The organism is Amycolatopsis sp. NBC_01488, from assembly GCF_036227105.1.
In the GTDB taxonomy this organism is placed as follows: Bacteria; Actinomycetota; Actinomycetes; order Mycobacteriales; family Pseudonocardiaceae; genus Amycolatopsis.
The window spans coordinates 8,693,766-9,499,283 of record NZ_CP109434.1; the positions used below are offsets into that span (position 1 = coordinate 8,693,766).

An 805,518-nucleotide genomic window follows, 5' to 3' on the forward strand; every position below is an offset into this window, starting at 1 on the left:
TCCTGGATCGGCCGCAGCTCGCCCTCGGTGGCCAGTCCCTCGACGGTCGTGACCGAGGTGGTGTCGGCGGCGACTGCGAGGGTCAGGCAGGAGACCACCCGCCGGCCGTCGCACAACACCGTGCAGGCGCCGCATTGCCCGTGGTCGCACCCCTTCTTCGGCCCGGTGAGGGCGAGGTCCTCCCGTAACGCGTCGAGCAGGGTCCTGCGGTTGTCCACGGACAGCCGGTGGGTGATCTCGTTGACTCGCAGCGATATGTCGCTGCGGGTGTGATCGGTCATCGCCGTCCTCTCAGGCTGACAACAGTGCGTGCGGTCGTGCCGGGATCGCGGGGCCGCCGGCAGAAGTAGACGAACGGCGGCGGTACCGGACGCCCGCAGCGCGCGCATCCCGCGGGACAGGGCGAGTTCCGCCGCGGCCGTCATGAGGGAGGACTTGCCGACACCCGGTTCGCCGCGGATCAGCCGGACCCCGCCGCCCTGTCGCACACCGTCGAGGAACTCGGAAATCCGTGCCGGCTCATCGTGACGCCCGAACAGTTCGACACCGGCCACCCCATACCTCACTCGCCCGTCGTTGCTTGTCGGCCACCAGCCGACCGCGAACCGTCTTCAGGTGCTCTGTTCGCGCAGGCTATAGCGAGTCCCCCGCGGCTGGGCCCGTCAGCAGGGCAGGCGGGCAGGATCGGACAAGAAGTCGCGAGTTCTGCTCAACCGTCGCGACGAGTGCCGGATGCGCCGGTCCGGACGTTCGTGGCCCGGCGGACCGCGTCTCGGCGCGGCGGGTCACCGAACTGGCGGCGGTACTCGCGGCTGAACTGGGCGGGGCTCTCGTAACCGACCTGACGGCTGATGCCGGCGATGTCGCCGGGATTCGCGGCGAGCAGCAGCCTGGCGCGCTGCAGGCGGATCTGCTTCTGGTACTGGATCGGGCTCATCGAGGTGACGGCCTGGAAGTTGCGGTGGAACGCGGAGACGCTCATGCCCGCCCGCTGCGCCACCTCCTCGACGCGGAAGGGCAGCGCGTAGTTGTCGCGGATCCACTGGACGACCCTGGCGATGTGGCTGAGATTGCTGTCGGGTAGACCGAACTGACGCAGAATGGCGCTCTGCTCACCGGTGATCAGCCGCCAGATGATCTCTTGCTTGATCAGGGGCGCGAGCACGGGGATGTCGCGGGGGTGGTCGAGCAGCCGCAGGAGACGGACGACGGCATCGAGCAGTTCGGCGGAGGCGGTGCTGACGGCCAAACCGGCCGGCGCGTCGGGGGCGAGTTCCGGCAGTTCCCCGGCGTCCGCGGCCAGCATCACCTCGGCGACGGCGGTCGGCCGCAGGTCCAGGCCGAAGCCGAGCGCGGGTTCCTCCGGGCCGGCTCGGAGGAATTGCGCGGTCACCGGCAGGTCGACCGAGGCGATGACGTACTCCCCGGCGCGGTGCTCGTACACGCGGTCGCCCAGCGCGAACCGTTTGGTGCCCTGGGCGACGAGGGCCAGCACCTTTCTGTAGGTAGTCGGCGTCGGTGGGGTGGGCCGATCGACACGGAAGATGCGCACGGCATCGATGTCCGTGCTCAGATCGGGCCGAGCGTGCCGGGCCAGCAAGGCACGCAACTCGTCGAGCGGCATGGTCATCATTGAAGCACCGCACAGCCCGAAGCCCACTAACCCGGGGAGCGGCAGAAGCGTGGTCTCATGGAGATGGGCTGGATTTCGCAGGACCACCACAACCAGGATCCACGGGCTTCCCGGCTGGGCGGAGCAGTCTTCGGCGGCGTGGTCCCTGCGTACGGCCAGCAGCGCAGCCTTTGTGATCGGCTCGGATCCGGAGAGGATGGCCAGCTGGCGCTGGTGGCGTAGCGCCCGTCCGCCAAAGCCTTCCTCGATGGCCTTCGACGCCCGCGCCGCCGTCACGAACCCAGTAGCTCCGCGGCCTGGTCGAACAGGCTGTCGCGGTCGGGCAAGCCGGTCTTCTGTAGCAGGCTCGCGACGTGCTTCTCCGCCGTGCGCGGTGAAATGTGCAGCCGGCCCGCCAGTGCCTTGTTGCCCAGGCGGGCGGGCATCAGCCCGAGTGGGCGGTCAACGTGCCGATGGCAGTGGTGGCCGCGGATCGCGGCCCGACCGAGCGCCCGGTGGTCCGCTCCGTCCTCCGGCACCGCGCGAAGGCCGGGAGGTCGAACCACCGGCAAGGCCGGCTCGGCCTCAGGGGGCGCGGCCGTGTCACGGTGACCACGGTCCCGCCCGACAAAGCCGCGGTCACCAGTAACGCCCACCGTCTGATCCGTTCATGTCCGTCCCCTCCCGGTGGCATTCCACGCCCGTCGGTCTGCGAACCGGGCCCCTCCTTCTCAAGACATGAGCTGGCGCAGCGGCCCGTTGTCGTCAGCGAAGTTGCGGGTGCTCATGGCCTGGACTCCCGCGGTGTGGTCGCCGTTGGACGGAGTGACCGTGCCGGGGCAGCCCGCTTTGACCGCGTCGGCGGGCGAGTTGAACCAGAAGCCGACGTGCAGGTGTGGATCGGGGCGAACGCCGGATTGCTCGCCGCGTCGCCGGGGTGGACCACCGGCGCCGGTGCGGTGTTCGGCGCCACGGCGAAGGTTTCGACGTAGAACCGGCCGATCACGGTGACCGGCGCGGTGCCGTCGTCGCCGGATTGCAGGTCACTCTGGTACCACGACACGCCGAACGGCGCATTCGGCACCTGAGTGATGAACAGTATCGAACTCCGTGTCGGCCGGCAGATGCGAGCCCGCGGTGCCTGGACACTCCACACCGTCGCGGTGATACTCGCCAATACGCGCTACACGGGTCGACAGATCTGGAATCGCCGGGCCGCCGACTCCGAAGGTCCGACGTCAATGCTGGCACTGTCGGCCAAACCGCCCATCCGCCGTTCGTCACGGAGCAGGACTTCATCGCCGCGAAACAAATCCCGCAGCGGATCAGCGCGCCGGCCCTCGAGCGCGCCTGCCGGCGAAAGGGGGAGTACCTCACCTTCACCACGCGGCACTTCAAGCTCCAAGTGCGCCGCGAGGAGCTTGAGGCCGGCTGGTGGCGCTTCGGGACAGCGGGACGTCGACGAGGCGGTACGGCTGCAAGCTCACCGGACCGAGCAAGCCGGACGCGATCACCTGACCACGCGCGTTCGCCCCGGTGTTGGTCACCCGCACCCGCACCTTGTTGCGGCCCGGCCGCAGCGCCGCCGTGACGTCCACCCGATACGGCGGCCACAGCCGTGCCCCGACCGGCTTTCCGTTGACCTCGACCTCGGCCACCTCGTGGACTTCCCCCAGATCAAGGGTCCACTTCCGGCCGGACGAGGCGGCTACGTCGAATTCCCTTTCGTACCAGGCCGCACCCGAGTACGCCGGGTCCAGGTCGGTCCAGGACCCGAGCGGGCGCGTGCTCACCGGAGCGCCCGCGCGGTCGAAGTGGAACGCCCAGTCGCCGCCGAGCGGGACCGTTGCGAGCGGATCGGACACCGTCGTGCTGCCGGCGTAAGAGCGGCCGCTGTCGGTCGCGGTGACCATCACCGGGCCCGGCCCGGTCACGCGCACCGTCGCGATCGCGGTCCGGCGGTCGATGCGCACGCGCTCCACTGGCGCCGACGCCTCCACCGCGTGGGCGGTTTCCGGTCCGGCGCCGAACACCACCAGCAGCGTCGCTTTCGGCTCGAGCCGAAGGACCACCGCCGTGCCACCGGACGGCGCCCGCCGCCACACACCCGCCGGTTCGGCAGTGCCGGTGTCGGGGTCCCACACTTCGGGCACACCGGTCGCCGGGAACGTCGCGGTGAGGTCGACGGCTTCGGCGCGTTCGTTGAGCACTACGAACGCGGGACGGCCGTCGGGTTCCAGGCGCAGCACGCGGACGTCGTCGTGCCGCGGTTCCAGCGACGCCGCCGCCCCACCGGCGGTGACCGCCGCGGCCGCGGCCGCTACCGGGTCGGCGACCCGGATCGCCGAGCGCGCGGTGAACAACTCGTTCAGCGCGGCGCGCAGGCTAACGTCGTCGCCCCCGGCTTCGTGGGCCGGTGGTTCGCCGACGACGATCACCATGCCCCCGCCGCGGACGAACCGGATCAGCGTCCGCACCGCCCCGACCGCGAGGATCGGCGTCCGGGGCAGCACCACGATGCCGTACGCCTGCTGTCCCACGACCAGCTTCGGCCCGGTCGGCCGCGCGTGCACCACCAGGGCGGGATCGGCGTCGAGCGCGCCTTCGTCGAGGAAGTCGAAGTCGACCTGGACGTCCTCCAGCGCGTGGGCGGCGGTGAGGAACGCCGTGTCGAGCTCGGCCATCGCCGGAGTGTCCTGTGTGGACTCGACCGCGCGTTGCGACTGGATCAGCGCGGTGGGGGCTCGGGCGGGAGCGCGGCACGCCTCCATCAGCCGGCCGATCCAGTCGTTCAGCGGCGCCGAAACGGCCCACCACGGGTTGGCCGGCTGGAACGGCGGCGGGTAGACGATCTGGTTCTCGTCGCTGAACCTCGCGTGCAGCAGCGTGTGGTTCACCCCGCGCACGGCGAACGCCCCGACGACCTCGCGGACGAACGCCGGCGTGACCTGCCAGCCGGTGCCGCCCATCGCCTCGAGGTAGACGCGCTCCAGCCCCAGCTGGTGCGCGGTGCTGGCCGGCCAGCGCGACAGCGTGCGATGGTAACCCCGCTGGTAGTGGTCGAAGATCAGGTCGGTGCCCGGCACCTGCGCCCACTGGTTGTTCGTGTTCAGGTTGCCGGAGCTGCGCAGCTGCTCGCCCGGGCCGTACTCGTCCCACAGCGGGTTCGAGATCAGCTTCAGGCCGTGGCCGGCCAGCCACTGGCCCTGTGTCCGGTAGTACGCGGCGGCGAACCGGTTGCTCACCGCGCGCCAGAACACCCCGCGCAGCCGCAGACCGGCGTTGCCGAGGCCGGTGTCATGCACCGCGGTCAAGGCAATGCCCGGCGTCGTCCCGAGGTTGCGCAGCTCCGCGTCCAGCGTGGGCGACCACGGAACCGTGTCGAACGGGCCGTCGGCCGAGGCGAGATACGGCTCGTCGTCGGCGAAGCCGCGCAGGACCGCGCCCGGCGCCCACGGGAACCGGCGCACGTACTCCCCCGGCACGGCGTCGACGAACAGCCGTACCGCCTCGTCGTCGAGCAGGTCCAGGTAGGCGCGGCCGGTGCCGGTGGGCGTGCTCAGGTCGCGGACGGTGAACAGGTCCAGCCGCCAGCTCCCGGCCGGCGGCGTCCACGTGCCGCCCGCCCGGGCCTGCGTGGTCAGGTCCACCAGCGTGGCGGGGTCCGTCGAGGATGCCGGCCGGGCGGCCGCGGCGACCAGCGGCACGCCGGTCGCGGGCAGGTCGAAGCTATCGAGGGCGGCGGCGTTGTCGAACGTCTCGGCGTAGAGCACGCCGCCGTCCGGATCGCGCACGGTCAGGCTGTCCCACGAGGAGCGCTGGCTCGCCACCGCGCGCACCCCGACCCGGCCGGTCGCGTACTTCAGGCCGTCCACCGCGGGCTGCGCGACGCCGTCGAGCGTCACGGTCAGGCTCGTCCCCCGGACCCGCACCGCCAGCTCGTGGTCCGCGGCGGGGTCGAACCCCGGGACCGGCGTACCGCCCCGGGTCTGGGTGAACGCGCCGCTGGTCTGCTGCCAGATGTCGACGGCGCCGTCGCTGCGCAGGTCGGCGAGGACGCCGTTGCCCTCGTCGGCGCTGCGCACCATGAGCCCGGCGGTGGCGCTTTCGACGCGGACCTTCGCCACGACGTCGTAGTCCTGCCACCCGGCGCCGTCGCGCAGCAAGGTCACGCCGTCGCGGGCCGCGGCGTCGACCAGCAACCGGCCGCCCGATACCGAGAGTCCCCGGCTGATCAGCGGCACCGGCGTGCCGCCCTCGACGGTCAGGACCTGGTGTCCCACGCCCTTGAGCCGCAGGTCGGGCCGCGGCCGGTAGACGCGGTCGCCGACCTTGCCGCCGTCGACGACCAGGCCGCCGGCGCGGCCGCTCGGGAAGTAGTCGTCGTTGAACAGCCACAGGTGCATGCCGTGCCGCTGCGCCTCGCGCAGAGTGAACTCGATGATCGCGAACCAGTCTTCGGTGAAGAACGCCGGTTTCAGCGCGGCGGTGTCGAACGGGAACACGAGGACTTCGTGGATGCCCTTGTCCCGCAGGTCCGCCAGCCCGTCGGCGACGAGGGCGGTGGTGACGGTGCCGTTCCAGAACCACAGCACGGTGGGCCGCGAATCCGGGCGTGGATCGACGAACCGGCCCGCCGCGGAACCGGTCTCCGGTGCGGCGTAGGCGAACTTCCACCCACCGGCCGTGCCGGCGACGACCGCGGCCGAGGCAAGTGCGAGCACCCGACGCCGGGACAGCCGGAACTCCCCGCCGATCGCCGGTGAACGCAAGGAATCGGGCTCGGTCATCGTGATCCTCCCCCGCTGCGCGGCCGAACGGTCGCTTGCGGCGCACGGTTGGATTGAAACGATTCAAGTTTAGGGAACCTACGTGACGCAGGTCACGAGCGTCAAGATTTGTCCCCCAAGTTGTCCGATCACCGCATCCGTCATCGACTTGTCTTGCACGGCTCAACGCGGCCCTCGGCTCCGCGTCGAGGTGCGGGTACGCGTAGACGTAGCCGCCGTCGAGTGCCCGGCACGGAACGGCGCGCTGGCCTGTGACGCTCAGGGCCGTAGGTACACGTGTCGATGACCGTCTTCATCGGCGGCCGATGGGCTCGCCACCAGCGCGATGCGGAGCTGCTGTGGCGACCGACTACCTGAACTCTGTCATCTCACGAGCAGGCGTAATACAGCGGCGAGCCGTATCCGCCTGGCGATCACTCGGCGACGGCAACCTGAGGTATCGACACCGAAGCTACCCCTACGGAGAAGAACAGGAGCCCGCGACCTGCAGAAGTACGCGATATGCCTGGTCGAGCCATGTGCTGCACTTCCCCGACACGGAAGAGGTCATCCGACGACGCCGACCTTCGCGCACCACCTGAGCCGTAGGTCGAAGTCCCTGGGGGGACTTGAACCCCCACACGTCGGATATCTCCCGTGTTCGGGGAGATCATGCGCTCATAGTAGCGCAGAGTCATCAGGGGTCGCACAGCCCTTCGGCCCGCTCTGCGCGCGTCGCGACCGGCCAGTCAACAGTCGGCACGACGGACCACGAGCGCTCGCGAGCGGTCCGCTCTGGGCCAGCGAGTACGGCTACGAAGTCTCCGAGCGGGGCCGTCTCTCCTCCGAGATTGTCACCGCCTACGACGAAGCGCAGCGGCAAGCCGCCCAACCAGCCCCGGCGCCGGCCCGCAAGCGGGCACTGCGCAAGAAGGTCGCCGCCGCGAAGAAGTAACGCCCGTGACAGCCGGTCACTGGGGAGGGATCGCAGCGAGGGCGGCCCGCGGTGGGCTTTGACTGAACCGGACCGCGAACCTGGGTCACCGGCACCCGTGCCGGGGCTACCCGCCGTATGCTGCAGGGGTGACGGCTTCCCATCGCAGCCAGTTGCAGATGATTCGGCTCCCAGGACAGCGTGGAGTGCAGGTCATCGGCGACGTCGACCTCAGCACCCGCGACATCTGGCAGCGTGCCCTGGGATCGGCGACCGCCAACGCCGCGCCCGCCCGGCTGGAGCTGTCCCAACTGGCGTTCATCGACGCCCGCGGCACCGCCATGCTGGTCGATACCGCACGCCACCAGCCCGACACGGCACCGCTCACACTCAACCGCCCACCAGCGATCCTGTCCCGGATGCTGACCCTGCTATACCCGGCAGCGCCAGTGAACATCGTGATCGAAGAACTGGAACTGTCATGAGCACGCCCGTCGAGACACGCGATCACGAGCCGTTCATCCATCCCGCCCTCTTCTACCGGGACGCCGACGAGTACCTCGCCGGCACCGTCCCGTTCGTCCGGGACGGACTCGCCGCGGGCGAGCCGGTCGCCGTGTCGGTCCCCGCAGCCAACCTCGCGCTGCTGCGCGCCGAACTCAGCGCCGACGCCGACCGGATCACCCTGATGGACATGGGCATCGCCGGACGCAACCCCGGCCGGATCATCCCCGGTGTGCTGCGCGCCTTCGCCGACACCCACACCGACCGACACGTCCGCATCATCGGCGAACCCATCTGGCCGGACCGCAGCGCGCACGAATACCCCGCCTGCGTCCAGCACGAAGCCCTGATCAACCTGGCCTTCGCCGGCCGGGACGTCACCATCCTCTGCCCCTACGACACCCAGAACCTGCCCTCGGCGGTCCTGGTCGACGCCGAAGCCACCCATCCGCTGCTCATCGACAGCGCCGGCCAACGCTCCAGCACCGCCTACGACCCCGAGGCGATCATCGCCGGCTACAACCAGCCGCTGCCCGAACCTGCCGACGCCGCCGACCTCACCGTCGACGCCACCAATCTCGCCCAGGCCCGAACCCTCGCCCGCACCCACGCCCACGAAGCGGGCTTGTCGCAGGACAAGGCCGCCGACGTGGAACTGGTCGTCACCGAACTGGTCACCAACAGTATCGACCACGGCGGCGGCTCCGGCACCCTGCGGATCTGGACCGTCGACGGGCACCTCGTATGCCAGGTCCGCGACCAGGGCACCTTGACCGACCCGCTGGCCGGACGGCACCCTGTCCCACCCGAGGCACACCGCAACCGCGGCCTGCTGCTGGTCAACCACATGGCCGATCTGGTCCGCTTCCACACCAGCACCGGCGACACCACCATCCGCGTCCACTTCCGGCTATGACCGCCGGTGAGGCTGCCACGACGAACGAGACGTCGGTGCGATGGCTCGCGGGGTACGCCGAATCGATGAGCACCCTCACGGAGAACCCGCCCGGTGCATGGTGACCACGTCGACGGTGCTGCCGCGCCCTGGGTCATCGACCTGCACGGCACCGATCCCTCCGCCTTAGCCTCGATACGCCGATGGGCCGCGCGGCTACTGCCTCACCTCGGCACCGAACACCGCAACGACGTTCTGCTCGTGATCGACGAACTGGCCGCCAACGCCTACCTCTACGGCGGTGGACCGGTCCGCGCCCGCATCACCGCCCTGACCACCCCGTGCCGGGTCGTCGTCGAAGTCGACGACCGCTCACCTACGCACCCATTCCCTCCCGCGTCGCGATCGGAATCTCACGACGCTTCCGGGTACGGCGTGTCCCTGATCAGCGAGCGCGAACCAGGCGACGGCCCCGTTCTGGTCGTGGGGATCATGAGCAGCTTCTGCGGCACCGCGATGAGCGCCCGATCGGTCGCTCGCGCTATCACACGCTGTGGAAGCGCCTCGGCCATCATCTTCCGTGGATCGGTGAGATGGGGATCACTGCGCATTGGATCCGGTACACCACGCGGACGTGGGTGGAGCGGAACTACGGCTATGCCATGGCGGCGTCGTTCGCCGGGCACGCCGCGACGGGTTACCAGACCAGCAGCACGATGACCTATGTCGCGGCCAGTGTCGAAGAGCCGGCGGTGGCGGTGGCAGCGCTCACCGTGGAGCCTCATCCGCTCGCCGTATGAGGCGGGCGGGCCGTCGTCGCCGGCGGTTTCACCGCGAGGGAGGCCCGCCACGTCTGAGGTGGCGGTGTGGACCGCACGTCCTCGGCGGCCGCACCCGCCACCAAGCGGACTCTACCGGGTCATCGAACCCATGTTCGACCCCAGGCGAGCACAGCACAGCTGCCCGGAGTCGCCCCCCGATAGCAAGACCCCCTAGCCTCACCGGCATGACGTCCCCATTTTGGGGATGGATCCCCAGATCCCTCGACAAAGCGCCCGCTTACAATGAGCACGATCGGGGCCGGCCGTCGTGCCCGCCACTCGGGCGGTGCGATCTGGAAGGATCAGCGGATGACCATGTCGCTTTCGGCGGAACTGTGGCCGGACGTGCAGCCCGAGACCGCCCGGCGGCTGATGCTCGCCGGGGTGGAAGCGTTCGCCAAGCGCGGGTACCACGCCACCACCACGCGGGACATCGCCGGCGCGGCCGGGATGAGTCCCGCCGCTCTCTACGTGCACTTTCCGTCGAAGGCCGCACTGCTGTTCGCGATCAGCCGGTACGGGCACGAGCAGACCCTCGCCCTGGTGGAGAACGTCGTCGCGAAGGAGTCCGATCCGGTCGAGCGGATCCGCCTGATCGTCGAGGACTTCGTGGCCTGGCACGCGCGGCGCCACACCGTCGCGCGGGTCGTGCAGTACGAGCTGCAGGCCCTGCCCGAGCAGGAGTTCGAAGTGGTCGCCGAGCTGCGGCGGCGCATCGAGCGGATCGTGCGCGAGGTGATCGCGGACGGCGTCGAGGCCGGCGTCTTCACGGTGTCCGACGCGCACATCTCGGCCCGCGCGGTGCTCTCCCTCGGCGTCGACGTCGCCCGCTGGTACACCGACCGCGCCCGCCAGACGCCGACCGCGCTCGGCAAGGAGTACGGCGGTCTCGTGCTGCGGATGCTCGGGGCGGCCACGGCTGAGACGCAGGTCACAGACTGAGCGGTCGTTCAGCCGCCGCGGCGTACCGGCGGGCCAGCCTCGCGAACGCGTCCTTCAGCTCCGGCGGCCCGACGACGTCGACGTCGGCGTCGAACCGGCCGATCGACGCCGCCAGGCCCGCCCACGACCAGGCCCCCAGCACCAGCCGGCACCGGTCCGGCCCCAGCTCCGCCACGACGCCGTCGCCCGCGTACGCCGACACGGCCGCCGCGGGCAGGTCCAGGATCACCTCGCCGCGGCAGAGCCACGCACCGCCGTCCCGGCCCGCGAACCGGTCCGCCACGAACGCCGCCACGTCTCCCCCGGGCAGGTCCCGGAGGGCGAACCGCGGTCCCGTCGGCACGCGCGGCGTGATCCGGTCGACGCGGAAGGTGCGCCAGTCCGCGCGGTCGAGGTCCCACGCCACCAGGTACCAGCGCCCGCCGCGGGTCACCAGGTGGTGCGGCTCCGCCCGGCGCGGCGGGCCCCCGGACGCGTAGTCGAACCGCAGCACTTCGCGGGCGTGGACCGCCGCGCTCAGCGCCGAAAGCACCGACGGGTCCACCGGCGGCCCCGCCGGCGAAACGGCCGTGACGCGCAGCGCGTCGACGCGGTGGCGCAGCCGGGCCGGCATCACCTGGCGGACCGTGGTCAGGGCCCGCGCCGCCGCTTCCTCGATCCCGCCGCCGCTCACCGTCCGCAGCGCCACCGCCATAGCGACCGCCTGCTCGTCGTCGAACAGCAGCGGTGGCAGGTCCGCGCCCGCGCCGAGCCGGTAGCCGCCGTCGGGCCCCTTCGCCGTCACGATCGGGTAGCCGAGCTCCCGCAGGCGGTCGACGTCGCGGCGGACCGTCCGCGCGCTCACCTCCAGCCGCTCGGCCAGCAGCGCGCCGGGCCAGTCGCGGCGCGCCTGGAGGAGCGACAGCAGGGCGAGCAGGCGCGCGGAGGTTTTCGGCATGCCGCCGATCTTGCCCGCAGTAGCGGACACACCCTGTCCGCTACCCCTGACACGGTGGTCCCATGAGCACCGAAACCGAACGCACCGACCTGATCGCCGAGCTGGCGGCGGCGCGCGCCGCCCTGGTCACCACCACGAACGACCTCACCGACGAGCAGGCCGGCGCGCGGCCGACCGTCAGCGCGCTCTGCCTCGGCGGGCTGGTCAAGCACGTCGCGGCCATGGAAGAGAACTGGCTGCGCTTCGCCGTCGACGGCCCGTCGACCATGCGCTTTGCTCTGCCTGACGGCGTCACCTGGGCGGACATGGCGGCCGGGACCGCCCGCGAGTACCCGCAGTGGGCGATCGACCACCAGAACGAGTTCGCCATGCAGCCCGGCGTGACCCTCGCGAGCGTGCTCGCGCGCTACGAAGACGTCGCGAAGCGCAGTGAGGACGTCATCCGCACCCTGGCCGACCTGTCCGTGACGCACCCGCTGCCGGACGCGCCGTGGAACCGGCCGGGGACGATGTGGAGCGCGCGGCGGGCCGTGCTGCACGTCATCGCCGAAACCGCCCAGCACGCCGGCCACGCCGACCTGCTGCGCGAGACGCTCGACGGACAGAAGTCGACGTGACGGTGCTGGACGTCCGGTCGCTCAACCGCGCGACGCTCGCCCGGCAACTGCTGCTCGACCGCGCCGGCCTGCCGATCCCCGACGCCGTCGCGCACCTGGGCGGCCTGCAGGCGCAGGAACCGCAGGAGCCGTTCACCGGGCTGTGGTCGCGGTTGCGCGCGTTCGACCCGGCGGCGCTGTCGGAGCTGCTCGCCGGGCGGCGCGTGGTGCGGACGCACCTGATGCGCCGGACCGTCCACCTGCTCACCGCGGACGACGTGCTGGCGTGGCGAGCGCGCTTCGGCGCCATGCTGCGCCAGCGCGTCCTCGGCACCTACCGCCGCGAGCTCGAGGGCGTCGACCTCGACGAGCTCGCGGCGGCGGGCCGGGCGGTCCTGGCCGACAGTGAGCCGCGCTCGATGGGCGAGCTGGCCCGGGCGGTCGCGGACCGGTGGCCGTCGGCCGGTCCGCGGCCTCTCGGCGAGCTGCTCGTGGCCGCGCTGATCCCGATGGCGCAGCTGCCGCCGCGCGGGCTGTGGCGGGTCAAGGCGGGCGTGCGGAACCTGCCGCTCGCGTCGTGGCTGGGCCGGGAGATCGACCCGCTCGCCCCGGACGACGAGGTGGGGCAGGCGCTGGTGAAGCGCTACCTGGCGGCGTTCGGCCCGGCGGCGACGGCCGACCTGCGCGCGTGGAGCGGCCTCGCGGGGCTGCCGGCGGCGGTCAAGGCGGTGCGCGAGGAGCTGGTGGCCTTCCGCGACGAGCGCGGCCGCGAGCTGCTCGACCTGCCGGACGCCCTGCGGCCGGACGCGGACACGCCGGCCCCCGTGCGGTTCCTGCCCGCGTTCGACAACGCGATCCTCGGCTACGACGACCGGACCCGCATCGTCGACGACGCCCACCGGGGGTTGTCGGTCGCGGGTGCCCGGGTGGTGCTGGTGGACGGCCGGGTTTCGGCGACCTGGACGGTCGCGGCCGACACGGTGGTGGTACGGCCGTTGCGGCGGCTGACCAGGCCCGAACGCTCGGCGGTCACCGAGGAGGGAAGCGAGCTGGCGTCGTTCCTCTCCGACGGCGAGAGCGATCGCATCCGCGTCGAACCGACCTAACCGACGGCCCGGGCGAAACGCTCGGCGACCTCGCGCAGCCAAGCGCCCAGACCCGGCGGGGTGAACCGGCCCCGCGAGGCAGCCCGCGAGCCCCGCCCGGTGCGACCCAACCCGGGCCCGGCCAGCCCGACGCGACGCGGCAGGCGGATCAGCCCACCGCCCGAGCAAAACGCTCGGCGACCTCGCGCAGCCGCTCCACCAGACCCGGCGGCGCCTCCTCCACCACGAAGTCGTACCCCCACTGCGCCAGGTGGTACGGCACCGTGTCCAGGGTGTTCGCCCCGATGCGGACCCGGCAGCTGTGCTCGTCGATCGGTTCCACCGCGCCGACCGTCGGCGGGATGCGGGCCGACAGCACCGACGCCGAAGCCGCCACGCGCAGCACGAGCTGGTGCGGGTACGGCGCCGACGAAATCTGGCGCGACACGTACGCCGCCAGGTCGTCGGCCGGCGGGTCGCGCGGGGTGAAGCGGAAGCTCGGCGCCGGGACGCCCGTGACGCGGTCCACGCGGAACGTGCGCCAGCCGGCGCGGTCCAGGTCGAACGCCACCAGGTACCAGCGCCGGCCGGTGTGGACCAGGCGCAACGGCTCGACCGAGCGTTCCGTCTCCGTCCCCGCGCGGTCGCCGTAGCCGAAGCGCAGCCGCTCGTGGTCGCGGCACGCCGCCGCGATCGTCGTCAGCACCGAAGCGTCGACCGTCGGGCCGCCGACGGGCAGCGAGACCGTCGCCGCGTGCAGCGCGCCCACCCGGGGCCGCAGCCGGGCCGGCAGCACCTGCTCCAGCTTCGCCAGCGCGCGCACCGACGTCTCCTCGATGCCGCTGACCGTGCCGCTCGCCGCCGTGCGCAGGCCGACCGCGACCGCGACGGCTTCGTCGTCGTCCAGCAGCAGCGGCGGGAGCGCGGCGCCCGCCCCGAGCCGGTAGCCGCCGGCGACACCGGGTGTCGCGTGCACCGGGTAGCCGAGGGAGCGCAGCCGCTCGACGTCGCGGCGGATCGTGCGGACGTCGACCTCGAGCCGCGACGCCAGGTCGGCACCCGGCCAGTCGCGCCGGGCCTGCAGCAGGGAGAGCAGCCGGAGCAGGCGTTCCGAAGTCCCGTACATGGCACGCAGTGTGCCAGACATCGAGGACAGTTCCGGTCCTCGATCCACCTGAGAAGTGGCCGGCCACTTGCCACGGACCGCGTCGGGCGGAAAGAGTGACGCATGCCGATCGACCCTGGCGCCCTGCTCGCCGTCGCCCGCGAGGAAGCCGAGCTGGGCAAGGCCGAGGGCGGCGTGCCGATCGGGGCCGCGCTGTTCGACACCGCCGGCACCCTGCTGGGCCGTGGCCACAACCGGCGCGTGCAGGACGGCGACCCCTCGATGCACGCCGAGACCTCGGCGTTCCGCAATGCCGGGCGTCGGCCGCACTACCGCGACACGATCATGGTCACGACGCTTTCGCCGTGCTGGTACTGCTCCGGGCTCGTCCGTCAGTTCGGGATCGGGCGCGTCGTCATCGGCGAGGCGGAAACGTTCCACGGCGGGCACGACTGGCTCGCCGGGCTCGGCGTGGAGATCACCCTGCTCGACGACCCCGCGTGCACCGCGCTGATGACGGAGTTCATCGCCGCGCGCCCGGACCTGTGGTTCGAGGACATCGGGGTCGAGAAGTCCGATTAGGACAGTGCTGTACGAGGAGCCGGTATGCCGTCAACCGTTCCACTCGTGGACCTCTCACCGTGGTTCGCGGGCACGTCCGAGGGCCGCGCCGAGGTGGCCGCCCGGATCGACAGCGCGCTGCGCGAGTCCGGGTTCCTGCTGGTCACCGGGCACGGCGTGCCGGACGACCTGCGCCGCCGGACGCGGGAGCTGGCGCGGGAGTTCTTCGCGCTGCCCGAGGACGTCAAGCAGCGCTACGCCGTGACCGTCGGCGGCCGCGGGTGGCTGCCGCCGGGCGTCGAGGCCAACGGCTACGCCGAGGGCACCGAGACCCCGCCGGACCTCAAGGAGTCGTTCTCCGCGGGCGCGGACCTCGGCGTGGGCGTCGCCGAGATCGACGGCTTCTGGTTCCAGGCCAACGTCTGGCCGGACGAGGTCCCGGGGCTCGCCGAGACGGCGACGGAGTACATGCGCCGGATGCGCGCGCTTTCGGACCACCTGCTGGAGATCTTCGCCGCGGCGCTCGGCCTGGCGGAGAGCCACTTCACCCGGCACACCGCGCAACCGACGTACACGTTCAACATCAACTGGTACCCGCCGATGACCCACGTCGGCGTGCCGGAGCCGGACCAGTTCCGGATCGGCCCGCACACCGACTTCGGCACGGTGACGGTCCTCGACCGCCAGGCCGGCGTCGGCGGCCTGCAGGTCTACACGGCCGGCGGCGAATGGGAGGACGCGCCGTTCCACCCGGACGCGCTCACGGTCAACATCGGCGACCTGATGGCCCGCTGGACGGGCGACCGCTGGCGGTCGACCCGCCACCGCGTCCTGCCCCCGGCGGCGTCGGCGCCCGACGAAGACCTGCTGTCGCTGATCTTCTTCTACGAGACCGACCACGACGCGCGGATCACGTCGCTGGCGCCGCCGCTGGGCAAGACGACGTACCCGGAAGTGATCGCGGCGGATTACCTGCGGGAGAAGCTGAACGCCATCACGGTCACCTGAGGCTCCTACCGCAGTCGTCGTGAGTGAGAAACAGCGTTCTAACGCTGTTTCTCACTCACGACCCCGGCTCCGCGCAGATCGTCCGGTTGCGGCCCGCGGCCTTCGCCCGCAGCACCGCCGCTTCCGCCGCCAGCAGGGCGTCGGCGAGCAGCCCGTCCACGCAGTCCGCGACGCCGATCGACACCGTCACGCCGACGAACTGCGGCCCGTCCCCCGATGCCTTCAACGCCACCAGCGTCGAGGCGACCCGCAGCCGGATCCGCTCGGCGATCGCCAGCGCGTCGAAGCGGCCCGTGCCGGGCAGCAGCACCGCGAACTCCTCGCCGCCGGAACGGCCCACGAGATCCGCGGCACGGACCTCGTCGCGCAGGGTGTCGGCGACCGCGCGCAGGACGGCGTCGCCGACGCGGACGCCGTAGCGGTCGTTGAGCTGGCGGAAGTGGTCGAGGTCGAGCAGCAGCACGGCCTGGCCGGGGCCGTGGCGGCCGAGCCGGTCCAGCTCGGCTTCGGCGGCCCCGCGCCACGACGCCGCGGTCAGCACGCCGGTGCCGGGATCGAGGGTCACGTGGTCGCGGCGGCCGCGGCCCAGCCCGCCGCGGTGCAGCACGACGGTGGCGCCGGCCAGCAGCGGGACGAGCAGCGGCGCGGCTTCGACGGCCCAGGCGAGCGGCAGGGCGGACGCCGTCATCGCGGCGTCGAAAGCGTGTCCCGGAAGAGCTTCCCGGGGACGGCGGGGGCCGTCGGCGGCGGTCACGAGCGCGGCGTTGACCGCCAGGAACACCGCACCGGCGACGGTCAGCAGGACGACGGTGCGCGGGTCGAGGACGGCCCCGAGCGGCCGGACGCCCGTCGCGGTGAGGAACGCCCCGGCGATGAGGCCCGCCAGCGCCGTCGCGGCGGCGCCGAACACCTGCCGGTACCCGGGTCTTCTGCGGACCCGGAACCACTGGTGCAGCGCGGAGAGCGCGACGAGCGTGACGGCGAGGCCCGGCCGGAGCACGAGCACCCCGGCGAAGATCCACGGGGTGTCGACGCCCGGGCCGAGGAGGGTGTCCTCGCGGTGGCGCTCCACCGTACGCGCGAGCTCCGCCGACACCAGCATCCCGGCCAGCAGCAGCGCGAACGGCGCGACCATCGCGCCGAGCGGCGGGAAGCGCAGGGCGGCGAGCACGGCGGCGGCGACGGCGAGGACGTCGATGACGACGAGGTAGAGGACCTGGCCGCGGCGCGGCAGCCGCCACAGCGCCCAGCGGCCGACGACGACGGCGGGCAGGAACCGGCCCGGGCGGCGTCCTCCGCCGGCGGCGACCGAATCCCCCACCATTTCGGCAAAGTAGCCGGAATGGGGAGCGCTGTCACTCCGCCTTCAGGGGAATCTCACAACGCCGACGCTCGGAAACCGGCTGCGCACGGTAAGTCATCTTTCCGACCCTCGGAGGGTTGACAGCCAACATTGGTCTAGTCCACTGTGTGGTGGCACACAGTGCTCCTCCAGGGTTGATCCCGCCGCCTCAAACCGGAGGTGCTCCACCCTGCACGTTTGGAGGACCCCATGAGATCAGTGCGCCGTCTGGTCACCCTCGCGGTCGCGGCCGGAGCCGCGATGGCGACGGCGGTCGGCCTCGCCCCGCAGGCCATGGCCGCGGTGGACCCGGTGCTCGCATCCCCGTACCTGTACCAGTGGGGCGGGCAGACCAGCCCGACCGCGGCGATGTCCGCCACCGGCGTGAAAGCGTTTACCCTCGCGTTCGTCCTGTCCGACGGCACCTGCAACCCGAAGTGGGACGGCAGCCGTTCGCTGACCGGCTCGGACAAGACGATGATCCAGAACATCCGCACCGCGGGCGGCGACGTCATCCCGTCCTTCGGCGGCTGGTCCGGCACCAAGCTGGGCTCGAAGTGCACGTCGGCGTCGGCGCTGGCCGGCGCGTACCAGAAGGTGATCGACGCCTACGGCCTCAAGGCGATCGACCTCGACATCGAGAACACCGACGAGTTCCAGAACACCACGGTCCAGGACCGCATCCTCAACGCGGTCAAGCTGACCAAGCAGAAGAACCCCAACCTCAAGGTGGTCGTCACGATCGGGACCACCACGACCGGCCCGGACTCGTGGGGCAAGCGTCTGATCAACCAGGCCAAGGCGATCGGCGCGCCGGTCGACGTCTGGTCGGTCATGCCGTTCGACTTCTCCAGCGGCGGCGACATGGCCGCCATGACGAAGTCCGCGGTCGACGGGCTGAAGAACCAGCTCAAGTCCACGTTCGGCTGGAGCGACGACACCGCCTACCGGCACAGCGGCCTCTCTTCGATGAACGGCAAGACCGACAACGCGGGCGAGACCGTCACGGTCGCGAACTTCACCTCCATCCGGAGCTACGCGACGAGCCACCACCTGGGCCGCTTCACGTTCTGGGCCACCAACCGCGACTGCAGCGGCGGCGGCGAGTGCAGCGGCATCACGCAGGCCAAGTACGCGTTCACCAAGATCGTCGCCGGGTACGCCGGCTGACGCTCGAGCCCGTAGTGGGGCTGTCGAAGGCCCTCTCACCGGCATCGGGGCCGGTGAGGGGGCCTTCGCGGGTTTCCGGTCAACGGGACCGGTTTCCGCTCACCGCACCGGCGTGCCGGAGGAGTACCTGCCGCAGTACGGGTAGCACCCGTAGTAGGGCGGAGGATAGGGCGGATAGGGCGGCGGCACGGGCTTCGGGAGCGTGATCGTCGTCGTCGGTGACGGCGGCAGGTCGATCGTCACCGTCGGCGTGGGGGTCGGCGTCTGCCGCGCGTGCATGACCACCGGGGACGGCGTCGTCGTGCGCGTCGGCGCGGCGATCACCGTCGAGGTCGGGATCCCGGTGGTGGCGGGTTGCAGCTGCGGGAACTGCGTCGTCCCCGGGACGGTTTCGGGCCGCGTCACCAGCGCGAGCACCAGGCCGCCGAGAACCACGATCACCGCCGACGCCAGTGCGATCCGGCCCGCCGCGCCGCGCGGCTCGGCGTCGGGATCACGCCGGGCGGCCGTCTCGGCCGAGCGCGAGCCGGGTTTGCGCGGCCGCGCCCCGGCCGCCCGCAGCAGTTCGTCGACCGTGACCCGGTCCCGCCGCCTGCGCGCCCTGCGCGTCATGCACGACCTCCACCCCATTGCTGATCCGGGTGGATAGTAGAAAGCCTTGGCGGAATTGTAAACGCGCTGATCGCAGCGCTCTCGTTACCGTTTCGAGACATCCGGATCGCGTTCCCGGCCGTAGTCGTCAACGAGACGCGAAACGCCGCAGGAGACCGCCCACGCGCCGGGTCACCGGAGTGAACTCGGGGAGCTTCAGCAGCGCCAGCAAGCCGAACGGGACGGCCATCCCCAGCAAGGTCTGGACCGGCAATTTCACCCAGGCGCCCGCGATCGCGCCGAGGGAGCCGGGCACGGCGTAGCCGGCGAGCACCGCCGCGCCGACGCCGAGCGCGCTCGCCGACAGGGTGATCAGCCCGACCCGCAGGGACCGCTTGCTGCGCAGGTGCCCGAGCCGGACCCACAGCCAGACCTGGCCGAGGACGGCGCCGACGACGAACCCGGCGCCGTTGACCAGCATCACGCCGTAGACGATGTGCTCGCCGTCGAGCAGGCCGCGGCAGAGCAGCAGCAGCGGGATCTTCACCGCGGTCATCACGAGCATGATGAGCGTGGGCGTGCGGGCGTCCTTCATCGCGTAGAACACCCGCAGCTGCAACATGACCAGCGCGAACGGCAGCAGCCCGACGGCGGAGACGGCGAGGGTCTGGCCGAGCCGCTCCGCGTCGCCGAGGGTGCCGCGGCCCCAGGTGAAGATCGCGATGCCGACCGGCGTGCCGACCACGGCCAGCACGGCGGAGATCGGCACGAACAGCACCGTCGAGATGCGGGAAGCCAGCGAGAGGTCGCCGACGAGGGCGACCGTGTCGCCGTCCGCGGCCGCGCGGCTCATCCGCGGCATCAGCGCGGTCAGCAGCGAGACGCCGAGGATGCCGTACGGGAGCTGGAAGAGCAGGGACGCGTAGCTGTAGGCCGTGACGCCGCCGCTCGTGCCGTGCGTCAGCACGCGGGTGGTGACGACGAACCCGACGTGGCTCACCACGACGTAGCCGAGGATCCACGCGGCGAGCCCGCCGAACTCCCTGATCCGCGGGTCGAAGCCCCAGCGCCAGCGGAACCGGAACCCGGTGCGCAGCAAGGCGGGCACCAGCACCACCGCCTGCACGACGATCCCGAGCGTGGTGCCGAGGCCGAGCACGAGCAGCTTCGGGTCGCCCATCCGGACCGGGTCGAGCGTCAGCTCCCCCGGCACCACCGCGAACACGACGAGCGTGGCGGTGACGACGACGTTGTTCAGCACCGGCGCCCAGGCGGGCGGGCCGAAGACGTTCTGCGCGTTGAGGATCGCCGAGAGCAGCGCGAAGAGGCCGTAGAACAGGATCTGCGGCAGCAGCAGGTACGCGAGCGCGGTCGTCAGCCCCGGGTTGGCCGTCGGAGACGATTTGTCGACGTAGAGCGCGGTGAACAGCGGCGCGATCGCCACCGCGACCGCCGTGCCGACGGTGAGCAGCACCAGCGCCATGGTGATCAGCCGCTGCGTGTAGGCGCGGCCGCCGTCCGGGTCGTCGTGGGAGCGGACCAGCAGCGGCACGACGACACTGGCGAGCACGCCGCCGAAGAGCAGCTCGAAGACGATGTTGGGCAGGGTGTTCGCGACGGTGAAGGAGTCGTTGACGACCCCGGTGCCGACCACGGCGGCCAGGAGCAGCTTCGCGACGAACCCGGTGACCCGGCTGACGGTCGACGCGACGGCCATCCGCCCGCTCGAGCGGGCCAGCGACGAGCCGGCGCCCTCACCCCGGCCGGCGGTGACGGGCGAGGCGGGCGGGCGGGCGACGATCTGGGTGGCGAACTCGTCGTAGGGCCGCCGGGAGACGTCGAGGTCGCGGGTCGGCCAGTGGGGGCCGCGCAGCTCGCTGGGGAGGAAGACCGTCGCATCGTCGTCGACCGGTGGTGGGGGTTCCGCCATGGCCCAAGCCTGCCAGGTCGCATGAGCTTCCGGGCAGCTTCCCACCCCGGACTGGTATTCCTATACCGGGACTGTGCTACCGTTCCGGTATAACTATACCGACCTGTGTGACGAGGTTTTCGTGATCGAACTGAAGACGCCTGTGGAGATCGACCGCATGCACGTGACGGGGCGCTTCGTCGCCGAGATCCTCACCGAGGTGGGCAGGCTCGCCGACGTCGGCGTCAACCTCATGGATCTCGAGCACCACGCGCGCGGGATGATCAAGCGGCGCGGAGCCGAGTCGTGCTACTGGGACTACGCGCCGTCGTTCGGCAAGGGCCCGTTCCGCAACGTCATCTGCCTGTCGGTCAACGACGCCGTCCTCCACGGCCTGCCGCACGACTACGTGCTGCGCGACGGCGACGTGCTGACCGCCGACCTCGCGGTCAGCATCGACGGGTGGGCGGCCGACTCGGCGCGCACGGTCATCGTCGGCACGCCCGCCGAGGAGGACCTGCGGATCGTCCGAGCCACCGAGGAAGCCCTGGAGGCGGCGATCGAAGCGGCCCGCCCCGGCAACCGGCTGGGCGACATCTCCGCGGCGATCGGGGCGGTGGCCCGCGAGTACGGCTATCCGGTCAACACCGAGTTCGGCGGGCACGGCATCGGCCGCACCATGCACGAGGACCTGCACGTGCCCAACAAGGGCGCGCCCGGGCGCGGGATGAAGCTCCGGCCGGGCCTGACGCTCGCGCTCGAACCCTGGTTCGCGCGCACGACCGACCGGATCGTCTACGACCCCGACGGCTGGACCATCCGTTCGGCGGACGGCTCCCGCACGGCCCACTCCGAGCACACGGTCGCCGTCACCGAAGGCGCGGCCCGGGTGCTCACCCGGCGGGAAGGCGAATCGAACACCTGAGCGAACAACGACAGCGCGTGACACGCGTGCCAGCGCTCAGGCGGCGACCGTGATCTCCAGCGCGGCGAGGCCGGCCTCGGTCAGTTCAGCGGGGACGCGTCCGGTGGCGGCTTCGGCGGCGGGACGCAGGTAGCCGCCGTGGGCGAGCGCGTGGGCCGTCATCTGATCGCAACAGGCGAATCCGTCGATGAAGAGGTCGGGCTCGCAGCTGCACGACATCTGCGCACGTCCAGCGGCCACCGCCTTCAGCATCGCCATCGCGCGGTGGGTGAGCTCGACTCCTGAACCGGACACCGGACTGCCTTCCTCTGCGTTCTTGCTACGTATAGTCATTCGCCCGTTGGGCCGATTGTGTTACTTACGACACTATGACGGTTCGGAGCCGGTTGGGGTTCCGGTGGGTCTCGGTTGGTGTCGGTGAACGGTTGGGGGATCTCGGCGAGCGGTCGGTCGGTCGCTGCTCGCCCGGCCAAAGATGTCCTCGCCGGACGGGCAGGCTCCGGGACGACCAACCAGCTCTCTTCTCGGTGTCTCCAGGCCGACTCGCCCCCTGGTGACAGGCTTCGAGCTTCAGGTCACCTCGCAGCACCGCGCGGATGTGGTCACCGGCGAGCAGGTCGTGCGGACAACCGAGGTCGATCGCGCCGGCCTCCTCGAGCCGAGCCAAGCCGGCTGGCCTCGGTGAATTCGACTTCCGGCCCCGGATCCGGATCCGGGTCAGCTGCTGGTGATCCACCGCGCCGCGGACGAGCGGAGCCAGGCGGCGCTGGACCCGCTCACCCGAGCCGCAGCTCCAGCGTCCGTGCCCACTCCCGCACGATCTGCTTGCGCCGGCGCGCGTCGTCCGTGAGCAGGTTTGCCAGGCCCAGCCCGCGGCCGAGGTCGAGAGTGGCCTGGACCAGTTCGCGCACGCCCGGGCGGGACTCGTCGACGCCGAGCAGCTCCACCGCCACCCGGTGCGCCTCGCGCCCGACCCGCGCTTCCAGCGGCACGAGCACGTCCCGCAGCGACTCGTCGGTCGCCGCGATCGACCACAGCTGCAGGGCCGCGCGGAACAGCGGGCCCGTGTACAGGTTGAGCACCATCTCGACGACCCGCTCGATGCGCGACGCCCCGGTCGGCAGGTCCGCGGCCTGGGCGCGCAGCTCGTCGATCTGCGACTGCCCGAGCAGGTCGACCGCCGCCACCACGAGGTCCTCCCGCGTCGGGAAGTGGTGCTGGGCCGCGCCGCGCGAGACGCCGGCCCGCTCGGCGATGCCGGCCACGGTCACGCCGTGCCAGCCACGCTCGCCGAAGCTGTCGAGCGCGGCCTCGATCAGCCGCCGCCGGGTGGTGCGGCTGCGCTCCTGCTGGGGTTCGCGGACGCCGGTCAAGCCGGGTCGACCCAGAAGTCGAGCTGGAGGTCCTCCTCCGCACCGCCGATGCGGTACTTCGCGAAGTCCGTCACGCCTTCTCCGCGCAGCACCTCGTCGTCGAGGAAGAAGTTCCCGGTCGCCTCGCCGCTCGGCTTGGTGAGGATCGCGTACGCGGCGTCGGCCATGATCTCCGGCGTCCGGCTGCGGTCGGCCAGTTCCGCGCCGACGACGTTGCGGATCGCCGCCGTGTCGATCGTCGTGCGCGGCCACAGCGAGTTGACCGCGACGCCGTCCTTCCTGAGTTCCGCCGCGAGCCCGACGGTCACCAGGCTCATCGAGTACTTCGCGATGCTGTACGCGAGGTGCCCGGCGGTGAACCACTTCTCGTCGAGGCTGATCGGCGGCGACAGGGTCAGGATGTGGGCGTTGGCCGAGCGCCGCAGGTGCGGAATGGCCAGTTTGGACAGCAGGAACGTGCCGCGTGCGTTGATGTCCTGCATGAGGTCGTAGCGCTTCATGCTGACCTGCTCGGTCGGCGTCAGGTCGATCGCGCTGGCGTTGTTCACGACGATGTCGATGCCGCCGAACTGCTCGGCGGTCTTCGCCACGGCGGCCGCGACACCGTCGTCGTCGCGGACGTCGCCGAGGATCGGCAGCGCGTGCCCGCCCGCCTTCTCGATCGCCTCGGCCGCCGTGTAGATCGTGCCGGGCAGCTTCGGGTGCGGTTCGGCGGTCTTGGCCAGCAGCGCGATGTTCGCGCCGTCCTTCGCCGCCCGGAGGGCGATCGCCTCGCCGATGCCGCGGCTGCCGCCGGACATGATGATCGTCTTGCCGTCCAAAGTAGACATGGCGACTCTCCTAGTAGGACTTCGGGAGGCCGAGGCTGTGCTGGCCGACGAAGTTGAGCACCATCTCGCGGCTCACCGGGGCGATCCGGCCGAGCCGGACGGCGGTGACGAGCGTGCCGAGGCCGTACTCGGTGGCGAGGCCGTTGCCGCCGTGGGTCTGCACGGCCTGGTCGGTGGCCCGGATCGCCACCTCGGCGGCGGCGTACTTGGCCATGTTGGCCGACTCGCCCGCGCCGAAGTCGTCGCCGGAGTCGTAGAGCGACGCGGCCTTCTGCGTCATCAGCTTGGCCAGCTCCAGCTCGATCTTGATCTCGGCCAGGGGGTGCGCGAGGCCCTGGTGGGCGCCGATCGGCGTGCCCCAGACCTGGCGCTGGTTCGCGTAGCCGACGGCCTTGGCGAGCGCGTACCGCGCGATGCCGAGGGAGAACGACGCGCCCATGATGCGTTCCGGGTTGAGGCCCGCGAACAGCTGTGCGATCGCCGCGTCCTCCTCGCCGACCAGCGCTTCGGCCGGGAGCTTGACGTCGTCGAGGAACAGCGAGAACTGGTTCTCCGGCGCGACGATGTCCATCGGGATCTTCGTGTACTCGAAGCCCTCGGTGCCGGTCGGCAGGATGAACAGCGCGGGCTTGAGCCGCCCGGTCCTGGCGTCCTCGGTGCGGCCGACGACGAGCACGGCGTCGGCCTCGTCGACGCCGGAGATGAAGACCTTGCGTCCACTGAGGACCCAGCCGTCGCCGTCGCGCTTCGCGGTGGTGGTGATCTTGTGCGAGTTCGACCCGGCGTCCGGTTCGGTGATCGCGAAGACCATCCGCTTGGTACCGTCGGCGATGCCCGGCAGCCACTGCTTCTTCTGCTCTTTGGTGCCGAAGCGGGAGATCACGGTGCCGCAGATGGCCGGCGAAACGACCATGAGCAGCAGCGGCGAGCCGGCGGCGGCGAGTTCTTCGAGCACCGCGGCGAGGTCGGCGATGCCCGCGCCACCGCCGCCGTACTCCTCGGGGATGTTGACGCCGAGGTAGCCCAGCCGCCCCGCTTCGTCCCAGAGTTCGTGCGTCTTCTCGTCCGCCCGGGCCTTGCGAGCGTAGTACTCGTGCCCGTACTTGGCGCCCAGTTCGGCGACGGCCTTGCGGAGCGCGATCCGCTCCTCCGGCTCGACGAAGTTCATGGCGTTCATGCGTTGTCTCCCACCACAGCCAGAATTGTGCCGACTTCGACCTGCTGCCCGACCGTCACCGGGAGTTCCGCGACCACGCCGTCGGCGGGGGCGGCGATCCGGTGTTCCATCTTCATCGCTTCGAGCCAGAGCAGCGGGTCGCCGGCCTTCACCGGGTCCCCGGCCTGCACCGCCAGCCGGACGACGGTGCCCGGCATCGGCGCGACCAGCGACCCGGCCGCGAGGGCCGCGTCCGGGTCGGCGAACCGCGGTGCCACCGTCAGCGCCACCGACCCGAGCGCCGAGTCCACATAGGACACGCCGTCGTAGCGGGCGACGTCGAACACCCGCCGGATCCCCGCGACGTCCAGGACGACCCGGCCGGGCTCGGCGGTGACCAGCTCGACGTCGTACCCCTCGGCTTTCAGGCCGTCGCGGGTCAGCGAGTAGACCACCTCGTACTCGCGGTCGCCCGCGGTGAAAACCTTGCGCTGCCCGGCCGAGCGGACGTTACGCCAACCACTCGGCAACCTGCCCTGCGTGGTCGCCGACGCTCGGTTGCCCGCCGCGTCCGCCAGTGCCGCCGCCAAGGCCGAGACGCGCTCGGTGTCCACTGTGGCCAGTGGCGCGGCGAGGGTGTCGAGGCCGTGACGGTCGAAGAACGCAGTATCGGTCTGCCCCGCGAGGAAAGCCTCGTGCCGCAGTATGTTCACCAGCAGGTCCCGGTTGGTGACGACGCCGTGGATCTTCGCCCCCGCCAGTGCCTTCGCGAGCCGCCGGGCCGCCTCGGCGCGGGTCGGTGCCCAGGTGATCACCTTGGCGAGCATGGGGTCGTAGTGCACGCCGACGACGGACCCGCTCTCGAAGCCCGAGTCGAGTCGCAGCCCGGCGCCTTCGGTGAACTGGCGGTCCACATCGGGCACTTCGAACGTGTGCAGCGTGCCGCTCTGGGGCTGCCACCCGGCCGCCGGGTCCTCGGCGTAGAGCCGGACCTCGATGGAGTGGCCGACGGTCGGCGGCGGATCGGCGGGCAGCCGCTCGCCCTCGGCGATCCGCAGCTGCAGCGCGACCAGGTCGAGTCCGGTGACGTTCTCGGTGACCGGGTGCTCGACCTGCAGCCGGGTGTTCATCTCGAGGAAGTAGAACCGGCCGTCAGGCCCGGCGAGGAATTCGACCGTGCCCGCGCCGACGTAGTCGATCGCCTTGGCGGCCTTGCGCGCGGCGTCGAACAGCTCCTCGCGCATCCCCGCGTCGACGAACGGCGACGGCGCCTCCTCGACGACCTTCTGGTGCCGGCGCTGGATGGAGCACTCCCGCTCCCCCACCGCCCACACCGTGCCGTGCCGGTCGGCGAGCACCTGGACCTCGATGTGGCGTCCGGTCTCCAGGTAGCGCTCACAGAAGACGGTCGGGTCGCCGAACGCCGACCCGGCCTCCGCGCCGGCGCCTTCCACGGCCTCGGTCAGCTCGTCGAGTTCGCGGACCACGCGCATCCCGCGCCCGCCACCCCCGGCGGAGGCTTTGACCAGCAACGGCAGGTCGTCCGAGGTCACCGACGCCGGGTCCAGTTCGGACAGCACCGGCACGCCGGCGGCGGCCATCAGCCGCTTGGACTCCACTTTGGAGCCCATGGTCTCGATGGCCTCCGGCGGCGGCCCGACCCAGGTCAGCCCGGCGTCGAGGACGGCCCGGGCGAACGCGGCGTTCTCGGACAGGAAGCCGTAGCCGGGGTGGACGGCGTCGGCGCCGGTGTCGGCCGCGGCCTTGACCAGCAGCTCGGCCCGCAGATAGGTCTCGGACGGTGCGTTGCCGGGCAGCCGGACGGCCGCGTCGGCTTCCAGCGCATGGGGCGCGGCGGCATCGGCGTCGGAGAACACCGCCACCGTGCCGATCCCGGCGTCGCGGCAGCTGCGGAAGACCCGGCGGGCGATCTCGCCGCGGTTGGCGACCAGCAGGTTCTGGATCATCGCTCACTCACATCCGGAAGACGCCGAAGCCCTCGGCGCCCTTCACTGGTCCATTGTGGATCGCCGACAGGCTCAGCCCGAGCACGGTGCGGGTGTCGCGCGGGTCGATGATGCCGTCGTCGTAGAGCATGCCGGAGAGGAACATCGGCATCGACTCGGCCTCGATCTGGCCTTCCACCATGGCGCGCATGGCCTGGTCGTGCTCCTCGTTGTACTCCTGGCCGCGGCTTTCGGCGGCCGCGCGGGCCACGATGGACAGCACGCCGGCCAGCTGCGCCGGACCCATCACCGCGGACTTCGCGCTCGGCCACGCGAACAGGAACCGGGGATCGTAGGCGCGGCCGCACATCCCGTAGTGCCCGGCGCCGTAGGACGCTCCCATGAGGACGGACAGGTGCGGCACCTTCGAGTTCGAGACGGCGTTGATCATCATCGCGCCGTGCTTGATGATGCCGCTCTGCTCGTACTCCTTGCCAACCATGTAGCCGGTCGTGTTGTGCAGGAAGACCAGCGGCGTGTCGATCTGGTTGGCCAGCTGGATGAACTGCGCGGCCTTCTGCGACTCCTCGCCGAACAGCACGCCCTGCGCGTTGGCCAGGACGCCGACCGGGTAGCCGTGGATGCTCGCCCAGCCCGTCACCAGGCTCGATCCGTACAGCGGCTTGAACTCGTCGAAGTCGGAGCCGTCGACGACGCGGGCGATCACCTCGCGCGGGTCGAACGGCACCTTGAGGTCGGGCGGCACGATGCCGAGCAGGTCCTCGGCGTCGTACAACGGCTCGGCGTAGTCCGGTTTCGGAGACGGTCCTTGCTTCGTCCAATTGAGCCGTTTGACGATGTTCCGGCCCAGGCGGATCGCGTCCTGCTCGTCGACGGCCAGGTAGTCGGCCAGGCCGGAGGTCCGCGCGTGCATCTCGGCGCCGCCGAGCGACTCGTCGTCGGACTCCTCGCCGGTCGCCATCTTGACCAGCGGCGGCCCGCCGAGGAACACCTTCGCGCGTTCCTTGACCATGACGACGTAGTCCGACATGCCCGGCAGGTACGCCCCACCGGCCGTGGAGTTGCCGAAGACCAGCGCGACCGTCGGGCAGCCCGCGGCCGACGCCCGCGTGATGTCGCGGAAGATCCGGCCGCCCGGGATGAAGATCTCCTTCTGCGTCGGCAGGTCCGCGCCGCCGGACTCGACGAGGTTGATCGTCGGCAGCCGGTTCTGCGCGGCGATGTCCGCCGCCCGGTAGGACTTCTTGGCCGTCCAGGGGTTGCTCGCGCCGCCCTTGACCGTCGGGTCGCTGGCCGAGACCAGGCACTCGACGCCCTCGACGACGCCGATGCCGGTCACCAGGCTCGCGCCGACGCGGTAGTCCGAGCCCCAGGCCGCCAGCGGCGACAGCTCCAGGAACGGCGAGTCCGCGTCGAGCAGCAGCTCGATCCGTTCGCGGGCCAGGAGCTTGCCGCGTTTGCGGTGCCGTTCGACGTACTTCTCACCGCCACCGGCCACGGCCTTGGCCTGTTCGGCGTCGATCTCGGCGAGCTTCTCCAGCATCGCCTCGCGGTTGGCGCCGAACTCGGCGGTCCGTATGTCCACTGTGGACCTGAGAGCGGTCATGAAGTGTATCCCAATCGCTTCGCGGCCAGGCCGGTGAGGATCTCGGTGGTGCCGCCGCCGATGCCGAGGATCCGGACGTCGCGGTAGTGGCGCTCCACTTCGGACTCGCGCAGGTAGCCGAGCCCGCCGTGCAGCTGGACGGCCTCGTTGACCACCCACTCGGCGGCCTCGACGGCGGTGTTCTTGGCGAAACAGGCCTCGGCGACGACTTCCTCTCCCGAGACGTGCCGGATCGCGGCCTGCCGCGTGTAGGTCCGGGCCACGTCCACGCGGCGCGCCATCTCGGTGAGCTTGTGCTGCACGACCTGCCGCGAGATGAGCGGACGGCCGAACGTCTCGCGCAACCGGCACCAGTCCAGCGTCAGGTCGAGCGCTCGCTGAGCGTGCGCATACGCCTGCACGGCCAGCGAAAGCCGTTCGGTGACGAACTGCGTGGCCACCTGCGCGAACCCGCTGTTCTCGGCACCGACCAGGTTCTCCACTGGCACCCGGACGTCCACGTAGGACAGTTCGGCGGTGTCGGAGCAGAGCCAGCCCATCTTCTCCAGCTTCCGGGACACGGTGAAGCCGGGCGTCCCGCGTTCGACGACGATCAGCGACAGCCCGTGCGCGCCGTCGCCGCCGGTGCGCACGACCGTCGTGACGAAATCCGCGCGGCACCCCGAGGTGATGAACGTCTTGGCGCCGTTGATCACGTACTCGTCGCCCTCGCGGACGGCGGTGGTCCGGATCCCGGCGACGTCGGACCCGCCGTCCGGCTCGGTCACGGCGAGGGAGCCGATCTTGGCCCCGGCCAGCGTCGGCCGCACCCAGCGTTCGATCTGCACCGGGTCGTCCGCCTCGGCGATGTGCGGGACGGCGATGCCGCAGGTGAACAGCGACGCGAACAGCCCGCCGGAACCGCCCGCGTAGTGCATCTCCTCGGCGACGACCAGCGCGTCGAGGTAGTTGCCGTCGCCGCCGCCGATCTCCTCGGGGAAGGCGACGCCGAGCAGGCCGAGGTCCCCGGCCTTGCGGTGCAGGTCGCGCGGCAGCTCGCCGGCGCGTTCCCAGTCGTCCAGGTGCGGCAGGACCTCCTGCTCGACGAACTTCCGCACGGTCTTGCGCAGCTCGGCCCGCTCGGGCGTCCGGAACGGATCGGTCACAGGAGCACCTCGGGGACGTCGATCTCGCGGGAGCGGAGCCATTCCCCGAAGGCCTTGGCCTGCGGGTCGAACCGCGCCTGCGACGCGACGCCCTCGCCGAGGATGCCTTCGACGACGAAGTTCATCGCCCGCAGGTTCGGCAGGAGGTAGCGCGTCACCGGCAAGTCGGCGGTCTCGGGCAGCAGCAGCTTGAACTCGGCGACGGTCAGCCGGTGCACCAGCCAGCGCCACGCTTCTTCCGAACGCACCCAGACGCCGAGGTTGGCGTTGCCGCCCTTGTCGCCGCTGCGCGCGCCGGCGATCGTGCCCAGCGGTACCCGCCGCACCCGGCCGTGGTCGAGGGGTTCGGGCAGCGCGGGCTCGTCCACATCGGACAAGTCCAGCGTGGACGTCGAAGGCGCGATGTCGACTCGCATCCCGTCCGGCAGCACGGCGACGTGCGGCACCTGCCGAGCGTCCACATAGGCCGCGGTGTAGACGCCGTACGGCGAGGCGTCGGACGGCGGCGCGGTGACGTGGAAGCCGGGGTAGCTGGCCAGAGCCAGCTCGACGGCGGCGCCGGTGAACGCGCGCCCGGCCACCTTCGGGTCGGCGTCCTTGACGGCGACGTGCAGCAGCGCGCTGGCGGTCTGCTCGGTGTCCGCGTCGGCGTGGTCGGTCCGGGCCAGCGTCCAGCGGACGTCGGCGGGCGGCCGGTCCTTCATGGACGCTTCGAGTTGTTCGCGCACCAGCGCGGCTTTCGCCTCGATGTCGAGTCCGGTGAGGACGAACGTCGTCTCGTTGCGGAACCCGCCGAGGGTGTTCAGCGCGACCTTCAGCGTCGGCGGCGGAGCTTCGCCGCGGACGCCGGAGATGCGAACCCGGTCGGGTCCGTCTTCGGCCAGCGAGAGCGTGTCGAACCGCGTGGTCACGTCAGGTCCGGCGTAGCGCGCCCCGGTGATCTCGTACAGCAGCTGCGCGGTGACCGTCCCGGTGTTGACCACGCCCCCGGTGCCCGCGTGCTTGGTGATGACGCTGGTGCCGTCGGCCTCGATCTCGGCGATCGGGAACCCCGGCACGCCCAGGGCGTGCTCGGTGAAGAAGGCGTAGTTGCCGCCGGTGGCCTGGGCGCCGCATTCGATGACGTGCCCGGCGGCGACCGCACCGGCGAGGGCATCGAAGTCGTCGCGGGCCCAGCCGTAGTGCGCGGCGGCCGGCCCGACGATCACCGAGGCGTCGGTGACCCGGCCGGTGACGACGACCTCGGCGCCCGCGTTCAGGCACTCGACGATGCCCCAAGCGCCGAGATACGCGTTGGCGGTCAACGGTTTCCCGAGTTCCAGCTCCTCGGCGCGAGCCACCAGGTCGTCGCCTTCGACGTGCGCGATCTTTACGTCGAGCCCGAGCTTCGCGGCCAGTTCGCGAAGCGCGTCCGCGAGCCCGGCCGGGTTGAGCCCGCCGGCGTTGGCGACGATCTTGACGCCGTTTTCCTGCGCGAGCCCGAGGTTTTCCTCCATCTGGCGCAGGAACGTCTTGGCGTAGCCGCGGTTCGCGTCCTTCATCCGGTCGCGGCCGAGGATCAGCATGGTCAGCTCGGCCAGGTAGTCGCCGGTCAGGACGTCCAGGGGCCCGCCGGTGAGCATCTCGCGGACCGCGGAGAAGCGGTCACCGTAGAAGCCCGACGCGTTGCCGATGCGGTACGTCATGCGAACTGTCCCGGCTTGCGGCCTTCCCCGGGCGGCCCGGCGAAGGCCTGCGCGATGCCCAGCCATTCCTCGACGTCGGCGCCGTGCGCGACCAGGTCGGTGTCGGCCGGGTGCCGCCGCTGCGTGACGACCAGGCAGAAGTCCAGCGCGCTGCCGGTGAGCTTCTGCTCGGCGTCCTCCGGGCCGAAGGCCCAGGTGGAGCCGTCGGGCGCGGTCAGTTCGACGCGGAACTCCTCGGCCGGGGGCGCGAGCGAGTTGAGCTTGTAGGCGAAGTCGCGGGTGCGCGTGCCGAAGCGGGCGATGTGCCACAGCCGCGCGGTCGGCTCGCGGGTCAGGCCGAGCGCGTCGAAGACGTCCTGGCCGTGCGCCCACGTCTCCATCATCCGCGCGGTCGCCATCGACGCGGCGCTCATCGGCGGGCCGTACCAGGGCAGCTTCTGCCCGTCCGGCACGGCGGCGAGGGCTTCGGCCAGCGCCGCTCGGCCTTCCCGCCACTCCCGGAGGATTTCGTGCGGCGGCCGTTCGGCCCCGGCGGCGGCACCGTCGTCGACGTAGGTCTCGCCCGCCTTGAGCAGCTCCTCGACCTCGGCCTGCCAGTCTTCCGGGTGGGCCGCCGCGATGAGGGCTTTGCGATCGGTCCAGGCCAGGTGCGAGATCTGGTGCGCGATGGTCCACCCTTCGGCCGGTGTTCCGCGCGCCCAGTCGGACGCGGGCAGGTTCGCCACCACGTCGTCGATCGCCTGTGTCTCCGCGTCGAGATCCCCGAGGATCACGCCGAGGTCCGCCATCCGCCGCCTCCTTGCGTCCTGCCGCCCAGCGTCGCACCGGCCGCCGGAAAAATCAAGCACGCCTGATTGTTTTGCTCCGGACGCTGCGGACCCACTATTGACATCTTGCCAGTAGTGCCCGTCCGCACTACGTTCGTCGCCATGGCCGACTACGCCGAGATCACCTACGCCGTGGCGGACCGGATCGCCACGGTGACGCTGAACCGGCCCGAAGCGCGCAACGGCTACACGGTCCGGATGGCCGACGAACTGGGCGCCGCGATGGACCGGGCCGACCGTGACGAAGACGTCCGCGTCGTCGTGCTGACCAGGGCGGGCAAGGACTTCTGCGTCGGCGCCGACCTCTCGCAAGGCGGTTTCGACTTCGACCCGTCGACCGGCCCGGACGCGGCGTGGCAGGAGCCCGCGGGCCGGTGCTCGAAGCGGATCTTCGCGATGAACAAGCCGGTGATCGCGGCCCTGCACGGCGCGGCGGTCGGCGGCGGCGTCACGATCACGCTGTCGTGCGACTACCGGCTCGCCTCGGAGGACTCGCGCTTCGGCTTCGTGTTCACGCGGCGCGGCATCTACCCCGAAGGCGCGTCGGCGTGGTTCCTCCCCCGGCTCGTCGGCATGGGCACCGCGCTGGACTGGATGATCAGCGGCCGGGTGTTCCCCGCGGCCGAGGCCCTCGCAAAAGGACTGGTACACCAGGTCTTCCCGGCCGGGACCGTGCTCGACGAGGCCTACCGGCTGGCGCGCGAAATCGTCGAGACGACCTCGCCGGTGTCGGTCGCGGTGACCCGCCAGCTGCTCTACCGGATGGCGAGCGCCGAGTCGCCGTTCCCGGTGCACGAACTCGACTCCCGCCTGATCGGCGGGCTCGGCGCGAGCCCGGACGCCGTCGAAGGCGTGCTGTCGTTCCTGCAGAAGCGGCCGCCCGCGTTCGGTATGCGCGTCGAGAAGGACCTGCCCGAGTACCTGCCCTGGCTGGAGAAATGAGCCACTACCCGCCGCCGCCCTGGACCCTGACCGCGGACGCGCGGGTGTCGATCTGGCGCGTGCCGCCGTCCCGGCTGCCCGCCCTGCCGCCCGGGGCCGAGCCGGTGCTGGTGGCCGGGCACGCTTCGGTGTTCACGGCGTGGATCGACTACACCCCGCCCGGGCAGCTGGCGTACCACGAGCTGCTGGCCGCGGTGTCGATCAAGGCCCGCAAGGTCTCCTGCTCGATCACCGAGATCTGGGTCGACAGCGAGGCGTCGCTGGCCGGCGGCCGTGAGCTGTGGGCGATCCCGAAGGACCTGGCGACCCTGGACTTCACGAGCGCCGGCACCTTCACCGCGACTGCGGCGACGTCCGACGACTGGATCGCGACGGCGGCCTTCAAGCGCCGTCCCGCGTTGCCGCTGCGGGTGCCGACGTCGTTCGAGGTGGTCCAGGAGCGCGACGGGCTCTTGCGCACCCCAGTGGGCGCGAAGATCCGCCCGCGCCCGGCGTCGGCGGCCTGGAGCTTCAACCCGGACGGGCCGCTCGGCTACCTGGACGGCCGGCGGCCGGTGGCGAGCCTGGAGCTGCCGAAGTCGGAGCTGCGCTTCGGCGCATGAGCACCGAGCGGACCACGCGGCGCCGGTGGTCCGCCCCAGGCTCGCGCGGCCTCGGAACCTACCCCCGGGACCACCCCGCCACACCTTGAACAGCACCTCTGGGTGATCACGTAACCCGCCAGGGTGAGAGCGCGACACGCCACCCCTTGGGTCCCGCGCGGGCGAGCACCCCTACATGTAGTCTCTGGTGACCGGCAGCCCCCAGCGACGGGGAGACCGCTGCAGAGGGTGGCCGGGCAGCTTTGAAGAACCTGCAGCGCACGGCCTCGTGAGTCCGTGCGGCGATCCAACGCGCCCGAAACTTGGAGACACGCATGTCAGTCGAAACCGGTCAGCGGCCCTCAGGGACCGCTTCACCCACCGCGATCCGGGTCATCCGGCGGGACGGCAGCGTGTCGCCGTTCGACGCCGGGAAGATCTCGGTCGCGCTGACCAAGGCGTTCCTCGCGGTCGAGGGCGGCGACGCCGCCGCGTCCTCCCGCGTGCACCACGTCGTCGCGGAGCTGACCCAGCAGGTCGAGACCACCCTGCTGCGCCACGCCGGCCCCGAGACCGCCCTGCACATCGAGCAGATCCAGGACATCGTCGAGCTCGCCCTCATGCGCGGCGAGCACCACAAGGTCGCCCGCGCGTACGTCCTCTACCGCGACGAGCGCAGCAAGGCCCGCGAGGCCGTCAAGCCGGCCGCCACCGAGGTCGCGCTGAACGTCAAGGGCGCCGACGGCATCCTCCGCCCGCTCGACTGGGCTCGCGTTTCCCACGTCGTGGGCGAAGCCGTCGCCGGCCTCGAGGACGTCACCGCCGAGCCGGTGCTCGCCGAGGCCAAGCGCAACCTCTACGACGGCATCAGCGCCGACGAGCTGGCCCTGGCCCAGGTCCTGGCCGCCCGCGTGCTGGTCGAGCAGGAGCCGAACTACTCCTACGTCTCCGCCCGGCTGCTGCTGGACAAGCTGCGCGGCGAGGCCCTGAGCTACCTCGCGAAGAAGCCGCGCCTGGCCAGCCAGGACGAGATGGCGGCCGAGTACCCCGCGTACTTCCGCGCCTACCTGCGCCGCGCGATCGAGCTGGAGCTGGTCGACGCCGAGCTGCAGCGCTTCGACCTGGACAAGATCACCGCCGCGATCCGGCCCGAGCGTGACCTCGACTTCGGCTTCCTCGGCCTGCAGACGCTGTACGACCGGTACTTCCAGCACCACGACGGCACCCGCTTCGAGCTGCCGCAGGCGTTCTTCATGCGCGTCGCCATGGGCCTGGCGATCCGCGAGGACGACCGCGAAGCGCGCGCCATCGAGTTCTACGAGCTGCTGTCGAGTTTCCACTTCATGGCCTCGACCCCGACGCTGTTCAACTCGGGCACCACGCGCCCGCAGCTGTCGTCCTGCTTCCTGACCACGGTGGACGACGACCTCGACTCGATCTTCCAGGCCTACAAGAACAACGCGCTGCTGGCCAAGTACTCGGGCGGCCTCGGCAACGACTGGACCCCGGTCCGCGGCCTCGGCGCGCACATCAAGGGCACCAACGGCCAGTCGCAGGGCGTCGTGCCGTTCCTCAAGATCGCCAACGACACCGCCGTCGCGGTCAACCAGGGCGGCAAGCGCAAGGGCGCGGCCTGCGCGTACCTCGAGACGTGGCACGTGGACATCGAGGAGTTCCTCGACCTGCGCAAGAACACCGGCGACGACCGGCGGCGCACCCACGACATGAACACCGCGAACTGGGTGCCCGACGAGTTCCTCCGCCGCGTCGAGGCCAACGCCGAGTGGACGCTGTTCTCGCCGAACGAGACACCGGACCTGCACGACCTCTACGGCAACGAGTTCGCCGCCCGCTACCGCGAGTACGAGGCGATGGCCGACCGCGGCGAGATCAAGGTCTTCCGCCGGATCCGCGCGGTCGAGCTGTGGCGCCGCATGCTGACCATGCTGTTCGAGACCGGCCACCCGTGGATCACGTTCAAGGACCCGTGCAACCTGCGCTCGCCGCAGCAGCACGTCGGCGTCGTGCACTCGTCCAATCTGTGCACGGAGATCACCCTGAACACCACCACCGACGAGGTCGCGGTCTGCAACCTCGGCTCGGTGAACCTGCTCAAGCACGTCACCCCGGCCGGTTTGGACACCGCGCGGCTCGAAAAGACCGTGCGCACGGCCGTCCGCATGCTGGACAACGTGATCGACATCAACTTCTACACGATCCCGGAGGCGCGCCGCTCCAACCTGCGTCACCGCCCGATCGGCCTGGGCATCATGGGCTTCCAGGACGCGCTGTTCGAGATCGGCGTCCCGTTCGCTTCCGACGAGGCCGTGAAGTTCGCCGACGTCTCCATGGAGCACCTCTCCTACTACGCGATCTCGGCGTCGACCGACCTCGCGCAGGAGCGCGGCCAGTACCAGTCGTTCGAGGGATCGCTCTGGAGCAAGGGCATCCTGCCGATCGACTCGCTGCAGCTGCTCATCGACGCGCGCCAGGGCGACGGCCTCGACGTCGACACTTCGTCCACTTTGGACTGGGCGCCGCTGCGCGAGCGCGTCAAGACGGTCGGCATGCGCAACTCCAACGTGATGGCGATCGCGCCGACCGCGACGATCTCCAACATCTCCGGGGTCGGGCAGTCGATCGAGCCGCTGTTCCAGAACCTGTTCGTCAAGTCGAACATGTCCGGCGACTTCACCGTCGTGAACCCGCACCTCGTCAAGAGCCTCAAGGAGCGCGGGCTCTGGGACGAGGTGATGGTCAGCGACCTCAAGTACTTCGACGGCAGCCTCGGCCAGATCGACCGCGTCCCGGCCGACCTCAAGGCGTTGTACGCGACGGCGTTCGAGATCGAGTCGAAGTGGATCGTCGACGCCGGTTCGGTGCGCCAGAAGTGGATCGACCAGGCGCAGTCGCTGAACCTGTACATCGCGGCGCCGAGCGGCCGCAAGCTCGACGAGCTGTACCGCTACGCGTGGCACAAGGGCCTCAAGACCACGTACTACCTGCGGGCGCAGTCCGCGACGCACGTGGAGAAGAGCACCCTGCGCGGCACCGACGGCAAGCTGAACGCCGTCTCGGCCACCCCGGCCCCGGCTCCCGCGGGCGCCGCCCCGGCGCCGACGCCCGCTCCGGCACCGTCGCCGTCGCCCGCTCCGAAGCCGGCGCCGGACGTCGACTTCGTGGCCACCGAAGGCGCCGCCTGCCGCATCGACGACCCCGACTGCGAAGCCTGCCAGTAAGGAACCCGAAGAACATGACCAACGTGGAGACGACGGACGCCACCGGCCTCGGGGAGATCGAGGTCGGCGCCGCCCGGATCAACGTCGACGACAAGCGCATGATCAACGCGCGCGCCGACGTCAACCAGCTGCTGCCGATGAAGTACACCTGGGCCTGGGAGAAGTACCTGGCCGGCTGCAACAACCACTGGATGCCGACCGAGGTCGCCATGCAGGCCGACATCGCGCTGTGGAAGTCGAAGGACGGCCTCACCGAGGACGAACGGCAGATGCTCAAGCGCAATCTGGGCTTCTTCGCGACCGCGGAGTCCTTGGTGGCCAACAACATCGTGCTCGCGGTGTACCGGCAGATCACCAACCCCGAGTGCCGCCAGTACCTGCTGCGCCAGGCGTTCGAGGAAGCCGTGCACACGCACACCTTCCAGTACATCTGCGAGAGCCTCGGCCTGGTCGAGGGCGAGCTGTTCAACATGTACCGCGAGGTCCCGTCCATTTCGGACAAGGACGCGTGGGCGCTGAAGTACACGCAGCACCTGGAGGACCCGGACTTCGCGACCGGGACGCCGGAGGCCGACACGGCGTTCCTGCGTGACCTCGTCGCGTTCTACGTGATCTTCGAGGGCATGTGGTTCTACACCGGCTTCGCTCAGATCCTGTCGCTGGGCCGCCGGAACAAGATGGTCGGCATCGCCGAGCAGTACCAGTACATCCTGCGCGACGAGTCGATCCACCTGAACTTCGGCATCGACTGCATCAACCAGATCAAGATCGAGAACCCGCACCTGTGGACCGAAGAGTTCCAGGCCGAGGTGCGCGGGATGCTGCAGGAGGCGTGCGAACTCGAGGTCGCGTACGCGCGGGACACCATGCCGCGCGGCATGCTCGGCCTGTCGGCGCAGCTGTGCGAGCAGTACATGCACTTCATCACCGACCGGCGCGCGCAGCAGATCGGCCTCCAGCCGATCTTCGGCGAGACCGAGAACCCGTTCCCGTGGATGTCCGAGGCGATGGACCTGAAGAAGGAGAAGAACTTCTTCGAGACCCGCGTCATCGAGTACCAGTCGGGCGGCGCGCTCGACTGGGACTGAAGTCCTCCGCTGAGCCCGGCCACGCCTTGTGCGGCGCGGCCGGGCTTTCGCGGTGGACCGGCCCCGACCGGGGTCAATAGGCGTAGCGGCGCACCTTCTCCGGGTGGAGGACAAGGCGGATCTGGTCCGTGGCCAGGATTCCCTCGAGGTCGGCGGCGCGGGCCGGGTCGTCGAGGTCCCAGTAGCGCGCGGCCAGGCGTCCGGCGAGTTCGTGGGCGCCGTCCCCTTCGAGCGTGACGCGGCCGGTGGCCGACACCCACCGCTCGCGCTCCCCCACCGGCGCGGCCACGATGAGCGACGCGTGCGGGTCGCGGCGCACGCGCCGCACCTTCGGCGAGTCCGGTTCCGTGAACAGCTGGACGGTGCCCTCGGCCGTCGCCTCGAACCAGACCGGCCGGGGCTGGCCGCCGGCCACGGTCAGGAAGCCGTGGAGGGGTCGCCGGAGGAATGCGAGGTCGTCTTCGGTCAACGCGGTCATGACGTCGAGTCAACCGGGTCCGATCGGACGATCCCATGGGTGACACGCCGGAATGCCTGCGTGATCGTCTAACCTCGGCGGGGTGGACGCGTTCGGTGACCTGTTCCGCGACGTGCGGGCCCACGGCTCGCTGTTCGGCAGCTCGGCCCTGTCCCCGCCGTGGGCGCTGCACTTCGTCGACGGGGCGCCGCTGACCCTGTGCACCGTCCTCACCGGCGGCGGCTGGATCGTCCCGGAACGCGGTGCGCCGGAACCGCTTCGCGCCTACGACACCGTCGTCGTGCGCGGGCTGGAGACCTTCACCTTCGTCGACGAAGTGGGCACGCGGGCCGAACCGGTCGCGTGCGGAGAGTTCTGTGCGACGCCCGAGCAGGGCGGGACCCGGCACCGGCGCGGCTGGCACGATCCCGGCGACGGCGCGACGACGTTGATCGTCGGCGCCTACCCGGTGCGCGGCGAGGTCGGCCGCCGCCTGCTCGACGCCTTGCCCGCCGTGCTGCGCGTGGCCGGTGGCGGAACCAGCGACGCGGTCCTGGACCACCTCGCCGCCGAGGTCGCGGTCGACGCGCCGGGCCAGCAGGTGGTGCTCGACCGGCTGCTGGACTGGATGCTCGTCTGCACGCTGCGCGAGTGGTTCGACCGGCCGGGCAGCGCACCGCCGGCATGGTGGACGGCCCAGCGCGACCCGGTGGTCGGCCGAGCATTGCAGCTCCTGCACGCCGAACCGGCGGCGCCGTGGACGGTCGGGACACTGGCCGGCCGCACCGGGGTGTCGCGGTCGACGCTGGCGAAGCGGTTCGCCGACCTGGTCGGCGAACCACCGCTGACCTACCTCACCCACCGCCGCATGGCGCTCGCGGCGGACCTGCTGGCCGAGCGGGAAGCGGCGACGGTCGCGGAGGTCGCCCGCGCGGTGGGGTACGCGGACGCGTTCTCGTTCAGCGCGGCGTTCAAGCGGGTGCGCGGAGTCAACCCGAGCGAGTTCCGGCGCGCCGGGAAGCCACCCGAAAAGAGGTCCGCCCAGGTGTTGTCAGACCGTCAACAAGAGTGCATCGTGGAGGGGTAGCCGATCTCAGCGGGGAGATGGTCACCTTGACGAGCACCGTGAGCCGGGCCGCCGAAGCACTGCGCGAACGCGTTCCGCCGCTGACCGCGCTGCCCCTCCCACGCAGCGTCGACCAGCGCTGGCTGCGGTCGCGCTGGCCCGTCGAGGAGCTCGCGACGCCGCCCGCGGGCAGCGGCCTCAAGCCCGTTCTCGGCGACGAAGGCCCGCCGGTCGTCGGGCACATGCTCGAGATGATGCGCTTCGGGCCCGCCTTCGGCCTCCGCCGCTACGAGCTCTACGGCCCGGTGTCGTGGACCGGCGGGTTCGGCCGCCGGATCGTCGCGCTGTCCGGGCCGGAGGCGACGCAGATCGCGCTCGTCAACAAGGACAAGGCGTTCTCGCAGGAGGGCTGGAAGTTCTTCATCGAGAAGTTCTTCGAGCGCGGCCTGATGCTGATGGACTTCGGCGAGCACCACCTGCACCGCCGGATCATGCAGGAGGCGTTCACCCGCCCGCAGCTCACCGGCTACGTCGGCGAAATGGGCCCCGCGCTGCGCGAAGGCGTCGCGAGCTGGGGGTCGGTCGACCGACCGCGGCTGTACTGGGCGCTCAAGCAGCTGACCCTCGACGTCGCGACGCGCGTGTTCATGGGCATGCGCAGCGGCGACGACGCGCACCGGATCAACCGCGCGTTCGTCAGCTCCGTGCGGGCCGGCACCGCGCTGGTGCGCTTCCCGGTGCCCGGCGGGCGCTGGTCGGCGGGCCTCCACGGGCGGAAGGTGCTCGAGCGCTACTTCAGCGAAACCCTGCCCGCCAAAAGGAAGTCGGACGGAGACGACCTGTTCACCGCGCTCTGCCACGCCACCACCGAAGACGGCGACCGGTTCACCGACACCGACGTCGTCAACCACATGATCTTCCTGATGATGGCCGCGCACGACACGACGACCATCACCAGCAGCGCCATGGCGTACTACCTCGCCAAGCACCCGGAGTGGCAGGACCGCGCCCGCGAGGAGTCACTGGCCCTCGGCGACGACGTCCTCGACATCGACGCGATCGACCGGCTGGAGACCCTCGACCTCGTCATGAAGGAAGCGTTGCGGCTGGTCGCGCCGGTGCCGTCGCTGACCCGCCAGACCGTCAAGGACACCGAGGTGCTCGGCCACTACATCCCCGCCGGAACGCTGTGCGGCGTTTCGCCCACGGTCAACCACTTCGCGCCCGAGTGCTGGACGAACCCCTTCGACTTCGACCCCGAGCGGTTCGCCGAGCCGCGCCGCGAGGACAAGTCGCACCGGATGGCGTGGATGCCGTTCGGCGGCGGCGCGCACAAGTGCATCGGCCTCCACTTCGGCAGCCTCGAGGTGAAGTTGCTGATGCACGAAATGCTGCGGGCGTACCGCTGGTCGGTTCCGGAGAGTTACACCGCGAAGTGGGACTACGTGTCCCTGCCGGTGCCCGCCGACGGTCTCCCGGTGCGGCTGACTCGCCGCTGACCCGCGCACTGTCTGCCACTGCATACGGGGTGTGACAAAAAGTTACCGCATGTGGAGATTCGTTCACTCGTTCAGCCGGTAGACACCCCGTTACGCGCATGATGGCGTGGCATCGGTCGCGGGCGAGGGGTACCTAGTGTGGCTTCATGATCCCTGGCACCGCTGCTGAACTGGCCTGACCCGTGCGTGAAGAGGTGGAGTGTGCCTGAGCCCGGTGCCGCGCCAGGACTGCTGGACGTGGCGCGTAGGTGGGCGGCGACGTTGGCCGACACCAAAGGAGTAACACTTCCCCTGGAAGAGCTGGAGCCGCTGCTGCTGGAGATCGCGCACGACGCGGTCGGCCACGCCGGCCCGGGCCACGACGGCGCGCTGCACCGCTTCACGGCGCTCTACGCCGCGTCGCCGATGGGCATCGCGCTGGCCGACCCGGACGGCGAGATCGTCGAGGCCAACCTCGCGCTCGGCCAGCTGCTCGGCTGCTCGCCGAACCGCTTGCGGGGCAGGCACCTCACCGACCTCGGCTCGACCGACCACGACGTCTCGCGGCTCAAGGCGGGGCTCGAGCAGGTGCGCACCGGACGTGAGCGCTACCAGGAGCGGATGCTGCTCGACCACACCGAGGACGGGCAGCTCTGGACCGACGTCACCCTCGCCCGGCTGCCCGGCGACCGGCCCGGCTCGGTCTACCCGGTGCTGATGGTGTCCGACGCGAACGAGCTGCACCTGCTGCAGGAGCGGCTGCTGCACCAGAACGTGCACGACCCGCTGACCGGGCTGCCCAACGCGTCGTCGTTCACCACCAAGCTCGAAGCCGCGCTCGGCGCCGGCGCGCGCGACGACATCGCGTTGATCTACCTCGACGTCGACGGCTTCAAGGTGGTCAACGACGGCCTCGGCGCCGGCGTCGGCGACCAGGTGCTGCGCGGGGTCGCCGGCAAGCTGTCGGCGGTGTTCACCGGCCACCACGACGGGTTCGTCGCGCGGCTGTCCGGCGACGGCTTCGCGGTGCTGCTGCGCGGCGAGCTTTCCGCCACCGCGGTCGTCGAACTCGTCGAACGGGCGCTGGAGGACCTGAACGAGCCGATCTACCTCGGCGGGCACGGCATCGGCGTGAGCGCGAGCGCGGGCATCGTGGTGCGCGCGGCCGTCGAGGGCGGTGCCGCGGAGCTGCTGCGGGCGGCCGAGATCGCGCTGCACCGGGCCAAGGAGGCCGGCAAGGCGCAGTGGATGCTGTTCGACCCCGAGCTGGACGCCCGCGACCGCGGCCGCTACCAGCTGGGCGCGGTGATCGCCGGAGCGCTGGAGAACGGCGAATTCTCGCTCGTCTACCAGCCGACGGTGAAGCTCACCGACCCCGACCGGCTGGCCGCGGTCAACGCGGGGCTGCGCTGGAACCACCCGGAGAAGGGCGAGCTGGACTCGGACGAGTTCTACCCGCTGGCCCAGACGACGGGCATGACGGTCCCCCTGGGCCGCTGGCTGCTGGCGGAGTCCCTGGCGGCGACGGCCCGCTGGCGTTCGCGCTTCGGCGCGGCGGCCCCGGACGTGTGCGTCCGGCTGCCCACCCGGCTGGCGATCGACCCGGACCTGGTGCTGCTGGTGAAGGAGCAGCTGGACAAGCACGAGCTCCCGGCCGACTCGCTGCGGCTGTGCACGGACCGCGATTCGGTCCTCGACCCGCGCGGCGAGGTGCTGGACTCGTTCGCGGTGCTGTCCGACCTGGGGACGCAGCTGGTGCTGACGATCACCGGCTCGGCGGACCTGGAGCTGATCCCGCAGCACCGGCTGCCGGTCCGGCACGTGATCCTGTCGGGCGCGGTGGTCGACGCGCTGGACACGGACGCACCGCCCGAGCCGGCGCTGCGGCACCTGACGCAGCTGGTCACGCGGGCCCGCGAGCTGAAGCTGCGGGTGGGCGCGGAAGGCGTCCGGACCCACGAGCAGGCGGCACGGCTGCGGCAGCTGGGCGTCCTGGCGGCCCGCGGCCCGTTCGTGACCGACTCGGCAACCGGCGACGAGGTCGACGAGCTGATCGCCCGGCACCCCGGCGGCTGAGCACCGGGTTCGATCGAAGGAGGCCGGCCCCTCCGGTGGGCGCGCCGCGGTCGGCTGAGCGCCGGGTTCGATCGCTGCGGGCAGCGCCATCGGTCGGCCACGCCCCACCCCGCAGCCCCTCAAGCGAGCAAGCGCCCGTTCGACCGCAGCACGCCGACACCTCCGGTCGGGCCACACCGCGGCCAGGCGAGCACCGGGTTCGACCGCCGCGAGCGGCGCCATCGGTCGGGCCACGCCGCGGCCAGGCGAGCGCCGGTTCGACCGCAGCACGCCGACGCCTCCGGTCAGTCCGCGCCGCAACCGACGGTCCGCTCAAGCGAGTGAGCGCGGATCCGGTCGCGGCGGGCCGTGTCGTGGCCGAGAGCCGCCGCCGGTGCGATCTCGGCCACGCCGACCAAGCCGGTTCCGCGGCGGCTCCGAAGACCCGGCAGGATGGGTTCTGCCGCCGATGAGAAGGGACGTCCATGGACGCCGGAGACCTCGCCCCCGACTTCACGCTGCCCGACGACCAGGGCGCCGACCGCACGCTGTCGGACTTCCTGGCCACCGGGCCGGTCGTGCTGTTCTTCTACCCCGCCGCCATGACCGGGGGCTGCACCGCCGAAAGCTGCCACTTCCGCGACCTCGCCGCCGAGTTCGCCGAGGTCGGGGCGCACCGCATCGGCATCTCCCCGGACGGCGTCACCAAGCAGCGCCGGTTCTCCCAGGCCAACGGTTTCGACTACCCGCTGCTGTCCGATGTGGAGGGTGAGGTCGCCCGGCAGTTCGGCGTCTGGCGGAAGCTGCTGCCGATGCACGCCAAGCGCGTCACGTTCGTGATCGGCGAGGACCGGACGGTGCTCGAGAAGATCAAGAGCGAGCTGAACTTCACGGTCCACGCCGACCAGGCGCTCAAGGTCCTGCGGGAGCGGAACAAGGTTTCCTAGCGGCGCCAGCCGCGGGGCGGCCAAGCCGGTGGCCGGCGCACTCCGGCCGCCGGCCACCCGCCCGGGCCGGTACGCCGGCGCCGTCCGCGGCCGCGCCGGATCGAGTACTCGTGCGAGTCCGCGCGGTTCCCGCGCTTCTCGGCCCGGTTCGCGAAATCACGCCGCTCGCACAGCCACCGATGGCTCGGCTCCGCGCACAATGCCAGTGTCCCCTTCACAGCCGCTCCCAACGCCAGACGTGGTCGATACCCGCGCACGACGGGGCCAGCGGCCTGTCCGCCGGTTCCTCGCGCACCTTCGTGAAACCGAGGCGAGCGGGCACCGCGCCACTTCGGACGTTCCGCTCGTCGTGCTTGATCTCGACGTACCCCGCGCCGAGCCGGAACGCCTCCGCGGTCAGCAGCCACGCCGCGCGGGTGATCAAGCCGCGGCCGGTGTGCCCGCGCGCGAGCCAGTAGCCGATCTCGATCCCGCCGTCCCGCGTCATCGTGCCGATGCCGCCCGCGAGCGAGCCGGCGACGCGCAGGGCGAAGTCGTGCGTTTCCCCGCTCTCCCAGTTCTTCCGGGTGCGCTCCAGGAACTCGGCGCTGTCTGCGGCGGTGTAGCCTCCGGTCGCCCAGATCATCCAGCCCCCGAGGTGGTCGAGGGACCCGGTGATCGCCGCGGTGAGGTCCGGCGCGTCGGCGAGCTGCCAGCGGGTCAGGGTGAAGCCGTCTCCGGTGTAGGCCTCCTTCACGGCTTCTCCTTCCGCCACACCTGCTTGACGCCCGCGCACGCGGGCGGCCGGACGCCGTCGACCGCGGGTTCCTTGCGCACCACCGAAAACCCGAGCCGGGCCGGGATCGCTCCACTTCGGACGTTCGCTTCGTCGTGCCGGATCTCGACGTACCCCGCGCCGCGCGCGAAAGCGTCCGGAACGAGCAGCGAGACGGCGCGGGTCACGAGCCCACGGCCGGTGAAGTCCCGCGCGAGCCAGTAGCCGATCTCGGCCCCGCCCTCGCGGGTCAGCACGCCGACGCCGCCCGCGAGCGAGCCGTCCACCCGGATCGCCCACTCGTACGCCCGGCCGGTCTCCCAGTTCTCGTGCGTCAAGCGCAAAAACGCCGCGGCGGACTCGTCGGAGTAGCCGCCGACGGCCCAGGGCACCCAGTCGGCCAGGTGCGCGCCGGAGCCGGACACCGCGGCCTGCACCGCCCCCGCGTCGGCGAACTGCCAGCGGGTCAGCGAAAACTCGTCCTGGGCGAACGTCTCGGCCGGGGTCTCCATGTCTCCCATGGTGCCCCGGCCGAGCCCTGCGGCGCTCCCGAATTAATTGGCGATGACGCCGGCCGGGACCTCCGTGTCGTTCTTCAGCGCGTCGAACAGCTGCTTCGACTTGGTCTTGTCCCAGTTCTCGGCCGACGCGCTCGTCACCGGGACCGTCGTCGTCACCACGCCACCCGAGGAGATCCCGCGCAGCGCGATCGCCAGGCCCACCAGGTTGTGCACGTGGTCGCCCGAGTCCATGGTCAGCGCGTCCGGCGCCGAGGACAGCAGCGGGAAGAAGTCGAACGGGTTGAGCAGCGTGCCGGGGCTGGCGATCTGGCTGACCAGCGCGCCGATGAACTTGCGCTGGTTGGCGACGCGGTCGAGGTCCGAGCGCGGCGTCGCGTCGCTGTGGCGCATCCGGACGAAGCCCAGCGCCGAGCGGCCGTCGAGCGACTGGCAGCCCGCCTTGATGCTGATGCCCGTCACCGTGTCGTTCATGTCCTTGTCGATGCACATGTCGACGCCGCCGATCGCGTCGACGATCTTGGCGAACCCGCCGAAGCCGATCTCCGCGTAGTGGTCGATGTGCAGGCCGGTGGCGCCTTCGACGGTCTGCGCGAGCAGCTTCGGGCCGCCCAGCGAGAACGCCGCGTTGATCTTGTTCTTGCCGTGACCGGGGATCGACACCTGCGAGTCGCGCGGCAGCGACAGCAGCGTCGGCTTGGTGGAGTTGTCCGGCAGGTGCGCGACCATGATCGTGTCGGTGCGCTGCCCGCCGCCGGCGGCCGCGACGTCGCCGGTGGCCAAGCGCTCCTCGTCCGCAGCGGTGAGCCCCTCACGGCTGTCGGAGCCGACGATCAGCCAGTTGGTACCGGACGCGGCGACCGGGCGGCCGGAGTAGTCGGCGAGCGCGTCGACGCGCTTGATGGAGAACTCCAGGTAGACCCAGATGCCGGCGAGGAACACGACGAACACCAGCAGCAGCGTCAGGAGGATCCGGCCGATGCCCCAGCGGCGCCGCCGGGGCGGCCGGGACGGCGGGTAGTCGTCGTCGGCCGGGCGCCGAGGCGGGTCCTGCCGCGGCGGCGGGGGCGGCGCGTACTGCCGCTCGTCCTCGCGGGTGCCCATCGGGCGGGTGCGCTCGTCGTACGGGCTCTGGCCGCGCCCGGGCAGCGGCATCATCTGCGCGCGCTGGTCGCGGGAGCGCCCGGCGGGCCGGGGCGGCGGCATCCGGCGCCCGCCGTCGTCGCCACGGTACGTCATCACCATCACCCAATCCCGATCCGGACAAGCTGTCGCAGCCAGTACACCGCACGCCCTCGTAAGGAGGACGTGCGGCACCGGGGTCGGGTTGTCCGGCGAAGTTACTTGCCGGTCGCCTCGTAGCCGAACTGGTGGACCTTGAGGTACCCGGAGCGGAACCCGGCCTCGGAATAGGCCAGGTAGAACTCCCACATCCGGCGGAAGACGTCGTCGAACCCGAACCCGGCGATGTCGGCCCAGCGGTGCAGGAACCGTTCGCGCCACCACCGTAACGTGCGCGCGTAGTCTTGGCCGAACTCGCGCATCCCGGCCAGCTTGAGCCGGGTGTTCGCCTTGACGCCCTCCTCGACCGAGCGCACCGACGGGATGATGCCGCCCGGGAAGATGTACTTGTGGATCCAGGTGTAGGCGCGCGAGGCGGCCAGCATCCGGTCGTGGTCCATGGTGATGGCCTGCAGGCCGAACCGCCCGCCGGGGCGCAGCCGCTCCCCGATCGTGGCGTAGAACGCCGGCCAGTAGGACGCGCCGACGGCCTCGATCATCTCGACGCTGACCACGGCGTCGTACTGGCCGCTCGACTCGCGGTAGTCACACAGCTTCACGTCGACGCGGTCGGAGAAGCCGGCCGCCGCGATGCGCTCGGTGGCCAGCGCGCGCTGTTCCTCCGAAATGGTCAGGGACGTCACCTGCGCGCCGCGGGCCGCGGCGCGGATGGCGAGTTCACCCCATCCGGTACCGATTTCGAGGACTTCGCTGCCCTCGCGGACGCCGGCGTAGTCCAGCACGCTGTCGATCTTGCGGTGCTGCGCGGCGGTGAGATCGTCGGCCGGGCCGAACAGCGCCGAGGAGTACGTCATCGACTCGTCGAGGAAGGTGCCGAACAGGTCGTTGGACAGGTCGTAGTGCCGGTGGATGTTGGCCCGCGCGCCTTCGAGGGTGTTCTCCTCGGACGGCGGCTGCGTGCGCTCGGCGATCCGCCGGAACTTCTGCAGCACCGGCGGCACCAGGGTGGCCATCCGCTCGGCGAACGGGGTCAGCACCTCGGCCAGGTCGGACGCGGTCCAGTCGCCGGCCATGTAGGACTCGCCGAAGCCGATCTTGGCGTCGACGCCGAGGCGGTGGAAGAAGGCTTCGGGCCGGAGAATCCGCATTTCGGGCGACTCCGGGCCGCCGGCGCCGAGCACGGTGCCGTCCGGGAACGTCACCCGCAGGTCGAGCGGGCGGACCGCGCGGCGGAACAGCGCGGCGGCGATCCGGGCGCGCAGTGCGGACCGCGGCGGGCTCGCCAAGCCCGGCCAGCGGGACTCGTCGGGGATGTCCTGAGCGCGGTCGACACTCGAGGTGGTCACGGTTCTCCCTCCGGCAGGCCGGCTGCGCCGGTGATCGATCCTAGTCGCCGCACCCCCGCGGCGCGTTTCGCTGTATGCCCTGTTCGGGGCGGTTCTACACCGGTATTCGGAGCCGCTGCGGCCCCGGCGCGGCCCACGCGCCGCGGAGCTCGTCGCGGACCTCCCCGGCGAGCACTTCCAGTGTGAAAGCAATCGTCAGCCGGGTCCACACGGACGACCGGCGGAGCATCGCGTGGCCTTCGTTCGCGATCTCGAACCGCGCGACGCGGGCGGCCACGCCCTCGGCGCGTCCGGCGAAGGCGTGCGACTCGGCCGGGCTCGTCATCCGGTCGCGCGTGCCGTGCACGATGAGCACCGAGCGCCCGGCGACGGCGGCCACCGGCTCGCCCCCGGGCGTCCACGGCGCCAGCGCGCAGACCCCGCGTACAGCCGGGTCGTCGGCGACGCGCAGCGCCACCCGGCCGCCCATGGAGTGGCCGACCAGCACGACCGGCAGGCCCGGGTGGTCGGCGTGGACGCGGTCGAGGGCCCAGCGGGCGTCGTCGACGGGGTCCAGCGCGGGAGCGTTCCAGCCGTAGCGGCGGTTGCGCACCAGCCGCACCTCGACGCCGTCCGCGCGGCCGGCCCGGTGCAGGGCGCGCGCGATCGGCACCATCCGCAGGAAGGCGAGCTTCCAGGGCGGCACCCGGCCCGTGCCGCGCTCGGCGCCGCCGTGCAGCACCAGCACGACCGCTTCGGTCCGCCCGCGCGCCGGCCACCGGGACACCGCCGGTTGCGTCTCGCTCACCCGCGTCCTCCTCCTCGCCCGCATTCGGGTCAACCGCGACCGCCCACCGGGCTATTCCACCGCCTGCCACCATCTTCGCGGTAGATTCGGCGCCCGATCCCCTACGGAAGGGTGGGTGTGGTGAGCGCCACGGACATCTCGGCCAGCGTCGCCAAGCAACTGGCCGACGTCGAGCAGGCCAACGCCGAGGCAGTGCGCGAAGCGGCGGATCTGGTGCTGGGGGTGATCCGGGCCGACGCACTGGTCTATACCGCCGGGGCCGGGCACTCGCTGGCCGCCGTCGCCGAGACGTTCTACCGGGCCGGCGGCCTGGCCTGCGTGTACCCGCTGTACCACCCGGACCTGCTCCCGCTGCACGGCGCGGTGAGCAGCACGAAGACCGAGCGGCGCACCGGCCTGGCCGCCGAGGTGCTGGCCGAGCGCGCGCCGGGGCCGGACGACGTGCTGGTGGTGTTCTCGACGTCCGGGTCGAACCCGTACCCGGTCGAGCTGTGCATCGAAGCCCGGAAGTGCGGGGCGGCGGTCATCGCGATCACGTCGCGGGCGTGCGTGGCGGCGGCGCCGCGGCGGTCGTCGAGCACGCTGGTCGAGCAGGGCACCGTCGTGCTGGACTCGCTGGTGATCCCCGGCGACGCGAGCTACCCGCCGGACGCGCCACGCACCGCGCCGCTGTCCACTGTGGTCAACGCGTTCCTGTGGAACCTGGTGCTCTCGCAGGTCTACGACCGCGGGACGGCCGAGGGGCTCGACGTCCCGCTGTGGCGCAGCTCCAATGTGGAGGGGGGCGACGAGGCGAACGCCGCGCTGCTGGAGAAGTACGGCGCGATCGTGCCGCGGCTGAAGTAGCCGGCGACCGCGCCAGTTCGTGAAGAAGCACCGGCCGGGCACGCCTTGACGAGCGTGCCCGGCCGCCTTAGCGTCTCCATACCGACTGGTCGGTGTGCTCAGCGGCGAGCGAAGGAGACCCCATGGACGGTGCCACGGCGACGGTGCACGGCGAGTGCGCCCCCGGGTTCGAGCCGGTGCGCGAAGCCTTCGAGGCGAACTTCCGCGAGCGCGGCGAGCTGGGCGCGGCGTTCACCGCCTTCCGCGACGGCGAGGTCGTCGTGGACCTGTGGGGCGGCTGGTCCGGTCCGGACCGGACGCGTCCGTGGCAGGCGGACACCCTGGCCAACGTCTGGTCGACGACCAAGGGCATGACCGCGATCTGCGCGCACAAGCTGGCCGACGCCGGCGAGCTGGACGTGGACGCGCCGGTCGCGAAGTACTGGCCCGAGTTCGCCGCGGCGGGCAAGGGCGAGATCCCGGTGCGGTGGCTGCTTTCGCACCGCTCCGGCGTGCCCGGCATCGGGCTCGACCGGCCGGTGGCCGTCGAGGAGCTGTACGACTGGGACCTGATGACGTCGCTGTTCGCGGCCCAGGAACCGTTGTACGAGCCCGGTTCCGCGGGCGGCTACCACGCGCTGGCCTACGGCTGGCTCGTCGGCGAGGTCGTCCGGCGGATCGCCGGGCAGGGCATCCGCGAGTTCTTCGCCGAGCAGGTCGCCGGGCCGCTCGGCGCGGACTTCTCGATCGGCCTGGGTCCTGACGCCGACCTGGACCGCTGCGCCACCCTGGTCGACCCGGTCATGACGGAGGAGATGGCGAACGCGCTGGCCACGGCGTTCGCCGCCGCCGGCCCGGTCGCGCAGGCCGCGTTGACCAACCCGCAGCTCGCCGGGCACCACGCCAACGACCCGGCCTTCCGCCACGCCGTCATGCCGGCGTTGAACGGCCACGGCACGGCCCGCGCGATCGCGACGATCTACCACGCGCTGGCCACCGGCACGCTCCTGTCCGCCCCGGCGCTGGCCCGGGCGCGGGAGAGCCAGGGCAGGGAGATCGACGCGGTCCTCGGCCTGCCGAACGAGTGGGGCCTGGGCTTCTACCTCGGCAGCGACGCCCGCGGCTTCGGCCCCAACCCGGCGGCCTTCGGCCACGACGGCCTGGGCGGCTCCACCGGCGGCGCCGACCCGGAAAACGCCATCGCCTTCGGCTACACCCTCAACCAGCTGGGCCCCTTGATCCGCGACGACCCCCGCAAAATGGCCCTGGTCACCGCCCTCTACACGTGCGTCGACGGGCATCAGGCGTGATAAGCGGGGCATCACGCGTGTCTGTAGGGGCATCACACGTGATTGGAGGGGCATCAGCGCGATGCCCCGCCAATCACACGTGATGCCCGCTCAATCACACGTGATGCCTCTCCAATCACGAGTGATGCCCCGCTGATCACGCCACGGCGGGTTCTTCTTCGGCGAACTGGGTTGCGTGGAGGGTTGCGTAGCGGCCGTTGGCGGCCAGGAGTTCCTCGTGCGTTCCGCGTTCCACGATTTCGCCGTGCTCCAGGACCAGGATCTGGTCGGCCGCGCGGACCGTCGACAGGCGGTGCGCGATCACCAGGGCCGTGCGGCCGGCCAGCGCGTGCGTGAGGGCTTCGCCGACCGCCGCCTCGGACTCGGAGTCCAGGTGCGCGGTCGCCTCGTCCAGCACGACGACCTTGGGCTGCGCCAGCAGCAGCCGCGCGATCGTCAGCCGCTGCCGCTCGCCGCCCGAGAGGCGGTAGCCGCGCTCCCCCACCGTCGTGTCAAGACCGTCCGGCAGCGAATGCACCAGCTCGCCGAGCCGCGCCCGCTCGAGTGCCGCCCAGATCTCGTCGTCGGTGACGCCCGGGCGCGCGTAGGCCAGGTTCGCGCGGATCGTCTCGTGGAAGAGGTGCCCGTCCTGCGTCACGACGCCGACGGTTTCCCGCAGCGAAGCGAAACTCAGGTCCCGGACGTCCACATCGGACAGTCGCACCGACCCGGAGTCGACGTCGTACAGCCGCGGCAGCAGCGACGCGATCGTCGACTTCCCCGCGCCCGAAGACCCCACCAGCGCGACCATCTGCCCCGGCTCGGCGCGGAACGAAACCCCGTGCAGCACCTCTTCGCCGCCGCGGTGGTCGAGCGTCGCGACGTCTTCCAGCGACGCCAGCGAGTACCGGTCCGCCGCCGGGTAGCCGAAGCGGACGTCCGAAAACTCGACGGAGACACCGGAAGAAGCGGGCAACGCACGCGCGGCGGGCTTCTCCTCGATCATCGGCTTCAGGTCGAGGACCTCGAAGACGCGCTCGAACGACACCAGCGCCGTCATGACGTCGACGCGGACGTTGGCCAGCGCGGTCAGCGGCGCGTAGAGCCGCGTCAGCAGCAGGGCCAGCGCGACGACGGTGCCCGGCGCGAGCTTGCCGGTCAGCGCGAGGTAGCCGCCGAGGCCGTAGACGAGGGCCTGCGCCAGCGCCGAAACCAGGGTCAGGCTCGTCATGAACCAGCGGGTCAGCATCGCAGTCCGCACGCCGATGTCGCGCACGCGCCCGGCGCGCACGCCGAAGTCGTCGGCCTCCTGCACCGGACGGCCGAAGAGCTTCACCAAAGTAGCGCCCGGCGCGGAGAACCGCTCGGTCATCTGGGTGGTCATGCCGGCGTTGAGGTTCGCGGCTTCCCGCTGCAGCCCGGCCATCCGGCGGCCGAGCCGGCGCGCGGGCAGCACGAAGATCGGCAGCAGCACCAGCGCGAGGAGCGTGACCTGCCACGACAGCGTCAGCATGACGGCCAGGGACAGCGCCAGCTGGATCGTGTTGGTGACCAGCCCGGACAGCGTCGCGGTGAACGTCCGCTGCGCGCCGATGACGTCGTTGTTCAGGCGTGAGACGAGCGCACCGGTGCGGGTGCGCGTGAAGAAGGCGATCGGCATCCGCTGCACGTGCTCGAACACCGCGCGGCGCAGGTCGTAGATGATGCCCTCGCCGATGCGCGCGGACTGCCAGCGTTCGATGAGGCCGAACCCGGCGTCGGCCACCGCGAGCAGCGCGATGACGACCGCGAGCCACACGACCAGCGGCAGGTCACGGCCGCCGACGATCGCGTCGACCACCTTGCCCGCCAGCACCGGCGTCGTCACCGCGAGGACCGCCGAGATCACGGTCAGCACGAGGAAGGCGAGCAGCCGCCGCCAGTGCGGCCGGGCGAACCGCGCGACGCGTTTCAGCGTGCCGCGGGTCAGCCCCTTCGGGACGTCGTTGGCGCGCATCGCCGAGCTCAGCAGCGCCCAGGTGTTGTCCATGGGAAACCCCCAGTGTCGAAACCTCTACTATGGCTGAGGTTTTCTCCGGATATGACCTGGACAACGCCATCGTTGCCCGTTTGCTTCCCGCCGCCGTTCACTCCCCGCGAACAACGCGGTGCAGTGCGGCGCGCAGCCGGTCCGCGTCCCCTTCGGCCAGCGGTTCCAGCAGCAGCGCCTCAGCTTGCCGGGTCGCTTCCTCGCCCGCCGCGCGGACCCGCTCGCCTTCGCCGGTCAAGGTGACGAGCCGCTTCCGGCGGTCCCCCGGCGCGACCTCGCGCCGGACCAGGCCCTTGTCCTCCAGCTCGTCGACGAGCGCGACCATCGTCGTCCGGTCGATGCCCAGGCGCACCGCGCCGTCCTGTTGCGACAGCGGCGGTCCGTCCCCGAACAGCGTCAGCAGCGCGAGCTGGCGCCCGGTGATCCCGAGTGGCGCGTACCGCGGCTCGGCCAGCTCGGCGAGCCGGAGCTGGGCGTGCTTGAACAGGTAGCCGAGCCGCCAGGTGACGGCGAGATCGCTGGACATGCGAGAACTCTACCCTTACGCTGATCGTCAATAATACTGATGATTTGTTACTCTGATGATCAGGAGAGCGTCATGACCAGTGTCGGGCTCAAGCCACCCCAGCAGCACATCGGCATCGCCGCGCTCCGCGAGATCTGGGCCATCGCCGACGACGCCGGCTTCGACGGCTGCTGGGTCTTCGACCACCTCGCCCCGATGGGACCGGACCGCACCGGCGACATCTTCGACGGCTGGACCCTCCTCGCGGCGATGGCCGAAGCGACGAAGCGGGTCCGCATCGGATGTCTGGTGTCGGGCAACACGAACCGCCACCCGGGCACGTTCGCGAAGATCGCGGTGACCGTCGACCACCTCGCCGGCGGCCGGCTCGACGTCGGCCTCGGCGCAGGCGGCGACGCGATGACCGACACGATGATGGGCACGCCAACGCCGCCACCGGTCGAACGCGTCGAACGGCTCGCCGAAACCTGCGAGATCCTCAAGCTGCTGTGGACCCGGCCGGTCACCGACTACCCGGGCCGCCACTACACGTTGACCGGCGCGCGCAGCGACCCGAAACCGCGGCAGCCGAAGCCGCCGCTGTGGCTGGGCAGCAGCGGGGAGAAGCTCGGCCTGCGAGTGGTCGCCGCGCACGCCGACGTGTGGGTCAACGCGGCCCTGCCGGGCACGGAAATCGCCGAGCTGCAACGGCTTTCGCGCGTACTGGACGCCCACTGCGCCGCGGCCGGCCGCGACCCGTCGACGATCCGGCGGGCGGTGCAGTTCCGGCTGCCGTCCGATGCGGACAGTGCAGTGCGGCTCGCGGAGAGCTACGTCGAGGCGGGTTTCACGGAGCTGGTCCTGATGCCGACCGGGCATGACGACGTCGTGAAGGCGTCGCAGGCGGCCGCGGACCTGCTCCCCCGTCTGCGAGAACTGGGCTGAACCGGGCGGCCCGCGACGATTCCGGCGCGCTCGGTAGCCTGACGGGGTGGGAACGGAGGTGGGCCAAGCGCCCGCATGGCGGCGCGCGGCAGGGCTCTTCACCGCACCCGCGAGCGCTCTCGACAAAGCCCCGCTGCGCTGGGACCTCGGCTTCTACCTCGCCTGCCTGGCCTTCGCGCTGCCCACCGCGCTCAAGTCCGAGTTCTACGGCTACCGCGTCTGGGGCACCTTCGCGACCGTCGCCTACGCTCTCGGCGCGCTGCACAGCGGGTGGCTGCTGCTGTCCGCACGAGCCGGCCGTACGCCACCCGGCGTACTCCGCTCACGCTGGTGCGGGATCGGCGCCGTCGCACTGTTGGCAATGATCCTTCCGTTGCTGCTTCTGGTGATCCGGCGACTGACCGGAGTGGACTGGCTGATCACGCCGTTCTCGTGGGCCGCGCAGCCCGAGGTCTGGGTGATCGAGCGGTCGGCGGATCTGCTGCTGCACCACGGAACCCCGTACGTCGACGTCACCGCGCTCGGCCGGCCGCCGGTCGTCAACGACTACACCCCCTACGGCCCGGTCATGGCCGTCTTCGGCCTGCCGCGTGCGCTGTTCGGCGGCACTCCGCTGGGTGACGCGCTCACCGACGCCCGGTGGATGTTCGCGCTGTCCGCCTGCGCGTGCGTGCTCGGCACGCTGAAGCTGCTGAAGTGGCCGAAGGTTCCCGTGGGCGCGGCGCAGCTCGCGCTGGCGTGCCCGCTCACCGCGCTCACCTGGGCCGTCGCCGGGCCGGACCTGGCGATCGTCGGGCTGCTGGTGCTGGCCTGCGCGCTCGCCGCGACCGGGCGGGCCGCGTGGGCGGGCCTGGTGCTGGCGCTGGTCGTCAGCGCGAAGCTGATCGTCGCGCCCGCGGCCGCGGTACTGGCGGTGTTCGTGCTGGTACGCCGGGGCGGGGTTAGCCACAAGACAGGGCTCGACTGGCCCGCGGTGGGGCGGTTCGCGTCAGCGCTCGTGGCGACGACGGCCGCGCTGCACCTGCCCGTGTACCTCGTGGACCCGGCGGCGTTCGTGGAGCACGTCTTCCGGTTCCCCCTCGGGATGGGCGTCGTGCGGTCGCCCGCGGCGAGCCCGCTGCCGGGCCACCTGATCGCCGAGACCGGCGCGATCGGCCAGGTGGCGGCGTTCGCGCTCGTCGGCGCCGCGGCCGTGGCGATGCTGGTCTGGCTGGTGCGCCGGCCCCCCGCGAACGGCTCCGGCGCAGTGCTGCGCATCGCCGTCGGACTCGGCGCGTTGATCCTGCTCACCCCGGCCACCCGGTGGGGTTACCTGGTGTACCCGCTGGTCCTGCTCGGGGCCCACCTGACGTTCCGCGTGGCCGAAGATCCCGCTGCGCCCCCCGCGCAGCAGTCCGCGACTACTTCTTCTTGACCCTGGTCGCCCCGCCGCGCCCCCGCAGCTGGACTCCGGACTCCGACAGCACCCGGTGGACGAACCCGTAGGAGCGGCCCGTCGACTCCGCGAGGGCCCGGATGCTCGAGCCCTTCTCGTATTTCTTCTTCAGGTCAGCGGCCAGCTTGTCGCGCGTGTTGCCGGTGATCCGCGCGCCTTTCTTGAGATCAGCCACGTCGATCGCCTTCCCGCCGAGAGTGTTCTGGGCCACATATCGGCCCCTGCCGGGGCAATGATCGAACACTGAGCGCCGGATTGCCAGACGACAGCCCTAAAACAGCCGAAATTGCGATCACATTGGGCCATTCCAGTGCTGGGCGGGAGTGATCTTGCACCCGAATGGACGCATCGATCACGCGAGCTGGACAAGTTCCAGGTAGTCCGCCGACCAGTGGTCCTCGGTGCCGTCGGGCAGCAGGATGACCCGCTCGGGCTCCAGCGCCTCGACCGCGCCGGGGTCGTGCGTGACCAGCACGACGGCGCCCGCGAAGCTGCGCAAAGCGTCCAGGACCTGGGCGCGGCTGGCCGGGTCGAGGTTGTTGGTCGGCTCGTCGAGGAGCAACACGTTGGCAGCGCTGGAGACCAGGCCGGCGAGCGCGAGCCGGGTCTTCTCGCCGCCGGAAAGCGTGCCTGCGGGCTGGTCGAGTTGTTCGCCGGTGAAGAGGAACGAGCCGAGCAGGTTCCGCAACTCCTGAGCGCCGGTGTCCGGCGAGAGATGTCGGATGTTTTCCCACACCGACGCATCATGATCAAGAGTTTCGTGTTCCTGTGCGTAATAGCCCAAACGCATTCCGTGACCCGGCACGATCTCGCCGGTGTCCGGGGTTTCCATTCCGCCGAGGAGCCGGAGCAAAGTCGTCTTTCCCGCGCCGTTCAGGCCGAGTACGACGACCTTCGAACCGCGGTCGATGGCGAGGTCGACGCCGGTGAAGATTTCCAGCGAGCCGTAGGACTTCGAGAGGCCCTCGGCGGTGAGCGGGGTGCGGCCGCAGGGCGCGGGGTCCGGGAACTTGATCCGGGCGACCTTGTCGGCCTGCCGGGTTTCGTCGAGCGCCGACAGCATCTGCTCCGCACGGCGGGCCATGTTCTTGGCCGCCACGGCCTTCGTCGCCTTCGCGCCGAGCTTTGCGGCCTGCTGCTGGAGCGCCGACGCCTTCTTCTCGGCGTTGGCGCGCTCGCGGCGGCGGCGCTTCTCGTCGGTCGCGCGCGCGTCGAGGTAGCGCTGCCAGCCCATGTTGTACAGGTCGAGTTCGCCGCGGGTGGCGTCGAGGAACCAGACCTTGTTGACCACGTCGGCCAGCAGCTCGACGTCGTGGCTGATCACGACCAGGCCGCCGTCGTGCTGCTTGAGGAACCCGCGCAGCCAGTTGATGGAGTCGGCGTCGAGGTGGTTGGTCGGCTCGTCGAGCAGCAGGATCGTCTCGGACTTGCCGCCGGCGCCGGCTTCGGCCGCGGCGAACAGGATCCGCGCCAGCTCGACGCGGCGGCGCTGGCCGCCCGACAGCGTCTGCAGCGTCTGGGACAGGATCCGGTCCGCCAGGCCGAGGTTCGAGCAGATCCGCGCGGCTTCGCTCTCCGCGGCGTACCCGCCGAGCGACGAGAAGCGCTCTTCGAGCCGCGCGTAGCGGTTGATGGCCTTGTCGCGCGCGGCGTCGTCGACGAGCTCGGCCATCGAGGCCTGTGCCTTCTCCATGTCGCGCATCAGCTTGTCGAGGCCGCGCGCGGAGAGCACGCGGTCCTTCGCGGTGACCGAAAGATCACCTTCGCGCGGATCCTGGGGCAGGTAGCCGAGCTCGCCGGTGCGGCGGACCTCGCCCGCGTGCGGCTCGCCTTCGCCGGCGAGGACCTTCAGCGAGGTGGTCTTGCCCGCGCCGTTGCGGCCGACGAGGCCGATGCGGTCGCCGGGCTGGATGCGGACGGTGGCGCCGTCGAGCAGGATGCGCGAACCCGCGCGCAGCTCAAGGCCGGTGGCCGTGATCAAGGGAGACTCCCGTGGACGGGGGTGAACGGAGGACTGTGTCTGCTCGAAGGCAGCGTCGAGCGGCCGGTCGGTTCGACCGGGCGGCGTCACTCCAGCTGGATATCCACGGAGCCCAGTGTACGGGCCGGGGTCGAGGAGTTTTTCCGGACGTGTGCGGTCTCACCCATCGCGCAGGGTGACCTGCACCGACAGTGCGCGCACGGCCGCTTCGCCGAGCACCGCCCGGCTGGGCTCGCCGACCTCCAGCACGCGCGGCTCCGCCCGGGCGAACAGCGGGGCCAGCCGGCGGTCCTCCCGCAGCTCGCCGAGGGCTCGCCGGTCGCCGCCGAGCACGACGGCGTCCACTTCGGACAGTCGGGGGACCAGGACTTCGAAGACGTCGTTCGCCGCGTCCTCGAGCGCGTGCCGGGCCTGGCCCGCGCGACGCCGGGCGAAGCGCTGCTGCGACCAGCCGCCCGCGGCGGAGCGGCCCTGCACGAGGTGCCGGTCGGTGCGGGACAGCTCGACCCGGCCGTCGTCCGCGATGCCGACGCTGTGCCCGCCGACCCGCACCAGGACGAGCGCGACCCGGCGCGGCACCAGCGCGTGCGCGACGATCGCGTCGACGACCAGGCCGTCGAACGTGCCCGGCGGCGCCTCCAGCGGTCCGAAAGGGACGGTCGCGGTCGCGGTGGCCCCGTCGTTCGCCACCGCGCGGACGACGAGCTCGCCGACCTCGGTCGTCACGACCCCGTCGTGCCGCGCGGAGAAGCGGTCGAACCAGCCGGCGAGCCGGTCCGGCGGCACCTCGACCGTGCGGCCGCCGCCCGGGGCCTGTCGTGGCTTCGCCATGGGAAAAACGGTACGGGGCCGCCGCGTCACCGCGACGGCCCCGTTCGGGTTGTTCGGTTCACGGCACGGCGGTCACAGAGGGTGCACCGGACCGTTGTTCACGGCCCCGTGCACGTTCGCCGGCGCGCCGGCCGCCGGCGGCTGCACGAACCCGTTGATGTGCAGGGCGACCGAGCGGATCGAGCCGACGTCGCCGCCCGCCGCGTCGACCACGAAGAACGTCCACGTGCCGTCGACGGCCGCGCCGGTCAGGCCGCCGGTCAGCGGCTGCGTCGGCCGCCACGTGCCGGTGAACGGCGCGTTCGACGCGGTCACCGTGCTGAACGCGGTCGCGGCGGTGTCGGCGAAGACGACCTGGCAGAAGTTCTTGCCGGAGCCGCCGTTGCGCTGGAACACCGTCGCCTTCGCCCCCGACGGCGCGGTCAGCGTGCCGACCAGGTCACCGACGTAGGAGTGGTTCAGCCCCACCGTCGTCGAGGCCGGGTCGGTGCTGCACGTCGTGCCGTCCACGGAGAACGCCACCTTGGCCGCGCGGCCGACCCCGGTGACCGGGATGGTCACCGACGCCCCGACCGGGCTGTTGTCCGGGATCGCCACCGGCGCGCCGGTGTAGGCGAAGTCCTGCGCGACCGGCGACGGGGTGCCGACCGGCAGCGAGAACGTCGACGTCGTCGGCGAGTGCGCGCCGGCGAACGTGACCCGGGCGTTCAGCACCACCGGCACGCCCAGCTGCTGCGTCGCCGGGACGGTGATGGTGAAGTCGTTGACGCCGGTCTGTCCCGGGCTGATGGTGCCGTAGGACTTGGCCCGCGGCGCCACCGTGACACCCGGGGTCGGGCTGGTGAGCACGACGCTGGTGGACACCGCGGTGCCGTCGCCGTCGTTGGTCACCGGCAGCGTCACCTTGGCCGTGTCGCCCGGGTCGAGCGAGGAGCCGCCGTCGGCCGGGGTGACCGTCGGCTGCTTCGCCACCGCGAGCGGCTGCGGGCTGGCGCCGGTGTAGGCGAGCACCTTGTCCGCGAGGAGGACGCCGGCGCCGGTGACGTTGTCGCGGCCGGGGGCCTCGATGTCGACGGCGGTGTTGATCAGCGCGTCCCGGACGTCCGACGGCGGAAGGCCGGGGTTGCCCGAAAGGACCAGCGCGGCGATCGCGCCGGCGTGCGGGGCGGCGGCCGAAGTGCCGAAGAACGGGCTGAAGCCGGACACGCTGGTCTTCACGCCGTCGGCCGCGGTGATCTCCGGCTTGTTCCGGACCTCACCACCGGTCGAGGACACGTTGCCCGGGGTGATCGGGGTGCCGTCGGCCTCGTAGAACATCCGCCGCGGGCCGTCGGAGCTGAACCGCTCGGCCTTCGACGTGCTGCTGAACGAACCCGGGAACGGACCGGCCGGGTTGGCCGGGTCGCCCGGCTCGAGCGGCCGGCCGAACGCCGCGGCCGCGGGGGTGGCGGCGACGCTGAAGGCGTTGCGCGCGGCCGAATGGCCGACCGTCACGCCCGGGGTGTTGTAGGCCTTGAGGCCGTCCGCCGAGTCCTTGAACCGGCCGCGCAGCGCGGACAGCGACAGGTAGCGGTTCGCCCCCGAGAACTTCACGACGGCCAGGCGCAGCCCGGTGCCCCCGAAGGCCGGCGTCTGCAGGATCTCGTACGGGTCCTGGGTGCCGTCCTGGACGTTCTGGCTGAAGCTGACCACGGCACCCGCGGAGTTGAGCAGGTAGAGGTCGTAGTCGTTCGCCGAGTGCCCGAGCGGGTCGGACCAGTGCAGCGTCACCGGGACGCCGGCCGACGAGGCGTCCGAGATGGGCTCGTAGATCTGGGTGCCCGCGGCGCCGGCGAAGTTGTGCGCGGCGCCGGCGAACTTGCCGACGGACTTGCCGGAGTCGGCGAAGTCGCCTTCCCAGTGGCCGGCGGTGCCGTCGGCGACGTTGCCTTCGTTGCCCGCCGAGGAGAAGTACAGCGCGCCGTTCGCGGTCACGTCGTTCACGGCCTGGGCGATGATCCAGTCCTGGAACGGGGATTCCTTGAAGTAGATGACGTCGTCGACGATGACGTCGCAGTGCGACTCGAAGCGCAGCTTGCGGATGTTGTCCGCGAAGCTGGCGTCGGAGTTGAACGCCGACGCGAAGCCGAGCGCGGCGTTCGGCGCGAGGTCGTGGATGATCTCGAGCATCGCGGTGCCCTCGTCGCCGCTGCCCTCCTGGCCGGCGATGACGTCGACGTTCGGCGGGAGCTCGCCCTTGGCCTGCGAAGCGGCCAAGGAGTCGACGCCGTCGGACAGCGCGCACGCCTTGACGCCGACGCCGGTCACGCCGAACTGCTGGCGGGCGAGGTCGGCGTTGTGGGCGCGGTCGCCCTCGCTGGTGACGGTCGCGGCCGCCGCGGCGCTGCGCTGCGTCTTGCTCGCCACCGCTTTCTGCAGCTCGCCCGCGATGCGGTCGGCCTTCTGCTGCTTGGTTTCGGTCTTGACCGGCGTCGTCGCCGGCGTCTCCAGCTCACGGGCCGTCATGGCCTGGTCGGCCTGCTCGACGCGCTGGACGTCACCCCGCGCGGCGATCTCGCTGACCTTGGCCACCGGGAGCTCGGCCCGGACGCTGGCGTACCGGTCGGACACCGCGCGGATGCCCGCCCCGGCCTTGGTGAGCCCGGCGAGGAGGTCCGGCGAGACCTTGCTCGCGCGGATGTCGACCAGGACGGTGCCGGTGGCGCCCACCCCGGACTGGAGCGCGTTCAGCTGCTTTCCCAGGCCTTTTTCGGCGACGAGCAGCTTACTGTCTACTTTGGACTCGGTGGCGGTGCGCCCCGCCTTGACCGCCTGCAGGGCGGCGATCTGCTGCTGCGCGGTTTCGCTGAAGGTGTCCGGTGTGGACGCGGTGGCGGCGCCCGCGGCGGGCGGCGACACGAGGCCGAGGGCGGCGAGGAGTGCCGCCGCCCCGGCGGTGAGCACGGTGGTTCTCGATCTCGTGGAACGGGTACGACGCACGTGCGCCCTCCGATTCTCCAGGCGCGTGCCCCGACTCACGCTGACCGACGCCGGTGATCACCGGCTGGCCCCAGCTAAGTACCGCAAGTTTTCGTAAACATCAGCCGTTCGAGTGACAAAAGCCGGATAATTTCCGGAACCGGCCAGATGTCGTAGGCCGTTCAGCGCAACGCCGTGCCGATCACCGGACAGGCACCGGACAACGGGACCGCCCGTGCAACGGGCGTCTCCCGTTGGCGAATCCCGTTACCGCCGAAGCGATCAGAGCACGAAGGAGTCCGACCACGGCTGGGCCGCCCGGCCCGACAGTGCGTCCAACAGGGTCACCGCCTGCTTGTCCGTCAACGAAGCCACGAAGTCCACCACGGCCCGGCCGCGAGCCAGCTCGCGTACCGCGTCCGGTCCGGACACCGGTTCCCCCGTCGCCCCCACGAGCAGTTCCGGCGCCGTCCGCGCCAGCCCCGTGTACTCCGCGTGCGCCAGCTCCACCAGGTCGTGCAACCGCCTCGGCAGCCGCGAAACCTCGTCGCGGTCGGCCAGCCACGCGTCGAGCGCGTCCACCAGGCTCGACACCACGCCCGCCTGGCCGCGCTGGTGCAACGCCAGGTCCGGGCGCAGCAGCACGAACCGGCGGTGCACGAACTTCAGCACCTGGACCTCGTGCCACTGGGCCGGCCGAAGCGACACGTGACCGGTGCGGGTGGACGGCGACGCCAGCACGAACACCCCGTCCACCAAGCGCGCCGTCCAGTTCGCCGAGAACGCCGCCGTCGCCTGCTCCGCCTCGATCGAGCCGTCGAACTCCGCGGCCAGCAGGCCGTCGACCAGCTCCGCGCGGACGCGGGCCACCGCCGCGGCGAACGCGTCGTCGTCGACGATCCACGCGTCCTTGCCGTGCATGCGGCGGCGGACGCGCTCGAGCGAGCGGCCCGGGCGGCGCAGTTCCGCGTGCAGCGTCTCGTCGTCGAGCGCGGCCAGCTCGCCCGCGTGCTCGAGCCACTCCCCCAGCTCCGCCGCCACCGGCGCGTGCTGCAGGACGCCGATGCGGTGGAAGTCCTGCAGGTCGTGGATGGCGTAGGCGATGTCGTCGGCGGTGTCCATCACGGACGCTTCGACCGTCTGCTGCCAGCCTTCGACGCGCCCCGCGAACGCCGCGCGCGCCTGCTCGAAGTCGTCGAGTTCGGTGGCGTAGGCGGAGAACTTGGCCGCGCCGGTGCCGGGCGCCTCGGCCGGCTCGCCGGCGCCGCGCGGCGGCACGGCCATCGCGGACGGGTGCGGCGCGGGGTGGTGCAGCCGCAACCACGGGTACTTCAGGACGGCCGCGCGCACCGCCGTGGTCAGGTCGAGCCCGATGGCCGACGGCCCGCGCACGTCGGTCGTGGTGATGATGCGGAACGTCTGCGCGTTGCCCTCGAAGCCGTCGGCCAGCCCGAAGCGGTGCCGGGCGATGCGGTCGAGCGTCTGCTCGCCGAGGTGCCCGAACGGCGGGTGCCCGAGGTCGTGCGCGAGCGCGGCGGCCTCGGCGACGTCCGGGTCGCAGCCGCCCAGCTTGTCGGCCAGGCCGGCGTCGGGGCCGGTGGTGATCCGCTCGGCGATGGCGCGGGCGACCTGTGCCACCTTGAGGCTGTGGGTGAGCCGGTTGTGCAGCAGCCCGGCGCCGCCGGCGCTGACCACCTGCGTCACGCCGCCGAGGCGGGCGAAGAAGGGCGACGCGGCGATGCGGTCGCGGTCGATCCGGAACGGGCTGGTCGCCAGGTCGGTGAACCCGCCGGCGTTCGCAGCGTCGACGGCGGGGTCCCGCCGCACCACCCTCGGGTCGGTCTGCTCGCTGCCCTGATCCATGCGCCGACTTTATCCGGAGGTTCACCTGAACGGCGGCCAGGCGCCCGGCTACCCGGACCGGTGCCCGTGTCGCCCCTCCAGTCACGAGTGATGCCCCTCCAATCACACGTGATGCCCCTCTAGTCACGCGAAATGCCCCGAGACGCACACGAGATCTCCCGCGGCGCTCGTGCGGCGAGGGGCAACGGCGGTGATCAGGAAGGCATCACCCGTGCTTGAAGGGGCATCTCGCGTGATTGACGGGGCATCACTCGTGATCGGGGGGACGACACGCCGGGTCAGGCCTCCGGCGGGGTCGTGTACGCCTTCAGCGTGCGGTCGGCGGCCGCGCGTGCCTTGGCCGGGTCCGCGCCCGCGGCGACGTCGGCCTCGTACCAGGCCTCGCCCGACGCCGTCATGAAGCGGATGCCGTCGGCCGACATCATCCAGGCCATCGCCGCCTCCGGGTCGACGGCCGTGCCCGGCGCGCGCAGGTGCAGCACCAGGCCGACGAGCGCGCCGTCCCAGCCGATGCCGACCGCGCCCGGGCCGAACTCGTCCCAGCGCTCGTCGACGTGCGCGACGTGCTCCAGCTCGAACCGGGTGCCCTCGCCCTCGGGCGTGAGGCGGACCTCGATCCAGCTGACGTTGCCGCCCAACTCCCACGTCGCGGCGAAGCTCTTCGGCGGGTCGCACCGCTCGACCGTGCCGCCGGCGTTGCCCTGCAGCTGGTACTTCCCGCCGAGCTTGAGCTCGCCGCTGACCGGCAGGAACCAGCGCGGGATGCGCTCGGGGTTGGTGCAGGCGTCCCACAGGTCGTCGACGTCGGTGTCGTAGACCTGGCTGATGGTCAGGACGCGGGCCTCCTTCCCCTCGAGCACCCGGTCGCCGAGCGTCCGGCGCACGGCGCTGATCTGGTGGCTGACGTCGATCACGGACCTTCTCCTTCGGTGAGGCGCCGCGCGCGCTTGCCGCGGGCGATTTCGGTGGCCAGCGCGTCCAGCGGCGGGGTCCAGAACCGGCGGAACCGGTCGAGCCAGACGTCGACGTCGCGCAGGGGCGCGTGCCCGACCGCGTACAGCCGCCGCGTCCCGTCCTGGCGGACGACCGCGAAGCCGTTCTCCCGCAGCACTTTCAGGTGCTGCGACACCGCGGGCTGCGAGATGCCGAACTCGGCCCGGATCACCTCGGCGACCGCGCCGGCGGCCCGTTCGCCGTCGGCCAGCAGCTCGAGGATCCGGCGGCGGACCGGGTCGCCGAGGACGTCGAACGCGTGCACAGTGCCAAAGTACAAGTAGCGACTTATATAAGTCAACCGTGAACTAGTGGCGGGCATCACCCTGCGTTACCCCGATCAGGGTAACGGCGGTGAACATCAGTCGACATCGGTTTCGTTTCCCCGCCCCAGCCGCGACGATCGGAGCGTGAAGTCGCCACGCGCGGTCCGCTTCGCCTTCCAGCCGCTGTACAGCCTCCACACCGGGGGCGTCGTGGCTCACGAAGCGCTGGCCAGGCCGGGTCAGGGCACCGTCCCCGAACTCCTCGCGCAGGCCCGCCGCGACGGCCGCCTCGCCGACGTCGACCTCGGGCTCGCGATCGCCGCCGTCCGGCAGGTCGAGTCACCGCTCCCGCTGCACGTCAACCTCTCCGCCCGCACGCTCGCCGCCCCGCAGGCCATGTACGAAGACCTGCTGGAGGAGCTCGGCGACGCCGGGCGCCGCACCCGCGACGTCGTCCTCGAGATCGGCCCGCCGTTCGCGCCGCTGCCCGCCGACCGCGCGCTCGCCGGGATGCGGATGCTCACCGAGCTCGGCTTCCGGCTCGCGCTCGACGGCCTCGGCCGCGCCGACCTGCCGCTCGGCCTGCTCGTCGAGGCGCCGGTCGACCTGGTCAAGCTCGACCGCACGGTGCTGCGCGGGCTGCCGGACGACCCGGCGTCGGCCGCCCTCGTCGAGGCGCTCCTGCACTACACGAACCGGACCGGCACCCGGCTCGTCGCGACCGGCGTGGAGACCGACGCCCAGCTCGACGCCGTCCGCGGCCTCGGCATCCGGATCGCGCAGGGGAACCTGCTCGCCCCGCCCACCGCCGCCGGCCCCGCGCCGGCCCTGCTCACCCGCGCCCAGCCCGTGCGCGCGCCGGGTCCGGCGCAGTGCGTCGGCGACTTCCTCCGCCCGGCCACGACACTGCCGGAAACCGCGACCTGCGACGAGGTCCGCGAAGTGCTGGCCTCGGCCGACGCGCCCTCGGGCGTCGTCGGGGTCGACGAGCTGAACCGGCCGCGCTGGTCGGTCGACCGGACGCGGTTCCTGGTCGCGGTCACCGGCCCGTACGGGCACGCGCTGCACGCGAAGCGCCCCGCGGCGCGGCTCGCGGACACCCCGCACACGATCGAGGCCCGCGCCGGCGCGATGGAGTTCCTCGAGCTGGTCACCGACGCCGACTGGGGCCGCACCGGCGACGACGTCGTGGTGGTCGACGACGTCGGCCGCTGCCTCGGCGTGGTGCTGGTGACCGAGGTGGTGCGCGGCGTGGCCGAGGCGAAGGTCGAGGCCGCGGCGTCGCTGAACCCGCTCACTCGGCTGCCGGGCAGCGACACGGTCGCCCGCGACGTCGCCCGCCGGATCACGATCGGCGAGCCGTTCGTGGCGGCGTGGCTGGACATCGACGCGTTCAAGGCGGTCAACGACACGGCGGGCTTCGCCGCGGGCGACGACCTGATCCGCGAGCTGGGCGGCGCGCTGACCGGCCTGACCGCGCAGCTGCGCCGGATGCGGGTCAGCCACGTCGGCGGCGACGACTTCCTGGTGGTCTGCGACGTCGACGAGATCGCGACGGTGGCGGGCGCGCTCCTGGACCGCCACTGGTCGGCGGACGGCATGCCGGTGACGGTTTCGCTCGCGACACTGGTCTGCGCGAGCGGCTCGATCCGGTCGTACCAGGAGGTTTCCCGGCTGCTGGCGCCGTTGAAGAAGCGCGCGAAGGCGGTGCCGGGGTCGAGCTGGGTACTCAGCCGCCCGGGCGCGAACCGCGTCGAGGTACTGCGCGGCATCGGGACCCGCGGCCTGCACGCGGCCGTCGGCTGAGACCCCTACCGCAGTGGTCGTGAGTGAGAAACAGGGTTAGAACACTGTTTCTCACTCACGACCCGTACGCGCGCAGGTAGCCGGCGAAACGCTCGTCGACCTCTTCGGCGGTCAAGCCGAAGTCCTCCAGGCGGTAGCGGTGCGCGGGTTTCCGTTCCCCGGAACGGCTTTCTCCGTGCAGCGCGGTCATCGCCGCACGCGCGTCGCCGGTGAACGTCAGTCCGAAGTGGTCGTACACAGCGGACACAGTGCCGATCGGGTCGGCGACGAAGTCCTCGTACCGCACGTCGCAGAACTGCGCCGCGTCGTACCGGGTGCGCGCCGCGCGGAACTCGTCGGCGCCGCGGGCCCACAGGTCGAGCTGCGAACGGCCGATCACGTCGCCGCGGAACTTCGTCGACCAGCCGTCTGCGGCTTTCTCGGCGAGGCTGCACATCGAGCCCATGATGGTGCGCGGCGCGCGGTGCGTCTGGATCACCAGCGCGTCCGGGTAGGCCGCCATCAGCGCGTCCAGGGCGAAGAGGTGGCTGGGGTTCTTGAGCACCCACCGCTTGCCCGCGTCCGGCAGCCCGATCAGCTGCAGGTTGCGCCGGTGGCGGGCGTACGCGTCCGTCCAGTCCTGTTTCGCGAGCCAGCGCGAGTAGCGCGGCACGTGCGCGAGGCATTCGAACGACAGCGACCGCATCGACTGGCGCAGCAGCTGCCAGCACTCCTCGACCTGGTCCGCGGACATGTGGTGCACGCCCATGAACTCGGGGTGCTCGACGTGGTGGCGCTCGTAGCCGGCCTGGATCCCCTGGTACACCGGGTTGTCCGGCCACGTGTCCCGCGGCGGCCGCGGCTGCGGGACCTCGGCGAGCCAGACTTCGAGCCCCTGGTGCGCCGGGTCTTCGGCGAGCAGCCGGTGCAGCGCGGTCGTGCCGGTGCGGGGCAGGCCGGTGACGAAGATCGGCCGGTCGATCGGGACATCCGCCGACTCGGGGTGCTGCTTCCAGCCCGCTTCGCTGAGCAGCCGGGCGACGAGCGCGCCGCGCAGCATCGCGCGGTGCACCTTGTTGCCAAACGGCGTGAGGTCCTCGTCGGCCTCGTACGCCTCCAGCAGCACGCGCAGGCCTTCGACGTACTCGTCCGCGCCGAAGTCGTCGAGGCCGGTGAGCTTGGTGGCCGACGCGTGCAGGTCCTCGACGGTGCCGACGTCTTCGCGGCCGGGGAGCATGGATCCTCCTAGTGGTGGTACTCGCCGCCGTTGACGTCGAGGCACTGCCCGGTGATCGCGCGCGCCATCGGCGAGGCGAGGAACACGACGGCGTCGGCGATCTCGTCGGGCTCCGGCAGCTTGCGCAGGTCTATTGTGGACGCGGTCTCGGCGTACACGTCTTCGGGCGTGATGCCGCGTTCCTTGGCCAGGTAGGCGAAGTACCACTTGAGGTTCGGCGCCCAGATGTACCCGGGCGCGACGGTGTTGACGCGGATCCCGTCCGGCCCGAGTTCGCTCGCGAGACTCTGCGACAGCGACAGCAGCGCCGACTTCGCCATCTTGTACGCGCCGAACGTGCGCCGCGAATGCCGCAGCACCGCGGAGTTGATCATCACCAGCGAGCCCTTGCTCTCCTTGAGCGCGGGCAGGAACAGCCGGGTCAGCCGCAGCACCGAGATCCCGGCCGTTTCGAACCCGGCCCGGACGGCGTCGAGGTCCACAGTGGCCAGATCGGTCAGCGGCGGGACGGCGAAGGCGTTGTGCACCACCGCGTCCACCCGGCCGAACGCCTCGACCGCCTCGCTCACGAGGTTCGCGGCGGAGTCCGCGTCGTCGATGTCGGTCCGGACCGCGACGGCCCGGCGGCCGAGATCGGTGACCTCCTTCGCGACCTCCGTCAGCCGCGACTCGGTGCGCGCGGCGAGCACGACGTCCGCCCCGGCCAGCGCGCTGCGCACGGCGATCGACCGGCCGAGCCCGGGGCCGATCCCCGAGACCACGACCACCTTGCCCTGCAGCAAATCCGACACCGTCACCCCAGCATCCGGGCGGCGACGGCGTCCTGCCGGGCCGCGATCCGCGCCGACCACTCGGCCGGCGTCACGCGCGCTTCCTCGTAGTAGGGCAGCCGGTCCGGCAGCTCGTCCACCTTGACGACCTCGACGACCGGGCCGTCGTCCGGCCCGAGGTCCCGCGCGAGCCGCTGCCAGCGGATCTGGACGTACCCGCGGTCGTGGCCGGTGCGCTCCAGCCAGTTCGCGACGCCGGGGTCGCGCTCGCTGATCACGAACCGGATCTTGCCGTCCGGGTCGACGCGGGCCTGGTCGGCGGTGAGGCTCGTCTGGTGGTTGATGTAGTCGAGCGAGACGTACCAGAGGCTGCCGAGCTGGATGCCCTGGTACGGCGCGTCCGCGCAGCGAGGCACGGTGACGACCATCGCCTCTTCGTCGCCCAGCTCGTAGTGCCCGGCCGAGGAGAACTGCGTCGTCAGGCCGCCCGGCGTCGAGCGCGGCTCGGTCATCGTGTTCACCGGCAGGTTGTCGTAGAACCACTTCGGGAACGCGAGGAACGTCTTGAGCCGGCTCAGCAGGATCTTGCCGGTGACGCCGTAGCGCTTGGCCATCGCCGACCGGTCCGGCACCGGCGGCGCCTGGCCGGCGGTGTCGACGCACCGGATGCGGATCTCGCCGCGCTTCTCCGTCGCCCAGTCGCTGTGGACCTCGCGGACGACGAGCATCGACGAGCCCTCGCCGAGCGTGAAGTAGTTCGGCCCGGGGTTCTCGCGCGCCGGGCCGAAGCGCAGCTCGAACCGGCCGTCTTCGCCGATGTCGATGGCGCGGTCGTCGAACGCGGCGAGGCTGTCGGGCACCACGACCGGCGAGTAGTCGCCGTTGAGGATCTGGAAGCTCAGGTCGGCCGTCGTCCCTCGCACGCCGGTGACGAGGTACTCGCGGTCGGCGCGGATGTTCGCGTTGAAGTACAGCGTGTCCGGGTTGTCCAGGCCCATCTTGGTGTACGGCCCGGTGGACGCGGTGAAGTACGGGAAGTCGCGCTGGTAGGCCCAGGCCATCTGCAGCGACGCGCGGATGCTCCCGGCGAGGTAGTCGTAGCCCTCCAGGAGACCCTGCTCGGTCTGCGCCGGCGGGGCTTCGGCGATCAGCTTCTCGGCCTCCGCGATCGCGTCGGCGAACGACCGGGTCAACGAGAACTCGTTCTCGATCATGCCGGAACGGCCCAGCGGTTCGCGAGCAGCCGGAAGCCCGGGTTGTCCGCCCAGGAGAGCATCGACTCATAGGTCCGGACGTACCCGATGTGCGTCATCCGCCAGGCGCCGTCGGCCTCGCGGCGGTAGGTGTCCTCGTAGAAGGCGGCGCCCTCGATGATCACCTTGTGCTCGGGCACGATGACCTTGTCGGTGAACGACCACCGCCCGGTCGCGGTGTCGCCGTCGACCTCGATCTCGGGCTGACCTGCGTGGTGGACGGTGATGATGCCGTTGCCGAGGCTCTCGGTGAGGAACGCGACGATGGCGTCACGCCCTTCGAAGTGCTTCCCGTCCTCCCCCGTCGCACGGGTCCCGTAGTCGGCGGTGGCGTCGGCGGTGAAGGTGTCGGCCACCTCGTCCCACTGCTTCAGGTCGACCGCGCGGAGGTAGCGGTACTTCAGCCGGCGGATCTCTTCGAGTACGACCAGGTCCATCGTCCCAGGATCGCGCACCGCTTGACCAATGACAAGAACATGTTCTACTTTTTTCCGGTGTCCGTGGCCTATGAGCTGTCCCACCTGGCCGCGCTCGAAGCGGAGGCCGTGCACGTCTTCCGCGAAGTCGCGGCGACCTTCGAACGCCCGGTGCTGCTCTTCTCCGGCGGCAAGGACTCGGTGGTGATGCTGCACGCCGCCGCGAAGGCGTTCTGGCCGGCGCCACTCCCCTTCCCCGTGCTGCACGTCGACACCGGCCACAACTTCGACGAGGTGCTGCGGTTCCGCGACGAGACCGTCGCCGCACTCGGCCTCCGCCTCGAAGTCGCGAGTGTGCAGGACGACATCGACGCCGGCCGCGTCGTCGAGGAGACCGGGCCGCGGGCCAGCCGCAACCGGCTGCAGACGGCGACGCTCCTGCGGGCGATCCGCGAGGGCGGCTTCGACGCGGTGTTCGGCGGCGCCCGCCGTGACGAGGAGAAGGCTCGCGCGAAGGAGCGCGTCTTCAGCTTCCGCGACGAGCACGGCCAGTGGGACCCGCGGGCGCAGCGCCCGGAACTGTGGAACCTCTACAACGGGCGGCACCGGCGCGGCGAGCACATCCGCGTCTTCCCGCTGTCGAACTGGACCGAGCTGGACATCTGGCAGTACGTCCGCGACGAGCGGATCGCGCTGCCGCCGTTGTACTACGCCCATCGCCGCGAGGTCGTCCAGCGAGACGGCATGCTGCTCGCGGCCACGCGCTTCCTGTCCCTCGTGGACGGTGAGACGCCGTACGAGGCGACCGTGCGCTTCCGGACCGTCGGCGACGCGACGTGCACCGGCTGCGTCGAATCGTCGGCGGTGACACCGTCCGAAGTGGTCGCCGAGGTGGCCGCCACCCGCGTCACCGAACGCGGCGCGACGCGTGCGGACGACCGGATTTCCGAGGCAGGCATGGAAGATCGCAAGCGGGAAGGCTACTTCTGATGCAGCTGCTGCGGATCGCCACGGCGGGCAGCGTCGACGACGGCAAGTCCACGCTGATCGGGCGGCTGCTGTTCGACTCGAAGGCGATCTTCACCGACCAGCTCGCCGCGGTCGAACGCGCCAGCCGCGAGCGCGGCGAGGACTACCCGGACCTCGCGCTGCTCACCGACGGCCTGCGCGCCGAGCGCGAGCAGGGCATCACGATCGACGTCGCGCACCGCTACTTCGCCACGCCCAAGCGGAAGTTCATCATCGCGGACACACCGGGGCACCTGCAGTACACGCGGAACATGGTGACCGGCGCGTCAACGGCCGACCTGGCGCTGATCCTCGTCGACGCACGCAAGGGCGTCCTGGAGCAGTCGCGGCGGCACGCGTTCCTCGCGTCGCTGCTCGGGATCGGGCACCTCGTGGTGTGCGTGAACAAGATGGACCTCGTCGGCTGGTCCCGAGAACGGTTCGACGAGATCCGCGAAGAGTTCCGGCGGTTCGCGATGAAGCTGGACGTCGCCGACCTGACGTTCGTGCCGGTCTCGGCGCTGAACGGCGACAACGTCGTCCACCGCAGCGCGAGCATGCCGTGGTACGAAGGGACTTCGCTGCTGCACCAGCTGGAAGAGGTGCACGTCGCCTCCGACCGCAACCTGATCGACGCGCGGTTCCCGGTGCAGTACGTGATCCGCCGCTCCGACTTCCGCGGCTACGCGGGCACCATCGCCGGCGGCGTGTTCAAGCCCGGTGACGAGGTCGTGGCGCTGCCGTCGGGGTTCACGTCCCGCGTGCGCGCGGTGTGGGGCCCGGGCGGGAAACCGCTTTCGGAAGCGTTCACCGGGCAGGCGGTGGCGGTCGAGCTGGCCGACGACCTCGACCTGGGGCGCGGCGCGATGCTCTGCCGCCCCGGCAACCGCGCCGAGTCGGCCCGCGACGTCGACGCGCTGGTGTGCTGGTTCTCCTCGCGGTCGTCGTTGTCGCCGGGTGCGTCGTACGTCGTCCGGCACACGACCACCGAGACGCGGGGTTCGGTGGAGCGGCTCGAATACCGCTTGGACGTGACCACGCTGCACCGGGACTCCGCGGAATCGTTGTCCTTGAACGACATCGGCCGCATCCGGCTGCGCACGCGGGCGCCGCTGCTGTTCGACCCGTACCGCCGCAACCGCGCCACCGGCGGGTTCCTGCTGGTGGACGAGCACACCGGCGACACGGTCGCGGCGGGCATGATCACCGGCGCGGTCGCGTCCCCGGTCGTCTGGCACACGGCGGCGGTCCGCCGCGAGGACCGCCCGACCCGCGGCGCGACGGTGTGGCTGACCGGGTTGTCGGCGTCGGGCAAGTCGTCGGTGGCGGTGGAGCTGGAGCGCCGCCTGGTGGCGGCGGGCCGACCGGCGTACCTCCTGGACGGCGACAACCTGCGCCACGGGCTGAACAAGGGGCTCGGCTTCAGCCCCTCGGATCGCGCCGAGAACGTGCGGCGGGTGGCGGAGGTGGCCCACCTGTTCGCGGACGCCGGCGTGGTCGCGATCGCGTCGCTGATCAGCCCTTATGCCGCGGACCGCGCTTCAGCGCGGGCGATCTCCGGGGATCTGCCGTTCGTGGAGGTCTTCGTCGACACGCCGTTGGAGGTGTGCGAGGCACGGGACCCGAAGGGAATGTACGCGAAGGCACGGGCGGGCGAGATCAAGGGCTTCACCGGGATCGACGCACCTTACGAGCGGCCGTCGTCACCCGACCTGGTCCTGCGGCCCGGAGACGGCGACCCGGCGGCGATGGCGGCGGCGATCCAGGCGCTGCTCGACGACCTGGACTGAGGACCGTGCGTTCGCCGGACACGGCCCGGGCGAGGACCGCGCCCTCTCGGGATGGAGCGCGGGTCGTGAGTGGGAAACAGTGTGCTAACCCTGTTTCCCACTCACGACCGGCCTGACCTAGTAAGCGACGTTGCGCAGCTCCGCAGCCGCGAAGCCGTTCACCCACAACGACTGCACCTTCGCCGCCTCGGCCGCGGACGGCTTCGCGTTCTTGCACGACGTGCCCGGGCCGTGGCCGGACATCAGCTCGCTGCACGGTCCCGTGTAGTGGTCCGGCAGGCCGAGGTTGTGGCCCAGCTCGTGCGCGGCGATGCGGGTCGGGTCGAAGCCCTCGGCCACCTGGCTCGTGTCCAGGTAGATGTCGCCGTGGCCGTGGCCGTCGGTGTTCGTGTACGAACCGCCGCTGTGGGTCTCGTGGAACTTGATCGTCGTGCCCGTGCTCCGCTTGACCAGCTTCACGTCGGTGACCGCGGCGTTCCAGTTCGCCGCGCCCTGGTCGATCTGGGTGAGGTAGTCCGGCGCGCCCGACGAGCTGTAGTACAGCGTCGTCACAGCGGCCGCCGAAGCGGCGGGGGCGACCGCGAGCCCGAGGCCCAGCGGGGCCGCGACGGCCGTGGCCAGCGCCACGACCCGGCTGATCGCGCGTCCGTTCATCGTGTCTCCTTCGTCCGGTTCAGGGAACACTTCACCGTGGTTCGAGCGGTCAGGTTAGAAGTCCACGGACGCCCGGGGCCACGGCCGAAAGTAGTTCCCTGGCGGGAGGGACGCCGATCCCACCGCCGCGTGAGCCGTCCGGCCCAGCCGCCGCGGGCCTGCGCTCCACGCATCGCGGCGGACCGGACGCTGCACCAGGTGTTCGGCTACCGGTGGATCAGCGCACCGGCGGGGCAGCGGCTGCTCTTCGTCGTCTTCCGGCGCTCCGGACGGCGGACACGATCACCCCGACGAGCCCGGCGGCGAACACCACCACGCCACCGGCGAGCCACCAGCGCAGCCCGCTGAACGTGGTGTCTTCGAACGGCGCGCCGGGCAGGCCCGCGTCGGTGAACGCGCTCGTGCGGGCCAGCGGCGACGGGCGGAAGACGGTCCCGGTGGCGATCACGAGCCCGCTGATCCCGGAAGTCCGGACGACTCCGCGGAAACGCGAATCGTCGGCGTTCCCGCGCTGGTCGCCGAGCACGAACACCTGGCCGTCGTGCACCCGCGTGTCGAACGGCGTGGTGGCCAGCGGATCGTGCGCGTAGGCGCCCTGGCTGAGGTAGGTCTCGGCGACCGCCTTGCCGTTGACGGACAGGCCTCCGGCGGTGCAGCAGGCGACCGTGTCCCCGGCGACGGCGACGACCCGGAAAATGCTGGCGCCGGGCTGGCTCGGGGAGGCGTACGCGCTCCGGTCGAACATGACCACGTCCCCGCGGTGGACCTCCTCACCGCCGAGAACGCGCACGATGACCGAGTCACCCTGCTCCAGCGCGGGACTCATCGCCGAGCCGGGCACCCGGTAGGACCGGTAGCCGAAGACGACCGTGCCCAGGCCGTAGGCCGCGGCCCCGAATCCCAGCAGGGTCACGACGATCCACACCACGAGCACCCGGGAGACCCGGCGGCGCTTCGGCGGTTCCGGCGGCGCGGGCGGGAATACGAATTCGGTCACGGTGATCTATCGGCGGGCCACCGGGCTCGTTACCCCGTCCGTGGCGCGTACATGATGACCGCGACCCCGGCGAGGCACAGCAGCGCCCCGATGACGTCGTAGCGGTCCGGGCGGTAACCGTCCGCGACCATTCCCCAGGCCAGCGAGCCCGCGACGAACACGCCGCCGTACGCGGCGAGGATGCGGCCGAAGTGGGCGTCCGGCTGGAGTGTCGCCACGAAGCCGTACACGCCCAGTGCCAGGATTCCGCCGCCGATCCAGAGCCAGCCACGGCTTTCGCGGACGCCCTGCCAGACCAGCCACGCGCCGCCGATTTCGCAGACCGCCGCCGCGAGGAACAGGACGATCGAGCGCAGGACCACCACCCGGGGATACTAACTGCCGTGCCGTTCACGCTGAGTCATCGTCGTCGGCAACGCGACCTAACTCGCGGTCACCGGCGCCGGCAGCGGGCCACCCCGGAGGGTGACCCGCTCGATGTGCGAAAAGTCAGACGGTGAAGCCGAGGGCGCGCAGCTGCTCGCGGCCGTCCTCGGTGATCTTCTCCGGGCCCCACGGCGGCATCCAGACCCAGTTGATCCGGAAGTCCTTGACCAGGCCGCCGGAGGTCAGCGCGGCGGACGTCTGGTCCTCGATGACGTCGGTCAGCGGGCAGGCCGCCGACGTGAGCGTCATGTCGATCGTGGCCGTGTTGTCCGGTTCGACGCGGATGTCGTAGACCAGCCCCAGGTCGACGACGTTGATGCCGAGCTCCGGGTCGACGACGTCGCGCATGGCTTCCTCGACGTCCTCGAGCTTGGCGAGGTCGAGGTCCTGCGTGGCGGTGGTCTCGGCGTCGAGGTCGGCGGCGGTCCGGCCCTCGCGAGCGTCGGTGGCGGTGTCTTCGGTCATGCTTTCTCAGCTCCACTGGTGGTCCGGGCGACGGCGTCCTTGAAAGCCATCCAGCCGAGGAGGGCGCACTTGACGCGGGCGGGGTACTTCGCGACGCCCGCGAAGGCGATCCCGTCCTCCAGCACGTCCTCGTCCGGCTCGATCTTTCCCTTGCCCTGCATCAGCTCCACGAAGGCGTCCATGGTGGTGAACGCCTCCTCAAGCGTGTGGCCGACGACGAGATCCGTCAAGACCGACGTCGAGGCCTGGCTGATCGAGCAGCCCTGGCCGTCGTAGGAGACGTCGGCGACCTTCCCGTCGTCGAGCTTGACCCGCAGCGTCACCTCGTCGCCGCAGGTGGGGTTGACCTGGAACGACTCGGCGTCGAACGGGTCGCGCAGCCCGCGCCCGTGCGGGTTCTTGTAGTGGTCCAGGATGATCTCCTGGTACATGCTCTCCAGGTTCACTGAGCCACCCCGAAGAACTTCTGGGCCTCGCGCACACCCGCTACCAGCGCGTCCACTTCGGACAGCGTGTTGTAGAGGTAGAACGACGCGCGCACGGTCGCCTGCGCGCCACACGCGCGGTGCAGCGGCCACGCGCAGTGGTGGCCGACGCGGACGGCGATGCCGAGGCTGTCGAGCACCTGGCCGGCGTCGTGCGGGTGCACGCCGTCGATCACGAACGACACGGTCGCGCCGCGGTCCGCCAGGTCGGTCGGCCCGACGATCCGGACGCCCGGGATCGCGCCGATGCCTTCGAGGGCCGCCGCGGCCAGCTCGTGCTCGTGCGCGGCGATGCGGTCCATGCCGATGGCCGAGAGGTAGTCCACGGCCGCGCCGAGGCCGATGGCCTGCGACGTCATCGGCACGCCGGCCTCGAACCGCTGCGGCGGCGGCGCGAAGGTCGAGCCCTCCATGCGGACCATCTCGATCATCGACCCGCCGGTGAGGAACGGCGGCATGGCCGACAGCAGCTCAGTGCGACCGTAGAGGACACCGATCCCGGACGGGCCCAGCATCTTGTGCCCGGAGAACACCGCGAAGTCGACGCCCAAAGCGTGGAAGTCCACCGGGAAGTGGGGCACCGACTGGCAGGCGTCGAGCACGGTCAGCGCGCCGACGGCCTTGGCCTTCTCGACGAGCAGCGAGACCGGGTTGACCGTGCCGAGCACGTTGGACTGGTGCGCGAACGCGACGACCTTGGTGCGCGGCGTGATCAGTTCGTCCACATCGGACAGATCAAGGCGCCCCTCGGGGGTCACCTTGAACCACTTCAGCGTCGCCCCGGTGCGCTGGCACAGCTGCTGCCACGGCACGAGGTTCGCGTGGTGCTCCATCTCGGTGATGACGATTTCGTCGCCCGGGCCGACCACGAAACGCGAAGCTTCGGGACCGGCCGTGGCGGCGTTGCTCATCGAGTACGCGACGAGGTTGATGCCCTCGGTCGCGTTCTTGGTGAACACCAGTTCCTCGGGGTCGGCGCCGACGAACTCCGCGATCTTCGCGCGCGCGGACTCGTAGGCGTCGGTGGCCTCTTCGGACAGCTGGTGCGCGCCGCGGTGGACCGCGGCGTTCGACGTGAAGACGTAGTCGCGTTCGGCATCGAACACCTGCGTCGGGCGTTGGGAGGTCGCCCCGGAGTCCAGGTACACCAAGGGTTTCCCGTCACGGACAGTGCGCGACAGGATGGGGAAGTCGGCCCTCAGGGCCGCCACGTCCAGTGGCAAAGAGCTGGCCGAGGTGGTGGTCATCGGGCCGACTCCTCTCATTCTCGGTGTGTACTGGCGAAAGTCAGAGCGCCGCGGGCTCGGGCTTGCCCACGTACTTGACGTAGCCGTTCTCCTCCAGCTCGTCCGCCAGCTCCTTGCCGCCCGACTCGACGATCTTGCCGCCGGCGAAGACGTGCACGAAGTCCGGCGTGATGTGCCGCAGGATCCGGGTGTAGTGCGTGATCAGCATGACGCCGACCTCGCTCGAAGCCTTGTACGCGTTCACGCCCTCGGAGACGACGCGCAGGGCGTCGACGTCGAGGCCGGAGTCGGTCTCGTCGAGGATGGCGAACTTCGGCTTGAGCAGCGCCAGCTGCAGGATCTCGTGGCGCTTCTTCTCGCCGCCGGAGAAGCCCTCGTTGACCGAGCGCTCGGCGAACTCCTGCGAGATCTCGAGCTTGCCCATCTCCTCCTTGACCTCCTTGACCCAGTGGCGCAGCTTGGGGGCCTCGCCACGGACCGCGGTGGCCGCGGTGCGGAGGAAGTTGGACATGGACACGCCCGGCACCTCGACCGGGTACTGCATCGCGAGGAACAGGCCGGCACGGGCGCGCTCGTCGACGCTCATCTCGAGGACGTTCTCGCCGTCGAGCAGCACCTCACCGGAGGTCACCTGGTACTTCGGGTGGCCGGCGATCGCGTAGGACAGCGTGGACTTGCCGGAGCCGTTGGGGCCCATGATCGCGTGCGTCTCGCCCGACTTGATGGTCAGGTTGACGCCCTTGAGGATCTCCTTGGCGCCCTCGTCGGTCGTGACCGAGGCGTGGAGGTCCTTGATTTCCAGGGTAGCCATTCTTCGTTTCCTAAGTCAGTGGTGGACGGCGTCAGGCGCCAACGGCTTCGAGCTCGGCCTCGATCGCGGCTTCGAGGCGCTCGCGCACCTCGGGGACGTCGATCTTCACCAGGATCTCGTGGAAGAACCCGCGCACGACCAGCCGTCGCGCGGCTTCTTCGGCGATCCCGCGCGACTGGAGGTAGAACAACTGCTCGTCGTCGAACCTTCCCGTCGCGCTCGCGTGGCCGGCGCCTTCGATCTCGCCGGTCTCGATCTCGAGGTTCGGCACCGAGTCCGCGCGGGCCCCGGGGGTGAGCACCAGGTTGCGGTTGAACTCGTAGGTGTCGGTCGACTCGGCCGCGGCGCGGATCAGCACGTCCCCGATCCAGACCGTGTGCGCGCCGTCGCCCTGCAGCGCGCCCTTGTAGCCCACGCGCGACTTGCAGTTCGGCACCGCGTGGTCGACGAAGAGGCGGTGCTCCTGGTGCTGGCCCTGGTCCGCGAAGTAGACGCCGAGCATCTCGACGTCGCCGCCCTTGTCGGTGAAGGTCGCGGTCGGCGAGACGCGGACCAGGTCGCCGCCCAGGGTGATCACGGTGTGCCGCAGCGCGGCGTCGCGGCCCAGCTTCAGGTGCTGCTCGGAGACGTGCACGGCGTCGTCGGCCCAGTCCTGGACGCTGACCACGGTGACCTTGGCGCCGTCGCCGATGACGAACTCGACGTTGTCGGCGTAGGTGCCGGAGCCGACGTGGTCGAGCACGATCACGGCCTCGGCGAACGCCTCGGCGCGGACCTGCAGGTGCCCGTACGCGACCTGGTCCTCGCCCGGGCCGTGGATGCGCAGCACGGACGGCTTCGACGCCTTCGTCTCCTTGGGCACCGTGACGACGGTGGCCTTGGTGAACGCGGAGTACGCCTGCGCGGCGATCCGGTCGCTCGGGACGCCCGCGGCGCCCAGCCGCTCGTCGTCGCGGCCGACGGTCTCGATCTTCAGCTCGGGCGCGGCGTCCGTCTCGAGCGTGATCTCGCCGGTGGCGGTCGCGCTGCCGTCGTGGAGGCCGCGAAGGCGCTTCATCGGCGTGAAGCGCCAGTTCTCCTCACGACCGCCCGGGACCTCGAAGGCCTCGACGTCGTAGGAGGTGAAGCGCTCCGCGCGGGAGGCCGCCGGAATGACGGCCCCCTCGCGAAGCGATTCCGAAACGTTGTTCTCGGTAACCGACATGACTAGCCGACGGACCCTTCCATCTGGAGCTCGATCAGGCGGTTCAGCTCGAGCGCGTACTCCATCGGCAGCTCACGGGCGATCGGCTCGACGAAGCCGCGCACGATCATCGCCATCGCCTCGGCCTCGTCGAGGCCGCGCGACATCAGGTAGAACAGCTGGTCCTCGCTGACCTTGGACACCGTCGCCTCGTGGCCCATGGACACCTCGTCGTTGCGGATGTCCACGTACGGGTACGTGTCCGAGCGCGAGATCGTGTCCACCAGCAGCGCGTCGCAGACGACGCTGGAGCGCGAGTGGTGCGCCCGCTTCGCCACGCGGACCAGGCCGCGGTACGAGGTGCGGCCGCCGCCGCGCGCCACCGACTTCGACACGATGGTCGAGGACGTGTGCGGCGCGAGGTGCTCCATCTTGGCGCCCGCGTCCTGGTGCTGACCCTCGCCCGCGAACGCGACCGACAGGACCTCGCCCTTGGCGTGCTCGCCCATGAGGAACACCGACGGGTACTTCATCGTCACCTTGGAACCGATGTTGCCGTCGATCCATTCCATGGTCGCGCCCTCTTCGCACTTGGCGCGCTTGGTGACCAGGTTGTAGACGTTGTTCGACCAGTTCTGGATGGTCGTGTAGCGGCAGCGGGCGCCCTTCTTGACGATGATCTCCACGACCGCCGAGTGCAGCGAGTCGGACTGGTAGATCGGCGCCGTGCAGCCCTCGACGTAGTGCACGTACGCACCTTCGTCGACGATGATCAGGGTGCGCTCGAACTGGCCCATGTTCTCGGTGTTGATCCGGAAGTAGGCCTGCAGCGGGATGTCCACGTGCACGCCCTTCGGCACGTAGATGAACGAGCCACCGGACCAGACCGCCGTGTTCAGCGCGGAGAACTTGTTGTCGCCGGCCGGGATGACCGAGCCGAAGTACTCCTCGAACAGCTCCGGCTGCTCGCGCAGCGCGGTGTCCGTGTCCAGGAACAGGACGCCCTGCTTCTCGAGGTCCTCGCGGATCGAGTGGTAGACGACCTCGGACTCGTACTGGGCCGCGACACCGGCGACGAGGCGCTGCTTCTCCGCCTCGGGGATGCCCAGCTTGTCGTACGTGTTCTTGATGTCCTCGGGAAGGTCTTCCCAGCTCGCCGCCTGCTTCTCGCTGGAGCGGACGAAGTACTTGATGTTGTCGAAGTCGATCCCGGAGAGGTCGGCCCCCCAGTTGGGCATGGGCTTCTTCTCGAAGAGCTTGAGCGCCTTCAGTCGCGCTTCGCGCATCCACTCCGGCTCGGACTTCTTCCCGGAGATGTCCGTGACGACATCCTCGTTCAGCCCGCGACGGGCGCTGGCGCCCGCTTCGTCGGAGTCGGCCCAGCCGAACGCGTACTTGCCAAGGGACTCGATGGTCTCTTCCTGGCTCAGTGGCGCGGTGGTGGGAGTGCGCTGCTCGGCAGCGGCAGTCATGCGGGTTTCCCTCCATTCGGGATCCGTGCTGTGCGCCCAGAGGGCACCGTGCTTGCCGGCTCGGGATGGGCCGGCTGACCCGCCGTGACGGGTACGTGGGTGGTGCACGCGGAGTCCCCGCGTGCGATGGTCGCCAGCCGCTGGACGTGGGTGCCCAGCAGCTGCGCGAACGCCTCCGTCTCGGCCTCGCAGAGCTGCGGGAACTCCGCGGCCACGTGGGCGACCGGGCAGTGGTGCTGGCAGAGCTGTGCGCCCACGTTCTGCTGAAGACCAGGTGCTTCTTTCGAAGATTTCAGTGCACCGACCTGACGGGTCGACGCAGCGTAGCCCTCCCTGGTCAGGGCGGTCGCGAGGGCCTCCGCGCGTGCCGCCGGATCACTCGAACCGGTGATCGCCGCGCGGTGCGGCCCGACCAGCTTCTCGATGCGGCGTTCGGCGAAGGAACGGACGGCGTCCTCGCCCGCGTGCTCGGCGAGGAAGCGGATGGCGGAGACGGCCAGGTCGTCGTAGGCGTGCCCGAACCGGGCGCGGCCGGACTCGGTCAGCAGGAAGAGCTTCGCCGGACGACCCCGGCCTCGGGGTCCGCGGCGCGGCGCGTCCCGCGTCTCGGCTTCGCCATCCGCGAGAAGCGCGTCCAGGTGCCGGCGGACGGCCGTCGGGCTGATCCCGAGCTGCTCGGCGACCACGACGGCGGTCATGGGACCCTGTTCCAGGAGCAGCCGGGCGACCTCGTGGCGGGTCTTGCCCTCGGCGCTGACCTGCGACGGAACGTGCGGATGCGCGGCGCGGGGCATGTCGCCGCCCGCCTGGTCACCCGCCTCCGTCTTTTTCACAACACAAGTGTGTCTTATTTCCCGGCAGTCGGCAAAGGCGGGGTGTCCGGCAGTGACCCGACTCACTCGCCGGCGGCCCCGATACCCTGCACCCGTGGCAGTAGGCGAACACCCCGCACAGCAGGAACTGCCCGTGGCGGAGCTCTCCACGGGGAGTGCCCACCCCGTCACGCTCTCGCCCGTCGGCCCGCTCGAGCCGCTGCCCCTCGAGGCCGACGAGCGCCGCGGCCTCGACGTCGTCCGCCGGTTCGGCACGGTCGGGTCGCTCTTCCTCGCGCTCGGCTCGCTCGGCGCCGGCGCCGCCCCGGTGATCAACCCGGTGCAGGAGATTCCGGTGCTGCGGCTGTTCACCCGGATCCCGACGGTCTCGCTGGCCATCGCCATCTCCGGGATGGGCATCCTGGTGCTGAGCTGGCTGATGCTCGGCCGGTTCGCCCGGCCCGACCGCGCGCGGCTCGCGTCGCAGGGCCAGCTCGCCCGCACCATCGCGCTGTGGGTGCTGCCGCTGCTGGTCATCCCGCCGCTGTTCTCCCGCGACGTCTACAGCTACCTCGCGCAGAGCGAGATCGTGCACCGCGGCATGGATCCCTACGTCCTCGGCCCGGCGCAGGCCCTCGGCGTCGCCGACCCGTTCACCGCCGGCGTGTCGAACATGTGGCGCGAGACGCCGGCGCCGTACGGGCCCCTGGTCCTGCGCCTCGGCGGCTGGCTCGCGCCGCTGTCCGGCAACAGCATCGCCATGGGCGTGCTCCTGCAGCGCGTGCTCGCCCTGGCCGGCGTCGTCCTGATCGTCTGGGCGCTCCCCCGGCTGGCGCGCCGCTTCGGCGTCCAGCCCGCGACGGCGCTGTGGCTCGGGGCGCTGAACCCGCTGCTGATCTTCCACTTCGTCGCCGGCGCCCACAACGACGCGCTGGCCATCGGCCTGATGCTCGCCGGGCTGGAGGTCGGCATCCGGCGGCTGCCGATCCGGGTGAAGGGCGACACGCCACCCCCGCTGGCGCACGGCGAGCTGCTCTACATCGGGCTCGGGGTGGCGATCATCACCCTCGGCGTCGCGGTGAAGCTGCCCGCGCTGTTCGCGTTGCCGTTCTTCGCCGTGATGGTCGCTCGGCGCTGGCACGGCCGCCTCAAGGACCTCTTCTTCGCCGGGGCGCCGATGGCGCTGTGGTTCGGCGTCGTGCTGGTCGCCGTCTGCTTCGGCACCGGGCTCGGCTTCGGCTGGGTCGGTGCGACGTTCGACACCCCCGGCCTGGTCCGCTCCTGGATCTCCCCCACCGCCGAGCTCGCCAACCTCTCCGGCGTCCTCGGCATCGCGCTCGGGCTCGGCAACCACACCAACGGGCTGGTGCCCATCCTCGGCGCGCTCGGCTACCTGATCGCCGTCGCCATCACGTTCAAGTTCCTGTGGGACAGTTTCAAGTGGCGCTACCGGCCGATCATCGGCCTCGGCGTCTCGCTCGGCGCGGTGATGATCCTGCAGATCAACCTGCAGCCCTGGTACGTGCTGTGGGCGGTGATCCCGCTGGCCGCCGCGGCCGGGACGTCCCGGTTCCGGGTGGCCGCGACAGTGCTGTCCGCCGCCCTGCCGTTCCTGCTGCCGCCGACCGGCAGCACCTTCGACGGCCGCCCGTACGTGCTGCCGTTCGCCTACGGCGCGGCTGTCGTCGTCTGCGGCGGCGGGATGCTGATCGTGCGGCGGCTGGCGCCCGTGCTTCTGTCCAGGCCGTCCCCGCGGCTGCCCGCGCATGCCGAGCCCGTATCGTGACCCGATGTGAGTGCCCCCGCCGTCGAGATCACCGGGCTGGTGAAAAGCTACGGCTCCACCCGCGCGGTCGACGGTCTCGACCTGCGGATGGAGCGCGGCAGCCTGCTCGCCCTGCTCGGTCCGAACGGGGCCGGCAAGACCACCACCGTCGAGGTCTGCGAAGGCTTCCTCAAGCCTGACGCCGGCGAGGTGCGCGTGCTCGGCCTCGACCCGGTGCGCGAGTCGGCCGCGCTGCGCCCCCGCGTCGGGATCATGCCGCAGGGCGGCGGCGCCTACCCCGGCGTCCGCGCCGACGAGATGCTGCGGCTGGTGGCCTCCTGCGCGGCGTCCCCGCTGGACCCGGCCTGGCTGCTGGACGTCCTCGGGCTGGCGTCGGTGCGGCAGACGCCGTTCAAGCGCCTCTCCGGCGGCCAGCAGCAGCGACTGTCGCTGGCCTGCGCCCTGGTCGGGCGCCCGGAGCTGGTCTTCCTCGACGAGCCGACCGCGGGCATGGACCCGCAGGCCCGGCACCTGGTCTGGGACCTCCTGGGCGCGCTGCGGCGCGACGGCGTCTCGGTGCTGCTGACCACGCACCTGATGGAGGAGGCCGAAGCGCTGGCCGACACGGTGGTGATCGTGGACCACGGCAAGGTCGTCGTCTCCGGCGCGCCCCAGTCGTTGACGATCGACGAGACCGGCAACGCGGGCCTGCGGTTCAAGGCCCGCACGCGGCTGGACACGGCCCTGCTGACGGCGGCGCTGCCGGAGGGCTACGCCGTGCGCGAGTCGGCGCCGGGCACGTACGTCGTGGTGGGGTCGGTCGACCCGCAGGTGGTCTCCACGGTCACGGCCTGGTGCGCCCAGCAGGGCGTGCTGCCGGAGGAGCTGCAGGTCGGCAAGCGGACGCTGGAAGAGGTCTTCCTCGAGCTGACCGGACGGGAGCTGCGGGCATGACTTCGTTCCCCGCCGGGACGTTCACCCCGGCGCCCGGCCGCGGATCGCTGGGCCGCATGCTGCGGACGCACGCGCGAGTCGAGGCGAGCCTGACCCTGCGCCACGGCGAGCAGGTGCTCCTGACGCTGCTCATCCCCTTGGCCCTGCTGATCGGCTTGTCGCTGCTGGACATCCTCCCCGCGGCCCAGCTCGGCTCGACGTCCAAAGTGGACTGGATCACGCCCCGCATCCTGGCGCTGGCGGTGATGTCCTCGGCGTTCACCGGCCAGGCGATCGCGCTGGGTTTCGACCGGCGTTACGGCGTGCTGAAGCGGTTGTCGGCAACGGCGTTGCCGCGCTGGCTGCTGGTGGCGGGCCGCCTCGCGGCGGCCCTGGTGGTCGTGCTCCTGCAGTCGGTGATCATCGGCGTCGTGGCGGCGTTCCTCGGCTGGTCACCTTCGCTGTCCGGCCTGGCTTCGGCGGTGGTGCTGCTGATGTTGGGCACGTTGGCGTTCGGGGCTCTCGGGGTCCTCTTGGGTGGCGCCTTGCGCGCCGAAGCCGTGCTGGCGCTGGCGAACATCGTCTGGTTCGTGTTGTTGCTGGCGGGCGGGATCCTGCTGGCGCCGTCGGCGTTGCCGTCGGGGTTGGCTCACGTGGTGGAACTACTGCCGTCGGGGGCACTGGCCGAGGGAATGCGCACGGCCCTGGTCGACGGCGCGTTCGCTCCCGGGCCGCTCGTGGTCTTGGCCGTCTGGGCGGTCGCCGCGGGCGCGCTGGCTTCGCGCACGACGAAGCTCACCTGACCGGCGGCCGATCGAACGACATGAATGACTCATTCAGGTCGTCAGGCGCCAGGAATGAGTCATTCACTACGTTCGGGGTCCCGGTGCGTGCGTGACCTAGGTCCCTTGCGCCGCGTCGCCCGTGCTGGGCGCCGGGACCTGCCGAAAGCCTGTTTTCCGCGCGCTCTACCATCGGATGCGTGCCGTTCACCAGCCTCGTCGCCCGCCTGCCGTATCCGTCCGCTGCCGTGCAGCGGGCCGTCGGGATCGCCGCGGTCCTGGCGCAGGCGCTGATCGGCGTCACCGGGTCCATCGTGCGTGTCACCGGGTCCGGGCTCGGCTGCCCGACCTGGCCGCAGTGCGTGGCCGGCAGCCTGGTGCCGGTGAACCACCCCGGCATCCACGCGCTCAACCAGTGGATCGAGTTCGGCAACCGGCTGCTGACCGTCGTCGTCATCGTCGTCGCCGCGATCGCGGTCCTGACGGCGTGGCGGGTGCAGGTCGACCACCCGAGCCGCACCCGTCTGGTCAAGCTGGCCTGGACGATGCCCGGCGGCGTCGTGCTGCAGGCCGTCGTCGGCGGGATGACCGTGCTCGCCAAGCTGGAGTGGTGGACCGTGGCGATCCACTTCCTCGCCACCACGCCCCTGGTCTGGCTCGCGGTCTTGCTCCTGCGCGCGTTCCGCGAAGGCGACGAGCCCGCGCGGCCGCTGGTCCCGCAGCGCCGGGTTCTGGTCGCCTTGGCGGTCGTGCTGTGGCTGGTGCTCGCGGCGGGCACGACGGTCACCGGCGCCGGCCCGCACAGCGGCGACATCAACACCCACCGCCTGGCCGTCCCGGTCGAGACGCTCGCCCAGGTCCACGGCGGACTGCTCGTGCTGTACCTGCTGCTGCTCGCGGTGTTCGGCCTGCAGTTGCTGCGGGCGGGCGCGCCGAAGGGCCTCTGGCAGCGCTACACCGTCGTCTGGGTGGTCGCGGTGGCGCAGGGCGGCCTCGGCTCGCTGCAGTACACGCTGGGCGTGCCGGAGGCGATGGTGTCGTTCCACGTCCTCGGCGCGATGGCGGTGATCATTGCGACGGCGTCGCTGTGGACGGGCAGCCGCGACCGCGGCCCCGCCATCTCGCTGACGGCGGCGCCGAAGGAACCGGAACTCGCCACCGCCTGAGCAACCGGCGGTCACGCCGCCGTAACTCGGACCACCTACGGTTCGGCGCATGACGACGCGCTCCGCGCCCAAGCCGCTCATCTCCCACCGCCGGGGCACCGGCGAGATGCTCGTGCTGAAGACGTTCCTGCTGGTGCCGTTCGCGGCGCTCCTCGTGGCGGTCCCGCTGGTGTGGGGCTGGGGCATGACCTGGATCGACCTGGCGCTGGCGGCGGCGTTCTACGTGTTCGCGACGCTCGGCGTGACAGTCGGTTACCACCGCTACTTCACGCACGGCGCGTTCAAGGCCTCCCGGCCGCTGCGGATCGCGCTGGCGGTGGCGGGCAGCATGGCGGTCCAGGGCTCGGTGATCTTCTGGGTGGCGAGCCACCGGCGGCACCACGCGTTCGCCGACCGCGAAGGCGACCCGCATTCGCCGTGGCTGTTCGGCACGTCCCCGTCGGCGCTGCTGCGCGGGTTCTGGCACGCGCACATGGGCTGGATGTTCTCCCGCGAGGTGACGAACGCGGACCGCTTCGCCCCGGACCTGGTGGCGGACGGCGACCTGCGGGTGGTCAACCGGTTCTTCTGGCTGTGGATCACGTTGAGCCTGGCTCTGCCGGCGGCGCTGGGCGGGTTGCTCTCGTGGTCGTGGTGGGGCGTGGTGACGGCCTTCTTCTGGGCCGGGCTGGTGCGCATCGCGTTCCTGCACCACGTGTCGTGGTCGGTGAACTCGATTTGCCACCTGATCGGCGAGCGGCCGTTCGCCAGCCGTGACAAGGCGGCGAACTTCTGGCCGCTGGCGCTGCTGTCGATGGGCGAGTCCTGGCACAACTCGCACCACGCGGACCCGACCTGCGCGCGGCATGGGGTGCTGCGGGGTCAGGTGGATGTTTCGGCGCGGGTGATCCGGACTTTCGAGCAGCTCGGGTGGGCGACCGATGTGCGGTGGCCGAGGGCCGACCGGCTGGCAGCGAAGCGGACCTGAGGCGAGCCCGTGGCAACATGACGGGTGACTACGCCAGCTGCTGCCGCACCGCCGAGGCGAACCTCGTCGCCGCCTCCGGGTCCGTCTGGCGGAAGCCCAAGGACGGCTCCGTCAGCTCCAGCTCCAGCAGCAACGGCTTCCCGTCCGCCCCGCGCACCAGGTCCACCCGCGCGTACAGCAGCTCGGCGCGCAGGATGCCCAGCAGGGCCGACGCCGCGTCGAGGACGTCCTCCGCCAATGCCACCGCGTCCGCGGGCGGTGCGGCCGGAGCCAGCTTCTCCGACAGGTACAGCCCTGAGGCGTCCATTGTGGAGCCCAGCATTGCGCTCTTGGAAAAGGCGTGTGAGTAGATTCCGCCCAGGTACACCAGAGCCAGCTCACCCGAGGTGTCCACACTGGACTGATAAGGCTGGATCAGCGCGGTGTGGCCCTCGGCGTGCAAAGCAGCCAGATGAGCAGAAGCATCGGCACCGGCCGCGAACCGGGCCGCGCCTCGGGAACCCGCGCCCACCGACGGCTTCACCACGAAGTCGGACGAGGGAACGCGAGCCGGGTCGCCCGGTGCGACGAGCGTGGTGGGCACCACCGCGAGACCCGCGTCGAGCAGCTCCACCAGGTACGACTTGTCCGTGTTCCAGCGGACCACGGCCGCCGGATTGCACAGAGACGGAACCGACTCGCACCAGGAGAGGAACGACTCTCGCCGCGCGGGATAGTCCCAGGTCGCGCGCAGGATCACGACGTCGGCGGCAGCGAAGTCCGCGTCCGAGTCCCACGCCGCCCACGACACCGAGAAACCCAGCGACTCCAGGGCGGGCACCACGGCGTCGTCGTCGCCGTCGCCCGAGGGGAGTTCCGCACAGCCGACCAGGATCGCCGTGCCGGTCACCGGCCGGCCATCTTGCGGCGGTGCTCCGGGCCGATCTTCGCGGCCTTCACCGTCTCCGCGTCCCAGGACGCGGCGACCAGGTCCTCGACCGCCTCGACCAGCGCCTCGCCGGTCGCCACCGACGGGACCACGACGTCACCCAGCGCGCCGTCCGCGCCCACGAGCACGACGCGTGCGCCCGCCCGGCCGATGTTCTCCACCACCGCGCGGGACGGCTTGCCGTGCGCCTTCACGAACTTGCGCGCCGCGCCCAGCTGCGCACTGGTCGGCGAAACAGTCTCTTCCACGTCCCGAACGATAACCAACAACCGGCCGGGACGCGGAACAGCGTGGCGTCGGCCATAGTTGTGCCTGGGAGAACCCGACCCCAGGAGGACGCATGCCCACCGCAGTGCAGGTGACGAAGACCGGCGGCCCGGAAGTGCTCGAAGCGGCCGAAGTGGACGTCCGCGCCCCGGAGGCCGGCGAACTGCTGGTCGACGTCGCCGCGGCCGGCGTCAACTACATCGACACCTACCAGCGCCAGGGCATCTACCCGATCGACCTGCCGTTCGTGCTCGGCCTCGAGGGCGCCGGCACGGTGGTCGAGGCCGGCGCCGACACCGGCTTCACGACCGGCGACCGCGTCGCCTGGCAGGGGTCCCTCGGCAGCTACGCGGCGCGCAAGGTCCTCCCCGCGTCCATGGCCGTGAAGGTCCCCGAAGGCGTCTCGCTGGAGGCGGCCGCCGCGACCATGTTGCAGGGCATGACGGCGCACTACCTGGTCGCCTCGACGTTCGAGGTCAAGCCCGGCCACGACGTGCTGGTGCACGCGGCCGCGGGCGGCGTCGGCCTGCTGCTGGTGCAGCTGGCGAAGGCGCGCGGCGCCCGCGTGATCGGCACGGTGTCGACCGAGGAGAAGGAGAAGCTCGCCCGCGAGGCCGGCGCCGACGAGGTCATCCGCTACGACCGCGACGACTTCGCCCAGCGCACCCGCGAGCTGACCGGCGGCGACGGCGTCGACGTCGTGTACGACGGCGTCGGCAAGGACACCGTCGACGGCAGCCTGGCCAGCCTCAAGATCCGCGGCCTGCTGGCGCTGTTCGGCGCGGCCAGCGGCCCGGTCCCGCCGATCGACCCGCAGCGCCTCAACTCCGGCGGCTCGCTGTACCTCACGCGCCCGACGTCGGCGCACTACACGCGCACCCGTGAGGAGATCGACTGGCGGTCGAAGGAGCTGTTCGACGCGGTCCTCGCGGGCGACCTCACCGTCCGCATCGGCGGCAGGTACCCGCTGGCCGACGCCCGCAAGGCCCACGAGGACCTGCAGGGCCGCCGGACGACCGGCAAGCTGCTGCTCATCCCCTGACGCCGGCCGCCACCTTCCCGGGAAAGCCACTCCCGGGAAAGTGGGGGTTCAGCCCTTGTCGGTCGGAACGGAGACCGCGTCCGTCACGAAGACCAGCGTCTCGTTGGGCTTGATGCCCTGGCCGCCCTGGCCGTACGCGAGGTCCGGCGGGATGATCAGCAGGCGGCGGCCGCCCTGCTTGATGCCCACCAGGCCCTGGTCCCAGCCCGGGATGACCTCGCCCGCGCCGAGGTTCAGGTCGAACGTCTGGCCGCGGTCGAACGAGCTGTCGAGCTTCTGCTTGTCCGACCACGTCACCAGCAGGTAGTTCATCTTCAGCTTCTGGCCGGCCTTGGCGCCGTTGCCGGTGCCCTCGGACAGGTCCTTCGTGATCAGCTTCTTCGGCGGGTCGCAGTCGTCGGGAATGGTGATCGTCGGCACCTCGCCGAACTTCCCGGTCGTCTTGACGTCGTCCGCGGTGCATTCGCGGCCCTTGCTCTGGTTCGCCTGGGCGGCGCTCGACGACGGGACGGGCGGCCCCGCCGGGGCGGCCGTCTGGGTCTTGGTGTCCTGGCCGCACGCGGCCAGCGACAGCGCCGCCGCGGCGACGACCACGAACTTCCCGATCTTCTGCATGCCCGGCACCCTAGCCAAGCACGGAGAGTGCCGGGACGTCGTCACCCGTGGCGACCACGCCGAGCCGCCGCGTAGCGCGGGTCAGGGCCACGTACAGGTCGTTGAGCCCGCGCGGCGAGCCCGCCACGACCTCGTCCGGCGCGACCAGCACCACCGAGTCGAACTCCAGGCCCTTCGCCCGCTCGACGGTCAGGACGCTCAGCCGCTCGTCGTGCTCCGAAAGCCACGACGACACGTCGTCGAACCGAGCCGAGGGCACCAGGACGGCCACCGTGCCACCGTCCACTTCGGACAGTTCGCGCGCCACCAGCCCGGGCAGCGACGCGGCGAGGGAAGCCGGGCGCGCCGACCACGGCGGCACTCCGGTCTCCCGCACCGAGGACGGCGCCGACAGCGCCGGATCGACCTCGGCCAGCACCCGGGCCGCGACGGCCATGATCTCCGCGGGCGTGCGGTAGTTCACGGTCAGCTGCTCCAGGCGCCACCGGTCCGCGACGTACGGCGAAAGCGCCTCGCCCCACGACCGCGCTCCCCCGGCCGCGCCGGTCTGCGCGACGTCCCCGACCAGCGTCATCGACCGGTTCGGCGAGCGGCGCATCAGCAGCCGCCAGTCCATCGCCGACAGCTCCTGAGCCTCGTCGACGATCACGTGCCCGAACGTCCAGGTCCGGTCCTGCGCCGCCCGCTGGGCGGCGGTCAGCTCGCTGCGCGCGACCTGGCGCTCGGCGAACAGCTCGGCGTCGAGGACGTCGGAGACGCGCAGCAGCTCCTCGTCGATGATCTCCTCGTCCTGTTCGAGGATGTCGAGCACGCCCTCGGCGTACGCGCGGTCCTCGCGCTCACGGCGTTTGCGCTCGACGCGGGCTTCGGTGTCGTCGACACCGATCAGCTCGGCCAGCTCGTCGAGCAGCGGCACGTCGGCCGGGGTCCACTTCGCGTCGCGGCCGCTCTCCAGCAGCGCGCGGTCCTCCTCCGACAGCAGCTTGCGGGCCGCGCTGGCGAGGCGTTCGCGGTCGGCGAACAGGTCGTCGAGCACGCCTTCCGGGGTCAGCACCGGCCACAGCTCGTCGAAGGCGGCAGCGACGTGCTCGTCCGCGGCCAGCTCGGCGCGGATGTCCTGGAGGTCCTGCCCGTCGAGGAGGTCCGCCCCCAGCTTCCGGGCGGCCTGGCGGGTCAGCGCGTCGAGGACGTCGGAGACGAACAGGCGCCGCGCCGGGTTGTGCGGGCGCCGCGAGCGGCGGGCGCGGGTCCGGGCGTCGGTGCACGTCTTGCGGTCGAGCTTGAGGACGTCGTGCTCGTACTCGATCTCCAGCACCGGTTCGGGCACGCGCTGGCGGTCGCGGACGGCGTTGGCGAGGACGTCGGCCATCGTCAGCCGGCCCTTGACCTCGGTGGTCTCGCGCGACTCGACGCCGTCGGCGTCCAGGCCCGGGTAGAGCTGCCCGATCGTGGCGAGCAGCACGCCGGTCTCGCCGAGCGACGGCAGCACCTGGCCGATGTAACGCAGGAACGTGCTGTTCGGCCCGACGACGAGCACGCCGCGGGTGGTGAGCTGCTGCCGGTGCGTGTAGAGCAGGTAGGCCGCGCGGTGCAGCGCGACGGCGGTCTTGCCGGTGCCGGGGCCGCCCTGCACCACCATGACACCGCCGAGCGGCGCGCGGATGATGCGGTCCTGCTCGGCCTGGATGGTGGCGACGATGTCGCTCATCTCCCCGGTGCGCCGCTGCTCGAGCGCGGCGAGCAGCGCGGCTTCGCCGGCCAGCCCGAGGTCCTGGCCCTGGTCGGCGGCGGTGAGGTCGAGGATCTCGTCGTCGAAGCCGGTGACCTTGCGGGTCAGCGACCGCAGGTGCCGGCGCCGCCGCACGCCTTCGGGTGACGCGGCGGTGGCGAGGTAGAAGGGCCGCGCGACGGGCGCCCGCCAGTCGACGAGCAGCGGCTGGTAGTCGTCGTCCTCGTCGAACAGCCCGAGCCGGCCGATGTAGGTGGTCTCCTCGGCGCCGCCGGGGACGAAGTCGAGGCGCCCGAAGGCGAGGCCCTGCTCGACGGAGCCGAGCTGGGCGAGCCGGTCGGTGTAGAGGGTGGTCGCGACGTCGCGCTCGGTGCGAGCCTGCGGGGTGCCGCCGGTCTGGCGGAGGGTCTCGTCGAGACGCCGCTGGGCTTCGAGGCGCTCGGCGTCGAGCTTCGCGTAGAGGGTGGTGACGTACGCCTGCTCGCGGGCGAGCTCGGCGGAGAAGTCGTCCGAGGAGACGGACAAGAGCATCCTGCTTTCGCCTCAAGGAAAAGGGCCAGCCAAGTTTAACGGCGACCGGCGCGCGATCATTCCTCGCCGAGAGCGCAGTACGGGTACACCTCGGCGGCCGCGACGGCGGCGGGAACCTCCCGCTCTCCCGGCGCGCACGACACGCTCGCCGGGGGCAGCTGCTCGCCGCCGATGAGCCGGCCGCCCGCGTCGCGCCGGATGACCGCGGCTCCGCGGCTGGTCAGCGCCCGGCAGTTCGCCGAGCGGTAGCGCACGCCGCCCGGGACGACGGTGGCGGTCACGGGCGTGAAGCCGCCCAGCGCCTCGGGGGCGAGCCAGGTGACCGGGCCGAGCACGGGCCGGTCGAGCACCACGCCGATCCGCTGCCCCGGAGTGAGCACGGGCACCTCGACCGTGCGGGCGCCGGACGTCGCCGGGATCCGGTAGGCGGCCAGGGTGCTGGTGTTCTCCAGCACGGCGACGCCCGCTCCCTGTTCCGCGACGCGGACGGCGCCGCCGTCGGGGGCGGCGTCGGCCGGTCCCGCGACGGCCGTGATCCGGGACGGGATGGCGCAGCCGGTGCCGAGCAACCGGTTCTCGTCGAGCGGGAGCTTCCCACGGCCGAGCAGGACCAGGAGGCCGAAGACGACGACCGCGGCGACCGCGACCCCGGCCCGTCTCAGAACGGGAGACCGAGGGTGGGCAGGCCGATGGCCGAGTCGACCGCCAGCGCCACGAACACGATCATCAGGTACGTGTTGGACCGGTGGAACAGCGCCATCGGCTTGGTCTCTTCCCCGCGCCGGACCGCCGCCTGCAGGCTGTGGGCGTAGAAGAGGAACCAGCCGCCCGCGAGGATCGCGAAGGTGCCGTACAGCCAGGACGTCACCGGGAGCAGCAGGAGCGTCCACGCCACCATCACCCACGAGTAGATGACGATCTGGCGGGCGACGTGCTGGGCGGTGGCCACGACCGGGAGCATCGGGACGCCGGCGCGCTCGTAGTCGTCGCGGTACTTCATGCCCAGCGCCCACGTGTGCGGCGGCGTCCAGAAGAAGATGACGCCGAACATCACGAACGCCGGCCACTGCACGGTGCCGGTGACCGCGGCCCAGCCGATGACGACCGGCATGCAGCCCGCCGCGCCGCCCCAGACCACGTTCTGCGACGTGCGCCGCTTGAGGCCGAGCGTGTAGACGAAGATGTAGAAGAGGATCGTCGCGACCGCGAGGATCGCCGACAGCAGGTTCACCGTGAAATAGAGCACGACGGCCGAGGCGACACCCATCACCAAGCCGAAGATCAGCGCACCGCGCCGGGGCACCGAGTCCTTCACCAGCGGACGGCGCTTCGTGCGGTTCATCACCTTGTCGATGTCCGCGTCGATCACGCAGTTGAGCGCGTTCGCGCTGCCCGCGGCCATCGTCCCGCCGACCAGGGTGGCCAGGACCAGCCACGGCGAGGGGATCTGACGGCCGGCGAGGAACATCGCCGGGATGGTGGTGACCAGGAGGAGCTCGATCACCCGCGGCTTCGCCAGTGCGGCGTAGGCGCCGACGACCCGGCGGATGCTTCGCCGGTCACCGTGCGGTCGATCACCGGTCGGGTGCACGGCGCTGGTGTCTTCACTGCGTCCGTGCGCAGCGTTCACCAACGACATTTCACTCCCTGCGTCAGGTTCGGGCGGGCAAGTCCGGGTAGGCAGTGGTGGTGCCGCGCAAACCTGCCGGACTGAACCCTCGAACGATGTTAGACGTGGTGAATCCCGTGGGTGATCGCGGGTCGGGAACGGGTCCAAGCACTAGGCTGGCCGCGACGGTCCGCGATTGCCCCTGCGCACGGCCGCGAGCAGGAATATCGTCTCTTCGGGATCGATTGAGATAGATGTCCGTGCGCACGGGTAACCGGAACGAGGAAGACCAGCCGCAACCATCATGACCGGGAGTTGGAGTTCAGTGTCCGATACTGCCCCTACCAGCGAGAACAACCCACTCCTCCGGCGTAACGTCCCCGCCGACTGGACCGACACCGACACCCGCGCCGTGGACACCGTCCGGGTGCTCGCCGCGGACGCGGTCGAGAACTGTGGCAGCGGCCACCCCGGCACCGCGATGAGCCTGGCGCCGCTGGCCTACACGCTGTTCCAGCGCACGCTGCGGCACGACCCGAACGACCAGCACTGGCCGGGCCGCGACCGGTTCGTGCTGTCGGCCGGGCACAGCAGCCTGACCCTCTACATCCAGCTGTTCCTCGCCGGCTACGGCCTCGAGCTCGAGGACCTCAAGCAGCTGCGCAAGTGGGGCTCCAGGACCCCGGGTCACCCGGAGTACCGGCACACCGACGGCGTCGAGACCACCACCGGCCCGCTCGGGCAGGGCCTGGCGAACGCCGTGGGCATGGCGATGGCCGCCCGCCGCGAGCGCGGCCTGCTCGACCCGGACGCGGCGCCCGGCGAGAGCATCTTCGACCACCACATCTTCGTGATCGCCTCCGACGGCGACATCGAAGAGGGCGTCACCTCCGAGGCCTCGTCGATCGCGGGCCGCCAGGAGCTGGGGAACCTGATCGTCTTCTACGACGACAACAAGATCTCGATCGAGGACGACACGAACATCGCGCTGTCCGAGGACACCGTGAAGCGCTACGAGGCCTACGGGTGGCACACCCAGGTCGTCGAGGGCGGCGAGGACGTCGTCGCGATCGAGGAGGCCATCAAGAACGCCAAGGCCGAGACGCAGCGGCCGTCGTTCATCGCGGTGCGGACGATCATCGGTTACCCGGCGCCGAAGAAGATGGGCACCGGCAAGGCGCACGGCGCCGCGCTGGGCGCCGAAGAGGTCGCCGCGGTCAAGAAGATCCTGGGCTTCGACCCGGACCAGTCCTTCGTGGTCGAGGACGAGGTGCTCAAGCACACGCGCCAGGCGCTCGACCGCGGCAAGGCCGCGCACGCCGAGTGGCAGGAGAAGTACGAGGCCTGGGGCCAGGCCAACCCGGAGCGCAAGAAGATCGGCGACCGGATGGCCACCCGCACACTGCCGGAGGGCTTCGCCGACAACCTGCCGAAGTGGGAGCCGGACGCCAAGGGCATCGCGACCCGCAAGGCCTCCGGTGAGGTGCTCAACGCCCTCGCCGAGCCGCTGCCGGAGCTGTGGGGCGGCTCGGCCGACCTGGCCGAGAGCAACAACACGACGATGAAGGGCGCCGACTCGTTCGGGCCCGAGAAGGCCGCCACGGACATGTGGCAGGCCACGCCCTACGGCCGGACGCTGCACTTCGGCGTCCGCGAGCACGCCATGGGCTCGATCCTCAACGGGATCGCGCTGCACGGCGGCACCCGGCCGTACGGCGCGACGTTCCTCATCTTCTCCGACTACATGCGCCCGCCGGTCCGGCTGGCCGCGCTGATGAAGGCGCCGGTCACCTACGTGTGGACGCACGACTCGATCGGCCTCGGCGAGGACGGGCCGACGCACCAGCCGATCGAGCAGCTCTCCGCGCTGCGCGCGATCCCGGGCCTCAACGTCGTCCGCCCGGCGGACGCCAACGAGACCGCGTACGCGTGGAAGGCCGTGCTGGAGGACATCCACCACCCGTCCGGCCTGGCGCTGACCCGCCAGAACGTGCCGGTGCTCGAGGGCACCAGCGCCGAGGGCGTCGCCAAGGGCGGGTACGTCCTGGCGGACTCGGACGGCACCCCGGACGTGATCCTGATGGCCACCGGCTCCGAGGTCCAGCTCGCCGTCGAGGCCAAGAAGACCCTCGAGGCCGACGGCGTCAAGGCGCGCGTCGTGTCCATGCCGTGCGTCGAGTGGTTCGACGCGCAGGACGCGGCCTACCGCGAGTCCGTCATCCCGGCCGGCGTGAAGGCCCGCGTGTCCGTCGAGGCGGGCATCGCCCAGTCGTGGCACCGCTTCACCGGTGACGCCGGGGTGAACGTTTCGATCGAGCACTTCGGCGCCTCCGCCGATGCCGCCACACTGTTCCGTGAGTTCGGGTTCACCGCGGAAGCAGTCGTCGAGGCCGCGCGCCGCTCGATCCAGAACACCAAGAATTCCTGAAGGGGATGACAGTAATGAGCACAGACAAGCTCGCGCAGCTGTCCGAAGCCGGTGTTTCGATCTGGCTCGACGACCTTTCGCGTGAACGCCTGAACACCGGCAACCTCGCGGGCCTGATCCGCGACAAGCACGTCGTCGGCGTGACGACCAACCCGACGATCTTCGCCAACGCGATGTCCAAGGGTGACGCGTACGACGAGCGCACCCGGGAGCTCGCGGCCCAGGGCGCCGATGTCGAGGCGACCATCCGAGACCTGACGACGACCGACGTGCGCAACGCCGCGGACCTGTTCCGCGACGTCTACACCGCCACGAACGGCGTCGACGGCCGCGTCTCGATCGAGGTCGACCCGCGCCTGGCCAAGGACTCCGACAAGACGGTGGTCGAAGCGCAGGACCTGTGGAAGACCGTGGACCGGCCGAACGTGCTGATCAAGATCCCGGCCACCGAAGAGGGCCTGCCGGCGATCACGAAGACCCTGGCCGAGGGCATCAGCGTGAACGTCACGCTGATCTTCTCCGTCGAGCGCTACAAGAAGGTCATCGAGGCCTTCTTCGCCGGGTTCGAGCAGGCGAAGGCCAACGGCCACGACCTGCGCGGGATCCACTCGGTTGCGTCGTTCTTCGTGTCCCGTGTGGACACCGAGATCGACAAGCGGCTCGACGCGATCGGCACCGACGAAGCCAAGGCCCTGCGCGGCAAGGCGGCCGTCGCCAACGCCCGGCTCGCCTACGCGGCCTTCGAGGAGCTCTTCGCGACCGACCGCTGGAAGGCCCTCGCGGCCGACGGCGCGAACGCGCAGCGCCCGCTGTGGGCCTCGACCGGTGTGAAGAACCCGGACTACTCCCCCACGCTCTACGTCGACCAGCTCGTGGTGAAGGACACCGTCAACACGATGCCGGAGAAGACCATGGACGAGGTCGCCGAGCACGCCGAGATCACCGGGGACCAGGTGACCGGCCGCGGCGCCGAGGCGCAGGAGGTCTTCGACAAGCTCGAAGCCGTCGGCATCGACATCCGCGACGTGTTCCTCACGCTGGAGAACGAGGGCGTCGAGAAGTTCGAGAAGTCGTGGACCGAACTTCTGGACACCGTGAACGGGCAGCTCGAGAAGGCGAAGGGCTGAAGCACGACATGACGACAGGTGAAAAGACCGGCGTCGAGATCGTGGACGCCGCACTGGCGGAGCGCGCCACGCCGCTGGCGGAGCAGCTGGTCAATGACCAGGCCGCTTCGAAGCTGGCGGCGCAGGACGCGACGCTCTGGGGGCCGGACGCCGAATCCGAGGCGTCGATCCGGCTGTCGTGGACAACGTTGCACAAGTCGTCGCGGCCGCTGATCGGCGAGATCGAGGCGCTGCGGACCGACCTGCGGTCCGAGGGCGTCGACCGCGTCGTGCTGGCCGGCATGGGCGGCTCGTCGCTGGCGCCGGAGGTGATCACCGCCACCGACGGCGTCGCGCTGACGGTGCTCGACACCACCGACCCCGGCCAGGTCGCCGACGCGCTGGCCGGTGACCTCGAGCGCACGGTGATCGTGGTGTCGTCGAAGTCGGGCGGCACCGTCGAGACCGACAGCCACCGGCGGATCTTCGCGAAGGCGTTCGCCGACGCGGGGATCGACGCGGCGCGGCGGATCGTGGTCGTCACCGACCCGGGCTCGCCGTTCCAGGAACTGTCCGAAAAGGAGGGTTACCGCAAGACCTTCCTCGCCGACCCGCACGTCGGCGGCCGCTACTCGGCGCTGACCGCGTTCGGGCTCGTCCCGGCCGGCCTCGCCGGCGCGGACGTCGCCCGGCTGCTCGACCAGGCCGCTTCGGCGGCCGACGAGCTGGCGGCCGACTCGGCCGACAACCCGGCGGTGAAGCTGGCCGCCGCGTGGGCCGCCGCGCACGAGACGGGCGCCGAGAAGGTGGTCCTGGCCGACTCCGGTTCGGGTATCAAGGGCTTCCCCGACTGGGCGGAGCAGCTGATCGCGGAGTCGACGGGCAAGCAGGGCACCGGGTTGCTGCCGGTCGCCGTCGAGAGTACGGAGGCCCCCGGCTTCGCCGACGCGAAGTCCGACGCCACCGCGGTCGCCATCGGGAGCCCGCAGGGCGCGGCGAAGATCGCCGTCACCGGCTCGCTCGGCGCGCAGCTCCTGCTCTGGGAGTTCGCGACGGCGCTGGCCGGGCGGCTGCTCGGGATCAACCCGTTCGACCAGCCCGACGTCGAGGCCGCGAAGAAGGCGGCGCGCGCGCTGCTGGACGACCCGGAGAAGCTGAAGGGCGGCGAGGAGCCGTCCAATGTGGACGGACCGGTCGAGATCTTCGGCTCCGACGGGGTTTCGACCGACGGGAGCCTGACCGATGTGCTCCGCGCGTTCTTCGCTTCGGCGCCGGACGCGGGCTATATCGCGGTGCAGGCGTACCTCGACCGGCTCGACGACGCGTCGACGGCGCTGCTGCGCGGTGAGATCGCCAAGCGCACCGGTAAGCAGACGACGTTCGGCTGGGGACCGCGGTTCCTGCACTCCACCGGCCAGTACCACAAGGGCGGCCACCAGAACGGCGTGTTCCTGCAGCTCACCGGCGCCGTCGAGCAGGACCTCGACGTGCCGGACCGGCCGTACACGCTGGGGCAGCTGCAGCACGCGCAGGCCCTGGGCGACGGGCAGGTGCTCGCCGAGCACGGCCGCCCGGTGCTGCGCCTGCACCTGACCGACCGGGCCGCGGGGCTCGCGGCGGTCGTCCGCGCGGTACAGGAGGTCGGCGCATGACCTGGACCAACCCGCTGCGCGACCCGCGGGACAAGCGGCTCCCGCGCATCGCCGGGCCGTCCAGCCTGGTGATCTTCGGGGTCACCGGCGACCTGGCCCGCAAGAAGCTGATGCCCGCCATCTACGACCTGGCCAACCGCGGGCTGCTGCCCGCCGGCTTCTCGCTCGTCGGGTTCGCCCGCCGCGACTGGGAGCACCAGGACTTCGGCGAGCTCGTGCACGACTCGGTCAAGGAGCACGCGCGGACGCCGTTCAAGGAGTCGGTGTGGAACCGGCTCGCCGAGGGCATCCGGTTCGTCCAGGGCACCTTCGACGACGACAACGCGTTCGACCGGCTCGCGCAGACGGTCAAGGACCTCGACCAGGAGCGCGGCACCGGCGGCAACACCGCGTTCTACCTGTCGATCCCGCCCGGCGCGTTCCCGGTGGTGACCAAGCAGCTGGCCCGCTCCGGGCTGGCCAACGCCGACGAGAACACCTGGCGCCGCGTGGTCATCGAGAAGCCGTTCGGCCACGACCTCAAGAGCGCCGAAGAGCTGAACGCGATCGTCAACGACGTCTTCCCCGAGGAGTCGGTGTTCCGCATCGACCACTACCTCGGCAAGGAGACGGTGCAGAACATCCTGGCGCTGCGCTTCGCCAACCAGCTGTTCGAGCCGATCTGGAACGCCAACTACGTCGACCACGTGCAGATCACCATGGCCGAGGACATCGGCCTCGGCGGCCGCGCGGGGTACTACGACGGCATCGGCGCGGCTCGCGACGTCATCCAGAACCACCTGCTGCAGCTGCTGGCCTTCACCGCGATGGAGGAGCCCGTCTCGTTCGAGCCGCGGGCCCTGCGCGCGGAGAAGATCAAGGTGCTCTCGGCGACGGGCCCGGTCGGGCCGCTGGGCAAGACGACCGCGCGCGGGCAGTACGCGGGCGGCTGGCAGGGCGGCACGAAGGTGCCCGGCCTGCTGCAGGAAGAGGGCTTCGCGAAGGACTCGAAGACCGAGACCTACGCCGCGGTGACCCTGGAGGTGCAGAGCCGCCGCTGGGCCGGGGTGCCGTTCTACCTGCGCACCGGCAAGCGGCTCGGCCGCCGCGTCACCGAGATCGCCATCGTGTTCAAGCGGGCGCCACACCTGCCGTTCGACTCGACGTCGACCGAGGAGCTGGGGCAGAACGCGCTGGTCATCCGGGTGCAGCCGGACGAGGGCATCACGCTGCGGTTCGGCTCGAAGGTGCCGGGGACCACGATGGAGGTCCGCGACGTCACGATGGACTTCGGCTACGGGCACGCGTTCACCGAGTCCTCCCCCGAGGCCTACGAGCGCCTGATCCTCGACGTCCTGCTCGGCGAGCCGTCGCTGTTCCCGGTGAACGAAGAAGTCGAGCTGTCGTGGAAGATCCTCGACCCGATCCTGGACCACTGGGCCAAGGAAGGGTCGCCGGAGCAGTACCCGCCGGGCACCTGGGGCCCGCCGTCCGCCGACGAAATGCTGGAGCGCACCGGCCGGAAATGGAGGCGCCCGTGATCATCGACCTGCCGTCCACCACGACTTCGGCACTGAACAAGAAGCTGGTGGAGATCCGCGAACAGGGCGGGCAAGTCGCGCTCGGGCGGGTACTGACGCTGGTGATCGTGGCCGACGACGACGCCAAGCTGGAAGAGGCCATCGAGGCCGCCAACGGCGCGAGCCGCGAGCACCCGTCGCGGGTGATCGTGGTCGCCAAGGGCGCGCGCACCGCGGCGCCGCGCATCGACGGCCAGATCCGGGTCGGCGGCGACGCCGGCGCGAGCGAGGTCATCGTGCTGCGGCTCTACGGCCCGCTGGCCGCCCAGGGTCAGAGCGCGGTGGTGCCGTTGCTGCTGCCGGACGCGCCGATCGTCACGTGGTGGCCCGGCGCGGGCCCGAAGGACCCGGACAAGGACCCGCTCGGCGAGCTGGCGCAGCGCCGGATCACCGACTCGGCCGCGGAGAAGAACCCGGTCAAGGCGCTGACCACGCGGGCCAAGGCGTACGCCGAGGGCGACACCGACCTGGCCTGGACAAGGCTGACGCACTGGCGCGCGCAGCTCGTCTCGGCGCTGGACCTGCCGCCGTTCGAGAAGGTCACCGGCGCGACGGTGACCGGTGAGGCCGACTCGCCGTCGACCGAGCTGCTGGCGGCCTGGTTGGCCGAGTACCTGAAGGTGCCGGTCAAGCGGGTCAAGAGCTCGGGTGCGGCGGGCATCATCTCGGTGACGCTGGACCGCCGGTCCGGTCCGGTGGAGCTGCACCGGCCGGACGGGCGCGTCGGCACGCTGACCCAGCCGGGGCAGCCGACCCGCCGGATCGCCCTGCAGCGGCGCAACACGCAGGACTGCCTGGTCGAGGAGCTGCGGCGGCTCGACCCGGACGAGGTCTACGAGGCCTCCCTGCACGGGCTGACCAAGATCACGTCCGGGACCAACGGCAAGACGGGGGCGCCGCCGAAGGCCGACGTCACGTCGCCTGCCGCCGCGGCCGCGGCTTCCAAGGCGCGTAAATGAGCAAGACGGAAGTAGTCGTCTACGCGAACCAGGACCTGCTGGCGGCCGCGGCGGCCGCCCGGCTGGTCACGCGGCTGGTGGACGTCCAGGCGGCCAAGGGTTCGGCGTCGCTGGTGCTCACCGGCGGCGGCACGGGCATCGCGGTGCTGTCGGAGCTGCGCGAGTCGTCGGCCCGGGACGCGATCGACTGGTCCCGGCTGGACATCTACTGGGGCGACGAGCGGTTCGTCCCGGCAGATTCGGACGAGCGCAACGAGAAGCAGGCCCGCGAGGCGCTGCTGGACCACGTGCCACTGGACCCGAAGCGGGTCCACGTGATGGCGCCTTCGGACGGCGAGTTCGGCGACGACGTCGATGCGGCGGCTGAGGCGTACGCGTCGGTGCTGGCTGCCCAGGCGGGCCCGGAGGACCACGGCGACGTGCCGTCGTTCGACATCATGCTGCTGGGGTTGGGCGGCGAAGGGCACACGGCTTCGGTGTTCCCGGAGTCCCCGGCGGTGTACGAGACCGACCGGTCGGTGGTGGCGGTGCGCAACTGCCCGAAGCCGCCGCCTACGCGGGTTTCGTTGACGCTGCCGGCGATCCGGCGGGCTCGCGACGTCTGGCTGATGACGGCGGGTGCGGCGAAGGCGGACGCGGTGGCGTTGGCGCTGTCGGGAGCCGGCGAGGTCCAGTTGCCGGTGGCCGGCGCCCGCGGGCACCGGCGAACGTTGTGGCTCCTGGACCGCGCGGCGGCGGGGAAGCTGACAAAGGTGTACCAGCCGCCGACGGCTTAGGTTCGGTGGTTCAGGGAGGCCCTCTCGGCGGTTGCCGAGGGGGCTTTCTCTGTTCGGCGGACCTTCTCTGTTCGGCGGAACTGTCGGGGGTTGCCGGTAGCGTGGAAAACGGGGGCTGCTCAGGCGGGCTTGCCGGCACTGCGCCGGCGCACCCCCGCGCCGGGCCCTGCGCCAGCTGCCACCCACTTCGCCGTGAGCTGGGGCCTTACGTCGTTCGCCAGCCGCGCTCCAGGCAGCCGAAGATGTCCTCCGCCGCGCGGCGGGGGTTCTCGTGGTGCGTGATCAGCTCGCGGGACTCCAGGGCGAACCTCGCGAGGGCCGCGCACGTCACGTCGTTCTCCGGGGCACCCGTCTCTTCCGCGATCGCCCTCGCCAGCGCCGTCTCGTGGCGCAGCCACATCCGGCGGCCGTACTCGCGCAGCGCCGGGGTGCTCTCGACCAGCCGCAGGAACTCCTCGCCCGGGCCGCCGTCCGAGACGTCGCGCAGGATGTGCTCCCGCAGCGCGTCCACGACCGTGTGCCCCGGCGGCCGGCCGCGCACCGCCAGGACCAGCGCCGCCTCGATGTCGTCGTCCTGGTCGAACAGCAGCGCTTCCTTGCTGGGGAAGTACTTGAACAACGTCGTCACCGAGACGTCGGCGGCGTCCGCCACCTCTTTCACCCCGACCTCGTCGTAGCCGTGTTCGAGGAACAGCTCCAGCGCGGCGTCGGCCAGCGCTTGGCGAGTCTGCGCCTTCTTGCGCTCGCGCCGCCCGATCACTTCGGTCATGCTCCCCAGCCTACGTGATGGTGGACTCACTTCAAAAGTTTAGTCGTTGCACTTTTTGAGTCACTGTGCTTTTCTGGCTTCAGACCGCCGGACCAGCCGGCGGCCCCGAACTTCCAGGGGGAAGCCATGAACTCCATCGCGATCGTCGGCGCCGGCCTCGGCGGACTCGCCTGTGCCCGCGTCCTGCAGCTCCACGGCCTCGACGTCACCGTCTTCGAACAGGAACCCTCGGCCGACGCCCGCGCCCAGGGCGGCACGCTCGACCTGCACGGCGACACCGGCCAGGTCGCCCTCCGCACCGCGGGCCTGTACGAACCGTTCCGTGAATTGGCCCGGCCCGAGGGCCAGCAGATGCGCGCAGTCGACCCGCTCACCGGCGAAGTCGTCATGGACGAGATCCCCGCCGAAGGCGACGACTTCCGCCCCGAGATCGACCGCGGCCAGCTCCGCGGCCTCCTCCTCGGCTCCCTGCGACCCGGCACCGTCCGGTGGGGGCAGCCGATCACCGACGTCACCAAGGCCGGGCAGCTGACCTTCGCCGACGGCGTCACCCGGGACTTCGACCTCGTCATCGGCGCGGACGGCGCGTGGTCCCGCGTCCGCCGCACCCTCACCGGCGTCCGGCCCGAGTACAGCGGGGTCACCTTCGTCGAACTCGGCCTCGACGACGCCGACCGCCGTCACGCCGAACTGGCCGCGCTGCCCGGCCAGGGCACGATGATGACGAAGGTCGACGGGAAGGCGCTCGTCGCGCAGCGCAACAGCAACGGTCACATCCGCTGCTACGCCATCTTCTACGCGCCCGAGGACTGGGCCGCCGGCCTCGACTTCGCCGACACCGCGGCGGTGCGCGCGAACCTGCTGGAGCGCTTCGCCGGCTGGCACCCGAGCGTGCTCGCGTTCCTGTGCGACGTCGACGGCGGGTTCACGCACCGGCCGCTGCACGTCCTCCCCGTGCCGCACGCGTGGACCCACACGCCCGGGCTCACGCTGCTCGGCGACGCCGCCCACCTGATGCCGCCGCTGGGCGTCGGCGCGAACCTCGCCCTGCTGGACGGCACCGAGCTCGCCACGGCGCTGGCCACCGCCCCGAGCGTCGGCGAAGCCGTCCGGACGTACGAAGCCGGAATGCTGCCGCGGTCGATCGAGACGGCGAAGGCGTGCGCCGGTGGCCTGCACGACCTGCTCAGCGACGACTTCCGGTCGATGGCGGCCTGAGGACCTACCGCCGGGCGACCACGCGTGGGTAACATGTTTCCCACGATGTGGTCGTCCCGGCGCACGGTGGGGAGCAGTCCTCCCACTCTCGGTAGCACCCCTTCATGGCTATCCCCCGAACGGACCAGCCGACTACGGAATTCAGCCGCCGTGAGTCCGACAACGGGTGAAACTTACTGTCTTCGTACGCGACCTCGTTAGCATCCGCACATTTGTCCGTTGCTGCGCGTCCCGATCGGGCCTTGAGCACCTCTCACCATCAAGTCCACAAGACGAATGGGGTCGCCAGCGATGAGTACAGAGGGACTCTCGATTCCAGGCATCTCGATCGCCGGCTCGGGGCCATCGGCCGCCGAGCGGGTGCGCAAGCGCGGACTGAGCCTGTTCGGCTCGGTGCCCCGCCCCGCTGTGGTCACGTTCGCCATCGAGGCGGCCGCGGTCATCCTGGCCGTGCTCGACGTCTGGCTGGTGATCCCCGAGAAGGCCCAGCCCTACTCGATCTGGCTCTCCGGCGCCGCGTGCCTCGCGGTCGTGTTCCGCCGGAAGTTCCCGTTCCTCGCCGTGCTGATCGCCGTCCCCGGCTTCCTGGCCGGGTGGGCGCAGCTCGCGTCGATGATCACGCTCGGCATGCTCGCGACCCGGCGCCAGCTGCACTGGCAGGTCTGGGTCGGCGCGGCGCTGGTGTGGTGCTGCCGGTTCGTGCAGTGGCCGTTGGAGGACTTCGCCCAGCTCAGCTGGCGCGAGCACATCCTCGACGGCATCTACGGCGTGCTCGTCGCGGGCATGCCGATCGCGATCGGCCTGCTCATCGGGGCGCGAGCCGAGGTTTCGCACAAGCTCGCCGAGCTGGCCACGAGCCGTGACCGCGAGCGCCGCTTCCACGCCGACGCCGTCCGCGCCGAGGAGCGCGCCCGGCTGGCGCGCGAAATGCACGACGTCGTCTCGCACCAGATCACGCTGATCGCGATGCAGGCCGGCGCGCTGCAGGCCCAGTCCACCGACGACCGGGCGCAGGAGACCGCGCAGGTCATCCGGACGCTGTCGAAGCGGACCCTCGAGGAGCTGCGTTCGCTGCTGAGCGTGCTGCGCGCGGGCGCCGACGACGACGGCCCGAGCCCCGGGATCAACGACCTCGACCGGCTGATCCGGACGTCGGAGGTGCCGGTGCACCTGTCGGTGGAGCACCTGCCGGAGGCCCTGCCGAACCAGGTCTCGGCGGCGGCGTACCGGACGGTGCAGGAGTGCCTGACGAACGTCCACAAGCACGCCCCGGGCGCGACGGCGACGATCCGCATCCAAGGTGAGCACGGGGCGCTCAAGATCGAGGTCCGCAACGAGCGGGCCCGCGGGACGGCGGAGGTACTGCCGTCGGGCGGCCACGGGCTGACGGGGCTGGCCGAGCGGGCTCGCCTGCTGGGCGGCAGCTTCGAGACGTCCGGGATGGAGGACGGCGGGTTCCGGGTCCGGGCGCGGTATCCGCTGGACCGCTGAGGGCGGCCGTCCGGCCCCCGGTATCCAGTCTAGGGGCGAGCACTGACGATTTCGGATTCGACGAAGCTGCGAACGGCGGATTCCGGGCGTATTCGGCAGGAATCCGCCGTTCGCTGCGTTTCCGAGCCGGGAACTGTCGGTGGTCGGCCGTAGCGTGGAAATCGGGGGCTGCTCAGGCGCGCGCACGGCCGGCGTCACGAGGGCGGGCGTGCTTCGACGGGCATGTCGTGTGATTGAAGAGGCATCACGTGTGATTGCGGGGGCATCAGCCGTGATTGAGAGGGCGACTCGCGCGCCGGGAGAGTCGACTCGCGTGCCTGAACGGTCGGACTGCGTACGTGGGAGGTCGACTCGCGTGATTGGGGGTCGGCACGGGCCGGGTTGGAGTTTGGCGCGCGCGAAAAGCCACCCCGAGGTGTCCCGGGGTGGCTTTCGGGCCGGCGGACGCTTAGATGATCTCCCGGCGCTGGCGCAGGCGCTCGAGGGCTTCGGCCAGGATGGCCTCGCCGTCGGCGTCGCTGCGTCGCTCCTTCACGTACGCCAGGTGCGTCTTGTACGGCTCGGTCCGCGGTGCGGCCGGCGGGTTCTTCTCGTCCTGCCCGCCCGGGAGCCCGCAGCGGGGGCAATCCCACTCGTCGGGGATCTCCGCGTCGAGCGCGAACGACGGGCGGGCTTCGTGCCCGTTGGCACACCAGTAGCCGACCCGGCGCCGCGGCGCCGATTCACCTCGTTCCGATTCGCCTGTAGGTCCGGCACCCACCCGGGTGCCCCGAATCGCGTTACCGCCAACCATGAATCCTCACACCTATGGAATCGGCGGCGCGCCCCCCAATAGGCACGCCGAATCGCTGCGCCCCGCCGCCCGTGACCCGGTCTCGATCGACGGTGGAGCGCCGGACGCCTCACACCTTGAGCAGCAGACCCAGCCCCACGATGCTGATCAGCCAGACCGCGCCCAGCAGCAGGGTGATCCGGTCGAGGTTCTTCTCGGCCACGCTCGACCCGGCCAGGCTCGACTGCATCCCGCCGCCGAACAGCGACGACAGGCCGCCGCCACGCCCGCGGTGCAGCAGAACCGCCACCACGAGGAAGACGCTGGAGACGATCAACAGGATTTGCAGGAACAGCTTCATGTCATCCTCTGGGCTCTAGGAGAATGCAGGGGCACGGCATGGTCGTTTCCGACCACCACCGTACCCCTGGACTCGTCCACTGCTGTGTGACGGACCGGATACACAGGCTACCCGGTCGTGGCCTCGATCAGGGCAGCGGCCCGCCCGCGGCGAGTGCGCAGAGTTTCGTGAACTCCTCGCCGTCGAGGCTCGCTCCGCCGACCAGGGCACCGTCGATGTTCTCGCAGCCCACCAGCTCGCTGATGTTGCCCGACTTCACCGATCCCCCGTAGAGCACCCGGACGGACGAAGCGACCTCGTCGCCGTACTTCTCCTGGAGGGTGGCCCGGATGGCCTTGCAGACCTCTTCGGCGTCCGCGGACGACGCGACCTTGCCGGTGCCGATCGCCCAGACCGGCTCGTACGCGACGACCACGTCCTTGACCTGCTCGGCCTTGAGGCCCTTCAGGCCGTCGACCAGCTGCGTCGTGGTGTGGTGGATGTGCTCGCCGGCCTCGCGGACCTCGAGCTTCTCCCCGATGCAGAGGATCGGCGTGATGCCGTGCTTGAGCGCGGCCTTGACCTTCTTGTTGACCAGCTCGTCGGTCTCGGCGTGGTATTCCCGCCGCTCCGAGTGCCCGACGGCGACGAACTTGCAGCCCAGCTTGGCCAGCATCAGGCCCGAGATGTCACCGGTGTAGGCGCCCGAGTCCTGCGGCGCGATGTCCTGCGCGCCGTAGGTGAGCGACAGCTTGTCGCCGTCGACCAGGGTCTGCACGCTGCGGATGTCGGTGAACGGCGGCAGCACCGCCACGTCGACCTTCGCGTAGTACTTCTCCGGCAGCGCGAAGGCGATCTTCTGCACCAGCGCGATCGCCTCGAGGTGGTTCAGGTTCATCTTCCAGTTGCCGGCGATGAACGGCTTGCGTGCCACTAGTTCTTCTCCTCCAGGGCGACCACGCCCGGCAGTTCCTTGCCTTCGAGGTACTCCAGCGAGGCACCGCCGCCGGTGGAGATGTGCGAGAAGCCGTCTTCGGGCAGGCCCAGCTGCCGCACCGCGGCAGCCGAGTCGCCGCCGCCGACCACGGTGAACGCGTCGCTCTTCACGAGCGCCTCCGCGACGGCGCGGGTGCCGCCGGCGAACGCCTCGAACTCGAACACGCCCATCGGGCCGTTCCAGAACACGGTCTTGGCGTCGGCCAGCTTGCCGGCGAACAGCTCCCGGGTTGCCGGGCCGATGTCGAGGCCCTCGCGGTCGGCCGGGATCGCGGTGGCGGCGACGACCTCGTGCTCGGCGTCGGCCGCGAAGCCCGTGGCGGCCAGCACGTCCACCGGCAGCACCAGCTCGACGCCGCGCTTCTCGGCCTCGGCGAGGAAGCCCTTCACCTGGTCGAGCTGGTCGGCCTGCAGCAGCGAGTTGCCGACCTCGTGGCCCTGGGCCTTGAGGAAGGTGTACGCCATGCCGCCGCCGATGAGCAGCCGGTCGACCTTGGTCAGCAGGTTCGCGATGACGCCGAGCTTGTCGGACACCTTCGCGCCGCCGAGCACGACCACGTAGGGCCGCTGCACGTCGTCGGTCAGCTTCTTGAGCACGTCCAGCTCGGCCAGCACCAGGCCGCCCGCGTACGCCGGGAGCACCGACGCGACCTCGTAGACCGAGGCCTGCTTGCGGTGCACGACGCCGAAGCCGTCGGAGACGAACGCGCCGCCCGGGACGAGCGCGCCCAGCTCGGCGGCCAGCTCGGAGCGGTCCACGGCGTCCTTGCTGGTCTCGCGCGCGTCGAAGCGCACGTTCTCCAGCAGAACGACACGACCGTCGGCCAGGCCGCCGGTCAGCGCCTTCGCGGACTCGCCGACCAGGTCACCGGCCAGCGCGACCTCGGCGCCGAGCAGCTCGGAGAGCCGCTTGGCGACCGGGGCCAGCGTGTACTTCGGGTCCGGCTCGCCCTTGGGGCGGCCGAGGTGCGCGGTGACGACGACCTTGGCGCCCGCGTCGGCGAGCTTCTTGATCGTCGGCAACGCCGCGCGGACCCGGCCGTCGTCGGTGATGCGGTCCCCGTCGAGCGGGACGTTCAGGTCGCTGCGCACCAGCACGTAGCGGCCCTGAACGCCCTCGCCCAGCAGGTCGTCGAGGTTCTTGACGCTCATCTGTTCAGGAGAGCTTCGAACCGACGAGCTTGACCAGGTCGGCGAGGCGGTTGGAGTAGCCCCACTCGTTGTCGTACCAGCCGACGACCTTGACCTGGTTGCCGATGACCTTGGTCAGCGGCGCGTCGTAGATGCAGGACGCGGGGTCGGTGACGATGTCCGAGGACACGATCGGGTCGTCGCTGTAGCGCAGGATCCCGGCCAGCGGGCCGTCGGCGGCGGCCTGGTAGGCGGCGTTGATCTCCTCGATCGTGGCGGCCTTGGTCAGGGTGACGGTGAGGTCGGTGGCCGAGCCGGTCGGCACCGGGACGCGCAGCGCGTAACCGTCGAGCTTGCCCTGCAGCTCCGGCAGCACGAGGCCGATGGCCTTGGCGGCGCCGGTGGAAGTCGGCACGACGTTGATCGCGGCGGCGCGGGCACGGCGGAGGTCCTTGTGCGGCGCGTCCTGCAGGTTCTGGTCCTGCGTGTAGGCGTGCACGGTGGTCATCAGGCCCTGCTCGATGCCGAAGGCGTCCTGCAGGACCTTGGCCAGCGGGCCGAGGCAGTTCGTGGTGCAGGAGGCGTTGGAGATGATCACCTGCGAGCCGTCGTACTTGTCGTCGTTGACGCCGAGCACGATGGTCAGGTCCTCGCCCTTGGCGGGCGCGGAGATGATGACCTTCTTGGCACCGCCGGCGATGTGCGCCTTGGCGGCGTCGGCGTTGGTGAAGAAGCCGGTCGACTCGACGACGACGTCCACGCCCAGGTCGCCCCAGGGCAGGTTGGCCGGGTCGCGCTCGGCGAGGGCCTTGATGGTCTTGCCGTCGACGACGATGCCCTCGTCGCTGACGCTGACCTCACCCGGGAACCGGCCCAGGATGGAGTCGTACTTCAGCAGGTGGGCCATGGTCGCGACGTCGCCGAGGTCGTTGAAGGCGACGACCTCGATGTCGTGGCCGCTCGCCTTGACGGCGCGGAAGAAGTTGCGGCCGATCCGGCCGAAGCCGTTGACACCTACGCGAACGGTCACTGCTGCCACTCCTCTGAGGATCGGCCGGGAGTCCCGGCCGTGACTTGCGGGCTCGCGGCCACCCTAGCGTGCGGGCATGCGCGTCCCTGACTGCCCTGACGAGACTTCCACCACTTGGCGAACGGGTCAAGAATCGATTAAGAAGCCGGGGAGGAAAGCGGGGTCGCGTTCACACGGGTGACACCCGGACCACAGCGGACCAGTGGGGCCCCCGACGCTGGTGTTTCAGCTGGGAGTCCGGGGTACGCCGGAAGTCGAAGTGACGACGGCAGTCAGGTACTGGAACGATTCAGTGGATCTTCCGGACCCTGGCCCCCACGGTGGTTTTCGCGGAGTCCGCGGGCGGAGCGTGAGGTCGATGACTCGACCGATCCAGCGACCGGTTCACCCCGTCAGCTCCCGCTCCAAGGGCGTCCGGAACCGCGGCACGGCCCGGACCTCGCCGTACCAGCTCGCGCACCGGTCCGCTTCCGCCTCGACCGTCGCCGCGACCTCCGTCCCCACGTCCTCCAGCAGCCGGTAGGCGATTTCACCCGACGCGCGCTGGGCCCAGCCGCCCACGATGCGGCCGGACGCCCAGATCGTCGGGCCGATGTTGCCGCTGCGGTCGAACAGCGCCGGGCGGTGCGGGCCCAGGAACCAGTCGCGCTCCTGCCAGCCCATCGGCGTCGGGTCCAGGGCCGGGAGGAACGCCACCCACGGCGGTGGCGTCGGCACCGGCGACAGATCGTCCGGCAGCACGACGCCGGGCACGCCGTCGAGGTCGACCTCCACCGGGGACAACGCGGAGAGGGCCTTCTTCGTCTGGCCTGCCGTCCAGCCCGTCCACCAGCGCAGGTCCGTCACCGGCGCCGGGCCGTACGCGCGCAGCCAGCGACGGGCCAGCTCGACCCGCGCCTCCTCCGCGCCCCACGAAGGCAACCCCGGGACCCAGGAATCCAGCGGGTGCCAGACGTACTGGCTGCTGAGCCAGCTCCCCCGCGGACGGCCGCGCGCGATCCGGCCGTCGGCGGCCAGCAGGAACAGCACCCGGCTCGTGACGTTCCCGATCGCTTCGTACGGCTTGCCCGCCGCCATCAGCAGCTGCTGCCGCAACCGCGGCTCGTCCTCGCTGAGCTGCTGCGCCGTCGCCGAGCCGCGGGCGCGCAGCGCCGCCTCGACCGACGCTTCGACGTCCAGGAGCCACTTCCCCGGCTCCGGCACGTTCTCCGGGTATCCCTGCTGCCCCAGGTGCTGCTCCAGCAGCTTCCGCTGCTTGACGGCGATGTCCGCGGAACACCCCGCCTGCACGAGCGCCGCCGTGTCCAGGCCGGTGACGAACACCGTGCGCCGCATGCCGAGCAGCCGCAGCAAGGTCCGGTCTTCGTACAACGCCCGTTCGACCGCGGCGATCGCCGGTGAAGCGAGCCGCGCGCTTGCCGACAGGTGCACGGTCGCCGGGTCCGTGGCGTGCAGGGCCACCACGCCGGCCACGGCGTCGGAGACCGTGGCCGCGGGCGCGGCCAGGTGGTGCCGGACCGCGAGGCGGGCCCGGCGCTGCTCGGTGGTGATCGTCGGAGGAGGCACCCGCTGTTGATACCACCCGGCACCGACAAAAACGCCTGGTCGCCCGGCCCGGCCTGGCGATAGCCTGGCGAAATGGTTTCCGGTGCGCACTTCGCGGCCTTCGCCGCACTGACGTTCCTCATGGTCGTCGTCCCCGGGCCGAGCGTGCTGTTCACCATCAGCCGCGCGCTCACGGTCGGCCGGCGCGACGCGCTCCTCACCGTCCTGGGCAACTCGGTGGGTGTCTACACGCAGGTCGTCGCGGTCGCGTTCGGCCTCGGCGCGCTCGTGACGACGTCGGCCGCGGTGTTCACCGCGATCAAGATCACCGGTGCGGTCTACCTGGTGTACCTGGGCATCCAGGCGTTCCGGCACCGGCGGAAGCTCACCGACGCGATGGCGGCGAAGGTGCGGGCCACGCCCGGCCGGGTCCTGGTCGTGCTGCGCGACGGGTTCGTCGTCGGCTTCGCGAACCCGAAGTCGATCGTGTTCCTCGCGGCCCTGCTCCCCCAGTTCGTCGAGCGGGCCGCCGGGTCCGTCCCGGTCCAGATGCTGCTGCTGGGCCTGTGCCTGCCGGCGATCGCGCTGACCACCGACAGCGCGTGGGCGCTGGTGGCGGGCACTGCCCGTGCCTGGTTCGCCCGCTCACCGAAGCGCCTGGAGATGGTCGGCGGCACCGGTGGTCTCGTGATGATCGGCCTCGGCACCACGCTGGCCTTCACCGGCCGGGGTGACTGAGCACCAGCTCCAGCAACCCCGGGAACGCCGCGTCGAACTCCAGGCGCCGCAAGCGGTTCAGCCGCCGCGGGCCCGCGTCGCGCTGCTCGATCAGGCCCGCCGCGCGCAGCACCGAGAAGTGGTGGCTGAGCGTCGCCTTCGCCACCGGCAGGTCGAACGTGCCGCACGCCTTCGTCCACTCCGGGACCGCGGCCAGCTCGCGCAGGATGCTGCGGCGCACGGGATCGGCGACCGCGGCGAGGGCGTCCTGCAGGGACACCTCCGCCGGGACGCCGTGGGTCAGGCCGCGCGCCCGCGCCGTGGTCACCGCAGGGCCTCCGCCAGCGCCGGCCACCACTCCCGGGGCAGGTCACCGGCCGGGACGACGACCTGGTCCGCGCCGGCGGCCCGGTACTCGCGCAGGCGCGCCACGACCGCGTCGAGGTCGCCGCGCACCGTCAGCCCGTCGACCAGCCGGTCCGAGAGATCGGCGATGTCGGCGTCGGTGAAGCCCATGCGGCGGAAGTTGTTCGCGTAGCCGGGAATCCCGGCCAGGAACCGCAGCGAGCCCCCGCGGGCGCGCTCGCGGGCGACGCCGGGGTCGGCCTCCGCGACGACGCTCAAGAGCACGACCAGCTGCTTCCCCGCGCCGAGGATCTCCCGCGCCGAAGCGACGTAGTCGGTCGTCACCAGGTACGGGTACGCGCCGGACGCGCGGTCGCGCGCCAGTTCCAGCATCTTCGGGCCCAGCGCCGAAAGGATCCGCGCGGACGCGGGGACGGTGTCGTCCAGCTCGTCGAGGTAGTCGTTCAGCGTGGCCAGCGGACGCTGGCCGTGGGCGCCGCCGAGGCCGACGACGAACCGCCCGGCCGGCAGGTCCGCGTACGCCCGCGCGACGTCGGCCGCGGGCACCCGGTCGACGGGGAGGATGCCGCTGGCGACCGGGATCTTCGCGGTCCCGTGGATCACGTCGGTGATCAGCGGCAGGTTGCTGCCCTGCCCGCCCGGCAGCCAGAGCGCGGCGTACCCCAGCTCGTCCAGCTCGGCGGCGGCCGTGACGGTCTCCGGCCCAGTCGTGTTCAGCGTGGCGCCCAGCGCCCCCAGGTTCGTCATGCGCCCGGCAACCACGGAGCCGCGGGAGATGTTCCCGTCACGCCGTCTGTTCGTCCTCAGCGGAATCTTCTTCGGCCGGCTTGCTGAACATCCGGGTCGCCGAAAGCCGCGCGACGCCGTCCGGGTCGCCCAGGTCGTCCAGGGAGGTGCGGATCGTCGAATCCACCGACAGGTACTTCCGGCCGGCCCGCAGGTCGGCGTCGTTGCGCAGCCGCACGATCAGCGGGAACTCCGCCAGCGCGCCCGCATCGAACAGGCCTGTCGTGTAGATCAGCTGCACGCCCAGCGCCTCGGCCACCGCGCGCTGCAGCTCCAGCAGGTACCCGGCGGACGCGCGGCCGATCGGGTTGTCCAGGAACAGCACGCCCGAGTGCCGGTTGCGGGCCTTGCCGCGGTTGTTGGCCCGCAGCGCGGCCAGGGTGCAGTACAGGATGATCGCCGCGGTCAGCTGCTGGCCGCCGGAGAAGACGTCGCGGATCTCCGAGACGCGCTGGCGTTCGGTCCGCAGCACCGAGTCCGGCTTGAGCATGTCGACGCGGAACCCCTTGGGCGCCGCGGCCCGGACCCCGCGCAGCACCAGCGAAAGCCCGTCGCGCTTGACGTCTCGGCCATCCGCGGTCTTGCCGACGGCGGCCTCGTCGACGACCTCGCCGAGCTTCTCGGTGAGCGCGTTGTCCTCCAGCTCGGTGAAACGGATGCGGAGGAACTCCTGCCCGGACCAGTCGCCGAGGCCGTCGGGCAGCCGCGAGACGCGCTGGGCCGAGCGCAACGTCCGGAGCGCGCCGTCGACCATGCCCTGCAGGCGCGTGATGATGCCGCCGCGGTGCCGGTCGATCTGCGCGAGGTCGTCGGTGAGCGACCGCAGCCGCGGCCGCAGCGCCTCGGCCCACTCGGCGGCGTGCGCCGGGAGCTGGTCGCGCTTGACCGAGATGACCTGCTGGCGCACCGGCGTGCTCAGCTTCTCGAACCGCTTCTCCGTCGCGTACTGCGCGAGCTGGTCGGCGGCCGCGCGCACCCGCCGGTCACCCGCGTCGGCGGCTTCCTGCGCGTCGGTGAAGGTGGCGTTCAGCCGGGTGTGCTGGGCACGCGCGGTCTCGACGTCGCCGTCGTACGCGGCGGCGTCCTCGTCGGTCACCAGGTGCGCCATCGACTCGGCGAGCAGCGAGAAGCCCGAGGCGGAACTGCGAGCCGAGTCCAGGGTGGCTTCCGCCGCGGCCCGGCGTTCCTGCAGCTCTTCCCACTTGCGCGCGGCCGCCGAAGCTTCCAGCCCGGCCGCGTCGATCAGCTCCAGGCCGTGCTCGATGTCGCGCGGCTTCTCACCGATGACGCCGTTCTGCAGCGGCAGCGCGTCCAGCTCCGCGCGTCGTGTCGAGACCAGCCCGATCGCTTCGGTGCGTTCGTCCTCCAGGCCGTCGACGACCCGCCGAGCGCGGGCCAGGGCCGCCGCGCGGGCCGACGCGTCGGAGCCGTCGGGCGTCTCCAGCAGCTCGGCCGCGCGGACGCGAACCGCCTCGTCGAGGGATTCGACGGCCGACCCGGCGGCCGCTTCGGCGGACTCGGCCTGCTCCAGCTCGGCCCGCAGGTCGCTGCCGACCTCGACCTTCGCGTACGACTCGGACGCCGACAGGTAGGTCCGGCGCAGCGCGTCGACCGGCTCGGACGGCACCGGGCCGTCCCCGGCCTCGGCGGCCCCGGGGACCTCGGCCAGCTCGGCGCGGGCGGTGGTCGCGGTCCGGCGGTGGCCGTCGGCGGTGCGCTGCTCCTCCCCCGCCTGCTCACGCAGCCGCGCGGCCTTGCCCGCGGCGTCGGCGGCCTGGAGGTCGGCGCGTTCGGCGATCTCGGTCGCGCGCTCGACGTCTTCGGTCCACTCGGCGATCCGCGCGCTGCGGGCCCCCAGCTCCCCGAGCCGTCGTGCTTTCTCCTCGGCTTCGGCCGCGGCGGCCCGCAGTTCCGGGACGCGCTCCCGCAGCGACACGGCTTTTTCGCTCAGCCGCGCGAACTCCGCGTCGGCCTGCGCCAGCGCGGTGCGAGCGGTTTCGCGCGCGGTCCGGGCCGCCTGGGCCTGCTCGGCCAGGGTCGCGACGGCGCCGGGCGGGTAGTCCTCACGCCACGTCGTGAGCTTCCACGTCAGGGCGCCGTCCGCGGACAGCTTGGCGGACAACGACTCCAGGCGCCGCTGCCGCTCGGTGTGCCGCCGGGCGACGGCTTCCCGTTCGGCGTCGGCGGCTTCTTCGTCGTACATGGCGGGGTTCGGCGGCACGAGGAACTCGACGCCGGGTGCGGACGGCGCCTCGGCCAGCAGCGCGTCCGTGGTGCCGACGGCGATGATCGCGCTCGGCAGCAACCGCCGTGTCGTCAGCACCTCGCGAGCCCGATCGGCGTGCGAGGCATCGTTCAGCAGCACGCCGGACACCAGCTGCGGCAGGCTTTCCAGCACTTCGGCGCGCCGGGAAGGGTCCAGTTTGGACAGATAGCGCCAGCCGGACCACGCGGTGATCCCGGCTTCTTCGAGCGCGTCCAACGCGGCCTGGACGTCTTCCGGCGGCGGCAGCAGGCCGCCGGAGCCGAGGGCGGCCAGGGCACGTTCGTCGGCAGACTCCTCCATCCGCAGCGCCGTCTGCTCCTTCTCAACAGCCGCGCTCGCCTCGCGCAGGCGTTCCAGCAGCACCGGCAGGTCGCTTTCGAGGGCGACGTCGTCGGCGCCGAGCAGCTCGACCAGGCGGCCTTCGGCGGCGAGCGCGTCGGTGCGGCGGTGAGCGCGGTCGAGGTCCTCGGTGGCGCGCTCGAAGCGGTCCTGCGTGGTGCCCGCGAGCTGGTGCGCCTCGTTGACGGCCCGTTGCGCCGCTTGGAGATCCGTCGCGACGCGGTCCAGTTCCTGCTCGCGGCGGGTCAGCTCGGCCATGGCGGACTCGGCCGCGGACCGGGCGGCCCGCGACGCCTCGGCGACGTCGGCGCCCGACGGCAGCAGCCCGGCGCGGACGGCGTTCTGGACCTCCTCGCGCAGCTCCGTGATCCGCGCGGTCAGCCCGCGCGCCTCGGCGCGCCGTCCGGCGGCGAGGTTCGCAGCCTCGTCGCGTTCGGTCTGCGCCTTCTCGGCCTCCGCGCGCAACGCGCCCGCGTGTGCCTCGGCCTTGTCCGCTTGACGCTGCGCGTCCTGCGCCAGCGCGTGCAACCCGCGCGCGAGCGCCGAAGCGGCGTCGTTGCGCGCCTGCAACGCCGGACGCGCCTTCTCCTCACGGTTGCCGACGAGTTCGCGCAGGTCCTTGGCCTTGCGGGCCGCGTTCAGCTGGTTGAGCACCGTCGCGGTCTCGCGCCAAGCCTCCGCCTCGGTCTTCGCCGAAGCCAGTTCCGCGTCGACGCGCTTGCGGACCTCCTGGGCCTCGTCCAGGCGCAGCACGGCTACCAGGCGACGCAGCTCCGTGACGGCCGCCGAGAGCCGCCGGTGGTCGCCCTCGGCGAGCTTCTCCGCCGACTTGACCTCGGTGACGTGGTCTTCCAGGCTGGACAGCCGCGCGTTCTCCAGCTCGTTGCGCGCGACGACGCGCCCGGCCAGCTCGGCCATGGCGGCCTTCGCGGTCTCGGCGATCTTCCGCGACTCCGCGGCGACGCCCTCTTCGGCGGCCAGCGGGCCCAGCAGGTCGAGCGCACCGGCGACGAAGTCGCGTTCCGACAACAGATCTCCGCGCTGCGCCAGGTTGTGCGCGTAGGTCGAGACGACCTCGGCGAGGTCCTTCGGCTCGTCCTCGGAGATGACCGCGCGCAGCAGGAACTCGACGAACGCGTCGTCGGTGCCGAAGGCGAACGCGTCGGCCGCCTCGCCCTCGCCCGCGTTCATCGCGCGCTGGTAGCGGAACAGCTCGGTGTCGAGGCCGATGGTGTCGAGCCGGCCGGTCCACTCGTGGTGGCGCCGGGTCCAGGACAGTTCCAGCTCGGGCTCGGCCAGCTGGGCGGCGGCGAGCTTGTCGTGGAAGCCGGACATGGTGAGCAGCCGGCCGTCCTGGGTCATCGGCAGCGAGTCCAGGCCCAGCGCCGGCGTCGGGCGGAAGCAGTACCAGGAGTCGACGAGGTTCTCGGAGTCGGCGGACACGACGTGCCCGCGCCACTCGGAGACCTTGCCGGTGATGATCCGGTGCCCGCTCTCGACGTGCAGCCACTCCAGCACGACGTGCGAGACGTCCTTGGCGGCGACGAACTTCTCGAGGACCTTGGTGCTGGTGGTGCCGACGACCTGGCGGCGCCCGGGCAGCATGACCGAGAAGATCAGCTTGATCAGCACGGACTTGCCGCCGCCGTTCTCCAGGAACAGCACGCTCGCCGGCGACGGGCGGCGTAGCTCGGCGGGGCCGGTCGCGTGGATGCCGGCGCTGAACAGGGCGTCCTGCTGCGGCGCGGTGATCTTGGCGCCGACGCCGCTGAAGTCGAGGACGACGTCCTGGTAGCGGGCGCCCGCCGGGCCCACCGAGTGCAGGCGGACCCGCGAAAGCTCGTACATCTACTCCCCTTTTACAGCGTGTCCGACGACGTCGCGCGCAGCGTGCCCCCGGCGTTCGCGACGGCCACGACGTCCAGGGACAGGAGGTCGTCGAAGGCGGCGTCGGCCGCGAGTTCGCGGACCTGGATCTGGTAGCGCGGCGTGGTCCGGTAGGTGCCGCCCTGTTCGTCGCTCACCGGGACGAGGAACCCCTGGTCGGCGAGGAAGCGGAGGGCGCGGCTGACCATGCCGCGGGTGGTGTCGGCGGCGAGGCGGCCGTCCTTCGTTGCCGCGGCCGCGGGACGGCGGGCGTAGGCGCGCCAAGCCTGTTCGAGTTCCGGCGCGTCGGCCAGCGGGTCGTTGTTCGCTTCGGCCGCCGCGGCGCGTTCGTCGAGCATCCGGGCGGCTTCGCGGACCATCGCGTCGACCTGCTCGACGCTGACGCGGCCGATGTAGGTGTCGTTCGCGAGGTCGTCCGGGCGCGGGTAACCCAGCGCCGCGGCGGCGAGGTGGATGAGGCCGTGCAGCACCTTCTCGGTCTCGCGGCGCTCGCGGATCTTGGCCTGGCGGGCGTAGGAGTCCATCTTGATCTCGAACACGGACTCGTCGGTGGCCGCGAGGACCGCGCCGGCCTGCTGGTTGACTTCGAGGACCATCAGGCCGAGCCCGGCGGCGACGGCGTGGGTGAGCGCCTTGAACGCGTTGTCCTCGCCGTAGCGGCGCACGAGGTCGCCGTAGACGACGTCGCGGGCCGGCAGCTGCTTCGGCCGCATGCCGAAGGCGACCAGCCGGGCCGCGGCCTCGGCGTCCACGCTGCTGTGGGACAGCGCCATTACGCGACTTCCTCTTCTTCGTCGGCACGCTCTACGGCGGCGGTGGACAGGAGCAGGTCGGCGCCGCCGAAGTCCGGGTCGTCGAGCAGGGTGCCGTCGTCGACGGCGAGCAACACCTGCCGGTCGCCCTGGCGCCGGGCCGCGCCGACCCCGGGACTGTAAGCGTGGACCGCGCGCAGCGCGACCAGGGCGGCGAGGCCGGGCTGGCGGCTGCGGCGGGCCTCGTCGAGCAGGCCGGACAGCCGCCGGGGCACCTCGGGCAGGTCGAGCAGCTCGTCGGCGGCACGCCAGACGTCGTCGCCGAACTTGTCGGTGATGTCGGCGGGCATCAGCTCCGGTTCGGGGATTTCCCCGACGAGCTGGTCGCGTTCGGGAGCCGGCCGCAGCAGCAGCGACACCAGGGACGACAGCGACGGCACGACCGGCGCGGTGATGCCCGCGGCGGCGTGGAAGAAGTGCTCGACCGGCGCGACGGCGTCGGCCAGCGGCAGCCCGAGCGTCGGCACCAGGAGCTGGCCGAACAGGTCGAGCGTCGCGCGCTGGGGCGGGCCGGAGAACTGCTGGCGGTCCTGTTCGGCGCGGAACACCGCGCCCGCGTCGGCGAGGCGGGACTGCAGGCGCGTGTGGCGGCGGATGCAGTCGCCGACGATGTCGACCAGCTCGGCGGCGCGGCGCTTGCGGTCGAGGTCCTCGGTCTCGTCGCGGGCGGTGGTGATGTTCTTGAGGATGGCGTTCTCGGCGCGGAAGCGGGCCTCGATGTGGCTGAGCGCGCTGTCGAGGAGTTCCGGGACCTCGCGTTCCCAGTCGACCGACCGGACGTCCCGGCGGGTCGCGTCGAGCTTCGCGCGCAGGGTCTCGCCGTACTGGACGGTCCGGTAGCGGGCCTGCTCGGCGGCCAGCTTGGCGTCGGCCAGGCGGCCTCGGTTGATGAGGTTCTCGAGCTTGACCTCGGCGGCGATCTGCGCGGACTCGACGTCGGTGTCGAGGGCGCCGACGAGGACGTTGATGGCCTCGTCGGTGGCGCGCAGGTAGACCTCGCCGTCGCGGGCGGCCAGCTCGACGAGCAGCTTGAAGTCGAACTGGCGCCGCTGGTAGCCGCCCGGGCCCATCGAGCCGTAGACGCGCCGGAAGCCGCGCTCGGTGGTGCCGACGTTGATCAGGTTGTCCAGCACCCACTTCGCGACGCGGACGTGCTCCTCGGGCATCCGCGAGGGCGCCTGCTGCGCGATGAAGGGCAGCAGGCGGTCGATGACCTCGTCGTGGCCGGCGCCGGTGTCGAAGTCCATCGCGATGGTGACCTGGTCGATCGTGTGCAGCGCGATCTCGGCCATCTGGTAGATCGTGGCGTCGGCCCAGTCGAGCTTCGCCTTCCGCGCGTCCAGGTCGTGCAGCGGCGCGGTGCAGGCGAGCGCCTTGAGCCGACGGGTCAGCCCCTCGTCGGCCAGTCCCATCGCGGCCCTGTCGTCGTCTCGCACAGCAGGCCAGGCTAGTCGGCCACCCTCTGCGCACGCTCGGGTGACTCCATCCATGCCTCCACCACCACCCTCAACGGTCACGCTGACGCGTCGCAGTGTTTGTATTAACGTCCCCCTCATGCGTGAGATGAGCCGCGAAGAGTGGTGGCAGTTCGCTTCCGAGGGGACCCGCACGGGCAAGCTCGGCCTGGTCAGGGCCAACGGTGCCCCGATCGTGACCCCGATCTGGTTCCTGCTGAACGAGGGCCCCGACGGCGACGAGCTGATCTTCACCACCGGCACCGAGACGCTGAAGGGCAAGGCGATCCGCCGCGACCCACGGATTTCCCTGGTCGTCGACGACCAAGAGCCGCCGTATTCGTACGTGCAGTTCACCGCCGAGGCGCGGCTGACCCACGACTTCGACGACATGCTGGCGTGGGCGACGGAGCTGGGTGCCCGGTACATGGGTGCCGAGCGGGCCGAGGAGTACGGGAAGCGCAACGCCGTCCCGGAGGAATCGCTCGTCCGGGCGAAGATCACCAAGGTCGTCGCGCGGGCGGACATCGCCGGCTGACCTCGTTTTCGCGGTACTCTGCCCGGTGGGGGTGGGGTTTCATGCTTTCAGGTGAGGACAGCAGACGCGACGCCGTCAAGGCGATCCTGAGCTCCGGCCAGCGCGAGCTGGTCGCCGAGCTGGAACGGCTGGACGGCGGGGGCCGCTTCGGGCGGTCGGCGTGGCAGCGGCCCGACGGCGGGGGCGGGCAGGCGCGGCTGCTGGAGAACGGTGACGTCTTCGAGCGCGCCGGCGTCAACTACTCGGCCGTGCACGGCGAGCGCGTGCCGGACGCCGTGGCCGCGCAGCACGGGCTGGCCCCGGACAGCGGGTTCTTCGCGACCGGGCTGTCGGTGGTGATCCACCCGCGCAACCCGTACGTTCCGGCGTTCCACGCGAACTTCCGGTACTTCGAGTCGGGCGGCACGTGGTGGTTCGGCGGCGGCGCGGACCTGACGCCCTGCTACGGCTTCGCCGACGACGCGACCCACTTCCACCGCGTGCTGCGGGACTACTGCGGCACGCTCGACCCGGCGTTCCACGCGCAGGCCAAACGGGCGTGCGACGAGTACTTCCGGCTGCCGCACCGCGACGAGACGCGCGGGATCGGCGGCATCTTCTTCGACCACCTGCGCCCGCCGGGCCCGGACGGCTGGCGCCGCGCGGCGGCCTTCGCGGCGACGGGCATCGCGACGATCGCGCGGGCCTACCTGCCGATCGTGCGGCGGCGGTGCGCACTGCCCTACGGCGAGCGCGAGCGGCAGTGGCAGCTGTACCGCCGCGGACGGTACGTCGAGTTCAACCTGGTCCACGACCGCGGGACGCGGTTCGGGCTGCAGACCGGCGGGTACGTCGAGGCGATCCTCATGGCGCTGCCGCCGCTGGCGCGGTGGGAGTTCGAGCTGACGCCCGAGCCGGGGAGCGCCGAGGCCGAGCTGGCCGGGTTCCTCGTGCCGCGGGACTGGGCCGGGGAGTCCGCGGCGCGGGTCGCCGGCTGACGCACCGCTGAGCGGGAAACCCTTCTTCACCAAGGGTGAGCGCCCGTGTCGAGTATTGACACGGCCCGCTCGGAGGGTGTGAGATCTGTCCCTATAGATAGGAAACTTTCCTAACTATTGACCCGTGGTCCGCCGACCATCCGCCCGGTCACCCCCTGTCCCCAACCCACGCAGGAGGCTCCCAGTGGCACCCCGTCCACCGTGGCGCGCGGTACTGGCCGGCACCGCCGTCGCGGCGCTCGGCCTCACCGCACTCAGTCCGGTAAGCGCTTTCGCAGTATCATCCGGGGCCGCGCCCCGGACCCCGGCCGGGGGACAAGCCCCCCTGGACCCCCCAAAAGCGGCGGCGGACACCGACTACGAATCCGAGAACGCCGTGATCTCCCAGGGCGTCGTCGAATCGAACCACGCCGGCTACTCCGGCACCGGGTTCGTCAACTTCGACAACGTCGCCGGCAGCTACGTCGAATACTCCGTGAACGCCGCGCAGGCGGGCACGCACACGCTGACCTTCCGCTACGCCAACGGAACCGCCGACAACCGGCCGGTGAAGCTGCTCGTCGACGGCGGCGACAAGGGCACCCTCGACTTCCCCGGCACCGGCGCGTGGACGACGTGGCAGACCGTCAGCGCGAACGTGCAGCTGACCGCCGGGGTCAACAAGATCCGCACCACGGCGACCACCGCCAACGGCGGCCCGAACGCGGACAAGCTCACCGACACCTTCATCTCGCCGACCGACGGCGAACCGCCGACACCGCCGTCGAACCTCAAGGCGACCACCATCCTCCCGACCGCGGCGACCTTCACCTGGACCGCCGCGACCGACAACGTCGGCGTCGTGCGCTACGAGATCAACCGCGGCGGCAACATCCTCAAGACGGTCGACGGCACCACGACCAGCGCGACCGTCGACAACCTCACCCCGAACACCGCCTACGACATCTCGGTCGGCGCGTACGACGCCGCCGGCAACCCGTCGCAGCAGAGCAACGTGGTCACCTTCACCACCCCGCCGAGCGACGACACCACCCCGCCGACCGTGCCGGGAAACCTGCGCTCCACCGGCGTCACCGCGAACAGCGTTTCCCTGGCGTGGAACGCTTCCACCGACAACGGCGGCACGATCGCGGGCTACGACGTCTACCAGGGCACCACGAAGGTCGCGACCACGACGTCCCTCGCGGCGACGGTCACCGACCTGGACCCGAGCACGTCGTACACCTTCACGGTCAAGGCGCGCGACCCCGACGGCAACAGCTCCGCGGCGAGCAACGCGGTCACCGCCAAGACGAGCGCGCCGGGCGGCGCCGGGGGCATCCCGGAGTACGACAAGGACATCGCGAAGGTCGACCTCGCCTGGGCGGTGGACTTCCTGCCGAACGGCAACGCGCTGGTGACCGAGCGGGACCGGTTCGAGATCCTCTTGGTGACGCCGTCCGGCCAGAAGACCACGCTGGGCACGGTGCCGGGCGCGGTCGGCACCAACGGCGAAGGCGGCCTGCTCGGCTTGGCGATCTCGCCGAACTGGGCGTCCGACCACGCGATCTACGTCTACCACACGGCTTCCGGTGACAACCGGATCGTGAAGATGACCTACGACGGCACCACGCTGTCGTCGACGTCGACGCCGGTGCTCACCGGGATCGCGAAGAACCGCTACCACAACGGCGGCCGGATCAAGTTCGGCCCGGACGGCAAGCTGTACGCCACCGTGGGCGACGCGAAGAACAGCGACAACGCGCAGAACAAGAGCTCGCTCAACGGGAAGATCCTGCGGCTCAACCCGGACGGCTCGGCGCCGAGCGACAACCCGTTCTACGCCACCGGCGGCAACGCGCGGTACGTCTGGAGCTACGGCCACCGCAACCCGCAGGGCCTGGCCTGGGACTCCCGCGGCCAGCTGTGGGCGGCGGAGTTCGGCGAGAGCAGCCAGGACGAGCTCAACCTGATCCAGAAGGGCGGCAACTACGGCTGGCCGAGCTGCGAAGGCACGCAGGGCAGCTGCAGCGGCTTCATCGCGCCGAAGAAGACCTGGCCGACGTCGCAGGCGGGGCCGTCCGGGATCGAGATCGTCAACGACTGGATCTACATCGCCGGCGTCACCGGCGAGCAGCTGTTCGCCACGCAGATCAACGCCGCCGGCACCGGCGTCGGCACGGTGTCGACGCTGTTCTCCGGCCGGTGGGGCCGGCTGCGCTCGGTCACGAAGACCCCGGACGGCGGGCTGTGGCTGACGTCGACGAACAACGACAAGAACGGCGGCACGCCGTCGGTGCTGGACAACGTGATCGTGCGGCTGAAGTTCCCCGGCGGCGCCACGCCGGGTGGCTTCAAGCTGACCAGCACCGCCTTCGCGGACAACGCGACCATCCCGGACAAGTACACCTGCGCCGGCGACGGCACGGCGGGCCAGGACCCGTCGCCGCCGCTCGCGTGGGGCGCGTCCACCGGCGCGAAGGGCTACGCCGTCGTGCTCGCCGACGTGGCCAACAACGGCGACAAGCTGCACTGGGCGATCTGGGACGTCCCGGCGTCGGCTCGCTCGCTGCCGGAAGGGCTCGGGGCGGGGTACACCGTCCCGAACCAGGGTGGCGCGAAGCAGAAGGCCATGGGCAGCGGGGCGACCGCGCAGCAGTTCTTCGGCCCCTGCCCGGGCGGGTCCAGCCACCCGTACACGTTCACGCTCTACGCCTTGAACACCGCGACGGTCCCCGGCCTGAGCTCGTCCTCGACGATGGCCCAGATCGAAACGGCGATCAAGGCCGCGTCGACGGCGAGCGTCGTGCTGCACGGCAAGTCCAGCGCGGCGGCCTAGAAGCCGCGGCAGGGGTGACCGGAGCGGCGCCGGTCACCCCTGCCGCCCTACTGCGTCCCCGCCACGCGGCGGAGGTGCGCGTCGACGTCGAAGCCGTGTTCCTCCAGGCGGCGCCGGGCGAGCAGGAGCTCGTCGGGGGTGAACAGGTCCGCGTACTCCTCGCGCAGCATCGTCGCCTCGGAGCTGCGGCCGAGCTGGTTCTTCTCCCAGAGGACGGTGAAGCCGCCGGCGGTCCCGGCACCGCGCAGCAGCAGGCGGGCCGCCTCGACGCCGCCGTGCTCGCGGACCATGCGCTCGAACTGGGCCGGCCGGTAGCCGTAGTCCTTGGCGAGGACCTGGCAGCCGTCGAGGAGATCCTCGGTGAACCGCGCGGCGAGTCGGGGATCGGCAGCGGCTGGTTCGGGCATGGGACACCTCTCGACGGGACGGCTTCCCTGATTAATCGCGAACGGCACCGGTTTCGCTACGCCCTTCGAGAAAAGTTTCGCCGAGAGACACTCTCCGTGGTCTTGAACGCCGGACAACCGCCGCGGCCCCGGCCAGGATGGCCGCCATGCGCACCGTGGCGCACGGCGACGTCCAAGTCCACTATGGACAGCGCTACGTCCATAGCAAGGACGGCGAGCCGTTCGACGGCGACCTGCGGGCGTGCTTCGCCGAGGCACGCAGTGTGCGACCGGTGATCTTCGCCGAGGCTGCGGATGCCTGCCGTCCGGGTTACCAGCCGAACAAGCCCGCCATGATGCGGGCGCAGCGGGCCGTCATCGCCACCGCGTCCTCGTCCGGGCGGTCGATCCACCAGCTGATCAGCGAGTCGACCACGCCCGTCCACACCTGGGCGATCGCTTCGATGTCGACCGGGTCGGCCAGGCCGCGCGAGGTCATCAGCTGCGTCGCGCCCAGCAGGGCGAACGCGTCCAGGCGGCGCCGGTAGTCCGCCGCCGCGGCCGCGATGTCACCGCGGCCGGGCACCGTCTCGTCGCGCAGGAGGCGCCACGCGTAGCGGTCGTGGTCGAACGTCGTGAAGACCGCCGCGAGCACCTTCAACGGCATCTGGTCGGGCTCGCCACCGGCCGCCATGGTCGTCGCGACGCCTTCGGTGAGCCGGTCGCCCGCGCGGTGCAGGCAGGCCAGGTAGAGCCCGTCCTTCGAGCCGAAGTACTGGTACAGCAACGGCTTCGTGACCCCGACCCGCCGCGCGATCTCGACCATCGACGCGCCCGCGTACCCCGCGCGGCCGAACTCCTCGGTGCCGGCCACGACGAGCTGGGCCTCGCGCTCTTCGCGGGGCATCCCCTTGGTCCCGACCGCCCTTGACTCCGTCACGCGGAAGAGCCTACCGTGCGTAAAGTGACCCTAGGGTAAGTTACCGTCAGGTCAGATCAGAGGAGGCGACGTGGCCGAGTTCCTGGCGCACCTGCGCGACCCCGTGCTGTTCGCGGTTCCGGTGTTCCTGCTGTTCGTGGCGATCGAGGTCGTCGCGGTGCACGTGCTCGGGCACGACGACGACGTCGTCGGCTACAGCGTCGCCGACACGCGCACGAGCATGCTGATGGGCGCCGTCGCGGTCGGCGTCAACGCGCTGTTCCGGCTGGTCATGCTGGTCGTGTTCGCCGCGCTGTTCGAGCTGGCGCCGGTGCGGTTCGACCCGCGCGACTGGTGGACGTGGGTGCTCATGCTGCTCGGCCAGGAACTCGTCTTCTACGCCTACCACCGCGCCAGCCACCGGGTGCGGCTGCTGTGGGCGGGCCACCAGGTGCACCACTCCAGCGAGCACTACAACTTCTCGACGGCGCTGCGCCAGAAGTGGACACCGTACTTCCAGCTGCCGTTCTGGTCGGTGCTCGCGCTGTGCGGGATCCCGCCGTGGATGATCCTGACCGGCCTGTCGATCGACCTCGTCTACCAGTTCTTCGTGCACACCGAGAAGGTCGGCAAGCTGCCGCGCTGGTTCGAGTACGTCTTCAACACCCCGTCCCACCACCGCGTCCACCACGGCAGCGACGCCGAGTACCTGGACGCCAACTACGGCGGCATCCTCATCATCTGGGACCGGCTGTTCGGCAGCTTCGTGCCCGAAGGCAAGCGGCCGACGTACGGGCTGACGACGAACATCGGCACGTACCACCTGCTCCGGGTCGGCTTCCACGAGTACGGCTCGATCCTGCGCGACCTCCGCACGGCCCGGACGTGGCGCGAGCGCGCGGGGTACGTGTTCGGGCCGCCGGGGTGGCAGCCTGCCGCAACCCGCGCGCTCGCGCCCGCGGAGTGACCTAGGCGGTGTCCTGCAGGGTCCGCTCGTTCTCCGGGCGCAGCGTCACCGGCAGGCTCGCCAGCGGCGGACGCTGCCGGGACGTCACGTCGGTGAGCACCAGTTCCCGCTCGACGCCGTCCGCCGACGCGCCGCGCTGGAACTGCGCCAGCAGCGTGGCCGGCGGGATGGCCGTGACCAGCCGGTCGTAGCGTTCCAGGCGGTCGAACAGGGTCTGCATGATCTGCCCGGACATCCGGCCGAGCGCCTGCGTGCTCTGGTGGCGGTGCACGCGGTGGCCGAGGTCGACCTGGGCGAGCGCGTCGAGCCCGCGCAGTTCCACCAGGTCGATGAGGTGCCCGATCTCGACGCCGTAGTTCACGACGAACGGGATGCCCTCCAGCACCTCGCGCCGCCCCGCGTACTCGCCGGCCAGCGGCTGGACGAACCCGGACAGCTCCGGCCAGAACATGTTGAGCAGCGGCCGCGCGACGAGCTCGGTGACCCGGCCGCCGCCTTCGGGCTCGCTGCCGGCCGCGCCGTTGAGCGGCCGGTGGTAGAAACCCTTGACGTAGGCCACGGACGGGTCGGTGAGCAGCGGGCCGAGCAGCCCGGTTACGTAGCTCGTGGTGAAGTCGTAGAGGTCGCCGTCGACGAAGACGACGAGGTCGCCGGTCGTCGCCGCGACGCCCTTCCACAGGGCCTCACCCTTGCCCGGCAGGCCGTCGAGCGCGGGGAAGACGGCGTCCTGCGCGACCACGCGCGCCCCGGCCGCGGCGGCGACCTCGGCGGTGGCGTCGGTCGAGTGGCTGTCCACGACGAGGATCTCGTCCACCAGCAGGTGGCGTTCCTTCAGCTCCTCGCGAATGGCGGTGACGATCGCGCCGACGGTGGCTTCTTCGTTCCGGGCCGGGATGACGACGGAAACGGTGGTGCCGCGCTTGGCCGCGACCAGGTCCTCGGCGGTCCAGTCCCCCGCCCTGCTGCTGCGCCGGGCGAGCCAGGTGCCGACCTCCGGCGACACCTGCAGGCGTGCGTTACGCATGCGTTCCCCTTCCCTCGTTCGGCGTATCCCTCCAGACCGAGGTTCGGGGGCCCGCGTTTCGGCGGCCGCTCCCCGGTGCTACCGGGGTGTTACGAGATCGGGCCGGCGGCACCGATCCCGTTAACCGCGCGGAACCGTGGATTCGTCAGGCGTCTTCTTCCTCGAGCATCTCCGGCGTGACCGCGGACTCCGTGTCCGGGATGTTCAGGTCCTTCGCCCGCTTGTCCGCCATCGCCAGCAGGCGGCGGATGCGGCCGGCCACCGCGTCCTTCGTCATCTGCGGGTCCGACAGCTGGCCAAGCTCCTCCAGCGACGCCTGCCGGTTCGACAGCCGCAGCTTGCCCGCCGCCAGCAGGTGGTCCGGGGCCGTGTCGCCGAGGATCTCCAGCGCGCGCTCCACCCGGGCCGCCGCCGCCACCGCCGCGCGGGCCGAGCGGCGCAGGTTCGCGTCGTCGAAGTTGGCCAGGCGGTTCGCCGTCGCGCGGACCTCGCGGCGCATCCGGCGTTCCTCCCACTGCAGGACGCTCGTGTGCGCGCCCAGGCGGGTCAGCAGCGCGCCGATCGCGTCACCGTCGCGCACCACCACGCGGTCGGCGCCGCGGACCTCACGCGACTTCGCCTGGATGCCCATCCGGCGCGCCGCGCCGACGAGCGCCAGCGCCGCCTCCGGGCCCGGGCACGTCACCTCGAGCGACGACGAACGCCCCGGTTCGGTCAAGGACCCGTGGGCCAGGAACGCTCCTCGCCACGCCGCTTCCGCGTCCGCCACGCCCCCGGACACCACGGCCGCGGGCAGCCCGCGCACCGGGCGGCCGCGCTGGTCGATCAGCCCGGTCTGGCGGGCCAGGCCCTCACCGTCCTTGACCACGCGCACGACGTACCGGGTGCCCTTGCGCAGCCCGCCGCTGGCGGTGATGACGTGGACGTCCGAATGGTGGCCGTACAGCTCGTGGATCTCCTTGCGCAGCCGTCGCGCGACCGAGCCCGTGTCCAGCTCCGCCTCCACCACCACCCGGCCGGCCACGATGTGCAGCCCGCCGGCGAAGCGAAGCAGCGACGCGACCTCCGCCCGGCGTGGCCCGATCTTCGTGATCTCCAGCCGGCTCAGCTCGTCCTTCACCGCGGCGGTCATCGCCATTACTGCCCCTCCCTGCCTTTCGCTCCTCCCCCGTGCTCCCCGCCGAGACCGAGAGCCTCCCGCATGCACAACGCGAGCGCATCAGGATCATGCCGTCCCGCCACTTCCGGGTCGCCCACCGCCCCCAGGTGCGCGCGTCCGCCGAGCCGTTCCGCCGCGCGCCGGAGATTCGCCGGGTCGGGCACCGAATCGCGGTCCGCGATCACCGCGTCGACCCGCAGATCGGGCGCGTGCTCGAAGAGTACGTCCAGGTGCCGCTCCGGCGAGAATCCCGCGGTTTCCCCCGGCTGGGGGACAAGGTTGAGCACCAGCACCTTCGTCGCGGCCGTTTTCACGAGCGCGTCGTGCAGGCCGGGCACGAGCAGGTGGGGTAACACGCTGGTGAACCAGGAGCCCGGACCGAGGAAGACGACGTCGGCGCCGAGCACCGCCTCCACCGCTTCCTCGCACGCCAGCGGCGGCCGCCCCGAGCCACCCGGTGCGCGCAGGCTGACGCGCTGCACCTGACCGGGCGTCGACGCCACCGCGACCTGCCCGCGGATCGTGCGCAGCGCCGCCGGGTTCTCGCTGTCCAGGCCGCTGACCTGGCCTTCGATCTCCAGCGGCTCCGGCGACATCGGCAGGACCCGGCCCGAGACGCCCATCAGGCGGCACGCCTCGTCGAGCGCCGCGACCGGATCGCCGAGCACTTCGAACAGCCCGGCCAGCAGCAGGTTCCCCACCGCGTGGCCGGCCAGTGCGCCGTCGCCGCCGAAGCGGTGCTGGAAGACCTCGGCCCACAGCGTGCCGCCGTCCTCCGCGGCGAACGCGGCGAAGGCCTGCCGGAGGTCGCCCGGCGGCAGCAGCCCGAGCTCGCGCCGCAGCCGGCCGGACGAGCCGCCGTCGTCGGCCACGGTGACGATCGCCGTGACGTCGGGGGTCACCCGCCGCACCGCGGACAACGTGGCGTGCAGTCCGTGGCCGCCCCCGAGGGCGACCGCGCGCACGTTATTCACGACCAAGGTCGCGGTGCACCACCTTCACGGCCATACCGTCCTCTTTGGACAGACGCTGGGCGAGCTCCACGGACAGCGCCACGCTGCGGTGCTTGCCGCCGGTGCAGCCGACGGCCAGCGTCAGGTACCGCTTGCCCTCACGCTTGTACCCGGCGCCGATCAGCCGCAGCAGCTGGTGGTAGCGGTCGAGGAACTCCTCGGCGCCCTCCTGCGAGAGGACGTAGTTGCGGACCTCGCCGTCGAGGCCCGTGTGTTCGCGCAGCTCCGGGATCCAGAACGGGTTCGGCAGGAACCGGACGTCCATCACCAGGTCGGCGTCCATCGGCAGGCCGTACTTGTAGCCGAAGGACAGCACGGTGACCCGGGTCTGGGTGCTCGCCTCGGACCCGAACGCGTCCTCGATCTTGGCGCGCAGGTCGTGCACCGAGAGCGACGACGTGTCGAGCACCAGGTCGGCTTCTTCGCGCAGCGGCTCCAGCAGCGTCCGCTCCGCCGTGATGCCGTCGGCGAGGCGGCCGTCACCCTGCATCGGGTGGCCGCGGCGGACGGCCTCGAAGCGCCGCACCAGCACCGCGTCGGTCGCCTCCAGGAACAGCACGCGCGGCTTGTAGCCCCGCGCGTCGAGGTCCTTGATGACCGAGGCGAGGTCGTCGGTGAACGCGCGCGAGCGCACGTCCATCACCACCGCCACCTTGGTGATCGCGCCGCGCGCCTGCGCGCCCAGCTCGACCATCGTCGCGATCAGCTCCGGGGGCAGGTTGTCGACGACGAACCAGCCCAGGTCCTCCAGGCACTTGGCCGCCGTGCTGCGGCCCGCTCCGGACAGCCCGGACACGACCGCTACCTCCATGCCGGACCCGCGGATCTCCTCTTGCGCACTCACTGTGTTTCCCTACTCCCCTGCTTGCGTGCCGTTGCTCGCGCCGGACTCCCCGGCCAGCGCGGCGACCACGGCCTCCGCGGTGCGCCTGCCGAAGCCGGGCACCGCCTCGATCTCTTCGATCCTGGCCTGCTTGAGCTTCTTCACCGAGCCGAAGTGCTTGATCAGGGCGGTACGGCGAGCCTGCCCCAGCCCGGGCACACTGTCCAATTCGGACGTCACCAGCCGCTTGGAGCGCTTCTCGCGGTGGTAGGTGATGGCGAACCGGTGGGCTTCGTCGCGCAGGCGCTGCAGCAGGTACAGCCCCTCCGACGTCCGCGGCAGGATCACCGGGTCGGGGTCGGCGGGCAGCCAGACCTCTTCCAGCCGCTTGGCCAGCCCGATGACGGAGATGTCGGTGATGCCCAGCTCGGCCAGCACGTCCGCGGCCGCGGTGGCTTGCGGGCCCGCGCCGTCGACGACCAGCAGGTTCGGCGGGTACGCGAACTTCTTCGGCCGGCCGGTCTCCGGGTCGAGACCGGGCTTCGACGAATCGGCCTCTTCGGCGGTCTCCTTCAGGTAGCGGTAGAACCGCCTTCGCACCACCTCGGCGATCGACGCGACGTCACCCTCTTCGGCCGCCTCGCGCAGCGCGAAGCGCCGGTACTCGGACTTGCGCGCGAGCCCGTCCTCGAAGACGACGAGTGACGCCACGACGTCACTGCCCTGGATGTGGCTGATGTCGATGCACTCGATGCGCAGCGGTGCGGTGTCGAGGCCCAGAAACTCCTGCAGCTCGGTGAGCGCCGCCGAGCGCGCGGTCAGGTCGCCGGCGCGGCGCAGCTTGTGCTGGGTGAACGCCTCCCCCGCGTTGCGCTCCACGGTCTCGGCCAGCGCCTTCTTGTCGCCGCGCTGCGGCACCCTCAGCTGCACCCGCGATCCCCGCAGCCCGGTCAGCCACTCCGCGAGCGCGTCGGCGTCCGCGGGCAGCTCCGGGACCAGCACCTCGCGCGGGACGACCGGCCCGGCGTCCACGTCGTCGCGGGCGTCCAGCTCGGCCTCGTCGCCGTAGAACTGGGTGAGGAAGTGGTCGACGAGCGCCGGGACGTCCATCTCCTCGGCCTTGTCGATCACCCAGCCGCGCTGGCCGCGGACCCGGCCGCCGCGCACGTGGAAGACCTGGACCGCGGCTTCCAGCTCGTCGTGCGCGAAGGCCACGACGTCGGCGTCCGTGCCGTCGCCGAACACGACGGCCTGCTTCTCCATGGCGCGGCGCAGCGCGCCGAGGTCGTCGCGCAGCCGCGCGGCGCGCTCGAACTCGAGGTCCGCCGACGCGGCCGCCATCTCGGCTTCGAGGCGTTTGATCATGACGTCGGTCTTGCCGGCGAGGAAGTCACAGAAGTCCTCGACGATGTCGCGGTGCTCGTCGGCCGAGACGCGGCCGACGCACGGCGCCGAGCACTTGTCGATGTAGCCGAGCAGGCACGGGCGGCCGATCTGGCCGTGGCGCCGGAACACCCCGGCCGAGCAGGTGCGGGCCGGGAAGACACGCAGCAGCAGGTCCAGCGTCTCGCGGATGGCCCACGCGTGCGAGTACGGCCCGAAGTACCGGACACCCTTCTTGCGGGCGCCGCGGTAGACGTGCAGGCGCGGGAACTCCTCGTTCAGCGTCACCGCGAGCACCGGGTAGCTCTTGTCGTCGCGGTAGCGAACGTTGAACCGCGGGTCGAACTCCTTGATCCAGTTGTACTCGAGCTGCAGCGCCTCGACCTCGGTCGTGACGACGGTCCACTCGACGCTCGCGGCCGTGGTGACCATCTGCCGCGTGCGCGGGTGCAGGCCGGAGAGGTCGGCGAAGTAGGAGTTCAGCCTGCTGCGCAGGCTTTTCGCCTTGCCGACGTAGATGACCCGCTTGGTCGCGTCGCGGAACTTGTACACGCCAGGGGCCTCCGGGATGCTTCCCGGAGCGGGTCGGTAGGTGGTCGGGTCAGCCACTCCCCCAGCTTATGGGCCACCACCGACAGTCCCCGCTGCCCCCCGGCCTGCCGCGGCCGGCCGTGCCCGGGCGGGCCCGCCGGAAGTAGGGTGTTCGTCCGGTTCCGACTTTCGTGGGTGTCCCGGTCGGTGACGCGGTGGTTACTTTCCGACCGGCCGATCCGGCCCCCGTCCGAAAGGATCACCACCGTGAGCACTCTTCGCACCCTCGGCGCCGCGTGCACGGCCGCCGTCGCGCTGACCCTCGCGGGTGGCGCCGTCGCTTCCGCCGGCGTCCAGCCGAACATCGTCGGCGGCACGACCGCCCCCACCGTCTCGTGGGGCGCCCAGGTGTACGTGAACACGCCGGGGCGCGACTTCCAGGGCTTCAACTGCTCGGGCACGGTGATCGCCGCGCGCTGGGTCATGACGGCGGTGCACTGCCTCGACCAGGACGGCTCCGGCATGCACGTCAAGGTCGGCAGCAACACGCTGTTCTCCGGCACGCAGATCGCCGTCGACGGGAAGTACGAGTCCCCGAACGGCGACATCGCGCTGCTGCACCTGGCCTCGGCGACCAGCACCGGGCCGATCACCCTCGGCAGCGCGGACCCGTCGACGGGCAGCACCAACCAGCTCTACGGCTGGGGCCGCACCACCCCGACCGGCCCGCCGGCGTCGGCGCTGAAGACGGCGAACGTCCAGGTGACCGGCCGGTCCACGGACGCGTACGGCGGCCGCGCGATCCAGAGCGTCGGCATCAACGGCTCGGCCTGGAAGGGCGACTCGGGCGGCCCCGAGGTGTCGAACGGCGTGCAGGTCGGCGTCGCGTCGACGGTCCAGAACCAGAGCGGCACGAACACGCGCGGCACGAACAACTACGCGAGCGTGGCGTCGAGCCGGTCCTGGATCCGGACGACCGCGGGCGTCTGAGTCTCTCCGTCGGGGCGGCGCTTCGGCGCCGCCCCGATTCTGTCGGGGGCGTGTGGGATGCTCGCGGCATGCGGATCGCCACCTGGAACGTGAACTCCATCGTCCCCCGCCTGCCGCGCGTGCTGGAGTTCCTGGAGCAGACGGCGCCGGACGTGCTGTGCCTGCAGGAGCTGAAGAACGCGACGGAGAAGTTCCCGTTCGCCGAGGTCGAGGCGCTGGGCTACGAGGTCGCCGCGCACGGGCTCGGGCGCTGGAACGGCGCGGGGATCGTGTCGCGGGTGGGGCTGGCCGACGTGGTGCGCGGGCTGCCGGACGAGCCTTCGTTCGAGGGAGCCGCCGAGGCGCGTGCTGTGGGTGCGACGTGTGGGGGCGTGCGGGTGTGGTCGGTGTACGTGCCGAACGGGCGCGAGCCGGACAGCCCGCACTACGCGTACAAGCTGGAGTGGCTGGAGGCGTTGCGGTCGCTGGTTTCTTCGGAGCTGTCGTCTGCCGGGCCGTTCGCGGTGCTGGGTGACTTCAACGTGGCGCCGACCGACGCGGATGTGTGGGACATCGCGGTGTTCGCGGAGTCGACGCACGTGACTCCCCCGGAGCGCGAGGCCTTGGCGCGGCTGCGGAAGCTGGGGTTGTCGGACGTCTTCCCGAGGCCGCTGAAGTACGACCACCCGTTCACGTACTGGGACTACCGGGCGGGGAACTTCCCGAACAACAAGGGCATGCGGATCGATCTGGTGTACGGGAACGAGGCGTTCGCTTCCGCCGTCACGGATTCCTATGTGGACCGCAACGCGCGGAAGGGGAAGGGCCCGTCGGACCACGCGCCGATCGTGGTGGACCTGGACCTCTGACGCGCGTAACAACGGGGTTCGCCTCGCCGACTTGGGGCTCATGCGCTTCGCGGTGTTTCTCTCGGCGGTGGCCCTGCTGACGTTATCGGCCGGGTGCGACGCCGTCGTCAGCGGACAGGCCGTTCCCGCGTCGGAAAGGCCGTCGTCCGCCGCGCGGATCAGCGGCACGACATCGCTGGAGTTCCGCAAGGTCGTGGCCAACGCTTCGCGAGTCGGCGGCGTCGGAACCGGCCCACCGCCCTCACAAGCCGCCCGGCAAAGCCTCGACACTGCCGAGCAGACGGCGGCCGTGCGGGCGATCGACTGCACGCCCGGCAGAGCCGATCCGCTGGCCGGTCACGACGACCGCGCCCTACCGCTGGTCACGTGCGGGAGAACCGACAACACGGCCTACTTGCTCGAACCCGAATTCCTCCCGGGCAGCGAGGTGACCACCGCGACGTCCGGCTACGACCAGCGAAACCAGCGGTGGACTGTGGATCTGACGTTCAATGCGGAGGGCACGAAGATCTGGGCCGACTTCACCAGCAAGAACATCAACCAGCAGGTCGCGATCGTCTTGGACAGCCAGGTCATCTCGGCGCCGAACATCCAAGTCGCGATTCTCGACGGAGTGACGCAGATCGGCGGCAAGTTCACCGAACAGAGTGCTCGGCAACTGGCCCGCCAGATCTCGGGAGGCTAACCGCCGGTGGCTGCGCGGTGCAGTTTCCGCAGCGCCCGCACCGCTTCCACCGCCCGGGCCCGGTCCACGGCCTGGATGGCCATCACCGCGTGGTACTCGTCGTCCGGCAGCTCCAGCCGGGCCCAGGACGCGCCGTCCGGGAAGCTCACCGAAAGTACCTCGGTCCACGCGAACCGCCGCGTGATCAGCACGTTCCGGACCTCGATGCCGTCTTCGTCGGCCCGCACCCGGGCGATCGCGAACAGCATCACGCCGCACGCCAGCAGGATGCCGATGCCGATCATCGCCGCCTGGTCGGAACGCTGGAAGTGGACGCCCGTGTCGCCGTTGCGCAGCAGCACCGCCACCACCACGAACACCGCCAGCAGCGCCACCGCCAGCACGCTGCAGGCGATCAGCGCGCGCCGGGGGCGGACCACCAGGAGAGTCTGCACGCTCACACGAATCCCCGCTCGGTCCACGGCTGGCGCAGGCTCCGCAGCACGTGCGCGGAGTCCAGGGCCGCCACGGCCGCCTCGTAACCCTTGTCTTCCTTGGCTCCCGGACGCCCCGAACGGTCGAGCGCCTGCTCCTGCGTGTCGCACGTCAGGACGCCGTTGCCGACTGGAGTGCTCTCGTCCAAAGCCACCCGGGTCAGGCCCGCCGTCACCGCGTCGCAGACGTACTCGAAGTGCGGGGTGCCGCCGCGGATGACGACGCCCAGCGCGACCACCGCGTCGTGGTTGCGGGCCAGCGCCTGCGCCACCACCGGCAGCTCGATCGCGCCCGCCACGTGGACCACGGTCGGCTCGTCCTCCAGCTCGGCCTCGCGGGCCGCGGCCAGCGCGCGCTCCAGCAGGACGTCGGTGATGTCGGCGTTCCAGCGGGTGGCGACGATGCCGAGCTTCAGTGACTTGCAGCCGGTCAGGTCCAGCGAAACGTCAGGACGGCCGTCGCCGCTCACAGTGCTCCTCCGTCGGGGTGCTCCGGGCCCGCGCCGACCTGGTCGTAGTGCTCCAGCTGGGCCAGGTCGTGGCCCATCCGGTCGCGCTTGGTCCGCAGGTAGCGCAGGTTCTCCGGGTTCGGCGAGATCGGCAGCGGCACCCGCCCGGTGACGCGCAAGCCGTAGCCCTCGAGGCCGATCCGCTTGGCCGGGTTGTTCGACAGCAGTCGCATGGTGCGGACGCCGAGGTCGCACAGGATCTGCGCACCGGTGCCGTAGTCGCGGGCGTCGGCCGGGACGCCGAGCGCCAGGTTGGCGTCGACGGTGTCGGCGCCGTCGTCCTGCAGCTGGTACGCCTGCAGCTTGTGCAGCAGGCCGATGCCGCGGCCCTCGTGGCCGCGGATGTAGAGCACCACACCGCGGCCTTCGGCGGCCACCGCTTCGAGCGCCGCCTCCAGCTGAGGGCCGCAGTCGCAGCGCAGCGAGCCGAAGACGTCGCCGGTCAGGCACTCGGAGTGGACGCGCACGAGGATGTCCTGGCCGTCGCCGATCTCGCCGTAGACGAACGCGACGTGCTCGATGCCGTCCAGCAGCGAGTCGTAGCCGACCGCGCGGAACGTGCCCGCCGCCAGCGGAATCCGTGCCTCGGCGACCCGCTCGACCTGCTTCTCGGTGCGGCGGCGGTAGGCGATCAGGTCGGCGATGGTGATGATCGCCAGGTCGTGGTCGGCCGCGAAGACCTCGAGCTCGTCGCGGCGGGCCATGTCGCCCTCTTCCTTCTGCGACACGATCTCGCAGAGCACGCCCGCCGGCGCGAGCCCGGCCATCCGGGCCAGGTCGACCGACGCCTCGGTGTGCCCGGGCCGGCGCAGCACGCCGCCCTCCTTCGCGCGCAGCGGCACGACGTGGCCGGGACGGCGGAAGTCCTTCGCGGTCGACGCCGGGTCGGCGAGCAGCCGGGTCGTGTGCGCCCGGTCGGCGGCGGAGATGCCGGTGCTGATGCCCTCGGCGGCGTCGACCGTGACGCTGTACGCGGTGCCCCGCGCATCCTGGTTCGTGTGGTACATCGGCGGCAGGTCCAGCCGGTCGGCCTCGGCCTCGGTCAGCGCCACGCAGACGTAGCCCGAGGTGTAGCGCACCATGAACGCCAGCAGCTCCGGCGTCGCCTTCTCCGCCGCGAAGATGAGGTCGCCCTCGTTCTCGCGGTCCTCGTCGTCGACCACGACGACCGCACGGCCCGCCGCGATGTCCGTGATCGCCCGCTCGATGGCGTCGGCGTCGAACACCGCCCCGGTGCCGCACGGGGTCCAGCCCGCCGCGGGCTCTGCCGCGCTCGTCTCACTCATGACCGCTCCTCCGTGCCGCCGTCCCGATTGTGCACCTGGTCGCGGATGTGTGCCCCCGCCAGCTTCTCCACGTACTTCGCGACCACGTCGACCTCGAGGTTGACCGGGTCGCCGGGCTCGCGGCGGCCGAGGGTGGTGACCTCGAGGGTGGTCGGGATCAGCGCGACCGCGAACTGGTCGTCGCGGATCGCCGCGACCGTCAGGGAGACGCCGTCGACCGCGATCGAGCCCTTTTCGACCACGTACCGGGACAGGTGCTCCGGCAGCGCGAACGTCGTGACGCCGTTCTCGTCGCGGCCGAGGAACACGCCGGTCCCGTCGACGTGGCCCTGCATGATGTGCCCGCCGAGCCGGCCGCCGGCCGGGGTGGCGCGTTCCAGGTTGACCCGGTCGCCGGTCGCGACCTTCGCCAGGCTCGAGCGCTGCAGCGTCTCGTTCACGACGTCGACGGTGAACTCGCCGTCGGCCACGTCGACGACCGTGAGGCACACGCCGCTGACCGCGATCGAGTCGCCGTGCCCGGCGTCGCTGGTGACCAGCGGGCCGCGGACCCGCAGCCGTGCCGCGTTGGTCAGCTGCTCGACCGCGGTGACCTCGCCGATCTCCTCGACTATGCCGGTGAACACGTCCGCTGCCTCCTTGTGAGCCGGTCCTCCCATCCAACACCCGACGCGGCCCGGAGGCTCCTCCGGTGCCGCCGGGGCGTCAGCCGGCCCGGCCGCGGGCCGCCTGCTCGCGCAGCGCGGCGACCGCCTTGCCCGGGTCGCCGGCGCCGTAGACGGCGGATCCGGCGACGAAGCAGTCGACGCCCGCCTCGGCGGCCTGTTCGATGGTCTCGGCGTTGATCCCGCCGTCGATCTCGACGATCAGCTTCAGGTGCCCGGTGTCGACCAGCCGTCGCGCGGTGCGCACCTTCTCCAGCACGTCGGCGATGAACGACTGCCCGCCGAAGCCCGGCTCGACCGACATGACCAGCAGCGTGTCGTAGTGCTTGAGCACGTCGAGCCACGGCTCGAGCGCGGTGGCCGGCTTGAGCGAGAGGCCGGCCTTCGCGCCCGCGGCGCGCAGGTTCTTGGCCAGCGCGACCGGGTCCTTCGCCGCTTCGGCGTGCACGGTGACGTTGTAGGCGCCGGCCTCGGCGTACCCGATCGCCCAGCGGTCCGGGTCGTCGATCATCAGGTGGCAGTCGATGGGCACGTCGGTGCTCTTCAGCAGCGCCTGGACGACGGGCAGGCCGAGGGTCAGGTTGGGCACGAAGTGCGCGTCCATGACGTCGACGTGGACCCAGTCGGCGCGGGTCTCCCGGCCGCCGGCGACGGCGGCGATCTCCTCGCCGAGCCGGGCGAAGTCCGCGGACAGGATGCTGGGGGCGATCAGGGGTCGGTCAGCCACGTCCCGAGTGTAGGAGGCCGCTGCTAACGCTCGCTAACCGGTTGTGACCAGAATCTGGCTCCGGAGAGGGAGGTCACGCGGGCGGCGGTCTCCTAACCTCGGCCGCATGCCCGGTTTCGTGAGATCCCTGCTGCGCCCCGGTGGCTACCGCGGCCTGCCCTATGCCGTGCTCGGTGCGGCACTGACCGTCCCGGTGGCGCCGTTCGCGATGCCGTGGGCCCTGCTGAGCCCGGCCGGACGGCCGCGCGTCCTGCTCGCACTGACCGCGCTGGCGGCGTTGCTGGGATTGCTGGGGCTCCTGGGACCGGTGCGGCGGTTCGGCGTCGCCGCCGCGAACGGCCTGCTGGGCACGTCGCTGCCGTCGCCCGGGCGGGCGCGGTCCGCCTGGCCGGAGCGGCTGCGGTCCGGGGCGTGGCTGGTCCTGCACGCCGGGTTCGGCGGCCTCCTGGTGGTCCTCGACGGCCTCCTCGCGTTCGGCGTCCTTTCCGTCGCGATGTGGCTGCGCGGCGATCAGGACGAGTTCGTGTTCTTCGGCGTGACCACCGTCGCCGGGTCGTGGACAGTGCCGGTCGCGATGGTCATGCTCGCGCTTGCGATGGTCGTTACGGTCGCCGCGACCCGGGGCTTCCGGGCCGGCGCCGAAGCCTTGCTGGGCCCGTCCGCCGCCGAGCGCGCGGCCTTGGCCGAACGCCGCGCCGCCGTGCTGGCCCAGCGCAACCGGCTGGCCCGCGAGCTGCACGACTCGATCGGGCACACGCTCACGACGTCGACCATCCAGGCGGCGGCCGCAGCCGACCTGGTCGAGACCGACCCGGCCCAGGCACGGCGGGCACTCGGCACGATCGAAGAAGCGTCTCGAAGCGCCCTCGAGGACCTCGACCACGTCCTCGGCCTGCTGCGCGAAGAACCCGCCGCGAAGGAGCCGGCGCGGACGCTGACCGAGGTCGACGTCCTCGCCGTGCGCGCCCGGGAAGCCGGGCTCGACGTCCGGCTGGCCGTCGCCGGGCCGGTCGCCGCGCTGCCCGCGGCGGTGTCGCGCGAGGGGTACCGGATCGTGCAGGAGGGCCTGACCAACGCGCTGCGGCACGCCGGCCCGGGCGCGGTCGACGTCCGCGTCGAGGCCGGGCCGGACCACCTGGCGATCGTGGTCGTCAACGCGCTGCCCGGCGGGTCGCCGCGGCCGGGGCGGCGCGGGCTGGCCGGGCTCGCGGAGCGCGTCGAAGCCCTGCGCGGCGAACTCGACGCCGGCCCGGACGGCGAGCGGTGGCGGCTGCGCGCGACCATCCCGCTGCGGACCGGCGCATGACGCCGACCGTGCTGCTGGCCGACGACGAGCCGCTGGTCCGCGCCGGCCTGCGGGCGCTGCTGGCGCAGCAGGGCATCACCGTGGTCGGCGAGGCGGCCGACGGCGCCGAGGTGCTGCCCGCCGTGCGCCGCACGCGGCCCGACGTCGTGCTGATGGACGTCCGGATGCCGGGCACGGACGGCATCGCAGCGACCCGGCAGTTGCTCGCCGAACTGGCCGAGCCGCCGAAGGTCCTGGTCGTCACGACGTTCGACAACGACGACTACGTGCACGAGGCGCTGCTGGCCGGCGCCGGCGGGTTCCTGCTGAAGCGGGCGCGCAAGGAGGAGATCGCGCACGCCGTCCGGACCGTCGCCGCCGGGGAGTCGCTGCTGTTCCCCGAGGCGATCCGGCGGCTCGTGAGCGGGCGTCCGCCCGGCGGGAAGTACACGCGGGCGGCGAAGAGGCTCACCCGGCGCGAAGCCGAGGTGCTGCGGCTGGTCGCCACCGGACTGTCCAACCAGGACATCGCGGCCGCGCTCGTGATCAGCCTGGAGACGGTGAAGACGCACGTGGGCAACATCTTCGGCAAGCTCGGCGCGACCAGCCGCAGCCAGGCCGTGGTCATCGCGTACGAAGCCGGTGTCGTGCACCCGGGGCACCTCGCCGGTCGATGACCGACGTGCTCCCGGTCACCCGCGCGAAGCCATGAGTTCGATCAGCGGCGACGTGGCGGTCATGTTCGGCACTCTGAAGCGCGCTCTCCGCGTGCGCTGACTCGTGGTGGGGCAGGCCCCCGGAGCGATCCGGCGGCCTGCCCCACTGCCCCTGGTGCCGGTGTTCCCTAGGTTGGGGACACCGAGACACCAGGGGGTTCTTTCATGCGGAAATCCTTGCCCGGCAAACGGATCGTCGCCGTCGGCACGCTCGTCGCGCTCCTCGCGGCGACCACGGCGGCACCGGCGCTCGCCGCCACGAGCCCGCTCCAGGGCGCGCTCGACACCCTGACCGCCCAGGACGGCGTCCCGGGCACCGAAGCGGTCGTCCAGGACGGCTCGCGGACGCGGGTCACGCGCAGCGGCACCGGGGACGTCACCACCGGAAAACCCTTCCCGCGCAACGGCTCCTTCCGCGCGGGCAGCGTCACGAAGTCGTTCGTGGCCACCGTCGTGCTGCAGCTCGCGGGCGAGGGCCGGGTGCAGCTGGACGCGCCGGTCGAGCGGTACCTGCCGGGCCTGCTCCCCGACCACCGGATCACCGTGCGGCAGCTGCTTCAGCACACCAGCGGGCTCTACGAATACCTGCGGGACTTCGACCTCACCGACCCGGAAGCCCTGCGCCACCGCGGCGCGGAGCCCGCCGAGCTGGTGGCGATGGCGGTGCGGCATCCGGCGCTGTTCCCGCCCGGCACGCACTGGTCGTACTCCAACACGAACTACATCGTCGCGGGCATGATCGCCGAACGCGTCACCGGGCACGAGCTGGGCGAGGAGATCACCCGCCGGATCACGCGCCCGCTCGGCCTGGCCGACACCTACCTGCCCCGCCGCGGCGATGAGCGCCTGCCGGCGCCGCACGCCGTCGGCTACACGGCGATCGGTGGGAAGCTGGTGGACTTCAGCGACTTCGACGCGACGATCGCCTGGGCGGCAGGCGGTCTCGTGTCGACGCCGGCCGACCTCGACCGGTTCTACGGCGCCCTGCTCGGCGGAAAGCTCCTGCACCCGGCCCAGCTGGCCGAGATGCGGCGCACGGTCCCCGCCGCCGAGCTGGGCATCCCGGGCGCCGCCTACGGCCTGGGGCTGGGCAGCATCCCGCTGTCCTGCGGGCTGTTCTGGGGCCACGAGGGCGGCATCCTCGGCTTCACGAACCTGGCGGGAGCAGGCCCGGACGGCCGCCGCGCGACGGTGGTGGTGAACCAGGACCCGGTCCCGGGCGCGGCGAACCAGCACGTCCTCGCCGCCACCGACACCGCCCTCTGCTCGGGCCGGTAGGCCCCGAAACTGTCGGTGCCTGCCGGTAACGTGGAAAACGGGGGGCGCCCCCGCGGCCCGGCCCGGCCCGGCCCGCTCAGTGGAGCAGGTCCAGCACCTCGGTCCACGGCCGCCGGATGTCGAGGCGGTGCAGCGTCACGCCGGCGCCCGCGAGGGTGTCGAGGTGGCGCTGCCACGCCGGGTGGTGCACCCGGGTGTCCTGGATCTGGTACGCCACCACGATCGTGATCCCGGGCGCGCCGAGGACGTCACCGAGCACGGTCAGCGCCTGGTTGTCCGCGATGCCCAGCGCCAGCTTCGCGACCGAGTTGGCCGACGCCGGGGCGAAGAGGAACACCTCCGGGTCCGGGTGCGGCCGCGGCTCCCCCGGCAGCCGCGAGACACCGCGGACCGGCAGGTCGGTGCCCGCGGCGACGTCGTCGAGGCCGCCGGTGGACGCCAGCCAGCGCATCGCGGTCGGCGTCAGCGTGATCGCCGGCCGCCAGCCGCGGACCGCGGCGGGGTTCACCAGCTCGGCGGCGAACCGGGTGTCCAGCCCGCCGCACGAGCTCGCGATCAGGCCGAGATCTCTCACGGCTTGCGCAGCACGGCGCAGAACATCGCGTCCGTGCCGTGGCGGTGCGGCCAGAGCTGCACGTACGGCCCGTCGCCCAGCTCCGGCACGCCCGGGAACAGCTCGCGCGCGTCCAGCACCTCGGCCTTGAGCCGCCGCGCCGTCTCCCCGATCACGCCCTCGGTCTCGGCGAGGTGCGGCGAGCAGACGACGTAGGTGAGCGCGCCGCCCGGCCGCAGCAGCGCGTAGGCCGCGGTGATCAGCTCGCCCTGCAGCTTGGTCAGGTCCGCGACGTCCGACGGCTTGCGGCGCCAGCGCGCCTCCGGCCGCCGCCGCAGCGCGCCGAGCCCGCTGCACGGCGCGTCCACCAGGATCCGGTCGTAGCCCGGCTCGAGACCGCTTTCACGGCCGTCGGCGACATGCACCTTCACCGGCAGGCCGCCCGTGGCCTTCTCGACGAGCTTCGCGCGGTGCGGCGCCTTCTCGACGGCGTCCACCCTCGCCCCGCTCATCGCCGCCAGCGCGCCGAGCAGCGCGGCCTTGCCGCCGGGGCCGGCGCAGAGGTCGAGCCAGCGCTCGTCGGAGCCCTGGAGGGGCACCTTCGTCGCGGCGATCGCGCACAGCTGGCTGCCTTCGTCCTGCACCGCGGCCAGCCGCTCGCGCACCGGCTCGGCGTCGGCCGGGTCACCGGCGCCGGCGGGCAGCCGGACGCCGTAGGGCGAGTACGGCGCCGGGTCGCCGCCGGTGATCGCGGCCAGCTCGTCGGCGCTGATCTCGCCGGGCCGGGCGACCAGGTGCACTTCGGGCCGGACGTCGTCGGCCTCCAACGCCGCTTTCAGTCCCGCGCCCTTGTCCCCCAGCGCTTCGGCGAACGAGCGGGCGATCCAGCGCGGGTGCGCGGTGCGCAGCGCGTAGGCGCCGATCGGGTCGGCGCCCTCGTCCGGCGCCAGCTCGTCCAGCCACGCGGTCTCGTCCTTTTCGGACACCTTGCGCATGATCGCGTTCGCGAAACCCGTGGCCCACGAACCGGCTTCCGCGCGGACGAGGTCCACAGTGGACGTCACGGCGGCGTGCTCCGGGATCCGCGTGCGCAGCAGCTGGTAGGCGCCGAGGCGCAGCGCGTCGAGCACGGCCGGGTCGGTCTGCGAGAGCGGACGCTCGGCGCAGGCGGCGATGACGGCGTCGAGCAGGCCCTGCGCCCGCGAAGCGCCGTACGCGAGTTCAGTGGCCAGCGCCGCGTCCCGGCCGGTGATCCGCCGCTCACGCAGCAGGTCCGGCAGGACGAGGTTGGCGTAGGCGTCCTTCGTCCGCACGGCCGCGAGGACGTCGAACGCGGCCTGCCGGGCCGGGTCCACCTCCGGCGGGCGGCGCGGGCCTTCCTTGCGCGGGGCCGGGCGGCCTCGTTGCGGCCGTGACGGACGTCGTTCCCTGTGGTCGTTCACCGGAGGCGCTCTCCCTGGTCGATCCTCGTACCGCGCGCCCAGTCGGTGGCCGCCATCCGTTTCTTGCCGGGTGCCTGGACCTCGCCGAGCCGCAACGGCTTCGTCGCCGTCCCGACCAGCACCCGCTTGCGTTCGACCACGATCTCCCCCGGCGGCGGGCCGGGCTCGTCGAGCACCGTGACCGGGCCGAGCTTGATCCGCTCGCCGCGGAACTCCGCCCACGCGCCCGGCTCCGGGGTGACCGACCGGATCTGCCGGTCGACCGCCGAGGCCGGATCGGCGAAGGACACCCGAGCGTCCTCGACGGTCACCTTCGGCGCGTAGCTGATGCCCTCGGCGGGCTGCTCGCGCGCGACCAGGCTGCCGTCGGCCAGACCGTCCATGGTGGACAGCAGCAGCTTGGCGCCGGACTCCGCGAGCCGCCCGAGCAGACCGCCCGCCGTGTCGGTCGCGCCGATCGTCTCGGTGACGACGCCGTAGACCGGGCCCGCGTCCAGCTCCTTGACGATCCGGAAGGTCGACGCGCCGGTGATCTCGTCGCCGGCGCGGATCGCGGCCTGCACCGGCGCCGCGCCGCGCCACGCGGGCAGCAGCGAGAAGTGCAGGTTCACCCAGCCGAGGCGCGGGATGTCGAGGGCCGCCTGCGGCAGCAACGCACCGTAGGCGACGACCGGGCAGGCGTCCGGCGCCAGCTCGGCCAGGCGGGCGAGGAAGGCCGGGTCGCCGGCGCGCGCGGGCGTCAGGACCTCGATGCCGTGCTCGTCGGCGAGGGCGCCGACCGGCGAGCGGACGACGCGGCGGCCGCGCCCGGCCTGGGCATCGGGCCGGGTGACGACGGCGGCGACCTCGTGCCGGCCGGAGTCGAGCAGGGCGCGCAGCGCGGGGACGGCCGGGTCGGGGGTGCCGGCGAAGACGAGCTTCATCGGCTCACCCCCGATGGGGAGGGTTCAGGTGGCTGGAACATCGGGCCTGAGTCTAGAAGGCCCGCTCCAGCAGGGCGCGCCGTGGTTGTCCACACCCTCGCCGTGATGTGGACACCCAGCTCCCGCGACGGGCCTTTCCCGGCCTTCCGTCGGCGACCACCGATACGCTGGACTGGGGACGCCCCCGGAGAGGGTGGGGGCTGCGTTGGGGTCTCCGGGGTGTTCGAGAAGGCCGAATTCGTGCCGAAGACGCAGTGCATCCGCAGGGCGCTCGAAGCCTGAGCCGGCGGTCTCCCGCCGGCTCAGGGCCTCCGTGCTACCAGCGCGCGGGCCACACCACCTGGGCCGCGCCGGACCCGCGCCGGACCGGTTCCGCCGCCGCCAGCCAGCGGCCGTCGCGCAGGCGCTCCACGCCCGTCGCCGCGCCGATCTCCGCCGGGGCCGTCGAGAAGCCCTGACCTCTCGCCTTCAGCACCGCCGTCTCCGGCTGGTCCAGGAACTGCTGCTCCACCTGGGCCTGCGCCGAGTTCCGCTGCGACGCCCGCGGTGCCGCGATCGCGTCCTCCAGCGACAGCCCGCGGTCGAGGCGGCCGAGGATCACCTGCAGGACCGTCGTGATGATCGACGCGCCACCCGGCGAGCCGGTCGCGAAGAACGGGCGGCCGTCCTTCAGCACGATCGTCGGCGCCATCGACGAGCGCGGCCGCTTGCCCGGGCCGGGCAGGTTCGGGTCGGGCACGCCCGGCGTCACCGGCGTGAAGGAGAAGTCGGTGAGCTCGTTGTTGAGCAGGAACCCGCGGCCCGGCACGACCATGCCGCTGCCACCCTCCTGCTCGATGGTCAGCGTGTAGGCGACGACGTTGCCCCACTTGTCGGCGACCGTCAGGTGCGTGGTGTTCTCCCCCTCGTACGGCGTCGGCGCGCCCGTGGTGCCCGCCGCGCACGGCGTCGGGTGCCGCGGGTCGGCCGGGGCGACCGGGCTGGTCGCGGCCTTGTCCTTCGAGATCAGGCACGCCCGGGTGTCGGCGAAGCGCTGGCTCAGCAGTTCCTTGGCCGGGACGTCAATCACGGCCGGGTCGCCGATCCAGCGGTTGCGGTCGGCGAACGCGAACCGCGTCGACTCCAGGAAGTACTGCAGGTAGTCGGCCTTGCTCGCGTGCTTCAGGTCGAAGTTCTCGAGGATGTTGAGCGCTTCGCCGACCGTGAGCCCACCCGAAGACGGCGCCGGCATGCCGTAGACGTCGAGGCCCTCGTAGGTCGCGTGGGTCGGGGTGCGCTCGATGGCGCGGTAGGCGGCGATGTCCGCGGCGGTCAGCTTGCCGGGGCGCACGTTCAGCGTCGAGGCCGGATCCTTCGGCGGCTGCTGGACGGTCTTCGCGATGTCCGCGCCGATCGGGCCCTTGTAGAGGGCGTCGACGCCGTTGCGCTCGAGCTGCGCGTAGGTGTCCGCGAGGTCGGGGTTCCGGAAGACGGTCCCGGGCGACGGCGGTGCGCCGCCCGGCAGGTACAGCGACCGCGTCGAGGGGAACGCCGCGAACCGCGCGGCGTTGTTCGCGACCTGCGTCTGGAACGTCGAGTCGACGACGAATCCCTTGCGCGCCAAGTCTTCCGCGGGCTTCAGCGACTTCGCCAGTGAGCGCGTCCCCCACTTGCGCAGCGCCTCGGACCACGTCGCGGGCGTGCCGGGCACGCCGACGCTGAGCCCGCTCGTGACAGCGTCGGCGAACGCCAGCGGCTGGCCGTTTTCGACGAAGAGGTTCGCGTCGGCGGACTTCGGCGCGGTCTCCCGGCCGTCGAGCGTGTGGACGCGGTGGGTCTTCGCGTCGTAGTAGACGAGGAACCCGCCTCCGCCGACGCCGGCGGAGAACGGGTCGGTGACGCCGAGCGCGGCGGCGACCGCGACGGCCGCGTCGACGGCGTTCCCGCCGTCGCGCAGGACCTTCGTGCCGATCGCGGTGGCGTCGGCGTCGATGCTGGCGACCGCGCCCCCGAACCCGACGGCGACCGGGGACTTCGGCGTGGGGGTGGCGGCCGTGGCGGGTCCGGCCGCGACGGTGGTGGCCAGTGCGGCGGTGGCGGCGATGACGAGGACTCGGCGGCATCTGTGCGACGGCATGCGGGCGAGTCTGCCCCTCGGGCCAGGCACCTTCAAGACACCAAAGGGCGCGTCACCCCCTTCGTCAACATTTTACGGATTTCCCCAGACTTTGAAATTGCTTCACATGGAGCAGTGACGTTGTGGTACCCGCTGTAACACAATCATGCGGCGCGGCCTGCACACCGCGCATCGCGAGGGCAACCGAAAGGAACCACCGAAGATGACTGCACCACGGAGATGGCGCCGCCTGCTCGGCGCCGCTGTGGCCGTTTCGACCTCCCTGCTGGTCGTGACCGCCACCGGCGCCTCGGCGTCACCGGACCAGGACGCGTCGGACAACCACGAGATGGGCGCGGCGATCCGCGCCCACGACGGGGTGGGCCCGGCGGGTCTCCTGCCGGCGTCGGTGGACGCGAGCGTCCCCGGCATCGACGTCAGCTCCTACCAGGGCAACGTCAACTGGGCGTCGTACTGGAGCGCGGGCAAGAAGTTCGCCTACGTCAAGGCGACCGAGGGCACCGGGTACCAGAACGCGTACTTCAGCCAGCAGTACACGGGCTCGTACAACGTCGGCATGATCCGCGGCGCGTACCACTACGGCCGCCCGGACACCTCGAGCGGCGCGGCCCAGGCCGACTACTTCGTCGCCCACGGCGGCGGCTGGTCGAAGGACGGCAAGACGCTCCCGGGCACGCTCGACATCGAGTGGGGCCCGGACAACGCCTGCTACGGCAAGACGCCTGCCCAGATGGTGGCGTGGATCAAGGCGTTCAGCGACGAGTACCACGCGAAGACGACCCGCTGGCCGGTGATCTACACGGCGACGAGCTGGTGGAGCCAGTGCACCGGCAACACGGGCGACTTCAGCTCGACGAACCCGCTGTGGGTGGCGCGGTACGCGTCGTCGGCGGGGACGCTGCCGTACAACTGGGGCTTCTACACGTTCTGGCAGTACAGCTCCTCGCCGATCGACCAGGACTCGTTCAGTGCGGACATCTCGCGCCTGAAGGTCCTCGCGACGGGCTGATCCCGACTTCCGCGGGTTACGCGGGTGGCGCGGTCGGCGGAAGACTCGACCGCGTCACCCACGCCGTGGAGGGAAACCCGTGCGCCTGACCGCCCTGCTCCCCCTGCTCGCCGCCGTCCCGCTCTTCGCGTTCCCCGCCGTGGCCACGGCCGCGCCCGGCTGCTTTGACCCGGCCGCGCCGCTGACCGTCGAGGAACAGCGGCTGACCGCTTCCCTGCCGGCCGGCGGGCCCGCGGTCGGACCCGAGCTGGTCCGGCTGGCGGGCCTCGACCCGTTCGTCGCCGAGGTGAAGCACGACCTCTGCGCGGCGCGCACTCCCCAGCGGGCCGAGCGCGTCGTCACGCAGGCCGGCGACCGGCTGTGGCGGACGGCCGTCGACCGCGCGCAGGGCCGCCGCCCCGACCTCGGGACGCTCGACCGGTTCGACGACCGGCCGCTGTACTGGGCACGGCTGCAGCTCAGCAGCGCGATCCGCCAGTGGACGCCGTCGTTCCCGTCGCGGCGGGATGCGCTGCTCACGGCGTTCGATCGCGGTTCGCGCGGCCTCGACGACGTCCGGTTCCCGCTCGGCAAGACGCGACGGGTGATGGTGAGCGGCTTCGACCCGTTCCAGCTCGACGGCGCGGGGCTGACCATCTCGAACCCGGCCGGAGCGTCGGCGCTGCAGCTGGACGGGCGGGTGCTCGACACGCCGTCCGGCCCGGCCGTGGTGCAGGCGGTGAGCTTCCCGGTCGTGTGGGGCTACTTCGACCAGGGCATCGTGGAAGCGGCGTACGGCACGGCGTTGCGCGACCGCGCGCGGCGGCCGGACGTGGTGCTGACGATCAGCCAGGGCCGTCCGGGCCGCTTCGACGTCGAACGCTGGGCCGGCGCCTGGCGCGGCGGCTTCCCGGACAACAACAACGCGTCGGTGACGGGCGGGGTCCCGCCGGCCGCGGGCTGGCCGCAGCCGGACGTCCAGTTCATCGAGACGACCTTGCCGTACGCGCGGATGCTCGAGGTGACCGGCGCCTACCCGGTCAACTTCAACCAGGCGTTCTGCGTGTGGCCGGACGCCTCGCACCCGGGCACCGGGACGCCGGTGTGCCGTTCGGACGCCCCGGCGCCGGGCGAGATCGCGGCTTCGGGCGGCGGCGGGAACTACCTGTCGAACGAGTCGATGTTCCGCGCCAACCGCGTCCGCCTCGGGTTGGGCCTGACGTCGGTGGCGGGCGGTCACCTGCACACGCCGGTGCTGGGCCAGCCCGCGGATCCGGCGGCGCTGACGGACCCGGCGTTCGAGTCCCGCCGCCAAGCGATCGCGGCCGAGACGATCGCCCTGACCACCGCCGCGGCCGCCGGTCCCGGGTCACCGATCTCCTTGCCGGACACGGATTCTCCGCGCGCGGCACTGGATTCGTTGCCGGGCACGGTCCTCCCCGGCTGACGCCGTGATGCCCGCCCAATCACGCGAGATGCCCGCCCAATCACACGAGATACCCCCGTGAACACACGAGTTCGCCTCCCCATCACGTGAGTTCCGGCTTCGATCACGCGAGTGCGGTGTTTCGTACCAAGAACGGCCGTGCGGCAAGGGGAATCACTCGTGTCCCGAGAGGCATCACCTGTGACGGAAGGGGCATCACTCGTGATCGGGGGTCGACACGGTTGGCTAGATGAGGTCCAGCGGGTCGAGCTGGATGCGGATCGGTTCCGTCGCCTTCTTCGCATCGCGACGGGCCGCGGCCGCGTGGATCGACGACGACAGGGCCTTGCCCTCGCCTCGGGACACGCGGACCAGAGCCCGCTCGCGGGCGGCGTTCCCTTCTTCGTCGATCTCACCGAGGGGGACCGGACCGAGAACTTCACCGGACGAAGGCAACGGCAGGTCCGACAGAAACCCGGCCACCGCGTCCGGGCTGCCCTCGACGCTCGCCATCCGCATCGCCGGGGGGAAGCCCAGTTCGCGACGCTCCGCCAGCTCCTGACCCGCGTGCCACGCCGGGTCCCAGCGGACCAGCGCCTGGACCACCGGCATCCCCGCCTCCGCCCCGACGATCACCCGGCCACCCGACGAAGCAGGGCGCACCAACGCAGCCGCCGCCATCCAACGGCGCAAGGTCTCCTCGCCCGCGCGCAGATCCTGTCGCCCCAGCAAAGCCCAGCCGTCCAAGAGAAGCGCCGCGCCGTAGCCGCCCTCGGCCACCGGCTCCGCCCCGGGTGTGCAGACCACGAGCGCCGGCTTGCCGGGCACCGAAGCCAACACCTCCGCCGCGCCCGAAGTCCGGACCGGGACGCCGGGAAACGCGCGGCCCAGCTCCTCCGCCGTCCTCTTCGCGCCGACGATCACCGCGCGCAACCTCACCGAGCCGCACGCCGTGCAGCGGAACGCCGTCTCCGGGACGCCGCACCAGCGGCACGCCGGGGGCTTCGGCCGGCCGTCCACCGAGCCGCCCGGCAACGCCAACGGCCCCGCGCAGCGCCGGCAGTGCGCCGGTGTTCGGCAGTTGCCGCAGGCCAGGCCGGGCACGTACCCGCGCCGCGGGACCTGGACCAGTGTCGGCAGGCCCGCCGCGAACGCCTGCCGCGCCGCCTCGAACGCCACCGCCGGCAACCGGGCGACGCGGGCCGCCTCGTCGCGCGCCACGTCGAAGTCCTCGCCGACCGGCGTGACGCGCGGAGCCGCGGCCCGCAGCGCAGTGCGGTCGGCCAGGACCGGCGCCGCCCAGCCCGACTCGACCAGCAGCTGCGCCTCCGCCGTCCGCGCGAAGCCCCCCACCAGCAGCGACGCCTTCGCCGCGTGCGCACGGTCCATCAGCACGTCCCGCACGTGCGGGTACGGCGCGTGCTGGTCGAGGTGCAGGTCGTCGCCGTCGTCCCAGACGACGAACAGGCCAGGGTCGTGGACCGGCGCGAACATCGCCGCGCGCGTGCCCACCACCACGCGCACCGCGCCGCGCAGCACCGCCAGCCAGCGCCGGTAGCGCTCGGCGGGCCCCAGCCCGGCAATCAGCGCCACGACGGCGTCCTCGCCGACGAGAGACGCGCACGCCTCGTGCACGCGGGTCAGGTCACGGTGGTCGGGCACCACCAGCACCGCGCCGCGGCCGGCCGCGGCCACCGTGCCCGCCGCCTCGGCGAGCCGGCGCGGCCAGTCCTCGCCCGGCAGGGCCTGCCAGACGGCGTTCGCGGGCTTCCCCTCGGCGAGGGCCTCCAGGAACGCCGGGCCACGCTGGTAGCGCGCCCAGGACTCGGTGTCCGGCGCGGCTGGAACGGCCGCGGGCGGCAGCGCGGGCTCGCCCTCGGCCTTCGCGTGCCGCGGCGGGATCGCCAGGCGCAGGACGTCGGACAGCGTGCCGCCGTAGCGGTCGGCGACCGCGCGGCAAAGCGCGTGCAGCGACGGCGGCAGCACGGGCTCCGGCGAGATGATGCGGTCGAGGAACGCCAGCTTGCTGCCGTAGTCGCTGGTCTCGCCGCGCTCGATCAGGTAGCCGTCGACGAGCTGCCCGGCGAACCGGACGCGCACCCGGCAGCCGGGCACGGCGGTCTCGTGCAGCTTCTCCGGCACGAGGTAGTCGAACGTGCGGTCCAGGTGCGCCAGCGGGATGTCGACGACGATCCGCGCGACCGGCCGCTCGGGCGCGGGTGACTGGGCACCCTTGGCCTTCTGGCCCGGCTTCGGCGGCTTCCGGGCGCGCGACGGCGCCACCTTCGGCGAAGGCGGCTTCTCCGGGAGCTCCCAGAGGGCGGCGGACTCGGAACCAGTCACGCCGTGATCTCTACCAGACCCCTCCGACAGCCCCGACGCCGAACGCCATGAAGGGCACCCTCATGGACAACGGCCATAAGGGTGCCCTTCATGCCAAACGCGTCAGGCGCCGGCCGCGGACTTCAGGGCCTCGGCGCGGGCAGTGCTCTCCCAGGGGAGGTCCAGCTCGGGCCGGCCGAAGTGGCCGTACGCCGCCGTCGGGGCGTAGATCGGGCGGAGCAGGTCGAGGTCGCGGATGATCGCGGCCGGCCGGAGGTCGAAGACCTCGGTGATGACCTGCTGGATCTTCGACGGGTCGACCGTCTCGGTCCCGAACGTCTCGACGAACAGGCCGACCGGGGCCGCCTTGCCGATCGCGTACGCGACCTGCACCTCGGTCCGCGACGCCAGCCCGGCGGCGACGACGTTCTTGGCCACCCAGCGCATCGCGTACGCGGCGGACCGGTCGACCTTGGACGGGTCCTTGCCGGAGAACGCGCCGCCACCGTGGCGGGCCATGCCGCCGTAGGTGTCGACGATGATCTTGCGGCCGGTCAGGCCCGCGTCGCCCATCGGGCCGCCGATGACGAAGCGGCCGGTCGGGTTGACCAGCAGCCGCGCGTTCGACGTGTCGATGCCCAGGCTCTCGATCTCGGGGCCGACCACGTGCTCCTTGACGTCGACGCTGAGCATCCGCTCGAGGTCGATGCCGTCGGCGTGCTGCGAGGACACGACGACCGTGTCGAGGCGGACCGGCTGGTCGCCGGCGTACTCGATGGTCACCTGGGTCTTGCCGTCCGGGCGCAGGTACGGCAGCACGCCGTCCTTGCGGACCGCGGTCAGCCGCTTCGACAGCCGGTGCGCCAGCGCGATCGGCAGCGGCATCAGCTCGGGGGTGTCCGAGCAGGCGTAGCCGAACATCAGGCCCTGGTCGCCGGCACCCTGGCGGTTGATCTCGTCCTCGTCGGACTCGACCCGCGACTCGTACGCGGTGTCGACGCCCTGTGCGATGTCGGGCGACTGCGACCCGATCGCGACGTTGACGCCGCAGGAATTGCCGTCGAAGCCCTTGGCCGAAGAGTCGTAGCCGATCTTCAGGATGACGTCGCGGACGATCGTCGGGATGTCGGCGTACGCCTCCGTCGTCACTTCACCGGCGACGTGCACCTGGCCGGTGGTGATCAGGGTCTCGACCGCGACGCGGCTGCGAGGGTCCTTCGACAGCAAGCCGTCGAGGATCGAGTCGCTGATGGCGTCGCAAATCTTGTCGGGGTGCCCTTCGGTCACCGACTCCGAGGTGAACAATCTGCTGGTAGACGCGGTCACGGTGGCCGTCACTTCCTCACCTTGTCGTCGGATGCCCCGTAACTTAGGCACCCCTTACCTGTGCAAGCGTACTGACTATCGCTCGGGAGGCGGTCAACGCTTCATGAAGCTCACAACAGCGTCCCACAGAGTGGACGCCAGTTCAGCCTTCGCGCCGAGAGGTATGGGGATTTCCGTACCGTCCGAGCCGAGCAGCCAGCCCGAATTGTCCTCGGTGCCGAACGCCTTGCCGTCGCCCACCGCGTTGACCACCAGCAGGTCGGCGCCCTTGCGCTTGAGCTTCACGCGGGCGTGGTCGAGGACGCCGCCGCGCTCGTCGCCGGTTTCCGCGGCGAAGCCCACGACGACCTGACCGGGACGCCGGTTTCGCACCAGTTCCGCGAGGATGTCGGCGTTGCGGTCGAGCGTGATGACGGGGTCCGGTTGATCGTCCGACTTCTTGATCTTGTGGTCGGCCCGGTTCGCCGGCCGGAAGTCGGCGACGGCGGCGGCCATCACGACGACGTCGGCCGACTCGGCCGCCGCGTGCACCGCCTGCCGCAGCTCCTCCGCCGTCGAGACGTGCGCCACGGTCGCGCCCGCCGGGTCCGGCAGCGCGACGGTGTGCGCGGTGACCAGGGTGACCTCGGCGCCGCGCTGGGCGGCGACGCGGGCCAGCGCGTAGCCCTGCTTGCCGGACGAGCGGTTGCCCAGGTAGCGGACCGGGTCGAGCGGCTCGCGGGTGCCGCCCGCGGACACGACCACGCGGACGCCTTCGAGGTCGCGCGGGAGAGCGTCCGGGCGGGCCAGCAGCAGCCGGGCGAGGTCGACGATCTCGGCGGGGTTCGCCAGGCGGCCCTTGCCGGTGTCGACCCCGGTCAACCGGCCGGAGTCGGGCTCGGTGACGATCGCGCCGCGCGAGCGCAGCAGGGCCACGTTGGCGCGGGTCGCGGGGTGCTCCCACATCTCCGTGTGCATCGCCGGGAAGAAGGCGACCGGGCACCGGGCGGTGAGCAGGGTGTTCGTCAGCAGGTCGTCGGCCAGGCCGTGGGCGGCCTTGGCGAGGAGGTTCGCCGTGGCCGGGACGACGAGGACGAGGTCGGCTTCCTTGCCGACGCGGACGTGCTGGACCTCGGGCACCTCGGTGAACACGCCGGTGTGCACCGGGTGCCCGGAGAGGGCTTCGAAGGTGGCCGCGCCGACGAAGTTCAGCGCGGCTTCGGTGGGGACCACGCGGACGTCGTGACCGGACTCGGTCAGTCCGCGCAGCACCTCACAGGCCTTGTAGGCGGCGATGCCGCCGCCCACGCCCAGGACAACGCGGGGTTTACTCACCCTCGGTGTGCTCGAGCAGGCCGCCGTGGATCTCGCGCAGCGCGATCGAGAGCGGCTTCTCGCGCGGGCCCGGCTCGACGAGCGGGCCGACGTACTCGAGCAGGCCCTCGCCCAGCTGGGCGTAGTAGTCGTTGATCTGGCGGGCACGCTTGGCCGAGTAGATCACCAGCGCGTACTTCGAGCTGACCTTCTCGAGCAGGTCGTCGATCGGCGGGTTGGTGATGCCCTCGAGCTCTTCGTGCAGCGTCGCCTGAGTCGTCACTCTTGGTGCTCCGAATCTGTGGGACTACCGGCGGCAAACTGCTCGCCGGTAATCAAGTTTAGCAAGTGCTCGGCGGCGTCCCGCACATCGGCGTTGACGACGCGGTGGTCGAACTCGCCGGCGGCGGCCAGCTCACGCTCCGCTTCCGCCAGCCGGGCCTGCACGGCGGCCTCGTTCTCGGTGCCGCGCCCGGTGAGCCGGCCGACCAGCTCCTCCCACGACGGCGGCATCAGCATCACCAGCCGGGCTTCCGGCATCGCCGCGCGGACCTGGCGGGCGCCCTGCAGCTCGATCTCCAGCACGGCCGGGCGGCCTTCGGCGAGGGCCTTCTCGACGGGCTCGCGCGGGGTGCCGTAGCGGTTGCCGGTGAACTCGGCCCACTCGAGGAGCCGGCCGTCGGCGATCATCGCGTCGAACTCGGCGCGGTCGACGAAGTGGTAGTGCGCCCCGTCGATCTCGCCGGGACGCGGGTGCCGCGTGGTCACCGAGACGCTGAAGTAGATGTCGGGCTCCAGCTTCCGCAGCTCGCCCACCACGCTCGACTTCCCGACCCCCGAGGGCCCCGATACGACGGTGAGCCGGTGCCGGGGGATGTCCCCCGCCACCGGCTCACTGCCGCGGTCGGCGCCCGGGTTCACCGGGTAGTCACGACCGGCGCCGTTCACTCGCCGCTGAACTCGGCCAGCAGCGCCTTGCGCTGCCGGTCGCCGAGGCCGCGAAGGCGACGGCTGGGGGCGATCTCCAGTCGTTCCATGGTCTGCTGCGCGCGGACCTTGCCGACGCCCGGGAGGGCCTCGAGCAGAGCCGAAACCTTCATCTTGCCGAGGACTTCGTTCTCCTCGGCCTGCTTCAGCACGTCGACCAGAGTGGTACCGCCCCGCTTCAGCCGCTCCTTCAGCTCAGCACGGATGCGGCGAGCGGCGGCGGCCTTCTCCAGCGCCGCAGCGCGCTGTTCCTCTGTCAGCTGGGGAAGTGCCACGTTTTCCTCCGGTAGTTCTCAAATCTGGGTGGGTGACGCGACGGTACCCACCCGTGAGCACCGGCCACAATGCGGGGGTGCCTGGTGGGACCCGGTTCCGGCCCCTGCTATTGGCCGTTTTCCTGCGGGTCGGCCAGCAGTTCGGCGACCCGTTCGACCGCTTGGCGCAAAGCCGCTTGCTCCGGACCGTGGCGCAGGATGTCCCGGGACGACGCGGGCAGCACGCCGGGCAGACCGGTACCGGCAGCAGTACCGAAGAGGGCCCTCAAATCGGCCACAGTCGCTCCCTGGGCCCCGAAGCCGGGCGCCAGCACCGGTCCGTTCAGCCGCGAGAGATCGAGTTCCCCCGGCGAGACGGTGGCCCCGACCACGACCCCCACATCGCCGAGCGGTTCCGAGGATGCGTTGAGCGCCGCCGCGGAATCGACGATCGACTGCGCCACCGTGCGGCCGTCGGGCAGCTTCGCGTTCTGCACGGCGGCCGCTTCGGGGTTCGAAGTCCGGGCAAGCACGAAGATGCCACGCCCCGCCGAGGCGGCCGTTTCGGCGCACGGGGCCACCGAGCCGAACCCGAGGTACGGCGAAACGGTGATCGCGTCGGCCGCGACCGCCGCCCCGTCGGCCACGTACGCCGCCGTGTACGCCGCCATCGTCGAGCCGATGTCGCCGCGCTTGACGTCCAGCAGCACCAGCGCGCCCGCCTCACGGGCCGTCTCGACGACCCGCTCCAGCACGCGGACGCCGGCCGCGCCGAAACTTTCGAAGAACGCCGATTGCGGCTTCACGATCGCCGTGCGCGCCGCCAGGACCTCCGTGGCGGACAGCGCGAACCGCTCCAGGCCCGAAGCGTCCACCGGGAGCCCCCAGGCCTCGAGGAGGCCCGGGTGGGGGTCGATCCCGGCGCACAGGGGGCCCCGGGACGCGACGGCCTTCGCCAGCCGCGCCCCGAACCGCTCCCGCGTGCTCACGACTTCGCCTTCAGCGCCGCCTGGAGCTCCTGCAGCGACTTGACGCCGATGTCGCCCCGGATCAGCGCTTCGATGCCGTGCACGGCCGCCGCGGCGCCCTGGACGGTCGTCACGCACGGGATGTCGCGCGACACCGCCGCGGTGCGGATCTCGTAGCCGTCGACGCGCGGACCGCTGTTGCCGTACGGCGTGTTGATCACCATGTCGACGCCGCCGTCGAGGATGACGTCCACGATGTTCGGCTCGGCTTCGGTCGAGCCCTCGTAGTGCTTGCGCACCACGGTGCACGCGACCCCGTTGCGCCGCAGCACTTCCGCGGTGCCGGACGTGGCGAGGATCTCGAACCCGAGGTCCGCCAGGCGCTTCACCGGGAAGACGAGCGAGCGCTTGTCGCGGTTGGCGACCGAGACGAAGACGCGCCCGGACGTCGGCAGCGAGCCGTAGGCGGCGCTCTGCGACTTGGCGAACGCCTTGCCGAAGGAGACGTCGACGCCCATCACCTCGCCGGTCGACTTCATCTCCGGGCCCAGCAGCGAATCGACGCCGTGGCCCTCCGGGGTGCGGAAGCGGTGGAAGGGCAGCACGGCTTCCTTGACGGCGACCGGCGAGTCGGCCGGCATCTGCCCGCCGTCGCCGTCGGCGGGTAGGACCCCGCTCTCGCGCAGGTCCTTGATCGTCGAGCCGGTCATGATCAGCGCGGCGGCCTTCGCCAGCGGCACCGCCGTCGCCTTGGACACGAACGGGACCGTCCGCGACGCGCGCGGGTTGGCCTCCAGGACGTACAGGACGTCGTCCTTGAGCGCGTACTGGACGTTCAGGAGCCCGCGCACGCCCACGCCGCGCGCGATGGCCTCGGTGGAGCGGCGGACGGCCTGCAGGTCGGTGTGCCCGAGCGTGATCGGCGGCAGCGCGCACGAGGAGTCGCCGGAGTGGATGCCGGCCTCTTCGATGTGCTCCATCACGCCGCCGAGGTAGAGCTCCTCGCCGTCGAACAGCGCGTCGACGTCGATCTCGATGGCGTCGTCGAGGAAGCGGTCCACGAGCACCGGGTGCTCGGGGGTGATCTCGGTGGCGCGGCTGATGTAGCCGGCCAGCGTCTCCTCGTCGTAGACGATCTCCATGCCGCGGCCGCCGAGCACGTACGACGGCCGGACGAGCACCGGGTAGCCGATCTCGTCGGCGATCCGCTTGGCGCCCTCGAACGACGTCGCCGTGCCGTAGCGCGGCGCGGGCAGCCCGGCGTCGGTGAGCACCTCGCCGAACGCGCCGCGGTCCTCGGCCAGGTTGATCGCCTCCGGCGGGGTGCCGACCACCGGGACACCGGCGTCGGCGAGCTTCTTCGCCAGGCCCAGCGGGGTCTGGCCGCCGAGCTGGACGATCACGCCCGCGACCGTGCCGGACGCCTGCTCGGCGTGCACGACCTCGAGGACGTCCTCGAAGGACAGCGGCTCGAAGTACAGCCGGTCGGACGTGTCGTAGTCGGTGGACACGGTTTCCGGGTTGCAGTTGACCATGACGGCCTCGAACCCGGCCTCCCGCAACGCGATCGCCGCGTGCACGCAGGAGTAGTCGAACTCGATGCCCTGCCCGATCCGGTTCGGGCCCGAGCCGAGGATGAGCACCTTCGGCTTCTCGGTCTGCGCGGCCACTTCGGACTGCGCCTCGGGGTCGGACTCGTAGGCCGAGTAGTGGTACGGCGTCTTGGCGGCGAACTCGGCCGCACAGGTGTCGACGGTCTTGAACACCGGCCGCACGCCGAGGCGGTGGCGCAGCGTGCGGACGCCGTCCTCGCCCGCCAGTTCCGGGCGCAGCGCGGCGATCTGGCGGTCCGAAAGGCCGGTGCGCTTGGCGCGGCGCAGCAGGTCACCATCGAGGACGGGCGCGTCGCGGACCTCGGCGCCGACCTCGCCGATGTAGGCGATCTGGTCGATGAACCACGGGTCGATGCCGGAAGCCTCGTGCACCTGCTGGACGCTGGCGCCGAGGCGCAGCGCGCGTTCCACTTCGTACAGCCGTCCCTCGTGCGGCGTGCGCAGGGCGTACAAAGTGGACTCCAGCGTGACACCCTCGGGGTCTGGCAGCGTCCAGAACCCGGTCGCCTTCGTCTCGATCGAGCGCATCGCCTTGCCGAGCGCCTCGGGGAAGCTGCGGCCGAACGACATCGCCTCGCCGACGCTCTTCATCGTCGTGGTCAGCGTCGGGTCGGCGCCCGGGAACTTCTCGAAGGCGAACCGCGGCATCTTCACGACGACGTAGTCCAAAGTGGGCTCGAACGCGGCCGGCGTCTCGCCGGTGATGTCGTTCTGGATCTCGTCGAGCGTGTAGCCGATGGCGAGCTTCGCGGCGATCTTGGCGATCGGGAAGCCGGTCGCCTTGCTCGCCAGCGCACTGCTCCGCGAAACGCGCGGGTTCATCTCGATGACGACCATCCGGCCGTCGGCCGGGTTGATCGCGAACTGGATGTTGCAGCCGCCGGTGTCGACGCCGACCTCGCGCAGCACCGCGATGCCGACGTCGCGCATCACCTGGTACTCGCGGTCGGTGAGGGTCATGGTCGGCGCGACGGTGACCGAGTCGCCGGTGTGCACGCCCATCGCGTCGACGTTCTCGATCGAGCAGACGACCACGACGTTGTCGTGCTTGTCGCGCATCAGCTCGAGCTCGTACTCCTTCCAGCCGAGCACGCTCTCCTCGATGAGCACCTCGGTGACGGGAGACTCCGCGAGGCCGGTGGAAGCGAGCCGCTCCAGGTCCTCGGGCGTGTGCGCCATGCCGGACCCGAGCCCGCCCATGGTGAAGCTTGGCCGGATCACCACCGGCAAGCCCAGGTCCTTGACGGTCTCGCGCACTTCGTCCATGTCGTGGCAGACACGGCTGCGCGGCACGTCGGCGCCGATGGTGCGCACGATGTCCTTGAACTTCTGCCGGTCCTCACCGCGCTGGATGGCGTCGATGTCGGCGCCGATCAGCTCGACGCCGTACTTGTCGAGCACACCACGCTCGTGCAGTGCCACGGCACAGTTGAGCGCCGTCTGCCCGCCGAGGGTCGCGAGAATCGCGTCGGGGCGTTCCGCCGCGATGACCTTCTCGACGAAGTCCGGCGTCACCGGCTCGATGTAGGTGGCGTCGGCGAACTCGGGGTCGGTCATGATGGTGGCCGGGTTCGAGTTCACCAGAGAGACGCGCAGGCCTTCGCTGCGCAGCACCCGGCAGGCCTGGGTACCGGAGTAGTCGAACTCCGCGGCCTGCCCGATCACGATCGGCCCGGAGCCGATCACCAGCACGTGCTGGATGTCCGTCCTCTTCGGCATCAGGCCTTCTTCTCCATGAGCGAAACGAAATCGTCGAACAGGGGAGCCGCGTCGTGCGGGCCGGCCGCCGCCTCGGGGTGGTACTGCACCGAGAACGCCGGGACGTCGAACGCCCGCAGGCCCTCGACCGCGCCGTCGTTCGCGCAGTAGTGGCTGACCTGAGCCGCACCGAACGGCGACTCGAAGCGCTGCCCGGGCTCGCCTTCGAGGGCGAATCCGTGGTTCTGCGCGGTGATCGCCACCGACTTCGTGGCGACGTCGATCACCGGGATGTTGATGCCGCGGTGGCCGTAGCGCATCTTGTACGTCCCCAGGCCGAGCGCGCGGCCGAGGACCTGGTTGCCGAAGCAGATGCCGAACAGCGGGATCTCGCGGCCCAGGATCTGCTGGGTCAGCTCGGTGGCGTGCGTCGTGGTGGCCGGGTCGCCCGGGCCGTTGGAGAGGAACACGCCGTCCGGCTCCACCGCCAGGACCTCCTCCAGCGACGCAGAAGAGGGCAGCACGTGCACCTCGATGCCGCGCTTGACCATCTGCCGCGGGGTGTTGGACTTGATGCCCAGGTCGAGCGCGACGACGCGGAAGCGCGTCTCGCCTTCGGGAGAGACGACGTACGGCTTCGGCGTCGAAACCTGGCCGGCCAGGTCGGCGCCCTCCATCTTCGGGCTGGCGAGGACCTCGGCGACCATCTCGTCGACCGTGCCGAGCGCGTCACCGGAGAAGACCCCGGCACGCATCGCGCCGAGCTCGCGCAGGTGCCGCGTCAGCGAGCGGGTGTCGACCTCGGCGATGCCGACGATCCCCTGGTTCACCAGCTCTTCGTCGAGCGAGCGCTTCGAGCGCCAGTTGGACGGCGTGCGCGCGGGGTCGCGCACCACGTAGCCGTTGACCCAGATCTTCGAGGACTCGTCGTCCTCGTCGTTCCAGCCGGTGTTGCCGATCTGCGGCGCGGTCTGCACCACGATCTGCCCGTGGTAGGACGGGTCGGTCAGCGTCTCCTGGTAGCCGGTCATGCCGGTGCAGAACACCGCCTCGCCGAGGGTTCGCCCCTGCGCGCCGTAGGCAGCGCCGCGGAACACCCGGCCGTCTTCGAGTACCAGTGCGGCCTGAGCGCGCGCGTTCACTGGGCACCTCCCTTGATCTTGAGCTGTTCGATCCACTGTGGATAGTCGTCGAGGTCGTCGCCGCGGAAGCCGGTGTCGAGGTCCGCGTCGCCGAGCCGCCAGGTGATGACGAGCAGCGCGTCGGTGCCCATCACCTTCCCGGCGATCTTCGTGTCGCGCCGGATGCCGGTGACGGCGTCCCGCGGGAGCCAGAAGTCCGGCGCTCCCCCGCGTTCGACGGCGATACCCCCGCCGTGCAGGCGCCAAACCGCGCCGGTGCGCAGCCCTGCGCCGCGGGTGACGATCCGGTCCTGCCAGTTCCCGGCGGTGGTCGTCGCCACGTAGAGGCCGGTGGACTCCAGCAGCACGTCGCCCGGCTCGTCGGGGATCGCGGGGAACGGCGGTACCTGCACGCTCTGCGAGCGCGCCTTCCGGCGCCAGCCGACGTACATGCCCCAGAGGCAGAGCAGGAAGAAGGCGACGATCGCCAGCACCAGCCACAGGCGTTCCATCAGCAGACCTTCCCGTCCCGCGCGGTGAGCCGCCCGCGCAGCAGCGTCGCGGTCACCACACCGGGGAGCCGCATTCCCTCGTACGGGGTGTTGGCGGCGATGCTGGCCAGCTCGGCGCCCCGGACCGTCCATTCGGCGTCCGGGTCGACGAGCGTCAGGTTCGCCGGCTCGCCGACCGCGATCGGACGGCCCTGGTCGGCGAGGTTGCCGATCTCGGCGGGCCGCTCGCTCATGACACGGGCGACGCCGCGCCAGTCGAGCAGGCCGGTGCGGACCATCGTCTCGGCGACGATCGACAGCGCCGTCTGCAGCCCGAGCATGCCCGGCCGGGCCGCGGTCCACTCGGTGTCCTTGTCCTGCACCGCGTGCGGCGCGTGGTCGGTGGCCACGCAGTCGATGATCCCTTCGGCCAGGGCGGCCCGCAGCTTCTCCGCGTCGGACTCCGTGCGCAGCGGCGGGTTCACCTTGTTCACCGGGTCGTAGGTGGCCAGGCGCTCGTCGGTGAGCAGCAGGTGGTGGGGCGTGACCTCGGCCGACACCTTCGTGCCGCGCTCCTTCGCCCAGCGCAGGACGTCCGCGGTGCCCGACGTCGAGACGTGGCAGACGTGCAGCCGCGCGTTCGCGTGCAGGGCCAGCAGGCAGTCGCGGGCCACGATGGACTCCTCCGCGGCGGCCGGCCAGCCGGTGTAGCCGAGCCGGGCCGCGCGCTCGCCCTCGTGGGCCTGGGCGCCGACGGTCAGCCGCGGCTCCTCGGCGTGCTGGGCGATGACAGCGTCCAGCGCGGTCGAGTATTCCAGCGCGCGGCGCATCAGCAGTGGGTCGGCGACGCAGAGGCCGTCGTCGGAGAAGACCTTGACCCGGGCCTGCGAGTTCGCCATGGTGCCCAGCTCGGCGAGCTTCTCGCCCTTGAGCCCGACGGTGACCGCGCCGACCGGGTGGACGTCGACCAGGCCGACTTCCTGCCCGCGCCGCCACACGTGCTCGACGATCACGGCGTTGTCCGCGACCGGGTCGGTGTTGGCCATGGCGAACACCGCGGTGTAGCCGCCGAGCGCCGCCGCGGCCGAGCCGGTCTCGATCGTCTCGGTGTCCTCGCGGCCGGGTTCGCGCAGGTGGGTGTGCAGGTCGACGAAGCCGGGGAGCAGCACCTGACCCGCCGCTTCGATGATTTCGGCGTCTTCCGGGAGGTCGACGGTGCCGATCGCGGTGATCACCCCGTCCTCGACCAGGACGTCGACCGGGTCGCCTTCGCCGTAGGGGCGGGCGCCCTTGATCACGGTGCTCACGCGGCGGCTCCTTCGCTGGCCAGGAGGTGGTAGAGGACCGCCATGCGCACGTGGACGCCGTTGCGGACCTGTTCGGTGATGGCCGAGGCCGGGGAGTCGGCGACCGCGCTCGCGATCTCCATCCCGCGCAGCATCGGGCCGGGGTGCAGCACGACGGCGTGGTCCGGCAGCAGCTTCTGCCGCCGTTCCGAGAGGCCGTAGACGATCGAGTACTCGCGCGCCGACGGGAAGAAGCCGCCGTGCATGCGCTCGGCTTGGACGCGCAGCATCATCACCGCGTCGACCGCGGGCAGCTCGGCGTCCAGGTCGTGCGAAACGGTCACCGGCAGGCTCTCGACGCCGTAGGGCAGCAACGTCGGCGGCGCGACCAGCACCACCTCCGCGCCAAGCGCCGACAGCAGGTGGATGTTCGAGCGGGCGACGCGGCTGTGCAGGACGTCCCCGACGATGGCGATCCGGCGGTCCTTGAGCGAGCCGAGCCGCTCCCGCAGCGTCGCCGCGTCGAGCAGCGCCTGCGTCGGGTGCTCGTGGGTGCCGTCGCCGGCGTTGACCACCGACGTGCCCGGCTCGGCCAGCCACTCCGAGAGCCGCTGGGCGGCGCCGCTGGCGGGGTGCCGGACGATCACGCAGTCGGCGCCCGCGGCGGCCAGCGTCAACGCCGTGTCACGCAGGGATTCGCCCTTGTTGACCGAGGAACTGGACGCCGAGACGTTGATCACGTCGGCGCTCATCCACTTCCCGGCGATCTCGAACGACACCCGGGTGCGGGTCGAGTTCTCGTAGAACAGGGTGATCACCGTGCGGCCGCGCAACGTCGGCAGCTTCTTGACCTCGCGGCCGAGCAGCGTGTGCTTCAGCTCGTCCGCGGTGTCGAGCACGGCCGTGGCGACCGCCGGGTCCAGGCCGTCGGTGGCGAGCAGGTGCTTCACGAGTCCTCTCCAGCAGCTTCGGACGGACGCAGCAGGACGGCGTCCCGGCCGTCGATCTCGGCCAGCAGGACGGACACGCCCTCGGTGCGCGCGGTCGGCACGTTCTTGCCCACGTAGTCGGCGCGGATCGGCAGCTCGCGGTGACCGCGGTCGACCAGGACGGCCAGCTGCACCGCGCGGGGACGGCCGTGATCACGGAGGGCATCGAGCGCGGCCCGGATCGTGCGGCCGGAGAAGAGCACGTCGTCGACCAGGATCACCACCCGGTCGTCGATGCCGTCGGCGGGCAGCTGCGTCTGTTCGAGCGCGCGCGGCGGGCGGCGGCGGAGGTCGTCCCGGTAGAGGGTGACGTCGAGGGCGCCGGTCGGCGGCCGGACTCCGGAGAACTCGCCGATCTTGTCGGCCAGGCGGCTCGCGAGCGGAGTGCCGCGGCTGGGAATCCCGAGCAACACGGGCGGGGTAGTGCTCTCCGCACCGTTCGCGGTCTTTTCGATGACCTGATGGGCCATTCGGGCGATCGTGCGCGCGACATCGCCGGCCGTCAGGAGCTCGCGCTCCCCGGCCGAACCAGCCGCGCCACGCGGACGTGACGACACTGCGGACTCCTTCCCCGCCTCACCGGACGGGTCCTTAAAGGACGTCTGTTCCCCTGCTGGTCGGGGCTTTCGCACCGACAGTAGCAGGCACTTTGCTCAGTCTTACGGGTGGTGTGGCGTGATTCGCGGCAAGCTCGCGCTTGACCTGGTGACAACAATGCGTAACCATTACTCTGAGTATTCGACTCGAAGAGTCCCCTGGACCGGTCACCCCGACCGGGAAGGGGGTGGAGAACGGAGAACGACCAGATGGGCGATTACGCCAAGGCGCTCGGGGCCAAGCTCCGCGGGATCCGCCAGCAGCAGGGCCTGTCCCTGCACGGGGTCGAGCAGAAGTCCGGTGGGCGCTGGAAGGCCGTCGTCGTCGGCTCGTACGAGCGTGGCGACCGTGCCGTCACCGTGCAGAAGCTGGCCGAGCTGGCCGACTTCTACGGCGTGCCGGTGGTCGAGCTGCTGCCCGAGGGCCGGGTCCCCTCCGGCGCGGAGCCCGCCACCAAGATCGTGATCAACCTCGAGCGCCTGCAGCAGCTGCCGGCCGAAAAGGTGGGCCCGCTGGCCCGCTACGCGGCGACGATCCAGAGCCAGCGCGGCGACTACAACGGCAAGGTGCTCTCGATCCGCACCGAGGACCTGCGGTCGCTGGCGATCATCTACGACATGACCCCGGGCGAGCTGACCGAGCAGCTCATCGACTGGGGCGTGCTGCCCCCGGAAGCGCGTCCTTCCAAGGAGGACTGATTGCCGGTGCGCGAAACCGACGCAGTGAGCGTTCCCCGGTGGGGCACCGGAGACGCTCACTGACTCGTCGGGGGGCTCGTTCGGGGGCGAGCCCTGCTCGCGGAAAGCGCGAGCCGCGCTCACTTCGCCGTGTTTTGTGGGGGCGCAGCCCCCACGCCCCACCCGGGGGCAAGCCCCCGGACCCCGGTCGTGGTCACCTTGACCGGAACCGCCTGACCGGGGGGCCAGGCGGGCTCTACAGAACCGCGCGGAGGCGGTCGGCGATCGTGCCGATCCGGCCCAGCACGCCGTTGACGAACCGCGGCGAATCGTCCGTGGACAGTTCCTTCGCCAGGCCGACGGCCTCGTCGATCGCGACCGGGTCCGGCACGTCCGCGGCCCAGAGCAGCTCGTAGACCCCGACCCGCAGCACCGCGAGGTCGACCTTCGGCATCCGCTCCAGGGTCCAGCCCTGCGCGTGCTCGGCCAGCAGCTCGTCGATCTGCGCCTTTCGGCCGGTGACCCCCTCGACCAGGCTGATCGTGTAGTCCCCGATCGGGTCGACTTCGGTCGCGCCGACCCGGTCGGCCAGCAGCGTCACCGCGTCGGTGTCGCGCTGCGAGGCCTCGTACAGCATTTCCACCGCGCGGCGGCGTGCCTGCCGCCGGCTGATCGCGCCGCCGCGGTTGGGGTGGGGCTTCGAAGTCGGCATCAGCTGGAGACGCGGCCCAGGTAACGGCCGTCGCGGGTGTCGACCTTGATCTTCTCGCCGGTGGACAGGAACAGCGGGACCTGGATCTCCGCGCCGGTCTCCAGCGTCGCCGGCTTGGTGCCGCCGGTGGAGCGGTCGCCCTGCAGGCCCGGGTCCGTGTGCTGGATGATGATCTCGACCGACGTCGGGAGCTCGACGTAGAGCGGCTCGTTCTCGTGCACCGCGACCTGGACCTCGGTGTTCTCGAGCATGTAGTTCGCGTTGTCGCCGACGACCTCGGCCGGGACCGTGATCTGGTCGTAGGTGTCGCCGTCCATGAACACGAAGTCCTGGCCGTCCTTGTACAGGTAGGTCATGTTCCGGCGGTCGACCGTGGCCGTCTCGACCTTCGTGCCCGCGTTGAACGTCTTGTCGACCACCTTGCCGGTGAGCACGTGCTTGAGCGTCGTGCGCACGAAGGCACCGCCCTTGCCCGGCTTGACGTGCTGGAACGCGGTGACGGTCCACAGCTGGCCCTCGAGGTTGAGGACGAGCCCGTTCTTCAGGTCGTTGGTGGTGGCCACGAGCTTGCAGTCTCCTGTGTCGATCTTCGGGTTCGGGGCCGCTGTCAGACGACCACGAGGTTCTTGGTGCTCAGGGTGAGGAGTTCGGGCTCCCCAGCCCGCACGACGAGCGTGTCCTCGATGCGCACGCCACCGCGCCCCGCGAGGTAGACGCCGGGCTCGACGGTGACCGCCATACCGGCGGACAGTGTACCGACGCCCGTCGCGGCGAAGCTGGGCGCCTCGTGGATCTGCAGGCCGACGCCGTGGCCGAGACCGTGCGCGAAGTGCTCGCCGTGCCCCGCGTCCGCGATCACCTTCCGCGCCGCGGCGTCCACATCGGACACTTCGGCGCCGGGCACGACCGCGTCGACCCCGGCCGCCTGGGCGGCGTGCACGAGGCCGTACACCTCCCGCTGCCAGTCCGCGGGCTCGCCGAGCACGAAGGTGCGGGTCATGTCGGAGTGGTACCCGTCGACCGTCGCACCGAAGTCCAGCTTGACGAAGTCGCCGCGCTTGAGTTCGGCGTGCGTCGGCTGGTGGTGCGGGATGGCCGAGTGTGCGCCGGCGGCGATGATGGACGAGAAGCTGGGCTCGCTCGAGCCGTGCTCCAGCATCCGGTTCTCCAGGTCACGGGCGATGTCCAGCTCGGTCCGGCCCGGCCGCAGTCCCCCGGCGGCGAGCAGGTCCTCCAGCGCCCGGTCGGCGGCGGCGCACGCCTGGCGCAGCGCCTCGATCTCGCCTTCGTCCTTCACTTCGCGCAGCCGCTCGACCAGGCCGGGGGTCCGTTCGAGGGCGACTACCTTCTTGAGGGACTCGTACTCCTCGACGCTGACGTGCTGACTCTCGAAGCCGACGCGCCCGTAGGTCTTGGCGTCCTTCGCGGCCTTGGCGACCAGCGCGGCGGCGCTGGCCCGGTCGACGACCTTGGCCAGGTCGGGCACCTCGGCGGCGGACTGGGTCGTGTAGCGGCCGTCGGTGCAGAAGAGCGTCTTCCCGTCGCCCTCGGCGTGCAGCAGCACGGCGGCGTTCGAGCCGGTGAACCCGGTGAGGTAGCGGATGTTGAGCAGATCGGTGACCAGCAGCGCGTCGACACCGGCTTCGGTCAGCAGCCCGCGCAGCGCCGCCCGGCGTCGTCCATGGGTTTCAGGCACGGGTCCCAGCGTAGTGGGCGCTTGCTGGGCGACTCGCCAGTAACCTGGCCTACACTCCGCAGGATGAGCGCTTGGGTGATCCGCGGACTCGGGATGGCGGTGCTCCACGGTGTCGCGCTGACGCTGCTGGCCAAGTACGCCGTGTACCACCCGACGGACCAGACGCTGATGACGTCGGTGGCCCTGGCGGTCCTGGTGGGAGCGGCGGCGCTGTGGAGCGCCCTGGACGCGTGGCGCGGCCTCCCCGACCGCGGCCGTGCGTGGTTCATCGCGGCGCTGGTGACCGGAGTGGTGTCGGGCATCCTGTACGTGATCGGGCGCGCGGTGTTCGTCGACCAGACGGGCGTGTCCGAGCTGGGCGGAGCACTCACCGGCGGGGCGGCGTTCTCGGCGTTGCTGGTGCTGGTGCCGGCTGGGCTCGGGTTGTTCGTGGGCGGCCGCATCGGCCGGCCGCGCCCGGCGGACGAAGACGACGAGGAAGTGCTTCCGCCTGCGCCTGCGCTTTCGCCGCGACCGCGCGGCCGGGGTCGGGCGTCGGCCGAGGAGCCGTCGCCACAGCCGCGGCCGCGCCGCGGAGTCCGGCCGTCCGAGGAGCCGTCGCCGCAGCCGCAGCCGCGTCGCCAGGTCCGGGCGTCCGAGGAACCGTCGCCACAGCCGCGCCGGGTCCGGCCGTCCGGCGACGAACCCTCACCCCGGCCGCGCCGCGGAGTGCGGCCGCCCGGGGAGGAATCCTCACCCCGACCGTCGCCCCGGCTTCGCCCGCGCAGCGGGGATACCCGCGCATGACTCGCGCGGCACGACGCTTCCCAGCAGCGCCGGTGGTGCTCGCCTGACCTGGCGCGCCGCGTTGGTCCCGGCCCGCTGACGAGCGACCCGCGGCCGCCCGCTCGCGTCATCCGCTCGGCCGGCAATCTCCCGCGTCGGCCGAGACTCCACCGCCGCGGAGCGACCTGCTCGCCTGTCGACAACCGAGCCCGCCATCGCGTCACCGAGCCCCACCGCTGACGAGCGACCCGCTCGCGCCCTTGTCGCCCGAGCCTGCTCCGGCGTCAGCCGACCAGTGAGTTGCCCTTCGGGAAGGCGTCCCACTGGGCGGGCGTCACCGGGCGGGCCGCCGAGCCGTTGCCGGCCGTGATTCCCGGGTCCGGGACCGGCCACAGCCTGCGGTCGTCGAGCAGCAGGGCGAGGCCGCGGTCCGGTGCCTGGACCGCCTCCGCGCCCGAACGCAGCCGCGTCGCCACCGGGAGCGCCGCCACCTCGGGCGGCTCCTTCTCCAGCAACTCGCCGGCCAGCGCCGCGGCGACCGTCCGACGGTCGACCCGGACCCGCTGGCCGGCACGCACCAGGTCCATCGTGCGGTCCGGCGACGGCATCGTCACGCCATCGAACGTCGCGGCCACCCGGCCCGGGTTCGCGCAGGCCTGGCTGCCCAGCAGGTCGAGCCCGAAGTGCCGCAGGCCGGTCGGCGCGCCGGCACCGCCGGTCACGGTGGCGCGCACGACGTCCAGCGGCACCCGGTCGCACGGGTCGGCCGACGACAGCGGCGCGTGCCCGTCCGCGCGGCGCACCAGCCCCGGCCCTTCCTTCCACGGGCCGGGGATGACCACCGGCTGGTACGGGTTCTCGGTGAAGTCCGCCGTCCAGAACGTCAGCGTGGTCCCGGTGTCGGTCTCGTGCGCGATGACGAACGCGGCGAGCGCGCCCACCCACATCAGGTCGGCGCTGAACCCCTCGACCACCGACCGGCCGCGCGGCGCCGACGTCGAGGCCACCGGCACGAACCCGCCGACGTCGAGGGCCTGCACCCCGGACCCGAACGCGGGGTCGTGCGACCGGAGCACGAACTGCCCGGCGCCGTTCCAGGCGGCGGCACGGCCGGTGGTGTCGGTGAACATCAGGTAGAACCAGCCGTCGAGGTAGACGGCCGAGGGCTGGCCGGCGCCGTAGACGTTGGCGCGGTGCACGTCGTGCGACGGCCCGAGGATCGGCTTGCCGCCCGCCGCGCGAGTCCAGTGCACGCCGTCCGTGCTGGTCGCGAGTCCGACGGCGTTGCCGAGCGCGTGGTCGCCCGCCGCGCCGGTGTAGTACAGGTAGTAGGTCGTGCCGACGCGCAGCACCGACGGGTCACAGGTGTGCATGCCGTCGAACTGCCCAGGCGCCCCCGAGAAGACGGCGGCCGGGATCCCGCCGCCGGGCCCGGCGAACGGCCCGTCGATCGACTGGGCCTGGGCGTAGAGGATGTCGTCGCCGGCGGGCCCGGCACCGCCGTACTGGCTGCACCACCACATCCGGGTCTGCCCGCGGTCGAGCATGACGGACGGCCCGTAGTTGTAGACGGCGTCGGCACCCCCGGCGGCGATCACACCGCCACTCTCGCGGGGGTCACCCGAAGCGAGCTTGACGTCGACCGGCCGCGGCGGAGCGGCGGTCTTCCCGCCCGCGATGGCCGGCTGGTCCCCCGCGGCCTGGGGCTGGGCGTAACCCTCGGTGCACCCCGCGACCAGCAGCCCGGCCAGGACACTGGCGAGCAGGGCACGAGCGGGTCGCCGACCCCCACGACGAAACGGGCGCACGACACCGGAGTGTAGCGAGACCTAACCTGCCCGGGTGACGGCACGCCTGGTCGGCGGTCCTCCAGTCGTGGACAAGATCGCGGACGGGCAAGGGTCTCGGCGTACGAGCCGGTCAGGCCGGTGGCGGCGCGGCGGCCGGTCCCTCCGGATCCCGGTGGAGGCGATCACCTGCCACCCCGAGTTCGAGCGGCGGCCGGGGTTCGCGCCGGCAGGGGTCGGTTTCTTACCGGGCAGCCGCCGAGCGTTCTCCGACTTCGCCGGGCCGGTGCGCCCGATAACCCGGCGCCCGGCTCGGGCTGCGCGCCCCACGCCCGGATGGCCGGGAGTTCACCGCCTTCGGAGCCCTGGATGGCCGAGTCGGCCCCGATGGATGGCGAGCGTCGATGGCTCGGGCTATTTACCGGCCGCCGGCCCCTCGATCGCGACCAGCTCGACCTCGAAACCGGCGTCGTTCTCGAGGTAAGCCGCGTAGTGCGCTCGCCCGCCCGCGTACGGGTACCGGTCGGCGAACAGCGGGTGCCAGCCGTGGTCGGCCGCCCTCGCGGCCAGGTCGTCGACCTCCGCGCGGGTTCCCCCGTGCAGCGCCAGGTGGTTCAGGCCCGGCCGCGTGCGCTCGTGGTCCGGGGCGCTCATCGCCGGTGATGCCTCGACCACGACGTACGTCCCGGCCCGCCGCCAGCTGAGGCCCGCGGGCCAGCGCTGGAACTCCGTCCAGCCCAGCTCGCCGAGCAGCCAGCCCCAGCTCCGCTCGGCCTCGGCCAGGTCCGGGACCCACAGCTCGATGTGGTGCGCCCGCCCGTGCACCGGCGCGAGCGCGACCAGCACGCGGTGCAGGTCGCCGTAGTGGATGCCGCTGCCGACGTCGAGGAAGCCCAGCCGGGCCGTCACCTTCCGGCTCGCCTCGTTGTGCTCGTGCACCAGCGCCCAGACCGCCGGCAGCCCGAGCGCGTGGAGGCCGTGGGCCAGCACCGCCTGGGCGGCTTCGGTCGCCAAGCCCTGCCCCGCGTGCGCACTCGCGACGTAGTAGCCCAGCTCGGGCACGCCGCCGGGCAGCTCCGACGACGGCCGCAGGTGCGCGACGCCGACCACCTCGCCGTCGCGCTCGATCACCCAGTGGCCTTGCCCCGCCGGGCCGCGGTAGGCCAGGCGGCGGTCGATCATCGCGCTCGCCGCGGCCGGATCCGAGAAGTCCGCGGCGAAGAACCGGCTCATCTCCGGGTCGGAGAACACCTTCACGACGGCTTCGCGGTCCGCCTCGACCAGCGGCCGCAGCTTCAGCCGCGGCGTGGTCAGCTCCGGCAGCGTCATCCCGGGTGCGCGGCGAGCCACCGCAGGGCGAGCGGGTAGCCGTCGACGCCGAGGCCGGCGATCACCGCGGTCGCGATGTCCGACAGCACGCTGTGGTGCCGGAACGCCTCCCGCTTGTGCACGTTCGAGATGTGCAGCTCGATCAGCGGCGCGGACAGCTGGGCCGCGGCGTCGCGCACCGCGATCGAGTAGTGCGTCCACGCGCCGGCGTTGAGCACCACGGGATTGCCGCCGTCGGCGGCTTCGTGCAGCCAGCCGACCAGCTCGCCTTCGTGGTCGGTCTGGCGGACCTCGACCTCGATGCCCAGCTCCTCGCCCGTCTTCACGCACAGCGCGGCGAGGTCGTCGTGGGTGGTCGAGCCGTAGACCGACGGCTCCCGCTTGCCGAGCCGCCCGAGGTTCGGGCCGTTGAACACGAACGCCTTCACAGCAGCACGCTCCCGCCGGCCTTCGGAGCATCGGCGGCGATCGCCGAGTACGCGGCCGCGAGCAGCGACGGGTCCGGGCCCTCGAGCCGGCCGGGCTTGCCGACGGCGTCGAGGACGACGAACCGCAGCACCCCGGACCGGGTCTTCTTGTCGCCCTTCATGGTTTCCAGCAGCTGGGGCAGCGCGTCGGCGTCGTACGTCGTCGGCAGGCCGAGCAGCTTGAGCACGGCGGCGTGGCGCTCGGCGGTGGCGTCGTCGAGGCGCCCGGCCAGGCGCGCCAGCTCGGCCGCGAAGACCAGCCCGACGCTCACCGCGGCGCCGTGGCGCCACCGGTAGCGCTCGCGGCGCTCGATCGCGTGGCCGAGGGTGTGGCCGTAGTTGAGGATCTCCCGCAGGTCGGACTCGCGCAGGTCGGCGGCCACGACGTCGGCCTTGACCTGGATCGACCGGCGGACCAGCTCGGCGAGCACGTCCCCGGTGGCGTCGAGCGCGGCGGCCGGGTCGGCCTCGATCAGCTCGAGGATCCGCGGGTCGGCGATGAAGCCCGTCTTCACGACCTCGGCCATCCCGGCGACGAGTTCGTTCGGCGGCAGCGTCTCCAGCGTCGCGAGGTCGACGAACACCGCGCTCGGCTCGTGGAACACCCCGACGAGGTTCTTGCCGGCCTCGGTGTTGATGCCGGTCTTGCCGCCGACCGCGGCGTCGACCATGCCGAGCAGCGTCGTCGGCACGTTGACCAGCCGGACCCCGCGCATCCACGTGCCCGCGACGAACCCGGCGAGGTCGGTGACGGCGCCGCCGCCGAGGCCGACGACGACCCCGCGCCGGTCCAGCCCGATCCGGCCGAGCACCTCCCAGCAGAAGCTGGCGACGGTGAGCGCCTTGCCGTCCTCGGCGTCGGGGATTTCGACGCGGTGCGCGTCCAGGCCGGCCGCGATCAGCTCGTCGCGGATGGCCTCGGCCGTGGTGGTCAGCGTGGGCGGGTGGATCAGCGCGATCTTCGAGGCGTCGGCCAGCTGCGCGGTGAGGTCGCCGAGCAGGCCGCGGCCGACCACGACGTCGTAGGGGTGGGCGGTGGCGACGGGGATGCGCACCGGGTCGGACATCGGGGGATTCACTCCTTGGCTTCGGCGGGGGCCAGGCGCGCCGCGAGGTCCGCGACGATCTCGGCGGGTGTCCGCTCGTCGGTGACGACCTCGACGGTGGCGACCTCGCGGTACACGGGCACCCGCTCGTCGAGCAGTTTCTTGAACGTGGCGCGGGGGTTCACCCCGGCCAGCAGCGGCCGCGCACTCGACAGGCCGGTGCGCCGCACCCCCGCGGCGAGGCCGACGTTGAGGAACACGACGGTGTGCCCGGCCAGCCGCGCCCGGGTGCCCGGGGTGAGCGGCGCGCCGCCGCCGAGGGAGAGCACGCCGCCGTGCTCCGCCAGCGCGGTGGCGACCGCTTCTTCTTCCAGCGCACGGAAAGCGGGTTCGCCGTCGTCCGCGAAGATGTCGGCGATGCTGCGCCCGGCGCGCGCGACGATGTCGTCGTCACTGTCCCGGAACGCGACGCCGAGCGCGGCCGCCAGCAGCGGGCCGACCGTGCTCTTGCCGGAGCCCGGCGGCCCGACGATCACCGCGCGAGGGCTCACCAGCGCTCCTCGAGGGCCTTCAGGTACGCCTCGGCGTTGCGCTTGCTCTCGGCGAGGGAGTCGCCGCCGAACTTCTCGAGCGCGGCGTCGGCGAGGACGAGCGCCACCACCGACTCCAGCACGACCCCGGCGCGCGGCACCGCGCAGACGTCCGAACGCTGGTGGATGGCGACCGCGGGCTCACCCGTCTTGACGTCCACTGTGGACAGTGCTTTGGGGACGGTCGAGATCGGCTTCATCGCGACGCGCACCCGCAGCGGCTCGCCGTTGGTGATGCCGCCTTCGAGGCCGCCCGCGCGGTTGGACCGGCGGGTGACACCGACCGGGCCGGTGCCGCGGTCGATCTCGTCGTGCGCCTGGCTGCCCCAGCGGCGGGCGGTGGTGAAGCCGTCGCCGACCTCGACGCCCTTCATCGCCTGGACGCCCATCAGCGCGCCGGCGAGCCGCGCGTCGAGCCGGCGGTCCCAGTGGACGTGCGAGCCGAGGCCCGGCGGCAGGCCGTAGGCGAGGACCTCGATGACGCCGCCGACAGTGTCGCCCGCCTTCCGGACGGCGTCGACCTCGGCGACCATGGCGTCGGTGCCCTCCTGGCTGAAGGCGCGCACCGGGCTTTCGTCGATGGCGGCCAGGTCGGCCGCGACCGGCAGCGGGCCTTCGGGGGCGTCGGCCCCGCCGATCGAGACGACGTGGCTGAGGATCTCGACGTCGAGCAGCTGCTTGAGGAAGTTCCGCGCGACGGTGCCGAGCGCGGTCCGCGACGCCGTCTCGCGGGCGCTGGCGCGTTCGAGGACGGGGCGCGCCTCGTCGAAGCCGTACTTCTGCATGCCCGGCAGGTCCGCGTGGCCGGGGCGGGGCCGGGTGAGCGGTTCGTTGCGGGCGAGGCCTTCGAGGATCTGCGGGTCGACCGGGTCGGCCGCCATGACCTGCTCCCACTTCGGCCACTCGGCGTTCTCGATCTGGATCGCGACCGGTCCGCCCTGGGTGCGGCCGTGGCGCACGCCGCCGAGGAAGTCGATGTGGTCGGTCTCGAAGCCCATCCGCGGGCTGCGCCCGAAGCCGAGGCGGCGCCGCGCGAGCTGCTCGGTGACGTCGGCGGTGGTGACGCCGACGCCGGCGGGCATGCCTTCGAGCACGGCGGCCAGCGCGGGTCCGTGCGATTCACCTGCGGTGATCCAGCGCAACATGGGCTCAATCCTGTCACGGGGGCCGGGCGGGCCCGAAGAGTGTTCCGGTCATGGCGCACCCGGGAAGAGGGCGCACAGCCAGGTGGCGGCGAGGAGGGCCGGGCCGTGGGGCACGCGGTGGCCGCCGAGGCGGGTGGTGGGGTGGTGGGCGGGTGCTGGTCGGGCGCTCGGCGTGGGTGCCGGATGCCGGGCGGGATACGGGGCCGGATGTGGGGCGGGCGCTGGTCGGGCGCTCGGCGTGGGTGTCGGATGCCGGACGGAAGCGGCGGCGGCGACCGATACCGGGTGTGGAGTGGGCGCCGGTCGGGCGGCGGGGACTGGGAGTCGGCGCGGCTCTGGGGTGGGGTCCGCGCTGTCTGCCGGTTGTGAGGTGGGCGCCGGGTGTGTCCGGACTCTTGACCGTCGGCTGATGCTGTACGCGACTGCGATGGCCAGGCTGAACAGCGCCGCCAAGACCGCTGCGAGTGCCAGGGCGGGCCAGCCGGCCGCACCCAGTACCGCGCCGAGGCTGCCGGACAGCTTCACGTCGCCCGCGCCGAGGCTGCCCGGGGCTGCGCGGGCGACCAGGGCGTGCGCGGTGCCGAACAGCAGGGCACCCGCGGCCGCGCGCACGGCGAGCGACAGGCCGCCGCCGCCGAGCGCGGCGGCTCCGATCGCGGCGCCGAGGAGGGGGTACGCGGGCAGCGTGAGCACGTCGGGTAGACGGAGGTGGCGCAGGTCGGCGAGGGCGAGCGGGACCGCGACGACGGTGAGCAGGACCGGTACCGGCAGCCACCAGCCGGGCCAGCCGCCGGTCAGCCAGCGCGTGGTGACGACCGTGACGCCGGCCGCGGCCAGTACGGCGGCGCGCCGGACCGGGATCGGGGCCCCGGCGCGGCCGAGGGCCCACGCCGCGGCTGGCGCGGTGACGGCTCCGGTGGCCGCCGCGGTGGTGAGGACGAAGATCGTCGGGGACATGGGTCCAGGGTGCGGGCGCCCGGCTCAGCTGGGCAAATGCCGGGCGTCGCGAACGGTCCGTTGGCTACGTTCCGGGCCGGGTTTCACTCCTGTGGGCGACGGCCGAAGAGCATCCGGCTGACGTGACTGAAGGGCCGACACGCGTGATTGGAAGGTCGGCACGGGTACCGGAAAGGTCAGCCCGCGGACCGGGGAGGTCGACTCGCGTACCTGGACGGTCGGCTCGCATGCCCGGGAAGTCGGTTCGCGTGCCCGGAGAGTCGGGGCACGTACCCGGGAGGCCGGCTCGCGTACTTGGAGGGTCGGCTCGCGTGCCGGGAGGGAGGCGGCGGGGAGGCGGGTGCGCAGGAGGAAGCAGGTGGCTCGTCCGGGACCCCCTGCGTCCCGGACGAGCCACCACCCCTTCACAAAGTCAACCTGAGCAGCGCCTTCCCGCTCCCCCCGCGCACCTCCAGCGCCGCCAGGTCGGTCCGCTTCAGCGCCGTGCCGATCACGATGCGGGCCGTGTTGTCCGGGACCGCCTTCCACGTCGCCAGCTGTGTCTCGACTCCCGAACGCGAGATCGCCACCAGGACGTACTCGCCGCTGCTGCGGTCGCCCGTGTAGCTGCACGACATGTCGACCTGGGTGCCCCAGTCGAACGCGTCGAGGCGGGCGTCCGCGCGGACCGGGAACTGGCCCAGCGCCGTCATCGCGATCCCGGGGGACGGGGAAGGCGCCGACGCCACCACCGCCAGCGCCACGCACGCCGAGACCGCCAGCGCGGCCGACACCGACGTCACCGCGGTGCGGATCCGGCGGCCTCGGCGGACGCGCCGGAGCACCGTCGGCAGGAGGTCCGGGGGCGGGGAGCCGATGTCCGGCAGCGCGGCCGGGGCGTCGACCCTGGCCAGCAGGCCCGGGAGGCCCGCGAGGTCGCGCACCGAGGCCGCGCACCGGTCGCAGGTGCGCAGGTGCTGCTCGAAACGCTGGCGGTCCTCCGGGGAAAGCGCCCCGAGCACGTACGCCGCGTCGAACGTCGCGAACGGGTCCTCGCTCATTGGGTCACCCCCCTCTCCTCGAGCACCAGGCGCAGCGCGCGCAACGCGTAGTGCGTGCGGGACTTGACCGTTCCCTCGGCCACGCCCAGCCGCTCCGCCGCGTCCGCTACGGAATAGCCCTGGAAGTAACACAGCACCAGTACCTGGCGGTGGCGCTCCGACAGCTCGGCGAGCGCCTCGGCGACCAGCCAGCCCTGGACCGCGCGGTCGGTGCCGTCGGCGACCGCGCGCTCCGGCGGCTGGTCGGTCACCACCTCCGACCGGGCCGACGCCGAGCGCCAGCCGTCGATCGCGATGCGCCGCGCGACCGTGAACAGCCACGCCCGCGCCGAGCCCGTCGACTGGTCCAGCACCGTCGTCGACCGCCAGGCCCGCAGCAGCGTCTCCTGGACGACGTCCTCGGCCCGGATCCGATCGCCGGACGTCAGGTGAAGCGCGTACGACCACAGCGCGCCCGCGTGCTCCTCGTGCAGAGCGCGCATCAACGCGTCTTCGGCGACTTCCCCCACGGAACTCAGGCCGCGACTCGACGCCGGTCCTTCACGAACATCAGGGCCAGGCCGCCGACGATGCAGACCGCCTCGGTGATCACGCCCCAGTACTCCGGCTGGCTGTTGAACTGGTCGTGGTTCCCGGCGAACCCGACCGTCGCGGCGAGCACGTACGCGCCGAGCGTCAGCGCGCCGAACCCGACCGCGCCCAGCGCGGGCAGCCAGTGCCGCCAGGCCAGGACGGCGATCGCGAGGACCAGGCCGCCGATCGCGTCGAGCAGGAACAACGGCCCGACGATGCCCGGGTAGTCCTCGGTCCACAGGAAGTAGTGCACGCCCGCCGAGCCGAGCAGCGCGGCCGCCACGACGATGCGCAGAACCCAGTTCACCATGATCGTTCCTCCACTCCACACCCACTCGGGTACATACACGGAACAGGGCCCGATCCGGTTCACCGCGGATTGAACCGATGCGGTGTCGATCTCGTTTAGGAGGGCATGACTCCCGAACTGCATTCCCGCCGCACCGTCCTGACCACGGGCGCCGCCGTCGCCGGTGCCGCCGTCGGCGCCGTCACGCTCGCCGCCTGCGGATCGGACTCCGCCCCGAAGTCGGGCACCGCGCAGGCGCCGATCGCCGCCGGGACGCCGCTGGTCGCGCTCGCCGACGTCCCCGTCGGGCAGGCGAAGGCCGCCAAGGCCCCGGACGGTTCCGACGTGATCGTGGCCCGGACGTCCGAATCGGCCTGTGCCGCCTTCAGCGCGATCTGCACGCACCAGGGCTGCACGGTCGCCCCGAAGGGCGCCGACCTCGTCTGCCCGTGCCACGGCTCGGTCTTCAACGCCCTCACCGGGGAGGTCAAGCAGGGCCCGGCGAACAAGCCGCTGCCGTCGGTGCCGGTCAAGGTCGAGAACGGGAAGGTCGTCACCGGCTGACGAGCCGGGTGCACGCGGCGGGCCCTTGCGGACGACTGTCCACAAGGGCCCTTCGCGTGACAGAACCGCCTCAGGCGTCCCAGCCGAACAGCCGGTCGCCGGCGGCGACGTCGCGCTCGGCGTCCAAACCGGACAGGACGTCCGCCGACGCGTCCAGCGCGACGACCGGGACGATCGCCGAGTAGCCCGCCGCGGTCACCGCTTCCGGGTCCCAGCTGACGATCGGCTGGCCGGCCCGCACCTGCTCGCCCTTGACGACGTGCAGCGTGAAGCCTTCGCCCTTCTCCTTGACCGTGTCGATTCCCAGGTGGACGAGCACGGCCTTGCCGTCCTCGGTCGCGACGACGTAGGCGTGCGGGTGCAGCGTCGCGACCGTGCCGTCGACCGGCGCGACCGCGTCCGCCCGCCCGCCCGCGGGCTGCACGGCGATGCCCGGCCCCACCATGGCCTGCGCGAAAACCGGGTCCGGGACCTCGGTGATCGGCACCACGCGCCCGGCGACCGGGCTGAGGATCTCCAGGCTCACAGTAGGTCCTCGATGTCGCTGGCGATCGTGTCCGCCTCCGGCCCGACGATCACCTGCAGGGCCGTCGACCCCATCTTGACCACGCCCATCGCGCCGGCCTTCTTCAGCGCCGCCTCGTCGACGAGGCTCATGTCCTCGACCTCGCAGCGCAGCCGCGTGATGCAGCCCTCGACCTCGGTCAGATTGTCCGCGCCACCGAGTGCCGCGAGGATCTTTTCCGGCCTGTCATCCGCCATCGCGGTCTCCTTGATCACTGTTTGTTCCCAACCTGACGCGAACCGCGTGTCCACCTGTACTACGCCGTTCGTCGGCATGCACCCCGCCGCGGGCCACGAACGGATAACGGTGGTTGACACCCGTCCGCACGGCGGAGCATCCTGCCCCATCAGATCATTGGTCTAGACCGGAACGTACCAATGTTCCGGGCCGGACGCGAGCACCGGTCCCCGGTGACACGAGAACGAGGAGGGTGACGCCGATGAGCGCGGCCGCGCACGTCCCGCCACCCGACCGGGTCGTCAACGGGCCCACGCCCAAGCACGCCCAGCTGCGGGAGATCCTCCGCCGCACGGTGGAACGGGAACTCCCGCCGGGTGCGCCGATCCCGTCGGAACGCGAGCTCGCCCAGCGCTACGGCGTGTCGCGGCTCACGGTCAGATCGGCGATCGGCAAGCTGGTCGAAGAGGGCCTGCTCGCCCGGGTCCGCGGCAAGGGCACCTTCACCGCCGCCCGGCGGATGGAGCTGCAGCTGTACCTCATGTCGTTCACCGACGACATGCGGAGGCGGGGGCTCACCCCGACGACCGAGGTGGTCTCCGCGGCCACCGAGGTCCCGCCCACCGCCTCGGCGCACGCCCTCGGCCTCGCCGAGGGCGCCACCGCACACCACCTCGTGCGGCTGCGCCACGCCGACGGCGTGCCCCTGGCCGTCGAACGCGGCTGGTACCACGCGGGCCGGGCTCCCGGCCTGCTCGAGCTCGACCTGACCCAGTCCATCTACGCGCAGCTGGCCGAGACGTACGACGTGCGTCCCGACCAGGCGTGGCAGACGGTCTGGGCCGAAGGAGCGGACCGCGAAACGGCCCGGCTGCTCGGCATGCGTGCCGGCAGTCCCCTGCTCGTGTTCCGCCGGGTCTCCAGCGCCAACGGCGACCCGATCGAAGACATCACGTCCTGGTACCGGGGAGATCACTACCAGGTGACCATGCAGTTGGACCGGAACACCCCGGAACCCGGTCAACCACCCCACTATGGAGGATCCAGATGAGTTCGACCACCGCGGAGGGGGCGAAGAAGAGCGGAGGCGGTCTCGCCGGTCTTCAGCGCTTCGGCCGCAGCCTCATGCTCCCCATCGCCACCCTCCCGGCCGCCGGATTGCTGCTGCGTCTCGGCCAGGACGACCTGCTGGGCAAGGACGGCCTCGGCTGGGACAAGGTCGCGGCCGTCCTCGGCGCCGCCGGCGGTTCGCTGTTCAACTGGCTGCCGCTGCTCTTCGCGGTGGGCATCGCGGTCGGCTTCGCCCGCAAGGGCGACGGCTCCACCGGTGTCGCCGCGGTCGTCGGCTTCTTCGTGTTCACCAGCGTCATCCAGGTGTTCGCCCCGCTGAAGGACCTGCCCGGTTACAAGCCGAACGGCGGCTTCGAGCTGGCGCCCATCAAGTGGCCGTACTCGGTGCTCGCGGGTGTCGTCGTCGGCCTGGTCGCGGCCGTGCTGTGGCAGCGCTACCACCGCATCAAGCTGCCCGCCTACCTGGCGTTCTTCGGCGGCCGCCGGTTCGTCCCGATCATCACCGCCTTCGCGCTGCTGATCCTCGGCGTGATCTTCGGCCTGCTCTTCAAGTACGTGAACACCGGCATCGAGAACATCGGCGACGCGGTCACCGGCGCCCCCGTCGTCGGTGGCGGCATCTACGGCCTGCTCAACCGCCTGTTGATCCCGGTCGGCCTGCACCAGCTGATCAACGTGCCGGTCTGGTTCATCTTCAAGGGCGGTGACATCACCAACTTCTTCAACGGCGACCCGAACGCCGGTGCCTTCACCACGGGCTTCTTCCCGATCTTCATGTTCGCGCTGCCCGCGGCGGCGCTGGCGATCTGGCAGACCGCCCGCCCGGCGCAGAAGAAGGTCGTCGGCGGTGTGATGATCGCGGCCGCGCTGACCTCGTTCATCACCGGTGTCACCGAGCCGATCGAGTTCTCGTTCATGTTCGTCGCGTGGCCGCTCTACATCTTCCACGCGGTGATGACCGGCCTTTCGCTGGCGATCGCCAACCTGCTGAACGTGCACCTGAGCTTCTCGTTCTCGGCCGGCGCGATCGACTTCGCGCTCAACTCGAGTTCGAAGGCGGCCCACAACACCTGGATCCTCATCGTGATGGGCCTGGTGTACGCGGTGATCTACTACGTGGTGTTCCGCTTCGCGATCACCAAGTGGAACCTGAAGACGCCGGGCCGCGAGGACGACTCGATCGAGTCGGACCTCGAGTCGACCGCCGCGAAGTAAACTCCGTACCGACGTAGATCCCCGTAGCGAGAGGACGAACATGCCGGAGAAACGCGTCGCCGTGGCGAGCAAGGTGGGCCTGCACGCCAGGCCGGCCGCGCTGGTGGCGAAGGCGGCCGCGGCGCAGCCCGTCGCGGTGCAGATCGCCAAGGCCGGCGGGAGCCCGGTGGCCGCCGGCAGCGTGCTCAACCTGATGACGCTCGCCGCCGGCTACGGCGACGAGGTCGTGATCAGCGCCGAGGGCGAGGGTGCCGAGGAGGCCGTGGAAGCGGTCGCCCAGCTGGTCGCCACCGACCTCGACGCCTGACACAGCGAAACCCGCGAAGGCCTTCGCACCGGTCCCCGACACCGGTGCGGGGGCCTTCGCGGCGTTTCGTAGGGTGGGCGCATGGAGAGCGTGCGCCTGATCGACGAGTGGCCGGCGGACAACGCCGCGACGGCCGTGGTGTCCGCCGACGGCAGTGTCGTGGGCAGCCACGGCGACACCGCGCGGCGGTTCCGGCTGGCCTCGGTCAGCAAGCCGCTGACCGCCTACGCCGCGCTCATCGCGGTCGAAGAGGGTGTCGTCGAGCTGGACACGCCCGCCGGGCCGGAGGGCGCCACGGTCCGCCACCTGCTCGCCCACACCTCCGGGCTCGCCTTCGACGCGCACAAGGCGATGGCCGAGCCGGGCACGCGGCGGCTCTACTCCAACGCCGGGTTCGAAGAGCTGGCCGACGCACTCACCGAGCACTCCGGCATCCCCTTCGCGCAGTACCAGGCCGAAGCGCTGTTCGCCCCGCTGGGCATGACGAACACGACGCTCGACGGCTCGCCCGCGTCCGGCGCGGTGTCCACTGTGGACGACCTGGTCGCGTTCGCCGCCGAGCTGCAGGCGCCCCAGCTGCTCGACCCCGCGACCGTCGCCGAGGCCACGAACGTCGTCTTCCCCGGCCTGTCGGGCGTGCTGCCCGGGTTCGGGCACCAGAAGCCGAACGACTGGGGGCTCGGCTTCGAGATCCGCGACCACAAGAGCCCGCACTGGACCGGCGCGCACAGCTCCCCGCGGACGTTCGGGCACTTCGGCCAGTCGGGCACGTTCCTCTGGGTCGACCCGGCCGCGGGCGCGGCCTGCGTCGCGCTGACCGACCGCGCGTTCGGCCCGTGGGCCGCCGAGGTCTGGCCGCGCTACACCGACGCCGTGCTGGCGGAATTGAGCGCGTGAAGGCCCTCCTCGCCGCCGTGGCGCTCCTGCTCGCCGCGTGCGGTGCCCCGGCGGCGGCGCCCGCTCCCCCGTCGTCGTCCCCGGCCGCCGCCGAGGCCCCGCCGGCACTCGGCACGAACGGTGCCGCCGTGCCGGCGCTGCGCTGGACGCCGTGCCACGGGAAGTTCCAGTGCGCCCCGGCGGCCGTGCCGCTGAGCTACCGCGAGCCGAAGGGCCCCGCGCTCACGCTCTCGGTGATCCGGCTGCCGGCGAGCGATCCGGGACGGCGGCTCGGCTCGCTGTTCTTCAACTTCGGCGGCCCGGGCACCGACGGCGTCGGCGAGCTGACGCGGTTCGCCGACCGCTATCCGCCCGAGCTGCGCGCCCGCTTCGACCTGGTGAGCTTCGACCCGCGCGGGATCGGCGGGTCGGCGCCGATCAGCTGTCCCGGCGCCGACCACGCGCCCGCGCCCGGTTCGCCGCTGCGGCAGCCGGACGCGTACTTCGCGGCGAGCGCGGCGCTGGGCAAGGCCTGCGCCGCCGGGTCGGGCGCGCTGCTGAGCCACCTGTCGACGGCGAACGTGGCCCGGGACCTGGAGCTGCTGCGCCAGGCCGTCGGCGACCCCGCGCTGAACTTCTACGGCTACTCCTACGGCACGTACCTGGGTGGCACGTACGCGAACCTGTTCCCGGACAAGGTCCGCGCGATGACCCTCGACGGCACGCTCGACCTGGCCGCCAACGCCACCGGGCAGCCCGGCCAGGAGAAGGAGCCCGTCGACGTCCGCGCCGACGTCGCCGGGGCGCAACAGCAGGAGCTGGAGCAGTTCTTCGCGGTGTGCGCCGCGGCCGGCCCGAAGTGCGCGTTCTCGGCGGGTGACCCGAAAGCGAGGTTCGCCGGGGTCTTCGCGCACGCGTCGCGCAGCACGGGCGTCGGCTCGCTGATGAAGACCGTCGACAGCGCCCTGTACCAGTCGGGGCGGTGGAAACGGCTCGCCCAGACCCTTTCCGCGATGCCGGCGGATCCGGGACCGGCCGCGCCGGTGCTCGACCCGTACGTGCCGACGCACTCCCCCGCCTTCCTCGCCGTCCAGTGCGTCGACAGCGACAACCCGGCGTCTCCCGCGGACTACGCGGCCCTCGCCGCCCGGGAAAGCGCGCGTCAGCCGTACTTCGGGCTGGGCTCGGTGTTCTCCATGGCGCAGTGCGTCGGCTGGCCGGCGCGCGACGAAGACCGCTATCCGGGGCCATGGAACCGGGCGCGGAAGAACCCGGTCGTGGTGCTGAACAACCGGTTCGACCCGGCGACACCCCTGCACAACGCGCAGGCGACGGCGGCCGAGCTGGGCGACGGCCGGGTGCTGGTCGTCGACGGGTACGGCCACACATCACTCGACGCGCCCAGCGCGTGCGCCTCGGCGGCCCTGACGCGGTACCTCACGGACCTGGCGGCACCGGCGGAAGGCACGACCTGCGCGCCGGACGCGGTCCCGTTCTCGTGAGTGAGAAACAGTGTGCTGACCCTGTTTCTCACTCACGACCCGCGGGGGCGCGCCGTTCAGCCGAACGGCCGACGGCGGCAGGGTCCAAAGACCCTGCCCGGCGTGATCCGCGGGTGGTGTCATGGTTCTCGTGCGGGCCCGCCGCCGGGCCGGTGCGGGGACCTCGGGCCCCGGCGGGCCGCACGCCTTACCCCGTCATGAGCCGGATCGGGTTCCCCGCCTGGAAGGCCGCGATGTCCTCGACCGCGTCGCCGTAGAAGATCTCGTAGGTCTCCCGGGCGACGAACCCGAGGTGCGGGGTCAGCACCGCGTTGTCCATCGTCCTCAGTGGATGGTCGGCCGGGAACGGCTCGGTGTCGTAGACGTCCAGCGCCGCCGCCCGGATCACCTTGCGCCGCAGCGCGTCCACCAGCGCGGCCTCGTCGACGATCGGGCCGCGCGAGGTGTTCACCAGCAACGCGGACGGCTTCATCGCGGCGAGCTCGGCCGCACCGACCAGGCCGCGGGTGCGCCCGCTGAGCACGAGGTGGATCGAGAGCACGTCCGAGCGGGCGAACAGCTCCTCTTTGGACACCGCGGTGACGCCGTGCGGCTCGGCCTTCTCCCGGGTGAGATTCTGGCTCCAGGCGATGGTCTCCATGCCGAAGGCCTGCCCGATCTTCGCCGCGCCCGCCCCGAGCCTGCCGAGGCCGAGCAGGCCGAGGGTCTTGCCGTGCAGCATGGTGCCGACGGTCGTCTGCCAGCCGCCTTCGCGCATGGACCGGAACTCCTGCGGCAGGTTCCGCGACGCGGCGAGGATCAGCGCCCACGTGTGCTCGGCGGTCGGCTCGCCGAGGTACCCCGTCTTGGCCACGACGACGCCGTTGCGCTGCGCGGCGGCCACGTCGATGGCGGCGTTGCGCGGGCCGGTGCTGACCAGCAGCTCGAGGTCGGGCAGCCGGTCGAACACCTCGGCCGGGAACCGGGTGCGCTCGCGCATCGCGACGATCACGTCGAAGCCCTGCAGCTGCACCACGACGTCGGTGAGCGGCTCGGTGAAGACCGTGATGTCGGCCTTGAGCGAGTCCCAGTCGCCGAAGGTCAGGGCGACGTCCTGGTAGTCGTCGAGAATCGCGATCCGCATGACCTCACCGTAGTGGCGGCGCCCGTGGGCGGCGAGGTGACCCAACCCTCTTGAACACGTTCAAAAGTAGCGCTACAGTGCTTCTTGAACACGTTCAAAACAGGAGGAACCATGGACCGCATAGTCGTGGCGTACGTCCTCTACCTGCTGATCAGCATCCCGCTGACCGTGCTGGTGGCCCGGACGCTCAGCAAGCACGGGCGCGCCTTCCTCGCCGAGGTCTTCGCCGACAGCCCCGGCCTCGCCACCGCCGTCAACCAGCTCCTGGTCGTCGGCTTCTACCTGATCAGCCTCGGCTTCGTGACGCTCTTCCTGACCAGCCACGCCGAGGTGCCCACCGCGCGGGAGGTGTTCGAGCTGCTCTCGGTGAAGGTCGGCGTCGTCGCGCTGATCCTCGGCGCGATGCACCTGGTCAACGTGCTGGTCTTCAACGGCATCCGGCGCCGGCACCTGGCCCCGCCCGCGCCGCAGCCGGCCCCGCTGCCCTACCCCGGCATGCCGCAGGCCCCGCCCTTCCCCACGCCCTGACGTGTCCGGCGCTAACGTGCCGCACGTGGCCAAGAGCGAGGAAACGCGGTCCCTGATCGTCACGACCGCGATGCGGCTGTTCACCGAGAACGGCTACGACCGCACGACGATGCGCGCGATCGCCGCCGGAGCGGGCGTCTCCGTCGGGAACGCCTACTACTACTTCTCGTCGAAGGAACAGCTGATCCAGGGCTTCTACGACGAGATCGCCCGGCAGCACCTCGACACCGCCCGCGGTCTGATGGACGGCGAGACCGCGTTCGCCGCCCGGCTGAAGACGGTGCTGCTGTGCTGGCTGGACATCGCCGAGCCCTACCACCGCTTCGGCACGCAGTTCTTCGTCAACGCGGCCGACCCGGAGTCGCCGCTGAGCCCGTTCAGCGTCGACTCCTCGGCCGCCCGCGAGGCGTCGATCGGCCTCATGCGCGAGGTCGTCGACGGCTCCGACGTCAAGCTCGACCCGGAACTGCGCGCGCAGCTGCCCGAGCTGCTCTGGCTCTACCAGATGGGCGTGGTGCTGTTCTGGGTCCACGACCGCTCCGGCGGCCAGAAGCGCAGCCGGATGCTGGTGGAGCGCAGCGTCCCGCTGCTCGCCCGGCTGGCCGCGCTCTCCCGGCTGCGGGTGTTCCGCCCGGTCAGCCGGGAGATCGTCGACCTCATCCAGGACCTCGCTAAGCGGGACTGACCGCCCGGAAGTAGAGGAACCGCGGCCGGGTGCGCAGGGTGTGTGCCCACTTCGGATCGGCTTCGGCCGCCTCGGGGGCCGGCATCGGCTCGACGAGCCGGTCGACCGCGAAGCCGGCGTCGCGGACCGCGGCGAACGTCCAGCTCAGCGGGCGCCGGTAGAAGCGGACCGGGTGCGGCTTCCCGTCGAGGCCGAAGTCGTCTTCGAGCAGTTCGACCTGGAAGTAGTCGTCCTTGCCGAACCAGTGCCAGTCTTCGCCCGGGTGGTGCACCGAAAACGCGAGCACCCCGCCCGGCCGCAGGACCCGCCGGAACTCGGCCAGGGTGGCGGCCCAGTCCTTCAGGTAGTGCAGCACGAGCGACGCCGTGACGACGTCGATCGAACCGTCCGCGAGGTCCAGCGGCCGGGAGACGTCGGCCTGCTCGAAGCGGGCGACGTCGCCGAACTCCCGGCGCGCCACGGCGACCATGCCCGCGCTCGCGTCCACGCCGAGGACGTCCGCGCCCCGCCCGGCCAGGAGCGCGCTCAGGTGCCCGGCCGCGCAGCCGACGTCGAGCACGCGCTTGCCGTCGACGTCGCCGGCCAGGTCGAGGATCGCCGGCCGGTCGTAGAGGGCGTTGGTGACGGACTTCCCCGCGTGCGCCGCGTAGGCCTCGCTGTAGCCGTCGTACTGCTCGGCCCGCGCGCGGCCGATGATCTCGTCGATCACCTCGGTCTTGGCGTCCGCGTAGTTCTGGACGTACTTCCACTCCTTCGCGGCCAGCTCGCGCTTCTTGGCCGCGTAGAGGTCGCGCTCTTCCGGGTGGGCGCGCATCCGGTCGCGGAAGAGGCGGTAGCGCGGCGTCTGCCCGTTGCCCGGCGAGTACACGTGCAGGTTGACGTTCGTGTCCGGGCCCTTGAAGCAGCGGTGCTTCTCCCAGTCCGGCTCGCGGATCACGAGCCGGTAGCCCGCGGCCTCCAGCGCGGGCAGGTAGGCGTCCTCGTCGTCGGAATCGGGCACTTCGAGGACGATGTCGATACAGGGCTTGGCGCACAGGCCCGGCACCGACGTCGAGCCGACGTGCTCGAGGACGAGCACGCGCTCCCCGAGCGCGCCGCGGATCCGGTCGGCTTCGCGCTCGAAGAGCTCCGGCCACTCCGGGTCGTAGTCGACGAGCAGGACCGTGGACTCGAGCTGCGGCGCGTCGCCGGCCACCCAGCCCGCCTGGATCTCGCCGTCGCTCAACGCTTCCTGACTGGTCATTCCGGTAGAACCCCCTTCGTCAAGGCAGTCGACCAGAATATCAACGCGGGCAAGCGATTTTCAGCTGATCGGCAGCGGGAGCAGGTTCCCGGTCGCTTCGCGCAGGGCGTCGCGCATCGCCGCCCGCGGAGCCGGACGGCCGGTGAAGTGCTCGGCCTGCCCGAACGCCTGGTGCAGCAGCATGTCCAGCCCCGTCGCGAGCCGGCCGCCGCGCGCCGCGACGGCTTCGGCGAGCGGCGTCGGCCACGGGTGGTAGATGACGTCGAGGACGTGCGCGACCCCCGCGAGGTCGGCCACGTGCGGGACGACCGCCTCCGGCGGCACCGTGTTCACCAGCACCGCCGCTTCGGCAGTCAGCGCCGCGAAGTCCGTCTCGGCCCAGCGAAGCACGTCCACGTCGAGCGAAGCCCGCTTCGCCGCGTCGAGGGTTTCGCCGGCCCGCGCGGGATCGCGCACGACCAGGCGCACCTGCCGCACGCCGAGCGCCGCGAGCCCGACGACCGCAGCGGCCGCCGTACCGCCCGCGCCGAGCACGACCGCGACGTCCGACGGCGACGGCTCGTAGCCGCCCGCCGCCCGCAGCGCTCCGGTGACGCCCTCGACGTCGGTGCAGTCCGCGAGCCAGCCCTCCGCGGTGTGGACCAGGGTGTTGGCCGCGCCGACGGCGGCCGCGCGCGGCGTCACCTCGTCCGCGTGGTCCAGCGCCGCGCGCTTGCCCGGCATGGTGACCGAGAGCCCGGCCCACTCCGGGCCGAGGCCGGCGACCAGGCCGGGCAACTCCTCCGCGCTCGTCTCGATGCGCTCGTACGTCCAGCCGGTCAGGCCGAGCGCGGCGAACGCGGCGCCGTGCAGCACCGGCGACAGCGAGTGCGCCACCGGCTTCCCCAGCACGGCGGCGCGGCGGGGCTCAGATGACACCACGTTGCTGGGCCAGCTTGACGTTGGCCTTGTGGTCGTCGAACGAGACGGCGAAGCAGGACAGGCCGTTCTTCTCGCACTTGACGAAGTACACCCAGTCGCCGGCCACCGGGTGCACCGCGGCCTGGATCGCGTCGGCGCTCGGCACCGAGATCGGCGTCGGGGGCAGGCCGGCGTTCTTGTAGGTGTTGTAGGCCCCGGGCTGGTTCCGGTCGTTGTCGTTGGTCGCCAGGGTCGGGCGGTCCAGCACGTAGTTGACCGTCGAGTCCATCTGCAGCCGCATGTTGATGGCCAGCCGGTTGTAGATCACCCGCGAGAGCTTGCCGAAGTCGGCCTTCACCGCTTCGCGCTCGATGATCGACGCGATGATCAGCGTCTGGTACGGCGTCATCCCCGGCCCGGTCGACTGCGCGCTCAGGCCGGCGTTCTGGATCGCCTCGGCGGAGCTGCGCACCAGCTGGCCGATGATCTCCTGCGCGGACGCCCCGGGCCGGACGTCGTAGAGGCCCGGCGCGATCAGGCCCTCGAGCCTGCGGTCCTTGCGGTCGGCCTTGTTCGCGGGCTCGACCGCCCAGTCCGGCACGCCGAGCGTCTTGAGGTCCGCCCCCTCGACGACCTTGCGCAGGTCGTCGGCCTTGACGCAGGTGCTCTTGCCGTCGATCTGCGCGCACGACGCCTTCGCCATCAGGCTGTACACGCCGGGCGTGACCTTGCCGTCGGGCTGGGTGATGTCGTCGAACTGGGTGTACGGCCGGATCTCCAGCTGCCCGACGCGCGCGTCGGGCGACACGATCCGGTCGACCGCCGCGGCACCGGACATGTGCGTCTTCATCACGTAGAAGCCGTGCTGGATCCGGGCGAGCTTCGGGTTGTCCTCACCGGCCTTGACGAACGCCTTGCTGCTGGCGACGACGCCCGCCGTGGCGAGCTTCGCGCCGATCGCCGACGTCGAGTCGCCGTCGTCGACCTGGAACAGCACGTCGCCGTCGCCGGAGCCCTCGAAGTCGTCGTAGCCGAAGATCTTGGTGAAGCCGTAGTACGCACCGCCCGCGAGCAGCACGATCACCACGAGCGCGGCGACCCAGCCGAGGGCGCGCTTGCCCTTCTTCTTGCGGGGCTTCTCCGGCTCTTCCTCGTACTCGTCTTCGTACTCGGCCTCGTCGTAGTCCGCGTAGTCGTCGGCGTACTCGTCGTAGTCCTCGTACTCGGCGTACTCGTCGCCCTCGGCGAAGAACTCTTCGGGCTCGTCGTGCGCCGGCTCGGCCGGAGGCGGCGGGGCCTGCGCGGGGATGATGTCGGTCACCGGCTCGTCGCGCACCGGCGGGGGCGGCGGGCGACGGCGTCGCGGCGGCTCCGCACCGGGTTCGGGCACGCCGACAGACGGGTCACCCGGCTGGCGGGACCGCCGCGGGGCTTCCGGGCGGGGGTCGGGCGCGGCGTCGGGGTCCGGCGCCGCGCGTCGCCGTCGCGAATCGGCTTCACCCGGGTGGGGAGCGGCGCGACGCCGGCCCGGCGGAGGTTCGGCCGGCTCGTCGGACCGGAACCGGGCGAGGTCGACGACCTCGTCCGAACCGCCGCGGGCGCGGCGCGGGACCTGACCGTCGTCCGGCGCGCCGCGGAGGCGGGCGGCCTGCGCTTCGGCGGCCTCTTCCAGGTCGAGCATCGCCTGGTGCCGGCGCGCCGCGTCGGCCTCGGCCAGCTCGTCCGGGCTCGGCCGACGCCGCCGGGGTTCCTCCGGCTCCGGCGCCGGACGGCGACGACGCGGCGCCTCGGCCTCCTGGGCCGGGCGGTGGCGCCGGAGTTCGGCGTCAGCGGGTTCCGGGGCCGCGCGGCGGCGGCGCGGGGCCGGTCCGTCGGCGGCTCCCTCGTCGAGGCCGTGGCGGGCGCGGGCGGCCCGGGCCGGCGCGGCCTGCTGGGCCTGGGGATCGAAGTCTTCGTCGGCCGGGGGCAGCGTGCCCGGCGGCTCGAGGCGGCGACGGCGGCCGGACGGCGGCGCGTCCCGGCGCGGGTCGTAGCCCGGCTCGGGCCGCGCCCGGCGCGACGGCTGCGGCAGCTCGTGCGAGCCGCTGTGCCGCGAGGGCTGCGGAAGCTCCTGGTACCCGCTCGCGTGGGGGTCACGCGGGTCGGCGCGACGCGGTGCGGGCCGGGACGGCGGGGCGTCCGGTCCCGGTTCGCGGAGTCGCCTGCGCCCGCGTGGGGGCTCAGGTGGCTGCTCGTTCATCGGTCTCCCTCCCGGGCGCGGTGCGCAGCGGCGGCGTCGATCCAGGCCTGCAGGATCTCGACGGCGGCGGCCTGGTCGACCACCGCACGCTGCTTGCGGCCTTTGACCCCGCGCTGGGAGAGGATGCGGGATGCGGTGACCGTGGTCAGCCGCTCGTCGCCCAGCCGGACCGGCACGGGCGCGACGCGCCCGGCCAGGCGTTCAGAATACGCGATCGCCAGCTCGGCCGCCGGACCCTGCCGGTTGGCGAGCGTTCGCGGCAGGCCCACGATCACCTCGACCACCTCGTGCTCGGTGACGAGGGCGGCCAGCTGGTCCAGATCACTGTCGTCGGTCGCATCGCGGGAGAGGGTAACCAATGGCGAGGCGAGCACGGGGGCCGGATCGCTCAGCGCCACCCCGACCCGGACGGATCCGACATCCACTCCGAGCCGACGGCCGCGGCCCGGATCGTCCTTGCCAGGGCGATCCGGGCCGCGGTTTCCGCGGTTAACCAATGCCGGCGATCGCCGAACGGAGGGCCATGACCGCCTCAGCCGCACCGGCCGGGTTCGTGCCACCGCCCTGGGCCATGTCGGGCTTGCCTCCGCCGCGGCCGCCGATCTTTTCGGCGAACGACGGCACGAGCTTGCCCGCGGCGATGCCCTGCTCCTGGGCCGCCTTGGTCGTCGCGACGACGAAGCTCAGCTTCTCGCCGGCCGGCGAGAACAGCGCCACCACGCCGGGCCGCGAGCCGAGCCGGCCGCGGATGTCGGAGGCGAGCGCGCGCAGGCCGTTGCCGTCGACGTCCGGGACGACCTCGGCCACCACCGTGACGCCGTTGACGTCCTGGGCCTTGTCGAGCAGCGAGCCCGCCGAGCCCAGCACCTGCTGGGTCTTGAGCTGCGTGATCTCCTTCTCGGCGTTCTTCAGCCGGGTCAGGACGTCCTCGATGCGGCCCGGCAGCTCCTCCGACGGCACCTTGAAGGTGTTCGCCAGCTGCGAAACCAGCAACTGCTCCTTGCGGACGTACTTCAGCGCGTCGCCGCCGACGAGCGCCTCGACGCGGTGCACGCCCGAGCCGATGGAGGCGTCGGAGACCAGCTTGACCAGGCCGAGCTGGCCGATCCGGTCGACGTGCGTGCCACCACAGAGCTCGCGGGAGTACTCGCCCATGTCGACCACGCGGACGTCGTTGCCGTACTTCTCGCCGAACAGCGCGACCGCGCCCAGCTCGAGCGCCTTGTCCTTGGTCGTGGTGAAGCTCTGCACCTCGACGTTGGTCTGCAGGTAGTCGTTGACCTCCTGCTCGACCTCGGTCAGCACGTCCGCCGACACCGAGCCCGGCGTGGTGAAGTCGAACCGCATGCGGCCCGGCGAGTTCAGCGAACCCGCCTGCGCCGCGCGCTTGCCGTACGCGCCGCGGACGGCCGCGTGCACCAGGTGGGTGGCGGAGTGCGAGCGCTCGATGGACAGGCGGCGGTGCGCGTCGACCGAGCCGGTCAGCTTGGTGTCCAGGCCGACCTCGCCGTCGAGCACCTCGACGCGGTGTACGAACAGCCCCGGGACGATCTTCTGGACGTCGAGAACCTTCAGCTCGACGCCGTCACCCAGCAGCACGCCGGTGTCGGCGACCTGGCCACCGCTCTCGGCGTAGAACGGCGTGCGGTCGAGGACCAGCTCGGCCTTCTTGCCCGCGGAGACACTGCGGACCGGCTGTCCGTCTTCGAGCAGCGCGACGACCTTCGCCTCGGCCTGCAGGTCGGTGTAGCCGAGGAACTCGGTCTCGCCGTGCTGCTCCAGGACCTTCCGGTACTCCGAAAGGTCGCCGTGGCCGGTCTTGCGCGACGCCGCGTCCGCCTTCGCGCGGGTGCGCTGCTCGTTCATGAGCGTGCGGAAACCCTCTTCGTCGACGGTCAGGCCCTGCTCGGCCGCCATCTCGAGGGTCAGGTCGATCGGGAAGCCGTAGGTGTCGTGCAGCTGGAACGCCTTGTCGCCGGCCAGCACGTCGCCGCCGCCGCGCTTGGTCTCCTCGGCCGCCATGTCGAAGATGCGCGAACCGCTGGTCAGGGTCGAGAGGAAGGCCTCCTCCTCGATCCGGACCACCTCGTTGATGCGGTCGAAGCCGCTGACGAGTTCGGGGTAGGTCGGGCCCATCGTGTCGCGCACGACCTTCGCGAACTCCTGCAGCACCGGCTCCTGCACGCCCAGCAGGCGCGTGGAGCGGATGATCCGGCGCAGGAGGCGGCGCAGCACGTAGCCGCGGCCGTCGTTGCCCGGGGTGACGCCGTCGCCGATCAGCATGACGCCGGTGCGGGCGTGGTCGGCGATCACGCGGAAGCGGACGTCATCGGCGTGGTTCGCGCCGTAGTGGCGGCCCGAGAACTCTTCCGCGCGGCCGATGACCGGGCGCACCAGGTCGGTCTCGTAGACGTTCTCGACGCCCTGCAGGATCGTCGCGACGCGCTCGACGCCCATGCCGGTGTCGATGTTCTTCTTCGGCAGCTCGCCGATCGGCTTGTGCCCGAGCTTGGGGCTCAGGTCGCCGCGGACGTCCTGCATGAAGACGAGGTTCCAGATCTCGATGTAGCGGTCCTCGTCCGCGACCGGGCCGCCCTCGCGGCCGTACGCCGGGCCGCGGTCGTAGTAGATCTCCGAACACGGGCCGCCGGGACCGGGCACGCCCATGTCCCAGTAGTTGTCCTTGCCGTCGCGCTCCTGGATGCGCTCGCCGGGCAGGCCGGTGAGCTTGCGCCACAGGCCGGCCGCCTCGGCGTCGTCGTTGTAGACGGTCGCCCAGATCCGGTTCGGGTCGAGGCCGAAGCCGCCGTCGGCCTGGGGCTTGGTGATCAGCTCCCAGGCGTTCTCGATGGCGCCTTCCTTGAAGTAGTCGCCGAAGGAGAAGTTGCCGGCCATCTGGAAGAACGTGTTGTGCCGGGTGGTCTTGCCGACCTCGTCGATGTCCGGCGTGCGCACGCACTTCTGCACGGAGGTCGCGCGCGGGTACGGCGGCGGTGCCTCACCGAGGAAGTACGGCTTGAACTGCACCATGCCGGCGTTGACGAACAGCAGGTTCGGGTCGTCGAGGATCAGCGGCGCGCTGGGCACGCGCGTGTGGCCCTTGCCCTCGAAATGGCGCAGGAAACGATCGGTGATTTCGTGTGTGTCCACGGGTCAGTCCTTGTGGCGGGTGGTTCGGAACGGGGTCGGCGGCGACGGCGGAAGGGGTCCGGGCAGGCCCGGATCAGCCCTCCGCCCGGCGAGCTCGCCGGACCGGGCGCCGGGCGGCCGCGTGCCGTCCCACGGCGCTGGGCGGTGTCACGCCCGACCGCTCCTCGACCATGTCGTGCAACTCCTGCTCCCGCTCGCTCATGCCCGCGCGCACCTCGGCGCCGAACGAACCCACGGCACCGGCCAGCTCGCGCACGGCCTCGCCCAGGTTCGATGCTAACCCGGCCGGAGTGGCCTGACGAGCGGTTTCGGCCGCCTTACGGGACAACGCGACGCCGGCGACCACGCCGACGCCGAGCCAGAACAGCCGCTTCACTTGGCCGCCTTCTTCGCGGCCTTCAGCGCGCTCTTCTTCTTGCGCGCCTTGATCGCCTTGCTGAGCCCGTAGGACAGCGCCGCGGTCTTGACCAGCGGGCCGCCCAGGGTCGCGGTGAACACCGACGCCAGCGCGGAGACGTTCCCGGTGACCGCCTGGGCGTTCGAGGTGATCCCGTCGACCCGCTCGAGCTGGGTGTTGACGTGCGTGATCGTCTGGTTCGCGCCGATCAGCAGCGGGTCGGTGTTGCTGTTGGTGCGCTCGATCGCCTCGGTGGCCGCGTCCAGCGTCTTGCCGAGCTTGATCAGCGGGATCGCCAGCAGGACGACCAGCACCACGAATGCTCCTGCGGCGATCAACGCGGCGATCTGCCCTGCCGACACGGGCCCTCCTCGGATCAACGGGTTTCGGGTGCTGGTGAGGTTACCGCCTGGCCGGGTTCCCGACCGTGTCGCCCCGCGCGGGCCGGAAACCGCCTCGCTCCCCGCCCCGGCGAGGCGGTAGAGCTGGGCGAGGGGAGACGTCGAGGGGCCCGGTCGCCCAGTGGCGCCGACCGGGCGCGGCACCGAGGTCGCCGCGGATCCGACGACGGGGCCGGCGCCGGCGGCCGCGGTGCGCCGCTCGGGACTCGAGCCGGTCCGGTCCGGCCGGCGACGGTGCAGCGAGTGGTCCGGGCCCAGTTGCGCTAGCTGCCCTTCACGACCGCGCGGTAGAGCGCCGCCATGTCCTCGTCGCCGTGGCCCGCGTCCACCGCCGCCTCCAGGTGCGCCAGCACCGCGCGAGCGCCCGCCACGTCGACGTCGTCGCCCGCGGCCTCGACCACCAGGCGCGCGTCCTTCGCCGCCAAGCCCGCCGGGAACGCCGGTGGGTACTCGCCGGACAGCATCGCGGCGCCCTTCACGTGCGCGTAGCCGACGTCGAGGCCGCCGCCCTTGATCGTCTCCAGGAACAGCGCCGGGTCCAGGCCGAGCGCACCGGCCAGGGCGAGGCTCTCGGCCGTGGCGTTGGTCAGGGCGAGTACCCACGCGTTCAGCACCAGCTTCAGGCGGCTCCCCTGCCCGGCCGGGCCGAGCCACCGGGTCTTCACGGCGACGGCGTCGAACACGGGCGTCGCCGCGGGGCGGGCCTCCTCCGGACCGGACGCCAGCACCTGCAGCTGGGCCTGCTCGGCAGGCTGGCGCGTGCCGAGCACCGGCGCGTCGACGAACACCACGCCCGCCTCGCCGGCCGCCGCGGCGAGGCGGTCGGTCCAGTCGAGGCCGACCGTGCTCATCTGCAGCCACAACGTGCCCGAAGCGGGCGAAGCCGCTTCGAACGCTTCGGCCACCGCGGGTCCATCGGCGAGCATCGTCACCAGGATGTCCGCGCCCTCGGCCGCCGCGGCCGCGGAATCCGCGACCGTCGCGACGTCGGCGAGGGGCTCGGCCTTCGCCCGGGTCCGGTTCCAGACCCGGACCTCGAGGCCCGCCTTCGCGATGTTGGCCGCCATCGGGGCGCCCATGATTCCGGTTCCGAGAAACGCGACGCTCATGTCCCCATCGTGCCCAAGAGGCGGCGCGGCCGCGCGCTCAGTAGTCGCCGAGGAGGCAGAACGGGTGGCCCGCCGGGTCGGCGTAGACGCGCCAGCCGCGACCGCCGAGGTCGGGGTCGAGCAGCCGGCCGCCGTTCGCCAGGACCTGGTGGTGGGACTCCCGGAAGTCGTCGACCTCGAAGTCGAGGTGGAACTGCTGCGGGAACGCGGGGTCGGGCCAGCGCGGCGGCCGGTAGTCGAGCGACCGCTGGAAGCCCAGGACCACGCCGTTCACGTGCAGCGTCGACCAGTCCTCGTCGACCCGCCACCGGGGGTCCGGCAGGTCCACCTCGCCACCGAGCAGCGCCTGGTAGAAACGGGAAAGCACCACCGGTTCCGGACAATCCAGGACGATGCACTGCAGCGTCGCGGGCACGAGTACGCCTCCTGCGGTCGCGGCGGCCCCGGGTTCGTGGCCACCTCAAGGCGCGAAGCTTACGAAACCCGATGATCTTGGCTCCCGCGGCCCGTCCCGGTGATCAGGTACCCGGACTTTCTTCCGCCAGGCTCACTTCTCCCCGCGGATCGTCCGGCGCAGCTTCGGGACGCGCTCGGCGAGCGTGCGTTCGGCGCCGCGCTGGGTGGGCTCGTAGTAGTCCTTGCCGACCAGCTCGTCCGGCGGGTACTGCTGCGCCAGCACCCCATCCTGGACGTCGTGCGGGTAGCGGTAGCCCTGCGCGTTGCCCAACTTCTTCGCGCCCGCGTAGTGCCCGTCGCGCAACGGCGGCGGCACCGCGCCGGCCAGGCCGGCCCGGACGTCGGCGAGCGCCGCGTCGATGCCCTTGATGACGGCGTTCGACTTCGGCGCGGTGGCCAGGTGCACGGTCGCCTGCGCCAATGCCAGCCTGCCCTCCGGCATGCCGATGAACTGCACCGCGTGCGCGGCCGCGACCGCCGCCTGCAGCGCCGTCGGGTCGGCCATCCCGATGTCCTCGCTGGCGTGCACCACGAGCCGCCGCGCGAGGAACCGCGGGTCCTCCCCCGCCTCGATCATCCGGGCCAGGTAGTGCAGCGCGGCGTCCACATCGGACCCGCGGATCGACTTGATGAACGCGCTGATCACGTCGTAGTGCTGGTCGCCGTCGCGGTCGTAGCGGACCGCCGCCTTGTCCACAGTGGACTCGACGGTCGCCAGGTCGATCGTCTTCGCCTCGGTGGCCGACGCCGCGTCGGCCGCCGCTTCGAGGGCCGTGAGGGCGCGCCGCGCGTCACCCCCGGCGAGCCGGACGACGTGGGCGCGCGCGTCCTCGGTCAGCGTCAGCTCGCCGCCGAGGCCGCGTTCGTCGGCCAGGGCACGCTCGATCAGCTCGGTGATGTCCTCGTCGGTCAGCGGGTGCAGCTGCAGCACGAGCGAGCGCGACAGCAGCGGCGAAACGACCGAGAACGACGGGTTCTCGGTGGTCGCCGCGACCAGCAGCACCGTACGGTCCTCGACCGCGCCGAGCAGCGCGTCCTGCTGGGTCTTGGAGAACCGGTGCACCTCGTCGATGAACAGCACGGTGTTCTCGGTGTTGTACTGCCGGCGCCGCCGCGCCTCCTCGATGACGCCGCGCACCTCCTTGACGCCCGCCGAAAGCGCCGACATCGCGACGAACCGGCGTCCCGTCGCGATCGAGACCAGGTTGGCCAGCGTCGTCTTGCCCGTGCCGGGCGGGCCGTAGAGCAGCACCGACGCCGGCGCGGCGCCCTCGACCAGCCGCCGCAGCGGGGCCCCTTCGCGCAGCAGGTGCTGCTGGCCGACGACCTCGTCGAGCGAACGCGGCCGCATCCGCACGGCCAGCGGCGAGCTGGCCGGATCCGCCTGCCGCCCGGCCGCGTTCGACGTCGTCCGCTCCGGGGGCGGCGCGATGTCGGCGTTCACGGTGAAGAGCTCGTCCTGTGCCACACCGATGACGTTAACCGACGGCACCGACAGAACCACTTGCCCCGGTCTCCGGATCGGCGCTACCGTTGTGGTGACTGGTTGACCGAAAGTGCGATTCCGGTCAACCAGTCAAACGCTCAACGAACCAGCAGGTGGAGACGCATGGGCCATCCCAACCGCGAGCGCGCCGACCGCATCCTGGACGCGGCGGGCGAGCTGCTGCTGCGCATGGGCTACCGGAAGGTGGCGGTCGACGACATCGCGCGCGCGGTCGGCATCGGCAAGGGCACCGTCTACCTGCACTGGCGCACGAAGGAGCTGCTGTTCCAGGCGCTGATGATGCGCGAGTCGGCCGACCTGACCGACGAGATCCTGGGATGGATCCGCGACGACCCGTCGATGATCCTCCCGCACCGGATGATTTCGTCGTCGTTCCTCGTCACCCACCGGCGCCCGCTGGTGATGGCGATGCTGCGCGGCAACGCCGAGATGTTCGGCTCGCTCGGCGACCTCGCCCTGCGCAAGCAGCAGGACGAGCTGCGCGCGCAGTTCGAGGAGGCGATGCTCCGGCGCGGGCTGGTCCGTTCGGACGTCCCGAACCTGACCTACGCGCTCAACGCCTCGACGCTCGGCTTCTACCTGGGCGACACGCTGTCCGACGAGTTCGAGGACGTTCCCCTCGAAGAGAAGGCGGCGGCGCTCGCCCACCTGATCCGCACCGCGTTCGAGCCGCCGGGCGAACCCGATCCGGCGGCGGTCGCGGACGTGGCGGCGGAACTGAGTTCGGCGCTCGAGGAGCTCGTCTCGGGCTACCGGAAGGGGATCTACGCACACGATCCCACCACGGGTCCCGGCTGATCCCGGGGCCGCACAGGGGAAAGAAGGGGCGGACATGACCACCACACAAGCGGACACCTGGGGCCTGCACGAATCCCAGTTCTGGCTGCGGGGGAAGCAGCCCGAGGAACGCGTGCACCACGCGGCGGAGCTCGGGTTCTGGAACGTCTACGGGCACCCGGAGGCCGAAGAGGTGCTCCGCGACCCGGCGACGTACTCCTCGGACACCACCCGGCTGATCCCGAAGGAGATGACGGCGGACCAGGACGTCGACTTCGAAGAGATGCGGGCGGGCAACCTGCTGCAGCTGGACCCGCCGCTGCACAACAAGATGCGCAAGCTCGTCAGCCGGGCGTTCACGCCGAAGGTCGTCGCGGACCTGGAACCGCGCATCGCCGCGGTGACGAACGAGCTGCTCGACGCCGCGGGCTCGGCCGGGCGGCTCGAGCTGGTCGAAGATCTGGCCTACCCGTTGCCGGTGATCGTCATCGCGGAACTGCTGGGGGTCCCCGCGAGCGACCGGTACCTGTTCAAGGGCTGGGTGGACAAGCTGTTCGACTCCTCGGAGCAGTTCTCGCTGAAGGAGCAGAGCGAGGGACGGCAGGAGGCGGTCAAGAAGTCCCTGGAGGGGCAGAAGGCACTCGTCGAGTACCTGGGCGTGCACGTCGACGAACGGCGGAAGCAGCCCCGGGAGGACCTGCTGACGAAGCTCGTCGAAGCCGAGGTCGACGGCGAGACGCTGACCCGTACCGAGGTCGTCAACTTCGCCAACGTCCTGCTGCTGGCCGGGCACATCACCACCACGATGCTGCTCGGCAACGCGGTGCTGTGCCTGGACACGCACCCGGAGTGGGACGAGCGCGTGCGCGCCGACCGGGCCCTGGTGCCGCCCGCGATCGAGGAGTCGCTGCGCTACCTGTCGCCGTTCGCGGCGGTGGCGCGCGCGACGATGCGCGAGGTCGAGCTGGGCGGGGTGACCGTGCCCGCGGACCAGATGCTGATGATCTGGGTGGCGGCGGCCAACCGGGACGACCGCGTGTTCGCCGAGCCGGGCACGTTCGACCCGCTGCGCGATCCCAACCCGCACCTCGCGTTCGGCCGCGGGATCCACTTCTGCATCGGGGCACCGCTCGCCCGGCTCGAAGGCCGGGTGGCGCTGAACATCCTGTTCGACCGCTACCCCGCACTGCGCACGATCCCGGGTGAGCCGCCGAAGTTCCAAGTGAACCCGAACATGACCGGCGTGCGGGAGCTGCCGCTCACCACGGCGTGAACCGGGTGCGCCCTGGGCGAAATCCCTCGCCCGGGGCGCTTCGCGCGGCGAAGGTGGACCGATGAACGTGGCGGTGCTGGCGGACATCCACGGCGTCCTCCCCGCGCTGGAGGCCGTGCTCGCGGAGCCGGACGTCGAGGCGGCGGACCGGATCGTGCTGCTGGGCGACCTGCTGGCGGGCCCGATGCCGGTGGAGACCATGGACCGGCTGCAGGCGCTGGGGTCGCGGGCGATCTGGGTGCGGGGCAACGCCGACCGCGAACTGGCGGCGTCGGCACACGGTACCGGGAAGTTCGTCCCGGACCCGATCTTCCCGTGGGCGGCGCGACAACTGCGTCCCGCCGATCTCCCGGTGCTCGACGCGCTGCCGCTGACGGTGACGCTCGGCGGCGTGCTGTTCTGCCACGCGACCCCGCGCGACGACACGGAAATCGTGCTCGTCGACAGCCCGCTGGCGCGCTGGGCCGAGGTCCTCGACGGCGTTGCGGCGTCGACGATCGTGCTGGGGCACACGCACATGCCGTTCGCCCGGCTGGTGGACCGGCGGCTGGTCGTCAACCCCGGGAGCGTCGGAATGCCGTACGGCGCAAGGGGTGCGCACTGGGCGTTGCTCGGCGAGGGCGTCCAGCTGCGGCGCACATCGTACGACGTCGAAGAGGCATGCCGGTTTCTCGCGTCGCGGTCGGCCTATCCCGGCATCGAAGCGTGGGCGGACCACTTCGTCCGGAACCCGCCTTCGGACGCGGAGGCGCTGCGGGTGTTCAGCGGCCCTGGAACGATTTCCACATGATGACCGCGGCGTAGGGCAGGAACTCGCGGCCGCGGCGCCAGAGCCACGGGATGCCCTTGAGCACCAGCCACCCCACGTGCCCGGCGGCGCTCGGCTCGACACCGCCGCTGCAGGTGAGGCTCACCGGCTCGGGCACGTCGAAGCCGGCTTCGGCGAGCAGGCCCGTGAAGCCGTCGGCGAGCAGGCGGTGGCCAAGTTCCGAGGGGTGCAGCCGGTCGACGCTCCAGACCGTGAGGTCGTACGCGCCGGGGAGGCGGTCGAGGTCGAGGCAGGGGACGCCTTCGCGGGTGACGACCTCGTCGATGGCGGCGTTCAGCTCCGCGACGCGGGCGCTGAGGGCGCGCTTGAGCGACGGCGGGAGGCGGAACACCTTGCTGTGGTCGTGGAACCGGACCGGGACGACGGTGGTGTTCACCTGGCGCAGCCGGTGGATGACCTCGGTGAAGTCGGCGGCGATCCGGGCGGCGTCGAAGTCCGGACGCAGGGTGTCGTTCATGCCGGCCACGAGCAGCGCGACATCGGGCCGGTGCGCGACGGCGGCGGGCACCTGTTCGGTGAGCACGCACCGCATCCGGGCCCCGGTGAACGACGGGTTCAAGTAGCCACCGGCCTCGACCCCGAGCGCGGCCGCGACGAGCGGCCCGACGCCCCGCCAGCCCCCGCGCCGGGGCAGCGGATCACCGAGCCCGACCGCGGTGGAGTCGCCGAGCACGACGAGCCGCTCGGCGCGCCGGAGGGGCGGCACGGCCGCGAGCGCGGGCCGGGCGGGCGAAGGTTCGGGGAAGGGAGTGACTTCGACACTGATCACGGTCACGCCCACGACCATCGGCCACGGAAGCTCACCTGCGGTGAGGAGGAGGTAACACGCCCGCGACCGGGCGCCTAATTCTTGACGCTCACCTCACAGGTGCCGGAAATGTCCCGTTCAGGGGGTGAGTTCAGCTCCGGAAGACGAGCGGACTGGGGTTGCGGGCCGGGGGCGGTGCCGGCCTGCTGCTGATGCGGCGACCGAGCGACGCATGGTCGGCCCGGGCACAACCAGCCGTCCTCAGCGGAACGCCGGGTAGAACGCCAGGTCGGCGTGCGGGCCCAGCCGCGCCGCCAAAGCCGCCGCCACTCGGGCCGCGAACTCCGAAACCGCCGTCATCCGGACATACCCGGCGTGCTTCGCCAAATCTCGCCACCAGGTCACCAAAGCCGCCTCACGGCTCACCGGAGGGGCATGGCGGGACAGGTCCAGCGATCCCAGCTCCTCGCCCGTGATGAACCACACCCGCAACAGCTCGCTGGCCGTCAGGTGCGTCGCCAGCACCTCGTCGTCGGCCAGGGCCGGCCACACGCCCACCACTTCCGCGCGCCACACCGCGACCATCGCCTCGCTCATGCCCGCCGGCAGCGCCAGTGCGTCCGGCCAGCTCGCGAACGGCAGCCTCAGGTGCGCCGCGTCGACCAGGGCCGACCGGACGCAGCCGTGCTCGAAGTCGAGGAAGCGGACGCTCTCGCCCGTCACGAGGTTGTTGTCCGGGCTCAGCTCCACCGGGCTGAACGCGCGGAAACCCGCCGAGCGCGACTGCTCCAGCGCTGCCGTCACCTGCGCGAGGACCTCGTCCGGCGCCGGGATGCCCAGCCGCTCCTGGATCACCGCCGGCACGCGCTCGCACAGCTCGTCGACGCCGCCGGCGTCGGTCCTCGCCGGGGCGCCCAGTCGGCGCAGCAGCGCGTTGAAGTCGGCTTCGCGGCCCGCCGTGCTCGCGTGCAGGCGGCCCAGCGAACGGGCCCACGACAGCAGCGCGCGCTCGGCCGCGCGGGAGTCGCGGGCGTAGAGCTTGTCCTCCAGTGTCGGCGTGCGGCCGAGGTCCTCCAGCACCAGCACGCGGGCGCGGCCGTCGTGGGCGAGCAGCTCCGGGCACATCCGCTCGTCCGGCGCCAGCGCCGTGAACAGCTGGTAGCTGACCGCTTCCTGGGCGAACGGGTCGGCACCCGAGGACGGCTGGTCCGGGTAGTGCTTGACGACCAGCGTGCGCGGCAGCGCGAAGGACGACGACACCACTCTCGCCCGGACCACCGTCGCCGGCCCGCTGCCCGCGAGGTCCTCGGGCGCGACCAGGGTGATCGCGCTGCCGAACCGGCGCGAGAGAACGGACTCGCCCGCCGCGACCGCCGCGGCTACGGCGTGCTCGGCCCCTGCCCCGACCCCAGCGTCGCCGGCGGAGGAGGTGTCGACTGTCATTGTCACCGACCCTACTCGTGACTGAGCAACCATGACTACTGACATCCGGACAAGAAGGAGCCCCCGGTCCGGCCGGGGTTCATCCCCGTGAAAGCGGACGCATCCCCACCGGTGAACGTTGCCCATTCCGGCGCACGATCAACACAATGGCCGCTGCTGCAACGATTCCGAGAAGGTTGACGAGCAGCTGACCCACCGATTGGCCGCATCGGCTCCACTCCCCCGCCACGGCCGCCACGACCGCGTAGCCCGCGGCCGGCACCGTCGTCACGGAGATGAAGACGCCCACGAGCGCCGCCGACTTCGCCGACGTCATGGCGAGCATCCCGGCCGCCCCGGCCAGCATCGCCACGACCAGCGACGGTACGCCGACCGAGAACACGAAGTCGACCTCGCTGTGGCGCTTCAGCTCGAACGCCTGTGCGCCGAAGACGTGCGTCACGCGGACCAGCAGGGCGCCGCCCAGCGTGACGACCATGGCCAGCGGGAAGCCGATCCCCAGCGCCGCACCCGCGAGCCGGACGAGGTCCCACCGCCGCAGCACCAGCCCGACCGCCAGCGCGGCGAGCGGCCCGAATTCCGGGCCGACGACCATCGCGCCGACGATCGTCACCGCGGAGTCCGTCAGCACGCCGACCGCCGCCAGCAGGCAGGCGATGGTGAGGAACGCCAGGAACGTCACGTTGAGCCGCGACTCCTCGCCCGTGCGGGCGAGCAGCTCCTGCCAGACGACGGCGTCCACGCCTTCGCCCGGCGCGGCCTCCTCCGCCTCGTCGGCGGCGTCGGACAGCGCCGTGTCGATCGCTTCGAGCGTGATCCCGCCGGAGTGGTCGAGCTCGAGCACGCACAGCGCGGCCACGATCTCGTCCGCCGCCTCGCGCGCGATGTCGGCCTCGACCAGGTCGCCTTCCGGCGAGACGGCGACGCCGCGGTGCACGATCAGGTGCGCGGTCCCGGCGTGTGCCCGCAGGATGTCGAGCGCCTCGGCGGTCTTCTCCGGCGGGCACACGGCCCTGAGGTGCAGCACTAGTTCTGCGAGGGCGCGGCCGGCTTCGCGTCGATGCCGGCTTCCTTGCGCTGCTGCGCCGTGATCGGCGCGGGCGCCGCGGTCAGCGGGTCGTAGCCGCCGCCGGTCTTCGGGAACGCGATGACGTCACGCAGCGAGTCGGCCTTGGCCAGCAGCATGACGATGCGGTCCCAGCCGAACGCGATGCCGCCGTGCGGCGGCGGGCCGAACGCGAAGGCGTCGAGCAGGAAGCCGAACTTCTCCTGCGCCTCCTCCTCGCCGAGGCCCATCAGCGCGAACACGCGCTTCTGGACGTCACCGCGGTGGATACGGATCGAGCCGCCGCCGATCTCGTTGCCGTTGCAGACGATGTCGTAGGCGTAGGCCAGCGCGTTGCCCGGGTCCTGCTCGAACTTGTCGATCCACTCGGGGGTGGGCGAGGTGAACGCGTGGTGCACCGCGGTCCACTTGCCGGAGCCGACCGCGACGTCGTCGCCGATGTCCTCGACCGGCGCGAACAGCGGCGCGTCGACGACCCACACGAACGACCAGGCGTCCTCGTCGATCAGGCCGAGGCGCTTGCCGATCTCGTCGCGCGCGGCGCCCAGCAGCGGCTGCGTGCTCGAGGCCTTGCCGGCCGAGAAGAAGATGCAGTCGCCGGGCTTCGCGCCCGCCGCGGCGGCGACGTTCTCGCGCTCGGTCTCCGACAGGTTCTTCGCCACCGGGCCGCCGAGCGTGCCGTCCTCGTTGACGAGGATGTACGCGAGGCCGCGCGCGCCGCGCTGCTTCGCCCACTCCTGCCACGCGTCGAGCTGGCGGCGCGGCTGGTTCGCCCCGCCGGCCATCACGACCGCGCCGACGTACGGCGCCTGGAACACGCGGAACGGCGTGTCGGCGAAGAACTCCGTCAGGTCGGTGATCTCGAGGTCGAAGCGCAGGTCCGGCTTGTCGGAGCCGTACTTGGCCATCGCCTCGTGGTAGGTGATGCGCGGGATCGGCCGCGGGATCTCGTGCCCGATCAGCTTCCACAGCGCCGAGACGATCTGCTCGCCGATGTCGATGACGTCGTCCTGCTCGACGAAGCTCATCTCGATGTCGAGCTGGGTGAACTCCGGCTGGCGGTCGGCGCGGAAGTCTTCATCCCGGTAGCAGCGCGCGATCTGGTAGTACCGCTCCATGCCGCCGACCATGAGCAGCTGTTTGAACAGCTGCGGCGACTGCGGCAGGGCGTACCAGGAGCCGGGCTTGAGCCGGGCGGGCACCAGGAAGTCGCGCGCGCCTTCGGGGGTGGAGCGGGTCATCGTCGGCGTCTCGATCTCGACGAAGTCCTGGTTGTGCAGTACCTCGCGCGCGGCGCGGCTGACCTCGCTGCGCAGCCGCATGGCCGCGGCCGGGCCGCTGCGGCGCAGGTCGAGGTAGCGGTGCTTGAGGCGGACCTCTTCGCCGACGTCGACGCGGTCGTCGATCGGGAACGGCAGCGGCGCGGCTTCGGAGAGGACCTCGAGCTGGGTCGCGAGGACCTCGATCTCACCGGTGGGGATCTCGGCGTTCGCGTTGCCCTCGGGGCGCTTCGCGACCTCGCCGACGATCTTGACACAGAACTCCGAGCGGAGCGCATGCGCGCGCTCGGCCATCTCACCCTCGCGGAAGACGACCTGGGCGACGCCGCTGGCGTCGCGGAGGTCGATGAAGATGACGCCGCCGTGATCGCGCCGCCGGGCCACCCAACCGGTGAGGGTGACGGTCTGTCCGGCCTGCTCGGCACGCAGGGTGCCGGCGTTGTGAGTGCGGAGCACTGCGACTGCTCTCCTTCGACATGGGTTCTCGCTGCCTGAGAAGGCTAACGAACCACCCAGCGTACGACGTCGGCAGGCTTGACTTGCGCAGTGGTCAGAGCACGTACTTCGGCCGGGCCTCCAGCGCGGCGACCAGGCGGTGGGCCTGGGCCAGGTAGGCGGCGACCTGGTAGATGCGGCCACCGGGGTGGGAGACGAGCCAGTTGGCGGCCGCCGAGGCCGAGGCGAAGAACGGCTGGCCGGCGCAGGCCATCGCGTCGGCGTGCTCGAGCCCGAAGCCCAGGTCGACCGCGGCGACGACGGCCGAGGGCGGGTCGGCCTGCATGATCGCGCGCGCGGTGAGGTCGATGCGGATGCGCGTCCCGGTGACCGGGCAGATCGCTTCCGCGTGCACGCGCTCGCCGGTGGCGATGGCCAGCAGGAACATGTCGACGGTGCCGTCCGGCCCGGCGCCGAGGGTGCCCTCGGCCGGCTGGAGCCGGTGGTGGGCCCCGCGCGGCGCGGGGCCGGTGCTCACGAGGTCGCGGTGCAGGGTGAACCCGATCAGCTCGACGAGCCGGCGCGCTTCGCCCGGGGCGACGCCGACGGTCGCGGCCAGCCTGTCGACGCTCACGGGGTGCCGGCCGGCCCGGGTCAGCTTCAGGGCGGCCCACGCGAGCCGGGCGGCCGCGACCCGGTCGGTCTGCGAGGTCGTCATCGCCGCTTCTCCCTTCCGCATCGATCCCTTCGACGTTAGGTGTCGGCGAGGCAGGGCGACAACGACACGATCGGACATTTTTCCGCAAGGCCCCGACACGGCGGCGCAATCGAGGGCGGACTACGGCGAACGGGGGAGTTTCGCGGGGTCCGGCGGCGTTCCGGGTGACAGCTTCACCCACACGGCGGTTCGGCGGGGGATCGCCGACCGATGAGGGTGCTCGTCCACAAAGGACAGCACGGTTGCGGGCGGACGGCGCGGCTTGCTCCGCGACCCATGGCCATGAATGACTCATTCATGGCCGCCCGCGGCGGGCCGGGTGGCGCGGGGCGGGGCGGTGAGGTCCGCGCGGCCCGGATCGTCAGAGCAGCCGGAGCTGTTCCGCCTCCGGCCGCCGTAACCCGCCGGCCCGGCGCACCCGCGCTCAAGCAGCCGCAACTGCTCCGCGGGCGGCCCGCAAAACCGGCCACGGCACCCGAACCCGGCGCACCCAGACTCACAGCAGCCGCAACTGTTCCGCGGCCGGCACCTCGATCCGCGGCTCGGGCACCGGCTCCGGGCTTCGCACCTCATACCCCGTCTTCGGTGCCAGCCCGTGTCGCCGCAGTAGTGGCGCCACTCGCTCCCCCAGCCGCTCGCGGTACGCCTTCTGCACGTAGCTGCCCCGCGCGTACAGCTCGCGGTACCGCGGCACCAGCGCCGGGTACGCGCCCGCCAGCCAGCGCCCGAACCACTCCCGGGCGCCCGGGCGCAGGTGCAGCGGGATCACCGTCGCGCTCGTCGCTCCCGCTTCGGCCAGCTTCGCGAACAGCGCGTCGAGGGCCTCGGCCGAGTCCGTCAGCCACGGCAGCACCGGCGCCACCAGCACCGAACACGGCAGTCCGGCGTCGCGGGCCTTGCGGACCAGCTCCAGCCGGGCCTGCGGGCTCGGCGTGCCGGGTTCGAGGCGGTGCTGCAGCTCGCGGTCGAGCAGCGCGATCGACACCGCCAGGCTGACCGGCACGTCGGCGGAGACGGCCTGCAGCAGCGGCAGGTCGCGCGCCAGCACGGTGCCCTTCGTGAGCACCGACAACGGCGTCCCGGAGCGGGCCAGCGCCGTGATGATCCCCGGCATCAGCCGGTAGCGGCCCTCCGCGCGCTGGTACGGGTCGGTGTTCGTGCCCATCGCGACGTGCTCGCGCCGCCACGACGGCCGTTTCAGCTGCGCGGCGAGGACCTCGGGCGCGTTGACCTTCACGACGACCTGGGTGTCGAAGTCGTGGCCGGCGTCGAAGTCCAGGTACGTGTGGGTGTTCCGGGCGAAGCAGTTGTGGGACACCATGCCGTCGGCGATGAAGTCGCCGGTGCCGGTGGTGATGTCGAACAGCGGCAGCTGCAGGCCGAGCGGCTCGATCGCCTCGACGCGGCGGCGGCTCGCGCCGATCACCGCGCCGTCCAGCGACCGCTTCCACGCGACGCCGGGGTTGCTCACGTGCAGGAACCGCAGCACTTCGGCCGTCCCGCCGAGCAGCCGGACCTCTTGGCGGGCCGGGAACTTCGGCACTTCGTCGACCTGGTGCGCGAAGCCGAAGCGGGTGAGCGCGCCGGCGAAGGCCTCGACGATCTCCGGTTCGTCGTGCGCCACGGTGAGGACGCCGCGGCCGTAGTCGCCCGCGATGTCGAAGAGACCGGCGAGGAAGCCGCGCTGCCAGTGCGCGTCCGGGTCCGCCGGCACCTGCAGGAAGCCGACGGACGCGCCGAAGTCGGGCAGGTACTCGAGGGCGCGGGTGGCCGCGTCCGGTTCCGCGGCGAACCCGCCGGAGCGCAGCATCCCGCACAGGTAGCCGGCGCGGTACCCGAGCGTCTCGTCGGGCGTGGGCGCGAACCGGCCGACGCCGATCAGCTCGGTGCCGGGCTCCAGGTGCGGGCGCTGCGCGGCGCCGAACTTGGTGCCGGTGACGTGCTTCCAGCCCTTGCTCGTAAGAAACCGGTGGTCGCCGCCGGCGACGAGCCGGGTGCCGTCGTCCAGGGTGACGCGGTAGGCGGCGCGCAGGGTCGTCCAGTGCGCTTCGACGCGGGTCGGCACCAGCCGCCGGGACGCGCCGTGGCCGCGGGTGCCGTAGATCTCGTCGCCGACCTTCAGTTCCGACAGCGGCTTCGTCCGGCCGTCGGCCAGCAGGATCTTGGTGCCGCCTTCGAGGCAGTACGTGCAGGCGTGCGAGCAGCCGCGGTACGGGTTCACCGTCCAGCCGAAGGGCACCCCGGACCCGGCGGGAACCTTGTTCAGCACGGAGCGCGCGTGCACCTCGTGAAAGGTGACGCCGTCGAACTCCGGTGACCGCACGGACCGCACCAGGCCCTCCAGCCCGGGCAGTGCCGGCTCACCCTCCCCCGCTCGCTGCCGATCCCATCGCACAGCGCCAGTCGAACACATGTTCTATTCGAGTGTCAAACCGGTTCGCCGCAGGCGAATCGGGGTGGTGCTGGTGTGGCTCCTGGGGCGGTTCAGGACGAGAAGCGGTCCAAGGCGCGGATCTTGTTGGTCGCGTCGAGCGCGGCCACCTTGTACGCCTCCGACAGCGTCGGGTAGTTGAACACCGCGTCCACGAGGTAGTCGACCGTGCCGCCGCAGCCCATCACCGCCTGTCCGATGTGGACCAGGTCGGTCGCGCCCGTGCCGAACACGTGCACGCCCAGCAGCTTCCGGTCCGAAGTGGACACCAGCAGCTTCAGCATTCCGTAGCTGTCGCCGGTGATCTGGCCGCGGGCCAGCTCGCGGTAGCGCGCGATGCCGACCTCGTACGGCACCGACGACGACGTCAGCTGCGCCTCGGTGGAGCCGACGTAGGAGATCTCCGGGATCGTGTAGATGCCGATCGGCTGCAGCGCGCCCAGGCCGTTCGCCGGTTCGCCGAACGCGTGGTACGCCGCGAGCCTGCCCTGGTCCATCGACGTCGCCGCCAGGGCCGGGAAGCCGATCACGTCGCCGACCGCGTAGATGTGCGGGACCTCGGTGCGGTAGTTCTCGTCGACCACGAGCCGGCCGCGCTCGTCGGCCGCCAGGCCCGCCGCGTCCAGCTTCAGCTCGCCCGTCATGCCCTGGCGGCCGGCCGAGTACATGACGCCGTCGGCCGGGATGCGCTTGCCGCTGACCAGCGTGGTGATCGTCGCGTCGTCGGACACCGCGACGTCCGCGACCTTCTCGCCGAAGCGGAACGTGACGCCCAGGTCGCGCAGCTGGAACTTCAGCGACTCGACGATCTCGGGGTCGCAGAAGTCGAGCATCTGGTCGCGCTGCTCCACCACGGTGACCCGCGAGCCGAGCGCGGCGAACATCGACGCGTACTCGATCCCGATCACGCCCGCGCCCACCACGACCAGCGACGACGGGATCTGCTCGAGCCGGAGGATCTCGTCGGAGTCGAGCACGCGCGCGGCGTCGAAGTCGACGTGCGCCGGCCGTGCGGGCCGGGTACCGGTGGCGATCACGACGTAGTCCGCGCTCAGCGTGCGGCGGTCGCCGGGGTGACGGCTTTCGACGATCACCGTGTGCGGGTCGGCGAACGAGCCGGTACCGGGGATGAGGTCGACGTGGTTGCGCATCAGCTGCGCGCGCACCACCTGCACCTCACGCCCCACGACGTGCTGGGTGCGTGCCAGCAGGTCGGCGATCGTGATGTCCTGCTTGACGCGGTAGCTCGCGCCGTACAGCTCGCGCTGGTTCATGCCGGTCAGGTAGAGCACGGCTTCGCGCAGCGTCTTGGAGGGGATCGTGCCGGTGTTGACGCACACCCCGCCGACCATGTCGTGCCGGTCCACGACGGCCACCCGCTTGCCGAGCTTCGCCGCGGCGATCGCGGCCTTCTGCCCGCCGGGGCCCGAACCGATGACGATGAGGTCGTACTCGTGCTCGCTCACGACGTCGAGCCTGCGCACCCGGGCGCCCCGGCGCAACCCCCGGCCGGTGAAGATCCGCGCGCGAACCCGTCTCGGGGCTAGCGTGACCCGATGCTGCGGGTGTCGCTGCTGGGCGAGCAGGTGATCGCCGACGACGAGACCGGTGCCGTGCTGACGCGGTCGCCGCGCTCGGTCGCGCTCGTGGCCCACCTCGTCGTGCACGCCGGCCTGGCGGTGCCCCGGCGGCGGATCGCCGGGCTGTTCTGGCCGGATTCCACCGACGCGCAGGCGCTGACGAACCTCCGCCGCGAGCTGCACCAGCTGCGCCGCGTGCTCGGCGACCTGCCTTCGCTGGCCGTCACCGGGCGCGACCTGTCCTGGCGGGACACGCCGTCGAGCCGGGTGGACGTGCGGGAGTTCGACCTCTCCCGCCGGGCCGCGCTGGCCGCGACGGACGCCGCCGACATCGTCGCCCACGCGGGGGCCGCCCTCGCGACCTGCCGCGGCGAGCTGCTGCCGGGCCTGGCCGACGACTGGGTCCTGGCCGCGCGCGCCGAGCTCGACCGCCAGTGCGTCGAGCTGTGCGACCTGCTCTGCCGGACCCCGGCGGGCGACCCGGCCGTCGCACTCGCCGCCGCCCGCCGCCGGATCCGGCTGCGCCCGCTGGAAGAGACCGGCTACCGGACGCTGATGGGGCTGCAGGCCGACGCCGGTGACCGGGCGGGCGCGGTGAGCACGTACCACCGGTGCGCGTCGGTGCTCGAACGCGAGCTGGGCGTCGTCCCGGCCGAGCCGACCCGCGCGGCGCTGCGCCGGCTGCTCGCCCGGCCGGACCCCGAGCCCCTGCGGGCGGCCGCACCGGGTCTCGTCGGCCGGGCCGCCGAACTGGCCCGGCTCGGCGACGCGTGGCGGGCCGCGGCCGCCGGCCGCGCCGGGGTCGTCCTCGTGCGCGGCGACGCCGGGGTCGGCAAGACCCGGCTGGTCACCGAGCTGGCCGGGCTGGCCCGGGCGGAGGGTGCGGTCGTCGCCGCCGGCCGCTGCTTCGGCACGGCCGGCCGAGTCGCGCTGGCACCGGTGGCCGACTGGCTGCGCACGCCCGCGGTGCAGCGGGCGGCGACGGCACTGGACCCGGTGTGGCGGACCGAAGTCGACCGGCTGCTGCCGGCCACGCGCCCGGCCGCGGCCGGCCATCCGACGGTGGACGCGTGGCAGCGCCTGCGGTTCTTCGAAGGGCTCGCCCGCGCGCTCACCGCCGGCGGCCGGCCCGTCCTGCTGGTGCTCGACAACGTCCAGTGGTGCGACGAGGAGACGGGTGCCTTCCTCGCCTTCTGCCTCGGCCTGCTGCCGGACGCGCCGCTGCTGGTCGCGGGGACGCTGCGCGACGGCGACCTCGACCCCGGCGTGGCCGCCTGGACCGCCCAGCTGCGCGACGACGGCAAGCTCACCGAGCTGCCGCTGCGCCCGTTCGACGCCGACGGCACCGCGCACCTCGGCGAGGCGGTGGCCGGCCGGCCGCTGTCCGCGGCGGACCGGACCTTGCTGCACGCGGCCACCGGCGGGTTCCCGCTGTACGTCGTGGAAGCCCTGCGCGCGGGCGCTTCCCCGCCCGCCGACGGCCTGGCGGGCGTGCTGCGCGCCCGGCTCGCGCAGCCCGGCCCGGCGGCCCGCGAGGTCGCCGGGCTCGCCGCCGCGGCCGGCCGGGACTTCACCCTCGAGCTGCTCACCGAGGCCAGCGACCTCGACGCGGACACCGTCGTCGACGCGGTCGACGAGCTGTGGCGCCGCCGGATCGTGCGCGAGTTCGGCGGCAGCTACGACTTCACCCACGACCTGCTGCGCGAGGCGGCCTACCAGCAGGTCAGCCCGCCGCGGCGGTGGCTGCTGCACCGGCGGCTGGCCCAGGGCCTGGAGCTGCTGCACGCCGACGACACCGACGCCGTGGCGGCGCAGCTGGCCGAGCAGTACGCCCGTGGCGGCCGGCCCGACCGCGCCGTCGCCCACTACCGGCGGGCCGCGGCCGTCGCGGCCAGGACGTTCGCCCACGCCGAGGCGATCCGGCTGCTGAAGGAGGCACTGGCGCTCGTCCGCGCGCGGCCGGCGAGCGGCAACCGCGACCGCGACGAGCTCGCCGTCCTCGAAGCGCTCGCCGGGCCGCTCAACGCCCACCACGGGTACTCCTCCCCCGACCTGCAGCACGTCCTGGAACGGTCGCTCGCGCTCGCGGAGGCGTCCGGCAGCAAGGAAGCCGCGCTGACGGCGTTGCTGGAGCTGTGGTCGTCCCGGTTCGTCCAGGGCCGCACGGCCGAGGCGCACCAAGCGGCCGAACGCGCCCTCACGCTGCTCTCCCCGGGGACGACCGCCGAGCAGAGCGGCTCGGCGCACTTCATCGTCGCGGGCTCGTCGCTGAGCCTGGGCCACGACCCGGCCGAGGCGCTGCGGCACTTCGAGCTGGGCGCGGAACGCACGCACGGCGCGTCGTCGTGGCCGATCGGCACCCGGCCGGACGTGCACGGGCCGGCCTGGGCGGCGCACGCCCACTGGCTCCTCGGCCACGACGAGGCGGCCGCGGCGAGCAGCGACGGCGCGATCGCGCTGGCCCGCGGGATCGAGCACCCGTACAGCCTGGCCATCGCCTTGGCGTACGCCGGGATCACCCACCAGATGCGCCGCGACCGGCGGGCGCTGTGGGCGGCCGTCGCCGAGCTGCACGCGCTGTGCGACCGGTACGGGTTCGCGTACTACCGGGAGTGGGCGCTGGTCCTGGGCGGCTGGTGCCGCGGCGGTGCGGCCGGGCGGGCCGCGGCGCAGGAGGGCGTCGCCAACCTCAAGGCCGAGGGTGCGTTCGCCCGGATGCCGTACTGGCTGTCGCTGCTCGCCGACGTGTCGGCCCCGGAGGCGGCCCGCGCGACGCTGGACGCCGCGCTCGCCGCCGGGCAGGCGCGGGACGACCGCTGGTGGCTGCCGGAGGTGCTGCGGCTGCGGGCGGCCCACGACGCCGATCCGGTCCCCCGCCTCCGGGCGGCCGCCGAGCTGGCGCGCGCCCAGGGCAGCGTCGCGCTGCTGCGGCGGGCCGACGCCGACCTGGGCGTCCGGCTGCCGTCCTGACCTGCGGCGAACGGACCGAACGCTGCGCGAACGCCGGGTGCCTACGTTCTGCTCGGAACCGGGAAATCCGAGAGGGGCCCACCATGACCACCACCGCTTTGCCGCACGAGGAGCTGGCCGCCACCCTGCGCGGCAGCCTGATCACGCCTGCCGACCCGGGCTACGACGAGGCCCGCGCCGTCTACAACGCCATGATCGACAAGCAACCGGCGGCGATCGCCTACTGCCGCGACGCCGCCGACGTCGTCACCTGCGTCCGCTACGGGCGTGCCCAGGGCCTGGACCTCGCCGTGCGCGGCGGCGGCCACAACGCGGGCGGCCTCGGCGTCGCCGACGGCGCACTGGTGATCGACCTGTCCGGGCTGCGCAGCACGACCGTCGACCCGGTGAACCACACCGTCCGCGCCGACGCCGGGTGCACCTGGGGCGACGTCGACCACGCGACGGTCGCGTTCGGCATGGCGACGCCGTCGGGCATCGTCGGGTCCACGGGGGTCGCGGGCCTGACGCTCGGCGGCGGCATCGGCTACCTGGCGCGGCGGTTCGGCCTGACGGTCGACAACCTGCTGGGCGCGGACGTCGTGCTCGCGGACGGCTCGTTCGTGCACGCCGACGCGGCTTCGCACCCCGACCTGTTCTGGGCCCTGCGCGGCGGCGGGGGCAACTTCGGCGTCGTCACGTCGTTCACGTTCCGCTGCCACGACATCGGCAAGCACGGCACGATCATCGGCGGTCCGGTGCTGTACGACCTGGGCGACACCCCGGACGTGCTGCGCTGGTACCGCGAGCTGCTGCCGTCGCTGCCCGAGGAGCTGAACGGCTGGTTCGGCCTGCTGACGATCCCGCCGGCACCGCCGTTCCCGGAGGAGCTGTGGGGCCGCAAGGCGTGCGGGATCGTCTGGTGCTACACGGGTTCACACGACAAGGCGGACGAAGTGCTGGCGCCGGTCCGCTCGTTCGGCACGCCGCTGCTGGTGGGCCTGCAGGAGATGCCGTACACGGCGCTGCAGGGCGCGTTCGACGCGCTGTACCCGCCCGGGCTGCAGTGGTACTGGCGCGCGGACGTGTTCCACGAGATCTCCGACGCGGCGATCGACATCCACGTCAAGCACGGCGAAGCGTTGCCGACGATGCACTCGTCGATGCACCTGTACCCGATCGACGGAGCGGCGAGCCGGGTCGCTCCGGACGCGACGGCCTTCCCGCACCGTTCCGGTGGGTGGTCGGGAGTGATCGTCGGGGTGGATCCGTCCCCGGCGCAGGCGTCGGCGATCGCGGAGTGGACGCGGTCCTATTGGGAGGACCTGCACCCGACTTCGGCCGGCGGCGCGTACGTCAACTTCATGATGGAGGAGGGCCAGGAGCGGGTGCGCGCCTCGTACCAGGGCAACTACGACCGGCTGGCGGCGGTGAAGCGGCGGTACGACCCGGAGAACGTGTTCCACGTCAACCAGAACATCCGCCCGGCATGAGCCCCGGGGCTGACGGCCGGAGGGGGGCCGTCAGCCCCGGCCGGACCTTCCGGGTCAGGAGCGGAGGGCGCCGCGCTCGCGCTGCCAGTCGGTGACCGCGTCCAGGCCCGACTCGATCTCCTCGGTCAGCAACGCCGTCAGCTGGGCCGCGACGTCCGGACCCAGCAGGTCCGCCACCCGGTCCATCGACGACAGCGCCTCCCACGGCGAGGTCGCCAGCCGGTCGACCAACAACCCCGGCTCGGGCGGCGCCAGTCCTTCTTCCAACCCGAACCGCCCGGCCGCGAGCAGGGCCGCCACCACCAGATGCGGCTGAGCGTCGGCGCCGGCGAAGCGGAACTCCAGGCGGGGCTCCGACGGCGGCCCCGCCACGCGCACCGAAGCCGTCCGGTCGTCGTGGCCCCAGCGCACCTCGTGCGGCGAAAACGGCGCTGTCCGCAGGCGGACGTAGCTGTTCCACGTCGGCGCCCACACCGCCGTCAGCGCCCGCGCCTCGCGCAGCACCCCGGCCAGGAAGCCGCCCAGCAGGTCCGGCGGCGATCCGTCCACTGTGGACAGCGACAGGTGCACGTGCCCGGAATTGCCCTGCCCTGGCGCGGGAGCGGCCAGGTACGAAGGTACGACAGCGTGACGAGCCGCGACCCGGCGCACGATCACCTGCTGCAGCAGGACGTCGTCGCACGCGGCCAGCGCGTCGCGGTGGCGCAGCACCACCTCGTACTGGCCCGGGTGACACTCCGCGCGCGCCGACTCGACGCCGAGGCCCGCCTCGTCGAGGGAAAGCCGCAGATCCGCGAGCAGCGGCGCCAGCCGTTCGGTGCCGCCGAGTGCGTAGTCGACCCCGTGCCGCGTCAGCGGCGCACCGGAGGAATCGAGGAACACCACCTCGTGCTCGATGCCCACCGACGGCACCAGCCCGAGGCCCTCCAACGCCGCCAGCTGCGAGCGCAGCACCTCACGCGGCGCCAGCTCCGCGACCTGACCGGAGGGCCATTCCGCGTCGCACACCACCGCCCACGTCCGGTCGCCCAGGCACACCGCCGACGCCGCGTCCGGGCGCATCCGCAGGTCGCCGAAGCCTTCGACGTACCCGCCGAGCGCGCCGGACGCCGGGAGCGGGTCACGCGACGGCGTCCACGCGAAGACGTAGCTGCACACGCCGTAGCCGTCGGTCAGCGCCGAAGCGGCGAACGGCGCCGCCAGCTCGACCGCGGCGAAGCGCGCGTGCGGATCCGGTACCAGCAGGAGCAGCCGCGTGCCCTCCTCGGCCAGGACACCTCGCAGGACCGAAGCGCCCGCGGACGCCGCCGCCTGCCGCGCCGCCAGCGACCGCGGCCCGGCCGGGCGGGCGAACGCCGTCACCACGCGCCGCCGGGATCCGGGGCGTGCAGCGGGTTCGGCACGCGGCCCCAGCGGACGTCGAACTCGTCGTCGCGCTCCACCTTGTCGAAGCCCTGGCCGGCGAAGTGCTCCCGGTTGAGCGTGACGCGCTCGACGTCCGGCGCGAACAGCCGGCACGCGTCGAACCGCGCGGCCACGTCCGGGTTCTCGTCGCGGTAGCGGCCGACGACCTCCCGCACCGGCACCCAGAACCGCGCCCGCGGCAGGCCCAGCTCGTCGAGCAGGACCTCGGCCCAGAACCGGAACTGCCCGGAGAACACCGAGCTGAACAGCGACTGGGCCAGCAGGTGCGCGGGCCAGCGCAGCATGTCCGCCGCCGCTTCGGGCGGGAGCGACTCGTAGCTTTCCAGCTGCTCGTCGAGCAGGTCGACGCCCTGCGCGAAGTCCTTGATCAGCACCCGCTGCGGGATGCCCGCGGCGTCGACGACCAGGACGAGGTTCTGGCCGTGCGGGCAGAACCCGACGCCGTGCCGCAGCAACCACTGCAGCAACGGCGTCAGCAGCAGGTCGAACAGCCGCGTCAGCCACGCTTCGGCGTCGCCGCCGCCGACCAGGTGTGACAGCATCGAGACGCCGTCGGGGCCGCGGTAGGGCAAGGCAGCGAACGAGATCGCGCGCTCGCCCTCGGCCAATTGCGCGACGAGCGGCTCGCGCCACAACGCGCCCAGCGTTTCGTGGAACCGGTAGGGCAGTTCCTCGATGTGCCCGAACAGCGGGTGCTTCACCGACACGCTCGCAACCTCGCCGAGCAGCCCGAATCGGTACTTTTCGCTCACCAGCGGGTCGGCGGCACTGATCCGGCGCAGCCACGACGTCACCGACGGCCCGGCGAGCGTCGCCGCCGAGTTCAGCCCGCGGTAAACGAGCGTGTTCCGCACCGAGACGGCGGTCTTGACGTCGTGGCGGCCCGGCGCGCTGGCGTTCGCCAGGGTCCGGACCGTCTGGTGTGGACGGTACGCGTCGGCACTCTCCCCCAGGTCGACCATGACTCCGGTGGCGAGTTCGGCGGCGTAGAGCGTGCCGAGGATTTCGTCGGCCTGCCAAGGGTGGACGGGCACCCAGACGTAGTCCTCCGGCGCTCGCGCGGCGAACTCCGCCCGCTGCGCGCCGAGTTCGGCGTCCAGCAGGGCGTCGCGGGTCAGCTCGCCGACGCACCGGAATTCGGCGTGCGAAGGGTGGACGGCGAACCAGCGCAGCCGCAGCTCGGCCCCGGCTTCCGGCGCGTAGTGGGCGCGGTCGCGCGCGGAGAACCCGACGCGGCCCTTGTTGAGCACCAGCCGCGGGTGGCCGGTGAGGTGCCCGTCGGCCACATTGTAGTCCATTGTGGACAAGTCGGCGGCGGTCGGGGCGTCGCGCAGGCGGGCGGCCTCGTTGGCGACCGTCGCGGTCAGCTCGGCCAGGACGTCCGCGAGGCGCAGCCCGCTGAGCCCCAGTACTTCCCGCGCGTCGACGACGAGCGTGCGCGGGTCGGTGGCCGGCTGCCCGGCCCGGAGCGCACTGCCCGGCACGACCGTCCACGCCTCGAACGCGCCGCGCCGGGCCTCGAAGGTGTAGACGACGTCGCCCGGCAGCTCCAGGCGGTACCCGTCGCCGTCGGCGACCGGCTCCAGCAGGTGCTCGTAGGACAGCTCCCCGAGCATCTTGTGCACGATCAGGGCACCGGCCGCGCGCCAGGCGGCCGCCTCGTCGAGGGTCACTGGTCCTCCAGGCCGAACGTGGTGAAGGCGGTGCGGTCGGGCAGGTCGTGCACGGTCTTGCCGCACACGGCGTTGAGGATCACGGCCGCGCGCCAGGCACCCAGGCCGAGGTCGGGCGCGCCGGGGCCGTGGGTGTGCCGTTCGGCGTTCTGCACGAACAGCGGGCCCGGCACGTCGAGGGCGACGCGGTAGTCCGGCCCAACCTCCAGGCGGCCGCGCGCGTCACGGCGGACGGCGTCGCCGAGCCCGGCCAGCAGCGGCCCGGTCGGCGTCTCCGCGTAGCCGGTGGCCGCGACGACGGCGGCGGTACGCAGGGTGCCGTCGCGGCCTTGCTGCTCCTGCCTTACCCCCAGCTCGATCCGACCATCCACAGTGGACGACGTGACGACTTCGACGCCCGGGGTCAGCACCGCGCCCGGCGGGCCGGTGATGCTGCGGCGGTACAGCTCGTCGTGGATCGCGCCGATCGTCTCGGTGTCGATGCCTTTGTACAGCTGCCACTGCGCGGGCAGGAGGCGGTCGCGGACGGGTTCCGGCAGGCCGTGAAAGTACGTCGTGTAGTCCGGGGTGAACTGCTCCAGCCCGAGTTTCGAGTACTCCATCGGCGCGAACGCGGGGGTCCGCGCGAGCCAGCGCAGACCGTCTACAGTGGACCTCGCGCGCAGCAGGTCGAGGACCACCTCGGCCCCCGACTGCCCGGATCCGACGACCGTCACGCTCTCGGCGGCGAGGAGTTCTTCCCGGTGTGCCAGGTAATCGGCCGAGTGCAGCGCGAGGACGCCGGGATCCTCGACCAGGGCGCGCAGCGGTTCCGGCACCGTCGGCACGGAGCCGACGCCGAGCACCACGTTGTCCGCCAGGACCGGCTCGGCACCGGTGATCGTCAGCTCGAAGGCGTCGGCCACCCAGCGGATGCCGGTGACCTCGTGGCCGAACCGGCACGACGGCAGCCGCGCCGCGGCCCACCGGCCGTAGTCGTCGTACTCGACGCGCGGCGGGTGGAAGCGTTCGGCGAAGTAGAACGGCAGCAGCCGGCCGCGGTCGCGCAGGTAGTTGAGGAAGGAGAACGGGCTGGTCGGGTCGACCAGCGTCACCAGGTCGGCCAGGAACGGCACCTGCAGCGTCGCGCCCTCGACGAGCAGGCCGGGGTGCCAGCGGAACTCCGGGCGGGCGTCGAAGAACACCGCGTCGAGGCCGTCGACCGGGGCGGCCAGCGCCGCGAGCGAGAGGTTGAACGGCCCGATTCCGATGCCCGCCAGGTGGTGGCGCTTCACGAAGCGACCGGGCTTTCCCGGTTCGCGACGAGCTCCGCGCTCGCGGTGGCGACGATCCGGTCGAGCAGCGGGCGGTAGTCGTCGGCGGTGGTGTGCGGGTGCAGCAGGGTGAGCTTGAGCCACAGCTGCGGCGCGCCGCCGGGCCCGGTCGGCAGCGCGGCGCGGCCGATGACCGCGGTGCCCGCTTCGAGCAGCGCGCGGCGGACGCGGGCGACCAGCTCGTCCCCGCCGGACTCGTCGGCCACGACCGGCCGCAGTACGACGGTGGACAGTTCGGGCGCGCCCCAGAGCCGCAGGCCGGGGTGGTCCTCGACCAGCGCGGCGAGCTCGGTCGCGGTGGCGCAGCAGCGTTCGACGAGCGCGCCGAGGCCGGCGGTGCCCAGCGCGCGGACGGTGACGGCCATCCGGAACGCGTCCGGCCGGCGTGACGTCCGGATCGAGCGGCCGAGCAGGTCGGGCAGCCCGGCCTCGGTGTCGTCGTCGGCGTTGAGATACTCGGCGCGGACGGTGAGGGCGGCCAGGTCGGCGGCCTCACGGGCGGCGAAGAGCCCGGCCGCGACGGGCTGCCAGCCGAACTTGTGCAAGTCGAGCGCGACGGAGTCGGCTAGCTCGAGCCCGGCGAGCTTGTGCTTGAGCGTGTCGCTGCACAGGGCGGTGCCGCCGTAGGCCGCGTCGACGTGCAGCCGCGCCCCGGCCCGACGGCAGACCTCGGCGATCTCGGGCAGCGGATCGAGGGTGCCGGTGTTGGTGGTGCCGGCGGTGGCGACGACGACGGTGTGCGGCCCGGCGACCGCGGCGAGAGCGTCCGGCAGCAGACGATCGCCTTCGCACGGGACGACGATCGGCGCGGGCAAGCCGAGCAGCCAGGCGGCGCGGGCGACGCTGTGGTGGGCGTTGGCGCCGCAGACGCTGTGGAGGATGCCGGTTTCGCGGGCCAGGAGAAGGCCGAGCAGGTTGGACTCGGTCCCGCCGGTGGTCACGACGGCGTCGGGGGTTCCGGCGTGCGGGTAACACAATCGGGCGATTCCGGTGGTGAATTCGCGCTCGAGTTCACTGGCGACGGGGGCCTGGTCCCAGGAGTCCATGGAGGGGTTGAGCGCGCTGGCGACGACATCCGCGGCCACGGCCACGGCGAGCGGCGGGCAGTGCAGGTGCGCGGCACAGGCGGGATCGGCGGGATCGGCGGAGCCGGCGGCGAGAAGACGGCTCAGCTCTTCCAGGGCGGCTTCGGCACCGACGCCTTCGCGAGGAAGCGCGCCGTTCGCGGCCGGGGCGGGCTCGGCGGCGGGTTGGCGGCTCGATCTCGACACGCCACTCGGCTCGCGTGCAGCAGCCGACTCCAGACCTCGGTGATCGGCAGCCGAGACGGGTTGGCGCCCACCGGCGGCGGCCGGGTCCAGCTCGCCGCACTCGGCGACCAGCGCCGCCGCGACGGCTGCCGGGCCGCCCGCTGGTACCGGGCCGCCGCGTTCGGCCACTCCGGCCGCCATTCCGCGCAGTGCCGCCGGGATCAGCTCGGCGAGCCGTTCCGCGCCGCCGTCGCCTCCGGCCAGCCCGTCTCCCCGCATGTACCCGCCTTCCTTAGGGTTGCCTTGCCTACGCTGCGCAACAGTACGGCGACCGACGGCTGCCTGTCATCCGGCCCCGGTCCAGGATGCTCGACCGGGTGGCGGGGACGCGTCGGCCATCGGGAGTAGGTTCGGGCGCCAGGAGGTGATCAGCGTGCCCGCGACCCGGTGGGACGTCCTGCTCGCGGTCGGCGCCGGCGGTGCGCTGGGCAGCCTCGCCCGGTACGGGCTGTCGGTGGCGATCCCGCACGCGCGCGGGGAGTTCGCCGTCGCGACGCTGCTCACGAACGCCCTCGGCTGCCTGCTCATCGGTGTCCTGATGGCGCTGCTGACGACCACCGCGCGCCCCCACCACCTGCTCCGGCCGTTCCTCGGCGTCGGGATCCTCGGCGGGTTCACGACGTTCTCCACGTTCGTGACCGACACCCTGGACGCGGCGACGACCGGGCGGATACTGGGTTCGCTGGCCTACGCGCTGGCGTCGGTGGCACTCTGCCTGGCGGCGGTGACCACCGGCTTGACGGCGACTCGCGCGGTGCGGAAGGGACGCTGATGAAAGGCCCGGCCACCCGCCTCACGATCTACCTCGGCGAAGACGACCATTGGCACCACAAGCCGCTCTACCACGAGATCGTCCGCCGGGCGCGCGACGCCGGGCTGGCGGGCGCTTCGGTGCTTCGCGGCGTCGAAGGCTACGGCGCTTCGTCGCTCATCCACACCACGCGGATCCTGTCGCTGTCGGAGGATCTGCCGATGGTGATCGTGATCATCGACGCCGAGGAGAAGCTGCGCGCGTTCCTGCCGCAGCTCGACGAGCTGATCGGCGAGGGCCTGGTGACGCTCGACCAGGTCGAGGTGGTCCGCTACGTGGGGCGGAAGGAGTGACGCTGGTCCTGGTGGCCCTCGGCGGGGCGGCGGGGTCGATCCTGCGTTACCTGACCGACCGGCGGGTGGCGGCGTGGCGGGATTCGCCGTTCCCCTGGGGCACGCTGACGGTGAACATCGCGGGCTCGTTCATCCTGGGTTTCCTGAGCGGCCGGCTCCTGCACGGCGCGGAGCCGTCTTCGGTGCGCGCCCTGGTGGCGGTGGGTTTCTGCGGCGGCCTGACGACGTTCTCGACGTTCGGCTACGAGACGGTCCGCTTGTTCCTCGAAAAGACGCGCCTGTACGCGGTGCTCAACGCGGTGGCGACGGTGCTGGCGGGGCTCACCGCGGGCGCCCTCGGCCTGTTCCTCGCCACCGCTGTCTGGTCGTGAGTGAGAAACAGGGTTAGCACACTGTTTCCCACTCACGACCGGTCAGCGCGGGGCGAGGCCGCGGACCTGCTCGAACGGATCCCCGCCCGTCGGGAGCAGTGCGATGATCGGGGTCGTCAGTCCGTTGTCCACATAGGACTGGACCTGCTCCCGGCACGACTCGACGCTGCCGTGGATGACCAGCTCGTCGACGACCGAGTCCGGGATCACCTGGTTGGCCTGCTGCCGGTCCCCCGCCGCCCACGCCTCGTGCATCGGGGCCAGTGCGGCACCCCGGCCGAGCCAGTCGTGGAACGCCGCGTACACCGGGACCGTCAGGTAGCTCGAGATCAGCATCCGCCCCAGGCCGCGCGCCGCCTCCGCGTCCTCCGTGGGGCAGACGAAGATGCGGGCCGCCAGCTCCACGTCCGGCCCGATGACCGACCGCACGCGAGGGACGTCCGAAGCCGCCAGCCAGTTGGTGATCGCGCCGTCGGCTTCGCGGGCGGCCAAGCGCAGCATGCCCGGGCGCAGGGCCGCCAGCATGATCGACGGCGGCGGGTCGGCCGGGCGCTCCAGCCGGAACTTCGAGACGGCGAACGTGTCGTACTTCTCGCTGACCTTCTCCCCCGCCAGCGCCGACCGCAGGAACCGCAGCGTGTCCCGCGACCGTGCGAAGGGCTCGGAGAACTCGGCCGCGTTCCAGTTCGAGACGATCACCGGGGACGACGCGCCGATGCCGAGGACGAACCGGCCGGGCGCCAGCTCCGCGACCGTCGCCGCCTGCATCGCCAGCAGGCCGGGCCCGCGCGTGTAGACCGGGACGATCGCGGTGCCGAGGCGCAGCTGGGGCGCCCACTGCGAGGCCAGCACCAACGGCGTGAACGCGTCGGTGCCGGCGGTCTCGGCCGTCCACGCGTCGGTGTAGCCCAGGTCCGGCAGCTGCTCGACCATCTCCCGGTGCGCGGTCAGCGGCACCCCGGTCAGCGGAATCGTGAGGCCCCAGCGGCTCATGCAGTCTCCTTGTCCACGGCGGAAAGCTCACGCAGCAGCCAGTCCACCTGCGTGCGCATCAGGTTCTCCGCGACCTCTTCGGCCTGCGGCGTCATGTGGGTCGCGCCCGCCAGCGGCAGGAAGACGTGCGGCCGCCCCTTCGCCAGCAGCGCCGACGACAACCGCAGCGAGTGCGCGACGAACACGTTGTCGTCGGCCAGCCCGTGCACGATCAGCAGCGCGCGGCTCAGCTCCGCGGCGCTCTCGATCAGCGAGTTGTGCGCGTAGCTCTCGGCTTCGTCCTGTGGCTTGCCCAGGTACCGCTCGGTGTAGTGCGTGTCGTACAGCGACCAGTCGGTGACCGGCGCGCCCGCGACCGCCGCGTGGAAGACGTCCGGCCGCCGCAGCACCGCCAGCGCCGACAGGTACCCGCCGTACGACCAGCCGCGGATCGCCACCCGCTCCGGATCCAGCTCGGGGAACCGACCGAAAGCCGCCTGCAGCGCGTCGACCTGGTCCTGCAGGGTGACGTCGGCGAGGCGCCCGTGGATCTCGCGCTCCCACCCCGCGCCGCGCCCGGGCGTGCCGCGCCCGTCCGCGACGAGCACCGCGAAGCCCTGGTCGGCCAGCCACTGCGACGTCAGGAACGCGTTGCGGCTCTGCAGGACGCGCTGGGCGTGGGGCCCGCCGTACGGGTCGAGCAGCACCGGCAGCTTGCCTTCGCTCGGCTCGTAACCGCGCGGCAGGAGCAGCGCCGCGCGCAGGCCGCGCTCGCCGAGCGTCAGCCAGGTCAGGTTCGGCACGATGTCCGGGTCCACAGTGGACGTCGCGATCGACGCCACCGGCGAGCCGTCCCGAAGCACCGAGACGCGCGGCCCGCTGTACTCCAGGCTCCACGACGAAAGCACGGTGACCGCCGCTGACCCGGCCCCGATGTGCACGCCGTCCATAGTGGACAGACGGCGAACCGAAGAGCCCTCGGTCCGGAAGACGTGGATCTGCGTCGGGTCGTCGTCGGACGCGCTGAAGAGGATCTCGTCGCCGACGTCCAGCACGGCCCGCAACTGCAGACCGGCCGGCGTGACGGCCTCGCCGCCGACGAAGAGCCGGTGGTCGCCGTCGACCATGCCCTCGGTGACCAGGCGGCCGTCGGGCGTCCACGCCGGGACGCCGCCGACGATGTCGATCCAGTGCTGGTCGGTCGCGGTGTGCACGACCGCCGTCGAGCCGTCGGTGACGTCGAGGGCCAGCACGTCCATCCGCTTCTGGTCGCGCGGCTCCACGGCGAGCAGCGGCGCGCCGCCCGCCGACCAGTGCACCGACGCCAGGTACTCCCACTCGCCCGGCGCGACGTCCACGCGGGAGCCGTCCAGGCCGAGCACCGCCAAGGACACGAGCGGGTTCGTGGTGCCCGCGGCCGGGTAGGCGACGACGGTGGCCGGGTGCTGCGGGTTGGCCGGGTCGGCGATGGTCCAGCGCGGGACCGGGCCGCGGTCGGAGCGCTCGGCCAGGACGCTGCGGCCATCCGGGGACCACCAGTAGCCGCGGGTGCGGTCCATCTCCTCCGCGGCGATGAACTCGGCGAGGCCCCAGGCGATGTCCTCGCCGTCCTCTTCGACGAGCACGCGGTCGTCGCCGGTGGCCAGCTCCAGCACGTGCAGCCGCCGGTCCTGGACGTAGGCGACGTGCGTGCCGGTCGGGTTCGGGCGTGGGTCGATGACCGAGCCGTCGACGCGCAGCGTCACCTCGCCGGACGCGAGGTCCAGCGTGTACAGCTTGCCCGAGAGCGAGAACGCGGCGACCGTGAAACCCGCGTCGACGCTGTAGTGGACGACGCCGCCGCCGGTCTCGCGGGCACGTTCGCGGCGAGCCCGCTCCTCGGGCGGCAGCTCTTCCTCGCCGGGCAGCAGCTCGACGGCGTCGACGAGCTTCGTCTCGGCGCCGGTCGCCAAGTCGGCCGACCAGAGGCTGTGCCGGGGGTCGGTGCCCGACTCCGCGCGCAGGAACAGCACGCGCGAGGCGTCCGGGGCGATCCGGAACTCCTTCGGCGCGCCGAGGGTGAAGCGCTGGGTCCGGGCCTGCTTGCGGAGGAACGGGAGGTCGTCGACATCGGTCACGTCCGCACTCTTTCAGACGATCACGCGGATACGCCAACGCCCTTCAGCTTCGCCAGCTCCTCGGCGACGTCGAAGCCGGGTTCCGGGAACTCCGGCTTCAGGTCCGCGAGGGTTTCGATGAGCAGCTCGGCCACCGCCCAGTTCCGGTACCACTTGTGGTCGGCGGGCACGACGTGCCAGGGCGCGTGGCCGGTCGACGTCTTCGTGAAGATGTCGGCGTACGCCTCCTGGTAGGCCGGCCAGTGCGAGCGCGCTTCGAGGTCGCCGGGGTTGTACTTCCAGTGCTTCTCGGGCGTCTCCAGCCGGGCCTTCAGCCGCTTGAGCTGCTCCTCCGGCGAAATGTGCAGGAACACCTTGACGACGGTCGTGCCGGCGTCGGCCAGCTCCTGCTCGAACGCGTTGATCTCGCCGTAGCGGCGGCGCCGTTCGGCCGCGGTGAGCAGGCCGGACACGCGCGGGACCAGGATGTCCTCGTAGTGCGAGCGGTCGAACACGCCGAGCTGGCCCGCCAAGGGCAGCTGCTTGCGGATCCGCCACAGGTAGTGGTGGCGCCGTTCGGCCGGCGTGGGCGCCTTGAACCCGGCGTAGCGGACGCCCATCGGGTTGACCAGGCCCAGCACGTGCGAGACCGTGCCGCCCTTGCCGGAGGTGTCCATGCCCTGCAGCACCAGCAGCACGCTGCGCTGCCCGCCGCCGACGCCCTCGGCGTAGAGCGCCTCCTGCAGCGCGGACAGCCGCGCGGCGGCGTCGTCGAGCTTGGCGACGGCCTTCGGCTTCTTGCCGGGACCCACCGGGGTCGAGCCCGGGTCCGGCAGCTCCGCGCCGACGCGCAGCACGTCCCGGACCCGGCTTCGGTCGTCCTTCTTTCCCATCCCGCGAAGCTACCTGCTCAAGCCGCGGCTTTCTCGGCGAACAACTTCAGCAGGCCGCCGTGCCCGCCCTCGGTCGAGACGCCGTCGCGCACCTTCGCCGCGGTCTCGCCGTGCCGCTCGAACTCGCGGTGCTCCAGTTCGACGCGCGTGCTGCGCGGTCCCTCCTCGACGAACCGGACCTCGATTTCGCTGGCGTGCGCGGGGTCCGGGTCGATCTTCCAGTCGCCGTCGATCCGCCACGACAGGACCACCCGGGCGGGTGGCTCCCAGACGAGCACCTCGCCCCACTGGCATTCGGCGCCGTCGACGGTCTTCTCGTACCAGCGCCCGCCCGGCTTCGGCTCCAGGACGGCCTCGGCGAGATCGGCTTCGCCCAGGTGGTGCTGCGCGGCCACCAGCTGTCGAAGGCCTCGGTGTAGGTCTTGAACGCGTGCTCGCGCGAGCACGCGACCGTGATCGTCTTGCGGATCGGCTCGAGTGTCATGACTGCTCCTCTTCGGTGGATTCGGCGTACTCGGCGAACGAGCGCAGCGCGTCCGACCACATCCGGTCGAGGTAGGCGCGCACCGCGGCGATGCCGTCGGGCTCGAGGCGGTAGAGCCGCTTCGTGCCCTCGGCCCGGTCCGCGACCAGGCCGGCCTCCTTGAGCACCTTGAGGTGCTGGGAGACGGCCGGACGGCTGATCGGCAGGTCCGCGGCCAGCTCACCGACCGCGCGCGGCCCGGCGCGGAGCGCTTCGACGATCGCGCGCCGCGACGGGTCGGCCAGCGCGGCCAGCTGGTCGCTTCCGTAAGTCGCCACGAACCGTAAGTTACGGCTTACCAACCAGTCCGTCAACCGCTACGCATCGTTTCGGGGGTACAACGCCGGTACTGCGCAACGAACAACGGGTGAAAGCAATGAATCCCGGCTGAACTCTGCGTGTTCTGCCTCTAACCTGAACACATGACGACGTTCGCCGGCCGGGAGACCGCCGCCCCCACCGCCGCGAGCTTCATCGAGCTCGACGAGCAGTGGAGCACGCACAACTACCACCCGCTGCCCGTCGTGATCGCCGAAGCCTCCGGAGCTTCCGTGACCGACGTCGAAGGCCGGTCCTACCTCGACTTCCTCTCCGGGTACTCGGCGCTGAACTTCGGCCACCGCCACCCGGACCTGGTCGCGGCCGCGGTCGAGCAGCTCGGGCGCGTCACGCTGACGTCGCGGGCGTTCCACCACGACCAGCTGGGCCTGTTCTGCCGCGAGCTCGCCGAGCTGACGGGCACCGAACTCGTGCTGCCGATGAACTCGGGCGCCGAGGCCGTCGAGTCGGCGGTCAAGGTCGCCCGCAAGTGGGCGCACCGGGTCAAGGGCGTGCCGGACGGCACCGCCGAGATCATCGTCGCCGATGCGAACTTCCACGGCCGGACCACCACGATCGTGTCGTTCTCGACCGACGAGACCGCGCGCGCCGACTTCGGCCCGTTCACGCCGGGCTTCGTCACGGTCAAGTACGGCGACGCGGCTGCGCTGCGCGACGCGATCACCCCGCGCACGGCCGCCGTGCTCCTGGAGCCGGTGCAGGGCGAAGCCGGCGTCATCGTGCCGCCGGAGGGCTACTTCGCCGAGGTGCGGTCGGCGTGCGACGAGCACGGCGTGCTGCTGATCGCCGACGAGATCCAGTCCGGGCTGGCCCGCACGGGCACGGTGCTGGCGCTGGACCACGAGGGCGTCCGCGCCGACGTCTACACGCTGGGCAAGGCCCTCGGCGGCGGCATCCTGCCGGTGTCCGCGGTGGTCGGCCGCCGTGACGTGCTGGGCGTGCTGAAGCCGGGCGAGCACGGCTCGACCTTCGGCGGCAACCCCCTCGCCTGCGCGGTCGGGCGCGCGGTGGTCCGCCTGCTGCGCACCGGCGAGTTCCAGCAGCGCTCGACGGAGCTGGGCGCGCACCTGCGGACGCGGCTCGGCGAGCTGATCGGCAACGGACTGTCCGAGATCCGCGGCCGCGGGTTGTGGGCGGGCATCGACATCGCGCCGGGCGGACCGTCGGGCCGCGAGGCGTCCGAAGCGCTCGCGAAGCGGGGCGTGCTGTGCAAGGAGACGCACGAGCGCACGCTGCGCGTCGCGCCGCCGCTGGTGATCACCCGCGAGGAGCTGGACCGCGGCATCGACGCGATCGCCGAGGTCGTCCGCCCCTGAACCACCGGATGCCGCCGGGTGAGCCTCCCGCCCCGGCGGCATCCGGAGCACACGTCCCGCCGGACAGAAACCCGGTCAACGCTGGAGAACGACTTCCCCGCCGTGCTAGATCTTCGTGAACTGGTGACGGCGAGGGAGGCGGCGTGGCGGATCTCAGGCGGCGATCGGTGCTCACCGGAGCGGTCGCGACGGCACTGGCGACGAGCGCGCTCCCCGCGGCCGCCGCGCCGCGGCGGCGCGCGTTCCGGCTGGGCGTCAACTACACGCCGCCGACGCGCTGGTTCCACCTGTGGGAAGACTGGCGCGAAGCCGACCTGCGCCGCGACCTCGACGACATCGCCGCGCTCGGCGCCGACCACCTCCGGATGATGCTGCTGTGGTCGGCGTTCCAGCCCGAGCCGCACCTCGTCAGCGGCGAGAAGCTCGACCGGCTGCACCGCTTCCTCGACCTCGCCGGCGCCGCCGGGCTGGACGTCGAGGTAACGGTGTTCAACGGGCACATCTCGGCCCGCTACTGGACGCCGAACTGGCTGCAGACGACGCCGAAGCCGGTCAACTGGTTCACCGACCCGGCGGCCCTCGACGCGCAGCACGCGCTCCTGCGCGCGCTCGCCGAGCGGATCGGGCGGCACCCGCGGTTCCTCGGCTTCGACCTGTCGAACGAGCCGTACTACTACTGGGACTCCTACGCGGGCCTCGATGTCACCCCCGAGCAGGCCGACGCGTGGGCCCGCACCCTGTGCGAGACGGCGGAAAGCGTCGCGCCGGGCAAGGCGCACACGGTCGGCTGCGACCGGGCGCCGTGGGACAACGGCCGCTACTTCACCCGCGCCGGCCTGGCGAACGCGGGGAACGTGGTGGCGATCCACCCGTGGACGTCGTTCTTCGGCACGCTCAAGACCGACCCGCTCGGCGCGTTCGCGACGCACAACGCGGAACGCCTGATCCAGGTGGCCCAGGCGTACGCGACCGATCCGGCCCGGCGCGCCTGGATCCAGGAGGACGGCGCGGCACCGTCGATCCACTTCAGCGACGCGACCCGCCCGCAGTACGCGGAGTGGCTGTCCCGCTCGATCCGCAACGCGGCTTCGTCGGCGAACACGCTCGGCTTCACGTGGTGGTGCTCCCACGACGTGAACCCGTCGCTGGTCCCGAACCTCAACCCGCTCGAGTACGACCTGGGGCTGTACACGAACGACCGCAAGCTGAAGCCCGCCGGACGGGCTTTCCAGGACCTCGTCCGCGAATTCGACCGCACACCACCGAAACCGGAGCCCCGCACATCGGCGATCGTCATCCCGGACGCGGATCCGACGCGCGGCAACGACCGGTTCTTCTCCTTGGCGGACGAGGGAAAGCGCGTCGCGTTCGTGCTGCAGAGCCGAGCCGGGGACGCGGGCTACCTGAAGCAGCGGGGAATCACGGAGCTCATCCAGCCCTGAACAGCTCGACGACGTCGGCCGCGCAGCCCCACGCGAGCGTCATCCCCGAACCGCCGTGGCCGTAGCAGTGCACGACGTCGCCCGCCCGCTCGAGCCGCACCACCGGGCGGAACGGGCGCAGGCCCACCGCCGACCGCAGGACCTCCGCGCCCGCCAGGGCCGGGACCAGGTCGCGGCAGCGGCGCACGATGTCCGCCGTCACGCCCGGGTTCGGTTCGACGTCGCCGCGGCCCGGCTCCTCCGTGCCGCCGCAGACGACGTGGCCACCGTGCGGGATGACGTACGTGACGCCCGGGCCCGTCTCGTCGACCACGAACTCCGGCAGGCCCGGGTCGGTCAGGTGGACGACCTGGCCGCCGATCGGGACCATCGAGCCGTCGCCGGCCAGGCGGCCCGCGCCGAGGCCCGCCGCGTTGACCACCGGGCCGAGGTCCGCGAGCGACGTCAGCGATCGGTACTCGACGCGCACGCCGAGCGAAACCACCTGCGCCAGCAGCCAGTCCAGGTACACCGGCGCGTCGACCAGTGCCGTCGTGAACCGCAGCTGGTCGCCCTCGCGGACCGGGTCGAGCATCGCCGGCAGCCACTGCGGCTCCGGCTCCCCGGAAGCCAGCAGGACGCGGCCGCGCCGGAACCGCACTCCGGGCGCGTCCTGCGCGCGCAGCACGGCCAGGGTCTCGGCGGTCCAGCGCGCGATCCGCTTGTCCGGGCGCCGCACCGGCGGGTACAGCACGCCGCCCGCCACCGCCGACGTCGACTCCCCCGGGCCGGCGGCCGCGACGACCGTCACGTCGTGTCCCGCACCGGCCAGCCGGTACGCGCAGCTCAGGCCGATGATCCCGGCTCCCGCCACCGTGATGCGCATCCGTTCCTCCTCTCCCGCATCGTGGCAGACAGCGATCCCCGGAGGTCGCGGCTACCCTCGCGCGGGTGAGGACGATGTGGGTGCCGGCCGCGGTCTGCGGGCTGCTCGCGGTACTGCTGGGGCTGCCGTTCGCCGGCGGGACGGCCCCCGGCGCCGTCGACCGCGCCGCCGACGCGGCCGTGGCGCACCTGAGCCCCGGCGTCGTGCGCGTCCTGGTGCTCCCGACCGAGCCGTACGTCGTGATCGTGCTGGCCGTCGTCGCCGTCGTCCTGTGCCTGCGCGCGGGGCGGAGGCTCGAGGCCGGGCTCGCGCTCGCGGCGCCGCTGCTGGCGATCCTGCTGAACAGCTTCCTGGTCAAGCCGCTGTACGACCGGTGGAAGAACGACACGCTGGTCTACCCGAGCGGCCACACCGTGAGCCTGGTCTCGGTGCTGACCGTGCTCGTCCTGGTCACCCGCAGGGCGTTCGTCGTCGTGCTGAGCGCGCTGGCGCTGCTCGCCGCCACGGCCGGGCTGGTCGGCATGGGCTACCACTACCTCACCGACGTGGCAGGCGGCACGCTCTTCGCGGTCGCCGTCGTGCTGCTCACGTGGTCGGTGCCGCGTCCCGCGCCAGCGCCGTCAACCGGCTGACCGCGCGCAGGTACTTCTTGCGGTAGCCGCCGTTCACCATCTCCTCGGTGAACAGCGACGGCAGCGGCTCGCCGGAGACGACGACCGGGATCGCCCGGTCGTAGAGCCGGTCCGCGAACGCCACCAGCCGCAGCGCGACGTTCTGGTCCGGTGCCGGGTGGACGTCCCGCAGGTGCACGCGGGTGACGCCGTCGAGCAACCGCCCGTAGCGGGAGGGGTGCAGCGAAGCCAGGTGCTCGCACAGCGCGTCGAAATCGTCCACAGTGGACCCGTCGTGCGCCGTGACGGACTCTTCGAGCACCTCCGGCGTGACCGGCGGCGGCGCGTCCGGCAGGCCGCGGTGGCGGTAGTCCAGGCCGTCGACGCGGACGACGCCGAAGCGGGCCGACAGGGTCTGGATCTCGCGCAGGAAGTCCTCGGCGGCGAACCGGCCTTCGCCGAGCTTCTCCGGCAGCGTGTTCGACGTCGCCGCGATGTGCACGCCGACGTCCATCAGTTCCTGCAGCAGCCGCGTGACGAGCGTGGTGTCGCCCGGGTCGTCCAGCTCGAACTCGTCGATGGCCAGGATCCGGTGCTCCGAAAGCCGCCGCACGGCCTCGGCGAAACCCAGCGCGCCGACGAGGTGGGTCAGTTCGACGAACGTGCCGTACGCCTTGGGCGAGGGCGCCGCGTGCCACGTCGAGGCGAGCAGGTGGGTCTTGCCGACGCCGAAGCCGCCGTCGAGGTAGAGCCCCATCGGCCCGGCGGGCTCGGACGAGCCGCCGAAGAGCTTGAAGCGCTTCTTCTCCTTGCGCGCCCCGACCTTGGCGGCGAACGCCGAGCAGGCCTCGACCGCGGCGGCCTGGCTGGGCTCGTCCGGGTTCGGAAGGTACGTGTCGAACCGGACGGCGTCGAAGCGCGGCGGCGGCACCAGCGCGCCGATCAGCTCGTCGGCGGACAGCTCGGGACAGCGGTCGGCGAGGTGCGCGGGCATGGTCGCAGAGCCTAACCGCGCCACGGGCCCCGCCCGGCGGCGATGTCCCCCGGTCGAGACGCACTTCACGCCCGTGCTGGGATTGTCGCGTGCGGAGCGTGTGGCCCTCTACGACGGGCGAGCTGACCGGGGTGGACCTCGAGGGGGTCTACGGCTACCCGGCGGACCTCGATCGCCCGTGGGTGCAGGTGAACTTCGTCGCCTCCGCCGACGGCGCCGTCGAGGTCGACACGACGTCCGCGGGCCTCTCGCACGCCGCCGACCGGCGCGTTTTCCTGCTGGGGCGCGATCTCGCGGACGTGATCCTGGTCGGCGCCGGGACCGCCCGCGCCGAGGACTACCGCGGGGTCGTCGCCGGTCCGAAGCGGATGGACCGCCGTCGCCGCCTCGGGTTCGACGGCGTCCCGCCGATCGCCGTCGTGACGCGCACCGCGGACCTCGACCCCGGCTCGCGGCTGTTCACCGAAACCGTCGTACCCCCGATCGTGGTCACCACGGCGGCCGCGCCGACCCGCGCCCTCGAAGCCGCCGGAGCGGAGATCCTGCGCGCGGGCGACGACGACGTCGACCTCCGGCGGACGCTCGATCTGCTCGCCGAACGCGGATTGCGCCGGATCGCGTGCGAGGGCGGGCCGCGGCTGTTCGGCCGGCTCGTCGAGGACGATCTCGTCGACCAGCTGTGCCTGACCGTCGCGCCGCTGCTCGTCGCGGGTCCGGCGGCGCGGATCGCCGCGGGGCCGGTCGCCGTGCCGCGGCGGCTCGCGCTCGCGTCGATCCTCCTCGAGGACGGCTTCACGTTCCTGCGCTACCGCCGGGACGCCGGGTGAGCGACGACGCCGACCTCCTCGCCAGGGCCGCGGCCGGCGACGACGCCGCGTTCGGCGCGCTCGTGCGGCGCCACACCCCGCGGATGTACCGCGTCGCGCTGCGGATCACCGGCACCGCGGCCGAGGCCGAAGACGTCGTGCAGGACTCGTGGCTCGCCGCGTGGCGCGCCCTCCCCGGCTTCCGGCACGAGTCCGCGGTGTCGACGTGGCTCTACCGCGTCGTCACCAACAGCGCGCTCGCACTGCTGCGCCGGCGTCGTCCGACGGTGTCCCTCGACGAGCCCACCGACCGGTCCACTGTGGACACAGCGCTGCTCGCCGCCGCGGTCCCGGGCCCGGAAGGCCGCGTCGTGCGGGCCGAGGAGGTCGACGCGGTGCTGCGCGCGATCGGGCGGCTGGAGGTGTCGCAGCGCGTGCCGCTGGTGCTGCGCGAACTGGAGGGCCTGAGCTACGAAGAGGTCGCCGAGGTGCTCGACGTGAACGTCGGTGCCTTGCGCTCGCGGCTGCACCGGGCCAGGGTGGCGCTGCTCGCCGAGTTGAGGGAGCGGTGATGGCCGAGCCACAGGACCCCGAGCGGGACCCGCGCTGGGACGCCGTGCGCGCGGCGGCCCGGCGGCGGGTGCCGACCCCGCCCGGCCTGGTCGAGCGCGTGCTGCGGGCCGTCGCGCGCGGGCGCCGGACGGCCGTGGAGGTGCCCGGCGAGACGGGCAGCCTGCGCGTCACCGGAACCGTCGTCGCCCGGCTGGCCTCGGCGATCGCCGCCGAGCGCGCGCCCGAGGGGGTGCGGGTGTCGGCCGTTGCGGTCGAGGACGACGCCGTGCAAGTGCTGGTGTCGGTCCGGTTCGGCCTCACCGCCGACGCGGCCGCCGAGGCGCTGCGGCAGGCGATCACCGCGGAGCTGTCCCGCCGGCTCGGCGTGGCCACGACGGTGAACGTGCACGTCGTGGACGTCCACCCCGGCTAGCCGTTCCCCCGATCGGGGGACCTTGCGTGAGGTTCGCACGCTCACGGGCATCGTACGGGCGAGAGAAAGCCGCGAGAGGAGCCCGCACGCATGCACCCGGAACGGACCCAAAGCCCCGGCACGGTCACCCCGCTCAACGAGGAGGGCGCCGCCGGCCGCACCACGATCTCGTCGGTGGTCGTGCAGAAGGTGGCCGGGCTGGCCACCCGCGAGGTCGCCGGGGTGCACGCCCTGGGCGGCGGCGGGGTGTCCCGCGCGCTCGGCGCTCTGCGCGAACGCATCCCCGGCTCCGGCACGGTCACCACCGCCGGTGTCGCGGTGGAGGTCGGCGAGAAGCAGACGGCGATCGACCTCGACGTCGTCGTGGAGTACGGCGCGCGCATCGCCGACGTCGCCCGCGCGGTGCGGCGCAACGTGATCTCCGCGGTCGAGCAGATCACCGGCCTCGAGGTGATCGAGGTCAACATCGCCGTCAACGACATCCACCTGCCCGGCGAGGAAGAACCCGAATCGACGCGAGTGGAATGACCGGGCGGCGCGCGGACGGCGCGGAGGGCCGGGCGGCCTTCCGCGCGTTCGTCCGCGCGCACCGGTGGCCGGGCCGGATCGGCGCCGTTCCGCGCCGGGCAGCCCGGCGCCGCGGCCCGCTCCGCCCGGACCGCCCGAGAGTCCGAAGTGGACAATCCGCGCCACGACGCTCCGGTCGGCTTCGTCGCCCGGCGCCGCGGAATCGCCGCCATGCCGGCCCGCTTCCGCCGTCGGCCGCCCCGGGTGCGGTGACCGCACCTTCTCCTACCCAGGACCGTCCAAGGAGGACATGTGAACGCAACGCAGACCGGGCTCCTCGCCGGGCTGATCCTCGGCCTGGCCGCGTCCCAGGGGTTCACCGCGTTCCTGGTGACCCTGGCCGTCGGCATCATCGGCCTGGTCGCCGGCCGGGTCCTCGACGGCGAGCTCGACCTCGGCGAGCTCTTCGGCAAGGGCCGCGACAAGTGAGCCGCGTCCTGGACGTGCCGCGCGACCTCGCCGAACCGGCCGAGCGCGGCACGCTGACCGTCGGGCACGCCGTGGTGCGCAAGGTCGCCCAGCACGCCGCCGACCGGGTGCCTGGCACCGCGCCCGACGGCACGAAGGGCGCCAAGGCGAAGGTCGGCGGCCTCGACAACGACGTCGACCTCGCGCTCGACCTCGCCGTGGGGTACCCGGCGCCGGTGCGGGCCGTCGTCGGCGTGGTGCGGGAGAAGGTCACCGAGGAGGTCGAGCTGCTCACCGGCTACCACGTGCGCACCCTGGCCGTGACGGTCTCCGCGCTCCTGCCCGCCGTGCCGCCGCGGGTGCGGTAGCCGTGCGCCCGCTCGTCCGCCTGCTGTCCACCCTGCTCGGCCTGGCCTTCGCCGCCGCCGGGGGCCTGCTCGCGCTCGAAGTCGGCTGGCACTGGTGGCGCCCGGCTTCGGGACCGCTGCTGGTGCCGTGGCCGCGCTGGCAGGCCGAACTCGCGTCCCTGGGCTGGGACGCCTATGCCGTGCGCGTCGGCGCCGGCGTGCTCGCCGCCGCGGGCCTGGTCCTGCTGCTGTGCGCGCTGGCCGCCGGGAGCCGCGCGATCCGGCTCGCCGACCCGGCCGACGAGGTCAGCGTCTCGACGTCGCCGCGGTCGCTGGCCCGGCTGGTCGGGCTCACCGTGCGCGCGCAGGACAACGTCGCGGGCGCGACGGTCACCGCGAGCGCCCGCCGCGTCCGCGTCCGCGCGAAGAGCACCCTCGAAACCGAAGGCGAGCTGCGGCCGCGCCTGCTGGAAACGGTGTCCGCGCTGCTCGACGACGTCCCGCTGGTGCGGCGGCCGAAGGTGTCGGTCGTCGTCGACTCCCCCCAGGACCGCCGATGAGCGAGCTTGCGAGTGCATCATCCAGCACAGCGCTTTGTGCTCAGCAGGCACAGAGCGTCAGCGAGGTGCGCGCATGAGCAAGTCTGTCTCCGCGAAGGCGCTTTCCCGGTCCTACGCGGGCGAACGCACCTGGGTGTTCCTGGTCGGGCTGCTGGCACTGGCGGGCGGGGCGCTCGCCCTCGTGGTCGGGTTCGGCGTGCTCGGCGAGTTCCGCGGCCGCCGTCCGCTGCTCGACCCCCTCGCGCTGGACTGGCTCGGCGCGCACGCCACGCCCGCCCGGATCGCCGCGATCGTGCTCGGCGTCCTGCTGTTCGTGCTCGGCCTGCGCTGGACCCTGCGGTCGCTGCGCCCGGAGCCGCGTCCCGACGTCGACCTCGACCGCACCGAAGGCGCGGAGCTGGTCGTCACGGCCGCCGCGATCTCCGGTGCGGTCCAGGCCGACGCGGAACAGCTCGACGGCGTCAGCCGCGCCCGGGTGCGCGCGGTCGGGTCGCGGACGTCTCCGGCGTTGCGCATCACGCTGTGGCTGCACGAAGGCACGGACCTCAAGAGCGTCTGGGCGGAGCTGGACGCGCGCGTCCTGACCAGGGCGCGGGAGTCGCTCGGGCTCGACGTCCTACCCACCGCCGTCCGCCTGGAACTCGACACGAGCGCGGCGAAACGCGTGCGCTGAGCGGCGTCGTTCCGCAGAATGCGGGCATGCCCCTACCGCTGCAGCCGCCGCTGAAGCCGATGCTCGCCAAGCCCGCGAAGGCCATCCCGGACTCCGGAGGCCTGCTGTTCGAGCCCAAGTGGGACGGCTTCCGCTGCATCGTCTTCAAGGACGGCGACGAGCTGTACCTGCAGTCCCGCGCGGAAAAGCCGCTCAACCGGTACTTCCCGGAAGCCGTCGCGCGGCTGCTGGAGACGCTGCCGCCGCGGGTCGTGCTGGACGGCGAGCTCGTCGTCGCGCGCGGCGGCCGGCTGGACTTCGACGCGCTCACCGAGCGGATCCACCCCGCCGAAAGCCGCATCACGCTGCTGGCCGCCGAGCAGCCCGCCGAGTTCGTCGCCTTCGACCTGCTCGCCCTCGACGACGAGGCCCTGCTCGACGAGCCGACGTCGGCCCGTCGCGAACGGCTCGCCGAGCTGGCCGGCGACCGGTTCGCGCTCACGCCCGCCACCACCGACCCGGCGACCGCGCGGCACTGGTTCGAGCTGTTCGAAGGCGCGGGCCTCGACGGCGTCATCGGCAAGCCCCTCGACGAGCCGTACACGCCCGGCAAGCGGGTGATGGTCAAGTACAAGCACCTGCGCACCGCGGACTGCGTCCTGGCCGGGCTGCGCTGGCACGTCGACGGCGGGCCCGGCGAGCTCGTCGGCTCGTTCCTGCTCGGCTTGCACGACGACAAGGGCGTGCTGCACCACGTCGGGACCGTCGGATCGTTCCCGAAGGAGCGCCGTCGCGAGCTGGCCGAGGAGCTGGCTCCGCTGGTGACCGACGGCGAAGACCACCCGTGGGGCGGCCGGGCCACCGGCGAGGCCCAGCGGATCCCCGGCGGCATCACGCGCTGGCGCGCCACCGAGCACGAATGGGTGCCGTTGCGGCCCGAGCGCGTCGTCGAGGTCGCCTACGAGAACACCGAAGGCGGCATGCCGTCGCGCTTCCGGCACAACGCGCGGTTCGTGCGGTGGCGCCCGGACCGCGAACCCGCGTCGTGCGACTACGGCCAGCTGGACGAGCCGGCCCGCTACGACCTCGACGCCGTGTTCCGCGGCCAGGTCGTGCGGACCCGCTAACCCCTGTCCCACACCGGCCGTGCGAAGCTCGGCAGTACCGTGCCCTTGATCTACGTGAGGACCTCGCCCGTGCGCCGCCGTTCCCGTCTCCTGGTCGCGCTGCTCGCCCTGGCCTCCGCCGCGGGCTGCGCCGCCGGGCCGTCGGTCCGCCCGGCCCTGGTCGAGAACGACGGGAAGACGACGCCCGCGTCGCCCACGGGCACGCCCGCGGTGCCGCTGCCGCCGCTGGCCGAACCGCAGTCGCCGTCGCTGCGGTGGGCCGACTGCGACGACGACACCCGGCAGCGGATCGGCGCCCCCGCCGTCCCGGACAGCCTGCACTTCACCTGCGCCCGGGTCACCGCGCCGCTCGACGCGCCCGGCGAGTCCCGGCGCTCGGTGGTGCGGCTGCTCGCGCTGAAGGTCGGCTCCGGGCCGGTGCCGCTGGTCGTGGTCAACGACGTCGACGGCGACCCGGGCACGGTGTACGCCGCCCGGCTGGCCGCGACGCTGCCGCCGGCGTTCCTCCAGAAGTTCTCCCTGATCGGCCTCGACCGGCGCGGCACCGGGATGTCGGGCGCCGTCCAGTGCGTGCCGGCCGACATCCGGCACGACCTGATCGACGCCGACCCGGCGCAGGGCGACCTGCAGGACGTGCTGGACGCCGCGCGCAAGGCCGGGCAGCAGTGCGCGATCGAGCTGGACGACTCCCAGACCGCGCTGGACAGCTGGCGCGGGGCCGGCGACCTCGAGGAACTGCGCAAGCAGCTGGGCATGGACCGGCTCGACGCGATCGGCCGCGGCGACGGCTCGAAGGTCCTCTCCGAGTACGCCGTGCGCTTCCCCGGGCAGGTCGGCCGGATGGTGCTCGACGGCGTCCCCGACCCGGGCCCGGACACCGCCGCGGTGCTCGACGCGGTCGCCGCCGGCGCCCAGTCCACGTTGGACGCCTTCGCCGCGGACTGCGCCGCACGCAAGTGCGCCCTCGGCGACCCGAAGACGGCGCTGGCCGGCCTCGCCGACCAGCTGCGGCGCGCGGCGCCGACGACCGACGACGGCGTCGCGTTCGGGCCGGGCGTCGCGATGTTCGCCGTCTACTCGGGCCTGACGCAGCGCTCGCGGTGGGCGGAGCTGGCGGACGCGATCACGGCGGCGCGGTCGGGGAACATCGGGGCGCTGGCGGCGTTCGCGACGCCGGTGCTGCACGACACGCGCGCGCAGCCGTCGCGGCTCGACGCCACGATCGCGACGCGCTGCAACGACAGCCAGACGCGCCTCTCGGCCGACCAGCTCGACCAGGTCGCGGCCGGCATGCGGGCGAAGTACCCGCAGTTCGGCTCGGTCGTCGCGCAGCAGCTGGCGTGGTGCGGGCCGTGGCCGGTGCGGACCGAGCCGCTGCCGCCGGCGGGCGCGCCGGGCGCCCCGCCCATCCTGGTCGCGGCCACCGCGGCCGACCCGGTGACACCCCAGCTGGGCAGCACCCGCGCGGCCGACCAGATGCCTTCGGCGGTGACGATCACGTGGCAGGGCGCGGGCCACGGCGCGGTCGGCGCGTCCCCCTGCGTCACCGACGCGGCCCGCGCCTTCCTGATCGACGGAAAGATCCCCGCGGACGGCACCCTCTGCCCCGCCTGAATCCGTAACTCACGTGATCCGAGCCGGATCTCGCGTGATCAGGGACGTAACTCGCGTGATTGAAGCCGTAATTCGCCAGATCCGGCCCCAATCACGCGAGTTACGTGCTCAATCACGTCAGTTACGGGTTACTGGCGGTAGGACTCCACCTCGGAGACCGGACGGGCCGCGGCGTCGTCCGGGTTCTCGTGGAACTCCGTTTTCGCGCGCCGCTGCCGGAGCAGGTCCCAGCACTGGTCGAGCTGCTGCTCGACCGCGGTGAGGCGGTCCTTGTCGCCGCCGTTCAGCCCCACGCCGACCGACCGCGACCGGAGCTCGTGCTCCTCCGCGATCAGCTCGTCGATCCGGCCCAGGATTTCGCCGTCGGCCATGAGTTCCTCCTCGTACGGTTGCTCGGTGGAGACGCTACCCCGGCCCCGGGAATTCCCGCCGCACGCGCGTCGTTGACCAGGGCATGAGCACCGTTGAGCTGACTGCCGAGAACTTCGACCAGACGGTAAACGACAACGAGTTCGTCCTGATCGACTTCTGGGCGAGCTGGTGCGGACCGTGCCGCCAGTTCGCGCCGGTCTACGAGAAGGCGTCCGAGAAGCACGACGACCTCGTGTTCGCGAGCGTCGACACCGAAGCGCAGCAGCAGCTCGCCGCTGCCTTCGACGTCCGCTCGATCCCGACGCTGGCCATCATCCGCGACAAGACGCTGATCTACGCCCAGCCGGGCGCGCTGCCCGAGCCGGCCCTCGAAGAGCTCATCAAGCAGGCACGCGACGTCGACATGGACGAGGTCAAGCGCAAGGCCGCCGAAGCCGAGGCCGAACAGGCCTGACCACCACCACACGACGAAGGCCGCCCCGGGATCCCCGGGGCGGCCTTCGCGTGTCTTCAGGAGCGCGTCGCGAGCCCGCGCAGGAAGAACCCGAGGTTCGCCGGGCGCTCGGCCAGCCGGCGCATGAAGTAGCCGTACCACTCGTCGCCGTAGGGCACGTAGACGCGCATCCGCGAGCCCGAAGCCGCGATCCGCGCCTGCTCCTCCGGGCGGATGCCGTAGAGCATCTGGAACTCGTGGTCGTCGTCCTCGCGGGCGTTCTCCTCCGCCAGCGCGGCGGCGATCTCGATCATCCGCGGGTCGTGCGAGGCGACCATCGGATACCCCGAACCCGCCATCAGGACGCGCAGGCAGCGGACGTAGGACTTGTCCACTTCGGACTTTCCGGCGAACGCCACCGACTCCGGCTCGGCGTACGCGCCCTTGCACAGCCGCACCCGCGACCCGGGCCCGGACAGCTCCCGGCAGTCCTGCTCGGTGCGGCGCAGGTAGGCCTGCAGCACCGCGCCCACCCACGGGTACTCGCCGCGCAGCTCCCGCAGGATGCCGAGCGTCGAGTCCGTGGTGGTGTGGTCCTCCATGTCGAGCGTCACGGTGGCCCCGACCGCCTCGGCCGCCGCGCAGATCTTCCGCGCGTTCTCGAGCGCGACGTCCTCGCCGTCCGACGGCAGGAACTGCCCGACCGCCGACAGCTTCACCGAAACGTCCGCCCCGGCGGCGAGGCCTTCCGCGGCCAGCGCCGACAGCACGGCTTCGTAGGCCGCGACGGTCGCCGCCGCCTGGGCCGCGTCGGTCGTGTCCTCACCCAGGTGGTCGAGGGTGATCCGCCGGCCGTCCGCGGCCAGTTCCCCGGCCACGCGGACGGCGTCGGCGGTCTCGGACCCGGCCACGAACCGGCGCACCACGGACCGCGTGGCGGGCACGGCCTCCACGAGCGCGCGAATCCGCCGGGAGCGGGCGGCGGCGAGCAACGGGGCACGCAGCATGACGGACCTCCTCAGCCCTGGTGCGGGTAGCGCACGCTGGTCGGCGCCACGAAGGTCTCCTTCACCGAGCGCGGGCTGGTCCAGCGCTGCAGGTTGAAGATCGAGCCCGCCTTGTCGTTGGTGCCCGAGGCCCGCGCACCGCCGAACGGCTGCTGGCCGACGACGGCACCGGTCGGCTTGTCGTTGACGTAGAAGTTGCCCGCCGCGAACCGCAGCGCCTCGGACGCCTTCGCCACGGCCGTGCGGTCGTTGGCGATGATCGCGCCGGTCAGCGCGTACGCGGCGGTCTCGTCGACCAGCTTCAGCACGGCGTCGAAGTCGCCGTCCTCGTAGACGTGGATCGACAGGATCGGGCCGAAGTACTCGGTCGAGAAGATCTCGTGCTTCGGGTTGTCCGACACGAGGATCGTCGGCTGCACGAAGTACCCGTCGGTGTCGTCGGCCGTGCCGCCGGTGAGGACCTCCACCGAGGCATCCCCGGCCACGCGGGCGAACAGTTCGGTGTGCTTGGTGAACGCGCGCCGGTCGATCACCGCGCCGCCGAAGTGCGACAGATCGGTGACATCGCCGTAGGACAGCGCCTCGGTCTCGGCGACGAGCCCGTCCTTCAGCTGGTTCCAGACGCTGCGCGGGATGTACGCGCGCGAAGCGGCGGAGCACTTCTGGCCCTGGTACTCGAAGGCGCCGCGGACCAGGGCGGTGCGCAGGACGTCGACGTCGGCGGAGGCGTGTGCGAGCACGAAGTCCTTGCCGCCGGTCTCGCCGACCAGCCGCGGGTAGCCGCGGTAGCTCGCGATGTTCGCACCGACCGTGGCCCACAGGTGCTGGAACGTCGCGGTCGAGCCGGTGAAGTGGATGCCGGCCAGGTCGCGGTGGGTCAGGGCGACCTCGGAGACCGCCTTGCCGTCACCCGGCAGCAGGTTGATGACGCCCGGCGGCATCCCGGCCTCTTCGAGCAGCCGCATGGTCAGGTGCGCCGCGAACGACTGCGTCGGCGACGGCTTCCACAGCACCGTGTTGCCCATCAGCGCGGGCGCGGTCGGCAGGTTGCCGGCGATCGCGGTGAAGTTGAACGGCGTGATCGCGTAGACGAAGCCTTCGAGCGGGCGGTGCTCCATCCGGTTCCACACGCCGGGCGAGCTGATCGGCTGCTCGGCCAGCACGCGGCGGCCGAACTCGACGTTGAAGCGCCAGAAATCGGCGAGTTCGCAGGCGGCGTCGATCTCGGCCTGGGTCGCGGTCTTGGACTGGCCGAGCATGGTCGCGGCGTTGAGGGTGGCACGCCACTTGCCGGTGAGCAGGTCGGCGGCGCGCAGCAGGATGGCGGCGCGGTCGTCGTAGGACAGCGCGCGCCACTCCGGCGCGGCCTTCGCGGCCGCGGCGACGGCGTCGGCCGCGTCCTGCTGGGTCGCGCTGTGGATGGTGCCGATGACGTGCCGGTGGTTGTGCGGCTGGACGACTTCGATCTTCTCGCCGGCGCCGAGGCGCTGCTCGCCGCCGACGGTGACCGTCAGGTCGATCGGTTCCGCCTGGCCCAGCCGCTTGAGCGCACCCTCGAGTTCCGCGCGCTCAGCGCTGCCCGGCGCGTACGTCAGCACCGGCTCGTTCTTCGGGGCGGGGGTCTGGGTCACGGCGTCCACGGCGGCTCCTCTGCAGCGCTGTACGTCTCTGATGCCCCGAACGGTAACCCCGGACACGTCGTGGCGGCTTGGCCGAACGGCTAAAATCGCTCGTGTGATCTTGGCCGATCGGATAACTCCGCCGTGACCTCGCTGCGCCACGTCCTGGCGACGCTCGGCGAGCCGCTGGTCGAGGTCGTCGTGGCCCCGGACGGGCTGGGTGTCCCGGTCACCGACGTCGTGATCCTCGACCCCGAAGACCCCTTGGAGGCGTCCCCCGGCGACTTGGTGCTGGTCATCGGCGCGCGCGGCCGGGCGGCGGCGCCCGCGATCCGGGCGGCCGGGCGCGGCGGGGCGGCCGCGGTGGCGGTCAAGGGCGCGACGGGCGCCGACGTCGCCGCCGACGCGGGCGTCGCGCTGCTGACCGTCGGCGCGGAGGCGCGCTGGGAGCAGGTCGAGTCACTGGCGCGCGGGGTCGTCGAGGCCGCACGCGCCGGTGGCGAAGCGGCCGGCGGCGAGGTGCTCGGCGACCTGTTCGCCCTGGCCCAGACCATCGCGACGCTCACCGGCGGCCTGGTCAGCATCGAGGACACGGCCAGCCGCGTGCTCGCGTACTCGCGGGCGGGCGACGAGGTCGACGAGCTGCGGCGGCTGTCGATCCTCGGCCGCGAAGGCCCGGAACGCTACCTCGCGATGCTGCGCGAATGGGGCGTCTACCAGCGGCTTCGCGCCGGCGAAGGGATCGTCCGGATCGACGAGCGGCCCGAGCTGGGCATCCGGCGGCGCATCGCGGCGGGCATCCACGCGGGCAAGCAGCCGCTCGGCACGATCTGGGTCCAGGAGGGCGCCCAGCCGCTCACCGAACGCGCCGAGACGGCCCTGCTCGGCGCGAGCCGCGCCCTGGCGCCGCAGCTGATCCGCGCCCGCACGCTGCCCAGCCCGGAACTGCGGCTGCGGGAAGACCTCCTGGCCAGCCTGCTCGAAGGGCGGCTCGATGCGGAATCCGTCGCCGACGACATCGGCGCCGACCCGGGCCGCCCGGCGCAGGTGCTTGCGTTTTCCCTGGAGCGCTCGGACAACCGGCAGCTGCGGCGCGCCGAGCTGGTGCACCTGATCGCCGTGCACACGGCGGCCTACCGGCGCAGCGCGCTGGTGAGCGTGATCGGCGGGCGCGTCTACGCGCTGCTGCCGGACCTGCCCGAGCATGCGGACGCGGCGGTGCTGGCGCTGGCTCGCGAGATCACCGGCACGGCCCGGCGGCACCTGGACGTCCCGGTCCGGGCGGCGCTCGGCGGGGTCGTGCCGCGGTTGTCGGCCGCGGCGGCGTCGCGCGGCGACGCGGACCGCGTCCTGGCGGCGATGGCCCGCGGCCACTGGGCCGCCGACGTCGCGTCGCTGGCCGACGTCCGCGCCGAGGTGCTGCTGTCGGAGATCCTGGGTTTCCTGGGTGCGGAGCCGCGCATCCGCGACCCGCGGCTGACGTCGCTGGCGGAGCACGACGCCGAGCACGGCGGGATCCTCGTCCCGGCCGTGCTGGCCTGGCTGGACGCGTTCGGCGACGTCCGCGCGGCGGCCCGGGTGCTGAACATCCACCCCAACACGGTCCGCTACCGCGTCCGGCGTGCGGCGGAAGTGTCCGGAGTGGACTTCGACGACCCGGCCCAGCGGATCCTCACTCAGCTGCAGCTGCGGCTCTGACCCTGCTGAACGCGGTCCGGGGCCGGGCGCCCGGCCCCGGACCGCGTCGGGCTACGCCTCGACCAGGCTGAACCGGCGGCGCTCCACGTCGATGCGCTCGATGCGGACCGTCACCCGGCTGCCCTGCTCGGGCGCGGCGCCGGTCACCCACAGGCCGTGGACGCCGGGAGCGACCTCGACGAACGCGCCGAACGGCAGCACCCGCGCCACGACGCCGTCGAGCACCCCGCCCTCGGCGTGGGCCGCGACGAACTCCTGCCACTGGGACATGCGATTCACCTCCTTCCCGCGCACGTTCCGATGACGGAACGCGGGAGGCGGCGGGCCACGGGGCCGCCCGGAGGTCACGGCACAGCCGGGTACCCCGTCTGCGCACGGCTCGAGGCCGACCCGGCAGTCACCGGAAAAGCATACCTCCCGGACGCCGAAATGAACCACTGACCTGATGCACCGACACCATGAAATGAAATCACCGACGCGATGGGCGAACAATTCGCCAGGCGGTCACGAAATGGGGACGCGAAGGCGTGCGAGTTCGGCGAGAGCGGCGAAAGAATCGTGCCGCGCGGAGGGGTCGTAGACGGCGGTCGTGGCGAGGACTTCGTCGGCGCCCGCGGCCGCGACGAGCGTTCCCAGGCGGTCCTCGACTTCGGCCGGCGTGCCCCAGATCTGGCCGTCCAGGGTGGCGTCGAGGCGCCTGCGCTCGCGGTCGGTCATCGGCAGGGCCAGGACCTCCGCAGGCGACGACAGCGGCGGGAAGACGCCGTGGGAGCGCGAATACACCGTCGCCCAGGCCTCCGAGACGAGCAGGCGGCGCGCGTCCGCCGCCGAGTCCGCGACGGCGATCGCCGACGACACCACGACGTACGGCTCCCGCGCCCAATCGGACGGCCGGAACCCGTCGCGGTAGCGCGTCACGGCTTCGGCCAGCGCACGTTCGCCGCGGACGGGCGCGATCACCAGCGGCAGCCCGAGCTCCGCGGCGAGGTCGGCGCCGGACCCGGTGGCCAGCAGGAACGGCGGGACGCGCAGCCCCTCGGCGGGATAGGCGTGGACGCCCCGATACGCGGGTGCGCCCGCGAAGAACCCGAGCAGCTCCCGGACCTGCGCGCCGAAGTCGTCGGCGGCTTCCTTGCCGTGGCCCAGCGCCTCGCGGACGCCGGCGGTGAAGCCGACCGACCGGCCCAGGCCCATGTCGATGCGGCCCGGGTGAAGCGCTTCCAGCACGCCGAACTGCTCCGCGACGACCAGCGGCCGGTGGTTCGGCAGCATGACGCCGCCGGTGCCGACGCGGATCTCGCTCGTCGACGCGGCGACGGCCGCGGCCAGCACGGTCGGCGCGGACCCGGCGACGCCGGGCACGCCGTGGTGCTCGGACACCCAGAACCGGTGGTAGCCCAGCCGTTCGGCGTCGGCGGCGAACGCGACGGTGTCCCGCAGCGCCCGCGCCGTCCCGCCGGCACGCCGCACCGGAGAGCGGTCGAGCACGGAGATCCTCACCCCGGGTGCAACGCCCGGCGCGGGACGGGATTCCCGTCAGGGGCGCCAGCGCTCGCTGTAGTCCGGGTGGTCGGCGTAGGGCAGGGCCAGCAGGCGCAGCGTGAGGCACCAGTTGGAGCCGGCCTCGTCGGCGGGCACGTGGCAGGTCTCACACCAGTATTCGCTGCCGTACAGCGGAAAGCCGGGCACCTTCTCCGACACCGTGGTGCGGTGCGCGAGCAGGATCCGCCGGGTCGCCTCGATCTCGTTGATCATCTGGTTGACCGCGTCGAGGTCGAGGTCGGTCAGCCCACGGATCCGCTGCTCCACGGCGACCTTCGTCTCGCCGCGGTTCATCGCGTCGCCGGCCTTCGCCTTGTTGACGGCCTGCATGATCATCGCCTGCCGCGCGCCCACGCGCGCGGCGAGGAAAGCGATCAGGTCGTCCACCGAGGGCCTCCCTCGAACTCGCCCCTGGACATGTCTCCGGGGAGTCGTCGTTCCGGGACCGCACGTTACGCCGTCGGGGCCGGTGGTCGAGACCACACCGGCGGCCGTACGCCATTTGTGACCCGAAAGGCGACAGCGGGCAGTGGGCTGATCACTCCGCGTTTTCGGGGCGTGAGGTTTCGATTAAGCCTTTGCCGGCTTTTCCGGCGCGGAAGTGGCCCACGGCGCCCCTGTAGAACCGCGCACAGTCACTCCTCCGGGCGCGCCTTGCTCGGCTGGACCCGCTTGGGCTCCCCGGGCATCTTCGGGTAGTCCGGCGGGTACGGCATGTCCCCCAGCCCGTGGTCGCGCAGGTCGCGCTCGTACCACTCCAGCGCCTTCTCCAGGCCGAACGCCTCCGCGTCCATCCCGGCGTGCAGGTCGCCGTGGGAAGCCAGGAACGCCGGGATCGTCAGCACGTCGAAGTCGTCCGCGTCGACCTCGGGCAGGAGATCCCACGTCAGGGGCGTCGACACCGTGGCGCGCGGGGTGCCGCGGACCGACCAGCTCGACGCCACCGTCCGGTCGCGGGCCGCCTGGTTGTAGTCCAGGAACACGCGGCCGCCGCGCTCCTCCTTCCACCACGCGATCGTCGCCTTGTCCGGGATGCGGCGCCCGACCTCGCGGCCGAGCGCGATCACCGCGTGCCGGACCTCGACGAAGTCCCACTCCGGCCGGATCCGGACCAGCACGTGCACGCCGCGGCCGCCGGAGGTCTTCGGGTAGCCCGTCAGGCCCGCGTCCGCCAGCACCTCGCGGACCACCAACGCGACCTCGACGGCGTCGGCGAACCCGGCCCGGTCCGGCGGGTCGACGTCGATGCGCAGCTCGTCCGGGTGGTCGACGTCCGGACGGCGCACCGGCCACGGGTGGAAGTCGAACGTCCCCAGGTTCGCCGCCCAGGCGAAGACGGCCGGCTCGGTCGGGCACACCTCGGCCGCCTTGCGGCCCGACGGGAAGGTGATCTCGGCGGTCTCCACCCAGTCCGGCGCGCCCTTGGGCAGGCGCTTGGCGTAGAACCACTCGCCCTCGACGCCGTCGACGTAGCGCTTCAGCGTGGTCGGCCGCTCGCCGATCGCGCGCAGCAGCGGCCCGCCGACGGTGATGTAGTGCTCGACGACCTGCCGCTTGGTGATGCCGCGCTGGGGGAAGTACACCTTGTCCGGGCTCGAGACGCGGACGCTGCGCCCGCCCACCTCGTACTCGACCGGGTCACCGTGCTTGGGCATGCACGCCACGCTAGCGGTGTTCGCGCGCCCGAGCCCCCGCCAACATGCCCGGGGGCGGCGAGGGGGCCGGGCCGGGGCCCGGAAGCGAGCACCGCGGCCGGTAGGCTCGAGCGGGTGTCCGGCCGCACCAAGCTGATCGTCGCGCTCGCCGTCGTCGCCCTGTTCGCGGCGGCCGCGGTGCTGCTGCCGATCCCCGGTCCGGCCGACCTGCGCGCCTGGGCCGCCGCCACCGGGCCCGCGACGCCGCTCGTGCTGTTCGTCGCGTACTCGCTGCTCACCGTCGCGCCGATCCCGCGCACCGTGTTCAACCTGGCCGCCGGGCTGCTGGTCGGCACCGCGGCCGGGATCGCCATCGGCCTGGTCGCCACCACCGTCGCGGCCGGCCTCTCCTTCGGCCTGGCCCGGCTGCTCGGGCGCGACCTGGTCACCCGGCACCTGCACCGATCGGCCGTGAAGACCGTCAACGACCGGCTCTCCGACGGCGGCGTCCTCGCGATCACCTCGCTGCGGCTGATCCCGGTGGTGCCGTTCGCGCCGTTCAGCTACCTCTGCGGCGTGTCGTCGGTGCGGCCGGCCCCGTACCTGGCGGGTACCCTGCTCGGCAGCGTGCCCGGCACCGTCGCCGTGGTGGTCCTCGGCGACGCCCTGACCGGCGACACGCCGCCCGCGCTGCTCGCCTGCTACGGGGTGTTCGCGCTGGCCGGGGCGATCGGGCTGGTCAAGGTGTTCAAGAAACGGGCACCGGCCGAACCGGAGCCCGCCGGACCGGCTGGCTGACGCGGACAGCACCGGGCCGACCGCTACACTCGATCGGGTGCGCGAACCGGAAACGCGCTGAGCAGGGCCACCATCACCGGGAATTTCGTCAGGAGCAGTCGCCATCGACACCGGTCAGCTGATCGCGGGGCACTACCGCCTCGTCGAGCACATTGGTAGCGGTGCCATGGGAGTCGTGTGGCGCGCGACCGACGTGCGCCTCGAGCGCGACGTCGCGATCAAGCAGATCCTGCCCCAGCCGGGCGTCTCCGAGACCGAACGCGACAACATGCGCCAGCGCGCCATGCGCGAGGCGAAGAACGCGGCCCGGTTCCAGCACCCGAACGCGATCGTCGTGTTCGACATCGCCGAGCACAACGGCGACCCCTGCCTGGTGATGGAGTACCTCAACGGGCCCAGCCTCTCCACGATCCTCGCCGAGGAGGGCACGCTCCCGCTCGGCCGGATCGCCCGGATCGGCGAGCAGGTCGCGTCCGCGCTGGTGGCCGCGCACCGCGCCGGGATCGTCCACCGCGACGTCAAGCCGGGCAACATCCTCATCGACGAGACCGGCACCGCGAAGATCACCGACTTCGGCATCTCGCGCGCGGCCGGCGACATGACGCTGACGGCCACCGGCCTGATCGGCGGCACCCCCGCCTACCTGGCGCCCGAGCTGGCCCGCGGCGCCGACCCGGTGCCCAGTTCCGACGTCTTCGCCCTCGGCGCGACCCTCTACCAGGCGATCGAGGGCACCACACCGTACGGCAACACCACCAACCAGCTCGCGCTGCTCTACGCGGCGGCGAACGGCCAGATCAACCCGCCGGTGCAGGCGGGCGCGGCCACCGCGCTGCTGATGAGCCTGCTGCGCAGCGAGCCGGGCGAGCGGCCCAGCATGGCCGAGGCCCGCGAGCGGCTGGCCGCGCTGGCCCGCACCGAGCCGGGCGGCATGACGGCGTCGCCGCCGCTGCTCTCGGGCGGCGGCGGACGCAAGCCCGCCGCTCCCGCCGAGAGCGGCGACCGGCCGCCGTGGCAGCGGACCGCCCAGCCCGCGCCGCCGTCGCCGCCGGTCGGCACGCCGGTGCCGGCGGGCAAGGCGCCGTCGAACCCGCCGCGCCCGACCGCGGCGTTCATGCCGATGCGGTCCCCGGCCGCGCCGCCGAACACCCCGCCCAGACCGATGCCCGCGGCCGCGCCGACGGCCAGGGCCCCGCAGTACTCGTCGAACACCTCGAAGCCGGACAACAAGCGCAAGTACGCGATCTTCGCCGGCGCGGGCGCCGCGGTCGTCGTGATCGCGGTGATCGTTTTCCTCGTGGCGAACTCCGGGGGCAGCGGCGGCACCCAGGCCGGTCAGTCGTCGCCCAAGCCGCCGACCACGGTCTACTCGACCCCGAAGTCGCCGTCCACCGCGGCTTCCTCGACGGCCAATGTGGCTTCGAACGGCAAGGTCGAGTGGGGCCCGGCAGGTAACAAGGTCATCGACTTCTACAAGAGTGTCGGCAACCCAGCGGCGGCGTGGGCATTCCTCACACCTGACGCGCAGGCCCTCTACGGGAGTCAAGACGACTTCGCCGCGTACTGGGCCGAACACCCTCTGTCCAGCTACGGCGGCGCCAGTGCCTACAAACGAGCGAACGAACCTGACGGCTCGGTCGAAATCCAGGTCACCCTCTCGCTCAAGGGTGGAGGGTCCGCACAGAACAAGGTTCGTGTCCTCGACGCCGGCGGCGGGAACCTGATGCTGGCCGGAGACACTCGCCTCCAAACCGACTAGCCGAGGGGCCAAGCAAGCGGCAACCGCCGCCTGCGCTTCGGTCGTCAGAAGGCAGATCTGACAGCGTTTTCGGCATCACGCAGACGCGGATACCTGCGATACCGCAGGCGCGAATTCGAACCCCAATGGAGCATTGTCCATCATGATCACCATCCCCCCAATCATGATGGTATGCACCCGAGGAGGGGTTCGTGAAATTGTCAACACGCGCAAGATTTCTCGCTTTCTTCGGATTGTTGTCGACCTTCATGCTCGCCTTTACCTCCATCGCTTCAGCAAGTTCTGCCGCGTTCACACCCGAGGACAAAAACTCCTGTGTCGACCTGGGGAACGGCTACCTCTGCCTCTACATCTCGCCAGTCAATCAACAGGGTCAGATCCAGGTGACCTACGAAAAGTACGGCGGCAACCCCTTTGTCGGGCACGTGGCATGGCAGAACCCGTCAGGCAGCGTGTTCGGATCGCCCGACGTCGCGATGTCTTCCCATAACATTTATTCACAAATGTGGCCCACTTGGGTGGGCCCGGGATGCAATTACGGCGTTCTGGTCAACAAGAGCACTGGGGAAACCTTCAAAACACCTCGACTCTGCGTTTAACTGGATTCGTGTTTGCTTCTCTGAGATCGGCGATGCAGGCCCCGTACAGGGACGTGCGGCCTGCATCGCCGATCAACGTGCCCGAGCGCTCGTCGTCCCGACACCAAGGTGTGACAGCCCGGCAGCTCGACGCGAACCCCGACACCGGTCTCTGAGACTTAACGCGCCGCTGGTGGGCTGACGGGCGCGGATGGCCTACCGTGGAAGCATGGCCGACGACGGAGCTTCGCTGCCGGGCCAGAATCCTCGCTTCCACGAGGACCTGGTCGGCCTGGACCCGTACGACCCGGAGGCGCGCGCGTTCGCCGAGCACCTCGACCGGATCGAGCGATCCGGTCCCAACTACACGATCGAAGCCGCGCTGGACGGCGTGTCCGATTTCGCCGACTCCAGCAACCGCCTCGGCGGCCTCCGCTACTGGGTGTCGGCGCTCATCGTCGTGCTCATCGTGCTCGGCGTGATCGTCGCCGCATGGGACATCGTGGTGCACGCCCTGGCGTGGCTCGCGGCGTAACGTGGACCGGGTGAAAGGTATGAAACCCGTTGTCGGCGCCACCCCCCGCGTCGTGAAGTCCGAGCAGGAATGGCGGGAAGAGCTGAGCCCGGAGGAGTACGCCGTGCTCCGCCAGGCCGGCACCGAACGGCCGTTCACCGGTGAGTACACCGACACGAAGACGACCGGCGTCTACGAGTGCCGCGCGTGCGGTGCGGAGCTGTTCCGCAGCGACACGAAGTTCGAGAGCCACTGCGGCTGGCCGTCGTTCTTCGACCCGGCCGACTCCGACGCCGTGCTGCTGCGCGAAGACCGGACCATGGGCATGAAGCGGATCGAGGTGCTCTGCGGCTCCTGCCACAGCCACCTCGGGCACGTCTTCGAGGGCGAGGGCTACGCCACCCCGACCGACCAGCGCTACTGCATCAACTCGATTTCCCTGAAACTGGTACCCCAGTCCTAAATCCTTCTTAAGCCGGCAACCCACCGCCCTTCCTCGAACGTAGTCTCCGCACACGGACGAGGGAGGGCGGCGTCATGACCGACACCTGGGGCATTCCCGGACCGCTGTTCACGGGCCTCTACCTGGGCCTCCTGCTCCTACCGGCGGCCTTCGCCGCGGTACGCGCGAAGCTGCTGCAGCGCGGCCGCGCGGGCGGCGCGCCCGAACGGCCCGAAGAGCTGGCACTGCTGACCGGCGGGCGCACGCGCGCCGGGGAATTCGTCGTCGCCCAGCTGCTGGACCGCCAGGTGATCCGGATGGACGGCACCGGGCGCGTGCACCGTGTCCGCGGCAGCGCGCCGGACGACCTGGGCCGCGCCGCGCTGGCCCGGATCGGGAAGACCGGCGCCGCCGTCGACTCGGTGCGCCGCGAGGTGTGCCACCACCCGGCACTGGTCGACCTGGAGCACGGGCTGATCGCCCGCGGCCTGCTCGTCGACGCTCGGAAGGTGCGCCTGAACTGGGTGTTCACTGCCGCGGCGTACTGGGTGCTGGCTGTGCTCGGCGTGGTCCGGCTGATCGCCGGCAGCTCCACCGGCCACCCCGTCGGCTTCCTGCTGGGCCTGCTGGTGCTCAACGCCGTCGCGGCCGTCTTCAGCACGGTCCGCGCCGCGAACGCGCCCGAGGTCAAGGCCACCGCCGCCGGTCGCGCCGCGGCCCACGAGGCCGGGCGCATCGGCTCGCTGGCCTCCGGTCCGGCGGGCGCGGTCGCGGCCGGCGGGTTCGGCAGCCACCCCGACAAGGACGTCCGGCTCGCCGTCAGCCGTTCGACCGTCGTGTCGGCCACCCGCGCCTACCGTCCTCGCACCAGCCGCTGGGCCGCGGCCGGTGGCGGCGGGTTCGTCGGCTACTCCGGCGGTAGCTCGTGCGGTGGCGGCGGCAGCTCCTGCGGCGGCGGGGGCGGCGGCTGCGGAGGAGGGGGCGGCGGGGGCTGCGGCGGTTGAAACGCCGCCGCGAGCGCGTACGTCTCACAGCTACGGTAACCGCAACTCACTGAGGGGAGACGGGCGATGGACGACCCGTGGGGCATCTCCGGACCGGATTTCGTGGTCCTCTACATCGCGCTGCTCGGCGCGGCGCTGCTGGTCAGGCTCATCGTGTCCGCGGTCGTCGCGAGCCGCGCGCTGCGGGCGGACCCCGTGCAGCCCGGGCCGCCGCCGACCGTCTACCAGCTCGCGTTCCTCGCGGGCGGCCCCGACCGGGCCGTCGATGCGGCGATCGCGGCGCTGGTGGAGCGCGGCCAGCTGCGCGTCAACAGCTACAAGCAGGTCAGCCAGGCCGGGACGCGACCGATCGAGCCGCTGGAGCGGGCGGTCGCCGACGTCGCGCAGCTGAAGACGACCGCGACGATCCGGGCGCAGGTCCGCGGCTCGGCCGCGATGCGTGCCCTGGAGGAGGGCCTCGAGCAGCGGGGCCTGCTCGTGCCGGCGGCCGCGAAGCGGCAGGCCCGGACGTTCGGGCTCGTCCTGCAGCTGGCCGTGCTGGTCCTCGGCGTGGCGCGGCTGGTCAACGGCATCTCGCTGGGGCGCCCGGTCGGCATCCTGGTGTTCCTGGTGCTGATCGCGGCCGTGCTGACGTTCGTGGCCGCGGTCCGGCGGTCGAAGACCGGGGCCCGGCAGCCGTCCGCGGCCGGGCAGCGCTTGCTCGGCCAGGCGCGGTCCGCGTCGAGCGGCCCGGTGCCGGCCGGGATGCTGGCGGGCGGTGTCCTGCTCGGCGGCGCGGCGGCCGCGGTCGCCCTGGGTGGCTGGTCGATGTACCCGGACGAGGAGATCAGCGCGGCGCTGACCCCGCCGATGACGTCCTTCGGCGGCGGTGGCTCGTCGGGCGGGTCGTCGTGCTCGAGTTCGTCGTGCAGCAGCGGGTCTTCGTGCGGTGGCGGCGGTGGCTGCGGCGGAGGTGGCTGCGGTGGGTGAGCTCGGCATCGGGATCGGCTGGCGGCACGAGCTGGACCTGTCCATCGCCCGCCTGCCCGGCGTCGACTGGGTGGAGGTGGTCGCGGAGAACCTGCACGCCGACCACCTCCCCGAGACGCTCGTCGCGCTGCGGAAGCGGGGACTCCCGGTGCTGCCCCACGCCGTGTCCCTGTCGCTGGGGGGCGCGGAGCCGCTCGACACCGGGCGCGTCCAGCACCTCGCGGAGGTCGCGCGGGCCCTGGACGCGCCCCTGGTCAGCGACCACGTGTGCTTCGTGCGCGCGGGCGGGCTCGACTCGGGCCACCTGATGCCGCTCCCCCGCACCCGCGAAGCCCTCGACGTGCTGGTGGCCAACGTCCGGCTCGCGCAGTCCATTGTGGACGTTCCGCTCGCGCTGGAGAACATCGCGGCGGTGCTGGACTGGCCGTCCTCGGAGCTGACCGAGGAGCAGTTCCTCACCGAGCTGACCGAGCGGACGGACTGCCGGCTGATCATCGACGTCGCGAACCTGTACGCCAACGCCCGCAACATCGGCACCGACCCGGAGGCGTTCCTCGACGGCATCCCGTGGGAGCGCCTGGCGTACGTGCACATGGCGGGCGGCACCGAGCGCGACGGCGTCTACCACGACACGCACGCGCACCCGGTGCTGCCGGAGGTCCTGGCGTTGCTGACGGAACTGCGCCGCCGCACGGACCCGCCGGGCGTGCTCCTGGAGCGCGACGACGACTACCCGACCGACGACGAACTCGCCGCGGAGCTGGCGGCGTTGCGAGCGGCGGTGACGGTGTGAGCCGCGCCGACCTGGCCGGTCGGCAGGCGGAACTGCTCCAAGCCCTGCTGGCGGACGGCCCGCCACCATCGGGCTTCGACGCTTCGCGGCTTCGCGTGGAGGCCCAGGTCCTGCGCCGAAAGCACGGGCGGGTCCTGGCGTATCAGCGGCCGGAACTGGCGGAAGCACTCGGAGAGCGGTTCGGGCCGCTGTTCGCGGAGTTCACCACGGTGCGGCCGAAGCGGGACACCGAGCGGTCGGGGGCTTACGCGGACGCGTTCGTGACGTGGCTGATCGAGGGTGGGCACCTGCCGAAGCCCAAGCGGGGACTGGTTTCCCGGCTTCGGCGCCGCTAGTCCACACGCCCGCCGTGATGTGGACAACCGGGTTCTGCGGAGCCAGATTGTCGGGCACCGCCGGTAAACTGGTTGCGGGGGCAGCCCCCGGGAAGGGCGGGCCGTGCCGAGCGGGCCGTTTCCCGGCTTCGGCGCCGTTAAGGCGTCCAGGTCGGTTTGTCGACTCCCGGCAGCCGGGTCCCGAAGTCCCAGTGCGGCTCCGCTCCCGGCAACCCGCCCGCCACCCGGACGCGTGTCAACCGGCCGTAGCCGCTGTCCACGTCCTCCAGCAGGTCGCCGAAATCGACGTCCGAACGCGCGGAATCCTTGCGGCCCAGGGAATCCAGCCAGTGGCCCGTGCCCGCCAGGGACAGCCGGGCCCGCCATGTGCCGCCGTCGGTGGTCTGGCGGCGTAGGGCCGTCATGATCGCCGCCGCTGCCAGCCAGCCCGTTCCGTGGTCCAGGGCCTGGACCGGGAGCGGCGACGGGTCGCCGTCGGGACCGAACGCGATGCCGTTCGACATCTGCACCAGGCTGTCGAACCCGCGCCGGCGCGCCCACGGGCCTTCCCAGCCGTACGCGCTCAAGTCCGCGATCACCAAGCCCGGCCGCAGGGTCGCCAGCTCCGAAGGCCCGAAACCGATCCGCTCCAGCGCGCCCGGCCGGAACGACTGCACCAGCACGTCCGCCCGGCTGATCAGCTTCTTCAGCCGCGCGCGGCCGCCCTCGGTGTCCAGCGCGACGAACGTCGACCGCTTGCCCTGGCCGGTGTCGCGCACCAGCGTCTCGACGCGCGGCAGGTGCGCCGCCCCCACGTGCAGGACGTCGGCGCCGTGCGCGGCCAGCACCCGGCCGGCCACCGGGCCGGCGAGGACGTGCGTCAGCTCCAGGATCCGGACGCCACCCAGCGGACGGTCCGAGTAGAACAACGTCCGCTTCGGCGCTTCGCCGATCGGCGCCAGGTCCACCAAGGGCAGCGAAGCCACGGCCGAACCCTGCGGGTGCGCGGCCCACTCCTCCGGCGAACGCAGCTGGGCCGCCGCTCCCCCGGCGCTGACGACGGCGTGCTCGACCTCGCGCGCGCCGCGGCCGGCGACGGCCTTGGTCACCGCGTCGCGGCTGCCGGGGACGCCGAGTCCCCAGCACACCGCCGCTTCGTGCTTCGGGTAGTTGCAGTGCAGGCGCACCCAGCCGTCGGCCGTGCGGTAGTTGCCCGACAACGGTGCCCAGACCGATTCGGGCTCGGCACCCTCGACGCGCGAGAGCCCTTCGCTCGCGAACGCCGCCGCCGCGTGGCGGGTGTCCGCCGTGACGACGCCGGGCTCGATCCCGCGCAGCTTCAGCATCTCCGCCGCGGCCAGCGTCGCGGCGGCGATCGTCGCCCGCGCGGCGGCCGCCACCCGGTACGGGCCGGGCAGCACGTCTTCGGTGCCGGTCAGCTCGACCGGTCCCGGCGCTTCCCCGGTGAGGGTGCGCCAGACGCCGTCCAGGATCTCCGGCACAGCGTTCTCGGGCACAGTGGTCTCGGGCACTACGGCAGAGCCGCGACGAGCTCGGCGGCCGGCACGCGGGTACCGGTGTAGAACGGGATCTCCTCGCGCACGTGCAGCCGCGCCTCGGTGCCGCGCAGGTGCCGCATCAGGTCGACGATCCGGTGCAGCTCGTCCGCCTCGAACGCGAGGATCCACTCGTAGTCGCCCAGCGCGAAGGACGCGACGGTGTTGGCGCGCACGTCCGGGTAGTCGCGGGCTTCCTTGCCGTGGTCGGCGAGCATCTTGCGGCGGTCGGCGTCCGGCAGCAGGTACCACTCGTAGGAGCGCACGAACGGGTAGACGCAGATGAACTTGCGCGCCTCTTCGCCGGCGAGGAAGGCCGGGATGTGGCTCTTGTTGAACTCGGCGGGCCGGTGCAGCGCGGTCTGGCTCCAGACCGGGGTCGACGCGCGCCCGAGCGGGGTCCGGCGGAAGCCGGAGTAGGCCGCCTGGACCTGCTCGATCTCCTCGGCGTGCCACCAGATCATGAAGTCGGCGTCGGCACGCAGGCCGGACAGGTCGTAGACACCCCGGACGACGACGCCCTTGGCCTCGAGACCGTCGAGGTACTCGGCCGTCTCGCGACCGGCGGCCCCGCGGTCTTCGCCCAGCCGGCCGGGCTCGATCCGGAAGACCGACCAGGTCGTGTAGCGGATGGTGTCGTTGAGCTCGTTGTAGTTGACCCGCGCCATGCTTCCATCCTGTCACCGCGGCGACGCGAGCGCCGCCACGGGTCAGGTGAGAGCACTCACGAAGCGAGGTGAGCGGCGATCCGCTGCGCGGCCGCCTCGGCCGTCGCGACGCACGCCGGCAGCCCGACGCCGTGCAGCGTCGCGCCCGCCACGGCCAGCCCCGGCACCTCGGCGATCGCCTTCTCGATCCGCTCCACGCGCTCCAGGTGCCCCGTGCCGTACTGCGGCAGCCCGCCGCCCCAGCGCGTCACCAGCGTCTCGACCGGCGACGCCGTCACGCCGGTCAGCCGCGCGAGGTCGTCGCGGACGACGCGGACCAGCTCGACGTCGTCGGCCTGCAGCGCGCCCAGCTCGCCGAAGCGCCCGACCGAGCCGCGGACCAGCACCGGGCCGGCGCCGAAGTGCGCCCACTTGCGCGAAGAGAACGTGAACGCCTTCGCCGCGTACGGCTTGCCCGAGGAATCGGCTTCGCCGGCGCCGATGAGGATGCCCGACGCGTCGGGCAGCCGGGTGCCGGGCGGCAGGGCCAGCGCCACCACGGCCATCGACGCCAGCTCGACCTCGCCGAACGCCGCCGACGCCGCGGGCACCAGCTCCGCCAGCAGGCGCCGGGCCGAGGGCGCCGGCACCGCGAGCACCACCGCGTCGACCTCGATCGTGTTGTCCGCGGGCGCGTGCGCGGTGGGGTTCGCGCCGATCCGCAGCCGCCAGCCCGTGCCGTGCCGTTCGACGTCGCAGACCGGCAGCCCGGTCCGCAGCTCCGCGCCGGACAGCTCGGTGAGCCGGTCGATCACCGTGCCCAGGCCGCCCGGGACCGTGCCGAACACTGGCGCCGAACCGGGCGATGCGGGCAGCTGCGCCTTCGCCGCCGCCGTCAGCGACCCGGCGCCCGCCGCCACGGCCGCGGCCAGGCCGGGCATGGTCGCGCGCAGGCCGAGTCCGTCGGCCCCGCCCGCGTAGACGCCGCCGAGCAGCGGGTCGACGAGCCGGTCGACCAGCTCGTCGCCGAACCGCTCGCGCAGCAGCGGCCCGAGCGGCAGGTCCCCGCTCGGCAGCCGCAGCTCGGGCAGCGACGGCTCGGCCGCCACGGCCCGCCGTCCCGCCTCCGACAGCACCCCGGCCACCGACTCCGCCGACGCCGGGACGCCCATCACGGTGCCCGGCGGCAGGCCGGTGACGCTGCCGCCGGCGTGGATCTTCGCACGGGCCTTCGTCGGGTGCACGACGTCGAGGCCCAGCTCGCGGACCAGTCCCAGCATCTCGGGACGGCGGACGAGGAACGCCTCCGCGCCGACGTCGTAGGGGACGCCGGCCAGCTCGGTCGTGCGCAGCTTCCCGCCGGGCGTCTTCGTCTTCTCGAACACGACGATCTCGACGCTCGCACCGAGCAGGCGCCGCAACCGGTACGCCGCGGTCAGTCCGGAAATGCCGCCCCCGACGACCGCGACGCGCTTCACAGCTCGTGCACCAGCCCGACCACGCGCGTCAGCACCTCGGGGTCGACGCCCGGCAGCACGCCGTGGCCCAGGTTGAAGATGTGGCCGTCGGCCGCGCGGCCCTCTTCGACGATCCGGCGGACCTCGGCTTCGAGGACCGGCCAGGACGCGTGCAGCAGCGCGGGGTCGAGGTTGCCCTGCACGACGGCCTTGCCGCCGAGCCGCCGGACGGCCTCGTCGAGGGGGATCCGCCAGTCGACGCCGACGACGTCCGCGCCCGCGTCGCGCATGGCCGGCAGCAGCTCGCCGGTGCCGACGCCGAAGTGGATCCGCGGCACGCCGTACGCGGCGACGCCGTCGAGGACCTTCGCCGAATGCGGCAGCACGAACTCGCGGTAGTCCCGCTCGGACAGCGCGCCCGCCCACGAGTCGAACAGCTGGACCGCGTCGACGCCGGCGTCGAGCTGCGCGCGCAGGAACGTCAGCGCGATGTCGGCCAGGCGGCCGGCCAGCTCGTGCCAGACGTCCGGCGCCGAGTGCATCAGCGCCTTGGTGTGCTCGTGGTTGCGGCTCGGCCCGCCTTCGATGAGGTAGCTGGCCAGCGTGAACGGCGCGCCGGCGAAGCCGATCAGCGGCGTCCCCCCGAGCCGCTCGACGAGCAGCTCGACGCCGGCGGCGACGTTCGCGACCTGGTCCGGCTCCAGCTCCGGCAGCGCCCGCACGGCGGCGAGGTCGCGGATCGGCGCGTCGACGACCGGGCCGGTGCCGGGAACGATGTCGATCGCGACGCCGGCGGCCTTGAGCGGCACGACGATGTCGCTGAAGAGGATGGCCGCGTCGACGCCGTGCCGCCGCACCGGCTGCACCGTGATTTCGGCGAGCATCTCGGGGTCGAAGCAGGCGTCGAGCATCGGCACGCCTTCGCGCAGCGCGCGGTACTCGGGCAGCGAGCGGCCGGCCTGGCGCATGAACCAGACCGGGGTGCGGGCCGGGCGTTCGCCGCGTGCGGCGGCCAGGAACGGGGCTTCGGGCAGCTCACGGCGGCCCGGCGTGGTGGCCTGCCGCGGCAGGGGCGTGGTCGGAGACATCGCCGTCAATCGTGCCACGAGCCCGCCGGCGCCGTTCCCTCGGCGCGCCTGCGCCCGCAACGGGGCGTGGCCGCCCTAAAGTCGAAGCGTGACCGCGATGACACCAGTGCCCGAACTCTTCCGCGAAGCAGTTGTGGCGCTGCAGTCCGTCCGGCCCCGCCGGGAGGTGCTGCTCGAGCCGATGCGCCCGCCGCAGCGGCTCGCGCCGTGGTCGTACGCGGTCAGCTGCGAGGTCTCCGGGCCCGCGGACGTGCTGGCCTCGGGCCGCCTCGTCCTGCTGCACGACCCGGAGGGCCAGGACGGCTGGGACGGCGTGCTCCGGCTCGTCATGTACGTGCGCGCGGAGCTGGACCGGGAGCTGGCGACCGACCCGTTCCTGCCGGCGGTCGGCTGGTCGTGGCTGACGGACGCGCTGGAAGTCTCGGGCGCGAGCTGGACGGCGCTGGGCGGCACGGTGACGGAGACGTCGTCGGCCCGCTTCGGCGACATCTCGGGGCCGACCCGGACCGACGATCTGGAGCTGCGGGCGTCCTGGACGCCGACGGACGCCGGGCTGCTGCCGCACGGGCAGGCGTTCTGCCAGGTGATGGCGAGCGTGGTCGGGCTGCCGCCGGTCGGCGTGACGCTCTTCGGGCAGCGCCAGAGCTCCTGAGGGCCTCGCTGCCGGGCCCGGCGGCCGTCCGGGCGATCATCGGCAACGAATCGGCAACGGTGATCCTCCCCCGGCGGCTCCCGCACCGGCTCCTTGTACGGATGTGAGCAAATTTCACGTCCGCTGAACGCCGTCCAACCCAACGGGAACGCCCGGACGGCCCTTCGGCGCACCGAGGGCGGCCCGGAATGGTCCGGACGATGCCGGACCCCGGCAGACCACTCCCGACGTTCCCGAGGCCGTTTCACGTCCTGGCCGTGCCCCCGTTCGTGACACGGCGCGGTCACGCACCGCAACAAGATCAACTCACGGCCGGCGACCCCGAGAACGCCCCCGACGGCCACGGACAGTCACCGTTCCGGACATCGGGACGGCCTTCGACCAGCCGTCCGCGAAGTTGATCATGCCCCGGCCGGAGCCACATTCCACCCGCGGGAAGCCCCCATCCGGACCCCCGTGACTACGCGCACCGGAAGCTGCACACCTCATCTGCACGGCCATTTGGCCGCCGGTAACTTCTTTGCATCGTGTTCGCTGGGCTATCTGTTAGCAACCGGCCGTGTACTAGCCCGATCGTGTTACTACGAACCCACTGAGTGACTGTTCGTTTGAGATAGATACCCATTCGATCCCCCCGCGAAGGGCTCAGGGCGGCTACAGTGCCTTCGACGACACCACTTTCGGTCTAAAGCTGGCGCGGCTGAACGGCCGAAGGTCCCGGTGCCGGTCGGGGGGCACGACCGACTCCAGGGAGGTAGTGACGTGGCTACCGTCGGCATTTCTCAGGCCGTCCGATCCACGCCAGCCGGCGCGTTGCCGGCGAGCATGGTTCCGCATCCGCGGGAAGAGCTCTTTTCCGTGTTGGTGGTCGATGACCACCCGCTGTTGAGGGAGGCAATCGCAGCAAGACTCGCACAGATGGGTGCGGGGACCGTCCACGAAGCCGCCACGGTGGCCGAGGCGAGGGCGCGAGCACAGGCCACCGGGCCTTGTGACCTGGCGATCCTCGATCTCGGACTGCCGGACGGCAGCGGCATCGAGCTGGTTACGGAACTCCGTAGCCACGGCTGGCCGCGCGTGGTCGTACTCGCATCCTCGGACGACCCGTACGCGGTCCGCTCGGCCTTCCAGGCCGGGGCCCAGGCGTACCTGCTGAAGTCCGCGTCGCCGGTCGTCGTGACCGACGGCGTGCGGCGTGTGCTCGAGGGCGGCGTGTACGCCGACCCGAGCGTGGCTCCGGTGCTGGCCACCGGGACCCGCGTCGCGGGCACCGACAACACCCCGCGCGAGCTGTCCGCTCGTGAGGTGGAGGTGCTCCAGCTGGTCGCCGACGGGCAGTCCAACAAGGAGATCGGCGAGGAGCTTTCGCTCTCCGCTCTCACCGTCAAGTCCCACCTGTCCCGGATCGGGCGCAAGCTCGGCACGGGCGACCGGGCTCAGATGGTGGCGCTGGCCATGCGGGCCGGCGTGATCCGCTGACACAGGCGAACAGCCCTGCGGGGCGGGCGGACCAGGCGCGGTACGCCCGTCCCGTAGGGTCGTCGGCTATGGGAAGTGCAGAGGCCGAGGACACCGGGATGGAGATCGAGTCCACGGGCGGTCCTGTGCTGCTACGCGAGCCCGCCGAGGGCACGCCCCCGGTGGTCACCGATCCGTCTGCGCTGGCCGAGGCCTGCGCGCGACTCGCCGCGGGCACCGGCGCGGTCGCCGTCGACACCGAACGCGCGTCCGGCTACCGCTACTGGCCCAAGGCCTACCTCGTCCAGCTGCGGCGCGAGGGTGCCGGCACGGTGCTGATCGACCCGATCGCCCTGGACGGTGACCTCCAGCCGCTGCGTGACGTCCTCAACGACCTGGAGTGGGTGCTGCACGCCGCCTCCCAGGACCTCCCCTGCCTCGCCGAGCTGGGCCTGCACCCGGCGGCGCTGTTCGACACCGAGCTGGCCGGCCGGCTGGCGGGCTACGAGCGCGTCGCGCTGGGGACGCTCGTCGAGCTGCTGCTCGGCTACACCCTCGAAAAGGGGCACAGCGCGGCGGACTGGTCGAAGCGGCCGCTGCCGGTCGACTGGCTCAACTACGCGGCCCTCGACGTCGAGCTGCTCGTCCAGCTGCGCGAAAAGCTGGAAGCGGAGCTGGGCGCCCAGGGCAAGCTGGAGTGGGCGCAGCAGGAGTTCGAAAACGTCCGGACGGCCCCGCCGCCCGCCCCGCGGGCCGAGCCGTGGCGCCGGACGTCGGGCGTGCACAAGATCCGCAGCCCGCGCGGCCTGGCGGCGGTCCGGGAGCTGTGGCAGGCCCGCGACGAGCTGGCCCGCAAGCGCGACCGCGCGCCGAGCCGGATCCTGCCCGACAGCGCGATCATCAACGCGGTGACGGCCGACCCGAAGACGGTCGAGGACCTGCAGGCGCTCCCGGTGTTCAGCGGGCGCGTCCAGCGCAAGTACACGGCGAGCTGGCTGCGGCACCTGCAGGCGGCCAAGGCGCTGCCGGCGTCCGAGCTGCCGTCGCCGTCGCAGCCGACGGACGGGCCGCCCCCGGTGAACCGCTGGGCGGACAAGGATCCGGACGCGGCGGCCCGGTTGTCGGCGGCCCGCGCGGCGCTGGCGGCGATCGCGGAGGACCGGCGGCTGCCGGTGGAGAACCTGCTGCTGCCGGACCTGGTCCGCCGCACCTGCTGGCGGCCGCCGGCGGAGACGGACGAGGAGTCGGTGGCGGACGTCCTGCGCGCCGGCGGCGCACGGCCGTGGCAGATCGAGCTGACGGCCACGGCACTGAGCAAGGCCCTCCAGACGTCCGCGTCCTGACCGGACAGATCCAGGACAGTTCCCGGTCAGCGCCGCACGGAGCCCGGATTCGCGCACGCCTTGATCTACCCTCGCGGGAAATCCCGGTTTCCGCCGAAGGTGCGCTCGATGACCGATTTCATGTCCGACCAGCCCGCCGTCCGGTGCTTTCTCAGTTTCACGCACGAGGACGACAGTTTCCTGAATTTCGTCACGCCGCTGAAATCCTCGCTCGAGCAGTTCTGCGCCTCGGCGCACGGCCGCAAGATCGAGATCTTCGTGGACCGCGAAACCATCGGCTGGGGTGAAGACTGGCGCACCAGGATCCAGGACGGGATCGACGCGTCGATGGTGTTCATCCCGGCCATCTCGATGAACTACTTCTACGAAAGCAGCGCCTGCCGGGAAGAGCTCACCGCGTTCTACGCCAAGGCCAACGAGCTCGGCCTCACCCAGCTGATCCTGCCGCTGATCATCCTGGGGCGGGACCTCATCACCGACGACAGCGACGACGCGAACATCCGCATCATCGGGCAGCTGCAGTACCTGGACATCGAGGAAGCCGTGCTGGCCGGGGCAGGGACCGCGGAATGGCGGCGGACCATGGCCGTGGTGGCGGGGAAGCTGATCAAGGCCATCCAGTCGGCCGAGCGCAAGCTGGCGGCGGCGGCCGCCGAGCCGATGCCCGGACCGGACGAGGACGGGCCCGGCCTCCGGGACCACGTCGAGCGGCTCGCCGAAATCGGCACGCTGCTCGAACGGCAGATCGGCGTCCTCACCGTTTCCCTGGACGACCTGGCCGGGGAAATGGTGAAGGCGACGGCCGATCTGGAAGGCCGTCCGAAAGAAGTCGTCAAAGAACGCATCGCGCGGACCGCCGACACGATCAGGCCGTTGTCGGTGAGTATCCAGCAGGCGGGCACCGATTTCGAGGCCACGATCGCCGAAACCGACAGCGTGCTGCGTTCCTACCTGGCGCTGATGACCTCGCAGGGCAGTCCGGACATGATCGCCCAGGCGCGCAAGGAGTACCAGGACTTCGTCGAAATGCTCGGCGAGCTGGAGAGCGTCGAGACGACGATCACCGAATTCCTCGGCCAGATCCGCCCGCTCGAGGCGATCAACGCCCCCTTGCGCGCGGCGATCCGGCCGCTGCGCGTCGGTGCCCAGTCGATCCAGCTCGGCATCCGGACCCTTCGCGAGCTTCGGGACCTCTGACGCCGACGCGCTAGCCGGTGAGCGTGGCGAGCAGCGTGTGCGCCTCGGCGCGCAGTTCCTCCGTCGGCTCCGGCAGCCCGACCAGGCGGACGACGCCGTCCGCGCCCTCGCGGACGTGGGCCTCCACGTCCAGCCCGGGGTCGTCGCGGCGGATCACCGCGATGCTCTCCACCAGGCCGAACACCAGGTCCGTGCGGATCGCCACCGCTTCCGGCGCGACCCCGGCAGCCGCCACCAGCCGCCCGTACGCCGCCTTCAGGTCCGCGCGCTCGGCGCGGAAGCGAGCGAGGTTCGCCGAGCCGACCTCCGGCAGCAGGTACAGCGCGCCCAGGTTGTGGCGGGCGCCGCCGAGCAGGCCGATGTCCGCGTACGCCAGCGCCCACAACCGGACCGCCGCCGGGGACGAGCCCGCCACCAGGCGAGCGGCCAGGTCCAGCGACGGGCGGACCGTCTCGGCCAGCAGCGCCGCGAGGATGTCCTCCTTGGCCGGGAAGTGGTAGTAGAGCGACGCCTGGCGCAGGCCCGCGCGTTCGGCGATCGCCCGCGTCGTCGTCGCCGCGTAGCCGGCTCCGGTGAACAGCTCGCCGGCCGCGTCGAGCACGGCCTGACGCGCGTCCGGCCGGTTCGCCGCCGCGCCGCTCGCCCTGGGCCTGCCGACCCCCGCCCCTTTGACCACGGCGGTGATCTTGCCAGGTCCGCGCCACGGACACCCGCACCGAGGTCCGGTTTCCCCCACATGTCGCTGTTGACGGCCCGTCGGCGCGGCCGTTAACGGGCTGCTAACGCGCCGGAGATCGTCTCGTCGCGCTCGAGACCTAATTTCTGTCAAGCGATCGAAACCAGGTCAGGAGCGCGCATGACCCCACCCGACGAACTCACCGCCTTCGGTTACCGTCAAGAGCTTCGCCGTTCGCTGGGCGGGTTTTCCGCCTTCGCCGCCGGCTTCTCGTTCGTCTCGATCCTCACGACCGTCTTCCAGCTCTTCGGCTTCGGCTACACCTTCGGCGGCCCGCTCTTCTTCTGGACGTGGCCCGTGGTGCTCGCCGGCCAGCTGCTCGTCGCGCTCGTGTTCGCGGAGCTCGCCGCGCGCTACCCGCTGGCCGGATCCGTGTACCAGTGGGCGAAACAGCTCACCCGGGGCTTCCTCGGCTGGTTCGCCGGCTGGATGATGCTGCTCGGCTGCGTCGTCGCGCTCGCGGCCGCGGCGATCGCGCTGCAGGTCGTGCTGCCGTCGGTGTGGGACGGCTTCCAGCTCGTCGGCGGCGACCCCGCGGTGACGTCGCCTTCGGGCGCGGCCAACGCCGTCCTGCTCGGCACCCTGCTGCTCGTCTTCACGACCGCGGTCAACGCCGGCGGGGTGCGGCTGATCGCGCGGATCAACGACGTCGGGGTCGCGGCCGAGCTGCTCGGCGTCGTGGTGCTGGTGACCGGCCTCGGCCTGTTCGCGGTCCGCGGGCCGCAGGTGGTGCTGCACGACACCCCCGGCACCGGCGCGGGGATCGGCGGCGTGCTCGCTTCGGCGCTCATGGCGGCGTACGTCCTCTACGGCTTCGACACCGCCGCGTCGGTCGCGGAGGAGACGAAGAACGCGCGGCGGACGGCTCCCCGCGCGGTGCTGCGGGCCGTGCTCGTGTCCGGGATCGGCGGGCTGGCCGTCGTGATCACCGCGCTGATGGCCGCGCCGAGCCTGACCGACGGGCAGCTCGCCGGCCACGGCCTGCCGTACGTGATCACCGCCGTCTTCGGCGACAGCCTCGGCCGCGTCTTCCTCGCCGACGTCGCGGTCGCCGTCGTCGTCTGCACCCTCACGATCCAGACCGGCACCGTCCGGCTGATCTACGCGATGGCCCGCGACGGCGCGCTGCCCGCGGCCACCCGACTTTCGTCGGTGAGTCCGCGCACCGGAACGCCGGTCGCGCCCGCGCTGCTCTCGGGCGGGCTCGCGATCGGGCTGCTGCTGCTCAACGTCGGCAACCCGACGCTGTTCAGCACGATCACCGGGACGTCGGTGGTGGTCGTCTACCTGGCGTACCTGCTGGTCACCGGGCCGCTGCTGGTGAACCGGCTGCGCGGGCGCTTCCCCGCCGAGCCCGGGCTGTTCTCCCTCGGCCGCTGGGGCGTCCCGGTGAACGGGGCAGCCGTCGCGTACGGCGTCGCCATGATCGTGAACATCGGCTGGCCGCGTCCGGAGATCTACGACGTGACCGGTTCGGGCGCCCCCTGGATGCTCCTCTTCCCGATAGAGTTCGTCGGCGGCGCGCTGGTGCTCGGCTGGCTCTGCTGGCTGCGGCTGCGCCCCGCTCCCGCCCTCGAACCCGCGATCTGAGAGAGGACGTCCATGAGCACCACCGCCACCACCCACGGCGCCCGCGACCACGCCCGCGCCCAGGCCGGCACCGTGGTCGAAACGATGCCGTCGATCCCGGCGAGCACCTGGCCGGCCCCGCCACCCGGCGTCGCGCCCGAGGCGCTGACCTGGGCCGAGACGGTGGCCGGGGGCGGCTACACGCACAAGGTGCTCGCCCGGGGCACGCGGCTGCGGCTGACCGACGTCGACGGCGACGCCTGCGCGCACCTGCTGCTGTTCAACGCCGACGGGCCGTGGGAGCGGCTGAACGTCGCGGACACGGTGAAGGTGCAGTGGAACGCCTACCTCGGCGAGAAGGTGGCGCTGCTGTCGGACCAGGCGCGGGTGCTCGCCACGATCGTCGCGGACTCGAGCGGGCGGCACGACGCGCTGTGCGGAACGTCCACTGTGGACGGCAACACCGCGCGCTACGGCGACGGCGCCCCGCAGGGTCCCTCCCCCGCCGGGCTGCCGTTGTTCACCTTGGCAGCGGCCAAGAACGGCCTCGGGCCACGGGACCTGCCGCCGAGCCTGTCGTTCTTCCAGGGCGTGCGGGTCCGGCCGGACGGCGGTCTGGACTTCACCGGGTCCGCGGGGGCCGGGAAGTCCGTGGACCTGCGCGTCGAGCTCCCGGCGGTCGTGCTGATCGCCAACGTGGCGCACCCGGTCGACCCGCGGCCGGACTACACCGTGACGAACCTCGAAGTGCTCGCCTGGCGCGACCGGCCGTCCACTCCGGACAGTCCGGAGTGGACGCACTCGCCGGAGGCCCGGCGGGCCTTCGAGAACACCGCCGACTACCTCTCCGCCCGGGGGATCGCATGAGCACGGCGTACCGGTCCCAGCTGGCGCTGACCTTCGACGTCCCGGCGCGGGCCCCGTTCTCCACGGTGCTGAAGCGCGGCAGCGAGCTGGCGATCGTCGACCTGGGCGGCAACCAGGCCGTCGACTTCCTCTGCTACGACGCGAACGACACGGCGAAGCGCTACAGCGCGGCGGCGACGATCGCCGCGCAGGGCAACATCTTCCTGACCACCGGCAGCGTCCTGCGCACCCAGGAGGGCGCGCCGCTGCTGACCGTCGTCGCCGACACGTGCGGCCGGCACGACACGCTCGGCGGCGCGTGCAGCAAGGAGTCCAACAGTCTCCGCTACGGCCAGCACACCCGCTTCCAGCACGCCTGCGTCGAGAACTTCCTCAGCGAGGGCGCCAAGTGGGGGCTCGGCAAGCGCGACCTGGTCGGCAACGTCAACTGGTACATGAACGTGCCGGTCGAAGAGGACGGCACGCTCGGCATCGTCGACGGGATCTCCGCGCCGGGCCTCGAAGTCCGGCTGCGCGCCGAGACCGACGTCCTCGTGCTCGTGTCGAACTGCCCGCAGATCAACAACCCCTGCAACGGCTTCGACCCGACGCCGGTCCGCATGGTCGTGACCTCCCCCGGAGGCGGCGAGTGAGGCTGCTCGTCGCCAACCGTGGCGAGATCGCCGTCCGGATCCTGCGCACCGCCGGGGAACTGGGTGTCGAGACCGTCGCGGTGTACTCCGACGCCGACCGCCTCGCCCCGCACGTGCGGCTCGCCGACCGGGCCGTGCGGCTCGGCCCGGCACCGGCCGCGGAAAGCTACCTGCGGGCCGACGCGATCGTGGCGGCCGCGCTCGACACCAGCTGCGACGCGGTGCACCCCGGCTACGGGTTCCTGTCCGAGGACGCGGCGTTCGCGCGGTCCTGCGAGGACGCCGGGCTCGCGTTCGCCGGGCCGTCGCCCGAGCACCTGGAGGTGTTCGGCAGCAAGCACACCGCGCGTGAGGCGGCGCGCGCCGCGGGCGTGCCGCTGCTGGCCGGCACCGGTCTGCTGTCCGATGTGGATGAAGCGCTGTCGCGAGCGGCGGAAATCGGCTACCCGGTGATGCTCAAAGCGACCGGCGGAGGCGGCGGGATCGGCATGCGCGCGTGCGCCACGCCGGATGAGCTGCGCGCGGCCTGGGACAGCGTGCAGAGCATCGCGGCCAAGAGCTTCGCCAACTCCGGGGTCTTCCTGGAACGGCTGGTGCGCCGCGCCCGGCACGTCGAGGTCCAGGTGTTCGGCGACGGCTTCGGCGAGGTGCTGGCGCTGGGCACCCGCGACTGCTCGCTGCAGCGGCGCAACCAGAAGGTCGTCGAAGAGTGCCCGGCGCCGGACCTGCCCCAGGCCGTCCGGAAGCGGCTCGTCGACTCGGCCGTCGCGCTGTGCTCGTCGGTGCGCTACCGCTCGGCGGGCACCGTCGAATACGTCTACGACCCCGAGCGCGCGGAGGCCGCGTTCCTCGAGGTCAACACGCGACTGCAGGTCGAGCACCCGGTCACCGAAGCCGTGTACGGCGTCGACCTGGTCGCCTGGATGCTGCGGCTCGCGCAGGGCGACCGCGCGATGTTCCGCGCGGTGCCGGTCGCGCGCGGGCACGCCGTGGAGGCGCGAGTGTACGCCGAAGACCCGAGCGCCGGGCACCGGCCCAGCGCGGGCCTCGTCACGCACGTCGCCCTGCCCTCGGGCGCGCGCGTCGACACCTGGGTCGAGCCCGGCACGACCGTCACCACGCACTACGATCCGTTGCTGGCCAAGGTGATCTGCACCGGTACCGACCGCGACGACGCCCTGGAGCACCTGCGGGAAGCACTCGCCACGACCCGCGTCGACGGCGTGCGCACGAACCTCGGACAGCTGCGGGCGGCGGCCGCCGACGCGGCGTTCGGCACGGTCGCCCACGATACGTCCACTTTGGACGGCATCGAGGACGCCGAGCCCCGGATCGACGTCGTGCGCGGCGGGACGATGACGACCGTGCAGGACTGGCCGGGCCGCACCGGCTTCTGGCACGTCGGGGTGCCGCCGAGCGGGCCGATGGACGACCGCTCGCTGCGGCTGGGCAACCTCGCGCTGGGCAACCCGGAAGGCTCGCCCGGCCTGGAGTGCACTGTGGACGGCGTGACGCTGCGGTTCTCCCACGCCACCCAGGTGTGCGTCACCGGTGCGCCCACCACGGTGCTCCTCGACGGTACCGGGATTCCCTTGTGGACACCGGTCGAGGTGCCCGCCGGGGGCACGCTGGACGTCCGCGCGTGCACGGCCGGGTTGCGCAGCTACGTCCTCGTCCGCGGCGGCGTCGACGTCCCGGCGTTCCTCGGCAGCGCGGCGACGTTCACGCTGGGCCGGTTCGGCGGGCACGGCGGCCGCGCGCTGGCCGCGGGCGACGTCCTGCGTACCGGGACCGCCCCCGCGGACCCGGTTCTCGGCCCGGTGACCGATCGTCCGGACTTCTCGGCGCACTGGACGATCGGCGCGCTCGAAGGACCCCACGCGGCACCGGAGTTCTTCACGCCCGAGGACGTCGACACGTTCTACGCCACCGACTGGCAGGTGCACTTCAACTCCGCCCGCACCGGCGTCCGGCTCGTCGGGCCGCGGCCGAAGTGGACCCGCGCGGACGGCGGCGAGGCGGGCCTGCACCCGTCGAACATCCACGACACGCCGTACGCGATCGGCGCCGTCGACTACACCGGCGACCTGCCGATCCTGCTCGGCCCGGACGGGCCCAGCCTCGGCGGGTTCGTCTGCCCGGCGACGGTCGCCACCGGCGAGCGGTGGAAGCTCGGGCAGCTGCGGCCGGGCGACACCGTGCGGTTCGTGCCGATCGACACCGACCACGCGGCGGCGCTGCGACGGCGGCCCGCGACGGCGGTGACGTCCACACGGGACGCCCGGCACGACGGCGGTGTCCTCGGGCGACAGTCCTCTTCGGACGACGAGCCGTCCGTCACCTACCGCCGCAGCGGCGACGACAACCTGCTCGTCGAGTACGGCGAGATGAAACTCGACCTGGCCCTGCGGATGCGGGTACACGCGCTCGGGGAGCGGCTGGCGGCCGAGGGCGTGCCGGGGATCGTCGACCTGACCCCGGGCATCCGGTCGTTGCAGGTGCACGTCGACCCGGACGCGCTGCCGGTCGGCAAGGCACTGGGCCTGGTACGGGAGCTCGAACGGGACCTGCCGCCGACGCACGCCCTCGAGGTGCCGAGCCGCAGCGTCCGGCTGCCGCTGTCGTGGGACGACCCGGCGACGCGCGAGGCGATCGAGCGGTACATGACCGGCGTGCGCGACGACGCGCCGTGGTGCCCGTGGAACATCGAGTTCATCCGCCGCGTCAACGGACTGTCCAGTGTGGACGACGTGTACCGCACGGTGTTCGACGCGGAGTACCTGGTCCTCGGCCTCGGCGACGTCTACCTGGGCGCGCCGGTGGCGACGCCGCTGGACCCGCGCCACCGCCTGGTCACGACGAAGTACAACCCGGCGCGGACGTGGACCGCGGAGAACTCCGTCGGCATCGGCGGCGCCTACCTCTGCATCTACGGCATGGAAGGGCCGGGCGGCTACCAGTTCGTCGGCCGGACCGTCCAGGTGTGGAACAGCTGGCGCGGCGGCGACCGGCCGTGGTCGCTGCGGTTCTTCGACCGGATCTCCTGGTATCCCGTCTCGGCCGACGAGCTGCTGGAGCTGCGCGCGCAAAGCTCGTCCGGCCGGCTGGAACTCGACACCACGGACGGCTCGTTCAAGCTGGCCGAGTACCAGCGGTTCCTGGCGGACAACGCGGACAGCATCGCCGGGTTCCGGGCGACGCAGGCGGCGGCGTTCGAAGCAGAACGGCGGGCGTGGGCCGCGGCGGGCGAGTTCGACCCGAAGCCGGAACCGGTGACGCGGCCGCCGAAGCGGGTCGAGGCGCCGCCGGGCGGCCACGTCGTCGAGGCGCCGTTCGCGGCGACGGTGTGGCGGGTGGACGTCGCGGCGGGCGAGCGCGTCGAGGGCGCGCAGTCGCTGGTGACGCTGGAAGCGATGAAGACGGAGGCGCGGATCCCCGCGCCGGCCGGCGGTGAGGTGATCGAAGTGCTCGTGTCCCCCGGCGACCAGGTCGCCCCCGGAACACCGCTGGTGGTGCTCGCATGACCGCCGACGCACGCTTTCCCGCGGAGGCGGCATCGAACACCGCCATCGAAGAGCGCGTCCGGGCCGCGTACCGGCGGATCGAGCAGGTGGACCGGCCGGAGATCTGGATCGACCTGCGGCCGGAAGCCGAGGTACTGGAAGAGGCCGCCGCGCTGGAAGAACGCGGGCTGCCGCTCTACGGCAAGCTCGTCGCGGTCAAGGGCAACATCGACGTCGCCGGGCTGCCGACAACAGCGGGGTGCCCGGCCTACGCGTACAAGCCGGAGGCCGACGCGCCGGTCGTCGCGCGGCTGCGCGCGGCCGGGGCGCTGGTGCTCGGCACGACCAACCTCGACCAGTTCGCGACCGGCCTGGTCGGGACGCGCAGCCCGTACGGCGCGGTGCGGTGCGCCGTCGACCCGGCGTACGTGTCGGGCGGGTCGAGTTCGGGGTCGGCGGTGGCCGTGGCGCTCGGGATCGTGGATCTGGCGCTGGGCACCGACACCGCGGGCTCCGGGCGGGTGCCCGCGGCGTTCAACGGGATCGTCGGGCTCAAGCCGACACCCGGGCTGCTGCCGACGCTCGGTGTCGTGCCCGCGTGCGCGAGCATCGACTGCGTGTCCTTGTTCGCGCGGACGGTCGAGGAGGCGTCGTTCGCGCTGACCTGCCTGGCGGAACCCGCGCAGGTCCACACGGGACGGTTCCGCCTGGGCGTTCCCGATCAGCTGGGCCCGCTGGCGCCGGGCTGGGCGGAAGCCTTCGACGCCACCGTCGCGGAGTACGCCGCGGCAGGCGCCGAAGTGACCACTGTGGACATGTCGGCGTTCCTCGAAGCGGCGCAGCTGTTGTACGGCGGCGCGTTCGTCGCCGAGCGCTACACTGCCGTCGGCGAGTTCCTGGAAGCGCACCCGGACGCCGTCGACCCGGTGGTGCACGGCATCATCACCGGCGCTCGCGACATCCGGGCGCACCGGCTGTTCGCCGACCAGGCCACCCTGGCACGCCTGCGGACCGAGGCCCTCGCCGTCCTGGCCGGGGTCGACGCGATCCTCACGCCGACGACGACCGAGCACCCCACCATCGCCGAGGTGGCGGCGGACCCGGTCGCGGTCAACGCGCGGCTGGGCCGGTTCACCAACTCCACCAACCTGTTCGGGCTGTCGGCACTGGCGGTCCCGGCGGGCGAGGTGGCCGGGCGCCCGTTCGGCGTGATGCTGGTCGCCGCCCCGCACGACGACCTGAAGCTGGCCGCGGTGGCGAGCCTTCGCGGCGAACGGGTCCCGCTCGTGGTGGTCGGCGCGCATCTGCGCGGGCAGCCGTTGAACCATGAGCTGACTTCGCGGGGCGGGCGCTTCGTCTCCGCGGTTTCCACCGCCGACGCGTATCGGTTGTACGCGCTGGACACGGTGCCGCCGAAGCCGGGGCTCGTGCGGGTCGCGTCCGGCGGCGTCGCGATCGCGGCCGAGGTGTGGGACCTGCCGGTGCGGGGCTTCGGCGAGTTCGTCTCGCGGATTCCCGCACCGCTGGCGATCGGCAAGATCGAGCTGGCCGACGGCTCCCGGGTGTCCGGCTTCCTGTGCGAGCCGGCGGCGACGGAAGGCGCGCAGGACATCTCGGCCAAGGGCGGCTGGTTGGCGTACCTGGGGTCACGCCGGCCGTGAACGGGATGCGTGGTCGCGGATACCGGGGGCGTGGAAGTCCTCGCGTGCGGCGCCTTCGCCGAACTGGATAACGATCAGCTGAGGATCTGGGCACCCGTCGGGTAACAAGCCTCGACCCTGGGCAGTAGACCGCCGATGACCTTGGTGAGGAACCTCCGGAGGCGGCCATGACCACGGCGACCAGATCCCCGCAGACCACGCTCGTCCACTCGTACCTGTTCCTGCGGCGCGCCATCGGCCTGATCGGGCTGGCACTGCCGTTCGTCCTGATCTTCGGCAAGCAGCTCCTCCAGGGTGGCGAGCTCGCCGGGTCGCTCAGCGCGTACTACTACACGGACGTCCGGAACGTCTTCGTCGGCGCGATGTGCGCGGCCGGGGTGTTCCTGCTGGCGTACTACGGCCACGACTTCGTCGACAACGTGGCGAGCACGGTGGCGGGCCTCGGCGCGATCGGGCTGGCGCTGTTCCCGACCACCCCCGCCCACGACGTGTCGTCGTGGGACCGGACGTCGGGGGTCCTGCACCTGGTCTTCGCGGCGGTGTTCTTCCTGATGCTGGCGTACTTCTGCCTGCGCCTGTTCCCCCACGACGGCGAGCAGCCGCCCGGCACCGGCGTCGTCTACCGCGGGTGCGGCGTGGTGATCCTCGCGTGCCTGGCCCTCATCGCCGTCACCAAGGCGCTCGGCCTGGTGCCGGAGTGGCACCCGGCGCTGTGGCTGGAGAGCGTCGCCGTCTGGGCGTTCGGGGTGGCGTGGCTGCTCAAGGGCCAGGCGCTGACGCCCAAGAGTGTGCCGTAGCCCACTCGACCGGGCCACACCCCTGGTTACCGGCGGGTAACAAGGGCTATCGTGCGGGCAGCAACCCTGTCTACTTGATGGAGCATTCGTGGCCGCACCAGCAACGCCGCTCGCGCCGAACGCGCGAGGCGTGCGCACCGTCGCCTTCGTCGAGGGGGTACGGACCCCCTTCGGCAAGGCCGGCGACAAGGGCATCTACGCCGGGACCCGCGCCGACGACCTCGTCGTCAACGCCATCCGTGAGCTGCTGCGGCGGCACCCCGAACTGCCGCCCGAGCGCGTCGACGAGGTGGCCATCGCCGCCACCACCCAGATCGGCGACCAGGGCCTGACCATCGGCCGCACCGCCGCGCTGCTCGCCGGCCTGCCGAAGTCGGTTCCCGGCTTCGCCATCGACCGGATGTGCGCCGGCGCGATGACCGCCGTCACGACCGCCGCGTCCGGCATCGGCTTCGGCGCCTACGACATCGCCATCGCCGGCGGCGTCGAGCACATGGGCCGGCACCCGATGGGCGAAGGTGTCGACCCGAACCCGCGGATCATCGCCGACAAGCTCGTCGACCCGACCGCGCTCGTCATGGGCCAGACCGCCGAGAACCTGCACGACCGGTTCCCGGCGATCACCAAGCAGCGCACCGACGCCTACGCCGCGCGCAGCCAGGAGCGCTACGCCGAGGCCGTCAAGACCGGCAAGATCGGCCCCGAGCTGGTCCCGGTCGCCGTCCGCTCGAAGGAACTCGGCTGGGGTCTCGCGACCGAGGACGAGCCGCCGCGGCCCGGCACCACGCTGGAAACCCTGGCGAACCTGAAGACGCCGTTCCGCCCGCACGGCCGGATCACCGCGGGCAACGCGGCCGGCCTCAACGACGGCGCGACCGCGTCGATCCTCGCCGACGAGGAAACCGCCCGCGAGCTGAGCCTGCCCGTCGCGATGCGGCTGGTCGGCTACTCCTTCGCCGGCGTCGAGCCGGAGGTCATGGGCATCGGCCCGGTGCCGGCCACCGAAAAGCTGTTCAAGCGCACCGGCCTGTCCATCGACGACATCGGCCTGTTCGAGATCAACGAGGCCTTCGCCGTGCAGGTGCTGGCCTTCCTCGACCACTTCGGCATCGACGACGAAGACCCGCGCGTCAACCAGTGGGGCGGCGCGATCGCGTGCGGCCACCCGCTGGCCTCGTCCGGCGTCCGGCTCATGACCCAGCTGGCCCGCCAGTTCGCCGAGCGGCCCGACGTGCAGTACGGCATGACGACGATGTGCATCGGCATCGGCATGGGCGGCACCGTGATCTGGGAGAACCCGGCCTTCGAGGGGGCGAAGTAATGACTTTCACCGCTGAAGAAGCGAAGGCCGCGTTCCCGGACGAGGTCGTCACCGAGGCCAAGACGCGCCTCGTGAAGGTGCCCGGGCTCGAGAAGCCCGTCGCGCTGATCACCCTCGACAACGGCCACGACCACACCCGGCCGAACACCTTCGGCCCGCAGGGGCTCGTTTCCCTCAACACCGCGCTGGACAAGGCGTTCGAGGCCGATCCCGCCGCGATCGCCGTCACTGGCAAGCCGTTCATCTTCGCCGTCGGCGCCGACCTCTCGGGCGTCGAGTCCGTGAGCGACCCGAAGCTGGCACGCGAGATCGCCCAGACCGGGCACGACGTCTTCCGCCGGCTGACCGAAACCGAAATTCCGACGTTCGGGTTCGTCAACGGCGCGGTCATGGGCGGCGGCCTGGAGCTGGCGCTGTCCTGCCACTACCGGACGCTGTCGGAGAACACCGCCGCGATCGCGTTCCCCGAGGTCTTCCTCGGCCTGTTCCCGGGCTGGGGCGGCACGCAGCTGCTGCCGAACCTCATCGGCCCCGACGCCGCCGTCACGGTGATCATCGAGAACGCCCTGGCGCAGAACAAGATGCTGAACGTCAAGCAGGCGGCGGAACTCGGCATCGTCGACGCGGTCTTCGGCTCGGCCGACTACCTCGAGCAGTCGCTGCTGTGGCTGGCTCGTGTGGTCAACGGCGAGATCACGCCGGAGCGTCGCCAGATCGACCGCGGCGCCGGCTGGGACGCCGCCATCGCCCGCGCCAAGTCCCTTGTGGACGGTCGGACGCACGGCGCGTCGCCGGGCGCGACCAAGGCCGTCGAGCTGCTGGAGCTGGCGCGCGAGAACGACCTCGACCGCGGTTACGCCGCCGAGACCGACGGCCTCGCCGAGCTGCTCATGTCCGACGTCCTGCGCGCCGGGCTGTACTCGTTCAACCTGGTCAACAAGCGCGCCAAGCGCCCGGCCGGCGCGCCGGACAAGTCCTTGGCCCGCAAGGTGAACAAGGTCGGCATCGTCGGCGCCGGCCTGATGGCCAGCCAGCTCGCGCTGCTGTTCGTGCGACGGCTGAAGGTGCCGGTCGTGCTGACCGACGTCGACCAGGAGCGCGTCGACAAGGGCGTCGGCTACGTCCACGCCGAGATCGACAAGCTCCTGGCCAAGAAGCGCGTCTCCCCGGACGGCGCCAACCGGCTCAAGGCGCTGGTCTCCGGTTCGCTCGACAAGGCCGCGTTCGCGGACGCCGACTTCGTCATCGAAGCCGTTTTCGAGGAGCTGGGCGTCAAGCAGCAGGTGTTCGCCGAGCTGGAGCAGCACGTCTCCCCCGAGGCGATCCTGGCGACGAACACCTCGTCGCTGTCGATCACCGCGATGGCGTCGAAGCTGCAGCACCCGGAGCGCGTGGTCGGCTTCCACTTCTTCAACCCGGTCGCCGTGCTGCCGCTGCTGGAGATCGTCCGCGGCGAGCAGACCGACGACGCGGCCCTGGCCACGGCGTTCTCGGTCGGCAAGCAGCTGAAGAAGTCCAGCGTGCTGGTGAAGGACGCCAGCGCGTTCGTCGTCAACCGGCTCCTGCTGCGCTTCCTCGGCGAGGTGCTGGTCACCGTCGACGAGGGCACGCCGTTCGACGTGGCCGACCGGGCCCTCGAGCCGCTCGGCCTGCCGATGACGCCGCTGACGCTGATGCAGCTCGTCGGCCCGGCCATCGCGCTGCACGTCGGCGAGACGCTGCACGAGGCCTTCCCGGACCGGTTCACTGTGTCCGAGAACCTCGCCAAGTTCGTCAAGGCGGGCAAGAAGGGCGTCTGGATCTGGGACGCGCAGGGCAATCAGTCGGCCGATCCCGAGGTCGTCGAACTCTGGACGCAGGGCGACCGGCCGTCCACTTCGGAGCAGGTGCGCGAGCGCGCGCTCGCGGCGATCGCCGAGGAGATCCGGATCATGCTCGACGAGGGCGTGGTCGCCGAGGCGCAGGACATCGACCTGTGCCTGATCCTCGGCGCGGGCTGGCCGTTCTGGAACGGCGGCATCACGCCGTACCTGGACCGCTCCGGTGTGTCCGAGCGGGTGAACGGCAAGCCGTTCCTCGCCCCGGGCGTCGCCTCGGTTCCGGCTCGCTAGTACTCGCCCGCTCTAGGGCACTTCGGCGGCGGCGCAGTGAGCTTCAGCTGCGCCGCCGTCGCGTCGGAGTCGATGACCGTCACCCGCTCGGCGGTCCGGAAGCGCGCGTGCAGCTCCTGCGCCCACGCCTTCAGGTCGGTACCGGGGACCGCGAGCAAGGACACCGACGGCAGGTCACGGGCGTCGACGAAGACCCGCCGCGCCTTCGGGTCGTCGCGCAGGGACGCGGCCGCCGCCCGCATCTCGTCGTCGCTCCCGAAGGACACGACGACCGCCGCGCACAGCTCGTGGCCGGCCAGCGGTGCCGGGTTCGTGTCCACCGGCAGGTCCGGGGGCCGCAGCAGCGCCGCGACGAAGAACGCCAGCCCCACCCCGGCCGCCAAGGCCAGCGCGAACACCGGGACCACCACTCGGGCCAGGGGCTTGTGCGCCACGTCCAAGATCACAGCACACGTTGGCCGCCGGGACACCGCCCGTTCACTCCGGCGGCTTAGCGTCCCGCCGTGACCACCGACAGACGCCGGTTCCTCAAGGGCGCCGGCCTCGCGGCCGCCACCGCGGGCGTGCCTCTCCCCGCGCCCTCCGCAGACCTCGATCTCGCGCGGCTGTGCGACCGCTACCAGTGGCTGGTGGGCGACCACCACACGCACAGCCAGTACTCCTACGACGCGATGTACCGGATCGACCAGATCGCCCGCGGCGGGCGGGCGCACGGCGCGGACTGGATCGTGTTCACCGACCACGGCCACGCCGAGCACGAGAAGGCGTCCGTCGAGCCCACGGAGGCGGACTTCCTCGCCGCCCGGCGGAAGTACCCCGACCTGCTGCTGTGGCACGGCGTGGAGTGGAACGTCCCGGGCGCCGAACACGCGACCGTGTTCTTCGAGGCCGGTTCGGAGCAGGCGGCCAAGCTGCGGGAGTTCGAGCGGAGCTTCGACTGGCGGCTGACGAACTCCGAGGCGTCGAGCCCGGCGAACGAAGCCCTCGCGCTGCGGGCGTTGCGCTGGCTGGCGTCGGAGGAACAGGCGAAACGGATCCACGCGCCGGTCGTGCTGATCAACCACCCGCTGCGCAACGGCCGCGTCGCGCCGCACGAGCTGCGCGCCTACCGCGACGCCGCGCCGGGCATCGTGATCGGCATGGAGGGCGCACCCGGCGCGCAGGCGGACGGCTTCCCGAAGCCGCTCGGCAACGGCGGCGGCCCGCGGCGGCTACGCGAACGGCCCCGGCCCGAACTCGTGGCCGGGCTTCCCGGCCGAGGCGTACCGGACGTTCGGCGGCTGGGACTGGGCGACGGCGAAGGTCGGCGGCCTGTGGGACTCGCTGCTCGCCGAGGGCAAGCCGTGGTGGATCACCACGAACTCCGACTCGCACTACAACCGCGGCGACACGCTGGTCCGTCCGGACGTGCCGGGTGACTGGTACGACACCCACGGCAAGTTCCCGGACCCGATCGACACGGGCGTCCCGCAGCTGCTGGCGCCATACGCGGACTTCTACCCCGGCGAGTTCAGCCGCACGTACGTCGGCGTGACGCGGCGAAGCCTCCAGGGCGTCCTGGAGGGCCTGCGGGCCGGGCGGATCTGGCTGACGCACGGCGGGCTGGCGCAGGACCTGCAGGTCGGCGCGTACGGCGGCGGTTCCTCGGCGACGCTGGGCGGCCGGCTGCGCGTGCCGCGCGGGTCGGACGTCACGGTCGCGATCTCGGCGCGCCTGGCGTCCCGGCCGAACGGCGGCGGTTCGCTGCCGCGCCTGGCACGTCTCGACGTCATCGCGGGCCCGGTGACCGGTCCGGTGGTCGATCCCGACACGACGACCGCGCCGGGCACCCGGGTCGTGAAGTCGTTCGAGCCGCGCTGGGCGCCCGGGCGGCAGGTCGTGTTCCGGCACACCTTCCGGAACGTGCGTTCGCCGTTCTACGCGCGGGTCCGGGGGACGAACGGTGACGCCGAGCCCATGCCGGACGTAATCGGGCAGGCGAACCCGTTCGAGGACTTGTGGTTGTACGCCAACCCGATTTTCGTGGACGTGTGCTGAACGGGAGAGTGCTGCTCGTCCGGGTGGTGATGACCGGGCTGCGATGGCTGCTGAACCTGCCTTCGCCGGTGCTGCGCGTGCTCGCCGGCCGTCCGATCGTGGTGGACGGGCGGCAGCCGGTGCCGACCGCCCGGATGCTGATGCGGGTGTCGCGGTTCGCGCCGTTCGACGCGCCGCACCAGAACGGCAGCCTCGCGCGGGCCCGGCAGGAGCTGAACCTGGCGGGCGCGTTGGCGGGCGCCGGGATCTGCCCGGGCGTCCGGACGCGCGATTCGTCGTGGCCGGGGCCCGGCGGGCCGCTGCCGCTGCGGCTGTACGAACCGGCCGGGCTCCCGGCGCCCGGGCCGGCGATCGTGTACTTCCACGGCGGCGGGTTCGTGCTCGGCAGCCTGGACACGCACGAAGGCGCGTGCCGGCTGCTGGCCGAGGAGGCCGGGGTGCGGGTGGTGTCGATCGGCTACCGGCTGGCGCCGGAGCACCCGTTCCCGGCGGCGGCCGCGGACGCGGTGGCGGCGTTCGCTCACGTGTCGTCCCACGCGCCGGAGTTCGGCATCGACCCGGCACGGCTCGCGGTGGGCGGTGACAGCAGCGGCGGCAACCTGGCGGCGGTGGTGGCCCACGCGGCGGCCCGCGGCGAACTGCCGCGCCCGGCGTTCAGCCTGCTGCTGACCCCGGCGACGGACGCGCTCGGCTCGTCGGAGTCGCACCGCCGGTTCGGGACGGGCTTCCGCCTCGACCGCGACGAGTGGGCCTGGTACCGCGCGCAGTACCTGCGCGACCCGGCTCACTACGCGGACCCGCGGGCTTCGGTCCTCTACGACGACCAGCTGTCCGGCCTCCCGCCGACGTACGTGGCAACGTGCGGCTTCGACCTGCTGCGCGACGAAGGCGAGGCCTACGCCCTCCGCCTCGCTTCCGCCGGGGTCCCGCTGGTGCACCGGCGCCACGAAGGGCAGCTGCACGGCTTCGCCAACCGCGTCGGCATCGACCCGGACGCCCGCGCGGCCATGCTCCACGCGGCCGGCGTCCTCCGCGCCGGCCTCGCCCTCAGCCCCGGCGCGTGACCAGCGGGGCATCACCCGTGCTTGGAGAGGCATCAAGCGTGATCAGCGGGGCATCACCCGTGATTGAAGGGGCACCACCGCGATGCCCGCCCAATCACGAGTGATGCCCGCCCAATCACGCGAGATGCCCGCCCAATCACGAGTGATGCCCGCCCAATCACGCGAGATGCCTGTCAGCGCACGGGGAGGTGGACGGTCACTCCCAGGCCGCCGCCCACGATCGGTTCCGCCGTCACGCTTCCGCCGTGGGCCGCGACCGCCGCGCGGACGATCGAGAGGCCCAGGCCCGCGCCCGAACGCGCCGTCCGGGCCACGCCGGCCCGGCGGAACGGCTCGAACAGCTCCGCCACCGTCGCCGGGTCCACCAGGCCGCCGGACGAGCGCACCCGCAGCGTCGACCACTGCGGCCCCGGCTGCGTCACGACCTCCAGCCAGCCGCCCTCGACGTTGTGGCGGACCGCGTTCTCCAGCAGGTTGCCCGCGATCCGCTCCAGCAGCGCCGGGTCGCCGAACGCGGGCGCCGGCACCACCGCGAACGTCGCCCGGATCCCGCGCTGCTCGGCTTCCGCGCGCGCCGCGCGCCAGGCCCGGTCGACGACGGCTGCCAGGTCGACCGGCTCGCGGACGCCGAGCCCGGCGCCGTCGGTGCGGGCCAGCAGCAGCAGCGAGTTCACCAGCTGCCCGGCGCGCTCGGTCGCGTCGCGGACGACGCCGCCCATCCGCCGCAGCTCGGCTTCGTCGGCGTCGTCGTCGGCGAGGGTGACGTCGAGCTCGGTGCGGATCACCGCCAACGGCGTCCGCAGCTCGTGGCTCGCGTTGGCGACGAAGTGGCGTTGCGCGTCGAAGGCGGCCTGGAGCCGGTCGAGCATGTCGTCGAACGTCTCGGCCAGCACGGCCAGCTCGTCGCGCGGGCGCACCGCGCCGATCCGCTCCCCCAGCGACTCGACCGACAGCCGCCGCGCGGTGCCGGTGATCTCGCGCAGCGGCAGCAGGACGCGGGAGGTGAACGTCCAGGCGAGGATCGCCGCGGCCGCCACCACCAGCAGGAACGCGATCGACCCGAACAGCAGCATCCGGTCGCGGGCGTGCACGCGCAGGTGCTCGGCGAGCGTCGACGCGTCGACCGTCACGCCGTCGACGACCACCGTGCTGCCCGGCGGCATCTGCGGGACGGCGGCGAGCGAGTCCCGCACCAGCGTCCAGGCCAGCCAGAGCAGCAGCAGGCTGACGGCGGCGACCAGCACGGTCGCCAGCAGGGTGATCCGGGCGCGGAGGCTGCGGGTGCCCGGCAGGTTCACGCGCGCGGCGTGCCCGGCTCCGGCACCCGGTACCCGGAGCCGACGACGGTCTCGATGATCCCCGGCTCGCCGAGCTTCTTGCGCAGCGTCATGACGGTGACCCGGACGGTCGTGGTGAACGGGTCGGCGTTCTCGTCCCAGACGCGCTCGAGCAGCTCCTCGCTGCTGACCACCGACCCGGCGGCCTGCAGGAGCACCTCGAGGACGCCGAATTCCTTGCGCGTGAGCTCGACCGGCCCGCTCGCGCGCCGGACGGTGCGCTTCGCCGGGTCCAGCTCGACGTCCCCGGCGGTGAGCAGCGGCGGCGCGGCGGGCGTGGCACGCCGGCCCAGCGCCCGCACGCGCGCGACCAGCTCGGGGAAGGCGAACGGCTTGGCCAGGTAGTCGTCGGCGCCGAGGGACAGCCCCTCGACGCGGTCGGACACCGAGCTGCTCGCGGTCAGCATCAGCACCCGGGTCAGCTCCCCGGACGCGACGATCTCCCGGCACAGCTCGTCACCGGACATCCCGGGCAGGTCCCGGTCCAGCAACACGACGTCGTACCGCGTGACGGCGGCCTTTTCGTGGCCGTCGTCACCCGTGAGCGCGACGTCCACCGCCATGCCCTCGCGGCGCAGGCCACGGGCGATCGCGTCGGCCAGGGGTTCTTCGTCCTCGACTACCAAAACTCGCACAAGACCACAATTCCATATTTTCCTGAGAGTGCCCTTTAAGGACGATGTGCGCCGGGTGTGGCCCACCGGAGCGCGAACCACAGCCGCATCCGGGTCTCCGGGTCGGCCAAGTCCACGTCCAGCGCCTTCTCCACCTGGGCGATCCGGTGCCGGACGCTGTTGCGGTGCACGCCCAGCTCGGCGGCCGTCGGTTCCCAGCCGCCGTGGTGGGCCAGCCAGGTGCGCAAGGTCCGGACCAGCTCGCGGTCCTGGTCGCGCTCGACCGCGACCAGCGGCGCAAGGACCTTCTCCGCGAAGCCCCGGGAAGCGTCCGGGGTCACCAAGGCGTCGAAGTCCGGCGGCCCGCTTCCCGCGAGCACCGGACGGCCGAGTGCGCGGGCGCGTGCCAGCAGCAAGTCCGCTTCCGCGCAAGCCTGGGCCAGCCGGGAAGCCGGCCCCGGCGAGCCCACCGCCGCCAGCCACCCCGACGACCGCAAGTCCTCGAGCGAGGCTAGCGACGGCGAAGCCCCCGCGATGGCCACGAAAGACGGCCCGGGCAGCACCGAAACCAACGGCGTGTCGAGCCGCGCGCGCAGCCAGTCCGGCCGCTGGGCCACCTCGCCGGGGCCTCGCCGGTACGCCGCCCCGGCGACCAGCCGGACGACGTCCGAGCCGACCACGGAACGGGCCACCTCGCCCGGAGACGCCCGGGCCAGCAGGAGCCCGGTCGCCGCCGCGCCCAGCTCGGCCGCGTCCGAACCCGCCCGTCCAACCAGGCCCAGCAGTGCGGCGCCGACCGCGAGGATCGCCCGGTCGGCGCCGTCGAAGCGCCGGGTCCGGCCGACGACCACCAGGTGCGACGCCGTGGCCTGCGGGTACACCGGCTGGACCACGACGAACTCCGCGCCGGCCTCGGTGGTCGCGCTGCGGATGCCGCTGCCCGCACGGACCGTCGCCATCAGCTCGCGCACCGGGGGCGGCAGCGGGGTGGGCGCGTCGTGCGCCGACGCCAGGACGTCCCCCGCGCCGACCAGCGCGACCCACGAGCGCAGCCGCGCCGCCAGCGACGACGTCAGCTCGCCCAGCCCGCCACCCGCGGCCCGCGTCAAGGCCTCGCGCGCCGCCGTGATCCGCCGCTGCTCCCGCTGGCCCGCCTCGGTCAGCGCGACCGACACCGCCTGGTTGACGGCCAGGAACGGCGTCCGCGACGGCACCACCAGCAACGGCAGCCCGTGCCGCGCGCACGCCCGGCGCAGTGGCTCCGGCAGCGTCTCGTGCACCGTCGGGGTGAGCCCGAACCCCAAGGCCGTCACACCGGCTTCGCGCAGCCCGCGCACGTACCGGTCGACCTCGAAAGCCTCGGACGGCAGGTTCACCCCCGCGGTCAGGATCAGCTCGGCCCCCACCAGGTAGGGCGCGGGGTCGCGCAGCTCGCTGACGTGGGCCCAGCGCACCGCCGCGTCGAGCGCACCCGGCCGCAGGGTCTCGCGGACCACGTCGAGCGCCAGCTCCCGGTGGCCGACCACCGCCCGTAACGGGATGTTCACCTCAGTGGACACCGGATCCGTGATCGAGGTCATTTCATCCCTATCGAGGTCGAGTTGGAGACGAATCATCCCATGCCGAAGGGGTCGCGGGCGAACCTACGGTGGCTCGAACACCACCGAGGCAAGGAGGACACCGTGACCGGCGACTACGCGGTGATCGCGCTCTACATCGCGGGCATGCTCGGGGTCGGCTGGTACGGCCTCCGGCTCGCGAAGACGAAGTCCGACTACCTCGTCGCCGGACGGCGGCTGGGCTGGTTCATGTACTCCGGCACCATGTCGGCCGTCGTGCTCGGCGGCGCGTCCACCGTCGGCGGCGTGAAGCTCGGCTACACCTACGGCATCTCCGGCATGTGGCTGGTCGTCAGCATCGGCGTCGGCATCCTGGTCCTGCACGCGCTGTTCGCGCGGCGGCTGGTGAAGCTCAAGGTCTACACCGTCGGCGAGATGCTCGACCTGCGCTACGGCGGCCACACGAGCGCCGTGTCCGGCATCGTCATGTGGGGCTACACCCTGATGCTCACGGTCACCTCGACGCTGGCCTTCGCGTCCATCTTCAAGGTGCTCTTCGACCTGCCGAGCTGGGCCGGGATCGCGATCGGCGGCTCGATCGTGGTGCTCTACTCGGTGCTCGGCGGCATGTGGTCGATCACGCTCACCGACATCGCCCAGTTCGTCATCAAGACCATCGGCATCCTGGCGATCCTGCTGCCGGTCGCGATCAGCTCCGCCGGCGGCTTCTCCGGCATGAGCGCGAAGCTCGACGCGAGCTTCTTCAGCTTCACCTCGATCGGCACCGACACGATCATCACCTACTTCGTCATCTACACCTTCGGCCTGCTGATCGGCCAGGACATCTGGCAGCGCGTGTTCACCGCCCGCACCCCGGCGATCGCGACGTCCGGCGGCCTCACCTCCGGCGTCTACTGCCTGGTCTACGGCCTGGCCGGCGCCCTGATCGGCACCGCGGCGCACGCGTTGTACCCGGACCTCGCCAGCGCGCAGGACGCCTTCGCGACGATCGTCGAACGCCTGCTGCCGACCGGCGTCCGCGGCCTGGTGCTGGCCGCCGCCCTCTCGGCGATGATGTCGACCGCGAGCGGCGCGCTGATCGCGTGCTCCACCACCACGACGTCGGACCTGCTGTCCAAGCTGGGCCTGAAGAAGGGCGGCGAGGTCAGCCGCAACCGCGTCACGACGCTGGTGCTCGGCCTGGTCGCGATCGGCATCGCGATGGTCGTCGACGACGTCGTCGACGCGCTCACCATCGCCTACGACATCCTGGTCGGCGGCCTGCTGGTCGCGATCGTCGGCGCGCTGTTCTGGAAGCGCGGCACGCGGCAGGGCGCGTACGCGTCGATGATCGCCGGCACCCTGTCCGTGGTGACGTTCATGATCGTCGACGGCGTCGAAGCCAACTCCCCGATCTACTGGGGCCTCGGCGCGAGCCTGGTGGTGTACCTGGCCGTCAGCTTCGCGACGCCGCGCACGGCCGACTCGATCCTCAGCACGTGGACCCGCCGCCTGAACGGCGACGAGACCGCACCCGAAGACGTGGCCACCCCCGCGTCCGTCCGAGCCTGACCACGAGAACAGGAGCGCACTGCAGTGAACGACATGCCCCCGGTCGGCCCGCTCGACTCGTCCCGGGTCCCCCGCTTCGCCGGCTTCGCGACCTTCGCGCGCCTGCCGCGGATCGACCAGGTCGCCCACGCCGACGTCGCCGTCGTCGGGGTGCCCTTCGACTCCGGCGTGTCCTACCGGCCCGGCGCGCGGTTCGGCCCGGCGGCCGTGCGCGAGGCGAGCCGGCTGCTGCGGCCGTACCACCCGGAGCTGGACGTCTCGCCGTTCGCCGAGCGCCAGGTCGTCGACGCCGGCGACATCGCGGTCAACCCGTTCAACATCGGCGAAGCGATCGAGACGCTGCAGCAGGAAGCCGAAGCGCTGCAAGCGAACGGGACGCGGCTGGTGACCGTCGGCGGCGACCACACCATCGCGCTGCCGCTGCTGCGGGCCGTGGCGAAGAAGCACGGACCCGTCGCGCTGCTGCACTTCGACGCGCACCTCGACACGTGGGACACCTACTTCGGCGAGCCGTACACCCACGGCACCCCGTTCCGGCGCGCGTCCGAGGAGGGCATCCTCGACACGAGCGCGCTGTCGCACGTCGGCACGCGCGGCCCGCTGTACGGCAAGCGGGACCTCGAAGAGGACCGGCGGCTCGGCTTCGGCATCGTCACTTCCGGCGACGTCCTGCGCCGCGGCGTCGCCGAGACCGTCGACGCGCTGCGGCAGCGCATCGGCGACCGGCCGCTGTACGTCTCGGTCGACATCGACGTCCTCGACCCGGCCCACGCGCCCGGCACCGGCACGCCCGAGGCGGGCGGGCTGACCAGCCGGGAACTGCTGGAAATCCTGCGTGGACTGCGCGACCTGAACCTGGTCGGCGCGGACGTCGTCGAGCTGGCCCCGGCCTACGACCACGCCGAGATCACCGCCATCGCGGCCTCCCACGTCGCCTACGACCTGGTGAGCCTGCTGACCCTCGGGAAGGGCGAATGACGCGCATCGGCGGCGACGTCGTCGTCGAGACCCTCCGCGCGCTGGGCGCCGACACGGTGTTCGGCCTGCCGGGCCAGCACGCACTGGGCCTGTTCGAAGCGTTGCGGCGGGCCGACGACCTGCGCGTGATCAGCGGACGCGTCGAGAACAACCTCGCCTTCGCCGCCGACGGGTTCGCCCGCGCGCGGCTCGCGGCGGACCCCGACGGCCCGGTGCCGGTGACGCCGCTGGTCGTGTCGACCGGCCCGGGCGCGCTGCTGACGTTGGCTTCGCTGCAAGAATCCCGGGCCGCGTCGGTGCCGGTGCTCGGGATCTCCAGCCAGGTCCCGGTCGCCGGGCTCGGCGGCGGGCGGCACGGCTACCTGCACGAACTGCCCGACCAGCAGGCGAGCTTCCGGGACGTCGTCAAGTCGGTGCACGTCGTGCGCCGCGCCAGCCAGATCCCGACGGCGCTGCGGGAAGCGTGGACGTCGGCGGCGACCGCGCCCTACGGCCCGGTGTGGGTCGAGATCCCCCAGGACGTGCTGCTCGGCCCGCCAGGGATCCCGCCGATCACCTCGGTGGCCGCCACTCCCCCGCTGCTGGAGCCCCTGCCGGAGCTGGTCACCGCGGCGGCGGAGCTGCTGGCCGCGGCGTCGAACCCGGTGATCCTCGCCGGTGGCGGGGCGCTGCGGTCGGGCGCGCACGCCGAGCTGACCGCACTGGCCGAGGCCCTGCGCGCGCCGGTGATCTCGACCTTCGGCGGCAAGGGCGTGTTCGGCTGGGACCACGAGCTGTCCGGGCGGTCCTGGCTGGAGGACTGGCACACGACGGAGTTCCTCGCGGACGCCGACCTGCTGCTCGTGCTCGGCTCCGGCCTCGGCGAGCTGTCCAGCAACTACCGCGAGTTCGCGCCGCGCGGCCGGGTCATCCAGGTCGAGGCCGACCTCGGCAAGCTCGAGTCGAACTACCCGGGTCTCGGCATCCACGCCGACGTCCGGCTCACGCTGCAGGCGCTGCTGGAGCAGGTGCCGATGCGGTCGTCCGACGGCCGGGCCGAGACCGCCGTTTCGGGGTTGCTCTCGCGCGTCGAATCCCGGCTGGCCGGTCAGGACCTGGCCGTCGAGCGGAAGCTGATCGACGACCTCCGCGGCGCGCTGCCCAAGGGCACGCAGACGTACTGGGACATGACGATCGCCGCGTACTGGGCCTGGTCGGCGTGGAACCCCGAGGGCGCGCCGATCCACACCGCGCAAGGCGCGGGCGGCCTGGGCTACGGCCTGCCGGGCGCCCTCGGCGGCGCGGCCGCCGGCGGCGCGACGCTCGCGGTGTCCGGTGACGGCGGCGCGATGTACGGCGTCGCCGAGCTGGCGACCGCGGTGCAGCACCGCCTCGACGTCACGTGGCTGGTCGTCGACGACGGCGGCTACGGCGTCCTGCGCGAATACCTCACCGGCACCTTCGGCCACACGACGGCCACCGAGCTGACCCGGCCCGACTTCGTGGCTTTGGCTTCGTCGTTCGGGGTGCGCGCTTGCCTGTCCTCTTTGGACACTGTCGGCGCCGACGTCGCCGAAGCGCTGTGCACGCCCGGGCCGTCCGTGGTCGTCCTCCCCGCACTGCTGAAGCTGTTCGCGCCGACCCACCTGGAGCAGGCATGACCCGCACGCTCGACCTGACCGACCCGGCGACCGGCGAGGTGTTCGGCACCAGCGTCATCGCCGGGCAGTCCGATGTGGACACCGCACTCGAAGCGGCCGCGCAAGCGTTTGCGGTCTGGCGTCGCAGTACGCCCGCACAGCGGCAGCTCGCGCTGCTGAAGATCGCCGACGCCCTGGAGGCGCGTGCTGCGGAGTTCGCGGATCTGGAGGTCCGCGAGACCGGCAAGATCCGGTCGGTCGTGCTGGCCGAGGAGATCCCGGAGTGCGTGAGCGCGTTACGGTTCTTCGCGGGCGCCGCGCGGCACCTCGAGGGCACCGCGGCCGGGGAGTACGCGCCCGGCCACACGTCGGTGATCCGCCGCGAGCCGGTCGGGGTCTGCGCGCAGATCGCGCCGTGGAACTACCCGCTGATGATGGCGGTCTGGAAGATCGCGCCGGCGCTGGCCGCGGGCAACACCGTCGTGCTCAAGCCCGCCGAGACGACGCCGTCGACGGCCGTGCTGCTCGCTCGCGTGGCGGCCGAGTTCCTGCCGGAAGGCGCGTTCACCGTGGTGACCGGCGACCGGGACACCGGCCGCGCGCTGGTTCGCCACCCGATCACGGAACTGGTGTCGATCACCGGGTCCACGCGGGCGGGCATCGACGTCGCGACCGTGGCGGCCGCCGATCTCAAGCGGACCCACCTCGAACTCGGCGGCAACGCGCCGCTGCTGGTGTTCCCCGACGTCGATCTCGCTTCCACGGCGGAAGGCATCGCGGGCGCCGCATTCTACAACGCCGGCCAGGACTGCACCGCGGGCAGCCGGGTGCTCGTCCACGCGTCGATCCACGACGACTTCGTCGCCGAGCTGGCCAAGGTCGCCGCGGCGCAGACGCCGGGCGTCGACTTCGGGCCGCTCACCAGCGCGGCGCAGTTCGCCCGCGTGGCGGGCCTGATCGAGCGGCTGCCGTCGCACGCGCGGATCGAGACCGGCGGCACCCGGTTCGGCTCCCGGGGGTTCTACTTCTCGCCCACCGTGATTTCCGGGCTGCGCCAGGACGACGAGATCGTCCAGGAGGAGATCTTCGGGCCGGTCGTCACCGTCCAGTCCTTTTCGGACGAAGCCGCGGCGGTTTCCCTCGCCAACGGTGTCCCCTATGGACTGGCGTCGTCGGTCTGGACGCGCGACCTCGCCGTCGCCGCGCGCGTGTCGGCCGAGCTGGACTTCGGCTGCGTGTGGGTCAACACGCACGGGCCGCTGGTCGCCGAAATGCCGCACGGCGGGTTCGGCCACTCCGGACACGGCAAGGACCTTTCGTCGTACGCCTTCGCCGAGTACACCCGCATCAAGCACGTGATGACGAGGTTCGCATGAGCGACAAGATCACCGAAGTCGAGCAGCACGGCATCGCGCCGATCCCGCCGGAGGAGCAGACGTCGCGCCCGCGTGACCTGTTCCGGATGGCGTTCGGCGGCGCGAACACGTTCGCCACGATCATCCTGGGCACGCTCCCGATCGCGTACGGGCTGAGCTTCCGCGACGCGGCCTTGGCGACGACGCTCGGCGTGGTCGTCGGTGGCCTGGTGCTGGCGCCGATGGCGCTGTTCGGGCCGCGCACGCGGACCAACAACGCGGTGTCGTCCGGCGCGCACTTCGGCGTGGTCGGCCGCTGCGTCGGGTCGTTCCTCTCGCTGCTGACGGCGATCACGTTCTTCGCGATCTCGGTCTGGGTCAGCGGCGACGCCGTGGCCGGTGCGGCGCAACGGCTGTTCGGCTTCGACGGCGGCGCGGTGCTGCGCGGCGTCGCGTACGGCGTGATCGCGATCGCGACGCTCGTCGTGTGCATCTACGGCTACCGGTTCATGCTGCTGGTGAACCGGATCGCGGTGGTGCTCGGCACGGCGATCATGCTGCTGGGCGTGGTGGCGTACGGCGGCACGTTCGACCCGGGCTACGCGGGCACCGGGACGTACGCGCTGGGCACGTTCTGGCCGACGTTCACCCTGGCGGCGCTGACGGCGCTGGCCAACCCGATCTCGTTCGGCGCGTTCCTCGGCGACTGGGCGCGGTACATCCCGGCCCGGCACAGCAAGCGCTCTCTGCTGGCGGCGCCGTTCCTGGCCCAGGTGGCGACGCTGCTCCCGTTCGGCTTCGGCATCGCGACGGCGACGCTGGTCGCGGACCCGGCCGACTACATCACCGGGCTGACGGCGATTTCCCCGCTGTGGTACGCGATCCCGCTGATCGTGGTGGCCCTGATCGGCGGCCTGTCGACGGGCACGACGTCGCTGTACGGCACGGGCCTGGACTTCAGCTCGATCTTCCCGCGGCTGTCCCGGGTCCAGGCGACACTGCTGATCGGGTCGCTGAGCGTGGCGTTCATCTTCGTCGGCAACTTCGTGCTGGACATGGTGTCGAGCATCAACGCGTTCGCGACGCTGATCGTGCTGTGCACATCGCCGTGGATGGTGATCATGATGATCGGCTTCGTCCAGCGGCGCGGGTGCTACGACGTCGCGGACCTGCAGGTGTTCAACGAGGGCCGCCGCGGCGGCCGGTACTGGTTCGCGCGCGGGGTGAACTGGCGCGCGATGGCGGCCTGGATCCCGGCGACGACGCTGGGCCTGCTGTGCGCGAACACGCCGATGATCGCCGGGCCGTTCCGGGACGTCGCGGGCGGGGTGGACGTCAGCCTCCTGGTGACGCTGGTGACCGCGGCGGTGGCGTACCCGGTGCTGGTGAAGCTGTTCCCGGAACCGCCGGAGGTCTTCGCTTCGGCTCCGCCCCTGGTCACCACCGCACTCCCGGCCGAGGCCTGACCCCGATACCCGCCGGGGCGCCCCCCGTTTTCGACTTTACCGGCGGGCACCGACAGTTTCGGGCGGCCGCGCAAGCCTGATCGCAGCGCCCCCATGTGGCGCTGGGGGCCGGCCGGCCGCTCAGCTGCGGTTGGCGTCCTTCTTCTCGGGCTCCGAGGTCGAGCCGAGGCGGCCGGACGCCCACTCCGTCACGCGGCGGGCCACATCCTGCGCCGTCAGGCCGATGCGCCCCAGCACCTCGTCGCGGCTCCCGAGGTCGTGGAACGACTGCGGCACCGCCAGATCCCGCAGCGGGACGTCGCACTCCGCGTCCCGGAACATCGCCGCCAACGCCGAGCCGAAGCCGCCGTGGCGGCCGCTGTCCTCCACCGTCACCACCAGCTTGTGCTGCGCCGCCAGCGCCACCAGCTCCGCCGGGACCGGCAGGACCCAGCGCGGATCGACCACCGTCACGCCGATGCCCTGGTCGGCGAGCCGGTCGGCGGCCGCCAGGCCCAGGGTCGCGAACGGGCCCACCGTCACCAGCAGGACGTCCGCGCCCTCCTTCGGGCGGCGCAGCACGTCGACCGTGCCGAGCCGCTCGACCGCGGAGACGTCGGAACCGACCTTGCCCTTCGAGAAGCGCAGCGCCGTCGGGCCGTCGGACACCGCCACGGCTTCGCGCAGTTCCTCGCGCAGTGTCGCCGGGTCGCGGGGGGCGGCCACGCGCATGCCCGGCACCATGCCCAGCAGCGACAGGTCCCACATGCCGTGGTGGCTGGGGCCGTCCGGCCCGGTGATGCCGGCGCGGTCCAGCACCAGCGTCACCGGCTGGCGGTGCAGCGCGACGTCCATCAGCACCTGGTCGAACGCGCGGTTGAGGAACGTCGAGTAGATCGCGACGACCGGGTGCAGCCCGCCCATCGCGAGACCGGCCGCCGACGTCACGGCGTGCTGCTCGGCGATACCGACGTCGTACCAGCGGTCCGGGAACGCCTCGGCGAACTTGTCGAGGCCGGTCGAACGCAGCATCGCCGCGGTGATCGCGACGACGTCCTCGCGCTCGGCGCCGATCTTCGCCAGCTCGTCGCCGAACACGCCGGTCCAGCTCGGGCCCTTCACCGGCGGCAGGCCGGTCTCCGGGTCGATCGGGTCGGTCTGGTGCATCTGGTCGTGCTCGTGGTTGACCGCGGGCGCGTAGCCGTGGCCCTTCTCGGTCACCACGTGCACGATCACGGCGCCGCCGAACGCCTTCGCGCTCTGCAGGGCCTTCTCCAGCGCCACCTGGTCGTGGCCGTCGACCGGGCCGAGGTACTTCAGGCCGAGGTCGGAGAACATCGCCTGGGGGCTCAGCGCGTCCTTCAGCCCGGCCTTCGCGGCGTGCAGCGCGGCGTAGATCGGCCTGCCGACGACCGGGGTGTGCTTGAGGATCTCGCGGCCGCCGTCGAGCAGCCGCTCGTAGCCCGGCTGCAGGCGCAGCGCGGCGAGGTGGTCGGCCAGGCCGCCGATGGTCGGCGAGTACGAGCGGCCGTTGTCGTTGATGACGATGACGACCGGGCGCTCCCGGTGCGCGGCGATGTTGTTGAGCGCCTCCCAGCACATGCCGCCGGTGAGCGCGCCGTCACCGACGACGGCGACCGCGTGCCGCTCGCCGTCACCAAGGGCGAACGCCTTCGCCAGGCCGTCCACATAGGACAGTCCGGACGACGCGTGGCTGCTCTCCACCCAGTCGTGCTCACTCTCCGCGCGCGACGGGTAACCGGTGACGCCGCCGGTCTGGCGCAGCCGGTCGAACCCCGCCGCGCGGCCGGTGACGATCTTGTGCACGTAGGCCTGGTGCCCGACGTCCCAGACGATCGCGTCACGCGGCGAATCGAACACGCGGTGCAGCGCGAGGGTCAGCTCGACGACGCCGAGGTTCGGCCCCAGGTGCCCGCCGGCGCGGCGGACCTTGTCGACGAGGAAGTCCCGGATCTCCGCGGCCAGTTCGCCGAGGTCCTCGACACTCATGCGCTTCAGGTCCGCCGGTCCGTTCACGGACTCCAGCAACGTCACTCGTCTCCACCTCGCTCGTGTACGGGCACCCCATGTTCCGGCCAGTCTACGGAGGACGGCCACCCGCCTTCCGCCCGCCGCGTCCGGCGTCACAGGCGGAGCGCGATCACCCGTCATCTCGCGGGGTGAAGCTCGTCTCCCCGCGGTGCTGTGGCGGTCACGCGGCGTGGCCACGAGAATGGGGCGCATGGCGGACTTCTTCATCGGCGGCGAATGGGTGGACGCGCTCGGCGGCGGCCGGCGGGAGATCCGCTGCCCGGCCGACGGCTCCCTGGTCGCGACGGTCGCCGAGGGCACCGCGAAGGACACCGAGGCCGCCATCGCGGCGGCGCGCCGGGCGTTCGACACCGGCCCGTGGCCCGGCACGCCCGCGCACCTGCGCGGCGACCTGCTGCTGCGCACCGCGGACCTGCTGGACCGCGACGCGGAGGCGTTCGCCCGCGCCGAGTCGCTCGACACCGGCAAGCGCCTGGTCGAGAGCCGCTACGACATGGCCGACATCGCCGCCTGCCTGCGCTACTTCGGCAAGCTCGCGGCCCAGGACGCCGGGCGCGTCGTCGACACCGGCAACCCCGACGCGGTCAGCCGGATCGTGCACGAGCCGGTCGGCGTCTGCGGGCTGATCACGCCGTGGAACTACCCGCTGCTGCAGACCGTGTGGAAGATCGCGCCGGCGCTGGCCGCGGGCAACACGTTCGTGCTCAAGCCCAGCGAGCTGACACCGCACACGTCGATCCTGTTCCTGAAGCTGCTCACCGAGGCGGGCCTGCCCGCGGGCGTCGGGAACCTGGTGCTGGGCGCGGGCGCCGAGGTGGGCGCGCCGCTGTCGTCGCACCCGGACGTCGACCTCGTGTCGTTCACCGGCGGCCTGGCGACCGGCAAGGTGATCGCCGCCGCGGCCGCCGGGACGGTCAAGAAAGTGGCCCTGGAGCTGGGCGGCAAGAACCCGAACGTGGTCTTCGCCGACGCCGACTTCGAGACGGCGGTCGACTACGCGCTGACCGCGGTGTTCCTCCACTCCGGCCAGGTGTGCTCGGCGGGCGCGCGGCTGATCGTCCAGCGGGAGTGGCACGACGAGTTCGTCGACGAGCTGGTGCGCCGGGCCGAGCGGATCCGCCTGGGCGGGCCGTTCGACTCGCACGCCGAGACCGGGCCGCTGATCTCGGCGGCGCACCGGGCGAAGATCGAGGCGTACGTGGCGGCGGCGCTGGCCGAGGGCGCGGTGCTGCGCACCGGCGGCCGCCGTCCGGACGACCCGGCGCTGGCCGACGGTTGCTACTACCTGCCGACCATCCTCGACCAGGTGGAACAGGGGTCGTCGGCGGTCGTCGACGAGTCGTTCGGGCCGGTGCTGACGGTCGAGACGTTCACCGACGAGGACGACGCGGTCCGCATCGCCAACGACACCCACTACGGCCTGGCGGGAGCGGTGTTCACGCAAGACGCCGGGCGCGCGCAGCGGGTGGCCGGGCGGCTGCGGCACGGCACGATCTGGATCAACGACTTCCACCCGTACCTGCCCCAGGCCGAGTGGGGCGGCTACAAGCAGTCCGGGTTCGGGCGCGAGCTGGGGCCGACCGGGCTGGGCGAGTACACCGAGATCAAGCACATCTACCAGAACCTGCGGCCGGGCCCGCAGCACTGGTTCGCCGGCTGAGCCCTCCCACGATCGGGATCCACCGAACGGCCCAGCGCGGGAAATGTGATCGGAAAGGGAGTTTCCGGCGTTTTATGCTGCGTGCGTGACGCGAGCATGGCGGGTCCCCCGGGCGCTGGCGGCGGGGGTCGCCGGCGTCGGGGTGATCGCGGGCCTGACCCTGCGCACGGCGGACTACCCGGGGTTGCTGCCCCCGGGCACCCCGGACCCGGAGCTGGCCCTCGGCCTGCGCCTGATCTGCGCGGCGGCGGTGCTGGTGGCGGGCACGCTGGCGTACCTGACGTTCGCCCGCCGCCAGGACGAGCCACTGGCGATGGCGAGCCTCCCGGGGCTGGTGGTGACGGGCGTGATCCTCCGCCACCTGGTGGTGACGCTGCCAGGTGTGACGCGCATCCAGCCGGCCGCACGCGTGGCGCCGGGCGCGGGCGCGTGGGTGTTGCTGGTGTCGGGCATCGCGATGACGGCCACCGGCCTGGCGGCGGCGTTCGCGGTGCGCCGAGCCGACTGACGCCGAAGCCCCCAAGCGGCACCGACGAACTCAGGACAGCAGCGCCACGCACTCCACGTGGTGCGTCATCGGGAACGCGTCGAACGCACGGAGATCCGTCAACGCGTACCCGTGCGAAGCGAAGATCGCCACGTCGCGGGCCAGTGCCGCCGGGTCGCACGCCACGTACACGATCCGGTCGGGCTCCCCCGCCACGATCGACTCCGCCACCGGCTTGCCCGCGCCCTTGCGCGGCGGGTCCAGGACCACGACGTCCACCGGCTTCGCGGCCGACGTCAGCACGTGCTCGACGCGCCCGGCCTGCCACGACACCTGCGGGAGGTCGGCCAGGTTCTTCTCGCCGTCGGCGACCGCGCGCCGGCCCGACTCCACCGCGAGCACGCGGCCCGCCGGGCCGACCTGCGAAGCCAGCACCGACGCGAACAGCCCGACGCCGGCGTAGAGGTCCCAGGCCGTCCCGCCCTCGGGCGCCTCCGCCCACTCCGCCACGACCGCCGCCAGTGTCGTGGCCGCGGCCGGGTGGACCTGCCAGAAGCCGTGCGCGTCGAGGCGCCAGTCGCGGTCCGCCGCGTGCTGGACCGCCACCCCGCCCGCCAGCTGGCGCGCGCGGACCTTGCCTCGGACGGTCGACAGCTCGCGGACGTGGACACCGCCGTCGCCGTCGCTGGTGACCTCCAGCTCGCTGCCCGGCCGCCAGCGCCGCGCCAGGACGTCGTCCAGCGCGCCCGGCACCGCGATCGGGCACTTCTCCAGCGGCACCACCCGGTGGCTGTGGTGGGCCCGCAGGCCCGCGCGCCCGTCCTGGCCGGCGATCAGCCGGACCCGGCTGCGCCAGTCCAGCGGGCCGCCGTCCAGCGCTTCGACGACGACGTCCCGCTCGATCCCGGCCAGCCGCTGCAGCTGCTCCGCCACCACCGAGGCCTTCAACGAACGCTGGTACGCGGGGGAAGCGTGCTGCCAGTCGCAGCCGCCGCAGCCGCCGGGCACGGCCAGCGGGCACGGCGGCGGCACCCGGAATTCCGAGGCCGACAGCACTTCGATCGCGTCGCCGCGGCAGAACGAACCGCCGTTGTCCTCGGTGATCTCGACGCGGACCCGCTCGCCCGGCAGCGCGTGCCGGACGAACACGACGCGGCCGTCGGCGCGGGCGACGCAGTGGCCGCCGTGCGCGACCGCGCCGACCTCCACCTCGAGGATCCGGCCCTGCCAGCTGGTCATTCGGCGGGCTCCTTGGGTTTGGGCGTGACGATCGGCTTCCCGTTGGGCGAGAAGCCCCGGCGGACGTCGCCGGCCGCCGGCCGTTCGTTCCGGATCCGCGCGGCCGCCTTGGCCGACGACTCCAGCTGCCACGGCACGCTCGCCACGATCACGCCCGGCTGGAACAGCAGGCGGCCCTTGAGCCGCAGCGCGCTCTGGTTGTGCAGCACCTGCTCCCACCAGTGCCCGACGACGTACTCCGGGATGAACACCGTGACCACATTGCGCGGATTGTCCCCGCGCACGCGCTTCACGTAGTCCAGCACCGGCTTCGTGATCTCGCGGTAGGGCGACTCGACGACCTTCAGCGGCACCTTGAAGTTGTGCGCGTCCCACTCGGCGGTGAGCCGTCGCGTGTCCGCGTCGTCCACGTTGACCGTCACGGCTTCGAGGACGTCCGGGCGCATCGCCTTGGCGTAGGCCAGCGCGCGCAGCGTCGGCCGGTGCAGTTTGGACACCAGCACGATCGCGTGGTTGCGCGACGGCAGCACGGTCGGGGTGTCGCCGAGCTCCTTCAGCTCGTCGGCGACGCGGTCGTAGTGCCGCCGGATCGCCGTCATCAGCACGAAGATGGCCACCATCGCCGCGATCGCGATCCACGCGCCGAGCAGGAACTTGGTGATGAGCACGATCACCAGCACGACGCCGGTGCACGTGAGGCCGACCGCGTTGACGGTCTGGGAGCGCCGCATCCGCCGCCGCTTGGCGGGGTCGGTTTCCTTGGCCAGCAACCGGTTCCAGTGCCGGATCATGCCGGCCTGGCTCACCGTGAACGACACGAACACGCCCACGATGTACAGCTGGATGAGCCGGGTCACCTCGGCGTCGAACGCGATGATCAGCACCAGCGCGAACGCCGCCAGGAACAGGATCCCGTTGGAGAACGCCAGCCGGTCGCCGCGCGTGTGCAGCTGCCGCGGCAGGTAGCGGTCCTGCGCCAGGATCGAGCCCAGCACCGGGAAGCCGTTGAACGCGGTGTTCGCGGCCAGCAGCAGGATGATGCCGGTGGAGAACGAGATGTAGTAGAACGCCGGCGGGAAGTCGGCGAACACCGCGTGCGCGATCTGCGCGACGATCGTCTTCTGCTCGTAGCCGGCGGGCGCGCCGGCGAGCTGGCGCGCCGGGTCCTCGGCGAACTTGACGTCGGTGATCGAAGCCAGCGTGATGATGCCGACCAGCATCGTCACCGCGAGCAGGCCCATCATCAGCAGCGTGGTCGCCGCGTTCTTCGACTTGGGCTTCTGGAACGCCGGGACGCCGTTGCTGATCGCCTCGACCCCGGTCAGCGCCGCCGCGCCGGAGGAGAACGCCCGCAGCACCAGGAACCCGTACGCCACGCCGGCGAAGGTCCCTTCGGCGTTCAGCGTGAACCCGGCGCTCTCGGCCTTCATCTCGGTGCCGGTCGCCGCCTGGAGCAGGCCCCACGCGACCATGACCAGGATGCCCAGGATGAACCCGTATGTCGGGATCGCGAAGGCCTTCCCCGACTCCCGGATACCGCGCAGGTTCAACGAAGTCAGCACGACCACGATGACGACCGAGGCCAGTACCTTGTGCTGCGCCACCCACGGCACCGCGGACCCGATGTTGGCCACACCGGACGAAGTGGACACCGCGACCGTCAGCACGTAGTCGACGAGCAGCGCGCTCGCCACGGTCAGCCCGAACTTGCCGCCCAGGTTGGTGGTGGCGACCTCGTAGTCGCCGCCGCCGCTCGGGTAGGCGTGCACGTTCTGCCGGTAGGACGCGACGACGACGAGCATGACGACGGCGACCATGATGCCGATCCACGGCGCGAGCGCGTACGCGGACAGCCCGGCGACGCTGAGCGTCAGGAAGATCTCTTCGGGCGCGTACGCCACGCTCGAGAGCGCGTCGGACGCGAAGATCGGCAGCGCGATGCGCTTGGGCAGCAGCGTGTGGGACAGCCGGTCACTGCGGAACGGACGTCCGAGGACCAGGCGTTTCAGCACGGTCGGAAACTTCGACACCACGAAAGCCTAACCGTAGGGGGCACGGTAGGTTCGGCCCTGGCATGTCGGGGGTACGACGGACGGGTAAACCGCCAAGGAGGAGGCAGGGCGTGCACGTGGTGATCATGGGGTGCGGCCGGGTAGGCGCGTCCCTGGCCGCTGCGCTGGAGCGGCTCGGCCACGAGGTGGCCGTCATCGACAAGAGCCAGCAGGCGTTCCGCAGGCTGGGCAGCGACTTCCACGGCCAGCAGGTCGTCGGGGTCGGGTTCGACCGCAAGGTGCTGATCGAAGCGGGCATCGAGCGGGCGGGCGCGTTCGCCGCGGTGTCCAGCGGCGACAACTCGAACATCATCTCCGCGCGGGTCGCCCGCGAGAACTTCGGCATCGAGCACGTCGTCGCGCGGATCTACGACCACAAGCGCGCGGCCGTCTACGAGCGGCTGGGCATCCCGACGGTGGCGACCGTCCCGTGGACCACCGACCGGTTCCTGCGGACGCTCCTGCCGGACGGCGTCGCGTCCGCCTGGCGAGACCCGTCGGGCAACGTCGCGCTGCTGCAGCTGCCGCTGCACGAGGGCTGGGTCGGGCACTCCGTCCGGTCGCTCCAGGAGGCCTCCGGCGCGCGGGTGGCGTTCATCATGCGCTTCGGCACCCCGGTGCTGCCCGACGGCAAGACGATGGTGCAGGACGGCGACGACGTGTGGGTCGCCGCGCGCTCCGGCACCGTCAGCGACGTGACCAGTGTGGCCAACCGCGAGCCGGAGGACGAAGCATGAGGGTCGCGATCGCCGGGGCGGGCGCGGTGGGTCGCTCGATCGCCAACGAGCTGATCGACGGCAGGCACCAGGTGATGCTCATCGAGCGGGAGGCCGACCAGTTCGAGCCGCACACCGTGGAGCAGGCCGACTGGGTGCTCGGCGACGCCTGCGAGGTGTCGATCCTGGAGGAGTCCGGGATCGAGCAGTGCGACGTCGTGATCGCCGCGACCGGCGACGACAAGGCGAACCTCGTCGTGTCCCTGCTGGCGAAGACCGAGTTCGCGGTCCGGCGCGTGGTGGCGCGGGTGAACAACCCGGCCAACGAGTGGCTGTTCAACGACGCCTGGGGCGTCGACGTCGCCGTGTCGACCCCACGGATGCTCGCGGCGATGGTCGAGGAGGCGGTCAGCGTCGGCGACCTGGTGCGGCTGATGACGTTCCGGCAGAGCAACGCCAACCTCGTCGAGCTGACGCTGCCGGCGGAGACGCCGCTGGCCGGCAAGCCGGTGAGCGAGCTGTCGCTGCCCCGCGACGCGGCCCTGGTGACGATCCTGCGCGGCGACCGCGTGATCATCCCCCAGCCGGAAGACCCGCTGGAGCCGGGCGACGAGCTGCTGTTCGTGGCGACGTCCGACGTCGAACCGGAGATCCGGACGGCGCTGGGCTACTGAGTGCACGAAGAAGGCCTCCGGCTCGCGTCGGGGGCCTTCTTCGTGGTCCGAAACTGTCGGTGCTCTCCGGTAGCGTGGAAAACGGGGGCGCCCCCACGCGCGCGGGTTGTCAGGCTTCGGGGGGTTGTCAGCCTTCGGGGGCTTCGGCGTACTTCGCGCGCAGCCGGGCCTCGACCTCGGCGTCGGTCTCCGGCTTGGGCTCGGTCTCCTCGAGCGCCTTCAGCCGCTTGTCCGACCGGCGCACCGCCCAGACCACCACCAGCAGGCCCAGCGCGTACAGCGGGTACCCCATCGCGATCTTCGCGAAGGCCAGCCAGCCGGTGTAGTCCTCCTGGTAGAGCCACCGCTGGACGACGAACCGGGCCGCGAACACCAGCGCCAGGGCCAGCGTCGCGACGTCGTAGCCGTAGCGGGACGGCTTGTCCTTGCGCCACGCCTGGCCGGTGCCGTTCAGCACGTTCCAGACGACGCCCGCGATCGGCCAGCGCACGACCACCGACAGCACGAAGATGCCGCAGTAGACCAGGCTCGCGTAGATCCCGAAGAGGAAGAACCCCTTCGCGGACCCGGTGCGGTAGGCGATGAACGCCGCGATCGCGACGCCGAAGAACCCGGAGATCGCCGGCTGCAGGGGCTCCTTGCGGACCACCCGCAGCACGGTGATCGCCACCGCGCTGCCCACCGAGGTCCAGATGGCGGCGGTCAGGCCGAAGAACGCGTTCGCCAGGACGAAGACGATCACCGGCACCGACGAGTAGATCAGGCCGGACACGCCGCCCATCTGCTCGAGCAGGGTCGGCTGCGGTTCTTCTTCCGCGTCGGTCTTCTTATCGCTCGGGGCGGGTTCAGTCACGATGGGTGATCAACTCACTGGGCTCTGGAGCTCGTAATAGGGGTTGTACAGCACCTTCTGGCCGTCACGCTCGGCCATCCGGCCGCGCACCTTGATCGTCCGGCCAGGCTCGATGCCCGGGATCCGGCGGCGGCCGAGCCAGATTAGCGTCACGCCCTGTGTCCCGTCGAACAGCTCCGCCTCCAGCGTGGCGGCCTCGTTCGTCGGGCAGAGCTCCACGCTGCGGAGTCTCCCCATCACGGTGACCTCTTCGCCGGACCGGCAGTCGCAGGCCCGCTGCGCGCCCTCGGCGCCGGACCTCATGGACATCTCGTCGGCGTCGAGCTCGTCGACGTCGCTGGTCAGCTTGCGTACCAACCGGCTGAAGTAGCCGCCGTCTTTGGCGGACATAGGTGCTCCTGTGCTCCGGGGCCCCCGACTGGTGCTTGCGGCCCGAACGATTCCAGCGTACTGCGGTCTCCGCCAGGGAAACCCCTTTGCGCAAAGATCGCAACGTGACGTCCGCAATCAGAGTTCCCGTCGCGGTGCTGCTGCCCGGCACCGGCTCGGACGAGGTGTTCGTCCGGGCGGTCTTCGCCGGCCCCCTGCGCGCCCTCGGTGTCCCGCTCATCGCGCCACCGCCGCCGGACGGCGCGGCACTGGCGGACGGCTACCTCGCGACCCTCGACGCGCTCGCGGGCGAACACGGCGAACTGCTCGTAGGCGGCATTTCGTTCGGCGCCCACCTCGCCGCGGAGTGGGCCGTGGCCAATCCGGGCCGTTGCGGGGGCCTGCTGGCCGCGCTCCCGGCCTGGAACGGCGTCCCGGGCTCGGCACCCGCGTCGCTGGCCGCGACGCTGTCCGCCGATCTGGTGGCCAGCTCCGGGGTGGACGCGGCGCTGGCGCAGACGGCGGGCAGCCCGGGCTGGCTGCGGGCCGAGCTCGACCGGGCGTGGCGCCGCCACGGCGACGGCCTGGCCGACGGGCTGCGGGTCGCGGCGAGCCGTCCCTCCCCCACCCTCGAGGAGCTGACGGCGCTCGACGTCCCGGCCGGGATCGGCACGTGCGCCGACGACCCGATCCACCCGACGAAAGTCGCGTCGGAGTGGGCTCGCGCACTCCCCCGCGCGGCGCTCGTTGAGACGACGCTCACCGCACTGGGCGCCGACCGCGAATCCCTCGGCCGGGCGACCGTCCTGGCCTTCCTGCGGGCCCTCGAAACGCCATGAGGGGCACCTTCATGGCCGGGAAAGCCATGAAGGTGCCCCTCATGGGACGTGCTCAGCCCTGCTGCTGGGCCGCGATGTGCTCGGCGACCGCCTCGGGCAGCGTGATGGTGAGCGGGGTCCGGACCGGCATCGGCGCGTCGCCGCGGTCGACGATCGTGCGCCGCACGATCCCGCGCAGCACCTCGACCGCGCCCGCGGCCTCCGACTGCGGGCCGGCGATGACGCCGCGCAGCATCCAGCGGGGCCGGTCGACGCCGACGAAGCGCAGGGCGACGTCGCCGACGATGGCCGAGATCTCCAGGCCCCACACGCCGCGGCCGATGTTGACCTTCGCGCCGTCGGCCCGCAGCTGCTCGGCCAGCTCGGTGCTCACCTCGCGCCAGAGGCCGCCCGAGCGCGGCGCGGCGTAGGCGCTGACCGTGATCTGCCCCTGCTCGGTGACGACGTGCACGGCGCGCACGCCCCCGGTCTCGGGGTCCATCTCGACCTGGACCTGGGATCCGTCGGGCACCGGCACCTTCACCGAGCCGAGGTCGATCCGCGGGACGCCGTCGTCCTCGAAGTCCGCGACGTCGAACGGCCCGTCGGAGACGTCCGACAGCTCGTCGGCCTCGTCGTCGTACGCGTCGTCCTCGATCGTGTCGTCGGCCTCGGGCGCGGCGTGCCTGCCGGCGGACTCGCCCTCGGTCCGCCGCTTGCGTCCGAAAATCCCCACTACTTCTCCGTTCCTTCCCCCGCGCCGGCGCTCGCGCCGGACACCTGTGCTCCCAGTGTGGCGTGTCCACCCGTCGAGCCGTAGCCTCCGTCGCCCCGCTCGGTCGTGTCGAGCTCGGCGACCTCGACGAACTCGGCGTGCTCGACCCGCTGCACGACCAGCTGGGCGATGCGGTCGCCGCGCGTGAGCTGCACCGGGTGCACCGGGTCGTGGTTGATCAGGCAGACCTTGATCTCCCCGCGGTAGCCCGCGTCGATCGTGCCCGGCGTGTTCACCACCGAGAGGCCGACCCGGGCGGCCAGGCCCGACCGCGGGTGGACGAACCCCGCGTACCCGGGCGGGAGTGCGATCGCGACGCCGGTGCCGACGACGCCGCGTTCCCCGGGTTTCAGCACGATATCCGAGGTGGTGACGAGATCGGCGCCCGCGTCGCCCGGCCGGGCGTAGGCGGGCGGCGGGACATCCGGGTCGAGCCGGGAGAGGAGTACCTGAACGCTGGACACGGGCGGCGAGATTACTCTCTACCCGTGGGTGAATCTGCGAAGACGGCCGCGAGTGCCGCGGTCCGGCACTCCGAACGGCTCTACGTGCCGTGGTGGGGCTGGCCGCTGCCGGTGCTGGGCGCGATCCTGCTGGCCGCCGAGGTCGACATGGGCTACCCGGGCGTCCGGGCGTGGCTGCCGTACGTGATCGCGCTGCCGGTCGTCGTCGGGCTGATGCTGTCGCTCGGCCGGTCCAAGGTCCGCGTCACCGGCGGCGCCGAACCGGAGCTGTGGGTGGGCGACGCGCACCTGCCGCTGCGCTACGTCGGCGAGGTCGAGATCTTCGACAAGGAGGCCAAGCGCAAGGCGCTGGGCCGCGACGGCGATCCCGCGGCGTACGTGCTGCACCGCGGCTGGGTCGGCCCGGCCGTGCGGATCACGCTCACCGACCCGGCCGACCCGACGCCGTACTGGCTGTTCAGCACCCGGCACCCGCAGCGGCTCGCCGAGCTGGTCAAGGGCGCCTGACCCCGGCTCCGCCCCTCAAGACGCGGGAAGGGGGCCGGCCTGCCGGCCGGCCCCCTTGTCCCCAGCGCGCTTCGAGCCTCCCCCAAGGTCTCCCTCGAGGCTCTCCGTCGCGTCTGTTCGTCCCCTTGAGGCTTATTCTGGTTAGGCCGCCGCGCCCCGCCCTCGCACTGTTGCTCGCCGCAGAAGTGCTGTGGCGGCCGACGGCTGAATAAGCCTCACCGAACCCCTGTCCGAGATCCCGCGCGTGTCAGGCGCAGTCGCGGCAGATCAGGCGTCCGCCGCTCTCCTCGGCCAGGCGGCTGCGGTGGTGCACCAGGAAGCACACGGAGCAGGTGAACTCGTCCGCCTGCTTCGGCACCACCTTCACGGTCATGTCCTCACCGGAAAGCCCGGAGAGGTCGGCACCCGGCAGCTCGAAGTTCTCGGCGGTCGCGTCCTCGTCGACGTCGACGACGCCGGACTGGTTCTCGTTCCGCCGGGCCTTGAGCTCCTCCAACGAGTCTTCGGCCAGCTCGTCGGCTTCGCTGCGGCGCGGAGCGTCGTAGTCGGTAGCCATGTGTCCCTCACCCCTGCGATCAGCTTGCGTAGTCGTTTACCCGGACCCCCGGGTGCGCCCGTGAGTCCGCCGTGCCGCTGGTCAACGTTCCAGGGCCCTCGTTTGTGCCCGACGGCCGAAGTGACCGAGGTCTCTTCTTTTCGCGCCTCTTCCTGCGGCCGGAGCCCGGGAAGGGTAGCTCACGCCCGCGACGGTTCTGCACCGAGTCAGACATTGCCGGGGATTCGTCACCCGACAGGGGGAACCCGCAGGTAAGACGCGTTGTCGTCCATTCGGGTTGCCCGCGGGTGGAGAACTTCACGGGCGGCCCGTGTCCGCTTGCCCCGGCCGACCCCGGCGTGGTGCGATCGCCGCACGGGGATCGGTCGCGGGCGGGGTCCCGCGACGACGGGCGGGGCACGGGAAACCGGGCCCCCGGCACGGTGGGCGCGGGCCGCAGCGCCTAGGCTCATCGGCCACGACGGTGCCGGGTTCGCACCGGCCGGGTTCGGTGTTCGGGAAGGGACGGGCAGGTGGCGTCGGGGAACGGCATCGGGGACCGTGGGGCGCGGCCGTATCGCAAGCACAAGCCGCTGCCGGCGCTGATCGTCATCGGCGTGCTCGCGCTCGGCGCGATCATCGTCTGGATCAACGCGGCCGTCGGCAAGGGCGACGTCGACGAGGCCGTGAAGTGCGACCCGGCCGCGAGCCCGCCGCCGGGCGTCACGTTCAGCACCCTCCCCCACAACGCCCTCGACGACCGCGCGCCGGTGCCGCCGGACAAGGTCGCCGTCAAGGTCCTCAACGCCTCCAGCACCCGCGGCCAGGGCGGCATCGCCACCACCGCGCTGAAGGAGCTGGGCTTCACCGGCGCCGCCGAGCCGGCCAACGACCCCGCCTACCAGGGCCGCGTGGCCAAGTGCCGCGGCCAGATCCGCTTCGGCGAGAACGGCGTCACCGCGGCCCGGACGCTCAGCCTCGTGGTGCCGTGCGCCGAGCTGGTCCAGGACAACCGCAAGGACGCGAGCGTCGACCTGGTCACCGGCACCCTCTTCGGGGACCTGCAGCCCCTCCCGGAGGCCCGCCGGATCCTCACCCAGCTCGCCGACTGGTCCAAGACCCACCAGGGCGGCGGCTCGAACGAGCAGTCCGCGGGCGCGAAAGCCCCGGTCATCGACCAGACCCTGCTGGCCTCCGCCCGCGACGTCGCCTGCTGACCCACCCCGCCAGACACGCGTGATGCCCCGCCGGACACACGCGATGCCCCGCCAATCACGCGTGAAGCCCCTCCGGACACGCGCGATGCCCCGTCAGACGTCCGCCGCGCCGCAGTCGGCCAGGACCTTCCGCAGCGGGCCGGCGATCGACGGCGCCGCCGCGTACGTCGCGTCCGCGCCCAGCTCCGGCGCCGAACCCGGCAGGTGCACCTCCGCGCCCGCCTCCGCCGCGATCAGCGCCCCCGCCGCCCAGTCCCAGCGGTGCAGCCCGTGCTCCACGTACGCGTCGAGCCAGCCCGCCGCCACCGCGCACAGGTCCAGCGACGCCGCTCCGTTGCGCCGGATGTCCCGGACGCGCCCCAGCAGCTCCGCCGCGAAGCGCGACTGCCGCGCCCGCCGCTCCGCCGAGTACGCGAAACCGGTCCCGACCAGCGTCAGCTCCAGCCGCGCGGGTGCCGACACCGCCAGCCGGCGGCCGTCCAGGAACGCCCCCTGCCCGCGCGCGGCCGACCAGACGCGGCCACTGGCGGGTTCCACCACCGCGCCGGCCACCGACTCGCCGCCGACCTGCGCGGCGACCGAGACCCCGAACCACGGCAGCCCGTAGAGGAAGTTGACCGTCCCGTCGATCGGGTCGACGACCCAGGTCACGCCGTCGCCGGCCGTGCCGCCGCCCTCCTCGCCCAGCACGGGCTCCCCCGGCCGCAGGGCAGCCAGCCGATCCCGCACCAGCCGCTCCGACTCGTGGTCCACCGCGGTCACCACGTCGGTGTCCGCCGACTTGGTGTCCACGGCCACCGAGCGCCCCCGCGCCATCCCCTCCCAGGCCTCGCGGACCAGCTCGGCGGCGTCCGTCGCGACCTGCACCGCGACGCTTTTCAGCAACGACTCGTCAACTCCCACGTCCGACATGTCACCACATCCGGTTAAAGTCTCCGAGGCAGGCTTCTGAATCGTGCGAGAAGGGACCACGTCCGTGGTGGAGGCGACCCGCCGAGGTTTCGGCATCGACATCGGCGGCAGCGGGATCAAGGGCGCCTTGGTCGACCTGGACAAGGGGCAGCTCATCGGCGACCGGATCCGGATCGAGACGCCGAAGCCGTCCACCCCCTCGGCGGTGGCGGACGTCGTGCACGACGTCGTGACGCAGGCGGCCTGGGACGGCCCGGTCGGCGTGACGCTCCCGGCGGTCGTCAAGAAGGGCGTCGCGCACACCGCGGCCAACATCGACAAGCAGTGGATCGGCACCGACGCCGACGCCCTCTTCGCCAAGCGCCTCGGCCGCGGCGTCGACCAGATCGCGATGCTCAACGACGCCGACGCGGCGGGCATGGCGGAGATCCGCTTCGGCGACCCCGTCGCGCGCAAGGGCGTCACCGCGCTGCTCACCTTCGGCACCGGCATCGGCAGCGCGGTGTTCCAGGACGGCAAGCTCGTCCCGAACACCGAGTTCGGCCACCTGGAGATCGACGGCCACGACGCGGAGAAGCGCGCGGCCGCCTCGGTGAAGGACAACGAGGGCCTCTCCTACCCCGAATGGGCCAAGCGCGTGCACCGTTATCTGACCGTGCTCGAAAACCTGATCTGGCCCGACCTGTTCATCGTCGGCGGCGGGGTCAGCAAGAAGGCCGAGAAATGGGTGCCGCTGCTGGACATCCGCACTCCGGTACTGGTGGCCACGCTGCAGAACAACGCCGGGATCGTGGGTGCCGCGGCCGCCGCCAGCGAGGGCATCCAGCACTAGTCGCGGGGCCGATCCCGGCGCCGGGACGGGCCGGAGGGTGATCGCTTCGCGACGCATGCGCGTACCGTCGTTACAATGGAACACGGCCCACGGCTGCGGAGGCGAAAACCGCAGGCCGAGGCGTGATCCCCGAATGTGAGGCAGCAGTGGCACGCGTGCCGTTGCTCGTCATGATCGACCGCTGCGAAAGGGCGTAAGTGGCAGCCGCAAGAACCGCAACCCGAGGCGGGACGAAGACCGCGACCGCAGCCGGCGAGCCGGCCGAAGAGGCAGCCACCGGGACGGCGAAGCCGGCGGCCCGCAAGACCACCACGGCCAAGAAGGCTCCGGCGAAGAAGGCTCCGGCCAAGAAGCCGGCGACCAAGGGCGCGAAGACCGAAGACGGCGAGCCGGACGGCCCCGTCGAGATCGACGAAGCCGAGCTCGACACGCCCGACCTGTCGGACCTGGAAGAGGTCGAGGTCGACGTCGTCGACGAGACGGTCACCGACGAGCCGGACGCCGACTCGGCCGACGACGACGATGACGACGACGAGTCGGACGAGGAGACCCCGGCGCAGCGCCGCCGGGGCGCTGCCGCCGACAAGGCGGCCGCCGCCAAGAGCTCCGACAACCCGGACTTCGTCTGGGACGAGGAGGAGTCGGAGGCCCTGCGCCAGGCGCGCAAGGACGCCGAGCTCACCGCGTCGGCCGACTCCGTGCGTGCCTACCTCAAGCAGATCGGCAAGGTCGCGCTGCTGAACGCGGAGGAGGAGGTGGAGCTGGCCAAGCGCATCGAGGCCGGGCTCTACGCCGCCGAGCGCGTGCGCACCGCCGAGGAAGAGGGCGAGAAGCTCGTCACCCAGATGCGCCGCGATCTCAAGTGGATCGTGCGCGACGGCGAGCGCGCCAAGAACCACCTGCTGGAGGCGAACCTCCGGCTCGTGGTGTCGCTGGCCAAGCGCTACACCGGCCGCGGCATGGCGTTCCTGGACCTGATCCAGGAGGGCAACCTCGGCCTGATCCGCGCGGTGGAGAAGTTCGACTACACCAAGGGCTACAAGTTCTCGACGTACGCCACGTGGTGGATCCGCCAGGCGATCACCCGCGCGATGGCCGACCAGGCCCGCACCATCCGCATCCCGGTGCACATGGTCGAGGTCATCAACAAGCTCGGCCGCATACAGCGTGAGCTGCTCCAGGACCTCGGCCGCGAGCCGACCCCGGAAGAGCTGGCCAAGGAGATGGACATCTCCCCGGAGAAGGTCCTCGAGATCCAGCAGTACGCGCGCGAGCCGATCTCGCTCGACCAGACGATCGGCGACGAGGGCGACTCGCAGCTCGGTGACTTCATCGAAGACTCCGAAGCGGTCGTCGCGGTGGACGCGGTGTCGTTCACGCTGCTGCAGGACCAGCTCCAGTCGGTGCTGCAGACGCTGTCCGAGCGCGAGGCGGGCGTGGTCCGGCTGCGCTTCGGCCTCACGGACGGCCAGCCGCGCACGCTCGACGAGATCGGCCAGGTGTACGGGGTGACCCGCGAGCGCATCCGGCAGATCGAGTCGAAGACGATGTCGAAGCTGCGCCACCCGTCGCGGTCCCAGGTCCTGCGGGACTACCTGGACTGAGTCGTACCCACGGAAGAACCCCGTCACCTCGGTGGCGGGGTTCTTCCGCGTTCAGGCCCGGCCGGTCAGCGTCGTCCACGGGACGTGGACCACCACGCGCTCCCGGAGCTGCTCGTTAAGCAACCACAGCTCCCCCGTCGCCGGCCAGTACGACAGGTTCTGGCTGTTCACCGGTGCCTGCCCGGCCAGCCTCGACGTCGAGACGCCGCCCACTCCGCCGTGCAGGCACGACGGGTGGTCGCCCGCCACTCCGGCGTACTCCGGGCAGACGCCCGTCAGCACGAAGTAACCGTTGCGCGACACCGCGCCCTGCACGCCCCACACCGGGGACGAGAACCCCTCGGAAGCGTGCACCAAGCCGTCCGCCGACGTCTTCAAGCGGCCGGCGACCGCGTCGAACGGCCAGCGCAGGACGCGGCCGCCCGCCTCGGCCGCGTGCTCGGCCGTCACGAACGTGGAATCGGTGTGGTCGAAGGAAAGCGTCGACAGGCACGGGCGCGCGCCGGTCGCCGTCGTGCACGTGCCGCCGCCCGGGTACCAGTACGCGCCGATCTGCGGCATCGCGTAGTCGTAGTACGCCGCGTGGTACTTGCCGTCGGTGCCGAGGCCGACCGTCGCGGAGCTGTCGTCGACCTTCCAGAAGTGCGTCGTGTCGAAGACCCGGATCAGGCCGCCCGTGGTCGCGACGTAGAGCAGGTTCCCCGACCACGTCATGCCGTGGCCGTGCCCGGAGACGACCGCGAAATCGGTGTCCGACGTCGGTTCCACGAGCAGGACGTGCCGGTAGCCGAGCCCATTGACGTCCACAAAGGACAGCCGGACCATGGTGTCGCCGGGCGTGTGCCACGACGTCGCGACGACGCGCTTGCCCCCGACCGTCCCGGTCGCCGGGTCCGCGTCACCCGAACCGGTCAGACCCTGGGGGATCCAGTCGTTGGCCTGGTCGTCGTTCGCGTCCTCCCAGCAGAAGCCGGCGGGCTTCAGCGCGGCCGCGAGGTACGTGCCGTGGCAGAGCGGCCGGGCCGTGCGGTTGGCGTCACCGAGGACCGCCGACAGCCCGCGCGGCGGGAGCTTCTCGTCGAGCGCGGCGATCCGGCTGCCGTAGGTGGCGAAGGAGCCGCCCGGCGTGAGCGTGTAGCTGTCGACGGTCGCTGCGTCGAGGCGGGGGAAGTTCGCGGCGGCCTGGGCCGTCGTCGTCAGGCCGAGCAGCAGCAGCGCCACGAGGCCGAGTACCGGTCGCATGCCGAGAGCGTGCCCGGCGCGCGTACACGGGCCGTACAACTCAGGGCACGGCCAGGCCGCACTCCCGCAGCGACTCCTCGACGCGCAGGCGTTCGATCTCGCGGTCCATGCCCTCGGGCAGCTCGGCGAGCCGGTGCGAGACGCCGACCTGGCGGCACGCCTGGGTGAGCAGCTCGTCGTACGCCTGGCGCGTGCCCAGCCGCCGCGCGGCCGGGGTGCCGGACGGGTAGCCGGCCAGCAGCCGGTGCACCCGCCGCAGGTCCGCGGCGACGCGCTCGATCGGCGGCCCTTGGGGCTGCGGCTTCGCGCGCCTCTCGAGAAGCCGTCGGACCAGCTTGGGGACGCGCAGCGCGCACCAGAACAGCACCGTGGGAGCGATGCAGACCACGGCGAAGAGGATCAGGTTCGCGAGGACGCCGCCGGCGCCGGCCATGCACCGATGGTAAGCCCGCGACACGCCTCCGGCGGACCCATTTTCGGACGGCAGGCGTGCTCGAAGACGCGACTCGCGTGATCAGAGCCGGAACTCGCGTGATTGGGCGCGTAACTCGCGTGATTGGCGGGGCATCTCGCGTGATCAGGAGGGCATCACCCGTGATTGGGCGGGCATCAGCGCGATGCCTGCCCAATCACGGGTGATGCCTCTCGGGACACGGGTGATGCCTGTTTCGTCACGGGACGTCGGGGGGCTCCGGGGTTTCTTCGATCAGCCAGAGGACTCCGGCCGGGGGGAGCTGGAGGACGGCCGAGGCCGGCTGGCCGTGCCACGCGTCCTCCGTCGCCTCCACCGCGCCCAGGTTGCCGACGCCCGAACCGCCGTAGGCCTCCGCGTCCGTGTTGACCACCTCGCGCCAGCGGCCCGCGGCGGGCAGGCCGACGCGGTAGTCGTGGTGCGGGACGCCCGCGAAGTTCGCGACGCAGGCCAGCCGCGAGCCGTCGGTGCCGATGCGCAGGAAGCTCAGCACGTTGCCGCTCGAGTCGTTGGCGTCGATCCAGCGGAAGCCGTCCGGCGAGGTGTCCTGGCTGAACAGCGCCGGGCAGCTCCGGTACACCGAGTTCAGCGACCGCAGCAGGTCGTGGACGCCGCGGTGCAGCGGCTCGTCCAGCAGGTGCCAGTCCAGCGACCGCTGCTCCGACCACTCCGCCGGCTGGCCGAACTCGCCGCCCATGAACAGCAGCTGCTTGCCCGGGTGCGCCCACATGAACGCCAGCAGCGAGCGCAGCCCGGCCGCCTTGTTCCACGCGTCGCCCGGCATGCGGCCCCACAGGGATCCCTTGCCGTGCACCACTTCGTCGTGCGAAAGCGGCAGCACGAAGTTCTCGCTCCACGCGTACACGAGCGAGAACGTCATCTCGTTGTGGTGGTACGCGCGGTGAATCGGCTCGTGGGACAGGTACCGGAGCGTGTCGTGCATCCAGCCCATGTTCCACTTGAAGCCGAAGCCGAGGCCGCCCAGGTGCGTCGGGCGCGTGACGCCCGGCCAGGCCGTCGACTCCTCGGCGACCATCACGATCCCCGGGTGTCGCTTGTAGACGGTCGCGTTCAGCTCCTGCAGGAACTTCACCGCGTCCAGGTTCTCGCGACCGCCGTACTGGTTCGGCAGCCACTCCCCTTCCTTGCGGGAGTAGTCGAGGTAGAGCATCGAGGCGACGGCGTCGACGCGCAGGCCGTCGAGGTGGAACTCCTCGATCCAGTACAGCGCGTTGGCGACCAGGAAGTTGCGGACCTCGTTGCGGCCGAAGTCGAACACGAGCGTGCCCCAGTCGGGCTGCTCGCCGCGGCGCGGGTCCGCGTGCTCGTACAGCGCGGTGCCGTCGAACTTGGCCAGCGCCCAGCTGTCCTTGGGGAAGTGCGCGGGCACCCAGTCGACGAGCACGCCGATCCCGCGCTGGTGCAGGCGGTCGACGAAGTAGCGGAAGTCGTCGGGCGAGCCGAAGCGGGACGTCGGCGCGTAGTACGACGTCACCTGGTAGCCCCACGAGCCGCCGAACGGGTGCTCAGACACCGGCAGCAGCTCGACGTGCGTGAAGCCGGTCTCGACCGCGTAGTCGCCGAGCTGGTCGGCCAGCTCGCGATAATCCAGCCCGGGCCGCCACGAGCCGAGGTGGACCTCGTAGACGCTCATCGGCGCCGCGGCCCACTGGGTCGCTTCGCGGGTCGCCACCCACTCGTCGTCTTCCCACACGTGGGAAGACGTGGTGACGACCGAGGCCGTCGCGGGCGGCTGCTCGGTCCCGAACGCCATCGGGTCGGCCTTCTCGTGCCAGTTCCCGTCGGCACCGAGGATCCGGAACTTGTAGCACGTCCCGGCGCCGACGCCGGGCACGAACAGCTCCCAGATCCCCGACGAGCCGAGCGAGCGCATGGCGTGCCCGCGGCCGTCCCAGCCGTTGAAGTCGCCGATCACGCGGATGCCGCGGGCGTTCGGCGCCCAGACCGCGAAGGACGTCCCTTCGACGACGCCGCCCGGCGTCTCGTAGCTGCGGACGTGCGCGCCGAGCGCCTCCCAGAGCCGCTCGTGCCGGCCTTCGCCGATCAGGTGCAGGTCCAGCTCGCCGACCGTGGGCAGCCAGCGGTACGGGTCGTCGGCGGTGACGGAGTGCCCGTCGTAGTCGATCTCCAGCCGGTAGTCGCCCGGGTGCTCCGGCACCGCGACGGCGAACAGGGCGTCGATGACCGGCTCCATCGGGTGCCGGTCCTCCCCGGTGACCAGGGCGACGGCCTTGGCGCCGGGCAGCAGCGCCCGCGCCGCGAAGCCCTTGCCCACCGCGTGCACGCCCAGCACCGAGTGCGGGTCGTGGTGCGAGCCGGCGAGCAGCCGGTCGATGTCCGCGGCCGGCGGGGCCGCGGCCGGAAGGCCTTCCGGAACCGCGTTCACGGCGTCATCCCTCTCCGTCGGTGATCCGGGCGATCGAGGCGAGCGGCACGCCCAGCCAGTCCGGCCGGTTCGCGTGCTCGTAGCTCACCTCGTAGACCGCCTTGTCCAGTTCGAAGGCGCGCAGCAGCTCGCCCTGGTCGCGCGGGTCCGCCGCCACCGTGGCGTAGCCCTCGCAGAACGCCGCCCGGTTGCGCTCCGACCACTCTTGGGCGCGCTCCGCCAGCGCCGGGTCGTCCGGCTGGCCGACCAGCATCTGCTGGGCCGCGTAGTCGAACGACCTCAGCATGCCCGCCACGTCGCGCAACGGCGACCGCAGCGCGTGCCGTTCCTCCACCGGCGCGGCCGGCTCGCCCTCGAAGTCGATCAGCAGCCAGCCGGTGACGGTCCGCAGCACCTGGCCGAGGTGCAGGTCGCCGTGGATGTACTGCATGGTCACGGCGTCGACGGGCATCGTCCGCAGCGTCTCGAACGCCGCCCGCAGCGCCGGGGCGTACGCGGCCAGCTCCGGCACCCGGCCGGCGACGGTGTCGAGCCGGTCGAGCATCGCCTTCATCGACCGTTCCAGCTCGTCGGCGTCGACCGGCTCGGTGCCGAGGGCCTCGGCCAGGTCCGCGTGCACCTCGGCGACCGCGCGCCCGAGCCGCTCGGCCTCGCCCGCGAAGTCGCCGCCGACCTCCTCGGCGTGCAGCTCCGGCGCGGCCATCAGGTCGCGGACGCTGGTGGTGGCCATCGCCCAGCCGTCGACGGCGTCCGCGACGAACTGCTGGAGCATGCCGACCGTGGTCGGCTCGCCGTCGAGGTCGCCGGTGATCGAGCCGAGCACCTGCGCGATGTGCTTGCTGCCGACGCCCTGCAGCGCGCGGTGCAGCAGCAGGTCCTTGTTCTTGCCCGGGGTCAGCTTCCGGAACAGCTTGAGGATGTACTGGCCGCCGTAGACCAGGGACGTGTTGCTCTGTTCCGAGGTGATCGGCCGCGCCCGCAGACCGGTGTCCAGCTCGACGCCGGGCTCGTGCTCGAAGACGAGCGAGCCCACGCGGCCCTCCCGCGCCATCAGGTCCAGCAGCACGCCGGTGACGTCGAGGTCGCCGGACGCCTCGTAGGCGTTGAGGTCGCCGACCGCGCCGATCCAGCTGGTGGACGCGATCTCGGGCGGGTGCGTCCGCCGGCCCACGAGCAGCTGGTAGGGCTCGCGCCGATCGTCCTGGGCGACCTCGACGACCACGTGCAGCAGCTGCGGGTCGCCTTCGACCAGCTCGGTCACCCCGAGCGGCCGGACACCGGTCACCGGCCGGTCCTTGCCGGCGAACCAGCGCTGCTCGGGCAGCCAGCGCTTCAGGTCGCCGGTCAGTTCGTCGACCAGCTCACGCGGGTCGGACAAGGGACTCACCTCGCTTCGCCTTCGTCTCCCGGGCTCGTCAGCTGGAACCAGTAGAAGCCGTGCCCCGGCAGCGTCAGCAGGTACGACAGGTCCCCGATGCTGGGGAACCGCACGCCACCGGTGAGCTCCACCGGCGTGCACCCGCGGTGCGCGGACAGATCCAGCTCCACCGGCTGCGGGAACCGGGAGAGGTTGTTCACGCAGAGCACGACGTCTTCGCCGCCGTCCGGACGACGCCACTGGCGCTTGTAGGCCAGCACGCTCGGGTTGGACCCGCCGAGGTCGACGAACTCGCCTTCGGCGAAGGCGTGGTGCTGCTTGCGCACCTCGATCATCCGCCGGGTCCAGTTGAGCAGCGAGGCGTCGTTGTTCGACTGTGCCTCGACGTTCAGGCCCTGGTAGCCGTAGACCGGGTCCATGATCACCGGCAGGTAGATCCGGCCCGGGTCGCAGGAGGAGAACCCGGCGTTGCGGTCCGGGGTCCACTGCATGGGGGTGCGCACCGCGTCGCGGTCGCCGAGCCAGATGTTGTCTCCCATGCCGATCTCGTCACCGTAGTACAGAACGGGCGAGCCCGGCAGGGACAGCAGCATCGCCGTGAACAGCTCCTGCTGGTTGCGGTCGTTGTCCAGCAGCGGAGCCAGCCGCCGGCGGATGCCGATGTTGGCCTTCATCCGCGGGTCCTTGGCGTACTCCGTGTACATGTAGTCGCGCTCTTCGTCGGTGACCATCTCGAGGGTCAGCTCGTCGTGGTTGCGCAGGAAGATGCCCCACTGGGTGCCGCTGGGGATCTGCGGGGTCTGGGCGAGGATCTCCGAGATCGGGAACCGCGATTCGCGGCGCACGGCCATGAAGATCCGCGGCATCAGCGGGAAGTGGAACGCCATGTGGCACTCGTCGCCGCCGACCGCCGGGTCGCCGAAGTACTCGACGACGTCTGACGGCCACTGGTTCGCTTCGGCGAGCAGGATCCGGCCCGGGTACTCGTCGTCGACGACCTTGCGGCAGCGCTTGAGGAACTCGTGCGTGCGCGGCAGGTTCTCGCAGTTGGTGCCCTCCTGCTCGAACAGGTACGGCACGGCGTCGAGGCGGAACCCGTCGATGCCCAGGTCGAGCCAGAAGCGCAGGGTGTCGATCATCGCGTTCTGGACGTCGGGGTTCTCGAAGTTCAGGTCGGGCTGGTGGGAGAAGAACCGGTGCCAGTAGAACTGGCCGCGCACCGGGTCGTAGGTCCAGTTCGACGTCTCGGTGTCGACGAAGATGATCCGCGCGTCGGCGTAGCGGGAGTCGTCGTCGCTCCACACGTAGTAGTCGCCGTACGGGCCGTCCGGGTCGCTGCGGGACTGCTGGAACCACGGGTGCGCGTCCGAGGTGTGGTTGAGCACCAGGTCGGTGATCACCCGGATGCCCCGCCGGTGCGCCTCGTTCAGGAGGAACACGAAGTCTTCGACGCTGCCGAACTCCGGCAGCACCGCGCGGAAGTCGCTGATGTCGTAGCCACCGTCGCGCAACGGCGACGCGTAGAAGGGCGGCAGCCAGAGGCAGTCGATGCCGAGCCAGGCCAGGTAGTCCAGCCGGCCGGCCAGGCCGCGCAGGTCGCCGGTGCCGTCGCCGTTCGAGTCGGCGAACGCGCGCACCAGCACCTCGTAGAACACCGCGCCCTTGAACCACTCCGGGTTGCTCGGCGCCTGCTGCGCCGAGCGGAAGTCGCCGGCCTGGGGCTCCACGAGCATGCCGTCGGCGGTCATCGCCTCACCGGTGTGCGGCACCCCGTCCAGCCCGAGTGCCGCGTCGGGGCGGGCCTCCTCCGCCATGTCTTCCACCTCAGTCCCTCGATCCCGGTTGTTCGATCCGCTGCGTTCCGGCTAACCGGCCAGCCGCCGCCGGACCGACACCACGTGCGCCACGGCGCGCCAGGGCTCGAGCCGCACGAAGTTCGCCGGGCCCCAGTCCCACGTGTCGCCGGTGACCTCGTCGTGCGCGATCAGCCGCTCGTGCGCCTCGAAGCCGAGCGCCCCGGTGTCGAGCCAGAGCGTGCCCTCCTGGGGCCCGTACGGGTCGAGGGTCACGACGGTGACCACGGTGTCGCCGGTGGCCGGGTCCTGTTTGGAGTAGGCCAGCAGCGCGTCGTTGTCGACGTGGTGGAAGTGCAGGGTGCGCATCTGCTGCAGCGCCGGGTGCGCGCGGCGAACGGCGTTCAGCTTCGCGATCCACGGCTCCAGAGAGCGCCCTTCGGCGAGCGCGCGCTCGAAGTCGCGCGGGCGCAGCTGGTACTTCTCGGAGTCGAGGTACTCCTCGCTGCCTTCGCGGACCGGGACGTGCTCGAACAGCTCGTACCCCGAGTAGACGCCCCACGTCGGCGAGATCGTCGCGGCCAGCGCGGCCCGCAGCGCGAACATGCCGGGGCCGCCGCGCTGCAGCGACTCGTGGAGGATGTCCGGGGTGTTGACGAACAGGTTCGGCCGGCCCTCGTGCCAGTGCTCCCGCAGGTCGATGGCGAAGTCGATCAGCTCCTGCTTGCCGGTCCGCCACGTGAAGTACGTGTAGCTCTGGGTGAAGCCGAGCCGGGCCAGGCCCCACAGCCGCGCCGGGCGGGTGAACGCCTCGGCCAGGAACAGCACGTCCGGGTGGGCGTCCTTCACCGACTGGATCAGCCAGGCCCAGAAGTCCGGCGGCTTGGTGTGCGGGTTGTCGACCCGGAAGATCTTCACCCCGTGGTCGATCCAGACCGTGAGGACCCGCAGCATCTCCTCGTAGATGCCCTTGGGGTCGTTGTCGAAGTTGATCGGGTAGATGTCCTGGTACTTCTTCGGCGGGTTCTCCGCGTACGCTATCGAGCCGTCCGGGCGGGTGGTGAAGAACTCCTGGTTCTTGAGCACCCAGGGGTGGTCCGGCGCGGCCTGCAGCGCGAAGTCCAGCGCCACTTCCATGCCCAGTTCTTCCGTACGGGCGACGAAGGCGTCGAAGTCGTCAAACGTGCCGAGGTCCGGGTGGATGGCGTCGTGGCCGCCCTCGTCCGAGCCGATCGCCCACGGCGAGCCGACGTCGTCCGGCTTGGCGTCGAGGGTGTTGTTGGGGCCCTTGCGGTTCACGCGGCCGATGGGGTGGATCGGCGGCAGGTAGACGACGTCGAAGCCCATCTTCGCGACCCGGTCGAGCGCGGCCGCGGCGGTGGTGAAGGTGCCGTGCACCGGCTTGCCTTCGGCGTCGAGGCCGCCGGTGGAGCGGGGGAACAGCTCGTACCAGGAGCCGAACGCCGCCCGGCGGCGGTCGACCCACACCTTGTGCGGCTTGCCCTTGGTGATCAGCTCGCGCACCGGGAACTCGTGCATGAGCTGGCGGATCTCGGGCGAGAGCGCCGGCCCGACGCGTTCGGCGAGGCTGCGCCCTTCGTCGCGCAGCGCGGCCACCGCACCGGTCAAGAGCGCTTTCTCGGCCCGGCGGTCCGGGCGGCGGGAGACGCGCTCCAGCAGCCGGGCGCCGTTCTCGAGGTCGTTGGCGAGGTCTTCGGGCCCCTGCCCGGCGGCGACCTTCACCTCGACGTTGTGCTCCCACGTCGCCCAGGGGTCGCCCCAGGCGTCGATGCGGTAGTTCCACGTTCCGGTGGTGTCCGGGACGATCACCGCCGCGAACTCGTCGGGGTGGTCGGGTCCGCGCGGGACCATGCGCGTCTGGCGGGTCAGCCGATCGCCGGGGCCGCGCCACGCGACGGTCGCGGCGACCGCGTCGTGACCCTCCCGCCAGACGGTCGCGGTGACCGGGATGTGTTCCCCCACAACGGCTTTGGCCGGATACCGGCCGCAGCTCACGCTGGGGGAGACGTCGTCGATGCCGAGCCGGCCGGTCATGGGCAACGCCCCTCGGTGTGTCGGTTGGACGCAGGCGACGACAGTCTGCCTGACTCGATCAAGCGCCTGGGAGGCAGGGTTCTCTAGCGGAGTACCCAGGTTCACCGGGTCGAAACGCTTCCGCCGCAACGAATTTCCGGCCGGTGTCCGGCAGGTTACGCAGGCGTCGCGCCGGGCGACGCCTCGGCATGGACGGCACGCGGACCCGAACGGCCACCAGCCGTACCCGAATGGACGACACCCGCGTCGTGCCTGGAGGGTCGACACGCGTGACTGGAGGGTCGACACGGCAGCCGGACCCGTGTCGACCCTCTGATCACGTCGGTCAGGGGCCTTCCGGCGGTTGCTCGGAGGCCAGGCGGGGGGCGCGGAGCAGGAGGAGGGAACGCGACTGCAGGGTCACCCGGCTCTTGGCCTCCAGCGGGCCCGGGTTGGCCGGGCTGCCGTCCGAAGTGCTCGTGTCGAGCGTCGGCTTGAACGTCTCGCCGTACTCGCGGCCCGGCAGCACCACCTCGGCCGGCTCCTCCCCCGCGTGCAGCCACAGCAGCCACGAGTGGTCGGGCACCAGCTCGCCGTCGCGGTTGCGGGCCTGGCTGTTCGAGCCGTCGATCCACATGCCGAGCGTGTGCCGGTCCTCGAACCAGTCGGTCTCGCCGAACTCCTCGCCGTCGGGGCGGAACCAGACCAGGTCGGGCTTGCCGGTCGGCGTGGTCCGGCCTTCGAAGAACTCCGGTTGCCGCAGCGCCGGGCTCATCGACCGCAGCCGCACGACCCGGCGGGCGAAGGCCAGCATGGCCTCGGCCTCGGGGTCCTCCGGCGTCCAGTCCACCCAGGACGTCTCGTCGTCGAGGCAGTACGCGTTGTTGTTGCCGCGCTGGGTCCGCCAGAACTCGTCACCCGCGGTGATCATCGGGGTGCCGGTGGACAGCAGCAGCGTGGCGAACATGTTCCGCACCTGCCGCGCGCGCAGCTCGCGGATCTCCGGGTCGGCGGTTTCGCCCTCGACGCCGTGGTTCCACGAGCGGTTGTCGTTGCCGCCGTCGCGGTTGTCCTCGCCGTTGGCTTCGTTGTGCTTTTCGTTGTAGGACACCAGGTCCCGCAGCGTGAAGCCGTCGTGCGCGGTGACGAAGTTGATCGACTGCCACGGCCGGCGCAGGTTGTGGTCGTAGAGGTCCGACGAACCGGAGAGCCGGTAGGCGAGGTCGCGCACGCCGGTCGCGCCGCGCCAGAAGTCGCGCACGGTGTCGCGGTAGCGGCCGTTCCACTCCGCCCACTGGGCACCGAAGCCGCCGACGCGGTAGCCCTCGCCGGTCGCGTCCCACGGCTCGGCGATGAGCTTGCAGCGGGAAAGCACCGGGTCGGTGGTGATCGCGGTGAGCAGCGTCGAGGTGGGGTCGAACACGCCGCCGCGGGCCCGGCCGAGCGTGCTGGCCAGGTCGAACCGGAAGCCGTCGACGCCGAGTTCCTGCGTCCAGTACCGCAGCGAGTCGGTGACCAGCCGGACCACGGTCGGCGAGCCGGCCTCCAGGGTGTTGCCGCAGCCGGTGATGTCGGCCATGTGCCCGCGGTCGGTGTGCAGGTAGTACACCGGCGCGTTCAGCCCGCGGAAGCTCAGCGTCGGCCCGTCCGGCCCGCCCTCGCAGGTGTGGTTGAACACGACGTCGATGATCACCTCGATGCCGGCCGCGTGCAGCGCGGCCACCATCAGCCGGAACTCCTCGACCTCGTGGCCGGGCTCGCTGGCGTAGGCGGCGTGCGGCGCGAAGAAGCCGAGCGGCGAGTACCCCCAGTAGTTGTGCCGACCGGCCCGCACCAGCGACGGCTCGTCGAGGAACGTGTGCACCGGCAGCAGCTCGACGGACGTGACGCCGAGCCGGGTCAGGTACTCGATCGCGACCGGGTGGGCCAGGCCGAGGTAGGTGCCGCGCAGCGCCTCCGGGATGAACGGGTGCTGCTGGGTGAACCCCTTGACGTGCAGTTCGTAGATCACCGCCTCTTCGAACGGCACCTCGGGCTTGACGCCGGTGTCCGGGCCGCCCGGCGAGGACACCACCGACAGCGGCACGCTGCCCAGCGAGTCCACTGTGGACATCGGGCCGCGCTCGGGGTCGCCGGTGAAGCCCTGGGCCGCGCGCAGGTCGGTGAGCCCGCCGGTGATCTGCCGGGCGTACGGGTCGACGAGCAGCTTGTGCGGGTTGCAGCGCAGGCCGCGGGCCGGGTCGTACGGGCCGTGGATCCGGTAGCCGTACCGCTGCCCCGGCGTCACCCCGGGCACCAGGCCGTGCCAGACGCCGAAAGTGCGCTCGGTGAGCGCGATCCGCCGTTCGGACCCGTCGGCGTCGATCAGGCACAGGTCCACCGCGTCCGCGACGGCGGACGTGATCGCGAACCGGACCCCGCCGGCCTCCGGGTGGGCGCCGAGCGGGAACGGGCGTCCGGCGCGGACGTGCTGGGTCGAGGGTCGTGTGGCCATTCCTGAATCGTCCCAGATGCCGCCCGCTCCCCGCGCGGGATATGCCGGGACAGTTACCCGGCCGCAGCCGTTTCGACCAGCAGGAAGGTGTCCGGCGGCAGGTGCGCCGCACCTCCGTCCACACTGGCGTCCGCCCAGGTCAGCAGAGTCGTGGTGGCCCCGAGTGGGAGCGTGACCGGGCCGGGCCCGAAGTTGACGGCCAGCCGCAGGCCGCCGCGGTGCAGGACCAGCCACGACCCGTCCGGAGCGGCGTCGATCCGCAGGTCGGCGGCCCACGGGCCGGCCAGCTCCGGGCGTTCGCGGCGCAGCCGGATCAGCGCGCGGTACAGCTCCAGCGTCTCCCGGTGACCAGGCCGCTCGATCTCGGCCCAGTCCAGCCGGGACCGCTCGACGGTCGCCGGGTCCATCGGGTCGGGCACGTCGGACTCGCCCCAGCCGTGCCGCGCGAACTCGCGACGGCGGCCCGTGCGGACCGCCTCGGCCAGCTCCGGGTCCGGGAAGGAGGCGAAGAACTGCCACGGCGTGCTCGCCGCCCACTCCTCTCCCATGAACACCATCGGCGTGAACGGCGAACAGAACAGGATGGCCGCACCGCAGGCCAGCCGGCCCGGCGACACCGTGGCGGAGAGCCGGTCGCCGGTCGCCCGGTTGCCGATCTGGTCGTGGTTCTGCAGGTAGGCGAGGAAGCGGTGGCCCGGCACGGTCCGGGTGTCGACCGGCCGGCCGTGGGTCCGCTCGCGGAACGACGACCAGGTCCCGGCGTGGAAGAACACCTCGCGCAGGACGCGCTCGACGGCGTCGAGCGCGGCGAAGTCCGTGTAGTAGCCGGACTCCTCGCCGGTGAGCTTGACGTGCAACGCGTGGTGGAAGTCGTCCGACCACTGCGCGTGCAGGCCGTAGCCGCCGCGCTCGCGGGGCGTGACCAGCCGAGGGTCGTTGAGGTCGGATTCGGCGATCAGCGTCAGCGGCCGGTTCAGCGCCGCCGACAGCGCCTCGGTCTCGACGGCGAGCTGTTCGAGCAGGTGGACGGCCCGCCGGTCGAGCAGCGCGTGCACCGCGTCCAGCCGCAGCGCGTCGACGTGGAAGTCGCGGAACCAGCTCAGCGCGTTGTCCACGACGTACCGGCGGACCTCGTCCGAGCCGGCGCCGTCGAGGTTCAGCCCGGGACCCCAGTCGTTCTGCCCGGCGAAGTACGGCCCGAACCGGTCGAGGTAGGCGCCCGAGGGCCCGAGGTGGTTGTAGACGACGTCGAGCACCACGGCCAGGCCGCGCGCGTGGGCCGCGTCGACGAACCGCTTGAAGCCGTCCGGGCCGCCGTAGGGCTCGTGGACCGCGCCCCAGAGGACGCCGTCGTAGCCCCAGCCCGCGGTGCCGTCGAAGGAGTTGACCGGCAGCAGCTCGACGTGGGTGATGCCGAGGTCGACGAGGTGCTCGAGCCGGTCGATGGCCGCGTCGAAGGTGCCGCCCTCGGTGAACGTGCCGACGTGCAGCTCGTAGAGGACGGCGCCCGGGAGCTGACGGCCGTGCCACGCGTCGTCGGTCCACTCGAACTCGGCGTGGTCGTAGACGCGCGACTCCTGGTGGACGCCGTGGGGCTGCCACCGCGACCGCGGGTCCGGCAGGCGGTCGTCGGAATCGTCCAGGAGGAAGGCGTAGTTGACGCCCTCGGCCTCGGCGTGCCACCAGCCGCCGTCACCGGCGGTCATCTCGTGCACACCGGCGTCGACGCTCACCCGGACCCGGCGGGCCGCCGGGGCCCACACGCTGAACCTCATGCGTCTCCTCGCACCAGCAACGCCACGGGGTACCGCTCGAACAGGCCGGTCAGGTCGCCGGTCGCCTCGCGGCCGGTCAGGACGTCGGTCCAGACGCCGGCCGGCAGCGGGAGCACGGTGTCACGCCAGCCGCCGCCCGCTTCGAGACCGACCGGAAGCCGCGTCACCGCGACGGCCAGGTCCGCGCTCCTGGTGAAAGCGAGGCAGTGCTCCGCGGCGACGCCTTCCGCTCGCAACGGCTGGTAGCCGTGGAAGAGCGCCGGGTGTTCGCGGCGCAGCCGCAGTGCCTTGTGGACGACGAGCAGCTTCGCCGCGCCCGACGCGTCGATCTCCGGCAGCTCGCCGTCGACGACCCGCGCCAGGATCTCCCGCCGCGCCACGTAGTCCACGGCCCGGCGGTTGTCCGGGTCGACCAGCGAGAAGTCCCACAGCTCGGTGCCCTGGTAGACGTCCGGGACGCCGGGTGCGGTCAGCTGCACCAGCTTCTGGCCGAGGGAGTTCGCGTAGCCGGGCTTTGCGATCCGGCCGACGAACGCCTCGATGTCCGACGCCAGCTCGGCGTCCCCCATGACGTCCTCGGGCCAGGCGGCGACGTCGGCCTCGAACGCCTCGTCGTGGCTGGTCCAGCTGGTCCGGAGCTTGGCCTCCTTGGCCGCCTTGTCGAGGTAGTCCCGCAGCCGGGCGGGCTCGATCGGCCAGGTCGCGACCAGCGTCTGCCAGGCCAGGAGGTTCAGCGACGGCTCGTCGATCCCGCGCCGCGCGGTCCAGCGGCGGACGGCGTCGGCGAACTCGCCCGGCACCTCCGCCAGCACGGCCATCCGCGCTCGGGTGTCCTCCGAGCGCTTGGTGTCGTGCGTGGTCAGCGTCGTCATCGAGGCGGGGTGCCCGGCTTCGCGCTCGGCCGCCAGGCGGTGGAACTCCTCGACGCCGAGGCCGAACCGGTCCGGGTTGCCGCCGACCTCGTTGAGCGCGGCGAAGCGCGTGTAGCGGTAGAACGTCGTGTCCTCGGTGCCCTTGGCCACGACCATGCCGGACGTCTGCTGGATCCGGGTGGCCAGCTCGCTTCGGGGGTTCTTGCGCACGTGGGCGTCGAGGATGAGCAGCGCGTCGGCGAGGTCGGGCCGGGCCCGGCGGGCGCCGTCGATCGCGGCCACCCAGTGGTCCTCGCCCTCGGGGAGGTAGGAGCGGTAGACGGGGAAGGCGACCATCGTCTCGGCCACGGCCTGCCGGGCCGCTTCCGGGTCGACGTCGGGCAGCAGCGCGGCGATCCGCCGGACCTCGGCGACCAGGATGTGGTCGGTGACCAGGCGCCGGGCCTCGGCCTCGACGCGGTGGTAGCCGGTCTTCACGCCCAGCTCGGTGGCCAGCGCGGTGAAGTCCGGCTCGGCGGCCGGGTCGACGAAGACGCCGGCGATCTCACGCAGCGCGTCGTAGCCGGTGGTGCCGTCGACCGGCCAGCTCTGCGGCAGCGGCTCGCCCGGGTGCAGGATCTTCTCGGCCACGATCCACGCGGTCGGCGCGTTCTCCCGCAGCCGGCGGAAGTAGCCGCCGGGGTCGGCAAGGCCGTCCGGATGGTCGACGCGCAGGCCGGTGACGTCGCCGTCGGCGACCCAGCGCAGCACCTCCCCGTGCGTCGCGGCGAACACCGTCGGGTCCTCGACGCGGACCGCGGCCAGGTTCGTGATGTCGAAGAACCGGCGGTAGGTCAGCTCCGCGTTGCCGCGCCGCCAGCCGATCAGCCGGTAGTGCTGGCGCTCGTGGACCTCTTGCGGCGTCCCGCTTTCCGTGCCGGGCGCGAGCGGGAAGCGGTGGTCGTAGTAGGCGAGCTCGTCACCCTCGACGGACAGCTCCGAGACGGCTCCGTCGTCGCCGAGCACCGGCAGCAGCAGCGGGCCCCGCTCCCAGTCGATGTCGAAGAACGACGCGTATTCGGAGCCGCGGCCGTGCTTGAGCACGTCCCACCACCACTTGTTCGCCTTCGGCACCTCGACCGACATGTGGTTCGGCACGATGTCGACCACGAAGCCGAGCCCGAGTTCCTTCAGCAGCGTGCTGAGCTCCTGCCGGGCCGACTCGCCGCCCAGCTCGGGCCGCGCGCGGGTCGGGTCGACGACGTCGTAGCCGTGCGTCGAGCCGGGCGTGGCGTCGAGCACCGGCGACGCGTAGAGCGCGCCGATGCCCAGGTCACGCAGGTAGCCGGCGATGCCCGCCGCGTCGCTGAAGGAGAAGTCCGGGCGCAGCTGCACCCGGTAGGTCGACTCCGGCACCGTCATGCGGGCTCCGTCCGCTGCAGCACGATCAGGGACCGGGCAGGCAGGGTGAGCTGGCCCCCGCCTTCGATGGGTTTCGCGTCGAGGGGCTCCACCTCGCCGGTCGCGGTGTCGACGACGACGGTCCAGGCCTCGCCGTAGCCGTTGCCCGGCAGCTTCGCGTCGATGTCCTCGTAGTGCGCGTTGAACGCGAGCAGGAACGAGTCGTCCTCGACGTGCATCCCGCGCTGGTCGAGGTCCGGGATCGCCTGGCCGTTGAGGAACACGACGACCGCCTTGCCGAAGCCGTCGTCCCAGTTCTGCTCGGTCATCTCTTCGCCGGCCGGGGTGAACCAGGCGATGTCGCCGAGCTTCTCGCCCTTGCCGACCGGGCCGCCCTGGAAGAACCGGCGGCGGCGGAACACCGGGTGCCGGTGCCGGAACGCGCCCAGCCCACCGGTGAACCGGACGAGGTCGGCGTGCTCGGTGGCCAGCGACCAGTCCATCCAGGACAGCTCGGAGTCCTGGCAGTACACGTTGTTGTTGCCCTGCTGGGTGCGGCTCATCTCGTCGCCGTGCAGGATCATCGGCACGCCCTGGGACAGCAGCATCGTGGCCAGCATGTTGCGCTGCTGGCGGGCGCGCAGGGCCAGCACCTCGGGGTCGTCGGTCTCGCCCTCGACCCCGCAGTTCCACGACCGGTTGTCGTCGGCGCCGTCGCGGCCGTCCTCGCCGTTGGCCTCGTTGTGCTTTTCGTTGTAGGACACCAGGTCCCGCAGCGTGAAGCCGTCGTGCGCGGTGACGAAGTTGATCGACGCGAACGGGCGGCGGCCGTCGTCCTGGTAGAGGTCCGACGAGCCGGTGATCCGCGACGCGAACTCGCCGAGCGTCGAGGGCTCGCCGCGCCAGAAGTCGCGGACGGTGTCGCGGAACTGCCCGTTCCACTCCGTCCACAGCGGCGGGAAGTTGCCGACCTGGTAGCCACCGGGACCGACGTCCCACGGCTCGGCGATCAGCTTCACCTGGCTGACGATCGGGTCCTGCTGCACCAGGTCGAAGAACGTGGACAGCCGGTCGACGTCGTAGAACTCGCGCGCCAGCGCCGAAGCGAGGTCGAAGCGGAAGCCGTCGACGTGCATCTCCGTCACCCAGTACCGCAGCGAGTCCATGATCAGCTGCAGGGTGTGCGGGTTGCGCACGTTGAGGGAGTTCCCGGTGCCGGTGTAGTCCATGTAGTACTCGGGCTCCCCCTCCACCAGCCGGTAGTAGGCCTCGTTGTCGATGCCCCGCATCGACAGCGTCGGCCCGAGGTGGTTGCCCTCGGCGGTGTGGTTGTAAACCACGTCGAGGATCACTTCGATGCCGGCCTCGTGGAAGGCCTTCACCATGCCCTTGAACTCCTGGACCTGGCCACCCTCGCCGGGCATCGCGGCGTAGGAGTCGTGCGGCGCGAAGTAGCCGATCGTGTTGTAGCCCCAGTAGTTCGTGAGGCCCTTCTCCTCCAGCCCGTGGTCGGAGACGAACTGGTGCACCGGCAGCAGCTCCACCGCCGTCACGCCGAGCTTCTGCAGGTGCTCGACGACGGCGGGATGCGCCAGGCCGGCGTACGTGCCCCGCAGCGCCTCGGGCACGAACGGGTGATTCACCGTCATGCCCTTGACGTGGGCTTCGTAGATGACCGTCTCGTTGTACGGCCGCTTCGGCTGGCGGTCGTTGCCCCAGTCGAAGAACGGGCTCGCCACCAGCGAGTACGGCACCCGGCCGGCGGAGTCGGCGTCGTTGCGCTCGTCCGGGTTGGCGAACTGGTAGCCGAAGAGCGATTCGTCCCACTTCACGCCGTGCGAGACGGCCTTCGCGTACGGGTCGATCAGCAGCTTGTTCGGGTTGCAGCGCAGGCCGCGGGCCGGGTCGTACGGGCCGTGCACCCGGAACCCGTAGCGCTGGCCGGGGCCGACGTTGAGCAGGTAGCCGTGGTGGACGAAGCCGTCCACCTCTTCGAGCGCGTACCGCGTCTCGTTGCCCTCGGCGTCGAACAGGCACAGTTCGACCCGCTCGGCCACCTCGGAGAAGAGGGCGAAGTTCGTCCCGACTCCGTCGTAGGTGGCGCCGAGCGGGTAGGGCGTTCCGGGCCAGGGCCGCACTGGGGTCTCCTCGAGCTGTTACAGGGTGTACGGGCGCGTCCGCGCTTGCGGACGTGCGTCACTGCGGGGGTCGTGCGCGGTGGGGTACCCGTTACCCGGGCAACGGACGCGCCGCCGCCAGTGGCGCCACCGCGGCGCGCACCCCCTTCGCGGTGAAGAAGCCGTCGACGCTGACGGGAAGGGGAATCCGCCAGTTAGGGTACTGGTCGACCGTCCCGGGCAGATTCGGCTGCCGCACCTGGCCCGTCACGTCCGCCGGCGACGTCAGCACCAGCCGCGACGCGGCCGAGGCCAGCAGCGTGTGCAGCGCGACGACCGGGTCGTCGGCCGGAATCCCTTCGCGCGCAAGGAGTTCGAACAAAGCTTCACGTTCGGCGGCGGCCGCTTCTTCCTCGGCTTCGACCCCGCGGTCCAGCAGTCCCAGCTCGGCCCGGACCCGGACGTGCTCGCCCGTCAGCCAGCCGGAGACCGTCGGCAGGTCGTGCGTGGAGATGCTGGCCATCGCCTCCGGGTCCCACCCGTCCGGGCGCGTGAACGGCTTGCCCGGCGCGTCCCAGTCGCGTTCGAACCACAGGACGGCGGAGCTGAGCATGCCGCGCTCGTGCATGGTCTCGGTGACGGTCTCCTCGACCGTGCCGAGGTCCTCCCCCACGACGACCGCGCCGGCCCGGTGCGCCTCGAGCGCGAGCACCCCGACCATCGCCTCGGCGTCGTAGTGGACGTACGTGCCCCGGTGCGCGGGCTCGCCCGGCGGGATCCACCACAGCCGCCAGAGCCCGGCGATGTGGTCGACGCGGATGCCGTCGGCGTAGCGCAGCACGCCCCGGATGACGTCCCGGAACGGCGCGTACCCGGCCTCGGCGAGCTTGTCCGGCCGCCACGGCGGCAGGTTCCAGTCCTGGCCCTGCTGGTTGAAGGCGTCCGGCGGCGCGCCGACCCGGACGTCGGCGGCGAAGACGTCCCGCACCGCCCAGGTGTCGGCTCCGCCGGGGTGCACGCCGACGGGCAGGTCGTGCACGATCCCGACGGTCATCCCGGCGGCGCGAGCGTCCTTGCGGGCCTTTTCCAGCTGCTCCCGGCAGAGGTGCTGCAGCCAGGCGTGGAAGCCGACGCGCTCTTTCAGTTCCTCACGGGCCTTCTCGACTTCGGGGCCGGCCGGGTCGCGCAAGGCCTCCGGCCAGTCCCGCCAGTCGGCGCCGTGCTGCTCGGCGAGGGCGCAGAACAGGGCGAAGTCCAGCAGGTCGCGGTCCTCGGGCGGCTCCTCGACGCGGTGCGGCCACAGCAGCTCGAGGGCGGCGCGCTTCGCCGTCCAGACCTTGTCGTAGTCGATGAGCTCGCCGTCGCGGTCCGGGATCAGCGACTCGACCGCCGCCCGCGTCGCCGCGTCGGCCTTCGCGAACGTCTCGGTGGCGGTGACGCGCAGGTAGATCGGGTTGGCGAAGCGACGGCTCGCGGGCGAGTACGGCGACCGCTCGACCGGGTGGGCCGGGCTGAAGGCCTGCACGGGGTTGACGAGCAGGACGCCCGCGTCGAGTTCCGAGGCCGAGCGGGCGGCGAAGGTGGCGAGGTCGGCGTAGTCGCCGATGCCCCAGGAACCGGCCGAGTGCAGGGCGTAGAGCTGCAGCATCCAGCCCCAGGCGGGCGGGACGTCCGGCAGCTTCGCGGGCACGACGGCGAGCACGACGTCCTGGCCGTCGGTGACCACCCGGTGCCAGCCGAGCGGCAGGTCCGCCGGCAGCGCGCCGGTCACCCGCCGGCGGCTGCCGTCCTCGAGGACGATCTCGGCGTCGCCGGGCAGAGGCCTGCTCGTGCCCTCCTTCAGGACGATCGTCGGCGGCAGTGCGGCCGGGATCTCCTGCGCGAGGGCTTCGGCGATCGCTTCGTCGCTGGTGGCGTCGACGCCGAACTGCCTCAGCACAGCGACGACGACGTCGTCTTCGACTTCGACCCATTCCTGGTCGGCGTTCTCGTACCGGGTGGCGACGCCGTGGCGGTCGGCGAGCTGGTGCAGGGCGCTGCGGGCGGGGATCTCGTCGGGCACGGGGACCAGCATTCCGGTGCTGGGCCGTTCCCGCCATCCGCGCGGGACCACGTCACCCCGGAGCCGATCTGCGCGAATCCCCGTGACCTTCTAACTTCTCCTCATGGGTGTGCGGAGAACCTTGAACGTGGACGACGTCCTGAAGCGCCAGGAGTCCGGGGAGCTCAAGCGGCGGCTGCGCGGACGCGACCTGGTCGGGTTCGGCGTCGGGATCATCATCGGCACCGGTATCTTCACGCTCGCGGGCGTCGAGGCGAAGACGCACGCCGGGCCCTCGGTGACGCTGTCGTTCGTGCTCGGCGCGGTCGTCGCGGGACTCGCGGCGCTCTGCTACGCCGAGCTCGCCTCCAGCGTCCCGACGGCCGGAAGCGCCTACACGTACGCCTTCGCCACGCTCGGTGAGGTGTTCGCCTGGATCATCGGCTGGGACCTGCTGCTGGAGTTCGCGCTCGGCGCCGCCGTCGTGTCACGCGGCTGGTCCGGCTACCTGGCCAACCTGCTCGGGCTGTCGCCGGCGTGGTTCGGCGAGGACGCGACGGTCAACGTCGGCGCCGTGCTGATCATCGCCGTGCTGACCGTGGTCGCCGTGCTGGGGATCAAGGAGTCGGCCTGGCTGACGAACCTGCTCGTCTGCGTGAAGGTCGCCGTCTGCGTGCTCGTGCTGGCCGTCGGCCTGTTCTTCGTCAAGGGCGCGAACCTGACGCCGTTCATCCCGCCCGCCCAGGCCCCCGCGAACGGCACGACGGTGCTGGAGCAGCCGATCGTGCAGGCCGCGCTCGGCCTGGAGCAGTCGGTCTACGGCATCGCCGGGATGATCACCGCCGCCGCCGTGGTCTTCTTCGCCTACACCGGCTTCGAAGCGCTCGCGAACCTCGGCGAGGAGACGCTCAACCCGCGCAAGGACCTCCGCGTCGGCATCCTCGGCGCGCTCGGCGTGTGCGCGCTGCTCTACATCGGCGTGTCGATCGTGCTGACCGGCATGATCCCGTTCACCGACATCGACACCGGCGCGCCGCTGGCCGACGCGTTCGACAAGGTCGGCCAGCACTGGGTCGGCGCGCTCATCTCGCTCGGCGCGGTGACCGGCCTGACGTCGGTGATGATGGTCGAACTGGTCACGATCGGCCGGATCGGTTTCGCCATGGGCCGCGACGGCCTGCTGCCGAAGGCGTTCGGCACCGCGCACCCGCGCTGGGGCACCCCGCACCGGATGACCATCGGCGGCGCCGCGCTGATCGCCGTGCTGGCCGCGTTCATCCCGATCTCCGAGCTGGCCGACATGGTGAGCATCGGCGCGCTGTCGGCGATGATCATCGTGGCCGTCGCGGTCCCGGTGCTGCGCCGCCGCCGTCCCGACCTGGACCGGCCGTTCAAGGTGCCGTTCTCGCCGGTGGTCCCCGTCCTGGCAGCGCTGGCGTGCCTGTACCTGATGCTCAACCTCAACGTGCTGACCTGGATCCGGTTCGCCGCGTGGCTGGTGGTCGGCCTGGTCATCTACTTCGCCTACGGCCGCCGCCACTCGCGGTTCGCGACCGAGGACGCCGAACCGGTCAGTCCCAGAAGGACGGAGTGAGGCCGGCGACGCGGGCCGCCTCGTGCGCCACCGCGATCCGGTCCGCGTCGACGACCACCAGCACCCCCAGCCCGGCGAGGGCCGCCGAGACCCACTCGACGGGCTGGTCGTGGATCCCGTTGTCCCCGAACGACGAATAAGTGTCCACAATGGACAACAAGGTGCCTTCGGCGCCGATGCGGATGCCCGCCACGAGCACGAAGTGGCCGCCGGGCGGGCGCCACCGCGACGTCCACAGTGGCGGGACGCCGGTGTCGAGGTAGTCGAGCAGCGCGCGTTCCGGCGTGTCGTGGGCACCGAGCTCGGCGCCGTCGATCCGGGCGATCACCGCGACGCGCGGGAGGTCCCAGAGGCCGGCCAGCAGGTCGAAGAGCGTCTCGGTGGTCCACTCCCCCGTCACCGGCACCGCCGCGAGGGTGCCGCCCGAGAGCGAGCCGAGCGCCGCCGCCAGCCCGGAAACCCGCGTCCCCGCCGCGGCCGGGTCGTCGACCAGCGGCACCGGCAGCCGGAACTCCGGCCGGCCCGCCTCGCCCGGCGGCCGCACGACCGGCCCGCGGACGGTGCCCGCGGCCACCGCGACGGCGTCCTGGTCGAGCACGTCGAGCCCGGCCGCGCGCAGGGCCGCGAGCCCGCAGAACGCCGCGGCCAGCCCGTCCTTCTGGGGCAGCTCCGCCTGGGCCACCGCGGCCAGCCGGGCCCCGCCCGGCAGCCAGCGCACCCCGGACAGGTCGAGCTGCCCGCCGTCGATCCCCGAAGACATCGGTCCCCTCAGTAGCGCCACAGGTGGGCGGCGACGATCTCGTCGGCCGTGCGGTCGGCCGCCCACGCCGCGTCGGACGCCCGGACCGCGCGGAAGGCGCCCAGCAGGTCGTCCCCGAGCACCCCGGCGACGCGCGGTGAAGCGATGAGGGCGGCGTCCTGTCCGGCGGTGTCCGCGGGCAGCCGGTGCACCCCGCGCGTCTCGCGTTCGCCGTCGGTCCAGCCGCCCGGATCCTCGGCGATCGGCTCGGGCAGCGCGGCGGCGTCTTCGATCCCGGCCATCCCGGCGGCCAGCACCACGGCCAGGGCGAGGTAGGGGTTGGCGGACGCGTCGGACGTCTTGAGCTCGACGTTCGCGTGGTCGGCGCCCAGCAGCGGCGAACCCGGGACGTACCGAAGCGGCGCTTCGCGATTCTCGACGCCCCAGAACGCGTACGCGCCCGCGAAGAAGCCGGGGCGCAGGCGCAGGGTCGACGGGACGCTCGGCGCGGTGATCGCGGTGAGCGCCGGCAGGTCGCGCAGCAGGCCGGCGAGGTAGGCGGCGCCGTCGCCGTCGGGCCGCCCGTCGCCGTCCAGCAGGTTGCGCCCCTTCCGGCGGACGGAGGTGTGCAGGTGCCAGCCGTTGCCGGCCGCGCCGAGCCCGATCAGCGGCGCGAAGCTGACGACGAGGCCGTGCGCGTGCGCGGCGGCGTGGATGGTCTGGCGGGCCAGCAGCTGGTCGTCGGCGGCGGCGACCGGATCGGTGGCGGCCAGCGACAGCTCGAGCTGCGCGACGCCGTACTCGGCGTGCAGCTGGCCGATCCGCAGGCCGTTGGCGGCGAAGTCGCGCAGGAGAGCGGCGACGAAGTCGTCGAGGCCGACGAGGGCGTGCGGGCTGTAGGCCGGCCCGGGATGCCCGGGCGAGCTGACGACGTCGGTGCTGCCCGCCGGGGCGACGGCGAACTCGATCTCGTAGCCGGCCCGGAACTCCAGCCCGCGCCGCGCAGCCTCGGCGACCTGCGCTTCGAGGACGGCACGCTGGCAGTAGGGCCAGGGCTCGCCGCTCTGCGTGAGCTGCCGGACGGGCGCCCAGGCGAGCGCGGGCTGCCCGGCGAGCCGCCGCAGCCGCTCGACGACGGGCACGAGCCGGATGTCCCCGGACGGCGTGGCGAGGCCGGCGTGCCCGTAGGTGATGGCGTCGTGGCTGTCGAAGACGGCGAAGAGCGAGGTGGCCCCGACCCCCCGCGTGGCGGCATCGGCGAGCCCGCCGACGGGCACGATGCGCGAGCGCGGGATGCCGTTGTTGTCCGCCCAGGCGAGGTGCACACCCCCCACTCCGGCCGCGGCGAAGTCCTTCGCCGCCGCCGACGCCGCCTTGGTCATGGCCACCCGCCTCCTGCCGCCCGGCCCAGTATCCCGGTCGGGCGTGATGGAGGCCATCACGATCCGGCCCCGCCCGGCGCCCCGGCCGCAGAGGCGCCCCGGCCGCAGGAGGGCCCTGCGAGCAGCCGACCCGGCCACGAGCACGCCCCGCCCTTCCCTGGGGGGGCGGCCCCGCTTCCAGCGTATCGGCGGCCCCCGACGAAAAGTCCGGAACGGCAGTGGTCGGGGGCTGGTTGTCCACATCACGGGCAGGCTGTGGGCAACCGGCTCGGCCAGGGCCGCCGCAGTCTGGGCTCGAGGCCGCCAGCTGCACCACGGCCGAGCCGAGCGGAACCCTCAGCTTGGCGGCTCCGGCACCGACCGCGCCCGCCGGCTGCGGCGGGTTCGACCGCCCCAACCAACCTGCACACCCCTAAACCGTCGATCTCGCCACTCCGGCACCGACCGCGCCCGCCGGCCACGGCGGGCTCAGTCCGGTCCCGGCACCGGCCGAACCCGCCACCGACCGACCCCACCACCCACGGCGGCGGCGTCAGCCCAACCCCACACCGACCGAACCCGGCAGACCTCAGCTCGGCGGTTCCGGCACCGGCCGCCCGACCTCGTCCCGGCTCCGCAACGCAACCCCGCCGACCACCGCCAGCGTCCCCAACGCCTCCACCAGCGACGGCACCTGCCCCAGCACCACGAACCCCATCACCCCCGCCGTGACCGGCAGCAACGCCAGCAGCACCGCGAACCGGGCCTGCCCCACCCTCCGCAGCACGACCTGATCGAGCGCATAAGGCACCACCGTCGACAGCACCCCGACCCCCACCCCGAGCAGCAGCATCCGTGGCGAAGACCACACCTCGCCGATTCCGAAGGCCAGCGGGGACAGCGCCACCGTCGCCGCCGCGAAGCCGATCGCCAGGCTGTCGATACCCGATCCCTCGGCCGAGGCCACGCGCTTGCCCAGCAGGATGTAGCCCGCCCAGGCCGCCGCCGCGGCCAGGGCGAACACCACACCCGACACCGAACCCGCGAGCTGGACGTCCGCGATCGCCGCCACGCCGCACGCCACCAGGACCACCGCCAGCACGTCCCGCAGCGTCCGGGACCCCAGCGCGGCCACCAGGACCGGGCCGGCGAACTCCATCGCCACCACCGTCCCCAGCGGGAGGCGGGCGATCGCTTCGTAGAAGAGCACGTTCATGCCCGCCGTCACGACGCCGAAGACGATCGCCAGCAGCAGCCGGCGGCCCCGCCACGCGGCCCGCGGCGGGCGCCGCCAGGCCAGGAGCACCACCGCCGCGCCGAGGCAGCGCAGCCACGCCACCCCGGCGGGCGTCGCGTGGCCGAAAAGATCGACTGCGACGGCCGCTCCGGCGTACATGGAAATTCCGCTGAGAACGAACAAGAGCGGCGCGGGTACCGCGGAATCCCGTCGGGGCGTAGTCACCGTGCTCACCTTCCCATGGTGCCTGACCACGGAAAACGTAACTCTCCGGGTATTCGTCTCCTGCATTGCGGGACGCGGCTACGACATCCGGGGTAAATCGGCGTGACTCAGGTCCCACCGGCGCGGGAACACTTGCGGGCCGCGAAACGTCTGGAAGAGTGGAAGCACGAACACCGCGGAGCCGGAGGCGATCGCCGCCACCGGGTCAGTCCCGAAGTGGGCGTAGCTGGATCGATGGCACCGGGCAACCGGTGCCGGGACGGAGGGAGACCCCCATGACAACGCCGACGCTCACCCGCCCCGAACTGACCGCCGCCGACCGCTGTGACCGGTGCGGGGCCGCAGCTCAGGTACGCGCCGTCCTCAAGGGCGGCGAGCTTCTCTTCTGCGGGCACCACGCCCGCGAGCACGAGGCCAAGCTCAAGGAACTGTCCGCCGACATCCAGCGGTAACAACCCAGAACACGCGAAGGCGGCCAGTGCGCACAGGCACTGGCCGCCTTCGCATTTTCTGCAACTTGCAAAGTGCTCGAACCCCCACCCGGCGAATGTCACGCTCCGGCCGCGGAATGCCGTGATTGCGGTCACGTAATCGGACAAGAAATCAGACAGAATCCAGCACGACTTCGAACGCCACTTCGGCCGCGCCCAGCAGCTTCACGTCGGCCCCCAGCGCCGAGCTGATGATCCGGGTGCCGCCGACCGCCCGGCTCACCAGGCTGCGCCGGCGGACCTCCGAGCCGACGTGCCGCAGCACCGCCTCCGGCAGCACCGTCAGCAGGTCGCCGAGGATCACCAGCTGCGGGCCGAGCAGGTTGACGACGTTGATCAGCCCCAGCGTCAGCCATTCGGCGAACTCCGCGAGCCGCGTCAGCGCCGCCTCCGGGTCCCGCCCCAGCTCGCGCAGCTCGAACAGGATCGCCCCGCGCGGGGTGTCCTCCGGCAGGCCGAGCGCGCGGCACAGCGCCGCCTCGCCGACCTCGGTCTCCCAGCAGCCGCTGCTGCCGCAGTAGCAGGCGCGCCCGTCCGGGCGGATCACCATGTGCCCGATCTCGCCGACGTACCCCGCGCCGCCGCGCAGCGCCGAGCCTTCGGAGATGACGCCGCCGCCGACCCCGACGTCCGCCGAGATGTACACCACGTCGGACGCGCCGCGGGCCGCCCCGCGCAGGTGCTCGGCGACCGCACCGAACTCGGCGTCGTTGCCGACCAGGATCGGGATCTGCAGCACCCCGCCGAGCCGTTCGCCGAGCGCGACGTCGGTCCAGCGCAGGTTCGGGGCCTCGTGCACGTACCCGTCGGCCCGCCGGATGACGCCGGGCACCGACACCCCGGCCGCCACCGGGGTCACGTCGAGGTCGCCGGCCAGGATGGCCGTCGACTCGATGACGTGCGTGATGACCTCGTCGGGCTGGCCCATCCGGCCCCGCAGGTTCCAGCTGTTGCGGCCCAGGATCTGGCCGCCCAGCCCGACCAGCGCGATCGCGACGTGCTCGACCTGCAGGTCGACCGCGAGCACGACCGCCGCGTGCGGCTGGGGCAGGACCAGGAGCGAGGGGCGGCCCGCCCCTCGTCCCGGCCTCGGCACCTTCTCCTCGACGACGCCGGCTTCGGCGAGCCCGTCGACGAGGGTCTTGATCGTGCTCCGGTTGAGCCCCAGCTCGGCGGCCAGGGTCGCCCGGGTGCTCGGCCCGCCGACGTGCAGCAGGCGGAGCAGGGTCGTGCGGTTGTGCCGGCGCACCTCGTCCGGTCGCGCGACGGGTGAGCTGGACACGGGCTTGATCATCCCATGCTGGTTCAGCGAGTCGACGCAGCCGCGCGGCGCCGGGACAGCGCGTCGACCGTGGCGGCGAGGAGCAGGACCAGACCGGTGACGATGTTGACCACCGCAGCCGGCTGCTTGAGCAGGCCCAGGCCGTTGATGACCACGGCGATCACCAGGCCGCCGACGACGGCGTCGGAGACCCGGCCCTTGCCGCCGAACAGCGACGTGCCGCCGATGACGGCCGAACCCACCGCGAACAGCAGCGTGTTGAGGCCACCGGACTGCGGGCTGACCGAACCGACCTTCGACGCGGCGACGATGCCGCCGATGGCCGCGACCGCCGAGCCGATGACGAACACGCTCGCGCGGATCTTCGGCACGTCGATGCCGGCGCGGCGCGCGGCTTCCTTGTTGCCGCCGACCGCGTAGACGAACCGGCCGTACCGGGTCCGGTTGAGCACGTAGGTCCCGGCCACCAGCAGCACCAGCATGATCGGGATGACGTACGGGACGCCCTCGATCGTGACGACGGTCTTGTTCGGCGAGCGGTTGAACGTCAGCAGCCAGGTGCCGACCGCGGACAGCACGACGAGCGCGCCGACCTTGATCATCACCAGCGCCGTCGGCTGCACGACCAGGCCGCGCTGGAGCCGCCGGAAGTGGCTGAGCAACGTGACCAGCGCGAAGCCGCCCGCGGCGACGAGGAAGAAGATCCAGCTGCCCAGGACGTTCAGGTTGCCGTTGGCGATCTTGTACAGCACGTCCGAGTTGGTGATGCCGATCGTGCCGCCTTCACCGATGAACTGCAGCAGGACGCCCTGCCACACGATGAACAGCGCCAGCGTCACCACGAAGGACGGCATGCCGATCTTCGACACCAGGAAGCCGGTGATGCAGCCGATCGCGGTGCCGACGCAGATCGCCAGCAGGATCTCCAGCCAGGCGTTGGCGGGGACACCGATCGCGACGATCAGCAAGCCGACCAGCGACAACGCGGCGCCGGCCCAGATCCGCTGGTACGCCGACAGCAGCATGGCCGCGGCGAGGACCGCGATGAACGTGATGAAGACGCCGGAGCCCATGGAGCCCAGCAGGTTCCCGGCGTGCACGTAGTGCAGGGCCATCACCGACGCGGCGGTGCCCGAGGCGACACCGGCCGCGAGGTCGATTTCGCCGAGCAGCAGCACGAAGACGATGCCCATCGCGATGATGATCACGCCGGCGCCCTGCGGGAAGACGTTGGCGATGTTGGCGAGGGTGAGGAAGTTGTCCGACAGCGCGCTGAACAGGATGACGAGCACGAGCAGGCCGAACAGCGACGGCAGCGCGCCGAGCTCGCCGGCCCGCAGGCGGGCGAAGTAGTCGCGGACCGCTTCGCCGGTTGACATCGATGTCGTGTCGATCCCGAAGTCGGTGATCGCCGCGGTGGCGGTCTGGGTCTGCGCGAGCGCTTCGGCGGGGCTGCCGACCTCGTGCTTGGCGGGAGTTTCAGTCATTTCCGGATCTTTCTTCGCGCTCACAGGACGACGGCTTCGGGCCGGGCCAGGCCAAGGTCACCGGAGCGACCCGCGGTGATCAGCTCCACGACCTGGCCGTGGCTGACGTCCTTGGTGTGCACCTCGGCGACGAGCCGGCCGAGGTACAGCACGGCGATGCGGTCGGCGACCTCGAACACGTCGGCCATGTTGTGGCTGATCAGCACGACGCCCAGGCCCTGTTCGGCGAGCCTGCGGACGAGGTCGAGCACCTGACGGGTCTGCGCGACACCGAGGGCGGCGGTCGGTTCGTCGAGGACGACGACCTTGCTGTTCCACAGCACCGACTTCGCGATGGCGACCGTCTGCCGCTGACCACCGGACAGCGAGGAGACCGGGGTGCGCACGGACTTGACCGTGCGGACCGAGAGCGAGGCCAGCGTTTCGCGGGCGGCCTTCTCCATGCTGGCCTCGTCCAGCTTCCACGAGCTGCCGCGCTCGCGGCCGAGGAACATGTTCTGGACGATGTCGAGGTTGTCGGCAAGCGCCAGGTCCTGGTAGACGACCTCGATCCCGAGGTCGGCCGCGTCCTTCGGACCGCGGATGTGGGCGTCCTGACCGTTGAACCGCACGGCCCCCGAGTCGTACGGGTGGATGCCGGCGATGCACTTGACGAGGGTCGACTTGCCGGCGCCGTTGTCGCCGACCAGGGCGGTCACTTCGCCCGCACGCACGTCGAAGTCCACGTCGTGGAGGACGTGGACGGGGCCGAAGCTCTTGTTCAGGCCCTTGATCTCGAGAATGGGCTCACTCATGGATGGCATTTCTCCGAATTTGTCATGCCCCTGTGCCGCCGCGCTTGGGGGAGTGGGGACCGGGCCGGGACGCGCCGTCGGGGTGCGCGTCCCGGCCCGGCTGTTCATGGGTGGTGCGGGCGGCTCAGGAGATGCCGAGCGAGCTGCACTTGGCGGCGAGGTCGCCACCGCAGATCTCGGCAGCCTTCACGTAGCCCTGGGTCACGACGGTCTTGATGTCCTTCGCCAGGATCGTCGTCGGCGTGAGCAGCACGGACTTGATGTCCCGGTTGTTCTTCGGGTCGTGCAGCTTGCCCGTCGCGATGGCGTCCGCGCCGGCGGTGTCGCCCTTGGCGAGGGCGGCGGCCAGCTTGGCGGTGGACTCGGCTTCTTCCTTGATCGGCTTGAAGACCGTCATGTACTGGTCGCCGCGCATGACCGCCATCAGGCCGTCGGCGGTGGCGTCCTGGCCGGTGACCGGGACCTTCCCGTTGAGGCCGTTCTTCTTGAGGATGGTGATGACCGCGCCGGCCAGGCCGTCGTTCGCCGCGACGACGCCGTCGACCTTGCCGCCGTTGGCGGTGAAGATCTGCTCGAACGTCGTGCCGCCGAGCTGGTTGTCCCAGTCGTTGATCGGCTGCTTCTGGATGCGCTTCAGCGTGCCCGCCGAGAACAGCGGCTCGAGGACGGAGTCCTGGCCCTTGGTGAACAGCGTGGCGTTGTTGTCGGTCGGGGCGCCCTCGATCTGGACGACGCCCGCGCCCGGCTTGCTCTTCAGCGCGTCCGCCATGGCCTGGCCCTGCAGCTGGCCGACCTTCTCGTTGTCGAACGACACGTAGTAGTCGGCGGACCCGCCGAGGCTCGGCCGGTCGTAGTCGATGACCGGGATGCCGGCGGTCTTGGCCTTGGCCTCGACGGCGGCACCGACGGCGGGGTCGCCCGGGGCGATGACCAGGACCTTGACGCCGGAGCTGATGAAGCCGTCGGCCAGGGTCGAGAACTTCTGGTTGTCACCCTGGGCGTTCTGTACGTCGACCTCGAAGCCCTGTGCCGTCAGCGCGGCCTGCAGCATCGGCTTGTCGAACGCCTCCCAGCGGGCCGACGTGGCGGTCTCCGGCAGGATGACACCGACCTTGCCGCTGGCGCCGCCGGCGGCCGGCGCGGAGGAGGAAGCGGAGCTGCTCCCCGTGCCCCCGCTGTTTGAACTGTTGGCACCGCAAGCGGTCAGCACCAGGCCGGTGCTCACCGTGGCGGCGAGGAGGGTAAGGGTTCTGCTGCGCATCCTCGTTCCTTCCGGATCCAAGCATTGGTGACGAGTGGGCCGTCGACGTCGTCTCGGGCCCTGCGAGGCGGCGATCCGGAGGGTCCCGGCGCACCGACGCGCATATGTTGTGGGCGACAACATATGCCGCTGAGCGGCTGCGGGGAAGATAGCTGGATCGATTAAATGACACCAATTGGACACGGTTCGGCAACACAGGCTGAGCGTCGCCCGGAAAGAGTAGATCCGCTGACGATGTGATCGCCAGCACTCACCGTGTGTTACATCCAGGTTTCGTGCCGAGGTGAAGATACTCCGACGGTGTACACCGAGCGCGATCCGCCGCGAAGTGGTGGTGAACCCACGGCAAACCCGCGAAACTGGTCGCCGACTTGCGAACTTCGGCTCGGAACGTGCCCGAAGCGCCACCGGCCGGGGGACGCGCGGGCAGGCGAAGGCCGACCGATCGGGCACGCAACGTCACAGAGGTGTGGAAGGTCCGGCGCGGCCTCGGTGGAACGGACGGTGACGAGTGGGTTCAGCCTCCTGGGCGACACCGGCGGGGTGAGCCGGCGTCCGGCGGGGGAAGCCGCGCGTCACCAGGTCCGCAGTGTGACGATCCGTTCCTCGAGCTGCTCGACGGTCGCCATGGCCGTCACCGGGCCACCACAAACTCGCCTCAGCTCGTTGTGGATCGCGCCGTGCGGCTTCTTCGTGCGGTGGTGGTACATGCCGACCAGCGCGTTCAGCTCCTTGCGCAGCGCGCCGAGCCGCTCGCTGACCGATTGGGGACGAGCCTGCGGTGCCGGCTCCTCCTTCGCGGGCTTGCGGCGCTTCTCGTCCGCGACCTGCTCTTCCTGCCGCTTCCGCAGCAGCGCGCGGACCTGGTCGGGCTCAAGCAGGCCTGGGAGGCCGAGATACTCCTGCTCTTCGTCCGAGCCCGAAAACACCGCCGTGCCGAAGGAGTTGCCGTCGTAGATGACCTGGTCGAGCTCGGCCGAGGCGCCCAGGGACGTGAACGCCTTCTCCTCCTCGCCCGGCTCGTCCTCGGTGCGGTTGGCCTGGGCCAGGAGCTCGTCCTCCCAGCCCTCCTTCTCGCGGTGCGGCTTGCCGAGCACGTGGTCGCGCTGCGCCTCCAGCTCGCTGGCCAGCTCCAGCAGCACCGGCACCGACGGCAGGAACACGCTCGCCGTCTCGCCCTTCTTCCGTGCCCGCACGTACCGGCCGATCGCCTGGGCGAAGAACAGCGGCGTCGACGCGCTCGTCGCGTACACGCCCACGCCGAGGCGCGGGACGTCGACGCCTTCGGAGACCATGCGGACCGCCACGATCCAGCGTTCCTTGGTCTCGGAGAACTCCTTGATCCGGCCCGAGGCCTTCGGGTCGTCCGAGAGCACCAGCGTCGGCGTCTCGCCCGAGATGCGCTCCAGGATCTTCGCGTACGCCCGCGCCGACTCCTGGTCGGTGGCGATCACCAGGCCGCCCGCGTCCGGCACGTGCTGGCGCACCTGGGACAACCGCGTGTCGGCCGCTTGCAGCACCGCCGGGATCCACTCGCCCGCCGGGTCGAGTGCCGTGCGCCACGCCCGGGCGTTCTGCTCCGCCGTCAGCGGCTCGCCGAGCCGCGCGGTGAACTCCTCCCCCGCGCTCGTGCGCCAGGAGGCCTCGCCCGAGTACGCCAGGAAGACGACCGGCCGGACCACGCCGTCGGCCAGCGCGTCCGCGTAGCCGTACGAGTGGTCGGCCTTGCTGCGCTGGAACCCGCCCGCGTCGGGCTCGTAGGTGACGAACGGGATGGCCGAGTCGTCGGACCGGAACGGGGTCCCGGTCAGTGACAGCCGCCGGACGGCCGGGGTGAACGCCTCGCGGATCGCGTCGCCCCAGGACTTCGCGTCGCCGCCGTGGTGGATCTCGTCGAGGATCACCAGCGTCTTGCGGTTCTCGGTGCGCACCCGGTGCAGCGTCGGGTGCGCCGCGACCTGCGCGTACGTCACCGCGACGCCGTTGTAGTCCGACGAGGTGACGCCGGTGGTGTTGCGGAAGTTCGAGTCGATCTGGATCCCGGCCGCGGCGGCCGACGCGGCCCACTGGTGCTTGAGGTGCTCGGTCGGGGTCACGATGGTGACCGCCTCGATCGTGCGGTCGCTCAGCAGCTCCGCGGCGATCCGCAGGCCGAACACCGTCTTGCCGGCTCCCGGCGTCGCCACCGCGAGGAAGTCCTTCGGCTTCGACGTCAGGTACTTCGTCAGCGCCCGCCGCTGCCACGCCCGCAGCGGGCGCGCGGTCGAGTCCTTCTCCGCGGGAGGCGCCCCGAGCTGCGTCTCCGTCATCGCCGGTCCTCCCCCTCGCTCACCTGCTCAAGTGCTGTGACGTGCGAAAACCCTCACTGTGGTACCGACTTCGGCTGTGACAACCGGGCTGGCGACTGCGGTGAGGGCACTGGAGCGAGTCTACCGGCCGGGTCCGACAGTTCCCGGCACCGGCACGGGTGATGTCCCCCGACACGCCCGGGTGCGGACCGGGTGACGAGCCAAATCAGCACGGATGGACCATGCTGGACACGTCATGGGTGAGGTGCAGCCGTCCGGTGCGACGAAGGTGGCCCGCAAGGGGCCCTGGCGCCTCCTCACGCGCACGCTCGCGAAGGCCTGGGAAGGCAACATCTTCTCCGAGGCCGCCGAAGCGGCCTTCTGGCAGACGCTGTCGCTGCCGCCGCTGCTGCTGGGGCTGCTCGGCAGCCTGGGCTTCGTCGGCGAGTGGTTCGGCCAGGACGTGGTCGCCGCGGTGCACGACCGGATCATCGGCTTCTGCCGGACCGTCTTCAGCCAGAACGCCGTCCACGACATCATCGAGCCGACCGTGAACAGCATCCTCACCGTCGGCAAGGGCGAGATCGTCTCGATCGGCTTCCTGATCTCGCTGTGGGCCGGGTCGTCGGCGATGTCGTCGTTCGTGGACGCCATCACCGTCGCGCACGACCAGTACGGCGTCCGCAACGACGTCTGGCAGCGGATCTTCGCGCTCCTGCTGTACCTGTGCGGCCTGGTCATCCTGGTGGTCGGGCTGCCGCTGCTGGCGATCGGCCCGGACCTGCTGCCCGAGTTCTTCCCGGGTGCCTGGCGCCCGACCGTGACGGCGTGGGTGAGCGCGCTGTACTTCCCCACCCTCGGCGTGATGATCACGCTCGCGCTGACCACGCTGTACAAGCTCGCCCTGCCGCGGAAGCTGCCGTGGCACCGCGGGCTGCCCGGCGCGGTCCTCGCGATGGTCGTGTTCCTGCTCTCCTCGGTCGGCCTGCGGGTCTACCTGAACTGGATCACCAAGACCGGCTACACCTACGGCGCGCTCGCCGCGCCGATCGCGTTCCTGCTGCTGATGTTCTTCATCGGGCTGGCCGTGGTCGGCGGCGCGTACTTCAACAGCGCGATCCAGGAGCTGTGGCCGGCGAAGGCGACCCGGCGCCAGCGGCGCAAGTGGCGCCGGCTGGAGATGGAACGCGCCTCCGAGCGGTTGCGCACCGAAGAGGGCCGCAAGCTGTGGGAGCGCACGACCACGCCGCTGCGGCGCCCGCGTGCCGAAGACATCCCCGCCGTCTCCCCGAACGGCGACGGCGCGGCACCGTCCGATGAGGACGGATCGTCACCGAGCGCGCCGGACCCGGCACCCAGCGCTGCTCAGGGTCGGGTCTCCTCCCAGGGGACGACCCGGAATCCACCCCCAGACTGAGTCGCTCCTCAGGTCGGACGTGGCACGCTTCCCCCGTCACTGACGCAGGCGTCGGTCGCCGCGTCATTCCCGAGGGGGTTCCAAGCAATGTCCGTGCTGGCCAGATTGAGCCTGCGCAACCGAAGCCTGATCGGCCTGCTCGCGCTCGTGATCGTCGGCTTCGGCGCGTTCGCGCTGCCGCAGATCAAGCAGCAGCTGTTCCCGTCGCTGCAGTTCCCGCAGGCCCAGATCGTCACCCAGTACCCGGGCGCGTCGCCCGACGCGGTCGACCGGCAGGTCAGCGAGCCCCTCGAAGGCGCGCTGCAGGGGCTGAAGGGCCTGAAGGAGGTCGACTCGACGTCGTCGGACGGCGTTTCGCGCGTCGTCACGCAGTTCGCGTTCGGCACCGACCTCGACGCGGCGGTTTCGCAGATCCAGCAGGCGGTGAACCAGGTCCGGCCGCGGCTGCCGCAGAACTCCGACCCCGCCGTCTCCGCGGGCAGCACCGACGACCTGCCGGTGGTGCTGGTCGCCGCGGGCACCACGGGGGACCCGCAGCAGCTCGCGCCCGCGCTGACCGACGAGGTCGCGCCGGAGCTGCGGAAGATCGAGGGCGTCCGCACGGTGACGGTCACCGGCGTGCAGCAGCCGCGTGTCACGATCACCCTGGACTACGCGAAGCTGGCCGCGGCCGGCGTCGACCCGGCGTCCATCGCGACCACGGTGCAGACCGCCGGCGCCGCGGTTCCCGCCGGCACGCTGACCGAAGGCGGCAAGACGCTGTCCGTCCAGGTCGGCGGCGGACAGACCACTGTGGACACTCTGCGCAACCTGTACCTCACGCCGAGCGCTTCTCGTCCGGGTGCCGCGCCGCACGGACCGGTGAAGCTGGGTGACGTCGCCGACGTCCAGACCGGCTTCGCGCCGCCGACGTCGATCACGCGCACCAACGGCAAGCCGAGCCTCGGCCTCTCGATCACCATGGTGGACAACGGGAACGCCGTCGCGATCTCCGACGCCGTCCGCGCCAAGCTGCCGGATCTGGCGAAGAAGACCGGCTCCGAGATGAGCGTCGTGTTCGACCAGGGCACGCCGGTGAAGGACGCGATCAGCGGCCTGACCACCGAAGGCCTGCTGGGCCTGGCGTTCGCCGTCGTCGTCATCCTGCTGTTCCTGCTGTCGGTGCGCTCGACGCTGGTGACCGCGGTGTCGATCCCGCTGTCGGTGGTGGTCGCGCTGATCGCGCTGTGGACCGGCGACCTGTCGCTCAACCTGCTCACCCTCGGCGCGCTGACCATCGCGATCGGCCGGGTGGTCGACGACTCGATCGTCGTGCTGGAGAACATCAAGCGGCACCTGGGTTACGGCGAGGAGAAGCACCGGGCAGTGCTCGACGGCGTCCGCGAGGTGGCCGGCGCGGTGACGTCGTCCACGCTGACGACCGTCGCAGTGTTCCTGCCGATCGCGTTCGTCGGCGGGTTCGTCGGCGAACTGTTCTCGCCGTTCGCGATCACCGTGACCGTCGCGCTGCTGGCGTCGCTGCTCGTGTCGCTGACCGTGGTTCCCGTGCTGGCGTACTGGTTCCTGAAGCCGCCCACGGTCCCGGCGGACGCCATCGAGGCCGAGCGCGCCCGCGAAGCCGCCGTGGAGAAGGAGCGCCGGTCGTTCCTGCAGCGGGCCTACCTGCCGGTGATCCGGTTCGCGACCCGGCGGCGGCTGACCGTCGTCCTGCTGGCGCTGCTGATCTTCGCCGGCACGGTCGGGCTCGCGACGCGCCTGAACACGAACTTCCTCGACCAGTCCGGCGGCACCACGCTGAACATGACGCAGAAGCTGCCCGCGGGTACCAGCGTCGAGGCCAAGGAGAAGGCCGCCACGGCGGTCGAGCAGGCGCTGGCCGCCGAGCAGTCCGTGCGGACCTACCAGGTCAGCGTCGGCGGGGGCGGCGCGTTCGGCTTCGGCGGCGGGACGAACACGAGCATCTCCGTCACCGTCGCGAAGGACACCGATCTCGACGCGCTGTCGAACCGGCTGCGCTCGAAGCTGACGTCACGGCCCGAGCTGGGCGAGATCAAGATCGGCGCGGACGCGTCCGGGTTCAACTCCGACCAGGTCTCGGTGACGGTGACCGCGCCGTCGGAGGCCGCGCTGAAGCCGGCGTCCGACCAGGTCGTCCAGGCGCTGGGCGGGGTGTCCGGGCTGACCGAGGTGACCAGCGACCTGGCCGTCGGCTCGCCGCGGGTGCAGGTCGAGGTGGACGACGCCGCGGCCGCCGCGCACGGGCTGTCGGCGAGCACCATCGGCCAGGTCGCCAACCAGGCGATCGCCGGGCGCACGGTGACGCAGCTGCCGGTCGACGGCCAGCGCACCGACGTCGTGCTGCGCGCCGGCACCGCGCCGGCGACGGTCGACCAGGTGAAGGGCCTGCCGATCCCGGGTCCGGCGGGCGTCGTCCGGCTCGACGAGGTGGCGAAGGTGTCCACTGTGGACGGACCGGCGTCGGTGCACCGCACCGGCGGCGACCTGAGCACCACGGTGACCGCCAAGAACACCGGCGACAACCTGAGCAAGACGACCGCGGACATCAAGTCCAAGCTGGACGGCCTGACGTTCGCCGGCGGCGCGTCGTACTCGCTCGGCGGCGTGAGCCAGGACCAGCAGGAGGCGTTCTCGAACCTGTTCCTGGCGCTGCTGGCCGCGATCGCGATCGTGTTCCTGATCATGGTGGCGACGTTCCGCAGCCTGATCCAGCCGCTGATCCTGCTGGTGTCGATCCCGTTCGCGGCGACCGGCGCGATCGGGCTGCTGCTGGCCACCGGCACCGCGCTGGGCCTGCCCGCGCTGATCGGCATGCTGATGCTCGTCGGCATCGTGGTGACGAACGCGATCGTGCTGATCGACCTGATCAACCAGTACCGCGCCGAAGGGATGAGCGTCGCCGACGCCGTCACCGAAGGCGGCCGGCGCCGGTTGCGGCCGATCCTGATGACCGCGGCGGCGACGATCTTCGCGCTGATCCCGATGGCGCTGGGCATCACCGGCCAGGGCGGCTTCATCGGCCAGCCACTGGCGATCGTGGTGATCGGCGGCCTGGTCAGCTCCACGCTGCTGACCCTGGTCCTGGTCCCGACCCTCTACACGATGGTCGAGACCCGCAAGGAGCGCCGCCGCGCCCGCCGCGAAGCGCGTCGCACCCCGGCGAAGGCCCCGGAGTCGGAGTCCCTGAACCCGGCTCCGACCGCCTGAAAAGGGGCATCACGCGTGCTTGAGGGGGCATCACCCGTGATTGGGAGGGCATCAGCGCGATGCCCCGCCAATCACGGGTGATGCCCCTCTGATCACGCGTGATGCCCCTCCAAGCACGGGCGATGCCCGGTCCGGCTACTGGCGGAAGCGGTAGGTCATGCTGTCGAAGAGGATGCAGATGCTCGGGGACATCACGATCACGCGCAGCGTGCCGTCGCGCTCGTCGAAGTCGATGCCCTCGACCTCGAACGTCCCGCTGCAGCCGCTGCGCAGCGGGAGCTGGCCCAGCGACGTCACGTGGCCCGTGACGTCCGAACCGGACAGCGGGCCGGCGAGGTCGACCTGCAGCAGCGGCTTCGTGGTGCCGAAGAGGCTGCCGTCCGGGTCGTCGGACGCGCAGAGCAGGCGGGTCGCCGTCTGGAAGTCGCAGCCCTGGACGTCGCGGACCTGGTGGTCGAGGCGGATCGTGCCGGACAGCGGCAGGTTCTGCGCGGGGTCGGTGGCCGCCACGCCGGGCATCGGGTGGACCAGGAGGCGGTCCATCGTGCCCCACTCGCCCGCCACCAGCCAGCGCGCGTCGGGTGACACCGCGGCGAAGGAGTTGTTGTTCGCTTCCCACGACTCGAGGTTGTGCTTGTAGTTGCTCCACGAGCCGTCCGGGGCCTGGACGCGGAAGAGCTTCGCGCCCCGGTCGTCACGCTGGTAGGGCTCGACGTACCAGCCCTGGGCCGAGCCGGGGTCGCCGACGTGGTTCCAGCCCTGGGAGTTGAGGTCCGCCGGGATGGTGCCGATCCCGGTGTAGCGGATGGTGGTGCCCGACGGCCGGACGATCGTGGCGAGCCCCTGGCTCTCGTCGAGGGCCCGTGCGTGGTCGGAGCCGACCTCCGTCCAGCCTGTCGCGGCCTGGGCCAGTGCGGGCGAGAAGGCCGTGAGCAGGGCGACGGCGGCGGCGACGATCCCGGTTCTGCGCATGTGCGACTCCGGTGGGTGAGGGAACCTGGCACGGAGGATTTACCAGCTCCCCGGCACCCGGCACACCCGCCGAATGAAGGTTTTTCACGTTTGTTCGACGACTTGTCCGCTTCCGGACAGCAAGAAGCCCCGGCGGGCTCACCCGCCGGGGATCAGACCGGGATCACTCCCCCGGGCGCAGCCCGTCGAAGATCTCCTTGCAGGCCGGGCAGACCGGCGACCCGGGCTTCGGCGACTTCGTCACCGGGAAGACCTCGCCGCAGAGCGCTACCACGTGATTGCCCATGACCGCGCTCTCGGCGATCTTGTTCTTCTTCACGTAGTGGAACATCTTCGGGGTGTCGTCGTCGGTGGTGTCCGTGCCCTCGGGCGTGGTCTCCGGCTTCGTCAGCGTCTCGGTGCTCACGCGACCATTGTGCCCGAGTCCCGCCGAACCTCGTACGAAAGCCCCTCGACCTGGCAGGATCGGCGGCATGTTCCAGAAGGTGCTCGCGACGTTCGGCTCGGGCGGGGCGAAGATCGACGCCCGCCTGCTCGACCGGACCGCCTCTCCCGGCCGCCCGCTGCACGGCGAGGTGCTGCTGGCCGGCGGCGAGGTCGACCAGGAGATCAAGGGCCTCGCGGTGACGCTGCTGGCCCGCGTCGAGGTCGCCGGCACGGACAAGACCGAAGACCTCCCGTTCGGCTCCCAGCAGCTGGTCGGGAACGAGCTGATCCGCGCCGGCCAGCAGGTGCGCATCCCGTTCGAGGTGCCGCTGCCGTGGGAGACGCCGGTCACGAGCGTCTACGGCCGGCCGCTGACCGGCATGGCGGTCGGCGTCCGGGCCGAGCTGGACCTCGCCGCCGCCGTGTCCGACCCGTTCGACGCCGACGCCGTCGCGATCGAGCCGCTCCCCGCGCAGAAGCGGGTCCTCGACGCGCTGAGCCGGACCGGCTTCACCTTCCGCGAAGCCATCCTCGAGCAGGGCCGGATCAACGGCGCCCAGCAGCAGCTGCCCTTCTTCCAGGAGATCCGCTTCACGCCTTCGCCGCGCTTCGCGAGCGTGTTCTCCCAGCTCGCGGTGACGTTCCTGGCGTCGTCGAGCCGCACGGACGTCGTCCTCGAGGTCACCAAGCGGGTCCGGGTCAGCAAGACCGGCGGCTTCGGCGGGCGCGGGCAGGACTTCCTCGGGATGTTCACGATGAAGCCGGACGTGAACTGGGAGAAGCAGCTCGAGGACTGGCTCGACCTCCTTGCCCGCCCGCGCGGCATCTTCGACTGATGGCCACGCCCCGCGCCGAGCGGCCGCACATGCCCGGCTACGGGATCGCGGCCGAGCGCGCGGGGCTGTTGCCCTGGTCGTGGGCGGAGACGCGGCTGCGGGAGTCGCACGACTTCTGGCTGGCGACCGTGACCCCCGGCGGCCGCCCGCACCTGATGCCGGTCTGGGCGGTGTGGACCGGCGAGGTGCTGTGGTTCTCCTCGTCGCTGAGGTCGGTCAAGGCGCGCAACATCGCCGCGGGCTCGGCGGTGTCGATCGCGACGGAAGACCCGTACGAGCCCGTCGTCGTCGAAGGGACCGCCGAGATCGTCACCGACCCGGCGGCGTTGCGCTCATTCCTCGACGCGATGAACGAGAAGTACGCGACGGCGTACGACATCGCGTTCCTCGACGCGGACGTCAACGCGTCGATGCGGCTGCGGCCGGAGAAGGCGTTCGGCTTGCGGGAGAAGGACTTCACCGCTACGCCGACGCGCTGGACGTTCTCGTGAAGTGGGCCGACGCGATCACCGTCCTGGGCGGCGTGTCCGATGCGTGGTCACGGCTCGAAGCCCGCTATCGCGAACCCCATCGCCGCTACCACACGCTGGACCACGCGGCCGCCGTCGCGCGCGACTCCGCCTGGCTGGCCGCGGATCTCGGCGAGGTCGACCGGGCGCTGGTCGCCGTCGCGGCCTGGACGCACGACATCGTGTACGACGCGAAGCCCGGCGACGACGAACGCGCCAGCGCGGCTTGGGCCCGCGAAGCGCTGGCCGGAGTCGCCGAAGCGCACGTCGAGCGCGTCGAAGGCCTCATCCTCGCCACGATCAAGCACGTCGCCCCGGCCGACGACGACATCGCCACCGCGCTCCTCGACGCCGATCTCGCCATCCTCGGCGCGCCGAAGGAGCTGTACTCGACGTACACCCGCGGAGTGCGCGAGGAGTACGCGAAGTACCCCGACGACGTCTGGCGCGAAGGCCGCATCGCCGTCCTCGAGGGCATGCTGGCCCGGCCGCTCTACCGCAGCGAAGCCGCGCGGGCACGCTGGGCGAGCGCCGCGGAAACTAACCTCGCGGCCGAGCTGACCCACTGGCGCCGCGAGCGGGACGATCACCGATGATGGTTCCTCGTGACCACCCCACTCCACCTGCACGAAGAGATCGCCTCGGCGCTGCGTGACGGGCACCCCGTCGTCGCGCTGGAGAGCACCATCCTGTCCCACGGCCTGCCGCCGGGCCGCAACCTCGACGTCGCCCGCCGCCTCGAGCGCGTGGTGCGCGACGGCGGCGCCGTCCCGGCCACGATCGCGGTCCTCGACGGCCGCGTCGTCGTCGGCCTCTCCCCCGCCGAGCTCGAGCGCGTCTGCGCACCGGACGCCGGCCTCGACAAGCTGTCGCTGCGCGACCTCGGCCCGGCCGTCGGCCTCGGCCGCTCGGGCGCGACGACCGTGGCGAGCACGTCGGCGCTGGCCGCGGCGGCCAGCATCGGGATGTTCGCCACCGGCGGGCTCGGCGGCGTGCACGTCGGCGCGGCGCAGTCGTGGGACGTCTCGGCGGACCTCGGCGTGCTCGCGAAGGTGCCGACCGTCGTCGTCTGCTCCGGCGTGAAGTCGGTGCTCGACATCCCGGCGACGCTCGAGGTCCTCGAAACGAACTCGGTGCCGGTGCTCGGCTACCGCACCGACGACTTCCCGGCGTTCTACCTCCGCTCGTCGGGGCACGCGGTCGGCTGGCGGGTCGACGACCCGAAGCAGGCCGCCGCGGTGGTCGCCGCACACCGCGCGTACGCGGATTCCGGTGTCCTGCTGGCGAATCCGATCCCCGCAGAGTCCGAAATGGACAAAGAGCTGCACGACCGGCTGCTCGCCGAAGGCCTCGCGCTCGTCGCCGAGCGGGGCGTGCACGGCGCCGACGTCACGCCGGTGCTGCTGGAGCACTTCCACACCGCCAGCGAAGGCGTGAGCATCGACGCGAACGAAGCGCTGGTGCTCAACAACGCGAAGCTCGCGACCGAGGTGGCGGTGGCGCTGACATGACCGGCATCGTGGTGGTCGGCGACGCGGCCCTCGACGTGATCGCCCGGCACGACAAGCCGTTGCCCCACGGCGGTGACGCCCGGGCGAAGATCCGGTTCACCGGCGGCGGTTCCGGCGCCAACACGGCGCTGTGGCTGCGGCACCTCGGCGCGGAGACGACGCTGGTCGCGCGGATCGGCGACGACCCGGGCGGCCGGCTGATCCGGGCCGAACTGGAGGCCGCGGGCGTGCGGTGCGCGTTCGCGATCGACGCCGAGGCGCCGACGTGCTGCGTCGTGGTGATGGTCGACGGGTCCGGGCAGCGCAGCATGCTCGCCGACCGCGGCGCGAACCAGCGTTTCGCCCCCGAAGACGTCACCCCCGAGGCCCTGTCCGGCGCTCGGCACCTCCACTTGTCGGGGTACGTGCTGCTCGACCCGCCGTCGCGCGCGGCGGGACTGGCGGCACTGGCCGCCGCGAAGGAAGCCGGGCTGACGACGTCGGTCGACCCGCAGGCGGCCGCGCACATCACCGACCCGGCCGCGTTCCTCGACGACGTGCGCGGTGTCGACCTGCTGCTGCCGAACACCGAGGAACTGGTGGCACTGACCGGGTCCGCGGACCCGGCGTCGGCGAAGGAGCTGCTCGGCACGGTCGGCGCGGTGGTCGTCACCGCCGGGCTCGACGGCGCCGGCTGGGTCGACGCGGGCGGCGTCACGAGCGTGCCCGCCGTCGAGGCCGAGTGCCTCGACTCGACCGGCGCGGGCGACGCGTTCGACGCGGGCGTGCTCACCGGCTGGCTGGCCGGGGAGTCCACTGTGGACGTCCTGCGGCGGGGGACGCGACTCGGTGCGCTGGCGGTCGGGAAGGTGGGCCCGCAGCCGGTCTAGCCGTCGATCACCCGGTGGCTGGTGCCTTCGATCGCCTTCGCCTCGGTCTGGTAGCGGTTGACGTTCTCGGACTTGCGGGGCGGGCGGTCGTTGGCGATCAGCACCGCGATCCACGGCAGCGGCACCGAGATCGCGAGGAACCCGAGCGCCAGCCACCACACGTGGTAGGTCAGGCCGGCCGCGATGAGGCACGGGATGCGGCAGCACATCATGATGACGTACTTGCGCTTGCGGGCCTTGAACTGCTCTTCGTACGACGGGGCCGCCCCGGTGATCAGCACCGGGTCCGAGTCGTTGGCGGGCATGGTCACTGCACCACCTCCGCGATCCATCGTCCCACCTGTGCCGCTCATCCGACACCTGGGTGGGACAACCGGCTCAACGCGGCGGCGGCGAGCGTCTCGATGCCCGTGCGCAGGGTCGGGTGCAGCACCGGGGCGAAGCGCGGCGAGTGGTTGGACGGGATGTCGCGCTCGAACCGGCCCTCGGTCATCGCCGTGATGACCGTCTGCGGGTCGAAGCCGCCGACCAGCCAGAACACCGACGGGACGCCGGCCGCGCGGCCGAACTCGCTGAAGTCCTCGCTGCCGGTGACCAGCGGCGCCGGCAGCACCGCTTCGGCGCCGAAGTGGCCGCGGAAGACCTCGGTGAGCGCGTCGTTGGCGGCTTCGTCGTTTTCGGTGATCGGGTAAGAGCCGGAGCGGACGATCTCGGGTGGCTTCGGCGCGCCGGCCGTGGCGGCCTCGCCGCTGACGATCCGCTCCACCGCGGCGAGCACGCGCTCCCGGACGGCCTGGTCGAAGGACCGGACGTTCACCTCGAGCACGGCGTCGTCGGCGATCACGTTGCTCGCGGTGCCCACGTGCAGCGAGCCGACGGTGACCACCGCCGAGTCCGTGGCGGCGATCTCCCGCGAGACGATCGTCTGCAGCTTGAGCACCACGGACGCGGCCAGCACGGCCGGGTCGACGGTCGTCTCCGGGCGCGAACCGTGCCCACCGCGGCCGTGGAGCGTGATGCGCAGGGTGTCCGTCGCGGCCATGATCACGCCGGGCCGGGTGAGCACCCAGCCGGCCGGGCCGGGCACCAGGTGCTGGCCGAACACGACGTCGGGTGTTCCGGCGCGGTCGAAGAGGCCGTCGCGGACCATCCGGGCGGCGCCGCCCGCGCCCTCCTCCCCCGGCTGGAAGACCACCTGCAGCGTGCCGGACCAGGTGTCACGGCCCTTCGCGAGCAGCGCCGCGGCGCCCGAAAGCCAGGTGGCGTGCATGTCGTGCCCGCAGGCGTGCATGACCGGGACGTCCTTGCCGTGCTCGTCGGTGCCACGCTCGGTGCTCGCGTACGACAGCCCGGTCTTCTCCTCGACCGGCAGCGCGTCGATGTCGGCGCGCAGCAGGACCGTCGGGCCCTCGCCGTTGCGCAGCACGCCCAGCACCCCGGTGCCGGCGATGCCGGTGTGCACCTCGTAGCCGTCGCGCTCCAGCCGCCGGGCCAGCTCGGCCGCCGTCCGGGTCTCGGCGAAGGACAGCTCGGGGTGCCGGTGGAGGTCGATGTACAGCGCTTCGAGCTCGGGCAGCGCCGCGTCGAGCGGGGCGAGGACGCGTTCAAGGGTCACGGGGGCCATCGTGGCAGCATTACCCACCGTGAGCACGCGAAGCGTACTGCCCGACCTGTCCGACGACGTCTGCGCGCGGCTGCGCGAGGCCTTCCGGCGCACCTCCTACGACGCCGACGGCGTGGTGGCCGCCCTCGGCGGGACCGCCCACGCGGCGCTGGGCCGCGGCGAGCCGGTGCCAGCCGAGCGTGCGAGCCGCGACGCGGGCGACCTGGGCACGCTGATCCGGCTGTTCCTGCTGGGTGGGACCGAGCCGGAGACCGCGGTCAAGGCCGCCTTCGCGCCGCTCTCCCCCGAAGACGCCGTGGCCGCGGGGGTGCTCGACGCCGTCGACGGCGGCTACCGCGCGGCGCTCGACATCCGCCCGCACGGGGACGACGAAGGCTCCTGGTGGGTCGTCTCCGACCTCGACGCCGACGTGCTGGGCAGCACCGTGCCCGAGGACCACGTGCTCGGCGTCGGCCACGCGTCGCTGTCGCTGATCCGCGCGACCAGCCGCCGCCCGGTCGGCACCCTGCTCGACCTGGGCACCGGCAACGGCGTCCAGGCCTTGCACGCGACCCGGCACGCCCAGCGCGTGACCGCCACGGACGTCTCGGCGCGAGCCCTTGCCCTGGCCGCGGCGACGTTCCGGCTGAACGAGCTGGCCGTCGAGCTGGTCCGCGGCGAGTGGTTCGCGCCGGTCGCGCGGCGGAAGTTCGACCAGGTCCTCTGCAACCCGCCGTTCGTGGTCGGGCCGGCCCGCGTCGACTACACCTACCGCGACTCCGGCCTGGCCGGTGACGACGCGAGCGCGCTGGTCGTCCGCCAGCTGCCGGGCTTCCTGAACGACGGCGGCGTCGGCCAGCTGCTGGCCTCGTGGCTGCACACCGGGAAAGAGGACTGGGCCGACCGGGTGAGCCGCTGGCTCCCGGCCGAGACCGACGCCTGGTTCGTCCAGCGCGACGTCGCCGACCCGGCGCTCTACGTCGGTACCTGGCTGCGCGACGCGGGCCTCGACCCGCGCTCGCCGGAAGGCCGGGCGAAGGCCGCCGCGTGGCTGGACTGGTTCGCCGCGAACGACGTCCGGGGCATCGGCTTCGGTTTCGTCACGCTCCGGCGCGCGGCCGGGGTCACGCCGACCGTGGTCTGCGAGGACCTGCGGCAGGCCTACGACGACCCGCTCGGCCCGGAAGCGGCCGGCTGGCTGGACCGCGTCGACTGGCTGCGCAATTCCGGTTCACTGCTCGATGTCCGTTTTGTGGTGCCCGACACGGTTTTGCTGGAAAGCGTCGAAGAACCGGGCGACGAAGGCTGGACGACCACCATCCGGCGGCTGCACCGCACCGACGGGCCGGGCTGGCAGCACGAGGTCGACGACCTGGCCGCGCAGCTGCTGGCCGGCTGCCGCGGCGCGCTACCGCTGGAGGACCTGATCGAGCTCCTCGCGTTCTCGCAAGGGCTCGAGGCGGAGGAGCTGGCCGCCACCGCGCTGCCCGTCGTCCGCGAACTCGTCCGGCACGGGATGCTCGTCCCGGCGACTCGGTGAGGGCGGTCGCGGCCCGGGTGACCCGGGCGGACGTGACGGTCGACGGCGAGGTCGTCGGGGCGATCGGCGGACCGGGTTTGCTTGTGCTGCTGGGAATCCACGTGGACGACGATGCGGCGAAGGCCGCCGTGATGGCGCGCAAATTGCACGAGCTACGCGTGTTGCGCGACGAGGAATCATGCGCCACCGCGAATGCGCCGCTGCTCGTGGTGAGCCAGTTCACGCTCTACGGCGACACGAAGAAAGGGCGCCGGCCGTCGTGGACGCGGGCCGCCCGGCCGGAGGCCGCCGAGCCGTTGGTGGACGCCGTCGTGGCCGAGCTGCGCGGCCGCGGCGCCACCGTCGCGACGGGCCGTTTCGGGGCGATGATGGCGGTCTCGAGCGTGAACGACGGTCCGTTCACGGTTCTCGTAGAGGTCTAGACCACCTCTCCCCGGTTCACATCCTGACCCGATTCACATGGGATTCTCAGGTTCTCCGATCACGGACCGTTCTCAGCAAAAGCTCAGCAATGGTGGAGCAACCGGAGCGCGCCGGCAGCCGTCTCCTTTTCAGGCGAGCCGGGAACGTTTTGGAAACCCGGAGCGTTGTGCCAGATGTCCAGCCAAGCCGGCCGGACCGGCGTACCGGGTTCCACAGGCCCCGGTCCGCGGGTACGCACCCGGTGGGACGACCGCAGCAGCACGTTCAGCCCGTGACCGGGGAGGCAGAATGTCAGTCCAGACTCTCGAACGCGAGTCGCGCGGGATTCGCGAGCGCATCCCGGCTCAGGTGTCCGAGGAGCCGGCCGTGAGCGTGGGGGCGCTCACCGACGCAGACCTCGACGCCCAGAGCCCCGCCGCCGACCTCGTGCGTGTCTACCTCAACGGCATCGGCAAGACGGCGCTGCTGTCCGCGGCCGACGAGGTCGAGCTCGCCAAGCGCATCGAAGCCGGCGTCTTCGCCCAGCACATGCTGGACACCGGGGAGAACCTCACCCCGAAGCGCCGCAAGGAGCTGTCCGCGCTGGTCCGCGACGGGCACGTGGCCAAGAACCACCTGCTGGAGGCCAACCTCCGCCTGGTGGTCTCGCTGGCCAAGCGCTACACCGGCCGGGGGATGCCGCTGCTCGACCTGATCCAGGAGGGGAACCTGGGCCTGATCCGCGCGGTGGAGAAGTTCGACTACTCCAAGGGGTTCAAGTTCTCGACCTACGCGACCTGGTGGATCCGCCAGGCCATCACCCGGGGGATGGCCGACCAGGGGCGCACCATCCGGCTCCCGGTCCACCTGGTGGAACAGGTCAACAAGCTGGCCCGCATCAAGCGCGACCTGCACCAGCAGCTGGGGCGCGACGCGACGCACGAGGAGCTGGCGGCCGAGTCCGGCATCCCGGCCCACAAGATCTCGGACCTGCTCGACCACTCGCGTGACCCGGTGAGCCTGGACATGCCGGTCGGCGCCGAGGAGGACGCCCCGCTGGGCGACTTCATCGAGGACTCCGAGGCGACCGACGCCGAGAGCGCCGTGATCTCCGGCCTGCTGCAGGACGACCTGCGCCGTGTCCTGGCGACGTTGGACGACCGCGAGCAGCACGTCATCCGCCTGCGCTACGGCCTCGACGACGGCCAGCCGCGCACGCTCGACCAGATCGGCAAGCACTTCGGGCTGTCCCGCGAGCGCGTCCGCCAGATCGAGCGCGAGGTCATGTCGAAGCTGCGTCAGGGCGAGCGCGCGGACCGGCTCCGCGCCTACGCCAGCTGATCCACCTCCGGAGCGGGGCGGGTGCGCACACCGTGCGTGCCCGCCCCGCTTTCGTGTCCGCGTCCGCAAGCCGGTGACCAGGCGTTCGGCCGGGCCGGAAAATTCTTCACGAAAGCCGGGTTTCGTCGCGCACGAGCGTGGGTAGCAACCCTGCGCCAGCACCCGTTCGGCAGCGTTGACTTATGACCTGCGTCACGACAGCCTCGAAGTGCCGGCGCAGGCCTCGCGACCGGATGTGCACGCATCCGGGAGCTTTCCCCGGGAGGTCGGGTCCGTCGGGGTGGACCCGGCCTCCCGACCAGCTTCGCCGAGCCACGGCCGGCCCAGGATGCGCGTGGGGCGGGTGGGTCAATTCACAGTGATCGCATGCCTCTTCGGCGTGGCCGCTCCCGCTGCGTAGGGTGGACCGATCCCGGAGCTGGCAAAGGAGCCTGGCAGTGCCGTCCACCACCACGTTTCAGCACACCGAAGTCCTCCCCCTCGGCAAGGACACCACCACCGAGTACCGGCTGGTCACCGACGAGGGCGTCGAAACCGTCGAAGCCGCCGGGCGGACGTTCCTGAAGATCGATCCCGCGGCGCTGACCACCCTCGCGCGCACCGCCATCACCGACATCCAGCACCTGTTGCGCACGTCACACCTGCGGCAGCTGCGGGCCATCGTCGACGACCCCGAGGCCTCCGGCAACGACCGGTTCGTCGCGATGGACCTGCTGCGCAACGCCGCGATCTCCGCCGGGGGCGTCCTGCCCATGTGCCAGGACACCGGGACCGCCATCGTCATCGGCAAGCGCGGCGAAGGCGTGCTCACCGGCGGAGACGACGAGCGCGCCCTCTCGCAGGGGATCTTCGACGCCTACCAGCAGCTGAACCTGCGGTACTCGCAGATGGCGCCGGTGAACTTCTGGGACGAGCGCAACACCGGGACCAACCTGCCCGCCCAGATCGAGCTGTACCACAAGGAGGGCGACCCCTCCTACGAGTTCCTCTTCATGGCCAAGGGCGGCGGCAGCGCCAACAAGACGTTCCTCTACCAGGAGACCAAGGCCGTCCTGAACCCGAAGCGGCTCGCGCGCTTCCTCGACGAGAAGCTGCGCAGCCTCGGCACCGCGGCCTGCCCGCCCTACCACCTCGCGATCGTCGTCGGCGGGATGTCCGCCGAGTTCAACTTGAAGGTCGCGAAGCTCGCTTCGGCACGCTATCTCGACAACTTGCCGACCGAGGGTTCCGAGCTGGGGCACGCCTTCCGCGACCGGGACCTCGAGCAGCAGGTCCTCGAGATGACCCGGCAGTTCGGCATCGGCGCGCAGTTCGGCGGCAAGTACTTCTGCCACGACGTCCGCGTCATCCGGCTCCCCCGCCACGGCGCGAGCTGCCCGGTCGGCGTCGCCGTTTCCTGCTCCGCCGACCGCCAAGCCAAGGCGAAGATCACCGCCGACGGCGTCTTCATCGAACAGCTCGAGCGCGACCCGGCCCGCTTCCTCCCCGACGTCACCGAGGAAGACCTCTCCGACGACGTCGTCACCGTCGACCTCAACCGGCCGATGGCCGAGATCCGGGCCCAGCTCTCGCAACTGCCGGTCAAGACGCGCCTTTCGCTCACCGGGCCGCTCGTCGTCGCGCGCGACATCGCGCACGCGAAGATCGCCGAGCGCCTCGACGCCGGCGAGGAAATGCCGGACTACCTGAAGAACCACCCCGTCTACTACGCCGGTCCGGCCAAGACGCCCGAGGGCTACGCGTCCGGCTCGTTCGGGCCCACCACGGCCGGGCGGATGGACTCCTACGTCGAGCAGTTCCAGGCCGCCGACGGCTCACTCGTCATGCTGGCCAAGGGAAACCGCTCGAAGCAGGTGACCAGCGCGTGCCAGGCGCACGGCGGGTTCTACCTCGGCTCGATCGGCGGCCCGGCCGCCCGGCTCGCGCAGGACTGCATCAAGAAGGTCGACGTCCTCGAGTACGCGGAGCTCGGCATGGAGGCCGTCTGGAAGATCGAGGTCGAGGACTTCCCGGCGTTCATCGTCATCGACGACAAGGGCAACGACTTCTTCGCCAGCACCGGCGATCCGGTGCTGCAGATCAGCTTCCGGTAAAACCGGGGAAGGGGACACCGGCCCGCCGCCGATGTCCCCCTCCTTCCCTGCTCCCTCAGCCGACGCGCTCGATCCGCGCGTGCCGGATGAGGAACTTTCCGGGCTCCCGAACCTGTTCGAAGGCCGCGTTGTTGAGCAGCGCGCAGCTGCCCGACACCGAGGTCACCTCGACCGTCGTGGACTTCGAGTTGTCCAGGTTGGTCACCTTCAGCTTCGTCCCCGCCGGGAACTGGTTGCTCGACGCGGCCGGCGCGCCGGCTTCGCCCGAGAGCGTCACCGTCGAACCGGCGCACACGACGTTGCCGGTCGCGCCGGTGGCCACTCCGGCCTGGTTCGGCTGCTGCTTCTGCGGCGCGGGCGCCTGCTGCGCCGGAGCCTGCGCGGCGGGAGCCTGCTGGGCCGGGGCCTGCGCGGCCTGGCCGTTGTTCGCGACGACGTTCGCCGTGCAGCCCGCGACCTGCCGCCGCTGCTGGATCAGGTCGACCACCGCCTGCCGGTTGGCGATCCGCGCGGCCGACTGCGCGTCCGGGTTCGCCTGCTGGCCCGCGATGAAGTTCAGGTTGTTCTGCAGTGCGGTGTCGAGCCCGCCGCAGTTCTCCTTGGGCGCTTCGGCCGCGTTGCCCGCGGGACTGCTCAGCGCGATGGCCGTCGCGGTGATGCCGGAAACACCCAGCAACGCGGCCAGGCCGACGGTCGCCTGCTTGCGGTGCCGACCACTGCTCAAGCGGGGCATCTGCCCCTCCTTTCTGATCACCACCTCACTCATGGATACGGCTCGGTAACAGCGGCGGTTCACCGGAATTCACCCGAGTTTCGACGACTTCGACGGCAACTGGTCCGGACCACTCGCGGTCCGGCAGGCGTGCACCAGCGGCTGGGCGGCCGTCAGGCCACCGGGGCGTCGTCGTGGTCCGGACCACCCGCCCGCGCGGCGGTCGCCAGGGCCCAGCGGCCCGTCGTCACCAGCCCCAGCAGGAACACCAGCACGCCGCAGCCCGCGACGATCGCCCACACCGGCCGGCCCGTGCCCGGCGGGGTCCCCGCGCTCCCCGCCACGACCGCGCCGATCACCGCCACGCCCAGTGACGTCCCCACCTGGCGGCTCGTCGACGCGACCGCCGCCGCGAGGCCGGCCTGCTCGCGCGGCATCCCGGACACCGCCGCGTTCGTGATCGGCGCGTTGAGCAGGCCGTAGCCGACGCCGAAGCACACGTAGCCCACCACCAGCAGCGAAATGGGCGTGGCCGGGCCGATCCCGGCCAGCACGACGCCGGCCGCGGCGATCCCGGCGCCGGCGATCAGCAAGGGCAGCCGCGGGCCGCGCGTGCCGGTCAGCCGGCCCGACAGCGGTGCGCCCACCGCCGTCAGCAGCGCCATCGGCAGGGTCAGCAAACCCGCGTGCAGCACCGAAAAGCCGCGGGTCTCCTGCAGGTAGAGGGTGGTGAGGAACAGGAAGCCCGACAGCGCCGCGAACCCGGCGACCGCGGTGAGCGTCGCGCCGGAGAACGGCACGCTGCGGAAGAACCTCAGCTCCAGCAACGGGTCCCGCCGCCGGCGCTCGTACGGCAGCAGCACCGCCAGCGCCGCCGCGGCCACCCCGAAGCAGCCCACCACCACCGGCGCGCCCGAGCCCCGGCCTTCGATGATCCCGTACGTCAGCGACGCCAGCAGGACGATCACCAGCAGCTGCCCCACCGGGTCGAGGCGGCGCGGGCGCGGCGCGCGGGACTCCGGGACGAACAGCGCCGTCAGCACGATCGCGGCGACGCCGACCGGGACGTTGATCCAGAAGATCGAGCGCCAGCCCGCCCAGGCGACGAGGACGCCGCCGAGCACCGGACCCACCGCCAGGCTCAGCCCGTTGACCCCGGCCCAGACGCCGATCGCGCGGGCGCGGTCACGCGGATCGGTGAAGACGTTGGCGACGATGGACAGCGCGACCGGGTTGAGCATCGAGCCGCCGATCGCCTGCAGCGCGCGGAAAGCGACGAGCAGACCGATGTTCGGCGCGATCCCGCACAGCAGCGAGCCGAGGCTGAACAGCGCGAGCCCGGTCTGGAACGTCCGGCGCCGCCCGATCCGGTCCGCGGTGGAGCCGGCCAGCATGAGCAGGCTCGCCAGCACCAGCGTGTACGCGTCGATCGTCCACTGCAGACTGGACACCGACGCCCCGAACTCGTGGCGGATCGACGGCAGCGCGAGGTTCACGACCGTGTTGTCGAGCCCGACGATGAACAGGCTCAGGCAGCAGATGGCCAGGACCAGCCGCCGCCGCACCGGCTGCGGCACCGCACTCCCCAACTAGTTGCACCGACAATATTAAGCACTGTACAACTAACTGGGTGCAGCCCTGGTCAAGCGGGGAACAGCTCCCCGAGCCGGGCCAGGGTCTTCTCGATGCCCTCGGCGTTCTTGCGCGGGAACGGGCTGAGGCTGATGGCGAGCGGGAACTTCGCCGTCGACCAGTCGAAGGTCTCGGTGACCTCGGTGCGGCCGTCGTCGAGGGGTTCGAGGCGCCAGCGCCAGCGGTGCCCGTTGAAGTGGCGCCAGGCGATCAGCCTGCCCTCTTCGAACTCGACGACGGTGTTGAGGATCTGGTACGACGCGCCCAGCTTCATGTCCATGCCGAACCGGGCGCCGAGCGCGAGCCGGTCCGGGCCGCCGGACCGGGCGGCCCGGACCGTGCCGGATCCGTCGATGAGCGGGTGCTGAGCCGGATCGGCCAGGAGCCCGAAGATCTTCTCCGGGGTCGTGGCGACGATCGCGGTGCGTGAGACCTGGCGGCTTCCCATCACCCGAGCCTAAAGCAGGGTGATCACTTCGTCGGCGTGGTCCTCAGCACGACCGTGCGCTGGTCCAGCGGCGCGGCCAGCGCGACCGAGAGCACCGGGTACCGGATGTCCATGGTGCACATCTGGCCGGTCTGGGCCTTGGTCTCGCTCAGGTTGACCACGACGTGGTCGGCGGCCTGCTCGGTCGCCTCGCCGAGCGCGTGGCCGCAGCCGCCCTCCTGGGCGCGGATGTTGAGGATGGTGCCGCCGTTGGCCGTCCACACCTCGTGCGGGTAGCCCGCGGGCAGCGCCTTCGCGTCGATCTTGTTCGGCGGCACCGGGGTGCTGCCCTCGGGCACGGTCAGCCGGGGCTTGCCCGGCGGGTTGGCCGAGGGCGACGCCGGCAGCACCGACTCGCTCGGCGACGTCGAGACGCTGCCGGTCGGGGCCGCGGAGGTCCCCCCGGCGGCGGGCTGGCCGATGGGCACGTTCTGGCCGGCGCAGGCTGTCGCCATCAGCAGGATCGCGCCTGTCCCGGCCACCTTCGCTAAGTACCTCATGTCCCGAAGACGGAACGGGCCCTGCATCGGGTTGCACGAAAGATCCGGTGCTTCCCGAGTGGCGCTTTCCCGGGAAAGCGCTCCTGAGAAGGGGCCGGACGTGGTCTGGGAGGGCGTCCCCGGGCATCCCGGAGCCGCCCTCCCAGCGTCGGAAGCGCCGTCAGCCCTGGCGGAGCACCACCGTGCGCGTCCCGAGCGGCGCGGCCAGGGCCAGCGGGACGCTGATCTCCTTGATGTAGTCCGGGCACATCTGCCCCTTCTTCGCCGCGGTGACGGCGACCAGCACGACCACCTGCTGCGGCGTCTGGTCACCGACGTGAGCGGAGACGCGGCGGCACCCGCCCTCCTCCGCCTGGAGGATCAGCGTCTTGCCGTCGGTGCTCCGGGTGAGGCTGCGGGGATAGCCCTCCGGCAGCCCGCGCGCGTCGACCTGGGACTCCGCGAGCACGTCGTCGCCCGGGGCGATGCCCTGTGTCGGGCGCCCGACCGTCTGCGACGGCGGCGGCGCGACCGACGGCGAACCCGGCACCGAGGACGAAACCGACGTCGTCTCCGGCCCGGTGCTGCTCCCGGCGGGGGCAGCAGTGTTGGCCGCCCCGCACGCCGTCAGCGTGAGGAGCAGCAGACCCGTACCCAGCAGTGTGCGCATACCTGCCAGACGGACCGGCCGCCGAAACGGTTGCATCTAGCGATGGGCCGCCCGGCCGCGGACCAGGCCCAGCAGCACCACCCCGGCGAGGGTGACCCCGAGCAGCACGACCGTGGCCGCCGAGGCGAGGAACACCTGGCCCCGGTCGGTCAGCGCGAAGATGCTCGCCGGGAGCGTGCGCCAGTCCGGCGGGTACAGCATCATCGTCGCGCCCAGCTCACCCATCGACATCGCCAGCGCGAGGCTCGCCGACGCCGTCATCGCCGGGAGCAGCACCGGGACGCGCACCCGCAGCACCACCCGCGCGGGGGACGCTCCCAGCGACGCCGCCGCCTGCGCGAGCAGCGGGTCGACGCGGGCCAGCGCGGCCGAGACCGTGCTGTAGGCGAACGGCAGCAGGATCAGCAGGTGCCCGAGCAGCACGATCCAGCGCGTCCCGTTGAACGCCAGCGGCGGCCGGCTGAACGCCACCAGCAGCGCCAGTCCCAGCACCACCGACGGCACCGCGATCGGCAGGTGGAACAGCGTGTCGGCGACCTGCCGAACCCGCTTCGGCGCGGCCTCGGCCGCCAGCGCGGCCCACGTGCCGAGCAGCACCGCCGCGGCGCCCGCGAGCACGCCCGTCTGGATGCTCACCGACAGGCTGGCGAACGTCTCTCCGGACAGCGCGTCGGCGTAGTGCCCGAGGGTCGGTCCGCCCGGCAGCACGCCCGTCCAGTGCCCGGCGAACGACGCGAGCACGATCATCACCAGCGGCGCCGCCACGACCACGGCGAACACCACGCCGAACACCAGCCACAGCAGCACCTTGCTACGCCGCGTCCACAGCAGCACCGCGACCCCTCCCCGCCAGCACCCGGTAACTCCCGTACAGCAGCAGCGAAATCGCGACGTCGACCAGCGCGACGACGCTCGCCGCCGGGAAGTCGAACGTGACGATCCCCTTGCCGTAGACCAGCATCGGCAACGTCGTGACGCCCTTCGCGCCGAGGAACAGCACGATGCCGAACTCGTTGAGCGCCAGCAGCAACGTCAGGCACGCGCCCGACGCCAGCGACGGCAGCGCCGCGGGCAGCACGACCCGCCACAGCACCCGGCCCGGCCGCGCGCCCAGCGACGCCGCGACGTCCAGGTGCACGCCCGGGACCTGCCCGAACGCCGCGAGCGCCGGCCGCATCACGAACGGCGTGTAGAAGGTGACCTCGGCCAGCAGCACGCCCCACGGCGAGTAGAGGAACCCACCCGCGCCGAAGACGCCCGCGCTGCCGTAGAGGAACGTGAAGGCCAGCGCGATGAGGAACGACGGGAACGCGAGCACCGTGTCGACCAGCCGTGACAGCGTCCGCGCGCCCGGGAACGGGACGAACGCGATCACCAGCGCGAGGAACGTGCCGAGCAGCACGCAGCCGGTCGTCGCGCCGAGCGCGAGCAGCACGGTCTGGATCGCGGCGTCCCGGAACTCCGCCGAGCCGAGCACCTCGGCCCAGACGCCGAGGCCGAACCCGGCGTCCGTGGTCAGTGACTGCCCGGCCACCAGGACCAGCGGATAGCCGAAGAAGACCACCACGACCACCAGCGGCGGCAGCAGCCAGACCAAACCCCGTCGTGAGTGAGAAACAGGGTTAGAACGCTGTTTCCCACTCACGACGGTCATGTGCCGACCTCGACCAGTGGGCAGCCGTCCGGGATGGACACGCCGACGGCCGTCCCGACGGAGAACGCCTCGGGCACCTCGGCGCGGATCGTCGCGCCCCCGGCCAGCTCGAGGTCGAGGCGGTAGCCGGTGCCGCGCCACTGCACCGCCCGGACCAGCGCCGGGAGGGTGTCCGCGCCGGGTTCGCCGACGCCGACGCGGTGCGGGCGGACGCCGAGCGCGACCGGGCCCGGCCCGAGCGCGCCGGTCGGCTCGGCGGTCAGCACGCGCTCGCCGAGCCGGACCTTGGCGGGCGTCCCGTCGCTGACCAGGTCGACCGGGATGAGGTTGGCCGCGCCGAGGAAGCTCGCGGTGAACTCCGAGGCCGGCCGCCGGTAGAGCTGCTCGCACGGGCCGGTCTCGACCAGCCGCGAGTCGCGCATGACGGCGATGCGGTCGGCCAGCGCCAGCGCCTCGCCCTGATCGTGGGTGACGTAGACGAGCGTGGTGTCCGGCAGCTCGGCCCGCAGCCGCAGCAGCTCGGCGATCATGTCCTCGCGCAGCGCGGCGTCCAAAGCGGACAGTGGCTCGTCGAGCAGCAGCACGTCGGGCCGAATGGCGAGCGCCCGGGCGAGCGCGACCCGCTGCTGCTGCCCGCCGGACAGCTCGCGCGGGAACCGCCGGGCGTAGCCGCCCATGCCGACCAGGTCCAGGACTTCCGCGACGCGGGCCGCCACGTCGGCCCGAGGCGACCGGCGCGCCTTCAGCCCGAAGGCGACGTTGGCGTCGACGCGCATGTGCGGGAACAGCGCGTAGCTCTGCACGACGACGCCGAGGCCACGCCGGTGCGGCGGCCGGTCGGTGACGTCCTCGCCGTTGAGGAACACCCGGCCCGCGGCGGGCCGGACGAACCCGGCGAGGGCCTTGAGCGCCGTCGACTTGCCGGAGCCGGACGGGCCGAGCAGGGCGAGGGTTTCGCCGCGGGACACGCTCAGGTCGAGCGAATCCAGCGCCGTCGTGCGTCCGAAGTGGACGGAGACGCCGCGGAACTCGACGGCCGGGGTCATCGGCCGACGGCCTTCCGGTACGCGGCCACGTCGGCGTCGAGCCTGCCGACCACAGCGGTCCAGTCCGGGGTCCAGATCTCGACGCCGTCGAGCGCGGCCTTGATCTTCGCCGCGTTCGCGCCGGTGGCGGTGACGTCGGCGCGGGCCGGGATGCCGAACGCGTCGGCGGTCTTCGCCTGGACCTCCGGCGAGAACAGGAAGTCGAGGAGCTTCTTCGCGTCGTCCGGGTGCGGCGCGTTCGTCACGAGCCCGGCGTAGTAGGGCAGGGCGAAGGTCGAGCGCCTGCCCTGGGCGTCGGCCGGGAAGAAGACGTCGAAGCCGCCGCTCTTGGCGATCTCGGCGAGGTTCATCTGGACGTCGCCGTTGGCCACCAGCAGCTCGCCCTTGGCCACCTTGGGCTGCAGCTTGCCGGTGGACGACGACGGCCCGGCGTTGTTGGCCTCGAGCTTGCCGAGGTAGTCGAGCGCGCCCTGGTCGCCGAGCACGTGCTGCAGCTGCAGGAGCACCGCGGTGCCGTCGCCGGCCTCGCCGGGCGTCGAGTACTGGACCTTGCCCTTGAGCTTCGGGTCGAGCAGGTCGTCCCAGGTCTTCGGGGTGGCGCCCGGGTTGCGGATGAAGCTCAGGTAGTTGTTCATCATCGCGAAGTAGCGGCCCTGCGGGTCCTTGTCCGGCACCTGGTCCCCGCCCGCCGGGGTGTACGGCTGCAGCAGGCCGGCGACGCGCTGGATGAACGGCGGGAGCGTGACGAGGACGTCGGCCTGGGTGTTGGCCTTCTCCTGCTCGACGCGGGAGGCGACCTCGCCGGAGCCGGCCGTGACGGCCTGGACGGTGATGCCGGTCTGCTGCTTGAACTCCGCGAACCGCGCGGTGTACCAGTCTTCCAGTCCGTCCACTGCGTACACGGTGACGGTCTTGCCGCCGGCGGACGCGGCACCGGTGCCGCCGCAGGCGGACAGCAGCGCGATCAGCGCCACCGCGAACACGGCGGCCAGGGTCTTCTTCATCGGGGTTCTCCTTCGAGCACGGCGGGGAGTTCGGAGACGGAGTCGAGGACGTGGGTGGCTTCGAGGAAGTCTTCGCGGCGGCCCGCGCCGGTGAGGACGCCCGCGACGACGGACGCACCGGCGCGCAGCCCGCACAGGACGTCCGAAGCGGTGTCGCCGACGACGGCGATCCGCCGCACGTCGGTGACTTCGAGCCGCAGCGCGGCAGTGAGCACGAGGTCGGGGAACGGGCGGCCGCGGACGCCGTCGCCGGGCGCGAGCGCGACGTCGGCGAGGCCGGCCCAGCCGAGCGCGTCGAGGATGGCCTGCTGGGTGACGGATGCGAAACCGGTGGTGAAGGCGACCTTCACGCCGCTTTCGCGCAGGCCGCGGATGACGTCCTCGGCGCCCGGGATCGGCCTGCACTCCCCCGCGCGCACGAGGTCGCCGTACGCGGCTTCGAACGCGGAATTCGCTTGCTGCGCTTCGGTTTCGGTCGGCAGGAGGGCCCGGAAGACGGTGATCTTCGACTGGCCCATCGTGTCGAGGACGTACCGCAGCATCTCCGGGTACTTCTCGCCGGGGACGCCGACGGATTCGATCGCGGCGGTGAAGGCCTGCACGACGAGGCCGTCGTCGGCGACGGTCGTGCCGGCCATGTCCAGCACGACGAGTTCGGTGGTCACAGGCCCAGCTCCGCGGCGGTGTCTTCGGCGATGGCGGGTGCGCAGGTCATGCCGCGCCCGCCCGGCCCGGTGACGAGCCAGGCGTTGTCCGCGACGCGGGCGCGGTGCACGATCCGGCCGGGGTCGGTGGTCTGCGCGTAGACGCCGGCCCAGCGGCGGCGGATCCGCGGCACGCGGCGGCCGAGCAGCGCGCCGGCGACGGTTTCGAGGTGGTCGTAGGGATCTTCGGTGACGTCGAAGGCGAAGGGCTCGGCGTACTCGTGGGTGTCGCCGATGGTGAGCGAGCCGTCGAGCCGCTGGACGAGCAGCAACTGCATGCGGTGGGCCGCGGCGGCCGGTTCCTGGGGCTGCCCGGCATTCAGCGTGTCGAGGGCCGCGCCGCGGTAGGCCGGGTAGTAGCGGAAGCTGTCGCCGTCGGCGACGCTCGTGGTGAGCTTTTCGGCCAGGGGCTCGGTCTGGGCCATCTGCAGCCGGACTTTGCGCACCGGCGGGTCGCCCGCGAGTTCGCGGACGAGCCCGCCGGTCCACGCGCCGGTGCAGAAGACGACGACGTCGCCGTCGTGCCGCTCGCCGCGGTCGTCGACGACCCCGGTGCCGGTCAGGTGCCGGACCTCCCGGCCGGGCCGCCAGGTGTAGCGGCCGGTCTTCCCGAGTTCGGCGCGCAGGGCGGGCTGCGCGGTGCGCGGCTCGACGGCGGCGTCGCGTTCGCACCAGAGGGCGCCTTCGAAAGCACCCTTCAGCGCCGGGTTCAGGTCGCGGGTTTCGGTGGCATCGAGGAGCTGGTAACCGCGTTCGGCGGCTTCGGCGCCTTCGGTGACTTCGCGCGCGACGGCGAGTTCGGCTTCGGTCCGGACGACGGTCAGCGAACCGTTGGCACGGAAGCCGAGGCCCGCGACCCGCTCGCCGATCCGCTCCCAGAAGTTCCGGGCCCGCTGGGCGGTCGCCAGCTCCCTGCCGGACGCGCGGCCGCCGACCCAGACCAGCCCGAAGTTGCGCACGGACGCGCCGCGCGCTTCGGGCTCGCGTTCGAGCTGGACGACGTCGTGGCCGCGCTCGACGGCCTGCCAGGCGTGCAGCGTACCGAGCACGCCGCCGCCCACGATGAGGATTCGCACGCCGCCCACGCTCTCCGGAGAGCGTCAACAGCCGCTGGCCCCTTGGCGAACGCGCGGTGAAAGGCCATCGAATATTGGACCGGATGAGTTACCGTCTCGTTATGTTCAGAGTCGGCCGACGGCGACGAAGACGCACACCGCGAAGATCAGGGCGTTGGCCCCGACGTTCCGCCACTCGGCCGGCTTGTGCTGCACGACCGCCAGCCGGCCGTGCATCGCCATCGCGCCCACCATCACGATCGCCAGCCCGGCCGCCGCCCAACCGGTCAGCGCCGGGGCGATCCCGAGCAGCACCGGCAGGATCAGCCCCACCACGGCGAACAGCTCGCAGATCGCGGTGAACCGGACCACCGGCAGCGGGTACGCCGCCGCGCCCGTCTGGCCGGTTTCGAGCATCCGCTGCCGCGACATCGTCGACTTCAGCGCGCCCGACAGGGCGAAGATCGCGGCCAACAACACCTGACCGGCCCACAACGCGATGTTCATGACGTCCTCCCGTTCGGTTGTGCGGGAGGAACGAGGGCGCCGCGGAGAACGTGACGCCTCAGGCGCGGCCGAGGCGGGTCACGAAGCTGAGCCGGTCACCGCGGTACAGCGACCGCACCCGCTCGAACGGCGCGCCGTCCGGACCCCACGAGATGCGGTGCATGAGCAGCATCGGCAGGGCCGGGTTGGTGCCGATGAGCAGTGCTTCGCGCGGAGTCGCCAGCACCGTCTCGACGCGCTCTTCGGCGCCGTCGAAGACCACACCGAGCTTCTCGCTCAGGCACGCGTACAGCGACTGCTCGGGGTTGAACACCTCGAGCAGCGTCGGGAACCGCTCGGCCAGGAGATAAGTCGACTCCAGCCCGACCCGCTCCTCGTCGGCCAGCAGCACCCGCTCGATGTGGATCACTTCGGCGTCCGACGTCACCTGCAGGTCGGCGGCCAGCGCGCTGCCGGCCACGCGACGCTCCAGCGTGATCACGTTGCGGCCCGGGCGGATGCCCTGCCGGCGCAGGCCTTCGGTGTAGCTCACCAGTGCCAGCGGCTGCACCAGCTTCGGGCCGGCGACGAACGTGCCGCTCCCCTGCCGCCGGCTGAGCTTGCCCTCGAGCACCAGCTCGCCGACCGCCTGCCGCACGGTCGCCCTCGACACCTCGAACCGCTCGCACAGTTCCCGTTCCGTGGGGAGCACCGATCCTTCGCCCAGTTCCGCGATCACCGCCAGCAGCTCGACCTTGACCGCGTAGTAGCGCGGAACACGGCCGTGCTCGGGAATCCCGTCGAGGACGGGACCGTCGGCGGACAGGCGGGAATGGCGTGAAGGGGCAGGCACGGAATCGACCCTATTCGCTTCCCGGTGCGCCGCGGTTCGCTGTGGTGCGTAACACGGCTGTCACACGGAGGATCACCCGGATGCCCCCGGCCGCGCCGCCCGCTCCTTTCCGGCCGGGAAAGTCTCGGTGAACTCGGGGCTGCTTCGGCCTACGGCCTTCGCCGGATCCGCCGGTGAGAAATCACCCAACCGCCCGAAAGATCCGAAGAAAGTCGGTTGTCCGGGTAGGTGAGCACCTGGTGTAGTCGTGGGGCCGCTCACGGCAACCGCTTCCACTGTGGACATTGGAAGGACTGATCCCCTTGGCTCCCCAGCGCTGGTTCACCCTGCTCAGAAACGCCACCACCGCACTGGCCGCGGTCGCCGCGGCCGCGTCGTTCGCCACCCCGGCGATCGCGGCCCAGCCGCCGTCCACCGACGTCGTCGGCGGGACCCGGGCCGCTCAGGGCGAGTTCCCGTTCATGGTCCGGCTGTCCATGGGCTGCGGCGGCGCCCTGTACACGAACCAGATCGTGCTGACCGCCGCCCACTGCGTCAGCCGGACCGGGGCCAACACCTCGATCACGGCGACCGTCGGCGTCGTCGATCTGCAGAGCACGAGCGCCAAGAAGATCAAGTCGACCTACGTCTACCAGTCGCCCACCTACGGCACCTCGACCGGCGGCGACTGGGCGCTGATCAAGCTCGCGAGCCCGGTCACCGGCCTCTCGACGCTGCCGATCGCGACGACGTCGACGTACAACACCGGCACGTTCACCGTGGCCGGCTGGGGCGCGGCCAGCGAAGGCGGCGCCCAGCAGCGGTACCTGCTCAAGGCGACCGTCCCGTTCGTCGACGACGCCACCTGCCAGGCCCAGGGCGGCAGCTACCCCGACCTCATCCCGAGCGCCGAGATCTGCGCGGGCAACCTCGCCTCCGGCGGGGTCGACACCTGCCAGGGCGACTCCGGCGGCCCGATGTTCCGCCGGGACAACGCCAACGCGTGGATCCAGGTGGGCATCGTCTCCTGGGGTGACGGCTGCGCCCGGCCGCACGCTCCCGGCGTCTACACCGAGGTGAGCACGTTCGCGTCGAAGATCGCCGCGGCCGCCGCTTCGCTCTAGCTCCCTGTCATGAGGGGCACCTTCATGGACTTCACAGCCATGAAGGTGCCCCTCATGACATTCAGCGGGTCTTGTCCAACCGGGACAGTGCCTCTTCGTAGCCGTTCACGAGATCCGCGACGACGTCGGCGACCGGCCGCACCGCGTTCATCCGGCCGACGATCTGCCCGACCGGCATCGACACCACGCTCGGGTCGTTCGCCGCGTGGATCCGGTTGTGGGCGTGGGAAACCAGCAGGTTCTGCAGCGGCATCGGCAGCGGCTCGGGCGCGTCCGCCGCGGCCCACGCCTCGGTCCAGCGGGTCTTGAGCAGCCGGGCCGGCTTGCCGGTGTAGATCCGCGTCCGGACGGTGTCCGACGACGTCGCGCCGACGAGCGCCTGCTGCATCGCCACCGACTCGCCCATGGTCTGCAGGTACTCCTCGGTGGCGAGCCACATCGAGCCCATCCACACGCCGGACGCGCCGAGCGCGAGGGCCGCGGCCATCTGCCGCCCGGAACCGATCCCGCCCGCGGCGAGCACCGGCACGTCGACCGCGTCGACGATCTCCGGCACCAGCACCATGGACGCGATCTCGCCGGTGTGCCCGCCGGCTTCGTAGCCCTGCGCGACCACGAAGTCGACGCCGTTTTCGACGTGCCGGACCGCGTGCTCGGCCTTCCCGGCGAGCGCCGCCACCGGCACGCCCTGGTCGTGACACTGGCCGATGACGTCCGCCGGCGGCGAGCCGAGCGCGTTGGCGATCAGCTTGATCGGGTGGTTGAGCGCGACCTCGACGTGCGACCGGGCGACCGAGTGCAGCCAGCCGAGGACGCCCGCGCGTTCGTCGGTGTCGTCCGGCAGCGGCGGCACGGACAACTCGCGAAGGACGCGGTCGACGAACGCGCGGTGGCCGTCCGGGATCAGCTTCGCGAGGTCGACCTGGGTGCCCTCGGCGGGCACCTTCGCCGGCATCACGATGTCGACGCCGTAGGGCTTGCCGCCGGTGTTCTCGTCCATCCAGGTGAGCACCCGGTCGAGCTCGGCGGCGTCGTTGAACCGGACGCAGCCGAGCACGCCGAGCCCGCCGGCGCGGCTGAGCGCCGCGGCGACGTGCTCCGAGGGCGTGAACCCGATGATCGGCAGATCGATGCCGAGCCGGTCGCACAGGGGTGTCCGCACTGGTCGTGTCCTCCTAGACGGGCTGGGCGGTGGCCGGTTCGTGCTCGGCGGCGTAGCGCTGCGCCCACGGGTAGTCCGGCTTGCCGCTGGGCGAGCGGCCGATCTCGTCGGCCAGCCAGACGGTGCGCGGCACCTTGTAGCCGGCGATCTCGCCTCGTACGTGCTGCTCGATCCCGGCGAGATCGGCCTCGGCGCCCTCGCGGAGCTGGACGACGGCGGCGACGCGCTGGCCGGTCCGTTCGTCCGGGATCCCGATGACGAGCGCGTCGAAGACGTCCGGGTGCGACTTGAGCGCGCCCTCGACCTCTTCCGGGTAGACCTTCTCGCCACCGGTGTTGACGCACTGGGAGCCGCGGCCGAGCAGCGTGACGGTGCCGTCCTCCTCATAGCGGGCGTAGTCACCCGGAACGACGTACCGGACGCCGTCGACCTCGACGAAGATCTTCTTGCTCTTCTCGGGATCGCCGTAGTAGCCGAGCGGGACGTGCCCGCGGCGGCCGATCAGCCCGACCGCGCCGGGCTTCTGCTCGACGAGGTTGCCGTCGTCGTCGAGCAGGATGGCGTCCTTGCCGAAGCTGACCCGCGGACCGGCGCTGTGGTCGGAGCCCTTGGCCACCATGCCGATCCCGGTGAAACCGCTTTCGGACGAGCCGATCGCGTCGGTGATCACGGCGTTCGGCACGAGTTCGACGAACTCCTGCTTCACCGACTGCGAGAACAGCGCGGCGTGGCTGGAGACGGCGACGACCGACGAAGCGTCGTAATCGCCCTCCCGGAACGCCTCGATCAGCGGCCGCGCCATGGCGTCGCCGACGATCGTGAGGACCTGGACCTTGTGCTCCTGCACGGCCTTCCAGATCTCGTGGGCGTCGAAGCGCGGCACGAACACCACGGGGCTGCCGGTGAACAGGGCGCCGAACGCGGCCCACTGCGCGGCGCCGTGGATCAGCGGCGCGGCGGGCAGGCGCGTCAGGCTCCCGGCCTTGCCCTGCTCGGCGAGCGTCCACTCGTCCGGGACGTACTCGCCGGTGACGAAGTTGATCCCGCCGCCGAGTGCACGCCAGATGTCCTCGTGGCGCCAGAGGACGCCCTTCGGGTAGCCGGTGGTGCCGCCGGTGTAGAGGATGTAGAGGTCGTCGTTGCTGCGCTCTTCGAAGTCGCGTTCGGGGCTTTGGGCCGCGAGCGCGGCTTCGTAGTCGACGCCGCCGTAGCTCGAGTAGTCGCCGTCGCTGCCGTCGTCGATCACGACAACGTGTTTCAGTTTCGGCGATTCCGGCAGCGCCGCCGCGACCTTGTCGGCGTAGCTTCTCTCGTGCACGAGCGCGACGAGGTCGGCGTCGTTGAAGAGGTACACGAGCTCGCCGTGCACGTAGCGGTAATTGACGTTGACGGCGATCGCACGCAGCTTGTACGCGGCGATCATCGCCTCGAGGGCCTCGATCGAGTTGCGGGAATAGACCCCGATGTGGGACCCGCGTCCCACGCCGTGCGCGGCGAGGTGGTGGGCGAGCCGGTTGGCCCGCGCCTCCAGTTCGGCGAAGGTGACTCGCCGGTCGCCGCACACGACCGCGACGCGCTCCGGCACGGCGTCGACGGCGTGCTCCAGAAGATCCGCGATGTTGAGTGCCACGTCCTCAAAGTAGAACATGTTATCGTTCTGGGCAATGGCACTGCTCCTTCAGGAGGTTTTCGTGGGTGAACCGCACGCGCTGGTCTCGCAGGAGGGGCAGACCCTCGTCGTCACGATGAACCGGCCCGAGGCGCGCAACGCGATCACCGGCGAGATGATGTCGATCATGGTCGACGCCTGGGACCGCGTCGACTCGGACGACGGGATCCGCAGCTGCGTCCTGACCGGCGCGGGCGGCGCGTTCTGCGCGGGCGCGGACCTGAAGTCGATGTCGCGGAACTTGCCGTCGGAGTCGTTCTCCTCCGGCCGCTTCGACCCTTCGCGCATCCCGGGGCTGCTGAAGGGACGTCGCCTGACGAAGCCGCTGATCGCGGCGGTCGAGGGCCCGGCGATCGCGGGCGGGACGGAGATCCTCCAGGGCACGGACATCCGGGTGGCCGGCGCGTCGGCCCGCTTCGGGGTGTCGGAGGCGCGGTGGGGCCTGTTCCCGATGGGCGGGTCGGCGGTGCGGCTGCCCCGCCAGATCCCGTACACGGTGGCCGCGGACATCCTGCTGACCGGACGCCACCTTTCCGCCGACGAGGCGTTGGCGATCGGCTTGATCGGGCACGTCGTCCCGGACGGTTCCGCCCTCACGAAGGCCCTCGAACTGGCCGCGCTGGTCAATGCCAACGGGCCGGTCGCGGTCCGGGCGATCCTGCGGACGATCCGGGACACCGAGGGACTCCACGAGGAAGAGGCCTTCAAGCTGGACTCGCAGTACGGGATCGAGGTCTTCGCGTCGGAGGACGCGAAGGAGGGCCCGCGGGCGTTCAGCGAGAAGCGAAAGCCGGAGTTCCGCGGCCGCTGACGCGCCATCGCCGTGATCGAAGCCGGAACTCACGTGATCAGGGCCGCAACTCGCGTGACGGAAGCCGTAACCACGAGTTCCGGCTCCGATCACACGAGTTCGGCCCCCAATCACGCGAGTTCGGTCCTTGATCACGCGTGATCAGAGGGGCATCACGCGTGACTGGAGGGGCATCAGGCGTGATTGAGGGGGCATCGGCGCGATGCCCCCTCAGACACGCGCGATGCCTGCCCAAGCACGCGTGATGCCCCTTTGTGCACCGTTCTTGTAGAACGTGTTACATGCGGGTGCAGCTGGATCTTGCTGCCAGAACGAGAACGTGTTTCACTCATGGATGTGACCGAGACACCACTGGCGGCACCTCTCAACGTCGGCTTCGACTACACGCGCTCCACCGGGCCCGTTCTGGGCCGGTTCGTGAACGCGCTGCGGGAGCGGCGCATCGAAGGCATCCGGGGCAGTGACGGGCGCGTGCACGTCCCGCCGGTCGAGTACAACCCCGGCACCGCCGAACAGCTCAGCGAGTTCGTCCCGGTGGCCGACGAAGGCACCGTCGTCTCCTGGTCGTGGTGTCCCGAGCCGCTCGACGGGCAGCCGCTGTCCCGCCCCTTCGCCTGGGCGCTCGTGAAGCTCGACGGCGCTGACACCGCGATGCTGCACGCCGTCGACGCCGGCACGCCCGACAAGATCCACAGTGGCCAGCGGGTGCGGGTCAAGTGGGCCGACGACACCGTCGGGCACATCCGCGACATCGCCTACTTCCTCCCGATCGACGCCGAGGACACCGCGCCGACCGAGCCCGCTCCGCCGGTCGCCGAGCGCGAAGAGGGTGCGCCGGTCAGCGTCATCATCACCCCCGTCCACCTGCGCTACCAGCACTCCGCGTCGCCCGAGGAGAGCCGCTACCTGCGCGGGCTCGCCGAAGGCAAGCTGATCGGGCAGCGCTGCCCGAAGTGCGAGAAGGTCTACATCCCGCCGCGCGGCGCGTGCCCGACCGACGGCGTCCCGACGACCGACGAGGTCGAACTGCCCGACACCGGCATCGTGACGACGTTCTGCATCGTCAACGTCCCGTTCCTCGGCCAGCGCCTCAAGCCGCCGTACGTCGCCGCGTACATCCTGCTCGACGGCGCCGACATCGCCTTCCTCCACCTCGTCCTCGGCTGCGCCGCCCAGGACGTCAAGATGGGCATGCGCGTGCGCGCCGCCTGGAAACCCCGGGACGAGTGGTGGACGTCGCTGGAGAACATCAGCCACTTCGAGCCGACCGGCGAGCCGGACGCGGCCTACGAAACCTTCGCCCACCACCTGTGAGGTCCTGATGCCAGACGTCGCCATCGCGGGCTTCGCCAAGGCCCCCAACGTCCGGGAGACCGAGGGCACCACCAACGGCGTGGAGATGCTCGTCCCGATCTTCGCCGAGGTCTTCGCGAAGACCGGGCTGTCCAAAGAGGACATCGGGTTCTGGTGCTCCGGCTCGTCGGACTACCTGGCCGGGCGCGCGTTCAGCTTCATCGCCGCCGTCGACGCGATCGGCGCCTTCCCGCCGATCCACGAGTCGCACGTCGAGATGGACGCCGCCTGGGCGCTCTACGAAGCCTGGCTGAAGATCAAGATGGGCGAGGTCGAGACCGCGCTCGTCTACGGCTTCGGCAAGTCCAGCGCCGGCCAGCTGCGCCGGGTGCTCGCCCTGCAGCTCGACCCGTACGTCGTCACTCCCCTGTGGCCCGACTCGGTTTCGATCGCCGGGATCCAGGCGCGGCTGGGCCTCGAAGCCGGGCTCTGGTCCGAAAAGGACCTCGCCGAGGTGGCCGCGCGCGGCACGGGCCAGGACGTCAGCGAACTGCTCGACACGCCTTACTTCGCGGATCCGTTGCGCAGGCACGACATCGCGCCGATCACCGACGGCGCCGCCGTGATCGTCCTGTCCACTGTGGACCGCGCGAAGGACGTCGTCGAGCACCCCGCCGTGATCACCGGCATCGAGCACCGCGTCGACTCCCCCGTCCTCGGCGCCCGCGACCTCACGCGCAGCCCGTCCACCGAGGCCGCGGCGAGCGCGCTGGACCTCGACGGCGCCGACCTCGCCGAGCTGCACGCGCCGTTCACGCACCAGGAGCTGATCCTGCGGACGGCGCTGAAGCTCGACGACAGCGTCAAGATCAACCCCTCGGGCGGCGCGCTGGCCGCCAACCCGATGTTCTCCGCCGGCCTAGCCCGCATCGGCGAAGCCGCGACCCGGATCCACAGCGGCGAATCCCGCAAGGCCGTGGCGCACGCGACGAGCGGCCCGGCCCTGCAACAGAACCTGGTGACCGTGCTGGAGGCCCGATGACCAAGCAGCTCACCGCCGTGCTCGGCACCGGCCAGACGCACCACCGCGCCAAGCGCCAGGACGTCTCGATGCCCGGCCTGCTGCGGGAGGCGATCGACCGCGCGATGGCCGACGCCCAGGTCGGCTGGGCCGACATCGACGCCGTCGTGCTCGGCAAGGCGCCGGACCTGTTCGAGGGCGTGATGATGCCCGAGCTGTTCCTCGCCGACTCCCTGGGCGCGACCGGAAAGCCGCTGCTGCGCGTGCACACCGCGGGGTCGGTGGGCGGGTCGACGGCGCTGGTCGCGGCCTCGCTCATCCAGTCCGGCGTGCACCGCCGGGTGCTGACCGTGGCGTACGAAAAGCAGTCCGAGTCGAACGCGATGTGGGGCCTGTCGATCCTGCCGCCGTTCCAGATGCCGGTCGGTGCCGGCGCGGGCGGCTACTTCGCCCCGCACGTGCGCTCCTACATCCGCCGCTCCGGCGCGCCCGAGCACGTCGGGGCGATCGTCGCCGCGAAGGACCGGCGCAACGGCGCTCTCAACCCCTATGCGCACCTGCGGCAGGCCGACATCACGGTCGAGTCGGTCCAGAAGTCGCAGATGCTGTGGGACCCGATCCGCTACGACGAGACGTGCCCGTCGTCCGACGGCGCGTGCGCGATGGTCCTCGGCGACGAGGCCGCCGGGGACGCCGTCGAGGGCGGGGCCGCGTGGATCCACGCGACGGCGATGCGCACCGAGCCCACGACGTTCGCCGGCCGCGACCAGGTCAACCCCCAGGCCGGGCGGGACGCCGCGGCCGCGCTGTGGGCCGAAGCCGGGATCAAGGACCCGATGTCCGAAGTGGACGTCGCCGAGATCTACGTGCCGTTCTCGTGGTTCGAGCCGATGTGGCTGGAGAACCTGGGCTTCGCGCCCGAAGGCGAAGGCTGGAAGGTCACCGAGGCCGGCGAGACGGCGATCGGCGGGCGGCTGCCGTGCAACCCGTCCGGCGGGGTGCTCTCGTCCAACCCGATCGGCGCGTCCGGCATGCTTCGCTTCTCCGAAGCCGCGAAGCAGGTCATGGGCCGCGCCGGGGACTACCAGGTCGACGGCGCGCACATCGCGGTGGGGCACGCCTACGGCGGCGGGTCGCAGTACTTCTCGATGTGGGTCGTCGGCGCGGACAAGCCACGTTGATACGCTCGACCCACCATGCCGAGACTCGCTGACCACGAGCAACGCCGCCGCCAGATCGCCGAAGCCGTCTGGCGGATCGCGAGCGCGCGGGGCCTCGAAGACGTGTCGCTGCGCAAGGTCGCGGCCGAGGCGGGCGTCTCGCTGCGGCTCGTCCAGTACTACTTCGGGACGCGGGACGACCTGCTGCTCGGAGCGCTCGAGATCCTCAACGCCGACGCCGAGCCGAGCATCCGAGCGGGTATCGGGCCGGCGGAGGACGCGACGCCGCGCGAGGTGCTGCGGGCCATGCTCGTCGGGATGCTGCCGGTCGACGACGAGCGCCGCACGCGTTACCTGGTGCACCTCGCGTACTTCGTCCGGTCCCTTTCGGACCCCGGGCTGGCATCGGCGTTCAGCGCCGCGCCGTCCGAGCTGGAGCGGCTGACCGCGGACCTGCTGGCGTGGGGCCGCGATCGCGGCGAGGTCGCCCACGACCTCGAGCTGATGCCGGAGGCCGAGCTGCTCCTCTCGAGCGTCGACGGCCTGCAGACCAGCATCATCCTGAGCCAGCGCACGCCGGAGGCGGCGATCGCGCTGATCGACCACCAGCTCGACCGGCTGTTCCCCATCCGACCGAAAGCAGGCGGACCCGGTCCGCAGGTGATCAGCGCAAGCCGCCCGTTTCCGCCGTGACTGCGGTCGGCCGGGGAACCAACAGCACCGTTAGCCTCGCGAACGTCGCCACCTGAGCGCGAGCAGCGTCCCGACCACCCCGGTCACGACGCCGACGGTGGCCGGCACGGCGACCGGCGGGTCCACCACGATCACCGGCTCGAGCACGACCGGGGCCGGTGGCTGGATCGGCTTCGGCGGCGCGTCCGAGCCGGTCGCGGTCCACGCCGTGACGAACACGAGCAGCCGGGCGATGAGCGAGATGAAGAAGATCAGGCCGATGACCGAGCCGAAGGCGATGCCGGTCGGCGAGTTGCCGATCAGCCGGAGGTAGAACCCGCCGGCCAGCTTGAGCACCTCGAACCCGACGGCCAGGGCGATCGCGCCGCGCACCGCGCTGCGCACGCCCACCTTCTGCCGCGGCAGCCGGGTGAGCACCCACAGGAACACCAGCCAGTCGGCGGCCAGCGAGAGCGGCACCGAGGACGCCGAGACGAGCTGGTGCCCCCAGCTCGTGTCGTCCAGCCCGGCCAGGCGCAGCAGGTAGCCGCCGAGCGCGGTGCCGGAGATGGTGAGCGTGAAGGACACCAGCAGCGCCGCGCTCAGGCCGAGCAGCGCGAGCAGGTCGACGGCGATGAGCCGCGGCAGCGACTGGTCCGACCGGTTCTGCCCCCACAGCGCGGTGAGCGAGTCCCGCAGCGCGTTCATCCAGTTCCAGCCCGAGTAGAGGCCGATGGCCAGACCGAACAGCCCGACGCTGGTCCGCTGCTCGACGAACCCGGTGAGCAGGTCGGTGGCCTTGTCGCCGAGGCTGCCGGGCAGCGTGGACACGATCGCGTGGACCATCGTGCCGAGCAGGTGCGGCTGGCTGGCCAGCACGAACCCGGCCACCGACGACGCCACCATCAGCAGCGGCACCAGCGACAGCAGGCTGAAGTAGGTGATCGACGCGACGTAGTGGTAGCCGCCGCAGTCGATGTAGCGGTTGGTGGCGCGGGCGATGTGGTCCAGCCACCGGTACCGGGCGCGGGCCCGGGCCCAGAGGCTCGGGGCCTTCGGGGAACTCTTCACGGACACTGTCTACCCAGCGGAGGGCCTCTTCGCGCAGGCAACACGCGGTCGGACCAATCCGATCGAGGTCAGCCGAGGACGACCGGCTCGGTGCCGTCGTCCACCGGCAGCGCGGCGTCCGTCGTCGCGAACACCGTGCTGCCCAGGAAGTCGAGCTCGCAGCCGAGGGTGGCGAGGAACGAGGTGTCCGCGGCGTCGCGGCCGGTGGAGATGCGCAGCATGGTCTGGCGGGGGGCCAGGCGGGTGGCGTCGAAGACGTACCAGTGGCCGTCGATCCCGGCCTCGAAGACGGCGTGGAAGTCCATCGGGGACAGCCCGGGCGCGTAGACGCCGACGTAGCGCGCCGGGACGTCGAGGGACCGGCACAGCGTGATGCAGACGTGCGCGAAGTCGCGGCAGACGCCTTCGCCGGCCAGGAGCGTGTCGATCGCGTCGTCGGTCCCCCGGCTGGAGCCGACCACATAGGACAGTCGCTCGTGGACGTGCCGGACGATGGCGTCGACCTTCTTCTTGGCGCTCTTCACGGAGAACAGCTCCGGCGGCACGAGCCCGGCGATCCGGTCGGACGGGCAGTACCGGCTCGGCCGGGTGAAGACGGCGGCGTCGGCGAGCGTGACGGGCTCGGGTTCGGGTTCGGCCAGCGCGCGTTCGGCGTGGTAGGTCACGCGGTGCTCGCCGGCGGGCAGCTCGAAGACCTCGGCGCGGGTCCCGTGCTCGAATTCGACCAGCTCGCTTTCGCCGTGCCAGGACACGGCCAGCTCTTCGGTGTCGGCGTGCGCGGCGGCGACGGAGATCGCCGCGGGCCCGGGCTCGGTGACCCGGACGGAGAACTCGACGTCGACGGTCGCTCGGGGGGCCATCGCCTCATGATGTCATGGTCCGGTGACCACGATCGCGCTCTTCCACTCCGTGCTGGGCCTGCGGCCGGTCGAACTCGGCTTCGCCGACCGGCTGCGGGCGCGAAGCCGCGGCGCGGCCGGGTGCCGACGCCCGGGTGTTCACCTACCCGGGCGCCGGCCACTTCTCCACCCGCCCCGACGGCCCCGACGAAGCCGCGGCGGCGCTCACGTGGGAGCGCGCCGCGGACTTCGTCAGGCTTCGTCAGGCGTAGCGGACCGGGTAGTGCTTGATGCCGTTCAACCAGCTCGACCGCAGCCGCACCGGGGGTTCGGCCTCGGTGATCGCCGGCATCACGTCGGCGATCGCGTTGAAGATCAGGTCGATCTCCAGGCGGGCCAGGTTGGCGCCGATGCAGTAGTGCGAACCGGTGCCGCCGAAGCCGACGTGCGGGTTGTCTTCGCGGAGGACGTCGAACTTCTCCGGATCGTCGAAGACCTCGTGGTCGAAGTTGGCGGAGCTGTAGAACATGCCGACGCGGTCGCCCTTGCGGATGTGCGCGCCGCCCAGCTCGGTGTCGCGGGTGGCGGTGCGCTGGAACGCGACCACCGGGGTGGCCCAGCGGACGATCTCGTCCGGCGCGGTCTTCGGCCGCTGCTCCTTGTAGAGCTCCCACTGGTCCGGGTGGTCGAGGAACGCCTTCATGCCGTGCGTGATGGCGTTGCGCGTGGTCTCGTTGCCGGCGACGGCGAGCAGGATGACGAAGAACCCGAACTCGTCCGAGCCGAGGGCCTCGCCGTCGACGTCGGCCTGGATCAGCTTCGTGACGATGTCGTCCATCGGGCACTTGCGCCGGTCCTCGGCCATGTTCCACGCGTAGCCGATGAGCTGCGCGGACGCCTCCAGGGGCTCGACCTCGTACTCCGGGTCGTCGTAGGCGACCATCTGGTTCGACCAGTCGAAGATCTTGAGCCGGTCTTCCTGCGGGATGCCGATCAGCTCGGCGATGGCCTGCAGGGGCAGCTCGCACGCGACGTCGGTGACGAAGTCGCCGGTCCCCTTCTTGCGCGCTTCGTGGACGATCCGCTCTGCGCGGTCGCGCAGGGTGTCCTCGAGCTTCGAGATCGAGCGCGGGGTGAAGCCCTTCGACACGATCCGGCGCAGCTTCGTGTGCTGCGGGGCGTCCATGTTGAGCAGGACGAGGCGGTTCGCGTTGAGGCGGTCCTCGGTCATGCTCTCGTCGAAGCGGATGATCGCGGTCTTCTCGCTGGACGAGTAGAGCGTGCTGTCGCGCGAGACCTCCTTGACGTCTTCGTGGCGCGAGACGACCCAGTAGCCGTCGTCGCCGAAGCCTGCGGTGTTGGTCTTCTGGGGGTTCCACCACACGGGCGCCGTCCGCCGGAGCTCGGCGAACTCGGCCAGGGGCAGCCGTTGGGCGTAGAGGTCCGGGTCCGTGAAGTCGAACCCGGCGGGGATGAGCGGAGCGGCCACTTTGCCTCCCACTGTTCGCCTTGAAACACGTTCTAACGGCGATTAGAGCATACGGCGTTAACTTGGGGAAGACTGTTCAGTGAAACCCGTTAACTTGACCGATGAGGCCAGGTGAACGAGCGCTCATTCGACAAAGATCAAGATCATGCCGACCCTGGGGTCGCTTGCGCATAACGATAACTTGTTCTAGTTTTTTGGTTACTGGACAGCGTTACCCGACGAAAGGGACGACATGGGCGTGCCGGTCATCGTCGAAGCCGTGCGGACCCCGATCGGCAAGCGGGGCGGGCTGCTGGCCGGCCTGCACGCGGCCGAGCTGCTGGGTGCCGCGCAGCAGGCCCTCCTCGACCGCGCGGGGATCGACCCGGCCCTGGTCGAGCAGCTGATCGGCGGCTGCGTCACGCAGGCGGGCGAGCAGTCCAACAACGTGACGCGCACGGCGTGGCTGCACGCCGGCCTCCCGGAGACGGCGGGCGCGACGACGATCGACGCCCAGTGCGGCTCGGCGCAGCAGGCGACCCACCTGGTCGCCGGCCTGATCGCGGCCGACGCGATCGAGGTCGGCGTCGCGTGCGGGGTCGAGGCGATGAGCCGGGTCCCGCTGGGCACGAACCGGGGGTCCGGCTCGCCACGGCCGTCGTCGTGGTCGATCGACCTGCCCAACCAGTACGGCGCCGCGGAACGCATCGCGGTCCGCCGCGGGCTGACGCGCGACGACGTCGACGCGTTCGGCGCGGCGTCCCAGCGGAAGGCCGCGGCCGCGTGGGAGGCCGGGCACTTCGACCGCGAAGTGGTGCCGGTGAAGGCCCCGGTCCTCGCCGACGACGGTTCCGCGACCGGCGAGACGCGCCTGGTCGGCCGCGACCAGGGCCTCCGCGAGACGACGGTCGAGGGCCTGGCACGGCTGAAGCCGGTGGTGGAGGACGGCATCCACACCGCCGGAACGTCGTCGCAGATCTCCGACGGCGCGGCGGCCTTGCTCCTGATGGACTCCGCACGGGCTGCTTCGCTCGGACTCCGGCCCCGGGCCCGGATCGTGGCGCAGGCACTGGTCGGCGCGGAGCCGTACTACCACCTGGACGGCCCGATCCGCGCGACCGAGCGGGTGCTCGCCCGCGCCGGCATGACGATCGCCGATCCGGACCTGTTCGAGGTCAACGAGGCGTTCGCATCGGTGGCGTTGTCGTGGCAGCGGGTCCTGGAGCCCGATCCTTCCCGCGTGAACGTCAACGGCGGCGCGATCGCGTTGGGACATCCGGTGGGCAGCACCGGGGCCCGGCTGCTGACGACGGCGTTGCACGAGCTGGAACGCCGCGACGCAGCGACGGCGCTGGTGACGATCTGCGCCGGCGGCGCCCTGGCCACGGCGTCGATCATCGAACGGCTCTAGCCGGCCAGCGCGCCGGGGTGGCGGGTCATCTCGGCGAAACCGGCGGACAAAGCGTGAGCCGCCGATTCGGCGGAAAACGACCAATGCACCGAGAACCCCTGGCTGGTCGAGAGGTCAACCTCGCCGTAGCGCATGACAGGCAGCCGGCGGTTGTTCTTGAACCGCCGGTCGGGTCCACCCCTTTTATTCACGTACTGCCAGGTCGTGTCCACCTGGACGGCGTCGGGCGGCACCGTCCCGTCTTCGATGAACCGGGTGCTTCCCGGGACCACCGAAACCGACCCGTAGGGCAGGTCCGCATAGGTGTTCCGGTCCCGCACCAGGATGCGATCCGGCAGGAAGTAGACCGACCGGGTTGCCGCTTGCAGAGAGGGAACGGCGATGTTCGCCTTGAGATGAGCCGAACCGCCCACCCCTCGGCGCAGTGACTCACGGCGCACCAGAGAACCCGCGCCCGCGTTCACCTTGCGCTGGTAGGTGGTCTGGAGATCGCCGCGCGCGATGGTGCTCCACGCGCTGTGCGCCCGGCAGACCTCGTCGAAAGACCCGAGCAGGCGCTCGAACTGTGCCTGCGCGGGGCCGTCCACCTCGTAGAACGCCACCACCGTCCGGCGGACCTTGTCCCGCCAGCCGACCCAGAGGGTGAGCGGGAGAGCGACCAAGAGTATCCAAGGAGTCGCGGCGACGAGGAACAGGCTCACGATGAGCACCCAAGGCCACATCCGGTGCGCTCTCGCCGCGGCGTTGAGCTGCGTGACGAGTGTGGTGGGTGTCGCGGGCAGAAGCTCCTCCGCGCGTCTGCCGGTCACGTCGGACAGCACGACATCGCCGAGTTCGGGCAGCACCGACGCGGGTACCGGCAGGGATCCGCGAGCAGCGGAGCGCCGGGCGCGGTGGCCGCCCGAGGTCGCGCGGTACGACACTCCGGCGACACCAACCCGTACATAGCTGCCGCGTGGACCGGTGCCCACGCGCAGCCCCGGGATACCGGCCGAAACACCGATGCCCGACTTCGAAACGCCCACCCGGAGCGGTCCGAGCCGGATGCTGGTGCGCAGGTAGATCGACATGCGTGCCTCGCTTCCCGTCCGCCACCCACGTCGCATCGGAGACGGGATCCGCTACGGAAGACCACCGACCGCAACAAGGCCGAGATCATCACGTGATGGGAAGTCCCACGAGGTCAGCCGGGAAGGTGGGCGTCCACCTCGATTTCGATCTTCATGCGCGGGTCGGCCAGGCCGCACTGCAGCATCGTCGCCGCCGGGCGGACGTCCGCGAACGCCTTGCGCAGCACCGGCCAGCACGGCTCGAAGTCGTCGCGCTCGGGCAGCAGGTAGCGCACGCGGACCACGTCCGCGAACGTGCAGCCGGCCTCCTTCAGCGCCGCTTCGATGTTGCGCAGGCACTGTGCCGCCTGCTCGACGACGTCGTCGGAAATGGTCATCGTCGGGTAGTCGAAGCCGGTCGTGCCCGAGACGTACACGCGGTCGCCGTGCACCACCGCGCGGGCGTAGCCGATTCGCTCTTCGAAAGTCGACCCGCTGAGGATCGCTCGCCGTTCTGCCATGCCGCGCACGCTAGGGGCCGACCACCGCGCCGTCCACTTCGTTGTCTGTGCTTGACTTCCACGCATGATCTCGGAAAGCCGTTGCCCGGTGGAGGACGGCGAGCTCCTCGTCCGCCGCGGCGGCGAGGGCCCGGAGCTGCTGCTGATCGCGGGCGGCACCGGGTCGGGTGACTCCTACCGCGCGCTGGCGAAGCACCTGTACGCGGACTACACGGTCATCACGTACGACCGGCGCGGCCACTTCGGCAGCACGGACACCACCACGGGCCCGGTCCCGGTGTCCCGCCAGGCCGACGACGCGCGGGCGGTGCTGGACCACGCGACCGGCGGCCCGGCGCTGGTGTTCGGCTCGAGCGCGGGCGCGCTGATCGGCCTCGACCTCGTCGCCCGCCACCCCGCCCGCGTGACGACGCTGGTCGCCCACGAACCCCCGGCGGTCCACCTGATGCCGGACGCGGGAAGCTGGCTCGAAGCGGCGGCGGAGCAGGTCCGCCTGGCCCGTTCGGGTGAGCTGATGACGGCGGTGACCCGCTTCGCGGACGCCATCGCGGGCGCGGCGCTGCCCGACCTGCCGAACCTCCGCCTCCCCCACGAAGCCGACTGGATCCGCCTGTTCGACCGCGAGCTGACGGAGTTCTTCGACTACCTCCCGGACCTGCGCGCGCTGCGCCGCGCGAGCACGGAGATCGTCCCGGTGGCGGGCGAGGGCAGCCGGGGCCGCTACCACTACCAGCCGGCGAAGATCCTGGCGCTGGAGCTGGGATTGCCGTTCACGGAGATGCCGGGGGCGCATCTGGCGCCGCAGCGGAACCCGGCCAAGTTCGCGGCGGCGTTGAAGGATCTGCTCAGCCCCGAACTCTGACCGAAGCCGGCCCCCGCCCTTCCCTGGGGGGCGTGCCCATGTCCAGTTTACCGGCGGGTCATGACAAAGCACGCAAACCGGGACTCCGGCGCCGAAGCTGTCCACATCCGGCGAGGCCTGTGCACAACCTGGCGACCACCCTGCGACTCGACCGCCGGTAGCCTCAGACCACCCGGACGCCGTCCTTCCAGACCTCCCGGATGTTCGACGCCAGCGCCGGGAAGTCGTACGGATTCCCCGCCACCACCACGAGATCCGCCCGCAGCCCGGGCTCGATCCGCCCCAGCTCACCGTCGAGCCCCATCAACCGCGCCGCGGACGACGTCGTCGCCTCCAGGACGTCCGCCTGGGTCATCCCGCACGCCGCCATCAGGGCCAGCTCCTCCAGGTTCGTGCCGTGCGGCCCGACGCCGCTGTCCGTGCCCATCGCGATCCGGACGCCCGCCGCGTACGCGCGCCGTACCGAGTCGCGGTGCACCTCCACCACCTCACGCGCCTTCGTCACGACCGCCGAAGGCAGGTCCACTCCGGCGTCGGCCGCTCGGACCACGTTGACCGGGGCGATCAGCGTCGGGACCAGCCACGTCCCGTGGCCCAGCATCAGCTCGATCGCCTCGTCGTCGAGGTAGATGCCGTGCTCGATCGACCGGACGCCCGCGCGGACCGCGTTCTTGATGCCCGCCGCGCCCTGGGCGTGTGCCATCACCGGGCGCCCCTGCATCGCCGCCTCGGCGACCAGGACCTCCAGCTCCTCCGGCGTGTACTGCGAGTGCCGCGGGTCGTCGCGCGGCGAGAGCACGCCACCGGTCGTGCAGACCTTCAGCACGTCCGCGCCCGCGCGCAGCAGCGTCCGGGCGACGCGGCGGATCTCGTCGGGGCCGTCGGCCGTCGCGTCCGGGCGGCCGGGGTGCGGCACCAGCAGGGGGACGCAGATGCTCGACGGGTGCCAGCTGTCGCCGTGCCCGCCGGTCTGGCTGATCAGGCCGATCGAGATCTGCAGCCGCGGTCCCGGGATCAGCCCGTCGTCCACCGCCTGCTTGATGCCGAGGTCCGCGCCCGACGCGTCCCGGACCGTCGTGATGCCCAGCCCGAGCGTCGCCCAGAGGTTCCGCGCGGCTTCGTAGAACTGGTAGGAGAACGGCTTCTGCACGCGGGCCAGCAGCCCGATGTCCGACACCGTGACGTGCACGTGGCAGTCGAACAGCCCCGGCAGCAGCACCGCCCCGGAGCAGTCGACGCCCTCGTCGCCGTCCAGGTCCGTGCCGACGTCGACGATCCGGCCGTGCTCGACCACGACGTCCGCCGCCGCCGGCTCCGCGCCGGTGCCGTCGAACACCGAGCCGCCGGTGAAAACCGTACGCGTCACGCCGCCTCCACGGGAGAAGTCTGCCGCCGCACCACGAGAGCCGTCAGGGCGAGGACGACGACGTTGACGCCGAGCCCGACCAGTCCCACGTTGACCGTGCCGACGAGGTGAGTGTCCACAAAGGTCAGCCAGATGACGACGAGCTCGCCCGCGATCAACCCGGCGAACACCGGGCCCTTGCCGACGGGCACCCGGCGCAGGAAGCCCAGCAGGTTGGCCGGGGCCAGCTGGACCGACCCCGAATAGGTGAGCAACAGCAGGTTGGCCAGCAGGTCCGGCCGGAAGATGCCGAGCACGAGGGCAAGAGTACTCGCGAGCACAACCGTGCCGTGGTTGATCCAGAACTGCCCGCGGCCACTGCGGACGCGGACGATGTTGCGCGCCACCAGCGACGAGATGCCGATCAGGATCCCGGCCGCCGGGACCATCGCCGTGGCCGTCGCGGCGACCACGATGACGCCCGTGACCCAGGTCGGCAACGCGTCTTTCGACAGCGTCAGCAATACGCCGTTCGGGTCACTCCCCTTGGGTACCACGATGATCGCGGCGAACCCCACGATCATCGGCAGCAGCAGGCACAGCTCGTAGATCGGCATCCAGGTGTAGTTGCGCCGCAGCACCTTCGGGTCGCGCGCGGACATCAGCGCCGGCCACGAGTGCGGCAGCGTCATCAGCCCGACGCCGATCGCGCTGACCAGCATGCTCGTCACGAACCAGACGTGATCGTTCGGTCCACTGTGGACGATCAGCTTCTCCGGGTGCAGCTGCTCGATCTTGTGGAACACGCCGCCGATGCCGCCGGCGAAGTGCGTCGGCACGGCGATGATCAGCACCACCAGCGCGACCAGCATGATCCCGTCCTTGAAGTAGGACGTCGCCGCGACGCCGCGCAGCCCGGCCCACAGCACGAACGCGACCACCAGCACGCTGCCGGTGACCATGCTCAGCGTGCCGGACGCGCTGTCGCCGGTGACCAGCCGGACGATCAGGCCGAGCCCGGTGATCTGCAGCTGCAAGTAGGGCAGCACGAACACCACGCCGAGTACCGCCGACAGCGTCCCGAGCGCCCGGCTGGAGTAACGGTCCTCGAGGAAGTCGCCCTGGGTGAGGTAGCCGCGCTCCTTGCCCATCGTCCAGAGGCGCTTCGCCAGGAAGAACAGCACGACGTAGGCGATCGGCACGTACGGCAGCGCGTACATCGCCGCGACACCGCCGGAGAACGCGAGGCCGGCCATGCCGAGGAAGGTGAAGGTGGTGAACACCTCGCCCGCCTGCAGGAACCACATCGTCAGCGCGCCGAAGCGGCGGCCGCCGACGGTCCATTCGGCCAGGTCGGCGACGGGCTTGCGCCGGCCGAGGAAGCCGAGGACACCGATCAGGACGATGCCTGCGAGGGTGAAGGTGAGGATCACGACTCCTCCTCCCGGCCGCGCATCAGGCGTTCGGACAGCAGCAGCGCCGGGGTGAACATGAGGCACCAGAACGCGCCCCAGACGATCATCCGCGGCAGCCCGAGCCACAGGCCGGTGGTGTTGACGAACGGCAGGAACGGCATCAGGACCAACGCGAGCACCGGGAGCAGCGGTGGCCAGTGGTAGCTGCGCACGGCGTCACCCGGCCAGGTCAGCGAGGCGGCGGACGGCGAGCTCGGCCAGCAGCGCGGCGCCGTCGCCGAGCACGCTGTCGTCGAAGCGGGCGCGCGGGGAATGGTTGTCCGGCGCGGATTCCGGGTCCGCCGGGCACGCGCCGAGGAACAGGTACGCGCCGGGGACGCGTTCGAGCACGCGGGAGAAGTCCTCCGAGCCGGTGATCGGATCGGCCATCTCGGTGAACCGCTCGTCCCCGAAGACGTCACGGATCGTGGCGGCGACGAAGTCGTACGCGGCGGCGTCGTTGACGGTCGCCGGGTACTCCGGCTCGTAGGTGACGTCGACGTCGAGGCCGTGCGCCTGGGCGATGCCCTCGCACACCCGCACCGCCCGCTCCCCCACGCGGGCCGCGACCTCCGGCGAGAACGACCGCAGCGTCGCCTCGAACACCGCGTCGTCCGGGATGATGTTGCGGCGGGTCCCGGCGTGGAACGAGCCGACGGTGATCACCACCGGGTCGAAGACGTCGAAGGTGCGCGTCACCATCGTCTGCAGGGCGGTGACCATCTCGCAGGCGGCCGGGATCGGGTCGCGGGCGTCGTGCGGCGACGAGCCGTGGCCGCCGTCGCCGCGCACGCGGACTTCGAGGGCGCCCGAGGCCGCCATCAGCGTGCCGGGCCGGGCGACGAACTGGCCCTTCGCGTAGCTGGCGGCCGAAACGTGCAGGCCGTACGCGGCGTCGACGTGCCTGCCGGACGCCGTCAGCACGCCTTCGTCGATCATGTGACCGGCGCCGTCCCAGCCTTCTTCGCCGGGCTGGAACATGAAGACGACGTCGCCGGGCAGCTCGTCCTTGCGGGCGGCGAGCAGCCGGGCCGCGCCGACGAGTCCCGCTGTGTGGAGGTCGTGGCCGCAGGCGTGCATGGCGCCGTCGAGGGTGGAGCTGAACTCCTCGCCGCTGGCTTCGGTCACCGGGAGGGCGTCCATGTCGCTGCGGAGCAGGACCGTTCCGCCGGGTTTGCCGCCGCGGAGGACTCCGGTGATCGACGAGAGGTTCTTGCCGAGGCTCACCTCGAGGGGAAGGCCGTCGAGTGCGGCGAGGACCCGCTCCTGGGTGCGCGGCAGGTGCAGGCCGATCTCGGGGATGCGGTGCAGGTCGCGGCGGAGGGCGACCAGGTCGTCGAGCAGGGCGGCGGCGTCCGAACGCAGGGTCATCCGCAGATCATGCAAGTGTCGAGCACAATGGCCGCAGAAATTCCCCGAAACCACCGCTGTGAGTGCCGATGAGCGAAGAATCCGCCATGTTGACCGAGCAGGACCTCAAACTGGTCGACGCGCTGCAGGCGGCGCCCCGGGCGTCCTGGTCGACGCTCGGCCGCGCGCTCGGCCTGGGCGCGGTGACCGCCGCCCGGCACTGGGACACGCTGGTCGAGCGCGGGGACGCGTGGCTCACCGCGTACGCCGGCGGCGAGCTGACCGCGCAGCTGGCCCTGGCCTTCGTCGAGATCGACTGCGTGCCAGGGGCCGCTCTTTCGGTCGCGGCCACGCTGGCTTCGGACGTCCACGTCGTGACCGTCGAGTACGTGGCCGGGCCGTGCGACCTGCTCGCCCACGTCGTCGCGCCGACGCTGCGGGAGCTGGGCGCGCACGTGCTGGACCGGGTGTCGGCGGTGCCCGGGGTGACGCGGGTGCGGACGGTGCTGTCGCCGCGGATGTTCACCGAGGGCAGCCGGTGGCGGGTGCGGGCGATCTCGCCGGGACAGCGCGAGGCCCTGTCGGCGAAACCGGCGAAGAACCGCGCGCCGCTGCGGTTCGGCGATGCCGACCGGGCGCTGATCTTGGCGCTGGGGGTGGACGCCCGAGCGTCGGCGGCGGCGTTGGCGCTCGAGCTGGGCGTCGGGGCGACGACCGTCCGGCGCCGGCTGGACGTCCTGCTCGGCCGGGGCGCGATCCGCGTCCGCTGCGAGATCGCACGGTCGGTGTCGCCCGCGCCGGTCACGGTGACGCTGTGGCTGCGGGTGCCGCCGGACAAGCTGGAGACGACCGCGCGATCGCTGGCGATGCTGCCGGAGGTGCGCATGTGCGCGGGCCTGACCGGGGCGGCGAACCTGATGCTGGTGGTGTGGCTGCCTTCGCAGCACGACACCCTTCCGCTGGAGGCGGTCCTCGCGGCGAAGCTGCCGTGGCTGGAGATCACCGGCCGCGCGGTGACGCTGCGGAGCGTCAAGCTGATGGGCCGCCTGCTCGACGCGGCCGGGCGCGGGACCGGCCGCGTGCCGCTGGACTTCTGGGCCGCGGTCCCCGTGCCGGAGCACGGGGACCGCGGCGTGAGCCGGCCCGGGGGATGAGGGGGGTGAGGTGGAGGGAAGCATCCACCGGACCGGGGTCTTCGGGGTGGGGGTCTTCGGGGTGGGGCTCTTCGGTGTCGGGCTCTTCGGTTTCGGAGGCGGGGATCCGGCCTGGCGACCGAGGGGCGGGCGCCGGGCCGGGAAGTCTGGGGGCGGATCGCGCGTGATCGGAGCCGTGACTCGCGTGATCAGAGGCGGAACTCGCGTGACTGGGACCGGAACTCGCGTGCCTTGGCGGTCGGTTCGCGTACCTGGGGGTCGGTTCGTGTGATCGGAGGCGGATCTCGTGTGTCTGGAGGGGCATCTCGCGTGATTGAGGGGGCATCACTTGTGATTGGGGGTCGACACGGGGAGGAGTTCCGGCGCGGTGGACTCGGGGGGTGAGGTGGAGGGAAGAACGTCCACCGGCCGGAACTCGCGGGGCGGGACTGCTCCCGCCTTCTTCCTCCTTCGCTGACCCGGCGGTGCCGGATCGGTGGGGGTGAGGAATCCCGGCCCGGGGGACTTGGGGTGAGGTGGAGGGAAGTGTCCACCCGGGCCGGGGCTCGGGGCGCGGGACGGGGGTCCCGCGGTTCTTTCGGGTGGTGCGACCGGCCCGGCGGACTGGGGGGGTGAGGTGGAGGGAAGGTCCGCCGGGCCGGGGTTGGAGGGGCGGGTCAGTACCCGCCGGTGGAGGCCGTCGCGATCGGGGTGGCGGGCCGGCGCGCGGGGTCGACCTTGCAGCCGTTGGGTTCCATGGCGTACCAGGTGTTCCCCACGCCGTGGCCGGTCGCCTCGCCGGGCGCGCCGTCCTTGGCGTAGGTGTAGACCGGCCAGCCGCCGACGGTCACCTGGCGGGTGCCGTCGGCCCGGGCGATCTGCCCGACCAGGCCGGTGTCGATGTCTTCGGCGACGGTGATCCGGCCGTCCACGAGCAGCGGCGGCCACGTCTTCGCGCAGGCACCGTCGCAAGTGGACTTTCCGGAGTCCTTGCCGTCCTTGGTGAACAGGTAGAGCGTGCGGCCGGCCTGGTCCGTCATGACCGGGCCGAGGCCGCCGACGTCGGTGGTGCCGAGGGTGGTCGGCTTGGCCGCCTTCTCCCCCGTCGGCGTGATCGCCGACCAGTCCGCGCTGACGTTCTGGCCCAGCGCGACGCCGGAGCCGGTGTCCTTGGCGTAGCGGTAGAGCGGCCAGCCGCCGACGGTCACCTGCTTGCGGCCGTCGGGCCGGGTGACCAGGCTGACCAGCTGCGCGTCCACCCCGGCGGCGAGCGCCGGGGAGTCGGAGAGCAGCGGTGGCCACGTCTCGGCGCAGGCGTCCACGCAGGTGGCCTTCGGCGGATTCGCCGCGTCCTTGGCGTAGCGGTAGAGCGTGTGGCCTTCGGCGTCGGCGAGAACCGCGCCGAGACCATCCACTGTGGACGTGACCAGCTGGGCCTGGCCGGCCCCCGAGGGCGCCTGAACCGTGCTCGCCGAGAGCTGCTGCTGCGCGCCGAGCGACACCGGCTGGACCGCACCGGCCGTGGCGTACGGGTTGGTCCCGCAGGCCGCGACCAGTACGAGACCGGCGATGGCCGGCAAGGCGGCGGCACTCGGACGAGCACGGTTCATCGGACGTTCTCCCTCCTGGCGTGGAATGGACCGGACGGAAAGGGCTATTCCGCGCAGGCCTTACCGGAGTTGATGCAGTTGACCACGCGGCCCATGATCCTGTTGCTCATCACGTTCGCGAAGTCGTCGTGGTCGGACCGCGGGTTGTGCTTTTCCTGGGCGAAGGCGTCCACTTTGTACTGGCCCTTCTGCTGGACGTCCAGCGGGACGTTGTAGACCAGCGTCACCTGCAGCTGCGGCACGTTCTTGAAGCCCTGCGGGCACTTGCCCTGCTGGTTCGCGAACACGATGTGCGTGCGGTGGTTGGCGCTGTCGGTGTTCTTGCCGTCCCAGCAGTTCGGGAAGGCGTGGATCCGCTCCACCTTGCTGCCCGCGGGGCAGATCGGGTAGAGATCGGTCAGCCGGTCCTCGAACCCGGTGCAGGTCCAGCTCGGCCGGGCGTTGGCCGGGCCGTTGGTGCTCTGCTTGGCGTCACCGTAGAGGATCTTCAGGCCGAGCGGCATCGCGACGACGTTCTGGGCGCCGCCGCCGATGAACTTCAGCGTCGCGGACTCCGGTTCGATGATCTGGCCGTCGTTGTCGCCGACCGCTTCATTCGCGCCCGAGACCCCGCCGAGTTCGGTCGGCGGCGCGGCGGCGCTGCTGCTCTGGTTGTTCTGGCCGCCGTTGTTCTGGCCGCCGTTCTGGTTCTGGCCGCCGTTCTGGTTCTGGCCGCCGTTGTTCTTGCCGCCACGACGGCGGTCCTGGTTCTGCTGGCCGTTCTGCTGGTTCTGGCCGCCCTGCTGCTGGGCGTTCTGGCCGCCGCGGCCCGTCGCGCCACCACCGGTGTTCCGGCGCTTCTGCTGCTGACTGTTCGGGTCCTGCGCGTTCTGACCGTTCTGGCCCTGCGCGTTCTGGCCCTGCGCGTTCTGGCCCTGCGCGTTCTGGCCCTGCGCGTTCTGGCCCTGCGCGTTCTGGCCCTGCGCGTTCTGGCCCTGCGCGTTCTGGCCCTGCGCGTTCTGGCCCTGCGCGTTCTGGCCCTGCGCGTTCTGGCCCTGCGCGTTCTGGCCCTGCGCGTTCTGGCCCTGCGCGTTCTGGCCCTGCGCGTTCTGGCCCTGCGCGTTCTGGCCCTGCGCGTTCTGGCCCTGCGCGTTCGGGTCCTGCGTGTTCTGGGCCTGACCCTGGCCGGCGTCCTGGGCGGCCTGCGCGTCCTTGGCGCTCTGGTCCTGCGGGACGTCGCCGATCTTGCCCTGCTGGGCCTGCTGGGCCTTCGCGTTCTGGCTCGCGTTCGCCGCGTTGTCCGCGCGGTCGATGCGGATGACGGGCCAGAAGTAGGCCGACTGGTCACCGTTCTTGCAGGTGGTGCCGCCGGCGAGGAGGCTCTTGAGGCTCGAGTCCGCGTCGGTCGTCACGTTGCCGACGTAGTCGTGCAGGTGCTGGGCGCCGTTCTTGATCCTCGGCTGCGCGATGAAGTTGTCCGGGTTGTGGTGCGCGCCGTCCGCGTTCGTTCCACAGTCGACGGTGAAGGAACCCTGCACGCCCTTCTGCTTCAGGGCCGCGTTGACGTTGTTGCCGGCGGGAACCTTGTTGATGTCGATGAAGAACGACGGGTCCGCGGGGTCCGCGCTGGCCTCGCCCGTGCGGCCCGCGCTGACCGCGACGGCGAGTGCGCCGACGGCGATCGCCAGGCCGATCGCACCCATCGCGATCTTGGTTCGGCGGGCAACGCGGTGCTTGCCCGTCACGGGGGACCGAGAATTCCGGGCCATAGACTAGTTCACCTCGTTCGTTATTCCGGGCACGCCGAATAGCGCGGCGGCCCGGGCAAGAACTACCGTTGGTTGAGGTCGAGATCGCACGGAACCCTGCGGGGAAGCTCCGGGTTCCGGCTGTCGGGATGCATCGGGGGATGCATTGGGGGATACGGACGCGAACGCGGCGAGGTTCAAAAGCGACCGGCCCGTTATCTGTTCGTTATCAAGCGGAACGCAACCGGACGCCATTCACCCAGGTCATGGCCCTGCGCACGGAAAAGAACGTTCTGAACCACGGCCCACCCGGAGCCGTGACCGAAGGAGGAAGAGTCAGCGCTGCACGACGACGAGCACCGTGCCGTCGTCGCCGCGGACCTCGAACCGGGCGATCTGGTCCATCGCCAGGGAGACGGAACCCTGCAGTCGCAACGGGTCCGGGGAGCCCGGGATGCCGAATCCCTTGGGCGGCACCGACCAGCCGGACACGACGCGGTCGTCCCCGGTCGTGGAGACGGCGAACAGCTGGCACTTCAACGGCCCGACGATCCCGCGCAGCTCGAGGTCGACGCGGCTGCCCCACTCCACGGGAGACACCCGGACGACGGCACTGACCGCGGACCCGCCGCTGCCGCGGCCGTAGGTCTGCCCGCTGCCGGGCTGGCTCGGCGCGCCGGTGGACGGCGCCGGGACGCTGGTCGCCGCGACGCTCGTGACCGCCTGCTTGCCGCTCGGCGCGGAGAGCGAGGCGGGCGGGACGGCGTCGGCCGGCCGGACCGCGAGGGTCACCAGCGGGCCGGCAATCACCGCGGCAGCGGCCGCGGCGCCGGCGAGGATGCCGATCCGCTTGCGGCGGCGGCGCTTGACGGCGGCCTCTTCCATCAGGCCGCGCAGCACGCGGGGCCCGGGCGCGAGGGTGCGCGGGCTGGGCGCCGGCATCGGCGGCTCCGGCCAGCTGCGCTTGACCATGTCGAGGACGTCCGGCAGCTGGTACAGCTCGATCAGGTCGAGCTGGCAGTGCGGGCAGTTCATCAGGTGGGCTTCGAACTGGGTGCTCTCGGCCTCGCTGAGGACGCCGAGCACGTACGCGGCGACGTCGGTGTGTGCGGACCCGGCCACCCTCAGTTCACCCCCGCTCGCGCAGAGCCCGGCGCAGCGCGCGGACAGCGTGGTGGATGCGGGACTTGATGGTGCCGGGGGGCACGCCGAGGGTCGCCGCGACCTCGTTCACGGTCCGATCGCGCAGGTAGGTCTGCTGGATGGCCTCCCGCTGCTCGGGCGAAAGGCCCTGCAGCGCCTCGTAAACGATCATCGCGGCGAGCGTCCGGTCCGATTCGTCGGACACCGCGATCGCGTCGGATTCGATCTCCTCGAGCTCCTGGGGCCGGACGCTGCGGCTGCGCCAGCCGTCGATGACGATACGCCGGGCCACCGTGAACAACCAGGCACGCAGCATCTCCGGCTGGCGGTCGAGCTTGTCCGCGTTCCGCCACGCCTTGATCAGGGTCTCCTGCACGACGTCTTCGGCCCACTGCCGGTCGTGGCCGGTCAGCCGCAGCGCGAACGCCATGAGGGACCCGCCGAACTCCTGGTAGAGCGCCTTCGCCAGATCGTCGGAGGCGTCGTTCGACTCGACGACGACTTCCTGATCTTCGACGGGTCTCAGCGCTCGAGTGTGCCGTCCCACGCGGGACATCCTGGTGGGCCGAAGGGCGTACGTCCAGTACCAAAAGAAGACGAAACTTTTTTGAACCGTTTCCGGACCGTGTCCGTATCCCCTACCGAAGACCCCGACAAGGCGTTGTCCCCCGCAACGCTCCGCATCCACTCCGGACCGATTGTCCACTGTGGATCTTTTGCGCGCATTTTCGCCTCACCCCAGGCTACTGCGCGTAGTCATGCCCTCGGAGGAGCAGTGATACGCATTCCCCGTACGGTGGTCCCCGCCGCCGTGTGCCTCACCGCACTCGCCCTGCTCACCGCGTGTACCGCCGGCGCGGCCACCACCTCGGGTGGTTACGCCGCGGGTGGCGGCGCCGGTATGCAGATGCCCGGCATGCAGGCGCCGATGACCATCGCGATGCCGCAGCCCATCACCGCCAACCCCAACGATCCGGCGAAGAGCCAGCTCAGGGCCGCGAAGACGTTCGACCTCGGCCAGATGCTGGTCGACGGCACCGGGTACACGATCTACCGGTACGACCGCGACACGACCGATCCGTCGCGCTCGAACTGCACCGACGCCTGCGCCGCCAAGTGGATCCCGGTCAAGGCCGGCGGCAACCTCGCGCCGATCGACGTCGACCGGTCGCTGATCGGCCAGATCACCCGCGACGACGGCACCCAGCAGCTCACCCTGGCCGGCTGGCCGCTGTACCACTTCACCGGCGACAGCGAACCGGCCGACACGTCCGGCCAGGGCGCCGACGACGCCTGGTTCCCGATCGCGCCGGACGGCAAGAAGATCACGATGACCCAGGACCAGTGGAGGGAAAATGCTTTCGGCCTCTGAGTACGCCGGGCTCGAGTTCGCCCCTCCGTCCCCGCTCGAGCGGTCCCGTCCGGTGGTCCGGATCCTGTTCGTGCTGGTCGCGGTGCTGACCCTGCTCGCGGCGGTGTCCCCGGCCTCGATCGCCCAGACGACCGCGGTCTCCCCCGAAGACTCCGTGCTGCTGACCAAGGTCCGCCAGGCCGGGCTGTGGGAGATGCCCTCGGGCATGATGGCGATGCAGAAGGGCAGCCCGAAGGTCCAGGCGATCGGCTTCGCGATCATGATGGACCACGGCCGCCTCGACGTCGCGACCCGCGCGTTGTCGCAGAAGCTCAACTCGCCGGTGCCGGACCAGCCTTCGGACGAGCAGCGCGGCTGGCTGCTCGAGGAGATGAACGCGGCCCCTGGCCCGTCGTTCGACCGCATCTTCGCCAACCGGCTGCGCGCGGCGCACGGCCAGGTCTTCGCCATCCTCGCGCAGCTGCGCGCCGGCACCCGCAACGACGACGTGCGGGCGTTCGCGACCGTCGGCAACCAGGCCGTCCTGCGGCACATGACGATGCTCGAAAGCAGCGGCGTGGTCGACTTCGATGCGCTCCCCACGCCGACGGTCTCCACCACTGCCGCCCCCGCGGGCGCGCTGCTGGGCCTCGACACCTCCCAGCTCACCGTGGTGGTGGCCCTGTTCCTGCTGCTCGGCGGCGGTCTGTTCTACGTGCTGCGCCAGGTCAAGGGCAACCGCGGCCGGGCCAGGACGGCCGCCCGCGCGGCCACCGTCAGAACCGGGGGCAGCCATGGTTGAGACCTGGCACGACGCGACGATCTTCCTCACGCAGCAGTTCCAGCCGAAGACCGACCCGGCGGCCCGCGGCCTCGCAGCCTTCGCGGCGCGGGCGTCCTACGCGGCGATGATGCTGACGCTCACCTGGGGCGTGCTCACCGCCACCGGCTGGGTGCGCTCGGTCACCGGCCGCAAGGCGCTGCGCAGCACGCACATGGTGCTGGCCACCGGCACGCTGATCTTCGGCGGCATCCACGCGCTGGGCTTCTTCTACCTGACGATCCAGCCGTACAGCCTGCAGTACCTGTTCCTCCCCTTCCTGTCGGGCCAGGAGACCCGGCACAGCATCGGCATCGTCGGCTTCGAGGTCATGCTGGCCATCGCGCTCACCGCCGGCCTGCAGCGGTTCACCTCCTACCGCCGCTGGCTGTGGCTGCACCGCTGCGCCTACCCGGCCGTCGCGCTGACCGCGCTGCACGCGTGGTTCGGCTCGATCGCCAACGGCCACCTCGCGGTCGTCTGGCTGGGCGGCATCACGCTGCTCGTCCCGGCGGTCACGACGTCGCTGCTGCGGTTCATGCCCGCCCGGACCCTGGAACGCATCGGACTCGTGGAAGAGCAGGTGGCCTGACATGCCCTTCCGTTTGCCCGGTAGCGGGCCCCGGATCAGCGTCGACAACGACCGGTGCGAGCTCTACGGCATCTGCGCCATGGAGGCGCCGGACGTGTTCGACCTCGGCCAGGACGGCCGCCTGCGCTTCCACACGCGGCTGCTGGACGAAACCACCATGGAACAGGCGAAGATGGCGGCTCGCTGCTGCCCGATGCAGGCGGTCGTGATGAGAGGGGACCTCGATGGCTGACGGCGACCGGATCGTCATCGTGGGTGCGGGCGTCGCCGGGCTGCGTGCCGCGGAACGCCTGCGGGAACAGAACTTCGACGGCGAGATCGTGCTCATCGGCGACGAGGCCCGGCGTCCCTACCACCGGCCGATGGTCTCCAAGGCGCTGGTGATGGGCACCGAACGGCCCAGCGACGTCGGGCTCGACCACTACCTGCCCGACCTCGACGTGCACTGGCGCCTCGGCGCGCGCGTGACGCACCTGGACACCACCGAGCGGGTCGTGCACCTGCCCGGCGGCGAGTCCCTCTGGTACGACGGCCTGATCGCCGCGACCGGCGTCTACCCGCGGCACCTGCCCGGGTCGCCGCGGCACGACCCGCGTGTGCGGATCCTGCGCACGGTCGAGGACTCGATGGCCGTGCGGCGCTGCCTCAACGCCAGCAAGAAGCCGGCCGTCGTGATCGGCGCCGGCCTGATCGGCAACGAGTTCGCCGCGAGCATGCGGCACATCGGCCGGGACGTCACCCTGGTCGGCCACGCGAAAGCACCGCTGCACCGCTTCGGCGACCGCGTCTCGAGCGGGATCGTCGAGGCGCACCACGAGCACCGGGCGAAGCTGGCGATGAAGAGCGAAGTGCGGCACTGGATCAGCACGAAGGACACCGTCGGGCTGCACCTGACGAACAACCAGCTGCTGGTCGCCAGCGTCGTCGTGCTCGCCATCGGCAGCGTCCCGTCGGTCGACTGGATGCGCGGCTCCGGCCTCGACATCAGCGACGGCGTGCTGTGCGACGCGAAGCTGTTCGCCGAGGGCGCGTCCGACGTCGTCATCGCCGGGGACATCGCGCGCTGGCCGAACCTGCGCTTCGACGAGACCCCGCGACGGGTCGAGCACTGGATCAACGCCGTCGAGTCGGCGCGGCACGCAGCGGACAACCTGCTGATGGGCCAGTCGAGCGCCAAGCCGTTCACCCCGCTCCCCCGGGCGTGGTCGACGCTGTACGACACGCGCCTGCAGATGTGCGGGATGCCGTCGCTGGCCGAGGACACCGTCACGCTCGCCGACGGCATCACCGGCTTCATCCGCGACGGACGGCTCGTCGGCATCTCGTCGTGGGACAAGCCGCGGGCGATGCTCGACTGGATGGCCGAGCTCGACCGCCGGCTGCCCGCACCGGACTACGTGCCGGAGCCGGAGCCCGCTCCCGTCGCCGAGGTCCCCGAGGTCCCGGTCGTCGAACCGGCGCTCGCCGGCCTGTCGGCCGAGGTGCCACCGGAGTTCGACAGCGGCTTCGACCACCAGGCCTTCGAGCGCGAGTTCGAGAGCGAGTTCGCCAACGACATCCCGACCACGGCGTTCCCCTCGCCGGCGGCCCCGCCGACCACGGCGTTCGCCGCGCAGCCCGGGGCCGCGGCGCCGCCCACGATGGCCATCCCGATGGGGAGGTAGAAAGCCGGGATGTGGCTGCGCGCGGCGGCCATGTCCCCTCGCCGGTCACCACGCCCCCTCCGCGGCTGGGCGGTGTGGTGACCGGCCCCCAACGTCCCCCCTGCCCGCCTCGCGTCCGGTGCTGTGACCACGGGAACCCCCGGAAGAACAGCGTGGGCCGAGCGTCCGGCGGGCCAGGAGAGGGCCATCCCGAGGGAACCCGACGCCCCCGGGGTGGCCTTCTTCCGGCGCACCGGGCGGGGGCCCGGGGTCGAGCGCCACGGTGGCGTCACTGCCGTCGCGGCGTGCACGTCCGTGACGGCCCTTCCGGGGGAAGGGTATGCCGCCGGAAAGGCCGTCACGGCCGGAAGTCGGGTCGGGGTTGCACGGCGAAGGCCGTCTCGAGGGAAACGGGAGCCCTCGAGGCGGCCTTCACCTCGTTCGCCGGGCGACCCGGGACTCCGCCACGACCAGCGCGCCGAGCAGCAGGACCACCCCGCCGACCACGCGCAGCCCGGTGTCCGCGCCCGCGACGAACGCCGTGCCGACGTCGGGCCCGCGGCCCGCCGCGGCCATGACCGTGCCGATCACGGCGACCCCGAGCGCGCTGCCGAACTCCCGGGTGGTGGCCTGCAGCCCGGTGCCGACACCCGCCTGGGCCGGCGGCAGCGAGCCCGCGATGACGCCCGACAGCGTCGGCAGGGCCGGCGTCACGCCGATCCCGGTGACCACGAGCCAGGCCGCGTAGCCCGCGTACGGCGTCGCGGTGTCGCTTGTGGACAGTCCGAGCAGACCGCCGCCCACGAACGCGAAGGCCAGTGCGACGGTGGCGTCGAGGCCGGCGCGGCGGGTCAGCAGGCCGACGTGGCGGCCGCCGAGGATGATCGGCACGGTCAGCGGGATGATCCCGAGCCCGGTGCCCAGGGGGCCGAAGCCCTTGGCGTACTGCAGGAATGACGCGTTGACGTAGAACAGCGCGAACATGCCGAAGAAGACCGTCGTCATGCCGAGGCAGGCGCTGCGCAGGGCCGGGATCCGGAACAGCAGCGGGTACCCGGCCCGCAGCTCGACGAACGTCCACGCGGCGAACAGCACGGCGGCGCCGGCGAACCCGGTCACCACGACCGCGCTCCCCCAGCCCGCTTGCGGGCCCTGGACGATTCCGACGAGCAGCGCGACCGACGCGCCGACGAGCAGCAGCGCGCCCAGCGGGTCGAGACCGCGGTCGTGGCGCGACGAGACCGGCGCGGTCCGTGCCACGAGGGCGGCCGTGACGAGGGCGAGCGGCACGACGGCGGCGAACAGCCAGCGCCGCGAGCCGGCCGTCAGGACCAGCCCGCCGCCGACGTTCCCGAGGACACCGCCGATGCCGGTCATCGACGCCCAGGTGGCGATGGTCGCGGGTTTCTTCTCCGGCGGCACGGCGTGCAGCAGGACGGCGAGCGAGTTGGGCAGCACCGCGGCGGCGCCGGCCCCGGTGAGCGCGCGGCCGGCGAGCAGGAGGACGACGTCCGGGGCCGCCGCCGACAGCAGCGCGCCCGCCGCGAACAGCCCGAGCCCGGCCAGCAGGACACCCTTGCGGCCGAACCGGTCGCCCGCGGCGCCGCCCGGGATCACCACGCAGGCGAACACGATGACGTAGGTGTCGACGATCCAGACCACCGTGGCCGCGGCGGGCCGCAGCTCGCTCGCGGCGAGCATCGGGACGGCGAGGTTGACCGCGCGACCATGCCGACGACGACCTGCGCTTGTGTCGTGCCACGCAACTTTGACAAGGATGGTTTGCGTACGCTGCAACCATGTCCGATCAGCTGGACCTCAACCTCCAGCGCTGGCTGCGCGACACCCTCCGCTAGCCGTGTCGACCTTTCAGTCACACGTGTCGACCCTCCAGACACGCGGGAAGCCCTCCAGACACGCGAGCGCCGTGCGGGAACGGACGACACGCGTGCTTGAGGGGTCGACACCCGTGACTGGAGGGACGACACGATTACCTCCGCCGAAGCCGCGCGGTGTGGCACGATCGTCCGGTGAGCAGCACGTCCGCCTCCGAGCACTACCTGCGCGACCTCGCGCTGCTGCGCCGCGTCAAGGACCGGATCGACCGGGAGTACGCCCAGCCGCTCGACGTCGAGGCGCTCGCGCGCGGCGTCAGCATGTCTGCCGGGCACCTCAGTCGCCAGTTCCGCAAAGCCTACGGAGAGTCACCGTATTCGTACCTGATGACGCGGCGGATCGAGCGCGCGATGGCCCTGCTGCGCAAGGGCGAGCTAAGCGTCACCGAAGTCTGCTTCACCGTCGGCTTCTCGTCGCTGGGCACCTTCAGCACCCGGTTCGCCGAGCTGGTGGGCCTGCCGCCGAGCGTCTACCGCGAGGAGCAGGCCGAGGCCACCGTCGGCATGCCGCCGTGCGTGGCCAAACAGGTCACCAGACCGATCAGGAATCGAGAAGCGCGGCCCTCGGCGGCCACCTAGGGTGACCGGCATGGACGTCACCATTCACTCGAGCTTCCTCCCGCACACCGACGCGGAAGCCTCCCTCGTCTTCTACCGGGACCTGCTCGGCTTCGAGGTCCGCCAGAACGTCAAGTACGGCGAGATGAACTGGATCACCGTCGGCCCGCCGAACCAGCCCGACACGGCGATCGTGCTGTCGCCGGTGGCCGCGACGCCGGGCCTGACCGACGACGAACGCCGCATGATCAACGAGATGATGGCCAAGGGCACCTACGCCTCCGTCAACCTGGCCACCAAGGACCTCGACGCCCTCTTCGCGAAGCTCGAAGCGGGCAACGCCGAGGTCGTCCAAGAGCCGGTCGAGCAGCCCTACGGCGTCCGCGACTGCTCGTTCCGCGACCCGGCCGGCAACCTGCTGCGCATCCAGGAGCTCCGCTGACCGAGGTCGCGGTCGCGCGCGGCTACCGCGAGGTGCTGCGCGACCGGCGCGTGGCCGGTCTCCTGCTCGGCGACCTCCTGGCCGGCCTCGGCACGGGCATGATCATCGTCGCGATGCCCGTGCAGACGCTGTCGCTGCACGGGAGCGTCCCGAAGGCGATCGCGATCGGGCTGGTGGAGGCCGCGCCGTTCGTCCTGTCGACCGTCCTCGCGCTGGCCGTCGGCCTGGGCCGGGTGCGCGTCCCGCCGCGCACGCTCCTCGTCGCCGACTGCGTGCTGCGGTCGCTCACCTTCACCGCGCTCGGCGTCCTGGCCGTCACCGGGCGGCTCACGCTGCCCGTCCCTCTTCGGCGCGACGGGCAAGCTGGCCGGGTCGAGCAGCCGCCGCCTGCTGGCGACGGAAGCCGCGGGCGAGTCGTGGCGACGGCGGGCGCGGGCTACGCCCTCTTCTTCGACGCGGGCGGCGCGCTGGTCCTGCTCGCGGCCACGTCGGTGTTCGTGCCCCGCTCGGCCGCGGGACCCGACGCCCTGCGCGAGCCGAAGACGTCCGGCTGGCGGATCCTGCGCCGCCGCCCGGTGGCCCCTCGGCGGCCCGCTGATCGAACTGGCCGGCAGCACCGGCGGGCTCGTGCTGTCCGGGGTGCTGACGCTCCTGCTGCTCCCGATCGCGGCCTGGGCCGTCCTCGGCCGTATCGAAGAAAGGGAACCGACATGTGCTTGAGCCTGAAAGCCGCCGCGCACGAGCACTTCCGCGAACTGACGCAGCTGCGCCGTGTCCGCGACCGCATCGGCTGTGCAGCGATCTTGGACCTCGAGGCGCTCGCCCGCGACGCCGGGATGACGGCCGAGCACCTCACCCGCCGGTTCCGGCTCGCCTACGGCTGTTCCCCGCACGCCTACCGGGAGCTGGCCCGGGCGATCAGGAATCGAGAAGCGCACGTCGCCGAACCGGCCGTAGCGTGACCGAAGAACCGCGCCGAACCCCGAACGACCGCTGGAGAACACGATGACCAAGCCCACGAGGAAGTCCGCGCCGCACGTCGCCGACAGCCACGACCTGATCCGCGTCCACGGCGCGCGCGTGAACAACCTCAAGGACGTCAGCGTCGAGCTGCCGAAGCGGCGCCTGACGGTGTTCACCGGCGTCTCCGGCTCCGGCAAGAGCTCATTGGTGTTCAGCACGATCGCCGCCGAGTCGCAGCGGCTGATCAACGAGACCTACAGCACCTTCGTGCAGGGGTTCATGCCGACGCTGGCCCGCCCGGACGTCGACGTGCTGGACGGGATCACCACCGCGATCATCGTCGACCAGGAACGGATGGGCGCCAACGCGCACTCCACCGTCGGCACCGCGACCGACGCGAACGCGATGCTGCGCATCCTCTTCAGCCGGCTCGGGCAGCCGCACATCGGCTCGCCCCAGGCGTTTTCGTTCAACGTCGCCTCGATCAGCGGCGCGGGCGCGGTCACCATCGAGAAGGCCGGGCGGCAGATCAAGGAGCGCCGCAGCTTCAGCATCACCGGCGGCATGTGCCCGCGCTGCGAGGGCCGCGGCAAGGTCAACGACATCGACCTGACCGCGCTCTTCGACGAGAACAAGTCGCTCAACGAGGGCGCGATCACCATCCCGGGCTACAGCATGGAGGGCTGGTTCGGCCGCATCTTCCGCGGCTCCGGTCTCTTCGACCCGGACAAGCCGATCAAGAAGTTCACCAAGAAGCAGTTCAACGACCTGGTCTACAAGGAACCGACGAAGATCAAGGTCGAGGGCATCAACCTGACCTTCTCGGGGCTGGTCCCGGCGATCCAGAAGTCCATGCTGGCCAAGGACGTCGACTCGATGCAGCCGCACATCCGCGCGTTCGTCGAGCGAGCCGTCACGTTCACGACCTGCCCCGACTGCGACGGCACGCGGCTGTCCGCCGAGGCCCGGTCGTCGAAGATCGACGGGATCAGCATCGCCGACGCGTGCGCGATGCAGATCAGCGACCTCGCCGCGTGGGTGGGGAAGCTGGCCGAGCCGACGGTCGCGCCGCTGCTGGACGCGCTGAAGCACACGCTCGACTCGTTCGTCGAGATCGGGCTCGGCTACCTCTCGCTCGACCGTCCATCCGGGACGCTGTCGGGCGGGGAAGCCCAGCGCACCAAGATGATCCGCCACCTCGGGTCGTCGCTCACCGACGTCACCTACGTCTTCGACGAGCCGACGATCGGCCTGCACCCGCTCGACATCCGGCGCATGAACGACCTGCTGCTGCAGCTGCGGGACAAGGGCAACACGGTGCTGGTCGTCGAGCACAAGCCGGAGGCGATCGCGATCGCCGACCACGTCGTCGACCTCGGGCCGCGCGCCGGCTCCGAGGGCGGCGAGGTCGTGTTCGAGGGCACCGTGGCCGCGTTGCGCAAGAGCAAGACGCTCACCGGGCGGCACCTGGACGACCGCGCGTCGCTGAAGCCGTCGGTGCGGACGCCGTCGGGCTTCTTGGAGGTGCGCGGCGCTTCGACGCACAACCTGCAGGACGTCGACGTCGACGTCCCGCTCGGCGTGCTGGTCGTCGTGACCGGCGTGGCGGGCTCGGGCAAGAGCTCCCTGATCCACGGCTCGGTGTCCGGCGGCGAGGGCGTGGTGACGGTCGACCAGACCGGCATCCGCGGCTCGCGCCGGAGCAACCCGGCGACCTACACGGGCTTGCTGGAGCCGATCCGCAAGGCGTTCGCCAAGGCCAACGGCGTCAAGCCGGCGCTGTTCAGCGCGAACTCCGAAGGCGCGTGCCCGAACTGCAACGGCGCCGGGGTCGTCTACACCGACCTCGGCATCATGGCGGGCACCGCGACGCCCTGCGAGGTCTGCGAGGGCAAGCGGTTCAACGCCGAGGTGCTGGAGTACACCTTCGGCGGCCGGGACATCAGCGAGGTGCTCGGGATGTCGGTGGCCGAAGCGCTCGAGTTCTTCGCCGACGGCGACGCGGCGCTCCCGGCGGCACACAAGGTCCTGACGCACCTGACCGACGTCGGCCTCGGCTACCTGACGCTCGGCCAGCCCCTGACGACCCTGTCCGGCGGCGAGCGGCAGCGGATCAAGCTGGCGACGCACATGGCGGAGAAGGGCGGGGTGTACGTCCTCGACGAGCCGACGGCGGGCCTGCACCTGGCCGACGTCGAGCAGCTGCTGGGCCTGCTGGACCGGCTGGTCGAGGCGGGCAAGTCGGTGATCGTCATCGAGCACCACCAGGCGGTGATGGCCCACGCGGACTGGATCATCGACCTCGGCCCGGGCGCCGGCCACGACGGTGGCCGGGTCGTCTTCGAGGGCACCCCGGCTGACCTGGTGAAATCGCGGAAGACGCTGACCGGCGAGCACCTCGCGGAGTACGTCGGCTGATCCTCATACCAGATGCGGCGGTAGGGCGGGCCCCCGGAATGTGCCGGGGGCGCTCCGGGTTCCCGCGGTGACCCCTACCCGGAACACTCGGGCCGGTGACCACCACCGAGAACCCCGCTCTCACCGGCAGCGACTTCGCCCGGCTGAGCCACCGCATCTCCGCCGCCGGCCTGATGGCGCGCCGTCCCGGCTACTACACCGCCCGGTTCGCCGTCGTGGGCGGGTTGTTCGCCGCCGGGTGGGTCGCCTTCGCGCTGCTCGGGAACTCGTGGTGGCAGCTGGCCGTCGCCGCGTTCCAGGCCGTCATGTTCGCGCAGATCGCGCTGCTCTCGCACGACCTCGCGCACAAGCAGGTGTTCCGGCGCCGCCGGCCCACCGAGATCGCCGGGATGCTCGTCGGCAACCTCGGCATCGGGATGAGCTACGGCTGGTGGATGGACAAGCACACCCGCCACCACGCCAACCCGAACCACGAGGAGCTCGACCCCGACGTCGACCCGGACATCCTCGTGTGGTCGAAGGACCAGGCCCGGAACGCGAGCGGCGTCGCGAAGTTCATCGGGCGGTACCAGGCCTTCCTGTTCTTCCCGCTGCTGACGCTCGAAGGGCTCAACCTGCACGTTTCGGGGATCCGTGCGGTGCGCAAGCCGGGCCTGCGCCGCCGGGGTGTGGAGGCCGCGCTGCTCGCCACGCACGTCGTCGTCTACCTCACCGCGCTGTGCACGGTCCTCTCCCCCGGCATGGCGCTGCTGTTCTTCGCGGTCCACCAAGGACTCTGGGGTGTCTACATGGGATCGATCTTCGCGCCCAACCACAAGGGCATGCCGACGCTGACCGGGCAGCCGGAGCTCGACTTCCTCCGCAGGCAGGTGCTCACGTCGCGCAACGTCCGCGGCGGCCTCGTCACCGACGTCGCCCTCGGCGGCCTCAACTACCAGATCGAGCACCACCTGTTCCCGAGCATGCCGTCGCGGCACCTGCGGCTGGCCCAGCCGATCGTCGAGGGCTACTGCGCCGAGCTGGGCGTCCCCTACCTGCAGACGAGCCTGGTCGAGTCCTACCGGCAGGCCCTCACCCACCTGCACGAAGCTGGGGCGCCTCTCAGGAACCGTTCGTAGACTCGGGGCATGAGGAAGACTCGATTATGAGGAAGACGGTCGCGGCCCTGCGGGACCTGCCGGCGGCGTTCGGCGCGAAGGCCACCGGCGCGCGGGCCGAGCGGGTCCGCACCTCGCCGCAGTTCGACGGCAAGGTGTTCCGCAACGCCGCGCCCCGGCACCCGATGACCGCGGCGTCGATGCGGACGATCTTCCGCGAGATGTTCTTCGGCGAGCACCGCGAGCTGCGCAAGCCCGGCGGCCCGGTGCCGCTGGTCGCGTCGGCACCGGTCGAGTCGGCCGAGGGCCTGCACCTGACGTGGTACGGGCACGCGTCGACGCTGGTCGAGCTGGACGGCGCCCGTGTGCTGCTCGACCCGGTGTGGAGCGACCGGGTGTCGCCCGCGGCGTTCGCCGGCCCGCGGCGGCTGCACGAGCCGCCGGTGCCGTTGTCCGGGCTCGGCCGGATCGACGCGGTGGTGATCTCGCACGACCACTACGACCACCTGGACCTGGCGACGGTCCGCGCCCTGGTGTCTTCGACCGAAGCGCCTTTCCTCGTGCCGCTCGGGGTGGGCGCGCACCTGGAGCGCTGGCGCGTTCCGGCGGCGCGCATCATCGAGCTGGACTGGCACGAAGAGGCGACGGTCGCGGGCGTCCGGTTCGTCGCGACGCCGGCCCAGCACTTCTCCGGCCGCGGCATCACCAACGACGACACGCTGTGGACGTCGTGGGCGCTGCTGGGACCTTCGCACCGGGTGTTCTACAGCGGTGACACGGGGTATTTCGACGGTTTCGCGACGATCGGCCAGGAGCACGGCCCGTTCGACGCGGCGTTGATCCAGATCGGCGCGTACGCCCCGCATTGGCCGGACATCCACATGACCCCGGAGGAAGGCGTCGCGGCGGGCATCGACGTGCGCGCGAAGCTGCTGATCCCGGTCCACTGGGCGACGTTCCAGCTGGCGATGCACCCCTGGGGCGAGCCGGCGGACCGCGTGTGGCGCGAGGCGAAGGCGGCGGACCTGGCGCTGGCGATCCCCCGCCCGGGCGAGCGCATCGACGTGAGCGAGCCCCCGGCGGTCGACGGCTGGTGGCAGGCGCTGTGAAGCTGAAGCTCGACCTCCACGACATCTACAACCACGGCGGCGAGATCGACCGGGCGCTGCGCGCGATCATCGACGAAGCTGTCGCCAAGAAGGCGCCGCTCGTCGAGATCATCCCCGGGAAGGGGTCGGGCCAGCTGAAGAAGCACGTCCTGCGGTTCCTCGAGCGCAAGGACGTGAAGGCGCTCTACCACCGGGTGGAGAAGGACAAGGACAACTTCGGCCGGGTGTTCGTGCACTTCCGCTGGAAGTGATCAGCCGGGTGGCGGGACGGGCGCGCGGCCCCACGCCTCGCGGAACGCGCTGACGGTCAGCCAGGCGAGCCGGGCGTTGACGGAGAAGAGCTGGCGCACCGGGCTGAGCGTGTCGAACGACGCGTCCCCTTCGGTGCGGCCGCGGTCGAGATATCTGGTCCCGGGTCTCGCTGAACAGAGCTGCCCTGTCCTCGACGACCCCGTCGAGCACCAGCGCCCGGCTGTCGGCGAAGCCCTTCTCGGGCTTGAGCTTGCCGAGCTCCCGTTCGGCCACGGCGCGCAGCTCCGCGACGAGCCACTCGGGGTCCTCGCCATCCGGCTCCGCGCTGCGGGGGACGGGGGCAGCCGGTGGCGAAGCGGTCACGGAGCGGATGCCAGCGAACGAGAGCTGCCCGACCGGACAAACCGGCTTTTTCGCGCTCAGAACCGGCTGTCGTGGCGGGCTTCGGCCCACGCGCGGTCCCACGCTGCCGCGTGGAGGCGGCTCACCGCGAACCGGCCGATGCCGTACAGGCCGGCCAGCGAGCCCGTGATCGCCACCCACAGCAGGATCGCCGCGAAGACGCCGTCGGCCGCCGAGGTGGACGGCGAGAGCGGCTCGCTCGACAGCTCGCCGCGCTGGTCGAGCCACACCGGGACGTGCGTGCCCGCCGGGCTGCCCGCGTCGGCGAGGACGTCGCCGGTGTGGCGGGCGCCGCGCGCGTCGAACCAGGCGGCCTGGACCGTCGTCTGGTCGGCCGGGGCTCCCGCGCCGTCGGTGCTGTAGGACTGGCTGGGTGCCGCCGCGAGCGACACGGCCGTCGCCGGGTGGCGGGTCGTGCGTTCCTGCTCGGCCCGTGCGGTCTGCGCGGCGTAGGTGTCCGAGCCGAACGCGGCCGCGAACGGCAGGGCGAGCAGCGCGCCGGCGAACACCAGCACCAGCAGGGCCGCCTCGACGCGGTCGCCGAACCTGGTCAGCGGGTTGCGGCCGGGGTGCAACCGGCGCCGGAACCGGGCGATCCGTCCGCTGGGCCCACGCATGCGCGACTCACTCCTCCCCGGGAAACGTCATCTCCCCTCCAGTGTGCGCGCGGGACTCGGCTTTCTCTCGTCAATGGGATGCGGCCCACCTGTGAACCCGTGCACAACCACCCGGTCGCGTTACCGTGCCGATCCTTACCGATCGCCGACCACAGTGCGTGAGCGATCCGCGGTCCGCGCTCAGAGCCAATCGTCCGGACGCGGCCACGGCATCAGCGCCGACAACGCGTCCCGCGCCGGCTCGGTGACCGCGTAGCGGCCGCGGTGGAACAGCAACGGCCGGGCGTCCGACGGCGTGCCCAGCGCCGTCACGCGGCCGATCACCACGTAGTGGTCGCCCGCCTCGTGGACCGCTTCCAGCGCACAGTCGATCCAGGTCAAGGCGCCGTCGAGCAGGGGCGCACCGGAGGACGGCGCCGGGGTCCAGCCGACGCGGGCGAACTTGTCCTCGCCGCGGGCGCCGAACACCGCGCTGACCTCCTGCTGGTCCTCGGCCAGCACGTTGACCGCGAACCGGCCCGCCGCGGCCAGCACCGGCCACGTCCGCGACGTGCGAGCCGGGCAGAACAGCACCAACGGCGGGTCGAGGGACAGCGCGGCGAACGACTGGCAGGCGAAGCCGGCGAGCGTGTCGCCGTGCCGGCCGGTGACCACCGTGACGCCCGTGCAGAAGTGCCCGAGCACGCTGCGGAACCCGGCCTGGTCGACCACCACCGACGTCATGCGCCCGGGGGCCGCGCGCCGACCGAGAAGTCGTGGCCCCACAAGGAGACCGCGGTGCTCTCGCGGGCGATCCAGTTGTCGTCGTCGACTTGGCGGCCCTCGCAGCCGAACTCGACGTCGAAGCCGCCGGGGGTCTTCATGTAGAACGACAGCATCAGGTCGTTGACGTGCCGGCCGAGCGTGGCCGACATCGGCACCTTCCGGCGGATCGCGCGATCGAGGCACAGGCCGACGTCGTCGGTGTTCTCCACCTCGACCATCAGGTGCACGATCCCGCTCGGCGTCGGCATCGGCAGGAACGCCAGGCTGTGGTGCCGCGGGTTGCAGCCGAAGAACCGCAGCCACGCGGGCGGCCCGTCGGCGGGCCTGCCGAGCATCTGCGGCGGCAGGCGCATCGAGTCGCGCAGCCGGAAGCCGAGGACGTCGCGGTAGAACCGCAGCGACGCCTCATCATCCTTTGTGGACAGAACGACGTGGCCGAGGCCCTGCTCGCCGGTGACGAACGTGTGGCCGTACGGGCTCACGACGCGCCGGTGCTGCAGCGCGACGCCGTGGAACACCTCCTGGGTGTTGCCGGACGGGTCGTCGAAGCTGATCAGCTCGTCGACGCGCCGATCGGCCAGCTCCTCGGGCGTGCCCTCCTTGTAGGGCACGGAGGCACTGTCCAACCGCGACCGCAGCTCGGCGAGCTCACCGGCGTGAGCGACCTCCCAGCCGGTGACGGCCAGCCGGTCGGCCGCACCGGGCGAGATGACCAGCCGGGCCGGGAAGTCGTCCATGCGCAGGTACAGCGAGTCCGGATCGACGCCCTTGCCTTCGACCATGCCGAGCACCTTGAGCCCGTACTCGCGCCACGCCGCCATGTCGGTGGCTTCGATGCGGAGGTAGCCCAGTGACCGGATGCCCATCAGGAACTCCCGAGGAAGTCGAGGGCCAGCCGGTTGAACTCGTCGAACTTCTCCAGCTGGGCCCAGTGCCCGCAGCCGCCGAACACGTGCAGCTGCGCGCGCGGAATCGTCTTCAAAGCCACGAGCGCGCCGTCCAGGGGGTTGACGCGGTCCTCGCGGCCCCAGATCAGGAGCACGCGCTGGCGCAGGCGGTGGGCTTCGCGCCAGAGCATGCCTTCTTCGTAGGTTTCGGGGTGGGCGAACGACATCCCCATCGCGCGCATCGCGGCGAGCGACTCCGGGGTGTTCGCCGCGGCGAAGCGTTCGTCGACCAGCTCGTCGGTGATCAGCGCCTGGTCGTGGACCATGATGCGCAGGAAGGCTGCCATGCGCTCGCGGCTCGGCTTGGCGCCGAAGCGGCCCAGGTTCTTGACGCCCTCGGTGGGATCGGGCGCGAAGAGGTTGACGCTCAGCCCGCCCGGCCCCATCAGCACGAGCCGTCCGGCCCGCTTTCCGTGGTTGAGCGCCAGCCGGACCGCCGCTCCCCCGCCGAGCGAGTTGCCGACGAAGTGGGCGCGCTCGATGCCGAGGGCGTCCATCAGCCCGACGACGGCGTCCGCGCTGTGCCGGAAGTACTGCGGGTGCTCGGTCGGCTTGTCGGAACGCCCGAAGCCGGGCTGGTCGACGGCGATCGTCCGGTAGTGCTTGGCGAACTCCGGCAGGTTGCGCCCGAAGTTGCTCCACGCCGACGCGCCCGGCCCGCCGCCGTGCAGCAGGATGACCGTCTCGGCGTGTTCCGCACCGGCTTCGTGGTAGTGCAGCTTCAAGCTGCCTGCCTGGACGTACTTTCCCTCCGGAGCGGCCATCAGTACATCGCGTTCTCGACGGGCAGCCCGAAGGCGCCGGTGCCGAACATGACGTACGCGCGCTCGGCGTCGTTGGCCGCGTGGACGCGGCCCGCGTGCGCGTCGCGCCAGAAGCGCTGGATCGGCGTGCCGCGCTGGATCGCCCGCCCGCCGGAGTTCTCGAAGAGCCGGTCGATCGCGGCGATCGCGCGTTCCGTGCCGCGCACCTGGTCGCGCCGGACGCGCAGCCGCAGGTCCGTAGGCAGCCGCTCCTCGCGCTTGGCCAGTTCGTACAGTTCGTCGATGTTGCGCGTCAGCTGCAGCCACGCCGCGTCGATTTCGCTGGCCGCCTCGGCGATCCGGACCTTGGCGAACGGGTCCTCTTTGGACTGTTCACCGGCGTACGCGGCCCGCACGCGCTTGCGCTGGTGCTCGACGTGCGCGTCGTAGGCGCCCTGCGCCATCCCGATGATCGGCGCGGTGATGGTGCTGGGGTGCACCGAGCCATAGGGCAGCCGGTACAGCGGACCGGGGTTGACCGCCTGGCCCGGCACCTTGCACTTCGACGTCGCGATGAAGCTCAGCGCCCGGTGCTGCGGGATGAAGACGTCCTCGACGACGATGTCGTTCGAGCCGGTCCCGCGCAGGCCGACGGTGTCCCAGACGTCCACGATCGCGTAGTCCGCGATGGGCAGCAGGTACGTGCAGAAGTCGACCGGCTTCCCGTCCTTGAACGCGGGTCCGCCGAGCAGCACCCACGTGCAGTGATCGCAGCCGGAGGAGAAGCTCCACCGGCCGGACAGCCGGTAGCCGCCGTCGACGACCTCCGCCTTGCCCATCGGCGCGTACGACGAGGAGATCCGCACGTCTTCGTCCTCGCCCCAGACCTCCTGCTGGGCCTGCGCGTCGAACAGCGCCACGTGCCACGGGTGGACGCCGAGGATGGAGGCGACCCAGCCGGTGGACCCGCACGCGCTCGCGATCAGCTTGACCGCGGTGTAGAAGCTCACCGGGTCCGTTTCGAGCCCGCCGAACGGCTTCGGCTGCAGCATCTTGAAGAACCCGGTCTCCTGCAGGGCCTTGACGGACTCTTCGGGGATGCTTCGCGCGTCCTCGGTGTCCTGGGCCCGTTCCCGCAGGACCGGCAGGAGGTCCCGGACCCCGGCGATCACCTGCTCGCTCATGCGCAGTCCTCTCTCGCGTCTCTTCCCAGAGACTAGAACACGTTCTCGTTTTTGTCGAGAACGCCCTGCGCCAGAGCACTGTTGATCCCTGCCCTGCGGCCGGAAAACACGCAGTCGGCCAGGGACAACCCGCTCACGTACGACCTGGAACAGATTCCCACCGCGGTGCGCCCGGCCGCGTACAGCCCGGCGATCGGCTCCCCCGCCGCGTTCCGCACCGCGCCGGTGTCCTCGTCGACGACCAGACCGCCGAGGGTGAGCATCGGCGTGGGATAGCCCAGGTTGGGGCGCACCGAGATGTCGATGAGGGAGAACGGCGGGTTGTCCAGCCGCCGCGCGAACTCGGCGGGCTTGCCCATCGGGTCGTGGACGCCGTGATAGGCCTCGACGCTCGCGCGCAGGCCCTGCGCGTCGACCCCCGCCTTGCGCGCCACCTCCTCGACCGTCGCGCCGGTGACCCGGCCGCGGCGCAGCAGGTACCGCAGCTGGAGCCATTGGAACCACTGGCTTTGCGCACGGCCGTCCTGCCGGGCCTCCGCCACGATCGGCGCGTCGACGAGCAGCCAGCCCGTGCTCCCGTGCTGCTCGATGAGCTTTTCGCCGACGGCCGCGCCGTAGCGGGACTCGTCGATGACCCGGCGGCCGTCGGCGTCGACGATGATGCCGCTGAGGAACGCGCTGGGCGGCGTGACGAACCGCCACGCCGAGATCCGGCCCAGCTCCCCGGTTGCGGCCCCGGCTTCGACGCCGAGCCGGATGCCCGAGCCGTCGTCGGCGGACGTGCCGAGCGCGAGCCCGCCGCGGTAGGCCGGCGCGTGCTCGCGCACCATTTCCCGGTTCGCGATGAACCCGCCCGCGGCGAGCACGACCCCGCGCCGGGCGGTGATCCGCAGCTCACGGCCGTGCTGACGTTCGAGACGTTCGACACGCCGGTGCAGCGACTTCCGCAGCGAGGGTACGTAGATCCCGGGTTTCGCGGCGTACTGCCCGAGCCGCCGGTGCCGGGCCCGCACCCCGGCGGGCGCGTCCCGCAGCGTGTCGGCGACGAGCCCGGTGACGCGGCCGTCGTCCTGGAGCAGGCTGCGAGCGTGTGTCTGGGTGAGCACCCGGATGCCGCGCTTCGCGACGGCCTCCTTGAGGCGTGTCATCAGCGTCTTCCCGGAGGTCCCGGGACCTTTGACGCGATGGCCGCGCGGCGCGGGCTTGGCCGCGTCGCGGAAGCCGCCCGCGGCTTCGCTGCCGGAGTAGTAGAGGTAGTGCCGGTCGCTCGGGTACGACGTCTTGTACGGGCAGAGGCTGCCTTCGAACGGCACGCCGTTGCCCTCCAGCCAGGTGATCATCTCGCGGCTGCCTTCGCAGAAGCGCCGCAGGGTTTCTTCCGAGACGACGTCCCCGGCTTCGAGCCGCAGGTAGGCGTACATCGCGTCGACGGAGTCGTCGACGCCCGCGTCGAGTTGCTGGGTGGTCCCGCCGCCCGCGTAGACCACACCCCCGCTGACCGCGCTCGCGCCGCCGCCGGCGAACCGTTCGACGATGATGACGTCGGCGCCCGCGTCGGCCGCTTCGAGGGCGGCGCAGGCGCCGGCCGCTCCGAACCCCACGATCACCACGTCCGCGACGAGTTCGTTCATGGTCGTCACCCTAGAACTGAAACACGTTCTCGTCTATGGTGACGGAAGCGGCTCCCAACTGGATGCTCATTTTGTGGAACACGTTACAGGTCGCGGACCAAGTGAGGTGGCATGACGGAGCAGTTCGACGTCGTCGTCGTCGGCAGCGGCGCCGCCGGGATGACCGCCGCGCTGGCCGCCGCGAAGGCCGGTCTGAGCGTCGTCGTCCTGGAGAAGGCGGCCTGCTTCGGCGGCTCGACCGCGCGCTCCGGTGGCGGGGTCTGGCTGCCGGGCAACCACGCGCTGCGCGCCGCCGGGATCGACGAACCGCCCGAGCGGGCGCGCGAGTACCTGGCCTCGATCGTCGGCGACGTCGTCCCGGCCGTCCGGCGCGACACGTTCCTCGACCACGGCCCCGAGGTGCTGAAGTTCGTCTGCGACCACACGCCGCTGAAATTCCGGTGGGTCCGCGACTACAGCGACTACCACCCCGAAGCCCCCGGCGGGCGGCCCGGCGGCCGCTCGGTCGAGCCGATGGCCTTCGACGGCAAGCTGCTCGGCGCCGAACTGGCCCACCTCGAACCGCCGTACAGCGCTCCCCCGCTCGGCGTGCCGATCACCCAGGCCGACTACCGCTGGCTGAGCCTCCTCGCGCGGCACCCGCGCGGCGCGGTCCGGATGCTGTCCCTGGGGGTCCAGTGGCTGGTCGGGCGCGTACGCGGCCAGCGGCTGCTGAGCATGGGGCAAGCGCTTGCGGCGGGGTTGCGGGTGGGCCTGACCAGGGCGGGCGTCGACGTCCGGCTGAACACGCCGCTGGTCGATCTGCAGGTCGAAGGGGACCGCGTCACCGGCGTCGTCACCGCGGACGGAGTCGTCGGGGCCCGGCGGGGCGTGATCCTCGCCAGCGGCGGCTTCGAGCAGAACCTGGAGATGCGCGAGAAGTACCAGCGCGCGCCGATCGGCACCGACTGGACCGTCGGCGCGGCCGCCAACACCGGCGACGGCATCACCGCCGGCCTCAAGCTCGGCGCGGCCCTCGACCTGATGGACGACGCCTGGTGGGGGCCGTCGCTGCCGCTCACCGGCGGGCCGTGGTTCGCGCTGGCCGAGCGGTCGCGGCCGCGCTGCATCATGGTCGACGCCCGAGGCGAGCGGTTCGTCAACGAGTCGGCGCCCTACGTCGAGGCCGTGCACGCGATGTACGGCGACGGCGACGGGCCGGGCGAGCACATCCCGACCTGGCTCGTGTTCGACCAGCGCTACAAGGACCGGTACATGTTCACCGGCGTCGGGCCGCGACAGCCGCTGCCGGGGCGCTGGTTCAAGGCCGGGATCGCGGTGAAGTCGGGCTCCTTGGCCGGGCTGGCCGCGAAGATGGACGTCCCGCCGGAGGGCCTGGAAGCGACGGTCGAGCGCTTCAACGGCTTCGCACGCAAGGGCGTCGACGAAGACTTCCAGCGCGGCGTCAGCAAGTACGACCACTACTACGGCGACCCGCGCAACAAGCCCAACCCCAGCCTCGGCCCCCTGGACAAAGCGCCGTACTACGCGGTGAAGATCGTGCCGGGCGACCTGGGGACCAAGGGCGGCCTGCGCACCGACGAGCAGGCACGGGTCCTGCGTGAGGACGGCTCGGTCGTACCGGGCCTCTACGCCGCGGGCAACGTCAGCGCGGCCGTGATGGGCCGGACGTACGCCGGGCCGGGCGCGACCATCGGGCCCGCCATGGTGTTCGGCTACCTTGCGGCCACGCGGCTGGCGCACGAAGATCAAGGGACCACGGGAGGCGAGCGATGACGCAGGAGTCCGTACGCACCATCTACGCCGGTGAGCCGCCGACCCGGTTCGCGCGCGGCTGGCACTGCCTCGGCCTGGCCGAGCGGTTCCGCGACGGGAAGCCGCACGCGGTGACGGCGTTCGGCACGAAGCTCGTCGTGTTCGCCGACTCGAAGGGCGGCTTGAACGTCCTCGACGGCTACTGCCGGCACATGGGCGGCGACCTCACCCAGGGCAGCGTCAAGGGCGACGAGGTCGCGTGCCCGTTCCACGACTGGCGCTGGAACGGCAAGGGCAAGTGCGTCTCGATCCCCTACGCCAAGCGGGTTCCGCTGCGCGCGCGGACCCGGTCGTGGACGGCGGTGGAGCAGAACGGCCAGCTGATGGTCTGGCACGACCCGGAAGGCAACCCGCCGGCCGACGAGCTGGCGATCCCGCACATCGAGGCGGCCGACAGTCCCGAGTGGAGCAACTGGACCTGGGACTCGCTCTTCATCGACGGCTCCAACTGCCGGGAGATCATCGACAACGTCGTCGACATGGCCCACTTCTTCTACATCCACTACGCCTACCCGACGTATTTCAAGAACGTCTTCGAAGGCCACATCGCGACGCAGTACCTCAACACCAAGGGCCGCCCGGACATGGGCATGGCCTCCAACTACGGCGGTGAAGACAACCTGCTGCGGTCGGAGGCGTCGTACTTCGGGCCGTCCTATATGATCAACAAGCTGGTGAACTCGTTCCAGGGCTACGAGATCGAGAGCGTGCTCATCAACTGCCACTACCCCGTGACGCCGACGTCGTTCGTGCTGCAGTACGGCATGAAGGTCAAGAAGCAGCACGGGCTCACGGACGAGCACGCGGACAAGATCGCGGCGAAGCTGGCCAAGGGCATCGGCGCGGGATTCCTGCAGGACGTCGAGATCTGGAAGCACAAGACGCAGATCGACAACCCGCTGCTGTGCGAAGAGGACGGTCCGGTCTACCAGCTTCGCCGGTGGTACCAGCAGTTCTACGTCGACGCCGCCGACGTCACCGAGGACATGACCCGGCGCTTCGAGTTCGAAGTGGACACTTCGAAGGCGAACGAGGCCTGGGCGGCGGAGGTGGCGGAAAACCTGGCCCGCCAGAAGACCGAGGCGGAAGTGTGACGACCGAGCAGACCGAGTTCCTGTCGGGCGGGCTGCGGCCGCACGAGTGCCGCAGCTGCGGGACGTGCGTGCTGGTGAAGAAGAACAGCATCCAGCACACGAGCATCCAGTGGACCTCGCGGCCCGCCGACAGCTGCCCGGTCTTCGCCGACGCCGACGGCCCGTCCGCCTTGCTCGACACGTGCCCGAAGCTGTCCGACAGCATCTCCGACGCCGTGCGCGAAGGCACCCTGGCGGTGGCCGATGGCTGAGCGGATCTACACGCTGACGGTCGCCGACGTCGTCGTCGAGACGCCGGACGCGCGGTCGGTGGTCTTCGAGATCCCGCCCGAGCACGCTGACGCGTTCCGGTATTCCGCCGGGCAGTTCCTGACTTTGCGGATCCCCAGCGAGCAGACCGGTTCGGTGGCGCGGTGCTACTCGCTCTCGAGCGCGCCGCACGAGAACCGCGTGCAGGTGACGGTCAAGCGGACCGACGGCGGGTACGGCTCGGGCTGGGTGTGCTCGTCTTTGAAGCCCGGGATGCAGGTCGACGTGCTCGCGCCGGCGGGCGTGTTCTGCCCGACGTCGGTGGACGAGGACTTCCTCCTGTTCGCCGGCGGCAGCGGCATCACGCCGGTGATGGCGATCCTCAAGACGGCACTGGAGCAGGGCTCCGGGCGGGTCGTGCTGGTCTACGCGAACCGGGACGAGAACTCGGTGATCTTCGCGGGCGAACTGGCGTCACTGGCGAAGCGGCACGGCGATCGCCTGGTCGTCGTGCACTGGCTGGAGAGCGTCCAGGGCCTCCCGGACGTCTCGCAGCTGCGCGGGCTGGCTTCGGCGTACCCGTCCCACGAGGCATTCCTCTGCGGTCCGGCGCCGTTCATGGCCGCCGTGCGCGAGGCGCTCGGGCAGCTCGGGGTGCCGCGGGACCGGGTGCACGTCGAGAAGTTCACGTCACTGACCGGCAACCCGTTCGAAGACGCCCCCGCCGAGGAGGCACCGGAATCGGACGAAGCGCCCGCGTCGCTGACGGTGTCGCTGGACGGCGACACGCGGTCGATGGCCTGGCCGCGGCAGCGGAAGCTGCTCGACCACCTGCTGGACGCGGGCCTGGACGCGCCGTACTCGTGCCGCGAGGGACAATGCAGTGCGTGCGCGTGCCGGGTCGTCTCGGGTGAGGTGAAGATGCTGCACAACGAGGTGCTCGACGCCGAGGACATCGCGGACGGCATCGTGCTGGCCTGCCAGTCGCTGCCGGTCACCGACGACGTCTCGATCAGCTACGAGTAGGAGTTCCCGCGTGCCCATCGACCCCGCGGTCGCCATCGGTGCCGAGATCGGCGAAGTGAGCTTCGCCTGGACGTCGTCGGACGTGCTGCTCTACCACCTGGCGCTCGGCGCGGGCCCGGACGAGCTGCGCTACACCTACGAGCAGGACCTGGTGGTGCTGCCGACGTTCGCGACGGTCGCGGCCAACCTGCGCGTGTTCGACCCGCCGGCGGTGTCGTTCCCCGGCGTCGAGATCGACCTGGCGAAGGTGCTGCACGGCAAGCAGGAGATCACCCTGCACCGGCCGATCCCGGCGTCGGGCAAGGCGGTGGCGAGGTCGCGGATCGCCGACGTGTACGACAAGGGCAAGGCCGCGGTGGTGATCCAGGAAGTCGTGGTCACGTCGTCGTCCGGCGATCCACTGTGGACGGCCCGGTCGGGCATCTTCGCCCGCGGTGAAGGCGGGTTCGGCGGCTCGCGGGGACCGTCGGACAAGATCGAGTGGCCTTCGCGTGCACCGGACTTCGTCTTCGAGGCGCCGACGCTGCCCCAGCAGGCGTTGCTGTACCGGCTGTGCGGCGACCGGAACCCGTTGCACGCCGATCCGGCGTTCGCCGCGGCGGCCGGGTTCCCGAAGCCCATCCTGCACGGGCTGTGCACGTACGGGATCGTCGCACGGGTGCTGGTGAACGAGTTCCTGGACGGCGACCCGGCGCGGGTGGCGTCGTTCGCGACGAAGTTCGCCGGGGTGGTGTTCCCGGGCGAGACGCTGCGGATCCGGGTGTGGCGCTCGGCCGATCGGCTGCTCGTGACGACGTCGGCGGTGGAGCGCGACGACGCCCCGGTGCTGGCGGACACGGTGCTGGTGTCCACTTCGTGAGCGTCCCGGCGGTCGCCCGCTAACGTGGAGGGGTGACTCCTGGAGGACTGATGCCGGAATACTTCGTGGTGCGGGGAACGGTCGAATCGGGCGACAAGCGCGGCCGTGAGCTGGGCTTTCCCACGGCCAACATCGCCCTGCGCGACCAGGACGGCTCCGTGGGCGACGGCGTCTGGGCGGGCTGGGTCCGCCGCGCCGACGGCACGCACGTCCCGGCCGCGATCTCGGTCGGCCGCCGCCCGACGTACTACGGCGCGGACGGCTACCGCCTGCTGGAAGCCCACCTGCTGGACTTCAGCGGTGACCTCTACGACGAGACGCTGGTGGTGTGGCTCGGGTCCCACCTGCGCGACCAGGAGAAGTACTCCTCGGCGGAGGACCTGATCACGGCGTTGAAGAACGACATCGCGACGGCGGCCCAGTGGACGGCGGCGCACCCGGCCGCTTCGCTCCCGCCCGCCGAGGAGAGCCCCCTGGGCGAGGTCCGCCGAGTCCGGGCCTGAGCCGTACACCCGCCGAGCCGGGTGGTCTGCCGCGGCTGGTCGTGAGTGAGAAACAGGGTTAGAACACTGTTTCTCACTCACGACCGGCATGGCGTCAGAGAGCCGAGGCCAGGAGCAGGTAGCCCATCCCCGCCCCCATCACGGCCCGGCAGACCGCGCGCGAGGCCTGACCCGACCCGGCCGGCACCGACACCGACGGCCCGCGCACCACCAGGATCCCCGTCCACGCCGCGTCCACCACGAAGTACCCCGCCGCCGCCACCGCCACCAAGGGCAGCGCCACCCGCGAGTCCATTGTGGACATCGTCAGCCACGGTCCGTGCACCATGCCCGCGTGCGGCATCGCCGTGACCATGTAGCACATCGCCGCCGCCGACAGGGCGTGGTGGGCGCAGCCCGCCCGGCCCCGCCACCAGGCCACCGCGAACCAGCCCGTCGTCAGCACCAGCACCGCCTGCCAGCCCGCCGCCGGGATGGGGCCGCCGACCGGGGAGACCATCGCCACCATCGCGACCACCAGCAGCAACTCGGCCAGATCGCCGTGGCGAACCGGCGATCCCAGCCGCCGGTAGTCGAGGCGGACCAGCCGCAGCACGCACGGCAGCGCCAGCGCCGCGAACACCGCCGTGAGCGCCCAGTCGACCACCATCGCCAGTCGGCCTCACTCTCCGTCGTGGGTGGTGTCTCCACCGTGACACCCACGACGGCCGCGCACCAGCCGTCAATGAGGTGACTCCGTCAGTCACCCGTCAGGATGAGTCCGCTGGTCGGCACGCCCGTCCCGGCCGTGACCAGCACCCGGGACGCGCCGCCGACCTGGTTGACCGCCGTGCCGCGGATCTGCCGGACGCCCTCCGCGATGCCGTTCATGCCGTGGATGTACGCCTCGCCGAGCTGACCGCCGTGCGGGTTCAACGGCAGCGCGCCGTCGAGCTCCAGCGCGCCGTCGGCGATGAAGTCCTTCGCCTCGCCGCGGCCGCAGAAGCCCAGCTCCTCCAGCTGCATCAGGACGTACGGCGTGAAGTGGTCGTACAGCACCGCGACGTCCACATCGGACGGCCCCAGCCCGGACTGCCCCCACAGCTGCCGCCCGACGACGCCCATCTCCGGCAGCGCGGCCAAGTCGTCGCGGTAGTAGCTGGTCATCACGTACTGGTCCGGCCCGCTCCCCTGCGCCGCCGCGGCGATCACCGCCGGCGGCCGGGCGAGGTCACGGGCGCGGGAGACGCTCGTGACGACCAGCGCCACGCCGCCGTCGCTTTCCTGGCAGCAGTCGAGCAGGTGCAGCGGCTCGGCCACCCAGCGCGACGACTGGTGCTCCGCCAGGGTGATCGGCCGCTCGTGGAACCACGCGTTCGGGTTGGTCGCCGCGTGCTTGCGGTCGATCACCGCGACCCGGCCGAAGTCCTCGCTCGTCGCGCCGTAGTCGTGGAGGTAGCGCTGCGCGACCATGGCCACCGTCGCCGCCGGGGTCGCGATGCCCATCGGGTAGTGGAACGCGTTGTCGACGCCGGACGAGTTGACCTGCCCGGCCGCGGCCGAGGACACCTGGCCGAAGCGCATGCCCGAACGCTCGTTGAAGGCCCGGTAGGCGACGACGACGTCCGCGACGCCGGTCGCCACCGCCATCGCGGCCTGCTGGACGGTCGCCGCCGCCGCGCCGCCGCCGTAGTGGATGCGGCTGAAGAACTTCAGTTCGGGGATCCCCAGTTCCCGCGCCACCGCGATCTCCGCGTTGCCGTCCATGGTGAACGACACGAGTCCGTCCACATCGGACGGTTTCAGGCCCGCGTCGGCCAACGCGTGCGAGATGCATTCGGCCGCCAGCCGCAGTTCGCTGCGGCCGGAGTCCTTCGAGAACTCCGTCGCGCCGATCCCGGCGATGGCCGCCTGGCCCGAGAGCGTCACGGCAGCGTCACCTCCACGGTCCCGGCGACGTGCTCGCCGAGACTGTCCACTCCGGACACGGATACGACGACGTCCGGCCCGTCGCGCGAGACCACGCGGCCGGTGAACGTCAGCGTGTCGTAGGCGTAGCAGGGCACGCCGAGCCGGATCTTGATCGACCGGATCAGCGCCTCCGGCCCGGCCCACGCCGACACGAACCGCTGCACCAGGCCGGTGTCGGTGAGGATGTTGAGGAAGATGTCCTTCGAGCCGCGCGCCACCGCCGAGTCGCGGTCGTGGTGCACGTCCTGGAAGTCGCGGGTCGCCAGTGCCGTGCTGACGACGAACGTCGGCGTCGCCTCGATCGTCAGCGGCGGCAGCTCGGTCCCTTCGGTGACGGTCATCGGGCCACCTTCCACGCGGGCAGCGTCAGGTCGTCGTCGACGCGGACGAACGCCGCGACCACGGGGAGTCCGATGTGGACTTCCTCGGGGGCGGCGTCCAGCAGCTCGGCCAGCACGCGAACTCCTTCTTCCAGCTCCACGAGCGCCACGACGAACGGCAGGTCCTTGCCGGGCACCGACGGGTGGTGGTGCACGACGTACGAGAAGACCGTCCCCCGGCCGCTCGCGACGACGTAGTCCGGTTTCGTGTCCAGCGCACCGTCGGGCGGCATCGGCCCGGGCGGGTGCCGGAGAGTCTCGCCCCACCGCTGGATGCGCAGCTCCCCTTCGCGAAGGCCGTCCCAGAAGAACTCCGTGTCGCGGCTGATCACCGGCCGCAGCACCGGCGCCGGCGGCGGCTTCGGAGCCGGTGGCCGGAACTTGAGGACGCGGAACATCATCTCCGCGACCGCTTCGCCGCCGACGTACCAGGTCATCCGCGTCGTGACGAACCAGCCCTCGCCGAGCGCCGTCCGCTTCGGGCCGACGACGCTCTCGAGCCGGGTCCGCGCTTCGACCTGTTCGCCGGGGCGCAGGTAGCGGTGGTAGGTCTGCTCGGAGTTGGTCGCGACGACCGAGGTGAACCCGGCTTCGTCGAGCAGTTCCATCATCAGGCCGAGCGGGTCGTCGGTCCCGCGGGGGACGTTCAGCCCGCCCATCGTCCACACCTGGGCCATCGCGGGCGGCGCGACCAGTCCCTTGTGGACACTCTTCGCGGCGAACTCCGGATCGGTGTAGACCGGGTTGTCGTCCCCGATCGCCTCGACCCAGTTGTTCACCATCGCCTGGTTCACCGGGTCTCGCGCCAGGCGCGGCGCGCATTCCCCGCGCGCGGCGATCTCCGCGGCCGTTTCTTCGATCGTCATCGCGGCACCCTCGGCAGGCCCAGGCCGATCGAAGCGATCAGCTCCCGTTGGATTTCGCTGACGCCGCCGCCGAACGTCAGCACGATGTTGCGTTTCGCGGCGACGTCCAGCCATTCCGCCAGCTCGGCGGTGTCCGGATCGGCCAGGTCGCCGTGGCGCCCGACCAGCTCTTCGAGGTTGCGGCCGATCCGCTGGATGACCTCGGAGCTGAACACCTTGGTCGCCGACGCGTCCGCGACGGCCACCGGCGCGCTCGCCGAGGAGACCGCGACCTGCCAGTTCAGCAGCTCGTTCACCCGCGTCACCGCCAGGGCGTCGGCCAGCACGGCCCGGACGTCGGCGAGGTCGAGCAGGCCGTGGGCGCCGGCCCAGGCGCGGACGCGGTCGTACAGCCCGCCGATCCGCCCGGCCGGGCCGAGCATGACGCGCTCGTGGTTGAGCTGCGTCGTGATCAGCCGCCAGCCCGCGTTCTCCTGGCCCACCAAGCGGTTCACCGGCACGCGAACGTCCGAATAGTACGTCGCGTTGACGTGGTGGGCGCCGTCGCAGGTGATGATCGGCGTCCACGAGTAGCCGGGGTCGCTCGTGTCCATGATGAGGATCGAGATGCCCTGGTGCCGCGGCGCGTCCGGCGCGGTCCGCACGGCGAGCCAGACGTAGTCCGCGTCGTGGCCGCCGGTGGTGAAGATCTTCTGGCCGTTGACGACGTACTCGTCGCCGTCGCGCACCGCGGTCGTCCGCAGCGCCGCGAGGTCGGTGCCCGCTTCCGGCTCGGTGTAGCCGATCGCGAAGTGGATCTCCCCCGCCAGGATCTTCGGCAGGAAGAAGGCCTTCTGCTCGTCCGTGCCGAACTGCTGCAGGGTCGGCCCGACCGTCTGCAGCGTCACCGACGGCAGCTGCACGTCGGCGCGCGCGGCCTCGTCGACGAACAGGTGCTGCTCGATGCCGCCGAAGCCCTGCCCGCCGTACTCGACCGGCCAGCCGACGCCGAGCCGGCCGTCGCGGCCCATCCGGCGGACGATCTCGCGGAACACCGGCCCGTGCCGCTCGCGCAGCATCGCCTGGCGTTCCTCCGGACTGATCAGCCCCGCGAAGTACTCGCGCAGTTCGGCGCGCAGGTCTTTCTGCGCCGCGGTCAGTTCGACGTGCATCCGCTCACCCCGCCACTCGTTCGCCGAGCCTGCCCAGCCGGTGCGCGGCGCCGCCGAGCGCCCGGCCGAGGTCCTTCACCGCCGACGAATACCGGTGCAGCGGATAGGTTTCGTCGACGCCGACGCCGCCGTGCAGGTGGTGGCAGGTCGCGAGCGCCTTCGGGGCCTCTTCGGCCAGCCAGTAGGCGGCGATGTCCAGTTCGGCGTCCGCGTCCAGGCCGGACGCGAGGCGCCACACCGCGGACGTCACGGCCAGGTGCACGGTCCGCGCGGCGACGTAGACGTCGGCGATCTGGCCCGCCACCGCCTGGAACGTCGCGAGTGGACGGCCGAACTGGGTGCGTTCGCCCACGTGCTTGACCGTGAGGGTCAAGGCCCCGGCCAGCAGGCCGTCGCCGAGCGCGAGGGCCCCGGCCAGCGCCAACCGGTGCAGCGCCGCGACGGCGCCCCGGTCGAACAGGAGGTCGGCTTCCTCGACGGCGACGTCCGCCAGCCGCACGGTGTACTCCGGGGTGCCGGCCGAGGTCGGCGTCCGGACGAGCGTGACGCCGTCGGCGTGCGGGTCGACGAGGTAGACGGCGGTGCCGTGCGGAGTGGACACCGGCGTCAGGATCCGGCCGGCTTCGCTCGCGTACGGGACCGCGGTCTTCACGCCGGCGAGCAGCCATTTCCCGTCGCGCGCCCGCGCGGTGGTCGCGGGTTCGGCGACGAGCGGGGCGGAGGGTTCGTGCAGGGCCGCGGTGAGCAGCGCCTCCCCCGCGGCGACCGGCGGGAGCAACTCCGCGCGCTGCTGCGGCGTGCCCAGTGTCTCGACCGGCAGCACACCCAGCGCCAGGGCGGCGTAGGCGGGAACCGGCGCGGCGACCCGGCCGACCTCGGTCAGCACCTGGGCGACTTCCGCGATGCCGAGGCCGTCGCCCTCCAGGTCGGGGGGCAGCGCGAGAGCCAGCAAGCCCGACGAGGCCAGCGCGCGCCACGGATCGTCCTCCGCACCGAGCACTTTCGCGGCGAGGGCGGCGATCTCCGTCTGCGTATCGTCAAGGGTGAAGTCCACGCCCGTCCTCCGGATCGGCGCAATACTGAAACCTGTTCTAGTCTTAACCGGAAAGCCCCGGTACGGCAACCCCCGCGGAGGAGCGGCATGGCGGTGACCGACCCGCGCGGCGCGCGGCGCCGCCGCCGCCGGATCACCGTGCCGCCGACCGCGGGCGTGCCCGACCCGGTCCCCCTCGACCTGCCGGGACGCGGTCGGACCGTGGTCACCGACGTCGGCCCGCGGGACGCGCCCGCGCTCGTCCTGCTGCATTCGGTCGCCTGCACGGGCTTGCTGACCTGGTACCCGGCGCTCGACCGGCTGGCGCGCGACCACCGCGTCGTCGTGTTCGACCAGCGGTGGCACGGCCGGGGCATCCGGTCGCCGGAGTTCCGGCTGGCCGACTGCGCCGGCGACGTCACCGCGGTGGCGGACGCGCTCGGCATCGCCCGGTTCGCGCTCGCCGGGTACTCGATGGGCGGCATGGTCGCCCAGCTCGTCACCCACGCCGAACCAGAACGTGTTACCGGACTGGTGCTGTGCTCGACGGCGAGCAACTTCCGGCGCGGGCTGCGCCAGCGGGTCGCGCTCGACGTGTTCGACCGGACGTTGCGGCAGCTGCGCGAGCGCGTGAAGCTGCCGGCCGTGCCCGCCGCCGTCCCGCGCGAGCGCGTCGAGGACTACCGCTGGGGCCTGCGGGAGTTCCGGTCGACCACGCCGTGGGAGATCGCGAACGCCGTCGACGAGATCGGCCGGTTCGATTCGACGCCGTGGCTGCCCACGCTGCGGCTGCCCACGGCCGTCGTCGTGACCGCCCGGGACCGGTTCATCGCCCCCGACCACCAGCGATCGCTGGCCCGCCGGATCCCCGGCGCGACCACCTACGAGGTCGCGGCCGGGCACGCCGCCTGCGTGCTCGCCGCCGACCGCTGGGTGCCCGCCCTGCTCGCCGCCGTCCATTCCCTCTGAGAACGGAGCCCCCGATGGGACGTTTCAGCCTGCCCGAGCAGAAGCCCGACGGCCTGGACTCGCCGGTGACGGCGAAGGTCATGAAGTACGGGGCGAAGGCCCAGGTGGCGGTCTTCCGGCTGACCGGCGGCCGCGTCGGCAGCACGTGGCGGATCGGGGCCGGGTTCCGCAAGCCCGTGCCGACGCTGCTGCTGGAGCACCGCGGGCGCAAGTCCGGCCGGCTGTTCACGACGCCGCTGCTCTACCTGCGCTCCGGCGAGGACGTCGTCATCGTCGGTTCCCAGGGCGGCCTGCCGAAGCACCCGCAGTGGTACCGCAACCTGCTGGCGCACCCCGAAACCCGCATCCACCTCAAAGGACGGCGGGACGTCCCGGTCACCGCTCGCGTAGCCGATCCGGAGGAACGCGCCGAGCTGTGGCCGCGACTCGTGGAGCTGTACGCGGACTTCGCGAAGTACCAGGCCTGGACCGACCGGGAGATCCCGGTCGTGGTGCTCAGCCCGCGGCCTTGAGCAGCTCGGCCAGCGCGTCCGGGAGCGCGTCGGCGAGCGGCCACAGGTCCTTGACCAGCTCCCGCGCGCCGAGCAGGCCGACGTGCACCTTGCCGGCGTTGGAGAGCACCGTGACGTTCAGCCCGGCGCCGTGGAAGACCGGGCCGAGCGGGTAGAAGCCGGTGACGCGCGCGCCGAGCAGGTACAGCGGCATCGGCGGCCCGGGCACGTTGGAGACGACCAGGTTGTGCACCACCGGGTGTTTCTCGGCCAGGCGCAGCGCCGAATAGGCGCGGACGGCGAGCCCGAACGCCGTCGCGGCGGAGAACTGCGCCCAGTCCTGCAGCATGTCGGCGTCGATGTCGTAGTGGTGGTCCTTCGCCAGCCGGTTGGCCTCGGCGAGGAAGAACACCCGCGCCGCCGGGTCCTCGAGATGGGTCGGCAGCGAGGCGAAGAACGCGGAAACCTTGTTGCTGCCGTGGTCGCGTTCGGTCCGGTCGTGCACCGAGACCGGGACGGTCGCCACCAGCGGGTCCTCGGGCAGTTCGCCGCGTGCTTCGAGGAAGCGCCGCAGCGCGCCGGCGACGAGCGCGAGCACGACGTCGTTCACCGTGACGCCGAACGCGTTCTTGACCGCCTTGACGTCGTCGAGGTCGAGCTGGGCGAACGCGACGCTGCGGTGTCCGGTGATCGTCCCGTTCAGCGACGTCCGCGGCGCAGTGAAGGGCACCGGCATCCCCTTGCCGCGCACGGCTTTGCCGAGCCAGCGCGGGACGAGCCCCAGCAGGTCCGGCAGCAGCCGCGCCAGCTCGCCGGGGCGTTTCGCGACGCTCTCGACCCCGGAGCGGATCAGGCCCAGCGTCGACGGTGTCGCCGCGTTGCGCTGCTCCTCGATCTCCGGCATCGGCGCGTCCGGCTCCAGCCCGGCGAGGTAGGTGATCAGGCTGGCCCCGCTCACGCCGTCGACGCTCGCGTGGTGCATCTTCAGCAGCACCGCGATCTGGCCGTCGGCCAGGCCCTCGAGGACGTACAGCTGCCACAGCGGGTGCGCGCGGTCGAGCTGCTGCCCGGCGATGTGCGCGCACAGCTCGGCCAGCTCGGCGCGGTCGCCCGGAGCCGGCACGCCGACGCGGTGCACGTGGTGGTCGAGGTCGAAGTCGTCGTCCTCGACCCAGACGGGATGCCCGATGTTCCAGAGTGGATTGTGCAGTTTGCGGCGGAACGCCGGAATCACCCGGACGCGTTCATCGAGCTTTTCCGCGAGCTTCGCGAAGCTGTAGCCACCGGGGACGGTCGAGCCGTCGAGGGTGAGCAGCCCGCAGACGTGCAGGACCTGGGACGACGTCTCGAGGTAGAGGAAGCTCGCGTCGAGGCCGCTCAATCTCTGCATGCGGATCAGGGTAAGCCACTTCCGGTGAGCGGCGCGTCACCCTACTCGCCGGTATCATCGCGGTGGTGCAGCCGAATTTCCTGATCCGTCGCGCGGTCCAGCTCGGCCTCACCGCGAACGCACTCCGCCCGCTGCGGGCGCGGTCCACGACGATCCCGGCGTTCTTCGCCGGGTGGCTGACCGGCGAGCTCGCGCCCCAGTTCCTGGCTTTGACGGCCGCGGACGCTCTGGCTCACGTGGCCCGCCACGGCGTCCGCGACCGCTCGACGCAGGCCGGGCTCGCGATGGCCGCCGCGTCCGCCGCCGGGCTCACCGCGCTCATCCGGACGGGGCACGGCGCCCGTGAGGAGATCGAGAACGCGCTGACCTCGGCGTTGGGCGAGGACTACGCGGCCGAGCTGGGCCGCTCCGACCTGGGCCTGCCGTGGGGCGAGCTGGCGCTCCCGTTCCGGATGGGCGCGCCGGACGTGCGCATCGACCGCGACATCGCCTACGCCCCGGGCGGCAAGCGGTTCCTGCTCGACGTCTACCGCCCCGCTTCGCCGGTCTCGGGGGCACCGGTGCTGCTCCAGGTCCACGGCGGCGCGTGGGTGATCGGCAACAAGGAGGAGCAGGGCCGGCCGCTGATGCGCTACCTCGCGCGTCGCGGCTGGGTGTGCGTCGCGATCAACTACCCGCTGTCCCCCACGCACCGCTGGCCGGCGCACATCGTGGCGGCGAAGCAATCACTGGCGTGGATCCGTTCGCAGATCGCCTCGTACGGCGGCGACCCGGGGTTCGTCGCGGTGACGGGCGGGTCGGCGGGCGGTCACCTCTCGGCGTTGCTGGCGCTGTCCCAGAACGACCCGGCGCTGCAGCCGGAGTTCGAGGACGTGGACACGAGCGTCCAGGCGTGCGTCCCGCACTACGGGGTGTACGACTTCGCGGCGACATCGGGATCCCGGGCGAGCCAGTACCGCCTGGAGAGCTTGATCGCCCGACGGGTGTTCGCGGCGGACCGCGACCCGGTTCGGCACCTGGACGACTACGTCGCGGCGTCCCCCTTGGACCGGATTTCTTCGGACGCACCGCCGTTCTTCGTGATCCACGGGCGAGACGACTCGCTGGTGCCGGTGCGCGAGGCGCGCGAGTTCGTCCGGCGGCTGCGGGAGAAGTCCCGGCAGCCGGTCGCGTATGCGGAGCTGGCCGGGGCGCAGCACGCGTTCGACGTGTTCACGTCCGTACGGAGCGCGCATGTGGTGCGGGGGGTGGCGCGGTTCCTGGACTTCACTTACCACGCTTGGAAAGCCGAGAACCGCTAGCGGCGACCTCGGGCGCCCCGATGTGGCGCCGGTCGCACCCGACGCGGCGCTCGGCGCATCCTCCGCACCCCAGCGCGGCAGTCCGCGCACCCCCGGCGACACTCGGCGCATCCCCCGCACCCAACGCGGCGTTCCGCGCACCCCACGCCAACTTTGGGCCGCAAGGCCCGGGCCAGTGGCAGCCGCGGTCAGTACGCCAGGTCTACCGCGCTCGCCGACGGTGGGCCGTCCAAGCGCCACTCCGTTCCCGCTCGGATGAAGCGGTACCAGCGGGCGTCGCGGCCGTAGCGCAGCTGTAAATCCCCTTGAGTGAGGCGGTTGCGCCAGACTTTCGGCGTTCCCGGCAGCCCCGCCTCGGTCAGGATCGCCTGAGCTTCGGCCAACGGGCCCGGGCCCGGCTGCCACGGCTCCCGCAGGGCCGCCAGGCCGCCGCGGCCGGCTTCGCGCCAGGCCTCCGCCCAGCGGGCCAGGTCGCGCGGGGGCACTCCCGCCGCCGTGGCCAGGGCCGCCGTCTCCGCGCCGGAGCGTGGTGCCGCCCGGCGGGCGAGGTCCTCCTCGAACGTCAGCTCCGCCGCCGTCGCGCCGGCCGTCAGCAGGTCGCGCGCCAGGGATGCCGCGTCGGCCGCGAGCACGGACAGCGCGGCCGCCGTCCAGCCCGTGCTCGGGGGTGGGTCGAGGTCCAGGACCGCCGGTCGCCCGGCCACCCTCGGCGGCGGGGGCAGCGCCGGGATCGCGCCCGGGCGTCGCGCGTAGGCCGCCTTCGGGGTCAGGCCCTCGTCCACGCGCTTCGGCAGCTTCGGCTTCTCCCCCCGCGGTGAGCGGCGGGCCCGGAGCTCGGCCAGGACGTCCGCCCGCGGACGCCCGCGCAGCAGGAACAGCGTGAACGGATCGCGGTCGACCTCGTCGGCGACCAGGTAGTACACCGCGGCGACGTGCTTGCACGGGTTCGCCGAGTCCGGGCAGGAGCACCGCGGCCGCAGGTCGCCCGGGCCGGGCAGCAAATCGGCGCCCGCTTCGCGAGCCTGCTCGGCGAGCGCACCCGGCAGCTCGCCGTCGAGCAGCGCGGCCGCGTGGCCGAGCTGGGTGCCGACCACGCCGAGCAGCGTGTCCCACTCGCCGTCGGTGAAGGTGCGCATCGTGATGGTCACCTTGTACGGCTGCGGACGGCTGCCGCGCACGCGCGCCGTCATCTCGCCGGCACCGAAGTGCAGCTCGCTGACCGTGCCCTTGCGCGCGTAGGTCCGCCCGCGGGGCAGCCGGTTCGGGTCGAGCTTCGCGCGCTGCTCCAGCGCGTCGACCCAGGCGCGGCCCCACCACGTGCGGCCGAAGTTCCGCCTCGGAGGCATCACCCGCTCCCGAGGCGGACCAGGTCGGCCAGCTCGTCGTCGGAGAGCTCGGTGATCCAGTCCTCCCCCGCGCCGACGATCGACTCGGCCAGCCCGCGCTTCTTCTCCAGGACCTGCGCGATCCGCTCTTCCAAGGTGCCTTCGGCGATCAGCCGGTGGACCTGGACCGGCCGGTCCTGGCCGATGCGGTACGCGCGGTCGGTGGCCTGGTCCTCGACGGCCGGGTTCCACCAGCGGTCGTAGTGGATCACGTGGGTGGCGCGGGTCAGGTTGAGCCCGACGCCGCCCGCCTTGAGCGAGAGCAGGAACACCGGGATCTCACCGGCCTGGAACCGGTCGACCATGTCCTGGCGTTTCGCCGGCGAACTTTCGCCTGAGAGCAGTTCGGTGGGCAGGCCGCGTTCGGTCAGGCGTCGCTCGAGCAGCCGGCAGAGCTGGACGTACTGGCTGAACACGAGAACGCTCTCGCCCTCGTCGAGGATGACGTCGACGAGCTCTTCGAACGCGGCGAGCTTGCCGGACCGGCCGGTGAGCGCGCCGTGCGGCTCCTTGAGGAACTGGGCCGGGTGGTTGCAGATCTGCTTGAGCTCGGTGAGCAGCCGCAGGACCTGACCGCGCCGTTCGATGCCCTGTTTCTCACGGATCTCGGCGAGGTTTTCCCGCACGACGGCTTCGTAGAGCGTGGTCTGCTCGGCGGTGAGCGGGACGAACCGGTCGGTTTCGGTCTTGGGCGGCAGCTCCGGGGCGATGTCCGGGTCGGACTTGCGCCGCCGTAGCAGGAAAGGCCGGACGGTGGCGGCCAGCCGTTCGGTGACGGCCTTGTCGCGGTCACGCTCGATCGGGCGCGCGACGGTACGGCGGAAGCGGTCGAGCGGACCGAGCAGCCCCGGCGTCGTCCAGTCCACAATGGACCACAGTTCGGTGAGCCGGTTCTCGACGGGGGTGCCGGTCAGCGCGACCTTCGCGCGGGCAGGGATCTGGCGGAGTTCCTTGGCCGTGGCGGACAGCGGGTTCTTGACGTGCTGCGCCTCGTCCGCGGCGACCAACCCCCAGTCCACTTCGGACAGTGTCTCGCGATCGCGGCGCAGGACGCCGTAAGTGGCGAGGACGACCTCGTCGCGCGCGAGGTCGTCGAGGTGGCGGCGGCCGCCGTGGAACCGGCGGACGGGGATGCCGGGGGCGAAGCGGGCGAACTCGCGTTCCCAGTTGCCGAGGAGAGAGGTCGGGCAGAGCACCAGGGTCGGCCCGCCGGCCGACGACGAAGTTTCGAGAGCATTGCCTGGCACCGGCTCGGCATTGGAGGCGCTCTCTGCCGCGCCGACCGACACTGCACCTGCGGGGGGCTCGGCAACGGCCGCGAGCGCTCGCCGGTGCAGATGCAGGGCGATCAGCTGGATCGTCTTGCCCAGCCCCATGTCGTCGGCCAGGCAGGCACCCAGCCCGAGGCCGGTCATCGTGGCCAGCCAGGCCAGTCCCGCCTGCTGGTACGGCCGCAACGTCGCCTCCAGCCCCGGCGGGACCGCGATCGCGCCGCCCGTGCGGTCGCGGATCCGCTCGGCCAGCTCGCCCAGCACCGGCGGCGCCGCGAACTCCACGCGTTCGCCGTCCAGCTCCAGCTCGCCGGTGAGCGCCGCCGCCAGTGCCTCGCCCGCGTCCAGCTTGCGAGTCCGCGTACGCACCCGCGCGAGCAGCTGCGGGTCCACGCGCACCCACTGGCCGCGCAGGCGGACCAAGGGCCGCTTGGCCTCGGCCAGCGCCGCCACCTCCGCCTCCGTCAGCTGCTCGCCGCCCAGGCTCAGCTGCCACCGGAACTCCAGCAGGCTCTTCAGCGCGAACTCCGCCTCCGTGACGCTCGCCGGCGCCTGGGTCGCGCTCGCCTTCGCCTTCACCTCGCCGGCGAACAGCCCCTTCGCCCAGAGCACCTCGATGCCGGCGCCGCCGAGGTCGCGGCTGCCGTCGGTGAGCAGGTCGACGACGTCGTCGTCGGTCAGCGGCAGCTCCGCGGGCGCCGGTTGCGCCAGCACCCGGCCCAGTGGCTCCCACGCCCGCGCGCCGCGCCGCAACCCGAGCAGCAGCTGCGTCTCGACCTGGTCGCCGAGGCGGCTCAGGACCGCGTCCGGCGCGTCCCACAGCGTCGCCGCCTCCACGACCAGGCTCGGCTCAGCCATGCTGCGGACCGCCAGCACCCCGGCGAACGAGTCCTCGCCCCGGCCCTCGACCCGCAGCAGCACCTGGACGCCGCGGGGTTCGCGGGCCTCCAGCTCGGCCAGCCAGGCCGCGCCGTCCGGGCCGAGCAGCGCCGGTTCGCGCGCCGCGAACGCCGGGTCGCCCGCCCCGACCGGCGCCGCCGGGCTGCGCGCCAGCAGGTCGGCCGTCGCGTCCCAGAGCGCGCGGACCAGGGAGTCCGGCGAGTGGAGACGGATGCGTTTCAGCCCGGTCAGCGGCAGCGCGTACGCCTCCGGCGGCAGGGCACCGGCCAGGCCGCGCAGCAGCTCCTCGTCGGCCGCGTCCAACGGCCCGATCCGCCACGCCGCCGCCCCGGCCGGCGAGACGGCGGGCCGCAGCCGTCCGCGTGCGACGAGGTTCACCCCGGCGTTGACGGCGGCCGACCACGCCGCGACCGCCGGGCTGGCCTCCTCCCCCGCCGCGAGCAGCCGGGGCAGCGCGCGTTCGAGCGGGACGAGCTCGGCGTCGACCTTCGTCCGCGCGAACTTCGCTCCGCGGGGCAGCACGAGCTCGATCGTGGTCTCGCCGGCCACGTCGTCGCCCCACAAGGCCAGCACGCCGTCCCGCGGGGGATCCGCGGGAAGGTAGGTGGCCCGGGTGTCTGCGCTGAACTCCACGACGGCAACGCTAGAACACACCCCCGACAGTTTCGGCCCGAGGGGCGCGAACGGTCCTTTCGCGCCGCTTCCGCACCCCGGCTCCGCGTGCTCCGGACCGTGACTCGCGTGATCAGAGACGTGACTCGCGTGATCAGAAGCGGAACTCGCGTGATCAGAGACGCGACTCGCGTGACTGGAGGCGTAACTCGCGTGATTGGAGGGGCATCTCGCGTGATTGGCGGGGCATCTCGCGTGATTGGCGGGGCATCAGCCGCGGGGCAGGCCCAGCAGGCGTTCCGCCGTCAGTGAACGCAGGACCTGCGTCGTCCCGCCCGCGATGGACAGGCAGCGGGTCAGCAGGAATTCGTGTTGTGCCGGGCTGCCCGCGACCAGCGCACCCGCGCCCGCCAGCTCCAGGGCGAACTCGGCGACGTCCTGCCGGTGCTGCACCCCGAGCAGCTTCCGCACACTCGATTCCGCGCCCGGGTCCTGCCCGCCGAGCCGCCGCAACGCCGCCCGCAGATCCAGCACCGAACCCGCCACCCCGTCGGCGACCAGCGAACCGAGCCGGTCCAAGGCGACGTCGTCCAGCGCGGCAGCGTCCACTGTGGACATCAGCGACTGGACGCTCTCCCCCACCGCGGACCCGCTCCCGATGGCCACCCGCTCGTTGGCGAGGGTCGTGCGCGCCAGCCGCCAGCCCCCGCCCGGCGTGCCGACGACGTCGGCGTCCGGGACGAACACGTCGTCGAGGAACACCTCGTTGAACACGGCTTCCCCGGTGATCTCGCGCAGCGGGCGGGTCGTGATGCCCTCGGCGCGCATGTCGACCAGGAAGTACGTGATCCCCTGGTGCTTGGGCACGTCCGGGTCGGTGCGCGCCAGGCAGATCCCCCAGTCGGCTTCGCGGGCGAGCGACGTCCACACCTTCTGCCCGGTCAGCCGCCAGCCGCCGTCGACGCGCCGGGCCGCCGTCCGCAGCGCGGCCAGGTCGGACCCCGCGCCGGGCTCGCTGAACAGCTGGCACCACGTGATTTCACCCCGAAGGGTGGCCTTGGCGAAGCGAGCACGCTGCTCGTCGCTGCCGTGCTCGAGGATCGTCGGCACCGCCCACGCCCCGATCACCAGGTCCGGACGGCGGATGTCGGCGGCCGCCAGCGCGCCGTCGATCCGCAGCTGCGCCGCGGCGTCGGCGTCCCGGCCGTACGGCGACGGCCAGTGCGGGGCCAGCAATCCGGCGTCGGCCAAAGCCACCCGCCGTTCCTCCGCGGGCAGCGCCGCGATCCGCGCCACCTCGTCCCGCAACGCGGCGTCGTCCCCGACGTCGACGCCCAAGGTGCGTTCGGTCCCGGCGAGAGCCAGTGAAGCCGCCTGACGCCGCCACGGCCCGGAGCCGCCGAGCCACTGCCGCAGTGCCACGGCCCGCCGCAGGTACAGGTGTGCGTCGTGCTCCCAGGTGAAGCCGATGCCGCCGAGGACCTGGACGCAGTCCTTCGCGTTGGCGACGGCCGCGTCGAGGGCGACGGCGGCCGCGCTCGCCACCGAAAGCGGGTGCCGCCCGGAAGCCGCGTCCCACGCCAGCGCTTCGGCCGCTTCGGCGCGGCAGAGCATTTCGGCGCACAGGTGCTTGATCGCCTGGAAGCCGCCGATGGGCTTGCCGAACTGCTCGCGGACCTTCGCGTACTCGACGGCGACGGTCAGGCAGCGACGCGCCACTCCCGCCGCCTCGGCCGAAGCCAGGGTCGCCGCCAGCGGCACGACCGGCGGCAGGGTCAGCAGGTCGGCACGGATGCCGGAGAACCGGACGCGCGCCAGCGGGCGCGAGAAGTCGAACGCCTCCAGCGGCTCGACGGTCACCCCGGGCGTCCCCGGCGCGAGCAGCACGTGGCCGCCGCCGACCGGCACCACCAACCAGGATCCGGGGGTGGCTCCCGGCGCCGGCCCGCTGACGCCGTCGTCGAGCGACACCTCGTCGAGCAGCACCGCCACCGCGGCCTCCCCCTCGGCGACCGCTGCGAGCAGTTCCTTCGCCTCGGGCACCTCCGCCAGCAGGAGGCCGCCGAGCGCGGTACCGAGCACTGGACCGGGAACGAGTTCTTCGGCCGCGGCGGCCAGTCCGGCGGCGAGGTCGGCGAGGGTCCCGTCGGCGCCGCCGGCCGCGGCGGGCAGCGCGACGCCGAACAGCCCGAGCCCGGCGAAGCCCGCGGGCACCCCGGCGCCCGGCCCGGTTTCCGCCGCACGCACCGCTTCTCGCGGGTGGTGCGCGGCGGACCAGGCGTGGATCGCCTCGGCCAGCGCGGCCTGTTCCTCGGTGAGCGCGACCGGCATGGGCCCTCCTCGCGGTACGGGACTGTGTCGGCTGTTGCCGATCCGGACGGCAGTCACGGCGGAACGGGTGCCGGTGAGCGGGTGGGCTCGGGAACCGTCTCCGCCTGCTTTCGGCCGGATCGGCAATGCTACTCGCAAGTGTAGAACGTGTTACAGTTTTTCGGCCAGCGGGTCAGTTGTTGAACGTTTCGCCAGGACAGGTACTCTACGTCGTGAACTGGAACAAGTTCCGAAGGACGGGGGAATGCCGATGCCCGGCAAAGCCAAGGCGCCGGCGAAGGCACGCGGGAACGGCCTGAGCGCGATCGGCGCCGACGAGCTCGGCTCCGCCGCCCAGCGCGACCGCCGACGCCGGATCATCGACGCCACCCTCGCGCTCGCCTCCAAGGGCGGCTACGACGCCGTGCAGATGCGGGCCGTCGCCGAGAAGGCCGACGTCGCACTGGGCACGCTGTACCGGTACTTCCCCTCGAAGATCCACCTGCTCGTCTCCGGTCTCGCGCGCGAATTCGAGCGCGCGCAGGAGAAGCTCGAGCGCCAGGCGATCCCCGGCGAGACGCCGGCCGAGCGGCTGATGTTCGTCCTCGGCCGCAACACCCGGCTGATGCAGCGCGACCCGCACCTGACCGAGGCGATGGTGCGGGCGTTCATGTTCGCCGACACCTCCGCCGCGGCCGAGGTGGAGCAGGTCGGACGGCTGATGGAGAACATGTTCGCCCAGGCGATGGGCATCTCCGACCCGACCGAGGCCGACCGCGACATCTTCCACGTCGTCGCGGACGTCTGGATGGCGAACCTGGTGGCCTGGGTGACCCGCCGCGCCTCGGCCGCCGACGTCGCCAACCGCCTCGAGCTGTCGGTGCACCTGCTGCTGGACAAGTAGCCGCCGGTCAGCGGTGTGCGGCGGCGACCTCCGCCAGCTCGTCCAGCGCCTTGAGCGTCTCGGCTTCCGGCAACGTCTCCAGCAGGAACGTATAGCGCTCGACGCCCGCCTCGCGGAAGCCGTCGATCACCTTGTCCTTCGTGGGGCCGCCGAAGACCGCGAACTCGACGTCCGTACGTCCCCGGTCGGCGAGCCAGCCGCGGACGCGCTCGGCTTCCTCGAAATGCGTGTGACCGCGTAGCAGCCAGCCGTCGCCGAAGCGAGCGAGACGGTTCAGGGCCGCTTCGCTCTCGCCGCCGATGTAGATCGGCGGGTGCGGCTTGCGGACCGGCTTCGGCCAGGCGTAGATCGGGTCGAAGTCGACGTGCTTGCCGTGGAACTCGGCTTCGTCCTTCGTCCAGATCTCCTTGAGCGCGGCCAGCTGCTCGTCGATCAGCGCGCCGCGGGTCTTCGGGTCGGTGCCGTGGTCGCGCATCTCCTCGCGGTTCCAGCCGACGCCGACGCCGAACAGCGCGCGTCCGTCGGAGATCAGGTCGAGCGACGCGACCTCCTTGGCCGTGTGGATCACGTCACGCTGGATCAGCAGCGCGATGCCGGTGCCGAGCAGCAGCTCCGACGTCGCCGTCGCCGCGGCGGTGAGCGCCACGAACGGGTCGAGCGTGCGCTTGTACTTCTCCGGCAGGTCGCCCCCGCCCGGGTACGGGGTTTGCCGGCCGACGGGGATGTGCGAGTGCTCGGCCAGGAACAGCGAGTCGAAGCCGCGTTCCTCCAGCGCCGCACCCAGCACGTCCGGCCGGATGCCCTCGTCGGTCACGAACGTCGAAATCCCGAATTTCATACCTCCAGGACTACCACCAGGTTGACCGGGGGTGCACGATGGAGTCATCTCATCATACGTTGAATAAGGGGGTAGTCATGGACGTTCAGGACGTCGACTTCGAAGAGCTCTACCAGGGCACCACCCCGATGGGCCGGAAGATGCCGTGGGACATCGGCGCGCCGCAGCCCGCCGTTGTCGCGCTGGCCGACGCCGGCGAGTTCACCGGCGACGTGCTCGACATCGGCTGCGGCCTCGGCGACAACTCGGCGTTCCTCGCCTCGCGCGGCTTGCACGTCACGGGGCTGGACGGCGCGCCGTCCGCGCTGGAGCAGGCTCGCGCACGGGCCGCCGAGAAGGGGCTCGACATCGAGTTCGCCGTCGCGGACGCGACGAAGCTCGAAGGCCACGAAGGCCGGTTCGACACGGTCCTCGACAGCGCGCTTTACCACTGCCTGAGCGAAGACGAACGTCACCAGTACCTCGCGGCCCTGACCCGCGCCACGCGCCCGGGCGCACGGCTGCACCTGTTCGCCTTCTCGCCGCAGGTACCGGACGCGTTCCCGGCGCCCTACCTGATCAGCGAAGCCAACCTCCGCGAGACCGTCGGCAAGGACTGGACGATCGAGCGGCTGGAACCGACCGTGTACACGACGTCGATGACGCCGGAGGAACTGAAGCAGAGCGTCCGGCAGCTGCTGAACGTGGACCCCGCCGGGCTGGACCGGCTGGACACCGACGCGGACGGCCGGGTGCTCGTACCGGTCTGGCAGCTGAAGGCCACCCGCCGCTGAGCAAGACCCGTCGTGAGTGGGAAACAGTGTTCTAACACTGTTTCCCACTCACGACCGCGGGTTTCAGACGTTGCGCCGGTACTGGCCGCCGACCTCGAAGAACGCCTCCGTGATCTGGCCGAGCGAGCAGACCCGCGCCGCGTCCATCAGTACGCCGAACAGGTTGCCGCCGCGGGTGGCCGCCTCGCGCAACGCCTTCAGCGCCTCCTGGGCCGCTTCGTGGTGGCGGTGCTGGAAGTCCGCCAGACGGTCCAGCTGGGACTGCTTCTCGTCCTCCGTCGCGCGGGCCAGCTCAACCTCGACGTCCTCCTCGCCCGCGCGCGGGTTGCGGAACGTGTTGACGCCGACGATCGGCAGCGAGCCGTCGTGCTTCTTGCGCTCGTAGAGGATCGACTCGTCCTGGATCTTGCCGCGCTGGTACCCGGTCTCCATCGCGCCGAGCACGCCGCCGCGCTCGCTGATCCGGTCGAACTCCAGCAGGACGGCCTCTTCGACCAGGTCGGTCAGCTCGTCGATGACGAACGAGCCCTGCAGCGGGTTCTCGTTCTTCGACAGGCCCCACTCCTTGTTGATGATCATCTGGATGGCCATCGCGCGGCGCACCGACGACTCCGACGGCGTCGTGATCGCCTCGTCGAACGCGTTGGTGTGCAAGGAGTTCGCGTTGTCGTACAGCGCGCACAGCGCCTGCAGCGTCGTCCGGATGTCGTTGAAGCTCATCTCCTGCGCGTGCAGCGACCGGCCGGACGTCTGCACGTGGTACTTGAGCTTCTGCGACCGCTCGTTGGCGCCGTAGCGCTCGCGCATCGCCACGGCCCAGATCCGCCGCGCCACCCGGCCGAGCACCGAGTACTCCGCGTCCATGCCGTTGGAGAAGAAGAACGACAGGTTCGGCGCGAAGTCGTCGATGTCCATGCCGCGCGCGAGGTACGACTCGACGTAGGTGAAACCGTTGGACAGCGTGAAGGCCAGCTGCGAGATCGGGTTCGCCCCGGCTTCGGCGATGTGGTAGCCGGAGATCGACACCGAGTAGAAGTTCCGGACGCCGTGCTCGATGAACCACTCCTGGATGTCGGCCATCATCCGGAGGCTGAACTCGGTGGAGAAGATGCAGGTGTTCTGGCCCTGGTCCTCCTTGAGGATGTCGGCCTGGACCGTGCCGCGGACGTTCTTCAACGTCCACTCGCGCAGCTCGGCGGCTTCCTCGCCGGACGGCTCGCGGCCGTGCTCCGCCGTGAACTGCTCGACCTTCTGGTCGATCGCGGTGTTGAGGAAGAAGGCCAGGATCGTCGGCGCCGGGCCGTTGATCGTCATCGACACCGACGTGTTCGGCGCGGTCAGGTCGAAGCCGTCGTAGAGGACCTTCATGTCCTCGAGCGACGCGATGGACACGCCGGACGTGCCGACCTTGCCGTAGATGTCCGGGCGCGTGTCGGGGTCGTGGCCGTAGAGGGTCACGGAGTCGAACGCGGTCGAAAGCCGCTTCGCCTCGGAGTCCTCCGAAAGCAGCTTGAACCGGCGGTTGGTGCGGAACGCGTCGCCCTCGCCGGCGAACATCCGCGCCGGGTCCTCACCTTCACGCTTGAACGGGAAAACCCCGGCGGTGTAGGGGAAGTAGCCCGGCAGGTTCTCGCGGCGCAGGAACGACAGCAGCTCGCCGGACTCGGCGTAGCGCGGCAGGGCGACACGCGGGATCCGGTTGCCGGACAGCGTGTCACGCCACAGCTGCGTGCGCAGCTCCTTGTCGCGGATCTTGACGACCAGCTCGTCCTGGCGGTACTCCGCCGACAGCGCCTGGAAGCGCTCGAGGAGCTTTGTCGACTCGCCGTCCACATCGGACTCGGCCGCGGCCAGCAGGCCGTCGAGCGCGTCGGTCGAGGCGCCCACCTTGGACAGTTCGCTCTTGGCCAGCGCCAGCGCCTCGCGCTTGCGGACGGCGGCGACCTGCTGCTCGGTCTTCGCGTGGTAGCCGCGGACCGTCTCGGAGATCTCGGCCAGGTAGCGCGACCGGGTGCCCGGGATGATCGTCGACGCGTCCGTCGACACCTTGCCCTCGACCCGCGGCAGCGTCCCGGCCGAGACGGTCAGGCCGCGCTCGGCGAGCAGACCGCGCAGGTGCTGGTAGAGCGCGGTGACGCCGTCGTCGTTGAACTTGGCCGCGCTCGTGCCGTACACCGGCATGTCGTCGGGGCCGGAGTCGAAGGCCTCGCGGTTGCGCACCAGCTGGCGCGCCACGTCGCGGCGGGCGTCCTCGGCGCCGCGGCGCTCGAACTTGTTGATCGCGACGACGTCGGCGAAGTCGAGCATGTCGATCTTCTCCAGCTGCGACGCGGCGCCGAACTCCGGCGTCATCACGTACAGCGAGTCGTCCACGAAGTCGACGATGCCGGCGTCGCCCTGGCCGATGCCCGGCGTCTCGACGATCACCAGGTCGTACCCGGCGGCCTTGCACGCCAGGATCGATTCGCGCAGCCCGGCCGGGATCTCCCCCGACGCCGTGCGCGTCGCGAGCGAACGGAAGTACACCGGCGAGCCGTCGAGGCAGTTCATCCGGATGCGGTCGCCGAGCAGCGCGCCGCCGCCCTTGCGCCGCGACGGGTCGACGGCGAGCACCGCGATCCGCAGCTTGTCCTCCTGGTCGAGGCGGAAGCGCCGGATCAGCTCGTCGGTCAGCGACGACTTGCCCGAGCCGCCGGTGCCGGTGATGCCGAGCACGGGCACGTTCCACCCGCTCGCGGCTTCGGTGATGCCGCCGAGCAGGTCGTCCGGCAGCCGCTGCGCCTGCAGCTGGGTGATGACCCGCGAGAGCGCGGCGACGTCCCCGGAGAGCACCTTGTCCAGCGTCGGGCCGTCGCCCGCGAGATCGATGTCGCAGGCTTCGATCATCGAGTTGATCATGCCCGGCAGGCCCATCTCGTAGCCGTCCTCGGGCGAGAAGATGCGGGCGACGCCGCGCGAGTGCAGCAGCTCGATCTCCTCGCGCACGATCACCCCGCCCCCGCCGCCGAAGACCTTGATGTGACCGGCGCCGCGCTCGCGCAGCAGTTCGACCAGGTAGGAGAAGTACTCGACGTGCCCGCCCTGGTAGGCGGAGATGGCGACGCCCTGAACGTCCTCGGCGATGGCGGCGGTGGCCACCTCGTCGACCGACCGGTTGTGGCCCAGGTGAACGACCTCCGCGCCCTGCGACTGCAGGATCCGCCGCATGATGTTGATCGACGCGTCGTGACCGTCGAAGAGGCTCGACGCCGTGACGAACCGGACGGGGTGCGCGGGGCGGTACAGCTCACTGCTCATCCCCTCAAAATACTTTGGCTTCCTACTATTGGAAACCCGAGGACCAGTGACGCGGCTCTCAGCACCTCGTCCGGCGGCGTTGACAGCGCCCAGCTCAGGGGCGACGACGCGCCGGGCCCGGGGTCACCCCGGGCCCGGACCGCGTCAGCGGGCCTTGGCCGCCCGGAGCGCGATCCACTGGCGCATCGCGTACTCGACCAGCGTGATCAGCGTCTGCTTCGTCGACTCGCGGTCCCGGGCGTCGCAGCGGACGATCGGGATGTTCGGGTCGATCGACAGGGCCTCGCGCACGTCGTTGATGTCGTGCTCCAGCACGCCGTCGAACGTGTTGACGCCGACGATGTACGGCAGGCCGCGGTCTTCGAAGAAGTCGATCGGGGCGAACGAGTCGGCCAGCCGGCGCGTGTCGGCCAGCACCACCGCGCCGATCGCGCCGCGGACCAGGTCGTCCCACATGAACCAGAACCGCTGCTGCCCGGGCGTGCCGAACAGGTAGAGGATCAGGTCCGCGTCCAGCGACACCCGGCCGAAGTCCATCGCCACCGTGGTCGTCGACTTGCTCGGGGTGTGGTCGAGGTTGTCGACGCCGACGCTGGCGTCGGTCATCATCGCCTCGGTGGTGAGCGGCACGATTTCCGACACCGACCCGACGAAGGTCGTCTTCCCCGCACCGAAACCGCCAGCCACCACGATCTTGGCGGATGTCATGGTCGGGGGCGCGGTGTCCCGCGGTGCCTTAAAGCCGACGGAGTCCACTCAAAACCCTTTCCATCAACACCAGATGTGCCTCGGCGCCGTCATTGCCCGTTATCGTCTTGTGCACCGTGACCAGCCCCGCGTCGGCCGCGTCGCTGATCAGCACCCGGGCCACGCCCAGAGGCACCCGCAAGGCCGACACGATCTCGGCGACCGAACGGGGGGTCCGGCACTCTTCCATGATCGAGATGCACTCGATCTGCTCCGCGGCCACCTCGGGGAAGCCACCGGTGGCAGCGTAGTCCTTCGCGGAGATCAGTGTCTCCAGCTCCAGGGCGTAGTTCGCCCGGGTGCGGCCGCCGGTCAAAGCGTAGGGCCGGACGATAGCGGTCAGGTCCTCGGGCGCGGCAGGCTGCTCGAACACCGCGGGCATGACGAACTCGCCGCTGGGCGGGCCCGGGTCGAACAACCCACCCGGTCTGGGGCTGTCCCCGTCGGTACTGCCGGGGGGAGAGACTAAAGAGGTCACGCGATCTCCTGGGTCGGCCGACGGCGCGGGTGCCGGCGGTTCCCCGGCCGCGTGCGCACCGGCGGCCGGGGGTGGCGGGGACTCCTTGCTCTTCTTGCGCTTCCGGCGGGCACGGCCGGAATCCAGCGTGAACCCGTTGAGGACGTCGGCGAACGTGCCGTCGTCCCCTCGCCCGGCGGGGTGCTGCCCCGCAGGTGGTTCGCCGTCGAATCCGGACCCCGTGCTCATCGCGCCATCATCCCACCGGTTCGCCGATCAGCGACCCACCCGATCCCTGAAGCTGGGCGCGCAGCTCCGGGGTCAGGATCTGGCCGACGCGGTCGACGAGCATCGTCATCTCGTAGGCGACCTGCCCGATGTCGCAGTTCGGGGCGGCGAGGATGGCCAGGCAGGACCCGTCGCTGATCGACATCAGCACCATGATCCCCAGCTCCATCTCGACGACGGTTTCGTTGACCGCCCCGGCCTCGAAGCACCGGGCGGCGCCCTGGGTGAGGCTGACCAGGCCCGACGCGACCGCGGCGAGCTGGTCGGCCCGGTCGAGCGGGAGCCGGTTCGACGCGGTCAGCAGCAGGCCGTCCGCCGAGACGACCACGGCGTGCGCCACGCCGGGCACGCGCTCCGCGAAGTCGTTCACCAGCCAGCCGAACTGATTCTGCGTCGGCTGAGCGCTACTCGGCGAGGTCATTCACCCTCCAGTGTCTCGTGGTTGCTGTCGGCCGCCTGTGCGGTGCGGTGGCGCCCGCGCTCGATGCCCTGTTGGAAGCTCCGCAGGCGGCCGCGCACGTCGTGTGCGTCCCGTTGTGGTCGGGGGGCCGTGGCCCCGGTGGGCGGTCCGGCGCTGCCCGGGAGCAGCTGCTCCCCGCGACGGCGCCGGGGCAATCCTGCCGAAGTGAACGTGGCGGGTGCCGACTGGGACACCGCTTGCACCGCCCGCCAGCCGTCATCGGTGCCGAAGTTCCACTCGTCGGTGGCCTCGACGGCGGCCTCTTCCCGGCGTGGCGCCGGAGTCTCCGCGGCCGGCGCGGCGCCCCGCCGGGACGGCAGGACGGAGGGCGAAGCCGCAGGACGGCCGCCGGGCAGCGGCTCCTGGAAGGCCGTGGGCCGGTCGTCGGGCTCGCCGGCCTGCGGTGTGGGGGACGGCCGCCGCGACGGCCGTGGCTTCCGGCTCGGCAGCGCCCCCGGCTCGGCTGCCTCCGGCGGCGTACCCGGCTCGCCGGACTGGTGGAGGGCGTCGGCCTGTGCCTGGCTCGGCTGGAACACATCCGGAACCGACGCCGCGGGCGCACCCGGCTGAGGCGAGCCGTTCGTCTCCGCCGCCGGCCGGTGACCTGGCTGCGGCAGCCCGCCCGCCTCGACCGCCTCCGGCCGCTGACCGTGCTGCGGCTGCCCGTTCGGCTGGACCACGTCCGGCTGCGGAGCCGGGCTGCCCGGCTGGAAGGCGCCCGGCTGCCGGCCGGACGCGGCCGCTTGCTGCCCTCGCCGTGGCAGGCCGTTCGACTGGGACGCATCCTGCTGCGTCTCGGGGGTGGTCGGCTGGCGCCGGGCACCCGGCTGGAGCCCCTGCGCGAACGACTGCTGCAGAGCGCTCCCGGGCACCTGCGCCGAAGCATCCGCCTGGGCTGCGGCGGTTCCCGGCTGCTGCGCGCTCGGCTGGACCGCGGACCCCGGCTGGGCCGACGGTCGCCCGGCGACCTCCGGCCCCGGCTGACCGGTTCCGTGCGCCGAACCCGCCTGACCGGAACCCTGCGCCGTACCCGACTGGCCGGAGCCTTGCGGCGCCGATGGCTGTTGCTCGCCGAATCCCGCGCCCGGCTGACCAGAATCCTGCGATGCTGAAGGCTGCCCGCCGAACCCCGCGCCCGGTTGACCGGTGCCCCGCGCCGAACCTGCCTGACCGGTCGCCTGCGGCGCCGACGGTTGCCCGCCAAACTCAGCGCCCGGCTGACCGGCCCCCTGCGGGTTCGCCGCCGCCTGGCGGGCGTGCTGGCGTCCGCGGGTCACGCCCTGCTGGAAGCTGCTCAGCCGCCCGCGGACGTCCGCCGGGTCGCGGACCGGGAGGTCCGAGCAGGGCGGGGCCGGGGCCGCCGGGGCCGCTGGGGGCGGGGTCGCGCTGCCGGGGAGGAGCTGCTCGCCGCGGCGGCGGCGGGGCAGGCCCTTCTCGGTGAACGCCGTCGGCTCCGACTTCGTGACCTGCTGGACCGTGCGGAAGTTCTCGTCGCTCGCGAAGTCCCAGCTACGGCCTTCCGCGGCGGCTGGTGCCTCCGGAGCGGCGGCGGCCGGCTCTTCCGAGACGGCGGCCGGGACCGGGGCCGGCTTCTCGGCGGGCTTGTCCTCGCGGAACCACGCCGACAGCATCTCGTCGAAGATCGGCGTCGTCTCCGAGCGGTCCGGGGCCGGGGAGGGCGCCGGGGCCGGTTCGGGCTTCGCGGTCGCCTGGCGCCACCAGTCGCTGAGGGTCGTTTCGTTCGCGGAGAACAGGTCCTTGCCCGACGGCAGCTCACCGGACCGGGGCGGGTCCGGCAGCGGCAGCACCGCGGGGACCGGCGGCAGCGTCGGACGCGGCGGCGGGGCGTCGTCGTCCTTCGGCAGGGGCGCGAACAGCGCCGTCCCGGAGATCTCCAGGTCCGACGGCGGCCGGACACCGGCCGGCCCGTGGCCGTTCGACAGGCCGGCGAGATCGCTCGCCGACGGCCAGCGCTCCTCCCCCATCGGCGGCTGCTGCGGGACCAGCGGCCGCGGCCGGGAGGTGCCGTTGACCGGGCGGCGCGGCAGCTGGTTGCCCGCCGCGGGGCTCGCCGGGTGCTGCTGCAGGGCGCCGATCGGGCCGGTCAGCGGGCCGTCGGTCACCGGCATCACCAGGTCCGGCGGGACGACGACCGTGGCGCGGACGCCGACGATGTCCTTGCCGCCGTGCAGCGACACGCCGATCCGGTGCCTGCTGGCCAGCCGGCCGACGACGAACAGGCCCATCCGGCGCGACGTCGCCAGGTCGACCGACCCGGCTTCGGTCAGCCGGGTGTTCGCCTCGGCGACCTCGGCCTCGTTCATGCCGATGCCCTTGTCGAGGATGTCGACGTTGAGCGAGCCGTCCTCGCCCAGCCTCGACGCCACCGTCACCGACGTTTCCGGCGCGGAGAACGCCGTCGCGTTGTCCAGCAGCTCGGCGACCAGGCGCATCAGGTCGCTCGCGGCGTAGCCGACGATCCGCGCCGGGGGCGGCGGCTGGACCTGGACCCGCTGGTACTGCTCGATCTCCGACACCGCGGCGCGGAGCATGTCGGTGGTGCCGACCGGCTTGCCGGACCGGCGGCCGGGCTCGGCGCCCGACAGCACCATCAGGTTCTCGTTGTTGCGCCGCATCCGGGTGGCGAGGTGGTCGAGCTGGAACAGCGTGGCCAGCTGGTCGGCGTCCTCCTCGTCCCGCTCGAGCTGCTCGATCAGCTGCAGCTGCCGCTGCACCAGGCTCTGGCTGCGCCGCGAAAGGTTGACGAAGACGCTGCCGAAGCCGGTGCGCATCGCGGCCTGCTCGGTCGCCAGCCGCAGCGCCTGGTGGTGCACCTTGTCGAAGGCCCGCGCCACCTCGCCGACCTCGTCCTCGGTCTGCACCGGCACCGGCACGACGTCGGTGCCCTGCGCGCGGCCCTCCTGGATGTTGCGGACGGCTTCGGGGAGCGCCTTCTCGGCGACGTCGAGGGCGCTGCGCCGCAGTGCCTTCAGCGAGCGCAGCAGCTGGCGGGTGATGAGGAAGACGACCGCGACGGCGAGCACCATCGCCGCGAACAGCAGCACCGCGAGCAGGCCCGCGCCGCTGCTGGCCTCGTCGACCAGCTGCGTCGACGTGGCCGACGCCGACGCGCCCAGTCGGCCGGCGACCTGGCTGATCTGCGTCCGCATCGCCGTCGACGCGGCGTTCCAGTCGGCGGCCGACAGCGCGCGGAAGGCGTCGTCCACCGCGTTGCCCTGCGCGTTCAGCACGGACTCGACCATCCGGGCCCGGCTCTGCGCCTGCGCACCCTCGGCGATCGCCGCGAAGTCGCGCTGCAGCGTGTCGCCCGCCGCGGACCGGAAGTCGACGAGCCGGTCGGCCAGCCGCAGCTCCGCGGCGCGCAGCGTGGCGAGCTCGCTCGGCGACAGTGCCGAGCGGGCGATGCCGTAGGAGACCAGGGCTTGGCTGACCGACACCTGCTCGCCCGCGACGAGCAGCTCGTGCAGCCCGGCCGGCGTGCCGCCGAGGGTGCCGTCGCCGGCGCCCGCGGTGCCCGCGGTGTCGAGGCCGATCAGCGAACCGGTGATCCCGGAGTAGGAGTTGACGGCCTGGGCCGGGTCGAGCTGGCCGCCGTCGACCTGGCGGCGGAGGAAGCCGAGGTTGTTGACCTGCGCGGTGGCCGCGCCGGCGGCCCCGGCCACGCCGGGCTCGACCTCCGACGCGCGGGCCTGCGCCGCGGTGAACGGGCCGACCGCGGCGTCGGTGGCCTTGCGGGCCGCGGTCAGGTCGGGCGTGCCGCCGACGGTGCCGTCGGTCAGCATCGCCGCGGTGACCGTGCGCTCCTGCTGCAGCGCCGCGGTGAGCGCACGCGTCTGGCCGCCGAGCGCGACGAGCCGGTCGAGCCGCTGGTACTCGTCCGAGCGGCCGACCTGCCCGGCGATCGTCGTGACGCCGAGCACCAGCGCGAGGACGATGGGGACGACGGTGACGGCCGAAAGCTTGACGGGCAGGCTCCAGTCGCGCCAGCGCACGAGGGCGTGCCACGCGTCCTTCCCCTTGGACCGCCGGGGTGCTCGGCCGAGCAGCTCCCCCACGGGCACCTGACCTTCTCCTGCAACGGTCACGTGAGTGACTCCCTGTCCGGCGTCATGGATCCGCGTCGGCGGCGCGGCGTCCCGGCTCGCCGCGGGCCGCGGGACGGTCGTGCCGTCCGCGCCCTGCCGCGTGCCCGGTGCCCTCGCTCGTCCCCGGCCGCCCGGCCGACCGCGCGCCCGTCGCCGGGCAGGCACCATCCCGCTGTCCCGTGCAAGGGACTGTGCACGTGCACGGCGCAAGTTGCGTTCTGCACGGTCGTCGAGATCAACTTTATCGGTGCCAATCGATCGCTGCGGTCAGCTGGGCCAAAGAATCGTACCCCCGGCACCCCGCCGGTCAATTTCGTTCCTCGCTCGGGCGCTGACCTGCGAAAAGTGCTTTCCGAACCGAGAACTGCCCCCGACATTCGACCTCGCTGACCCCGAAGAGGGAATTTCGGTTACCGGAAGCGTCTCACCCAGGCATCCGGCCGTCACCCGGTTAGCCCATGCAGAGGGGCATCGTACCCCAGACGATCTACACTCAGTACCCCCATCGAGTGGGTCAAGTCTCAAGATGTGCCCGATGTTGTGGCGTTGCCCGCCACCGTGCCCCGACCTGGTGATTTCTTTCGAGACGCACCGCTGACCAGTGGATCTTCGCCGCCGTGCCCGCACCCGGGTGACACTCTCCGAGGCGATGTGAGCGCTCCCGGCCACTCCGCGTGACCGGCGCGGACGACCCCTCGACCGGATTAGCTCGTTCGCCGCAGCATCCGCCGGACGCGACAACGTCGAGTCACAATTCTTTTCATCATTACGGGTGGTCCGTCCGTGATCTTGTAGCGTTCGCCCATTCGACTCTTTCGACAGGAAATCGAATACCACACCGGGGAGGACAGTCCACCCGACCGGCCGCCTTCGATGTCCGCCGGACGGCGTAGTTACGATGTTCGCCTCGCAGTCCGCAAGGGCGGCCCGGCGCCCTGTCCGCAGGCGCCCCGGGGCCCCGCCGCCACGGAGGCACTCTGCCGGAGGCAACCCATGTACGACGTCGCGCGCCCCGCGGCCGGCAACCCCCTCGAAGAGACCGGCCAGATGCCGGCGCTGTTCACCGGGGACCACCCGTCCGAGGGCCAGCACAGCCAGCACCGCCGGCCCGCACCCCGCTCGGGTCCCGACTACCCCGCGATCCAGGCCAGCCGCGAGTTCGTCTCGCTGCGACGGCGGTTCCGGGCGTTCGTCTTCCCGATGAGCCTGGCCTTCTTCGCCTGGTACATGACGTACGTGCTGCTCGCCGCGTACGCGCACGACTTCATGAGCACCAAGGTGTTCGGCCAGGTCAACGTCGGCATCCTGCTCGGCATCGGCCAGTTCGCCAGCACCGCGCTGGTCACCTGGCTCTACCTGCGCTACGCGCGCCGCCAGGTCGACCCCCGCGTGGCCGAGCTGCGGGCCCGCGCCGGCCTGCCGGAAGGGACCCGCCGATGACCGCGCTCGCCGCCGAAGGGACCCCGGCCAGCAACCCGGTCGTCAACACCGCCGTGTTCGCGCTGTTCGTGGCGATCACGCTCTACGTCGTCTACCGGGCCAGCTCCCGGAACTCCTCGACGTCCGACTACTACGCCGCGGGCAGCGCGTTCACCGGCCGCCAGAACGGCATCGCGCTCTCGGGCGACTTCCTGTCGGCCGCGTCGTTCCTCGGCATCGCCGGCGCCATCGCGATGCACGGCTACGACGGCTTCCTCTACTCGATCGGCTTCCTCGTCGCCTGGCTGGTCGACCTGCTGCTGATCGCCGAGCTGCTGCGCAACACCGGCCGCTTCACGATGGGCGACGTCCTGAGCTTCCGGATGAAGCAGCGCCCGGTCCGCGCGGCCGCGGCGACGTCGACGCTGGTCATCTCGTTCTTCTACATGCTGGCGCAGATGGCCGGCGCCGGCGGCCTGGTGGCGCTGCTGCTGAACGTCCACTCCAAGCTCGGCCAGGCGCTGGTGATCGGCGTCGTCGGGCTGGTCATGGTGCTGTACGTGCTGGTCGGCGGGATGAAGGGCACCACGTGGGTGCAGATCATCAAGGCGACCATCCTGCTGCTGTGCGGCGCGCTGCTCACGGTGTTCCTGTTCGGCAAGTTCGGCTTCTCGTTCTCGAACCTGCTCTCCTCGGCGGCCGAGAACAGCCCGCTCGGCGACAAGCTCCTCGAGCCGGGCGGTTCGTACGGCAAGAACAGCACCACCAAGCTCGACTTCGTGTCGCTGGCCCTGGCGCTGGTGCTCGGCGCGGCGGCGCTGCCGCACGTGCTGATGCGCTTCTACACGGTGCCGAACTCCCGCGAGGCGCGGCGAAGCGTCGTCTGGGCGACGGCGTGCATGTTCCTCTTCTACCTGTGCACGCTGGTGATCGGCTTCGGCGCGGCCGCGCTGGTCGGCGCGGACGAGATCAAGGCCGCGCCCGGCGGGGAGAACTCGGCGGCGCCGCTGCTCGCCCTGCACGTCGGCGGGACGCTGCTGCTGGGCATCATCGCCGCGGTGGCGTTCGCGACCATCCTCGCCGTGGTGGCCGGGCTGACGATCACCGCGTCGGCGTCCTTCGCCCACGACGTTTACGCGAACATCTTCAAGCACGGCAAGGCGGAACCGGCGGACGAGGTCCGGGTGGCCCGGCTGACCGCGATCGTGGTCGGGGCGCTGGCCATCGTCGGCGGCGTGCTGGCGAACGGGCAGAACATCGCGTTCCTGGTCGCGCTGGCGTTCGCGGTGGCGGCGTCGGCGAACCTCTCGACGCTGCTGTACTCGCTGTTCTGGAAGCGGTTCAACACCACCGGCACGCTGTGGGGCATCTACGGCGGCCTGATCGCGAGCCTGGTGCTGGTGCTCTTCTCGCCGGTCGTCTCGGGCGCCCCGGACGCGATCTTCAAGAGCGTCGACTTCGCGTGGTTCCCGCTGAAGAACCCGGGCCTGCTGTCGATCCCGTTCTCGTTCCTCTGCGGGTTCGTCGGCACCCTCGTCGGCAGGCCGAAGGCGGACGCCGACAAGCACGCCGAGATGGAGGTCCGGTCCCTCACCGGGATCGGCAGCTGAGCCCCCGGACGGCCTGCGTCACGCGCGCAGGCCGTCCAGGATCACGCTCAACACCCGCTTCCCGTCCTCCGGGCTGCAGTTGCGCACCGCCATCCCGGCGCCGTGCCCCAGCCGCAGGACGTCCGCGCCGGCGATGTCCGGCCGGACCAGCCCGGCTTCCTGGGCCGCTTCGACGAGCACTCCCGTCGACTCGCGCAGCCGCTTCTGGCAGTACTGGAAGGTCTCCGAGCCGGAGTCGATGGACTCCTTGAGGATCGTCGCGAGCTTGTGCCGCTCGACGACCCAGGTGACCTGCTCCCCCAGCCAGGCCTCGAGGGCCTCCCACGGCGGCAGCTCGTCGTGCAGCACGAGCGCGCGGTCGGCGAGCACCGCGATCTCGTCCCGGTAGACCGCTTCGAAGAGCTTCTCGCGCGTCGGGAAGTGCCGGTACAGGGTGCCGGCGCCCACGCCGGCCTTCTTGGCGACGTCGTCCAGCGGCACGTCGGCGCCGTGCGTGGTGAAGAGGTCCTTCGCCGTCGCGACGATGCGCTCGTAGTTGCGCCGCGCGTCGGCCCGCATCGGCCGCTCCGTGTCCCCGCCCGGCATCCCGGCCTCCTCGCCACTTAACCGGAGAGATTCTCCGAATTCACTTGCGCATCCGGAGACGCTCTCCATATTATCGGATCACCGGCAAGTGGAGAACATCTCCGCTTCTTCTCTTACTCCTCGGGGGAGTATCTCTTGTCCCAGCAAACGATCCATCGTGCGGTCGAGCCTGCGCCGGCCCGCCGCAGCGGGCTGGTCCTCGCGATCATCCTCACCTGCCAGCTCATGCTCATCCTCGACGCGACCGTGATGAACGTCGCGCTCCCGCGCATCCAGTCCGACCTGGGGTTTTCGGCCACCGGCCTGTCCTGGGTGATGACGGCCTACAGCCTCGTCTTCGGCGGCCTGCTGCTGCTCGGCGGCCGCGCGGGCGACCTGTTCGGGCGGCGCCGGATGTTCGTCGCGGGCACCGCCTTGTTCACGCTCGCGTCGCTGGCCGGCGGGCTCGCCGGCTCGGCCACGCTGCTCATCGCCGCCCGCGTCCTGCAGGGCGTCGGCGCGGCCATGGCGGGCCCGAGCACGTTGGCCCTGGTCACGACCACGTTCTCCGAAGCCAAGGCCCGCGTCCGGGCGCTGGCGCTGTTCTCCGCCATGTCCAGCGGCGGGTTCGCGATCGGCCTGATCGTCGGCGGCCTGCTCACCGAGTGGATCTCGTGGCGCGCGGCGCTGTTCATCAACGTCCCGTTCGGCCTGGCGATCGTGCTGCTCGCGCCGCGGTTCGTGCCCGAGCCGCAGCGCCGGCCCGCGCACCTCGACCTGCCCGGCGCGGTCACCGGCACCCTCGGCGTCGGCTCGCTCGTGTTCGCCTTCACCCACGCGGCGTCCGACGGCTGGGGCAACCGCGTGACGCTCGGCTCGCTCGCCGGCGGGCTCGCGCTGCTGGCCGCGTTCGTCGCGATCGAAGCCCGCACGGCCACGCCGTTGGTGCCCTTGCGCCTGTTCGCCGACCGCAACCGCAGCGCGGCCTACGTCAACTTCTTCCTCGGCCCGATGGCCATGATGTCGATGTTCTTCTTCCTCACCCAGTTCATGCAGGACATCCGGCACTTCGCCGCGCTGGCCACCGGCTTCGCGTTCCTGCCGATGGCGGCGCTGATCTTCACGATGAGCCGGCTCGTCCCGCGGCTGCTTCCGCGCTACGGCCCGAAGCCGCTGGCAGTGACGGGCACGCTGCTCATGCTGGCGGGCGTCGGCTGGCTCGCGATGCTGACGACGGACAGCACGTACTTCCCCGCGCTGCTGGGGCCGCTGGTGCTGATGGGGCTCGGCGGCGGGCTGGCGTTCGCGCCGCTCAACGTGATCGTGATGGCGACCGTGCCGAACGAGGACGCGGGCGCCGCGGGCGGTGTGCTGCAGACGATGCAGCAGGTCGGCAGCACGCTGGGACTGGCCGTGCTGGTCACGGTGTTCGGCTCGGTGACCCGCTCGTCGAGCGCGACGGGGGCCGCGCTCACCGTCGACGGGATGACCGCCGCGTTCGCCACGGCCGCGGTGTTCGCGGCGGGCACGGTCCTGGTGGCGCTGACGTTCCGGCGGGTTACAGCTTCCGTCCGGCCTTGACCCGGTGCGTCACGCGGCGCTCGACGAGGAACGAGACGAATGGGACGCAGCCGGCCAGCAGCACGAGCACGGTGCCCTTGATCGACCAGCGGGCCTTGATCGCCAGGTCGATGGTCAGCACCAGGTAGATCATGTACAGCACGCCGTGGATCGGCGAGTAGATCGCCGACGGGGTGGGGTTGCCGAAGCCGTAGCGCAGCACCATCACGAAGCAGAGGCCGAGCAGGCCGACGCCGGTGACGTAGGCGGCGGTGCGGAACCGGACCAGGGGGCCGGTGAGCGGCACCGCCGTCTGGGCGGCACCTTCGGTGCTGGTGGTCATCGGGTCGTCCTCACTCTGCGGCCTGCTGGTCGCGGGCGTTCAGCTCGCGCAGGTAACGGTTGTACGCGGCCAGCTCGTCGTCCTCGTCCGCGGCTTGCACGCCGGGACGGGGACGGGGAGCCGGCACCTCGGGCTTTTCTTCCACCGGGACCTCGGTTTCGGCCTTCTGCCGGAGCTTGCGGATCCGCCAGAACATGAAGGCCGGGAACAGCCCGAAGAGCGGCCACTGCAGGACGTAGCCGAGGTTCTGGAAGGTGCCGTTGGCCGAGGTGAAGCGGTCCCACTGCCACCAGGCGAGCCCGCAGCAGACGAGCAGGCTCACCAGGCAGGTCGCGACGATCGCGATCCGGCGTCCCCAGGAGGAAGAGGCCGGCGGAGGGGAAGCTGGCACGCTCCGACGCTAGCACTGGCCGGCTGAGACCCGGCGCCCGACCGTGATCCGGGTGGCGCCGCTCTCAGCCCAGGTCGGCGCGGGTTTACCAGCACTTGACCCGGGCTCGGGCTTGCTCGCGCACCGACTGGCCGCACTCGCCGACCGGAGCCCTGCCGCTCGGGCGGCCTCCGGGTGCGGCGCGGGTTGTCCCCAGCCGCGGCGGATTGTGGACAACCCGGCCGCCCGGTCGCGAAATCGGGGTTCTCGTCGGTGGGCGCCGATAGACTGGATCCGGGGTCGCCCCCCAGGGACGGGCGGGGGTGTGCGTGTCAGCCTTGCTTGTGCACCGACTGCGCGCCCTTGGCATACCCATCGGCCAAGCCGAAGACCTTCTGCGCGTACTCCGTCGAGTTGTTGTACGACAGGATCCCGGCCCACCACCCACTCGGGCTCGCCATGTCGCGCCCGCCCGCGCACAGGTACCGCGCCGCCGCCAAGGCCGCGTCGTCGATCTGCTGGGGGTCGCCGAGGCCGTCGCCGTTGCCGTCGGAGGCCCACTTGCGCCAAGTGCTCGGGATGAACTGCATCGGGCCGACCGCGCGGTCGACCCCGGGGTCGCCGTCGTAGCGGCCGCCGTCCGTGTCGCCGATCGCCTGGACGCCCGACGAGCCGTCGAGGGGGACGCCGATGATCGGCTTGGACGGGCGGCCGTCGGCGCCGAGCACCGCGCCCGCGTACTGGCCGTGGTTGGACTCGATCCGGCCGATGCCGGCCAGCGTCGCCCAGGAGATCCGGCACTTCGGCTGGTCGGCGCGCATCGCCAGCTCGGCGTTGCCGTACGCGGACAGCGCCCGTGCCGGGACGCCGGTGACCGCGGCGACCTGGTTCGCCCACTGGGAAAGCGTCGCCGGCCCTGTGTTGCGGGCCTGCTGGGGAGACGTCTGCTGGTCGGCCCCGCCCGCGACGGCACCGCCGGCCGGGGCGACCGACCCCGGGCGGACGTCGGCCGCCTTGACCTGCAGGGCGGGGATCTCGGTGGTGAGGGGGCTCGCCTCCGGCGTCGACGCGCGGGTGACGAGCCAGACCCCGCCGCCGGCCACGGCCAGCACGGCGAGGACCACGATCAGCCGGGTAAGCACCGCCACGCCCGAAGAGCGCGGCGCCGGTGCCGGTGCGGCGGGGGCGGCTTCCTCGACGCTCGCGTCGATCGGGTCGTCCTCGTTCTTTCCGGTCCTGATGCGCACGAAACTCCGGTCCTCCAGCGTGTGTCGACGAAGTGTCAACGAGCCCGCGCAGGTTAGCGTTACGCGGGTCGTCCCGATCGTCTCACCACGCCGGTTCACCCGGCCGAGTGGAAAGGTCAGGCGGACTTCTGCTGCCGCGCGAGGCGCGCGACGCACCAGGCCGGGGCGCTGCCGCGGCGGAGGTGCTGCAGGACGGTCATCGGCCCGAGCCGACGGCTCAGGTCGGACGGCGCGAGGCCGGCCGCCCGGTAGTCGAGGGCCCGCTGGTCGAGCGGGCTGAGGCCGGCGTCCCACCACTCCTCGGCCTCGGCGACGCCGCCGACCATCTGCCACCAGCCCGCGGCGGCGATGAGGAGCTCTTCCGGCACTTCCGGCAGCCGGCGCCGCATTGCGTCGAGGTAGCCGGGGTCGGCCGACTCGACCGGGACGAACCGCTTTTGCCCGGACCGGGCTCGCTGGCCGGGGATGCCCGGGGCCTGCGCCGGCGCGTCCGCCAGCCACGCGGACGCGATGCGGTCGACCTCCTGCTCTTCGGGGGTCTGCTCGCGCTCGGCGGCCCATTGCCGGATCAGCGCGTCCACTCCGGGATCTCCGGTCATCCCTGCCTCCTTGTAGGTCCCCGACGGACAGGCCCTGACACCTGTTCCACGCGGTGGTGCCGCACGCACCAACCTGCACCTTGCTGAGTGGAAACTGCCTGCGTACCGGGGGTCTCCGGGGGAAGGGCGAACCACCCGATCACGCAATGTGAGCACCGTAGGGCCGGGGTGGTCTCCTTCGCCAGACCCCCGCAGGCACGAATTCGCCGACCTGCGCGTTTTCGGCCGCAATCCACCCGGATGGTCGAGTGTTCGGTCCGGAATCCGAGATTCGTGACACTCAGTGATTTACCGTCCGCTAACACACAGGGTGACGACCGGCGCCGCCCGATGCGGTACCGGTGAGAGGGCTTCCGAAGGTCAGGAGAAGAGCGACCGGAAGAACGTGACGATCGCTTCCGCGCCGTCCTTGAGCCAGCCGAGAACGCGGTGCACGAAGTCGGCGGACTGGTTGGGCTGGGTGATCAGGAAGAAGAGCACGAGGGCGACCACGCCCACGATGAGTACTTTCTTCATGCCGCTCGACATGTGCTTCCTCCCCGGCTCGCCGTCCCCGTCCTGGGAGTGGCCACGCCAATACTGTAGGGAAGGCGTGCCCCGAAGACACCCTGACCAACCCCCGATCACCCTCGACCGACCCACCACCCAGCCCGAGGAGCGGCGATGACCCGGAACGTGCTGGTCGAGCGAGACGGCGAAGTGACGACGGTCACCATCGACCGACCGGCCGCCCGCAACGCCGTCGACGGGCCGACGGCGGCCGAGCTGGCGGAGGCGTTCCGCGGGTTCGACGCGGACCCCGATGCGGCCGTCGCGGTCCTCACCGGATCGGGTGGCGCCTTCTGCGCGGGCGCGGATCTCAAGGCGATCGGCACCGACCGGATGAACCGCACTCACCCGGACGGGGACGGCCCGATGGGCCCGACCCGGCTGCGGCTGTCGAAGCCGGTGATCGCGGCGGTGCACGGCCACGCCGTCGCGGGCGGGCTGGAGCTGGCGCTGTGGTGCGACCTGCGGGTCGCGGACGCCACGGCCGTGTTCGGGGTGTTCTGCCGCCGCTGGGGCGTGCCGCTGATCGACGGCGGCACGGTGCGGCTGCCGCGGCTGATCGGCCAGCCACGCGCGATGGACCTGATCCTGACGGGCCGGCCGGTCGACGCCGCCGAAGCGTTCTCGATCGGCTTGGCGAACCGCCTGGTCCCGGCGGGTGAAGCGGTTTCCGCGGCGCAGGAGCTGGCGCGGCAGATCGCCGCGTTCCCGCAGGCGTGCCTGCGCGGCGACCGCCTGTCGGCGCTCGAGCAATGGGGACAGTCCGAAGAGGACGCCCTCGCGACGGAGTTCCGCGCGGCGATGGGCGCGGGCGTCCTGGCGTCCGAGGCGGTCGACGGCGCGGCCCGCTTCGCCGGCGGCGAGGGCAGGCACGGCAGTTTCGCGTGATGCCCGCAGAGTCACGGTTGATGCTTCGACCGGGTGGATCGCTTGATACCGGGGTGGTTCCGGTCAAGCGGCCGATAAGGTCGGCCGATGGACGACGATGTTCCGAGAGTCGCGCTCCGGCCCGTGGCCGAAGGCGATCTCGATCTCCTGGAACGGCTGACCAACGATCCCGTCGCCGCCGGGGAGCACCAGTGGTTCGGCTGGCACGACCCCGGCTTCCTGCGCCGCCGCTGGCAGGAGACCGGCATGCTCACCGCCGAGACCGGCATGCTCGTGCCGACGCTCGACGGCCGCGTGCTCGGTCTCGTTTCGTGGCACCGCAGCCGGAGCGGGCCGGCGTCCTACTGCTGGAACGCCGGCCTCGTCCTGGCGCCGGAAGCACGCGGCCACGGCTACGGCACCCAGGCCCAGCGCCTGCTCGTCGAGTACCTCTTCGCCCACACCCAGCTCAACCGGGTCGAAGCGACGACCGAAGTCGGCAACCGCGCCGAACAACGCTCGCTCGAGAAAGCCGGCTTCACGCGCGAAGGCGTGCTTCGCGGCTACGACTTCCGGGACGGCGAGTGGCGCGACCACGTCATCTACTCGGTCGTGCGCTCCGACCTGGCGAAGAGCTAGAGCCTGTTTCAATGTCGTAGCCACTCGTTGATCGCCGCGATGTGCACGGTCGCCTCGTAGCGAACCGCGAGTTTGTCGAACCGTGTGGCGACGCCTCGGTTGCGTTTGAGCCGGTTGATGCCGCACTCGACCGCGTGCCGTTGCTTGTAGATCTCTGGGTCGAATGCTGGTGGCCGCCCACCGGCCCGGCCGCGGTTGCGGCGATGCCGGACTTGATCAGAGGGCTGGGGAATCGTGCACGCGATCCCGCGCCGCCGCAGATAGGCCCGGTTGGCGCGGGAACTGTAGGCCTTGTCCGCCAGGACACGATCCGGCCGGGTCCGGGCTCGCCCACCACCAACCCGGGCGACCCGGACCCTGGCCAGCACCGCCTCGAACTGCGGTGAATCACCACGTTGACCGGCGGTCACCAGCAACGACAGTGGTTTCTGGCCTTGCTCGGTGGCCAGATGCAGCTTGGTCGTCCAGCCTCCCCGCGACCGGCCCAGCGCGTGGTCGGCCGGTTCGGGCTCGCCGATACCGCCTGGCGGTTCTTTCTGCAGGTCGCCCTCGATGCGGGCGCCTGCGGCATGCTGGTGCGCCCGGTTGATCGTGGAATCCACGCTCACCTCCCAGGTGATCAACCCGGCGGCGTCGGCCCGAGTCTGCAACGCCGCCAAGATCAACGCCCACACACCAGCGCGCTGCCAGCGCCGGAACAAGCCATAGACGGTTTGCCAGCAGCCATACACAGGTGGGACGTCACGCCACGGCGAACCGACACGAACCCGCCAGCGGATACCGTCCAAAAGCTGGCGTTTACTCCACAGTGGCGGGCGGCCGGGCTTCTTGCCGACAGGCAGCAGCGGTTCCAGGATCGCCCACTGCGCGTCGGTCAGATCGGCTCGCCCCGTCGCCGCTAGGCTGGGCACGAGGTCTCCGGTGTACTTGATCAGCTTGGTCGTTGATCGGTCTACCGGAGACCTCGTCTATCTCACCCAAGACACGCCACACCCCACAACGCCGACCACAAGCTCCGCTGGTCAGCACATCAAAACAGGCTCTAGGCGATCACGCCCGCCGAACGCAGGGCGTCGAAGTCCGTGACGCCCAGCTCGGCGAGCACCGCTTCGGTGTCGGATCCCTTGGGGCGCGGGGCTTCCGGCGTCTCGGGCGGGGTGCGGTCGAACCGCGGGGCCGGCGCGGGCTGGGCCATGCCCCCGATCTCGACGAACGTGCCGCGCGCCGCGTTGTGCGGGTGGTGCGGAGCCTCCGCAGGCGAGAGCACCGGCGTCAGGCACGCGTCGGTGCCTTCGGCGCGGGCAACGAGGTCGTCGCGGGTGTGCTTGGCGATCGCGCCCGCCACGATCTCGCGCAGCCGTGGCCACTGCGACTTGTCGATGTGCAGCGGCAACTCCGCCGGATCCAGCTCGAGGACCTGCACCAGCGCGCCCCAGAACCGCAGCTCGATCGCGCCGACGGCGACGTACTTGCCGTCCGCGGTTTCGTAGGTGTCGTAGAAGGGCGCGCCGCCGTCGAGCATGTTCTCGCCGCGCTCGTCCGACCACAGGCCGGCCGCCTTGATGCCGTGCAGGCTCGTGGTGAGCAGCGCGGCGCCGTCGACCATCGACGCGTCGACGACCTGGCCGCGCCCCGACGTGTTCCGTTCGTACAGCGCGGCCAGGATGCCCATCGCCAGTAGCAGCCCGCCGCCGCCGAAGTCGCCGACGAGGTTGAGCGGCGGCACCGGCCGCTCGCCCGCGCGCCCGATCGGCTCGAGCGCACCGGCGATGCCGATGTAGTTGATGTCGTGGCCGGCCGCACGGGCCAGCGGCCCGTCCTGGCCCCAGCCGGTCATCCGGCCGTAGACCAGCCGCGGGTTGCGGGCGTGCACGACGTCCGGACCGAGCCCGATCCGTTCCACGACCCCGGGGCGGAAGCCCTCGATGAGCACGTCGGCGGTGTCGCACAGCTTCAGCACCAGCTCGACGCCCTCGGGGGTCTTGGTGTTGATGCCGGCCGACCGGCGGCCGCGGGCGAGCGGGTCGGTCGGGATGCCGAGCACGTCCTCCCCCGGCTGTGCGCGGTCGACGCGGACGACGTCGGCGCCGAGGTCGGCGAGGATCATCGTGGCGAAGGGCCCGGGTGCGAGCCCGGCCAGTTCCACCACCTTCAGGCCGCTGAGCGGACCTGCCTTCATAATCGAGGTCCTAATCAGTTCTGGGAGTGGGCTATCCGGCACACTCCTGGTGGTAGCCGGCCGGCAGGTGAGCACTCGTGGGTCCTGGACGCTTGAGTCCTGATGAAAGACCGTGCCCCTGTCGGTGGCTGGGAGAGTTGATCGCTGCTGGGATGTCGTGCCGCGCGTGGTGGTGGCGTGAGCACTGTGTGATTAGGTCGCTGATGGTTCTCCCCGCCGGCTGCTCAGGGTGATCGAGATCGGGAGGATCGTTGCGGCTGTTCGTAGGGGATGACTGGGCTGAGGACCATCACGATGTGGAGGTGATGGACGGTTCCGGGCGCAGGCTGGCCAAGGCCCGGCTGCCCGAAGGCGTCACGGGGATGGCCCGGCTGCACGCGATGATCGGTGAGCTGACCGGGGACGACACCGACACCCTCGAGGTGCTCGTCGGGATCGAGACCGACCGAGGCCCGTGGATCCGGGCACTGGTCGCTGCCGGATACACGGTGCTGGCGGTCAACCCGTTGCAAGCGGCCAGGTTCCGCGACCGGCTCGGGGTCTCCGGGGCCAAGAGCGACGCCGGTGATGCCCATGTGCTGGCCGACATGGTCCGCACCCACGGCCACGAGCTGCGGCCGGTCGCCGGGGACAGCCCCGAGGCCGAGGCGGTCAAGGTCGTGGCCCGTACTCACAAAACCCTGATCTGGGAACGGACCCGCCACACCCAGCGGCTGCGGCACGCCTTGCGGGACTACTTCCCCGCCGCGCTGATCGCGTTCACCGACCTCGACGCCGCCGACACCCTGGAACTGCTCGGCAAGGCCCCCACCCCGGCCCGGGCCGCCCGGCTGACGATCGCGCAGATCAGCGCCGCGTTGACACGCGCGCGCCGCAAGGACATCGCCGGGAAAGCGGCGGGAATTCAGGCGGCCTTGCGCGCTGAGCACCTGGCCCAGCCCGATGTCGTGGTTGCCGCCTACGCCGCCTCGGTCCAGGCGCTGCTGGCGGTGCTGACTGTCCTGGACGCTCAGGTCAAGACTCTGCAAGGGCAGGTCGAGGCCTATTTTGGGCAGCACCCGGCCGCTGAGATCATCCTGTCCCAGCCTGGTCTGGGATCGGTTCTTGGCGCCCGGGTGCTCGCAGAGTTCGGCGACGACTCCCACCGCTACACCTCGGCCAAGGCCCGCAAGAACTACGCCGGGACTTCCCCGATCACCCGTGCCTCGGGCAAGAAGAAGGTTGCCCTGGCCCGGTTCGTGCACAATGACCGGCTCATCGACGCCCTGATGAGCCAGGCACAGAGCGCGTTGCTGCACTCGCCCGGCGCCCGTGCATACTACGACCGGCAGAAAGCCCGCGGCGCTGGCCACAACGCCGCTCTGCGTCAGCTCGCCAACCGACTCGTCGGTCTTCTCCATGGCTGTCTCACAAACGGCACCCTTTATGACGAGCGGACTGCCTGGTCGCATCACGCCGAGAACGTTGCTGCTTGACATCTACGCTCCTGGGATGTCTTTCAGAGCGAGCGGGAGATGATTTCCTTCATGATTTCGCTGGTGCCGCCGAAGATGCGCGAGATCCGGACGTCGGCCCAGGCGCGCGCGATCGGGTACTCGGTCATGTAGCCGTAGCCGCCGAAGAGCTGCACGCAGTCGTCGATCACCTTGTTGACGCGCTCGGTGGTCCACAGCTTGGCCATCGCCGCGCCCTGGACGTCGAGCTCGCCCTTGAGGTGGCGTTCGATGCACTGGTCGAGGAACGCCCGCGCGACCGCGGCTTCGGTCGCGGCCTCGGCGAGGGTGAACTTGGTGTTCTGGAAGGAGAAGATCGGCCGGCCGAACGCCGTGCGCTCCTTCGTGTACTCCAGCGTGAGGTCGACCGCTGCCTCCAGCCCGGCCACCGCGGTGACGGCGATGATCAGCCGTTCCTGCGGCAGCTGCAGCATCAGCTGGAAGAAGCCCTGCCCCTCGGCGTCGCCAAGGAGGTTGGCGGCGGGCACGCGGACGTCGTCGAAGAACAGCTCGGCGGTGTCCTGGCCCTTGAGGCCGACCTTGTCCAGGACGCGGCCGCGGCGGAAGCCCGGCGTGTCCGTCTCGACCACGATCAGCGAGACGCCCTGCGCGCCCGCGTCCGGGTCGGTCTTCACCGCGACGACCACGAGGTCGGCGTGGAAACCGTTGGTGATGAACGTCTTCGCGCCGTTGATGACGTAGTGGTCGCCGTCGCGCACCGCGCGGGTCTTGATGCCCTGCAGGTCGGAGCCGGTGCCGGGTTCGGTCATCGCGATCGCGCCGACCATCTCGCCGGTGGCGAGCTTCGGCAGCCACTCGCGCTTCTTCTCTTCCGCGGCGTAGGCGAGCAGGTAGTGCGCGACGATTCCGTTGTGGACGGTCACGCCCCACGCGCTGTCGCCGGCGCGGGCCTGCTCTTCGTAGAGCACGGCTTCGTGGGCGAAGGTGCCGCCACCGCCGCCGTACTCCTCGGGGATCGACAGGCACAGCAGGCCGACGTCGCCGGCCTTGGTCCACAGCTCGCGGTCGACCTTCTTCTCGGCGGCCCAGCGTTCCTGGTGCGGGACGGCCTCCTTCTGCAGGAACGACCGCGACAGCTCGCGGAGGTCTTCGAGCTCGGTCGTGCTCCAGGAGCTCTTCGGGAGTTGCAGCGGCACGGGACCCTCCTGCTGGAAAACATGACGAACAGCATGTAAGTTCTCTGCGGAATGTACATCCGTACCGGCCTGTAGGTAAAGCAGGGAGGCCGCGGTGACCGAGACGGCGCACCGGACCCAGGCGCAGCGGCGCGAACAGACCCGCACGGCGCTGCTCGACGCGACCATCGACTGCCTGGTGGACGTCGGCTACGCGCGCACGTCGGTGCAGGAGATCTGCGCCAGGGCGGGCGTGTCGAAGGGCGCGGTGCAGCACCACTTCACCGCGAAGGCCGAGCTGATGGCGGCCGCCGTCGAGCACCTGACGACGAAGCTGCGGCGCCAGCTCGCGGCGTCGCTCGACGAGCTGCCCAGCGGCGGCACCGGCGTCGCGGCGGCGATCGACCTGCTCTGGGCCGGGTACTCGGGCACGCTCTCGACCGCCGTCACCGAGCTGTGGGTCGCCGCCCGCACCGACCCCGAGCTGCGCGCGGCCATCCGCCCGGTCGACCGCGCGCTCGGCCGCGCCACGCTCGAGCACGTCACGCAGGTCGCCGGCGAGCTGCCGCCCGAACGTGCGGAGATGCTGTTCTGGCTCACCGTGAACCTGACCCGCGGGCTGGCGCTGGACGCCGAGCTCGGCGGCGACCCGAAGCGGCGGCGGCAGCTGCTCGAAGAGTGGAAGCGGATCGCGGTCCTGCTCTACCAGGACGCAGCCACTGCGCCAAGCTGACCAGCCGAGCTCGGCAAGGGCCGAAACACCCCTTATCCCGCAGGCGGATTCGTGGTCCAATCCCCCGGAAGAGGGGAGCACCGATGACCGCCAGCCCGTACCAGAACCCCTACGGCCCTCCCCCGGCACCGCCCCGGCCGCCCGCGGAGGCCGGCGCGCGCCTCCGGCTCGTGGCCGGGATCGTCGGCGTCCTCGCCGCGGTGGCCGTGCTGGCCGGGTCGTTCCTGCCGCAGACGAAGTTCGAGCAGCTCGTCAGCGGCAAGACCGACAGCAGCCAGACGGTCAGCGCCTGGACGCGTTCCTTCGACGTCGAACCCAGCGCCGAGGCGAAGAAGTTCTACGAGAACACCCACGTCGCGCACTACGGCATCCCGCTGTCGGTCGGCGCGCTGGTGCTGCTGGCCGGCGCCGGGCTGGCGTTCGCGGGCGCGCGGCGCTCGGCGGGCACCGGCGTGCGCTCGAGCGCCCGGACGGCCCTGGTGGCCGGGGGCGCGGGCGTGGCCGCGGCGGTGTGGATGCTCGGCATGGACGTCTCGGCGACCTTGAGCTACGAGTCCGACGACGGCACGATCAAGTCCGTCTATTCGACCGGTATCGGGTTCTGGGTGCTGCTCGGCGGCGGTGCCCTCGGCGTCGTCACGCTGGTCCTCGCGGTGCTGGCCGGACGGCGGGCGCCGGTGGCCGCGCCGATCGGGCCGCCACCGGGGTACGGCGGGCCCTACCAGCAGCAGCGGCCGTATCCGGGACCGCCACAGCAGTACGCCCAGCCGTATCCGGGCGCGCAGCCGTACGGCGGCGGGCCGCAGCCGTACCCGGGTGCCCCGACGTCACAGCCGTTCCCAGCCCAGGGTGGGCCGGTTTCCCAGCCGTTCCCGGCGCAGAGCGGACCTTCTTCGCAGCCGTTCCCGGCGCAGTCCGGCGAAGTGTCCCCACCCGCGCAGGCCGGCGGGTTGTCGCCGCGGCTCGACGACCCCTACGGCGGCGTGACGCAGGCCCAGACCCACCCCGGCCAGGAATCGCCGTCGCCGACGGAGCCGAACTACCAGCTCCCGCCGCTGAACCCACCCAATACGTGAAACTTATTCACATCAGACTGGACACCTGACGTACCGGCGGTATGGTGTACTCGTCGGTAACCCCTGCGCGGCGTCGTGCCGGACTCCGGACGCCGCGGAACGGAGACGTCATGACCAGCACGACCCCCGCGAACGCAGTCGAAGACACCCCGTTGCCGCCGACGGTCGGCGGCGTCGCCGGGGCGCCCGGCTCGACGCGGGCGGCCCAGCTCGTCGCCCGCGTGGCCGGCGGTGCCGACTCGGCGCCGATCCGGATGCACGCGCCCTTCACCGGGCAGCCGATCGCGACGCTGCCCCAGGCCACCGACGCCGACGTCCGCGCGGTGTTCGCCGGCGCGCGCACGGCCCAGCGCGCCTGGGCGGACCGCTCCCCCGCCGAGCGCGCCCGCGTCCTCACCCGGCTGCACGGCCTGGTGCTCGCCCGGCAGGACGAGGTCCTCGACCTGGTCCAGGTCGAGGCGGGCAAGGCGCGGCTCGACGCGTTCGACGAGGTCAGCGCGACCGCGCTGGTCGCGGCCTACTACGGCAAGCACGCCGCGAAGATCCTCGCCCCACGCCGCGTCGCCGGCGTCATCCCCGGACTGACCCGCGCCGGCGAGATCCGGCACCCCAAGGGCGTCGTCGGCGTCATCTCGCCGTGGAACTACCCCCTCGCGCTCACCGCGATGGACGTCCTCCCGGCGCTGGCCGCCGGGAACGCCGTGGTGCAGAAGCCGGACAACCAGACCGCGCTCTCCGCGCTGTGGCTGCACGAGCTCGCCGAGGAGGCCGGCCTGCCGGCCGGGACCTGGCAGATCGTGCTCGGCCGTGGCTCGAAGATCGGCACGGCGCTGGTCGAGGAGTCGGACTACCTGTGCTTCACGGGTTCCACGCCGACCGGCAAGGAGCTGGCCGGTCAGGTGGCGAAGCGGCTGACGTCGTACTCGCTGGAGCTGGGCGGCAAGAACCCGATGATCGTGCTTCCCGACGCCGACATCGCGAAGGCCGCGACGGGCGCGGTGACCGCGTGCTTCTCCTCGGCGGGCCAGCTGTGCGTGTCGGTCGAGCGGATCTACGTCCACGAATCCGTCCGCGACGAGTTCACCCGGGCGTTCGTCGCGCGGACGGCGGCGCTGAAGCTCGGCGGCGCGCTGGACTACCACGTCCAGATGGGGTCGCTGACGTCGGAAGAACAGCTCGCCGCCGTGTCGGCGCACGTCGAGGACGCCCGTGCGAAGGGCGCGTCGGTACTCACCGGCGGGCGCGCCCGGCCCGACCTCGGGCCCCTGTTCTACGAGCCGACGGTCCTTTCCGGCGTCACCCCGGACATGGCGCCGTTCGCGGAGGAGACGTTCGGGCCGGTCGTCTCGGTCTACGGCTACACCGACGTCACCGAGGCCATCGACCGGGCCAACGACACGCCGTTCGGGCTCAACGCCAGCGTCTGGTCGCGCAACGGCCGCGCGGGCTGGGCGGTCGCGGCGCGCCTCAAGGCCGGGACGGTCAACGTCAACGAGGGTTACGCGGCGACGTTCGGCAGTGTCGCCGTCCCGATGGGCGGCATGAAGGACTCCGGCGTCGGCCGCCGCAACGGCGCCGAGGGCCTGCTGAAGTACACGGAGTCCCAGTCGATCGCGCTGCAGCGCGGCCTCGCTTTGCGGCCGCCGAAGCGGGTCCCGGGTGCGCTGTGGTCGAAGGGCATGACGCTGGGCCTCAAGGCCCTCCGCCGCCTCCCCCGCTGACGGAACCCGTAACTCGCGTGATCCGGGCCGGAACTCGCGTGATCAGCGCCGTAACGGCTTCAATCACGCGAGTTCCGGCTTCAATCACGCAAGTTACGAGCCTGATCACGCGTGTTCGGCCGTCGGGGCGGTGAGGAGGCCGCGGTCGTAGGCGATCGCCACCGCTTCCGCGCGGCGGCTCGCGCCGAGTTTCGCCATCACCCGCGAGAGGTGGACGCTGACCGTCTTCTCGCTGATGTACAGCTCTTCGCCGACCTGGCGGTTCGTGCGGCCCAGGGCCACGCGCTCGAGGACGTCGCGCTCGCGGTCGGTCAGCGGGTCGGCCACCGTGCGGACCGGGGCCGGGGGCTCGGCGCCCGGCAGCTCGACCCGGGCGCGGTGCCCGAGGTCGCGGACGGCGTCGCGCAGCGGGATCGCCCCGAGGCGGACCGCCGCCGCGTGGGCCGACTCGAGGGCGGTGCGCGCGTCGCCGTCGTCCGCGGCCAGGCGGGCTTCGGCTTCGTGCCAACGGCAGATCGCCTGCTCGTACACGGCGCCGTAGCCGAACGCCTCCGCCGCGGCCGCCCACTTCTCCGCGTCGCCGCGGCCGGACAGACACGACGCCGCCGCCTCGAGCCGGGCCAGCCACGCGCGGCCCTCGGGCCCGAGCGTGCCCGACCGCGGCTGCCCGACGACCGAGCTCATCCGGCCGTGCGCCAGCATCCGCTCGCCCGCCGCCACCGCGGCGTCGGCCGTGGCCTGGTCGCCGCGGACCCGGGCGTCGGCGGCCAATGCGGCCGCGGCGGTCACGCCGACCGCCGCCACCCGGATGCCGGCCAGCAGGCCGGGTTCGATCCGCTCCAGCCAGCCGATGAGGTCCTCGGCCCGGCGCACCGCCTCGGCGTGGTCGCCCCGCCAGTACGCCAGCTGGATGCCCGCGTCCCCGACCGACAGCGGGATCTGCATGTCCGCGGTCCAGTGCTGCCGCAGGCCCGTGACGAGCTTCGCGGCTTCGTCGAACCGCCCGCGCGCGACGACGAACAGCGACCAGATGGCCAGGATCCGCGCGGCGACCGCGCTGGACACCCCGCGCCCGGCACGGCCGGCGCTCTCGTCCGGCCAGTCGCCCATCAGGTACCGCAGCATCAGCTGCCGGGCCCGCAGCTCGAGCCCGTAGACGCTCCAGCTCAGCCCGGCTTCCTCGGCGCGGGCGACGCCGCGCCCGGCCTCGTCGAGCGCTTCGGCGAACTCGGCCTGGTCGTCGTAGCTCAGCGCGAGGAAGTAGGTCGCGCGGATCTCGGTGTTCGGGGCCCCGGCGTCCCGCGCCTTGCGCTGGGCCTTGCGCAGCCACTCGCGGGCCTCGGCGGCGTCGCCCGCCGAGTCGGCCAGCGTCCCCAGCGTGATCAGCGCCGACGCCTCCGCGCCCGCCGCCGCGACGGCCTGCGCGTCGGCGACCGCGGTGCGCGCGCTGTCCAGCGCCGCCTCCGGCTGTTCGAGGATCCGCAGGAACCCGGCCCGGCTGGCCAGCACCCAGGCCCGCGTCCCGCTCGGCTCGGCGTCCTTCACCAGGTCCCAGGCCCGGTCGATGGCGGCCGTCGCTTCCTCGATGGTGCCTTCCAGCGCGAGCAGCGCCTCCGCCAGCCGGCGCCACGTCCGGGCCGCGCGGTCGGCCGGCGTGTCCGGTTTCAGGGCTTGGGTGGCCGACCGCGCGAAGGCCGCGGCCCGCTCGGGCTCTCCGGACGTGCCCGCGAAGTAGGACGCCTCGTGCAGCAGCCGCAGCTCGTCGAACCCCTCCGGCCGGTCGGCCGGGGCGACCGCGTCCCAGATGGACAGCGCCTGCTCGACGTGCTGCAGCGCCGACCCGGGCGCGCCGAGCTTCTCGGCCTCGTCCATCGCGCGCAGCAACGCCGGCAGCGCCGTGACGAGGTCGCTGCTCTGCATCGAGTGGTAGGCCAGCTTCGCGTCGTGCCCGCGGCCCTGCGGGCGCGCCCGGATCCGGGCCGCGTACGCCGCGTGCGTGCGCGACCGCTCCCCCGGCAGCAGGTCGCCGTACACGGCTTCCTGCAGCAACGCGTGCCGGAACGTGTAAGAACCGTCCGAAAGCACCACCAGGACGTGGTGCTGGACCGCTTCGCGCAGCGCTTCGTCGAGCTCCAGCTCCCCCACCCCGGAGATCTCGGCGAGCGCGGCGTGCATCACCGGCTCGTTCGCCACCGAGATCACCCTGGCCACCCGGCGGGCGTCCGGCGAAAGGCGCTCGAGCCGGGACAGCAGCACCTCGGCGAGCCCGGCGGGCAGGTCGTTGCACTCGGTCTTGGTGGCGAGCAGCTCCTCGGCGAAGAACGGGTTGCCCTCGGAACGCGCGACGATGTCGGCCACGACGTCGGCCGGGAGCGGCTCGTCGGCCAGCGCCTCGACGAACCGGCGGGCATCGGCGGCACCGAACGGGTGCAGGTCGACGCGCTCGACGGTGGCGAGCCGGACCAGCTCCGACAGCAGGCCGCGCAGCGGGTGGCGCCGGTGGACGTCCTCCTCGCGGTAGCTGCCCACGACGAGCAGCCGCTGCGCCCGCAGCCTGCTGAGCAGGAAGGACAGCAGGTTGCGGGTCGAGGCGTCGGCCCAGTGGAGATCCTCGAGGAGGATCACCACCGGGCGCGACTCCGAGATCTCGGTGAGCACCCCCAGTACCGCGTCGAACAACTGCAGCTGACCGAGATCCTGCTCGGGCCGGGGACGCACCATGGTCTCCCGGTCGTTCGAGGTCATCGGCGGGTGTTCGGCTTGGCGCGGTGCTTCCAGGCCCTGGCCCTGCGGCAGCAGCCGCCCGAGCGCGGGCCGGAGCCGCACCGCGGCGGCCACCGCCGGGTCCGCCGAGTTGCCCAGCGGGGCAAGCGCCTCGGCGAACGGAAGATAAGGAAGACCGCCTTCGCGGACGTCGATGCAGCGGCCGGTGAGCAGCAGCCCACCGCAGGCCTCGACGTGCTCGCCCAGTGCGGTCAGCAGCCGGGTCTTGCCGACCCCGGCGTCCCCCGAGAGCAGCACCGCGCCGGCTTCGCCACGTTCTGCCCTGGCGAAGGCGGCGCGGAGCCGCCGCATCTCGTGGGTACGGGCGACGAGCGGGATTCCGGAGCCGAGTCGGGGCACGAGGTGCATTGTTGCCTACCCCACCGACAAGTTCCGCACGCTTATCGCCTTGGACACCATCACCCGCCCCTACCGGGCGGTCTTGCCGACGCCCGCGGTCTCCCGCGTGGCCTCCCGGCGCTCCTGCGCCGGCACCTCGACATCGGTGTGCGCGGCCCGCAGGTGGCGGACGGCGCGGCGGGCGCGGACGGCCCAGGCGCTGCGCCCGGCCTTCCGCAGTTCTTCGGCCCGGTAGGCCGCTTCGGCTCGGACCGCGTCGAGCAGCAGATCGCTGTGCATCGTGTTCCCCTTTGTCCCCGAGTTCTCCGGTTGGTAGCACTCAGGTTCGTCCTGAGGGGGGCCCTCAGGCATCGGGTGATCACGCAGCCCTGCCCGCGAAAAGACCCCTTACTCCCGGCCGAGCCCAGCTCGGCGGGGGTAAGGGGTCTTCGAAACCGCCTCAGTCACGCGCCGGGCCGCCGGGCCGCACCGCGGCCAGCAGCCCCCGCCAGCCCGATGCGGGCAGGCGGAACGCACCACCTTCGGGGTCCTTCGAGTCGCGCACGGCGGCGCCGCCGGCGACGAACGCGACCTCGACGCAGTCGTTGCCGCCGCCGCTGTGACTGCTCTTGCGCCACCGCGCCTCGGAAAGTTCGGTTTCCATGGTCCCCACTCCCTTACTGTGTCCTCGGTTCCAGATGGTGCACCGGAGCCGGAACGGCCGCCTGTTCGGCGAACCGTCCGGCGGCCTCGGCGATCAGCGCCACCGAGTCGTCCGGCTTCAGTGCGGCCGCGCGCAGATGGTCGAACATCAGCCCGTAGCGCCGGACGTCTGTGGGTTCCTCCAGGTAGAGGCCGCTGGAGGTGCTGTCGTCGACGTAGACGACGTCCGGGTCGGCCTGCTCGGGGAAGCCCATGATCAGGAACGGGCCCTCCATGCCCGGGTGCGCGCCGGCGCCGAACGGCACGACCTGGACGGTCACGTTCGGCTTCTCGGCGACCGCGATCATGCGGTAGAGCTGCTCGGCCATCACCTCGGGGCCGTCGACGACGCGGCGCAGCACGGCTTCGTCCATCACCGCCCAGTACTCCGGCGGCGGGGTGTCGGACAGCAGCTCCTGGCGCGCCATCCGGGCCGCGACGCGCCGGCGGATCTCGGCGTCCTCGGCGTCCGGCCGCAGCGCCCGGATCACCGCGCGGGCGTACCGCTCGGTCTGCAGCAGGCCCGGCACCAGCAGCGCCTGGAACGCGCGCAACGAGCTGGCGTCGGCCTCGAGCCCGACGAACGTGCCGGTGAAGACCTCGTTGTAGGCGTGCCACCAGCCGCGCTTGCGGGCCTCCCTGGCCAGCTGGACGAGCGCCTCCTGCTCGTCGCCGGTGATGCCGTAGAGGGCCAGCATGTCCCGCGCGTCACGCGGGGTGACCCCGACGTGGCCGGTCTCGATGCGGCTGACCTTCGACGCGGAGCACTCGAGCTTTTCGCCCACTTCGTCGATCGTGAGGTCCGCGGCTTCGCGCAGCCGGCGCAGCTCGCCCGCGAGCCTCCGGCGGCGAACCGTGGGGCTCTGTCCCCTTGCCATCGCGCACCTCCGGATGTCGACGGCGTCGTAGCCGTTCGCTTGCTGCCAGTATCCAACATGAACGACCGGGTAATCGCACGGCACCGATTATCCGGCCGGTACGTGCGTCGCTTCTGCAATTTGCAGAATGCTTCTGTATGCTCGCACCCTGCTCTGCGGCAGGCCACGGCCAGGTTCCGACGGGCTTGCCCTCCAGCCCCACCTGAGGCCTGTGAGCAGCGTAGACGATGACTCCGCGGCGCGCCGTGCGGTCGTCGGAAGAAGAGGCCCGGGGCCGTCCCCCGATCGGTCCCGGCCCTCTTCCCCGATCTTGGTGCCCTATTGGCAGATTGATTATTCCGCCCATTCGTCGCCCGTGAGGGTGATTTCCCCACGGACTTCAGAGGACGCGCAAGAGTCCTTCTTGGACGACCGTCGCGATGAGCGTGCCGTCCGCGCCGAAGAACCGGCCCGTGGCCAGGCCGCGGGCGCCGGAGGCGGTCGGGGACGCGCTGTCGTAGAGGAACCACTCGTCGGCGCGGAAGGGCCGGTGGAACCAGAGCGCGTGGTCGAGGCTCGCGCCGAGCACCTTGTCGGTGTCCCAGTAGACGCCGTGGCGCGCGAGCACCGAGTCCAGCAGCGTCATGTCCGAGGCGTAGGTCAGCACGCAGACGTGCAGCAGCTGCTGGTCGGGCAGCTTCCCGTCGGCGCGCATCCACACCTGGTTGCGCGCCGGCCGCTCCCCCGTCTCGCGGGTGACCCACGGCGGCTCGTTGACGTAGCGCAGGTCGATCGGCCGCGGCCGGCTGTGCGCGCCGATCGCGTAGCCCTGGGCGCGTTCCATCAGCGTCGGCAGCGTCTCCGGCGCGGGCACGCCTTCCGGCATCGCCTCGGCGTGCTCGATGCCCGGTTCGTCGGTCTGGAACGACGCCGACAGCGAGAAGATCGCCTTGCCGTGCTGGATCGCGACGACCCGGCGCGTGGTGAACGACCGGCCGTCCCGGATCCGGTCGACCTCGTAGATGATCGGCACGCTGGGGTCGCCGCCGCGGATGAAGTACGCGTGCAGCGAGTGGACCCGGCGTTCCTCGGGGACCGTCCGCCCGGCCGCGACCAGCGCCTGGCCGGCGACCTGCCCGCCGAACACCCGCACCGGCGAGTGGGCTGGCGAGACGCCGCGGAAGATGTTCTCTTCGATCTTTTCCAGGTCGAGGAGCGCGATCAAGCGGTCCAGCACCGGCTGGCCGCCACCCGGGATCTCCAGTTCGGTGGCGGCCGTCCTGGCCAATTCAGTCATGCAGGGAACCTAACAGCGGCGCGAAGCGCCTCCTTTGAGGGCGGTGGTGGGGAGGAAGGCGGAGCCTATGTGCTGAACGGGGGGACGTCCCTTATGCGTGGTCGTCTTCACCGAGGCGGTGCACGTGGATCAGGTTCGTCGAGCCCACGGTGCCCGGCGGCGAGCCGGCGACGATGACGACCAGGTCACCCTTCTGGTACTTGCCCATCTCGAGCATCGCGTGGTCGACCTGCTGGATCATCTGGTCGGTGGACTCCACCCGCGGCACGATGTGGGTGTTGGTGCCCCAGGTCATCGACAGCTGGCTGCGCACGCAGTCCTCCGGCGTGAACGCCAGCAGCGGCAGCCGCGTGTGCAGCCGGGCCAGGCGGCGCACGGTGTCACCGGACTGTGTGAAGGCGACCAGCGCCTTCGCGTTGAGCCGCTCGCCGATGTCGCGCGCGGCGTAGGAGATCACGCCGCGCTTGGTGCGCGGAACGTGCGTCAGCGGCGGGACGACCGGCGAGTCGGTCTCGACCGCCTCGACGATCCGGCCCATCGTCTGCACGGTCTCGATCGGGTACCGGCCGACGCTGGTCTCGCCGGACAGCATCACCGCGTCGGTGCCGTCGAGCACCGCGTTCGCGACGTCGGAGGCCTCGGCGCGGGTCGGCCGGGAGTTGTTGATCATCGACTCGAGCATCTGCGTCGCGACGATGACCGGCTTCGCGTTCTCGCGGCAGATCTGGATGGCGCGCTTCTGCACCAGCGGGACCTGCTCCAGCGGCAGCTCGACGCCGAGGTCGCCGCGGGCGACCATCACCGCGTCGAAGGCCAGCACGATGGCTTCGAGGTTGTAGACGGCTTCGGGCTTCTCGATCTTGGCGACGACCGGCAGCCGGCCCTTGCCGACCCGGTCCATCACCTGGTGGACCAGGTCGATGTCGGCGGGCGAGCGGACGAAGGACAGGGCGATGAAGTCGACGCCCAGCTCGAGGGCGAACTCGAGGTCCTCGATGTCCTTCTCGGACATCGCCGGCACCGAGACGTCCATGCCGGGCAGGGAGACGCCCTTGTTGTTGCTGACGGGACCGCCCTCGGTCACCTCGCAGACCACGTCCGGGCCCTCGACGCCCTTGACCACCAGGCCGACCTTGCCGTCGTCGACGAGCAGCCGGTCGCCGGGCTTGGCGTCCTTCGCCAGGCCCTTGTAGGTGGTCGAGACGCGGTCGTGGGTGCCCGCGACGTCCTCGACGGTGATCCGGACGACATCGCCGGTGTGCCACTCGACCGGGCCACCGGCGAAGGTGCCGAGCCGGATCTTCGGGCCCTGCAGGTCGGCGAGGATGCCGACCGCCCGGCCGCTTTCGGCGGCCGCGGTCCGGATGAGGTCGTAGACCTCCTTGTGGTCGCTGTGGCTGCCGTGGCTGAAGTTCATCCTGGCCACGTCCATGCCAGCGTCGACGAGGGCCCGCATCTTCTCCGGCGTAGCGGTGGCAGGGCCCAGGGTACAAACGATCTTCGCGCGTCGGCTCACGTTCGCATAGCGTAGTCCCTCTCCGCGCGTTCGTCTGTACCGATCCCGAAAAGTTCAGAGAAACTGTTCAGAAACCTGCGGGGTCAGGGGACGCCGTGACAACCGGGGCTAGCCCCCGAAAGCCGCTAACGGCGCGGCTGCTCGCTGGGCCCGACCCGGTCACGGGCCCATTCGTTGAACTCGCGCAACTGCCGCCACGCCTTCCGGACCCGGTCGAGCGCACCCCGCTCGTGCAGGACGTCGTCGGGCTCCCAGCCGCGGATCGCGTACACCGAGCGGTAGCGCAGCAGGTCGAGGCGGGGGTGGTCGGCGTCGAAGCCGCGGGGCTTCGACTTCAGCCGGTCGCCCCGGATCTCCCAGCCGGTCTTCTCGAGCTTCTTCAGGATCTTCGCCAGCGCTTCGCCGTGCAGCTCCGTGTCGACGGCCGTGCGGAAGCGGGCGATCTGGTCGGAGGCCAGGTGGAAGCAGCCGCCGCCGACGCGCAGACCCTCCGGGCCCACCTCGACGTAGTACGCGCCGCCACCACGGCCCTGCTCGACCACTGCGCCACAGTGGGTCTTGTACGGCGTCTTGTCCTTGGCGAAGCGGACGTCGCGGTAGGGGCGGAACACCTTGGGCTCGCCGAAGCCGTCGGAGAACTCCGGGGCGAGCTCGGCGAGCAGCGCCTCCATCGGGGCCCGGACGTCGGACTTGTAGGTCTCGACGTGGTCGTCCCAGTAGGGCTTGGAGTTGTCCTCCACGAGGCCGTCGTAGAAGTCGACGGCGTACTCGCCGAATCCGCTGAACGTCACGACGGGGACGATAATCGGGGGCACCGACAAGTTCTGCCGGTGCCCCCGTGAGGTGCTACTTCGCGACGGCCGTGATCAGCTCGCCGTTGGTGGTGTCACCGGACAGCTCCCAGACCATCGCGCCGCCGAGGCCCTGCTGCTTGGCGTAGGACATCTTCCCGCCGATCGTCGACGGGGTGTCGTAGCTCCACCAGTTGCTGCCGCACTTGGCGTACGCGGTGCCGGCGACCGTGCCGGTCGACGGGCAGGACGTCTTGAGCACCTTGTAGTCCTCGATGCCCTGCTCGTACTTGCCCGCCGCCGGGCCGGTCGCGGTGCCGCCCGGGGCGCTCTGCGTGACGCCGGTCCAGCCGCGGCCGTAGAAGCCGATGCCCAGCAGCAGCTTGCTGGACGGCACGCCCTTGCTCTTCAGCTTCTGGATCGCCGCGTCGGCGTAGAAGCCGGCCGTCGGGATGCCGTTGTAGCTGGTCAGCGGCGAGTGCGGGGCGGTCGGGCCCTGCGCGGCCCAGGCGCCGAAGTAGTCGTAGGTCATGACGTTGTACCAGTCGACGTACTGCGCGGCGCCGCCGTAGTCGGCCGCGTCGAGCTTGCCGCCGCCGGTGCCGTCGGCGGTGATCGCCGAGGTGACGAGCTTCGAGCCGAACTTGGCGCGCAGCGCGGCCATCAGGTTCTTGTACGCCGCGGCACCGCTGGTGTCGCAGCTCAGGCCGCAGGAGTTGGGGTACTCCCAATCGATGTCGATGCCGTCGAAGACGCCGGCCCAGCGCGGGTCGTTGACCAGGTTGTAGCAGGAGTTCGCGAACGCCGCGGGGTTCTGCGCGGCCTGCCCGAAGCCGCCCGACCATGTCCAGCCGCCGAACGACCAGATGACCTTCAGGCCGGGGTGCTTGGCCTTGAGCTTCTTGAGCTGGTTGAAGCTGCCGGCGAGGGGCTGGTCCCAAGTGTCGGCGACGCCGTCGACGCTGCCCGCGGCGTCGTAGGTCTTCTGGTAGTCCGCGTAGGCGTCGCCGATCGCGCAGCCGCCGTTCGTCACGTTGCCGAACGCGTAGTTGATGTGGGTCAGCTTGCTCGCCGAGCCCGACGTCTCGATGTTCTTGACGTGGTAGTTGCGGTCGTAGACACCCCAGTCGGTGAAGTAGCCGACGACCTTGCCGACCGAGGCCTGCGTGGCTTCGGTGGCGGCGGTGGCCACCGGGGCGGTCGCGGCTCCCGCGACCAGGCCCGCGGCGGCGGCTACGGCCAGCAGCGCCGAGAAGCTCTTCCTGCGGAAACGGGACATGCTTTCTCCCTTCGGAGAATTACTCACGGCGACGGAGCCGGAGTGGTGGGGACCACACCACCGTAAGTGGACTAGACCATTAGGTCAATGGTTCAGACCAGATTGGCCGAGTGTGCATGCCTTGACAGGAATATGCGGGGCGAGCACCTTTCAGGGGTGATGCAGACGTTCGAGGTGCTGGCCGAACCCCGCCGCCGCACGATCCTGGACCTGCTGCGCGCCGGCGAGCGCTCGGTCGGCGAGCTGGTCGACGAGCTTTCGCTCAGCCAGCCCGCGGTGTCGAAGCACCTGCGGGTGCTGCGGGAGGCCGGGCTCGTGACGGTCCGGGTGGCGGCGCAGCGGCGGTGCTACGCGCTGCGGCCGGAGCCCTTGGCCGAAGTGGACGCCTGGCTCGCGCCCTACCGCCAGTTCTGGTCGGACCGGCTCGACGCGCTGGAGCGCCGGTTGGACGAGACCGACCCGCGCTGACGAGCCGCTTCGACGTGGCGTTACGCCTGGGGCTCCCCAGCCGGTTCGAACGCGATGCCCGCGGCCGCCGCGCGGCGCTCGCCCCACTCGTACAACGCCGTCAGCGCCGGCCGGAGCTCCTCCCCCACCTCCGTCAGGTGGTACTCCACGTGCGGCACCCGGCCGTCGAGCTCGAGGCGCCGCACGATCCCGTCCGCCGCCAGCTCGCGCAGCTGCTGGGTCAGCATCTTCTCGCTCACCCCCGGCATGCGGCGCCGCAGTTCGCCGTAGCGGTGCGCGCCTTCCTTGAGGTGCGCGAGGATCACCGGCTTCCACTTGCCGCCGATCAGGTCGACCGCCAGCTCCACCGCGCAGTGGTATCGCTTCATCCCGCTCTCCCTACGCACCGGAAAGTACGTGGTTGCCCGGCCGGGCCGCCCCTGGTTGCCTGACCGGGTGATCGTGCCAGAAACCCCGCCGACCCCCACCCTCTACCACTGGGCGGGCGGCCACGAAGCCCTCGTGAAGCTGCTGACGATCTTCTACGGCCACGTCCTGGAAGACCCGCTGCTCGAGCCCGTGTTCCGCGGCATGGACCCGGACCACCCGAAGCACGTCGCGGTCTGGCTCGGCGAGGTGTTCGGCGGGCCGGCCGACTACTCCGCGAGCCACGGCGGCCACGCCCACATGGTCGGGCGCCACCTCGGCCGCGGCATCACGGAGGAGCAGCGCCGCCGGTGGGTGAACCTGCTGCTCGACGCCGCCGACGAGGCCGGCCTGCCCGGTGACCCCGAGTTCCGCGCCGCCCTCGCCGGCTACCTCGAGTGGGGCAGCCGCCTGGCCGTCGTGTTCTCGGCCCCCGGCGCCGAGCCGGACCTCCACGAACCGGTGCCGCGCTGGGACTGGCCGATGCCGCCCTGGCAGCCACCCGCGCCGTAGCCGTCCTGGCCGCACTCGCCCGGACCTGAGACGCCACGAGGGGCACCTTTATGGCGGTGAAAGCCATGAAGGTGCCCCTCATGCGCGCAGACTCAGCCGAAGAAGACTTCGGCTTCCTCGTAGCGCTCGACCGGGACCGTCTTCAGCTCGGCGGTCGCCTCGGAGAGCTTCACGCGGACGATGTCCGTGCCCTTCAGGGCGACCATCACGCCGAAGTCGCCGTCCGCCACCGCGTCGACGGCGTGGAGGCCGAAGCGGGTCGCGAGGACGCGGTCGTAGGCCGTCGGGGTGCCGCCGCGCTGGACGTGGCCCAGGACCACCGCGCGGGACTCCTTGCCGGTGCGGTGGGCGATCTCGTCGGCCAGCCAGGTGCCGATGCCGCCGAGGCGGACGTGCCCGAAGGCGTCCTTCTCGCCGGTGAGCAGCTTCTCCTCGCCGCCCTCGGGCAGCGCGCCCTCGGCGACGACGATGATCGGCGCGAACTCCTTCTCGAAGCGGCGCTCGACCCAGGAGACGACCTGGTCGACGTCGAACTGCCGCTCCGGCACCAGGATCACGCTCGCGCCGCCGGCGAGGCCGGAGTGCAGCGCGATCCAGCCGGCGTGGCGGCCCATGACCTCGACGACCAGCGCACGGTGGTGCGACTCGGCCGTGGTGTGCAGCCGGTCGATCGCCTCGGTCGCGATGGAGACCGCGGTGTCGAAGCCGAACGTGTAGTCGGTGGCGCCCAGGTCGTTGTCGATCGTCTTGGGCACGCCCACGACGCCGACGCCGTCGTCCGTGAGCCGCTTCGCGACGCCGAGGGTGTCCTCGCCGCCGATCGCGATCAGCGCGTCGACGCCCTGGTCGGCCAGGACCTGCTTGATCTTCTCGACGCCGCCGTCGACCTTGTACGGGTTGGTGCGCGAGGACCGCAGGATGGTGCCGCCGCGGGTGAGGATGTCCTCGACGTCATTGAGGCCGAGCGGGCGGCTGTCCCCGGTCAGCGGGCCGTTCCAGCCGTTCCGGAAGCCCACGAAGTCCCAGCCGTGGACCTCGATGCCCTTACGCACCACCGCGCGGATCACCGCGTTGAGCCCCGGGCAGTCGCCGCCGCCGGTCAGCACACCGACACGCATGAGAAGCCTCCGTCTGTTCTCTGGAGATGGCAGTCACATTTCGTCGAGAGCCAGCGTAGCGGCAAACGTCTTGATCGGTGCAGCCCGGACCACGTGCCGCATCGGTCCGGCTCCGGGCTGTGCTACCTTGGCTGCGTGCAGCGCTATTTCTGGTTTACGAAGCCGGCCCCGGGTGGGCACGGCGGCGTGAACCTGCGCTGACCGCCACCCCGAGCCGGATCTCCCAACCGGCTCGGCGAATCCTCCGCGGGTCGGTGTCCACCAGGAAGGACCACCCCCGCGATGACTCTCTCGGCCGGACCCGCCACGATCGGCGATCTCGACGCCGCGCGCACGACGTCGATCAGTCCGCTCATCTCGCCCGCGCTGCTACGCGAAGACCATCCGGTCGACGCCGCGGTCGCCAAGGTCGTGCGGCAGGGCCGCGCGGAAACGGTCGACATCCTCGAAGGCCGGGACGACCGGCTGCTCGTGGTCGTCGGCCCGTGCTCGGTGCACGACCCGGAAGCCGCCCTCGACTACGCCCGCAAGCTGGCCGCCAAGGCCGACGAGCTGCACGCGGACCTGCACGTCGTCATGCGCGTGTACTTCGAGAAGCCGCGCACCACGCTGGGCTGGAAGGGCCTGATCAACGACCCGGACCTGGACGGGACGTTCGCCGTCAACAAGGGGCTGCGGCTGGCGCGCAAGCTGCTGCTCGACGTCTCCGGGCTCGGCCTGCCGGTCGGGTGCGAGTTCCTCGACCCGATCACGCCGCAGTTCATCAGCGACATCGTGACGTGGGGGTCGATCGGCGCGCGGACCGCGGCGAGCCAGGTGCACCGCCAGCTGTGCAGCGCGCTGTCGATGCCGGTGGGCATCAAGAACTCGACCGAGGGCGACGTCCAGGTGGCGGTCGACGCGACGCGTGCGGCCGCGGCGAGCCACGTGTTCCCGGGCATCAGCACCGACGGCCTGGCGGCGCTGCTCACGACGGCCGGCAACCCGGACTGCCACGTGATCCTGCGCGGCCACAACGCCGGCCCGAACTACGACGCGGCAACGGTGGCGGACACGCTGGCGCGGCTGGCGAAGTCGGGGCTGCCGGAGCGCGTGATCATCGACGCGAGCCACGGCAACAGCGGCAAGGACCACGTGCGCCAGGGCGAAGTGGTGCGCGAGCTGGCGGCACGGATCGGCGCCGGCGAGCGCGGGATCAGCGGGCTGATGATGGAGAGCTTCCTCGCGGCCGGGCGGCAGGACCTTGCGCTGGGGCACCCGGAGAAGCTGACGTACGGCCAGTCGATCACGGACGCCTGCCTGGCGTGGGACGACACGGCCCCGCTGCTGGACGAGCTGGCCGCGGCGGTGCGGGCGCGCCGCTGAGAGGTCCCCGGCCTGGGGGTCCCCCGGTTTTCACGTTACCGGGGACCCCCGACGGTTTCGGGCCGTCAGCGCAGCAGCGGCAGCCATCCGACCAGCCGGTCGACGCGCTTGCGCGGGCCGTGCAGGGCGACGCCGACGCTGTCGAGGCCCGCGGTGGGCGTGGCCGCCATCCTGGCCGTGTACTCCTCGTAGGTGCGGCAGCTCTGGGCGAGCGCGCTGAAGGCGACGAAGAAGAGTTCGCTGTCTTCGGCGGCCGCCCGGACGATGGCGGCGATCTCCTCGCGCGAGGCCGTCAGGATCGGCAGCGGCACGTGGATGATCCCCGGATGCGCGACGCCGTCGGCGTCCTCGACGTCGGCCCCGACGAGCCCCTCGACCCGGTGCCCGAGGGTCACCGACAGGACGCCCGCGGCGTTGGCCGCCAAGCCCACGGGCAGCTCCGCGCCGACCACGATCGCGCACTTGTGCCGAGCCTTCACTTCCGGCTCCCGAGGAAAACGCCGGCGAGCACGACGGCCCCGCCGAGCAGCTGAGAAAGGGCCAAGCTCTCCCCGGCAAGCACCACGGCCCAGCCGAGACCTGCCACCGGGACCACGTTGAGCAGGTTGACCGCGACGCTCGGCTCCAGCCCGCGGAGTCCGTGGTTGTACAGCAGGAAAGCCGCCACCGAGCAGAAGACCGCGAGGAAGCCGATCCGCAGCAGGGTTCCTCCGGTCGGGACGCTCCAGCGGCCCGTCTCCGTCAGCGACAGCAGGACGAAACCGCCCGCGCCCGCCAACGTCTGGTAGTACGTGACCACGATCGGCGAGGCGCCGGAACGGTCCCGGCGTACGACCAGGTTGTAGGCCGCCCAGGCGACGCCGCCGGCGACCAGCAGCACGTCGCCCCACAGCCGGTGTCCCCCGCCGGAGTGCTCCCGCACGACCAGCCAGACCCCGGCGAGAGCCACCAGCATGCCCACCAGCCGGACCGGGGAGAACGCGGCGCGGCCGGACAAGACCAGCGTGATGATCGGGTAGGCGGCGACGATCAGCGTCGCGTCGGACGCGGTCGCCAGGTCGACGCCGGCGTTTTCCAGCGCGAAGTACGCCGTGATCCCGAGCAGGCCGGCGCCCCCGATGGACAAGCGCTGCCGGGCGGATGGCTGAGGAGAACGGCGCGCCGCGATGCCGAGAACGAGCGCGGCGAGGACGAACCGCAGCGCGCCGAGGGTCATCGGCGGGATCTCCGCCAGTGCGACTTTGGTGACCGCGAACGAGCTGCTCCAGATCAGCGCGGCGGCCAGGACGGCGGCCACGCAGCGGCCACGCGTTTCTGTGATCATGGCGTGAGACTAGGCAGCGAACGGACAGAGTCCGAAGAACATCGTGTTGGATTCGGCAACTCACGCGGAACGCCGAATTGCACACCAGTACGAGGAAAGCGCGGGCGAGATGGACGAACTGGATTCGGCGCTGCTGACCCTCCTGCAGGAGGACGCCAAGCAGACCAACAAGGAGCTGGCCCGCAAGCTGCACATCGCGCAGTCGACGTGCCTGGAACGGGTGCGGGACCTGACCCGGCGCGGGATCGTGCGCGGGCACCACGTCGACGTCGACCTGAAGAAGATCGGCCGTCCGGTGCAGGCGATGGTCGCGGTGCGGCTGCGTCCGCCCGACCGGGCCGTGATCGAGTCGTTCCGCGCGTTCGTGGCGGGGCTGCCCGAGGTGCTGTCGGTGTTCGTGATGTCCGGCAGCGACGACTTCCTGCTGCACATCGCGGTCGCCGACAACGACCACCTGAGTGGGTTCGTCCTCGACCGGCTGACCCAGCGCAAGGAGATCGTCGACGTCCGGACGTCGGTGATCTTCAGTCACGTCCGCCGCACCGTGGTAACGCCGGTGGTGCCCGACGCGTGAGCGTCAGCGGCGGTGGAAGTACTCCTCGATGACTTCCCAGCGCGCGAGGTTGTGCTTCGCGTCCGCGAGGGCGTCGTGCTGGTCGGTGGGGGCCGACGGCAGCTTCGGCTTGCCCGCGTCCTCCCACCGCTGGCGCAGGTCCCGCGTGAAGCGCGGCAGTTGCCGCGGCAACGCCGGCATCGGACCCCACAGCTGGGCGAGCGCGACGTGGTCGTACGCGGCGAACCACGCCCACAGCTCGATCCCACCCGGGGGCTTGCCGAAGAACTCCAGCAGGTCGGCGCGGATCTTCTCGCGGCTGCGCCACGCTTTGTCGGCGGGCGACGGCAGCTTGTCCAGGACGTTGTCCCGGACCCACTGCCCGGCCTTCGAGGGATCGAACTCGGTCGAAACCGCGTAGAACTCGCGGCCCCGCTCGTCAACGACACCGATGGACACCAGGTCGATGGTCACGCCGTCTTCGATGAACTCGGTGTCGTAGAAAAAACGCACCGGTGAACCCTAGTGGTGCGTCAGCCGACCTTGGACTCGGGCACCCGGGCCGCGTCCTGGGCGGTCGGCTGGGCGGGCACCTTCGGCTTCAGCCCGGCGGCTTCGGCGGCCAGCAGTTCCTTGGCCTTGGCCGCGTAGATGTCGACGTACTCCTGGCCGGACAGCTCCATCAGCGCGTACATGATCTCGTCCGTGATGGACCGCTCGATGAAGCGGTCACCGGCGAGACCTTCGTAGCGCGAGAAGTCGAGCGGCTTGCCGAAGCGGACTTCGAGGCGCCGCGGCCACCACATCTTGGAGCCGATCGGGTTGACCTTGTCCGTGCCGATCATCGCCACCGGGACGACGACGCCGCCGGACTCCAGCGCGATCCGGGCGACGCCGGTCTTGCCCTTGTACAGGCGGCCGTCCGGGGAGCGGGTGCCCTCGGGGTAGATGCCGAGCAGGTGGCCGGCCTTGACCAGGCGGATCGCCGTGTCGAGCGCGGCCTGCGCGGCGTTGCCGCCGGAGCGGTCGATCGGGAACTGGCCGACGCCGGTGAAGAACCACTTCTTGAGCAGGCCCTTGAAGCCGGGCTCGGTGAAGTACTCGGACTTGGCCGGGAAGGTCACCTTGCGCTTGACGCGCAGCGGCATGAAGAACGAGTCCGCGACCGCCAGGTGGTTGCCGGCCAGGATCGCGCCGCCGGTCTCCGGGATGTTCTCCGCGCCGACGACCTTGGTCGGCCACAGCGTCTTGAGCAGCGGTCCGATGAATACCCACTTCATGAGCCAGTACAGCACCGGTGCCTCAGTCCTCCATCGCAGCTCAACCCCTGTCACCCGCGACGGCCAGCCTACGAACCCCGGTGGCCGCCGCACAACGGAGACCACCCGGTTACCACCCGGCAGCGATCGATCTCACAGGGAATTCCGGGTCCGGGCGGAGCCCCACAACGCCCGCGAGCCGTGAGAGCATGGACGAATCCACCGCTCACACGGAAGGCGATCGCATGGGCGTGCTCGCCGGCGCGGAACCGTTCGGCCACACCGGTTCGGCCGAGACCGGGTTCCTGCTCTGCCACGGGTTCACCGGTACCCCGGCGAGCATGCGGGCCTGGGGTGACCACCTGGCCGGGGCCGGGTTCACCGTGCGCTGCCCGCTGCTGCCCGGCCACGGCACCCGCTGGCCGGATCTCAACCGCACGACGTGGGAAGACTGGTACGGCGCCGTCCGCGAGGCGCTGCTCGCGCTGCTCTCGACGTGCAAGACGGTGTTCGTCGGCGGCCTTTCGATGGGCGGGACGCTCACCCTGCGCCTGGCCGAGGAGTTCGGCGACCGGATCGCCGGGATCGTCCTGGTCAACCCGTCGGTGACCCGGCTGAAGTGGGACACGCGGCTGCTGCCGGTGCTGGGCCGGATCGTGCCGTCGGTGCCGGCGATCGCGAACGACATCAAGAAGCCGGGCGAGACGGAGCTGGCCTACCCGCGCACGCCGGTGCGCGCCGCGGCGAGCCTGGCGAAGCTGTGGGCGCTCGTGCGCGCGGACCTGGGCAAGGTCACGCAGCCGGTGCTGCTGCTGCACTCGTCGGTCGACCACGTCGTCGAGCCGGTCAACTCGCAGCTGGTGCTGCGGGGCGTCTCGAGCACCGACGTCACCGAGGTCGTGCTGGAGAACAGCTACCACGTCGCGACGCAGGACAACGACGCCGAGGTGATCTTCACGCGCAGCGTCGAGTTCGCGAAGGCGCATGCCGCACAGCCCGAGGAGACCGCATGAGCCGGGGGAAGGACGGGCCGGAGGACGTCGACGCGACGTTCGCCGAGATCGTCGCCGACCTGCGCGCGGACGGGTTCGGGCTCCCCGAAGAAGACACTGCCGACACCGCGGACACCGCCGAGGCGGCCGGCGGCGCCGAGAGCGAGTCGCGCCGGACGCCGGACCGGCCCGCCGAGCCGCCGGCCGTGGACACCCCGCCGGAGCCCGGCTGGCGGTCCGGGGGCACGTCGTGGGACGCGACGATGTTCTCCGACGACCCGGCGGGCGACGACGAGCACTACGTCCCGCCGGAGCCGCCGCCGCTGCCGCGGCCGAAGATGGGCGCGTTCCTCATCCTGCTGCTGTTCCTGGCCGGGCTGTTCCTGCTGATCCTGCCGAACGCGATCGGCGTGGGCCCGACGGTGGCGACCCCGCTGGGCATCCTCGCGCTCGCGACGTCGATCGCGTTGCTGCTGCTCCGCGTGCGCCAGGGGCCGCCGCCCGGCGCCGACCCCAGCAACGGCGCCCAGGTCTGATCCGACGGCGATGCACATCGAGTTCAGCCCTTCGCGGCGATCGACCGTCGGCGCGGAATGGGAACTCGGCCTGGTCGACCGGCGCAGCGGCGAGCTGTCCTCGGTCGCCGAGCAGATCCTCGAGGCCGTCCGCCCCGACGGCCCGGCCGAGCACCCGAAGATCAAGCAGGAGCTGCTGCTCAACACCATCGAGGTCACCACCGGCGTCTGCGACACGATCGCCGAGGCCAAGGCCGACCTGGCGGAGTCCCTCGACGTCCTGCACGGGGTCGCCGACCCGCTCGGCGTCGAGATGTTCTCGGCCGGGACGCACCCGTTTTCGAACTGGTACCAGCAGAAGGTCACGGACAAGGAGCGGTACGCGAAGCTGATCGACCGGACCCAGTGGTGGGGACGGCAGATGCTGATCTACGGCGTGCACGTCCACGTCGGGGTCGACCACCGCGACAAGGTGCTGCCGATCCTCGACGCGCTGCTCAACTACGCGCCGCACCTGCAGGCGCTCTCGGCGTCTTCGCCGTACTGGGGCGCCGAGGACACCGGGTACGCGTCGAACCGGGCGCTGATGTTCCAGCAGCTGCCGACGGCCGGGCTGCCGTTCCAGTTCCGGAAGTGGGCCGAGCTGGAGAGCTACGTCGAGGACATGTTCACCACCGGCGTGATCGACCACTTCTCGGAGATCCGCTGGGACATCCGGCCGGCGCCGCACCTGGGCACCATCGAGATGCGCGTCTGCGACGGGCTGCCGACGCTGGAGGAGGTCGGCGCGATCGCGGCGCTGACGCAGTGCCTGGTCGACGACTTCAGCGAGCGCCTCGACGACGGCGAGATCTTGCCGACGCTGCCGCCGTGGCACGTCCAGGAGAACAAGTGGCGCGCGGCGCGCTACGGCACGGACGCGATCATCATCCTGGACGCGGCCGGGCGCGAGCGGCTCGTCACCGACGACGTCGCCGACCTGCTGGACCGGCTCGACCCGGTGGCGCGGCGGCTGGACTGCGTCGCCGAGCTGCGCGACGTCGAGACGATCTTGAAGTACGGGCCGAGCTACCGGCGGCAGCGGGCGGTCGCGGAACAGCACAAGGGCAGCCTCAAGGCCGTGATGGCGTCCCTGGTCGCGGAGATGCGCGACGGGATCTTGAAGGACTAGAGCTCGTCGAGCTGACTGCGGAGCGTGCCCGGGCCGAGGATCGACGCGCCGAGGGCTTCGACGCGCCTTTTCAGCTCACGGTCGGCCGTCGCGACGAGGGTCTTCCCCTTCTGCTGCGCGACGACCTCGACGATCTTCGAGTCGCCGTCGGTGTCCGCCGCGACGACTTCGACGCCCGTGGTTCCCGTGACGTGCTTGGCCTTGCCTTCGACGACCAGGACGATCCGCGGCCACCAGGTCACGGTGGCGTCGTCCGGGTCCGGCACGCCGGCTTCGGCGAGCTTGGCGAGCTGGTCGCGCAGGCGCTCGGCGGCGCCGTGCCGGTCGCGCCACCAGCCGTCCGGCCGCGAGCCGACGACGTTGGCCGCGTCGACCACGAGGACCAGCTCCTGCCCGACGCGGTCGCGCAGGTGCGGCCAGGCGGCGGCGAAGTCGCGGTGCAGCCGGTAGCCGGGCACGTCGTCGGGGTCCACCCAGCGCACCTCCGCACTTTCGGTGTTGGCGACCCGCGCCTCGGCCCCGTCGGCCAGGGCGAGGACGGTGGTGTAGCTCCACTCCCCATGATCCACCACGGAAGCCGAGACCGCCCGGAACGCCTCGGCGGGGAGGGAGGCTTCTTCGAACGCTTCGCGGGCGGCGGCTCCTCGCGCCGTCTCACCGGCTTCGATGGCCCCGCCGGGCAGCGCCCAGGTGCGGCCGTGGTGCACCCACCAGGCGCGCCGCTGCAGGAGAACGCCGCGCGCGGGATCGACGAGCAGCAGCCCGGCGGCGCCGTAGCGGCCCCAGTGCAGGTGCCCGCAGGAGCAGCGGACGAAGACGCTCGCGGACGGGGCACTCACCCGTCCAGCCTGTCACACTCCCGCTACCGCGGTCGTGAGTGGGAAACTGGCTTAGAACACTGTGCGCTGTCTCAGGACATATCGGACAGATATGTCTCAGGACTTCCCGGACAGTTTCTGGTTGGTGAGGCGTTGGTAGCGTACCGAGCGGTCTAGCGTGAGTTGGCGGGCGACCGTGTCGTCGACCATGACGGTGACGCGGTCGCCTTGCCAGTAGACGGTGGCGGCGTGCCCGGCCCAGGTGCGTCCCAGGACGATGGAGCAGCCGGAGAAGGCGATCACGCCGGTGGCGGAGACGGGGCGGGTGGTGACGCCGCTGGGCCGGCGGGGCCCGGTGGCGGGGGTGGCTTTGGGGCGGGCGTCGTAGCGTTGCTGGGGTGTCTGACCGTCGAGGCTTTGGTGGCGGCGGTTGTTGTACTCCTGTCGGTATTCGTCGAGAAGCTGTTGCAGGGCAGCAAGGTTCTTGGCGGGTGGTCGGGCGGCGAGCCATTTCTGCAAGGTCTGGTGGAGGCGTTCGTTTTTGCCGCAGGTCTGCGGGTGGTGCGGGGTGGAGGCGATGCTGGTGACCCCGAGTTCGGCGAGGTGGCGTTCCAGTTCGACCATCCAGCCGCGGTGGCGGCCGGTGAAGGCGAGCCCGTTGTCGGACAGGAGTTTTACAGGTACGCCGTAGCCGGCGAAGGCGTGTTGTAGCGCGGTCCAGGTGTCGGCGGTGGTTTCGCCGGGGGCGGCGTAGGAGCCGACGTCGAGGCGGGAGTGGTCGTCGAGGATCTGGAGGATGCAGACCTTGGTGCCGTCGGCGAGGTGGTGCTCCATGCCGTCGATCTGCCAGCAGCCGTTGGGGTCGGCGTAGGTGAACCGGCGCCGGGTCCGGGGTTTCTTGCGCGGCTGCGGGACGATCTGGCCGTGGGCGCACAGGATCCGGTGGATCGAGGCCCGCGACGGGACCGGGGTGACCCCGGCGTCCTTCAGCCGCCAGCGGATGGAGATCGGGCCGTTGTCGAGGCCTGCCTCGGCCAGTTCCTTGCGGGCCCGCAGCACCGCCTCGGCCACCGCCGCGCTGAGGGTGCTGGGGCGGTGGTGCGGGGCAGTGCTGCGGCGGGTGAACCCGCTGGCTCCCTCCGTGCGGAACCGGGTTACATACTTGTAGAAGGTGTCCCGGGACACGCCGTGCTCGTGGCAGAACCGCGCCACGTTGATCTTCTCGCCGTGAGCGGCCTGCGCGACCGCGGCGACGAACTCAGGATCCATCGAAAACCCTGTTCTGCCCATCGCCGCATGATCACCACAAAAGCCCTGGTCACCACACCGACAGGCCGATCAGTGTCCGCGATGTCCTGAGACATCAACTGTCGGCGATGTCCTGAGCTGCGGCACAGGGTTAGAACACTGTTTCTCACTCACGACCAGCCGCGGCAGACTCGGGACCGGCGTGCTTCGCGCCGGTCAGACCGGGGTCTTGACTGCCGCTTCCAACGCCAGGGCCGCCGCGCCCACGATTGCCGTGTCGTCGCCCAGGTGGGCCGTCCGGATCCGGGCCAGCGGCCGGTGCCTCGCTCCCGTGATCGCCCCCGCGTAGTGCTCCCGAGCCTCGTCCAGGAACAACGGCGCCGACTCCGACACGCCGCCGCCGATCACGATGATCTCCGGGTCGAACACGTCCGCCACCAAGGCCAGGCCTTCGCCGAGCCACTTGGCCAGCTCCGCCATCGCCAGCTGGGCGATCGGGTCGCCGTCGCGGGCCGCGCCGGCCACTCGCCGGCCCGTCACCGAGCCCGGGTCGCCCGCGACCTGGGGGGCCAGCACCGTCGAGCGGCCCGGGTGGCGCGCCAGCAGCTCCACCGCCGTCGCCGCCAATGCCGTTCCGCTGCAGTAACGCTCCCAGCAGCCGTACTTGCCGCACGGGCACGGCCGGCCGCCGCGGACCACCGTCAGGTGGCCCAGCTCGGGCGCCACTCCATACGCGCCGCGGAACAGCTTGCCGTCCAGCAGCAGGCCCGCTCCGATGCCCGTGCCCAGCGCCACCAGCGCCGCCACCTGGGCGCCGCGGGCCGCGCCGAAGCGGTGCTCGCCGACGATCGCCGAATTGACGTCGTGCTCCAGCAGCACCGGCAGGCCGACGCGCTTCTCGATCCGGTCCGCGACCGGCGCACCGCGCCAGGCCAGGTGCGGCGCGAACATCACCGACCGGCGGTCGCGCGCCACGAAGCCGGCCACCGCGAGCCCGACCCCCGCCACCTCGTGCCGGTTGCGCAGGTCCTCGACGACGCCGGCGATGGCGTCCTCGAGGGCGCCTTCCTCGCTCGGCGTCGACACGCGTGCCGTGTCGAGCAGGGAGCCGTGCTCGTCCACCACGCCGGCCCGGACGCTCGTCCCGCCGACGTCCACCCCTATCGTCCGCACTCAGCTCTCCCGATCCGGCCGCCACTCGTCCCGTCTGCGGACGGTGATGTGCTGCACCCGCGACGACGCGGGGGTGTCCGCGGGCCGCGGTGCGGGCCGGAACCCGGGCATGTGCAGGCCACCCTCCGGCTCCCAGCGGTCCGCGAGCACCGCGCGCAGCAGGGCGACCAGCTGCGCGAGCTGCTCGACCAGCCGCGCGACCAGCTCGGGCCGCTCACCTCGCACAACGGCGACGATCGCACAGAGCGGGCACCACCCGCACGCCGAACCGTCCGCTTTCGCCTCGTCAGGCGTTCCGTGCCCCGCGGCGACCACGCCTTCGAGCCACGGCGCCGCCTTCTCCACGACCAGCTCGACGAGCAGGCGGAGTTCCTCCGCGAGCCGCGGCCCGTGTTCGTCTTCGCTCACCCGCGTCCCCGGTTCCCGGCCAGGCGCACGGCCAGGCCGTCGGCGTCGGATTCCGCGCCGGTGATCCGGCACGGCCGCAGCGACTCCGGCAGGGCGATGAGCCTGCGGAAGCCGTCCACGGTGATCGCCAGGTCGTCGTCGACGCGGGCGAGGTCGACCTCGGCGTCCCGCCCGAGCGGGATCGCGATGCGCAGCGTGTACCCGTCCGGCGCGGGCCGCACCCGCAGCAACGGGGTCACGGGCGTCCCGTCGCCGTCCAGGGGGTCGGCGCCGTGGTAGAGCTCGGCGGCGATCTCCAGCAGCGCGGGCAGCCCGACCGGTTCGAGCGCGCGGTGCTCGACGCGGGACACCGCCGTGAACCCGGCCGCCGCGAGTTCGCCGAGCACGGCGTCCTGCTGCGTCCGGCGGGTGCGCAGCCACGAAGCGGCGCCGCCGCGCCAGATCCCGGGTGCGGGCATCAGGCGGTTGGCGATCAGGCCGTCGACGGCGATGCCGCGCAGGGCCAGGGAGCTGAGCGTGCGCCGCGCCTCGGCGACGACCACCCGCTCCGGCGTCAGCACCAGCCGGACCGTGGTGACCGACGGCTGGGTGAGCAGCGTGCGCAGCCCGTCGAGGTGGGCGCCGAGCCGGCGCACCGGCTCGGTGACGCGGCGCCCGAACACGCGGGGCAGGTAGCCGGAGACGGCTTCGGGCAGGGCGAGCAGCCGCAGCGTCTCGGCCGTCGGCCCGCAGTCGACGACGATGGTCTCCCACGGCCCGTCCTCGGCCAGCCGGCGGACCTCGGTGAGGGCGAGCAGCTCGTCGACGCCGGGCAGGACCGTCAGCTCCTCGGCGTCCAAGGTGTCGAGGCCGACGCCGGCCAGGAAGGTCTGCAGCTCGGCGCGCAGCCGGTGCCAGGTGGTGTCCACCAGGGTGCGCGAGTCGATCTGCACGGCCGAAAGCAGCGCGTCCACTTCGGACGGTTCGGCGCCGAGCGGGTGGCCGAAGGCGTCGCCGAGCGAGTGCGCCGGGTCGGTGGACACGACGAGCGTCTTCCTGCCGCGGGCCGCCAGTGCGGCGCCGGTGGCCGCGGCCAGCGTGGTCTTCCCGACACCCCCCTTGCCGGTGAACAGCAGGATCCGCACGCGGCTACCCCTCGGCCCGCTTCTTGAGCTCCTTCAACGCGGTGTCCATGACCATCTTCTCGGCCTTGCGGCGCAGCAGGCCGATCATCGGCAGCGCCAGCTCGACCGACAGCGTGTAGGTGACGCGCGTCCGGCCGCCGAGGTCCTCCAGCGCGTACCGGCCGTTCTGCGCCTTCTGCATCTGGCCCTTGACCAGGTGCCAGCTGACGCCGAGGCCGTCGCCGTCCCAGTCGTACTCGAGGGTGTAGACGTCCTTGATCGGGCCCGCGTCGAGGGTGAGCTTGACCTGCTTGGCGCGCCCGGCACCGTCGGTGTCGAGGACCTCGGCCTGCCGGACGGCCTTGGCCCATTCCGGGTACGCGGGGAAGTCGGCGATCACGGCCATCACCCGGCTGGGCTCGGCGTCGACCTCGATGGACTGTGTGGACTGCTCGGCCATGGGACGAAGCGTAGCCGCCGCGGTCGGTCACCAGCGCAGCACGTACGGCTGTCCGGTTTCCTTGAAGTGACCCACGTTACGGCACTCGGTCAGGCCGACCCGGGCACGCGAGGCGAGCGGCTGGTGCACGTGCCCGAACACCGACCAGCGCGGCCGCTGGGCGCGGATCAGCTCCAGCAGCGCCGTCGAGCCGATCTCGCTGCGGCGCGCGACGACGTCGTAGGTCAGCTCGGGCAGCGCGGGCGGACCGTGCGTGCACAGGACGTCGACCTCGGTCAGCGCGGCCACGCTCGCGTCGTAGTCCTCGCGATCCCGCAGGTAGGGACGCCACGCGGCACCCTTGCGGCGGCGCGGGACGACGCCGTCGGGCAGCAGCGCGCCGCCGACGAACCCGAACCGCAGGCCGCCGATCTCGGCCACCTCGCCGTCCAGCACCTGGATGCCCTCGCCGGCGAACTCGGGCCAGAGCGCCGGGGTGTCGACGTTGCCGGGGGTGGCGTAGGTGGGCGCGGTCATCGCCGCGAACAGCGCCGCGTACTGGGTGTGGATGGCCTCGTCGACGGCGCCGGCCGGGTCCTCGAGGCTCGCCCAGAGCGTCCGGGAGAAGGCAACGGTTTCGTCACGGGTGCCCTCGCGGCGCAGCCGGGCGAACTCGCCCACCTTCTCCGCGCCGAACAGGGCACCCATGATGCCCTTCTCGTGCTCCCGGTAGTCGACGAAGTCCAGCAGGTCGCCGAGCACGACCAGCGCGTCGGCCCCGTCCCCCGCCCGCTTCAGCGCGTCCGCGTTGCCGTGCACGTCCGAGACGACGTGTACCCGCACCCCTGGTCCCCTTACTCGTCACCGCGCGGCGGAACTCCGGGCTCGCGCCCGTCCTCCAGGATCTCCTTGAGCCCGAGTGCGATCGCCTTCGCCGCGCGGGCCCGCCGGTCGAACTCCCGGCGCAGGTCGCGTGGCGCCAGTGCCCGGGGCGTCCCGGCCGCGTCGGCGGGGGTCGCCCGCAGGAAGTAGTGCAGCAGGGTGCCGTCGAGCACCGGCTCGAGCCAGACCTCCATCGTACCGACGAGCGCGCCCCGCACGGTCCAGCGCAGACCCTTGTCGCCCCGGTCGGTGTAGACCTCCAGGACCAGGTCGGGCCAGTAGCGCCGCCAGGACGCCGGTGCGGCGAAGACCGCGGCCACGGTGGCCGGCGGAACGGCGAGGAACGTCTCGTCGACGATGTCGAGTGAGGGTGGCGCGTTCACGTGCGAAGAATGTCACGCCCTCGCCGTGCAGGGGCGATCAGCATGGTCTTAAGGTGCTCACCACGCTAAGTTGACTGGCGGGTAACAGCGGTGTCGCCCACCGCACGCGTTGAACACGGAGGTCCACGTGCGCGAATACAGCGCTCCCGCCGGCAAGCCGGTGGCCGACGACGAGAACATGTCCGATGTCGTCTGGGCGAACGCCGAGCGGTTCTCCGACGTGGTGAGCTTCCGCCGCCAGGTCGACGGGACCTGGCTGGACGTCACGGCCAAGGAGTTCGCCGGCCAGGTGCTGGCCGTGGCCAAGGGCCTGGCCCAGGCCGGGATCGGCCGCGGCGACCGCGTCGCCATCATGTCCAAGACCCGCTACGAGTGGACGCTGATCGACTTCGCGATCTGGGCGGCGGGCGCGGTGACGGTGCCGATCTACGACACCTCCTCCCCCGAGCAGGTGTACTGGATCCTCTCCGACTCGGCCGCGAAGGGCGTGTTCGTCGAGACGAACGGCCACGCCGCGGCCGTCGGCGAGATCCGGGACCGGCTCACCGAGCTGGACCACACGTGGCAGATCGAGGGCGACTCCCCCGCGGTCGAAGAGCTCTCCGCGATCGGGGCGACGCTGTCGGACGACGAGCTGCACGAGCGCCGCCGCGACGTGACCGCGGACGAGCTCGCCACGATCGTCTACACCTCGGGCACCACCGGCCGCCCCAAGGGCGTCGAGCTGACCCACCGCAACCTGCTGGCCGAGATCCGCGCCGACATCGAGGCGTTCCCGCAGCTGATGGAGCAGGGCAACTCGCTGCTGTGCTTCCTGCCGCTGGCGCACGTGCTGGCCCGCGCGATCGCCGTGACCGCGCTCACCGCCCGCGTCACCCTCGGGCACACCCCGGACGTCAAGAACCTGGTCGCCGACCTGGGCACGTTCCGCCCGACGTTCGTCGTCGCGGTGCCGCGCGTGTTCGAGAAGGTCTACAACTCGGCGAAGCAGAAGGCCCACGGCGACGGCAAGGGCAAGATCTTCGACGCCGCCGAGGCCGTCGCGGTCGCCTACAGCGAGGCGCAGGACAAGGGCGGCGCCGGGGTCGCGCTGAAGGCCAAGCACCTGGTGTTCGACAAGCTCGTCTACGGCAAGCTGCGCGCGGCCCTCGGCGGCCGCTGCGTCGCGGCGGTGTCCGGCGGCGCCCCGCTCGGCGCGCGGCTGGCGCACTTCTTCCGCGGCATCGGCGTCCCGGTGTTCGAGGGCTACGGCCTGACCGAGACGTCCGCGGCGGCGAACGTCAACACCCAGACGGCGTTCCGCGTCGGCACGGTCGGCAAGCCGGTCAACGGCACGTCGGTCCGCATCGCCGACGACGGCGAGGTCCTGCTCAAGGGCGACGTCGTCTTCCGCGCGTACTACAACAACCCGCAGGCGACGGCCGAGTCCCTCACCGACGGCTGGTTCCACACCGGCGACCTCGGCGAGCTGGACGTCGACGGCTTCCTCAAGATCACCGGCCGCAAGAAGGAGATCATCGTCACGGCGGGCGGCAAGAACGTGGCGCCGTCCGGCCTCGAGGACACCATCAAGGCGGCCCCGCTGGTCAGCCAGGCGATGGTGGTCGGCGACCAGCGCCCGTTCATCGCGGCGCTGGTGACGGTGGACGAGGAGTATTTCCCGGCGTGGAAGTCCCAGCACAACAAGCCTTCTTCGGCGACGGTCGCGGATCTTTCGGCCGACCCGGACCTGCTCGCGGAGATCCAGGCCGCCGTCGACGAGGCGAACAAGCAGGTGTCGAAGGCCGAGGCGATCAAGAAGTTCACGGTGCTGGCCAACGACTTCACCGAGCAGGGCGGCGAGATCACGCCGAGCCTGAAGCTGAAGCGCAACGTGGTCTCGAAGAACTACGCCGACGCGATCGAGGGCCTGTACAAGAAGTGAGTGCTCACCGCTGGGCCGCGATGAAGTCGCGGTACCAGCGGTAGCTCGCGCGTGGGGTGCGCTGCTGCGTCGCGTAGTCCACGTGCACCAACCCGAACCGGTGCTGGTAGCCGTGGGCCCACTCGAAGTTGTCCAGCAGCGACCAGCAGAAGTACCCCCGCAGGTCGACGCCCGCCGCCGCGGCGGTGCGTGCTGCCTCGATGTGCTCGCTCAGGAACGAAATGCGCTCGTAGTCGGCCAAATCGCTCCGGTCGGCGTACACGCAGCCGTTCTCCGTCACGTACATCGGCGGCAGCCCGGGGTAGCGGTTGTGCAGGCCGACCAGGGCTTCGATGAGGCCCTCCGGCTCCACCGGCCAGCCCATGCCCGTGCGCGGGACGTCCGGCAGGCGCGTCGTGTCCACGCCGATGTCGGTCACCGTGCGCTGCGCCGGGTCGGGCTCGCGGTGCGGCGCGTCCGCCACGTGCAGCCGGTAGTAGTAGTTGACGCCCAGGTAGTCCAGCGGCGCGGCGATCGTCTGCAGGTCGCCGTCGTGGCGGAACGAGAAGTCCGACACGCCGTCGAACATCGCCGCCAGGCCCGGCGCGTACCGGCCGCCGAACAGCGGGTCGGTGAACTGGCGCCGCAGCAGCGTGTCCTGACGCGCGGCCGCCGCGGCGTCCGCGGCCGAGTCCGTCACCGGTATCGCCGGCGACTGGTTGAGGACGATCCCGAACTGATGCCGCGGCAGTGCCTGCGAACGCATGGCCCGCACCGCCAGGCCGTGGCCGAGCAGCAGGTGGTGCGCGGCGGCGAGGGCGCCGTGCCCCTCCCGCGCGCCCGGCGCGTGCCGTCCTTCGCCGTAGCCCGCGACCGCGCACGGGTACGGCTCGTTCAGCGTCGTCCAGTGGTCGACGACGTCGCCGAGTTCTTCGTGCACCAACGCCGCGTAGTCGGCGAACCGCGACGCCGTGTCGCGCGACCGCCAGCCGCCGTCGTCCTCCAGGGCCTGCGGCAGGTCCCAGTGGTACAGCGTCAGGAACGGCTCGATCTCCTGCTCGCGCAGGGCTTCCACGAGCCGCCGGTAGAAGTCGAGGCCCCGGCGTTCGGCGCGGCGGCCGTCCGGCTGGATCCGTGGCCAGGACACCGAAAACCGGTAGGAGTCGACGCCCAGGTCGCCGAGCAGGGCGAGGTCGGCACGCCAGCGGTGGTAGTGGTCGGCCGCCGGTTCGCCGGTGTCGCCGCCGGCGATCGCGCCGGGCACCGCCGCGAAGGTGTCCCAAATGGACGGTCCGCGCCCGTCGGATCGGATGGCGCCCTCGATCTGGAAGGCCGACGTCGCGACGCCCCAGCGAAAGCCGGGCGGGAAACTGGTGGTCACGGTGATCTCCGGGAGGGTCAGCCCTTGAGCGCGCCCTGCATGATGCCGCCCACGATCTGGCGGCCGAACAGCAGGAACACGAGCAGGACGGGGACGGTGCCGATGGTGGCGGCGGTGAGCACGAGCGTGTAGTCGGTGGTATAGCCACTGGCCAGTGTGGACAGTGCGGTTTGGACGGTCGGGTTCTCCGGCACCAGCACCACCAGCGGCCAGAAGAAGTCGTTCCACGCCTGCATGAACGTGAACAACCCGAGCACCGCCGCGGCCGGGCGAGCGGCCGGCAAGGCGACGTGCCAGAACAGCCGCAGCGAGCCGCAGCCGTCCATCCGCCCGGCTTCCAGCAGCTCCAGAGGCAGCGCGCGGTCGAAGTACTGGCGCATGAAGAACACGCCGAACGCGGTCACCAGGCCGGGCACGATCACCGCCTGCAACTGCCCGGCCCACCCGAAGTCGGCCATCATCATGTAGAGCGGCACGACGCCCAGCTCCGTCGGGATCGCCTGGGTGGCGACCACGACGAGCAGCAGCACAGTCCGGCCACGGAACTTCAGCTTGGCGAAGGCGAATCCGGCCAGCGTCGAGAACAGCACCACGGACACGGTGATCGTGCCCGCGACGATCATCGAGTTCCCGAGCGCCAGCGCGAAGTCCGTCTCGTCGAAGACGCGGGCGATGTTCTCGAACAGGTGCCCGCCCGGCACGAGGACCGGCGGCACCCGGCCGACCGCCTCCGTCGTTTGCGAGGAGACGACGAACGACCAGTACACGGGGAACGCCGAGCCGGCCAGGATCGCGACCAGCGCGGCGTAGGTCCACGGGCTCGCGACCCGCCGGACGAGCCGCCGCGTGCGGCCGGGCGTCGCCGGCGGCGCGGGCGCGGCCGGGGTCAGCACGGAAGTCATGTCCGCTCCTCAGTCCGTTTGGATGCGCCGGGTCACCAGGTACGACAGGCCCGCGACGAGCATCGTGGCCACGGCCAGGATCAGCGCGATCGCCGAGCTGTAGCCGAAGTCGTACTTGGTGAACCCCTGCTCGTAGAGGTAGAGCGCGGCGGTCTGGAACTGCCGGTCCGACCCGCCGGTGGCGGCCGCCGTGCCCGGGTTGAACAGCAGCGGCTCGGCGAGCAGCCGCATGTTCCCGGTCGTCGCGATCACCGTGGAGAAGATGATCTGCGGCCGCAGCAGCGGCACGGTGATCCGCCAGAACTGCTGCCACCCGCGGGCGCCGTCGAGCGTCGCGGCTTCGTACATGCTCGACGGGATCGCCTGCATCGACGCCAGGAAGATCAGCGCGTGGTAGCCGGTCCAGCGCCACACCACCATCGCCGCGATGGCGGTGTGCGAGCTGGCCGTGCCGGCCTGCCAGTCGACGTGCCCGCCGCCGAACCAGCTCAGCACCCAGTTCACCAGGCCGAAGTCCCGGCCGAACAGCTGCGCGAAGATGATCGTCACCGCCGCCACCGAGGTGATGTTCGGCAGGATCATCCCCATCCGGAACAGCGTCCGGCCGTGCAGCCTGCGGTTGAGCAGGTGCGCGACGGTGAGCGCGAACAGGATCTGCGGGATCGTGGTCAGCAGCCACAGGCTGACCGTGTTCCCCATCGCGTTCCAGAAGTACGGGTCGTGGAACAGCAGCTGCTCGTAGTTGCCGAACCCGATGAACGTCGCGCCCTCGGCGTCGAGCAGGTTGCGCTTCTGCAGCGACACGAAAGCCGTGTACAGCAGCGGGAACAGCCCGAAGACGCCGAAGATCAGGAAGTAGGGGCTGATGAAGCCGAACGGCGACAGCTTGACGTCCCACTTGTGCCGCCGGTCGGCCCAGGAGAGGGCCATCACTTCAGCTTCGCGACGTCACCGACCAGCTGCTGCCACGCCGCCGCGCCGTCCTGCTTGCCCTGCTCGACGCGCTGCATCGCGTTGCCGAACTCGGTCTGGACATCGCCGGCCTTCGGGCCCTGGTACTGCGGGTTCAGCTTCTTCGCCGCGTCGGTGAAGAGCTTGCCGACGGGCGCGTTGTTGAAGAACGGGTTGGTGTAGCCGGTGATCTTCGGGTCGTCGTACAGCGACGGCGTCGAGGGCAGCAGGCCCTGGCTGGTGAACACCTTCGCCTGCTGCTCGGGGGCGGTCAGCCACGCGGCGAGGTCGGCGGCTTCCTTGGTGTGCTTGCCCTGCTTCGGCACGGTCAGGTACGAGCCGCCCCAGTTGCCGCCCCCGCCGGGCACGGTCGCGACGTCCCACTTGCCCGCGGTGTCCGGTGCCTGGTCCTTGATCTTGGTCATCATCCAGGCCGGGCAGGTGACGGTGGCGAACTGGCCCTGGGTGAAGCCGGTGTTCCAGGTCGGCGTGCTGTAGAGCAGGCCCGCGGAGAGGTTCGCCTTGACGGCGTCGACGACCTGGTCCCAGCCGGTCCGCAGCGCCGGGTTGCGGTCGACGACGAGCTGGTCGCTCTGGTCGTAGTAGCCGACCGGCGCCTGGCCGACGATCGCGTTGAGCACGGTCGGGCCGCCGTCCATGAACTTGACGCCGTTCGGGCGTGGGCCTGGAAGCGCTTACCCGCGTCGAAGAACGCCTGCCACGTCGGCCAGAGCGCGGAGACGGCGTCGCGGTCGGCGGGCAGGCCCGCCTTTTCGAAGAGGTCGCGGCGGTAGCAGATGGCCAGGCCGCCGACGTCGGTGCCGTAACCGATCTGCTGCCCGCCCTTGGCCAGCGACGCGGACCACTTCCAGCCGAGCCAGCGGTTCTTGAGCTGGTCGCCGCCGACGGTGTTCAGGTCGACGAACTTGTCCGGCGTCGCCTTGAACTGGGCGACGTACCCGGTGTCGATCGCTTCGATGTCCGCGGCGCCGCCGCCGGTGGCCAGGTGCGCGGCCAGGTTCTTGTGGTGGTCGGAGTAGGCGGCGGTCCGCTCGGTGATTTCGATGTCCGGGTGCGCCGCCTGGTACTCCTTGATCAGGTCGGTGTAGCCGAAGTTGCCGAAGAGGCCGAGGCTGAGCTTGATCTTGCCGCCGCCGGCGTCGCCGCTCCCGCAGCCGCTCAACGCGGTGACAGCGGCGCAGACGACCGCCAGGACGAGGCGGGTTGTCGTTTTCGGGCGCATGAGATCTCCGTTGTTCTGCGGGCCGGTCGGAAAACGCGGGACCCATGAGAGCGCTCCCAGCAGCCCTTCGTCAAGTAACGAAATGGCAACACGTCGGGGTATTTACCCAGTCAGAGATCGTGTGTTAGGAATGTAACCGGTTACAGCTGTGATATTCGAGGCTTCGCCTCGGTCGGGGGCTCCGCCACCCGAACCCCCGAAAGCAGCACAGGAGGTCAGCATGGTCACCGCCCGCGAGATCGCCCAGCTCTGCGGGGTTTCGGTCGCGACCGTGTCGCGGGTGTTCAACCGCCCCGCCACGGTCAGCGCGACGACGCGCGAACACGTCGAGCGCGTTGCCCGAGAGCTCGACTTCTCGCCGAACGAGTCGGCCCGGGCCCTGTCGCGGCAGCAGTCGGCGATGGTCGGGCTGGTCTGGGACACCGACCACCGGCGGCCCGGCTGGCGGCACCCGTTCCTGCAGGACCTGTTGCTGGGCCTCAAGTCCGCGCTCAGCTCGCACGGGTACCACCTGCTGATGCTCGCCACGAGCGACGACGCCCGCGACCGCCACCCGGGCGTGTCGCTGGCCGACCCGATCGCGTACGTGCGCATGACCCGGCGCCACCACCTGGCCGGGCTGGTGCTGATCGACAGCGGGACCGACGCCGAGGCGTTCACCGCGTTCGCCCAGTCCGGGCTGCCGTGCGTCGCGCTCGACGTGGCGCTGTCGGGGCCGCGGGCGACCTACGTGACCTCGGACAACGCGGCGGGCGCGGCGGAAGCCGTCCGGCACCTGGCCGCGCTGGGCCACGACCGGATCGCGACGATCACCGGCCCCCGCGGCAACGCGCCCGCCGCCGCCCGCACCGAGGGCTACCGGCGCGGGCTGGCCGAAGCGGGGCTGCCGGCGCGTGCGGACTTCGTGGTCACCGGCGACTTCTACCGCGAGAGCGGGTTCGTCGGGATGCGGCGACTGCTGGCCCGCAAGGACCCGCCGACGGCGGTGTTCGCGGCGAGCGACGAGATGGCGGTCGGCGCCCTGCTGGCGGCCCGCGCGGCCGGCCTGCGGGTACCGGCCGACCTGGCGGTCGTCGGGTTCGACGACATCGAGGTGGCGTCCCTGGTCGACCCGGCGCTGACGACCGTCGCCCAGGACAAGCCGGGCTTCGGCACCGCGGCGGCGGGGGCGTTGCTGGCGATGATCGAAACCGGGACGGCGCCGGATCCGGTGCACTTGCCGACGAAACTGGTGGTCCGCGACTCCTGCGGCACCTAACCGCCGATCTTGGTGTCCCAGTCGATGTGGTGCTCGTAGACCCAGCCCGGCTTTTCGCCGACGTCCTGCCCCGCGCTCGCGGCCACCAGCTTCTCCACCCGCTCGCGTCGCAACCCTTCGTACGCGGTGAAAGCCGACACCGGATCCGGCAGGTCGCGCAGGCACTGCGCCAGGATCACGCCGTCCTCCAAGGCCATCGACGCACCCTGCGCGGCAGCCGGGGACGCGGCGTGCGCGGCGTCGCCGGTCAGGACCATTTCCGGAGTCGACCAGACGCGCGTCTCGGGAACGTCGTAGGAGTGGCCGCCGAACACCTCGTCGCCGGTCGCCGCGATGATTTCCGCGCACGGCAACGGTTCCCCGGCGAACGCCGCGTGCGCGAACTCGCGCCAGCCCGCCGGGGTGACCGCCGCGATCTCGTCGCGGGGCCGCTCGGTGTCCGGGATGCGGGCGAACCAGAACGTGGCGCCGTCCGGGTCGGTCGTGAACCCGAACGCCGCCTTGCTGCCGCGGACCATCCGGTAGAGCCCGGGCGCCGACGGCAAACCGGGCGCGCGCGTGTAGCCGTAGACGATGGTCAGCCCGGTGTAGCGCGGCTCGTCCGCGGCCGGGTCGATCAGCCGCCGGACGACCGAGCGCAGGCCGTCGGCACCGACCAGGACGTCTCCGGTCTCGGTGGTTCCGTCAGCGAACTCGGCCGTGACGCCGCCGGCCCCGGTCCGCGCGCCCACCAGCCGTTTCCCGCGTTTGAGCGGTACGCCCCGGCGCGCGGCTTCGTCCTGCAGGGCGCGGTAAAGCGTCGCGCGGGTCAGCGTGCGCGGCCGGTCGCGGCCTTCGGTGTCGAACTCGTTCTGCCCCACTGTTTCCCCGGTCGGGGCAACGAGCTCGACGCCGTACGCGGCGAAGGACGCGTCGATCACCGGCCGGTCGGCGCCGATCGCGCGCAGGGCGTCCATGCCGTTGTGCATGATCGTGAGGAACGCGCCGATGTCGTCCCCGCCGGCCGGGTAGGCCTCGAAGACCACCGGATCGTGTCCCGCGAGCTTCGCCGCCATCGCCGTGACCGTGCCGGAAATGCCGCCACCCGCGACCAGAACTCGCACCCTGCTCCCCCTCGTGGACTCCGCGTGCCGCCGCTCACGACGTTACCGTGACGGCGGCACGCGGCGCTCACTCCTTGGCGCCACTGGTCGCGATGTCGCCGTTGAGGCCGCGCGGGTAGAACCCGCCCGAGGAGACCTTGTCCGGGTTGAGGTAGGCGATGTTGAGCACGCGGTCGGCCGAACGCCCGAACGCGATGCCGTTGGCGTCCGCGGGGACGAGGTTCGCCTTGCCGTCCTTGAGCACGCCTTCGTCGTCGTCGGCCTTGCCGTCGAGGCTGTCGCGGGCGTCGGAGATCTTGTTCGTGACGTCGCCCAGGCCGCGTTCGAACAGCTGCGAACGCACGATGCCCGCGTGGTAGGCCTCGACCGCGAGGATGCCCGCCGCCGCGTCGAGGAACGTCTTGTTGTTGACCAGCGGCGCCGCGCCCTTGTAGGCCGACACGCCAACGTCTTCGAACAGGAACGCGGCGAGCAGGAAGTTGTTCTCGCTCGCGAACGGGTCGAAGGTCTGCTGCTTGTTGATCACGCCCGCCGCCTGCATGGCGGCGGTGAAGCTGTTCTGGAAGTCGATCTCCGGCTGCGCGACGGCGGCCTTGTCGAGCGCCTTGCGCAGGAACGTCACGTGCGCGACCTCGTCGCCGGCGATCTCCTGGACGATCTGCTTGGTCTGCTCGCTCTTGAACTTCACGGCGTGTCCGCCGGAGACCTTGCCCAGGTTGCCGATGCCGTTGACGTACTTCTCGTTCAGCCCGTAGCCGTAGACGGCGAACGAGTACAGGTTCGCCTCGAGGTACTCCAGGTTGAGCGCGAAGTTCAGCACGGCGGCGTCGCTGGCGGCCTCCTTCGCCGCGTCACCGCCCTGCGCGCCGTACTGCTGCGTCGCGCCGGCCGAGCCGAGGCCCAGCGACAGCGCGGTACCGAGCGCACCGGCGCCCGCGACGCCGAGGCCCGCCGCTCCCGCAGCCTTGAGGAAGCGGCGGCGGTCGGTCGCGTTCTCCGCGCTGCGCTCGATCAGCTGCTCTGTGTAGCGTTTTCCGAACACCGGGGGACGTCCTCTCGTGACGAGTTCGTCCACCTCACCCAACGGTGATACGTACCCGGACGGCCCCCGGCTCGGTCAAATCGGGAAAAAGTTCTTCCCGATTCCGTTCTCGCAGGTCAGGCGCGCTCGGCCGCGGCGAGCCGGACGCACACGGCGAGCGCGCGCACGGCCTCCTCGACGTCGGCGAGCACCGGGAACGTCGGCGCGATGCGGATGACCGCGTCGGCCGGGTCGTCGCCGTGCGGGTGGGTCGCCCCGGCGGGGGTCAGCGCGACACCGGCCTCCTTCGCCAGCCGCACGACCTCCTTCGCGGTGCCCTCGGGCACGGTCAGCGACACGAAGTACCCGCCGGTCGGCTTGGTCCAGGACGCCAGGTCCGAGAGTTCCTCGGTGAGGATGCGGTCGACGGCCTCGAACTTCGGGCCGATGATCGCGGCGTGTTTGCGCATGTGCGCGCGGACGCCGTCCTCGTCCTTGAGGAAGAGGGCGTGCCGCAGCTGGTTGACCTTGTCGGGGCCGATGGTCCGCTTGCCGATGTTGCCGATCCACCAGGCCAGGTTGGCCTCGGACGCGCCGAAGAAGCCGACGCCGGCACCGGCGTAGGTGATCTTCGAGGTCGAGCCGAAGACGAACACGCGGTCGGCGTTGCCCGCCGCGGTGGCCAGCGCGAGGAGGTCGGCCAGGGCCGGCTCGTCGTCGGTCAGGTGGTGCACCGCGTAGGCGTTGTCCCAGAAGATCCGGAAGTCGGGCGCCGCGGTGGTCATGGTGGCGAACCGCCGGACAACCTCGTCACTGAACGTGACGCCGGTGGGGTTGCTGTACTTCGGCACGCACCAGATGCCCTTGACGGCGGCATCCTCGGCGACGAGCCGCTCGACGACGTCCATGTCGGGGCCCTGGTCGGTCATCGGCACGGGGACCAGCTCGATGCCGAAGCGCTCGGTGAGCGCGAAGTGCCGGTCGTAGCCCGGGACGGGGGCGAGGAACTTCAGGTTCGGCTCGTCGGCCCAGCGCCGCTCGGCGCCGGGGAGCTGGGACAACAGCGCCTGGACGACGGCGTCGTGCATCAGTTCGAGGCTGGAGTTGCCGGCGGCCAGCAGCTGCTCGGCGGGGACCTGCAGCGCGCCCGCGAAGATGCGGCGCAGCTCCGGCAGGCCCTTGAGGCCGCCGTAGTTGCGGACGTCGGTGCCGTCCTCGGCCTTGAAGGTGCCGTCGCCCGGGAGGTCCAGCAGGCCGTTCGCGAGGTCGAGCTGCGCCGGGGACGGCTTGCCGCGGGTGATGTCGAGGGAGAGGCCGCGGTCGACCAGGGCCGCGTAGTCGCGGCGGGCCGTGTCGACGTCGACGGAAGCAGTGGTCATGGCGTCAACGCTAAACCCGGCGTCGATACCATTTCGGGGCGGGTCCTGGCTAGGGTGGTTGGTGTGCACTTGGTAGTCCACGCCGACCAGCGGCAGTTCTCGGTGCGCGACTCCGGTTCCCGGCTGGACGGCAGCGGCTGGACGGCGCTCGCCGTGGAGTCCCACCGCATCGGGGCGGAGCCGGGCGGCCTCGCGATCGCCACGGCGCGGTCGGACCTGGTGGAGTCTTCGGTGACTCTCGCGCCCGCTCCGCCCGCGTTGATCGTCGAGGCCGAGCACGTCGTGGAAGCGGATCTTCCGGTTCCGAGCGGGAAACTCGTGATTTCCGGGCCCGCGGACTACCCGTCGCAGGAAAAGTTCTTCGCGGTGCTTCCCGGGCGCTACCGGGTGCGGGTGTCGTATGTGCCGGCGGGGCCGCCGCCCGTCGACTGGAACGACCACGAGTTCGGAGCGCACTACCGGTACGTGGTCGAGCTGTGGCCGTCGTCTTCGGAGTCGGGCGTCGAGGTCCTGCGCCAGGGCGCCGCGGTTTGGGACGGCTAGAGGGCCGTCAACGTCGCCAGCTTCCACCGTCCGTCGATCCGCTTGGCCGTCACCGCCAGCTGGGCCACCGACGACGTCGGCGCGCCCCCGCCCTGGGCCACCGTCTGCTGGTCCAGGAACAACAGCAACGACGCATCGTCCCCGACCAGAGTCCGCACCCCCACCGCCCGCACCGTCGTCGTCCGCACCAGCTTCTGCGACGTCGCCCGTGTGCGGGCCGAAGCGAACTGGGCCTGGTACTGCCCGACCGCCTCCCCCGTCAGCACCTCCGAGGCCGCGCGCTCGGTGCGGGCCAGGTTCGCGTAGTCGTAGGAGAACACCGCCTTCACCGCGTCGCTCACCTCCGACGAAACCGACGCGGTCGCCGAGGTGTCGACCAGTGCGAGATTGTCGCCCGGGGACAGGGAAGCCGTCTCGATGCCGAACCACACCGCGCAGCCCAGTGCGAGCACCACGACCGCCGCCAGCGCGCGGGTCACGAGCCCGCCGCCTGCACGCCCGCGATCTTCCAGCCCGAGTCGGCGCGCGAGACGTCCACCGTGAGCCGGTTGAGGCGAGGCGTGACAGCCGCGCCGCCGGTCGAGACCCGCACGTCCAGGACGGCCAGGAGGCGAGCGGTCCCGTCGGAAACCTCCGTCACCGCCGCCTGCACCAGGGACGCCGTCGACACCGTGCGTGCCGTGGTGGCGCGGTCGATCTGCACCTGGCGGTCGCCCGAGAGATCCTTGCCGTACTGGCCCGTCGTCGCCGTGATCCAGCGGTCCACGTCCGCGCCGGCCGAGCGGTAGTCGATCGTGTTCAACGTGACCAGCTCCGGGCCCGCCGCCGCGAGCACCGCGTCCCGCTCGCGGCCACGCGCCGCGGCATCGTCCGAAGCGGCCCGCCACCACGACCAGCCCGTGAAACCGGCCGCCAGCACCGAAAGCACCGCGGCCACCACCAGGAACCGGACCGTCACGACGCGCCCAGCAGCTTGCCCAGCCCGCCCGCCGACGGCCCGGTCAGCAGGCTCAGCATCCCCGGCAACTGGGCCTGCGCGGGCGCCGTCGCGGTCTGCGAAGGCGCGGCCGGAATCGCCGGCGGCTTGCCCGCGTAGGGCGCGTTCTGCGCGCCACGCACCCCGGTCGGGCTGCCCGGCGGCTCGGCGCAGTAGGCGTTCATGTTCACCGGCGCCTCGGTCGTATCGTTCGCCGGACGCTCCTTCGTGCCTTCGTAGCCCTTCGTGCACGAAGCCGGGTCGAAGAAGTTGAAAACCACGCCCAGGTGACCCGTGCCGTCCGGGGACGTCGACGGCGAGAACGCCGAAATGATCGGGTACGCCACCAGCAGCTCTTCGATCGAGTCCTTCCGCGACGACGTGATCTGCGCGGTCGTCAGCAGGTTCGCGAACAGCACGCCCAGGTCGGTCCCCGACGCCGCGAGCACGTCGCTGATCTGCCGGCTCAGCTGCGGCGCCTGCGCGATCACCCGCCGCAGGTCCGGATCGGACTTCTTCAGCTGCCCGGCGATCGTCTTCAAGCCGCTCGCGAAGTCGGTGATGTTCGCGGCCTGCCGCTCCTGCGTGTCCAGCACGATCCTCGAATTCGCGAGCAGCCCCTGCGTCTCCGGCACGTACTGCGCGGCCACCGCGGTCAACGAGCCGGTGCTGTCGAGCAGCTGCTGCAGCTCCGGGCCCGCGCCGGCGAACGCGTTGTACGTCTCATCGACGACCGTCCGCAGCGAATCCGGGTGCACGCTCGCGACGAGGTCGTCGAGGTGGGTCAGGACGGTGTCCGGCGACGGCGGCAGCGACGTCTTGTCCGGCGTGATCACCGAGCCGTCGTGCAGGTAGGGACCGCCGTCGTGCTGCGGGAGCAGGTCGACGAACTGTTCCCCCACCGCCGAGCGGTTCGCCACCTGCGCGTGCGCGTCGGCCGGGATGTCCGGGGCGCCCGCGTCGATGTCGAGCGCGACGTCGACGCCGTGCTCGGTCAGCGTCATCGACGTGACCCGCCCGACCGTGACCCCGCGGTAGGCGACCTCGGAGTTGACGAAGACGCCGCCGGAGTCGGTCAGCTGCGCCGTGACGACGTAGCCGCGGTTGCCGAAGAGCCGGTCCAGCCCGGCGTAGCGGCCGCCGGCGTAGACGACCGACACCACCGCGATCACGACGAACGCGAACAGCTGGACGCGGACCTTGCGCGTGGTCACCGGCCACCTCCGACCAGGCCGAGCAGGCCGCCCAGCAGGCCGGTTCCGGCCGCCTGGCCCGACGAGCCGAGGTCGGGCAACGGCAGCGGCGGCGCGACCGTCGACGCCGGGCCGCCGATCCCGGACGGCAGCGCGATCGGCGGCTGCGACGAGTTCGTGAAGTTCTGGATCAGCGTGTCCAGGTCGAGGTTCACGTTCGCCTCGACGTTCGCGTAGTCGCCCTTGATCACGTTGCCCGCGTAGTCCGGGAACGGGTAGGTGAGCAGGATCTGCAGCGCGTTCGGCAGGTTCGACCCGGCCTCGCCGAGCTTGGTCAACGTGGGCTGCAGCGCCTTGAGGTTCGCGACGAGCTGGTCGCGGCTCTTCGTCACCGTGTCGGTCGCGACGCCGGAGAGCGAGTTCAACGCGTTCAGCATGCCGACGAGCTGGTCGCGCTGGTCGGTGACGATCTTCAGGCCCGGCGCGAGGTTGTCGAGCGCGTTCGTGAGATTCTGCGTCTGGCCGGCCAAGGTGTGCGACAGCTTCCCGAGCCCGTCGATCGCGCGCAGGATCTCCGTCCGGTGCCCATCGAGCTGGGTCGCCAGATCGTCCACTCGGGACAGCAGCGCGCGGATTTCCGGCTCGTTGCCCGAGAGCGCGTCGTTGAGCTCGTGGCTGATCTTCTGGATCTGCTCGACCCCGCCGCCGTTGAGCAGCAGGGAAAGCGCGCCGAGCACCTCCTCGACCTCGGGGTTGCGGTTGGTGCGCCCGAGCGGGATCTGCGCGCCGTCGGCGAGCTTCCCGGTGGCCGGCTCGGCCGTCGGCACGCTCAGCTCGACGAACTTCTCGCCCAGGAGGCTCGACTGCTTCAGCTCGGCGCGCGCGTTGGCGGGCAGCGCGATGTCGCCGTTGACCGTCATCGCGACCAGCGCGGACCGCGTGTCCGGCGTCAGGGAGATCTTGTCGACCCGCCCGACCGCGACGTCGTTGACCTTGACGCTCGACTGCGGCACCAGGTCGAGCACGTCGGTGAACAGCGCGGTGACGTGGTAGGGGTGGTCGCCGACGTCCGCGCCGCCGGGCAGCGGCATGCCGTAGAGGCCGTTGAACCCGCCGTCGCTGCAGCCGGCGAGCACGAGCACGCCGGCCAGCATCCCGGCGATCCGTTTCCGCCGCCTCACTTCGCACCGCCTGACAGCTGCTCCATCACGTCGACGAGCGGGAGCGGCAACGGCGGCAGCGTCCCGTTCTGCAGCGAGTTGAGCACCTGCGGGATGGTCGGCAGCTTCAGGGCCCCGTCCAGCACCGGCGCGAGCTGCTTGCAGATGTTCCCCAGCGTGTCCGGGACTTCCTTGGGCGTGCCCGCGCTGATCAGCCGGCAGACGGTGAGGATCGGCGGGTTGGTCAGCTCGTTCAGGTTGTCGCGGACGGCGATCGTGCCGGACGCGGCGTCGTAGGAGTTGATGAAGTTGGTCGCGCCGGTCGGTGCGATGTCGAGCACCTCGGCGAGCGCGGCGCGCTGGTCGACCAGCACCTTCGACAGCGACGCCAGCTTGTCCACATTGGACTCCAGCGCCGTCTTGTTGTCGTTGACGAACTGCTGGACGTCGCCGAGCGCGCCGCCGAGGGACTGCAGCGCCGCCCCGACGTCGGAGGAGTCCGCGGCGAGGAACTGGCTGACGTCGGCGACGCGGCCGTAGAACTCGTTGAGCTGCTGGTCGCTCTGGGCCAGGGCGCCGGTGAAGGAGTTGAGGTTCTGCACGGTCGAGAACAGGTCGTCCTTCGAGCCGTCGAGGGTCTTCGCGAGGTCGGCGAGCTGCCCGACCGTCGAGTTCAGCGAAGCGCCGTTGCCCTTCAACGTGTTCGCGGCGGTGTCCAGGACGCCGGACAGCGCACCGTCCTTGTTGGCACCGTTCGGGCCCAGCGCCGTCGACAGCTTGTCCAGGCTCGCATAGAGGTCGTCCAGCTCCACCGGCGTCGCCGTGCGATCCTTCGCGAGCACTGTGCCCGTCGCCAGCGTCGGGCCGGTGTCGTAGGCCGGGGTCAGCTGGACGTACCGGTCGCTGACCAGGCTCGGCGCGACGACGACCGCGCCGACGTCGGCCGGCAGCTGCACCCCGTCGTCGACCTGCATGTCGACGCGCACCGCGTCGCCCTGCGGCGTGACGCCGGTGACCTGCCCGACCGGCACGCCGAGCACCCGCACCGACGAGCCCGCGTACAGCCCGACGGTCTTGCCGAAGTACGCCGACAGCGTCGTGCCGGTGGCGGCGCGGAACACCAGCCACAGCCCGGCGGTGACGACCAGCGCGACGATGCAGGCGAACGCCAGCCACGTCACCAGGCTGCGTCCGCGGTAGGTCCGGATGGTCATCGGCCGCCCACCCCCTGGTTCGGCGCCGCGATCGGCGGGGTGCAGCCCTCCGGGTTGATGTGCAGCCCGGCGGCGGTGATCGTCGGCGGCAGCAACCCGCACAGATAGCCTTCGAACCAGCGGCCGTTCCCGGTGGCGTTCGCGCCGACGCGGGCGAACGGCGCCATCAGCTTGAGGCTCTGGTCGAGGTTGCCCTGGTTGCGCTGCAGGATGTCGGTCACCTTCCCGAGCTTGTCCAGCGTCGGCTTCAGCTGCGCGCGGTTGTCCGAGACGAGCCCGGACAGCTGCTGCGAGAGCTGCTGGGTGCCGGTGAGCAGCGCGTGGATCGCGGTCTTGCGGTTCTGCAGCTCGGTGAGCAGCAGATTGCCGTCGCTGATCACGCGCTGCAGCTGCGCGTTGCGGTCGGACAGCGTCTTCGAGACCTGGCTGGTGTTGGCCAGCAGCGTGTGGAGATCGTTGTCGCGGGAGGACACGGTCTTGGCCAGCGACGAAAGTCCGGTGAGCGTGTCCTTGAGGTACTGCGGGCTGTCCTTGAGGCTGTCGGACAATGCGGTGAAACTGTCCGCGAGCTGTTTCGTGTCGATGTCGCCGACGGTCGTCGACAGCTGCTCGAAGGCGTCCTGCAGCTGGAACGGCGTGCGCGTGCGGGCCTGCGGGATCGTCGCGTCCGGTTCCTGAGCGCCGCCGCCCTTCGGGTCGAGCGCGAGGTACTTCTCCCCCAGCAGCGTCTTGATCTCGATGGACGCCGTCGTCGCCTCCCCGACCCGGACGTCCTTGACCCGGAAGCGAACGAGTACCTGCTTGCCGGCCAGCGTCACCGAGGACACCGTGCCGACCTTGACGCCGGCGACCTCTACCTCGTTGTCCGGCGCCAGTCCGGCGGACTCGCCGAAGTAGGCGGAGTACGTCGTGCCGTTGCCGAAGAAGGGGAGCTGGTCGGAGAAGTACGTCGTGGCCGTGACGAGCACGATCAGCACGAGCGCGACCGCGCCGACCGCGGCCTGGTTGCGTTCCTTCAACGGTTTCACGGGCCACACCTTTCGGCGCGCTGGGTGCCGGGGATCGGGATGATCGGCAGCGTGATGTCGAGCGAGGAAATGCCGATGGTGCCGGTGATCCCGCACAGGTAGTAGTTGAACCAGCTGCCGTAGCTCAGGGTCCGGGTGAACTTCTCCAGGTTGCCCGGGAGGACTTCGAGCAGGTGGTTGAGCAGCACGCCGGAGTCGCCGAGGTTCTGTGACAGCACGCCGAGCTGCGCGACGTCGTCCTTCAGCGCCGGGCGCGCGTCGGCGAGCAGGCCCGTCGTGGACACCGCGAGGTCGCCGAGGGCGCTGACGGCGTCGCCGATCGGCTTGCGCTGCTCGGCCAGCCCGCTGACCAGCTTCTGCGTCTGCTCGATGAGGTCGCCGAGCTGCGGGCCGTGGGCGTTGACCGTGCCGAGCACGGTGTTGAGGTTCGCGATGACCTGCCCGATCACCTGGTCCTTGCTCGCGATCGCCGTGGTGAGCGACGCGGTGTGCTGCAGGAGGCTGGTGATCGTGCCGCCCTCGCCCTGGAAGACGCTGATGATCTCGGCCGAAAGCTGGTTGACGTCCTTGGGGCTCAACGCCTTGAAGAGCGGTTTGAAGCCGTTGAACAGCACGGTGAGGTTCAACGCGGGCTTGGTGCGCTCGGGCGGGATCGTGCCGCCGTCCGCCAGCGCCTTGTCGCCGGGGACGTCGGTGCCGAGCGCGAGGTAGCGCTGGCCGACGAGGTTGCGGTACTTGATCGTCGCGGTCACCGTCTCGGGCAGCCGGTAGGCGTGCTCGACGTCGAACCGCACCTCGGCGAAGTTCCGGTCGCCTTCGACGACCCCGATGGAGTCGACCTGGCCGACCTTGACCCCGGCGATGCGGACGTCGTCGCCTTCCTTGAGCCCGGACGCGTCGGTGAACTTCGCCAGGTAGCCGGACGTCTGACCGAAGTCGGTGTTCGCGATGGTGGCCGCGAGGACGCCGGTGAGCAGCACGGTGACGAAGGCGAACACCACGAGCTTGACCAGCGACGGCACGAAGCTCCTCACTTCAGCTCCACCTCCGCCCCGCGGTAGAGCGGCCCGACGAGCAGGCCCGCCCAGCCCGGCACGTCGCCGGGCGACGTCCCGAGCGCGGGCGAGGCGAGCAGGTCGATCAGGTCGTTTTCGTAGGCCGAGCCGACGATCGTGCCGTTCCCGCCGACGGCACCGCCGCCCACACCGGGCAGCTTTTCGGGTGGGTTCTTCGGCGGCGCGGGCTTGCTGGAGCCGTCCTTGATCGCGCCGTCCGGCGGGTACTGCGGCCAGCGGCCGGGCTTCGGGACCTGCGGGTAGCACCGCGGGCCGCGCTTGTCCTCGTACTTCGGCTCGTCGACGCCGGGCAGGTACTTGCCGCGGCTCGCGGCGAACTCGATCGTGACCCGGCTGACCTCGGGGTGCGCGGTGCCCTTGCCGAAGGCCAGTTCGGCCGGGGCGACCTCGCCGGCGAGCTGTTCGAGCAGGCACGGGTATTCGGGCGCGTACTTGGCGAGGACGTCCAGCGTCGGCTGGACCGCCGTGGTGAGCCGGATCAGGTTGTCCTCGTTGACCTGCAGGAAGTTCGTCAGGTCCACCGAAGCCGCGGTGACGGTCGCGTAGAGGTCGCTCAGCCGGGCTCGCTGGTCGACGATCGTCCGGCTCGTCGTCGTCAGGTCGGACAGCGCCTGCAGCAGATCGGGCGCAGCCTTGTCGTAGGTGTTCGCGACGTTCGCGAGCCCGGTGATGTCGGCCTTGACGTCCGGCAGGGACGGGTTGAGCTTGCCGAGGTAGTCGCTCAGCTGCACAAGCGTCTGGCCGAGCTGCTTGCCCCGGCCTTCGAGCGCGGTCGACACCGCGGTGAGCGTGCTCGACAGCTTCTCGGGCTGCACCGCCTGCAGGAGCGGCATCACGTCGTCGAGAACCTTCTGCAGCTCGATCGCCGCGCTGCTGCGGTCCTGCGGGATGACGTCGCCGGCCTTGATCGGGCCTGCCGAAGTCTCGGGGAGCTGCAGGGCGACGTACCGCTCGCCGAACAGCGTCTTCGGCAGCAGCCGCGCGGACACGTTCCGCGGGATGACGTGCGTCTTGTCCGGGTCGAGGGCCAGCTCCAGCTCGGCGTGGTCGCCCCTCGCCGACACCGACCGGATCTCGCCGACGAGCATGCCGCGGACCTTGACGTCGCCGCCGGTGCGCAGCTGGCTGCCGACGCGGTCGGTCTCCAGCTTCACCAGCGTCACCGGTGTGAACGCCTTGTTGTAGACGGCGAGCGTGCCCGCGATGAACAACGCGGCCACGAGCAGGAAGGCCAGCCCCAGCACCTGGTACCGGAGCCGCTGCCACAGCTCGCGCCTCATCCGGAGATCCTCACCGTGGTGTTCGCGCCCCAGATCGCCAGGCTGAGGAAGAAGTCCAGCACCGAGATCAGCACGATCGACGTCCGCACCGCGCGGCCGACCGCGACGCCGACCCCGGCCGGGCCGCCGCTGGCGTGGAAGCCGTAATAACAATGGGACAGGATCACGAGCACGCTGAACACGAGCACCTTCCCGAACGACCAGAGGACGTCGCCGGGTGGCAAGAAGAGCGTGAAGTAGTGGTCGTAGGTGCCCGCGGACTGGCCGTAGAGCCAGATGGTGATCTGCCGCGACGCGAGGTAGCTCGAGAGCAGGCCGACCGCGTACAGCGGGATCACCGCGGCGACGCCGGCGAGCACCCGCGTCGTCACCAGGTACGGCATGCTCGGCACGCCCATGACTTCGAGCGCGTCGATCTCCTCGGAGATCCGCATCGCGCCGAGCTGGGCGGTGAAGCCGCAGCCGACCGTCGCGGACAGCGCGAGCCCGGCCGACAGCGGCGCGACCTCACGCGTGTTGAAGTAGGCGGAGATGAACCCGGTGAGCGCGGCCGTGCCGAGCTGGTTCAGCGCGGAATAGCCCTGGAGACCGACGATGAGGCCGGTGAACAGCGTCATCCCGATCATCACGCCGAGCGTGCCGCCGATGACGGCGAGGCCGCCGGTGCCGAAGCAGACTTCGGTGAGCAGCCGCAGCGTTTCCCGGCTGTAGCGGCGGATCGTGCGCGGCGACCAGGCGAGCGCCTTCCCGGCGAACGCGAGCTGCTTGCCGAGGCCTTCCAGGCTCTGCCCCGGACGCGCGAGGTACTCGAGCGTCCGGTCGGTGGTGTCGAGGGGTTCGGCCGTCATCACATCGCCTTCGGCGGGACGATCCGCAGGTAGATCGCGGTGAGCACGACGTTGATGAGGAACAGCAGCAGGAACGTGATGACGACGGCCTGGTTGACGGCGTCGCCGACGCCCTTCGGCCCGGGCGGCGGGTTCAGCCCGCGGAACGCGGCGACGACCCCGGCGACGAAGCCGTACAGCAGCGCCTTGATCTCGCTGACCCAGAGGTCCGGCACCTGGGCGAGGGCGTTGAAGCTGGCCAGGTACGCGCCGGGCGTGCCGCCTTGGAGGACGACGTTGAAGAAGTAGCCGCCGAGCACGCCGACCACGCTGACCAAGCCGTTGAGCAGCACCGAAACGACCATCGCGGCGAGCACGCGGGGCACGATGAGGCGCTGGATCGGGTTGACGCCGAGGACCTCCATGGCGTCGATCTCTTCGCGGATCTTGCGCGCGCCGATGTCCGCGCAGACCGCACTGCCGCCGGCGCCCGCGACGAGCAACGCCGTGATCAGCGGGCTGGCCTGCTGCACGATGGCCAGCGCCGACGCCGCCCCGGTGAACGACTGCGCGCCGATCTGCGCGGTCAGCGAGCCGAGCTGCAGCGCGATCACCGCGCCGAACGGGATGGCGACCAGCGCGGTCGGCAGGATCGTGACGCTCGCGAAGAACCAGCACTGCTGGATCCACTCGCGGGTCTGGAAGGGGCGCTTGAAGATCGCGCGCAGGACCTCCCAGGAGAGCGTCGCGAGGCGGCCGACCTGGGTCAGGGCCGCGGTTCCCGGGAGCGTGCCCGTGCTCTCGCTCACCACACCTCCCAGTACTAGTCAGTCACCCCCGAGTCTTCTCCACACCCGGTGCCCAGTTTTCGTTAGCGGTGTTCACTAACGGTGTTGACTCAAAAATTGAGGGCGTGCGTGGCCGTGGCCCCGCCGTCCGCGATGAACTCCGCTCCCGTGCAGTACGCGCTTTCGTCGCTGGCCAGGAACAACACCAGCTTCGCGACGTCCTCCGGCTGCCCGACCCGGCCGAGCGCGACCTTCTTCCCGACATACGACATGTCGACTTTCTGGCCGCCCGCGGCGGTCTCGACCATCTGCGTGTCGATCGCGCCGGGGTGGACCGAGTTGACGCGGATGTGCTTCTTGCCGAGCTCCATCGCCGCGACCTTGGTCATCCCGCGGATGGCGAACTTGCTCGCGGTGTAGGCGACGAGGTAGGGCATCCCGGCCAGTCCCTCCACAGAGGACACGTTGACGATGGAGCCACCGCCGGCGGCGGTCATCGGTTCAACGACCGAGCGCATCCCGAGAAACGCCCCGATCTGGTTCACCCGGATCACGCGTTCGTAGTCGGCCAGCTTCGTCTTGCCCAGTTCCGAGAAGTGGAGGATGCCCGCGTTGTTGACCAGCACGTTCGGCGCGCCGAACTCGCTGGTCACCCGCTCGACCGCGGTGGCCCAGCCGTCCTCGTCGCCGACGTCGAGGTGCTGGTAGGCGGCCTGCTCGCCGAGTTCGGCGGCGAGCTGCTTGCCTTCGTCGTCCAGGATGTCGGCGATCAGCACCTTCGCGCCTTCGGCGACGAACGCGCGTGCCGCGGCCTCGCCCTGGCCGCGCGCGGCGCCGGTGATCAGGGCGATCTTCCCGTCCAGCCTCATGACTCTCCCAGGATCTCGGTGGCGGCGAACATCCGGCCGGGGTCGCGTTCGGCGAAGAACGCGCTGACCGACGTCTCGAGCTCGCCGAGCGACCAGCGGTGCTCGATCCGCGGCGGCTCGACCAGGGCGACCGTGCCGCCGTGGACGACGAACACCTGGCCGTTGACGTGCTCGGCCGCGGGCGAGGCGAGGTAGGCGACGAAGGGGGCGACGTGCTCGACCGAGAGCGGGTCGGCGCCCTCGGCGGGAGGAGCACCGAACACGCCCTCGGTCATCGCCGTCCGAGCCCGCGGGCAGATCGCGTTGGCGCGGACGCCGTACTTGGCCAGGCCGCGGGCGGCCGACATGGTGAGCGCGGTGATGCCCGCCTTCGCCGCGGCGTAGTTGGGCTGGCCGGGCGAGCCGATGAGGAAGGCTTCGGAGGCGGTGTTGACGAGCCGGCCGTACACCGGCTTCCCGTCCGCTTTGGACTGGTCGCGCCAGTGCTTGGCGGCGTTGCGGGACACCAGGAAGTGGCCGCGCAGGTGGACGCGGAGCACGGTGTCCCAGTCGTCGTCCGACATCGAGAAGAGCATCTTGTCGCGCAGCACGCCCGCGTTGTTCACGACGATGTCGAGCCCGCCGAGGTCGAGCGCGGCGGCGACGAGCGCGTCCGCCGTGGCCCGCTCGCCGACGTCGCCGGCGACCGCGACGGCCTTGCCGCCGGCCGCTTCGATCTCTTCGACGACGTCCTTGGGCTCACCGATGTCGTTGACGACGACGGTCGCGCCCCGCCCGGCGAGGGCGAGCGCTTCGGCCCGCCCCAAGCCCGCGGCGGCGCCCGTGACGATCGCTGTCCTGCCGGTCAGGCTCACGCGCGGCCTCCTCATCGAGTCCTGTGATCGGGCCTACATTAGAATCTGTTCTTGCCGAGAGCAAGCCCTTGAGTGAACACCGCTAACCGGCAATGAACAGGGCGTTCTTAGGACAACCTTTGACCGCATCTGTAACTTGTTCTATCCGATCGGCCGGTACCGGGCCCGGCTGGATGACGAGTTCTTCGTCGTCGTCCAGGTCGAAGACGTCCGGCGCGAACCCCACGCACACCGCGTTCGCCTCGCAGAGCGAACGGTCGACCCCGATCTCCATGCTTCCTCCGCCGCGTGAGTCCTGGTACAACTAGAACAGGTTCTACTATAACGCCGGATCGGGGTGACGGGTGCGGATCGACTACACACCGGAACAGCGCGCGCTGGCCGCGGAGCTCCGGGAGTACTTCGCCGAGCTGATGACGCCCGAGCGGCGGGAAAGCCTCCGCGCGGGCGGCGGCGAGTACGGCGACGGCTTGGCGTACAAGGAGATCGTCCGGCAGCTGGGCAAGGACGGCTGGCTCGCGCTGGGCTGGCCGCGGGAGTACGGCGGGCAGGGCCGGCCGATGCTCGACCAGCTCATCTTCACCGACGAAGCGGCGGTCGCCGGGGTGCCGGTTCCGTTCCTCACGGTGAACACCGTCGGGCCGACCATCATGCGCTACGGCACCGACGAGCAGAAGGCGTTCTACCTGCCGAAGATCGCCGCCGGGGAGCTGCACTTCTCGATCGGCTACTCCGAACCGGAGGCCGGCACCGACCTGGCGTCCCTGCGGACGCGCGCGGTGCGCGACGGCGACGAGTACGTCGTCACCGGGCAGAAGATGTGGACCAGCCTGATCGAGTACGCCGACTACGTCTGGCTCGCCGTCCGGACCGATCCCGACGCGAAGAAGCACCGCGGCCTGTCGATGCTGATCGTGCCGACGTCTGCTCCCGGATTTTCGTGGACGAAGGTGCACACGGTCGCGGGCGCGGGCACCAGCGCGACGTACTACGACGGCGTGCGGGTGCCGGTGTCGGCGCGCGTCGCCGAGGAGAACGCGGGCTGGCCGCTGATCACCAACCAGCTCAACCACGAGCGCGTCGCGCTGACGTCGTCGGCGCCGGTGCGCAAGGCGCTGTCCGACGTCCTCGCGTGGGCGAAGGAGACCGGCGCCATCGACCACGAATGGGTGCGGGTGCACCTCGCGCGGGTGCACGCGGGCGCGGAGTACCTGAAGCTGCGGAACTGGCGGATCGCCTGGGCCGCGGCCGCGAGCGAGCTGGGCCCGGCGGAGGCGTCGGCGACGAAGGTGTACGGCACCGAGTTCGCGATCGAGGCCTACCGGCTGCTGATGGAGGTGCTGGGCGCGGCGGCCGTCGTGCGCGACGGCTCGCCGGGCGCGCTGCTGGCCGGGCGGATCGAGCGGCTGCACCGGTCGGCGCTGATCCTCACCTTCGGCGGCGGCACCAACGAGATCCAGCGGGACATGATCGCCGCGACCGCCCTCGGCCTGCCCGTCACGCGCTAGGAGCGTCCCATGGACTTCACCCCTTCCGAGGCGTCGGCCGACCTGGCCGCGCTGACCCGGCGGATCCTCGCCGACAAGGCCACCCACGACCCGCACGGCACCGGCGGCTTCGACGCTCCCTTGTGGACGGCGCTCGGCCAGGCGGGCGTGCTCGACGCGGCCCTGCCGTCGTCGCTGGGCGGCGGCGGGTTCGGCCTGCTGGAGCAGTGCGCGGTGCTCACCGAGATCGGCCGCGCGGTGGCGGCGGTCCCCTACCTGCCGTCGATCACGATGGCGGCGTCGGCGCTGGCCGAGTTCGGCACGCCGGAGCTGGTGGACCGCTGGGTGCTGCCGGTGCTGCGAGGAGAACGCGTTCTAGCGGTGGCTCTGTCCGGGTTCACCGCCTCGGACGGCCGGGTGTCCGGCTCCCAGCCGGCGGTGGCGTTCGGCGCGTTCGCCGACGGCTTCCTCGTGGCGGCGTCCGGCGAGGTCTTCCTGGTCGACGCTTCCGCGTCCGGGGTGACGGTGCGGCCGCAGCAGATGACCGACCACGCGGACGCCGGCCTGCTGGAACTGTCCGACGTGCCGGGCGTGTCGTTGGGCGACATCGGCGAATGGCTGCGCCTGCGCGGGACGGCCGGGGTGTGCGCGCAGCAGCTCGGCGTGGTCGAGCGGGCGCTGGAGCTGACGGCGGCGTACGCGGCCGAGCGCAAGCAGTTCGACCACGTGATCGGCGGGTTCCAGGCGGTCCGCCAGCGTCTCGCGGACGCGTACGTGGACGTGGAGGCCGTCCGGCTGACGTCCCTGCAGGCCGCGTGGCGGCTGGCCTCGGACCTCCCGGCGGCGGAAGCGGTGGCGACGGCCAAGTTCTGGGCGGCGGAAGCAGGCCACCGGGTGGCCCACACGACGGTCCACGTCCACGGCGGCGTCGGCATCGACGTGGACCACGAGGTGCACCGGTACTTCACGGCGGCGAAGCGCCTGGAGTTCCAGCTGGGCACCGCGACCACGCAGCTCCTGGCCCTGGGCGACGCGCTGGCCGCGGACGCCTGACGGTCGGCTCGCGTACCCGGGCGGTCGGCTCAGCGGCCGACCCTCCAGGTACGCCGGCCGACCCTCCCGGTACGCGAACCGACTCCCTGGGTACGCCGGCCGACCCTCCGGGTACGCGAGCCGGCCCCTCCGGAGCTACTTCGCCGCGTAGGTCCAGAACTCGTGCATCAGCGGGGTCGGCGCCGGGCCGGTCATCTCGACCTGCGTCAGCAGGACCGTCGCCGTGCCGGTCGCCGGGACCACGTGCCAGGCCGTTCCGGCGCCGCCGATCCAGCCGTAGCGGCCCGGGACCTCCCACGGCTCCTTCGCCTCGACGTCCACCGAGCCGCCGTACCCCCAGCCCTGGCCCTGCAGGAACATCCGCCCGGCCTCGCGCTGGGCCGGCGTCAGGTGGTCGGTCGTCATCCGGTGCACCGACTCGGGCGTCAGCAGCCGGTGGTCGCCGACCGTACCCTCGGCCAGCAGGAACCGGGCGAACGCGAGCAGGTCGTCGGCCGTCGAAACCAGGCCCGCCGCGCCGGAGGGGAACGGCGGCACGACGCTCCACCGGCCTTCCGGTGCGTCGACCAGGCGGAGCCCCTCCTCGCCGCGGCGGTACGCGCTGGTGAACCGGCCCAGCGCCGCGGTCGGCACGGCGAACCCGGTGTCGGCCATGCCCAGCGGCTCGAACAGCCGCTCCGCCAGGAACTCCGGCAGCGGCCGGCCCGACACCCGCGCGATCAGCACGCCCTGGATCGCCGAACCGGTGCCGTAGAGCCACCCCTCCCCCGGCTGGTGCAGCAGCGGCACCTGCGCCAGCGCGGCCAGCCACTCGTCCGGCGCCAGGTTTCCCGGCGGTGCCGCCGGGTGGCCCAGCACCTGCAGCAGCAGGTCGACCGCGGGCAGCGTCATGTCCGCCGCGAAGCCGTACCCGCAGCGGAACGTCAGCAGGTCGGCCACCGTGATCGGGCGGACGGCGGGCACGACGTCGTCGACCGGTCCGGCCGGCGTCCGCACGACCACCGGCGACGTCAGCTCCGGCAGCCACCGCGCGATCGGGTCGTCCAGCGCGAGCTCGCCGTCGTCGACGAGCAGCATGACCGCCGCGGCGACGATCGGCTTGGTCAGCGACGCGATGCGGAACACCGAGTCCCGCGCCATCGGCACGGTGCCGCCGGCGTCGGCCGAGCCCACGACCGCCGCCTCGACCTGGTCGCCGTGCGCGATCAAGGCCACCGCGCCGGGCAGGTCCGCGGCGTGCTGCTTCAGCAGTTCGGTCAGCATCATTCAGTCCAGGGGGTTGATGGCGCGCAGGCGCCGCGGGCCGGTGTCGGGCCGCGACGGCGGCGGCCCCAGCACGAGCCGCGCGTTGGCGACGAAGGCGCCGTCCGGCGACGCCAGGATCGGGTCCAGCACCAGGGACCGGACCTCCGGGTTGTCCTCGGCGAGCGCGGCGACGCGCAGCACCATGTCCTGCAGGGCGGCGAGATCGGCGGGCTCGTCGCCGCGGTAGCCGGTGAGCAGCGGCGCCGTCCGCGGCTCACGCAGCAGCGTCGCGGCGTCGACGTCGGTGAGCGGCACCGCCCGGTAGGCGCGGTCGCCCAGCAGCGTGCTGACCAGCCCCGACAGCCCGAACGACACGAGCGTGCCGAACGACGGGTCGTCCTGCAGCCCGATCACGCACGACAGGCCCTTCGGGGCCATCCGCTGGACGTACACGTCGTCGTCGCCGGAGATCTCGCGCAGCATTTCGTAGGCGGTGCGCACCGAGTCTTCGGACGCCAGGTCGAGCCGCACCCCGGCCAGGTCGGGGCGGCCGCGCAGCCGCTCGTCGACGGCCTTGAGCGTCACCGGGTAGCCCAGCTCGGCCGCCGCCGCGACGGCCTCGTCCACTGTGGACGCCACACGGAACGGGACGACGTCGATGCCGTAGCAGCCCAGCAGCCGCACGACGTCGGTGTCGGACAGCAGCGTCGTCTTGCCGTTCTCGGCTTCGAGGAACTCGCGCACGATGCCCTGCGCCTGCTCGGTGTGGATCCCCGGTGGGGTCACGAGCGTGCCCTGCGGACGTTGCCGCCATGCCGCGTACCGGATGACCCGGGCGAGGGCGTTCACCGCGCGTTCCGGGCTCGGGTAGGACGGGATCGAGCCGCGCGTCGGCACGCCGTCGGCCGTCGACACCGCGAGTTCGTCGGGAACGCCTTCGGCGGCGAGGAACGTCGAGACGATCGGCTTGCGCTGCCCCAGTTCGACCACGGTTTCGCGCAAAGCGCGCGCGTAGGCCGTGCCGGGGATGGCCACCGGCGGTGCGAACACGACGACCAACGCGTCGGTGTCCGGCGAGGTGAGCGCCTCGCCGACCGCCTTGGCGAAGTCGTCCGGCCCGGCCTGCGGGCCGACGTCCACCGGGTCGAACGCCAGCCGCAGGCCCTGCATCCGCGCGGTGTCGGCGGCCAGCAGCCCGATCGCGCTGGAGTTGCCGACGATCGCCACCCGCGGGCCGGCGGGCAGCGGCTGGTGGGCGAAGACGAGCGCGGTGTCGAACAGCTGCGCCAGCGACTCCACCCGCACGACGCCGGCCTGTTCGAACAGGGCCTGCACGCTGGCCTCGTCGATCTCCGTGGACGTCGCGGCCAGCTGCGGGCGAACGGCGTGCCGCCCCGACTTGACCGCGACGATCGGTTTCGTGCGGGCCAGGCGGCGGGCCAGCCGCGCGAACTTGCGCGGGTTGCCGAACGACTCGAGGTACAGCAGCACGAGGTCGGTGTCCGGGTCGGTTTCCCAGTACTGCAGGAGATCGTTGCCGGAGACGTCGGCGCGGTTGCCAGCCGAGACGAACGTCGAGAGGCCGAGGCCGCGCGACTCGGCGTCGGCGAGGATCGCGGTGCCCAGCGCGCCGGACTGGCAGAAGAACCCGGTGCGCCCGCGCCCGGGCAGGCGCGGGGCGAGGGTGGCGTTGAGGCGGATGCCGGGCGCGGTGTTCAGCACGCCGAGCGCGTTCGGCCCGACGACGCGCATGCCGTGCGCCCGCGCCTCGCCGACCAGCCGCAGCTCGGCGTGCAGGCCGTGCGGGCCGGCTTCGGCGAACCCGCTGGAGAGGATCAGCAGCGTCTTGACGCCCTTCGCGAGGCAAGCGTCCAAAACGGACTCGACGGCCTCGGCGGGCACCGCGACGACGGCCAGGTCGACCGGGTCCGGGATGTCGAGCACCGACGGGTACGCGCGGACGCCGCGGATCGAGCGGTGCTCCGGGTTGACCGGGTAAACCGTGCCGGTGAACGCGGCGGCCAGCAGGTTCACGAAGGCGACGTGGCCGACCTTGCCCGGCTCGGCGGACGCGCCGATCACCGCGACCGACGCCGGGTGCAGCAGGTTGTGCACGCTGCGCGCCTCGGCCGCCTGCTCCCGGGAGCGCGCGACCGCGAGGGACTCCTCGGTCGGGTCGATGTCGAACTCCAGGTGCAGCACGCCTTCTTCGATCTCGCGGCTGACCTGGTAGCCGGCGTCGCGGAAGACCCGCACCATGGCGGCGTTCTCGGCCAGCACCTCGGCGACGAACCGGCGCAGCCCGCATTCCGACGCGGCCGCGGCGAGGTGTTCCAGCAGGATCGAGCCCAGGCCGCGGCCCTGGTGCGCGTCGCTGACGACGAAGGCGACCTCCGCCGACGGCCCGTGGTCGAGCCGTTCGTACCGGCCGACCGCGACGATGTCGTCGCCGAGGAAGGCGGCGAACGCGACCCGGTCGTGGTGGTCGACCGTGGAGAACCGCTTGAGGTCCTTCTCGGGGATCCGCGGGTAGGCACCGAAGTAGCGGAAGTAGCGGGTGCGCTCGGAGAGCTTGCCGTGGAAGGCGACGAGGCCGTCGGCGTCGGTGGGGACGATCGGGCGCAGGTGGACGGTGCCGCCGTCGGACAGCACGACGTCGGCCTCCCAGTCACGGGGGTAGTCGAAGGGATCCCGGCCGGCCATCGTCAGTCCCTGGGGTCGTCCGGGTCGAGGCCGTGCAAGGGGAAGACGGCCCGGCGGGTGTCCCGGACGGCGACGTCGACCGGGTCGTCCTCGCCGTCGCCCCACGGCTTGAACTCGGTTTCGCGGTCGTCGGTCATGGCCACGGGCAGCTCGGCGTTCGGCGCGGCTTTCGTGACGGTGGCGACCCAGCCGGGCGGCAGCGGCGTCGCGGGGGCGACGTCCCGGTCGAGGACGGTGGCGATCAGGTGCGTCCACGACCGCGGGACGACCCGGATCAGCTGGTACCCGCCCCCGCCGACGGCGAGCCACTTGCCGCCGGCGTACGTCTCGGCGAGGTCGCGAAGGGTGGCGTAGATGGTGCGGTGCCCGTCGACTGACAGCGACAGATCAGCTAGGGGGTCTTCTTCGTGCGAGTCGACGCCGCACTGGGTGAACAGCAGCTGCGGCTCGAAGTCGGCCAGGAGCGAGGGGACGACGGCGTTGAACGCGCGCAGCCACCCGGGATCGCGAGTGCGCGGCGGCAGCGGGACGTTGACCGCGGTGCCGTCGGCCTTCCCACGGCCCGTCTCGGCGGAGTACCCGGTGCCCGGCCAGAGCGTGAAGGGGTGCTGGTGCATCGAGATGGTGAGGACGCGGGGATCGTCGTAGAAGGCGGCCTGGACGCCGTCGCCGTGGTGGACGTCGGTGTCGATGTAGGCGATGCGCTCGAAGCCGTGGTCGAGCAACCACGAGATGGCCACGGCGCAGTCGTTGTAGACGCAGAACCCGGACGCCTGGTCGCGCATGGCGTGGTGGAGCCCACCGGCGATGTTGACGGCCCGGGTGGCTTCGCCTTCGGCGATCTTCCGGGCAGCGAGCAGCGTCGACCCGACGACCAGCGCGGAGGCGTCGTGCATGTCGGAGAAGACGGGGTTGTCGGCGGTCCCGAGCCCGTGCCCGACATCCCACCCGACGAGCGGCGCCTCCCGCACGGCGGCGATGTATTCGGGGGCGTGGACGCGCAGCAGCTCCTCGTCCCCGGCGCCGGTGGGGACGAGCAGAGGAACGTCGTCGAGCACGCCGAGCTCGGTGGCCAGCCGGACGGTGAGCTCCAGCCGGACGGGGTTGAACGGATGGTCCCCGCCCAGGTCATAACCGAGCAGAGCGGAGTCCCAAACAACAGCCGGCGACATGCGGTCGACTGTAGTGCCGATCGGCGGAATCCGTGGACCGGAAAGGCCGGATCCCCGTGGTTGGCGGCGTCGGACCAGCGACGCTCCTCCCGCGGCGGCGGGCTCACGCCGAGGTCGTGGGCCGACAGCCGGGCTGCTCCCGGCCGGGATCGCCGGACGGCGCCCCGGCGACCGGCTCCAGCCCGGGCGACCCGAGTCGGCGATGGCTCCCGCCCTCGCCACCACTGCGCGGGCAGGGTGCCCGCCGCCTTCGCTGCCCCGGCAGGCGTTCGGTCAGCCCGGCAGGGTGCCCGTCGCCGCGGGGCGGTTCGGGTCTCGGGACCAGTGGGACCACGAGCCCGCGTACAAGCCGGCGCCCGGGTGGCCCGCCAGCTCCAGGGCCAGGACCACCGAACTCGCCGTCACTCCCGAGCCGCAGTACGCGCCGACCGGCTCGCCCGGCCGGAGGCCCAGGTCCGCGAAGCGGGCGGCCAGCTCCTCGGGCGCGCGCCAGTGACCGTCTTCGGCGATGTGACCGGCGAACGGCGCGTTCACCGCGCCCGGGATGTGGCCCGCCCGCGGGTCGACCGGCTCGGTCTCGCCCGTGTAGCGCTGCGCCGCCCGGGCGTCGAGCAGGAGGCCGTCGCGGGCCAGCGCCGCCGCTTCGTCCGCGTCGAGCACGGGCATGCCGCCCGGGCGGACCGTGATGTCCCCCGGCTCGGGGCGCGCCGGTTCCGTGCTCACCGGGTGGCCGCCGGCGGTCCACGCAGCGTAACCGCCGTCGAGCACCGTCACCTCGTCGTGGCCCGCCCAGCGCAGCAGCCACCACGCTCGCGCAGCGACGGAGCCGTCGGCGTCGTCGTAGACCACCACCGGCGCGGCCGCCCGGACGCCGGCCGCGCGCAGGTCGCGCTGCAGGTCGGCCGGGTCGGGCAGCGGGTGCCGGCCGCCCTCGCCCGGCTCGCCCGCGAGCACGCGGTCGAGGTCGGTGAAGACCGCGCCGGGCACGTGCCCCTCGCGGTACGAATCGGCGCCGGGCGGGCCGGCGAGCCGCCAGCGGACGTCGAGGACGACGGGCCGGTCCCCGGCCGGGCCGGCCAGCGCGGTGGCCAGGTCGGTGGTGCTGATCAGCGGACGCATGCCTCCCATCTTCCAGCGGCCGCCCGCCCGGCCGCGCCGGGGTGCGGACATGTCCGTCAACGGCGAGTTGTCACCGATCTGGCCGAAAGCAGGCGGAGACGGACCGCAGCCGACCCACTCGTGGTGCCGGGTTCCGCCGTGGCTGCCGGTCTGATGGGTAACCATCGGCGCAGTATCCCCAAGGCCCGCCGCCGCTGTCGGGGTCAACGACTACGATGAGCAACGCGGACGAAGGGGACAGCGTGAACGATCTCATCGACACCACCGAGATGTACTTGCGTACGATCTACGAGCTCGAAGAAGAAGGTGTCGTTCCGCTGCGTGCCCGCATCGCCGAGCGCCTGCAGCAGAGCGGCCCGACCGTGAGCCAGACCGTCGCCCGGATGGAGCGCGACGGGCTCGTGGTGGTCGCCGACGACCGGCACCTCCAGCTGACCGACCACGGCCGCGAACTGGCCATCGCCGTCATGCGCAAGCACCGCCTGGCCGAGCGCCTCCTCGTCGACGTCATCGGGCTCGAGTGGGAGCACGTCCACAACGAGGCGTGCCGGTGGGAGCACGTGATGAGCGAGGCCGTCGAGCGCAAGCTGGTCAAGCTGCTCGACCACCCGACCACGTCGCCGTACGGCAACCCGATCCCCGGCCTGGACAAGCTGGGCGACGGCGACCCGGCACCGCCCGCCGAGGCCGACCTCGTCCGGCTCGACGAGTTCGCCCGCACCGGTGGCGGTCGCGTCGAGATCCGGCGGATCGCCGAGCACGTCCAGCTGGACGAGTCGCTGATGACCGAGCTCAAGTCCGTCGGCATCGTGCCGGGCGGCACGGTCACGATCGGCCGGGCCAACGGCGGCACCGTCGAGGTCACCGGCGGCGAGACCACCGCCCAGGTCGCCAGCTCCGCGCTGCACGCAGTCCTGGCGCAAGCCAGGTGAGCCCGGCTTCGGAGGCCGCGGCGGCGTTCCGCACCGTGCACGGCCGCGAGCCGGCCGGCGTGTGGTCCGCGCCGGGGCGCGTCAACCTGATCGGCGAGCACACCGACTACAACGACGGCTTCGTGCTGCCGTTCGCGCTGCCGCACCGCCTGGCCGCGGCGGCGGCACCCCGCGAGGACGGCGTCCTCTCGGTAGCCACCCTCGGCGACGACGGCCAGCTCCAGCGCTCCGGCGAGCTCAAGATCGCCGACCTGGAACCGGGCGCGGTCGCGGGGTGGGCCGCGTACCCGGCGGGAGTCGCCTGGGTGCTGCGCGACCAGGGCTTCGCGGCCGGCGCCGACCTGGTGGTCGCCGGGGACGTGCCGTCGGGGGCGGGACTGTCCTCCTCCCACGCGCTCGAGTGCGCGGTGTCGCTGGCGTTGCTCGGCCTGGCCGGGCTGGAGCTGAGCGCACGCGGCGACCGCGTGCCGACGCGGCCCCAGGTGGCGCGGTGGGTCCAGCGCTCGGAAAACGACTTCGTCGGCGCGCCCACCGGCCTGCTCGACCAGACGGCGTCCCTCTGCTGCACCGAGTCCCACGTGCTCTTCCTCGACGTCCGGTCGGGCGAGCAGGAGCAGGTGCCGTTCGGCCTGGCCGACGCCGGGCTGCAGGTGCTGATCATGGACACCCGCACGAAGCACTCGCACGCCGAGGGCGGCTACGGCGAGCGTCGCCGCGGCACCGAGCGGGCCGCCGAGCTGCTCGGGGTGAAGGCGCTGCGCGACGTCACCGTCGAGGGGCTGTCCGAGGCGCTCGACCGGCTGCCCGACGACCTGGTGCCGCTCGTGCGGCACGTCGTCACCGAAAACCAGCGAGTCCTCGAGGTCGTCGAGCTGCTGCGCGCCGGCCGGCTGGCCGACATCGGCCCGTACTTGGACGCCTCCCACGTCAGCATGCGCGACGACTACCGGATCTCCACGGCCGAGCTGGACCTCGCGGTCGACTCGGCGCGGGCGGCCGGCGCCCTCGGCTCCCGGATGACCGGCGGTGGCTTCGGCGGCTCGGCGATCGCGCTGGTCCGCGACGCCGACCTGGACGCCGTCAAGGCAGCCGTCGAAGCGGCGTACGAGAAGGCGGGCTACCGGCGCCCGCGGATGTTCACCGCGGTGCCCTCCCGCGGCGCCGGGCGCGACGAGCTCTGAGGCCGCGCGGGTCCGCCCGGGGCAACCCCCGCGCGGACCCGCGCGTCGTCGAGGGGGAAGACTGAAGCGCACAGTCACCCTCGGCAGGAAGGCCTGGATGTGTCGGAGCAGAGCAACGCCCTGAAGCTGGTCGTGACGGGCGGAGCCGGGTACGTCGGCAGTGTCTGTGCCGCCCGGCTGATCGAAGCCGGGCACCAGGTCACGGTCGTCGACGACCTGTCCACCGGCCACGCCGACGCTGTCCACCCGGACGCGCGGTTCGTCGAGGGCGACGCCGCCGAGGTGGCGGGCAGCCTGCTGCGCGAGGGCTTCGACGGCGTGCTGCACTTCGCGGCCAAGTCGCTGGTCGGCGAATCGATGTCGGAGCCCGCGAAGTACTGGGAAGGCAACGTCGTCACGTCGCTGCGGCTGCTCGAGGCCATGCGCGAGCACGGCACGCCGCGCCTGGTCTTCTCGTCGACCGCGGCAACCTACGGCGAGCCGGAGCAGTCGCCGATTCCGGAGTCCGCGCCGGCCCGGCCGACCAACACCTACGGCGCGACGAAGCTCGCCATCGACCACGCGATCACCAGCTTCGCCGGCGCGCACGGCCTGGCGGCGGTGAGCCTGCGGTACTTCAACGTCGCGGGCGCGTACGGCGCGTTCGGGGAGCGCCACACCACGGAAACCCATCTCATTCCTCTCGTTCTGCAGGTCGCCACGGGCGACCGCGAGCGCATCCAGATCTTCGGCGACGACTACCCGACGCCCGACCACACGGCGGTCCGCGACTACATCCACGTCGTGGACCTCGCGGACGCGCACCTGCTGGCGCTGAAGAGCGCGACGGCGGGTGAGCACCGCATCTACAACCTGGGCAACGGCACGGGGTTCTCCGTTCTCGAGGTGATCGAGGCCTGCCGCTCGGTGACGGGACACGCGATCCCGGCCGCGGTGGCCCCGCGGCGGGCGGGCGACCCGTCGGTGCTCGTGGCGGCCAGCGACCGGGCCCGGGAAGAGCTGGGCTGGAAGCCGGAACGCACCGAGCTGGCCGGGATCGTCCGCGACGCCTGGGAGTTCACGCAGGCTCGGCGCAACGCCCAGGGCTGAGGGGTCGTTCGCCGCGCGGCGGCAGTCCGCTGCGCGGCTCAGCCTGGCCGCTCTCGCGCCAACAGTCGGAAACCTGAGCGGCGACTGATTCGTCCGCACGACTTTCGGTCGCTGGAAGTTCACGCACGCTCGGACCGACGTCCAAGGCTGACGGTCGGCGGATCCGCCGGTGCTCGTGGCCGTCGGCGGCCGGGGCCGGGAGAGCCGGGCCGGATGCCGGACCGCACAGCGTTGACCGGCTGCGGGCGACACACCTGGCGGCCGGCCGAAGTCACGGCTGGCTGCCGGTGGCTGCCGGGTGTCCACATGCGACTCCCACGGAGAAGCTCGCGCCGAAGTCCGGTGGGGCCAGGCCGAAGCCGGACAGGCCCGTCGGGTCCGCGGCCAATGCCAAGCCCAGCAACTGTTCCGGCGGCATGCCACGCTTCAGCACCTTCGTCAGCAGGCCGGCCAGCACGTGGTTCGGCTTCGCTTCCAGTGCGTTCTCCAACGCCATGCCCGCGAACGCGCCGTCGCCGCGCATGAAGGCCGTGTAGCCCAGCAGGGCCGCCGGTTCCGCTCGTTCCGGCGCCGGGAGTTCCCGGACCAGCGTCAGCCACAGCCGCTCCGCCTCGCGAGCGGCCGGGGTGTGCGGGGGCGCCGCCATCCCCAAACAGACGTCCCGGATTTCGGGGACCGTGAACGCGCTCGCGAGCAGGACCGCTTCCTCGTCCGTCGGTGGTCCTGAGCCGCGCCGCTGACGCTCGAACGCCGCGCGGATCACCGAGGCCGCGTCCGACACGCAGGTCGCGTCCGGCCACGGCAGTGAGGACATCCCGGCCAGTGCTTCGGCCCGGCGGGCGAGGGCTTCGGGTGAACGGGGAGCCAGCAGCGCCTCCAGCTCGTCGCGGCTGTCGAACGCCACCTCGCCGTTTCCCGTCGCCACCGCCGCCGCCACGGTCGATCGGGGGTCCGGCAGCTCGCCGCCGCAGTCCGGGTCCGTGTAACAGGCCCACGGTGCGGCCTCGGCGATGTCCGCCGCCCACATCGCGTGCAGCACCGGCAGGCCGCACTCGCCGAGGACGTCCGCCAGCAGCTCGACGAAGCCCGCGTGTGGCGGCGGGCCGCCGGGGCTGCGGCCACCGCCGCCGATCACCACCAGCGTCACGCCCGTGTGCGGGACCAGGGCCAGCCGCGGCGGCAGCGCCAGGGCTTGCCGTGCCCGGTCTTCCGGGCGCGGGAGATCACCGCGCAGCACCAGGCCCAGGCGGTGGCCCCGGTGGCCGAGCAGGACGACGGAGTTCGCGGGCCGGAACCCGATCAGGTACGGGAGCGCGGCCAGCAGCTGCGCGGGGCTTCGGAGGTCGACCGGCGGGCGGCCGGCCGGGGTGGAAGTGGTCATGCCTCCACCGTGGGGCAGGACGGGCCCGGATGGGGCGGTGGCGGCGAATCTGTGGACAGGCGGGGCCGATGTGGACGGATCCGGCAGTCGGGCGGCCGGACGGCAGGTTCCTGTCGGTGGGGCGGGCTATGCTGCCCGGCCCCACCGACCGGCGCTGCTCACCCGCAGTGCTCGAAGCCGCTCTCGTAGGTGTTGCCGCCGACCGAGCCGCCCCACTTCACGCAGGTCGCGCCGGCGGTCTTCGTCACCGGCCCGGCGTAGTAGGTGAAGCTGCCGGAATCGGTCGCCCGCGCCGAACCCTGGACCTCGAGGAACGCCGAGACCGGGCTCGCCGTCCCCAGCGACGTCGCCTTCAGGGTCGTCACGCAGTTCGCCTTGGTCGAGGCGTTGTACAGCAGGTACGCGGTGCCGGACGCGTTCGCCAGCGCCTGCTGGTCGACGACGGAGAAGCCCGAGCCGCAGACCTCTTCGGCCGAGTACGGGTTGCCACCGCAGTTGTTCTTGCTCGTGAAGTCGGTGTGCCCGTAGTACGGCACGGCGACGCCGTTGAGCTTGGCCTTCTGCACCACGCCGTCCAGCCGCTCTTCGAAGTGCAGGTGCGGGCCGGTGACCCCGCCCGTCGCACCGGCCTTGCCGAGCTCCTTGCCGCCGGCGACCGACTGCCCGACCGAGACCTCCTGGGCGGACAGGTGCGCGTACCGGGTCCGCCAGCCGCTGCCGTGGTCCACCTCGATCCACTTGCCGTAGCTGGTGCTGCCCTCGTCGGCGACGCGGGTCACCGTGCCGGACGCCGCGGCGAGCACCGGCATGCCCGTGATGCCCGACTTCTGGAAGTCGACCGAGTACTCCGGGCTGTGGCCGCTGAACGTCGCCGCGGTCACGGTGACCCCGCACTTGAACGGCACCTGGAAGTTCGGCGCGGCCGACGCGGCCGCCTGGCCGGCGAGGGTGAGGCCGAGCGCGGGCAGCGCCGCGGCGGCGGCGAACACGGCGAGCCGTCGCAACCTGGACATGAGGGAACCTCCTGACAAACGGGACATCTCGACACCGCACAGCGAAGCCGCCGTCGGTACATTTTCCGTACAAGCACCCCGCGGAGGACCTCGAAGATGACCGTCGGACGAGCCGGCTTCGCCCGGCTCCCCCACGCCCAGGCCTGGTTGCGCTGGGCGTTCGTCGCGGTGCCGATGTTCGCCGCGATGCCGCGCGCGAACACGCTCGCCTGGATCCTGATCGCGGTCACCCTGGTGCTGTCGATCCCGCTGCTGTGGCTCTACGACATCCGCGAGCGGAGCCTGCCGCCGGCGCTGCTCCTCACCGTGATCCTCTGCGCCGGGACGCTGTGGGCGCTGGTGCCGAACAGCTGGGCGTCGGTGACGATGTTCAGCTGCACGTTCTTCGTGGTCCTGCGGCAGGCCGTCGTCCCGATCGTGCTCGCGGTCGCGCTGGACCTGGGCGCGATCCTGTTCTGGGCGGCCTACCACGACGTCTGGGAAGGCGCGCTCCCGACGTGCACGATCCTCGCCATCGTCGTGCTGCTCGGCATCAACCGGCGGACGCGGCTGGCCCGGATCGAGCAGACCGAGCTGGCACTGGCCCGCGCGCAGACGGCCACCGAGGAACACGCTCGCGCGGCCGCTCTCGCCGAACGCGCCCGCATCGCCCGCGAGCTGCACGACGTCCTCGCGCACTCGCTCGCCGGGCTGTCCCTCAACCTGCAGGGCGCGCGGCTGATGCTGGTGCGCGACGGGGCGAGCCCGGACGCCGTCGCGCAGATCGAACGCGCGCAGAAGCTGGCTTCGGAAGGCCTCGCCGAGGCTCGCAAGGCCGTCGCCGCCCTGCGCGAGGACGCCGTCCCGGTCGAACGCACGATCGCGGACCTCCTGGCCGCCTACCGGCTCGACAGCGGGGCGCGGGCGGATCTGAAGGTCGAGGGCGAGCCGCGGGAGCTCGACCCGGCGGTCGGCACCGCGCTGGTCCGCGCGGTGCAGGAGGCGCTGGCCAACACGCGCAAGCACGCCGCGCAGGCCGAGGTCGACGTCACGCTGGACTACGGCTCCGGGACCGTCGCGCTGACGGTGGCCGACCGGCAGGGCAGGCGGCCGCCGGACGCGCCGGCGGCAGGCTACGGTTTGCGCGGGATGAGCGAACGGGTCGCGCTGCTCGAGGGGCGGTTCGAGAGCGGGCCGGGGGAGGACGGATGGCGGATTCACCTGACGGTGCCGGCGTGACGCTGCGCGTCGTGCTGGCCGACGACCAGGCCGTGGTCCGGGAGGGCCTGGTCACGCTGCTCGGCCTGCTCCCCGGTGTGGAGGTGGTCGGCGCCGCCGCCGACGGCCTGACCGCGCTCGACCTGGTCACCGAACACCACCCCGACGTCGTGCTGGTGGACCTGCGGATGCCGCGCTGCGACGGCGTCGAGACCACCGAGCGGATCCGCGCCGAGCACCCGGGCACCGAGGTCGTCGTGCTGACCACGTACGCCGACGACGAGTCGCTGCTGGCCGCGTTGCGCGCCGGCGCCCGCGGGTTCCTCACCAAGGACGCCGACGCCGAGGCGATCGCGCGGGCGCTGCGCTCGGCGGCCGCCGGTCAGTCCACAGTGGACGGCGAGCTGCAGCGACGGCTCGTCGAGGCCGCCACCCGCAGCACACCCAGGCGCGTCAAGGAGATCGAAGGCCTGACCGCGCGCGAGATCGAGGTGCTGCGGCTGATCGCGGCGGGCCTGTCGAACACGGAGATCGCGCGCACGCTCGTGGTCAGCGAAGCGACCGTGAAGACCCACGTGAACCACCTGTTCACCAAGGCCGGGCTGCGGGATCGTGCGCAGGCGGTCGCCTTCGCCTACCGGGCGGGCATCGCGGACTGAGCAGTCAGGTCTTCGCCGTGGATGCGTCGCCGTTCTGCGCCTTGGCGTCCTGCGTCGCGGCGATCTCCGCGACGAGGCGAAACGCCACGTCGCGGCCGTTCGCGTCCGCCACCTTGGACACGAGGAAGTTCGCGAAGTGCAGGTGGTGAGTGGCCACCAACCGGTCGTGGAAGGTACCGATGGATTTCACGGTCTCCGAGAACATCCGCAGGTAGACGACCGCGATGAAGTTCCCGAGGATTCCGCCGATCGCCCCGAGCGAGGCAACCAGGATCTTTTCGAGCGAGCTCCCGGGGCCCGCCGACTTGAGCAGGACAAACGCCATCACGATGATCGAGAATCCAGCGAAGATGCAGAAGATCCCCGTGAAGAAGATGAACCCCCGCTGCCGGAGGGCCTGGTCGTAATACCGCTTCAATTGCTGACTGTGCACCTGGAACAGCTTCATCGCCCGGCGTTCCAGCTCCGCGCCCTTGAGCATCGCGTCGAGATCCTGCTGACCGCGGATTCCCTCGATGTCCTTGAACAACGAGTTCGCTTCGGTGCGCGCCCACACCCCGTACACCAGAACCAGACCGGCGTACACCGGGATCAGCAACGAGAACTCGGCGAAGCCGAAAGACACAAAAGAATACCCGTCGGCGAGCATGATGATCGCAGCGAAGAGGATTGCCGCGGCGGAGTACTTCTTCAACCGCTGCCGCCGTCCCTCGATGCGGTGTACGCGCCGATCGATCGCCGCGGTGTCGGTGGAGACCACCGGATCGGTGTCGCCCAGCTCCAAGCTCGCACCCAGGCTCCACTTCGCCGTCACGAGAACCCGCTGCTCCAGCCGATCCGCACCGAGGTCCTCAGTCTCCTCGATCAGGGAACGCAGCAGCGCGAGCACTTTCATTTCGAACTGCCCGCCTGCCGTCTGACCGTTGGTGGAGAGATTCATCCGGCCGTAGGCGAAAAGCCGCACGATCATCTTGCTCATCCCGGCATCGACTTCGACGATACCGGTCTGCACGTCCTTCAGGTGGCGCACCGCCGCCGGGAGTACCTTTCCGGACAGCCCGGTCTTGAGCGATATCAGCTTCTCCGCCGTGAGCGCGACGCCATCTTCGCCGCGAACGACCAGTTCGATCGTGGCGATCTCCCCCGACGCGATGAGGAAGTCGGATACGGCGCGCAGCTTGTTCAAAGTAAGCATGACATCCCTCGACCCGATCCGGCGTGTTGTACCCTCCCGGGTCGTCGCGCGGACGACGCGCGTTACCCTTGCCGATTTTCGGAATCCGTCCGTGACGCCGGCGAGACGGAATATTCGCTTTCACAGCAGCCGCTGGGTGAACCCGGCCGCGGCCAGCCTGCCGAACGCCCGCTCGACGCCGGCCGGGACGGGTTGCGGGATCGCGAAGCCGCGCGCCGCGTACTCCGTGATCCGCTGGGTCTCGCCGACGAGCATGCTGATCACGCGGGCGGCGTCTTCGACGCGGGCGAGGTAGTCCTCCAGCGACACCGCCTTCGACGCGCAGGCGACGTCGACGCCGGGCCACCGCCGCTTCGCCGTCGCATACGCCCGGCGCTGCTGGTAGGGCCGCGACACGAGCGTCACCGACCCGATTTCCCGGCCGGCGAGCAGGCGCCGGGTGAACTCGATGTTCTCCCCCGTGTTGCGCGCCTCGCGCTCGACCAGGATCACGTCGTCGGGCACGCCCAGCTCCAGCGCGATTTCGCGGTAGTGGACCGCCTCTCCGCGCGGGAAGCGGTCCACCGTCGTCGGCGCGTTGGCGCCGGTGAAGACGACCAGCGGGAAACGCCCGGCGTGGAACAGCTCCGCCGTGTGGACGGCGACGCCGGGCTCGCGGCTGCCGAGCCCGACGCCGACGTCCGAGCGCCGCGGCTCGTGCCGCAGGTCGTGGTAGTCCCACAACGTCCGGACGTCGGCGTCCAGGTGCTCCGGCAGCATCAGCCGAACGCGGCTCGCAGCGCCGGCTTGCCGCCCGTGACCGGCAGCGTCACCGACGTCTTCGTCAGGTCGAGGGCCAGCCCCGCGCCCGGCTTCGGCCGCAGCGTGTAGTCGTGGTCGCTGGAGGCCAGCAGGAACTCCAGCCGGTGGCCCGCCGCGAGTACGTAGTCCTTGGGCATCAGCTCGACGCCGATCCGGTACGTCTGCCCGGGCGTGATCGGCTCGGTGCGGGCCGGCGAAGTGCGGTTCTGCGGGTCCATCCAGCCGCGGCTGATCACGTGGGACGTGCCGTCGGGAGCGCGATCGAGCAGGATCGCCGAGACGTTCGCCGCGGGCCGGTCGAACGCCAGCGCCAGGTCGGCGCGTGCGGCGCCCGAGAGGCGTACGGACTGCTTCGCCGCCGAAGTCGCGTACAGCAGCCGGTTGCCGGAGGACGCCGCAGCCGCCAGCTGTTCGATCGTCTTCGACGAGTCGTCGGCCAGGGTTTCGACCGTCGCCTTGCCCGGCACCGGGTTGCGCGTGTCGATGGCGCCCTTCGAACGGCCGCCGGGCCAGGGGTAGACGCGGACGTCGGACGTGCCCGGGGCCGGCCAATCGGCTTCGTCGGTCCACGACAGGTCCTCGCGCTGGATCGTCGCCTTGGGCTCGTCCTGGATGCCGTTGTCGACGCCGTAGAGGTAGTGCGACATCCACTTGTTGAGCGTCGCGAGCCAGACGTCGCGCCGCAGCGTGTACGGGTCGGCGTGGCCGGACTGGTGCAGCCAGATCTTGTGCTCGACGCCGTGCGCCTTCAGCGCTTCGTACCACTCGGCGACCTGGTCGGTCTTGACGTTCCAGTCGTTGAGGCCGTGCACCGCGAGCACCGACGCGTGCACCTTCGCGACGTCGTCGCGATAGTTGCGGACGTCCCAGAACGGCGTGTAGTCGCCGGTCACCCGGTCCTGGTCGCGGGTCAGCCCGTCGATCACCGGGCGGCAGATCTGCCGGTCTTCGCGGGTGTAGACGTATTCGGCGAGCACGTCGGCGTCCTCGCCCTGGTAGCCGCCGGCCGCGACGACGGCGCCGTCGTTGCGGTAGTACTGGTACCAGTTGGAGATCGCGGCGATCGGCACGATCGTCTCGAGGCCTTCGACGCCGGTGCTCGCGACGGCGTTGGGCAGCGTCCCGTTGTAGGACACGCCCATCATGCCGGTCTTGCCGGTGCTCCAGTCCGCCTTCGCGGCGGCGCCGTTCGCGTCCCGTGCCGGGGTGCGGCCGTTGAGCCAGTCGACGACCGAGCGCGCGCCGATCGTCTCGTTGACGTCGCCGGTGGTCGGGCAGCCGGTGGAGAGGCCGGTGCCGAGCGACTCGCCGTACACGACGGCGAACCCGCGCGCGGTGAAGTAGTCCTGGTAGCGCCAGGTGATCGGGGTGGCCGGGCCGACGCCGTGCGCGGCGACGCGCGGGCCGTCCGGGCCGCGGGCGTACCCGGGCGCGGACAGCTCGACGTCGACGTCGTGGTTCGTGACGTCGTTGCCGCCGGCGTAGTACGGGCTGGCCTGGTAGACGACCGGGACCTTCAGGCCCTGCTGCGTCGCACGCGGACGGACGACCTGGGCGTGCACGAGGTCGTCCTGGCCGTCGTGGTCGCTGTCGACCGGCGCGGTGACCCAGACGTCCTCGCGGACGACGTCGGCCGGGTCGAACACCGGTTGCGCCTGGCCGCCGGTGAAGACCGGGCCGGGCGGCTCCGCGGCTTCGGCGGTGACCGCCGTGAGCGGCAGGGTTGCGAACGCGAGGAGCAGGACTGCGGTTCGTGCGGCCTTCACTCAAACCCCCAAGCCGGGCGAAGCGGACGACTGTCGAGACTTCCGCTCCGGCCGCGGGGGTGTCAAGCGACTAACGTCGGAGGCATGCCGACGTTGGAAGCGCCGATCGCCGCCGTGACCGTCTACCCGCAGCAGGCCCGGATCACCCGCCGGGGCAAGGCCCCGCTCGACGGCGGCCCGCGCCTGACCTTCGCCGGGCTTCCCCTGTCGCTCGACCCGGGCTCGGTGCGCGTCACCGGCACCGGGCCGGCGCTGATCACGGGCGTCGACGTCCGCACCGAACGGCACGCCGCTCCGGCCGACGCGGCGTTGCGGGCGCTCGTCGAGCAACGGCGTGCGGATCAGGCGACGCTCGACGGCGTCGTCGATGACGAAGCGGCCGAAGCGATGAAGGTGGATCTGCTGACTTCGCTCGCGAAGCGCAGCGGTGGCAGCTTCGCGAAGGCGCTGGCGGCCGGAACCGCCGAGCCGTCGCGGGTGTCCGAGGTGACGGACGCGCTGGGCTCGCGGCTGGCCTCGGCGTTGAAGGCCCGGCGCGTGCTCGCCGACCGGATCACCCGGCTGCGTGCGGACCTCGCGGCGCTCGACCGCCGGATCGAGTCGCACCACGCGCGGTCCGAAGAGGACAGTACGTCGGTGGTGGTGGAGCTGGAGATCTCGGATCCGGCCGGTAGCGCCGAACTGGAACTGTCCTATGTGGTCCCGGGGGCGAGCTGGGAGCCGGGCTACGACGTCCGGGTCCGCGGTACCGAGGTGACGGTCATGTCGTACGGGCTGGTCAGCCAGTACACGGGCGAGGACTGGCCGGAGTGCGAGCTGGCGCTCTCGACGGCGCGGCCGGCGGTGTCGGTGGTGGTTCCGGAGCTTTCGCCGTGGTACCTGGACCGCGTCCACCCGGTCCCGGCGCTACCGGCGGCCGCGTACGGCGGCTCGGGCGGCGGCGTTCCGGAGGGCGCACGGATGCGGTTCGCGGCGGCAGCGGCTCCCGCGATGGCGTCGAAGCCGGCCACGGTCGAGCAGGGGACGACGGCGGTGACGTACCGGCCGTCGCGTCCGGTGGCGGTGCCGTCCGGGGCGCAGGGGCACCGGACGACGTTGGCGCAGCTTTCGCTGACGGCCGAGTTGGGGTACGTGACCGCGCCGGTGCTGGCGGAGCAGGCATATCTGCGGGCCACGGTCGTCAATACGTCTTCTTTTGCGTTGCGCCCCGGGCGGGCTTCGGTGTTTCACGACGCCGAGTTCGTCGGGACCACGGTTCTGGAGGCGTGGGCGCCCGGGGAGGAGCTGGAGCTGGCACTGGGCGTGGACGACCGGATCCGGGTCGAGCGGGAGCTGGTCCGCCGGACGGCGTCGAAAGCGACTCTGTCGGGACAGAAGCGGCGCGAGGCCGAGTATCGGATTTCGGTCGGGAACCACGGGCCTCGCGAGGCGGTGGTGACGGTGCTGGACCAGACTCCGGTGTCCCGCGACGACGCGGTGACGGTGAAGGACGTGAAGACGTCACCGGAGCCGGTGGAGACGTCGGAGCTGGGTGAGATCACGTGGAAGCTGACGCTGGCGGCCGGTGAGACCCAGGCGGTGACGCTGTCGTACCGGGTGGACGTCGCGAAGGGGGTGGAACTGTCGGGCTGGCGGGAATAGCCACGCGGCGCTGTCGTCTGCAGCGCATCAGTATCATGACAAGGACTCGAGTTGTTCATCGATCCGGGCTGCCCGATCGGGATCGACCTCGACCAGGATGTCACGCGCTTTCTCCCAGGCTTTACGGGCTTTCACCGTCGACCCCACGTCATGCAAAACCGAACCGAGCTCGTCCAGGGTTTCGCCATAGGAACGTTCCAAGTGTTGCTCCCGACAGTACAAAGCCGCCAAATCCAGGTGAGCCACTGCCTCATCACTGTGCCCCTGCAGATGTCGCACCTTGGCCAGTTTACGCAATGCCCAGGCTTGCGAATTCACAGCACCAGTGCGGATCATTATGCCCAGGCCCTCTTGAATTCTGACAGACGCCTCGTCGAGACGCCCCATGCCACACAAGGCGATTCCCCATTGGATCAGGTTGAGGCCTTCGTTCCGCAGATGACCGAGCTTTCGATAGATCTCCAGAGCCTGCCGGCAGTGGTCTGCTGCCTCCGCATAGCGACCGAGCGCGTTGTATGCGCCACCGAGGTCTCCCAACGCCGCACCTTCACCGAACTTGTGACCGATTTTGCGACCGATCTCCAAAGCCCGTAGGTGGCACTCGATGGCGTCGTCGTACCGCCGGGCGTCCTGCAACGCTTCACCGAGGTGTCCGTATGCCCAGCGTTGACCTAGGTCGTGGCCGACTTGGCGGGCTGCGGCGAGACCGAGTTCGTGAATCGCAATCCGTTCGGCAGCCGGATACTCGCACAGGTAGCAGTCGAAAGCATTGGGCAGTTGCCAGCCGACGGTGTATTGCCCCACTGCAGGCGCGTGCTTGATGACGGCCATGAGGTTCGCGCGCTCGGCATCGAACCACCTGCGGGCGCTGTCTCGATCGGCGAAGACCATTGGACGACAGCCGGGAGGCCGTAGCTGGAGAGGAATTTCGGGATGTTGGGGGTAGAAGGCGAACAAGGCCGTATGAGTGCTGTGCAAATACCACTCGAAGAGCCGTTGCGTCGCGGCTTCCCGGGACTCAGCAGGTTCATCGAGTTCGACCAGCTCGGCCGCATAAGCGCGCAGCAAGTCATGGAACTGGTATCGGCCTCGCTCAACTTCCGTCAGCAGGTGAACGCCGACGAGCCTGTCGAGCTGCCAAGTGGTCTCGGCGACGCCGGCGCCGGCCAGCGCGGAAGCGGCCTCACCGCTGATCGATGGCCCAGGATGCAAGCCCAATAAGCGGAACACGCGGGCGGTGTCACTCGACAGCGCACGGTACGAAGTGGAGAACACAGCACGTACAGCCGTCGCCTCGTCGTCGTCAGCGGCAAGCACGTCGAGACGCCGGTGTTCGACCGCCAATTCACGAACCATCTCGGCGACGGTCAGGTGTGCGCGACCGGCGACGCGTTCGGCCGCGATGCGCAGAGCCAAGGGCAGATACGCGCATTGGCGCGCAAGCTCCGCCAGCATCTCTCGCTCTCGAGCGGACCGGCCCACCTCGACGATCTCGCTCAAAAGCTCGCACGCCTCGTCGGGTCCGAGGACGTCGAGGCCGATGCGAAGCGCCCCATCACGAGCCACGAGCCCGCTCAACCTGCTGCGACTGGTCACCAGAACCAGGCAGGCCGGCTCGTTGGGCAGAAGAGGCCGGATCTGGTCCGGGCTGCCTGCGTTGTCCAACAACACGAGAATCTTGCGACCGGCCAGCAACGTCCGGTAAAGTGCCGACTTTGCCTCGGAGTCCTGCGGAATCCGCTGCGCCGGCCGGCCCAGCGCAAGCAGGAACGAATCCAGTACTTGATCCGCAGTCGCCGCCGTCCCACGGTCATCGCCGCGGAGGTTGACATACAACTGCCCGTCAGGAAATCGATCTTGTACTTGGTGCGCCCAGTGCACGGCCAGCGACGTCTTCCCGATTCCGGGCGCGCCGGCGATGGCCGAAATCACGACCGTCGCGGGATGCCGAGACGCTCTGTCCTCGATCAGTGCGTCGAGCGTGCCCAATTCGGCTTGGCGCCCGGTGAAATGGGTAATCTCGCGCGGCAGTTGGCGAGGTCGCGGAAATTCTTTTCGATGATTCACAGGCCAACCGCTTCCCCACCGGAGTCGACCCTTACCGCGCGAATCCATGCGAGGGCAGGCTCATCCGGTAGCCGGCGAGCCTGGCCTCGCACAGAAGATCGCACAGGGTCAACCCTGGGAGATGTAGGCCTCCAGCTGTTCCTGGCTCTTCTCCAGCTCTTCCATCCGGTTCTTCACCACGTCCCCGATCGAAATGATCCCCGCCAGCCGGCCGTTCGCCAGGACCGGGACGTGGCGGATGCGGCGCTGGGTCATCAGGACCGACAGCTGGTCCACCGAGTCGTCCGGGCCGCAGCTGGCCACCAGCGTCGTCATGATCTCCGACACCGGTCCGGCCAGCAGACCTGGGCCGTGCTCGTTCAAGCGGCGTACCACGTCGCGCTCGGAGACGATGCCCGCTATCGCACCTTCCGGGGACACCACCACCATCGCACCCACGTTGTGCTCGGCCAAGCCGGCCAGCAGCGCGGTCACCGTGGTCTCCGGGGTGACCGTCGCGACCGCCGACCCCTTCTTGCGCAGCAGATCCGCAATCCGCATGGCGATCCTTCCCGTCGGTGAGCTGGATCACCACAGGGTAAGGGCGCCGGGACGTGGGCGAAAGTCCGGCAAACGGGGCGTCTTCGTGGTATTCGAACCGATTCAGCCGAGACGGTCGGCCAGGCCGTCCAGCGCGAGGCGGATTCCCGTGGCGTAGTCGTCGTCGCAGAGGGCGTCCAGGCGTGCGCGGGCCAGGGCCAGGTGCTCGCGGGCCGCCGCCGGATCGCCCAGCTTGCGGTAGTCCTCACCCAGGTTGAGGTGCAGCGACGGGTAGAACCCGCGGGCGGTCTGCGTGTCGGTCAGCGCACCCGCCGCGGCCAGCGCGCGCAGGTCCCACTCGAGTTCCTCCGCCGGGTCGTCGCAGACGTCGGCCATGTGGTGCGCGAGCGCGACGCGGTGCAGCGGGTCGCCGTCCGGGCCGATCGACGCCCACAACGCCGTGAAGGTCGCGTACGCGCCCGCCCGGTCGCCGCCGATGTGCTGCCGCAGACCGGCGTCGATCGCCACCAGCACGTCGTCGGTCATGCCACTCCCTCGTCCGCCAGCGCCCGCAGCCGGGCCAGCCCCGGGCCGATCCGCTCGGCCGCGACCGCACCGTAACCGAACACGAGCCCGTGCCGCCGCTCGCTCACGGCGAAGTCACCCAGCGAATACAGCCGGACGCCCGCGTGCCGGGCCCGCCGCACGAGAGGCCCCAGGTCCGACGACGAACCGGCGCTCAGGTGCAAGCCGGCCGAAGAAGGCAACGGCGTCAGGAAGTCCGCGAAGGAAGCCAGCGACCGCGAGAGCAGGTCGTGCCGTTCGCGGTAGACCTTCCGCATCCGCCGGACGTGCCGCGCGAACCCACCCTCGGCCATGAACGCCGCCAGCGCCGCCTGCTCGACGTTCGGCGCGTGCCAATCCGTCAGGTACCGGGCCTTCACCAGCGCCGGCACGAGCGACGGCGGCGCGACGAGGAATCCCAGCCGCAACGCGGGCGAAAGCACCTTCGAGAACGAGCCGACGTACACGACCCGGCCGCGCGAATCCAAGCTGTGCAACGGTTCCAGTGGCCGTCCGGTGTAGCGGAACTCGGTGTCGTAGTCGTCCTCGACGAGCACCGCGTCGTGCCGCGCGGCCCAGTCCAGCAGCTCCAGACGCCGTTCCAGCGACATCGACAGCCCGAGCGGGTACTGGTGCGACGGCGTCACGTACACCAGCCGCGTCCCCGCCGGGATGGCGCTGACGACGATCCCAGCCGCGTCCACCGGCACCGGCGCGACCCGCACGCCGCGGGCGGCCAGCACCAGCCGCGGCGGCGGGTAGCCGGGGTCCTCGACGGCGGCCAGGTCGCCCGGGCGCAGCAGCACGCGCCCGACCAGGTCCGTCGTCTGCTGGGCCCCGGCGGTGACGACGACCTGGTCCGGGTTCGCCCGGACGTCCCGCGAAACTCCGACGTGCCGCGCGATCTCGGCGCGCAGCGAAGCGAGCCCCTGTGGGTCGCCGTAGGTCATCAGGTCGGCCTGGCCCGCGCGCAGCCGCTGGGTGACGAGCCGGCGCCAGGTGTCGAACGGGAACCGCGTGAGGTCCGGGACGCCGGGGCGGAAGTCGAACTCGGGGGCCGGGGCGAACGGCGCGGGCGGCGACGGCACCGCGTCCCACTCCGGCAGCGGCCGCACGTCCGAAACGAGCGAAGCGGACGGGCGGGTCACCGGCGAAGCCGTGACGAACGTGCCCGCGCCGACGCGGCCGTCGAGGAACCCTTCGGCGGTCAGCCGGTCGTAGGCCGCGCTGACCGTCGTCCGCGAGACCGTCAGCCGCTGCGCCAGCTCCCGCGTGGGCGGCAGCGCCTCGCCGGGCCGGATCCGGCCGTCCAGGATTGCCGCGCGCAGCTGCCGGTAGATCGCGTCGCGGTGCCCGCGCGTCCCGGTCAGGTCGATGTGGACGTCCACCACTCCAGATTGGCACACCGGAGTTACCGAGGTTTTGGCACTCCTCATGGTCCGCTCGCCGGCCTAGCGTACGAAGCATGGATCTCCGCGAACTCGACCGCCGCAGCCTGCTCGTGCTCGACAAGCTCGTTTCCACGGTCACGCCCGCCGACCTCGCCCGGGAGACGCCGTGCGCCGGCTGGACCCTGACCGACCTCCTCCGCCACCAGGTCAGCGAGAACCACGCCTTCGCGACCGCGGCCCGCGAAGGCTCGGCGCCGGACTGGGACGCCGGTGACCTCGGCGCCGACGCCCCCGCCGCGTACCGGGCGTCCGTCGACGACTTCCTCGACGCCATGGCCGACGACGCCGTGCTGGACCGGCAGCTCACCATCAACCACTTCGGCACGTTCCCCGGCACGATCGCCGCGCACATGCACCTCGTCGACACCGTCGCGCACGGCTGGGACCTGGCCCGCACGCTCGGCCTGCCCTATGAGCCGGACGCCGAAGCCGTGCACGTCGCGCTGCAGCTCGCCGAACGCATCCCGGACGAAGGCCGCGAGAAGAACGGCTCGTTCGCGCACAGCGTCGAGACCGAGGCGGATGCGAGCGAACTCGACCGGTTCCTCGCCCTCCTCGGCCGCGACCCGGCGTGGACCGTCAGCTGACGTCGGCGACCGGCGCGCTCCACGTGTCGCACGCCTTCGTCGTCTTGCCGTCGTAGCCCGCCTTCGCCCAGGACAGCTGGTGCGCGCGCGAGCCGTGGGTGTCGCTGTCGTTCGCGCGGCCGTAGTCGGCGACGGCGGCGTTCGCCAGCGACCGGCTGACCGAGCCCGAGCCGCCGACCGCGGCCAGGAACAGCGCGCCGAAGCAGTTCGCCTGCAGCTCGATCCGGCGGACGACCTCCTTGTCGGCCGCGCTGTCCTCGTTCGGCGAGGTCATCTTGTCCGCCGCCGCGGACAGGATGCCGCTCTCGCGCTGCACGTGGTGGCCGTACTCGTGGGCGATCGTCGCGATGTGCCGCGCCTTGTTGAGCCCGGCGTCCGACAGCATCCAGTCGGTCGGGGCGTAGATCGTGGTGTCTCCGCCGCAGTAGTAGGCGACGGCTTCGTTCTCCGTCGGCGCCGCGCCGCACGCGCTGTGCTCGGGCAGGGTCACCGAGACCGTGGCGGTCAGCGTCGGCTCGTTCGCCTTCTCCAGCGCCGGGCGCCAGGACTGCTCCAGGCAGCCGACGAGCGCGCCGTAGTAGGCCTTGAGCTGCGCGGCGGCCCGGCCGAGGTCGGGCAGCGCGCACGTCGCCGGGCCGGGCGTGATGCCCGCGCCGAGCAGCGGGTTGCGGGCCAGCTCCGGGACGGGCTTGACGTCCGAGCCGCCGCTGTACGCGCGGCCGGTGTCGACGCCCTGCGCGACGACCGCGTGCCCGTCGACCCGGTGCGGGACGGTGGCCGCGATGAGCGAGATCGCCAGCACGACGACCAGGACCCCGCCGACCGCGCCCCAGAGCCGGCTGCGCGGCGGGGCGATCGGGACCGGCGGCGCCGCGGCCCAGTTCGGCGCCCAGGGGTTCGGCTCCGGCGTCCACGCGGGTCCCGGCGACCGGGCCGCCACTGGCGGCGGTGGTGGCGGCCCGGGAAGACCGGACTCTCCCGGCGGGGCCGGGCCGTCGGCGTCGTGCACGTTCTCCCCCTGGCTCGTCCGCCGGACCGGCACGGACTCGCCCGAGCACGCGTCCCCCCGGCGCTGGCCACCAGCATACGGACCGGCCGGGAGGCCAGGATCACGAAACGAAAACGCCGACCGGTGGCCACCAACACCGTTGTCGGGCGAAACTGTCGGCATGAGTGTCGAGGATCCGTACCTGTGGCTGGAAGACGTGACCGGCGATGACGCGCTCGGCTGGGTGCGCGCCCGCAACGACGAGACGCTGGCGGAGCTGACCAGCGGCGCGCGGTTCGCCGAGCTGCGTGACGAGCTGCGCGAGGTCCTCGACGCCGACGACCGGATCCCGTACGTGCGCCGCCGCGGCGAGCTCCTCTACAACTTCTGGCAGGACGCGAGCCACCCCCGCGGCCTGTGGCGGCGGACGACGCTGGAGTCCTACCGGCGCACCGAGCCCGAGTGGGAGCTGCTGATCGACGTCGACGCGCTGGCCGAGGCCGAGGGCGAAAACTGGGTCTGGCAGGGCGCCACCGTGCTGCGGCCGGACTACCGGCGCGGGCTGGTCGAGCTGTCCCGCGGCGGCGCGGACGCCACGGTCGTGCGCGAGTTCGACCTCGACGCGCACGAGTTCGTCGAGGGCGGCTTCCGCGTGCCGGAGGCGAAGACGCGGATCAGCTGGATCGACGAAGACCGCGTCTACCTCGGCACCGACTTCGGCGAGGGCACGCTGACCAGCTCCGGCTACCCGCGGCTGGCCAAGGAGTGGCGCCGCGGCACGCCGCTCGAGGCTGCGACTTTGGTCTACGAAGGCAAGCCCGAAGACGTCTCGGTCGGCGCGTCGCACGATCCGACCGAAGGCTTCGAACGCGACTTCGTCAGCCGCGCCATCGACTTCTACCGCTCGGAGCTGTACCTGCGGACCCCGGACGCGCTGGTCAAGATCGACGTCCCCGACGACGCGAGCGCGTCCGTCCACCGCGAATGGCTGCTGGTGCGGCCGCGGACGGCGTGGACGGTCGGCGGCGCGGACCACCCGGCGGGGTCCTTGATCGGCATCCGGTTCGACGACTTCCTGGCCGGCGACCGGGCCTTCACGACGCTGTTCACGCCCGACGAGCACACGTCGCTCGACTACTGGGCCTGGACGCGCAACCACCTGCTGCTCGGCACGTTGCGCGACGTCCGCACCGAGCTGCGAACCCTGACGCCCGGCCCGGACGGCTGGGCCGAGGAACCGCTGTCCGGCGGCCCGGAGTTCGGCGCCGCGGACATCTTCGACACCGATCCCGACGTCAGCGACGAGTACCTGCTGGACTCCAGCGGCTTCCTCCAGCCGTCGACGCTCAGTTATGGCCATGTCGGCGAAGAGGTCGAAGTGCTGAAGCAGGCTCCGGCGTTCTTCGACGCTTCGGGCATGAGCGTCGCCCAGTACTTCGCGACGTCGGAGGACGGCACGAAGATCCCGTACTTCGTCGTCCGGCCGTCCGGTGCCGAAGGCGGCCCGACGCTGCTGACCGGCTACGGCGGCTTCGAGGTCTCGCTGACGCCGTCCTACAGCGGGATGATCGGCCGCGGCTGGCTCGCGCGCGGCGGCACGTACGTCGTCGCGAACATCCGCGGCGGCGGCGAGTACGGGCCGAGCTGGCACACGCAGGCGATCAAGGCCGAACGGCACCGCGTCTACGAAGACTTCGCCTCGGTGGCCGCGGACTTGGTCGAGCGCGGCATCACGACACCGGAAAAGCTCGGTATCCAGGGCGGCAGCAACGGCGGTCTCCTGATGGGCGTCATGCTGACCCGCTACCCGGACCGGTTCGGCGCGATCGTCAGCCAGGTGCCGCTGCTGGACATGCGCCGCTACCACCAGCTGCTGGCCGGCGCGTCGTGGATGGCCGAGTACGGCGACCCCGACGAGCCCGCGGATTGGACGTACATCTCGAAGTACTCGCCGTACCAGAACGTCCACAGTGGACGGACATACCCGCCGTCGCTGTTCGTGACGTCGACCCGCGACGACCGCGTGCACCCCGCCCACGCCCGCAAGATGGTGGCGCGCATGCGTGAGCAGGGGCACGACGTCCGCTACCACGAGAACATCGAAGGCGGCCACGGCGCCGCGGCCGACAACGAGCAGCTGGCGTTCAAGTGGGCGCTGGTGTTCGAGTTCCTGTGGGAGCAGCTCACGAAGTGACGCGCGCGAGCACGAAGCACTGGAGCGTCGGCCACGGGCCGCGGGCCCGGTAGTACCGCAGCGCGACGACCTCGGCGGCGAGGTGGTCGCCGTCACCGGCCTTCGCGACGCCGTCGGCGGCCGGCTTCCGCTTCGAATTCCCGCGACCAGTTCATCGGTTGACACGCTACCAAGTTAGAATGCTAGCATCCTGTCATGGCGGACAAGGACGTCAAGCAGTTCAACGTGTACCTCCCCGCGGACCTGATCCGGGAGGTCAAGCACCACGCCGTCGACACCGGGCAGTCGCTGTCGGCACTCGTCACCGAGGCACTTCGCCAGTACCTCGCCACCGAAGGAGAAGAGCGATGACCATCGAAGCCGTGTACCTCGAGACCCACAACTGGGGCAAGGCGGCGAAGTTCTTCCAAGCCCTCGGCTTCGAACTCGACTTCGCCACCGACCACAACTCGGGGCTGCTGCGCAACGGCGACGGACCCTACGTCTTCGTCGCCGAGGTGCCCGAGAGCCAGCCGACCGGGATGAAGATCGTGCTCAAGGGCAAGGAGTTCACGCCCGGTGATCCCGTCGAGGTCGTCTCGCCCTTCGAGGACACCCACTTCGGGACCCGCGAGATGACCGTCCGTGATCCCGACGGGCGGGAGTGGATCCTGCAGGCGGGGAGCTGACGTGCGGCGCGCGCTGGGCATGCTGGTCGTGCTGATCGGCGTGCTCGTCGCGGCCGTCGACGGCACCGTCGTCGTGCTCGCGCTGCCGGCCATCCAGAGCGACCTCGGCAGCTCGCTCCCCGAGGTCACCTGGGTGGTCATCGGCTACCTGCTGGTCGTCACGGTGCTCGCGACCCAGCTGGGGCGGCTCGGCGACCTGTTCGGCCGGGTGCGGATGTACCGGGCCGGGTTCGCGGTGTTCGTCGCCGGGTCGGTGCTGTGCGCCCTCGCCTGGAACGCGGCGACGATCATCGCGTTCCGCCTGCTGCAGGGCCTCGGTGCGGCGCTCATCGCGGCCAACAGCGGCGCGATCATCTCCGAGCTGTACCCGCCGGCCGAGCGCGGCCGCGCCTACGGGTTCAACGCCCTCGGCTACTCCGTCGGCTCGGTGGTCGGCGTGCTGCTCGGCGGGGTCATCGTGACGTCGGTGTCGTGGCGCTGGATCTTCTGGATCAACCTGCCGATCGGCGTGGTTGCGCTGGTGCTGGCCGGGCGCGTCCTGCGTGACCGCGGCGAGCGGAACCGACGGCGGCTGGACGTCGCCGGCATGGTCACCCTCGGCCTGGGCCTGTTCGGGATCTCGTGGGCGATGACGTCGCTGGCCGCGGAACCACCGCGCTGGACGCACTTCGCCTGCCTCGCCGGCGGCCTGGTGCTGCTCGGGGTCTTCGTCCTCGTCGAGCTGCGGCACCCGGACCCGACCGTGGACCTGTCGCTGTTCCGCCTCCCAGCGGTCGCGCCGTCGCTGCTCGCGGCGCTGCTCCAGGGGCTCGGCAGCTTCGCGGTGCTCTTCCTGGTGATCATGTACCTGCAGGGCCCGCGCGGCCTGAGCCCGATCGACGCGTCGCTGCTGCTCCTGCCGGGGTACGTGCTCGGCGCCGCGGCGGGCCCGTTCGCGGGACGGCTCGCCGACCGGCTCGGGCCGGTGCTCCCGGCGACGGCCGGGCTCGGCCTTTCGGTGATCGCGCTGGTGATCTTCGCCCGGATGACCACGACCAGCAGCCTGTGGCTGCCCGTGCTCGGCAACGTCGTGATCATGATCGGCGGCAGCTTTTTCTACCCCGCCAACAGTTCGGCGGTGATGAAGGCCTGCCCGCCCGACCGGCTGGGGATCGCGTCGGGCGTGCTGCGGACGTTCGCGAGCATCGGCATGGTGCTCTCGTTCACGACGGCGATCCTGGTCGCGGCCCAGGCGATCCCGCGCGGCACGGCGTTCGCGATCTTCGTCGGCTCGGCCCGCCTGGACGGTCCACTCGCGACGGTGTTCACCGACGGGTTGAGCACGGCCTTCACCACGTTGACGGTGATCATGCTCGGCGCGGCTGCGCTGTCCGCGATCCGCGGCCGCCGCGCCGAACCGGCGATTTCCGGATAACCGCGGAACTACCTGAGCGTGTGATTCCCGGCCATTCACGCCGACATCACTTCGCATCCGGCCTACGCTGTTCCGGTCCCTTTCCGCCGTTGTCCTCCGGCGGGCGGGTTCCGCGCACCGATCGGGTATTCGCGCAGGTCAGCTGGCTCGACGGCCGGGTACGGTCCGAAGTGGGCAGATGTTCTGTCCCGGTACCCGGAACCCCGAAATTTCCGGTGCCGCAGCCAGGAAGGAACCCCGATCACTCATGTCCACCTTGCGGCGGCTCGCTTTCGCGGGCGCATTCGCACTGCCGATTTCCCTCGTCATCGCCGGCCCTTCGTCGGCGAGCACGTTCGACAGTCCTTTCGACACCTGGAGCACCGAAAGCTCCGGCGCGTACGCCGGCATCGGCGGCGCGGGCACCACCGACACCGAAGAAGGCACCGACTGCTGGGGCCACCACTGGTCGGAGGAGGACACCGCGGTGGCCGGCATCGGCGGGGCGGCCGTGGTGCACAGCGAAGGCTCCGGCGACGACACCGGCTGGACCGGCGGCTCGAACGACGCCGACGACGACGTGGCCGTGCCCCACCACGCCGCGCACCACCCGGACCCGGACCCGGACGCGGAGCCGGCCACGCACCACGCGCGTCCGGCCCACCACCACGATGCCGCCCGCCCGGCGCACCACCACAGCGACGACGACGCGAGCTACGTCGCCGATACGCAGTCGGCCGACATCGACGGCGCGACCTCGTCGCACGTCGAGAGCCACGCCGGCGACGACTACGCCACCTACGAATCCGGCGCGCTGACGGCGGGCCCCGACGGGGCGTCGTCCAGCGGCGTCCACTCGCTCGCGGTGCCCGGGTACGCCGGCTACCACAACTGGTACGTGGCCGCGGACGAGGACGGCGCCACCGTCCACTCCGTGTCCACAGTGGCCGACGCCACCGACGGCTGGGACGGCCGGCACCACGAAGACTGACCGCACGGCGGACGAGCCGGGCCCGCGCAGGGCCCGGCTCGGTCGTTGTCCGTCGGCGGTCGCGGGAGGAAGCCGGACCGCATGACGACCGCCGACGCCCCTGGCCACCACGAGCCTGGGGGCGGAGGGTGCCCGCGAGAGGCTCCCCGGCGGTTCGGTTTCGTCGCCGGTTTCCGAGGCGCAGCGGGCGTTCCGCTGACCCGGGCGACTCGGCCCGGGTCAGCGGGAACCGTCAGCTACAACCCGACGTCGCGCCGCAGCCTTCGCAGGCGTAGCACGAGCCTGCCGGGCGCATCTTCGTTCCGCACGTCATGCACAGCGGGGCGTCCGCCGCCTTGCCGAGGCGCAGCTCCATCAGCTCCGTCGTCGTCTGGGCTTCGCGGTGGGGGTGCTCCGGCTCCTCCGCGTGCGGCTCCGGCGAAGAGTCCACTGTGGAGCTCAACGCCTCGAGGTCGACGCCCGCGCCGCCGCCGTAGGTGGCCTCCACCTCCGCCGACCGCTCGTCCGCCGACAGGATGCCCAGCTGCGAACGCTTCTCGTACGGCAGGTAGTCCAGCGCCAGGCGGCGGAACAGGTAGTCCATCACGCTCGTCGCGATGCGGATGTCCGGGTCGTCGGTCATGCCCGCCGGCTCGAAGCGCAGGTTCGAGAACTTCGAGACGTAGAACTCGAGCGGGATGCCGTGCTGCAGGCCGACCGAGATCGACATCGAGAACGCGTCCATCACGCCGGCCAGGGTCGAGCCCTGCTTGCCCAGCTTGACGAAGATCTCGCCGAGGCCGTCGTCCGGGTACGAGCCCGCCGTCAGGTAGCCCTCCGCGCCGCCGACCGTGAACGACACCGTCTGGCTCGGGCGCTTCTTCGGCAGGCGCTTGCGCACCGGCCGGTACTCGACGACCTTCTCCGGCTCCGCGACCGCCTTCTCCTTCTTGGCCGTCGACAGCGGCTGACCGACCTTGCAGTTGTCACGGTAGATCGCGAGGGCCTTGAGGCCGAGCTTCCAGCCCTGGAAGTAGATCTCCTCGACCTCTTCGACCGTCGCCGACTCCGGCATGTTGACGGTCTTCGAGATGGCACCGGAGAGGAACGGCTGCACCGCGGCCATCATCCGGACGTGACCCATCGGCGCGATCGAGCGCTCGCCGACCGCGCAGTCGAACACCTCGTAGTGCTCCGGCCGCAGCCCCGGCGCGTCGACGACGTGGCCGTGCTGCGCCACGAACTCGACGATCGCCTCGACCTGCTCGGCCTGGTAGCCCAGCGCTTCGAGCGCGCGCGGCACCGTCTGGTTGACGATCTGCATCGAGCCGCCGCCGACGAGCTTTTTGAACTTCACCAGCGAGAAGTCCGGCTCGATCCCGGTGGTGTCGCAGTCCATCATGAAGCCGATGGTGCCGGTGGGCGCGAGCACGGACGCCTGGGCGTTGCGCCAGCCGTGCTTCGTGCCGATGTCGATGCCCTTCTTCCACTCCTCCGTCGCCAGCGCGCGGACCGCGGCGTCGTTGGCGTGGTAGGTGCGGACGAGTTCGTTCGCCGCCGCGTGCTTGCGCATCACGCGCTGGTGCGACTCGGCGTTGCGCGCGTAGCCCTCGTACGCGCCGACGGCCTGGGCCAGCTCGGCCGAACGCCGGTAGGACACGCCGGTCATCAGCGACGTGATCGCCGCCGCGAGCGCACGGCCGCCGTCGGAGTCGTACGCGTGGCCCAGCGCCATCAGCAACGCGCCCAGGTTCGCGTAGCCGATCCCGAGCTGGCGGAACTTGCGCGTGGTGTCGGCGATCGGCTCGGTCGGGAAGTCCGCGAAGCAGATCGAGACGTCCATCGCCGTGATGACGAACTCGACGGCGCGCGCGAACAGCGGCGCGTCGAACGTGCCCTCGGGCGTGACGAACTTGAGCAGGTTCAGCGAGGCGAGGTTGCAGCTCGAGTTGTCGAGGTGCATGTACTCGCTGCACGGGTTGGACGCGGTGATCCGGCCCGACTCCGGGCAGGTGTGCCAGTCGTTGATCGTGCCGTCGTACTGGATGCCGGGGTCGGCGCACTCCCACGCGGCCTGCGCGACGCTGCGGAACAGCTTCTTCGCGTCGGCCCGGTCGATGACCTCGCCGGTGAGCCGGGCGCGCAGGCCGAAGTCGGTGCCGTTCTCCACCGCCTGCATGAACTCGTCGGACACGCGGACCGAGTTGTTCGCGTTCTGGTACTGCACCGAGGAGATGTCCGCGCCGGAGAGGTCCATGTCGAACCCGGCGTCGCGCAGGACCTTGATCTTCTCCTCTTCGCGCGCCTTCGTCTGGACGAACTCTTCGATGTCCGGGTGGTCGATGTCGAGCACGACCATCTTCGCCGCGCGCCGGGTGGCGCCGCCGGACTTGATGGTGCCCGCGGACGCGTCGGCGCCGCGCATGAACGAAACCGGGCCGGACGCGGTGCCGCCGGAGGTCAGCAACTCCTTCGACGAGCGGATGCGGGAGAGGTTGAGACCGGCGCCGGAGCCGCCCTTGAAGATCAGGCCCTCCTCGCGGTACCAGTTGAGGATCGACTCCATCGTGTCGTCGACGGCGAGGATGAAGCAGTTGTGGACGCGGAGGTTCCCGGACAGGTACTCACCGGATTCCGTCTGGATGTCGTAGACCGGCATCTCGCCGCGGCTTTCGATCGTGGCGATCTCGAGCCGCTTCGTGTCCTCGGCCGCCAAACCCGGCTTCTCGAACGACGCCTCCAGCTTCGCGGTCTTCACGGGATCGATGAAGCCGATCTCGTCCGCGAAAATCCGGCGGTCGCCGGCGTTCTGGATCCGGATTCCCCAGAGGTCGTGTCGGTCCGGGCGGCTCTCCTTCTTGCGGCCCACGCGAGCGAAGATGCCGAACCTGGCCAGCAGCTGCTGGAGGCCCCGCACGAGCTCCTCGCCGATCATGTCCAGAGCGACCAACGTGGACCGTTCCCGCGCCGAGACGTAGCCCTCGGCCTGGAAGATGCTCCGCAGGTACGCAGCCACGACCGGGAGGGGCGCCGTGTGCAGGTGCGCCGGTACCTCCATGTCGGTCCCCCGGGCACGCAGCCCCCAGGCGTCGACGAAGTTTTCGAGAACGTTTCCGTAGAGCCGGGTCCGGCGGCAATCGAGCGTCTCGTCTTGCGTCTCGACGGTGCGTTCCTTGCGGTGGACGCCGGGGAAGACGTTGTCGAGCGCGTCGCGCACCCACGCCAGCTCGGCGTCGTTGACGGTCATCGCTTCGATGGTGAGCGAGCTGTTCGTCCCGTGGTACTGGCCGACGAATCCGTCCGACTGCAGCCAACCGGCGAGCGCGGCTTCGGCGATGTCGGCTTGCCGGATCTCTTCCTCACCGAAGGCGCTGCGTCGGTGCCATTCGAGCTGGTCGCCGACGTGCAGCTGCCCGGCGGGCACGAACTTCCCTCCGCCCGCACTCGCACGCCAGACGAGGTGATCCGCCGTCACGTCGAGCACGTGACCCGAGTTCGTCGTGACGCGCAGGACTTCCTTCACACCGTTGGCCTTGGTGGCGACGACCTTGGTCAGTCCGTGCGCGTCGTAGACCTTGGCTCCCACCGCGTTCAGCTCGACGAACCGGCCGATCGGCACGGCACCGCCGGGGGTGCTCACCAGCGCGTCGTACGGCTGGCAGGCGCTGACCTGCTGCTTCGACGCCGTGCCGACGTTGAACCAGACCGGGGAGTTGAAGCTGAAGACCTGGTGCAGCAGCATCCAGGTGAGCTCGTGCTCGAAGATCTCGAGGTCCTGCGGCGAGGCGAAGTAGCCGTGGTCGCGGGCGGCCTTGACGTAGGTCTTCACGACGCGGTCGATCAGCTGCTTGAGGCTGCGCTCGCGCTGCGGGCTGCCGACGGCGCCGCGGAAGTACTTGCTGGTGACGATGTTGGTGGCGTTGACCGACCAGAAGTCGGGGAACTCCACGCCGCGCTGCTCGAAGTTGACCGAGCCGTCGCGCCAGTTCGTCATCACGACGTCGCGCTGTTCCCAGGTCACCTGGTCGTACGGGTGCTTACCCTCGGTGGTGAAGACCCGCTTCACGCTCAGCCCGCCGGCCGCCTTGCTCTTCTTGCCGGCGGCCGCGCCGGCCCCGGTTCCCACGGTTTCGGTCATCGGTCGAACCCTCACTCCCGCAGCGGGACGGCTCAGTCGCCGTCTGCTCGCTGATCGCTCTCCTCCGGGGCAGCAGAACCCGCCATGGCCTCACGAAGATCGGCTATCTCCTTCTCGAAGTCCTCGACCGAGGAGAAGGAGCGGTAGACACTGGCGAACCGGAGGTAGGCGACCCCGTCGAGCTCACGCAGCGGGCCCAGGATGGCCAGGCCGACCTCGTGACTCGGGATCTCCGCCAAGCCGGCGGAGCGGATCGACTCCTCCACGCGCTGCGCGAGCTGCTGCAACGCGTCGTCGTCGACCGGCCTGCCCTGGCAGGCGCGGCGGACGCCGCTCACCACCTTGTCCCGGCTGAACTGTTCGGTGACCCCGGACCGCTTGACGACGGCGAGCACCATCGTCTCCGACGTCGTGAACCGCCGTCCGCACGACGCGCACGAGCGCCGCCTGCGGATCGCCTGGCCTTCATCCACCTCTCGGGAGTCGACGACCCGGGAGTCCGCATGCCGGCAGAACGGGCACCGCATCCGCCGATCACCTTCCCCTCTTCGCCGGCCGCCCGGTCGACGCCCGCGGCCACCATGCACCCCTGCACCTGGTGATCGTTTTGTGGACATCCGGTGGGTAAGAGCCGACCAGCTGTGGACAACTGCTGCCCAGTCTACCCCAACCTGTGGACCAACTACAGCGGTGTAACTACTACATATAGCGGGCGAGCGTAGAACTCGGAGGGGGCGTGCGCAAGCGACGCGGCCGGGTCGGAACCCGCCCGGGTGAGGCTGGGCAGGCCTCGGCGCGCGGGCTCGGGCGTGCTTTGCCGGGTGCCGGACCGCCGCGGGGCGGATGCCGGGGCGGCATCACCCTGGTGGAGCAGCGGGACCGTCGCTTCGGGTGCCCCGGCGAGCCCCGCGGGACACCACCTTCCGCGCGATCCGCGGTTTCACCGGAGCGGGTGATTCTCGCCGGGCACCCAGGCGGTTTTCGCGACGCGGAGGATGGCGGCGCCGGCGACCGGAACCGTCCACGACCGGACCGATACCGGCTCGCGCGTACGGCCACATGGACGCCGAGCGGCACCGTCACGGCGCGGGGACGGCGTCGGCCACCGGGACGGTGAGCGGCAGGCCGGGCACCAGGACGGCTCCGTCCAAGCGGTTCAGCTCCTTGATCCGGGCGACGACCGCGCTCGCGTCGCTTTCCGGCGCGAACCGCTCGGCCAGCGACGAAAGCGTGTCGCCCGGCCCGACCGACACCGTGGCGGTCCGCTCGGGCACCGGGGCGTTCACGGCGACGCCGCCGCCGAAGAGGCCCAGCCCGGTGACCACGAGGCAGCTCGCGACGGCCAGCGCGGCCAGCCACGGCCACCGCACCGGCACCCGGCGGGGCGCCGCGCACGGGGCACCGGCCGGGCGGCGGCCCGCGACGACGCGTGCGCGTGTCGGCGGGCGCTGCACCTCGCCGCGGCGCCCGCGCAGGACGCGGACGGGACGGGGTGGCGCCGGGACCGGGGTCGCCGGGCGGGCGTGCCCGCGTTCGGCCAGAATGGACATCCGAACCTCCTCGAAACCCTGGTGTCCGCCTGTTTCCGGGGCCGGTGCCGGCCCGTGGATCAAGGTCGAACAGGCGTTCTATCGAACGCCCGTGCGAAGGTCTACCACCTGCCACCGACAAAATCGAGCGGACACGGCGTGTCGATCGAACAGATGTTTGAAATCGTCGTGCCCGGGGGCTAACGTCGGTGACCAGGGCATCTGCCGGGCAGATGCCGCCGGCGAGGCTGCCCGCACCCGGCGGGCGGCGGCCGGCGCGCGATACGTGCAGCGAACGTCTGGGAGGCGACGCAGTGGCGAAGGAGAACAAGGCGGGCAGGACCAGTGGGTCCCCCGGGGGCAGTGTGCACCCCATGCCCGAGGTGTACGACGTGGACGAGACCCTCACCGTCCGCCAGCAGCAGGTCCTCGACGTGATCCGCTCGTGGGTGAGCCGGTTCGGCTACCCGCCGAGCGTCCGCGAGATCGGCGAGGCGGTCGGCCTGACGTCGACGTCGTCGGTGTCGCACCAGCTGCGCGCCCTGCAGCGCAAGGGTTACCTGCGGCGGGACGCGAACCGTCCCCGCGCGGTCGGCGTGCTTTCGGCGACCGACGACAACCCCATGGGCATCGAGATGGACCAGCAGCCGGTCATGCCGAAGGCGGCGTACGTGCCGCTGGTCGGCCGGATCGCCGCCGGTGGCCCGGTGCTGGCCGAGCAGGCCATCGAGGACGTGTTCCCGCTGCCGCGGGAGATCGTCGGCGAGGGCGAGCTGTTCCTGCTCAAGGTCACCGGCGACTCGATGATCGACGCGGCCATCACCGACGGCGACTGGGTCGTGGTCCGCCAGCAGCCGGACGCGGACAACGGCGAGATCGTCGCGGCGATGATCGACGGCGAGGCGACGGTCAAGACGTTCAAGCGCAAGGGCGGCCACATCTGGCTGATGCCGCACAACGAGGCGTACGACCCGATCCCCGGCGACGAGGCGACGGTGCTCGGCAAGGTGGTGGCGGTGCTGCGACGCCTTTGAGAGGGACTTCCGGGCTATCGCACGGCCCGGGAGGTTCACCGGATCGGATGATCTTGGCCGTGGGGAGCCGAGATTCGGAGCCGGCCCGACCGCGACGCGGAGACGGACAGGAAGCCCGGCCCTGTCCGCCACCGCGCCGGTCGAGGTTTCCTTCGCGCGGTGCGCAGGACTGCGCGGCTCAAGCGGCCGCGCCCCGCACCGCGCGAAGGACGGCCCGCCGGAACCCGCTACCGCATACCCCACCCGGCCGCCAGCAGCAAAGCACCAGCACACCCGACCCCAGCCGGATCCCGCTCAGCCCCTCCGGCGGCGCAACCGGCTGAACCCGAACCAGCCGAGTCCCACCACGGCCACCGCGATCCCCGCCGCCGGCAGGAGCGGGACTCCCCCACCGTCCGAACCGGACTCACCACCCGCGTTGGAAGCCGGCTTCCCGTCGGAAGACGGCGCGGCCGAAGCCGCCAAGGCAGCCGCGCCGCGAACCGCGCGGATCGGCTCGCCCACGCCTTCGCTCCCCGACAACAACGTCCCGTCGGGGTCGAACGCGATCGCCTCGCCCTGCTTCTCGCCCGGCAACGGGATCCGGACCGGTGTCCGCTGCAACGCCGCCCACACGTCCCCGTCCGGGGCCGCGTACACGTACGCGTCCGTGTAAGTCCGCAGCGCGACCACCGTTCCGTCGGCCGTCGACGCGCCACCCGTCACCAGGACCGAGCCGATCGCCCCCACCGGGCCGCCCTGGGTGTCGGTGGTGGCGATCTTCACCGTGCCGACCTTCTCCAGGTTCGTCGGCCCCGGGCTCCCCAACGGCCCGGACGGCCGGTACACGCGAGCCTCACCGAGGATGTCCTTGGTGATCAGGTACGGCGTCCCCGCCTTGTCCATGATCAGCGCTTCGGTGTCGTGCTGCCCGTCCGGGTACGTGAGCCGGTGCAGCGTCACCTTGCCCGCCGGGCTCAGCTCCAGGAGCGCGACCGTCAGCCGGCCCTTCTGGTTGTCCCCCGTGTCGGACAGCCACAGCGTCCCGTCCGGCGTCCTGGCCAGGTCCTCGACGTCGAAGGGGTCGGTCTTGTCGGTCAAGACCTTCTGGACCTTGCAGTCCCGCCCCAGCACGAACACCTGGACCTTGGTGCCGCCGTCGTTGATCGCGTAGAGCTTCGAACCGTCGGAGACCAGGCCGGACAGCTCGCCGATCCGCGAGTCCTTCACCATGCACAACGGCTCCGGAGCAGCCGGAGCCGCGGAAGCCGGGACCGGCCCACCGAGCACGCCCAAAGAAACTGCCGCACATGCGACCACCCAGCGCACCCAGCCACCTCCGTAGTGCGCAGTCCGCGTGGACCGCACACTACGGAGACGTCTCAGGCCCGGGTCGAGTTGGTCTCGTACTCGCGCAAAGCCGCGGCGAGGTCCGGGCGGACCCGCACCAGCAGGCGCGTGCCGTCCTCGGCGTGCTCCTCTTCGAGCACCTCGCCGTCCGCGTGCGCCCGTGAGACCAGCTCGCCGCGCGAGTAGGGCACGAGGACCTCGACGGTGACCTCCGGCCGCGGCAGGCGCTCGGCGATCACCTCGACGAGCTCCGCGATGCCCGCCCCGGTCCGCGCCGACACCGGTACCGAGCCGGCCAGCGCGTGCCGCAGCCGGGCGAGGCTGACCTCGTCGGACGCGTCGATCTTGTTGATCACCAGCAGCTCCGGCGGGAGCGGCTCCTTGCGCTTGCGGGTGATCTCGCCGAGCACCTCGCGCACGGCGCTGACCTGCTCCTCCGGCGCCGGGTCGGACCCGTCCACCACGTGCAGCAGCAGGTCCGCGTCCGCGGCCTCCTCCAGCGTCGAGCGGAACGCGTCCACCAGCTGGTGCGGCAGGTGCCGCACGAAGCCGACGGTGTCGGTCAGCGTGTAGCCGCGCCCGTCCGCGGTCTGCGCGCGCCGCGTGGTCGGGTCGAGGGTGGCGAACAGCGCGTCCTCCACCAGCACCCCGGCCCCGGTCAGCGCGTTGAGCAGGCTCGACTTGCCGGCGTTGGTGTAGCCGACGATCGCCACGCTGGGCACCTCGTTGGCCAGCCGCCGCCCGCGCTTGGTCTCGCGGATGGTGTCCATCGCCGCGATCTCGCGACGCAGCTTGGACACGCGCTTGCTGATCCGCCGCCGGTCGGTCTCGAGCTTGGTCTCACCGGGACCACGCAGGCCGACGCCGCCGTTCGCGCCACCGGCGCGGCCACCGGCCTGCCGGGACAGCGACGTACCCCAGCCGCGCAGCCGCGGGATGAGGTACTGCAGCTGGGCCAGCTCGACCTGGGCCTTGCCCTCCTTGGACCGGGCGTGCTGGGCGAAGATGTCGAGGATCAGGGCGGTCCGGTCGATGACCTTGACCTTCACCTTCTCCTCGAGCTGCCGCAGCTGGCCCGGCGAGAGCTCGCCGTCGCAGATCACGGTGTCGGCGCCGGTGGACCCGACGATGTCCCGCAGCTCCCGCACCTTGCCCGAGCCGATGTAGGTGGCCGGGTCCGGCTTGGGCCGCCGCTGGATGAGGCCTTCGAGGACCTCCGAGCCCGCCGTCTCGGCGAGGCGCGCCAGCTCGGCCAGCGACGCCTCGGACTGCAGGGCGGTGCCCTCGGTCCACACGCCGACCAGCACGACGCGCTCCAGCCGCAGTTGCCGGTACTCGACCTCGGTGACGTCCTCGAGCTCCGTGGACAGTCCCCTGACCCGGCGCAGTGACGCCCGGTCCTCGAGCTCCATCTCGCCTGTCGACGGGTCTCCGTCGTACAGGTCGTCGTCGTGGTCTTCGGTGTGTGTCAGTTCTGTCATCGTGCCTCCATGTTCCCACGATTCGCCGCGGGAACCGAACTTTTACGAACTGGGATAGGTGGCGAGGTAGACCGCGGTGCGTTCGGCGCCGGGACGGCGGGGGCGCGCGCGGAACTCCTCGAGCAGGGCGTTGAGCCGGGTTTCCAGCTCCGCTCGCTCCTCCGGGGCCACCTGGACGACCAGGCGCGACTGGTGCACGCCCTCGAATCCGGTTTCGGCGATCTCGGCCAGATAGGCCTCGAGCACCGCCTGTTCCACGTCCTGGTCACCGCATGAGTCGAGTGTCCACGAGAGCCCCGTCGAAAGATACGGAATTTCCTTCGCGCCCCGGGCTCCGCGGCGCGGGGGCTGCGCGGCGAGGAAGCCGGTCTCGACGAGCTTGCGCACGTGGTGCAGCGTCGTCGCCGGATCTCGGCCCAGCCTTTCGGCCAGCTCCTTGTTCGTCAGCGCCTCCGAGAAGGTCAACCGGATGATGCGCAGCCGTATTCCGGAGGCCAGCGCGGCGGCCTCGGCTTCGGTCGCGGCGCGTCGTTTCGCGGGGAGCACGCGCACAGCCTAGAGCGAACAGTGATTGACACTTTCCAATCACTCGGGCCAGACTCGGGCCATGTCCAGGGGGTCTCTCTTCTTCCACGCCGACTTCCGGCGGCTGTGGGCCGGCGACACGGCCAGCCAGTTCGGCGTGTTCGTCGGCAATACCGCCATCCCGCTGCTCGCGGCCGTGACACTGGCCGCGACGCCGTTCGAGATGGGGTTGCTGACCGCGGCCGAAACGCTCGCTTTCCTGCTGATCGGGCTGCCGGCCGGGGTGTGGGTCGACCGGCTGAGCCGCCGCCGGGTCATGCTCACCGCCGACTTCATCCGCTTCGCGCTGCTGCTGAGCGTGCCGGTCTGCTGGTGGGCCGGTGTGCTGACGCTCGCGCAGCTGCTGGTGGTCGTGCTGTTCGTGGGCATCGCGACGGTGTTCTTCGACATCGCGTACCAGTCGTACCTGCCCTCGCTCGTCGGGCGGGAACACCTGCTGGAGGGCAATGCGAAGCTGCAGGCCGTCCAGTCGACCGCGCAGATCGCCGGGCCGAGCGCGGCCGGTGGGCTGGTCCAGCTGATCAGCGCCGCCAACACCGTGCTCGTCACCGGCCTCGGCTTCCTCACGTCGGCCCTGTGCCTGCTCCGCATCCGCACGAGAGAACCCGAGCCGGACCGCGGCGCTCACGCCCGGCTGCTCCCGCAGATCACCGAGGGGCTGCGCTTCGTCTTCTCCGACAAGCCGTTGCGGGCGATCGTGGGCACCACGGGGACGGCGAACTTCTTCGGCGGCGCGTTCACCGCGGTGTACGTGCTGTTCCTGACGCGGACCGTCGGGCTGCCGCCGGCCGCGGTGGGCGTGTTCATGGCGGTCGGCGGCGCCGGCGGCATCCTCGGCGCGGTCTGCTCGGGCGCGCTCACCCGGCGGGTCGGCCAGTCCCGCGCGATCTGGCTGATCCCGCTGGTCACCATGCCCGGCCACCTGCTGATCCCGCTCGCCGCGCCGGACTGGCGGCTCGGGCTCGCCGGGCTCGGTGGGGCCGTCGGCTGGTTCGGGATCACCGTCTACAACGTCGCGCAGGTTTCCTACCGCCAGGCGATCTGCCCGGACCGGCTGCTCGGCCGGATGAACGCGAGCGTGCGGTTCGTCGTCTGGGGCACCATCCCGCTCGGCGGGCTGCTGGGCGGCGGGCTCGGCGAAGGGCTCGGGCTGCGCGGCGCGATGTGGGTCGCGGTCGCCGGCGAGGTCGCGGCGGTGCTGTGGGTCGTCTGCTCGCCGCTGCGGCGCATGCGCGATCTGCCGACCACGACGAAAAGCGGTTCTCCGGCCGCCTAGAGTTGCTTCATGAGTACCCCAGACGAGCGCCCGAGAGTCCCGGACAAGGTCGGTGTCGACGGTCTGGAGGCCAAGTGGGTACCCGTATGGGAATCCACCGGTGCCTACCGTTTCGACCGTACGAAGACCCGCGAAGAGATCTACTCGATCGACACCCCGCCGCCGACGGTCAGCGGATCCCTGCACATCGGGCACGTGTTCTCCTACACCCACACCGACGTCCTCGCGCGGTTCAAGCGGATGCGCGGGCTCGAGGTGTTCTACCCGATGGGGTGGGACGACAACGGCCTGCCGACCGAACGCCGGGTGCAGAACCACTTCGGCGTCCGCTGCGAGCCGTCGCTGCCCTACGACCCGGATTTCCGGCCGCCGGAGAAGCCCGGCAAGGACGTCGTGGCCGTCTCGCGCCGGAACTTCGTCGAGCTGTGCGAATCCCTGACCGTGACCGACGAGAAGGTCTTCGAAGAGCTGTGGCGGCGGCTCGGGCTGTCGGTCGACTGGACGATGACCTACCAGACGATCGGCCACGATTCGCGGTTGATCTCGCAGCGCGCCTTCCTGCGCAACCTCGAGCGCGGCGAGGCGTACCAGGCCGAGGCGCCGACGCTCTGGGACGTCAGCTTCCGCACCGCGGTGGCGCAGGCCGAGCTGGAGGACCGTGAACGCCCGGGCGCGTTCCACGACCTCGCGTTCACCGCCGAAGACGGCTCGGACGTCGTGATCGCGACGACGCGGCCGGAGCTGCTGCCCGCGTGCGTCGCGCTGGTCGCGCACCCCGACGACGAACGCTTCAAGCCGCTGTTCGGGAAGTCCGTGCGGACGCCGGTGTTCGGCGTCGAGGTGCCCGTCGTGGCGCACCACCTGGCGGATCCCGAAAAGGGCCGCGGCATCGCGATGGTCTGCACCTTCGGCGACACCACCGACGTCACGTGGTGGCGTGAGCTGCGCCTGGCGACGCGGGTGGTGCTGGGTCGCGACGGCCGGTTCCTGCCCGACGCGCCGCACGGCGTGCCGGCCGGGGCGTACGCGCCGCTGGCCGGCAAGACCGTCCACACGGGACGCGAGATCATGGTTCGCCTGCTGCGTGAAACCGGGGCCCTGCACGGGGAACCGCGGCCGATCACGCACTCGGTGAAGTTCTACGAGAAGGGCGACAAGCCCTTGGAAATCGTCGCCAGCCGGCAGTGGTACCTGCGCAACGGCGGGAACGACCCGGCGTTCCGGGAGAAGATGCTGGCGCGCGGCGAGGAACTGAACTGGGTGCCGAAGCACATGCGCGTCCGGTACTCGTCGTGGGTCGAGAATCTCGCCGGCGACTGGCTGGTCAGCCGCCAGCGGTTCTTCGGCGTGCCGATCCCGCTGTGGTACCGGGTCGGCGCCGACGGCGAGCCGGACTACGACGACCGTTTGCTGCCGGACGCGTTGCCGGTCGACCCCAGCAGCGACGTCCCGCCGGGCTTCACCGAGGACCAGCGCGGTGTCCCGGGCGGGTTCGTCGCCGAAGCCGACGTGATGGACACGTGGGCGACGTCGTCGCTCACGCCGCAGATCGTCGGCCGGTGGACCCTCGACGACGACCTCTTCGAGCGCGTCTTCCCGATGGACCTGCGGCCGCAGGCGCACGAGATCATCCGCACCTGGCTGTTTTCGACCGCGGTGCGCGCGGAGCTGGAGCACGGCGTGCTGCCGTGGCGGGAGACGTCGATCGCGGGCTGGGTGCTCGACCCGGACCGCAAGAAGATGTCGAAGTCCAAGGGCAACGTGACGACGCCGGTGGACTTGCTGGAGCGGTTCGGCTCGGACGCGGTCCGCTACTGGGCGGCGAGCGCGCGCCCCGGCGTCGACACGGCGGTGGACGAGGGCCAGATGAAGGTCGGCCGCCGCCTGGCGACGAAGCTGCTCAACGCGAGCCGGTTCGTGCTGGGCCTCGGCGTGCCGTCCGCTTCCGCCGTGGCGGTGGAGCCACTGGACCGGGCACTGCTGGCTTCGCTCTCCACGGTCGTTTCGCAGGCGACGGCGGCGTTGGAGGCGCTGGACTACGCGCGGGCGCTGCAGGTGACGGAGACGTTCTTCTGGACGTTCTGCGACGACTACGTCGAGCTGGTGAAGGGCCGCGCGTACGGCGACAGCGGCCCCGAGGGAGCGCAGTCGGCTCAGGCGGCGCTGGTGACGGCGCTGTCGGCGGTGCTGCGGTTGTTCGCGCCGTTCCTGCCGTTCGCGACCGAGGAGGTCTGGTCGTGGTGGCGCCCGGGGTCGGTGCACCGGGCGTCCTGGCCCACGGTGTCGGCGTCCGACGGCGACCCGGAACTGCTGACGCTGGCGGGCGAGGTGATCGCGGCCGTGCGCCGGGCGAAGACGGACGCGAAGGTGTCGATGCGCTCGCCGGTGGAGACGCTGACGGTGACCGGCCCCGAGGAGGTGCTGGCGCGGTTCGCGGCGATCGAGCCGGACATCCGCGGCGCGGGCGCGATCGCGGACGTCAAGACGGGCGAAGGCGACTTCGCGGTGGAAGCGAAGATCGGCTGACGCCGGTGGGTCGCCGTCACGAACCGGCGGCGGCCCACCAGGCTTCGTCGATCTCGCCGCGCGCCACGATCTCCGCGGGACCCGACAGCGTCGATTCGCCGCGCGACACCGTCACCTCGACGCGGCCGCCCGGGACGTCCACCGTGGACACTCCCGTGTCCGTGCCCGCCAGGTGCAGGGCCGCTGCCACCGCGGCCACCGTGCCCGTGCCGCACGCCCGGGTCTCGCCGACGCCGCGCTCGTGCACGCGCATCCGGAGCGCGCCTTCGCCGAGGCGGTTGACGAACTCGAGGTTGACCCCGTGCGGGAAGACGTCGTGGTCGAAGTCGGGCTGGTCGCGCAGGTCGAGGTCCGCGACGTCGTCGTCGATCAGCGACACCAGGTGCGGGTTGCCGACGTTCACCGCCACGCCCGAGAACGGCCGGCCGGCCACCACCGTCACCGACGTCCCGGTGATCGTCGCCGGTCCCATCCGCACGGTCACCGAGCGGTCCGGGTGCACCACGAGCGGGCGGTCGCCGGCGCGGGTGCCGATGACGAACTCGCCCTCGGTCTCCAGCCCGGCTTCGACGAGGTAGCGGGCGAAGACGCGGGTGCCGTTGCCGCACATTTCGGCGATCGAGCCGTCGGCGTTGCGGTAGTCCATGAACCACTCGCCCGCGGACGGGATTTCGAGCGCGGCGGCGCGGACGACGCGCAGCACGCCGTCGGCCCCGAGGCCGCGGTGGCGGTCGCACAGCGCGGCGACCCTCGCCTCGGTCAGCTCGAGGCGGCCCGCCGCGTCGGGGAGCAGCACGAAGTCGTTTTGCGTGCCATGCCCCTTGAGGAACTCGATTCCGCCCATGGGGTCAGATTACCGGCCCAGGGTATGCAGGACACGTGCGGCCAGCCCGGTTTCCGCGCCGTCGAACCAGTGGATCCGCTTGTCGCGCCGGAACCAGGACCGTTGCTTCCGTACGAAGCGCCGCGTGGCCTGCGCCGTCGCCGCGGCGGCCGCCTCGAAGTCGCCTTCGCCGTCCAGTTCGGCGAGCACCTGCTGGTAGCCCAGCGCCCGCGACGCCGTCTTCCCCTCGCGCAGCCCACGCTCGGCCAGCGCGCGGACTTCGTCGACGAGCCCTGCCTCGAACATCCGCCGGACGCGCTCGTTCACGCGCTCGTCGAGCTCCTCCGGCTGCCGGTCGACGCCGATCACGACGGTGCCGTAGCGGGCCGGACCGGGCTGGGGCAGGTTCGCCGAGAACGGCTCGCCGGTGATCTCGATGACCTCGAGGGCACGCACGATCCGGCGCGTGTTGGTCGGCAGGATCGCGGCCGCCGCGGCCGGGTCGCGTTCACCCAGCCGGGTGTACAACGCGGCGGTGCCGAGCGAGACCGCCTCCGCGTCCAGCCGGGCGCGCACGGCCGGGTCGGTGCCCGGGAACCGCAGGTCGTCGAGCACGGCCTGGACGTAGAGCCCGGACCCGCCCGCCAGCACCGGCACCTTGCCCGCGGCGAGGAGCCGTTCGATCTCGGCGCGCGCGTCGCGCTGGTAGGCCGCGACGGACGCCGTCTCGGTCACTTCCAGCACGTCGAGCAGGTGGTGTGGGACGCCGCGGCGCTCGTCCTCGGTGGCCTTGGCGGTGCCGATGTCCATGCCCCGGTACAGCTGCAGCGCGTCGGCGTTGACGACCTCGCCGTCCAGCTCCAGCGCCAGCGCCACGGCCAGCGCGGTCTTGCCGGTGGCCGTCGGCCCGACCACCGCCACGGGACGGATCTCGGGCGGCGCGGCGGGGCTGGTCACGGCGGCTGACGATACCGGCGGGCCGCCACGGAGCGTCCACCGGAAGTAGGATCACGAGCTTCGAGTGGCCCATCCAGTACCACGGTGCGCGCTGAGCTGCTTGAATGCCGCTTGGGGCCGTAGCATCCGAGCACGGCCCGTGACGACCGCATTACCCGGCCCCGCTTCCGCGGCGGGGCGCCCGCGCGAGCGGGCGTACAGGCGATAAGGAGCCTGCGATGGCCCAGGAGAACACTTCCACCGGTACCCCGGCCCCGCACCCGGTGCCGCACGCGCTGCACGCCGGGCACGCCGCCCCGCCCGTGCCGCCCGCCGAGCCCACCCCGTCGACCTGGGGCCGGATCGACGACGAGGGCACCGTCTACGTCAGCACCGCCGAGGGTGAACGCGCCGTCGGCGTCTGGCAGGCCGGCAGCCCCGACGAGGGTCTCGTGCACTACGCCCGCCGCTTCGACGACCTGCGCACCGAGGTCGAGCTGCTGGAGACCCGCCTGGTGTCCGGCGCCGGCGACCCGAAGCACGCGCTGTCGAGTGCCACCCAGATCCGGGACGGGCTGGCCGAGGCCGCCGTCGTCGGCGACCTGGCCGCGCTCGCCGCCCGGCTGGAGTACGTCATCGGGCACGCGGAGAAGGCGCTGGCCAGCGCGAAGCAGGAGCGCGAGGTGGCCCGCGCGGCCGCCGTCGCCCGGAAGCAGGAGCTGGCCGAGGAGGCCGAGAAGATCGCCGCCGACTCCACCCAGTGGAAGGCGGCGGGCGACCGGCTGCGCGCGATCCTGGACGAGTGGAAGACGGTCAAGGGCGTCGACCGCAAGACGGACGACGAGCTGTGGAAGCGGTTCTCGAAGGCCCGCGAGGGGTTCAACCGGCGCCGCGGGTCGCACTTCGCCGAGTTGGACAAGCAGCGCGCGTCGGCCAAGCAGCGCAAGGAAGAGCTCATCGCCGAGGCCGAAGCCATCAGCGAGTCCGAGGACTGGGGCGAGACCGCCGGCCGCTACAAGGACCTGATGACCGAGTGGAAGGCCGCCGGCCGCGCGCCCAAGGACAGCGACGAGGCCCTGTGGCAGCGCTTCCGCGCGGCGCAGGACAAGTTCTTCGCCCGCCGGTCCGCGGTGTTCTCCGAGCGGGACGCGGAGTTCACGCAGAACGCCGCGCGGAAGGAAGAGCTGCTGGTCGAGGCCGAGAAGATCGACGCGGCGGCGAACCTCGAAGCGGCCAAGAACGCGCTGCGCAAGATCCAGGAGCAGTGGGACGAGATCGGCAAGGTCCCACGCGAGCGCATCCGCGAGCTCGACGGCCGGCTCAAGGCCGTCCAGGACTCGGTGAAGTCGGCCGAAGACAGCCGCTGGCGCCGCACGGACCCGGAGGCCCAGGCCCGCGCCGCGCAGTTCCGCGAGCGCGTCGAGCAGTTCGAGTCCCAGGCCGCGAAGGCGCGGGCGGCGGGCGACGAGCGCCGCGCGAAGAAGGCCGACGAGCAGGCCGCCCAGTGGCGCGAGTGGCTGCAGGCGGCGGAGGCCGCGGTCGCCGACCGCTGAGGTTTGTTCTCGGAGGCCCCTTCGCTGCGGCGAGGGGGCCTTCGGTCGTCTTGTCCACAGCGCCGCCGTGATGTGGACAAGCCGGCCGCGCGGGGCTGATTCCGGGCGGTTCCGTCGGTGGGCGCCGATACGCTGAAAGCGGGGGCTCCCCCAGGGAGGGCGGGCTCTGCTCGGCCGGCTCTGCTCGGCCGGCTCTGCTCGGCCGGCTCTGCTCGGCCGGCTCTGCTCGGCCGGCTCTGCTCGGCCGGCTCTGCTCGGCCGGCTCTGCTCGGCCGGCTCTGCTCGGCCGGCTCTGCTCGGCCGGCTCTGCTCGGCCGGCTCTGCTCGGCCGGCTCTGCTCGGCCGGCGGGACCGGGGCAACGTCTCGGCCGCGCCTTCGCCGACAGCGGCCCGAACGTCGTGGGCGACTCTTTCCCGGCCTCGGGCGAGGTGAACGATGTCCCAGCCTTGCGCCGACGCCGCTCCGGCGAGGGGTTATCGGACGGTTAACGCGTCACCCGAAGCGGTGTGACGGGCTGCACGGCCGGGGGTCTTCGGGCGCTTTCCGCGGCCGGCGGTGCTCCACTTCGATCATGAGCAAGACATCGAACCTCGTGTCCGCACTGGTCATCGCCTGCACCGTCGCGCTCGCCGCCCCGGTCGTCGCGCTGGCGGCGACGGGTCCGGCCCCCGCCGCCGTTCAAGGGCACAAAAAGCACCAGGCCAAGCTCGAAGCGAAGGCCGACAAGACCCGCGTCAAGGTCGGCGAAGAGACGAAGATCAAGGGCTCGTTCGCCGACCTGGGCGGGCAGGAGAGCGTCACCGGCGGCGAGCCGGTGATCGTCCAGCGGCTCCAGGCCGGCGTCTGGGTGGACCTCACCACCGGCACCTGCCGGCCGAACGGGAACTTCGTGTTCAGCCTGAGCTTCAGCGTCCGGGCCAGCCTGTCGCTGCGGGTCTACCACCCGGAAACCGACCTCTACGTCGGCGTCGTCTCGAACGTGATCGGCCTCGTGGTGATCTAGGACCGCGAGAACGCCGTCCGCATCCACTGCGCCGCCAGGCAGATCATCGCGACCCAGGCGATGATCAGGCCGTACCCGGGTCCGCCGCCCGCGGCTCCGCTGGCGTGCGACGACTGCTGCGACCAGATGGCCAGCAGCCCGTCCACCGAAGCGAACCAGCCGCCGGCGGCGCACACCCAGGCCAGCCACCACCGGCGCGTCACCAGCGCGAGCGCCGAGGCGAGGATGCCGACGCCGGTCGACGTCGCCGCGAACAGCTGCGGGATGCCGCCGCCCTCGCCGGCCAGCACCTGCCAGCCGGCGTGCTCGCCGACCCACGGCAGGAGCAGGCAGATCAGCAGCACGAACGTGAACACGGCGATGGTGAACCCGCGCCGGCCCAGCTCCACCGTGCGGGACGCGCGGTCGCCGACCTCGTCGATCTCGGCGGCCAGCTCGGCCAGCTCGCCGTTGCCCTTGGACTCCGTCACAGCGCACACCCGCTCACCGGCTCGAGCTGCGCGGCCGGGGCACCGAAGCCCGGCAAGCCCAGCGTGACGCCGCTCGTCTTCGGCCGGAGCCCCGCCTCCGCGTTGTCGCCGGCGCGCGTCCGCCGGTGGGACAGCAGGTCGCCGTCGGCGACCAGGTGGTGCGGGGCACCGTAGGTCACGATCGTCTCGACGACGTCGCCGGGCCGGACCGCGCGGTCGACCTGCGGACCGGCCGGCGTGAAGTGCACCAGGCGCCCGTCGCGAGCGCGGCCGCTCATCCGGTGCGTCTCGGCGTCCTTGCGGCCTTCGCCCGCGGCGACGAGCAGCTCGACCCGGCGGCCGACGATCTTCTTGTTCTCTTCCCAGGAGATCGCGTTCTGCAGCTCGACCAGGCGGTCGTAGCGCTCCTGCACGACGGCCTTGGGCAGCTGGTCCGGCATCGTCGCGGCCGGCGTGCCGGGGCGGATCGAGTACTGGAAGGTGAACGCGCTGGAGAACCGCGCCTGCTCGACGACGTCCAGGGTCGCCTGGAAGTCCTCCTCGGTCTCGCCGGGGAAGCCGACGATGATGTCGGTGGTGATCGCCGCGTCCGGCATCGCCGCGCGGACCTCGTCGAGGATCTTCAGGAAGCGCGCCGAGCGGTAGGACCGCTTCATCTCGCGCAGCACCCGATCGGAGCCGGACTGCAGCGGCATGTGCAGCTGGTGGCAGACGTTCGGCGTCCCGGCCATCGCCTCGATGACGTCGGAGGTGAACGCGGCCGGGTGCGGCGAGGTGAAGCGCACGCGCTCCAGACCGTCGATGGTGCCGCAGGCGCGCAGCAGCTTCCCGAAGGCCAGCCGGTCGCCGAATTCGACGCCGTAGGAGTTCACGTTCTGGCCGAGCAGCGTGACTTCGAGCACGCCCTCGGCGACGAGCGCCTCGACCTCGGCGAGGATCTCCCCCGGCCGCCGGTCGCGTTCCTTGCCACGCAGCGCGGGCACGATGCAGAAGGTGCAGGTATTGTTGCACCCGACCGAAACGGACACCCAGCTCGCATAGGACGATTCGCGGCGCGCGGGCAGCGTCGAGGGAAAGGTCTCGAGCGACTCGAGGATCTCGACCTCGGCCTCGGCGTTGTGCCGGGCGCGCTCCAGCAGCGTCGGCAGCGACCCGATGTTGTGCGTCCCGAAGACGACGTCGACCCAGGGAGCCCGCTTGACGATCTCCCCGCGGTCCTTCTGCGCCAGGCACCCGCCGACGGCGATCTGCAGATCGGGGTTGGCGACCTTGTCGGGACGAAGGTGCCCGAGGGTGCCGTAGAGCTTGTTGTCCGCGTTCTCCCGGACGGCGCAGGTGTTGAACACGATCAGATCGGGCTTCGCCCCGTCCTCGACGGGGGTGTACCCGGCATCCTCGAGCTGCCCGGCGAGCCGCTCCGAGTCGTGCACGTTCATCTGGCAGCCGAAGGTGCGGATCTGGTACGCCCTGGGTGCCTGGTTCTCGGTCATCGCTCTTCAGGGTAGCCCTCCCCTGAGCAGGCAAAGCCGCCGCCTACCTGCTTGTTCCTCCTGGCGGCGGGTCGCTGCGTACCTGGGCTGGGAAGCCCGCCCGAAGCCATCGCTGACGCCCGCCTGACCTGTGTGCCGTCCAGCACGGTCAGGTCGAGCGGTCTCCCGGCCGAGCCGCCGGATCCAGGTTGTGCGCGGGCCTGCCCTCGCGGGTCGTGCGCACCCCGCGAGGGCAGGCCGCGGAGTCGTCACCAGCCGACGGCGACCTCCAGCCACTGCGGGTTGCCGTGGGAGACGAACGAGGACTGGCCGGCCACGTCGTCGTACGGGAAGCCGTACGCCAGGTGGTTGATGCCGTGGTCATGCCAGAACTTCGCGTAGTAGTTCGCCGGGGCGGCCTTGTAGTAGTTCGCCGGGTCCTGCCACTGCGACTGCGGGAGCTGCGCCGTGTGGCGGTTCAGCGCCGCGCACATGTCCGGGTTCCCGGCCAGTGAACCGGCACAGCCGGTGATGTTCGACGTCGGCTCGTTGACGCCCACCGACTGCGCGTAGGCGGTGAAGTAGTTCGCGTACTTCCCGCCCGCGCGGAAGTCCGGGGCGCTGCCCGGGGCCGGGATCCGGTACGGCGCGTTCACCGTCGCCAGGCCCTTGAACTCCGTGGGCACCTCGGCCTGGAACTTCGCGAACGTGGCCGAGCGGTCCTCCTGGAAGGTCCCGTAGTCGTCGCCGACCTGGACGTCGTAGCCGTCGTGCGCGTGCAGCCGCATGGCCAGCTTCAGCGCGAACGCGTCCACCCGGGTGGTGTTGCCGTTGAACACGTCCGGGCCGACGGTGAACTCGATGAAGTCGGCGTACTGGCCGTTCGGGGTGCCGAGGTAGAAGTACATCCGGCCGGCGGAGTTGGCGGGCATGTCGATGTAGGGCTGCTCGGCGATCGAGTGCGTCTGGCCGCCGAAGTTCCAGTACACCTGGCTGTCCGGGTACTTGCCGTTGGTGCGGTTGAGCACCTTCACGGTGAGCACGTTGTGCGCGGCCGGGATGCTCGCGGTGTCGCCCCAGAACGAGTCGGGCGGGACACCCGCGCCGGGCGGCGTGGTCCCGCCGCCGGTGCCGTACACCTGGAACTCCCACAGCGAGACGCCGTACGGGGTGGCCCGCGCGGTCGCGTAGAGCCGGACGTACCGCCCCGAGCCGGTCACGTTCAGCGTCTGCGTGCCGCCGGTGCCGGTCGTCGTCTGGTACACAGTGGACCACGTGGAACCGTTGCCGGACAGCTGGATCTGGTACGCCGTGGCGTAGGCGGCCTCCCAGTTCAGCACGACCCGGCTGACCGTCGCGGCCCCGCCGAGGTCGACCTGGATCCATTGTGGATCGCTGAACTGCGAGGACCAGCGGGTGCCGGTGCTGCCGTCCACCGCGGCGCTCGCGGGCGTTCCGGCGTTCTCCACCGACGACGCGGTGGCGGGTTTTCCTTGCGAGATCAGGGTGTCCGCCGCGTGGGCCGACGGTGCGGTGAAGCCGAGCACGGCGACCGCGAGGGCCGCCGCCAGCGTCGCCAAGCGGGTGCCGGGTCCGCGGCGAAGACGCCGCGGCAGGGTGTTCGAGGGCATGGTTCCTCCCTGGCCGGGGAAGTGGGCGGACCCGCCGCCGGTCAGGGGACGGCGTCGTCCGGCTCGTCCCCCGAGCGCCGGGCGGATGCCCTCGAGGGCCGGCCGGGGACGATGGGGAAAAGGTTCATACCACCGGCCCCGGCCTGTCAACCCTTGACAGTTCGGCGCTTCGGAGCGATCCTCGGAACCGGTTTCACCTCGACCCTCTGCGTGGCGCCGCCACCCGCCCAGGGGCCGGCTTCCCTGGAGTCAGCCATGTTCAGCGGTGCCCTGCGCGCGTCCCCCGTCGCGCGCCGCAAGTGTCAGCGGCCGTGTCAGCGCAGTGGCCGTCGACGAGCAGGGTCGGCGACCGCAGCGGGCTCGCCGCAGCGTGGTAGTAGAAAGTCGTCGCCGCGTGCCCGCCCGGCGCGTCCGTGTCGCCGTCGGTCGCCACCACCCGTCGGCGACGTCGGTGCGCACCCGGCCGCCGACGTCGTCGTCCGCCTCCGACGCCGTGACTTCCGCGCCGGCCCGGCGCGCCGCGCTCGACCCCGCCGGCTCGCACGACCACGACGTCCCTGCCGCACTCCCTCCGTCCGCCGGACAGTGCCCGGATTGCCGGTCGCCCACCACCGGGCCGCCCGATCTGGCACGATCGGGCGGTGGCCACGACGCGGCGGGGGCGAGCGCTCGCGCTGGCGGCTGCCCTGCTCCTGGTGCTGGCCTCCTGCAGCGCCGGCTTCGGCGACCTGAAGCTGCGGATCGCCGCGGGCAACCCCGGCGGCGTCTACGACAAGCTCGCCCAGACCCTGGCCACGGCGTGGGCCGCGGGCCTGGACATCGAACGGCCCACCGTGCTGCAGACCCAGGGCTCGCCGGACAACCTCGACAAGGTGCTCGCCGGGCAGGCCGACGTCGCGTTCGTCGCCGCGGACGTGGCCGCCGACCGCTACAAGCGCGACCCGCGGCTGGCCACCCTCGCCCGGATCCACGACGACTACCTGCACATCGTCGTGCGCACCGACTCCGACATCCGGACCGTCGAGCAGCTGCGGGGCCACAAGATCGCGACCGGCTCGCCGTCGTCGGGTGTCGAGTACATCGCCAGCAGGCTGCTGGAGGCGACCGGGCTCACCGGAGCGGTCACCACCAGCGCCCACGGGCTCGACGACTCGGTCAAGGCGCTGCTGAACGGCGACATCGACGCGTTCTTCTGGTCCGGCGGCCTGCCGACGCCCGTGCTGGCCGGGTACAACGACAAGCAGTCCCTGCGCCTGCTCGACATCGCCGACGTGATGCCGAAGATGCAGGAGCTCAACCAGGTCTACGGCACCGCGTCCATCCCGGCGAGCACCTACAACCAGCCGGGGCCGGTGACCACGCTGCTGGTGCCGAACTTCCTGGTCGTCCCGACGTCGATGAGCGACGACGTCGCCGAAGCGCTGGTCCGCGGCCTGTTCGACGCCCGCCAGCAGCTCGCGACGGCCAATCCGGCGGCGCTGTCGATCGACGTCCACCCGGGCATCGAGACCCAGCCGATCCCGCTGCACCCCGGCGCGCTGCGCTATTACCGGGCGAAGAAGGCCTAGGCTGCCGGGAACGTCATCGTGACGCGCAGGCCGCCGCCCTCGGGCAGGTCCAGCGCCAGCTCGCCGTCGGAGTGCGCGGTCAGTTCGGACACGATCGCCAGGCCCAGCCCCGACCCCGGCACGTTCTGGTGCGCCGGGCTGCGCCAGAACCGGTCCAGCGCGCGGTCGAGCTCGTCGGGCGGCAGCCCCGGCCCGTGGTCGCGCACCGACAGGCGGACCCGGTCGCCGTCGCGCTCGACAGCGACCCGGATCTCGGTGCCGGCCGCGGTGAACTTGAGCGCGTTGTCGAGCAGCGCGTCGAGGATCGTCTCGGCGCCGCGCGGTGGCATGCGGACGCGGGCGCCGTCCCCCGCCGCGTCGACGACCAGCCGCACGTCCCGCGCCTCGCCGACCACCGACCAGTCGGCGACCCGCTCGGCGACGGCCTCGTCCAGCACCACCGGGTCCAGCTCGCCCCCGGACGCCTCGGCGCGAGCCATCGAAAGCAGGCCGTCCAGGATCTGGTGCAGCCGCCCGGCGTCGACCCGGGCGGCCTCCAGGTCGGCGGCGGCCGGCTCGTCGTCGACGTGGCCGTCGAGGTTCCCGAGCCGGATCTTCAACGCCGTCAACGGGTTCCGCAGCTGGTGCGAGGCGTCCGCGACGAACGCGCGCTGGGCGGCCAGCGCGCCCGACACGCTCTCGGCCATCCGGTCGAAGGAGCGCCCGAGCTGCCGCAGCTCCGGCGGCCCGCCGCCCTCCCCCACCGGCTCGGCCTCCCGCCCGCTGACCACCGACGCCACCAGCGCACCGGTCGCGTCGTCGAGCCGCTTCACCGGCTTGAGGATCCACCGCACCACCGGGATCGCCACGGCCAGCGCCAGCACGAACGCGAGGATCCCGCCCGCGGCGAGCAGGAGCCACCACCACAGCACGGCGGCGCGCTCGGAGTCGGTGGCGGACACGGTGAGCACCGCCCCGCGCACCTCGCCGTCGGCGAGCACCGGCTCGGCGAGCACCAGCGGCGTCGAATCCCACGGCATCAGCACGCCGGCGGGCTGCGACCGGCGGCCGGCCAGCGCCTCGTGGACGGGGTCGCTGATCCGCACGTCCTTGAGGTCGATCCGCGCGGCGGCCGGGCCGAGCGAGGTGACGACCGGGCTCCCGTCCTGGTTGACGACGACGACCTGGACGCCGTAGACCTCGGTGTAGCGGCGCACGTCGGGCTCGAGCAGGTAGGGCTTGTTGTCCAGCAGCGGGCGCTGCGCCAGCGACGCGAACCGGGCGGTGTCGGTGAGGCGGTCGAGGAACAGGTCCTGCTGCGCACCCGCGGCGATCGAGATGGCCAGCGGGACGCCGAGGCCGAACACCAGCAGCGCCACCAGCGTCAGCACGATGCCCTGCAGCCGGACGCGCACGCCGTCAGCTCCGGGCGGCCTGGCCGCCGAGCCGGTAGCCGACCCCGCGGACCGTCTCGATCAGCGCCGGGCGGCCCAGCTTCGTCCGCAGCGTCGCGACGTGGACGTCCAGCGACCGGCTCTCCGCGGGACCCCGGTGCCCCCACACCTCGGTGAGCACGTGCTCGCGCGAGCACACCGCGCCACGCGCGCCCGCCACGAGGGCGAGCACCTGGAACTCCTTGCGGGACAACGCGATCGCGCGCCCGTCGACCAGCACCTCGTGCCGGGCCAGGTCGACGCTGACATCACCCACCTTGATGACGACCGGCTCGGTGACGGCGTGCTCCGGGCGCCGCCGGCGCACCGCCTCGACCCGGGCGAGCAGCTCCTCGACGTCGTAGGGCTTGACCAGGTAGTCGTCGGCGCCCGCGCGCAGGCCGCGGATCCGGTCGTCGACCTCGCCCCGGGCCGACACGACGATGATCGCGACGTCGCTGACCGCCCGGATCTGCGTGCAGAGGGTCACGCCGTCGATGTCCGGCAGGCCGAGGTCGAGCAGGATGACGTCGACCTCGTGGACGCGCTCGAGCACGCCGGCGCCGGTCGCCAGCCGGGCGATCGCCAGGCCACGGCGGGTCAGCGCCGGGATGAGCGCGCCCGCGACCCGGTCGTCGTCCTCCACCAGCAGCACCCGCACCCGTCCGCCTCCCATGGTGACCTGCTTCACCGGCCGGTAGCGCCGAACTCTAGGACGTCGCGTCGCCGGCCGCACGGGCCACCCGCACGGTGACGCTCGGTGACCATTCTGCGACACCGACCCCGATACCCCCAAAATGGACATCGATACGCAGTTGAAACCCTAAGTATTGCTCAAGCCGCCTTGCGAGCCGGTAAAGCAACGGTAGGTTCTCGCCATCGCGTGGTGACCCACGCCGCATTCGAACGACCCTGGAGGCCAGATGACCGCGGAGGTGGCGGCGCCGATGATCAAGGCGTCCGCCGTGAACAAGTACTTCGGCGACCTGCACGTGCTCAGGGAGATCACGCTCGAGGTGCCTCGCGGCCAGGTGGTGGTGGTGCTGGGTCCGTCGGGGTCGGGCAAGTCGACCCTGTGCCGGGCGATCAACCGGCTCGAACCGATCAACTCGGGCGAGATCGCCGTCGACGGCGTCCCGCTGCCCGCGGAGGGCAAGGCCCTGGCGGCCCTGCGCGCCGACGTCGGCATGGTGTTCCAGTCGTTCAACCTCTTCGCGCACAAGACGATCGTCGAAAACGTCATGCTCGCGCCGATGAAGGTCCGCAAGGCTTCGAAGGAAGAAGCTCGCAAGACGGCGATGGAGCTGCTGGAGCGCGTCGGCATCGCCAACCAGGCCGACAAGTACCCGGCGCAGCTTTCGGGCGGCCAGCAGCAGCGCGTCGCGATCGCGCGGGCGCTGGCCATGCGGCCCAAGGTCATGCTGTTCGACGAGCCGACCTCGGCGCTGGACCCGGAGATGGTCCAGGAGGTCCTCGACGTCATGACCGGCCTGGCCAAGGACGGCATGACGATGCTGGTCGTCACCCACGAGATGGGCTTCGCCCGCCGGGCAGCCGATCGGGTGATCTTCATGGCCGACGGCGAGATCGTCGAGGACACGACCCCGGAAGCGTTCTTCACCGCGCCCAAGAGCGAGCGCGCGAAGGACTTCCTCGGCAAGATCCTGACCCACTGAATACGTTCCGCGCCGCCGTTCGCGTCGCGGGTGACGACACACAGGAGAGATTCACATGAGGATCCGCACCCTCGCGGTGGGACTGCTCGTCGGTGGTCTGACGCTGACCACGCTGACCGCCTGCGGCAAGGAAGGCACGCCGGCCTCGCCCGGCTCGGGTGACCAGAACGGCTCGAGCGCCGCCGCACTGCCGACCTACCCGGTCGCAACGGGCGTCGACCTGGCCGGCTCCCCGGTGTTCGCCAAGATGAAGGCGGCGGGCGCGCTGACCGTCGGCGCCAAGGACGACCAGCCCGGCCTCGGCCAGAAGGACCCGACGACCGGCAAGTTCGAGGGCTTCGACATCGAGATCGCGCGGCTGGTTTCGGCCGGCCTCGGCTTCGACCCGTCGAAGATCACCTTCCGCACGGTCGACTCCGGCGCCCGCGAGCAGACGATCGCGAACGGCGACGTGAACTACTACGTCGGCACCTACTCGATCACCGACAAGCGCAAGGCGCTGGTCTCCTTCGCCGGGCCGTACTTCCTCGCGGGCCAGGACCTCCTGGTGCGCAAGGACGACACGTCGATCACCGGCAAGGACACCCTCAAGGGCAAGAAGGTCTGCTCGGTCACCGGCTCGACCCCGATCCAGAAGGTCCGCCAGGACAACCTGACCGAGCCCGGCAACATCGTCGAGTTCCAGAAGTACTCGCAGTGCGTGGAGAAGCTCCTGTCGAAGGACGTCGACGCGGTCACGACCGACGACGCGATCCTCAAGGGCTACGCGGCCCAGGACCCGGACAACCTGAAGGTCGTCGGCCAGACGTTCTCCACGGAGAAGTACGGCATCGGCCTGAACAAGGACGACAAGGTCCTGCGCGACAAGGTCAACGAGATCCTGCAGAAGGCGCTGGACGACGGCACCTGGGACAAGATCTACGCCGCGACGCTCGGCAAGTCCGGTTCGCCGGCCAAGAAGCCGACCCTCGAGAAGTACTGACGTGACACGAGGCCGGTGGATCGGGTTTCCCGGTCCACCGGCCTTCCTCATCCACCACTTCACCTGACCACGGCCGCGGGGAAGGCTCCATGAACGTCCTGCTCGACAACCTGGACCTGTTCGGTCCGTTCTTCCTCCGCACGATCGAACTGTTCGTGCTCTCCGCCGTCGGCAGCCTGATCTGGGGCACGATCCTGGCGATGCTGCGGGTGAGCCCGGTGCCCGTCTTCCGCGCCGTCGGCACGGCGTACGTGACGATCGCCCGGAACACCCCGCTCACGCTGGTGTTCGCGTTCTTCGTGTTCGCGTACCCGCTGCTCGACATCGTCAAGGTCGACTACTTCCCGGCCGCGGTGATCGCGCTGACCGTCTACACCTCGGCGTTCATCTGCGAGGTGGTGCGCTCGGGCATCAACACGGTGCCGGTCGGCCAGGCCGAAGCGGGCCGGGCGCTGGGCCTGACCTTCGGGCAGATCCTCGGCCAGGTCGTGCTGCCGCAGGCGCTGCGCTCGGTCGTGCCGCCGCTGATCAGCACCTTGATCGCGCTGCTGAAGAACACCACCATCGCCGCCGGTTTCTCCGTCGCCGAGGCCGGCGCGATCCGCTCGTACCTGTCCGAACGCGGCGAGAACCAGCTGGTCGGCCTGCTGTGGGTCGCGCTCGGCTTCATCATCCTCGTCGCCGTGCTGTCGTTCGTCCAACGCAGCCTGGAGAAGCGCTGGAGCGTCGCCCGATGAGCAACGTCCTGTTCGACGTCCCGGGCCCGAAGGCACGGCTGCGGTACCGCGGCTACGCCGTCGTCGGCATCGTCGTGGTCGTCGCGTTCATCGCCTACATCGGGTGGCGCTTCTACGACAGCGGCCAGTTCACCGCCCGCAAGTGGGAGTGGCTGGAGTACGCGCAGGTCCAGAGCGATCTCGCCAACGCGGTGCTGCAGACCCTCGAGGCGTTCGCGGCCGCGGCCGTGCTCGCGCTGATCTTCGGCGCGGTCTTCGCGGCCGGCCGGCTGTCCGACCACGCGTGGATCCGCGGGATCGCCGGGTTCGTCGTGGAGTTCTTCCGCGCCATCCCCGCGCTGATCCTGATGTTCCTGTTCTACTTCGGCCTGCCCACGGTCGGCGTGCCGACGACGCCGTTCCTCGGCGTGGTGTTCGGCTTGACGCTGTACAACGGCTCGGTGCTCGCGGAGGTCTTCCGCGCGGGCATCCAATCGCTGCCGAAGGGCCAGAGCGAAGCCGCGTACGCGCTGGGCATGCGCAAGACGCAAGTCATGTTCCTGGTGCTGCTGCCGCAGGCGATCCGGGCGATGCTGCCGACGATCATCAGCCAGCTCGTCGTGCTGCTCAAGGACACCGCGCTCGGCTTCATCATCACGTTCCAGGAGCTGCTGTACTACGCGCGGTACATCGGCTCGCAGGGCACGTTCGGGCGGCCGATCGTGCCGTCGACGATCGTGGCGACCGGCATCTACGTCGCGATGTGCCTGCTGCTGACGGCGCTGGCGACGTACCTGGAGCGGCGCAACCGGCGCAGCAAGAAGGTACTGGGCACGCCCCCGACGGCGGTGCAGGAAGCCGTCGCCGCTTCCGCCTGAGTCACCCGTTCGAGGCCCCCGGGATCCGTCCCGGGGGCCTTGTCCTGTCCGGGGGTCTCCCCTAGCGTCGGGCGCATGGGTGTCGCACTGGTGACCGGCAGCTCCCGCGGCCTCGGCCGGGTGATCGCGCGGAGACTGGCGCGCGACGGGTTCGCCGTCGCGGTCAACGGCCACCACGACGACACCGACCTCAAGACGTCCGCCGAGGGCATCCTCGCCGAAGGTGGCCGGGCGGCGGCGTTCGCCGCGGACGTGACCGACCGGCGGCAGGTCGGCGAGCTGGTCGACGCCGTCACGGCGTTGCTGGGCCCGATCACCGTCCTGGTCCTCAACGCGACCGGCCCGCAGCCGGAGGCCCCGGTGTCGCAAGTGGACTGGCCGGACCACCTGGCGCAGCTGGACTTCTTCGTCCGCTCGCCGGTGCTGCTCGGGCACGCGGTGCTGCCGGGGATGCGCGCCCGCGGGTACGGCCGCATCGTGCACGTCGACTCGGAGGTGGCGGACCGCCCGCCACCCGGCCGCTCGGCGTACGCGACGGCGAAGAGCGCCCAGATCGGCCTGACCCGCGCGTGGGCGCGCGAGCTGGCCCCGGACGGCATCACGGTGAACACGGTCGCGCCGGGGTTCGTCCCGGTGGAGCGCCACGCGGAGGTCCCGGCCGCGGAGCGCGAGGACTACCGGGCCTCGGTCCCGGCGGGGCGCCTGGGCACCCCGGACGACATCGCGGCGGCGGTGAGCTTCTTCGCGTCGGAGGAAGCCGGATTCGTCACCGGTCAGCGACTGCTGGTGGACGGCGGTCGCGCCCTCGGTTGACCTGCAACACCACCAGCACGCCGAGGATCAGCACCAGGGCCGACGCCAGCGCCGTCCACATCGCGACGTGCAGCTGGAGCAGCCCGCCCACGAAGGCACCCACCAGCATCGCGCCCACGGCCGCGACCTTCCGCACCGGATGCGACCCCGCGCCGCCGGCCGCCTTCGAGTCCGCCGCGAAGCCCGTCAGCGTCATCGTCAGTACCGTCGTCGTCAGGTCGGGCGCGCCGATCCGGCGGACCGTCGCGTTCTGCAGGCCCATCGCCACGCCCAGCACGACGATCAGCAGCTCGCTGCCCAGCCGCGGGCCGGCGCCGAGCGTCGCCGACAGCACCACCGCCACCGCCACCAGCGCCGCTTGGACCGCGGTCGCTTGGCGGAGGGCGTCGTAGTCGTCCCGGCGGGCCAGCCGCCCGCCGGCGAGCGCGCCCGCCAGGAAAGCCAGCACCGCGGTCAGCGACGCAATCACCGAAAGCGTCGTCTCCCCCGCCGCCGCGAATCCGAGGAACACGACGTTGCCGGTCATGTTGGCCACGAACACCCGGCCCAGCCCGAGGAAGCTGACGGCGTCGACGACCCCGGTCACGACGGTCAGCGTCAGCAGCAGCGCGGCCAGGTCGCGCGGTTTCGGTTCAGCCATGCAGGCAGTCAACCACCGCGCGGGTCGGCGCGCGGTGTCCGAGCGCGTCGGTGCTGTCGGCGAACCGGTCGATCGAGCCGACCGGCAGCCGGATCGGCGACCCGGCGAGCAGCGACGTCCCGAACCGCTCGGCGTGGATCACCCGGGGTTCGATCGGGTCGGTGAAGCCGAGCGCGTTGTGCGACTCGGCGAGGTATTCGCAGGCCGCGACGAGGTGCCGTTCGCGCTCCCGCCAGTTCGTCGCTGCGAGGGCGCCGGTGAGGTGCGGGTCAGCGCGGCGGCGGGCAGCCCGGGTCGCGCACGCCGGGGTGGCGCGGGTCGAAGCCCAGGACTTCGAAGCCGGGCCCGACCAGCGCGGCAGCGTGCGGACCGCCGACGGCCGGCGCGACCGCTTCGGCGTAGAACCGGCGGCTCGGTTCGATTCCGGAAAGGACGTCATGAATGCCAGTCTGGCTTACCAACGCGCGAAGCGCGCTTCATTCTGCGAAGCTGTTTCGCAGCGCTTCGCGAGCGGAATCCGTTGTCGCACAGCCAGAACAGCAACATCCGTTCCGGTGAACCCCTGCGCGGCAGGAGCCGTTTTGTCGGTGGTTGCCTTTAACGTGCGGGCATGACCGAAAAGAGCACCGTGCGCACGCGGGAGATGGGCTTCGAGTTGAAGTCCCAGCGCGAGGCGAAACAGATGTCACTGCGCGAGGTGGCCCGGCGCGCCCACTGGTCGGCGTCGAAGGTGTCCGGCTGGGAGAACGGCAGGCGCATCTCGCCGATCGACTTGGCGATCTACCTCGCGCACTGCGGCACCGAAGCGCCCGAGCGCGAGCGGCTGCTGCACCTGACCCGGCCGCCGAGTGAGCTGTACTGGGTCCGGCCGTACTTCGACAAGCTCGTCGACCCGATGAAATCCCTGATCATCCAAGAAAACCTGGCAACCACGGTGATCTCGAACAGCCCGGCGGCGCTGCCCGGCATGCTCCAGACCGAGGACTACGTGCGCAGCATCTACGAGCTGTCCGGGCGCTACACCACGGATCGGCTGAAGACGCTGGTCCAGGCGAGGATCGACCGGCAACGGCTGCTGCAGCGGCAAAACCCGCCCCACTGCGTCTATTTCGTCTACGAGCACAGCCTCAGAACAATCCTGCGCGACCCGGCGCTGATGCACGAACAGCTGCAGTCCCTGGTGCTGGCCACCAATCTCCCCCACTGCACGATCCGGGTCGTGCCCGCCTCCGCGCCGCCGTACCACCTGGTCGGCAGCCGGTTCACCATCCTCGAGTTCGCCGAACACCCGCCGGTGGCCTACGAAGAGACGTTCGCCGCCGGGCTGTTCGTCGACGACCGGGTGGCGGTCGAAGCCTTCTACGTCCTCCGCACGCGCCTGGAACAGGCGGCCTTGTCCGAACGCGAGTCCCGGGAGTTCCTGGTCCGCCTGGCCGAGGAGTTCGATGTCATGGCGAATTGACCGGCCCGCCGTCGCGCCAACCCCATGGGTACGGATTGTCGAGCAGCATTCCGAAGCCCGCGCACCGCACGGTCCCCCGAGCCTGGGCCACGCTCAGCTGACGCGTTCCCCGTCGTGCCAGACTGCCCGGACCCGGGCGGGCAGATCCGTCACGTCGAGGTCCGTGCCGTCGAGCAGCACGAGGTCCGCGCGCAGCCCCGGCTCGACGCGGCCGCGGTCGTCGTCGAGCCTGAGCAGCCGCGCCGCCTCGGACGTCGCTGCCTTCAGGGCGGCCGCGTCGCCCAGCACCGCGGCCAGCAACCGCAACTCGGTCGTCAAGTCGACATGGGGACGCTGGGCCAGGTCGGAGCCCGCGGCGATCCGGACGCCCGCCTCCACCGCGAGGCGCAGCGAACGGCGGTGCGTGCCGGCGAACTCGGTGTCGCTCATCGGCGACAGCGTCGGCACGTACCAGGCGTCCGCCAGGGCCGTGACGGCGGCGTCGTCGAGGAAGGTGCCGTGCTCGATGCTGCGCGCCCCCGCACGGGCGGCTGCCACCACCGCCGGTGCCGTGTGCGCGTGCGCCAGGACGTCGCGGCCGCAGCGGCCGGCCTCGTCGACCACGGCGGCGAGTTCGTCGTCGGCCGGGCGGACGTCCACGCCCGCGCGGACCGCCCGTATCGAGCCGCTCGCGCCGACCTTGATCCAGTCGGCGCCCGCGCGCACCATCCGGCGGACGGCCGCGCGGGCCGCGTCCGGTCCGTCGAACAGCGGGTCCGGTAGCGACGGGTCACCGTAGTTGTCGACGGCGCCCGCGGCCGGATCCCACACGTCGCCGAGCCCGCCGGTCGGCCCCAGCTGGCGCAGGCTGACCAGCAGGTCCGGCCCGGCGATCCAGCCCTGGGCCAGCGCGTGCTTGAAGCCGGCGTCGGCGCCCCAGGCGTCCCGGACCGTCGTGATCCCCCGCGCCGGCAACCGCCGCAACACCGGCACGGCTTCGAGGACGCGGGCGCTGCGCGGCAACGGCTCGGACCGCCGGAACGCGACGTGCACGTGGCAGTCGATGAGCCCGGGGAGCAGCAGCCCACCCGAGCAGTCGACGGGCGAGCCGTCGAGGCCCAGCCCGACTTCGGCGATCCGCGTGCCGTCGAGCCGGACGTCCGCGCGGGTCCTCTCGCCGGTCTCGGGGTCGAACACGTGCGCCCCGGCGAGCACCGTCACCCGAGCGCCTTGCGGTAGACGAGGAAGTCGCACGGCGTGGCCAGCGACGGCGCGAGGTGCGGGTAGTCCACGGCGAGGTCGGCGCGGTGGGTGACGCGGTAGCCGAGCCGGTCGTACCACTGGGCGAGGAACTGCTTGGCCGGGTGCGTCCACTCGCGCGGCACCAGCAGTTCCAGCTGCATCTCGCGGCAGCCCGCGTCCCGGCTCGCCTGTTCGGCGAAACGGACCAGTTCCCGCCCGATGCCGAGGCCGCGTCGCGCGGGGTCGGCCGCGAGCATGCCGAACTCGCCGGTCGTGTCGTCGAGCCGCTGGACGCGCACCGAGCCGGCGAGGTCACCGTCCACGAAGGCGACGGCGATCTCCCCGGCCCGCACGAGCGCGGTCACCTCGTCGGCGGACGTCCGGTCGGTGTTCCCCTGCCAGAGGCCCTTCTCGGACTCGGCGTAGACGTGGTTGACCAGCGCCGTGATCCGCTCGATCACGGCGCGGTCAGCCGACGGCGGCAAAAGCTCGATCTCCATGCCTCCACCTTGCCAGGTGGAGCCGGGTCACTTCTCCCGGCGGAAGAGCTTGTTGCCCAGCCACACGATGGGGTCGTACTTGCGGTCCGCGACGCGCTCCTTCATCGGGATGAGCGCGTTGTCGGTGATGTGGATGCCCTCCGGGCAGACCTCGCTGCAGCACTTGGTGATGTTGCAGTAGCCGAGGCCGTGCTCCTCCTGCGCCGCGTCACGCCGGTCCGCGACGTCGAGCGGGTGCATCTCCAGCTCGGCGATGCGCATCAGGTACCGCGGCCCGGCGAACGACTCCTTGTTCTCCTCGTGGTCGCGCACCACGTGGCAGGTGTTCTGGCACAGGAAGCACTCGATGCACTTCCGGAACTCCTGCGACCGCTCGACGTCCACCTGCTGCATCCGGTACTCACCGGGCTTGAGGTCCGCGGGCGGGGTGAACGACGGGATCTCCCGCGCCTTCGTGTAGTTGAACGAGACGTCGGTGACGAGGTCGCGGATCACCGGGAACGTCCGCATCGGCGTCACGGTGATCACCTCCTCCTCGGTGAACGTCGACATCCGCGTCATGCACAGCAGGCGCGGGCGGCCGTTGATCTCCGCCGAGCACGAGCCGCACTTGCCCGCCTTGCAGTTCCAGCGCACCGCGAGGTCCGACGCCTGGGTGGCCTGCAGCCGGTGGATGATGTCGAGGACGACCTCGCCCTCGTTCACCTCCACCGTGAAGTCCTGCAGCTCGCCGCCCGTGTCGTCGCCGCGCCAGACCCGGAAACTCGCCTTGTAACTCATGCCCTGCTCCCGGGGTGCGCTTCGAGCTCGTCGTCGGTGTAGTACTTCCCGAGTTCGCCGAATTCGAACAGCTCCAGCAGGTCCTGCCGCAGCGGCACCTGCTCCTCCACCGTGACGCCGATGTCCGGGACGACCGGGTTGTCGCCCTCCGACGCCGCACACACCAGCAGCTTGTGCCGCCACTCGGCGTCCATGGCCGGGAAGTCGTCGCGCGTGTGCCCGCCACGGCTCTCGGTGCGCGTCAGCGCTGCCTTCGCGACGCACTCGCTGACCATCAGCATGTTGCGCAGGTCGATCGCGAGGTGCCAGCCCGGGTTGAACTGCCGGTGCCCTTCCACCGTGACGCGCAGGATCCGCTGCCGCAGCTCGGCGAGCTTCGTCAGCGCCTGCTCGATCTCCCCGGCCTTGCGGATGATGCCGACCAGGTCGTTCATCGACTGCTGCAGCTCGGTGTGCAGGGTGTACGGGTTCTCGGCCGTGGCGCCCTCGGGCGGGTCGAACGGCGCGAGCGCCATCTTCGCCGCGGCGTCCACATCGGACTGCCCGACCGCGGGCCGCTCGGTCAGGCCGAGCACGTACTCGGCCGCGCCGAGTCCGGCGCGGCGGCCGAACACCAGCAGGTCGGACAGCGAGTTGCCGCCGAGCCGGTTGGACCCGTGCATGCCGCCCGAACACTCGCCGGCGGCGAACAGGCCGGGCACGCTCGCCGCGGCCGTGTCCGGGTCGACCTCGATGCCGCCCATGACGTAGTGGCAGGTCGGGCCGACCTCCATCGGCTCCGCCGTGATGTCGACGTCCGCCAGCTCCTTGAACTGGTGGTACATCGACGGCAGCCGCTTCTTGATCTCCTCGGCCGGCAGCCGGCTGGCGATGTCGAGGAAGACGCCGCCGTGCGGCGAGCCGCGCCCCTCCTTGACCTCGGAGTTGATCGCGCGGGCCACCTCGTCGCGGGGCAGCAGGTCCGGCGTGCGCCGGTTGTTGTCCGCGTCGGCGTACCAGCGGTCGGCTTCTTCTTCGCTTTCCGCGTACTGGCCCTTGAAGACGTCGGGCACGTACTCGAACATGAACCGCTTGCCGTCGGAGTTCTTGAGGACGCCGCCGTCGCCACGCACGCCCTCGGTGACGAGGATGCCCTTGACGCTCGGCGGCCAGACCATCCCGGTCGGGTGGAACTGGACGAACTCCATGTTGATCAGCTTCGCGCCCGCCCGCAGCGCCAGCGCGTGACCGTCGCCGGTGTATTCCCACGAGTTCGACGTCACCTTGAACGACTTGCCGATGCCGCCGGTGGCGAGCACGACCGCGGGTGCCTCGAACAGGATGAACCGGCCGCTCTCGCGCCAGTAGCCGAAGGCGCCGGCGATCTTCCCGTCGGTCGTCAGCAGCTCGGTGACCGTGCACTCGGCGAAGACCTTGATCTTCGCCTCGTAGTCCCCGGTCTCGGCGAAGTCCTCCTGCTGCAGCGAAACGATCTTCTGCTGCATCGTGCGGATCAGCTCGAGGCCGGTGCGGTCACCGACGTGCGCGAGCCGCGGGTAGGTGTGCCCGCCGAAGTTGCGCTGGCTGATCCGGCCGTCGGCGGTGCGGTCGAACAGCGCGCCGTACGTCTCCAGTTCCCAGACGCGGTCGGGCGCCTCCTTGGCGTGCAGCTCGGCCATCCGCCAGTTGTTGAGGAACTTCCCGCCGCGCATGGTGTCGCGGAAGTGGACCTGCCAGTTGTCGTTCGAGTTCGCGTTGCCCATCGACGCCGCGCACCCGCCCTCGGCCATCACCGTGTGCGCCTTGCCGAACAGGGACTTGCACACGACGGCGACGCGGAAACCGCGTTCGCGTGCCTCGATCACAGCTCGGAGACCGGCGCCACCGGCACCGATCACCACCACGTCGTAGCTGTGCCGTTCGACTTCGGTCATGAAAGAATTCCACCTCGGAACTGGGGACGTCGTTGTCGGGAAGGGCAGGGCGTCAGTTCACGAATCTCAGGTCCGTGATCGCCCCGCTGGCCACGAGCATGACGTAGAAGTCGGTCAGCACCAGCGTGCCGAGCGTCGTCCAGGCCAGCGCCATGTGGCGGGTGTTGAGTTTCGTGACCTGCGTCCAGATCCAGTACCGCACCGGATGCTTGGAGAAGTGCTTGAGCCTGCCGCCGGTCACGTGCCGGCACGAGTGGCAGGAAAGCGTGTACGCCCACAGGAGGATCACGTTGCCGAGCAGGATGATGTTGCCCAGCCCGAAGCCGAAGCCGCCGGTCTTCCCGTGGAACGCCATGATCGCGTCGTAGGTGTTGACCAGCGAGACGATCAGCGCGACGTAGAAGAAGTAGCGGTGGACGTTCTGGATGATGAGCGGCAGCCGCGTCTCGCCGGTGTACTTCGCGTGCGGTTCCGCGACCGCGCAGGCGGGCGGGGAGAACCACACGGCCCGGTAGTAGGCCTTGCGGTAGTAGTAGCAGGTGAGGCGGAACCCGAGCAGGAACGGCAGCACGACGAACCCGAGCGGGATGAACCCGGGCAGGTCGCCGAACCAGTGGCCGAAGTGGCTCGAGCCCTCGACGCAGGACGTGGAGAGGCAGGGTGAGTAGAACGGCGTCAGGTAGTGGTAGTCGGGCACCCAGTACGCGGTGCGCACGAACGACCGGACCGTCGCGTAGATGATGAACGCCGACAGTCCGAGCACGGTCAGCAGTGGCTGCAGCCACCACCGGTCCGTACGGAGGGTGCGCTCGGCGATCCGGGCCCGGTTGGGGGCCTGGACGCCGGTGCCGACGCCGTTGTCAGCGGGAGCGCTCACCGCTGGTCGCGCTTGTAGCCGCCGACGCCTTCGTCATCGGCGCCGTGCCAGAGCGCCGGGTCGTAGGGGGTGTCGGGCACCGGGACGCGCTCGGCGGCCTTCGCCTGCGCCGGCACGGCGAGGGGCGTGCCGTCGAGGTCCGCGGTGTCGATGTCGAGGCGCTCCACGTCGTTGGCGAGCCTGCGGACCGCGGAAGCGTCGCCGTAACGAGAGCGCAGTGCGCCGACGCACTGCCTGAGCTGGCCGATGGTTCGCCGCAGCTCGGCGATCTCGGAGGTGGACATCATGCCTCCCGTGTGGTGGGGCTGGCAGGGAACCGGCGACGGCTTTGCCACGCGTCGTGCAGTGTGACAACTAGCACACTAACGGTTGTCCAGGTGATCGGGGTCACGCGGGTGGATCTTCTGAATCGATTTTGATTCGGCGTTTTCCCGAGGTACTGTGGCCAGTGTCACGACCCAGAGGCGTCAGCGCTGCCGTCCCGCGGACCACCACACACCAGTGATCCGGAGCCGGACATGAGCCCCACCTCCTTGAACGAGACCGTCGCCGAAGTCACCGCCCGCATCGCCGGGCGCAGTGCCGCGACCCGGACCGCCTACCTCGACCGCATGGCCGCCGCCTACGAGGAAGGCCCGGTCCGCCGCGGCCTCGCGTGCAGCAACCTCGCCCACGGCTTCGCCGCCATGGAAGGCGCCGACAAGGAGGCGCTGCGGGCCGCGCGCGCCCCCGGCGTCGCGATCGTCTCGTCCTACAACGACATGCTTTCCGCCCACCAGCCGATGCAGGAGTACCCGGCCTGGCTGAAGAAGTCCGTGCGCTCCGCGGGCGGCGTCGCCCAGTTCGCCGGCGGCGTGCCCGCGATGTGCGACGGCATCACCCAGGGCCGCGCGGGCATGGAACTGTCCCTCTTCAGCCGCGAAGTCATCGCGATGTCGACGGCGATCGCGCTCTCGCACGACATGTTCGACGCGGCCCTGTTGCTGGGCGTCTGCGACAAGATCGTCCCCGGCCTGCTGATCGGCGCGCTCTCGTTCGGGCACCTGCCGGCCCTGCTCGTGCCGGCCGGGCCGATGAACTCCGGGCTGCCGAACAAGGAGAAGGCGCGCGTGCGCCAGCTCTACGCCGAAGGCCTGGCGACCCGAGAAGACCTCCTGGACGCCGAAGCGGCGTCGTACCACTCGGCCGGTACCTGCACCTTCTACGGCACGGCCAACTCCAACCAGATGGTCGTCGAGGTGATGGGCCTGCACCTGCCCGGCGCCAGCTTCGTCCAGCCGGGTTCTTCTTTGCGGCGCGCGTTGACCGAGGAGGCGGGCCGGCGGGTCGTCGCTCTGTCCCGCGGCGAGGAGTACACGCCGGTCTCGCGGATCCTCGACGAGAAGGCGTTCGTCAACGGCGTCGTCGCGCTGCTCGCCACCGGCGGGTCGACCAACCACACGATGCACCTGGTCGCCGTCGCCGCCGCCGCGGGCATCCAGCTGACCTGGGACGACTTCTCCGACCTCTCGGCCGTGGTGCCGCTGCTCGCGCGGGTCTACCCGAACGGCAGCGCCGACATCAACCACTTCCACGCCGCCGGCGGGATCCAGTTCCTGGTCGGCACGCTGCTCGATGCCGGGCTGCTGCACGAGGACGTGCACACGGTCGCCGGGTTCGGGCTGCACCGCTACCGGGCCGAGCCGATCCTGTCCGACGGCGAGCTGGTCTGGCGCGACGTCCCGACCCGCAGCCTCGACGAGGAGGTGCTGCGTCCGGCGTGGCGCCCCTTCGCCGCGGACGGTGGGCTGCGGATGGTCGAAGGCAACCTCGGCCGCGCGGTCGTGAAGGTGTCCGCGGTGGCGCCGGAGCACCGGGTCGTCCAGGCGCCGGCGCGGGTGTTCACCACCCAGGAGGCGTTCACGGCCGCGTTCGAGGCCGGCGAGCTGAATCGCGACGTCGTCGTGGTGATCCGGCAGCAGGGCCCGCAGGCGAACGGCATGCCGGAGCTGCACGGCCTGACCCCGGCGCTGGGCGTCCTCATGGACCGCGGGCACGCCGTGGCGTTGCTCACCGACGGCCGGATGTCGGGTGCGTCGGGCAAGATCCCGGCCGCCATCCAGGTGACGCCGGAAGCCGCGGCGGGCGGCCCGATCGCCCGCGTCGCGGACGGCGACGTCATCCGGCTGGACGCTTCCTCGGGCAGCCTCGACGTGCTCGTCGGTGACGAAGAACTCGCCCGCCGTGAGCTTGTGGACTCGCCGCCGTCCGAAGCATCCTGGACCGGCACCGGCCGAGAGCTGTTCGCCGCGTTGCGCCGTGCGGTCGGCCCCGCTGACCAGGGCGCTTCGGTGTTCGGAGGTTTGACGCCGGGACACTTCGGCATCCCCGCCCCCACTCCGGAAACCCAGGAGGTCGGTCAGTGACCACCGGTCAGGACCTGCTCGAGCTGTCTCCCGTGATGCCCGTCGTGGTGATCGACGACGCCGCCGACGCCGTGCCGACGGCCCGGGCCCTGCTCGCCGGCGGGATCGGAGTCATCGAGCTGACCCTGCGCACGGCGGCAGCGTTGTTGGCGATCGAGCGCGTCGCGGCCGAAGTGCCGGACATCGTCATCGGCGCCGGCACGGTCATCTCCCCGGACCAGGCGAAGCAGGCGGCCGACGCGGGCGCGAAGTTCCTCGTGACGCCAGGCTGCACGGACGCGGTCGTCGACGCGTGCTTCGAGACCGGGCTGCCGTTCCTGCCCGGCGCAAGCACCGTGTCCGAGGCGATGCGGCTGGCCGAGCGCGGCTTGTCGGCGCTGAAGTTCTTCCCGGCGGAGGCGTCCGGCGGCGTCGCTTACCTGAAGTCGATCGCGGGTCCGCTGCCGTCGCTGAAGTTCTGCCCGACCGGCGGGATCACGGTGGCTTCGGCGCCCTCGTACCTGGCGCTGCCGAACGTCGGCTGCATCGGCGGCTCGTGGCTGACGGCCTCGCTCGACGTCGCGACGATCGAGAAGCTGGCCGCCGAAGCCGCACAGCTGTAGCGGAGATCACCTCACGGAATTCCGGACTCGATCGGCGAATTCGCGTCCGGATTCCGGGAGCACCATTCCCCATTGTTGGAACGGTGCTCCCCACGGGTGCGGCGGCAGGCATGAATCCCGCTGTATGGAGCATTCCCGGCTCGAGTGGGTTTCCTTCGTCAAGGTTGTGGTGGGCCGCGAAACACGGTGCTCCACTTCCTGAACGACGCCCCATTCCTTTCACGCGATCTATATCGGCGAAGAGATCCCGCGCGGTGTCGCTCGGCGACGCGGCGTCGGACCTCGACGAAGCCGCTCACGAGCAGCTGCAGGAGAAGCTCCGGAACTGATCTCCGCCCATGGCTCGCAGGAACCCGCGCATCGCGATTTCCGGCACAACCCCCAGCCCCGGCACCCGGGCTCCCGCATCGACCACCATCCAGCCCGGCCCGCTTCCCCGCGGGCCGGCCACCGCCGTCAGTCGATGTAGGCGTCGTCGAGGAGGGTGGACTCCGCGCCGTACTCGCGGAGTTCCTCCTTGATCACCGTGTACGCCAGCCCCTGCGGGTAACCCTTGCGGGCCAGGAAGCCGAGCAGCCGCCGCAACGCCGTCTGCTCGTCGACGTTGCCCAGGGACCCGAGGCGCTTGCGGACCAGCTCCCTGGCCATCTGCTCCTCGGACTCACGGTCGACCTCGGCCGCCGCCTGCGCCGCGACCTCGTCGTCGACGCCCTTGCGCCGCAGTTCGGCCAGCAGCGCGGTGCGCGACAACCCCTGCGTCTCGTGCCGGGACTTCACCCACAGCTCGGCGAACTCCGCGTCGTTCACCAACCCGGCCCGGTCGAGCTTGCCGAGCAGGGTTTCGCTGGTCTCCTCGTCGAACCCCTTGCGGTGCAAGGCCTGCCGAAGCTCCTCCTGAGTACGCGCACGCACGGCCAGGAGGTCGTAACAGACCTCCTTGGCCTTCTTGTACCGCTCCTCGGGAGGCAGCTCCGCCGGCGGGATCTTCGGCGCCCTCGCCACCTCGGCTACTCCTTCGTTCAGAAGTCGACCGGCGCCGGCACGGCCTCGACGGCCTCGGCGTCGACCTGTGCCCCGATGCCCAGCTTCTCCTTGATGCGCTTCTCGATCTCGTTGGCGATGTCCGGGTTGTCGCGCAGGAACTTCCGCGCGTTCTCCTTGCCCTGGCCGAGCTGGTCGCCCTCGTAGGTGTACCAGGCACCGGACTTGCGCAGGATCGCCTGGTCGACACCCATGTCGATCAGCGAGCCCTCGCGGGAGACGCCGTGGCCGTACAGGATGTCGAACTCGGCCTGCTTGAAGGGCGGGGCCATCTTGTTCTTCACGACCTTGACGCGGGTCCGGTTGCCGACCGGCTCGCCGCCGTCCTTCAGCGTCTCGATGCGGCGCACGTCGAGCCGGACCGAGGCGTAGAACTTCAGCGCCTTGCCACCGGTCGTGGTCTCCGGGGAGCCGAACATGACGCCGATCTTCTCGCGCAGCTGGTTGATGAAGATCGCGGTGGTGCCGGAGTTGTTCATCGCACCGGTCATCTTGCGCAGCGCCTGGCTCATCAGGCGGGCCTGGAGACCGACGTGCGAGTCACCCATCTCGCCCTCGATCTCGGCGCGCGGCACGAGCGCCGCCACGGAGTCGATGACCAGGATGTCGAGCGCGCCGGAGCGGATCAGCATGTCCGCGATCTCGAGCGCCTGCTCACCGGTGTCCGGCTGGGAGACGAGCAGCGCGTCGGTGTCGACGCCGAGCTTCTTGGCGTACTCCGGGTCCAGCGCGTGCTCCGCGTCGATGAACGCCGCGATGCCGCCGGCCTTCTGCGCGTTCGCCACCGCGTGCAGGGCGACCGTGGTCTTACCGGAGGACTCCGGGCCGTAGATCTCCACCACGCGGCCGCGGGGCAGCCCGCCGATGCCGAGCGCGACGTCGAGGGCGATGGCGCCCGTCGGGATCACGGAGACGGGCGCGCGGCCGTCCTGGCCGAGGCGCATGACCGAGCCCTTGCCGTACTGCTTGTCGATCTGCGCGAGCGCGAGCTCGAGCGCCTTGTCCTTGTCGGGTGCTGCAGGCATGGAAGTCCACCTCGCTGGTCGAAGCCCGTCTCGAGGGCTCTGTGTCGGTTCTTCAGCTGTCCGGTCCGACGCTAGCGGCGGGGACCGACAATTCCCGGCGCGGCGCCCAATCTGTGGATCGCTGGACCCGATGTGGACAACACCATAGACGAACACCTGTTCGAGGTCGGCAGCGACACACCCTTGCGTTAGGATTTTCGCCCACCCGGGTCGGACCCGTGCGGATCCGCGCAGGTCAGCGCCGTTCGGCTGGGACGTCGAAGGCGTCGCAGACCTCTCGCCAGATCTCCTTGGCCGGGATTCCCGCGGTCAGCGCCTGGTCGACGGTGCGCCCGCCGAGCCCGCTGAGCACGTGATCCCTGGCCAGTACCTGGGCCCGCCCGGGGCCGAACTCGTCGGCCATCAGCCGCCGGAAAACCGTGATGCGCATCGAACCCACTCTAACCGGACGGCGCGAACGGACCGTTCGCGCCGTCGGCTACTCCCCGGGCTGGACGCTCGCCTCGAAGTAGTTCGCCAGGGTGTCCGGTGTGGTCGCCGCGGCCTGGTCGCTCGAGTTCAGCTGGTAGATGAATCCCACGAGCGGCCGGTCCGACACCGTGAACACGAGCACCGCCGACGTCCTGCCCGCGGCCGACGAGTAGTGCCCCTGGAGCCCGTTGCCGCCCCAGTCGGCTTCGGTGCGGTCACCGCCCGCGGACGTGAGCAGGCCGTCGGTGTACTGCTTGAGCGTGCCGGCGTCGTTGCCCTGGACGTAGGTAACCTGCGTGCCCGCGCGCCCCGGCGCCGAGCAGGTCGAGGCCACCCCGAGGCTCTGCGCGGGCGCGGCCGGCCCGTTGCCCATGCCCGGCTTGCAGTCGCCGGTGTCGGCGATCTTCCCGGCGAGCTGGCGCAGGCAGCCGGTGAGGCCCCTGGCGTCCGCCTGTCCCGGCGTCTTGCACTGGTCGGCGGTGTAGGTCGTCGCCGAGGACGACGACGTCAGGAAGTAGGTCAGCCCCGCCGCGAGCACCACGACGACGACGGCGGCGATCCCGATGAGCAGCTTCTTCTTGCCGCGCTTCGGCTCGGCCGTCTCCACGGAGGCGGCGGGCGAGTACGCGGGGAAGTTCGACGGCATCGGCTGCGGGCCGCCGGGCGGGAAGTTCGACGGCGCGTACCCGGGGTACTGCGGCGGCGGAGGCGGCGGCGCGTACTGCGGACGGTGCGGGGCGGTGCCCGCGGCCACCGCCCCTTCGACGTTCTGGGTGCGCGTGCCCAGCCCGTCGCGGGCGACGTGCTGGGCACCGAGCGCGACGGCGGTCTCCGGCTGGTCGAGGCTGCCCGGCACGACGCCGAGCTTCTCCGCGATCATCGTGCCGACCAGCGGCAGCCGGCTCGACCCGCCGACGAGGTAGATGCCGGCCAGCCGGTCCGGGGTCAGCCCGGACGACCGCAGCGTCCGCGAAAGCAGCTCGACGCTGCGCAGCATCGCCGGCCGGACCAGGCCTTCCAGCTCACCGCGCGTCACGAGGACGTCCTTGAACGGCTCGGGCATCGGCACCTCGGTCTGCGGGTGCCGCGACAGCGCCTCCTTGGCCGCCTTCACGTCCTCCTGCAGCGCGCGCCGGGTACGCCGGTCGGCGGTCGACTCGGGCCGCAGCAGCCGCTGCCAGCGCTGCGGGTCGGAGTGCGAGACCTCGCGCCCGACGTGCACCATCAGCGCCTGGTCGACGTCGAGGCCGCCGAGGTCGGGCAGGCCGTCTTCGGCGAGCACGGTGAAGCCGTTCTGCGTGGCGCCGACGACGGCGACGTCGAAGGTGCCCGCGCCGAGGTCGTAGACGGCGAGCGCCTGGCCCGGCGCGAGCGACTTGCCGGGGAACGACGCGAAGTGCGCCGCCGCGGCGACGGGTTCGGGCACCAGCAGGATGTGCCCGCCCACGCCGGCGAGCCGCGCGGCGGACATCAGGACGTTGCGGCGGGTCTGGCCCCACTGCGCGGGGTGGGTCAGCCGGACCTCGTCGGGCTGCTCGCCGCCGAGCTGGCGGGAGGTCTCTTCGAGCACGCGGCGCAGGATGGCGGCCAGCGCGTCGGTCACCGGGACGACGTCGGTGCCGAGCAGCAGGGTCTGCTCGTCGATGCGGCGCTTGGGGTTCGGCTCGAAGCGCGTCGGGTCGAGGCGGGCGCGGCGCTCGGCGTCGCGGCCGACCATGATCGTGCCGTCCTCGGTCGCGAACACCGCCGAAGGCATGTTGGCCGAGCCGTCCACCTCGACGACCCGGGGCGGCATGCCGTGCGCCGAAAGGACGGCGACGGTGTTGGACGTCCCGAGGTCCACCGACAGGATCCGCACTGCACTCCCCTTCGCGAAAACACGCCTCGACGGCGTCCGCCGTGATGCTGCCATGCGCGCGGTCACCGTGCGTGCGGACCCGGGAAAGTCATCGCTCCTTGACTTCGGCGGTGATCGAGGTGCACGATAGTTGCGCAGTTCGGTCATCCGAGTTGCTCAGACCGCGCAAAGGAGCGTTCGATGCCGAAGCTGCTCGTCCTCGGTGACGACCTGACCGGCAGCAACGCGACCGGAGCGCTGTACGCCCGCTTCGGGCTGCGCGCGGTGTCCGTCAACGCGCCGCTCGCCCCGGACGCGCCGTGCTTGCGCGCGGAGAGCGGGATCGACGCGCTGGTGGTCAACCTGGGTACCCGCCACGCGCCGCCACCACACGCCGCACAGGCGGTGCGGGAAGCGATCGGCCTCGCCGGGCCGGTGGCGCTGACGGTGAAGCGCGTCGACACGACATTGCGTGGCAACGTCGGCGTGGAGACGGAGGCCGTCCTGGCGACGGCGCCGGAGGCCCGGGCGCTCGTCGTGCCCGCGTTCCCGGACGCCGGCCGGGTCACCCTCGGCGGCCTGCACCTGGTCGACGGCGTGCCGCTGGCCGAAAGCCCGGCGGCCCGCGATCCGCTGGCGCCGGTGCAGTCGTCCCGGATCCGCACGCTCCTGCAGCCCACCGATCGCGAGATCGCCGAGCTGCCGCTGGACGTCGTCGAAGAGGGCGTGGACGCGGTCGAGGCCGCGCTGCGGCGGCCGGCCGGGATCGTCGTCTGCGACGCCACCACGAACCGGCACCTCACCACCGTCGCCAAGGCCGCGGCCCGGCTGGCGGCCGAGGGCACGCGGTGGATCTCCGTCGACTCCGGCCCGTTCGGCGTCCGGCTGGCGGCCGCGCTGGGCCTCGCGCCCGGCCACGGCACCGTCCCGCCGGTCCTTTCCGTGGTCGGCAGCATCACCGCGCAGACCCACGACCAGCTGCTGGAGACCGAGCTGGTGCTGGACGCGCGGTACGTCGACGTCGACCCGGAGCGGCCCGACCCGGCCGCGACGGCGGCTTCGGCGGGCGAACTGCTCGAGGCCGGGCACCGTGTGGTGGGCATCCGGACCCGGGCTCCCGCGCCCGGCGCCCCGATCGACCCGGACGTCGCGGCGCGGATCCCACCGGCGCTCGGCGAAGCGGCCCGCCTGGTGCTCGGCAAGCACCGGATCGGCGGCCTGTACGCCACCGGCGGCGACATCGCCGTCGAAGTCACGAAGGCACTCGGGGCCGAGGGCTTCGAGATCGACACCGAAGTCCTGCCCCTGGCGGTCGCCGGGCGGCTCTCCGGCGGTCCGCACACCGGGCTGCCCTTCGCCACGAAGGGCGGGCTGATCGGCGGACGCGACGCCGCCGTCGCCTGCCTGGAACACCTGAACCACGTCCTGGCCACCGGAAGGAAGACCCCGTGAGCGACCTCCCCCTCCTCGCTGTCACCCTCGGCGACCCCGTGGGCATCGGCCCCGAGATCACCCTCAAGACGCTCGCCGAGCCCGAGTCCCTGCAGCTGGCACGCGGGGTCGCGGTCGGCGACGCGATCGTGCTGGAACGCCTGGTCCGGCACCTCGGCCTGAACCTGGAGATCAACCCCATCGCCACGGTGGCCGACGCGCGCTTCACCACGGGCGTGATCGACATCCTCAACCTCGGCGTCGTCCGGGAAGACCTGCCGTGGGGCGAGGTCAACGCGACCGCGGGCGCCGCCGCGGTCGGTGCGATCGAGGTCGCCACCCGGCTCGCGCTGGCCGGCGAGGTCGACGCGGTCGTGACGGCGCCGATCAACAAGGAGGCGATCTGGGCGGCCGGCTCCCAGCACCTCGGGCACACCGAGATGCTCGGCGAGCTGACCGGGTCGACCCGGTTCAACACGATGTTCTGGGTGTCGGGGCTGAAGATCTTCTTCGCCACCCGGCACCTTTCGCTGCGCGAAGCGATCAACCAGATCACGCGGGAGAACATCGAGCACGCGATCCGCGAGGCTTACACCGCACTCGAAGTGTTCGCCACGGAGAAACCGAGACTCGCCGTGGCCGCGCTGAACCCGCACGGCGGCGAGAACGGCAAGTTCGGCGACGAGGAGATCATCGCGATCGCCCCGGCGGTCGCCGCCGCGCGCGTCGCGGGGCTCGACGTGGTCGGCCCGATCCCGGCCGATTCCGTGTTCCACCAAGGGATCCAGGGCCGGTTCGACGGCGTGCTCTCGCTGTACCACGACCAGGGGCACATCGCGTCGAAGACCTACGACTTCGACGGCACGGTCTCGGTGACCGTCGGCCTGCCGATCCTGCGCACGTCGGTCGACCACGGCACGGCGTTCGACATCGCCGGCACCGGCCGGGCCTCGCACGGCACGATGGTCGCGGCGTTCAAGGCGGCGGCGACCCTGGCGCCGTACGCGCGGAAGCTGCCCTCGATCTACCCGCCGGGCGTCCGGTGATCCCCCGCAAGCGCTGGGCGTACGTCATCCCGGTCGCGGTGGTCATGTACCTGCTGGCCTACCTCGACCGCACGAACGTCGCGGTGATCCTGCCCTACATCGGCGACGATTTCCCGTTGTCGGCCAGGGCGAAGGGGCTGGCGAGCGGCATCTTCTTCGTCGGCTACCTCGTGCTGCAGATCCCGGCGGCGGTGCTGGCGGCGAAGTGGAGCGCCCGCAAGACCGTCCTGCTGCTGATGATCGCGTGGTCCTTCGCGGCGGCGCTGTGCGGACTGGTGCAGAACGAGACCCAGCTGTACCTGGCCCGGCTGCTGCTCGGGCTGTTCGAGGGTGGCGTGTGGCCGGCGGTGCTGATCCTGCTGGCGTCCTGGTTCCCGCAGGCCGAACGGGCCCGGGCGAACGCGCTGTGGATGACGTGCCTGCCGATCTCGGCGATCGTCATGTCCCCGCTGTCCGGCCTGATGCTCGACCACATGGCCTGGCGCTGGGTGTTCGTGATCCAGGGCCTGCCGCCGCTGCTGTGGGCGGTCGTCTGGTGGTTCGCGGTGGCCGACCGGCCGGCGAAGGCCCGCTGGATCTCCGCCGAAGAGCGCGAGTACCTCGAAACCACCTTGCGAGCCGAAGAAGAGGCGAAGCCCGCGGTCGTGAAGCAGGGCTACCGGCAGGCGCTGGCCAACCGGCAGGTGCTGCTGCTGATCGGCGTCTACTTCTTCTGGATCACCGGCTTCTACGGCTTCAGCCTGTGGTTGCCGTCGGTGGTGAAGACGATGACCGGCGGCTCGGCCACCGCCGTCGGGTTCCTCTCGGCCGTGCCGTACGTGCTCGCGCTGGCCGGGATGGTGGCGTGCGCGCACTGGTCGGACCGGACGGGAAACCGGCGGCTCGCGATCACCGTGCCGCTGGTCGTCGCCATCGCCGGGCTGCTGCTCGGCAACCTCGTGCACTGGCCGGCGGCGGTGCAGCTGGTGCTGCTCTGCGTCGTCGCGACCGGCGTCTACATGCCGTACGGGCCGTTCTGGGCGATCCCCAGCCGGATCCTCGGCATCGAGGTCGTCGCCGTGGCGATGGGCCTGATCAACGCGCTGGGCAACCTCGGCGGGTTCGCCGGGCCCTACCTGGTCGGCTGGCTCACCGACGCCACCGGCAGCGCGACCACCGGGTTCGTCGTCCTGGCCGCGTTCCTCGCCGTGGCCGCCGGGCTGGCGTTCTTCGGGCTGAAACCCGCCCACGTGGAAGACTCGGCGCATGTCCCAGCCGCGACCAGGAACCCGTGACCGGCGGGCGATGCTGCTCGAAGCCGTCCGCGACGGCTCGGGCGGCATCGCGGAACTGGCCGAGGAGTTCGGCGTCTCCGAGTCGACGATCCGCCGCGACCTCGCCTCCCTCGCCGGGGCCGGGCACGTCGTCCGCACCTACGGCGGCGCGCTCGACACGGAACGCAGCGCTCGCGAAAAGGACCAGGAGCACGCGGCAGCCAAAGACGCCATCGCCCGGGAAGCCGCCGCGCTGGTCCAGGACGGCGAGGTGGTGCTGCTCGACGCGGGCACGACCACCGGCAGGCTCGCCCGCCACCTCGCCCACCGCGAGGGGCTGACCGTGGTCACGAACGGTGTCAACGCCATCCGCGAGCTGGCCGGCTTCGCCGGGATCGACCTGATCGTCCTCGGCGGCCGGCTGCGGCACCCCAACGAAGCGATCCTCGGCGAGACCGTGCTGGCGCAACTGCGGCACATCTCACCCGATCGGGTCTTCCTGGGTGCGGACGGCCTGGTGGCCGAGCGGGGCCTGTGCTGCCCCTCACTCGAGCAGTCGGTGGTCAAGCACGCGATGCTGCACGCGGGCGGCGAAGCGTACGTGCTGGCCGACCACTCCAAGCTGGGCCAGGCGCCCTTCTCGTACTGGGCGCCGCTCGACCGCGAATACCGGCTCATCACCGACGAGCCGAGGGTCGACGTCACATATCCGCAGTTCGCCCAGAGCGTGATCCTGGCCGGCGAGCCCGAAACTGTCAGAGGTGCCGCGCATGATGGACGACGTGGCAGGTGACGTGCTCGACCTCTTCTCCCCCGCGACCCGCGACTGGTTCGCCGGGGCCTTCGCCGCGCCCACCGCGGCGCAGGAAGGAGCCTGGCGGGCGGCGCACGCGGGCGAGCACGCCCTCGTCGTCGCGCCGACCGGCTCCGGCAAGACGCTGTCCGCGTTCCTCTGGGCGCTGGACCGGCTTTCCGTGGAACCACCACCGGCGGAGGCGACCAAACGCTGCCGGATCCTCTACGTCTCGCCGCTGAAGGCGCTCGCGGTCGACGTCCAGCGGAACCTGCGCGCACCGCTCGCCGGCATCTCGCAGGCCTCGCGGCGGCTCGGGCTCCCGGTGCCCGGGATCGAGGTGGGCATGCGCACCGGCGACACCACGGCGGCCGAGCGCCGCTCGTTCGGCAAGACCCCGCCGGACGTGCTGGTGACCACCCCGGAGTCGCTGTTCCTGATCCTCACGTCGTCGGCGCGGGAGTCGCTGCGCGGCGTCGAGACCGTGATCGTCGACGAGGTCCACGCGGTCGCCGGCGGCAAGCGCGGCGCCCACCTGGCGCTGTCGCTGGAGCGGCTGGACTCGCTCCTGCCGAAGCCCGCGCAGCGGATCGGCCTGTCGGCGACGGTCCGCCCGGTCGACGAGGTCAGCGCGTTCCTCGCCGGTGGTCGTCCGGTCCGGGTGGTCCAGCCGAAGCTGGCGAAGACGATCGAAGTGCGGGTCGAGGTCCCGGTGGAGGACATGGGCAACCTCGACGCGCCACGCGGCGGCCCGGCGCCGAGCCCGCTCGACGAGCTGGAGTCGCTGACCGAAGCGTTCCCGCCCGGCGACATCGCGCCGGGCGGCTTGGGCACGCTGGAGGAGATGGCCGGCAACCCGGTGCAGCGGCCGTCGATCTGGCCGGCGGTCGAAGAACGCGTATTGAGCCTGATCCGGGCCCACCGCTCGACCATCGTGTTCGCCAACTCCCGCCGGCTCACCGAGCGGATGACGGCCCGGCTCAACGAGCTGGCCGCCGAGCAGACGGAGCTGACACCCGCCGATGCGTTCCCGGCGGAGGCCGTCGGGCAGTCCGGGGTGAGCACCGGCGCGCCGCCGGTGATCGCCCGGGCGCACCACGGGTCGATGTCGCGGGAGCAGCGCACGCACGTCGAGGAAGACCTCAAGTCCGGGCGGCTGCCGTGCGTGGTGGCGACGTCGTCGCTGGAGCTGGGCATCGACATGGGCGCGGTCGACCTGGTGGTGCAGATCGAGGCGCCGCCGACGGTGGCGTCCGGGCTGCAGCGCGTCGGCCGGGCCGGGCACCAGGTCGGCGCGGTGTCGTCCGGCGTGATGTTCCCGAAGTTCCGCGGCGACCTCGTCTCCTGCGCGGTGGTCGCCGAACGGATGGCGACCGGCGCGATCGAGGCGGTCCGCTACCCGCGCAACCCGCTGGACGTCCTGGCGCAGCACGTGGTCGCGATGGTGGCGCTGGAGCCGTGGGCGGTGCCGGACCTGGCCGCGCTGGTGCGGCGAGCGGCGCCGTTCGCGTCGCTGCCGGACGACGCGCTGCACGCGGTGCTCGACATGCTCGCCGGCCGGTACCCGAGCGAGGAGTTCGGCGAGCTGCGCGCCCGCATCACCTGGGACCGCATCAGCGGCGAGCTGCGCGGGCGGCCCGGCTCGCAGCGGCTGGCCGTCACGTCCGGCGGCACCATCCCGGACCGCGGCCTGTTCACCGTCATGACGCCGGGCGGGGACGACAAGCCCGGTTCGCGCGTCGGCGAGTTCGACGAGGAGATGGTGTACGAGTCGCGCGTCGGCGACACCATCCTGCTCGGCACCTCGTCGTGGCGGATCACCGACATCACGCACGACCGGGTCATCGTGGTGCCCGCACCGGGCGAGCCGGCGCGGATGCCGTTCTGGAAGGGCGACGCGCCGGGCCGTCCGCTGGAACTCGGCCGGGCGCTGGGGAAGTTCGTCCGCGAACTGTCCACATCGGACGACGAGAAGGCGCGCGAGCGGGCCGCCGCGGCGGGGCTGGACGAGCGGGCGTGCGACAACCTCCTCGCGTACCTGGCCGAGCAGAAGGCCGCGACCCGGCACGTGCCGAACGACCGGACGCTCCTGCTGGAGCGCTACCGCGACGAGCTGGGCGACTGGCGGATCATCGTGCACTCGCCGTTCGGCGCGCAGGTGAACGCGCCGTGGGCGCTCGCGATCGCCGCGCGGCTGCGGGAAAACCGCGGGGTCGACGCGCAGGTCGCGCACTCCGACGACGGCATCGTGCTGCGCCTGCCGGACGCGCTCGACGCCGAGGGTGCCGACGTCACGATCGGCGCGGACGACATCCTGCTCGACCCCGAGGAGGTCGAGCAGCTGATCGTCGCGGAAGTCGGCGGCTCGGCCGTGTTCGCGGCGCGGTTCCGGGAGTGCGCGGCGCGGTCGCTGCTGCTGCCGCGCCGGGACCCGCGGCGCCGCACCCCGCTGTGGCAGCAGCGGCAACGCGCGTCGCAGCTGCTGTCGGTCGCGTCGAAGTACGAGCGGTTCCCGGTCGTGCTGGAGGCGATGCGGGAGGTCCTGCAGGACGTCTACGACGTGAGCGGGCTGCGCGAGCTGATGGCCGACGTCCGGGCGCGCAAGGTCCGGCTGGTGGAGGTCGAGACGCCGGCCGCGTCGCCGTTCGCGCGCAGCCTGCTCTTCGGCTACGTCGGGATGTTCCTGTACGAGACCGACGCGCCGCTGGCCGAGCGGCGCGCGGCGGCGCTGTCCCTGGACTCGGCGTTGCTGGCCGAGCTCCTGGGCACCGAGGCGATCCGCGAACTGCTCGACCCCGAAGCCGTGCGCGAGGTGGAACGGTCGCTGCAGCGGCTCGACCCCGACCGGCACGCGCGCTCGGCGGAGGACGCCGCCGACCTGCTGCGGTTCCTCGGCGACCTGACCGTCGAGGAGGCCGCCGAGCGCGGAATCCAGGCCGAATGGCTCACCGAGCTGGAAGCGGCGCGCCGGGCGATCCGGGTGCGGATCGGCGGCACCGAACGGTTCCTGGCGATCGAGGACTCCGGCCGCGTCCGCGACGCGCTCGGCACCGCGCTGCCGGTGGGCGTGCCGGAGGCGTTCACCGAACCGGTCGCGGACCCGCTCGGCGACCTGCTGTCCCGCTACGCCCGCGGCCGCGGGCCGTTCGCCGCGGCGGATGTGGCCAAGCGGTTCGGGCTCGGCCTGGCCGTCGTCACCGGCGTCCTCGACCGGATGACCGGCGAAGGCCGCCTGGTGCGCGGCGAGCTGAGTCCCGTCGGACATCCGGACTCGCACTCCCCGCGCGTGGGCGGTTCGGTCAGCACGGAGTACTGCGATTCAGCGGTGCTTCGGCGGTTGCGTCGGGCGTCGCTGGCGAAGCTGCGGGCAGAGGTGGAGCCGGTCGAACCGGCGGCGCTGGGCCGGTTCCTGCCGTCGTGGCACGGGTTCGGCGGCCGCGTCCGGGCGGCGCCGACGGCCGACGACGTGCTGTCGGTGATCGAGCAGCTCGCCGGGGCTCCGTTGCCGGCGAGCGCGGTGGAGTCGCTGATCCTGCCCGGCCGGCTGCCGGGCTACTCCCCCGCGCTGCTCGACGAGCTGACGACCGCGGGCGAGGTCACCTGGGCGGGGTGCGGCGCGCTGTCCGGCGGGGACGGCTGGATCGCCCTCGCCCCGACCGACGTCGCCGACCTGCTGCTGCCGGAAGTCGTCGAGGACATCCCGACCGGGCCGCTGCACGACGCGATCGTGTCCACTTTGGAGGGTGGCGCGCTGTTCTTCCGCCAGCTGGTGGACCGCGCGAGCGTGCTGGTGGACAAGGCACCGAACGACGCCGAAGCGGTGGCCGCGCTGTGGGACCTGGTCTGGGCCGGGCTGGTCACCGGCGACACGCTGGGGCCGTTGCGGGCCCAGGTGGCCGGGCACGGCGCGCACAAGCCGCGACGCCAGGCGCCTCGCGGCCGGTACGCGCGGCTGCGGGCGGGGCGGCCGCAGATGCCGTCACGGTCGGGGCCACCGACGGTCGCCGGCCGCTGGGCGCTGACACCGGCACGCGAGACCGACGCGACCCGGCGAGCCCACGCGCGGACGGAGGCGTTCCTGGAGCGCCACGGCGTCCTGACCCGCGGCGCACTCGACACCGAACGCGTCACCGGCGGGTTTTCGGGGATCTACAAGGTGCTTCGCGGCATGGAGGACACCGGCCAGGTGATCCGCGGCTACGTCGTGGAAGGGCTCGGCGCGGCCCAGTTCGCGGCGAAGGGCGCGGTGGACCGGCTTCGCGCGCTGTCCGGCCCGGGCCGTCCGGCGCCCGGCCGCGCGGTCGTCCTGGCCGCGGCGGATCCGGCCCAGCCGTACGGCGCGGCGCTCCCCTGGCCGGCCGCGACAGGCGACACGAAGCACCGCCCCGCCCGCAAGGCCGGTGCGCTGGCGGTGCTGGTCGACGGCGTGCCGGCGCTGTACGTCGAGCGAGGAGGCAAGTCACTGCTGAGCTTCACCGAGGAACGGCAACCGCTGTCCGACGCGGCGCAGGCGCTGTCGGCGGCGGTCCGGGAAGGCTGGCTGGGTCAGTTGTCGGTCCAGCGAGCCGACGGCGAGCAGGCCCTGACGTCGGAGCTGGCGGAAGTTCTCCGGGAGGCCGGTTTCCGGGCCACGCCCTCCGGCCTGCGGCTGCGGGCCTAAGCTGCCAGTCCGACACGCACGAAGGATGTTCTGCTCATGGCGATGCGCGAGCTGCGCTATTTCGGGGACCCGATCCTCAAGTCCGTCTGCGACCCGGTCACCGTGTTCGACGAGAAGCTCGAGACGCTCGTGCGGGACCTGGTCGACTCGGTGAAACCGGCGGGGCGCGCCGGGCTGGCCGCACCGCAGATCGGGGTCGGGCTGCGCATCTTCAGCTACGACGTCGCCGGGCTCACCGGGTACGTCGTCAACCCGGAGATCGTCGAGTTGTCCGAGGAGACGCACGAGATCAACGAAGGCTGCCTGTCCGTCCCGGAGCTGTGGTTCCCGACGAAGCGGGCGATGCACGCGAAGGTCCGAGGCGTCGACATCCACAACGAGCCGATCGAGGTCGAGGGCGAAGACGTGCTGGCCCAGTGCCTTCAGCACGAAACCGACCACCTCGACGGCGTGCTGTACCTCGACCGTCTCACCGCCGAACGCAAGAAAACGGCCCTGCGCGAAGCCCGCGACAAGGACTGGTTCTGGAAGCGCTGACCAGGCCCGGCCTCACGCCGGCAGGAACATCCGCAGCTGGGTGCCCTCCTCGAGGGAGCGTTCCGTGCGCAGCCCCGCCCGGGCCGCCGTACGCGGCAACACGTCGTCGCCCGAAAGGCAGTCGGCCCTCAGTTCCGTGATGCCCTGAGTCTCCGCGAGCGTCGCCACCCTGGACAGCAGGGCCGTGCCGATGCCCTGGCGCTGCCAGTCGTCCTCCACCAGCAGAGAGATCTCGGCGGTGCCCGTCGCGGCGGGGATCAGCTGGGCCAGGCCGATCACCTCGCGGCCGAACACCGCGAGCACGCTCGTGCCGCGCGGTGGCACCAGCAGCCGGTGCAGCCAGCGGCGCGGGACCGTCCGGACTCCCGTGTGGTAGCGCCGGAAGAGCGTCGCCGTCGAGCAGCGGCGGTGCAGTCCGGACACCGCTTCGGCGTCGGCGGGGGCACCCTTGCGCAAGACGATCGCCGCGCCGTCCGGGCGGTTCAGCACCACCGGGCCCGCGACGTTCCGGGCCGCCGCGCCCAGCAACGTGACCAGCGCCTCGGCGCGGGTCAGCTCCAGCTGCACGAACGGCGCCCACTGGCGGCGCGCCACGAGCGCGTCACCACTGCCCAGCGCGAACACCGCCCGGTGCCCGCTCTCGGTGCGGCCCGGGTTCGCCTCGGCCGCGGGCACGCGCGTGACCACGTCCGCGGCCAGCACGTCCTTCAGCACCTCGGCGAGGCGAGCCGGGTCGTCGACCGCGCGGCGAGCCGCGAGCAGCGTCGACGACGACGGGTCGACCAGCTCGTGGACGTCGGCGTCGATGATCGCCGTGCACTCGCAGCCCTCGGCGCGGATGGCGTCGGCCAGGTGCCGCCGGGGCAGGCCGGTCGCCGGGCGCAGGACGATCTCGTCGAGCACGCCGCCGGGTACGGGCAGCACGGTCAGGCCGAGGATGTTGCACTCGAGGTCGGCGAGCCGGATCGCGATGCGGGCCAGGGTGCCGGGGTGGTCGTGCATCCGGATCCGCACCCGCCACGCGGTCGGCGCACCCGGCCCGTCGACCGCGGCCGCCGGGCCGAGCTGGGGCAACGCACGGGAAGTCTCCATGACCCCACGGTCCCGTGCGGTTGTTGCCGCTCCGGGGCGGGGGTGTTTCGCGCAGATCAGCGTTCGAGACCGCTCGGCAACACGGCCGAAACGGTCAGCGTGGCGTCAGCACGCAGAACTCGTTGCCCTCCGGGTCCATCAGCACCCGCCACGGCAGCGCCGGCCCGCCGAGATCCGCCGGCGCCGCGCCCGCGGCCTCGACCTCCGCGACCGCCTCCGCGTGGTCGAAGCCCGCGAGCGGCGCGATGTCGAGATGCACCCGGTTCTTGACGCTCTTCACGTCGTCGTTGCGGAGGAATTCCAGCCACGGCCCGCGGCCCGCCGGCGCACGCAGCCCCACCAGGCCCTCGTCGTCGCGGGCGCCGATCGGCCGCCCCGTGATCCGCGCCCAGAAGCCCGCCATGCGCTCCGGGTCGTGGGCGTCGACCACGATCGAGGCGACCGCGCCCGTGCGCGCGTACCGCTCGCGGGGCTCGAGGACGCAGAACTCGTTGCCCTCCGGGTCCGCGAGCACGACCCACGGCACTGCGCCCTGCCCGACATCGACCCGGCTGCCGCCCAGCTCCACGGCACGCGACACGAGCTCCGCCTGGTGCGAGAGCGTTTCGCTCGCCAGGTCCAGGTGGATCCGGTTCTTGACCTCCTTGGCCTCGGGAACCGGCACGAAAACCAGGTCCAGGTCCCAGCCGTCGGTTTCCGGGGCGCGTACGTCGACTTCGTCCGGGTTCTCGGCCGCGACGCTCCAGCCGAGCAGCGCGGCCCAGAAGTCCGCCAGGCCCCTCGGCCGCGCCGCGTCGACCACCACGTTCACCAGGCGCGTGTTCATGCGCCGCAGGCCAACCGCCACCTCCGAGGAGTTCCGGTTCGGCTTCCCCACCGGCCGGTTCATCGGGTCGCGAGCCGCAGCAGCGCCCAGAGCTGGGCCGCCTGGTCGTGCACGCCCCGCACGGTCACCGAGGTCAGGGACGACCGGCCCCACAACCACAGGTAGATCCGCCCGGGTTCGGCGGCCGTGACGACGTCGTCCGCCGCCTCGGCCTCCTCGGCCGAACAGCGCCAGGCTTCCGTCACGTCGGGGCCGGCCCGCGCGATCCAGCTGTGCGCGCCGGCGCGCACGCCGACCGAGCCCGCTTTCGTGCCGGTCAGCCCCAGCATCGGCAGCTTCTGCCCGAACCACAGGGTCAGCGCCTCGTCGATGCCGTCGATCGCCAGGTCCTCGGCGACGCCGCGCTCGGGAGTACCCGCCGCCTGTTCGACGTCGACGCGGTGGACCAGCGTCTCGTGCAGCATCCGCCTCCGCCAGAACCCGTACGTCGGGTCCGCCGGCCACCACGTGTCGGCAGGTTCCTCCGGGTCGTGCGCGGCCAGCTCGTCGAGCAGCTCGGCCAGCCCGGCCTCCAGGTACGCCGCCAGGCCCTGGCCCGGCTCGGGGTCGCGCTGCCAGTCTTCGGGGTTGCGGCCTTCGGCCAACCGGCGCCCGACCATCCGGTAGAGGCTCCCGACGTGCCGGGCCACCTCGCCGAGCGACCAGCCCGGACAGGCGGGCACCGGTGCCTCGAGCGGCCCCGCGTGGACGGCCTCGGCCAGCACCCTGCCTTCGATTCCCAACGCCGTGAGCAACCGCCCGTGGTCGACCGGGCCGTGCTCACGCGACATGGGCTTCCCCGGTGATCGGGAGGCCGTGCACCAGGCGGCGGACCAGTTCGAGGAACGGCGTGGCGGCGCGCACCAGCTCGGCGGCCGACTCGGCGGTGACCTTGCCGGTGATCCCGGCCTGCGCGGCGGCGCGCGCGGCCGAGTTGCTCGCGAAGAAGGCAGACCACTCCCGCAGTTCGGGCGCGACGGAGTCGAGCAGCACCCAGGTGCTGGCCGGCCGCGCGCGCCCCCGGTGCGGCCGCCCCCGCGCGGCGAGCACGGCGGCGGCACCGCGAAGGGCGGCGAGGTAGGCGCCGATGAACCGCTCGGCGGGAGCGGTCTCCCGCTCGGCCTCGGCAAGCCCGCGCCGCGCCTGGGCAAGCAGCCCGGCGGCGACCGGCGGAGCTGGCGGCCGCAGGGACATCGGAAGCTGAGACTGGCTGCGATCGGCATCGGCAGTGGGTGGGCGCAACGAGGCGGGCAGCTCCGGCTGCGCGCCGCTCTCACCGGCGGTGGGCGGGCGCAGGGATGTGGGCAGCTGCGACTGGCTGCGATCCACCTCGGCGGTCGGCGGGCGTAGCGAGGCGGGTAGCTCCGGCTGAGCGCCGCCCCCACCGGCGGCGGCCGGCCGCAGGGACATCGGAAGCTGAGACTGACTGCGATCGGCATCGGCAGTGGGCGGGCGCAGCGAGGTCGACAGCTCCGGCTGCACCGAGTCCGCTGCCGGGGACGGGTGTCGCCGGGGTCGGCCGTGGTGGGTGCCGGGCGCCGCCGGGGTTACCGGGGGGCGCAGCGTCATGGGCAGCTGCGGCTGCCCGGACTCCGTGGGGGACACGACCTTGACGGACATGACGACCCTCCTCCTGCGCGGGGTGAGCCCCGATCGAGCACCCGGCGGCCGGACGCTTCCCCCGCCCCGCCGCCGGGCACCTGACCGGTGCGCGCTCACCGATGTCGAACGTCTGTTCGAACAAGTTCCAGAGTAACCCCGACCCGGCGTCCGCTCAACCCCACCGGTGGAATCCCCGGACGTGGTGCGGGACACCAGGTCGATGGCGTGATCTCATAGGTTCATGAGTTCGCTGGACCACCCCGCCGTCGCCAAGGTGACGGCCGCGCTGGCCGAAGCCGGGCAGCACGCCGCCGCCGAGGGCATCCGCGTGCTGCCCGCCGAGGTCCGGACCGCCGCTCAGGCGGCCGAAGCGCTCGGCGTGCCCGTGGGGGCCATCGCCAACAGCCTCATCTTCCGCCTGGGGTACGACAAAAACGCGCTCCTCGCCCTCACCTCGGGTGCCCACCGCGCCGATCCGGCCACCCTCGAGCGGCTGGCCGGCGGCGAAATCGGCAAGGCCGACGCCGACTTCGTCCGGACTCACACCGGGCAGCCGATCGGCGGGGTCGCGCCGACCGGGCACCCGCGGCGGCTGCCGACCCTGGTCGACACCGCGTTGCGCACCCACGACGTCGTGTGGGCCGCCGCCGGCCACCCGAAGACCGTCTACCCCACCACCTTCGCCGAGCTGGTGGCGTTGACCGGGGGCACCCCGGGCGCGCTCGACGGCGCGGAGGAAGATGAACAGCCGTGACCGCGATGCCCGCCGGCTGCTCCCGCTACGTCCAGCTCTCCTCGGACGAGTTCCGCGCGCGCCTGCCCGAGGCACTGGACATCTACGTCCGGGCGATGCGGTACCCGGCCGGCACCGCCGAGCAGCGCGCGCCGATGTGGCTCACCCACGCCCTGCGTGAGGGCTGGCGCTGCATGGCCGCGCTCGACGCCGACGACGTCCTGCTCGGGCTCGCCTACGGCTACCGCGGCCGGGCCGGGCAGTGGTGGCACGAGCAGGTGCGCCACGGCCTGAGCCGCCGGTTCGGGCCCGAAGAGGCCGAGCGCTGGCTGGCGGACTACTTCGAGCTGACCGAGATCCACGTCAAGCCGGAGAACCAGGGTCACCAGATCGGCGAGGACCTGCTGCGCGCCCTGCTGGACGGCGTGCCGAGCGCGAACGTCCTGCTGTCGACACCCGAGGGCACCAGCCGGGCGTGGAAGCTCTACCGCCGCACCGGGTTCGTCGACGTCCTGCGCGACTACCACTTCGCCGGCGACCCGCGGCCGTTCGCGATCCTCGGGCGGACGCTGCCCCTCGACCCGCGCTGAGTCACCCCGGCTCCGGGCGCCAGTAGCCGACTGCCAGCGCGGCGACCAGCACGGCCGCGCCGCACCAGGCCGGCGCACTCAGCCGCTCGCCGAAGAACGCTGCCGACAGCACGGCCGCGGTGAGCGGTTCGAGCACCGCCGAGAGCGCGCCCAGGAGCGGGTGCGCCGTCGCCAGGCCGCGCAGGTACGCGGCGTAGGCGAGCGCGGTCGGCACCGCGCCGAGGTAGCCGGCCACCGCGAGGACGTCCGCGTGCAGCGGCAGCGCCATGCCCGTCCAGCTCGCCACGGGGGTGAGCAGGAGGCCGCCGGTCAGGCAGCCGAACGCCGTCGTGGCCAGCGGGCCGAGGCCGTCGACCGGCTTCGCAGTGAGCAGCGTCAGGGTCGCGAAGCCCGCCGCGGCGAGGAGCGCGAAGGCGAGGCCGCCGAGTGTCGTCACGGCGTCCGGCGACCAGCGGAGCAGCACCAGCCCGGCGACGCTGCCGGCCAGGGACACGAGCGTCCACCGGCCGGGTCGCCGGGTGCGGGCGAGGGTCACCAGGACGGGTGACGCGCCGATCGTCGTCATCGTCGCGATGCTCACGGAACTGAGCGCGACGGCGGCGAAGTAGCTCGCCTGGAACAGCGCGAACAGCCCGCCGACGGCGAGGAGCCGCCGGGTCGCCGAAGCCGTCCGCGGGAGAGTGCCGCCTTTCAGGAGAACGAACAGGGTCGCGACGCCGCCGCCGACGAGCAGGCGGTACGCGGCGACGGCGAGCGGGTGCAGATCGGCGAGCCGGCCCAGCAGGGAGCCGGCGAGCCCGCCGGTTCCCCACAGGACACCGGCGAGAACGAGCGCGGCCGACGATCGGGCACGCGTGGGTGAGTACAGCAAAGGAACGCTCCTGCGTCGAAGGAATCGGGAGTTCGACGACGCGGGGCGGTGCGCAAGACGAATCAGCCGCGGGCCATGACGGCCACGCGGCGGAGGACCACCCCGCTCAGGCGCGAGGCGGTGGGGTGACGAAGAGGATTCGGCGCACGAGGGGAATCTAGCGGCGGCGAAAGGGGTGCGGCCACCGGATTTCCGGTGGCCGCACCGCCTGCCGTCAGTCCAGCTGGGCCAACTGCTCCCGCAGCGTGTCCAGCCCCATGCCGCCCATTCGCAGCGCCTCCGTGTGGAACCGCTTGATGTCGAACGCTCCCCCGGCTCGGCCCTGCGCCTCCGCGCGGGCCGCCAGCCACAGGCGCTCGCCGATCTTGTACGCCGGGGCCTGGCCCGGCCAGCCCAGGTAGCGGTCGATCTCGTCGCGGACGTGGGCTTCGTCGGTGATCGTCCTCGTCAGCATGAACTCCAGGCCCAGCTCCGGCGTCCAGCGCGCACCCTCGTGGAAGCCCGTTCCGGCGGGAATCTCCAGCTCGAGGTGCATGCCGAGGTCGACGACCACCCGAGCGGCGCGGAACAGCTGCTCCGACAGCATGCCCAGCAGGTCGCCGTCGTCGGACAGGTAGCCCAGTTCCTCCATCAGGCGCTCCGCGTACAGCGCCCAGCCCTCCGCGTGGCCCGAGGTGAACGCCATCAGGCGCTGGTACTTGTTGAGCCCCTCGGACTGGTCGACCGCCGTCGCGATCTGGAGGTGGTGGCCCGGTGCTCCCTCGTGGTACACCGTGCTCGTTTCGCGCCACGTGACGAACTCGTCGCGGCCGGACGGCAGGGACCACCACATCCGGCCCGGGCGGCCGAAGTCCTCGCTCGGGCCCGTGTAGTACGCACCGACGCCGCCGCCCGGCGGGGCGATCTTGCACTCCAGGGCCATCACGCGGTCGGAGATGTCGAAGTGCTTGCCGCGCAACGACTTCAGCGCTTCGTCGGACAGGTGCTGCATCCACGCCTCGAACTCGGCGCGGCCCCGGACGCGGTAGCGGGGGTCGGCGTCCAGCACCGCCGCGGCCTCCGCCAGCGAAGCGCCGGCCTTGATCCGGTTGGCGACGGCGCGCATCTCGGACTCGATCCGCGCGAACTCGGCCCAGCCCCACTCATACGCCTCGCGCAGGTCCAGCGCCGCGCCGACGAAGAACCGCGACCACAGGCGGTAGACGTCTTCGCCGACGGCGTCCTTGACCGGGGCCTTCGGCGCCAGCTCGGCCCGCAGGAACCCGGCGAACTCGGCGAACGCCTCCTCGGCGGCCCGCACGCCCTGCGCGAGGTCCGCCTTCAGCGCGTCACCCTGCGAAGCCGAGCCGCCGGCGAGCTGGGTGAAGAATCCTGTCTCGTCCTTCAGGCCCGCCCACGTCTCGCACTGCTCCGCCACCTTCGCGACCTGACGCAGCGCCGCGACGCGCCCCGCGTCGGCCGCCGTGAGCAGGCCGCTGCGGATGTTCGCGAGCGCCTGGGGGACCTCGCCGATGCGGGCCGAGACGACCGACCAGTCGTGCTCGGTCTCCAAGGGCATCAGGTCGAACGCCATCCGCAGCTCCTGCACCGGGCTGGAGATGACGTTGAGGCTCGCCACGTCGAGGCCGGCCTCGTGGATCTCCAGCTCGAGCCCCACCCGCTCGGTGAAGACGGCCTTCGCGGCGCGCTCGGCGGCGTCGCGCGGCTCGGCGGCGGTCACGGCGGCGTGCGCCCGCGCCGCCAGTCCGGCGCGCTCGGCGTACCCGGCGGCCGAATAGTCGGTCAGCCGGTGGTCGTGCCCGGTGACGCCGAACCCGGTCGCGGCGACCGGGTCCGCGGCCGCGTAGTCGTCGACGTAGCGGTCACAGATCCCGTGCACGCCGTCGGAAGCAGTAGAAGCCATGCGCCGCACGCTACCGGGCCACCTGGGGGTGGTGGTACGTACTTAAGCACGGGCCGGGACGAGCCCGAGCCGCGCGATGACCTCGCGCGTCGCCTTCGACCGGTTGAACGTGTAGAAGTGCAGGTTCGGCACCCCTTCGGCGATCAGCTTCTCGCACAGCTCGGTGATGACGTCGATGCCCGCCGCGCGGAACGCCTTGGGGTCGTCGGCCAGCGGCTCGAGCCGGTCGAGGAGCTTTCGAGGCGCCGGTGCGCCGGACAGCTTGATCGTCGTCTGCAGGGTGCGCAGCGTGGTCAGGGGCATGACGCCGGGCAGCACCGGGACGTCGCAGCCGGTCGCCGCCACCCGGTCGCGCAGCCGGAGGAAGTCCTCGGCGTCGTGGAACAGCTGGGCGATCGCGAAGTCGGCGCCCGCGCGCAGCTTGCGGACCAGGTACTTCGTGTCGGTCTCCAGGTCGGGCGAGCGCGGGTGGCCGTAGGTCGACGCGGAGACGCCGACGCAGAAGTCGCCCAGCTCGCGGACGAGCTGCACCAGCTCTTCGGCGTAGGTCAGGCCCTCCGGGTGCGGGATCCACTCGCCGTAGACGTCGCCCGGCGGGTCGCCGCGCAGCGCGAGGATGTTGCGAACGCCCACCGAGGCGTACCAGCCGATCACGTTCCGCAGCTCGGCGACGGTGTGGTTGACCGCGGTCAGGTGCGCCATCGGCACCAGCGTGGTCTCGGTGGCGACGCGGGCGATGCTGCGGATCGTGCCGTCGCGGCTGGAGCCGCCGGCCCCGTAGGTGATCGACATGTAGGCCGGGTCGTACGGCTCGAGCTCCCGGATCGCCTTCCAGAGGACGGCCTCGTCCGCCGGGTCCCGGGGTGGGAAGAACTCGATGGAGAACTTCGGCCCGTCTCCGCGCAACCGCTCGATCACCGACGTCATACCCGAATGTTAAGGGCCGACGCCCGGCATGCGGGAGCCCCCGTCCGGACCCCGAGACAGGGTCGTAAGTCACTTTCGAGCGGTTTTCGCGCCGTGCTACCGGACTAGACTGGACGCGCACCACGGGAGTGAGCCATGAGGGACGACGACACGAGCTGGGACGAGGACGTGCGCCTCGCCGTCTACCACGCCTTCGCCGACCGCGGCCGCGCGCCGTCCGGGCCGGAGCTGGCCGACGCGGCGGGCGGGTCGCTGGCCGTGGCCAAGCAGGCGCTGCACCGCCTGGCCGAGGCCCACCACCTGGTGCTCGACGAGTGCGAGCACGTCGTGCTGGCCCACCCGTTCGCGGCGAAGTCGCTCGGCTTCTCGGTGATGGGCTCGCACACGCTCTGGTGGGGCGGCTGCGCGTGGGACTCCTTCGCCATCCCGCACCTGGTCGCCGACGAGCCGGAGGTGCTCGTCGCCACCCGCTGCCCCGGCTGCGGCCAGCCGCACGCCCTGGTCGTGAACCGCGTCGCGCCGCCGGACGGCGCGCAGGTCGCGCACTTCCTCGTGCCCGCCGCGCGGATGTGGGACGACGTGCTGCACACCTGCGCGCACCAGCGGCTGTTCTGCTGCGAGTCCTGTGTGGACGCCTGGCTGGCGGCGACCGGGCAGCACCGGGGGTACGTGCTGGACCTGGTCACGCTCTGGCGGCTCGCCCGCGGCTGGTACGAGGGCCGGCTCGAGCGCGGCTACCGGCGGCGCGAACCGGACAGCGCCGTCGCCTACTTCGCCGAAGCGGGCCTGACCGGGCCGTTCTGGGCGGCGACGGCCGGAGTCTGATTCGCCACATCGGGGTGCCCCGGCGGCCCGCGCCCCCGCCGGTTCGGCGAGGATGGCGGCATGAACGCGCCCGTTTCCGACGCCGATCTGCCCGCCCACGTCGAGCGCGCGCTGGCCGGGTTCCTCGGCCGGGCGAGCGCCGAGATCGTGGAGACGGAGCCGACCGTCGCGGCCGGGATCGACGCGCTGAGCGGGTTCGTGCTGACCGGCGGCAAGCGCTTGCGCCCGACGTTCGCGTGGTGGGGCTGGCGCGGCGCGGGCGGCGACCCGGCGGGCCCGGCCGCCGAGGGCGTGCTGCAGGCGGTCTCCAGCCTCGAGCTGATCCAGGCGTGCGCGCTGATCCACGACGACCTGATCGACTCCTCCGACTCCCGCCGCGGCTTCCCGACGGTGCACATCGCCGGCGCGAAGCTGCACGCCGACCGCGGCTGGCTCGGCTCCCCCGCGACGTTCGGCCTGGCCACCGCGGTGCTGGTCGGCGACCTGGCGCTGGCCTGGGCAGACGACATGTTCGCCGACGCGCCGCTGCCCGCGGAGACCCTCGCCGCCGCCCGCCCCGCGTGGCGCGCGATGCGCACCGAGGTGCTCGCCGGGCAGTACCTCGACGTCCGCACGCAGGCCACCGGTGACGCCTCCGTCGAGGCCGCACTGAAGATCGACCGGCTCAAGACCGCCGCCTACACCGTGCAGCGGCCGCTGCACCTGGGCGCCGCGCTCGGCGGGGCCTCGCCCGAGCTGATCGCCACGCTGCTCGAGTTCGGCGGCGAAGTCGGCGTCGCGTTCCAGCTGCGCGACGACCTGCTGGGCGTGTTCGGCGACCCGTCGGTCACCGGCAAGCCCGCCGGCGACGACCTGCGCGAGGGCAAGCGCACGCTGCTCGCCGCGCTCGGCCTGCAACTCGCCGCGGAAAAGGGCGAGACCGCCGCGGCCACCGTGATCGCCGACGCGATCGGCGACGCGGACCTCTCCGACGAGGGCGTCGAGACCGTCCGGATGGCGCTGCGGCAGGTCGGCGCGGTCGACGCGGTCGAGCGGCGGATCGACGAGCTGACCACCGCGGCGATGGCTGCCCTCGAGCGCGCGCACCTGGCCGAGCCCGCGCCGGCGGCGCTGACCGGGCTGGTCGTCAAGGCCACCCAGCGGACGTACTGACGTGCGCACGATCGACGGGCCGGCCGACCACGTCGTCGTGATCGGCGCCGGGCTGGCCGGCCTTTCGGCGACCCTGCACCTGCTCGGCGCGGGACGGCGCGTCACGCTGCTGGAGCAGGCGGACACCCCGGGCGGCCGGACGGGCCAGCAGAGCTTCGACGGCAACGCCGTGGACACCGGCGCGAGCGTGCTGACCATGCCGGAGCTGCTGGAAGAGGCGTTCGCCGCGGTCGGCGAGCCACTCGCCAAGAACCTGCGCCTGACCCGGCTCGACCCGGCGTACCGGGCGCGCTTCGCCGACGGCTCCGAGCTGGCCCTGCACACCGACGGCGAGGCGATGGAGGCTGAGATCCGCGCCTTCGCCGGCGCCCGCGAGGCGGTCGGCTACCGGGCGCTGCGGCGCTGGCTGTCCGAGCTGTACGCCGCGCAGAAGGACCGGTTCATCGGGGCGAACTTCGACTCGCCGCTCGACCTGGCCCGCCCCGAGCTGGCGAAGCTCGCCGCGCTCGGCGGGTTCGGCAGGCTGGGCCCGCGCGTCGCCCGCTACCTGCTCGACGAGCGCGTCCGGCGGCTGTTCACGTTCCAGGCGCTCTACGCCGGTCTCGACCCGGTGAGCGCGATCGGCGCGTACGGCGTCATCTCGTACATGGACACCGTCGGCGGCGTCTACTACCCCGAGGGCGGGATGGGCGAGATCGGCCGGGCGATGACCGGCGCGGCGGCCCGGGCGGGCGCGGACGTGCGGTTCGGCACCGAAGCCGCGTGGCTCGAGCGGGTGTCCTCGCGGGTGCGGGCGGTCCGGACGCGCTCGGGCGAGCGGATCGCCTGCGACGCCGTCGTCCTCGCCACCGAGCTGACCGCGGCCTACCGGCTCGTCGGCGCGCGGCCGCGGCGCGTCGTGCCGCTGCGGTACTCGCCGTCCGCCGTCGTGCTGCACGGCCGGACGACGCGGGCGTGGGACCTCGGGCACCACACGATCTACTTCGGCGGCGCCTGGGAGCGGACGTTCGCGGAGATCATCCGCGAAGGCAAGCTCATGAGCGACCCGTCGCTGCTGGTCACGCGCCCGACGGCGACGGACCCGGGGCTGGCCGGGCGCGGCGGCGAGATCGTCTCGGTCCTCGCGCCCGCACCGAACCTGCGTCGCGGGCCGATCGACTGGGAACGGGTACGCGGGCCGTACCGCGACGAGCTCCTGCGCACGCTCGAGGCACGCGGGCTGACCGGGTTCGGCGACGAGTTCACCGTCGACGAGACGATCACCCCGGCGGACTGGGCGGCGCGCGGGCTCGCCGCCGGGACGCCGTTCTCGCTGGCGCACACGTTCGCGCAGACCGGCCCGTTCCGGCCGGCGAACCTGGTGCGCGCGGCGGGCAACGTGGTGCTCGCCGGCTGCGGCACGACGCCGGGTGTCGGCATCCCGCCCGTGCTCATCTCCGGACGACTGGCAGCGGAAAGGATCACCGGCCGGTGAACGAACTCGACGCCGCGGGCATCCTCGCGCCGGACCTGCGGGCCGCCTACACGGAGTGCCGCCGCATCAACGCCCACCACGGGCGCACGTTCTTCCTGGCCACCCGGCTGCTGCCGGCGCGGGCCCGGCCCGCGGCGCACACGCTCTACGGGTTCGCGCGGATGGCCGACGAACTGGTCGACAACCCCGCGCCCGGCAGCGATCCGGCGTCCGAGCTGGACCGCGTCGGGGCGATGGTCGACGTCGTCTTCGACGGCGGGACCCCGGACGATCCGGTGCTCGTGGCGCTGGCCGACACCGTGCGGCGCTACGGCATCGACCGGGGCCTGTTCGACGCGTTCCTGAAGTCGATGCGGATGGACCTGGCGCCGGTCGAGTACCGGACGTTCGCCGAGCTGGGTGAGTACATGTACGGCTCGGCCGCGGTGATCGGGCTGCAGATGCTGCCGGTGTTCGGCACGGTGGGGCCGCTCGCCGACGCCACGCCGGGGGCGATCGCGCTCGGTGAGGCGTTCCAGCTGACGAATTTCCTGCGCGACGTCGGCGAAGACCTCGACCGCGGCCGGCTGTACCTGCCGACGCGGGAGCTGGCCGCCTTCGGCGTCACCCGGGAGCTGCTCGAGGAGCGACGGCCGGAGCCGCGGATCCGCGCGGCACTGGCGTACTTCGTCGCGCGGACGCGGGCGGTGTACCGGCGGGCCGAAGCCGGGGTCGCGTCGCTGCGGCCGGAAGCGCGGCCGTGCGTGCGGACGGCGTTGACGCTGTACGAAGGGATCTTGGACGAGATCGTCGCGCTGGACTACGACATCCTGACCCGGCGCGCGGTGGTGCCGAACTCGCGCAGGCTGGTGGTCGCGCTACCCCCCTTGGCCACGGTGTGGGCGCGCGAGACGTTCCGGGGCGGTCGTAGGCTGCGATCATGACCGAACGACGCATCCGGATCGGCCTGCAGCTCCAGCCGCAGCACGCCGACTACGACACCATCCGGCGCACCGCCTCGGCCGCCGAGGACCTCGGTGCCGACATCGTCTTCAACTGGGACCACTTCTACCCGCTGTACGGCGAGCCCGAGGGCAAGCACTTCGAGTGCTGGACCATGCTCGGCGCGTGGGCGGAGTCGACGTCGCGGGTGGAGATCGGCGCGCTGGTGACCTGCAACAGCTACCGCAACCCCGAGCTGCTGGCCGACATGGCCCGCACGGTCGACCACATCTCCGGCGGCCGGCTCATCCTCGGCATCGGCTCCGGCTGGTTCGAGAAGGACTACGACGAGTACGGCTACGAGTTCGGCACCGCCGGCGGCCGCCTCGACGACCTGGCCGAGTCGCTGCCGCGCATCGAGTCGCGCCTCGGCAAGCTGAACCCGGCGCCGACGCGCAAGATCCCGGTTCTCATCGGCGGCGGCGGTGAGAAGAAGACGCTGAAGCTGGTGGCCAAGCACGGCGACATCTGGCACGGCTTCGGCGACCCGGAGGTCGTCGAGCGCAAGGTGAAGATCCTCGACCAGCACTGCGCGGACGTCGGCCGCGACCCGGCGGAGATCGAGCGGTCGTGCGGCGTCCAGGGCGAGCCGGACGAGCTGGGCCCGAAGCTCCTGAGCCTGGGCGTCACCACGTTCACGGTCGGCGTGGGCGGCCCGGACTACGACCTGGGCGCGCTCGAGAAGTGGCTCGCCTGGCGCGAGAAGACCAACGCCTGACGCGCTACTTTTGCGCCCGGTGCGCGGCGACTCGTTCCCGCGTCGCGCACCGGGACGAGCAAAACCGTCGCGGACTGCCGCCGCCGGTGTGGGCGAACGGCTTCCCGCACGACGGTGACGCGCACAGCCCGCCCGGCACGTCCTGCCGCTCCGCCAGCAGCGCCGCCAGCCCCAGCGCCGACGACGTCACCAGCCACGCTCCCCACGGGCCGTCGTCGGCCGCGTCGAGGTGCAGGTGCCAGCCGTAGCCCTCTTCGTGGTCCGTCAGGCGCGGTGGGCCCGCGTACGCCGCGAACAACGCGTTGAGCACCGAAGCCGCCGAAGCGACGTCAGGCGCCGCGAACACTTCGCGCAGCGAAACCGCCGCCGCCCGCAGCTCGGCGATGTCCGAAGGCGAGAGGTGGACGTCCGGCTCGCCGTGTGCGCGCAAGACGCGAACGACCGCCGAAGGATCGGCGTCGGAAAGCAAGACATCCAGCAGGTCGACCGCGCGCTGCACGGAATCCCGGTGCGGAAGGGTCATACTCCACTGTAACGTCTTGCCCATGATAAGGCGTTACCTGGTCGGGGCGACGCTCGCGCGGACCGGCGACGAGCTGTCCGGGCCCGCCCTCCTCCTGCTGGGCCTGCGCGAAGGCCCGCACGCCGGTTCCGCGCTGCTCGCCGGCCTGACCGCCGCCGCGGCGGTGGGCGGGCCCGTCTTCGGGGCCTTTCTCGACCGCAGCCCCGCACCCGGACGGCTGCTGGCGACCGCCCTGGCCGGGTACGCGGGCGGGATCGCGATCATCACCGCCCTCTTCGGCCACCTGCCGCTCGAAGCCGTGGTCGCCGGAGCGGTCGTGACCGGCCTGCTGAACCCCGCCATCGCGGGCGGCTGGACCGCTCAGCTGCCCGCGGTCGCCGGGCCGAAGACCCAGCAGGCCAGCCGGCTCGACGCGCTGACGTTCACCGCCGCCGCGCTGGCCGGTCCCGGGCTCGCGGGACTCCTCGGCGGCCCGGCCGGGCTCGTGGCGGCCGTCGCGCTGGTCGCCACCGCGGTCCCGGTGGCGTGGACCCTCCCCCGACGGAAACCCACCACCAGGACGGGGCTCAAGGACGGCTTCACGGTTCTCGTCCGCAACGCGCCGCTGAGGCGGGCCACCATCGCGTCGACGATCTCCTGCGCGGGAATCGGTATGGTCACCGTCTGTTACCCCATGCTCGGCGCGGCCCACCTGCGCGGCCCGGCGGACGGCGCGCTGCTGCTGACCGTCCTCGCCGTCGCGTCGCTGCTCGCCAACGCGGTCTTCGCGAAGAAGCCGCTGCCGTGGGCGCCGGACCGGATCGTCGGGCTGAGCACGCTCGTCCTGGCCGTGAGCGCCGCGCTGGCCGCGGTCGCCGACGGCGTCACGCTGCTGGTCGTGGCCGCGGCAGTCGCCGGGTTCGGCGAAGGACCGCAGCTCACGGCGTTGTTCGCGATCCGCCACCGCGAAGCGCCGGCGCGGGTCCGGGCGCAGGTGTTCACGACGGCGGCGAGCGTGAAGATCACCGGCCTGGCGGCCGGCGCGGCCTTGGCGGGCCCGCTCGCGGCGTGGTCGCTCCCGGCCTGCCTGCTGACCGCGGCGGCCGTGCAGCTCGCCGCGGCGATCAGCGGTTCGAGCCGGTCAGAACGCCATCGCCTGCGCGCGCCGCTTCACCTCGGTGCCGTGGCTGGTGCGCAGGGCGTTGATCGGGGTGCTGCCCGGCAGGCTCTCGTCGGTCTCGAAGAGCCACCGCAGCATCTCCGTCCGGGAGAAGCCGGAGTCGGCGAGCACCGTGATCGTCCCGGCCAGCCCCTTCACGACCCCGTCCTTGACGAAGAAGGCGCTGGGCACGCACAGGTCGCCGTCGCGCTTGAAGGCGATCAGCTGCCCGTCGCGCAGCATCTGACGGACCTTGTTGGCCGAGGTCCCGAGGACGTTCGCCACCTCGCCCAGCGGGAGGACCGCGATGGCGGTGTCGAGGACGTCGTCGGCGACAGGAATCCCACTCACAGGTGACACTCTGCCACATTCCGCACTCACCCCCGCTAGTGCGCACGGGTGACCCGCGAGGTCTCCTCCACCAACCGTGTGCGGTTCCGTACGATCCATACTCGTGACTCGCACCCAACCCAGCCTGGCCGGCACGCTCCTCGAGCGCCGCTACCGGGTGGACCGGCTGCTCGCCCACGGGGGGATGTCTTCCGTCTACCGGGGGACGGACACCCGGCTGGACCGTCCGGTCGCGATCAAGATCATGGACCCGCGCTTCGCCGACGACCGGTCGTTCGTGGACCGGTTCGTGCGCGAGGCGCAGTCGGCGGCGCAACTGCATCACCCGAACGTGGTGGCAGTGCACGACCAGGGCTTCGACCTGCCCCAGGGCGCGGAGTCCGGCCTCGCCTTCCTGGTGATGGAGCTGGTGGACGGCGGCACGCTGCGCGACCTGCTGGACGACCAGGGCCCCCTGGACGTCGCGCTCGCGCTGAGCGTCGCCGAGCCGGTGCTCTCGGCGCTGGCCGCCGCGCACCGCGCCGGGCTGGTGCACCGGGACGTCAAGCCGGAGAACGTGCTGATCGGCCGGTCCGGGCCGCACACCGGCGGCGTCGTGAAGGTCGCCGACTTCGGCCTCGTGCGGGCCGTGGCGAGCGCGGGCACGACCAGCTCGAGCGTCATCCTCGGCACGGTCGCCTACCTGTCGCCGGAGCAGGTCGAGACCGGCGCGGCGTCCGCGCGCGGCGACGTCTACTCGGCGGGCATCCTGCTCTACGAGATGCTGACCGGGCAGGTGCCCTACACCGGCGACACCGCGATCTCGGTGGCCTACCGGCACGTGAACGACGACGTCCCGCGGCCGAGCGAGCTGCGCCCGGACCTGCCGCCCGCGCTGGACGAGCTGATCATCCGCGCGACCCGGCGCGACCCGGAGCTGCGGCCCGCCGACGCCGGGGAGTTCCTGACCGAGCTGACCGCGGTGCGCGCGCAGCTGGGCCTGCTGCCGGTGACCGTGCCGGTCCCGGTCTCGCACGGCCAGGGCGACCTCGCCGACACCGAGCGCACGCTGCCGCGGATCCCGCTGGTGCCCGACACCCAGCAGACGATGCCGGTGCACCGCCCCAACGCGACGCGGGCGCTGAGCCACCCCGGTACCCCGCCCCCGGGCATCACCCAGCAGATCCCGCCGGTGGCCCGGCGCCGGGGCGAGCGGGCGCCGGAGAAGCCGAAGGACAACCGGAAGCGGATCGCCGTCATCGCCGCGGCGGTGCTGCTGTTCGGCGGCCTGATCACGGCGTTCGTCTTCATGCTCACCGACACCGGCGGCGCCAAGACGGCGACCGTGCCGCACCTCGTCGGGCTGAACCAGGCCGCGGCGGGCGACGCGCTGCGCGCGGTGAAGCTGAACCCGCAGTTCAGCCAGCAGTACGACAACTCGGTGCCGTCGAACACCGTGCTGCGTGCCGAGCCCGCCGAGGGCACGCCGCTGGCGCCGAACTCGACGGTGTCGGTCGTGCTGTCGAAGGGCCGCCCGATCGTGCCGGACGTCCGGCCGGGCACCGCGCTGCCCGACGCCGAGCAGGCGATCAAGACCGCCCAGCTGACCCCGGTGCGCGGCACCGACGACTTCGACTCCGACGTCCCGCAGGGCGCGGTGATCCGCACCGAGCCGTCCGCGGGCAGCCAGCTGAACATCGGCGGCCAGGTCACGATCATCGTGTCGAAGGGGCCGATCCCGCTGCCGCCGGTCCCGGACGTCACCGGGCGGAGCAAGGACGACGCGTTCCAGCTGCTGCAGCAGGCCGGGTTCGAGCCGTTCCAGGCGGGCGAGGAGTTCACCCAGAACGTCCCGGGCGGGGCCGTCACCCGGACCGACCCGCCGGCCAACGCGCAGGCGAAGGAAAAGCGGATCGGCGTCTTCGTCAACAACGCCGTGCAGGTGCCGGACGTGCGGTTCCGCTCGTTCGACGACGCGCAGAAGATCCTCGAGCAGGCCGGGCTGAAGGCCGACCGCGACGGCAAGGGCGGCGGCCGCGGCGGGGGCGGCGGGTTCGACTTCGTCTTCCAGCAGGACCCGCAGCCGGGCACGTTCGTGGCGAAGGGCAGCAAGGTCAAGCTGAAGGGCTTCGGGGGATGATCGGCAGCCGCGGCCGCGTGACCGGCACGATCGGCCCCGGCCTCATCGGCGAGGTCCTGCTGAACGTCCGGGGCGGCACGGAGGCGTTCTACGCCTACCCCGCCGACCCGGACGAGACGTTCGGCTCCGGCACCCAGGTGCTCGTGGTCGACTTCGAACCCCCGCGCACGGTTTATGTCGAACGGTGGCAACCACTGAGCCGCTGACGGCGTCGAAGAGGCACCAACGCACCCACAACAGAAAAGCGAGGGGGTCGGTGCCATGAGTCTCGTGCAAATCCTGCTGCTTTCCGCCGGGGGACTCGTCGTCGCGCTGCTGGTGATCTTCGGGATCCTGCGGCTGCTGTACAAGGTCGCGGAACCGAACGAAGCCCTGATCATCTCCGGGCTCGGCGTCCGGGTCGACCGCGCGGACACCGCGGACAGCCTGGGCTTCAAGATCATCACCGGCCGCGGCGTGAACGTCCTGCCCGGCTTCCAGACCGCGCGACGGCTGTCGCTGGACACCCGCGGCGTCAACCTGCAGGTCTCCTGCGTGACGAAGCAGGGGCTGCCGGTCACCGTGCGGGCCGTCGTGATCTACAAGGTCGGCGACGACTTCGCGTCGATCGCCAACGCCGCCCGCCGGTTCCTGGACCAGCAGAAGGGCATGAACGACACGATCCACGAGCTGTTCTCCGGCCACCTGCGCTCGATCGTGGGCGGGCTGACCCTCGAGGACATGATCCACAACCGCGAGGCGTTGACCGGCGAGGTCCGGCAGTCCTCGGCGAACGAGATGATCAAGCTGGGACTGATCGTCGACTCGCTGCAGATCCAGGAGATCGACGACGAGACCGGCTACATCCTGAACCTCGGCAAGCCGCACGCCGCCGCAGTCGCCGCGTCGGCGCGCATCGCCGAGGCGCGAAGCGATCAGGAGGCCGCCGAGGCCGAGCAGATCGCCGCCGCGAAGAAGGCGGCCGCGGTCCGCGAGAGCCAGATCCACCAGGCCGGCTACCAGGCCGAGGTGGACGAAGCGCGCGCCAAGGCGAGCCAGGCCGGGCCGCTGGCCGAGGCGTCCGCGCGCCAGGAGGTCGTCGTCCAGGAGACGCGGGCGGCCGAACTGGAAGCGGCGCTGGCCGAGCAGCGGCTGCAGTCGCAGGTCCGCAAGCCGGCCGACGCGAAGGCGTACGACACCCGCACGGCGGCCGACGCCGCCCGTGACGCTTCGATCGCCAAGGCCCAGGCCGAGGCGCGGGAGACCGAGCTGCGGGCCGCGGCGGACGCGACCCGCGTCAAGACCGCCGCCGAGGCGGAAGCACAGGCGACGAAGATCCGCGCCGAGGTCGCCGCGGGCGCCACCCGGGCGACCGGGCTGGCCGAGGCGGAGGCCGCGAAGGCCCGGGGCATGGCCGAAGCCGAGGCGACCAAGGCACGCGGTCTCGCGGAAGCCGAAGCGGCCCGCGCGAAGGGTCTCGCCGAAGCCGATGCCATCAAGGCGCGCGCCGCGGCGCTGGCGGAGAACCAGGAAGCCGTCGTCGCGCAGCAGCTGGCCGAGCGCTGGCCGGAGATCGTCGAGGCCGGCGCGAGCGCGTTCGGCAACATCGACCACATGGTCGTGCTCAACGGCGCCGACGGCATGTCGGACATGTTCGCCAAGGCGCTGTCGCTGGGCGGGACCGGTCTCGGCCTGGCCCGGCAGCTGATGGACGCCATGGGCAAGCCGCCGTCCACGGAACTGGAGAAGCAGGCCCAGGCGAACGGTGAACTCAAGTTGAGCGACTAGCACGTCACGCTGCGTACGGCCCTGGTGTCCCGGATCACGGGAGGCAAGGGCCGTACGCCCGTTCGGGGGCGGCAATTCCCGGGCGGTTGTCCTACCGTGGGCGCATGGTGCCGGACAGCTCGTCGCGGACCGCCCGATGACGTTCTTCACCGGCGGTCCCCGCGAGCGTCCCCTGTTCCCGGTCCCGGAGCAGGAGCTCTACGCGTTCAACGGCCGGCACTGGACCGACCCCCCGCGCGAGCACATCGTCCCGGCGGTGCTGCCGTGGGCGCAGCCACTGGGCCGGTCCGACCGCACGGTGGTGGCGCTGCGGACCGTCGAGGTGTGGCCCGAGGCGCTGACGCTGCGTGTCACGGTGTACTCCCGGGACAGCCTGGTCGACGACCCCGCCGAGGGGCTGATCGACCACCGGCGCAAGCCCGACTACAACGGGCTGCTGATCGGCGTGCTCTACGCCGACGGCAGCCGGGCGAGCTCCGAGACGATCTCGGTGCCGTCGGCGTCCGAGCCGGAAGAGCCGGTGCTGCGGGCGCAGCCCGTCGGCGGCACGCGCTTCGCCGTCGAGCACGAAGTGTTCCTGTGGCCGCTCCCGCCGGCCGGCCCGCTCAAGCTGGTCGTCCAGTGGACGGACCGGGAAATCCCCGAAACGCGCACGACGCTCGACGGCGGCGCGATCCGGGCCGCGGCGAAGGACGCCGCGGAAATCTGGCCGGGGCTGGGCAAGCGGCAGGTGAACGGCCTGCCGGTGCGCCGCGTCGGCAAGCAGGTGGCGCTCACCCCCGAATGGGGGGCCGCGGTGGTCCCAGCGGACGAACCCCCGCCTGCGCCGGAAAGCTGAACGTCTTTCTTGATCTGTGACCCCGGGCACCGGCGGCCGGGGTATCTCGAATGGATGAACGGGGTGGGTAGTTAGCGTCGTGGAAACACTTCGACCACCCGGCCGTCATGTCGGGCTGGTGCAGTGGGTCTCCTCCCCTTCCGACGCACGTGGCCGTGCACACCCCGCGAACCCGGAAAGGTCGCCCATGGCAGGCTCTCCGCTCAGCGCCCTCGACGTCGCTTTCCTGTGCCTGGAAAGCGAAACCTCCCCGATGCACATGGGGGCGGTGGTCACGTTCACCGCCCGTGGAGAGCTGGACCCCGCCGCGGTGACCGCGCTGCTGGCCGAGCGGGCCGCCCAGCTGCCGAAGCTGCGCCAGCGGGCCCGCGCGGAGCTGTTCCCGCCGGGGTCGGCCAGCTGGGCCGAGGACCCGGAGTTCGTTGCGGCGGACCACATCCACCACGTCACGCTCAGCTCGCTGTACGAACCGGACCCGCTCGCGGCGTACGCGTCGCAGTGGATCGCCGAGCCGCTCGACACGTCCCGGCCGCTGTGGCAAGTCACCCTCGTCACGGGGTTGCCGAACGGGAACTTCGCGCTGCTGCTGAAACTGCACCACGCGCTCACCGACGGGGCCGGCGCGTACGCGGTCGCGGCCGGCCTGCTCGACGGCGTCGAGCAGGCCGAGCGGATCCCCTCGCCGTCGCGGCCGATCCCGGCCCCGAGGTCCACTTTGGACACGGTCAAGGACGCGCTGGGCACCGCCTGGGGCCAGGCGAACGAGACGGCCGGGATCGCGTCGTCGCTCGTCCGGGCCGCGCGGCCGCCGCTCTCGCCGCTGTCGGCGCCGACGTCGGCGCAGCGACGGCTCGGGTTCGTCCGGCTGCCCCTGGCGGAGCTGCGCCGGATCCGCCGGGCCCACGGCGGCACGACCAACGACGTCGTGCTGGCGGTGCTTTCCGGCGCGTTGCGCGAGTGGCTGGTGAACCGCGGCCACCGCGCCGACGGCCGCACGCTGCGCGCGCTGATCCCGGTGAGCGTCCGCGGCCGGGCCGCCGGCCAGCTCGGCGGCAACAAGCTGTCGGGATACCTGTGCGACCTGCCGGTCGGGGAGGACGACCCGGTCGAGCGGCTGCGGGTGGTCCGCCGGGCGATGACCCGCAACAAGGCGGCGGGCCCGAGCCGCGGCGCGGGCGCGCTGCCGCTGCTGGCCGACCGCGTCCCGCCGCTGCTGCACCGCCTGGGCACGCGCACGGCGGGCCGGGCCGCGCCGATGCTGTTCGACCTGGTGATCACGACGGTCCCGGTGCCCCCGGCCCGCCTGTCCCTCGGCGGCGCCCGCTTGGCGGAGATCTACCCGTTCGTCCCGCTGGCACCGCGCCACGCGGTGGGCATCGCGGTCGCGACCTACCGCGACTCGGTCCACATCGGACTGCAGGCCAACGGCGAGGCGGTGCCGGACGTCGGCTCGCTGCGGGACGCGGTCCTGAAGTCGACGGCCCGGCTGCTCGACGCGTCCTGACGAACGACGAGGGCGGTCCCGGATGTCCGGAACCGCCCTCGGTGCGTTGTTCGGAGCTCAGCCGCGGAGCATCTCCGCGACCAGGAATGCCAGCTCCAGGGACTGCTGCGTGTTCAGGCGCGGGTCGCAGGCCGTCTCGTAGCGGCCGGACAGGTCGATGTCGGAGATCTCCTGGGCACCGCCCAGGCACTCCGTGACGTCCTCGCCCGTCAGCTCCACGTGGATACCGCCCGGGTAGGTACCCAGCTGGTTGTGGACCTCGAAGAAGCCCTGGACCTCGTCGACGATGCGGTCGAAGTGGCGGGTCTTGTAGCCGGTGGACGCCTCGTGCGTGTTGCCGTGCATCGGGTCGCACTGCCAGATGACCTTGTGGCCGGACGCCTCGACCTTCTCGACGATCGCCGGCAGGACCTCGCGGACCTTGCCGTTGCCCATCCGGGAGATGAGCGTCAGGCGGCCCGGCTCGAAGCGCGGGTCGAGCCGCTCGACGTACTCCAGCGCCTGCTCGGGCGTGGTCGTCGGGCCGATCTTGAGCCCGATCGGGTTGGCCAGCAGCTCGGCGAACGCGATGTGCGCGCCGTCCAGCTGGCGGGTCCGCTCGCCGATCCAGAGGAAGTGCGACGACAGGTTGTACAGCTTCGGGTTCGCCGCGTCCGCGTTGTCCAGGCGCAGCATCGAGCGCTCGTAGTCGAGCAGCAGCGCCTCGTGGCTGGCGAAGATCTCGGTCGACTGCAGCGACGTGTCGGTCACCCCGCACGCCGACATGAACCGCAGGCCGCGGTCGATCTCGTTGGCCAGCGCCTCGAAGCGCTGCGCCGCCGGCGACGCCGACACGAAGTCCTTGTTCCAGTCGTGCACCTGGTGCAGGTCGGCCATGCCGGCGCCGGTGAGGGCGCGGACCAGGTTCATCGCCGCGCCCGCGTTCGCGTAGGCGCGGATCATCCGGCCGGGGTCCGGCACGCGCAGCTCGGGCTTCGCGACGAGGGAGTTGATGATGTCGCCGCGGTACACCGGCAGGCCCAGCGCGTCCGTGGCGGCCGAACGGGGCTTCGCGTACTGGCCGGCGATGCGCCCGACCTTGACCACCGGCAGGCTGGCGCCGTAGGTGAGCACGACCGCCATCTGCAGCAGCGTGCGCAGGTTGGCGCGGATGTGCGGCTCGGTGTTGGACTCGAACGTCTCCGCGCAGTCACCGCCCTGCAGGAGGAAGGCCTCGCCGCGGGCGACCATGGCCAGGCGGCCCTTGAGCCGGTCGATCTCGGCGGGGACCGTGATCGGCGGCACGCTCTCCAGGACACCGCGGACGCGCTTGGTCAGCTCGGGATCGGGCCACTCCGGCTGCTGCGCGGCCGGGAGGGCGAGCGCCGTGTCGAGGCGCTTTCGCAGTTCGGGCGGGAGCGGCGGCAGTTCGGGCAGCGTGTCGACGGGGACGTCCACAGTCCAGTTCACGAACACCAGGATAAGGTTCCCGCCCCGCTCCGCTTCGCCCGGTTCGCCCCCGAGCTGGCAGACCGCTGGAAGGGTCGTGGGAAACACCTCGAGTTTTCCCCGCCGAGCTGGGGACTCGTCGTGATCGGCCCGGCGCGGGTCCGCACGCCGGGAGAAGCGCGGCTCCCACCGTGCGGACGGTTTCCGCAGGAGCCGTCGGCCGCGGCGGTCATGCGGCGGGCCGCCGATGTACGGCGAAAGCCCCCTCACCGGCGGCGAGGGGGCCTTCGTCAGCCGGGATCAGACGACGGCGAGCGGCAGCGCCGTCGGGTGGACCGGGGCCGGGAGGTCCGACGCGCCGGTCAGGAAACTGTCGACCGCGTTGGCCACCGAGCGGCCCTCCGCGATCGCCCAGACCACCAGCGACGCGCCGCGGTGGGCGTCGCCGCAGACGAACACGCCGGGGGTCTCCGTCTGCCAGTCCGCGCCGCACGACAGCGTGCCGCGGCGGGTCAGGGACAGGCCGAGGCCGTCGAGCAGCGGCATCTCCTCGACACCCTCGAAGCCGATCGCCAGCAGGACCAGGTCGGCGGGCAGCGTCTCGACCTCGTCGTTGACCGGGATGACCTCGCGGCGGCCGGTGGCCGGGTCCTTCTGGACGCGGACCTGCTGCAGCTCGACCGCCTTGACGCGGCCGTTCTCGTCGCCGACGAACCGCTTGACCGCGACCGCGAACTTCCGTTCGCCCGCCTCCTCGTGCGCCGGGTAGGTGCGGAGGATGTACGGCCAGGTCGGCCACGGCGAGCGCTCGTCGTCCCGGACGGACGGTGGTGTCGGGTACTGGTCCAGCTGCGTCACCGAAAGCGCGCCCTGGCGGGTCGCCGTGCCGTAGGAGTCGGCGCCGGTGTCGCCGCCGCCGATGATCACCACGTGCTTGCCGCGCGCGTCGATCGACGGCGGGCCGTCGCCCTCGACGAACTTGTTGGCCGGCACCAGGTGCTCCATCGCCAGGTGGACGCCGGCCAGCTCGCGGCCCGGTGTCGTCGTGTCGTCGCGGCCGCGCAGCGCGCCGACCGCGAGCACGACGGCGTCGTACTGCGCGCGCAGGTCGTCCACCGACAGGTCGACGCCGACCTCGCAGCCGGTGACGAACTTCGTGCCCTCCTTGCGCAGCTGCGCGAGGCGGCGGTCGAGGACCTTCTTCTCCATCTTGAACTCGGGGATGCCGTAGCGCAGCAGGCCGCCGAGGCGGTCGTCGCGCTCGAAGACCGTGACCTCGTGGCCGGCGCGGGTCAGCTGCTGGGCGGCGGCGAGCCCCGCCGGACCGGAGCCGACGACCGCGACGCGCTGGCCGGTGGACTCCTCGGACACCTGCGGCTGGACGTAGCCCGCTTCCCACGACTGGTCGGCGATCGTCTGCTCGACGCGCTTGATCGCCACCGGCCCGCCCGAGTCCGGCGAGATCGACAGCACGCAGCCCGCCTCGCACGGCGCCGGGCACAGCTTCCCGGTGAACTCGGGGAAGTTGTTGGTGGCGTGCAGCCGGTCGCTCGCCGCGGCCCAGTCGCCGCGGCGGACCAGGTCGTTCCACTCGGGAATGAGATTGCCGAGCGGGCAGCCGGAGCCACCGGAGTGGCAGAACGGGATGCCGCAGTCCATGCAGCGCGACGCCTGCTTGCGCACCTTTGCGTTGCGCTCGGCCGGGTCGACGTCCGCGTAGACCTCGCCCCACGAAGAAAGCCGTTCCTCGTAAGACTTCTTCTTCGGCTCTTCGCGGTCGTACTTGAGAAAGCCCGTCGGGTCAGCCACGAGCGGCCTCCATGATCGCCTCGTCGACGTCGCGGCCGGCGGCGCGCGCCGCCTTCGCCGCGTCCAGGACCCGCTGGTAGTCACGCGGCATCACCTTGGTGAACGCCACGGAGCGGCGCGGCCAGTCGCCGAGCAGCGAGGCCGCCACCGCGGAGCGGGTGAGATCGTGGTGCTGTTGCACGGTCTTCTTGAGCCAGGCCAGGTCTTCGGCGGTCGGCCGCAGCAGGTCCACCATGTCCTGGTTGACCTTCCGGCGGTCGACGTCGAGCACGAACGCCATGCCGCCGGACATGCCGGCCGCCAGGTTCCGCCCGGTCGGGCCGAGCACCACCGCGCGGCCGCCGGTCATGTACTCGAAGGCGTGGTCGCCGACACCCTCGGCGACGACCGTGGCACCGGAGTTGCGGACGCAGAAGCGTTCGCCGACCTGGCCGCGCAGGAAGATCTCGCCGCCGGTGGCGCCGTAGGCGATCGTGTTGCCCGCGATCGTCTGCGCTTCGGCGGCGAAGGACGCCTCCGGGTCGGGGCGGACGATGATCCGCCCGCCGGAGAGGCCCTTGCCGACGTAGTCGTTCGCGTCGCCGACCATGTCGAGGGTGATGCCGCGCGGCAGGAACGCGCCGAGCGACTGGCCCGCCGAGCCGGTGAGCAGCACGTGGATCGTGTCCTCGGGCAGGCCGTCCCCGCCGTAGCGGCGGGTGATCTCCGAGCCGAGCAGCGTGCCGACGGTCCGGTTCACGTTGCGCACCGGCAGCTCGATGTTCACGTGGTGCGCGTCTTCCAGGGCCGCCTCGGCGAGCTGGATGAGCGTGCGGTCCAGGGCGTGCTCGAGGCCGTGGTCCTGGCCGCGGGTGCGCCGCTTCGCGCCGCCGTACGGGGTCTCCGTCGGCATCTCGAAGATCGGCGCCAGGTCCAACCCGGACGCCTTCCAGTGGTCGACGGCCTCGTCGGTGTTCAGCAGCTCGGCGTGCCCGATGGCTTCGTCGAGCGTGCGGAAGCCCAGTGCCGCCAGGGTTTCCCGGACCTCTTCGGCGACGAACTTGAAGAAGTTCACGACGTGCTCGACCTGGCCGGTGTAGCGTTTGCGCAACTCGGGGCTCTGGGTGGCGACGCCGACCGGGCAGGTGTCGAGGTGGCAGACGCGCATCATGATGCAGCCCGCGACGACGAGCGGCGCCGTCGCGAAGCCGTACTCCTCGGCGCCGAGCAACGCCGCGATGACGACGTCGCGCCCGGTCTTCATGGCGCCGTCCACCTGCACGGTGATCCGGTCGCGCAAGCCGTTGAGCAGCAACGTCTGCTGGGTCTCGGCGAGGCCGATCTCCCACGGCGTGCCCGCGTGCTTGAGCGAGTTCATCGGGGACGCGCCGGTGCCGCCGTCGTGACCCGAGATGAGCACGACGTCGGCGTGCGCCTTGGACACGCCGGCCGCGACCGTGCCGACGCCGAGTGAGGACACCAGCTTCACGTGGATGCGGGCGTGCTCGTTGGCGTTCTTGAGGTCGTGGATCAGCTGCGCCAGGTCCTCGATGGAGTAGATGTCGTGGTGCGGCGGCGGCGAAATCAGGCCCACGCCCGGCGTCGAGTGCCGGGTCCGCGCGATCCACGGGTACACCTTGTTCGGCGGCAGCTGGCCACCCTCGCCGGGCTTCGCGCCCTGCGCCATCTTGATCTGGATGTCGTCGGCGTTGACCAGGTACTCGCTGGTGACGCCGAAGCGGCCCGACGCGACCTGCTTGATCGCGCTGCGGCGTTCGGGGTCGTAGAGCCGCTCCGGGTCCTCGCCGCCCTCGCCCGTGTTGGACCGGCCGCCGAGCCGGTTCATCGCGATGGCCAGGGTTTCGTGTGCCTCGGCCGAAATCGAGCCGTACGACATCGCGCCCGTGTTGAAGCGCTTGAAGATCGCTTCGGCGGGCTCGACCTCGTCGAGCGGGATCGGCTCGCGGACGCCGTCCCGGAAGGAGAACAGCCCGCGCAGCGTGCCGCCCTCGCGGTAGAGGCGGTGCACCTCGTCGGTGTACTTGCGGTACACCTCTTCACGGCCGGTCTTGGACGCGTGCTGCAGCAGGAACACCGTCTCCGGCGTGAACAGGTGCAGCTCGCCCTCGCGGCGGTAGGCGTACTCGCCGCCGGTGTCGAGTCCACGGTGGACGCGCTCGGTCGGGTTGTCCGGGTACGCGCGGCGGTGCCGGACGGCGACCTCTTCGGCGAGCACCTCGAGGCCGACGCCGCCGAGCTTCGACGACGTCCCGGTGAAGTACTCGTCGAGCAGGTCCTGGGCCAGGCCGAGGGATTCGAAGACCTGGGCGGCGGTGTACGCACCGACCGTCGAGATGCCCATCTTGGACATGATCTTCAGGACGCCCTTGACCAGCGCCTGCACGTAGTTGCGGATCGCCCTGGCGGGCTCGATGCCGGTGACCGCGCCCTGCCCGATCATGTCCTCGATGGTCTCGAAGGCCAGGTACGGGTTGACCGCGGCGGCGCCGTAGCCGAGCAGCAGCGCGATGTGGTGCACCTCGCGGGCGTCGCCGGATTCGACGACCAGCGCGACGCGCAGGCGTTCCTTGGTGCGGACGAGGTGGTGGTGCACCGCGGAAACCAGCAGCAGCGACGGGATCGGCGCCATCCGGTGGTCGGAGTCGCGGTCGGACAGCACGAGCGTGCGCGCGCCGGCGGCGATCGCCTCGGACGCCTCGCGCCGCACGCGCTCGATCGCCGACGCCAGCGCCTCGGCGCCGCCGTCCACTTCGTACAGTCCGGAAAGGACACTGCACGCGAAGCCGGGGAGGTCGCCGTCGTCGTTGATGTGGATGAGCTTGGCCAGCTCGTCGTTGTCGATGACCGGGTACGGCAGCTTCAGGTGGCGGCACGACGCCGGGCCGGGGGCCAGGAGGTTGCGCTCCGGGCCCATGATCCGCGCCATGCAGGTGACGAGCTCTTCGCGGATCGCGTCCAGCGGCGGGTTGGTCACCTGGGCGAAGTTCTGCTTGAAGTAGTCGTAGAGCAGCCGAGATCGCTTCGACAGGACGGCAGGCGGCGTGTCGGTACCCATCGAGCCGATCGGCTCGGCGCCCTTCTCGGCCATCGGCGCGAGCAGGATCTTCAGCTCTTCTTCGGTGTAGCCGAAGGAAAGCTGGCGGCGCAGCACCGAGTCGTGGCTCTGCACGACGTGGTCGCGGTCGGGCAGCTCGGCGAGCTTCAGCAGGCCCGCGTGCAGCCAGCCCTCGTACGGGAGCTTGCCGGCGAGCGCGGACTTGACCTCTTCGTCGTCCACGATCCGGCCGGCTTCGGTGTCCACGAGGAACATCCGGCCGGGCTTGAGGCGGCCCTTGGCCACGACGTCCTTGGGGGCGACGTCCAGGACGCCGGCCTCGCTGGCGAGCACGACGCGGTCGTCGGCCGTGCGCCACCAGCGCGCGGGACGCAGGCCGTTGCGGTCCAGGACCGCGCCGACCAGCGTGCCGTCGGTGAAGGTGACGCACGCGGGGCCGTCCCACGGCTCCATGAGACTCGCGTGGAACTGGTAGAAAGCGCGGCGCTCGGGCTTCATCGTGGCGTGGTTCTCCCACGCCTCCGGGATCATCATCAACACCGCGTGCGGCAGCGAGCGGCCGCCGAGGTGCAGCAGCTCGAGGACCTCGTCGAAGGACGCGGAGTCCGACGCGTCCGGCGAGCAGATCGGGAACAGCCGGGACAGGTCGCCGTCGATGAGGTCGGATTCCAGCAGTGCTTCGCGGGCGCGCATGCGGTTGCGGTTGCCGCGGATGGTGTTGATCTCGCCGTTGTGCGCCACGAACCGGAACGGGTGGGCCAGCGGCCACGACGGGAACGTGTTGGTGGAGAAGCGGGAGTGCACCAGCGCGATGGCGCTGTCCAGCCGCTCGTCGCGCAGGTCGGCGAAGAACGCGGGCAGCTGCTCCGGCGTGACCATGCCCTTGTAGACGATCGTCCGCGAAGACAGCGACGGGAAGTACGTGCCACAGCCGGAGTTCGCGCTTTCGTGCTCGACGCGCTTGCGCAGGCAGAACGCCAGCCGGTCCAGGTCGATGCCGGCTTTTCCGTCTGCGGCCACGAAAAGCATGCCGAAGTGCGGCATGACCGAGCGGGCGGTCGGGCCGATGTCCGCGCGGTCGGCGTCGACCGGCACTTCACGCCAGCCGAGGACTTCCAGTCCTTCTTCGACGGCGATGCGTTCCGCCAGCTCGACGGCCTTGCGGCGCTGCTCGGCGTCTTCGGGCAGGAACGCAATGCCGGCGGCGTAGGCATTTTGGCCGTGTTCATCGGGTTCAGGAAGCGCAAAGCCGGCTTCGGCGCGCAGCAGCGTGTCGGGCAGCTGCAGCAGGATGCCGGCGCCGTCGCCGCTGGTGGGTTCGGCGCCGGCGGCGCCGCGGTGGTCGAGGTTGGTCAACGCGGCCAGGCCGTCGGTGACGATTCCGTGGGAACGGCGCCCGCGGATGTCGGCCACCATGGCCACCCCGCAGGAGTCCTGTTCGGTCTCCGGATCGTAAAGACCCTGCTTGCCGGGCATGGCGGAGAAGATCATGAAGGGACCTCCTTCGTCGTCTGTTCGTGCGGGGCCGGGCTACCGGCCGGGGGAGCGCACGGGACGACGATGGCCCGCTTGTTAGCGCGACTTTAACACCTGGGAAACATGCCAGCAGCACTTCAGAGCGCCCCGGACGGCGTCGGACGGTAACGATCTGGCTGCGCGGAACGACGTAGTTCCTGATGGGTTCCCGGTAGTTCGCACTGCTAAGTATACGTCTCGGAAACTCCCGTCAAGTCTAACGTGACGCGCTCGACGCGGCCCGCCTAATCTGTGTCGCCGATCACTAGAACGTGTTACATTTCGCCGCATGATCCTCGATCGGTTCAAGCTCACCGACCAGGTCGCGGTGATCACCGGCGCCGGACGCGGGATCGGCGCGGCCACCGCCGTGGCCCTCGCCGAAGCGGGCGCCGACGTGGTCATCGCCTCCCGTACTTCCGCCCAGCTCGACGAGGTCGCCGGGCGGGTCTCGGCCGCGGGCCGCCGCGCCGTCCCCGTGCCGGTCGACCTCTCCTCGCCCGACGCCGCGGCAGCGCTCGCTTCGGTGGCCGTGTCGGAGTTCGGCCGGCTCGACCTGGTGGTCAACAACGTCGGCGGCACGTACCCGCGGCCCCTGCTGGAGACGACCGCGGAGTTCCTCGAGGAAGCGTTCCGCTTCAACGTCGCGACGGCCCATGCGCTGACGGTGGCGGCGGCACCTTCGCTGGTGCGGACGGGCGGCTCGGTCGTCAACATCTCGTCGGTGATGGGCCGGCTCTCCGGCCGCGGCTTCGCGGCGTACGGGACCGCGAAGGCGGCCCTCGCCCACTACACGCGCCTGGCGGCGGCGGACCTGGCGCCGAAGGTGCGCGTGAACGCGATCTCGGTGGGCTCGGTGGCGACGTCGGCGCTGGAGATCGTCGTCGGCAACCCGGAGCTGAAGGCGAAGATGGAGTCGGCGACCCCGCTGGGCAAGATCGGCGAGGCCGAGGACATCGCGGCGACGGTGGTCTTCCTGGCGTCGCGGGCCGGCGGGTACATCACCGGCAAGATCCTCGAGGTCGACGGCGGCCTGCAGGCCCCCAACCTGGAACTGGGCCTGCCCGATCTTTCCTGACCTTTCGCTACCCGGGACTGTCGGTAGTCCCGGGTAGCGTGGAAAACGGGGGCTGCTCAGTCCTGGTCGGTCTTCTTCGGCTCTTCGGCCGGAGCTTCTTCAGCGGGCTTCTCGGCCGAAGCCTCCGCCGCCACCTTCGCGTGCTCGGGCTCCTCCGCCGAAGCCGAAGATTCCTCGACCGGCGCCTCATCGGGCCCCGGCGCGTCCTTGCTCCGCAGCGTCTCCGGCAGCTCCCGCGGCCCGCGCTTCCCCGCGAGCACGAAGTACACCACCGCCGCGGCGAACAGCAGGATCGACGTCCAGACGTTCACCCGCAGGCCGAGGATGTGGTTCGCGTTGTCCATCCGCATCGTCTCGATCCAGCCGCGGCCCACCGTGTACCCGGCGACGTACAGCGCGAACGCGCGCCCGTGCCCAAGCTTGAAGCGCCGGTCCGCCCAGACCACCAGCAGCGCGACCAGCAGGTTCCAGATCAGCTCGTACAGGAACGTCGGGTGGACCGGGCTCTCCGGCAGCGGGATGTGCCCGGTCGCCACCCCGTTGAGCGTGTTGCCCGGGTCGTCCGGGTTGAAGCGCTGGTAGACCTCCAGGCCCCACGGCAGGTCCGTGTGCGCGCCGTAGAGCTCCTGGTTGAAGTAGTTGCCGATGCGGCCGATGGCCTGCGCCACGACGATGCCCGGGGCGAGCGCGTCCGCCATCGCCGGCAGCGGGATGCCCTTGCGGCGGCACGCGATCAGCGCGCCCACCGCGCCGAGGGCGATGGCGCCCCAGATGCCGAGGCCGCCGTCCCAGATCGCGAACGCGTTCCAGGGGTTCTTGCCCTCGGTGAAGTACAGCTCGGGGTCGGTGATCACGTGGTACAACCGGCCGCCGACCAGGCCGAACGGGACGGCGAACACGGCCAGGTCGATGACCGTGCCCTTGGTGCCGCCGCGGGCGGCCCAGCGCCGCTCCCCCCACCAGATCGCCACGATGATGCCGGCGATGATGCACAGGGCGTACGCACGGATCGGGATCGGTCCCAGGTGCCAGACCCCCTGGTCGGGGCTCGGGATCGTCGCGAGGTAGGCGGGAATCACCGGGCCACCGTAGCGCTAGCGCGGCTCCGCATCCACAGCGGCCAGGTAGCCCGCCACCAGCGCGTGCGCCACCTGGACCACGGCCTGGTCGCGCGGCAGGAACCGGTCGTCGTGGAGGCTGGGTACGCCCGCGGTGTCGCCGAGGCCGACGAACAGCATCAGGCCCCGCGTCGCGCCGCCGCAGTAGTGGGCGAAGTCGTCCGCGCCGAACGAGCGGAACTCGGCGTCGACGGCGAAGCCCGCGTGCCGCAGCCACCGCTGCGCGCCCACCGCCAGCGCCGGGTCGTTGTTCAGCACCGGTTCGCACGGGCTGATCTCCAGCTCGGCGGTGCACCCGTGCGCCCGCGCGGTGCCGTGGACGATGTCCGCGAGGGCTTCCAGCGCGCGGTCGCGGTCCTTCTCCCGCATCAGGCGCAGCGAGCCGAACGCGGTGGCGCTGTTGGGGACGACGTTGGCCGCGGTGCCGGCCTGGATCCGGCCGACCGAGCAGACCGCGCCGAACACCGGGTCGATCCGCCGCGACGCGAGCTGCTGCAGGCTCACGACCAGCTGCGACAGCGCCAGGATCGGGTCGCGCAGCAGGTGCGGGTAGCCGGCGTGGCCGCCCTGGCCCTGCAGCGTCACCTCGAACTCGTCGGTCGAGGCGTTCACCGGGCCCGGCACCGCGGCGACGACGCCGTGCTCGATCCGCGGCTGGACGTGGGCGCCGATCACCGCGTCGACGCCGGCCTCGGCCAGGACGCCGGACTCGAGGACATCGAGCGCGCCGGGCGGCGACGTCTCCTCGCGCGGCTGCAGCAGCGCGAGGATCGGCCGCGGCACGCCGACGCGGACCGCCGCGCGGCCGACCGCGACCAGCGCGGCGAGGTGGACGTCGTGGCCGCACGCGTGCATCAGCTCGTTGCCCGACGCCCACGGCACGCCGGTGCCCTCCAGCACCGGCAGCGCGTCGAGCTCCGCCCGCAGCGCCACGACCGGGCCTTCGCCGCCGGGCAGCGGGATCGCGCGGCCGGTCTTGGCGACGCGGGTGCCGTCGCCGGCGCCGAGTGCCTCGGCCACCAGCCGGGCGGTGTCCTCCTCGTCGCCGGAGCCGCGCGGGTCGGCGTGCACCGCGTGCCGGAGGTCGATCGCCGCGGGCAGCTCCTCGTCGATCGCCCGCGTCCACCGGTCCCAAAGGTCGTTCACACGTGCTCCCAGCGGTAGATCCTCTTCGCGTTCTCGTGTCCCACCAAAGCACACAGCCGGACGGCGTCCACTTCGGACATCGCACCGGCGTCGAGCCCGGTGCGCAGGAAGTCCGAAAGTCCCTGGCGGAACAGGGCCGTGCCCAGGTGGTACAGCTCGGCGAGGCCGAAGGCGTCGGTGGAGAAGAGGACCTTCCCGAAGGGCGCGATCTCCAGGAGCTCGGCCAGGATCGCCGGGGCGCGGAAGCCCGCGTTGTGCGTGGCGAGGCCGACGTCGACGAAGACGTGCTCGAAGACCTGCGCGAGGTAGGCGGCGTTGCGGTGGAACGGGTAGTTGTGCAGCAGCAGGATCGGCACGCCGCGGTCGCGCGTGGCCCGCAGCAGCGCGGTGAGCCGCAGCGGGTCGCAGCGGTCCAGGTCGACGTCGGAGTCGCCGTACCCGACGTGGAACTGCACCGGCAGGCCGAGGTCGAGCCCGGTGAAGACGAGGAACCGGTGCAGCACCTCGTCGGCCAGCCGGGTGCCGCCTGCGGCGAGCCACCGCCCGGCGGCGGCTTCGACCTCGGCCGGTGAGGGCCGCTCCCCCGCCAGTTCGAGGCCGACGCGGTAGGCCGCGATCGACTTGACCCCGACCGCGGTCGCGGCGCGGTTGCCCAGCTCGTCGGTGAACGCCGCGGCGAACCCGGCCGCGGTGGTCCCGCGGATCACCTGCTCGGCGACCTGTTCCAGCCGGACGACGTCGTGGGCGCGGGCGCCCGCGAGCTGCGCGAACTCGCCGGTCGTGGTCAGCGCGTCCGGCTGGAACCCGCCGTCCAGCAGGAAGTCCGTGGTGCCGGTGGCGCGCAGGAACCGCCGCGCCACCTCGGCCGCGCCCAGTTCGGCGCGGCGCTCGAGGTAGGCGTCGGGTTCCGCGTGCATCGGCAGGTCGAGCACGGGGGCGCAGCGGGCGCGCACCGCGAGCCCGATCAGCGAGTCGAACAGGCTCGTGCCCAGCGGCGACGTCGTGTCCGCCTCGGTCAGCATCGCCTCGAAGTCCGCGCGGGCCACGTCTTCGGTGACGACGCCGTGGCAGTGGTGGTCCACCAGCGGCAGGTCCGCGACGAACGGGAGCAGTTCGGTCATGGGCCTCCGTCCACGCTGGTCAACCTCTCCCCCACCCTACGAGCGAACGCCGGCGCGGACAGCACCAAGATCACCGCGAGCACCAGCACGGCCCCGGCCACCACGGGGAACCACCGCGCCGGGCCCTCGGTCGGGTACGGCACCACGTTGACGTAGACGGTGTACCCGAGCACCGCGAGCGCGCCGATCGGGAAGACCAGGTGCCACGCCGGCACGCGCATCCGGCGCTTCACGAACAGCAGCAGGATCGCGCCGACGGTCGTGAGCAGGTAGATCACCAGCAGGATCAACGTCCCGATCGAGCCCGACCAGGCGAAGGTGTCCGAGGCCGTCGCGCCGAAGAACAGCGCGCAGACCAAGATGACGAGCACCGCCGCACCGGTCACCACGCTCACCGCGGCGACCGGCGTGCCGCGGCCGGACGTCCGGCCGATGCCGCGGCCGCCGAACGCGTCGCGGCCGAGGGCGTAGAGCAGCCGCGAGCCGCCGACGACGCAGGCCAGGCAGCAGCCGAACGCGCTGATCGCCGCGCCGACGCTGATCACGTCGCCGACCCACCCGCCCGCGTACCGGCTGCCGAGGTCGCCGAGCAGGGACGGCGAATCGTGGAACGCCTTCGCGTCGGTGCCGAACGCCATCATCTCGACGGCCGTGACGACGACGAAGTAGACCCCGCCGAAGATCGCCGTGCCGAGGATCGCGCGCGGGATGTTGCGCTTCGGGTCGTGGGTCTCCTCGCCGAGCGTCGCGGCGGCTTCGAACCCGGCGAAGGACAGGAAGCCGAAGACCGCGCCGAGGAACACCCCGGACAGTCCGGAGTCGGGGGTGAAGGTGAAGACGTCGAGGGTGAACCGCGCGCCGCCCGGGGCGCTCCCGGCGAGCAGCCGGACCAGGATCACGACCGTGACCAGCAGGATCACCGCGATGGTGGCGCCTTCGACGGCGAGGAGCGTGCTGGTCCCGCGGCGGGCGGGCAGCACGGCCAGCAGCCAGGCACCGACGAGCGCGACCGCGGTCAGCACGAACGGCCCCCAGGACGGCGGGTTCGGCCAGATGCCCACCTGCGTCAGGAAAGCGGTGCCGAGCGTGCCCGCGGCCGAGCTCGTGACGACGGCGTAGAACGTGTACGTGCCGAGGAGTCCGATGCCCGAGACCACGCCGGCGCGCGGGCCGAGCGTCGCGCCGACGAACGCGTACACCGACCCGGCGTGCTGGTAGTACTGGCACAGCTTGACGAAGCCGTAGGCGACCAGCAGGACGCCGACCGCCGAGAGCAGGAAGGCGAGCGGGACGGCGCGGCCGGCGGAGGCCGCGGTCTGCTGGGGGTTGATGTTGGCGGCCATGCTGGGGGCCATCAGCGCGACGGACAGGCCGACGGCCTGCCAGACGGACAGGGAGCGGCGCAGGCCTGGACGGGTTTCGACGGTGTCTGACACGATCTCCACCTCTTTCTCGAAGTACACAGTGAACATCGACGGGGGCAGGATGAGCCAGCTCGATCGAGCAGAACTCGCGCAGCAGGGCGCGATCCGGGCCGACGGCCTGCGCGCGGCCGGGGTCGAGCTCGTCGCGCTGACCTTCGTGGACAACAGCGGCATCGCGCGGGTCAAGGCCGTCCCGGTCGACCGGCTGTGGTCGGCGGCGGCGTGGGGCGTCGGCGCGTCGAACTCGTTCGACTTCTTCCTGGCCACCGACGAGATCACCGACGGGCAGTACTCGCGTGGTCCGGTGGGCGACCTGCGGCTGCACCCGGACCTCGACGCGCTGGTGCCACTGGCCGCGCAGCCGGGCTGGGCGTGGGCCCCGGCGAACCGCTACGACCAGGACGGCGAGCCGCACCCGCAGGACGCGCGGGCGCTGGCCGCGTCGGCGACGGACCGGCTCACGTCGCTGGGCTACAACGTGCGGACGGCCTTCGAGATCGAGTGGGTGATCACGGCGGCGGACGCGCCGGACGACCCGCGCTCGGCCACGGCGGGCCCGGCCTACGGCTTCGCGCGGCTGTCCGCGCAGGCGGGCTACCTGCGCGCGCTGGTGTCCGCCTTGTCCGCACAGGGCGTGGCGGTGGAGCAGATCCACCCCGAGTACGCGGCCGGGCAGTTCGAGCTGTCGGTGGCCCCGGGTGACCCGGTGCGCGCGGCGGACGTCGCGGTGCTGACGCGCGAGACGATCCGGACGGTGAGCGAGCAGCACGGGCTGCGGGCGTCGTTCACCCCGAAGTTCTCGCCGGACGGCGTGGGCAACGGCGGCCACGTCCACCTCAGCCTCTGGGACGGCGACCGGAACCTGTGCGCCGGCGGCGACGGCCGGTTCGGCCTGACCCCGACCGCGGAGGCGTTCGGCGCCGGGATCTTCACGCGGCTGCCGGCGCTGCTGGCGATCGGCGCACCGTCGGTGGTCAGCTACCTGCGGCTCGAGCCGCACCACTGGGCCGGGGTGTTTTCGGTGTGGGGCCTGGAGAACCGCGAGGCGCCGCTGCGGCTGGTGCAGGGTCCGGCCGGGCAGCGCGACCGGGCGGCGAACTTCGAGGTCAAGTGCTTCGACCTGACCGCCAATCCGTACTTGGTGGTGGCGGCGCTGCTGTTCGCGGGCCTGGCCGGGCTTTCGGCGGAGGCGGCGTTGCCGGAGCCGGTGGACGTCGACCCGGGCACGCTCCCTTCGGCCGTCCGGCTGCCGACCTCGCTGGCGGAGGCGGTGACGGCGTTCGAGGCCGACGACGCGCTGACTTCGGCGTTCGGCGCGGAGCTCGCGACGACCTTGATGGACGTGCGCCGGGGCGAAATCGCGCAGCTCGGCGGCCTGCCTGCCGACGAGCTGTGCGCCGTGCTGCGCTACCTCCATTGAGATCTTTTCACCGGAAACCGTTCGCGTCGAATGTCGTGTTCGTGCCCGGAAATCATTCTGTGATCGGGCCGTTATCTGTGCTAGCGTCCCGCTCCGGGTGAGGTGAGGAGGCCGAAAGAAGGCACAGTCCATGCCAGACGCTCGTCCCCGCCACCGGCAGAAGCCTTGGAAGCTCAAGGTGGCCGTCGTGGTGGCAGCGGTGTCGCTGGGCGCGGTCGGGATCGCGGTGGCCGCACCGCGCACCCCGGCGCCGCCGCCCGCGACCCCGAACCCCGGCTGCACCCTCAAGGTGCCCGACGACCCGTTGTCCGCCCGTGGCCTCGCCACGCCGTACCAGCTCAGCGCGACCGATCCGCGCCTGGGCGCGTGCCACGAACCGGTGGACGCGCAGGGCGCGTTCGCCGAGGCGGCGATCCTCGATCCCGCCACCGGCAAGCTGTCGGTGTACCACCCGCTCGTCGTCGACGCGGGCCGGAGACCCGCCGCGCCCCCGGTCGTCCCGGCCCTGCCCCGCGGCGCCGTCGTCGGGCTGTGGTTCGGCTTCAACGGCGACACGCTGACCCTCGGCGGCAGCCCGGCCGCACTGCGCGCGGGCCAGTGCGTCAACGGCCTGGGCCGCTCGCTATTCGGCCAGGTCGCTTTCTGCGGCGCGCAGGCGTTCTTCGACGCGGCCAACAAGGCCGTGCGAGCGGGCAAGCTGCGGATCCCGCCGCTCGGCCGGGCGACGGACGGCCGGCCGTGCCCGTCGGTGCGCGACTTCTCGCTGGTGGACCAGGACCAGAGCGACAACGTCACCACGACCTACCTCGCGACGCCCGACGGCCGGACGGCCCAGGCCACCGCGGCCAACGCCCGCGCGCTCGGGAAACCCGCGACGCTCGCCAACGGCAGCGACAACCGGCTGCTCGACGCGTTCGTGGACCCGGCGCTGGGCTGCACGCCGTTCACGGCACCGGACCTCACCGACGGCGGCCGGCCCACGACGTCGCTCGCCCTCAACGAGCTGCAGGCCGCGGCCGGGCAGCGGGCGCCGGTCGCGCTGGTGCCCCAGGGTGACCCGATGACGCTCGTCGACGGGAAACCCAGCCAGGCCAAGGCGAACCTGTACCGCGCGGGCGTCGACCAGCCCGCGCTGGACCGGCGGTCCGCGAGCACCCGGTCGTACTGCCGCAACCTGCGGACGTCCGGGCTGGACCGGCTCACCGCCGACCGACGGCTGCTGCGGGCGGCGCCGTCCCCGGACGGCGGCGTCGGCCTGCTGAAGTTCCTGACCGACCGGCTCCAGGGTTCGCTGCAGCAGCTGGGCTGCACGCACCCGGCGGCGTCGGCCCACCCGGACGCGGCCGCCGAACCGGACCCGGCCGACCAGGCGGCGGCAACGGACGCCGTGCGGACGCTCGACACGCTCAAGAACGGCTGACGGTCACCCCGCCAGCGCCCCGGCGACCTCCTCGCGCAGCTGCGGAAGCTTCGCGTAGAGGCGGTCGCCGGGGCATTCGGTGTTGTAGTAGTCGCGGTGCCCCTTGATCTCGGCGACGGGAATGCCGTACTGGCGGCAGATGTAGGCGCAGAACGTTACGAGGGACGCCCACTGCGCTTCGGGCGGCTCGACGCTGGTGTAGGTGCCTTCGTTCTCGATGCCGATGGCGTTGGTGTTCTGGCCGGGGCAGTGCGCGCCCTGGATCATCGTGGTGCCGCCGCGCAGGGCATCGAGACTGCCGTGCCGTCCTTCCATTCGGTACCCGCCACGGCTGACCGTGAAGTGCTGGCCGGTGTCGGACCAGCCGTTGTTGTCGATGTGGTCGTGCTGGTCGTCGCGGGCGACCTGGAAGGCGTGCGCGAGGGAGTAGTCGGTGCTGTTGGGGCAGGCGATGTGGTGGATGAGGACGCGGTTCGCGGGGTGGTCGAGGGTGGTGAGCGCGTCGGCGGGCGGCCGGGCACCCCACTCGGCGCAGCTGTAGATCCGGGGTTCGGTGGCGGCTTGGGCGGCTCGCGGGAGGACGAGCCCAGCTGCTCCGGCGACGGCCAGACCGGCGGCGCCGCGGAGGAAGGTGCGCCGCGGGAGGTGTACGAGGTCCATGGACGGACCCTCCCGTGGCGGCGTACAGCTTTCGTACAAACGCCTTCAGAGGCGCAGGGTGGCCTCGAACGGGCGGGTGAGGTGGAGCTCGCCGTTCTCGCTCTTGGCGATGGGCTCGTAGTCCTCGCCGCGGAGTTCGAAGAGGGTGGCGGTGTTCTGTTCCCCCGGCTCGACCAAGAGGTAGAACGAGATCAAAGCCTCGGCGTAGACGGCGCGCTTGAGGATCCGATCCTGCATCTTCGTGGACGGTGACACGATCTCCGCGGCAAGCCGGACGTCGCTCGCTCCGTAGGCCACGGTGTCGACTCCGGGGCAGTCGAGAATGATCAGGTCGGGAGTCAGCAGTCTCCGCGCTGCGAGGCGGACGTTTACCCCGGGCAGCAACTCGGTGCCATCCGGCAATGCGGGCGCGCAGGCGGATTGGAGCTTCCCCAGAAGCCGCTGGTGTTCCAGTCCCGGCCATGGGCTGACGAGCAGCATCCCGTCGACGAGTTCGACTCGCTGCAGCAAGGTTTGTTCTTCGGGCAGGGCGAGAACGTCATCGGCCGTCCAGCCGTCCGGTCGTGGCGGCAAGAGAACTCGTTGTGGATCATCACACGAGGAGTATGCGGACCGCCACCGACAGTTCTGGATCAGGTGAGGGCGTCACATAGGTGCGACACGCGTTCAGCCAGCCGAGGCCAGCTCGCCCGCGCCGCTGTACAGCTCGATCTTGAACCGGATGTGGTCCTGGTGCTCCTGCAACCGCGCGATCTGCGCCGCCACCCGGGCCTCGTGCTCACGCAGGACGTCGACCCGCTCTTCGCGCGTCGCCTCGCCGGAGCGCAGCAGCTCCACGAACCGCAGCATCTCCGCGACCGGCATGCCCGTGTACCTCAAGCACCGCAGCAGCTGCAGGAACTCCACGTCCTGCTCGGTGTAGAAACGCCGCCCGCCGGCCGTGCGGCCCACTTCGTGGAGCAGGCCGATGCGCTCGTAGTAGCGCAGCGTGTCGATCGTGAAACCGGTCTTTTCGGTCACCTGGGCCGGGGTGTAGGACGTCACGGACCCAGAGTGGCACCCGGAGTGCACTCCAGGTCAAGCGGTGGCGACCGCCCGGCGGACGCCTTCCGCCAGTTCCTCGGACAGCCTGCGGACCCCCGAGGGGCCTTCGGCCGCCGCCGTGACCAGGGCCGATCCGACGATCACCGCGTCCGCGAACGACGCCACCTGGGCCGCCTGCGCACCCGACCGCACGCCCAGCCCGACACCGATCGGCAGGTCCGTGTGCGCCCGCGTGCGGCGGACCAGCGTCTCCGCGCCCGCGCCCACCTGGTCGCGCGCGCCCGTCACGCCCATCACCGCGGTCGCGTAGATGAATCCCGAGGACGCCGCCGCGGTGAGCGCGAGACGCTCCTCCGACGACGAAGGCGCCACCAGGAAGGTCCGGTCCAGGCCGTGCTCCTTCGAAGCCGACATCCACGACGCGGCTTCGTCCGGGATCAGGTCCGGCGTGATCAGGCCGAGCCCGCCCGCCGAAGCGAGGTCGCGCGCGAACCGGTCGACGCCGTAGCGGTTCACCGGGTTCCAGTACGTCATCACGACCGCGCGGCCGCCGCGCGCCGACACCGACTCGACCACCTCGAACAGGTGCTTGAGGCGGAAGCCGTTGTCCAGCGCGGTCACCGACGCGGCTTGGATGGTCGGGCCGTCCATCACCGGGTCGGAATACGGGACGCCGACCTCGATGAGGTCCGCGCCGCCGTCGACGCACGCCGCGATCAGGTCCTGGGACCCGGAAACCGTCGGGAACCCGGCCGGGAGGTAGCCGATCAGGGCGCCGCGACCCTCCGCGCGCGTCGTGGCGAAGAGATCGTCGAGCCCGCTCACTTGTCCACCAACCCGAACCACTTCGCCGCCGTGTCCATGTCCTTGTCGCCGCGGCCGGAGAGGTTCACGACGATCAGGCCGTCGGGTCCCAGTTCGCGGCCCAGCACCAGCGCGCCGGCCAGCGCGTGCGCCGACTCGATCGCCGGGATGATGCCTTCGGTGCGCGAGAGCAGCTTGAACGCGTCCATCGCCTCGGCGTCGGTGACCGGCCGGTACTCGGCGCGGCCGGTGTCCTTGAGCCACGCGTGCTCCGGGCCGACGCCCGGGTAGTCCAGCCCGGCCGAGATCGAGTGCGACTCGACCGTCTGGCCGTCTTCGTCCTGCAGCAGGTACGTCATCGCGCCGTGCAGATTGCCCGGCGTGCCCTTCGTGAGCGTCGCGCCGTGGCGGTTGCCCTCGATGCCCTCGCCGCCCGGCTCCAGGCCGACCAGCCGCACGGACGGGTCGTCGTAGAAGCCGGAGAAGATGCCGATCGCGTTCGACCCGCCGCCGACGCACGCCGCGACGACGTCGGGCAGGCGGCCGGCCTGCTCGAGGATCTGCTCGCGGGCCTCGGTGCCGATGACGTGGTGGAAGTTGCGGACCATCGCCGGGAACGGCGCCGGGCCGGCCGCCGTGCCGAACAGGTAGTGCGTGGTGTCGGCGTTGGTGACCCAGTCGCGCAGCGCCTCGTTGATCGCGTCCTTCAGCGTCCGCGACCCGGTCTTGACCGGGATCACCTCGGCGCCGAGCAGCCGCATGCGGGCGACGTTCAGCGCCTGGCGCTCGGTGTCGACCTCGCCCATGTAGACGACGCAGTCGAGGTCGAGCAGCGCGCACGCGGTGGCCGTCGCGACGCCGTGCTGGCCCGCGCCGGTCTCGGCGATCACGCGCTTCTTGCCCATCCGCTTGGTGAGCAGCGCCTGGCCCAGCACGTTGTTGATCTTGTGCGAGCCGGTGTGGTTCAGGTCTTCGCGCTTGAGGAACACGCGCGCGCCGCCGGCGTGCTCGCCGAAGCGCTTGGCCTCGGTGAGCAGCGACGGGCGGCCCGCGTAGTCCTTGAGCAGGCGGTGGAACTCGTTCAGGAAGTCCGGGTCGTGGCGGGCCTTGTCGTACTCGGCGGCGACCTCGTCGACGACGCCGATCAGCGCCTCCGGCATGAACCGCCCGCCGTACGGGCCGTAGTAACCGCGCTCGTCCGGGTCGTGCGTGCCGACGCCGTGAGGCTCTTCGACAACACCGTGTTCCTCGGTCACCGCGACGGCCTCGGGCAGGCGGGGTGGGAACCGGCGGTGACCAGCTTGACCAGGGCGCCCTTCGGGTCACCGGAGGCGACGAGCCCCTCGCCGACCAGCACCGCGTCGGCGCCGTGGCCGGCGTAGGACATCAGGTCGCCCGGCCCGCGGACCCCGGACTCGGCGACCTTGTAGACGTCCATCGGCAGGCCGGGGGCCAGCCGCGAGAAGACGTCGCGGTCCACCTCGAGGGTGTGCAGGTTGCGCGCGTTGACGCCGATGACCTTGGCGCCCGCTTCGAGGGCCTTGTCGGCCTCTTCGGCGTTGTGGATCTCCACCAGCGCGGTCATCCCGAGCGACTCGACGCGGTCGAGCAGCGCGGCGAGCGCGTTCTGCTCCAGCGCGGCGACGATCAGCAGCACCATGTCGGCGCCATGCAGGCGGGCCTCGTGCACCTGGTACGGGCTGACGATGAAGTCCTTGCGCAGGATGGGGGTGTCCACCGCGGCGCGGACCGCGTCGAGGTCGGCCAGCGAGCCGCCGAAGCGGCGCTGCTCGGTGAGCACGCTGATCACGCGCGCGCCGCCGTCTTCGTAGTCCTTCGCCAGCGCGGCGGGGTCGGGGATGTCGGCCAGGTCGCCCTTGGAGGGGCTGCGGCGCTTCACCTCGGCGATCACGCCGATGCCGGACTCGCGCAGGGCGGACATCACGTCGCGGGGCGCCGGGGCGGCCGCCGCGCGGATCTTCAGCTCGTCGAACGGCAGCACGGACTCGCGTGCCGCGAGGTCCTCGCGCACGCCGGCGACGATGTCTTCGAGCACGGTCACCGGGCGCCCCCGCCCGGGTACGCGCTCACGGATTCATTCGCAAGGTCGCTCACAAAAACCTTCCCCTTCCCGCCGAAACGATGCTAACCCCCGCATCTGGAGCGCCCGGTTCCGGGTGCGCGCGTTACTCCGAATGCCTCCCCCGGACGTCCGTCGGGTCCTCTCCTTCCGACAGCGCTTCCCACAGCTCGGCGTCCGGATCGCGCGCCTTCTTGCGCGTGGCCGGGGCCGCGTACCGGGCCCCGAGCCGCGCGGCCTTCCCGGCGCCCTTGACGGCTGCCAACCCGCCCGCCCCGACGAGAATTCCCCCCAGCACGGCCAGGCCGCGCCCGAGCAGCATCTGCGTCACGGGCAGCCCGTCGGCGTACCCGGAGAACTTGACCCCCGCCACGCCGGACCAGACCGCGGCGACGCCCGCCAGCGCGAGCACGACGCCCAGGACGCGGCGCGCCCAGCCGCCGGTCGCGATCACCCCGGCCACGCCCGCCAGCGCGAGCAGGGCCAGCGGCACGAGCGCCGTCGCGCGCTGCTCGCCGGTCTCGCGGTAGAGCACCGTGCCGCGCACGCCGCCGTCGCGGAACTCGGCGAACCACGTCAGCCGTGACGCACCCCACAGCGCGAGCGCGCCGAGCAGGAGCGCGCCCACGATCATCCACAGTGGACGGCGAGACGGCGTGTCAGACATGGGCGGAGTCCGCGGCCGGGTCGAGGGAGCCCGCCGCCACCATCGTCTGCGCGGCGGCCACGGCCGAAAGCACGGTCCTGGCCTTGTTGAGCGACTCGGTGTCCTCGTAGTCCGGCACCGAGTCGGCGACCACCCCGCCCCCGGCCTGGACGTGCGCGATGCCGTCCTTGACCAGCGCCGTGCGGATCGCGATCGCGGTGTCCGCGTCGCCGGCGAAGTCGAGGTAGCCGACGACGCCGCCGTACAGCGCGCGGCGGACCGGCTCCAGCTCCTCGATCAGCTGCATCGCGCGGACCTTCGGCGCGCCCGAGAGTGTCCCGGCCGGGAAGCACGCGGTGACCGCGTCGAACGCCGTCTTGCCCTCGGCCAGCTCGCCGGTGACGGTCGACACGATGTGCATGACGTGGCTGTAGCGCTCGATCTGGAAGAAGTCGACGACGCGCACGGTGCCCGGCTTGCAGACCTTGCCGAGGTCGTTGCGCCCGAGGTCGACGAGCATCAGGTGCTCGGCGCGCTCCTTCTCGTCGGCCAGCAGGTCCTTGGCCAGCTGCGCGTCCTCCTCCGGGTCGGCGCCGCGCCAGCGCGTGCCCGCGATCGGGTGCGTGGTCGCGCGGCCGTCCCGCACGGTGACGAGCGATTCGGGGCTGGAGCCGACGATGTCGAAGCCCTCCAGCCGCAGCAGGTACATGTACGGGCTCGGGTTGGACGTCCGGAGCACGCGGTAGATGTCGAGCGCGTCGGCAGCCGTCGGGATCTCGAACCGTTGCGACGGCACGATCTGGAACGCTTCGCCGGCCTTGATCGCCTCGACGGCCTTCTCGACCGCCGCGTGGAAGTCCTCCTTGGACCGCTTCCGGACGAATTCGGGCGCGGGACGCTCGAACGCGGCCACCGTCGGCGGCGCGTGGACCTGCAGTTCCTCGGTCATCACGGACAGCCGGGCGACGGCGTCGTCGTAGGCCGCGTCCACGCGCTCGGGCGAGTCGTCCCAGTTGACGGCGTTCGCGATGAGCGTCACCGTGCCCTCGTGGTGGTCGAACGCCGCGAGGTCGGTGGCCAGGAGCATGGTGAGCTCCGGGATGTCGAGGTCGCGCTCGGCCAGCTCCGGCAGCTTTTCCAGCCAGCGCACGGAGTCGTAGCCGATGTAGCCGACCATGCCGCCGGTCAGCGGCGGCAGCCCGGGCAGCGGCTCGGTGTGCAGTGCTTCGATGGTCTCGCGCAGGACGTCCAGCGGGTTGCCGTCGGCCGGCAGGCCGACCGGCGGCGTGCCGGTCCAGACCGCTTCGCCGTCGCGGACGGTGAGCGCGGCCGGGCTGCGGACGCCGATGAACGACCAGCGCGTCCAGGAGGCGCCGTTCTCCGCGGACTCGAACAGGAACGTGCCCGGCCGGTCGGCCGCGAGCTTGCGGTAGACCCCGATCGGCGTCTCGCCGTCGGCGAGGACCCGGCGCACGACCGGGATGACGCGGCGGCTTTCGGCGAGGGCGCGGAAGTCTTCGCGGGAGGGGCTGACCGAGCCGGGACCGGCGGTTGCGCTGACCATGACCCTCATTGTGCTGCACCGCCCGGAGGGGTTTTGCCAGACCCTGAATTCAATGAGTGTTGAATTCAGGAGGTGCGTGCGTCATGATGGAGGCGTGAGCACCACCGAGCCTACTTCGCGACGCCGCGGGCGGCGCCCCGCCGGCCAGGACACGCGCACCGCGCTGATCGAAGCCGCGCGGGCCGTGTTCGCCGAGAACGGCTACGACGGGGCCACCGTGCGCGCGATCGCCACCCGCGCGGGAGTCGACGCGGCCATGGTCAACCACTGGTTCGGCGGCAAGGAGGGGCTGTTCGCCAAGGCGGTGCTCCAGCTGCCCTTCGACCCCATGGAACTGCTGGCCGTCCTGCGCGACGGCCCGGACGACCAGTTCGGCGAGCGGATCGTCCGCACCTTCATCACCCGCTGGGACGGCGCGGGCGGCGAGGTCTTCGTGGCGCTCGTCCGCAGCATCACCGGCCACGAGCAGGCCGGGCACGTGCTGCGCGACTTCTTCCAGAAGTTCTTCACGGCGGCGATCTCGTCGATCGGCTCGGACCGGGTCTCGCTGCGCATGACGCTCTGCGCGTCCCAGATGGTCGGCATGGGCATGGTCCGGTACGTGGCGAAGTTCGAGCCGTTCGCCAGCGAGGACGTCGAGGTCATCGTGCGGGCGGTGGCACCGAACCTGCAGCGCTACCTCACCGGCGACATCGACTGATCCCGCGACCCGATCGCGCGCACGGGCATGGCGTACGGGCCGGGCTTGCGCGGGCCGTACGGGAACAGCACGACCATCCGCCGCCCCCAGCCGCCGATCCACGCGCGGCGGTGCTCCTGGCCGGCCAGGACGCCGGGGCCGTGCGTCGACAGCGCGCAGCGCAGCACGATCCCGGAGCCGTCGCGGTAGCGCACCCGGACCTCCGGCAGGCGCCGGCCGCGTCCGCGGTAGGGGTCGGGCACGACGGTGACCGCCGCGACCCGCCACCCGGTGCGGGTGACCGCGCGGGCCCGGCCGCGCCAGCCCGCCGCGCCGTTCAGCGCGAACGGCATCCCGATGAAGCCGGCCAGCAGGAGGAGCACGCCGAAGCCGACGAGGACCTGGTTCTCGTTCGGCTCCTCGGGGGTGCGGACGTGCTCCGGATCGGCCGGGTCGTAAATGACGGTCACCACGTCGCCGACGCGGTAGGCGTGCGTGGTGTCGCGCACGATCTCCGCGGTCCAGGCCGTGCCCGGCGACTCGTAGCGCACCCGGAACGAAGGCGTCCCCTTGGCCGGGTTGTCGACGGAGACCACCACGCCGGCCACGCGGACACCGGAGGCGAGCAGGTCCGCGGCGGTCTGGTCCGCCGCGTTCGTGCCCGCGACTCCGCCCGCGAACACCGCGGTCCAGACCAGGACCAGCCCGGCCGCGCGACGGGCGAGCCGGCGCAGGCGCGCGGTCTCGGCGTCGAGGTCGATCCGGCCTTCGCCGTTGGTGGCGTCCCGCGCGGGCAGCCAGGCCCCGTAGTCCGGGACGTGGGCCCGCAGCCTCCGGTCGGCGGCCCGCAGCCGCGAGGTGCCGAACGCGGCGAGCGCCAGGGATCCGCTCAGGATGGCGGCTTCGCCGGGGAGTTCACCGTCTTCGAAGACGTAGGCCGGGGCGAGCAGCGAGTAGGTCGTGCCGACGCCGAAGAAGAGGAAGACCAGCATCGCGACGACCGTCAGGACCAGCCAGCCGGTCCGCCGTCTTTCGTGCTCCATCAGCCGAGCGTAGAACCGCCGATCCGCGCCGACGCTGCGAGAAACGGCACAGGGCGCGAGGGCAACCGGACGGCCTCGCCGGGCGTGCGCGGCATGGACCGAGCGGTCTAGAGCCTGTTTTGATGTGCTGACCAGCGGAGCTTGTGGTCGGCGTTGTGGGGTGTGGCGTGTCTTGGGTGAGATAGACGAGGTCTCCGGTAGACCGATCAACGACCAAGCTGATCAAGTACACCGGAGACCTCGTGCCCAGCCTAGCGGCGACGGGGCGAGCCGATCTGACCGACGCGCAGTGGGCGATCCTGGAACCGCTGCTGCCTGTCGGCAAGAAGCCCGGCCGCCCGCCACTGTGGAGTAAACGCCAGCTTTTGGACGGTATCCGCTGGCGGGTTCGTGTCGGTTCGCCGTGGCGTGACGTCCCACCTGTGTATGGCTGCTGGCAAACCGTCTATGGCTTGTTCCGGCGCTGGCAGCGCGCTGGTGTGTGGGCGTTGATCTTGGCGGCGTTGCAGACTCGGGCCGACGCCGCCGGGTTGATCACCTGGGAGGTGAGCGTGGATTCCACGATCAACCGGGCACACCAGCATGCCGCAGGCGCCCGCATCGAGGGCGACCTGCAGAAAGAACCGCCAGGCGGTATCGGCGAGCCCGAACCGGCCGACCACGCGCTGGGCCGGTCGCGGGGAGGCTGGACGACCAAGCTGCATCTGGCCACCGAGCAAGGCCAGAAACCACTGTCGTTGCTGGTGACCGCCGGTCAACGTGGTGATTCACCGCAGTTCGAGGCGGTGCTGGCCAGGGTCCGGGTCGCCCGGGTTGGTGGTGGGCGAGCCCGGACCCGGCCGGATCGTGTCCTGGCGGACAAGGCCTACAGTTCCCGCGCCAACCGGGCCTATCTGCGGCGGCGCGGGATCGCGTGCACGATTCCCCAGCCCTCTGATCAAGTCCGGCATCGCCGCAACCGCGGCCGGGCCGGTGGGCGGCCACCAGCATTCGACCCAGAGATCTACAAGCAACGGCACGCGGTCGAGTGCGGCATCAACCGGCTCAAACGCAACCGAGGCGTCGCCACACGGTTCGACAAACTCGCGGTTCGCTACGAGGCGACCGTGCACATCGCGGCGATCAACGAGTGGCTACGACATTGAAACAGGCTCTAACGGGCAAGCAGGAGCGCGATGAGCGCCAGGGTGCCCGGCAGCACCTGCACGAACAGGATGCGCTTGTTCGCCGTCGCGGCGCCGTAGAGGCCCGCGATGATCACGCAGACGATGCCGTACAGCTTGAGCTGGAAGCCCGTCGGGTCGCTCGCGATGAGGCCCCACACCAGCGCGAGCGCCAGGAAACCGTTGTACAGCCCCTGGTTCGCGGCCAGCGGCGCGCTCTCCTTCGCGAACTCCTCGGTGGTGCCGAAGGCCGCGCGAGCGCGGGGCGTGGTCCAGAGGACCATCTCCAGGACGACGATGTAGACGTGGATCAGGGCGACCAGCCCGACCAGGACGTCGGCGACGATGGTCACGCGAGCTCTTTCTCATCGGCCAGGAGGAGGCGCTCCTCGGTGTCGAAACAGGTGTGCGTGCCGGTGTGACAGGCCGGGCCGGTCTGGTCGACGCGCAGCAGGACCGTATCGCCGTCGCAGTCGATCCGCACCTCGCGGACGTGCTGGTAGTGGCCGGACGTCTCGCCCTTGACCCACAGCTTCGCCCGGCTGCGCGACCAGTACGTGCCGCGGCGGGTGGCGAGGGTGGCGGCGAGCGCGTCGTCGTTCATCCAGGCCATCATCAGCACGTCCGAGGTGGCGTGCTCGACGACGACCGCGGCGATCAGGCCGTCGGCGTTGCGCTTGAGGCGCGCCGAGACGGCCGCGTCCAGGGTCATGCCCGTACTCCCAGGATGTGCCGCTTCAGCGGCATCGAGTTGAACAGGACGAACGCGTAGCCGTACCCGGCGAAGGACAGGCCGGAGAACAGCTTGTTCCACCACAGCGCGGCGCCGAGCAGCAGGAACGCGTGCAGCAGCGCGAACACCACGCTGACGACGAGCCCGCCGATCCGCGCGCTGCCCAGCTTCAGCACGAGCCCGGTCGTCACCACGCCGCCGAGGATGAGCGCCAGCGCGGGCATCCGGTAGATCGCCAGGCTCGACCCGGCGCCGATGACCGGGATCAGGTCGAGCAGCGCCCACGCGACCGGCAGCCCGACCATCAGGGCGGCGGTGACCTTGACCTCGACGGGTGCTTGCCAGGACTTCACCGGACCTCGACCCCGCCTTCGCGCAGCGCGTCCTTGACGTCGCCGATCTTGAGCTGTCCGAAGTGGAACACGCTGGCCGCGAGGACCGCATCCGCGCCGGTGCGCACCGCGGGCAGGAAGTGCTCGACCGCGCCCGCTCCCCCGCTGGCGATCACCGGGACCCGCACGGCCTTGCGGACGAGCTCGATCAGCTCGAGGTCGAAGCCGTTCTTGGTGCCGTCGGCGTCCATGGAGTTCAGCAGGATCTCGCCGACGCCGAGCTCCTCGCCGCGCGCGGCCCACTCGACGGCGTCGATGCCGGTGCCGCGGCGGCCGCCGTGGGTGGTGACCTCGAAGCCGGACGCGGTCGGCTCGCCGCCCTCGGGCACGCGGCGCGCGTCGACCGACAGCACGATGCACTGCGAGCCGAACCGCCGCGACGCCTCGTGGAGGAACTCCGGCCGGGCGATCGCGGCGGTGTTGATGCTCACCTTGTCCGCGCCGGTGCGCAGCAGCCGGTTGACGTCGTCGTTGCTGCGGACGCCGCCGCCGACGGTGAGCGGGATGAACACCTGCTCGGCGGTGCGGCGGACGACGTCGTAGGTGGTCTCGCGGTCGCCGGAGGACGCCGTGACGTCGAGGAACGTCAGCTCGTCGGCTCCCTCGGCGTCGTAGCGCCGGGCCAGCTCGACGGGGTCGCCGGCGTCGCGGAGGCCGGCGAAGTTGACGCCCTTGACGACCCGGCCCGCGTCGACGTCGAGACAGGGGATCACCCGCACCGCGACAGACATGCCCACCAGCGTAGTCAAGAGCGATCTAAGCTCGGGCAATGGCACGGGCGGGACGGCGGCCGGGGCAGACCGAGACGCGCGAGAAGATCCTCGACGCGGCCCGGCACCGGTTCGCCGAGCTGGGCTACGACGGCGCGACGGTCCGCGGGATCGCCGCCGACGCGGGCGTGAACGCGGCCCTGCTGCACCACTTCTTCGGCAGCAAGCAGGCCCTCTTCGCGGCGGCGATGAACCTCCCGGTCAACCCGGCTTCCCTGGTCCCGGCGATCCTGGCGGGCCCGCGCGATTCCGTCGGCGAGCGGCTGGTGCGGGCCTTCCTGACGATCTGGGCCGCACCCGAGGGGCGCACGCCGTTCCTCGCGATGCTGCGCGCGGCGGCGACGAACGAGCAGGTCGCGCTGATGATGCGCCAGTTCATCGAGCGCACGGTCCTCGCCGAGGTGGCGCGCGCGCTGGCCGTGCCGAAGATCCGGGTGACCGGGATCGCGGCGCAGATGATCGGGGTCGCGCTGCTGCGGTACGTGATCAAGCTGCCCCCGCTGGCCGAGGCGTCCGACGAGGAGATCGTCGCGCTGCTGGCCCCGGTGGCGCAGTACTACCTCGACGGCCGCGAAACCGTCGGTCCCCTGCCGTAAGCCGGACATCGGGGGCTGCTCAGCCCGGCGTCCCTCCGCCGACGGCGACCTCCTCCGGCCCGAGGACGTCCTCCCCCGGCAAAAACTTCCGGTCCGCGTGCATCAGCCCGGCCCCCTCGCGCGTCCAGAGGGAGACGGAAGGGACGCGTGTGCGCTTTGAAGAGTTCGTCGCGGAGCGGCTGGACGGCCTGCTCCGCTACGCCACCGTCCTGACGAACGACCCGCACCTGGCGCAGGACGTCGTCCAGGACGTACTGCTGCGCGCCCAGCAGCGGTGGGACGGCATCGACTCGCCGCCGACGTACGTGCGGCGGATGATCACCAACGAGTACCTGTCGTGGCGCCGGCGGGCGGTGCGGCGGATGGTGCCGAGCAGCCACGACGTCCTCGACGCGCTCGGCCCGCCGGAAGCCGACCCGTCGGCCGCCTACGACGAGCGGGACGCGATGCTCGGGCTCCTCGAAACGCTGCCCCGCAAGCAACGCGCGGCGGTCGTGCTGCGCTACTACGAGAACTACTCCGACGCCGAGATCGCCGCCGTCCTGCGCTGCGGCACCTCCACCGTGCGCAGCCAGATCTCCCGCGCCCTCGCCACGCTGCGGACCGCGCCGCGGCACGAAGTCCTCACCACCGGAGACCCCGCATGACCCGCAGCGAGCACGAGACCGAGACGCTGATCCGGGAGAGCCTCGACCGCCTCGCCGCCCGCGCCCCCGACGGTCAGGCGGTCCGCGAAGCGCTCGCGCGGCGTCCGCGGCGGGCGCCCGTCCGGCTCGCGCTGGTGGCCGCCGCCGTGGTCGTCGTGGTGGCCGGGGTGATCCTCGGCACGCAGGCGTTCACCACCACGTCCGACCTGGTCCCGGCGGCGGGCCGGCCGGTGCTCTCCTACGGGCCCGGGTGGCTGCCGGACGGCTTCACCGAGCAGTACCGCGAAGGCGGGCCGGGCAGCGCGCCGCAGGTTCGGCGGTGGTTCGCCGGACCGGCCGAGATCACGCTCTCGGCCTACTCGACCGCCGACCCGGAGTGGTCGCGGACCGCGCTGCGGATCGCGTCGCTCAAGGACCAGGTCCTGGTGCACGGCCGGGTCGCCATGGTCACCGGCGACGCCGGCGGCGCGCTGCTCACCTGGCTGGCCGACGACGACCACGTGCTCACCGTGCGGGTCGGCGGGGTGCCCGACGCCCGCGCGGTCGCCCAGCGGATCGCCGACGACGTCACCACGGAACCGGTCGGCGTCCGCGGTGAGCTGCGCTTCGGTGCGCTCCCGGCGGGGCTGGCCGAACGGTCGGCCGCGGTCAAGGGCACCGGTCCCGGCGACGCGAGCACCGAGCTGACCGCGGCCGACCCCGTGCGGCCGTCGGCGATCGTGCGGGTCACGGCGAGCGCGGGCTCCCCCGGCGTCAACGGCGCCGCGCCCGTCACCGTGCGCGGCGGACCGGGGTTCTTCGTGGCGGCGAAGAACGGCGAGGAGGCGATGGTCGCAGTCCGGCTGCCGTCGGGACGCTGGCTGACGGTGACGGGCGCGCGGCCGGAAGGCGAGCTGGTCGCCGTCGCGGACGGCGTCCAGCTCGACCCCTCGCCCGACTACCGGTGGCTCGGCCGCGCTACCAGTTGACGGCCGGGAACCAGATCACCCCGAGCCGGCCGAGCACGCGGACGTCCCAGTAGAGCAGCGTGAACGTGCCACCGACCAGCAGCGCCGCGCCGGTCACCGTCGCGATCCGGGCGGGCTTCGCGGCGAGCCAGCGCTGCACGCGCCCGCCGGTGGCGTGCGTCAAGAGCAGGAACAGCAGGGCCATGACGACGATGTTGCCCACCGACTGGAGCGCGAACGCGGCCGCGCCGTAGCCGACGTCGTGCTGCTCCGCGGCGCTGCGGAACATGATCCGGAACAGCGGGTAGGGCCGGCCGATCAGGAACCCGCCGATGAGCGCGCCCATCAGGACGAGCGGCGCCGCGGGGTGGCGCGCGACGAACGCCCGGAACGGGTTCGGGACCATGCCGAGCGCGATCAGGCCCATGGCCAGGAAGACCAGGCCGACGACGCCGAAGGCGATCATGGACTGGATGCTGCGCGGCGTCAGGCCCGAGCCGGTCGCGGTGGAGAACTGGGGCATGCGGGTGCCGACGAGAGCCACGACGACGCCGTAGGCGATCGACACGGTCAGCAGGCCGGCGGCGATCCAGCCGAGTGGCTTGAGCGTGGTCGCGAAGCGCCGTTTCTCGCCGGCCTGGCCACCGACGAGCGGGGCGACCGCGCCGAAGGCGGCGATGTTGCAGGCGGTGAAGGAACCGGCGAGGCCGGAGACGAACGCGAAGAGCGTCCCCGCGAGGACCCCGCTGATCGGGGTGGCCTTCGCGTCGTAGCCGAGCAGCCCGTTCGCGACGGTGTCGCCGATGACGGAGTCGACGAACGGCGCGGACCAGAGCGCGGTCAGCGCGAACCCGGCGAGCACCGCGACGACGGCGATCACCGCGCGGCGCGCGGGATAGGGCCCCGCGCCGAAGAACCCCGCTTGCGGATGAACCGGAACCTGCTGTGTGACGGCCATCGACATTCCCTTCGGCGCGCGGGAAACCCCAGTCCGCAAAGCGTTTCAGACGCGGCTGTCGAAACGCTTCCGCCGGTCGTGTGGGTTCGCGCGGCGATCGGACTAGGCATTTATCACGCCGACTACCGTGGGGCATGACCTTTCCGGAAACCGCCGCGTGGCGGCACGAAGACGCCCGCACCGGTTTCGAAGTCGCCTGGTTCCGCCCCCGGGACGGCGGCTGGCTCGTCGAAGGGACCACCACGGCGGTCGAGGACGACGTGGCCTGGGCCGTGCGGTACTCGCTCACCGTCGATCCACAGTGGACACTGCGCTCGGCGCGGATCACCGGCACCGGGCCGTCCGGACCACGCGAGCTCGCCGTCGAGGCGGACGGGCGCGGGCACTGGCGGCTCGACGGCCACCCCGCCCCGGAGCTGGACGGCTGCCTCGACCTCGACCTCGAGTCGTCCGCCATGACGAACACCTTCCCGGTGCACCGGCTCGCGCTGCCGCCCGGCGGCCGCGCCGACGCTCCGGCCGCGTACGTCCGCGCGGCCGACCTGGGCGTCGACCGGCTGGAGCAGACCTACGAGCACCGGTCTCCGGGCCGCTACGGATACACGGCGCCGGTGTTCGGCTTCGCCTGCGCCCTCGAGTACGACGACTTCGGGCTGGTCACCCGCTACCCCGGCATCGCCGTCCGCCATCCCTTGACGCCGGGAACTCCTCGGGCGCAGAATTAATCGCATGACTAATTCTGCGCTCGAGGTCGCCGGCCTCCGGGTCCGGCGCGGGGGCCGGATCGTGGTGCGGGACGTGAGCTTCTCGGTGCCGCGCGGTGCCGTCACCGGGGTGCTCGGCCCGAGCGGCTGCGGCAAGACCACGCTGATGCGGGCGGTCGTCGGCGTGCAGATCGTCGAAGGCGGCAGCGTGACCGTACTGGGCCTGCCGGCCGGGAGCCCGCCGCTGCGGCGCCGGATCGGGTACGCCACGCAGAACCCGGCGATCTACGCCGACCTCACCGTCCGGGAAGCCCTGCGGTACTTCGCCGCAGTGCTGCGCGCGCCCGCGTCCGATGTGGACCGGGTCATCGCCGAAGTCGGCTTGGCCGACCACGCCGGGAAGCTCGTCGGATCGCTGTCGGGCGGGCAGCACAACCGCGCGAACCTCGCCGTCGCCCTGCTCGGCAAGCCGGAGCTGCTGGTGCTCGACGAACCGACCGTCGGGCTCGATCCGGTGCTGCGGGACGAGCTTTGGGCCCTCTTCCGCCGGCTCGCCGACAACGGCGCCACGCTGCTGGTGTCCAGCCACGTCATGGACGAAGCCGCGCGCTGCGACCGCCTCCTGCTCATGCGCGAAGGCACCCTCCTGGCCGACGACGCGCCCCTCGCCCTGCGCGAGCGCACCGGCGCCGCCGACCTCGAACAGGCCTTCCTCCACCTGGTGAGGGCCGCCTCGTGAACCCGACGCTGACGCTCGCCACCACGCGGCGCATCCTCACCCAACTGCGGCACGACCCGCGCACCGTCGTGATGCTGATCGTGGTGCCGACGCTGCTGATGGTCCTGCTTCGCTACGTCTTCAACTCGACGCTGGTCTTCAGTCACGTCGCGCCCGCGCTGCTGGGCGTGTTCCCGTTCCTGATCATGTTCCTCATCGCGTCGATCACGACGCTGCGGGAGCGGACCACGGCCACCCTCGAACGCCTGATGACGCTGCCCATCGGCCGGCTCGACCTGCTCTTCGGGTACGCGCTGGCGTTCGGCGCGATCGCCGTCGTCCAGGTCGCGCTCGCGGCGGGCGTCTCGCTGTGGTGGCTCGGCCTCGACCTCGCCGGGTCGGTGGTGATGCTGCTGGTGATCGCCGTCCTCGACGCGTTGCTGGGCATGGCGCTGGGGCTGTTCGTCAGCGCGTTCGCGCGCACCGAGTTCCAGGCGATCCAGTTCATGCCGGTGTTCGTGCTGCCGCAGATCCTGCTGTGCGGCCTGTTCGTGCCGCGCGCGGACATGGGCTGGCTGCTGCGGTGGCTCTCGGACGTCATGCCGCTGTCGTACGCGGTCGAGGCGCTGACCCGCGTCACCGCGTCCAGCACCATCGACGCGGTGATCCTGCGGAACCTCGTGGTCGTCGCGTGCTGCGCGCTGCTCGCGCTGATGCTCGGCGCGGCGACGCTGCGGCGCCGGACGCCGTGACTACCGTGGTGCCATGGCATCCGAAACGGACCGGCTCGCCGCCGAGCGCTATGTCGTCCTGACCACGTTCCGGCGCGACGGCCGGGCCGTGCCGACCCCGATCTGGGTGGCGGGCGACGCCGGCGAGCTCGTGTTCTGGTCGGAGCGCAAGGCCGGGAAGGTCAAGCGCATCCGCGCCAGTGGCCGCGTCGAGGTCCAGGCGTGCGACCTGCGCGGGAAGCAGACGCACGGCGCCGTCGTCACCGGCCAGGCCCGGCTGCTGGACCTGGCGGAGACCGAACGCGTCCGCACGGCGATCGCCCGCAAGTACGGCATCGTCGGGCGCGTCACGATGTTCTTCTCGAAGCTGCGCGGCCCGGCCGACCGGACGGTCGGGATCGCGGTCAAGCTGGACGGCTGAGGCCGCGGAACCCGCGACGCAGGTAGTTCGGCAGCGCGTTCGGGTGGTCGAGCGTCGAGATGTGCAGCCAGACGCGCCGGGTGCCCGGCAGCGTCCACGCGTCGGCGACGACGAGGGTGAGCGCGTAGCCGCCGAGCCCCTTGCCGACGAACTCCGGCAGCAGGCCGAACGTCGTGATCTCGACGTCGCCGCCGGGCTGCGGCGCGAAGTCGGCGGCGCCCGCGACCTCGCCGCGGTACTCGACGAGCCGGTACCGCCGCCCGGGTTCGGCGAACCAGCGTTCCCAATCTTCGTCGGAGCGGGACGCGCTCGGCCACCGGTGCGGCGTCCCGATCCGGACGTGCAGGTCGCGGACGACCGGCCCGGCCGCCGTGGCCTCGAGCGTGACGCCGTCGACGGCCGGCGCGGGGTTGAGCTGCTCGGCGGCGGTCATTTCGAGCCGAGTGACGATCTCCTCCACCCGCGGCAACCTACGGCGCCCGGCGGCCGCTGTCAGCCCCTTAACGGCGTCAACCGGCCGCTCGCATCGCGGCGGCCATGGCCGCCGAGTCGTGGTCCGGGCCGCAGCCGTCCACGATGACCAGGTCACCGGGGATGTGGTCGGCGCGCAGCCGCAGGATCTCGCGGTAGGCGGGCGAGTCGTACCACTCGTGCGCCGCGGCGAGGCTCGGGAACTCGATGACCACGAGCGCGCCCGGCCACTCCCCCTCCATCACGTGCACCGGCGAGCCGTGCACGAGGAACCTGCCGCCGTAGGGGTCGAGCGTCGCCTGGATGCGTTCCAGGTACCGGAAGACGTCCTCGGAGAGCACGGCGGGCGGGCGCAGGTGGGCGAGTCCGTAGGCGGTCATGGCGGTCCTTCCGTTGTCCTGGAAGGAATCCTGCCGCGCCGGGCGCGCGGCGTCGATTACGCCGGAGGTAACGGCCCGGCTCAGACCTTCGAGACCGCGGCGAGCGCCTCGGGCAGCGTGAACGCCCCGGCGTAGAGCGCCTTGCCGACGATCGAGCCCTCGACGCCGTCGGCGGCCAGGCCGGCCAGCGCGACGAGGTCGTCCACACTGGACACTCCGCCGGAGGCGATCACCGGCGCGTCGGTGCGGGCGACGACGTCGCGCAGCAGGTCGAGGTTCGGGCCGCGCAGGGTGCCGTCCTTGCTCACGTCCGTCACGACGTAGCGGGACGCGCCGTCGCGGTCCAGGCGCTCCAGGACCTCCCAGAGGTCGCCGCCGTCGGACGTCCAGCCGCGCGCCGAGAGCCGGTGGCCGGCGTCGGTGATCCGCACGTCGAGGCCGATCGCGACGCGGTCGCCGTACTCGCCGATCACGCGCGCGGTCCACTCCGGGTCCTCGAGCGCGGCGGTGCCGAGGTTGACGCGGCGGGCGCCGGTGGCCAGCGCGGCCGTCAGCGACGCGTCGTCGCGGATGCCGCCGGACAGCTCGACCTGCACGTCGAGCTTGCCGACGACCTCGGCGAGCAGCGCGCGGTTGCTGCCCTTGCCGAAGGCGGCGTCGAGGTCGACCAGGTGGATCCACTCGGCGCCGTCACGCTGCCAGGCGAACGCCGCCTCCAGCGGGCTGCCATAGGAGGTCTCGGTGCCGGCCTCGCCCTGGACGAGTCGCACGGCCTGGCCATCGGCCACATCAACGGCGGGAAGCAGCGTGAAAGTCACGCCGTAACTCTAGGGCGGAGACGCGCGTCACCCGGTCAGAGGGTCGCGAGCCAGTTCTTCAGGAGCCGCGCGCCCGCGTCACCGGACTTCTCCGGGTGGAACTGGGTGGCCCAGAGCGGCCCGTTCTCGACCGCGGCGACGAAGTCCTCGCCGTGGTTCGCCCAGGTGACCTTCGGTTCCTGGCCGGCCAGGCCGTCGAGCTCCCACTTGCGGGCGGCGTACGAGTGGACGAAGTAGAACCGCTCGTCCGGGTCGAGCCCGGCGAACAGCTGCGAGTCCGCCGGCGCGCGCACGGTGTTCCAGCCCATGTGCGGCAGGACGTCGGCGGTCAGCCGGTCGACGACGCCCGGCCACTCCCCCGTGCCCTCGGTCTCCTCGCCGTGCTCGACGCCGCGGGAGAAGAGGATCTGCATGCCGACGCAGATGCCGAGCACGGGACGGCCGCCGGCGAGGCGCTTGCCGATGATCCGGTGGCCCTTGACGTCCAGCAGGCCCGCCATGCAGGCGGAGTACGCGCCGACACCGGGCACGACCAGGCCGTCGGCCTCGATCGCGGCGTGCGGGTCGGCGGTGACCTCGACTTCGGCCCCGGCGCGCGCCACCGCGCGTTCGGCGGAGCGGAGGTTGCCGGAACCGTAGTCGAGGATCACCACACGAGACACGCCACCCAGCGTAGCCGGAGGGCTCAGCGGCGCTCGAACGAATAGACGTCCGTCACGGTGTTGCACGGCGCCGGCGGCACGACCTCGACGCGCAGCACGCCCGCGTCGTAGTCGACGCCCTCCGGCGTGAACGTGCCCGTGCAGGTGCTGACCAGCGGGACCTGGCTGATCTCGCGCACCTTGGCCGTGACGTCGTGGCCGGTCACGGGCCGCGGCAGGTCGATCTGCAGGAGCTGCAGGTTGGTCGGGTACAGGTCGTTGTACGGGTCGCTCGTCGCGCAGATCAGGCGCGTCGGGCTGACGAAGTCGCAGCCCTGGGCGCTGCGGATGTGGTGGTCGAGGTGGATGCGGGCGGCGACGGGGAGGTCGCCGGCGGTCTTCGGGCCGCGCGGGTTGAGGAACGGCGTCGGGGAGACGTAGAGGCGGTCGATCTCGCCGAGCGGGCCGGAGACCAGCCACTGGCCGTCGGGGGTGGCCGCGACCTGGGCGTTGGCGTTCGCGGCGGGCTCGTCGGCCTGCAGCGGGTGGACGAACTCCGTCGTCGTCCCGTCCGGCTTCGTGACCAGGTACATCTTCTTGGTCGGCGTCGGGGTGACGGTGTCCTGGTAGACGTCGAAGACGTAGCCGCGCAGCGAGTCCGGGTCGCCGACGTGGCCCCAGCCCTCGTCCTTGAGCGGCTGCGGGATGGTGGCGCCGTTGCGGTAGACGATCTCGGGCGCGTGGCCCGGCAGGCGCAGCGTGGTGAGGCCCTCGCCGCTCACCCGGTTCTCGGCGGTCGTGTGGCCGGTTTGCCGCCAGGAGGACTCGTGCGCCGTGGCGACGCCGGTGGCGGTGAGCAGGGTGGCGGTGGTGAGAGCGAGCAGACTGGCCGCGCGCATGTGCGCTCCTCGGGAGTAGAGGCCTTGGCGGCGGCGACGCGATTCTGCCATGGCGGGGTCACCGGCCGGAAGAATCTTGGTGAAGGACGTTTGACCGTCCCGGCGGCTGGGTATCAAGTCACCCGATCGTGTGGCCGATCTCCGCGCGACCGGACGCCAGGGAGGCGAAGATGGCCGAGGACGATCTGCTGTCCCAGATGCTGCACGCCTGGCGCGAAGACATCGAGAGCGTCCCGTTTCCGCAGTTCAACGAGCTGCTGATCCCCCGCCAGCAGGTCCGGCCGCGGTGCACGCCCAGCGCGTCTGCTGTCCGCGTGACGAACGCCACGCGGAAGACAGACGCCTGACTGTGGTTTCCTGCGGGGGCCGCATCGACGCGTCCCCCGGGAGTCCTCATGAGTCGTTCCCCTGATCCGCACGACTTCCTCGACCTCGACGCCGGGCTCGCCGAGGAGGAGCGCGCCATCCGCGACGCCGTCCGCGCGTACGCGAAGGACCACCTGCTGGACCGGGTAGCGGACTGGTACGAAACGGGCGCGCTGCCGGCCGCCGAGCTGGCCAAGGGCTTCGGTTCGCTGGGGCTGCTGGGGATGCACCTGGAGGGCTACGGCTGCGCCGGCACCAGCGCGGTCGCGTACGGCATCGCGTGCCGGGAACTCGAAGCCGTCGACTCGGGGCTGCGGAGCTTCGTGTCGGTGCAGGGTTCGCTGGCGATGTACGCGATCCACCGGTGGGGCAGCGAAGAGCAGCGGCAGGAGTGGCTGCCGCGGATGGCCACGGGCGACGCGCTGGGCTGCTTCGGCCTGACCGAGCCGGACGCGGGCAGCGACCCGGGCTCCATGCGGACGCGCGCGGTGCGGGACGGGTCCGACTGGGTCCTGTCGGGGACGAAGATGTGGATCACCAACGGAACGGTCGCCGACGTCGCGGTCGTCTGGGCCCAGACCGACGACGGGATCCGGGGCTTCGTCGTGCCGACGTCGACGCCGGGCTTCACGGCCAACGAGGTCAAGCACAAGCTGTCCCTGCGGGCGTCCCTGACGGCGGAGCTGGTCCTGGACGGCGTCCGGCTGCCTGATTCGGCGGCGTTCCCCGAGGTCCGGGGCTTGCGCGGGCCGTTGTCGTGCCTGAACGAAGCCCGCTACGGAATCTTGTTCGGCGTCGTCGGCGCGGCTCGGGCCTGTTACGAGGCGGCGCTGGAGTACACGCTGTCGCGGTCGCAGTTCGGCAAGCCGCTGGCCGGGTTCCAGCTGACCCAGCGCAAGCTGGCCGACCTGCTCGTCGAGGTCAACCGCGCGGGGCTGGTGGCGCTGCAGATCGGGCGGCTGAAGGACGCCGGGACGCTGCACCACAACCACGTGAGCTTCGGGAAGATGGCGAACGTGCGGTCGGCTTTGGACGCGGCCCGGTCGGCGCGCTCGATGCTGGGCGCGAACGGGATTTCGCTGGAGTACCCGGTGATGCGGCACATGGCGAACCTCGAGACGGTGCTGACGTACGAAGGCACGGAGGAGATGCACGCGCTGTCGCTGGGCCAGGCGGTGACGGGGCTGGCGGCGTTCCGCTGATCCGGTTTTGTCGGTGGTCGCCGGTAGCTTCGCCGTCGTGGACTTCTCTTCTTTGGACTTCTCTTCTTTCGAGACGGTGCTGGAGCTGCGGCGCTACACCCTGCACCCGGGACGGCGTGACGAGCTGATCACGCTGTTCGAGCGCGAGTTCGTCGAGCCTCAGGAAGCGGCCGGGGCGCACCTCTTCGGGCTGTTCCGGACGTCGGCGTCACCGGACGAGTTCGTGTGGCTGCGGGGTTTCCGGTCCTTCTCCGCACGGAAGGCGGCGCTTTCGGCGTTCTACTCCGGGCCGGCCTGGCGCCGCTTCCGGGACGCGGCGAACGCGACGATGGCGGACTCGGACAACGTGCTGGTGCTGCGTCCGGTCGTGGGCGGTCTGCCTTCTCCGCCACCGGGCTCCGGAATCTTCCTGACGGTCTCTTCGGTGGCGTCGCCCTCGGCGTTCGCGGTGTTCGAGACGGATCCTTCGCCGAACAACTTCCCGCAGCTGCCGGTGCGCACCGACGGCCCGTTCTCGGTGTCCTTCAGCCGGGAGGCTTCTCCGGGCGCCGAGTCCTTGGAGCCGACTTCGCGCTCACTACTCCGGTAACAGCAGCCCGGTGAGCCCGCGGGGATAGAGGATCTTGCCGCCGTCCCGGAAGTCGTGGACGTCGACCCACCGGGCGGTGGCGGGGTCGTCGAGGATCTTCATCTCGTCGTTGGCGTAGAAGCCGGGATCGACGAACTCGGCGCGGTGGAGGAAGGCGATTTCGTGGCCGGCCTGGCCACGCCAGGTGAAGACGTTCTCGAGCACGCCGAGCCGCTCGCCGACCTCGATCTCGGCGTCGAGTTCCTCGCGGAACTCGCGCTTGAGCGCTTCCTCGGCGTGTTCCCCGAACTCGATGCCGCCGCCGAGCGGCCGGTAGAAGACGTCGTCGCCGTCGCGCCCCTCGAAGACGAGCAAAGCGGTGCCGCGGCGGATGATGCCGAGCACGATCGGCCGGATGCTGGACCCCATGGGGGTGAGGCTACTGCCCGAGGAAGTCCCGGATCGCCAGCTTCACCGAGCCCGCGTCCAGCCCGTGTGCCAGGTCGTGGTCGGCGCTCGTGCCGTAGGTGCGGACTTCCGCGTCCCGCCGCACGCCCAGGGACTTCAGCCGGTGCGGCACGTCCGAAAGCGCCTCGGCGACCCAGTGCGCCGACGTCCCGGCGAGGTAGGGCTCCACGAGCACGACCTCGGGGGCGGCCGCGAGCACCGCCGACCGCAGGCCGGCCGCGTCGAACGGGCGGATCGTCGACGCGTACAGCACCGTCAGGTCCAGCCCGGCCGTCGCGCGCAGCACCCGGTCCAGGACCGGGCCCGCCGCCACCACCACGCCCGACGAGCCGGACCGCAGCCGCGTGAAGCCCACCCCCAAGTGCGGCGATGCGTTCGCCTGAGCCGAAAGCCGCAGGTACACCCGGCCGTCACCGGGGATGGACTCCAGCAGCAGGCGGCGGGCTTCGGCCGCGTGGCCCGGTACGTGGACCGTCCACCCCGGCAGCGAATCGATCAGCGCGACGTCGCCCGGCGACTGGTGGGTGCGCCCCGCAGTCGGCATGTCGTACGACGCTCCGTACGACACCAGTACCCCGCCCACGTCCTGGTGCGAGAAGTCCAGCTTGATCTGCTCGAACGCGCGCTCCACCAGGAACGACGGGAACGTGTGCACGATCGGGCGCAGGCCGGCCAGCGCCAGGCCCGCGCCCGTGCTGACCAGCAGCTGCTCGCGGATCCCCACGTTGATCACCCGGTCCGGGTGCCGCCGGGCGGCGCCGGCCAGCTGCGCCGCCGAGATGTCGGCCAGCACGACCGCCACGTCCGGGTCGGCGTCCAGGATCTCCTCGGTCGTCTTCAAGAACGTTTCCCGCATGGAAGTTCAGCCCTTCGGTTCGACGACGGCGACCACGGCCAGCGGCCGGCCGGGATGGGCGGCGGTCAAGGCCTCGTACAGCGCGTCGTGGTCGCGGCCGGACACCGTGCGCGTCTCCCAGCCCTCGACGTCGAACCGGCGCGCGATGCCGCCCGGCCAGCCGCGTGTCGACGACCGGTTGTCGAGCACCACCGTCGTCAGGTTGTCCAACCCGGACCGCGCCGCGACGACGATCGCCTCGTGGTTCGAGCCTTCGTCCAGCTCCGCGTCGCCGATCAGCGTCACGACCCTCGACGTCCGGCCGCGGGCGCGCAGGCCCAGCGCCGTGCCGAGCGCGATCGGCAGGCCGTGGCCGAGGGAGCCGCTCGAGATCTCGACGCCGGGGACCCGCCGCCGGTCGGGGTGGTGGCCGAGGCGCGACAGCGCGTTGGACCACGTCGGCAGCTCGGCTTCGTCGAGGAAGCCCTTCACGGTGAGCACGGCGTAGTACGCCATCGGACCGTGTCCCTTGGACAGCAGGAAACGATCACGGTCCGGCGAGCGGAAGTTCGACGGCGTGACGTCGAGCACGCGGTCGTAGAGCACCCACAGGACGTCCACAGTGGACTCCGCGGCGGCGTGGTGCTTGTCGTCGCCGGTCATCAGCGAGATCAGTCGCGGCAGCTCGGCGTAACCCGGTTCGGTCGCAGTGGTCATGCGCCGACGATGCAACCTCGACTAAACTCGAAGTCAAGGATAGCCTGAGCTGGTGACGAGGCTCGCTGAACATCTCAGCATCGGACAGGTGGCGGATCGCAGCGGGGTGCCGCACACGGCACTGCGGTTCTACGAGGAGAAGGGGCTGATCAGCTCGGAGCGTTCGGCGGGCAACCAGCGCCGCTACCCGCGTTCGGTGCTGCGGCGGATCGCGTTCATCCGCGCCGCGCAGCGGGTCGGGCTCTCCCTGGAGGACATCAGCACGGCGCTGGCGTCCCTGCCCGCCGACCACGCCCCGACGAAGGCCGACTGGGCCCGGCTGTCCCGCGACTGGCAGCACGAGCTCGACGCGCGGATCGACGCCCTGCAACGGCTTCGCGACCGGCTCACCGGCTGCGTCGGCTGCGGGTGCCTCTCACTGCGCAGCTGCGCGCTCTACAACAACGACGACGCGCTGGCGCGCTTCGGGCCGGGAGCGAGCAAACTGCGTCCGGCCGTCGAGGGCGGCATCTAAATCGGTTGCCCAGGGCGGGATCCTGAAGAGGAAATGAACGAGAAGGAAAACACCCGCATCTCCAAGCGGCTGTCGCTGCACCTGCGCCACGACCCCGCCGCCCTCGGTCTCACCCTCGCGCCCGGCGGCTGGGTCCCGATCGACGCGCTGCTGCGCGCGCTGTCGATCACCCGCGAGCAGCTCGACGAAGTCGTCGAGACGAACGCCAAGCGTCGCTTCGCCTTCGACGAGACCGGCACCCGCATCCGCGCGAGCCAGGGGCACAGCGTCGCGGTCGATCTCGGCCTCGCGGACGCGGCCCCGCCGGACGTTCTCTACCACGGCACGGTCGCGAAGTTCCTCGACGCGATCCTGCGCGAGGGCCTGCGCCCGATGAACCGCCACGCGGTCCACCTCTCCGCGACGATTGACACGGCCCGGACGGTCGGCGCTCGCCGCGGCAAGCCGGTGATCCTGCGCGTCGACGCCGCGGGGATGACGGCCGCGGGGCACGCGTTCCAGGTGAGCGCGAACGGCGTCTGGCTGACGGCTTCGGTGCCGCCGGAATACCTCTACCGCGTCGATTGAGGCAAAATTCGCGTACCCAGACGGTCGGCTCGCATACCCAGACAGCCGGCTCGCGTGATCAAAGACGGAACTCGCGTGATCAGAAACAGGTCTCGCGTGATCAGAGACGGATCTCGCGTGATTGAGCGCGGGACTCCCGTGATTGAGCGCGTGACTCGCGTGATTGAGCACGGGACTCCCGTGATTGGAGCGGCATCTCGTGTGATTGGAGCGGCATCGCGCGTGATTCACGGGGCATCGCGCGTGATTGGCGGGGCATCTCGTGTGATCAGGCGGTCGGCAGGGGGGGTGGGGAGCCGGCGGCGGGGGCGGCCCAGCAGGCGGCGGCCCACGTCCAGCAGTTCCGTGCGCAGTTCTTCGTCGCCCAGGCGGGCCAGGTCCGGGGAGCCGCCGGCCATCGCGATGCCCGTCAGGGTCACCATCGCGTTGACCCGGGCCGTCGGGGTCGGGTCCGGGCCGGACAGGATGCCGAGCAGCGCCTGGCCGAAGCCCTCCATGCCGCCGTGCGCCGACTTCTCGATCGCGCGGGCGATGCCCGGGTCGCTCGAGAACAGCGCCACCAGCGCGCGGTGCCGGATCACCAGGTCGACGAACCCCTCCAGCAGCAGGTCCACCTGCGCGCCGCGGCGCTTCTGCGCGGCCGCGCGCAGCACCAGCTCGTCCAGGTCGCGCACGCCGGGCTCGGCCACCGCCTCGGTGATCTCGGCCTTCGTCTTGAAGTGGTAGTAGACCGCGGCCTTGGTGATCCCCAGCGCGTCGGCGATCATCTGCAGCGACGTGCCCTCGACGCCGTGTTCGGTGAACAGCCGCAGCGCGGTCTGCAGCAGTCGGGTCCGGGTGTCCTCGGCCGGGCCGGCGGTCATTCTTCCTCCTCAGCGAGCCGTCGGAGCGTACGTCACGCCCTGTCGATCGGCAAACCGTCCGCTAGCCGATCGGCTGGGGCAAACCTTGCTGTTCGGCAAGTCACATACTTGCCTATCGGCTTGGAGGTCTCCTTGCCGATCGGCTAGCTTGGTCAGTAATCAGATGGAGTGAACCGACCCCGTTCGGGCGAAACGGAGCTGACTCGTGGCGACCTTCCTGTACCGGCTCGGCCGGCTGTCCTTCCGACGGCGGGCGCTGGTCGCCGCCGTCTGGGCGGCCGTCCTCGTGGCGCTCGGGCTGGGCGCCCTGACACTGTCCGGCCAGCTGTCGAACTCGGTGACCATCCCCGGCACCGAGTCGCAGCGGGCGGTCGACCAGCTGACCGCGAAGTTCCCGCAGGCCAACGCCGGTGGCGCCACGGCCCGCGTCGTCATCGAGGCCCCGGAGGGCACCTCGGTGACCGACGCCAAGGGCAAGGCCGCCGTCGAGGCGCTGGTCACGCAGCTGAAGACGGCCCCGAAGGTCTCCGCCGTCGTCGATCCGTTCCAGGCGCAGTCGATCTCGCCCGACAAGCGCGTCGCACTCGCCCAGGTCAGCTACGGAGCGAAGGCGTACGAGCTGACCGAAGCGGACCGCCAGGCGCTGCAGGCCCCCGCGGACGCGGCCCGCGCCGCCGGGTTCACCGTCGAGTTCGGCGGCGACGCGGTGCAGGGCGTCCCCGAGACCGGCGCCACCGAGGGCCTGGGTGTCGCGGTCGCCGCCGTCGTGCTGATCATCACGTTCGGCTCGCTGGTCGCCGCCGGGATCCCGCTGCTCACGGCGCTGATCGGCGTCGGCACCGGGATGGCGGGCATCTTCCTCGCCTCCGGGTTCCTGGAGCTGAACTCGAACACGCCGATCCTGGCGCTGATGATCGGGCTGGCCGTCGGCATCGACTACGCGCTGTTCATCGTGTCGCGCTACCGGCACGAGCTGAGCCTCGGCCGCGATCCCGAGGAGGCCGCCGGACGCGCGGTAGGCACCGCCGGCTCGGCCGTCGTGTTCGCCGGGCTGACCGTCATCATCGCGCTGGCCGGGCTGACCGTCGTCGGCATCCCGTTCCTCGGCCAGATGGGCGTCGCCGCGGCCGTGACCGTCGCGGTCGCCGTGCTCATCGCGCTGACGCTGCTGCCCGCGGTCCTCGGCTTCGCCGGGCACCGGGTGGCCGGCGGCCGGATCCGGCTGCGCCGCAAGCCGGTCGAAACGACGCACGGCGAGCGCTGGGCGCGGTTCGTCGCCCGCCACCGGATCCCGGTGCTGCTCGTCGCGCTGGCCGGGATGGCCGTCGTCGCGCTGCCCGCGCTGGGCATGCAGCTCGGCCTGCCCAACGACAGCACCGCGGCACCGGAGTCGACGCAGAAGAAGGCGTACGACATCGCGAGCCGCAGCTTCGGCGAGGGGTCCAACGGGCCGCTGCTGGTCGTCGTCGACGTCGGCGCGAGCACCAACCGCCAGGCCGCGCTGGGCCAGGCCGCGGCCGACATCCAGAAGCTGCCCGACGTCGCCGCCGTCACCCCGGCGCGGGTCAACCAGAACGGTGACACGGGGTTGCTCACGGTGATCCCGAAGAGCGGGCCGAGCAGCACCCAGACCGAGGACCTGGTCGCCGCGATCCGCGCCGAGTCCGGTGGCCTGGAGAACGCGACCGGCGCGAAGCTGGCCGTCACCGGGCAGACGGCGGCGAACATCGACGTCTCCGGGAAGCTGTCCGACGCGATGCTGCCCTACCTCGCGCTGATCGTCGGGCTGGCGTTCGTGCTGCTGATGCTGGTGTTCCGCTCGGTCGTGGTGCCGCTGAAGGCGACGATCGGCTTCCTCGGCTCGGTCGCGGCGACCTTCGGCGCGGTGGTCGCGGTGTTCCAGTGGGGCTGGCTGACCGACCTGCTCGGCGTCGAATCGACCGGGCCGATCATGAGCATGCTGCCGATCCTGCTCATCGGTGTCCTCTTCGGACTCGCGATGGACTACCAGGTGTTCCTGGTGACGCGGATGCGCGAGGAGCACGTCCACGGCGCGGAGCCGCAGGAGGCGATGGTCACCGGCTTCCGCCACGGCGCGCGGGTGGTCGTCGCGGCGGCGCTGATCATGATCAGCGTGTTCGCCGGGTTCGTCCTGGCGGAGTCGACGCTGATCCAGTCGATCGGCTTCGCGCTGGCGTTCGGCGTGCTGGTGGACGCGTTCGTGGTCCGGATGACGCTGGTGCCGGCGGTGATGTCCCTGCTCGGCCGCGGCGCCTGGTGGCTGCCGAAGTGGCTCGACCGCATCCTGCCGGACGTCGACGTCGAGGGCGAGAAGCTCACGAAGCACCTCGACGCCGCTCCCGATGACGACGAGCGCGAGCTGGTGGGCGCGAGCCGCTAGCCAAGGTCCGTGAATGTCGCCTTGGCGAGTCGACATTTGCGGTCGTACCGTAGATGTCATGGTCAACAACGAGCGCAAAGACGCAGGTCAGGATACTCGGCCGCCGGTGTTGGACTCGTATGGGCGACTGTCACGGGTGCCGGAGACGGGCGAGCTGGAGAAGATCGACACGCAGTGGGCCGACAACCGCAAGGTGATCGACCGGGTCGGCGCGTGTCTGGGTGAAGAGCTGTCGGACGGCCTGTCCGCGTGGAAGCGCTCGGTCCGGCGTCCGGGGTGGCAACGGCTGTTGGAGCGGGTGGAGTCGGGCGAGTCGGACGGGATCGTGGTCTGGCACACCGACCGCCTGTTCCGGCAGCCGCGTGACCTGGAAAAGCTGATCGAACTGGGCGAACGTGGGTTCAAGGTCTACTCCGCACACGGTGAGCGGGACTTGGCGGACCCGGACGACCGGTTCATCATGCGGATCGAGGTCGCGCACGCGGCGCGCTCGTCGGATGACACGTCGAGGCGGATCAAACGCCGCTTCGCCACGTTCCGGGAGCAGGGCCGTCCGACTGGCGGGCCGCGTACGTTCGGGTTCCCCGGCAAGGACCAGACGTGGAAGCCGGGTCACGGCCAGACCAAGGCTGATCAGCCGTTGGTCCCGGCTGACCTGGTCGCGCACGAGCGGCAGGCGATCCGGGACGCCGCCGCGGACATCCTGACCGGGGTGTCGATCAGGGAGATTGCCCGGCGGTGGAACGAGGCCGGGTTGCGCACGGCAGCCGGGCGGGAGTGGGTGCAGGTGACCGTGCGGGAGACGTTGAAGCGTTCGACATTGGGCGGGGTGATCGAGCACGAAGGTAAGCCGGTCGGCCGGTTGGCGGGTGAGCCGGTCTTGGATCAGCGGACGTATGAGCGGTTGCGGGCGTTGTTCGCCGGGCGCAAGCGCGGCCGGGTGGCCGGTGAGCGCTACATCGGGACCGGGATTCTGCGCTGCGGGGTGTGCAACACCAAGCTGTCCGCGCACGCGCAGGCCCCGCAGACCTATCCGGATGGGACGACGCGGGCGACGTACTTCTGTAACAAGGATCGGCGTGGGTGCGGGCGGGTGTATGCCGACGTGCGCAGCGTGGACCGGGAGTTGCGGATCTTCACGCTCAAGCGGTTGTCCGACTCGCGGCACGCGGCGGCTATCTCGGCGGCCCGCTCGCAGGTGGCCGAACGGCTCGCGGAGGTGAACGAGGAGATCGCGCGGTGTGAGTCCTTGCAGCGCGCGTTGTCGGAGCGGTTGGGGTCGCGTCAGATCACCTTGGACGCCTTCGACGCCGCGAACGAACCCCTCGCCGCCGACTTGGCCAAGCTCACGGCGGAACGCAAATCGTTGTCCGGCGGGAACCCGGAAGGGCCGACCGAGGCGCAGAGTGTGGAAACGCTGGACGCGCAGTGGACAGCGGGCGGCTACGCGGAGAAGCGCGCGATGCTGATCAGCGCGCTCGGCCGGGACCGGCTGGTGATCAAGCGGTACGAACAGAACGGCAAGCGCATGTTCGACAAGGACCGCGTCAAGCACATCGAAGCCGACGACGGGCGGCCGGACATCGAGGTGCAGGCCGGGTGACCCGTCCCGGGAGCCTCGACAACCGCAGACAGACCGTGAGGGGTGTTCCCCGGCGCAGAGCCGGAGAACGCCCCTCACACTTGTGGTCAGCCCCGGCTATGCGGCGCGGGGCGGTTCGGCGGCCGGGTCGTCGGCGGGGTGGTGGTGTTTGTCGATCCGGCGGAGCACGGTCGCGACGGTGGCGATCTGGTCCTCGGTCATGGGTGGCATGGCGGCGCAGAGCAGCCCCCAGTACTCCCAGGAGTCGTCCGCGCCGGACGGCCCGGTGAACGCGTGGGCGTCGACGTTGAGGGCGGCGGCCAGAGTGGTCAGGGTGGCGGTGTCGGGTGTGTCGGCTCCTTGTTCGTACGCGGTGAGGGTGTCGGCGGATATCCCGACCCGGGCGGCCAGGGCTACCCGGGTGTAGCCGTACAGGTCCCGGTAAGCGCGTAGCCGTCCGGGCGAGAACACTCCGTCAGTCGTCTGCGGCGGCTGCTGGGGGGCGGTGGGATCGGGCAGGGCAGTGAGGTGGCGGCGGGCACGCGGCGCAGGGTGCGAACGGTGTGGGCGCGGTTGTGGCCGGGGTGACATCGCGGCGGCTCCTCTCGTCTGGCTTCGGCGGGCAAGGGCGCGGGCATGGGGCGTCTGGCGGCTCCTTTCGATCGGTGGCTGGGCGGTTCAGGCGGCGCGGCGGTGCGCGGTGGGTCGAGGAAGGTCGATCAGGCGGTATCGGGTGCGGGTGCCGGCCAGTAGCCACACCGCGTCTGCGGGGCCGGTCGTGGCGAGGTCTTCGGCGGCGGCGCTGGCGACGGTGAGCCCGCCGAGCGTGGCCGGGTTGGCAGAGGCCAGCCGGTGGAAGTTGTTCTGCCGTTTCACGCCCGGCAGTACGAACAGAATCGGGTGAGCAACGTCCGCCGAAGCCAATTCTCGATATCCATCGAGTTTACTCAGAACGGTTTCCAGTTTTTCTGTTCCCGTGTCGTATTCGATAAATAAGCCAGTTGCTCGGTCGCCGTCGACCCATTTCCCGTATCCGTCGGGGCGTACGATCCGGGCACACGCTTCGGTAATGGATTGCTCGTTCCACCATTCTGCCAAGTTGCATCTATTATTCTTGCGGGCATGTTCTGTGAGCGTGACAAAGAATTCGTTGACGCCGAGAAGGTGATTCAGTCGGGGGTTCTGGGCGAGCTTGAGCACTTTTTCACGTGTTTTCGCGGCGGTCGGCAGGGTATCGCCGTGCGCGGCGGCGTGGATCATCGCGCCGAGCGTGCCGAGGGTGTAGCGCCAGGACTGCGAGCCGGGCCGCACGCAGGTCCGGAAGCGGGCGAGTATCCCGCGGTCGGTGAGTCGGACCAGTCGTTTGCGGGCGGTGTTGTCGTGGCCGTAGAAGAGGCGGGCGATCTGGTCGGTGGTGAGCGCCTTGTGGTCGGCCAGCAGCGCGATCAGTTCCCGGTCCCGGGTGGTCAGTGTCCGGCCGGCGGCGATCGCGTCAGCGACGCTGCCCCGCAGGGCATGACCACCGGAATGGGTGGCTATATAAGCCAGTCGGGGTTGCGACATCGGTCCTCCATGCGCGGTGCGACCTGCGGTTTAGCAGGGCTTGGGGTGTCCCGTTCACTACCCCGCTCTTAAGTGGGGTAGTGAACGGGGTAATGAGTGGGGTAGTGAACGGGGCCGTGAATCACCCGGCCTTGTCCACATCCGACGACTCGACCAAGCGATGGTCGAGAGCCGGAGCGGGGCGTACCTTGTCGGAGCCGGGCGCGGCGGCCAGGCGCCGCCGCTTGGTGGTGTTGGCGCGGCGCGCGACGCTCAACCCGGTGCGTGCCCGTGCAGCGGCCCGCAACTTCTCGGCCCGGCCCGGTATCGCCGGGGGCAGCGGTTCGGTGGCGAGAGTGAAGGGTGGCGCGTCGTGTCCGTGGTGGACGATCCGCGCGACGACCTCGAACGCGCCCCGGCGACACAGATCTTGCTCAGTGAAATAGGGTGCCACATGCCGGACAAGTTTGGAAGCGTCGTCCGGTGACACGGTGAACAGGATTTTGTTGCGGGCGTTCGCATTCACCGCGTCCCGCACCTCCGCGGGCAGCTGTGCCAAATGCTGGTGCGCCAGCACCAGCGAAATGCGGTAGCCGCGTGCTTCGGCCAAGGTGTCGTCCACGCCGATCGGCAGGTGTAGGAAATTGTGGCATTCATCGACGACAATCGTTGCGTCCCGCCGCGCGTCCGGCGGCAATGCCGAGCGCTGAATGGCGTGCGACCACAACCCGGACAGCAGTAGCGATCCGACGAGTTGGGCGGTGTTCTCGCCGATTTCTCCTTTCGCCAGCCGGGCGACGATGATTCCGCCGTCCAGCACGTCGGTGAGGTTGATCGTGGATCGCGCGGCGCCGAGCAGGTCTCGGGCGAACCGTCGCGAGAGCACCCCGCGCAGCCGAGAGAGGATCGGCCCGCACAACTGGGCGCGCTGCCCCACGCCGAGTTGGTCGAAGCCGTCCCAGAATCCGTCCAGCCCGTCGGGTTCGCCGTGTTCGGCGAGCAGGATGCGGCGGAACTCCGGTCGCGTGAGGATCGGGATCACGTCGGCCAGGGTGGAGCCCGGCCGCCGGGCCAGGGTCAGGCAGGCCGCGCGCATCACGTCGTCCATGCGTGGCCCCCACCAGGCGGCATACAGCCGCCGGAAGACACCGACGACGTTCTCAGCCGCCCATTCCCGCCCGGCCGCCGCCGTCCGCGCCCCCGGCGCGGGAGCGAGCACGTTCCAGGCCGGGGGCGCCTCGGATTCGGCCGGGTCCAGGATGATCAGCCGGTCCCCGCAGCGGGCCGGGAGCCGGTCGAGCACGTGGCGGGCGAGGTCGCCTTGGCAGTCCAGCAGGGCTACGCCGCGTCCCGCTTCGGCTTCGCCCAGGACGTGGTTGGCCAGCCAGGTGGATTTGCCCGAGCCGGTCACGCCTTGCACGTGGACGTGATGACGGGCGTCGGCGACGTCCACGCCGATTTCCCTGCCGGTGTTGTCCCAGTTGGACACGCCCAGCCACTTGGGCTCCACCCGGGCGGGATGCTCGCCGGGGGTGAGTCGCAGACGACGCGGCCCCGGCCGCTGATCAGCTCGCGCGCGCTCCCGTCGAGGGCGCAGGAGCGGGTTGTGGTCAGGCTGCGAGGTCATCACGGTTGTCCTTCTCCTCGTCGTCGCCCCAGTCCGGAGACCCGGGGTTGGGGTTGTGGCGGACCCAGCGGCTCGGCAAGTCCCGGCCCGGCGGGCGGATGCGGGTCACGGTGTCGGTCATGCCGTATTGCGTGGGTTCGTCCGGCAGGTGCCACAGCGCGGCCAGCTCCGCGACGGTGGCGGCGAAGTTGTGCCGGGCGCGGGCGGGGCGTCGCCCGTCGAGCCGGGCGCCGGCGTGCCGAGTGGCGTGCGTGCGCAGACTGGCCAGGGGTGCGACCAGATCGAACCCGCCCGCCAGCACACCCACCGCGCGGCGGTGAGCCTTGCGCCCGCCGGGTCCGCTGTAGGCGACGCGCAGCGTGACCCGCAGGTGTGGCCCGTGGCCCTGCTTGACCGCGACCGCTTTCCGCCGTGCTTCGGTCGCCGGGTCTTCCTCAGGCCGGTCACCGTGCGGGCGGACCTGCGGTCCGCTTGCCCCGGAGGGACCGGGCAGGAACAGATCCACGACAGCCAGCAATGCCTTCAGCGGCCACGTGAGCATCAGCAGCAGTCCACGCGCCCACCACGCCGACGCCCGACCGCGCCTTGCCGTGGTGGCTCGCTCCGGAGTGATGATCAATTGCACGCACGCCCGTTCACCCGGACCGAGCCGCGCCAGCCTGGCCAGCGTGACGCGCAACGGATCCGCGTCCCCGGCATCCACCGGCCGCGTGCGCGGTCCGGCGTCGGTCAGCGGCACCCACGGCCCACCCGCCGGGAAGATCTCCCCCGCCTTCACCCGGCTGCGCGGACGGTTGGGACCGACTGTCCACACGGGAGGTTCGGTCACCTGGACCCGCGCACCAGGCCACACGTGGGCGATGGCGTCGGAGACTGGTTCGACCTCCAGAGCAGGCGGCACCCACATCCCAGCCCGCACCTTCTCGGCGTCGGCGACGAACTCCACCGCGAGCTGACGCGGCGCGATCCCGCCCCGCCGGGTCCGATGCAACAACCCCGCCAACGCGTGCCACAGGGCCGCCGCACCATCGCGGGGCATCGACGCGGGCGGCACGATCTCCACCCACCGCGCCGAGGTCACCGCATCTCGCCGAGCCCGCCGCACCGCAACCGCCAGCACCGCGCCTGCGGTCAACGCCACCACAGCAGCGATCACCAGCAGCGGCCACCAGGCTTGCATCCACCGCCACACCATGAACGACAGCGCCGAAAGCCATCCGTTCGCAGTGGACGAATCACAGAGGAACGTTCCGATAACCCCGTGCGCGGTTCCGCACGTGGAACCCGATGGCGGTGTCGGCGCTGGTGGTGTCGCGGTCGACACCACCAGTGTGTTAAAGTCGTTGTACAGCATGGGAAATCTCCTCAATCGAGTGTGCAGGTTTGAGCGATGGCGCAACCGGACGACGAGACCGGCGCGACTGTGGGCATGACGGATCCCCTTCCCTGACTGGCTTTTGGGCAGCATGAATCAAGGTCCTGACCGAATGTGTTCTCGTAGCACGGTCAGCACGAAGCGATCGCTATTCACATAGGACCGGGTGCATCCGGCGTCCCGCGCTCCCGGTTGTCTCGGCTCTCCCGCGACGTCCGAGACGGTCCCGTCGTTCCGTCGCCGGGACGACCGATCTGGTCACGTCGCGTCCCGGGCGTCATGCGGCAGCCCTGCCAGATTCCCCGGCGGGCCCTGTGCGCGAGTTCGGGACAGCAGGCCCGGGACGATCGGCGGCACCCGCACGTGTCTCGAACGGCCGTACCGGGTCGCCGGAGAGGTTCGGGACGCTCCCGGGCGTCCCCGCACGGGCCGCCGGGACCATCGTGGCTTCGGTGTCCACACGAGAGACAGTCTCGTCGGGTTCGGTGGTGGGGATGCGGCCGATTCGGCGCCAGCGTGCCAGCACCGCACGCCCATAATCGTGAGTGCCCGCTATCCGATCCAGTTCCGCCCCGGTCGGAGTTCGTCCGGCCGCGAGAGCGGCCCGGTAGTGCTCCCACATCACCCGCTGCGCCGCACCCCGCCGAACCCCAGGCCCCGAGAGTCGTGCCTCAGTCGCGGGTAAACCCTCGCGGCTGGTGTGGGGTACAGCCGGTTCGGTCCCGGGTTCCGGCGAGACGATCCCGCCGCCGATACTCGTGACCGGGAACGGCCGGGACTGTCCCGGACTCGCGGTGCGGGACGCGGACGTCTCGGTGGCGTCGTCCCGGCTCGTGGAGTGGATAAGGATCTCCGCCGACAGCAGCAGCGCGACCGGCGGCCACCCGGCGACGAGGACGCCGGCCCAGTTCCACCCGCCAGCAGCAGCGACGTTCGCGGCCAGCGACACGCAGATCCCCGCCGTGAACGCCGCCCGTACCACCAGCCGCACCCACTCTCGCGCGAGCGAGAGCGCCGGGTCCAGCAGCGCCACACTGGCCAGGATCAACAGCCCGTCCACGCTCAGCGGCCACACCGCCGCCGCGATCCCGTGCGCGCCATGCTCGAGCGCGAACGCCCGCTGATGGTCGTAGGACGCGTACGCCGCCACCGCCGCGACCAACCCGGCCGCTCCGCGTTGCAGCCAACGCCGCCACCCCGGTCCAGTGAGACGGTCCGGGCCATCTGAGTCAGCCATGAGTCGATTCCTCCTCTCCATCGCAAGAGCCGGATATGACGCCATTTCTCCGCCCGGCCGGCCTCCGCGCGGAGCAGCCACGATGGCCGGGCCACGAGCCTGGCCGAGCGCCGATTCCTCCCCGTCACCCACTAAAGGCCAAATATGACGCTGTTATTAGACACCGAGGTCTCACAATTCCCCCGAACGGAGTAGTCGCGAGCATTGTCGTCACCGACCCGCGCCCGCTGGGCCCGCCACCGCGTGCAGCGTGGGCGTGACGCGCATGGTGGCGCCGACTGGCGCGGCGGCCCACACGGTGCGTTCGGACACCAGATGCCCGGCACACAACCGCCGGTGATGTCCGGACGGGTAGTCGATCAGCGCCACGGCAGGTTCCGGACAGTGTCGCCGCTGGTCTTTCACCGCCCGCACGCTCCGGCATGTCGGCACCGTGCAGCGCCATGCGCCTTTGCGCCACGCCAAGGTGTCCCCGTGGGCTCGACACCCGGTCACCGGCATCGAGCACACCCGCGCGTCGCCACAGAGCCGTGCTTCCCGTTCCCGCCACGCCTGCCGACGCCGTGCAGGCACGTGATGCGGGACTTCCATCAACGCCGCAGCCACCGACATTGGCGCGCCGTGCGTCGGCAGCGCCTCGGCGAGCTGGTAGCCGACTTCCCGGCTGCGCAGCCGCTCGGCCCGCCGGAACGCCGGCGGCAGCGCCGCTTCCGGCGTGAACCCGGACGGCATCGCCGCATCCCGGCGCACGTCCGCGTCCCGATAGCGGGAATCCCCGCAGTAGTAGCCGTAGTCAGCCATGACCCATTCCTCCCGACTCTCGAACCCGCCGCCGCAAGCAGTCAGCAAGGCATCCGGTGCACCCCTGGACTCCGAAAACGGGGGCACTTTCCAGGCTCTTTATCGAAAATTGATCGGAGAATTCCGTGCGTGATCACGCGGGCGCGCCACGAACACGGGCATCTCCGGGAAGGCATCAGCAGAGCAGCGGCTCACAACCCCTGAACTGGGGCTCGCGAGGCGGCACCCCGGCATCCGGGGGCTCGGTCCCTCGATCGGCGGCGGCCTGACCACTGTGGGCGTACCGCATGAGTCCGGTGAACCTGGCACTGCGCGCTACCGGCGACACCTCGACTCCATGCGTCCCCAGGCAGAGGATCACCACGGCCGGTCACCGATGTAGCGCCCAACCCGCCACCACCGTCACGCACCCACCTACGCGGGCCAGTGAGGGCGATCACAAGCTAGGACCTTCAGGTTGCACGACCAGTGCAAAGAGATCAAGCCTCCATTGTCAATAGTTATACTCATCACATTTTTGACCACCTTGTCCCATTGACATGGAAGGCATTGGCGAACTCAGGCGTTCACGTGTCAGTTCTCGGTAGTTGCGACCCCGGTCCGCAACTGGTGTGCGCCTCTGAACGAGTGAATATCACGCAGATCGAGCAACCTGTACCTGATCGTGTGCGTAGGGTTACCGACTCGGCAGGGAGGCCGGTCGGTACGGGGAGGGGACGGCAGTGGTCGAGTTCCGCACGAGGCCAGACGGGACGAAGTATCCGCTGACACCACCGAAAGGTGGCGGCGGAGCGAAAGCCCTGGTGGCGGCGGTCGCAATCATGGCAGCGGTCGGCGCCGGCGGAGGAGCGCTGAGTCTCGGGGGTGCGGGAGCCGCCGGAAGCGGAGCCGTTGCGGATGCCTTGCCGGGCAATCTGGCCGATGACGTCGTCGACTCACTGCCGGGGCGGAACCTGGAGGCCCGGAAGGCGGAGGGGAAGAAATCCGCGAAACGAGGAAAAACCGACGAGACATTCAGCCGATTCAAACTCAAGAAGCTGAAACAGGCGGCGAAACATGAGCTGGAATGCCTGATCAGTTCGACCGGAAAGATCCGCGAATACCTTGCGAAACACCGGTGCACATCATTGCACCGCGAGTTATATGCGGTCGGTGACGGGCGCGGCAACGCCGCCGTCATCTCGATCGCCCGAGTGGGTTTCCCCTTGAAAGGCGATGCCGAAGGGTGTGAGAAAGTCGAGAAGGTGCAAGGTAATGGAGATATTACGCCACTCGGCGGTGCCCTGCTCGGCCTGGTACATCTGAGATTCTCCGGCCATCACTTTCAGTCCCGAATCGATGGAAAAACGATGGTCGTCGCCGAAACCGAAACCGCAACGGGGCATGTCGACAATGCTACCCTCGATGCGCTCGCCGACGTGTCCGTATGGCTCCCCCGGCTATGAGGATCCGCTACCGTGCGGGCTATGCCTGCTGGAAGTTCCGTACCACTCTGGGTAACCATTGCGCTTGCCGTCATCGCACTGCTCGGCCCTTGGGGCGGCGCATGGCTCGCCTCCGACGCGACGACCGGCAATGGGATGGAGAACAGACAAGAGAGGACCTCCGGTCTCAACGAGAACGCGACCGCGAAGTTGCGCAACGCGCCCACGGAGAAGCAACAATCCAGAGGGGTGAGAAAAGGGAAACCTCCAGTCGCTATCTCGCCGCACTGATGAGCTAGGGCTGGCTTCTCGACAAGGCGGAGGACCTGCTGCGGGATGGCAAATCACTTCCTCCGGACCTTGTCGAGAACTTGGATAACACGAAAGAAGATGCCATCAGAGCCTACGCCAGCGTACTTGTCGTCGCCGACGGAGACGCTCGTATTGAAGTCGAATACGGATTCTTCGACCATCTGGAGGTTCACGGCTCCTATACGAAGTTTGCCAAATTCGACGAAGAGAATTTCATGAAGCTGCATGAAACTCAAAGCTGGGTGAGACGGAGAGCGCGGGATGAACTCGGCATCCAGTCGATCACGGATCCAGATCCGATGCCTTGACGAAGATCCGACCACGCGACCTCCCGCCTCTCCCGCTTCTGCACTTGGTGTGCTCGATCGCACCGAGGGGACCACCATGCCCTCCGGCTGGCGTGGCTGCCAGGACGGGACGCAGAAGTTCCAGCAACTCCAGCACCTCACGGTGACTGACCGGCTACAGTGTTAGACGAGGTTTGCCTTTGGGCGGGCAATCCTCGTCAGGGCCGACGCGTGCCACCCGTTTGGGGGCGCTCGCGTCACATAGTGAGGGGTTGATGCATGACGCAACCAGCGGGGCAGCCGCAAACGGCGCCCGTTGCCGGTAGGGCCGGTTATCTCTCGCCGGAGGAGCAGGCGAGGCGCCAGGCCCAGGACAAGCAGTACGACCAGGGCATGAACTCTACCGGCGTCAAGGTGTACCAGCAGCGCCAGCAGGAGGACGCCGCTACAAATGCGGCTGCCGCTAGTGGCGGGTACGTCATGGACGTCGACGCCATGCGCAAGTTCCTCCCCCGATGGCAGTCCATCGCCGATAAGTTGAAGGACGCCGTCAACCTCGGTCAGCAGTTGATTGCGGTAGACAAACCTGCCGAGGACGAGGCCAGCACCCTGCAGAAGCAAGCAGCAGATGCGCACGCCACCGCTTATCTCAAAAGCGTTAGAGAGCAGCAAAAATACGCCCAGGGGTACGCCGACAGGCTCAAGACTGCTATCGACGAGTACGAGAAGCAGGAACAAGCGGCCACCGACGCGCTGCGTAAGCACGGGCGGCGAGCATGAGGCGCCTTATCACGGCTGTCGCCGCGGTCGCCGCCCTGAGTGTGATGTCGGCGTGTACAACACCGGTCAGCCAGCAGACCCCGATGGCAACTTCGGGTCCCTCAACTCCGACAGGCACGTCGTTGACCGCGCCGCCGGTGCCGAGCCCATTGGACACGGCCAAGGTTGAGCAAGACCCCTGTTCGGCGCTGAGCCAGGCTCAGGCTGCTCAAGTCGCCAATCTCACTTCCAACCGCAAGAGCGACGGCAACGTCGCCCCCATATGCACCTGGACCGACTCCGACCACAACAGTGTCGCCATCGGGTTCGTGCCAGCAAATGGCGGTTTGGCGACGGTGTACAAGAACCAGGACAACAAGTCGGGCTACTTCAAGGTGGCTCCGGATGTTGGTGGATATCCTGCGGCGTTCTTTGGCGCTGCCGACTTCCGCAACGACGGTGGGTGTCAGATCGCTGTCGGCGTCAAGAATGACGAGGTTTTTACGGTCAACGTCGAATTCCAGAATTCGTCGCCGTATTACAGCGACCCATGCGCCATCTCAGCGAAGGCAGCGGAGGCTGTGGTGTCGACGCTCAAGGGCGGTGCGTGATGGCCTACAGCGCACCGCAGATCGTGCAGCTGGTCAACAGCGGCAAGGGTCCGAACGGCATGTACACCGCCAGTGACAAGTCGGCGCAACTTTCCAAACTGCATCACGAGATCGCCGACGACATGCTGCAGCTTCAGGGCGCGATGGCCGAGCACTGGCAGGGTGATGCGGCGGGCCAGGCGTATGCGGGTGCCGGTCCGCTGGTGCAGGCGTCGCAGGTGAGCGGCGATCACTTGACGCAGGCGCATACGCTGTATACGGGCCAGGGTAGTTCGTTCAAGGACCTTCAAGGCAAGGTCGCGGCAGTCGGGAACCTGGGTGACAAGCCGGCGGACGACTGGGTCAGTGACACCCCGTTCTCTTTCTTGTCCAACCGGGCGGACGAGATCGGCGCGTGGAATCAGAAGGCCACGCAGGTCGTCAACGACTACAACACCTATCACGCCCAATCCACGGACAATTCCGGACGGTGGGCCACACCGTCACAGTATGGAGAGTTGGCGCTTCCAGCCGCTGGGGGTGACATCAAGCCCATCTCTCCCGGCGACGGCGGACAACCCTCCGAGTTCCGTCCCGGAACAGGGACGCACGGCCTAACCGGCGGTAGCCGGGTCGCTGGCCATCCGGGCGATGGTTCCGAGTCCGGCGGTCCTGGTCAGGCCGGCGGCCCAGGGACTGGCACCCCGGTCCCCCCGACCGGCGGACCGGGACATGCGGGAACGGGTGTGCCAGGGCACGATTCCGGCGCGTCGTTGCCTGGTGGCACGACGACTGCGGGCTACGTGCCGTCCAGACCGTCGGGCGGTGATTACGGCGGCCCCGGCGGGTTTGGCCCCGGTGGGCCAGGTTTTGGCCCCGGCGGACCGGGCGGCGGACCTGACAGCGGTTTCCTGCCTGGTGGCGGGTTCGGCTCCGGTGGAGGCTTCGGACCGGGCGGTTCGGGCGCCGGATCGGGTGGCAGTTCCGGTGCGGGCGGGTTCGGCGCTGGCAAAGGTTCCGGCGCGGGGACGCCGGGTGGCTCCGGCGCGGGTAGCCGTCTGACAGGCAGTCCGATGGGCGGCAGCGGCCGCCCGGGCACACCGGGTATGGGCGGTGCCGGCGCAATGGGACGTGGCGGGAAGGGCGAAGGAGCGGAGGACTCCGAGCACAAGACCGCGGACTACCTGGTAGAAGCCGATCCGGACGACGCGCTGGTCGGTGAGCTGCCGAAGACGACGCCGCCCGTCATCGGCCTGTAAGGGGACGCGGTGCTGGTGATCGACCATGAACTTGTCCTGCCCGTGGACTGCCTGCTTGTCGGCGCGGAGGAGGCCGGCGTTGCGTTACCCGCTGGGCTTGCCCCGGACCCGATGTGGCGCAACCCCGGCGAGGCCCGGACCCATCACGATGAGATCCGGGAGCAACTGGCCGATCTCGAGGTGTGGCGGGCAGGGAGACCGACAGAGGCGTTTCTGCGCACCATGAGCGTGCTGGGGCGGGCCGCGCTGGAGTTCTCCGCCACCGTGGAGTCATCTTCGGTCGGCTCGTACCACCTGCATGTCGCGGCGAGCGGCCGGGACGCGGTGCTGGCGTGTCACGTGCCCAACTCGGGGCAGGTCGTGCTCCGCCCGGCCCGGCCGGAGGCTCTGGCCGAGGATTTGATCGCCGAGCTGCCGGAGGCGCCGCCCGCCGCCGGCCCCAGCTTGTCGGTGCCTGAGTCCGATCTGCGGAAGGCCATGAACGGTGCGCCCGCCCGCCGCGACGTGCGCCGGGTGCTGGAGGTGGCCGGATTGCCGCGCCAAGGTGGCGGCCAGATCTGCGCGGGCGTGCGTGACGGGCTCGGTGGCTATCGCACGACGGGTGACAACTGCTGCACGTTCTACGACACCGAGTGGGGCCGGTATCTGTTCTCTTTCACCGAGCAGGCGGGCTATGAACGCTATGTCAACGTCGCGCCCGGACGTTTCGACACGATGATCGGAAAGACCTATGACCTGCTCGAACAGCTTCGCAGAAACGGGCGGTAACGAGCGAACAACGGTAACTTATTCAGTAACGAGGGTGGGAACGTGGTTCATCAAGGTAAAGAGTTCGGCGTTGACCTGTACGAACTAGAGAAGGTCGCGAAGGTAGATTTCCCAACGGTAGCGGCCGATTACGGCGACGCGATTGGTACCTGCGAGCGCCTCCGTGGCGAGCTAGCCCAAGCGATGCAGCGCCCTGCGCAATTTGGCGGCGACGCACTTGGGCCGGTATATCAGGCATATCTCGACTTGCACGACACTGTCACGGGATTCCTCAAGGAAACCAAGGCTAATCTGGACGACACGGCTACGGCATTGGACAAGGCGGCGCGGCACTACGCGGAGACCGACCAAGCGGCGCGAGACGAGCTGTATCGCCGCGCACAGAATGACCCAGAACTGGGTGGAAAACTGTGACCTTCGACCAGCTCATGCAACATGCCAAGGACATCACGGACAAGGCTGTAGACCTGAAATGGAAGGAGCTGTCCGGGAAAGGTGCGACAGCGGGGGCGGGAAATCCTGATCGCGAACCGATTAGGAAGTCCTACGCGTTCATCGGGTCAATGTTCGAGCCGTTCTCCAGGTTACCCGATCCAGCAAGATACGATCCGCTGATCGCTGATTTGAACGCGGCTATGGCACGGCTGAATACGGGGTCGGTCGACAACACCGACCTCAGCAAAGACGTGACCTTGGCGAACCCGCACCTGGACAAGATGACGACCGATGGGGGTTATCTCCAGGGCTGGACCGGCGATGCCGCGATGGCGTTCAAGGCCAACTTCATTGACGCGTTCAAAACGATCTCCGGAAACCAGTTCACGGCGCTGTCCACGCTCAAGGGCGTCCTCCAGGCGCATAGGGAGATGTGGGTCAGAGCACGCGATGACATCGACAAGATCGCGGAAAACACGAAGAACGCGCTCGACAACGCTGGTGGTTGCGGCAAGAACCAGTGGAGTTTCGGATTCTCGGTGGTCTCTGCGGTCGTCGCGATCGGCGGAGTGGTTGTTGCGGTCGCGACTGGGGGCGTCGTGGCGATGGCGGCGATCGGTGCGGCCGCATCCGTCGGTGGTGCGGGCGTGGCCAGTCTAACGGCATCCGGGGATTCGGTCGATACGATCATCAACTCGATGAAGCAGGCGGTCGACGAGCTCACCAGGCACATTCAGGAGGTCGAGACTCAGCAAATCGCCCAGAAGGTACGAGCACTGACCGATGCGGTGAACGCAAATAAGGACAAGATTGTTGCCGCCCGCCCGAACCTGGCCGGGATGAACGACCGTGACCTTACCGGTGACAGCGGCATGGGCAGGTCAGACTAGGGCAGGAGGAAGACCATGGCGGATTTGGCTGAGAGGCTGGACGGCATTCGGGTGCACGTGCGGGCGCCGGGGACGGAGATCGAAGCGGAGCTTCGCGACCGTACCGGTATCACGTTGTCGTTCGGGGAAAGCGTCTACGATTTCATCGATGAATCGGCCCTGGAGAGGGCGCTGGCCGGCATAGCGCGACTCCTGTGGGCTGGATGGCAGCGGCAGTACCGGGCGGCGATCGACGAGACGAATCTGAACATCGACCTCGATGACTTGCGCGATTCGAATTTTTTCTCTGATCGCGCCGAAGTGGAGGCCATCGGCGAGTCGAACGATGCGCGGATTGTGATCACTGCGACAGGCATGGAGAGCTTCTCGGTTCACATCAAACCCGGCACCGTTCGCGAGATATCCGAAGATCAGTTCGCTGCGAACGCCTCTGAAGCGGCCACTAAGTTGATCCAGGATTTCCAAGTCAAGGTGGATGAGCTGAAGAAGCGGTACTACGAATGACGAAACGTAAACCGCTTCTGCTGACAATCGTAGTGCTGGTGGTCGCTGCCGCCGGAGTCACGGCGGTCGTGCTGTCGACCAGAGATGACGAGTCGGCGTCGAAACCGTGCGATATCCCGAACTCGGTTCAGGAGCAGCCGACGTCGGCGAAAACCGCCCCGGGCGGCGGCGGGATCGAAGTCGCGGAAAAAGGGGTCTCATCGTCAGCGTTGGCGAGCATGGGAGCTGTACTGCACAACACCAGCGACCATGTCGCCTACCGGACCAGGTTGACCCTCAAGGTGGTCGTCTCCGTCAACGGCCTGCCGCCGGGCCCCATCCAGGGCCCATCGATGACCATGGAGATCCCCGTGATGCTGCCGGGCCAACGTGTAGGTGTTGGCCGGCCACTCATTCGCGTCAGCGCGACGAACAAAGTGGTCTCGGCCGATGTCGACCTGCAAACGACTACATGGCTGTCCAACGGTGCCCTCGGCGGATTCACCCCGACGACGGACACCTACGAGTCCACCAGCCGGGTCAGCTCGTCTCCGCCATCTGACGCTGTCCGGTACACGGAACGGTCGGCCAATTGTCGAGCGCTGTCCAGTCGCCGCACCGCAGTGGTGTTCCGCGACGCGAACGGCAAGATCGTGGGCGGTGACCTCCTCCCGCCCGACGGCAAGGGCAATCCGGCTGGCAGCCCACAACAGTCCCCATCAAGTCCATCATGCTCACCAGGCGAACGAAGCACGTGGATCGTGCCGTTGCAGAACGTCCCGCAGAACGCGGACGACAAACGCACCGAGCTGTACTCCTACTGCGATCTCAACGCCCCGCCGTCGGACGTGAACAATGCGTTCTGACCAAGGTGTCAACCAACAGAGCCAGTTCCGGCAGGCGCGCGGTTACACGCCTGCCGGAATGGCCCCGGCTATTCCGCCTGGGCTGTCGCAGCGAGGAGCGACGGCGGAACGCCGGAGCGTACCTCCCAGTTATGCCGGACGTGCAATCAGTGACTGGGAGAAACCTGTCATTCGTTGACCGGCGCTTTCTTGGCGGGGCGGATCAGTCGAACGCCAGCCTGAATCCATTTCTGAGGCACACGAGCATCTATGACTCCCGTGTAGCACCGCTTGGGGGGTGCGTTGGGACCTTCCTGTGGCGGAAGTTTGAGAAGTTCTTCAATAGGCTGCCGCGCGTTGCCGCAGAAAAACCACATAACCGCGTCCGGCGACAACGGACTGTACTCGTCGCCCTCAATTAGTGGTGCACGGTAGGTGATGGATACCTTGTCGCTGTGCAGCAACACGACATCAGCATAGGTGTCCGAGCGGCGCACATATGCCAGACCAACGGGGTTGTCTTCGTTTCCGAAAGCCCAATGCTCCCACTCCGCTGATGCGAGTGAAGCCAGTATTGAATCTAAGTCACCCATGATCGCAATCCGGTTCCGGATCGTTGTCTATAGTTGATTTCGTCGCAGCCAAGCACAGGCGCCGTTATGCTCGTTCATCGGATGCCTCGGCCGTAACCTCGTCGGCGTTGACCCAAACGAGTCGGGCGTGGATGCGGGTACCGAAGCTGAAGAGGCTGAGGGCGCTGTCAGCTGCTGCAATGCTCATCCGCCGGGCGCGTTCGACTGACACGACTTCCGCATGATCGGCGAACGCGATGCCCCAGGCGGCGATCCGGGCATCGACGCGCACGCCGTATTCCTGCACCACAGCGAAGAGTCGCGGTGCCTCGTGCGCGACCATTTCTTTAAGTATCTCGGCGAACTCGGGTTCATCGCATACCGGCGACAAGCCCGCCGGGTCGGCCACGACGTCGTCCGCGCAATAGCAACGCGTGCCAAGGTCGCGGTCATCGACTGATGGCGGCCAATCAGCCTGCATCGGAGCCGTTGTCGCAGCTGTCATCGGGGTTCTCCATCCCAGCAAGCCTCGACGGGCGCGTGTGGCTGACGTGTCTCGGGATCGGCCAACGCGAACACGGCGTCACGGAGGACTGCGCGCAGGCGACCAGCTTGCAATGGCTTCAGGACGGCGACTTCTCCCGGCGGAAAGATAAGTGCCAGTCGGCCGTCACTGGTCGACACGACCAGGATTTGCCGCCGTCTACCTCCGGAGTCTCGGCACACCGTCGCCCATTGACCAGGCTTGCGTCTCGTTCGCCACATGACCGCTTCCTTGATGGTGCCCGGCAGGGCTAGGTAGGCCTGACGACACGGTTCGCAGGACTGTCGAGCCGTCTCCACTTGCCGTGCCGCCAGGGGCTACCGTGGTAGTCGGACTAGAACTACTTAGCAGCCACGCATGAATGTAGTGCACTACAACGTAGCGCGCTAGCCTTCGGTGTGGTCTTTTCGGGTGATGCACGAGCCGACGGGCTCTGCCGGGAGGTGACGCCGATGGTCGAGTCGAGCCGTAGCGCGCTCAAGCGCTGGATCGGCACCGAACTCAAGCGGCTGCGTCAACGAGCCGGGTACGAACGCGCCGACGTCGCCGAGCGGCTTGGCAAGACCGGCGCATGGCCCGGACACGTCGAGGTCGGCCGCAATCTGCCCAGTGCCGCTGACCTGGAAGTCCTGCTCACCTGGTACGGCCATGTCGAGAGGCTCACGTTCTTCCGGACGCTGCTCACCAGGGCAAAGAAGGGGCGCGACTGGTGGATCGGGTTCTCCGACGTCACGCCGGAGTGGTTCAACGTGTACCTGGGTCTGGAATCCATCGCGCGGCAGCTCAGCGGCTACGACGCGATGGTGGTGCACGGACTGTTCCAGCTGCCCGAATACGCGGAAGCCGTTATCCGCGACGTCAACCCCACGCTTCCTGACGCCGAGGTGAACCGCCGGGTCGAGCTGCGCATGGCCCGCCACGAGGTGCTCACCCACCGCACCGACATGGACCCCCTCCGCGTGTGGCGCGTCATCGACGAGGCCGCACTGCGCCGCGTCGTTGGCAACCCGGCCATCGCGCGCCGGCAGCTGGAGCAGCTCGTCAAGCTTGCTGAGATGCCGAATATCACGCTGCAGGTCCTGCCCGCCTCTGCCGGCAGCCACCCCGGCATCGAAGGAACCTTCACGATCATGGACTACCCGGCCGAATTCGAGGACGACCCCGGCACGGTCTGGATCGAATCCCGCATCCGCGGCACCTTCATCGAGGAACCCGCCGAGATCTCGATCTATCGCGACGATCTGACCCGCTTGCAGGCGCATAAGGCGCTCAAGCCGGAACAGAGCATCGCCCTGATCGAGCAGGTGACGAAGGAGATCACTCGGTGAACCACTCCGAAGCCCAGGCCGCCCTGCACGACGCGGACGGCTGGTACAAGGCCAGTGCCAGCGGCGGACAGGGCGAATGCGTCGAAGTGAACATCATGGTGCCCGGATGGGTAGGGGTCCGCGACTCCAAGCTGGGACCCAACTCGCCTATCCTGGCCTTCACCCACAGCCAGTGGCGCATGATGATCACCGCAACGCGTGCCAGCGAAGTCGACGCCGAAGACGCCTGACGGGAGCCAGATACAACCGGAACGTGCCGTTCAGCGAGTGTTGTGTGTTTGAGAGGCATTCGCGATGTATGAGGCGGCTTCCTCCGCGCGCTGCTGATACGTTTTGACTTGTGCCTGGGATCGATATCACCACACTCGCTGCCGAGCGTTCGACGCGCAGTACATCGGCGATGCCGCCCCTGCCTGAGCCTGGGCAGGTTGTCGAGGTGCGGGGCTCGATGTGGGCCGTCGCCGATGTTCGCGCCCAGGGCCTGCCACGCAGCCCGGCTGACGAGGCGACAGCGCAGCTTTCCCACGTGGTTGTCCTCCAGTCGCTGGACGAGGAACGCCTCGGTGAGCAGCTCTCAGTGGTGTGGGAGCTGGAAGTCGGCCACACGGTCACGCCGGCGCAGGGGTTGCCAGATATCGTCTATGCTGATGTCTTCGACGAACCGGCGACGCTCGCTGGCTTCATCGACGCGATGCGCTGGGGTGCGGTCACGAGCGCCGACCCGAACCGCTACCAAGCACCGTTTTGGTCCGGTGTGAACGTCGAGGCATATCAACTCGAACCGCTCCGTCGCGCCCTCGGGGCGCCCCGAGCAAACCTCCTCCTTGCGGACGACGTCGGTCTCGGCAAGACGATCGAGGCGGGCCTGGTAATTCAAGAGTTGTTCTTGCGGCACCGCGCGCGCACTGCGGTGATCGTATGCCCACCAAGCCTCGCGCTGAAGTGGCAGGACGAAATGCGCGAGAAGTTCGGGTTGGAGTTCACGGTCGTCAATTCCGAGTTGATGGCGCAGGTTCGTCGCACCCACGGCCTGCACGCCAACCCCTTCCAGCTCTTTCCGCGCGTGATCGTCAGCATGGCGTGGCTGCCCCAGATCCGCGCCCAACGCCTGCTTCGTGACGTATACGCTCAGGCCACCAACCCCAAGACCGGTAAGCGGTACGCATTCGATGTCCTCGTGGTCGACGAGGCCCATCACGTCGCACCTTCCAGCCCATCGGTCATCGCCGGCGGCCGCGGCTACGCGGTGGACACGCAGCGCACAGTCGCGGTCCGCCAGATCGCAGAGAAGTGCGAGCACCGACTGTTCCTGAGCGCGACACCGCACAACGGTCATCCTGAGTCATTCACTGCACTGATGGCGATGATCGAGCCACGCCGATTCGCACGCGGCGCGAACCTGGACTCCGCTGCGTTGAAGGACGTAACGGTTCGTCGGCTCAAGACAGACCTGACCGGTAAGGGCTTCAGACAGCGCAAGGTCAACGCTCTCGACGTCACACCGACTGATTCCGAGCAGCAGATGTTCTCCCTGCTCGACGAGATCGTCATAAAAAGCGCGAAACAGAACGGTACCAAGCCCAGCGGTGACATTGTGACCATGTTGTTGAAGAAGCGCTTCCTGTCCAGCCCATTCGCATTCGGGATGACGCTGAGCCACTATCTGTCGTCCAAGGTCGGCCGTGGGCTACCAAGCGATGAATACGACGATATCTTCGGTGAGGGCCAGGCGGACGAGGAAGAAGGTCTATGGGAGCAGGACGAGTCTGAGAAGCTCCGGGAGTCGAAGGGCTCCGACCCGCTGATCGCCGCCGAGCCAGGTCAGCTCGAGGCCCTCATGGAGTGGGGGCTTGGTTATGAGAGCCGTGCCGACTCCCGGCTCGACCGACTGATCGGTTTCCTCGAAGCCGTTTGCCGTCCCGATGGCAAGACTTGGTCCAACGAGCGCGTCGTGGTGTTCACAGAATACGCCCACACAGTTGACTGGCTCACCCGTGTCCTGAACCAGCGTGGCTACACAGAAGATCGACTCGCGGTCATCCAGGGTTCGACACCGACCGACGAGCGCGAGTATGTCCGCTCGCAGTTCACCGCCGACCCCATGAAGGAGCCGGTGCGGGTCCTGCTCGCCACCGATGCCGCAGGTGAGGGCATTGACCTGCAGACTTACTGCCACCGCCTTGTGAACTTCGACATCCCGTTCAACCCCTCCCGGCTGGAACAACGCATTGGCCGAATCGACCGCTACGGGCAGACTGAGGAACCCCAGGTCTTCCACTTCGTCCCCGTCGTCGACTCGTCCACCTATGCCGCCGACCTGAGCTTCATGGAGCGCATCGCCCGCAAGATTGCTCAGGTCGAATACGATCTCGGGTCGGCCAATCAAGTCGTCGGCGAACAGATCCAGGGCCACTTCGGCAAGCGGCGGGCTCAGGCCAAGGCGAGGTCGAAGGGACTCGACACCAACGAGGTCATCAACTCCGCCCTGGCTGGCGGCATGGAGCTGAACGCTCGCTTGACGCAGCTGGAGCAGCGCTATCGCGTGTCGCGCACCGAGATGCACCTCGACCCGGCCAACCTTCGTCGAGTCGTCGATACAGCACTGCGCATCAACCACCAGTCACCCCTCGTGCCGAACCATGACTTCGCAGAGGACACGGACGCCGAGGTCTTCACCGTCCCGGCCCTTACGGCTGGCTGGCACGACACCTTGCGTGGGCTCGATACCCGTCTCAACCCCGGTGTTCTTCGTCCCATCACCTTCGACCCCGAAGCCTCAGAAGGGCGTGCCGATCTCGTCTACGTCCACCTGGGTCACCCGATCGTGCAGAAGGCTCAGAGACTCCTCCGCCGCTCGCTCTGGAGCGTCGACTCACCGCTCAGTCGTGTCACCGCTGTTGTGGTCGACGATCTTGACGAGTCCTTCGTCGCGGCGGTCACCCGCATGGTCTTGGTCGGCCGTGGTGGCGTCCGCCTTCACGAGGAAGTCTTTCTCGCCGGTGTCCGGCTGAGGGGACGCCGGGCGATGGCTGAGGAGAAGGCAGAGGCGGCGCTCGACAAGGCACTCGACCGCGAGTATCTGTCGTTGGCAGATGAGCGGGTTCGCGATCAGCTCTGCGACCTGTGGAACGTTCCCGACGCTCCGCTTCGCCTCCGGCTCGAAGAGTCGATGCAGGCCCGCGCAGGAAGGCGGCACGAGCTGGTGATAGAGCAACTCGCCAAGCGTCAGGCCGCTGACGTACAACGTGCCAAGGAGATCTTCGCGGCTTTTCGCACCAACTTGCGAGACTCCCTCGCCCGTCTGAAAGCCGAGGAGGACGAGGCGCAAGGGCAGTTGTTCAGCGATCCCGACCAGCAGCGGCAATGGAGGCGTGACATCGACGCCATGAACCGGCGTCTCGATGAGCTCGACGACGAAGAGGAGCGCGAGATCGCCGCCATCACCGACCGCTACGTCGATGTCAAGCCACACACCACCGCCGCAGCGGTCGTGTTCGCGTTGACGCGAGGTAATGCAGAAGGTTGGGTCGAGTGATGGCACGCGTATCGTCTCGTCGTCGCACGGTCATCAACGCCACTGACCAGCACCGGGCATGGCTCGAACTGGTCGACGCCGAAGGCCCGTTCCTTGCCATCCCGCCGCTCAAGCGGGTCTGGCCGCAGGGGATGCCCAGCCTGGCCAGGGATCGCAAGGAAGCGCTCGTTGACGCCCGCAAGGACTTCGAAGCCGCATGGGAGAAGCACGACCGCTCCCCGGATTCCGAGTCCGTCCTTGAGTCCTACCGCGTCGCCCGCGACAAGTGGGTCGAGACGATCCTGCGTGATATCGCTGGTTGGGCCGAGTCCCTGTCCTGGGGAGACGTTCCGGGCGTCGAGGCCCAGTCGCCCAACCATACGGTCACGATCCGGGCACAGGCGGCCCTCAACGGTGCCGACGGCATCGGCGCTCTCATCCACACCATCGATCCCGTCGACTCACTGCGCCAAACGCCGGGTGACCTGTGGGCTGCGAACCCGATCGACAGGCTCGAGGTAATGCTGCGGGAGAACAAGATCCCGATCGGAATCGTTACCGACGGTCGCTGGTGGGGTCTGGTCTGCGCACGTGAAGGCGCGATGGCTGCGTCCGGCGTCGTCGACGCGCTGACCTGGATCGAAGAGCCCCGTACCCGCGACGCATTTCTCACCTTGATCGGCCGCCAGTACCTCGTCGGCGGCGACCCGACCGAACGTCTGCCTGTCCTGTTCAAGGACTCGGTCGCCGAGGCCGAGGAGATCACCGAGGCCCTCGGTGCCCAGGTACGACGAGCCGTCGAGCTACTGATTCAGTCGTTCTCCGAATCGGCCACCGACGCACGCCGCCGCGGCCTCTCTGACCCGCTGCCGGGGCGCACCCACGACAGCTACGAAGGCGCCGTTACGGTAATGATGCGAGTCGTCTTCCTGCTCTTCGCGGAAGAACGAGGACTCCTGCCTTCTGGCGAGCTGTTCGAGCAGGGCTACGGTATCGCCCGCGAACTCGACCGCCTCATCGGGCGCGAGACTGAGGAGAGCGAGGAAGGACTCGACTCCACATCGCTCACTTGGCACCGACTTCTCGCCACAAGCCAGGCTCTCTATCAGGGCGCGAGCTTCGAGAACCTCCGGATGCCGGCCTATGGCGGTTCCCTCTTCGACCCGACGCGGTTCCCGTTCCTCACTGACACGAACGAACAGAACGCCCTCGCAATCACCGTCTCGGACCGCGTCATGCTCCACGTGCTCCGATCGGTCCAGATCGCCAGCATCAAGGGCGAAGCGCGCCGCATTTCCTTCCGCGATATCGACGTCGAGCAGATCGGCTACATCTACGAGGGCCTGCTCGGCTACACCGCAGCCATCGCCAGCGAAGCCACCGTCGGGCTCAAGGGCACTCTCGGCGAGGAACCTGAAATCTCGCTTGCGAGGCTCGAAGCGCTCGCCGCCGAGCACACCGATCCCAAGAAGCTCGCTACCGCGATTCGTGCATTCGTCGAGGACGACCAACCATCGTCGAAGCCTTCCTCGGCGGCCGCCATAGCCAAGGCGGCCGGCGCTGAAGCCGAGCCCAGCGTGCTCAGCGCGCTCACCCAGGCCGTTGGTGGCGACCTGCAGCTGCGCGACAGGGTGAAGCCGTGGCTCGGCCTAATCCGCCTTGATCTCCGCAAGCGTCCCTTTGTTGTTCTCGAGGGTGGTCTCCTCGTCAAGGAGACACCGTCGCGCAAGAACGCCGGCGCCCACTACACGCCGAAGTCACTGGCCGAGGAGGTTGTCCTCCACGCGCTTCAGCCGCTCTGCTACTCACCTGGCCCGCGCGACACTGCCGCCGAGGAACAGTGGAAGCTCAAGTCCTCGGACGAGCTCCTGGAGCTCAAGGTCGCTGACATCGCCTGCGGCTCCGGCGCTTTCCTCGTCGCCGCGGCCCGCTACCTCTCCGAGCGAGTGGTCGAGGCGTGGACCACGGAGGACCCGACCAATAGTGGGCGTAAGGACCTCTACACTCGAGCGACCCGTCAGGTTGTCGCCAACTGTCTCTACGGCGCCGACATCAACGACATGGCCGTCGAGATGTGCAAGCTCTCCCTTTGGCTCGTATCACTCGACCGCGACCTGCCGTTCTCATTCGTCGACGACAAAGTCTTCAACGGCAACTCGCTGCTCGGTCTCACCAAGATCGACCAACTCCGATGGCTCCACATCGACCCGGCAAAGGCCCGCGGAGAGACCTTCCACGGCCGCCTTATCGACGTCGATACAATCCTCCGCCGAGCTGCCGAGATCCGCCGCCGGCTGCTGGAAGAGATCGATGAGACCCACCCTGTCCGCAACAGCACTGCGAAGCGTCGCCAACTTGCCCAGTTCCGCGAGGTGACTTCCAACCTTCGCAAGCTCGCCCACGGCGTCGTCGCTGCCGGGCTTCCGGTCGGCGGAAAGCCCGGCAAGGCGCTCGATGAGGCATACGAGAACCTCCGCCTCGCAGCCCGCGCGGCTTACCCAGACAAGGGCGAGGCCGACAGTACCTTCCTTGAATCGCTCATCGATGCCGGTCTCAAACCGACTGTCGAGACAGACTATGAGCGCTGGGAGCCACTGCACTGGATCATCGAGGCCCCCGACGTCATGATCGACAACGGCGGCTTCGATGCCGTCGTCGGCAACCCACCTTTCCTCGGCGGTAAAAAGATCAGCGGCGCGATGAGCACCGAGGTGCGCGAGTGGCTGGTTAATACGGCAGCCGCAGTGTGTGATCTAGCGGCGTGTCGTGGGTATGAAGACGGCCACCGCGTGATCGACTTCAAGGTGTGTTGGATCTCGAAGAGGACGCGGTGGCCGCGTCGTGGACTGTAGTAGATGATCGGCTCGCTCGGTGGCAGGCCGGGTTCGACGACGCGTTCGCGCTGGTGGCGGGTCGTTTCGCGCAAGCGGGCTCGCGCCGTCGAGCCCGGATGTATGTGCTGGGGCTGCTGTCGGGCGCGGAGCGGAAGAACTCGTGGACGCTGGCCGAGCAGGCTGGTGACCTGACCCCGGACGGCATGCAGCGGCTGCTGAACTTCTACCGGTGGGACGCCGACGCTGCTCGTGACGACGTCCGCTCCTATGTGCTGGACAATCTTGGTGACCGCGGCGGGATCGCGGTGGTTGATGAGACTGGTTTTCTGAAGAAGGGCACCAAATCCGCCGGGGTGCAGCGGCAGTACTCCGGGACCGCCGGGCGGATCGAGAACTGCCAGCTCGGAGTGTTCTTGACCTACGTCTCGGCCAAGGGCCGGGCGTTGATCGACCGCGAGCTCTACCTCCCGGTGTCCTGGACCGATGATCGGGAACGCTGCGCGGAAGCCGGAATCGGTCCGGAGGTCGAGTTCGCGACCAAACCCCAGCTCGCTCAGCGGATGCTGGAACGGCTGCTCGACGCTGGTTCCGACATCGAGTGGTTCACCGCTGACGAGGCCTACGGCGACAACCCCGGCCTGCGAGACTGGTGCGAACAGGCCGGACTGAACTACGTCATGGCCATCTCGTGTGACCATCGCTTCGACACCCCGGCCGGGACGTTGCGGGCCGACGCACTCGCCGCCGCGGCACCACGCAAGGGCTGGCAACGCCTCTCGGCTGGGATCGGCAGCAAAGGGCACCGGCTCTACGACTGGCTGCTGCTCGACCCCGGCACCGCCGGCGGCCGGCAGCTGCTGGTTCGCCGCTCGATCAGCAAGCCCACCGAGCTGGCCTACTACATCTGCTACTCCACCTACCCGGTGCCGGTCGCCGAACTCGTCCGGGTCGCCGGATCCCGGTGGGCGGTCGAGGAAACGTTCCAGTTCGCCAAGAACGAGACCGGACTGGATCACTACCAGGTCCGCAAATACGACGCCTGGTACCGGCATATCACCCTGTCCATGCTCGCCGCCGCGTTCCTCGCCGTCACCGCCCACACCGAACGCGCCCGGGACGAAAAAGGGGCACCGCTGCAGAAACAGCGGACCTGATCCCGTTATCCTGCAACGAAATTAGACGACTCTGGTCCACCCTCAACGACCCCGCCCACCCACCCGGGCACGCCGATCACTGGTCACACTGGCGACGACGCCACCAAACCCGCGCCCGCCACAGCCACTACCAGCGACAACGCACCAAACATCCCACACTGCGGCTGCCGTATTAACCAACTCGCAGGAGGAACTAAGGGAAACGCGGATCTCGTTGCTTACTTCTTTCTTCGTGCCACCTCACTCCTACAGAGGAACGCCACTCTCGGACTGGTCGCCACGAACACGGTCGCCCAGGGGGACACCCGCGAAGTCGGCCTCGACACGATGGTCGCCGACGGCTTCACCATCACCCGCGCCATCCAGTCCCGCTCCTGGCCGGCGTCGAGCGCCAACCTGGAGTACGCAGCCGCCTGGGGCACCCTCAGCCCCGTCGCCGACGACGTGCCACGCGTGGCCGACGACATCGAGGTACGCCGCATCAGTACCCTCCTCGAACCAGTCGGCCGAGCCGAAGGCAACCCAATCCGACTGAACGAAAACTCCGGCATCGCGCATATGGGAAGCCTGGTGTTGGGAATGGGCTTCACCGTAACTCCCGATGTGGCGGCTGAGTGGATCAGCCTCGACCCGCGTAACGACGAGGTGCTCTTCCCCTACCTCAACGGCGAGAATCTCAACCAGCGACCGGATGCGTCGGCAGCCAGGTGGATTGTCGACTTCGACGATCAGACGGATCATTGGAGCGCAGACGTTCGACTGTCCGTACCAGCGGCCGCCTGCGAGCGTGTCGTTCCGGAGTGTCAGAGTCTAGCCAACGTGCGAAGTACGTGCCCCGAAAGATTTACCGCGATCGTTGGTGGCAGTTTGCAGAGAAGCAGATGTCGATGCGAAAAGCGATCGCTGACCTGTCCGAGGTGCTCGTTATCGCATTGGTGAGCAAGACCGTCATGCCGGTGCGTGTCCGAACCGGCCAAGTGTTCAGCCACGCGCTCGGGGTATTCGCTTTCGATAGCTACGGCGTCCAGGCGGTCTTGTCATCGAACCTGCACCAGATCTGGGCCATCACCTACGGCTCAGGCATGCGAAATGACCCCCGTTACACTCCCTCGGACGTCTTTGAGACCTTCCCTCGCCCCGCAATGGCCGGCCGCCTTGACGCCGCTGGGCGGATCCTCGACGAGAGACGTCGCGCGATCATGATGCGTCGCGACTTGGGTCTGACGAAGCTCTACAACCTGGTCAACGACCCCACGGTTCGCCAAGACAAGGAGGTCGACCGACTTCGCGAGATTCACATCGAGATCGACGAGGCGACCATGGCCGCATACGACTGGGATGACGTTCCCCTGGGCCACGGCTTCCACACCCACCGTCAGGTGCAACGCTGGACTGTCTGCCCTGCTGCCCGTGTTGAAGTCCTCGACCGGCTTCTGCTGGAGAATCACCGCCGCGCGAGGAAGGAGCGCCGCAATCGAACTTCCACGCCAGGAGTCACGATTCCGGCAGAAGAAGCCACCCTGTTCGACTGATTCAATAATCAGGCAGGTTCGGTCAAGCGAAAAGCGTCCCGTCCTCCTTGGGGATCTCGGTCGCAGTCAGTCCGCGCTTGCTCCGTTGCTCCTCTTCGGATCGGCGGTGGTTCTCTTCGAGGAGTCGGTTGAGGATCTCGATCCTGGCCGCCGAGCTCACGGTCCAGCGCTGCATCCGCCTGTGGGTGTGGAATCCGTGACCAAGAGCTATGTCAGACCAGTCATAGGCATCCAAGACGCGCCAGTCGAGCTCCACGTGGATGGCCCGAAGACGTGCAACGTCCTGGTCGGCGGAGTCCGCGAGCTCGGAGTCGTTGACCAGGTTGTAAAGCCTCGTCAGGCCCAAGTCGCGGCGCATCATGATCTCGCGACGCTCCTCGTCCAAGATACGACCGATCTGCTCTAGGCAGTCTGTGGGCTCGGGGCGAGGGAAGGTCTCAAAGACGTCCGAGGGAGTGTAACGGGGGTCATTTCGCATGCCTGAGCCGTAGGTGATGGCCCAGATCTGGTGCAGGTTCGATGACAAGACTGCCTGGGCACTGCCGTCATCAGAGGCGAACACCACGCAGGCTTCGCTCATGACCTGCCCCGTCGGGACGCGAACCGGCATCACAGACTTGCTGACGCGCGCGATGACGAGCACTTCGTCGAGATTCGCAATTGCCTTGCGGAGCGCCGGCCGCTTATCAGCGTAATGCCACCATCGCTGAGGCAAGGGCTTGCGAAGCACGAACTCGCCGTTGGCTTTTTTCCTCTGTCGCTCCGGACGAACGCTCGCATTCACCCGCTGGTACGGAAAGTCGAACGTCCGGGCTCGATCCTCCGTCCAATCGTTGAAGTCGATGACCCATCGGGAGGCGGAGGCGTCGGGACGAGAATTGACGTCCTCGCCGTTGAGGTAGGGGAAGAGTACCTCGGCATTGCGCGGGTCGGCCGCCAACCACTCTTGCGCTTCGGTAATGTCGAGAACGAATCCCATGCCAAGCACGATGCAACCCTGGAACGCGATGCCGGAGTTTTCGTTCAGTCGGATTGGGTTGCCTTCGGCTCGGCCGACTGGTTCGAGGAGGGTACTGATGCGGCGTACCTCGATGTCGTCGGCCACGCGTGGCACGTCGTCGGCGACGGGGCTGAGGGTGCCCCAGGCGGCTGCGTACTCCAGGTTGGCGCTCGACGCCGGCCAGGAGCGGGACTGGATGGCGCGGGTGATGGTGAAGCCGTCGGCGACCATCGTGTCGAGGCCGACTTCGCGGGTGTCCCCCTGGGCGACCGTGTTCGTGGCGACCAGTCCGAGAGTGGCGTTCCTCTGTAGGAGTGAGGTGGCACGAAGAAAGAAGTAAGCAAGATCGGCGATGCGACACAGTGGCTGTCGTGAACGTCAACAAAGTCCGCCGGTGCGCTCTCTATGCCAGGCTCAGCGTCACTAAGGAAGAGTCCGTCTCGATCACTCGTCAACTCCAGTCCTGTCGCCGGTACGCACAGGCCCGGGGCTGGGAAGTCGTCGGTGAGTTCGTCGACGATGGCGTGTCCGCGACCGCCAACAGACCCGAGGACCGTCGGGGTTGGACCGCGCTCCTTGCCGCAGACGGCTTCGACGCCGTGGTGATCTGGAAGGTGGACCGGCTCGCACGGCGCGTACTGGACTTCCTTCACGCGGACGAGGCCCTGCAGCAGCGCGGCGCGGGGCTCGTCGCAGTCGAGGACCCGATCGACATGACCAGCCCGCAGGGCCGCGCCTTCGCGGTCATGCTCGCCGTGTTCGGCGAGATGGAGGCAGAGGCCATCCGGGCACGCGTCCGCGCAGCGCGAGCTCAGCTGCTCAGGGACGGCCGTTGGGCTGGCGGCGGGATCCCGTACGGCTATCTCTCAGCAGCGAACCCAGATGGGCCAGGGCGAGTGCTTGTCAAGGATCCGGAGCGTCTCCGTTGGCTTACCGAGGCCGTCACGATGGCGCTGAACGGTGCCACCGTGTACGCCGTCACGAAGTGGCTGACAGACGAGGGCGCGCCGCTTCCTAATGGAGGAAGGAACAAGCGCACGCCGGGGAACGTCGAATGGAACTATCACACGGTCGACCGGCTGCTGCGGAACCCCATCTTGGCCGGGATGACGCCACACAACCCGGGCCGGGGCAGGAACGCCAAGGACGTCGACCCGTTCGCGGTCGTCCGCGACGAGAGCGGCATCCCCATGGTGAGTGAGTCACTGGCTGTAATCACGGTCAGCGAATTCACGGCGTTGCAGTGCACCCTGAATTCACAAGAGAGCCCGCAGGTCCGCAAGCGGCGCGATAGGGTGACGACAAGCCCCTTTCTGTCTCGTGTAGCGAGATGTGACGCCTGCGACGTGTACATGTGTCGAGGGACGAACCAGAAGCGACCCGTCATCTACTGTCCGAAGTGCAAACAGACGCTGAGTCGGACAACGCTCGACCCGTACCTGGCGGAACGGCTCCTCGCGGAGCGGGGAAGCGAGCCACTCGCAGCGGCGACCGTTCAGGACTGCTGGGATGCCGCCGGTGCTGACGAGTTGGCCAAGCGAGAGGTTCTCCTCACCCAGCTGGAGAGCCTACGTATTCGCCGCGGCGTCGTCGGGCGTTATTTCGATGAAGAGCGGGTGCTGCTCCGGTGGCGCCCGTAACTGGTGTCAGCTGGAACTTGTCGGACCGCTACGACAGACTTGTCACCGTGACAGAGGCAACCACTGAGGCGGCGGGTACGCAGGCGTCGTACGAGCTGAACTACGACTTGGACGGTTCGTCGTACGCGGTGCGCGAGAACCTCATGGATATCCTCCAGCGTGAGCTGCTTGGACCGATCCACGGCCCGGAGGAGACGCTGCCGTTCAGCCCGCGCTCGCAGTACCTGGTCGGGCACGTCGCTCCGGTGAAGTTGGTCGGCGCGGCGACGGCGTCGCCCAGCGACTCAGACGGCCGCGACTTGATCGAGGTCCGAACGGACGACGATGCTGCCACCGACGGTCGTGGTGTGCCAGCATACGCGGCCGATGAAACAGAGGCCGACGCTGAAGATGACGACGCCGAGGATCGTGCGCCCAAGCAGGGGCTGATGATCCCCGCTTCGATGGGTCTGCGGTTCCAAGTGCCCGACGAACTCGATGCGTTCCGTGTCATCGCGTCATGGGGCAGGTACGAAACGGTCGAGACGGACAAGGTCTCCAAGGCGGGTCGCCCGATCCGTGCGTACCAGCGCACCCCAGTCGAGGTGCCTCGAACGATCCGTGTGGCTGACCTCGTGCCAGGCCAGACCGCGACAGTGCCGCTGCAGGAGTCGATTGTGCTGCGGGTCGATCGATATGACGACCCCACGTGCGGCCGAGTCCTGGTCGAGATCGCGCTGTGCAACGACCGCGAGACGCCTATGCCGATCCCGCTGAGCATGTGGATGTTCCAGACCAAGCTCGTGGTCGATGCGGGCGGTGCAGAGGTGTTCTTGCCGGTGCAGGACGTGTTGGAGCACGACTGGCCGGAGCACGACGAGGAGGTCAAGCAGCTCAACCTCCAGTACCGCAACCGGCTAGAATTCGCGATCGGACGCACTTGTTCGGCTGGCTGGACGGTCAGGGCTGGATCGCGTCGCGCAACGGCGGTCGAGACGACCTGGCTGCCCGTTGCCGAAACGGCGCAGACCCGCGCGCGATCTGTCGAAGACGCGCTGCTGGCTATGGGCGCATTGGCATCCGCTTCCGCAGATGACCTGCGAACCGGACTGGCTCCACTTGTCGATGGCTACGGGACGTGGCTGGACAGCCAGCACGCGGAGACCGCGAACCTGCCGAGCCACCTTCAAGAAACTGCCGAGTTCGTCTTGGGAGAGGCCCGGGAGGCACACAAGCGGCTGACCGCGGGTCTGGAGCACCTCGCCAATGACCGAGAAGCGTTGCGGTGCTTCCAGTTCATGAACCGCGTCATGCGTGACCAGCGCATCGCTTCTCAGGTTGCCGCTGCACGTGCCGCCGACGCCACCTTGTCGATCGAGCAGGCACAGGAGGTTGTCGCGGGGCGGGGCGCCTCAGCTGCGTCGTGGCGTCCGTTCCAGCTTGCCTTCATCCTGATGCAGCTCGGCGCCCTGACTGATCCCGCTGCACCGATCCGCAGCTCGGAGGACTGGTCGAAGGTCGAACTGTTGTTCTTCCCGACCGGTGGCGGCAAAACCGAGGCTTACCTCGGTCTCGCGGCGTACACGTTTGCCATCCGCCGCCGTCAGGGTGTCGTGGAGTCTGCGGCCGGGCCGCTGGACGGCCGCAACGGGATCGCGGTCCTCATGCGCTACACGTTGCGTCTGCTGACCGCACAGCAATTCCAGCGGGCGACCACGCTCGTGTGCGCGGCCGAGCTCGCACGTCGTGACGACGAAGCGACCTGGGGCAGCGAGCCGTTCCGCATCGGCCTGTGGGTCGGAACCGATGTAAGTCCTAAGAGATTCGAAGAGGCTGACGAGCAGCTCACGAAGGCCAACGAGTTCGGCCGTCATCGGCTGACAGTTCTCCAGATCCAGCGCTGCCCGTGGTGTGGCACCCCGATTACCGCGGCCCACGTGAAGGCCGATGCCACGCAGCGGCGGGTCTTCGTCCATTGCGGCGACGAGCTACGTCGGTGCCCGTTCGCCAAGGGCGGAGCCGTAGGCGAGGGCCTTCCGGTGCTCACCGTCGACGAGGAGATCTACCGCCTCACGCCAGCCTTCGTGATCGCCACAGTCGACAAGTTCGCCCGGCTGGCTCGCGAGGGCGAAGCCGCCGCGTTGTTCGGATATGTCAGCCGGCGTTGCGGCCGCCACGGCTATGTCCACGCTGACTATGCGCCGTGTCAAGTCGGCTCACACCCCGCCAAGGATGGCATGCCGGCGGCGACGGTTGTACCAGTCGGACGGCTCCGTCCGCCAGACTTGATCATCCAGGACGAGCTGCACCTCATCACCGGCGCGCTCGGAACCTCGGTAGGTCTCTTCGAGGTCGTGGTCGAGACATTGTCGTCGTGGGAGAAGCCGGACGGCTCCCCGGTGAAACCACTGATCGTCGCCTCGACCGCGACGGTACGCAACGCCCAGGATCAGGTCCGCGGCCTCTACGGCCGCCAGGTCGAGATCTTTCCACCGCAGGTGCTGGATGTCGCGGACACGTTCTTTTCCCGGGAAATACCGATAGACGCCAACAACCCGGGCCGTCGCTACGTCGGGGTCAGTGCTCAGGGTGTGCGCCTGTCCAGCGTTGAGATCCGTGTCTCGGAGGTCTTGCTCTCCGCGGGCCAGTTGCTGCTGGACAAGGCCGGGACCGCAGCCGACCCTTACATGACGCTGGTCGGCTACTTCAACGCCACCCGCGAGCTGGCCGGCATGGCACGCTACGTCGCCGACGACGTCCAGAGCCGGGTCAAGCGGCCTCGCAAGGACTCCGGATTCCCGAGTCGTCGTGGCGCGACCTTCGGCTTGCTGAAGACCGGCGAGCTGACCTCCCGCATCGCGTCCTCGGAGATCGGTGCGACGCTCGACCGCCTCGGGCTCGAGTTCGATCCGGACTACGACACCACCGACGCTGCCCGTCAGCGCATCGCCGCGGGGAAGGAGGGCAAGCAGGTCGCACGACGCGCTGAAGCCGATTCACCCTTCGACGTGGTGCTGGCGACCTCGATGTTGCAGGTCGGTGTCGACGTCCAGCGGCTCGGCCTGATGCTTGTGGTGGGGCAGCCGAAGAACACTGCGGAGTACATCCAGGCTTCCTCGCGCGTCGGCCGTGACCCGTCCGCGCGGCCCGGGTTGGTGGTTTCGCTGGGCAACTGGGCTCGACCTCGCGATCTCGCGCATTTCGAGCAGTTCCGGCACTACCACGAGACCTTCTACGCCCAGGTCGAAGCGCTGTCGGTTACGCCGTACTCGCCGACTTCGCTGGCGCGCGGTATTGACGGCCTGCTTGTCAGCGCGGCTCGGGTGCTGCAAGCCTCCGTCAATAACGGTCTGTCACCGGAGCGGGAGGCGTGGCGGATCAAGGACCAGCGCACGGCTGTGGAAGCGATCGTCGAGAAACTCAAGAAGCGCATCGCGGCCGCCGCGCTCGACGAGGCAGCAACCAAGCGAGCCAACGACCTGCTAGTCAACCGGGTCGAACGCTGGAGCGAGCGTGCTACGCGCGCCGCGCAAATGCACAAGACACTTGTCTACGAACGCACCGGAGAAGGCGGCAAGTACCTACCTCTGATCATCAGCCCGGAGAACGCCAAGGCATCGGTCGGCGGATCCCTCGAAGCGCCGTTCACGATCGCGAACTCAATGCGCGAAGTCCAACCTGAGATCAACCTGCTGGTCAGCCCAGTACCTGAGCGCCTCTTTTCTCGAGCACCCGAAGGCGTAGCCGACTGGACGCTGCCGATCGGGGAGGAAGACTGATGACCGACGTGCTGCCCGAGTCCGGTGAGGACATGCTGCACGACGAGCACGAGCTGCTTGACCCGCTCGGCGACGCCGAGGAAGGCATGGTCAAGAACCGCGCCAAGGTCGGCTCCGCCCGCCCCTCGTCGCTCCTCTACACCTACGGTCCCGGTGCGATCATGGACCTGCCGAACTTTTCGATCATGCCTGCAGGTCTCGACGACTGGGAGCCGATCTGGAAGCGCCGCGAGCACATCCGGCCGATCATCGAACCGCGGCTGCTCGACGTCGTCCGGCTGCACCTCGGCCAGCAGGTCGACGCGCTGCGACCGTTCCCGTGGCAGCCGAAGCGGACGGGAATGTTCAACGAAGGCTCCGACCTCGGCGTCCCCGCGCGAGTATTCCCGCAATGGTTCCGTTGCACCGGATGTGACTATCTCGGCCCGCTAACCCGCTTCAGTTACACCAACACGCACCCGTTCAGGCCCGACTTGGCGCAGTTCACCCACAAGAATTGTCCCGGCCGTGGTGGCAAGTCCACGAAAAAGTCCGGCAGCCCTGCTGTGCCCGCGCAACACCTGCTGACCTGCGCCAACGGTCATCTCGATGAGTTCCCGTACTCGCTGTGGGTGCACCGAGGCATGAGGTGCTCCAAGGCCGAGCTGCCCGACATGAAGATGCGTGACGCCAACGTCGGCAAGAGCGTTGGCTCGACTATCGCGTGCGCGTCGTGCGGCCAGACCCGAGGCATGGCCGAGGCGCAGGGCTCAGTCGGCCGGGAGAAGCTCCCACAACGGTGCCGAGGGCGGCACCCGCATCTCAACGCCTTCGACGGCGAATGCGACGCCCGACCCGCACTGATCATGATGGGCGCGTCGAACCTCTGGTTCGCCTCCACGCAGTCGATCATCGTCATGCCCCGAACCGAGGCCGAGGAGAAGGAGGCTCTCGCCGACCGGCTGCGGGCCGAGTTCGGTGTCGAGCAGATCAGGCAGTTCGGCAACCAGATCGACGTGATCAAGGCGCTGGCTGGGGCAAGGAACATCGACCTGGCAGACGTGGCGGACGGCGATATCGCCGCCGCCGTTGCCGACGTACTGGCACCTGCGGACTCCGAGCAGGAGCAACAGGCGAAGCGCGCTGCCTGGGATCCGGTCGATCTACTGGTCCCGGAGTGGCGCTACCTCCAGAAGCCAGCGCTGTTCCCGCAGCAACAGAACACCAACGGCCTGATGGTTACCGAGACGCAGCGCCACGGCGACCTGCACCCGATGATCAGCCGGGTCGTAGCAGTCAACCAGATGAAGAAGGTCAACGCCGTTCTCGGCTTCACCCGGCTTGATGAAATGGACCGCGTCAACGACCTTGCCAGCCGCCTGGTCAAGCTCACCCGAAACGGCAAACCCACTTGGGTGCCGGCGACGGAGGATCGAGGTGAGGGGATCTTCCTCCAACTCGACCTGGACGCTGTCGCCAGTTGGGAGAACTCGATCCTGTCGCCCCCGATCTCGGTGTGGAAGGCCCATCAAGCAGCCCACAGACGGAACTTCGAACGCCGCTTCTCCGAGACGGCCAAGAACGTCGACCCTGACGTTCGTCTGCCCGCACCTCGTTACTGGCTGCTGCACACGCTCTCGCACGCCCTCATACGCGAAATGGCCATGTTCAGCGGCTACGGGGCCGCGAGCCTGAGCGAGAGGATCTACGGCTGGACCGGCTCGCCTCAACGTGATGCCGCTGCCGGCCTGCTGATCTGTACCACCGCGTCCGACAGCGAAGGCACCCTCGGCGGTCTAGTCGCGCTCTCCGAACCAGAACGGCTCCACGCGCTCCTGGTGTCGGCGCTGCGACGTGCCTCGAGGTGCTCGTCAGACCCTGTTTGCGCGATGCGAACCCCGAGTGCTCCGGAGGACTTTCTGCACGGCGCAGCATGTCACTGCTGCTCGTTCGCCTCGGAGACCTCCTGCGAGAAGGCCAACCGCTTCCTCGACCGGCGATTCCTGCTTGACCTTCCTACGGCCACGGGCGAGGCTGTACCCGGGTTCTTCGGGAGCGTCGATGCCTTCTGACCCCTTCGCCAAACTCGGGGAGTTCCTCACCGCAGGTGAAGCCGAAGCACTGGCCGTCCAGTTCGAGGCGGGCCAGCACATCGTCAAGGCGCTCGCCGTCGTCAACGCCGTCCGCCGCGAGACAGCCAGGCGCTTGCTCGTCGCAGCGGGTCTGAGCCCCCGCGATGGTGAGCGGGCGGCGGGCACACTGCGGGCGATCGCCGGCGCGAAGTCGATCCATCGCGACCTCACGCCCGTGTGGACCATGCCCGGCAATGAAGCCACAGTCGGGCACCTCACCGGCGAGTTCCATCGTCTAGTCCAAGCGGCGCGACAGTCGGTCGTCTGTGCGACTTACAACTTCGAGCCGACATCCCAGATGTGGAAGGTGCTCAAGGAAGCGTCCCCGCAACCTGGAGTTGTCGTCACCATATACGTCGACGGGGACAAGGCCGACGCCGCCAAGGTCAAAGCCCAGTTTCCGAGGGCGACCATCTACCGGTCCGCCGAACTGACCAACGGCAAGCATGTCGTCAGCCACGCCAAGTTCATCGTCATCGACCACGAGGTCGTGATGCTGACCAGCGCTAACTTCTCATTCAGCGCGGAGAACCGCAACGTCGAGTTCGGCCTCCTGGTCCGCGACTCCGCCCTCGCCGAGTCCGTCGAGTCCACCATGAAAAGCAAACACGGCACGCTCTACCAGCTGGTCTAGCATCGGCATTTGAGCGGCCGTTGCGGAGAAGGTTGTACCCGGCTCTGCGGATCCGGTCTCGCTGACTTCAACGGACTTCTTGTGCGGTTGTGTTCGCTACCGCTGGTCGGCGGTCCTTTGGTCGTCATGCAGTCGCAGACTCCTGTCGGTGGGGCTATCCGCTGGCCAAGCGCGCACCGGGAGGCGAGCGGCGAGTGTGTCGAAGTAGCGTTGGTCCTGCCAGAGGGCCCGGTTGCCTATGACGTAGAGACGTCGCTTGGCTCGCGATACCGCGACGTTGAGCAGGTTCGGGGTCTTTGCTGCCCACTCGCGGGCCCGAGTCTTGCGCGGCGCGCTGCCCAGCACGAGGATGATCACGTTCGACTCTTGGCCCTGCACGGTGTGCACGGTGCCGACGTTGTCCTTGACGAACGACCAGTCGAACCGATGACGGGCTATCTCCTCGGCGCCCCGGACGGCGTCGCGGAACGGGCTGATCACGCGGATGTCGCCGGGACCGACGCCGTCCCGTCGCAGTTCCTCGAAAAGTTCGGACAGTGCCTTACCCTCGTCCGGCACCCAATTGTCACTGGATGTGCCGCGCACGTCGATCCAGGCACTGTGACCCGGATAGTCGCCATTGACCTGGGTTCCGTAGATCATCAGGTCGCCACCGTAGGCGATGTCGTTCGAGATGCCGAACATCAATCGTTCACAACGCCGGTGCACTCGTAGTGGCGCGCCGACCCACACTCGAGCGTTGCCATCCGGCTCCGGCAGCGACGTGCCGAATCGCGCCAACCGGTCGGCGATCCGCTGGGCTGAGGTGTTCTCCGGCGTCCACTGCTCGTCGGCCTGGTTGTTGCGCCGCAGTGCGTGCTGAGCGGACAGTGGCAGCGACACAATCGGTTCGAGCTGCTGTGGATCGCCGACGATCACGCTGTGCCGGGCCCGCCAGATTCCGCCGAGCACCTGTTGAGGCGTTGCTTGACCGGCCTCGTCGATGAACAGCCACCCGAACGCTTCCCGCCCCAAGCCACGAAACAGGCGTGGTAACGAGGCGAAAGTGGTGGACACCACCGGAACGACGAGAAAGAACGACCGCCACACCATTTGCAGCGTCTCCGTCGGCAGCCGTAGACCTTCGCGCAGTACCGCCATGGCGACGTCGAGGTTGTCTCTCAACCGGGGTTGTGCCCCGAGGATGAACGTCTTGTGCAGACGGAGCGCCTCGAGGAACAGTTGGTTGCGGGCTTCTGTGTACGCTGCGTCGGCCCACGACGCGCACAGTTGGAACTCCTCGTCGGTAGCGAAATCCGGCCGATACGGCAGACGTCCCGGCCACCGCGCGCGAGCCTGCGCGAGCCGCCTTTCCAGTGCCGCGATCTCATACATCGCGTTCTCCAGCGCGACCTCGTGTTGCCGTTGCGCGATGCCGGCCTGGCCGGCTGCCGCCTTGTGAAATGCGACGGCAGACCGCAATGAGTCGGCAGCGGCCTTCGCGTTGTCGAGTGCTTTGTCGAGCTGGTCTGCCTTCTTGTGCCACTCGCGCCCGGCTCGGAAGAACGTGGACAGGGACACCCAGAAGTTGGGTTGGCGTTTCGCGTGCTCGTCGCACGCGGTGCCGGCTTTTCCGGCCTTCTCTTCAGCGTCGGCAAGCTGGTCCTGAGCAGCAGCAAGATCAGCGGCGTGGCGGGCGGTCTGCGCTCGTGCCGTCTTGACAACGCTCTGCAGAGCGGGAAGTTCCGCCTGGCGCTTGGTGATGCGGGCGATCACTTCAGCAGCCTGCTGCCGCTCGGCAGCCAACCGGTCGACCTCGGTACGCGCCTCCTTGAACCGGCGCACGGATTCGGCCCAGATGTCGGCGGTCAGCGGATGCGCGGCCGCGTCGTCAAGGATCTCTTTCATACCCTTGATCGGCTCTGGTCGATCCCGGCCGGAATCGTTGTCCTTGCCAGCCGGGTCTCCCCACCAGAAATGCTTGACGAACGCGATGCGGTTACTGCGTTTGCCGAGCTTGGCCGCGATCAGTCCCCAGGCGTCCGCGCCGAGCACATTGCTGGCCAACTCTGTGAAGTAGTCCGCGTCACAGGCCGCCTCCTCGGCTCCGCGCACCGCGCCAATCCCCGGGATCTCCTCGGTGATGTTGGCCGCCGCCTTATTTCCTGCGGTTGCCACCACGATTTCGGAACCGGTGAGTTCTGGCCGGAGCCAATGCACCGTTGCGGTGTACTTCGGCCGCAGCGGGACTCGGTCGGTCCTCTCGGCGAACGCATCAGTCGGGTGCGCCACTCGCAGGTCGACTATGCGCTGGGCACGATCGACGACAATCGCTGCGAGGACATCACGCAGCATGGTGGTCTTGCCGGTGCCAGGCGGCCCATTTACCGCGAACACGCCGGACTCCGAGGCGAACTTACCCATGATCTGATTGACTGCGAACTGCTGGCTCACGACCAACGGCCGGTCGACACTGGTCGGCCAACGCCCGCCGGGAATGCGGCTCGGCGCCACCCTGGCCACGACGTCTTCGGGACGCGCGCGGACGTCGACCCGGGTGTCAGCAGGAATCGAGGCCGTGTCAGCGAGGTAGGAGTTGACGCCGGCACCCACGTTGCCGCCACGCACTGCGTCCTCGATGCGGAGCAGGTCGTCGGCGATGAAGCTGTTCAGGAAGTTCTGTTCGGACGCCTCGTCCGCGGTCCGTCTGTGGACCTGAACGCACTTCACCCGAACCCCGTCGATCTTGAGCAGATCGGTCACGCCCAACGCCTCCCCCAGCCGCGTTACGAACGCGTGCACCAGCCGAGGCGTCATCCGAGGTGGTTCGGATGACGGTTGCTCGGCCTTCTGCTGGTCCGGGGCGGTGGCCGCAGGCTCGGTTTTTGATTCGGACTTCGCCGGACGCGGGGTGAGCAACTTTTCCACGAACGTGCCGGCCGCCGCGCCCGCGATGCCGCCCACTACCGGGCCAGCCACGGTGGTGAGCGCAGCCGCCGTTGTCACCTTGACCGCATCGCCAGCAGCCTTCGCTCCAGACGAGGCCGCATCGGTCGCCGCGCCCTTGACCTGACCGAGCACCACCTTGCCGACTTTTGCCGCAACACCGTTGCCCGTCGAGCCGAGACGATCCGGCTTCGGTGGGACCAGCCGATTGAGCGCGGCGATGAACGAATCTTCCTCGCTCTTGAATCCCTCCAGCCAGCCCGGCGCGTCCGGTCCGGGATGCTGGAGCCGGCTGATCGCCCACGCGCATGCGGACAAAGCGGGCGAGTCCTCGACCAGATAACCCTCAGCATCGAGGGTGAACGCGAACATCGCGGTCTCCGAATCGTCGTGCTCCACGAATTCGTTACCCTCGCGACCGAAAACCGAGGTCAGTGCCTCTCGAACCGCAGCCAGACCATAAATTCCGCCGTAGACGCTGAACTGCCACACCTTGCCCTCAGGCGGTTTCGATCTGGTGACCCAGTGTTGCCGATCCCACGGGGCGATGTCCTCAACCGCCAGGTCGAGGACGATTTCACTGGAACCTGCACGACGGTTCTTCGTCGGTTTTGGAGCACCCTGCGGACTGAACATCTCCACTGCACGCCAGAAACGCACCACTTGAGCGGCACGCAAGTCTCCGGCCATCAATGCCCCCATTTCCGCAGCATTCCCTAGTTTGAGCAAGCCATAGGTGCACGACTTCTGGTCGTCGGAGGGTGCTTCGTCGTCCGCGCCGACAACGGTTTCGCGCGGCACAGTAGGTGCGGTTCGAGTGCCGCAAAGCGCGGCAACGATCAACGCCCCGAGTTCGTCCGGGCTTTTTGTGGATGCGGCGTCAGCAAGTTTGACGTCGATGCCCTCGGCGTTGAGCGCGGTGGCGACGGCGACTGTACCGTCGGGGGAGCTGACCTGCCCCTGAGCCTGGGTGAGTTCCGGGAGGATGCAGTCGCTGTCTTCGCGACGGTCGGTGAGTCTGCTGCTCCGACCCCGATCACGTTTCCGGCGTTCGTATGGCCGCCGGGGCTGAACTGGCGTTCGAGGTCACCCACGGGCCAGCACCATCGACTGTTCGTGGTTGGCAGACGCTGCCATACGCGCTCGTCTGGAAGTTGCCGTCGTCGTCACTGCGCTCTCCCCGTAGCTGCGGAGCGCCGTCGCTGCGGCACCCTGCGTATCCGACGGGTTGACACTACCAGGTTAGCTATGGCCACACGGCGTGTTGCACACACTCGGGGCAGCGCTGCAGGTCAGCACCGCGCACCACATTCGGCGACGTAGACGACCCCAATGTTGGCTGATTCAGTGATCCAGCCTAGATCAAATGTTCGATCTAGGCTGGATCACTGACCTCAAGGGCCAGCCGTGCTGTTCGTCCACCGGCATCTGTCTCGGTTCGCGGATCGGCGAAGGTGGGCCGCGCGGATGTCCTCGGCGGCACAGCCTCAGCGATCACGGCAGGATTCACCGGTCGCCGAATTGGTCGGCGATCCGAAGACGGGTGGTCCGTCAAACCGTCGTCGGGAGTGGAACGTCACCGGTTCGCCTCCGGCAAGCCCGGTCACGAGTCTATAACCAAATGACGGCTCGCCTTGAGGGACTTGGAGTCCCTCACCGCGACATTCACGGCTTCAGCTGGCGAGCCAGAAGATGGCGCCGCCGATGGCCAGCAGTGCCGCGACGCCGAGCACCGCGGCCATGACCTTCGCCGTCTTCCACGTCGAATAGACCCCGCCGACGAGGAAGCCGCCGAGGGCGAGCAGGAGGACACCGACCACACCACTGTTCACGCCGGTCAGCGTGCCACATCGCGGCGGAGCCGATCGTGCTGGGCAGCGCTACTGAACAGTCAGGCAGTCGAGATTGCCGCCACTCGATCCGGTCGCGGCGGCACGGATCTTGACCGCGCCGGCCGGAAGGGTCACGTTCAGGCTCGCGTTCGCCCAGGTCGTCCAGCTGCCGGTGGGATTGAAGGCCAGGCCGCCGTTGACCACCGTGCCGTTGACCGAAATCGCGAGTGGCCGGTTGGTCGTCCCACCGTTGGCATAACGGAATTTGAGCGTATGCGCACCGGCGGCCGCCACACTGACCGTCCATTCGACGAAGTCGTTGGTATTGTCCACGAAATCGACGTAGCCCGCACCGGTGTAACCCGCGTGCTGCGAGTCCACGACCACGCCACTCAGCACGGCGGTTTCGGCCTCGTACACCGTCACGCCCGAAGGGGTGGGGAACGCCGCGCCGCTCGGGATGATCGTGGCCGCGGTCCCGCCGCCGGTCACGACCTTGATCGAAGGCGTCACCACCGAAAGAATCTTCTTCGCCGAGTCCCAGGCCTCGCCGCTGCCGTTGAGAACGGCCGCCGTTTCGCTGGTGAATGCGGGCAACGTCGCACCGTTGCCGACTCGCATGCCGACCGGGGCGCTCAACCCGTGAACACGGACAACATAACGACGTTCCGACGGTGCACCGCTGTACGTGCCGACCGGATGGTCGATCACCACCCGGAGAGCCGAATCGGTGAACGCGAGATTCGTCACGCTGCTGGCCGAATTGACGCGGAAGTCTTCGGTGACGCCGTCGTCCTCGTAAACGGCGAAGGACCCGTCCTTGCCCGCGTAGACGTCCATCTCCAGCTGGGTCTTGTCCAGGTAGTGCGTGCTTTGCGCATACTTGTACTTGGGCAGGATGCTCCCGGCCTTGACGTACATGATGATCTCGCCGGTCCTCGTGACGTAGGCCTTGTCCGCCGCGTCCGAACCGGCGGTCCGGGCGTCCGACCAAACGTCGTACCAGGTGTCGCCGGCCGGCAGCCAGACGTTCTGGACTGCGCCGTCCGTATCGGTCGTCACGGGCATCACGATGATCGACGGCCCCCACATGTACTGCAGGTCGTGGGTGTAGGCATTACCGCGATCCTGGTAGTCGATCACCATCGCCCTGGCCATCGGCATGCCGGTCAGGTGGGCGGTGTGGGCGATCGTGTAGATGTACGGCAGCAACGTGTAGCGCATCTTGCTGTACTTCAGGAAATCGGCCTGCTCGGCGGCGCTCTGGTCGATGGGCCACCGGGACGCGGCCGTGCCCAAAGCCCCGGTGTCGGCTCCCGAGTGCGGCCGCCAGATCGGCGACACGCTCGACCAGGCCGCCACCCAGTTCCGGTACATCGTGTCGGAGATGACCCCGCCCTGAAAGCCGCCGGCGTCGATGTTGGAGTACGGGAAGCCGCCCAGCCCGGAGTTCTGCATGCCACGGATCTGCTGCTGCATTTCCGAGTAGTCGGAGCCGATGTCGCCGGTCCAGAGATGGCCGTAACGCTGCTGGCCGGCGGTTGCGCCGCGCGTGAAAGTCCAGGGCCGCTTGGCGTTGCCGACGTTCGGGTCCCAGCCCTCCTGGCCGACACCTTTCTGATAGTAGAGGAAGAAGGCGTTGCGCAATTCCGACCAGCGTTGGCCGTTGGCGGTGAGCGCGTTGTAGGGGATCGTGCCCATTTCGTCCGGCTCGTCCAGCCAGAGCGCGTCGCCGGGGAAGTGCAGGCCGGGATCCAGCGCCTTGGTCCAGAAGACATTCCACACCCAGGCGCGGGTCGCGCGGTTGCTCCAGTCCGGGACCGCGTCGTTGTCGCTGACGTTGGCGAGGTCCGCGGTCTGGAAGCTGTACCCCGGCGGCGGGCCGGCGACCCAGCCGGCCATTTCGTTCGAGTTGTTCCGGTTGTAGTCCAGCGAGGTGAGCACGCCGTTCACGTCGGCCCACCTCTTGAAGGCGGCCGGATCGGGCCAGCGCACCGAACTGAACTCGAACCAGGAGCCGAACAGTGCGCCGGTACCCGCCCGCCACCGGTTGTCGTTGACCTGGACGTCGAACGGGAAGCCGGCGCTGCGCAACGCGGTGATCTTGTCGACCCACCAGTATTGGTCGCTGACGTCGGGAAAGTTCTTGTCCGACAGCTGCAGGCCGAAGATGCCGATCTGCGGGAACCGCGGCCGGCCGGTCAGCTGGGTGTAGCGGTCGAGCAGCTTCGCGAACCGCGGGCCCTTGATCAGGAAGTAGTCCAGCTGCGGCCGGGCGCCGGAAGTGTCGTGGTCGTCGGCGGAGAACTCGTACGTGCCGCCGTTGCCGAAGGTGAAGGTGGTGTCGAAGGTCGTGTTGAAGAAGACCGCATAGCCTTTGGTCGACAGGTACAACGGCACGATCGCCGGTGCCTGATCCGCGGCGCCGGTGCGCAGGCCGTAGTTGTGCGAGACGATGTCCCCGGTGCGGTCCACCTTCGGCGCGCGCCCGAAGAGACCGTGGCCGCCTTTGAAGAAATGCTCGTCACTCGCGGGCGGCACGAAGGTTTCCGTGATCACGCTGTTGTTGGCACCACTCCAGCTCATGCTGTGCGTGGCGTCCTCTTTGGCCAGCAGCGAGTTGTCGCACTTGCAGTAGAATTCGACGCGCAGCGGATTCTTCTGGAGGACGATCTTGATGCCGTCCGGGGCCGCGGTCGTCACCGTGAAGCTCGCGCCATCGTCCACGATGCCGAGCGTTCCGGTCAGGCCGGTGTGATTCGCCGGATCGACCATTTCGTAGCGATTGTCGGCGAAGAAGGTCTCGCCGCTGCGCTTGCTGTGCACCCGGACGATGTAGTCGCCATAGGCGGTGATTTTCAGCTGCTGTCCGGTGGTACTGGTGATCGTCATGCTGCGGCCATCGTGGGTGTGGCTGCCGTAGTTCGTCAAGGTCTCGGCTGCTTGCACCGCGGGTTCATCCGGCGTCGACGCGGTTGCCGGGGACGCGGACACGGTGCCACCCGCGGCCGCGCCGACGGTCATTCCGGCCACCTTGAGAGCATCGCGACGTGACAGTTTCTTAGCGGACATTCGTCTCCTATCGCCAAGTCTGCTTTGGCCCGCGGACGGTCGACAAGGTCACGCAGGCGCGCCGGAACCCCGCGAACATCGACGGGTCATGGCGCGGTTACGGGACTCGCTATGCGAACTCAGAGAAACGTGAGGGTCGACGGGGGATCTCGGACGGGCCGGGGGAACGAACTCTCGACTGCATCGACGACTCCGTCCACCGGCGAACCCCCCGTGCAGGTCTCCCGACGCTCGTTACAACGTTGTAAAAATGCGCCTCTTCATGAGAGCACACTCGTGGTGCCGGAGTCCAGGGCCGCGCCGGGGATGCTGTCCGGAGGGGACAACGGATGCCGGCGCCGGGTTCGCCCGGCTAGAGCACGCCCTTCGTGGAGGGGATGCCGCCCGCGCGCGGGTCCGGCTCCGTGGCCGCCCGCAGTGCGCGGGCCACCGCCTTGTACTCCGCCTCCGCGATGTGGTGCGGGTCGCGGCCGTGGATCACCCGGACGTGCAGCGCGATCTGCGCGTGGAACGACAGCGAATCGAACACGTGCCGCGTCAGGACGAACGGGTAGTTGTTGCCGATCGTGAACGCGTTGTACTGCTCCGGTTCGCCCACGTGCACGCAGTACGGCCGCCCCGAGACGTCGATCGCCGCGTGGGCCAGGGTTTCGTCCATCGGTATCCACGCGTCGCCGAAGCGGCGGATGCCGCTCTTGTCGCCCAGGGCCTGGCGGATCGCCTGGCCCAGCACGATCGCCGTGTCCTCGACCGTGTGGTGGGCGTCGATGTGGATGTCGCCGGTCGCCTCGACCTTGAGGTCCAGGGAGCCGTGGACGCCGAACGCCGTCAGCATGTGGTCGTAGAACGGCACGCCGGTCGAGATCTCGACCTCGCCCGTGCCGTCGAGGTCCAGTTGCACGGAGATCGAGGACTCCTTGGTGGTCCGCTCGACCTTGCCGATCCGGGTCATCGGGAAACTTCCTTACTCGCCTCGAGGAAGGCGTCGTTCTCTTCCGGCGTGCCGATGCTGACGCGCAGGTGTCCGTCGATGCCGGGTTCGCGGATCAGCACGCCTTTGTCCAAATAAGACTCCCAGGCCGCGTGCGGGTCGCTGAACCGTCCGAAGAGGACGAAGTTCGAATCGCTCGGCACCGGGTCGTAACCCAGGCCCGCCAACGCCTCCACGACCCGGTCGCGTTCCGCGGCCAGCTTGTGCACACTGTCCAAAGTGGCGTCCGCGTGCCGCAGCGCCGCCCGCGCGGCCGCCTGCGTGAGCCGCGAAAGGTGGTACGGCAGGCGCACCAGCTGCAGCGCGTCCACGACCGCCGGCGCCGCGGCCAGGTAGCCGAGCCGCCCGCCCGCGAACGCGAACGCCTTGCTCATCGTGCGCGACACGATGAGCCGCGCCGGGTAGTCGGCCAGCAGCTCGACCGCGCTCGGCTGCGACGAGAACTCCGCGTACGCCTCGTCGACCACGACGATGCCGGTGGCCGCGTCGAGGACCGCGCGCAGCTCGTCGAGCGGGATCGAGCCGCCGGTCGGGTTGTTCGGACTGGTGACGAACACGATGTCCGGCTGCTTGGCACGGATGACCGACGCCGCCGCGGCCGTGTCGAGCGTGAAGTCGTCGCGGCGCGGGGCCGGGATCCATTCGGTGCGGGTGCCGGAGGCGATGATCGGGTGCATCGAGTACGACGGCTCGAAGCCGAGCGCGCTGCGCCCGGGCCCGCCGAAGGCCTGCAGGATCTGCTGCAGCACCTCGTTGGACCCGTTGGCGGCCCAGACGTTCTCCTCGGTGAGCACGACCCGCGTCGACACGCTGAGGTAGTCGGCGAGGTCGTGGCGCAGCTCGAGGGCGTCGCGGTCCGGGTAGCGGTGCAGCTCGGCGGCCTCGGCGCGGACCGCCTCGGCGACGTCGGCGACCAGCTCGGGCGGCGGCGGGTACGGGTTTTCGTTGGTGTTGAGCCGGATCGGGACGTTCAGCTGCGGCGCGCCGTACGGCGTCTTGCCGCGCAGGTCTTCGCGCAGCGGCAGCGCGTCCAGGGTGACTTCTTCGCCGATGGTCATCGGGCCTCGCCTCCGAAGCGCGCGGTGACGGCCTCGCCGTGCGCGGGCAGGTCCTCGGCGTTCGCCAGCGCGACGACGCGGCCGGCGACCTCGCGCAGCGCGTCCTCGGTGTAGTCCACGACGTGGATGCCCTTGAGGAAGCTCTGCACGGACAGGCCCGAGGAGTGGCGGGCGAACCCGCCGGTGGGCAGGACGTGGTTGGAGCCTGCGCAGTAGTCGCCCAGCGACACCGGGGCGAACGCGCCGACGAAGATCGCGCCCGCGTTGCGGACCCGGGTGGCGACCGCGCGCGCGTCCGCCGTCTGGATCTCGAGGTGCTCGGCGGCGTACGCGTCGACCACGCGCAGTCCGTCGTCCACTGTGGACACCAGGATGACGCCGGACTGCTTGCCGCCCAGTGCTTCGGCGACGCGTTCGGTGTGCTTGGTCGCCGCGACGCGGTTCACCAGCTCCTTCTCGACGGCGTCGGCGAGCTGCTCGGACGTCGTCACCAGGACGCTCGCCGCGAGGGGGTCGTGCTCGGCCTGGCTGATCAGGTCCGCCGCGACGTGCACCGGGTCGGCCGTCTCGTCGGCGAGGACGGCGATCTCGGTGGGGCCGGCCTCGGCGTCGATGCCGATCAGGCCGCGCAGGAGCCGCTTGGCCGCGGTGAGGTAGATGTTGCCGGGCCCGGTGACGATGTCGACCGGGGCCAGCTCGGCGCCGTCGGTGTCCGTGCCGCCGTACGCGAGCAGCGCGACGGCCTGCGCGCCGCCGGCCGCCCACACCTCGTCCACGCCGAGGAGCTCGGCCGCGGCGAGGATGGTCGGGTGCGGCCGGCCGTCGAACGCGGCCTGCGGCGGGGAGCAGACGACGAGCGAGCCGACACCCGCGATCTGCGCCGGGACGACGTTCATCACCACGGTCGAGGGGTACACGGCCAGCCCGCCCGGCGCGTAGAGGCCGACGCGCTCGACCGGGACCCACTTCTCGGTGACCGTGCCGCCGTCGACGACCGTGGTCGTGACGTCGGTGCGGCGCTGCTCGGCGTGCACCTTGCGGGCGCGGGTGATCGACTCCTCCAGTGCGGCGCGCACCTGCGGATCGAGCTGCTCCAGCGCGCGCGTCAGCTCGGCGCGCGGCACCCGCACGGACGCCGGGCGCACCTTGTCGAACTTCTCGGTGTACTCGAGGACGGCTTCGACACCGCGGTCACGGACCGCCTCGACCACCGGGCGCACGTGATGCAGTGCGGCGTCCACGTCGTATTCGGCGCGGGGCAGCGTGGCGCGCAGTTCGGCGGCGGTCGGGACCTGCCCGCGCAGGTCGGTGCGGTTCAACATGCCCTCCAGGGTACGAGGTCACGCCCAGGGGGTTTTCAGCGATACTCCCCGGTGACGGCCGATCCCAGCATGCAGGAGGCAGCGGTGGCGCGAATCGCGTTGTGCCAGGTCAACTCGGGTGACGACCCGGAGGTGAACCTGAAGCTGGTTCGCTCCGGCGTGGAGGCCGCGGCGACCGGCGGCGCGCGGATCGTCGTGTTCCCCGAAGCGACCATGGCGCGCTTCGGGCGCCCCCTCGAGCCGGTCGCCGAGCCGCTGGACGGGCCGTGGGCGTCGGCGGTCGCGGCGGTGGCCGCCGAGTACGACGTCGTGGTCGTCGCCGGGATGTTCACCCCGGCGGACGAGGGCCGGGTGCACAACACGCTACTGGTCACCGGCGGCGGGCAGCACCGCGGCTACGACAAGATCCACCTCTACGACGCGTTCGGCTTCGCCGAGTCCGACACGGTGGCGCCCGGTTCGTCGGTGACCACCTTCGAGCACGACGGCGTCGTTTACGGCGTCGCGACCTGCTACGACGTGCGGTTCCCCGAGCTGTTCCGCGCGCTGGCCGACGACGGCGCCGACGTCGTGCTGCTGCCGGCGTCGTGGGGCGCGGGCGACGGCAAGCGGGAGCAGTGGGAGGTGCTGGTGCGCGCGCGGGCCCTGGACTCGGGCTGCTGGGTGCTGGCCTGCGGCCAGGCCGACCCGGCGGCGACGGGGGTTTCGGTGAACCCGAAGGCGCCGACGGGCATCGGGTATTCGACGGTGGCCGACGGCTTCGGCCGGATCGCCGCCCAGGCAGGTCCGGGACCGGAGACGCTGCTGGTGGACGTCGACCCGGCCGTGTCGGCCAAGGCCCGCACAGCGACGGGGGCCCTGGCCAACCGCCGCCTCTGACCCCGGAACCCGCGTGATTGAGCCCGGAACCGGCGTGACGGGAGCCGGAACTCGCGTGATTGAGCCCGTGACTCGCGTGATTGAGCCCGTGACTCGTGTGATCAGGTCCGTGACTCGCGAGTTCCGGCTCTAATCACGCGAGTTCCGGCTTCGATCACGCGAGTCACGAGCTTGATCACGCGAGTTACGGTTAGCGGAGCAGGCCCTCGCGGATCGCGACCCGGACGAAGCCCGCGCGGCGGCGCTCGCCCGTCTTGTCGCGGATGCGGTCGAGGTAGGACCGGACCGTCCGGACGCTGATGTTCAAGATCTCCGCCACGTCGACGTCGCGCTCCCCCGCCGCGACCAGCCGGAGGACCTGCTTCTCGCGCTCCGACAGCACGATCTTCGGGCCCGCGTGGCGTTCTTCGCTGTCCTGGATGATCATTCCGGCCAGCGTCGGCGAGACGTACGCGTTGTCGTCGGCGATCGTGCGGATCGCGCGCAGCAGCTCGTCGCCGTCGACGTCCTTCGACAGGAAGCCCTTCGCGCCCGCCTGCATGGCGCCGAGCACCTCCGGCTGCTCCGCGTGCGCGGACACCACCAGCACCTTGTGCCCCATCTGCCCCACTTCCAGGACCGCGGCCGCGTCCTGGACGCCCCGGAGCTTCAGGTCGAGGACCACGACGCTGCCCGCCGGCTGGTCCTGGACCGCGAACCGGGCGACCGAGTCGGCGACCGCGCCGAGCTCGATGTCCGGCGCCTCGGTGAGCACGCGGGTGAGCGCGTACCGGTAGAGCGGGTGGTCCTCGATCACCCCGACGTGGATCCGCCGGGGCGCCTTGGCCGGTGCCTGGTCGTCGTCGCTCATTTGCGGCCGCCGCGGCGCGGGCCGGAGCCGCCGATCAGGCCGCGCCGGATGGCTTCCTTGACCAGACCCGGCCGCCGTCGTTCGCCGGTCTTGTCGCGGATGCGGTCGAGGTAGCCCCGCACGGTCCGCACGCCGATGCCGAGGATCAGCGCGATGTCGACGTCACGCTCCCCCGCCGCCACCAGCCGCAGCACCTGCTCCTCGCGCGGCGACAGCTCGACGTCCGCCGAGACGGCCGGCCGGTCCGCGTTGTCCTTCATGATCATCCCGGCGACCACTGCCGAGACGTACGCGCCGCCCCCGGCGACCGTCTTGATCGCGATCAGCAGTTCCTCCGCGTCGACGTCCTTGGAGAGGAACCCGCGCGCCCCCGCGGCGATCGCCCCCAGCACGACTTCGGGCTCCGCCTGCGCGGAGACCACGAGCACGTGGTGTCCCAGCTCGCAGACCTCCAGGACCGCCGCCGCCCCCGCGACGCCCGGAAGGCCCAGGTCCAGCAGCACCACGCTGCCGGGTGGCTGCCGGTGGACGTGGAACCGCGCCACCGAGTCGACCACCGCCCCCAGCTCGATGAACTCGGCTTCGGCCAGCACCCGCTCCACGGAGACGCGGTACAGCGGGTGGTCTTCGATCACCGCGACCCGGACCCGGCCCGGATCCAGGTCGTCCTCGGCCGAGCGCTCTTGTGTCATGTGCACGACTTTCACCCCGTTCCACCCGACGGAGCCGGCCGTCCGGCCGTGGCCGGGTCCAGCGCGGGGCCCGTCGGCACCAATGCCAGCAAACTACCTGCGACCGGTGATTTCGCCACGCTTCCGTAGCCGAGCGAGGCCACTGCCTGCGCGTTCACCACCGGGTACTTCCGGCCGGTGTCGGTCACCAGGTACGTGGTGGCCGAGCCGGACTCGACGACGACGGCTCCCCCCGAGGGAGGCACCCACACCTCGTCCGCCACCCGTGCTTCGGTCCTCGTGGCGACCTGGATTGCCTTGGCACCAGGGGAAAGCGGGAATTCGGCCGAAACGAGCAACCGGCTGCCCTGGATGCACAGCGCGACCGAGCCGCCGGTGATCGGCGCCTTGCCCGGGATGCGGTCGGGGAAGGCCGCGGGGTCGGCGCCGCCCGCCCCGGAAGCGGCGACCTTCGGCGCGGCGGCGACGTCGGCGGCGCGGACCTCGAGCGGCTTCGGCGTCCCTTCGTACGCGGCGGCGTTGGCGCCGGTCGTCACCAGGAGGCTCGCCTCGGTCTGCCCGACCGGCTCGAGGCCGTCGCGGCGGACGAGGTAGTACGACGTCGCGGAGCCGGGCGCGGCCATCGCGTCCACGACGGCGAGGACCTCGCCGACGCGCGTGTCGCGGCCGCCGACCGCCGGGCCCCGGTCGCCCGCGCCGTCGACCGGCAGCGCGGTCAGGTCACGTCCGGCGGGGACGGTGTCGATCCACCGGGAGGACACCGCGATCGTCGGGTAGCTGTCGAGCTGCAGCGCGGTCGCGGCCTCGTCGGACAGCCGGTAGCGGCGGCCGCCGTCGAGCAGGAACCGGTCGCCCTGCGGGAGCCGGACGATCACGCCCTGGTCGCGCGGCAGCTCGACGCCGGACGCGGGCGCGGCGAGCAGGACGGCGGTGCGCGGCTCGGCCGACGCCGGCGCGTCCTGGGTGGTGCGGCTGCAGCTCGTCCACGGCGTGCTCACGAGCGCGCCCGCCGCGGGCAGCGAGTCGGGCGCGCCCGGGATGCCGATCTGCGTGCCGCGGCCGGCCTTGCCGAGGTTCTCCGAGGAGACGGACACGGTGGCATCGCCGTTCCCGCCGGCCAGCAGCCGCGCGGAGGCGTAGTTGAGGACGGGGTGCAGGACGCCGTCGGCGCCGAGCACGAACCGGGCGCCGGTGCCCTCCTCGACGATCACCTTGCCGCCGGCCAGCCAGTCCTTGCCGCCGGAGGGGTTGAGCAGGCCGATGATGCCGAAGACGGCCGTGACGAGCAGGGCGGCCACGAGCCCCAGCACGGTGCCGAGCACGAGCCGGCGGCTGGGCGAGACGGGGTGGTTGGCGTCGGCCGCGACGAGTGCGGAAACGAGCCTGCGCCGGAGGAACTGGTACGCCTGGATCTGGTCCCGCTGCGTCCACACGCGTGGTGCCCCCCGGCTGTGTGCGTCGTCCTCCCGAGCGGCCGATGCTAAGCCGCGCCTGCGGGGGCGGCGAGGGTAATTTTTACGCCCACGCGGTATCCGGGGAAGCAGTAGCGTCGCAAGCCCGGGGAAAGGGGAGCCCGTGTCCGTCGAAACCGCCGGCGCCGTGCGCCCGGCACCGCCGCGGCCCGCGTCGGCGCCGCTGCCCTGGCTGCTGCCGATCCGGCCGCTGCAGGCCGCGCTGTGGGAGATCGCGGGCATCGCCGCGCTGCTCGCGTGGATGGTCGGCACCGTCTCGCAGCCGGTGCGCATCGGGGTGAGCGTGGCGGCCGGGCTGGTCGTGCTGCTGACGTCCGTGCGCTTCGCCGGGCGGCACCTGGCGGGCTGGGCCCTGACCTGGACGGCGTTCCGGCTGCGGCGCCACGACACGCGCCGCGACAGCCCCGACCCGCTGCTGAGCGTGGCCGGGCCGGTGAAGGTCCGCCAGCACGTCGACCGCGCGGGCAACCGCTTCGGCGTCGCCGAGGTCGACGGCGGCTGGAGCGCGCTGGTGCGCCTGACGCAGGGCCCGGGAGCGCCCGGGCCGTTGGTGGACGCCCTGCGTGCGGCTTATGCGCGCACGGACGTGCCGTTGGCGTCGGCCCAGCTGCTGACGTGGGCGATCCCGCGAGGCGACCAGGTGCTCCGGGTCCGCTGGCTGGCGGTGCGGTACCGCCCGGACCTCGCACCGATCGCGGCGGTGGCTCGCGGCGGTGGCGATCTCGGGGCGTTGCGGAGCACGGCGTCGGCGGCGTTGAGCCTGATGGGGGCGCTGGCCGAGGCGGGGTACCAGAGCACTGTGCTCGAGGCGGGGGAGCTGGCGAAGGAGCTTCGGGTGGCGCTGGGCGTTCAGGGGCCCGCGTCCGGGCCGCCGGACCGGTGGAAGTCCTGGGTCTGGGGCGACGGGACGCAGAGGTGCTTCCGGCCCCGGTCGTCCCGGGTGGTGGATTTCTCGGTTCCCGGAGCGGCTTTCACGGCGACGTCGTACACGCTGACGCGCACGGCAGGCGGGCGGGAGAAGGCCGAAGTGACCATCCGGGTGGGGGCCCGGCCGGGTGTCCCGGTGCCGTCGCCGGGGATTCCGGTGGTCCCGCTGCACGGACGGCACGGCGCGGCCGTGCGGCAGACACTCCCGCTGGCTTTGGACAGCTGAAAGCCATGGCTCAGCCGCGGACGGCTTCGTACACCCCCGCGATCATGCCGACGAACGGCACCAGCGCCAGCAGCACCAGGAACTCCGAAACGTCCAACAGCCTCGACCAGTAAGGCGAACGCAGCCCGCGCGCCACCCGCGTCGCGTACACCAGGCAGACCACCGCCGCCAGGACCACCGCGCCGCCCGCCGCGAAGACCACCGTGCGGTTGCCCGAGGCCACCAGCCAGGCGCCCGCGCACACCAGCGCGAGGATGCCGAACGCGACCAGGACGAGGCGCTGGACGCGGCCCGCGTACGAGCGGGATCGCAGGATCCAGGCCACGCCCAGCACCCCGGCCAGGCCGGCTTCCCAAGGCCCACCCGTGGAAAGCACGATCGACGCCGCCAGCACCACCAGGCCCAGGCCGACCAGCAGCCCCGTCAGCACCGCCTGCGCGCGGGACGTCCGGCCGATCAGCTCCGTGCCCAGCGACGGCTGTTCGTCCGCGCGGAACGCCTCCATGTCGTCCGGGACGCGCGGGAGCGGCAGCCGGGCCAGGCGCAGGGCCAGCATCGGGGCCACCGCCGCCAGCGCCGTGGCCAGCACCGCGACCACCGCCGCGGCCGCCACCGGCTTGACGCCCGCCAGCAGGACCACGCCCGTCGTCACCGCGCCGAAGCCGGCCGCGCCCGTGATCGCCACGAACCACGGCAGCCGGTCGGCCACCGACACCGCCGCCAGGACGCCGTACACCGTCACCGCCGCGAAGCCCGCCGCCAACGGGCCTGCCGACAGCGAAAACAGCGGGTGCGGCGGCAGCACCGACATCCCCGCCAGCAGCGCGACGCCGACCCCGGCTGCCGCGCCGGCCGCGCCCGCTTCGGCGTCTCCGTACGCCCGGCTCAGCGCGCCGCCGCCGAGCAGCAGCACCAGGGCCAGTAGCCCGGTCCCGATCGGCGCCAGGACGCTGCCGGCCGCCGCCGCCTGCACCAGCAAGCCGCCCGCCAGCAGCAGGACGACCGCGGCCACCAGCCCGGACCGCCGCGCGACCGACGGGCCCCAGCCACCGGAGGAATCGGCGACGCTGGCGATCGAGTCGATGACGTCGTCGAACAGCAGCGGACCCCGCGGGCGCTCCCGCGGGGTCAGGTGAAGCACTTCGCCGTCCCGGATCTGGGCGGCCGCGACGCTCAGGCCGAGCGCCAGTGGCGCGCCGCCGAGCCGCGAGAGCACCCAGCCCGGGTGCTCGGCCGACGCCTGCCCGGCCGCCCCGGCCAGGCGAACCAGCTGCGGCACCAGCTCTGCGAACGTCGACTGCTGCGGCAGGGCGACGTCGACCCGGGCCCGCGGCGTCACCACCGTGACCCGCCGGGTCGTGCCCGTCAAAGCGGTGGTCATCAGACGTTCTTCGCGGCCGAGATCACCGGGGCGAACTTCGCGTTCGACGCCTCGGCGAGCTTCTGCAGCCCGGCGTTCACCGCCTCCAGCACGATTTCCGAGAGGGTGCGGGCGTCGTACTCGCGGATCGCGCGGGGGTCGATGTCGATCGAGGTGAAGCGCCCGTCGCCGCGGAGGGTGACGGTGACCTCGTTCTGCCGCGAGTGCGCCTTGACCTCCATCGCCTCGACCGTGCGCTGGATCCGCTGGACCTCCTCGGTCTGCTTGCGCACCTGCGCGAGCAGCTCGTCCATGTCCGGCACCGCGTACGGATCGGTCACTGTTGCATCCCTTCGTGCTGGCGGACGCGGACGCTGCCCACGAACCGCTGGAAACCGGGTGAGAGCCGCCGCGCGGTCGCGGGCGCGGCCGTGCAGGCGAGCTCGAGCACCAGCCGGTCCGCCGGCGCGGGGCCGGGAACCGTCAGGTGCACCTGGGTCTGGATCAGCTCGTCGCCTTCGCCGGTGCGCAAGCGAAGCAGCTGCATGACGCCGGGCGCAGCCGGGGCGCCGACGTCGCGGCGGCTCAGTACTTCCAGGCCGGCCAGCGTGCGCGAAAGGCGTTCGACGGCTTCCTCCGCGATGGCGTCGATCGACGCATCGTCCGGCCGCTGCTGGACGCTCACCGTGATGTTCGGGACGAACTCGCCCGGTGCAGCGTCGTGCACGGCGACGAACACCGCGCCCGAGTCGCCCGGGTCGACGGCGGTCCAGCCGTCCGGGATGACGAAGTCGAGGGGAAGCGTCATCACAGCCCCACGTACGAAACGGCGTCGTCCCAAGCGGATCCGACCGCGTTGGCGGCGTCGTGCGCCGCGGTCCCGACGTAGTCCGCGGCCGCCCCGCCGTACTCACCGATCGTGTGGCCGAGCTTGGGCAGGTCGATGTCGATCTTCGCGCCGACCCCGGCGCCGAGACCGAGCGCCGCGCCCGCCTTGAAGTTGACCTTGAGGTGGCCGGCGTCGTAGACGGCCTGGGCGTCCAGCTGCGCGCCGAGGCCGTACTGCAGGGTGCCGTTCGCGCCGACGCCGACGCCCGCGACGTCCGCCGCGACCTCGCCCTCGACCTTCCCGCCGACGAAAGCGTTCGCGTGCGCGCCGACGCCGTGCGCGCCGATCGTGCCGGACGCGCCGACCTCGCCGCCCGCGAACACCGAGCCCTGGCGTGCGCCTCGGCGACCCCCCACTCCTGCTTGCCTTCGAGCTCGCTGTGCACCGCGGCCAGTTCCGCGTGCCCGGACGCGCCGACGTCCCAGCCCTTCGACGTGATCTTCCCGTCGTACTCCGGGTCGAGCCCGTCCTGCTCGTGCTGGAACTTGGCGTAGGTGATCTCGGTGTTGCGGGCCAGTTTCTCCTTCACGCCTTCGGCTTCCGGCTGCCCGAAGGGCGTGTCCGCCTTCTTCGGCGCGCGCGTGCCTTCGAGGCCGTCCCAGGTCAGCTTCTTCCAGCCCGAGTTGCCGAACCACGACGGCACGGTCCGCGGCCGCTTCCGGCCGTCGAGCGGCTCGCCGTTGAGCCAGTGCAGCGGGCCGCGGGCCCACTTGCCCAGCTCGTGCTCCAGCCGTCCGACGCCTTCGGGCGGGAACAGCTCGGCGAGCGCGTCGGAGAACTCGTCGACGACCTGGCGGGCGGCCTGGACGCTCTGCTCGCCCAGCTGCCGCGCGGCCTGGATGAACGCGCCGACCGAGCCGGAGTTCACCGCGCGCGCCTGCGCGGTGAACTGCTGGGCGTACTGGTCGAACTGTGCGATGACCGAGTCCACGGCGGACTTCGCCGACTGGACCAGCTGGGACGCGGTCGAAAGCCGTTTCGCCTGGTCGTCGAGCTTCGTGGCGGCGTCGGTGAGTTCTTCGCCTAGCTTCCGGGCCGCGGTCGCGAACGCGGTGTAGGCATCGCCGTCCCAGTCCGCGTGCAGGGTCGTCGCGGACTCGTCGACTTCGCGGGCCTTGCCCGAGACCGTCGAGGCCTGGGTGGCGACCCGCTGCGACGCGGCACTGAGCGCACCGGGATCCCCGGTGACGCGTCGCTGGCATTCGGCCAGGATCTGCCGGTACCCGGACAGGATGGAGCTGACCACGCCCGACGCGTCGACGACCCCCGAGGACCACATGGGCTAGTTCCCGGCCGCGTCGTAGCCGACGTGCTGGCTGAAGTGCTGGCCGTTGTAGTCGAGCGCGATGTCGAGGTCGAAGTCCCGGCCGCCCGGAGCCTCCACAGTGGACTCCCCGGTGGTCAGGTTGGTGTGGATCGTGACCTCGTTCGCACCGCCCGGCGCAGGAGCGGGAGCCGGTGCCGGGGTGGTGGGAACCGAACCGGTGGCCGGCGCCGTCGAAGCGTGGTCGACGGGGATCCAGCTGTTCGAGGGGTCCAGCGGGGTCCCGTTGGCGGTCACCGGCACGGAAGCGCCGTTCGCTCCCGTGCCGGTGCCGGTGCCGGAACCGCCGCCGGTGGCGAGCGCGGGCGGGGTGTAGTCGGTGAACGAAGGCTGCTGCGGGATCCCCCCGCCGCTCCCGCCCGCCACCACCTGCTGCCCGGCCGGGCTTGCCACCGACGGCGGGGCCTGCGGCGCGGTGACCGGGGTGGTCCCGATCGACGGCGTCGTCGCGCCCGCGCTGCCGGAGTCGTGGTGGAACAGCTTCTCGATCTCGCCGATGGCCTGCGCGAGCTGGGTGACCTGCTGGGCGAGGTCGACCGCGCCGAGCGCCTTGAGCAGCGCGCCGATCGAGGTGATGAACGCCCGCAGCGACGCGCTCGTCGCGGTCGACAAAGCGACCGCCGCGCCGTAGGTCCACCAGTTCGACATCAGCGCGGCGACCGTCGGGTTCACCGCCGAGACCACCGCGCGGTAGGCCTCCTGCGCGGTCTTGATCAGCGTGCCGGAGACGCCGAGCAGCTCGGCGCCCTTCTGCACGACGGTGATGATCGTCTCGAGCTGCTTCAGGGAGTCGCCGATCTTCTTCAGCGCCGACTCGCTCGCCGCGCCCGACCAGATCTTGCCGAGCTGGTCGGCGGCCTTGGTCAGCTCGTTGTACATGCTGAGGAACTGCTCGGCCTTGCGGACCAGGTCCACGACGTGCTTCGCGATCTGCTCGGGCTGGCCGGTGACGATCTGCGGCAGGATGGTGATCGGCCCGCCCGAGGACGCGGTCGCGTCCATCGCGCTGGAGTTCGGGAAAGTCAGCATCGGACCTCGCAGGTTCTCAAGGAGCGGACGATCAGACGACGGACGCGGGCCGGTACACGCTGACCTTCGCCAGCCCGCTGATGCGGGCGTCGAGGAGCCCGTGGTTGTAGAGGCGGCCGCCGTCGCCGGCGACGCCGATGACCGGCCGGCGGTCGGAGAACAGCAGCGGCTCGACGACCACGACGTCGCCGCTGTGCACGCCGCCCGGAACGTCGGAGAAGGTGCGCGCGGTGCCGGCGTAGACCTCGATCAGCCCGACGCGCGCCTGGTTGTCGGCGTCGCCGGCCAGCCAGTCGTTGAAGTCGGCGACGCCGTGGAAGCGCGTGTCGGTGATCGGGTGGTCGCCGAGCCTGCCGAGCCGCGCGTCCCCCAGGTAGCGCAGCACGTTCCCGACCGACGACGGCTCGCCGTGGGCGCCCGCGCTGTCGTTGACGGCCAGGGTGGCGAGCTCGGAGGCGTGCGAGCTGCCCCAGATCGACGACGTGGGTGCCGCGGACCCGTCGTGCCCGCCGCCGTAGCCGGCCGCGGTGGCCTGGTCGGCCGCCTGATAGGTGTCGGCGCTGGCCTTGACCAGCCCGTTGACCTGCTGCAGCAGCTGCAGGAGCGTGCGGACGGCGGTGACCTGGCCGGAGTGCAGCGCGGCGTTCGCGGCGGCGACGGCGCTGCCGAAGCCCGCGAACGACATCGGCTGCACGACCAGGCGCTCGAGGTCGGACACCGCGTTGATGCCGTGGGCGATGATGCCGCCGACGTTGCCGACGGAAGAGCGCATCGCCTCGGGCTCAGCCCGGTACTCGCCGGCCATGGCTCTCCTTCCGCGGGTGGCTGCTCGGCAGAGCGTAGGTTCGGCCCCGGAAGCGGGCGGACGGCAAAAGTACCCACCGCGCCGGGTCGGCGAGTGGCCAAAATACCGGTCAGCGCCCTTCCGATCCGCTGGAGCCTAGAAGCATGAGCATCCCGCCCGAGCGTCCTTCCGAGATCGTGCTGCAGTCGCCGCCGATGCTTCCGAAGAGCTCGTCCGGCGGGATGGTGCAGCTGATGATGTTCCTGCCGATGATGCTCGGCATGGGCGCGATGTCGTTCGTCTACATCGGACGAGACGGCGGCGTGATGACCTACATCTTCGGCGCCCTGTTCGTCTGCGCCATGGGCGGCATGGTCGTGATGTCGCTCGGGCGCGGCGGCATGGCGAAGAAGGCGCAGATCAACGACGAGCGCCGCGACTACCAGCGCTACCTCTCCGGCCTGCGGGCCCAGGTCCGGGACATCGCCGACGGCCAGCGCGCGGCGATGGTCGCCGTCCAGCCCGATCCCGCCGACCTCTGGGCCTACGTCGAGACCGGGAAGCTGTGGGACCGGCGGCGCACCGACGGGCAGTTCGCGCAGGTGCGCGCGGGCACCGGGCCGCAGCGGCTGGCGACGCCGCTCAAGGCGCCGCAGACCGTGCCGCTGGAGGACCTGGACCCGGTGTGCTCCACCAGCCTCAAGCACTTCATCCGCACCTACTCGACGGTCGACGGCCTGCCGGTGGCGCTGTCGCTGCGCTCGTTCGCCGCGGTCACCGTGGCCGGGCGGCGCCCGGACGTGCTCGGCCTGACGCGGGCGCTGCTGTGCCAGCTGGTCACCTTCCACTCCCCCGCGGACCTGCGGGTCGCGCTCTGCGTTTCGGCCGACCGCCGGCACGACTGGGAATGGGCGAAGTGGCTGCCGCACGCGACGGCGGCGGGCGCGAGCGACGCCGTCGGGGCGCGGCGGCTGGCCGCCGACTCGGTGGCCGGCCTGGCCGGACTGCTCGGTGCGGACCTCGGCGAACGCCCCGCGTTCAGCCGTCGCGCGGCGGCCGAGCTGGACCTGCCCCACCTGATCGTCGTCGTCGACGGCGGCACCTCCCAGGGCGAGCCGCGGCTGCTCGGCGAGGACGGCAGGCTCGGCGTCACGGTGCTCGAGATCGGGCAGGAGCACCCGCGGACGTACTCGACCGAACGGCTGCTGAGCCTGCACACCGCACCCGACTCCCTCGGCATGGTCGTCGGCGACGCGACCGAGCAGCGGCTCGGGTTCCTCGGCCGCCCGGACGTCCTGGACCGCGGCGCGGCCGAGGCGCTGGCCCGGATGCTGACGCCGTTGCACACCCCGGCCGCCGTCGTCGGCGAGAAGCCGATGTCGTCGACGTTCGGCCTGGCCGGGCTGCTCGGCATCGGGGACCCGCGCGACACCGACACCACCGTGACGTGGGCGCCGCGCGCGGCCCGCGACCGGCTGCGGATCCCGCTGGGCGTCAACCCGGAGGGCCGGCCGGTGGAGCTGGACCTCAAGGAGTCGGCCGAGGGCGGGATGGGCCCGCACGGCCTGGTCATCGGCGCGACCGGGTCCGGCAAGAGCGAGCTGCTGCGGACGCTCGTGACGGCGCTGGCCGTGATGCACTCGTCGGAGACGCTGAACCTGGCGCTGATCGACTTCAAGGGCGGCGCGACGTTCGCCGGGATGACCGGGCTGCCGCACACCTGCGCCGTCATCACGAACCTGTCCGACGACCTCGCGCTCGTCGACCGCATGGCCGACGCGCTCAACGGCGAGCTGCTGCGGCGCCAGGAACTCCTGCACGCGGCCGGGAACTACGCGTCGGTGCGCGACTACGAGAAGGCGCGCGCGGACGGCGTCCCGCTCGACCCGCTGCCGTCGCTGCTGGTGATCATCGACGAGTTCAGCGAGCTGCTGTCCGCGCGGCCGGAGTTCATCGACCTGTTCGTCGCGATCGGCCGGCTCGGGCGCTCGCTCGGCATCCACCTGCTGCTGGCGTCCCAACGGCTGGAGGAGGGCCGGCTGCGCGGGCTCGACTCGCACCTGTCGTACCGGATCGGCCTGCGGACGTTCTCGGCGTCGGAAAGCCGGACCGTGCTCGGCGTCGCCGACGCCTACCACCTGCCGCCGGTGCCGGGGTCGGCGTACCTGAAGTCCGACACCGACACGCTCATCCGGCTCAAGGCCGCGTACGTCTCCGGGGAGCTGCCGCCACGCAGCACGGTCGTGCGCGAGGACGGGCAGGAACTGGGCGTGCTGCCGTTTTCCCTGGCGCCGGTGGAGATCCCGGTGACGACCGAGATCTCGGAAACCCCGGCCGCCGACGGCACCGGCGAGACGATCATCCACGCGATGCTCTCGCGGCTGGAGGGCCGCGGGCCGGCCGCGCACCAGATCTGGCTGCCGCCGCTGAACGAACCGCCGACGCTCGAGCAGCTCCTGCCGCCGCTGGGCGAGGACGCCGCGCGCGGCCTGTGCCCGCTCGGCTGGGGCGGCAACGGGAAGCTGACGATCCCGGTGGCGCTGGTGGACAAGCCGTTCGAGCAGCGCCGCGACATGCTGTGGGCCGACTTCTCCGGCGCGGGCGGGCACGCACTGATCGTCGGCGCGCCGCAGAGCGGCAAGTCGACGCTGATGAAGGACATCGCGGGCATGCTCGCGCTGACCCACACCCCGGCCGAGGTGCAGCTGTTCGTGCTGGACATGGGTGGTGGCGCGTTGGCGCCGATCGCCGGGCTGCCGCACACGTCCGGGTACGCCACCCGCCGTGACGCGCAGCGCTGCCGCCGGGTCGTCGCCGAGCTGACGACGTTGCTGGAGCAGCGCGAGGAGTTCTTCTCCGCCCAGGGGATCGAGTCGATCACGACGTTCCGCCAGCGGCGTTCGGAGTTCACCGAGAGCACCGACGGGCGCGAGTTCGGCGACGTGTTCCTGTTCGTGGACAACTGGACCACGATCCGGCAGGAGTACGAGCAGCTGGAGGAGCAGATCACCGGGCTGGCCGCGCGCGGGCTCGGGTTCGGCATCCACGTGATCGTCTCGCTCAACCAGTGGATCGGCGTCCGCGCGCAGCTGCGCGACGCGATCGGCACGCGCTTCGAGCTGCGTCTCGGCGACCCGATGGACTCCTCCATCGACCGCAAGGTCGCGGTGAACGTCCCGGCCGACCGCCCCGGCCGCGGCATCACGGCGGAGAAGCTCCATTTCCTGGCGGCGCTCCCCCGCATCGACGGCGACCAGCGCCCGGAGACGATCGGCGCGGGCGGCGTCGACCTCGTGCGGCGGATTTCGAACGCGTGGCAGGGACCGCGCGCGCCGAAGGTCCGGCTGCTGCCGCCGGAGGTGCCCCTCGACACGCTCCCCGCGGCCCCGTCCCGCCACGTCACCTTGGGCATCGCGGAATCGACGTTGCGCCCGGTGTACCTGGACTTCGCGGCGGACCCGCACTTCGTGGCCTTCGGCGACGTCGAGTCCGGCAAGAGTTCGTTGCTGCGTGCTCTGGCGCAGGGCATCACGTCGGCCTACACCCCGGACGAGGCGGCGATCATCGTCGCGGACTACCGCCGCGGCCTGCTCGGCGCGGTGCCGGAACCGCACCTGCTGGGCTACGCGGGCGCCGAGGGCAAGCTGACGGAGCTGATCACGGAGTGCGCGCAGGCGATGCGCAACCGCCTGCCGGGCCCGTCGGTGACGCCGGACCAGCTGCGCAACCGCTCGTGGTGGCGCGGGCCGGAGCTGTTCGTGCTGGTGGACGACTACGAGCTGGTGGCAACGGTGGGGCGGAACCCGTTGCAGCCGTTGCTGGAGTTCCTGCCGCAGGCGCGGGACATCGGGTTGCACTTGATCATCGTGCGCGGTTCGGGCGGCGCCGGACGGGCGTTGTTCGAGCCGGTGTTGCAGCGGCTGCGGGAGCTGGGCTCGCCCGGGTTGATCATGTCGGGCACGAAGGACGAGGGCGCGCTGCTGGCCGACGTCAAGCCGTCGCCGCAGCCGCCGGGCCGGGGCACGCTGGTGTCCCGGCGGCACGGGACCGGGCTCGTGCAGGTGGCGTGGACCAAACCGGCGGAGAGCTGATCACCGCGCGGGCGCGGTCATCTCCGTCGAGAAGCGGTAGTAGCAGACCGCCCGTTGCTTGCTGCTTCCGGTGAACGGAGTCAGGCGCTGCCGTGTGTTCCCCCATGCGCGGAACTCTAGTTACCGGTTTCCCGGGCGAGGACCGGCGGGCGCCGTCGGCGAGTTACCGACTTCGGTAGGTACCTGAGAACCTGCCACCGAATCTACTTTTGTCCTCGTCGCCCGGTTTCGGGGCCGACATCCGGATCACCTGGCCGAAGGGCATTTTCATGCGAATGTCGAGGGCTGTTGCCGTGGTGGGTGCTGCCGCCGCGGTGCTGGGCATGGTCTCAGCGGGGGTCGCGGACGCCCAGCAGGACATCATCGGCGGGAGCACCGTCTCCTCCGCGCCGTGGGGCGCCCAGATCTACTGGAACAACGTCACCACCTACGGCGGTTTCGAGTGCTCGGGGACGATCATCGCCCCGCAGTGGGTGCTCACCGCGCAGCACTGCCTGAACTCGCCGGGCATGCACGTCAAGGTCGGCAACGTGACGCTCCAGCAGGGCACGAACGCGAACGTCGACCAGCAGAAGGCCTCGCCCAACGGCGACATCGCGCTGCTGCACCTGACGACGGCGGTGAACACGACGTACATGAAGCTCGGCACCGGGAACCCGCCCACCGGGTCGACCAACCAGATCTACGGCTGGGGCCGCACCCAGGGCAGCAGCCCGCCGTCGAGCACCCTCAAGACCGCCAACGTGCGCGTGACGGGCCTCAGCTCGGACGCGTTCGGCGGCACCGCGATCGCCAGCCAGGGCGTCAACGGCTCGGCGTGGCACGGCGACTCGGGCGGCCCGCAGCTCTACAACGGCGCCCAGGTCGGGGTGTGCTCCACGGGTTCGAACTCCGGCTCGAACCCGCAGGGCACGCAGAACTACGCGAGCATCGCGTCGAGCCGCAGCTGGATCCGCAGCACCGCCGGCGTCTGACGCACCGGTAGTGCCGTGAGGGTCACCTTGAGGGACATAGAGTTCCTCAAGGTGGCCTTCACGGCTTAATCGTCCACAATGGACGCCCGCAGCGCCGCCTTGTCCGGCTTCCCGGACGGCGCGACGGGCACCGACGCGACCACGCTGAACCGCGCCGGCACCGCCGCCTCCCCCAGCTCCGCCGCCACCGCCTTGCGCACCGCGGCGAGATCCGGCTCGCGGCCCGGGACCGGCACCACGAACGCGTGCGCCGCCTCGCCGGTGAGCGCGTCCGGGACCGCCACGACGTACGCCTGGTCGACGTCCGGGTGCGCGGCGATCGCCCGCTCGATCGGGCCGGTGTAGTGCACGACCGCGTTGACGATCACGACGTCGCGCGCCCGGCCGGACAGGTGCAGGTACCCGGTGGCGTCCAGGGAACCGAGGTCCTGCGTGCGCACCCAGCCGTCGCGCAGCACCTCCGCGGTCGTGGCCGGGTCCCGCCAGTACCCGGCCAGTGCCGACGGCGTCCGCACCCAGACCTCGCCCTCCGCGCCGGGCGGCACCGGTGCTCCGGCCGGGTCCCGGACCTCGATTTCGACGGTGTCGCAAGCCTTTCCGACGGATCCGGCGCCCTCGCCGGCGCCGCAGATGGTCAGCATCCCGGTCTCCGTCTGACCGTACGCGTGGTGCATCGCGGGCCCGACCAGCTCCAGCGCCTCGGCCAGCTTGTGCGGCGGTACCGGCGAACCGGCCACGACCAGCGTCCGCAGGCCGCTCAGGTCGACGTCCTCGCCGCGCAGCACGTCCAGGACCTGGTGCAGCCGCGGCACGGTCATCAGCGCCGCGGTGATCCGCAGCCGCGAAAGCACCCACGGGAAGTCCGGCAGCTCCTCCGGGATCACCGCGGTCCCGCCGGCGAGCAGGCACACCCCCAGCTGCTCCACCATCACCGCGCTGCTGAGCGTCCCGAACAGCAGGAACCGCCCGAACCCGGCGCCGAGCCGTTCGTGGGCCGAGCCGGGGACCGGCGGCCGCCACACCCGGCCTTCGGTCAGCGCGCGGTAGCTGTAGGCGACGCCCTTCGGGACGCCGGTGCTGCCGCTGGTGAACACCACCGTCGCGATGTCCTCCGGCCGCCCGCACGGGACCGGCTCTTCGAACCGGGCCAGCAGCTCGGGCCCGACGCGCAGGATCGGCAGGCCGGCGACGGTGCCGAGCAGCTCCGGCGTCTCGGACGCCGCGTCGACGACCAGCGCGTCGAGGTCCGCCACGACGTGCCGCAGCTGCGGCACCGGCAGGCCGGGCCGCACCCCGACGACCCGGCAGCCCAGCACGTGCGCGGCGACGCTCGCGGCGAACCCCTCCGGCGTGACGGCGGTGGCGATGCCGACCCCGTCACCCGGCCCCAGCCCGGCCGCCCGCAGGCCCGCGGTGAACCGGCCGACCAGCTCCCGCAGCTCGCGGCGGGTCGTGACGCGCGGGCCGTGTTCGAACGCCGGAACCGCCGGGGCGCGCCCCAGCTCGTCCAGCAGTGCCTGGGGGTGGACCATCTCGACCGCCTCTCGCCCGGAGGGTCCGGGTCTACCGGGCAGATCTCAGAATTTCGGCAGAATCCCGCGGCCACGACCGGAGGTGACCAGCGGATTTCCCTTGTCTGCCAGGGCATATACCCTGGCGGAGACGGCGGTCGCGGGCACTGGAGCACGCCCCCGTGCGGAGGTGGGGCCGTCCCCGCCGGACCCCTGTGGGTATAAGTGCCGTCACCACGACCGGCAGTTGTGCCGTTTGACCACATCAAGCTTCTTCCTAGCGTGACTTTCACACCGCGCGGACCACCGCGCCAGGGGAATTTCGCTTCAGGAAGGAGGTGGCCCGTCGATGTCCAGTCCGGGATTCCAGGCAGATTCCGCTGCCATGACGCGCGCCGTCCAGGGTTTCGAGGAAACCGCGACGAACGCCAAGTCCACGATGGCCAGCTTGGAGTCCGAGCTGACCGAGGCCCTGCGCAACTACAAGGGTGACCAGGCCGTCGCGTTCTGGGACCTCCAGCGGCGGCTGCAGGAGAAGATGACCGCGGCGGTCAAGGAGCTCGACACCATGTCGCAGCTCGTGCACACCAGCCACGCGAACTACGGCCGCGGCGACGCCGACGTCCACCAGAGCTTCCAGGGGGTCGGTCACACCCTCGAGGGCTCGGGCGTGCTCCCCCGCCTCAACCCCTGACCCGAGAGGACGCCCCACCATGGCCGACGTCGTCGAAATCAACTTCGCCGCGCTGCAGCACAGCTCGGCATCCCTGGCCGCCAAGGCCAAGGCGCTCACGTCGCAGCTGGAGCAGCTGCACCAGAACCTGCAGCCGATCACCGCGACCTGGTACGCCTCCGGCAGCTCCGCCGGTGACGCGGCCCGCCAGGCCGAGACCCGGCTGCGCCAGGCCACCGCGGACATCGTCGCCATCATCGCGCAGTTCGGCGGCAAGGTCGGCGAGGCCCACGACCTCCAGCAGTCGCTGGAGAACCGCAACCAGGGACTGTTCGCGGGCTGATCCGCGCCCAGACGCCGGTCGGCCGGTGCGGGACCCCCCGCTCGCACCGGCCGACCGGCTTTCCCTCAGTTCTTGAGCTTTGCCTTCTGAAAGAGTGCGACCAGAGAGCCGGGACCCGATGCCAGACCAGTCGTACTACGTCCACCTGGAATCGCTGAAGGACTTCGTGCGGGAGCTGGAGACCCAGATCCACGCCATGTCCAAGCCGAACGACTTCCTGCTCACCCTCGGCGAGGAGCCGCTGCTGTTCGGCGAGTTCGGCGAGGCCGGGTCGCTGGCCGACGCCCACCGCGCCGCCGTCTCGGAGATGCAGGGCCTGCTCGACCAGGTCCGCAGCGCGATCGGGTTCGCGCAGGACGTCACCACCACGGTCGCCGACGGCTACCAGAACGCCGACGAGGCGGTCGCCGGGAACCTGCACAGCTCGGGCGCCGGCACCGGCCTGCTCGATCCGGTGCTCGGCCTGCTCGGCTCGGGTGACAGCGACGGGAGCCACCAGGGATGACGAACACCGCGCACACGAACTTCGCTGCGTACAGCCACCAGCAGCTGTACGCGATGCTTCAGGCGGGCGACCCGAACAGCGCGCGGCACGCCGCCGACAAATGGAAGTCCGCCGCGCTGCACCTGCACGAGCAGGCCCACAACCTCAACTCGGAGCTCACCGAGTTCAAGGACCAGTGGACCGGCGGCGCCGCCGACCAGTACCAGCACATGATCGTCGACCTCGCGAACGGCATCTCCAAGGTGGCGCAGACCGCCGAGGCGATGAACGTGATGCTCGACGACGCCGCCGACGCCCTGGTCAAGGCCAAGAAGGAGATGCCGCCGCCGGTGCCGGTGCCGGACGTCTCCCCCGCCGACGTCGCGCTCGCGGTGAACCCGCCGCTGCTGCCGCCGGACGCCTCACCCGCCGTCATGCAGGCCGCGGCGCAGCAGCGCCAGCAGGCCATCGCGAACGTCGAGGCGCAGCAGTCCGCGGCGAACGCGGCCGGATCGGCGCACGGCAAGGCGATCGTCGTGATGACCGAGCTGGCCGGCGAGTACACCACCGCCGAGGAGTCGATCCCGGCGTCGCCGAACGCCGTGCAGACGCCCACCGCGCCGCCGGCCGGGGGTGGCGCGGGCAGCGTGGGGTCGCCCGGTCTCGTCGGCAACGGCGGCACCGATCCCGGCGTCGTCGTCACCCCGGCCGACGGGCACCCGCTGCCCTCGACGGGCACCACGCAGCAGCCGGGGACCACCGTGCCGACGTCGAACCCGCTGTTCGGCGACATGTTCACCGCCGGGCTCGCCGCGGCTTCGGCCGCCGCGTTCGGCCGGTTCGGCTCGATCATGCCGAAGGTGCCGTCGTGGGCGTCGGGCAAGGATCCCAAGGACGGCAAGGAAGAAGCACCCGGCACGAAGCTCGGCGGCGGCGGGGCCGGCGTCGAAGGCGGTGCCGGGGGCGGCATCCCGATCGGCGGGGGTGACGCGCCGTCGCTCGGTGGCGCGGGCGGCATCCCCGGCGGTGCCGGGATCGGCGGCGGGGCCGACGGCCCGGCGGCGCACTCCGGCCTGGCCGGCGACGGCGGCGCGGGCACCGCGCTGAGCGGGCTCGCCGGCAGCGCGGCCGGTGCGGCGGGCGCGGCGGCGGCCAAGAGCGCGATGCCGATGATGCCCATGATGCCGATGGGCATGGGCGGTGGCGGCGACCTGGGGTCCGGGCGCCGGATCCCGGCGTGGCTGGTGGAGACGGAGAACGTCTGGGGCCAGTCGGCCCCGGTCGCGCCGCCGGTGATCGGCGAAGAGCCGGAAGCGTACTGAACCACTCTACGAACGGAGGCGGGCCGTGACGGCTGCCGGCTATCGCGTCGCCCCGGCCCGCCTCGACACGGTGGCCGGGGAGTTCGGCACCCGGGCGGACGCGCTTTCGTCGGCGCAGTCCGCGGTGGCGGGTGAGAAGGTCCCCGCCGCCGCGTTCGGCCAGGTCAGCGAGTCCGCGGCCGCGGCCAAGACGTTCGAGAAGACGATGACGGAGCTGGGTTCGAAGCTCGGCGAGCACGTCTCCCGGCTTCGGACCGTCCAAACCGGACTGACTGCCTCGGCCGCGGGCTACCGCCGGACCGATGCGCAGGTCGCCGCGATGTACCGGGCGCTCCTGCCCGAGGATCCCCTGCCTGCCGCCGGAAACCCCGCCGGGATCGGCGGTTCGGCCGACACCGGCGCGTGGGCCCAGGCGATCGAGCAGAACCGCGCGAAGGTCGCCGACGCCTTGACCGCCGAGCGCTCCCGGCTGGCTGCCTTGACCGACGCCGACGAGATCGCGCGGTCGCAGTCGCGGATCAAGCTGTACGAGGACATCCTCGCGAACAACCGGCAGATCCTGAAGTTCGACCCTGCGGGCAACGGCCGGATCGCCGAGCTGGTCGGGCACATCGAGCCGGGAACGCGGAACGTCGGGTTGTTCGTCCCCGGCGTCAACACGCAGATGTCGAATTTCGACGCCTACGCCGGCCTCGGGCGCAGCCTGGTGGCCGCGGACCCGACCGGGCGCACCGCGATGGTCGTCTGGGCCGACGGCGTCTTCCCGCAGAACCCGGTGGTGCAGGGGCCGGACGCGAGCTACGCGCAGACGATGGCGCCGGACCTCGAGAACTTCACCGACGACCTGCGCGGCGAGATCGCGAGCCACGCGGGCTCCGACGTCACGCTGACGGCGATCGGGCACAGCTACGGCGGCGCGACGGTCGGGCTGGCCGAGGCCCACGGTCTCGACGTCGACCGGGTGCTGCACGTCGAGTCGGCGGGCATGGGCCACGGCGTCTGGTCGCCGTCGGACCTGCCGGCGAGCCAGGCGGGCGTCCAGCGGTTCTCGATGACGGCGCCGCTCGACCCGATCGAGCTCGCGCAGGGCAATGCGTTTGGCCTCGAGTGGACCGGCATCGGCCACGGCGCGGACCCGGACACCTTCCCCGGCGTCACCGAGCTGGAGACCGGGCGGGACGCGTCGGGCACCGAACTGTGGGGGCTGTCCTCGCACAGTGACGTGCTGAAGCCGGGTTCGGAGTCGTGGACGAACATGTACCGGGTGATCACCGGCGGCCCCACCACGGCGAACGGCACCTTCCAGCCGAACGGCATCCTCGAGAACGGCGTCGAGTTCCTCAACGACGGGGGCGTGCTGCGATGACTTCGGCGGATCTGCACCGCTTGGCGGCCGAGCTGACGGACGTGATCGACAGCGTCGCGGCGGTGTTCGGCCCTTCGGCGGACCCGACGGTGAACGGCGAGCTGGACTGCGACCCCACCCGGCCCGGCAACCTCTTGTGCTGGCAGTACGGAGTCCGCCTCGAGCACCCGGGAGACCCGGAACGCCGCCTGGCCGAGGTCGTCGTCCCCACTTTGGCACAACGCGGCTGGCAAGCCCACGACCGCAGCACCCCGCGCGAGCTGATCGCCCGCTTCAGCCGCGACGGCGCCGACTTCACAGTCCACGTCGCGAGGGCAAGCCACGCGGTGGCGATCATCGGCTCCACCCGCCCCGTCCCCGCCTGACGCGCGCCGCCCCGCCAATCACGAGTGATGCCTCCCCAATCACACGTGATGCCCGCTCGATCACACGAGATGCCCGCTCGATCACACGAGATCGCTCTCTGATCACGCGAGTTCCGTCCCCAATCACGCGAGTTCCGCCTTCAGTCACGCCAGTTCCGGCGAACCGACCCTCCAGGTACGCGAACCGACCGTCCAGATACGCGAGTTCGCCGTTCCGGTACGCCGAACTCGCGTGATCAGAGACGTAACTCGCGTGATTGGAGGGGGATCTCGCGTGTCCGGAGGGGCATCACTCGTGATTGAGAGGGCATCACGGCGTGAAGCGGGACGGGCGCCAACCACGGCGCCGGGCCCGGCGGACCGCCGCCGCCGTCACTCCGGCGGCCGCCGCGAGAGCCACTCCGGCGAGGACGATCGTGCCCGCCGCGACGTCCGACGCCGGACGCGCGGGAGCCGCGGCCGGGACCACCGCGGGCGCCGAGCCCGGTGCGGGAACCGCGCCCGGGCCCGGGACGTCGGCAGGCAAGGTCGACGACACCGCCGCGTAGGCGTCCAGGACTCCCCAGCCCAGCCGCGGGTCGTGGCCGCCGGACGACGGGCGGTGCGCCGTGAGCGTGAGCCGCGTGACGACCTGGTCGCCGGTCAGGTCCGGGTGGTACGCGCGGACCAGCGCCGCGACGCCGGCGACGTACGCCGCCGCCAGTCCCGGGTCGGTCACCGGCCAGCGGTGCGCGACCGCGCCGCCCGCCCCCGCCGACGTGCTGACCAGTTCCGCGCCCGGCGCGGCGACGCCGAGGTAGTCCCCGGCCTCCGTCTGCACCGGCTCGCCCGCCGGGTTCACCGACCCGACGGACAGCACCCCGGACGTCGCCGTCGGGTACGTCCGAGCGCCCTGCTGGGTCGCCGACGCCGCCGACACCACGACCGCGCCTTCCGACCGCGCCCGCGCGACCGCGCCGGACAGCGCCGGGCTGTCGAACCCCGCGGGCACCGCGATCAGGACGACGCCCGCGTGCCGGTCCAGCGCCGTGTCGATCGCCCCGGCCAGCGCGCCCGGGTCGCCGGTGCCGCCGTCGGACGCCGACGAGCCCGAACCCTCGATGTACCGGATCGGCAGCAGGTGGGCGCCGGGCGCGACGCCGGCGAACGTCGTCGACGCGTCCGGCTGCGCGCCGACGATGCCGGCCGCGATCGTGCCGCGGCCGTCGCAGTCCGCGCGTTCGGTGCCCGCGCCGCCTTCGAGCTGCCCGGGCGCGAACTGCGTGTTCTGCCCGTCGACGCCGGTGCCGATGACGGCGACCAGCTGGCCCTCGCCCCGGGTCAGCGGCCAGAGCCGCGCCGGGTCGACCAGCCGCTGCCCCCACGGGACTTCGCCGGTGTAGGTGCCGGACGGGTTCGCGCACTGCCCCTGCGGAGCCGCGACGGCGGACGCGGGCAAGCCGAGCGTCACGAGACCCGCGACCGCGAGCACCGCCGGTATCCGCACCCGAGCCCCCCAAAAAGAAAGACGGTGGCGGAAAACAACTTCCGCCACCGCCAGTCTACCCGTGAAGCACCGTTCAGCGAAGGTCCATGCCCAGATCCAACGCGGGCGAAGAGTGCGTCAACCCGCCGACGGACAGATAGTCCACACCGGACTCGGCGTACGCCCTACCACGGTCGAGGGTGAGCCCACCAGAGGATTCCAGCCGCGTCTTCGGCGAGACTTCGTCGCGGCGCGCGACCGCCTGACGGCACTCCTCCGGCGTGAAGTTGTCCAGCAGCACCTCGTCCGCCGACGCCGCCAGCGCCTCTTCCAGCTGGGAAAGGGTGTCGACCTCCACCTCGCACGCCAGCTCCGGCGCGTACGCGCGGGCCGCGGCCAGCGCCGCGGTCACCGAACCCGCGGCGACGACGTGGTTGTCCTTGATCAGCACCGCGTCGCCCAGCCCGAGCCGGTGGTTCACGCCGCCGCCGCACCGGACGGCGTACTTCTGCAGCAGCCGCAGCCCCGGCAACGTCTTGCGGGAGTCGCGGATCGCGCAGCCGGTACCGTCCACTTCGGACACCCAGGCGGCGGTCGCGGTGGCGACGCCGGAAAGGTGGCAGAGCAGGTTCAGCGCCGTGCGCTCGGCCGTCAGCAGCCCGCGCACCGGCCCGCGCAGCACCAGCGCGGGCTCCCCCGCGACCAGGCGCTCACCGTCTTCGCGCCCGGCGAGGACTTCGTACCCGGAGCCCAGCACCCGGTCGAACACCGCCAGCGCGACCGGCAGCCCGGCGACGACGCCGTCGACACGCGGGGTCAGTTCCGCGACGGCGATCGCGTCCACGGGCACCGTCGACGCGGTCGTCGCGTCCGGCCCGTACCGCAGGTCCTCACCCAACGCCGTGGTGACGACGCGGGTGACGTCCTCGACGTCGAGGCCGGAAGCGGCGATCAGGCGAAGGGCCGGTTCGGAGATCGGGAACGTCATGCCACGCCCTCCAGGGGGATCGGGTCGGCCAGCACCGGCTGACCGGACGGGCTGAGCCGGATGTGCTGGCTGCGCCGCCAGCTTTCGTCGCGCCCCGGGAAGTCGCTCCGCACGTGGCAGCCGCGCGACTCGGTGCGCCGGACGGCCGCGGCGAGCAACGCCTGCGCGACCACGGTGAGGGCCGCGTCTTCGACGGCCGCATGTGTCCACAAGGGACTGTCCTGAGTCGACAGATCGAGCACGGAAACCGCCGCCGCCAGTCCGTCGGCGTCCCGGCCGATCGCCGCGTACCGGCTCATCACGCGCTGCAGCGAATCCCGCGAAGCGGCCGGTGCGGTCGTCCACGACGGCAGCCGTCCCCGCGCCGGATCGGCCAGCAGCCCGGCCGCGAGGTCCGCCGCGACAGCCTCGGCGACGCGCTGCCCGACGACCAGACCCTCGAGCAAGCTGTTGGACGCCAAGCGGTTCGCGCCGTGCAGCCCGGTCCGCGCGACCTCGCCCGCGGCGTACAGCCCCGGCACCGACGAGCGTCCGTCCACAGTGGTCACCACACCGCCGCACGAGAAGTGCGCCGCCGGCGTCACCGGGATCGGGTCCACGGCCGGGTCGAGGCCGAGCGCCCCGCACGCCGCGAACACCGTCGGGAACCGCGCCGCGAACCCCGGGACGCCGGTCGCGTCGAGGAAGACGTGGTCGTCGACGCCGCCCGGCGCGGTCGCCATCCGGCGCGTGATGGCCGCGGCGACGACGTCGCGGGGAGCCAGGTCGCCGAGCGGGTGCACGCCCGCCATGACCGGCGCGCCGGCGGCGTCGACGAGTGTCGCGCCTTCGCCGCGCACGGCCTCGGTGACCAACGGGCAGCGGCCCCGCGCACCCGGGGTGTACAGGACGGTCGGGTGGAACTGGACGAATTCGACGTCCGCCACCGTGGCCCCGGCCCGCAGCGCGAGCGCGAGGCCGTCGCCGGTAGCCATTTCCGGGTTCGAGGTCGCCTGGTAGAGCTGCCCGAGCCCGCCGCTGGCCAGCAGCACGGCCGGCGCCCGGACCACGCCGGGCACGCCGTTGCGGTCGAGCACGGTGATGCCCGCGACCCGCCCGCCCGGCGTGCGCAGCGCGTCGACGGCGATGTGGTGCTCCAGCACCGGCACCCGCGCGTGCCCGGCCTGCGCGACCAGGGCCCGCTCGACTTCGGCGCCGGTGGCGTCCCCACCGGCGTGGATGACGCGGAACGCGCTGTGCCCGCCCTCGCGGGCCCGCGCCAGCAGGCCGTCGCCGGCGCTGTCGAACTTCGCGCCGTCCGCGCGTAGCCGGGCAACGGCCGCCGGGCCGCCGTCGAGGATCGACCGGGCTGCGGCCTCGTCGACCAGCCCGGCGCCCGCGGTGAAGGTGTCCTCCGCGTGCTTCGCGACCGAGTCGTCGAGGTCGTGCTGGTCTTCCAGGACCACAGCGACGCCGCCTTGGGCCCAGCGCGTGTTGCCGTCCTCGACCGCCGCCTTGGTGACGACCAGGACGTGCAGCCCGAGGGCCTGCGCACGCAACGCGGCGGTCAGTCCCGCGACGCCACTGCCGACCACGACGAGGTCCGCGCGAGCTTCCCAGACCGGGGTTTTCGCCTGTGAATCATTAACCGGGGTGGTCATTCGCCGCCGCCGGGCTGCCCGATCTCGATCATCCGCTGCACCGAGGCCCGCGCCTTCGCGGCCGTTTCGAGGTCGACGTGGACTTCGTCCAGGCCGTCACGCAGGCATCGCAGCAGGGCCGCCGGCGTGATCATCTTCATGTACCGGCAGGACGCGCGGTCGTTCACCGCGCGGAAGTCGATGCCCGGCGCGGCCTTGCGGAGCTGGTGGATCATGCCGATCTCGGTGGCCACCAGCACCGACTTCGCGCGGGTGTCGCGGGCCTCGTGGACCATGTCGCCGGTCGAGAGGATCTTGACCCGCTCCGGCGCCACCGCGCCCTCGCCCGCCAGGAAGAGCGCCGACGTCGCGCAGCCGCACTCGGGGTGGATGAACAGGTCGGCGTCCGGGTTCTCCGCCGCGCGGGCGGCCAGCTCGGCACCGTTGATCCCCGCGTGGACGTGGCACTCCCCGGCCCAGATGTGGATGTTCTCCCGGCCGGTCACGCGCTTGACGTGCGCACCGAGGAACTGGTCCGGCAGAAAGAGAACCTCCTGGTCAGCGGGGATGGAAGCGACGACGTCGACGGCGTTCGAGGACGTGCAGCAGATGTCCGTTTCGGCCTTCACCTCGGCCGTGGTGTTGACGTAGGAGACGACCACCGCACCCGGGTGCTCGGCCTTCCAGGCACGCAGCTCGGCGCCGGTGATGGAGTCGGCGAGCGAGCAGCCGGCCCGCGCGTCCGGGATCAGGACGGTCTTCTCCGGGGACAGGATCTTCGCGGTCTCGGCCATGAAGTGCACGCCGCAGAAGACGATGGTGGACGCGTCGCTGCTCGCCGCGATGCGGCTGAGCGCGAGCGAGTCGCCGGTGTGGTCGGCGATGTCCTGGATCTCCGGGACCTGGTAGTTGTGCGCGAGCAGGACCGCGTCGCGCTGCTTCGCCAGGCGCCGCACCTCCTCCGCCCAGGCCGCGTTCGCCTCGACCCCGCCGAACGGGGTGAGACCTTCCGGAACCAACGTGGTGGTCATCGGGCCCTCCTGGACCTCTCTCCGGTTTTCGCCTTACAATCGAAAACCGTGCGAAGTCATCTTAACACCCTGGCCCCCCTGGCCCACGAGGTTTTGGGAGCGGTCCTTCAAGTGCGCTCGGACACACTGCGGGTGCTGCTGTGGCGCCGCGCGCTCGACCCGCACCTCGGCCGCTGGTCGCTGCCGGGTGGGCGGCTGCGGCCCGACGAGGACGTCGAGACGTCGGTCCGGCGCCAGCTCAAGGAGAAGGTCGACGTGCGGCAGATCGAGCACGTCGAGCAGCTGGCGGTGTTCAGCGACCCGCACCGGGTCCCCGGCCCGCGGGTGGTGGCGACGGCGTTCCTCGCGCTGGTGCCGTCGGACGTCGACCCCGAGGTGCCCGAGGACACCGAATGGCACGACGTCGCGAAGCTGCCGCGGACGGCGTTCGACCACGAGGCGATCGTGCTGCGCGCCCGCGACCGGCTGCGGTCGAAGCTCTCCTACACCAACCTCGGGTTCGCGCTGGCGCCCGACGAGTTCACGATTTCCGCGCTGCGCGGCCTGTATTCGGCGGCGCTGGGCTACCGCGTCTCGGCGACCAACCTGCAGCGCGTGCTGTCGCGGCGCGGCTTGCTGGTTCCCACTGGTCACACGGCCGCGCCGGGTCGCTCCGGTGGCCGGCCGGCGGCGCTCTTCTCGTTCGCGGGCAAGGGCATGCAGATCACCGATCCGTTCGCGGTGTTCAAGCCGCCGAACCGGTGACCATCCTGCGGCGAAGGCGTTCTCCCCTTACGGTTGACGCGTGACCGAGCCGGAATCGGATAGTGACGCGACGACGACCTTGCTGCCGTTGTTCCCGTTGCAGACGGTTCTGCTCCCCGGGACCAAGCTGCCGCTGCACATCTTCGAACCGCGCTACCGGCAGCTGACGGCGGATCTCGTCAGCGGCACGGTGCCGGGGCGCGAGTTCGGCGTGGTGGCCCTGCGGTCGTCGCTGACCCGCGAGGTGCGTGGTCTGGACCAGCTGTACGAGATCGGCTGCAGCACGGTGCTGCGCGAGGCGAAGCGCCTGCCGGACGGCCGGTTCGACGTCGTGACGCAGGCCCAGCGCCGCTTCCGCCTGACCGACCTCGACTGCGTTTCGGCGCCCTACCTGATCGCGTCGGTCGAGTGGGTCGACGACGACCCGGTGTCGCCGTCCGGTGACATGGCCGAGCGCCTGGCGGTGGTCGCCCGCACGGCCCACCGCCGCTACTGCGAAACGGCGTGGCGCAGCGACGACTGGAACACCCCCGACGCCGACACCGACCTCGCCGAGCTGGCCTACCAGCTGGCCGCGGACTGCCTGCTGCCCCTGGACGACCGCCAGCGGCTGCTGGAGGAACGCCACCCCCTGCGCAGGCTGCGCATCGCGTGCCGCCTGCTAACGCGCGAGGCCGGGTTCCTCGACACGTTGGGCGCGGTGCCGCTCCCGCCGGGCGAGCTCACCGACCTCGGCAAGCCGGCCAGCCTGAACTGAGTCAGTCCTCGCTGCCGTTGCCGTTGCCGAACTTGCTCCAGACCTTGCCCGCCGTGCTGGAAACCGCCTCGCCGACGTCGCTGAACACCTTCGTCAGCGGATCCGTCGACGCGCTCCACGAGTCCTTGTACGACTTCGCCGCCGACTTCAGGTCGTCCTTCCAGTCGGACGTCGGCGCGTCGTCTTCGCGGCGCGGGTAGTCGCCCGCCAGGATCGCGCGGTACTCCTCCGACGCCGCCCACTTCTGCAGCTGCGCCGCGCGCACGACCGCGAACGGGTGCGTCTCCGTCTCGACGAAGCGCAGCTTGAGGAAGCTGTCGCGGATGTCGTCGACGGACTCGTACTCGCTCGCCTGCTGCAGGAACGACGGGATGTCGATGCGCGCCGGGTCGACGCCGCCCGCGACCTGGATCTGCGCGCGCAGCGCCGCCGTCGGGTCCTGGCCGCACAGCAGCCCGGCGCGGTCGCACGACAGCTCGGCCTTGCGGTACCACTCGCGCAGCGCCGCGATGATCGCCCGGATGCCGAGCGCGCTGACCGGCGTCCACGACAGCGACATCTGCAGCCCGATCAGGCGCACCATGATCGTGCGGTAGACGGTGTGCCCGGACAGCACGTGCCCCATCTCGTGCCCGAGCGCGAACCGCAGCGACTCGTGGCTCATCAGGTCGACGAGCCCGGTGCTGACCCGGATGAACGGCTCGTCCATCCCGACGGCCGACGCCTGGATGCGCGGGTCCTGGTGGACGAACACGTTCGGCACGGCGGGCAGGTCGAGCGTCTCGGCGCACTCGTGGCGCAGCCGGTCGATCTCCGGGTACTGCTTCGGCCCGACGCGGATCGACGACGCGAGCGCCATCAGCCGCTCGCCGCGCTCGTTGTAGAACCCCGAGACGGCCTTGACGACCTGCGCGAACCCGGGCACCGCACGCAGCGTCGCGAGCGCGCCGCGGTCCACCGGGTGCTCGTAGGCACGCGGGCTGATCCCCGGGAAACGGACGGCATTGTGCCGCGAAACCTCGATGTCTTCGGTCACTGATCCCCCTGTGGTCGAGGCGCCAGCCTAGGGGATGTGCTCAACCAGCGACAGTGCTCAACCAGGGACAGGCTCAGCCGAGGCGGCGGCCCAGGTCGTCTCGGCCGTTCCAGGTGGCGAGCAGGCTGTAGGCGACCGTCACGCCGAAGGGGCCGGTGAGCAGGATCCACCCCGATTCCAGGCGCGGCGCCAGTTCGATCACCGAGCCGAGCGCGGGCGCGCTGCCGATGGCGTAGTGGCTGTTCGCCCAGCCGACGCCGAGCAGCATGGCCAGCGTGCTCGCGAGGGCGACGCCGAGCACCGCGGCGAGGAACACGACCGGCCCGCGGCGCTCGCGCAGCAGCCAGACGGCGACGCCGACCACGATCCCCAGGCCGAGCGTCATGAGCCCGAAGACGGCGAGGTCGTCGAAGCGGTGCCAGCTCTCCAGTTCGAGGGGGCCCTGGGTGCCGTCGGAGGCGATGATCCGGACACGCTCTGGCGGCGCGAGGCGGGACCACGCGAAGGCGAGCGGAAAGCTCAGCAGGCTGAGGACGCCGAGCACGCTCACGGCGGGCAGCAGGTCGGCCTTGACGACCACCCGGGGCCGCCGCTCCCGGAACAGCACGGGCACGGACCACGGACCGGCCACGGCCGACGGCCGGTGCGCGGGCCCCGACGACTCACTCACCCGGACTCCCTCCTGCTGCGTGCGACTGAGGGTAACCGGTCGGTGCGACGCGGGCGCGAGTCCCAGCCCCAAACACGCGAGTCCCGGCCCCAAACACGCGGGTTCCGGTCCCGATCTCGCGAGTTCCGGGCCCGAACACGCGAGTTCCGGGCCCGAACACGCGAGGCTCGATCCCGATCACGCGAGGCTCGCCGCCGTCAGCCGCTCGCGGTGTCGCCGTGCCGGCTGCACTTCGCCGTCCAGCCGAGCGGGCTCACCTGGACCACCAGCCGCCGCGCGCAGAACGTGCAGTAGCGCGGCGGCTCGAGCGCCGTCCTCGGGTTGTGGCACGCCGGGTGATCCGCCCCACCCGGCGACTCCTGTCCACAGTGGACACAAAAGGCCGGAGCGTCAGAGGCTGTCACTGAGGGCCTTGATCGGCATCTTGAGCTCGTCCAGCATCTCCAGGTCCGCCGACGCCGGGCGCCCCAGGTTCGTCAGGTAGTTGCCGACGATGATCGCGTTGATGCCGCCGAGCATGCCCTGCTCCGCGCCGAGGTCGCCGAGCGTCAGCTCGCGGCCGCCCGCGAAGCGCAGCATCGTGCGCGGCATCGCGAGCCGGAACGCGGCCACCGTCCGCAGGGCAGCGCGGCCTTCGACGATCTCGTAGTGCTCGTACGGCGTCCCGGGCTGCGGGATGAGGAAGTTCATCGGCACCTCGTGCGGGCTCAGCTCGGCCAGCTGCACCGCGAACTCCGCGCGCTGCTCGACCGTCTCCCCCATGCCGATGATGCCGCCGCAGCAGACCTCCATGCCGGCCTCGGCGACCATCCGCAGCGTGTCCCAGCGCTCTTCCCACGTGTGCGTCGTGACGACCGACGGGAAGTGCGAGCGCGCTGTCTCGAGATTGTGGTTGTAGCGGTGCACGCCCATCTCGACGAGTTCGTCGACCTGCTCCTGCGTCAGCATGCCGAGCGAGCAGGCGATCTGGATGTCGTTGCCGTCCTCCCGGATGGCCTTCACGCCCTCGCGGACCTGCGAGAGCAGCCGCTGGTCCGGACCGCGGACGGCGGCGACGATGCAGAACTCCGTCGCGCCGGTCTCGGCGGTCTGCCGCGCGGCCTTGACCAGGTTCGGGATGTCGAGCCACGCCGAGCGCACCGGCGTCGGGAAGCGGCCGGACTGGGAGCAGAAGTGGCAGTCTTCCGGGCAGCCGCCGGTCTTGAGGCTGATGATGCCCTCGACCTCGACCTCGGGCCCGCACCAGCGCATCCGGACGTCGTGCGCGAGGGCGAGCAGGTCGGGCAGCCGGTCGTCGGGCAGCCGCAGGACCTCGAGGACTTCGGCTTCGCCCAGGCCGACGCCGTTTTCGAGGACGTGCTCGCGCGCGTAGGCGAGGACATCGGTGTCCGGGACTGCGGTCACGGCGTCTCCTTGGTGGTGGTGGAAGCGTCCCTCATCGTGCACGAAGGCACCCCGGGACGACAGCGACGCAGGTCACTTCCCGGCGGAAGCGCAGCCCGCGAAGAGCTCGGGGTCGAACTCGCCGCCGAACCACGGCGAGAGCCCGGCCCGCGCGGCCGACAGGAACTCTTCGGGCGACGCCTCGCCGAGCCCGGCCGGCAGCGCGCCGAGCAGCGGCGCCCCGGCCGCGACCGGCAGGTCTTCGATGTTCGACAGCGCCGCGAGGTCCGGTTCGGCGGGCCACGAGCCGATGATGACGCCGGCGACGGTCAGGCCGCGCTTGGTGGCGACCTCGGCGGTGAGGGCGGTGGCGTTGAGCGTCCCGAGCCCGGCCTCGGCGACGATGAGCACGAGCGAGCCGAGCGACCAGGCGACGTCGGCGAGGCTGGAGCCGGTCTTGTCGAAGCGCACCAGCAAGCCGCCGGCGCCCTCGACGAGGGTGAGATCGTGCTCGGTGTCGAGGTCCGAGGCGGCCCGCGCGATCTCCCCGGGATCCAGCGCGGGAAGGCCACTGCGCCGCGCGGCGGCTTCGGGCGAGAGGGGGTCGGGGTAGCGCCGCAGCTCGCGGGTGGTGACGTCGCGACCCGCCAGGCGCCGGACGTCGGCGAGGTCCCCGGGCTCATCGGGCCCCACCCCGGTCTGCGCGGGTTTCAGGACGGCAACGCGCTGCCCGGCAGCCACCGCCAGAGCGGCGATGGCCGCCGTGGTGATCGTCTTGCCGACCCCGGTCCCGGTCCCCGTCATCACCAGCATGGTCACGGACCATCAACTTAGTGACTGCGGTGAAGGGGGCGCACCGCGGGCACCGGATGACTGGGGGTAGCTGGGGAAGGTTCCCTGGTCGACGGCGGGTTCCGGGCCGCGGGTGGTGGACCGCGCCCGGAGTGCGGGCCCGGGCGACGAATCTCCGACCGGGCCGCGCGTGGACGGGTGCAGGCCCCGCCGGCAGCGCACGCGCCAAGCCAAGCCGCACTCGCGCTGCGCCAGCCGACGCTGGCCGCGCCGAGCCGGGCCGCGCCCGAACCGAGCCCGGCCACCCCACCCTCAAGCCCCCGGCACCACCACCGTCGCCCCGGCCGGGCGGAACGTGTGCTCCGCCGGGTCGAACAGGTACACCTGCGCCGTCCCCACCGCGAAGTACATCGCGGTCAGCTGCAGCTTCCCGCCCGACTCCGCCGCCGCCACCGACGGATACTCGCGCAGGTGCTCCAGCTGCTGGAGGACGTTGTGCAGCGCGAGCCGATCGCCGGCCGCGTCCGGGACCGAGCCGTCCAGGGTCGCCGAGCCGGTGCGGTGGGCGCTCGGCTCCGCGTGCCGGAGCCAGACCGCCAACGGACCCGGTGGCGGTCCCTCGGCCAACGCCGCCATCGCGCCGCAGCCCGAATGGCCGCACACCACGATCTCCTCGACGCCCAGCACCCCCACCGCGTACTCGATCGACGCGTTCATCGACGGGTCGGCCTGCCCCGGCGGCACCAGGTTGCCGATGTTGCGGATGGTGAACAGGTCGCCGGGGCCGCTCGTCGTGATCAGGTTCGGCACGATCCGGGAGTCGCCGCAGGTGATGAACAGCGTGCGGGGGCGCTGGCCGTCCGCGAGGCCGGACAGCGTGTCGCGCAGCAGCGGGGCCGCGCGGCGGTGGAACTCGGTCGCGCCGCGGCGGGTCTGCTGGGCCGGGATGCCTTCCACCGCCTGCCATTCCGACCACGGTGCGAGCCACCGCGGCACCGCCCGGCTGGCGGCCAGCCGGGACCGCGTCGGACGGCCCGCCTTGCCCTCGCCGAACCACGGGTGGCCGACCTCGTCGACGTCCACCGTGCCGCCGGCGCGTTCGTGCGCCTGCTGCCACGTGGTGAGGCTTTCGAACGCCGCGTGGTCGAGGTAGTCGACGACCAGCTCCAGCCGCACCGGCACGCCGGCCGGGACGGCGCCGAGCACCTTCGACAGCCGCGGCACCGACAGGAACGTCAGGACGCCTTCGACGACCACGCGCCTGCTCTCGCCTTCGCTTTCGACGTGGATGCCCGACCACAGCGTGCGGCGCAGCATCAGCACGAGCGCGAGCCCGATCCCGGCGAGGACGCCGGTGAGCAGGTCGACCACGACGACGCCGCCGAGCGTGACCAGGTAGACCGGCAGATCGCCGTGCTTGAGCACCGTTCTCAGGTGCTCGGGGTTGACGAGCTTCGCGCCGACGTGGACGAGCAGGCCGGCCAGCGCCGCCAGGGGGATGTTCTGGATCAGCCCGGCGAGCAGGACGACGAACACGAGCACCCAGACGCCGTGCAACACCGCCGATGCCCGCGTCTTCGCGCCCGCGGCGACGTTGGTCGAGCTGCGGACGATGACGCCGGTGACCGGCAGCCCGCCGAGCGCACCGGAGACCATGTTGGCCGCGCCCTGGCCGACCAGTTCGCGGTCCAGGTTGGCGCGCGGGCCGGTGTGGAGGCGGTCGACCGCGACCGCCGAGAGCAGGCTCTCCACGCCGGCGATCAGGGCGATGGTGACGACGGCGAGCGCGAACCCGCCCCAGCTGCCCGGCAGTTGCGGGACGAGGTGGACGTTCAGCAGGTCACCGGGCAGTTCGACGCGGGGCAGCGTCATCCCGGCGAGCACCGAGACCAGCGTCGCGGTGGCGATCGCGGCCAGCGGCCCCGGCACCTTGCGGACGGCGGCCGGGAGCTTCGGCCAGAGCAGCAGGAGCGCGATGGTGAGCAGGCCGATCACGGCGGCGGAGTCGTGGTGGGCGACGATCTGGCCGGGCAGCTCGGCGATGTTCTCGAGCGCGGAGCTCTGGGCCTTGCCACCGAGGATGACGTGCAGCTGGCCGAGCACGATCGTGACGCCGATGCCGGCCAGCATGCCGTGCACGATGGCCGGCGAGATGGCGAGCGCGGCGCGGGCGATCCGGCTCAGCCCCAGCAGGATCTGCAGCACGCCGGCGGCGACGGTGATCGCGCAGGTGACGGCCCACCCGAACGTCTGGATGGTTTCGGCCATGACGACGGTCAGGCCGGCGGCGGGCCCGCTGACTTGCAGCGCGGACCCGCCGAGGGCACCGGCGACGACACCGCCGACGACGGCGGCGACGAGCCCGGCGGCGACCGGCGCGCCCGAAGCGAGGGCGATGCCGAGGGACAGGGGGACAGCGACGAGGAAGACGACCAGTGAGGCCGGCAGGTCGTGGCGGAGCACGGCGAGGGGTCTCATGATCACCATGCAACCGGAAATCGTGTGAAATGTCCGCTATGTGCCACCCGTTCGAGTGAACAACTCGCCATATTTAGCTTGTACGTCACAAACCAGACAGAACGTTCACGCGCCGTTAACAGCCATGAGGGGCCCCATCATGGCCTCAAGCGCCGTGAAGGGGCCCCTCGTGGCTTTTCAGTGCTCCAGCGCACCCGCCGGGACGAACCCGCGCACCGCATCGTCCAAAAGGGACACCTGCGCGGCGCCGACGTCGAAGTACATCCCGGTCAGCCGGAGCCCGCCCAGCGCCAGCGCCGCCGCGACCACCGGGTAGCCGCGCAGGGTTTCCAGCTGCTGCACCACGTTCTGCAGCGCGAGCTGATCCGCTTCGACGCCGGGCCGTTCGCCGCCGAGCAGCAGCGGTGCCTCACGACCGCGTCGCCGCAGCGTCGCCTCGCCGTGGCGCAGCCAGCTGCCGAGCTGCACGAGCCCGTCCGGCGCCTGCCCGAGCAGCGCCTTCATCGCGCCGCACCCGGAATGCCCGCACACCACGATCTCGGCGACCCCGAGCACCCCGACGGCGTACTCGATCGCCGCGCCGACCGACGAGTCGTCGCCGTCCGCGGGCGGGACCAGGTTGCCGATGTTCCGCACCGTGAACAGGTCGCCCGGCCCGCTCGTGGTGATGAGGTTCGGCACGATCCGCGCGTCGCCGCAGGTGATGAACAGCGTGTGCGGCTGCTGGCCGTTCGCCAGGTCGCTCCACGTGTCGCGCAGCAGCGGCGCCGTGCGGCGCTGGAACTCCGAAGCACCGCGGCACAGCAGGGAACTGGCCGTGCGCTGGGCCGGCAGGACGACGTGTTCCGCCTGCCAATCCGACCACGGCGCGAGCCACCGCGGCACGACGCGCGCGGCGACGCTGCGGCGCACGGTCGGCGCGCCCGCGGTGCCGCGCTCGAACCACGGGTGCCCGATCTCGTCCACCGTCACCGGCCCGGCGTGCGCCCGCTGCCAGCCGCGCAGGCAGTCGAACGCGGCGTGGTCGAGGTAGTCGACGAGCAGCTCCAGCGTGACTTCGGCGTGCGGCGGCACCTCGGCGAGCACCCGGGTCAGCCGCGGCACGGACAGGAACGTCAGCGCGCCTTCGATGACGACGCGGTGGCGGTCACCGTCCCTCTCGACGTGGATGCCGGAGAAGATCATCCGCCGCAGCATCATCGCGAGCGCCAGCAGGATTCCCGCCGCGACGCCGGTCAGCAGGTTGACGGCCACCGCGCCGGCGAGCGTGACGACGCAGACGGGCAGGTCGCCGTGGCGCCGGACCTCCTTGAGCCCGTTGAGGTTCACCAGCTTCGCGCCGACGTGGACCAGCAGCGCGGCGAGCGCCGCGAGGGAGATCAGCCGCAGGAGGCCGGTGCACAGCAGGCACGCGGCGAGGATCCAGGCGCAGTGCAGGATCGCCGACGCACGCGTGCGCGCCCCCGCCTCGTAGTTGGTCATGCTGCGCACGATGACGCCGGTGACCGGGAACCCGCCGAGCGCGCCGGCGGCGACGTTCGCCGCGCCCTGCCCGATCAGCTCACGGTCGAGATCGGTGCGCGGGCCGCCGCGCAGCTTGTCCACCGACACCGCCGACAGCAGGCTCTCCAGCCCCGCGATCAGCGCGATGGTGAGGGCGGCGAGCGCGAACCCGCCCCAACCGCCGTCCGGCAGCCGCGGCACGACGTGCAGCGCGGGCAGCCCGGCCGGGAGGTCGACGCGCGGCAGGGTCATGCCGGTCGCGACGGACAGGCCCGTGGCCAGCGCGACCGCGGCCAGCGGCGCCGGCACGCGGCGGACGGCCTTCGGCAGCCGCGGCCACGCCAGCAGCACCGCGAGCGTGACGACGCCGACGAGCACGGCCTGGTCGTGGTGGCCGGCGATCTGCCCGGGCAGCGCCCGGATGTTGGCCAGCGCCGAGCCCTGCGCCGAACCGCCGAGGACGACGTGCAGCTGGCCGAGCACGAGCGTGACGCCGATGCCGGCGAGCAGGCCGTGCACGATGGCCGGGGACACGGCGAGCGCGGCGCGGGCGAGACGCGTCAGGCCGAAAAGGATCTGAAGCAGGCCCGCGGCGACGGTGATCGCGCAGGTGACGGGCCAGCCGTGGGTGGCGATCGTGTCGGCCAGCACCACGGTGAGGGCGGCGGACGGGCCGCTGACCTGCAGCGGCGATCCGCCGAAGACGCTCGCGACCAGCCCGCCGACGACGGCGGAGATCAGGCCCGAGAGCAGCGGCGCCCCGGCGGCGAAGGCCACGCCGAGGGACAGGGGGACGGCGACGAGGAAGACGACCAGCGACGCGAGGACGTCGTGTTTGAGGTTCTTGAGGGACGGCGGTCCGGTGTCGTGTTCACCGCGAACGATCTCGATCATGGTCGCAGGATCGCCGAAACCCCGCGAAAAGTCCGCTACGCAAGCATTTCTCGCGTTTGTTCCGTTCGGACCGATTCGGTTTTCCGGATCTTTCCGGCGAAAAACCGCCCGGGATCCTCCGCCGATCGCGTGGCACCGAGCGCGGACCGGCACGGAACGCGACGATGAGGGACCTTCGGGTCTCGCTGTGCGCGTGATCACACCCGATGTGCTGAATTCACGCCTTTTCCGCCACGGCCAGCATCGCGCCGGTGATCACAGCCAGGTCGTCGTCGGTCGAGACGTACGGCGGCATCGCGTAGACGAGGTCCCGGAACGGCCGCAGCCAGGCGCCCTGCCCGGTGGCGACGTCGGTGGCCACCGCCATGTCCACCGGGTGGTCGAGCTGCAGCACGCCGATCCCGCCGAGCACCCGGACGTCGACGACCGAACCGAGGTCGCGCGCCGACGCCAGCCCGTCGAGCAGGCCCTTCTCCACGCGGCTGACGTCCTGGCGCCACGCGCCGCCGGCGAGGAGGCCCAGCGACGCGTTCGCGACCGCCGAGGCCAGCGGGTTGCCCATGAACGTCGGCCCGTGCGCGAGGACCGGCAGCGCGCCGCGGGAGATTCCCGCCGCCACCTGCGGGGTGCAGAGCGCCGCCGCCATGCTCAGGTAGCCGCCGGTCAGCGCCTTGCCGAGGCAGAGCACGTCCGGCGTCACACCCGCGTGCTCGGCCGCGAAGAACGCGCCGGTGCGGCCGAAGCCGGTCGCGATCTCGTCGAAGATCAGCAGCACGTCGTGCGCCTCGGTCAGCTCGCGCAGCGCGCGCAGGTAGGCGGGGTGGTGGAAGCGCATCCCGCCCGCGCCCTGCACGACGGGTTCGACGATCACTGCGGCCAGCTCCCCGGCGTGGGCACCGATGGCGTCCGCCAGAGTGTCCACATAGGACTGGTCGGGCGGGGTGTCGAAGCCGGACGGCGGGGCCGGCACGAAGACCTGCTCGGGCAGCACGCCGCGCCACAGCGTGTGCATGCCGCCATCGGGGTCGCACACGCTCATCGGCGTGAACGTGTCGCCGTGGTAGCCGCCGCGCCAGGTCAGCAGCCGACGCTTCTCCGGGAGCCCGCGGGAACGCTGGTACTGCAGGCACATCTTCACGGCGACCTCGACCGACACCGAGCCGGAGTCGCAGAGGAAGACGTGCTCGAGCCCGTCCGGCGTCAGGTCGACCAGGGTCTTCGCGAGGGTGATCGCGGGCTCGTGCGTGAGGCCACCGAACATGACGTGGCTCATCCGCCCGGCCTGCTCGGCGAGGGCGGCGTCGAGCACCGGGTGCCGGTAGCCGTGGACGGCCGACCACCACGACGACATCCCGTCGACCAGCTCCCGGCCGTCGGCGAGCTTGAGCCGGACCCCGCTCGCTTCGGTCACCAGCAGCGAAGGCACCTTCGCCGGCATCGGCGCGTACGGGTGCCAGACGTGCTGGGCGTCGAGGGCGAGCAGGTCGGCGGAGTCCATTCGCCGACCCTACGACGTCACCGCAGCCGGACCGGCAGCGCCTCCAGCCCGTGCACCAGGGAGCTGTACCGGTAGACCAGCTCGTCCGGCTTGACGTCCAGCGCGAGGTCCGGGAACCGCGCCAGCAGGCCGGCCAGCGCGATCTCGGCCTCCAGGCGGGCCAGGGGCGCGCCGACGCAGTAGTGGATGCCGTGGCCGAACGCCAGGTGCCCGCCCACCGCCCGCGTGACGTCGAGGCGATCCGCGTCCGGGAACCGCTCCTCGTCGCGGTTCGCGCCCAGCAACGAGATCAGCACGAACTCGCCCTCCGGGATCGTCACCTCGCCCGCCTCGACCGGCTCCGCGGTGAACCGCAGCGTGGCCAGGTGGATGGGGCCGTCGAAACGGAGGAACTCCTCGACCGCGCCCGGCATCAGCGACGGATCGGCGCGCAGCACCGCCAGCTGGTCCGGCGCCTTCAGCAGCGCCAGGACGCTGTTGGCGATCAGGTTGACCGTGGTCTCGTGCCCGGCGACCAGCAGCAGGAAGGCCATCGAGATCAGCTCTTCGCCGGACAGCGAGTCGCCGTCGTCGCTCGCGTGGACCAGGTCCGACAGCAGGTCCTCGGCCGGGTCGGCGCGCTTCCGCTCGACCAGGGCGGTGAGGTAGGTGAGCATGCTCTGCGCCGCGTGCTGCGCGTCCTCCGGCGTCGACGAGCTCAGCAGCGTCTTCGACCATGCGGAGAACTCGTTCCGGTCCTCCGGGGCGACGCCCAGCAGCTCACAGATCACCGTGATCGGCAACGGCGCGGCGAAGGACGGCACCAGGTCGGCCCGCTCCTGCCCGGCCAGCGCGTCGAGCAGCTCGGCGGTGATCTCCTCGATCCGCGGCCGCAGCCGGGCCACCGTCCGCCCGGTGAACGCCTTGTTGACCAGCTTGCGCAGCCGCGAGTGGTCCGGCGGGTCGGTGTTGAGCATGTGCCGCCCGAGCGCTTCGCCGAAGCCGCCCTGGTTCGTCGCCCCGGCCGGCAGCTTCGCCTCGAACAGCTCGTACGCGCGCCGGTTGTCCTTGTGCAGCCGGGGATCCGCGAGCAGGGCCCGCGCCGGCGCGAAGTCCGTCACGATGTAGCAGTCCAGCCCGCGCGGCATCCGGACCCGGCGCACCGGCCCGCCCGCGCGCAGCATCGCCGCGAACAGGTGCGCGTCCTGCGCGAAATCCTCGGTCACTTCCACCGACGTCATACCCGCCCCCATGCAGTCAGCCTCAGCGCTCGGCGAGTGCCGCCACCACGCGCTCGGTCACGTCCTGCCAGTATGCCCGCTGTTGCGCGCGCTCTTCCGCGTCCGAGAGCCATTCCTGGTGGAACCGCAGCGTGGTCTTGGCGCCGGCGCCGCTGAGGCGCACCTGGACCGTCGAGTCGTGGTCCCAGTCGCTCGGCCGCCACGTCAGCCGCACCCGGTCGCCTTCGACGAAGCTGCGGATCTCCCCCACCGTGCCGTTCGCCGTTTCGTACTCCGCGCCCGTCTCCCTCGGCAGCTCGACGCCCGGGCCCAGCCAGATCGCGACGCCTTCGCGGCTGACCAGGAAGTCCCACACCGTTTCGGCCGCGTACGGCAAGGTCCGCGAAACCCCGATGTTCCACCCCACATCGGCCGTCTTCCCCACTGAAGAAGTCATGTCCCCATCCTCCCACCGGGGTACGACAAAACCCGTCCCCGGCCCGGGTGCAGGATCTCCGACTGTGCGCTACCGCCCCATTTCCCCCGGCGTCCTGGCCGGCGAACTGACCGAACGCATCGACGCGCTCACCGGGCGCCGACGGATCGCGGTCGCCGTCGACGGCGCGGCGGGTGCGACGGAAACCACCGAGCTCGCCGACGCCCTGGTCGACCCGCTGCGCCTGCGCGGCCGCGCGGCCCTGCGCGTCTCGGCCCGCGACTTCCTGCGGCCCGCGTCCCTGCGCTTCGAGCGCGGCCGCACCGACCCCGACGCCCGCTACACCGACTGGCTCGACCTCGGCGCCCTCCGCCGCGAAGTGCTCGACCCGCTGGCCGACGACGGGTCCGGCGACGTCCTGCCGTCGCTGTGGGACGCCGAACGCGACCGCGCGACCCGCGCCGAGCGCGTGCCCGTCCCCGAAGGCGGGGTCGTGCTCCTCGACGGCGAACTCCTGCTCGGCGCCGGCCTGACGTTCGACCTGACCGTGCACCTGTGGCTCTCCCCCGCCGCCCTGCGCCGGCGCGTGCCGGACGCCTGGGCGCTCCCCGCTTACGAGCGGTACGAGGCGGAGGTGGACCCGAGCGCGCTGGCCGACGTCGTCGTGCGCGTCGACGATCCGCGGCACCCGGCGCTCTACACGCCTTAGCGGACGACGGCGACCGGGTCGCCGTCCAGCAGCCCGGAAAGCCGCGTGGCCATGGTGTCCCAGCGCCAGTTCGCGGTCACCCAGGCCCGCCCGGCCTCGCCCATCCGCCGCGCGCGCACGGGGTCCGCGAGCAGGCTGGCGACGGTCTCGGCGAGCTGGCCGACGTCCCGGCCTTCGACGACGTGCCCGGTGACCTCGTCGAGCACCGCCTCGGGCGCGCCGCCGGAGTTGCCCGCGACCACGGGCAGACCGGTCGCCGAGGCCTCCAGGTAGACGATGCCGAGGCCTTCGACGTCGAGGCCCTTGCCTCGCGTGCGGGCCGGCATGGCGAAGACGTCGCCCGCGGCGTAGTGCGCCGGCAGCTCGGCCCACGGCACGGACCCGGTGAGCACGACGTCGCGGTCCAGGCCCAGCTCGGCGACCAGCCCGGTCAGCGTCTTGCGGTACGGGCCGCCGCCGACGATCAGCAGCGCCGCGTCCGGCACGCGCTCGCGGATCTTCGGCAGCGCCCGGATCAGCTGGTCCTGGCCCTTGCGCGGAACGAGCCGGGACACGCACACGATCGTCGGGCGGTCGGACAAGCCGTGCCGCGCACGGATTTCCGCGCGGCCCGCCGGGTCCGGTTTGTACAGCTCGGTGTCCACTCCGGACGGCAGCAGCTCCAGCCCGGCCATCGCGCCGAACGCGGCGGCGAACCGGCCGCGGGTGTAGCGGCTGACGTAGGTGACGACGTCGACGGTGTCCCCGATGCGCCGCAACGCCTGCCGCGCGCCGGGGAGCATGGACCAGCCGACTTCGTGGCCGTGCGTGGACGCCACGATGCGGCGCGCGCCGGCCTGGCGCAGCGGGTGCCCCAGCAGCGCGAGCGGCGCGGCGGCCCCGAACCAGACGGCTTCGCAGTCCCGCGCCCGCATGATCTGCTTCGCGCGGCGCAGGACGTCCGGCGTGGGCAGCATCAGCGACGTCGGGTGCCGGACGACCTCGAACGGCGCCTCGGCGTCGAATTCCTCGTGCGACCCCGTCCGCGACTCCCACGACGGCGCGTAGACGACCAGGTCGTCCGCCGGCAGCCGGGTGGCGAGGGAGTTCAGGTAGTTCTGGATCCCCCCGGGCCGCGGCGGGAAGTCGTTGGTCACGAGCAGGGTCTTGAGCACGCCCCAGAGGCTAGCGGCCGCCACCTCTTCGTTCCGGGGGCCGGGTGGCGAAGCCCCCGGGCCCGAGGCGGAGCCTCGGGATGACACGGACGGCGCAGGGGCGGCACCGCGTGTGCGGTACCGCCCCTGCGAGGAACTGCCGAGTGCTCCCGGGTCAGGCCGTCGGGCGGCGGGCGCCCGCGTACTGGCTCTGCAGCGGCGAGATCTTCACGACGTCCCCGGTGTCGGGGGCGTGCACCATCTTGCCGTCGCCGATGTACATGCCGACGTGCGAAACGGGCGAGTAGTAGAACACGAGGTCGCCCGGCTGGAGCTGGTCCCGCGGCACCGCGGCGCCGAAGGTGGACTGCTCACGGCTCGACCGGGGCAGCGTGATGCCCGCCTGCTTGTAGGCCCACAGCATCAGGCCCGAGCAGTCGAACGTGCTCGGCCCGGTGGCGCCCCAGACGTACGCGCTGCCCAGCTTGCTCAGCGCCGCGTCCAACGCGGTCTGGGCGGCCGCGGTGGGCGCCTTGAGACCGGTGGGCGAGCCGCCGGTGTCCCGCTGGGCGGCCTTGTCCAGCGCGCTCAGGCTCTTGTTGGCCGCCTTGAGCTGGTCGATCTGGTCGTTGAGCGCCTTCTGCTTGGCCTTGATGTCGTCGGTCAGCTTCGCCGCCGCGTCCCGCGCGTCTGTCGCGCGCTTCGCCGCGTCGGCAGCCTTGGCGGCGGCATCGGTGGCCTGCCGGACGGCGCCGGTGAGGTTGCCCATCGCGCCGTTCTTCTCGGTCGCGATGACTTCCAGGGCCGAGGAGCGGTCGAGGAAGTCCTGAGTGGACGTCCCGGCCAGCAGCGCCGACAGCTTGTTCAGCTGGACGCCGCTGGTGAACGACGCGCCGGCGAACTTGTCGACCTCGGTCTGGTACTTCTTCTGGTTCTCGGCCGCGACGGCGGCCTGGTCCTTCGCCGCGTTGACGTCGCCGGTGGCCTTGTCGAGCTCACCCTGCTTGACCTTCAGGTCGTCCTGGGCCTTCAGCAGGTCTTCGTTGAGCTTTTCGGCCTGGGCCGCGAGGTCGCGGTACTGGGCGAGGGCGTCCGAACCGGTGGGCGGGGCCTGGAGGACGGGGATGGGGGCGGCGGTGGCCGACGGCTGGGCCACGGTGACGAGGGTGATCACCGAAGCCGCGGCGAGGGCACCTGAAACCACGCGCCTGAGGGAATGCGACTGCACGGTCGCGCGGGTCTCCTTTGCGTCTCGGCCGCCGAGGGGGACCGGGCCACGAAGAGGTCGGGGGTTCCTCTTCGCCGTTGTCCCGCACCGCGCGCTCTCCCGCAACAGGTGAAGCACGTGGTGGTGGTTCCGGTTCCCAGCTTCCCGACAAAGCTGCGTCCGGCGGCGATCCCGCGTCGCCGCCTCATCGACGGCCAGGGGCCACGAGATCTCGGACAGGTTACGAAAAGACCGCCACCGCGTCCACCACCCCGGGGGCAAAAACTCTCCGTAGCGCCGCGAAACACCATCGGACCAGCATCGGAGAAAACATGTGATGGGCGTTACACGCTGGGGTTTCTTCGGAGGTCAATTCGACTACCGACCGTTCACCTGATCCGATCGACCATTCGGCGCGCCGACACGAAACGGGCGTGTCAGGCGGTGCGCCGGACCGGTCCCTCCACCAGACGCAGCCGGGGCACCATCCCCGCCTCGGCCAGCGCGTCCACGGCACGCCGCTCGTCGGCGTCCCATTCGACGGCGGGCGGCGCGCCGAGCAGCACGCTCACCACGCAGTCGTGGCAGGAGATGCCCCGGACCACGCAGCGATCGCAGTCGACCACCACGTTCTCGATGTCGGCAACCGAAATGTGCGAGACGTCCACTTCGGACAGCTCGTCGTTCATGTGGTCCTCCTCACGTCTTCACTGACTGAGGAGGACGGTAACGGCCACCACCGACAATTTCCGGCGGTCACACCCGCGACAGGCGGCTGACCAGCACGGCGGACGGCGTCGGGTGCGCCCCACCGCCCCGCACGGAGTCCGCCACCGCGCGGTCGGACGTCGCGACGACCATGGGCCGGCCCGCGGGCTCGGCCGCGACGAGGTTGCGGATCACGTCGTCGGCGAGGACCCCGCGGTCGGAGAACAGCACCCGCACCCCGCGGGGCACCGAAGCGGGGACCGACAGCACGCCCGCGCCGTCGAACACGACCGTCACCTCGGCCGAGGTGCGCGCGGCCAGCGCGGACAGCTGGTGGATCAGCCGGTCGCGCTGGTCGGCCAGCGCCAGCTCGGGGTAGCCGGTCTTGGTGACGTTGTAGCCGTCGACGATCAGGTGCACGCCGGGCAGCGCCAGGTAGCGGTCCAACGTGGACACGTCGGCGATCTTCCCGCCCTGGCCGATGCCGGTGCTGGCGCCCCGGACCATGTCGGCCGGCCGGGCGCCGCGGGCGCCGAGGGCGAGCTCGCGGCGCAGGCCGGTGACCGCGCCGTCGATGGTGTCGATGAGCAGCGCCAACCGCACTTCGTCGGCTTCGCGGGCCTCGCGGGCGGACTGACGGGCGATGTCGGCGTCGGCGGCCGCGCGCTCGGCCCGGGCGCGTTCGGTGGCGACGCGCCGGCGTTCGCGCTCGAGCTGGGCGGTGAGCGCGGCGATCTCTTCGGCGCGGACCGCGGACCCGCGAGCGGTTTCGGCGGCCGCCGCTTCGGCCGCGTCCTTGGCCTGACGGAGCTGGACGCCTTGCTCGCGAAGGCGCTTCAAGAGCTTCTCGACTTCGGCCTCGCGCTCGCCCCGCGCGCTCTCGGCGGCTTTCTTCGCTTCGGCGAGTTCCACGCGAAGCAGCGTGAGCTCGCCTTCGAGGCGCTGGCTGCGGGCCAGCGCGGCGTCGCGTTCGGCGCGCAGGGCGTTTTCCTCGGCGTTCTTGGCGACGAGCCGGACGCGCCCGGCGGCGCCGGACTCGCCGAGCAGGACGGCGGCGGCCGCCGCGGCGACCGAGTCGGCCGCGTTCGGGTCGAGCGCGTCGGTCCGGTGCTCACGCAGCCACTCGATGACCGCGGTGCGGAACTGGGACGACTCGCCGAGGGCGGCGAGCAGCGCGGCACCGCCCAGCTTCGCCCGCTTGGCCGGGGCGAACTTGGCGACGGGCCGCAGCTGACGGGGCACGTCCGTGGCCGGCAGCTTCGCGACGGCGGCCGCCGACAGCTCGGCGATCCGGTCGCGGACCGGCTCGGGCAGCGCCGGCCAGGTGGCCGGATCCGGCCGTTCTCCGGGCTCCTCGCCCTGCTCCGCCCGCGACGCGACACCCGACGGACCGGCGGGGTCCTCGGGCGGCTCCGGCACGAGCGGCTGCGGGTGCATTGGTCCAGGGTAGGCCCCGCCCCCGCGTCACGCCCCGCGCGGCACACGGACCGGTGGCGACCGAAACCCGTCGGTGCCCTCCGGGGGCTCCGCCACCCGGGACCCCCCAAAACTGCCAGAGTCCCCCGGGTCTTCGCCCCGGGCCGGGGGCTCCGCCACCCGCAACCCCCGAAAACTGCCAGAGTCGTCCGGGCCTTCGCCCCGGGCCGGGGGCTCCGCCACCCGCAACCCCCGAAAACTGTCGGTGGTCACCTCTACTGTCCCGCACATGCGTTCGACCCAGGCACAGCTCGCGTTCGACGAGCTCGGAACTCCGTTGCGGGACACGACTTTCGTGGTGTTCGACCTCGAGACGACCGGGGCGGCGCCGGGGCCGGCGGGCATCACCGAGATCGGCGCGGTGAAGGTCCGCGCGGGCGAGGTGCTGGGCGAGTTCGCGACGCTCGTCAACCCGGGGCTGCCGATCCCGCCGCAGATCGTGTCGCTCACGGGCATCACGCAGGCGATGGTCTACGACGCGCCGCCGATCGAGGAGGTGCTTCCGGCGTTCCTGGAGTTCATCGGCGGTTCGGTGCTGGTGGCGCACAACTCGGGGTTCGACACGTCCCACATGCGGGCGGCCTGCGAGGGCCACGGGTACGTGTGGCCGAAGCTGACGGTCGTCTGCACGGTCCGGCTGGCGCGGCGGGTGGTGCCGCGCGACGAGGTGGGCCGGTACAACCTGACGGCGCTGGCGTTGCTGTTCGGCGCGCGGACGCGGCCGACGCACCGGGCGCTCGACGACGCGCGGGCGACGGTCGACGTGCTGCACGGGCTGCTGGAGCGCGTCGGGAACCTGGGCGTCCACTCACTCGAGGAGCTGATGGGCTACCTGCCCGAGGTCACGGTGGCGCAGCGGGCGAAGCGGCACCTGGCGGCGGACCTGCCGTCGGCACCGGGCGTCTACCTCTTCAAGGGGCCGAAGGACGAGGTCCTCTACGTCGGCACGGCGAAGGACCTGCGGCGGCGCGTGCGGACGTACTTCACGGGCTCGGAGGGGCGCAGCCGGATCCGCGAGATGGTCGCGCTGGCCGAGCGCGTCGACCACGTCGTGTGCGCGCACGCGCTGGAGGCCGAGGTGCGGGAGCTGCGGCTGATCGCGGCGCACCGGCCCGCGTACAACCGGCGGTCGAAGAACCGGCACCAGGGCTGGTGGATCGGGCTGACGGAGGAGGCGTTCCCGCGGCTGTCGGTGGTCCGGCTGCCGCGGCCGGGGGTGCTGGGCCCGTTCCGCAACCAGGCGGACGCGAAGGCGACGGCGGACACGCTGGCCGGCGCGTCGGGGCTGCGGACGTGCACCCAGCGGATCTCGCCCCGGACAGCGAACGGGACCCCGTGCGTGCTGGCGGAGCTGGGGCGCTGCGGGGCACCGTGCGCGGGGCGGCAGAGCGTGGAGGCGTACGTCCCGGCGGTCGAGTCGGCGTCGGGCCTGATCGCGGGCGTGCACGGCGGCCCGCTGCACGTGGCGGCGGCCCACGTCGAGCGCTTGGCGGAGGGCCGTCACTACGAGCAGGCGGCCCGCCACCGCGACGAGCTGGCCGGCTTGATCCGCGCGCTCGGCCGGGCCCACCGCCAGACGGCGCTGGCCTCGATCGCGGAGCTGATCGCGGCGGGCCCCGACGGCAACGGCGGCTGGGACCTGGTGGTGATCCGCTACGGCCGCCTGGCCTCGGCGGGAGTAGCACGGCGCGGGGTGCCCCCGATGCCGGTGGTCGAGGCGCTGGTCGCCTCGGCGGAGACGGTGCTCCCGGACCCGGGCCCGTTGAACGGGGCGCCACCGGAGGAGGTGAGGGTGCTGTTGCGCTGGCTGGCCCGCCCGGGGGTCAGGCTGGTGAGGACGACCCGCCCCTGGGCCGAGCCGGCCGCGGTGGCCGGCTGGCGGGGATGGCTGGACCTGGTCTCGACGGCGCACTCACTGGAGCACGTGGGCTGAGGGCGGTCGGCTGCCCGGGTGAAGGATCGGCGTTGGCGCGCCAGGAATCGCCGGGCACCGCTTGGACCGCTGCCGGGTCGGCCGAACATGATCCGCGCGGCAAGTCCGCGGGCCTCGCCCGAGTGGGGTCCGCGACAGCTCCATCGACCAGCGGATCCCGACAGACTGAGCGCCGACCACGACCGCCCAACCAGCCGATCGCGGTCCCTGGAAGCAACCCGCCGGACGGCGCACGACCGGGCCCGCACCCGACAGACTGAGCGCCGACCACGACCGCCCGGCCGGGACCTGCTGCTCGTCCTCGCCCGGTGGCTACCCGCGGACCGCGGCACGATCACCGACGATCGCGCACCGGCTGTCCACTGGCCGGCGCACACCGCGGCCTAGGATCGCGGTCGACACCCGTCGACGAGTCTTGGAGGACCCAGGTGATCACCGCGATCGTGTTGATCCAGGTAGAGGCGGACGCGATCCCGGACGCGGCGCAGGCGATCGCCGACATCGACGGCGTCGGCGAGGTCTACTCGTGCGCCGGGGACGTCGACCTCATCGCGACCGTCAAGGTGTCCGCGCACGAGGAGCTGGCCGACCTCATCCCGGGCCGGATCGGGAAGGTGCCGGGGGTGCTCGACACCGTCACGCACATCGCGTTCCGGTCGTACTCCCGCGCCGACACCGAGCAGGCCTTCGCGATCGGCGCCGAGGATTGAGCGAGCTCCCGGAGGAACTGGCCGCCGCGCTCGCCGCGGCGCCGGACGCGAACGCCGCGTTCGAGGCCCTGCCGCCGTCACACCGGCGCGAGTACGTCCAGTGGGTGGCCGAGGCCAAGAAGGCCGAGACGCGCGTCTCGAGGGCGGAGAAGGCCGTACAGCGGCTCCGCGACAACGCCTGACACGACGAAGGCCACCTCCCGCCGGAGGTGGCCTTCGTCGTCGGTCGAGCTAGTGGTCCGGCTGCTTGGCTGCCGACGCCGTCTCGGCGGAGTCGAACTCGCCGTGCTGGCCGTGCTGGCCGATTTCGCCGCCGGTCTCGCCGTGGCCGTTGCCGTGGGCCCGCTGCAGCGCGGCGGTCTCCTCGGCCGGGTCCGGCGACCACAACGTGCCCGGGACCGCCGCACCGGCCGAGCCCAGCTTGTTCATCTTCTTCGGCACCGAAGCGCCCTGGTACTCGAGCGGGATCGCGTGGCCGTGGCTGTCGACGCCGGCCAGCGGCTGGTGGATCTCGATGAACTCACCGTGCGGCAGCCGCTTGATGATGCCGGTCTCGACGCCGTGCTCCAGCACCTCGCGGTCGGCCCGCTGCAGGCCCAGGCAGAGCCGGTAGGTCAGGTAGTAGGCCACCGGCGGCACGATCAGCACGCCGATGCGGCCCGCCCACGTCGTCGCGTTCAGCGAGATGTCGAACTGGTCGGCGATGATGTCGTTGAAGCCCGACAGCTCGATGACGGCGAAGAAGCCCAGCGCCATCGCGCCCAGCGCGGTGCGGACCGGTGCGTCACGCGGCCGCTGGAGCAGGTTGTGGTGCGCGATGTCCTTGGACAGCTTCCGCTCGATGAACGGGTAGCCGAGCAGCAGGCCGAACAGGATCGGCATGCCGATCGCGCCGGGGAAGAACACCGCCGGGATCGTGTAGTTCCCGAGGTAGACCTCCCAGGCGGGCCAGATCCGGAGCATGCCGTCGGCCCAGGCCATGTACCAGTCGGGCTGCGAGCCCGCCGACACCTGCGCCGGGTTGTACGGGCCGAAGTTCCACACCGGGTTGATCTGGAACAGCCCCGACATCAACGCCAGCACCCCGATGACCAGGGTGAAGAACGCCCCGCCCTTGAGCGCGAAGTACGGCATGATCCGCACCCCGACGACGTTGGTCTCCTTGCGCCGCACCCCCGGGAACTGGGTGTGCTTCTGGTACCACACCAACGCCAGGTGCGCCCCGACCAGCGCCAGCATGATCCCCGGCAGCAGCAGGATGTGCAGCGTGTACAACCGCGGGATGATCTGGTCGCCCGGGAACTCCCCGCCGAACAGCGCCCAGTGGATCCAGGTCCCGATCACCGGCACCGACAACACGATGCCCGAGAGCGTCGCGCGGATACCCGTCCCGGAGAGCAAGTCATCGGGCAGCGAATAGCCGAAGAAGCCCTCGAAGCAGCCCAGGATCAGCAGCAGCCCGCCGATCACCCAGTTCGCCTCACGCGGGCGCCGGAACGCGCCGGTGAAGAAGATGCGCAGCATGTGCACGGCCATCGCCGCGACGAAGATCAACGCGGCCCAGTGGTGCAGCTGCCGCATGAACAGCCCGCCGCGCACGTCGAACGACAGGTCCAGCGTGGTGGCGAAGGCCCGCGACATCTCCAGGCCCTGCATGTTCTTGAAGCTGCCGTGGTAGACGACCTCCTGCATGGAGGGGTCGAAGAACAGCGTCAGGTACACCCCGGTGAGCAGCAGGATGATGAAGCTGTAGAGCGCGATCTCGCCCAGCAGGAACGACCAGTGGGTCGGGAAGACCTTGTTCATCTGGTGCCGCAGGCCCTTGGCCGCGTGGTAGCGCTGGTCGGCGTTGTTCGCGGCGTCGCCCAACGCCTTTTCGACCGGGCTCGACCCCTTGGTCGGCGTGGTGAGTGAACTCATGACTTACGCTCCCAAAAGGCCGGACCGATGGCCTCGATGAAGTCGCCTCGCGCGATCAAGTATCCCTCTTCGTCCACCGTGATCGGTAGCTGGGCCAGCGGACGGGTCGCCGGGCCGAAGATCGGCTTGGCGTAGTGGAGGGCGTCGAACTGCGACTGGTGGCACGGGCACAGGATGCGGTTGGTCCGCTGCTCGTACAGGGAGGTCGGGCAGCCGACGTGGCTGCAGATCTTCGTGTACGCGTACAGGTCGCCGAAGTTGAAGTCCTCCTGGCCGGACCGCTTGACCACCTTGGCGGCGTCGGTCGGGCGCAGGCGGATCAGCATGACCGGGTTGTCGATCCGGGTCAGCGCGGCGGCCAGCAGCTCCGGCTTGCCCTTCTCGGAGTCGCGGTACGGGAAGACCGTCTCCATGGCGCCGGCGTCGAGGTCCTCGGCCTTGACGAGGCTGACCTGCTCGCCGTCTTCCAGCGGCTTGCCGGTGTCGCGGCGCAGGTAGACCTTCTCGCCGGGGAAGTTCGGCTGCCAGCCGGTGTGCCAGAGCGACGCCCGGTTGTCGCTGTCCTTCCACGGGTTCTTGATGAAGGACGCCAGCGGCAGCGCTGCGGCCGCGAGGCCCAGCGCGCCGGCCCCGGCGATCGCCGACCGCTTGATCAGCGACCGGCGGGCGATCGTGCTGCGGCTGCCGGCGTCGGACAGGTGCGCGAGGAACGTCGCGCGGTCGACCTCGGGCGACCCCTCGCCGTCGCCGTCGTGGCGCTCCTGGACCGCGACCTCGGCGGGCACGAACTTCTTCGTGTACAGGATCACGCCGATGCCCAGGCCGAGGATGGCCAGGCCGAGCGTGATGCCGAGCATCGGGGTGTAGAGGCTGTACCAGAAGTAGCCGCTCTCGTTGTCCGGCGCCTGGTACTGCCACGGCCACCAGATGAGCGAGACGACGAACCCGATCCCGGCCAGCGCGGACAGGCCGAACCAGAACGCCACCAGGCGCTCGGCCCGCCTTTCCGCGCGGGTGCCCTCCACGGGCCACGGCGTCGGGTACTCGACGATCTCGACGCCGTCGAGCTCCCCGCCCAGCTTCAGCAGCTGGTCCCGGTCCATCTCAGCCAGCTCCGCCTCCGACGGCGGCTTAGGCCCCTCGGCACTCATGCCTTCGATCCAATCCACAACGTCACGCCGATCAGCGCGGCGATCCCGACGATGAAGGCGATCACGCCCTCGGAAGCGGGGCCGACCCCGCCGAGGCCGTTCCCACCTGGGTCATTGTTGCCGTCGGACACCGACTTCACGTAGGCGACGATGTCCTTCTTCTCCTCCGGCGACAGCTGCCGGTCGGAGAACTTCGGCATGTTCTGCGGGCCGGTGAGCATGGCCGTGTAGATCTGCTCTTCGCTGGCCGGGTCCAGGTTCGGCGCGTACTTGCCGGCGGACAGCGCACCGCCGCGGCCGGTGAAGTTGTGGCACGACGCGCAGTTGAGGCGGAACAGCTCGCCACCGCGGGCCGGGTCGGACCCGCGCAGGGCCTCGCCCTTCTCCGCGGGGCGCTGGACGCCGCCGCCGTGCGCCTGGATGTAGGCGCCGACCGCGTCGATCTCGGCCTCGGTCAGCTTCGGCGGCTTCCGCTCGATCTGCGCCTCCTGGCGCGCGGCGGGCATCCGGCCGGAAGAAGTCTGGAAGTACACCGCGGCGTCGCCGATGCCGATCAGGCTCGGCCCGCGGTCCTTCACGCCCTCGAGGTTCGCGCCGTGGCAGGCGATGCAGGTGTTGTTGTAGACCTGCTCGCCGAGACGCAGCTGCGCCGGCGTGCCCTGGGCCTGCGCGGTCTGCGGCTCCGGGGCGAACACGGCGTACAGGGCGCCGGCGCCCACCAGCGCGATACCGAGCGCGAGCAGGCCGGCGAACCGCCTCCGCAGCTTCGACCGCGCGCGGTACCGGCGCTCCGAGGTTTTGGTGCTGGTGGTCATCTTGCGGCAACCCTTGCTGTCAGTTCAGGCCGATGGTGAAGGTGGTGGCGGCTGGGCGGACCTACGGAAGGAGGTAGATCACGCCGAAGAGGCCGACCCACACGATGTCGACGAAGTGCCAGTAGTAGGACACGACGATCGCCGACGTGGCCTGGGCGGGCGTGAACTTGCTCAGTTTCGTGCGGATGAGCAGGTACACGAAGGCGAAGAGCCCGCCGATGACGTGCAGGCCGTGGAAGCCGGTCGCGAGGAAGAAGACCGTGCCGAACGGGCCGGACGGGATCGTCATCCCCTCGTCGACCAGGTTGTGGTACTCGTTGGCCTGGCCGGCGACGAAGATCGCGCCCATGATCAACGTGATGATGTACCAGCGGCGCAGGCCGTAGACGTCGCCGCGCTCGGCGGCGAACACGCCGAACTGGCAGGTCAGCGAGGACAGCACGAGGATCACCGTGAACGGGATCGCGTACGCCACGTTGAGGTGGAACTCCTCGCCGTGCAGCGGCGGCGGCCACTGGCCGGACGAGTTCTGCGCCTTGACGGTGAAGAACATCGCGAACAGTCCGGCGAAGAACATCAGCTCGCTGGAAAGCCACACGATGGTGCCGACACTGACCATGTTCGGCCGGTTCAGCGAGTGGACCCGCTGACTGATGGTGGGAGCTGCCGTTGTCACGCGTCGCATTATGTCCTCTCGCACCGCCGCTCCGCCGGGTGGGTCCACGGCGAGCCGTCTGCGTAACCGATCACACCGGATGCCCGGGAAGGTGAGCGCTACTCATGGGTTTGTTCGACCGGCTGCGTGACCTGGTCAAAAAGCGGGAAACCGCTGGTCTGACACCCGATACGCCCGGATTGGAGATCGTCGCCGAGGCCTTCGACCCGGCCGTCGCGGACTCGGCCGTCCTCGCCGGTTCACCCGCCTGGGTCAGCACCGCACCGGCCGTCCTGCGGCACCACCTGCTCCTGCCGCCGGACCGGCTCGCCGAAGCGGCGTCGATCCTCGCCCAGGACGGCTACGACCTGCGGGAACAGTCCGTTGACGGCGACCTCACGCGGGTCCACGCGGTCCGCGTCCAGGTCCTCGACGCGCTGCACTGCGCCCAGGAACGGTCCCGGATGGCGGGCCTGGCGCAGCGGCTCGGGGGCGACGCGCTGGGCTGGGACGCGCTCCAGCCGGAGCCGACCGCGTGATGTCGGTCTCGGCCGATACGATCGGCGTGGTTCGAGCGTTATGAGACGGAGGCGTGTCCAACATGGGCGAGCGGTCGATGCGGGTCCTGGTGTTCAGCCACAAGCCGGAGGTGCGCGAAGCGATCGTGAACGCGGTCGGCCGGCGGCCCGCCGCCGACCTGGCGCGCGTGGACTACGTCGAGGCGGCCGGGATCGCGGACGTGCTGTCCGAGGTGGACGCCGGGCACGTCGACCTGGCGATCCTCGACGGCGAGGCGCAGCCGACCGGCGGCATCGGCCTCTGCCGCCAACTGAAGGCGGAGATCACCGACTGTCCCCCGATCGTGGTCGCGGTGCGGCGCCGGGACGACCGGTGGCTGGCGACGTGGTCGCAGGCGGACGCCGTGCTGGTGCACCCGCTGGACCCGCTGACCGCCGCGGAGACCGTCGCCGACGTGCTGCGCGCGCGACGGGTCCCCGCCGTGAACGGCTGAGCCCGGTGACCACCCCGGTCCCCCGCACCTGGCCGCCGCTGCTGAAGCAGCTCGTCGCACGCGTCGACCTGTCCGAGGAGGACACGGCGTGGGCGATGGACCAGATCATGAGCGGCGCGGCGAGCCCGGCCCGGATCGCCGGGTTCGCGGTGGCGTTGCGCGCCAAGGGCGAAACGCCGTCCGAGATCGCGGGCATGGCGGCGACGATGCTGGCGCACGCCCGGAAGGTCGAGCTGGACCGGCCGGCGGTCGACATCGTCGGCACCGGCGGCGACGGCTCGAACTCGGTCAACATCTCGACGATGGCGACGATCGTCACGGCGGCGGCCGGCGCCCCGGTGGCCAAGCACGGCAACCGCAGCGCGTCGTCGAAGTCCGGCGCGGCGGACGTGCTGGAGGCCCTCGGCGTCACGATCTCGCTGCCGCCCGAAGACGTCCAGCGCAGCCTCACCGAGGTCGGCGTGGGGTTCTTCCTGGCGTCGGCGTTCCACCCGGCCCTGCGCCACGCGGGCCCGGTCCGCGGCGAGCTCGGCATCCCGACGACGTTCAACCTGCTGGGCCCGCTGACGAACCCGGCCCAGCCGGGCAGCGCGCTGATCGGCTGCGCGTACGAGGACAAGACGCACGTGCTGGCCGAGGTGTTCGCCCGCCGGGGAACCCGTGCCCTGATCGTCCGCGGCGACGACGGCCTCGACGAAATCACCACGACGACGACGTCGTCGGTGTGGGTGGTGTCGGACGGAACGGTGACGAAGACGACGCTGGACCCGGCCGCACTGGGCGTCCCCCGCGCGACGGCAACGGACCTGCGCGGCGGGGACGCCGCTTCGAACGCTCAGGTGGTCCGTGAGCTGGTGGGCGGCAAGCCGGGGGCCGTCCGGGACGCGGTGCTGATCAACGCGGCAGCGGCCTTGGCGGCGTTTTCGGGGTTCTCGGGGTCCCTCGAGGACGACCTGCGCGCCGGGTTGACGCGGGCCGCCGAGGCCGTCGATTCCGGGGCTGCCGCGGCACTGCTGGACCGCTGGATCGCCTTCCGCTGACGAACGCTCAGCCGCGGAAAGCCGTGCGGTAGGAGGTCGGACTCGTGCCCCGCAACCGGCTGAACTGGTGCCGCAGCGCCGCCGCCGACGCGTACCCGCACGCCGTCGCGATGTCCTCCACCGACAGCCGTCCCTCCTCCAGCAGGGCCTGGGCGCGGTCCAGGCGCCGCTCCGTCAGCCACCGGTGTGGTGTCGTTCCCGTCGCCGCCGAGAAGCGGCGCAGGAACGTCCGTTCGCCCAGCCCACTCCGGCGGGCCAGTTCGGCCACCGTGAACGGCTGGTCCAGCCGCCGCTCCACCCACTCCAGCGCTTCCGCCACCACCGAGTCGTCGGGAACGGACGGCACCGGCGCCTGGACGAACTGGGCCTGCCCGCCCGCCCGGAACGGCGCCGCCACCATCCGGCGCGCCAGCTTCGTCGCCGCCGTGACGCCGCGCAGGCGCCGGACCAGGTGCAGGCACAGGTCGACCGCCGCCACCGTGCCCGCGCTCGTGAACACCCCACCGTCGTCGGCATAGAGCGCCTGGGTGTCCACGGACGCCGTCGGGAAGCGGGCGCGGAATTCCGCCTCGTACACCCAGTGGACCGTGCAGCGGCGGCCGTCGAGCAGGCCCGCGTAGCCCAGCGTGAACACGCCCGCGCAGAACCCCGCCACCCACGCACCCCGCGCCGCCGCGTCGCGCAGGACGTCCAGGACCGGCTCGGGTGGTGGTGCCGTCCGGGGTGCGCACGTCGGCACGATCAGCAAGTCCGCGGACTCCGCGAAGGAAAGGTCCCGCAGCCCGGACAACCCGAACCCGGACCAGCTGCCCACATCGGCACCCGACGGCGAGCAGACCCCGAACTCCCAGCCCTCGATGCCGTCGGCGCTGCGGTCGGTGCCGAAGACCTCGCACGCGACGCCCAGCTCGAACGGTGAAACGTGGTCCGCGAGCACCACCGCGACCCGGTCGACGTCCATGCCGGCCATCATGTCACAAGTTTTGCGACCGTTGTCACCTCTGACACTGGTCGACCGAGCTCCACCCGACGAACCTGAAGACCATGAACAACTCCGAAACCCGCCCTCTGCTCCAGTGGTCCGCGGCGATGGCGATGTCCGGCACGATCGGCGCCGTCGTCCTCGAGAGCGGCGCGGCCGCGCCGGCGGTGGCCTTCGCCCGCTGCCTCGTCGGCGGCTCGCTGCTGCTGATCTGGTGCTTCGCCCGTGGCTGGCTGCCGTCCTGGCGGCCGTCCCGGCGCGACCTCGGGCTGGCCGTCCTCGGCGGGCTGTTCCTGGTCGGCAACTGGGTGCTGCTGTTCGCGTCCTACGCGCTGTCGTCGATCTCGGTCAGCACGGTCGTCTACCACACCCAGCCGCTGATCCTGGTCGGCCTGGCGGCGGCGTTCCTCGGCGAGAAGGTCGCCAAGAGCCACCTGGTCCGCGCCGCGATCGCGTTCGGCGGAGTCGCCCTGATCTCCCTGTCCGCGCACGGGGAGGACGGCAAGCCCGTCCAGCTCGCGGGGATCGGGCTCGCGCTCGGCGCGGCCCTGCTCTACGCCGGCGCGTCCTTCGTCGCGAAGCAGCTGAAGCACATCCGGCCGCACCTGCTCGCGGCCGTCCAGACGACGGTCGGCGCGGTCCTGCTAGCGCCCGTGTTGCTCGTCACACCGCTGCCGACGGCGCCGCGCGCGCTGCTCTGGCTGGTGCTGCTGGGGACCGTCCACACCGCACTGATGTACGTGCTGATGTACGCGAGCATCGGCAAGCTGCCGACCACGACCGTGGCGCTGCTGTCCTACCTGTACCCGGTGGTCGCGGTGCTGGTGGACATCACCTTCTACGGCCACCGCCCGACCTGGCCGGAGGCACTGGGCATGCTCGCGGTACTGGCCGCGGCGCTGAGTCCTCAGCGCCGCGGCCAGTCGAAGAGCGAACCGCAGGTCAGTCGTGCGACGGACCCGTGTGGTACTCGAACACCAGCCCGCCGATCGTGATGAGCAGCGCGACCAGCGCGATGACGAGCAGCCAGATGTGGAAGAACGCCAGGCCCAGCGCGGCGAGGGCCGCGGTGGCCGCCATGGCGATCGGCCAGTAGCTGCCCGGGCTGAAGAAGCCCAGCTCGCCGGCCCCGTCGCTGATCTCGGCGTCCTCGCGGTCTTCCGGACGCGGCTCGATGCGGCGGGAGACGAACTGCATGTAGCTGCCCGCGAGGAACGCGAGGCCGCCGGTGAGGAAGAGCGCGACGATCCCGACCGGCTCCGGCCCGTGCGTCGCGGCGAGGGCCGTCCACACCCAGTACACGGCCGCCATGAACACGGCGAAGATCGCCACGATGAAGAAGATGCGGGCTTCGACCTTCATGGGTCTCTTTCCTACTCCTGTTGTCGCTTCAGGGCGTCAGTTGGACGCGGTCCGCGCCGTGCGGTCGGTGTTGAACGGCTGGGTGGTCACCGCGCGCGGGGCGCACAGCTCGCCGCAGTTCATCTTCGCCAGCGCCTCGGACGCGGTGAACGTCTGGTTCGTGGCCGGGTTCACCTGCTTGCGCAGCGCGATGTACTGGTCGTACTTGTCCGGCGACAGCGCGCGGACCTCGAAGTTCATCACCGAGTGGTAGGTACCGCACAGTTCCGCGCACCGGCCGACGAAGGAGCCTTCGCGGTCGATCGTGTTCTGGAAGGAGCTGTCCTGGTTGTTCTTGTCCGGGTTCGGGAAGACGTCCCGCTTGAAGTGGAACTCCGGCACCCAGAAGGAGTGGATCACGTCGGTGGAGAGCAGGTCGTACTGGATGACCTTGCCGACCGGCAGCACCAGCAGCGGGATCTCGCCGGACGAGCCGACCGTGCTGACCTGGCCGCTGCCGTCGGGCTTCGCCGCGTTGGCGTCCTCGTACTTGAACTCCCAGTTCCACTGGAAGGCCACGACCTGGACCTTGACGTCCGGGTTCGGGACCTTGTCCAGGACCTTCGACTCCGTCGTCGCGGTGAAGAAGAACAGGACGCAGACCATGATCGTCGGGACGACGACCGTGAACAGCTCGAGCGGGATGTTGTACTGGAACTGCCGGGGCAGCTCCTCCGGCTCGCCGTCGGCGGTCTTCTTCTTGCGGTGGAACGCCGCGGTCCAGAAGATCAGGGCCCACACGATGGCGCCGACGACCAGCGCGGCCACCACGGTCCAGGTCCACAGCGTGCGCATCTGGTCGGCCTGGTGCGTGACGCCCACCGGCCAGCCGAACCGCAGGATCTCGTCGCCGGAGCAGCCCGTCGCGGTCAGCGCGACCAGCACGGCCAGCGCGGCGACGCGCACGGTCCGCTTCCCCAGGGTGCGCTTGGGTTGTCCCACTGCGCCTCGCCCTTTCACCCAGAGCCTCCTACGACAGATCTTTGTGACAGGCCGGAGCCTAGCCGAGTTCGCGCTCCGCGCTGACCAAGGGGTAACCATCGACGCGCGTGGTACACGCCACGGCCCGCCCGGCATACTGGGCGCTCCCCAGCCCGGCGAAGACCCTGAAGGTGTGTGAGTACCCGTGTGCGGCCTGCTTGGACTGATCTGCGCGACCGAGACCGGCGCGGCGAACGCGCGTGACGCCGTCGGCGCGGCCATGCGCTGCCAGCGCCACCGCGGCCCCGACGAGCAGGACACGTGGGCCGACGCCGAGGTCGTCTACGGCTTCAACCGGCTCGCCTTCATCGACGTCGAGCACGCCCACCAGCCGCTGGTGTGGGGGCCGCCGGAGGCGCCGGGCCGGTACACGATGAACTTCAACGGCGAGATCTACAACTACCTGGAGCTGCGCGCCGAACTGGCCGAGCAGCACGGGGCGAAGTTCGAGACCGAGGGCGACGGCGAGGCGATCGTCGCCGGCTTCCACTACCTGGGCGCCGACTGGGTGAAGCGCCTGCGCGGCATGTTCGCCTTCATGATCTGGGACTCCCAGGAGAAGCGCGTCTTCGGCGCGCGCGACCCGTTCGGCATCAAGCCGCTGTTCTACTCGGCCGGCCCCGGCGGGGTGGCGTTCTCCAGCGAGAAGAAGAGCCTGCTGGAGCTGTCGGACACGCTCGGCGTCGCGCAGGAGCTGGACCGCAAGGCGCTGCAGCACTACCTGGTCCTGCAGTACGTGCCGGAGCCCGAGTCGCTGCACACCGCGATCCGCCGCGTCGAGTCCGGGACGTCGTTCGAGGTGGTCCCCGGCGGCGAGGTGGAGTTCACCCGCTACTTCCACCCGCAGTTCACCGCGAAGCCGGTGAACTCGCAGGCCGAGGCCGAGGAGCTGCACCAGCGCATCGCCGATGTGATGCGCGACTCGGTCGGCAAGCACATGATCTCCGACCCGGACGTCACCGTCGGCGCGTTCCTGTCCGGCGGCATCGACTCGACGGCCACCGCCACGCTGGCCAAGGAGCACAACCCGAACCTGATCGCGTTCACCACCGGGTTCGAGCGCGAGGGCTACTCCGAAGTCGACGTCGCCGCCGAGTCGGCCGCCGCGATCGGCGTGAAGCACGTGGTCCGCACGGTCTCGGCGGACGAGATGATGGAGGCGCTGCCGCTCATCGTCTGGTACCTCGACGACCCGGTGGCCGACCCGGCGCTGGTCCCGCTGTGGTTCATCGCCCGCGAGGCCCGCAAGCACGTCAAGGCGGTGCTCTCCGGCGAGGGCGCGGACGAGCTGTTCGGCGGCTACACGATCTACAACGAGCCGATCTCGCTGGCGCCGTTCGAGAAGATCCCGGGCGGGATGCGGAAGCTGATCGGCAAGGTGTCGACGAAGATCCCCGAGGGCACCCGCGGCAAGGACCTGCTGCGCCGCGGCGCGTTGCCGCTGGAGGACCGCTACTACGGCAACGCCCGCAACTTCCGCGACGACCAGCTGCGCGCGGTGCTTCGCACGTACCAGGAAGGCGTCGGCTTCAAGGACGTCACGGCGCCCTGGTACGACGTCTCGCGCGGCTGGGACCCGGTGGCCCGCATGCAGCACGTCGACCTCTACACGTGGCTGCGCGGCGACATCCTGGTGAAGGCCGACAAGGTGACGATGGCGAACTCGCTGGAGCTGCGGGTGCCGTTCCTCGACGCCGAGGTGTTCAAGGTCGCCGCGTCGATCCCGCTGGACCAGAAGCTCGCGCACGGTACGACGAAGTACGCACTGCGCCAGGCACTGGCCAAGATCATCCCGGCGCACGTGCTGAACCGCCGCAAGCTCGGCTTCCCGGTGCCGATCCGGCTGTGGCTGCGCAACGAGATGTACGACTGGGCGCGCGGCATCATCAGTGATTCGAAGACCGACGAGCTGCTGGACAAGAAGGCGATCCTGGCGCTGCTGGAGGAGCACAAGGCGGGGCAGCTGGACCGCAGCCGCCAGCTGTGGGCGCTGATCGTGTTCATGCTGTGGCACGGCATCTTCGTCGAGCACCGGATCAAGCCGGAGATCCCGGAGCCGGTGTACCCGGTCAAGCTCTGAGGTCTGCCGTGGCTGGTCGTGAGTGAGAAACAGGGTTCTAACGCTGTTTCTCACTCACGACCGCGCGTGTCAGGCGGGCAGGACCGCCGAGATGTCCTCCGCCGCGTCCGGGCCGAAGGCGTCGCCGATGCGGGCCAGCGCTTCCGTGCGGTCGAACGTCCACTCCTGGGTGCCCACCGTCTCCAGCACCAGGACCGCGATCAACGAGCCGAGCTGGGCGGCGCGCTCGACGTTCAAGCCGCCGTCCAGGCCCGCCAGGAAGCCCGCGCGGAAGCCGTCGCCGACGCCGGTCGGGTCGGCCTTGGCCCGCTCCGGGACCGCGCCGATCTGCAGGGCGACGAAATCCCTGCCGACGATCTCGACGCCCTTCTCGCCCAGCGTCGTGATCCGCAGGCCGACCTGGTCGAGCACGTCGGCCTCGGTCCAGCCGGTCTTCTGGAGCAGCAGCTCCCACTCGTAGTCGTTGCTGAACAGGTACTTCGCGCCGGCGACGAACGCGCGCGCCTGCTCGCCGGTCATCCGGGCCAGCTGCTGCGACGGGTCGACGGCGAACTCGTACCCGCGCTGGCGGCACTCCTCGGCGTGGCGGACCATGCCCTCCGGGTCGTCCGGGCTGATCAGCACCAGGCTGAGCGCGCCGGCGCGCTCGGCGACCGGCTGCAGCTCGATGTTGCGGGACTCGGCCATCGCGCCCGCGTAGAACGTCGCGATCTGGCAGAGGTCCTCGTCGGTCGTGCAGACGAACCGCGCGGTGTGCGCGACCTCCGACACGTGCACGCCGGACGTGTCGACGCCGTGCCGCTCCAGCCAGGACCGGTAGTCCGCGAAGTCGGCGCCCACCGCGCCGACGAGCACCGGCTGCACGCCGAGCACCCCGAGGCCGAAGGCGATGTTCGCGCCGATGCCGCCGCGCCGGACCACGAGGTCGTCGGCGAGGAAGCTCAGCGAAACCCGGTGCAGCTGCTCGGCGACCAGCTGCTCCGCGAACCTGCCCGGGAAATGCATGAGGTGGTCGGTCGCGATACTGCCGGACACCGCGATCCTGGCTTTGGCTGCCACCGGCTGCTCCTTTGTGGTCGACCTCACGGCAAAAGGCGCGAAGTTACCCCCGGGTCATGACCCGTCCGGGTAGTTCGCGCGTGCCCAGCCGACACTACCGGCTGGTACTCCTTCTCCAGTCGAACGCGGATCAATAGCGTTACGAATCGTGAACGCCGTCACCGAACCCGAGACCCTGTCCGAGCTGATCGCCGACTGCGCGCTCATCCCGGCGACGCTCCAGGCGGAGAACCTGCCGCTGCCCCGCTCCGCGGCCAAGCCGTGGCAGGTCGACGAGGCGTGCCACGCGCAGGTCGCGGAGCTCGACGCCTACGTGTAAGCCCGCAGAGGCGAAGAAGGCCCCGCTCTCCGAACACGGAGGCGGGGCCTTCTCACGGGTGGCTCAGTGGAACGAGTCGCCGCAGGCGCAGGAGCCGGTCGCGTTCGGGTTGTCGATCGTGAAGCCCTGCTTCTCGATCGTGTCCACGAAGTCGATGACGGCTTCCGACACGTACGGGGCGCTCATCCGGTCGACGGCGACCTTGAGGCCGTCGAAGTCGCGGAACAGGTCGCCGTCGAGCGTGCGCTCGTCGAAGAACAGCTGGTAGCGCAGGCCCGCGCAGCCACCGGGCTGGACGGCGATGCGCAGGTGCATGTCGTCGCGGCCCTCCTGCTCGAGCAGGGCCTTCGCCTTGGAAGCCGCGGCGTCGGTCAGCGTGACGCCGTGGGTCTCCTCGGCGGTCTCGGCCTGCGTCGCGCCGGCGTGCTCAGCGGTCGTCATGGCACTCCCTCTATGTTCGAACTCACTGCGGATACTCCTCGTGCTGACGTCTTCAACACCCGGAGCGGCCGATCTGTTCCCCACCATGGTCGCACATCGATCGACCTGGTGAACGGCGGCGTGACGCCTGCAATACCCTGGTGAGGTGAGGTTCCTGCGCCGAAGCACCACAGACACCGCCGCCGACGAGACGGAGACGGCGGAAGCCGTCGACGTCAGCGGCAAGTCGTTCACGCCCGGTAAGGGCAAGGCCACGCCGAAACGGCGTGACGCGGAGGCGAAGCGCCGCGGGCCGGTGGCGCCGCCGCCGACCACGATGCGCGAGGCGATGAAGCGCAACAAGGAACTGCGCAAGTCGAACCCCCAGACGAAGGAAGACCGCCGCGCGGCGGCGAAGGTCCGCCGCGACCGCATGATGGCGGGCGACGACAAGTACCTGCTCCCCCGCGACCGCGGGCCGGTGAAGGCGTACGTCCGCGACCTGGTCGACACGCGGCGCAACCTGCTGGGCCTGTTCATGCCGCTGGCGATCCTGGTGTTCCTGGCGCTGCTGGTGCCGCTGCCCCAGGTCCAGTCGTACATCACGCTGCTGTGCACCGCGATGCTGCTGGTGATGGCGATCGAGGGCTTCGTGAACGGGCGCAAGATCGCGAAGCTGGCGCGGGAGAGGTTCCCGAAGGAGGCGATCACCGGCCGGTCGATCGGCTGGTACGCGTTCGTCCGGGCGTCCCAGATCCGCCGGCTGCGGGTGCCGAAGCCGCGGCTGAAGCCCGGGGACCCGATCCCGAACTGAGCGGTTCTCGAGAAGCCGGGTGGAGCGAGCCTCCACCCGGCTTCTTTCGTGTCCGGGGAAGGCCTCCGGGGCGTATCCTTGGCGGGCGCAGAGTGGGACATTCCCCACGCGTTACCGCAGCTTCGGCGGACGGTAGCGCGCGGAGTGTGTCCCACTCTCCTCCCGGCGGCCTGCCCGGTCCTGCAGGTTTGGTGAACACGTGCCGCCCGGGCTCCGGGTGGGCACGAGGTGTTCCGCCTGACCTGGCGATAGGGGATACAGGTCATCCGGGGCCGGGACACCGGAGCACGACCGGCCGGCGCGAGCCTGCCACGGCACGACCCGTCGAAACCAACCCTGACCGGCTGGTGGGGACGCCCCGGGACTCATCGGCGGTGAGGGCTGCTCGTGTCGTTCGAAGTCGTCCTGTCCCGGGTCGCCGGCATGTCCGCGGCAAGCCTCTGGGCCATCGCCGCCATCCTCGTCATCGTCTTCCTCGGCGCCTGGCTGATCTACCGCCTCCACCTCGCGAAACGCCAGGACGGCGAGCGCTTCCGCCTCAAGCTGCCGTTCTTCGAGATCGAGACCGGCCCACCGGCCGAGAAGAAGGACGAGTGAAGCCGGAGTCACTCCATGGTCGTTAGCTAAGCAAACGATTACCGCCTAAGCTCGCACCATGGAGTTTCGTCGTCTCGGCCGCAGCGGCCTCAACGTCAGTGAGATCTCGTACGGGAACTGGCTCACCCACGGTTCCCAGGTCGAGGAGGACCAGGCGCACGCCTGCATCAAGGCCGCCCTCGACGCCGGCATCACCACCTTCGACACCGCCGACGTCTACGCCAACACCGCCGCCGAGTCCGTGCTCGGGCGCGGCCTCAAGGGGCAGCGGCGGGAAAGCCTGGAGATCTTCACCAAGGTCTTCTGGCCCACCGGGCCCAAGGGGCCCAACGACAAGGGCCTGTCCCGCAAGCACATCACGGAGTCCGCGAACGCGTCCCTGACCAGGCTCGGCACCGACTACCTCGACCTCTACCAGGCGCACCGGTTCGACCGGACCGTCCCGCTCGAAGAGACCATGCTCGCCTTCGCCGACCTCGTGCGGCAGGGCAAGGTGCTCTACGTCGGCGTCTCGGAGTGGACCGCCGAGCAGATCAGCCGCGGGGCCGCCCTCGCCCGCGAGCTCAAGATCCCCTTCGTCTCCAACCAGCCGCAGTACAACATGCTCTGGCGCGTCATCGAGGACCAGGTCATCCCCGCCTCCGAGCGCGAAGGCATGAGCCAGATCGTCTGGTCGCCGATCGCGCAGGGCGTCCTGACCGGCAAGTACAAGCCCGGCGCCGACTACCCCGCCGGCTCGCGGGCCACCGACGAGAAGGGCGGCGCGAACATGGTCGCCCGCTTCCTCGACGAGAACGTCCTCAAGCGCGTCGCCGAGCTGGAACCGCTCGCGAAGCAGGCCGACCTCTCCCTCGCGCAGCTGGCCGTCGCGTGGGTGCTGCAGAACCCGAACGTCGCTTCGGCGATCATCGGGGCCTCGCGGCCGGAGCAGGTGCACGAGAACGTCAAGGCCGCCGGCAAGAAGCTCGACGCCGACCTCCTCGAGGCCATCGACGACGTCCTCGGCGACGTCGTCGAGCGCGACGCCACCCTCACCAAGAGCCCCTAGTCCTGGTTGATCCGGCCCTGGAACGGCACCCCGACGTCGAACGCGTCCCCGGGGGCCATCCGGGGCTCCAGGCCGAACCCGCGCAGGAGGCGGCTGGCACCCGCCAGCCGGTCGCCTCCTCGCCCGGGCACCCGCGACGGCGTGAGGCCGTGCGAAACCAGCAGCGTCTCGACGTCGTCGATCAGCCGGTACGGGTCGTAGTCACCCACGAACCCAGGTCTTCCCCGTGATCCGCTCGTAGACCTCGGTGTAGCGCTGCCGCGTCTGTTCGACGATCTCCGCCGGGATCTCCGGCCCGGGGTAGGTCTTGTCCCACCCCGTGGTCAGGGACCAGTCGCGGACGAACTGCTTGTCGAACGCGTGCTGCGGGCGGCCCGGCTCCCACTCGTCGGCCGGCCAGAAGCGCGACGAGTCCGACGTCAGGACCTCGTCGCCGAGGGTCAGCGTGCCGTCGGCGTCGAAGCCGAACTCCAGCTTCGTGTCGGCGATGATGACGCCCTGTGCGGCAGCGTGTTCGGCGCCCTTCGCGTAGATCTCCAGCGTCAGCTCGCGAAGCCGCTTCGCGGTGTCCTCGCCGATCTCGTTCAGCACCTCGCCGAAGGTCATGAACTCGTCGTGCCCGGTGTCGGACTCCTTGGTCGTCGGCGTGAAGATCGGCTCCGGCAGCTTGTCGCCCTCGACCAGGCCGGGCGGCAGCGCGACGCCGGAGATCTTGCCGTCGCGCCGGTATTCCCGCAGGCCCAGACCGGCGAGGTAGCCGCGGGCGATGCACTCGACCTTGACCATCTTCAGCGGCTTGCAGCGCATCGCGCGCCCGGCGAACTCGGCCGGCACGTCCGTGGTGGACACGACGTGGTTCGGCACGATGTCGGCCATCCGGTCGAACCACCACGCGGACAGCTGGTTGAGCAGCGCGCCCTTGTCCGGGATCAGCGTCGGCAGCGCCACGTCGTAGACCGAGACCCGGTCGGACGCGACGAGCAGGATGTCCCCGCCGTCGAGCTCGTACAGGTCACGGACCTTGCCTTCGTGGATGTGCCTCATTCGCCGTCCTCAGTCGTGTACTCGTAGAAAACCCAGTGGTCGGGCAAGGCGGCGGATTCACCGTACTCGACGACCGTCCCGTCGGCCGCCAGGAAGGTGCTGCGGCCCAGCAGCACCGGCGACCCGGCGGGCAGCCCCAGCTCGGCCGCCTCCTCCTCGCCCGCGCGGCCCGCCGCGTGCCGTTCCTGCGTCGTCGCGATCTTCGTGCCGAGCCGCGCGGCCGCGTGGGCCGCCGTGCCCTCGACGATGCGCTCGGGCACCAGCAACGCCGGCGCCTTGGCCGACAGCGCGCCGTCGAACCACGACGTCGACGTCGACAGCGGCCGCGAGTCCGGGCCGTAGGTGGTACGCCGTCGCCGGATGGCCGGGGCGCCCTCGTCCAGGCCCAGCGCGGCAGCGGCGCGTTCGGACGCCTGCTCGAGGCCGGCCGAGCGGATCACCGCGTAGTGGCCAGGTGGGTAGATCCGGCCCGTGCGCGCCGAAGCGGCGGTGCGATCGCGGGCCGTGCGGTGCAGGCCGCCGCGGTCGACGACCGTGCCGACCCCGCGCACCGGGCGCACGAGCCCCTGCGAGCGGAGCGTGGCCAGGACCTTGGTGGCCGTCGCCATGGCGACGGCCCACGTACGCGCGATCTCGCGGGCGGACGGCACCGCGTCGCCCTCCTGCAGCCGGCCGGACAGGATGTCTTCCCGGATCCGGCCCGCGATCTGCAGGTAGGGCGGCTCAGGACGGTCGAGGGTGGGCAAGGCGGCTCCTCACAGGGACAACACGCACAAGTGTTCTAGCACGCCGGAGTGTCTCCCACAAAGCCCTGTTCAGAACCACCCAGGTGTACTAGTACACGTGCTGGACTGCGCTCTAGTACGCAAGTTACCCTCGAAAGTGTGTCCCCGCCCACAGCACACAGCGGCTCCAACGGCCCGGGCCTCGAGCAACTCCTCGAGGAGCTCCGGCGCCGCAAGTGGGTGCTGCACCTGTTCGGCGGCCGCGAGGCGCCGGAGATCTACGCCGCGGTACACACCTGGCCGACCTGCGCGGACGTCATCATCCTCCGGGACGAGCACCGCGCCAGCGCCTACCGGGTGCCGACGTTCCCGGGCACCGACGTGTTCAGCCCGCGGGTGGTCACCTGGCAGTACCACGCCACCCCGGTCTGGACGCTGCGGGCAGTGCTCACCCTGGCGGAGCCCGGCACCCCGGGCGCGCCGCTGCAGGCGCTGCGGCCACAGCCGGAGTGCCACATCCCGCCGGAGCTGCGCCAGGACATCACGATCCGGCCGACGAGCACGACGGAGGACGACGGTGGCGGCCCGCCCGCGTGCGCCTGACGGTCTTCAGGCACCGCGGCCGAGCAGCCGCTCCGCGACCACGAGGTCGTGGGGGTAGGTGATCTTGAGGTTCTCGGGAGCCCCCGGGACCCAGCGGATCGGCAGGGAGGAGAACCGCTCCATGCAGGACGAAGTGTCCGTCCCCAGGAAACCTTCGCGCTCGGCCTGTTCGTAGGCCTCGAGCAGCGGTCCGGCCCGGAAGCCCTGAGGCGTCTGGACTCGGATCGCGCCGGGCACCTGGGCGACCAGGTGCCCGGCATCCACCCTGACGACATCGTCGGCGCCCAGGCCCGGCACAGCCCCCCCGTCCTCGCGTGTCCGGGTCAGCACCGCTTCGATGAGCCGTGGGTGGACCAGCGGCCGGGCCGCGTCGTGCAGCAGCACGGCGTCGACCCGGCCGCCCGCAATCCGGGGGGCGAGGTGGCGCAGCGCGTTGAGCTCGGAGGCCTGGCGCGTGTCGCCGCCGTGCACGATCTCGACGTCTTCGCCGGTCACCTCGTCGGCGAGTTCGCGGTCCTGCGGCCGGATGACCAGCACGAGCACGCCGATGCCCGGCACGCGCCTGAAGGCGTCCAGCGACCAGGCGACCACCCGCCGGCCCGCCAGGGGCAGGTAGACCTTGTTCAGCTTCGCGCCGACGCGGGTGCCCGCGCCACTGGCCAGCACCACCGCGGCCGCCGTCGTCTCCACGAGCCGCGACACTACCGGCCGCGCTGTCCCGGTAGGTTGGCCACAGCGTTGCCGTGGACGTTGCCGTGGACTAAGAAAGGGCCTGGTGTGGAGCCGGAAGACATCGAGTTCCCCGAGATCACCCCGCCCGACGACCACGCCCGTTCGGCCGCGATCGCGCTGCACGACAAGCTGGTCAAGCCGGCCGGGTCGCTCGGCAGGCTCGAAGAGCTGGGCGTCTGGATCGCCGCCTGCCAGGGCCAGTCGCCGCCGCGGCCGTTCACGCGGCCGCGGGTCGTCGTCTTCGCCGGTGACCACGGCATCGCCGCGAAGGGCGTCTCCGCCTATCCCGCCGAGGTCACCGCGCAGCTGCTGGGCACGATGCTGACCGGCGGCGCCGCGATCAACGTGCTGGCCGCCGCCGCGGGCGCGAGCGTGCGCGTGGTCGACATGGCCGTCGACACCGAAGCTCCCGCGACGCGCTCGATCGGCGAGCACAAGGTCCGCCGCGGTTCGGGCTCCATCGACGTCGAGGACGCCCTGACCGCCGACGAGGTCAAGGCCGCCGTCCGCGCCGGGGTCGCGATCGCCGACGCCGAGGTCGACGGCGGCGCGGACCTGCTCATCCCGGGCGACCTCGGGATCGGCAACAGCACGCCGGCGTCGGTGCTCGTCGCGGCGCTGACCGGCACCGAGCCGGTCGCGGTGGTCGGCCGCGGCTCCGGCATCGACGACGAGGCCTGGATGCGCAAGGCCACCGCGGTGCGCGACGCGCTGCGCCGGGCCCGCCCGGTCCTGGCCGACCCGGTCGCCCTGCTGCGCACGACGGCGGGCGCCGACATCGCGGCGATGGCCGGGTTCCTGGCCCAGGCCGCGGCCCGCCGGACGCCGGTGGTGCTGGACGGGCTCGTCGCGTGCGCCGCGGCCCTCGTCGCCGAAGACCTCGCGCCGGGCGCGCGCCGGTGGTGGGTAGCCGGGCAGCGGACCGCCGAGCCCGCCCACTCCCTGGCGTTGGAGCACCTGGACCTCGGCCCGCTGCTGGAGCTGGACGTCCGCCTCGGCGAAGGCACCGGCGCGGTGACGGCGTTGCCGCTGCTGATGATGGCCGCGCGCGTCCTCGCCGAAACCGCCACCCACGAGCAGGCCGGTGTCTCCGGGCCGGTCATCCCCGCCACCGCCACCTGATCCCGAACGCCGTGAAGGGCACCCTGATGGACGTGAAGTCCACGAGGGTGCCCTTCACGGCGTGGAGCTTCAGCCGAGCGGGACCATCCAGTGGTCGACGTCGGGGTGGGTGCCCTCCTGGATCCCCGTCAGCTCCTCGCGCAGCTTCATCGTCAGGGTGCCCGGCTGCCCGTCGGCGATCGTGAACTCGCCGCCCGCGTGCTTGACGTGCCCGACCGGCGTGATCACCGCCGCCGTGCCGCAGGCGAACGTCTCGGTCAGCTCACCCGAGGCCGACGCCTTCTCCCACTCGTCGGTGGAGATCCGCCGCTCCTCGACCTTGTACCCGAGCCGCGAAGCGAGCTGCAGCAGCGACTTGCGGGTGACGCCGGGCAGCAGCGAGCCGGTCAGCTCCGGCGTGACGACCCGGGCGTTCTCGCCGGAGCCGAAGACGAAGAACAGGTTCATCCCGCCCATCTCCTCGACCCAGCGCCGCTCCACCGCGTCCAGCCAGACCACCTGGTCGCAGCCCTTCTCCACGGCCTGCGCCTGGGCGACGAACGACGCCGCGTAGTTGCCGGCGCACTTCGCCGCGCCGGTGCCGCCGGGGGCCGCGCGCACGTACTCCGTCGACAGCCAGACGCTCACCGGCTTCACGCCGCCGCTGAAGTACGAGCCCGCCGGGGACGCGATGACCGTGTACAGGTAGTCGGCGGCCGGGCTGTTGACCCCGAGCCCGGTCGACGTCGAGATCATGAACGGACGCAGGTAGAGCGAATCCCCCTGGCGGGTGGGCACCCACCGGCCGTCGACGGCGATGAGCTCCCGCAGCGACTCGACGAAGACCTCCTCGGGCAGCTGCGGCATCGCGAGCCGCTCCGCCGACTGCCGGAACCGCACGGCGTTGGCGTCCGGGCGGAACGACGCGATCGAGCCGTCCGGCTGGCGGTAGGCCTTGAGGCCCTCGAAGATGGCCTGGCCGTAGTGCAGGACCGAGGTCGCCGGGTCGAGCGTGAAAGGCGCGTACGGGCCGACCTGCGCGTCGTGCCACCCTTCGGTCTTCGACCACTTGACGGTCACCATGTGGTCGGTGAAGTACAGCCCGAACCCGGGCTTCTCGAGTACCTCCGCGACACGGTCCGCGCTCGCAGGACTCGGGTGCGGGAGATGGGCGAACTGTGTCGTGGTCGTCATGGCTGGAGGATACCGCTTGGTCGGACGCGCGTTAGTCGGATGTCCCACTGTTCCGGCCTCCCCGCGGCCGAGCCGTGATGACCCTAGGATGACACCGTGACCTACCACTCCACGGAGCCGGTGCCCCGGCCCAAGACCGGCGGGGCCGACGTCAAGACGTTCGTCACCGCGGTGCTGCTGACCTTCGGCGTCGGCCTGCTCGGCATGGTCGGCTGGGCCGTGCTCAGCAGCGGCTTCGGCGGCTTCCTCGGCCTCGTCGCGGGCGTCTTCGGCATCGTGTGGTGGCGCAGCGTCCACGGCAAGGCGGTGTTCCCGAAGGTGATCCCGACGAAGTCGGTCGTCATCCTCGCGGTCGTCAACGCGGTGCTCGCGCTGATCCTCCTCCTGACCGCGGGCTGAGTTCCGCCAGCAGCCCCGCGGGCAGCTCGGGGGCCGGCCAGCCCGGATCCGGGCGGAAGTCGGTGTCCGTCCCGTCGAACGGGTAGGTGCCGCGCTCGGCCAGCGCGCCGATCCGCTCGCCCTCCGCGCGCAGCCGGTCGAGCTGCGCGCGCGTCAGGCGGCCGGCGTCGATCGCGACCTCGGCCTCGTCCTCGTCGTCCCAGCGCCAGGTGCCGTCCCGCTCGACGACGACGTCGAGCACGCCGTCGATGCGGTCCACCCCGGCCGGGGTCCGGCCGAGCGGGACCTCGAGGTTGACGTACCAGTTCGTGAACTGCCCGGTGGCGTCGAAGAACCACCACACCGACGACCATTCGTCGTCGGCGATGCGCCGCAGCGTGGACGTGCGGTGCCAGAAGTCCGCGACGGGCACGCGCGGGATGCGGAACCGCTGGTCCAGGGGCGCGTCCGCCAGGTGCCTGCCGTCCGCCAGCCTGCTGCCGACGATGGCGGTGCCCGCCGGGATCCAGGCGAGCAGGACGCGGCCGTCGTCTTCGAGGACGCGCAGCGGGTGGACCTGGCCGATCGAGCCGTCCGGGCGGTGGAACCGTTCGATCACGGTCTCCCCCGGCCGCCAGCGTCGATCACTCACGCGACCCACTGTACCGGCGCGCGCGTACGCCCAGTAGCAGCTCGATCACCGTCGCCAGCCCCGCGACGACGAGCACGGGCAGCGCCGGCAGGAAGTACGCGGCCACCGCGGCGACGGCGATCCCCGCCAGTCCTCGTACCCCAACGCGCTCGCGGACCTCGGTTCCGGCAGCGAGCGCGGGCACCACGGTCGCGACCACGGCGACGACCGTCAGCAACGGCTGCAGCGAGTCCGCGTCGGCGGCGGAAAGCAGGTCACGCAACGACGTCAGGGAAAGCCCGAGCCGGACGGAGCCGAGCTGGTACAGCGCGGCTAAGGCGGCCAGCACGGCGACCGCGGCGAGGAGCAGCACTCGCCGGCCCGCGCCCTCGCGCCCACCCGGGCGGAGGAACGGCAGGAAGACCACCGCGGCCACGAGCACCCCCGCGAAGTCCGGGGTCTGCAGGCCGCCCCCGGCCGTCGACACGGGCGGCACGGCCACGCACAGCGCGACCAGCACGAGCCCCGCGACGAGCAGGAGGCCACCCGCGGTCCGTACGACGATCGTCGGGATCTTCAGCCCGGCGAACCCCGCCCCGGCCACCACGACGACGAAGGCCGCGGCGGCGAGTTCGCGGTGTACGGGGAAGACGTAGGCGCCGAACGCGATCGCGTAGACGGTCACTTCGGCGAGCCGGGCGACGGCCACCACGACCCGGTCGACCAGGACGTCCCCCGGTTCCGGGACCCGCGTCGTCACGCCCGCGGCGACCGCCGCCAGCACCAGCCCGGCCAGCAGCCACCAGCCGGCCCCCGCCGCCCCGGCCGCCAGCGCCACCAGCAGCCCACCGCCCAGCCGCACGCGGCCCTCCCTCTCCCTCTGTTCACCCGTGGTCCGGTCGTCATTAGCATGGCTCACGATCCCGACCGGGCCGGCGCCCGGTACACCGTGAACGCGCGAGGAGCCAGAAGTGACCGTGCCTAAGCTCGCCCTGTCCGACAACACCGGGGAGGCACTGGCCAAGACGCGCGCCGACGTGGTCGTCATCGGCACCCTGGCCGGCGAGGACGGCCCGCTGCTCGCCACCGGCGCCGCCGCCGTGGACGCCGCCTTCGACGGCCGGCTCGCCGGGCTGCTCGCCACCCTCGGTGCCAGCGGCAAGGCCGAAGAGGTCGTCAAGATCCCGACGCTGGGCAAGCTGGCGGCCGGGGTCGTGCTGGCCGTCGGCCTGGGCAAGGAGGGCGACGCCGTCACCCCCGAGCAGGTCCGCCGCGCCGCCGGAGCGGCCGGCCGCGCGCTGGCCGGCACCGACCGCGCGTTCGTGACGCTGTCGGAGCTCGACCTGCAGGCCGCCGTCGAGGGCACGATCCTCGGCTCGTACGTCTTCACGGCGTACCGCTCGGAGAAGGGTGACGCGCCGGTCGCGAAGGTCGACTTCGCGACCCCGGGAACCGGCACCGCCCGCGAGCACAAGGCGACACTGAAGGCCGCGACCAGCATCGCCGAGGCCGTCCTCACCGCCCGCGACCTGATCAACACCCCGCCGAACGACCTCTACCCGGCCTCCTTCGCCGACCGCGCGAAGAAGCTGGCCGAGGACAACGGCCTCGAGTTCGAGGTCCTCGACGAGAAAGCGTTGAAGCGCAAGGGCTTCGGCGGCATCCTCGGCGTCGGCGGCGGCTCGTCGCGCCCGCCGCGGCTGCTGCGCCTGGCCTACCAGCCGGCCAAGGCCGCCAAGAAGGTCGCGCTGGTCGGCAAGGGCATCACGTTCGACTCCGGCGGCATCTCCCTCAAGCCCGCCGCGAACATGGACCACATGACCTCGGACATGTCCGGCGCGGCCGGCGTGCTCGCCTCGGTGGTGCTGGCGGCCAAACTCAAGTACCCCCTGGAAGTCGTCGCGCACATCCCGCTGGCGGAGAACCTGCCGTCGGGGACGTCGTACCGGCCGGGCGACGTGCTGACCATGTACGGCGGCAAGACCGTCGAGGTCCTCAACACCGACGCCGAGGGACGGCTCGTCCTGGTCGACGCGATGGTCCGCGCGGCCGAGGAGAACCCGGACTACCTGATCGAGACCTCGACGCTGACCGGCGCCCAGGTCGTCGCGCTCGGCAACCGCACCGCCGGCGTGATGGGCTCGGACGACTTCCGCGACCGCGTCGCCGCGATCATGCAGGCCACCGGCGAAAACGGCTGGGCGATGCCGCTGCCGGAGGAGCTGCGCGCCGACCTCGACTCGCGCCTGGCCGACCTGGCCAACGTGACGGGCCACCGCTGGGGCGGCATGCTGGCCGCCGGAATCTTCCTGCGCGAGTTCGTCGCCGACGGCCTCGACTGGGTCCACATCGACATCGCGGGACCGTCGTTCAACACCGGCTCGCCGTGGGGCTACACCGGCAAGGGCGGCACGGGCGTCCCGGTCCGGACGATCGCCGCGGTGCTGGCGGACATCGCCGCCAACGGCTGAGTGGAGCCCGGCGAATACCTCGAAGCGGCGGTCCGGGACGTCCTGACCGCCGCTTCGTCCACTGTGGACGACCAGGTCGGGTACGCCGCCCTGCTCCTCGCCGTCACCGGCGCCCTCGACGACGCCGACCGGCTGGTCGAGCAATGGCAGGCGCGGACGGAACGGCCGGTGGACGCGCTGTGCGCCGGCCCGGTCCGGGCCCGCGCGTGGGCGATGCTCTTCGAAGCCCGCGGCGGCCGTCCGGACTGGGCCGAGGGCCTCCCGCCACTCGACCTCGACGCCGAAGAGCGCGCGCACACGACGTTCCTGCGCCGCCCGGTCTCGGACCTCGACGGAGTGCTCCCGCCGGGGCCGGTCGCCGAGGTGGTCAAGCACGTCGCCCCGGCCCGCCCGGACCACGTTCGCACCGCCCTCGCCGACAGCGACCTCGCCCGGTGGGCCGAGCTGGCCGGGCCGCGGCCCGACGTCGCGGCGCTCGCCGCGACGCGTGCCCTGGCCCCCGCGCTGGTGGCCGGCGCCGACCCGCTGGGCCTGCGCGACTGGGCTTCCGGCTGCGCGGGCGCGCTGGTGGCGGCGCTGCACGAGCGGTACCCGCCGGACCTCGGCGGCTGGCCGGAGCTGGTCGCGGAGATCCTGCGCCTGCGCGGCGGCGGCACCGCCCCGCCCCCGGCGTCGGAGGCGGCGATCCGCTCGGCCGAGCTGCGGCTGGGCGTCGAGCTGCCCGCCGACCACCGCGAGTTCCTGCGCACCTGCGACGGCCTGCCCGCCGACGTCGTCTTCCCGCGCCTGCTGGGCACGGCCGACCTGCGCTCGGAGAACAACGTCGTGGTGCTGGCCGAACCGGCGGAGCTGCTGCTTTCGGGGTCCCACGTGATCGAGGTCGACCCGGTGCTCGGCACGACGGTCCACCCGTCCTTCCGCGCGGCGCTGGTCAAACACGCCACCCTGCTCGCCCAGGCGGGCTGACTCGTCCGGGTGCCCGGCCCGATCGCCGTGTCGTCCCCTCGAATCGCGTGTCGGCTGTCTGGTCACGCCCACTGTGCGCGCGACCGGACCGTTCCGTGCTCGGAGGGTCGACACGGTGCTTTCTCGCTGCGCGATCTGGCGGCTACGGCCGGTTCGCCGTCGAGACCGTCCTGTCAGACCTGGCCGCGCTTCTTCCGCTCGGTGTACTCGCGCATGCGCTTGGGGTAGCCGACCCGCGCGACCTCGTAGACCGGGATCGAGCGGCGGTGGCCGAACTGCTGGGCCGCCTCCAGGCTGCCGATCCGGCGCCGGGTCCATTCGCCGTCGTGGGCGATCAACACCACAGTGGTCTCGGTGACGTTCGTCTTCGGCTCGACGAACGCCTCGACACCCCGGCGCGAGGCCGCCCACTCGTCGAGGTGATGGGTGTCCTCGGAATTGGCTTTCCGCAGCGTGCCGGCCTTCTGCCCGCCCTTGGCGCGCCTGCGCAGGGAGTCGAACAACCCCACCGCGACCACCTTCCCTCCCGAGACTTTCCCCCCTCATTATCCCGATGTCCGCGTGTGGTCGGTGTCGCACACCCGGCTAGCTCGCAGCCTCCTCCGGCGTAGTGACAAGATGGCGGGTGTCGCGCGCGCGGTTATACCGGGCAGGGGCGACGACAGAGCACCACCCCACTGCTTGCCGAGGAGTTATTGAAGTGACCGACACCTCCGCCGACCTCGTGATCCTGGGAGGCGGATCGGGCGGCTACGCCGCGGCGTTCCGCGCGGCCGAGCTGGGCCTTTCCGTCACGTTGATCGAGAAGGACAAGCTCGGCGGGACCTGCCTCCACCGGGGCTGCATCCCGACCAAGGCCCTGCTGCACGCAGCCGAGGTCGCCGACGAAACCCGCGAAGCCGAGGCGGTCGGCGTCAAGGCCGTCTTCGAGGGCATCGACATCGCCGGGGTCAACAAGTACAAGGACGGCATCGTCGCCCGCCTGTACAAGGGCCTGCAGGGCCTGGCCAAGGCGCACAAGGTGAACCTCGTCGAGGGCAGCGGCACGTTCGTCGGCGGCACGACCGTCGAGGTGGACGGCACCCGCTACACCGGCAAGAACGTCATCCTCGCCACCGGCTCGTACTCGCGCACGCTGCCCGGGCTGGAGCTCGGCGGCCGCATCATCGCCAGCGAGCAGGCCCTCGCCCTCGACTACGTCCCCAAGAAGGTCGTCGTCCTCGGCGGCGGCGTGATCGGGGTCGAGTTCGCCAGCGTCTGGGCCTCCTTCGGCGTCGACGTCACCATCGTGGAAGCGCTGCCGCGGCTGGTCCCGAACGAGGACGAGTTCGCGTCCAAGCAGCTCGAGCGCGCTTTCCGCCGCCGCAAGATCGCCTTCAAGACCGGCGTGAAGTTCACCGGCGCGAAGCAGGACGACAACGGCGTGAGCGTCTCGCTGGAGTCCGGCGAGACGATCGACGCCGACCTGCTGCTGGTCGCCGTCGGCCGCGGGCCGAACTCGGCGGGCCACGGCTACGAGGAGAACGGCGTCAAGATCGAGCGCGGCTTCGTCCTCACCGACGAGCGGCTGCGCACCAACCTGCCGAACGTCTACGCGGTCGGCGACATCGTGCCGGGCCTGCAGCTCGCGCACCGCGGATTCCAGCAGGGCATCTTCGTCGCCGAGGAGATCGCCGGGCAGAACCCGCGCGTGATCGACGAGAGCGGCATCCCGCGAGTCACCTACTCCCACCCCGAGGTCGCGTCGGTCGGGCTGACCGAGTCGCAGGCGAAGGACAAGTACGGCTCCGACGTCACGACCTTCACCTACGACCTCGGCGGCAACGGCAAGAGCCAGATCCTCAAGACCTCCGGCGGGGTCAAGCTGGTCAAGGCCCCGGACGGCCCGGTCGTCGGGGTCCACATGGTCGGCGACCGCGTCGGCGAGCTGATCGGCGAAGCGCAGCTGATCTACAGCTGGGAGGCTTTCCCCGAAGACGTCGCGCCGCTCATCCACGCCCACCCCACCCAGACCGAGGCCCTCGGTGAAGCGTTCCTCGCCCTCGCGGGGAAGCCGCTGCACGTGCACAGCTGACGTCCCACCAGCAGAATCCAGACCACGCAGAACTTGGAAGAGGAGTCAGCGAACGATGGCCTACTCCGTCACATTGCCGGAGCTCGGGGAGAGCGTCACCGAAGGCACCGTCACCCGGTGGCTCAAGCAGGAGGGTGACACCGTCGAGGTCGACGAGCCGTTGCTCGAGATCTCGACCGACAAGGTCGACACCGAGGTTCCCTCCCCGGTGGCGGGCACGGTCGTGAAGATCAGCGCCGCCGAGGACGAGACGGTCGAGGTCGGCGCCGAGCTGGCCGTGATCGACGACGGTTCCGGCGGCGCGCCCGAGTCCGAATCGGACACAGCCCCGGCGCAGGAAGAGCAGAAGTCCGAGCCCGAGCCCGAGCAGCCGTCCGAGCCGGCGCCGCAGGAGCAGGACAGCGCCCAGGAGAGTGCGCCGAGCAAGCCGGACACCGCGCCGGCCGCCGGCGGCGAAGGCACCGAGGTGAAGCTGCCCGAGCTGGGCGAAAGCGTCACCGAGGGCACCGTCACGCGCTGGCTGAAGCAGGTCGGCGACTCGGTCGAGGTCGACGAGCCGCTGCTCGAGATCTCCACCGACAAGGTCGACACCGAGGTGCCGTCGCCGGTCGCCGGCACGGTGCTGGAGATCCGCGCGGGCGAGGACGAGACCGTCGAGGTCGGCGGCGTCCTGGCCGTGATCGGCGACGCGAACGCGGCCCCGAAGGCCGAGTCCGCGCCGGAGCCCAAGCCCGAGCCGAAGCCGGAACCCAAGCCGGAGCCGAAGCCCGAGCCGGTTCAGGAGTCGAAGCCCAAGCCCGAACCGAAGCCCGAGCCGCAGGCCGCTCCCGCGGCGAAAGCGGCCGAGTCGGCTCCGGCCGCCGCGGCGAAGGACGGTTCGGCGGACGGCCCGTACGTCACGCCGCTGGTCCGCAAGCTGGCGTCCGAGCACGGCATCGACCTCGCGTCGCTGACCGGCAGCGGCGTCGGCGGCCGGATCCGCAAGCAGGACGTGCTGGCCGCGGCCGAGGAGAAGCAGAAGGCGGCCGCCCCGGCTCCCGCCGCTGCTCCGGCAGCCGCTGCGGCCCCGTCGGCGCCGGCCGCGCGTCCGGCGGCCCCGGTGTCGCCGGAGCTGGCGGCGCTGCGCGGGACCGTGCAGAAGGCCAGCCGGATCCGCCAGATCACGGCCACCAAGACCCGCGAGTCGCTGCAGATCGCCGCGCAGCTCACGCAGGTCCAGGAGGTCGACGTCACGAAGATCGCCAAGCTGCGCCAGCGGGCGAAGGCGGCCTTCAAGGAGCGCGAGGGCGTCAACCTGACGTTCCTGCCGTTCTTCGCGAAGGCCACGGTCGAGGCGCTGAAGCAGCACCCGAACGTCAACGCGTCCTACAACGAGGACACGAAGGAGATCACCTACCACGGCGCCGTGCACCTGGGCATCGCGGTGGACACCGAGCGCGGGCTGCTCTCGGTCGTGATCCACGACGCGGGCGAGCTGAGCCTGGCCGGGCTCGCGCACCGGATCGCCGACCTGGCGGGCCGCGCGCGGTCGGGCCAGATCAAGCCGGACGAGCTGTCGGGCGGCACGTTCTCGATCACGAACATCGGCAGCGTCGGCGCGCTGTTCGACACGCCGATCATCGTGCAGCCGCAGTCGGGCATCCTCGGCACCGGCGCGGTCGTCAAGCGCCCGGTGGTCGTCGCCGACGCCGACGGCAACGACACGATCGCCGTCCGGTCGATGGCGTACCTGCCGCTGACCTACGACCACCGCCTGGTGGACGGAGCCGATGCGGGCCGCTTCCTGACGACGATCAAGCAGCGCCTGGAAGAGGGCAACTTCGAGGGCGAACTCGGCCTCTGAGGCACACCGGACGAAGGCCGCCACGGGACTTCCGTGGCGGCCTTCGCCGTTTCCGGGCCGGACGTGCGGGCGCGCAGCGGATGCGCAACGATCGGAGCATGCGAGTACTCATCGCCGGAGCGAGCGGCTTGATCGGGTCGGCGCTGCGCGACCGCCTGCTGCGCGAGGGCCACGAGGTCCGCCGGCTGGTGCGGCGCGAGGCGCGCGAAGGCGGCGAGTTCCGGTGGAACCCGCCGTCCGGCACCATCGCGAACGGCGCCTTCGAAGGCGTGGACGCCGTCGTGAACCTGGCCGGCGCGCCGCTGTTCCCCAGCCGGTGGAGCGCGATGCGCAAGCAGCAGCTCACCGACAGCCGCGTCGAGCCGACCGACGTGCTCGCCGAATCCGTCGCCGAGCACGGGATCGGCGTGCTCGTGAACGCTTCCGCCGTCGGGTACTACGGCCACACGCATGAGTCCATTGTGGACGAATCGGGGCCGCGCGGCCGCGGCTTCCTCGCCGAACTCTGCGAAGCGTGGGAAGCGGCGACGTCGGGCGCGGGCGACGCGCGTGTCGTGCGCATCCGGACCGGGCTGGTCCTTTCGGCGAAGGGCGGCCTGTACGGCACGCTCCGCCCGCTCTTCCAGCTGTGCCTGGGCGGGCGCCTCGGCAGCGGCCGCCAGTACATGTCGTGGATCGCCCTCGAGGACGAGGTGGGCGCGATCGTCCACGCCCTCACCCACGACGACCTGACCGGCCCGGTGAACCTGACCGGCCCGGACCCGGTGACCAACGCCGAGTTCACCCGCGCCGTCGGCCGGGCCCTGCGCCGGCCCGCGCCGTGGTGGGTGCCCGGCATCGCGCTCAAGACCGTGCTCGGCCAGGCCGGCGAGGAGATGGCGCTGTTCGGCCAGCGGGCCGTCCCGGCCGCGCTGGAACGGTCCGGCTACGTGTTCCGGCACCGGACCCTCGACAGCGCGCTCGCCGCGGCATGAGCGTCCCGCTGCAACGCTGGCTCGTCGTCGGGGCGGTCCTCGCCGCCGCGTTCGTCGTGCTCGGCCTGAGCGTGGCGCGGCAGCCACTGACCCTGGACGTCGAAGTCGCGAACGCGCTTCGCGGCGTGTACGCGGAGCCGCTCGGCCGGGTCGCGCAGGCCGGGAGCGACGTGCTCGGGCCGGTCCTCCCCTTCGTCCTCGGCGCCGGGCTGCTCGCGCTGGCGCTGCGCCGCCGCGGGCACCTCGGGCTGTTCGTGCGGCTCGGCGTCGTGCTGGTGCTGTGCCGGCTGACGAGCCTGGTGTTCAAGCCGCTCTTCCTGCGGGCGCGCCCGCGCGACTACCCGGACCTGAGCTACCCGAGCGGGCACGTCGTGTCGGTGGCGAGCACGGGGTTCGTGCTGCTCCTGCTCTGCGCGTGGTTGTGGCCGCGGCTGGTCCGCCGGGTGGCGGTGGCGGTGGTCGTGGCGACCGTGCTGTCCGCCGTCTGCCGCGTCGTGCTGGGCGTGCACTGGGTCACCGACACGATCGGCGCAGTGCTCGCGGTGACCGGTGTCGGGCTGCTCTCGGCGTGCGCCTTGCGGCTGCTTCCCCCGGGTGACGGGCGTAGCCTCGACGGGTGAGTTCTTCCCGCACCTCCTGCCGCGCCAGCACCGAGCCCGTCGACGTCCGGGAGCTCGGCACGATCGACTACACCGAAGCCTGGGAGCTCCAGCGGAGCCGGCTGACCGAGCGCGCCGACGGCACCGCGCCCGACACGATGTTCCTGCTGCAGCACCCGTCGGTGTACACCGCGGGCAAGCGCACGGAGCCCGCCGACCGCCCGGCCGACGGCACGCCGGTGATCGACGTCGACCGCGGCGGCAAGATCACCTGGCACGGCCCGGGCCAGCTGGTCGGCTACCCGATCGTGAAGCTCGGCGACCCGATCGACGTCGTGCACTACGTGCGGCGGCTGGAGGAAGCGCTGATCCACGTGTGCGACTCCCTCGGCGTGCACAGCGGCCGCGTCGAGGGCCGCAGCGGCGTGTGGATCCCGGCCGACGACCGCGGCATCGAGCGCAAGATCGCGGCGATCGGCATCCGCGTCCAGCGCGGCGTGACGATGCACGGCTTCGAGCTGAACTGCAACGCCGACCTGAAGGCGTTCGACGCGATCGTGCCGTGCGGCATCCGCGACGCGGGCGTGACGTCCCTGTCGTACGAGCTGCAGCGCGACGTCAGCGTGGAGGCCGTGCTCCCCCTGGCCCGCGACGCGGTCCTCGCGGCGCTGGAAGGCGAGCTGCCGGTGAGCGAGGACCGCTGGCTCGCCCGGCCGCAAGCCCCGCAGGCTCCCGGCGTCACCTTCGCGCTCCAGAACTGACGGAACCGGGCGCCTCCTGCGGGAGGCGCCCCGTCCGCGTTCAGTCCAGCTGCGGGGCGACCTCGGAAGCGATCAGGTCGATCTGGTCCAGGTCCGAGAGGTCCAGCAGCTGCAGGTAGACGCGGGTGATCCCGGTCTTCTCGCGCCACTGCCCGATCCGGTCGACGACCTCGGCGGGCGTCCCGGCCAGGCCGTTCGCCCGCAGTTCGGTGCCGTCGCGGCCGACGGCCGACGCCCGCTGCTCGACCTCCGCGTCGGAGCGGCCGACGGCGATGGTCAGCGCCACCGAGCGCAGGATCTCCTTGGGGTCGCGGCCGATCTCGGCCGCCGCCGCGTCGACGCGGGCGAACTGCGCGGCCGCCGTCTCGGCGTCGGCGAACGGCAGGTTGAACTCGTCCGCGAACCGCGCCGCCAGCTGCGGGGTGCGCTTCTTGCCCCCACCGCCGACGATCACCGGCGGGGCCGGGGACTGCGCGGGCTTCGGCAGGCCCGGCGAGTCCGTCAACGTGTAGTACTGGCCGGCGAAGGAGAACGTCGAGCCCGCCGGCGTCTTCCACAGCCCGGTGATGACCTCGAGCTGCTCGGCGTAGCGGTCGAACCGCTCCTTCAGCGGCGGCAGCGTGAGGCCGTACGCCTCGTGCTCGGCGTCGTACCAGCCGGAGCCGAGGCCGAACTCGACGCGGCCGCCGGACATCTGGTCGACCTGCGCCACGGAGATCGCCAGCGGACCCGGGTGCCGGAACGTCGCCGCGGTGACGAGCGTGCCGAGCCGGATCCGGCTGGTCTCGCGGGCCAGGCCGGCGAGGGTGATCCAGGCGTCGGTCGGGCCCGGCAGGCCGTCGGCGGAGCCCATCTTCAGGTAGTGGTCGCTGCGGAAGAAGGCGTCGTAGCCGGCGGCTTCGGTCGCTTTGGCGACGCGCAGCAGGTCGTCGTAGCTGGCCCCCTGCTGGGGCTCGGTGAAGATCCTCAAGTCCACGAAGATCAGCCTATCGAGACGTCGGGCTCCGTGCGCCGCAGCCGTACCAGCATGCGGACGATGACGTCCTCGATCTCGGCGCCGACCTTCTTCGGGTCCGGCGAGCTGGCGATCTCGGTCGCCGCGCTCGACAGCGCGCCGAACAGCAGCCGCGCGGTGACCTCGACCGGCACCGGCTCGACCTCGCCCGCGTCGATCAGCGACTGCAGGCCGGTCCGGACGAGCCCGAAGCTGCACCGCTCCTCGGCTTCGCGCCAGCGTTCCCAGCCCATGACGACCGGCGCCTCGTGGATGGCGATCCGCTGGTAGGCGGGGTCGAGGCAGGCGCGGATGAAGGCGTTGAGCCCGCCGAGGGCGCGTTCCCACGGCGAGCCGTCGCCGTGCATGATCTTGTCGAGGCGGTCGTAGACGAGGCTTTCCACCTGGTCGAACGCGGCCTCGAAGAGCGCCTGCTTGCCGCTGAAGTGGTGGTAGAGCGCACCCTTCGTGACCCGGGCACGTTTGGCGACCTCGTCGAGCGAGGTACCCGCGTAACCGCGTTTGGTGAACAGTTCCACCGCGCTGTCGACCAGCGCCGACCGCGTCGACTCCGAGTAGTCGAGTCGTCTGGACCTCATTGTCGCCACCTTCACAACCTTACGCCCGGAGGATCTCTCCATACTCATGGTATGTTCGCTTCGTCAGGTCCGTACCGGGAGTATGCCGCAGACCCGCGGTATGACCCGGACCACGGAAGGGGAGCCCCACCATGAGCTGGACAGACTTCTACCGACGTCAGGAAATCCTCGACGCCACGGTCCGCCTGGCCGCCCGGAACCCGGGCGCGCCGCTGCCGCTCGACGAGGTCCCCGGTGCCGAAGAGCACTTCGGCACCGAGGAGAACGTCCTGCTGGCGCTGCAGTACCAGTGGACGCGGACGCTGAGCGGCCGTCTGCGCGCCGAGGTCACCGACCCGGACGACGCCGACGGCCTCGGCGACCACGTCGACGCCGTCACCCGCGCGTGGCGCTCCGCCGCCGAAGAGCACGAGACGCTGCGCGCGGTGCTCGACGGGGCTTACGAGCGGCACGCGTCGCTGCGCAGGATGCACGAAGGCGAGCTGCGGATGCTCGCCGTCACGGCCGGGCTGGCCGACCCGCGCGAGCCGGCCGAAGAGATCGTCAAGGTCGGTTACGCGCTCGAGGCGTTGCTGCGCACGAGCCGCGAAGAGCCCGCTCGCCGCCGTCCCGTGCTGGGACACCTGCGGCGCCTGCTCGCGCCCTCGGCGTGAACAGGGTTTAGTAAGCACATGACGGAGCGCTGGACCGAAGCCGACATCCCCGACCAGACCGGCCGCACCGTGCTGGTCACCGGGGCGAACTCGGGGCTCGGGCTGCGTACCGCCGAGGTGCTCGCGGGCAAGGGGGCTCGCGTGCTCCTCGCCTGCCGCTCCGCCGAACGCGGGGCGAAGGCACTGGACATCGTCAAGACGGCCGCCGCGGGCGCCGAGCCCGAGCTCATCCCACTGGACCTGAGCGAGCTCGCCTCGGTGCGCGCGGCCGCCGCGTCGGCCCGGGAGCTGACCGGTGACGCTTTGGACGTCCTGGTCAACAACGCCGGCGTGATGGCGACCGCCCGCGGCCGCACCGCCGACGGCTTCGAGCTGCAGTTCGGCACCAACTACCTGGGCCACGCGGCGCTGACGTGGCTGCTGATGCCCGCCCTCCGCGGCGGGACGCGCGCCCGGGTCGTCACGCTCTCGAGCCTCGCCGCCACCGGCGCGCGCATCCACCTCGACGACCCGAACGGCGATCACCGCCGCTACAACGCGGCCGCCGCGTACGGCCAGTCGAAGCTCGCCGACCAGGTGTTCGCGGTCGAGCTGGACCGGCGCCTGCGCGCGGCCGGCTCGGACGTCCTCAGCGTCGCCGCCCATCCGGGGTACACCGCGACCGGGCTCGGCAGCGGCATGGCGCGGTCGTACTCGAACCCGGTGGTCCGTTCCCTGATCGCCGGCGGCCACCGCCTCGGCGAGATCCTGTTCGCCCAGAGCACCCGCATCGGCGCCCTCCCCCAGCTCTACGCGGCGACGGCCGACGACGTCGAAGGCGGCGGTTACTACGCCCCACGCGGCGTCGGCCACCTGCGGGGACATCCGGCTGCCGTACCGACGCTGACCGCCGCGCGCAGCGAGTCGCTGGGCTCCGCGCTGTGGGATCTGACCGCAAAGCTGACGGGCGTCACCCCCGATCCCGCGTAGCCCGGACGGGCGTACGGTTGAAGCCGTGAGTGCTGCGCCTGAAGGCCGGAAGCTGCTGCGTCTGGAAGTTCGCAACAGTGAGACGCCGATCGAGAAGAAGCCGCCGTGGATCAAGACGCGGGTGCGGATGGGGCCGGAGTTCACCGAGCTCAAGGGTCTCGTGCGCCGCGAGGGTCTGCACACCGTCTGCGAAGAGGCGGGCTGCCCCAACATCTACGAGTGCTGGGAAGACCGCGAGGCCACGTTCCTGATCGGTGGTGATCAGTGCACCCGGCGGTGTGATTTCTGTCAGATCGACACGGGTAAGCCTGCCGAGCTGGACCGCACGGAGCCGCGGAAGGTGGCGGAGTCGGTGCAGGCGATGGGGCTGCGGTATTCGACGGTCACCGGTGTCGCGCGCGATGACCTCGACGATGGTGGTGCGTGGCTGTATGCCGAGACCGTGCGGGAGATTCATGCGTTGAACCCGGGTACGGGTGTGGAGTTGCTGATTCCGGACTTCAATGCCGATCGGGAGCAGTTGGCGGAGGTGTTCGGGTCGCGGCCGGAGGTGCTGGCGCACAATGTGGAGACGGTGCCGCGGATTTTCAAGCGGATCCGTCCTGGTTTCCGGTATGCGCGGTCGTTGGAGGTCATCACGGCGGCGCGTGCGGCCGGTTTGGTGACGAAGTCGAATCTGATTCTGGGCATGGGCGAGACGCCGGATGAGGTGGCTCCGGCGATGCAGGATCTGGTCGACGCGGGCTGTGAGATCTTGACGATCACGCAGTATCTGCGTCCGTCTGCTCGGCATCATCCGGTGGATCGGTGGGTGAAGCCGGAGGAGTTCGTCGAGCATTCGCAGGCTGCGGAGGCGATGGGCTTCGCGGGTGTGATGGCGGGTCCGCTGGTCCGCTCGTCCTACCGCGCGGGACGCCTGTACGCCCAGACGAAAGCCCACCGCGGCGAAGTCCTGCCCGAGAACCTTGCCCACCTGGCCGTCGAAGGCCCGGCCGCGCAGGAAGCGGCGTCGCTGCTGGCTCGGTGACACACGCCACCCCACCCTCCTTAAAGGATCGGTAAAGTTGGCCCTGGTTTCGGGCCTCCTCGTCATGCCGCCTAGCGAGCAGGCGCCAGCTCGTTTCCGGAATGCTCACGGCACCAGCGCGCAAAGTGCGGATTCCGTTGCCGGGACGCCGAATGCGCGACTTTCGCGCACCGGAACACCTGCTCGGTGACCGGGGTGCGGGCGTCGTCCTCGCGCGTCGCGAACAGCAACGTCGTCCAGAGCGGGTCGCCGGCGAGCGGCAGCGCGACGAGTCCTCGCGGCGGCGCCGAAGCCGCCTGTGCGAGGCAGACGGCGCCCTGCGCGATCAGCGTCCCCGCGGTGCCCGCTTCCGACGTGAAGTGCCGCACGCGCGGGCTGAACCCGGCGGCCGCGCACGCCTGCAGGAACCGCACGCGCACGCAGTTTTCGGGTGGTGGCGGCAGGATCCAGTCGGAGCCGGCCAGGTCGGCGAGGTCCACGACGTCGTCGCGGATGGCCGGGTGCCCCTCGGCGATGCCGACGAAGATCGGCTCGGTGGCGAGCGTCCGGACGCTCAGTCCCGCGAAGTGGTGCGCCTCGGTGCCGTCGAACCGTTCGAGCAGCGCGACGTCGACGCGGCCCGTCGCGAGCAGCTTGAGCAGGGTCAGCGACGCGGGCTCGGCGTACGTCTGGACGTCGAGGTCCAGCTCCCCCAGCTCCTCGATGAACCGGCCGATGACGAGCAGCGGCACGTACCCGATCTTGAGCGTTTCGGCGGCGCCTTCGCCGTGGCGCCGCGCGGAAGCGACGAGGGCCTGCATGTCGGACAGCAGCGCGTCGGCGCGGGCGAGCACGAACCGGCCGAGGTCGGTCGGGCGCACCCCGCTGGGGCCGCGGACGAACAGGTCGCCGCCGAGGATCCGCTCGATCCGCTTGAGCTGCGCGGTGAGCGCGGGCTGGCTGACGCCGAGGACGGTCGCGGCGCGGCTCACGCTGCCGCCGTCCGCGACGGCGCGGACGGCCCTGAGATGCCGCAGCTCCAGCTCGGCCACGCCCAGCAGGCTAACGCCGTCTTCCCGGCCGACACGACCTGCGAAAGTCGGGCTTACTACATTCGGCGGTATGAGTCTCGCGGATCTTCCCCGGCCGGTCGGGTTCGTCCTCGGCGGGGGCGGCAGCCTCGGCGCCATGCAGGTCGGCATGCTGCGCGCGCTCGCCGAAGCCGGCGTCACGCCGGACCTGGTGGCGGGCACGTCGGTCGGGTCGCTGAACGCGGCGGTGCTGGCGCTGCCCGGCGACGACGCTTTGGCCCGCCTGCACGGCATCTGGGCGCACATGACGCGCGCCGAGGCGTTCCCCGGCGGCGTGCTGAGCCGCGTCCGGACGCTGACGCAGAGCAAGACGCACCTGTTCCCCAACAGCGGCCTGACGACGATCATCGCCGACCACGTCGGCGCCGAAACCCGCTTCGAAGACCTCGCGCTGCCACTCGGGGTCGTCACGACGCAGGTCGACACGGCCGAGCCGTTGCTGATCCGGTCCGGGCCGCTCCTGGCGCCGCTGCTGGCCAGCTGCGCGATCCCGGGGATCTTCCCGCCGGTGGAGCACGACGGGCGGTTGCTCTACGACGGCGGGCTCGTCGCGAACGTCCCGATGCGCCAGGCGCTGGCGATGGGCGCGAAGTCGCTGGTGGTGCTCGACTGCGCGTTCCCCGGGAAGCTGCCGGACGCACCGCGGACGTTCGCCGAGGTGATGATGTACACCGCGATGATCAGCATGCGGAACCAGGCGGTGCTGGAGGCGCCGGCGGCGGCCGACCAGGTGCCGGTGGTGTACCTGCCCGGACCGGCGCCGGTGCGTGTGAACCCGCTCGACTTCGGGCACACCGAAGGACTGGCTGAAGAGGCGTATTCGGCCGCTCGGGAGTTCCTCGACGGGATCTCGGTCAGCGGGCCGGGACTGTACGGGGCACCGGGCCTCGTCGTCACGTGATCCGCGTCACGCCGATGCACCGATCCGCCCGGAAGAACGTCATCGCTATCGCGTAGTTTTGATGACGAATGCCCGCCGACCCCAATTCCCCAAAAAAGAGACAATATGCTCCCCAAGAAGATTTTACTTTCGGTGGCCGGAATCCTCGCCGGAGCACTGCTGATTTCCGCCTGCTCGTCCGGTGACGACGGCGGCACACCCGGCGGTGGGGCGCCCGCGTCCGGTTCCGCGTCGGCCTCCACGACCCCGGTCGCGGTGTCGTTCGAGCCCGCGGGCGGCTCGGGGGTGAGCCCGGCGACACCCGTCGTCGTCAAGGCCGCCAACGGGAAGCTCCTCGACGTCACGGTGACCAACACCGTGAAGGGGACAAAGGTCGGCGGCAAGCTCGCCGCCGACGGGGCCAGCTGGACGTCGACCGAGCCGCTCGGCTACGGCGCGACGTACAAGATCGTCGCCCACGCCCAGGGCGCCGACGGGAAGGCGGTCGAGCAGGACAACCAGATCAGCACGATCGCGCCGAAGAAGCAGGCGAACGCCAACCTGATCCCGGCGCCGGCCGCGGGGGCGAGCACGGGTGTCGGCGTGGGCCAGCCGATCGTGTTCAGCTTCGGGAAGATCGCCGTGAAGAACAAGGCGGCGGTGGAGAAGGCCCTGACGGTGGAGTCGACGCCGAAGCAGGAGGGCAGCTGGTACTGGATCGACGACTCTAACGTCCACTACCGGCCGAAGGAGTACTGGAAGGCCGGCACGACGCTGAAGGTGTCGGCGAAGATATACGGTGTCGACTTCGGCAACGGCGTCTTCGGTGCGGAGGACCGCACGGAGACGTACAAGGTGCACGATTCCTGGATCGCGAAGGCGGACGGGAACAGCGAACAGATGCAGATCTTCCACAACGGCGCGATGGTCAAGTCGATGCCGATCTCGATGGGCAAGGACGCGACGCCGACCCACCTCGGCGCCCACGTCATTTCGGACAAGCAGGCCAACTACACGATGGACTCGTGCACGTACGGCGTCTGCCCGCCCGACCCGAAGGCGTACCGCTCCAACGAGAAGTTCTCCGAGCGGATCTCGAACGACGGCGAGTTCGTCCACGAGAACCCGAACAGCGTGGGGCAGCAGGGAAGTTCGAACGTGTCCCACGGGTGCATCAACCTGAACGGCGCGAACGCCCAGTGGTTCTTCCAGAACATGGGCCTCGGTGACGTGGTCGAGGTGACGAACTCCGGCGGCCCGCAGCTCCCGGTGTGGGACCTGTACGGCGACTGGACCAAGTCCTGGGCCGACTGGCAGGCCGGCTCCGCCCTGAAGTAGTTCTCTTTTGCTCCCGAAGGGGGCCAGGAGCTCCGCTCCTGGCCCCCTTCTTCATGCCCACTCACTCCCGGCACCCGAGCCGACCCTCCAGGTCCGCGAGTCGACGGTCTGGGTAAGCGAGTCGACTCCTCAATCACGCGAGTCGACCTTCCAATCACGTGTGATGCCTCTCCAATCACGTGTGATGCCCCTTCAGTCACGTGTGATGCCCCTTCAGTCACGCGAGATCCCGCTTCAATCACACGAGTTCCGGCTCCGATCACGCGAGTCACGTGCTCGAGCACGCCGGCGGAGTTCGTTCGAGCGGCTGGCTCGCGTACCCAGAGAGTCGGTTCGCGTGCCTGGAAGGTGGGCTCGGTGTGTTCTGGGAGGCATCACGTGTGTCTGGCGAGGCATCATGCGTGATTGGAGGGGCATCACGCGTGATTGGAGGGGCGACACGGCCGGATTTGGGTATGAGAAAAGGCCCCGGGAGAACCAGCAGGTTCTCGACCGGGGCCTTCCCCAACGTG

741 protein-coding genes and 5 pseudogenes (1 of these 746 cut by a window edge) are annotated in these 805,518 nt (G+C 71.4%); 314 read left to right on the plus strand and 432 right to left on the minus strand.

The window, feature by feature from the left end; all coding sequences use genetic code 11:
• The 4 genes from OG738_RS40845 to OG738_RS40860 all read right to left on the minus strand — a co-directional run.
• Positions 1–566 carry the 5' portion of a 2Fe-2S iron-sulfur cluster-binding protein gene (locus OG738_RS40845; protein WP_442875843.1) on the minus strand. 259 nt of this gene lie to the left of the window's left edge, so the window shows 566 of its 825 coding nt (coding positions 1–566); the start codon lies at positions 564–566; the stop codon falls past the left edge of the window.
• Positions 567–709: 143 nt separating this feature from the next.
• Positions 710–1,909 (minus strand): AraC family transcriptional regulator, encoded by a 1,200-nt coding sequence (locus OG738_RS40850; RefSeq protein WP_329049136.1) that lies wholly within the window; start codon positions 1,907–1,909, stop codon positions 710–712.
• Positions 1,906–2,058 (minus strand): hypothetical protein, encoded by a 153-nt coding sequence (locus OG738_RS40855; protein WP_329049138.1) that lies wholly within the window; start codon positions 2,056–2,058, stop codon positions 1,906–1,908. The genes OG738_RS40850 and OG738_RS40855 overlap by 4 nt, the downstream gene beginning before the upstream one ends.
• A gap of 948 nt (positions 2,059–3,006) precedes the next feature.
• A complete protein-coding gene (locus OG738_RS40860) occupies positions 3,007–6,402 on the minus strand; it encodes a glycosylhydrolase-like jelly roll fold domain-containing protein (RefSeq protein ID WP_329049140.1) in 3,396 nt (1,131 codons plus the stop codon).
• 325 nt (positions 6,403–6,727) lie between these two features.
• Between OG738_RS40860 and OG738_RS44835 the strand changes: the two genes are divergently transcribed.
• From OG738_RS44835 to OG738_RS40890, 6 genes and pseudogenes are all read left to right on the plus strand, one after another.
• A complete protein-coding gene (locus OG738_RS44835) occupies positions 6,728–7,336 on the plus strand; it encodes an Lsr2 family DNA-binding protein (protein ID WP_442875844.1) in 609 nt (202 codons plus the stop codon).
• A gap of 128 nt (positions 7,337–7,464) precedes the next feature.
• On the plus strand, positions 7,465–7,800 hold the full coding sequence (locus tag OG738_RS40870) for an STAS domain-containing protein (protein ID WP_329049142.1): 336 nt from the start codon (positions 7,465–7,467) through the stop codon (positions 7,798–7,800).
• Positions 7,797–8,735: a sensor histidine kinase gene (locus OG738_RS40875; RefSeq protein WP_329049143.1), complete on the plus strand. Its 939-nt coding sequence runs from the start codon at positions 7,797–7,799 to the stop codon at positions 8,733–8,735. Before OG738_RS40870 ends, OG738_RS40875 begins: the two co-directional genes overlap by 4 nt.
• A 93-nt stretch (positions 8,736–8,828) precedes the next feature.
• Positions 8,829–9,152, plus strand: a pseudogene (locus OG738_RS40880) (ATP-binding protein); the annotation flags it as partial.
• 200 nt (positions 9,153–9,352) lie between these two features.
• Positions 9,353–9,514, plus strand: coding sequence for a hypothetical protein (locus OG738_RS40885; RefSeq protein ID WP_329057089.1), 162 nt, complete (start codon positions 9,353–9,355; stop codon positions 9,512–9,514).
• A 330-nt stretch (positions 9,515–9,844) separates the two neighbouring features.
• Entirely contained in the window at positions 9,845–10,477 is a 633-nt protein-coding gene (locus OG738_RS40890; RefSeq protein WP_329049144.1) for a TetR/AcrR family transcriptional regulator, read from the plus strand.
• Here the strand turns inward: OG738_RS40890 and OG738_RS40895 are convergent.
• On the minus strand, positions 10,467–11,414 hold the full coding sequence (locus OG738_RS40895; protein ID WP_329049148.1) for a helix-turn-helix transcriptional regulator: 948 nt from the start codon (positions 11,412–11,414) through the stop codon (positions 10,467–10,469). The two genes, OG738_RS40890 and OG738_RS40895, sit on opposite strands and share 11 nt — an antisense overlap.
• A gap of 62 nt (positions 11,415–11,476) precedes the next feature.
• Here OG738_RS40895 and OG738_RS40900 point away from each other — a divergent pair, with 62 nt between their 5' ends.
• Both OG738_RS40900 and OG738_RS40905 read left to right on the plus strand, forming a co-directional pair.
• Positions 11,477–12,031, plus strand: coding sequence for a DinB family protein (locus OG738_RS40900; protein ID WP_329049149.1), 555 nt, complete (start codon positions 11,477–11,479; stop codon positions 12,029–12,031).
• A complete protein-coding gene (locus tag OG738_RS40905; RefSeq protein WP_329049150.1) occupies positions 12,028–13,116 on the plus strand; it encodes a winged helix DNA-binding domain-containing protein in 1,089 nt (362 codons plus the stop codon). Before OG738_RS40900 ends, OG738_RS40905 begins: the two co-directional genes overlap by 4 nt.
• A 148-nt stretch (positions 13,117–13,264) precedes the next feature.
• Here OG738_RS40905 and OG738_RS40910 read toward each other — a convergent pair whose 3' ends face one another.
• On the minus strand, positions 13,265–14,221 hold the full coding sequence (locus OG738_RS40910) for a helix-turn-helix transcriptional regulator (RefSeq protein WP_329049151.1): 957 nt from the start codon (positions 14,219–14,221) through the stop codon (positions 13,265–13,267).
• Positions 14,222–14,323: 102 nt separating this feature from the next.
• On the opposite strand from OG738_RS40910, the gene OG738_RS40915 reads away from it, so the two are divergent.
• Both OG738_RS40915 and OG738_RS40920 read left to right on the plus strand, forming a co-directional pair.
• Entirely contained in the window at positions 14,324–14,782 is a 459-nt protein-coding gene (locus tag OG738_RS40915) for a nucleoside deaminase (protein WP_329049152.1), read from the plus strand.
• A gap of 24 nt (positions 14,783–14,806) precedes the next feature.
• Entirely contained in the window at positions 14,807–15,769 is a 963-nt protein-coding gene (locus OG738_RS40920; protein WP_329049154.1) for an isopenicillin N synthase family dioxygenase, read from the plus strand.
• 55 nt (positions 15,770–15,824) lie between these two features.
• Here the strand turns inward: OG738_RS40920 and OG738_RS40925 are convergent, their stop codons facing one another.
• Positions 15,825–17,093 (minus strand): GGDEF domain-containing protein, encoded by a 1,269-nt coding sequence (locus tag OG738_RS40925; protein WP_329049155.1) that lies wholly within the window; start codon positions 17,091–17,093, stop codon positions 15,825–15,827.
• A gap of 228 nt (positions 17,094–17,321) precedes the next feature.
• Here OG738_RS40925 and OG738_RS40930 point away from each other — a divergent pair, with 228 nt between their 5' ends.
• Positions 17,322–18,281 (plus strand): chitinase, encoded by a 960-nt coding sequence (locus OG738_RS40930; protein ID WP_329049156.1) that lies wholly within the window; start codon positions 17,322–17,324, stop codon positions 18,279–18,281.
• Between the two features lie 99 nt (positions 18,282–18,380).
• On the opposite strand, the gene OG738_RS40935 is transcribed toward OG738_RS40930, so the two are convergent.
• Both OG738_RS40935 and murJ read right to left on the minus strand, forming a co-directional pair.
• Complete coding sequence (locus OG738_RS40935; protein WP_329049157.1) at positions 18,381–18,893, minus strand: hypothetical protein; 513 nt, start codon at positions 18,891–18,893, stop codon at positions 18,381–18,383.
• A 127-nt stretch (positions 18,894–19,020) separates the two neighbouring features.
• Entirely contained in the window at positions 19,021–20,802 is a 1,782-nt protein-coding gene (gene murJ, locus OG738_RS40940; protein ID WP_329049158.1) for a murein biosynthesis integral membrane protein MurJ, read from the minus strand.
• Positions 20,803–20,923: 121 nt separating this feature from the next.
• Between murJ and map the strand changes: the two genes are divergently transcribed.
• Positions 20,924–21,706 carry a type I methionyl aminopeptidase gene (gene map / locus OG738_RS40945; RefSeq protein WP_329049159.1) on the plus strand — a complete coding sequence of 261 codons (783 nt, stop codon included), beginning with the start codon at positions 20,924–20,926 and terminating at the stop codon, positions 21,704–21,706.
• Between the two features lie 36 nt (positions 21,707–21,742).
• Here the strand turns inward: map and OG738_RS40950 are convergent, their stop codons facing one another.
• The 9 genes from OG738_RS40950 to OG738_RS40990 form a co-directional block, all read right to left on the minus strand.
• Positions 21,743–22,000, minus strand: a complete 258-nt coding sequence (locus tag OG738_RS40950; RefSeq protein ID WP_329049160.1) for a hypothetical protein — start codon at positions 21,998–22,000, stop codon at positions 21,743–21,745.
• A 482-nt stretch (positions 22,001–22,482) separates the two neighbouring features.
• Positions 22,483–23,079 carry a TetR/AcrR family transcriptional regulator gene (locus OG738_RS40955; protein WP_329049162.1) on the minus strand — a complete coding sequence of 199 codons (597 nt, stop codon included), beginning with the start codon at positions 23,077–23,079 and terminating at the stop codon, positions 22,483–22,485.
• Positions 23,076–23,909 carry an SDR family oxidoreductase gene (locus OG738_RS40960; RefSeq protein ID WP_329049163.1) on the minus strand — a complete coding sequence of 278 codons (834 nt, stop codon included), beginning with the start codon at positions 23,907–23,909 and terminating at the stop codon, positions 23,076–23,078. Before OG738_RS40960 ends, OG738_RS40955 begins: the two co-directional genes overlap by 4 nt.
• 10 nt (positions 23,910–23,919) lie before the next feature.
• Positions 23,920–25,086: an acyl-CoA dehydrogenase family protein gene (locus OG738_RS40965; protein WP_329049165.1), complete on the minus strand. Its 1,167-nt coding sequence runs from the start codon at positions 25,084–25,086 to the stop codon at positions 23,920–23,922.
• Positions 25,083–27,032, minus strand: a complete 1,950-nt coding sequence (locus OG738_RS40970) for an acetyl/propionyl/methylcrotonyl-CoA carboxylase subunit alpha (protein WP_329049166.1) — start codon at positions 27,030–27,032, stop codon at positions 25,083–25,085. The genes OG738_RS40965 and OG738_RS40970 overlap by 4 nt, the downstream gene beginning before the upstream one ends.
• Before the next feature lie 7 nt (positions 27,033–27,039).
• On the minus strand, positions 27,040–28,638 hold the full coding sequence (locus tag OG738_RS40975) for an acyl-CoA carboxylase subunit beta (RefSeq protein ID WP_329049167.1): 1,599 nt from the start codon (positions 28,636–28,638) through the stop codon (positions 27,040–27,042).
• Positions 28,635–29,783 (minus strand): acyl-CoA dehydrogenase family protein, encoded by a 1,149-nt coding sequence (locus OG738_RS40980; protein ID WP_329049169.1) that lies wholly within the window; start codon positions 29,781–29,783, stop codon positions 28,635–28,637. Before OG738_RS40980 ends, OG738_RS40975 begins: the two co-directional genes overlap by 4 nt.
• The gene (locus OG738_RS40985) at positions 29,780–31,468 is read right to left on the minus strand and encodes an acyclic terpene utilization AtuA family protein (RefSeq protein WP_329049171.1); all 1,689 of its coding nucleotides are present in this window, start codon (positions 31,466–31,468) and stop codon (positions 29,780–29,782) included. The genes OG738_RS40980 and OG738_RS40985 overlap by 4 nt, the downstream gene beginning before the upstream one ends.
• Positions 31,465–32,256 (minus strand): TIGR03084 family metal-binding protein, encoded by a 792-nt coding sequence (locus OG738_RS40990; protein ID WP_329049173.1) that lies wholly within the window; start codon positions 32,254–32,256, stop codon positions 31,465–31,467. The genes OG738_RS40985 and OG738_RS40990 overlap by 4 nt, the downstream gene beginning before the upstream one ends.
• A 141-nt stretch (positions 32,257–32,397) precedes the next feature.
• Here OG738_RS40990 and OG738_RS40995 point away from each other — a divergent pair, with 141 nt between their 5' ends.
• The 4 genes from OG738_RS40995 (at position 32,398) to OG738_RS41010 (ending at position 38,145) form a co-directional block, all read left to right on the plus strand.
• Complete coding sequence (locus OG738_RS40995; protein WP_329056995.1) at positions 32,398–33,237, plus strand: enoyl-CoA hydratase-related protein; 840 nt, start codon at positions 32,398–32,400, stop codon at positions 33,235–33,237.
• Positions 33,234–33,839 (plus strand): acetoacetate decarboxylase family protein, encoded by a 606-nt coding sequence (locus tag OG738_RS41000; RefSeq protein WP_329049175.1) that lies wholly within the window; start codon positions 33,234–33,236, stop codon positions 33,837–33,839. The genes OG738_RS40995 and OG738_RS41000 overlap by 4 nt, the downstream gene beginning before the upstream one ends.
• A 314-nt stretch (positions 33,840–34,153) precedes the next feature.
• Positions 34,154–37,057 carry a ribonucleoside-diphosphate reductase subunit alpha gene (locus OG738_RS41005; RefSeq protein ID WP_329049176.1) on the plus strand — a complete coding sequence of 968 codons (2,904 nt, stop codon included), beginning with the start codon at positions 34,154–34,156 and terminating at the stop codon, positions 37,055–37,057.
• A 14-nt stretch (positions 37,058–37,071) separates the two neighbouring features.
• On the plus strand, positions 37,072–38,145 hold the full coding sequence (locus OG738_RS41010; protein ID WP_329049177.1) for a ribonucleotide-diphosphate reductase subunit beta: 1,074 nt from the start codon (positions 37,072–37,074) through the stop codon (positions 38,143–38,145).
• Between the two features lie 73 nt (positions 38,146–38,218).
• Here the strand turns inward: OG738_RS41010 and OG738_RS41015 are convergent, their stop codons facing one another.
• Positions 38,219–38,623 (minus strand): pyridoxamine 5'-phosphate oxidase family protein, encoded by a 405-nt coding sequence (locus OG738_RS41015; RefSeq protein ID WP_329049179.1) that lies wholly within the window; start codon positions 38,621–38,623, stop codon positions 38,219–38,221.
• An 82-nt stretch (positions 38,624–38,705) separates the two neighbouring features.
• On the opposite strand from OG738_RS41015, the gene OG738_RS41020 reads away from it, so the two are divergent.
• The 4 genes from OG738_RS41020 (at position 38,706) to OG738_RS41035 (ending at position 44,148) form a co-directional block, all read left to right on the plus strand.
• A complete protein-coding gene (locus OG738_RS41020; RefSeq protein ID WP_329049180.1) occupies positions 38,706–39,689 on the plus strand; it encodes an AraC family transcriptional regulator in 984 nt (327 codons plus the stop codon).
• A 17-nt stretch (positions 39,690–39,706) separates the two neighbouring features.
• Positions 39,707–41,167, plus strand: a complete 1,461-nt coding sequence (locus OG738_RS41025) for a cytochrome P450 (RefSeq protein WP_329049182.1) — start codon at positions 39,707–39,709, stop codon at positions 41,165–41,167.
• Positions 41,168–41,404: 237 nt separating this feature from the next.
• Positions 41,405–43,222: a putative bifunctional diguanylate cyclase/phosphodiesterase gene (locus OG738_RS41030; protein WP_329056997.1), complete on the plus strand. Its 1,818-nt coding sequence runs from the start codon at positions 41,405–41,407 to the stop codon at positions 43,220–43,222.
• Between the two features lie 464 nt (positions 43,223–43,686).
• Positions 43,687–44,148, plus strand: a complete 462-nt coding sequence (locus tag OG738_RS41035) for a peroxiredoxin (RefSeq protein WP_329049183.1) — start codon at positions 43,687–43,689, stop codon at positions 44,146–44,148.
• A gap of 214 nt (positions 44,149–44,362) precedes the next feature.
• Here the strand turns inward: OG738_RS41035 and OG738_RS41040 are convergent, their stop codons facing one another.
• The 5 genes from OG738_RS41040 to OG738_RS41060 all read right to left on the minus strand — a co-directional run bounded on the left by OG738_RS41040 (position 44,363) and on the right by OG738_RS41060 (position 48,795).
• Positions 44,363–44,884, minus strand: coding sequence for a GNAT family N-acetyltransferase (locus OG738_RS41040; protein ID WP_329049186.1), 522 nt, complete (start codon positions 44,882–44,884; stop codon positions 44,363–44,365).
• Positions 44,881–45,414: a GNAT family N-acetyltransferase gene (locus OG738_RS41045; protein ID WP_329049187.1), complete on the minus strand. Its 534-nt coding sequence runs from the start codon at positions 45,412–45,414 to the stop codon at positions 44,881–44,883. Before OG738_RS41045 ends, OG738_RS41040 begins: the two co-directional genes overlap by 4 nt.
• Positions 45,415–45,456: 42 nt before the next feature.
• Entirely contained in the window at positions 45,457–46,665 is a 1,209-nt protein-coding gene (locus OG738_RS41050; RefSeq protein ID WP_329049189.1) for an LCP family protein, read from the minus strand.
• A 95-nt stretch (positions 46,666–46,760) separates the two neighbouring features.
• A complete protein-coding gene (locus OG738_RS41055; RefSeq protein ID WP_329049191.1) occupies positions 46,761–48,008 on the minus strand; it encodes a cyclopropane-fatty-acyl-phospholipid synthase family protein in 1,248 nt (415 codons plus the stop codon).
• Positions 48,009–48,102: 94 nt separating this feature from the next.
• On the minus strand, positions 48,103–48,795 hold the full coding sequence (locus OG738_RS41060) for an alpha/beta hydrolase (protein ID WP_329049192.1): 693 nt from the start codon (positions 48,793–48,795) through the stop codon (positions 48,103–48,105).
• Between the two features lie 117 nt (positions 48,796–48,912).
• On the opposite strand from OG738_RS41060, the gene OG738_RS41065 reads away from it, so the two are divergent.
• The gene (locus OG738_RS41065; RefSeq protein ID WP_329049193.1) at positions 48,913–49,641 is read left to right on the plus strand and encodes an SIS domain-containing protein; all 729 of its coding nucleotides are present in this window, start codon (positions 48,913–48,915) and stop codon (positions 49,639–49,641) included.
• Between the two features lie 122 nt (positions 49,642–49,763).
• Positions 49,764–50,930, plus strand: a complete 1,167-nt coding sequence (locus tag OG738_RS41070; protein ID WP_329049195.1) for a serine hydrolase domain-containing protein — start codon at positions 49,764–49,766, stop codon at positions 50,928–50,930.
• 136 nt (positions 50,931–51,066) lie between these two features.
• Here OG738_RS41070 and OG738_RS41075 read toward each other — a convergent pair whose 3' ends face one another.
• Positions 51,067–52,938: an ABC transporter ATP-binding protein gene (locus tag OG738_RS41075; protein ID WP_329049196.1), complete on the minus strand. Its 1,872-nt coding sequence runs from the start codon at positions 52,936–52,938 to the stop codon at positions 51,067–51,069.
• A gap of 97 nt (positions 52,939–53,035) precedes the next feature.
• Entirely contained in the window at positions 53,036–53,464 is a 429-nt protein-coding gene (locus OG738_RS41080) for a MarR family winged helix-turn-helix transcriptional regulator (RefSeq protein WP_329049198.1), read from the minus strand.
• 72 nt (positions 53,465–53,536) lie between these two features.
• Between OG738_RS41080 and OG738_RS41085 the strand changes: the two genes are divergently transcribed.
• Together OG738_RS41085 and OG738_RS41090 are read left to right on the plus strand one after the other, a co-directional pair.
• Entirely contained in the window at positions 53,537–54,388 is an 852-nt protein-coding gene (locus OG738_RS41085; RefSeq protein WP_329049199.1) for an LLM class flavin-dependent oxidoreductase, read from the plus strand.
• Between the two features lie 46 nt (positions 54,389–54,434).
• Complete coding sequence (locus tag OG738_RS41090) at positions 54,435–55,802, plus strand: glycosyltransferase 87 family protein (protein WP_329049200.1); 1,368 nt, start codon at positions 54,435–54,437, stop codon at positions 55,800–55,802.
• Here the strand turns inward: OG738_RS41090 and OG738_RS41095 are convergent.
• The 7 genes from OG738_RS41095 to OG738_RS41125 all read right to left on the minus strand — a co-directional run bounded on the left by OG738_RS41095 (position 55,789) and on the right by OG738_RS41125 (position 64,714).
• The gene (locus OG738_RS41095; RefSeq protein ID WP_003071237.1) at positions 55,789–55,998 is read right to left on the minus strand and encodes a helix-turn-helix domain-containing protein; all 210 of its coding nucleotides are present in this window, start codon (positions 55,996–55,998) and stop codon (positions 55,789–55,791) included. The genes OG738_RS41090 and OG738_RS41095 overlap by 14 nt on opposite strands.
• Positions 55,999–56,175: 177 nt before the next feature.
• Complete coding sequence (locus tag OG738_RS41100) at positions 56,176–57,804, minus strand: ABC-F family ATP-binding cassette domain-containing protein (RefSeq protein ID WP_329049201.1); 1,629 nt, start codon at positions 57,802–57,804, stop codon at positions 56,176–56,178.
• A gap of 159 nt (positions 57,805–57,963) precedes the next feature.
• Positions 57,964–58,635, minus strand: a complete 672-nt coding sequence (locus tag OG738_RS41105) for an acVLRF1 family peptidyl-tRNA hydrolase (RefSeq protein WP_329049203.1) — start codon at positions 58,633–58,635, stop codon at positions 57,964–57,966.
• A gap of 72 nt (positions 58,636–58,707) precedes the next feature.
• Positions 58,708–61,578, minus strand: a complete 2,871-nt coding sequence (locus OG738_RS41110) for a S8 family serine peptidase (RefSeq protein ID WP_329049204.1) — start codon at positions 61,576–61,578, stop codon at positions 58,708–58,710.
• Positions 61,579–61,875: 297 nt separating this feature from the next.
• Positions 61,876–63,456, minus strand: a complete 1,581-nt coding sequence (locus OG738_RS41115; RefSeq protein ID WP_329049205.1) for a deoxyguanosinetriphosphate triphosphohydrolase family protein — start codon at positions 63,454–63,456, stop codon at positions 61,876–61,878.
• Between the two features lie 278 nt (positions 63,457–63,734).
• Positions 63,735–64,370: an SRPBCC family protein gene (locus tag OG738_RS41120; protein WP_329049207.1), complete on the minus strand. Its 636-nt coding sequence runs from the start codon at positions 64,368–64,370 to the stop codon at positions 63,735–63,737.
• On the minus strand, positions 64,367–64,714 hold the full coding sequence (locus OG738_RS41125; RefSeq protein WP_329049209.1) for an ArsR/SmtB family transcription factor: 348 nt from the start codon (positions 64,712–64,714) through the stop codon (positions 64,367–64,369). Before OG738_RS41125 ends, OG738_RS41120 begins: the two co-directional genes overlap by 4 nt.
• A gap of 145 nt (positions 64,715–64,859) precedes the next feature.
• Between OG738_RS41125 and OG738_RS41130 the strand changes: the two genes are divergently transcribed.
• Positions 64,860–66,521: a GGDEF domain-containing protein gene (locus OG738_RS41130; protein WP_329049210.1), complete on the plus strand. Its 1,662-nt coding sequence runs from the start codon at positions 64,860–64,862 to the stop codon at positions 66,519–66,521.
• 55 nt (positions 66,522–66,576) lie between these two features.
• On the opposite strand, the gene OG738_RS41135 is transcribed toward OG738_RS41130, so the two are convergent.
• From OG738_RS41135 to OG738_RS41150, 4 genes are read right to left on the minus strand one after another with little or no spacing between them, the layout of a single operon-like run.
• Complete coding sequence (locus OG738_RS41135) at positions 66,577–67,737, minus strand: sulfotransferase family protein (RefSeq protein ID WP_329049212.1); 1,161 nt, start codon at positions 67,735–67,737, stop codon at positions 66,577–66,579.
• An 8-nt stretch (positions 67,738–67,745) separates the two neighbouring features.
• The gene (locus OG738_RS41140) at positions 67,746–68,528 is read right to left on the minus strand and encodes an SDR family oxidoreductase (protein ID WP_442875970.1); all 783 of its coding nucleotides are present in this window, start codon (positions 68,526–68,528) and stop codon (positions 67,746–67,748) included.
• Positions 68,529–68,530: 2 nt separating this feature from the next.
• Positions 68,531–69,721 (minus strand): hypothetical protein, encoded by a 1,191-nt coding sequence (locus OG738_RS41145; RefSeq protein ID WP_329049214.1) that lies wholly within the window; start codon positions 69,719–69,721, stop codon positions 68,531–68,533.
• A complete protein-coding gene (locus tag OG738_RS41150; RefSeq protein ID WP_285482998.1) occupies positions 69,718–70,197 on the minus strand; it encodes a nuclear transport factor 2 family protein in 480 nt (159 codons plus the stop codon). The genes OG738_RS41145 and OG738_RS41150 overlap by 4 nt, the downstream gene beginning before the upstream one ends.
• A gap of 39 nt (positions 70,198–70,236) precedes the next feature.
• Between OG738_RS41150 and cysD the strand changes: the two genes are divergently transcribed.
• Both cysD and cysC read left to right on the plus strand, forming a co-directional pair.
• Complete coding sequence (gene cysD / locus OG738_RS41155) at positions 70,237–71,166, plus strand: sulfate adenylyltransferase subunit CysD (protein WP_329057000.1); 930 nt, start codon at positions 70,237–70,239, stop codon at positions 71,164–71,166.
• Positions 71,166–72,974 (plus strand): adenylyl-sulfate kinase, encoded by a 1,809-nt coding sequence (gene cysC / locus OG738_RS41160; RefSeq protein ID WP_329049216.1) that lies wholly within the window; start codon positions 71,166–71,168, stop codon positions 72,972–72,974. Before cysD ends, cysC begins: the two co-directional genes overlap by 1 nt.
• Positions 72,975–73,091: 117 nt before the next feature.
• Here the strand turns inward: cysC and OG738_RS41165 are convergent, their stop codons facing one another.
• The 10 genes from OG738_RS41165 to OG738_RS41210 form a co-directional block, all read right to left on the minus strand.
• Positions 73,092–73,628 (minus strand): snapalysin family zinc-dependent metalloprotease, encoded by a 537-nt coding sequence (locus OG738_RS41165; RefSeq protein WP_329049218.1) that lies wholly within the window; start codon positions 73,626–73,628, stop codon positions 73,092–73,094.
• A 217-nt stretch (positions 73,629–73,845) separates the two neighbouring features.
• Positions 73,846–74,625 carry a signal peptidase I gene (lepB, locus tag OG738_RS41170; RefSeq protein ID WP_329049220.1) on the minus strand — a complete coding sequence of 260 codons (780 nt, stop codon included), beginning with the start codon at positions 74,623–74,625 and terminating at the stop codon, positions 73,846–73,848.
• Positions 74,626–74,654: 29 nt separating this feature from the next.
• Complete coding sequence (locus OG738_RS41175; RefSeq protein ID WP_329049221.1) at positions 74,655–74,990, minus strand: YnfA family protein; 336 nt, start codon at positions 74,988–74,990, stop codon at positions 74,655–74,657.
• A gap of 124 nt (positions 74,991–75,114) precedes the next feature.
• On the minus strand, positions 75,115–75,516 hold the full coding sequence (locus tag OG738_RS41180) for a metal-sulfur cluster assembly factor (RefSeq protein ID WP_013224702.1): 402 nt from the start codon (positions 75,514–75,516) through the stop codon (positions 75,115–75,117).
• On the minus strand, positions 75,513–75,962 hold the full coding sequence (gene sufU / locus OG738_RS41185) for a Fe-S cluster assembly sulfur transfer protein SufU (protein WP_329049227.1): 450 nt from the start codon (positions 75,960–75,962) through the stop codon (positions 75,513–75,515). The genes OG738_RS41180 and sufU overlap by 4 nt, the downstream gene beginning before the upstream one ends.
• Positions 75,959–77,248: a cysteine desulfurase gene (locus OG738_RS41190; protein ID WP_329049229.1), complete on the minus strand. Its 1,290-nt coding sequence runs from the start codon at positions 77,246–77,248 to the stop codon at positions 75,959–75,961. The genes sufU and OG738_RS41190 overlap by 4 nt, the downstream gene beginning before the upstream one ends.
• A 40-nt stretch (positions 77,249–77,288) precedes the next feature.
• Positions 77,289–78,059 carry a Fe-S cluster assembly ATPase SufC gene (sufC, locus tag OG738_RS41195; RefSeq protein ID WP_086678000.1) on the minus strand — a complete coding sequence of 257 codons (771 nt, stop codon included), beginning with the start codon at positions 78,057–78,059 and terminating at the stop codon, positions 77,289–77,291.
• A gap of 31 nt (positions 78,060–78,090) precedes the next feature.
• On the minus strand, positions 78,091–79,263 hold the full coding sequence (gene sufD, locus OG738_RS41200) for a Fe-S cluster assembly protein SufD (RefSeq protein ID WP_329049233.1): 1,173 nt from the start codon (positions 79,261–79,263) through the stop codon (positions 78,091–78,093).
• A gap of 2 nt (positions 79,264–79,265) precedes the next feature.
• The gene (sufB, locus tag OG738_RS41205) at positions 79,266–80,714 is read right to left on the minus strand and encodes a Fe-S cluster assembly protein SufB (RefSeq protein ID WP_086856740.1); all 1,449 of its coding nucleotides are present in this window, start codon (positions 80,712–80,714) and stop codon (positions 79,266–79,268) included.
• Positions 80,711–81,508, minus strand: coding sequence for a helix-turn-helix transcriptional regulator (locus OG738_RS41210; protein WP_329057002.1), 798 nt, complete (start codon positions 81,506–81,508; stop codon positions 80,711–80,713). Before OG738_RS41210 ends, sufB begins: the two co-directional genes overlap by 4 nt.
• A 172-nt stretch (positions 81,509–81,680) precedes the next feature.
• Here OG738_RS41210 and mptB point away from each other — a divergent pair, with 172 nt between their 5' ends.
• The 5 genes from mptB (at position 81,681) to OG738_RS41235 (ending at position 87,139) form a co-directional block, all read left to right on the plus strand.
• Positions 81,681–83,312 (plus strand): polyprenol phosphomannose-dependent alpha 1,6 mannosyltransferase MptB, encoded by a 1,632-nt coding sequence (gene mptB / locus OG738_RS41215; protein WP_329057004.1) that lies wholly within the window; start codon positions 81,681–81,683, stop codon positions 83,310–83,312.
• A gap of 6 nt (positions 83,313–83,318) precedes the next feature.
• Complete coding sequence (locus OG738_RS41220) at positions 83,319–84,245, plus strand: ABC transporter ATP-binding protein (protein ID WP_329049235.1); 927 nt, start codon at positions 83,319–83,321, stop codon at positions 84,243–84,245.
• Positions 84,242–85,027 (plus strand): ABC transporter permease, encoded by a 786-nt coding sequence (locus OG738_RS41225; RefSeq protein WP_329049238.1) that lies wholly within the window; start codon positions 84,242–84,244, stop codon positions 85,025–85,027. The genes OG738_RS41220 and OG738_RS41225 overlap by 4 nt, the downstream gene beginning before the upstream one ends.
• A gap of 179 nt (positions 85,028–85,206) precedes the next feature.
• The gene (locus OG738_RS41230) at positions 85,207–86,172 is read left to right on the plus strand and encodes a COX15/CtaA family protein (protein ID WP_329049239.1); all 966 of its coding nucleotides are present in this window, start codon (positions 85,207–85,209) and stop codon (positions 86,170–86,172) included.
• Between the two features lie 49 nt (positions 86,173–86,221).
• Entirely contained in the window at positions 86,222–87,139 is a 918-nt protein-coding gene (locus OG738_RS41235; protein ID WP_329049240.1) for an acyl-CoA desaturase, read from the plus strand.
• Positions 87,140–87,167: 28 nt separating this feature from the next.
• On the opposite strand, the gene OG738_RS41240 is transcribed toward OG738_RS41235, so the two are convergent.
• Together OG738_RS41240 and OG738_RS41245 are read right to left on the minus strand one after the other, a co-directional pair.
• The gene (locus OG738_RS41240) at positions 87,168–88,028 is read right to left on the minus strand and encodes a hypothetical protein (RefSeq protein WP_329049242.1); all 861 of its coding nucleotides are present in this window, start codon (positions 88,026–88,028) and stop codon (positions 87,168–87,170) included.
• Complete coding sequence (locus OG738_RS41245; protein ID WP_329049244.1) at positions 88,025–88,315, minus strand: hypothetical protein; 291 nt, start codon at positions 88,313–88,315, stop codon at positions 88,025–88,027. The genes OG738_RS41240 and OG738_RS41245 overlap by 4 nt, the downstream gene beginning before the upstream one ends.
• Before the next feature lie 92 nt (positions 88,316–88,407).
• Between OG738_RS41245 and OG738_RS41250 the strand changes: the two genes are divergently transcribed.
• Entirely contained in the window at positions 88,408–89,376 is a 969-nt protein-coding gene (locus tag OG738_RS41250; RefSeq protein ID WP_329049246.1) for a quinone oxidoreductase family protein, read from the plus strand.
• Between the two features lie 48 nt (positions 89,377–89,424).
• On the opposite strand, the gene OG738_RS41255 is transcribed toward OG738_RS41250, so the two are convergent.
• From OG738_RS41255 to OG738_RS41270, 4 genes are all read right to left on the minus strand, one after another.
• Positions 89,425–89,991 (minus strand): FKBP-type peptidyl-prolyl cis-trans isomerase, encoded by a 567-nt coding sequence (locus OG738_RS41255; protein ID WP_329049247.1) that lies wholly within the window; start codon positions 89,989–89,991, stop codon positions 89,425–89,427.
• Positions 89,992–90,001: 10 nt separating this feature from the next.
• Positions 90,002–92,251, minus strand: coding sequence for a HelD family protein (locus tag OG738_RS41260; RefSeq protein WP_329049248.1), 2,250 nt, complete (start codon positions 92,249–92,251; stop codon positions 90,002–90,004).
• Positions 92,252–92,307: 56 nt separating this feature from the next.
• On the minus strand, positions 92,308–92,820 hold the full coding sequence (locus tag OG738_RS41265) for a hypothetical protein (protein WP_329049249.1): 513 nt from the start codon (positions 92,818–92,820) through the stop codon (positions 92,308–92,310).
• An 89-nt stretch (positions 92,821–92,909) separates the two neighbouring features.
• Positions 92,910–93,890, minus strand: a complete 981-nt coding sequence (locus tag OG738_RS41270) for a heme o synthase (RefSeq protein ID WP_329049251.1) — start codon at positions 93,888–93,890, stop codon at positions 92,910–92,912.
• 295 nt (positions 93,891–94,185) lie between these two features.
• Between OG738_RS41270 and tkt the strand changes: the two genes are divergently transcribed.
• The 6 genes from tkt to pgl are packed head-to-tail and all read left to right on the plus strand — an operon-like array spanning position 94,186 to position 102,340.
• Positions 94,186–96,288, plus strand: a complete 2,103-nt coding sequence (gene tkt / locus OG738_RS41275; RefSeq protein WP_329049252.1) for a transketolase — start codon at positions 94,186–94,188, stop codon at positions 96,286–96,288.
• 14 nt (positions 96,289–96,302) lie between these two features.
• Entirely contained in the window at positions 96,303–97,415 is a 1,113-nt protein-coding gene (gene tal / locus OG738_RS41280; RefSeq protein WP_329049253.1) for a transaldolase, read from the plus strand.
• 8 nt (positions 97,416–97,423) lie between these two features.
• Positions 97,424–99,046: a glucose-6-phosphate isomerase gene (locus OG738_RS41285; protein ID WP_329049254.1), complete on the plus strand. Its 1,623-nt coding sequence runs from the start codon at positions 97,424–97,426 to the stop codon at positions 99,044–99,046.
• Positions 99,043–100,566 (plus strand): glucose-6-phosphate dehydrogenase, encoded by a 1,524-nt coding sequence (zwf, locus tag OG738_RS41290; protein ID WP_329049256.1) that lies wholly within the window; start codon positions 99,043–99,045, stop codon positions 100,564–100,566. Before OG738_RS41285 ends, zwf begins: the two co-directional genes overlap by 4 nt.
• Positions 100,563–101,564, plus strand: a complete 1,002-nt coding sequence (gene opcA, locus OG738_RS41295; protein WP_329049257.1) for a glucose-6-phosphate dehydrogenase assembly protein OpcA — start codon at positions 100,563–100,565, stop codon at positions 101,562–101,564. The genes zwf and opcA overlap by 4 nt, the downstream gene beginning before the upstream one ends.
• A complete protein-coding gene (pgl, locus tag OG738_RS41300) occupies positions 101,561–102,340 on the plus strand; it encodes a 6-phosphogluconolactonase (RefSeq protein WP_329049259.1) in 780 nt (259 codons plus the stop codon). Before opcA ends, pgl begins: the two co-directional genes overlap by 4 nt.
• Before the next feature lie 205 nt (positions 102,341–102,545).
• Here the strand turns inward: pgl and OG738_RS41305 are convergent, their stop codons facing one another.
• The gene (locus OG738_RS41305) at positions 102,546–103,109 is read right to left on the minus strand and encodes a TetR/AcrR family transcriptional regulator (protein WP_329049261.1); all 564 of its coding nucleotides are present in this window, start codon (positions 103,107–103,109) and stop codon (positions 102,546–102,548) included.
• Between the two features lie 126 nt (positions 103,110–103,235).
• Between OG738_RS41305 and OG738_RS41310 the strand changes: the two genes are divergently transcribed.
• Positions 103,236–104,327, plus strand: a complete 1,092-nt coding sequence (locus OG738_RS41310) for an FAD-dependent oxidoreductase (protein WP_329049263.1) — start codon at positions 103,236–103,238, stop codon at positions 104,325–104,327.
• A 291-nt stretch (positions 104,328–104,618) separates the two neighbouring features.
• A complete protein-coding gene (locus OG738_RS41315) occupies positions 104,619–105,818 on the plus strand; it encodes a sensor histidine kinase (RefSeq protein ID WP_329049265.1) in 1,200 nt (399 codons plus the stop codon).
• A 448-nt stretch (positions 105,819–106,266) separates the two neighbouring features.
• On the opposite strand, the gene OG738_RS41320 is transcribed toward OG738_RS41315, so the two are convergent.
• From OG738_RS41320 to OG738_RS41345, 6 genes are all read right to left on the minus strand, one after another.
• Positions 106,267–106,611 (minus strand): RNA polymerase-binding protein RbpA, encoded by a 345-nt coding sequence (locus OG738_RS41320; protein WP_086671261.1) that lies wholly within the window; start codon positions 106,609–106,611, stop codon positions 106,267–106,269.
• Positions 106,612–106,720: 109 nt separating this feature from the next.
• Complete coding sequence (secG, locus tag OG738_RS41325) at positions 106,721–106,951, minus strand: preprotein translocase subunit SecG (RefSeq protein WP_086671259.1); 231 nt, start codon at positions 106,949–106,951, stop codon at positions 106,721–106,723.
• 127 nt (positions 106,952–107,078) lie between these two features.
• A complete protein-coding gene (gene tpiA, locus OG738_RS41330) occupies positions 107,079–107,864 on the minus strand; it encodes a triose-phosphate isomerase (protein ID WP_329049269.1) in 786 nt (261 codons plus the stop codon).
• Positions 107,864–109,078: a phosphoglycerate kinase gene (locus tag OG738_RS41335; RefSeq protein WP_329049271.1), complete on the minus strand. Its 1,215-nt coding sequence runs from the start codon at positions 109,076–109,078 to the stop codon at positions 107,864–107,866. Before OG738_RS41335 ends, tpiA begins: the two co-directional genes overlap by 1 nt.
• Before the next feature lie 4 nt (positions 109,079–109,082).
• Complete coding sequence (gene gap, locus OG738_RS41340) at positions 109,083–110,087, minus strand: type I glyceraldehyde-3-phosphate dehydrogenase (RefSeq protein ID WP_329049272.1); 1,005 nt, start codon at positions 110,085–110,087, stop codon at positions 109,083–109,085.
• Positions 110,088–110,471: 384 nt separating this feature from the next.
• Complete coding sequence (locus OG738_RS41345) at positions 110,472–111,653, minus strand: winged helix DNA-binding domain-containing protein (RefSeq protein WP_329049274.1); 1,182 nt, start codon at positions 111,651–111,653, stop codon at positions 110,472–110,474.
• Between the two features lie 72 nt (positions 111,654–111,725).
• Between OG738_RS41345 and OG738_RS41350 the strand changes: the two genes are divergently transcribed.
• Complete coding sequence (locus OG738_RS41350; protein WP_329049276.1) at positions 111,726–112,370, plus strand: LysE family translocator; 645 nt, start codon at positions 111,726–111,728, stop codon at positions 112,368–112,370.
• Here the strand turns inward: OG738_RS41350 and OG738_RS41355 are convergent.
• Genes OG738_RS41355 through OG738_RS41375 form a run of 5 tightly spaced genes read right to left on the minus strand, consistent with a single transcriptional unit; the run spans position 112,351 to position 120,217 of the window.
• Entirely contained in the window at positions 112,351–112,677 is a 327-nt protein-coding gene (locus OG738_RS41355; protein WP_329049278.1) for an ArsR/SmtB family transcription factor, read from the minus strand. The two genes, OG738_RS41350 and OG738_RS41355, sit on opposite strands and share 20 nt — an antisense overlap.
• Entirely contained in the window at positions 112,674–113,462 is a 789-nt protein-coding gene (locus tag OG738_RS41360; protein WP_329049279.1) for a TIGR03620 family F420-dependent LLM class oxidoreductase, read from the minus strand. The genes OG738_RS41355 and OG738_RS41360 overlap by 4 nt, the downstream gene beginning before the upstream one ends.
• 37 nt (positions 113,463–113,499) lie before the next feature.
• Positions 113,500–117,954 carry a hypothetical protein gene (locus tag OG738_RS41365; RefSeq protein ID WP_329049281.1) on the minus strand — a complete coding sequence of 1,485 codons (4,455 nt, stop codon included), beginning with the start codon at positions 117,952–117,954 and terminating at the stop codon, positions 113,500–113,502.
• An 11-nt stretch (positions 117,955–117,965) separates the two neighbouring features.
• Positions 117,966–118,766, minus strand: a complete 801-nt coding sequence (locus tag OG738_RS41370) for a hypothetical protein (protein WP_329049282.1) — start codon at positions 118,764–118,766, stop codon at positions 117,966–117,968.
• The gene (locus OG738_RS41375; protein WP_329057006.1) at positions 118,766–120,217 is read right to left on the minus strand and encodes a hypothetical protein; all 1,452 of its coding nucleotides are present in this window, start codon (positions 120,215–120,217) and stop codon (positions 118,766–118,768) included. Before OG738_RS41375 ends, OG738_RS41370 begins: the two co-directional genes overlap by 1 nt.
• A gap of 142 nt (positions 120,218–120,359) precedes the next feature.
• On the opposite strand from OG738_RS41375, the gene OG738_RS41380 reads away from it, so the two are divergent.
• The 3 genes from OG738_RS41380 to OG738_RS41390 all read left to right on the plus strand — a co-directional run bounded on the left by OG738_RS41380 (position 120,360) and on the right by OG738_RS41390 (position 124,592).
• Positions 120,360–120,797: a PPOX class F420-dependent oxidoreductase gene (locus tag OG738_RS41380; protein ID WP_329049284.1), complete on the plus strand. Its 438-nt coding sequence runs from the start codon at positions 120,360–120,362 to the stop codon at positions 120,795–120,797.
• A 41-nt stretch (positions 120,798–120,838) separates the two neighbouring features.
• Positions 120,839–121,774, plus strand: a complete 936-nt coding sequence (gene hemF, locus OG738_RS41385; protein WP_329049286.1) for an oxygen-dependent coproporphyrinogen oxidase — start codon at positions 120,839–120,841, stop codon at positions 121,772–121,774.
• Between the two features lie 184 nt (positions 121,775–121,958).
• The gene (locus OG738_RS41390; RefSeq protein ID WP_329049288.1) at positions 121,959–124,592 is read left to right on the plus strand and encodes a PQQ-dependent sugar dehydrogenase; all 2,634 of its coding nucleotides are present in this window, start codon (positions 121,959–121,961) and stop codon (positions 124,590–124,592) included.
• A 47-nt stretch (positions 124,593–124,639) separates the two neighbouring features.
• Here the strand turns inward: OG738_RS41390 and OG738_RS41395 are convergent, their stop codons facing one another.
• Both OG738_RS41395 and OG738_RS41400 read right to left on the minus strand, forming a co-directional pair.
• Entirely contained in the window at positions 124,640–124,999 is a 360-nt protein-coding gene (locus OG738_RS41395) for a hypothetical protein (protein ID WP_329049289.1), read from the minus strand.
• A gap of 310 nt (positions 125,000–125,309) precedes the next feature.
• Positions 125,310–125,918: a TetR/AcrR family transcriptional regulator gene (locus tag OG738_RS41400; RefSeq protein ID WP_329049291.1), complete on the minus strand. Its 609-nt coding sequence runs from the start codon at positions 125,916–125,918 to the stop codon at positions 125,310–125,312.
• A gap of 70 nt (positions 125,919–125,988) precedes the next feature.
• Here OG738_RS41400 and OG738_RS41405 point away from each other — a divergent pair, with 70 nt between their 5' ends.
• Complete coding sequence (locus tag OG738_RS41405; RefSeq protein ID WP_329049293.1) at positions 125,989–126,864, plus strand: sterol desaturase family protein; 876 nt, start codon at positions 125,989–125,991, stop codon at positions 126,862–126,864.
• 1 nt (position 126,865) lies between these two features.
• Here the strand turns inward: OG738_RS41405 and OG738_RS41410 are convergent, their stop codons facing one another.
• From OG738_RS41410 to uvrC, 5 genes are all read right to left on the minus strand, one after another.
• Positions 126,866–127,888 (minus strand): glucosyl-3-phosphoglycerate synthase, encoded by a 1,023-nt coding sequence (locus tag OG738_RS41410; RefSeq protein ID WP_329049294.1) that lies wholly within the window; start codon positions 127,886–127,888, stop codon positions 126,866–126,868.
• 145 nt (positions 127,889–128,033) lie between these two features.
• On the minus strand, positions 128,034–129,026 hold the full coding sequence (gene whiA, locus OG738_RS41415; RefSeq protein WP_086671216.1) for a DNA-binding protein WhiA: 993 nt from the start codon (positions 129,024–129,026) through the stop codon (positions 128,034–128,036).
• On the minus strand, positions 129,026–130,012 hold the full coding sequence (locus OG738_RS41420; protein ID WP_329057008.1) for a gluconeogenesis factor YvcK family protein: 987 nt from the start codon (positions 130,010–130,012) through the stop codon (positions 129,026–129,028). The genes whiA and OG738_RS41420 overlap by 1 nt, the downstream gene beginning before the upstream one ends.
• Position 130,013: 1 nt before the next feature.
• The gene (rapZ, locus tag OG738_RS41425; protein ID WP_003101350.1) at positions 130,014–130,871 is read right to left on the minus strand and encodes an RNase adapter RapZ; all 858 of its coding nucleotides are present in this window, start codon (positions 130,869–130,871) and stop codon (positions 130,014–130,016) included.
• Positions 130,872–130,913: 42 nt separating this feature from the next.
• On the minus strand, positions 130,914–132,875 hold the full coding sequence (gene uvrC / locus OG738_RS41430; RefSeq protein ID WP_329049298.1) for an excinuclease ABC subunit UvrC: 1,962 nt from the start codon (positions 132,873–132,875) through the stop codon (positions 130,914–130,916).
• Positions 132,876–133,064: 189 nt separating this feature from the next.
• On the opposite strand from uvrC, the gene OG738_RS41435 reads away from it, so the two are divergent.
• The 3 genes from OG738_RS41435 (at position 133,065) to OG738_RS41445 (ending at position 135,320) form a co-directional block, all read left to right on the plus strand.
• Positions 133,065–133,787: a S1 family peptidase gene (locus OG738_RS41435; protein ID WP_329049300.1), complete on the plus strand. Its 723-nt coding sequence runs from the start codon at positions 133,065–133,067 to the stop codon at positions 133,785–133,787.
• Between the two features lie 68 nt (positions 133,788–133,855).
• Positions 133,856–134,635, plus strand: a complete 780-nt coding sequence (locus OG738_RS41440) for an exodeoxyribonuclease III (protein WP_329049302.1) — start codon at positions 133,856–133,858, stop codon at positions 134,633–134,635.
• Between the two features lie 40 nt (positions 134,636–134,675).
• Positions 134,676–135,320 (plus strand): SecDF P1 head subdomain-containing protein, encoded by a 645-nt coding sequence (locus OG738_RS41445; RefSeq protein ID WP_329049304.1) that lies wholly within the window; start codon positions 134,676–134,678, stop codon positions 135,318–135,320.
• Here OG738_RS41445 and OG738_RS41450 read toward each other — a convergent pair.
• The 5 genes from OG738_RS41450 to rpe all read right to left on the minus strand — a co-directional run bounded on the left by OG738_RS41450 (position 135,317) and on the right by rpe (position 138,965).
• Positions 135,317–135,760 carry a PH domain-containing protein gene (locus OG738_RS41450; RefSeq protein ID WP_329049305.1) on the minus strand — a complete coding sequence of 148 codons (444 nt, stop codon included), beginning with the start codon at positions 135,758–135,760 and terminating at the stop codon, positions 135,317–135,319. The two genes, OG738_RS41445 and OG738_RS41450, sit on opposite strands and share 4 nt — an antisense overlap.
• Positions 135,757–136,263 (minus strand): 6,7-dimethyl-8-ribityllumazine synthase, encoded by a 507-nt coding sequence (gene ribH / locus OG738_RS41455; protein WP_329049308.1) that lies wholly within the window; start codon positions 136,261–136,263, stop codon positions 135,757–135,759. Before ribH ends, OG738_RS41450 begins: the two co-directional genes overlap by 4 nt.
• Positions 136,260–137,588: a bifunctional 3,4-dihydroxy-2-butanone-4-phosphate synthase/GTP cyclohydrolase II gene (locus OG738_RS41460; RefSeq protein ID WP_329049310.1), complete on the minus strand. Its 1,329-nt coding sequence runs from the start codon at positions 137,586–137,588 to the stop codon at positions 136,260–136,262. Before OG738_RS41460 ends, ribH begins: the two co-directional genes overlap by 4 nt.
• Positions 137,585–138,214, minus strand: a complete 630-nt coding sequence (locus tag OG738_RS41465; RefSeq protein WP_329049312.1) for a riboflavin synthase — start codon at positions 138,212–138,214, stop codon at positions 137,585–137,587. The genes OG738_RS41460 and OG738_RS41465 overlap by 4 nt, the downstream gene beginning before the upstream one ends.
• 79 nt (positions 138,215–138,293) lie before the next feature.
• Positions 138,294–138,965: a ribulose-phosphate 3-epimerase gene (rpe, locus tag OG738_RS41470; RefSeq protein ID WP_329057010.1), complete on the minus strand. Its 672-nt coding sequence runs from the start codon at positions 138,963–138,965 to the stop codon at positions 138,294–138,296.
• Positions 138,966–139,086: 121 nt separating this feature from the next.
• On the opposite strand from rpe, the gene OG738_RS41475 reads away from it, so the two are divergent.
• The 3 genes from OG738_RS41475 (at position 139,087) to OG738_RS41485 (ending at position 142,259) form a co-directional block, all read left to right on the plus strand.
• On the plus strand, positions 139,087–140,286 hold the full coding sequence (locus tag OG738_RS41475; protein WP_329049314.1) for a sensor histidine kinase: 1,200 nt from the start codon (positions 139,087–139,089) through the stop codon (positions 140,284–140,286).
• Positions 140,283–140,942, plus strand: coding sequence for a response regulator transcription factor (locus OG738_RS41480; RefSeq protein ID WP_329049315.1), 660 nt, complete (start codon positions 140,283–140,285; stop codon positions 140,940–140,942). Before OG738_RS41475 ends, OG738_RS41480 begins: the two co-directional genes overlap by 4 nt.
• A gap of 204 nt (positions 140,943–141,146) precedes the next feature.
• On the plus strand, positions 141,147–142,259 hold the full coding sequence (locus OG738_RS41485; RefSeq protein WP_329049316.1) for a serine hydrolase domain-containing protein: 1,113 nt from the start codon (positions 141,147–141,149) through the stop codon (positions 142,257–142,259).
• A 76-nt stretch (positions 142,260–142,335) separates the two neighbouring features.
• Here OG738_RS41485 and OG738_RS41490 read toward each other — a convergent pair whose 3' ends face one another.
• The 4 genes from OG738_RS41490 to ggt form a co-directional block, all read right to left on the minus strand.
• Entirely contained in the window at positions 142,336–142,833 is a 498-nt protein-coding gene (locus tag OG738_RS41490) for a flavoprotein (protein WP_329049317.1), read from the minus strand.
• Positions 142,830–144,254, minus strand: a complete 1,425-nt coding sequence (locus tag OG738_RS41495; protein WP_329049319.1) for an RsmB/NOP family class I SAM-dependent RNA methyltransferase — start codon at positions 144,252–144,254, stop codon at positions 142,830–142,832. The genes OG738_RS41490 and OG738_RS41495 overlap by 4 nt, the downstream gene beginning before the upstream one ends.
• The gene (gene fmt, locus OG738_RS41500) at positions 144,251–145,177 is read right to left on the minus strand and encodes a methionyl-tRNA formyltransferase (RefSeq protein ID WP_329049321.1); all 927 of its coding nucleotides are present in this window, start codon (positions 145,175–145,177) and stop codon (positions 144,251–144,253) included. The genes OG738_RS41495 and fmt overlap by 4 nt, the downstream gene beginning before the upstream one ends.
• 316 nt (positions 145,178–145,493) lie before the next feature.
• Entirely contained in the window at positions 145,494–147,293 is a 1,800-nt protein-coding gene (ggt, locus tag OG738_RS41505; RefSeq protein WP_329049323.1) for a gamma-glutamyltransferase, read from the minus strand.
• Positions 147,294–147,495: 202 nt separating this feature from the next.
• On the opposite strand from ggt, the gene OG738_RS41510 reads away from it, so the two are divergent.
• Together OG738_RS41510 and OG738_RS41515 are read left to right on the plus strand one after the other, a co-directional pair.
• Positions 147,496–148,302, plus strand: coding sequence for a lysozyme (locus OG738_RS41510; protein WP_329049324.1), 807 nt, complete (start codon positions 147,496–147,498; stop codon positions 148,300–148,302).
• 79 nt (positions 148,303–148,381) lie between these two features.
• The gene (locus tag OG738_RS41515) at positions 148,382–149,728 is read left to right on the plus strand and encodes a hypothetical protein (RefSeq protein WP_329049326.1); all 1,347 of its coding nucleotides are present in this window, start codon (positions 148,382–148,384) and stop codon (positions 149,726–149,728) included.
• 225 nt (positions 149,729–149,953) lie between these two features.
• Here OG738_RS41515 and OG738_RS41520 read toward each other — a convergent pair whose 3' ends face one another.
• The 13 genes from OG738_RS41520 to pyrR form a co-directional block, all read right to left on the minus strand.
• On the minus strand, positions 149,954–152,050 hold the full coding sequence (locus OG738_RS41520; protein ID WP_329049328.1) for a primosomal protein N': 2,097 nt from the start codon (positions 152,048–152,050) through the stop codon (positions 149,954–149,956).
• A 102-nt stretch (positions 152,051–152,152) separates the two neighbouring features.
• Complete coding sequence (gene metK, locus OG738_RS41525; RefSeq protein ID WP_329057012.1) at positions 152,153–153,355, minus strand: methionine adenosyltransferase; 1,203 nt, start codon at positions 153,353–153,355, stop codon at positions 152,153–152,155.
• A gap of 93 nt (positions 153,356–153,448) precedes the next feature.
• Complete coding sequence (gene coaBC, locus OG738_RS41530; RefSeq protein WP_329049329.1) at positions 153,449–154,669, minus strand: bifunctional phosphopantothenoylcysteine decarboxylase/phosphopantothenate--cysteine ligase CoaBC; 1,221 nt, start codon at positions 154,667–154,669, stop codon at positions 153,449–153,451.
• A complete protein-coding gene (gene rpoZ, locus OG738_RS41535) occupies positions 154,662–154,931 on the minus strand; it encodes a DNA-directed RNA polymerase subunit omega (RefSeq protein ID WP_005152353.1) in 270 nt (89 codons plus the stop codon). Before rpoZ ends, coaBC begins: the two co-directional genes overlap by 8 nt.
• Entirely contained in the window at positions 154,928–155,596 is a 669-nt protein-coding gene (gmk, locus tag OG738_RS41540) for a guanylate kinase (RefSeq protein ID WP_329049331.1), read from the minus strand. The genes rpoZ and gmk overlap by 4 nt, the downstream gene beginning before the upstream one ends.
• Entirely contained in the window at positions 155,593–155,910 is a 318-nt protein-coding gene (gene mihF / locus OG738_RS41545; protein ID WP_003096398.1) for an integration host factor, actinobacterial type, read from the minus strand. The genes gmk and mihF overlap by 4 nt, the downstream gene beginning before the upstream one ends.
• A 107-nt stretch (positions 155,911–156,017) precedes the next feature.
• Positions 156,018–156,878: an orotidine-5'-phosphate decarboxylase gene (pyrF, locus tag OG738_RS41550; RefSeq protein ID WP_329049334.1), complete on the minus strand. Its 861-nt coding sequence runs from the start codon at positions 156,876–156,878 to the stop codon at positions 156,018–156,020.
• The gene (carB, locus tag OG738_RS41555; RefSeq protein WP_329049336.1) at positions 156,875–160,189 is read right to left on the minus strand and encodes a carbamoyl-phosphate synthase large subunit; all 3,315 of its coding nucleotides are present in this window, start codon (positions 160,187–160,189) and stop codon (positions 156,875–156,877) included. The genes pyrF and carB overlap by 4 nt, the downstream gene beginning before the upstream one ends.
• Positions 160,189–161,310: a glutamine-hydrolyzing carbamoyl-phosphate synthase small subunit gene (gene carA, locus OG738_RS41560; RefSeq protein WP_329049337.1), complete on the minus strand. Its 1,122-nt coding sequence runs from the start codon at positions 161,308–161,310 to the stop codon at positions 160,189–160,191. Before carA ends, carB begins: the two co-directional genes overlap by 1 nt.
• Positions 161,307–161,801 carry a PH-like domain-containing protein gene (locus OG738_RS41565; protein ID WP_329049338.1) on the minus strand — a complete coding sequence of 165 codons (495 nt, stop codon included), beginning with the start codon at positions 161,799–161,801 and terminating at the stop codon, positions 161,307–161,309. The genes carA and OG738_RS41565 overlap by 4 nt, the downstream gene beginning before the upstream one ends.
• The gene (locus tag OG738_RS41570; protein ID WP_329049339.1) at positions 161,801–163,087 is read right to left on the minus strand and encodes a dihydroorotase; all 1,287 of its coding nucleotides are present in this window, start codon (positions 163,085–163,087) and stop codon (positions 161,801–161,803) included. The genes OG738_RS41565 and OG738_RS41570 overlap by 1 nt, the downstream gene beginning before the upstream one ends.
• On the minus strand, positions 163,084–164,016 hold the full coding sequence (locus tag OG738_RS41575; RefSeq protein WP_329049340.1) for an aspartate carbamoyltransferase catalytic subunit: 933 nt from the start codon (positions 164,014–164,016) through the stop codon (positions 163,084–163,086). Before OG738_RS41575 ends, OG738_RS41570 begins: the two co-directional genes overlap by 4 nt.
• The gene (gene pyrR / locus OG738_RS41580; protein ID WP_329049342.1) at positions 164,013–164,612 is read right to left on the minus strand and encodes a bifunctional pyr operon transcriptional regulator/uracil phosphoribosyltransferase PyrR; all 600 of its coding nucleotides are present in this window, start codon (positions 164,610–164,612) and stop codon (positions 164,013–164,015) included. Before pyrR ends, OG738_RS41575 begins: the two co-directional genes overlap by 4 nt.
• A gap of 249 nt (positions 164,613–164,861) precedes the next feature.
• Here pyrR and bldD point away from each other — a divergent pair, with 249 nt between their 5' ends.
• Entirely contained in the window at positions 164,862–165,350 is a 489-nt protein-coding gene (bldD, locus tag OG738_RS41585) for a transcriptional regulator BldD (protein ID WP_003096372.1), read from the plus strand.
• Between the two features lie 235 nt (positions 165,351–165,585).
• On the opposite strand, the gene nusB is transcribed toward bldD, so the two are convergent.
• The 3 genes from nusB to OG738_RS41600 are packed head-to-tail and all read right to left on the minus strand — an operon-like array spanning position 165,586 to position 167,737.
• Positions 165,586–166,041, minus strand: a complete 456-nt coding sequence (gene nusB / locus OG738_RS41590) for a transcription antitermination factor NusB (RefSeq protein ID WP_329049343.1) — start codon at positions 166,039–166,041, stop codon at positions 165,586–165,588.
• Complete coding sequence (efp, locus tag OG738_RS41595) at positions 166,041–166,604, minus strand: elongation factor P (RefSeq protein ID WP_329049345.1); 564 nt, start codon at positions 166,602–166,604, stop codon at positions 166,041–166,043. The genes nusB and efp overlap by 1 nt, the downstream gene beginning before the upstream one ends.
• 44 nt (positions 166,605–166,648) lie before the next feature.
• Positions 166,649–167,737 (minus strand): M24 family metallopeptidase, encoded by a 1,089-nt coding sequence (locus OG738_RS41600; protein WP_329049346.1) that lies wholly within the window; start codon positions 167,735–167,737, stop codon positions 166,649–166,651.
• 63 nt (positions 167,738–167,800) lie between these two features.
• Here OG738_RS41600 and OG738_RS41605 point away from each other — a divergent pair, with 63 nt between their 5' ends.
• Positions 167,801–168,523, plus strand: a complete 723-nt coding sequence (locus OG738_RS41605) for a B-4DMT family transporter (RefSeq protein ID WP_329049347.1) — start codon at positions 167,801–167,803, stop codon at positions 168,521–168,523.
• Between the two features lie 263 nt (positions 168,524–168,786).
• Here the strand turns inward: OG738_RS41605 and OG738_RS41610 are convergent, their stop codons facing one another.
• The 10 genes from OG738_RS41610 to OG738_RS41655 all read right to left on the minus strand — a co-directional run bounded on the left by OG738_RS41610 (position 168,787) and on the right by OG738_RS41655 (position 177,746).
• Positions 168,787–170,268, minus strand: coding sequence for a beta-xylosidase (locus tag OG738_RS41610; RefSeq protein WP_329057014.1), 1,482 nt, complete (start codon positions 170,266–170,268; stop codon positions 168,787–168,789).
• Positions 170,269–170,703: 435 nt separating this feature from the next.
• Complete coding sequence (locus OG738_RS41615) at positions 170,704–171,618, minus strand: GNAT family N-acetyltransferase (RefSeq protein ID WP_329049348.1); 915 nt, start codon at positions 171,616–171,618, stop codon at positions 170,704–170,706.
• Positions 171,615–172,046: a type II 3-dehydroquinate dehydratase gene (gene aroQ / locus OG738_RS41620; RefSeq protein ID WP_086671145.1), complete on the minus strand. Its 432-nt coding sequence runs from the start codon at positions 172,044–172,046 to the stop codon at positions 171,615–171,617. Before aroQ ends, OG738_RS41615 begins: the two co-directional genes overlap by 4 nt.
• A complete protein-coding gene (gene aroB / locus OG738_RS41625; RefSeq protein WP_329049351.1) occupies positions 172,043–173,152 on the minus strand; it encodes a 3-dehydroquinate synthase in 1,110 nt (369 codons plus the stop codon). Before aroB ends, aroQ begins: the two co-directional genes overlap by 4 nt.
• Positions 173,153–173,160: 8 nt before the next feature.
• The gene (locus OG738_RS41630; RefSeq protein WP_329049352.1) at positions 173,161–173,682 is read right to left on the minus strand and encodes a shikimate kinase; all 522 of its coding nucleotides are present in this window, start codon (positions 173,680–173,682) and stop codon (positions 173,161–173,163) included.
• Complete coding sequence (aroC, locus tag OG738_RS41635; protein ID WP_329049354.1) at positions 173,679–174,866, minus strand: chorismate synthase; 1,188 nt, start codon at positions 174,864–174,866, stop codon at positions 173,679–173,681. The genes OG738_RS41630 and aroC overlap by 4 nt, the downstream gene beginning before the upstream one ends.
• A 48-nt stretch (positions 174,867–174,914) precedes the next feature.
• Positions 174,915–175,823 carry a prepilin peptidase gene (locus tag OG738_RS41640; RefSeq protein ID WP_329049356.1) on the minus strand — a complete coding sequence of 303 codons (909 nt, stop codon included), beginning with the start codon at positions 175,821–175,823 and terminating at the stop codon, positions 174,915–174,917.
• Between the two features lie 404 nt (positions 175,824–176,227).
• Positions 176,228–176,863, minus strand: a complete 636-nt coding sequence (locus OG738_RS41645; RefSeq protein WP_329049358.1) for an anti-sigma factor family protein — start codon at positions 176,861–176,863, stop codon at positions 176,228–176,230.
• Positions 176,860–177,372 carry a sigma-70 family RNA polymerase sigma factor gene (locus OG738_RS41650; protein ID WP_329049360.1) on the minus strand — a complete coding sequence of 171 codons (513 nt, stop codon included), beginning with the start codon at positions 177,370–177,372 and terminating at the stop codon, positions 176,860–176,862. Before OG738_RS41650 ends, OG738_RS41645 begins: the two co-directional genes overlap by 4 nt.
• Before the next feature lie 5 nt (positions 177,373–177,377).
• Complete coding sequence (locus OG738_RS41655; RefSeq protein ID WP_329049361.1) at positions 177,378–177,746, minus strand: hypothetical protein; 369 nt, start codon at positions 177,744–177,746, stop codon at positions 177,378–177,380.
• Between the two features lie 105 nt (positions 177,747–177,851).
• Between OG738_RS41655 and OG738_RS41660 the strand changes: the two genes are divergently transcribed.
• Positions 177,852–178,289, plus strand: coding sequence for a QcrA and Rieske domain-containing protein (locus OG738_RS41660; protein WP_329049363.1), 438 nt, complete (start codon positions 177,852–177,854; stop codon positions 178,287–178,289).
• Between the two features lie 70 nt (positions 178,290–178,359).
• On the opposite strand, the gene OG738_RS41665 is transcribed toward OG738_RS41660, so the two are convergent.
• Positions 178,360–178,815, minus strand: a complete 456-nt coding sequence (locus tag OG738_RS41665; protein WP_329049365.1) for a PTS sugar transporter subunit IIA — start codon at positions 178,813–178,815, stop codon at positions 178,360–178,362.
• Positions 178,812–179,051 (minus strand): glucose PTS transporter subunit EIIB, encoded by a 240-nt coding sequence (locus OG738_RS41670; protein ID WP_072482356.1) that lies wholly within the window; start codon positions 179,049–179,051, stop codon positions 178,812–178,814. The genes OG738_RS41665 and OG738_RS41670 overlap by 4 nt, the downstream gene beginning before the upstream one ends.
• 242 nt (positions 179,052–179,293) lie before the next feature.
• On the opposite strand from OG738_RS41670, the gene OG738_RS41675 reads away from it, so the two are divergent.
• From OG738_RS41675 to OG738_RS41695, 5 genes are all read left to right on the plus strand, one after another.
• The gene (locus tag OG738_RS41675) at positions 179,294–180,082 is read left to right on the plus strand and encodes a GntR family transcriptional regulator (RefSeq protein WP_329049366.1); all 789 of its coding nucleotides are present in this window, start codon (positions 179,294–179,296) and stop codon (positions 180,080–180,082) included.
• Positions 180,079–181,317 carry a PTS transporter subunit EIIC gene (locus OG738_RS41680; protein ID WP_329049367.1) on the plus strand — a complete coding sequence of 413 codons (1,239 nt, stop codon included), beginning with the start codon at positions 180,079–180,081 and terminating at the stop codon, positions 181,315–181,317. Before OG738_RS41675 ends, OG738_RS41680 begins: the two co-directional genes overlap by 4 nt.
• 40 nt (positions 181,318–181,357) lie before the next feature.
• Positions 181,358–181,624, plus strand: coding sequence for an HPr family phosphocarrier protein (locus tag OG738_RS41685; protein WP_013224593.1), 267 nt, complete (start codon positions 181,358–181,360; stop codon positions 181,622–181,624).
• An 81-nt stretch (positions 181,625–181,705) separates the two neighbouring features.
• The gene (locus OG738_RS41690) at positions 181,706–182,521 is read left to right on the plus strand and encodes a serine hydrolase domain-containing protein (RefSeq protein ID WP_329049370.1); all 816 of its coding nucleotides are present in this window, start codon (positions 181,706–181,708) and stop codon (positions 182,519–182,521) included.
• Complete coding sequence (locus OG738_RS41695) at positions 182,518–184,002, plus strand: alpha/beta hydrolase (RefSeq protein WP_329049371.1); 1,485 nt, start codon at positions 182,518–182,520, stop codon at positions 184,000–184,002. The genes OG738_RS41690 and OG738_RS41695 overlap by 4 nt, the downstream gene beginning before the upstream one ends.
• A 187-nt stretch (positions 184,003–184,189) precedes the next feature.
• On the opposite strand, the gene OG738_RS41700 is transcribed toward OG738_RS41695, so the two are convergent.
• Positions 184,190–185,125, minus strand: a complete 936-nt coding sequence (locus OG738_RS41700; protein ID WP_329049373.1) for a D-2-hydroxyacid dehydrogenase family protein — start codon at positions 185,123–185,125, stop codon at positions 184,190–184,192.
• A gap of 111 nt (positions 185,126–185,236) precedes the next feature.
• Between OG738_RS41700 and OG738_RS41705 the strand changes: the two genes are divergently transcribed.
• Together OG738_RS41705 and OG738_RS41710 are read left to right on the plus strand one after the other, a co-directional pair.
• Positions 185,237–185,653, plus strand: coding sequence for a hypothetical protein (locus OG738_RS41705; RefSeq protein ID WP_329049375.1), 417 nt, complete (start codon positions 185,237–185,239; stop codon positions 185,651–185,653).
• Positions 185,654–185,678: 25 nt separating this feature from the next.
• The gene (locus OG738_RS41710) at positions 185,679–186,338 is read left to right on the plus strand and encodes a TetR/AcrR family transcriptional regulator (protein ID WP_329049376.1); all 660 of its coding nucleotides are present in this window, start codon (positions 185,679–185,681) and stop codon (positions 186,336–186,338) included.
• Here OG738_RS41710 and OG738_RS41715 read toward each other — a convergent pair.
• From OG738_RS41715 to OG738_RS41760, 10 genes are all read right to left on the minus strand, one after another.
• Positions 186,325–187,581 (minus strand): GrpB family protein, encoded by a 1,257-nt coding sequence (locus OG738_RS41715; protein ID WP_329049378.1) that lies wholly within the window; start codon positions 187,579–187,581, stop codon positions 186,325–186,327. The genes OG738_RS41710 and OG738_RS41715 overlap by 14 nt on opposite strands.
• A gap of 60 nt (positions 187,582–187,641) precedes the next feature.
• The gene (locus OG738_RS41720) at positions 187,642–188,472 is read right to left on the minus strand and encodes a shikimate dehydrogenase (RefSeq protein ID WP_329057017.1); all 831 of its coding nucleotides are present in this window, start codon (positions 188,470–188,472) and stop codon (positions 187,642–187,644) included.
• Between the two features lie 16 nt (positions 188,473–188,488).
• A complete protein-coding gene (mltG, locus tag OG738_RS41725; protein WP_329049380.1) occupies positions 188,489–190,720 on the minus strand; it encodes an endolytic transglycosylase MltG in 2,232 nt (743 codons plus the stop codon).
• Positions 190,717–191,145: a Holliday junction resolvase RuvX gene (gene ruvX / locus OG738_RS41730; protein ID WP_230862612.1), complete on the minus strand. Its 429-nt coding sequence runs from the start codon at positions 191,143–191,145 to the stop codon at positions 190,717–190,719. Before ruvX ends, mltG begins: the two co-directional genes overlap by 4 nt.
• A 64-nt stretch (positions 191,146–191,209) precedes the next feature.
• Complete coding sequence (gene alaS / locus OG738_RS41735; protein ID WP_329049382.1) at positions 191,210–193,870, minus strand: alanine--tRNA ligase; 2,661 nt, start codon at positions 193,868–193,870, stop codon at positions 191,210–191,212.
• 73 nt (positions 193,871–193,943) lie between these two features.
• Positions 193,944–194,246: a hypothetical protein gene (locus OG738_RS41740; protein WP_329049383.1), complete on the minus strand. Its 303-nt coding sequence runs from the start codon at positions 194,244–194,246 to the stop codon at positions 193,944–193,946.
• Complete coding sequence (locus tag OG738_RS41745) at positions 194,243–194,629, minus strand: DUF948 domain-containing protein (protein ID WP_329049384.1); 387 nt, start codon at positions 194,627–194,629, stop codon at positions 194,243–194,245. Before OG738_RS41745 ends, OG738_RS41740 begins: the two co-directional genes overlap by 4 nt.
• Positions 194,630–194,931: 302 nt before the next feature.
• Complete coding sequence (locus tag OG738_RS41750) at positions 194,932–195,777, minus strand: NAD(P)-dependent oxidoreductase (RefSeq protein ID WP_329049385.1); 846 nt, start codon at positions 195,775–195,777, stop codon at positions 194,932–194,934.
• A gap of 37 nt (positions 195,778–195,814) precedes the next feature.
• Complete coding sequence (locus OG738_RS41755) at positions 195,815–196,192, minus strand: VOC family protein (protein ID WP_329049387.1); 378 nt, start codon at positions 196,190–196,192, stop codon at positions 195,815–195,817.
• Between the two features lie 132 nt (positions 196,193–196,324).
• Positions 196,325–197,701: a replication-associated recombination protein A gene (locus tag OG738_RS41760; protein ID WP_329049388.1), complete on the minus strand. Its 1,377-nt coding sequence runs from the start codon at positions 197,699–197,701 to the stop codon at positions 196,325–196,327.
• A 141-nt stretch (positions 197,702–197,842) separates the two neighbouring features.
• On the opposite strand from OG738_RS41760, the gene OG738_RS41765 reads away from it, so the two are divergent.
• The 3 genes from OG738_RS41765 (at position 197,843) to OG738_RS41775 (ending at position 200,580) form a co-directional block, all read left to right on the plus strand.
• Positions 197,843–198,538 (plus strand): TetR/AcrR family transcriptional regulator, encoded by a 696-nt coding sequence (locus OG738_RS41765; protein WP_329049390.1) that lies wholly within the window; start codon positions 197,843–197,845, stop codon positions 198,536–198,538.
• Between the two features lie 34 nt (positions 198,539–198,572).
• Complete coding sequence (locus tag OG738_RS41770) at positions 198,573–199,790, plus strand: cytochrome P450 (protein ID WP_329049391.1); 1,218 nt, start codon at positions 198,573–198,575, stop codon at positions 199,788–199,790.
• Between the two features lie 61 nt (positions 199,791–199,851).
• Entirely contained in the window at positions 199,852–200,580 is a 729-nt protein-coding gene (locus tag OG738_RS41775) for a metallophosphoesterase family protein (protein WP_329049393.1), read from the plus strand.
• Here OG738_RS41775 and OG738_RS41780 read toward each other — a convergent pair.
• From OG738_RS41780 to sthA, 7 genes are all read right to left on the minus strand, one after another.
• On the minus strand, positions 200,552–201,406 hold the full coding sequence (locus OG738_RS41780) for an SGNH/GDSL hydrolase family protein (protein WP_329049395.1): 855 nt from the start codon (positions 201,404–201,406) through the stop codon (positions 200,552–200,554). The genes OG738_RS41775 and OG738_RS41780 overlap by 29 nt on opposite strands.
• Before the next feature lie 222 nt (positions 201,407–201,628).
• A complete protein-coding gene (locus tag OG738_RS41785; RefSeq protein ID WP_329049397.1) occupies positions 201,629–202,810 on the minus strand; it encodes a phosphotransferase in 1,182 nt (393 codons plus the stop codon).
• A 79-nt stretch (positions 202,811–202,889) separates the two neighbouring features.
• The gene (locus OG738_RS41790; protein WP_329049399.1) at positions 202,890–203,837 is read right to left on the minus strand and encodes a DUF389 domain-containing protein; all 948 of its coding nucleotides are present in this window, start codon (positions 203,835–203,837) and stop codon (positions 202,890–202,892) included.
• Positions 203,837–205,612: an aspartate--tRNA ligase gene (gene aspS / locus OG738_RS41795; protein ID WP_329049401.1), complete on the minus strand. Its 1,776-nt coding sequence runs from the start codon at positions 205,610–205,612 to the stop codon at positions 203,837–203,839. The genes OG738_RS41790 and aspS overlap by 1 nt, the downstream gene beginning before the upstream one ends.
• A gap of 94 nt (positions 205,613–205,706) precedes the next feature.
• Positions 205,707–206,309 carry an organomercurial lyase gene (merB, locus tag OG738_RS41800; protein WP_329049403.1) on the minus strand — a complete coding sequence of 201 codons (603 nt, stop codon included), beginning with the start codon at positions 206,307–206,309 and terminating at the stop codon, positions 205,707–205,709.
• A gap of 496 nt (positions 206,310–206,805) precedes the next feature.
• Positions 206,806–208,722 carry an intein-containing Rv2578c family radical SAM protein gene (locus OG738_RS41805; protein ID WP_329049405.1) on the minus strand — a complete coding sequence of 639 codons (1,917 nt, stop codon included), beginning with the start codon at positions 208,720–208,722 and terminating at the stop codon, positions 206,806–206,808.
• A 71-nt stretch (positions 208,723–208,793) separates the two neighbouring features.
• A complete protein-coding gene (sthA, locus tag OG738_RS41810) occupies positions 208,794–210,206 on the minus strand; it encodes a Si-specific NAD(P)(+) transhydrogenase (protein ID WP_329049407.1) in 1,413 nt (470 codons plus the stop codon).
• 90 nt (positions 210,207–210,296) lie between these two features.
• On the opposite strand from sthA, the gene OG738_RS41815 reads away from it, so the two are divergent.
• The gene (locus tag OG738_RS41815; protein WP_329049408.1) at positions 210,297–213,290 is read left to right on the plus strand and encodes an ATP-binding protein; all 2,994 of its coding nucleotides are present in this window, start codon (positions 210,297–210,299) and stop codon (positions 213,288–213,290) included.
• Positions 213,291–213,373: 83 nt separating this feature from the next.
• Positions 213,374–214,762, plus strand: a complete 1,389-nt coding sequence (locus OG738_RS41820; RefSeq protein ID WP_329049410.1) for an FAD-binding oxidoreductase — start codon at positions 213,374–213,376, stop codon at positions 214,760–214,762.
• 54 nt (positions 214,763–214,816) lie between these two features.
• On the opposite strand, the gene OG738_RS41825 is transcribed toward OG738_RS41820, so the two are convergent.
• Genes OG738_RS41825 through OG738_RS41840 form a run of 4 tightly spaced genes read right to left on the minus strand, consistent with a single transcriptional unit; the run spans position 214,817 to position 220,702 of the window.
• On the minus strand, positions 214,817–216,124 hold the full coding sequence (locus OG738_RS41825; RefSeq protein ID WP_329057018.1) for a glutamine synthetase: 1,308 nt from the start codon (positions 216,122–216,124) through the stop codon (positions 214,817–214,819).
• Positions 216,121–217,860: an IucA/IucC family protein gene (locus OG738_RS41830; RefSeq protein ID WP_329049412.1), complete on the minus strand. Its 1,740-nt coding sequence runs from the start codon at positions 217,858–217,860 to the stop codon at positions 216,121–216,123. Before OG738_RS41830 ends, OG738_RS41825 begins: the two co-directional genes overlap by 4 nt.
• Positions 217,857–219,134 (minus strand): lysine N(6)-hydroxylase/L-ornithine N(5)-oxygenase family protein, encoded by a 1,278-nt coding sequence (locus OG738_RS41835; RefSeq protein WP_329049414.1) that lies wholly within the window; start codon positions 219,132–219,134, stop codon positions 217,857–217,859. The genes OG738_RS41830 and OG738_RS41835 overlap by 4 nt, the downstream gene beginning before the upstream one ends.
• Complete coding sequence (locus tag OG738_RS41840) at positions 219,131–220,702, minus strand: pyridoxal phosphate-dependent decarboxylase family protein (protein WP_329049416.1); 1,572 nt, start codon at positions 220,700–220,702, stop codon at positions 219,131–219,133. Before OG738_RS41840 ends, OG738_RS41835 begins: the two co-directional genes overlap by 4 nt.
• Before the next feature lie 145 nt (positions 220,703–220,847).
• Between OG738_RS41840 and OG738_RS41845 the strand changes: the two genes are divergently transcribed.
• The 3 genes from OG738_RS41845 to crcB are packed head-to-tail and all read left to right on the plus strand — an operon-like array spanning position 220,848 to position 221,958.
• Positions 220,848–221,255: a fluoride efflux transporter FluC gene (locus OG738_RS41845; RefSeq protein ID WP_329049418.1), complete on the plus strand. Its 408-nt coding sequence runs from the start codon at positions 220,848–220,850 to the stop codon at positions 221,253–221,255.
• Entirely contained in the window at positions 221,255–221,587 is a 333-nt protein-coding gene (locus OG738_RS41850; protein WP_329049419.1) for a DUF190 domain-containing protein, read from the plus strand. Before OG738_RS41845 ends, OG738_RS41850 begins: the two co-directional genes overlap by 1 nt.
• Positions 221,584–221,958 (plus strand): fluoride efflux transporter CrcB, encoded by a 375-nt coding sequence (crcB, locus tag OG738_RS41855; RefSeq protein WP_329049421.1) that lies wholly within the window; start codon positions 221,584–221,586, stop codon positions 221,956–221,958. The genes OG738_RS41850 and crcB overlap by 4 nt, the downstream gene beginning before the upstream one ends.
• 42 nt (positions 221,959–222,000) lie before the next feature.
• On the opposite strand, the gene OG738_RS41860 is transcribed toward crcB, so the two are convergent.
• The 5 genes from OG738_RS41860 to OG738_RS41880 form a co-directional block, all read right to left on the minus strand.
• Positions 222,001–222,951, minus strand: a complete 951-nt coding sequence (locus OG738_RS41860; protein ID WP_329049423.1) for an LLM class F420-dependent oxidoreductase — start codon at positions 222,949–222,951, stop codon at positions 222,001–222,003.
• On the minus strand, positions 222,948–225,047 hold the full coding sequence (locus OG738_RS41865; RefSeq protein ID WP_329049424.1) for a S9 family peptidase: 2,100 nt from the start codon (positions 225,045–225,047) through the stop codon (positions 222,948–222,950). Before OG738_RS41865 ends, OG738_RS41860 begins: the two co-directional genes overlap by 4 nt.
• Before the next feature lie 20 nt (positions 225,048–225,067).
• Positions 225,068–225,919, minus strand: a complete 852-nt coding sequence (locus tag OG738_RS41870) for a PPK2 family polyphosphate kinase (protein ID WP_329049426.1) — start codon at positions 225,917–225,919, stop codon at positions 225,068–225,070.
• 17 nt (positions 225,920–225,936) lie between these two features.
• Positions 225,937–226,314: an SRPBCC domain-containing protein gene (locus OG738_RS41875; RefSeq protein WP_329049428.1), complete on the minus strand. Its 378-nt coding sequence runs from the start codon at positions 226,312–226,314 to the stop codon at positions 225,937–225,939.
• A gap of 85 nt (positions 226,315–226,399) precedes the next feature.
• Complete coding sequence (locus OG738_RS41880; RefSeq protein ID WP_329049429.1) at positions 226,400–226,720, minus strand: ArsR/SmtB family transcription factor; 321 nt, start codon at positions 226,718–226,720, stop codon at positions 226,400–226,402.
• Between the two features lie 144 nt (positions 226,721–226,864).
• Between OG738_RS41880 and rocD the strand changes: the two genes are divergently transcribed.
• On the plus strand, positions 226,865–228,097 hold the full coding sequence (gene rocD / locus OG738_RS41885; RefSeq protein WP_329049431.1) for an ornithine--oxo-acid transaminase: 1,233 nt from the start codon (positions 226,865–226,867) through the stop codon (positions 228,095–228,097).
• A gap of 143 nt (positions 228,098–228,240) precedes the next feature.
• Positions 228,241–229,539: a glycoside hydrolase 5 family protein gene (locus OG738_RS41890; RefSeq protein ID WP_329049432.1), complete on the plus strand. Its 1,299-nt coding sequence runs from the start codon at positions 228,241–228,243 to the stop codon at positions 229,537–229,539.
• On the opposite strand, the gene OG738_RS41895 is transcribed toward OG738_RS41890, so the two are convergent.
• Positions 229,526–230,404, minus strand: coding sequence for an FAD-dependent oxidoreductase (locus OG738_RS41895; protein ID WP_329049434.1), 879 nt, complete (start codon positions 230,402–230,404; stop codon positions 229,526–229,528). The two genes, OG738_RS41890 and OG738_RS41895, sit on opposite strands and share 14 nt — an antisense overlap.
• Positions 230,405–230,484: 80 nt before the next feature.
• Between OG738_RS41895 and OG738_RS41900 the strand changes: the two genes are divergently transcribed.
• Positions 230,485–231,036, plus strand: coding sequence for a phosphatase PAP2 family protein (locus OG738_RS41900; RefSeq protein ID WP_442875971.1), 552 nt, complete (start codon positions 230,485–230,487; stop codon positions 231,034–231,036).
• Here OG738_RS41900 and zapE read toward each other — a convergent pair.
• Positions 230,990–232,009 carry a cell division protein ZapE gene (gene zapE, locus OG738_RS41905; protein WP_329049436.1) on the minus strand — a complete coding sequence of 340 codons (1,020 nt, stop codon included), beginning with the start codon at positions 232,007–232,009 and terminating at the stop codon, positions 230,990–230,992. The genes OG738_RS41900 and zapE overlap by 47 nt on opposite strands.
• Before the next feature lie 89 nt (positions 232,010–232,098).
• On the opposite strand from zapE, the gene OG738_RS41910 reads away from it, so the two are divergent.
• The 10 genes from OG738_RS41910 to OG738_RS41955 all read left to right on the plus strand — a co-directional run bounded on the left by OG738_RS41910 (position 232,099) and on the right by OG738_RS41955 (position 239,075).
• Positions 232,099–232,836, plus strand: coding sequence for a pyrimidine reductase family protein (locus OG738_RS41910; RefSeq protein ID WP_329049438.1), 738 nt, complete (start codon positions 232,099–232,101; stop codon positions 232,834–232,836).
• Positions 232,833–233,387: a sigma-70 family RNA polymerase sigma factor gene (locus OG738_RS41915; protein ID WP_329049440.1), complete on the plus strand. Its 555-nt coding sequence runs from the start codon at positions 232,833–232,835 to the stop codon at positions 233,385–233,387. Before OG738_RS41910 ends, OG738_RS41915 begins: the two co-directional genes overlap by 4 nt.
• Positions 233,387–233,800 carry an Asp23/Gls24 family envelope stress response protein gene (locus OG738_RS41920; RefSeq protein WP_329049442.1) on the plus strand — a complete coding sequence of 138 codons (414 nt, stop codon included), beginning with the start codon at positions 233,387–233,389 and terminating at the stop codon, positions 233,798–233,800. The genes OG738_RS41915 and OG738_RS41920 overlap by 1 nt, the downstream gene beginning before the upstream one ends.
• A 90-nt stretch (positions 233,801–233,890) precedes the next feature.
• On the plus strand, positions 233,891–234,328 hold the full coding sequence (locus OG738_RS41925; RefSeq protein ID WP_329049443.1) for an Asp23/Gls24 family envelope stress response protein: 438 nt from the start codon (positions 233,891–233,893) through the stop codon (positions 234,326–234,328).
• 291 nt (positions 234,329–234,619) lie between these two features.
• The gene (locus OG738_RS41930) at positions 234,620–234,796 is read left to right on the plus strand and encodes a hypothetical protein (RefSeq protein WP_086674141.1); all 177 of its coding nucleotides are present in this window, start codon (positions 234,620–234,622) and stop codon (positions 234,794–234,796) included.
• Positions 234,793–235,143 (plus strand): hypothetical protein, encoded by a 351-nt coding sequence (locus OG738_RS41935; protein ID WP_329049445.1) that lies wholly within the window; start codon positions 234,793–234,795, stop codon positions 235,141–235,143. Before OG738_RS41930 ends, OG738_RS41935 begins: the two co-directional genes overlap by 4 nt.
• Before the next feature lie 2 nt (positions 235,144–235,145).
• Positions 235,146–235,682 (plus strand): DUF6286 domain-containing protein, encoded by a 537-nt coding sequence (locus OG738_RS41940; RefSeq protein ID WP_329049446.1) that lies wholly within the window; start codon positions 235,146–235,148, stop codon positions 235,680–235,682.
• A 73-nt stretch (positions 235,683–235,755) separates the two neighbouring features.
• Positions 235,756–236,355, plus strand: coding sequence for an alkaline shock response membrane anchor protein AmaP (locus tag OG738_RS41945; RefSeq protein ID WP_329049448.1), 600 nt, complete (start codon positions 235,756–235,758; stop codon positions 236,353–236,355).
• A gap of 26 nt (positions 236,356–236,381) precedes the next feature.
• A complete protein-coding gene (locus OG738_RS41950; RefSeq protein WP_329049449.1) occupies positions 236,382–237,461 on the plus strand; it encodes an ATP-dependent DNA ligase in 1,080 nt (359 codons plus the stop codon).
• A gap of 69 nt (positions 237,462–237,530) precedes the next feature.
• Positions 237,531–239,075, plus strand: coding sequence for an alpha/beta hydrolase (locus OG738_RS41955; RefSeq protein ID WP_442875845.1), 1,545 nt, complete (start codon positions 237,531–237,533; stop codon positions 239,073–239,075).
• A gap of 128 nt (positions 239,076–239,203) precedes the next feature.
• Here OG738_RS41955 and OG738_RS41960 read toward each other — a convergent pair whose 3' ends face one another.
• Complete coding sequence (locus tag OG738_RS41960) at positions 239,204–239,446, minus strand: DUF2630 family protein (RefSeq protein ID WP_329049452.1); 243 nt, start codon at positions 239,444–239,446, stop codon at positions 239,204–239,206.
• An 83-nt stretch (positions 239,447–239,529) separates the two neighbouring features.
• Between OG738_RS41960 and OG738_RS41965 the strand changes: the two genes are divergently transcribed.
• Complete coding sequence (locus OG738_RS41965; RefSeq protein ID WP_329049454.1) at positions 239,530–239,901, plus strand: thioredoxin family protein; 372 nt, start codon at positions 239,530–239,532, stop codon at positions 239,899–239,901.
• 56 nt (positions 239,902–239,957) lie between these two features.
• Here OG738_RS41965 and OG738_RS41970 read toward each other — a convergent pair whose 3' ends face one another.
• Both OG738_RS41970 and pruA read right to left on the minus strand, forming a co-directional pair.
• Positions 239,958–240,887 carry a proline dehydrogenase family protein gene (locus OG738_RS41970; protein WP_329049456.1) on the minus strand — a complete coding sequence of 310 codons (930 nt, stop codon included), beginning with the start codon at positions 240,885–240,887 and terminating at the stop codon, positions 239,958–239,960.
• Between the two features lie 11 nt (positions 240,888–240,898).
• Positions 240,899–242,527, minus strand: a complete 1,629-nt coding sequence (pruA, locus tag OG738_RS41975; RefSeq protein ID WP_329049458.1) for an L-glutamate gamma-semialdehyde dehydrogenase — start codon at positions 242,525–242,527, stop codon at positions 240,899–240,901.
• 123 nt (positions 242,528–242,650) lie between these two features.
• Here pruA and OG738_RS41980 point away from each other — a divergent pair, with 123 nt between their 5' ends.
• Entirely contained in the window at positions 242,651–244,204 is a 1,554-nt protein-coding gene (locus tag OG738_RS41980; protein WP_329049460.1) for a PucR family transcriptional regulator, read from the plus strand.
• Between the two features lie 51 nt (positions 244,205–244,255).
• Here the strand turns inward: OG738_RS41980 and OG738_RS41985 are convergent, their stop codons facing one another.
• The 4 genes from OG738_RS41985 to OG738_RS42000 all read right to left on the minus strand — a co-directional run bounded on the left by OG738_RS41985 (position 244,256) and on the right by OG738_RS42000 (position 247,401).
• Positions 244,256–244,474 carry a hypothetical protein gene (locus OG738_RS41985; RefSeq protein ID WP_329049462.1) on the minus strand — a complete coding sequence of 73 codons (219 nt, stop codon included), beginning with the start codon at positions 244,472–244,474 and terminating at the stop codon, positions 244,256–244,258.
• Between the two features lie 234 nt (positions 244,475–244,708).
• Positions 244,709–245,692 (minus strand): LLM class flavin-dependent oxidoreductase, encoded by a 984-nt coding sequence (locus tag OG738_RS41990; protein ID WP_329049464.1) that lies wholly within the window; start codon positions 245,690–245,692, stop codon positions 244,709–244,711.
• Between the two features lie 48 nt (positions 245,693–245,740).
• On the minus strand, positions 245,741–246,133 hold the full coding sequence (locus OG738_RS41995) for a DUF6221 family protein (RefSeq protein ID WP_329049466.1): 393 nt from the start codon (positions 246,131–246,133) through the stop codon (positions 245,741–245,743).
• Between the two features lie 248 nt (positions 246,134–246,381).
• A complete protein-coding gene (locus OG738_RS42000; RefSeq protein WP_329049467.1) occupies positions 246,382–247,401 on the minus strand; it encodes a DNA polymerase domain-containing protein in 1,020 nt (339 codons plus the stop codon).
• A 114-nt stretch (positions 247,402–247,515) separates the two neighbouring features.
• Here OG738_RS42000 and OG738_RS42005 point away from each other — a divergent pair, with 114 nt between their 5' ends.
• The 9 genes from OG738_RS42005 (at position 247,516) to OG738_RS42045 (ending at position 254,572) form a co-directional block, all read left to right on the plus strand.
• Positions 247,516–248,178 carry a TVP38/TMEM64 family protein gene (locus tag OG738_RS42005; protein ID WP_329049468.1) on the plus strand — a complete coding sequence of 221 codons (663 nt, stop codon included), beginning with the start codon at positions 247,516–247,518 and terminating at the stop codon, positions 248,176–248,178.
• A gap of 166 nt (positions 248,179–248,344) precedes the next feature.
• On the plus strand, positions 248,345–249,937 hold the full coding sequence (locus OG738_RS42010; protein WP_442875846.1) for a protein kinase domain-containing protein: 1,593 nt from the start codon (positions 248,345–248,347) through the stop codon (positions 249,935–249,937).
• Positions 249,938–250,128: 191 nt separating this feature from the next.
• Entirely contained in the window at positions 250,129–250,536 is a 408-nt protein-coding gene (locus tag OG738_RS42015; RefSeq protein WP_329049470.1) for a hypothetical protein, read from the plus strand.
• A gap of 208 nt (positions 250,537–250,744) precedes the next feature.
• On the plus strand, positions 250,745–251,050 hold the full coding sequence (locus OG738_RS42020; RefSeq protein WP_285994244.1) for a hypothetical protein: 306 nt from the start codon (positions 250,745–250,747) through the stop codon (positions 251,048–251,050).
• A gap of 19 nt (positions 251,051–251,069) precedes the next feature.
• Positions 251,070–251,492, plus strand: coding sequence for a peptide-methionine (R)-S-oxide reductase MsrB (msrB, locus tag OG738_RS42025; RefSeq protein WP_329049474.1), 423 nt, complete (start codon positions 251,070–251,072; stop codon positions 251,490–251,492).
• A gap of 74 nt (positions 251,493–251,566) precedes the next feature.
• Positions 251,567–252,475, plus strand: a complete 909-nt coding sequence (locus tag OG738_RS42030) for a TIGR04222 domain-containing membrane protein (protein ID WP_329049475.1) — start codon at positions 251,567–251,569, stop codon at positions 252,473–252,475.
• 66 nt (positions 252,476–252,541) lie between these two features.
• The gene (locus OG738_RS42035; protein WP_329049476.1) at positions 252,542–253,444 is read left to right on the plus strand and encodes a TIGR04222 domain-containing membrane protein; all 903 of its coding nucleotides are present in this window, start codon (positions 252,542–252,544) and stop codon (positions 253,442–253,444) included.
• Positions 253,437–254,237 carry a DUF692 domain-containing protein gene (locus OG738_RS42040; protein ID WP_329049477.1) on the plus strand — a complete coding sequence of 267 codons (801 nt, stop codon included), beginning with the start codon at positions 253,437–253,439 and terminating at the stop codon, positions 254,235–254,237. The genes OG738_RS42035 and OG738_RS42040 overlap by 8 nt, the downstream gene beginning before the upstream one ends.
• Entirely contained in the window at positions 254,234–254,572 is a 339-nt protein-coding gene (locus tag OG738_RS42045; protein ID WP_329049479.1) for a hypothetical protein, read from the plus strand. The genes OG738_RS42040 and OG738_RS42045 overlap by 4 nt, the downstream gene beginning before the upstream one ends.
• A gap of 137 nt (positions 254,573–254,709) precedes the next feature.
• On the opposite strand, the gene OG738_RS42050 is transcribed toward OG738_RS42045, so the two are convergent.
• Genes OG738_RS42050 through hemE form a run of 4 tightly spaced genes read right to left on the minus strand, consistent with a single transcriptional unit; the run spans position 254,710 to position 259,299 of the window.
• Positions 254,710–256,068, minus strand: a complete 1,359-nt coding sequence (locus tag OG738_RS42050) for a CoA transferase (protein ID WP_442875847.1) — start codon at positions 256,066–256,068, stop codon at positions 254,710–254,712.
• Between the two features lie 14 nt (positions 256,069–256,082).
• On the minus strand, positions 256,083–256,775 hold the full coding sequence (gene hemQ, locus OG738_RS42055; RefSeq protein ID WP_329049480.1) for a hydrogen peroxide-dependent heme synthase: 693 nt from the start codon (positions 256,773–256,775) through the stop codon (positions 256,083–256,085).
• Positions 256,776–256,831: 56 nt separating this feature from the next.
• Positions 256,832–258,232, minus strand: a complete 1,401-nt coding sequence (hemG, locus tag OG738_RS42060; protein ID WP_329049482.1) for a protoporphyrinogen oxidase — start codon at positions 258,230–258,232, stop codon at positions 256,832–256,834.
• Positions 258,229–259,299: a uroporphyrinogen decarboxylase gene (hemE, locus tag OG738_RS42065; protein ID WP_329049484.1), complete on the minus strand. Its 1,071-nt coding sequence runs from the start codon at positions 259,297–259,299 to the stop codon at positions 258,229–258,231. Before hemE ends, hemG begins: the two co-directional genes overlap by 4 nt.
• An 88-nt stretch (positions 259,300–259,387) precedes the next feature.
• On the opposite strand from hemE, the gene OG738_RS42070 reads away from it, so the two are divergent.
• The 4 genes from OG738_RS42070 (at position 259,388) to OG738_RS42085 (ending at position 263,949) form a co-directional block, all read left to right on the plus strand.
• Positions 259,388–259,951, plus strand: coding sequence for a DUF3000 domain-containing protein (locus OG738_RS42070; protein WP_329049486.1), 564 nt, complete (start codon positions 259,388–259,390; stop codon positions 259,949–259,951).
• A 762-nt stretch (positions 259,952–260,713) separates the two neighbouring features.
• Positions 260,714–261,430, plus strand: a complete 717-nt coding sequence (locus OG738_RS42075; protein WP_033261886.1) for a response regulator — start codon at positions 260,714–260,716, stop codon at positions 261,428–261,430.
• 98 nt (positions 261,431–261,528) lie between these two features.
• Positions 261,529–262,752 (plus strand): HRDC domain-containing protein, encoded by a 1,224-nt coding sequence (locus OG738_RS42080; RefSeq protein ID WP_442875972.1) that lies wholly within the window; start codon positions 261,529–261,531, stop codon positions 262,750–262,752.
• 108 nt (positions 262,753–262,860) lie between these two features.
• Positions 262,861–263,949 (plus strand): toll/interleukin-1 receptor domain-containing protein, encoded by a 1,089-nt coding sequence (locus tag OG738_RS42085; RefSeq protein ID WP_329049493.1) that lies wholly within the window; start codon positions 262,861–262,863, stop codon positions 263,947–263,949.
• Between the two features lie 10 nt (positions 263,950–263,959).
• On the opposite strand, the gene OG738_RS42090 is transcribed toward OG738_RS42085, so the two are convergent.
• Entirely contained in the window at positions 263,960–264,625 is a 666-nt protein-coding gene (locus tag OG738_RS42090) for a TetR/AcrR family transcriptional regulator (RefSeq protein ID WP_329049495.1), read from the minus strand.
• 180 nt (positions 264,626–264,805) lie between these two features.
• On the opposite strand from OG738_RS42090, the gene OG738_RS42095 reads away from it, so the two are divergent.
• The 8 genes from OG738_RS42095 (at position 264,806) to OG738_RS42130 (ending at position 277,146) form a co-directional block, all read left to right on the plus strand.
• Complete coding sequence (locus OG738_RS42095) at positions 264,806–266,275, plus strand: amino acid permease (RefSeq protein WP_329049496.1); 1,470 nt, start codon at positions 264,806–264,808, stop codon at positions 266,273–266,275.
• A gap of 12 nt (positions 266,276–266,287) precedes the next feature.
• Positions 266,288–267,121 carry an urea amidolyase associated protein UAAP1 gene (locus OG738_RS42100; protein WP_329049497.1) on the plus strand — a complete coding sequence of 278 codons (834 nt, stop codon included), beginning with the start codon at positions 266,288–266,290 and terminating at the stop codon, positions 267,119–267,121.
• Positions 267,118–267,753 (plus strand): urea amidolyase associated protein UAAP2, encoded by a 636-nt coding sequence (locus OG738_RS42105; RefSeq protein WP_329049498.1) that lies wholly within the window; start codon positions 267,118–267,120, stop codon positions 267,751–267,753. The genes OG738_RS42100 and OG738_RS42105 overlap by 4 nt, the downstream gene beginning before the upstream one ends.
• The gene (gene uca, locus OG738_RS42110; RefSeq protein WP_329049499.1) at positions 267,750–271,277 is read left to right on the plus strand and encodes an urea carboxylase; all 3,528 of its coding nucleotides are present in this window, start codon (positions 267,750–267,752) and stop codon (positions 271,275–271,277) included. Before OG738_RS42105 ends, uca begins: the two co-directional genes overlap by 4 nt.
• Complete coding sequence (locus OG738_RS42115) at positions 271,274–272,917, plus strand: allophanate hydrolase (RefSeq protein ID WP_329049500.1); 1,644 nt, start codon at positions 271,274–271,276, stop codon at positions 272,915–272,917. Before uca ends, OG738_RS42115 begins: the two co-directional genes overlap by 4 nt.
• A 167-nt stretch (positions 272,918–273,084) precedes the next feature.
• Positions 273,085–273,714 (plus strand): DUF998 domain-containing protein, encoded by a 630-nt coding sequence (locus OG738_RS42120; RefSeq protein ID WP_329049501.1) that lies wholly within the window; start codon positions 273,085–273,087, stop codon positions 273,712–273,714.
• 130 nt (positions 273,715–273,844) lie between these two features.
• Positions 273,845–275,035 carry a thiolase family protein gene (locus OG738_RS42125; protein ID WP_329057026.1) on the plus strand — a complete coding sequence of 397 codons (1,191 nt, stop codon included), beginning with the start codon at positions 273,845–273,847 and terminating at the stop codon, positions 275,033–275,035.
• Complete coding sequence (locus OG738_RS42130; protein WP_329049502.1) at positions 275,035–277,146, plus strand: 3-hydroxyacyl-CoA dehydrogenase NAD-binding domain-containing protein; 2,112 nt, start codon at positions 275,035–275,037, stop codon at positions 277,144–277,146. Before OG738_RS42125 ends, OG738_RS42130 begins: the two co-directional genes overlap by 1 nt.
• Here OG738_RS42130 and OG738_RS42135 read toward each other — a convergent pair.
• Positions 277,143–277,580 carry a hypothetical protein gene (locus tag OG738_RS42135; RefSeq protein WP_329049504.1) on the minus strand — a complete coding sequence of 146 codons (438 nt, stop codon included), beginning with the start codon at positions 277,578–277,580 and terminating at the stop codon, positions 277,143–277,145. The genes OG738_RS42130 and OG738_RS42135 overlap by 4 nt on opposite strands.
• Before the next feature lie 69 nt (positions 277,581–277,649).
• Here OG738_RS42135 and OG738_RS42140 point away from each other — a divergent pair.
• A pseudogene (locus tag OG738_RS42140) lies at positions 277,650–279,183 on the plus strand (twin-arginine translocation signal domain-containing protein).
• Positions 279,177–280,247, plus strand: a complete 1,071-nt coding sequence (locus OG738_RS42145; protein WP_329049506.1) for an alpha/beta hydrolase — start codon at positions 279,177–279,179, stop codon at positions 280,245–280,247. The pseudogene OG738_RS42140 and the gene OG738_RS42145 overlap by 7 nt, the downstream one beginning before the upstream one ends.
• Positions 280,248–280,420: 173 nt before the next feature.
• Here OG738_RS42145 and OG738_RS42150 read toward each other — a convergent pair whose 3' ends face one another.
• From OG738_RS42150 to OG738_RS42160, 3 genes are read right to left on the minus strand one after another with little or no spacing between them, the layout of a single operon-like run.
• Positions 280,421–281,545 carry a sensor histidine kinase gene (locus tag OG738_RS42150; RefSeq protein WP_329049508.1) on the minus strand — a complete coding sequence of 375 codons (1,125 nt, stop codon included), beginning with the start codon at positions 281,543–281,545 and terminating at the stop codon, positions 280,421–280,423.
• On the minus strand, positions 281,542–282,219 hold the full coding sequence (locus OG738_RS42155; RefSeq protein WP_329049510.1) for a response regulator transcription factor: 678 nt from the start codon (positions 282,217–282,219) through the stop codon (positions 281,542–281,544). Before OG738_RS42155 ends, OG738_RS42150 begins: the two co-directional genes overlap by 4 nt.
• A 35-nt stretch (positions 282,220–282,254) precedes the next feature.
• Positions 282,255–283,778, minus strand: a complete 1,524-nt coding sequence (locus OG738_RS42160) for a PucR family transcriptional regulator (RefSeq protein WP_329049512.1) — start codon at positions 283,776–283,778, stop codon at positions 282,255–282,257.
• Positions 283,779–283,880: 102 nt separating this feature from the next.
• Between OG738_RS42160 and OG738_RS42165 the strand changes: the two genes are divergently transcribed.
• The 5 genes from OG738_RS42165 to OG738_RS42185 are packed head-to-tail and all read left to right on the plus strand — an operon-like array spanning position 283,881 to position 290,747.
• The gene (locus OG738_RS42165) at positions 283,881–285,329 is read left to right on the plus strand and encodes a sodium:solute symporter (RefSeq protein WP_329049514.1); all 1,449 of its coding nucleotides are present in this window, start codon (positions 283,881–283,883) and stop codon (positions 285,327–285,329) included.
• A gap of 33 nt (positions 285,330–285,362) precedes the next feature.
• Positions 285,363–286,307, plus strand: coding sequence for an agmatinase (speB, locus tag OG738_RS42170; RefSeq protein WP_329057029.1), 945 nt, complete (start codon positions 285,363–285,365; stop codon positions 286,305–286,307).
• Entirely contained in the window at positions 286,304–287,947 is a 1,644-nt protein-coding gene (locus tag OG738_RS42175; protein ID WP_329049516.1) for a thiamine pyrophosphate-binding protein, read from the plus strand. Before speB ends, OG738_RS42175 begins: the two co-directional genes overlap by 4 nt.
• Positions 287,944–289,302: an aminobutyraldehyde dehydrogenase gene (locus tag OG738_RS42180; RefSeq protein ID WP_329049518.1), complete on the plus strand. Its 1,359-nt coding sequence runs from the start codon at positions 287,944–287,946 to the stop codon at positions 289,300–289,302. The genes OG738_RS42175 and OG738_RS42180 overlap by 4 nt, the downstream gene beginning before the upstream one ends.
• Entirely contained in the window at positions 289,299–290,747 is a 1,449-nt protein-coding gene (locus tag OG738_RS42185) for a purine-cytosine permease family protein (RefSeq protein WP_329049519.1), read from the plus strand. The genes OG738_RS42180 and OG738_RS42185 overlap by 4 nt, the downstream gene beginning before the upstream one ends.
• Before the next feature lie 120 nt (positions 290,748–290,867).
• On the opposite strand, the gene dxs is transcribed toward OG738_RS42185, so the two are convergent.
• Complete coding sequence (gene dxs, locus OG738_RS42190; protein WP_329049521.1) at positions 290,868–292,781, minus strand: 1-deoxy-D-xylulose-5-phosphate synthase; 1,914 nt, start codon at positions 292,779–292,781, stop codon at positions 290,868–290,870.
• 187 nt (positions 292,782–292,968) lie between these two features.
• Between dxs and OG738_RS42195 the strand changes: the two genes are divergently transcribed.
• Positions 292,969–294,438: an aldehyde dehydrogenase family protein gene (locus OG738_RS42195; RefSeq protein ID WP_329049523.1), complete on the plus strand. Its 1,470-nt coding sequence runs from the start codon at positions 292,969–292,971 to the stop codon at positions 294,436–294,438.
• Positions 294,439–294,523: 85 nt separating this feature from the next.
• Positions 294,524–294,946: a hypothetical protein gene (locus tag OG738_RS42200; protein WP_329049524.1), complete on the plus strand. Its 423-nt coding sequence runs from the start codon at positions 294,524–294,526 to the stop codon at positions 294,944–294,946.
• A 30-nt stretch (positions 294,947–294,976) separates the two neighbouring features.
• Here OG738_RS42200 and OG738_RS42205 read toward each other — a convergent pair whose 3' ends face one another.
• Both OG738_RS42205 and OG738_RS42210 read right to left on the minus strand, forming a co-directional pair.
• Positions 294,977–296,164 carry a class I SAM-dependent RNA methyltransferase gene (locus tag OG738_RS42205; RefSeq protein ID WP_329049526.1) on the minus strand — a complete coding sequence of 396 codons (1,188 nt, stop codon included), beginning with the start codon at positions 296,162–296,164 and terminating at the stop codon, positions 294,977–294,979.
• Positions 296,161–298,194, minus strand: a complete 2,034-nt coding sequence (locus OG738_RS42210) for an APC family permease (RefSeq protein ID WP_329049527.1) — start codon at positions 298,192–298,194, stop codon at positions 296,161–296,163. Before OG738_RS42210 ends, OG738_RS42205 begins: the two co-directional genes overlap by 4 nt.
• A 92-nt stretch (positions 298,195–298,286) precedes the next feature.
• Between OG738_RS42210 and OG738_RS42215 the strand changes: the two genes are divergently transcribed.
• The gene (locus tag OG738_RS42215; protein ID WP_442875848.1) at positions 298,287–298,952 is read left to right on the plus strand and encodes a potassium channel family protein; all 666 of its coding nucleotides are present in this window, start codon (positions 298,287–298,289) and stop codon (positions 298,950–298,952) included.
• Positions 298,949–299,605: a potassium channel family protein gene (locus OG738_RS42220; RefSeq protein ID WP_329049529.1), complete on the plus strand. Its 657-nt coding sequence runs from the start codon at positions 298,949–298,951 to the stop codon at positions 299,603–299,605. Before OG738_RS42215 ends, OG738_RS42220 begins: the two co-directional genes overlap by 4 nt.
• A 127-nt stretch (positions 299,606–299,732) precedes the next feature.
• Here OG738_RS42220 and OG738_RS42225 read toward each other — a convergent pair whose 3' ends face one another.
• Positions 299,733–300,458, minus strand: coding sequence for a DUF3159 domain-containing protein (locus OG738_RS42225; protein ID WP_329049530.1), 726 nt, complete (start codon positions 300,456–300,458; stop codon positions 299,733–299,735).
• 9 nt (positions 300,459–300,467) lie between these two features.
• Entirely contained in the window at positions 300,468–300,848 is a 381-nt protein-coding gene (locus tag OG738_RS42230; protein WP_072480405.1) for an OB-fold nucleic acid binding domain-containing protein, read from the minus strand.
• 134 nt (positions 300,849–300,982) lie between these two features.
• Between OG738_RS42230 and OG738_RS42235 the strand changes: the two genes are divergently transcribed.
• Positions 300,983–301,666: an alpha/beta fold hydrolase gene (locus OG738_RS42235; protein ID WP_329057030.1), complete on the plus strand. Its 684-nt coding sequence runs from the start codon at positions 300,983–300,985 to the stop codon at positions 301,664–301,666.
• A 52-nt stretch (positions 301,667–301,718) separates the two neighbouring features.
• Here the strand turns inward: OG738_RS42235 and OG738_RS42240 are convergent, their stop codons facing one another.
• Positions 301,719–302,381, minus strand: a complete 663-nt coding sequence (locus OG738_RS42240) for a DUF3710 domain-containing protein (RefSeq protein ID WP_329049531.1) — start codon at positions 302,379–302,381, stop codon at positions 301,719–301,721.
• Entirely contained in the window at positions 302,381–302,884 is a 504-nt protein-coding gene (dut, locus tag OG738_RS42245) for a dUTP diphosphatase (protein WP_329049532.1), read from the minus strand. The genes OG738_RS42240 and dut overlap by 1 nt, the downstream gene beginning before the upstream one ends.
• 24 nt (positions 302,885–302,908) lie before the next feature.
• Here dut and OG738_RS42250 point away from each other — a divergent pair, with 24 nt between their 5' ends.
• On the plus strand, positions 302,909–303,391 hold the full coding sequence (locus OG738_RS42250; RefSeq protein ID WP_329049534.1) for a DUF3093 domain-containing protein: 483 nt from the start codon (positions 302,909–302,911) through the stop codon (positions 303,389–303,391).
• A gap of 247 nt (positions 303,392–303,638) precedes the next feature.
• Here the strand turns inward: OG738_RS42250 and OG738_RS42255 are convergent, their stop codons facing one another.
• Positions 303,639–303,947 (minus strand): DUF4193 domain-containing protein, encoded by a 309-nt coding sequence (locus tag OG738_RS42255; RefSeq protein ID WP_086676737.1) that lies wholly within the window; start codon positions 303,945–303,947, stop codon positions 303,639–303,641.
• 512 nt (positions 303,948–304,459) lie between these two features.
• Here OG738_RS42255 and cei point away from each other — a divergent pair.
• Positions 304,460–305,143 (plus strand): envelope integrity protein Cei, encoded by a 684-nt coding sequence (cei, locus tag OG738_RS42260; RefSeq protein ID WP_329049535.1) that lies wholly within the window; start codon positions 304,460–304,462, stop codon positions 305,141–305,143.
• 93 nt (positions 305,144–305,236) lie between these two features.
• Here cei and OG738_RS42265 read toward each other — a convergent pair whose 3' ends face one another.
• Entirely contained in the window at positions 305,237–306,055 is an 819-nt protein-coding gene (locus OG738_RS42265; protein WP_329049537.1) for an inositol monophosphatase family protein, read from the minus strand.
• Positions 306,056–306,119: 64 nt separating this feature from the next.
• Here OG738_RS42265 and ppgK point away from each other — a divergent pair, with 64 nt between their 5' ends.
• Positions 306,120–306,887 carry a polyphosphate--glucose phosphotransferase gene (gene ppgK / locus OG738_RS42270; protein ID WP_442875973.1) on the plus strand — a complete coding sequence of 256 codons (768 nt, stop codon included), beginning with the start codon at positions 306,120–306,122 and terminating at the stop codon, positions 306,885–306,887.
• Between the two features lie 197 nt (positions 306,888–307,084).
• On the plus strand, positions 307,085–308,491 hold the full coding sequence (locus tag OG738_RS42275) for an RNA polymerase sigma factor (protein WP_329049539.1): 1,407 nt from the start codon (positions 307,085–307,087) through the stop codon (positions 308,489–308,491).
• A 51-nt stretch (positions 308,492–308,542) separates the two neighbouring features.
• Here the strand turns inward: OG738_RS42275 and OG738_RS42280 are convergent, their stop codons facing one another.
• The 11 genes from OG738_RS42280 to malQ all read right to left on the minus strand — a co-directional run bounded on the left by OG738_RS42280 (position 308,543) and on the right by malQ (position 328,529).
• A complete protein-coding gene (locus OG738_RS42280; protein WP_329049541.1) occupies positions 308,543–309,733 on the minus strand; it encodes a hypothetical protein in 1,191 nt (396 codons plus the stop codon).
• A gap of 40 nt (positions 309,734–309,773) precedes the next feature.
• Positions 309,774–310,166 (minus strand): hypothetical protein, encoded by a 393-nt coding sequence (locus tag OG738_RS42285; protein ID WP_329049542.1) that lies wholly within the window; start codon positions 310,164–310,166, stop codon positions 309,774–309,776.
• A gap of 238 nt (positions 310,167–310,404) precedes the next feature.
• Entirely contained in the window at positions 310,405–312,612 is a 2,208-nt protein-coding gene (gene glgB, locus OG738_RS42290) for a 1,4-alpha-glucan branching protein GlgB (RefSeq protein WP_329049543.1), read from the minus strand.
• Between the two features lie 4 nt (positions 312,613–312,616).
• Entirely contained in the window at positions 312,617–313,990 is a 1,374-nt protein-coding gene (locus OG738_RS42295) for a maltokinase N-terminal cap-like domain-containing protein (RefSeq protein WP_329049544.1), read from the minus strand.
• Positions 313,991–313,995: 5 nt separating this feature from the next.
• Positions 313,996–315,804 carry a maltose alpha-D-glucosyltransferase gene (gene treS / locus OG738_RS42300; RefSeq protein WP_329049545.1) on the minus strand — a complete coding sequence of 603 codons (1,809 nt, stop codon included), beginning with the start codon at positions 315,802–315,804 and terminating at the stop codon, positions 313,996–313,998.
• 51 nt (positions 315,805–315,855) lie between these two features.
• Positions 315,856–317,838, minus strand: a complete 1,983-nt coding sequence (locus OG738_RS42305; protein WP_329049547.1) for a maltotransferase domain-containing protein — start codon at positions 317,836–317,838, stop codon at positions 315,856–315,858.
• Between the two features lie 325 nt (positions 317,839–318,163).
• Positions 318,164–320,311, minus strand: a complete 2,148-nt coding sequence (gene glgX, locus OG738_RS42310) for a glycogen debranching protein GlgX (RefSeq protein ID WP_329049548.1) — start codon at positions 320,309–320,311, stop codon at positions 318,164–318,166.
• Positions 320,312–320,364: 53 nt separating this feature from the next.
• Positions 320,365–322,086, minus strand: a complete 1,722-nt coding sequence (gene treZ, locus OG738_RS42315; RefSeq protein ID WP_329049549.1) for a malto-oligosyltrehalose trehalohydrolase — start codon at positions 322,084–322,086, stop codon at positions 320,365–320,367.
• Positions 322,083–324,359, minus strand: coding sequence for a malto-oligosyltrehalose synthase (gene treY / locus OG738_RS42320; protein ID WP_329049550.1), 2,277 nt, complete (start codon positions 324,357–324,359; stop codon positions 322,083–322,085). The genes treZ and treY overlap by 4 nt, the downstream gene beginning before the upstream one ends.
• A complete protein-coding gene (gene glgX, locus OG738_RS42325; protein ID WP_329049551.1) occupies positions 324,356–326,476 on the minus strand; it encodes a glycogen debranching protein GlgX in 2,121 nt (706 codons plus the stop codon). Before glgX (OG738_RS42325) ends, treY begins: the two co-directional genes overlap by 4 nt.
• 91 nt (positions 326,477–326,567) lie before the next feature.
• Positions 326,568–328,529 (minus strand): 4-alpha-glucanotransferase, encoded by a 1,962-nt coding sequence (gene malQ / locus OG738_RS42330; protein ID WP_329057034.1) that lies wholly within the window; start codon positions 328,527–328,529, stop codon positions 326,568–326,570.
• A gap of 115 nt (positions 328,530–328,644) precedes the next feature.
• Here malQ and OG738_RS42335 point away from each other — a divergent pair, with 115 nt between their 5' ends.
• Entirely contained in the window at positions 328,645–330,090 is a 1,446-nt protein-coding gene (locus tag OG738_RS42335; protein ID WP_442875974.1) for an amino acid permease, read from the plus strand.
• On the opposite strand, the gene OG738_RS42340 is transcribed toward OG738_RS42335, so the two are convergent.
• From OG738_RS42340 to OG738_RS42350, 3 genes are all read right to left on the minus strand, one after another.
• Positions 330,068–330,850, minus strand: a complete 783-nt coding sequence (locus OG738_RS42340) for a DUF6885 family protein (protein ID WP_329049553.1) — start codon at positions 330,848–330,850, stop codon at positions 330,068–330,070. The two genes, OG738_RS42335 and OG738_RS42340, sit on opposite strands and share 23 nt — an antisense overlap.
• A gap of 8 nt (positions 330,851–330,858) precedes the next feature.
• Positions 330,859–332,211, minus strand: coding sequence for a glutamine synthetase family protein (locus tag OG738_RS42345; RefSeq protein ID WP_329049554.1), 1,353 nt, complete (start codon positions 332,209–332,211; stop codon positions 330,859–330,861).
• A gap of 568 nt (positions 332,212–332,779) precedes the next feature.
• A complete protein-coding gene (locus tag OG738_RS42350; protein ID WP_329049555.1) occupies positions 332,780–333,586 on the minus strand; it encodes an EamA family transporter in 807 nt (268 codons plus the stop codon).
• Between the two features lie 341 nt (positions 333,587–333,927).
• Here OG738_RS42350 and OG738_RS42355 point away from each other — a divergent pair, with 341 nt between their 5' ends.
• A complete protein-coding gene (locus OG738_RS42355) occupies positions 333,928–334,104 on the plus strand; it encodes a DUF7455 domain-containing protein (protein WP_247011850.1) in 177 nt (58 codons plus the stop codon).
• Between the two features lie 151 nt (positions 334,105–334,255).
• Here the strand turns inward: OG738_RS42355 and OG738_RS42360 are convergent, their stop codons facing one another.
• The 5 genes from OG738_RS42360 to OG738_RS42380 all read right to left on the minus strand — a co-directional run bounded on the left by OG738_RS42360 (position 334,256) and on the right by OG738_RS42380 (position 341,276).
• The gene (locus OG738_RS42360) at positions 334,256–335,437 is read right to left on the minus strand and encodes an ROK family transcriptional regulator (RefSeq protein ID WP_329049558.1); all 1,182 of its coding nucleotides are present in this window, start codon (positions 335,435–335,437) and stop codon (positions 334,256–334,258) included.
• 11 nt (positions 335,438–335,448) lie between these two features.
• Entirely contained in the window at positions 335,449–336,912 is a 1,464-nt protein-coding gene (locus OG738_RS42365; RefSeq protein ID WP_329049559.1) for a sugar ABC transporter permease, read from the minus strand.
• 20 nt (positions 336,913–336,932) lie between these two features.
• Complete coding sequence (locus OG738_RS42370; protein WP_329049560.1) at positions 336,933–337,706, minus strand: ATP-binding cassette domain-containing protein; 774 nt, start codon at positions 337,704–337,706, stop codon at positions 336,933–336,935.
• A 124-nt stretch (positions 337,707–337,830) separates the two neighbouring features.
• Positions 337,831–338,967, minus strand: coding sequence for a sugar ABC transporter substrate-binding protein (locus OG738_RS42375; RefSeq protein WP_329049561.1), 1,137 nt, complete (start codon positions 338,965–338,967; stop codon positions 337,831–337,833).
• Between the two features lie 575 nt (positions 338,968–339,542).
• Positions 339,543–341,276 (minus strand): DEAD/DEAH box helicase, encoded by a 1,734-nt coding sequence (locus OG738_RS42380; protein WP_329049562.1) that lies wholly within the window; start codon positions 341,274–341,276, stop codon positions 339,543–339,545.
• A 235-nt stretch (positions 341,277–341,511) separates the two neighbouring features.
• Between OG738_RS42380 and OG738_RS42385 the strand changes: the two genes are divergently transcribed.
• Both OG738_RS42385 and OG738_RS42390 read left to right on the plus strand, forming a co-directional pair.
• On the plus strand, positions 341,512–342,672 hold the full coding sequence (locus tag OG738_RS42385; RefSeq protein WP_329049563.1) for a YihY/virulence factor BrkB family protein: 1,161 nt from the start codon (positions 341,512–341,514) through the stop codon (positions 342,670–342,672).
• A gap of 87 nt (positions 342,673–342,759) precedes the next feature.
• Complete coding sequence (locus tag OG738_RS42390; RefSeq protein WP_329049565.1) at positions 342,760–345,897, plus strand: efflux RND transporter permease subunit; 3,138 nt, start codon at positions 342,760–342,762, stop codon at positions 345,895–345,897.
• 135 nt (positions 345,898–346,032) lie between these two features.
• Here the strand turns inward: OG738_RS42390 and OG738_RS42395 are convergent, their stop codons facing one another.
• On the minus strand, positions 346,033–346,869 hold the full coding sequence (locus OG738_RS42395; protein WP_329049566.1) for a hypothetical protein: 837 nt from the start codon (positions 346,867–346,869) through the stop codon (positions 346,033–346,035).
• A 163-nt stretch (positions 346,870–347,032) separates the two neighbouring features.
• Complete coding sequence (locus OG738_RS42400; protein ID WP_167379801.1) at positions 347,033–347,275, minus strand: DUF3039 domain-containing protein; 243 nt, start codon at positions 347,273–347,275, stop codon at positions 347,033–347,035.
• A gap of 67 nt (positions 347,276–347,342) precedes the next feature.
• Between OG738_RS42400 and OG738_RS42405 the strand changes: the two genes are divergently transcribed.
• Genes OG738_RS42405 through OG738_RS42425 form a run of 5 tightly spaced genes read left to right on the plus strand, consistent with a single transcriptional unit; the run spans position 347,343 to position 351,020 of the window.
• The gene (locus OG738_RS42405) at positions 347,343–348,131 is read left to right on the plus strand and encodes a sporulation protein (RefSeq protein ID WP_329049571.1); all 789 of its coding nucleotides are present in this window, start codon (positions 347,343–347,345) and stop codon (positions 348,129–348,131) included.
• The gene (locus OG738_RS42410) at positions 348,131–348,622 is read left to right on the plus strand and encodes a TIGR03618 family F420-dependent PPOX class oxidoreductase (RefSeq protein ID WP_329049573.1); all 492 of its coding nucleotides are present in this window, start codon (positions 348,131–348,133) and stop codon (positions 348,620–348,622) included. The genes OG738_RS42405 and OG738_RS42410 overlap by 1 nt, the downstream gene beginning before the upstream one ends.
• Positions 348,619–349,236 carry an HD domain-containing protein gene (locus tag OG738_RS42415; protein WP_329049574.1) on the plus strand — a complete coding sequence of 206 codons (618 nt, stop codon included), beginning with the start codon at positions 348,619–348,621 and terminating at the stop codon, positions 349,234–349,236. The genes OG738_RS42410 and OG738_RS42415 overlap by 4 nt, the downstream gene beginning before the upstream one ends.
• Positions 349,237–349,245: 9 nt before the next feature.
• Positions 349,246–350,151, plus strand: a complete 906-nt coding sequence (locus OG738_RS42420; protein ID WP_329049575.1) for a pseudouridine-5'-phosphate glycosidase — start codon at positions 349,246–349,248, stop codon at positions 350,149–350,151.
• Positions 350,148–351,020, plus strand: a complete 873-nt coding sequence (locus tag OG738_RS42425; protein ID WP_329049576.1) for a carbohydrate kinase family protein — start codon at positions 350,148–350,150, stop codon at positions 351,018–351,020. Before OG738_RS42420 ends, OG738_RS42425 begins: the two co-directional genes overlap by 4 nt.
• On the opposite strand, the gene OG738_RS42430 is transcribed toward OG738_RS42425, so the two are convergent.
• Positions 351,017–351,352, minus strand: a complete 336-nt coding sequence (locus OG738_RS42430) for a DUF3099 domain-containing protein (RefSeq protein WP_329049577.1) — start codon at positions 351,350–351,352, stop codon at positions 351,017–351,019. The two genes, OG738_RS42425 and OG738_RS42430, sit on opposite strands and share 4 nt — an antisense overlap.
• 17 nt (positions 351,353–351,369) lie before the next feature.
• Complete coding sequence (locus OG738_RS42435) at positions 351,370–352,635, minus strand: amidohydrolase (RefSeq protein WP_329049578.1); 1,266 nt, start codon at positions 352,633–352,635, stop codon at positions 351,370–351,372.
• A gap of 28 nt (positions 352,636–352,663) precedes the next feature.
• On the opposite strand from OG738_RS42435, the gene OG738_RS42440 reads away from it, so the two are divergent.
• The 4 genes from OG738_RS42440 (at position 352,664) to OG738_RS42455 (ending at position 357,999) form a co-directional block, all read left to right on the plus strand.
• Positions 352,664–354,163 carry a DUF7782 domain-containing protein gene (locus OG738_RS42440; protein WP_329049579.1) on the plus strand — a complete coding sequence of 500 codons (1,500 nt, stop codon included), beginning with the start codon at positions 352,664–352,666 and terminating at the stop codon, positions 354,161–354,163.
• Positions 354,160–354,585, plus strand: coding sequence for a D-aminoacyl-tRNA deacylase (gene dtd / locus OG738_RS42445; protein WP_329049580.1), 426 nt, complete (start codon positions 354,160–354,162; stop codon positions 354,583–354,585). Before OG738_RS42440 ends, dtd begins: the two co-directional genes overlap by 4 nt.
• 289 nt (positions 354,586–354,874) lie before the next feature.
• Entirely contained in the window at positions 354,875–355,906 is a 1,032-nt protein-coding gene (locus OG738_RS42450) for a sigma-70 family RNA polymerase sigma factor (protein WP_329049581.1), read from the plus strand.
• Positions 355,907–356,343: 437 nt separating this feature from the next.
• The gene (locus OG738_RS42455; RefSeq protein WP_329049582.1) at positions 356,344–357,999 is read left to right on the plus strand and encodes a fumarate hydratase; all 1,656 of its coding nucleotides are present in this window, start codon (positions 356,344–356,346) and stop codon (positions 357,997–357,999) included.
• A 55-nt stretch (positions 358,000–358,054) separates the two neighbouring features.
• Here the strand turns inward: OG738_RS42455 and OG738_RS42460 are convergent, their stop codons facing one another.
• The 13 genes from OG738_RS42460 to OG738_RS42520 all read right to left on the minus strand — a co-directional run bounded on the left by OG738_RS42460 (position 358,055) and on the right by OG738_RS42520 (position 368,781).
• Positions 358,055–358,732, minus strand: a complete 678-nt coding sequence (locus OG738_RS42460) for a hypothetical protein (protein ID WP_329049583.1) — start codon at positions 358,730–358,732, stop codon at positions 358,055–358,057.
• A 152-nt stretch (positions 358,733–358,884) separates the two neighbouring features.
• On the minus strand, positions 358,885–360,288 hold the full coding sequence (locus OG738_RS42465; RefSeq protein WP_329049584.1) for an MFS transporter: 1,404 nt from the start codon (positions 360,286–360,288) through the stop codon (positions 358,885–358,887).
• Positions 360,289–360,353: 65 nt separating this feature from the next.
• The gene (locus tag OG738_RS42470) at positions 360,354–360,791 is read right to left on the minus strand and encodes an SRPBCC family protein (protein WP_329049585.1); all 438 of its coding nucleotides are present in this window, start codon (positions 360,789–360,791) and stop codon (positions 360,354–360,356) included.
• Positions 360,792–360,814: 23 nt separating this feature from the next.
• Complete coding sequence (locus tag OG738_RS42475) at positions 360,815–361,330, minus strand: hypothetical protein (RefSeq protein ID WP_329049586.1); 516 nt, start codon at positions 361,328–361,330, stop codon at positions 360,815–360,817.
• A 160-nt stretch (positions 361,331–361,490) separates the two neighbouring features.
• Complete coding sequence (locus tag OG738_RS42480) at positions 361,491–361,979, minus strand: hypothetical protein (protein WP_329049587.1); 489 nt, start codon at positions 361,977–361,979, stop codon at positions 361,491–361,493.
• Between the two features lie 36 nt (positions 361,980–362,015).
• Complete coding sequence (locus OG738_RS42485) at positions 362,016–362,813, minus strand: ABC transporter permease (protein WP_329049589.1); 798 nt, start codon at positions 362,811–362,813, stop codon at positions 362,016–362,018.
• Complete coding sequence (locus OG738_RS42490) at positions 362,791–363,633, minus strand: 2-aminoethylphosphonate ABC transporter permease subunit (RefSeq protein WP_329049590.1); 843 nt, start codon at positions 363,631–363,633, stop codon at positions 362,791–362,793. The genes OG738_RS42485 and OG738_RS42490 overlap by 23 nt, the downstream gene beginning before the upstream one ends.
• Positions 363,630–364,679 (minus strand): ABC transporter ATP-binding protein, encoded by a 1,050-nt coding sequence (locus tag OG738_RS42495; RefSeq protein WP_329049592.1) that lies wholly within the window; start codon positions 364,677–364,679, stop codon positions 363,630–363,632. Before OG738_RS42495 ends, OG738_RS42490 begins: the two co-directional genes overlap by 4 nt.
• Positions 364,676–365,683, minus strand: a complete 1,008-nt coding sequence (locus OG738_RS42500) for a 2-aminoethylphosphonate ABC transporter substrate-binding protein (RefSeq protein WP_329049593.1) — start codon at positions 365,681–365,683, stop codon at positions 364,676–364,678. Before OG738_RS42500 ends, OG738_RS42495 begins: the two co-directional genes overlap by 4 nt.
• A complete protein-coding gene (locus OG738_RS42505) occupies positions 365,680–366,348 on the minus strand; it encodes a phosphonatase-like hydrolase (protein WP_329049595.1) in 669 nt (222 codons plus the stop codon). The genes OG738_RS42500 and OG738_RS42505 overlap by 4 nt, the downstream gene beginning before the upstream one ends.
• Positions 366,345–367,463 (minus strand): TIGR03364 family FAD-dependent oxidoreductase, encoded by a 1,119-nt coding sequence (locus OG738_RS42510; protein WP_329049596.1) that lies wholly within the window; start codon positions 367,461–367,463, stop codon positions 366,345–366,347. Before OG738_RS42510 ends, OG738_RS42505 begins: the two co-directional genes overlap by 4 nt.
• Before the next feature lie 105 nt (positions 367,464–367,568).
• On the minus strand, positions 367,569–367,949 hold the full coding sequence (locus OG738_RS42515; protein ID WP_329049597.1) for a DoxX family protein: 381 nt from the start codon (positions 367,947–367,949) through the stop codon (positions 367,569–367,571).
• Between the two features lie 58 nt (positions 367,950–368,007).
• Positions 368,008–368,781, minus strand: coding sequence for a GntR family transcriptional regulator (locus OG738_RS42520; protein WP_329049599.1), 774 nt, complete (start codon positions 368,779–368,781; stop codon positions 368,008–368,010).
• Between the two features lie 302 nt (positions 368,782–369,083).
• Here OG738_RS42520 and OG738_RS42525 point away from each other — a divergent pair, with 302 nt between their 5' ends.
• The gene (locus tag OG738_RS42525) at positions 369,084–369,884 is read left to right on the plus strand and encodes a S1 family peptidase (protein WP_329049601.1); all 801 of its coding nucleotides are present in this window, start codon (positions 369,084–369,086) and stop codon (positions 369,882–369,884) included.
• Positions 369,885–369,945: 61 nt separating this feature from the next.
• Here OG738_RS42525 and OG738_RS42530 read toward each other — a convergent pair whose 3' ends face one another.
• Positions 369,946–371,046 carry an NAD(P)H-dependent flavin oxidoreductase gene (locus OG738_RS42530; RefSeq protein ID WP_329049602.1) on the minus strand — a complete coding sequence of 367 codons (1,101 nt, stop codon included), beginning with the start codon at positions 371,044–371,046 and terminating at the stop codon, positions 369,946–369,948.
• A gap of 13 nt (positions 371,047–371,059) precedes the next feature.
• Positions 371,060–372,676: an acyl-CoA synthetase gene (locus OG738_RS42535; protein ID WP_329049604.1), complete on the minus strand. Its 1,617-nt coding sequence runs from the start codon at positions 372,674–372,676 to the stop codon at positions 371,060–371,062.
• A 61-nt stretch (positions 372,677–372,737) separates the two neighbouring features.
• Between OG738_RS42535 and OG738_RS42540 the strand changes: the two genes are divergently transcribed.
• The 5 genes from OG738_RS42540 to OG738_RS42560 all read left to right on the plus strand — a co-directional run bounded on the left by OG738_RS42540 (position 372,738) and on the right by OG738_RS42560 (position 377,693).
• Entirely contained in the window at positions 372,738–373,526 is a 789-nt protein-coding gene (locus OG738_RS42540; RefSeq protein WP_329049606.1) for a crotonase/enoyl-CoA hydratase family protein, read from the plus strand.
• A gap of 330 nt (positions 373,527–373,856) precedes the next feature.
• Positions 373,857–374,840, plus strand: a complete 984-nt coding sequence (locus tag OG738_RS42545) for a Zn-ribbon domain-containing OB-fold protein (protein ID WP_329049607.1) — start codon at positions 373,857–373,859, stop codon at positions 374,838–374,840.
• 7 nt (positions 374,841–374,847) lie between these two features.
• Positions 374,848–375,861 carry a thiolase domain-containing protein gene (locus tag OG738_RS42550; RefSeq protein WP_329049608.1) on the plus strand — a complete coding sequence of 338 codons (1,014 nt, stop codon included), beginning with the start codon at positions 374,848–374,850 and terminating at the stop codon, positions 375,859–375,861.
• The gene (locus OG738_RS42555) at positions 375,858–377,021 is read left to right on the plus strand and encodes a thiolase domain-containing protein (protein WP_329049609.1); all 1,164 of its coding nucleotides are present in this window, start codon (positions 375,858–375,860) and stop codon (positions 377,019–377,021) included. Before OG738_RS42550 ends, OG738_RS42555 begins: the two co-directional genes overlap by 4 nt.
• Before the next feature lie 15 nt (positions 377,022–377,036).
• Positions 377,037–377,693, plus strand: coding sequence for a TetR/AcrR family transcriptional regulator (locus OG738_RS42560; RefSeq protein WP_329049611.1), 657 nt, complete (start codon positions 377,037–377,039; stop codon positions 377,691–377,693).
• Positions 377,694–377,723: 30 nt separating this feature from the next.
• Here OG738_RS42560 and OG738_RS42565 read toward each other — a convergent pair whose 3' ends face one another.
• The 3 genes from OG738_RS42565 to OG738_RS42575 form a co-directional block, all read right to left on the minus strand.
• Entirely contained in the window at positions 377,724–378,743 is a 1,020-nt protein-coding gene (locus OG738_RS42565; RefSeq protein WP_329049614.1) for a YhjD/YihY/BrkB family envelope integrity protein, read from the minus strand.
• Between the two features lie 68 nt (positions 378,744–378,811).
• A complete protein-coding gene (locus OG738_RS42570) occupies positions 378,812–379,603 on the minus strand; it encodes a transglutaminase-like domain-containing protein (RefSeq protein WP_329049615.1) in 792 nt (263 codons plus the stop codon).
• Positions 379,604–379,844: 241 nt separating this feature from the next.
• On the minus strand, positions 379,845–381,071 hold the full coding sequence (locus OG738_RS42575) for a cytochrome P450 (protein WP_329049616.1): 1,227 nt from the start codon (positions 381,069–381,071) through the stop codon (positions 379,845–379,847).
• A gap of 232 nt (positions 381,072–381,303) precedes the next feature.
• On the opposite strand from OG738_RS42575, the gene OG738_RS42580 reads away from it, so the two are divergent.
• On the plus strand, positions 381,304–382,461 hold the full coding sequence (locus tag OG738_RS42580; protein WP_329049617.1) for a steroid 3-ketoacyl-CoA thiolase: 1,158 nt from the start codon (positions 381,304–381,306) through the stop codon (positions 382,459–382,461).
• Here OG738_RS42580 and OG738_RS42585 read toward each other — a convergent pair.
• Together OG738_RS42585 and OG738_RS42590 are read right to left on the minus strand one after the other, a co-directional pair.
• Complete coding sequence (locus OG738_RS42585; RefSeq protein WP_329049618.1) at positions 382,458–383,531, minus strand: DUF4236 domain-containing protein; 1,074 nt, start codon at positions 383,529–383,531, stop codon at positions 382,458–382,460. The genes OG738_RS42580 and OG738_RS42585 overlap by 4 nt on opposite strands.
• A 113-nt stretch (positions 383,532–383,644) precedes the next feature.
• A complete protein-coding gene (locus OG738_RS42590; RefSeq protein WP_329049620.1) occupies positions 383,645–384,031 on the minus strand; it encodes a RidA family protein in 387 nt (128 codons plus the stop codon).
• A gap of 64 nt (positions 384,032–384,095) precedes the next feature.
• Between OG738_RS42590 and OG738_RS42595 the strand changes: the two genes are divergently transcribed.
• Positions 384,096–384,893 (plus strand): alpha/beta fold hydrolase, encoded by a 798-nt coding sequence (locus tag OG738_RS42595; protein WP_329049622.1) that lies wholly within the window; start codon positions 384,096–384,098, stop codon positions 384,891–384,893.
• 163 nt (positions 384,894–385,056) lie between these two features.
• Here OG738_RS42595 and OG738_RS42600 read toward each other — a convergent pair whose 3' ends face one another.
• From OG738_RS42600 to OG738_RS42615, 4 genes are read right to left on the minus strand one after another with little or no spacing between them, the layout of a single operon-like run.
• Positions 385,057–386,259 carry a metal-dependent hydrolase family protein gene (locus OG738_RS42600; RefSeq protein ID WP_329049624.1) on the minus strand — a complete coding sequence of 401 codons (1,203 nt, stop codon included), beginning with the start codon at positions 386,257–386,259 and terminating at the stop codon, positions 385,057–385,059.
• Positions 386,256–387,671, minus strand: coding sequence for a sodium:solute symporter family protein (locus tag OG738_RS42605; protein ID WP_329049626.1), 1,416 nt, complete (start codon positions 387,669–387,671; stop codon positions 386,256–386,258). Before OG738_RS42605 ends, OG738_RS42600 begins: the two co-directional genes overlap by 4 nt.
• On the minus strand, positions 387,668–387,865 hold the full coding sequence (locus OG738_RS42610) for a hypothetical protein (RefSeq protein WP_329049627.1): 198 nt from the start codon (positions 387,863–387,865) through the stop codon (positions 387,668–387,670). The genes OG738_RS42605 and OG738_RS42610 overlap by 4 nt, the downstream gene beginning before the upstream one ends.
• A 4-nt stretch (positions 387,866–387,869) precedes the next feature.
• Positions 387,870–389,063, minus strand: a complete 1,194-nt coding sequence (locus OG738_RS42615; RefSeq protein ID WP_329049629.1) for a M20 metallopeptidase family protein — start codon at positions 389,061–389,063, stop codon at positions 387,870–387,872.
• Between the two features lie 68 nt (positions 389,064–389,131).
• On the opposite strand from OG738_RS42615, the gene OG738_RS42620 reads away from it, so the two are divergent.
• Positions 389,132–390,196, plus strand: coding sequence for an Lrp/AsnC family transcriptional regulator (locus OG738_RS42620; RefSeq protein WP_329049631.1), 1,065 nt, complete (start codon positions 389,132–389,134; stop codon positions 390,194–390,196).
• Positions 390,197–390,852: 656 nt separating this feature from the next.
• Here the strand turns inward: OG738_RS42620 and OG738_RS42625 are convergent.
• From OG738_RS42625 to OG738_RS42640, 4 genes are all read right to left on the minus strand, one after another.
• Positions 390,853–391,785: an SCO0930 family lipoprotein gene (locus OG738_RS42625; protein ID WP_329049633.1), complete on the minus strand. Its 933-nt coding sequence runs from the start codon at positions 391,783–391,785 to the stop codon at positions 390,853–390,855.
• 44 nt (positions 391,786–391,829) lie between these two features.
• Positions 391,830–393,467, minus strand: a complete 1,638-nt coding sequence (locus OG738_RS42630; protein ID WP_442875849.1) for a DUF1996 domain-containing protein — start codon at positions 393,465–393,467, stop codon at positions 391,830–391,832.
• 381 nt (positions 393,468–393,848) lie between these two features.
• A complete protein-coding gene (locus tag OG738_RS42635) occupies positions 393,849–394,634 on the minus strand; it encodes a zf-HC2 domain-containing protein (RefSeq protein WP_329049637.1) in 786 nt (261 codons plus the stop codon).
• A gap of 7 nt (positions 394,635–394,641) precedes the next feature.
• On the minus strand, positions 394,642–395,202 hold the full coding sequence (locus OG738_RS42640) for a sigma-70 family RNA polymerase sigma factor (RefSeq protein WP_329049638.1): 561 nt from the start codon (positions 395,200–395,202) through the stop codon (positions 394,642–394,644).
• A gap of 264 nt (positions 395,203–395,466) precedes the next feature.
• Here OG738_RS42640 and OG738_RS42645 point away from each other — a divergent pair, with 264 nt between their 5' ends.
• Genes OG738_RS42645 through OG738_RS42665 form a run of 5 tightly spaced genes read left to right on the plus strand, consistent with a single transcriptional unit; the run spans position 395,467 to position 399,082 of the window.
• Positions 395,467–396,027 (plus strand): COG4315 family predicted lipoprotein, encoded by a 561-nt coding sequence (locus OG738_RS42645; protein ID WP_329049640.1) that lies wholly within the window; start codon positions 395,467–395,469, stop codon positions 396,025–396,027.
• Entirely contained in the window at positions 396,011–396,808 is a 798-nt protein-coding gene (locus OG738_RS42650) for a DUF4142 domain-containing protein (protein WP_329049642.1), read from the plus strand. Before OG738_RS42645 ends, OG738_RS42650 begins: the two co-directional genes overlap by 17 nt.
• Positions 396,801–397,418: a ferric reductase-like transmembrane domain-containing protein gene (locus tag OG738_RS42655; protein WP_329049644.1), complete on the plus strand. Its 618-nt coding sequence runs from the start codon at positions 396,801–396,803 to the stop codon at positions 397,416–397,418. The genes OG738_RS42650 and OG738_RS42655 overlap by 8 nt, the downstream gene beginning before the upstream one ends.
• Before the next feature lies 1 nt (position 397,419).
• The gene (locus tag OG738_RS42660; RefSeq protein WP_086865695.1) at positions 397,420–397,650 is read left to right on the plus strand and encodes a ferredoxin; all 231 of its coding nucleotides are present in this window, start codon (positions 397,420–397,422) and stop codon (positions 397,648–397,650) included.
• A complete protein-coding gene (locus OG738_RS42665; protein ID WP_329049647.1) occupies positions 397,643–399,082 on the plus strand; it encodes an NAD(P)/FAD-dependent oxidoreductase in 1,440 nt (479 codons plus the stop codon). Before OG738_RS42660 ends, OG738_RS42665 begins: the two co-directional genes overlap by 8 nt.
• 411 nt (positions 399,083–399,493) lie before the next feature.
• On the opposite strand, the pseudogene OG738_RS42670 reads toward OG738_RS42665, so the two are convergent.
• Positions 399,494–400,791 (minus strand): annotated as a pseudogene (locus tag OG738_RS42670) (MFS transporter).
• A gap of 300 nt (positions 400,792–401,091) precedes the next feature.
• Here OG738_RS42670 and OG738_RS42675 point away from each other — a divergent pair.
• The 7 genes from OG738_RS42675 to OG738_RS42705 all read left to right on the plus strand — a co-directional run bounded on the left by OG738_RS42675 (position 401,092) and on the right by OG738_RS42705 (position 407,794).
• The gene (locus OG738_RS42675; RefSeq protein WP_329049648.1) at positions 401,092–401,535 is read left to right on the plus strand and encodes a helix-turn-helix transcriptional regulator; all 444 of its coding nucleotides are present in this window, start codon (positions 401,092–401,094) and stop codon (positions 401,533–401,535) included.
• Positions 401,536–401,545: 10 nt separating this feature from the next.
• On the plus strand, positions 401,546–401,956 hold the full coding sequence (locus OG738_RS42680; protein WP_329049651.1) for a VOC family protein: 411 nt from the start codon (positions 401,546–401,548) through the stop codon (positions 401,954–401,956).
• 50 nt (positions 401,957–402,006) lie between these two features.
• Positions 402,007–402,918 carry a hypothetical protein gene (locus OG738_RS42685; RefSeq protein ID WP_329049652.1) on the plus strand — a complete coding sequence of 304 codons (912 nt, stop codon included), beginning with the start codon at positions 402,007–402,009 and terminating at the stop codon, positions 402,916–402,918.
• Between the two features lie 43 nt (positions 402,919–402,961).
• Complete coding sequence (locus OG738_RS42690; protein WP_329049653.1) at positions 402,962–405,337, plus strand: excinuclease ABC subunit UvrA; 2,376 nt, start codon at positions 402,962–402,964, stop codon at positions 405,335–405,337.
• Positions 405,338–405,432: 95 nt separating this feature from the next.
• Positions 405,433–406,455, plus strand: coding sequence for a fatty acid desaturase family protein (locus tag OG738_RS42695; RefSeq protein WP_329049654.1), 1,023 nt, complete (start codon positions 405,433–405,435; stop codon positions 406,453–406,455).
• Positions 406,456–406,481: 26 nt separating this feature from the next.
• Positions 406,482–407,543, plus strand: a complete 1,062-nt coding sequence (locus OG738_RS42700) for an MBL fold metallo-hydrolase (protein WP_329049656.1) — start codon at positions 406,482–406,484, stop codon at positions 407,541–407,543.
• Entirely contained in the window at positions 407,540–407,794 is a 255-nt protein-coding gene (locus OG738_RS42705; protein ID WP_329049658.1) for a Smr/MutS family protein, read from the plus strand. The genes OG738_RS42700 and OG738_RS42705 overlap by 4 nt, the downstream gene beginning before the upstream one ends.
• Before the next feature lie 420 nt (positions 407,795–408,214).
• Here the strand turns inward: OG738_RS42705 and OG738_RS42710 are convergent, their stop codons facing one another.
• The 6 genes from OG738_RS42710 to OG738_RS42735 form a co-directional block, all read right to left on the minus strand.
• Positions 408,215–408,814: an Rv1733c family protein gene (locus tag OG738_RS42710; RefSeq protein WP_329049659.1), complete on the minus strand. Its 600-nt coding sequence runs from the start codon at positions 408,812–408,814 to the stop codon at positions 408,215–408,217.
• A 180-nt stretch (positions 408,815–408,994) separates the two neighbouring features.
• A complete protein-coding gene (gene hsaB / locus OG738_RS42715; RefSeq protein ID WP_329049661.1) occupies positions 408,995–409,537 on the minus strand; it encodes a 3-hydroxy-9,10-secoandrosta-1,3,5(10)-triene-9,17-dione monooxygenase reductase subunit in 543 nt (180 codons plus the stop codon).
• The gene (gene hsaC / locus OG738_RS42720; RefSeq protein ID WP_329049663.1) at positions 409,534–410,445 is read right to left on the minus strand and encodes an iron-dependent extradiol dioxygenase HsaC; all 912 of its coding nucleotides are present in this window, start codon (positions 410,443–410,445) and stop codon (positions 409,534–409,536) included. Before hsaC ends, hsaB begins: the two co-directional genes overlap by 4 nt.
• Complete coding sequence (gene hsaD / locus OG738_RS42725) at positions 410,445–411,290, minus strand: 4,5:9,10-diseco-3-hydroxy-5,9,17-trioxoandrosta-1(10),2-diene-4-oate hydrolase (protein WP_329049665.1); 846 nt, start codon at positions 411,288–411,290, stop codon at positions 410,445–410,447. Before hsaD ends, hsaC begins: the two co-directional genes overlap by 1 nt.
• The gene (gene hsaA / locus OG738_RS42730) at positions 411,290–412,453 is read right to left on the minus strand and encodes a 3-hydroxy-9,10-secoandrosta-1,3,5(10)-triene-9,17-dione monooxygenase oxygenase subunit (RefSeq protein WP_329049666.1); all 1,164 of its coding nucleotides are present in this window, start codon (positions 412,451–412,453) and stop codon (positions 411,290–411,292) included. Before hsaA ends, hsaD begins: the two co-directional genes overlap by 1 nt.
• A gap of 32 nt (positions 412,454–412,485) precedes the next feature.
• Entirely contained in the window at positions 412,486–414,084 is a 1,599-nt protein-coding gene (locus tag OG738_RS42735; protein WP_329049668.1) for an FAD-binding protein, read from the minus strand.
• Between the two features lie 111 nt (positions 414,085–414,195).
• On the opposite strand from OG738_RS42735, the gene kstD reads away from it, so the two are divergent.
• From kstD to OG738_RS42765, 6 genes are read left to right on the plus strand one after another with little or no spacing between them, the layout of a single operon-like run.
• Entirely contained in the window at positions 414,196–415,860 is a 1,665-nt protein-coding gene (kstD, locus tag OG738_RS42740) for a 3-oxosteroid 1-dehydrogenase (RefSeq protein WP_329049669.1), read from the plus strand.
• Complete coding sequence (locus OG738_RS42745) at positions 415,857–416,993, plus strand: Rieske 2Fe-2S domain-containing protein (protein WP_329049671.1); 1,137 nt, start codon at positions 415,857–415,859, stop codon at positions 416,991–416,993. Before kstD ends, OG738_RS42745 begins: the two co-directional genes overlap by 4 nt.
• Positions 416,990–417,244, plus strand: a complete 255-nt coding sequence (locus OG738_RS42750; protein WP_329049673.1) for a hypothetical protein — start codon at positions 416,990–416,992, stop codon at positions 417,242–417,244. Before OG738_RS42745 ends, OG738_RS42750 begins: the two co-directional genes overlap by 4 nt.
• Positions 417,237–418,268: a ferredoxin--NADP reductase gene (locus OG738_RS42755; RefSeq protein WP_329049675.1), complete on the plus strand. Its 1,032-nt coding sequence runs from the start codon at positions 417,237–417,239 to the stop codon at positions 418,266–418,268. Before OG738_RS42750 ends, OG738_RS42755 begins: the two co-directional genes overlap by 8 nt.
• A gap of 10 nt (positions 418,269–418,278) precedes the next feature.
• Entirely contained in the window at positions 418,279–419,127 is an 849-nt protein-coding gene (locus tag OG738_RS42760; protein WP_329049677.1) for a MaoC/PaaZ C-terminal domain-containing protein, read from the plus strand.
• Between the two features lie 50 nt (positions 419,128–419,177).
• Positions 419,178–419,630: a riboflavin kinase gene (locus OG738_RS42765; RefSeq protein ID WP_329049679.1), complete on the plus strand. Its 453-nt coding sequence runs from the start codon at positions 419,178–419,180 to the stop codon at positions 419,628–419,630.
• 94 nt (positions 419,631–419,724) lie between these two features.
• Here OG738_RS42765 and OG738_RS42770 read toward each other — a convergent pair whose 3' ends face one another.
• The 6 genes from OG738_RS42770 to OG738_RS42795 form a co-directional block, all read right to left on the minus strand.
• Entirely contained in the window at positions 419,725–420,279 is a 555-nt protein-coding gene (locus tag OG738_RS42770; protein ID WP_329049682.1) for a DUF5134 domain-containing protein, read from the minus strand.
• An 89-nt stretch (positions 420,280–420,368) separates the two neighbouring features.
• On the minus strand, positions 420,369–421,538 hold the full coding sequence (locus tag OG738_RS42775) for a lipid-transfer protein (RefSeq protein WP_329049683.1): 1,170 nt from the start codon (positions 421,536–421,538) through the stop codon (positions 420,369–420,371).
• The gene (locus tag OG738_RS42780) at positions 421,535–421,921 is read right to left on the minus strand and encodes a MaoC family dehydratase (RefSeq protein WP_329049684.1); all 387 of its coding nucleotides are present in this window, start codon (positions 421,919–421,921) and stop codon (positions 421,535–421,537) included. Before OG738_RS42780 ends, OG738_RS42775 begins: the two co-directional genes overlap by 4 nt.
• Positions 421,918–422,826: a bifunctional MaoC family dehydratase N-terminal/OB-fold nucleic acid binding domain-containing protein gene (locus OG738_RS42785; RefSeq protein ID WP_329049685.1), complete on the minus strand. Its 909-nt coding sequence runs from the start codon at positions 422,824–422,826 to the stop codon at positions 421,918–421,920. Before OG738_RS42785 ends, OG738_RS42780 begins: the two co-directional genes overlap by 4 nt.
• Complete coding sequence (locus tag OG738_RS42790; protein WP_329049687.1) at positions 422,823–423,977, minus strand: acyl-CoA dehydrogenase family protein; 1,155 nt, start codon at positions 423,975–423,977, stop codon at positions 422,823–422,825. The genes OG738_RS42785 and OG738_RS42790 overlap by 4 nt, the downstream gene beginning before the upstream one ends.
• A gap of 4 nt (positions 423,978–423,981) precedes the next feature.
• Positions 423,982–425,031 (minus strand): acyl-CoA dehydrogenase family protein, encoded by a 1,050-nt coding sequence (locus tag OG738_RS42795; RefSeq protein ID WP_329049688.1) that lies wholly within the window; start codon positions 425,029–425,031, stop codon positions 423,982–423,984.
• An 87-nt stretch (positions 425,032–425,118) separates the two neighbouring features.
• On the opposite strand from OG738_RS42795, the gene OG738_RS42800 reads away from it, so the two are divergent.
• Both OG738_RS42800 and OG738_RS42805 read left to right on the plus strand, forming a co-directional pair.
• Entirely contained in the window at positions 425,119–425,979 is an 861-nt protein-coding gene (locus OG738_RS42800; RefSeq protein WP_329049689.1) for an alpha/beta fold hydrolase, read from the plus strand.
• Positions 425,980–425,993: 14 nt separating this feature from the next.
• Positions 425,994–426,491, plus strand: coding sequence for a nitroreductase family deazaflavin-dependent oxidoreductase (locus tag OG738_RS42805; protein WP_329049690.1), 498 nt, complete (start codon positions 425,994–425,996; stop codon positions 426,489–426,491).
• Here OG738_RS42805 and OG738_RS42810 read toward each other — a convergent pair.
• The gene (locus OG738_RS42810) at positions 426,475–427,860 is read right to left on the minus strand and encodes a WS/DGAT/MGAT family O-acyltransferase (protein ID WP_329049691.1); all 1,386 of its coding nucleotides are present in this window, start codon (positions 427,858–427,860) and stop codon (positions 426,475–426,477) included. The genes OG738_RS42805 and OG738_RS42810 overlap by 17 nt on opposite strands.
• A gap of 65 nt (positions 427,861–427,925) precedes the next feature.
• Between OG738_RS42810 and OG738_RS42815 the strand changes: the two genes are divergently transcribed.
• A complete protein-coding gene (locus OG738_RS42815) occupies positions 427,926–429,161 on the plus strand; it encodes an alpha/beta hydrolase (RefSeq protein ID WP_329049692.1) in 1,236 nt (411 codons plus the stop codon).
• Positions 429,162–429,349: 188 nt separating this feature from the next.
• Here OG738_RS42815 and OG738_RS42820 read toward each other — a convergent pair whose 3' ends face one another.
• The 3 genes from OG738_RS42820 to OG738_RS42830 all read right to left on the minus strand — a co-directional run bounded on the left by OG738_RS42820 (position 429,350) and on the right by OG738_RS42830 (position 435,660).
• Positions 429,350–430,507, minus strand: a complete 1,158-nt coding sequence (locus OG738_RS42820) for an SWIM zinc finger family protein (protein WP_329049693.1) — start codon at positions 430,505–430,507, stop codon at positions 429,350–429,352.
• On the minus strand, positions 430,507–433,350 hold the full coding sequence (locus OG738_RS42825; RefSeq protein WP_329049694.1) for a DEAD/DEAH box helicase: 2,844 nt from the start codon (positions 433,348–433,350) through the stop codon (positions 430,507–430,509). The genes OG738_RS42820 and OG738_RS42825 overlap by 1 nt, the downstream gene beginning before the upstream one ends.
• Before the next feature lie 249 nt (positions 433,351–433,599).
• The gene (locus OG738_RS42830) at positions 433,600–435,660 is read right to left on the minus strand and encodes an acyl-CoA dehydrogenase family protein (RefSeq protein WP_329049695.1); all 2,061 of its coding nucleotides are present in this window, start codon (positions 435,658–435,660) and stop codon (positions 433,600–433,602) included.
• 244 nt (positions 435,661–435,904) lie between these two features.
• Between OG738_RS42830 and kstR the strand changes: the two genes are divergently transcribed.
• Positions 435,905–436,543, plus strand: a complete 639-nt coding sequence (gene kstR / locus OG738_RS42835) for a cholesterol catabolism transcriptional regulator KstR (protein ID WP_329049696.1) — start codon at positions 435,905–435,907, stop codon at positions 436,541–436,543.
• 7 nt (positions 436,544–436,550) lie between these two features.
• Here the strand turns inward: kstR and OG738_RS42840 are convergent, their stop codons facing one another.
• Positions 436,551–437,381 carry an LLM class F420-dependent oxidoreductase gene (locus OG738_RS42840; RefSeq protein WP_329049698.1) on the minus strand — a complete coding sequence of 277 codons (831 nt, stop codon included), beginning with the start codon at positions 437,379–437,381 and terminating at the stop codon, positions 436,551–436,553.
• Positions 437,382–437,458: 77 nt separating this feature from the next.
• On the opposite strand from OG738_RS42840, the gene OG738_RS42845 reads away from it, so the two are divergent.
• Entirely contained in the window at positions 437,459–438,154 is a 696-nt protein-coding gene (locus OG738_RS42845; protein WP_329049699.1) for a class I SAM-dependent methyltransferase, read from the plus strand.
• A 63-nt stretch (positions 438,155–438,217) separates the two neighbouring features.
• Here OG738_RS42845 and icmF read toward each other — a convergent pair whose 3' ends face one another.
• From icmF to OG738_RS42870, 5 genes are all read right to left on the minus strand, one after another.
• Complete coding sequence (icmF, locus tag OG738_RS42850; RefSeq protein WP_329049701.1) at positions 438,218–441,451, minus strand: fused isobutyryl-CoA mutase/GTPase IcmF; 3,234 nt, start codon at positions 441,449–441,451, stop codon at positions 438,218–438,220.
• 144 nt (positions 441,452–441,595) lie between these two features.
• Complete coding sequence (locus OG738_RS42855) at positions 441,596–442,159, minus strand: GTP-binding protein (RefSeq protein WP_329049702.1); 564 nt, start codon at positions 442,157–442,159, stop codon at positions 441,596–441,598.
• A gap of 28 nt (positions 442,160–442,187) precedes the next feature.
• Positions 442,188–442,904 (minus strand): DUF742 domain-containing protein, encoded by a 717-nt coding sequence (locus tag OG738_RS42860; RefSeq protein ID WP_329049703.1) that lies wholly within the window; start codon positions 442,902–442,904, stop codon positions 442,188–442,190.
• A gap of 7 nt (positions 442,905–442,911) precedes the next feature.
• On the minus strand, positions 442,912–443,364 hold the full coding sequence (locus OG738_RS42865; RefSeq protein WP_329049705.1) for a roadblock/LC7 domain-containing protein: 453 nt from the start codon (positions 443,362–443,364) through the stop codon (positions 442,912–442,914).
• Positions 443,361–447,485, minus strand: a complete 4,125-nt coding sequence (locus OG738_RS42870; protein ID WP_329057036.1) for a nitrate- and nitrite sensing domain-containing protein — start codon at positions 447,483–447,485, stop codon at positions 443,361–443,363. Before OG738_RS42870 ends, OG738_RS42865 begins: the two co-directional genes overlap by 4 nt.
• Positions 447,486–448,502: 1,017 nt before the next feature.
• Here OG738_RS42870 and OG738_RS42875 point away from each other — a divergent pair.
• Together OG738_RS42875 and OG738_RS42880 are read left to right on the plus strand one after the other, a co-directional pair.
• Entirely contained in the window at positions 448,503–448,949 is a 447-nt protein-coding gene (locus OG738_RS42875; RefSeq protein WP_329049707.1) for a DUF485 domain-containing protein, read from the plus strand.
• Complete coding sequence (locus OG738_RS42880) at positions 448,946–450,538, plus strand: solute symporter family protein (RefSeq protein WP_329049708.1); 1,593 nt, start codon at positions 448,946–448,948, stop codon at positions 450,536–450,538. Before OG738_RS42875 ends, OG738_RS42880 begins: the two co-directional genes overlap by 4 nt.
• An 18-nt stretch (positions 450,539–450,556) precedes the next feature.
• Here OG738_RS42880 and OG738_RS42885 read toward each other — a convergent pair whose 3' ends face one another.
• Positions 450,557–451,123: a TetR/AcrR family transcriptional regulator gene (locus tag OG738_RS42885; RefSeq protein WP_329049709.1), complete on the minus strand. Its 567-nt coding sequence runs from the start codon at positions 451,121–451,123 to the stop codon at positions 450,557–450,559.
• 135 nt (positions 451,124–451,258) lie between these two features.
• Here OG738_RS42885 and OG738_RS42890 point away from each other — a divergent pair, with 135 nt between their 5' ends.
• Positions 451,259–452,683 carry an MFS transporter gene (locus OG738_RS42890; RefSeq protein ID WP_329049711.1) on the plus strand — a complete coding sequence of 475 codons (1,425 nt, stop codon included), beginning with the start codon at positions 451,259–451,261 and terminating at the stop codon, positions 452,681–452,683.
• Here the strand turns inward: OG738_RS42890 and OG738_RS42895 are convergent.
• The 5 genes from OG738_RS42895 to OG738_RS42915 all read right to left on the minus strand — a co-directional run bounded on the left by OG738_RS42895 (position 452,661) and on the right by OG738_RS42915 (position 455,737).
• On the minus strand, positions 452,661–453,005 hold the full coding sequence (locus tag OG738_RS42895) for a DUF3817 domain-containing protein (protein ID WP_329049712.1): 345 nt from the start codon (positions 453,003–453,005) through the stop codon (positions 452,661–452,663). The genes OG738_RS42890 and OG738_RS42895 overlap by 23 nt on opposite strands.
• 10 nt (positions 453,006–453,015) lie before the next feature.
• On the minus strand, positions 453,016–453,396 hold the full coding sequence (locus OG738_RS42900) for a hypothetical protein (RefSeq protein WP_442875850.1): 381 nt from the start codon (positions 453,394–453,396) through the stop codon (positions 453,016–453,018).
• 311 nt (positions 453,397–453,707) lie between these two features.
• On the minus strand, positions 453,708–454,622 hold the full coding sequence (locus tag OG738_RS42905) for a lytic transglycosylase domain-containing protein (RefSeq protein ID WP_329049714.1): 915 nt from the start codon (positions 454,620–454,622) through the stop codon (positions 453,708–453,710).
• A gap of 116 nt (positions 454,623–454,738) precedes the next feature.
• Positions 454,739–455,221 (minus strand): helix-turn-helix transcriptional regulator, encoded by a 483-nt coding sequence (locus tag OG738_RS42910; protein ID WP_329049717.1) that lies wholly within the window; start codon positions 455,219–455,221, stop codon positions 454,739–454,741.
• Between the two features lie 360 nt (positions 455,222–455,581).
• Positions 455,582–455,737 carry a hypothetical protein gene (locus tag OG738_RS42915; RefSeq protein WP_167379779.1) on the minus strand — a complete coding sequence of 52 codons (156 nt, stop codon included), beginning with the start codon at positions 455,735–455,737 and terminating at the stop codon, positions 455,582–455,584.
• Between the two features lie 147 nt (positions 455,738–455,884).
• On the opposite strand from OG738_RS42915, the gene OG738_RS42920 reads away from it, so the two are divergent.
• Both OG738_RS42920 and OG738_RS42925 read left to right on the plus strand, forming a co-directional pair.
• Entirely contained in the window at positions 455,885–456,658 is a 774-nt protein-coding gene (locus tag OG738_RS42920; RefSeq protein ID WP_329049719.1) for a crotonase/enoyl-CoA hydratase family protein, read from the plus strand.
• Positions 456,659–456,745: 87 nt separating this feature from the next.
• Positions 456,746–457,276 carry a GNAT family N-acetyltransferase gene (locus tag OG738_RS42925; RefSeq protein WP_329049720.1) on the plus strand — a complete coding sequence of 177 codons (531 nt, stop codon included), beginning with the start codon at positions 456,746–456,748 and terminating at the stop codon, positions 457,274–457,276.
• Between the two features lie 8 nt (positions 457,277–457,284).
• On the opposite strand, the gene OG738_RS42930 is transcribed toward OG738_RS42925, so the two are convergent.
• Both OG738_RS42930 and OG738_RS42935 read right to left on the minus strand, forming a co-directional pair.
• Complete coding sequence (locus tag OG738_RS42930; protein ID WP_329044868.1) at positions 457,285–458,187, minus strand: IS5 family transposase; 903 nt, start codon at positions 458,185–458,187, stop codon at positions 457,285–457,287.
• Positions 458,188–458,318: 131 nt separating this feature from the next.
• Complete coding sequence (locus OG738_RS42935) at positions 458,319–459,455, minus strand: CaiB/BaiF CoA transferase family protein (protein ID WP_329049722.1); 1,137 nt, start codon at positions 459,453–459,455, stop codon at positions 458,319–458,321.
• Between the two features lie 251 nt (positions 459,456–459,706).
• Between OG738_RS42935 and OG738_RS42940 the strand changes: the two genes are divergently transcribed.
• Positions 459,707–460,930 carry an IS110 family transposase gene (locus OG738_RS42940; protein ID WP_442875826.1) on the plus strand — a complete coding sequence of 408 codons (1,224 nt, stop codon included), beginning with the start codon at positions 459,707–459,709 and terminating at the stop codon, positions 460,928–460,930.
• Between the two features lie 23 nt (positions 460,931–460,953).
• Here OG738_RS42940 and OG738_RS42945 read toward each other — a convergent pair whose 3' ends face one another.
• Positions 460,954–462,105, minus strand: coding sequence for an acyl-CoA dehydrogenase family protein (locus OG738_RS42945; protein WP_329049723.1), 1,152 nt, complete (start codon positions 462,103–462,105; stop codon positions 460,954–460,956).
• 94 nt (positions 462,106–462,199) lie between these two features.
• Here OG738_RS42945 and OG738_RS42950 point away from each other — a divergent pair, with 94 nt between their 5' ends.
• The 3 genes from OG738_RS42950 to OG738_RS42960 all read left to right on the plus strand — a co-directional run bounded on the left by OG738_RS42950 (position 462,200) and on the right by OG738_RS42960 (position 465,614).
• The gene (locus tag OG738_RS42950; protein ID WP_329049725.1) at positions 462,200–462,817 is read left to right on the plus strand and encodes a TetR/AcrR family transcriptional regulator; all 618 of its coding nucleotides are present in this window, start codon (positions 462,200–462,202) and stop codon (positions 462,815–462,817) included.
• A gap of 83 nt (positions 462,818–462,900) precedes the next feature.
• The gene (locus OG738_RS42955) at positions 462,901–463,893 is read left to right on the plus strand and encodes a hypothetical protein (RefSeq protein WP_329049726.1); all 993 of its coding nucleotides are present in this window, start codon (positions 462,901–462,903) and stop codon (positions 463,891–463,893) included.
• 110 nt (positions 463,894–464,003) lie between these two features.
• A complete protein-coding gene (locus OG738_RS42960; RefSeq protein ID WP_329049727.1) occupies positions 464,004–465,614 on the plus strand; it encodes a succinic semialdehyde dehydrogenase in 1,611 nt (536 codons plus the stop codon).
• Between the two features lie 105 nt (positions 465,615–465,719).
• Here the strand turns inward: OG738_RS42960 and OG738_RS42965 are convergent, their stop codons facing one another.
• The 8 genes from OG738_RS42965 to OG738_RS43000 form a co-directional block, all read right to left on the minus strand.
• Positions 465,720–468,746 (minus strand): helix-turn-helix transcriptional regulator, encoded by a 3,027-nt coding sequence (locus OG738_RS42965; RefSeq protein WP_329049729.1) that lies wholly within the window; start codon positions 468,744–468,746, stop codon positions 465,720–465,722.
• A gap of 60 nt (positions 468,747–468,806) precedes the next feature.
• Complete coding sequence (locus tag OG738_RS42970) at positions 468,807–469,016, minus strand: hypothetical protein (protein ID WP_329049731.1); 210 nt, start codon at positions 469,014–469,016, stop codon at positions 468,807–468,809.
• 160 nt (positions 469,017–469,176) lie between these two features.
• Positions 469,177–469,380 carry a DUF397 domain-containing protein gene (locus tag OG738_RS42975; protein ID WP_329049733.1) on the minus strand — a complete coding sequence of 68 codons (204 nt, stop codon included), beginning with the start codon at positions 469,378–469,380 and terminating at the stop codon, positions 469,177–469,179.
• Positions 469,381–469,393: 13 nt separating this feature from the next.
• The gene (locus OG738_RS42980; protein ID WP_329049735.1) at positions 469,394–470,296 is read right to left on the minus strand and encodes a helix-turn-helix domain-containing protein; all 903 of its coding nucleotides are present in this window, start codon (positions 470,294–470,296) and stop codon (positions 469,394–469,396) included.
• A 379-nt stretch (positions 470,297–470,675) separates the two neighbouring features.
• Complete coding sequence (locus OG738_RS42985; RefSeq protein WP_329049736.1) at positions 470,676–471,572, minus strand: acyl-CoA thioesterase; 897 nt, start codon at positions 471,570–471,572, stop codon at positions 470,676–470,678.
• Between the two features lie 91 nt (positions 471,573–471,663).
• Entirely contained in the window at positions 471,664–473,088 is a 1,425-nt protein-coding gene (gene pyk, locus OG738_RS42990) for a pyruvate kinase (RefSeq protein ID WP_329049738.1), read from the minus strand.
• Between the two features lie 125 nt (positions 473,089–473,213).
• Positions 473,214–473,879 (minus strand): DUF2461 domain-containing protein, encoded by a 666-nt coding sequence (locus OG738_RS42995; protein ID WP_329049739.1) that lies wholly within the window; start codon positions 473,877–473,879, stop codon positions 473,214–473,216.
• A gap of 55 nt (positions 473,880–473,934) precedes the next feature.
• Positions 473,935–475,158: a glycoside hydrolase family 18 protein gene (locus OG738_RS43000; protein WP_329049740.1), complete on the minus strand. Its 1,224-nt coding sequence runs from the start codon at positions 475,156–475,158 to the stop codon at positions 473,935–473,937.
• 159 nt (positions 475,159–475,317) lie between these two features.
• Between OG738_RS43000 and OG738_RS43005 the strand changes: the two genes are divergently transcribed.
• Positions 475,318–475,626 carry an ArsR/SmtB family transcription factor gene (locus tag OG738_RS43005; protein ID WP_329057039.1) on the plus strand — a complete coding sequence of 103 codons (309 nt, stop codon included), beginning with the start codon at positions 475,318–475,320 and terminating at the stop codon, positions 475,624–475,626.
• A gap of 20 nt (positions 475,627–475,646) precedes the next feature.
• Here the strand turns inward: OG738_RS43005 and OG738_RS43010 are convergent, their stop codons facing one another.
• Entirely contained in the window at positions 475,647–475,994 is a 348-nt protein-coding gene (locus tag OG738_RS43010; protein WP_329049742.1) for a winged helix-turn-helix transcriptional regulator, read from the minus strand.
• Between the two features lie 67 nt (positions 475,995–476,061).
• Here OG738_RS43010 and OG738_RS43015 point away from each other — a divergent pair, with 67 nt between their 5' ends.
• Positions 476,062–476,544 carry a group II truncated hemoglobin gene (locus OG738_RS43015; RefSeq protein WP_329049743.1) on the plus strand — a complete coding sequence of 161 codons (483 nt, stop codon included), beginning with the start codon at positions 476,062–476,064 and terminating at the stop codon, positions 476,542–476,544.
• A gap of 92 nt (positions 476,545–476,636) precedes the next feature.
• On the opposite strand, the gene OG738_RS43020 is transcribed toward OG738_RS43015, so the two are convergent.
• Entirely contained in the window at positions 476,637–477,662 is a 1,026-nt protein-coding gene (locus OG738_RS43020; protein ID WP_329049745.1) for a 6-phosphofructokinase, read from the minus strand.
• A 282-nt stretch (positions 477,663–477,944) separates the two neighbouring features.
• Between OG738_RS43020 and OG738_RS43025 the strand changes: the two genes are divergently transcribed.
• Positions 477,945–479,027 carry a 3-deoxy-7-phosphoheptulonate synthase gene (locus OG738_RS43025; RefSeq protein WP_329049746.1) on the plus strand — a complete coding sequence of 361 codons (1,083 nt, stop codon included), beginning with the start codon at positions 477,945–477,947 and terminating at the stop codon, positions 479,025–479,027.
• A gap of 65 nt (positions 479,028–479,092) precedes the next feature.
• On the opposite strand, the gene OG738_RS43030 is transcribed toward OG738_RS43025, so the two are convergent.
• Positions 479,093–479,506, minus strand: coding sequence for a DUF2000 domain-containing protein (locus OG738_RS43030; protein WP_329049747.1), 414 nt, complete (start codon positions 479,504–479,506; stop codon positions 479,093–479,095).
• Positions 479,503–480,351, minus strand: coding sequence for a DMT family transporter (locus OG738_RS43035; RefSeq protein ID WP_329049749.1), 849 nt, complete (start codon positions 480,349–480,351; stop codon positions 479,503–479,505). The genes OG738_RS43030 and OG738_RS43035 overlap by 4 nt, the downstream gene beginning before the upstream one ends.
• A 109-nt stretch (positions 480,352–480,460) precedes the next feature.
• Between OG738_RS43035 and OG738_RS43040 the strand changes: the two genes are divergently transcribed.
• Positions 480,461–480,925 carry an Lrp/AsnC family transcriptional regulator gene (locus OG738_RS43040; protein WP_329049750.1) on the plus strand — a complete coding sequence of 155 codons (465 nt, stop codon included), beginning with the start codon at positions 480,461–480,463 and terminating at the stop codon, positions 480,923–480,925.
• Between the two features lie 3 nt (positions 480,926–480,928).
• Here the strand turns inward: OG738_RS43040 and OG738_RS43045 are convergent, their stop codons facing one another.
• Together OG738_RS43045 and OG738_RS43050 are read right to left on the minus strand one after the other, a co-directional pair.
• Positions 480,929–481,417, minus strand: a complete 489-nt coding sequence (locus OG738_RS43045) for a polyadenylate-specific 3'-exoribonuclease AS (RefSeq protein WP_329049752.1) — start codon at positions 481,415–481,417, stop codon at positions 480,929–480,931.
• A gap of 20 nt (positions 481,418–481,437) precedes the next feature.
• The gene (locus OG738_RS43050; protein ID WP_329049754.1) at positions 481,438–482,199 is read right to left on the minus strand and encodes a lysophospholipid acyltransferase family protein; all 762 of its coding nucleotides are present in this window, start codon (positions 482,197–482,199) and stop codon (positions 481,438–481,440) included.
• A 209-nt stretch (positions 482,200–482,408) separates the two neighbouring features.
• Here OG738_RS43050 and OG738_RS43055 point away from each other — a divergent pair, with 209 nt between their 5' ends.
• The 3 genes from OG738_RS43055 to OG738_RS43065 are packed head-to-tail and all read left to right on the plus strand — an operon-like array spanning position 482,409 to position 484,841.
• Positions 482,409–483,176, plus strand: a complete 768-nt coding sequence (locus OG738_RS43055) for an alpha/beta hydrolase (RefSeq protein ID WP_329049755.1) — start codon at positions 482,409–482,411, stop codon at positions 483,174–483,176.
• Entirely contained in the window at positions 483,173–483,691 is a 519-nt protein-coding gene (locus OG738_RS43060) for a hypothetical protein (RefSeq protein ID WP_329049756.1), read from the plus strand. The genes OG738_RS43055 and OG738_RS43060 overlap by 4 nt, the downstream gene beginning before the upstream one ends.
• 10 nt (positions 483,692–483,701) lie before the next feature.
• Entirely contained in the window at positions 483,702–484,841 is a 1,140-nt protein-coding gene (locus tag OG738_RS43065) for a glutamate--cysteine ligase (protein ID WP_329049757.1), read from the plus strand.
• On the opposite strand, the gene OG738_RS43070 is transcribed toward OG738_RS43065, so the two are convergent.
• The 8 genes from OG738_RS43070 to OG738_RS43105 form a co-directional block, all read right to left on the minus strand.
• On the minus strand, positions 484,838–485,680 hold the full coding sequence (locus OG738_RS43070) for an NUDIX domain-containing protein (protein WP_329049758.1): 843 nt from the start codon (positions 485,678–485,680) through the stop codon (positions 484,838–484,840). The genes OG738_RS43065 and OG738_RS43070 overlap by 4 nt on opposite strands.
• Before the next feature lie 96 nt (positions 485,681–485,776).
• Positions 485,777–486,928 (minus strand): IS481 family transposase, encoded by a 1,152-nt coding sequence (locus OG738_RS43075; RefSeq protein ID WP_329045404.1) that lies wholly within the window; start codon positions 486,926–486,928, stop codon positions 485,777–485,779.
• 195 nt (positions 486,929–487,123) lie between these two features.
• On the minus strand, positions 487,124–488,065 hold the full coding sequence (locus OG738_RS43080) for an ROK family protein (RefSeq protein WP_329057041.1): 942 nt from the start codon (positions 488,063–488,065) through the stop codon (positions 487,124–487,126).
• 15 nt (positions 488,066–488,080) lie between these two features.
• Positions 488,081–488,488, minus strand: coding sequence for a hypothetical protein (locus OG738_RS43085; protein ID WP_329049761.1), 408 nt, complete (start codon positions 488,486–488,488; stop codon positions 488,081–488,083).
• Positions 488,485–489,612 (minus strand): ArsA family ATPase, encoded by a 1,128-nt coding sequence (locus OG738_RS43090; RefSeq protein WP_329049762.1) that lies wholly within the window; start codon positions 489,610–489,612, stop codon positions 488,485–488,487. Before OG738_RS43090 ends, OG738_RS43085 begins: the two co-directional genes overlap by 4 nt.
• Positions 489,613–489,616: 4 nt before the next feature.
• The gene (locus OG738_RS43095; protein WP_329049764.1) at positions 489,617–490,051 is read right to left on the minus strand and encodes an SRPBCC family protein; all 435 of its coding nucleotides are present in this window, start codon (positions 490,049–490,051) and stop codon (positions 489,617–489,619) included.
• Between the two features lie 27 nt (positions 490,052–490,078).
• Positions 490,079–490,873 (minus strand): metallophosphoesterase family protein, encoded by a 795-nt coding sequence (locus OG738_RS43100; RefSeq protein ID WP_329049765.1) that lies wholly within the window; start codon positions 490,871–490,873, stop codon positions 490,079–490,081.
• An 11-nt stretch (positions 490,874–490,884) separates the two neighbouring features.
• Positions 490,885–491,295: a polyketide cyclase / dehydrase and lipid transport gene (locus OG738_RS43105; protein WP_329049766.1), complete on the minus strand. Its 411-nt coding sequence runs from the start codon at positions 491,293–491,295 to the stop codon at positions 490,885–490,887.
• A gap of 127 nt (positions 491,296–491,422) precedes the next feature.
• Between OG738_RS43105 and OG738_RS43110 the strand changes: the two genes are divergently transcribed.
• Positions 491,423–493,219: an AMP-dependent synthetase/ligase gene (locus OG738_RS43110; protein WP_329049768.1), complete on the plus strand. Its 1,797-nt coding sequence runs from the start codon at positions 491,423–491,425 to the stop codon at positions 493,217–493,219.
• A 4-nt stretch (positions 493,220–493,223) separates the two neighbouring features.
• On the opposite strand, the gene OG738_RS43115 is transcribed toward OG738_RS43110, so the two are convergent.
• The 5 genes and pseudogenes from OG738_RS43115 to OG738_RS43135 all read right to left on the minus strand — a co-directional run.
• The gene (locus OG738_RS43115; RefSeq protein ID WP_329049769.1) at positions 493,224–494,579 is read right to left on the minus strand and encodes a GH1 family beta-glucosidase; all 1,356 of its coding nucleotides are present in this window, start codon (positions 494,577–494,579) and stop codon (positions 493,224–493,226) included.
• Between the two features lie 17 nt (positions 494,580–494,596).
• Positions 494,597–495,481: a carbohydrate ABC transporter permease gene (locus tag OG738_RS43120; RefSeq protein WP_329049771.1), complete on the minus strand. Its 885-nt coding sequence runs from the start codon at positions 495,479–495,481 to the stop codon at positions 494,597–494,599.
• Between the two features lie 9 nt (positions 495,482–495,490).
• On the minus strand, positions 495,491–496,411 hold the full coding sequence (locus OG738_RS43125) for a carbohydrate ABC transporter permease (protein WP_329049773.1): 921 nt from the start codon (positions 496,409–496,411) through the stop codon (positions 495,491–495,493).
• The gene (locus OG738_RS43130; protein ID WP_329049774.1) at positions 496,411–497,091 is read right to left on the minus strand and encodes an extracellular solute-binding protein; all 681 of its coding nucleotides are present in this window, start codon (positions 497,089–497,091) and stop codon (positions 496,411–496,413) included. Before OG738_RS43130 ends, OG738_RS43125 begins: the two co-directional genes overlap by 1 nt.
• Before the next feature lie 68 nt (positions 497,092–497,159).
• Positions 497,160–497,675, minus strand: a pseudogene (locus OG738_RS43135) (extracellular solute-binding protein); the annotation flags it as partial.
• 220 nt (positions 497,676–497,895) lie between these two features.
• Here OG738_RS43135 and OG738_RS43140 point away from each other — a divergent pair.
• Positions 497,896–498,933, plus strand: coding sequence for a LacI family DNA-binding transcriptional regulator (locus OG738_RS43140; RefSeq protein ID WP_329049776.1), 1,038 nt, complete (start codon positions 497,896–497,898; stop codon positions 498,931–498,933).
• On the opposite strand, the gene OG738_RS43145 is transcribed toward OG738_RS43140, so the two are convergent.
• From OG738_RS43145 to OG738_RS43155, 3 genes are all read right to left on the minus strand, one after another.
• A complete protein-coding gene (locus OG738_RS43145) occupies positions 498,930–500,036 on the minus strand; it encodes an FAD-dependent oxidoreductase (RefSeq protein WP_329049777.1) in 1,107 nt (368 codons plus the stop codon). The genes OG738_RS43140 and OG738_RS43145 overlap by 4 nt on opposite strands.
• A gap of 67 nt (positions 500,037–500,103) precedes the next feature.
• On the minus strand, positions 500,104–501,078 hold the full coding sequence (locus OG738_RS43150; RefSeq protein WP_329049778.1) for a ferritin-like domain-containing protein: 975 nt from the start codon (positions 501,076–501,078) through the stop codon (positions 500,104–500,106).
• 116 nt (positions 501,079–501,194) lie between these two features.
• Positions 501,195–502,436, minus strand: coding sequence for an aminotransferase class I/II-fold pyridoxal phosphate-dependent enzyme (locus OG738_RS43155; protein ID WP_329049780.1), 1,242 nt, complete (start codon positions 502,434–502,436; stop codon positions 501,195–501,197).
• 63 nt (positions 502,437–502,499) lie between these two features.
• On the opposite strand from OG738_RS43155, the gene OG738_RS43160 reads away from it, so the two are divergent.
• Positions 502,500–502,979: a hypothetical protein gene (locus OG738_RS43160; protein ID WP_329049781.1), complete on the plus strand. Its 480-nt coding sequence runs from the start codon at positions 502,500–502,502 to the stop codon at positions 502,977–502,979.
• On the opposite strand, the gene OG738_RS43165 is transcribed toward OG738_RS43160, so the two are convergent.
• From OG738_RS43165 to OG738_RS43225, 13 genes are all read right to left on the minus strand, one after another.
• Entirely contained in the window at positions 502,976–503,458 is a 483-nt protein-coding gene (locus OG738_RS43165; RefSeq protein ID WP_329049783.1) for a hypothetical protein, read from the minus strand. The genes OG738_RS43160 and OG738_RS43165 overlap by 4 nt on opposite strands.
• Positions 503,455–503,937, minus strand: a complete 483-nt coding sequence (locus OG738_RS43170; protein ID WP_329049785.1) for a hypothetical protein — start codon at positions 503,935–503,937, stop codon at positions 503,455–503,457. The genes OG738_RS43165 and OG738_RS43170 overlap by 4 nt, the downstream gene beginning before the upstream one ends.
• Positions 503,934–505,169 carry an MCE family protein gene (locus tag OG738_RS43175; RefSeq protein ID WP_329049786.1) on the minus strand — a complete coding sequence of 412 codons (1,236 nt, stop codon included), beginning with the start codon at positions 505,167–505,169 and terminating at the stop codon, positions 503,934–503,936. Before OG738_RS43175 ends, OG738_RS43170 begins: the two co-directional genes overlap by 4 nt.
• Positions 505,166–506,329 (minus strand): MCE family protein, encoded by a 1,164-nt coding sequence (locus OG738_RS43180; RefSeq protein ID WP_329049787.1) that lies wholly within the window; start codon positions 506,327–506,329, stop codon positions 505,166–505,168. The genes OG738_RS43175 and OG738_RS43180 overlap by 4 nt, the downstream gene beginning before the upstream one ends.
• On the minus strand, positions 506,326–507,522 hold the full coding sequence (locus OG738_RS43185) for an MCE family protein (protein WP_329049788.1): 1,197 nt from the start codon (positions 507,520–507,522) through the stop codon (positions 506,326–506,328). The genes OG738_RS43180 and OG738_RS43185 overlap by 4 nt, the downstream gene beginning before the upstream one ends.
• A complete protein-coding gene (locus OG738_RS43190) occupies positions 507,519–508,550 on the minus strand; it encodes an MlaD family protein (protein ID WP_329049790.1) in 1,032 nt (343 codons plus the stop codon). The genes OG738_RS43185 and OG738_RS43190 overlap by 4 nt, the downstream gene beginning before the upstream one ends.
• A complete protein-coding gene (locus OG738_RS43195; protein WP_329049791.1) occupies positions 508,547–509,584 on the minus strand; it encodes an MlaD family protein in 1,038 nt (345 codons plus the stop codon). Before OG738_RS43195 ends, OG738_RS43190 begins: the two co-directional genes overlap by 4 nt.
• On the minus strand, positions 509,581–510,906 hold the full coding sequence (locus OG738_RS43200) for an MCE family protein (RefSeq protein ID WP_329049793.1): 1,326 nt from the start codon (positions 510,904–510,906) through the stop codon (positions 509,581–509,583). The genes OG738_RS43195 and OG738_RS43200 overlap by 4 nt, the downstream gene beginning before the upstream one ends.
• Positions 510,903–511,754, minus strand: coding sequence for an MlaE family ABC transporter permease (locus OG738_RS43205; RefSeq protein WP_329049795.1), 852 nt, complete (start codon positions 511,752–511,754; stop codon positions 510,903–510,905). The genes OG738_RS43200 and OG738_RS43205 overlap by 4 nt, the downstream gene beginning before the upstream one ends.
• A complete protein-coding gene (locus OG738_RS43210) occupies positions 511,754–512,542 on the minus strand; it encodes an MlaE family ABC transporter permease (RefSeq protein ID WP_155542112.1) in 789 nt (262 codons plus the stop codon). Before OG738_RS43210 ends, OG738_RS43205 begins: the two co-directional genes overlap by 1 nt.
• An 89-nt stretch (positions 512,543–512,631) precedes the next feature.
• On the minus strand, positions 512,632–513,390 hold the full coding sequence (locus tag OG738_RS43215; RefSeq protein ID WP_329049798.1) for a glucose 1-dehydrogenase: 759 nt from the start codon (positions 513,388–513,390) through the stop codon (positions 512,632–512,634).
• A complete protein-coding gene (locus OG738_RS43220; protein WP_329049799.1) occupies positions 513,387–514,244 on the minus strand; it encodes a 3-oxoacyl-ACP reductase in 858 nt (285 codons plus the stop codon). Before OG738_RS43220 ends, OG738_RS43215 begins: the two co-directional genes overlap by 4 nt.
• A gap of 82 nt (positions 514,245–514,326) precedes the next feature.
• Positions 514,327–514,518 (minus strand): ferredoxin, encoded by a 192-nt coding sequence (locus OG738_RS43225; protein WP_329049800.1) that lies wholly within the window; start codon positions 514,516–514,518, stop codon positions 514,327–514,329.
• A 70-nt stretch (positions 514,519–514,588) separates the two neighbouring features.
• Here OG738_RS43225 and OG738_RS43230 point away from each other — a divergent pair, with 70 nt between their 5' ends.
• Both OG738_RS43230 and OG738_RS43235 read left to right on the plus strand, forming a co-directional pair.
• Entirely contained in the window at positions 514,589–515,752 is a 1,164-nt protein-coding gene (locus OG738_RS43230; protein ID WP_329049801.1) for an acyl-CoA dehydrogenase family protein, read from the plus strand.
• Positions 515,753–515,761: 9 nt separating this feature from the next.
• Positions 515,762–516,784 (plus strand): acyl-CoA dehydrogenase family protein, encoded by a 1,023-nt coding sequence (locus OG738_RS43235; RefSeq protein ID WP_329049802.1) that lies wholly within the window; start codon positions 515,762–515,764, stop codon positions 516,782–516,784.
• 135 nt (positions 516,785–516,919) lie between these two features.
• Here OG738_RS43235 and OG738_RS43240 read toward each other — a convergent pair whose 3' ends face one another.
• The 4 genes from OG738_RS43240 to OG738_RS43255 form a co-directional block, all read right to left on the minus strand.
• Positions 516,920–518,050, minus strand: coding sequence for a serine hydrolase domain-containing protein (locus OG738_RS43240; protein ID WP_329049803.1), 1,131 nt, complete (start codon positions 518,048–518,050; stop codon positions 516,920–516,922).
• Positions 518,051–520,732, minus strand: a complete 2,682-nt coding sequence (locus tag OG738_RS43245; RefSeq protein WP_329049805.1) for a bifunctional acetate--CoA ligase family protein/GNAT family N-acetyltransferase — start codon at positions 520,730–520,732, stop codon at positions 518,051–518,053.
• Positions 520,733–520,734: 2 nt separating this feature from the next.
• The gene (locus OG738_RS43250; RefSeq protein WP_329049807.1) at positions 520,735–521,904 is read right to left on the minus strand and encodes an acetoin utilization protein AcuC; all 1,170 of its coding nucleotides are present in this window, start codon (positions 521,902–521,904) and stop codon (positions 520,735–520,737) included.
• Positions 521,905–522,177: 273 nt separating this feature from the next.
• Positions 522,178–523,023, minus strand: coding sequence for a sulfurtransferase (locus OG738_RS43255; RefSeq protein WP_329057042.1), 846 nt, complete (start codon positions 523,021–523,023; stop codon positions 522,178–522,180).
• Between the two features lie 215 nt (positions 523,024–523,238).
• Between OG738_RS43255 and OG738_RS43260 the strand changes: the two genes are divergently transcribed.
• The 3 genes from OG738_RS43260 (at position 523,239) to galE (ending at position 526,225) form a co-directional block, all read left to right on the plus strand.
• Entirely contained in the window at positions 523,239–523,955 is a 717-nt protein-coding gene (locus OG738_RS43260) for a metal-dependent transcriptional regulator (RefSeq protein ID WP_329049808.1), read from the plus strand.
• Positions 523,952–525,136 carry a galactokinase gene (gene galK / locus OG738_RS43265; RefSeq protein ID WP_329049810.1) on the plus strand — a complete coding sequence of 395 codons (1,185 nt, stop codon included), beginning with the start codon at positions 523,952–523,954 and terminating at the stop codon, positions 525,134–525,136. Before OG738_RS43260 ends, galK begins: the two co-directional genes overlap by 4 nt.
• Positions 525,137–525,235: 99 nt before the next feature.
• Positions 525,236–526,225: a UDP-glucose 4-epimerase GalE gene (gene galE / locus OG738_RS43270; protein ID WP_329049811.1), complete on the plus strand. Its 990-nt coding sequence runs from the start codon at positions 525,236–525,238 to the stop codon at positions 526,223–526,225.
• Between the two features lie 271 nt (positions 526,226–526,496).
• On the opposite strand, the gene OG738_RS43275 is transcribed toward galE, so the two are convergent.
• Together OG738_RS43275 and OG738_RS43280 are read right to left on the minus strand one after the other, a co-directional pair.
• Complete coding sequence (locus tag OG738_RS43275; protein ID WP_329049813.1) at positions 526,497–527,606, minus strand: DUF4192 domain-containing protein; 1,110 nt, start codon at positions 527,604–527,606, stop codon at positions 526,497–526,499.
• 158 nt (positions 527,607–527,764) lie between these two features.
• Positions 527,765–528,619 carry a M23 family metallopeptidase gene (locus OG738_RS43280; RefSeq protein WP_329049814.1) on the minus strand — a complete coding sequence of 285 codons (855 nt, stop codon included), beginning with the start codon at positions 528,617–528,619 and terminating at the stop codon, positions 527,765–527,767.
• A 96-nt stretch (positions 528,620–528,715) separates the two neighbouring features.
• Between OG738_RS43280 and OG738_RS43285 the strand changes: the two genes are divergently transcribed.
• Together OG738_RS43285 and OG738_RS43290 are read left to right on the plus strand one after the other, a co-directional pair.
• Positions 528,716–529,837, plus strand: coding sequence for a sensor histidine kinase (locus OG738_RS43285; RefSeq protein ID WP_329049815.1), 1,122 nt, complete (start codon positions 528,716–528,718; stop codon positions 529,835–529,837).
• Positions 529,834–530,475, plus strand: a complete 642-nt coding sequence (locus OG738_RS43290; protein ID WP_329057044.1) for a response regulator transcription factor — start codon at positions 529,834–529,836, stop codon at positions 530,473–530,475. Before OG738_RS43285 ends, OG738_RS43290 begins: the two co-directional genes overlap by 4 nt.
• Positions 530,476–530,479: 4 nt before the next feature.
• Here the strand turns inward: OG738_RS43290 and OG738_RS43295 are convergent, their stop codons facing one another.
• The 3 genes from OG738_RS43295 to OG738_RS43305 form a co-directional block, all read right to left on the minus strand.
• On the minus strand, positions 530,480–531,661 hold the full coding sequence (locus OG738_RS43295) for a TRADD-N-associated membrane domain-containing protein (protein WP_329049816.1): 1,182 nt from the start codon (positions 531,659–531,661) through the stop codon (positions 530,480–530,482).
• 129 nt (positions 531,662–531,790) lie between these two features.
• Complete coding sequence (locus OG738_RS43300; RefSeq protein WP_329049817.1) at positions 531,791–532,429, minus strand: YdcF family protein; 639 nt, start codon at positions 532,427–532,429, stop codon at positions 531,791–531,793.
• Positions 532,429–534,237, minus strand: coding sequence for a Xaa-Pro dipeptidyl-peptidase (locus tag OG738_RS43305; RefSeq protein WP_329049819.1), 1,809 nt, complete (start codon positions 534,235–534,237; stop codon positions 532,429–532,431). The genes OG738_RS43300 and OG738_RS43305 overlap by 1 nt, the downstream gene beginning before the upstream one ends.
• Positions 534,238–534,321: 84 nt before the next feature.
• On the opposite strand from OG738_RS43305, the gene OG738_RS43310 reads away from it, so the two are divergent.
• The gene (locus OG738_RS43310) at positions 534,322–535,878 is read left to right on the plus strand and encodes a DUF4139 domain-containing protein (protein WP_329049820.1); all 1,557 of its coding nucleotides are present in this window, start codon (positions 534,322–534,324) and stop codon (positions 535,876–535,878) included.
• Positions 535,879–535,911: 33 nt separating this feature from the next.
• Here the strand turns inward: OG738_RS43310 and OG738_RS43315 are convergent, their stop codons facing one another.
• The 4 genes from OG738_RS43315 to pdxR form a co-directional block, all read right to left on the minus strand.
• On the minus strand, positions 535,912–537,867 hold the full coding sequence (locus OG738_RS43315) for an ATP-binding protein (protein WP_329049822.1): 1,956 nt from the start codon (positions 537,865–537,867) through the stop codon (positions 535,912–535,914).
• Between the two features lie 186 nt (positions 537,868–538,053).
• Positions 538,054–538,485 (minus strand): CBS domain-containing protein, encoded by a 432-nt coding sequence (locus OG738_RS43320; protein WP_329049823.1) that lies wholly within the window; start codon positions 538,483–538,485, stop codon positions 538,054–538,056.
• A 102-nt stretch (positions 538,486–538,587) separates the two neighbouring features.
• Entirely contained in the window at positions 538,588–539,010 is a 423-nt protein-coding gene (locus tag OG738_RS43325) for a hypothetical protein (RefSeq protein WP_329049825.1), read from the minus strand.
• Positions 539,007–540,416: a MocR-like pyridoxine biosynthesis transcription factor PdxR gene (pdxR, locus tag OG738_RS43330; RefSeq protein WP_329049827.1), complete on the minus strand. Its 1,410-nt coding sequence runs from the start codon at positions 540,414–540,416 to the stop codon at positions 539,007–539,009. Before pdxR ends, OG738_RS43325 begins: the two co-directional genes overlap by 4 nt.
• Positions 540,417–540,493: 77 nt before the next feature.
• Between pdxR and OG738_RS43335 the strand changes: the two genes are divergently transcribed.
• Entirely contained in the window at positions 540,494–541,066 is a 573-nt protein-coding gene (locus OG738_RS43335) for a TIGR03086 family metal-binding protein (protein ID WP_329049828.1), read from the plus strand.
• Here the strand turns inward: OG738_RS43335 and OG738_RS43340 are convergent.
• Positions 541,059–542,006 carry a neutral zinc metallopeptidase gene (locus OG738_RS43340; RefSeq protein ID WP_329057046.1) on the minus strand — a complete coding sequence of 316 codons (948 nt, stop codon included), beginning with the start codon at positions 542,004–542,006 and terminating at the stop codon, positions 541,059–541,061. The genes OG738_RS43335 and OG738_RS43340 overlap by 8 nt on opposite strands.
• Positions 542,007–542,235: 229 nt before the next feature.
• On the opposite strand from OG738_RS43340, the gene OG738_RS43345 reads away from it, so the two are divergent.
• The 5 genes from OG738_RS43345 to OG738_RS43365 all read left to right on the plus strand — a co-directional run bounded on the left by OG738_RS43345 (position 542,236) and on the right by OG738_RS43365 (position 547,300).
• Positions 542,236–544,248 (plus strand): prolyl oligopeptidase family serine peptidase, encoded by a 2,013-nt coding sequence (locus OG738_RS43345; RefSeq protein ID WP_329049830.1) that lies wholly within the window; start codon positions 542,236–542,238, stop codon positions 544,246–544,248.
• 195 nt (positions 544,249–544,443) lie between these two features.
• A complete protein-coding gene (locus OG738_RS43350) occupies positions 544,444–544,599 on the plus strand; it encodes a CopG family transcriptional regulator (protein ID WP_329049832.1) in 156 nt (51 codons plus the stop codon).
• Positions 544,596–544,916: a VOC family protein gene (locus OG738_RS43355; RefSeq protein WP_329049833.1), complete on the plus strand. Its 321-nt coding sequence runs from the start codon at positions 544,596–544,598 to the stop codon at positions 544,914–544,916. Before OG738_RS43350 ends, OG738_RS43355 begins: the two co-directional genes overlap by 4 nt.
• 1 nt (position 544,917) lies before the next feature.
• Positions 544,918–546,330: an MFS transporter gene (locus OG738_RS43360; RefSeq protein ID WP_329049835.1), complete on the plus strand. Its 1,413-nt coding sequence runs from the start codon at positions 544,918–544,920 to the stop codon at positions 546,328–546,330.
• A gap of 247 nt (positions 546,331–546,577) precedes the next feature.
• Positions 546,578–547,300, plus strand: coding sequence for a hypothetical protein (locus OG738_RS43365; protein ID WP_329049836.1), 723 nt, complete (start codon positions 546,578–546,580; stop codon positions 547,298–547,300).
• A 232-nt stretch (positions 547,301–547,532) separates the two neighbouring features.
• Here the strand turns inward: OG738_RS43365 and OG738_RS43370 are convergent, their stop codons facing one another.
• The 3 genes from OG738_RS43370 to OG738_RS43380 all read right to left on the minus strand — a co-directional run bounded on the left by OG738_RS43370 (position 547,533) and on the right by OG738_RS43380 (position 552,967).
• Complete coding sequence (locus OG738_RS43370) at positions 547,533–551,417, minus strand: vitamin B12-dependent ribonucleotide reductase (protein ID WP_329049838.1); 3,885 nt, start codon at positions 551,415–551,417, stop codon at positions 547,533–547,535.
• Between the two features lie 32 nt (positions 551,418–551,449).
• Positions 551,450–551,944, minus strand: a complete 495-nt coding sequence (gene nrdR, locus OG738_RS43375) for a transcriptional regulator NrdR (protein ID WP_329049840.1) — start codon at positions 551,942–551,944, stop codon at positions 551,450–551,452.
• A gap of 552 nt (positions 551,945–552,496) precedes the next feature.
• A complete protein-coding gene (locus tag OG738_RS43380) occupies positions 552,497–552,967 on the minus strand; it encodes a LysM peptidoglycan-binding domain-containing protein (protein ID WP_329049842.1) in 471 nt (156 codons plus the stop codon).
• A 353-nt stretch (positions 552,968–553,320) separates the two neighbouring features.
• On the opposite strand from OG738_RS43380, the gene lexA reads away from it, so the two are divergent.
• Positions 553,321–553,980 carry a transcriptional repressor LexA gene (gene lexA, locus OG738_RS43385; protein WP_329049843.1) on the plus strand — a complete coding sequence of 220 codons (660 nt, stop codon included), beginning with the start codon at positions 553,321–553,323 and terminating at the stop codon, positions 553,978–553,980.
• Positions 553,981–554,274: 294 nt separating this feature from the next.
• Here lexA and OG738_RS43390 read toward each other — a convergent pair whose 3' ends face one another.
• The 3 genes from OG738_RS43390 to OG738_RS43400 are packed head-to-tail and all read right to left on the minus strand — an operon-like array spanning position 554,275 to position 557,336.
• A complete protein-coding gene (locus OG738_RS43390; RefSeq protein ID WP_329049845.1) occupies positions 554,275–555,288 on the minus strand; it encodes a hypothetical protein in 1,014 nt (337 codons plus the stop codon).
• A gap of 53 nt (positions 555,289–555,341) precedes the next feature.
• Positions 555,342–556,790, minus strand: a complete 1,449-nt coding sequence (hflX, locus tag OG738_RS43395) for a GTPase HflX (RefSeq protein WP_329049846.1) — start codon at positions 556,788–556,790, stop codon at positions 555,342–555,344.
• A 42-nt stretch (positions 556,791–556,832) separates the two neighbouring features.
• Positions 556,833–557,336 carry an ArsR/SmtB family transcription factor gene (locus tag OG738_RS43400; RefSeq protein ID WP_329057048.1) on the minus strand — a complete coding sequence of 168 codons (504 nt, stop codon included), beginning with the start codon at positions 557,334–557,336 and terminating at the stop codon, positions 556,833–556,835.
• Positions 557,337–557,397: 61 nt separating this feature from the next.
• On the opposite strand from OG738_RS43400, the gene OG738_RS43405 reads away from it, so the two are divergent.
• Positions 557,398–558,651 carry an MFS transporter gene (locus OG738_RS43405; protein ID WP_329049847.1) on the plus strand — a complete coding sequence of 418 codons (1,254 nt, stop codon included), beginning with the start codon at positions 557,398–557,400 and terminating at the stop codon, positions 558,649–558,651.
• A 9-nt stretch (positions 558,652–558,660) separates the two neighbouring features.
• Positions 558,661–561,177, plus strand: coding sequence for a valine--tRNA ligase (gene valS, locus OG738_RS43410; RefSeq protein WP_329049848.1), 2,517 nt, complete (start codon positions 558,661–558,663; stop codon positions 561,175–561,177).
• A 16-nt stretch (positions 561,178–561,193) separates the two neighbouring features.
• On the opposite strand, the gene dapF is transcribed toward valS, so the two are convergent.
• Together dapF and miaA are read right to left on the minus strand one after the other, a co-directional pair.
• Positions 561,194–562,021, minus strand: coding sequence for a diaminopimelate epimerase (gene dapF / locus OG738_RS43415; protein ID WP_329049849.1), 828 nt, complete (start codon positions 562,019–562,021; stop codon positions 561,194–561,196).
• A gap of 9 nt (positions 562,022–562,030) precedes the next feature.
• The gene (gene miaA / locus OG738_RS43420; protein ID WP_442875975.1) at positions 562,031–562,930 is read right to left on the minus strand and encodes a tRNA (adenosine(37)-N6)-dimethylallyltransferase MiaA; all 900 of its coding nucleotides are present in this window, start codon (positions 562,928–562,930) and stop codon (positions 562,031–562,033) included.
• Between the two features lie 245 nt (positions 562,931–563,175).
• Between miaA and OG738_RS43425 the strand changes: the two genes are divergently transcribed.
• Together OG738_RS43425 and OG738_RS43430 are read left to right on the plus strand one after the other, a co-directional pair.
• A complete protein-coding gene (locus OG738_RS43425) occupies positions 563,176–564,489 on the plus strand; it encodes a DUF349 domain-containing protein (RefSeq protein ID WP_329049851.1) in 1,314 nt (437 codons plus the stop codon).
• A gap of 572 nt (positions 564,490–565,061) precedes the next feature.
• On the plus strand, positions 565,062–565,493 hold the full coding sequence (locus tag OG738_RS43430) for a hypothetical protein (protein WP_329049853.1): 432 nt from the start codon (positions 565,062–565,064) through the stop codon (positions 565,491–565,493).
• Here the strand turns inward: OG738_RS43430 and OG738_RS43435 are convergent.
• The 3 genes from OG738_RS43435 to OG738_RS44840 all read right to left on the minus strand — a co-directional run bounded on the left by OG738_RS43435 (position 565,490) and on the right by OG738_RS44840 (position 569,063).
• Complete coding sequence (locus OG738_RS43435) at positions 565,490–565,963, minus strand: Rv2732c family membrane protein (RefSeq protein ID WP_329049854.1); 474 nt, start codon at positions 565,961–565,963, stop codon at positions 565,490–565,492. The genes OG738_RS43430 and OG738_RS43435 overlap by 4 nt on opposite strands.
• Complete coding sequence (miaB, locus tag OG738_RS43440) at positions 565,960–567,453, minus strand: tRNA (N6-isopentenyl adenosine(37)-C2)-methylthiotransferase MiaB (RefSeq protein ID WP_329049855.1); 1,494 nt, start codon at positions 567,451–567,453, stop codon at positions 565,960–565,962. Before miaB ends, OG738_RS43435 begins: the two co-directional genes overlap by 4 nt.
• 248 nt (positions 567,454–567,701) lie before the next feature.
• A complete protein-coding gene (locus tag OG738_RS44840; RefSeq protein ID WP_442875851.1) occupies positions 567,702–569,063 on the minus strand; it encodes a beta-1,3-glucanase family protein in 1,362 nt (453 codons plus the stop codon).
• 641 nt (positions 569,064–569,704) lie between these two features.
• On the opposite strand from OG738_RS44840, the gene OG738_RS43455 reads away from it, so the two are divergent.
• Complete coding sequence (locus OG738_RS43455; protein WP_329049856.1) at positions 569,705–570,631, plus strand: TAXI family TRAP transporter solute-binding subunit; 927 nt, start codon at positions 569,705–569,707, stop codon at positions 570,629–570,631.
• On the opposite strand, the gene OG738_RS43460 is transcribed toward OG738_RS43455, so the two are convergent.
• Entirely contained in the window at positions 570,628–572,025 is a 1,398-nt protein-coding gene (locus tag OG738_RS43460; RefSeq protein ID WP_329049857.1) for a sensor histidine kinase, read from the minus strand. The genes OG738_RS43455 and OG738_RS43460 overlap by 4 nt on opposite strands.
• 4 nt (positions 572,026–572,029) lie before the next feature.
• Positions 572,030–572,704, minus strand: a complete 675-nt coding sequence (locus tag OG738_RS43465) for a response regulator transcription factor (protein ID WP_329057053.1) — start codon at positions 572,702–572,704, stop codon at positions 572,030–572,032.
• A gap of 286 nt (positions 572,705–572,990) precedes the next feature.
• Between OG738_RS43465 and OG738_RS43470 the strand changes: the two genes are divergently transcribed.
• From OG738_RS43470 to OG738_RS43490, 5 genes are all read left to right on the plus strand, one after another.
• Entirely contained in the window at positions 572,991–573,719 is a 729-nt protein-coding gene (locus tag OG738_RS43470) for an amino acid ABC transporter ATP-binding protein (RefSeq protein ID WP_329057055.1), read from the plus strand.
• Between the two features lie 55 nt (positions 573,720–573,774).
• Positions 573,775–574,701, plus strand: a complete 927-nt coding sequence (locus OG738_RS43475; protein ID WP_329049858.1) for a glutamate ABC transporter substrate-binding protein — start codon at positions 573,775–573,777, stop codon at positions 574,699–574,701.
• Between the two features lie 89 nt (positions 574,702–574,790).
• Positions 574,791–575,438, plus strand: coding sequence for an amino acid ABC transporter permease (locus tag OG738_RS43480; RefSeq protein WP_329049859.1), 648 nt, complete (start codon positions 574,791–574,793; stop codon positions 575,436–575,438).
• Positions 575,435–576,295, plus strand: coding sequence for an amino acid ABC transporter permease (locus OG738_RS43485; protein WP_329049860.1), 861 nt, complete (start codon positions 575,435–575,437; stop codon positions 576,293–576,295). The genes OG738_RS43480 and OG738_RS43485 overlap by 4 nt, the downstream gene beginning before the upstream one ends.
• A gap of 75 nt (positions 576,296–576,370) precedes the next feature.
• Entirely contained in the window at positions 576,371–577,108 is a 738-nt protein-coding gene (locus OG738_RS43490; RefSeq protein WP_329049861.1) for an SDR family NAD(P)-dependent oxidoreductase, read from the plus strand.
• Here the strand turns inward: OG738_RS43490 and OG738_RS43495 are convergent.
• Positions 577,062–577,748 carry a YoaK family protein gene (locus OG738_RS43495; RefSeq protein ID WP_329049862.1) on the minus strand — a complete coding sequence of 229 codons (687 nt, stop codon included), beginning with the start codon at positions 577,746–577,748 and terminating at the stop codon, positions 577,062–577,064. The genes OG738_RS43490 and OG738_RS43495 overlap by 47 nt on opposite strands.
• Complete coding sequence (locus OG738_RS43500; protein WP_329049863.1) at positions 577,741–578,187, minus strand: hypothetical protein; 447 nt, start codon at positions 578,185–578,187, stop codon at positions 577,741–577,743. The genes OG738_RS43495 and OG738_RS43500 overlap by 8 nt, the downstream gene beginning before the upstream one ends.
• Positions 578,188–578,358: 171 nt before the next feature.
• On the opposite strand from OG738_RS43500, the gene OG738_RS43505 reads away from it, so the two are divergent.
• Positions 578,359–579,210: a helix-turn-helix domain-containing protein gene (locus OG738_RS43505; protein ID WP_329049864.1), complete on the plus strand. Its 852-nt coding sequence runs from the start codon at positions 578,359–578,361 to the stop codon at positions 579,208–579,210.
• Between the two features lie 93 nt (positions 579,211–579,303).
• Here the strand turns inward: OG738_RS43505 and OG738_RS43510 are convergent, their stop codons facing one another.
• From OG738_RS43510 to OG738_RS43535, 6 genes are read right to left on the minus strand one after another with little or no spacing between them, the layout of a single operon-like run.
• The gene (locus OG738_RS43510) at positions 579,304–580,410 is read right to left on the minus strand and encodes an amidohydrolase family protein (RefSeq protein ID WP_329049865.1); all 1,107 of its coding nucleotides are present in this window, start codon (positions 580,408–580,410) and stop codon (positions 579,304–579,306) included.
• Positions 580,407–580,931: a GNAT family N-acetyltransferase gene (locus OG738_RS43515; RefSeq protein ID WP_329049867.1), complete on the minus strand. Its 525-nt coding sequence runs from the start codon at positions 580,929–580,931 to the stop codon at positions 580,407–580,409. Before OG738_RS43515 ends, OG738_RS43510 begins: the two co-directional genes overlap by 4 nt.
• 27 nt (positions 580,932–580,958) lie before the next feature.
• The gene (locus OG738_RS43520; protein WP_329049868.1) at positions 580,959–581,711 is read right to left on the minus strand and encodes a succinate dehydrogenase/fumarate reductase iron-sulfur subunit; all 753 of its coding nucleotides are present in this window, start codon (positions 581,709–581,711) and stop codon (positions 580,959–580,961) included.
• Positions 581,708–583,624, minus strand: coding sequence for a fumarate reductase/succinate dehydrogenase flavoprotein subunit (locus OG738_RS43525; protein WP_329049869.1), 1,917 nt, complete (start codon positions 583,622–583,624; stop codon positions 581,708–581,710). The genes OG738_RS43520 and OG738_RS43525 overlap by 4 nt, the downstream gene beginning before the upstream one ends.
• A gap of 52 nt (positions 583,625–583,676) precedes the next feature.
• A complete protein-coding gene (locus tag OG738_RS43530) occupies positions 583,677–584,501 on the minus strand; it encodes a hypothetical protein (protein WP_329049870.1) in 825 nt (274 codons plus the stop codon).
• Entirely contained in the window at positions 584,498–584,785 is a 288-nt protein-coding gene (locus OG738_RS43535) for a hypothetical protein (RefSeq protein WP_196425237.1), read from the minus strand. Before OG738_RS43535 ends, OG738_RS43530 begins: the two co-directional genes overlap by 4 nt.
• A gap of 234 nt (positions 584,786–585,019) precedes the next feature.
• On the opposite strand from OG738_RS43535, the gene edd reads away from it, so the two are divergent.
• On the plus strand, positions 585,020–586,906 hold the full coding sequence (gene edd / locus OG738_RS43540) for a phosphogluconate dehydratase (RefSeq protein ID WP_329049873.1): 1,887 nt from the start codon (positions 585,020–585,022) through the stop codon (positions 586,904–586,906).
• Entirely contained in the window at positions 586,903–587,508 is a 606-nt protein-coding gene (gene eda / locus OG738_RS43545) for a bifunctional 4-hydroxy-2-oxoglutarate aldolase/2-dehydro-3-deoxy-phosphogluconate aldolase (protein WP_329049875.1), read from the plus strand. The genes edd and eda overlap by 4 nt, the downstream gene beginning before the upstream one ends.
• 456 nt (positions 587,509–587,964) lie before the next feature.
• On the opposite strand, the gene OG738_RS43550 is transcribed toward eda, so the two are convergent.
• The 4 genes from OG738_RS43550 to OG738_RS43565 form a co-directional block, all read right to left on the minus strand.
• Complete coding sequence (locus OG738_RS43550) at positions 587,965–588,492, minus strand: regulatory protein RecX (protein ID WP_329057058.1); 528 nt, start codon at positions 588,490–588,492, stop codon at positions 587,965–587,967.
• A 35-nt stretch (positions 588,493–588,527) separates the two neighbouring features.
• On the minus strand, positions 588,528–589,574 hold the full coding sequence (gene recA / locus OG738_RS43555; protein ID WP_329049876.1) for a recombinase RecA: 1,047 nt from the start codon (positions 589,572–589,574) through the stop codon (positions 588,528–588,530).
• 235 nt (positions 589,575–589,809) lie between these two features.
• Complete coding sequence (locus OG738_RS43560; protein WP_033261952.1) at positions 589,810–590,004, minus strand: DUF3046 domain-containing protein; 195 nt, start codon at positions 590,002–590,004, stop codon at positions 589,810–589,812.
• A gap of 48 nt (positions 590,005–590,052) precedes the next feature.
• Complete coding sequence (locus OG738_RS43565) at positions 590,053–591,903, minus strand: Hsp70 family protein (protein ID WP_329049880.1); 1,851 nt, start codon at positions 591,901–591,903, stop codon at positions 590,053–590,055.
• Positions 591,904–592,083: 180 nt separating this feature from the next.
• On the opposite strand from OG738_RS43565, the gene OG738_RS43570 reads away from it, so the two are divergent.
• Genes OG738_RS43570 through def form a run of 6 tightly spaced genes read left to right on the plus strand, consistent with a single transcriptional unit; the run spans position 592,084 to position 601,602 of the window.
• Complete coding sequence (locus OG738_RS43570) at positions 592,084–593,334, plus strand: four-carbon acid sugar kinase family protein (protein ID WP_329049881.1); 1,251 nt, start codon at positions 592,084–592,086, stop codon at positions 593,332–593,334.
• A complete protein-coding gene (pdxA, locus tag OG738_RS43575; protein ID WP_329049883.1) occupies positions 593,331–594,359 on the plus strand; it encodes a 4-hydroxythreonine-4-phosphate dehydrogenase PdxA in 1,029 nt (342 codons plus the stop codon). The genes OG738_RS43570 and pdxA overlap by 4 nt, the downstream gene beginning before the upstream one ends.
• Positions 594,356–595,633 (plus strand): MFS transporter, encoded by a 1,278-nt coding sequence (locus tag OG738_RS43580; protein WP_329049884.1) that lies wholly within the window; start codon positions 594,356–594,358, stop codon positions 595,631–595,633. Before pdxA ends, OG738_RS43580 begins: the two co-directional genes overlap by 4 nt.
• Positions 595,605–596,405 (plus strand): DeoR/GlpR family DNA-binding transcription regulator, encoded by an 801-nt coding sequence (locus OG738_RS43585; protein WP_329049885.1) that lies wholly within the window; start codon positions 595,605–595,607, stop codon positions 596,403–596,405. Before OG738_RS43580 ends, OG738_RS43585 begins: the two co-directional genes overlap by 29 nt.
• On the plus strand, positions 596,383–601,065 hold the full coding sequence (locus tag OG738_RS43590; protein ID WP_329049886.1) for a DEAD/DEAH box helicase: 4,683 nt from the start codon (positions 596,383–596,385) through the stop codon (positions 601,063–601,065). The genes OG738_RS43585 and OG738_RS43590 overlap by 23 nt, the downstream gene beginning before the upstream one ends.
• Positions 601,066–601,101: 36 nt before the next feature.
• Positions 601,102–601,602: a peptide deformylase gene (gene def / locus OG738_RS43595; RefSeq protein WP_329049887.1), complete on the plus strand. Its 501-nt coding sequence runs from the start codon at positions 601,102–601,104 to the stop codon at positions 601,600–601,602.
• 12 nt (positions 601,603–601,614) lie between these two features.
• Here def and OG738_RS43600 read toward each other — a convergent pair whose 3' ends face one another.
• From OG738_RS43600 to OG738_RS43615, 4 genes are all read right to left on the minus strand, one after another.
• Positions 601,615–602,676 carry a GNAT family N-acetyltransferase gene (locus tag OG738_RS43600; RefSeq protein WP_442875976.1) on the minus strand — a complete coding sequence of 354 codons (1,062 nt, stop codon included), beginning with the start codon at positions 602,674–602,676 and terminating at the stop codon, positions 601,615–601,617.
• Between the two features lie 112 nt (positions 602,677–602,788).
• Complete coding sequence (locus tag OG738_RS43605) at positions 602,789–603,520, minus strand: VOC family protein (protein ID WP_329049888.1); 732 nt, start codon at positions 603,518–603,520, stop codon at positions 602,789–602,791.
• Positions 603,521–603,579: 59 nt separating this feature from the next.
• Positions 603,580–604,350 (minus strand): maleylpyruvate isomerase family mycothiol-dependent enzyme, encoded by a 771-nt coding sequence (locus tag OG738_RS43610; protein WP_329049889.1) that lies wholly within the window; start codon positions 604,348–604,350, stop codon positions 603,580–603,582.
• Positions 604,340–604,753: an SAV_6107 family HEPN domain-containing protein gene (locus tag OG738_RS43615; RefSeq protein ID WP_329049890.1), complete on the minus strand. Its 414-nt coding sequence runs from the start codon at positions 604,751–604,753 to the stop codon at positions 604,340–604,342. Before OG738_RS43615 ends, OG738_RS43610 begins: the two co-directional genes overlap by 11 nt.
• Positions 604,754–605,402: 649 nt before the next feature.
• Here OG738_RS43615 and OG738_RS43620 point away from each other — a divergent pair.
• Positions 605,403–605,915 (plus strand): YbaK/EbsC family protein, encoded by a 513-nt coding sequence (locus OG738_RS43620; protein ID WP_329049891.1) that lies wholly within the window; start codon positions 605,403–605,405, stop codon positions 605,913–605,915.
• Positions 605,912–606,484: a GNAT family N-acetyltransferase gene (locus OG738_RS43625; RefSeq protein WP_329049892.1), complete on the plus strand. Its 573-nt coding sequence runs from the start codon at positions 605,912–605,914 to the stop codon at positions 606,482–606,484. The genes OG738_RS43620 and OG738_RS43625 overlap by 4 nt, the downstream gene beginning before the upstream one ends.
• Before the next feature lies 1 nt (position 606,485).
• Here the strand turns inward: OG738_RS43625 and OG738_RS43630 are convergent, their stop codons facing one another.
• From OG738_RS43630 to OG738_RS43640, 3 genes are all read right to left on the minus strand, one after another.
• Positions 606,486–607,355, minus strand: coding sequence for a DMT family transporter (locus OG738_RS43630; RefSeq protein ID WP_329049893.1), 870 nt, complete (start codon positions 607,353–607,355; stop codon positions 606,486–606,488).
• A 214-nt stretch (positions 607,356–607,569) separates the two neighbouring features.
• Positions 607,570–609,258 (minus strand): DUF885 domain-containing protein, encoded by a 1,689-nt coding sequence (locus OG738_RS43635; protein ID WP_329049895.1) that lies wholly within the window; start codon positions 609,256–609,258, stop codon positions 607,570–607,572.
• A 42-nt stretch (positions 609,259–609,300) separates the two neighbouring features.
• Positions 609,301–610,185, minus strand: coding sequence for a methylenetetrahydrofolate reductase (locus tag OG738_RS43640; protein WP_329049896.1), 885 nt, complete (start codon positions 610,183–610,185; stop codon positions 609,301–609,303).
• Between the two features lie 135 nt (positions 610,186–610,320).
• On the opposite strand from OG738_RS43640, the gene merB (OG738_RS43645) reads away from it, so the two are divergent.
• From merB (OG738_RS43645) to OG738_RS43665, 5 genes are read left to right on the plus strand one after another with little or no spacing between them, the layout of a single operon-like run.
• Positions 610,321–611,010, plus strand: a complete 690-nt coding sequence (merB, locus tag OG738_RS43645) for an organomercurial lyase (RefSeq protein WP_329049897.1) — start codon at positions 610,321–610,323, stop codon at positions 611,008–611,010.
• A gap of 60 nt (positions 611,011–611,070) precedes the next feature.
• Positions 611,071–612,162 carry a polyprenyl synthetase family protein gene (locus OG738_RS43650; protein ID WP_329049898.1) on the plus strand — a complete coding sequence of 364 codons (1,092 nt, stop codon included), beginning with the start codon at positions 611,071–611,073 and terminating at the stop codon, positions 612,160–612,162.
• A gap of 1 nt (position 612,163) precedes the next feature.
• A complete protein-coding gene (crtI, locus tag OG738_RS43655; protein ID WP_329049899.1) occupies positions 612,164–613,636 on the plus strand; it encodes a phytoene desaturase family protein in 1,473 nt (490 codons plus the stop codon).
• A complete protein-coding gene (locus OG738_RS43660; RefSeq protein ID WP_329049900.1) occupies positions 613,633–614,559 on the plus strand; it encodes a phytoene/squalene synthase family protein in 927 nt (308 codons plus the stop codon). Before crtI ends, OG738_RS43660 begins: the two co-directional genes overlap by 4 nt.
• On the plus strand, positions 614,556–615,335 hold the full coding sequence (locus tag OG738_RS43665; RefSeq protein WP_329049901.1) for an LLM class F420-dependent oxidoreductase: 780 nt from the start codon (positions 614,556–614,558) through the stop codon (positions 615,333–615,335). The genes OG738_RS43660 and OG738_RS43665 overlap by 4 nt, the downstream gene beginning before the upstream one ends.
• Positions 615,336–615,339: 4 nt before the next feature.
• On the opposite strand, the gene OG738_RS43670 is transcribed toward OG738_RS43665, so the two are convergent.
• The 4 genes from OG738_RS43670 to OG738_RS43685 all read right to left on the minus strand — a co-directional run bounded on the left by OG738_RS43670 (position 615,340) and on the right by OG738_RS43685 (position 617,347).
• A complete protein-coding gene (locus tag OG738_RS43670; RefSeq protein WP_329049902.1) occupies positions 615,340–615,858 on the minus strand; it encodes a CGNR zinc finger domain-containing protein in 519 nt (172 codons plus the stop codon).
• 360 nt (positions 615,859–616,218) lie between these two features.
• On the minus strand, positions 616,219–616,518 hold the full coding sequence (locus OG738_RS43675) for a hypothetical protein (RefSeq protein WP_329049903.1): 300 nt from the start codon (positions 616,516–616,518) through the stop codon (positions 616,219–616,221).
• A gap of 6 nt (positions 616,519–616,524) precedes the next feature.
• Entirely contained in the window at positions 616,525–616,863 is a 339-nt protein-coding gene (locus OG738_RS43680; RefSeq protein ID WP_329049905.1) for a hypothetical protein, read from the minus strand.
• A gap of 115 nt (positions 616,864–616,978) precedes the next feature.
• Positions 616,979–617,347, minus strand: coding sequence for an Rv2175c family DNA-binding protein (locus tag OG738_RS43685; RefSeq protein WP_329049906.1), 369 nt, complete (start codon positions 617,345–617,347; stop codon positions 616,979–616,981).
• Positions 617,348–617,450: 103 nt separating this feature from the next.
• Here OG738_RS43685 and pknB point away from each other — a divergent pair, with 103 nt between their 5' ends.
• From pknB to OG738_RS43710, 5 genes are all read left to right on the plus strand, one after another.
• Positions 617,451–619,466 carry a Stk1 family PASTA domain-containing Ser/Thr kinase gene (gene pknB, locus OG738_RS43690; RefSeq protein ID WP_329049908.1) on the plus strand — a complete coding sequence of 672 codons (2,016 nt, stop codon included), beginning with the start codon at positions 617,451–617,453 and terminating at the stop codon, positions 619,464–619,466.
• Positions 619,463–619,672, plus strand: a complete 210-nt coding sequence (locus OG738_RS43695) for a hypothetical protein (RefSeq protein ID WP_329049909.1) — start codon at positions 619,463–619,465, stop codon at positions 619,670–619,672. The genes pknB and OG738_RS43695 overlap by 4 nt, the downstream gene beginning before the upstream one ends.
• 55 nt (positions 619,673–619,727) lie before the next feature.
• Positions 619,728–621,233 carry an SPFH domain-containing protein gene (locus tag OG738_RS43700; RefSeq protein ID WP_329049911.1) on the plus strand — a complete coding sequence of 502 codons (1,506 nt, stop codon included), beginning with the start codon at positions 619,728–619,730 and terminating at the stop codon, positions 621,231–621,233.
• Between the two features lie 136 nt (positions 621,234–621,369).
• A complete protein-coding gene (locus OG738_RS43705) occupies positions 621,370–622,071 on the plus strand; it encodes a hypothetical protein (protein ID WP_329049912.1) in 702 nt (233 codons plus the stop codon).
• A gap of 187 nt (positions 622,072–622,258) precedes the next feature.
• Positions 622,259–623,575 (plus strand): wax ester/triacylglycerol synthase family O-acyltransferase, encoded by a 1,317-nt coding sequence (locus OG738_RS43710; RefSeq protein WP_329049913.1) that lies wholly within the window; start codon positions 622,259–622,261, stop codon positions 623,573–623,575.
• Positions 623,576–623,632: 57 nt separating this feature from the next.
• On the opposite strand, the gene OG738_RS43715 is transcribed toward OG738_RS43710, so the two are convergent.
• From OG738_RS43715 to gltB, 3 genes are all read right to left on the minus strand, one after another.
• On the minus strand, positions 623,633–625,024 hold the full coding sequence (locus tag OG738_RS43715) for a class II 3-deoxy-7-phosphoheptulonate synthase (RefSeq protein WP_329049915.1): 1,392 nt from the start codon (positions 625,022–625,024) through the stop codon (positions 623,633–623,635).
• A gap of 279 nt (positions 625,025–625,303) precedes the next feature.
• Positions 625,304–626,812: a glutamate synthase subunit beta gene (locus OG738_RS43720; RefSeq protein ID WP_329049917.1), complete on the minus strand. Its 1,509-nt coding sequence runs from the start codon at positions 626,810–626,812 to the stop codon at positions 625,304–625,306.
• Positions 626,805–631,358 (minus strand): glutamate synthase large subunit, encoded by a 4,554-nt coding sequence (gene gltB / locus OG738_RS43725; RefSeq protein WP_329049918.1) that lies wholly within the window; start codon positions 631,356–631,358, stop codon positions 626,805–626,807. Before gltB ends, OG738_RS43720 begins: the two co-directional genes overlap by 8 nt.
• A gap of 313 nt (positions 631,359–631,671) precedes the next feature.
• Between gltB and OG738_RS43730 the strand changes: the two genes are divergently transcribed.
• A complete protein-coding gene (locus tag OG738_RS43730) occupies positions 631,672–632,460 on the plus strand; it encodes an SDR family oxidoreductase (protein ID WP_329049919.1) in 789 nt (262 codons plus the stop codon).
• Between the two features lie 56 nt (positions 632,461–632,516).
• On the opposite strand, the gene lgt is transcribed toward OG738_RS43730, so the two are convergent.
• From lgt to OG738_RS43750, 4 genes are read right to left on the minus strand one after another with little or no spacing between them, the layout of a single operon-like run.
• Positions 632,517–633,539, minus strand: coding sequence for a prolipoprotein diacylglyceryl transferase (lgt, locus tag OG738_RS43735; protein ID WP_329049921.1), 1,023 nt, complete (start codon positions 633,537–633,539; stop codon positions 632,517–632,519).
• 15 nt (positions 633,540–633,554) lie between these two features.
• Complete coding sequence (locus tag OG738_RS43740) at positions 633,555–634,724, minus strand: M20 metallopeptidase family protein (RefSeq protein ID WP_329049923.1); 1,170 nt, start codon at positions 634,722–634,724, stop codon at positions 633,555–633,557.
• Positions 634,721–635,845, minus strand: coding sequence for an amidohydrolase family protein (locus tag OG738_RS43745; protein ID WP_329049925.1), 1,125 nt, complete (start codon positions 635,843–635,845; stop codon positions 634,721–634,723). Before OG738_RS43745 ends, OG738_RS43740 begins: the two co-directional genes overlap by 4 nt.
• Positions 635,842–637,281: an APC family permease gene (locus OG738_RS43750; protein WP_329049926.1), complete on the minus strand. Its 1,440-nt coding sequence runs from the start codon at positions 637,279–637,281 to the stop codon at positions 635,842–635,844. The genes OG738_RS43745 and OG738_RS43750 overlap by 4 nt, the downstream gene beginning before the upstream one ends.
• A 49-nt stretch (positions 637,282–637,330) precedes the next feature.
• Here OG738_RS43750 and OG738_RS43755 point away from each other — a divergent pair, with 49 nt between their 5' ends.
• Positions 637,331–638,689 carry a glutamine synthetase family protein gene (locus tag OG738_RS43755; RefSeq protein ID WP_329049928.1) on the plus strand — a complete coding sequence of 453 codons (1,359 nt, stop codon included), beginning with the start codon at positions 637,331–637,333 and terminating at the stop codon, positions 638,687–638,689.
• A 187-nt stretch (positions 638,690–638,876) separates the two neighbouring features.
• A complete protein-coding gene (locus tag OG738_RS43760; RefSeq protein WP_329049929.1) occupies positions 638,877–640,109 on the plus strand; it encodes a hypothetical protein in 1,233 nt (410 codons plus the stop codon).
• Between the two features lie 3 nt (positions 640,110–640,112).
• Here OG738_RS43760 and OG738_RS43765 read toward each other — a convergent pair whose 3' ends face one another.
• The 8 genes from OG738_RS43765 to OG738_RS43800 all read right to left on the minus strand — a co-directional run bounded on the left by OG738_RS43765 (position 640,113) and on the right by OG738_RS43800 (position 646,907).
• Positions 640,113–640,769: a peptidoglycan recognition protein family protein gene (locus OG738_RS43765; protein ID WP_329049931.1), complete on the minus strand. Its 657-nt coding sequence runs from the start codon at positions 640,767–640,769 to the stop codon at positions 640,113–640,115.
• A 45-nt stretch (positions 640,770–640,814) separates the two neighbouring features.
• A complete protein-coding gene (locus OG738_RS43770; RefSeq protein WP_329049932.1) occupies positions 640,815–641,342 on the minus strand; it encodes a Uma2 family endonuclease in 528 nt (175 codons plus the stop codon).
• 93 nt (positions 641,343–641,435) lie between these two features.
• Positions 641,436–641,813, minus strand: coding sequence for a MerR family transcriptional regulator (locus OG738_RS43775; protein ID WP_329049933.1), 378 nt, complete (start codon positions 641,811–641,813; stop codon positions 641,436–641,438).
• Positions 641,814–641,846: 33 nt separating this feature from the next.
• Entirely contained in the window at positions 641,847–642,638 is a 792-nt protein-coding gene (gene trpA, locus OG738_RS43780; protein ID WP_329049934.1) for a tryptophan synthase subunit alpha, read from the minus strand.
• Positions 642,635–643,891, minus strand: a complete 1,257-nt coding sequence (trpB, locus tag OG738_RS43785) for a tryptophan synthase subunit beta (RefSeq protein ID WP_442875977.1) — start codon at positions 643,889–643,891, stop codon at positions 642,635–642,637. Before trpB ends, trpA begins: the two co-directional genes overlap by 4 nt.
• A complete protein-coding gene (gene trpC / locus OG738_RS43790; protein WP_329049936.1) occupies positions 643,870–644,679 on the minus strand; it encodes an indole-3-glycerol phosphate synthase TrpC in 810 nt (269 codons plus the stop codon). Before trpC ends, trpB begins: the two co-directional genes overlap by 22 nt.
• 124 nt (positions 644,680–644,803) lie before the next feature.
• Positions 644,804–645,331: a Trp biosynthesis-associated membrane protein gene (locus OG738_RS43795; protein WP_329057061.1), complete on the minus strand. Its 528-nt coding sequence runs from the start codon at positions 645,329–645,331 to the stop codon at positions 644,804–644,806.
• Positions 645,332–645,356: 25 nt separating this feature from the next.
• A complete protein-coding gene (locus OG738_RS43800; RefSeq protein ID WP_329049938.1) occupies positions 645,357–646,907 on the minus strand; it encodes an anthranilate synthase component I in 1,551 nt (516 codons plus the stop codon).
• 52 nt (positions 646,908–646,959) lie between these two features.
• Between OG738_RS43800 and OG738_RS43805 the strand changes: the two genes are divergently transcribed.
• Positions 646,960–647,607 carry a TetR/AcrR family transcriptional regulator gene (locus OG738_RS43805; RefSeq protein WP_442875852.1) on the plus strand — a complete coding sequence of 216 codons (648 nt, stop codon included), beginning with the start codon at positions 646,960–646,962 and terminating at the stop codon, positions 647,605–647,607.
• On the opposite strand, the gene OG738_RS43810 is transcribed toward OG738_RS43805, so the two are convergent.
• Complete coding sequence (locus OG738_RS43810) at positions 647,583–648,629, minus strand: DUF3592 domain-containing protein (RefSeq protein ID WP_329049941.1); 1,047 nt, start codon at positions 648,627–648,629, stop codon at positions 647,583–647,585. The genes OG738_RS43805 and OG738_RS43810 overlap by 25 nt on opposite strands.
• A gap of 242 nt (positions 648,630–648,871) precedes the next feature.
• Here OG738_RS43810 and OG738_RS43815 point away from each other — a divergent pair, with 242 nt between their 5' ends.
• Positions 648,872–649,774, plus strand: coding sequence for an IS5 family transposase (locus OG738_RS43815; protein ID WP_329044868.1), 903 nt, complete (start codon positions 648,872–648,874; stop codon positions 649,772–649,774).
• A gap of 8 nt (positions 649,775–649,782) precedes the next feature.
• Here the strand turns inward: OG738_RS43815 and OG738_RS43820 are convergent, their stop codons facing one another.
• Genes OG738_RS43820 through hisF form a run of 4 tightly spaced genes read right to left on the minus strand, consistent with a single transcriptional unit; the run spans position 649,783 to position 651,648 of the window.
• Positions 649,783–650,145, minus strand: coding sequence for a DUF1304 domain-containing protein (locus OG738_RS43820; RefSeq protein WP_286003233.1), 363 nt, complete (start codon positions 650,143–650,145; stop codon positions 649,783–649,785).
• Positions 650,142–650,504: a phosphoribosyl-AMP cyclohydrolase gene (gene hisI, locus OG738_RS43825; RefSeq protein ID WP_329049944.1), complete on the minus strand. Its 363-nt coding sequence runs from the start codon at positions 650,502–650,504 to the stop codon at positions 650,142–650,144. Before hisI ends, OG738_RS43820 begins: the two co-directional genes overlap by 4 nt.
• Positions 650,501–650,878, minus strand: a complete 378-nt coding sequence (locus OG738_RS43830) for a hypothetical protein (protein ID WP_329049945.1) — start codon at positions 650,876–650,878, stop codon at positions 650,501–650,503. The genes hisI and OG738_RS43830 overlap by 4 nt, the downstream gene beginning before the upstream one ends.
• Positions 650,875–651,648: an imidazole glycerol phosphate synthase subunit HisF gene (hisF, locus tag OG738_RS43835; protein WP_284741013.1), complete on the minus strand. Its 774-nt coding sequence runs from the start codon at positions 651,646–651,648 to the stop codon at positions 650,875–650,877. The genes OG738_RS43830 and hisF overlap by 4 nt, the downstream gene beginning before the upstream one ends.
• A 38-nt stretch (positions 651,649–651,686) precedes the next feature.
• Here hisF and OG738_RS43840 point away from each other — a divergent pair, with 38 nt between their 5' ends.
• The 3 genes from OG738_RS43840 to OG738_RS43850 all read left to right on the plus strand — a co-directional run bounded on the left by OG738_RS43840 (position 651,687) and on the right by OG738_RS43850 (position 653,898).
• Entirely contained in the window at positions 651,687–652,283 is a 597-nt protein-coding gene (locus OG738_RS43840; RefSeq protein WP_329049949.1) for a TetR/AcrR family transcriptional regulator, read from the plus strand.
• 149 nt (positions 652,284–652,432) lie between these two features.
• Complete coding sequence (locus OG738_RS43845; protein ID WP_329049950.1) at positions 652,433–652,930, plus strand: SigE family RNA polymerase sigma factor; 498 nt, start codon at positions 652,433–652,435, stop codon at positions 652,928–652,930.
• Positions 652,927–653,898, plus strand: coding sequence for a hypothetical protein (locus OG738_RS43850; protein ID WP_329049951.1), 972 nt, complete (start codon positions 652,927–652,929; stop codon positions 653,896–653,898). Before OG738_RS43845 ends, OG738_RS43850 begins: the two co-directional genes overlap by 4 nt.
• Here the strand turns inward: OG738_RS43850 and OG738_RS43855 are convergent.
• Positions 653,888–654,835: a hypothetical protein gene (locus OG738_RS43855; RefSeq protein ID WP_329049952.1), complete on the minus strand. Its 948-nt coding sequence runs from the start codon at positions 654,833–654,835 to the stop codon at positions 653,888–653,890. The genes OG738_RS43850 and OG738_RS43855 overlap by 11 nt on opposite strands.
• Positions 654,836–654,969: 134 nt before the next feature.
• Here OG738_RS43855 and OG738_RS43860 point away from each other — a divergent pair, with 134 nt between their 5' ends.
• Genes OG738_RS43860 through OG738_RS43875 form a run of 4 tightly spaced genes read left to right on the plus strand, consistent with a single transcriptional unit; the run spans position 654,970 to position 657,409 of the window.
• The gene (locus OG738_RS43860; protein WP_329049953.1) at positions 654,970–655,560 is read left to right on the plus strand and encodes a putative glycolipid-binding domain-containing protein; all 591 of its coding nucleotides are present in this window, start codon (positions 654,970–654,972) and stop codon (positions 655,558–655,560) included.
• Positions 655,561–655,564: 4 nt separating this feature from the next.
• Positions 655,565–656,278, plus strand: coding sequence for an ABC transporter ATP-binding protein (locus tag OG738_RS43865; protein WP_329049955.1), 714 nt, complete (start codon positions 655,565–655,567; stop codon positions 656,276–656,278).
• The gene (locus OG738_RS43870; protein ID WP_329049957.1) at positions 656,275–657,009 is read left to right on the plus strand and encodes an ABC transporter permease; all 735 of its coding nucleotides are present in this window, start codon (positions 656,275–656,277) and stop codon (positions 657,007–657,009) included. Before OG738_RS43865 ends, OG738_RS43870 begins: the two co-directional genes overlap by 4 nt.
• Positions 657,010–657,022: 13 nt before the next feature.
• On the plus strand, positions 657,023–657,409 hold the full coding sequence (locus OG738_RS43875) for a PPOX class F420-dependent oxidoreductase (protein ID WP_329049958.1): 387 nt from the start codon (positions 657,023–657,025) through the stop codon (positions 657,407–657,409).
• Here OG738_RS43875 and OG738_RS43880 read toward each other — a convergent pair.
• The 5 genes from OG738_RS43880 to OG738_RS43900 form a co-directional block, all read right to left on the minus strand.
• Entirely contained in the window at positions 657,393–657,869 is a 477-nt protein-coding gene (locus OG738_RS43880) for a GNAT family N-acetyltransferase (RefSeq protein ID WP_329049960.1), read from the minus strand. The two genes, OG738_RS43875 and OG738_RS43880, sit on opposite strands and share 17 nt — an antisense overlap.
• 49 nt (positions 657,870–657,918) lie before the next feature.
• Positions 657,919–658,260 (minus strand): DUF1330 domain-containing protein, encoded by a 342-nt coding sequence (locus OG738_RS43885; protein ID WP_329049961.1) that lies wholly within the window; start codon positions 658,258–658,260, stop codon positions 657,919–657,921.
• 80 nt (positions 658,261–658,340) lie between these two features.
• The gene (gene priA, locus OG738_RS43890) at positions 658,341–659,078 is read right to left on the minus strand and encodes a bifunctional 1-(5-phosphoribosyl)-5-((5-phosphoribosylamino)methylideneamino)imidazole-4-carboxamide isomerase/phosphoribosylanthranilate isomerase PriA (protein ID WP_329049962.1); all 738 of its coding nucleotides are present in this window, start codon (positions 659,076–659,078) and stop codon (positions 658,341–658,343) included.
• A 35-nt stretch (positions 659,079–659,113) separates the two neighbouring features.
• Positions 659,114–659,731 (minus strand): imidazole glycerol phosphate synthase subunit HisH, encoded by a 618-nt coding sequence (gene hisH, locus OG738_RS43895; RefSeq protein WP_329057063.1) that lies wholly within the window; start codon positions 659,729–659,731, stop codon positions 659,114–659,116.
• Positions 659,732–659,763: 32 nt separating this feature from the next.
• Positions 659,764–660,618, minus strand: a complete 855-nt coding sequence (locus tag OG738_RS43900) for a hypothetical protein (protein ID WP_329049964.1) — start codon at positions 660,616–660,618, stop codon at positions 659,764–659,766.
• 170 nt (positions 660,619–660,788) lie between these two features.
• Here OG738_RS43900 and OG738_RS43905 point away from each other — a divergent pair, with 170 nt between their 5' ends.
• From OG738_RS43905 to OG738_RS43915, 3 genes are read left to right on the plus strand one after another with little or no spacing between them, the layout of a single operon-like run.
• The gene (locus OG738_RS43905) at positions 660,789–660,965 is read left to right on the plus strand and encodes a hypothetical protein (RefSeq protein ID WP_329049965.1); all 177 of its coding nucleotides are present in this window, start codon (positions 660,789–660,791) and stop codon (positions 660,963–660,965) included.
• Between the two features lie 48 nt (positions 660,966–661,013).
• A complete protein-coding gene (locus tag OG738_RS43910; protein WP_329049966.1) occupies positions 661,014–662,186 on the plus strand; it encodes an acyl-CoA dehydrogenase family protein in 1,173 nt (390 codons plus the stop codon).
• A 13-nt stretch (positions 662,187–662,199) separates the two neighbouring features.
• Positions 662,200–662,775, plus strand: a complete 576-nt coding sequence (locus OG738_RS43915; RefSeq protein WP_329049967.1) for an NIPSNAP family protein — start codon at positions 662,200–662,202, stop codon at positions 662,773–662,775.
• Here the strand turns inward: OG738_RS43915 and OG738_RS43920 are convergent.
• From OG738_RS43920 to OG738_RS43930, 3 genes are read right to left on the minus strand one after another with little or no spacing between them, the layout of a single operon-like run.
• Positions 662,764–663,183 (minus strand): NUDIX hydrolase, encoded by a 420-nt coding sequence (locus OG738_RS43920; protein ID WP_329049968.1) that lies wholly within the window; start codon positions 663,181–663,183, stop codon positions 662,764–662,766. The genes OG738_RS43915 and OG738_RS43920 overlap by 12 nt on opposite strands.
• A 10-nt stretch (positions 663,184–663,193) precedes the next feature.
• Entirely contained in the window at positions 663,194–664,078 is an 885-nt protein-coding gene (locus OG738_RS43925) for a transketolase family protein (protein ID WP_329049969.1), read from the minus strand.
• 6 nt (positions 664,079–664,084) lie between these two features.
• Positions 664,085–664,774 carry a thiamine pyrophosphate-dependent enzyme gene (locus tag OG738_RS43930; protein WP_329049970.1) on the minus strand — a complete coding sequence of 230 codons (690 nt, stop codon included), beginning with the start codon at positions 664,772–664,774 and terminating at the stop codon, positions 664,085–664,087.
• A 52-nt stretch (positions 664,775–664,826) separates the two neighbouring features.
• Here OG738_RS43930 and soxR point away from each other — a divergent pair, with 52 nt between their 5' ends.
• Both soxR and OG738_RS43940 read left to right on the plus strand, forming a co-directional pair.
• Positions 664,827–665,288, plus strand: coding sequence for a redox-sensitive transcriptional activator SoxR (gene soxR, locus OG738_RS43935; RefSeq protein WP_329049971.1), 462 nt, complete (start codon positions 664,827–664,829; stop codon positions 665,286–665,288).
• 33 nt (positions 665,289–665,321) lie between these two features.
• Entirely contained in the window at positions 665,322–665,855 is a 534-nt protein-coding gene (locus tag OG738_RS43940; protein WP_329049973.1) for an RNA 2'-phosphotransferase, read from the plus strand.
• Between the two features lie 227 nt (positions 665,856–666,082).
• On the opposite strand, the gene OG738_RS43945 is transcribed toward OG738_RS43940, so the two are convergent.
• Positions 666,083–666,718, minus strand: a complete 636-nt coding sequence (locus OG738_RS43945; protein ID WP_329049974.1) for a TetR/AcrR family transcriptional regulator — start codon at positions 666,716–666,718, stop codon at positions 666,083–666,085.
• Positions 666,719–666,923: 205 nt separating this feature from the next.
• Here OG738_RS43945 and OG738_RS43950 point away from each other — a divergent pair, with 205 nt between their 5' ends.
• A complete protein-coding gene (locus OG738_RS43950; protein ID WP_329049976.1) occupies positions 666,924–669,119 on the plus strand; it encodes an MMPL family transporter in 2,196 nt (731 codons plus the stop codon).
• Positions 669,120–669,255: 136 nt separating this feature from the next.
• A complete protein-coding gene (locus OG738_RS43955) occupies positions 669,256–670,722 on the plus strand; it encodes a recombinase family protein (RefSeq protein WP_329049978.1) in 1,467 nt (488 codons plus the stop codon).
• A 96-nt stretch (positions 670,723–670,818) separates the two neighbouring features.
• Here the strand turns inward: OG738_RS43955 and OG738_RS43960 are convergent, their stop codons facing one another.
• The 6 genes from OG738_RS43960 to OG738_RS43985 form a co-directional block, all read right to left on the minus strand.
• Positions 670,819–671,172 carry a helix-turn-helix domain-containing protein gene (locus OG738_RS43960; protein WP_329049979.1) on the minus strand — a complete coding sequence of 118 codons (354 nt, stop codon included), beginning with the start codon at positions 671,170–671,172 and terminating at the stop codon, positions 670,819–670,821.
• A gap of 207 nt (positions 671,173–671,379) precedes the next feature.
• Positions 671,380–672,264 (minus strand): replication-relaxation family protein, encoded by an 885-nt coding sequence (locus OG738_RS43965; RefSeq protein WP_329049982.1) that lies wholly within the window; start codon positions 672,262–672,264, stop codon positions 671,380–671,382.
• A 121-nt stretch (positions 672,265–672,385) separates the two neighbouring features.
• Positions 672,386–673,732: a type IV secretory system conjugative DNA transfer family protein gene (locus OG738_RS43970; protein ID WP_329049983.1), complete on the minus strand. Its 1,347-nt coding sequence runs from the start codon at positions 673,730–673,732 to the stop codon at positions 672,386–672,388.
• Between the two features lie 121 nt (positions 673,733–673,853).
• Complete coding sequence (locus tag OG738_RS43975; RefSeq protein WP_329049985.1) at positions 673,854–675,224, minus strand: hypothetical protein; 1,371 nt, start codon at positions 675,222–675,224, stop codon at positions 673,854–673,856.
• A 298-nt stretch (positions 675,225–675,522) separates the two neighbouring features.
• The gene (locus tag OG738_RS43980) at positions 675,523–676,407 is read right to left on the minus strand and encodes a DUF2637 domain-containing protein (RefSeq protein WP_329049987.1); all 885 of its coding nucleotides are present in this window, start codon (positions 676,405–676,407) and stop codon (positions 675,523–675,525) included.
• Between the two features lie 285 nt (positions 676,408–676,692).
• Entirely contained in the window at positions 676,693–677,283 is a 591-nt protein-coding gene (locus OG738_RS43985; protein ID WP_329049988.1) for a hypothetical protein, read from the minus strand.
• Positions 677,284–678,005: 722 nt separating this feature from the next.
• On the opposite strand from OG738_RS43985, the gene OG738_RS43990 reads away from it, so the two are divergent.
• From OG738_RS43990 to OG738_RS44035, 10 genes are all read left to right on the plus strand, one after another.
• A complete protein-coding gene (locus tag OG738_RS43990) occupies positions 678,006–678,728 on the plus strand; it encodes a hypothetical protein (protein ID WP_329049989.1) in 723 nt (240 codons plus the stop codon).
• Positions 678,729–679,078: 350 nt separating this feature from the next.
• Positions 679,079–679,327 carry a hypothetical protein gene (locus OG738_RS43995; RefSeq protein ID WP_329049991.1) on the plus strand — a complete coding sequence of 83 codons (249 nt, stop codon included), beginning with the start codon at positions 679,079–679,081 and terminating at the stop codon, positions 679,325–679,327.
• Between the two features lie 258 nt (positions 679,328–679,585).
• Positions 679,586–680,086: a hypothetical protein gene (locus OG738_RS44000; RefSeq protein ID WP_329049993.1), complete on the plus strand. Its 501-nt coding sequence runs from the start codon at positions 679,586–679,588 to the stop codon at positions 680,084–680,086.
• Between the two features lie 44 nt (positions 680,087–680,130).
• A complete protein-coding gene (locus OG738_RS44005; protein WP_329057064.1) occupies positions 680,131–680,676 on the plus strand; it encodes a DUF3558 domain-containing protein in 546 nt (181 codons plus the stop codon).
• The gene (locus OG738_RS44010; protein ID WP_329057066.1) at positions 680,676–681,914 is read left to right on the plus strand and encodes a hypothetical protein; all 1,239 of its coding nucleotides are present in this window, start codon (positions 680,676–680,678) and stop codon (positions 681,912–681,914) included. The genes OG738_RS44005 and OG738_RS44010 overlap by 1 nt, the downstream gene beginning before the upstream one ends.
• Positions 681,915–681,923: 9 nt before the next feature.
• On the plus strand, positions 681,924–682,682 hold the full coding sequence (locus OG738_RS44015; protein WP_329049995.1) for an ESX secretion-associated protein EspG: 759 nt from the start codon (positions 681,924–681,926) through the stop codon (positions 682,680–682,682).
• 42 nt (positions 682,683–682,724) lie between these two features.
• Positions 682,725–683,096, plus strand: a complete 372-nt coding sequence (locus OG738_RS44020) for a WXG100 family type VII secretion target (protein WP_329049996.1) — start codon at positions 682,725–682,727, stop codon at positions 683,094–683,096.
• On the plus strand, positions 683,093–684,007 hold the full coding sequence (locus OG738_RS44025) for a hypothetical protein (RefSeq protein WP_329049997.1): 915 nt from the start codon (positions 683,093–683,095) through the stop codon (positions 684,005–684,007). Before OG738_RS44020 ends, OG738_RS44025 begins: the two co-directional genes overlap by 4 nt.
• A 15-nt stretch (positions 684,008–684,022) precedes the next feature.
• The gene (locus OG738_RS44030) at positions 684,023–684,511 is read left to right on the plus strand and encodes a hypothetical protein (protein WP_329049998.1); all 489 of its coding nucleotides are present in this window, start codon (positions 684,023–684,025) and stop codon (positions 684,509–684,511) included.
• Entirely contained in the window at positions 684,508–685,356 is an 849-nt protein-coding gene (locus tag OG738_RS44035; RefSeq protein ID WP_329049999.1) for a hypothetical protein, read from the plus strand. The genes OG738_RS44030 and OG738_RS44035 overlap by 4 nt, the downstream gene beginning before the upstream one ends.
• A 167-nt stretch (positions 685,357–685,523) precedes the next feature.
• Here the strand turns inward: OG738_RS44035 and OG738_RS44040 are convergent, their stop codons facing one another.
• Positions 685,524–685,928, minus strand: coding sequence for a hypothetical protein (locus OG738_RS44040; RefSeq protein ID WP_329050001.1), 405 nt, complete (start codon positions 685,926–685,928; stop codon positions 685,524–685,526).
• Between the two features lie 64 nt (positions 685,929–685,992).
• Positions 685,993–686,412, minus strand: coding sequence for a hypothetical protein (locus OG738_RS44045; RefSeq protein WP_329050003.1), 420 nt, complete (start codon positions 686,410–686,412; stop codon positions 685,993–685,995).
• Positions 686,413–686,903: 491 nt separating this feature from the next.
• Between OG738_RS44045 and OG738_RS44050 the strand changes: the two genes are divergently transcribed.
• From OG738_RS44050 to OG738_RS44080, 7 genes are all read left to right on the plus strand, one after another.
• Positions 686,904–687,779 (plus strand): helix-turn-helix domain-containing protein, encoded by an 876-nt coding sequence (locus OG738_RS44050; protein ID WP_329050005.1) that lies wholly within the window; start codon positions 686,904–686,906, stop codon positions 687,777–687,779.
• Complete coding sequence (locus OG738_RS44055) at positions 687,776–688,009, plus strand: DUF397 domain-containing protein (protein ID WP_329050006.1); 234 nt, start codon at positions 687,776–687,778, stop codon at positions 688,007–688,009. Before OG738_RS44050 ends, OG738_RS44055 begins: the two co-directional genes overlap by 4 nt.
• Positions 688,010–688,119: 110 nt before the next feature.
• Positions 688,120–691,314: a DISARM system SNF2-like helicase DrmD gene (gene drmD, locus OG738_RS44060; RefSeq protein ID WP_329050007.1), complete on the plus strand. Its 3,195-nt coding sequence runs from the start codon at positions 688,120–688,122 to the stop codon at positions 691,312–691,314.
• Entirely contained in the window at positions 691,314–694,145 is a 2,832-nt protein-coding gene (locus OG738_RS44065; protein WP_329050008.1) for an Eco57I restriction-modification methylase domain-containing protein, read from the plus strand. The genes drmD and OG738_RS44065 overlap by 1 nt, the downstream gene beginning before the upstream one ends.
• Before the next feature lie 50 nt (positions 694,146–694,195).
• Entirely contained in the window at positions 694,196–695,281 is a 1,086-nt protein-coding gene (locus tag OG738_RS44070; RefSeq protein ID WP_329056621.1) for an IS701 family transposase, read from the plus strand.
• A gap of 327 nt (positions 695,282–695,608) precedes the next feature.
• Complete coding sequence (locus OG738_RS44075; RefSeq protein ID WP_329050009.1) at positions 695,609–696,220, plus strand: hypothetical protein; 612 nt, start codon at positions 695,609–695,611, stop codon at positions 696,218–696,220.
• On the plus strand, positions 696,169–696,813 hold the full coding sequence (locus tag OG738_RS44080) for a hypothetical protein (RefSeq protein WP_329050010.1): 645 nt from the start codon (positions 696,169–696,171) through the stop codon (positions 696,811–696,813). The genes OG738_RS44075 and OG738_RS44080 overlap by 52 nt, the downstream gene beginning before the upstream one ends.
• 22 nt (positions 696,814–696,835) lie before the next feature.
• Here the strand turns inward: OG738_RS44080 and OG738_RS44085 are convergent, their stop codons facing one another.
• On the minus strand, positions 696,836–698,044 hold the full coding sequence (locus tag OG738_RS44085; protein WP_329050011.1) for a type IIL restriction-modification enzyme MmeI: 1,209 nt from the start codon (positions 698,042–698,044) through the stop codon (positions 696,836–696,838).
• Between the two features lie 140 nt (positions 698,045–698,184).
• Here OG738_RS44085 and OG738_RS44090 point away from each other — a divergent pair, with 140 nt between their 5' ends.
• From OG738_RS44090 to drmC, 4 genes are read left to right on the plus strand one after another with little or no spacing between them, the layout of a single operon-like run.
• A complete protein-coding gene (locus OG738_RS44090; protein WP_329050012.1) occupies positions 698,185–699,453 on the plus strand; it encodes a recombinase family protein in 1,269 nt (422 codons plus the stop codon).
• A gap of 47 nt (positions 699,454–699,500) precedes the next feature.
• On the plus strand, positions 699,501–703,211 hold the full coding sequence (drmA, locus tag OG738_RS44095; protein ID WP_329050013.1) for a DISARM system helicase DrmA: 3,711 nt from the start codon (positions 699,501–699,503) through the stop codon (positions 703,209–703,211).
• Positions 703,211–705,262 carry a DUF1998 domain-containing protein gene (locus OG738_RS44100; RefSeq protein ID WP_329050014.1) on the plus strand — a complete coding sequence of 684 codons (2,052 nt, stop codon included), beginning with the start codon at positions 703,211–703,213 and terminating at the stop codon, positions 705,260–705,262. Before drmA ends, OG738_RS44100 begins: the two co-directional genes overlap by 1 nt.
• Positions 705,252–705,956 carry a DISARM system phospholipase D-like protein DrmC gene (gene drmC, locus OG738_RS44105; protein ID WP_329050016.1) on the plus strand — a complete coding sequence of 235 codons (705 nt, stop codon included), beginning with the start codon at positions 705,252–705,254 and terminating at the stop codon, positions 705,954–705,956. The genes OG738_RS44100 and drmC overlap by 11 nt, the downstream gene beginning before the upstream one ends.
• Before the next feature lie 96 nt (positions 705,957–706,052).
• On the opposite strand, the gene OG738_RS44110 is transcribed toward drmC, so the two are convergent.
• From OG738_RS44110 to hisD, 6 genes are all read right to left on the minus strand, one after another.
• On the minus strand, positions 706,053–709,682 hold the full coding sequence (locus OG738_RS44110; RefSeq protein WP_329050017.1) for a DEAD/DEAH box helicase: 3,630 nt from the start codon (positions 709,680–709,682) through the stop codon (positions 706,053–706,055).
• 872 nt (positions 709,683–710,554) lie between these two features.
• Positions 710,555–710,713: a hypothetical protein gene (locus tag OG738_RS44115; protein WP_329050018.1), complete on the minus strand. Its 159-nt coding sequence runs from the start codon at positions 710,711–710,713 to the stop codon at positions 710,555–710,557.
• Between the two features lie 48 nt (positions 710,714–710,761).
• Positions 710,762–713,737 (minus strand): TIM-barrel domain-containing protein, encoded by a 2,976-nt coding sequence (locus tag OG738_RS44120; RefSeq protein ID WP_329050020.1) that lies wholly within the window; start codon positions 713,735–713,737, stop codon positions 710,762–710,764.
• Between the two features lie 400 nt (positions 713,738–714,137).
• The gene (gene hisB, locus OG738_RS44125) at positions 714,138–714,737 is read right to left on the minus strand and encodes an imidazoleglycerol-phosphate dehydratase HisB (RefSeq protein WP_329050021.1); all 600 of its coding nucleotides are present in this window, start codon (positions 714,735–714,737) and stop codon (positions 714,138–714,140) included.
• A complete protein-coding gene (locus OG738_RS44130) occupies positions 714,734–715,834 on the minus strand; it encodes a histidinol-phosphate transaminase (RefSeq protein ID WP_329050022.1) in 1,101 nt (366 codons plus the stop codon). The genes hisB and OG738_RS44130 overlap by 4 nt, the downstream gene beginning before the upstream one ends.
• On the minus strand, positions 715,831–717,156 hold the full coding sequence (gene hisD / locus OG738_RS44135) for a histidinol dehydrogenase (RefSeq protein WP_329050023.1): 1,326 nt from the start codon (positions 717,154–717,156) through the stop codon (positions 715,831–715,833). The genes OG738_RS44130 and hisD overlap by 4 nt, the downstream gene beginning before the upstream one ends.
• 84 nt (positions 717,157–717,240) lie before the next feature.
• On the opposite strand from hisD, the gene OG738_RS44140 reads away from it, so the two are divergent.
• Positions 717,241–718,035 (plus strand): carbon-nitrogen hydrolase family protein, encoded by a 795-nt coding sequence (locus OG738_RS44140; RefSeq protein WP_329050025.1) that lies wholly within the window; start codon positions 717,241–717,243, stop codon positions 718,033–718,035.
• Between the two features lie 190 nt (positions 718,036–718,225).
• On the opposite strand, the gene OG738_RS44145 is transcribed toward OG738_RS44140, so the two are convergent.
• Genes OG738_RS44145 through eccB form a run of 3 tightly spaced genes read right to left on the minus strand, consistent with a single transcriptional unit; the run spans position 718,226 to position 721,010 of the window.
• A complete protein-coding gene (locus tag OG738_RS44145) occupies positions 718,226–718,885 on the minus strand; it encodes a response regulator transcription factor (RefSeq protein WP_329050026.1) in 660 nt (219 codons plus the stop codon).
• Complete coding sequence (locus OG738_RS44150) at positions 718,882–719,577, minus strand: response regulator transcription factor (protein ID WP_329050028.1); 696 nt, start codon at positions 719,575–719,577, stop codon at positions 718,882–718,884. Before OG738_RS44150 ends, OG738_RS44145 begins: the two co-directional genes overlap by 4 nt.
• Positions 719,578–719,588: 11 nt before the next feature.
• A complete protein-coding gene (gene eccB, locus OG738_RS44155) occupies positions 719,589–721,010 on the minus strand; it encodes a type VII secretion protein EccB (protein WP_329050030.1) in 1,422 nt (473 codons plus the stop codon).
• A 142-nt stretch (positions 721,011–721,152) separates the two neighbouring features.
• Between eccB and OG738_RS44160 the strand changes: the two genes are divergently transcribed.
• Positions 721,153–722,202 (plus strand): type VII secretion protein EccE, encoded by a 1,050-nt coding sequence (locus OG738_RS44160; RefSeq protein WP_329050031.1) that lies wholly within the window; start codon positions 721,153–721,155, stop codon positions 722,200–722,202.
• A gap of 10 nt (positions 722,203–722,212) precedes the next feature.
• Here the strand turns inward: OG738_RS44160 and eccD are convergent, their stop codons facing one another.
• From eccD to OG738_RS44190, 6 genes and pseudogenes are all read right to left on the minus strand, one after another.
• Entirely contained in the window at positions 722,213–723,583 is a 1,371-nt protein-coding gene (gene eccD, locus OG738_RS44165; RefSeq protein WP_329050032.1) for a type VII secretion integral membrane protein EccD, read from the minus strand.
• Positions 723,583–723,903 (minus strand): YbaB/EbfC family nucleoid-associated protein, encoded by a 321-nt coding sequence (locus OG738_RS44170; RefSeq protein ID WP_329050033.1) that lies wholly within the window; start codon positions 723,901–723,903, stop codon positions 723,583–723,585. The genes eccD and OG738_RS44170 overlap by 1 nt, the downstream gene beginning before the upstream one ends.
• On the minus strand, positions 723,900–724,370 hold the full coding sequence (locus OG738_RS44175; RefSeq protein ID WP_329050035.1) for a hypothetical protein: 471 nt from the start codon (positions 724,368–724,370) through the stop codon (positions 723,900–723,902). The genes OG738_RS44170 and OG738_RS44175 overlap by 4 nt, the downstream gene beginning before the upstream one ends.
• A pseudogene (locus OG738_RS44180) lies at positions 724,370–725,730 on the minus strand (WXG100 family type VII secretion target). The gene OG738_RS44175 and the pseudogene OG738_RS44180 overlap by 1 nt, the downstream one beginning before the upstream one ends.
• A 3-nt stretch (positions 725,731–725,733) precedes the next feature.
• Positions 725,734–726,804, minus strand: coding sequence for a WXG100 family type VII secretion target (locus tag OG738_RS44185; RefSeq protein WP_329050038.1), 1,071 nt, complete (start codon positions 726,802–726,804; stop codon positions 725,734–725,736).
• 31 nt (positions 726,805–726,835) lie between these two features.
• On the minus strand, positions 726,836–727,609 hold the full coding sequence (locus OG738_RS44190; protein ID WP_329050040.1) for a WXG100 family type VII secretion target: 774 nt from the start codon (positions 727,607–727,609) through the stop codon (positions 726,836–726,838).
• A gap of 143 nt (positions 727,610–727,752) precedes the next feature.
• Here OG738_RS44190 and eccCa point away from each other — a divergent pair, with 143 nt between their 5' ends.
• The gene (gene eccCa, locus OG738_RS44195) at positions 727,753–731,679 is read left to right on the plus strand and encodes a type VII secretion protein EccCa (protein ID WP_329050042.1); all 3,927 of its coding nucleotides are present in this window, start codon (positions 727,753–727,755) and stop codon (positions 731,677–731,679) included.
• A 269-nt stretch (positions 731,680–731,948) separates the two neighbouring features.
• A complete protein-coding gene (locus tag OG738_RS44200) occupies positions 731,949–732,653 on the plus strand; it encodes a S1 family peptidase (protein ID WP_442875853.1) in 705 nt (234 codons plus the stop codon).
• Between the two features lie 65 nt (positions 732,654–732,718).
• Here OG738_RS44200 and OG738_RS44205 read toward each other — a convergent pair whose 3' ends face one another.
• Positions 732,719–734,185: a class I adenylate-forming enzyme family protein gene (locus OG738_RS44205; protein WP_329050044.1), complete on the minus strand. Its 1,467-nt coding sequence runs from the start codon at positions 734,183–734,185 to the stop codon at positions 732,719–732,721.
• A gap of 328 nt (positions 734,186–734,513) precedes the next feature.
• On the opposite strand from OG738_RS44205, the gene OG738_RS44210 reads away from it, so the two are divergent.
• The 6 genes from OG738_RS44210 to OG738_RS44235 all read left to right on the plus strand — a co-directional run bounded on the left by OG738_RS44210 (position 734,514) and on the right by OG738_RS44235 (position 738,717).
• Positions 734,514–734,858: a WXG100 family type VII secretion target gene (locus OG738_RS44210; RefSeq protein WP_071831485.1), complete on the plus strand. Its 345-nt coding sequence runs from the start codon at positions 734,514–734,516 to the stop codon at positions 734,856–734,858.
• A gap of 19 nt (positions 734,859–734,877) precedes the next feature.
• Positions 734,878–735,180, plus strand: a complete 303-nt coding sequence (locus tag OG738_RS44215) for a hypothetical protein (protein ID WP_003057455.1) — start codon at positions 734,878–734,880, stop codon at positions 735,178–735,180.
• A gap of 118 nt (positions 735,181–735,298) precedes the next feature.
• Positions 735,299–735,685, plus strand: coding sequence for a hypothetical protein (locus OG738_RS44220; RefSeq protein WP_329050050.1), 387 nt, complete (start codon positions 735,299–735,301; stop codon positions 735,683–735,685).
• Positions 735,682–736,986 carry a WXG100 family type VII secretion target gene (locus OG738_RS44225; protein ID WP_329050052.1) on the plus strand — a complete coding sequence of 435 codons (1,305 nt, stop codon included), beginning with the start codon at positions 735,682–735,684 and terminating at the stop codon, positions 736,984–736,986. The genes OG738_RS44220 and OG738_RS44225 overlap by 4 nt, the downstream gene beginning before the upstream one ends.
• A gap of 25 nt (positions 736,987–737,011) precedes the next feature.
• The gene (locus OG738_RS44230) at positions 737,012–738,352 is read left to right on the plus strand and encodes an alpha/beta hydrolase (RefSeq protein ID WP_329050054.1); all 1,341 of its coding nucleotides are present in this window, start codon (positions 737,012–737,014) and stop codon (positions 738,350–738,352) included.
• A complete protein-coding gene (locus OG738_RS44235) occupies positions 738,349–738,717 on the plus strand; it encodes a hypothetical protein (RefSeq protein WP_329050055.1) in 369 nt (122 codons plus the stop codon). Before OG738_RS44230 ends, OG738_RS44235 begins: the two co-directional genes overlap by 4 nt.
• Positions 738,718–739,027: 310 nt before the next feature.
• Here OG738_RS44235 and OG738_RS44240 read toward each other — a convergent pair whose 3' ends face one another.
• The 4 genes from OG738_RS44240 to nadA form a co-directional block, all read right to left on the minus strand.
• Complete coding sequence (locus tag OG738_RS44240) at positions 739,028–740,203, minus strand: S8 family serine peptidase (protein WP_442875854.1); 1,176 nt, start codon at positions 740,201–740,203, stop codon at positions 739,028–739,030.
• A gap of 73 nt (positions 740,204–740,276) precedes the next feature.
• Positions 740,277–741,170 (minus strand): carboxylating nicotinate-nucleotide diphosphorylase, encoded by an 894-nt coding sequence (gene nadC / locus OG738_RS44245; RefSeq protein ID WP_329050057.1) that lies wholly within the window; start codon positions 741,168–741,170, stop codon positions 740,277–740,279.
• Positions 741,167–742,810, minus strand: a complete 1,644-nt coding sequence (locus OG738_RS44250; protein ID WP_329050058.1) for an L-aspartate oxidase — start codon at positions 742,808–742,810, stop codon at positions 741,167–741,169. The genes nadC and OG738_RS44250 overlap by 4 nt, the downstream gene beginning before the upstream one ends.
• Positions 742,807–743,820 (minus strand): quinolinate synthase NadA, encoded by a 1,014-nt coding sequence (gene nadA / locus OG738_RS44255; protein WP_329050060.1) that lies wholly within the window; start codon positions 743,818–743,820, stop codon positions 742,807–742,809. Before nadA ends, OG738_RS44250 begins: the two co-directional genes overlap by 4 nt.
• 111 nt (positions 743,821–743,931) lie before the next feature.
• On the opposite strand from nadA, the gene OG738_RS44260 reads away from it, so the two are divergent.
• Positions 743,932–744,564 (plus strand): NUDIX hydrolase, encoded by a 633-nt coding sequence (locus OG738_RS44260; RefSeq protein WP_329050061.1) that lies wholly within the window; start codon positions 743,932–743,934, stop codon positions 744,562–744,564.
• 40 nt (positions 744,565–744,604) lie between these two features.
• Complete coding sequence (locus tag OG738_RS44265; protein WP_329050062.1) at positions 744,605–745,321, plus strand: LON peptidase substrate-binding domain-containing protein; 717 nt, start codon at positions 744,605–744,607, stop codon at positions 745,319–745,321.
• A 1-nt stretch (position 745,322) separates the two neighbouring features.
• Here OG738_RS44265 and OG738_RS44270 read toward each other — a convergent pair whose 3' ends face one another.
• The 10 genes from OG738_RS44270 to OG738_RS44315 all read right to left on the minus strand — a co-directional run bounded on the left by OG738_RS44270 (position 745,323) and on the right by OG738_RS44315 (position 757,231).
• On the minus strand, positions 745,323–746,357 hold the full coding sequence (locus tag OG738_RS44270) for a M48 family metallopeptidase (RefSeq protein WP_329050063.1): 1,035 nt from the start codon (positions 746,355–746,357) through the stop codon (positions 745,323–745,325).
• A 73-nt stretch (positions 746,358–746,430) separates the two neighbouring features.
• Positions 746,431–747,027: a DUF2567 domain-containing protein gene (locus OG738_RS44275; protein WP_329050065.1), complete on the minus strand. Its 597-nt coding sequence runs from the start codon at positions 747,025–747,027 to the stop codon at positions 746,431–746,433.
• Positions 747,028–747,224: 197 nt separating this feature from the next.
• The gene (gene bsaP, locus OG738_RS44280; protein WP_329050066.1) at positions 747,225–747,431 is read right to left on the minus strand and encodes a biotin synthase auxiliary protein BsaP; all 207 of its coding nucleotides are present in this window, start codon (positions 747,429–747,431) and stop codon (positions 747,225–747,227) included.
• Entirely contained in the window at positions 747,418–748,431 is a 1,014-nt protein-coding gene (gene bioB / locus OG738_RS44285) for a biotin synthase BioB (protein WP_329050068.1), read from the minus strand. The genes bsaP and bioB overlap by 14 nt, the downstream gene beginning before the upstream one ends.
• A 72-nt stretch (positions 748,432–748,503) precedes the next feature.
• Positions 748,504–749,223: a dethiobiotin synthase gene (bioD, locus tag OG738_RS44290; protein WP_442875978.1), complete on the minus strand. Its 720-nt coding sequence runs from the start codon at positions 749,221–749,223 to the stop codon at positions 748,504–748,506.
• Positions 749,224–749,514: 291 nt separating this feature from the next.
• Positions 749,515–751,689, minus strand: a complete 2,175-nt coding sequence (locus OG738_RS44295; protein WP_329050070.1) for a SulP family inorganic anion transporter — start codon at positions 751,687–751,689, stop codon at positions 749,515–749,517.
• A 168-nt stretch (positions 751,690–751,857) separates the two neighbouring features.
• The gene (locus OG738_RS44300) at positions 751,858–754,077 is read right to left on the minus strand and encodes a bifunctional SulP family inorganic anion transporter/carbonic anhydrase (RefSeq protein WP_329050072.1); all 2,220 of its coding nucleotides are present in this window, start codon (positions 754,075–754,077) and stop codon (positions 751,858–751,860) included.
• Between the two features lie 217 nt (positions 754,078–754,294).
• A complete protein-coding gene (locus OG738_RS44305; RefSeq protein ID WP_329050074.1) occupies positions 754,295–755,575 on the minus strand; it encodes an adenosylmethionine--8-amino-7-oxononanoate transaminase in 1,281 nt (426 codons plus the stop codon).
• Between the two features lie 17 nt (positions 755,576–755,592).
• Positions 755,593–756,795: a cytochrome P450 family protein gene (locus OG738_RS44310; protein ID WP_329050075.1), complete on the minus strand. Its 1,203-nt coding sequence runs from the start codon at positions 756,793–756,795 to the stop codon at positions 755,593–755,595.
• A gap of 22 nt (positions 756,796–756,817) precedes the next feature.
• Complete coding sequence (locus tag OG738_RS44315) at positions 756,818–757,231, minus strand: SRPBCC family protein (protein ID WP_329050077.1); 414 nt, start codon at positions 757,229–757,231, stop codon at positions 756,818–756,820.
• Between the two features lie 64 nt (positions 757,232–757,295).
• On the opposite strand from OG738_RS44315, the gene OG738_RS44320 reads away from it, so the two are divergent.
• Positions 757,296–757,919, plus strand: coding sequence for a uridine kinase (locus tag OG738_RS44320; protein WP_329050079.1), 624 nt, complete (start codon positions 757,296–757,298; stop codon positions 757,917–757,919).
• Here OG738_RS44320 and OG738_RS44325 read toward each other — a convergent pair.
• From OG738_RS44325 to OG738_RS44340, 4 genes are all read right to left on the minus strand, one after another.
• A complete protein-coding gene (locus tag OG738_RS44325; protein WP_329050080.1) occupies positions 757,916–759,073 on the minus strand; it encodes a glycosyltransferase family 4 protein in 1,158 nt (385 codons plus the stop codon). The two genes, OG738_RS44320 and OG738_RS44325, sit on opposite strands and share 4 nt — an antisense overlap.
• Before the next feature lie 154 nt (positions 759,074–759,227).
• Positions 759,228–760,280 (minus strand): C40 family peptidase, encoded by a 1,053-nt coding sequence (locus OG738_RS44330; RefSeq protein WP_329050081.1) that lies wholly within the window; start codon positions 760,278–760,280, stop codon positions 759,228–759,230.
• A 416-nt stretch (positions 760,281–760,696) separates the two neighbouring features.
• Entirely contained in the window at positions 760,697–760,948 is a 252-nt protein-coding gene (locus OG738_RS44335) for a hypothetical protein (RefSeq protein ID WP_329050083.1), read from the minus strand.
• 67 nt (positions 760,949–761,015) lie between these two features.
• On the minus strand, positions 761,016–762,404 hold the full coding sequence (locus tag OG738_RS44340; RefSeq protein WP_329050084.1) for an NYN domain-containing protein: 1,389 nt from the start codon (positions 762,402–762,404) through the stop codon (positions 761,016–761,018).
• 268 nt (positions 762,405–762,672) lie between these two features.
• Between OG738_RS44340 and OG738_RS44345 the strand changes: the two genes are divergently transcribed.
• The 3 genes from OG738_RS44345 to OG738_RS44355 all read left to right on the plus strand — a co-directional run bounded on the left by OG738_RS44345 (position 762,673) and on the right by OG738_RS44355 (position 765,268).
• The gene (locus OG738_RS44345) at positions 762,673–764,376 is read left to right on the plus strand and encodes a DEDD exonuclease domain-containing protein (protein ID WP_329050086.1); all 1,704 of its coding nucleotides are present in this window, start codon (positions 762,673–762,675) and stop codon (positions 764,374–764,376) included.
• A 428-nt stretch (positions 764,377–764,804) separates the two neighbouring features.
• Complete coding sequence (locus tag OG738_RS44350; protein WP_284750247.1) at positions 764,805–765,086, plus strand: Lrp/AsnC family transcriptional regulator; 282 nt, start codon at positions 764,805–764,807, stop codon at positions 765,084–765,086.
• A complete protein-coding gene (locus tag OG738_RS44355) occupies positions 765,083–765,268 on the plus strand; it encodes a YdeI/OmpD-associated family protein (protein ID WP_329050091.1) in 186 nt (61 codons plus the stop codon). The genes OG738_RS44350 and OG738_RS44355 overlap by 4 nt, the downstream gene beginning before the upstream one ends.
• Before the next feature lie 49 nt (positions 765,269–765,317).
• On the opposite strand, the gene qcrB is transcribed toward OG738_RS44355, so the two are convergent.
• From qcrB to ctaE, 4 genes are all read right to left on the minus strand, one after another.
• Positions 765,318–767,006, minus strand: a complete 1,689-nt coding sequence (gene qcrB, locus OG738_RS44360) for a cytochrome bc1 complex cytochrome b subunit (protein ID WP_329050093.1) — start codon at positions 767,004–767,006, stop codon at positions 765,318–765,320.
• The gene (gene qcrA / locus OG738_RS44365; protein ID WP_329050095.1) at positions 767,003–768,157 is read right to left on the minus strand and encodes a cytochrome bc1 complex Rieske iron-sulfur subunit; all 1,155 of its coding nucleotides are present in this window, start codon (positions 768,155–768,157) and stop codon (positions 767,003–767,005) included. The genes qcrB and qcrA overlap by 4 nt, the downstream gene beginning before the upstream one ends.
• Positions 768,154–768,972, minus strand: a complete 819-nt coding sequence (gene qcrC, locus OG738_RS44370; protein WP_329050096.1) for a cytochrome bc1 complex diheme cytochrome c subunit — start codon at positions 768,970–768,972, stop codon at positions 768,154–768,156. The genes qcrA and qcrC overlap by 4 nt, the downstream gene beginning before the upstream one ends.
• A 61-nt stretch (positions 768,973–769,033) precedes the next feature.
• Entirely contained in the window at positions 769,034–769,657 is a 624-nt protein-coding gene (gene ctaE, locus OG738_RS44375) for an aa3-type cytochrome oxidase subunit III (protein WP_329050098.1), read from the minus strand.
• 95 nt (positions 769,658–769,752) lie between these two features.
• Here ctaE and OG738_RS44380 point away from each other — a divergent pair, with 95 nt between their 5' ends.
• The 3 genes from OG738_RS44380 (at position 769,753) to trpD (ending at position 771,679) form a co-directional block, all read left to right on the plus strand.
• Positions 769,753–770,166 carry a hypothetical protein gene (locus OG738_RS44380; RefSeq protein WP_329050099.1) on the plus strand — a complete coding sequence of 138 codons (414 nt, stop codon included), beginning with the start codon at positions 769,753–769,755 and terminating at the stop codon, positions 770,164–770,166.
• A gap of 62 nt (positions 770,167–770,228) precedes the next feature.
• A complete protein-coding gene (locus OG738_RS44385) occupies positions 770,229–770,639 on the plus strand; it encodes a hypothetical protein (protein ID WP_329057068.1) in 411 nt (136 codons plus the stop codon).
• A gap of 5 nt (positions 770,640–770,644) precedes the next feature.
• Positions 770,645–771,679: an anthranilate phosphoribosyltransferase gene (gene trpD / locus OG738_RS44390; protein WP_329050100.1), complete on the plus strand. Its 1,035-nt coding sequence runs from the start codon at positions 770,645–770,647 to the stop codon at positions 771,677–771,679.
• Positions 771,680–771,686: 7 nt separating this feature from the next.
• Here the strand turns inward: trpD and OG738_RS44395 are convergent, their stop codons facing one another.
• Entirely contained in the window at positions 771,687–772,640 is a 954-nt protein-coding gene (locus OG738_RS44395; protein ID WP_329050101.1) for a GlxA family transcriptional regulator, read from the minus strand.
• A gap of 83 nt (positions 772,641–772,723) precedes the next feature.
• Here OG738_RS44395 and OG738_RS44400 point away from each other — a divergent pair, with 83 nt between their 5' ends.
• Positions 772,724–773,656 (plus strand): DMT family transporter, encoded by a 933-nt coding sequence (locus tag OG738_RS44400; RefSeq protein WP_329050102.1) that lies wholly within the window; start codon positions 772,724–772,726, stop codon positions 773,654–773,656.
• On the opposite strand, the gene OG738_RS44405 is transcribed toward OG738_RS44400, so the two are convergent.
• Both OG738_RS44405 and ctaC read right to left on the minus strand, forming a co-directional pair.
• The gene (locus OG738_RS44405) at positions 773,604–774,023 is read right to left on the minus strand and encodes a cytochrome c oxidase subunit 4 (RefSeq protein WP_329050103.1); all 420 of its coding nucleotides are present in this window, start codon (positions 774,021–774,023) and stop codon (positions 773,604–773,606) included. The two genes, OG738_RS44400 and OG738_RS44405, sit on opposite strands and share 53 nt — an antisense overlap.
• Before the next feature lie 36 nt (positions 774,024–774,059).
• A complete protein-coding gene (gene ctaC / locus OG738_RS44410) occupies positions 774,060–775,004 on the minus strand; it encodes an aa3-type cytochrome oxidase subunit II (RefSeq protein WP_329050105.1) in 945 nt (314 codons plus the stop codon).
• Between the two features lie 184 nt (positions 775,005–775,188).
• Here ctaC and asnB point away from each other — a divergent pair, with 184 nt between their 5' ends.
• Positions 775,189–777,123, plus strand: a complete 1,935-nt coding sequence (gene asnB / locus OG738_RS44415) for an asparagine synthase (glutamine-hydrolyzing) (protein ID WP_329050106.1) — start codon at positions 775,189–775,191, stop codon at positions 777,121–777,123.
• 69 nt (positions 777,124–777,192) lie between these two features.
• On the opposite strand, the gene OG738_RS44420 is transcribed toward asnB, so the two are convergent.
• A complete protein-coding gene (locus tag OG738_RS44420; RefSeq protein ID WP_329050108.1) occupies positions 777,193–778,182 on the minus strand; it encodes a carbohydrate kinase family protein in 990 nt (329 codons plus the stop codon).
• 148 nt (positions 778,183–778,330) lie between these two features.
• On the opposite strand from OG738_RS44420, the gene OG738_RS44425 reads away from it, so the two are divergent.
• Positions 778,331–778,501, plus strand: a complete 171-nt coding sequence (locus OG738_RS44425; RefSeq protein ID WP_329050109.1) for a hypothetical protein — start codon at positions 778,331–778,333, stop codon at positions 778,499–778,501.
• Positions 778,502–778,564: 63 nt separating this feature from the next.
• Here OG738_RS44425 and OG738_RS44430 read toward each other — a convergent pair whose 3' ends face one another.
• Positions 778,565–778,942, minus strand: a complete 378-nt coding sequence (locus OG738_RS44430; protein ID WP_004562664.1) for a HesB/IscA family protein — start codon at positions 778,940–778,942, stop codon at positions 778,565–778,567.
• A gap of 145 nt (positions 778,943–779,087) precedes the next feature.
• Here OG738_RS44430 and OG738_RS44435 point away from each other — a divergent pair, with 145 nt between their 5' ends.
• The 3 genes from OG738_RS44435 (at position 779,088) to OG738_RS44445 (ending at position 781,380) form a co-directional block, all read left to right on the plus strand.
• Positions 779,088–779,735 (plus strand): DUF3043 domain-containing protein, encoded by a 648-nt coding sequence (locus OG738_RS44435; RefSeq protein WP_329050111.1) that lies wholly within the window; start codon positions 779,088–779,090, stop codon positions 779,733–779,735.
• A gap of 387 nt (positions 779,736–780,122) precedes the next feature.
• Entirely contained in the window at positions 780,123–780,332 is a 210-nt protein-coding gene (locus OG738_RS44440) for a hypothetical protein (RefSeq protein WP_329050113.1), read from the plus strand.
• A 58-nt stretch (positions 780,333–780,390) separates the two neighbouring features.
• Positions 780,391–781,380, plus strand: a complete 990-nt coding sequence (locus OG738_RS44445; RefSeq protein WP_329050114.1) for an aldo/keto reductase family protein — start codon at positions 780,391–780,393, stop codon at positions 781,378–781,380.
• Here the strand turns inward: OG738_RS44445 and OG738_RS44450 are convergent.
• The 3 genes from OG738_RS44450 to OG738_RS44460 are packed head-to-tail and all read right to left on the minus strand — an operon-like array spanning position 781,377 to position 783,170.
• On the minus strand, positions 781,377–781,589 hold the full coding sequence (locus OG738_RS44450; RefSeq protein ID WP_329050115.1) for a hypothetical protein: 213 nt from the start codon (positions 781,587–781,589) through the stop codon (positions 781,377–781,379). The two genes, OG738_RS44445 and OG738_RS44450, sit on opposite strands and share 4 nt — an antisense overlap.
• Positions 781,582–782,424 (minus strand): phosphoribosylaminoimidazolesuccinocarboxamide synthase, encoded by an 843-nt coding sequence (locus OG738_RS44455; protein ID WP_329050117.1) that lies wholly within the window; start codon positions 782,422–782,424, stop codon positions 781,582–781,584. The genes OG738_RS44450 and OG738_RS44455 overlap by 8 nt, the downstream gene beginning before the upstream one ends.
• On the minus strand, positions 782,421–783,170 hold the full coding sequence (locus tag OG738_RS44460; RefSeq protein WP_329050118.1) for a GntR family transcriptional regulator: 750 nt from the start codon (positions 783,168–783,170) through the stop codon (positions 782,421–782,423). Before OG738_RS44460 ends, OG738_RS44455 begins: the two co-directional genes overlap by 4 nt.
• Positions 783,171–783,308: 138 nt before the next feature.
• Between OG738_RS44460 and OG738_RS44465 the strand changes: the two genes are divergently transcribed.
• Positions 783,309–783,752 carry a hypothetical protein gene (locus tag OG738_RS44465; protein WP_329050119.1) on the plus strand — a complete coding sequence of 148 codons (444 nt, stop codon included), beginning with the start codon at positions 783,309–783,311 and terminating at the stop codon, positions 783,750–783,752.
• A 6-nt stretch (positions 783,753–783,758) separates the two neighbouring features.
• Here the strand turns inward: OG738_RS44465 and OG738_RS44470 are convergent, their stop codons facing one another.
• Entirely contained in the window at positions 783,759–784,442 is a 684-nt protein-coding gene (locus tag OG738_RS44470) for an IspD/TarI family cytidylyltransferase (protein ID WP_329050120.1), read from the minus strand.
• An 87-nt stretch (positions 784,443–784,529) separates the two neighbouring features.
• Between OG738_RS44470 and cobT the strand changes: the two genes are divergently transcribed.
• Positions 784,530–785,606, plus strand: a complete 1,077-nt coding sequence (cobT, locus tag OG738_RS44475) for a nicotinate-nucleotide--dimethylbenzimidazole phosphoribosyltransferase (protein ID WP_329050121.1) — start codon at positions 784,530–784,532, stop codon at positions 785,604–785,606.
• Between the two features lie 69 nt (positions 785,607–785,675).
• Here the strand turns inward: cobT and OG738_RS44480 are convergent, their stop codons facing one another.
• Positions 785,676–786,779, minus strand: coding sequence for a branched-chain amino acid aminotransferase (locus OG738_RS44480; RefSeq protein WP_329050122.1), 1,104 nt, complete (start codon positions 786,777–786,779; stop codon positions 785,676–785,678).
• A 96-nt stretch (positions 786,780–786,875) separates the two neighbouring features.
• On the opposite strand from OG738_RS44480, the gene OG738_RS44485 reads away from it, so the two are divergent.
• Positions 786,876–787,178: a hypothetical protein gene (locus OG738_RS44485; RefSeq protein WP_329050124.1), complete on the plus strand. Its 303-nt coding sequence runs from the start codon at positions 786,876–786,878 to the stop codon at positions 787,176–787,178.
• Here the strand turns inward: OG738_RS44485 and OG738_RS44490 are convergent.
• Together OG738_RS44490 and OG738_RS44495 are read right to left on the minus strand one after the other, a co-directional pair.
• On the minus strand, positions 787,135–787,809 hold the full coding sequence (locus OG738_RS44490; protein WP_329050126.1) for a DUF402 domain-containing protein: 675 nt from the start codon (positions 787,807–787,809) through the stop codon (positions 787,135–787,137). The genes OG738_RS44485 and OG738_RS44490 overlap by 44 nt on opposite strands.
• The gene (locus OG738_RS44495; RefSeq protein WP_329050128.1) at positions 787,802–788,650 is read right to left on the minus strand and encodes a hypothetical protein; all 849 of its coding nucleotides are present in this window, start codon (positions 788,648–788,650) and stop codon (positions 787,802–787,804) included. The genes OG738_RS44490 and OG738_RS44495 overlap by 8 nt, the downstream gene beginning before the upstream one ends.
• A gap of 109 nt (positions 788,651–788,759) precedes the next feature.
• Here OG738_RS44495 and OG738_RS44500 point away from each other — a divergent pair, with 109 nt between their 5' ends.
• Together OG738_RS44500 and OG738_RS44505 are read left to right on the plus strand one after the other, a co-directional pair.
• Positions 788,760–790,259, plus strand: a complete 1,500-nt coding sequence (locus OG738_RS44500) for a leucyl aminopeptidase (RefSeq protein ID WP_329050129.1) — start codon at positions 788,760–788,762, stop codon at positions 790,257–790,259.
• Positions 790,260–791,225, plus strand: a complete 966-nt coding sequence (locus OG738_RS44505; RefSeq protein ID WP_329050131.1) for an SMI1/KNR4 family protein — start codon at positions 790,260–790,262, stop codon at positions 791,223–791,225.
• A 173-nt stretch (positions 791,226–791,398) separates the two neighbouring features.
• Here OG738_RS44505 and OG738_RS44510 read toward each other — a convergent pair whose 3' ends face one another.
• Complete coding sequence (locus OG738_RS44510; protein ID WP_329050133.1) at positions 791,399–791,743, minus strand: oxidoreductase; 345 nt, start codon at positions 791,741–791,743, stop codon at positions 791,399–791,401.
• 182 nt (positions 791,744–791,925) lie between these two features.
• Here OG738_RS44510 and lpdA point away from each other — a divergent pair, with 182 nt between their 5' ends.
• The 5 genes from lpdA to lipB all read left to right on the plus strand — a co-directional run bounded on the left by lpdA (position 791,926) and on the right by lipB (position 797,476).
• Positions 791,926–793,299: a dihydrolipoyl dehydrogenase gene (gene lpdA / locus OG738_RS44515; protein WP_329050134.1), complete on the plus strand. Its 1,374-nt coding sequence runs from the start codon at positions 791,926–791,928 to the stop codon at positions 793,297–793,299.
• Between the two features lie 55 nt (positions 793,300–793,354).
• Positions 793,355–795,142 (plus strand): 2-oxoglutarate dehydrogenase, E2 component, dihydrolipoamide succinyltransferase, encoded by a 1,788-nt coding sequence (gene sucB / locus OG738_RS44520; protein WP_329050136.1) that lies wholly within the window; start codon positions 793,355–793,357, stop codon positions 795,140–795,142.
• A 98-nt stretch (positions 795,143–795,240) separates the two neighbouring features.
• Complete coding sequence (locus OG738_RS44525; protein ID WP_329050137.1) at positions 795,241–796,116, plus strand: TIGR01777 family oxidoreductase; 876 nt, start codon at positions 795,241–795,243, stop codon at positions 796,114–796,116.
• Positions 796,113–796,736 (plus strand): phosphatase PAP2 family protein, encoded by a 624-nt coding sequence (locus OG738_RS44530; RefSeq protein ID WP_329050139.1) that lies wholly within the window; start codon positions 796,113–796,115, stop codon positions 796,734–796,736. The genes OG738_RS44525 and OG738_RS44530 overlap by 4 nt, the downstream gene beginning before the upstream one ends.
• Positions 796,733–797,476 carry a lipoyl(octanoyl) transferase LipB gene (gene lipB, locus OG738_RS44535; RefSeq protein WP_329050141.1) on the plus strand — a complete coding sequence of 248 codons (744 nt, stop codon included), beginning with the start codon at positions 796,733–796,735 and terminating at the stop codon, positions 797,474–797,476. The genes OG738_RS44530 and lipB overlap by 4 nt, the downstream gene beginning before the upstream one ends.
• A 40-nt stretch (positions 797,477–797,516) precedes the next feature.
• Here the strand turns inward: lipB and OG738_RS44540 are convergent, their stop codons facing one another.
• Complete coding sequence (locus OG738_RS44540) at positions 797,517–798,452, minus strand: LLM class F420-dependent oxidoreductase (RefSeq protein ID WP_329050143.1); 936 nt, start codon at positions 798,450–798,452, stop codon at positions 797,517–797,519.
• Between the two features lie 5 nt (positions 798,453–798,457).
• Complete coding sequence (locus OG738_RS44545) at positions 798,458–799,069, minus strand: TetR/AcrR family transcriptional regulator (protein WP_329050144.1); 612 nt, start codon at positions 799,067–799,069, stop codon at positions 798,458–798,460.
• A gap of 131 nt (positions 799,070–799,200) precedes the next feature.
• On the opposite strand from OG738_RS44545, the gene OG738_RS44550 reads away from it, so the two are divergent.
• From OG738_RS44550 to lipA, 3 genes are read left to right on the plus strand one after another with little or no spacing between them, the layout of a single operon-like run.
• Positions 799,201–799,722 (plus strand): hypothetical protein, encoded by a 522-nt coding sequence (locus OG738_RS44550; protein ID WP_329050146.1) that lies wholly within the window; start codon positions 799,201–799,203, stop codon positions 799,720–799,722.
• A gap of 18 nt (positions 799,723–799,740) precedes the next feature.
• A complete protein-coding gene (locus OG738_RS44555) occupies positions 799,741–800,691 on the plus strand; it encodes an oxidoreductase (RefSeq protein ID WP_329050148.1) in 951 nt (316 codons plus the stop codon).
• A 25-nt stretch (positions 800,692–800,716) separates the two neighbouring features.
• Positions 800,717–801,718 carry a lipoyl synthase gene (gene lipA, locus OG738_RS44560; RefSeq protein ID WP_329050150.1) on the plus strand — a complete coding sequence of 334 codons (1,002 nt, stop codon included), beginning with the start codon at positions 800,717–800,719 and terminating at the stop codon, positions 801,716–801,718.
• 71 nt (positions 801,719–801,789) lie between these two features.
• Here the strand turns inward: lipA and OG738_RS44565 are convergent, their stop codons facing one another.
• Positions 801,790–802,749 (minus strand): LysR family transcriptional regulator, encoded by a 960-nt coding sequence (locus tag OG738_RS44565; protein ID WP_329050152.1) that lies wholly within the window; start codon positions 802,747–802,749, stop codon positions 801,790–801,792.
• 70 nt (positions 802,750–802,819) lie between these two features.
• On the opposite strand from OG738_RS44565, the gene OG738_RS44570 reads away from it, so the two are divergent.
• Both OG738_RS44570 and OG738_RS44575 read left to right on the plus strand, forming a co-directional pair.
• Complete coding sequence (locus OG738_RS44570; protein ID WP_329050153.1) at positions 802,820–803,689, plus strand: patatin-like phospholipase family protein; 870 nt, start codon at positions 802,820–802,822, stop codon at positions 803,687–803,689.
• Positions 803,690–803,794: 105 nt separating this feature from the next.
• Positions 803,795–805,006, plus strand: coding sequence for a L,D-transpeptidase (locus tag OG738_RS44575; RefSeq protein WP_329050155.1), 1,212 nt, complete (start codon positions 803,795–803,797; stop codon positions 805,004–805,006).
• Positions 805,007–805,518: the final 512 nt, after the last annotated feature.

Excerpts from the sequence above, each read along its gene's own strand:
- OG738_RS43535 (WP_196425237.1), bottom strand. The coding sequence starts at position 584,785 with ATGTCCACCTCCGAGATCGCCGAGCTGCGGCGAACCATCGGCCAGCTC.
- OG738_RS41700 (WP_329049373.1), bottom strand. The coding sequence starts at position 185,125 with ATGCGGATCGCGATTCTCGACGACTACCAGGACGTCGCCCTGACCTTC.
- OG738_RS41705 (WP_329049375.1), top strand. The coding sequence starts at position 185,237 with ATGGACCGCATAGTCGTGGCGTACGTCCTCTACCTGCTGATCAGCATC.
- OG738_RS43945 (WP_329049974.1), bottom strand. The coding sequence starts at position 666,718 with ATGACCGCCGGCCCGGCCGAGGACACCCGGACCCGACTGCTGCAGACC.
- hsaB (WP_329049661.1), bottom strand. The coding sequence starts at position 409,537 with ATGACGTCGGTGGTGGTCGACCAGGCCGGGTTCCGCAGCGTGCTCGGG.
- OG738_RS43365 (WP_329049836.1), top strand. The coding sequence starts at position 546,578 with ATGTCCACCTTGCGGCGGCTCGCTTTCGCGGGCGCATTCGCACTGCCG.
- OG738_RS43430 (WP_329049853.1), top strand. The coding sequence starts at position 565,062 with ATGAGCAAGACATCGAACCTCGTGTCCGCACTGGTCATCGCCTGCACC.
- OG738_RS44220 (WP_329050050.1), top strand. The coding sequence starts at position 735,299 with ATGCCAGACCAGTCGTACTACGTCCACCTGGAATCGCTGAAGGACTTC.
- OG738_RS44575 (WP_329050155.1), top strand. The coding sequence starts at position 803,795 with ATGCTCCCCAAGAAGATTTTACTTTCGGTGGCCGGAATCCTCGCCGGA.
- OG738_RS41250 (WP_329049246.1), top strand. The coding sequence starts at position 88,408 with ATGCCCACCGCAGTGCAGGTGACGAAGACCGGCGGCCCGGAAGTGCTC.
- OG738_RS41805 (WP_329049405.1), bottom strand. The coding sequence starts at position 208,722 with ATGTGTTCGACTGGCGCTGTGCGATGGGATCGGCAGCGAGCGGGGGAG.
- sufC (WP_086678000.1), bottom strand. The coding sequence starts at position 78,059 with ATGGCTACCCTGGAAATCAAGGACCTCCACGCCTCGGTCACGACCGAC.
- OG738_RS43490 (WP_329049861.1), top strand. The coding sequence starts at position 576,371 with ATGGGTGTCGCACTGGTGACCGGCAGCTCCCGCGGCCTCGGCCGGGTG.
- OG738_RS41070 (WP_329049195.1), top strand. The coding sequence starts at position 49,764 with ATGGACGGTGCCACGGCGACGGTGCACGGCGAGTGCGCCCCCGGGTTC.
- OG738_RS41945 (WP_329049448.1), top strand. The coding sequence starts at position 235,756 with ATGAGCAAGTCTGTCTCCGCGAAGGCGCTTTCCCGGTCCTACGCGGGC.
- OG738_RS43325 (WP_329049825.1), bottom strand. The coding sequence starts at position 539,010 with ATGACCGACGACGTGCTGGTGGCGATCGACGCCGGTCTGCGGCAGCAC.
- OG738_RS41870 (WP_329049426.1), bottom strand. The coding sequence starts at position 225,919 with ATGGGAAAGAAGGACGACCGAAGCCGGGTCCGGGACGTGCTGCGCGTC.
- OG738_RS41050 (WP_329049189.1), bottom strand. The coding sequence starts at position 46,665 with ATGGTGATGACGTACCGTGGCGACGACGGCGGGCGCCGGATGCCGCCG.
- OG738_RS43480 (WP_329049859.1), top strand. The coding sequence starts at position 574,791 with ATGAACGTCCTGCTCGACAACCTGGACCTGTTCGGTCCGTTCTTCCTC.
- OG738_RS44385 (WP_329057068.1), top strand. The coding sequence starts at position 770,229 with ATGGGCGAGCGGTCGATGCGGGTCCTGGTGTTCAGCCACAAGCCGGAG.
- murJ (WP_329049158.1), bottom strand. The coding sequence starts at position 20,802 with ATGGCGGAACCCCCACCACCGGTCGACGACGATGCGACGGTCTTCCTC.
- OG738_RS41475 (WP_329049314.1), top strand. The coding sequence starts at position 139,087 with ATGCCCGGTTTCGTGAGATCCCTGCTGCGCCCCGGTGGCTACCGCGGC.
- OG738_RS44445 (WP_329050114.1), top strand. The coding sequence starts at position 780,391 with ATGGAGTTTCGTCGTCTCGGCCGCAGCGGCCTCAACGTCAGTGAGATC.
- OG738_RS43035 (WP_329049749.1), bottom strand. The coding sequence starts at position 480,351 with ATGATCACAGAAACGCGTGGCCGCTGCGTGGCCGCCGTCCTGGCCGCC.
- OG738_RS42665 (WP_329049647.1), top strand. The coding sequence starts at position 397,643 with ATGGCTGACGGCGACCGGATCGTCATCGTGGGTGCGGGCGTCGCCGGG.
- OG738_RS44570 (WP_329050153.1), top strand. The coding sequence starts at position 802,820 with ATGAGTCTCGCGGATCTTCCCCGGCCGGTCGGGTTCGTCCTCGGCGGG.
- OG738_RS42030 (WP_329049475.1), top strand. The coding sequence starts at position 251,567 with ATGACCGACACCTGGGGCATTCCCGGACCGCTGTTCACGGGCCTCTAC.
- OG738_RS43215 (WP_329049798.1), bottom strand. The coding sequence starts at position 513,390 with ATGAGGCTGGACGGGAAGATCGCCCTGATCACCGGCGCCGCGCGCGGC.
- OG738_RS42785 (WP_329049685.1), bottom strand. The coding sequence starts at position 422,826 with ATGACGATCGAAGAAACGGCCGCGGAGATCGCCGCGCGCGGGGAATGC.
- OG738_RS42385 (WP_329049563.1), top strand. The coding sequence starts at position 341,512 with ATGGGTGAGGTGCAGCCGTCCGGTGCGACGAAGGTGGCCCGCAAGGGG.
- OG738_RS44335 (WP_329050083.1), bottom strand. The coding sequence starts at position 760,948 with ATGAACGACGAGCTGTCCGAAGTGGACGTCTCGCACATTTCGGTTGCC.
- bldD (WP_003096372.1), top strand. The coding sequence starts at position 164,862 with ATGGGCGATTACGCCAAGGCGCTCGGGGCCAAGCTCCGCGGGATCCGC.
- OG738_RS43075 (WP_329045404.1), bottom strand. The coding sequence starts at position 486,928 with ATGGATCCTGAGTTCGTCGCCGCGGTCGCGCAGGCCGCTCACGGCGAG.
- OG738_RS40995 (WP_329056995.1), top strand. The coding sequence starts at position 32,398 with ATGGCCGACTACGCCGAGATCACCTACGCCGTGGCGGACCGGATCGCC.
- OG738_RS42305 (WP_329049547.1), bottom strand. The coding sequence starts at position 317,838 with ATGACCGGCCGGCTCGGCATCGACGACGTCTCCCCCAGCGTGAGCTGC.
- OG738_RS43250 (WP_329049807.1), bottom strand. The coding sequence starts at position 521,904 with ATGTCGCCGGCTGTTGTTTGGGACTCCGCTCTGCTCGGTTATGACCTG.
- eccCa (WP_329050042.1), top strand. The coding sequence starts at position 727,753 with ATGAGCATCCCGCCCGAGCGTCCTTCCGAGATCGTGCTGCAGTCGCCG.
- OG738_RS43860 (WP_329049953.1), top strand. The coding sequence starts at position 654,970 with ATGACCTTTCCGGAAACCGCCGCGTGGCGGCACGAAGACGCCCGCACC.
- OG738_RS43425 (WP_329049851.1), top strand. The coding sequence starts at position 563,176 with ATGGCCCAGGAGAACACTTCCACCGGTACCCCGGCCCCGCACCCGGTG.
- speB (WP_329057029.1), top strand. The coding sequence starts at position 285,363 with ATGCCCCCGGTCGGCCCGCTCGACTCGTCCCGGGTCCCCCGCTTCGCC.
- OG738_RS43300 (WP_329049817.1), bottom strand. The coding sequence starts at position 532,429 with ATGCTGCCGGAGCACCTGGACGCCGACGTCCGGACGTTGTGGGACTAC.
- fmt (WP_329049321.1), bottom strand. The coding sequence starts at position 145,177 with ATGAAGCTCGTCTTCGCCGGCACCCCCGACCCGGCCGTCCCCGCGCTG.
- OG738_RS42790 (WP_329049687.1), bottom strand. The coding sequence starts at position 423,977 with ATGCACGTCGAACTGACCGCGGCGCAGAAAGACCTGCGCGCCGAACTG.
- OG738_RS40900 (WP_329049149.1), top strand. The coding sequence starts at position 11,477 with ATGAGCACCGAAACCGAACGCACCGACCTGATCGCCGAGCTGGCGGCG.
- OG738_RS44555 (WP_329050148.1), top strand. The coding sequence starts at position 799,741 with ATGACGGAGCGCTGGACCGAAGCCGACATCCCCGACCAGACCGGCCGC.
- OG738_RS43940 (WP_329049973.1), top strand. The coding sequence starts at position 665,322 with ATGAACGAGAAGGAAAACACCCGCATCTCCAAGCGGCTGTCGCTGCAC.
- OG738_RS42920 (WP_329049719.1), top strand. The coding sequence starts at position 455,885 with ATGACCCGGAACGTGCTGGTCGAGCGAGACGGCGAAGTGACGACGGTC.
- OG738_RS42830 (WP_329049695.1), bottom strand. The coding sequence starts at position 435,660 with ATGCCGGTCGCGCTCACCGAGGAACAGGCCGCGCTGGCCGAGGCGATC.
- OG738_RS41850 (WP_329049419.1), top strand. The coding sequence starts at position 221,255 with ATGAAAGGCCCGGCCACCCGCCTCACGATCTACCTCGGCGAAGACGAC.
- malQ (WP_329057034.1), bottom strand. The coding sequence starts at position 328,529 with ATGCTGGTCCCCGTGCCCGACGAGATCCCCGCCCGCAGCGCCCTGCAC.
- recA (WP_329049876.1), bottom strand. The coding sequence starts at position 589,574 with ATGCCTGCAGCACCCGACAAGGACAAGGCGCTCGAGCTCGCGCTCGCG.
- OG738_RS42545 (WP_329049607.1), top strand. The coding sequence starts at position 373,857 with ATGGATGTGACCGAGACACCACTGGCGGCACCTCTCAACGTCGGCTTC.
- OG738_RS43485 (WP_329049860.1), top strand. The coding sequence starts at position 575,435 with ATGAGCAACGTCCTGTTCGACGTCCCGGGCCCGAAGGCACGGCTGCGG.
- OG738_RS42280 (WP_329049541.1), bottom strand. The coding sequence starts at position 309,733 with ATGCGACCGGTACTCGGCCTCGTGGCGCTGCTGCTGCTCGGCCTGACG.
- OG738_RS41565 (WP_329049338.1), bottom strand. The coding sequence starts at position 161,801 with ATGGAACGCCTGTGGCTGGTGCTGGCGATCGTCGCCTTCTTCCTGCTC.
- OG738_RS42845 (WP_329049699.1), top strand. The coding sequence starts at position 437,459 with ATGGACGTTCAGGACGTCGACTTCGAAGAGCTCTACCAGGGCACCACC.
- OG738_RS43730 (WP_329049919.1), top strand. The coding sequence starts at position 631,672 with ATGATCCTCGATCGGTTCAAGCTCACCGACCAGGTCGCGGTGATCACC.
- OG738_RS41685 (WP_013224593.1), top strand. The coding sequence starts at position 181,358 with ATGCCGGAGAAACGCGTCGCCGTGGCGAGCAAGGTGGGCCTGCACGCC.
- OG738_RS41645 (WP_329049358.1), bottom strand. The coding sequence starts at position 176,863 with ATGAGCGAGGACCCGTTCGCGACGTTCGACGCGGCGTACGTGCTCGGG.
- OG738_RS43060 (WP_329049756.1), top strand. The coding sequence starts at position 483,173 with ATGAGCCGGGGGAAGGACGGGCCGGAGGACGTCGACGCGACGTTCGCC.
- OG738_RS43560 (WP_033261952.1), bottom strand. The coding sequence starts at position 590,004 with ATGCGCATCACGGTTTTCCGGCGGCTGATGGCCGACGAGTTCGGCCCC.
- OG738_RS42555 (WP_329049609.1), top strand. The coding sequence starts at position 375,858 with ATGACCAAGCAGCTCACCGCCGTGCTCGGCACCGGCCAGACGCACCAC.
- OG738_RS41770 (WP_329049391.1), top strand. The coding sequence starts at position 198,573 with ATGACCACCACACAAGCGGACACCTGGGGCCTGCACGAATCCCAGTTC.
- OG738_RS41715 (WP_329049378.1), bottom strand. The coding sequence starts at position 187,581 with ATGACCAGTCAGGAAGCGTTGAGCGACGGCGAGATCCAGGCGGGCTGG.
- OG738_RS42765 (WP_329049679.1), top strand. The coding sequence starts at position 419,178 with ATGCCGGAATACTTCGTGGTGCGGGGAACGGTCGAATCGGGCGACAAG.
- OG738_RS42985 (WP_329049736.1), bottom strand. The coding sequence starts at position 471,572 with ATGACTGAATTGGCCAGGACGGCCGCCACCGAACTGGAGATCCCGGGT.
- OG738_RS42365 (WP_329049559.1), bottom strand. The coding sequence starts at position 336,912 with ATGACTGAAACTCCCGCCAAGCACGAGGTCGGCAGCCCCGCCGAAGCG.
- OG738_RS42130 (WP_329049502.1), top strand. The coding sequence starts at position 275,035 with ATGACTTTCACCGCTGAAGAAGCGAAGGCCGCGTTCCCGGACGAGGTC.
- OG738_RS42805 (WP_329049690.1), top strand. The coding sequence starts at position 425,994 with ATGGGACGTTTCAGCCTGCCCGAGCAGAAGCCCGACGGCCTGGACTCG.
- OG738_RS42865 (WP_329049705.1), bottom strand. The coding sequence starts at position 443,364 with ATGACCTCGCCGAGTAGCGCTCAGCCGACGCAGAATCAGTTCGGCTGG.
- OG738_RS41210 (WP_329057002.1), bottom strand. The coding sequence starts at position 81,508 with ATGCCCCGCGCCGCGCATCCGCACGTTCCGTCGCAGGTCAGCGCCGAG.
- OG738_RS43570 (WP_329049881.1), top strand. The coding sequence starts at position 592,084 with ATGCCGAAGCTGCTCGTCCTCGGTGACGACCTGACCGGCAGCAACGCG.
- hemF (WP_329049286.1), top strand. The coding sequence starts at position 120,839 with ATGCTTTCAGGTGAGGACAGCAGACGCGACGCCGTCAAGGCGATCCTG.
- OG738_RS44305 (WP_329050074.1), bottom strand. The coding sequence starts at position 755,575 with ATGGACTCCGCCGACCTGCTCGCCCTCGACGCCCAGCACGTCTGGCAC.
- OG738_RS42965 (WP_329049729.1), bottom strand. The coding sequence starts at position 468,746 with ATGCACCTCGTGCCCCGACTCGGCTCCGGAATCCCGCTCGTCGCCCGT.
- OG738_RS44430 (WP_004562664.1), bottom strand. The coding sequence starts at position 778,942 with ATGACGACCGCTGAGCACGCCGGCGCGACGCAGGCCGAGACCGCCGAG.
- OG738_RS44225 (WP_329050052.1), top strand. The coding sequence starts at position 735,682 with ATGACGAACACCGCGCACACGAACTTCGCTGCGTACAGCCACCAGCAG.
- OG738_RS41615 (WP_329049348.1), bottom strand. The coding sequence starts at position 171,618 with ATGACGCTGCCGGAGCTGACCACGCCGCGGCTGAAGCTGCGGCCGCTG.
- OG738_RS44100 (WP_329050014.1), top strand. The coding sequence starts at position 703,211 with ATGACCGACGTGCTGCCCGAGTCCGGTGAGGACATGCTGCACGACGAG.
- OG738_RS44205 (WP_329050044.1), bottom strand. The coding sequence starts at position 734,185 with ATGGTCCACCCCCAGGCACTGCTGGACGAGCTGGGGCGCGCCCCGGCG.
- OG738_RS41840 (WP_329049416.1), bottom strand. The coding sequence starts at position 220,702 with ATGCGGGGAGACGGGCTGGCCGGAGGCGACGGCGGCGCGGAACGGCTC.
- OG738_RS41860 (WP_329049423.1), bottom strand. The coding sequence starts at position 222,951 with ATGAGCCGCTGGGGCCTCACGATTCCGCTGACCGGGGTGCCGCTGACC.
- OG738_RS40930 (WP_329049156.1), top strand. The coding sequence starts at position 17,322 with ATGAGATCAGTGCGCCGTCTGGTCACCCTCGCGGTCGCGGCCGGAGCC.
- OG738_RS42980 (WP_329049735.1), bottom strand. The coding sequence starts at position 470,296 with ATGGCAAGGGGACAGAGCCCCACGGTTCGCCGCCGGAGGCTCGCGGGC.
- def (WP_329049887.1), top strand. The coding sequence starts at position 601,102 with ATGGCGATGCGCGAGCTGCGCTATTTCGGGGACCCGATCCTCAAGTCC.
- OG738_RS40915 (WP_329049152.1), top strand. The coding sequence starts at position 14,324 with ATGCCGATCGACCCTGGCGCCCTGCTCGCCGTCGCCCGCGAGGAAGCC.
- OG738_RS41820 (WP_329049410.1), top strand. The coding sequence starts at position 213,374 with ATGACCACCACCGCTTTGCCGCACGAGGAGCTGGCCGCCACCCTGCGC.
- OG738_RS41365 (WP_329049281.1), bottom strand. The coding sequence starts at position 117,954 with ATGTACGAGCTTTCGCGGGTCCGCCTGCACTCGGTGGGCCCGGCGGGC.
- OG738_RS41370 (WP_329049282.1), bottom strand. The coding sequence starts at position 118,766 with ATGGCGCTGTCCCACAGCAGCGTGGACGCCGAGGCCGCGGCCCGGCTG.
- OG738_RS42175 (WP_329049516.1), top strand. The coding sequence starts at position 286,304 with ATGACGCGCATCGGCGGCGACGTCGTCGTCGAGACCCTCCGCGCGCTG.
- OG738_RS44250 (WP_329050058.1), bottom strand. The coding sequence starts at position 742,810 with ATGACCACCCCGGTTAATGATTCACAGGCGAAAACCCCGGTCTGGGAA.
- OG738_RS44175 (WP_329050035.1), bottom strand. The coding sequence starts at position 724,370 with ATGACGCTTCCCCTCGACTTCGTCATCCCGGACGGCTGGACCGCCGTC.
- icmF (WP_329049701.1), bottom strand. The coding sequence starts at position 441,451 with ATGAGCAGTGAGCTGTACCGCCCCGCGCACCCCGTCCGGTTCGTCACG.
- OG738_RS42470 (WP_329049585.1), bottom strand. The coding sequence starts at position 360,791 with ATGGGAAGCCGCCAGGTCTCACGCACCGCGATCGTCGCCACGACCCCG.
- edd (WP_329049873.1), top strand. The coding sequence starts at position 585,020 with ATGAGCCCCACCTCCTTGAACGAGACCGTCGCCGAAGTCACCGCCCGC.
- OG738_RS42430 (WP_329049577.1), bottom strand. The coding sequence starts at position 351,352 with ATGGATCGCGGAGGTGGTGCAGTGACCATGCCCGCCAACGACTCGGAC.
- OG738_RS42770 (WP_329049682.1), bottom strand. The coding sequence starts at position 420,279 with ATGGTGGTCGACTGGGCGCTCACGGCGGTGTTCGCGGCGCTGGCGCTG.
- OG738_RS41015 (WP_329049179.1), bottom strand. The coding sequence starts at position 38,623 with ATGACCGCGTTGACCGAAGACGACCTCGCATTCCTCCGGCGACCCCTC.
- OG738_RS41235 (WP_329049240.1), top strand. The coding sequence starts at position 86,222 with ATGACGACGCGCTCCGCGCCCAAGCCGCTCATCTCCCACCGCCGGGGC.
- OG738_RS41380 (WP_329049284.1), top strand. The coding sequence starts at position 120,360 with ATGCGTGAGATGAGCCGCGAAGAGTGGTGGCAGTTCGCTTCCGAGGGG.
- OG738_RS41675 (WP_329049366.1), top strand. The coding sequence starts at position 179,294 with ATGAGCGCGGCCGCGCACGTCCCGCCACCCGACCGGGTCGTCAACGGG.
- OG738_RS42475 (WP_329049586.1), bottom strand. The coding sequence starts at position 361,330 with ATGAGGTACTTAGCGAAGGTGGCCGGGACAGGCGCGATCCTGCTGATG.
- OG738_RS42925 (WP_329049720.1), top strand. The coding sequence starts at position 456,746 with ATGGACGACGATGTTCCGAGAGTCGCGCTCCGGCCCGTGGCCGAAGGC.
- OG738_RS42745 (WP_329049671.1), top strand. The coding sequence starts at position 415,857 with ATGACGCAGGAGTCCGTACGCACCATCTACGCCGGTGAGCCGCCGACC.
- OG738_RS41985 (WP_329049462.1), bottom strand. The coding sequence starts at position 244,474 with ATGTCCCAGTGGCAGGAGTTCGTCGCGGCCCACGCCGAGGGCGGGGTG.
- OG738_RS41255 (WP_329049247.1), bottom strand. The coding sequence starts at position 89,991 with ATGCAGAAGATCGGGAAGTTCGTGGTCGTCGCCGCGGCGGCGCTGTCG.
- sufD (WP_329049233.1), bottom strand. The coding sequence starts at position 79,263 with ATGTCGGTTACCGAGAACAACGTTTCGGAATCGCTTCGCGAGGGGGCC.
- hisI (WP_329049944.1), bottom strand. The coding sequence starts at position 650,504 with ATGACCCTGGACGCGGCCGTCTCGGCGCGCCTCAAGCGCAACGCCGAC.
- OG738_RS44395 (WP_329050101.1), bottom strand. The coding sequence starts at position 772,640 with ATGGACGTCGACCGGGTCGCGGTGGTGCTCGCGGACCACGTTTCACCG.
- OG738_RS41135 (WP_329049212.1), bottom strand. The coding sequence starts at position 67,737 with ATGCTCCCCGGCCGCGAAGACGTCGGCACCGTCGAGGACCTGCACGCG.
- ggt (WP_329049323.1), bottom strand. The coding sequence starts at position 147,293 with ATGCCGTCGCACAGATGCCGCCGAGTCCTCGTCATCGCCGCCACCGCC.
- OG738_RS42160 (WP_329049512.1), bottom strand. The coding sequence starts at position 283,778 with ATGACCTCGATCACGGATCCGGTGTCCACTGAGGTGAACATCCCGTTA.
- OG738_RS42495 (WP_329049592.1), bottom strand. The coding sequence starts at position 364,679 with ATGACCCCGGCCGTCGAGTTCCGCGGCGTCTCCGTCCACTTCGGACGC.
- hisD (WP_329050023.1), bottom strand. The coding sequence starts at position 717,156 with ATGTTGAACCGCACCGACCTGCGCGGGCAGGTCCCGACCGCCGCCGAA.
- OG738_RS41320 (WP_086671261.1), bottom strand. The coding sequence starts at position 106,611 with ATGGTTGGCGGTAACGCGATTCGGGGCACCCGGGTGGGTGCCGGACCT.
- OG738_RS42630 (WP_442875849.1), bottom strand. The coding sequence starts at position 393,467 with ATGGGTGCGATCGGCCTGGCGATCGCCGTCGGCGCACTCGCCGTCGCG.
- OG738_RS44295 (WP_329050070.1), bottom strand. The coding sequence starts at position 751,689 with ATGGTGATCATGAGACCCCTCGCCGTGCTCCGCCACGACCTGCCGGCC.
- OG738_RS42585 (WP_329049618.1), bottom strand. The coding sequence starts at position 383,531 with ATGTCGATCTACCTGCGCACCAGCATCCGGCTCGGACCGCTCCGGGTG.
- OG738_RS43965 (WP_329049982.1), bottom strand. The coding sequence starts at position 672,264 with ATGTCGCAACCCCGACTGGCTTATATAGCCACCCATTCCGGTGGTCAT.
- OG738_RS43840 (WP_329049949.1), top strand. The coding sequence starts at position 651,687 with ATGGCACGGGCGGGACGGCGGCCGGGGCAGACCGAGACGCGCGAGAAG.
- OG738_RS42655 (WP_329049644.1), top strand. The coding sequence starts at position 396,801 with ATGGTTGAGACCTGGCACGACGCGACGATCTTCCTCACGCAGCAGTTC.
- OG738_RS42810 (WP_329049691.1), bottom strand. The coding sequence starts at position 427,860 with ATGCAGAGATTGAGCGGCCTCGACGCGAGCTTCCTCTACCTCGAGACG.
- OG738_RS44400 (WP_329050102.1), top strand. The coding sequence starts at position 772,724 with ATGAACAACTCCGAAACCCGCCCTCTGCTCCAGTGGTCCGCGGCGATG.
- OG738_RS44045 (WP_329050003.1), bottom strand. The coding sequence starts at position 686,412 with ATGACAGCTGCGACAACGGCTCCGATGCAGGCTGATTGGCCGCCATCA.
- OG738_RS42265 (WP_329049537.1), bottom strand. The coding sequence starts at position 306,055 with ATGTCGGACGTGGGAGTTGACGAGTCGTTGCTGAAAAGCGTCGCGGTG.
- OG738_RS43585 (WP_329049885.1), top strand. The coding sequence starts at position 595,605 with ATGTCCCAGCCGCGACCAGGAACCCGTGACCGGCGGGCGATGCTGCTC.
- OG738_RS43850 (WP_329049951.1), top strand. The coding sequence starts at position 652,927 with ATGACCCGCAGCGAGCACGAGACCGAGACGCTGATCCGGGAGAGCCTC.
- nusB (WP_329049343.1), bottom strand. The coding sequence starts at position 166,041 with ATGCCGACTTCGAAGCCCCACCCCAACCGCGGCGGCGCGATCAGCCGG.
- OG738_RS40970 (WP_329049166.1), bottom strand. The coding sequence starts at position 27,032 with ATGATCCAGAACCTGCTGGTCGCCAACCGCGGCGAGATCGCCCGCCGG.
- OG738_RS41640 (WP_329049356.1), bottom strand. The coding sequence starts at position 175,823 with ATGTCCCCGACGATCTTCGTCCTCACCACCGCGGCGGCCACCGGAGCC.
- sucB (WP_329050136.1), top strand. The coding sequence starts at position 793,355 with ATGGCCTACTCCGTCACATTGCCGGAGCTCGGGGAGAGCGTCACCGAA.
- OG738_RS43140 (WP_329049776.1), top strand. The coding sequence starts at position 497,896 with ATGGTCACCGCCCGCGAGATCGCCCAGCTCTGCGGGGTTTCGGTCGCG.
- OG738_RS43055 (WP_329049755.1), top strand. The coding sequence starts at position 482,409 with ATGGGCGTGCTCGCCGGCGCGGAACCGTTCGGCCACACCGGTTCGGCC.
- OG738_RS43020 (WP_329049745.1), bottom strand. The coding sequence starts at position 477,662 with ATGCGTGTCGGTGTGCTGACCGGCGGCGGCGACTGCCCGGGGCTCAAC.
- OG738_RS44085 (WP_329050011.1), bottom strand. The coding sequence starts at position 698,044 with ATGGTCGCCGACGGCTTCACCATCACCCGCGCCATCCAGTCCCGCTCC.
- merB (WP_329049897.1), top strand. The coding sequence starts at position 610,321 with ATGAGGGACGACGACACGAGCTGGGACGAGGACGTGCGCCTCGCCGTC.
- OG738_RS43245 (WP_329049805.1), bottom strand. The coding sequence starts at position 520,732 with ATGGCCGGCCGGGATCCCTTCGACTACCCCCGTGACTGGGAGGCCGAC.
- OG738_RS42180 (WP_329049518.1), top strand. The coding sequence starts at position 287,944 with ATGACCCGCACGCTCGACCTGACCGACCCGGCGACCGGCGAGGTGTTC.
- OG738_RS41035 (WP_329049183.1), top strand. The coding sequence starts at position 43,687 with ATGGACGCCGGAGACCTCGCCCCCGACTTCACGCTGCCCGACGACCAG.
- hisF (WP_284741013.1), bottom strand. The coding sequence starts at position 651,648 with ATGTCTGTCGCGGTGCGGGTGATCCCCTGTCTCGACGTCGACGCGGGC.
- aroB (WP_329049351.1), bottom strand. The coding sequence starts at position 173,152 with ATGTCCGACCCGGTGCGCATCCCCGTCGCCACCGCCCACCCCTACGAC.
- OG738_RS40960 (WP_329049163.1), bottom strand. The coding sequence starts at position 23,909 with ATGTCTACTTTGGACGGCAAGACGATCATCATGTCCGGCGGCAGCCGC.
- OG738_RS44185 (WP_329050038.1), bottom strand. The coding sequence starts at position 726,804 with ATGCTGACTTTCCCGAACTCCAGCGCGATGGACGCGACCGCGTCCTCG.
- OG738_RS42355 (WP_247011850.1), top strand. The coding sequence starts at position 333,928 with ATGACAACGCCGACGCTCACCCGCCCCGAACTGACCGCCGCCGACCGC.
- OG738_RS44190 (WP_329050040.1), bottom strand. The coding sequence starts at position 727,609 with ATGGCCGGCGAGTACCGGGCTGAGCCCGAGGCGATGCGCTCTTCCGTC.
- OG738_RS44030 (WP_329049998.1), top strand. The coding sequence starts at position 684,023 with ATGGCGGATTTGGCTGAGAGGCTGGACGGCATTCGGGTGCACGTGCGG.
- rocD (WP_329049431.1), top strand. The coding sequence starts at position 226,865 with ATGACGACGTTCGCCGGCCGGGAGACCGCCGCCCCCACCGCCGCGAGC.
- OG738_RS43355 (WP_329049833.1), top strand. The coding sequence starts at position 544,596 with ATGACCATCGAAGCCGTGTACCTCGAGACCCACAACTGGGGCAAGGCG.
- OG738_RS44530 (WP_329050139.1), top strand. The coding sequence starts at position 796,113 with ATGAGCGTCCCGCTGCAACGCTGGCTCGTCGTCGGGGCGGTCCTCGCC.
- OG738_RS44040 (WP_329050001.1), bottom strand. The coding sequence starts at position 685,928 with ATGGGTGACTTAGATTCAATACTGGCTTCACTCGCATCAGCGGAGTGG.
- OG738_RS42255 (WP_086676737.1), bottom strand. The coding sequence starts at position 303,947 with ATGGCTACCGACTACGACGCTCCGCGCCGCAGCGAAGCCGACGAGCTG.
- OG738_RS43310 (WP_329049820.1), top strand. The coding sequence starts at position 534,322 with ATGCCGACGTTGGAAGCGCCGATCGCCGCCGTGACCGTCTACCCGCAG.
- OG738_RS41895 (WP_329049434.1), bottom strand. The coding sequence starts at position 230,404 with ATGCGCATCACGGTGGCGGGAGCCGGGATCATCGGCCTGAGCTGCGCG.
- OG738_RS42960 (WP_329049727.1), top strand. The coding sequence starts at position 464,004 with ATGACCAGCACGACCCCCGCGAACGCAGTCGAAGACACCCCGTTGCCG.
- OG738_RS43635 (WP_329049895.1), bottom strand. The coding sequence starts at position 609,258 with ATGGCTTCTACTGCTTCCGACGGCGTGCACGGGATCTGTGACCGCTAC.
- dapF (WP_329049849.1), bottom strand. The coding sequence starts at position 562,021 with ATGGGCGGAATCGAGTTCCTCAAGGGGCATGGCACGCAAAACGACTTC.
- OG738_RS43000 (WP_329049740.1), bottom strand. The coding sequence starts at position 475,158 with ATGTCCCGTTTCCGCAGGAAGAGCTTCTCGGCGCTGCTGGCCGTAGCC.
- OG738_RS43380 (WP_329049842.1), bottom strand. The coding sequence starts at position 552,967 with ATGTCCATTCTGGCCGAACGCGGGCACGCCCGCCCGGCGACCCCGGTC.
- OG738_RS43255 (WP_329057042.1), bottom strand. The coding sequence starts at position 523,023 with ATGCGTCCGCTGATCAGCACCACCGACCTGGCCACCGCGCTGGCCGGC.
- OG738_RS44065 (WP_329050008.1), top strand. The coding sequence starts at position 691,314 with ATGGCACGCGTATCGTCTCGTCGTCGCACGGTCATCAACGCCACTGAC.
- OG738_RS41190 (WP_329049229.1), bottom strand. The coding sequence starts at position 77,248 with ATGACCACCACCTCGGCCAGCTCTTTGCCACTGGACGTGGCGGCCCTG.
- OG738_RS41785 (WP_329049397.1), bottom strand. The coding sequence starts at position 202,810 with ATGACAGTCGACACCTCCTCCGCCGGCGACGCTGGGGTCGGGGCAGGG.
- OG738_RS41180 (WP_013224702.1), bottom strand. The coding sequence starts at position 75,516 with ATGACCGAAGACACCGCCACCGACGCTCGCGAGGGCCGGACCGCCGCC.
- OG738_RS43275 (WP_329049813.1), bottom strand. The coding sequence starts at position 527,606 with ATGACCACTTCCACCCCGGCCGGCCGCCCGCCGGTCGACCTCCGAAGC.
- OG738_RS41115 (WP_329049205.1), bottom strand. The coding sequence starts at position 63,456 with ATGGATCAGGGCAGCGAGCAGACCGACCCGAGGGTGGTGCGGCGGGAC.
- OG738_RS43855 (WP_329049952.1), bottom strand. The coding sequence starts at position 654,835 with ATGGCCGTCACACAGCAGGTTCCGGTTCATCCGCAAGCGGGGTTCTTC.
- OG738_RS43345 (WP_329049830.1), top strand. The coding sequence starts at position 542,236 with ATGAGTGTCGAGGATCCGTACCTGTGGCTGGAAGACGTGACCGGCGAT.
- treS (WP_329049545.1), bottom strand. The coding sequence starts at position 315,804 with ATGGCGGAGGAGGCCCGCCCCGACGCGGCACTCGGGCTGGACGGGGTG.
- OG738_RS43350 (WP_329049832.1), top strand. The coding sequence starts at position 544,444 with ATGGCGGACAAGGACGTCAAGCAGTTCAACGTGTACCTCCCCGCGGAC.
- OG738_RS43930 (WP_329049970.1), bottom strand. The coding sequence starts at position 664,774 with ATGACCACTGCGACCGAACCGGGTTACGCCGAGCTGCCGCGACTGATC.
- miaB (WP_329049855.1), bottom strand. The coding sequence starts at position 567,453 with ATGACCGAGAACCAGGCACCCAGGGCGTACCAGATCCGCACCTTCGGC.
- OG738_RS42205 (WP_329049526.1), bottom strand. The coding sequence starts at position 296,164 with ATGACCAGCTGGCAGGGCCGGATCCTCGAGGTGGAGGTCGGCGCGGTC.
- OG738_RS44480 (WP_329050122.1), bottom strand. The coding sequence starts at position 786,779 with ATGACGACCACGACACAGTTCGCCCATCTCCCGCACCCGAGTCCTGCG.
- OG738_RS44130 (WP_329050022.1), bottom strand. The coding sequence starts at position 715,834 with ATGACCATCGGCGAAGAAGTCACCCTGGACGCGCTGCCGCTGCGCGAA.
- OG738_RS42515 (WP_329049597.1), bottom strand. The coding sequence starts at position 367,949 with ATGAACATCGCGTTGTGGGCCGGTCAGGTGTTGTTGGCCGCGATCTTC.
- OG738_RS42800 (WP_329049689.1), top strand. The coding sequence starts at position 425,119 with ATGGCGGTGACCGACCCGCGCGGCGCGCGGCGCCGCCGCCGCCGGATC.
- OG738_RS43240 (WP_329049803.1), bottom strand. The coding sequence starts at position 518,050 with ATGATGCTGACCGAACTGCTGAAGCAGCACGCCGCGGACCTGCCCGGC.
- OG738_RS42855 (WP_329049702.1), bottom strand. The coding sequence starts at position 442,159 with ATGACATCCGCCAAGATCGTGGTGGCTGGCGGTTTCGGTGCGGGGAAG.
- aroC (WP_329049354.1), bottom strand. The coding sequence starts at position 174,866 with ATGTTGCGCTGGATCACCGCAGGTGAATCGCACGGACCCGCGCTGGCC.
- OG738_RS42100 (WP_329049497.1), top strand. The coding sequence starts at position 266,288 with ATGAGCACCACCGCCACCACCCACGGCGCCCGCGACCACGCCCGCGCC.
- OG738_RS41445 (WP_329049304.1), top strand. The coding sequence starts at position 134,676 with ATGCGCTTCGCGGTGTTTCTCTCGGCGGTGGCCCTGCTGACGTTATCG.
- OG738_RS44310 (WP_329050075.1), bottom strand. The coding sequence starts at position 756,795 with ATGACGTCGGTGGAAGTGACCGAGGATTTCGCGCAGGACGCGCACCTG.
- OG738_RS42935 (WP_329049722.1), bottom strand. The coding sequence starts at position 459,455 with ATGAAGGCAGGTCCGCTCAGCGGCCTGAAGGTGGTGGAACTGGCCGGG.
- msrB (WP_329049474.1), top strand. The coding sequence starts at position 251,070 with ATGAAACCCGTTGTCGGCGCCACCCCCCGCGTCGTGAAGTCCGAGCAG.
- OG738_RS42895 (WP_329049712.1), bottom strand. The coding sequence starts at position 453,005 with ATGACCACCAGCACCGAAGGTGCCGCCCAGACGGCGGTGCCGCTCACC.
- OG738_RS42035 (WP_329049476.1), top strand. The coding sequence starts at position 252,542 with ATGGACGACCCGTGGGGCATCTCCGGACCGGATTTCGTGGTCCTCTAC.
- OG738_RS41080 (WP_329049198.1), bottom strand. The coding sequence starts at position 53,464 with ATGTCCAGCGATCTCGCCGTCACCTGGCGGCTCGGCTACCTGTTCAAG.
- OG738_RS43885 (WP_329049961.1), bottom strand. The coding sequence starts at position 658,260 with ATGACCGCCTACGGACTCGCCCACCTGCGCCCGCCCGCCGTGCTCTCC.
- OG738_RS43620 (WP_329049891.1), top strand. The coding sequence starts at position 605,403 with ATGAGTTCGCTGGACCACCCCGCCGTCGCCAAGGTGACGGCCGCGCTG.
- OG738_RS43280 (WP_329049814.1), bottom strand. The coding sequence starts at position 528,619 with ATGTCCAGGTTGCGACGGCTCGCCGTGTTCGCCGCCGCCGCGGCGCTG.
- cysD (WP_329057000.1), top strand. The coding sequence starts at position 70,237 with ATGTTCTACTTTTTTCCGGTGTCCGTGGCCTATGAGCTGTCCCACCTG.
- OG738_RS43710 (WP_329049913.1), top strand. The coding sequence starts at position 622,259 with ATGGCAGGCTCTCCGCTCAGCGCCCTCGACGTCGCTTTCCTGTGCCTG.
- OG738_RS41375 (WP_329057006.1), bottom strand. The coding sequence starts at position 120,217 with ATGGGACTGGCCGACGAGGGGCTGACCCGTCGGCTCAAGGCGCTCGCC.
- OG738_RS42820 (WP_329049693.1), bottom strand. The coding sequence starts at position 430,507 with ATGCCTCCGAGGCGGAACTTCGGCCGCACGTGGTGGGGCCGCGCCTGG.
- cysC (WP_329049216.1), top strand. The coding sequence starts at position 71,166 with ATGCAGCTGCTGCGGATCGCCACGGCGGGCAGCGTCGACGACGGCAAG.
- OG738_RS41025 (WP_329049182.1), top strand. The coding sequence starts at position 39,707 with ATGGTCACCTTGACGAGCACCGTGAGCCGGGCCGCCGAAGCACTGCGC.
- OG738_RS41260 (WP_329049248.1), bottom strand. The coding sequence starts at position 92,251 with ATGCTCTTGTCCGTCTCCTCGGACGACTTCTCCGCCGAGCTCGCCCGC.
- OG738_RS41315 (WP_329049265.1), top strand. The coding sequence starts at position 104,619 with ATGAGTACAGAGGGACTCTCGATTCCAGGCATCTCGATCGCCGGCTCG.
- eccD (WP_329050032.1), bottom strand. The coding sequence starts at position 723,583 with ATGACCACCGCTTTGACGGGCACGACCCGGCGGGTCACGGTGGTGACG.
- OG738_RS43665 (WP_329049901.1), top strand. The coding sequence starts at position 614,556 with ATGACCGAACGACGCATCCGGATCGGCCTGCAGCTCCAGCCGCAGCAC.
- OG738_RS42625 (WP_329049633.1), bottom strand. The coding sequence starts at position 391,785 with ATGAACCGTGCTCGTCCGAGTGCCGCCGCCTTGCCGGCCATCGCCGGT.
- OG738_RS41010 (WP_329049177.1), top strand. The coding sequence starts at position 37,072 with ATGACCAACGTGGAGACGACGGACGCCACCGGCCTCGGGGAGATCGAG.
- OG738_RS43745 (WP_329049925.1), bottom strand. The coding sequence starts at position 635,845 with ATGACCGAACTGCTCCCGTTCGTCGCGGACCTGCCGCTGGTGGACCAC.
- treY (WP_329049550.1), bottom strand. The coding sequence starts at position 324,359 with ATGACGGTGCCGGAGTCGACCTACCGGGTGCAGCTGCGCCCGGACTTC.
- OG738_RS42490 (WP_329049590.1), bottom strand. The coding sequence starts at position 363,633 with ATGACCGTCGTGAGTGGGAAACAGCGTTCTAACCCTGTTTCTCACTCA.
- OG738_RS42350 (WP_329049555.1), bottom strand. The coding sequence starts at position 333,586 with ATGTACGCCGGAGCGGCCGTCGCAGTCGATCTTTTCGGCCACGCGACG.
- OG738_RS44050 (WP_329050005.1), top strand. The coding sequence starts at position 686,904 with ATGGTCGAGTCGAGCCGTAGCGCGCTCAAGCGCTGGATCGGCACCGAA.
- OG738_RS42595 (WP_329049622.1), top strand. The coding sequence starts at position 384,096 with ATGATCTCGGAAAGCCGTTGCCCGGTGGAGGACGGCGAGCTCCTCGTC.
- OG738_RS40860 (WP_329049140.1), bottom strand. The coding sequence starts at position 6,402 with ATGACCGAGCCCGATTCCTTGCGTTCACCGGCGATCGGCGGGGAGTTC.
- OG738_RS43260 (WP_329049808.1), top strand. The coding sequence starts at position 523,239 with ATGAGCAACGCGGACGAAGGGGACAGCGTGAACGATCTCATCGACACC.
- OG738_RS44145 (WP_329050026.1), bottom strand. The coding sequence starts at position 718,885 with ATGAGCGACGACGACCAGGCACCGGCCAAGGCGCCCCGGCGGATCCAC.
- OG738_RS42700 (WP_329049656.1), top strand. The coding sequence starts at position 406,482 with ATGAGGAAGACGGTCGCGGCCCTGCGGGACCTGCCGGCGGCGTTCGGC.
- OG738_RS43125 (WP_329049773.1), bottom strand. The coding sequence starts at position 496,411 with ATGGCCCTCTCCTGGGCCGACCGGCGGCACAAGTGGGACGTCAAGCTG.
- OG738_RS42840 (WP_329049698.1), bottom strand. The coding sequence starts at position 437,381 with ATGAAATTCGGGATTTCGACGTTCGTGACCGACGAGGGCATCCGGCCG.
- OG738_RS44080 (WP_329050010.1), top strand. The coding sequence starts at position 696,169 with ATGCGAAAAGCGATCGCTGACCTGTCCGAGGTGCTCGTTATCGCATTG.
- OG738_RS41780 (WP_329049395.1), bottom strand. The coding sequence starts at position 201,406 with ATGGTCGTGGGCGTGACCGTGATCAGTGTCGAAGTCACTCCCTTCCCC.
- OG738_RS43285 (WP_329049815.1), top strand. The coding sequence starts at position 528,716 with ATGACCGTCGGACGAGCCGGCTTCGCCCGGCTCCCCCACGCCCAGGCC.
- OG738_RS42020 (WP_285994244.1), top strand. The coding sequence starts at position 250,745 with ATGGCCGACGACGGAGCTTCGCTGCCGGGCCAGAATCCTCGCTTCCAC.
- OG738_RS43800 (WP_329049938.1), bottom strand. The coding sequence starts at position 646,907 with ATGGTCAGCGCAACCGCCGGTCCCGGCTCGGTCAGCCCCTCCCGCGAA.
- qcrA (WP_329050095.1), bottom strand. The coding sequence starts at position 768,157 with ATGAGTGCCGAGGGGCCTAAGCCGCCGTCGGAGGCGGAGCTGGCTGAG.
- zapE (WP_329049436.1), bottom strand. The coding sequence starts at position 232,009 with ATGCCCGCGCACCTCGCCGACCGCTGTCCCGAGCTGTCCGCCGACGAG.
- OG738_RS42580 (WP_329049617.1), top strand. The coding sequence starts at position 381,304 with ATGGGCGTGCCGGTCATCGTCGAAGCCGTGCGGACCCCGATCGGCAAG.
- OG738_RS43615 (WP_329049890.1), bottom strand. The coding sequence starts at position 604,753 with ATGTCCCTGCGGCCGCCAGCTCCGCCGGTCGCCGCCGGGCTGCTTGCC.
- OG738_RS42375 (WP_329049561.1), bottom strand. The coding sequence starts at position 338,967 with ATGCGCAGCAGAACCCTTACCCTCCTCGCCGCCACGGTGAGCACCGGC.
- OG738_RS40985 (WP_329049171.1), bottom strand. The coding sequence starts at position 31,468 with ATGACGTACCGCATCGGCAACGCGTCGGGCTTCTACGGTGACCGCTTC.
- merB (WP_329049403.1), bottom strand. The coding sequence starts at position 206,309 with ATGACGACCTCGCAGACCGACCGGGTCGCGGCCGCCCGGCTCGCGTGG.
- hemQ (WP_329049480.1), bottom strand. The coding sequence starts at position 256,775 with ATGGCGCGGGTCAACTACAACGAGCTCAACGACACCATCCGCTACACG.
- ctaE (WP_329050098.1), bottom strand. The coding sequence starts at position 769,657 with ATGCGACGCGTGACAACGGCAGCTCCCACCATCAGTCAGCGGGTCCAC.
- OG738_RS43095 (WP_329049764.1), bottom strand. The coding sequence starts at position 490,051 with ATGGCCGAGCAGTCCACACAGTCCATCGAGGTCGACGCCGAGCCCAGC.
- OG738_RS41920 (WP_329049442.1), top strand. The coding sequence starts at position 233,387 with ATGGCCGAGCCACAGGACCCCGAGCGGGACCCGCGCTGGGACGCCGTG.
- OG738_RS40895 (WP_329049148.1), bottom strand. The coding sequence starts at position 11,414 with ATGCCGAAAACCTCCGCGCGCCTGCTCGCCCTGCTGTCGCTCCTCCAG.
- OG738_RS43640 (WP_329049896.1), bottom strand. The coding sequence starts at position 610,185 with ATGACGTCGGTGATCGAGCGGTTGCGCGGAGACGGGCCGAAGTTCTCC.
- OG738_RS43475 (WP_329049858.1), top strand. The coding sequence starts at position 573,775 with ATGAGGATCCGCACCCTCGCGGTGGGACTGCTCGTCGGTGGTCTGACG.
- OG738_RS43185 (WP_329049788.1), bottom strand. The coding sequence starts at position 507,522 with ATGACCATCCGGACCTACCGCGGACGCAGCCTGGTGACGTGGCTGGCG.
- OG738_RS41950 (WP_329049449.1), top strand. The coding sequence starts at position 236,382 with ATGCCCCTACCGCTGCAGCCGCCGCTGAAGCCGATGCTCGCCAAGCCC.
- OG738_RS44215 (WP_003057455.1), top strand. The coding sequence starts at position 734,878 with ATGGCCGACGTCGTCGAAATCAACTTCGCCGCGCTGCAGCACAGCTCG.
- OG738_RS41680 (WP_329049367.1), top strand. The coding sequence starts at position 180,079 with ATGAGTTCGACCACCGCGGAGGGGGCGAAGAAGAGCGGAGGCGGTCTC.
- OG738_RS44455 (WP_329050117.1), bottom strand. The coding sequence starts at position 782,424 with ATGAGGCACATCCACGAAGGCAAGGTCCGTGACCTGTACGAGCTCGAC.
- OG738_RS41410 (WP_329049294.1), bottom strand. The coding sequence starts at position 127,888 with ATGCGTAACGCACGCCTGCAGGTGTCGCCGGAGGTCGGCACCTGGCTC.
- OG738_RS42880 (WP_329049708.1), top strand. The coding sequence starts at position 448,946 with ATGACCGCGCTCGCCGCCGAAGGGACCCCGGCCAGCAACCCGGTCGTC.
- OG738_RS41925 (WP_329049443.1), top strand. The coding sequence starts at position 233,891 with ATGCACCCGGAACGGACCCAAAGCCCCGGCACGGTCACCCCGCTCAAC.
- OG738_RS42780 (WP_329049684.1), bottom strand. The coding sequence starts at position 421,921 with ATGACCGTCACCGAAGGGACCGAGCTGCCGCCGCTGACGATCGAGGCG.
- OG738_RS42410 (WP_329049573.1), top strand. The coding sequence starts at position 348,131 with ATGGCCACGCCCCGCGCCGAGCGGCCGCACATGCCCGGCTACGGGATC.
- OG738_RS40925 (WP_329049155.1), bottom strand. The coding sequence starts at position 17,093 with ATGGTGGGGGATTCGGTCGCCGCCGGCGGAGGACGCCGCCCGGGCCGG.
- OG738_RS42620 (WP_329049631.1), top strand. The coding sequence starts at position 389,132 with ATGAGCGAAGAATCCGCCATGTTGACCGAGCAGGACCTCAAACTGGTC.
- kstR (WP_329049696.1), top strand. The coding sequence starts at position 435,905 with ATGCCGATGCCCGGCAAAGCCAAGGCGCCGGCGAAGGCACGCGGGAAC.
- OG738_RS44000 (WP_329049993.1), top strand. The coding sequence starts at position 679,586 with ATGACGCAACCAGCGGGGCAGCCGCAAACGGCGCCCGTTGCCGGTAGG.
- valS (WP_329049848.1), top strand. The coding sequence starts at position 558,661 with ATGAGTACCCCAGACGAGCGCCCGAGAGTCCCGGACAAGGTCGGTGTC.
- carB (WP_329049336.1), bottom strand. The coding sequence starts at position 160,189 with ATGCCGAAGAGGACGGACATCCAGCACGTGCTGGTGATCGGCTCCGGG.
- OG738_RS43925 (WP_329049969.1), bottom strand. The coding sequence starts at position 664,078 with ATGCGGGAAACGTTCTTGAAGACGACCGAGGAGATCCTGGACGCCGAC.
- OG738_RS41085 (WP_329049199.1), top strand. The coding sequence starts at position 53,537 with ATGACCAGTGTCGGGCTCAAGCCACCCCAGCAGCACATCGGCATCGCC.
- OG738_RS41750 (WP_329049385.1), bottom strand. The coding sequence starts at position 195,777 with ATGAGCGTCGCGTTTCTCGGAACCGGAATCATGGGCGCCCCGATGGCG.
- OG738_RS44405 (WP_329050103.1), bottom strand. The coding sequence starts at position 774,023 with ATGAAGGTCGAAGCCCGCATCTTCTTCATCGTGGCGATCTTCGCCGTG.
- OG738_RS42860 (WP_329049703.1), bottom strand. The coding sequence starts at position 442,904 with ATGAGCACGGGGTCCGGATTCGACGGCGAACCACCTGCGGGGCAGCAC.
- qcrC (WP_329050096.1), bottom strand. The coding sequence starts at position 768,972 with ATGACCACCAGCACCAAAACCTCGGAGCGCCGGTACCGCGCGCGGTCG.
- OG738_RS43865 (WP_329049955.1), top strand. The coding sequence starts at position 655,565 with ATGACTAATTCTGCGCTCGAGGTCGCCGGCCTCCGGGTCCGGCGCGGG.
- OG738_RS42105 (WP_329049498.1), top strand. The coding sequence starts at position 267,118 with ATGAGCACGGCGTACCGGTCCCAGCTGGCGCTGACCTTCGACGTCCCG.
- OG738_RS41000 (WP_329049175.1), top strand. The coding sequence starts at position 33,234 with ATGAGCCACTACCCGCCGCCGCCCTGGACCCTGACCGCGGACGCGCGG.
- OG738_RS43200 (WP_329049793.1), bottom strand. The coding sequence starts at position 510,906 with ATGAGGCGCGAGCTGTGGCAGCGGCTCCGGTACCAGGTGCTGGGGCTG.
- lexA (WP_329049843.1), top strand. The coding sequence starts at position 553,321 with ATGCCCGAGGTGTACGACGTGGACGAGACCCTCACCGTCCGCCAGCAG.
- nadC (WP_329050057.1), bottom strand. The coding sequence starts at position 741,170 with ATGACGTTCCCGATCTCCGAACCGGCCCTTCGCCTGATCGCCGCTTCC.
- OG738_RS41335 (WP_329049271.1), bottom strand. The coding sequence starts at position 109,078 with ATGAGCGTCAAGAACCTCGACGACCTGCTGGGCGAGGGCGTTCAGGGC.
- OG738_RS41440 (WP_329049302.1), top strand. The coding sequence starts at position 133,856 with ATGCGGATCGCCACCTGGAACGTGAACTCCATCGTCCCCCGCCTGCCG.
- OG738_RS43795 (WP_329057061.1), bottom strand. The coding sequence starts at position 645,331 with ATGATCGTGGGCGCGCTCCTGCTCGGCGCGCTCGCGCTGTGGGGTGCG.
- OG738_RS44075 (WP_329050009.1), top strand. The coding sequence starts at position 695,609 with ATGGTCGCCGACGGCTTCACCATCACCCGCGCCATCCAGTCCCGCTCC.
- OG738_RS42460 (WP_329049583.1), bottom strand. The coding sequence starts at position 358,732 with ATGCCCCGCTTGAGCAGTGGTCGGCACCGCAAGCAGGCGACCGTCGGC.
- OG738_RS41285 (WP_329049254.1), top strand. The coding sequence starts at position 97,424 with ATGACGACAGGTGAAAAGACCGGCGTCGAGATCGTGGACGCCGCACTG.
- OG738_RS40965 (WP_329049165.1), bottom strand. The coding sequence starts at position 25,086 with ATGAACGCCATGAACTTCGTCGAGCCGGAGGAGCGGATCGCGCTCCGC.
- OG738_RS42690 (WP_329049653.1), top strand. The coding sequence starts at position 402,962 with ATGACCAAGCCCACGAGGAAGTCCGCGCCGCACGTCGCCGACAGCCAC.
- OG738_RS41765 (WP_329049390.1), top strand. The coding sequence starts at position 197,843 with ATGGGCCATCCCAACCGCGAGCGCGCCGACCGCATCCTGGACGCGGCG.
- OG738_RS42120 (WP_329049501.1), top strand. The coding sequence starts at position 273,085 with ATGACCACGGCGACCAGATCCCCGCAGACCACGCTCGTCCACTCGTAC.
- OG738_RS43235 (WP_329049802.1), top strand. The coding sequence starts at position 515,762 with ATGGACTTCACCCCTTCCGAGGCGTCGGCCGACCTGGCCGCGCTGACC.
- OG738_RS40875 (WP_329049143.1), top strand. The coding sequence starts at position 7,797 with ATGAGCACGCCCGTCGAGACACGCGATCACGAGCCGTTCATCCATCCC.
- OG738_RS43695 (WP_329049909.1), top strand. The coding sequence starts at position 619,463 with ATGATCGGCAGCCGCGGCCGCGTGACCGGCACGATCGGCCCCGGCCTC.
- OG738_RS41145 (WP_329049214.1), bottom strand. The coding sequence starts at position 69,721 with ATGATCGAGAACGAGTTCTCGTTGACCCGGTCGTTCGCCGACGCGATC.
- OG738_RS41960 (WP_329049452.1), bottom strand. The coding sequence starts at position 239,446 with ATGGCCGACGGCGAAATCCTGGGCCGGATCGACGAGCTGATCGCGGAG.
- OG738_RS42230 (WP_072480405.1), bottom strand. The coding sequence starts at position 300,848 with ATGTCCGCCAAAGACGGCGGCTACTTCAGCCGGTTGGTACGCAAGCTG.
- OG738_RS43010 (WP_329049742.1), bottom strand. The coding sequence starts at position 475,994 with ATGAAGCGATACCACTGCGCGGTGGAGCTGGCGGTCGACCTGATCGGC.
- OG738_RS41350 (WP_329049276.1), top strand. The coding sequence starts at position 111,726 with ATGGTTTCCGGTGCGCACTTCGCGGCCTTCGCCGCACTGACGTTCCTC.
- OG738_RS42915 (WP_167379779.1), bottom strand. The coding sequence starts at position 455,737 with ATGAAGAAAGTACTCATCGTGGGCGTGGTCGCCCTCGTGCTCTTCTTC.
- OG738_RS42975 (WP_329049733.1), bottom strand. The coding sequence starts at position 469,380 with ATGGAAACCGAACTTTCCGAGGCGCGGTGGCGCAAGAGCAGTCACAGC.
- OG738_RS42660 (WP_086865695.1), top strand. The coding sequence starts at position 397,420 with ATGCCCTTCCGTTTGCCCGGTAGCGGGCCCCGGATCAGCGTCGACAAC.
- OG738_RS44300 (WP_329050072.1), bottom strand. The coding sequence starts at position 754,077 with ATGATCGAGATCGTTCGCGGTGAACACGACACCGGACCGCCGTCCCTC.
- OG738_RS41775 (WP_329049393.1), top strand. The coding sequence starts at position 199,852 with ATGAACGTGGCGGTGCTGGCGGACATCCACGGCGTCCTCCCCGCGCTG.
- OG738_RS42360 (WP_329049558.1), bottom strand. The coding sequence starts at position 335,437 with ATGATCAAGCCCGTGTCCAGCTCACCCGTCGCGCGACCGGACGAGGTG.
- OG738_RS42390 (WP_329049565.1), top strand. The coding sequence starts at position 342,760 with ATGTCCGTGCTGGCCAGATTGAGCCTGCGCAACCGAAGCCTGATCGGC.
- OG738_RS43130 (WP_329049774.1), bottom strand. The coding sequence starts at position 497,091 with ATGGACGGCGGCCCGACCGTGCTCAACGCGATCGTCGGCCAGGCGCCG.
- OG738_RS44380 (WP_329050099.1), top strand. The coding sequence starts at position 769,753 with ATGGGTTTGTTCGACCGGCTGCGTGACCTGGTCAAAAAGCGGGAAACC.
- OG738_RS43810 (WP_329049941.1), bottom strand. The coding sequence starts at position 648,629 with ATGGAGCACGAAAGACGGCGGACCGGCTGGCTGGTCCTGACGGTCGTC.
- OG738_RS43755 (WP_329049928.1), top strand. The coding sequence starts at position 637,331 with ATGAGCCAGCTCGATCGAGCAGAACTCGCGCAGCAGGGCGCGATCCGG.
- hemE (WP_329049484.1), bottom strand. The coding sequence starts at position 259,299 with ATGTCTCCGACCACGCCCCTGCCGCGGCAGGCCACCACGCCGGGCCGC.
- drmC (WP_329050016.1), top strand. The coding sequence starts at position 705,252 with ATGCCTTCTGACCCCTTCGCCAAACTCGGGGAGTTCCTCACCGCAGGT.
- OG738_RS40855 (WP_329049138.1), bottom strand. The coding sequence starts at position 2,058 with ATGCCCGCCCGCCTGGGCAACAAGGCACTGGCGGGCCGGCTGCACATT.
- OG738_RS44035 (WP_329049999.1), top strand. The coding sequence starts at position 684,508 with ATGACGAAACGTAAACCGCTTCTGCTGACAATCGTAGTGCTGGTGGTC.
- OG738_RS43900 (WP_329049964.1), bottom strand. The coding sequence starts at position 660,618 with ATGCGCGCGGCCAGTCTGCTCGCTCTCACCACCGCCACCCTGCTCACC.
- OG738_RS43515 (WP_329049867.1), bottom strand. The coding sequence starts at position 580,931 with ATGGAGATCGAGCTTTTGCCGCCGTCGGCTGACCGCGCCGTGATCGAG.
- OG738_RS41045 (WP_329049187.1), bottom strand. The coding sequence starts at position 45,414 with ATGGAGACCCCGGCCGAGACGTTCGCCCAGGACGAGTTTTCGCTGACC.
- OG738_RS43335 (WP_329049828.1), top strand. The coding sequence starts at position 540,494 with ATGGATCTCCGCGAACTCGACCGCCGCAGCCTGCTCGTGCTCGACAAG.
- OG738_RS41360 (WP_329049279.1), bottom strand. The coding sequence starts at position 113,462 with ATGACGAACCTGGGGGCGCTGGGCGCCACGCTGAACACGACTGGGCCG.
- OG738_RS43205 (WP_329049795.1), bottom strand. The coding sequence starts at position 511,754 with ATGACGGCCGAACCCCTCGACACCACCGACCGGACGCTCGAGTACCTC.
- OG738_RS43650 (WP_329049898.1), top strand. The coding sequence starts at position 611,071 with ATGAACGCGCCCGTTTCCGACGCCGATCTGCCCGCCCACGTCGAGCGC.
- OG738_RS41150 (WP_285482998.1), bottom strand. The coding sequence starts at position 70,197 with ATGGACCTGGTCGTACTCGAAGAGATCCGCCGGCTGAAGTACCGCTAC.
- OG738_RS43805 (WP_442875852.1), top strand. The coding sequence starts at position 646,960 with ATGAGTGTTGAATTCAGGAGGTGCGTGCGTCATGATGGAGGCGTGAGC.
- OG738_RS43520 (WP_329049868.1), bottom strand. The coding sequence starts at position 581,711 with ATGAGTTACAAGGCGAGTTTCCGGGTCTGGCGCGGCGACGACACGGGC.
- OG738_RS42910 (WP_329049717.1), bottom strand. The coding sequence starts at position 455,221 with ATGACCGGAGATCCCGGAGTGGACGCGCTGATCCGGCAATGGGCCGCC.
- OG738_RS42970 (WP_329049731.1), bottom strand. The coding sequence starts at position 469,016 with ATGCACAGCGATCTGCTGCTCGACGCGGTCCGAGCCGAAGCGGCCTAC.
- OG738_RS43025 (WP_329049746.1), top strand. The coding sequence starts at position 477,945 with ATGACTCTCTCGGCCGGACCCGCCACGATCGGCGATCTCGACGCCGCG.
- treZ (WP_329049549.1), bottom strand. The coding sequence starts at position 322,086 with ATGAGGTTCAGCGTGTGGGCCCCGGCGGCCCGCCGGGTCCGGGTGAGC.
- OG738_RS43470 (WP_329057055.1), top strand. The coding sequence starts at position 572,991 with ATGATCAAGGCGTCCGCCGTGAACAAGTACTTCGGCGACCTGCACGTG.
- hsaD (WP_329049665.1), bottom strand. The coding sequence starts at position 411,290 with ATGGCCGCTCCGGAGGGAAAGTACGTCCAGGCAGGCAGCTTGAAGCTG.
- OG738_RS42615 (WP_329049629.1), bottom strand. The coding sequence starts at position 389,063 with ATGACCCTGCGTTCGGACGCCGCCGCCCTGCTCGACGACCTGGTCGCC.
- OG738_RS42885 (WP_329049709.1), bottom strand. The coding sequence starts at position 451,123 with ATGCCGGGCGGGGACACGGAGCGGCCGATGCGGGCCGACGCGCGGCGC.
- OG738_RS41510 (WP_329049324.1), top strand. The coding sequence starts at position 147,496 with ATGACTGCACCACGGAGATGGCGCCGCCTGCTCGGCGCCGCTGTGGCC.
- OG738_RS42370 (WP_329049560.1), bottom strand. The coding sequence starts at position 337,706 with ATGAGTGAGCCCATTCTCGAGATCAAGGGCCTGAACAAGAGCTTCGGC.
- OG738_RS41075 (WP_329049196.1), bottom strand. The coding sequence starts at position 52,938 with ATGGACAACACCTGGGCGCTGCTGAGCTCGGCGATGCGCGCCAACGAC.
- OG738_RS41395 (WP_329049289.1), bottom strand. The coding sequence starts at position 124,999 with ATGCCCGAACCAGCCGCTGCCGATCCCCGACTCGCCGCGCGGTTCACC.
- OG738_RS40935 (WP_329049157.1), bottom strand. The coding sequence starts at position 18,893 with ATGACGCGCAGGGCGCGCAGGCGGCGGGACCGGGTCACGGTCGACGAA.
- OG738_RS44005 (WP_329057064.1), top strand. The coding sequence starts at position 680,131 with ATGTCGGCGTGTACAACACCGGTCAGCCAGCAGACCCCGATGGCAACT.
- bioD (WP_442875978.1), bottom strand. The coding sequence starts at position 749,223 with ATGCTGGTGATGACGGGGACCGGGACCGGGGTCGGCAAGACGATCACC.
- OG738_RS43590 (WP_329049886.1), top strand. The coding sequence starts at position 596,383 with ATGATGGACGACGTGGCAGGTGACGTGCTCGACCTCTTCTCCCCCGCG.
- OG738_RS43005 (WP_329057039.1), top strand. The coding sequence starts at position 475,318 with ATGCAGACGTTCGAGGTGCTGGCCGAACCCCGCCGCCGCACGATCCTG.
- OG738_RS41815 (WP_329049408.1), top strand. The coding sequence starts at position 210,297 with ATGCTGCGGGTGTCGCTGCTGGGCGAGCAGGTGATCGCCGACGACGAG.
- OG738_RS42340 (WP_329049553.1), bottom strand. The coding sequence starts at position 330,850 with ATGTCTTCGGGGATCGACGGCGGGCAGCTCGACCTGTCCGGGGTGCGC.
- OG738_RS41655 (WP_329049361.1), bottom strand. The coding sequence starts at position 177,746 with ATGGTGAACTGGGTTCTGCGCATCGTCGTGGCGGCCGCGCTGCTCGGC.
- OG738_RS40920 (WP_329049154.1), top strand. The coding sequence starts at position 14,807 with ATGCCGTCAACCGTTCCACTCGTGGACCTCTCACCGTGGTTCGCGGGC.
- OG738_RS42345 (WP_329049554.1), bottom strand. The coding sequence starts at position 332,211 with ATGACCAAGGCGGCGTCGGCGGCGGCGAAGGACTTCGCCGCGGCCGGA.
- OG738_RS44210 (WP_071831485.1), top strand. The coding sequence starts at position 734,514 with ATGTCCAGTCCGGGATTCCAGGCAGATTCCGCTGCCATGACGCGCGCC.
- OG738_RS42755 (WP_329049675.1), top strand. The coding sequence starts at position 417,237 with ATGGCTGAGCGGATCTACACGCTGACGGTCGCCGACGTCGTCGTCGAG.
- OG738_RS42650 (WP_329049642.1), top strand. The coding sequence starts at position 396,011 with ATGCTTTCGGCCTCTGAGTACGCCGGGCTCGAGTTCGCCCCTCCGTCC.
- OG738_RS41485 (WP_329049316.1), top strand. The coding sequence starts at position 141,147 with ATGCGGAAATCCTTGCCCGGCAAACGGATCGTCGCCGTCGGCACGCTC.
- OG738_RS40990 (WP_329049173.1), bottom strand. The coding sequence starts at position 32,256 with ATGGCGGACCTCGGCGTGATCCTCGGGGATCTCGACGCGGAGACACAG.
- OG738_RS41965 (WP_329049454.1), top strand. The coding sequence starts at position 239,530 with ATGAGCACCGTTGAGCTGACTGCCGAGAACTTCGACCAGACGGTAAAC.
- OG738_RS42195 (WP_329049523.1), top strand. The coding sequence starts at position 292,969 with ATGGCGGACTTCTTCATCGGCGGCGAATGGGTGGACGCGCTCGGCGGC.
- OG738_RS44545 (WP_329050144.1), bottom strand. The coding sequence starts at position 799,069 with ATGAGGTCCAGACGACTCGACTACTCGGAGTCGACGCGGTCGGCGCTG.
- OG738_RS44840 (WP_442875851.1), bottom strand. The coding sequence starts at position 569,063 with ATGCCCTCGAACACCCTGCCGCGGCGTCTTCGCCGCGGACCCGGCACC.
- OG738_RS41460 (WP_329049310.1), bottom strand. The coding sequence starts at position 137,588 with ATGAGTGAGACGAGCGCGGCAGAGCCCGCGGCGGGCTGGACCCCGTGC.
- glgX (WP_329049548.1), bottom strand. The coding sequence starts at position 320,311 with ATGGCCACACGACCCTCGACCCAGCACGTCCGCGCCGGACGCCCGTTC.
- OG738_RS43700 (WP_329049911.1), top strand. The coding sequence starts at position 619,728 with ATGAGTCTCGTGCAAATCCTGCTGCTTTCCGCCGGGGGACTCGTCGTC.
- OG738_RS44010 (WP_329057066.1), top strand. The coding sequence starts at position 680,676 with ATGGCCTACAGCGCACCGCAGATCGTGCAGCTGGTCAACAGCGGCAAG.
- OG738_RS42680 (WP_329049651.1), top strand. The coding sequence starts at position 401,546 with ATGGACGTCACCATTCACTCGAGCTTCCTCCCGCACACCGACGCGGAA.
- OG738_RS44550 (WP_329050146.1), top strand. The coding sequence starts at position 799,201 with ATGAGCTGGACAGACTTCTACCGACGTCAGGAAATCCTCGACGCCACG.
- OG738_RS41970 (WP_329049456.1), bottom strand. The coding sequence starts at position 240,887 with ATGCTGCGTGCCCCGTTGCTCGCCGCCGCCCGCTCCCGGCGGATTCGC.
- OG738_RS44200 (WP_442875853.1), top strand. The coding sequence starts at position 731,949 with ATGCGAATGTCGAGGGCTGTTGCCGTGGTGGGTGCTGCCGCCGCGGTG.
- OG738_RS44235 (WP_329050055.1), top strand. The coding sequence starts at position 738,349 with ATGACTTCGGCGGATCTGCACCGCTTGGCGGCCGAGCTGACGGACGTG.
- OG738_RS43320 (WP_329049823.1), bottom strand. The coding sequence starts at position 538,485 with ATGCGGATTGCGGATCTGCTGCGCAAGAAGGGGTCGGCGGTCGCGACG.
- OG738_RS42560 (WP_329049611.1), top strand. The coding sequence starts at position 377,037 with ATGCCGAGACTCGCTGACCACGAGCAACGCCGCCGCCAGATCGCCGAA.
- OG738_RS42095 (WP_329049496.1), top strand. The coding sequence starts at position 264,806 with ATGACCCCACCCGACGAACTCACCGCCTTCGGTTACCGTCAAGAGCTT.
- OG738_RS42875 (WP_329049707.1), top strand. The coding sequence starts at position 448,503 with ATGTACGACGTCGCGCGCCCCGCGGCCGGCAACCCCCTCGAAGAGACC.
- OG738_RS42115 (WP_329049500.1), top strand. The coding sequence starts at position 271,274 with ATGACCGCCGACGCACGCTTTCCCGCGGAGGCGGCATCGAACACCGCC.
- OG738_RS43225 (WP_329049800.1), bottom strand. The coding sequence starts at position 514,518 with ATGGAGATCGGGGTCGACCGTTCGCTCTGCGAGGCGAACGCGGTGTGC.
- OG738_RS41270 (WP_329049251.1), bottom strand. The coding sequence starts at position 93,890 with ATGTCGTTGGTGAACGCTGCGCACGGACGCAGTGAAGACACCAGCGCC.
- OG738_RS42085 (WP_329049493.1), top strand. The coding sequence starts at position 262,861 with ATGACCGATTTCATGTCCGACCAGCCCGCCGTCCGGTGCTTTCTCAGT.
- hflX (WP_329049846.1), bottom strand. The coding sequence starts at position 556,790 with ATGACAGAACTGACACACACCGAAGACCACGACGACGACCTGTACGAC.
- OG738_RS41670 (WP_072482356.1), bottom strand. The coding sequence starts at position 179,051 with ATGGCGGATGACAGGCCGGAAAAGATCCTCGCGGCACTCGGTGGCGCG.
- OG738_RS41690 (WP_329049370.1), top strand. The coding sequence starts at position 181,706 with ATGGAGAGCGTGCGCCTGATCGACGAGTGGCCGGCGGACAACGCCGCG.
- OG738_RS43920 (WP_329049968.1), bottom strand. The coding sequence starts at position 663,183 with ATGGGGTCCAGCATCCGGCCGATCGTGCTCGGCATCATCCGCCGCGGC.
- OG738_RS43765 (WP_329049931.1), bottom strand. The coding sequence starts at position 640,769 with ATGGACCTCGTACACCTCCCGCGGCGCACCTTCCTCCGCGGCGCCGCC.
- OG738_RS42220 (WP_329049529.1), top strand. The coding sequence starts at position 298,949 with ATGAGGGTCGCGATCGCCGGGGCGGGCGCGGTGGGTCGCTCGATCGCC.
- OG738_RS42500 (WP_329049593.1), bottom strand. The coding sequence starts at position 365,683 with ATGAAGAAGACCCTGGCCGCCGTGTTCGCGGTGGCGCTGATCGCGCTG.
- OG738_RS41305 (WP_329049261.1), bottom strand. The coding sequence starts at position 103,109 with ATGACCGAAGTGATCGGGCGGCGCGAGCGCAAGAAGGCGCAGACTCGC.
- OG738_RS43505 (WP_329049864.1), top strand. The coding sequence starts at position 578,359 with ATGACCGAAAAGAGCACCGTGCGCACGCGGGAGATGGGCTTCGAGTTG.
- qcrB (WP_329050093.1), bottom strand. The coding sequence starts at position 767,006 with ATGAGTTCACTCACCACGCCGACCAAGGGGTCGAGCCCGGTCGAAAAG.
- OG738_RS44315 (WP_329050077.1), bottom strand. The coding sequence starts at position 757,231 with ATGACTTCTTCAGTGGGGAAGACGGCCGATGTGGGGTGGAACATCGGG.
- OG738_RS43985 (WP_329049988.1), bottom strand. The coding sequence starts at position 677,283 with ATGGCTGACTACGGCTACTACTGCGGGGATTCCCGCTATCGGGACGCG.
- OG738_RS42550 (WP_329049608.1), top strand. The coding sequence starts at position 374,848 with ATGCCAGACGTCGCCATCGCGGGCTTCGCCAAGGCCCCCAACGTCCGG.
- OG738_RS41105 (WP_329049203.1), bottom strand. The coding sequence starts at position 58,635 with ATGGCGAAGCCACGACAGGCCCCGGGCGGCGGCCGCACGGTCGAGGTG.
- OG738_RS42405 (WP_329049571.1), top strand. The coding sequence starts at position 347,343 with ATGTTCCAGAAGGTGCTCGCGACGTTCGGCTCGGGCGGGGCGAAGATC.
- OG738_RS42380 (WP_329049562.1), bottom strand. The coding sequence starts at position 341,276 with ATGACGGAGACGCAGCTCGGGGCGCCTCCCGCGGAGAAGGACTCGACC.
- OG738_RS43905 (WP_329049965.1), top strand. The coding sequence starts at position 660,789 with ATGGCCGAGGACGATCTGCTGTCCCAGATGCTGCACGCCTGGCGCGAA.
- nadA (WP_329050060.1), bottom strand. The coding sequence starts at position 743,820 with ATGACCACCACGTTGGTTCCGGAAGGTCTCACCCCGTTCGGCGGGGTC.
- mltG (WP_329049380.1), bottom strand. The coding sequence starts at position 190,720 with ATGAACGAGCAGCCACCTGAGCCCCCACGCGGGCGCAGGCGACTCCGC.
- gltB (WP_329049918.1), bottom strand. The coding sequence starts at position 631,358 with ATGATCTTCTCCGCCATGCCCGGCAAGCAGGGTCTTTACGATCCGGAG.
- OG738_RS42395 (WP_329049566.1), bottom strand. The coding sequence starts at position 346,869 with ATGCGCAGAACCGGGATCGTCGCCGCCGCCGTCGCCCTGCTCACGGCC.
- OG738_RS44835 (WP_442875844.1), top strand. The coding sequence starts at position 6,728 with ATGCGGAGCTGCTGTGGCGACCGACTACCTGAACTCTGTCATCTCACG.
- hsaC (WP_329049663.1), bottom strand. The coding sequence starts at position 410,445 with ATGGGCATCCGGTCACTGGGCTACCTCCGCATCGAAGCCACCGACATG.
- OG738_RS43875 (WP_329049958.1), top strand. The coding sequence starts at position 657,023 with ATGGCATCCGAAACGGACCGGCTCGCCGCCGAGCGCTATGTCGTCCTG.
- OG738_RS43705 (WP_329049912.1), top strand. The coding sequence starts at position 621,370 with ATGACGTTCTTCACCGGCGGTCCCCGCGAGCGTCCCCTGTTCCCGGTC.
- OG738_RS43910 (WP_329049966.1), top strand. The coding sequence starts at position 661,014 with ATGAGTCGTTCCCCTGATCCGCACGACTTCCTCGACCTCGACGCCGGG.
- OG738_RS43605 (WP_329049888.1), bottom strand. The coding sequence starts at position 603,520 with ATGAACACGCGCCTGGTGAACGTGGTGGTCGACGCGGCGCGGCCGAGG.
- OG738_RS41165 (WP_329049218.1), bottom strand. The coding sequence starts at position 73,628 with ATGAACGGACGCGCGATCAGCCGGGTCGTGGCGCTGGCCACGGCCGTC.
- OG738_RS40975 (WP_329049167.1), bottom strand. The coding sequence starts at position 28,638 with ATGACCGCTCTCAGGTCCACAGTGGACATACGGACCGCCGAGTTCGGC.
- zwf (WP_329049256.1), top strand. The coding sequence starts at position 99,043 with ATGACCTGGACCAACCCGCTGCGCGACCCGCGGGACAAGCGGCTCCCG.
- hsaA (WP_329049666.1), bottom strand. The coding sequence starts at position 412,453 with ATGAGCGAGCAGGTGATCGCCGGGGTCCGGGACCTCCTGCCGGTCCTG.
- rapZ (WP_003101350.1), bottom strand. The coding sequence starts at position 130,871 with ATGGAGGTAGCGGTCGTGTCCGGGCTGTCCGGAGCGGGCCGCAGCACG.
- OG738_RS42735 (WP_329049668.1), bottom strand. The coding sequence starts at position 414,084 with ATGAACGAACTCGTCGCGGACGTGGTGATCGTGGGGTTCGGAGCGGCC.
- OG738_RS41660 (WP_329049363.1), top strand. The coding sequence starts at position 177,852 with ATGACTCCCGAACTGCATTCCCGCCGCACCGTCCTGACCACGGGCGCC.
- whiA (WP_086671216.1), bottom strand. The coding sequence starts at position 129,026 with ATGGCGATGACCGCCGCGGTGAAGGACGAGCTGAGCCGGCTGGAGATC.
- sufB (WP_086856740.1), bottom strand. The coding sequence starts at position 80,714 with ATGACTGCCGCTGCCGAGCAGCGCACTCCCACCACCGCGCCACTGAGC.
- OG738_RS43405 (WP_329049847.1), top strand. The coding sequence starts at position 557,398 with ATGTCCAGGGGGTCTCTCTTCTTCCACGCCGACTTCCGGCGGCTGTGG.
- OG738_RS44340 (WP_329050084.1), bottom strand. The coding sequence starts at position 762,404 with ATGCACCCGCAGCCGCTCGTGCCGGAGCCGCCCGAGGACCCCGCCGGT.
- OG738_RS41225 (WP_329049238.1), top strand. The coding sequence starts at position 84,242 with ATGACTTCGTTCCCCGCCGGGACGTTCACCCCGGCGCCCGGCCGCGGA.
- OG738_RS44150 (WP_329050028.1), bottom strand. The coding sequence starts at position 719,577 with ATGACACAAGAGCGCTCGGCCGAGGACGACCTGGATCCGGGCCGGGTC.
- OG738_RS41310 (WP_329049263.1), top strand. The coding sequence starts at position 103,236 with ATGAACTCCATCGCGATCGTCGGCGCCGGCCTCGGCGGACTCGCCTGT.
- pgl (WP_329049259.1), top strand. The coding sequence starts at position 101,561 with ATGAGCAAGACGGAAGTAGTCGTCTACGCGAACCAGGACCTGCTGGCG.
- OG738_RS43975 (WP_329049985.1), bottom strand. The coding sequence starts at position 675,224 with ATGCTGTACAACGACTTTAACACACTGGTGGTGTCGACCGCGACACCA.
- OG738_RS42285 (WP_329049542.1), bottom strand. The coding sequence starts at position 310,166 with ATGGCCGGCGCCGGCGGCGTCCTCGCGAACCTGATCCTCTTCGCCGTG.
- OG738_RS42570 (WP_329049615.1), bottom strand. The coding sequence starts at position 379,603 with ATGGCCCCCCGAGCGACCGTCGACGTCGAGTTCTCCGTCCGGGTCACC.
- nrdR (WP_329049840.1), bottom strand. The coding sequence starts at position 551,944 with ATGCGGTGCCCGTTCTGCCGGCATGCGGACTCCCGGGTCGTCGACTCC.
- hisB (WP_329050021.1), bottom strand. The coding sequence starts at position 714,737 with ATGACCCGGATCGGCAAGGTCGAGCGGACCACCAAGGAGTCCTCGATC.
- OG738_RS40890 (WP_329049144.1), top strand. The coding sequence starts at position 9,845 with ATGACCATGTCGCTTTCGGCGGAACTGTGGCCGGACGTGCAGCCCGAG.
- OG738_RS42000 (WP_329049467.1), bottom strand. The coding sequence starts at position 247,401 with ATGCCCAAGCACGGTGACCCGGTCGAGTACGAGGTGGGCGGGCGCAGC.
- OG738_RS43120 (WP_329049771.1), bottom strand. The coding sequence starts at position 495,481 with ATGACTTCCGTGCTGACCCCGGCCGCGCCCGCGCCGCCGGCGACGCCC.
- OG738_RS41480 (WP_329049315.1), top strand. The coding sequence starts at position 140,283 with ATGACGCCGACCGTGCTGCTGGCCGACGACGAGCCGCTGGTCCGCGCC.
- OG738_RS43065 (WP_329049757.1), top strand. The coding sequence starts at position 483,702 with ATGCACATCGAGTTCAGCCCTTCGCGGCGATCGACCGTCGGCGCGGAA.
- OG738_RS42010 (WP_442875846.1), top strand. The coding sequence starts at position 248,345 with ATGGGAGTCGTGTGGCGCGCGACCGACGTGCGCCTCGAGCGCGACGTC.
- OG738_RS42185 (WP_329049519.1), top strand. The coding sequence starts at position 289,299 with ATGAGCGACAAGATCACCGAAGTCGAGCAGCACGGCATCGCGCCGATC.
- OG738_RS41005 (WP_329049176.1), top strand. The coding sequence starts at position 34,154 with ATGTCAGTCGAAACCGGTCAGCGGCCCTCAGGGACCGCTTCACCCACC.
- OG738_RS41605 (WP_329049347.1), top strand. The coding sequence starts at position 167,801 with ATGAGCGCTTGGGTGATCCGCGGACTCGGGATGGCGGTGCTCCACGGT.
- OG738_RS42480 (WP_329049587.1), bottom strand. The coding sequence starts at position 361,979 with ATGCGCACACTGCTGGGTACGGGTCTGCTGCTCCTCACGCTGACGGCG.
- OG738_RS42955 (WP_329049726.1), top strand. The coding sequence starts at position 462,901 with ATGACCGCCAGCCCGTACCAGAACCCCTACGGCCCTCCCCCGGCACCG.
- OG738_RS42710 (WP_329049659.1), bottom strand. The coding sequence starts at position 408,814 with ATGCGTGGGCCCAGCGGACGGATCGCCCGGTTCCGGCGCCGGTTGCAC.
- OG738_RS43670 (WP_329049902.1), bottom strand. The coding sequence starts at position 615,858 with ATGACCCTTCCGCACCGGGATTCCGTGCAGCGCGCGGTCGACCTGCTG.
- OG738_RS44120 (WP_329050020.1), bottom strand. The coding sequence starts at position 713,737 with ATGACCGTCGGCGCGGCCGCGGGTGGCACCGTGTCCGCGTCCCCGGCA.
- OG738_RS44345 (WP_329050086.1), top strand. The coding sequence starts at position 762,673 with ATGCGTTCGACCCAGGCACAGCTCGCGTTCGACGAGCTCGGAACTCCG.
- OG738_RS42425 (WP_329049576.1), top strand. The coding sequence starts at position 350,148 with ATGACCGGCATCGTGGTGGTCGGCGACGCGGCCCTCGACGTGATCGCC.
- tal (WP_329049253.1), top strand. The coding sequence starts at position 96,303 with ATGAGCACAGACAAGCTCGCGCAGCTGTCCGAAGCCGGTGTTTCGATC.
- OG738_RS40910 (WP_329049151.1), bottom strand. The coding sequence starts at position 14,221 with ATGTACGGGACTTCGGAACGCCTGCTCCGGCTGCTCTCCCTGCTGCAG.
- OG738_RS43040 (WP_329049750.1), top strand. The coding sequence starts at position 480,461 with ATGGACGAACTGGATTCGGCGCTGCTGACCCTCCTGCAGGAGGACGCC.
- OG738_RS43495 (WP_329049862.1), bottom strand. The coding sequence starts at position 577,748 with ATGGCTGAACCGAAACCGCGCGACCTGGCCGCGCTGCTGCTGACGCTG.
- OG738_RS43525 (WP_329049869.1), bottom strand. The coding sequence starts at position 583,624 with ATGACCGAAGTCGAACGGCACAGCTACGACGTGGTGGTGATCGGTGCC.
- OG738_RS42080 (WP_442875972.1), top strand. The coding sequence starts at position 261,529 with ATGGAGATCGAGTCCACGGGCGGTCCTGTGCTGCTACGCGAGCCCGCC.
- OG738_RS43370 (WP_329049838.1), bottom strand. The coding sequence starts at position 551,417 with ATGACCGAAACCGTGGGAACCGGGGCCGGCGCGGCCGCCGGCAAGAAG.
- OG738_RS42590 (WP_329049620.1), bottom strand. The coding sequence starts at position 384,031 with ATGGCAGAACGGCGAGCGATCCTCAGCGGGTCGACTTTCGAAGAGCGA.
- OG738_RS43610 (WP_329049889.1), bottom strand. The coding sequence starts at position 604,350 with ATGTCGCGTGAGCACGGCCCGGTCGACCACGGGCGGTTGCTCACGGCG.
- kstD (WP_329049669.1), top strand. The coding sequence starts at position 414,196 with ATGACGGAGCAGTTCGACGTCGTCGTCGTCGGCAGCGGCGCCGCCGGG.
- secG (WP_086671259.1), bottom strand. The coding sequence starts at position 106,951 with ATGAAGCTGTTCCTGCAAATCCTGTTGATCGTCTCCAGCGTCTTCCTC.
- OG738_RS43155 (WP_329049780.1), bottom strand. The coding sequence starts at position 502,436 with ATGACCACTGCTTCCGTCGACGTCGACACGGCCCGCCGCGACTACGCG.
- OG738_RS43500 (WP_329049863.1), bottom strand. The coding sequence starts at position 578,187 with ATGACGTCCTTTCCGGAATCGAACCGAGCCGCCGGTTCTACGCCGAAG.
- OG738_RS42450 (WP_329049581.1), top strand. The coding sequence starts at position 354,875 with ATGTCAGTCCAGACTCTCGAACGCGAGTCGCGCGGGATTCGCGAGCGC.
- OG738_RS44525 (WP_329050137.1), top strand. The coding sequence starts at position 795,241 with ATGCGAGTACTCATCGCCGGAGCGAGCGGCTTGATCGGGTCGGCGCTG.